This window comes from Roseibium sp. RP-7, from assembly GCF_053005225.1.
In genome coordinates, this window is the sequence record NZ_JBRKQA010000001.1 from 855,571 (window position 1) to 1,772,511 (window position 916,941).

Consider the following 916,941-nt stretch of genomic DNA (forward strand, 5'->3'; position numbering starts at 1 on the left):
GGAGCCCGTCATCACACCGTCAATTTCGGCGGCGGCACCTTGAGCTGGGAACAGCACGCGGAATTCACCACCTACACCTGGGATGGTAGCGCCCACGAACAAACGATTTTCGGGCAGGTGCCGATCAAGCACCCCTTTGGCGCTGCGTTTCGGGCACCCGGCGATCTGCTGGTCGCCGTCCGGCTGGAATTGCGCGGTGGTGATGAAGGCAAGGAATGGCGAAGCCAGTTCGATGAAGCCAGCCTGACGGTTTCCAACCTTGAAGACGGCGCTGCCATGGTGGCGACCGACTTCCGGCAGGATGGCGATGGGCTCACACGGCTCCTGGTCTGCAACCGGACCTTGAGCGACGTTCAGTCCGGCGCCGTTGTCCAGCGGCTTCTCGAGGTCGAGACCTATCGAACGCTGGCCATGTTGGGCCTGTTCGAGGCAACCAGACTTCAGCCGGATATCAGGCGTTTCGAGATCGAGCTTGCGGAACTGACCGGCCTGATGCAGGAGACCTCGGCGCTCGGCGCCAACCAGGAGCTTCTGGACAAACTGAGCGGCCTTGCCGCTGCGCTGGAAGCTGGGGCAACCGCCAGCACGTTTCGGTTCGGCGCGAGCCGCGCATATGACCAGATCGTCCGGGCACGGCTGGAAACCTTGCATGAAGAGGCTGCCCCCGGCGAACTTTCAATGGCGTCCTTCCTCGTCCGCCGGCTTGCCCCGGCCATGCGCACCTGCCAGGCGATCGAAGACCGTCAGGCGATGCTCTCGCGCAAACTGGCGCGGGCAACCACGCTCCTGCGCACGCGGGTCGACGTCGAACTGGAAGAGCAGAACCGTTCGCTGCTGGAATCCATGAACCGGCGTGCCCATCTGCAACTCCGCCTGCAGCAGACCGTCGAAGGCCTGTCCGTTGCCGCGGTGAGCTACTACGTCGTCGGCCTGATTTCCTATCTGGCGAAAGCCGCCAAGGAAACCGGCTTGCCTCTGCCTGACTCCAACCTGATGACCGGCATATCCGTGCCGCTGGTCGTGCTGGTGATCTGGTGGACCGTCAAGCGCATCCGTCAGCAACACGGTGAGCATTGAAACCGTCAAGACAATGTACCAGGAAGCTGGTGTGGAAAGATCGACCCGATTAATTTCGAGGCGAGGACCGTTTCCCTGGACTATCTCCCATTTGGTGCGAGCCGATCGAGATAGTGTGACAAGTGGGACAAGGCTGTTTCCCCGGACTGTTGGCCAATCAGGACAGCTGTTCCCAAGCCATGTATCAGCCCGATAAGGATTGCCGCTTCGGCTTCTGCATCCAATTCGGAACGAAAGTCACCGGTTCCAATCCCCTGTTTCACTATTTCTGAAATGCGCCCCTTCAGCTTGCTCGGACTGTCGATGAACGCACGACCGGAAATTTCGTCACTGGTCAGCGCAAGGACTGTGTAAGACATCCATAGAAGATGGAATTCACGGCTTTTCCGGTCTGTTGGCATCGCTTCTTCAAACAGTGTCAGCAACGCCGCGCGTGGCGAAGTCTGGTCCGAGTGGCCGTCGAGCCGCGCAGTCCAGCGCATATTGCTTTGGGCCTCCAGAAAGCTGAGCCCAGCCTGCATCAAGCCGGATTTGGTTTCGAAATAATACTGCACCAGCCGCAAGGAAACGCCTGCGGCTGACGCGACATCGCGAAGCGAGACGGCATGCAGTCCTTTCGCCAGAGCAACTTCGACAAAGGCCGTCAAGATCATCGATTTGCGTTCGTCATGGTCAACGGTTCGCGGCATGGGCGCTGTCTCTGGAGCGATGAAATTTTTTATGATACAAGTGTACCATAAAAAATTCGGAAGGGTCCATTGTTATCGTCATGAAACCCGAAATATTGCGCATACCACCAAGACTTTGGGCCGTTGCAACTGTGACCGGGGCTGGAGCTTTCATGGCCATGCTCGATACCTCCGTGGCAAACCTTGCGCTTCTCCCGCTTCAGGAAAATTTCAGAACGTCTTTGGGGGACGTGCAGTGGGTGGTGACCGGCTATCTGATCGCTCTGGCCGTTTCGATGCCGATGACGGGTTGGCTGTGCAGGCGGTTTGGGCACGGCCGCGTTTGGCAAATGAGCATGACAGGATTTGTTGCGGCATCTGCGCTGTGCGCACTTTCCGAAACGTCTTTGATGCTGAGCCTCGCGCGCGGACTGCAAGGGCTTGCCGCCGGGATAATGGTGCCTTCAGGCCAAGCGGTGCTGGCAAGTGTTTCAGAGCGCCGGCAATTGGGCCGTCTGATGGGGACCGTCGGATTTGCGGTGGCCTTGGGACCAGCCCTTGGGCCTGGGGTAGGCGGTGTTCTGATCGAAACGGTTTCGTGGCGCGGTTTGTTCTGGATGAACGTACCGATCGGGGCCGTGGCAATTGTCGCCGGTAGATATCTTGTCCCGGCTGGTGATGGAAAGCCGTCAAGCAGGCTGGACGCCAAGGGGTTGCTTCTGTGTGCCGTGGGTTTTCCGCTGGTGCTGTTCGGGCTTGCCGAAATCAGCACCGCCAATATCAATTGGCAGGCACTGGTCAACGTTTTTCTTGGCGGTGTATTTCTGAACTGGGCACTACGGCACTTTCGCCATGTGGACGCGCCTCTCATCAATCTTGCACTGTTCAGTCGTCCCGGTTTTGCCGGAGCCGCCGCCACGGCAGGACTTACGGGAGCTGCAATGTATTCCGGACTCCTGCTGTTTCCAATCTATCTGCAGGTAGAGCTGAACTTTGGAGATATCGAAACAGGCGGGATGTTGCTGGTGATGGGGCTCGGAGCCGCGATTGCACTGCCGTTCGCCGGATACCTGACGGACCGATACGGACCTGCCGCGGTCTCCGGTTCGGGGGCCGTGCTCCTGTTGCTTGGCACGTTGCCTTTCGGCGTCTGGCCGATATGGGCAGCAAGTCCGATTGCGGCCTTGTTGTGCCTGCGAGGTATCGGTCTTGCATTAGCTCAAATGCCTGCGATGACAGCGGCGTTCACCGTGGTGCAGGAAATGGAAACCGGAGATGCCGCAACGCTGGTTAACGTGGTGCAACGCGTTGGCGGCGCCTTGGGAGCGACTGCCATGGTGCTGGTGATCGAACTGGGTGGAACAACACAGAACGGTGCACTGGCCTTCCCGCTACTGATCTTGCTTGCAGCGGGACCGGTATTGACGTCTTTCTGGCTCAGGCCTGCCGGCAGGACGTAAGACCAGTGGACGCTTGCTTTCCCCTGAAAAGACTTTCTCAGGACCCAACACAATGATCCCATGGACTTATCGATACGCTTCCAGAGACTTCGGCTCCTTTTTGTCGGACGCAAAGCAGCGAATGGATCTTGTATCCGACAATTCCACCTACACGGCGGTCGATGCAGTCTTTCAGGTATTCAGGCGGCGGCTCACGGTTGAACAAGGTTTGGCTTTCGCCGGCGCTCTGCCTTCTGTTCTTTGCGCGATCTTCATTAGGGAATGGGACGTGACCCGAAAGCCTGTGCCATTCTCAAGCAGAGAAGTAATGTCCAGGGAGGCGCAGCAGGTTCGAAAGCACCATAACCTCACGCCAGACAATGCGATTGAAGCAACCGCATGGGCTCTAAGGCGGCATGTCGATCAACGGGATCTCGACCGGGTTCTTGAAACTTTGCCCCTTGCGGCTAGGGAGTACTGGCACGTGGATGTCGCCGATCCTGCGGAGCTGCAACAACGCATCTTCTGAGCACGGGCCGATTGTCAGACGCCACCTTGGAAACGATTGCCAACAGATGCTGAAAAGCCAATTGGCCCGCCAGGGTTCCCCGGCGGGCCAATTGGTTGGTCTGGCAGCCAGTGGCGGCCGTCAATGTGACGCGCAAGCAGTGCTTACTTGCTGGAACCGTCTTCGTTGTACTGGTTCAAATAGGCGATCACGTTGGCGCGGTCGTCTTCCTTCTTCAGGCCGGCAAAAGCCATCTTGCCTTTTGGAATCAGATCCTTCGGCTTGGTCAGGTAAACGTCAAGCGTCTCCTCGTCCCACACTTTGCCATCGGCCAATTCGAGCAGGTTGGCGGAATACTTGTAGCCGTCAACCGCGCCCCAGGCCCGGCCGACAATGCCGTTCAGTTCCGGACCGACCTTGTTTTTGGCTTCGGGTCCAACCGCATGGCAAGCGGCGCATTTCTTGAATACTTTCTCACCCTTGGCAGGGTCGCCTTCGGCGCTTGCCTGAACGGTCAGGGCCAGAAGCGCGGTTCCGGCGATCATCAGCAGTCGCTGCATGTATATCTCCCTCGGTTTGGGTGTTTAAAACCCCCGTCAACAGAACAGGATGTCAGGCTTTGATGCAAGTGACGGACCGTCGCATCCCGCATGCCAAGCTCCGATCGCCGACTGGGATCGTTTGGCGTCCGGGTGGAATGTCAGCCCGCGCGGGCGTTGCTCGGCAGGCGTAACCAGTCCTCAAGCCCATGGTCCCAATAGGGGGATGAGCCATAGAGCCCGGCGAGGAAGTCGATAAAGACACGCACCTTGGCCGGCAGAAACTGGCGGCTGGGGTAAACGGCATAAAGTCCGACATCCTTCGAGGCCCGGTACTCGGGCAGGAGAATTTGCAGTTTGCCTTCACGCAACTCCGGACCGACGTCCCAGGTCGATCGAAGCGCAACGCCGACGCCGGCCAACAGGCATTCGCGCACGACCTCGTTTGAGTTGGTCTTGACCGGCGCCTGCGTGCGGACGGTCTCGATCCCGTCCGGACCGGCGAGCCGCCACGGGTCCTGGTTGGTTGCGGCAATGGTCACATGGTTTGCGACGAGATCCTCGATGCTTTGCGGAGTGCCGTATTTTTCGAGATAGGTCGGGCTTGCGCAAAGGACGCGGTGGACCGGTGCCAGGCGCCGCGCGACAAGACTGGAATCGGAGAGCTCCGCAATACGGATGGCAAGGTCGTAGCCGTCACCGACGATGTCGACAAAATCGTCGGAAAGATCGAGATTGACCGAAAGATCGGTGTTTTCAGCCAGGAACTTGCCAAGGTGCGGAGCAATGTGAAGCCGGCCGAAGGACGTCGGAACGGCCACCTTCAGGTTGCCGCGTGCCTTGGCCGAGCCGCGCGAGACAAATGATTCGGCTTCTTCAACGGAGGCAAGAATGGCCACAACGCGCTCGTAAAAGCCCTGTCCGGCCTCGGTCATGGCGATCTGGCGAGTGGTCCGTTGCAGCAGTCTGGTACCGAGTTTTTCTTCCAGACGCCGGATGCGTTTGGAGACGACTGCGGGCGACAGGCTCATTTCGCGGCCGGCTGCCGACATGCTGCCGGCGCTTACCACCCTTGCGAAAATCTCCATGTCGGTCAGATTGCTCATTTTCAATCTCTCAGAAAGACAATTAGTATTTGCCGGTCGTTTTCCTCGGGCGCGAACCTTGCCACACTTAAGCAAGGGTAATTCACTGCCATCTCATGTTACGTAGGACCAATTCAACTGGATCAACGTATTAAAAAGTAGAAGGAGTTCATTTCGTGACCGCCATTGCGATGCCCGCGCCAGATCAGGCCGTATTGGCCCGCCGCCAGGAAATCCTGAGCGCGCTTCAGGCGATTGTGCCCGGAGAAGGGGTGATCCATGACGAACGCGAGATGCGCGCCTATGAGACCGATGCGCTGACGGCTTATCGCCAGCTGCCACTGATCGTCGTCCTGCCGGAGACGGTCGAGCAGGTATCGAAGGTTCTGAAATACTGTCATGACAATGACTTGAAGGTCGTGCCACGCGGGGCGGGCACCTCGCTTTCCGGCGGCGCGCTGCCTCTGGAAGACGGCGTTCTGCTGTCGATGATGAAGTTCAACCGCGTGCTCGATATCGACTATGACAACCGGGCCGTGGTCGTTCAGCCGGGTGTCACCAATCTGGGCATTACACGTGCGGTCGAGCACGAGGGCTTCTACTACGCGCCGGATCCCTCGTCGCAAATCGCCTGTTCCATCGGTGGCAACATCGCGGAGAACTCCGGTGGTGTGCACTGCCTGAAATACGGCCTGACCACCAACAACGTTCTCGGCCTTGAAATGGTGCTTGTCACCGGCGAGGTCATTCGCCTCGGCGGCAAGCATCTGGACAGCGAGGGATATGACCTGCTGGCGCTGATGACCGGTTCGGAAGGCCTGCTCGGCGTCGTCACCGAAGTCACCGTGCGGATCCTGCAAAAGCCTGAAACGGCGCGGGCGCTCCTGATCGGCTTTCCGACCAGCGAGGACGGGGGGCGCTGTGTGGCCGATATTATCGCCGCCGGCATCATTCCAGGCGGAATGGAGATGATGGACAAGCCCGCCATCCACGCCGCCGAGGATTTCGTCAACGCAGGTTATCCGCGTGATGTCGAGGCCTTGCTGATCGTGGAACTGGATGGGCCGGAGCGCGAGGTCGATTACCTGATCGGCCGTGTCGAGGAAATCGCCAGGGCCAACCAGGCCAGCCACGTGCGCATTTCCGAAAGCGAGGAAGAGCGCATGACCTTCTGGGCCGGCCGCAAGGCCGCGTTCCCGGCGGTGGGCCGCATTTCCCCGGATTACCTGTGCATGGACGGCACCATCCCGCGCCGCGAACTGCCGAAGGTGCTGGCCCGCATGCGGGAGCTGGCCGAAAAGCACGGGTTGGGCGTTGCCAATGTCTTTCACGCCGGTGATGGCAACCTGCACCCGCTCATCCTTTACGACGCCAACAAGCCGGGTGAACTCGATGCGGCGGAGGCCTTTGGAGCCGATATTCTTCGGCTTTGCGTTGAGGTCGGCGGCGTTCTGACCGGCGAACACGGTGTCGGCATCGAAAAACGCGATCTGATGACAGACATGTTCTCCGAAGCGGACCTGAAGCAGCAGCAACGGGTCAAATGCGCTTTCGACCAGAAGCATCTTCTCAATCCGGGCAAGGTTTTTCCGGTGCTGCACCGCTGCGCCGAGCTTGGCAAGATGCATGTACACAAGGGCCAGTTGCCCTTTCCAGATATTCCGCGGTTCTGAGGGTAGGGGCATGGACGCGACAATGAAACCGCGAAACACCGGCGACGTGGAAAAGGTGGTGGCCTGGGCCGCTGCCGAAGACCAGCCGCTGGAAATCATCGGTCAGGGCTCGAAGCGGACGCTCGGACGCCCTGTGCAGGCTGCTCATGTGCTGGACCTGTCGGGTTTGACCGGGGTCGAGAGCTATGAACCTGCGGAACTGGTGCTGACGGTCAAGGCGGGTACGCCAATTGCCGAAGTGGAAAAGCTGGTCGACGACAACGGTCAGGAGCTTTCGTTCGAGCCGATGGACTTCGGCCCGCTCCTTGGCGTCACGCCGGCACAGGGGACAATCGGCGGCGTGCTTGCAGCCAATCTTTCAGGCCCCCGCCGGATCAAGGCCGGGGCTGCTCGCGATCATGTGCTGGGCATGGAGGCGGTGTCCGGGCGCGGCGAGATCTTCAATTCCGGCGGCAAGGTGGTCAAGAACGTCACCGGATATGACCTGCCGCGGGCTCTGTGCGGCGCATATGGCACGCTTGCCGTTGCAACGACCGTGACGCTGAAGGTCAATCCCAAGCCGGAGACCTCTGCAACATTCGTGCTTTCCGGGCTCGATGACGACGATGGCATCAAGGCATTGTGCCAGGCCATGGGATCGTCGGCGGAAGTGTCTGGCGCGGCCCATTTGCCTGCGGGGGTGAACGGCGGCAGCAGCTCAACCGTATTGCGCCTGGAAGGGTTCTCGACCTCTGTGGATTACCGCTTCAAGACCCTGCAGGCCTTGCTTGGCACCTATGGCACGCCGTCGCGACTGGAGGCATCGGAAACAGGTGCTCTCTGGCAGACGATCCGGGATGTCAAACCCTACGCGGGTGGTGAAACCCCGGTCTGGCGGCTTTCCGTTGCCCCGACCGCAGGGCCGCAACTGGTTGCCAGCCTGAGGGAGACGTTCGAGCTTCAGGCCTATTACGACTGGAGCGGCGGCCTTGTCTGGCTCTCGTGTCTGGATGGCAGCCTGCATGAGGCGGAAATCAGGGCTGCGGTCGATGCCGTCGGCGGCGGTCACGCGACACTTGTGCGGGCCGATGCGTCCCAGCGGTCCAATGTGCCGGTGTTTCACCCGCAGCCTGCTCCGCTCGCGGCACTGTCTCGCCGCCTGAAGGAACAGTTCGACCCGAAAGGCATTCTAAATCCTGGAAAAATGGTCAGTGGTGTGTAGTGTGAGGCCATAATTGTCACACGCATTTCCAACGGAGTGCCTTCATGGATCAACAGTCCGACGTTTCAGGCTACATGGAGCCAGGCGGCAAGAACGCCACGCTCATCTATATTCTTTATCTGGCAAATATCATCGTGCCGTTCACCGCCATTGTCGGCGTCATCTTTGCCTATCTCAATCGGGGCAAGGGCTCGGCCTGGGTTGATAGTCACTACACCTATCAGATCCGCACTTTCTGGATCGGGCTGCTGTTCGGCATCGTCAGTGGTCTTTTGACCCTGATCCTGATCGGCTTCCTGATGCTGATTGCCGTACTGATCTGGATGATCGTCCGCTGCATCAAGGGGCTTCAGCTTGCAGGCCGTAACGAGCCTGTGCCCAACCCGGAAACCTGGATGTTCTGACAAGAGGGCAAGGCCCGTCCGCAAGGCGCGGCACGGGCCATGAACCTTTACCAGGCTGCCGGTGCGGCGAATGTCACTGCGCCGGCAGGCACTTCACCGTCACGTCGTAACCATAACCATCGCGCTGATGCGTGGTGTTCTTGAACGACCACTTGTTCTTTTCGGCCTTGTTCTTCTTCGCGGCCACAGCGTCCAGCTCGAAATAGGCCTTGGCGGACACCGTCCAGGTCTTGCTGAGCGCGACCGACTTCTTCATGCCGCTTTTAAGAACCTTGTCCAGGTTGAGCGAGCAGGCCTGAACCGGATCCCATCCCTGCCACTTGACCTTGGCCATCGGGATAACCGGCGTGTAGGAAATGGAAACCGAGCGCTTCGTACCCGCGCCGACGTCGCGGTTCTGGAAGCTCTTGCTCCAAAGGTTGCCGTCCCCTTCGAAGTAAAGCACGTTCTTGAAGGAACCGACCTTCATGGCAACAATCCGCTCGCCATTCGTCGCCTTTGCCGACAGGCGCAGCAGGAACCGGTGATTGCCGGACTTGATCTTGGTGTAATTGTAGGCGTTGGCCTTCACTTCGACGGGAATGACGTCGATGCCGTCGCGCTTGACTTCCACTTTCTCGATCCAGTCCTTGGCCATGGCTCCGGTTGCGACACTGGCGAGAACAGCGGTCAGAACGGCAGTTTTTGAAATCGTCTTAATCATCAAATCAATTCCTTGGTTGGCATTTCTTTTGCCCACGCTTCGGAACTTAGGCAGACCCGGTTGAACCGGTTCTGAGTGCACTGTTTATCCCGGGTTCATGTTCCATCTGTCCGTTCAGGGAAGGGGGAGGTGGTGAGGCAGAAAGTCCGTGCCGGCAAAACCGTTGTGCCACAAAGGTGCCTTGTGCCGCTTTCCTTCTGACCGTACGATCCGCCTCGCTCGGAAGGAGAAACCCGCAACGACGGGTCATTGAGGGATACGGGGAGCAATGCAGACAAATTTCACCGCAGAGCAGCTCAAGGACAGTCACGTTGCAGCGTCGGAGAAGATCCTGCGCAAATGCGTGCACTGCGGTTTCTGTACGGCCACGTGCCCGACCTTCACACTGCTTGGAGATGAGCTCGACAGCCCTCGAGGCCGGATTTACCTGATCAAGGACATGCTGGAAAACGACCGTCCAGCAGACAAAACCATCGTCAAGCATATCGACAGATGCCTGTCCTGCCTTGCCTGCATGACCACCTGTCCGTCCGGCGTGCACTACATGCATCTGGTCGATCACGCACGCATTCACATCGAGAAGACCTACAAGCGACCGTTTGCCGACCGCCTGATGCGCTCGGTCCTTGCGTTTGTCTTGCCCTATCCGAAACGGTTCCGGCTGGCGCTTATCGGCGCCTATTTCGGCCGGCCCTTCGCTGGGCTGCTGAAGATGATGGGCGGCCCGCTTGCCCGAATGGGCGCCATGCTGGAACTGGCCCCGGCAAAGGCGCCGGGCCGCGGCCAGCTGGAAGGACCGGGGGTCTTTGCGGCCGAAAGCCCCAAACGCAAGGGGCGTGTTGCACTCCTCAGCGGCTGCGCCCAGCCTGTGCTCAACCCCGGCATCAACGACGCGACCATCCGGCTCTTGCGCAGGGCCGGGTACGAGATCGTGATGCCGAAGGGGGAAGTCTGCTGCGGTGCGCTTGTTCATCACATGGGCAAGGAAGAAGCGTCGCTGGAAAACGCCCGTCGCAACGTTGATGTCTGGATGAAGGAAGCCGAGGGCGAAGGGCTGGATGCCGTCCTGATCACGGCATCCGGTTGCGGCACCACAATCAAGGACTACGGCTTCATGCTGAAGGACGATCCGGCCTATGCCGAAAAGGCGGCCCGGGTGTCAGCCCTTGCGAAGGACGTGACCGAGTTCCTGACCGGTGTCGATCTGGGTGAGCCGCCGATGAAGCCCGGCCTGACGGTTGCCTATCACTCCGCCTGTTCCATGCAGCACGGCCAGAAGATCACCCGGCAGCCGAAGGATCTCCTGAAGGCTGCAGGCTTTGCCGTCAAGGACGTTCCCGAAGGCCACCTTTGTTGCGGCTCTGCCGGCACCTACAACATTCTCCAGCCGGAGATCGCGCGCCGTCTGCGCGACCGCAAGGTTGCCAATATCGAAAAGACCCGGCCGGACGTGATCGCAACCGGAAACATCGGTTGCATGACGCAAATCGGTCTTGGCACGGAAATTCCGATCCTGCACACGGCGGAACTGCTCGACTGGGTCTATGGCGGCCCTCAGCCCGACAGCTTGACGCCGGTACTTCAGCAGCGCCAGGCTGCGGAATAGCCGGACAACGTGACAACTTGGCTCGCGGGCTTGTTTGCAGCCCGTCAGCTCTCCCGTGTGCCCAGCTGAACCGGTGTCTTGTCTCCGTCCGGAGGGCCGTCCACAGGCTGTCCGGCAAGCCGCAGCGTGCGTTCCAGCAATTCCTCGTAGATGGGGCGACCACCCATGTGGTGTGCCGTCAGTGATGCCGTCGTACAGGTGATCAATACCGGCATGATCAGCGAATAGGCGCCGGTCAGTTCCATGACCAGCACAACACCGACAAGTGGTGCGCGCACAGAGGCTGCGAAGAAGCCGCCCATGGCGGCAACGGCACAGGCGCTGCGGAAATCGTCTTCCACCGGCAGGAATTCGGCCGACGCGACACCGAAGGCGAGGCCGGCACAGGTCGCGATCGACAGCATCGGCGCAAAGATGCCGCCGGGAACACCGGACGCGTAGGAAAACAGCACCCCGCCGAAGCGCAGGAGCGTCAGCACCAGCAACGTGATCACGCCATAGTTCGACAGAATGAGGTTGTGGACCAGTTCTTCGCCGCCACCGGTCGCCGCGGGAAGGGCGTTGAGCAGCAGGCCTGTTACCGCACCGATGACAAGCGCCGGGACCCAGCGCAAGCCGGAGGGGATCTTCAGGAAGAGATCCATGACCGTGATCAGCGCCCGGTTGAAGAACACGCCAAGCGCGCCGAGGAAAACCCCCAGAACCGCCAGCAGCGCGAAGCTCCAGACCGGAACATAGCCGACATCCACCTGCAGGGGCGGGCCGATATGGGTCAGCTGTTCGGTGATGGCTGCACTCAGGATCGATGCGATGATGACGGCCATGTAGGTGCGATAGCCGAAGGGAAACTGTCGGCGGGTTTCCTCGACAATGAACAGGATCGCGGCCAGGGGGGCATTGAAAGCGGCGGCCAGTCCCGCGGCTGCGCCGGCCGCCAGCAGGCCCTTGTGATCATCGGGCGAAAGATCCTGCGACCGCGACAGGGCCTCGGCGGTCATCGCACCCATGTGGATGGTGGGGCCTTCCCGGCCGAGCACAAGCCCTGACCCAAGCGCCAGCAGACCACCGAAAAACTTGGCGAACAGGACGCGCGGCCAATGCAGCGGCCGCTTGTCTTCCATGGCCCCTTCGATTTCCTGGATCCCGCTGCCTGCCGCTTCCGGGGCAACCCGCCTGATGAGCAGAAAGGCTCCCGTGACGCAGGCTGCCGAAATGGCCATGGATACGACATAAGGCATGTATCCTGGGCCAAGAGCCAGCCGCAGTGCCGCATAACGGGAGAATAGGAAATCGAGTCCGGTGTGAAATCCGGTTGCCAGACCGCCAACCAGAATGCCGACCAGCGTTGCCTTGAGAAAATAGGCGGCATCCGATCGAACCGAAAAGGAGATGTGGGGGGCTTTCATGCCGCGGTCCTGAAAGAGACTTTAGGGAGACTGCTCTAGGCCGGCGATTCGACCTGTCGTGACGTCAGACTGCAAAGAAAAGCAGGTGCCGGCAACAAAAACGCGCGGCAGAGCCGCGCGTCTGTGTTCCGTTTGCCGGAAAGCGGAAAACTTCGTCAGATCACGTGCACCGTGGTGCCGACCTTGACCCGTTCGTAGAGATCCATGACGTCTTCGTTGCGCATGCGGATGCAGCCGGAGGAGACCGCGTGGCCGATGGTCCACGGCTGGTTGGAGCCGTGGATGCGGTAAAGGGTGGACCCGAGATACATGGCGCGTGCGCCGAGCGGGTTGTCCGGTCCGCCGGCCATGAAGGTCGGCAGGTCGGGACGACGCTTGCGCATTTCCGCCGGCGGGCGCCAGTCCGGCCACTCCGCCTTGCGGGTGACCTTGTGGGTGCCGGCCCATTCGAAACCGGGCTTGCCGACGCCGACACCATAGCGCCGCGCGGTACCATCGCTCTGAACCAGGTAGAGGAAGCGTTCGTTGGTATCGATCACGATCGTACCGGCCTTGTGCGGGCCGTCATAGTTCACGATGGTCGGCAGGAACTGCGGTGCAATCTGCCGCGACTGCGGGGCTCGTGCCTGGCGTTGCGGCTGCTGACGGACCGGCTGCTGGCGGGGAGACCACCAGTTGGCGCGGCGCACCTGCGGCTGTTGCTGCTGGACACGTGGCCGTTGCACACGTTGCTGCTTGAACTGGTAGCGCTGCGCCGTCGAACGCCGCTGGACCTGGGGCTGCAGTTGCAGCATCCAGGGTTCTGTCAGGTTCGGGCTGAGCACGAGCGGCGGTGGCGAGACCTGGCCCGCGGTTGCCGGAGTGCCGGAAAGGCCGGTGGAAAGAACCAGGACACCGGCAAACGCGATAGCCTTGGGAAACATATTTCGCAGCAGCAACATGGCAGTACTCATCAACTTGTCATCGACCACGTTCAGCGGCCTTTTACAGCCGCCGGTTAACGGATTAGCAAGGATGATAAGCAGCTCAGGCTGTTGCAAAGATGAATCCGGCGCACGGAAATCAGGTAATCTTTTCTTATGGTTAGTTGTTGGTTGAGGAACAGGCTTAATGAAATCCTAGGCGCTTCGGTCGTCGCCGGATTAACCTTTGAAGGTGGTTTGAAAAGACAAAGCTTTCCGCGATTCCTTGGTTAACGCACGCGCCTTCTGGCATCGCGCGCCACCAGCGGCAGGATCGGCCGGGTCTGCTGCATCGACATGCCCGGTTTGATACGCGGATCGTAAAGCATGTTCAAAATGATCTGGTCGAACACCGTAAAGCGGCTGTGGCGCGAGGAATCGTTAAACACCGAATGAGTGAGTTGCTCGTCGTCGTTCATCGGCCCCAGCCCCTGCAGAAGTTCCTCGACAAGACAACGCTTGAAAAGAAATTCGCCTTCGTCGGAAACGATGACTGCCGCCGAGCGCTTGATGCCCTTGCGGCCGGAAACGACACGAACAAGGCATCTGCCTGGAACCCGGGCATGTTCGTTCTTGTAGATGTCCTTCTTCACCACCGGTTCGTACTGAGCCCGGTCGACCACATAGATCTCGAAATTCGCCTTGGCCGGATCGTTCGTGACGCCGGTCGTCAATCCGCCGATGCGGTTGTCGATTTCCTTTATGAAGCGATGGACCGTCTGTGTCCTGTCGCGCGCGGACAGGTTATGGACGTAGAAAAGGACCGGGGTGGTGAACTTCTTGACCAGATAGGGACGCCAGCTCCAGCTGCGGTACTCGAGCCCGAATACGGTCTTCTCGAACCCTTCCAGCAGCTCTTCCGTTGAAAAGGAATCGTTTGCGGCCGAAGGGGAACTCAGCGTGACGGGGGCCGTAAGAAAGAGCAGGCAGGTCAAAAGGATGCGCAGGAAATTCATCTAGGTCAAAGCACCGTTTGCAGCCACATTGGCCTGAGGGTCATGCCTGATCATGCGCGCAGCAGTTCGTTGTCAATCTGCGCGAGGATAACCAAAGCGCCGCCGCGAGGAAAGCCAAGAAACCGTTACCAAACACCAAATTATGCCGTAAGGCGCGCCAAGCATTGAAAAAACAATTCTTTAAACTTCCCGCGCTATAAGGGTCGGTATTGCGATTTAAGAAAGCCTGCAGGGGCGGGGAACGGGAGTAGGCATGGCCGCGGTGAAAAGATCCTTTCGAGCGGAAAGCTTGATACGCATGAATTCCGGGGCGAACGAGAACCCCGCCTATGCCGAAGAACGTCGTCACCAGGAAGTCTTGGCAGAGATCGCCAGCCTCAAATCCATGCTGAAAAGCGGACCGGACCAACAGGCACCGCTTGATCCGGAAGCCATGAGCGCAAAGTTCATGGCCGAATTCCGCAAGGAACTGTCCGAGGCCGCCAAGCTGAAGGTTGAACTCGACGCCATCTACGAGGCAATTGCCCAGACAAAGCGCGAGATCGCGACGCTGCATCACACCACTGGTTCCAAGGGCGAGGAGATGACCCGGGTCACCAACGAGCTTGACGCCGTGGTGATCGGAACGGAAGGGGCGACCGAAACGATCCTGTCGTCTGCAGAGTTCATCGACGAGACCGCCAACACGCTGTCCGCGCGACTTGGCAAGGAAGACGCCGAACTTGCAAACGACATCCAGGACAAGGTCATCCAGATCTTCGAAGCCTGTAACTTCCAGGATCTGACCGGCCAGCGTATCACCAAGGTGGTATCGACGCTGCGGTTCGTCGAAGACCGCATCATGCAGATGATGGATATCTGGGGTGGCATCGAAACCTTCAAGGATATCGAAGTCGAACAGCGCGACCTGAAGGAGGGCGACGCTGCCCTTCTCAACGGTCCAGCGCTGGAAAGCGACATCGATGTGGCGACCCAGGACGATATCGACGCCCTGTTTGCTTGAGAAAAGTCTCTAGCCTTTAAAATTCGAAACCCGGCCGGCCTGGCCGGGTTTTTTGTTTTTGAAGCCGGGCTCACATTTCGGGTTGCTTCAAGGTATCGGGGAGGGTACCAAAGTGGGAACAAACAGTGAATATCAAGGTGGCGTATGGCAGAGCAGAAACCGGCGGAAACGGCAAAAGCGGAACGCGATCCGGTAACAGGTCTGCTGCTGGGGGAGGACGACAGGAACCGCTGCTGGTGGCATGGCGGTCTGGAGGACTACCAGCGCTATCACGATACGGAGTGGGGCTGGCCGGTTGACGAGGACAGGCGTCTTTTTGAGAAAATCTGCCTGGAAGGGTTCCAGTCGGGCCTGTCCTGGCTGACCATCCTGCGCAAGCGCGAGGCTTTCCGGGCAGCTTTCGCCAATTTCGAATTTGAACGGGTGGCAGAGTTTACCGAGGCGGATGTCGAACGCTGTCTTCAGGACAGCGGCATTGTTCGTCACCGCCGCAAGATCGAATCCACCATCAACAACGCCCGGCGGGCACTGGAGCTGAGGCAGGAGTTCGGCACGCTTGCCGCATACTTCTGGTCATTCGAGCCGAAACCGGAAAACCGGCCTGAGAAGCTGGACTTCGCCACGGCAAAGACCCTGGGCAAGACGGCCGAAAGCACCGAACTCTCCAAGGATCTCAAGAAACGCGGCTGGAGCTTTGTCGGCCCGACCACCGTCTATGCCTTCATGCAATCCATGGGCATGGTCAACGACCACCTGGAAGGCTGCTGCTGCCGGGAAAGCGTTGAAGCCGCACGCACGGCATTCAAGCGTCCTGTGAGGCGCTGAAGGTGACCGGGTCCTGACGAGTTACTCGGCTGGATTCCCTTCCCCCTTGTGGGGAAGGGTTAGGGAAGGGGGTATTCGGCGAAGCCGAAAAAACAACGTCCGCAAGCAATCTCCGCAATCATATCACGCGGCTCGGAAACGCTGCTGTGTGCTTACCCGTTCACCTTCGCCTTCAGCGGCGAAAACAGGCGGTTTTCCTTGGAGAACACATAGTCGAGCGTTTCGACGGTAACCGTTTCCGCGCCTTCTTCGATCAACAGCTGGGCACAGTCGGCAACCGCATCCCTGGGGCACAAGACGCTGACGTGGTGCAGGTCATCGACTTCGGAAAAACGCTGAAGAGCGCCAACCTTGCTGACAGATCGAAGGGCCTGTGTGCGGTCGGCAACCACGGCCTTGACCAGCTTGACGTTGCGCGCTGCTTCTTCCGCGGCAACGCGGTCGAGGATCGCCCGGGCTGCGCCAAGGGCGGTGGCGGACCAGTCGGCGTTGAGGGAGGCCACCAGATTGGCCTGGCTTTTCAGCATCACACCATCTGAAAGGATTTTCAGGTTGTTGGCCTGCAGCGTCGAGCCGGTCGTGGTGATGTCGACGATAAGTTCCGCGGATCCGGCTGCCGGTGCGCCTTCTGTTGCCCCCGCGCTTTCCACGATGCGGTAGTCGGCAATGCCGTGACCGGCGAAGAACGAGCGCGTGAGATTGACGTATTTGGTGGCAACGCGCAGACGGCGGCCATGGCGATTGCGGAAATCGGAAGCGACATCGGAAAGATCCGCCATCGTTTCAACGTCGATCCAGGCTTTCGGCACGGCAACCACCACATCCGCCGGACCAAAGCCAAGCGGCGTGACGATGTGAACGGTGCTTTCCGGGTTGGCGATGTTTTCATGCACCAGATCCAGACCCGTGATCCCGAAATGGACCGTGCCGTCGGAAAGTTCCCGCGCGATTTCGGAAGCCGACAGGAACGCGATCTCGACGTTCGGCAGACCCTTGATGGCCCCGCGATAGTTCCGCGCGCCGCCGGGCTGCACCACCTTCAGTCCTGCGCGGCCGAAGAATTCGTGCGTGTTTTCCTGCAGACGGCCCTTGGAGGGAATGGCGATAATCAGTTTGCTCATGACCTAACACTCGCTGCAATCCGGTCGAGCCACATGGAAAAGCCGATGGCCGGTACGTCGTCTTCGGCTCCAAGAAGGGTCACCAGCTTGTCGTAGCGCCCGCCGCCGACCAGCGGTCCTTCCACGGGTGGATTGACTGCATGGATCTCGAAGACAAAGCCGGAATAATAATCAAGACGCCGGCCGAACTCGGCTGCGAATGTCAGCCGGGCGGGATCGATGCCCTTGGCTGCAAGGGCCGCAAGGCGCTGTTCGAAGGCAGCGATGGGCGTATCCAGGCCAAGGCCGAAATCGCGGGAAAAATCGCGCAGCATTCCGGCGGCGCTGGCGCCATCCGCCTTCAGGGCCAGATAGGCGGAAAGTGTTTCCGCCGCCTTGTCATGGCCGCGGGCACCGCTGGCAAGGGCGGCCTGTTCCAGGAACCTGTCTGCGATTTCGCTGGGCGTGCGTCCGCCCACGGCGGAAATTCCGGCAATCGACAGAAGATCCTCGACGACCGCATGGGCAGCCTCCGGATCAGCCCCTTCCAGCGCAGACAGGAAACCGAGGCGGACGTCGCGGCTGTCATCGTCGGAGGAGGAGGCTCCGGCCATGCGGGTGATCGCGGCGGTCAGACGGTCGGTCTCGCCAAAGAGATCACGCAGCCGGCGGCGCCAGACGGTCGGCAGGTCAAGCCCTTCCAGCACGGCGGCAAACAGGGTCTCGTCGCCAATTCGGATGACGATGTCCGACAGGCCGAATTCCTCCAGGGCCTTTACGGAAAGCGCAAGCAGGTCCGCATCCGCTTCGGCCGTGTCCGTACGGCCGAGGCTTTCCGCGCCGAGCTGCGGGATTTCGCCCAGGCCGTCCGGGCGCTGGCGGAACACCGGGCCGTTGTAGCAATAGGCGACCGGAAGCTTGACGGCGTCCTGTGCCAGGTGATGACGGCAGACCGGAATGGTGAAGTCGGGGCGCAGGCACAGATCAAGCCCGTCGGTACCGCTGGTCAGATAGAGCCGGCGCCGGATGTCCTCGCCGGTGAGATCCAGAAAGACGTCCGCCGGTTGCAGGATCGGCGGGCTGACCTCGTCATGGCCCGCGGCCTTAAAGAGGCCAAGAACCGTCTCGATCTTCTCCGGAGCCAGTCCGGTCACCTGTGCCGCCCCACTCATGATCAGCCCTCGTTCTGGCGCTGGCGGTCTTCCGCCTGCCCGTCCAGGATGCCGCGCACGGTCGCAAGGAGTTCCGTCTCCTTGACGGTGACCTGCGCCGGACGGCTTTCACGCCAGGTAATGTTGTCGGTTATCTCTTCGGAAAGCCGCTTGCCCTCGATCAGGTCCTTGACCTGTATTTCGCCGGCTTCCCGCTCGTCAGAACCCTGGATGATGGCGATCGGGCAGTTGCGCCGGTCGGCATATTTCAGCTGGTTGCCGAACTTCTTCCAGTTGCCCTGGTACATCTCTGCGCGAATACCGGCCTCGCGCAGGTCCTGTACCATCTTCTGGTAGCGTCCGAGCGCGGCAACGTCGCCGTCCATCACGGTGACCAGCACCGGCGCGACAACGTCGGACGTGCCGAGCTTGCCGAGGTTCTTCAGTGCTGTCATCAGGCGGGAAACGCCGATGGAAAAGCCCGTCGCGGGCACGTCACGTCCGGTGAAGCGCTTGACCAGCCCGTCATAACGGCCACCACCGCCGACAGACCCGAACTGGACGACTTCGCCCTTCTCGTTGGTCACGTCGAACAGGAGTTCGGCTTCGAAAACGGTGCCGGTGTAATATTCCAGGCCGCGCACGACGGACGGGTCGATCTTGATCCGGTCTTCGCCATAACCACAGGCCGAGAAGATTTCCGCCATGGTGTTGAGCTCGGTGATGCCATCGTTCTCAAGCGTGCCCGTGCCGGAGACGAAGGCAACGATGCTGTCGATGGCAGCCGGGTCGAGTTCCGCACCCTTGGTGAAGTCGCCGCTCTCGTCCTTGCGTCCGTCGCCCAGCAGCAGGCGAACGCCTTCAATCCCGAACTTGTCGAGCTTGTCGATCGCTCGCAGAACCGTCAACCGGCGTTCTTCGTGCTCTTCACCGCCAAGGCCGATGCTTTCCATCACGCCGTCCAGGACCTTTCTGTTGTTGACGCGGATCACATACTGCCCGCGCGCGATGCCGAGCGCTTCCATCGTGTCGGACATCATCATGCACATTTCGGCATCCGCCTGGACACCGGGCGCACCGACGGTATCGGCGTCAAATTGCATGAACTGGCGGAAGCGGCCCGGTCCGGGCTTTTCGTTGCGGAACACCCAGCCGGCACGGTAGGTGCGATAGGGCAGCTGGATCTCGTTGATGTTTTCCGAAACATGGCGGGCCAGCGGTGCGGTCAGGTCGTAGCGCAGGCTCATCCACTGCTCGTCTTCGTCCTGCACGGAAAAGACGCCGGCATTGGGCCGGTCGGTGTCCGGCAGGAACTTGCCGAGGCAATCGGTATATTCAAAGGCAGGGGTTTCGACGGGATCGAAACCGTAACGCTCATAGACAGCGCGGATCTTCGCCAGCATCTCGTCGGTGGCGCGGATGTCCTCGGCAGAGCGGTCAACGAAGCCGCGCGGCAGGCGGGCTTTCAGCTTGTTCGGTTTTTTGGCCATAAAGGTCTTGAATCCTGGCGAGTTCCCGGCCGGACGCGCCCAAGGAAACCTCTCGCATCCGGCTGTCTGATATTGCGGCTGTCGTAGACGAAACAAGGCGCAAGGGCAAGGCGGTGCAACATCCTGCCAGTTCGTTCGATCGAAGCTGGTGGTTCTGGCCGCGAACCAATGAATGTCGTGCGGGACCAGCGACAGGGAAGCAATTCTGCAGTCCGTGCCTTGTTTGCATCACAGTTCGCGGTAAAAGGGCGCTTCAGGAACAGTGGAAGTGCAGCTGCGAAAGACAGGTGATGCACAATGGGCCGGTAAATCGGCCGGGCAGTGCGGGCATCCATTGTCTTTTCTTGTATTTAATCTCTGCCGGGCTATGGTCCGCGCGGATCGGGTGAAAAGGGCCGTCCCGGTGCTGCAAGGAAGGCACGGGACCGGCGGACAGGGCTCAGTATGGACAGTGCGGTGCGCATGGCGGACGGGAATGCCGGCGAAGTTGGGGCCGAGGCTCTGAAAGGGCCGAAGGCCGCTGAACTCAGTGTCATCCTGCCGAGTTTCAACGAAGCTGCGAACATTCCAATCCTGATCGGCCTCCTGGACGAGGCGCTCGCCGGGATCGCCTGGGAAGCGATCGTCGTTGACGACAATTCGCCCGATGGAACCACCGAGGTTGCTCGCGAGATTGCCCGGACCGATGCCCGCGTCCGGGTCATCCGCCGTATTGGCCGCCGGGGCCTGTCGGGGGCCTGTATAGAGGGCATCCTGGCGTCCTCCGCCCCCTTTGTCGCCGTCATGGATGCGGACCTGCAGCACGACGAGACCATGTTGCCGAAGATGCTGGCCGCCCTGAAGGCAGACGAGACGGACCTGGTCGTCGCAAGCCGCAAGGTCGATGGCGGCACCATTGGCGAAGGCCTGTCGTCCTTTCGCGCCTGGGGCTCCAACCTCGCCAACGGCCTCGCTCAGAAGCTGCTGAACGTCACCCTCAAGGATCCGATGAGCGGGTTCTTCATGATCCGCCGGGACAAGGCTGAAGCTCTCGCACCGAAACTCTCGCCCCAGGGCTTCAAGATCCTGCTCGACCTGGTCTCAAGTGCGGGGGGTACCTTGAAGATCAAGGAACTGCCGTTCACCTTCCGCGAGCGCCAGCACGGCGAAAGCAAGCTGGATACGCTGGTCACGCTCGACTATTTCGGTCTGCTGCTCGCGAAATATTTCGGCAACATCGTTTCGGTCCGTTTCCTGATGTTCGGCCTTGTGGGGGCAAGCGGCCTCTTCGTCCATCTGGCGGCGCTGCGCGTGTTCCTGCTGAGCGACATGGAATTCAACCTCGCCCAGACGGCGGCGTCCTTCGTCGCAATGACTTCAAACTTCTTTCTCAACAACCAGCTGACCTATCGCGACCGCCGCTTGAACGGCATGAGGGCGCTGGTCGGCCTCCTGACCTTCTACGCGGTCTGTTCGGTCGGCGTGCTGGCCAACGTCGGTGTCGCCAACCTGATCTATGCCGATCCATCCTACTGGTGGTTCGCCGGTACGGCGGGGGCGATCATGGGGGCTGTCTGGAACTACGCGGCCAGCTCCGCCCTGACCTGGCGCAAGTCGTAAAGGCCCGTTGTGACCGCTGAAGCTCAGACCGGATCCTTGCCTTTCTACCTGCGGCCCGCAGGCCTGATCCTGATTGTCGGCCTGTTGACGGCGTTGAAAATCTTTGCCGCCAGCCACTCGCATTTTGTCGAGGACGAAGCCTATTACCGCCTCTGGGGGCTTTCGCCGGCGCTCAGCTATTACGACCATCCGCCGATGATCGGCTGGTGGATCGGCATCGGTCAGGCACTGTTCGGTGACACGGTCTTCGCGGTTCGCGCCCTTGTCATCGCCTCAGGCGTGATCGGTTCCCTGGCCCTGTGGCGCACAGCCTCCCTTTTGTTTGGACGCACTACCGCGGCCTGGTCCGTCCTGTTCCTCAACGCCAGCCTGCTGGTGGGTATAGGCGGCATTCTGGCAACGCCCGACGCTCCGTCAGTGCTGTTCTGGGGCCTCAGCCTGTGGGCGCTGACAGAACTGTCAACGTCCAGAAACGCCAACTGGTGGTTCGTGGTGGGGCTGATGGCCGGTTGCGGCCTGGTTGCCAAATATTCGGTCCTGTTTCTGGGCGCGGGCATCGTCCTGTGGCTGATCTGGGTGCCGGATGCCCGCCGCTGGTGGCGATGCTGGCAACTCTGGGCCGGTGGACTGATCGCGCTGCTCTGCTTTTCGCCGGTGCTTTACTGGAACCACGTCCACGAATGGGTCAGCTTCTACAAGCAGTTCGGCCGGGCAGGCACCGGCGGTTACACGGCAAGATACATTCCAGAGTTCCTCGGCGCACTGGTCGGGCTGATGAACCCGCTGATCGCTGTTTTGGCGTTTGCTGGTGCCGCCAGGCTTTTCAAAGGGCTTCGGGCGCGGGAAAACGTGGCGTCTCTCCTTCTCCTGACCGTTTTGCCGTTCCTGCTCTATCTCGGGTATCACTCCTTGCATTCGCGCGTGCAGGCCAATTGGCCGGCACCGCTTTTTCCCGCTTTTGCCATGATGGCTGCGGTCTTTGTCACCAGCCGGCCTGCCAGCCCAGCCCTGTGGCAGCGTCTGGCGCAAGCCGGTGTCGTCCTTGGCTTTGCAGTTGCCGTCGTGGTGCAACTGCACGCAGTCTGGCCGCTGACGGGTGCCTTTGCCCGCAAGGACCCGACCTTCCAGTTACGCGGTTGGCCGGAGATCGGACAGGAAGTGAAGGAACTGGCAGAAAGGGAGGGGGCCGGCTTCGTGGCAACGACCAGCTACGGCCTCAACGGCCAGCTCGATTTCCTGATGAAAGACGACTTGCCGGTGTTCCAGCTGACCGAGCGTATCCGCTATGTCATGCAGCCTGCGCCTGACATGTCGCTGTTCGACGGGCCGGGGCTCTATGTTGCTGAAAAGCGCCGGAACCGGGAAGGCGACCTGCGGCAGTCCTTTGCCAACGTCGAGGAAGTTGCCGAGCTGACGCGCAAGGTTAAAGATGTGCCGCTGGAAAAGCTTGTCGTCTACAAGGTTGAGGGGCGTATCGGCCCGGTGTTCGAGCCGGTTGACCCAAATTGAACCGGCAGGAGATGTCGGCTCCACCCAACATCCGACTTGATTTGCTTGGCTGAATGACGCAGGGATGTGGCTTAATATTCACATTGTCCGGTCCGCCTGCGGAATTTCATGAAGCGAATTACACTTGGAGCGTTGGACTACGGCCTTGCCTTCGGGGTCGATCGCGCATTGCGTGAACTTGTGGAACGGGGGCGCCTGAGCGCTCTCGGGGCCATGGTTGCCACCGAGCTGTGGCCACGCGAATTCCGTCCGTTGCAGGAAACCGCGGAGAAGGTCGGCAAACGGGCACTCTTCGGGGTGACCTTGGCCTTCAGCGGCGACCGTGTTTCGCCGGTCAGCGCCCGCATGCAGGAAATCTATGGCGACCGGATGTTCACGCGCGAACAACTGCAGCGCCGTGCCTTGCTGCGGCTTTTGCCGGACCAGCTTCTGCAGGAGGAAGCCCAGGCTCAGCTTGCCCGCTACAGCGTGTTGATGAAACGTCAGCCGGATTTCGTGGCGGTGCGTGAAGGTCTGTTGGAGCGCACGTCCCTTGCGCGGATCGTTCTGAAGGCGATCGAGCATGGCGATTATCCCGATCCGCCACTGTTGATTTCGCCGGTGCAATCAGGTCTCAAGGCTGTCCGCCTGGCACGGCTTGCCAAGGCGCACGGCCTGAAGCTGCTTCCCAAGGCGGATCCCTTGCCGGAGACCGAGGATCAGGAAGCGCTGCACGCTCTTTTGCATAACCATTTTGACGGCATGAGCGATCTCAGTTTCGTGGCTGCTATTCCCGGCCGTTCGGACGATCGCCTGCGGCGGGACGAACCACGCCGGAAGATTGCGATACGCGAATGCCAGTTTGAGGTTCTTTCCAGCCAGAGGTTCTTCCAGACGCTGGAGAAGAAGGACGTTTTTCTGAACTGACGCCGAACTTTCGCTTAAGGTGCTGGCAGTCAGGCTTTTGTGAGGTTTGTTTCGGACTTGCGAATTCGGATCGGCTGGTGAGTCTAACGAAGTGGAGAAACGAAAAAACGGCCCTGCGGGGTACAGGGCCGTTTTTCGTGGAGGTCCGGAAGAGGGGAGGGGCGGCCCCGCTTCCATGTCCTTAGATATAGGGTTATTTTGCTGGAATGCACGTGATGGGCATCACAAGATGGCGTTTGATCTTGTAATTTCGCGGGCAGCAGCGCTTTTGGCAGGGGTAAGGTGTGGCTGAAATCAAGGATTTTTTAAAAAATAGCTTTTCGCTTGAAGGGCTTGACCCGGAACTGGCTGTCGGCCTGTCGCGCCTTGCAAGGCCGATGAAAATATCGGCTGGCACCATTCTCTTCGAAAATGGCGATCCCGGAAACGGCTGTTACGCGGTTCTGGAGGGCTCGCTCAAGGTATCGCTTCTGTCCGTTGAAGGCGACGAGCAACTGCTTGCAGTGCTCGGCCCTGGCGATCTTGTCGGCGAACTGGCGCTGCTTGATGGCCGTCCGCGGTCGGCAACGGTCATCTCCCTGAAGGAAGCCCAGCTAGCCTTCATCGACAAGGCCGCCTTCCAGCGGTTTGCCGACGAGAACCCGGCCGTCTACCGGCATATGTTGTCGATCGTCGGCAAGCGGCTGCGCCATGCCAATGATGTGCTGGCGGCACGCTCGTTCCTGCCCTTGCCGGGAAGGGTCGCCCAGACCCTGCTGCAGTTGGCGGAAACCTTCGGCAAGCCGCTCGACGATGGCCGGTTGCTGATCCACTACAAACTCAGCCAGGCAGACATCGCCAACATGGCGGGTGCCGCGCGCGAAAACGTCAGCCGTGTCCTCAACGACTGGAAGAGGGCAGGCACCATCAGCCGGATTTCCGGCTACTACTGCCTGGAGCAGATGGACTTCCTGGAAAAGGCTTCGACGCTCTAGGAAAACCAGGATCGAAACGGATGGTCCCGGTCTGCCTTGTTGCAGCCGGGGTGCCTCAGGCGCTGGTTTCGACCGGCAGTGCCATCTGTGTTCCGGCCAGAATGGATGCCAGCGTTTCGGTATTGAGGCTTTCCAGGAAGGCTTCCGAGGCTCGCGCCATTGCACCTTTCAGGGCGCACCGGGGCAGGAAGGCGCAGACTGTGGGCTCGGGCTTCAGGCAGGCGACGACGCCAAGGTCCGGCTCGATCAGCCGCACGACATCCCCCAGGCGGATCATGTCCGGTGTTTTCGCCAGCCGTATCCCGCCGCCACGCCCGCGCGTCGTCTCCAGATAGCCACCCTTGGCGAGATGAGCGACGATTTTCATGACATGTGATTTGGCAAGGCCAAGCTGCCGCGAAAGCTTGTCGACCGTCTGCGGGTCGTCGGATTGGCCGGTCGCCATCAGAATTCTCAAGGCAAAATCGCTGGCCTGACTGAGGCGCATGGCTGGGTCTCTTTAAACATTCATCTTATATGTTGATTTTAGCGGGTTACTGTGCCATTTAAAAGATGCATCTTAAATGAATGTTATGGAGGCGGCTATGGAAGCCCCTAACTCCAGTACCAACAGATACAAGCTGAAGAGACGCGAAACGCCGGACCAGGGCGACCGGCTCCGCCGTTACGAGAAGGTCGATGAACAGGCGATCCATGTGATGGTGCATACCTTCTATGGCTGCATCCGCCAGCATCCACGTCTCGGAGGCATCTTCGAGCGCCGTCTGGCTGGCCGGTGGGAAGAGCACCTGCCGAAGATGGAAGCCTTCTGGCAATCCGTCCTGATGAAGAACGGCGCCTACAAGGGCAAGCCCGTGCCGGCTCACCTGAAGCAGAAGGAGCTGGTAAGCACGGATTATGGCGAATGGCTCGGTGTCTTCCGGCCCGTGATCCGTGAATTGTTCGTGCCGGACCTTGCAGACGAGATTGTGGCCATTGCCGAACGCATCGCACAGAGCCTGTGGCTGGCCACCTTCGGAACCCCCGGAGCCAATCCGCCTGCCGAACTGACATCGCAACCCTCTGAATGGAGCGGATCATGCTGGTAACGATTGTCCTGATAGCGGAAGTGCTGGTGTTCGTCTGGTTCACCGTCTTTTCGCTGATGCTTCTGTCCATGTATCTGGATTCGCGCGGCATGCCGCTGCCGAAACTGGATGTCGCCGGCCGCACACTCATCGGCAGCGCGAAACTGGCCTTCATCACCGGCATCGTCGCCCTTTCGGCGATGACAGTCCTTGAAATCCGGGCCTTCAGCTAGAAAGCAACCGAAATGAATACCACCAACCTTCTGCATCGCGGCCTGCCGATCCTGCTGATCTGGGTCGCTGCCCCCATGCCGTTGTGGATCATGGCAATCCTGATGTTTGTCCTTTGACGGTGGACTTGATCCGCAGTTCCTTCTGAGGCCCTCTGATCAACCACTTCTATTCTTGCAGGTGATGACCTAGTCTTCTTGCGAGAATCAGCGGAGGGGCTCAGGCGTGTACGACGAAAAGCCGACAGGCGATCTGACATTGCGCACCATGGCAATGCCTGCCGATACCAATGCCTCGGGAGATATTTTCGGGGGCTGGGTGTTGTCGCAGATGGACCTGGCAGGCGGTATCGCAGCCGGTCAACGGGCCGAAGGACGTGTCGTGACCATCGCGGTCGACAAGATGAAATTCATCCGGCCTGTGCATGTGGGCGACGTGCTGTGCGTTTATGCCGAAGTCCTTCGTGTCGGCAACTCGTCGATGGAAATCAAGCTTGAATCCTGGGCCCTGCGCCATCGCTACGGCCACCGTGAAAAGGTGACTGAAGCGGTCTTCACCATGGTGGCCGTCGATGACGGCGGCAAGCCGCGCCCGGTCCCCAAGAGGGACTGAGCGCCGCGATCTCATCCGGCTTGGTTCCCCAAAAAACTCATTCTGAGACAGCGCTGAACCGCTTCCTCAGGATGAGGCGAGTTGTTGCAACACGCCTGTATCAAAGAAATTGGCAGAGTGCAGACGTTGTGCACCACACGGGGGACCCCCGTCAGTGCCTGACGGGTCCGTGCCGGTTGAGAATATCGGCAAAGAGGTCTTCATCGACAGCGCAGGTGCAGCCGTTCGCCCACAGTTGAAGCAGTGTTTTCAAACGCTCGGTGCGGGCGGTCTGGCTCAGCGGCGCCTTGTGCCGTGGTAGGCCACCCAGGATGCGCAGGGATTTGATCCGCGCCAGAACGCAGTCTTCAGCGGCCTGGCACCAGATATCCGTTCCGGCAAGCTTGGAGCTCGCCGCCACATGGTTCTCGATCAGATCTGCCGCACGTCCGGCAAAAGGGTCCTGAGACAAAAAATCCTCCATCGGTTGCCCGAGGAGGACTGGCGCATGCAAATTAACCGCTTAGTTGCCGGAAAGCCTCGGTTGAGGGTCTGACCAGCCGCATCCCTGTTGCGGAAACCACCTTGCCCGGAATGGCAGGTTGGCGAGGGCGCCAGCCCTTCTCTTGATGATGGCGCGCTTATGCCATGTCCAATCCGGCTTGGCAAGTCCGCCAGTGCATGGCACATCTTCCTGAAAGGACTAGCTCGGGAGCACCACAATTGGACCGATCCATGTTGCATCACAGTCGGCCGTTGGTGCCGATCCTGCTCGCCTTTTGTGCTTGCTTCATCGATGTGGTCTGCATTCTCGGCCTGTTTCACACCTTCACGGCCTTCATTACCGGAACGCTTGTCGTCTTGTGCACGGAGGTGTTTCACCAGGGGCAAAACGCGGCCCTGAAGGTTTTCGTGCTCGCGGTATTCTTCGGTTCGACTCTCTTCTGGTTCGTTTCGGTCACTGCGCTGGTGCGCAAAAACAGGATTGCCGTCCGGCATCTGTTCGCGCTCGAAGCTTTGCTGGTGGCGGGCTTCATGTTCGTCGCCGGTCTTGGAGATCCGTCAGCCGGAGGACCGTTGTCTGCCGTCACTCTGACGGCTGTCGGGTTTTCGACCGTGGCCATGTCGTTGCAGAACGTCATCATGCTGACCCTGCTCAACAGGCATGTTCCCACGACCATCATGACCGGCAATACGCTGAAGCTTGTGCTCGGCATCGCCGACTATTTCACGCATCCCGAAACGCGGCCCGACAGCCGCTCCCGGATCCGTCACCAGGCCTTCGTCCTGATGGCCTTCGCGGCCGGAGGCCTCCTGGCGAGTTTCCTGATGACCGTTATGGGGTTCTGGGCGCTTGCGATACCTGTTGCGCTTTTGATGCTGCTGGCGATAGTCCAGCCGGTGCATGAGCCTCAAGTCGCCTGAAACCGGTGCCAGCTACTCAGGCCGCAAATTATGCGCCCAAGCCGGGTGCTTCTTCCCTTTGGTGGTGCCGGTCGTAATCGATGCGGCCGTCGACCAGATGGATACGCCGGTCCATCCTGTCGGCGAGATCGATATCATGGGTAACGGCGACGACGGTGGTCCTTTCGGTCTTCACAATGGCCTGAAGACTTTCGAACACCTGTTCCGTCGATACACTGTCGAGACTGCCGGTCGGTTCATCAGCAAGGATCAACTGCGGTGAATTGGCAAGTGCTCGGGCGACAGCGACGCGCTGTCGCTGCCCGCCGGACAATTGCTCCGGGCGGCGGTGAAGAAACTCTTCCAGACCCAGCGCCGCCAGAAGCTCCGTCGCATGGTCGAGTTGAGCCTTGGGGCTGCGTTTGCCGAGCCGCTGCATCGGTATCATCACGTTTTCCAGCGCGGTAAATTCCGGCAGCAGGAAGTGAAACTGGAAGACGAAGCCGAGTTTTTCCAGTCGAAGATGCGCCATTTCGGCAGATGTCAGCGCATGGGTGGGAAGGCCGTCTATCCGGACCTCGCCTGACGTCGGCCTGTCGAGGAGGCCAAGCAGATACAGAAGCGACGATTTCCCGGAACCGGACGGACCGGTAATGGCAACGAACTCCGCCTCGCCAACCTGAAAGCTGACATCCTGTACCAGTGTCACCGGCACGATGGCCGGCAGGATGCGGGTGAGGTTGCTCGCTTCCAGCAGAACGTGGCCGGGAGCCGTCTGTTTTTCCGGGGAAGGGGTCATGTCGCCCCTCGGATTATGTCGACAGGATTGAGCCGAGCGGCTTTCCTGGCGGGAATGTAGCCGGCGATCCCGGAAGAAAACAGCGCCAACAGGCAGGCAATGATGTAGTGCAGGGCGGAAAAATAGATCGGCAGGTGGGTCATCTCCACGTCCTGGGTAAATTCGAATTTTACCGACGCGAGATAGCTCGACAGTCCGAAACCGAGCGCTGAACCTGCAAGAGCGCCCAGGATACCGATCACCAGCCCTTCAAGCACGAAGATCTGCTGAATATCGACTTCCGGAAATCCCAGTGACTTCAGGATCGCGATATCACGCGCCTTTTCGTGCACGATCGTCGAGACGATGTTGAAGATGCCGAAGCCGGCTACCACCAGAATGGCCCCGACAACCGTGTACATGATCACGTTGCGCACGAAGAAGGCTTCCATCAGCCCCTCGTTGGCCTCTTCCCAGGAAACCGCCTTGTAGCCGAGCTGCCGCTCGGCCCGTGCGGCAACCGCGTTGGCTTCGGCGATGGAATTGAGGTGGATTGCGATCGAATTGATGACGTCCGGTTTTTCCAGGAGGATCTGCACGGCCTTCAGCGGCGCATAGGCAAGCCCTTCGTCGCTGGTGGTGATGCCACTGTGGAACAGGCCGACGATCTTGAAGCGCTTGGCGACACCGTTTGCGGATGTCAGGGTCACGGTATCGCCCAGGTCCGCCCCCAGTCGCTCCGCGGCCTTGTCGCCGATAACGAGGCCATTCGACGTCGTATCCAGGTCCTCGAAGGAGCCCTGGCGCATATCCTCGCCGATCTTGGAGACGGTCAGTTCGCGCTTTGGTTCCACACCGACCAGGGTCATGCCGATGTCCTGTCCGGCATAGCGCAGCACCGCCTGGCCGCTCAGGCGCTGCGCCATCGATCCGTTCACCCAGTCGCGCAACGAGGCAAGCGCTTCGGTCGGGTTGCGGATACCGCGAAGGTCTTCCTTCGGCCTGAGACCATGATAGGTGACAGCGTCATAGACTGCACTGGCCGGTTGTTCCGCCGGTGCGCGCTGCTCGTCCAGGATCTCCACATGGGGAATGGCGTCGATCAGTGTTGCGGTAAAATCCCGCTGAGACCCTTCCATGAGGCTCGCCATCGCCACCGAAAATCCGACACCAAGTGCGACGCCAAGCGTTGAGACGATGGTCTGGCGCAAGCGGTTGCGAATGTGGGTGGATGCGATGCGCAGGAGAAGCATTATGTGCCGTCTCCGGGAACCGGCCTGACCTTCTGTCCTTCTGCCAGATCCGGGTTATAGGGAAAGACGACCCGGCTATCTCCGGTGATCCCCTTCAGCACTTCCGTGGCGCGGGTGCCCTTGATCCCGGTTTCGACCTCCAGCAGAACGATTTTGTTATCCCCATCCAGCGTCAGCAATTTCGAGCCGTCGAAGGCCGCGGTCGGCAGAAGCAGCGCGTCGTCCTTCTCCGAGGTGACGATATTGATCTCGGCTGTCATGCCGATGCGCAGCGGGGTGTCTTCCGGGAGATCGAGATAGACCCGGTAGTTCTTCAGCACCGGATCGCCTTTCGGAGTGATGCTGGCAACTTCCGCTGTCAGTTCCTTGCCTGGAAAGGCATCTGCACGGATCAGGGCCTTGTGACCCTTGGCGACCTTGGGAATATCCTCCTCGTTGACTTCCGCCACCAGTTGAAGGGGAGAAGGCTGACCGATCCAGAAGAGAATTTCACCGGGTTCGGCAACTTCCCCCACCGACCCGTCCGCCCTCAGAACCATGCCGTCCATGGGGGCCACGATGACATAGTCGCGCAGTCGTTCCTTCTGGGCCGCGGTGATGGCGTTGATGCGGATCAGTTCGTTCTGGGCCTTGTCGTAAACCTGCTGGCTGACGACGCGGCGTTCCAGCAGTTGCAGCGCACGTTCCTTGTCGGATTGCGCCAGCTCCTGGCGGGCTTCCAGTTCGGCAAGCGTCGCACGGGCATCGCCACTGTCCAGTTCCGCCAGCTGGTCGCCTTTCTGGACCTGGTCACCCTCGCAGCCGCACAGCGAGACGATCCGCTCGCGGATGATGCTGGTAACCTTCGCCCATCGGACGGGTTCAACGACTGCGGTGGCATAGACCACTTCGGCCGCCCGCCCGGTCGTCGGCATCACGGTCTGCACTTCCGGCGGTTTCTTGAACCACCAAAGTGAGCCCGCGATGGCTCCCGCGATCAGCAGAACAAATATCAAAAGTTTTAAAAAGCGCATGGCACACCCTTGCCGGATCTGCCGCCACAATAACGTTTCGAGCGAGGAACGCCATGGCCTGGATCAAATGAGGATGCCTGCGCGCAAAGGCTGGTCGGACGTGTGCCTGAAGAGCGCGATCAGGTGACGCCCTCGTCGAAGATCAGTAATGCGGCGGCTTTTCGATCTGGTGGCCGGGCAGAACGTTCTCCATCAGTTCCGTGACCTGGTCCGTCATGTTGGTGACGAGCCGGTTGAGCCTGTCCAGCTGGCGTCCCTGATCGAAGACGACCGTATTCAGTTCATCAATGGTGTTGAGCGCATGAGCGAGATCGATCTCGAGCTTCTCGATTCGGGCTTCTTTGTCGTCCGCCATGGGTGTCTCCTGCGTCGTCCTGGGGCAATGTGGCTTCTTTCGGCACCCGCCCGATGTCTGTCGAGGCAGGTATATTGCGGCGGCGGCGAAACACCAACTCTCATTGTCGGCGGACTGTGAGTTTGCGCCGGGCGATGCTGCGCTATATCTATGCGTAATCCTGACAGGGGTCGGGACCTGCAATCCCTAATGAGGGCTCCATGACCGATCTGTCTGACTTCGAGATCTCCCGCAAATGGCCTGCCAAACACGCTGACCGTATTCAGCTCTATTCGCTGCCGACGCCCAACGGCATCAAGGTTTCGGCGATGCTGGAAGAAACGGGCCTGCCTTATGAGCCGCATGTGGTCGATTTCGGCAGCAATGACCAGTTAAGCCCGGAATTCCTGTCGCTCAATCCGAACAACAAGATCCCGGCAATCATCGATCCGCACGGCCCAGGCGGCGAGCCGCTGCCCTTGTGGGAATCCGGCGCGATCCTGATTTATCTGGCGGAAAAGTCGGGCAAGTTCCTGCCGCAGGAGCCGGCAAGGCGCGCCGAAACGCTGCAGTGGCTGATGTGGCAGATGGGTGGCTTTGGCCCGATGGCGGGTCAGTTGGGCTTCTTCCACAAGTTCGCGGGCCGGGACTATGAAGACCGTCGGCCTTTCGAGAGATACCGGGACGAGACGAAACGCTTGCTTGGCGTTCTGGACCGGCAGCTGGATGGGCGCGATTTCATCATGGGGAGCGACTATACCATCGCAGACATGGCCTGCTGGCCCTGGGCGCGAAATCTCAACGGCTTCTACGAGGCCGGCGAGGTGACCGACTTCGCGTCCCACACCAATGTGGTTCGCTGGGTCGACACCTGCATGAGCCGTCCGGCAAGCCAGAAGGCGGTCAACATTCCTTCGCGCGACTAACGTGAAACGGTGTCGATCAGGCCAGGAAGACGACCGAAGTCAGCAATGCCAGCAACAGGATGATCACCGCTGCGACCCGCCAGATGGTGCCATATCTGGAAACCGGGGGAACCTGGGATTCCAGTTCCTGATCGGTTTGGGCATCCTGGGCGATCGTCCTGTTGAGTTGATCGGCATTCTCATACTGGTTTGACGCGGTCTGTCGCATACTCTGTGCCATCGGTCTCTCCATGGTTCAATTCTAGGAAGAAAACCGTCAGAGGCGGCTAAGGTTCCGAAAACCGTGTAAGACGGTCACGCATGAGGAACGGATGCTGACCGGATTATTGCGCTTCAGCCTCTTTCAGTGGTGGGCCGCTGAACTCCGTTTCGATCACGAACTCAACATCATCCCCCACCCCGAGGTTGGAGCCTTCTGGCGGAAGTCCGTAGGACATGCCGAAATCGGACCTTGTCAGCGTACCTGTTGCGGAAAATCCGATCCGAGCCTGTGGGTCGTAAACCGCCAGGCCCGGATAACCGCCGTTGAAACGCACGTCGAGCTCAACTGGCCGCGTTTCTCCCCTGAATGACAGGTCGCCTGTCACGACGGCAGTTTCAGCGCCAGTCAGTTCAATGCTGGTCGAGCGATAGGTGATCTTCGGGTGATCTTCTGCATTCAGCCAGTCCGGGCCAAGCAGCATATCGCGAAAGCCATCGGGTGGCGTTGCCGTCAGATGCAGGGATGCGACGTTTATGTCGACGCTCAGGCTGGCGTTGGCCGGATCAGCGGGATCGAGTTCCAGTGCGGCGTCAAAGTCAGCAAAGGACGCGCTGTAGTACGAAAAGCCGAGGTGATTTGCCCGGAAGACGAGCGTCGAATGGAATTTGTCGATCTTGTAACTGCCTGCCGGTAGAGCCGTCGCGGCGTCACCTGCATTTGCAGCAAGTGATGGCAACAGCACCGCTGCGACACCGCAAAGTACAGACAGAAAACGAAGTCCCGGGGACAGTGGCATAGTGGTTCCTCTATTGACCGGAAGTTGGAAACAGCGGTGTGTTCAGGCCGATTTCAGGTGCAGCCGTGGCTGATTTACCTGTGGCCATAGCCAGTGGTCTTGCCGATCGGCCATCAGGCAATCAAAAGATACCGACCAGTTGGTATGTTGTCAATCTTGCGACCCTGATCTGTCGCCGGACGAGGCGGGTGTTGGACTTTGGCATCTAACAAAGCCTTGACCATGCGGGAGCAGCATCAAGGCTGGTAAAATCTCCCGCGGCGATGGTTTGACCCAGTGTATTGATCGCATTGAGAGCTGCGCGGGTAAATGATCCGCCAAGACTGATCCGCCGCACGCCAGCGTCTGCGAGCTGGTCGAAGGACAGGCCCGATGCACCTTGCCCGATGACATGGTTGATCGGAACAGGTACCGATGCGCAGACCGTCCGTATGGCTTCAAGATCAGGTAGGCCCGGGGCGTAGACGACGTCTGCCCCTGCTTCGGCAAAAGCGGACAGACGGCGAAGAACCTCATCGAGGTCATAGGCTCCCTTGCCGAGACCATCGGCGCGAGCCGTCAGGACGATCCCGGATTTCCGGGCCTCCAAGACAGCGGCCTGAACGCGTTCGAGAGCTTCGGAATATGGTCTTATACGACCGGGATTGGACGTGTCCCGGTCTTCTATCGAGATGCCGGCAAGGCCAGCTTTCGCGGCAAGTGCGACCGTCTCCGCGACACCTTCCGGTGTGTCTGCAAAACAGTCTTCGCCGTCCAGCGTTACGGGAAGGCCAGTCGTACGGGACAATGCCGATGCGTGGTCGATCGCTTCCTGCCTGGAAATTTGCCGGGAACTATCGCGCCGGCCCGTGGTGAAGGCATATCCCGACGACGTGGTGGCCAGTGCCTTGAAGCCGCAGTGCACCAACAGCCTGGCGGATACGGCATCCCACGGGTTGGGCACGATAAAGCACCCGGTCTCGTGCAGTTCTCGAAAGACATTGGCTGGGCTGGACATTTGAAGGATGCGCGAAGAGCAGGGCTATCTTGGACCGATATGAAAACACAGAGGTAGCAAGAAGGGCAAGCGCTTCCTTTGGTTGAGTTGCTGTTCAGTTTTCTGGAAACCCATGCCAGCCCTGGGCTGCCTTGCAGTACAAGCGTGAGATGACGGGCGGCCAAGAAAAAAGGGCGGTCCGAAGATCGCCCTTTCTGTAAAGCTTGTGAGCTTTGGGTTTCTTGGAAGCCCATGCCGCCTCCCGTGCCGCGAGGCGGCACAAGCATGAGATGATGGGCGGCCAAGAAAAAAGGGCGGTCCGAAGACCGCCCTTTCTGTAAAGCTTGTGAGCTTTGGGCTTCTTAGAAGCCCATGCCGCCCATGCCGCCCATGTCGCCGCCCGGCATTGCCGGAGCGTCTTTCTTCGGCAGTTCAGCAACCATGGCTTCGGTGGTGATCAGCAGACCAGCGACGGAAGCTGCGTCCTGCAGAGCAGTACGGACAACCTTGGTCGGGTCGATGATGCCAGCTTCGATCATGTTGACGAACTGTTCGGTCTGAGCGTTGAAGCCGAAGGACGGATCGTCGTTTTCCTGGATCTTGCCAACAACGATGGAGCCTTCGACACCAGCGTTTTCAGCGATCTGACGGATCGGAGCTTCCAGAGCGCGCAGGACGATCTTGATACCAGCTGCGATGTCGGCGTTATCGGAGGCGAGGCCTTCGACTGCCTTCTTGGCGCGCAGCAGAGCGGTACCGCCGCCCGGGACGATGCCTTCTTCAACGGCAGCGCGGGTTGCGTTCAGAGCGTCGTCGACGCGGTCTTTTTTCTCTTTCACTTCGATTTCGGTCGCACCGCCAACGCGGATAACGGCAACGCCGCCTGCGAGCTTTGCAAGACGCTCCTGGAGCTTCTCACGGTCGTAATCGGAAGTGGTTTCTTCGATCTGAGCCTTGATCTGGGAAACGCGGCCGTTGATGTCGTCCTTGGAGCCAGCACCGTCAACGATGGTGGTGTTTTCCTTGGTGATGGACACCTTCTCGGCGGTGCCGAGCATGTCGAGGGTCACGTTCTCCAGCTTGATGCCGAGATCTTCGGAGATAACGGTGCCGCCGGTCAGGATCGCGATGTCTTCCAGCATGGCCTTGCGGCGGTCGCCGAAGCCCGGAGCCTTGACAGCAGCAATCTTCAGGCCGCCACGCAGCTTGTTGACGACGAGGGTAGCAAGTGCTTCGCCTTCAACGTCTTCAGCAATGATCAGCAGCGGACGGGAAGACTGAACAACAGCTTCCAGGATCGGCAGCATGGCCTGCAGGTTGGAAAGCTTCTTCTCGTGCAGCAGGATGTACGGCTTTTCCAGGTCAGCCATCATCTTGTCAGCATTGGTGACGAAGTAAGGAGACAGGTAACCGCGGTCGAACTGCATGCCTTCAACGACTTCGAGTTCGGTTTCGAGGGACTTTGCTTCCTCGACGGTGATCACGCCTTCGTTGCCGACTTTCTGCATGGCTTCGGCAATGTCCTTGCCGACCTGCTCGTCGCCGTTAGCGGAGATCGTGCCGACCTGTGCAACTTCACCAGAGGTGGTGATGGTCTTGGAAGCAGCGGTCAGAGCCTTGACGGCTTCAGCAGCAGCAAGATCAACGCCGCGCTTCAGGTCCATCGGGTTCATGCCGGCTGCAACAGCCTTGGCGCCTTCCTTGACGATGGCCTGAGCCAGAACGGTCGCGGTGGTGGTGCCGTCGCCAGCGATGTCGTTGGTCTTGGAAGCCACTTCGCGCACCATCTGGGCGCCCATGTTTTCGAACTTGTCTTCCAGTTCGATTTCCTTGGCAACAGACACACCGTCCTTGGTGATGCGCGGTGCGCCGAAAGCCTTGTCGAGAACGACGTTACGGCCTTTCGGGCCGAGGGTCACCTTGACGGCGTTTGCGAGGGTGTCGACACCACGCAGCATGCGCTCACGTGCGTCGGAGGAGAATTTTACTTCTTTAGCAGACATGTGATCGTCTCACTCTTTTGGAACAGGTTGAAATCAGAAGCGGTTCGCGGCTGGTTACGCGATCACGCCCATGATGTCGGATTCCTTCATGATCAGGAGGTCTTCACCGTCGATCTTGACTTCGGTGCCGGACCACTTGCCGAACAGAACGCGGTCACCAGCCTTGACGTCGAGCGGAACGATCTCGCCGTTGTCCTTGCGGGCGCCGGTGCCGATGGCGATGATTTCGCCTTCCTGCGGCTTTTCCTTAGCGGTGTCCGGAATGATGATGCCGCCAGCAGTCTTTGCTTCAGAATCTACGCGGCGAACGACGACACGGTCGTGCAGTGGACGAAATGCCATAACACTGTTTCCTCTCATGAGCGCGCCCCACGCAATAGGCAGCGCGCGAGACATGAACATTGGGTTGCGTTGCACGGAAGGAAATTGCCTCCCGTCACCAATTAGCACTCCTTAACAGCGAGTGCTAACAGCGCCATGGATTTATGTAGCTGTGCTCAGCTTGTCAATGCTTTGTGACGAGAATTTAATCGCAATCGGTCGCGTTGCGCCTATGGGGTAGTCAACAGACCGGGGAGGCGGAATTATGGCGTCGCTGCTACTGTGTCAGCGGGCCCGGCTCAATTCGCGCCGGAAACGCTGAAAGGCAGTGTAAAGGCGCTCGTTTTGCCACCAATTTCGTCGGTGAAGCTCGTTTCCAGCTGGTAGTCGCCGGCCGGCAGGCCGCTGAACTGAAACGTGAGGGCCGCGGAAAGTTCACGCTGCTTGGACCGGCCGCTGCCGGAAAAGGTCGCGAAGTTCTCCTGTTCGGCCAGAACCTGGCCGGATTTGGTCAGCAATTTGTAGTCCGCGGTCAGCTCATAGGCATAACCACCTTCGGTTTCCTGAAAGCCGTAACCGACCGGTTCCGCGTAGACAGACAGCGCTTCACCATCGGCAAACGTTGCATCAGCACGCGGCGTATACTGGCCATATCCGGTGCTCGGGCTGGAAGCGAAGGTTGCGGCCGTGAACGAAAGACCGGCAGCCGCCCATGCCTGATCATAGGCGGCAAGTGCGTTCTGGAAAGCTTCTGGAGGACTGGCGGGGGATTGGGCCTGCGCGGACAGCTGTCCAGCAGACAGTCCGGTTGCAATCAGAACAGCAGACAGCGTCTGCCGAAAAGCACATTTTCCCACCAGCATCATCTATATCCCCGCACGCCTTTAAATCTTGTCGTTTTCAGCGATTTTGCCGATATAAACCGACTTGTCCGATTAAACAAGGCAATGTGTGCGGCGCGGTAAACGCCGGATTTAGCTGTACTCTACTCGTTATCCGCGAAAGTAGAAAACCCGATTGCGGTTAACGTGTCGCCGGTCCGGGCATTTACATGCTGCGGGCTGTCCAGGACTGGCGCTTTCGGTAGATAGTGGAAGGGCTGATCTCAAGGGCTGCTGCCGCCATGGCGATGTTGCCGTCAAAGGCATCAAGAGCGTCTTCGATGATGCGCCGCTCCTGGGCCCAAAGCGGCTCGATGGTTCCGAACGGTCGGCTTGGCGGCGCCACGCGCGATCGCTCGCGGGACAGGTCGATCAAGGTGCCGGGCCGGCTGCTCTGGTCGCGAATGATCAGCGGCAGCATGTCGTATGTGACAGCGGCACCGTCATTCATGACAACGATCTGCCGGATGGTGTTCTCAAGCTGGCGGACGTTGCCCGGCCAGGGATAGGAAATGATCCGCGCTTCCGCGTCCGCATCAAATCCTCTGAAACCGCGCCGTTCTTCCGCCGAATAGCGTTCAAGGAAGGTTTCAGCGAGCGGCAGGATATCGTCGCGGCGCTCTCTGAGAGGCGGCATGTGGATCGGCAGCACGTGCAGACGGTAGTAAAGGTCTTCGCGGAAGCGGCCGGCGGATATTTCCTGAACCGGGTTCCGGTTTGTGGCGCAGATGATGCGCGCGTCCACCTTGCGGGTATGTGTGTCGCCGAGGCGCTGGAACGTCCCCGTCTGCAGGAAGCGCAACAGCTTGCTCTGCAGGAGAAGGTCCATCTCGCCGATCTCGTCCAGGAACAGCGTGCCGCCATCGGCCTGTTCGGCCGCGCCCGCACGGTTGTCTGCAGCTCCGGTAAAGGCGCCGCGCACATATCCGAAGATCTCGCTTTCAATGAGGTCTCGCGGAATGGCAGCGCAGTTCAAGGTGACGAAACGGTTGGACCGGCGCTCGGATAATTCGTGAACCGCAGCAGCGCACAGTTCCTTGCCCGTTCCGGACTCTCCGGTAATGAAGACCGGAGCCTGCGACGGCGCCATGCGACCGATCTGGTCGTGGATGTCGCGCATCTGGGCGGAGGTGCCCACCAGGCGGTTCGTTCCGGAGCTTTCGGTCCTGATGTGTGCGGCGCGAAGCGGAGGTGCTGATAGCTCCGGCATTGAAACGACAGGCTGGACATTCTGCGGTGCTGCGGGAGCAACCGGTTGAACGGGCCTTCTTTGTTTCAGCTGGAAGGAAATCTTGGACGCAAGCGCATCGAGCGAGAAGGGCTTGGTCAGGAAATCATGGGCTCCGGCGCGCATTGCGCTGACGGCCCGCGAGACAGACCCCTTGGCCGAAACCGCGATGATGACCGCCTTGGGACAGCGGACCGCATAGGCTTCCAGGGCTTCGTCGCCACCGATGGTTTCCAGATCGATGATCAGAATGTCGGTGGTCTTGTCTGCAAGGTCCTGCAGGCAGGACGAGGATTCCGTGTACAGGATGGGGTCCGTACAGGCATGAGACAGCTTGGCGCAGACCGCAGAGGTGCGGGCAGCCTCGGAGGCCGTTGCGTCAAGTACGCGTACTATAACAGGCAGCTCTTTGCCCTCATTACTCCCCATTGCTGGGTAACTCCCATCGCTGGATACGGGTCATTCGAATATCGAAAGATTCGTCAATTTGATAATTCTCCGAACAGGGTAAACAAAGCGTTGTCAGATGACGCAAATTGCAGGCGATCTTCGCTTTCGGCACAGAAAAGGGCCGAAGTGAGCAAAATATTCCAGCTCAGGCAGTGTGTGGTGGATATGTCGAATACCGGTCAGACCTGAGAAATCAAAGGCCGGCCGACAGGTATCCTGCCAGGAAACTGGCAAGGCAGAGGGCGAACACCAGCCAAAGGTCAACAGGATGTGCCAATGCGCGTTGCAGCTTTCGGAAGGCTTCCGGAAGGCCGGTTCCACCCGGTGCGTTGGTTCCGGTGCGCAGGGCGCGCGCGGGCGGCCGGAAGGCATCATGCTCGTCCACGGTTCCCGACACCCCACCTGTTTCGAGGTGCGGATGAGCCATCGTTTCCGGCGCGAAGTGTTTACCGGCCGAGTCCCCGTCTGGCGCATCTTTGGTGGCAAGGTCTGCTGCACAATCCGGCAACGATCCGGCGTGCGCCGGTTGAAACTCCGGCGCGTAGCTGCCTTTGGGAATGGTGATGCGCACCGGGTCGTTTGCACCGGACCCGGCATAGTATTTCTCTAACCTGCGCCGCAGCCGGGCGGCCTCGACACGTACGATAGGGTCCGTCACCGGATTGAAGTCTTCCGGCCGCCCGAGCGCTTCGACCGCGATCGTATAGCCTTTGATCTTTTCCTGTTGTCTGTTCAACGTGGCATGCACGACAAACCCCAGGAAGGCGCGCAGCTGGGGCGCGGACTGGAATTCGGAGCTTTTCAGGGTGTTGATGAGCGCGGCCTTGATCTGCTCCTCGCAGGGAAGTTGCTCCTGCACTGTGTTCGGGGCCGTCGCTTCACCTGACTTGAGAGAAGTTGAGGCCTCGGGTGCGGGGCGGTCCTTGGCAGGCTGGTCTATCTTCGCATCCGGCGCATTGTCGCGCGGTGCCCGATATGTCGTTTGTTCGGCTGCATGCATATCAGCCCCCTGCTAGACCTGTTGACTGATCCGCCGTGAAATAGCTTCCCTTACGTAAATTTAGACGAAGTACTACCGAATGCAACGGTCAAAAAGTCATGGGGACGTCATTGCCCAGTGCGGCCAGCGGGTGAGTTGGAGACTTGTGGTTGTGAGCTGTTTGAGACACTGTGAACGCTGCGTGAGGAGCGAAAAACGCCGAAATACCGTGACGCATCAACCATAGTCGGGGACAAGTCACGGATTCCATACCGCAAGGCGGTTGTAGATTCGGCCACGCATGGTTCTTAAGGCATGATTAACCAGTAACTTTTGATTCGCGTTGGAACTTTCGAATACCATGGGGCGGACAGGGACCATATTCGTAGCAATTTGCATGGCCGTGATCGCGCTGTCGTCTGCGACAGTTCTGGTCTTCCAGTTCGGACGGCCGTTCGGTGAAGCTGTTTCCCTGTCGCTTGCGCTCATGTGCACCATGATCCTGATCCACCTGCTGATCGGTCGTGCACGCGACCGCGGCGCGGTGAGTGAAGCGGTCGACCGTCTTGAAGAGCGCATGGCGGATCTGGACGAGGATGTCGGCAATCTCGAAGGCAGGCTCACGGGCATGGAACACACCATGCCGCGCCGTACTCGCGCCGAAATCGACCCTCTGTTTGCTGAAGTTGAAGTACTGGGCACCTTGGTCAAGCAGATGGCCGAGGCCATGTCCGACCTTGAAGCGAGGGTCGAGGACCAGCAGGCCATCGCACCACCACCGCAGATGCCAAGCCTGCCACGTTATCAGCAGCCGCAGGAGACCTACCAGGAAGAACGCCGGTCCACCTATCAGGCACCGCAGAACTGGCCTCCGGTTCAGCAGCCTACGCAGGCCCCGCAGCGCCAGCAGCACGCCCCGGCGTCCTTTTCTCATGAAACGGACAACGCAATGCAGGAGCCCTATGCGCCAGCGGCTGCACCGCGCCGGGACATGAACGATTTCGATCGACGCTATGGTGTGCACGCGCCGCGTCTCGAGGATAAGCTGGGTCATGTTCCGGTCAAGGAACAGCCGAACCACCAGCAGCAGGATTACGCATTCGATCTGCCGGATGAACCCGACCAGCGCCTTGCCGCACGTACCGCGATGCCGGTCGAAAAGCCGAAGCCGAACATGGCCATGCGCGAACTGATCACGTCGGCACTCAATGCCAACCGGGTGGAGCTCCACCTGCAGCCGATCGTGACACTGCCGCAGCGCCAGGTGAAGTACTATGAAGCCTTCACCCGCCTGCGTGACAACGGTGGCAACCTGATCGAAGCATCGGCTTTTATTCCCGAAGCGGTTCTCTCGGGCCAGATAGCCAGGATCGACAATCTGCTGCTGTTCCGCTCCATCCAGGTCGTGCGCCGCCTGACCTCGCGCAATCGCAATGCCATCCTGTTCTGCAATATCTCGTCGCAGTCGCTGGTTGACGAAACTTTCTTCCCCGGCTTCCTGGAATTCGTGAAGGCGAACCAGGATCTGGCCGATGTACTTGTGTTCGAATTCTCCCAGGACGATGTCGCCCAGATGGGCGGGATGGAGCTGGAAAGCCTGAGTTCGCTGTTCGAAGCCGGGTTCCGCTTCTCCGTCGACCAGATCGCGGACATGAAGATGGACTTCAACTCCCTGGCGGGCCGGGGTTTCAAATACGGAAAGCTGCACGCCGACTATCTCATCGGGCGCCGCGAAGCCAAACACGGTCACATCCATCCGTCCGATTTTGGTGACCTGCTTCATCGCTATGGCATGCAGCTGATCACTGATCATGTGGAAACGGAATCCCAGGTGCTGGAGCTGCTCGACTACGACGTCAAGCTCGCTCAGGGCAACCTGTTCTCGCCGCCACGCCCGGTGCGTGCGGAAGTGCTGCAGGGCGCACCTGCACCCGGCCCGAGACGGTCTGCCGCCGGTTGATCCGCGCAAGGCGCTTCCGCGTCCCCGAAACGATAACCTGCTTCGACATTTCAGCCGCTGCAAACCGACGAAGCAGCCATGACAGTGGTCTGCCGCCATATGACCATGGCAGGCGGCTTCAGGGCTTTTTCCGCTCGGCCTTATTCGAGTGCCGACCTGGAGCGCCCTGTGTCACTCCGGACAAGCGGATCGCAATGCCTGTCTCGAATGCACGTTTTCTGCCTTGAAGGCTGGTCCCAGGCTCGAGCAGTGATGATCGCACTTCAGTCTGGCAGGCAAAATCAAAGACGCCCCGGTTTGAGCCGGGGCGTTTGTCATTGAGGCAGTGTCGTTTGTGGTTTGGGGTTTACCCCTGCTTCGGGCCGACGGTCACCACTGTCGGAGCCTTGTCGGCCAGCAGGCGTTTGGCCACCCGTTTGACGTCGTCCAGTGAAATAGCCTCGATCTCGCTGTTGCGGCGGTCGAAATAGTCGATCCCCAGTTCCGCATTCTGCAGAGCGACCAACTGCCGGGCAATCTTGCCGGAACTGTCGAAGCGCAGAGGGTAAGAGCCGGTCAGATACTGTTTGGCAGACTGCAATTCGTCTTCGCTCGGTCCGGTTTCGGCCATGCGATTGATCTGTTCCAACATGATCTTTACCGTCTCGTCCGCCCGGTCCGCCTTGGTCGCGGCATTGGCGATCAGAAGACCCGTGTGTGCGTAAGGAGAAAGAGATGTGCCGGCGCCATAGGAAAGCCCGCGCTTTTCCCGCACTTCTTCATACATCCAGGAGGTGAAAGTGCCGCCACCCAGAATGTGGTTCATCACAAAGGCGGCCTGATAGTCCGGATCGTCACGTGTCAGCCCGGGAAGGCCGAGCAGGATCGTGGTTTGCGGTACCGCCAGCTGCTGGTTTACCCCGGTTCCGAATTCCGGTTCGAAATCGGCAATCTGCACCAGCTGACCTTCCTCCTGCAGAGGTGCAAAGACCTTGTCAAGAATTCCGGCGAGGGTTTCAGCATCGATCGCACCGACGACACCGATGATCAGCCCCTTGCGGGCGAGAAGCTTGCCCTTCTGGTTTGCAAGGTCATCCGCGTTCAGGCCGGTCAGTGTTTCGGCGGTGCCAAGCGTTGGCCGGGCGTAGGGGTGATCACCGAACATAGCTTCGGCAAGGGCTCTTCCGGCAATCGCATCCGGATCGCTTTCGTTGCGTCTCGCCCTTTGCGACAGCTGGGCCTTCATCCGCTCCACCGGGGCTTCGTCGAAGCGCGGCTCGTTCACGGCGAGGGCCAGAAGGTCACTGGCCTCGTCAAGGGTCGGCGTCAGGGTCCGCAAGCTGCCGTAGAACCGGTCCTTGCCGGTGCTGAAGTTGATGCTGATGGCAAGTTCTTCCAGCTTGGCCTGGAAGGTCTCGGAATCCATTTCACCCGCGCCTTCGTCCAGCGTTGCGGCGAGCAGGCGCGTCAGGCCTTCCTTTCCGACAGGGTCCTGCGCGGAGCCGCCGTCAAAGGAAAAATCGAGCGCAATGATAGGCACGGTATGGTCTTCTACCAGCCAGGCTGTGATGCCTTTGGGGCTGGTGACTTCCTGGATCTCGACCGCCTGCGCCAGCCTCATCAGGCCAAGCAGGGCGACAAGCGACAAAGCGAGGGCGGAGACCGGACCGCGCAGGGAGAAGAGGGTGTGTGCCATGATCAGGACTTGTCCTTCGTCTGGGGCGCATCGGATTGGGCGGCATCGGGCACGACGGGCGGTTCCATGCGCAACTCTCCGACCACGGGGAGGCCGGCGAGATAGGTGCGGGCCGCATCCAGGACATCTTCAGGGGTGACAGCCTGCACCTGCGAAGGCCAGGTCTGGACGTTTTCGATCGTTTGCCCAGTGGTCAGGGCACCGCCGAAAAGGCGTGCCAGGCCGGATTGGCTGTCCTGGGCGTAGATCGCGCTGGCGACCATGCTGTTTCGGGCGCGTTCGACTTCTTCTTCCGTGACGCCGGTCTCGAGCAGTTTCTGAAGTTCGGTCGCTATCAGCCGTTCCATGTCTTCCAGCGTGTAACCGGGGCGCGGCACGGCGTAGAGACCGAAGCGGCCGTTATCAAGGGCGCTACCCTGATAATAGGCGCCGGCGCTGAGGGCGGCTTCCTGGTCGAGAACCAGTGCCTTGTGCAGGCGGCTGGAGGGCCCTTCGCCCAGAATATACGATAGAATGTCCAGCGCCTCCGGCGTGCGACCTTCCCCGGTGGTCTGGCTCGGCACGATCCAGATTTGCGACAGGGACTCCTGGCGCACCCGCGGATCGGAAACGGCAATGCGTCTTTCACCCGCAAGCGGCGGTTCGGCCGGCCGGAGGCGTTCTCCAGGCTCTGCGCGCCGGGCAACCTTGCCGTAGGTTTCCTGCGCAAGCTTGCGAACCGCATCAACGTCCACATCACCGGCAATTACCACCACCGCGTTGTTGGGCGTGTAGAACCGGTCGTAGAAGGCGATCGCAGCTTCCTTGTTGAGCGCTTCGATTTCGCTCTGCCAGCCGATGACGGGTGAGCCGTAGGGGTGGTTGACGAAGGTGATGGAATTCAGCGCCTCCTGCAGTCGGGAACCGGGTTCACTGTCGACCCGCATGCGCCGCTCTTCCAGAACCACGTCCCGTTCCGGCGTTACGACTTCGTCGCTCAGAACCAGGTTCTCCATCCGGTCGGCTTCCAGCTTCATCATGAGCGGCAGATGCTGCTTGGCGACTTTCTGGAAATAGGCAGTGTAGTCGGTGCTGGTGAAGGCGTTCTCCTGGCCACCACGATCGGCAACCATCTTGGAGAATTCTCCGTTGGGATGGTCGTGAGTACCCTTGAACATCAAATGTTCGAGAAAATGGGCAACACCAGATTGACCTTCCGGTTCATCGGCGGAACCGACCTTGTACCAGATCATGTGGGTGACAACCGGTGCCCGGCGGTCCGGGATGACCACGACCTGCAAACCGTTATCCAGCGTGAAGCTTTCAAGGTTCGGCGCAATCATCAGGTTTCCTGCCGCTGCCGGCGCGGAAAAGGCACTTCCCGGCACAAGGGCCATGCCGCCGCCCAGCAGGAGCGCAGGCATCAGCACAAGGCCGATGGAGCGCTTCAACCGCCGCACGGGGGATGTCTTGTCGTGCTTCGAGGACGATGGGTTCACGTGCAACTCCCGTTCTTTGTCGTTCGAACAGCATGCGCTTCAACCAGTTGCGGGAAAAGCGCAAAGCCGGGCAATTTCATGGTGGCCAACAAAAAAGACCTCCGGACCTATCCTCCATATAGGAGGTGCGGTCCGGAGGTCCCGTTACAATTTTGTCATCTGTCTTTCGGACCCTGAAGTCCGGTCACTGAAGAGATCAGTTACAGAAGTTCTGGTCGCCTTCCAGGCAGCGCGGATCGAGCGGCTTGGAGTCGTACTCGTCGTAATTCGTCGGCTTGCGCTTTTTCTTCACGACTTCCGGCATCGGTGCATCCGGAGAAGGCGTGCTGTAGCCGGTGGGCGGATCGGTCAGGTAGCGGCGTGCGGACAGGCCGTTCTGCTCGATACCTGCCTGCTGGGACCGCAACTGCTGCAGGCGCTCCCATTCGGCCCGCTGCTCTTCACGGGTCAGCTTGCCGCCTTCGGTGATCTCGTTGAAGCGGCGCTCCGCGTCGAGATCGCGATTCTGACCGGTAACACCGGTAATCTTGAAGCCGCGCATCTGTTCCGGTGTCAGCGCTTCGCTGTTCATGCTGCCGGTCTTGCCGGAGCTGGCATAAAGCTGCTTCAGCTCGGTCAGCTGTTCGTTTTCACGCTGCTTCGGCCAGTTCTGATCGTTTACACCGGCAACATTGGTTTCCGGTTCGGGAAGGTTCGTCGGCTCTGCGGGCATGGCCAGCGGTCCGCGAGGTTTGTACTCGATCTGCTTTTCATTCGGATCGACGGCGCCAAGGCCTTTCATCACGGTGTCGACAAGGGCGACATCCGGTGCCTGGCTCGTGCCATCCGCTGCCTGGCATGCGGCCAAACCGGCCAGAAGCACCAGCACTGCAGAATTCTTTACAAATCCAACTAACGTCCGCACTGCGCAGACCCCTCGATTTCTCATAAAAAACAGCCGGCAGCACTCCGCCCGCGATCAGTCGTTGTCCAGCCTAAACCATTATTTTGCGGCTGAATTAGGACCATCTCGGAAACTGTCATACAGGAGACCGACGACGCCCGCAACGATCCACACATCTGCCAGGTTGAACACGTACCAGGAGAACGTGCCGACGTGGAAATGGACGAAGTCGACGACGGCGCCATAGGTCAGTCTGTCGATCCCGTTTCCGATCGCCCCGCCAATGACCAGCGCCAGGGCAAGGGCCACCAGGCGTGACTGGCAACGCGCCGACCAGACCCATAGGCCAATCGTGACTGCAATCGTCACACCGGCCAGAAGCCAGCGGCCCAGATCGCTGTTCTGCTGGAACAGGCCATAGGAAATACCCCGGTTCCAGACCAGAACGATCTCGAGAACCGGCAAAAGGTCGACCGGTCCGTTGCGGGCAAGATCAAAGCCGTAAACCAGCCAGAGCTTGCTGCCCTGGTCGATGACAACACCGACAAGCGCGATCAGAAGCACAAAGGTGCTGAAACGGCCCCAGAGAAGGGGCCGTTTCGTATTGTTGGAAGATGTATCCTGTTGCGTCATCGTGACCGGGAACCCTGCCGCTCAGGCTGCGGCATGGGCAGCGTCCCATTCACGCAGGGCGGCAGCATCGCGCAGGGTCACATCCGGATAATCCGGATCGGAGCCGACTTCCGGCAGGATCTTCCAGGAGCGGGCGCATTTGGTACCCTCGGCAAGGCCGGGCACGACAGCCACACCCTTGGTGTCGCCGAGCGTGAATGCGCCTTCCGGTGCCGGTTCGCTGCTGAGCGTCAACTGGCTGGTGATGGCGATGTCCGCCATGTCCTTGCCCTTGAGCGCGTCCATCAGTTCCGCATCGGTGACATGCACGACCGGGTGAGCTTCCAGCGACGAGCCGATCCGCTTTTCACGGCGCTCGATTTCCAGCGCGCCGGTGATCACGCGGCGAACCGTCTTGATCTTCGTCCACTTGGCGGCCAGTGCATCGTCACGCCATTCGGCTGGAACAGTCGGGAACTGCTCCAGGTGAACGCAGGCATCCTCGCCGTAACGGGAGGTCCAGGTTTCGTCCATGGTGAACGGCATCATCGGTGCGAGCCAGGTCACCAGGCAATCGAACAGCTTGTCGATCACGAAAAGCGACGCCTTGCGGCGCACGGACGAAGCCGCATCGCAATAAAGCGCGTCCTTGCGGATGTCGAAATAGAAGGCCGACAGTTCCACCGTCATGAAAGTGAACAGCTGGTGGAAGACCTTCTTGTAGTCGAACTCCCAGTAGGCTTCACGGATCATCTTGTCGAGTTCGACCAGCCTGTGCAGCATCAGCCGCTCCAGCTCAGGCATGTCGGCCAGCGCGACTTCTTCACCGGTGGCATGGCCAAGCGAGCCCAGCATCCAGCGCAGCGTGTTGCGCAGCTTGCGGTAACTGTCGACGCTGGTCTTGATGATCTCCGGCCCGAGGCGCTGGTCTTCCCAATAGTCGGTGGAGGCCACCCACAGGCGCAGGATGTCTGCGCCATACTGCTTGATGACGTCCTGCGGGAATACCTGGTTGCCGAGAGACTTCGACATCTTGCGGCCGTCTTCTGCCATGGTGAAGCCATGGGTCAGAACGGCGTCGTAAGGTGCATGACCGCGTGTACCGCAGCTTTCCAGCAGCGAGGAATGGAACCAGCCGCGATGCTGGTCGGAGCCTTCAAGGTAAAGGACATAGTCCTTGCCGCCGTCGGTCTTGCGCTTGGGGGCGAGATCTTCGCGCTGTTCCAGAACGAAGGCATGTGTGGACCCACTGTCGAACCAGACATCCAGGATGTCACGGACCATGTCCCACTCGTCTGCCTTGTAGTCGTTGCCCAGGAAACGCTCCTTGGCGCCGTCCGCAAACCAGGCGTCGGCACCCTCCGCCACGAAGGCATCGAAGATGCGCTTGTTGACGGCTTCGTCCTTCAGGACTTCAGAAGTTTCCTTGTGGATGAACACGGTGATCGGCACACCCCAGGCGCGCTGGCGCGACAGGACCCAGTCCGGCCGGTTCTCGATCATGGAGCGCAGACGGTTCTGGCCGGCACCCGGCACGAAGCGTGTCTCGTCGATGGCGTTCAGTGCCCGCGTACGCAGCGTGTCGCCTTCGCCGGACAGCTGCTTGTCCATGTAGACGAACCACTGCGGCGTGTTGCGGAAGATCACCGGCTTCTTGGAACGCCAGGAATGCGGATAGGAATGCTTCAACCGGCCGAGGCCGATCAGGTTGCCGCTTTCCTTCAGCTTTTCGATCACAGCCTTGTTGGCCTTGCCCTTCTCGCCCTTGTGCGTGATGACTTCGCAACCTTCGAAGCCAGGGGCATCCTTGGTATAGAAGCCGTCATCGGCAACAGTGAAGGGGATCGCGGTGTTGATGCCGCGTGCTTCCAGATCGGCCCGTTTGGTCATCCAGATTTCAAAGTCGTCCGTGCCGTGGCCGGGTGCCGTGTGCACGAAGCCGGTACCGGCATCGTCGGTGACATGGTCACCGTCCAGCAGCGGCACGTCGAATTCGTAACCGCCGAGATCGAGCCCTGCCAGCGGATGAGCACAGGTCAGTGTTTCCAGCTCGTCGTTGCTGACGGACCGGACACGCGCAAAATCGGTGATACGGGCGTTCTTGAACACTTCGTCGGCAAGGGCATCCGCCAGGATCAGCTTGTCGCCCTTCTGCACCCAGTTGTCGTCCGGCAGTCCGTCCTGCGTAACCTCGTAGAGGCTGTAGTCGATGCGCGAGGAATAGCTGATGGCGCGGTTGCCCGGGATGGTCCAGGGCGTGGTCGTCCAGATCACGACCGAAGCGTCCAGCAATTCCTCGACAGCCGCTTCATCGCGTCCGCCGGCACTTTCGACCGGGAACTTCACCCAGATCATGTCGGACTGGTAGTCCTGATACTCGATCTCGGCTTCGGCAAGCGCGGTCTTTTCGACCACCGACCACATCACCGGCTTGGATCCGCGGTAAAGCTGGCCGGAGGTTGCGAACTTCATCAGTTCCCGGGCAATCACGGCTTCGCTCTCGAAGCGCATCGTCAGGTAAGGGTTGTCCCAGTCGCCCTCGATGCCGAGGCGCTTGAACTCCTTGCGCTGGACGTCGATCCAGTGCTCGGCGAATTCGCGGCACTCGCGGCGGAATTCGTTGATCGGCACCTCGTCCTTGTTCTTGCCCTTGGCGCGGTACTGTTCCTCGATCTTCCATTCGATCGGCAGGCCGTGGCAGTCCCAGCCCGGAACGTAGTTGCTCTCGAAGCCCGTCATCTGCATGGAGCGCGTGACGATGTCTTTCAGCGTCTTGTTCAGCGCATGGCCGATATGGATGTTGCCGTTGGCATAGGGAGGTCCGTCATGCAGCACGAACTTGTTGCGGCCCTTGCCCTGTTCGCGCAGCTTTTTGTAGACGTTCATCTGCTCCCAGCGAGCGAGGATTTCCGGCTCTTTCTTGGGAAGGCCGGCGCGCATCGGGAATTCGGTCTGCGGCAGGTTCAGCGTTTCGGAATAGTCGCGTTTATCTGTCTCGGTCATCGTCACGTCGATCCGGTCGTTCGGGCCCTGGGCCCGCGTCATATGTCAGGATGATTGCCGGCCCGTTTCGGGCAGCAACATGAAATCAGGAAGTCCCGGTCCCTGGCGCCGCATTGCCGCGTCAGCCGAAGGCCGGGCAAGTAATTCGCGTAATCGCGATCGTCGGTCTGGCGACGACTATGAGAGCCTTGTGTTGCATGGCAAGGGACATAGCAGCACTTCGGCGATGAATAAAGATGTTCCCGCAATTCCTGTGTTGTTTGTCTGTCCGGCAAACGTACAACTTCCGAAAATCGGCTTCGGGTAACCGAATATGAATGTCTTTCGGTCATGGATAGGCCCGGATTGAGACGGGTGAGCGACGGACAGACCGGCAGAAAATGGCCAATCAGGTGAAACAGGCGGCAAATGGGTCGCAGGCGGGCGTAGACAAGGCAAGTCTCTGGTCTCGCGGTGTCGTGACGGGCGACTGGCTGAGCTGGGACCGGATCGGCTTTGCATGTCTGTGTTCGGCAATCGGTTTCACGCTGGGTCTGTTGTGGATGCTGGTGGTGCCCAATACTTATGGCGCGCCCAACGGCACGTTGCTGATGGATTACCTCAGCTTCTGGATGGCAGGGGGCCAGGCTCTCAACGGAACGCCGGAAGTGGCATACAGTCCCGCTGCGTTTTCCGCCCTCCAGCAGCAGTACACCGGAACAGACACCGTCTTCGGTTTCTTCTATCCGCCCACGTTCCAGATGTTGCAGATGCCGTTTGCGCTTCTACCCTACAAGATTGCGTTTGCCGTCTTTATCGGGATCACCACGGGTCTGTTGTGTCTGGCCTGCCGCCTGATTACGGGCAATTGGCTGCTGGCCGCCTGTCTGATCCTCGTTCCGGCCTGCGCGAACAACGCTTTCCATGGCCAGAATGCAGCGTTGACCGCAGCGCTCTACGGTTTCTTTCTCGTCGGGATCGAACGGCGGCAGATGGTGTGGGCGGGCATCGCGCTGGGTCTTCTGACCATCAAACCGCAGTTGGGCATCCTGATTCCGCTGGCCCTTGTTGCCAGCTTCAATTGGCGGACCTTCCTGAGTGCATCCGTCTCGACGCTGGTGTTCGCTGCGCTCGGCGTTGCGGTACTCGGCTTTGGCACCTGGCAGGCCTTCTGGATTCAGGCGCCGGTTGCCTCCGCCATGATGGAGCTGGGCGGCGTGGAATGGGTCAAGATGATTTCGGTTTACGGTGCAGGCAGGGTGCTGGGGCTCGGTCATCTGCCCGCGATGATGGTGCAGGCGGTCTTTGCCCTTGCTGCTGCCGTTTGCGTGTGGCGGGTCTGGCGGCGGACGGACGCCATGTCGGTGCGGGCTCCGGTCCTGGTCGGCGGCACCTTGCTGGTCACACCCTTTGCCCTTTCCTACGACCTGACGCTGATCATCATCCCTTGCGCCTTCCTGATCCGCGAGGGCCTCAGAAACGGCTTCTTGCCTTACGAGAAAATAGCGCTCTTCATCGTCATCGGCCTGTCTGCATCCACCAGCCCGTTTGCGATCTGGCTCGGCATGCCGATCGCACCCGTCCTGCCGGTGATGCTCGTCTGGCTGGGGCTGCGCAGACTGCAGTTGCACGCCGCACATCCGGAACGAGAGCACCTCGACGGCGCGGTTGCCGGGTCAGTTTGAGGCCGCCTGCCGCAGCTTGCGCTCGCGATGGGTGATGTAGAGCCCGCTCGAGATGATCAGGGCAATCCCCAGCCATGTCGGTCCGTCCGGGAAATTGGAAAAGACCAGATACCCGAACAGGGTCGCGCTGACGATTTCGATATATTGCAGCGGTGCCAGCATACTGGCGCTGCCGCGTTGAAACGCGGAAACGACAAGACCGTGGCCAGCGAAGGAAATCAGCCCGATCAAGGCCAGCAAGCCGGACTGGGGTGCGTCCGGCATGACGAATTCCATGCCTTCGATCCCGGTCAGATATCCGATCACGAGACCTGTCCCAAGCAACAGTGAACCGGACAGGCCCGCGCTGAACTGGATGGTCAGAAGATCGTCGCGAACGGGGTAGAGCCTGTTGAGCAGCAGGTAGAAGGAAAACAGAACGGCGGTTGCGACCGGCAGCAGGCTGACGAGACCAATCTCCGCCAGCGTCGGTCGCAACACGATTATGGCCCCCAGCAGGCCAACGAGAATGGCGCCGATCCGCCGCGGGCCGACCTGTTCCTTCAAAAGCACCGCCGCAAGGATGGTAAGGACCATGGGCTCAACAAAGAAGATCGAGATCGCGGTCGCCACCGACATGTACTTCACCGCAGTGAAGAAACAGAGCGATGCCGTGCCCAGAAGAATGCCGCGCAGGTAGTTCACGACCGGTTGCTTGCCCCTCAGGTGCATGAGGCGGCCGGTGACCAATGCAATGGCAAGGCTGATCAGAAGCTGAAAGAAAAAGCGGCCGAATGTGACCTCAAGCGTCGGCAGCTCCGCGGAGAGATACTTTGCGGTGATATCCATCACCGGCAGCAGCAGCATGGCCGACGTCATCAGGAAAATCGCCATGAGCGGGTTCTGCTCGACATCCCCGGAACGCGAGGAAATGGATTGACGCTTCATCGTGCTGCAACCTCCGGAGCGTCTTCATCACTGAAAACCACACGCGAACAGGGATTTCGCCGGCTTTCCGGCGATGGGCAATCGCTTGGGAGAAGGACCGGCAACAAGGAAAGGGCCGGGCAAAAATCTCTGCGGTCGCTGACCGCAGCAGGATTGCCGATCCATATTCCTTTTGAAGTTGAACGTCTCCCGGAGCAAGCCGGCAAACGCCAAGTTCGTCAGAAAAGAGAAAATATTTTGAAGGCTGCTCAGGCGGAAAGATCGAGCAGTTTCATGTCGAGTTCGGAAAGCGGCTGTAACGAGCCGAGCGCGGCGCGGGCTTCTTCGCTGTCCCGGTCCATCTGGGCAATCAGTGCCTCGACCGAGTCGAACTTTTCTTCGCCGCGCAGATAGGACACCAGGTGCACGCGCAGCGTCTTGCCGTAGAGATCGCCAGCAAAGTCGAACAGGAACACTTCAAACAGTGCGGCGCCATTGTCGAAGGTCGGGCGGCGACCATAGCTGGCGACGCCGTCATGCCAGGCCCCGTCGACACGGACCTTGACCGCATAGATGCCCTGCTTCAGCGGGCAATCTTCGGTAAGGCTCATGTTGGCGGTCGGATAGCCGAGGTCGCGGCCGCGCTTGTCTCCGTGGCGCACGTCCGCCTCGAAGAACCAGCGGTAGCCAAGGAGACCGTTTGCCTGGGCGATATCCCCCCGTGAGAGGCTGTCGCGGATGCGAGTGGAAGAAATGACTTCAGCGCCTTCGTCTTCCTCGCGCTGGACGATGGTCACGCCGAAGCCGTGATCGGCACCGGCGGAACGCAAATAGTCTGGGGTGCCCTGTCTGGCCCGGCCGAAGTGGAAGTCATAACCGGTGACCGCGTGGGAAATGCCGAGCGTGTCGATGAGAATGTCCTGAACGAAGGCATTCGCTTCGATGCCGGCAAACTCCCGGGTGAAGGGAAGGATGAGCGCGCCGTCGAGACCGCACAGGCGCAGCAGGTCGAGTTTCTGCTGTGGCGGGGTCAGACGGAAAACGGGTTTGGACGGGTTGAAGACCGTGCGCGGATGCGGCTCGAAGCTCATGGCATAGACAGGATGATGCGTGCCGTGGCCAAGACCGAGCGCGGCGTCGAGCACGGCACGGTGGCCCCTGTGAACGCCATCGAAGTTGCCGATGGCAACGATGCCGCCTTTCAGGTCCGCCGGAAAGGCATCCAGGCTTTCGATGATCGGAAAGCTGGAGGGATCAGTGGAGCTCATGCGGCAAACCTTCGCGCAACGATACGTCACAACGGTCCGGTGTGCCGGCCCGTCCTGCAGGAACACGTCGAAAAAGGCGCTCCGGGTGGAGCAGCCCTGCCGACTTTGGCGTGGAACCTGCCGTCAAGCAAAGCAAAGGTCAAGATGGGGATGTGCCGAAGACTTGCCTTTGCAGTCGCTGCCCGTCAAAGACCTGATTGATCTTCGTCCCGGCCTGGAACCTTCACCAGTGCCTCGCCTTCCAGAACCACGGTGTCGTCGACACTGCAGATACAGGAAAGGCGGGCACGGTTGCCGCGCTCCATCAGTTCCTCGACGGTGACAGTCACCTTGACGTCGTCGCCGATCCTGACCGGGGCCTTGAAATTGAGCGTTTGCGACAGATAGATCGCGCCGGGGCCGGGAAGGCGGGTGCCGAGCACGGCCGAGATCAGGCTGGCCGTATAGAGGCCGTGGGCGATTCTCGTCTTGAAGGGCGTGCGGGCGGCAAAATGTTCGGACAGATGAATCGGGTTCCGGTCGCCGGATACTTCCGCAAAGCCGACCACGTCGGAAGAACTTACATGCTTCACGAGTACTTCGCTCATACCCACGGAAAGATCTTCGAAGCAGAGTTTTTGCAGTTCCAACATTACGGTTTCCGCCCTGATTTGTCTTGATTTGAAGTAGGCGGACGCTAGGCGGTGCAAGGTTTTCTGGCAATTGTGCTTTGGGCGAAGAAAAAAGCGCCTGTTATTAACGGTCTTTTCAGGGGCGGCGGGTAGATTGCGTTGAGTGTGGGGAGGTGAGGACACAATAATGTGTCGCTCTCCTTCGAAGTCATAACGCGTTTCCACCGGCCCACGGCCAGGGGCCGCGCAAATTGACAGTATGGAGTAGACAATGGCCCTTGATCTTCAGATGCCGGTCCTCGTGGTCGATGACTACAAAACGATGATTCGCATCATTCGGAACCTGCTCAAGCAACTCGGTTTCGAAGACATCGACGATGCTGCGGACGGCACCGAAGCTTTGGAAAAAATGAAACAGCGCCGTTATGGCCTGGTGATTTCCGACTGGAACATGGAGCCGATGACCGGATACGAGCTGCTGAAGCAGGTTCGTGCCGACGGCAGCCTCAGCAAGACGCCTTTCATCATGGTGACTGCTGAATCCAAGACGGAAAACGTCATCGCCGCCAAGAAAGCCGGCGTGAACAACTACATCGTGAAGCCTTTCAATGCTCAGACGCTGAAAGGCAAGATCGAGGCGGTCTTCTCCGATTGATTTCTTGCACTTGGCGGGGCGCTGCGTTGGGGCGCACCTCCGCCAGTGCCAGACGGATGTACAGGATCGGCGCGGTCTTGCTGGGCAGGCAGGCCGGGTCAGCTTTGCTGCATCCGAAAAGTTATAGCGGTTCCTGAGAATTCCGGATCCGCGCTTCGGAGGATGCTTTCAAAATGGAAAGGCTCGACCTGGTGGCCAGTATGAAACAGGAAAACATTGCCCGAGTCATAGACTTCCTGCAGGAAAACAAGAACAGGCAAGGTGAAGTTTCCCTGACCGACGTGATGCATCTTGCAGAAGTCATGTCGGGTTCGATGCACGACTTTCTGTCGACCGTACAACCGGCCGTTACGGAAGAGCTGACCGTCATCGCCAAGGAAATCAGGCGCATGAAGGAGGAAATCTCCCAACTGCGCGCCAATGACATGACTGGCAGCAAGATCCCGGACGCCGGACGGGAACTGGACGCCATCGTTGAGGCGACGGAAGAAGCCACCAACACCATCATGGAAGCGGCCGAAGAGATCATGGGCGCCGACGCCAGCGACCAGGAAGCCTATCAGGAGCTGGTCAGCAACAAGATGATCAGCATCTTCGAGGCTTGCACCTTCCAGGACATTACCGGCCAGAGAATTTCCAAGGTGGTCGCAACACTGCGTTACATCGACGAGCGTGTGACTTCCTTCATCGAACAACTGCGTATTCCGGAAGATCTCGATGCGACGCTCGTCGAGACAGAGTCGGAGCGCCGCAAGCGCGAGCTGATCCTCCATGGTCCGCAGCATTCAGGCGAAGGTGTTTCGCAGGACGATATCGATGCCCTTCTGGGCGGCGCACAGGCGGATATCGACAAGCTGTTCGACTGATCCGGACTGAAAAAAAACGATTTCGAAGGGCTCTCCATTGGAGGGCCCTTTTTGGTTCTGAACTTTCTCTCCTTCGTCATCCCATGGCTTGACCATGGGATCCATGCCGTTTGGTCTCCGGTCGGATTGGCTTGTGCGGGACAAGGCAACGGCTTGGACTGCAGGGCAAGCCCTGCAGCGACGAAGTCTGAGAGGTGCATCTATTCGGCGGCCACCAGCTTTTCCCGATGCGCCTTGCGTTCCCGGGCGAGCGAGGTCAGGTCGAAATCGTCGAGGATGGTGTAGAACGCCGGAACCACGAAGACGATCATGAGTGTCGTGCCGATCAGTCCGAAGGAGATCGAAGTCACCAGCGGGATCAATACCTGTGCCTGAGGGCTTGTTTCGAACAGCAGCGGCAGCAGGCCGACGATGGTGGTCACCGACGTCAGCAGGATCGCACGGAACCTGGCCTTGGCACCCAGTGGAGCGATCTCTGCAACGCTTTCCAGCGATGGGTCGTGCTCGTCCTTGATGAACTGGACCAGCAGGATTGAATCATTGACCACGATCCCGGCTAGCGAAATGAAGCCCAGCATGCTTGGCATCGCAAAGTCGATGCCCATCAGGAAGTGCCCCCAGACCGCGCCAATCAACGCCATGGGGATGAGCGTCATCACCACGACCGGTTCGCTGTAGCTGCGGAACTGGAAACTCAGCAGGATGAACACGAAGATCAGGCCGGTGCCGAGTGCCTTGACCATGGACGCCTGCGTCTTGGCGCCTTCCGCATTCTGCCCCTCGGTCGAAGTGCTCAATCCGGGGTATTTTTCGAGGAGTTGCGGCAGGTATCTCGTTTCCGTGTCCTTGACGACTTCGTTGGCATTGGCAACACCGAGAAGAACGTCGCCGGTGACCGTCACGGTCGGTACCCGGTCAATACGATTGATCCGCGTGAAGCTGCGGTCGGATCGGATGTCGGCGACGGAGCCGAGCGGGACCCGGTGACCAGAAGGGGTCTCCACGGTGAAGAGTTCGAAATCGCCAACGCTGTTGCGGTCGCTGCCGGCAAGGCGGACATCGACCTCGAAGCTTTCCGAACCGACTTGCACCTCATCGGCGGTAATGCCGTTGTAGGCCCCTCTCAGCTGGTCGGCGATCGCCTTGGCATCAAGGCCGACCGCCCCGGCTCCGTCCTTGAGAGACAGGGCCAGTTCCGGTTTTCCGAGGCTGAGATCGTCGGAAATGTTGTAGACGCCGTCATAGCCCTTGAGCCAGGCCTGAAGCTCTTCAGAAGCCTGGTCGAGCAATTGCAGGTCATTGTGGGCCAGGCGCAATTCGATGGCGCGTCCCGCCGGACCGATGCTGGATTCGGTGAGAATGATGCGCCGGACGTCGAGCGTTTCAGGCAGTTCCTGGCGCCAGACTTTCAGGATCTCCTGGTTGCCTGCGTCACGAAGGGGCCCGTCCAGCAAATCAATGTCGATGGTCGCCAGATGTGCTCCGCTGGTGCCGGCATCGCTGTTTTCGTTGAACCGCACCAGTATGTTCTTGAGGAGGGATGTTCCATCCGGATTGCGCGGCGACAGCGCCGCATCCGTGCGCTCCAGCGCACTGATTGCCTCTGTCACGACCTTGCGTGTGTCGGCGAGCGTCGCACTTGCCGGCAGTTCGATCCGCGCTTCGATCTGGTCGCCTTCCACGTTCGGAAAGGCCTGGAATTTAACGACGCCGCCGGCCAGCAGCGAGACCGAAGCGAGGAAAAGCATAAAGCAGGCACCGATGACGAAATAGCGGTTCCGCACAGACCATGTGGCACAAGGACCGATCACATGCTCCCGCGCCCACCCGACACCGCTTTCCGCCTTGCGGGTTACCCAGTTCGGGGTGTCGCGCGTAGCGCCATGGGACAGGTGGTTGGGCAGGATCAGAAAGGCTTCGACCAGCGACACGGCCAGAACCAGCAACATGACCATCGGGATCACGCGCAACAGGTCGCCAAGGTCGCCCTCGATAAAGGCAAGTGCACCGAAAATGGCGGTGGTCGTGACAAACGAAGACAGCACACCCGGGGCGACCTGCCGCGTTCCCTGCACGGCGGCCTCCAGCGGACCGAGCCCTTTCTGGCGCCGTGTCGCGATGTTTTCGGAAATCACGATGGCGTCGTCCATCATGATGCCGACCACGATCAGCATGGCCACCATCGACAGCATGTTGATCGTCAGCCCCAGAATGGACATTGCGGCGAGCGCGCCCAGAAAGGACACCGGCAGGCCCATGCCGATCCAGAATGCCTGTCGCCCGCCAAAGAAGATCCACATGGCCGCAACGACAAGCGCCAGTCCCTGGAGAGAATTGTTGACCAGCATCCACAGGCGATCCTTCAGGATGATCGAGCCGTCGTTGATGATGGTCAGGGCGATGCCTGGGGCAGTACGGGCCTGTTCCTCATCGACGAATTCCTGCACCCGCTCCACCACCTTGATCAGGTCGTCACTGCGGGTCATGGAAATGTCGAGAACAGCGGCCAACCTGCCGTTCAGCCGGGTTTCGACCTCTTCGTCCTCGAAGAGATCACTGATCGTGGCAATGTCGCCCAGCTTGATCTGGCCGCCTTGCGGGGAAGAGGCGACAATCACCGACGCATAGGCATCCGCCGCAAGGCGCTCGTCGGCGAAACGCAGCAGGATCGAGCCGCCAACAGTCGTGATCTCTCCGGAGGGAGCGCTGACATTCTGCCTGGTGAGGGTATTTGCGATTTCCGAGAGGGTTAGCCCAACTTCACGCGCGGCGGCGTCGCGCACCTCGATGCGGAACTGCCGGTCAGAGAAGCCGGAAATCTCGACCTGGGGTATGCCGCCGAACTTCAGCATGCGGTCCTTCACCGCTTCGGCGTAGTTCTTCAGCTGCGGCTTGTCGTCAATTCCGGTGATGACGACGGAGGTCGCCTCGCTCAGGCGGCCCGCCTCTTCGATGATCGGGTCTTCAACGCCCTCGGGAAAATCATCGATCGCGTTGATCTCGCGGTCGATATCCAGCATCAGCTGGTCGATGTCCTTGCCTTCCATGATCTTGACGGTCGCAAGTGCGAGGTTTTCCCGGGAATCGCATTTGAGTTCGTCGATGTTCTCGATCCCGTCGAGCGCGTCCTCGATGCGCCGGCAAACGGTGCGTTCGACATCGGCTGAGGTTGCTCCGGGATAGGCGACTGTCACGGTAATCCGTTTTATCGGGATCTGCGGAAAGGTTTCCAGCAGAAGACCCGGAAGGTTGACCAGTCCGAGAATGATGAAACCGGCCATCAACAGATTGGCGGCGGTTGGGTGCTGGGCGAAGTAGCGGATCATGGCTGGTCCTCACCGTTGAGAGCATCCGTGCTCGCCATTCGCTTCAAACCTGCCTTCACGGCTTCGTCTTCGACAGGCTTCAGCAACATGCCTTCGATCACCGGGGACACATCGCTGACGATGACCTTGCTTCCAGCTGGCAGATCCGTTCCCAGAACGACGATATCATCGAAGCGGAAGGCGATTTCGACCGGCACCGTAACCAGTCGGCTGTCGGGCGAGACAGTCATGATCCTGCCACTGTGGACCGCGTTGCGCGGCAACACGATCTGATCGGCCACGGGCGGTGCGGACAGCTCAACCTCGGTAAACATGCCTTTGACCAATGGCGGCTTTATACCCGGCCGGATAGTGTCATAGGGCTTGTCCACGCTGACGATCAGTCCGATGGAGCGGGTGTCCGGATCCACCGTGTCGCTGACCCGCTTGACGTGCGCATCCCAGACGGCGGTCTCTCCGACGGATCCGACCCTTACCTTGGCCTTCAGCCGGCCAAGCGAATGCCGTGCCCGGATGACACCTTCTTCCGTTTCCAATTGTCCGGGAAAGGCCAGATTGGCAAATCCGGCCATGTTGCCAGGACTGATCTGAACGTCGATGTCGGCAGCGTCGATGCCGTCAAGTTCACCGATGGAGCTGCCGGCACCGACATACTGGTCGATCTCTACATTTACCTTCGAAACCCTGGCATCGAAGGGAACACGGATCGTGGTGCGGGCAAGGTTCAGCTTTGCGGTTTCCAGACGAACCTCGTTCTTGGCCTTTACCTGCTCCAGTGCCTTGCGCTTCACCGGGTTGAGCGCAATCTCGTTCTCAAGGTCCTGAACCCGCGACTTTTGCTGAAGCACCGTGCCTTCCTGGTTTTCGACCAGCTGATCGGACGCGACTTTGCGCTCCTGAAGCGTTTTCAGCCGGGCCAGCTCACGCTGTTCCAGGTCGAGGACCGATTTGGCAATCGCCAGGGATTGTTTCTGTGTATCCAGGGTAACGGCCAGCTCTTCAATATCCACCTCGGCACTGGCGATATCGCTCTGCGCCTCGGCAATCTCCAGCTCGTAGTCTTCCGGTGCCAGTGTCACCAGAATCTTGCCTTCCGGGATGAATTCACCGCGTTTGAAATCCGGATTGATGTAGGTGACCCGGCCGGACACCTGCGCGATGGCATCAAGTGTATGGGCCGGATCGACCGTGCCGTACCCAGTTACGCGCGGCACGAAGTCCTGAGGCTCGACCGTGACGACACGCACGAGCGTCGTCGTTTCTCCGATGTCGGTGCGCTTGGGTGCTTCGCGCCCGCTCACCGCATAAACCAGCACTGCCGCACCGGCGATCACGGGGGGAAGGATCAGGGCTTTTCGCAACAGCGACACGGCGGCTCTCCTGGCAATGTTCGTTCGGCGGGCTGCAGACCTCCGCCGACCACAATTCTTTTAATGCAAGTCCAAACTTGCAAATAGTGATGATCCAATTTTATTGCAAGCGATTGCTTGCATTTGCATCCTGTTTGGCATTAGGTGCGACGGAATGTCTTCCGGAAAATTGAGGGCGCGCCCGGCGCGTTTGGCGGCCAAGTGCCTAGAAATGTAGATGTTTCAGAAATCTATTCCGCGACCGTCGCACTGTTTTGCGAGCGCGGGTTCAGCGGAACCACGACCAAGGAAATAGCGGACAGGGCAGGGGTGAACGAAGTCACGCTGTTTCGCCGTTTCGGGTCGAAGGCAGGTTTGATCGAGGCCGCCATCGGCGACACGCTATCCGATGTTTCGTTCGGCAAGATGTTGCCGGGGGAAGATGTACAGGCCGATCTTCTGGAAATCGTGCGCAATTATCTGGAGACCTACCGCAAGCATAGCGGGCTTGCCCTGACGCTGTTTGCGCAGGTGCCCCAGCATCCTGAACTGCGAGCGGTGACACCCTTCCTGCTGAAAAACCTGCAGGGCGTAGCCCGCACATTGGCAAAGCATCAGAGCAGCGGGCGGCTCAAGCCGGGTGATCCGGTCAGCTTCGCCGTTGCGCTCATCGCGCCGCTGGCCGTCATGGGCTTCATGAAGGAGATGGGCCTGGGGACAGGCCACGAAGGCCTGGACGTGGAAAATTACGTCCAGACCTATTTGCAGGGGCATGGCCCCGATACGGGACGTTAAATGAGCCCGCTGGCAATAATGCGCGCGCTTACCACCAAAGACGCGGCAGGGCAGCACGTGCGCGCAGGCCTTCTTCGGCCAGACGGCGGCGGATCAGATGTTCGTCCGGCGCGTCGCTCGGACCGAAGTCGGAGGCATGGATGCCAGCGGTGATGAACAGAACGTCGAGATCCTGAGACACCGCACCGCGGATATCAGTCGGCAGGCCGTCGCCGATGGCCAGGACGTCTTCCTTGGCGACGTCTTCGCCCGCCAGCGTCGCGAGGCGCTTCATCGCCGCGTCGTAGATGGGGGCATGCGGTTTGCCGAGAATGGCCACTTCGCCGCCGAGATCTTCATAAAGACGGGCAAGGGCGCCAGCGCACCAGATCAGGCGCTCGCCGCGCTCCACCACGATGTCGGGGTTGGCGCAGATCATCGGCAGGCCGCGTTCGGCCAGCTTCTGCAGCCGGTCGCGGTAATCGTCGGGCGTTTCGACCTCGTCGTCTTCCAGCCCGGTGCAGCTGATGCCTTCCGCTTCCTCGTCATTGGTGGTGAAGGTGGCTTCAAGGCCGTGATACAGCGGCTGGTCCCGGTGCGGACCGATGTGCAGGAGCGTCTTTTTGCCCTGAGCCACAAGGACCTCGCGGGTCACGTCGCCGGAGGTGACGATGTCGTCGTAGGTTCCCTCCGGCACGCCAAGAGCGGCCAGCATTTCACCAACCTGCTTTGCAGGGCGCGGGGCATTGGTGATGAGGACCACCTTGCCACCGGCTTCCTCGCGAAAGGCCTTGAGGGCTTTGTGCGCGCCTTCAAAAGCCGATACACCGTTGTGCAGCACGCCCCACACGTCACACAGGATGCCCTTGTAGGACGGGGCGAGGGTGCGGAGCCCCTCAACAAGAAGCGGTGCAGAAACTGTCATGGCGGGTCACTCGGATCTGGGTAGGTCTGATAAGCTTTGCTGAAGAATCGACGCAAACTCGGCGCGGACCATATAGGAACATGGCGCGGTGCGAAACCGAGTAGAGGGAGTTTCATGAAGGTCAGGCAACTTGGCGAACAGGTGATCAACCAGATTGCGGCCGGCGAGGTCATCGAAAGACCCGCCAGCGTGATCAAGGAGTTGGTGGAAAACGCCGTCGACGCCGGGGCAAAACAGGTCGAGATCGTTACCGCCGCCGGTGGCAAGACGCTCATGCGCGTTGCCGACGACGGCGAGGGCATGCGCCAGGAGGATCTGCAACTGGCAATCCGCCGGCACTGCACCTCCAAGATTTCCGACGACGACCTGTTCGACATCCGCACGCTCGGGTTTCGCGGTGAAGCGCTGCCGTCCATCGGCTCCGTTGCCCGGCTGGCGATCCAGACCCGTCACAAGGACGAGGACCACGCCTGGGCCATCGCCGTCGAGGGTGGCAGGGAGCAGCCGCTTGTGCCCGCAGCCCGCACAAAAGGCACCCAGGTTGAAGTGCGTGACCTTTTCTTCGCGACACCTGCCCGGCTGAAATTCCTGAAATCGGATCGTGCGGAAGCGGCCGCCATCACCGAAATCGTCAAGCGGATCGCGCTCGCCTATCCGGAGATCGGCTTTTCCCTCGGTGGCGCCGACCGGCAGTCGCAGAGCTGGCCAGCAGCACGCGGCGGTGAACCGCATCTTGCTCGGATCGCGCAGATTCTCGGCCAGGATTTTGTCGACAACGCCATGGAAATCGACGCAGCCCGGGAAGGCGTGCGTCTCACCGGTTTTGCAGGCTTGCCGACACACCACCGTGGCAATGCGCAGAACCAGTTCTTCTTCGTCAACGGCCGCCCGGTGAAGGACAAGCTGCTGCTATCCGGATTGCGCGGAGCCTATGCCGATGTGCTGGCCCGTGACCGGCATCCGGTTGTGGTTCTGTTCATCGATCTCGACCCGGCATTGGTCGATGTCAATGTGCACCCGGCCAAGGCCGATGTGCGCTTCCGGGACAGCCAACTCGTGCGCGGGCTTCTGGTGGGTGCCATCAAGCATGCACTGGTTCAGTCCGGACACCGGTCATCGACCTCGAACGCGGCCGTTGCCCTAGACGCCATCAGGGCACAGTCGGCGGGGTTCTCTCAACCGGGTCACACACCATCTTCTCCAACAGGATCCGGCGGATATGGCGGTGGTTCCTACACCCGCACGTCTGCTGCGCCTCATTGGGCGCCGGAAGCGTTTCGCCCGCTCCAGATGGAGGAAGCGCACGCAACAGGCTTTGCCGAAGCGGCACAGCCGGCCTTCGAACGGCAGAACGGTTTTGCCGACTTTGCCAGACCGTCGGCGGATGCCCGCGCGAATGACGTCCCGGTTGAAACCGAAAAGACCCGCCTTCCGCTGGGAGCCGCCCGTGCGCAGGTTCATGAAACCTATATCATCGCCCAGACCGAGGACGGTGTCGTCATCGTTGACCAGCACGCCGCGCACGAGCGCCTTGTCTACGAACGTCTGAAGGAAGCGCTGGCCAAGAAGGATGTCGCCCGCCAGATGCTGCTCATCCCGGAGATCGTCGAGTTGCCGGAAGAAGATGCAATCCGGCTGGCTGATCGCGCGGAGGATCTCGAAAAAGTCGGCCTGTCCCTGGAAGCCTTCGGCCCGGGTGCCATCGCCGTCAGGGAGACCCCCGCTATCCTCGGCGACATGGATATCCAGGGCATGGTCCGGAACCTGGCCGACGAGCTTGCCGAATGGGACACTGCCGAAGGTCTCAAGGAAAAGCTGGACCATGTTGCCGCCACGATGGCCTGCCACGGTTCGGTGCGTGCAGGCAGGCGCATGCGTCCCGAAGAAATGGATGCGCTCTTGCGCGACATGGAAGCCACGCCGCTTTCCGGACAGTGCAATCACGGCCGGCCAACCTGGGTGGAGCTGAAACTCGGCGATATCGAGAAGCTGTTCGGCCGCAAATAACCCGGCAATCTGATCGACCTCCCGATGCGGATCGTAGACGTCGGAGCAATGGGAGACAGTCAGATGACACAAACCGGCTCCGGCAGCGCGGAACAGGCATTGAACAAGACCGGCAGACCTGGGCGCACGCTTTGGAAAGCCGTCTCGCGTGTGGCTGTCATTGCCGGCATCGCCTACGCCATGGCGGCCGGTTACATGTATTTCAACCAGCGCAGCTTCATCTTCGTTCCAACCGGAGAATTGAGTACGCCGGATGAAAAGGGGCTCTCAGGTGTCACCGTTGAAACAGCGGCGATGGCTGACGGTACAAAGGTGACCGTCTGGCACGCGCCACCTGCTGCTGAAGGCGCTCCCACGGTACTCTATTTTCACGGCAATTCAGCCAATGTCTCCTCCCGCTGGAAGCGGTTCAAGCAGATCCTGGACAGCGGTTTCGGTCTCTATGCGCCCAGCTACCGGGGATATGCCGGAAGTGAGGGGAGCCCGTCGGAAGAGGCGTTGATTTCGGACGGCCTTGAAAATTTCGACCGGATGGCAGCTTCGGGCACGCCGGTCATTGTCCATGGAGAAAGTCTTGGCTCGGGTGTTGCGGCCGCAGTGGCGGCAGAGCGTCCGCAAACAGACCTTGTGGTGCTGGAAGCGCCCTATACGGCGCTGGTCGACATGGCCTGGGACAGGTATCCCTGGTTGCCGGTGGGCCTCATGATGCGGGACCCGATGGCGACGCGGGATCGCGTCGGCAAGATCGCCGCGCCGGTCCTGATCGTGCACGGGACGGAAGACCGGGTTATCCCGGTCGAACACGGCATGCGTCTTTATGAATTTGCGAAAGACCCCAGGCAGCTTGTGATCGTCGAAGGTGGCGGTCACAGCAATCTGTGGTCAAACGGGATGTGGGACTTCGTTCTCGCCGCCTGGGCGAAATGGCACGAAGGCTCTTGAACCATCTGCCGTGTTGCGCCTGAAACCGAAAACCCCGGGCGAAGTGCCCGGGGTTTTCCTTTGCCAGGGTAAAGGCATCAGAATGTGCGCTGCAGACGAAAGGTCCCGTAGAGCTCGTAGGTGTCGTTCAGGCCGGAGGAGCGGCTGTAGTCGACGTCACGATACTGGAATTCCGGGCCCATCAGGAAGCCGGAGACCGGTTCCCAGACCACGTTTGCGGTCGCGTCCCACTGGGTGAAGTCATAGGCGCTGGTGCCGCCATCGACATCATGGTAGCCGCCTTCGACATTCACCTGAACGGTGTCGGTTACGCCGAGCGTCACGCCGCCGAAGATGTTCAGCGTCTTGGTGGTCTCGGTGCTGCTGCCATTCCAGACCGCATCGGTGATGCGGCTGTTCCAGCCCGTGGACCCGTATCCGCTGGCGCCATCGGTATAGACGGCCTGCAGGGAGATCGCACCGCCCTTGGCAAAGCCACCGAAGTTCACGGTTACGCCGGCACCAGCTGCCCAGCCGAGTTCGTCTTCCGTCCGGCCTGCAAGACCGTTGTAGGCAGCGCTCGGATAGACCTGGTGAAGAGCACCCATGATCTGGGCCTGGCCCCAGCCCTGGTTGACGCCCAGTGCCGCGACGAAGTCCGGAGCGCGGGTGCCGCCATAGCTCTGGTTGGTGCCGTTGAACGCGATATTCTCTTCGCGGCCCGAACGGTCTTCCAGCGCGACAGTCGCATTGAAGCCGTTGCCGAAGGCCATCGTATAGGCGACCTGATTCAGCTTGCGATCGGAATAGCTTTCGATCTGCGCGTTGAAGGCATATCCGGTGAAGAAGTCGAAGTTCGAACCGTTGTGACCGGCCAGCAGGCCGCCCCACTGGATATAGGCTTTGTCCAGCGTGGTCGAAGTCGATGCGTTGGTCAGCGTGATGTAGGATTCGATAAAGGCACGCAGTGTGCCGAATTCGGTCGCGGTACGTGCATCAAGGTAGAGATACCCGCGCGAACGCCACTGGTAACCGTCGGTGTCCCGGTCGCCCCAGGCGTTTTCGGCCTCGCCGAAGTTGCGGACGCGGAATTCGGTCCGGACACGACCACCTACGCGCAGGCAGGTTTCGGTGCCGGGAATGTAATAGAAGCGCGCGCCGTAGGCGTCACAGATCCGGACATAGTCGACAGGTTCCGGAGCCACTGGCAGGTCGGCCGAAAGAGCCGGACTTGCGGCCGCGAAGAAACCGGCAATTGCCCCGAGAACAACATTACGAGTCATTTGATACTCCGATGAAGTGCGGAAATACCCCCACGCACATTATGCCGTTCGTAGATGTCAGTTTCAGCCTCTCGGAGAGGTGAAATCAGCAGATATGAGCGATTGGTTGATGTTGTTGCTTTTGAGCAACGGGCAATCCGGTCAATTTAACTTGAAAACCGTTTAACGCTTTGCCTGAAAGAACGATCTGAGCAACCCCGCCGCGCGTGTCGCGCCTATGCCGGAATAGACATCCGGTGCGTGATGACAGGTCGGCTGGCAGAAAAAGCGGGTGCCATGATCGACCGCGCCGCCCTTTTTATCTCCTGCGCCATAGTAAAGCCGGCGGACCCGCGCGAAGGAGATCGCTCCCGCACACATGGGACACGGTTCGAGCGTCACGTAGAGATCGTAGTCCGGAAGGCGTTGCGAAGCTGCCCGTTCGCATGCGGAGCGGATCACGAGAATTTCTGCGTGAGCTGTCGGATCGTTGAGCTCCAGCGTCCGGTTCCCGTCTCGAGCGATCACTTCACCATCGCGAACGAGCACCGCACCGACCGGCACTTCACCGCGTGCCGCCGCTTTCTCGGCCTCTTCGAGCGCGAGATCCATGAAAGATGTCTGATTGGCAGAAGTGGTAAGCATCGAGCAGGGTGAGTCGGAGCGTAAGTGTAGGGTTCAGCCTCGATTTGAGAGGCTGTCGGCTTTGTTCTGTTTACCCGTTATTATGCCGGTCGTCAGCCCCGGACAGGGCCTTCGCGGAGGCGTCAGGCCACTGCCATGCATCCGGAGCACGGCGCCTCTGCGGTTTATGCAGAAAACAAGCGATTCCCGAAAGGCTCAAGCTCTGCTATGACGCGCGCATGACGACAAGAAAATTCTCTTCCGAGCGCCCGGGTCCCGCAAAAGGCCGGGGACGCGATAAACGTGCACCGGAAAAGCGCCGGTCCGCACCGAACGACAAATCGAAAGCCGGCCCCAAAAAGGGCGACTTCGAAAAACGGGCGCCGAGACCGGCGACTGCACCGCTGGCAGACGAAGCCAATGATCGTGGGGAACGCATTGCCAAGGTCATGGCGCGCGTCGGCCTGTGTTCTCGCCGAGAGGCGGAAGTGTGGATCGAAAATGGCAGGGTTGAGCTCAACGGCAAGCTGTTGACCACGCCTGCGGTAACAGTGACAGCAGACGACAAGGTGCTGGTGGACGGGGAACCGTTGCCGATGCGCGAGCGCACCCGGCTCTGGCTCTACCACAAGCCACGGGGTCTGGTGACGACCAACAAGGATCCGGAAGGCCGTCCGACGGTGTTCCAGCGCTTGCCCGATGATCTCCCGCGCGTCCTGACCGTGGGCCGGCTCGACATCAACACTGAAGGCTTGCTGCTCCTGACCAATGATGGCGGCCTGGCGCGCGTTCTGGAATTGCCGGCCACCGGCTGGTTGCGCCGCTACCGCGTGCGCGCCTTCGGCAAGGTGACCCAGGCGGATCTCGACACATTGAAGGACGGTATCGCGATCGATGGCGTGCTCTACGGCGCGATCGAGGCGACGCTCGACAAGGAGCAGGGCAACAACGTCTGGATGACGGTCGGCCTGCGCGAAGGCAAGAACCGTGAGGTCAAGCGGGTTCTGGAACATCTCGGCCTTGCCGTGAACCGCCTGATCCGCCTGTCCTATGGCCCGTTCCAGCTGATGGATCTGCCGGAAGGCGACGTCCGTGAAATCCGGGGCCGCGTTTTGCGTGACCAGTTGGGCGATACGCTGGCCGAGGAAGCCGGTGCGGATTTTGACGCTCCGATCTTTCATGCCCCCAAGCCGGAAGCGGAAAAGAAGTCAGCAGGCGCCAAGCGTGGCGGTGGCCGGGAAGGTGGCGGCCGGGAAAGTAGCGGCAGGGATGGCGGCAAGCGTGAAGCCAGCCAGGGTCGCTGGATGACCGCGCGAGAAGGCCGTAGTGAGACCGATCGCAAGCGCGCAGCCAAGACTGAACGCAACGAAAAGCGTGAAGATCGCAAGAAGGCATCCGGCCAGGGGCCGCGCAAGAATGCCGGGCCGCGCCAGGAAAAAGTAAAAGTCTCGCCGCGCTCCCGTTTCCGCCTGACGTCCGAACCGAAACCTCGCAAGGATTTCGGTGAAGAGCGTTTCACACCGCCGCCGCGCCGCATCTGGGGCGAGGAAGGCGTGGTCGAAGACAAGCAGCAGGAACGCCGCTCCAGCCGTGACAAGGACGACCGGCGCGGGCCTCCGAAAGGTGGACGTCCGCCGCGTCGCGGAGATCGTTCGTGAGAATAGTCGCCGGGCGTTTCAAGGGCGCGGCTCTGGCCGCGCCGAAATCGCACGACACACGGCCGACCAGCGACCGATTGCGTGAAACCATTTTCAACATCCTGGCTCATGGCCTGGATGTTGATCTTGAAGATGCAAGGGTCCTGGATCTTTTTGCCGGCACGGGCGCGCTGGGCTTCGAGGCGATCAGCCGGGGCGCCCGCCATTGCACTTTCATCGAAGAAGGGACGGAAGCGCGCGGCATCATTCGCCGGAACATGGAGGCCCTGGGCCTCAATGGCGCTGCCAAGATCTTCCGGCGCGATGCCACCCGCCTTGGCAGTGCAGGCACCATCGAGCCATTCGATCTGGTGTTTGCCGACCCTCCCTATGACAAGAAGCTGGGTGAAAAGGCCCTTGCTTCGGCAGCGGGCGGAGACTGGCTGAAACAGGGCGCCTTGTGCGTGCTTGAAGAGAGATCTTCAGCTCACATCGATGTTCCCGAAGGCTTCGAGGAACTCGACCGCCGCCAGGCAGGCGATAGCCAGGTCGTGTTCCTGCGATATGGCGGCTGAAGTCTCTTTCTGCCCGCCATCAACCCTCTCGTCTCGCTATGGGATTTCCTTCGTCCGTCAGGCGCCGCCCGGCATCATGATGTAGGCGGTTTTCCGCGTTGGCAGGCTGGAACGGCTGACGATCAGGGCCGGCGTTTGCGCCCGCACGATGTCATACCCTGCCTCCTGTGCTCGCCCGACAAAGGCCTGAAGTGCTCCGGAAAAATGGAAGTGCATCGGCACGACCATCGCAGGGCCGATGCTTTCCAGAACGTCCATCAGGCTGTCCAGCCGAAGGGTCGAGGAATTGTCTATGGCCGCAAATACGACGTCGATCTGACCAAGGCGGACGAGATCTTCCTGCGTAAGCCGGTGATGCAGGTGGCCGAGATGCGCAATGCACATGTCGGCGACCTCGAAGATGAAGATCGAATTGCCGAGCCGGCGCTCTTCCCCGTCCCAGCCGCGGATGTTGGTCTGGATATTGCGGATGCGGACATCATCAACAGTGATGTCATGGTCCAGCGGCCCGCCCTTCGGGTTCCAGCCGTACAGAAGATGTTCGATGTTAGGATCCGGGCTGATGGAGTAATGCGTGCTGTGAGCCCCGTTCATCGTGGCTACATCCGGCGGCAGAAGCGGGCGGACACTGTCGTTGTAGTCGGTTGCGATCCGCACGCCCTTTGGCGTTTCAAGTTCAAAGGTGGAATGGCCGATGTAGCGGATCTGGACTTCATTTGCCTGAAGAGACGCGCGCCAGATGCGCATTTCGTCCGGCCCGGGCGCTCGGTAGGGGGCGTCAGCAACCAGTTGACAGACCGCGAATGCGGGTCCTGCAACAACAGCCGTAACCAGAAGGCCGAGCAGCACCGGAACCAGCCGGAACAATCCGCCGGCCTTCTGTCGCCGTCCGTGAATTGGGAAAAAGCACATCGCCATGTCAGTCCATCCCGAAAACCACACCTGAGCAAAATACTAGGGGGCAGACCGCCAACGGCAAGGCATGTCGAGGTGTACGCTGCCCGTTTGCCTGAAACTTGAGACGTTTTGGAAGGGGATGCCAAAAGAAAAGGCAACCGGCCTGCGCTTGTAGCTGCAAAGGCGGTTGCCTGAGGTGGGGGCGGGTGGGAGGAAGAACCAGCCCCGGAATTGACTTTCAGACCACGTAAAGACTGACCGGCGGTTTCCCGGACTTTGCCGTCCGGTTGGCCGCGTCGCCTTCGCTCATGAATCCGGCGCTGCTTGCCTGGCGGTAGATAAGATCACCCGCGTGCCCGGCCTCCATGACCAGCGCCTGCTGGCTGCAAAGCGAGGCCAGCGAAAGACCCAGACGGCGGAAATGCGCACGGCGATAGCAGTAGACGGCAAGTGCCGCGCGCTGCTGTTCCGGCAGCTGGCATCCGACATCAGTCACTGCGTTCAACGTTGCATCCAGCAACCGTTTCAGCAAATCGTCCGATACTGGACAGGCTTCCAAATCTGTTGATCCCGATGGCCGCATTGACCTTCTCCTAATAGATTGAGAAAAGTATTTAGGAGTAAGATTAATGATTTGTTAAACGCAAAGTCGGGTCCAATAAAAAGGAATTATACGGATAAATCTGCTGATGTTGCCATCAAGTAACTTCCATTGTTTCTTTTATCAGTTCCTCCAGTTTTTCCCTGGTAACTGTACGCAAGGATTCCGCCTTATCCAGTATGCTCTCGGCTTTCATGAAGTCCAGAACCCGGATGGAGTCATGGGGCGGGCTGACCAGGATATCCGGTTGATCTGATTTCAGTTTTTGCTTTGTGATGGTCTGCATCAGGATCTGGGAAGAGCCGAACAGGGAATCCAGCATGCTGATGTCATCCTTGTTGTCTCGCGGCACCGGCGCGCCAACGACATCAACGGCAATGACGATATCGCAACTCGCCCTGAGCCCGTCGAAAGGCAGTGGATTGACGACGCCGCCGTCGATCAGAAACCGGTCGCCATAGCGCACGGGTCTGAAAACCGCGGGAATCGCTATCGAGGCGGCCAGGGCAGGCAGCAAGGGGCCACTTTCAAAATCCACTTCCTCGCAGCGATAGAAGTCCGTCGCCAGCATACGCAGCGGGATTTCCAGGTCTTCGAACGTTTCGGACAGATAGTCCGAAACAAACACTTCCAGCACGCGAAGCGGGTCGAACTGCACCGGGCCGCCACGGAACACATCTGCGAACTTGCGTGGTCTCAACTGCCACAGGCGCGACAACACACTGTTGCGATCAGCAAAAATCTCCAGCGCAATGTCGCGGATTTCCTGGCCACTGCGACCACTGGCATAGGCCGCCCCCATCAGGGCACCGATGGACGTGCCGTTGATCCGGACAGGTTTTATGCCCAGGTCATCCAGCGCTTCCAGAACGGGTACGTGGGCGAGGCCGCGCGCACCACCGCCGCCAAGGGCAAGACCGATTCTGGGGGAGGAGGTAGAGGGCATGGCGCGGGTCCGGCATTGAGAGCGTTACTCCCTGCACATGGGGGCTGACGCGCGCCTTGCCAACCTTGCAACTGCCTGCAACGGCAGTTGCGAACAGGAAAACCCTCTCAGTGCCGGAAAAAATCAGATCACGAAGTATAGATCGTCCGCGGCTTCCGACATCCAGTCCGTTGCATGATCAAACGGCATCGGCCGGGCAATCAGGTAACCCTGGATCGAGAAATCGCCCATCATCCGCAGCCGGTCGTATTGCTCTTCGGTTTCAACGCCTTCGCAGACGATGCCGATGTTGAGCGATCGGGCCAGATGGATGAGCTGGTTGACGATCACTTCCTTTTTCGGGTCCTGAAGCATCTGGCGCGTGAAGGAGCGGTCGATCTTCAGCCCGTTTATCGGCAAGTCCGAGACATGGGAGAGGGACGCATAGCCGGTGCCGAAATCATCCAGCTCGATATGAACGCCGAGCTCGAAGAGTTGCCGCAGCGCAGCCAGGTGACCCGACCGGTTGTCGTTCAGGAACACCGATTCCAGAACCTCGGCAGTGATCCGCTCCGGTCCGACATTGTGCTTTTCCATCGCGGCCTTGAAGTGCTCGAGCAGCAGCCCGGACGACAGGTGCGATGGCGAGATGTTCACGGAGATGCGGCCAAAATCGAGGCCCTGGTCGATCCAGTGCCGGGCAGCGGCAAAAGCCTTGTCGATGACAATCTCACCCAGGATCGGCGCCAGACCGGATTTTTCCACGACCGGCAGAAAGTCTCCGGGCGAAACCGTGCCGCGTTCGGGGTGTCGCCAGCGTACCAGCGCTTCGATGCCGGTAACGGCCTGAGTGCGCAGGTTGACCTGCGGCTGGAACACGAGGAAGAACTGATCGTTCTTGACCGCGTCCTTCAGTTCCAGCTCGATCTGTGCTTCCGTTTCGCTGTCTGTGCGCATATCCGGACGGAAGAAAGTATACCGGTCCTTGCCGTTTTCCTTGGACTGGTAAAGCGCGAGATCGGCATTGACCAGAAGCGTGTCGAAGTTGTCACTGTCCTCCGGGCACAGTGCCAGTCCCATGCTGACGGTCGGCCAGAACCTGTTGCCGTTGAACTCCATCGGCATCCGCATGATCCGGCGCGCCCGTTCGCACAACTCGTTGGGATCCGACGTTCCGCTTTCCGCCAGAATGACGAACTCGTCGCCTCCCCAGCGATAGGCCGTGCCCAGCCCACGGCAGACTTCGCGCAGCCGGCGGCCCGTCTCTTCCAGGCAATGATCGCCGGCAAGATGGCCGAGCGTATCGTTGACCCGCTTGAATCCGTCCATGTCGACGTGAACCAGGAACGCCGGCTTCTCGCTCCGGGCGAAACGCTCCTTGGCATCGCGCTGGCAGCCGGCGCGGTTGGACAGTTTGGTCAGGGGGTCAAAATAGGCCAGGCGCTCCGCCCGGACCTTGGCTTCGCGGGTTTCGTTTTCCCGCTGCACCCGTTCGGAAACATCATTGGCAATGGCCACGAACAGGTCGCGGTCCTGATCGCGGAGAAGCTGTACCCTGAGATCGACCGGATATTCCGTGCCGTCCTTGCGCCGGTGAACGCTTTCGACCGACAGGTTGTCCCGATGTCCTTTCAGGAGGGGCGCGACGTGGCGCCGGACCGTGTTCGGGTCGTAAACGGGATCGATATCGCCGATTTTCTGGGATTTCAGCTCTTCGATCGTGTAGCCGAGATTGGCCAGGGCACAGCGGTTGGCATATTCGATCTGGAAGGTTTCCGCGTCGAGGATGTAGATCTCGTTGAGCGAGGACTCCAGAATATTGGCCAGCAGATGGTTCCTGCGTTCTGCCAGGCATCGGTCGGTGATGTCGTGAACGGTCCCGATCACCTTGGATGCCTTACCATCCCGACCGGCAAGCACATACCCGCGAACGTGCAGATACTGGATGGTGCCGTCGTCATGTACCAGCGGGTGTTCAGTGTCGAATTCACCGCAGGATTTCACCGCTGCGTTGACCGCGTCCAGGGTTTTCTTCCGGTCGTCACCGGGAATACGATCAAAGAGATAGGCCTGGATCTCGTTTGCCGGAAGGTTCGGCGGGATCTTCATGACTCGGTAGTATTCTTCCGAGCCCAGGATTTCGTTTGAAGCGATATCGCGTTCCCAGCTGCCCACATGCGCAATCCGCTGGGCTTCGATAAGTTGAAGCGTGCTGCTTTCCAGCTTCAGGGTATTGTCCAGAACTTCTGCCTCGAGACGCGAACGCGTCAGCTGCACGGAGGACTGAAGACGGGACAGGAGACGAAAGACCACCGTCCATGCGAGCAGCGCCAGACCGATGCCTGCCATCAGAGAAAGCAATGTCCCCTTGGCAAAGTCCCAGATGTTGTCCGTGATGTCCTTTACCAGCAGAAGCTTCACGTCGTTGTTCGGGGTTACGACCATAATTGGCAGATCGCGAACCATGAACACCTTGCTGTTCTGGAGGAAGAAGCTGTTGAAGCCGGCGAAGTGGCCGTTGGAGGCGATCTTGCTGAAGTCGAAGCCGGTCGGCGTCAGATTGCCCAGAACCTTGTAGTGAACCGTGCTGGAATCACCTGCTTCGGCGACTTCGCAGGCCTTGACGATCTGGGCATTGACCGCGGAACTGGCCAGCGCGAGCGATTGTTCGATATTGATCGCGAGTTTCAGATACCCGATCCGGGTTCCCTCAACGAGCCAGGGTTTCAGCACGCTGACGATGAACTCGTTGTTGCGGCCGAGTTCGATAGCATCGACTTCGCGAAAACGGTTGGAATTCAGTTCGGTCTCGAAGCTGGCGGAATCCTGTGCCGGGGTGGCATTGCTTTGCGCGCGATAGACGATCTGCTGGTCGGCGGAATAGATGGTCAATTCCGCAATATTGAGATCGGCAGCTTTTCCGGCAAAGACCCTGTCGGCAACGGCCTTGATGTTGGCGGTGTCTTTCTTGCGGATGGCTGTCTGCAGATCGGTGTCGGCGCTGACGACACTGACTGCCTGATCGAGTGTTTGTTCCCCCAACGCCCTTTGATGCATCAAAAGACGTTCAGTCGTCCTGACGATCAGGTCCTGCGGCTCGCTCAGCGTACGATATTCCGTCACCACGTTCTGGAGCGTCAGGACGGCAACTGTCAGGCAGAGAAACGACAGAAAAACGACGCGAAGGGGTTTTTCGAAACGGGTTTCGTCCTTGCACCACCGCGCCAGGATCTGGTCAAGAATGGCACTCGGACTTCGCCCGTGCGCATGCGTGCGCGATTTCTCGTCGCGCAAGTCCTTGTCTTGCCAAAACTCTTGCTTGCCCACGCGTTGCACCCGTTCCCCCGAGCAGCCGTAGCTCCTCTTTGATCGGCAAGGACAGTCCGCTGTTTGTTATGGTCACCGGGCACGGCGAAGTTATGCAAACCATCACTGCCAATTTTCTCAATAGGCTGTATTGGTTAAATTGTATTGAATGTGTTCCTTAAGGCTTATTAAGAATAGAATTCATCCGAGAGGAATTCTTCCAGTCTCAAGATCAAATGTATTTGCGCTGAGCCTGATGATTGGCGATGCAGCAAAATAGTTTGATCTAAATCAGACGATCACCTTTGAGCGTCACCAGTTGAGGTAATATCGCCGCCCAAGCGTCTGTGTTCGACCCAGCCGATTGACGCGAGCCAGCCTCAACTTGGCAAACAAGTCGTATGGCGCGGTTCTATCAACTCTCTGATGCGCTTGCGAAGAACTCGAGAAGGGCAGTGACCGTCTCTTCCGGGGCTTCTTCGGGCAGGAAGTGCCCACCGGGAAGCGCGGCGCCGACAGCGGTCCTTGACCAGCTCCGCCAGACTTCAAGCGGATCGTCCACGCTGGTGGCGATACCTTTACTTCCCCAAAGTGCAAGAAGGGGAACAAGGATCTTTCTTCCCGCATCCAGATCCGCCCGGTCGTGGTCGTAGTCGACCGTTGCACCTGCGCGGTAGTCCTCGCAGGTTGCCGATACCCGGTCTGGTTCGCAAAACCAGTCACGGTTATGCGCCATGGCTTCCTTGGAAAAGCACGACAGGGTCTTGGCCGCAGTCCAGCTGGCCAGCGTGTGATCGAGAAATCGTATCGGTGCGGCAGAAATAGTTTTTTCCGGGAAAGGCGCAGCCTGGGCCAGAAACATCCAGTGATAGATCTTGAGGCCGAACAGCCTGTCCATCCGGTCCCAATAGTCACATGTCGGAAGGATGTCGAGAACGGCGACCTTCAGAAGGGCTTGCGGGTGATCGAGGGCAAGGCGGTAAGCCACCCGGCCGCCACGGTCATGGCCAGCCAGAAAGAACGTCGAGTGGCCGAGCACCTTCATGAGCTCGACCATGACCGAGGCCATGCTTCGTTTGGAATAGGCCGCGTGATCGTGTGATAGCGGCGGCACGGACGAACGGCCATACCCTGGCAGGTCGGGCAGGACGAGCGTGAAGTGTTCGGCAAGCTGCGGGGCCACCTTGTGCCAGCAGACATGAGATTGCGGGTAGCCGTGCAGCAAAAGCAACGGTGGACCGGACCCGCCGGTCCGGCAGAACAGCCGCACATCGTTGGCTTCCACAGTGATGCTGTCAAACCCCGGAAACAGATCCGGCAGGTCGTTTTTCACGTCTGTCTCCCCAGCCCGCACCGGGGAGAAGATTACCTTTGCTTTCAAGCGCCTGCCAAGTCCCGGAAACCGGAAATGCCACGATTGCCGGTTTTTCGCCTGGCTCGGCCTCAGCTTTCCCGGGCGATGGCCCGCCAGCCGATGTCGGTTCGGCAGAAGCCTTCCGGCCAGTCGATGTCGCGGATCCGCTCGTAGGCCCGTTGCTGTGCCTCGCGAACGGTGGTGCCGACCGCCGTCACGTTCAAAACGCGTCCGCCATTTGCCAGGATCTGCGTGCCATCGCGTTTGGTGCCTGCGTGAAAGACGGCAACGTCATCCGTTGCTGGTGTATCGAGACCACGGATTTCCGTGCCCTTGTCGTAGCTGCCCGGGTAACCCTTGGCGGCCATGACGACCGTCAGTGCGGCTTCGTCGCGCCAGTCTGCCGTTGTCTGGTCCAGCCGGCCCTCGACGCTTGCAAGCAGCAGCTCCAGCAGGTCGCTCTTGAGGCGCATCATCAGGACCTGGCATTCCGGATCACCGAAGCGGGTATTGTATTCGATCAACTTCGGGCCGTTCTTGCCGATCATCAGACCCGCATAGAGAACGCCCTTGAAAGGGGTGCCACGTTTGGCCAGTGTCGCGATTGTCGGCTCGATGATGGTACGCATCACCTCGGCAATCAGTGCATCTGTCAGGACGGGAGCGGGCGAGTAAGCGCCCATGCCGCCGGTATTCGGGCCTTCGTCACCATCATAGGCGCGTTTGTGGTCCTGGGCGGTGGCAAGCGGCAGTGCGTTGGTGCCGTCGGACAACACGAAGAAGCTCGCTTCCTCGCCTTCCAGGAATTCCTCGATGACGACTTCCGCACCTGCAGCCCCGAACGAGCCTTCAAAACAGGCCGTTACCGCCTCTTCGGCGTCTTTCAGGGTCATGGCGACTACGACGCCCTTGCCGGCTGCAAGCCCGTCGGCTTTGACGACAATCGGTGCACCTTTTTCCCGGACATAGGCGAGCGCGGCATCTGCCGTATCAAAGCGGCCGTATCCGGCGGTCGGAATATCTGCTTCGTCGCACACGCCTTTGGTGAAGGCCTTGGAGCCCTCCAGTTGTGCTGCTGCCCTGGACGGACCGAAAGCCTTGATCCCGGCCGCTTCCAGATCATCGACAAGGCCCGCCACAAGCGGTGCCTCGGGGCCGACGACCACAAGATCGATGGCATTTTCGCGACAGAAACCGATGACTGCCTGATGATCCGCGGTGTCCAGATTGCAAAGCTCGGCCACCTCGGCAATCCCGGCATTGCCGGGCGCCGCATAGAGCTTGGTCAGCTTGGGAGATTTTGCCAGCGCCCAGGCGAGCGCGTGTTCGCGGCCGCCGGATCCGATCAGGAGAAGTTTCATAAACGGGCAGTCTCTTCGTGAAGGTTGAAGCAAGAGGGCCGTCCCCTAACACGGAGGGCGGCATACCGCAATTGGCGGCGCGTGCAACGGCGCATTTCTGCCGGTCACAGCCCAACTTGTGACGCGGCGGGAGAGGTGGTTTCCGCGCCCAGGAAAAGGCCGGAACGCTTGTCAGCCAGGTGTGGCAAGCGCGAAGAGGAAACCGAGGGCTGACCGGGGTTGGGTCGTCAGACCATGGCACCTTGCCCAACTCTGAGTTTCACGATAGCGCCCCTGTGACCTCTTGCGGGATGAATTTCCTGCTGAAAATCGCTAAAAGAACCTGAGAAGGGCGGAAAGCAGGAGCGTTTCCGCCGGATAATCGAGAAATGGACGGATCGAAAGTGTTTTCCACGAACGACACGGGGCCGGTTGCAGATGCGGTCAAGCAGCACTGGGTGGACACGCGGCTGCCGGCTGGCCTGCGCCCCTATGCGCGTCTTGCCCGCTGGGAACGTCCGATTGGTTGGTGGCTGTTGCTGTGGCCCTGTTTCTGGTCGGCGGCATTGGCGGCGGTCGCCGGTGGCAAGGCCTGGCCGGACCCCTGGCACATGGTTCTGTTTTTCATCGGTGCGGTTGCCATGCGCGGTGCAGGCTGCACCTACAACGACCTCGTCGACGTCGACATCGATTCCAAGGTCGAGCGGACCCGCTCCCGGCCCATCCCGGCGGGGCAGGTGTCCAGACTTCAGGCAAAGATCTTTCTGGTGGTCCAGGCCCTCATCGGCCTTGCGGTGCTGCTGCAGTTCAACACCTACACGATCTGGCTGGGCATCGCCTCGCTGCTGCCGGTTGCGGTCTACCCGTTCATGAAGCGCATCACCAACTGGCCGCAGCTGTTTCTGGGGTTCGCCTTTTCCTGGGGGGCGCTCATGGGCTGGGCGGCCGCCTTTGGGTCCCTGTCCTGGTCACCGGTGTTTCTCTATATCGGCGGCATCTGCTGGACGATCGGCTACGACACGATCTACGCCCATCAGGACAAGGAGGACGATGCGCTTGTCGGTGTGAAGTCGACGGCCCGCCTCTTCGATGAGCACACCAAGCCGGCTCTCATCCTGCTCTACAGCTGCGCAACCGCGCTGTTCTTTCTGGCTGCGATCTTTGCCGATGCCGGTCCGGCCGCTTTTATCGGCATCCTGGCTGGCGTCATTCACCTGGGGTGGCAGATCGTCGTACTGGATATCGATGACGGCGATCAGTGCCTGCAACTGTTCCGATCCAACGGGACCTATGGCTGGATCCTGTTCTTCGGTTTCTTCGCCGATGCCCTTATCGGTGCGCTCTAACGAAAAAAGCCCCGCTCAGCGGGGCTTTTTTTGAAAACTGTCGTGTGCACGCTCAGGTGCGGGCAATGATCTCACGCTCATTGGCGTGGACGGTTGCCGAAGGTTCCTGCCGGCCGGGAAGACGGCGATTCAGGAAGCGCGGACGGCGGCCGGTCAATAGGCGCAGCTTGCGCCGGGGCGCAGGTTTTGAAGCCGGAACGGCGCTGTAGGCTTCGATCGGCTTTACCTTGCCGCCGAGGTCACACACCAGCATAGGCAGGTTGAACACCTGGGCCCACCGGCTCCACAGGACCGCGAGGTCGTCGGATTTCTCGGTTTCGGCCAGGGTGATCGACAGCGCGCTATCGGGATGTTTCAGGATCAGTGCCGCCACGATTTCGCCCGGCACCGCGCCCGGAACGATCCGGACCATGACACCATCGAAACCTTGAGCGGGCACCACCACCGTCACCGGAACACCGGCAACCCGCCGCTTGATGACCGCCCTGTCGCGATCCAGGAAAATTTCGGCTGGCAGGGAAGGGGTACCCGGCCGGTTTTCAAGGCGTTGCTCGAAGTGGGCCGGCAGGCAACCGGGATGCGGCATCGTTTGGGCGCCGACCCCGGTTGCTACCATTTCCTGTATTTCTGTTTGACGTCTCAAATGACTCTCCACCGGACCTTTAGGTCGGACCATTTTTGGTCTCTCGATGCATTCAATCTACTGAAGAAAAGTCGTGAACCACTTAAGATACAGAGTTAAAAAAGTCTGATTTATAAGAGGGTTACTGGAATGTAATCAGACAGGTAACACCTTGTTCAGTCATGTGGCAGATTCGACTTGATACAACCTTTGAATGAATTTTCCACCCTGTCCCGATCCCGCCTATCTTGCGGTCATCATTACGAAAATCGGATGAGGCGCTGCGGCATTGCAACCTCTTGCCGGAACCGGCTCAAAATCCCATTTCCCACCTATCAGGGGAAAACCATGGCTCTGGAAGGCGCCCGGCACGACCGGATTGCCCGCAAAAGGCCCCGACAGTTGCAGCGCAGCCGTGCGGGGCGTAAACAACTGCCGAACCAGAAGACGAAAGAGCGGACACGATGTCGGAACTGATTGATCAAAGCGAATTGCAATCTCGGGCAGCCCGTCTGGTGGAAGCAGCCCGCAAGGCCGGAGCTGACGCCTGCGACGCGATTGCGGTTACCGGTGTCTCGCTTTCGGTCGATGTTCGCGAAGGCAAGGTGGAAGAAACCGAGCGCGCCGAAGGCGACGATGTCACCTTGAGGGTGTTTGTCGGCAAGCGTACTGCTGCTGTCTCAGCCAACCGTCTCGATGATCCGGCAAGCCTGGCTGAACGGGCCGTCGCCATGGCCAAGGTCGCGCCGGAAGATCCCTATGCCGGTCTTGCCGATCAGGATCTTCTCGTGAAGGAGTTTCCGGAACTCGAGCTTCTGGACACAAAGGAAATGACTGCCGAGGATCTGACGCAGATTGCGCTGGAAGCGGAAGCTGCCGGTCTGGAAGTCGAAGGCGTCACCAAATCCGGCGGTGCGGGGGCCTCCTGGCGTCTTGCCGGTGTCGTTCTGGCGACCAGCCATGGGTTCCAGGGGTCCTATATGTCGTCCCGCTATGGCATGTCCATGACAGCCGTCGCAGGGGAAGGGACCGGCATGGAGCGGGATTACGATTTCGACAGTCGTACCTATTACGAAGACCTGGAAGCACCGGCGGAGATCGGACGCAGGGCCGGTGAAAGAGCTGTGCGCCGTCTCAACCCGAACAAGCTTTCGACCCGTACCGCGAACGTCATTTATGAATCGCGCGCTGCCCGCAGCATTCTGGGGCACCTTGTCGGGGCGATCAACGGGGCCGCAATTGCGCGCAAGACCAGCTTCCTGAAAGACCGGATGGGCGAGGCCGTGTTCGCACCTGGCATCCAGGTGGTTGACGACCCGTTCAAACGCCGGGGTGCCGCAACACGCCCCTTCGACGGGGAAGGGACCCGGGCGGAGCGTCTCGATGTCATTGAAGACGGTGTCCTGCGACACTGGTTTCTGGACGGTGCTTCCGCACGCGAACTGGGCCTGACGCCCAATGGCCGGGCGCACCGCAGTGGCAGCGGCACGTCGCCTGGCGCAACGAACGTCACATTGATGCCTGGCGAAAAATCGCTGGAAGAATTGATGGCGGAAGCCGGGCAGGGCCTGCTGGTGACCGACCTGATCGGTCACGGCGTAAACGGCCTTACCGGTGACTATTCGCGCGGGGCAGCCGGGTTCTGGTTCGAAAACGGCCAGATCGTAGAAGCCGTCAGTGAAATCACCATTGCAGGCAATCTGAAGGACATGTTTGCACGGCTCGTGCCCGGCAGCGACCTCGACAACCGTTATTCGGCAGCCACTCCCTCGGTCATGATTGAAGGAATGGCCCTTGCCGGAAGCTGACAAGGGCCTGAACGACACCGGACGAAGCGAAATCGGGCTGGATGAAGCCGGAAGGGACGCGGACCTGCGCCTGTTGGAGTTGGCTGCGCGCCAGGCGGGCGATATTGCGCTGGGTTTCTTCGGTCAGGATCCGGAGACCTGGTACAAGGGCAAGGCGGGCATGTCGCCGGTTTCCGAGGCAGATCTCGCGGTAGACCGTTTTCTCGCGGACTACCTTCGGTCCGCGCGGCCGGACTACGGCTGGCTTTCGGAGGAAACCGCAGACGACCGCAGCCGGCTCAACCACGAGCGTGTCTTTATTGTCGATCCGATTGACGGCACGCGAGCCTTTCTGGCGGGCGGCGACGAATGGACGGTGGCGATTGCCGTGGTCGAGGCCGGTCGGCCCGTTGCAGCTTCGGTCTTTTGCCCGCGCCGGGACGAGATGTTTCTGGCCCGTTCAGGCGGCGGAGCCTGGCTCAATGGGGCACGACTGGCGGTGTCAGATCGCACCGGCCTTTCCGGCGCAACCTTGACCGGACCTCATTCCATTGTTGCCAATCAGGACGTTGTCGCTGCAGGTTTTGTCGGCACGGAAATCCTGCGCTCCCTGGCCTATCGGCTGGCGATCGTGGCGGCGGGACGGGTCGATGTCGGGGCCGCACGAGGCGGGCCGAGCGATTGGGATCTTGCGGCGGCGGATCTTTTGGTGCAGGAAGCGGGCGGTGTATTGACCGACCTGTCGGGTCGGAACCTGATCTACAACCGCGCCAAGACCGGCCACCCGGCCCTGATCGCAGCTCCTGTTGCGCTGATCGGGCCTGTGCGCGACGCGCTCGACGACCTGATCAGGTAACAGACCGGTTGCAGCGACGAAAGCGAGGATATTGATGAGTAATACCGATACTCCGAAGCAGCTCCTTCATCTTGTGTTCGGCGGCGAGCTGGAATCACCGGAAGGGCTGACGTTCCGCGATCTGGACGAACTGGATATCGTCGGAATCTACCCGAATTATGCCGAAGCCTACAAAGCCTGGAAGTCCAAGGCGCAGGCGACGGTCGACAACGCTCATATGCGTTACTTCATCGTCCACATGCACCGCTTGCTCGATCCGGAAACGGCTTCTTAAGGCAGCGCAGCTCTCTCAGGCGACAACACCAAATGATAAAACGCCTCGGCCGTCAGCCCTGGGTTCTGGCCAGCATCGGCACTTTGATGGCCGTTTACCTGAAACTGGTCTACCGTACCAACCGGTTCGTGATCGATCCGGAGGGCGTGCACGAACGTTCCGAACAGGATCTCCCGGTTATCGTGGCCATGTGGCACGGCCAGCACTTCATGGTGCCCTTCGCCAAGCCGGCTCACTGGCCCGCCAAGGTGATGATTTCCCGGTCTGCCGATGGCGAGGTCAACGCGATCGCGGCCCGCAAGCTCGGCCTCGGCCTGATCCGTGCCTCCGGCGGCAAGAACGCACGCCAGATAAAAAAGCGCGGCGGCATGCGTGGTTTCATCGAGGCGCTTCGTGCGCTCAAGGAAGGCTATTCCATCGCCATGACGGCGGATGTGCCCAAAGGTCCGGCCCGCAAGTCCGGCGTTGGCATCGTTCAGCTTGCGAAGCATTCGGGCCGTCCCGTCCTGCCTGTGGCGGTGGCAACCAGCCGCAGCATCGAGCTGAACAGTTGGGACAAGGCCAGCGTCAACCTGCCGTTCGGCCGGGGCAGCATCGCGGTGAGTGATCTCATCTGGGTTCCCGCCGATGCGGACGACGACACGCTTGAGGAATATCGCCTCAAGGTGGAAGAGGGGCTCAACGCCGCAACGAAACGTGCTTACGAGCTGGTCGGAAGGGCGGATGGCTGACCGGCGACCCCTTGTCTTCAGTCTCTACAGGGGCCTTGCACGGGCCCTGACGCCTCTGTTCAATCTGCTTTTCTGGCTGCGCAGCCGCTCCGGCAAGGAATTGCCGGCCCGCAAGGGGGAGCGTTTCGGACGGAGCGCAACAAGCCGGCCTGCCGGCAAGCTTATCTGGATCCATGCGGCCAGTGTCGGTGAAACCGTATCCGTGCTGCCGCTGGTTGATGAACTGACGGGGTCCGGCAACAAGGTGCTCCTGACCACTGTCACCGTGACGGCGGCACAGCTGGCACAGGGCCGCTTGCCGGAAGGGGCGATCCACCAGTTCATGCCATTCGATGCGCCTGGGCCGATCTGCCGATTTCTTGACCACTGGTCCCCGGACCTGGCGATGGTGGTCGAGTCCGAAATCTGGCCGTGCCTTTTTGATGAAATGCGTTCACGGCAAACGCCCTTCGTGCTTCTCAATGGCCGCCTGTCGGACCGGTCGTATCGAAGCTGGGCGCGCTTTCCGCGTATTTCCGGATATCTGTTTCGGTGTCTGGACATGGTTCTGGCGCAAAGCGCCGCCGACGGCGAGCGGTTCCGCCTGTTGGGCTGCCGCAATGTTTCAACGCCCGGCAATCTGAAATTCGATGCACCGGACCCGGCCGTGGACGAAGGCCAGGCAACCGCCCTGTTGGCACAGACAGGAGCGCGTCCTGTCTGGCTGGCCGCCCTGACGCATCCGGGCGAGGACGAAATCGTGCTCGAGGCCTTTGGCCGTCTCACCGAGGAATTTCCCGGTCTCCTGCTGGTCCTGGTGCCGCGACATCCCGTTCGGACAGATGATATTGCGGCCATGATCGATAGCCGTGGCCTGCTTGCGGCGCGTCGAAGTCTGGATCAGGCAATTGAAACGGACACAGATGTCTATCTCGGTGATACACTGGGCGAGATGGGACTTTTTTACAGATTGGCACCGGTGACGTTTTTGGGTGGTTCATTCAACGATGCAGGCGGTCATAACCCGGTGGAAGCTGCATTGTCGGGCTCCGCGCTGGTCACTGGCCCGCGTGTTGCGAACGCCCGAGCCGTCTACAAGGACTTCTGGAGCCGGCGGGCTTCGCTGAAAGCGGAGTTGCCGGAGAACCTGGCAGATTGTGTCGGCAGTCTTTTGCGCGATGCTGACGCTGCCCGAGCGCAGGCGGAAAGAGCAAGAGCCCTGGTCGAGGCCGGGCGCGGTGCCTTGGCCGAAACCCTGAAAGTGTTGCAAGCCATGCTGGGAAAAGCAGGTCCGGCGACTGACGATCCGCTGCCGCGGGGCCGCGCATGAAGTCGGCGCCCGACTTCTGGTGGAAGCCGGGACAGACACTGGCAAGTTGGCTGCTGTCGCCGGCAGGCTGGATTTACGGACTGGTCTCTGGCCGCCGCATGTTGAAGAAGCCGAAAGCGAAAAGCCGGTTGCCTGTAATCTGCGTCGGCAATTTCGTCGTTGGCGGAACCGGAAAGACCCCCTTCGCCATCGAACTGTCCTACAGATTGCAGGAAGAAGGCTTGCGGCCCGGTTTCCTGCTGCGCGGTTACGGCGGCAAGGCAAAGGGGCCGCTCCTCGTCGATGCCGGCATGCATGACGCCGATGTTGTCGGTGACGAGGCCTTGTTGCTGGCCCGGTACGGTCCAACCGTGATTGCGGCCGACAGGCCGTCGGGGGCACGGCTTGCCGAACAGCAACCCATTGATGTCCTTTTGATGGATGACGGATTTCAGAACCCGGCGCTGGCCAAGGATCTCAGCCTGGTGCTGGTCGATTGCAGCGTGGGGTTCGGCAATGGCAAGTGTCTGCCTGCCGGGCCCTTGCGGGCACCTGCGGCCAAGCAGATCGTGAAGGCCGATTGCCTGGTCCTGGTAGGCGAGGGGGATGCGGCAGAGGAAGCTGTGCATCTGGCCGGACGCAAGGGGCTGCCGATCCTTCACGCGCATGTGCGGCCACAGCCGAACGATGAACTGGCGGGAAGCAGGCTCTTTGCATTTGCGGGCATCGGCAGACCGCAGAAATTCTTCGATACGCTGAAATCGCTTGGCTACGACGTGAGGAAAACGCGGGAATTCCCCGATCACCATCAATACACGCAAGCCGACGTGCGTGCGCTGCTGACCGAAGCCGAGGAAGCCGGGTTCAAGCTGGTGACGACGTCCAAGGACATGGCCAGGCTGGAAACGTCGACGGGAGAGCTGTTCCACTGGATCGCATCCAGTGCGGCCGTTCTGGAAGTGCGAATGGAGATCGACGACGAAGACAGGCTGGCGTCACTCATCAAAGAGCGGCTACGTCGGCGTCAGTTCGGAAAATGAGGCTGCTTGACTTCGCCTGACGCGGCTCAGCGCGTTTCCAGATACCGCTTCATGGACGCATTGGCATCGACATAGGCTTCCTGCCGTTCAACAGACCAGTATTTCAGCTCGTCCAGCGGGATCGCCGTTCCGGTGACCGCACAGCGCACGAATGTCCCCGGTGTTTCCACCTGATAGTCGCCGTCCAGGTAGCGGACGCGGGCTTCATTGGGGATGCGCGGATTTTCGTAGCGGTTCATGATCTGCAGTTTGGCTGTCGGTCTATCGGGAAGTCTTGATAGCATTTATGGCAGACTGGCAGGAGAGGGCAAGTTAAAGCTTTGCCAGCGGGCCTTTTCCCCGTTGTGGGACAGTCGGCTTCAAAACCGCGCAGGGTAACCCGGCCCCGACTGCATTCCGGCGTGCGGTACCGTATGACTGGCAAGTGGAATTCTCCGCTTATGGGATGATTTGCGCGCCAAAACGCCTATGTTGAGAGAAACAACCAAATTGCCCGGTCTGGCAATGCAACCTGCATCGGCAGACACTCCGGGCGAAATCAGGACAGACAGATGACCCTTTCCACCACCGATCTTATCGAATCTTCAGGCCTGGGCCTCGAAACGGCAAGGCGGATCACTCAGGACGCACTTGATGGAGCGGATGATGGCGAGCTTTTTGTCGAATATCGGCAAAGCGAGGGCCTTGTCTTCGACAACGGGCGCCTGAAAGGGGCCAACTACGACACCGCACAAGGTTTCGGCCTGAGAGCCGTTGCCGGTGAAGCTGCCGGTTACGCCCATGCCGGAGATATCTCCGAAGGTGCATTGAAGCGGGCGGCCGATGCGGTCAGCGCCGTCAAGAAGGGGTATTCGGGTAGCTACGCGGCAGCACCTGCGCGCACCAACCAGACGCTTTACACCGATGCAAATCCGCTTGGCGGGCCGAGCTTCGAGGACAAGGTCAAGCTACTGCAGGAAATCGATGCCTACGCGCGGGCAAAGGATCCACGCGTGCGGCAGGTGTCCGCGTCTCTGGCGGGGTCCTGGCAGGTGGTCGAGATCCTGCGTGCGGACGGTCATCTGGTGCGCGATGTGCGTCCGATGGTGCGGCTCAGCATTTCCGTCGTCGCCGGCAATGACGAACGCCAGGAAAGCGGCTCTTTCGGTTGCGGTGGCCGGGAAGGCTTCGAGCGTTTCATCACCACGGAAAACTGGCAGGGCGGTGTCGACGAGGCGCTGCGTCAGGCTCTGGTCAATCTGGAAGCGGTTCCGGCACCTGCCGGCACCTTCGATGTCGTGCTGGGGCCGGGCTGGCCGGGCATTCTCCTGCATGAAGCCGTCGGCCACGGACTGGAAGGCGACTTCAACCGCAAGAAAACGTCCGCGTTCGCCGGTCTCATGGGCCAGCGCGTCGCTTCGCCTGGCGTGACCATCGTTGACGACGGAACGATTGCCGATCGTCGGGGCTCGCTGACTGTGGACGACGAAGGCACGCCTTCCAGCCGGACGGTACTGATTGAGGACGGTATCCTGAAGGGCTACATGCAGGACCGCCAGAACGCACGCCTGATGGGCATGGAACCGACAGGTAATGGCCGCCGGCAGTCCTACGCCCACATCCCGATGCCGCGCATGACCAACACGGTAATGATGGCCGGTGACAAGGACCCGGATGAGATCCTGGCATCGGTCAAGGACGGCATTTACGCCGTGTCTTTTGGCGGTGGCCAGGTCGACATCACCTCCGGCAAATTCGTGTTCTCCTGCACCGAAGCCTACCGCGTGGAGAACGGCAAGGTTGGCGCGCCGCTGAAAGGCGCAATGCTGATCGGTAACGGACCGGACGCGCTGACCCGCGTTTCCATGATCGGGAACGACATGAAGCTCGATCCCGGCATGGGCACCTGCGGCAAGCAGGGGCAGGGCGTGCCGGTTGGCGTCGGCCAACCATCCATGCGCATCAATGCCATGACCATAGGCGGGACGGCGGTCTGACAAAGCCGCCTGGAAGGACCTATGCCGGACATAAAATTCGTCATCTTCGATATGGATCTGGTGCTCTACGACTATGACCACCAGATCCGCTTGAAGCTGCTTGAAGAGCTGACAGGAAGGCCTGCGGCCGATATTGATCGCTCGGTCTGGGGCGGTCCTCACGAGAATGCAGCCGAGGCGGGAGATCCTGCAACGGCGGATGCCTATCTGGAGCAATTTGCAAGGCTGCTCGAGTTTCCGATCGATTTCGAAACCTGGGCGGATGTGCGCCGGCAGATGATGCGCCCGCGCCGGAATGTCTTGTCGCTTGTCCGCCGCCTGAAGACGACCGCAGACATTGCGCTTCTGACCAACAACGGCATGCTCTTGAAGGATGCCTTGCCCGTCTGCGCGCCGGAAACGGTCGAAATTTTCGGTGAGAAAGCCCATGTCTCGGCTGAGTTTGGAGCCCGCAAGCCTGATCCGCTGGTCTTTGAGCGCATCTGCGGCCGCTACGGCTACGGTCCCGAGGAAAGTGCGTTTGTCGATGATCGCGCGGAAAACATAGAAGGGGCACAGAGCGTCGGGCTTAAGGGCCATCACTACGTGACTGTGGATGGCCTGGAAACGTTCCTGAGGGCTTGTCGGCTGATCTGATCCGGAACGCAGGTTTGCGCGATCAGGGTGTTTCAGTCAGGGCTTTGGGTGAAAGTGCCTTTGAGGCAGCAGGTCTTCCGAACTGAAACTCCCGTTTCCGGCTATCACCATGCCGCGTGCCACGCTCAGGTTCCTGGCAACGCCGCTTCCTTTCAGCAGACCGCCTCTCATGTCCGGATCATCTTCCTGAAAGGAGCCTCCGTCCGACAGTATGCAGCTGTCGACCGTGATATTGCCGAGGATCTGACTGCCGTCTCCCAGCATGCATCTGCCGAACAGGGCCGGGTTGTTGAGGAACCGGCCATGGCTTCCGATCCGGATTTCCGCGCCGGGCCTGTTGGCCTTGGCGGTAAATCCGCCTTCGCCGAACTGGTTCTTGCTACCGATCAGAATATTGCCGTTTGACGCTTCGAAATGGCTACCGGAGTGCACAATGTTGTCGTCGCCCAGCCGGATCTCTGCTCCGGATGAGGTCTTCAACGTGACGCCCGGATAAAAGATGTTGTTCCTGCCCGCCGATACGCCTTCGGAAACCAGCGTGGAAAAGGGATCCAGAACTTGATTTCCGTCCAGGATTTCCATCATCTGAGACAGCGGCAGAAACCCGCAGGCAAGGCGTGCGGCATCGATTGAGGCAAACAGATCGGACATGCGGTGCAAGAGCTCCGTCTTGGAGTACAGGGATAGATAGCCAGCCTTTGGACTGGACGTTGCCTGCCAGACTTTTTCACCGGACATCTGCAACGCTACGCAGCAAATACCCAACGTGCAATCAGCTTGTGCGGTTCTCGGCGTGTGGGCTGTCCTTTGATTGAAAATAAAGCACTTTTTTGCTGCAGTCGCTGGATTTGATTAAAGGATAGGGCGTATTCTCTGATATCGTTGAAGTGAGCCGAATTCGCCTGAAACAAGAAGGCGACGTGTCGGGACCATGCGGTTAAGGAGAAGGAATGGCAGCAGAAGGAGCCCCTCCGTTTTTTGCCGAATCGATCGTGTTTCTGGCCGCGACGGTCGTCGCCGTACCGATCGCCAAAAGGCTGGGGCTTGGATCGGTGGTCGGATATCTCGCTGCCGGAGCCGTTATAGGCCCGCACGGCCTAAAGCTTCTCGGCTCGGGCGAGGACGTGCTTCATGTCGCCGAACTTGGCGTCGTCCTGCTGCTGTTTGTCATCGGTCTGGAGCTGGACCCGCGAAAACTCTGGCGGATGAAGCGTGACATCTTCGGCCTCGGAACGGCCCAGGTGCTTCTGACCGGTGTGACCTTCTACGCCATAGGGCGGCTGTTCGGTTATTCCTTCACCACCTCTCTGGTTGCTGGCTTCGGCCTGGCACTTTCTTCCACCGCGTTCGCGCTGCAGATCCTGCAGGAACGCGGACAACTTTCCTCAGCCTACGGCCAGCGCGCGTTCGGCATCCTGTTGCTTCAGGATATCGCCATCGTGCCACTGCTTGCGATGGTCGCCATTCTGGCGCCGGGGGAAGGCCCGTCCACCTATACCCAGATCGCGAGCGAGATCCTGATCGTTCTGGCGGCGGTGGCTGCCGTTATCCTGACTGGCCGATATCTGGTGTCGCCGATTTTCCTGCTGCTGGCGGCAAGCCGCGCGCGCGAGGTCATGCTGACAGCTGCTCTCCTCGTCGCTCTTGGCAGTGCCGGCATCATGCATGCGGTCGGCCTGTCGATGGCGCTCGGGGCGTTCCTGGCAGGTGTTCTGCTGGCCGAATCGAGTTTCCGCCATACGCTTGAAGCCGACATCGAGCCCTTCCGGTCTTTGCTCATGGGCCTGTTTTTTGTCGCCGTCGGCATGTCGCTTGATGTCTACCTGGTGATGACCCACTGGGAAATCCTCGCAATCGGCGTCATCTGTGTGATGGGCGTGAAGGGCATATTCCTTTGGGCTCTGTCACGGGGCACCGGCTCGCCGAATTCCGATGCATTGCGCATTGCCGTCACGCTGCCTCAAGGTGGTGAATTCGCCTTTGTCCTGTTCACCGCCGCTGTCGGCGAACGCCTGTTGAGCTATCAGGCCGTCAACCAGCTGAACGCGATTGTGGTCTTGACCATGTTGCTGACGCCGGTTGCCTGCCTCGGGCTGGACCGGCTGGCGGCCAGGGTCAAGGCACGGGGTGTTGAAAACCCGTCGATCGAAACATTCGAGGAGGCAACTCCGACCGTGCTGGTGATCGGCTTCGGCCGCTTCGGCATGGTGGTGGCCCAGTTCCTGACATCCGAAGGGCTTGAGATCACCGCCATCGACAACCGGCCGGACCGTATCGCCTACGCCCGCAAGCAGGGCTACAAGGTCTATTACGGCGATGCGACGCGGGCAGACGTTTTGGCGGCGGCTGGGGCAGGCAAGGCAACATTGGTTGCCATGTGTATCGAGAACGACAAGGTGATGGGCAAGGCCATCGACCTCGTTCGAGAAGGCTTCCCCGAGGCACTGATCTTCTGCCGGGCGACGGACCGCGCGCATATGCTGGATCTCACCAAACGGGGCGTCGATTTCCAGATTCGTGAAACCTTCGAATCAAGTGTCGTCTTCGGCCGGGCGGCACTCGAGGCACTGGGAACTCCCCTCGACCGGATCGACCAGATCGAGGAAGACGTCCGCGACCGGGACGAGGAGCGGCTTGCCCAGCAACTGCGTGAGGGCATGTTTGCCGGCGCCGACAAGCTGCACAAGGTAACGCCGCGCCGGTCGATGGAGGCGAACGCTCCTGACGCACCAGCCGCGGAATAGACGGCAAGGCTCTTCACCAGGATTTCGGAAACAAAAAAGGCGCCGAATGGGCGCCTTTCGTTTGGTTGCTTGCGTTTCCGCGTCAGGGCAGGGCGTCGAAGCCTGCGGAGAACCCGTTCAGCGAAATCGGGATGCCGATCCCTTCTTCCGGGGTCTGGAAGATGATGAAGGTCGCCTGAGAGCCGGCCTGCAATTTGCTCAGCAGATCTTCTTCGAGAATGACCTCGGCAATGCAGCCGTTCGGAAGGCAGCGGACGAAACCGGCCCGGCCGATATCGGCGTTGTCGACCCTGAGGCCAAGACCAGACGGCAGCAACACGCCGAGCGGTGCGAGAACCCTGAGAATGCGGGCCTGCTTGTCGGCGGTTTTCAGAATGATCACGGAAAGCCCGACGTTTTCCCGGTCGGCCGCAGTGACGTTCTGGATCAGCGCGCACTGGTCACCGGTGGAACCGGGAGGCGTGTCGCAGCGCATTTGCCAGTCGCCGTGAGTCGAGCGGACCTCGCCTTGTGCCGCGGCGGGCAGATTTCCGTAAGTCAACGAACTGAAGACGATCCCGGCAACGGCCGCGAGTTTGGAAAAAGACAGTCTGGAACGTCCGTTAGGGCGGGCAGCCAGTGACTGCGGCAATTGGGTTGACAAGAAATCCTCCAGTCAATCGTTGTCCGGTTCGCTTTTGGTCGGCCTGCCAAAAAAGATGCGGCCTGCTTGGCGAATCAAGGTGTAATTCTAGGCCAGACATTGCCGCATGACGGCGCACGTTTCCAGTCCGGCAGTTCAGGAACCGAAGGATTAGCCGCAATTCTTGTCGAAAATTCGCATGTCCTTGACCCGTGTCAAATGACAGAGAGCTTCAGGTGGCTGTGAAAAGTTGGAAATTCCGTTGCAGCTCGGCGTTTCTTGTGGTTTTTGTGCGGCTCAAAGGTGTCGGTGGAATGATGCGGCACATCGCCGCTATGCCCGATGGTAGCCATCGCCCTTTATATGAGTTTGTGGTTATAGTCCGGTCAAACTCATGACCTTGTCCAACGCCAGGACGCAGCAGATTTGGCTTGCGCAGCGCCGCCAAGCCCGCTACTGCCGCACCGGATTGGACCGGATCTGAGTCCGGAAATTTAGCATTTTCCGCCATTTCAGGCGGATGAGGGAAGGGAGCGCGGACGTGAAGGCAGTCTTCAAGCGTCTCATGACTATGGCCGGTGCGGCGGCAACTTTTGCTGGAGTGTCGACAGCGGCCCTGGCAGCGGAATCCGGCATCAAGGAATGGCAGTTGGGCTTTCAGGCCTCTGTTACCGATGTAATGGACGACATTACCTGGTTCAACGGGTTCACCCTGGTGATCATCACCGTAATCACGCTGTTCGTGCTTGCGCTGCTGATCGTCTGCATGACCCGCTTCAGCGCGAAAAAGAACCCGGTTCCGTCCAGGACATCGCACAACACCATGATCGAAGTGGTCTGGACGGTTGCGCCGATCCTGATCCTGGTCGTGATCGCGATCCCGTCTTTCCGGCTGCTCTACAAGCAGCTCGACATTCCCGAATACGAGATGACCGTCAAGGCGATCGGCTACCAGTGGTATTGGGGTTACGAGTACACCGATGAAAACATGGGTGAACTGGCGTTCGATTCGCTTATGATCGGTGACCCTAGCGATCCTGCAAAAGATCTGGCGGCACGCCAGGAAGTTGCCGACGCTCGCGGTGTCTCCTTGAACGAAGTTCCGCGCCTTCTGTCCGTTGACTATGATCTTGTCATTCCGGTCGACACCACGGTCCGTATGCAAGTGACCTCTGAGGATGTGATCCACTCCTTCGCGATGCCGTCCTTCGGCGTCAAGGTCGACGCCATTCCGGGCCGTCTGAACGAGACCTGGTTCCACGCTCGCGAGGAAGGCGTCTACTACGGTCAGTGTTCAGAACTTTGCGGCAAGGCTCACGCTTTCATGCCGATCGCGGTCCGGGTGGTTTCCAAGGATCAGTTCCAGACCTGGGCAACTGCCGCTCAGGACGATCTGGACACTGCAAACCAGCAGCTCCTGGCATCGATCGCCGATACCAAGAAGCTGGCTGCCGCAGGCAAGCTGGAAGAGATCTCTGTCGCCGCGAAATAATGCGGCGGCGATCCTGTTTGGCGATGCGCGCGATGTCATGCAGCGCCGCTGAGAAAGTCTGAAAGAGGGAGCCCAAAATGGCTGCGACCGAAGCACATGCGGCACATGGCCATCCGACCGGATGGCGCCGCTGGGTCTATTCGACCAACCACAAGGACATCGGTATCATGTACCTGATGTTCGCTATCATGGCAGGTATCGTTGGCGGCGCGCTCAGCGTCGGCATGCGGATGGAACTTCAGGAACCGGGGATGCAGTTCTTCGGCGATCCGCACCTGTTCAACGTGTTCACCACCGCTCACGGCCTGATCATGATCTTCTTCATGGTGATGCCGGCCATGATCGGCGGCTACGCCAACTACTTCGTGCCGATCATGATCGGTGCGCCGGACATGGCGTTCCCGCGGATGAACAACATCTCCTTCTGGCTGCTTCCGCCGGCCTTCCTGCTGCTGCTTCTCTCCCTCTTCGTTGAAGGTCCTCCGGGCTCCAACGGTGTCGGTGGTGGCTGGACCATCTATCCGCCGCTGTCCACGTCCGGTCAGCCCGGACCGGCGATGGATCTGGCGATCCTGGCCCTGCACATCGCAGGTGCATCCTCGATCCTCGGTGCCATCAACTTCATCACGACCATCTTCAACATGCGCGCGCCGGGCATGACCCTGCACAAGATGCCGCTGTTTGCCTGGTCCGTGCTGATCACCGCGTTCCTGCTGCTGCTGTCCCTGCCGGTTCTGGCTGGTGCCATCACCATGCTGCTGACCGACCGTAACTTCGGCACCACGTTCTTTGCACCTGCCGGTGGTGGTGACCCGATCCTGTTCCAGCACCTGTTCTGGTTCTTCGGTCATCCGGAAGTGTACATCCTGATCCTGCCGGGCTTCGGCATCATCAGCCACATCATTTCCACCTTCTCGCGCAAGCCGATCTTCGGTTACTTGGGCATGGCCTACGCCATGGTCGCCATCGGCGTCGTCGGCTTCATCGTGTGGGCGCACCACATGTACACCGTCGGCATGTCTTCCGAGACGCAGGCCTACTTCGTGGCTGCCACCATGGTGATCGCGGTTCCCACCGGCGTGAAAATCTTCTCCTGGATCGCCACCATGTGGGGCGGCTCCATCGAGTTCCGCACGCCAATGGTCTGGGCAATCGGCTTCATCTTCCTGTTCACCGTTGGTGGTGTGACGGGTGTGCAGCTCGCCAACGCCGGTCTCGACCGTTCGTTCCACGACACCTACTACGTGGTTGCTCACTTCCACTACGTGCTGTCGCTGGGTGCCGTGTTCGCAATCTTCGCGGCCTGGTACTACTGGTTCCCGAAAATGTTCGGCTACATGTACAACGAGACGATCGGCAAGGCCCATTTCTGGATCACCTTCGTGGGCGTGAACCTGGTGTTCTTCCCGCAGCACTTCCTGGGTCTGAACGGCATGCCGCGCCGCTATGTCGACTATCCGGATGCGTTTGCCGGCTGGAACTTCGTTTCTTCCATCGGCTCCTACATCTCGGCCTTTGCGGTTCTGGTGTTCCTCTTCGGCATCGTCGAAGCGTTCTCCAAGAAGCGCGTTGTCGGCAACAACCCGTGGGGCGAAGGTGCAACGACCCTGGAGTGGACCCTGTCTTCTCCTCCGCCGTTCCACCAGTTCGAGACCCTGCCGCGCATCAAGTAATTCGCGGAGGGAGGTTCGCCTCCCGGTCAAGATCAGCACCGCGCCGGTTGCCGGCGCGGTGCTCCCTTTAAAGAAATCTGCCGGGCCATGTGCACCCGGATGCGCGATCCCTGGATCGCGGAAGAAAACAAGAATTCAAAGGACGCGCCTATGTCGCTCGTTGAGCGCCAGGATATGATGAGCCAGGAAACCGCTGTCTGGGACGGCGGCATGGGATCGGTGAGCGACTATGTGGCGCTCCTGAAGCCGCGTGTGATGTCTCTGGTCATCTTCACCGCTTTTGTCGGCCTGATGCTGGCACCAGGCTCCGTGCATCCTGTGCTGGGCGTTGTCGCAATCCTGTGCATTGCCATCGGAGCAGGCGCTTCCGGCGCGCTCAACATGTGGTACGACGCCGACATCGACGAAGTCATGACGCGCACCCGCAAGCGGCCGATCCCGGCCGGCAAGGTCACGCGTGAGGAAGCGCTAGCCTTCGGTGTGACGCTGTCCATCGGTTCGGTTGTGCTGCTCGGCCTTCTGGTCAACTGGTTTGCCGGTGCGTTCCTGGCCTTCACCATCTTCTTTTACGTGATCGTCTATACGATGTGGCTGAAGCGCTCGACGCCGCAGAACATCGTTATCGGCGGCGCAGCCGGGGCGTTTCCTCCGATGATTGGCTGGGCAGCCGTTACCGGAAGTGTAAGCCTGGAAAGCTTCGTGCTCTTCCTGATCATCTTCATGTGGACACCGCCGCACTTCTGGGCGCTGGCACTGGTCAAGAACGGCGACTATCAGGCCGCCAAGATACCGATGCTGCCAGTTGTCGCCGGCGAGACCGTGACACGGCATCATATTCTTGCCTACGCCATCCTGCTCGCACCTATCGGTGTCGCGCCTTATCTGCTTGGCTTTGCAAGCCCCGTCTACGGCATTGCATCCGCTCTTCTGAGTGCCATCTTCGTCGGCCTTTCCTTTGACGTCTGGCGCAAGCGCGAGGGCGATCCGGCGAAGGCCGCGTGCTGGCGTCTGTTCAAGTTTTCAATCTTTTACCTGTTCATGCTGTTTGCCCTGCTTCTGGGCGAGAGCCTGATTGCAGGAGTGTGACGTGATGGCCAAGGAAGAGCAGGGCATTGCGCTCACCGAAGAGCAGAAGAAGAAGCGCCGGTCGCGGTCGATTGCAATCGCCTGCGTGCTCGGCGGCCTCGTCGTGCTGTTCTATGTCGTGACCATCGTCAAACTGGGCCCCGGTATCCTGGACCGGGCGCTTTGAGGGAGATCGTGTGAGCAACGGACAAGACACTTCAAACCTGTCACGCAGCAACCGCAAGGTCGCGGTGGTTTGCGCTGGCGTGTTCATGTTCATGGTCGGGGCGGCCTATGCCGCCGTGCCGCTCTACAATCTTTTCTGCCGTGTCACCGGGTTTGGTGGCACCACGCAGGTTGCCACGGCTGAAAGCGACGTGATCATCGACCGCAAGATCACCGTGCGCTTCGACGGCAACGTCAATCACGAGCTGCCCTGGAAATTCAAACCGGTGCAGCGTTCGGTCACGCTCCAGATGGGCGAAACCGCCCAACTGGAATATGTGGCAACCAACACAGGTTCCGGCAGGACCGTCGGCACGTCGACTTTCAACGTGTCGCCGCCGACGGCCGGAGCCTATTTCAACAAGCTGCAATGCTTCTGCTTTACCGAGCAGGCGCTGGAAAGCGGCGAGACTGTTCAGATGCCGGTCGTTTTCTTCGTCGACCCGGAAATGGACAAGGATCCTGAGCTGAAACACGTGAAGGAAATCACTTTGTCCTACACCTTCTTCCCGGTAGAAGAACCGGAACGTCCTGTTGCAGCAAAGGCCGAGAAGGCCGCAGCTGAAACAAAATTCGAGTGATTGGCGCATCCGCGCTTGAAATGACTGTCTTTGGGGAGCTTGCCGATGGCTGAGGCACATACCAAAAACCACGATTACCACTTGGTCGATCCGAGTCCGTGGCCGTTCATCGCATCCGTCGGTGCATTCGTCATGGCACTGGGTGCCATCGGCTTCATGAAATATGCACAGGGCACGGAGTTCGTGCTGCTTGGCCTGGATCTCACCGGCTGGGGCCTGTTCGCTATCGGGCTGCTGATCGTCCTTTATGTGATGTTCGGCTGGTGGCGCGACACCGTTCGCGAATCTGCTCAGGGTCACCACACCCGGGTGGTCTCGCTGCATCTTCGCTACGGCATGCTGCTGTTCATCGCTTCTGAAGTGATGTTCTTCGTTGCATGGTTCTGGGCCTACTTCGATGCATCGCTGTTCACCAGCGAAGCCATTCAGTTTGCCCGTGTCGAGGCAACTGGCGGTCACTGGCCGCCTGCCGGCATCGAAACATTCGATCCCTGGCACCTGCCGCTGCTCAACACCCTGATCCTGCTGTGCTCCGGCACGACGGTCACCTGGGCACACCATGCGCTGCTGCATAATGACCGCGATGGCCTGAAGTGGGGCCTGACCCTTACGGTTCTGCTGGGTGTTCTCTTCACCGTCTGCCAGGTCTACGAATACATGCACGCCGCGTTCGATTTCGGCGGCAACATCTACGGCGCGACCTTCTTCATGGCGACCGGTTTCCACGGTTTCCACGTTATCGTCGGCACCATCTTCCTGGCCGTCTGCCTGTTCCGGGCACTGGCTGGTCAGTTCACCGTCGAGAAGCACTTCGGTTTCGAAGCCGCCGCATGGTACTGGCACTTCGTTGACGTCGTCTGGCTGTTCCTGTTCGTCTCCATCTACATTTGGGGCGCAGGCACACCGGCCGCTCACTAGGATCGCGCCAAACCGGCACGAGCAACGCCCGATCCGGCCACCGGATCGGGCGTTTTCATTTCAGCTGAGGCTTGAGGCACATCATGGAAGACAAGGCGCATTTTCCACCGGTCAATCCGGTTTCCGCAGGCCTGTCGGGCAAGTGTCCGCGCTGCGGCCAGGGGAAGCTCTTCGACGGTTTCCTGAGCGTCAAGAAATCCTGCATGGCCTGCGGGCTCGACTACTCTTTCGCCGACAGTGGTGACGGCCCGGCGGTTTTCGTCATCATGATCGTCGGGTTTATCGTGGTCGGTCTGGTGCTCTTCGTCGAACTCTCCTACCAGCCGCCGATCTGGGTACACCTGCTCCTCTGGCTACCGCTGACGATCCTGCTGGCCGGCGGAGTGCTTCGACCGCTGAAAGGCCTCATGATTGCGCTTCAGTTCCGGCACAAGGCTGCCGAAGGTCAACTGGACACCGGCAAGGACGACAATTGACCGGGCAGGTCCCGGGAAGACAATCTCATGCGTAAACTCGTTATCCCGACACTCGCCGCCATCGCGGCTCTGGTGGTTCTGCTCAATCTCGGTTTCTGGCAGCTCGACCGCCTGGCCTGGAAAGAAAACCTCATCGAACAGGTGGAAGCCGGTGTTTCGACCCCGCCGGAAACAGCACCCGAACCTGGGGCCTGGGGCGACCTTGCCCCCTCTGACGACTATAGCCATGTCAGGCTCACCGGACGTTTCCTGGAAGGGGCGGTCTTCTATTACACCGCGCTGACTGATCCAGTCGGGCCAGTAAGCGGGCCCGGGGTGATGGTTTATGCACCTTTCGAAACGGATCAGCAGTGGATCGTTCTGGTCAACCGCGGTTTCCTGCCACAAGGCCTCGACAAGGCTTCGCGCGAAAAGGCAATCACGCCGCCTGATGGTGCCTGGGAGCTGACCGGCCTTTTGCGGCTGAGTGAAAAACCGAACTGGACAACGCCGGAACCCGGTCGGGAAGATCGTATCTGGTTCGCACGTGATACGGATGCCATGGCAGCAGAACTGGGCCTCGATCCCGCCAGGCTGGCTCCCTTCAGCATAGATCTCGACGCTTCCTTCACGCCGCCGTCCGGTCTGCCACAGGCGGGGGAGACCATCGTTCATTTCAAGAACGACCACCTCGGCTATGCGCTGACCTGGTTCGGTCTGGCGGCAACGCTGATCGGTGTCTACCTGACTTACGCGGCAAGTATCCTTTGGCCGCGCAAACGGCAGGCGGGTGAAACGTCGACCAAGTAGGTGGTGCTGGTGGCCTCGTGACGCGAAAGAACTTGGCTCCGGAGGGGCAGGAGAACCCAGGCTCTCGGTCGTCGTCGCGGCCAAACGAAGCGCGAGCCGGGATCGGGAAGCCACAGCTTTACTTTTATCAGCAGGCAGGTTGAAAAGCCTTCGGCTCTCCAGTCACCGATCTCCGCATTGCTGCGTCCGGGATGATCTGCTGAGAGGGGGCGATCAAAAAAGGGCCCCGCAGGGCCCTTCATCATTTCTCTTGCAAGCTTGCAAACAGCTTACCCGAGTGCTTCCAGGATTGCGGCGGCACCGGACTTTACGGCTTCGCCCGGAGCGTCTTCAATCGCCAGGAAGGTGATCACGCCATCCTTGGCAATCAGCGCGAAACGCTGTGAGCGCAGGTGACCGAAGATCGGTGCCGGCCCGAGGCCGAGGCCTGCGGCTTCGACAAAGCCGGCAGCCGTGTCGGACAGGAATGTGATGCTGTCGCCGGCGCTGGAGGCTTTCTTCCAGGCGTCCATGACGAAGACGTCGTTCACGGACAGGACAGCAATGGTGTCGACACCCTTGTTCTTCAGCGTTTCCGCATGCTCGATAAAGCCCGGCAGGTGGTTCATGTGGCAGGTCGGGGTGAAGGCACCCGGCACGCCGAACAGCACAACGGTTTTGCCGGATGTCAGCTCGCCGGTCGATATTTCGCCGGGGCCGTCCGCGGTCATGGTGTTGAATGTTGCCTCAGGAAGACGATCCCCAACAGAAAGTGTCATAGTGAATATCCCTTGATTGACCGGCTGCGGCGAAACGGCAGCCCCGCGACACAGATAGGGCTTTGTTGGCTATCCGTCGAGGGAAGTTGAGGCAAAAGCGGTTCGATAGACAGACCGGCAGGAGGCAGTTTCTATTTCACCCAGGCCGGATCAATGGGAAACAGCTGCTCGACCGCCCGACCGCCCGCAGTCAGCACAAGGCGCAGATCGGCGTCGGTCTCAGTTGTTTTCATGCCTTTGAGTGGCAAGCGCCAGAGTGTCTTTTCACCGCCTTGGCCGGCAGGTTTAGGCAGGCCGATATAGGAGCCTTCGGGAGCTGCTGCAAAAAGATCCGGCGTGGTGTCTTCAGGCGCCTGGACCTCGATCTCCACTGCATCGCCCGATGCCGACAGGGCTATCGCACTTATCTTCAGATCCGCGGACGGCTGCTTGGCAGGCACGGCCTCGAGGTCTCGTAGGATCAGTGTCTGGGCAAGGCTGTCGGTCTGGTCATCCGGGGTCAGATCAAGCGTCATGGAGGCCTCTCCGGGAACGCAGATCTCGTTGCAGATACCAAAGAAAACGTCCAGGGAAAGCGTCACGGTTTGACCGGGATTTTCAGGTTCGACCCGCAGCGGCAGAACAATGCCATTGTGATAGACGATTGATTCAGAAAAGCCGTCGTCATAGCGCTCCGGCGCAGGATAGAGCACCTCGGTGGCCTTGATGTTTTCGCTACCGGTCGTGTCGATCTGGGGCGGAATTCCGGCTTCGCCCGGATAGCGCCAATAGGTGTGCCAGCCCGGTTCCAGAAGGAACTCCAAACCGGCTTCATAATGGCCGTCCTTCATGGGGCCCGAGGCGATCAGCCTGACGGCGCCTCCCTGAACTTCCGTCCAGCCGGTCATGGCGGCATGGGCGGGTGGAGCAAAAACAAAAATAGTGAGCGCAAGGGCAAGGACAGAGCGTTTCATGCCTTCTTTGCTACACGAGTTTCAGGCAAGCGTCATCGGCCAGACTGGGCAATCCAGGTCATATCCTTGTGACGCTGAAGTGAGCCGGTTGCCATTCGGCGAGCACAAACAGACATTAACAAAGCCCGGCAAAGGGGCTATGCTTTCCCTTGGGCAGAGAGCGTCAACAGAAAACGAGGTACGCATGGCCGGATCCGCAGCAACAGATTCCCTTGAAGGTCAGTTTCTGATTGCGATGCCGGGCATGTCAGACAGCCGGTTCGAACATTCTGTGATTTATCTGTGCTCTCATTCGGACCAGGGCGCAATGGGCCTCGTGGTGAACCAGGTGGCCCGCCATTTGTCACTGGAAGAGCTTCTGATTCAACTCGATATCGTCAACGACGATGGTGCCATTCGCCTGCCGTCGAAAGTCCGCGACATGAGCGTCCACAAGGGTGGCCCGGTGGAGGTCGAACGCGGCTTCGTGTTGCATAGCGACGATTTCATGCTGAACCAGTCGACCCTTGCCATTGATAACGGCATCTGCCTGACGGCAACACTGGAGATCCTGCGGGCGCTTGCGCAAGGGACCGGCCCCACCCAGGCCATGCTGGCCCTCGGTTATGCGGGCTGGGCTCCGGGGCAGCTTGAAAACGAAATCCAGGCCAATGGGTGGCTGACGGCTCCGGCCGATCCGGACATCCTGTTCGATCAGGCCTCCGACAAGAAATGGCATCGCGCGCTCGCCAGCATGGGTATCGACCCCGCCATGCTCTATGCGGATGCAGGGCACGCCTGACGGCGCTGACGTCACGGCCGGTTTCGCAAATCTTGTCTCTTCACGGTCATCATTTTAGCCAAAAGCGACTTGCGCTTGAATGTTATGGCGCGTAAGTCGCATCAATGGCATGGTTTGTTTCAAATCTGCCGGAATTCAAGTAGGCTGATCCTTCTCGCATCAGAGGTCTGGCAAACAGGCAGGGGACGCGGGCGTCCCGCGACAAACAAAGCAAGAGGAACGTTGCGCGGTGAAATACATCAGTACGCGTGGTGAAGCACCAGTTCTGGAATTTTCCGATGTCCTGCTACAGGGGCTCGCACGCGACGGCGGACTTTATTTACCCGAAACCTGGCCGCAATTTGATGCCGACACCATCGCGTCTTTCGCCGGTAAACCCTATCAGGATGTTGCCTTCGAGGTTATTTCGCCCTTCGTGGCCGGCGCCATTCCCGAAGACGATCTGAAGTCCATGATTGCAGAAGCCTATGATGGCTTCCGCCACCCGGCCGTGACGCCGCTTGTTCAAACCGGACCGAACACTTTCATCCTTGAACTCTTCCACGGCCCGACGCTGGCGTTCAAGGACGTCGCGATGCAGCTGCTTGGCCGGATGATGGACTATGTCCTGACCGAGCGCGGCTTGCGCGCGACCATTGTCGGCGCAACATCCGGAGACACCGGCGGCGCCGCCATTGAGGCCTTCCGCGGGCGCGAGCGCACCGATATCTTCATCCTGTTTCCCGACGGACGCGTTTCCAGCGTGCAGCGCCGCCAGATGACGACCCCAGCGGAAAAGAACGTTCATGCCCTGGCACTAAACGGCGACTTTGATGATTGCCAGGCCATCGTCAAAGGCATGTTCAACCATTTCTCCTTCCGCGACAGGGTTGCCCTTTCCGGCGTCAATTCGATCAACTGGGCGCGGATCCTGGCGCAGATCGTCTATTATTTCGTCGCAGGCGCTGCTCTTGGCGCGCCGCATCGCAAGATCTCCTTCACGGTGCCGACCGGCAACTTCGGTGATATTTTTGCCGGCTATGCAGCCATGCAGATGGGGCTTCCCGTCGAGAAGCTGGTGGTGGCGACCAATGTCAACGACATCCTGGCGCGGACACTCAAGACCGGGCGTTATGAAAAGCGCGGCGTGACGCCGACCATTTCTCCGTCCATGGACATCCAGGTGTCCTCCAATTTCGAGCGGCTTCTGGCGGAGGTCTGCGGACGCGATGGCGCGGCAGTCCGGCGCATGATGAACCAGTTGAGCCAGTCCGGCAGTTTCGAGATCGAGGAAGGTCCACTCCGCGCCATGCGCGCGGTCTTCGGCGCAGGCCGTTGCAACGAGGACGAAACGGCATCGACCATTGCCGAACTGTGGAACGAGGCAGGCTATTTGCTGGACCCGCACACGGCAATCGGTGTCCATGTGGCGAAAGACCATGATAACGGCGAGACACCGATGGTGGTGTTGGGCACGGCGCATCCGGCCAAATTCCCGGATGCGGTGGAAAGGGCTTCAGGAAACCGGCCGGAGCTGCCGGAAAACCTGAAGGATATGATGACTGCGGAGGAGCGCCAGCAGGTTCTGGCGGCGGATCAGGGCGTGGTGGAGCGATACATCGAAGATCACGCCCGGGCCGTTACTGCTGGGGTGTGAGCATATGAAAGTACAAACAACAATCCTCGATAACGGGATGACGGTCGTCACCGACCAGATGCCTCATCTGAAAACGGCGGCTCTTGGCGTGTGGGTGCGAACCGGATCCCGCGCGGAGAATGTGCATCAGAACGGGATAACCCATCTTCTGGAGCATATGGCCTTCAAGGGCACCAAGACCCGCACGGCGCGTGGCATCGCAGAAGAGATCGAGGCCGTCGGTGGTGAGCTGAACGCTTCCACAAGCATCGAACACACCAATTACTACGCGCGTATCCTGGCTGAGGACACGCCGCTTGCGGTCGATATTCTCGCTGACATCCTGCAGAATTCCACATTCGATGCTCAGGAGCTGACGCGCGAACAACATGTGATCCTTCAGGAAATCGGCGCGGCAAACGACTCCCCCGACGATCAGGCTTTCGATCTGTTCCAGGAAACCGCCTGGCCGGACCAGGCCATCGGACGGCCGATCCTCGGAACGCCGGAAACGGTGCAGGGGTTCAACCGCGACGCACTCAACGCCTATCTCGCCGATCGCTACCGGGCACCCGACATGGTGCTGGCCGCTGCCGGCGCGGTTGATCATGAAGAGCTTGTCGCTCTTGCCCGCGAGAAGTTCGGTGGTTTCAACTCCGAGCCTGCAGCTCCGGAATCAGAAGCACGCTACCGCGGCGGCGAAACCCTTCGGCCGAAGGAACTGATGGAAGCACAGGTTCTGATCGGTTTCGAAGGCCGGCCCTACAAGTCCAAGGACTATTACGCCATCCAGATCCTGGCATCGGTCCTGGGCGGTGGCATGTCCTCGCGCCTGTTCCAGGAAATCCGCGAGAAGCACGGCCTTTGCTACGCCATCTACAGCTTCCACTGGGCGTTTTCCGATACCGGACTGTTCGGCCTGCATGCGGCCACAAGCCAGGAAGACCTGGCTGCGCTGATGCCGATGATCGTGGACGAGCTGATCGCCGCCACCCAGACGATCACCGACGAGGAAGTCGCCCGCTCCAGGGCGCAGATCCGCGCGGGACTGATGATGGCGCTGGAAAGCCCGGCAGCCCGCGCCGGACAGATTGCCCGTCAGATCCTCGTGCACAACCGCGTGCTCGATCCGGACGAGATTTCCTCGAAGATCGAAGCGGTGACGGCTGCCGACATCCGTAGGGTCGCGCACGAGACTTTCGTGGGCACGGTGCCGACCCTGACTGCGATCGGCCCGGTTGACGGTATCATGACTGCGGACGAACTCGCAGGACGGCTTCAGCAAAGCCCGGTCCTGCGGGCCGCATCCATGTAAGTCGGACAGAACAAGGCGGAGAGTGGGGCATGGCGCTGTTACGGCCGGGAGCAACACCTGACGCCGAACTCCTGATCGAGGCCGGCGGTTATTATCTTCGCCCGCCGATCATGTACGACTTCAAGCCCTGGGCGGAACTTCGCGGCGAAAGCCGGGCCTTCCTGAAGCCCTGGGAACCGCTCTGGCCGTCCGATGACCTCACCCGAACCGGCTTTCGCCGCCGCTTGCGCCGCTATTCGAAGGACCGCAAGGAAGGGCGCAGCCTGTCGTTCCTTCTGTTTCGCGCGCGCAGCAACGAGATCCTCGGCGGACTGACACTCAGTAATATCCGCAGGGGTGTCAGCCAGACTGCGACACTTGGCTACTGGATGGGCGAGCGGCACGCCGGAAAAGGACATATGTCCTCGGCTGTCGCCATGATCTTGCCGTTTTGTTTCGACGTGTTGAACCTTCATCGTATTGAAGCGGCGTGTCTGCCTACGAACATGCCGTCCATCCGTCTGCTCGAAAATGCCGGGTTCCACCGGGAAGGCTACGCACGCAACTATCTGTTAATTAACGGGACCTGGCAGGATCATCTTCTGTTTGCCTGTTTGGCGGAAGACCATGCGTCGCGACCTGAAAAGGTGGCACCGAGCGTCGAGGGAATCTTGAAAGAATTCTTGTGACATGCGCCACAACCCGGTACTTCTTCGCCCCATGTCGATTATGATACCGGATCCGAAAACAAGCGTGATCAGAAACCTTGTCATTGCTCTGACGTTGTTTGCAACGTTGCTTGCCACCCTGCCTGCGCGGGCGCTGGAGCCGATCCCTGTTCCGATCGACGTCGAAGCACTGGACATCACCAATTCCGTCGACCTGCATCGCGAAGCCGGGACCCGGCTGCAGGTGTCGACCGCACCGGGTGCGGACGGCATCGTGCGCCGTATCGAGGTTCCCTCCCGCGATGGTACCAACACCAACTGGGCGGTGTTTGCGCTGGCCAACACCAGCGATGAACAGATCGACCGCCTGATCGTTGCGCCAAATTACAAGCTGGTCGGCTCCGACCTGTTCTGGCCGGATCTCGGTTCCTCGCGCATTCTGGCGATCACACCGAGCCAGGGCATCGCTCCCGAACGTCAGAAAAGCCTTGAGGCAGACGTCTTCCTGGTCACGCTCGATCCGGGGTCGATCGTCACCTTCGTCGCGGAAATGACAACGCCGAACCTGCCGGAAATCCGGATCTGGGAACCGGACGTCTACGAGGAAACCGTCAACGCCTACACGCTCTACCGTGGCATCATTCTGGGCATTTCCGGCCTGCTGGCCCTGTTCCTCACCATCTTGTTCGTGGTCAAGGGCACGGTCATGTTCCCGGCCACCGCGGCACTTGCCTGGTCGGTGCTGGCCTATCTGTGCATCGATTTCGGCTTCTGGGGCATGGTGTTCAATCTGGAGGGCGGCGGCAGCCAGCTTGCGCGCGCCTGCGCCGAGGTCATGCTCGCGGCCAGCTTGATCATCTTCCTGTACGCCTACCTGAACCTCAACCGCTGGAACATTCACTATTCGCATCTGGCGCTCACGACGCTGATCCTGATCCTGGGTCTGCTTGGCGTTGCCGTTTGGGATCCTTCGATTGCAGCCGGCATCGCCCGTCTTGCGCTGGCCATCATCGGCTTGCTCGGGTTCGTCACCATCGCGGTGCTGGCCTTCCAGCACTATGACCGCGCCATCCTGCTGATCCCGACCTGGTGCCTGCTGATGGCCTGGCTGGTCGGGGCGGCGATGACCGTAACCGGCTATCTGTCCAACGACATCGTCCAGCCCGCGCTCGGTGGTGGTCTGGTTCTCATCGTGCTGCTGATCGGCTTCACGGTGATGCAGCACGCTTTTGCCGGCGGTGCGATTGCACAGGGGCTTATCTCCGATGTCGAACGCAAGGCACTGGCCCTGACCGGTGCCGGTGACATCATCTGGGACTGGGACATCGACCGCGACCGCATCTACACGGGCAACGAGGTTGAAGACCTGCTCAACCTGAAGCGTGGCACTCTGGAAGGGCCTGCGCGCGACTGGCTGGACATCCTGCATCCCCAGGACCGTGACCGGTTCCGGGCGACGCTCGACGCGGTCATCGATCAGCGTCGCGGCAAGGTAACCCAAACCTTCCGTCTGCGCTCAGAAGACGGTCATTTCCGCTGGTTCCGCCTGCGGGCCCGGCCGATCATCGGATCGGACGGCGAGGTGATCCGCTGCGTGGGCACGCTCCTGGACGTGACCGAGGAGCGCACGGCGGAAGAACGCCTTCTGCACGATGCCGTCCACGACAATCTGACCGGTCTGCCGAACCGCGAACTCTTCGTCGACCGCTTGCGCACCAGCGTCATCCGGTCGCGTGCGGAAGAAACCTCCAAGCCGACCTTGCTCGTGCTCAATCTTGATCGCTTCAAGCAGGTCAACGACAGCATTGGTCTGTCTGCCGGCGACAGCATTCTCTTGACGGTGGCGCGTCGTCTCGGCCGACTGATCGGCCAGCAGGATACGCTGGGACGTCTTTCCGGCGACCAGTACGGCCTTGTTCTCCTGTCCGAGCAGGAGCCGGACCGGATTGTTGCGCTGGCGGATTCGCTGCGCAAGGCGGTCCGCGCGCCGATCACCTTCGGCGACCGGGAGATCTTTCTGACCTGTTCCGTCGGCATTGCCTTCTTCGAAGGTGGCAAACAGGCGGTCGAGGACATGGTCACCAATGCGGAGATCGCCCTAAATCACGCCAAGCGCCTGGGCGGTGACCGCCAGGAAGTGTTCCGTCCGATCTTGCGCCCGCTCGACAAGAACATCGTCGACCTGGAAGCCGACCTGCGCGAAGCGATCAAGAAGGAAACGCTGGGTGTCTACTTCCAGCCGATCATCCGGTTGGAAGACCAGGCGGTAGCCGGCTTCGAAGTGCTGGCACGCTGGAACCACGCCAAGCGCGGCAAGATTTCACCTTCGGAATTCATTCCCGTCGCAGAGCAGTCCGGTCTTATCAACGAACTGGGCATCTACATGCTCGACAAGGGCGCACAGCAGCTGGCGTTCTGGCAACGCGAGTTCCCGATGCAGCAGCCTCTGTTCGCTTCGGTGAATCTCTCGTCCCGTCAGCTGTTGAAACAGGACCTGATCAACGATGTGAAGGCCGTTCTGTCGAGAACATCGCTGGCACCGGGAACGTTGAAGCTGGAACTGACGGAATCACTCGTCATGTCCAACCCGGAATATTCCGCCAAGGTGCTCGAGCGCCTTCGCGGGCTGGGGGCAGGCCTGTCCCTCGACGACTTCGGCACCGGCCATTCCTCACTGTCCTATCTGCAGCGGTTTCCGTTCGACACGATCAAGATCGACCAGTCCTTCGTCAAACCCAACGGGTCTTCCGCCCGGCCGGTCCTGCTCAGGACAATCGTCGCCATGGGGCATGACCTTGGCATGTCGGTCGTTGCCGAAGGAGCGGAGAGCGAGAACGATGCGCTGGAGCTCTACCAGCTCGGCTGCGAATACGCTCAAGGCTTCTACTTCGGCGAGGCCGTCACGGCAGCGGAAGCCACCAAGATCCTGCGCAAGATGCCGGCGGAAGCCGAAACGGCCTGATATTGGCCGGCACCTATCGTGCCGGCTGATCTTGCGTCAGGGGCTCTGACAGCAGTTTCCCACACTCTCCGTCATGCCATGGCTCGACCATGGCATCCATGCCGTGCGCCATCCAGCCGCAAGGGCTTCGGGGTCGCCGAGGTCATGAATAGGATTGCAGGGGCAAGCCCTGCAATGACAGAGGGAGTTGATGTCGTTGGGGTTGGAAGGCGAGGAGGCGATGCCGCGCCGTTTCCGCGTCAAGGTGCCAGGATGGGCACGGTCTTGTCCGTTTGCCGGATTTCCAGCGGCGTTGCACCGAAGGGATCGCCGTCCACCTGTGCAGCCACGGCACCTGTTGCCAGAATGGAAGCCGTTTTGAACGGGCGCACCAAAGCGCCCTTGGCCTTGTGGATGCGGCCCATCAAGAGCGCGACGCCATAGCAGAAGGACGACCAGGGGTCGTCCCTTTCCAGGACCAGCATATGCAGGCCGGGATCGGTCGCCCCACCGGGGCAAATGACAAAGGGGCCGCCATAGTGGCGGGCGTTGCTGGCTACGGCGAGTTTGCCGGTCAGCTCTTCACCATCCAGGATCACTTTCAACGAGGCGCTCTTGCGTTTGAAACCGGTCCGAAGCGCTGTGATGACATAGGCGAGCTTGCCAAGGCGCCGTTTCAGGGAAAGCGGCACGGCGTGAACGACTTCGGCATCGAACCCGGCAGAGGCCATCAGTACAAAAGGCCTGCCGTTGGCAAGGCCATAGTGCAACTGCCTGGTCTTGCCGCGTCGGATCAGTTCGGCAATTGCTTTTGCATTGCGCGGGAGGCCAAGTTCAAGGGCAAGCACATTGGCGGTGCCGAAGGGAATGATGCCCAGTTGCGGCGGGGCAGGGTGGTTCTGAAATCCGGTCAGGGCCTCGTTGACGGAGCCGTCTCCGCCGGCGACCACCAGCGTCTGCACAGGCAGTGAGGGATCCGCGCATATGTCGCCGATCTCGCCTGCGCGTCTCGTCAACCGGATCTCGGTCTTGCATCCGAGATCTTCCAGGCGATTGCGCACGTCATCCAGAAATTCGGCGCTATAGCCACCCGAGGTCGGGTTGGCCACGATCAGAACCTTTCCGGCCATATCCGGAACCATTGTGCGCACTGCTGCTGCGCCGGACCACCAGAAAAGTCTCACTCAAAATCCTCTGCTCATCAGACAGGATTCGTTTTTTCGCCGCTCTTATACGGGGCCATTCCGCCGCGCGCCAGTTCATCTGCGCGTTCATTGTCCGGATGGCCGGCATGTCCCTTGACCCAGTGCCAGGTAACGTCATGACGTTCCCTTGCGGCGTCAAGAGCTTGCCAGAGATCCGCATTCTTTACCGGCTTGTTGGCAGCCGTGCGCCAATTCTTGCGCTTCCAGCCGTACATCCATTCCTTGATGCCGCTGCGCACGTATGTGCTGTCGGTATAAAGGTCGACCGCACAAGGGCGCTTGAGGGCATTCAGCGCCTCAATGGCGGCCATCAGCTCCATACGGTTGTTGGTGGTTTCCGACTCGCCCCCGGAAAGCTCTTTCTCGTGCTCCCCGAACCGCAGGATGACACCCCAGCCGCCCGGGCCAGGATTGCCGGAACAAGCGCCGTCCGTATAGATCGTGACCCGGTTGTTGTTCTCCGTCATCGCTCCAACCCGTAGGCCTGCGTGGAGGAAATGCTCTGGTGGAAGCGGAGCTTCTTCAGATATTCCAGCGGATCCTTCGGCGTAACCAGCGCACCTTCCGGCACGCTCAGCCAGTCATAGAGCCGTGTCAGCAGGAAACGCAGGGCCGCACCCCGGCAAAGGGTCGGCAAGGCATCGTATTCAGCCTCGCTCAACGGTCGCACGGCGGCATAGCCCTTGAGCAGGGCCTTTGCCTTGGTCACGTTGAACGACATGTCCTGCTCGAAGCACCATGCGTTGAGACAGATGGCAATGTCATAGGCAAAGGCATCGTTGCAGGCGAAATAGAAATCGATCAGCCCGGAAAGTTCGTTGCCCAGAAAGAACACGTTGTCGGGAAACAGATCCGCATGGATCACCCCACCCGGAAGGTCCCTGGGCCAGACCTTTTCCACGTGATCCAGCTCGCTGGCGATCTCTGCACCGAGACCGGGATGAACCGTATCGCTGCGCTCCCCGCATTGATCGAACAGGGGCCGCCAGCCGCTGACGTCGAGTGCGTTCTTGCGGAACCCGTCGTAATCGGCGCCGTCCAGGTGCAACTCTGCCATGGCCCGGCCCAGCTCGGCGCAATGATCCACTTTGGGCCGCTTGACCCACATGCCGTCCAGAAAGGTGACCAGCGCGGCCGGTCGGCCGGCGAGAGTGCCCAGAAGTTTGCCGTCCCTCGAAGGGACCGGCGTCGGACAGGACAGGCCCTTTGCGGCCAGATGCTGCAGAAGGTTCAGAAAATAAGGCAGATCGTCCGGGTTCACGCGCTTTTCGTACAGCGTCAGGATGTAGGACGCCTTGTCCGTGTGGACCAGGAAGTTGCTGTTCTCGACACCTTCGGCAATGCCCTTGAATGACAACAGACGTCCGACATCGTAGCTGCCGATGAAGTCGTTCAGTTCCTCATCGGTTACTTCGGTATAAACAGCCATGGGGTTATCCGGCAGCGGCCTGGGAGGAGGCGATCATCTCGCGCAGCTCCCGCGGCAGGTTGAAGGAAATCGTTTCTTCGGCAGTACGCACCGTCTCGACGTTGACGTCGAACCGGTCGGCAAATGCCGCGATGATTTCCTCTACCAAGGTCTCGGGGGCCGATGCACCTGCTGTCAGACCCAACGACGTGATACCTTCGAAATCGTGCCAGTCGATGTCGCTTGCACGCTGGATCAGCACTGCAGTCTTGCACCCGGCCCGTTCCGCAACTTCACGCAGGCGCTGCGAGTTGGAGGAGTTCGGCGCGCCGACAACGATCATTGCGTCGACCTTTGGCGCCACATGCTTCACCGCTTCCTGACGGTTGGTGGTTGCGTAGCAGATGTCCTCCTTGTGTGGAGCGACGATCTGCGGGAACCGGTCCTGCAGCACAGCCACGATCCCGGCCGTGTCGTCCACGGACAAGGTGGTCTGGGTAATATAGGCGAGGGGGCGGTCGGTCTTCGGCGTGAAGGCACGCGCGTCGTCTTCAGTCTCGATCAGGCTGACGGTGCCTTCGGGCAATTGGCCCATGGTGCCGATCACTTCAGGATGCCCCGCATGACCGATCAGCAGAATCTCGCGGTCCCGGCGAAAATGGATTTCCGCTTCCTTGTGGACCTTCGAGACCAGAGGACAGGTGGCGTCGAGATAGAACATCTTGCGGCTCTGGGCGTCTTCCGGCACGGATTTCGGTACGCCGTGCGCAGAGAAGATCACCGGTCTGTCGGTGTGCCCGGCCGGTATTTCTTCCAGCTCTTCCACGAACACAGCGCCCTTGGCCTTCAGCCCGTCCACCACGAACTTGTTGTGCACGATCTCGTGACGGACGTAGACCGGACTGCCGTATTTTTCCAGGGCGAGTTCCACGATCTGGATCGCGCGATCGACACCGGCGCAGAACCCTCGGGGCGCGCAAAGGTGAATGGCAAGCGGTGTTTTTTCCTGATTGCTCTCGGTCATCATGCTCTTTCGAGGAACGTTTCTGCGCGCAATAAGGGCTCGCAGCCACGCCGTGTCAAGGGATGTGCGGCAAGCTGAACCAATTCAGCCACAATGAGCTGCTTGAAGGTTTGCGTTTGACAAGCCTCGCCAAGCAATTCTTCACCTGCTATGAAGCTCCGCCGACAATTGTTGCATTTTTATGGAATGAAGATGATCAGTGCGATTCCCGCCGTCTCCGGCAAGACCCTGAAGACAATTATGGCCGTGGGCCTTTCCGCCGCGGCTCTTGCGGGGTGTATGAGTGCCGCTGACGGTGTTGCGGGCAAGGTTATTTCCGGTGGTCAGCAGCCGATCGAGATTTCTCCCGAAACCTTCGCCCCGCCGGTTCCCTGTCCCGCGCTGCAGCTTCAGTCCAACACCTTCCTGATCCGCAAGTATGTGCGTGGCAAGGATGATGACCCGCAGGGTCTGCTTTACCAGGCCACCGTCAAGGATTGGGCCAACACCTGTACGCAGCAGCCGGACGGTAGCCGCCGCATGAAGCTGGGCCTGTCCGGCGATGTCACCTCCGGTCCTGCCTGGAAGGGCGGCGAAGTGGTTCTGCCGATGCGCGTCGCCATTGTGCCCGGCGGCAGCGGTGCCAAGCCGCTCAGCTCCGAGATCGTGAAAATTCCGGTCACGCTCGGAGCGAACTCGCCAAGCGAAACCTGGACGCTGATCGAAGAGAAATTCACGATCCCGGCAGGTGCGGACGCCAAGGTTGTCTTCGGCTTTGACGAAGGCCGTCGCCGCTAGGGCCCGGCCACGCACGTAGCACATCAGGTTCGACTGGATTTGAGGCCTGGCCGGGAAGATGGAAACCGGCCGGCCATTGATCGTGCACACTCTGCAAGACGATGCCTAAAATTGTGCACCGGCAAAATTGCGGGGGCTGCATGTCGCATATTGACAAGACTATGTCTGCCTCGCACAATCCGGCCCCAATCGGGGTCGTCCCCCGGTTGGCGTGGAAACACGTCAATGTTTATGCGGGAGAGGCCGGGTGAAAGGATCCTGGCGCCGAAGGAGCAACCGCCCCGGAAACTCTCAGGCAGAAGGACCGCATGAACTGCAACGCTCTGGAAAGCAGTGCTCCGCAAGTGGGTTTGCGGACTGCTCACCGAAGGAGTAACCGAAAGGCGTCATCGGCGCCGGTCGGGAAATCTCTCAGGTACTCGGACAGAGGGGGTGCAGACGGATCAGGACCCATGCGGGCCGGTTCGGGACTGCGCAACCCCGAATACGAGGACCGTTCATGGCGGAAACCGTTGCAGACGAAGATCTGAAACAAACGCCTCTTCACGACCTTCATGTGGAACTGGGTGCACGCATGGTGCCGTTTGCCGGCTATTCCATGCCCGTGCAGTACAAGGCCGGCATCATGGCCGAGCACCAGCAGACCCGCACGAAGGCCGGCCTTTTTGACGTCTCCCACATGGGCCAGGCCCTGTTGATCGGTCCCGATCACGAAACGACGGCCCGGGCTCTGGAAGCGCTGACCCCGTCCAATTTCGTCGAACTTGGCCACGGCCGTCAGCGCTACACGGTTCTGCTCAACGACGAAGGCGGCATTATCGACGATCTGATGGTCACCCGGCCGCTGTCCGAAGCAGAAGACGGCAAGCTGATGCTGGTGGTCAATGCCTCCCGCAAGGATGTCGACTACGCCCATTTCCGCGACAGACTGCCTGAAAACGTGACCCTTGAAGTGATCGACGATCGTGCGCTGATCGCGGTTCAGGGGCCGGAAGCCGTGGCTGCGGTCGCAGCACATGCGCCAAAGGCAGCCGAACTTGGCTTCATGGCCGCCGCACCGATGGAGTTTGACGGTATCGACTGCCACGTTGCCCGTGCCGGCTATACCGGCGAGGACGGCGTGGAGATGTCCGTGCCTGCCGGTGCTGCTGAAGCGATTGCCCGTGCACTGCTCGCCGACGACAGGGTCGAACCGATTGGGCTCGGGGCCCGCGACAGCCTGCGTCTTGAGGCAGGGCTGTGCCTCTACGGACACGACATTGACGAGATGACGTCTCCCGTCGAAGGCGCCATCACCTTCTGCATGCAGAAGCGCCGCCGCGAAGAAGGCGGCTTTCCGGGCGCCGAACGCATTCAGGGTGAACTCGAAAAGGGACCGGGCCGTGTCCGCGTCGGCCTGCGCCTCGATGGCAAGGCACCTGCGCGGGAAGGGGCCGAGATCGCACTGCCCGACGGGCCGGTGATCGGCACCGTGACATCCGGCGGATTCGCACCGACCGTGGGTGCCCCGATCGCAATGGGCTATGTCCCGGTGGAGCACTCCGAAACTGGCACGCCACTTGAATTGATCGTCAGAGGCAAGCGCTTGCCCGCTACCGTCGCGGACATGCCGTTTGTTCCGAACCGGTATTACCGCAAACCCAAAGCATAAATCTTTCCAGATAACGGACGCACAATATGACCACCTATTACTCCAAGGACCACGAGTGGATCGCCGTAGATGGCGACAAAGCCACTATCGGCATCACGACTTACGCGCAGGAGCAGCTCGGCGACGTCGTTTACGTCGAACTGCCGGAAGCCGGCAAGGCGCTGTCACAGGGCGATGAAGCCGCTGTCGTTGAATCCGTCAAGGCCGCCAGTGAAGTCTACGCTCCGATCGACGGTGAAGTCGTTGAAGCCAACGATGCGCTGGTGGACGAGCCGGCCAAGGTGAACGAAGATCCCGAAGGCGCTGCATGGTTCATCAAGATGACCGTCGGCAATGCGGATCAGCTGTCCGACCTGATGGACGCGGCAGCCTACAAGGCGTACGTGGAGACGTTGTAATTCATGGCAGGGCACTACTACACGGCACAGGTGGAATGGGCATGCGACGGCGACTATGCCGCAAACGCCTATTCCAGAGGGCACATCTGGCGTTTTGACGGTGGTCTCGAGATCCCGGCAAGCGCTTCGCCCACGGTGGTACCCCTGCCATATTCCATTGAGGCCGCCGTCGATCCGGAAGAGGCTTTCGTCGCCGCTATCTCGTCCTGCCACATGATGTCCTTCCTGGATCTTGCCCGGCGGGCGAATTTCGTTGTCGCCAGTTACAGCGACCGTGCCCAGGGCGAAATGAGCCGGGTGGCGCGGGGCAAGATGGCAATCACGAAAGTGGTGCTGCGGCCGGTTATCACGCTGGTTGCGGCCGAGGACCCGGATCCGACCTGGCTGACCGATCTGCATGAAAAGGCGCATGACGTCTGTTTCATAGCCAACTCCGTGAAGTGCGAGATCGTTGTGGAGCCCGAACCGCTCCGCCTCGTCGCACCGTGACTTTCCGGAGCCGGCCGCACGAAGTCGCAGCCGGTTCCCTGTTCTGGATGGTGACCAGTTCTCTTCTCTGTGCGTCTGCACGGCGCCACCGCGCCGAGCAGGAAACGGGGAGCCCGTATCCGGAAGCTTGTCAGTTCTCCGGTTCCGGGCTGATGAAGCGAGAGCAAGGTTTTCACCGGTCCGATTTTTGATCAAACCCTTGGGAGCTGCCTGATGCGCTACCTGCCTTTGAACGATACCGACCGCAGCGACATGCTCGCGCGGGTCGGCGTCAAATCCGTCGATGAACTCTTTGCGGATATCCCTGAAGACGTTCGCATGAAGGGTCTGCTCGACCTTCCCAAACGAGCCAGCGAAATGGAAGTGGAGCGCAAGCTCTCGGCCATGGCATCGAAGAACACTGCGGCCGGCTCCGTTCCGTTCTTCGTCGGCGCAGGTGCCTACAAGCACCATGTGCCGGCAACGGTCGACCACCTGATCCAGCGGTCGGAGTTCCTGACCTCCTATACGCCCTATCAGCCGGAAATCACGCAAGGTACGCTTCAGTACCTGTTCGAGTTCCAGACCCAGGTAGCGCGCCTTACCGCAATGGATGTCGCCAACGCGTCCATGTATGACGGCTCCACCGGCACCGGTGAAGCCGTGCTGATGGCGCACCGGGTGACCAAGCGCAACAAGGCCGTGCTTTCCGGCGGGCTGCATCCGCAGTACCGGGAAGTCGTCGAAGGCCTGTCCAGCATGGCCGGCGATCGGGTCGTCAGCCTCCCGGCAGACCCGACGGGCACCGAAGACATCCTGTCACAGATCGATGACGAGACGTCTTGCGTCGTCGTCCAGTCACCGTCCTTCTACGGCCAGTTGATCGACCTGAAGCCGATTGCCGAAAAGGCGCACCAGCACAAGGCGCTGCTGATTGCGGTCTTCACCGAAGTGGTGTCGCTCGGCCTGATCGAACCGCCCGGAACACAAGGCGCCGACATCGTGGTCGGTGAAGGCCAGTCCATCGGCAACGGCCTCAACTTCGGTGGTCCTTATGTCGGTCTCTTCGCCACCCGCCAGCAATATGTCCGCCAGATGCCGGGCCGGCTCTGCGGTGAGACGGTGGATGCGGAAGGCAAGCGCGGTTTCGTGCTGACGCTGTCCACCCGCGAACAGCATATCCGCCGCGACAAGGCAACGTCCAACATCTGCACCAACTCAGGTCTCTGCTGCCTTGCCTTCACCATTCACATGTCGCTGCTGGGGCAGGCTGGGTTGAGCAAACTCGCCCGCATCAACCACGGCAACGCGGTCAAGCTGAAGAAGCTTCTTGCCGGCGTGCCCGGTGTCGAGGTTCTGAACTCGGCCTATTTCAACGAGTTCACGATTGCGCTGCCGAAGGTGGCCGAGGACGTGGTCGAGCAACTGGCCGAACGTGGCGTTCTCGCTGGCCTGCCGGTTTCTCGACTGGAGCCGGGCAACAAGGATCTCGCGAACCTGTTGGTCGTCGCGTCGACCGAAGTCAATACGGATGAAGACCGCGCGGCCTTTGCGGACGCGCTGAAGGAGGTGCTGGCATGAGCATGAACACGCAAGGCCGCCCGACCGCAGCAGGTGATGCCGGGGATGCTTTCCGCCCGAAGACTTTCACCGGCAACCGTGGTCTCGATATGGAAGAGCCGCTGATTTTCGAATTCGGCTCGCTGGAAACAACCGGTGTCGATCTCGACGAGGACGAAAGCGCGGAGTTCGAGCTTGGCAGTTTCAAGCGCAAGGCCGAGATCGGTCTACCGGGCCTCGCCGAACCGGAAGCCATGCGCCACTATGTGCGCCTGTCGCGGAACAACTATGCCATCGATAGCGGTCTCTATCCGCTCGGCTCGTGCACCATGAAGCACAATCCGCGCCTCAACGAGAAGATGGCCCGTCTGCCGGGCTTCGCGGACATCCATCCGCTTCAGCCGGTGTCCTCGGTGCCCGGCGCACTGGAACTGATCGATGCGCTTGCCCACTGGCTGATGGTGTCCACCAACACCTCCGCTGTCGCGATGAGCCCGAAAGCCGGTGCCCATGGCGAATTGTGCGGCATGATGGCGATCAAGGCAGCCCACACCGCTGCCGGCCGTGATCCGAAGATCGTTCTGGTGCCGGAAAGCGCCCATGGCACCAACCCGGCAACGGCAGCGCTCTTGGGTTACAAGGTCGTCAACATCGATGCCAAGGACGACGGGACCGTCGATCTGGAGGCACTTAAGAAGACCATTGCCGAACACGAAGGCAACATCGCCGGCATCATGCTGACCAACCCGAACACCTGTGGGCTGTTCGAACGGGAAGTGAAGCAGATCGCCGATCTGATTCACAAGGCGGATGCCTATTTCTACTGCGATGGCGCCAACTTCAACGCCATCGTCGGCAAGGCTCGCCCGGGGGATCTTGGCGTCGACGCCATGCATATCAACCTGCACAAGACCTTCTCGACGCCTCACGGCGGCGGTGGCCCGGGTTCCGGTCCGGTCGTCCTGTCCCAGAGACTGGCTCCTTTCGCGCCGCTGCCGTTCATCCGCAAGACGGAAAAAGGTGTCGAACTGGTCGAAACCGAAGCCGCCACCAAGGACGGCGAGCAGCCGTTCGGCCGCATGACCGCGTTCCACGGCCAGATGGGCATGTACGTGCGGGCTCTGTCCTACATGATGAGCCACGGCTCCGACGGCCTGCGGCAGGCGTCTGAAGATGCGGTGCTCAATGCGAACTATATTCGCGTCGGCCTGCAGGACCTGATGAGCCTGCCCTTTGGCGAACGTCCGTGCATGCACGAAGTGCTGTTCGACGACAGCTTCCTGAAGGACACCGGCGTGACCACGCTCGACTTCGCCAAGGCGATGATCGACGAAGGCTATCATCCGATGACCATGTACTTCCCGCTGGTTGTCCATGGCGCGATGCTGATCGAGCCGACGGAATCGGAAAGCCGGGCTGCGCTCGATCTTTTCGTCGCCACCATGCGCGATCTCGTGATGAGCGCAAAGCGCGGCGAAACGGAACGCTTCTCCGGTGCACCGTACCTTGCCCCGCGACGCCGTCTGGACGAAACGGGTGCAGCTCGCAAGCCGGTCCTGAAATGGACCGAGCCGGCTCCGGCCGAAGTGACCCCGGCTGCTGCCGAGTAGCACGTGGACAAATTTTCAAGGATGAAAACCCCGGCTTCGGCCGGGGTTTTTTTGTTTCCTGTCGCTCAGGTGTGCGCTGTCACCACGTTGGAGACGTGAGGAAACCGGATTGCCTTGCCGTCAAAACAGGGGCCCAGTTCTTTCAGGAAATCATTGAAGCAGGCGTTTCTGTCGTCTTCGGATAGCCGGGAGAGCTTGTCTCCGGTATGCATGCCGCCCATGGCTCCGGCGGCATACGCACGGCCATCCGGGTGATGAAGCGTCAGTGAAACTGTCTCCAGTTGGATATCCAGAAACCCGGCTTCTTCAAAGTTCGATCGTATTTCTCCAGGGTCGGAGAGTTGGCAGATCGCACGAACGGCTGCCCCCGCCTCTGCGCCGACGTGTTTTTCCAATGCGGTTGCCTGCGCCATCAGCAGAGGATTTTCTGACAGACCGCGGGAAACGCAGAAGGCGACGCGGCCCCCGGGTGCCAGAACGCGGTGAAGTTCGCGCAGGGCTCCGACACGATCGGGGAAGAACTGCAAAGCCTGCTGACAGTAAGCGAGGTCAAAGCCGCCATCAGGGAACGGCAGATCGCCTGCGGTCGCCTCGAACCATTCTGCGTCTATCCCGTTTACGCTGGCCTTTTCGGCTGCAACGGCCAGCATTCCCGCACTCATGTCCACGCCGGCCAGTTTTGCGAACCCGTTCCCAAGGCTCGCGACTTCACGGATTACCGCACCGGTGCCGCACGCAAGGTCCAGGATCCGGTCTTCGGTTTGGGGTGGTTGCCGTTGGAGCAGCTCTTGTGCCCAAGGCTGAAAGATCACCGGCACCATGACACTGTCGTATCGCTCGGCAAATGTTCCGTTTCGGGGGACGCCTTCCTGATTGCTCATGGTTCGCTCCAGACTACGAACGGGACCGGCAGTATAGCTCCAAACCCTCGCCAAGGCACGGAACCTGGTTTTCACCGGGATCGAAACGTCTGGCTTAGGGCCCTCGATTCCAGGGTGATGACACACAGGGGCCTTCAAAATTCTTATTGACAATATAAATGTCAAAATGACATATAAATTGTCAAATGAGGTGTCCATGAAGAAGTCCGTCGAGCTTTATGAAATCATCCGCCTGATACGCCCCGTGCATCGCCGGCTTGCGCGGGCGGTGGAGGCCAAGCTGGAGGGAACCGGCGTGACCGTCGGTATGCGAGCGGTCATGGAAGTGCTGGAGGAGGCCGGGCCGATGGCGGTACCCGAGATCGGCCGGGCGCTGTTTCTTGCCCGCCAGCAGATCCAGCTCGTGATGAACGCTCTGGAAGAGCAGGGACTGGTCGAGCGCCGGGCCAATCCGGCGCACAAGCGATCACCACTGTTTGCCTTGAATGAAGCGGGGCACGACCGGTTCGGAGAAATCCGGGCACGGGAGACTGACGAAATCGAGACAGTCTGCGAGCTCTTCTCGGACGACGATCTGCGTTCCACGCAGCGGGTGCTCTGCACCATGCTTGATCATTTTGCCGCGTTCGAGGACGACCCGGATCGGCCCAAGGCACTGGAATAATTTCACGAACAGGAGAGGTCACATGACCGGTATCTGGATTGCGGCCGGGCTCTGTGCCGCAGGCGTTGTCGCCTATATCGTTTATTGCCTGCGGCGGCTGGGAACGCCGACAAAGGGCGCAAGTATCGCCAAGTCAATGCGGCCGGGCACAGCTCTGGTGGTGATCGACGTGCAGGAGGACTTCACCAGGAACACCAGCAAACACGCTTTTGACCCAGGCCAGAGAGACGCCGTGCTTGCCGAAATAGGACGCCAGGTGGAAGCGCACCGGATGGCAGGCCACCAGGTCGCTTTCGTCAAGAATGTCTTCCGCGACTGGCCGGTGATCGTGGCCATGAAGATGTCGGCGGGCGGTATCGGCACACCGGGGCGAGACGGTTTGAAGCTCGACCGAACACTTGCTGTCGGCAATGCTCCGGTCTTTGAGAAGTCGATCGGTGACAGTTTCTCCAGTCCGCAATTTGAAGCCTGGCTTGAGGAAAAGCGGATCGGACGGCTGGTCCTGGTTGGGCTTGATGCCTGTCATTGCGTTCAGCTGACCGCAAAGGGTGCGTTGAACCGGGGATATGACGTCGAAATCAGGGATCCTGCGACACTAACCACGACGCCGGACAGATGGACGGACCTCAAAGGCGAGTTGGGCAAACTCGGCGCAGCCTTCGCCTGAAACAGGCGCAGTCGGAGCCATGTCCGGCTGCGCTTGAAGGCCTCAGTGTGCGACCAGGAGTGATCGCTCCCGGCTGCGCAAGTCGAGAAGTTGGGAGATCCAGCTATTTCGGTTTTGCAGAAAGGCGGTCAAAAGCGCTGGATAGTCCGCAGTGACTGCTTCTTGAACCGATGTACGGGCCGCAAGCTTGCTACGCCACGCAAGAACCCGGTCGAGGTCGTCAAACATTTCAAGCGTCAAGAACGACTCAAAGACATCGAAATATCGGAACACCGGGGCGAAAGCCGCATCGACGAGCGAAAAGGCTCTGCCGGCGAAGAAGGGACCGTCCGGATCAAGTTCACCTTCCAGATGACGGAACTTTGCACGAAGTGCTTCACCCGCAGCATAAAACCCGGTGTCATCCCTGGCGTTGTAGAGCGCGCCGATGCCGTTCAGAATCTGCGAGGCGAATTCGATATAGGCCCGGTGCCGCGCGCGTTCGGCAGGGTCCTCCGGGTGCAGCCGGCTCCCTTCTGTCTCGTCCAGGAATTCGACGATCGGGGCGGATTCGAAGAGATAGCGATCACCACCCAGTTTCAGCAGCGGCACCTTGCCGAGTGGTGAGGTCGCGCGGAACCAGTCCGGTTTGTCGGCAAGGTCGATGGTAACCCGGTCAAACGGAACATTCTTTTCATGAAGGACGATCGCCGCGCGCTGCACGTAAGGGCAAAGCGCATGGCTGATCAGGGTAAGTGTGTCGGGCATCTGGAAACTCCTTTTCATGCATCTGCATCAAGATGGATGCATATGCATGAAAAATCAAGATTGATGCAATTGCATAAATTTTCTATTTCTTGGCCATGAGCAATTCCGCCGAAACCGTCCCCCAGGCCATCGACGCCTGGGCCCGTCTGCAGCGTGCAAGCGGCAACGTGCTGGCACGGGTCGAGGCACGCCTGAAGGCGGCCGGTTTCCCACCTCTTGGTTGGTACGATGTGCTGCTGGAATTAAGCCGGGCAGAGGACAAAACTCTGCGACCGGTCGAAATCGAAAAGCGGATGCTGCTGGCCCAGTACAATGTTTCGCGCCTGCTCGATCGGCTGGTGGCTGCGGGCTACATCGAAAAGCTGAAGAGCCCGGAAGACGGCAGAGGCGTCTCGGTGCGTCTGACCCAGGAAGGGGAGACGCTCTTGAAGGCCATGTGGCCGTGTTACCGGGCAGCGGTGGAAACCGAATTCACAAGGCATCTGGAGCCGGGGGACACCGAAGCGCTCTGGAAGGTGCTGGGCAAACTGGTGCAGTGACGTCTGTTCCCGGGGAGTGAACACACTGTTTCCGCATGACAGGCCAAAACATGCGTATAAGGTCGGCAAACCTTCTCTCTGACCGGACCTGAAACCCATGACCAACACCACCAATCTGGATGAACGGACCGGACTTCCGCAGGAGTGGCTGTTCCTTCTGAAAGAACATCCGCGCGAAGACTGGCCGGGTCACCGGAACCTCGGCCCACTGACCGAATTCTGGCTCGCACGGCATAACGGCTTCCGTCAGCTCGGTGCTGACCTGGATACGATCCTGACCGACTTCCGCGAACAACGGCTCCCGGTAAACCGTTTCGGCAACCTCTTTGCCCCGCGTCTGCAACAGTTTCTCAGTGAGCTGCATCACCACCACATGATCGAGGATGAGCACTATTTCCCTGTATTCATGGAAGCCGAAAAGCGCCTGGTGGATGGCTTTGAGCTACTGGAGGGCGACCACGAACTGATCCACCATCGCATTGAGGCGGTGATCAAGAGCGCCAACAAGCTGTTCGGGCAATTGCAGACGAAAGACCGCGATGCCATCCGCCGCGCGGCCGACAGTTTCGCCGGTGTCAGCGACACCCTGATCTCCGGCCTGATGCGCCATCTGGATGACGAGGAAGACCTGATCGTTCCGGTTATCCTGGATCGCGGCGAACGGAAACTCGGGTTGTCGTAACGCGGCCAGATGTGCGGAAGCGCACGCCTTTCGCCCTGGGTTAGGTGGGATTTCTTGACCGCGCGCAGCCTTGAGGCATTCCGGTTACACTTGCCGAGGTCTGGAACGTCACGAACACAACAGGCTTGACTCTTTTCCCGCCCTAACGCATTTAAGCTGGCATGACCAAGATGAGCGCATCCTTCGTGTATTTTTATTACGTCACCGACATACCGGCGGCTGCGTAGGATCTTGTTCACCCCATAGACACCTCAAAAGCCGCCGCGTCAGGCGGCTTTTTGGTTTCTAGGACCCGAGCTTCCTGGCGGGGGAACCAGGAAGCGAAAAATGACCAGACATATGATCGAAGCCGGCAAACCGGCGACAAAACTCAAATCGGAAGCACTTGCCGTGCTTCTGGAACGTGGTCTTGTGCACCAATGCACGGATATCGAGGCGCTCGACCAGACGCTGTCACAAGGGCCGATCACCGCATACGCCGGGTTCGATGCCACGGCGGCAAGTCTTCATGTCGGCCATCTGATGCCGTTGATGACCATGCGTTGGCTGCAGAAGCTCGGCCATCGTCCCATCGTCGTGCTTGGCGGTGGCACAAGTCAGATCGGCGATCCGAGTTTCCGCAAGGATGCCCGGCCGATGCTGGAAGAACGTCAGATCGCAGCCAACATCGCGAGCATACGACGATCCGTTGAGCGTCTCGTGGATATGAACGGCGAAGATGGGGCTTTGCTGGTCGACAATGCGGAATGGCTCAATGAATTCCGCTTCCTGGAATTCCTCCGCGACTATGGCTCCCAGTTCACCGTCAACCGCATGATGACCTTCGACAGCGTCAAGTCGCGCCTCGATGCTCAAATGCCGCTGACGGTTCTGGAGTTCTGCTACATGATGCTGCAGGCCGTTGATTTTCTGGAGTTGGCAAAGCGTCATGATTGTGCGCTTCAGGTCGGTGGATCCGATCAATGGGGCAACATCGTCAATGGTGTGGAACTCGGCCGCCGTGATGGCCGCAAGTTGCACGGCCTCACTGTTCCCCTGCTGACCACCGCCAGCGGTGCGAAGATGGGCAAGACGGCCGCGGGTGCCGTGTGGCTGCACCCCGAACACCTGTCGCCCTTCGGCTTCTGGCAGTTCTGGCGCAACACCGCCGATGCCGACGTCGCCAAGTGCCTGCGCCTTTTTACCGAGCTGCCGATGAGCGAAATCGAACGACTGGCGGCGCTGGAAGGGGCGGAGCTGAACGAAGCCAAGAAGATCCTGGCAACCCAGGTGACGGCAATCGTTCATGGCCCGGAAGAAGCGCGCGGCGCCTTGCAGCAAGGCGATGCCCTGTTTTCGGGCGAAGGCGAGATCCTGGAACCGACCCACAGTCTGCCGCTGAAAATTCTGGCAGACGGTCTCGGTCTTCTGGAGCTTGTGGTCGCGGTCGGCTTCGCAGCATCCAACGGCGAGGCACGGCGGCTGGTGGAAGGTGGAGGCGTTCGCCTCAACAACCAGATCGTCGACGACGCGCGCCGCCGCATTGCCACCGGCGATCTTCAGGCCAACGATCGTTTGTCGATTTCTGTCGGCAAACGCCGCAAGGCCCTGGTCGGCTTCGAGTGAGGCCGGTCAGACGGCTTGTGCATCATCGATCAGAACGGCCGGCTCCAGCCGGCCGTTGTAGCCGAAGACCTTCCCGATCAGCGGGAAGGTCACCTCTACGGTGAAACTGTACCTTCCATCGACAACACGCTCGCGCCCGACCGCTCTCGGAGCAAGGCGCAGCGGCAGCGGAATCGGTCCAAGCGAAACCTCTGCCGGGGTGATGTCGATGCCCTTGTCACTTGCCGTTACCCGCATCTTGAACAGGAAAGGTCCAAGGCGCTCGAGCATGCAGGGATACGCTTCGCCAGTACCGGCCATCATGTCGGTCTGGAACGGCTGCCCGTCAAACCGCCGGGTCCAGCGCTCTCCACCCACGATAGGTTCAAAGCTGGTCTCGACCGGAACACCCATCCGTGCTTCCGGCAACTTCGCCAGCCGGCAAATCAGCTTTGCGCCCCACGAGCTTCCCCGGCTGACATCCGCGGTGCCCCGCGCCACCCGCGCAAAGCTGTGCATCCGCCGGATTTCTGCCGGTACCTTGTCGAACTCGGGGCCGAGGATGGTTTGATAAAGCGTGCGGGGCATGTGAGATCTGCTTTGATGTCGAAGTGTCTTCTCAGACAGACCATTCTCGCGTCGATTGGACAACAGCAAAAACTCTTTGCACTTGTTTGGTGACGTCCAGATGAGCACCATTCAGCCTCCAACATCCCTCTCCACTTCCTCCGTCATGCCATGGCCCGACCATGGCATCCATGCCGTTCCCCATCCGCCAATTGAGGCTTCTGGCTGAGGCGCGGTCACGGCATGGATTGCAGGGTTGAGCCCTGCGATGACGAATGTTTGGGACGAACGAATCCTGGGTTTCCCGGACTGTGGAGAGGAACTGAAAGAGGGAAGCGCAACGCGGCAAAGAAAGAAGCCGGGATTTCCCCGGCTTCCATTTGACCGTTCAGCTCTGTTTTTCCAGCTGCCTTGCCCGGTATTCTTCCACCGGCAGGCCGCCGACGCCCCAGTTCTCAAGGTCCACTTCCTCGATCACCACGAAGGTGGTTGCCGGGTTCTTGTCGAGAACGTCAACCAGTAGGTCCGTCGCGCCTTTGATAAGCCGGGCTTTCTGTTCCGCCGTCACCCCTTCACGGGTAACCTGGATATTCACGTAAGGCATGTCAGGCCACTCCTTCGTTGCGTGGTCGAATTTCGAAGATCTTCGCCATGATTTGCCAGCGGCCTTCGTCACGCACGAAGGTCAGGAAATCGGTGAAATCGTTGTTGCCGATCGAACAGCGAACTCTGGCAAAGGCCGTGTTCTCACCGGCGAACTGGATCTCGTCGATGACATCGCGGCGCTCCTCACCCCGGGACGCCGGCGACTGGCGGGCGGCGACGACCGGTACATATTCGGCCATCGTGCGATAGAGCAGGGGTGTCTCGTCCGCCGTGGCGTAGATTGCCTTCTCGTGAAACACCTGCTGCAGCAGGCCGGTATCGCAGTGATAAAGCGCGTCGAAATAGTCGGATATGACCTTTTCCAGCGCGGTCAGGGCACTGCTCATGCCGCCAGGCCTTCTTCCTGAAGGGTCTTCAGGGTGGCCGGGCGAGCACGGATGCGCTCAACATAGGCTGCCGTCTTCGGCCAGTCGCCAAGAGACACGCCGATGAAGTTCGTCCAGTTCAAGATGACAAAGGCATAGGCGTCGGCAACGGAGAAGGTATCTCCCAAAAGATAGTCGCCGCCCTTGACCAGCAAGGCATCGAACTGGCCGAGCTTGGTATTCAGCTTTGCCTGGTTTTCAGCTGCTTCTGCTTCAGAAAATTCCTTGCCGGAAAAGAACGGACTGAAGCCTTTGTGAAGCTCTGAGGACAGGAAGCTGAGCAATTCCAGCACGCGGAACCGGTCGAGCGGCTTGCCAGCTGTATCCGTCGCAAAGTCCGGGTACTGCTCGCCAAGCCAATGCAGGATGGCAACGTTTTCCGTCAGAACGTCACCGTTCTCAAACCGAAGTGCCGGCACGTAGCCGCGCGGATTGGTCTGCGCGTATGCTGCGCCGGTCTCCGTCAGACCCGCGGTCGTATCGACTTTTTCGAGACTGTAGGTGGCTCCGGCTTCGTTGAGCAGGAGATGAGCAGCCATGGAACAGGCACCGGGTTTGTAGAACAGTTTCATCGATTGGCTCCTTGGTTTGTATCGATGCCCGGAAGGTGTCTTTTGAAGTCACCATTGACAAGTAGGTTTCTATTGGTAACTTGCATTATCGAGTTACCGGGCAGAAACCTGATGGTTCCCGCGTGACCTTGGACCCTTGAAGATCGTGTGGTGCCTATGGCCTTGAAAATGCGCAAGAATCTGAGCCCGAAACCACCGACTCCTTGCAGTCTGACCCAGTGCATGCAGGTGATTTCCGGAGCCTGGGCACCCAACGTCATCTGGAGCCTGCGGGCAGGTCCCCGCCGCTTCAACGAGCTGAAGGCGGATATTCCCCCAGTGTCCGGCAAGGTGCTGTCACAGCGCCTTTCAGAGTTGGAAGGCCGCGGTGTGCTGTTGCGCCATGTCCGCCCGACATCGCCACCTTCCGTTGAATACGAGCTGACGGATCTGGGCCAGGATCTGATTCCGGCACTGGAAGCTATTGTCGAAGTCGGGCACAAACTGAAGGTACGGCGCGATTTCCAGATGGCGGCCGAAGCCGCCGAATAGGTGGTGAAGTGGGGAGGGGCTCTTGAAACAGCAGACTTTCGTTTGCGTCCATGGTGTCTGGCATGGCGGCTGGTGCTGGTCGCGTCTGGCAAACATCCTGCGGGTACGTGGGCATCGCGTGACCGCACCAACGCAGACGGGTCTCGGCGAGCGCTCGCATCTGCTTTCGCCGGACATCACGATCCGGACCTTCGTGGAAGATATCGTCCGGCATTTACAGTTCGAGGACCTGGCGGACGTCATTCTAGTCGGCCACAGCTTTGGCGGCATTCCGATCACCGGGGTTGCAGACCTCGTGCCTGAGCGGATTGCCGGTCTGATCTATCTCGACGCGATCATGCTGGAAAGCGGAGAGACCTGGTTCGATCTTCTGCCGCAAGATCTTGCCGAAGACCGCAGGAAGCTGGCGGAAACCAGCAGCGGTGGCCTGTCACTGCCACCAGCCCCGCCGGAAAGTTTTGGCATCACGAAGCCGGACGACGTTGCCTTTTTGAAACCGCACCTGACACCGCACCCGTTCCGAACCTTCACCACGGCACTGGACCTGAAGCACCCGGTCGGAAACGGTCTTCCAGCCCATTACATCGAATGCACTGACCCGCCGTATCCACCGGCAAAAGTCGCGCTGGCCCGGGCACAGGCCAAGGGATGGCCGGTCTCTCGGATCGCGACAGGCCACGATGCCATGGTGAGCGAGCCTGAGGCGCTTGCGGATCTGCTGGAAGAGATTGCGGAAGAACTTTGACGATGAACAGGCTGCCGTTCCCGGAGCTTCAACGGAAAACGGGGCAGCCTTCTTCCGAAGACTGCCCCGCATCACTGCCAGGACAAGATCGGGTAACGCCGGCAGTCTTTAGAAGAACCCGAGTTTGTTCGGGTTGTAGCTGACCAGCATGTTCTTGGTCTGCTGATAGTGATCCAGCATCATCTTGTGGGTCTCACGGCCGATGCCGGACTGCTTGTAGCCACCAAAGGCCGCATGGGCCGGGTAGGCGTGATAGTTGTTCACCCATACGCGGCCTGCCTCGATGGCGCGGCCGAACCGGTAGCAGCGGTTGGCATCACGCGACCACACGCCGGCGCCGAGGCCGTACATGGTGTCGTTTGCAATCGCCAGGGCTTCTTCTTCGGTCTTGAACGTGGTGACGGACACCACCGGGCCGAAGATTTCCTCCTGGAAGACCCGCATCTTGTTGTGGCCTTTCAGGATGGTCGGCTGAACGTAGAAGCCGCCGGAAAGGTCGCCGTCGAACTTCGCTTCCGCGCCGCCGCACAGCACTTGTGCACCTTCCTCGACCCCGATGGTCAGATAGGACAGGATCTTGTCCTGCTGCTCGCGGCTGGCCTGGGCACCGACCATGGTCTCGATGGCGCGCGGGTCACCCTGCTTGATGGCTTTCACACGGGCGATCGCCCGTTCGATGAAGGCTTCGTAGATGTCTTCCTGGATCAGGGCGCGGCTCGGACAGGTGCAGACTTCACCCTGGTTGAAGGCGAACAGAACAAAGCCTTCGATGGCCTTGTCGAGGAACGCATCGTCTTCGCTCATGACGTCGGAAAAGAAGATGTTCGGCGACTTGCCGCCCAGTTCCAGCGTTACCGGAATGAGGTTCTCGGTTGCGTACTGCATGATCATCCGGCCGGTTTCGGTCGACCCGGTAAAGGCGATCTTGGCGATGCGATTTGACTTGGCGAGCGGGGCGCCAACCTCTGCACCAAAGCCATTGACGATGTTGAGAACACCATCCGGCAACAGGCCGCCGATGAGCTCCGCCAGCACCATGATTGCCGCCGGGGTCTGCTCGGCCGGTTTCAGAACGACGCAGTTGCCGGCGGCGAGCGCCGGAGCCAGTTTCCAGGCAGCCATCAGGATGGAGAAGTTCCAGGGAATGATCTGCCCGACAACGCCGAGCGGCTCATGGAAGTGGTAAGCAATGGTGTCGGCATCGATCTCCGACATGGAGCCTTCCTGGCCGCGCAGAACGCCTGCGAAATAGCGGAAGTGGTCGACGGAAAGCGGAATATCGGCTGCCGTGGTTTCGCGGATCGGCTTGCCGTTGTCCCAGGTTTCTGCCTTGGCCAGAATGTCGAGATTCTGCTCCATCACATCGGCGATTTTCAGCAGAATATTGGCACGCTCTGCTGCCGGGGTCCGGCCCCAGGCTTCCTTGGCCGCATGGGCCGCATCAAGCGCCAGGTCAACGTCAGCGGCATCGGAACGGGCGACTTCGCAAACGGTGGCGCCGGAAATCGGCGTGATGTTGTTGAAATACCGTCCGTTCACAGGCGCAACGAATTTGCCGCCGATATAGTTGTCATAGCGGGACTTGAACGGAGACGTCGTATCGACGGAAAAACTGGGCATCTGATTCATCTGGGTTCCTCCACAAGATCGGCGGTCAGGCAACCGAAGCTGCGACGGGCCGAAGGTCCCGGTCCTCCACCGGGAATGGGTGGACTGTGCCGGAGGAACTTGCGCAGTGGTAGGAGGGGGCAGATGCCTGTGTCCGGCATGTGTCTCAGTTCTGAGACAGGTCAGCCAGGATATCAGTCTATGTTCAGCCGTTTCATTCGCCGGTAAAGGGTTGCCCGGCCGATGCCGAGCGCGCGCGCGGCTTCGGAAACGTTGCCGCCGGCCCGCGCCAGTGCACGAATGACGGCAGCCCTTTCGGCCTTCTCAAAGCCGCTCGGGCCATCCTCGCGGCCAAGCAGATCGGAAGCGGGCAGGGGCTTCAGAGGGCCGCTTGCACCAAGCCCGAAGGCCTTCCTGGCAGCGCGCGTTGCCCCGAGAACAATGTCGTCGGCGTCGACGGCAAGCAGCATTGCGGTATCGGTGGTTTCCCCGTCGGCGACGATGATACGGGCGGCTGGAAAAGCGGCGCGGAAGGTTTCGATCTCGATCTGTCTTGCAGTCTGCGAGACCATCGCTGCGATCAACCGGTTGAAGGTTTCCGTCTGGTCGGAACGGGCAGAAGACACATCGAGTGCACCGGCGAGCCTGCCGTCCGGACCATAGATCGGCGCGTCCATGCAGCTCATGCCGACATTGCGAGCCAGGAAATGTTCCTGCCGATGGACGATCAGATTGCGTTCCTCGGCAAGGCAGGTGCCGATGCCGTTTGTTCCGACGGCGGCTTCGCTCCAGTCGGTGCCCTGGCTGAGACCCCAGTCCTGAAAGATGTCCGCATCGGCGCTCATGCAGCGCTGGTCAAGCACAACCCCCTCCGCGTCGGTCAGCAGAACCGTGCAGCCGGACTGACCGACCAGGCCGAATAACTGGTCCAGTTTCGGCGTGGCGATTTTCAGGAAGGCGCCTGTCTCTTCCCGGCGCCGGTAAAGCTGGTCGTCCCCCATGCGCTGGGGCGCCTTGTGGGCGGCAGGGTCTAGGCCGTGCTTGTCGATCGATCTGCGCCACGAGGCTGCAATCCGGGACAGCGCAGGCGCTGATCCCGATTGCACGGTTCGCAGAACTGTCTCGACATGGTCTTTCATAAATGCGACCGCCGACCTCGGGTCTTCCGGCCGTTTGCGCCGGTTTCAAACCGTCGGATCGTTCCTCCCATGAACGCTCGATTGATCGCGGAGGATGGAGGGATTGCATGGCGATTGCAAGCCGTCTGTCCGGCAAGGGGCCGAACCGAAGACGCGGCCGAGCCGGACACGAAGGTTTGCATTGCCTTTCCGGTACCTCAAACGATGCGCCTTCTTCCGGCAAGAGTTTCAGGTATTCATTGTTGTTTTTCTCAATGGGTTATTTGGAGAAAAAGAAACGTTGGGTAATTAAATCGGAAAACTCGCGCGGAAGTAGTGATTGTTTGTCAGTAATGGCAGTTAAAAACAGACATATGTCTGGAACTGATTAATGCTGACGTAAGCAAATTCGTATACTCACAATGCTAACTCTGGAGGAGTCTGCATGTATGGAATGGTGAACGAAGGCATTCGCACCTTCATTCTGGACAACCACGGACCCGAGGCCTGGCAAAGCATTTGCGAAACCGCGGGCCTGGAGGAACTCGAATTCGAAAGAATGTCGAGTTATGACGATGCCATCACCTACAAGCTCGTCGGTGCCATCTGCAGCTTTACCGGCCTGCCTGCATCGGACGTCCTGAGCATCTTCGGAAAATACTGGGTCGAATACGCAGGCGCCTCGCATTTCGGCAATCTGATGCGCCTTGCCGGCAATTCCTTCATCGAGCAGTTGAAGGGGCTCGATGACATGCACGACCGGATCCTGCTGTCGATGCCACATCTGAAGCCGCCGTCCTTCGAGGTCGACCAGAAGGAAGATGGATCCTGCATTCTGCACTACTATTCCGATCGTGACGGACTGGCGCCGATGGTCATCGGACTTCTGCATGGTCTCGCCAAGGAGACCGGTGAGAGCATCGAGGTCAACCAGGTCGCGGTGAAATCGGAACAGGCGGATCACGACATCTTTGAAATCCGGATCCTCGACACTGCACTCAAGCCCATGAGAACCGAGGCCGGAATTTGACAGCATCCAAACTCGATCTGACCTGCAAGGCCATCGACATGCTTTTTCCCATGCATGTTGTTCTGGACAATTGCGGCCGGATCAGTGGACTGGGTCCGACCCTTGAACGGATCCTCGGGCCGGAAGCGTCGGGAGCGAACTTGTTCGACGTCTTCACGGTTGAGCGGCCGCGTAACGTCAGATCCATGGCCTGTGTTCGCGAAAGGCTCGGCACGAAACTGGTCCTTTCCGCATGTCCGCAGGATGGCGAACCTATACAGTTTCGCGGTTTTGCCCTTGCTGCTGCGGACGAGGACACGGTGTTTCTGGACCTGTCCTTCGGTCTTCACCTGTCGCAGGTCGTGGAACGTTTCGGGTTGACGGAAACCGACTTCAAACCGAACGACTTCTCCATCGATCTCTTCTACTCCTTCGAAGCGCAGCGCACGCTTCTGGAGGACAGCCAGAAGATGGCAACCGCATTGAAGGCGGCGAAGATCGAAGCGGAAAAGAAGGCCTCACAGGATCCGCTGACGGAGATTGCCAACAGAGGGGCACTGCACCGGCGTCTGGAAGAGGCGTTGCAGCTGCCCGACACCGGGCACGTGTTTGCGCTCCTTCACATCGACCTCGACGAATTCAAGTCGGTCAACGACAACTTCGGCCATACCGCGGGCGACATGATCCTGATGCAGACGGCCGAGGCGTTGTCGGCGATATGCGGTCCGAACGACCTTCCTGCACGGCTTGGCGGTGATGAATTTGCCCTGTTTCTGGCTGAGCCTCCGGACAAGGAAAGCCTCTATGCCATGGCGCTGCGCCTCTTGAATGCGATCGCCATGCCGATCCGCTACAACGGGCACAGCTGCCAGGTCAGCGCGAGTATAGGCGTGGTTCTGTTTCATCCCGGCGAAGTGCAGAACGCCGACAGGCTGATCGCGAATTCCGATATCGCGCTTTACGATGCCAAGGTCACCCGGTCGTCCGTCAAATTGCTGTCAAAGGAGATGATCCGGCGGCACGAGGAGACGAGCAGGTTGGTCTCACAGATCGAAGAAGGTCTGAAACGCAGCCAGTTCGTTCCCTATTTTCAGCCGCAGATCGATATCGTCACGGGTCGGGTGTGCGGCCTGGAGGTGGTCGCGCGCTGGGAGACGGCAGAACAAGGGGTTTTGCCACCGGCCCGTTTCCTGGAAACGGCGACCAGGGCAAACATCATGTCCGAAATCGACCGGCAGGTGCGTTGTAAGGCGTTCACCCATTTTGTTGCCTGGAAATCCGCCGGCAGGGACATAGGCAAGCTCTCGTTGAACGTGACGGCATCGAACCTCAGGTCGGTGGAATTTGTCGCGATCTTGCATGCCGAACTTGCCGCGGCCGGCCTGAAGCCCGGGGACATTCAGCTGGAGCTGCTGGAATCGATCCTCTTCGACCAGTCGGATCAGGAGCTGATTGCCCAGTGCCGTAACCTGGAACAGGCAGGTTTCGCCCTGGCCCTTGATGACTTCGGCACCGGACATTCCTCCATCGCAACCTTGATCGAAACACCGGTCGCGACGCTGAAGATCGACCGCTCGTTCGTTTCCGGGCTCGACAGGAACCCGAAGATGCAGAGAATTGCCGGCGCCATGCTGGCAATGGCCAAGAACATGGGGCTGGACGTTCTGGCGGAAGGCGTTGAAACCCGCGAGGAGCTGGAGTTCCTGAAAAACTGTGGCTGCCGTCTATTCCAGGGTTTCTATTTTTCGCCGCCCATCGGTGCCGACGAGATCCTGCAATGGCTGGATGTCTGGGCGCCGGACGTGAAATACAAGAGCGCCTGATCGAGATACCGTTCCCGTATTCCATAAAGAAAACCCCGTCTCCTTTTCTGGGAAACGGGGCTAAGTCGATCTCGCGGGGAACGCGAAGTCTCTCTTTGGAGTGCCTGCTTATGCCTGCAGGCGGGATCTGATTTCCTTGCGGAGATCGTCGATGGGCGACGTCTTGCCGCCCTCGTTGATGTGCCAGAAGGTCCAGCCGTTGCAAGCTTCCTGACCCTGTACCAGAGCACCGACCTTGTGGATCGAGCCGGTATGATCGCCGGACTTGAGAGAGCCGTCGGCGCGCACGATGGCAAGATGCTTGCCTTTCGGGCAGCTGAGTTCCGTCCCCGGCTGCAGCAGACCGCTTTCCAGAAGCGTGCCGAACGGGATGCGCTTCAGCGCCCGCTTGCCCTGCTGCATTTCCAGCGATGCGGCATTGCCCGGCTCGATGGCCTCGATACGAGCCGTGGCCGCGTCGATATAGTCCTGCTCACGCTCCACGCCGACATAGTGGCGGCCAAGTTTCTTGGCGACAGCCCCGGTGGTGCCGGTCCCGAAGAACGGGTCGAGCACGACATCTCCCGGTTTGGAGGAGGCCGTCAGAACACGGTAGAGCAGGGCCTCCGGTTTCTGGGTCGGATGCACCTTCTGCCCGTCCTTGCCCTTCAGCCTCTCGGTACCGGTACACAGCGGCAGGTGCCAGTCGGAGCGCATCTGAAGATCCTCGTTAAAGGTCTTCAGCGCATCGTAATTGAAGGTCGGCTTCGCATCTTTCGATTTGACCGCCCAGATCATGGTCTCGTGGGCATTGGTGAACCGTTTGCCGCGGAAGTTCGGCATCGGGTTGGACTTCAGCCAGACGATGTCATTCATGATCCAGAAGCCGAGATCCTGCAGGATCGCGCCAACCCGGAAGATGTTGTGATAGGAGCCGATCACATACAGCGAGCCATCCGCCTTCATCACCCGCCGGACGGCCAGAAGCCAGGCCCGGGTGAAAGCGTCATAGGCTTCGAAACTTTCGAACTGGTCCCAATGGTCGTCACAGGCATCCACCTTTGACTGATCCGGCCTGTGCAGATCGCCGCCCAACTGAAGGTTGTAGGGCGGATCCGCGAAGACCAGGTCAACAGACCGGGACGGCAGTTTCTCAAGGGCGGCAACGCAGTCGCCCTTCAGGATCGTGTTCAGCCAGGAAGCACCAGCTTCCGGTTCATTTGATAGGCGGGGTGCCGCGAAGGACACCCCGGTACGCAGTACACTCATTGCGACGCAATACCTCACGCAATTTCGAGTGTCATGGTTACCGGGTTTGGTAAATCAGCGGTTAAGCTGATGGAACAAAAATTCCCTTTGAATCAAGGCTTTGTTTACAATCGTAAAAGCTGAATGAGAAGTTAATGACTTGTCCCGACCGAAAAGGCCAGAATTCTGCTGATTTCGTTCAGGGGACGACCGGAAGTTGCTTTCCATTCGTTAAAGGCGGCCTGAATCGCGGTAAGATTTTTTTTCGACATCGCGTCCTTCTCGATGACATTTTCGCGGATCAGGGCGTTAACCACATCGCCGGAGAGGACGAAACTTTCCTTGCCCATGAAGCGCAAGGCGATTTGCCCTGTGTTGCCACCAAGCCGGCTGCCGCGCTTCTTGAGCAGCTCCATCAGGCCGATCTGGTCGTTGACGGGATAATGCGCGAAAAAACCGGCTGCGCTGCCGTGTTCGGTCGCTAGGTCCTTGAGGAAAATCGCGTTTTCCTGAACAGATCGGATCTTGGCACCGTTGCGGACGATGCGTTTGTCACCGAGCAGCGCTTCAAACGCCTCGTCAGGGAGAAAGGCGAGGCGGGGAACGTCGAACCCCTCGAAGGCTTCTTCGAAACCCGGCCACTTCTGGTCGATCACCTTCCAGCTGAAACCGGCCTGGAACACGCACTTGGTGAACATGGCCAGCCAGCGATCGTCACCGACCTTCTCCAGTTCTTCCGCAGTCCTGGGCGCATTATGCTCTGCCAAAAGAGCATTGAGTGCTGCCGGTCCGCCTTTCTTCTCCGCGGCCAGTGCTTCTATTTCTTCAAAGGAACGCATGCGGGTCTCCGTCTCGCTGCAGACGCCGCTCCCCCGGCACCCCCTCCTCAGGATGAGGGAGGAGGAAAGGCGTGGTCAGGCGAAAACCTTAGCGCTCCTGGATCTGCTTTGCCCGTTCAAATTTGCGCAGGGCCAGCGAAAGCGTGATCGTCATCATCAGGTAGATCAGCGCGACGACATTGTAGGTCTCGAAGTACCGGAAGGAGCCGGCAGCGTAGACCTTGCCCAGCTGAGTGATATCCGCGACACCCAGAACCGAGACCAGCGAGCTGTCCTTGATCAGGGCGACGAAATCATTGCCGAGGGGCGGCAGGATGGTCTTCAGGGCCTGCGGGAAGATGATCAGGCGGAAGCGAAGCCAACCGTTCATGCCGAGTGCTTCGGCGGCCTCGATCTGTCCCTTGTCGACCGCCTGGATGCCTGCCCGAAACACCTCGGCAATGAAGGCAGAATAGCCGATGGTCAGCGCGAGAACGGCGCGCCAGAGCAGAGGGAAATCCCGCGTGCGCAACGGATCCAGACCCAGAGGTTCCACAATGGCGTTGACCCCGGCAATGAACAGCGGCGTTGCGACGAAGGCGATATAGAGCAGAAGCACGATGATCGGCATGCCGCGCACGATTTCGACGTAGAATCGGGCAATCTGCCGCAAGACGATTGATCCGGACAGGGAGGCAAGCGCCAGCAGGAGCCCGATCAGGGAGGCGCAGAAGAAGGCGACAAGCGTGACGAAGACCGTCAGTCCGATACCACGCGAGACCGTCGACATGACCTGCGAATAGATGTCGTCGGTGGCGATCTGGAACAACAGGAAAACCGCAATGCCGGCGGCAGCAACAAGCCAATAGGGAAAGTCTTCCTTGGGGGCGCCGGACGGTGTCTTGTTGCGGAACATGGGTTGGTCTCGGCTCCAGCTTTGTTAACGGCAGTTCAAACGAAAATGGCCGGCATCGGGGCCAAAAGCCCGGATACCGGCCATGGAGTGGAAAGTCCAGCCGCGCAGGGGCGGAGGATGGCCTTACTGGGCGACTTTATAGTCGAAGAACCACTTCTTGTTCAGTGCATCCAGCGTGCCGTCTGTGCGCATGCTGGCGACAGCCGCATTGATCGGTTCGATCAGGTCGGAGCCTTTAGGGAAAATGAAGCCGAAGTCTTCCGAGCCCATCGGATCGCCGATCAGCTTGAAGGTGTCCGGATTGGTCGCGACATACCCCTGGCCGCCGGTGCTGTCTGTCAGGACCAGATCGACGTCGCCCGCCTTGAGCGCCTGGACAGCGGCACCAAAGGTTTCGAACAGCTTGATGCGCGGATTGGCTTCATCGCCATCCAGCACTTCATAAACAGTGACGTAGAAGGGGGTGGTGCCCGGTTGAGCACCGGCCAGGAAGTCCGTGTTGGAAGCAAAGCCCTTTGCATCGGTAAACCGGTCTTCATCGGCGCGCACCAGCATGAACATTTCGGACCGCATGTAGGGCTCCGAAAAGTCGACCTGCTCGGCCCTGTCGGCGCGAATGGTGATGCCGTTCATCGCCATGTCGTATTCGCCGGCGGAGATGGCAGGGATCATCGCATCCCAGCTGGTGTTCTGAAAGGTGACGTTCAGGTTCAGCCGCTTGGCGATTTCTGCAACCGCATCATATTCCCAGCCGATTGCCTCGCCTGACTTGGGGTCGACGAACTGCAGCGGTGGGTAGGTGTTTTCCGAAGCAATGACAATGTCCCGGCCACCGAGATCCGGCAGATTGTCGGCAAGGGCGGAGACGCCTGCGCCAATCAGGGAGGAAACGGCGACCGCGAGGGTCAGAACGGTTTTTTTCATGGGAAACTCCTGGTCAAAAGTTAGCCGGACTTTAGCCGCTTGCCACGGTTTGGGAAAGCCTGCTCAAATGCATCGTTGAGGGGCTTGTGCAGAAATTTTCTCTCTGCGAAAAAAAATTCAAAATCCGATGCTAGATCTATTGACCAAGGCAAGCGTTAGCGGGACTGTGAGCCCATAACAACAATAAGGAGACGGTTTATGTCCAACTCAACCAAGAACGTTTTTCATCAAGCCGCCCGCAGGGTTCGGCATGCGCCATCGCATCCGCTTGAGGTCTTTACCGACGCCAACAAGGCGGTCGACCGTTTGATCGAAATTTTTGAATCCAACACCGCCTTTCTGCGCCAGCATTTTCAGGACCTTCTGGATGGCAAGGAAATCGACGGCCGCGTGCGCGCGTTCTATCCGCAGGTCCGTATCGTGACCGACAGCCACGTCCGCCTCGACAGCCGCCTGTCTTATGGGTTCGTCTCCCGCCCTGGCACCCACGCCTCCACGATTACCCGCCCGGATCTGTTCCGTAACTATCTGGTGTCGCAGCTTTCGCTGCTGATGAAGAACCACGACGTGCCGATCCAGGTCGGCGACAGCGACATGCCGATCCCGCTGCACTTCGCTTTCTATGACGGAACCCATGTGGAAGGCGGCGCAGCAGCTGCAAATCTCGACCGTCCCCTCGCTGACATGTTCGATCTTCCCGACCTGACGGTGATGGACGATTCCATCGCCAACGGCACTTACGATCCGGCCGACGGGGTGATGCCGCTGGCATCTTTCACGGCGCCGCGCGTCGACTATTCCCTGCACCGCCTGCAGCACTACACGGCGACAAAAGCCGAGCATTTTCAGAACTACGTGCTTTTCACGAACTACCAGTTCTACATCGACGAGTTCTGCCGCATGTCCAAGGCGCTGCTGTTGCAGCCGGACAGTGGCTACGAGGCGTTTGTTTCCCCCGGCAACGTGGTGCTGGAGGCAGGACAGACCCAGCCGGATGGCGAAGAGCTGACAAAACTGCCCCAGATGCCGGCGTATCACCTGAAGCGGGCTGACGGCAGTGGCATCACCATGGTCAACATCGGAGTCGGGCCGTCCAACGCCAAAACCATTACCGACCATATCGCGGTGCTGCGCCCGCATGTCTGGCTGATGCTCGGTCACTGCGCAGGCCTCAGGAACAGCCAGACGCTCGGTGATTATGTGCTGGCCCATGGGTATGTGCGAGAGGACAATGTGCTCGACCAGGACCTGCCGATCTGGGTGCCGATCCCGCCGCTCGCCGAGGTGCAGGTTGCACTGGAAGACGCGGTTGCCGAAATCACCGGCATCGATGGGTATGAACTGAAACGTGTCATGCGCACCGGAACCGTCGTATCGCTCGACAACCGAAACTGGGAACTCTGGGACCAGCCGGAACTGGTCAAGCGGTTCTCCCAGTCCCGTGCCATCGCGCTCGATATGGAATCGGCAACTATCGCGGCCAACGGTTTCCGCTTCCGGGTGCCTTACGGCACGCTGCTGTGCATCTCGGACAAGCCGCTCCACGGCGAATTGAAACTGCCGGGCATGGCGACCGACTTCTACAAGCGCCAGGTCGCCCAGCATCTCCAGATCGGCATCAGGGCAATGGAGAAGATGCGAGACATGACGGCAGAGCGCCTGCATTCCCGCAAGCTCCGCAGCTTTGCCGAGACAGCGTTCCAGTAAAGTTTCCTGTGCGGACAGGGAGTTTCCCGATTTATGACTGTCGCCCCGGGCGAGCAAAGCGAGACCCGGGGCCTACTGATTTCCAGAGAAATGACCTGGCGCGGCAAGGGGGTGGCAGAACCTCCTGCTTTGGCAAGCTGACTTGCGAGTAGGCCCCGGATCTGCGCTGCGCTTGTCCGGGGAAACACCCTGGAGAACAACGCTCGACCCCAGCCGTCCCGTCCGTCAAACCGTTGCCCACGTACCGGTCTTCGACGATTTCCAGGCAGCTTCCGTGACCAGTTGCACCTCCAGCCCGTCCCGGAAGGTCGGCCAGACAGGTGTTCCGGTTTCGATGGCCTTCAGGAAGTCCCGCATCTCGATGATGATCTGGTCCTGATAACCGGTTCCGTGACCGGGGCCCTGACAGAAGGGCAGGTAATCGGGATGTGCCGGTCCGGTCAGGATCTTGCGGAAGCCGCGTTCCGCCTCCGGCCCTTCGGCAAGGTAAAGCCAGAGCGCGTTCTGGTCTTCCTGGTCGAAGCGGATCGAACCCTTGTCACCGTATATCTCATAGGCATAACCCATCTTCCGGCCGGTGGCGACACGGCTGATGAAGAGATGACCCATCGCACCGTTTTGAAAGCGGCACATGAGATGGGCCTGGTCGTCATTGGTGACCGCCTCCGGCCCGTTTGCGCCCGGACGTTCGGAGTGGACGGTCTGAATATCCGCACTAACGCTGGAGATAGGCCCGGCAAGGCGCAGGGCGGCGTTGATGATGTGAGGGGCGAGATCGCCCATGCATCCATTGCTTATGTCCTTGGTACGCCAGTGCGACGGCGTTTGCGGATCTGACAGAAAATCCTCGGTGTGTTCAGCGCGAATATAGTGGATCTGACCAATCCGGCCTGACTGGACAAGGTCATGGGCAAATTGGCTTGCAGGCGTGCGAATGTAATTGAAGCCGGTCATGTTCGGCAGGCCGGAGGCTTCTGCCGCCGCCATCATCCTGCGGCAATCTTCGGCGTGGCTGGCAAGCGGCTTTTCGCAAAAGACAGCCTTGCCGTTTTCAAAGGCGGCAATTGCGATATCCATGTGGGTCGACTGGGGCGAGGCAATTACAACCGCATCGATCGCCGGATCGGCAACGACAGTGCGCCAGTCGTCCGTCGCCCGGTTGAACCCGAAAGCACGGGCCTTTTCCCGGGCGCCTTCCAGCGTCGTTGCACAGATCGTCTCGCAAATCGGGCGCAGGCCTGTGTCGAAAACCGACGCCACTGATTTCAGGGCAACAGCATGGGCCTTGCCCATATAGCCTGTTCCGATCAGCCCGATCCGGATTTCCGTCATGGTTTCGCACCTCCAATTGCAATGAAAAAGCCGGTGCAGACCTGCACCGGCTTCAACATAACCAATGAAATGGCCGCTTGCGACTACTCGGCTTCGTCGGCTGGTGCGGCATTCAACATGCCGTAGCGCTCGACACCGATCTTTTCCAGAAGGTCGATCTGGGTTTCCAGGAAGTCGATATGGCCTTCCTCGTCGGACAGCAGCTCTTCGAAAAGCTGCATGGAAACATAGTCGCCTTCTTCACGGCAGACATCGCGGGACTTGGCATAGGCCGTGCGGGCGTCATATTCGCCGGCAAGGTCTGATTCCAGCACTTCCTTGATGTTCTGGCCAATGCGCAGCGGTGCGACCTTCTGCATGTTCGGATGGCCTTCCAGGAAGATGATGCGGTCGACCAGCTTGTCGGCGTGCTGCATTTCCTCGATGGATTCTTCACGTTCCTTCTTGGCAAGGCGCGCAAAGCCCCAGTCGCTCAGGAGGCGGTAGTGAAGCCAGTACTGATTGATGGCGCCCAGCTCCAGAAACAGAGCTTCGTTCAGGCACTCAATGACTTTTTCATTCCCTTTCACGGCAGAGCCTCCTTATTGCAAACCGGTCTTTGTTTAGAATTATTCTAGAGTAATTCACGGCAGGCGCAAGGGTCCATTGCGCATAGAAGTGTAACTTCCACTGGTTACACCCCGAAACAGCGAATTGAAACCGATCACATGCGCTTTGACGTTTTTCCGGGAGTGGAGAGCAAGCTTCGGAGCCGTAGACACCTGTCTCCGCTCAGATCTCACCGAAAGCGGGGGCCGTGGCTCCAGCAGGTCAGGGAGTAGCGGGTGCCCTTGGTCACGGGTACGACCCTGTGCAGCATGAAACTGGCAAACAGCGTTGCACAGCCCTGTTCACGCGATGCGGCCATCACCTTGTGTCCAAGGCTGATTTCCAGCGCGCCACCTTCATAGTCCTGTGAAGGGGAAAGCTGGGTGACGATGGTTGCCTTGCGGAACTGCGCGATCGGGCCTTCGCCGACATCGGAATGCCAGTCGTAATGGCCTTCTTCACTTTCGTCGTAGATGGCGACCTGGAGTTTCTCCCGAAACTCGGTGATGTCGAAATCGAAAGCCTCGCGGTTGGCCTTTGCAACGGCTGTCATAACGCGGTTCAAAACCCATCCCGCATCGCCTTCGTCATCAAGCCAGCTGATTCTGGCCCGGCGGATGTCACCCTGCTGCTTGCCCCCGACGAGGCCGCCCGTATCCTGAGCTTCGGCCCGGCTCAGGCGGATGATTTCATCGCAGTCCTTTTGAGAGAAGAGTGCGTCATAGGAATAGGTGAACATCGAGGCTCAGATCCAAGGATTGGGTGCGCTGTTCAACATCCAAACCGGACAAACTGCAACTGTTTTCTTGAGCCGGGAAAGAACTATTTCCGGGGGCTTTCGAACGCAGCGGCAAGAGCCTTCTTCATAACCGTGGGAAGTGCTTCGGTTTCAATGACTTCCGGGGCCGACCACCAGCCACCGTCAAGCAGTGGAGTGGTGTCCGCCATGAGGTCGGCCCGATAGACGGTGAGCCGCAAATGGAAATGGGTGAAGGTATGTTTCACTTCCACCGGGCGCTGCCGCCAATCCGCTGGAAACGGTGCGAAGTCTGGAGCTGCTTCTGGCGAGAAATCCTCTGCCCATTCGGTCCCCGGCACTTCGCTCATCCCGCCAAGAAGGCCTCTTGGTGGGCGGCGGCGCAACAGCACGGCCCCCGTCGCCGTATCGACAGCCACGAATGCAGCTCCAAAACGGGTGGGTTTTTCCTTCTTGGGTGCTTTGCGCGGCAGTGTTTCGGCAAGGCTTGAGGATTGCACCTTGCAGATAGAGCGCCACGGGCAGAGCGCGCAGGCCGGACGTCTGGGCGTACAGATGGTTGCGCCAAGGTCCATCACCGCCTGTGCAAAGTCACCGGGCCGTTGGTCCGGTGTCAGGCCAGCCATTTTCGCCTTTATTTCTGGTTTGGCGTCCGGAAGCGGTGTTTCGATCTGGAAAAGTCGTGTCAGCACCCGCTCCACGTTGCCGTCGACCACTGCCGCGTGCCGGTCAAACGCGATGGTTGCGATGGCGGCAGCCGTATAGGGGCCGATGCCCGGGAGCTTCAGCAATGCGTCTTCGTCTTCCGGAAAGCGGCCGTCGTGATCACGGGCAACGGTTTCTGCGCATTTTTTCAAATTGCGCGCCCGCGAGTAATAGCCAAGGCCCGCCCAGGCTTTCATGACGTCTTCTTCAGCCGCGGCGGCAAGATCGGTTACGGTTGGCCAGCTTCGCGTAAACTTCGTGAAATAGTCTTTGACGGCGGCAACGGTCGTTTGCTGAAGCATGACTTCGGACAGCCAGATCCGGTAGGGATCGGGGACTTCGCCCAGTAGGCGGTCTTCCGGGGAAACCCGCCAGGGCAGGCGCCGGGCATGACGGTCGTACCAGTCGAGAAGCAGTCGGGAAGGGGAAGCAGACGCCATGAGATCAGCAGAACAAGTGGTGTTGATATGAAGCAGCAAGCCTTGGATAGCCTGGGGACAACTTGGCTGATAAAGGCAGTGCGGTGAGGTTGGGGAAAGTATTCGTCGTCATTTTGTCGTATTCTATTGAGACACAACACCCCAATCCGGAAAATGGCCGGCAAATCGCCGCACCTTACATCTGGATGAGGAGGTAGGCTATTAGCGCTACAAAGGCAAATCCCGTGCACGCCTCGAAGGGGGTGAAATCGCTGGCCGATCTTGTCGGCAAGGCGATGACGCCTGTTTGCCGGAAGCGTGGATTTGCGTCCGTCGATATCATTGCCTCCTGGGCCGATATTGTCGGCGAGCGTTACGGCACGCGCGTGCAGCCGGACAGGCTGATCTGGCCGCGGCAGCCTGAACGCGGCGATCCGGAAAACCCACCGGAACCGGCGACGCTGGTGGTGCACACGGACGGGGCAACGGCCTTGATCCTGTCTCATGACAGTGCCCAGGTGATCGAGCGTATCAATACCTTCTATGGTTGGCGGGCCATCGGCCGCATCAAGATCCTGCAGAAGCCGGTTCTGGTGAAGCAGCCCGTGCGCAAGAAGCCCTTGCGCGACTTGACGCAAACCGAGGAACAGCAGCTCGAAGCGCGGCTGGAGGGGGTGGAGAACGACCGCCTGCGGCAGGCGCTCAGGAAGCTTGGCGCCCAGGTTATTGCCCGCAGCGCAGAAGATGCGGCCTGACGGTCCACATTGCTTCTTCCAATAACAACTCTGTGAAACCGGCATTGGCAAACGTGCCGCCGGCTTTGGCATGATATCGAAGAACTCAGGATTTCCCTTGTGTTGGTGTCGGCGGGTCAAGGGTGGATGCCAGTATTTAATAGCCTTTGACCGTCCTCGCTCCTGCCACATTTGATAAGCTTTGTTGACGCCGCCTGCCCGAGAGGGCACAGAAAGCGGCAAGCTGGTTCATCCTGCATTCAGCTGAACGCAAATAGGGTGGCCCGGTATCAATTAACCCGATCGGCCAGGATATCCGACAGGATGTGCTTCGATCCACGCACCGGCCGGTGCAGCGCTTGATTAATGTGACAGGACGATCTTCGTGACCCAGACCCGTAGACAGTTTCTCAAAACCACTGCCCTGGCGACGGCCGCATTCTGCCTTGCCGGTTCGAGCTTGGCTCTTGCGCAGGCCGTCGACCAGGACGAGCTGGTCAAACCCGGCCCGCTGGGCGACAAGATTCTTGGCGACGAAAACGCGCCGGTCACGATTGTGGAATACGCATCCATGACCTGCGGACATTGCGCCAATTTCCATGAGCGTACCTATCCGGCCCTGAAGGCCGATTACATCGATACCGGCAAGGTTCGCTTCATTTTCCGCGAATTCCCGCTGGATCCGGTTGCGGCCGGCGCGTTCATGCTCGCCCGCTGCGCTCCTGCGGACAAATATTTCGAGATTGTGGACATCATGTTCGAACAGCAGCGGACCTGGGCGTTTACCGACAATCCGTACCAATCCATGCTCGACTTTTCCAAGCAGATAGGTTTTACAAAAGAGTCCTTTGAGGAATGCTTGGGGAACCAGGGTCTGCTCGACGCCATCGATGCGGTGAAAAACCGCGGTGCAAACGAGTTTGGCGTGAACTCCACCCCGACGTTCTTCATCAATGGCGAAAAGCACTCGGGGGCGCTTTCGATTGAAGAGATGGGCAAACTTATTGACGCAAACCTCTAGACTGGCGGTCTGTCCGCCGGTCTGTTCGGTATGCGCCGATCAAGCCCGTGATCTTCAGGTGTCCGTGTCCAGGAGGCACGGGCGCCAATGAAATTTTCCAAGCTCCGCATTGTCGGTTTCAAATCCTTCGTCGAACCGATGGAGTTCATCATCGGCAACGGCCTGACCGGTGTGGTCGGGCCGAATGGCTGCGGCAAGTCCAATCTTGTCGAGGCCCTTCGCTGGGTGATGGGCGAAAACTCCTACAAGAACATGCGGGCGTCCGGCATGGACGACGTCATCTTTTCCGGCAGCCTGAACCGCCCGGCGCGCAACACCGCGGAAGTGACGCTCTACCTTGAAAACCAGGACCGTACGGCGCCTGCCGCTTTCAATGATGCCGATGCGCTTGAAGTCAGCCGCCGTATCGAGCGCGAGCAGGGCTCCAACTACAAGATCAACGCCAAGGATGTGCGTGCGCGTGACGTGCAGCTTCTTTTCGCTGACGCATCCACAGGCGCCAGGTCACCTGCCATGGTGCGCCAGGGGCAGATTGGCGAGCTGATTGCCGCCAAACCGACCTCCCGAAGGCAGATCCTGGAAGAAGCCGCCGGTATCTCCGGTCTGCATTCGCGCCGGCATGAGGCGGAAATTCGCCTTCGCGCCGCTGAGCAGAACCTGGAACGACTGGAAGATGTCCTCGTTCAGATCGACAGCCAGCTCGACAATCTGCGCCGCCAGTCGCGCCAGGCTTCGCGCTATCGTAACCTGTCGTCTGAAATCCGCGGGGCTGAAGCCTCGATCCTTTACATTCGCTGGACCGAGGCGCGCGATGCGCTGGGAACAGCCGAAAGCCATTTTGCCGAAGCCCAGAAACAGGTGAACGAAGCCACCGGTCTGCAGGCGGAAAGCGCCCGCATCCAGGCTGTCGCCGCTCACAAGCTGCCGGAACTGCGCGAGGATGCGGCCAGGGCGGGCGCCGCCTTGCAGCGGCTGGTGATCGCCCGCAACGAACTGGACGCGGAAGAACGGCGGGTAAAGGAAAAGCTTCAGGATCTGGAGCGCCGCCTGGTGCAACTGGCGGAAGATATCCGGCGCGAACAGTCCATGGTGTCCGAGAACGACGAGGTTCTGGAGCGCTTGTCGGAAGAACGCGCAGAGCTTCTGGAAGAAAACGAGATGGTGCAGGAGCGCACCGAAAGCGCTCGTGAAAAGGTGGCCGAGGACGAAGAGAGCGTGGGAACGCTGGAGAACCAGTTGTCCGACCTGACCGCGGCCGAAGCGCGTGCAACCGCCGAACGCCGCCAGTTGGAGCGGGCAGTCGCGGAAAGCCGCCAGCGTTCGGACCGATTGTTAGCTCAGGCTCAGGACGCTCAGAAGGCTCTTCAGGAAATCAACGAACGTATGGCCGAACAGGACGGCGTTTCCGAGAACCGGGAAGCGCTGGAGATGGCCGAGGAATCTCTTCTGGAGGCGGAAGCTGCCGCGGAAGAAGCCGAAACCGCGACCCGCGAAGCGCGTGAACAGGAACAGTCCGCACGTGGACCCGTTGGTGATGCCCGCCAGATGTTGCAGGGCCTCGAGACAGAGGCAAGGACGCTGGAGCAGGTGCTGAATGTTCACTCCGAACAGGATCACACGCCGGTTGTCGAGCAGATCCAGGTGGAGCAGGGCTTCGAAACGGCTCTGGGGGCGGCACTTGGTGAAGACCTTGATGCCTCACTTGAAGAAGCTGCTGCTGTTCGCTGGGGGGGTGTCCTCTCTCATGATGGCGATCCAGCCTTGCCGGCAGGAACCCGCAGTCTGGCCGAGGTGGTTGAAGCCCCTGTCGAGCTGAGCCGCCGCCTGCGCCAGATCGGCCTTGTCGACCAGACCGACGGGCCAGGCCTGCGCACGACCCTGAAACCGGGGCAATGTCTGGTTTCCGTGGAAGGCGACCTGTGGCGCTGGGATGGATTCGTTATCGCGGCCAATGCGCCGACACCGGCGGCACAGCGCCTGGCGCAGAAGAACCGCCTTGCTGAACTCGGAGATGAAATCGAGCAGGCCCGGCGCGAGCTTGAGGATCGTCAGCAGGCACTGGAAGGTGCCGCAACGAGGGTTCGGCAGGCCGTTGAACTTGAACAGATGGCCAGAGGCAAGGTTCGTGACGGCCAGCGTCAGGCAGCCGCGGCGCGCGAAGCCCTGGCTGCGGCGGAAAGGGCCGTTTCCCAGTTCGCCGCCAAGCTGGAAGCTGCGCAGGACCGGGCACAGCGTCTTGGTGAAGAGGCCGAGCTGGCACGTGAACAGCTGGCAGAGGCCGAAGAACGCCTGGAAGAAGCGCCAGACGGAACCAGCTATCGCGAAAGCATCGAAGAATTGCAGGGGCAGGTCGCGGCCGCACGCGGCGCCTTGGCCGAAGCAAGGGCCGTGGCAGAGGGTCTTGCCCGCGAACAGCAGATGCGCGACCGGCGGCTTGAAGCCATCGCCCGGGAATATGACGGCTGGAAGACCCGTGCTGCCAATGCCGCCCAGCAGATTTCCATTTTGCAGGAAAGGCGTGAAGAAGCGGAAGAAGAGCGGGCCGAGCTGATCGAGGCGCCTGAAGACATCGAAATCAAGCGCCGCGACGTGTTTTCCGCCATTGCCAAGGCAGAAGAGGAAAAGAAGGCGCGAGACGATCAGCTTCAGCAGGCGGAACTGGATCTTGCCGACGTCGACCGTGCAGCCAAGGCTGCGATGGAAGCGATGGCGGGCGCACGAGAAGAGAAGATTCGCGCCGAGGAACGACTGGAAGCCGCTCGCGATCGCAAGCAGAATCTGGAACGGCGGATCGACGAGGACCTGGAGGTTGCGGTGACGGCATTGCCGGAAATCGCGGGTCTGAAGGAAGGCGCGCCGCTGCCGGATCCCGATTCCATGGAGCGCAAGCTGGAACGGCTGAAGGCGGAGCGCGAACGGCTTGGCGGCGTCAACCTGCGCGCGGAAGAAGAGCTGCGCGAAATCGACGATCAGAAGACCACGCTGACCTCGGAGCGCGATGACCTGATCGAGGCGATTCGCCGTCTGCGAACAGGGATTTCGAATCTCAACCGCGAGGCGCGCGAACGTCTGCTCGCCTCCTTCGAGATCGTCAACGGTCATTTCCAACGCTTGTTCACTCATCTTTTCGGCGGGGGCACGGCCGAGCTCCAGCTGGTCGATTCAGATGATCCGCTGGATGCGGGGCTGGAAATCATCGCGCGTCCCCCCGGCAAGAAGCCACAGACCATGACGCTGCTGTCGGGTGGTGAGCAGGCGCTCACGGCCATGTCCCTGATTTTCGCGGTCTTCCTGACCAACCCTGCGCCGATCTGCGTGCTCGACGAGGTCGATGCGCCGCTGGATGACGCGAACGTGGAGCGTTACTGCGATCTCCTGGACGAGATGGCCAAGAGCACGGAAACCAGATTTGTGGTGATCACGCACAATCCGATCACCATGGCGCGCATGAACCGTCTCTTCGGCGTGACGATGGCCGAGCGCGGGGTTTCCCAGCTTGTTTCGGTCGATCTGGAGACGGCAGAGCGATTCCGCGAAACTGGCTAAGATTGCGTCTGGTGCGGCACTGCCGCGAAAACCTTATGCAACTTAGGTCTGGCTGATTCTGCAAAAACAGAAAAGATCTTTATTTTTCAAATGGATAGAGTTTAGTGCAGGCTTCTTGACACGGCATGAGGTGCCGACTATGGTGCGCGCGGCTTAGGGGGCTCCCCAGTTGTCGGATCAAGCATGTCGGCGCAAGCTGAGGACTTAAGAACATGTCTTCGCAAAACGGCGATAACAAGGATCGGGCGGTTGGTTCCCCGGAAGCAGGTCTGTCGGAACGGCGGGCTCAATTGAACCGGAAGCTTGATGACATAAGGGTGGTTGAAGAAAAGACCGCTCGGAAGTCTCAAAGCAGCTCATCCGGATACGCGCAGGCAATGAAACTCTCTTCGGAGTTTATCGCCGGCGTGCTGGTGGGGGCCGGGATTGGTTGGGTTGCCGACCAGTGGCTTGGGACGTCGCCTTTCGGGCTGATTGTCTTTCTGTTGCTGGGTTTCGTGGCCGGGGTCTTGAACGTCCTGCGCGCGGCCGGTGTCGTCGAGCAGCCGGATGCCAAGGTCCAGCGCGAAAAAGACGTTCAGAACGACAGATCGAAATAGAATTTGTCGCGCCTTCTGGCGCATTGATATGAACGAACGAAGAAGGCTGGCCGGTGGCGAACGATCCGATCCATCAGTTCCATATCCAGACGCTATTCCCGATTGAAGTCGGGGGCATGGATTTCTCTTTTACCAACTCTTCGTTGTTCATGGTTTTGACCGTGGCGGCGACGTCTGCATTCCTGATTTTCTCGACCAGCGGCCGCGGACTCGTTCCGACCCGCCTGCAGTCGATTTCGGAAATGGCGTATGAGTTTGTTGCCGGAACATTGCGAAGTTCAGCAGGAACGGAAGGGATGCGCTTCTTCCCTCTCGTGTTCTCGCTCTTCATGTTCGTTCTGGTTGCCAATCTGTTCGGGATGTTCCCGTACTTCTTTACCATCACCAGCCACATCATCGTGACCTTCGCCCTGGCGATGCTGGTGATCCTTACCGTGATCATTTACGGCTTCATGAAAAACGGCATGAAGTTCCTCAAGCTCTTCGTCCCCAGCGGCGTGCCCGGTGCACTGATCCCGCTCGTGACGCTGATCGAGGTGATCTCGTTCCTTTCGCGCCCGATCAGCCTGTCCGTTCGTCTTTTCGCGAACATGCTCGCCGGTCACATCACGCTGAAAGTGTTCTCCGGATTCATCGTCAGCCTTAGCGCGATGGGTGCGGTCGGTATCTTCGGATCCATTCTCCCTCTCGGAATGACGGTTGCCCTGACGGCTCTGGAATTCCTGGTCGCGTTCCTGCAGGCATACGTCTTCACCGTTCTGACCTGCATGTACCTGAACGACGCCATTCATCCTTCACACTGAGGGTAACCCAATCACACGGCCATTGCGCCGCGAGTGAGCAATCTGCAAACACCATTTAGGAGCACGTGTCATGGAAGCAGAAGCAGCAAAATACATCGGTGCCGGTATCGCATGCCTGGGCATGGGCGGCGCAGGCATCGGCCTTGGCAACATTTTCGGTAACTACCTCGCAGGCGCTCTGCGCAACCCGTCCGCTGCTGATGGCCAGTTCGGCCGTCTGATCTTCGGCTTCGCCGTGACGGAAGCTCTGGGCATCTTCTCCCTGCTGGTGGCTCTGATCCTCCTGTTCGCTTAATCGCTAAACCTTAGCGACTATCGATGCGACTCCGGTGGCGGCGCTCTCTAGCGCCGCCCAGCCGGATTTAGGAGACTGGAAATGGCAGGCCAAACTCACTCGACCACAGAAGGCATGCACGAAGCCATAGAAGTGCCGGCCGCAGAGCATGGCGCGGGTTTCCCGCCTTTTGACAGCACCACATTCGCCTCCCAGCTCTTGTGGCTCGCGATCACGTTCGGCGTGTTCTACTGGATCATGAAGAATGTGGCCGTTCCGCGGATCGCAGGCATTCTGGAAGACCGCAGGGACCGTATCGCCGGTGACATTTCCGAAGCCAACCGGCTGCAGGAAGAAACCGACGCTGCGATCGCAGCTTACGAGCAGGCGCTGGCCGAGGCCCGCAACAAGGCTCATGGCATTGCCCACGAGACGCGGACCAAGCTCAAGGCAGATCACGAAGCTCGCCGCGAAAAGGCGGAAGCCGAGCTGAACGGGAAGCTGAAAGCGGCTGAAGCACAGATCGCTGCAACCAAGACCGATGCCCTTTCTCAGATCGGGGATATTGCCGGAGAAACCGCTTCAGCGCTCGTTGAGCAGCTGATGGGCAAAGCTCCGACCAAGACCGACCTGACCAAGGCGCTCAAGTCGGCGATGAACTGAGGAGACCGTCATGGATGCTACATTTTGGGCCCTGATCGGTCTTATCCTGTTCTTCGTCGTGATTTTCTACGTCAAGGTTCCGGCCAAGATCAACGGTTCACTGGACGAACGCGCAGAAACCATCCGCAAGGAACTGGAAGACGCACGCAAGATGCGTGAAGAAGCCCAGGCTCTCTTGTCCGAGTATCAGCGCAAGCGTCATGAAGCCGAAAGCGAAGCGGAAGCCATCATCGCAGAAGCCAACTCGGAAGCCGAGCGCCTGACGCTCGAAACCAGCCAGGCTCTGGAAGAAATGATTGCTCGCCGTACCAAGGCTGCGGAAGACAAGATTGCACAGGCTGAAAGCCAGGCAGTCGCTGAAGTCCGTGCCAAGGCCGCTGACATTGCCGTTGCCGCTGCCGAGGAAATCCTTGCAGCGAAGGTGAAGGATAAAGTCGCCGACGACATCCTCGCCAAGAGCATTGAGCAGGTGAAGGAGCGGCTGAACTAAGTTCGGTCCACTCTGCTGACGAATTGAAGAAGCGGCCTTTCGGGGCCGCTTTTTTGTTGCGGCAGGCAATTCGCACGCTACTTGGCACTAATCGGCAGCGATCTCCATTGCCGGTTGGTCTTGAGATGACCGATAGCAGAGGAGTGTCGCTGACTTGCAGCGTATTTCCTGCCGTCTAAACCCAACCCGTTATGTCCGGAACCTCAAGACCCTGCAGCCTGCCTGACCGGCTTGAAGCTGAGGCGATGATGAACGGTCGGCCCATGGCGTTCCAGCGCTGCCTGGTGCTGCGGCACGCCATACCCCTTGTGCTGGGCAAACCCGTAGTCCGGAAAACGGGCGTCGAGGTGGACCATCATCCGGTCTCTTGTCACCTTCGCAACGATAGAGGCAGCCGCAACGCACAGGCAGCGGCCATCGCCCTTGATCAATGCCTGTCCGGCCTGATTCAGCCCATGCGGCACATCGCGGCCGTCGACAAGAACGTAGTCGGGAACCAGAGGCAGGTGATTGACGGCCCGCACCATGGCCGAAAGGGTTGCTGTGCGAATATTGACAGCATCGATCGTTGCCGGTGAAGCGCTGGTGAGCGAGACATGGGCTGTAGCAACAATCTGCTCGAAAAGCTCTTCGCGCCGGGCTTCGGTCAGTTTCTTGGAATCATTGAGGCCAACAGGCACCCGGTCGTAATCCAGGATAACCGCGGCCGTGACCACCGGCCCGGCCCAGGGGCCACGACCGGCTTCGTCTACGCCGCAGAGCCGACCGTCAAAGGATGTCGCGTGCTTGCGCTCGATGGCAAGGTCCGGGCTATCGGGAAAGGCAAGGTCAAAGAGGGAAGGGCTGAACGTCATGAACTGCACCCTGCCGTCCGGCAGCAAGTTTCTCAAGATCTTGCGTCAAAACAGGTCCAATTGCACACCGCCTTTTTGCGGCTGGACGAAGGCCTCGGTGTTGAGCTTTCGGCGACGCAGATTGAGGCCAAGGCGTTTCGCTCCCAACGAGAACCGTTTGGCAATCTGGTCGGCATAAGGACCTCTCCCGCGCATGCGCTCGCCCCATTTCGCGTCATAGTCCTTGCCGCCGCGCATGGCGCGGATCAGGTTCATCACATGGCGGTAGCGGTCCGGACGCTCTCGCAGCAGCCAGTCCCGAAAGAGTTCCGACACTTCCAGGGGAAGCCGTAAAAGGATGTAGGCGACCTCCGTCGCGCCATGCCCGGCTGCCGCTTCCAGAACGTTTTCAATTTCGCTGTCTGTCAGGGCTGGGATCACAGGCGCCATCATTACAGACGTGGGAATGCCCGCGTCGGAGAGAGCCCGGACGGCTTCAAGCCTTTTGTGGGGGGCAGACGCACGCGGCTCCATGGCCCGGCAGAGCTTCTTGTCGAGCGTCGTGACCGACAAGGCAACCTTCACCAGATTTCGTTCTGCCAGCCTCGACAGAATGTCGATATCTCGCGTGACCAGGGCTGACTTGGTGACGATCGCAACCGGGTGGGAGCAATTATCCAGCACTTCCAGGATCTCACGCATCAGCTTGTAGCCGCGTTCCATCGGCTGGTAGGGATCAGTATTGGTGCCGATGGCGATCACGCGCGGCTGATAACCGGGGCGGGAAAGTTCACGTTCAAGCAACTGTGCGGCATTGGGTTTGGCGAACAGCCTGGTTTCGAAATCCAGGCCCGGAGACAGCCCCATGAACGCGTGGCTCGGTCTGGCGAAACAGTAGATGCATCCATGTTCGCAGCCCCGGTACGGATTGATCGAGCGGTCGAAGGAAATATCCGGCGACTCGTTTCGGGTGATGATTGTGCGCGCACGCTCTTCCTGCACCTGGGTTTTCAGCGGCGGCAGGTCTTCAAGCGTTTCCCAGCCATCGTCGAAACATTCACGAGTTAATTTCTCGAAGCGGCCGGAGGCATTGAGCGCAGCCGCGCGTCCCCGCCGCCTGTGCTCGGCAACGGAGCGGACATCGGGTACAAGGCCGGCTGCGTCGGCTGGTAGTGAAATCTCATCGGGGGGGCTGAAGGGCACGCGAGAACGTCCAGGTTACGAAATGGAACATAACAAGAACATTATCACGACGCCAACGCGACGCAAGATGCTGTTTACACCTTGTGGGTTTTGACCTTCAAAAGATGGTGGACTGCAGACCAGGCCGGAATTCAGGAACCGCCACGGTCATCGTGACCTGGCCGGCGACCAAGGTATTTGATCAGGATCGCATCCAGCGTCCCGTCGGACTGCATCTCGCGAATGGTTTCGTCGTAGCGTCCGGGAAGGCTTTTGATGTCCGGGTAGGTCGAAGCTTTGGCAAAGACGTTGTAGTAGGGCTTCGTTATCAGCGGCAGCGGTAACGTCGCCAACTGGTCCAGCCTCCCGGCCTTCTTTTCCTCGTAGAGCGTGCTGATGGTGTTCATGGGAACGGCATCCACACGCTTTGCCAGCAGCATGCCGATCTGGAGATTGTTGCTGGCGACCGTCTGAAAATCGAGGCCGGCGTTGAGGAACTCCGGGGTATAGGCGAAATCCTGCGTGATACCGATCTGCAACCCCTTCAGGTCGTCGTAGCCTTCGAAACGGATTGTTCCGGCATCTTCGGCGCGGATGAAGAAGCTCCAGCTGATGTCGATGTAGCTTTCGTCCGGATAGTTCAGGTACTCCATCCGGTCCGGCTTCTTGGAAAACAATAGCAGCATGTCCGCCCGTCCGGCGCGCGCTTCCTGTTGGATGCGAGTTCCGGAATCGATCAGTTCCAGCGAATAGGAAAGGCCGAGACGGCGCATGACTTCATCGAGAACTTCGACGTCGATACCCTTGTAGACCCCGTCTTCGACAAACTTGTATGGCTCTTCCGGGGTTGCCAGCACCACGAGGTCTCGGGCCGATGCTGTCCCGGCCAGCAAAGCCAGGGACAGAACAAACTCGGCGAGCCCCATCAAGATCCGGCCGAGCGTCTGCGTCAGGTATCCTGCGCCTGAAGTTGGCTTTTGATCGGGTGTCGTCATGGCGCGATCGCTTGGGTTCTGGTCGAAGTAAGAGCTTTCAGCTTTGGTATGCACTCTTAAGATAACATGAAATCCGGCAGTTCCATTTGCCAGAGAGGGGCTATTTTCCTGAAAACCGTCAAATGGATACCGATCGGTTTCACACTGGAGCAACTTTTCACGGCCCTATGACAAATGTGAAAGAGGTACTGCTACAGCTTTCGCCCGGTCTTTTCTTTTCATGCAACCAAAGTAGACATTACCCGGCGATATATATCGCGAAGGTTGGTGGCCGATTATTGGAGTTTGTTAAGAACCCCAACAAAAAACAGCTCCCGCTTCGTCGGCGACACTCGCACTTTGAAAAAAATCATGTAAAACTTGAGATCATGATCAGCGTCATCATTGCGACAAGAAATTCCGAAACCGAGCTCGTTCACGCGCTTTCGGCCCTGGTGCCGGCAGCTGCAGAAGGCGTTATCCGCGAAGTTATCGTGGTCGATGGTGGTTCGTCGGACAATACCGAGAAGGTTGCCGACGCGGCCGGGTGTGTCTGGATCAGCCGGGGCAGTGCTTCCCGCAGCGAACGCCTTGCCTATGGCGCCTCCATGGCGAGCCGGGGCGACTGGCTATTGTTCCTGCGGCCGGAAACGCTTCTGGAAAGCGGCTGGCATCATGAGGCCCAGGCCTTCATCGAGCGGGCAGCCCGTGCCTCCAACGGTCCAGGGACCGCCGCAAGCTTCCGCCTTCGCTATGAGGCTTTCGGGCTCAGTGCGCGGGTAAGCGAGTCTTTTGCAGCCTTGCGGTCCCAACTGCTTGGCATGCCTTACGGTAACCAGGGCCTGCTGATCTCCAGACAGTTTTATCAGAAGCTCGGCGGCCATCGGCCGTTGCCGGAGCTGGAAGATCTCGATATCGCCAAGCGTATCGGACGCGGGCGGATGGTGTTCCTGCGGGCTGCCGCCGTCTCTTCGGGTGAACCCGAGCGGGAAGGGATGTTTTCCAGGTTCCGCCAGGCCTTCGCACGCTTTTGCGTCGGTACCCTGCGCATTCCAGCAAGTGTTGCCGTCAAGTTGCACGGCTGAACAAGGCACTGCAAGGTTCTGGGCGGAGACGCTCTTCTTCGGTATGGTGGCGATCACGCCTCCCGCAGCTTGCCGCGCTTCAGGTGCTCGTCCAGCCTGGGCATGATTTCCACGAAATTGCAGGGCATGTGACGATAGTCCAGCTGCCATTTCAGGATACCGTCCCAGGCGTCCTTGCAGGCGCCCGGGGAACCGGGCAGCACGAAAATATAAGTCGCCCCGGCGACGCCGCCGGTCGCACGGGACTGGATCGTGGAGGTGCCGATCTTGTCGTAGGAGATTCGGTGAAAGACCTCCGAAAAGCCGTCCATGCGTTTTTCGAACAGAGGCTCCATAGCCTCCGGCGTCACGTCACGGCCGGTAAAGCCGGTGCCGCCGGTCGAAACGATCACATCCACGCCCTTGTCATTGATCCAGCTTTTGACGACCGCCTGAATGGCTGGAACGTCGTCGGTGACGATCTGCCAGTCCGCAAGCGTATGTCCTGCCTTTTCGATCCGGTCCACCAGCGTATTGCCGGAGCGGTCTTCTTCCAGCTTGCGCGTGTCCGATACCGTCAGCACAGCAATGTTGAGCGGAATGAACGGACGGGTTTCATCGAGACGGGACATGGCGAACTCCTTTGCTCTCCAGACATAGGCAATAGCCGCAATGGCTTCCAGAGGCAGCAAGCAAACTGTCGCGGCATTTTGATATTGAAATAAAATTACAAAAAATAACAAGATTGAGACACTTGCAAAAAAGTTAGGTCAGTATTATTGACTTAAATAACCAATCCAAAAATGCAACGAGCCAACAATGACAACCTGGGAAAGCCTATACGCCCGACGCGCCAGCCGCATGCGCGCCTCGGAAATCCGTGAACTCCTGAAACTGCTGGACCAGCCGGATGTGATCAACTTCGCCGGCGGTATTCCCGACCAGGCTCTGTTCCCCGCCGAAGCGTTCAAGGCAGCCTATCAGGAAATTCTGGCAGGTCCGGACGCGGGCCGCGCACTGCAATACGGCATGAGCGAAGGCAGCGCCCGCCTGCGCAACTGGATCGTCAGCCACATGCGCCGCCTTGGCGTCGAGTGCGGGCCGGAAAATATTCTCGTCACCTCCGGGTCTCAGCAGGGGCTCGATTACATCGGCAAACTGTTCCTGACGGAAGGCGACACCGCGCTGGTGCAGTGGCCGACCTATCTGGGCGCATTGCAGGCTTTCAATGCCTATGAGCCCGGTTACGACCGGCTTGACCCTGGAGCCAACCGCCCTGCGGAAGATTATGCGGCAACCGCGCGCGAAAAGGGCGGACGGATCAAGTTCGCGTACCTTTCTCCCGATTTCGCCAACCCCACGGGCCTGACGGTGGATCTGGCCGAGCGACAACGTCTTCTGGCACTGGCCGGGGAACTCTCCTGTGTAGTCATCGAGGATTCGCCCTACGAGGCGCTGCGCTATGACGGCGAACCGTTGCCACCGATGCTGGCGCTTGATTGCGAAGCCTCGGGGGGGATCAACAACGCCAGCACACTTTACTGCGGCAGCTTTTCCAAGTCGCTCTCACCGGGATTGCGCCTCGGCTGGATCTGTGCGTCGGCTGAAGTCATCTCCAGGCTGGTTCTGATCAAGCAGGCGAGTGACCTGAATTCGCCGGTGCTCAACCAGGAAGCCATGGCCCGGGTCGCCGAAAATGTCTTTGAAGCGCATACGGCAAAGACGAATGCGGTCTACAAGTCCCGGCGCGATGCAATGCTGGCCGCACTTGAGCGGCACATGCCGGCTGGTGTCAACTGGACCCGCCCGGAAGGGGGCATGTTCATTTGGATGACCCTGCCCGAAGGTATGGACGCGGCAACTCTGCTGGAAACCTCCATTGAAACGGTGCGCGTCGCCTTCGTTCCCGGCCGTGCGTTCCATCCGGATGGCACCGGGGCGAACACCCTCCGGCTCAGCTTCTCCTGCAACGACTATCAGAAAATCGAAGAAGGTATTTCAAGGCTTGGCCGCTTGATTACCGAAACTGTCACGTCCAAGTTGTAAGTCCTTCGAGGGAAGAAGCAGGGGCGGGTGTTGGAGCCAATGGCGCTGACCGACAAGCTGGACAATTATTGTGAGCGGATCGGGCCGGAGTTCTGGTCCGAGCCGCTCAATGCGCTCACCAATGCGGCTTTCCTGATTGCGGCCATTGCCGGATACATGCTCTGGCGCCGCAAGACACCGGACGATCTCTTTGCCCTTGTCCTGATCGGCATCGTCTTCGTGACCGGCCTGGGATCGTTCCTGTTTCACACCTTCGCGACACGTTGGGCGAGCCTTGCCGATATCATCCCGATCGCGCTGTTTATCCATGTCTATCTCTTTGCGGCGCTGAACCGGTTTCTGGGTCTGTCCTGGTGGGCGGCGCTAGGCATCGTTATCGTGTTTTTCGCAGTCACGCCCTTTGCCGGGCGCGCGGTCGCACCGCTGGTCGGCTCATCTGCAGGCTATGTGCCTGCGCTGCTGGCGATCTTCGTGGTGGGGGCACTGTTTCTTCGCAAGAATGTGCGGTTCGGGCGTGAGGTGTTGCTAACAGGTGTCGTCTTTGCCGTATCACTGACATTCCGGACACTGGACGGCCCGGTTTGCGATCAACTTGCCATTGGCACGCATTTCCTGTGGCATATCCTGAACGGGGTCGTACTGTTTTTGCTATTACGGGTTCTCATCAGGCAGCGTGCCGGTTAAATCACACAGAGTATTCACGAAATTGCAGATCACCCTTGCGGACAAGCCGCAGAGCTTTGCAGAAAAACAATATGACCTTAGGGAAGAGGCAGGAGACAGGGACCGTCATGAGCGACAGCAGCAAGACCGGAAGTGATCTGACCGAAGCGGCCCTGTTCTATCACGAGCATCCGCGCCCGGGAAAACTGGAGATCCAGGCAATCAAGCCGCTGGGCAACCAGCGCGACCTGGCGCTGGCCTATTCACCCGGCGTGGCCGCGCCGTGCCTTGCGATTGCCGACAATCCGGCACTGGCAGCCAATTACACCTCGCGCGGCAATCTGGTCGCTGTCATCTCAAACGGCACGGCAGTGCTCGGCCTCGGCAACATCGGTCCGCTGGCATCCAAGCCGGTGATGGAAGGCAAGGCGGTTCTCTTCAAGAAGTTCGCCGGCATCGACGTCTTCGATATCGAGGTGGCCCAGACCGACGTTGAAAAATTCGTCGATGCGGTTTCGGTTCTGGAGCCGACCTTTGGCGGTATCAACCTGGAAGACATCAAGGCGCCCGAATGCTTCATGATTGAATCGAAGCTCCGGGAACGAATGAAGATCCCGGTCTTTCACGACGATCAGCATGGCACGGCGATCATCGTCGGCGCCGCGGTTCGCAACGGTCTGGACCTTGCCGGCAAGAAGATCGAGGAAGCCAAGATTGTGGCGTCCGGTGCGGGCGCGGCTGCGCTTGCCTGCCTCAACATGCTCGTCTCGCTGGGAGCGAAGCGGGAGAACATCTGGGTTACCGACATTGAAGGCGTCGTCTATGAAGGCCGCGAGGCGCTGATGGACGAATGGAAGGCGGTCTTTGCCCAGAAGACGGATTTGAGGTCGCTCGATCAGGTAATCGACGGCGCCGATGTGTTCCTGGGGCTGTCCGCTGCCGGCGTGCTGAAGCCGGGCATGGTGGAAAAGATGGGCAAGGGCCCGCTGATCTTGGCGCTCGCCAACCCCAACCCGGAAATCATGCCGGAGGACGCCAAGGCTGTCCGTGACGACGTGGTCATGTGTACCGGACGGTCCGACTACCCGAACCAGGTCAACAATGTCCTGTGCTTCCCCTACATCTTCCGGGGCGCGCTCGATGTTGGGGCGACCACCATCAATGAGGAAATGAAGCGGGCCGCCGTGGAGGCAATTGCCGGCCTTGCGCGCGAGGAACCGTCCGACGTTGCCGCCCGTGCCTATGGCGGCAAGACCGAAACCTTCGGGCCGAACTACCTGATCCCTTCGCCGTTCGATCAGCGCCTGATCCTGCGCATTGCACCGGCTGTTGCCAAGGCGGCCATGGCAACAGGTGTCGCCACGCGCCCGATCGAAGATTTCACGGCCTATCTGGACCGGCTGAACCGTTTCGTCTTCCGGTCCGGCCTCATCATGAAGCCGATCATCCAGAACGCCAGCAAGGACCCGCAGCGGATCATTTATGCCGAAGGCGAGGACGAACGTGTTCTTCGTGCCGCTCAGGTGCTGATCGAAGACAATATCGCCAAGCCGATCCTGGTTGGCCGTCCGGACGTTCTGCAGCAACGCTGCGAACGCTTTGGCCTGCGCATTCGTCCTGATGTCGATTTCGAGTTCGTCAACCCGCAGGACGATCCGCGCTACCGTGAGTATGTCGACGAATATTTCGAGTGTGTCGGCCGCAAGGGCATGCCGCCCAACGCTGCGCGGACGGTCGTGCGCACCAACACCACGGTGATTTCGGCCCTTGCGGTGCGCCGCGGCGATGCCGATGCGGTCATTTGCGGTCTGGAAGGCCGGTTCATCCGCCATCTGCGGGACATCAAGCAGGTGATCGGCGTTTGCGAGACGGCCAGGGACCTTTCGGCCATGTCACTTCTGATCAACTCGCAAGGGGCCATATTCCTGTCGGATACCTTCGTGACGGAAGACCCGACCGCCGAAGAGATCTCCGAAATGGCAAACCTCGCGGCTGAGGAAATCCGGCGCTTCGGTATCGAACCGAAGATCGCCCTGCTGTCGCTTTCCAACTTCGGTTCTCGCGACACGGCGTCCTCGCGCAAGATGCGCGAAGCGCTGGAGATGATCTGGAAGCGCTATCCGGAACTGGAAGTCGATGGCGAAATGCACGGCGACAGCGCGCTCAGCGTGGAGCTGCGCGAGCGGGTGATGCCGGGCAGCAAGTTGAAGGGCGAGGCCAACCTGCTTCTGTTCCCGAACCTGGATGCGGCCAACATTGCCCATAACCTTCTGAAAGTTTCGACCCAGGCGCTTCATGTCGGACCGATCCTTCTGGGCACGGCCAAGCCCGCGCATATCCTGACACCGTCTGTCACGTCGCGCGGCGTGGTAAACATGTCGGCACTTGCCAGCGTCGAGGCACAGACCCGGTCCGCCGGCTAGTCCTGCTTCAAATCGCGCCTTCTGTTGAACAAGGCGGACCGGTACAACCGGTCCGCTTTTCCATTTTTCAAACGGCCTGCCATGACCCTTGTGAAACAGCCAGCCGACTGCGTCAGCAAAACGGATATCCGCACCGCAATTGATGCGCTTGACGAAGAACTCCTGCAGCTCTTTGCCCGTCGCCAGGGCTATGTCCGGCGGATGGCGGACCTGAAACAGCATCCTGATGAGGCCTTTGATCACCAGAGGATTGAAACAATGGTGGCTGCTCTGAAAGACCGGGCGGAAGAATTGGGGCTGGAAGGCGCGCAGGCGGAAGCGGTCTGGCGGACGCTGATCGACTGGAACGTGGCCTTCGAGAAGCGAACGATCGCCGCACGGCTTGAGGCGCTGCAGGACGGTCTGACGAAACCGGGCTCCGATTTTTAGCACCGTGCCGGGTTTTCCAGACGGTTCGGGCTCCTACCTATCAGGGAGTATGGATCGTCCGTGGAGCCCCAATGACCCTGAATTCGCATCTTCTTCCAGGCGTGGCCGCAATGGCCGCAGCGCTCGTCCTGCCGATTGTCCCTGCCGCTATGGCCCAGTCAGCGGTTCAGCTGGAAACCGTTGCCGCGGGATTGTCCTACCCATGGAGCGTCGCTTTCCTTCCGGAGGAGGGCTACCTGGTGACGGAACGCGACGGGACCGTGAAGCACATTGATGCATCCGGCAGGCAGAGCGAAGTTACCGGTGTTCCGGAAGTCTTTGCCCAAGGACAAGGTGGTCTGCTGGACGTGGCGCTCAGCCCGGACTTTGCCACCGACCGGACGGTCTTTCTGTCCTATTCCCAAGGATCCGCGGAGGGCGCCGGCACATCCTTGTTCCGGGCGAAGCTTACCGGTGCCTTTAAGGGAGGCTTCGCGCTGGAAGATGGCGAGACGATCTTTTCCGGCAACAACAAGGCTTACGGAGGCCGCCACTTCGGATCACGCCTCGTTTTTGCGCCCGATGGCACCTTGTTCATGACCGTCGGTGAGCGGGGAGACGGTGAGCGTGCTCAGGATACCTCGGACCACGCCGGGTCCGTGTTGCGTCTGACGAGGGACGGTCAACCTGCTCCGGGCAATCCCTTTGTCGGGCAGGAAGGCTACAAGCCGGAAATCTGGTCCTATGGTCATCGCAATCCGCAGTCGGCTGCGATCCATCCTGAAACCGGCGTATTATGGACAGTTGAACACGGGGCACGTGGCGGCGACGAAATCAATATTCCCGAAGCCGGGAAGAACTATGGCTGGCCGGTGATTTCCTATGGACGCCATTACTCCGGGGCAACCATCGGTCAAGGCACGTCGAAGGAAGGCATGGAACAGCCGGTTCACTATTGGGATCCCTCCATCGCGCCGTCCGGCATGGCCTTTGTAACCAGCGACCGATATCCGGACTGGAAGGGCGACATGCTGGTCGGTGCGCTGGCCGGACAGCACCTTGCCCGTGTTGACCTCGACGGCGGAACGGTTGTCGGCGAGGAAAAGCTGCTGACGGATCTTGGCGAGCGGATACGCGATGTCCGGCAGGGCCCCGATGGCTACGTCTATGTTCTGACAGATAGCGACGATGGCCGGTTGCTGCGGCTGCAACCCTGAGGCAGGCCGAACTTTTTGAGCTGTAAGCGCTTTTGCGGCTTCTCTGCTTGACATTAGGGCCGTTCCCGACGATATACCGCACTGCAACCGCTGCCGCGTGAGCAGAGAGTGCGCCCCGGACAAGAGAAGTTTCTTGGCGGGCAGTCGCAAGAGGGTTGCCACTTCAAGAACCCAATGAGGGGTTCAACCAGTTCCCATTTCACGCGAGGGTCTGGCGGCAGAGAGACCGGGTAGCGATGGCTGCCGGCTGTGCCGCATTCCAACTTCAAGTCGCACCGTCAATGACGTGCGGCTTAACAAGCGTTTGTTTCGCTTGAACCAAGGATTTTATATTGACCGACTTTCAAAGCCTGGGACTCTCCAATGGCCTTGTGACTGCCGTTACCGAAAACGGCTATGACGCTCCGACACCGATCCAGCAAAAAGCCATCCCGTTGATCCTGGAAGGCCGGGACCTCATGGGTCTGGCACAGACGGGTACGGGCAAGACGGCTGCTTTCGGCCTGCCATTGATCGACCGGCTTCTCCTGGAGAAGAAAAGAGCCGTTCCCAAGGGCACACGGGCGCTGATTCTGGCCCCGACCCGCGAACTGGTGAACCAGATCGCTAAGAACCTGATTTCCTTCCTGAAGCATACACCGCTGCGGGTTTCCTCCGTTGTCGGTGGTGTGTCCATCAACGGCCAGATCAAGCGGCTCTCAAAGGGTACCGACATTCTGGTGGCAACACCGGGCCGGCTGCTGGACCTGGTAGATCGTGAAGCGATCGACCTGCGCACCGCTTCCTACCTGGTGCTCGACGAAGCTGACCAGATGCTCGATCTGGGCTTCATTCATGCCCTGCGCCGGATCGCGGGCCTGGTGGCCGACAAGCGCCAGACCCTGCTGTTCTCCGCGACCATGCCGAAGCAGATCAACGAGCTGGCACAGTCCTATCTGCGCAACCCGGAGAGGGTCGAAGTTGCTCCGGCCGGCAAGACCGCTGACAAGGTTACCCAGTCGGTTCATTTCATGGACAAGAACGACAAGGGCGACTTCCTGGTCGATCAGCTTCGTGACAAGCCGGACGGGCTGTCGCTGGTGTTCTGCCGCACCAAGCACGGCGCGGAACGGCTGATGCGCAAGCTGGCGCATTCCGGAATTTCCGCTGGTTCGATCCATGGCAACAAGAGCCAGAACCAGCGTGACCGCGCGATCAAGGACCTGCGGGAAGGCACCATCAACGTGCTTGTGGCAACCGATGTTGCCGCTCGCGGCATTGATATTCCGGGTGTCAGCCACGTTTATAACTTCGAGCTGCCGGAAGTTGCAGAAGCCTACGTTCACCGAATTGGCCGTACGGCCCGCGCCGGTGCGGAAGGTGAGGCGATTGCCCTGTGTGCTCCGGAGGAAATCGGTCTCTTCCGCCAGATCGAGAAGCTGATCGGTATCGATATCACGGTTGCCGGTGGTGAAATTCCGCCGATGTCCGCGGCTGCCGGCCGCGCAAAGCGCGGCGGAAACCGGAATGGCAACAGCAAGCCGGGCGGCAAGAAGCCGTTCCGCAAGCAGTCGTCCTCCGGCGCCAACGACAACGCGTCCGAAAACCGTCGTCCTCCGCGTCGCCGTCGTCAGAACACACGCAGAGATGCAGCCTGACGACTGACGGGTTACGTCGCAGTTCATTGTGATGTGAAAAAATTGCACCGGGAAGTGGCCTTCCCGGTGCCGAACCTTGTGGTCGATGGGTTTCAGAACTGTTGAAACAGTGCTGAATGAATTTGGTGGATGAACCGCCTGATCCGAACCAGAACCGCCGCCGGCTGGTTATGACCCTGCTGTCTTCCTGTCCACAAGGTATCCAACCGCTTGCGCGGCTCGATCTCGTTAAGCTTTCGGGAAAACCGCGGGAACTCCGCGAAGAACTTGTAGAAAGTCACCAAGATCTTGGTGATTTGCTACAAATTTGCCCCGTGAAAGTAAAAGTAAATTAACCAACGCGAGACTGCAATCACAACCATCTGATCGCTATTTGGTATGTGGATAAATAGATTCATCAGTAATTTCAGCTAGTTAGTTTGTTTTTGGTGAAATAGCGATGGATTTGATGAACAACTTCAGATGGAGTTGATGGTTGAGTGGTTTAAATAAACGCTTAGATTTCAAAGAATTGGCTAATTCATTTTCTTAATTTATTGTTATATAGAAAAAATTTATAGACCCTCTGAAGGTCGATAAATTCCCTATCGCCTTGTTTGTAAACGGAAAAAGCCGACAATAGTCATACTGTCAAATATCGCGATGTATTGATCGGTATTTTCGGACAACCCTTATTTTCCAGGCTCCGTGTTTTCAGTTGAGGCGTATTCCTGGCATTTTTTGACCAGTTGGTATAATTTTGTCTTTTGGAGTCATAACAAGTTTTTATTCGTCTCATTATTTATTTGACCTTGCCGTAGGGGGAGTTTATTCCGGCGCCATCACGGTTTTGGTTAACAGAATTAAACAAATCGAAACCCGAAAAAATCCAGATCATCTCTGGGATAAATGTGCACGCTGGCTCCATCGGGACCAACGACCTCATAAGAATTGCCCGTTGTTAATACGGGTACGAACTTGTGGCGCGGGCAACCACGCGGCAGCAAGCGGAGTGGCATGTCCACTCGGCCTTGTCCGTGTGTTTGACAACCGCAACAGGCTGGACCCCCACATACGCCAGCCTGATTACGACCCATCGGCCGCAAGACTGCAGCACCGGGAAGGCTTCCTTTCCGGTGCTGTTCGTTTTTTCAAGGCACAAAAAAACCACGGGTTTCCCCGTGGCTTTCAATGTTTTCCAGTTTGGCAGCGAACCTTACATGTTCGGATAGTTCGGACCACCGGAACCTTCCGGAACGGTCCAGTTGATGTTGCCGTTCGGGTCCTTGATGTCGCAGGTCTTGCAGTGGACGCAGTTCTGCGAATTGATCTGGAACCGCGGCGCATCTTCGCCTTCCTCGATCCACTCGTATACGCCAGCCGGGCAATAGCGGTTGGACGGACCGGCGAAGACATCGTGTTCCGAGCGCTTCTGCAGTGCCTCGTCCTTCACCTTCAGATGGATCGGCTGATCCTCTTCGTGGTTGGTGTTGGAGAGGAACACCGAAGACAGCTTGTCGAAGGAAACGACACCATCCGGCTTCGGATAGTCGATCTTCTTGCAGTCCTTGGCCGGTTTCAGGGTGTCGGCGTCCTTCTTGCCGTGTTTCATGGTGCCGAAGAAGGAGAAGCCGAACAGCTCGTTGGTCCACATGTCGAGACCGCCGATGGCAACACCGATAGCGGTGCCGAATTTGGACCACAGCGGCTTTGCGTTGCGCACGCGCCAGAGATCCTTGCCGATCGGGCTTTCGCGCCAGGCTGTGTCGTAATTGGCCAGCTCGTTGTGTGCTTCGCCGCGGCCGATTGCGGCCATGACTTCTTCTGCAGCCAGCATGCCGGACAGCATGGCATTGTGGGAGCCCTTGATCCGCGGCACGTTGACGAAGCCTGCGGAACAACCCATCAGCAGACCGCCGGGGAACGAGAGTTTCGGCACGGACTGGAAACCGCCTTCGGTAATGGCACGGGCACCATAGGAAATGCGCTTGCCGCCTTCGAAGGTGTCACGGATCGCCGGGTGCGTCTTGAAACGCTGGAACTCGTCAAAGGGCGACAGCCAGGGATTCTCGTAGTTGAGGTGAACCACGAAGCCGACAGCGACCTGGTTGTCTTCCAGGTGATAGAGGAACGAGCCGCCACCGGTCTTGCCGTCAAGCGGCCAGCCGAAGGAATGCTGTACAAGGCCAAGCCGGTGCTTCTCCGGGTCGATCTGCCACAGTTCCTTGATGCCGATGCCGAATTTCGGCACGTCGCTGTCCTTGTCGAGGTCGAATTTCTCGATCAGCTGCTTGGCCAGAGAGCCACGTGCGCCTTCACCGATCAGAGTGTATTTGCCGCGCAGCTCCATGCCGCGCGTGAACATGGCATTGGGTTTGCCATCCCGGCCGATGCCCATGTCGCCCGTCGCAACACCAACCACGTTGCCATTGTCGTCATAGAGGATCTCGGCAGCCGCAAAGCCCGGGTAGATTTCAACGCCGAGCGCTTCAGCCTTTTCGGCCAGCCAGCGGCAGACATTGCCAAGCGAGACGATGTAATTGCCGTGGTTGTTCATGAGTTTCGGCATGAACATGTTCGGCAACCGCATGGAACCTGCCGGCCCCAGCACGAGGAAGTGGTCGTCGGTAACCGCCGTCTTGATCGGCGTGTCTTCTTCGCGCCATTCCGGAAGCAGCTTGTCGAGAGCGATCGGATCAATCACGGCGCCGGAGAGAATATGCGCGCCGACCTCGGACCCTTTTTCCAGTACGACAACGCTCAGCTCTTCGCCCTTGTCGTTGGCGATCTGTTTCAGCCGGATCGCAGCTGCAAGACCGGCGGGCCCTGCGCCTACGATTACAACATCCACATCCATGCTTTCGCGTTCGCCAAGCGCTTCTTGTTCGCTCATCTTTTTCTCCCTCCGCCCAAAGGGCAACTTCTGCGCCGCCAGGTGCTCAAATCAAGTGAACCAGCGTATGGATAACGGCTGATGCCCAATTGTTAGAGCAACTTACCTGCGTCCGTTCGGAAGCAGCGCCTATTAGCCCTTACCGCCTATTTGCCCCATTTTGCAGCGCAAAACACGACATTTTTCATCGGCAATTGCGAAATTTCGCCGCTATTCCTTCAGTTGGGCATCAGATAGACCAAAGCAGGCGCAGGGCGTCAAGTGCTTAGTTAACGCTTACGTAAACGTAACTAATGGGTATTCCCGGCAGTTTCGAAAATGTGCACAGGCTTTGGAAAACCGGCCGGATTGAAGGTGGTCTGGCGCTGCATGCTTGTAGAAATGATCGGGGCGGTTAAACTCCGCGCCGGAGGCAGCCTCTTGCAACAGATCCCGAACGACCCCAGACACCTTGAAGCCCTGCTGGATTTTTATGCCGGTGCGGGTGTTGATTGTTTTCTACAGGACGAACCCGTCGATTGGGTAGCGCTGACGCGTGCGCAGGCAGCGCAGCGTGCGCTGGCCGGTCAGCATGCGGCAGCTCCCACGCATGCTCAGCAGCCCCGGCAACAGGCCCCGGCAGGCAATTTCCAGGGGCAGACAGGCTCTCCGGTTCCAGCAGCTCCCGTTGCTCCCCAGGCGATTTCCGTGCCGCCCGCAGTTGCGGGGCAAGCGCCGGTCTTGCCCGACAGGGAGATAATCGCCGCAGCCCGGGATCTGGCGGCATCTGCCCCGACTCTCGAGGAACTGCGCAATTGCCTGGCCGGTTTCGACGGCTGCAACCTCAAGCTGACCGCCAAGAAGCTTGTGTTTGCCGACGGCAATCCACAGGCGAAGCTGATGTTTGTCGGCGAGGCGCCGGGCCGCGACGAGGATCTTCAAGGCCTGCCTTTTGTTGGCCGTTCCGGCCAATTGCTGGACAGAATGCTGGGTGCGATCGGTCTGGATCGCTCGTCGGCCTATATCGCCAACGTGGTTCCCTGGCGGCCACCTGGCAACCGGACGCCGACACCGCAGGAAACCGAGATCTGCAAGCCGTTCATTCTGCGCCAGATCGAACTGGTCAATCCGGACGTGCTCGTTTTTCTCGGTGCGGCATCCGCCAAGACCCTGCTCGGGGTACAGGACGGCATCCGCAAGATGCGCGGGCGCTGGATGACCTATCCCTGCAAGGGCAGGGAAATCTCGGCTATCGCCACTTATCATCCGGCGTATCTTTTGCGCAGTCCGCTTGAGAAGCGGTTGTCCTGGCGCGACTTTCTGGCGATCAAGCAGAAGCTGGAAGAAAAAGCAGCGCAATAGCCTTCGGACTGCATGGTTTCCTGCAAACATCCAGACGTTTCTTCGTTTTCTCGACCTTGTCGGGCAGGTTGTTCGAAACGTTCAGGGAAATCCTTCTTTTTCGGATCAAAAGTGACCTTGCGTTAACTTGGATTTCAGACTACAGGTTGTAACATTGAGTGTGTAACGCTCTGGGTGATTTTAACAACCGGTCATGACGATGGATGCAGACAAATGCATTTCGGCGCTCGTCGTCGACTTGGCGGACATGTCGTGTTTCGAAGCAACGGCCTATGATCTGACAGAGAACGGCTGTTGGATTGCGTCCGACAGGGTTGACCTCCTGAAGGAGGAGGTGGGCTTGCGCCTTGCCGGGTTCGACAAACTGGTCCGCGGGACCGTGATTGCCTTTGGCGATCAGCAAGCGCAAATTTCTTTTCAGACCAAACGAGAGGCGTCAGGCGAAAAACGCCGCGAGATCCGGCGGCAAGTCTGGATCACGGCAATCGTTTGCGGCAAGACCAATTCGGCAACAATGAGATGTCGGATCGTTGATGCCAGCAAGTCCGGATGCCGGCTGGAAGGCGACAAGCTGGATCGACTTCCCGATGACATCGAGGTCTCCATTCCCGGTCTCGATCTGCCGATCAGTGCAGAGATTGTCTGGCGCAAGAACAACCAGGCCGGTGTCAGGCTCACCTGGCCGTTCGAAGCGTCGCCCAAGCCCAAACCGGAAGAGGTTCTGGAGCGCATGAAAGAAGAAGACGAAAAGCCGAAACGCAAGCGCAAAAAGAAGATCAGCGCTTTCGGTGGTTGAACAGCGCTTGGGCGCTTTAAACCGTGCGACAAGGTTTTGACGGCCTGAAGTCTTTGCAAGTGGGCTTTGCGTACATATATCGGATGGAGTTTGTGAACTCTTTCAGGGCCTATTGCGCGTGATTTCATCCCTTCGCCGGTTTCTTCCCAAACCCTTTCGAAACGATAAGCCGGTCATTCCGGTCGTGCGCCTGCATGGGGCAATCGGCGGCGGTGGGCCGTTGAAGTCCGGATTGTCCCTGGCGACCGCGTCCATCCCCCTGGAAAAAGCCTTCTCGATGAAGAAAGCGCCGGCGGTGGCCCTGGTGGTCAATTCGCCGGGTGGCTCGCCTGTTCAGTCGAGGCTCATCTTCAAGCGGATCCGGGATCTGGCCAAGGAAAACGAGAAGGACGTTCTGGTCTTCGTTGAGGATGTCGCTGCCAGCGGCGGTTACATGATTGCGCTCGCAGGGGACGAGATCTTTGTCGATCCGTCGTCCATCGTCGGTTCCATCGGCGTAGTTGCAGCCGGGTTCGGCTTCACGGAGATGATCAAGAAAATCGGCGTTGACCGGCGCGTTTATACCGCAGGTGAAAAGAAGGTGACGCTCGATCCCTTCCAGCCGGAAGTGCCGGAAGACATCGAATACATCAAGAGCCTGCAGCTCGAGATCCACGAGACCTTCATCGACATGGTGAAATCGCGTCGCGGTGACGTGCTCGCAGATGATCCGGATCTTTTCACGGGCAAGTTCTGGACCGGGCGCACTGGTGTTCAGCTTGGGTTGGTCGACGCGATCGGCGACCTGCGCGAAGTGATCAAGGACCGGTATGGTGACAAGGCCGAGCCGAAATTGATTTCCGCACCACGTGGCCTTTTTGGCCGCAAGGCCGGACTTGGTGTCGGCCTTGCAAAAGGCCGACTGCTGGACGGGGTCGGCGAGGAGTTGATCTCCTCTGTCGAAGAACGGGCAATGTGGATGCGCTACGGCCTTTAAAAAGGCACAATGCCTGTGTGAAAATCGGGTAAGCAAGGGGAAAAGACATGACGGAATTGATAGGCGTCGCCGCATTGGCCGTGGGAGGTTACTGGATCGTGCAGCGCGTGAAGCGCAAGATGGCCGAGGTTGAAAACCAGATTTCCAGGGCAGCTGCAAAAGCCGATCCCAATGGCCGCGGCGCCAAGCTTGTGCTTGACCCGGTCAGCGGCAAGTACCGTCCGCAAGCCTGACGCAACGGCGGGCAGTTTGCCCGCCCGCCGTCAGGTGCTTTGTTTCAGCGGTTTCAATTTGCCGGTACCGCCCGGAAAAGCCCCCAGCGCGCTGTCCCGGTGCGCGCGGTAATCCCGAGCAGGACCAGCGTCACCACCAGCAGCATCAGTTCCGCCAGCGGACTGGACAGCCAGATGCCGCCCTCTCCGAAATAGACCGGCATCAGGAACACCAGCGGCAGAAAGAACGCATAGGGTTTGGCGAGGCTCAGCAGAGCTGCCCGAGCCGCATCTCCGAGCGCCTGAAAGTAGGTCGCAACCATGAACAGCGGCCCCGCGACAAAGTAGAGCGCCATTATCACCGGAAGGATCCGGCCAACTTCCGCCGCCACGCCTGGATCGTCGACAAATGCGAAACCGACCTGGTGTGAGAACAGCGTGAGCACGAGTTCGGCAAGGCCGCAGTAGACAAGGGCCACAACCAGGCCAGCCCGCAAGGTGCTGTCCGAGCGATGCCACAGACCTGCCCCGAAATTGTTTCCGATCATGGACTGTAGCGCCTGGGCAAGTCCCAGGAGAGGCAGATAGCAGAAGGTCATGACCCGGGTAACGATCCCGAAAGCGGCGACCGTTGCCTCGTAACCGCTGGCACCGGCCGTCTGCAGTGCGGCGATGGTTGCGGCGGATCCCAGTGCGATGCCGATGAAGCTGAGGCTCTGAGGTGCACCAAGCATCAGGATATCGCGCCAGAAAGATGTCAGCGGATATCGCAGGAGCGCGGACGGTGATAATTCCGTTTTCCCGCTCAGTCTCAGACCCAGCATGATTGCAAGCGCCAGAGCCTGTGCCAGCACGGTTCCTGCCGCACTTCCGGCAACACCGTAATCGTAAACCGCGATCAGCAGATAATCGAAGGCGATGTTGGCCAGCGAAACAAGCAGGCTGAAGCCCGCCATTACCACCGCGAGGCCTTCGTTGCGCAGCGCGTCAGCATTTACCGACAGCACGAACATTAGTGGTGTGAAGGCAACCGTGATGGCCATGTAGGTATGGCTCATACCGGCAATCTCCGCCGAACCGTCAGCGGCGGCCCGGGTGAGGCTGTCGCCAAGACCCAGGAAGAGGGCGACCACGATGCCAGCGATGGCAAGTGCCAGGCCGTGGGCGCCGGCAAAAACCGCTTCGGCATCGGCACGAAGGCCGGCTCCGAGTTTGCGGGCAAGCACGCTGGACATGCCGCTGGCAACAAGTGTCGCCAGCGCCGCAAGCAGCATATAGGCAGGAAACATCAGCGTGACCGCGCTGAGCGCATCCGGCCCGACGAAAAGGCCGAGGAATATGGCATCGACCACGGTCAGCAACCCGTTCATGCTCATCACCAGGATGATGGGCAAGGCGGTTCTGGCAAGGGTCGGTAGGATTGGCCCATGCGTATAGGCGTTGGGCCGGGATATGTCGGAAGACATTCCGTTCTCCATCAATGGGCATTTCGATCGGGAAGGAGGGGCTCGCATTGCCACCAGCGCGAAATGCGTGGGGAACAGAAAGTCTTGAAGACCAGAATTTCACCGTGACTGTCGTCCGCGAGCGGCAGGCATTCTGAAGCCGGTGCGAGGGATACCTTGGTGCCGGCGCTCCGTCAATCTGAAACAGCCACGCCCGCTTCGCCTTGACCTTGCCCCGACATCGTGGCACCTGTCGCCCAAACCGGCGATACGTGCACGCCGGGCACAGCCATATTCGCGGAACATCTTCATGTCGACTGAAACCCTGCCGGCGCACATGCGGCCGGAAAACTCCTTTCAAGGCCTGATCCTGACCCTGCAGCGCTACTGGGCCGACCAGGGCTGTGTTGTGCTTCAGCCTTACGACATGGAAGTCGGCGCCGGTACGTTCCACCCGGCGACCACGCTGCGTTCACTCGGCCCACGTCCGTGGCGGGCTGCCTATGTGCAGCCGTCGCGCCGCCCGACCGACGGCCGTTATGGTGAGAACCCGAACCGTCTGCAGCACTACTACCAGTTCCAGGTGATCCTGAAGCCGTCACCGGCAAACCTTCAGGAGCTCTATCTGAATTCGCTCTACGCGATCGGCCTTGACCCGAAGCTGCACGATATCCGCTTTGTGGAAGACGACTGGGAAAGCCCGACCCTGGGGGCCTGGGGCCTCGGCTGGGAATGCTGGTGCGATGGCATGGAAGTCTCGCAATTCACCTATTTCCAGCAGGTGGCAGGCTTTGAATGCTCGCCCGTCTCCGGCGAACTGACCTACGGCCTTGAGCGCCTGGCGATGTATATTCAGGGCGTCGATAACGTCTATGACCTCAACTACAACGGCATGGAAGGCGATGCCAAGGTCACCTATGGCGATGTTTTCCTGCAGGCTGAGCAGGAATACTCGCGGCACAATTTCGAGCACGCGGACATCGAAATGCTGTTCCGCCATTTCAAGGATGCCGAAGCCGAATGCCGTTCACTGCTGGAAGCCGGTGCGAAAGCACGTGAAGCTGCCGGTGCCAATGTCCATCAGGTGGTGCTGCCGGCCTATGACCAGTGCATCAAGGCCAGCCATGCCTTCAACCTGCTCGACGCGCGCGGCGTCATCTCCGTGACCGAGCGACAGAGCTATATCCTGCGTGTCCGCGAACTTGCCAAGGCCTGCGGCGCCGCCTTCCTGGAAACGGAAGCCGGCGGTGTCGGCTATCACAACCAGGCTGCGGAATAACGCATTCCGGCTTGAGGCGGATCTTCTTGATCAATCGAATGCGGGGCCAGGTTGGCCCCGTTTTCGTCAGGCAATATCCAGGCTGTTCATTTGCCCGCTACCAGCAACCTGCGAAGGCTTACTCGGGTTCCGAGCCCGGCTCGGGCTCCAGTTCACAGGCGAGGCGCATGTCGCCGATGTCCAGGTGGCTTGCATGTCGATTGCCGGAAAACCGGGTGTTTCCCCACTCGAAACTTTCTCCCGAAGTACCTGGAACCGGGTCAAGCAGGACTTGCGTATGTGCCTTTCCGCCGACAGGTCCGGAAAGCGTCGCGGGCCCCGGTTCCTGTGGGGTGAAGATGACGTGAAAGACCAGATCGCCATTCGAACAGCGATACTGGTCAGCAAGCGAAGCATGGGCCTCTTGCGTTGCCAGCACCAACGGCAGCACCGCAAGCGCCGGGATCATTCTGCAAAGTTGCAACACGCACATTGGTGGGCGACCTTTCGTTCAGGCGTTTCGGGCAAGCTCGCCCAAGCTTATCTGCAATCCTGTGTCGAAGATTACAGAATGACTCAATTCAGGCGTCGGTCGCTTGAAGAAGATGACAAGTCAGCACCTCCCGGTTAGCTTCCAGAACACATTTTCTGGAGGTGATTGTCTTGTCCTGGTTCTTTCTTGCAGCGCTGATTGCGCTATCTGTTTTTGCGATCGTTCTTTACAACGGACTTGTCAAGAAACGGCAGATGGTCGAGGAGGGCTGGAGCGGCATCGATGTCCAGCTCAAGCGGCGGGCAAATCTCATTCCCAACCTTGTCGAGACCGTGAAAGGCTACGCCTCGCACGAAAAGGAAGCGCTCGAGGCCGTGACCAGCATGCGCGCGCAAGTTTCGGCAGTGCCGAAGGATGACGTTGCTGGCCGTGCGAAGGCAGAGGGAGAACTCAGTCATGCTCTCGGCCGCCTGTTTGCAGTTGCGGAAGCCTATCCAGACCTGAAGGCAAGTCAGAACTTTTCCGACCTTCACAATTCGCTGGACGAGATCGAAAACGCCATCCAGATGGCGCGCCGTTATTACAATGGTGCGGTCCGGAACCTGAATGTTGCGGTCGAGAGCTTCCCATCCAATCTGATTGCCAACCAGTTCAAGTTCGAAAAGGCCGAGTACTTCGAAATCGAAGACGAGGCTGACCGCGCGGTTCCCAAGGTCCAGTTCTGAGGTGCGCGCAATGCTGAACCGGGTCTCTGCGGGCATCCTGGCCGTCTTCGTCCTGCTGACTGCCGGACTTTGCGCGCAAGCTGACGAACGCATCTTGAAGTTCGTTTCCGATATTGACGTTGCGAGCAATGGCACGCTGACGGTCACGGAGACGATTACCGTTCGTGCGGAAGGCGATCAGATCAAGCGGGGCATTTTCCGCGATATTCCGCTTGCGGTGGAAGGTGCAAACGGGCGCATCTACAAGGCCGGCTTCAAGCTGCTCTCGGTGCTGCAGGACGGCGCCCCGGCCTCCTACCACACCAACGAGAACAGCCGGGGTGTGCGGATCTATGTGGGGGATGAATACACCTTCCTGTCTCCGGGCAATTACACCTACAGCTTCACCTATGAAACCAATCGGCAAATCCGTTTCTTTGAAGACCATGACGAGGTCTACTGGAACGTGACAGGCAATGAATGGATCTTCCCCGTTGATGAGGCCATCGCGCGGGTCGTATTGCCGGAAGGGGTGAAAGCCAGCGCATGGACGGCCTATACGGGCGGCTATGGCGAAACCGGAAATGCCTTTGAGGCACAAAGCGCCCAGGGTGGTTCTGAGATTATCTTCCGGACAACCGAGGTTCTGGGGACCTACGAAGGCTTGTCGATCAACGTCAGCCTTCCGAAGGGCGCAATTGCAGCGCCTACGGAAGCCGAACGGCTGGAGTATTTCGTCGAGGACTACAGATCGGAGCTGATCGGCGGAGCCGGGGTGCTGCTGGTGCTGCTTTATTATTTCACAGCCTGGTGGATGGTTGGCCGGGATCCTTCTGAAGGTGTTGTTTTCCCGAGGTTTTCACCGCCTTCCGGCATCTCGCCGGCTCTTGCCAAATACATTGTCAACCGAGGGTTCGGGGATGGTGGCTGGGTGGCCCTGTCTGCAGCCTGCCTCAACCTCGCGGTCAAGAAACGCTTGCGACTTGAAGAGACGGATGGCGATACAACTCTGGTTCTGAACCGGAAGGGACGGGAAGGTCAGATCCCGGGCTTCGGGCTGCCCAAGGGCGAAGCTGCGCTTGAGGACTGGCTAAGCGGACGAGGTAGTCCATTGACCCTCAACAAGGACAACGGCACCTCTATCCAGGCGCTGGGGAAAAAATTCCGTGCGGCTATCGAGCGGGAGAGCCGAAACGTCTTTTTCAGGGCGAACAGGGGCTATCTCATTCCCGGGTTCATACTGAGCCTGGTTACCATTGTCGCGCTGCTGGCTTTCGGTGGACTGCAGCCGGGTCAGGAAGGGTTCGTCATTGTCTTTCTGGTCTTTTCCGTTTTTGCGACCGTCATTTCAGTCAATCTGGGGAGGGCCATCTTCCGCTTCGCCAGCATGAAACTGCGTATGGCGCTGATCTTCATAGTCTTTGGTCTCGCAATATCAGGGGCAGCCTTCGGTGCCTTCCATGTGAATGGCGGTGTGGATTCCTTGCCTGTTCTGCCGTTCATCGCGGTGGCGCTGGTTGCCCTCAACATCCTGTTCTTCTTCCTGATCGGCGCGCCGACGGCAATCGGCCGCCAGGCCCTCGATGAAATCGAGGGTCTTCGGATGTATCTGAGCGTGGCAGAAAAGGAGCGGCTCAACATGGAAAAGCTTCCGGATATGAGCACCGATCATTTCGAGGAGCTTTTGCCCTACGCCGTTGCACTTGGCGTCGAAAAGCCCTGGGCCAAGGCCTTTGAGGCCTGGCTGACAACCGCTGCCGGGGCGGCCGCGGCCGCCAGCTACCATCCGGGCTGGTACTCCGGCAATCACTTCGATGCCCGGCACGTGTCCGACAGCCTCGGCCGGACGGCAAGTTCCATGGCCGGGTCGTTCCAGTCGTCTCTGCCAGCTCCCAAATCGTCCAGCTCCGGATCGTCGGGTTCCTCCGGCGGCTTTTCCGGCGGCGGTGGCGGCGGTGGCGGTGGCGGCGGCTGGTGACGAGCTGAGGATCGTCAGCTCCGCCTTGCGCAAGCTGCTTCGAACGGCATAGTGGAAGCATCAAGCAGGAGCGGGGGTGCGGATGGCCGGCGAAACGATCACGCTAACGGAATTTGTCAGCTTCAATCTGGCAATCCTCGTCTACTTCCTGGGCGTGCGGCTGAACAAGAAGATACTGGTTCTGGATAGGTTCAACATTCCGGAACCGGTATCAGGCGGCCTGCTTGTCGCGTTCCTGTCCCTCGTGGTCTACCTGAGCCTTGGAACGGAAATCGGGTTCTCCCTGCAGTCGCGTGATTACCTGCTGTATTGTTTCTTTACGGCAATCGGCTTGAACGCCCGCTTCACGGACCTGGCCAAGGGCGGCAAGCCGCTCCTGATCCTGCTGATGCTCACCGTCTGTTACATGCTGCTGCAGAATGCGGTCGGTTCGGGCATTGCGGCTGCGCTGGGTCTGCCCACAGGGTTCGGCCTTCTTGGAGGCACCATTTCGCTGGTTGGCGGCCACGGCACGGCAATTGCGTGGGGGCCGAAGCTGGCCACCGACTATGGCGTTCCAGGGGCGGTCGAGATCGGTGCCGCAACGGCAACGCTCGGCTTGATCGCCGCCAGCCTTCTTGGCGGTCCGGTGGGCAAGTTCCTGATCGAAAAACGGGGTGGCAAACCGGATCCGAACCGCCCGGAAGAAGCCCCCATGATCGGCCTTGAGATGGAACGAGAGGCAGACACGAGCGTGACCCACACCGGGCTGATGCGCTCGCTGTTGGTTCTCAACATCGCCATTGGCCTCGGCGTCGCGCTTCAGGAAGCCTTGAGCGCGGGAATAGGCCTCGATCTGCCGGTCTTCGTCTGCTGTCTCTTCTGTGGCATCGTGCTGTCAAACACCGTGCCGCTGGTCTTTCCGAAAATGACTTGGCCGGCCCGGTCCAAGTCCCTGGCGGTCTTGTCGGACCTTGCACTTGGCATCTTTCTGACGATGTCACTCATGAGCCTGCAGCTCTGGACCATCGCGGGACTGGCGGGGCCGATGCTGCTCATTCTTTTCACGCAGGTCGTCGTTGCGGCCGCCTTCATTATCCTGGCGCTTTATCCGTTGATGGGCCGGAACTACAACGCGGCGGTGCTGGGGGCGGGCTTTGCGGGGTTTGCACTGGGCGCGACACCGACGGCCATTGCCAACATGACCGCAATCACCAAACACTTTGGCCCGGCAACCCAGGCATTCCTGATCCTGCCGCTCGTGTCCGCATTCTTCGTGGATCTGGCCAATGCGGTCATCATCCTTCTGTTTCTCGGAGGATGAGAGGCGCGGTCAGGCGGCGTCTGTCTTCTCGCTGAAAGGAAACCGTCCGTCGACCTGGGATTCCAGCAGGCTGCAGGCTTCGTCTGAAGTAACGGCCGCGGCGTAAAGGAAGCCTTGGCCGTAGTGACAGCCGTTGGAATTCAACGCGTCATGGACCGCGCTTTCCTCGATCCCTTCCGCGACGGCGTCGATGTCGAGACCCTTGGATAGGACCAGTATGGCCTCGACGATGGCGGCACACTGCTTGTCTTCCAGCATGCGTTCGGTGAAGGACTTGTCGATCTTGACCTTCTTGATCGGGAAATCGCGCAGATAGCTCAGGCTGGAATGGCCCGCGCCGAAATCGTCGAGCGCAATGGAAATGCCGGCTTCCGTCAGCTCGGTCAGGATGCGTTTGGCCGATTCCGGGTTCTTCACCAGCGACGTTTCGGTGATCTCCAGCACCAGCCGTCTGGGCGGAAATTCGAATTTCTTCAAGATGGCATTGATCTGGGTCGGCAAAGCCGGATCCTGCAACTGCACCGGCGACAGATTGAAGGACAGGTAGAGATCGTCCGGCCAGGTGGCGGCGACCTTGCAGGCATCCTCCAGCAGATGCTGGGTCAGCTCGGAGATGATGCCGCAGTCTTCGGCAATCGGGATGAACTGCAGCGGCGGTACCTTGCCGAAATCGGCATCGGTCCAGCGCGCAAGGGCCTCGAACCCTGCGATGCGGCCGGAATCCATATCCAGGATCGGCTGGTAATAGGCCTTCACCTCATGTTCCGAAATTGCGCGGCGCAGACGCTGTTCCAGAAGCGTGCGATGCAGGATCGAGGCATCCATGTCGACCTCGAAGAACCGGTAGGTCGAGCGCCCAGAGGATTTGGCCCGGTAAAGGGCAATATCGGCCCGGCGCAATAGCTCGGTGACCGCGTGGCCGTCATGGGGATAAAGCGCGATGCCGATACCTGTGCCGATGGAAATCTGGCGGTCGCCGAACTCGAAACGATCGTTGATCCGCGTCAACAGTCGCCTGGCGAAGCCGGCTGCCTCGGATTTGTCCTTGAACACCGGGGAGACGATGGCAAATTCGTCCCCTCCGAGACGGGCGACAATGCCTTCCTTGCCGAGAGTTTCGGCCAGTCGGTCGGCAAAGCTTCGCAGCAGATTATCGCCAAAGGCATGACCATAGACGTCGTTGATCGGTTTGAACCCGTCGAGGTCGAGCATCATTACGGCACGAAAGCAGTCAGGCTTCACCTCACGGGTCAGATCGGCAAAGGCCTCCAGCAGTCGGCGGCGATTTGGCAGCCCGGTCAGCGGGTCGTGCTGGGCAAGGGCCAGGGCTTCGGAATGAGCCGAGGATCTTGCCTTCAGCTCCTTGCGCAAACGGCGCGTTGCCCACGTGCCATATCCCAGACTGAAGATGGCGATGCCCAGAAGGAGGCTGGTGACCACGTCGAACGTCATTTGCGAATTATGGATTTGGTAGGTCGGGAAAAGTACTGGAAGGACCTTAACCCCAGTAAAAATGACAAGAACTATCGCAAGTAACGCAACTATAGATCGTGTCATATATCTGTTGTCTGCAACTTCCCGGTTCGCCACAAGGTCGGTCCCAATACATACAACTGCTAACAAGTCGCGCAGTTTCACATGCAATCCTTGAAGAAGAGTGAAACAAAGCAGACGGACTGGCGTCAAAATGGGCAGGTCGCCCGTTGTCCGGTTCCGCGAAAGGGGGTGACAAGTCTCCGTTGTCTTGGTAACGGACGGCGCAAACCGTTTCCGGTGTTATTCCACCAGACCAAAGGTCCAGATATCCATGCCCGATCTTCTGCTTGAACTTTTCAGCGAAGAGATTCCGGCCCGCATGCAGCGCAAGGCGGCCGAAGACCTGAAATCTCTCGTGACCAATGCCCTGGTGGATGCCGGTTTGCCATATGAGGGAGCAAAGGCCTTCGCGACACCGCGGCGTCTGGCCCTGCATGTTGCCGGCGTTCCCGCCGGCTCTGCCGCCACGCGTGAAGAACGCAAGGGACCGCGCGTCGGATCTCCCGAAAAGGCACTGGAAGGCTTCCTGAGAGGCGCAGGGCTGACGTCGATCGATCAGGCAACCATCCAGACGGACCCGAAAAAGGGCGATTTCTACGTTGCGGTGATCGAAAAGCCGGGCCGTTCGGCGATCGACGTCATTGCCGAGTTCATGCCGGGCATCCTGCGCAACTTCCCCTGGCCGAAAGCCATGCGCTGGGGCACTGGATCCACACGCTGGGTGCGGCCGCTGCACTCAATCGTCGCGACCTTCGGTCCGGAAACGGAAGAGCCGGACGTGGTTCCGTTTGAATTCGATGGCATAAAGGCGGGCAAGACCACACGCGGCCACCGCTTCCTGGCGGACGAGGCCTTTGACGTGCGCCGTTTCGACGACTATGCGCCTTCGCTTGAGAAGCACAAGGTCGTGCTGGATGCCGACCGCCGCAAGGACATCATCCAGAATGACGCCAAGGATTGTGCACTGGCACTAGGCCTCGATCTGGTGGAGGATCCGGGTCTTCTGGAAGAGGTTGCCGGGCTGGTTGAATGGCCTGTGGTGCTGACGGGCAGCTTCGACGAGGATTTCCTGACGATCCCGGACGAGTGCATTCAGCTGACCATCAAGGTCAACCAGAAGTGCTTCGTGCTGAAGAACCCGGCTACCGGGCGCCTTGCCAACAAGTTCGTGCTGATTTCCAACATCATTGCCGACGATGGCGGCAAGCTGATCGTGGCCGGCAACGAAAAGGTTATCCGTGCACGCCTGTCCGATGCCCGCTTCTTCTGGGAAACCGACCTGAAGTCGAAACTTTCGGACAACCTGCCCAAGCTGGATGAAGTGAAGTTTCACGAAAAGCTCGGCAGCGTTGGCGAGCGGGTGAAGCGTCTGATCGCGCTTTCGGCCGAACTGGCCGCGTTTGCCGGGGCGGACGAAACCAAGGCCAAACGCGCGGCGGAACTCGCCAAGGCGGACCTTGTCTCCAACATGGTGTTCGAATTCCCGGAATTGCAGGGCCTCATGGGCCGCTACTATGCGACAGCCCAGGGCGAGGATGCGTCGGTGGCAACGGCTATCGAAGAGCATTACAAGCCGCAGGGACCAAGTGACAGCGTGCCGACCGACCCGGTCGCCGTTGCCGTGGCCCTTGCCGAAAAGCTGGACCTTCTCGCAGGTTTCTGGGCCATCGATGAAAAGCCGACCGGCTCCAAGGACCCTTACGCGCTTCGCCGCGCGGCTCTGGGCGTGATCCGGATCATTCTGGAAAACAACCTCAGGATCAGGCTGGGCGATGCCATTCGTTCCGCTCTGGACCTTCAAGGTGTTGAAGCGAGTGATCCCGCAGCCCTTGTAGCCGATCTGCTGTCCTTCTTCGGGGATCGCCTGAAAGTCCACCTGAAGGATGAAGGCGCGCGCCACGATCTGATCGACGCGGTCTTTGCATTGGAAGGCCAGGACGATCTCCTGATGGTGGTTCGCCGTGTCGAGGCGCTTGGCAAGTTCGTATCGTCCGACGACGGCACCAACCTGCTGGCTGGCTACAAGCGTGCGGTCAATATTCTGAAGGCCGAGGAAAAGAAGGACGGCAGCCCTGTTTCCGGCAAGCCGCACGCCGACCACTTCCAGGAGCAGGCCGAAATCGATCTGGCCGCCGCCATCGATGTGGCCCGGGCTGAAGCGGCCGACGCCGTGGCAAGCGAGAACTTCGAAGGCGCAATGGAAGCGCTGTCGAAATTGCGTGCTCCGGTCGACCGTTTCTTCGACGATATCCTGGTCAATGCCGAGGACGCCACGCTGCGCATGAACCGCCTGCAGCTCCTTGCTGAAATCCGCGATGCGACCCACGTGGTGGCGGACTTCTCGAAAGTGGCTGGGTAAACGGAATTGGCCGGTTAAGCGAAACGGAACTGACAAACAAAAAGGCGGGCCTTGAGCCCGCCTTTTTCGTTCTTTGCCTCAACGTTCAAGTTTGAAGGTCCGGCGTCTCTTACTCGGCAGGTGCAGCAGCGAGCCGGTCAACGGGTCTTTCCTGGATCGGCCAGTGCACGATGGCGGCGAAGATGCCGAGGGCGATGCCCAGCCACCAGATGGCGTCATAGGAGCCTGTTTCGTCGTAGATCTTGCCACCGAGCCACACACCCAGGAACGAGCCGACCTGGTGTGACAGGAAGACGAAGCCGAACAGGGTTGCCATGTAGCGCGGCCCGAACATGACGGCGACGAGGCCGGATGTCGGCGGCACGGTCGACAGCCACAGGAGACCCATCACGCCGGAGAACACGAGCACCGAGGCAGGCGTGACCGGCAGCATGATGAAGGCGAAAATCGCGACGGCGCGGCCAAGGTAGATCAGCGACAGGAAGATCGGCTTGGAATAGCGGCCGGAAATATATCCTGACAGCAGCGAACCCGCGATGTTGCAAAGTCCGATGAGGGCGATGGCCGTAGCGCCCCAGGCGGGGTCAAGGCCAAGGTCGGCGATATAGGGCGGCAGGTGCACCGTGATGAAGGCGACGTGAAAGCCGCAGACGAAAAAGCCGAAGGTGAGCAGGATAAATCCGCGTGTTCCGAAGGCTTCGGAAATGGCGGAGGTCAGCTTCTGGTCGTTCGCCGGATTGCTGTCTTTCGGCATCTCCGACTTGCCCCTGAGCGCGATCGCCAGAAGCGGAACAATTGCCACAAGGCCGGCGAAGACGATCAGGGTCTGCTGCCAGCCGATGCTGGCAATCAGCGTGCCGCCAAGTGGGGCAAACAGGAACTGGCCGAGAGATCCGGAGGCTGTGCCGATACCGAAGGCCAGCGTTCTCTGTGAAGGCGAGACGGCACGGCCGAAAGCCGCCAGAACGAGCGAGAAGGACGAACACGCAATGCCGAGCCCGATGAGCACACCTGCGGAAATGTGCAGGGCGACGGTGCTTTCCGCGTCGATCATCAGCAAAAGGCCGGCACAGTAGAGGACTGCGCCAAGTGTCATGGTCTTCCAGGTTCCGAACCGGTCGGCCATCATGCCGGCGATCGGCTGTCCGATGCCCCACATAAGGTTCTGGATCGCCAGTGCCAGTGCGAAGATCTCGCGGCTCCAGTCCCTGGCCTCGGTCATGGGCTGAAAGAACAGGCCCATGGCAGAACGCGGCCCGAACGAAATGAGGGCGATCAAACAGCCGCAGGAAATCACCAGCGGTATATTCGGGCCGACCCGGCCGGTGGAAGAAGCTGTTGTCATGGATGAGTCTCTGATCGTGAAATTACGATAGGTATAGTCTGAAGCCATCCAATCGCAAAACGCGTAATTTTGATGGATTGATCAACGTTGCAAATGGAACGGCAAAACTTGGATCACGCCAGTGCGTCGCGCGTTCGCGGTGGAAACGCAGCAACAGATGCTGTGAGAGCCCGGTTGGTTTTGCCGTTTGCATCTCGTGTGTGAAGGCGATAATTGTTAGCTGGCTTTCCGGAAATGGAAAAGTTGCGCCTTAAGCTCACGAAAACAAAGGCAAATCGGATTTCCCGCGAGAATTTTTCGGATTTTTGTAGATTTTCGATTTGCTGATGACTATATAAACTCCGAAAGAGCAAAAGTATGGGCATCACCGCCCGTTTTCTTTTGCCTCTGATATGCTCAAGTTGAGTATAATTAAATAGCGGCACAAAATACCCCTCGCGCCGCGCAAAAAAGGGAGGTCGCCATGACCATTGCCCAGACCAAAGCACCGGTTGGAGCACCGATTGCCGCCGGACTGACGGCACTGGAGCGTTTCGGCAAGCTGGAGCGCCCGGACCTGCGTTATACGCCGGAGGTCGCAGAGGCGACTGCGCCGATCTACGAGAAGGTCAAGCACATCATCCCGGCCATCGAATGGCCTGCTCTGGCGCCGACCATCCATGCGATCAACAAGCTGAAGAAGCAGCGCAACGCGGTTATCCTGGCGCACAACTACATGACGCCGGATATCTACCACGGTGTTGCCGATATCGTTGGCGACAGCCTGCAGCTGGCCATCGAGGCGACCCGCACCGATGCGGAAGTCATCGTCCAGTGCGGCGTGCACTTCATGGCCGAGACCTCGAAGATCCTGAGCCCGGAAAAGACCGTACTGATCCCGGACATGCGTGCAGGCTGCTCGCTGGCTGAATCCATTACCGGTGCCGATGTGCGGGCCCTGCGCGAGCGGAACCCCGGCATCCCGATCATCACCTACGTGAACACGTCTGCCGACGTGAAGGCGGAATGCGACATCTGCTGCACGTCTTCCAACGCGCTGCAGGTCGTGGAAAGCTTCGGCGTCGACAAGGTGTTCCTGATCCCGGACAAGTATCTGGCTGCAAACGTCGGCAACAAGACCGACGTCGAGGTTCTGGTCTGGGACGGTGCCTGCGAAGTGCATGAGCGCTTCACCGCGGAAGAGCTGCGTGACTATCGCAAGATCGAACCGAATGTGAAGATCATTGCCCATCCGGAGTGCCCGCCCGAAGTGGTCGCGGAAGCCGACTTCGCCGGTTCCACCGCGCACATGATCGACTGGGTCAAGACAAAGCGTCCGGAAAAGGTGATGATGATCACCGAGTGCTCCATGGCGGACAATGTTGCCAGCGAAACGCCGGGTGTCGACTACATCCGCCCTTGCAACCTTTGCCCGCACATGAAGCGGATCACGCTGAACAAGATCCTCGACACTCTCCTGGAGATGAAAGAGGAAGTGGTCGTCGACCCGGCGGTGGCCGACAGGGCCCGCACCGCGGTCGAGCGGATGATCAACTTGAAAATCTGACCGGCTTCGGTCTAAACCGCATCTATGCGATTGCTTCCGGGCCTGCCGGCCCGGGAGTTTCTTTGGGGCTCTTGCCCCGTCTGTTCCAGGAAGTTTCCCATGGCCGTGTCGGTTGAGGATTTTGCACCTGCCTATATAGGCAAGGATGTGGATGATGTCGTCATTCTGGGGGGAGGTCTGGCAGGCCTTTTCTGCGCGCTGAAGCTCAGCCCGCGTCCGGTCACCGTCATCACCAACGCACCGATCGGGCAGGGGGCGTCGTCTGCCTGGGCGCAGGGCGGTATTGCCGCTGCGATCTCCGAGCAGGACTCGGTGGAAAAACACCGCGACGATACGCTGGCCGCCGGCTGCGGCATCTGCGAGGAAAAGATCGTCGAAGAGATGACCCGCGAAGGCAGTGCCCGGGTTCATGACCTCTTGTCCTATGGCGTTCCGTTCGATCAGGATCTCGAAGGCCGGCTGAAGTTTTCGCGCGAAGCCGCTCATTCCCAGAGCCGGGTCGTACGTGTGCGCGGCGACATGGCAGGCCGGGCGATCATGGATGCCCTGATCGCCGCTGTTCGCAAGACGCCGTCGATCCGCATTCTGGAAGGCTACATCGGTGAAAGCTTCATTGGCGAGGGACGGTATGTAACCGGGGTCCTGGCGCGCCGGCGCGGCGGCCTGGAACGGCTGATTTTCCCGGCAAAGGCTGTGGTGCTTGCTTCCGGCGGCATCGGCCACCTCTACGAACTGACGACCAACCCGCACGAAGCCAACGGTCATGGTCTTGCCATGGCGGCCCGCGCCGGCGCGGTGATTGCCGATGCCGAATTCGTGCAGTTTCACCCGACCGCGCTTGATCTCGGCAAGGATCCGGCACCGCTGGCAACCGAAGCGCTGCGCGGCGAGGGAGCTACCCTCGTCAACAAGGCCGGCGAACGCTTCATGGAAGGTGTTCACCCGGAATTGGAACTGGCGCCGCGCGACATCGTTGCCCGGGCCATTCACCGGGAAGTGTCCGAAGGCCGGGGGGCCTTCCTGGACTGCCGGACAGCGATCGGCGAAAGGTTCAAGGACGATTTTCCGACCGTCTTCGCGGCAGCCTCCGCAGCAGGCATCGATCCGGCGAAGGATCTGCTGCCCGTGGCGCCCGCTGAGCATTACCACATGGGCGGGGTCCTGACCGATGCCAACGGCCGGACGTCGCTTGACGGTCTGTGGGCCGCGGGTGAAGTGGCTTCAACCGGTGCCCACGGCGCCAACCGCCTGGCATCCAATTCGCTGCTGGAGGCGGTCGTTTTTGCCGCGCGCATCGCGGAAGATATCCAGGGCCTGATGCCGACCCCGCGCAGTGCCTACTGGAACGAGATGGACGATGCTCCGGGCTTGCCGAGCCAGCGCAACGTCGAGGAGCGGGAAGCGATCACCGTTCTGCGCAAGACACTGGCGCGCAATGTCGGCGTGCTGCGCGACGCGGCCGGCCTCAAGACGGCCCTGGCCGATATTGCGCAGGTTGAACAGAATTGCGTGCGCCAGTCGATCCTCAACATGATGGTCGCCGGGCGTATCATCACCGCGGCGGCGCTGAAGCGCGAGGAAAGCCGTGGCGGGCATTTCCGCAAGGATTTCCCGCAGGAAAACCCTGACATGGCAAGCCGCTCCTACACCACCTTGAAGGAAGTCGAAGCCATCACCGCCGAGGCCCTGGAAACTGCCTGACCGGAGAGGCGCATGACCCGTAGATTTTTGCCCGAGCTGCCACGCCTGATGGTGGATGAAGCCGTCAAGGCCGCTCTTCTGGAAGACTGGGGCCGGGCGGGTGACGTCACCAGCCAGGCAACGCTGCCACCCGATGCAAAAGCCTCCGCCGTGATTGCCGCGCGCAAACCGGGCGTTCTCGCCGGATTAGCCTTCGCCGAAAGCGCCTTTCGTCAGACGGATGCCGGTTTGCATTTCGAGGCCGTTCTGGCAGATGGTGACCGGTTGTCGCCCAAGGCGGTCGTCGCCCGGATCGAAGGTCCGGCCCGCGCGCTTCTGGCCGCTGAACGGGTGGCGCTGAACTTCCTGGGTCACTTGTCAGGCATTGCGACGGCTACGTCGAAATTCGCCGATCTGATCGCACACACCAAGGCGGACATCGTCTGCACCCGCAAGACGACACCTGGTCTGCGTGCGTTCGAGAAATATGCGGTCAAATGTGGCGGCGGTTCCAACCATCGCTTCGGTCTCGATGATGCGATCCTGATCAAGGACAACCACATCGCGGTCGCCGGCGGTGTGACGCAAGCCATCGAAGCCGCCAAGGCTTTCGCCGGTCATCTGGTGAAGATCGAGGTGGAAGTCGACACGCTGGAACAGCTGGACGAGGCACTTGCCGCCGGTCCTGACGTGGTCATGCTCGATAACATGCCGCCTGAAGTCCTGAAGCAGGCCGTTGCAAAGGCCGGAGGCAAGGTTCTGCTGGAAGCATCCGGTGGAATAGAGCTCGATACGGTCAAGGCCGTCGCCGAAGCCGGGGTTGACCTGATCTCCTCAGGCTGGATCACCCATTCGGCTCCGGTTCTGGATCTGGGTCTGGATATCGAGATCGGCTGAGACCTCTTTACCGGCTACCCGTTCGGTGTTCTGCCCTGTCTGCCATCCCGTCTCTACGTCATCCTGAGAAGGACCGTCAGGTCCATCTCGAAGGATGGGCCGCTTGCTCTGAAGTTTGCCGGCCATCCTTCGAAACAGCGCTGCGCGCATGCTCAGATGTGGGTGAGCAGGGGACGACAGTCGCGGCTGTTTTAATCAGTCACCGAACTCACGCTGCTGCAAGATACAAGCCGCCGAGTGCCGTCAGCACACCCAGGCTGCGAATGATGCGTGGTGCCCAGGCGGGATCGTTCCGGGTGGCCACATTGGCGCCGTAGCCGATCAGGAGCCCGGCCGCATGCAGGAGCGCGGTCGCCAAAACAAAGCCACCGGCATAGGAAAGTTCGCCAGCCGAGCCGATTTCACCGCCGTGGGCATGGCCGTGACAAATGCCGAACACCCCCACCAGTGCCGCACACACCCCAAGTGGCAGGCGCAAGGCAAGGGCGACAACGACACCCAGAACCACGACCGATGTCAGAATGAACGGTTCGACGTAGGGCAGCGGAATGCCGGCAAGCGAGAGCAGGAATCCGACGATCATCGCACCGACGAAGGCGGTCGGCAGAGCCCAGACGGCGCGCCCGCCAAGAAGGGCGGCCCAAAGGCCAACGGCAATCATCGCCAGCACGTGATCGGTACCGAACAGTGGATGCGTGAAGCCGGCGGCAAAGGAGCCGTGTTCGGACGGATCCAGATGGGCAAGGGCGGGAGAGGCGGTCAACAGGCCGAACGCGGTGGCAAGGCCGAGGCGGTAGAGCATGAAATGTTCCTTCGGTTGGTCACTCCGGTGCCCCGGGATGGGTCGCACCGTTCATGAAGAGCTCAAGACCTGTGTACTATCGATGATTCTGGGAGCCTGTAAACCACAACGGCGGTCTCTTTCGTGAGGCGTGTGCCGGGTAGCGCAACGGAAGAACTGCGACAATGTAGTCCGGTTTCCCGATAGGGAGCAGCTTTTCAGGCTGCTAAATTTCCGGCTGAAGGTTCTTCAAGATCGGTTCGAGCCGATGAAGATGGTGAAGGCAGGATACCTGTGAGCGCTAGATTGGACGAAGCACAAGTTTCCCCAGGGCGGAAATCCTCTCCGGCCCCCGGCCGAAGCGAAGGGGATGACGGCGGAGAGGCGCTTGCCTTGCGAACCGTCGAGATCTGCTTTCTGCTCATGAGAAATTTTTCCCTGCTCTCCTTTGCCTCTGCAATCGAGCCTCTGCGGATCGCGAACAAGGTGTTGAAACGCAAGGCCTTCACATATCGATGCTGCAGTCTGGACGGCAGCGATGCCGTTGCAAGCAACGGCAGCACCATACGGGCCGACTGCGCCATCGGCGATGTCGAACGGCCGGATCTTCTTGCGGTCTGCAGCAGTGACGATGTGGAACGCATTGGGCTGACACTGGCTCAGAAGGTTGCGATCCGGAAACTGGCCAACCGCTCCAGCCGGATCGCAGGCATCTGCACTGGTGCCTATGTGTTGGCCGACTTCGGCCTGCTGGACAACAGGAACTGTACGATCCACTGGGAATATGCCGATTTCTTCAAGGAGCGGTTCCCGGATGCGCGGCTGGTGGACAGTCTCATTCAGACGGACGGCAAGTACATGACCTGCGCCGGGGGAACCTCCGCGCTCGATCTGATGATCGGCTTCGTGGCCCAGGTTCACGGCGGTGCGGTTGCCGCGGACGTCGCCGAAATTGCCCTTCATCACGACTGGCGCAGTGGCAATGAGCGGCAGCACAAGCACATGCGTGATGATCTGGAATCCGTCTCGCAGCGAGTGCGCAGCAGCATCGCCCTGATGACGGAGAACGTCGTCGAGCCGCTCTCCTTGCAGGAGATCGCGCAGAAACTGGACGTCAGCCCCCGCCAGTTGCAGCGGGAATTCCAGAAATATCTGAAGTGCAGCCCGCAGGAATATTACGCAAAGGTTCGTCTGGACATTGCCCGCCAGCTCGTCTGCCGCACCTCAATGCGCATGATCGACATCGCGATGGCCTGCGGCTTTGCCAGCGCATCCCATTTTTCGAAACGCTACCGGTCAGCCCTCGGCACAAGCCCTGCCGCGGACCGTCAGCAGCATGGCCGGGTTTTCGAATTCTAGAAGGACTTACTCGGCTGCGGGCTTCAGGCTTGCCATCAGGTGATGGAATTTCTCGCCCTGTACGGAAACGTGCCGACGGATGGCAGCCGCCGCCCGTTCACCGTCGGCAGCCTCGATGGCGGCAACGACGTCTTCATGTTCGGCCATGGATTGTTTCATGCGCCCGCGCACGCGAAGCTGCACCCTTCGGAAAGGCTGCAGACGCCGTTGAAGGCGAAGGCATTCCTGCTCCAGAAAACGGTTGCCTGACTGACGGTAGATGATGGCGTGGAATTGTTCGTTTTCCAGATAGTAGCCATCCGTGTCCTGCGCCTCGACGGCGTGTTTGCAACGCTCGTTTGCAGCGTGAAGATCGGCAAGGGCAGTTTCGGAAATACGCGCGGCAGCCAGGCGTGCACTCACGGCTTCCAGCTCTGCCATCACTTCGAACATTTCGATCAGTTCCACCGGGCCGGGTTGCCGGACGAAGACACCGCGGCGGGGTATCTGCACGACCAGACCGGACTGGGAAAGCCTGTGAAGGGCTTCCCGGACCGGTGTTCTGGAAACCGAAAACCGGCCCGCAAGCTGAACCTCGTCCAGCCTGTCGCCATCGGCGAAAGTGCCGTCGAAAATCAGCCCTTCAAGCGCATCCGCGATGCGGTCGGATCGTTTTCTTTCCATGTTTCGCATTTAGCATAGGAGTTTTTCGCGCGCAATATTGTCGATCTTGTATACAAAATCACTTGACAGAAAAACATCACATGAGGGTAAGATCAAATTCCGGTTCCTGTCCGGAACCATCAGGGAGGAAAAAATGAACTTCAAATTCTCAGCGTCGGTTGCTGCCGTGACGCTTTTCGCCAGCGCGCTCACCGCCAACGCGACCGAGCTGCGCCTGTCTCACCAGTGGTCCACCGGCGACGTTCGCCACAAGGTGGCCCAGATGGTTGCCGACGACGTGGCGGCGGCCGGTGTCGATCTCGACATCAAGATTTTCCCGTCCCAGTCGCTTTTGAAGGCGCGCGAACAATATAAGCCGCTGTCTCGCGGTCTGCTGGACATGACCGTTCTGCCGCTCAGCTATGCCGGTGGCCAGCAACCTGCCTATAACCTCACCCTGATGCCGGGTCTGGTGAAAAACCATGACCATGCGGCCCGCATGAACGAAAGCCCGTTCATGGAGGCCATTGAGGGAATCATGGCCGAGGACGATGTGATCGTGCTGGTGCACGGTTACCTGGCCGGCGGCTTTGCAGCCAAGGACAAGTGCATCACCAAGCCGGAAGACATGCCGGGCCTACAGACCCGCGCTGCGGGCAAGGCCTTTGAGCAGATGCTTGCAGGCGCAGGCGCGTCAATTGCCTCGATGGCGTCTTCGGAAGTCTACAATGCCATGCAGTCCGGTGTTCTGGACGCGGTCAACACCTCGTCCTCGTCCTTCGTCAGCTATCGCATTTACGAGCAGGTGTCCTGCTACACCCCGGCTGGCGAATATGCGCTCTGGTTCATGTACCAGCCGCTCCTGATGAACAAGGCCAAGTTCGAGAGCCTGACCGAAGACCAGCAAAAAGCGCTGCTTGCGGCTTCTGAAAAGGCGCAGGCTTTCTATCTCGAAGAAGCCAAGAAGGAAGATGCGGCCTCTGCAGAAGTCTTCCGTGAGAACGGTGTCGAAATCGCCGAAATGACCGCAGCGGACTTCGATGCCTGGCGGGCTCTTGCCAAGGAAACCTCCTACAAGGCGTTCGTGGAAGAAACCCCGAACGGTCAGCAGCTTCTCGATCTGGCATTCGCCGTCGAATAAGCGACTGAACTTGCGGGGCGGCCTGAAAGCCGCCCCGAAACCTGTTCCAAAGGACCTCATTTCAAGGAGTGACCCATGGCGGGCCACAGTACGGCTGCGGTAGCGCATGCCGGCAGCAACCCCTTCTTGCGCGTTGTCGCAGCGATTTCGACCGTGGCCGGCTGGTGTGCGGCAGCGATGATCGTTGTCGCCGTCGTCGTCACTTGCCAGATGATCTTCGTGCGCCTCGTGCTCAACGCTTCCACCGTCTGGCAGACCGAAACGGTCATTTATCTGGTCATCGCCGCAACCCTTGTGGGGCTGCCTTACGTTCAGCGGCTTCGGGGGCACGTCAATGTCGACCTGTTTCCCCTGTCGCTGGCACCACGTGCCCGCTTCGTGCTGGCCTGCATCACGCTGTCAATCTCGATCCTGGTGATGGCGATGATGCTCTTCTACGGCACTGAATTCTGGTACCTCGCCTGGTCGAAGGGCTGGACCTCAGACACTGTCTGGGGCGTCAGGCTCTGGATCCCGTATCTGTCGATCCCCGTTGGGTTCGGACTGCTGCTGCTGCAGCTCGCCGCAGATCTTTACGCGGTTCTCATCGGTATCGACAAACCCTTCGGTCTGGAGGACAAATAATGGATCCCTTGCTGCTCGGCGCCCTGGTGGCGGTCGCCACCATCCTGGTCCTCTTCTCCGGCATTTCCGTTGCGATCGGTCTGTTGATCGTTTCCGCCGGCTTCCTGCTGGCATTCGACGGCTTCCGGTCGCTCGAACTGATGCCCGAAATCCTGTTCGGCAAACTTGATAACTTCGCCCTTCTGTCGATCCCAATGTTCATCATCATGGGCGCCTCCATCGCCTCCACTCGGGCGGGGGCCGATCTCTACGAGGCTTTGGAACGATGGCTCACCCGGGTACCCGGTGGACTGGTCGTCTCGAACCTCGGTGCATGCGCCCTGTTCGCTGCCATGTCCGGGTCTTCACCCGCCACCTGTGCGGCCATCGGCAAGATGGGTATTCCGGAAATGCGCAAGCGCGGTTATCCGGATGGTGTCGCTGCCGGTTCCATCGCCGCGGGGGGCACGCTCGGCATCCTGATCCCGCCGTCCGTCACGATGATCGTCTACGGCATTTCAACCGAAACTTCGATCGGTCGTCTGTTCCTGGCAGGTGTCATTCCCGGCCTGATGCTGATGGGCCTTTTCATGGCTTGGTCGCTCTATTCGACCTGGCGCAGCGGCAATGCCAGCGTGCTCAGCGCGGGCAACTATTCCTGGGCGGAAAAGTTCGAGATCCTGCCGCGCGTCCTGCCGTTCATGCTCATTATTCTGGGTGTGCTCTATGCCATGTACGGCGGCATCGCGACACCGTCTGAAACCGCTGCCGTCGGCGCTCTGCTCTGTCTGCTGATCGCGGTCATCATCTACCGGCTCTGGAGCCCGAAACTGCTCTGGACCGTGCTGCGCGACAGTACGCGGGAAAGCGTGATGATCCTCTTCATCATCGCGGCAGCCGGTGTCTTCTCCTACATGCTGTCGTCGCTTTTCATCACGCAGGCGATTGCAGAATGGATCGGTACGCTGTCCGTCAACCGCTGGATCCTGATGGCGGCAATCAACGTCTTCCTGCTGATTGCCGGGTTCTTCCTGCCGCCCGTCGCGGTGATCCTGATGGCGGCACCGATCCTGCTGCCGATCATCACCACAGCCGGCTTCGATCCGATCTGGTTCGCGGTTGTCCTGACCATCAACATGGAGATCGGTCTGATCTCTCCTCCGGTCGGGTTGAACCTCTACGTGATCAACGGCATCGCTCCGGACATTTCCTTGAAGACGATCCTCACCGGGTCCCTGCCATTCGTGGCGTGCATGTTCGTGGCGATCGTCATCCTCTGTCTGTTTCCGGAACTGGCCACCTGGCTGCCGGACGTGGTGATGGGAGAAGCGCGGTGATGTTTCTGGCCGATCTGCTGACGACCGTTTTCGAACGAAGATACCTGTCGAAGGGGGCGGACAAGGCGGATGACCGTCCGCTCGAGGCGCTCGTCGCCGATCTGATCGGTGCAACCGGGGAGGTCTCCGGGCAAAATCTTGCCCGGCAGATCCTCAGCCGGTATGGCGCTCTCAATGACGAGGAGAAACGTGCCTTCTTCCGTCATCTCGCGGAAGGTCTGGCCGTATCGGCTCCGGCTGTCAGATCGGCGTTGGAGCATTATGAGAAGGGGCAGTCGAAGGCCAGTTACCGCGAATTCATGGAGGCTGTCGAACCTCCGCGGCAGGAACTGATCCGGCGGCTCAACCAGGTTCCGGATGCAACCCGGCTTCTGGTCGGCATGCGCGAGGACCTGTTGCGCCTCAGCAAGGGCGATGATGCCCTTCAGGCGCTTGATCTGGACTTCCGGCATCTGTTTGCCAGCTGGTTCAATCGCGGCTTCCTGGTGCTTCGGCCGATCAATTGGGAAAGCCCGGCCCAGCTTCTGGAAAAGATCATCGCCTATGAAGCCGTTCACGCGATCGACAGCTGGAGCGATCTTCGCCGGCGTCTGGAACCTGTCGACAGGCGGTGCTTCGCGTTTCTGCATCCGGCAATGCCGGATGAGCCGCTGATCTTCGTTGAAGTTGCCCTGACAAAGGGAATTCCAGGCTCCATCCAGGGTCTTCTTGCCGAAAACAGAACCCAGATCGAAGCAGATACGGCGGATACCGCGGTGTTTTATTCGATCTCCAACTGCCAGGCCGGCCTTGCAGGGATATCCTTCGGCAACTCGCTTATCAAACAGGTGGCCGCGGATTTGTCACTTGAGCTGCCCAAGCTCAAGACATTCGTCACCTTGTCGCCGATCCCGGGGCTGGTCCGCTGGCTGGAAGGCGAGGGGATCGACCACGGCTCTGCCGACGAGGATACCTTGCGCAAGCTTGCAGCCCGGTACCTGATGACCGCAAAGCGCAAAGACGGTCTGCCGCTGGACCCTGTCGCCCGCTTCCACCTTGGCAACGGCGCATTGGTTCACCAGGTGCACGCAGGCGCGGATCTTTCCGACAAGGGAATGAAGCAGTCTGCCGGCGTCATGGTCAATTATCTCTACGATCTGGAGAAGGTAACCCAGAACCATGAGAGGTTCGCTTCGACCCGGACAATTGCCGCTTCATCTGAAATCAAATCACTCAGCACTGCTGGAGAAAATGCGTTCACTTTAGAGCTATCCGCACTGAACTGAATGCGGCTAATAAGCTCTAACAATATAGAATCGATCAGCTTTTTGGCCTTGCAAGGTTAGATCGAAAGCCTGCTGATCCAGGAGCCCCATAGATGACAAACCCACTCTACGACCAACTGTTCGGAAAGCATGCCGGCAAGAACACACCCTTTCTGATCTTTCAGGACGGCTCCATCCTGACCCATGCTGCGTTTCTGGAAAGCGCGGCGCAGATTGCCCATGTTCTGACCGACAACGGCATGGTGGCTGGCGACCGTCTCGCCGCCCAGGTCGAAAAGTCAGCCACGTCTCTGGCTCTTTACGCGGCCTGTGCCCAGGCGGGGATCGTGTTCCTGCCGCTCAATACGGCCTACACCGTCGATGAGCTCAGCTACTTTATCGAAAACAGCGGTGCCAGGACCGTGGTCTGCGACGGTGACAGCAAGACCTTGCTGGACCCTGTCGTCTCTAAACTCGGCGCCCGCCTCGAGACGCTCAACGCTGACGGAAGCGGGTCGCTGACGGATCAGGCCAAAGCCAAACCCACCGAATTTGCAACAGTGGAACGAGCGCCGGACGATCTGGCCGCTTTCCTTTACACCTCCGGCACGACAGGGCGGTCGAAGGGGGCAATGCTGACACAGGCGAACCTGTTGTCGAATGCCGCCACCCTGGCGGAACTCTGGCGCTTCACCGACAAGGATGTGCTGCTGCATGCCTTGCCGATCTTCCACACTCACGGGCTTTTCGTTGCGACCAACGTGTCGCTGGCTGCTGGTGGTGCCATCCTGTTCCTGCCGAAATTCGATCTCGACGCCATGATCGATCTGATGCCCAAGGCAACGACGATGATGGGCGTGCCGACCTTCTACACCCGATTGCTTCAGGACGAGCGTTTTACGGCGGACCTCACAAAGGGCATGCGGCTGTTCATTTCCGGAAGCGCGCCGCTGCTTGCCGAAACGCACCGGCAGTTCGAGGAAAGGACCGGTCACCGGATCCTGGAGCGATACGGCATGACCGAAACCAACATGAATACCTCCAACCCGTATGAAGGCGAGCGCCGCGCCGGGACAGTCGGTTTCCCGCTCCCGGGCGTGGAACTGAAGATCACGGACCCCGCGACAGGCGACACGTTGCCGGCCGAAACGGTTGGCCAGATAGAGGTGCGCGGCCCGAACGTCTTCAAGGGGTATTGGCAGATGCCGGAGAAGACCGCTGCCGAATTGCGGGAGGACGGCTTCTTCATCACCGGTGATCTCGGGATGATCGACGCAGACGGTTATGTCCATATCGTCGGGCGCAACAAGGACCTGATCATTTCCGGTGGCTACAACATCTACCCGAAGGAGATCGAGTTGATCCTGGATGCCCAGCCCGGGGTTCGGGAAAGCGCCGTCATTGGTGTGCCGCATTCCGATTTCGGAGAAACAGTGCTGGGCCTGGTGGTGCCGGATAGCCCGGAAACGCCCGATCTGGACGCGATTCTTGCTGTTGCCGGAACATCGCTCGCCCGTTTCAAGCATCCGCGGAAGCTTGTTCTGGTCGACAGCCTGCCGCGCAACACCATGGGCAAGGTCCAGAAGAACGTTCTTCGCGAGCAGTTCAAGGACACTTTCGCAACCGCTTGATCTCAGCCGTTTGATCCGGCCGGCATCTATCGCCGGCCGACCTTCCGGGTTGGTCTGCAATCCATACTCGTGCTAGCTCTGAAGAAGGACAGTCAGGGCAGGCACATGAGCGAACGTGAGAACGAAGACCGCAAGATCCCGGCAAGCGATCCGGTAATCAGGCTGACCCGCTACGCGCAGGTTCCGATCCTGGCCGGTCTGTCTGTTGCCATGGTGCTGTTTCTCGTCACCTTCTTCGTCGATATCTACGACGCGATCCAGAGCTTCGAGTTTCTGGACCGAAAGAAGACGATTCTGTTGATTCTCAATCTGCTCGACATGGTGTTCATCGCCAATCTGGTGATCATGGTGGCGACCAACACCTACAACACCTTCCGGCTGAAGGCCCTTGTGCAGGGCGATGACTACATCCAGCAGGGCGAGAAGGCCTACAGGCGGATGAAGCACCGGATCGTCTCGACGATCATCATCATCTCATCGATCCACGTATTGAGCGAACTTCTGGAATTTTCCCAGACCACACCCCTTCAGGTTGCCGCCCTTCTGGGGTTTCATCTCGTCCTTCTGGCAACCTATGTGGTCACCAACGTCTTCAAGTCGAGCGACTGACGGGAAAGCACGGGCCACAGGCATCTGAGGACGCCTATGGCACGAGCAGGCCGAAGAAGGACTTGGGGAAGGCCCCGGGCGGCAGGATCAGTTCCATCCGCCGGCGTAGGTCTTGTAAAAGATGTGCAGGCCGACTTTGCCGCGTTTTGCCATGGACTTCGCCCACCGCGGGTTGACGTAGGTCGCATGATAGTGCGTCGAAGCGTCGACCATCTTCGAATAGCGCTTGCCGTCAGCGACATCCCTTGCCAGCTTCTGGGCCGTTGCCCAGGCGGTCGGGCTGGAAATACGATCCTTGATACCATCGCAGGCAAAGGAGAACTGGCAGCGGTTGCGTTTGTGGCGGTTCTGGTAAACGACGCCGCAGATGCTGTCCGGGTAGGCCGGGTTCTTGACCCGGTTCAACACGACCTGCGCGACGGCCACCTGGCCATCTTCGCTTTCACCGCGAGCTTCGAAGTAGATGGCCTCGGCAAGGCAGCGCTGCTCTTTCTTGTCTCCAACGGACAACGGTAGCGGCTTTTGCGCCCACCAATGCGGGTTGTCGGGATCTTCCGGCGGCGGCAGCTCCTGCTCGTACATGGCAGCGCCGAACAGCGCGTCGAAGGGTTCCTTGGTTTCCTTCACGCTTTCAGGAGCGTAGGCGGAAACGAGGGAGAAGCTGGCGGCAGCGGCATTGCGCGCCATCATGACCTTTTGCAGGTCCAACGGCCCACCTTCCGGGAAACCATCCTTGCCGTTGCTGGCGAGCATGCTGGTTTCCTGGGAGTTGAGCGGCTGTGCCTTGACGAAGGCGACGCGCGGCAGATCCTCGTGTTTCTTCTCCGTCGAGATCAGGCTCGACATGGCGTAGAGATTGCCGGCTGCCCTGTCGACCATCTGGCGGTCCGGCGCCATCGTGATCAGGCGGTCGCTTTTGGCGGTGCTGTTGGTGAGGATCGTATCGGGCACTTCGGTCGGCCTGGCGTTCATGGCGACCTCTTCAAAACCGACGAGTGGCCTGGCCTCGAAATCCTCATCTGCCGACGTCAGTGTCAGGATCGGTGCAGAGATATGGTCGGGTACCGGCGTCGTGCCGAGCGCCAGTTTCGGTGCAACCTTCGTCGTGAAATTCGCTGGCTCAAGATACATCATCCAGCGCGGCGATTCCGCCTTGCGCGAGTTGACGAGCGAAAAGATGTCCTGGTTTCCAACCGATCCGCCGATACCGAGCCAGACCAGTGGGCAGGCAACAAGAACATATTTGAGCCGGCGCATACGCGCACGGACCGGGCCGAAATCTTGTGTCACTTTAGAAGAAAACCGCTTTCCGTTGCGGGACTTAAGGCCAGACATACGCAGCCAACTCCAACTCGTTACACATCGTCCCGAAAACGCCGGACGAACAGCGTGAACGCTGTGTAAACAACGACGCTGAAATTGAAGATGTCTGCTTAACCTTGAAAGAGCGTTAATAAGACTGGAATTCGTGGAAAATCGTGGAAGTTTTCGCGCCGATAGGAGGAGTTATGGTTAATATTACTAAGGACTTAACTTTAATGGCCGTGTCGAAAAAAAACGCAGAAAGCCGTCAGCGCCCGCCTACACGAAGCCCGGGGGCAGGCCGTTCGCTCAACAATTGGTGGCGGAACCGGAACAGGGCGGCCGGGCGGCCCCCGGTCGCGGTCGACGTTGCACCGGTCGGTTCGACAAGGTCGGCGTTTTCTACCAGGCGGCGGAAATTCTGCTTGTGCAGATGGCGTCCCGAAATGGCCTCGACAGAGGTTTGAAGCTCGGTGAGCGTGAAGGTCTCCGGCATCAGTTCGAAGATCACCGGTCGGTATTTCAACTTGCCGCGCAACCGGGAAATGGCTGTCGCCAGCACCCGGCGATGGTCGAAGCGCATCGACGCGCCGAGAAAAGGCAGGTTTGACCGCCGCAGGGCCGCGGGCCGTCCATCGGTCCGGGCTTCTTCGACGAGGCCAGCCTCATAAAGAAGTTCGAACCGCTCCAGCGCCCGTTCTTCATCCCAGGAAGTCCCGCCGGTGCCAAAGGCAAGCCGCACCCGTTCCTGACGCCCAAGTGGTTTGGGCGGCTCACCCGAAGGCGGCGGTTCGCTGGACCAGGCGTCGAGAGCCGGCAGAATGTCCCGATCCAGGACCTCGGGACGCCCGGTGCGCCAGTCTTCCCAGGGGAAATAGTCGTACCAGGAACGCCATGCCGAATCGTGCCGCAGAAGCATGCTTTCCGAATCCGGGGTCTGACGTGTCAAAGCCAGATACCCGACCGAAACCACATGCGGTCCTTCATCACCGAAGACCCGGTGCCGGCCACGGTCGCCGAAAGTGTAAAGCTGTTCGACATATCCCAATCTCAGCGCGGTCTGGTTTTCCACCCAGGAACGCAGGCCGATTTCGAAGGTGCGGTGACGGATCGGGTCGAATGGACCAAACGGAAGGCTGTCGAGTGTTGCCTCACCCGGCGCGTTCGTGCCGCTCTCTGCTCCGGTTTGCTGGCCTGTCTGTGTACTGGCCTCCTTCGCATCGTTCACGTGAACGATCTGGGGCAGGCCTCCGGCAACCGATACGATGACGGCATTCAATCCGATTTCAATATTGGCTTGCCGGTGGGGCATTGCGTCTCCGTGGATGGTCGTCAGTCGATCGGCATGACAAAGGGGTTGCCTTCAAAGGCATTTGCACCGCGGCCGATGCCCCGGATCGCGTCGATCATGCGGCCATCACGGCCGAGAATCTTGTCGCCCATCGCAACAATCCGGGCGTTCGGTGTGGCCGACGGCGACCGTGTCCGAAGGATCTTCGCAAGATCGTATTCATCCGCATTCGGGTTGAGCGCACAAGCTGCCACATAGGCACCGGCCGTCGAGCGGCTGATGCCTGCCCAGCAGTGTATCACCAGTGGTTCCTGCTGGTCCCAGGATCTCACGAAGGACAGAAAAGCCTCCACTTGCCTTTCACTGGCCGGAACCAGCCCCTTCACCGGCGTTACAATGTCGTTGAAGGCAAGAAACAGATGGCGTTCCGGCAAGATACCGACGGGTGTCGGCACGCTCATTTCGGCGTTGATCAGGGTGATCACGGATTTGGCGCCGGTGGAGACCACCGTTTCGGGCAATTTCGACAGGGAACAAACGTGCAGCATGACAGAACCGGTTCTTCGTATCCGTCAATAAACTAGGGTCATTCGTGGGCAAGGTCACCCGTTAGCTTGTCTGCTTTTCGGGTTGTTCCCAGCTTCGCGCAGGGCTTCGATCGCTTCAAAGCGCTGCATGAACATTTCCTGGGCAGATTTCACCGGCAGAGGCTCAAGGCCGTAACGCAACTTGCCGTTCGCATCGAGCGGAAAACCACGTGGTTTGCCGAAAATCTTGGCAGCTTCGTCTTCGTCGAAACCGGCCAGTTCCACCGCCTCGAAATAGGCACAGATGATGTCAGCGCGCTTTGCGAGCTTCTTCACGGCCACGGGAATTGCCGCGGGCAGACCGAACCGCAGGTGGATTGCCCCCTGCAGGCGTAATTCCACCCCCTTGTAGGCTTCACCAATGACGGACTTGAAGGGGGATATCATGTCACCGATGACATATTCCGGTGCATCATGGAGCAGAACAGCCAGGCGCCAGTGCGGCGGCAGGTCCGGTTTCAGCATCATGGCGATGTCTTCAACGATCAGCGAATGTTCCGCGACCGAGAAGGCATGGTTGCCATAGGTCTGTCCGTTCCAGCGGGCGACACGGGCAAGGCCATGGGCAATGTCGGAGATCTCGACGTCGAGCGGTGAGGGGTCCAGAAGATTGAGCCGTCTGCCGGACAACATGCGCTGCCAGGCGCGCGGGGGCTGGTCGGTTCGGGCAGAGGCCATCGGTCCTCAAAGGTCTCGCGGTTTCAATCCGCGGTGCTGGGCTCCGGCAAGGAAAACGATGCCCAGTCGGGCACCTTGACCAGAATCTCCGCGTCACCGCATTGCAGAGGGATGCCGTTGTCCTTGGCTTGGGCTACCTTGTCAAGACGGAGCAGGGCAAGGCCCACAGCGCTGTCACCGGTACCGGCACTGGACCCGAGCGCCCCGACGGATTTGCCGCCGGCCATGATATCGGCGCCCTTTTCGGGGAGCATCGCGCCGCTTTCGATCTGAACGAACCGCTTGCGGGCGCTGCCCCGGTGCTGCATGCGCGAAACCACTTCCTGGCCGACGTAACATCCCTTGGAAAAGGAGACACCGCCAAGCTGATCTAGATCGGCATCGTGAGGGAAAATATCCGAGTAGTCGTAGTCTTTCAGACCTTCCGGCACGCCTTTTGAAATGCGGTGAAGATCATAGGCTGCAACGTCCGCGGGTGAACCGTCGAGCATTGCGGAAAGATCAGCCACTGAACCGGAAATGCGCATCCCGAGCGCTGGCAGCCGCGGATCCGTGACGCAGGCCAGGGCTGCCTCCAGACCAAGGTTCGAAGCGTTGCCCGCTTCCGAGGCGTCATCCCAAACCGCAATCACACCAATGTCTTCCGGCAGCAGTTCCAGTTCCACCTTTGCCCGCAGCCGATAGAATGTCAGCCGTTTCAGAAGGTCGGCTGCCGTTGCTGATGGGGCATCCAGCAGATACCCGGTTTCGACGCGGTAAATCAGGAAATCGAACAGGATCTTGCCCTGGGGCGTCAGCAGGGCTCCTGCGCGAGCGCCGCCTTCCGCCATGCCGTCGATATCCGCCGTCACCAGGTTTTGCAGGAAATGCTGTGCCTCGGCACCGCCAACGCGGATCAACGAGCGGTCGGACAGGTGGGCATAGGACAGGGTCGACACGGCAGGCTCCATGGAACGGATGACTGTTTCAGACAGGTTGACTGGCCAGTTTCACTTGAGTGCCACATAGGCGCTTTCCCCACCGTGGGCAAGGTTCTGAATCTGTCGACCCCTGTCTGGTCCTTTGCCGCCGGGCCGCGTATAAGCCCGTTAAACCGACCTGCCGATAGACCCGAATTAACGCGGAGGAGCCACATGAGCGCGACCTATGACCTGATCCTGAAGGGCGGAACCGTAGTCAATCAGGACGGCGAGGGGCAGCGTGATGTCGCTGTTCGCGGCGGCCGGATTGTCGGCATAGGCTCCTTCGACGCTTCACAGGCAGGCGAAACGGTCGATTGCACGGGGTTGCATGTCCTGCCGGGCGTCATGGACACCCAGGTGCATTTCCGCGAGCCCGGTCTCGACCACAAGGAAGACCTGGAATCCGGTTCCCGTGCTGCCGTCATGGGCGGCGTCACAGCGGTTTTCGAGATGCCGAACACCAATCCGCTGACGACTTCCGAGGCAGCCCTTGCCGACAAGGTGCGGCGCGGACACCACCGCATGCACTGCGACTTTGCCTTCTGGGTCGGCGGAACGCGGGATAACGTCAAGGACATTCCTGACCTGGAACGACTGCCGGCGGCAGCGGGCATCAAGGTGTTCATGGGGTCTTCCACCGGCGATCTTCTGGTGGAAGACGACCAGGGCGTGAAGGAAATCCTGTCCGTAACCCGCCGCCGGGCGGCCTTCCACTCCGAGGACGAATTCCGCCTGCGCGAACGTCAGGGAGAACGTGTTGAAGGCGACCCAAGCTCCCATCCGATCTGGCGTGACGAGATCGCAGCGCTTCAGTGCACCCAGCGTCTTGTGGGCATTGCGCGCGAAACCGGCGCCAAGATCCACATTCTGCATCTGTCTACGGCAGAGGAGGTCGATTTCCTGATCGACCACAAGGATGTCGCCTCCATCGAGGTGACACCGCACCACCTGACATTGACGGACGAAGCCTACCACCGGCTGGGTACACTGGTTCAGATGAACCCACCGGTGCGTGCACCGCGCCACTCGGAACGTCTCTGGTGGGCCTTGCAGCAGGGCATTCTAGACATCTTCGGTTCCGATCATGCCCCGCATCTTCTGGAAGAAAAGCAGAAGCCCTATCCGGCGTCCCCGTCCGGAATGACCGGTGTGCAGACGCTGGTTCCGATCATGCTGGATCATGTTAACGCAGGCCGCCTCAGCCTCGCGCGCTTTGTCGACATGACCAGTGCAGGCCCGGCCCGTCTTTTCCAGACGGCGCTCAAGGGCCGGATCGCAGTCGGCTACGATGCCGACTTCACCGTGGTGGACATGAAGCGCAAGGAAACGATCCGCAACGAGTGGATTGCCTCCAAGTGCGGCTGGACACCTTATGACGGCAAGGACGTCACCGGCTGGCCGGTTGGGACTGTTGTCCGCGGGCAGCGCGTCATGTGGGACGGCGAGCTGACGACACCTTCGCGTGGCGAACCTGTCCGTTTCCTGGACGGACTGAAAGCCTGAGAAAAGCCACTCCTGCGGGAACCGTTGGCGTGAATGGGCCGTTTTCCCCATTCAGGCCCCGTTCACGTTGTGGCTGCTAGCTGTACAAAATGTGATGTGAATAACAGCCGCGAGCTGGGTAATGTGCGACTTTGCGGCTGAAAGGTCGAAGGAAACCAATAAGTAACCGTGTTTCCTAACCCGATCTACACAGATGTTGGTTACAGTTTTAATCGAGCTTTATGGGTATTTGCGTTGGGGAGCTCAGGGATGTTGTCATTGGAAATGAATAGCCGGAGCAGGCACAAGCGCTCGCTGCTCAACTTGACCGGTGCCGCAGTTATTTCGTTCGCCGCCATGTCGGCCGCATTCGCGCGTGACGCCGCTCCGGAAACGGATGTGGCAAGCGAACCGCCATTGCACATGCTGGTGTCGCTGGACGAGCAGAAGATCAAGGTCTATCGCGGCCTTGATCTGATCGAAGTGTCGTCGATTTCCTCCGGGAAGCGCGGCCACAGCACACCGACCGGTGTGTTCTCCATTCTGGAAAAGAGGCGGAAGCACTTTTCCAACCTCTACGACAATGCGCCGATGCCATTCATGCAGCGTCTGACATGGTCGGGTATTGCCCTGCATGTGGGAAGGTTGCCCGGCTATCCGGCTTCGCACGGTTGCATTCGTCTTCCGAAAGCATTTGCACAATCGCTTTACAGCATGACCGAGCGCGGCATGCATGTTGTCGTGACACGGGGCGAGGCGAACCCGCTTGGTGTGCATCACGCTGTATTGCCGCAGCCCTATGTGCCTGAAACCGAGGTCGCAAGCCTGACGGACGAGACCATTGCAGCCGATCCGGCTCTGCGTGGTGCCATTCAGGAAGCGCCCCTGCAGGCTAACCTGCCGGCAGTACAGCCGGAAAATCCTTATTTCGATCAGCCTCTTCGGATGATCATCACGCCGCAGAAAGCACCAAGCCGCATTCAGGTGCTGCAACAGCTGCTCAACCAGATGGGCTTCAATGCCGGTCCGGAAGACGGTGTCATGGGCCGCAAGACCCGTGCAGCAATCAGCCTGTACCAGGAAGGTGCCGAGCTGCCGGTAACCGGTCAGCTGACCAATGCGCTTGAGTTCCGCATCCATGCCGATGCCGGATACGAAGAGCCGAAGAATGCAACGCTGCGGATCCGTCGCAAGTTCCGCGATGTCTATTCCGCCCCTGTCTCGATCAAGGATATCGACCAGGAAATCGGAACGCACGTTTTCACCGCCATGGATTTCAAGCCCGGAGACTCGTCGGTCGAGTGGATGGCGGTATCTGCCGAAGGTGAACGCGGTGGCGCGTCGATGGACGTTCTCGACCGGATCGAGATGTCCAAGAAGGTCGCGCTTGAAGTTTCCAGGATGCTGACCCCGGGTTCGTCCCTGACGGTCACGGACCGAAACTTCACCCGCAACACGGGTCTTGGCACCGACTTCGTGGTTATCACGCGCTAGGTTCGGATCTCCCAACGGTCTGGACGGAAACACAGCCCCCGCTTCGGCGGGGGCTTTTTTGTTTCGTTTCCGCCGGGGAGGAAGGCTTCCCATCGGCGAAGACGCTCCTGGACTGCCGAGGCAGGTCTTCACTGGCGGTTTATTATCCGGATAACGGCTCGATTCTCCGCAAACGTCACCAAACTGTCGCGTCCGTCACGTATCGGAAGGCAGTTTATTGGCGCAGGTGACTCGGGAGAAAGACATGGCGCAGAGCACGCTTACCGCATCGAAGAAACGTCTCAAGAATGCGGTTCACCGTTCCGAAGCCACCTCCAAGGACGGTTTTCTCGAGCGCCTGTTCACATTCGCTTTCAAGGGCCTTGTCTATCCGCAGATCTGGGAAGATCCGGATGTCGACATGAGGGCTCTTCGCCTGACGCCGGACTCTCGAATGATCACGATCGCGTCGGGCGGCTGCAACGTCATGTCCTACCTGACGGCAAATCCGGCCGAGATCACTGCGGTGGACCTCAACCGTGCACATGTGGCGCTGGGCCGGCTGAAACTGGCCGCAGCCAAGCATCTGCCGAATTACGAGGTCTTCTACAGGTTCTTCGGTGAAGCAGACGAAAAGGCCAATGTTGCCGCCTATCAGCGTTTCCTGAAAGACAAGCTCGATCCTGAAACGGTCGCCTACTGGGAAGGCCGTGACATGGCCAATTGGGGCCGCAAGAGGATCACGCTGTTCTCGCGCGACCTCTATCATCACGGTCTGCTGGGCTATTGCATCGGCGCGGGACACCTGGTCGCAAGGCTTTATGGCATCGACCCGAAGCACATGGTCAAGACAAGGTCGCTGGAAGAACAGCGCACTTTCTTCGATACCGCACTGGCGCCGCTGTTCGACAAGCGTCTGGTGCGCTGGGCTACGTCCAAGAAGATGTCGCTCTACGGCCTCGGCATTCCGCCGGCGCAGTATGACGCCCTGGTATCGGCCAGTGCCGAACGCGACATGTCCGCGGTTCTGCGTCAGCGGCTTGAGAAACTCGCTTGCGACTTCTCCATGCAGGACAACTATTTCGCCTGGCAGGCCTTCGGCCGTGGCTATGCTCCAAGCGGTCAGGACAGCACCGGTCCGGCCGGGCCGTTGCCGCCTTACCTCAAGCGCGAACATTTCGAGGAAATCCGTCAGCGTGCGAGCCGGGTCCGTGTGCTCAATCGCAATTTTACCGAACACCTTCAGTCGGTTCAGGACAATACACTTGACGCCTATGTGCTGCTGGACGCCCAGGACTGGATGACAGACCATCAGCTCAATGCACTCTGGACCGAGATAACGCGGACCGCGCTTCCAGGTGCCCGGGTCATCTTCCGCACCGCTGCCGAACCGACACTTCTGCCGGGCCGCGTATCCGACCAGATCCTGAACCGCTGGACCTACGAGGAAGAGGAAAGCCTGGAGCTTGGCCGTCAGGACCGCTCCTCCATTTATGGTGGCTTCCATCTTTATGTGTTCAACGGCTAAGCTGGCCGTCCTGCGTACGGAAACATAGCGTCATGACCCAAGCCGTCGAAACAGCCCGGCTGATGGATGCCGTCTATCGCCATCAGCGCCATTTTTACGACCTGACCCGCAAGTTCTACCTGCTCGGGCGCGACCAGCTGATCCGAGAGCTTCAGCCGCCGCGAGACGGCGTCGTGCTGGAACTTGGCTGCGGCACCGGCCGGAACCTGATTGCGGCTGCAAAAGCCTATCCGGACGTTCGTTTCTACGGTCTCGACATTTCCAGGAACATGCTGGAAACCGCCCAGAAGAACATCGACAAGGCAGGCCTGACAGATCGGATCACGCTTGTGGAAGGCGATGCCGCAAACCCGGCGGCAACGGAAGGTTTTGGTGTTCCGGCTTTCGACCGCGTCTTTTATTCATATACGCTGTCCATGATCCCGATCTGGCGCGAAGCATTGGCGGCAGGTGCCGCGCGGCTTGCGCCGGACGGGCGGATCCACGTGGTCGATTTCGGTCAGCAGGAACGCTTGCCTGGCTGGTTCAAGCGCGTCCTGTTTGCCTGGCTCAAATCCTTCCACGTATCTCCACGAGCTGACCTGGAAGGCGAGTTGAAAGCCCTGGCTGCCAGCATCGGCGCAGTTGCCTCTTTCCATCGCCTTTACGCCGGCTACTCCGACTATGCGGTGATCTCGAAATCGCAGTAACCGAGGCACGCAAAAATACGTCGGATCGCTACAGAACCGGCGTCGAAGTTACGGACACCCCTGTTCGGCCCAAAGCCGCAACGCATTCTTGAAAGTGCCGCCGTAGGGGTGCTGTTTCTCGATGGTTCTGGACTTGTCTGCGACATAGGTCTTGGCCTGGTCGCACAGGTTCGCCTGCTCCCATTGATGACAGGCAGCACAAGTCTTGTCCTTCCAGACCGCTTCCGGCAGGCCCTCGATCGGCGGGAATTTCGGCGATCCGGTGATCAGCTCCGAAATGCTTCGGGTGGCGATATCCGGCTCTCCCATGGCAAGGGGGGCGTTGAATGCTATGACGGCTGACGGTTCCCCCGGCTCGGCGGCAGGTGAGCCTTGCTCGGCGATGGCCGGCGCGTCTTCCTGCTGCGGCTGACTGGCGACCGGGTCGGTGCTCTGCTCCTTGTTGACGATCGTTTGCAGCTCCAGGCGTGCGAGTTCGGCAAAGGCACCGTTCGGATATGCGTCCAGATAGGTTTGATAGGCGCTTGCGGTTCCCTCTCGGCGCGCTGTTTCGATCATGTCACGCTCGCTTGTCTGGGGCGTGGCAGGTTCGGATTCCTGTTGTGGGGCAGGTGTCGCTTGCGCGGTGGGCTGCGTTTCCTTCTCCATCAGAGCCGTCAGGAGTTCCCTGGCTTCTGCGGAGTATCGGCTGTCCGGGTGCGCGCGCAGGAACAGGAGGACCTGCAAGGGGTCCTTGCTGAGTTTCACCGTGTCCCAGATCTGGCGCAGCTCGACTTCCTCGGCAGAGGGAGCCTTGGCCGGGACAAACTGGAAATCAACGGTGAGGGAGGACGTGTCCCACGGGGTCTGCTGGTTGCCGGTCTCCTTCAGAACATCGACCCGCACCGCCTTGAAAAGGGTTTCGACGGGCATGCCGGGTGTCGGCATGTGCCGGGCCAGCGCTTCGGTGAAGGGGCTGTTGCCGCCGATACCATCGAGCGCGATGTCGCCCGGTGCGGTGGAATAAGAGAGGAAAGTACCTCTGGGGGCCTTCATTTCTGCCAGACCGTTGTCGCTGAGGTCCGGGATGGAAACGAACGGATTGTTTCGGCAGGCATCCAGAATGACGATGTTGGTCCGGTTCCGTGCCGAGAACATCTGCCGCAGAACGGCCTGCGCAGGGACACCGACCAGGCTGAGGTCGGCAGCGTCCTGAAGTTCGATATCGACCGGAAGGAGAAAGTTTGCACCGAACGATTGCACGCCGTGGCCGGCATAATAGAACAGCCCGGTTGCGTCCTCGCCCGCGGCTCGCAACTTGCTGCCGAACTGCGAAATCGCCGTGATCATCTCGTTCTGGCTGGAGTCGGTGACGAGGGTTACCTCGAAGCCTACCTTGCGCAGCGCGTCGGCCATCAGGCTTGCGTCGTTTACCGGGTTATCCAGGGGCGTCACGGTCGTATAAGCGCCATTGCCGACAACCAGAGCCAGCCGCGGTTCCGCGTGAGCCCTCTCAGACAGCGCACCAATGGTCACTGTCAGTGCCAGGAGGATTGCGATTGCAAAGCGGTTCATGTTGGACCTATTCGACAACGACAAACTCTATCCGCCGGTTGCGTTGCTTTCCTTCCGCAGAGGTGTTCGGAGCGACGGGACGGCTTTCGCCATACCCGACACTCCTGATCCTGCTGTCGGGAACGTTCTTGGAGACAAGATACTGCTTGACCGCACCCGCCCGGCGTTCGGACAGAGCCAGGTTTGATGTATCGCTGCCATCACTGTCGGTATGTCCTCCGACTTCAATGGTCAGCTCCGGGCATCTCATGATGATGTCAACGAGGCTGTTCAGGAGTGGCTGGCTTCGCGGATCAAGCTGCGAACTGCCGCTTGGAAAGTAAATGTTGTCCGTGCGGGACAGGATCTCGAACCGGCCAGTGCAAGCCTCGTTGTCCAGGTTGCCTTCCGGTTCAAGCGCGGTGCTTGCAGCTGGCTGAGAAGCGGCCGCCTGCTGGGTCTGGTCGTCGGCATCGTCCTCGTCCGTTTCACCCGATTTGCGGGCGAAGACGAAATCGAAAGAGACCGTTGCCGATGGCACGATGACGACGCCGGCGGCTTCCTCGAGCTTCTTGATACCGCCACCGAGGGCGAAGTCGGAAGCTGCGACAGACACCGGCGCGGTGCTCGAAACGGCAACCAGGTCTTCGCTCAGATAGGTCACCGTAACATTAGCCTCGAACGGTTTTGAGACACCGTGAAGGTCGAGATTGAAGGCAAGCGGAATCGTCTTGCGTTTGACGGTCGGAAGGTCAGCCAGGGCTGACGCATCAATTTTCGTCGAGATGACGGCTTCAGGGAACTCGAACGTTTCGAAGAAGAGAAACCGCATGCGCACGTTTCTAAGGTCGATTTTCGTATCGATCGAGTCAAGAAAGACGCGGACCCTGGCATTGCCGGCATCGTCAATGCCGCCTTCAAATTCCGCGAAAGAACTGGATTCCACAATGGTCAGGTTCTTGACCGACTGGAACCGCAGGGAAGATGCATCCCGTTGCAGGGTCCAGCCGCCTTCAAAGAATTCTTCCGATGCATTGGCAGGCGACTGAATAAGGACCACTGTCACCAGCGCAAGGAAGAGCATTTTCCAGGCGAACCGCACACCATTCATCTTCCTACCCCTTCGACCCGGACGGCGTTGATCGCCAATTTTCGTAGCGTCCTGAAAGTTTTACAACGTCAGCGGGGGAATGCAACGGGCCGCTGCCGGGTTTCCCGTATTGGTCGCTCGGGTTGGTAAAGAAGCCGGCAGGCCAATGCTCCGCGATATGTGTCAGCGATAGGTCCGCTCCTCTATCGGCGTCAGCCTTATCTTTTCCAGCAGCATGTCCAGAAGAGCCTGTTCGGCGCGGTTCAGTTTCGCCTTCGGGTTCCAGACCACATGAACGTCGATCTCCGGCAGCGCGTCATAGGGTGGGAGTTGCCACAAAAGACCCTCTCGAATATCCCGCTTGGCAACGTGGACGGGCAAGGGGCCGATGCCCAGCCCGGCAATGATCATGCGCCGGACTTCTTCCAGGTTGGCCGATGTGCCGACGATCCGGTCTTCGAGATCCGCTTCCGCCCGCATCAGTGTTACCGGACGAAGGGCGTCTTCCAGCCGGTCGGTCACGAAGCTGACAGCGGACTGGCCGGCAAGATCGGCCTTTGTCAGGTTGGTCTTGCCGTAAAGCGGGTGAGGCGGACCGCAGAAGAGGCCGAAAAACTCCCGGAAAAGGCGCAGGTACTCAAGCTTTGGATTGCGTTCGCGCACCAGGCAGACGGCGAGCGAAGCCCGGCGGGACGTGACGGCTTCCAGTGCGTCCTTGCTGGCCGAAACATTGATGGTGAGTGTTGCGGCAGGGTGCCGTTCGTGAAACTCGCGCAGGGTGTCGTCATAGAGCGGCGAAACCACGTGACTGGCCATGGCGATTTCGACGTGGCCGCGGATTTCGTCGGTGACGTCACGCATCAGGGTTCCGAGCCTCAGGATGGAACCCTGGATCTCGATGGCTTCCTTCAACAGCAATTCGCCGGCTTCCGTCAGCTCGAACTGACCCGGCTTGCGATTGATGAGCTTGCGTCCCAACCGGTCCTCCAGCCGCTTCAGTGCGCTGGAAACGGTGGGCTGCTTGAGGCGCAGTCTGTCTGCCGCCCGTGTCACACTTCCGGACTGGGCAAGGACGATGAAGGTTCTCAGCAGGTTCCAGTCCAGTTCGCGGGCAAGCCGTTCCGCCTGGATCGGGCGTAATCCATCAGGCATTGATTAGATCTATAGTTATAATTTTCATTATCTATTTGATCAATGATCACCTCCCTGCGACGCTGAAGTCAAGCAATTTTGACAAGGCATCTGGCAGGGTTTGAGCGCATGAGCGTCGAGGCGCGGGAAAAACGACAGCCATGGATACTCCTTTCCCCTGCGCTCACAGCAGTGGGGCTGCTGCTTTTCGTGCCGCTTGTTTTTATTGTCGTCTATTCGTTCTGGCTGCGCACGGCCACGGGCGCTGACCAGGCGGGCTTTTACCTGGACAACTGGAACGAGGCGCTGACCGATCCCTTCTATCGGGACATCCTGCTCGGTACGTTGCGGATTGCCGCCATCACCACATTTGCCTGCGCCGTCATGGGTTATCCTGCGGCTTATTTCATTGCCCGTTCACGAGGCAACAAGGCCTTGCTGCTGCTGTTGCTGATGCTGCCGTTCTGGATCAGCTACATCATCCGGACCATGTCCTGGATCAACATCCTGGGTGTATCCGGTGCGGTCAACTGGGCCCTGCTCAACCTCGGCATCGTCTCCGAACCGGTCCAGATGCTCTACAACGAGCCGACCGTGATCCTCGGCCTCGTGCATTTCCTGCTGCCCTTCATGGTGTTGAACGTCTATGTGGCGCTGGAAGGGATCGATGTTTCGCTGGAGGACGCGGCCTGTTCCCTCGGCTCCACCCGCTGGCAGGCATTCCGGGAAGTCACCTTGCCGCTGTCCCTGCCGGGGCTCGCCGCAGGAGGTCTGCTCTGTTTCGTGCTGAGTGCGGGCACATACATCACACCGCTGGTTCTGGGTGGTCCGACGGACGCCATGTTCGCCAACCTCGTTTTCGAGGCGATCATCACACAGCTCAACTGGCCGCTCGGCTCTGCGCTCTCGCTCATGCTGCTCGCCGTCCTCGGCGCCCTGGTGCTGATCTACAACCACTATCTCGGCATGGGCCAACTGATGAAGGGGCTTGGCTGATGGGGTGGCAACTGATCCGGGCCTACACGCTGCTGGTCTATCTGTTCATGTTCCTGCCGGTCGCGGTGGTGGTTCTGCTCAGCTTCAACGCCAGCCAGTTCGGCAGCTTTCCGATGACCGGCTTCTCGTTCCGCTGGTTCGTCGAACTGGCCGGAAACGACGCCATCCTGCGGGCATTCCAGACCTCGATTGTCCTTGGTGCGCTGACGGCGCTGATCTCCACGACACTTGGTGTTCTGGCAAGTCTTGCCCTGGTGCGCTACGACGTGCCCGGCCGCAACCTGATCTCCACCCTCCTGATTGCGCCGATCCTGGTGCCGGAGGTGGTGCTGGCGGTCGCCTTGTTGCTGTTCCTGAATTTCCTGTCGATCAACAAGAGCTTCTTCCTGCTCCTGATGGGGCACGTCATCTTCACGCTGCCCTTTGTCATCCTTGTGGTGCAGGCCCGCCTTGTCGGCATCCGCCGCGATTACGAGGAAGCCGCACTCAGCCTTGGTGCCAGTCCCGTGCAGGCCTTCTTCCAGATCACGCTGCCACTGCTGGCCCCGGCGGTCTTCGCCGGTATGCTCTTCGCGTTCACCATCAGCTTCGACGATATCACCGGCACCTTGTTCTGGAAGCCGGGCGGTGTCGAAACCGTTCCCACCCAGATCTTTGCCATGCTGCGCAATTCCATCTCCCCGGAGATCAACGCGCTCGGCACCGTGATGATTTTCCTGACCGTCGGCCTGCCGCTTCTCGGGCTGGCAATCGCCCGGCGGATGGCCATGCAGCGCGGCGGTTAGAACCGCGCGATCAAAGCAAGAAACCGACACAAGAACCAGAGTGGAAAACAAGATGGACAATACCAAACGCTATGAGCGTCTGCGCGAACGCTATCTCAACGGTGATCTCGACCGCCGCAAGTTTCTCGGACTGATCGGGGCAGCCGGTCTGGCCTACGGTGTGCAGACACCCTTTGCCCGCCATGCCATGGCTGCGACGGAGGAAGTCCGCTTCGATGGTTGGGGCGGGGTCGTCTCGGAAGCCTTCCGCAAATATGCCTTCGATCCCTACACCGAAAAGACCGGCATCAAGGTTGTCGACGGAACGTTCGGCGGCGGTGATGAATATCTGTCGCGCGTCAAGGCCAGCCAGGAAGGCGAATACAATATCGCGCACCTGTCAGGCGTCTTCGACTACGCACGCTATGTCAATCTCGGGCTGAACTCGACGCTCAACGAGGACAACATCCCGAACCTGAAATACGTGATCCCGAAACTCACCGACGTCTTCCGCGGTGTCACCGACGGCAAGCTGTCCTGCGTGCCTTATGACTACGGCACCACAGGCATTGCCTATAACCGGAAATACATCTCCGACGACGAAGCCAAGGAAAAGGGTGCAAAGCTCCTGATCGACGAAGCCTACAAGGGCAAGATCGGCGGCTGGTCCGACTGGCGCACCCGCATCTGGTACGCATCGCTGCAGACCGACCAGGATCCGAACAACGCAACGGATATGGATGCGGTCTGGCAGGCTGTGCGCACCAACCGCGATCTGCTGTTGAAATACTGGCAGTCCGGCGCGGAACTGATGAGCCTTCTGGCCGAAGAGGAAATCTACGTTACCGAGGGCTGGTCCGGCCGGATCTACGCCCTTCAGGAGCAAGGCCATGACATCGGCTATATTGATCCGCCCAACGGTTTCGGCTGGCAGGAATGCCTGTTCGTGATCAAGGGCTCGCCGATGGAAGCTTGCGAGGAACTTCTGAACTTCATGCTGGCGCCCGAAACCTCGATCGCGGTCGCCGAAGGCCAGAACTACCCGCCGGCGCTTGACCCGACAAAGGTTGATCTCGGCAAGAAGATCCCGACCCTTCCGGCGTTCGACCCGACGGGCACGCTTGACGGTCTGACCTTCGCCAATCCGGAATACTGGAACAGCCACGAACAGGACTGGTCCAAGATGTTCGGGCGGATCCAGAAGGGGTACTGAGCCCGGTACGGCCCCATCACTGACCCAGCACCTTCCGGCAGTTGCTGCCGGAAGGTCGTCTTCTCCCCAGGACCTGGAGAATTTGCGTGAGCGCGGTTTCCCTCAACAATATCGTCAAGAAGTTCGGTGGCTTTACCGCCGTTCACCGGATGAGCATGGACATCCCGGACGGAAGCTTCGTAACGCTGCTCGGCCCTTCCGGATGTGGCAAGACGACCACCCTCAGGATGATCGCCGGTCTCATCGACCCTTCCGAAGGCGACATCACCATCAAGGGTCAACGCATCAACGACGTGCCGATCCACAGGCGAAACCTCGGTCTCGTCTTCCAGAACTACGCGCTCTTTCCGCATAAGACGATTGCCGAAAATGTGGCTTTCGGCCTGAAATATCGCGACATCCCGAAGGCGGATGCCGAAAAGAAAGTGCGCGATGCGCTGGAACTGGTTCAGCTGCCCCATGTCAGCGACCGTTATCCCAAACAGCTTTCCGGTGGTCAGCAGCAGCGTATCGCGCTGGCGCGGGCCATCGTCATAGAGCCGGACGTGCTGCTTCTGGACGAACCGCTGTCCGCGCTCGACGCCAACCTGCGCGAGGACATGCGTGTCGAGCTGAAACGCATCCAGCATCAGATCGGCATCACCACCGTCTTCGTTACCCATGACCAGTCCGAAGCGCTCGCCATGTCCGACCGGATCGTGGTGATGTCCAACGGACGTGTGGAGCAGATCGGCACGCCGCAGGAGGTTTACAACACGCCTGCAAGCGAGTTCGTTTCGCGCTTCCTGGGCATCTCCAACATTCTGCCAGCGACGTGCCAGGCGGTGAACGGACAGGAGCTGTCCCTTGAACTGCCTTACTTCGGCAAGATCAATGTGCCGAGGGAAAAGGCTCCCAATCTTTCGCAGGCCGGTCCTGCACAGCTTGTTATCCGGGCTGAAAAACTTCTGCTGGCGGAAAAATCCGCTCCGGCGGATGATCGCATCGCGCTCGACGGCAAGGTCGAGGCGGTGGACTACCAGGGTCAGGCGGCGCGGTATTTCGTGCGTGTCGGCGACCAGCAACTTCAGGTGATCAACATGATCGATCAGCACCCTTTCGAGGAAGGCTCGGACGTCTCCGTTCGCTTCCGTCCGCGCGACTGCGCAGCCCTGCCTGGAGCTGCTTCATGAGCCGTCCGCAAACTTCTCATCTGTTCTATCAGTCTCGTCAGCGCCGGCCTGTTCTGGACCAGGCGCGCGGTGTCTACATGTGGGACGTCGACGGCAAGCGCTATCTCGACGGTTCGTCCGGGGCGATGGTCTGCAACATCGGCCATTCCAACCCGCGCGTGCTGGAGGCAATGCGCAAGCAGATGGACAAGTCCACCTTCGGTTACCGCCTCCATTTCGAGACAGAGCCTGCGGAGCTGCTTGCCGCCAGGACCGCCGCACTGGCACCCGAGGGACTGGAAAAGGTCTTCTTCGTTTCCGGTGGGTCGGAAGCGGTGGAGAGCGCCATCAAGCTGGCCCGCCAGAACGCCATCGCGATCGGCCAGGCGCAGCGTTACAAGATCATCTCGCGCGAACCGAGCTATCACGGCTGCACGCTTGGCGCTCTGGCCCTGACAGGCTATGCACCCCTTACCGCGCCGTTCGACCCCATGATGCGGCCGATGCCGAAGATCCCGGCACCGCGCGCCTATCTCGACGGGTTGGATCCGGACGACGAGGCAACGGGTAGACACTACGCCGACATGCTGGAGGCAAAGATCCTGTCCGAAGGCCCGGAAACAATCCTGGCCTTTATTGTCGAGCCGATCGGTGGCGCCTCCACCGGCGCGCTCGTGCCGCCGAAGGGGTACATGCAACGCATTCGCGAGATCTGCACGCGTTACGGCGTCCTGCTGATCCATGACGAGGTCATGACCGGTGGCGGGAGGACCGGAAAGTTCTTCGCCGGTGAACACTGGAATGTCGATCCGGATATTCTGGTGATCTCCAAAGGCTTTGCTGCTGGTTATGCGCCTCTGGGCGCCATGATTGCGCATAAGGACATCGTCACCAACGTGCTCGACAATGGCGGTTTCCTGCATGGTTTCACATATGCCGGCAATCCGCTTGCCTGCTCTGCCGGTCTGGCGGTGCTGGAGGAGATCGAGCGGGAAAACCTGTGCCAGAACGCGGCCGAGACCGGGGCGCTCCTGAAGAGCGAACTGAAGAAGCTGATGGACCGCTATTCGATCATCGGCGACGTACGCGGCGAAGGGCTGTTGCTGGCCTTCGAACTGGTCGAGGACCGTGCAAGCCTGAGACCGCTCGCAAAGGAACTGAACGCCTTCAACGAACTGGTCGATATTGCTTATGAGAACGGCCTTATCATCTATTCCCGCCGGACACGGGGCGGCTACAGCGGCGACCACTTCCTGATTGCGCCCCCCATGATCTCGACACCGGATCATGTAGCCGAGATCATCGAAGGTCTCGACCTTTCTCTCCGCCAGTTTCTCGACAGGATTTCGCAGCAACAGGCCAGAGCCAGCTGACATTCAAGACATGACAGACAAGATCATCATCACCTGTGCCGTCACGGGCTCCATTCATACACCCACCATGTCACCTCACTTGCCGGTGACGCCTGCCGAGATTGCAGGCCAGGCGATAGGCGCTGCCGAGGCGGGCGCCGCAATCCTGCATCTTCATGCCCGAAATCCGGAAACCGGCCAGCCGTCGGCGCAGGAGGCCGACTTCATGGCCTTCCTTCCGGAGATCAAGGCGGGTTGCGGCGCGGTGCTCAACCTGTCCACCGGTGGCAGCGCGATCATGAGCCTGGAGGACAGGCTTGCCGGTCCGCTGAAGGCAGAGCCGGAAATGTGCTCACTCAACATGGGCACAATGAACTTTGCGCTCTATCCGCTGGCCGACCGTTACGACGCGTGGGTGCATGACTGGGAGCAGCCTTTCCTGCGCGGTACGGATGATCTCGTCTTCAAGAACACACCGCGGGATATCGAATTCGTGCTGACACAGATGGGCCAGCAGCGCGGTGCGCGTTTCGAGTTCGAATGCTACGACGTCGGGCATCTTTACATGCTGCGCCACTTCGCCGACCGGGGGCTCGTCAAGCCGCCGTACTTTATCCAGTTCGTCTTCGGCGTTCTGGGCGGTATCGGTGCGGACCCGGAAAACCTGCAGCACATGAAGCGGATGGCGGACAAGCTTTTCGGCGACGACTATATCTTCTCCGTTCTTGCGGCGGGCCGACAGCAGATCCCTTTCGCCACCATTGCTGCCAGCATGGGCGGGCACGTCCGTGTCGGGCTGGAGGACAATCTCTACATCGCCAAGGGTGAGCTGGCCCGCTCCAACGCGGAGCAGGTCACCAAGATCCGCAAGATTGTCGAGGAACTCGGGCGAACGGTCGCAACACCGGAAGAAGCCCGGCAGATGCTGGGCCTCAAAGGGGCCGGCGAGACGGCCTTCTGATCATGAGCAACATAACGATCAGGCGGGCTGAACGAGCTGATGCCGAAAGGCTTCACGCAGCGCTGCTTCAGCTTTCGGCCGATATGGGCGACACTCACGTCGCCAGTCTTGATGATGTGATCCGCCACGGTTTCTCGGAAACCCCCGTCTTCTTCGCGCTGCTTGCGATCCGGCCGTCTGACGGCCGAACGCTCGGCGTGTTGCAGGCCTCGCCTGTCTTTTCGACGACGCGTGGCGGCACCGGTCTCTATGTTTCCGATCTTTGGGTCGATGGAGAAGCGCGCGGAGAAGGGCTGGGCCAGCGCCTGCTTGCCGCCAGTCTGGATCTTGCGCCTGATAGCTGGACGCCGATCTTTCTGAAGCTCGCCGTTTATCACGACAATCCGGATGCACGCCGTTTCTATGAACGGCTCGGTTTTGCGCCTCGGGAAGGCGAAACCGTCTTCGATCTGCGCGCACCGGCACTCGACAAATTGAGGGACCGCTCATGAAAGCCATTTTTGACGACCGCCAATGGGTGCACGATCCCAAGCATTTCATGGCGAACGGCACCAGGCTGGCCAATCCGGAACAGCCGAAGCGCATCGAGGTCCTGACCGAAGGTGCCAAGGCGGCAGGGTGCCGCTTCGAAGCGCCGGAAGATCATGGCCTCGGCCCGATTGCGGCTCTCCACTCTGCGGAATACCTCGTTTTTCTTCAGACCATCCATGAACGCTGGAGCCGGATCGAGGGCGCATCCGACGAGGTCATCCCGAACATTCATCCGGACCGGCGCACGGCAAGTTATCCGCGCTCCGCAGTCGGTCAGGCCGGGTTCCATCAGGCCGATACCAGTTGTCCCATCGCAGCCGGTACCTGGGAAGCGGCCTATTGGTCTGCCCAAAGTGCGGTCCACGGCGCGGACTTGATGGTGGCCGGGGAACAGGCCGCCTATGTGCTGTCGCGCCCTCCCGGTCACCATGCATTCGCCGATCTGGCGGGCGGCTTCTGTTTTCTCAACAACTCCGGCATTGCGGCCGAAAGGCTTCTGAAGGCAGGCAAGCGTCCGGCGATCCTCGACATCGACGTCCACCACGGCAATGGTACGCAAGGCATCTTCTATGAGCGCGGTGACGTTCTCACCGTTTCGCTGCATGCCGATCCGGTGCGGTTCTATCCGTTCTTCTGGGGCCACGGCCATGAGCGCGGCGAAGGCGCGGGACGAGGCTGTAATCTCAACCTGCCTTTGGCACGCGGCACCGGGGATGACGAGTACCTGAAAACCCTGGAAACGGCCTTCGACCACATTCGGGCCTTTGGAACCGATATTCTGGTTGTTGCCCTGGGGCTCGATGCTTATGAAAAAGATCCTCTCAAGGGCCTCGCCATCACCACACCGGGGTTCGAACGGATTGGTGCCGCAATCGCGAAGCTCGGCCTGCCGGTGCTGTTCGTGCAGGAAGGCGGTTACCTGTCGGAAGAACTCGGCCAGAACCTCACCAGTTTCCTGAAAGGGTTCCAGGACGCATGATCGAGACATCGGATTTTCTGATCATCGGCGGCGGCATTGCCGGCACCGGGGCTGCGGCACGGCTTGCGCCGGACGCAAAGGTCACCGTGCTGGAAATGGAAGATGCGCTTGGCCGGCACGCGACCGGTCGCTCCGCCGCCATCTTCATCCGCAACTACGGCAATGCCACCTTGCGGGCCCTGAATGCAGCTTCGGAGCCGGTTCTGAAGAACCCGGAAGGGATATCGGAGGAAAGCCTGCTGTCACCCCGTGGTGAAATGCTGATTGCGACCGAGGACGAACTGGACGCGTTCAAGGCCTATCTGGACGGTGCCGACGGTATGGAAGTCCTGACGGCGGAAGAAGCTGTTGCCTTGTTTCCACTGCTTCGCAAGGAAACGATTGCCGCTGCTGCCATCGAGCGGGACGCACAGGATATCGACGTCGACAGGTTATTGCAGGGCTTTGCCCGGCTTGCACGAAAGGCCGGGGCGCGGTTCGTCACGGAAGCGCCCGCGCAGCGCATTCTCAGAAGCGGCGGGCAGTGGCGTGTCGAGACGCCCAAGGGTGCCTTCGAAGCGCCGGTCCTCATCAATGCAGCCGGGGCCTGGGCGGATCAGATCGCGGGTCTCGCAGGCGTTCGCAAGGTCGGCCTGGTGCCCATGCGCCGCTCGGCGGCCATCGTGCCGCCGCCGGATGGTATCGATGTCACGAAATGGCCGCTCGTCGCCAGCGCGTCGGAGCAATGGTATGCCAAGCCGGATGCCGGCAAGTTCATGGTTTCGCCTGCCGATGAAGACCCGGTGGAGCCGCACGATGCCTGGGCAGATGACATGGTTCTGGCTGAAGGTCTGCACCGGTTCGAGCAGGCCGTGACGATGCCCGTCACGCGCGTCGAGCGCAATTGGGCAGGTCTGCGCAGCTTCGTTGCGGACCGTACACCTGTGGTTGGATTTGCACCGGATGCGGAAGGGTTTTTCTGGCTTGCCGGTCAGGGCGGCTACGGCGTACAAACGGCCCCAGCGCTCTCCCGGCTCGTTGCGGATCTTTGTCTCAAGCGTCCGAGCGAACTGCCCGAGAAGGTAGTGGCTGCTCTCGATCCCGCCCGCTTGTTCTGAGCGGGCGTCTCTTTCAAGACAAGAAGGAATTCAATCATGTCCGACATCAAACGGCTGGAAGTTGGCCCGCGCATGAGCCAGGCTGTTATCCACGGCGGTCTCGTCTATCTTGCCGGTCAGGTCGGCAATCCAGGCGACACCGTTACCAACCAGACCCAGACGATCCTGGAGCGCATCGATGCCCTTCTGGAGCAGGCTGGCAGCAACAAGAGCCGCATTCTCCAGACCACTATCTGGATGGACGACATGAAGGACTTTGCCGAGATGAACAAGGTCTGGGACGCCTGGGTCGATCCGGCAAACCCGCCGGCACGCGCTACCGGTGAAGCCAAACTGGCAGCCCCGGAATACAAGGTCGAGATCATCGTCATCGCGGCACTCGCTTAAAGCGAGGTTGGCCGGTTCGAAGTCAGGGACTCCGGTTTCACCCACCGGCGTCATCCCGGCCAAGCGCAGCGCGAGCCGGGATCGGGGAGCCAAGGAGCTATCTTTTGAGGCCGCTCAAACGAGCGGCCCCGGCTCACCGGTCCCGGATCTCCGCTCCGCTGCGTCCGGGAAGACGTACCGAGGGCTGTCTTCAAAAGAATCCGCCGCTCAAAAGTGTCGGGCGGGTCAATCTGAATGACGCAAAAGGCTGTGCGTTAAAAAGAGAAAAAGCGTGTCGCCTGAATTCGAAAGATCGCGACACGCTTTATTTGTTGACGCTGACGTCATACTTCGAGATTGCTGGCAGCTTCGGCAACAAGCGAGCGCGCACGACCGGCATCGGCGATCTCATGCGCCAGCAGCAAGGCGAGCTTGGCGAGGTAAAGCTCCCGTTGAGCGGATCCGATGGCATCCAGCTGTTCGGCCAAGGCCTCGTAAACGGTTTCCAGATCGGCGGGTGTCATGCATTTCCTCCAGCTACTGCAAGCTCGAGAGCTTGGCGGATTGCCTCTGTTGAAGCGGTTTGCCAGCGCGCTGCAATGTGCATGTCGGGCCGGACAAGATAGGCACTACCGGCCGAAGCCGCGAGCACTTCAGCTGCTTCCGAGCCCGTCTGCAGCACGACCCGGGTAAAATCCAGGTCGGCGAGACGATCCGCCACCTCTTTACTGAAGGCGATCAGCGAGAACCCGTCACCGAGCACGTCGGACAGGAACCCGTCACCAATGCGCGCGTTCGGCAAGACAGCGCCGGGCTTTGGCCCACCTTCGAAGTTTTCGTCGTCCGGGGTAACAACCGGACTGTCGGCATAAGTATAGGGTGTCATCTGGCGCGGGTTGGCGAGCTCTCCCGCAAAGGAGTGGCTGAGCGAAAGATTGAGAGCTGCGTCGCGCATCAATTGCCAGCCTGCCGTCGGAGGTGTCATGAAACGGGCAGACTTGGAGGCGTTCCGAAACACATCCAGTGTCGCCCCACGCCGCTCGGGCGTGTAGCTGTCGAGGAGATCCGGACCGGCCTTGCCGTTCAGCACCCAGGCGAGTTTCCAGGCAATGTTGTGGGCGTCGGCGAGACCGTTGTTGAGGCCACGTACGCCAAAGATCGGCACGATGTGCGCGCTGTCGCCGATGAAAAACACCCGGCCGTCGCGGTAGTCATCCAGCGCCAGGGTGTTGGCCGAATAGATGCTCCACCATTCCAGGTCCCAGTTCCCTTCATAACCGATTTCCGTCAGAACGGCGGCCACTGAGGCACGCACGGTGTCCTCGCGGATGGCTTCGGCTTCGTCCTCGCCATCGCGAAGCTGATAGTCGATGCGCCAGATGTTGTCGGGCTGCTTGTGAACAAGGATCGTTCCGCCCCGGCGACAATCCGGATCGAACAGGGCGCGTCGGATCGTCGGGTAATCATGCTCCATCTGGACGTCGGCAATCACGTAGCGGCCTTCAAAATTCTCGCCCTTGAGCCGCAGACCGCGCAAGCTCCGGACGGTGCTGCGAGCACCATCCGCCGCCAGCAACCAGTCGCAGGTCATCTGGTAAGTGCCAAGCGGATCCTCGATTGTCAGTCGCACACCCTGCTCAAGATCTTCCAGACCGCAGACACGGCTTTGCCATCTCGTTTCGATCAGCGGCTCCCGCTGGATCGCATCCCACAGGTACTGCTCGATATATTGCTGTTCGAGGTTGTACATCGGCCGGTATTTCTCGCGGGGACTGTCCGGCATTTCAAATTCGAGGATCTGCCTGCCGCGATAGAAGCTGCGGCCTGTGGTCCAGCCGAGTGATTTTTCCAGAAAGGGCTCGACTGCGCCAACCCGGTCGAGAATGTGGTAGCTCTGCCGGGCGATACAAATCGCGCGGCTGCCGTCGTTGAAGGTGGACTTCGCATCCAACAGGACGCAAGCAATTCCTTCGCGGGCAAGTGCCAGCGCTGCGGTCATTCCGACCGGCCCCGCTCCGGCAATGGCAACACGCGCAGGCCGGGTCAGATGCGCACGGTCCGTCGGCGCTTCGAAATGCGGATAGGTGAAATAGAGCGAGTCCGTTTCGGCACGTCCGGCTGGCCTCATTTGAGGATCCTCCCTGATTGTTGGCAGAAGATTAGGAGCCTTGCCGTCTCGCGTCTGTCCCCTTTCGGGGAGGACATGCTATCAGCATTTCATGAGCACTCCGGACGGACACACCACAGCCTGTCACATCGAAGCCTGCCTCGCGGATCTGGGCACGGATCGGTTTGCCCAGACCTTTGTCTCGTTTGTCGAAACGCTCGGTGTCGACCAGATCATGGTTTTTGCAATCGAGATCACGCAGGCTCGCTGCCTGCTGTCGTGGCACTTCAGCCGCTCCGTCATGGCCGGAAAACTTGCCGAGACCTATCTCGACGGCTGGTTTCTCAAGGATCCTCTGTTGCCTGATCTGGTGGCGTCACCGCCTCAGTCGGTGACCTTGAGCCGGCTCGCCGAGATCGAGGGCCGAATGAGCGCAGACTACCGGAAGCTCTTTTTCGAAAATCCCGGCATGCTGGCAAAGACGACATTGCTTGCGGTCGGAGAAAAACTGCGCCTTTTCGTCAGCCTCTATCAAAGCGATCCTGCCGCTCCCCTGTGTGATCCGGATCTTGCACGCCTTGCAGGCCGTCTGGCTCTGCTCCATTTCGAAAAGGCATCGGACACGGATCTGCCACCGCCTTTGGCGGCGCTCAGCGAGCGGGAGCGTTCGGTGTGTCTGGGCATCCTGTCAGGTCGCAAGGCGGAGGCGATTGCAGCAGATCTCGACGTCGCTCCCTCGACAGTCATCACATACCGCAAACGCGCCTACGCAAAGCTTGGCATTGCCTCCAGAGCCGGCCTCTTCGCAATCTGCGGGAAGTAGCTCCATCTCGCCAGGGCGAGCCGCGTCAGAGACCTGCAACTCGTTGACAGGCACCAAGGGCGCTCCTAATGATGCTCTCATGTGCGAAGAAGATACTCATATCGTTTCCCGGTTCGCTTGCATCCCAATAGGCGGGATGCAGGCTGATTGTGTACGCTGAGTTTCAAGCGTTTCGCGCACCTGCACCCCCGCCGGATCGGGCGGGGCTTTGCCTGTTGCGGTGCGCGCCGTCCATCGGCACTCTGATGGAGAAATAAATGGCACAAAACATCTATGACGAACCGGCCTTTTTTGAAGGCTACAGCCAGCTGCCCAGGTCGCAGTTCGGCCTTGACGGGGCTCCCGAATGGCCCGCTATCCGGGCACTGTTGCCGGAAGCAAATGGGCTGCACGTTGCAGATCTCGGCTGCGGGTTCGGCTGGTTTGCCCGCTGGGTCCGGAGCGCTGGTGCTGCGCATGTACTCGGTTTCGACCTGTCTGAAAAAATGCTTGCCCGTGCGCGGGACGAAACCGAAGACGATGCGATCGTTTACCGGACTGCTGACCTGGAAACCCTGAACCTGCCTCAGGCTGCCTTCGACCTGGTCTACAGCTCGCTCGCCTTTCACTATATCGAGGACTTCAACCGGCTGGCCGGAGAGATCTTCAGATCACTCAAGGCAGGAGGCAGTTTTGTCTTCAGCATCGAACACCCGATCTTCATGGCACCAGTAGAACCTGGATGGATCGAACTGAACGGCCGGAAGTCTTGGCCGGTCAACCAGTATCTTCGCGAAGGAGCACGGGAAACCAGTTGGCTGGCCGATGGCGTCGTCAAATACCACCGTACCATCGGCACCACGCTCAACACGCTGATCGCGGCAGGTTTCACGGTTGATCATGTGCTGGAATGGTTCCCCGGCGAAGAGCAAATCGAAGCCATGCCATCGTTGGCGGAAGAGATGGAGCGCCCGATGATCCTGATCGTCAAGGCACGCGTTTGAGTCCGGAGCGCGGGCGGTTCAGGAACGACCGCCCGCGCTTCCAGCGCTCAAGGCGCTCATCTGCCTTGCCGTTTCCTCGTCTGCGGGAAAGAAGGCCTCGATGGCGATTTCGGACAAGGTGACATCCACGGCCGTGCCGAACACCGTCGTGGTGCTCAGGAAGCTCAAGGTTCCGTTGGGGCCTTGCAGATAAAGCGGAACGGCGATGCGTCCCTTCTGTGACGGTACCTCGGTCCGTGATTTGCGCGACCGCTCCGGAGCCATTTCGGCGAGTTCCTCCCTGAGCGCGGCAAGCTTCGGGTCGGCGGACTGATCTACCTCATGTGCGAGGCGTGCAAGAATATGGGCGTGCCATTCACCGAGGTTGAGGATGCGTGGTGCCAGGCCATCAGGGTGCAGGCTGAGACGAAGCACATTTACCGGTGCTTCCAGCAGATGTGGCGCGACGCCGTCCAGCAGGGCAAAGATCGCCTGATTGGCGGCCTGCAGCTCCCAATGCCGGTTCACGGCAAGGGCAGGGTGGGGCAGATGTCCGTCGAGGATCTGCCGGACAACAGCGGTTGCCGCGGCAAGTTCAGGCTCATCCAGCCCGTGCTGCGGATATTGCGGGGCATGGCCTGCCGCAACAAGAATGGCATTGCGTTCACGCAAGGGGACATCCAGCTGTTCGGCAAGATGCATCACCATGTCCCGGCTTGGACGAGACCGTCCTGATTCCAGAAAACTCAGGTGGCGCTGAGAGATATCCGCTTCACTGGCCAGTGCAAGCTGGCTCATTCGCCGGTGTTGTCGCCACTGGCGCAGCAGGTCACCCGCCGTTTCCGCTGTTCGTTTCATGAGCATTACCCTGCTGGTGCAGTTTCGAAGATTCAATTACCTGCGAAGTAATCGACTTCAGAACATCGATTGGCAATCCTCTTGTCATCGCCACTCGCAGTGTGCGGGTGGATTTCACGAGTGGAGACAGATGATGACCAAATCGAATTCAGGTGTTCCGTTACAGGTGGTTCTACGGTTTGACGCGCTCACCTGTGCGGTGATGGGTGTCCTGCTGGTTGGCGCATCCGGATGGATTGCCGGATTGACGGCACTTCCAGGCGAGCTCCTTTTCTGGGCAGGTCTGGCCTTGTTTCCGGTAGCGGTTTTCATGGGAGTGTTTGCGTTTGCCGGTCAGGTGCCTGTCTGGGCGTCAAGCCTGGTCGTTGCCGGCAATCTTCTTTGGGTGCTGGCCAGTTTGCTGCTGCCGTTGGCGGGCCTGATTGCGCCCAATGTGCTGGGCTGGGCGTTCCTCTTGGCGCAGGCCGTCGTCGTGCTCTGCTTCACCTGGCTGGAGTGGAAAGCCGCAAGGCTTCAGCTCGCCATTGCGCAACCGCTTGCTTGAAGAGGCCGGACCATGACCTGTTACGCCATCGGCCATCTGCGCGAAATCGAAATGGGGCCCGACATCGTGGCCTATCTGGAAGGGATCGACGCAACGCTGGCACCCTTTGACGGTCGCTTCATCATCCATGGTGGCGAGAAACATCAGCTGGAAGGCGCGTTCCAGGGAGACCTCATCGTGATTGCCTTTCCTGACCGGGTACGGGCCGAGGCCTGGTATGCATCGCCGGCTTACCGGACGATCCTGCCACTGCGCCTGAACAAGGCGGTGGGCGAGGTGTTCCTGATCGAAGGTGTCGACGCGGATCACAAGGCAACGGATGTACTTTCGTGATCTTCCGGCGAAGTCGCAGCACGAAAAGGAAAGGCCGGTCCCGATGAGGAACCGGCCTTTTGACTTGTTGTCCTTGCCTGCGTCCTAGAAGCTGATGGCAACTCCCATCAACGGGCCGTGTGTGACCGTGTCATAGCTGAAGGCGGATCGGCCGGACTTGCCGTTGTCATAATCGACGCCGGTTGCCTTGTATTGCAGATGCAGCGCGACACGATCGTTGAAGTGATAGCCGACACCGCCTTGCAGACCCCAGGTGAAGTCAGACACCAGGCCAAAACCACCGACGTTACCACTGCCGAACAGCGACCATTTGGGTGCCACGAATACCTGCCCGCGAACGCCGATCACCGGATCGATCCATTGTTCGGTGATTGTTCGGGTAAAGGTGTTGGCCGGCGTGTTGGCACTGACCTTCAGCTGATTGTACCACCAGCGCCCCCCGGCATAGGCTTCGGCCCAGTTCCGGTCCTGATGCCAGAAGCGGTAGCCGAAGAAGGCTTCGGTCACCAATTGCTTGACGCCAGCATCAATAGTGCCGCCGACACGTGGGAAATTCCGGCCCTTGCCAAGGTCCATGTAGGCCACGTCCAGTGTTGCGCCGAAACGATTGTCGTAAAGCGCCTCGAAATGACCCATCGCCCCGAATTGTAGGTTCTTGAAAATGGTTCCGGGGGAAACGTCGAGCGACGTGTTGGGCAATCGGCCGATACGGCTGTTTCCCTGAATGGTCGGAGCAAGCAGGTAAGGCGCGATGACGAATTTCCACGCTCGGTCGACACGCACATCCGGTGTGTCAACCGGAGCAGGCGCTTGGGCCAGATCGGCAGCCTGTGCGCCCTCGGACAGCAGGCTGGCCAAAATCAGAAGAAATGCAGCTCTTTTCATATTACCCCGCCCCTGTTGGGTCCTTATTTCGGGAAAAGAAAGGTCACTGCAGCCCGTGCGCCGAAGCCTTCCGGGCCGTTGTCGGAACTTGCCGCATAATACCGAACACCTGCCTGAAAGCTGATGGGTTGCTTGTCGATGGTCACAAGTTTGGCAACCATGGCGTTGATCGGCACGGACCATTCGTCCGACGTCCAGTCATAGGTGCTTTCCGAGTTCAGCGTGAAGGTCCAGGCGTCGTCGGTCGTGTAGGACAGGAACGGCTGCAGGAAGGTCGAATTGACGTCGCTACGATTATCGTCACCTGCGTATGACCAGACGTGGTTGACTAGCCCGCCATAGGTCCACGGACCGGATTGACGCAGCACAACGCCCGTCGGACCGGCGCCCCATTTGCGGGTGCTCAACAGGTCGTCGGTACCTGTGGGCAGCAGCAATACCGGACCAAGGCCCCAGATGATCCCGCCGGACGTTGGCTCCTTTGGCGAAAGGAAGAAGCTCTGCGTTGTGTCGCTGAGACCGAATTGCGTGCCTGAATTTCCGGCAATGTCATCCTGCCAGACAACGGGCAGGATCGTTCGAGAGATCAGGTTCCAGTCCTCGTTGAGCGAGAACGGCACCACGGGCTGTATGTTGAGCGTGACCTTGTTGCCGTCGGCAGGGCCAAATCCGTGATCGTAATTCCATTGAAACGGGACGCTGATGAGCGACGCCACGGGATTGGAGAGTTTCTTGGCAAGTTCGGAATCCTGAGCACCTGCCGGTGTCATCTGGAAGAAAAGCGCCAAAGCGCTCAAGGTAACCAATTGCTTCATGGTCTCATGCCTTCCATGCTCAAGAGAACTGCCCTTGCAGGGGCCTGATCATCTATGTGACCCAGAAGATCCTTCCGGGTTTTGTGGGTGTACTTCTGGAAATGGCAATCAGGAGTATAGCACGCCTTTTCGACTTATTGCTGTGAAAGCTGTTGCCTGTAGGATTGCAACGTCGGGTCCGAAGGATTGGCAACCAGGGCCTTTTGCAGACTGAGCTGCGCTCCCGCCATGTCACCGACTGCCATCTTGATGCGTACCTGCATTACCCAGGCATTGATCATTTGCGGATCCAGCAGCGTGACTTCCTCAAAGGCTGCTATGGCTGCCGGGATATTGCGAAGAACGAGCGCAGTTCCACCAAGCACGAGCTGGGTCTCCGGAAAATCCGCCTTGTTCGCGAGTGACTGCTGCCATTCGGTTGTGGCTCTGGACGCAGCCTCGGCCATTTGGTCCGGCATATGGGCAATCGGAGCGCCGATCATGAGACGGGCCGCTGCAATCCGGACGGCTTTGACCGGATCACTCAAGGCAGGAATGATCCGCGGAAGCCGCTGGGTTGTCGGAACCGGTTGCTGTAACGCCAGCGCTCCGGCGCGGACGATTGGCTCCGGATCTGCCAAAAGGTCGGTGACGGCCTCGGAGATCTCCGGTGTCACAACAGGCAGCAGCAGGTCCAGCGCGCTCGCCCGCACGATGCCCGGGTAGCTTGCCTGATGGGCAACTGCCAGAAGGTCCGCGGCGTTCACGCCCGGGTTCTGCCGTGCCGCCGAAAAGATCTCCGCAAAATGCGGCCCACGGTGACGACTGTCCGGAAACCGCGTTTCAAGTTCTCCCGCCGCCCAGGCGGCAGACTTGTCGGCGTGGCAGTCGTTGCAGGCATTCGGCGTGCCGAGCTTTTCCGAAAGATCCGGCCGTGGAACGCGGAAGGAATGATCTCTTCGCCCGTCGATACCCATATAGACGCGCTCGATCATGTGGCAGGATTTGCACTCGGCGCCCGGCGTCTCCGGCTGATGGAAATGATGGGAAGGGTCGTCATAGAGCTTGCCCGTCAGCGACGGAAACGCCTCGTTGCCTGCGGGACTGTGGCATTGTGTGCAAACGGCGTTGCCTTCCGCGCGCAATTCCCCGCTGTGAGGCTCGTGGCAATTGCTGCAGCTCACGCCCTTGGCATACATCTTTGACTGCAGAAATGAGCCGTAGACATAGACCTCGTCAAGGATCTGCCCATCGGCGTGATAAAGGCCTTCGCGTAGTGGCGATAGCCGGTACGCATCATGGAACGGTGTGCCAGGCAACGGATTGCCGTCCTCGAAGGCTTCGCGGCGCGAATGACAACCTGCACATTGCTGGATTTCCGCTTCCGGCTGGCCTTTTGCAAACACCGGCAGAAGACCGGTCGGCCCGGTTCCGGGGAAGGGGCTTTTGCCGTAGGTCTCCGGGTCTTTCGCCCAGGCAAGATGGGCGGCCCCCGGTCCGTGGCAGGCTTCGCATCCGACGCCGATTTCCGCCTGCCGGCTGGAGTAGGTCCTGGTGGCGGGGGCATAATTCTTTTCAAAGCCGGTGGCGTGGCACTCGGCGCAGCGGGCGTTCCAGTTCTTGTAAGGTCCGGTCCAATGCAGCCCGTCTTCAGGCGGTGGAGCATCGTCTCCGTAAAGGTGGTACCAACGCTTGTTCTGCTGGTCCCAGACCACGTCGAAAGACTGAACCCGTCCCGGTTCCGTTTCGACAAGATACTGTTGCAGCGGAGCAATTCCGTCGACGCCGATCACCTTGAATGTTTGCGTCTTTCCCGGAACGTCGCTCGTTTCGATGAAATAGTCGCCGTCGCGTGTGAAGAAGCGGCTGGTGCGCCCCTTGTGCGTGAACTGCGAATTGTCGAAGTCCGCGTCGACCGTATCCGGTCCGGGCTCCATCCATGCCTTGGAATGGTGTGAAGCGCGCCAGGCGCCGGCCTCCGCCTCGTGGCAACCGGTACATGTTGCTGTGCCGGCATAGTCCGGAACAGCAGCAGAAAGGTTTTCGGCTGCATTGGCACTCTGGAACCAGAGCACGGCAAGGAGCGCGACGAGCAATCGGGTGAACAACATTCTGTGCGCTCAAACCTCTCCGTCAAAGCCGCTGGGTAAAACGAGACGTCTGACTGCCGGCACTGCCTGGCGCTTGTGCAGGCTCCATGCGGAGAAGCTGCTGCCTACCGGCTGCTTCTCCGCACGGCTTCGTCTCGATGTTGCCTAGTCGAGGTCTGAACAGGGAACGACGTGTTTCTGGCCGGCAGCATCCGTTACCTGGCAACCATTGTCGCTGTTCGAACTGGCGATTGCAGATCCGACCAGCGCACCGGTTGCTGCGCCAACGGCCGCTCCGGCCAGGTAGCCGCCAGTCGGGCCGTAATAGGGGCGGCCGTAGTAGCCATGGCTGCTGTTGTTTTCCACGACCACGTTGTGGCCACCATGATACCCGCCGTGATATCCCCCGTGGTAACCCCCGTGATACCCGCCATGGTATCCGCCGCGGACAACGTCATGGGACATTGCGATCCCGCTGCTGCCGAGGAGCAGGGCAGCGCCAACACCAAGAAGTCTGATCGTGCGAAGCCTCATTCCTTTTCCTCCAGTTCCAGCGTTTCCTTGACGTCTTCCCAATAGGCGAGCCGCTCGTCACAGTTGATGCTTTCCAGATCGCGAGCAGAGCCAAAACCGACGGAGGCCGCATAGTCGTAGGCGGCATCTTCACCGTGGTCATAAAGGACGTGCACAAACAGGTGGCGGGCCTGGTCACGGAACGCCTTTTTCTGGTCGTCCGGAGTGCAGGCGTAGGCATTGCCGACATCCAGTCCGAGTGTCCGCATGCGCTCTTCCATGCGTTTTTGTATCTTTTGGGGATCGTGCGCCAGCGCCGGGCCGGCAAATGCCAGTCCTGTCATGAGGGCGAGGCAAAAAATTCTTTTCATGATCTATCCTTGCAGCTTGCATCGCCCTCGGTCTGTCCCTTCAGGTCTCCGAGCCGGGCGCGGTGCACTCCAGTTGCTGTTCAATTCATGTGTCTTTTCCGGTTAATCTATTCCGGAAAGATCTGCTTCCAATCGTCTTTCATGCTGATGATATGCCAACCTTCCTTCGGGGCGTCGTCCAGCCCCTTGTTCAGCGACCCGAAATGGGTATCACGATCATAAGCATATTCTCTATCTGCATCATCATGATGGACAAACATGCCGAGGCGCTTGCCGGAACCGGCAGTCGTGTATTGCAGCATCTGATAATCGCCGTCGGAGTTGCCGAAGGCTGCCAACGGGCGTTTGCCTATGTGGGTCAGGATGCCGACGGGCTTGCCAGCCTTGTCGTCGACAAAGGCAATCTTGGGTGTCCGCATCAAGGTTGGAACGCCGTCGACCACCTCGTATTCAGTGACAATCGATGAGCCGACCACCTGCTCAGGCGGTATACCGTAGATCTCTTCGGTCCAAGGACGCATGAATTCGATGCCGCCACCGGAGACGATGAAGGTCTTGAAGTCGTTGGCACGCAGATAGGCGAGAAGTTCCAGCATCGGCTGATAGACAAGCTCGGTATAAGGCTTGTCGAATTTCGGGTGCTTGGCGGTTGCGATCCAGTCGGTGACCGTCTTTTCGAACTCGTCCGTACTCATCCCGGCATGAGTCGCTGCGACGATTTCCGTCAATCCCTTTTCACCAGCCTTGCCGAGGGCTTCCATGTCGTTTTCCAGAACGGCCTGGAAAGGCTGGGTCGTCTTCCATTCCGGGTGGTCCGGTGCCATTGCCTTCACCCGGTCGAGCGCGAAAGCAAGCTGGGTGTACATGGGATGCTCGACCCACAAGGTGCCGTCATTGTCGAAGGTTGCGATCCGCTCTCCCGGTGCCACGAAATCCGCGCCACCTTCGCTCGTTACGGCTTCGACGAATTCGACGATCGCCTGCTTGTTCGCGCCATCGTTCCACGATGGCAGCGGGTCGGTTTGTGCAAGGGCACCCGATATCCAGACGCTTGCTCCCAACAGGCCGGAGACCATTGCGCCAAAGAGGAATTTGACCTTCATAGCTGCAACCTTCCAAATTCGTGTTGTTCAACGCGATGTCCGCCCCGGACGTCGCCGGGGCGGACGCTCATTTACTTCGAAGATCAGTTGCCGGTCGGCAGGCCGATCGAGAAACCGTCCTTGGCAAGAGCCTCCTGAACATATTTGAACCGCTGATACTGGCTGAGCGTGATCGGACCTGTATAGGTTTCCGACTGCAGCTTGCGCGGCGGATATTTGACGTAGGACTTCATGAGTTCCGTCACCTCGTTGTTGATCACCGGCAAATACCAGGTGCGTTCGGTGAAGTTGTTCATGAACATGTCATAGCGCTCCTGCGGATCGTCCAGCAGGTTGAACACCTGCGGAACAGTAGCAACATAGCTGTCGGGACCCTTCCAGCCAAGGTTGCTGTCGACTGCCAAGCCGCCGGTGGTTGCGCCATCGTCGCCGCGCAGGTTGAAAACGGCCTTGTAGTTGCCGACACGCGCTGCCCCAGGGGAAAGCTCGTTCTCGGTGAAATAGAACCACGCTTTGCGGCCGGAGTCTCCGGAACCTTCCCATACAGGTGTCATGTCGTAGCTGTCGAACATGATCGGCTGGCCTTCGCGGTCTTCGGTCGGCAGCGTAATGCCGGCGGCAGAAGCGAAAGTGGCCATCAGGTCGAGACCGCCGACAACAGCGGCACTTTTCGTGTCCGGTTTGACGTGACCGGGCCAGCGGACGATTGCCGGAACGCGGTTGCCGCCTTCACGCACGGTGCCTTTGGTGCCGCGGAACGGCGTGTAACCGGCGTCCGGATAAACGTCCTGCCAGGCGCCGTTGTCCGTGGTCCAGAAGACAATCGTATTGTCGGAGAGACCGAGCTCGTCGAGTTTATTGACCAGATTGCCGATGCGGCTGTCCAGCTCGACGACGGAGTCTGCATATTTGGTCTTGGAGATCGATTTTCCTTCAAACTCCGGCGCCGGCATGTTCGGCTGGTGCACCTTCATGAAGTTGACGTTGATGAAGAACGGCGTGTCCGGTTTCTTGGCAGCTTCTTCCAGAAACTCGAGCCCCGCCTTTTCGACGTAGCCATCGAAATAGGGAATGCCGACCACACCCTTGTCCGGCGTATCGACGTATTGGCCGTTGATCTTGAAGTCCTCTGTCGGCTTTTCACCGGCCTTGCCGGAGAGCGACCCCTTTGTGACCTTCGCGAACATTTCGCGCAGGTCCTTCGGCATATCCGGGAACCAGGTCGGATCGGCATAGGTGTAGGCGTTGAGGTGGTAAAGACCGACGTATTTCATCACGTCATAGCCCTGGGCATTTGGCAGCGCGTAGTCCGCTTCACCAAGGTGCCATTTGCCGGTGAAATAGGTGTCGTAGCCACCGGTTTTCAGAACCGACGCCAATGTCCACTCGGCAGCGGGAAGGCCGCCACCCTGACCCTGGAAGGCCACCGTTGTCATGCCGGACCGGTTGGGAATACGGCCTGTCTGCATGGCGGCACGTCCCGGCGTGCAGCTGGGCTGGGCGTAGAAATGCGTGAACATCATGCCGTCGTCAGCCAGCTTGTCGATGTTCGGCGTCGGCATGCCGCGGGCTTCACCGCCCAGATACGGGCCAGTGTCGCCGTAGCCGGTATCGTCCGACACAATGAAGAGGATGTTGGGCTTCTTTGCGTCTTGCGCGAAGGCGACACCTGACAGCGCTGTGCAGGCCATGCCTGCGACCGCCAGTCCGGTTACTATTCTGGTCAACATACCTAATGGCTCCTTTTTGGACCATTCGTGGAGTAGGCCGATGACGGCCCGTCGATAGGTGCGCTTCCTGTCAGGAAGCTTGAAATTTCCCGTTCAAGTTCTTCAATCACGGAGCGATAGTCGGCAGCCTTTGCTTCATCGTTCTGCCAGCGTTCGAGGGCGCAACATGCGGTTGCGTAGTCCTCGCACAGTGACAAGAAGGCAGGATGAGAGTTGCAGAGGCGGCGGACGGCAAGTTCGTCCACGTTGAAACGACGCATGATGAGAGCTGCTGTCGGCATGACGACATTGCCCCGTTGTCGATGGCTCCAGGAAAATTCCACCAAGATTACCTACGGGATTCAAGCCACTTACAAGGTATGAACAGGTACGAACGGGAGTCTTATGCAATCTGTTGTTCGTCTTTTTGCGTTAAGTCACTTGTTAAAGATGACAAAGCTCATGGCATTGGACTATCGTTCGGATAAAGTTATTTTCCGGCACTTTCAGGGGGAAAGATGCGGACTGGCAGGCAACAAATAGTTGCAGCGGGAGATGTGGAGGAGTTCGATTGCCCGGCCCGCGTTCGGGAGGAACTATCCCGTGTCCTGCAAAGCGATCATTTTCACGCAACCCCCAAGCGCCGCGCCATGTTGACGTTCCTGATCGAGGAAGCGTTGGCCGGGCGCGCGGACGCCTTGAAGGGCTACGCTATCGGATTGGCTGTCTTCGGTCGTGACGAGAGCTTCGATCCGCAGTCCGATCCGATCGTGCGTCTGGAGGCTCGCCGTCTGCGCCATGATCTGGACAGCTACTATATTGCCGAAGGTGCGCGAAATCCGATCCGGATTTCCATTCCCAAGGGCCAGTACGCACCGAAGTTTCATGACAATCTGGCCAGTGTAACTGCACGGGACGGCTCGACCACCGGCAACGGCGAGACGGCGGATTCTCATGTGCTGGAAGAGACCAAAGCGCCACCAAGACCTCCACGAACCTCGCCCAGGCTGCCTTGGCTGGTTGCCGGAGGAGCAGTCCTGTTGGCACTCCTGGCTCTTGGAGCGCTTGTCGTGATGCACTTCGTGCCGGTACAGCAGGAGCGTCTCGAGGCTTCGAAACCGTCCGTGATGGTTCTTCCATTCAGCGTGACGTCGACGGATCCAGAACAACAGATACTGGCGGCGGGTATTGCCGAGCAGATCATGACTGCCCTGAGCCGGTTTCCGGACTTCCGTATTTTCTGGCCCCCCGTCGGAACCAAGACAGCCGAAACCTTTGACCCGGTTGAAATCGGCCGGCGAGAAAACGTCTCATTCCTGATTACCGGGTCTGTCGGATCGGAAGACGGGCTCATCCGTGTCAGTGCGAAATTGGTGCACAGCTCCAGCAAGCGGGTGCTCTGGTCCGGTAGCTACGATCGCATTCGCAGCCGAACAACCCTGCTGGAAATCGAAAAAAGCATCGCTTCGGAAATCGCGACCATTGCCGGTCAACCCTACGGTGTTATCAAGTCGGAACTTGCCGGTAGCCTGCCTGTCGGAAGTGAACCGAGCAACGACAGTTTCGAATGTGTGCTGCGTGGCTACGTCTATCGCAGGAACTTTTCAAGGCAACTGCACGCAACAGTCCAGGAGTGCCTGAACAGCGCAGTCAAACGTGACCCGGGTTATGTCGAAGCCTGGGCCATGCTGGGCTGGCTCTATCTGGATTCTGCACGCTTCGGTTTGGTCGCAGACGGAAAAAAGGAACTTGCCTTCGACAGCGCCCTGAACGCCGCGTCACATGCCCTCAGTCTCGATGGCGACAACATTCTCGCACTCAAGGCGCTTTCCTCGATCAATCATTACATGGGAAATATTGAGGAAGGGGAAAGGCTCGCCAAGAAGGCGCTCGATCTCAATCCCAACGATCCGGACACGCTGGCTCAACTGGGCTGGCGACTGGCCGTGGTGGGCAAGTTCGAGGAAGGCATTCCTTATCTGGAAAAGGCGATCGAGCGTACGCGGAACGCGCCTGGATGGTATTTTCACCTGATTGCCATAAACCACATGCTGAACGGCCGCTACGCCGAGATGCTGACGGCCGCGAAGAAGGGTGTTCTGGATGGATCAGGGGTGAGCTGGTGCCTCGTTGCTGTTGCCCAATCGAAACTTGGCAACAAGGCGGCAGCTCGTGCTGCGTTGGAAAAGATGGCGGACGTTTCTCCGGGCTTGGGCCGTGACCCAGGTACTTTCCTCCGCTCCCATCAGGCGAGCGAGCAGATTGTCAGTTCCCTGATGGCAGGACTGAAAGAAGCAGGCTGGACCGCCGCTGCCGGACAGTGAGGTTCGGCATTTTTTTAAATCAGTAAAGGTCGCTGGCTGGCGAAGCAGCTCGGAAGCTTTCCGGGACGGTTGTGCTGTTTGCGGCAGCCGTTCCGGAAAGCGTGTTCTGAACTAGTCGCGGGTGGTTAGCAGCCCGGTGTCATCGAAGTGCCTTCGGACATTTCGCCTGCGCAAGCGTCCGGGTCGCCATCCGGACCCTGGTCCACTGAACTCAGGCCGCCGATCGGAGGCGCCGCGCTACCGTTCTCCAGGCCGTCGCCGGACTGGTTGCTGGATTGGCAGCCGCCCAGGGCCAGAAGCGAAATCAGAAAGGCAGCAGAGAAAAATCTTACAATCATATTGGTCACTCGCATGCGCCGCAGATGGCGGGAGTTGGAAGGCGGGGCGCAAGTGCGTGCTTTTCGGGTAGTGAACTTCTTGCGCTCGTATTGATTGTCACGATTTTTTGTATTGCTGCAATAGCCCCATCGGTACAGGCGCCCGATTTATCTGGCGGTTTGCGTTCTGAGAGCTGCTATTGTCAGTCACCGGCTACGAAGTAATGAAGCGTGCCGTCAGGACCGATGCCGACGCGATAAAACGTCCAGGCACCGAAATCCTGCATTTCAGCAAAGTCACCTGCGGTAACGATCCGGAATAACTCCACTTTCTGATCGGGTGTCAGATCGTGAAGGGGGTAACGGGCAAAATACGGCCAGAGATACATTTCCTGGGGTGTGCCTGCATCCACATGCAAGAACCCTGCATCCATGATGTCGGCGAGAATGGCCAGGATCTCGAAGCCTTCGCCGTCACCGGAGATTTCCTTCAGAAAGTCTATCGGGTCGTCGATTTGCCCGAACGAGACCGTAGGAGGCAGTTCGTTGCTCTCGAACACCATGCGCAGCCGTTCCATGTTGCCCGAAAGCGCTGCTTCCTTCAGCTGGGCTTGCATGCGCTGCACAGGCTTCGGCAGATAGGACGTGCTGTAGAGCACCTGAGGCAACTCGGCGCTGGCCGGCGCAGGTGCTTTGGAACCTTCTGCGGCTGCCGGCTCTCCAGCTTCGGGCGCTGCGAGGTCTTCCGCCGGAATTGCGGGTGCATTTTCAGGCTCGGACGGCGCAACCGGAATTGTTTCCACCTGGACAGTCTTGGCGAAACCAGGGGCTGCGAGCGCTGTGCCCGCCAGAAGAGCGGCGGCAATAACCGCAGCCTGATAATTCCGACTCATGAAAGTTCCTCGTTTATCCGCACCTGCCGGTCCCCGTCGTATAACACTGGCACAAGCAGGCATCGCCCCGCGCCTTTCCTTAAACAATTCATGCGAGACTGAAAACATCGGGACTGGAATTTCCTCTTGTCTTGTCACGACGCCGCGGGGCCGCTATCGAGAGGTCCGTTCGCTTTAAAAGTAATATCAAGGGTCTAGAAAAGGACCGGCCGTGTCGTTTTTCGAATATGCGCTGATCGGGTTTTTTGTTGGCATTATCACAACAGCCCCGGTTGGTCCTGTAAACATCATGGCCATTCAACACGCCGTGCATGGCGGGTTTCGACAGGGTGTCTTCGTGGGGCTGGGGGCTGTCGTTGCCGACACCATCTTTGCGGCTGCTGCGATTTTCGGCATCTCCGCTGTCACCAATTTCATCGAAGGCCAGTTCGACCTCATCGAGATCGTCGGCGGAGCTCTGCTGATTATTTTCGGCATCAAGATCTGGAACACCCATCCGCATCTGACCCGGAACGGCAATCCGAGAGAACATGGATTTTTGGCCGACGCCACCGCAGCCTTTTTCATGGCGATCACCAATCCGGGTGCAGTGCTTGCCTTCGTGGCGATATTTGGCGGTCTCGGAGACTATCGCCCCCAGACGGGGGATCATTTCGGCGCATTGGTGATGGTTGCCGGTGTCACGGCAGGGGCGACCACCTGGTGGGTGCTCGTCTCGGCATCCGTTTCACACTTCAAGTCGCGTATCGACGATCTCTGGCTGGATCGTGCCAACCATATTGCCGGATTTCTGCTGGTCGTGTTCGGCGCGCTGATCTATCTCAAGCTGGCGCTCGAAGCGGCAGGCGTTGGGCTAATCACGTAGCACGGGCCAAGCGTAAATACACCTGAATCAAAAAGGCCGGGCGACCGGCCTCTTCAGAATGCGTGTCGTGAGCGTGCGTTTTACTGAAGTACGCGGTTCACGGTATAGTCGCCCTGCAGGATGCGGTCCGGCAGGCCTTCAGCCAATTTGGCCACGGCATCTTCACCATAGGCAGCAACCAGATCCGCAAGTGCAGTGAACATCGCCGCGTGAGCGACGGCGTCCGCATCTACACCATTGGCGATGGCTTCGGCCCAGGCGTCGGAAATGAAGCCGAGTGCAGCACGTCTGATGTCTTCGTCTTCAGCAAATTCGGCTTCCATTGCCGCGTCGGCGTAATCGTCGTTTATCATTCGCTTCCTTACCGGTCCTTCCCGAACGCAAGAGGGACAACTCCCGCGTGTTCCTGCCCCGAATCTTGAGTAATGATCCTAGCACGGCGAACCGCGCTGATAAGTAACCGTGAACGCAAACTTAACGGCCACCCACAAATTTGATTCAAAAGGTTAACCAACTCGTAACGATTTGAAGATTTCTGCGAAAATTACCGACCATAGCGACTGGTGACGTCGCTGATGATGACCTCGCCTTCGCTCAAGTACTGTCCCATTGCGAGACGGGCAGCCTCTGTGCACTCTCGGTAAGCAACTGAGAAACCACGATAACCCTGGTTAAATCGCTCAATGAACCTTCGGCGGCGATTCTCGTCCAGCGTTTCAGCGTCCAGGAAATCTTCCATGCGGTCACGCCAGCTCGGGTTATCGCTTTCCTTGCACAGCGGTCGCAGGAAATGCAGCGCTCCGAATATCTCCGACAGACGCATGAGTTGCTGTTCGTAAGGGGGCGCGTCGATCGCGGTTTCCTGCGCCGATACAACCTGCGCCGGGCACATGGCCGCAAGGGCCAGAACAACAGCAGTCCGGGACAGGAAAACTTGCATTCGGCGTTTGATCATGGGCGGATCATGCTGAACCCGGCGCCGCACCGCAAGCACTATGGCAAGTTGATCCAAAGATTAGAGGTCTGGTTGCTTGGCTGAAGGGATAGCCAGGTGCCGCCGAATGCGGTCCGGCGTACCGGGTGTGGTCAACAGCCCGTCGAGATCTTCCAGGCTGACCCAGTCGAGCGCGGCGGCATCATCGGCGGCAACTGCAGTTCCCGATACATAAGGCCCACAAAAGACAGTCAGGATGAAGTGAGTGACGACACGGCCGTCATCATCTCTCTGGATGGAATCGAAGGTCTCGACAGGTTCGCTGATCGCGGCAGTGACACCGGTTTCCTCCAGCAGTTCACGCGCGGCCGCTTCCTGAAGGGTCTCCCCAAGCTCGATCACTCCACCAGGCAAACTCCAGTGATCCTTGAAAGGAGGCTTGCCGCGCTTCACCAGCAGGGCACGGCCATCACGATGGCACAGGACACTGACACTGGCGCGTGGCGCTTCCGGATAAAACCTGGACATGGAACCTCGGCGGACGGAAAGACGGCTGATTCTGCCCGGGCACAATAATCCCCAAGGCGTTATGCGAACAGAGCGTCGATTTCCGCCTGTGCGCCTTCGCCTTCGTGCTGCGTCGCTTCGGGTTCCACATGGCCGTGGATGACGGCACCGGCAACGGCTATCAGCGGCTTGATTTCGTTCGTGGCCCGGTCGGCAATGTCAGTCGCAATCATTGCGGGATCCGGTGTCTCGCGCAGCTGGTCCTGAATCTTGCCCACGAGCCTGTTTATGCCCGCAACCTGTTTTTCCAGGTGTTCGCGCAAGAAGTTCGGGGCGGCATGATAGGCCATGATGGCCAGGTTCTTGTCCTTGAAACTCGAGTTCTCGAAATGGCCCTCATAGTCGAGCGGCTCCCACTCCAGAACATCTTCGGCGCAATCCGGCATATCCGGCAGCATTTCCAGAAGCATCATGACTTCATTGAAATGGTTGAGATAATCGGTCGCCAAACCGGTTTGGGGATTAATGTTTGCCTGTTCCAGCCTTTCGGCTGCCAGCTCCCCGGCGCCCAAAACTGGATGCAAACATTCCATACCGGTCCCCCTGTTATTGACTTGGGGCCTACGGTACTTCTTTTTTATTTCCAATTGCCTAACTTGGCGGAACCCTGTTTGCCCCGCTTCAGGGGCCCCAACCGGAGAAAAACGATGTGCGGCCGCCTGGCTCTGACGACACCACCGGATGCTGTGCGCAGCTTCTTCGACTATGTCGATCAGCCCAATTTTCCGCCGCGATACAACATTGCGCCAACCCAGCCGCTGGCCATCGTGCGGCAGACGCTCGACGGCACACGCCGCTTTCATCTTGTGCGTTGGGGCTTGATGCCACCCTGGGTCAAGGACCCGGCAAGCTTCACACTTCTGATCAATGCCCGGGCGGAAACAGCGTCGCAAAAACCGTCGTTCCGCAATGCCATGCGTCATCACAGGTGCCTCGTGCCGGCGTCCGGCTTTTACGAGTGGCGTCGCACGCCGGAAGGCAAGCAGCCTTTCTGGATCCGTCCGGCGGAGGGCGACGTCATGGGCTTTGCCGGCCTTTGGGAAACCTGGTCCGATTCCGATGGTGGTGACATCGACACGGGCTCAATCCTGACGATCCAGTCCAACCGGATGATGTCTGCGATCCATCACCGGATGCCGGTGATCCTGAAACGGGAAGATTTCGGAACGTGGCTGGATGTTGCCAACGTCGACAGGCGTGAAGCCGAAAAGCTGCTGCAGCCGATAGAAGACGATTTTTTGGTCGCGACGCCGGTCTCCAACCGGGTGAACAAGGTGGTCAATGACGATGCTGATGTGCAGCGCGAGATTTCGCCGGAAGAAATGTCGGTGCCCTTGAAAAAGGTTGCCAAGCCGTCAGCTGCGGAGAAATCGCAGGAGGACAAGAACCAGCTCGATCTGTTCTGAACCGTCGCAGGCATCAGAATTGCCGTGCAAAAGTCGGCTCATGGCTGTAGGGCAGGGGCGCAGCCGCAAGGATGGATCATGAGCAACGACGATACGCCTGAATTTGAGCTAGACGAGGCCTTGGAAGACGACGCATCGGAGAACGAAGCGTTGGCCGAAGCCTATAATCGAGGTCTCGCCCTGCAGAAATCGGGCGATCTGGCAGGTGCCGCGCAGGCCTATCGCGAAGCCCTTGCGCTGGACCCGGACGACCCAGGCGGCGTCAGCATTCGTCTGGCGGCAATCGGCGCGGAAGCCGCCCCTCAGAAAATGCCGGATGCCTATGTCGCGACCCTATTCGATCAGCACGCAGATGTGTTCGACGACATTCTGGTCGATGAGCTTGGTTACTGTGTGCCTCTGCTGGTTCGCGATCTCGTCCAGAAGCTTGAGATTGGCCCATTCGATCGATTGCTCGACCTTGGCTGCGGCACGGGTCTTACAGGTATGGCTCTTGCCGATTGCACGGGCCACCGGACCGGCGTCGATCTCTCCGAGCGGATCGTTGAACTTGCCTATGACCGGGAAGTCTATGACGACCTTTATGTGGGCGAGGCCGTCGCATTCCTTGAGGAGTTCGAGGAAGACGATGGCTCTCGTCCCGGCTGGGACATGATCGCGGCAACCGACGTGTTTCCCTATCTGGGGGCGGTTGAACCATTTCTTGCCGGTGCAGTTGACCGTCTGAAACCGCGCGGTTACCTGGCTTTCTCCACCGAAACCCAGTCTGAAGAAGCGCTTGATGGGCGCCCCTACATGGTCGGGCCGAAAAGCCGGTTTGCGCAGGGGGAAGGCTATATTCGCTCATCTCTGGATGCGGCTGGCTTCGACATTCTCGCGATGGACCCCATCACCGTTCGTCTCGAGGACGGAGACCCAGTCCCCGGGCACCTTGTGATTGCGCGGCTGCGCTAGAGCCCATGCGCTGAAGAGCATCTCTTCGGTGCGATATTCAACGGGAAGGCCAGGGATCATCTGCCGTTCCATCATGGCCGATGGCACGGCAGACTATTGCCTTTCCGTCAGTCGGCCCTTTGCATGCGCAGATAGGGTTCACCGTCGGACGTTCGCTTGACGGCGACACCGTCACCGTTGATCAGAACGACCACCCGGCTGCGAAAAGCAGAAAAACTGTCGAAGGTGACCACATCCACCGGCGTGTCGAACTTGATGGTCACCCGGTACTGGCCTGCCGGACCAACCCGTGTCAGCGACAGCACCTCTCCTTCGAAAGGCTGCTTCATGTAGGTGCCCGAGACACGGTTGCCGACGGCAAACTGCATCTGGTTTGGTCTGGCGGCTGTCGCGGATACGGTGTTCCAGTCCTTGAAGCCGTATTGGGCGGACAGGAGTTCGAGCGCCTGGCTGTGGGAAATATCCTGCCCCTTGGCAGCTAGCGCGGCGCGCAGGCGCTTGGCCTGTGCTTTGAGATTGGCAACGCTGGGCAGCGTCATGGGATTACCTTTCCAAGAAAGGCAGGCGGTAAGGTGTTCGCCAATTGGCGGCGACCCTTCATGGGGCCCGCGTTGCCATCAGCCTGCACTGTCTCGTGAAGGTCGATCAAAGCTGCAAGATGTCTTGCGCAAGGGAATTCACCATGGCCGAAGCCTGCGGGCGGCCGGTTCCCTCAAACCGGCGCAAGGCATACGCCCCGGCTCCAGGTCTGTCAACGCGGCAAAAAGAAAGCCGCTGGCGCGGCTTCAAGGAGAGGGAGGTTAAGATGAAACACCCGGCGGTTCTTACCGCCTGAGTTCGACCACGCCCCGTCGGACGCAGAAGGGTGATTGCCCTGAATTGGGGGCAGGGCAATCGCGGAGACGGGCAAGCCCGCCGCCGCAGGTTTTCCGAGGGAGGGGTGTCCCCGGAAACAGATCAGGCGTGGACCAGCCGCTTCAGGAGTTCGACTTCCTGTGCAAGGGCCTTGTCCTTGGACACCATGTCCTCGATCTTGCGGACCGCATGCAGCACGGTGGTGTGATCACGGTTGCCGAACCGCCGGCCGATTTCCGGCAGCGAGCGTCCGGTCATCACCTTGGCGATATACATCGCGATCTGGCGCGGACGGACCAATGTGCGCGCCCGGCACGACGACAGGAGATCCGCCTTGGTAACGCTGAAATGCTTGCACACCACCTGCTGGATCTCTTCCACCTTGATGGAGCGCGGCTCGCCGATCCGCACCAGGTCGTGCAGGGTCTTTTCCGCCAGGTCCATCGTCACTGGCTGTTTCGTAAGCTGGTTGTGAGCGAACAGGCGATTGAGAGCGCCTTCCAGGTCGCGGGCCGAAGCGATCACGTAGCGGGCAATGTAGTCGGCTACATCTTCGGGAACGGAGAAGCCCGGATGTGTGCGACGCGCCGCGGTGATCCGCTTCTTCAGGATGTCGTGGCGCAGCGCATAATCGGTTGACTGGATGCCGACAACTTCACCTTTCTGGATCCGGTAGCGCAATGTATCGCCAAGCGTATCGAGGTCTTCAGGCGAGCGGTCGGCTGCCATGATGATCTGGGTCGGCGACTCCATGAGCAGTTCCAGCGTCTTGCTGAACTCGTCCGCAGCCTGCTTGCCATGCAGGAACTGGAGATCGTCAACCAGGAGCAGGTCGATGGAGCGCATTGCCTGGCGCAGCACCGGGAAGGCCGGCGTTCTGAGCGCAGGCACCAGGTGGTACATGAAGAATTCAGCCGACAGATAGGCAACCTGCCGTCCTGTCTTGCGAGCTTCGGCCGCCGCTGCCTGCAGCAGGTGGGTCTTGCCGATGCCGGTGGACGAATGGATATAAAGCAAGTCCAGCGTGCCCTGGTGGCCGGCAGCCATCTGGCGCACGGCGGCACAGGCAAGGCTGTTCGAGGCGCCTTCCGCAAAGGTGTCGAAGGTCAGCTTCGGATTGAGAGACGCACCGTTCAGGAAATCCGCCGCCGCATCCTCGTTGCTGTCCGCAAGGCACGGAATGACCGACATGCCATGGGATGCGCCGAATTGAGGCGTGCTGCTGAAGGGGCCGGGACGGCCGCTGATCCGCCGGGCGGAGATCGCCTTGGGGGCAAGGCCGACATTGAGTTGACGAGGACGCAGAGCACCGCGAACGGTCAGCTCGATGCGGTTGATATCGTCCTGCTCGCGTTTCCAGAGGCCGACGAGCTGCTTCTCGTAGTTGTTCTGGATCCAGTTTTTCAGGAAGCGGGTGGGCACCGACAGGCGGACTGCATCGCCCGTGGTTTCTTCGTGTTTTACTCTGCCGAACCAGTTGGAAAATACATCGTCACCGAGCTCGTTTCTCAGTTCCTTTTTCACACGATCCCATTGATCCGAACCAGCTAAGTTCTGAACCTGCATTGTGGCCTCCATTGGAGGGACCGTTTGGAACCGCTCCCCCCCTGTGCACTGTCTATGAGCAACGACGTTCCGCCTCGCTGCCCGTTTCTTTCGTTAGGTCTTTTGCCCATTTTGGGTCTCCAGACCGGATGGCTTATTAGCGCCTATGAAACACCATTAACCTTTTGCTTACCATATTTACAAATAGCTTATTTTTATGAGGTCATAGACGTTTCATATTGTAATTTTTGTAGATGACGGGCACTGCGCATGTAAATTTTACATAGCGAATCTTGCGTTTCGTCATCGTCAGGACATGCCGCAAGTCCCGACTCAGTTGTTCTCCTGTTGCTGTTTCCGCTCTGCCTGTGAGCTTGAAGACGATTTTAGGAAAAATTTAACTTTTCAGGATTTTTTCTGCGAGTTTTCAAAAGGACGCTGTCAAATTAAGAAGTTTAGCCAAGGAAAAAGCCGGCTTAAATCGAAAGATCATGTCGTTTATGACAGGGGTGCGTACGCGCCGGTTCACCCGTCACATGGTCACTGAATCGGCTACCATTCCCTCCAACCGGTCTGGCAGGTCCGTATGGTGGTGGAAGCTGGGGAAAATGGGACGCCTGAAAACGAGCTTTATGACCGGCAAAACCAGAACCCGGGCCTGGTTGCCGTTCCCGTAAACTGCTGACAGATCAGGATCCTGGCCGTATCAATGCATACGTTGATGGGGCATTCGTATTTGGCAGATCGAACGAACCTTATCCCCAGCACCGAGGAAACTTCGGCAACCTGCCAGTTTTGACAATTGATCCCTTGACGCTGTTGCGGGCGGAGCATGCCTTCCCGGCACTAGGTGCTTTTACATAGCTGAGACCTGGCGCTTTCCAAGTAGAGATCAGTAAATCACGAAGTTCGGCTACGCCGACGTGGCGAAACCGGCTTGGGGTGCGCCGGCTCCGCAGCTTGTCAGCTCAAGTTGTCGTCTTGAAAACATTCGCAACAGTCGAGAACAGATTGTTTCTGTTCGTGTGCACATCTATTGGAAACTTTGGGCCGGTGTTCGCCCAGATGGGCGCGTCGTTGGGCAGGCCGGGACCCCGTTGCACCGAAACGAGGCCAAAGCCGTCGTTGTCCCAGTACCCGTTGGGGAAACCGGGCGCAGGCGGGCCGCCCCACCAGGTGTAGATGTTGGGGGCTTCAGGCTGGTTCCACAGTTCATCGCAATATTCGAAGTAGTAAAGCCCGATACAAAGCGGATGAGCAAAGGCCTGAGGCAGCATTTTCTGCGCAACTTGCGCCGCCTTGCTGCAGGTCTGATCGTCGGCATAAATGGTCCCGGGGTTGTTCGGGTCCCGGTGACTGGTTGCCGGCATGCCCCACTCGGTGAAGAGAACGGGTTTCAACGCCTTTGGCGGCAGGCTGCCGTAGTCCTTGAAGATGCTTTCAAAGGTCTCGGTCTGGTAGGTGTTGACGCCCCAGAAGTCGATGCTCGGGCAGTTCTCCATGTAGGAGGACGCCTTTAGGGGAATGTTCGGGTCGTCGTGGGTGGCCATGCCGGCCAGCTTGCCAGGAGCTTCTTCCTTGACGATGGCAGCCATTTTCTCCACCTGGCCCCACCAGAAAGTGGCCCATTCCGGATTGTTGTAGCAAACGTCGGCGCCGTCCTGTTCGTTCTGAATGGTGAACCCCATCACCGCCGGATGATCTGCTACGGATCTGACGGTCTCCCGCAGGACATTCGTCCAGTAGTCGATCTCTACCTGTGAGGCCTGGTCGTATTGGGTCTTCCAGAACATCGTGGCAGGCAAGGGGATGCCGACCAGGACGGACCGGCGCATCTTTGCTTCTGGCGGAGCAGACTTGTCCCAGGCCAGGTCCAGAAAATTCTTATGCGTGAAATAGTGACCCTTGTCCCACGGGGAAGGGAAGGTTCCGTTGCCTTCCAGTTGCCGTGACAGCATGCAGTAGACCCGCAGTGCATTGTTGTGGAGGTTCCTGAAATTGGGGAAGTCGCGGGACAGCAAGGGTGACCAGCTGGAAATGAAAGTGGAGCCTGCTTCGAAGTCGTCCCAATACCAGTCACCCAGGGCGGGGGCGTAGGAGTTGGAACCGTTGATCGGGGCCGGGGAATAGCAGACCCCTTTTAATTTGACCTTCTCGGTCGTGGGCTGTTGTCCGTCTTCGGTGAGTTCGCAGTAAAGATTTGCGGTTCCATTGCTGTCGACGGAACATGTCCATTTGGTTGTCGTCATGGTGGGTCGCCTGAAATAAAGGGTTTTTGCGGAAGTCTTGCGCTCAGAAATGAGATACTTTTTCGTGCAATCTCACAATAATGCAACCAAAGAGTGCTGAATAAAGCTTTAAGAATACATCCCTCATTGAAGCGGATTTGGAATGCAGGCCACGCTGGCAAAGCCGCTTTGACTTGAGAGGTTCGGACAGCGCAAAAAAATGCCGGCGCTTTTGGCACCGGCACTTCTTGTTTGTCGAAATCTGCGGATGACCGGCTTTCAAACGTGCGGACGTAATGTCTGCCCTCAAGAGCAGGCCAAGCGCCCTAGAGGACGCGGCCCGGGTTCAACAGTCCCTTGGGGTCGAATGCGTCCTTGATCCGCTTCATGAGATCCAGCTCAATCCCCTGCTTGACGTCCTTCAGGAGATCGCGCTTGAGGCGGCCGATGCCATGCTCTGCGGAGATGCTGCCGCCGAACTCGCCGACGATGCCATGAACAATGGTGTTCATCTCATCCCATTTCGCCAGGTAGTGTTCCTTGTCGGCGCCCACCGGCTGGCTGACATTGAAGTGGATGTTGCCGTCGCCGATATGACCGAACGGAACAGGCCGGCATCCGGGCACGAAGTCCTCTACCGCGGCCATGGCCTTGTCCAGGAAGTCCGGGATCGAGGCAACCGGCACGGAAACGTCATGCTTGATCGAGCCACCCTCGGGCTTCTGCACTTCCGACATGCCGTGGCGGATGTGCCAGAAATCCTGAACCTGGGTCAGGTTCTGGGCAAAGGCGGCGTCTTCCACCAGGCCTTCTTCAAATGCTTCGCCGAGAATGCTCTCCATCAGGTCCCGCACCGGAAAAGCTTCAGAACCACTGGACAGCTCCATCAGCACGTACCAGGCATGTTCGCCCTCGAGCGGGTCTCGTGCACCTTCCAGGTGGCGCAGGCAGAATTCGACGCCAACGCGCGGCATGATTTCAAAGCCGGTCAGAACCGGTCCGGCCTGAGCCTTGGCAAGGGTGAACAGCTTGAGGGCGGCGTGCGGATCCGGCAGGCCGACAAAAGCGGCCTCCAGCTTCTTGGGCCTGGGGAAAAGTTTCAGCGCTGCGGCTGTAATGATGCCCAGAGTGCCTTCACCACCGATAAATAATTGTTTCAAATCATAACCGGTATTGTCCTTGCGCAGGGTTCTGAGACCGTTCCAGATCTCCCCTGTCGGCAGCACCACCTCGAGGCCCAGAACCAGATCGCGCGTGTTGCCATAGGCCAGAACGGCGGTCCCGCCCGCGTTCGTGGAAATGTTGCCGCCGATCTGGCAGGAGCCCTGCGCCCCGAGCGCAAGCGGGAACAACCTGTCGACGTTTTCAGCTTCATTCTGAAGCGTCTCCAGCACCACACCGGCCTCGGCCGTAATGGTGAAGCCGGCCGGATCTACCGCACGAACCTTGTTGAGGCGTGACAGCGAAAGGACGATTTCATCCCCGGTTTCCTGCGGAATCTGGCCACCGACAAGGCCGGTGTTGCCGCCTTGCGGCACGACCTTGAGATCGTTCTGATACGCATAGGTCATGACGGCGCTCACCTCTTCGGTGCTGCCCGGGCGCAGCACCATGGGAGTGACGCCCTGATACAGGTCGCGCCATTCGGTGAGGTAGGGAGCCTGGTCGTCCGGACTTGTCAGAACGTTGGCTGCGCCGATCATCTCGGCGAAGCGGTCGGCATGGGCAGTACGCTCCATGAGCGGGGTCCTCGTGAAGTTTAACAGTAAAATTCGGGCGCCAACATAGTGTCTGAAAGCGCTGGCGTCGACGGTTCATTCCGTCACCGTGTCTCTTGAAGGAACAAACCCCTTGTGCCATAGGAAGCCAGCCCGCTGGGGTGGTATTGGAATTCTTTCGGAGACGACGATGGCGGAAACGCGCGGACTGATGAATGGCAAACGCGGCCTGATCATGGGTGTGGCGAACAACAAGTCAATTGCCTGGGGCATTGCCAAAGCACTGGCCGACGCGGGAGCTGAACTGGCTCTGACCTACCAGGGTGATGCGTTGAAGAAGCGCGTGGAGCCACTGGCAGACCAGTTGAACGCCATTGTTGTCGGCCATTGCGACGTGACCGATGGCGCCTCCATCGATGCGGTCTTCAAGACGCTGGAAGACAAATGGGGCAAGATCGATTTTCTCGTCCATGCCGTTGCCTTCTCCGACAAATCCGAATTGACCGGCCGTTTCGTCGATACGTCTTCCGATAACTTCGCCCGCACCATGGACATTTCCTGCTACTCGCTGACGGCTGTCACCCAGCGCGCCGAGAAGCTGATGCCCGACGGCGGCTCCATTCTGACGCTGACCTATTACGGCGCCGAGAAGGTTATGCCGCATTATAATGTCATGGGCGTTGCCAAGGCCGCGCTGGAAACCAGCGTAAAGTATCTGGCGATGGACCTCGGCCCGCAGAACATTCGCGTCAACGCGATTTCCGCTGGGCCGATCAAGACCCTGGCTGCCTCCGGTATCGGCGACTTCCGCTACATTCTGAAGTGGAACGAATACAACTCGCCTCTGCGCCGCACGGTGACGATCGAGGAAGTCGGCGACAGCGCGTTGTTCCTGGTGTCAGACCTCGGCCGTGGTGTTACCGGCGAGATCCAGCACGTCGACTGCGGCTACAACATTGTCGGCATGAAGGCGGTGGACGCTCCGGACATTTCCGTCGTCAAGGATTGACCGTTTCGAATGGCCGGTTTCGCACCGGCCATTTTCATATTGTCCGGCCCCGCCCGCCAGGGGTGATCCCGCATTCCGGAAACTGAAATGACATCTGTGCTGAGTGCCCCGAAATCCGACCTGCTGCCCAAGCTGCACGATCCGGAGTTCCTGATCTTTGTCCGCCATGGCCAGACGGACTGGAACTTCCAAGGGCGCATGCAGGGGCAAAGGGACATTCCGCTGAACGACACGGGGCGCGGCCAGGCCAGCGGCAATGGCAAGCGTCTCAAAGCGTTTCTGGAGCAGGAGATGATCGATCCCGCCGGTCTGGATTTCGTATCCTCACCGCTCCACCGCACACGGTCGACAATGGAGTTGCTACGCCAGTCCATGGACCTTCCGGTGGAGGCCTACCGCCTTGAGGACCAGCTCAAGGAGATCACCTTCGGCGACTGGGAAGGCTTCACGCTGGAAGAACTGGCAGAGGAAGAGCAGGATCTGATCCTGCAGCGCCGCGCCGACAAGTGGGGCTTCGTTCCCCCCAAGGGCGAAAGCTACAAGATGTTGGCCGAGCGCATCGGGCGCTGGCTGGTGACCGTTGATCGGCCTTCGGTCGTCGTGTCGCATGGCGGTGTCTTCCGCGTTCTGCACGGCTTGCTGGAAGGGCTGGACACGGTTTCCGTTCCCAAGCTGGATGTGCCGCAGGACAAGGTCTTTGTCTGGCGTAAGGGCGCTTTCGAGATCGTTTGACAGCCCCTTCGTCGGCGTTCGGTCGTAGTTTGCGACAAGCTGTTGCAGGTCCGCATGCGGGAAAGTTCTGTCTGCGGAAATCGCTAATCAATCCATAGAATAAGCCGGAACCAATCCGCCAAATCAAGGATCTGCGGCATTCCTCCATTGGCTCAGTAGATACCCTGGGCATAAAGAGAAATCTTCGCTTTGGCGACAACGCTATTGGCAGCTTGTCCCATGAGGGTGGCGTAATTCGTGAGCGTCGCACGGTCGGCCTTCTGCTTGTTGGTGCAGACAAAGGTCATCACGCTTCCCCATTCCCGTTCCGGCTCGTAGCCGAACTTGCTCAGGCCATAAAGCTCACGCCCTGTCACGATGAAGAAGCCGCGTCCGTAATCGTAAATTTCACCCGGATTGCGGATCTTGGTAACGAGACAGAATTTCTTGTGGGTGTGAATCGCCCCCAGGATCCAGCAGTCGTTGATGCACACCGACCAGCGGGCAAGCTTCTGGACATTGATTGGAAGACCGGGGGTCAGGTTGAAATGCGTCGGGTCTTCCAGGTTGAAGCGCCGGTAAAGCTGTTGGGTCTGCGCCAGTCTCCCGACATACATCTCGCCACCGGAACGGGCGACTTTGTCGTAGACGGCCCACGCGGTGTGTCTTGATATGTGTGACAGGCTGATCTTGCTGTTTGCATCGCCAGGTGATTCAAATTGGGTCCGGTTGGTGTCCCAGGGGTTCTGCCTCAGTTCGTTCAGCTCATAGTGATTGTAGGAAAGTGTCAGTAGATCCTGATCGAAAGCGGTTCTTGAATACGTCATTTCGGTTTCCTCTGGTACAACGGGCCATGAGCGTTTGCTGTTCGAAATGTACGCATGTGAAGGCCGCTTTACGTGTGACCTTGGGCACTGCAAAGGAACCCCCGACCATCCGTGCCTCGGGTTTGTCCAGTGACGGTGATCGGGCGAAGCAGCTGCGGCGTATATGTTTACAGCGATTGCGAGGGAACCTGGAGACAATCCGGGTCAGGTGCCGTGTCCGCCAATGAATTTTATAGCGAACTGCCAAGCTTTTCAGATTTCAGCACGGTCGGGGATCTGGCCGATTACCGGCCGGTGCCGGACGACTGGTACGTTCTTGCTGCCGACATAGTCCGCTCCAGCGATGCGGTCGCACAAGGCCGGTACAAGGAAGTCAACATGGTTGGCGCCGCGGTGATCGCCGCGGTGTTGAACCGGATCGGCAGCGACCGTGTACCGTTTGTCTTCGGCGGAGATGGCGCGATGCTGGTCGTGTCCGAACACGATGTCGAGGCAGCCAGCGACGCGCTGGCCGGCGTTGTCGGTCTGGCGCGCCAGGTCATGGAACTGGAGCTGCGCGCCGCTGCGATTCCGGTCGCTCATCTGCGGGATCTTGGGGGCGACGTCCGTGTGCGCAAGTACCAGCTCAGCCCGGGCAATCACCTGGCCATGATCCTGGGGGAGGGCCTGGCCGTCGCGGACAATATTCTGAAAGATCCGGAAAAAGCACGGCCGTTTGAGATCTCTCTCCCCGATGCCGCGTTACCGCCGCTCGACGGGCTTTCCTGCAGATGGGAACCGCTTCCTTCACGAAACGGACACATCGTGTCCCTGATCGTCAAGCCGACCGGACGTATTCCAATGCAGGATGTCCTGCGGGGGCTGGCCGATAAACTCGGCTATGATCCCTCGAGGGATGACAGCCGGATGAGACTGGCGGACAAGACGCGTCTTCGTTTTCGCTTTCCCCCAACCGGCACGCGTCATGAGGTGCGCCTGGGATCACCGGGAAAAGACTTCCGCGGATGGGCAAAGGCGTTGCTGGAGGCGATGGTCTTCGTCATCAGCTATCACACGGGCTGGCGCATCGGCCCTTTTGACCCGAAACGATACTTTCCCGAACTTGGCCTCAACACTGACCATCGCAAGGTCGGCGACAGCCTGCAGCTCGTGCTGGATCTGACACCGGAGCAGTTTGCAGGGGTCGAAGACTATCTGAAAGCTGGATACGCCGCCGGGGATCTGGTGTTCGGGCTGCATGTGTCCACGTCCGCCCTGATGACCTGCTTTGTCGAGGATATCGGCAAAAGCCGGCATATCCATTTCGTTGACGGGGCTGACGGCGGGTTTTCTCTTGCAGCTGCCGAATTCAAGAAACGGCAGGCGAACATGGTGCCGAAGGCGGTCGGTCAGGCCTGACTGCGCAGGGGACCGTGTCGTTCCAGGGCGGGTATCGGGTGTGCAAAATTCTGTTTCAGGATCATCATCGCAAGGTCGCTGTCGGGAACGGCCTTTGATATGAGGAACCCCTGGATGACGTCGCACCCGTGGCGTTTCAGCCAGTCACGCTCGGCTTCGGTTTCCACACCTTCGGCAAGGACACTGATGTCGAGGCTCTTGGCAAGATTGATCAGCGCACTGGTGAATTTCTGCAGGGCGGGATCGGCATCGACGCCGGAAATGAAGCTCCTGTCGATCTTGACCCGGTCAACCTTCAGATCGCGCAGGCTCGAAATGCTTGAATGGCCGGTTCCAAAGTCGTCCAGTTCGATGAAGAACCCCAGTTCCGACAGGCGGGCGATATTCTGCTTGATGGGGGTAGCCGTGATTTCGTCGATCATCACCGCTTCCAGGATTTCCAGGCTGACATCTGCAGGCTGAAGTCCCAGGTCAAGCACCTGCCTGTGGAGCGCATCCACCGCCTTGGCACTTGTCAGCAGACTGGCGGTCACGTTCAGGCCCAGATGTATGGCTGGCCTCGTCTTGCCGCTCAGGCTGGCGGCAAACTTCAGCGCCCGGCTGCGCACGGCCTCCTCGATCTCCTCCAGATACCCGACTTCCATTGCGGCGGGCAGGAAAGAGCCTGGATACCGGATCTCGTCTTCATCAATCCACCGGGCGAGGGCTTCTGCGCCGACAACTTCGCCCGTGTGAATATTCACCTGCGGTTGGAACCAGGCAACGATATTGCCGTTCTTGAGCGCATTCTGCAGCTCTTTGGCAATCTCGTCGCTTTCCTCGAAGGCAGCGCGCATTGCCGGGGTGAAGCGATCGAACTTGCGCGGCCCCTTTTGCTTGGCAGCTCTCAGGGCAAGAGCCGCATCGGTCAGCAAATGATCGAAGACCTGCTCGCCCGGACTGCTGATGAAAATGCCCGCATTCGCCTCGATCGCCGATCTGTTGTTGCCGATGATCCGGTCGGTCGCAATTTCCTGGAGAAGTGTGAAAGCCAGTTGCTCGAACTGCGCCGCCTTCTTGAGGCGCGGACGCAGAAACAGGAACTCCGTTCCGCCTGTCCGGCACAGGAAGTCTTCCGGTTCCGCGTGCTGGGTCAGCTGTTCGGCCACCTGGCGCAGAAGTGAATCGCCGTTGTGGTCCCCGAACCGGTCGTTCACCTTCTTGAACTGTCGCAGGTCGATCAGGATCGCACCCGTGCGCGTTCCCGGCTCTGCCGGTGGCAGGTTGCGTATCGTATTCAAAAGGGCGCGGCGGTTCGGCAGTCCGGTCAGCGGATCATGAAATCCGAGATTTTCAAATTCCTGCTGCGTCCTGTCGGCAAGTGCGCGCGACAGGGCGATGGCGATTGCAAAGGCCGCAACAATGACCAGTCCGCCGACAAGACCGGCAAGTGTTACGGCAAACAGTGTCTCGGATCGCTGCCTCTGCAGATCCATCAGGAGATAGTCGACGGTGGACTGCCAAAGGTCGAAAGCGGCACTGACCAGGGCTGGCTGCATCTCCACCACGGGCTGGGCGATGACATCCGCCCCCTTTGAGGCGGTGATTGTGGAAGAGAGCAGTTTCGAGCCCGCGGTCTGAAAGGCGACGTTCGTTGTCCGGAAGGCTCTCGCCTGTTTTTGCAGGAGATCGGCTTGCTCACCGGTCAGGTCGTTAAAGTAATCAACCGTGTCCCGCGACGCCCCGTCGGCGGCAATCTTGTACTGGCCTCCCTGCACGGGGATCAGCATCTTGTCCCAGACGTTGATCTCGCCCCGGCTGGAAATGCTTTTTGCATTGCTTGCCATGATCGCGGACTCGATCACGACGGTCGGCATGGTGTCGGTGATCAGATGCGGAAGTTTTGCGGTCTCGAAAGATGAAGTCGAACTCAGCCTGGTGACCTGGGAGATCATCGAGGCGAGGATACGGGCCTGCCGAAGTGCGAGCGGAATATTGCCTTCGTTCAGGAAGGTGTCGAGCGGCTGAACGAGGTCGGCGGAAAGCTCATCTCCCCCGAGTGTTTCCAGGCGTTCGCGCAGTTGGACCGGCGTCTCCCTGATCGTGCCGGTGAGCGCTTTCTCCTGCATCAGCGGCCCGAGTGCCTCGATCAGGTGCAGCCCCGCCAGGCTGTGGTCGATCGAGTTGACCTTCTCGAATTTATTATGAAACCAGAGTGAGGCAAAGAGCAGGCTGGGTGCCAGCAGAAATACGATCAGTCCAGTCAGCCAGCCCCTGATCCGCAACGTTTTGCCTCTTGGTGTTTATTAGATCCCAACGTGTAATAACGGTAGAGGTTTAAGGATTAGCAAATCAAGGGTCGAATTTTTGCGAACGGTTCGCGCGATTTCCTAGGTCGTTAATTCAAGACATCGTGAAACGCGTACCAAGGACGCCAGCTTCCATTCGATATCTACTTGCCTTTAATTTTGACAAGGGTGGTGGACGAATGGACTTGCCAAAAATACCTGTATTCCCGGCTGCGGGCTTGAGCTTGCGGGCGCGATGGCGTATCGCTCGGCGCCTGACAGTTCAATTGCAAGCCTCGGTCACCGTTCATGTCGCATAACAGTTTTGGTCATCTTTTCCGGGTCACCACCTGGGGCGAAAGCCACGGTCCCGCTATCGGTTGCGTGGTGGACGGCTGCCCGCCGCTCATTCCCCTGACGGAGACCGATATTCAGGGCTTCATGAACAAGCGCAAGCCGGGCCAGTCCCGCTTCACCACGCAGCGGCGCGAGCCGGATGAAGTGAAGATCCTGTCCGGCGTCATGGTTGACGAGGACGGTATCCAGAAAACGACCGGGACGCCGATTTCACTGTTTGTCGAAAACACCGACCAGCGCTCCAAGGACTATTCGGAGATCAAGGACCGGTTCCGTCCCGGCCATGCCGATTTCACCTATGACGCGAAATACGGCATCCGCGACTATCGCGGCGGTGGACGGTCCTCGGCGCGCGAAACCGCCATGCGCGTTGCCGCCGGGGCCGTCGCACGCAAGGTGTTGCAGGGCGTAACCGTTCGCGGCGCTTTGGTGCAGGTTGGGCCGCACAAGATCGACCGGGCCAACTGGGACTGGGCGGAAGTCGATAACAACGCCTTCTTTTCTCCGGACGCAAAGGCCGCCGCATTCTGGGCGGACTATCTGGACGGTATCCGCAAGGCCGGGTCTTCCGTCGGTGCCGTCATCGAAGTCGTTGCCGAAGGTGTCCCCGCCGGTTGGGGTGCGCCGATCTACGGCAAGCTGGACACGGATCTTGCTGCTGCGATGATGTCGATCAATGCGGTCAAGGGGGTCGAGGTCGGCAACGGGTTCGATGCCGCAAGCCTGACAGGTGAAGACAATGCAGACGAGATCCGCCTTGATGATGTCGGCCGTCCCGTCTTCCTGAGCAACAATTCAGGCGGTATTCTGGGCGGGATCTCCAACGGCGATCCCTTGGTTGTCCGGTTCGCGGTCAAGCCGACGTCTTCGATCCTCACCGAGCGCAAGTCGATTACCAGCAAGGGTGAAGAGGTCAACGTCATGACGAAGGGCCGGCATGACCCTTGCGTCGGCATTCGCGCGGTGCCGGTCGGCGAAGCGATGATGGCTTGCGTTCTGGCGGACCATTTCCTGCGTCATCGCGGCCAGATCGGCTGACGGGCAACTTCGCAGCGTTACAACTCGTTACAATTCCGGAAGGCAAGGGCCATGGACCTTGCCCGTCATCTCTCTAGTTTTATCTCCAGCATGACGTCTCATGCATTTCAGGGAGTAATGACATGAATGAAATGACGCCTGTGCGCCGTATGACGGCAAAGGATTTTCCTCAGGAGCTTCTGGATCTTTATGATTTCTACGCGCATGGAAAGATTACCAAGCGCGAGTTCATGAACGGGGCAGCAAAATTCGCGGTTGGTGGACTGACGGCGGCCATGCTGCTGGATCAGCTTTCTCCCAATTATGCGTTGGCACAACAGGTTGCTCCCGATGATGCGGGGATCGTCACCGAACGCATCACTTACCCGTCACCAAACGGCCATGGCGAGGTCAACGGTTATCTGGTGAAGCCCGCAGGTGCGACCGGCAAGCTGCCGGCGGTGCTGGTCGTGCATGAGAACCGCGGTCTCAATCCATATATCGAGGATGTCGCGCGCCGCCTCGGCAAGGCCGGGTTCATGGCGCTGGCGCCGGACGGACTGACCTCGGTCGGCGGTTATCCGGGCAGTGACGATCAGGGTCGCGAATTGCAGCGTACGGTCGATGGCACCAAGCTGATGAATGATTTCTTCGCCGGCTTCGAGTATCTCCTCAACAGTGACGACAGCACCGGCAAGGTTGGGGCGGTTGGTTTCTGCTACGGCGGCGGTGTGGTCAATGCAATTGCGGTCGCCTATCCGGAGCTTGCCGCGGGCGTTCCTTTCTATGGACGTCAGCCGGATCCTGCGGATGTCTCCAAGATCGAAGCGCCCCTGATGCTGCAATATGCCGAGCTGGACGAGCGCATCAATGCGGGCTGGCCGGCGTATGAGGAAGCTCTGAAGGCCAACGGCAAGACCTACGTGGCGCATATGTATCCGGGCGTGAACCACGGCTTCCATAACGACACGACACCGCGCTACGACGAAGAGGCTGCAAAGCTCGCAGAGCAGAGAACCGTCGACTTCTTCAAGGAAAACCTGATGTAGGGTTGCCTGGGTCTGCTCGTCTCACCTCATCCCGGTTCCGGCTTTGCCCGGCCGGGATGATCACGATGAGCAGGCTTGGTTTGGTCGTCTTCCAACAAATTCCGGCCCGACTTGGTGCCGGGGCCGCGATATCTCAGACAAACTTGAAGGCGCGGATGCGGCTCAGGATTTCTTCCGGGTCGGCTGCAAGCGTGTGCAGGTTGATCGCAATCAGCTCCCGGCCATGCTCGCGCGGCGTGCGCTTCCAGTTGCGCATCATGAACTTTTTCCAGACCGGAAAGGTCTGTGCCTTGGTGACGGCGTCATCCAGTGAACGGGTCAGGAGGACGTCCAGCCGGACCAGCTCGATGTTGCGGACGGACGTCCGTTTGACGTCCGTCATCCGGATTGCGGCCCAGTCGATGAAACCGATGCGTTCCACATAAAGCCCGTCTTCGTTGGCGCCGAGCTGTGGCTTGCCTTTTTCGATCATCGGATAGTGCCAGAAGGCAATTGCGAGCGGGGCGAGGGCGGCGAGGGCCAGCAAGGGAAGATTGCCGACAATCCCGATCACGGCGAACAGAATGCCGAGGATGAGGCTGCCGTAGACAATGCTTTCGCTCTGACTGCGGTTAAAGCCGACGGTGAAGGGCACCGGTGTCGGCTTCACGTTTTCCTCTTGTTTGACTGCCTCTTTCTTCGCCGCCATGAATGGCCCCTTCCGAAGGATCCTCAGGTGTCGAGGATCTCTGTTTCGTCAATCTTGATGTCGAAGCCTTCCAGCCCAACGTAATGACGCTCACGGGAGGCCAGCAGGCGAATTGAACTGACGCCCAGGTCCTTCAGGATCTGTGCACCAAGCCCGACCTCACGCCATTGTTCCTGTCTAGCTTGTGCGGAGCTGTGTTCCTCGGAATCAGCGGCTTCAAAGTCGGATCTCGGCCGCTTGGACTGACGGGCAACGCCCACCGACCCTTCGCGGAGATAGACGATGACACCCCGACCGCGATCCGCAAAGTGTTTCATGATCTGGTCGAGTGGCTGGACGTCTCCGAAGACATCATCGAGCACGGATTCCAGTTGCAGGCGCACCGGCACGCTGCGGCCGTCCAGAATGTCGCCGTAGACGATCGCCAGATGGTGCATCGGGTCATACGGGGTGGAATAGGTGGTGGCATAGGCCGGGCCGAAAACCGTGTCGACGGGCTGTTCGTTGACCCGTTCCACCAGTTTCTCGGTACGCTGGCGCCAGGCGATCAGGTCGGAAACGGAAACCATCTTCAGGTCGTGCTCGGCAGCAAACTCGGCAACCTGCTGGCCGCGTTTCACGGTGCCATCGTCGTTGACCAGCTCACTGATGACGCCAACCTGCTCCAGTCCGGCGAGACGGCACAGGTCGACGGCAGCTTCCGTATGGCCGGAGCGGATCATGACACCGCCTTCCTTGGCCACCAGCGGGAAGATGTGCCCGGGGCGGACGAAGTCGTCAGCGCCGACATTGGGGTTTGCAAGTGCGCGTACGGTAGAGCAGCGCTCTTCGGCCGAAATGCCGGTGGTCAGACCCTGGCGGTAGTCCACGGAAATGGTGAAGGCGGTCGCAAGCGGAGCATCATTTTCGGCAACCATAGGATCAAGACGCAAGCGCCGTGCATGGGCAACCGTCATCGGCGCACAGATGATGCCTGAGGTGTGACGCACCATGAAGGCCATCTGTTCAGGCGTGACCTTGGCGGCGGCAACAATCAGATCGCCTTCGTTCTCGCGGTCGTCATCGTCAGTCACGACCACCATTTCTCCACGTTCGAATGCGCGGATTGCTTCTGCGACACGGGCCTGGGACACGGGATGCTCCTTGGTTGTAGACAGTCCGAGAAAGTCGTTGGGGGTTACGGCGCCATTGGTGGCAATGGCGATCTTGCGGGCCATATCCCGCGAGACCCAGACATTGGGGTCGTTGCATAGGGCGGTTACGGAGGCAGGCGACAGGTTGGCGCGGCGCGCAAAGGCGCTGCGGCTTTCCCCTGTCTGCAAGAGCCATAGATCCAATCTCATGGCGTTCGATATACGCCTGATTGTTTTCAGTCTCAAGAGAAGGAATGAGATTTTTCAGTAATACTGAAAGATCAGTCGCTTTTGATAAACTCTGCGACGCGGGAGACAAAGGCAGGCACCATCCAGCTCTCTTCGAGCCCTGCGGCCTTGGCGATACCCGTCAGGTCTTCGCTGAGATAAGAGGTAAAATAGGGCTCGTGGAAAAGCTGCGGAAAGACCGACAGAAGGCCGTCATATTCCGGCACGTCTCCGGTTTGCAGGCTGTCGACGAAAAGAAAGGAACCACCGGGTTTCAGAACGCGTGCGACCTCCGAGATGACCTGACGCCGGATTTTCGGCGGCAGTTCATGGAACAGGAAGACGCAGGATACGACGTCGAGAGAATTGTCCGCAAACGGCAGGGTTTCGGCCAGGCCGCAGATATAGCCGGCACGGCGCGTCGGCAGGCGCTCACGGGCAACGTTCAGATAGGGTTCCGACAGATCGAGCCCCGTGCCCTTGAGGCGCGGAAATGCGGCCAGGGCGGGCCGCAGGAGACCGCCGGTGCCGCAGGCGATATCAAGATACGAAACGTGGCGTTGGTCCTTGCGGCGCAAGATCCTGGCGAATGGTACCAGGGCCCGTCGACGCATGGCGGCAGTGGCACCTGAAAAAAGCACATCCACCTGGAAGTCATAGAGCCTGGCACTTTCCTCCGACAGCCAGCCATCGGTCTGAAAGTGAAAATTCTGCCGGTAATAGCGCGGCAGTGCAGCGGCAAATCCTTCGGTGGAATTGACCTCCTGATGTGCACCGCTTGCGCGACGGCGTGCCACCTCCGGCACGTCCTTGAAGAAGGCACGGCTGGTCGCGATCAGCTCGCCCGGCGTCATGGTGCCATCGGAAGGCAGCGGATAAATCCCGTCCTCGACGGACTTCAGATCATCCGCAAAAAGCTTGACGATGTCCGACAGCATGCGCCTTTGGCTCGGCACCGGGCCGGTCGGCACCACCTTCGGCGTTTCCGGAAGCTGTTTCTGGAGATCCCGGTTCATCCGCCGCATGGCTTCGGAATGAAGGGTGTAGAGCGCGACCCGGCTGCCCTGGTAAAGCGCATAGCGCGTTCGCCGGGCAAGGCTCAGGAGCGGCGGCAGGCTGCGGGTTCCTTTGACAGGTCCGAATTCCTCATCCGCCGCGCTCATGGCTCACTCCCTGATCAAGGTCTGGTCAACACCGCCACTGCTTCAATATGGGGCGAATAGTGGAACTGGTCCACCGGTGTGACGCTTTGCAGCACATAACCGCCGTCGAGCAGGATCCGCAGATCCCGGGCAAGCGTCGCCGGATTGCAGGAGACGGCAACAATCGTCTTGACCCTGGAAAGCGCCAGTTGCTCTGCCTGGGCTTGAGCGCCTGCGCGCGGCGGGTCGAAAACCACGGCGTCGTAAGGCTCCAGCTCTTCCTTCACCAGCGGCCTGCGTGACAGGTCTCGCCGTTCAAACGTCACCTTCTTCAGGCCTTGGGGTTTGCGCAGGGCCTTGTCAAAGGCGGCCAGTGCCGCAGCATCGCCTTCGACCGCATGCACATTTGCCTGTCGGCCGAGCCTGAGCGCGAATGTGCCGACACCGGAAAAGAGATCTGCAATTGTCTTGGCCTTGCCGACACCGTCAATTACCAGCTTGGAAAGCGCATGTTCCGCCACCAGTGTCGCCTGGGCAAACCCGCCGGGCGCGGCAACAATGCCGATGCCGCCCATGTCGAGCAGCGGCGGGCGCAACTCAAGAATGACTTCGCCATTGACCGAAAGCCGGGCAAGGTTCTGATCGACGACCTTTTGCGACAGGGCCGGGATCTTGCGCTCGTATCCCTTGTCGGCCTTGTCGAGAGCCACATCTAGACCGGTGGTCGTTACTAGGACGGTCATCCGCAGTTCACCCTTTTTCGGAAGCACTTCCGAGGCAAGGGACTTGAGACCAGGCAGCGCTTCAACGATGACCGGGTCCAGAACCGGGCATTCGGCGATATCGACCAGCCTGTGGCTGGCCTTTTCATGGTAACCGAGCAAGGTGTGGCGTCCGGCGCGGGTAGCCGTCAATACAGCCCGGCGCCGCCCTCCCATGGTCGCAGCTATCGTCCCGGAAACTTCGGTCTCGATGCCACGGTCGCGCAAGGCCTTTTCGACCAGCCCGCTTTTCCAGACAAGGTATGGCTCTTCCGCAAGGTGCTGTACGGAACAGCCACCGCAGGCGGAGTAATGACGGCACACGGGTTCGACCCGGTCCGGTGACGGCTTTTCGATCACAGGCTTTTGGGCGCGCCCGTCCACGACTTTCGCCCGGACGATTTCCCCGGGCAGGGCCCCGGCCACGTAGATCGGCCCGGTCTCCGTCTCGGCAACGCCGTCGCCGCGGTGACCGAGCGTGGTGATTTCAATCTCTCTCTCGCTCATGGGCGAGCGATAACGCCAAGTAGGGGTTTGGGCAAGTCTTGATCATGGGACGTGCTTTCCGCTCCCTTGATGGAAACAGGCTTTTGCGCTTTCACCAGACGTCGAAGGAGATGAAAGGCGACAGCCCTCAGTCGGCTTTCTTTCCGTAGAGCAGCCATTCCGCATTGCCGTCACCACCCTTGACCGGCGAGGGGACGAGGTCGCCTGCCTGCCAGTCGGGAACGGTGCCCAGCCAAGCTTGCAGGGATTTTGCGGTCTCTTCGGCAATTGCCGGATCGACCAGACCGCCTTTGCCGATATTGTCCTTGCCCGCCTCGAATTGCGGCTTCACCAGAAAGACGCCTTCAGCACCCGGTGCAGCCAGCGCAAGAGCGGGAGGAAGGGCAAGCTTTAGCGAGATGAAGCTGACATCCGAGACAAGCAGAGCCGGGGTGTCTCCTCCAAGGTCCTGTGAGGTCAGGTCCCGGGCGTTGAGGCCGTCGCGTGCGGCCACCTTCGGGTCTGACTTCAGACTGTCGTGCAACTGACCATGCCCGACATCGATGGCGTGGACCTTGTTGGCCCCACGTTCCAGCAGAACCTGGGTAAATCCGCCTGTGGACGCGCCGATATCGAGGCAGATCCGGCCTGCGGGGTCGACCGTGAACCGGTCGAGGCCTTCGATCAGCTTCAGCGCGGCCCGACTGACATAACCGGAAGCGGGATCTTCAACCGTGATGCTGGCGTCCGCCGAAGTCTTCTGCGCCGGTTTGGTGCATAGATGACCATCGACGCTCACCGTTCCGCGCAGGATTGCGTCACGCGCCCGTGCGCGGCTCGGAAAGACACCCGTATCGACAAGATGCTGGTCGAGGCGTTGTTTGGACATGCAGCCTTCAGAAGCAGCCGGCGATTGCCGAGATCAGGCGGTCGGCATAAACCCGCTCACCGGCGTACAGCCACAGAAACGCCGAAAGCGCGACGAGGCCCGTCGCGCCGGTGGTCAGTCCCATGAACAGCGGCATGCGCATCGTGTCCGGCTTGCTCCAGCTATCGCCTCAGGAAGAGGCAGGCGCGTTGTCGATCAGCCTGCGCAGCTTCTTCAGGGCATTTTCCTCCGCCTCACCATAGGCAATGGTTCCGACGAACTTGTTGTCGGCGCTCATCAGGTAGACGGCAGCGGAATGGTCCATCGTATAGTCGCCATCGTCAAGTGGCACCTTCTTGGAATAGACCCGATAGGCCTTCAGCATCGCATCGATCTGTTCCCGCGAACCGGTCAGCGGAACGATACGCTTGTCGAATGCCCAGACATAGTCACGCATGACTTCGGGCGTATCGCGTTCCGGATCCACAGTGACGAAAGCATAGTTGAGCTTGTCCGCATCCGGTCCGAGTTCGGCCATCCAGCCCTGAAGTTCGGAAAGCGTGGTCGGGCAGACGTCCGGACAGAAGGTGAAGCCAAAGAACATCACTGTCGGCTTGGTGGAGAAGGTCTCGTCGGTCACCGTTTCGCCGGTGCCGCTGACAAGTTCGAACGGGCCGCCAATGGCCGCAAGCGGCTCGATCAAGGCACCGGTGCCCTTGTTGCCGGCAGTCTGCTGATACACCAGAACACCGGACACGACAGCAAGCACGGCAACGGCAGCCCAGGCCACATACCGGAAGAGTTTCAAACCAGACATCGGTTTCGTCCTGCTTTGGCCAGAGCCTTCAGTGCCGGCTTCGAGACGGGCTGGCAGCTCTGACGCTTGGAAAAGAAATTGCCGGGCGTTGCCTCTTCACCGAGACAGCGCCCGCTGACGGGGCTCAGTTCTTGCCGTGATCCATCTTGCTATGGTCCATCGCACCATGCGCAGCTTCGCCATCAGGTGCTTTGGCGCCCATCTTGGCAACAGGAAGTTCAATGGCAACGTCCCCGGCCTTTTCAAAGGTCAGGACAACCGGAATGCTGGTGCCTTCTTCGAAGGATTGGTTCAGGCCCATGAACATGATGTGGAAGCCGCCCGGTTGAAGTGCAACCGTTTCGCCGGCCGGGATGTCTATGCCATTTTCCATCTTGCGCATTTTCATCACGCCGTCAGTGACTGCCATCTCGTGGATTTCCACCTTGGCGGCAACATCTGAACTGACCGCGACAAGGCGGTCTGTGTCGGTGCCGTTGTTGACGATCTCGACGAAACCGCCACCGGCCTTTGCTTTGGGCGGTGTCGCGCGGGTCCACGGTTGGGTCAGCGTCAGTTCACCAACCTTGTAGTCACTGGCAAGGGCGGACAGGGAGACAAGCGAAAGGGCGGCTGCAGCCGCAACGGATTTCCAGAGTTTCATAATGCTATTCCTTGAGGTCTGAGAAGTTGGATATTCTTTCAGATCAAGGAAGGGGGAGCCCTGATGGCAGTAGCTCTATAAGGAACGGCCAGAACAGCCTGTTGCCCTGCCGGAACACGGTCAGTGGCGGAAATCTCGGGTGACAGGTTCAGAGGGGTGAAAGCACTCGCAAGGCAGGGCGCGATAGCGCAGCCATGAGCACAGACCGGGCCGCATTGGCATGTCAGCGGGTTGTGTGGTCCAGGAAGACCTTGTTCCTGCCCGGAGGGTTGGCAGAGACTGGTAAGGCCCGCGGCAACAGCTGCGTCCGGCGTCAGCGCGCTGGCGAGAACCAGCAGAACAAACCGCATTGCAAAGGCAAGGGTTGCCAGCGCCACCAGAGGGTGGCGCTCCTGCCTTAGCTGTTGCAGCTTTGTGACGCGCGCATTCATGCTAGCGGCTATAAGCCGGTTGCAATGCCGTGTCGAGGGGCGAAACCGCGCAGGTGCATGGGCTGAGGCCTGTCACCCGCGGCGTGGCTGTGTCAGCTCTTTGGAGTTGTCTTGTCTGCAGTCGCATCCGGCGCTTCTTCCGTCGCGGCGCCTTCAGCGGACGCGTTGTTTTCTTCTGCCTCTTCATCGGATGACGATTCGAAATTGTAGATGTCGTCTTCGTAGGCGGGGAAATCTTCAGGCGCGATGACGTATTCTTCTGCTGCTGCATCCAGCGGTTCAGCCGAGATAACCGAACCGACCTGTGCCGTGGAGGCGTATTCGAAGTCGGTCTTTTCTTCCGCTGTCGGTGCCTGACGGGTCAGGACGCGGGCAAGGATGAAGATCACCATCAGGATATTCGAACCGATGATCATGATGTAGAGCCCGGACGGGCCGGTGTTGCTCATGATCATCGAGGCAGCCAGCGGCCCGATGATCGATCCGATCCCGAACGACAGCAGCATGCCGGACGACGTGGCGACAAAATCTTCCGCTGCCGCATGGTCGAAGGCGTGTGCAACCGCGATTGCATAAAGCGGTTGGACGACCATGCCCATGGCCACGGCGCTCAGTATGGCAACCGTGAAGTCCTTCGGCGAGAAGAACACGATAGCAGCCGAGACGGCAGCGGTTGCGATCCCCAGCCCTGCGATCACAAGACGCCGGTCAATGCGGTCGGACAAACGCCCAACTGGCCACTGTGCGATAAGCCCGCCACCGACGATGGCTGCCGCATAAAAGGCGGCTTCCTTGGTCGAGAGGCCGATCTGGGACCCATAGAGCGAAGACAGCGTCAGCAGGGCTCCTTGCGAACTGCCGATAAACAGCACGCCGATGAAGGCGGCAGGGGAGTTCTTGTAGAGCTTGACGGGCTGGAACCGCACCAGCGTGATCGGCGCAGGTTGGGTCGAGGTGGTCAGCGATACGGGCATCACCGCAAGGGACACCATCACCGAGGCAATCGCGAAGGGGATGAAATCGGCGATATTCATCGACGCGATCGAGATCTGGCCCAGCATCAGGGCGCCGAACAGGATGACGATGTAGAACGACATCACCGTGCCGCGGTTCTCGTTGGATGCGCTTTCGTTGAGCCAGCTCTCGACGATCATGTAGAAGCCGGCAAGGCTGAAACCGGAGATCATGCGGATGATCATCCAGGCGTAGGGATCGATGAGCACGGGATGCAGGATTGCGGCGGCCGACATCAGCGAGACAAGTGCGGCAAAGGCACGAATGTGCCCGGCCCGCATGATCACCAGAGGCGCGCCGAGACAGCCAAGCACCATGCCGAAGAAATAGGCCGAAGAGACCAGACCGATTTCGAAGTCGGTAAAGTAAAACCGTTCGGCGGCCAGCGGCAGCAGTGTCGTCTGCAGACCGTGCCCGAATATGAGCAGGGCAACGGACAACAAGAGAGCGGACACGGAAAGAAGGGTCTGAGCCATGGCTGCATCCTGACGATGGATCGCCGCAGCTCCAACAGAAGCGTCGCGGCCGGTATCGTGCTCCAGAAATAAAACAAAAGCGCCGGATTGATCCGACGCGTCTGTTTCTTTCGACCAGCCTTTTCAGGTATGGCGGCCTGTGTCAATCAGGTTTGAAACCCGCTCCCCAATCGACTTTGTCCATTGCAGCATGTCGCATGCTGGAGCCGGTAGCCTGAAGACCGGTCAGGCGCGTTGCGGCGCGCTGACGGAGGCCGTTCCGAGTGCGGTGAAGACGGTCTTCAGGATGCCGTCGCAGGTGAGGCCTGCCCGGGCATACATCAGGTCCGGCTTGTCGTGGTCGAGATAGGAATCCGGCAAGGCAAGGGCCCGCACTTTCAGTCCGTTGTCCAGCAAGCCTTCCTCGGCAAGCCGGGTCAGCACATGGCTGCCGAAACCACCGGCGGAGCCTTCTTCGATCATCACGAGAACTTCATGCTCGCGGGCAAGGCGGCGGATCATGTCCATGTCGAGCGGCTTTGCGAAGCGGGCATCAGCGACTGTGGTCGAAAGACCGGCCGCATCCAGTTCGTCCGCAGCCTTGAGGCATTCGCTCATGCGGCCACCGAAGTTGAGAAGGGCAACCTTGGTGCCCTCCCTGCGGATGACACCCTTGCCGATTTCAAGCACGCTGCCGCGTTCCGGCATCTCCAGGCCGACACCTTCGCCGCGCGGATAGCGGAAGGAGATCGGGCCTTCGTCATAGGCAACGGCAGTTGCCACCATGTGGCGCAGCTCCACTTCGTCCGAAGCCGCCATGACGACAAAGCCGGGAAGGCAGGTCAGGAAAGCGGTGTCGAAAGCGCCGGCATGGGTCGGGCCATCCGCACCAACGAGGCCTGCACGGTCAATCGGGAAACGCACCGGCAGACCCTGGATCGCCACATCGTGGACGACCTGATCATAGGCGCGCTGCAGGAATGTGGAGTAAATCGCGCAGAAGGGCTTGAAGCCTTCGGTGGCAAGACCCGCAGCAAAAGTGACCGCGTGCTGTTCGGCGATACCAACGTCGAAGGTGCGTTTCGGATAGGCTTCGCCGAACAGATCAAGGCCTGTGCCGTCCGGCATGGCAGCTGTAATCGCGACCACCTTGTCGTCCGTTTCCGCTTCCTTGATCAAGGACGTCGCAAAGACGTTGGTGTAGCTGGGCGCATTGGCCTTCGGCTTGGACTGCTTGCCGGTGACGACATCAAACTTGGCGACGCCGTGATACTTGTCCTTCGCCCCTTCGGCAGGAGCATAACCCTTGCCTTTCTGCGTGACCGCATGGATCAGGATCGGGCCATGGTGGGTGTCGCGGACATTCTTCAGAACAGGCAGCAGGTGTTCCAGGTTATGACCGTCCACCGGACCGACATAATAGAAACCTAGTTCCTCGAACAGCGTGCCGCCCGTCCAGAACCCGCGGGCATATTCTTCAGCCCGAGCCGCCTTTTCGAACATGGGTTTGGGCAGGTTCTTCACCAGGTTCTTGGCCGCATCGCGCAGGGTCTGGTAGGTCGGGCCTGAAACGAGCCTGGCCAGATAGGCGGACATGGCGCCGACCGGCGGCGCAATGGACATGTCATTGTCGTTCAGGATGACGATAAGGCGAGAGCCGAGATGGCCGGCGTTGTTCATCGCCTCGTAGGCCATGCCGGCGGACATGGCGCCGTCACCGATCACCGCTATGACATTATTGTTTCCGCCCTTCAGATCCCGTCCGGCGGCCATGCCGAGGCCTGCCGAGATCGACGTCGAGGAATGGGCTGCACCAAACGGGTCAAAGTCGCTTTCGGCGCGTTTCGTGAAGCCGGACAGGCCATCGCCTTGGCGAAGCGTGCGAATGCGGTCGCGGCGTTCCGTCAGGATCTTGTGCGGATAGCACTGGTGGCCGACGTCCCAGATGAGCTTGTCTTCCGGCGTGTTGAACACGTAGTGCAGTGCGACAGTAAGTTCCACGACGCCAAGCCCGGCGCCCAGGTGTCCGCCAGTAATCGACACGGCGTCAATCGTTTCCGCACGCAACTCTTCGGCGAGCTGCTTGAGTTCGCTTTCATCGAGCAGGCGCAGATCGGCCGGGGACTTGACCTTGTCAAGAAGCGGGGTATCGAGCTTGGAAGTCACTCTGGAGGTAGCTCCACGATTTGAAACATGGCGGGCAGGCATACACCAACCGGATATAGGGCGCAAATCGGGCAGGGGGTATGCGCCAAATTGGCCTCATGATTTCGGTCGAAAATTTACCCCGCCTTTGCCTCAAAAGACTTAAGACGGTGTTTGGCAGAAACCGTGCAATTTTTAGTGAAAATACGCGCAATCACCCCATTGGGTGATGCAAAGCATTTGGAACTGGCCTAGGGAATGGGTGTGGTCGATGGGGCCACGTGCACAGTGATCAACTGGGAGTCGTAATCCACGGCTCCATTTTTTTGTGCGTTGGTCGCTTTCCGGTTGCTGAATCAATAGTGATAGCAACTGGCTTCAACACAAAATTCTGCGTTCCTGAGTACTTTCAAAACAGGCGGGCGATCCGGTGGACGAGCCGTGCGAGTTGAAGTTGTGTGTGCGCTCCGGTCTTTTCGTATATCCGTCGCAGATGTGTTTTTGCAGTGTTCTGCGTGATGCCGAGATCCTGGATCGTGGTGCTCAGTGCGCCGGTCATGGTCAGATGCCAGGCCAGACGTGCTTCGGAATGTGAAAGTTCGTAGTGATCCTGAAGGCAAATTTCGACCTCTTCCGGAGGGTCTTTTGATGTTGTCGTGCGGATCAAAAACAAAGGTTGTGCGCAGGCGTCCGGCGGCAGGCTCGGGCACGAAATGGTCTCCAGCGACACCCGGCAGACAAGACCGCTCTCCGGTGCGGGACAAAAAAGGACGCTTGTCGGGTCTGCGATGCCGCCGTCTTCGAAAGTCGCCAGTTGTTCCTGCAGGGCAATCTCAAGGCGTCTGCTGTTGATCGCCAGGTGCCGCTGCCGACGGACGGCGATATCCAGTTCGTTCAACCTTTCCAACCCTTCTGACGTTTCGGCAAGTATCACCCGGTTAGCGTCGACAAGAACCGCAGCGCTCTCCTGTTCCAAAAGCATCAATTCCTGGAGCTGGTTTTCTAGCCGTTGTTTTTCCAGTTGGAAGTGCAGATCGAGTGCGGGCAGCAGCGCACTGACGAGGGTGTGAAAGGTCGCGCTGGCCCGGTCCGCGTCAATCCTTTCGGTGCTGTATCCTCTGAAAAGACAGCCAAACAGGACGGAAGAGTGTGCAGTGCGCCTGACTGGGGTAATCAGCCCGGGAGCATTTTTCAGCCAGTTGTCTGCCATATTCGCATCGCCGTGCGAAGTTTCCTGCGATCCGGTGGCGGGGGCGGATGTCGTCTGTCGATGGTTCGCCAGGGATGTCTTTGAATAGGGGTAGAGCGGGGAGGCTTCGGTGAGCAGGAACTCAAATGCGGAGTTGCCGCTCACCGTTTCAATGCGGCTAAAAAGGGTCGCGAGCTCTCTGGCCTGGTCTTCGCCGCCAAGGGACCTTAACGGTGTCCCGTCTCCATCGTATTCGGCAAGAAAGGTTCTGCAGTTCAGTTTGCCGTCGATGAAGTTCAGTACTGGGGGCCAACCTTCAGGTTGTAGCGGACGCTTGAGCATCCGCATAAGTAGTTCTATGTGGTCGCGTTGGCTGAGTGCCGGCATGCTCTGCTGTGTCTATTAATGATTACATTGTCGAGGCTCTGTTTTGACAATATTTTTATCAACTTATCGAATAAATTGCAATAAATCTGCCAATAGTAACCTAGGGTACGCGTGGTCGAATGATCGTTGAATAGTATGAAATTTATTATGTCAGAATATGGGTGGAACTTGGGCTTACTTCAAAATGAATACAGTGGATGCTGGCTTGTGCTGGTGGATTGGCCGCAGTTGACGCCGTCTTCTCGATAAAGGTGGCCGACACATCAACGAGGCGGCGCGCTCGCAAAGCCGGCGATATTCCGGTTGGCGATTGAGCAGCCGCTAGCCGGTCAAGACGATGAGGGATGACGTAAGCTAAAAGCGTCCGCCGGCTGAACAGGCCGCGTTTCAAGGCTGCTCTGATCGCGATTTGACGGTATTGCGTCTGGTCGAACTGGAAAATGACCTTGTCGGATTACTGCGGGTCGAGTGCTTCGGTACCGCTGGCTTCGCCATTTTGACCCAGTTGGATCTTCTCGACCTTGGCTTCCGCCGATTTCAGAAGTGTGTCGCAATGTTTGCGCAGCGCGTCACCGCGCTCGTACATGTCGATGCTTCGCTCCAGCGGCACGTTCCCTTGCTCGAGTTCCCGCACAATGGTTTCCAACTGCTTCAGCGCTTCTTCAAAGGAAAGGCCGGCAATATCGTTGGCAGCATCGGTCATCGGTCGGATCCCGTTTGTCTGGATGGCATCTGGTCTTGAGGGAAACTTGCGGTCTGAGGGCCGAAGGTCAAGGTTTCATTTGGGCCTTCAGACGGTCATCCCCGTGCTTTTCGATCTTGCCGCGCCGAAGCGGGATCGCTTAGCCCGTCATCAACGTCATGACATGGGCTGCGACCGATCGCGCCAGGCCCTCGAGATCGTATCCGCCTTCAAGGACGGAGATCAGGTGACCGTTACTATGAGCATCGGCAACGTCCATCAGCGCGCGCGTTGCCCAGGCAAAGTCGGCTTCGACAAGATTAAGGCCCCCAAGCGGGTCGCGCATGTGCGCATCGAAACCTGCGGAAATGATAACCAACTCCGGCGCGAAGTGATTGAGGCGAGGCAGCAGCAGGACTTCGAACGCTTCCTTGAAGCCGGTTCCATCCTCCCCCGGGGCCAGAGGTGCATTTACGATCGTGTTGGCTTCTCCGGTCTCCGAGGCGGCTCCTGAGCCCGGATAGAGCGGCATCTGGTGGGTGGAGCAATACATTACCGTGGGATCGTCCCAGAAAATGTCCTGCGTGCCGTTGCCGTGGTGAACGTCGAAATCGACGATGGCCACTCGCTCCAGTCCGAACTTTGCCTGCGCATAACGCGCGGCGACCGCTGCGTTGTTGAAGAAGCAGAAGCCCATGGCGCGGTCTTTTTCAGCGTGGTGGCCCGGTGGGCGCGAGGCGGAAAAGGCGTTGTTGACCTTTTTCGTCAAGACCTCGTCGACGGCACGGCATGCACCGCCAACGCCGCGAAGCGCTGCTTCCCAGGTGCCGGGCGACATGGTGGTGTCCGCATCAACCCGGGCTGTTCCTTCCGCCGGCGCGAGCCGGTGGATCTGGTCGACGTAGCTCATCGGGTGGGCGCGGGCGATGTCCTCAACGGTTCCCATGGGGGCAAGGTCGCGTTCCACGGACTGGAATTTTTCGTGCTCCAGGATCCTGTCGATCGCCCGGATCCGGTCCGGTCGCTCCGGATGCCCCACGGGTGTCAGGTGGTCGAGATAGGACGAATGATGCAGAAGCAAGGTAGACAAGGGGGCGTTTCCGGAAGGTCGATTGTTATCTTTTGTCGGCTCTGCATCAGAACGGTTGCCGGACAGGCTGTCAATTCCCGCATTGGAATAACGACTGCGGCAAAATTGGTGAGCCGCGGAAAGGGAAGCCGGGAGTTCGGGCGGGCATTTTAGAAAGTCAGGTCAGGCTGAACTTGGACCCCGATACCGGTTCCACATGTGGCTTGTCCCGCATCGCGGGAGAGGTGGCTTAAGTCTGAGCTGGGAATTCTCTTGAACTTCGCTTGAAAACTTTCGCCACCGCGTTGAGCGCGTTTGAGGCAGGTGTCGTACACGAGGCAGCTGACTGGGCGAGTGTCGCACGCGTCCCGGTGTGCCGGCTTCAACTTCGGCTGATCGGACTTGGGTCATGGAAAAGGAGGGTCAAAAAAAGGGGCCGGCTCTTTGCCGGCCCTTACCGAGGTGCGAGCACCGCAATGCCCGAGGGGAGGTCCGCTGCATCTCAAATCTGATTCTTAAACTACGTGATTCCAGTAAGGGAATGCGAGCTTTTTACCGTAATCCATTTGGGGCATGGTGTTGATAAGTTTGCAGTAGAGGGTCGTATCTCGATAGATATTGTATGATTTGCTTAACCAAAATCGAGTTGCGAACGCGACGGTTGCTTGTCCGTTAAAGCGGAAACTTACGTCTCTTTTCGGTTAACTTAAGGCGATCCGGATTCAGCTTGAATTTTAGCGCCTGCTTCCGAGTTGCTGTTTTTTAAGGCCTTTTGTTTTGGTGCCGAAGAATGCGCCAAAACATTGCCGGATGAATTTAGCCGGCTCATTCCATCGCTAGCGTTGGTCGGGGTCAGTCGCGTGGTGCTGCCGCACGGCGCAGCCGATCGTTGATCGCTTCGCCCAATCCAAAGCTGGGGATAAACTGCACCTTGATGACGCGGACACCCTTGGCGTCCAGAAATCGCATGGCGCGAAACAGATTTGCGGCAGCTTCGGCAAGGTCGCCTGCCGGGCTCAGGTTGAATTCAGCCTGTGCACGATCAGCTCCTGGCAAACGATCGGCCCCGAAGGAGAGCAGTCCGTCTGCGGCGTTCACCTCGCTGGCGTTCAGTATCATCGCAGCGTCGGGGGCATAGTGAGACGTCAACATACCGGGGGCCGCGGGAGCGTCCGGCCGCATGTCGGGGCTGGCGCCTTGCAGCGATTGGCCAAGTACGCGTTCGATGTCCTCGCGGGCAAGGCCGCCTGGCCGCAACAGGCGCGGTGTGCCGTCAACCAGGCCGACAATGGTGGATTCTATACCGACGGCACAAGCGCCCGCATCAATGACGAAGCTGAGCGAAGGGCCGAGATCGGCAACGACGTCTTCTGCGCGCGTCGGACTGATCTTGCCTGAGCGGTTTGCGCTTGGCGCCGCGAGAGGCCTGCCGGTCTTTTCTGCCAGAAATCGCATCACCGGACCGACCGGCACCCGAAGCGCAACAGTCTGAAGTCCGGCAGTGGCCAGATCGGAAATCGGGGAGGCCGGGCGTTTGGGCACGACCAGCGTCAAGGGGCCGGGCCAGAAGGCTTCAGCCAGTGCAAGTGCGCGTTCGTCGAAAACACCATGTTCCAGTGCTGCATCCAGCGTCTGGACGTGGGAGATGAGCGGATTGAACTGGGGCCTGCCCTTGGCGGCAAAAATCTTCGCACAGGCCGTGCCGTTGGTGGCATCGGCGGCAAGGCCGTAAACGGTTTCGGTCGGCACCGCCACAAGGTCACCCGCCATCAGCGCAGCGCACACCGCATCTGCTTCAGGCGCTTCCTTCCAGTCAGGTGCCGCGATGTCGAGCGTCCAAGTCCGCATGTGCCTCACTCGCTTGCGTATCCGGCAGCCGAGAGCTGCCCGGATGTGCGAAGATTTCGGTTCCGACTGTTACGGTACAATGAGTTCCGGAAGGGCTCGAGCCGACCGGACATGTCATTTCCGCAATTGACCAAAAAGACGATGACCTGCCGCAGCGATACGGGTTGACGTTAACGTCAACGGGTCTATTGTCCTTTCAAACCGCTGTCGATAGCGCCTTTTGCGGAGTAGCCTTGCCGCCGTCAAGCTCGGAACAGCGAAAACCGCCATCCGGCGGCAAGAATCGAAAGCCAATTGGTTTTGGGAGGACCTGAATGTATCGCGCACCCGTCGATGAGATTGCCTTCACTCTGAAACATGTCTGCGGTCTGTCCGACCTGCAAAAGAGTGCCCGTCATGCCGAACTCGGCGACGATCTTGTCGATGCCATCCTGACCGAGGCGGGCCGGTTCGCCGCCGAGGAAATCGCGCCTCTCAATGCAGTTGCCGACAAGCACGGCACACCGCTTGCCGATGGCAAGGTGTCTACTCCTCCGGGGTGGCGCGAAGCGTATCATGCATGGATCGAGGGCGGATGGAACAGCCTGACTGCCGATCCGGAGTCCGGCGGCCAGGGCCTGCCGGTCATGATGTCGGCGGCGGCGCTGGAAATGTGGAACTCCGGCTCAATGGCATTCGCCATCGGACCGACCCTGACCATCGGCGCGATCGAGGCGATGGAAAAACATGCTTCGGAAGAGCTCAAGGCCAAATACCTGGAGAAGCTGGTTTCCGGCGAGTGGATGGGCACCATGAACCTGACCGAACCGCAGGCAGGTTCGGATCTGAACGCGCTCAAGGCAAAGGCCGAGCGTCGGGACGACGGCACTTACCGCATCTTCGGCCAGAAGATTTTCATTACCTACGGCGACCACGATCTTACCGACAACATCGTCCACATGGTGCTGGCGCGCCTGCCGGATGCGCCAGCAGGCACCAAGGGCATTTCGCTGTTCCTTGTGCCGAAGTTCCTGGTCAACGACGACGGTTCCTTGGGCGAGCACAACGACGTAAAGGTGGCCGGTGTCGAACACAAGATGGGCATTCACGGTTCGCCCACCTGCACCATGGTCTATGGCGACGAGGGCGGTGCCATCGGCTGGCTGGTCGGTGAGGAAAATCGCGGTCTGGCCTGCATGTTCACGATGATGAACAACGCTCGCCTTGCGGTCGGTATTCAGGGGCTTGGTGTGGCCGAGCGCGCTTATCAGCATGCGCTTGCCTACGCGCTGGAGCGCAAGCAGGGCAGGGCTCCCGGCGAGACCGGCGAAGGCATGAGCCCGATTGCCCGCCATCCGGATATCAAACGCATGCTGCTGGGCATGAAGGCGCGCACGCAGGTTGCCCGCGCCATCTGTTACGCCTGTGCCCACGCCATCGACATGTCGAAGATTGCCGAAGACGAAGCTGGCAAGACCTTCTGGAACGAGCGTGCAAGCCTGCTGACGCCGATCGCCAAGGCGCTGCCGACCGACTTCGGCGTCGAGGTCGCTTCACTGGGTATTCAGATACACGGCGGCATGGGCTTCATCGAGGAAACCGGCGCCGCACAACATCTGCGCGACGCCCGCATCGCCCCGATTTATGAAGGCACCAACGGAATCCAGTCCATCGACCTGGTCATGCGCAAGTTGCCGCTGTCCGGCGGTGAGCACATCAAGGGCTTTATCGCGGAACTGCAAACGGTGGCCGACGAGGTTGCTGCCTCCAACCGCCCGGAATTCGGTGCCGCCGCGGATCGGCTCTCGGCCAGTATCCGGGATCTTGAGGACGCAACAAGCTTCATGCTGAGCGCGCAGGCGGACGGCAGGGTCGGCGATGCCCTGGCCGGGGCGACGCCCTATCTGCGACTGGCCGGGCTGACCCTGGGCGGCGCCTTGCTTGCCAAGGGTGCGCTTGCCTCGACAGGTGAACCGGCACAGCGGCTGTCAGAACGTACTCTGCTTGCCCGCAGTTTCTGTGAAACCACTATGGGGGAAACCGCCGGTTTGAAGTCGGATATTCTTCTGTCCGCCGAAGCCATTCAGGCGTTCGACGCCGAAGCCCTGGCGTCCTGAACCGCCTGATCGGAGTAGATGATGATCCGCAAGTCCCTTGAAGACGGTGTCCAGACCCTGCGTCTGGACCGGCCGGAAAAGAAGAACGCCCTGACCGGGCAGATGTACAGTGATCTCGCCGAAGCTCTGGAAACAGGCAACACGGACGCGGATATTCGCTGTCATCTGATCTGCGGCCTGCCGGAAGTTTTTACCGCCGGCAACGATATTGGCGACTTCCTGCAATACGCCGGCAAGACCGGACTTGGTGAAACACCGGTCGTCCGGTTCCTGAGGGCTCTGGTTCGCAACGAAAAGCCTTTGGTTGCCTCGATAGACGGTATCGCCATCGGTGTCGGCACGACCTTGTTGATGCATTGCGACATGGTGTTTGCCAGCCCGCGCGCCCTCATCCGTTCCCCCTTCGTCGATCTTGGGCTTGTTCCGGAGGCGGGGTCCAGCCTTCTCGGACCACAGATCATGGGGCCGGCCCGGGCCTTTGAGCTGCTCTGCCTCGGCAACGCCTTTTCGGCCGAAAAGGCGGCACAGGCCGGACTGGTAAACGAGGTTGTCGAAGGTGACGTCGACGCGGCAGCACTTGCCTGCGCGAAGGAAATCGCCGCAAAGCCGCCCGAAGCAATGGCGCTTTCCAGAAAGCTTCTGCGCGGCGACACAGCTCAGCTTTCCGAGCGCGTAGAGGAAGAAATAAGGATCTTCGCCAGCAGGCTGAGTGCGCCGGAAACCATAGCTGCCTTCCAGGCTTTCATGACGAAAAAGAAGGCCTGAGCCACGTTTGCTCGGATGAGAGAATTTCAGACCGCAAGGTTGTCGCCGGAGAGCGGCTTACGGAGGAACCACCATGTCCCTGAAGGGCAAGACACTTTTCATCACTGGCGCATCGCGCGGGATCGGCAAGGCTATTGCGCTGCGGGCCGCGCGTGACGGAGCCAACGTTGCCGTTGCCGCCAAAACCGCCGAGCCACATCCCAAACTGGAAGGAACGATCTATTCCGCTGCCGAAGAGATCGAGGCGGCAGGTGGCAAGGCACTGCCGGTGCTGCTCGACGTGCGCGACGACGAAGCGGTCAAGGAAGCAATGGACAAGACCGCGGCACATTTCGGCGGGCTCGACATTCTGGTCAACAACGCCAGTGCCATTCAACTGACCCCGCTGCAGCAGACCGACATGAAGCGGTTCGATCTGATGCACCAGATCAACACCCGTGGAACGCTTGCCTGTTCCAAACATGCCATCGAACATCTGAAACAGTCCGACAACCCGCATATCCTGATGCTGTCGCCGCCGCTGGACATGCAGGAGAAATGGTTCGCGCCCTTCACGCCCTATTCGATCGCCAAATACGGAATGAGCCTGGTGGTGCTGGGGCTGGCAGGCGAGCTGCGCTCCAAGGGGATTGCGGTCAACGCGCTATGGCCACGCACGACCATCGCGACGGCGGCGATCAAGAACATCATCGGTGGTGACAAGATGATGCAGCAGAGCCGGACGCCGGACATTCTGGCCGATGCAGCCTATGAGATCTTCACCACACCGTCGAAGGAATTTACCGGACAATTCGTCATTGACGATACGTTCCTGGCCAGTCGCGGTGTCACCGATTTCGACAAGTATCGGGTGGACCCGAGCCTGGCACTGGCACCTGATTTCTTCGTACCTGACGAGAGCAAGGCGCCGTGCGACCTGGGGCCGGTCAAGAAGTAGAACCTGGTCTTCCAGACTGTTCAGAAGATCTAGGGGCCGCCGGATGTCGATCCGGCGGCCTTGTCATTTAACCGCGCATGGTTTTCAGGGCGGTCGCCCACTTGGTCAGCTCGCCCAGAAGCTGGGTGGCGCCTTCGCTCATCTTGTCGTTCGGCGTGAAGACGCTTTCATCGTTGATGAATTCCGGGAAGAAGGGAACCGGAACCACCTGCGGCAGAGCCATCACGTTGACGTTGCCGAGCAGCTCGCGCAGCGTCTGCGACGCGCGCAGGCCACCGGAAATCCCGCCGTAGCTGATGATGCCGGCCGGTTTGTAGTTCCATTCGCGGTAAAGCACCTGAACGGCATTCACCAGCGATGCCGGCGTGAAATAGTCGTATTCCGGGGTCAGGAACAGGAACGCGTCTGCGTCGGCGACAATGCTGCTCCAGCGCTTGGTGTGGTCGTGGGTGTATTGCTGGGCAGCCGGATGCGCCGGCTCGTCCAGAAGCGGCAGGTTGATGTCGGCGAGATCGATGCTTTCCACCTCGAAGCCGCCATGCGCTTCGGCGGCACTGGCTGCCCATTTCGCGATCGTCGGCCCGACGCGGCCAGGCCGGGTCGACCCGGAGATGATCTTCAGTTTCAGCGACATGATGAATTCCTTGAGAAACAAAAGCTTGGGAGGAGTATCCAGACGATACCTTGGTATACGTTGGATACTGGTATGAAATGATGTAAGACTGAGCCGGCCGCAAGACGGCACTTTTTGGAAACCGAGGTATCCTTGATGAAACCGCTGGTAAAACCCGTCGAAGAGCTGCCGCGTGAACAGTTGCCGCACCACGAGGATCCGCGCTGCGTGCCGGTACGAAGACTGCTGCAAACTGTCGGCAGCAAATGGTGCAGCCTGGTGGTTGCCCATCTTGAATATGAGCCGCGCCGGTTTTCCGATCTCAAGCGGTCGATTGGCGGCGTGACCCAGAAATCCCTGACAGCGACCTTACGGGAACTTGAAAAGGACGGCCTGGTCAACCGCGTCGTGACCCCCAGCATTCCCCCGCGTGTCGACTATTCACTGACGCCGCTCGGCCGGACACTTCTGGTACCGCTGAAAGCGCTCACCAACTGGGCGATCGAGAACGAAGCCGCTGTCTCCTCGGCTCGCGAACGGTTCGAGAGGGAGAACGGTCCGGACTGACCTCCGGGGTTGCAATCCGTTGTGTCCTCATGCAATTTGGCGTCGCCGACGAGGGCGGCTGCCGGATCCGCGGAAAGCGAAAGCACCCTGACTTCTGACGCATATGCCGGTTTTTCACCTGCGCCCGACACCAGCGGATCGCCCGGGCTTTCGACACAGGAGAAAAGCCATGTCCGCAGGACTTGCAACTTCCCTCGACGACTTCAAGAAATCCGCACGCCGTCTCAGAAAAGCCTTTCTGAAAGGCGAGGCGGGAGCCACTGAACGTGTATCCGCCCACGTAGACCCGGCAAAGCCCCTTCGCCACGCGGATTTTCTTCATGTGATTGCCCGTGAAGCCGGTCATGACAACTGGCCGAAGCTGAAATTCACCCTCGAAGCAGCATCCCTGAGCAGGGAAGAGCGGGCAGAGCGTTTGAAACAGGCGCTCTATTTCGGCCAGCATTGGGTTACGGAAAAACTGCTTGCCGATGACCCGACGCTGAAAGACGACAATTTCGGTCTTCAGGTTGCCCTTTGCGACCTCGACGCCGTTCGCGGGGTGGTGGCAGCGGACGCTGCAGCCGCCACGCGCCTGGTCGGTGTGCGCTCGCCGATCCTGCATCTGGCATTTTCGAAGGAAATACATCGGCGTCCGGAACGGGCGGCAGACATGATCGCCATTGCCGAACTGTTGGTCGCCAACGGAGCGGACGTGAATGACGGTTACCCGGAAAGGCCGGGCGACAAACACATGCTGTCCGCACTCTACGGCGCGTTGTGTCACGCGGATAATTTCGGACTTGGCCGTTGGTTGCTGGAACAGGGAGCCAGTCCCAACGACAACGAAAGCCTCTACCACGCCACCGAGCTTGAGCATCCGCGTGCGCTCGAACTCCTCCTGAAGCATGGCGCGCAGCCGGATGGGACCAATGCCTTGCCGCGCGCGCTCGACTTTGACGATGAAATCAAGGTCCGTCTGCTTCTGGAAGCCGGAGCCGATCCGAACATCACCGTACCGGACCATCCGAGCGGCCAGCCCATGAACACGATTCCTTCCCTGCATCAGGCAGCCCGGCGCGGTTGCTCGGTGAAGATTGTCGAGCTGTTGCTTGCCCATGGCGCTGATCCGGACACGGTTTGGGACGGCCATACCGGATACGCCATGGCGTTGATTTACGGCAATCTGCCGGTCGCCAAATACCTGGTGGAGAAAGGTCATGCGCACAAGCTGGACCGGAACGAACAGGTTCTGGCCGCCTGCGCCGAGGGAAAGACAAATCCGGGTAGTCTCGATACTGCGCGTCTGAGCAAGGAAGACAAAAGCCTGCTGACGCGGCTCGCCTTCATTCCAGGCAAGCTGGAACACATGAAGGCGCTGATTGCGGCCGGACTGGACCCGAATGAGCCCGACGACATGGGGCTGCCACCATTGCAGGTGGCAGGCTGGAACGGCCTTGCGGATGAAATGGCCTATTTCCTCTCGCTTGGACCGGATCTTACCCACAAGAACCGCTTTGGCGGCGACGCACTCGACACTGTCGTCCACGGTTCGGAATTTGCCCCGAAACGCCGTGAAGCCGATCATATTGCCTGTGCACGTCTGCTGCTTGAAGCCGGCAGCTTGCTTGATCCGCGCTACATCAGCGGATGCGGCAACGAGGAAATGGCACAGTTTCTCGAGGATTGGCTTGCCGGCTCAGCCGATGAAGCCGGCTCCCCGGCAATATTCCGGTAAGTTACAGCAATCTCAGGGTGCATTGCTGGCCAGTGCCCAAATCTGCTGTTAGTACTTCCACGTATTCAAGTGATTGTACGGGAACGGAGGGACTTCATGGAAAGCGCAATCGACCAGGTGAGTGTCTATACGCCACTGATCATCAACGCAGTGAAAGCCATCATCGTTCTGGTGATCGGCTGGTTTCTGGCCGGTTTCCTGTCGAGCATCGTCAAGAGCAGGATCGTGGCTCACCCGCGCATCGACGACACGATCGGCAGCTTTGCCGCATCCATCGTTCGCTGGCTCATCCTGCTCATCACGGTTATCGCGGTTCTGCAGCTCTTCGGCATTCAGGCCACCAGTCTCGTTGCCGTGCTGGGCGCCGGTACACTGGCCATCGGCCTGGCGTTGCAGGGAACATTGAGCGACATCGCCGCAGGCGTGATGCTGATCATCTTCCGGCCCTACAAGATGGGCCAATATGTTGATATCGGCGGAACGTCCGGAACGGTGAAGGATCTCAACATCTTCGTCACCGAGCTTGTGACGCCGGACAACGTTCAGATCATCATGCCGAACGGCAAGGCCTGGGGCACGGTCATCACCAATTTCTCGGCGCATTCCACCCGGCGTCTCGATCTGACCTTCGGCATCGACTATGATGACGATATCGACAAGGCAGTGCAGATCATTCTCGATGTCGCCAACGCGGACGAGCGCGTTCACAAGGATCCGGAGCCCTGGGTCCGGTTGACCAATCTGGGAGACAGTTCGGTCGATCTTGGCGTCAGGCTATGGTGTGATGCCGGAAACTACTGGGAACTGAAGTTCCACATGCTGAAGTCGGTCAAGGAAGCGTTTGATGCCGGTGGCATCTCCATTCCTTATCCGCATTCGGTCGAAATTCAGAAAGCTGGATAATACGGCGAACAATCGCCGCAGCGGAACTTCCGCTGCGGCGATTGTATTCCAAACAGGGGCCTATGCCGTCTCGCGGGTCTTGGTCTTCGGCTTTCGAGTTTCCTCAGGCTTGCTCGTGGCGGCGGCCTCTTCAGTTGGTTCCGTCTTGCCCTGGTCCGGTGCTGATGCGTCCGCTGCAGAAGCTTCAAAGCCTTTCGAGCGTGGCTGCGTGCCTTCAGCACCCCCCTTTTCCGGTTCCGCATCGGCAGAGCTGGCGTCGCTCTTGGCGACTTCCTGTACTTCTTCGCCTTCTTCGGCGTGGCTGTCTTTGTCCGTCTCCAACTGAGACGGCTCTTCGGGCGTTGCAGTGACGGTATCCGCCGCGCTCAACTTCTCCATGAGCGAAGGGTCATTCTGCGCGTCCGCCTCATCAAAGGTGAGAATTTCGGTTTCTGTTTCTCCTGCATCGGGCTCCGCAAGAACGGTCTCCGGGGACAGCTCCTCACCGGTCTGGTTGCTGGTTCTGATCTCGGTGAAAATGGGAAAGACAGGGTCTTCCATTTCCGTTTCACCGTCGTCCAGGTTCATCAGCTGACGCCGTTTGGTCAGCATGGCAACGTGGTTGCGCAAGTCCTCGTTTTCGGCCAGCAGCGCCTTGAAGTCTTGCGCCCTGAGGCTGAGCAACTGGCAATACCCGAGTGCGACGACATCCGCGCTGCGGCGGCCGCCGGTCATCAGCGCAATTTCACCAAACACGTCACCGCGGCCAAGACGGATGTTGTGGCTGGGTGCACGCACTTCCACTGCGCCGGACGCAATGAAATAGGCAGCATCACCGCGGTCTCCCTTGCGGATCAGTTTCTCGCCCGGCGTCGCGAATTGCGGCCGCATCATCCGGCGAATGGCCTTCTGCTGCTTGCGGGTGAGGTCCGCAAACAGCGGATGCGCGCTGACGAGTTCGCGGGTCTTCAGGCCAAGATCGAGTTTAGGCCGCGTGTGACAGGCTTTTCGGGTCCGCTCGACATCCCGCAGAAGGTCGCGATGCAGCTCGGTGCCGATCAGCATTTGCTCCTTGGCTTCGTCATAGGCGGTTTCTTCCAGCCGGACGCCGGCCTTGCGCAGGAACTGTCCTTCCAGGGCGTCGGCGTAGTCCGGATACTGCAGGCGCAGGGCATCGATGGCTGCAAGGGTCTCGTCCTGCCGGATCGCCAGGGTGTCCTGCAGAATGTCGGCAACACGGTCACCGAGCAGGGGGCGTATCCGCTTGTTGTTGAAGTCGACAAGCTCGTCGGCAAGGATCCGGTAAACCAGCAGGAATTCGAACCGGTCGGCAAGACGGATGGCCAGTGGCCGGGCAATCCTGAGCCGCCGCTGCAGTGTCTGGGCGAGGCGGAAGCCGAGGCCGAATTTCAACGGCTGACGCGCAGCCTGATTATAGCCGGACCGGCCGTCGCTTCGTGTCAGGTCGCCGGTACGTCCGGTCAGGGCCAGGAACCGCGAAACAGACCGTCCGGAGATGGTCTTTTCGTGGAAATGCTCCAGCACGAGCTGCTGTTCCCGGTCTGCCAGGGCGATCAGGCCAATGCGGACGCGGTCCCAGTCCTTCAGTTCTTCCAGCTTGTTGGTTTCCGCAGCTGCGGCTTCCGCACGGCTTTCGTAGTCTTTCAGCACATCGTCCGTGACGCGCGGTGCAATGTGATAGTTGCGGGCGGCGGTTTCCAGTTCGTGCCGGACGTCTGACAAAGCCAGGGCCAGGAATTGTGTTCGCAAGGCCTCGTCGCGGGCATTCAGCTTGTCGAGACCGAGCAGCCGGATCAGCGGCTTCAGACTGGTGCCGTAAACCAGCAGCGTAAACAGGACGAAGCCCGTCGCCAGTTTGGTGACGAAGACCGACACTTCGTCCGAGAGCATCGCATGCTCGGACACGCTGAGCGCCAGTGTCAGCGTGACGGCGCCGCGCATGCCGCCCCACAGGATCACCGTCTTGTAGCGGTCGTTGACCGCCTGTCCCATCCGGAAAACGCTGAGCACCGGCAGCAGTCCGAAGATGACGACCGCACGGGCGGCCAATGCGGCGACGATGACGACGAACAGCAACAGGATGTCGACAGGCGTGAAGCCTTCCACGAAACGCGGGATCAGGATGGCGGACAGGAGGAAGATGAGCGAAGCAGCCCAGAAGGAGATCTGCTCCCAGACCGCATGGAGAAATTGCCAGCTGGCCGGCTGAATGCGGGCCGGGCCGTAAAGGTTGAACACAGTGCCCGCACAGACGACGGCAACAACGGCGGAAACATCAACGAACTGGTCGCTGAGCACATAGGTGCCGTAGGGCAGTGCCAGGCTCAGGGTCACCTGTGCCAGCGGAATGTCGCGCATGATCGGCAGAAGGGAAACCGCGATCCGGCCAAGCAGCGCACCCACGATGATGCCACCGGCGAAAGAGCGGCAGAAGGCAATGGCGGCTTCGCCGACGGTCATGGTCTCGTGACCGGCCAGCATGTGCAGCAGGATGACGAAGATTACGATGGCGGCAGCATCGTTCAGCAGGCTCTCGCCTTCCACGATTCGGCCGAGCCGCGCGGGCGCGCCAATGTCCCGGAAGATGGCGACAACGGCAACCGGGTCCGTCGTGGCGACAATCGAGCCCAGCAGCAGGCAGGCGATCAACGTGATGTCGGTGAGCGAAAACAGCGTTGCCAGCGGATAAAGGGCAAAGCCGATGAAGGCTGTTGCGACGAAGACGGCGACAACCGCCATCAGCAGGATCGGGGCAATGTCCTCGACGATCCGTCGAACTTCCAGAGTGAGGGCGGTTTGAAACAGAAGGATTGGCAGAAAAATGTAGAGGATCATCTCCGAATCCAGCGGGGGATTGATGAAGACGTCCGCAATAGCGTTGAAGGCATTCGTTTCGGCAGTGTAGCGCAGATAGATCGCCAGAATGCCGATCATGGTGCCGACCGTGGCCAGCAAAACGCTGGGCGCCAGCCCAAGCCGTCTGGCAAGGGGCTGCAGCAGGGAAATCGTAATCAGGAGCAGCGCGAAAGCGCCTGTAATTAATGGAGTTTCCATGTCGTTATGGTGCACCGCGATTGCGGCAATTTCAAATTGGCCTTCCAAAATTATTGCCGCTACGGGCAATAGGGCACAGGATTACGCGCAAATGCGTTAACGTCCGAATGCTTTTCGGAACGGCCATGTAAGAAATCTCACCCAGTCGCCGATAAAGAGCCAGATCATCGCCGGAACCAGCATGATCAGTGCAAACGGCAGGAAGAAGACGATCTTCACGAGCTTGAGCGGCAAAGAGGGAGCTTCGGCGGCAGCACGCCTGCCTAGCACGAAGCGCCAGAAGCGGTTCCACCAGCGCCAGAGATACCAGCTCATGAACAGCGTTACGACGGAAAGGACCGAGAGCAGGATCAGGTCGAAATTTGATATCCAGGGTATCCAGCGGCTTTCGACTTCTTCCGTGTGCTCGGGGTCCTCGCCATTGCGGTGAATGGTCCTGACACTTGTGCGCAAGCTTGCGTCCAGCAACCAGCCCGCGAGCGTATAGTCGTCTCCGGCAGTGGCAGACACCTGAGGCGAGGTCGTTACGGCGTTCGCCTCCGGGCTGAAACGGCTTGCGGTAACAAGGCGGAAGTTTCGTTCATCGGCAGCGTGGATCAGCGTCGTGCTGTTCGGAGGCGAAAGTGCCTTGAGCAGCTCCGCCTGTGTCATTGCCGACTGCGCGGCCTCGAAGCGTTTTTCGAGCGCTGTTCTTGAAAACCAGCTTTTGCCGGGCTGCACCAGTGACTTGCTTTCCACAAGCATCAGGTTGACCCGCTGGCTTTCAGCCGCCTTCTGAAATGCGTCGAGGTCGATTTCCCGCACGGACTTGCCGTCACGCACGCTGAGCTGAGGGCGACCGGTTTGCGGGTGCGGGGTGATGCGGCCGGTGACAACCAGCGTCCTGTTTTTGTACTTCGCCAGGCTGGAGGCCAGAATGTCGGCATTCAGATCGGCAATCATGTCTCCGGGACCTGACGCATTGACTGCTTCGGAACTGTTGAACCGCGCCATCTTGAGATCCGCGCGTTTAACCGGCCGGGACAGGAACCTGATGTTTCCGTCGAGCGCCCTTGCGGTTGCCGGGTTGATCAGGACGTCTGGAGAAAGCGCAACCGCAAGCCGTGTGCCATTTGAAGTGCTGATCGGTTTCAGGTCGTAGGTCTTGCCATTTGGCCTCACCATCACCGCCCGGGCTTTGGGGGGCAGGCTGTCAAGCTGGTCCCGAAGTTTGAAAAAATCGGTTTCCCGAAGCGCAAGTTGCAGGGCGTCGGGCACAGGAGCCTTGCCCGGGAGATCACCCGCCAGTGGCCGGTGGGTCTGTCTGGCGGCATCATCCAGGGCATTCGGCAAGTCGTGCAGGGAGGCGAGCTGAAGGCTTTTCCCGTCAGGCGTGACAAGCTGCCAGGCGTTGCCTGGTGCCGGCATCAGGGCAAGGGATGCAGCACCAGTGACCTTGGGCAACCGCTTTGCAAGGGAAGCGCCTTCATCGAGAAGATGCTTGGGCGTGTCGATATGCTTGCCTGCGGACCCCGCCGCATCGCCTGCTTCCCGCGCAAGCCGTGACAACAGCCCGGCGTCGGCGGTCGAGACAAGACACAAGGTGGCTGCCACGAGGGCAAGCACGCGGAGAGAACCTTTGAAACTGCGCAACACGCCTGAAATCCCGGTCAGATAGAAAAGGTGTTTCCAAAAAACTCAAAACGGCAGCAATGATAATGGGCCTCGACCCGGTTGCAACTGGGTCGGCACTGTGCCGATCCGCTTAACCTGCCTTGCGCTCCGACAGCCAGATGCCGCCGATAACCAGCGCCAGAGCGGTGCCGTGGTACCATTTGAACGGTTCTCCGAGGATGGAGACCGCCAGTATGGCCGCAAAGATCGGCACGAGGTTGATAAAGACCCCCGCGCGCGCCGGTCCGATCAGTTCGACACCTCGCATGAAGAAGATCTGCGCGAGGCAGGAGGGAAACAGCGCGATATAAAGGACCACGAGCCAGCCCTGGAGTGACGGCCACTGAACGGTGCCGGCGGTGATGTCGTATGCAAGTCCGGGCAGAGATGTGATGGCCGCAATGCCGGACAGAACCGCAAAGAAGGCCAGTGGTGAGACCTGGGGCCGGTCACGCAGGGCCAGCGTATAGCCGGAATAGAGCACACAGGCGATCAGCATGACGCCATCGCCCGGATTGACGGCAAGCGCCAGCAGCACGTCCAGGCTGCCCTGGGCTGCAATCAGCGTCACCCCGGCAAGCGTCAGCAGAATGCCGATCACCTGCAGAGCTCGGATCCTGCTGCCGAAGGCAATCATGGAACCGATCAGAACAAGAATTGGGACGGACCCCTGGATAATGCCAAGGTTGACGGCCGTGGTTTCCGTCGCGGCGATGTAGAACAGGGTGTTGAACCCGATGAACCCGAAGACGGCCATCAGCACCATGCGGAAGGAATAGGGCCGCATCAGGGGCCACTCCGCACGTATGTGCCGCCATTGCAGCGGGACCAGGATGCCGGCAACGATCACCCAACGCAGGAACACCACCACCATCGGAGACACTTCCCCCACCGCAAGGCGGCCAGCGACGGTGTTGCCGCCCCAGAACAGCGTGGTCAGGGCCAGCATCAACAGGGCGTTGCCGTAGGTCAGGTCGCCTACACGTTTAACCAGCGAAAACATGAAAACCGTTGCGTGGAAGATGGAGTGGAAACCCATCGGTAACGGATTGGCGGGCGCAGGCAAAGGGCTATCTTTTTGTATACCGACTTATACTGTTGGAGATAATGATCTGGATCTTTTCCAAAATGGAAAAAGTCATCCAATCGACCCGGCAATTGACGATTGCGTGTTAAGACCCCAAAACACGGGCTAATATCAGACATTCAAGTTCGTTTAGGGGAGCTGACAGATGACAGGCCGCGTCGATGCCCATGGATTGCAAGTTGCCAGGGTTCTTTATGACTTCGTCAATGAAAAGGCCCTTCCGGATACCGGCGTCGATCAGGACCATTTCTGGAAAAGCCTGTCCAGCCTGATCCACGATCTGGCACCGAAGAACCGGGCACTGCTGGCAAAGCGCGACAGCCTGCAGGAAAAGATCGATATCTGGCACAAGGCCAACCCCGGGACTCCGGACATGGACGGCTACAAGACCTTCCTGACGGAAATCGGTTACCTGGTGCCGGAAGGTGCGGACTTTGCCGTTGGTACCGCCAACATCGATCCGGAAATCGGCTCTGTCGCGGGCCCGCAGCTTGTCGTTCCGGTGATGAACGCGCGCTATGCGCTGAATGCCGCCAACGCCCGCTGGGGCTCTCTTTACGATGCACTTTACGGCACCGATGCGATGGGCTCTCTGCCGGCAGGCAAGGGATTTGATCCGGCACGCGGTGCCGAGGTGATCGCCTATGCACGCAAGGTCCTGGATGAGGCTGCACCGCTGGCTGATGGAAGCTGGTCCGACGTGACCGGATTTGCCGTTGAAGGCGAAGCTCTGGTTCTTTCCACCAAGACAGGCTCCACGAGCCTTGCCGACGGTTCGCAGTTTGCCGGCTATTCCGGGGACAACGCGGCTCCCTACAAGGTCCTGCTGGTCAGAAACGGTCTGCACCTTGAAATCGACATTGATGCGCAGCATCCGATCGGCAAGACCGATGCCGCCCATATCGCCGACGTGATCCTGGAATCGGCCATGTCGACGATCATGGACTGCGAGGATTCCGTTGCCGCTGTCGACGCTGAAGACAAGGTCGTCGTCTACACCAACTGGCTTGGCCTGATGAAGGGCGATCTGGAAGAAACCTTCGTCAAAGGCGGCGAAACCGTTACCCGCCGCATGAATGGCGATCGCAATTACACCGCTCCCGACGGCTCCGCGCTGTCACTGCACGGTCGCTCGCTGCTGCTGATCCGCAACGTCGGCCACCTGATGACCAACGATGCCGTGCTCGACAAGGACGGCAACGAGGTGCCGGAAGGTCTCCTCGACGGCATGATCACTTCCCTGATTGCGCTGCACGACATTGGTCCGAACGGCCGGGAGCTCAACAGCCGCGCGGGTTCGGTCTATATCGTCAAGCCGAAGATGCACGGACCGGAAGAAGTGGCATTCGCCTGCGAGATCTTCAACCGCGTTGAAGATGCGCTGGGCCTCGAGCGCAACACGCTCAAGATGGGCATCATGGACGAGGAACGCCGCACCACGGTGAACCTGAAGGAGTGTATCCGCCAGGCCAAGGACAGGGTGTTCTTCATCAACACCGGCTTCCTCGACCGGACCGGCGATGAAATGCACACGTCCATGGAAGCCGGCCCGATGATCCGCAAGGGCGACATGAAGGCCGCGACCTGGATTAGCGCCTACGAGAACAACAACGTCGATGTCGGACTTGCCTGCGGCCTGCCGGGCCACGCGCAGATCGGCAAGGGCATGTGGGCGATGCCTGACCTGATGCATGCCATGCTGGAGCAGAAGATCGGTCATCCGATGTCCGGAGCGAATACGGCCTGGGTTCCGTCACCGACCGCTGCAACGCTCCACGCGCTGCATTATCACAAGGTCGCCGTGAAGGATCGTCAGAACGAGCTGAAGAGCCGCGCTTCCGCCAAGCTGGAAGACATTCTCTCCATTCCTGTTGCCGAACGTCCCAACTGGGCACCGGAAGACATTCAGGCAGAACTCGACAACAACGCCCAGGGCATTCTGGGCTACGTCGTCCGCTGGGTTGAACAGGGCGTTGGCTGTTCGAAGGTGCCGGACATCAACGATGTCGGCCTGATGGAAGACCGCGCAACGCTGCGCATTTCTTCGCAGCACATCGCCAACTGGTTGCACCATGGCGTTGTCGGCCGTGAGCAGGTTCTGGAGACCATGAAACGCATGGCCGCTGTCGTTGACGGCCAGAATGAAGGCGACCCGCTCTACCGGCCGATGGCGGCGGATTTCGACGGCTCGGTCGCCTTCCAGGCAGCTTGCGAACTGGTGTTCGAAGGCACCAGCCAGCCAAATGGTTACACCGAGCCGGTGCTGCATCGCCGCAGGATCGAGTTCAAGGCGAAAACCGCAGCCTGACATTTGTCACCAGGTCTTGAAGTTTCGGCCGCCGGGAGCGATCCCGGCGGCCGAAATCGTTATGATCCCCTGTTCCCGCATGGCGTGTTGCTTCGCTTTGTGCTGCGCAATACGGGAATGGTAAACGGGTAAAAATCGAAGCAAACTGTCTTGGATCGAAAGCGTACAGTTTCTGGAAAATATTCTCGCATTTACAATCAGTTAAAACAATTTACCAACTGTTATCCATATTGCATGGGATATAGGTGTTTTTACTACTTTAGAGCAGAAAAACGCTATCTTGCATCATCTGGAGTTGATGATGCTAACCGTCCTGTCTTGCATAGCTTTCGAGCATGACCCGTTGTTTGTTGCCCTGGCGGTAATAATCCTGACGGTCGGTGCCGTTTTGACTATGCGGCTGTTCGCCCGTGTCCGGCGGACGCAGGGCGATCTCAAGTATCTCTGGCTGCTGTTGTCCGGCCTGATCGCCGGCGGTACGATCTGGAGCACGCACTTCGTTGCCATGATCGCCTACAAGAGCCCGTTCATTCTGGGTTACGATCTCAAACTGACGGCCTTCTCGCTGGTTATCGCCATTGCCGGCACGACAGCAGGACTTCTCGTCAGTAGCATCTCCCAGCGCTCGGCACTTATCGAGGTCGGGGGTGTCATCTTTGGCGCCTCTATTGCGGCGATGCATTTCATCGGAATCAAGGCGCTTCAGATATCCGGCATCATGATGTTGTCGACGCCTTTCGTGGTGGTTTCCGTCGTTTTGGCCTGCGTCTTCTGCCTCATTGCCACAAGCCGTGTCGCCCGCCCGGTGACACGCTACTGCAAATACGGGGCTGTACTCAGCCTGATCCTGGCTGTGGCCAGCCTGCACTTTGTTGCGATGGCTGGTGTCGAAATTCTGCCCCTGCGACTGGATGGCAGCGTCAAGGACCTTGTCTCCAACCAGTTGATCGGCATCTCGGTGGTCTTCACCATGAGCGTCCTGTTGCTGTCGGCGATGATCACCTACTCGATTGACAGTGCGAACTCCCAGGTTGCCGAAAGCAGGGTCAACCACATTACCCATCACGACCCGCTGACCGGTCTGCCGAACCGCCGGGCACTCGACCGCCATCTCGATAGTTTCCTGACAAGGTATGCTGCCGACAATGCCCGGGTCGTCGTGCTCAACTGCAGTCTGAGCCGGTTCAAGGAAGTCAACGAAGTTCATGGCCATGCGTGCGGAGATGCTCTGCTGCGGCACGTTGCCAAGCATCTGTCGGAGAACCTGGAGGCCGACGAATACATCGCCAGGAACGGCGGCGTCGAATTCGTGATCGTCGGCAAGCCGGTCTACTATCGGGGCTACATCCTTGACCTTTGCAAGCGCATCCAGAAGCTGGTCGCTCAGCCACTGCTATGGCAGGGCGAAGAAATCCGCGTCAGTTGCAGTGTCGGCTACGCGAACTATCCCGATCACGCGTCGTCGGGTGCGCAGCTGATCGAAGCCGCGGAGCGGGCCATGCACCGTGCCAAGGCTGCCGGCGGCAATGCCGCGCTTTGTTATGACGTCGAGCTAGATCAACAGACCCGCGAGCGCAGCGCCCTTGCCATGGACTTGCGCAATGCCCTGAAGAATGGCGAGTTCGAGCTTTATTATCAGCTTCAGAACGATGTCATGACCCGGGAAGTCACCGGCACGGAAGTTCTGCTGCGCTGGAACCACCCGCAGCGTGGCATGATCCCGCCGTTCGAGTTCATCCCGATTGCGGAGGAGACCGGCCAGATCCGAGAAATCGGCGCCTGGATCATTCGTAGCGCCTGCCGTGAGGCGGCTTCCTGGGACAACCGGGTCAAGATCGCGGTCAATGTGGCGCCAGTGCAGCTTGCCGACAGCAGCTTTCCGGATATCGTTGCCCACGCCTTGAAGGAAAGCGGCCTGTCGCCGGAGCGTCTCGAACTGGAGATCACCGAGACCGGCATCATCGCCGACACATCGCACGCGCTTCAGATCATCCACCAGCTGAAACGTCTCGGCATTCGCATCGCCATGGACGACTTCGGCACCGGCTATTCGTCGCTTGCCACACTGCAGGCCTTTCCGTTCGACAAGATCAAGATCGACCGGGAGTTCGTCAAGGATCTCGGGGGCAACAAGCAGTCAGAAGCGATCATCAAGGCAACGATCATCCTGGGTGAAAGTCTCAATATTCCGGTGCTGGCCGAAGGTGTGGAAACGGAAGACCATCTCGGCTTTCTTGCTTCGCAAGGGTGCAACGAGGTTCAGGGCTTCCTGTTTGGCAGGCCCATGCCGGTGGCCGACGTCCGCCGTGCCTTGATGGCATCAACCGCCATCCGGGTCGAAGAACCGGTTCCGCCCGCTGAGCCCGCGCAGGACATGACCCTGATCAGCAAGGTGGCCTGAGGCAACCTTCTTTCCCGTCACCACATGGTTTGACCATGAGATGACAAAGGCACGGGCCGGGCAAAGGAATACCGCCTTGCCGGCCCTGATCCCCTTATAGCGGCAAAGCCGGGCTTTCCTGAAACCCGAGATGCAATTCATTGCCGGTATAGGGATGGGCCCGCGCGACGTCTTCGTTCAGATCATGCCCGAGGCCCGGTTCGCTTGAAGGAATGACGTAGCCGTCTTCCCATCGAATAGGCGTCTTCAAGAGCTCGGCATAGAAGCCGTCGAAGGTCCGGATGGATTCCAGCACCAGGAAATTCGGGCTGCAGGTTGCCAGCTGGATGTTTGCGAGCGCCACCAGCGGTCCGCAATAAAGGTGAGGGGCGATCTGCGCTGACCGGCATTCCGCCATGGCGGCAATCTTCTTGGCTTCCAGAAGGCCGCCGACGCGGCCAAGGTTCATCTGCAGGATACTGGCCGCACCGGTTTCAAGCACGCGGGCGAATTCATATTTGGTGCACAGACGCTCACCCGTCGCAACTGGCATGGAGGTAAACCGCGCAACCTCGGCCATGTCTTCCGGCTTTTCGGGCGGGATCGGCTCTTCGAACCAAAGCGGATCATATCCTTCTATCCGGCGTGCAAGCCGCTTGGCTCCGGAAACGGTGAACTGTCCGTGGGTACCGAAAAGAAGGTCGGCCCTCGTGCCGACGGCATTGCGGATCTGCCGGCAGAAGGCTTCCGAGCGTTCCAGATCGTCAAGGCTCGGCTGGTGGCCATCGTAGATCGTATAGGCACCGGCCGGATCGAACTTCACCGCCGTGAAACCCTGGTCGACGGCCTTGACCGCCGCTTCGGCCGCCATGTCCGGATCGTTGTAGACATTGGGTTTCGACGGGTCCGGATAGACATCGCCATCGGAGGGATAAAGGTAGGTGTAGGAGCGCAGGCGCTCATGCACCTTACCGCCCAGAAGCTGATAGGCCGGCTTGCCGGCGGCTTTGCCGATGATGTCCCAGCAAGCCATTTCCAGACCTGACAAAACGCCCATCACGGTCACATCAGGACGTTGCGTATATCCGGCACCATAGGTCTTGTGCCACAGCTTCTCGATATGATGCGGATCTTCGCCCTCGAACTGGCGCTGGAACACGTCCTTCGCCATGTCGACCACCAGGTGCGGGCCAAAGGTGGCGTTGTAGATCTCGCCATAGCCTATGATGCCGCAAGCGGTCACCAGCTTGACGAAGATGAAGTAGCGCCCGCCATGGCGCGGCGGGGCGTTTTCGACGACGAAGGTCTCGATTTGGTCGAGTTTCATGTTGGTCCGCTTAGCTCGCGTTGCTGATCGTGATGGACTTTACCTTGGTATAGGCGTCGAGGCCTTCCCAGCCTTTTTCGCGGCCGTAACCTGATTTCTTGTTGCCGCCGAAAGGCAGCTCAAGCCCCCCGGCCCAATAATCGTTAATTGACACCTGGCCGCAATCCATCGCGCCGGCAACCCGCATCGCCCGCCCGACATCATTGGTATAGACGCTGGCAATCAGGCCGAAGTCCGTGCCGTTGGCTAGGGCAACGGCTTCTTCCTCGCTTTCGAACAGTTGCACCGACAGGACCGGGCCGAAGATCTCTTCCTGGATTGCCGGATCGTTCGGTGCAAGGTCCGCAATTACCGTTGGCTGGAAGAACCAGCCTTTGCCCGTCTCTGCGTCGCCGGTCGCGTCGCCGCCGGTCAGGATGTTGGCACCGCGCGCCTTTGCGGCATCCACATGGGCCTTGATACGGGACAGGTGAAGCTCGGAATTGATGGCCCCCATGTCCGGAGCCGTCAGTCCGTGACCGGTCCTGATCTTGGCGGCTCGTTCGGCAAGGATGGAAAGCACTTCGTCGCGGATCGATTTATGCAGGATCAGCCGGGATCCGGCCGAACAGATCTGACCGGAGTTCGAGAAGATTGCCCAGTAGGCTCCGTCGGCGACCTTTTCCGGATCGGCGTCGGCAAAGGCGATCAGCGGTGACTTGCCGCCAAGTTCCAGCGTCAGGCGGGTCACATTCGGGGCAGCCATCTGGGCAACATTGATACCGGTGGTGACGGAGCCAGTGAAGGTCAGCTGCTTGATGCGTGGATCGCGCGCCATCTGCGCACCGACATCACTGCCCAGGCCGGTGACCACATTCACCAGCCCTTCCGGCACCCCGGCCTCGCAAAGCAGTTCCGCCATGACCAGCGCGGTAAAGGGCGTGGTCTCGGCCGGCTTGGCAACAACGGAACAGCCCGCGGCAAGGGCAGGGGCGACACCACGCGCGAAGGTCGAGGTGGGATAGTTCCAGGGAATGATGTGTCCTGTAACGCCGACCGGTTCGCGCACGGTGAAGGCGGTATAGGCCGGACCAAGATTGACCGATCGGCCATCGAGCTTGTCGGCAGCGCCGGCGTAATATTCGAAAAGGCGCGCGGAGGACTGAACGTCACCCTGGGCCTCCGCCAGCGTCTTGCCGCTGTCGACCACCTCTATCACGGCCAGCCGGTCTGCGTTGTCTCGGAAGACCCGGGCAACATTGTTGAGGATACGGCAGCGCTCTGCCGGTGAGACTTGCCGCCAATGCAGGGCTGCTTTCTCGGCAGCGTCGATGGCGTTATCCATATCGGTGTCGGACCCGAGAGAAAATTCGGCAAAGGCTTCCGCCCGGCCCGGATCGAAGCTTTCCATCTTCTTGTTCGAGGCCGGAGTGCGTTTGCCGGCTATGAAATGCCCGCCGGGCAAGGCATCCAGCTTGCCGGTGGTCAGATAGTCTTGGGCGATGTCCTGAACGGTCATGAGAGGGCTCGCTTCTGGTCTTCAAGTATGAGATCGGCTCCCTTGAGAGCCAGCATCATGGTCGGGGCGTTGGTGTTGCCGGAGGTGATGTTCGGAAAGGCGGAGGCGTCGGCAACGCGAAGCCCTTCAATTCCGTGCACCTGCAGCCGGCTGTTGACGACGGTTGTCTCGCGGTTCTCGCCCATGCGGCAAGTCGATACCGGATGGAAGACGGTGCTGGCCCGGGTGCGGAAGTCCGCCAGGATGCCGTCGCCGTCGAGTTCTCCGAGGTTCGGAGCGATGGGGTGCTCGACAAGCGCGCTCAAGGCCTGGCTTGCCATCAGCTTCTGGCAGAGCTTGCCGCCGTCGATCACGGTCTGGCGGTCTTCCTCGGTCGCCAGCGAATTGGGCTGGATCGAAGGCGCTGCACTGGCATTGGCACTTTTGATGTCGATGCGGCCGCGGCTCGTCGGGCGGGCCGGCTGTGCGCAAATGATGAAGCCGTTGAACGGATCGATGCTCAACCGTGTCTTGTCCTTGTAAGGCCTCAGGCGATAGCTGATCGGATTGAAATAGAGCTGCTGGTCCGGCCGGCTCAGCTCGGGACGTGAGCGCAGGAATCCGCCGCACTGGTTGACGGATAGAGCCAGAGGACCCTTGCGGGTTGCTGCATATTGCATGGCGGACAGGGCCTGGCCCAGCAAGGGACGCAGGATCGCATTGAGTGTCGGTTCCTTGGCGCGGAAGGTGAAATTCGCAGCCAGATGATCCTGCAGATTGCCGCCGACATTGTCATTGGCCTGGATCACTGGAATGCCGAGCTCACTCAGCAACCTTCCCGGGCCGATGCCGGAAACCTGAAGCAGTTGCGGCGAACCGATTGCGCCTGCCGCCAGGATGACCTCTCGGCCGGCAAGCAGGGTTTCCCCGCTCAGGAGTTCGACGCCGACAGCCGTTCTTCCTTCAAACAGGATGCGGGCAACCTGGGCCTGTGTCCGGACGCTTAGGTTCTTGCGGGCAAGGGCAGGATGGAGATAGGCGCGTGCGGACGAACACCGGCGGCCATCTTGCGTGTTGATCTGGTAAATGCCGCCACCTTCAGGAGCATCACCGTTGAAGTCGTCACTCCATGGCAGGCCCACTTCACGGATCGCGGCAAAGAAGTGCCGGTTCACCCTGTGGATCTGGTCGGACACATTCTGGATATGGATCGGTCCCTCGCCTTGCTTCACACCCTCGCAGGTCACCCGGGTTTCAAGGCGCTCGTAAGTTGCCTTCACATTCGCCCAGCCCCAACCTGCCGCGCCGGAGGCCTCCCAGTCTTCGAAATCGCCAGGCAGACCTCGGCAATAGACCATGGCGTTGATCGAGCCGGAGCCACCCAGCAATCGACCGCGGGGCCAGTAGACACTGCGCCCGCCGAGGCCTTCGTCTGGTTCGGTCATGAAGCGCCACGTGCGTTTTGGGTCGGAATTCAGCTTGCCATAGCCGAGTGGCAGCGACACCCAGGGTGAGGCATCGGACCCACCGGCCTCCAGCAGCAGGACACGCGTCTGCGGATCTGCGCTCAGGCGTTCCGCCAGGATACATCCGGCCGAGCCGGCTCCCACGATGATGTAATCGACCTTGTCCATGATGCGCTGCCGGTTGACCGCTGTTTCGGAGAAGTGTCTGCGAGGATCGAAATTTCCTGAAACGAAAAAATATTTGGTATAACTTTGAAAAAATTTGAAGGAGACGCTTGTTGCACAGGTGCGAATTCGTTTCAGAAAATGAAAACAGCTTCAGCACCTGATGAAAAAAGGAAGACGAAATGGCCTACAGCCTGCCACCGCTCATATGGCTGCGCGCCTTCGAGGCGGCTGCGCGCCTGGGGAACTTCACCCGGGCGGCGGAGGAGTTGCTGATCACTCCGGCTGCTGTCAGCTACCAGGTTCGCCAGCTGGAACAGCTCCTCGGCTACCCGCTGTTCGACCGTGTTCACAGGGAACTGGCCCTGACCAGACTGGGGCAGACTTACCTGCCGACGGTCGAGAAGGCGTTTTCGGATCTTTCCATCGCCACCGTCTCGGTGTTTGGCGAGCGGGACAGGCAGCCGGTTCGTTTTCGATGCCTCAACAGCTTCGGCCAGCTCTGGATGATCCCGCGTCTGCGCGCTTTTCAGGAGGCACATCCGGGCATCGACCTGCAGATGATCTCGGCCTCCTGGGCGGAAACTCTCAGCCCGGAATTGTTCGACATCGATATCCGCTTCGGCGACGGCAGCTGGACTGACGGAGTGGTGGCGTTTCTGTTGAACGACCCGATCATCCCGGTCTGTCATCCGGATCTGGCGCTTGACCCTGGCAAGCGTGAAATCGAGGCGCTGGCGGAAGCAACCCGGCTCGACATCATGGGTGTGATCGACACCTGGGAAAGTTTCTTCCGCAGCCACGGTCATGCGGTTCCAAAACGCAACGGCCTGCAGGTCGACCAGACCCTCTCGGCCCTGGAACTGGCTGCTCTCGGCCACGGACACGCTCTGGTTCTGGAAACGCTCGCCCAGCCGTATCTCGACAGCGGCCGGCTGATCCGTTCATCGGACAAGAAGATAAAGAGCCGGCACAGCTACTATCTCGTCACCGACGGCTCGCGTCAGGCACTCGGCCCCGACGCCCAAGTCTTTTGCGACTGGATGTTCCGGGAACTTGGCGGCGAAGCGGGATGAGCAATTTGTCCAGGGACACGAACTGCTTGCCTGGTTGATCGCAACAAATTCCGGTTCATTCTTCGAGACGCCGCTTCTCATAGTTTGGCTTGAAAGTATCAGAGGACGCAGTTGACGTGGGTCGTATAACGAACTTGCGCGTCACAGTCGCCCCGAGCATCCCTTTCGGATCAGACACTCAGGATGAGGAAGAGAGTTTGGCTGAGCAAAAGCTCACCCGCTCAAGCTACAAGACTAATCCAGCGAGAAGGTGAACTCGAACAACCGGTCAATCGGGTCGAGCGGTTTGGGATCGCGGTATCGATTGAGGTCTAGCAGGCCCGCCTGAAGGGTGTCCTGGTCTTTCAGGGCGGTCTGGATCCGGTCGAAGTCGGTCCAGAATTCCGGGTCGGTTCTGCGGACGCCAAAACGGTCAACGAGCTTGAGGAAATCATCTTGTGACCTGATCTCCCGAACCGTCTCCACGAAGGCCGGCAGCTGATCCTGTTTCACCTTGAACATGAAATTCGGATAGCTGCTGAACTGGCCGGGCACGACCGTCACGCTGTCGTTCTGGGGTTCGCGGCGCAGATCCTCGTTGAAGATGAAGGCAACGTTGCTGTGGGCCATGTCATGCACCAGGGTAAAGACCTGCGTGTCCCGTTCCGTTTCCACGAGCAGAACCGAGATATCAGGCAGGAACTTTGCATATGGCGCAGGTTTCTGGGCAAGCGGGCGTAGTTGCCCGGCAGGCGTGTCACTGGACGCACAGGCATTGCCGGTGCAGCGGTTGATAGGGTCTTGTTCAGCCCACAGGCCAGCAGGTTCGCGCAGCAGCTCCGTGAGGAATTCCTCCTTGGGATCGCTGGTGGAAAAGGCGATACCTGTCGGAGACCTGGTGTCGAGCGCGCTTTCCTTCCAGAGATCGACCATGCTGACAAGCGGACCCTGATACCAGCTTTCGTGCATGGGTTTGCGCACTTGTGGCGGCAGGAACGACAGGAAGGTTCGCTCTCCTTCACGGCGCAGGCTGTCCATATAAAGGCGTGTCGTAAGCTGGTGTTCCACGTTGCCGAAGACATCGAACCCGGCAACGAGATTGTAGTAGATCCGCTCGAACAGCGGGAAATCGATTACCCAGGCGGTTTCGGGCACCGCGCCGACGAAGCCTGTCACCACCGAGGCGGAAGAGAAATTACGGTAGACGGTCAGACGGGCATCGACTTCGGAGCCGTCACCTTGCCAGATGTCACCGTAGTCGGGGCCGCCTTCCGCCAGGAACTTGCGTTCATACCGCCCCTTGCGAAACTCCTGATACTTGACCGGTCCGAGCGACAGGAAGCCTTCCAGACGCTTGGACAGTTTTCCCTTTGACTGGGCAACCGGCAGTTCGAGGATCGGGGTCGCGGCTTCCAGGAAGCTCGGGTCGGTGACGGAGAGATCTGCGTCGGGTGTCAGGAAGGAGACCCAGAAACGGTCCTCGATCACGTTCACCGCGACCTGGCCGTAGCAGACCGGACCACGAATGAAAGAGCGGACAAAATAAAGCGCTTCGTCCAGCAGGAACTGGTAGCGGCTGCGGGCAGGAATGGCGCGGAACGTCGACAGCGGGTTGCCGCCTGCAGCCGTTGAATAGGGCGGCAGGCTCGCAATCTCCCAGTCGCTTTTCAGGAACAGGTCTTCATAGCGGTTCAGGCGTTTGGGGCCGATCTCATAGACCATGTGCTCCTTGTGCAGGATGGTGCCGTCAATCGGGATGAGCCTGTAATGAAAGGGGCCACCTGGATCGTCAAAGGGTCGGCGCGAGGCAATCTCATCTGGAGGCGACCCGGTCGCGGTTCTGGAACGGATTATGCGGAAGAAGCGGTTCTGGTCATCGCCTTCCAGGTGCAGATGGGCCAGGAACAGATGTTCATAGATATAGCGCGCGACAAGTTTCGACCGTTTGTCGCCGCGGTTGAAGAACGTTTCGACGGTGTGCACCGACTGTTCGACACTCTGTGGCAATCCTTTGCCGGCGTCCGGTGCAGGTGCCCCATCCCTGGCCCAGGACAGCAGGGTCTCGTAGTTGCCATCTGCAAGCGGCGCCATGGCAAAGGGCATGCCGCCCTGCGGGTGTTCCTTGAGATAGTCATTCACCTTGCCGGGCATGGCGCAGGTGTTTGCACGCAGCGTCGAAATGTCGATGTCGTCAGGAAGCGGCGCTCCGAGCTTGAACGAATTCTTGCGGCCGGCCAGCAGCAGTTGTTCCAGAACGGATGGCCCGTCCTGTGCACCGACAACGTCGAAGAAACCCTTGGCGCGCCAGCCCGGAACAGACTTTGCGTCGATCCCGAGGCGTGTCATCGGAGCATCTTCCAGACGCGAGGAATCGTAGACTTTCTGCTTGCTTGCTCCGCGCATCCAGCCCGCGGCGGATGACAGTTTGAGCTGACAAGGCGCGTCATAGCAGCCGTGGCAGACGACGCAGCGCTTGTTGAGGACATCGAGAGCTGACGTATCCTCCTGCGCCGATGCAGCACCAGCACAGCAAATCAGAAGTATGGCGCGAAACGCCTGTTTCAGGATCCGGGACCAGAGAGCCTGAAGGCGGCCGGCCGAAATCATGCCAGAGGCATCAACCTTCATCGTCTTCCATCCGCGGACGGGTCACCCGGCTCGGGTCGTCAGGCCCCTTGTAGTTGAACAGGTACGCCCAGGCGGCATAGGCGGTGATTGCCGCCATGATGTAGACCCAGGTGATATTGCCGAATGCATATTCCACTCCGGTCCAGCCGGCGCAAAAAGCGACCAGAACAATTCTGCGCCAAAGCGCATCAAACCAGGGATGTTCTACAGGACCAAACACAGTTTTGCCTTCCTTTTGCGTCATCTGAGCCGAGCTGTCCGGGCTTGCTGACGTAGCGGGAGCCTCAAGAGCTTGCAAAATCAGGCAAAACTTGCCTGCCATCACCTGATTACACCTTGAAACTGGCTGCTGAACAAGGGAATGTGGCGTACCACTCCCGGCCACGGAAATTCATGTTGATAAGAGGAGCCTGGCTTCCGACATGCTGACTGCGCTTGATCTCCTGACAGCTAATGACACGCCAGGTCAACACCCACCTTCCTATTACGCTGCAACTGCCAACAGGCAAACGGCTCACCCGGTTCTCGATGGCTCACACACCTGCACGGTCTGCGTCATCGGTGGCGGTTATACGGGGCTATCGGCTGCATTGCATCTGGCTGAACGGGGTGTTGACGTCATCCTCCTGGAAGCCAACCGGATCGGGTGGGGCGCCTCGGGCCGCAATGGCGGCCAGGTCGGTTCCGGCCAGCGCATGGACCAGACGGTTCTGGAAGAACGCCATGGCAAGTCTCACGCCAGATTGCTGTGGGACCTTGCCGAGGATTCCAAGGCGCTGGTCAAGGACCTGATCATCAAGCACCAGATCGCCTGCGACTACACGCCGGGGATACTGCATGCCGATCACCGCAAGAGTTTTGTCGAGGAAAGCCGGGACTATGTCGAGCATCTCAGGCTCGTCTACGGCTATGAGGACATTCGCTTTGTCGGTCCGGATGAAATCGGCGAACAGGTCGGCAGTCCCCGGTATTACGGCGGCTCTCTGGACACGGGCGCAGGCCATCTGCATCCGCTCAATTTCGCACTGGGTCTCGGGCAGGCAGCCGAAGCGGCAGGGGCAAGGATTTTCGAGGAAACCAAGGTCACCGGCATTGACGGCCAGGGCACGGGACGGATCACCGTGAGGACGGGGCAGGGCGACGTTCGTGCAGAGCACGTCATTCTGGCGTGCAACGGTTATCTCGGCCGCCTCGACCGGCAGACCGCCGCGCACGTCATGCCGATCAACAATTTCATTGTCGCAACGGAGCCCTTTTCGGAAGACGAGGCGCAAAAGATCATCCGCAACAACGTCGCCGTGGCCGACAGCAAGTTCGTCATCAACTACTTCCGCCTGTCGGCAGACCGCCGGCTGCTTTTCGGTGGCGGTGAGAATTACGGCTATCGCTTTCCGGAAGACATCAAGGCGTTCGTGCGGGAACCGATGCTGGAAATCTTCCCCCAGCTCAGCGACGTGGCCATCGATTACGGCTGGGGCGGTACGCTGGCGATTACGCCCAAGCGCATGCCCTATTTCTCAAGGATTGCGCCCAACATGCTGACCGCAGGTGGGTACTCCGGCCACGGCGTTGCCATGGCAACCCTTGGTGGTCAGGTGCTGGCGGAAGCCGTGACGGGAACTGCGGGTCGGTTCGACGTCTTTGAAAAACTGAACGTACCGGCATTCCCCGGCGGTGACCGGCTGCGCTTCCCGCTTCTGGTACTTGCCATGACGTGGTTCTCTCTGCGGGACAGGCTCGGGTTCTGAGATGCCGCAGAGCCGTACAGAAGCGCGCCGGACGATCGGCAGTTACTGGGAAGCCAGCGTTCCGCAGGTCAAGCTGGACCGGCAGCTCATCGGCAACGCGCTTTTCGATGTTGCGATTATCGGCGCCGGGTTCGCCGGGCTGAGCGCAGCGCTACGGCTCGCGAAGGCAGGCGTTTCCGTATGCGTTCTGGAAGCGGAACACGTTGGTTACGGCGCTTCGGGCCGCAACGGCGGATTTTGTTGCCTGGGTGGTACCAAACTCGATGAACGCCGTCTCATCAAGAAATTCGGCCTCGAGGAAGCGCGCCGTTTCGTTGCCTATCAAGTCGCGGGCGTCAATCTGGTTGCCCAGAGGCTCGACAGCTGGGGTGTTGACGCCGACCGCCATTCCAATGGGGAAATCTATCTTGCCCACCGGCGGAAGGATTTCGCCGGCTTTCAGGCGGAAGCAGCGTTCCTGAAGGAGAACTTCGGCATCAAGGCCCGAGTGCTTTCCAAGACGGACCTGGACGCGGAAGGCTATGGCGGGCCGACATTCCACGGCGGACTGCAAGTACCCTACGGCTTTGCACTCAATCCGATGGCCTATGTCCAGGCCCTGGCGGATCAGGTGCGCCGAGCCGGCGGCAAGATCTTCGGCAAGTCGCCGGTGACAGGGATGACCCGGGACAATGACCGCTGGCAACTGGAGACCGAACACGGCTTCATTCGGGCCCGGAAGGTTGTCCTGGCGGGTAATGGTTATGCACGCGAGGATGCGCCCAAATGGCTGCACGGGCGTACGCTGCCGGTCATGTCGTCAATCCTGGTGACCCGCCCCCTGAGCGAGGGTGAACTTGCCGCACAGGGCTGGACCTCCGACACCATGGCTGCCGACACTCGTAACCTTTTGCATTATTTCCGCCTGTTGCCCAACCGGCGGTTCCTGTTCGGAACGCGCGGTGGCATCTTCGAAAATGCCCAGTCGCTCGCGGCGATGTACAAGCGTGCAAGGTCGGATTTCGACGAGATGTTTCCTGCCTGGGCGGGCATTGAGGCCGAACACAGCTGGTATGGACATGTGTGCCTGGCGCGAAATCTGACCCCCTTTGTTGGGGAAGTGCCCGGGCTTGGCGGCGTCTATGCCGCAATGGGGTGGCATGGCAGCGGCATAGCAATGGCATCGATTTCGGGGGAGAAGGTCGCCGGTCTGATCCTCGGCAAGCTTCAGCCGGAAGATCTGCCGGTTGCCCTGCGCCGGCCTTTTGCAAGGTTTCCCCTGCCGTCACTGCGCAAACTCTATCTTCAGGGCGCTTACTGGTGGTACGGCTGGCAGGACAGGTAAACCGCAGATCTCCATTCGCCATGATCCGGGACCATTGAAGACAGAAATCGGATGCTTATGACTGATACCATGATCGTTCGGCGGGCCGAGCTTCGGGACCTGGAAGCCGTTTACGATATCTGCCTGAAAACCGGCCAGGCCGGGCGCGACGCCACGGATCTTTATTCTGACCCCGCATTGATCGGCCATATCTACGCAGGGCCCTATGTGGCTTTGAAAGGTCCCATCAGCTTTGTCGCTGAAGATGATCTCGGCGTATTCGGTTATGCCGTCGGCGTCAGCGATACACGGGCTTTCGAACACGAACTGGAGCGGGAATGGTGGCCGACTTTGCGGGAACGTTACCCGGAACCGGTGCAGCAGGAAACCGAGCAGTCAGCCGATGATCAGCGGATCCGCACGATCCACAATCCGTCGCCCGTGCCACAGGCCGTCATCGATGAATATCCGGCGCATATTCACATGAACCTCTTGTCGCGTGCGCGCGGGAGGGGAGTTGGCACGAGGCTGCTGGACGCCTGGATTGCCGCTGCAAAACTGAAGGGTGTATCGGCCGTTCATGCCGGGGTGAGCGCTGCCAACGAAGCCGGGCTCGCTTTCTGGACAGCACGGGAGTTCCGTCCGGTTCTGACAGTCAGCAACAGCGGATCTCATGGCACCATCTGGTGCGGGCGAAGCTTGTAGTCGCCACGGGCCAACAAGGCTTTAGCTCCGCATAGTTCGCACTGAATGTTGTGGTCACGGGAGAGCGGAATGCCTGCAACCACGAAAACGGAATTGCTCGCCGCAAGCGAGAGCGAGTTTTCAAAGCTGCAAACGCTCCTCGATGACTTGCCCGCGATGCTGCGTCTTGAAAAGGATGCGGACGGCATATCGCCAAAGGATATCGTCGGTCACCGGGCCCACTGGATAGACCTGTTTCTGGGCTGGTACCGGGACGGCCAGGCCGGCAGACCGGTCTGGTTTCCGGCCAAAGGCTACAAGTGGAACGAGACACCCAGATACAATGCCGACTTGCGGCAAAAGCAATCCGGTCTTTCCTGGCGATCGGTGCGATCCCTTCTGGAGGGAAACCATGCCGAACTGCTCGCCCTCGTGGAAAGTCTGGAGAATGACGAACTCTACGGCGAACCGATGAAAGGCTCCAACAACAAGTGGACGACGGGACGCTGGGCGGAAGCCGCCGGTCCAAGCCATTACCGGTCGGCTTCGAAATATCTTCGCCAACGTCTTTCTCAGTTTCAGGAGGAAAGAGACCGGCGCAATTCCGATGTGAGGGATCAGTCCGGGTCGATCTGAGCCTTGCGCCTGACAACGGCTACGTTGACCTCCCGCCATATCTCGAAACCCAGCTTGCGGTAGAGGGCGATTGCTCCGTGATTGTCCGCATAGGCGTGAAGGAACGGAATGTCGCCGCGGTTCCTGATGACTTCAGTCACATGAAGAGAGAGCTCGGATGCCAGGCCTCTGCCTCGGAAATCGGGATGAGTGCAGATCCCGCTGACTTCCGTATAGCCGTCGAGGTTGATCCTGCTACCCGCCATTGCAGCCAGACGGCCGTCCAGCCTGATGCCGAAGAAAGTGCCCAGCTCCGGCGTGCGAGCGGTGAACGGACCCGGTTTTGTAAGCGTTGCAAGCTCGACCATCTCCGGGACATCGGTTTCGTCCAGCTGCACGATTGAAGTCGATCGGGATGGGCCTGCTGACGGGGAAACTTCCACCATGAGAACACCCAGCGCGGTAATCTCTGCCTCAAGTTCATGGGGCAGGGCGATGTCGTCCGCCTGTAGTATGAAAGCCCGGTCGTCACCAGGTTGAATCAGTCCCGCCAGCGCGGCCAGAGCTTCGGGCGAGTTGTTCGCCGCTGCCGCAAAGGGGGAGATGGCCGGATCGAAACGGCGGGCAAGGTCGCCCCCCTGGCTGAATTGCGCATGCCGGGAAGTCAGGGCTGACCAGACAACCCGCTTCAGAAGGCTGTCCCGGCTCGGTTCATTCGTAACTGCGTGCATCTTCGAGCTCATAGTGTTGTGAAATCAGATCCCATCGCTTCAACACGTCCCGGGCGGCATCGGGCACATAACAGCGCTCGTAATCCGGGCCTTGAAACGCGATGATGTCGTCAAGCGAGCGGAAACTCATGATGGTGATGAACTCCACCTCGGTTTCCAGGTTCCTTCGAAGGACCTCGATGCCGAGATAGCCGGGAATGGCTTTCGCCTCGATGCCCGGAATGACCTGTGTCGTGAGAACATGGGCATAGGTGTCGGCCATGCCGGGGTCCGTCCAGCCATGCCAGATGCGCTTGATCATCGTTCAATCTCCGGGGGCGTTTGCAGAGAGTTCCAGTCCTGCAAGGGCCTGTCCTTGCAGCGGACGGACAGCGGCCTCGTGCAAAGGGCATCCTCCAGACCTGCAAGCTGGTCCAGCAAAGGACCTTCCAGACTGTTGCAGGCATCGGCAACTGCCAGTGTGATCGCGGGCCAGAGCGTTTCTTTCAGATGGGCGACGAGGGCTACTCCCTTGTCGGTCAGGCCGATTGTCGTCACGCGACGGTCCTGTTGCGAGGGAACGGATTCAACCAGTCCATCCGACTTCATCTTGTTGATCGTTCTGGTAACGCCCGGTTGGCTCTGGCCAAGGGTCTTCGCCAGATCGCCGATACTCAGCGGGCCTTGCCGGTCGAGTGCGGCAAGAACAGGGTTGTGCGGCGTCGGCAGACTGGTGTCGGCAAGCTCGGCCGCAACGATCTGCGTTTGTGCCTGCAGCATTTCCCCGATCCGTTTCAGCCGGCTGCCCAGGGTGGCATAGCCAAGCGCGCGGACGACATCTTCGCTCATGGGTCACTCCATTTACATAACTTGATATATAACTAGTTATGTAAATTTGCAAGATCTAGCTGTTTAGAAATTGGAGACTGACCTGAGGCGAAGATGTGGAAGATCGAAAAACGTCGCCCCACCAGTGGCACTGGCGGGGCGAGGTGACGGTCAACAGTTGACGAGGGGGCCGCCTAGTCGAATTCCGGTCCGCGTGCACGGTACGGAGTGATTTCCTTCCAGGCCCGCATCAGCGTGTCCAACTCGTCGTCGCCATGCGGCGGCATTACGATCTGCAGCTTGACCAGAAGGTCGCCATGACCACCGGTCTTGGTCGGCAGGCCTTTGCCCTTCAGCCGCATGGATTTGCCGCTGGAGGCGTTGGCCGGAATGGTCAGGTTGACAGCACCGGACAGGGTCGGCGTACGCACCTTTGCGCCCAGAACAGCTTCATAAAGTGTCAGAGGCAGGTCGAGGTGGAGGTCGGATCCCTTCACTTCGAAAAGCTTGTGAGGCTTGAAGCGGATCTCGACCAGGGCGTCGCCTGCAGGACCGCCGTTTTCCCCCGGGTGCCCCTGGCCCTTGAGCCGGATCTTTTCGCCTTCGACCACCCCCTTGGGCAGGGTAACATTCACCGTCTTGCCGCTTGGAAGCGTTACCTGGGTCTTGCCGGAGTTGACGATGTCTTCCAACGAGGCGCGAGCGACGATTTCCGCGTTGGCGCCTTTTGTCTTGGGGGGCGCCTTCGCGCGGGCGCCGCCGCCGAAACCTGCACCGGGTCCAGCGCCTGCACCTGCACCTGCGCCGGCGCGTGCACGGCCACCGCCGAAGCTGCCGAAAATGTCGTTCAGAATATCGTCGAAACTGCCGCCGCCACCGGATGTCTTCTGGGTGCGTGCACCGCCGAAGTCTTCATATCCGGAAAAGCCGTCAAAACCATGCGCCTGATAGCGCTGCTTGCCCTCCGCATCGATTTCTCCACGGTCGAACTTGGCACGTTTTTCCTTGTCGCCGACAATTTCATAGGCCTGATTTGCTTCGGAAAAACGCTGTGCGGCCGTCGGATCATCCTTGTTCTGATCCGGATGGTATTTTTTGGCCAGCTTCCGAAAGGCCTTCTTGATTTCGCTCTCGCTGGCAGATTTTGCCACCCCGAGAACGCTATAGGGATCACGCATTCGTCTCACCAGGTTCCTAAGATTTTCCGGCAGGCTGCCCCGCGCACTGCTCCGTTCGGCGAGCCGAACACAAGCGTGCAAGTTTAGCAGGTCATGCTTGACCGGACTTGTCCTCTATATCGGGATGGATAGGAAAAAATTCCAGACCCCGAATTCGTCTTGAGGACCTTCCGGTTTTAGCGGTTTTTTGACGGGGTTCAAGCTTCGGCGACAGTCAGGCTGGTGACCGCGAATTTTTGCGTGATGTCCCGGCAGGCCGTGCCGGAGTACAGCTTGATGCCGACGATGGTATTCGCCGTCGTCTGAAAGCCGAGACAGCCTGTCTCGCTGTAGGTGGAGGCATTGATGTTCGACAATGTGCCCGAATTGCCGCTGATCGCGTTGAGCCACGTCAGCGACAAGGCCTGCGTCGGCTTTCCGGCGGCAAGGTCCTGGCTGATAGTGTCGAGGTTCTGCGCGATCACAGACCGGTCGTCCTCGTTGATATCGGCATAGGCGACGTCGGATGCGGACGGAATGGAGCCGGTCAGGACTGTCGGGGAATCGATGTTGTTGCTGCCCACCGGAACGGACAACTGGCTACAGCCGCCAAGTGCGGTTGCAATGGCCATGCAAAGTGCGGCTAAGGGTTGGATCTTTATGTGCCCGGCAGTATATGAACGCATACGATACATTTTTCAGGCAGCCCCCCGGTCCGGCTTATTCGAGCCGCTTTAAAGGCTGTCGTTTCCTTCGACAGGTTACCGATGACAGACCTTAAAGATCCCCCTGAAGAGTTAACAAAAGGTGACTTTACAGAGGTAGTGAAGCCATTTGAGCTTTTTGCAGAATGGCTTGAGGACGCCAGGGCTTCGGAGCCCAATGATCCCAACGCACTGGCGCTGTCGACCGTCGACCCAGACGGCCTGCCGAATGTGCGGATGGTTCTGCTGAAGGACTTCGACGAACGCGGCTTTGTTTTTTACACAAATTTCGAAAGCGCCAAGGGGCAGGAGCTGCTCTCCGCCGGCAAGGCTGCCATGTGCTTCCATTGGAAGTCCTTGCGCCGGCAGGTTCGCATTCGTGGTCTGGTCCAACAGGTTTCGAACGAGGAAGCGGACGAGTACTACCGCTCCCGGCCGCGCGGCAGCCGGATCGGTGCCTGGGCGTCCAGGCAATCGCGGCCGCTGGAAAGCCGTTTCGCGCTGGAAAAGGAAGTAGCGAAATATACCGCCAAGTTCGGTATCGGCGACATTCCGCGGCCCGACCACTGGTCAGGCATGCGCCTGGTGCCGGTTTCCATCGAATTCTGGCACGACCGGCCGTTCCGGCTTCATGACCGCGTGCAGTTCACCCGAACTGGCGCGGATCAGCCATGGTCCAAGGCGCGCCTGTATCCGTAACGCGCCTGCGACCAGGGCTGGAACTTGCAAGATGCCGGACCGGTTAAAGCAGGCGTTTCCAGCGGAAGAACAGGAACGTCAGCCCGACTGACGACACCATCAGGCCCAACGAGAACAGGAACCCGAGCTGCCAGTTCAGCTCGGGCATGTTGGCAAAGTTCATACCGTAGATCGATGCGATCAAGGTCGGCGGCAGGAAGATCACGCTGACGACCGTAAAGATCTTCGAGATCTGGTTCTGCTCCAGCGTGACGAGGCCGACCGTTGCGTCCAGCAGGAAGGACAGCTTGTTGTCCAGTGCGTCGCCGTGTTCCTTGATGGAATGGATGTCCCTGCCGAACATCTTGCAGTCGGCTTCCTGCTCTTCGTTCAGGTTCAGACGTTTGGCATGTGTGCTGAGGTAAAGCATCATCCGCGACAGGCTGGTGCAGACATCGTGCATCTTGGACACATGCAGTCCGATCTGCCCCAATTGCTTGATGGCGATCTGATAGCTTGCGGTCTTGCGCATGTTGAGGCCGTCGCCGAACACCTGCACTGCCAGCTTGTCATACCGCGCTGACGCGCTTTCCATTTCATCGGCACACCGGTCGACGATGATGTCGAGCATCGTGAAGAGGACAGCCGGCCCCTTGTGGGCGATAGTCGAATCGGCCTGAACCTTGCGCGACAGAAGGGCGATGGATTTCGGTTCGCCATAGCGCACAGTCACCAGCCGCTTGGCATTGACGACAAATGTGACAGACGAAAGCGCCGGGTCGATCATCTGCGTGGCGATCGGAAGCTGCGCGGTCATCACCACGGCGCCGGGCTCCAGGTAAAGGCGTTCGGAGGTTTCGATGGAGGCGATCTCGTCCCGTGTCGGGATTTCCGCGCCCATCAGCTTTTCTGCTGCCTTTTGCTCTTCCTGCGTCGGGGCGATCAGGTCGATCCATACAGACGTGGTCGGAAGGGGGGCGCCGGAGGCAAGCTCAAGACGCTCCAGACCTTTGACGGTCGGGCAGTAGGCAATGATCATGCAGGCAATCTCCGCCGAAGGACACGGAGCGTGCCCTGTTCGGCGGCAGTTTGCCCAACAGATCGGAAGACGGCAACCGTCTGAAGAAAGTGATTTTGCGGCACCCCGACGGGGCTTGGCCGCTTCAGGATGGCGGACATTCAATCGTCACCGATTGTATGTCCGAACGCTATCCTGGACCGGTCACGCCGGCCGTCAAACAGCGTCTCGAAACAACATGGCAAGCTGGCCGTCACCAGCGGCTTGCCGCGTCTTCGGACGCTATAGCGCAGCGGCTCAGTTCTTCTTTTTGGCCACCGTGCCCGAATTCTTGCAAAGGGCAGCTGCATTGAGGGCTGCGATGCCGACGGGCTTGTAGAGGTTCACCAGTTTCGCATCGGCGCTTTGCTTCGGGGCAGGGCGGGCAGATTGCTCAGACATTTGTCTCGTCCGTTGTCTTTTCCAGTGCCCGCTCTCTGGGTTAAAGTTTTCATGGCTCGCGGGCGGTGTGCATGTCGTATCCAATTGCGGCAAACGGAAGGCAGAAAACACGCCTTTCAGCCGATTTTCGCAATGGATGTGAAAAAGCATGCGCTTATTGGCGGAAATCGGCCAGTCAAAAACAATAACAAGATGTAACGAATCCCGGCCGGATTTGAAGTAATACGGTAAGGATTTATTTACGAATTAGGCCTGCCAGTCATTTGAGCAAGTATATGACTGCCCATTCATATGAAATAGCTTCTGTGATTCCGTAGTGGAGAGCCTCGCAAGGCACTGCAGAATCCTAGCAGCGATCGCGCGTAGCTGAGCAGTACCGTCGTGGCACAAAGCCCCAGTCCGGCCAGCATCAATGCAGAAGAGATCGAAGCTCCCAGAAGGATCATCAGGCCTCCTGTGCCGAGGCCTATGACCAAGAGGGCAATGGTTGTCCGCAGGTAATGGTAGTGGGCTTGCAGCCAGCGTCCTCCCGGTTCGGCATAGAGGATCGCAAATGCCAGGGCGATGGGCGACAGGAGTATCGTCAGAACCAGCAGGTGGCACAGGCAGATATTGGCAGAGCCTGGCCGAAACAAGCCAAATGGTGAAAACGCCTTTTGTTTTCCGTCACCGGCAGCGCGGTGTTCCTGTTCGCTCGCCGTATGACGGGACCGCAATCCGGTCATGCCTTACCCCGATTTGCAACTGTATTTCCGGCGTGTCTTGCTTGCACGTTTATCGTTTGCCCAGAAGGAATGTATGATGTGTTCGCTGTCGAAGTGAAGTTCATTTTTGACAAATTGGCTGTAAACGAAGAAACAATCAGGTGGACACCTTGCCGCGCAGATGCGGCAAGCCAGGCGAGATAGGATCTCATGAAGCGCTACGCCGTCTATAAAACAGCTTCGGCACCGGCCAGTCGCACGACCGGCTCCGTGGCGCTGGCGCTCGCGGCAATTGCCTTTCTGGCAAAGCGGTTCGGCCTGATCGACGCGGATGTGTTTGTCCTGTCTCTGATTGCAGCGGCTACGATTGCGCTCGCCGCCATCCTGCTTGCCCTGTTCGGCTTCCACCGGATCTGGACCTATGGCGGACCCGGCGTGCCGGCGGCGCTCACAGGTTTGTTCCTGGGGCTGCTGGCGCTTGCGACGCCTGTGCTTGTGGTCGGAATGCTGGTCATGCACGCGGGAGCGAGCGACCTGGCCACCAACCGAACCGATCCACCCGAACTTGAAACGAATGTGGCTTCAAGCGAACAGCCTTTTCTCGACTGGCTGAACACCGCGCTTGTTGAAGACGTCTGGCCGGCCGTTGCCGCTTATACGGGTGCCGCGCCGGGCATGACTGCTGTGGCCAATTCGGCGGAAGACCGTCTTTACCCCGATATCGTTCCGCGCCGATACCGCATTTCTACCGCTCAACTGCATGCGGCGAGTGTCAAGGCGCTTGAAGGTCTGAACTGGCAGGTCGTTGACGAATTGCCGCCCGATCTCCTCGATGCACCGACCTATCTGCAGGCCGAGGGCACTTCGCAGATTCTGGGATTGAAACACGATATCGTACTGCGCGTCCGGCCGGATTCGGTGGGGGCCCTGCTTGACGTCCGTTCGCGTTCGCGCACACCGCTGAAGGACCTGACCGACAATGCGGACCGCATCCGTCTTGTCTTCAGCGAGATCGACCGTGTGCTCCTGGAAACATACGGCGATCTGGCGCGGCTGTCGGTCGACGAGACAGAGCTGGAAGAAGACCTGCCGGCCGAACCGGTTGAAGACTTGCGCGAGACCATTCCGTTGCCGAGCTTCAAACCCTATTTCGAGGACGAGGATGCGCCGGTTGCCGAAGGTCTGGATGCGGTCGATCTGGAAGGCTGATCGCTTGCAGGCTCAGCCGGTGAGGCGATAGCGGGCGGCAAGAGACAGCTCCGGACTGGCCTCGACGCGGCCTCTGTCCGCAAGGTCCTCCAGGTGCGCGAATACGGACAGACCTGCTGCCGGGTGCAGCGCCGGATCAACCGCTGCATAGAGCACCGATACGATTTCCGGAATCGATCTTTCGCCTTTTGCCAGTTCATGAAGGATAGAGGCTTCCCGGTCGTGCCTGTGCCGCTTCAGGTCGCGGACGTAGTCGATGGCATTGCGAACAATACCGCCGTGTCCGGGTAGATAGACGGTTTCGGAACGGGCCAGCAGTTTGTCGATCGAGGCCATGTAGTCCCGCATGCTGCCGTCGGGTGGGGCGACGACCGATGTCGACCAGCCCATGACGTGATCGGCGGACAGCAGAACCGGTTCCCCGGCAAGGGCAAAACACAGATGGTTGGACGTGTGGCCGGGGGTGGCGACGGCTTCAAGCGAAATGCCTGCGGCCTCGAACATCTCGCCATCTTCCAGCAACCTGTCGGGCGCGTAGTCCTTGTCGCCGCTGGCGTCGAGCGGATTGACCTCGTTTTCAAGAAGCGCGCGTGCCGGCCGGTGCGGCCCGCACCCGATGATCTCGGCACCGGTTCTTTCTTTCAACAGCCGTGCGCCCGGCGAATGATCCACATGCGTGTGGGTGATCAGGATCGCCTCGATGACTGCGCCTTGTGCAGCCTTCAAGATGGTGTCGACCTGGCCTTCCAGGGCAGGCCCGGGGTCAACGCAGATCAGCCGATTGGTCCCCAGCAGATAGCTGTTGGTGCCGTGAAAGGTGAAAGGCCCCGGGTTGTTAACCGTTAGCCGGCGCACGCCCGGCATCAGCTCGACGGCAGTTCCATATTGCGGATCGAACGTGCGATCGTGCTTCATGATGTCTCCAGTTGGTTCCGCCAGGGGCGACAGTTTCGGCAGGTTCTGCCTCGGTCTGTACGTCATGTATCTGACGTTTGAATCGGCTAGGGAAGCGGTACTTTGCCAAGCCGGGTCCAAATGTGAAACAGTGCGTTTGGGGTTGGAAAGAACGAATTTGACGGAAAATCATGACACATGACACCGAGTGCCGGGTTGAAGGCATGTTGAATCTGCCGCGGAGCCAGGCGTTTTCACTGTTTGTCGACCGGCTTGATCTGTGGTGGACATCGCCTTTCAAGGATGCGGGCGAGGGCAAGGTTCAGGCGGGTATCGATCCCTATGCGGGCGGTAGCTGTTATGAGATAGACAGTGAAGGCCAGCACAGGGTCTGGGGAACCGTCCTCTCACTGGAACCGCCGCTTTACATTCGTCTGGCCTGGCAGGTCAGCCGGGATGGCGAGGAAGTTGCGGATCCTGCGACGGCAAGTCGTGTCATGGTGAACTTCCGCGAGGCCGGGGACAGCACGCGCCTTGAAATCGTTCACAGTGAGTTTCTGAGACATGGCGAAGCGGGAGCGGAATATCTGGAACGCATGCGCCAGCCTGATGGCTGGCCGCGTATTCTGGACAACCTGAAATCCGCCGCCAGACATCCCTTGCCTCAAAATCGGTGATTGGTGCGGGTATTTGGTGCCGGTTCGGAAGTTTCGGTTCACCTGACGCGAAGAGCGTTGGTGGGTCGGAGCCCATTTTCAGGGGTGTATTTGACTGTCGCTTGGCTGACATGCTTTCCGTGTTAGGGGAGTGGTCCGATGCTGCCCCGATCTCCCTATTCCGGCCTTGCACATTTACTGAGACGTCGAAATAGTGTCTGCACTCGGGACACCTAACTGCTGAAACGAATTCGCTCGACCGTCCATGACCCAACCGCCTTCGCCAATCGAAGAACCTGCTGAAGACCGGCAGGCCGCATCGCCGCTGACCCGACTTGGCGAGGCCCGCTGGATTCTGCTGTTCGCGTTTGCTGCTGCCGCGGGCGCGGTCATCGTCCATGAAGTGCCGTTGACGACGGCGCTGCTCGCCATGGCGGCAATTGTTGTCGTGGCCTGTTTCGTGCCGCGCAAGTCTTCGAGCCGCAGGGTCAAGCTGAATGCCCAGCGGGAAATCCGCAGGATGTGGCCGGGTACGGGCATGAAGGTCACTGTTGATGCGTTGCCGACACCCTGCTTCGTTGCCGACGGGCGGGGCATCACCCGCTATGTCAACAAGCAGGCGCTGTCGATTTATGAAGGCGTGAAACCGGGGGATCCTCTGTCCTTCTCGCTCCGGGCTCCTTCGCTGCTGGAAGCGTTCGACCGTGTCTGCACAACGGGTGAGGCCGAGAAGATCAGCTGGATCGAGAAGGTGCCGACCGAAACCTGGTACGAGGCTCATATCTCGCCGATCTACATGCCCGGAAGCGCAGGCCTGGAAAAGATGCCGAGCTTGCCGGACTTCATTCTGGTGGTCATTCAGGACCTGACAGAAAATCGCCGGCTTGAACGCATGCGCACGGACTTCGTCGCCAATGCCAGCCATGAACTGCGCACGCCGCTGGCCTCGCTCACCGGATTTATCGAGACCTTGCAAGGACCTGCGCGCAACGATCCGGAAGCGAGAGACAGGTTTTTGTCGATCATGCTGGATCAGGCGGGGCGCATGCGCCGGTTGATCGATGATATCCTGTCACTGTCGCGGATCGAGCTGAAGGCGCACGTCCGGCCCGCAAATGCTGTCGATCTGTCAGAGATCGTCCGGCATACGACCGATGCGCTGTCTCCGCTGGCCTCCGACATGGGCGTCGAGATCCGGCTTCAGCTCCCGGACACCCCCGTGCGGATCAGGGGCGACAGGGACGAACTCATCCAGGTAACGGAAAACCTGATCGAGAACGCGCTGAAATACGGCCATGACGGCAAGTTCGTCGACGTTGGCCTTGAAAGACCGCAGGCGCCGCAGGATGCACCGACCTGGCAACTTTCGGTACGCGACTACGGCGAGGGCATCCCGCGTGAGCATCTGCCGCGCCTGACGGAGAGGTTCTACCGGGTCGATGTCGAATCGAGCCGGGCGATGAAGGGGACGGGCCTCGGGCTTGCCATCGTGAAGCACATCCTGACCCGCCACAGGGGCCGGCTGGAGGTGGAGAGCGAGCCGGGGCAGGGGGCGACGTTCAAGGTCAGTTTGCCTGCCATGGAGAACGTTGAAGGTCTGCCCGAGAAGATCTCCGCCTGATGCCGGATTGGCGACTGTCGTATTCCTGAGACGCGAGACTGCTAGAGACTTGCCACTGCAAGATCGGAAAAGTCTTTTGTGATCGGTCAGGCGATCCGCCGGAAGGAAGGCCTGTCTAGCCGGATCGCGCCAGCATTTTGTCCAGGAGTTTTAACGTGCCGATGTATTTTTCAGCCCGCGCTGTGTTGTGTGGCGTTTTTTGTTTGGCATCCCTGACCGCCGAAGCCCGTGACCGATTGCTTATCGTCGGCTCGTCCACGGTATTTCCGTTTGCGACCGCGGTCGCAGAAGCAGTCGGCAGCAACGGCGTAAAGTTCCCGATTGTCGAATCCACGGGCTCAGGCGCCGGTTTCAACCTGTTCTGCAAGGGCGTTGGTGAACACACGCCGGACATCACCAATGCATCCAGGCGCATGAAGCCTTCGGAACTGGACACCTGTCTCGCAAACGGCGTCACGCCGGTCGAAGTGGAAATCGGTTATGACGGCATCGTGCTGGCCAATTCGCGCAATGGCCCGAAATTCACCCTGACCGTGGAGCAGATTTTCGAGGCGCTGGCCGAGAAACTTCCGAAGGACGGACAGCTTGTCGACAATGGCAACCTTGCCTGGTCGGACATCGACGCGGATTTGCCGAATGAGGAGATCGAGGTGCTTGGACCGCCTCCGACCTCCGGCACCCGTGACGCGTTCGAAGAACTTGTCATGGAAGAAGGCTGCAAGTCGGTCAAGGATCTGGAAAAGGACGGTTGCACGCGCATTCGCCGGGACGGCAGCTTTGTCGAAGCGGGCGAGAACGACGACCTGATCGTCGGTGCTCTGGAGGCCAATCCCGTGACGGTCGGCATCTTCGGCTATTCCTTCCTGATGCAGAACCGGGACAAGATCCAGAGCGTTGGCGTCAACGGGGTCGAGCCGACGTTCGAAAAGATTGCCTCAGGGGAATACCCGGTGTCCCGCCCGCTGTTTTTCTACATCAAGAAGGAACACGTCGGCCTTATTCCTGGCATGGAGGAGTATGTGGCTGCCTTCACCAGCGAAGAGGCCTGGGGCGACGATGGGTATCTGGCGAGCAAGGGACTGATTCCCCTGTCTGCCGAAAAACGCAGGCAAGAGGCGACCGACGCAATGGCGTTGCCGGCCTTGCAACTCTGATCGAGCCGAGCCGGGCAATGCAAAACCCCGTTCGGCCGCTGCGGCAGGTGCCTGAAAGCCTCCCTGATCAGGCATAACGCTCGCCAGATGGATAAAAGGGATGCCTGTCAGCTTTGCCGAGGCAAGCGAGAGCTGCACCATGTGCACCTCGAGACGGGTTTTTGTGACCCTTTGCGACATAAAACCGTCAAGGAACAGGTTTTCTTGAGTAATTTCAGCATCTTAAATTGTCACAAAACTGAAAAGGAACTGTCATAGAACTCTCATCCGTGGAGCCTAGGTTCCCCGCATCGCTCGTGCACATCCAAGCGCGGTGATCATCTAGAAACCTTGACATTCAAAGGGAGTGGTCAAGTGAAATTTACGACCCTCGTTAGCGCAACTGCTCTTGCCGTTGCTTCCACTGCATTCGTTGGTTCGGCTCAGGCTCGCGACCAGGTGCAGATTGCTGGTTCCTCCACGGTTCTTCCTTATGCTTCCATCGTTGCTGAAGCATTCGGCGAAAACACCGATTTCCCGACACCGGTCGTTGAATCCGGTGGCTCCTCTGCTGGTCTGAAGAAGTTCTGCACCGGCGTTGGCGAAAACACCATCGATATCGCAAACGCTTCCCGCGCTATCCGCGAGAAGGAAATCAAGGCTTGTGCCGAAGCTGGCGTGAAAGACATCATCGAAGTTCGCATCGGCTACGATGGCATCGTGTTCGCTTCCCAGAAAGACGGCCCGGCTTTCAACGAATTCACCCAGGTTCAGTGGTTCAACGCTCTGTCCCCGAAAGTCCTGAAGGACGGTCAGATCGTCGACAACCCGTACACCAAGTGGTCCGAAGTTGACGCTTCCCTGCCGGACGCGGAAATCGCTGCTTTCATCCCGGGCACCAAGCACGGCACCCGTGAAGTGTTCGAAGAAAAAGTTCTGGCTGTTGGCTGTGAAGAATCCGGCGCTCTGAAAGCCATGATCGACGGCGGCATGTCCGAAGACGACGCTGAAGACGCCTGCATCGCAGTCCGCACGGACGGCAAGTCGGTCGACATCGACGGCGACTACACCGAGACCCTGGCTCGCATCGACTCCAACCCGAACGGCGTTGGCGTTTTCGGCCTGGCGTTCTACGAGAACAACACCGACAAACTCAAAGTGGCAACGATGGCCGGTATCGCTCCGTCCACCGAAACCATCGCCAAGGGTGAGTACCCGGTTTCCCGTCCGCTGTTCTTCTACATCAAGAAGGCACACATCGGCGTTATCCCGGGCCTGAAAGAATACGCTCAGTTCTTCGTTTCTGACGAAATCGCCGGCCCGGACGGCCCGCTGGCCCAGTATGGCCTGGTTTCCGATCCGGAGCTTGCAGCTACGCAGGCTTCCATCGAAGCCGAAGAAACGATGGGCAACTAAGCACATCTTTCCGGAAGGGCGGCTTCGGCCGCCCTTTCTTTCTTCTTTGCCGGTTGGGTCGCCCTATGTCACTTCCATATATTCTTATTGCGCTGCTGGTTCTGGCTGTCGCCGGATACATAGTCGGCCGCGGAAAAGCCTTAAGTTCTGCCGGAGGGGATGTGCGTGAGCTCCATTCCCTGCCTGGTTATTACGGCTGGAACGTCGTTGTTTCGATACTGGTTCCTGCCCTCCTGCTGCTCATTGCGTGGCTGATCTTCCAGCCCATCATTCTTGACAGTCAGGTTTCCTCCAAGATTTCCGAAGAGACCATTGCCGCAAGTTCGCTCGACCTCGTCATGAGCGACGTCGTACGTGTTGCCGAGGGTCTCGACCTTGCCGTTTCTCAAGGCGCCATGTCTGCCGACATGGCGTCTTCCATCCGTACCGATCTGACCGACGTGCGCAGCCGTCTCGGCGAGATAGGTGTCGCGCTCGGTTCCGAAGTGACCGCCGAAACATTGCGGGCCGCGCAGACATACCGCAGCATCTCGGGTACAGGCCTGCTGTTGCGGACAATCGGCGTTCTGGCGGTCGGCCTGATCGGTTTCGCTGTCGGTGTTTTGCGCACCAACAAGGATTTCCGTGCCCGCAACGTCGTGGAAACGGCCGTCCGCTATATCCTGATTGCAGCAGCCTCGATCGCCATCCTGACGACTGTCGGCATCGTGCTGTCGCTGATCTTCAACACGGTCGAGTTCTTCCGGCTCTATCCGGCTGCTGATTTCTTCTTCGGCCTGACCTGGGCGCCGAGCTTCGGCGGTGGATCGGAGCTGGGGATCGTGCCGCTGATCTGGGCGACCATGTATATCTCCCTGATCGCACTTGCCGTTGCCGTACCGATCGGTCTGTTCGCTGCCATCTACCTGTCTGAGTATGCAACGCCGCACGTACGCGCCGTCGCCAAGCCGCTGCTCGAGATCCTGGCCGGTATTCCAACCATCGTTTACGGTCTCTTCGCGCTGCTGACAGTCGGCCCGCTTCTGATGAACGTCTTCGGCTCCGGCGGTGCGCTTGGCGTAAGCTGGATGTCCGGTGCTTCCTCGGTGTTCACCGCGGGCGCTGTCATGGGCATCATGCTGATCCCTTTCGTCAGCTCGCTTTCCGACGACATCATCAACGCTGTGCCGCAGGCCATGCGTGACGGATCGCTCGGACTTGGTGCCACCCATTCGGAAACCGTGAAGCAGGTCATTCTGCCGGCGGCCCTGCCGGGGATCGTCGGGGCCATCCTGCTGGCGGCCTCTCGCGCCATCGGTGAAACCATGATCGTTGTGCTGGGGGCCGGCGCAGCTGCCCGCCTCAGCATGAACCCGCTCGAAGCGATGACCACCGTGACCGCGAAGATCGTCAGCCAGCTCACTGGTGACGCCGACTTTGCCTCCCCGGAAGCCCTTGTCGCCTTCGCACTCGGCATGACCCTGTTCGTCGTGACCCTGGGGCTCAACATCGTCGCGCTCTACATCGTGCGCAAATATCGGGAGCAGTACGACTAATGACCGACACGACCCTTACGCCACCGTCGGGCAAGACCAGTGCTCCGACCCCGCACAAGACCACGTCGATCCTCGAACTCGATCCGCTGACCAGAAAGCGCAACGCCGCTGAAGCGCGCTTCAAGCTCTACGGCATCATTGCCATCGGCATCGGCCTGTTCTTCCTCGTCGCGCTGTTGTGGGCAATCCTGTCCAACGGCCTTGGCGCCTTCAGCCAGACGTTCCTGAAGGTGGATGTCCCGCTCAATCAGGAGCAGATTGCCGAAGCGGAAAAGTCGGTGGTCAAGACCTCCAAGTATCGGGCCATCATTGACGACGCCTTTGCCAAGGAACTTGCCGGTCTCAACATCACCACCGACATGTCGGCAAAGGACCTGCAGAAGCTGTTCTCCTCAGGGGCTGCCGCAACGGTTCGTGACTATGCACTTGCCAACCCGGACAAGATCGGCACGACGGTAACCTTCGAGCTGATCGCCTCATCCCGTGTCGACGGCTACCTGAAGGGCCGCGTCAAGCGCGAGGATCTTGCCGAAGACAAGAACCTGGATGCCGCACACCTGGATCTGGCTGACCAGATGCAGTCCGCCGGCATTCTGGAGAAACGCTTCAACTGGGCCTTCATCACCGGAACCGATGCTTCCGACAGCCGTCCGGAGCAGGCCGGCATCGGGGCGTCCATGATCGGGTCGCTGTTCATGATGCTGGTGGTGCTGTTCCTGTCGCTGCCGATCGGCGTGGCCGCTTCCATCTACCTGGAAGAGTTCGCTCCGCAGAACAAGTTCACCGATCTGATCGAGGTGAATATCTCCAACCTGGCCGCCGTTCCGTCGATCGTGTTCGGTATTCTCGGTCTGGCGGTGTTCATCCAGTTCATGCATCTGCCGCAATCCGCACCACTGGTCGGTGGTCTGGTGCTGACGCTGATGACACTGCCCACGATCATCATCTCCACCCGCGCCTCCTTGAAGGCCGTTCCGCCGAGCATCCGCGATGCGGCCCTTGGTATTGGCGCCTCCAAGATGCAGTCGATCTTCCACCATGTCCTGCCGCTGGCAATGCCTGGAATTCTGACCGGCACGATCATCGGTCTGGCACAGGCGCTTGGGGAAACCGCTCCGCTGCTGCTGATCGGGATGGTCGGTTTCATCGCCTCCAATTTCCCGGACGGTGTGGCTGCCGGTTTCTTCTCTCCGAACTCGGCCATGCCGGCCCAGATCTACGAGTGGGCGAAACGCGCCGACCCGGCTTTCTATGAACGCGCTTGGGGCGGGATCATCGTGCTGCTGGTCTTCCTCATGACCATGAACATTATCGCTATCATCCTGCGCCGCAGGTTTGAACGCCGCTGGTAAGGATTGCTCCGATGAACGAGATGCCGAATTTTGAACAGGCGAAAACCATGACCGACAGCAAAATTTCCGCGAACAAGGTGCAGGTCTATTATGGCGATACCCACGCCATCAAGGACGTGGACATCGAGATCCAGCCGCGGTCCGTGACTGCCTTCATCGGTCCCTCCGGATGTGGCAAGTCGACGTTCCTGCGGACGATCAACCGCATGAACGACACCATCGACATCTGCCGTGTGGAAGGGTCGATCAAGATCGACGGTGAGGACATCTACGATCCCAAGGTCGATCCCGTACAGCTGCGCGCCAAGGTCGGCATGGTTTTCCAGAAGCCGAACCCGTTTCCCAAATCGATCTACGACAACATTGCGTACGGTCCGCGGATCCATGGTCTGGCCCGCAACAAGTCCGAGCTTGATGAAATCGTTGCCTCCAGCCTGCAGAAGGCCGGGCTTTGGGAAGAAGTCAAGAACCGTCTGGACGAGCCGGGCACCGGCATGTCGGGCGGTCAGCAACAGCGTCTGTGCATTGCCCGTGCGATTGCCGTCAGCCCGGAAGTGATCCTGATGGACGAACCGTGCTCGGCGCTCGACCCCATCGCTACCGCGAAGGTGGAAGAGCTGATCGACGAACTGCGGGAAAACTTCACCATCGTGATCGTGACCCACTCGATGCAGCAGGCTGCCCGTGTGTCTCAGCGTACCGCGTTCTTTCACCTGGGTGTTTTGGTGGAGGAAGGTCTGACGGAGGACATCTTTACCAATCCGAAGGACAAGCGTACGCAGGACTATATTACGGGCCGCTTCGGCTAAGCATTTTTTAGGTTTCTGAAGGGGACACAGGATGTCTGAACATACAGTCTCGGCTTACGATGACGAACTGACGGCCATGGCCGGCAAGGTTGCCGAAATGGGTGGTATTGCCGAAAAGGCTTTCGCCGATGCGGTGTCCGCTCTGGTGTCGCAGGATCTGGAGCTTGCCAAGGCGACGATCAAGGGCGATGTCCGTCTGGACAGCCTTTACAACGAACTTGAAGTGAAGCTGATCGAGCTGATCGTCCGCCGCCAGCCGATGGGGCAGGACCTGCGTGAAATCACCGCCGCAACGCGCATTGCCAATGACCTGGAGCGTGTTGGCGATCTTGCCAAGAACGTTGCCAAGCGCGTCATCGCCATCGACAGCGACTTGCAGTCCAAGAAGCTCGCGATCGGTGTGGAGCACATGACGGAACTCGCTCTTTCGCAGCTCAAGCAGGTGCTGGATGCCTACGCCCGCAAGGATGCGGAAGCCGCCCGCCGGGTTCAGGAAGCCGACGCCGAAGTCGACGCGATCTACACGTCGATCTTTCGCGAACTCCTGACCTACATGATGGAAGACCCGCGGGTCATTACCCAGTGCGTCCATCTCTTGTTCTGCGCAAAGAACATCGAGCGCATCGGCGATCACGCGACGAACATCGCCGAGAACGTCTACTACATGGTCACGGGCGAGCGTTTGCCGGAAGACCGGGCAAAGGTCGACGAAACAGGCGCGGTCTGACCCGCCGATAATCGTCGGATTTGCAGAAGATCTTAACGGCCGGCGCTTCGGCGCCGGTTGCGGTAATTGGAGCGAGATGTATGCCGAAGGTGCTCATCGTTGAAGACGAAGAACCGCTCAGCCTTCTATTGAGATACAATTTGGAAGCGGAAGGGTACTCGGTCGAGTCCTGTGTCCGGGGTGACGAGGCGGAAATCCGCCTGCGGGAAAGCCTGCCGGATCTGTTGCTGCTCGACTGGATGCTGCCGGGCCTGTCCGGAATTGAACTGTGCCGCCGCCTGCGGGCGCGCGAGGATACCGAACGCCTGCCGGTCATCATGCTGACGGCACGCGGTGAGGAAGCAGAGCGCATCCGCGGCCTGTCGACCGGTGCCGACGACTACGTGGTCAAGCCCTTCTCGGTACCGGAATTGATGGCCCGCGTGCGCGCCATCCTGCGCCGGGCAAGCCCGGAAGTGGTGTCCAGCATGTTGCGGTCCGGCGATATCGAACTGGATCGCGAAACGCACCGCGTTCGCCGCAACACCAAGGAAATACACCTGGGGCCGACGGAATTCCGCCTGCTGGAATTCCTGATGACATCGCCTGGCCGTGTCTTCTCCCGCGAACAACTGCTGGATGGGGTCTGGGGTCACGATGTCTACGTGGACGAACGCACTGTCGATGTTCACGTCGGTCGCTTGCGCAAGGCTCTGAACAAGGGCAAGGCAAAGGATCCTATCCGTACCGTCCGTGGTGCCGGATACGCCTTCAATGACCAGTTCACCTCTGCCACTGCCTGAGGGCAACTTGCAGAATGGAATTAAGGAGCCCGCTTTCAAGCGGGCTTTTTGTTTCTCAACGGTTATGTGCCTTTCGCGGAGCAAGGTTCTCTTCTGCGACCACCCCATCAGTTGTGTCGGTGTCGGGGCTGATCCTTCGGTCCCTGTCGTGGCGGAGCGGTCAAACAAGGTATGTTTTGATGGAACGGAAACGGCATGGAGCGGTGCCGAGAACAAGCCGTGGGAGGTCACTGTTCGGGGTCGGGCATCTGGTCAATGGAAGGCCCAAACAAAAAAAAGCCCGCCAAATCGGCGGGCTTTCTCATGAATTGGTTAGGTGCGAGGCTATCAGCCTGCCTGAGCCATCGTCTTGCGATCGCGGCGGCGGTCGGCGACCGGCTGATACGCGATCTTGCAGTGATGAGCGCAGTAGGGGACGCCGGCATCGGACTGGCGGCCGCAGAAGTAGAAGTCGTCGGTCGCCGGGTCGCCAATCGGCCATTTGCAGGTCCGCTCGGTCAGCGTCAGGATGGTAGCCCGCTGCGAGATCGGAACGAGCTCTGCAATCGGCTCTACGCGCGGCTTGGCGGCCACCACTGGTGCAGGCGAGATGTCTGCTTTCAGGGCCGTCGCGCCGATCGACTGCGGATGTGAAGTCGTCGGTTTCTTCGGCGCTGCACCCGTTGCAGGAGCTGCGGTGCGCGGCCGGCGCGGCTTGGCGCTTGAAGAGGTGGACTTGGCGCGGCCGGACAGGCCAAGGCGGTGCACCTTGCCGATCACGGCGTTACGGGTAACACCACCCAGTTCGCCTGCGATCTGGCTTGCGCTCAAGCCGTCGCCCCAAAGCTTTTTGAGAAGCTCAACTCGTTCGTTTGTCCAACTCATTGCCGCACCCTTTAGTTTGACCGTCCTGCGGCCATTAACCCCGTGTTAAGCATGCGCAAGCACGCTTAATGCTGGCAGATCTAGTGCCTCTTGGTGATTTGCCTCACGAGATCTCGTGTCTGATTGCTGAGAGGTTACAATAACGTTAATTTGTCAGGCAACCACTCGACCCAAACCAGTTGGGGATGAAACGACTTTTCCCCAATTATGGCGAGGTCATTGAGAATTTTATGAAATCCGCCCTCCGCGGCACATGAAATGTCTTGTGCGCCATTTCCATTGACAGTGCATGGTACCGGCAGTGTATAAGAAAGCCGCTGCGTGCCGCCTCATCGGGGCGGCACGTTGCGTTTTGGCCCTTCGGCATCTTTTTAAGGTGACGGCCCGGCGTCGGGGCGACGCAGGGGACAGCAGGGGCGTTTAAAGGAGACAAACGAGGTTATGTCCGCGACTGCACTATTCGGAAATTACGCAAGATCGAACCTTTCTTTCGATCATGGGGAAGGCGTCTGGCTGGTTACCACCGATGGCCGACGATTCCTCGATTGCGGTTCCGGCATCGCGGTCAACGCACTCGGTCATGCCCATCCGCATCTGGTCAAGGCGTTGCAGGATCAGGCAGCCAAGCTGTGGCATACCTCCAACCTGCACCAGATCCCGGATGGCGAACGGCTGGCGCAGCGCCTGTGCGCGGAAACCTTTGCCGACAAGGTGTTGTTCGTGAATTCCGGCGCGGAAGCGATGGAAGCTGCCATCAAATGCGCGCGCCGTTATCATTATGACAACGGCAACCCCGAGCGGTTCCACATCGTGACCTTCGAAGGCGCCTTCCATGGCCGGACCATCGCGACCATCGCGGCTGGCGGCCAGGCGAAATATCTTGAAGGCTTTGGCCCGAAGGCTCCCGGTTTCGACCAGGTGCCGGCAGGAGACCTGGATGCGCTGAAAGATGCCATCGGTCCGCAAACGGCCGCGATCGCGATCGAGCCCGTGCAGGGCGAGGGCGGTATCCGCGAAATTCCGGCCGATTTCCTGCGTGCGCTGCGCAAGATCTGTGATGACAACGGCATTCTGCTGATCTTCGACGAGATCCAGACCGGTGTCGGACGGACCGGCAAGCTGTTCGCTCACCAGTGGACGGGCGTGGAGCCGGACCTGATGGCAATCGCCAAGGGTATCGGCGGCGGGTTCCCGATGGGCGCATGTCTTGCAACGGCAGAAACGGCAGCGGCGCTGTCCCCCGGGACCCATGGCACCACCTTTGGCGGCAATCCGCTGGCCATGGCAGTCGGCAATGCCGTTCTGGACGTCGTTCTGGAAGACGGGTTCCTGGAAGGTGTCCGTCAGAAGGGGCTCAGCTTCAAGCAGAAGCTGGCCGGACTGGTGGATAGTCATCCGGACGTTCTGGCGGAAGTGCGCGGCAACGGCCTGATGCTCGGTCTGAAATGCGTGGTGCCGGTGGCAGATTATGTGCTTGCAGCCCGTGAAGCCGGTCTTCTGGCAGTTCCTGCCGGCGATAACGTGGTGCGCATCATGCCGCCGCTGACCATGAGCGAAGAGGAAATTTCCATTGCTGTCGAGCGCCTGGAACAGGCTGCTGTCGCCATGGAAGCGAAATTGGCGGAAGGAGCGGCCTGATGACCGCAAACGGAACCTACCGGAACTTTCTGGATCTGACGGACTTCGAAGGCGACGAACTGCGCGCCATCCTGGACACCAGCCGGAAGATCAAGTCGAGCCGTAACGGCGTGCATCGCGGCCAGGGTCCTCTGGCCGGCAAGGTGCTGGCCATGATCTTCGAACAACCGTCGACCCGTACGCGCATTTCCTTCGATGTCGGCATGCGCGAGCTTGGCGGCGAGACCTTGATGCTGACCGGTGCGGAAATGCAGCTCGGCCGCGGAGAGACAATCGCCGATACGGCGCAGGTTCTGTCGCGCTTCGTCGACGCGATCATGATCCGCATCCTCGATCACAACGATCTGCGTGAACTTGCCGACAATGCGACAGTGCCGGTGATCAACGGTCTGACCAAGCTCTCGCATCCCTGTCAGATCATGGCGGATCTGTTGACCTTTGAAGAGCATCGCGGTTCGATCAAGGGCAAGAGCGTTGCCTGGACCGGTGACAGCAACAACGTGCTGGCTTCCTGGATTCATGCCGCGCCGCGCTTCGATTTCGAATTGCGCATCGCGACGCCGGGCGAACTGGCGCCGCCGATGGACCTGATTGAAACTGCTCGTGCCAAGGGTGGTTCCATTCAGGTCACGACGGACCCATATGAGGCAGTCAAGGGGACCGACTGTGTCGTGACCGACTGCTGGGTGTCCATGGGTGATGACGATGCGGAATCGCGTCACAACCTCCTCAGCGCCTATCAGGTCAACAAACGCCTGATGGCTGAGGCAAACCAGGACGCCCTGTTCATGCATTGCCTGCCGGCCCACCGGGGTGAGGAAGTCACCTCGGACGTCATGGACGGTCCCAACTCCGTTGTGTTTGACGAAGCCGAAAACCGGCTCCATGCCCAAAAGGGCATTCTGGCCTGGTGCTTCGGCGCAGCATAAGGCAAGCCAAGTGGCACTTAATCTTGATGAACTGGGCATTACGCCTGCAGGGCTGGACGCTGTCCGGCCCTTTGCCGTGGAAGGGCTCGACGTGCGCGGCCGTGCGGTCGCGCTTGGTCCTGTCCTGGAAAAAATTCTTGACCGGCATGCCTATCCGGAACCGGTCTCGCGCCTGCTGGCGGAAGCGATCGTTCTGACCAGCCTCTTGGGCACGTCGCTGAAATTCGACGGTCGCTTCACGCTGCAGACGCAGACGAAGGGGCCGGTGTCCATGCTGGTCGTCGACTTCAAGTCACCCGACGCAATCCGCGCCTGCGCAACCTTCGATGCTGCAGAAGTCGCAGCGCTGATGGCTGATGGCAAGGCAACGCAGGAGGCCCTTCTCGGGCACGGACATCTGGCGATGACCATCGACCAGGGAATGCACATGCAGCGCTACCAGGGACTGGTGGAGCTGGATGGTGTGTCGCTGGAAGAAGTCGCACGCCGGTACTTCGAGCGATCCGAGCAGATCCCGACAGAAGTTCGTCTTGGTGTCGGTGAACTGTTCACCCGCCAGGAAGGCGAGGGTCACGTGAAAACCTGGACAGCCGGCGGGATCCTGATCCAGTTCCTGCCCGAAGCGCCGGAACGCATGCGCCAGGCTGACATTGATCCGGGCAATGCCCCGGAAGGCACGAGCCCGCACGAGATTGACGAGGACGATGCCTGGGTGGAAGCCAAGGTACTGGTCGAGACGGTCAAGGATGTCGAATTGACTGATCCGGAAGTCAGCGTGGAAATGCTGCTCTTCCGGCTGTTTCACGAACGCGGCGTCCGCCTTTTCGAGCCGCAGCCGCTGGTCGACAAGTGCAGCTGCTCTCGCGAGAAGATCGAGAATGTTCTCGCCGGGTTCAGCGACGACGACGTCGACCACATGACTGTCGACGGCAAGATCATCGTCACCTGCGAGTTCTGCAGCACCAGCTACGAATTCGACGGCAAGCCCGGCCAGTAAGCCGGACTGTCGTGAAATTCAAAAAGCCCGGATCGGAAACGGTCCGGGCTTTTTTCCTTGCTGCCTTGCGCCAGAGCCCTGGACTTGCGCTGCGCTTGTCGGGGTATGTAGTGGGCCTTAACTCGTGAGCCGATCCACGAATGCCCTGACTGCTTCGGCTGCCAGTTTGATGTTGCCGTCGAGTGTCGCCGGCGACTTGCCGCGCGGTCCGAAGTCGTGGTTGCCGTCTTCCAGATAAGTAAGGCTGACATGAGCTGGCAAGGTGACTTCATCGAGTTCCGCCTTCGAGCCGAACGGATCCCGGTCGCCCTGGAGAACCAGAACCGGCCGTTTGGCGTCCTGCAGCGGCTGGAGCCGCCACTCGGCATCGGCCTTGCCGGTCGGGTGGAAAGGGTAGCCGAAACAGGCAACGCCCTTGGCGCGGCCGGGCAGCGAGCCGCCGCCCGCCAGCATCGCGGCGACCCTACCACCCATCGATTTGCCGCCGATCAGCAGAGGGCTGTCGCTCTGGCTGAGGACAGATTGCAGGGCGGTCTGGAACTCGGCAATCAGCTTGTCGGCCCGGGGCGGCGGCTTTTTCGGGCCTCCCGTCCGGCGACCGGCCATATAGGCAAATTCAAAACGTGCGGCTGCAATGCCTTGGCTCGCGAGGGCTGCCGCGAGCTTGTTCATGAAGGTTGAGTCCATGGCTGCGCCAGCGCCATGGGCCAGCAGCAGTGTTGCCACAGGTGGCGTTTCGGGGCGGTTCCAGAGAAAGTCGGTCATGATGATGTGATCTGTCGCAGCGGCAAGGAATGATATCAGGAGTATTGTCGTATCGCCCTATCGTGCCATCGGGACCGTGGCAAGCAGCATTAGTCAGGACGTTTCAAAAGACCCCATGTTTGACCAGATCGACATCAACCAGGTTCGCATAGCCTGTTTCGGCGGCATCTTTCTGATAATGGCGCTGTTGGAGGCGGGTTTGCCACGGCGTCGCCTGAAGAGCAGCCGTTTGAAGCGCTGGCCGACCAACTGGGGCATTGTTCTGCTCGATGCCCTTCTGGTGCGGCTGATCTTCCCCATCGGCGGCGTCGGCCTTGCAATGCTGGCACTGGAAAAGGATTGGGGTCTCTTTGCATTGCTCGGCTGGTCGGGTGTTGTGGCCGGTCTGATCACCTTCGTCGTGCTCGATCTTGCGGTGTGGTTTCAGCACCTGGTGTCGCACAAGGTTCCCCTGTTCTGGCGCATTCACCGCATGCACCACGCAGATAGTGAGGTGGACGCTACAACCGCGCTCAGGTTTCACCCGATCGAAATTCTGCTGTCCTTCCTCTGGAAGGGGCTGGTCATCATCGCCCTCGGCGGTCCTGTTGAAGCCGTGCTGATCTTCGAGATCGTTCTCAACGGCTCTGCGGTTTTCAGCCACGCCAATGTCCGCTTGCCGCTTTGGCTGGACCGCCCCTTGCGGTTTCTGATCGTCACTCCGGACATGCACCGCATTCATCACTCGGTGCTGCCGCACGAGACGGATTCCAACTACGGGTTCTATCTTTCAGTCTGGGACCGTCTGTTCGGAACCTACGTGGAAGATCCCGAACAGGGACAGGAGACAATGGAAATCGGGCTCGGTGCCGCGCTCACGCCGCGTGCGCATTCGTTTCCCTTCAGCCTGGCGATCCCGTTCCTGAAAAATCCGGACCGCCGGAAGGCGGCGCGTGTCGAGGACGCGAAAGGCAAAAGCTGACCTGGTTCTTTGTCGGGAATGGTGGGAAAGGTCAGAAGAAGCTCATGGGAAAATAGCGCAGGTAAAGCTCGCGGTAGATGCCCTTCTGGTGAAGCTGGCGCAAGGCATAGGTGAGGGCCGCAGCCCGTTCCGGATCGTCCTGGCGGGTCGCAATGGCCATGCCTTCATCAAAATAGCCCGGCTCCAGCCACGGGCCGCCGGCAAAGGCACAGCAGCCATCTGCAGCTTCGCTTGGCAGCCAGAACGACAGGTTCAGGCCGTCGCCGAACAGAGCATCGGCCGAACCGCCCTTGACTGCCTCGCGTGTCGCCTCTGCGGTTTCCAGGCTGATGATCTCGGCATCGGGAAAGAAACGCTTGGCAAACGCCTCGTAGCGGGATCCGGCTTCAACAGCTATCCGCTTGCCGGTGAGCGTCTGCTCGTTGAAATCGGACGCGTTATACGCCCGAACCACAAACCGCGCCGGCAGCTTCAGATAGTCCTCGGTGAAGTTGAGGCGGCGCGTGGAGGGGAGGCTGCGCGACAGGCCGGAGATAATCGCGTCACCTTCTTCTTCGTCCAGTGCAGGCAGAAGAACCTCGAAGTCCTTGATGCGCAGGGCGCAGGAACTTCCGAGCTCCTGGCAGAGAGCCCGCGCAAGATCGACATTGAAGCCGGTAAGACGGCCATGCTGGTCACGGAACACGAAGGGCGGATATCCGTCGGTTGCCAGAAACTGGATCTTGTCCGGAATGGCATTTGGCCGGTCGTGGACGGCTTTCGGATCCCAGAAATTGGGAACGCGGACCGAAGCTTCCTGGGCTGAAACCGACAGGACGCCGAGCGCCAAAGTCCCGAGCGCCAAAGTGCCAAGCGTCAGCAGCCCGGCTGCAACGCGGCAGATAGTCTTGAGAAGTGGCAGTGAAGCTGGCACGCGGACGTCTCGTTCCGTATCAAGTCTTGGTCGGCAATACGCGCCGGGAATCGCGCAGACAGAATATCGCGAACCGGCAGCGCTTGTCAGCCCGCTCCGTTGAAGATGTCACGAGGCATTCCGAAAACAAACGCGTGAACTCTGACAGGCACAGCGTCGCCTGAATTCCGCGGAGTGCGGTCAGGTTCCCGGTTCCGGATCATAGGAGCGCAGGACGACGATCGTATCGAAGCCCTTGATGTCGTCTTCATAGAAATGCGCCTCGGTGAAAGTTGCATAGGCTTCCATGGAAGAACACTGCACGGTGAGTACCAGATCGGCCGGACCCGTGACGTGGTAGATCTTTTTCACTTCCCGAAGCTTCAGCAACTTCTGCCGCAACTTCGCCATACGCTCCGGTTGTCCGCGCGACAGCATCAGCATCACGAGCAAGGTAACGGAGGCGCCAGTTGCCTCCGGTGACACGATGGCCACTTCCCGCTCGATCGCCCCGACTTCTCTCAGGCGTTGCACCCTGCGCAGGCAGGCGGCAGAAGACAGGCCAACCTTCTCGGAAAGTTCCTTGCCGGTTTGCCGGGCATCGAGACTGAGCAGATGCAGCAGCTGATGATCGAAATCGTCCAGATCCATGATGGGGGAGGGTCCTGTTCGGCATAGTTGTGCGGTAGATTATCTCAAAATCCAAATTTTTGCGAATTTATCGCTCAAAATTGAGAATTTTGCGCACTGTCCGTAGGGGCATTTTCTAAACTTGCTCCTGTCCCGTCGGAAAGGAGCAAAACAGATGACCGATCACCTTGTCCCCCTGCACCTGGCACGCGTCCGTAGAGCCGGTCTCGTTGCTGCCGTCTTGCATTTTGCGCTGAAGTGCCTGCGCCGTCGGCGCGACATGGCCCACCTGGCGGATCTGCCCGACTATCTCTTGAAGGATGTAGGCCTCAGCCGCGCTGATGTCCGGAAAACCCCGCAGGTCGGCGAAACGCTGCGCTGAAGAAAAGCCACTGGGAAATTCGGGAATTGGATTGGTTGTTTGGAGCGGGTGAGGGGAATCGAACCCCCGTCTTAAGCTTGGGAAGCTTCTGCTCTACCATTGAGCTACACCCGCCGAACCTGATGAGCTTTCTGCGCCGACTTGCCCGACCTGTCAAGCACGCTTGTCTGATGGGTAGATGCTTTTCCAGAGCGCTGCGATCTTGCGCTGCGACGCTGAAATCGCCATGTTCCGGCCCGGGCAGTGCGGTACGCACGAAAAGACATCAAACCGGGTCACATATATGCGAAATCAGGTCAGGGCGCTGGTCACCTCACGCAACTGGGAAGTCTGCATCATCGGCGTTATCGTTTTGAATGCGGTGACGCTCGGTCTGGAGACCAGTCCTGCTGTCATGGCAGAGGTAGGCAGTTTCCTCAGGCTGGTCGATCAGGTGATCCTGGGCATTTTCGTCGTTGAACTGGCTCTGCGGCTCTATGCCCATGGCCTGAAGTTCTTCAAGGACCCCTGGAGCCTCTTCGACTTCAGTATCGTTGCAATCTCGCTGATGCCGGCAACAGGCAACCTGTCCGTTCTGCGGTCGCTGCGAATTTTGAGGGCTCTGCGCCTCATTTCCGTCGTACCGTCCCTGCGCCGTGTTATCGGCGGGCTGGTGGCCGCCCTGCCGGGCATGGGCTCCATCGTCGTGTTGATGGCGCTGGTCTTTTACGTCTTCGCCGTCATGGCGACCAAGCTCTATGGTGAAGCCTTTCCGGAATGGTTCGGCAACCTCGGCGCATCGCTCTACACGCTGTTCCAGGTCATGACCCTGGAAAGCTGGTCCATGGGCATCGTGCGTCCGGTCATGGATGTCTATCCCTATTCCTGGCTGTTCTTTGTCCCCTTCATCCTGTGCACGGCCTTCACGGTGCTGAACCTCTTTATCGGTATCATCGTCTCCGCCATGCAGGAGGAACACGAGGCTGAAGCCGACGCCAACCGTCAGGCCATTCATGACGACACAGGGCTGATCCTGGAAGAGGTCAGGGCGCTTCGAGCAGAACTGAAAGAGCTGAAGGCGGAAGCCGGCAAGACGCGGACGTAAGGCGGCGTGGTGGACTGAAACAGTGGCGTCAGCGGATAAACCAAGAGCTATCCACGATCTGATGCGTCGTCCCTTGGCTGAACCGTGGGAACCAGGACGCTCCGTCTCCTGACCCAATTGTCTCTTTGTGACCAAAATCCCGGTATGGATTGCCGGATCAAGTCCGGCAATGACGACCGGGGGAGGGGCCGGCCCTAGTGACTTGGAAGGAGCGACGGGACGTCGACGCTCTCTAAAGTTCAGCCAGAACCTCTTCCGGCCCTTCGACGGTCAGCGTCACTCCGTCTTCGGTGTAGTCGCGCGCCATGACGGTGAGGCCGAGGGTCTCGATCCGCCGTTCCAGTTCCGATCCGGACGCAAAATCTGCGCGAACTGTTTTCGACAGTATCTTTTGAAACGGTACCAGGTCGGCGTTGTAGATCGCATCCTGCGCTGCGCCGGAATAGGCTCGGGCCAGGCCCCCACCGCCGAGTTTCGTACCGCCGAAATAACGCACGATCAGAACAGCGCAGTTGATCAGTTCGGCGCCTTGCAGCACGCGCAATGTCGGCATGCCGGAGGTGCCAGCCGGTTCACCGTCGTCCTTGCCGCTCTCCTCAATCCGGTCGTCTTCCAGAAGTCTCCGGTGCGCCGTGACGATGTGATTGGCCTTCTTGTGCTCCTTGCGCAGCTCTTCCATCCGCTGGTCGAACATGTCCACCGGCACCAGATGCGCCAGAAAGCGGGACTTCCGGTCTTCCAGAAATCCTTCAAACTCACGGGTGACGGTTTTCAGGGCCATCGGCGGTCAGGTGGGTGCCTTGAAGTGCTTGGACAGCTTGAGTGCCTGGCCCTGATAGTTGGAGCCGATGCCTTCACCGTAGAGTGTCGCCGGGCGCTCCGCCATGTGTTCATAGACCAGACGCCCGATGGTCTGGCCGTGTTCCACGATGAACGGGACATCATGTGAGCGGACTTCAAGAACCGCGCGCGAGCCGACACCACCGGCACTGGCGTGGCCAAAACCTGGATCGAAGAAGCCTGCATAGTGGACGCGGAATTCGCCGACGAGCGGATCGAACGGCACCATTTCGGCCGCATAGTCCGGCGGCACATGCACAGCTTCCTGGCTGACCAGAATATAGAATGCATCCGGATCGAGGATAAGTTCCGCCCGTTGGCGGCGATAGATAGGTTCCCAGAAATCCAGAACGTCCTGCGCGCCGACGACATCCACATCGATCAGTCCGGAGTGTTGCTTGGCGCGATATCCGATCAGGCTGTTGGGTCCGGTCCCTTCCAGATCGATGGAGAGCTGCACACCGTTGCCGATGCGCTCGTTGCCACCGCTCATCAATGTGTGGGCCTTGTGCACCTCTTCCAGCTCCGCATCGGGAATGAGCGATTGACCGCGCCGGAAGCGGATCTGGCTGAGGCGGGACCCGGACCGCACGAGGATCGGAAAGGTCAGCGGCGAGATTTCGGCATAAAGCGGACCGGTGTAGCCGGCCGGAATGGTGTCGAAGGCAAGGCCGTTGTCTGTGATGACGCGGGTGAAGACATCCAGGCGGCCGGTCGAGCTTTTCGGGTTGGCGGTTGCCGAAATGTCGGGGGCCAGGGCGAGGCTTTCCTGCAGCGGCACGATATAGACGCAGCCTGTTTCAAGGACGGCACCTTCGCTCAGGTCGATCGTGTGCAGTTTCATCTGCTCAAGCCGAGCCGCGACCTGGATGTCGGGGCCTGGCAGGAAGCTGGCACGCACCCGGTAGGCTTCCTTGCCCAGACGCAGGTCGAGGCTGGCAGGCTGTATCTGACCGGTGACAGGCGGCGCGTCCGCTGAAATCTCTCCGGCGGCGAACATGGCCTGGATTACCCGTTCGGGCAGAATGCCGTTTGCTGTGAGAAGTGCGCTTCCGTTCAAGACCTGACCCGCTGTGACGTTCATGAAGATGTTCCGCATTATGCTGGTCTATGGTCATTAAAGGATCGGGCCGCCCGCGCCAACAGGCATTCTGGCAGAACGGGGCTTTTGAAGGGATCGTGCGCAAGACAATTGACCTGTGCCTGCTTTTCCCGTAGGACAGGCTCACTTCGTGGTGATTTGGGCCGGCCGGCTTGCAGCCACGTTAAACAAGTTGCTAAAAAGGCCGGAGGTGAGAACCCCGGTCTTGAGGCTGGGGTTTTTTGCGTTTGGAGCGAATGAAAGACATGACTGAGACCACCAAGACCGGAAACAAGAACTGGCGCCCTGCAACCACTCTGGTTCATGGCGGCACCATGCGGTCACCGTTTGGTGAGACCTCGGAGACCATCTACCTGACCCAGGGCTTTACCTACAGCGGTGCCGAAGCTGCCGAGGCCAGGTTCAATGGCGAGGACCCGGGTTATGTCTATTCGCGCTATGCCAACCCGACCGTCACCATGTTCGAGGACCGCATCAAGGCTCTGGAAGGGGCTGAGGCCGCACGGGCAACCGCCAGCGGCATGGCGGCCGTCAATCTGGCGCTGATGGCAGCGGTAAGGGCAGGCGATCACGTGATTGCCGCCAAGGCCCTGTTCGGCTCCTGCCGCTATATTTGCGAAACACTGTTGCCGCGCTTCGGCGTTGAAAGCACGCTGGTAGACGGAACGGACATCGAGCAGTGGAAGGCGGCTGTCCGGCCGAACACCAAGGCCCTGTTCCTGGAAAGCCCGACCAACCCGACGCTGGAAGTCATCGACATCGAGGCCGTGGCACAGATCGCCAAGGAAGCCGGTGCCCGTCTGATCGTCGACAACGTGTTTGCGACCCCGCTGTATCAGTCGCCGTTTCAGCTCGGTGCCGATGTGGTCGTCTATTCGGCCACCAAGCACATCGATGGCCAGGGCCGGTGCCTCGGCGGTGTGATCCTGTCGGACGAGGAATGGATCAACGACGAGGTCATGCCCTTCATCAAGCATACCGGTCCGCACATGAGCCCGTTCAGTGCCTGGGTCCTGTTGAAGGGCCTGGAAACGCTGCCGCTGCGCGTTGCGCGCCAGACGGAAACGGCGGGCAGGATTGCCGACTATCTGGCAAGCCAGTCCAAGGTCGCGCGGCTGATCTATCCGGGCCGGGACGACCACCCGCAGGCCGATGTCGCCAAACGCCAGATGAGCGGCGGATCCACCATGCTGGCGATGGAAATCGAGGGCGGCAAGGAAGCCGCGTTCCGTTTCACAAACGCGCTGGAAATCGTCAAGATCTCCAACAACCTGGGCGACGCCAAGAGCCTGATCACCCATCCGGCGACGACCACGCACCAGTCGATTGGCGAGGAAGCGCGCGCGGAACTCGGTATCACCGATGGTATCCTGCGGCTTTCAATCGGTCTGGAGGATCCGCAGGATCTGCTGGAAGATATCGAGAAGGCGCTCCAGGCGATCTAACGGCCTGTCTGCCGCAGCGCCTTCACGCCGATGAGCACCCGGGCGCCGGCGGACACGACGCATATCGCGGCAAAACCGTAGGCAAGCGCAGGAAACCAGGCGGGGACCAGGGCCATCAGCAGGAATAGCGCGATGGTCTCGGTGCCTTCGGCCAGCCCGCCTATGTAATAGAGCGATTTGGAGCCCTGAGCGTCGGTGGTCAGCTTGTTCTTCTCCGCCATGATGGCAAAGGCCAGAAAGGCCGAGCCGTTGGCGTAGAAGCTGGCAAGAAGTGCCACCGCCGGCAAAGCGTTGCTGGCCGGGTCCTGTATGGCAAAGGCCAGAGGGATTGCGCTGTAGAAGAAGAAATCCAGTGTGATGTCGAGGTAGCCGCCAAGATCCGTCTTGGCCGTTGCCCGGGCCAACGCGCCATCGAGACCGTCTGCAAATCGGTTGACCGCGATCAGGAACAAGCCGATCAGGGTATGACCCGTTGCGATAGCGATGGCTGCCCCCATGCCGGCAGCAAAGCCCGCCAGCGTCACGCTGTTGGCAGTAAGCCCCGTGCCGGCAAGGATCAGGCCCAGCCGGTTCAACGGCGGATCGATCAGCGGGCGCAGGTGGGCATCGAACATGAAGAGATCACTGTTTTGGGTCTGACAGATGGTGTTCTTGCAAAATCCGGCCTCAAATCTCAAGCAATTCCGGCCTCATATGTCACAACCCTCTTTCACGCTTGCGTCATTCGCCCTATAAGCCCCTCCTGAACGAGCGGGCACCACCCGTGGAAGTCGCTTCGGACCGGTCTATTTCAAGGTTCGCAGTTCTGAAATTAAGGAAAAGCCGTGTCTGGCAGTTACACCGCCATCACCCAAGGGATCGAAGTCTCCGTCGAGCCGTTTTATCTGGACGATGAATCGCGTCCGGAAGAGAGCGAGTATATCTGGGCGTATATGGTCGAGATCCACAACGGTGGCAGCGAACCGGTGCAGCTGAAGACGCGTTACTGGCAGATAACCGATGCCAGAGGGCGCCAGGAAGAAGTCAGCGGCGAGGGCGTGGTCGGCGAACAGCCGGTGATAGAGCCCGGCGAGACCTATGAGTATTCGTCGCACTGCCCGCTTTCGACCGACAGCGGCATCATGGCCGGGTCCTACTCGATGGAACGTCCGGACGGCTCCATGTTCGACGTCGTCATTCCGGCGTTTTCACTCGATCTGCCAGATGCGATCCACAGCCTGAATTGAGGCTATCAGCCGATCAGATACTCAGCAGTCCGCCGACAAAGCCGATCAGCAGCCACAAGATCCACTTGCGGCGGTTGAAGGCCGTCAGCAACGTGACCGCTAGTATTCCGAAGATCAGATAAAGGATATGGCCGGCAAAGCCGGTGCCGAGCACCCATGCGAAAAGATCCGGATCCCGGTTCTTTGCCAGATGGAAATGGTCTTCGGCAAACATCACCAGCGCGTCGGCTGCAAGTCCGCAGACGAAGCCTGCAAAGGCAATCATCATTCGCGTGCCCCAGTTCGCCTGCTTTGGAGCGGTGCGAACCTGCACGTACCGGACAGCATAAGGCATGGGGCGCTGTACGCGCAGCCTCTGGCGGCGTCGCCTCAGTGGATAGCGCACACTTGTCCGCTCTCCGATTGCCTGATTGCTCATGTCCCTGTCTCCGCACTGAAGGACCTACAGGTCCCGGCAGCCCACAAGCGTGCTGTCCCCGCACCGGTGATAAGGTGCGGCGGATTGAAGGACCGAAAACAAAAAGGGTTCAATTTGATCGATCTGGTGAAGTTGAAAGGCTGTTTGCTGTTGAGGCCTGTTCCTTGATCCAGATTGTTATGGTGTCCAGTGCGCCCGGTGCGTAGGCACGGCGCCCCAGGACCATGAACAAGGCCTTCGACCAGGAAGGCATTTGCCCTTCGAGCTGGTAGTTGAAGGCTTCCGCCCGCAACAGCGCATGGGTTGCTTCCGGGACGATCACGAAGCGGTTGGCGGGATTGTTGTCCGTCAGCATCTTTCGATAGATGCCGGAATTGAAATGAGGATCGACATTGAGGTCCTCTGCTCCGTGCAGTGTCAGAACGGGCGAGGAGATACGGGCAAGGGAGGCGGTGGAGTCGGAGGCCGCATTCCGGCGCGCGAAGGTGAAGCGATCTTCCGGCATCGGAACCCTGTCCATGCCGCTGTCGAGATAGTCCTGATAGGAAAAATCCCGGTCTAGGAACTTTTGTCCGTCTTTTGCGTCCTGCGCGAGAGCCCTGTCGATCGCCTTGCTGTCTGCACCTGCAAGCTCCAGCCTGCGCCGGGTATAATAACCAGCCTGCCGCAACCAGTTGACGGCTCCGCCGACAATCATGAAGAAATCGCCCTGTGCTGGCTCTTCCGCCAGAATGGGCAAAACCCACCCCGCCTGGGAAAAGCCGAGAAATCCGGCTGGAGACGTCTTCAATTCGGGCTGTTCTTTGGCGGCCGCAAGGGCCGTTGCCGCGAGGCGGGCTCGCTCATCCATGGAAAAGGACAGCCAGTTGCCCTGGCTTTCGCCGACGCCAGGCTTGTCCCAGGAATAGACGGCAAGACCGCTGTCCAGAAGACGGCTGATGAGAGGCATGTACCCACCGCCGGAATAGCGGTCCGCTGGCCCGTCCCCGTGAACGATCAGGACCAGAGGCGGGTTTGTGTGCCCAGGATCTTGCAGGTGGGGCAGATGCAACGTTCCGGCGACGGAATGTCCGTCGAAGGAAAAGGCAATCGGCCGGCTTTCGTATTCAGAAAGATCGAAATCCTGAAGGCCCTGGAAGATCAGGAAAACACCTGCCAGGACGGCTATTAATACCGCCCCGGCCCAGGCGAGGGCCTTCGTTGCTTTCAAATACCTGCTCCGAGAGGATCAGATGGTCCGATGACGGGCAATCGCACCGCGCTCGATTGCGGCAACGGTCAGTTTGTCGAGTTTGAAGCGGTCACGCAGAAGCTGAAGGATGCGCAATTCTTCCTTCTCGACGTGGAGATCGGCAGCCGCGACTTCAACCCCAAGCGCATATGCGGTGTCGTAAAGCTTTGCCGGCAGGACGTCGCCGACCAGCTCTAGCACCAGCTGCAAGCCGTTGTCTTCCTGCAGGATGTCGCCGCAGCGCTGGGCTGCCGGGATGATCCGGTTGCCGTCATAGCCATTGAAAACGGGCAGCATCTTGATCATGTCGCCGATGGTGGCCAGTTCGTTGTCGGTCATCTGGTTGTCCGACGCCGAGACGATAACCATCACGTAGATAAGGGCTTCCTGTACGCTGATCGGCTCGTTCATAGACACTATTCATTCTCCCGTAGCGCCAAAAGACGGAAAATTTCTTCTTGATCGTGCGCCCGATGTAACGGGTTGGAAGACAAGCTTCAAGTCACCGCTACGAGACAATCGATTGACCGGAGTTATCCGCTTTTTTCCGGCGCGATATGTCCGCAGGCGGAAAGAGTTCGCAAAGCCCGAGATTTCGGTCAACTTAGCTGTGTTCATGTGATTGCACATAGAGGCGCGTTGATCTAGTGTCGCGCCGCAGCAACCGGCCGAAAAGTCAAAAAACCGACCGGGTTGCATTCCATCCATTCTCATGAACAGAACGACTTGAAAAATGACCGATCAATCCCTGCCTCCGCTTGACCTTTCGCAAGAGTTTGTCGAGGCGGCCACGAAATCGAAAGCGTGGCCGTTCGAAGAAGCGCGAAAACTGGTCAAACGGATCGAGAAACGGGGAACGGACAAACCGGTTCTGTTCGAAACGGGCTATGGCCCGTCCGGCCTGCCGCACATCGGCACCTTCGGCGAAGTTCTGCGCACCACAATGGTGCGCACGGCGTTTCGGCTGCTGACCGAAGACAAGATCCCGACGCGGTTGCTGTGCTTCTCCGACGACATGGACGGCATGCGCAAGATCCCGGAAAACGTGCCGGACCGCGCAGCGCTTGAGCCATATCTGCAGATGCCTCTGACGGCGGTGCCGAACCCCTTCGGCGGCGACTATGAAAGCTTCGCCGAGCACAACAACGCCATGCTGCGCCGGTTCCTGGATACCTTCGGTTTCGATTATGAATTCGCCAGCGCGACCGAATACTACAAGGCCGGCAAGTTCGATGACGTGCTGATCCGGGCGACCGAGAAGTACCAGAAGATCATGGACGTGATGCTGCCGACGCTCGGCGCGGAACGTCAGGCGACCTATTCGCCCTTCCTGCCGATCTCGCCGACGTCCGGCCGCGTGCTCTATGTGCCCATGAAGGACGTCAATTCGAAGGACGGCACCATCACCTTTGCGGACGAGACGGGCGAGGACATCACGCTGCCGGTCACCGGCGGCAAGGTGAAGCTGCAGTGGAAGCCCGACTTCGGCATGCGCTGGGCTGCGCTTGACGTCGATTTCGAGATGTTCGGCAAGGATCATATGACCAATGCGCCGATCTACGACAAGATCTGCAACATCCTGGGCGGGACCGCTCCGGAACACTTCGTCTACGAACTGTTCCTGGACGAAAAGGGCGAGAAGATCTCCAAGTCCAAGGGTAACGGTCTGACCATTGACGAGTGGTTGACCTACGCTGCACCGGAGAGCCTTGCGCTCTACAATTTCCAGAAGCCGAAGACGGCCAAGAAGCTCTATTTCGACGTCATTCCGAAGGCGGTCGACGAATATTATACCTTCGTCCAGAAGTACGAACAGATGCCGGTCGAGCAGAAGCTTCAGAACCCGGTCTGGCACATCCATTCGGGCAACATTCCGAAGATCGACATGCCGGTGCCCTTCGCCATGCTGCTGAACCTTGTGTCCGCCTCCAACGCGGAAAACAAGGACGTGCTGTGGGCATTCATCTCCCGCTACGCTCCGGGCGTGACGGCGTCGACCCATCCGGAACTGGATGCGCTTGTCGGCTATGCGATCCGCTACTTCGACGATTTCGTCAAACCGACCAAGTCGTTCAAGGTGCCGGACGATGTCGAGCGCACTGCGCTGGAAAAACTGGACGAAACGCTGGCCTCCCTGCCGGCCGATGCGGATGGCAGTGCCATCCAGGATGCGGTGCTGGACGTCGCCCGGTCCATCGAGCGTTATCAGGACCCGTCCAAAAAGGGTCCCGATGGTGGGCCTGGCGTGTCCGTCGTCTGGTTCTCTGCGCTTTACCAGCTTCTGCTCGGGCAGGAAAAGGGACCGCGCTTCGGGTCTTTCGTTGCTCTTTACGGCATTGCCGAAACGCGTGAGATGATCCGCAAGGCACTGGCTGGCGAACTGACAGCCTGATTATCAGACTTCAGGAAAAAGCGGCGCACCAGCGCCGCTTTTTTTGTTTTTAGCTGTGCTCTCCGGCAGAAGAAGCGCGGTATCAGTCTTTGCCGGCAATCGTTCTGACGCGCTCCGTACTGGCGTCCAGCCCTTCACTGATCAGATCCGAAACACCCAGTTCCTTCAGCTTGACGAGACCGGCGGCAGTCGTTCCTGCGTAGTCGACCATCTCCTGAACATGTTCCGCCGGAGATCTGGTGTCACCGGCCATGATTTGCCCAGCCGACAGGATCAGCTGTTTTGCGGCGCGTTCGGCAATATGCCTGTCGACACCGTTTGACCTTGCATAGTCAACAATGCAGTCGGCGAAGAACGCGGCAAATCCCGGTACCGGACCGGTTATGGCGGTGAAGACCTCGATCTGCTGTTCGTCCTGGACTTCATCACTCGGGCCGCAGGCCGACAACAACGACTGGACGAGGTCCCTGTCTTCCTGCGAAAGCGGCGAAGCCGCACACCAGGGGGAGTAGGCCAGCTGCTTGCCCGCCGCCGGGCTCGACATGGCACGAACGACCTTTTCCGAGCCTGTGAGGGTTTTGAGCCTCTCACGTGAGACACCCGCCATGACCGAGAGCACCAGTTTTCCGGGCGCCGAAATGCTGACCGTTTCGACAAGCGCTGGCGGAACCGACAGAAGGATGACATTGCAGGCGTCAGCCAGAAGCTGATTGGATGCGGTGAAGGTGATTTCCGGCCAGCTTTCGAAGCCTGCGGCGGTTCCGGATCGATTGGATATCCAGAGCTGACGAGGTTTGACACAGCCGCTTTCCAGCCAAGCCGTCGCAATGGCGCTGCCGAGTTGCCCGGTTCCACCGATGATACCGACCTTGATTTCTCCAGTCATGAATACTCCAGATCCGGGACTTCCGAAGTCCGGAGCCTAATACCAATCAGGAAAAATAAGAAACCGGCGGATCACAATTGAGCAGAGGTTTGTCAGCAAGTCTGCCTGCATCCAGTGGTGTGAATGGCTGTAGCAGCCGTTCATTCAAACGTGCATGCGATAAAGCTGGATAAGGTGCCCTTTGGGGCACCTTATCAGGGTTGTCAGCAGGCGTTTCCCGCGAAGTTTATTTGTCTTCGTCGAAGAACTGGACGCCCGCCCTGGTGCCGTCCACCCAGATGATATGGCCAAGGCGCTCCTTGCCATCGCTACGGATGCAAACGGTTTTGCCCGCCTTTGCATCTTTTACGCCCTTCAGGCCGACACCCGTTACGGACACGTTTTCAAGCTCCACGGTCTGGATGGCGCCGTCCAGCAGAACTTCGGCCTTCTTGCCGACGTCCTGTCTTGGCGACTTGCGGGGTTCCGCGTCTTTCAGATCGGTTTCCATGGCGGCGGCAAGTTCCGTCAGGCCATTCAGGACTTCCTTGCTGGCCTTGTCCAGATCGACGAGAGCAGCGAAGGCTTCCGTGGAATTGCCTTGCTCGGCGGCAAGCAGGGCTCTGTGGCCTGCATCATGAACTGCCTTGTGCGGAGTGACCAGGTTGCGGAAGACCGGGTGTGTCTTGATCTTCTCGTTCTTGATGGCGTCGTACCACTTGCCAAGACGGCAATGATGATGGTCGGGCATGCCGGAGGATGCCCAGTCGTCGTGTCCGGTCACTGTGTCGACGACACGCTTCTTGAACAGGACATGATCAATCTTCGCCATCTCCAACAGCGACTTGTCGGAATTGGCGTCGAAGAAGTTTTTGGCCGAGCCGCTGAAACTGTCGTTGCTCTGTTTCAGAACACGCTGCATGGCGCCGAGCTGCTGATCCGTGTTCCGGTTCGATTCAGCGACATTGGCGACGTTGCGAGCGATTTCGTGGCTGGCTTCTTTCTGCTGATGAAGGATGTCCGTAATCTGGGTGACCCGTTCGGAAACATTGCCAACCATCCCGTCGATGGATTGCATGAGTTCATTGGCGGCCGCGATGGCATCCTCGCCATTCTGGATGGCGCCTTCGGAGCTCTGGATGGCTGTCTGGATTGTTTCCATGCCAGCGGTCAGTGCTTCGATCCGCTGCGCGATGTCTTCCGTCGCCTTGCCGGTCTGCGAGGCGAGGGTTTTGACTTCCGAAGCAACGACGGCAAAGCCTTTGCCGGCTTCTCCTGCACGGGCGGCTTCAATGGTGGCATTCAGTGCCAGAAGATTGGTCTGGTCTGCGATGGATTGAATGACCGACAGGAATTCGCCGATCTGCGATGCAGCTTCGCTCAGGTCTGACAGGCTCTGCGCGGTTTGCCGGGACGTTGAGGAAATATCGCCGATGGCACTCGATACGGCCGACATCTTGTCCAGGCCATCCTTGGCGGCGTTGTTTGTTTGAACGGCTTCGTTGGCCGCGCCTTCGCTGTTTTCGGAAATCTGGCCGATGGAGGCGACAAGCTGGTCCGCCGCGGCGGAAATGGACTGGCCGTTCGCATTGGCTTCCTGGGTATTGCGCGACAACAACGCCATCGACATCACGATTTCGTTCAGCTCGCTGATGGTGTTTGCGGTCGTGCGCAGGTTCTCCAGCCCGATCGTATCCCGCATTTCAGCGTCTTCAATGCGGCGCTGTTCCGTTTCGAACGCGCGTTGTGCAAGGATCATGTCCAGAAAGAACCGTGTCACCACGGCCTGCATCTCGGAAACCATGGCCTTTTGCGAGAACCGGTGCTTCTTGACGACGACGGGAAGGATTTCGTTCAACAGCCGTCCAAACGCGGACATCAGCCATTCGGCCTTCAGCCCGATCTTTACGTGAGCCTGACCGATACGCGCAGCCTGTCCGATGAACTCCAGGTCCGGGTCGTGGTTGAAGATATATTCCCAGTGTTTGGTTTGCGCATTTTTGAGAGGAACGGTGTTCTTCTCGTGGGCGCCCATTTTCTGGCGCAACTCTTCGTGCGAAACGAGTTCCTTGTAGAAGCGGTCCAGTATGTCGGGCAGGTGTTTTTGAAGGGAGTTCCATGCCGTCTGAGCGGAAGACGTGTCGCTTCCCGTTGAGGACATGAACTTGATGTACTTCGTGATATTGTCAGTTTCGACAGTGTTCTTGGGGGCAGGTGCGCTCATATTTCTTTGGTCCTCGTCACGGACTGATAATGTTTGAGCCACTTTCCCTTATGGGCGTAAACATTGAACTAATTGTACTGATTGATTTGTCTATGTATTAACCCTATTCGCCGAAGGTATGAGCTGCTTCGAGGCGCTCGCAAGGATTTTTCAGCAGCAGTGAGAGGCGGTCGGTTGACGAGGAGAAACAAAGGCTTGCTTCACGCGAAGCGGTGCCGCTCCAGCCCTACTGCACCGGCCGTTCTACTTGCGGGTAATCCTCGATTGCCATTTGACCGTCCCCCGGCTGTTCCGGTTCGGTCCTCAGGCTCCATTCGACGATTTCCGGGGCAAGTTCCTCAAGGCCTGGCAAGGCAGACGGCACTTCTGTTTCCAGTTCGCTCGTCGGCAACTCGTTCAGCCATTCCGATTGCCACTTGCCGACTTTTCTGTCTCTGGCCTTTTCGGCAAGTTCCATGAAATCGGCAGGTGCGTCCGGCGCCGGATCCGCCCAGCCATAGCGTACAAGACGCTTGCTCAGGTCCATCGATCCGCGGGTGCAGGTTGCCAGAATCTGTTGCGGTCCGGTCTCCTCGATCTTTTCGCATACCACCTTCAATTGCCGCACCAGTCCTCTCAGGAAAGTGCGCGCCCTTGCGCCGCAAGGCCAGGTGCCTCCGAGACGGGAAACACAGGTTTCGTCCGATTTCAGCGGAACGATATGGGCAAGCGTTACTGTCAACCGGTCCGACTTGATGCGTCCGCCGTCAAGAACCTGCACGCGCATCAATTCCAGTGGGCCGTCCGGAACCGGTTCAATCGGCGGATCCTTCAGTTCCAGGTAGCGTTTGGAAGGTTCGATACGTTTCAGGTCACCCTGTACCTGCGGTGCTGATACTCCCTCCGGCGAAACGTTGCGAATGTCGTTCGGCAAAGGCGCAGCGGCGACGACGACGGGTTCACTTTGTGTCTGTGCCGGTTTCTGCGTCTGAGCTTGGGGAGGGGACGATTGCGGAGCGGGCTCGGGCGTCTTTGCCGGCTCGCTTGTTTCCTCGGCGGCGCTGGTGATGCCCTCTGCCGCCAATTGCTTGTCCTGTACGGACGGCGGGTCTGCCAGGAGCAGCCAGGCGAGCAGACCACCTGCGGTGGTCAGCACGATTGCTGGCGTTATGAGAGGCCGAAGCTTCATCAAATGTGTGCTCGCAGGTTATTGGCTCGCCCAGATAATACGGGCAGTCCACTCGATTGCCGAGTGCTGAAAGCGCACTGACTGTGAATTGTCCCCGATTGTGCAAACCGCCAGGTCTTCGTCGCCTGTCTCCTGCAACGTGTAAAGCGACAACCGGCCACTGTTGAGCTTGATGGCAAGCCTGTCACCGGTGCGAAGGGGCGCGCCGGGAGCAACCACGACGATATCGCCGTTTCTGTAAAGGGGATGGAAGTCTTCGGTGCTGACCTGCAGCGCAAACGCAGCGCCGATTTGGGGAAAGCTGAGACTTTGCCACGTCGCGCCGGCTGGCCGGCCGGCACTGTCGAAGGCATTTCGGTCAGAGGCAGCATCAAACCCTGCAAGGGGCACCAAAGCTGGCGCAGCGTCGGTTGGCCCGCCCGGGGTTTCGACCCTGGCGGCAAACGTGTTCAAGGCTTCGCCGGTGGCGGCCAGCACCTTGGCAAGCGACTCTGTCGATGGCCACCGTGGGCGTCCGTCGCCCGCAACGCGTTTCGACGGGTTGAAAGCGGTCGGATCCAGTCCGGCACGCCGAGCCAGGCCGGACGGCGAAAGCCCGTTCTGCGAGGCGAGGGCATCAATGGCCGCCCAGACCTTTTCATGTGAGAGCACGGCTGCCGTTTCTCCGTATTGGCGCGACAGGAATAAATACCTTTCGCTCATATGGGTTTTCCCGACCAAAATTCAAAAGAAACAGGCTGGAGTCCCTTGTGCCGCTTGTTCGCTACGGTTCGGATGAGTAGTGTCCCGACCGGCTGAGCATGCGCCGGGCCTTTGCCTGCCATGCCATCCCCGGCAAGAGGCAAGGCAGACAGATGACCCTGATTTTCAAGATCGTCCCGAAATCCATGTGGCAGGAGGCAACCGACCAAGGCGTTTTCAAGGGCGCGCCGGTGGACCTTCAGGACGGCTTCATTCATTTTTCCGCCGAGGATCAGGTCCGGGAAACCGCTGCAAAGCATTTCGCAGGCCAGCAGCATCTGTTGCTGGCCGCCTTTGATGCTGATGGGTTTGGCGACTTGTTGAAATGGGAAACTTCCCGGGGCGGGGCCCTGTTTCCCCATCTCTATGGCTCGCTGGACCCGAAGGTCGCACTCTGGGTGAAGGAACTGCCGCTTTCACCGGACGGGTCACATGACTTTCCGGAGCTGGATCAATGATACCGCCTTTCCTTGAAAACGTCGCGCTGAGAGGCCTGCAGTGCCTGGACGCCGAAACCGCGCACCGTGCGACTGTTGTGGCTTTGAAATCCGGTCTGATGCCGCCGCGCCGGAAGGTGTCTGACCCGCGCCTTGCAGTGAAGCTCTGGGATCTGACCTTTCCCAATCCGCTCGGGATGGCTGCAGGGTTCGACAAGAACGGCGAAGTTCCCGATGCGCTGCTGAAGCTGGGGTTCGGATATACCGAGGCAGGGTCGGTTACCCCGAAGCCGCAGCCCGGCAATCCGCGGCCGAGGGTGTTCCGCTTGCCCGCAGACGAAGGCGTGATCAACCGCTATGGATTCAACAACGAAGGCCACGCAGCCTTGCGCCAGCGGCTTGAAGCCCGCCGGCGGTTGACAGGAATCGTCGGCATCAATGTTGGCGCCAACAAGGATGCAACCGACCGGATTGCCGACTACGTCGCCGGTATCACCGCATTCGCCGATATGGCGTCTTATTTTACCGTCAACATTTCTTCACCCAACACACCGGGACTGCGCGACTTGCAGGCCCGGTCCGCACTTGCCGATCTGCTGACCGCCGTGATCACGGCGCGGGACGAATGCACGCAGACGTTTGGGCGCAAGGTTCCTGTGCTCTTGAAGATCGCGCCGGACGTTGCTGATGAGGACCTGCAGGATATCGTCGAGGAAGTGCTCGCCAAGAGCGTCGACGGCCTGATCGTCTCCAACACGACGATCGGACGAGACGGCCTGAGCGGCAAGGGGCCGGTACAGGAAACCGGAGGCTTGTCGGGCAAGCCCCTGTTCCGGAAATCGACCATCATGCTGGCGCGCGCACGCAAACTGGCAGGACCGGACCTGCCGATCATCGGTGTCGGCGGTATCGACAGTGCGGAAACCGCCTGGACCAAGATCACGGCGGGTGCCGACCTGTTGCAGCTCTATTCTGCCCTTGTGTTCAAGGGTGCGGGGCTGATTGACGAGATCCTGAGCGGCCTTTCTGCAAAACTGGACCAGCACGGAATTGCGTCGCTGCGCGAAGCGCGGGATGCCAATGTCGATGCCTGGGCATCGGAAACGGCCTAGATACAGCTGTTCTTATGCGTTGCCGAACGTCTCGGCTGCCCGCTTTCTGCAGGCGGCCAGCAATGTCAGGCCACGCGTTCCGAAGAACAGCAGGAAGGCGAGCCAAAGACCGTGGTTCCCCAGGATGGGGAACAGAAGGTAATAGGCAGCAAGGTAAACGACGAGCGACAACAGCATCATGTTGCGCATGGTCGATGACCATGTGGCGCCGATAAAGACCCCGTCCATCTGGAATGCCAGCACTCCGAAGACCGGGGTCAGTATCGCCCACACAAGATAGGTCGACGTTACCTGACGGACATCTTCTGCCGTTGTCATGAAATCGATCATGTACTGCCCGAAAAACCAGAACAGCGTCGACAGGATCCCCGCCAGGGCGAAGCTCCACAGTGCTGTCAGTTTCAATGCGCGGTCGAAGGCGGGCCGGTATCTTGCCCCGACCGCCCGGCCGGCAAGCTGTTCCGCCGCAGTTGCCAGGCCATCCAGAAAAAATGCAGCCAGCATGATGAACTTCTCAAGCAGAGCGTTTGCGGCCAATACGGTGTCACCCTGGTCTGCCGAACGCGCCGTGAAAAACGCGAAGGCGAAGAGAAGGGTGAAGGAGCGGATCATGATGTCCCGGTTGACGGCCATCATGCGCACCAGCAGGCGGCGGTCGAAAATCACCTGAAAAGCCGGCCAGGACGTCTTGCCGGTGGTGAAGACAACCAGGCAGACGCCCAGTGCCGTTGCCGCGATTTCACTCAGGACAGTTGCCAGCGCGACACCTTCCACGCTCCAGCCGAAACCGATGACGAACCAGACACTGAGGCCGATGTTGAGCCCGTTCAGAACAAGCTGAAGCACCAGCCCTGTTCCTGCGCGCCCGAGGCCGATGAACCAGCCGAGCATGGCATAGTTGGCAAGGAGAAAAGGGGCACTGTAGACGCGGATGTCAAAGTAGCGGCTCGTTGCTGCCTGCACATCCGCACTGCCTCCCAGGAACCAGAGCCCGATTTCACGCAAGGGGGCTTGCAAGAGGATGACCAGGAGACCGCCGATAGCCGCAATCACGAAGGCGCGCAGCAGTGTTGCCCTGACTTCTTCTTCGTTCTGGGCGCCGAAAGCCTGGGCTGTCAGGCCTGTCGTCCCGGACCTCAAGAAGTTGAAGGTCGTGAACACCAGGTCGAAGATGATCCCGCCTATGGCAATCCCGCCAAGCAGAGCCGGGTCGCCAAGGCGGCCGATCACGGCCATGTCGACGATGCCGAGCAGGGGCGTCGACAGATAGGCGAGTGTCATCGGAATGGCGATGGCAAGAACAGTGCGGTGGGTAACCGCAAACGCCAGTTTCGGCCGCTCGCCGGTTGCTGAAAGTTGGGACATCGATGGCTCGCTTCGAGAGGAAGACCTTCATGTCTGCCTTGCCTCGGCACGTCAATTCATTTCGCCACATACCGGGTATTCACGGACATGGCTGCCGAATTTGCACTGAGCCGTAAAATTCGGATCTGCTGTGTCGTTCAAAGGGGTGCCCGTAGCGCCGGCGCGCCTTATATTGCGCACAGATGACCCTGCCTATCGTTCACCATCCGGCCTACTGCGCCGATCTTCCCGCCAATCACCGGTTCCCGATGGACAAGTTCCGTGCCGTCGCCGAGTTGATACGACAGGAAGGGCTTCTCGGCGACAGCGCTTTTTTCAGGCCTCGTCCCGCTCCCTTCGAGTGGGTCGCACTCGCACATGAGCCGGCCTATGTGGATCAGGTCTTCAATGCCCGGGTGCCGGAAAAGGTGGCGCGGGAAATCGGTTTTCCGATGCGCGAGGACATCGCCCTGCGGGCGCGCTGTGCAACGGGCGGGACTGTGTTGACGGGATATCTGGCGCTGGAACACGGCATTGCCTGCAACACCGCCGGCGGCAGTCATCATGCCCGGCGAGCACACGGAGCCGGGTTCTGCGTCTTCAACGACGTCGCAGTTGCCATCAAGGTGTTGCAGGCGGACGGCGCCATCCGCAAGGCGCTGGTGGTCGACCTGGACGTGCATCAGGGAGACGGCACCGCGGACATCTTTCAGGGCGACCCGGATGTCTTCACTTTCTCGCTTCACTCGGAAAAGAACTACCCCGTGCGCAAGGTCCCCTCCCATCTCGATATAGGTCTTGCCGATGGGACGAGTGACGAAGTCTATCTTGCTGTTCTGGAAGAGGTTCTGCCTGATCTGCTGCGCCAGGGGCCCTGGGACATCGTTTTCTTCAATGCAGGTGTCGATCCCTATGCCGGTGATCGTCTCGGCAGACTGTCGCTGTCACGCGACGGTCTTTGCAGGCGTGACCGCTATGTCATCGAAACGGTGCGAAAGGCGGGCGTGCCGCTGGCAGGAGTTCTGGGCGGAGGCTATTCGACGGATATCGACGAATTGGCCGATCGCCATGTGACGCTACATCGAACAGCCAAGGCTGTTATGGCTGAAGATTTCACTATGGTTGCCGCGCATGAACAGGTGGCCGGCTAAAGCCAGCCGGTTCACACCAGGATATCGGACACCTGCAGGGAGACCGATGTCGAACCGGTTGCGGTCGAAACCCCGTCCGTACCCGCAGGGCTCGCGGTGGAAGCCGGGTCTGGCTGCGCGCTGAAGTCTGAGGTCCTCAGTGCCTTGACGCCGTCCTTGAGATCGGCACGGACGTCTTTCAGATCTTTTTTTGTGTCGCGCTCATCGCGCTTGAGCAGGCGTTCTATCTGTTGGGCAAGAGATTTGATGTCCTCAGCCATCTTGGCGAGGGCTTCCTTGTCGCCCTGCAGCCCGGACCTGCGGCTTGCGGCGAGTGCCTTGTTCGTTTCCTGTTGCTGTTCTGTGTAAGTCAGGACAGCCGCTTTCAGGTCTTCCCGCCAGCTGTCCGGTTCCTGTGCGCCTGCGGAAGAACCATCCTGCTCCACTCCGGTCCGAGCCTGACCCGTCGCCTGGCTCTCCGGTCCCGAAGTCGCGGCACCCGTTTCAGATCCGGATACCGGAATTTGTGTCTCGGGACTGCTCTCTGCCGCAGACACAGTCTCGACCAATGCGGAGGTTGCATTAACCTGCGTCCCGGCACCGGTTATGATATCTGCTGTGGCGGCGATGTTTGAAGCGCCTGAAAGAACACCCGTGCCGACGCCTCCACCGCTCAAGCCCTGGCCTGCCGACTTGAGGTCCTGAGAGGCGGACTTGAACTCCTTGGAGATCTGTTTCAGCTCCTTGAGCAGACGCTTGGCCTGCTCCGGCGTTGCGAACCGCAGCATTTCCTTGAGCCGTTCGATGCGCTTCTGGACCATCTCGATCTTTTGCCTGCGCATCGCATCCTTGTTGTTCTCTACCGACCGGGCGAGGCCGTCGCTGAGCTCAACAGAATCCTTGTAGGTTTCGAAGAGGGATTTTGCCTTGTCCTCGTCGTCGGCCGAACCGTTGGCCCCCAGAAACGTGGTGAGCGTTTGTGCGGCAGCAAGCGAACCTGAGCGATTGCTCGCACCAGAACCCGCGCGGGCGTAGGCCTGGTAGGAGGCAGCAAATTTCGATGTTGCGATGGCGGACATGCAAGGGCCCCTTAAGGCTCGGGGAGGTTCCGCCAGTTTCAGTTAATTATGATTAAGAAAGGGTTAATTTCCCGCAAGGGTTGCGTGCTTGCCTTAAGTGACAAACGCAGTCCTCTGCCGGGACTAGCGGTTTCGACCCATGGCCAGAATGCGAGTAACCAGCCAGATCGGGACAACCACCATTGCGCCGATAACCAGATACTTGCCCAGGCGTCCAAGGGCGTTGAAACCCATGTTCCACAGGCGTTCGACAAAATCGATCGACATGGTGATCAGGTCGAGCGGGTCGAGGTTCAGCGCGGACAGGATAATGCCGACAACGAAGGACAGGAACACAAGCCGCAAAAGCACCTGGGCTGGTGAACCTCCCAGAAATCGGCTCAGGCCGGTGTCGGACATATGTGTCTCCTGCATGACGTTGCTAGTATTCCTGGCCAGAAGTTAGGAATATTCGGTGTCGATTACAATGAGGCCTGGCAAGCACGGCGGCAACTCCAGCTCGTGCGAAGGCCGTTTGTAAAATTTCTTATTAATTAAGTTTGGTGTCGTAATTCGTAAAGTTCTGTTCGCTTCCTGCCAAAGACGCAGCGGCCCTGTTGGCGTATTAAACTTTCAGGAATGTGCATCTAGATTGTTTGCGGCCACCCACAACCGCGACGGTCTGCCTTCCTCTACCTGCGGTGAAAGACAGCCGCCGGACCGGCACAAGTGTTGAACCGGCAAAAAAGCGCGCACACTGCAGGATGGGCCAGCCGCCATCGACCCGTCCTGTTCTTCATGCAAATGAAAGAGCAGCCGAAAGCGGTATTGGCGGGTTCAGTCGAGTGTTCTCTACGGAACCGCCGGCAACAAGAATGATCTCTGGCACGGTGGTGACAAGCCCGTAACCGCCGTGCCGCAATTCTCAAGCCATCACAGCTTCGCGGTGACCAAGCCCTGTCAAAGGCTGGAGACGAAATCATTTTGTGGCAGCGGATTGCCGAACAGCGGAGGGTGTCGCCACCGTGACCCTGGAGCGCTGCATCGGTTGCTTGCGCCCCGTCGTGGAATTAGCAGCAGCAGGAGATCTGGAGCGGGGGGCATCCCGAACCTTCTTGGGGGAGACGCCAAACCATGTCTTCACGGCGCGTGAAAATGTGCTCAGTTCCGAAAAGCCGAGGAGATAGGCGATCTCCTTCATGGGAAGGTCCGTTCCCAGAAGATATCGTTCGGCTGCGGAACGTCGTACTTCCTCGCTTAGCTGACGGAAGCTGGTGCCTTCCTTTTCCAGAAGCCTCTGCACCGCGCGCTGCGACATGCCAAGTTTCGCTGAAATGAGCGGCAGGGTGCATGTCCCGGTCGACAGACTGGCGGAAACTTCATTGGCAATGCGCGACAGCGGAGATTCAAACTGGCCGAACCTTTCCAGTTCCGAATTCGCAGACGTCAGGATGATCTCGTATAGGTGGGCGTCGTGGCGCCGGAGCGGGCGGGAGAGCAACGTTTTCGGAAACGAAATCCTGTTGCGGGTCGCGCCGAACTTGATCCGGCCCTGATATTTCTTCTGAAAATTGGACGTGCAATTTGGTTGTGAGGTCGCGAGCTCGATAAGGATTGGCGGCGCTTTCATGTCGAGTGCATGTTCAATCTGCTGGGTCGCCCAGCCGATGCGTCCGAACACGTTCTGTCGCCATTCACCGCGTCCTTCAAGGATAGGCCATTCCACGAAGCCGCCGGTCTCGTCTTCCTCGAAAATCACCCGATAGGCATTGGTTCTGATCGGACTGAACTTCGCCCAGGCCTGACAGGCCTCCCGAAGTGACGGAGCGCAGGCAAACAGATAGTCGAAGATTGAAAAGCAGCCGATGTCGATCGTGTTGAACAGATCGAACATGACGGCGTCATCGCCCAGGGAATTGGCGATATGTTCAAAAACGGCATGCCAGGCGGCTATCGGCACGGTACCTTGCGGGTCGTCCAGGCTGGCGAGATCGAATTCATAGTCCCTGGCCATTTGAGGCCAGTCCAGATTGGCGTTCGAACAAATGTCGCGCAGAACGCGGAAGACATCCGAGCGCGCCCATTCGCCATCTAGCGGCATTCGTATCTCCAGCCTGCCCATGCTTAATTCCCAGCAGAACTGTGCATGACAAGTCACGCCGGATCAAGTTTTGTCGTAAAATGCTAACAATTGCTGGCGAATGCGATAGGGCGATGCCGCTCCCGTCCGGAAGCGGCATCGGTTGTCGATCAGGCTGCGTCCTTGACCTTGGCTTCGGCTTTCGGCGGGAATTTGCCGTAGAACGTTTCGTTTTCCTTGGCCATGTCCTTCAGCAGCTTGTTCGGTTTGAAGCGCGGTCCCCACTTGCGGGTGAACTTCTTGCATAAGTCGACAAAGGCCGGCGTGCCCATCATGTCGATATAACTGAGCGTACCGCCGGTATAGGGGGCGAAGCCGAAACCAAGGATGGAGCCGACATCGGCTTCACGCACATCCGTCAGGCACTTTTCCTCAAAGATGCGGGCGGTTTCGAGCGCCTGCATCACCAGGAGACGCTGCTTGAGTTCTTCGATGTTGAAGCTCTCTGCAGGTTTCGGCTGACCGGTGACTTCCGGAATGCCGGGCCACAGGCTCTTGTCCTTGCCCTTGTAGTCGTAGAAGCCCTTGCCGTTCTTGCGGCCGAAACGCTCCTGCTTCACCACCATCTCTTCCAGGATGTTGTCGAGTGGGCCTTCGACATATTTGACGCCAAGGTCCTTGCGGGTGGCGGAAACGATCTTCCAGGCAAGATCCAGCGCCACTTCATCGCCAAGCGACAGCGGTCCGACCGGCATGCCGGCCATCTTGCCCGCATTCTCGATCATGGCCGCCGGAACGCCGTCCGCAAGCATCATCAGACCTTCGCGGATATAGGTCATGACCACGCGCGAAGTGTAGAAGCCGCGGCTGTCATTGACGACGATCGGGGTCTTCTTGATGGCCTTGATATAGTCGAGCGCCATGGCAAGCGCGCGATCGGAAGTGCGTTTGCCGAGGATCACTTCCACCAGCATCATCTTGTCGACGGGCGAGAAGAAGTGAATGCCGATGAAGTTCTTCGGTCGCTTGGACGCCTGCGCCAGGGAGGTGATCGGCAGGGTCGAGGTGTTGGAAGCATAGATGGCACGGGACTTCATCACCGCCTCGGCCTTCTCCGTCACCGCCTTCTTGATCTCACGATCTTCGAAGACGGCTTCGATCACCAGATCGCAATCTGCCAGGGCTTCATAATCGACGGTGGCGGTGATCTTCGACAGAAGCTTATCCTTCTGTTCTTCGTTCGCCCGGCCACGCTTGATCGCCTTGGTGATCAACTCTTCGGAATGAGCCTTGCCCTTGTCGGCAGCTTCCTGGTCGCGGTCGATCAGGACGACGTCGATGCCCGCCTGTGCCGTGACATAGGCAATGCCTGCACCCATGAAGCCTGCGCCGAGAATGCCGATCTTGCGGATCTTGTTTGGACGCTGATCCACCGGGCGGCGAGCCAGCTTGTTCAGCTCCTGCATGGAGACGAACAGCGAGCGGATCATGTTGGCGGCTTCCGGGGCCTGCAGCACCTTGGCGAAGTAGCGGCTTTCCACCTGAAGCGCGAGATCCATCGGCAGCTGCAGACCTTCGACGACGGAGCGCAGCAGGTAGCGGGCACCCGGATAGTTGTCATAGGTCTCTCGGCGGTAGATCGCGTTGGCGGCCGGCCAGAACTGGAAACCAGCGGGGGAATAGACCTTGCCGTTTGGCAGCTTGTAACCCTTCTTGTCCCAGTCCTTGACCGGGTCGAGGCCTGCCTTCAGCATCTTCTTTGCGGCGGCGACCAGTTTCTTGGTCGGGGCGACTTCATCCACCAGTTTCATCTGTTTGGCCTGGGGTGCCCGCAGGGTGCGGCCCTGGAGCAGGAACTGCATGCCCTGCTGTCCATCCGTCATGCGCATGACACGCTGGGTGCCGCCGGCGCCAGGAAAGAGGCCTACCTTGACTTCCGGCAGACCCATTTTCAGGCCTTCGTCAACGACACGGCCATGACAGGCCAGTGCCAGTTCGGTACCGCCGCCCATGCATGTGCCGGCAACGGCGGCGACGAAGGGTTTGCCGCAGGTTTCCAGCTTGCGGTAGACCTGAGACAGCTTGCGCGATCCTTCGAACAGAGCCTTGGCCGCAGCTTCCGCGTCGTTACCGCGCTTGATGTGGAAGTCCTTCAGAAGTCCTTCCAGCATGGTCAGGTCGGCACCACCGGAAAAGGCGGACTTGCCGGACGTGATCACGGCCCCCTTGATGGCGTCGTCACTTGCCACCTGGTCGACAATCGCATCCAGCTCGTCCATGACCGACAGATCGATGACGTTCATCGATTTTTCCGGCATGTCCCAGGTGATCAGGGCAAAACCGTCCTCATCGGTTTCAACGGTGAAATTCTTGTAGCTCATTTGATGGTCCTCCTCGGGTCAGGCGCCGGTCGACTGCAGATGGGCGCGCTGTTGCGCAGCCGTCTTCGTGCCGTCGACGACAACGTCGCCGGTGTGTTTGGTCTCTGCGGGTTCGAACAGCATCACCCAGCATTCGTCTTCTGCGAGCGGATTGTGCTCGACGCCCTTGGGAACGACGTGCATGTCGCCGGCGTTCAGGACGACATCGTCCCGGTCGCGGTAGCGGATGGTGAGGCTGCCCTTGATGATGAAGAAGAGCTCGTCCTCGTCCTGGTGGTCGTGCCAGACGAACTCGCCTTTCAGCTTCGCAAGCTTGACGCTCTGGTCGTTGACGTCGGCCACCACACGCGGCGACCAGTAGTCAGTGATCTGGGCGAATTCCCTGTCGATGTTGCTGATCATGATCAGACCCGCTCGATGATGGTCGCTGTTCCCATGCCCGCGCCGATGCACAGCGTGACGAGGGCGGTGTTGAGATCGCGGCGTTCCAGTTCGTCGAGCACGGTGCCAAGGATCATGGCGCCGGTGGCGCCGAGAGGATGGCCCATGGCAATCGCACCGCCGTTGACGTTGACCGTTGCCGGATCAAGATCGAAGGCTTGCTGGTAACGCAGGACGACGGAGGCAAAGGCTTCGTTGATCTCGATGAGATCAATGTCCTTGATGTCCATCTTGGCGTTTTTCAGAAGCTTTTCTGTAACATCCACCGGGCCGGTCAACATCAGGGCCGGTTCGGAACCGATATTGGCGAAAGCCTTGATGCGGGCACGCGGCTTCAGGCCGGAGGAACGGCCTGCGGTGCTGGAACCGATCAGAACGGCGGCAGCTCCATCGACAATGCCGGAGGAGTTGCCGGCGTGGTGCACATGGGTGATTTTCTCGATTTCCGGATGGGCCTGGATGCCGACCGCATCGAAACCACCCATGTTGCCCATCATTTCGAAGGAGGGGTTGAGCGAGGCGAGCGACTGCATGTCGGTTTCCGGCCGCATGTGCTCGTCCCGGTCAAGAATGGTGATGCCGTTGACGTCCTTCACCGGCACGACGGATCCGGAGAACCGGCCATCTTCCCAGGACTTGCCGGCGCGCTTCTGGCTTTCCACCGCATAGGCATCGCAGTCATCGCGTGAAAAACCGTATTTGGTGGCAATCAGATCAGCCGAGACGCCCTGGGGCATGAAATAGGAGGGGATGGCCACCTGCGGCTCAATCGGCCAGGCTCCGCCGGAAGCGCCAAGGCCTACACGGCTCATGCTTTCCACGCCGCCGGCGATTACCAGCTTGTGCTGGCCTGCCATGACCTGGGCCGAAGCCATGTTGACCGCGTCGAGACCGGAGGCGCAGAAGCGGTTGATCTGCATGCCCGGAACCGACTTGTCGTAACCGGCTGCAAACACCGCCGCACGGGCAATGTCGCCCCCGGCTTCCCCGACCGGGTCGACACAGCCCAGGACGACGTCGTCCACCCGGGTCGTGTCGAGACCGTTCCGGTCGCGGATCGCTTCCAGCGCGGTGGCCGCAAGCCGGACGGCGGGCACTTCGTGCAGCGAACCGTCCTTCTTGCCGCGTCCGCGCGGCGTGCGCACGTGGTCGTAGATATAGGCTTCGGGCATCAGATCCTCCTCTAGATCGGATTGGCCTCAGGTCTTATCCGGCAAGGGATGGCCGGGCATGAGGTCGTAAGGATGTTTCCAGCTGGGCAGAGCCTTGATCCGCCCCAGCCACTTGGTGACATTCGGATAAGCCTCGAGATCGATCCCGAGCTCACCTTCGTAAAAGAGGTAGCTGCACAGCGAGAAATCCGCGCTTGTCGGCTTCTTGCCGATGGCGAAGTCATTCTTCGCGAAATGCTTGTCCAGGATGGCAAGTGCAGATTTCGACCGCCCGTCGAGCCATTTGACCACGTCCGTTTCGCCGGTCTTCATCAGCGTGCGCAGGAAGCGCAGCGGGCCGAGCAAGCCGGAAACCTTCTGGTTGTCGAAAATCGTCCAGCGCAGGATTTCCCGCCGCTCTTCATCGTTTTCCCAGCCAAAGGCGCCGAACTTCTCGGACAGGTCGTCCATGATGACGGCGGACTGGGTCAGGATGTCATCACCATGCACAAGCACCGGCACTTCACCCATCTCGTTCAGCGTGTCCCGGAATTCTTCGGTTCGGGTGGCCCCGTTGAAGAAGTCGACCCACTCCGGCTTCCAGTCGGCGCCGCACAGCTCCAGCATCAGGGCCACCTTGTAGGAGTGTCCCGACTGGGCCATGCAGTGAAGAACGTATTCAGCCATAACTTGAAATTCCCCTCGCAAATCAAATTGGAACGCGACTATAGCCGCCGGTTTCGATTTGCGGGCTCAAATTTCCGCCATCAGCGAGCTGGCCCCCGGACGCTTTAAAAAGCGTCCGGGGCAACCGACATCATGGTTTCGGACCCGGACGAGATTCGGGCAAGATGCGCGCCCGTTTCCGGCAACGTGCGTTCCATGAAGAAACGCCCGAAGGTCAGCTTGGTTTCCAGCCATTCGGCCTTTTCGCCTGCGCCTTCCGCGACCTTTTCCTGAATGGCCTTTGCGATCTTCGCCCACATGTAGCCAAGGGCAACAAGCCCGAAGAGATGCATGTAGTCGACGGATCCGGCGCCGGCGTTGTCCGGGTTCTTCATGGCGTTGTTCATGAACCACATGGTCGCGGCCTGAAGATCGTCCATGCCCTTCTTCAATGGCCCGGTGAAGGCGGCAAGGGATTCGTTGTCCTTGTTCTCCTTCAGGAAGGTATTGACCTCGTTGAAGAAGCTCATGACTGCCCGACCGCCGTTCGCGGGCAGCTTGCGGCCGACGAGGTCCAGTGCCTGGATGCCGTTGGCGCCTTCGTAGATCATGGCAATACGGGCATCGCGAACGAACTGCTCCATGCCCCACTCGCTGATGTAGCCATGGCCACCGTAAAGCTGCTGGGCATTGACCGCATTGGCAAATCCTGTGTCGGTCAGAACGCCTTTGAGCACAGGTGTCATCAGCCCCATCATGTCGTCGGAGAACTGCTTGGACTTCTCGTCGTCGGACCTGTGTGAGACATCGCCATGAAGCGCGGTCCAGATGACGAGAGCACGGGCGGCCTCGTTGAACGAGCGGATTTGCATCAGGGTACGGCGTACGTCCGGATGCACGATGATCGGGTCGGCGGGCTTGTCCGGGTTTTTCGGTCCGGTGAGGGCGCGGCCCTGGATGCGATCCTTGGCGTAGATGACGGCATTCTGATAGGCGACCTCCGACTGGGAGAGCCCCTGAACCGCAACGCCGAGGCGGGCCTCGTTCATCATGGTGAACATGGCGCGCAGGCCCTTGTTCTCTTCGCCGACCAGCCAGCCGGTGGCATCGTCGTAGTTCATCACGCAGGTGGCGTTGCCGTGAATGCCCATCTTGTGCTCGATCGAGCCGCAGGAAACGCCATTGTTGTCTCCCACCGAGCCATCGTCGCCGATCGCGTTGCGGGGCACGACAAACAGCGAAATGCCCTTGGTGCCTTCCGGGGCGCCCTCGATGCGGGCCAGCACCAGGTGGATGATGTTTTCCGCCATGTCGTGCTGACCGGCTGAGATAAAGATCTTGGTACCGGTAATCTTGTAGGAGCCGTCGGCTTGCGGCACCGCCTTGGTGCGGATGAGGCCGAGATCCGTTCCGCAGTGCGGTTCGGTCAGGTTCATGGTGCCGGTCCAGGTTCCGGCGATCATGTTGGGAAGGTATGTCTGCTTCTGATCATCCGTGCCGTGGATCGTCAGGGCCGCAACGGCCCCTGCAGTCAGGCCCGGGTACATGGAAAAGGCCATGTTTGCCGAAGAGGCAAATTCATTGAAGACGGTGGTCAGAGTATGCGGCAGGCCCTGTCCGCCGTAATTCGCGTCCGCCGACAAGGTACCCCAGCCGTTTTCGCAAAACGCCTTGTAGGCTTTCAGAAAGCCTTTTGGTGTCGTGACCGTGCCGTCGTCGTTGCGCGTGCAGCCTTCGCTGTCGCCGGTCTGGTTCAATGGCTGGAGAACTTCTTCCGCGAACTTGCCACCTTCGCGCAAGATCGCTTCCACAAGGTCGAGAGGTGCATCCGAAAAACCTGGCAGGTTGGAATATCGGTCATAGCCGAACACGTCCTTCAACAGGAAAAGCGTGTCATCGACGGGAGCGGTATAGCTCGGCATGGAAATCCTCCCAGATCTGCCGTTTATGTCTCGACCTTACGTTTCCGTAAACGTCACCTTGAGGCCTATATACGCGTGTTGTTATTGCCCGGCAAGTGGTGTCCCAACGGAAGGGTTGTCAAAAAAATACGCCTAAAACATGCTGATGGGAATGATTTCCGAAGGCCCCGTACGCGAAATCGTGTTGCGAGGTGTCGTTTTTGGGGAATTTCACAGTTTTGGAAAAAGGGCGCCAATTCTCGCAAAAATTGCAAGTTGGCGGACGCACAAACAAAAACCGCCGGCGTTGCCGCCAGCGGTTTCAAAACTCTGAGGTCGAAAGGAAAGGGACTTATGCCTCTTCCGCTTCCTTGTGCTTCAGCATGCCGGAAACGATCTCGACAGTGCGCGACAGTTCCTCGATAGCCTGTTCGATGTCCTTGCGCTGATCTTCCAGAACGGCGATCTGCTCGTTGAACTTGGACAGGGCGACGCGGAGCTGGGTAACCTGACCGTCGCGCAGGTCGTAAAGGTCGAGCATGTCGCGGATCTCGGACAGGGAGAAGCCAACGCGTTTGCCCATCAGTACCAGTTTCAGGCGGGCACGGTCGCGGCGGTTATAGACGCGGTTCAGGCCGTCGCGCTTGGGGTTGAGCAACCCCTTGTCTTCGTAAAAGCGCAGCGTGCGCAGGGTGCAGTCGAATTCTTTCGCCAGGTCGCCGATTGTGAACTGGGTTTTCTTCGTGCTGTCGTCGTTTGCGGACACAACGTCCACAAGATCGTCTTCATTGAGGATCGAAAGCGCTTCGCTCATAGCAGTTTGTTCTCGTTTTTCAGCCGTTGTCCGGCTCATCGTTGATGTTTTGCAGTTTTCGAAACCCGCTCCGAAGACATGATCTCCAGTGCGTTCTCAGGCGATGCGGTTGTGTGCACAGTGGCTCAGCCGGTTTCTTGCGCACTGTTTAGCTTACGTTTGCGTTAAGGTCCAGTCACGGAAGGTCGCAGGGGAAAAATTCGTTAACGCAGCGTTTGCCGATTCGCGTCACCCTGATCGCGTGAACATCGGATTTTCATTCGAAAACGGTCTGTTTTCGCATTTAGCAAGGCCAATTAACGGCCTGTTTACCCTAAAACGACAAAGTCTTTCAAAACGCTGTGCCTGTCCCGTCCTCGACGGAATCATGGCGCAGCCTGTTTCATCAGCGGTCTGAATGACCGTCAGCCCAGGGTCAAGAGATGCCGGCTTGGAAGAAAAACGAGGCAGGACGCCGCGGCCGTGATGCGTATGAAGGCGACGACTTTTACGATGCACCACGCCGCGAGCCGGCGCGAAACCGCATAGAACGGTTGACGCGCACTGCAACGGCGCTTGGCAAAAATGACCGTTATCCCTCCGAGGAACGTGACGAGGATCTCGACGCCGTGGCCGACGAGCTGGACCGGCTTCTGGCCGACCAGGCGGAACCACGCCGGCCCGAAGTGCGTCGGCCGGAGCCTCACCAGTCTGCGCCGCGCCGCAGGGTGCCTCGTCGCGAGCCGGGCATTGATGAAGTCATGGGTGCGCTCGACCGATTGGACGAACAGGTGCAGGGGCTTGCGAGCCCGGACCCGCGGGAAGACTATCGTCAGGAGCATCGCGCGGACTACCGGGATGAGCCGCTTCGGCCGGCGCCGAAGCCACGTCCTCGCCCGGGAAGCTATGCCATCGACAATCTGCCGGCTGACGAACCCTATTATGACGAGGACGATGCCTACGAAGCGCAATATGCGCCGCAGCCCTCTCGCCAGCGCGACCGGGACGTACGCTCCAGAAGCGAAGCGTCCATGCATATCTACAAGGACCTTGGCCGCCGCATCGACGCATTGAGAGCGCCGCAGGAACAGGCCTTCAATCAGGTTCGCGATGAGCTTGGTTCGCTGCGCGAGGCACTTGGCGGCCTGTCGCGCGGCACCAACGAAACCGTGAGCCGGCAGAATGCGGAACTGCGTCGCCTGTCCGACATGGTCGAGCGTCTGCGTGCCGACAAGAAGAACGACCAGCTGGCCCGAGAGATCCGCAAGGAAGTCGCCGACCTGAAGGACATGGTCGGCCGCACGAACGTGGAAGGGGCACTCCAGACCCTTGAGCACGGATATGCCCATATCCTGCAGCGCCTTGATGAATTGTCCCGTGCGTCTGTGGATCCCCGCGTCCTGCGCGGTGTGACCGCGCGCCTCAACGAAATCGAGGACGCCTTTGCCGCGCTGCCGCGGTCCGAGCACATGATGGTGCTGGAAGACCGGGTCGTCAGCATTGCCGAACGCATGGAAGAGCTCCTGCAGCGCAAGGGCCACGCCGATATCGAACCGCTTCGCGCGGAACTGCGTGAAGTGCGCGGCTTTGTCGAACAGATCGATATCAAGGGTCTTGTCGAGGGTATCGATGACCGGATGAAATTCGTGTCCGGCCGCCTTGACGATCTGGAAGTCCTGGCCCGGGAACAGCGCGGCCTGGACAGCCGTCTGTCCGCCATGGAACAGCGCATGCCCGAGCCGGAAACGATCTCCAGGCTGCAGGGCCGCCTGGAAGACATCGTCGGCATGATGGCCGACGACCGTGCAGCTCCGGTGGACACTCAGCATCTGGGTCAGGTTGACCGGCGCCTCGACGAGATCGTTGACCGTCTCGAGAGGATGGAGCAGGCAGGTCCGCTTCCCTCGACCGACACGGGCGCCTTTGCAGCGCTGGAACAGCGTCTGGAAACGATCTCCGGCAAGATCGATGCGATCGAAAAGAAGTCTGCGCGCCCGGTGCCGGTTCTGGATGCAGCCGCGATGCGGTCCGGCGGCAATGCGCCGGACACCAAGTTCATGGCCCAGCTTCAGGAGCGGTTGAACGATCTGACTGCTCGTCTGGATCAGCCGAAAGACACTGTCACGACATCGGACCTCGACAAGCTGCGCGCGGAGATTGGATCCATGCGTGCCAGCGTGTCGGCACCGGCATCGACAGAAGCGCTCGAGCAGCGGATTGCCGATCTGGCACAGATTGTGTCGAAGGGGGCCGAAGTTACCGATGACAGCCGCTTCGAACAGCTTGGAGCCAAGGTTGCCGCGCTCGCGGAACAGATCGAAAGCACGTCCACTCAGGCGTTCAGCATGGAGCAGTTCTCGCCGTTCCTGGAGCGGATCGAGAAGGGCCTGGAAAAAACCCGCTCGGACGTCGTGGGCATCGCCCGCGAAGCGGCAAGGGAAGCGATCGAAAGCGCACCGGCACCGAGAAACGGCCAGTACGATCAGGCCATCACGGAGCTTCAGTCCGATCTGAAGCGGTTGCTTGATGCTGCTGAAGGTACTGACGAACGGACGCGGAACACCTTTGACGGGGTCAAGTCCGTGCTGGGCTCGCTGACCGAGCGCCTGGACAACCTGGAACGTGCCGACCACTTCGGTGAAACGCCGGCCTCCAGCTTCTCCCCGATCAAGGTTGATGAACCGGCCCCGTTGTTCTCCAAGGCCCCACAGGCCGGGAAGACGGAAGGCGAGCAGCAGCCCGCTGATGCACCGCAGGCACCGCGCGCCGATGACCGGGCCCGTGACCGCAAGGCAGACTTCATCGCAGCTGCCCGCCGTGCAGCACAGGCAGCTTCCGCGGAAGCTGCCCAGCTGGAAAAGCGGCAGAAGGTAACGGAAGAACCTGAAGCTGCCGACGAGGAACGCGGCAAGGCCCGTGTCGGCTGGCTGCGCAACGTTCTCAAGCGCGACAAGTCCGCTGCGAAGGAAGACAAGGCCGAACCGGTCGGAGATCTGGAGCTGAATGCCGAGGACGTTGCCGATCAGGCGTTTGAAACCCAGGATGCTACCGTTCTGCCGGGTGATCGCCCGGCACCGGAAGCTCCGCAGGCCTCCAGCGGCCGCCGTCGGGCCATTCTCTATACTGCTGCCGCCGTTGTCCTGTTGATCGGAACACTGCAGGTGTTCCGCCTGGCAACCGGTGGCCCGGAAGAGGCCGATCAGCTTGCCGCGAACACGCCGGAAACCGTTGAAGCGGTTCCTGCGCCGGAAATGGCAGACGCTGCTCCGGTACAAGCCGACGTGCAGCCGGACGTTGAGGTTACTAGCGAGGTCGCTCTGGCAGAAAGCCGCGGCATCGGATCTGCGGCCGAAGGCGTAGAATCCGGGGCAGTCAGCGCGATGCCGGATGAGACAGCCGACACGATGTCAGAACAGGTCCCGGCTGTTGCATCAGCGCAGTCCGCGCCGGCGCAAACGACACCGGTCACCGAAAGCAGCAATGTTGAGGCTGCTTCCGCGTCCGGTCCGCTTGCCCCTGAAACCGAACTGGCGTTCGCGCCGCCCGCAGGCGTTGCAAGCAGCTTCGGCGAAGCAGGTGAAAGCACTGTGTCCGGGTTCCAACCGGCAAGCGAAGCCGGCGCCCCGGCAAGCCTCCTTGCAAACCTGCCGCCGGAAGGCGTTGGCCCGATGGCGCTGCGTAGCGCTGCTGCCAGTGGCAATGCGGCTGCAGAATTCCTGGTGGGTGTGAAATTCACCGAAGGCAGCGGTGTATCGGCGGATCTGTCCAAGGCAGCAGTCTGGTATCAGAAAGCGGCCGACAAGGGTCTCGCGCCTGCCCAGTACAGGCTCGCAAGCCTCTACGAAAAAGGCCGTGGTGTCGACAAGGACCTGCCGAAGGCAAAGGCCTGGTATTCCAAGGCGGCCGAAGCCGGTAATGCGAAGGCCATGCATAATCTCGCGGTTCTTTATGCCGAGGGAGGTGGTGAACAGCCCGACTATGCAGCTGCTGCCAAGTGGTTCGAAGAAGCCGCCAATTTCGGCGTCAAGGACAGCCTGTTCAACCTGGGCATCCTCTATGCCGGAGGCATCGGCGTCGATAAGGACCTGGTAGCCAGCTACAAATGGTTCGCGATTGCGGCTGATCAGGGCGATCCGGAAGCAGCCAAGCGCCGCGACGATGTCGCCAACATGATGGACCAGGAAACCCTGGCCAATGCCCGGCTCGCGGTCGAAAACTTCAAGCTGAAGACACCGAACGCGGCGGCCAACAAGGTGACGATGGAGCCGGGTTGGGTGGACAGCGCCACATTGCCGGCGGAAAAGGTGTCGATCCAGGCGCCCGACAACACGGCCATGGTCAAGGAAGCCCAGGACAAGCTCAACTACCTCGGTTTTGACACCGGTACCCCGGACGGCCAGATGGGCCCGCGCACCCGCAGCGCGATCCGCGCCTTCCAGCGGAGCATCGGAATGCCGGAAACCGGAGAAGTCGACAACCGTCTGCTGGAAGAGTTGAAGAGCCAGGCGATTTAAACCATCCCTTCAGGCATCCGGGGATGGGCGCGACAAGCGGCGACCTGATGAAACGAACACCCAGCCAGGCGAGATGCCCGGCTGGGTGTTTTCTCATTGCGGCCAGCATTGTTCTTTCCAGGTGACACGAAATGAAAAATTCTTCGGCAATGGCGCTACAGGCTATTTGCCGATGGAAAAGGCCGAACCTGAATGCAGTCAGATATTCGAACGCGAAGCACTATGGGCGTGGTTTCAAAAACAGACCGGAACGCGGGATATATCCGCAACGCAATGGTCGAATTCCGCCTGGCACTTGTCTAAAATCGGCGAACCGAACCAAACCGACCTGCTGGCCGGTTGACATGCCGGACTGTACAGGTCTTTAACCATTTCATCGTAATCTTTACGCAGTCATTTCTGCAGTTTTCCGGTTGATCCCGTGCAATTATACCTGCCCATAGCCGAGATTCCGGTGAATATCTTCGTGATATTCGGCATGGGCGGCGCCGTGGGTTTTCTGTCGGGGCTGTTCGGTATCGGCGGTGGCTTCCTGCTGACACCGCTTTTGATCTTCTCCGGTATCCCGCCCGCGGTTTCCGTTGCCACCGTCACCACGCAGGTGGTTGCCTCTTCGTCATCGGCCGTCGTCACCTATTGGCGACGAAAGGCCATCGACCTGAAACTTGGCACAATCCTGCTCTGCGGCGGTGTCATAGGGTCGTTTATCGGCGTCATATTGTTTGAGGTTCTGCAGTCCATCGGTCAGCTGGATGTCGTGATTTCGCTGTCCTATGTGACGTTCCTGGGCGCCATTGGCGGCCTGATGCTGTTCGAATCCATCCGTGCCATCCGTCGGCGCAAGTCCGGCGTTGCGCCCAAAGCCCGCAAACCCGGTCAGCATAACTGGATCCACGGGCTGCCGCTGAAAGTCCGTTTCCGGCGCTCCAAGCTTTATGTGAGCATCATCCCGGTTGTCGGCCTTGGCGCGATCATCGGCTTTCTCGGCACGATCCTGGGGATCGGCGGCGGCTTCATGATGGTGCCTGCGCTGATCTACCTGCTGCGTGTGCCCACCAGCATCGTCATCGGCACATCCCTGTTCCAGATCCTTTTCACAATGGCAGCTGCGACCGTGTTCCATGCCATGGGCACGAAGACTGTCGACATCGTTCTGGCCATGACGCTGATGGTCGGCGGGGTGATCGGAGCCCAGTTCGGGGCTCGCATGGGCCAGAACCTGCGCGGCGATCAATTGCGTCTGCTGCTTGCGCTTCTGGTCCTGGCTGTCGGTTTGCGCTTTGCGGTCGACCTGCTGCTGACACCGGACGATTTCTATTCCATCGCGATCCGGAAGGGGGCAGGGGCATGAGCCGGCTGATCCTGCTTCTGTCGATTGTCGTTGGCCTGGTAACCGGCGCTGCTGCCCAGAGCCGGCCGAACCAGGAACTGGTGACGTCCTTGTCCTCGGATCTTATCTCGATCCAGTCCAATTTCACGGGCACGGAAATCGTCATCTTCGGGCAGGCCAGCAACATCGAGCGCCAACCCAACGATCCGAGCGGCTATGAACTGGCCATCGTCGTGGAGGGGCCACCGCAGGACATCACCACGCGGCGCAAGGGCCGTTTTCTGGGTGTTTGGGTGAACCGGGAGGCCGAGCGGTTCCAGAACGTTCCTTCCTACTACGCGGTCGCCAGCACCATCAATATCGGCAACCTTGCGAACCGCACTGTTCTTGACGACCTTGGCATCGGGCTCAACCACATCAACCTGGCTGTCTCGGGCGTTTCCAATGTCGCTCTGTCAGACAGGGATGATTTTCGCCGCGCCTTCGTCCGGCTACGGGAGCAGATGGGTCTTTACTCGGAACAGCAAACCTCGATCACCTTTCTGACCGACACAATGTTCCGAACAAATATTCCCCTGCCGGCCAACATTCCGGTGGGCGACTACAAGGTCAAAAGCTTCCTCTTCCTCCACGGCGAGGTGGTGGCCCAGACGGAGCAGACGCTGGCTGTTGCCAAAAGCGGTTTCGAACAGGTCACCTTTGAACTGGCGCAGTCCTATCCGTTCTTCTATGGCCTCCTCGCAGTGTCACTGGCCATTTTCACAGGCTGGCTCGCCGGTGTGATCTTCCGCAAGGACTAGGCAGACCCGATCTCGGCCCGCCCAATCTCGGCCTGCTTGAGTTTGCCTTCTCGAGCCGATTGTGTCCTACCGGGCTTACCCATCTGACTGAACGCCGAATGCTATCGTCGGAAACCGCATGTTTGCGCACTTTCCGCTGGCGCTTGCCGCCGCCGCGGCTATTCTCGAGTCCAAAGATTTTTCAGGCTGTTGGGGCAGGCGGACATGACAGAAGAACCCTCATCCACACCACGGGTGGAAACAGTTGTGAAACCTGACCCGACACTGGATGCAAAGGTCATCGATATCGTCATCCGCCTGGGCGTTCTGGGGCTCTTTGCCTATTTTTCACTTCAGCTCGTCGCCCCGTTCTTTCTGTTCCTGGTCTGGGCGGTTGTGCTGACGGTCGCACTCTATCCGGTGTTTGACTGGCTCGTCGCCAGGCTTGGTGGACGAAAGGTTCTTGCAGCAGTCCTGATCACGCTCTGCTGTCTTGCAATCGTGATCGGTCCCGTTGCCGTGTTGATCGTCAGTCTCGTGGACACGCTTCAGGGCTGGTACCACGGCATGGCGAACGGCGTCCTCAAGCTGCCGCCCCTGCCTGAGAAACTCGCCGGGTTGCCGGTCGTCGGTGCCAAGATTTCCGAGATCTGGCAACTCGCTGGTCAGGGGCTGGAACAACTTCTGGCCAAGGTCGGGCCGACGCTGGTGCCGGCCGGCAGCCGCATCCTCGGTGTTCTGGCTTCACTCAGTGGCAGCGTGCTGTTTTTCATCGTCTCCATCATACTCGCAGGCTGCCTGTTTGTGCCGGCCCCGTCCCTGGCAAAGGGCAGCAAGCTGTTTGCCGACCGCATCATCGCGCCGCGCGGATCGGAATTTGTCGATCTGGCCGGTGCCACCATCCGCAACGTCTCGCGCGGTGTCATCGGTGTTGCTGTCGTCCAGGGGCTGCTGACGGGGATCGTGCTGATAGCGTTTTCCGTGCCGCTTGCCGGCGTCCTGACCTTCGTGGCGCTGATCCTGTGTATTATCCAGATTGGTCCGGCACTGGTGATTATTCCCACGATCATCTGGGCCTGGAGCTCCTGGGAACTGGTGCCGGCACTCCTGTTCACCGTGCTGATGGTTCCGGTGATGCTCATCGACAATGTCCTACGGCCAATCCTGATGTCCCGTGGCCTCGACGTGCCGATGCTGGTGATCCTGATCGGCGTTCTCGGCGGCACCATTGCCTATGGCTTGATCGGTCTCTTCCTCGGGCCTGTCATTCTGGCGGTGTTCTACGAACTGATCATTGCTTGGGTGAAGGCAGGCGAGAAAAGGCCGCCTGAAGTGACGACCTTGCCCGATCGCTAGAGCGTCTGAAAATAGCCACTTACCGGATCTTCGGCGAGATGACCGGAAATCATGGCCCAGGTTCCATCAGCAATCAGTCCTTCGATATGTGCCTTGTGGATTGCTTCGTTTTCCCAGCTTTCGACAAGCGTGAAGCGGCATGCATCATCCAGGTCCTTCAGAACCTCGACACCCTGACATCCGGACACGCCCGGAAGATCGGCCGAAACCGAGTGCATGATGGTTTCAAACGCCTCTTGCCGGTCCTTGAGAGCCTTGAATTGAACGACAACTTTGATGGTCATAGGGGATCCTTTCCGCGTCGGCTGTATGTTGCCGGCATGGGATAATCAGCCAAGGTAGCTGGCGACAGATCCATTCCTGCTGAACGGCTGCCCGATCCTGCGGAACTTTCCTCAAGTACCGTTCTGGCGAGGCGGGTCCAGAGTTTCGGCATATTGGCGCGGAGCCATGCCGAAAGCGGATTTGAAATCACGCGTGAAGTGGGACGTGCTTGCATAGCCGGCAGCTTCGGCTGCACGGGCCACGCTGGCGTTTGACGTCAGTAGATGTTGCCGGGCGCGGTTGAGACGTACCTGCTTGCGGTATTGAAGAGGGGACTGGCCGAACAGAGCAGAGAAACCATGTGCGAAATGGGAGGGGCTCATGGCAACTTCGGCTGCGATTTCGGCAATCGTCAGGTCCGGTCGTGCCGCATGGGTCTCGATATAGCGCAAGGCCTTGACCAGCCTCTCATCCCTTGCGCTGACCAGGGTCCTCAAGACGCCAAAGGCGTCGGACCGCAGGATCCGGTAACAGATTTCCTGCAGGCACAGCGGTGCCAGCACATGGCAGTCGGCTGGATCCCGAAAAGAGGTGACGAGGCGCAGCAGCGAACCGGCATGTTCATCGTCCAGTGGTTCACAGGAGATAAGCGCGCCTTTGGCCGGGGAAGACGCATGGGCATCGGTTTCGGCAAGGCGAACCAGTGTTTGAGCAATCAGCTCAGGTGACAATTGCAGTTTGAGGGCCAGATAGGGCTTTGCAGGTGTGCCCTCGACAACTGCGCTGTAAGAAGCGTCACCATGAAACGCGATCACGTGGCCGGGGTCATTGACGATCTGCTTGTCACCCAGGCAAACGCGTTTCAGCCCGGAGATGGCAACGGCGACGGAAAGTCCCTTGTTCCGGCCACGGTGATAGGGAAGGCATTCCGACAGTTTCAGAGCCCAGACGGAGCCAAGTGGGGACGGAGTGACCCCTTCCGTTTTCGCAAACTTCCGAACGGCATCACTCAGTGCATTGATTGCTGGCGAAGCACTGTCGGTATGGACGGAGTGGCAAGCCTGTAGGGGAGAATTCGTCAGCATAGCTCTGGCTTAGCCAACGGCAGCCATGAGCACAAGCGGCAGATGAAGTGTCAGTCCCCGACCAGACGGCTGGCAGTGAAGGGGAACAGGCGGTCATTACCGAGCATGAAAACGGAAAACTGCCGTCGCCGGAAGAGCATGCCATAGGCTTCATCGGTGACATTGAGCCCGCCGGTCAAGGCGCCAAAGGCGGGCAGGACAAGACGGGTGCCATCGGTCACGAAGCAGGCCCGCCGGATCGAGCGGCCGAAGCGGCGCACGCGGGCGGCCGGATGCAGATGTCCGCAGATTTCTCCTGCGGTCGACGTGGAGCCGACCTTCTCGATTGGTTCGTGCCGGAAGGTCAGCGGTCCGATGGTGATTTCGTCAACCGTTACACCGCACAGGCGCACCGGTGCAATCGGATCGTGGTTTCCCGTGACCCAGATCCATTCACGGCCGAGCTGAAGGGTCGTCAGCATCGCGCGGTAGGGCGCCGGCAACCGGTCGGAGCCGTCGGGATCGTGGAAACTGTCGCCAAGGCAAATGACGCAAGCCGGATCGAAGGCATCGATTACGCCGGCAAGTTTCTCCAGCGTTGCTCCGGTGTCATAGGGCGGAAGCATCACGCCGCGCCGGGCGTAGCTGGACCCTTTTTCAAGATGGAGATCCGCGACGATCAGGGTGGACTCGTCCGGCCACCACAAGATCCCGCTGTCGTGCAGACCGACCAGCTGGCCATTGATCTGAATGTCATGACATACCGGCGCAGCAGCATATTTGCGCAAATGGGATGTCAGGGCACTCATTCCATAGCCTCCAGTACGAGTTCTTCGGCGGCCTCTGCCAACAGCGTGTCCATGGCCTCCCCGTAGACCGGTTCCTTCCCTATTTCCAGGAGAATTGGCACGGCGAGGGGAGAGACGTGCGGGAGTTCAGTATGCGTGATTCGTCCTCGGATCCGGGCAAGAAGTTCCCCCAAACGCGAGATATCCAAAAGTCCTTCGGCGGCGTCGTTCCAGGTTGCCTTGAGTAATATGTGGTCTGGTTCATGGGCTCGCAGCACGTCATAGATCAGGTCCGAGGATACGGTTACCTGCCGGCCCGACTTCTCCAGCCCCGGATGGCGACGTTCGATCAGACCGGCAATGACGGCACAATTACGAAACGTACGTTTCATGAGGCTGGATTCGGCGAGCCAGGCATCCAGATCGTCGCCGAGAATGTCTTCCTCGAACAATCGGTCGAGAGGAATTCTGCCGGAAGAAAACAGCAGAGACAGGTCTCCGAGGCCCCAGACGGCAAGCGCATAGTCGTTGGCGACGAAGCCGAGCGGGTTCGCACCCAGCCGCTCCAGGCGCTTGGTCAGCAGCATGCCAAGTGTCTGGTGCGCCAATCGTCCCTCGAACGGATAACAGACCATGTAGTGCTTGTTGGCGCGCGGAAACGTCTCCACCAGCAAGCCGTCCCTTGCAGGCAGGACGGATTTCTCCCTCTGGATGTTCAGCCAGTCGCGCACCTGTTCGGGCAGCGCCTTCCAGCTCTCGGGTGTCGCCAGCATCGTGCGGACGCCTTCAGCGAGATAGGTGGAGAGCGGAAACTTTCCGCCCATGTAGGACGGGATCATCGGATTGTCCGACGTGGTGCGCGAGACATAGGCCTCGTTTTCGCGGATGCCCTCGAAACGCACGACCTCGCCACCGAAAAGAAACGTGTCGCCCGGCGCCATCTGCTCCAGAAAATACTCTTCCATCTCACCCAGAACCCGGCCGCCCCGGCCAACGGGCGTCCTTCGTCCGGAAGCCTTGGAGCGCACCAGCCGCACCTTCAGCATCGGGGCTTCGACAATGGTGCCGACATTCAGCCGGTATTGCTGCGGGATCTTCGGGTGGGAAATCCGCCAAAGCCCGTCCTGGCCTTTCCGCAGCTTGGCATATTGATCGTAGCTTTTCAGTGCGTAGCCGCCGGTGGCGACGAAATCGAGCACCCGCTCGAACGTCTCCCAGTCGAGATGCCTGTAGGTTTCAGAGGACCGTATTTCATTAAAGACATCTACTGCATCCAACGGGTCTGCGCAGGCAAGGCCGAGCAGATGCTGGGCAAGCACGTCCAGCGCACCCTGGCGCAGCGGCGGCGTGTCCTGGTCGCCGCGCATCGACGCGGCAAGGGCGGCCTGACACTCGAGCACCTCGAACCGGTTGGAAGGAATGAGAACCGCCTTGGAAGGTTCGTCCATGCGGTGGTTGGCACGGCCGATCCGCTGGGCAAGGCGGCTGGCCCCTTTCGGCGCACCGATGTTGACCACCAGATCGATATCGCCCCAGTCGATGCCCATATCCAGCGAAGAGGTGGCAACCACGGCCTTCAGGGCACCGGAGGCCATGGCCGTTTCGACTTTCCGCCGCTGGCCGACATCAAGCGAGCCATGATGCAGTGCGATCGGCAGCGTGTCGTCGTTTATGCGCCAGAGTTCCTGAAACACCATTTCGGCCTGGCTGCGCGTGTTGACGAACAGCAGCGATACGTTGTGTGCCTTGATCAGCTTGTAGATGTCGGCAATGGCATAACGCGACGAGTGACCGGACCAGGGAACGCGTTCTTCGCTCTCCAGGATCGAGATGTCGGGCTTGGCGCCACCGGCGACCTCAACGACATGAGACAGCGCCCGGGCGTCCGGATTGGGCTGATCGACAAGATAGGCGCGCAGGTCATCCGGTTCGGCGACAGTCGCCGAAAGCCCGATGGTCCTGAGGTTCGGGGCAAGACGTCTTAGCCGTGCCAGGCCAAGTGCCAAGAGGTCGCCACGCTTGGAGGTCACCAGCGCATGCAACTCGTCCAGAATGACGGTTCGAAGCGAGGCAAACATCCGTGCCGAGGCTGGATCCGACAGGAGCAGGGCAATCTGTTCCGGCGTGGTCAGCAGAATGTCCGGTGGATTGAGCTTTTGCCGCTGGCGCTTGTGAGAGGGTGTGTCACCGGTGCGGGTTTCCAGCCGGACGGCAAGATCCATTTCCGAAACCGGAGCCTCCAGGTTGCGGGCAATATCGACCGCAAGTGCCTTCAGCGGCGAGATGTAAAGTGTGTGGATGCCATTGCCCACGGAACCGGGTTTTCTTTTGCCCCGCGCTTCCAGTTCCACCAGGCTTGGCAGGAACCCGGCCAGGGTCTTGCCGGCGCCTGTCGGCGCAATCAGCAGCGTGGAATGGCCCTGTTGCAGATGATCGATCAGTTGCAGCTGATGGGGCCTTGGAGCCCATCCCCGCGAGGCAAACCAGCTTTGGAATCTGTTTGGTAGCAACTGCACGTCCATGGCTTTGGTTTTAGGCCAGGGATGGGTGAAAGGCGAGGGGGAATGTTCCTTGATTGTTCAGCTTGTGTTCAGGTGACCTTTGGTCAATTCTGCGCGAATATGACCTAGGGGAGGTTCTTTTGAAAACATTGGTATTTATGGGACTTTTGTCGGTAATCGTTCTGTCTGCTGGTGGAAGCGCAAATGCTTCGGAAAGCCTCAATTACCGTTGCAAACTCGGCAATGAGTTCGTCTTCATTGAAACGATCCCGGAAGAGGGACGCGCAATTCTCGAGGATATCAACGGCAAGACAATCCTGGTGCCGGACGGGCGGGGTGGTTACTTCAACGATGACGAGGAAATCTCTTTTGAGCAGGCTAAAGCCGTTCCTGAACTCTGGCTTGGCGATGTGTCGCATAACTGCGAAATAGCGGCGCCAGATTCCATCGGCCAGAGCCAGGCAAGCAACGCTGTTGGAAAAAATGAAACGCAATTGAATCTCCAGGGCCAATCTCGGGGGGGCAAGTTGCGCGCAGGTCCGGGAACGAATTTCGCGCAGGTCGGCAGCCTTTCGGAGGGGACCTGGGTCACCATCCTGAAAAACAGTGGTGTTCGAATGGACGGCTACGACTGGTTTGAAGTTGTGGCCGACAGCGGATTGCGCGGTTTCCAGTGGGGCGGAATCATGTGCTCCAACGGCTCGAAGATTGCCGGTGTCTATCAAGCTTGTGGTGCGCAGGCGTCTGCGCAGCCGGCCACGAAAGTGGCTCAGCAACTCGGTGGTGGCTGGATGGCGTTTGCTCTGGCACCTGGCGGAGCCTTTGGTCATGGCGCTGCCCCCACCAGGGCAGCCGCGGAACAATTCGCCATGCAATATTGCGGCAACAATCAATGCCGGATTGCGGACGCCACCCAGGCAAGGTGCCATGCATTGGCCGTTTCGCCTTCCAGCAACGGTATTGGCGCTGGCGACAGCGAGCAGGCAGCGATGAACTTTGCCATGGGCTGGTGCTCGAACAGCGGCGCAAGCGGCTGCCGTATCGAGTATTCCTATTGCCAGTGAGCCACTTGCCAGTGAACCACGACGCCATGGCCATGTGACCTTTTCGCCGAATGGCCATGGCACATCCGCAAATCAGACCTATCTAGCGACGGATGTCCGATCTACTGACGCTGACACCCGAAGGCCTCTATTGTCCTGAAGCAGGTGTCCATATCGATCCCGTCCGCCCGGTCGAAAGGGCGGTCATCACGCATGGCCACGCAGATCATGCACGTTCGGGCCATGGCGCGGTTTTGGCAACGGGCCAGACCCTCGACATCATGGCAATCCGCTATGGCGAGAACTTCTGCGGATCGGTGCAGGCGATCGGATATGGCGAGACGTTGAAGCTTCGGGATGTCGAGATCTCGCTGCACCCTGCAGGTCATGTACTTGGCTCTGCACAGGTTCTGCTGTCATCTGCCGGGCGGCGAACCGTCGTATCGGGAGACTACAAACGGCAGGCAGACCCGACCTGCGCGCCTTTCGAAGTGGTGCCCTGCGATACCTTCGTTACCGAGGCGACCTTCGGTCTGCCGGTGTTTCGTCATCCCCCGGCGCGAGAGGAGATTGCCAAGCTGCTGTCGTCGCTGGAGCTGTTTCCGGAGCAGACCCATCTGGTCGGTGCCTATGCGCTCGGCAAGGCGCAACGTGTTCTCGCAGAATTGCGGGCGGCCGGTTACCAAAAGACGGTCTACCTTCACGGCGCATTGGAGAAGCTGACGGCCTATTACCGAAGCCAGGGGATCGAACTTGGCGATGTCGAACCTGTCGGCCAGCGCGGCAAGGAGCTTGCCGGTGAAATCGTCATGTGTCCGCCCGGCCAGCTCTCGGACCGTTGGTCCCGCCGGTTCGGCGACCCGGTCGCGGCAATGGCCTCGGGGTGGATGCGTGTTCGGGCGCGGGCGCGTCAAAGAGGGGCAGAGTTGCCTCTGATCCTGTCCGACCATGCCGACTGGGACGACCTTTGCCGCACCATTCTGGAAACGGGTGCCGAGCAGATCTGGGTGACCCATGGCGCGGAGGAGGCACTTGTCCACTGGTGCGAATTGAATGGACGAAACGCCCGTCCGCTCAATATGATAGGCTATGACGACGGCGAGGACGCCGACGTTGCGCGGGCCGCACAAGGCTGATCCGGCCCACGCGAAATTGCGGCATTTATTTCCTTTTGGGGGAGAGGCAGTCATGGCGGACGACGGTGAATTTGCAGGTGCCGGCAACGGCCAGACAAACGGCGCCGGGGCTGGTGCCAACGGCGAAGCCGAAGAGGCGATTGCACAGCTCTTTGACGACTATCAGGCCGGCTTCAACGATTATGACATCGACAGGATCTGCGACTGCTTCGCCCTGCCGACCATCATCTGGCAGCACGAGAAGGGGCATGTCTTCAACGACGACGAGGAGTTGATCGAGAACATCGAAGCGCTCCTTCAGGCATTGGAGAAGGAAGGCGTGTCCCATTCGGACTTTCACGTCGTATCCAGCCACGTGAGCGGCTCGGTCGCACTGGTGACCCTCGACTGGAGCCAGGAAACGGCGGACGGCGAAGCCGTGTTCGAGTTCACCTGCCATTATCAGCTTATCCAGGACGGAGCGGATTGGGTTATTGCCTGCATCGTCAATGAATAGAACGACGGGCCGGAGGGCAGGGTGCCTTGCCCTGCCGATCCTTTGCCTGCTTTCGGTCCTGTCGGGAACCGCAGCGGGCGAAACGCAGGCTATCTATGGGGCATTGACGCCAGCACCGGAAACCTTGCGAGCCTGCACACTTCCGGAGATGACGCCTGGCAAGGTGTTGCTGGAGACCGATTGCCGTTATACGGAACCGGTCGTCATCTCCTCCGACAACATCCTGCTGGATTGCCGCGGTGGCACCATCACGGGCATGCACCGGCGCGGGATTACCATTCGGCCAGGCCTGAAAAACATCACCATTCGCGATTGTCGCCTCGACGATACCGGCGGCATCCTGATTGAAGGTCAAACGCCGCCGGATGACGCGGCGGCGCGGGACGAGGCGCGGGCAAATTCGTCCCAAGGAGTTGTGCTCGACCATCTGACCATCACCAAGTCCTACATGACGGGCGTCTTTGTCGATCACTACGTCGTCGGTGCGACGATCCGTAATTCCATCGTTGCCGATGGTCATCATGTCGGCATCTATCTGGAGCATGGGTCGCAGAAGAACGTCGTTTCCGGCAATCTGATCCGCAACAATGGCCTCTTCACCAACAAGGGTATCCGGCGCATCGGCCCGACCCGCCGCGAAGGCCTGTCCGTGGATGGATCCGCGTACAATCTGATCGAAAACAACATCTTCGACAGCAACGCTTTCGGCGGCATCTTTCACTACAAGAACTGTTGGGAGTTCCACACCACCAACCCGGAAAGCCGACCACGCCTGCAAGGATCGGACGGCAATGTCATCCGCGGCAACGTCTTTCGGAACATGGACATCGGCATCTGGGTTGCCTCGCGCCAGGCGCGCGATCTGGTGATGTGGGATTGCGGCGACAAGAGCCCTTACGACAGTCCGGTTTCACTGGCCCCGATGATGGGCGACCGCCCATGGGGGCAGTCCGACACTTTTCTGGGGTATCACTTCAACCCGGAACTCATCGCCGGTTTTGTCGACAAGAACGCGCTTGCTCCCAGATGGCCGTTTCCGATGGAGCTGCACCTTTACGAGGATTTCGCCGAAGACAACACGTACCAGGACAACTGCTTCGAGAACCTTGTCACGGGCATCCGGATCGAGGACGACGGCAACACGGTCCGGGACAATCTGTTTGTGGGAGACTTCGAATACCTTTATCTCGGCAGTCCGTTCCGGGCAAAAATGCTGAACCGGCCGATAGAGGGAACAGTGATAGAAGGCAACAAGAATGCCTCTCCCTCGTCGCGAAGCTTCCTCCAGAACAGCTTTCTGGCCGATGACGAGCACAAGGACACTGTCATCGTCCAGCCCGATGCTGGTTCATCCGCGCCTGCGCCGGATACCTGCAAGACGGGACAGACCTAGACCGGTTCAAATGAAAAAAAGCCGGTGACACGGGTCACCGGCTTTCTGTCAGGGCTTTGTTTTCGAGGCCTTGCGCTCGGCGCGCGACGGCTTGTTTTTCTTTGCGGCCTTTTTCTTTGGCGGCGCGGAGTTGGCAGCCGACCGGGTCCGCGGCTTGCGCCGATCGCCGTCCGGGCCATCCGCGGCACGTTCCTTGCGCTTGGGAGCGCGGTCGCCGCCGTCGAGGTCGCGAGCCAGTTCCTTGGTGTTCAGAGGCTCGTAGGCAGGGTGGTGCGGCACAAAATCGTCGTCACCGGACCGGCGGCGGGATTTGCCACGAGGTCCGTCAAACTTGCCGCGCGGCCCGTCGAATTTGCCTTTGGGACCGTCGAACTTGCCTCTGCCTTCGCGCTTCGGCCGGCCGGATTTCATGCTGTCTTCGGCACCGAGGCTTTCATAATCCGGTGCATCTGCACCACGCGGACGGCGCTTGGGCGGGCTGGAACGGTCGGACCGATCACGGCGGAAGCCGTCCTCCTTCGGCGGGGCAGGGATCTTTCCGCCACGTGCATCAAGCAGTGTGATGGTGGCATTTTCCTCGCCCGTGCCTTCGCGCTTGACCACATCGGCGAAGCGCTGGCCATGACTGCCGGCGATTTCGAAGTAGAGCTCGTTCTGGAAGATCTTGATCGCGCCGACTTCCTTCTTGGTGACGTGACCGGCACGGCAGATCATCGGAAGGATCCAGCGCGGTTCTGCGCGCTGGCGGTGGCCGAGCGACAGCGAGAACCAGATGCCGTCTTCGAACTTGCCGGTGATTTCCGCGTTGCGACCGCCGCGCGAGCCGGCGTCCCTGCCTCGAAGCGAGGTCTCATCGAGATCGGAGACTTCTTCCGGAGCGGGCAGACGCGACTGACGCAGCTTGACGAAGGCGGCAGCAAGCTGTTCCGGGCTGTGAAGCGCAAGCAGCTCGTTCGCGATCGCCAGTTCTTCTTCTTCCAGTTCCACCTTGAGTGCGGGATCGGCCAGAAGCCGTTCCTTGTCCTTGGCACGAATGTCGTCGGCGGTCGGAGCACCCTTCCAGGTCGCCGTGATGCCGGCAAAATGCAGCACGCGCTCTGCCTGGCGGCGGCGCGGGAAGGGAACCATGAGCACACAGGTGCCCTTGCGGCCGGCACGGCCCGTACGGCCGGAGCGGTGCAACAGGGCGGCCTTGCCTGTCGGCAGGTCGGCGTGGATCACCAGATCGAGGTTCGGCAGGTCGATACCGCGTGCGGCAACGTCGGTTGCCACACACACACGGGCGCGGCCGTCCTTCATCGCGGCCAGTGCGCTGGAGCGCTGCTCCTGGCTGAGTTCGCCGGAAAGTGACACGATGGAGAAACCGCGGTTCGCAAGGCGCGATGTCAGCCGGCTGACAGCTTCACGCGTCGAGCAGAAGACGATTGCCTTTTCCGCTTCATGCTGGCGCAGCACGTTGATGATGGCGTTTTCGCGCTCGTTCGGGGCAACCGGATGCGCGACGTAGTCGATATCGCCGTGCTGTTCGCGAGCGTTGATGGTCGACAGGCGAACGGCATCCTTCTGGAAGCGCTTGGCGAGTTCTGCAATCGGCTTCGGAACCGTTGCTGAGAACATCAGCGTGCGCCGGTCCTGCGGCGCGGTATCCAGAATGAATTCCAGGTCTTCGCGGAAGCCCATGTCGAGCATCTCGTCGGCTTCGTCGAGCACGACAGCCTTGATCTCCGACAGGTCCAGTGCGCCACGTTCGATATGGTCGCGCAGGCGGCCAGGCGTTCCCACGACTATATGAACACCGCGTTCCAGCGTCCGCCGTTCGGTGCGCGGGTCCATGCCGCCGACACAAGAGGCCGTTACGGCACCGGCTTCATTATAAAGCCAGGTCAGTTCTTCCTTCACCTGAAGGGCAAGTTCGCGGGTCGGGGCAATGGCCAGCGCAATGGGAGCGCCTGCCTGGCCGAGACTGTCCTGGCCGTCAAGCAGCGTCGGGGCAAGTGCGAGGCCAAAGGCAACGGTCTTGCCGGACCCGGTCTGCGCAGACACCAGAAGGTCGGCTTCCGGCGGAGCGTCGCTTAGAACGCTTTCCTGCACGGAGGTGAGGTTTTCATAGCCACGTTTCGCCAGCGCGGCCTTCAGCGCCGGGGCGAGAGAAGTCAAATCGGTCATAGAAATCTTTCAACTGCTCCGGATCTTCTGCATGCCAGTCAGCAGTCTACCGGATAGGGCCATCCAGTCATCGGCCCATGGATGGCCGCGGCTTATACAGGCATTTTTCCTTGCCGTCCATCCCGCATTTTTCAGGCGTGAAAGTGGTGCGCTGGCAAAAACAGCAGCGTTTCTACACAGTGCGCCAGATGCCGAGAGATGACACAAGCGCGCTATTGTTCCTCGTAGCCGGTCATCTTGTGGGGTGTTGACCAATTATCTTATGCCGTTGCTAAATTGAACTCTGCCTGGAGCCGGTGTTAGCTTTCAGCCCGCATTGAGATGGTAAGCTGAATTTTTTTGTCTATGACGTAAGAGCTTGCAGTCCGGGCGCTTTCGCGGTTCGTATAGCGCTTATGCTGGCTTTTTCCCATCTGCTCGACCGGCTTTCGCTGGAACCCAGGCGCCTCGCCAAGGAAGCGCTCCTGATCCGTTATTTCCAGGAGGTCGCGGATCCGGACCGGGGCTTTGCCCTAGCCGCACTGACAGGCGGGCTGAGTTTCAAACACGCCAAACCGGCCCTGCTCAGGGCTTTGATCGGCGAGCGGACGGACCCGGAGCTGTTTGCGCTTTCCTATGATTTTGTTGGTGACCTGTCCGAGACCATTGCGCTGATGTGGCCGCAGGCTGCAAACGGAGAGGTTGCCCTGAAAGAAGCTGCCCCCAGCCTGTCCGAAGTGGTCAAGCGGCTGGAAGGGGCCGGAAAGAGCGAAGTGCCCGGTTTGCTGACCGACTGGCTGGACACGCTGGATGAGACCGGCAGATGGGCCCTTTTGAAACTGGTGACGGGCGGTTTGCGCGTTGGGGTATCTGCGCGCCTTGCGAAAACGGCCGTGGCGAAGCTCGGTGGACTGGACGTTGCTTCCGTAGAAGAGGTCTGGCACGGGCTGGAGCCACCCTATGAAGCACTGTTTGCCTGGGCGGAAGGACTGGCCGGACAACCGCAAACATCCGATCCCGCACCATTCCGGCCGGTGATGCTGGCGCACCCCCTGGACGAGGACAGGGACACGGAGCTTCTGGACGCGGAGGACTTTGCGGTCGAGTGGAAATGGGACGGCATTCGCGTTCAGGCGGCAGCCGGTCTGACAGCGCGTGGCGACCGCGTACGCCGCCTGTTCAGCCGGACCGGTGAAGACATATCCAGGGCCTTTCCCGATATTCTGGATTTGCTGACATTCGACGCCTGCATTGATGGCGAATTGCTGGTGGTGTCGGACGGTCAGGTGCGTCCTTTTGCAGATCTGCAAAAACGCCTCAACCGCAAGACCGCCGGGCCAAAGCTGATCCGCGAATACCCGGCAGCGATCCGTGCCTACGACCTGCTCAGTGTCGGCGGAACCGATTTGAGGGAGCTGCCGTTTGCAGAACGGCGCAAGGCGCTTGAAGCCTTTATCACCGGATTGCCGGAGGGAAGCATCGATCTGTCGCCCATGGTGAAGGTAACCGGATGGGAGGAAATCACCTCCGCGCGCGCCGATCCCCATGCCCATCTGCCTCCTGCCGACGCCGAGGCCGTTGAAGGCTTGATGCTGAAGCGGTGGGATGCGCCCTATGTCACCGGCCGGCCGAAGGGATTGTGGTTCAAGTGGAAACGGGAACCCTACCTGATCGATGCCGTGCTGATGTATGCGCAGCGCGGCCACGGCAAACGCTCATCCTTCTATTCCGACTATACCTTCGGTGTCTGGCGTGACGGGGAGGCGGGAGCCGAGCTGGTTCCGGTCGGCAAGGCATATTTCGGCTTTACCGATGAGGAATTGCGTGAAATCGACCGCTACGTGCGCAACAACACCATCAATCGGTTCGGACCGGTGAGGGAAGTCGTTCATAGCGCTGAAAAGGGGCTTGTGCTGGAGGTCGCCTTTGAAGGACTCAACCGGTCCACCCGGCACAAGTCCGGTGTAGCCATGCGTTTTCCTCGCATTTCCAGGCTGCGTTGGGACAAGCCGACGGCTGAGGCCGACAGGCTGGAAACGCTTCAGGCAATGTTGCCAGGCGAAGAAGGGTAATTCGGTGTTCGACAACTCGCTTTTGAAAACCCGCCCTTAAGTCGTGCTTTGGCCATGGAAATATGGCACCCATGGCAAGATACAAACGGCCAGACGCTTGTGCCCCTGTTTCAACTGAAATGCCTGGGGTGCGAAAGCGCGAGGCCGGCAACCGGAGAGGCAATATGACGATCCGCAACAAATATCTGGCTCCCGTGTTCAGCGGGCTGGCCGTGGCTGTTCTTCTGGCCCCGGCAGCTGTCGCCCAGGACAGCGTCTCCCCTGAAACCGCAGACGCAGTGACAAAGGGACAGGCGGACCGCTTTTCCCTGGTCAGGGTGGATGAGGATATCCTCAGGGTGGACCGGCAGAACGGGACCGTCTCCATTTGCAAGGAGCAGAGCGACGCATGGCGCTGCAATCCGGTGCCGCTGGCAGAAGATGCCTATCTTGCTGAAATCAACGAGCTGGCCGGTGAAGTGGATCGCCTGACCGCCCGTGTGGAGGAGCTGGAAGGCAATGGCGTAAAGTCCGACAAGCAATTGCCACCCGGTTCCGCACTTGATCGCCCAAAAGCACCCGGCTCCAGTCAGGGTGGACGCAGCCCATCGACAACCGAGGAAGATGAGGAACTGGAAAAGGTTCTGACTTTCACAGAAAGCGCCATGCGTCGTTTCTTTGGCATGGTTCGCGATCTGCAGAAGGACTTCGAAGGCGAAGCCAACTGATCGCCTGAAGTCAGGTTAAAAAATAGCGTGTCCCTGCCAGGGGCACGCTGTGTCCGGCAAAGTTCCTTGGCCCGGAGACGTCAGTCGATCAGCATCTTGTTGATGCTCTGATAGGCTTCATCCGGCTGTTCCACGGCAACACGCCTGGTCAGATCCATCGTCAGCGCGACAACATCCAGGACGGCGGCGAGACGGTTCGTCCGTGTTTCAAACAGGTGATGGCGCATCGAGAAGGTCTTTGGATTGACGCCGGTAAAGCCGGAAACCACCAGCATTGCGTCGCCGGTCTTCAGCGGTGTGATCCAGGTCAGCTTCATTTCAACGGCCACCCGGCCGAAACCGTTTTCCGTCAAATAGGCGTGTGTCATCGGCGTACGCTGCCAGACATGGGCTACGCCGTCCGTGCAGCAGGACAGCGCAAATCTGTCATCGGCCTTGCCGTCCGGACCGATATCGCGTGGCAAAACGGTCCCCCGATAGACGATCTGGGCGCCTTTCGACTGCAGGGCCGCAAGCGTCGCGCGCGCATTTGCCGGTCCGGCGGAAATCCCCCTTGGTCCGGCCTCTGCAATCATTGGCGTCTGGAAGTCGCGGAAGCGCTGGCGCAAGGTCTTCGCGGCGCTGGCGCTCGGCTCATATCCGTCGAGAGCTGTTGCTGAAAGCGTTCCCGTGGCGGCGTCGCGCATTTCGTGAATGACAGTGAGCATATGCGGGCCGTCGAAGGCGATGCTGGAGTGAACCGTGATCAGGTCTCCCGTGCGCATCTCCTTGTGGTAGCGCACGTGGCGCACCCGGCGAGCCCCCACGACGGTTTCGCTCAAGCCGGTCATCAGCCGGAACTGGCGATCTGCTTCCTCGAAGCGGCTGAAGTAGAACTGGACGTTCAGATGATCGTTTTCGTCACATTCCCAACGGTTCACAAATGAAAACAGCGTTGCCTGAATTGTCATAATTGCTTCGTGCACTCAGTGATTTTTGATTATGTGATGTGTATTGGACAGGTCATTTGTTGCTGTCTTTGCATTGATTATCAACAAGAAATGTAGATTCTGGAAAATTAGTTCAGGCAACGTTGAGGAAGTGGGTAAAATGAAAAGATCAACTGCTGCGGCGTGATTTAAACTTTAGGTTGTTTTTGTTGGTGGTTCTAACTTGACTATTTTTCTTGCGCCTAAAGGCAGCCTATTTGCCGTGCCAGCAGCGAATGCGCAGCGCGTGAACATGGAGTGTTGGTCAAAAGCATGGTTTGACTTGCGCGTAACCCATGTTGCAAACATACTTCACAATGGCCGCAACAACGGGGCTTCGCCATAAAATCAAGAAGCGAGCGGGTGCAGGATGACTGCGACGCATGGCTCTGGCGGAACCTGCGGGCCAAACGGACCGTTGAGGGAGGAATAACAACGTGTCGGCGACATCGTATCGGTTCATCATCGCGGATGATCATCCCCTGTTTCGGGGTGCTCTGCGTCAAACGCTCGAAACACAATACCCCGATGCTGTGATCGAGGAAGCCGGTGCGTTGGAGGACGTTACGGCCAAGCTGGAACAGGATGGCGAAGTCGATCTCATCCTGCTTGATCTGTCCATGCCCGGCATGCGCGGTTTTTCCGGGCTTATGTACTTGCGGGCCCAATATTCCGGCGTTCCTGTGGTGGTGGTCTCGGCCAATGAAGATCCGCAGGCCATCCGGCGCGCGGTTGAATTCGGAGCTTCCGGCTTCATTCCGAAGTCTCACGGGATCGATGTCATTCGCGAGGCGATTTCGGAGGTCATGTCCGGCAACATGTGGACCCCGCCGGATGTCGACCTTGCCGCCGACGATGGCAGCGGTGATCTGGTCCAGCGCCTTGCAACGCTTACCCCTCAGCAGGTTCGTGTTCTGATGATGCTGTCCGAAGGTCTTCTGAACAAGCAGATTGCCTACGAACTGTCCGTTTCGGAAGCGACCGTAAAGGCCCATGTATCCGCGATCCTGCAAAAGCTTGGCGTGGAAAGCAGAACCCAGGCCGTTATTGCAGCGTCCAAGATCGAGGCCGGGCAGTGGCAGGTTGGCGGCGAAACTGCCGAGGCTGCCCAGGCTCAGTAACGCCTGGCACACGCGCCACGTTACTTTCTGGCTGGTCCACCTGGAAACGGTCTCCAATGCGGGAGACCGTTTTCTGCTTTGCGTGCTGAGATCGACCTGCCCGGATGCAATTTCTGTAGGCCTTCAGGGCGAGCTTTCCAGTCAGGATTGCAAAAACATAGCGGAATCCAGACCACCGTTTTTACCGTAATTTCAGGGAATGGCTGTAACCGTCATTGCTGCGGGGCGCTGCCACGCAGAGTGCGAGTAGCCACCCGGAGAGAAAATGCGGTCCAGCTTCAATTGGCGACTGATCTTCAAGACGATCGGCATGGCCTTCGTGTTGCCCGGTCGTCAGCTCAAGGTGGACTTCCAGTCTGACGCGAACACGCAGACCGGACAGCAGGAAAGCAATCCTGTTCGCGCCTTCATGCTCGCGTTCGGCCACCCGGTGGTCGACGAACTCCTCGCCCGCAAGGTACGTGCAGCGCAGATCGCGAGCATCGCGCGCCTGACACCCTTTATCGTGCTGGCAAACGTCGTCAACGTAATCGTCATTACGCTCGCGTTTCAGCACTTCATGCCGTTCAGTTTCATTGCCGTCTGGATTGCGGCCATTGGAGCTTTTCTTGCCTACACCCTGTTCAAGTGGCTGAAAGCGAACAGGTCGCCAATTCATCTTGCCTCGCGGCGATCTCTGAACAAGGCGGTCTTGCACGCGACGATTTTCAGTGGCCTTTGGGCGGTCGTTCCAATTGCCGCATTCGGCTATGGCGATCCCGACGGCATCTGGATTGCCTCCTGCGTTACCACCGGCATGCTGTGCGGAGGCGGTTTTACGCTGGCAACCGTGCCGCAGGCAGCCTTTCGCTGGGTCGCGATCCTGTTCCTTGCATCGCTCGTATCATTCGCAATCGGACGCAGCGCGGAGCTGTGGCCGCTGGTCTTCCTGTTGAGCAGCTACACGCTGGTGGTGGTCGGCAGCGTTGCTTCGGCAGGCTGGCTGTTTGCCTCCCATTTCCTTGCCGAAGCCGAGCTGGAACAACGCGGTGAACTGATCGCTCTGCTGCTGAACGAGTTCGAGGAAAAGTCCAGCGACTGGCTCTGGAAATCGGATAGCCACGGTAATCTGCATTCCATTTCCGACCGATTCTTACATGCCAGTGGCCGGGACCGGGCGGAACTGGAAACCATGCGCATGGTCGATCTGGCCTATTCCCTGGACGAGAACGATGCGCGGTCCGCCGTGACCAGGCTGGAAAACGCCATGAAGCGTCAGCAAGCCTTCCGCGAAATCGTCATCGGGGTGGACGTGAACGGCGAGGAGCGCTGGTGGTCCCTGGCAGCACGTCCGGTCTACGACGACCATGGTTCCTTTACCGGTTACCGCGGTGTTGCTTCCGACATCACCGAAGCCCGCAGGGCAAGCGCCCTTGTTTCTCACCTGGCCGAGCACGATTCCCTGACGGGGATCGGCAATCGGAGCTGGTTCCTGAAACAGGCCGAGGCGCAACTGGAAGAGCAAAACCAGAACGGCCAGAACACACTGACGCTGTTCCTCATTGACCTCGACAATTTCAAGGTCGTGAACGATACCAGCGGCCACCCGGCAGGGGATGAACTTCTGCGGCAGGTCGCAAGCCGGTTTACCGCCCTTGGCGAAGGCAGAACGATGCTCGCGCGTTTCGGTGGCGATGAATTCGCCGCGCTTGGCCGTTTCGTCAGCGATCAGGCGGCTCTTGCATTTGCCGAGGAACTGGTTGCCGTGACACGCAAGCCTTTCCGGATTGGCCGTCGCGACTTCGCCATTGGTGCCACCGTCGGGTTCACCCGTCTGTGCGACAGCAAGGACACTGTCGACGATCTGATGCGCAAGGCTGACATTGCGCTTTACAAGGCAAAGGAAGGTGGCCGGGGACGGTCGCTTGCCTTCGAGCAGGACATGGAGCGCGAGGTCCGCGAGCGCCGCGAACTGGAATCGGATCTGCGCGAAGCATTCGAATACGGCAAGCTCAATGTCGATTTTCAGCCGATCGTGGACGCCCGGTCCGGCAAGGTGGTGTCCAGCGAGGTCCTGCTCCGCTGGCTGCATCCCGAGCGTGGTGAGGTGCCGCCGGACGTGTTCATTCCGATTGCCGAACACGCGGGTCTGATACTGCCGCTCGGCAGTTGGGTTCTGAGGAAAGCCTGTGCAGCGGCAGCCCAATGTCCCGAACTGGAGAGCGTTGCGGTCAACCTGTCGCCGGTCCAGTTCATGGATCCAAATCTGGTGGAACAGATCCTGACCGTGCTGCAGGAAACGGGGTTCCCGCCGGAACGCCTTGTCCTGGAAATCACCGAATCCGTGTTCCTGCGCGACTTCGGCACAGCATCGATCAAGCTGCAGAAACTGCGTGACCTTGGTATCCGCATCGCGCTGGACGACTTTGGTACGGGCTATTCGTCTCTTTCGTATCTGCGGCACTACAAGTTCGACAAGATCAAGATCGACAAATCCTTCGTCGATGAAATCGGCGAACGCAGCGACGGTCTGGCGATCATCTCTGCAGTCATTGCGCTTGCGCATAACCTTGGTCTGGAAGTCACGGCAGAAGGCGTGGAGCGCCAGTTTCAGGTGGATGCTTTGCGCACGCTCGGCTGCGACACCATGCAAGGCTATTACTTCGGCAAGCCGGATCCCAATCCGATGCGGGTCGCCCAGATTCGCAGGGAAGATTGGCAGGACCGTTCGCCGAGCACCGCGCCGAAGAACCCTGGAGCGCTCCGCTCAGCTTCCTGATGCATTGGTGCTGACAGCGTTCGGGACCCGGGCTCCAACGCGGCTTATTCGGCCGCCTGGCCTGCCTGGCAGCGGGCCAGATGGGCACGCAGGGCAGCCGGTTTCAGCGGCTTGTTGAAGAAGGCGATGTCCTTTTCCTCGGCTTCCGTGCGCACAGGGCGGCTCCGGTCCGCGGTGATCAGGATCGCGGGGATCTGGCGACCGAATTTCCATCTCAGTTTCAAGATCGCCTCGATACCGGTCCCATTGTCGAGGTGATAGTCCGCCAGTATGACGTCCGGCGTCAGGCCGGCTTTGCTGAGCTCGTTTGCCGCCTCCACGTCATCGGCAGCTGCAATCACCTTGCAGTTCCAGTTCGTCAGCAGGTGGCGCATGCCGCTCAGGATGTCCGGCTCGTTGTCGATGGCCACAACGCAAAGACCATCAAGCTGGCCAGCCATGGTTGGGGCCTGCGGAATGGGAACGAGATCGGGCATGTCCGCGGAACGAGGCAGTTCGACCGAGAAGCACGAGCCCTTGTTGGCTTCCGAGCGGAGTTCAACCGGATGGTTCAGAACGTGGCTGATGCGCTCGACAATGGACAAGCCTAGCCCCAGCCCCTTTGCAACGCGCATGCCGTCATCCAGCCGGTGAAACTCCTGGAAAATCGCCTTCTGCTTGCTTTTCGGGATGCCCATGCCCGTGTCGTGAATTTCCACGATCACCCGATTGCCGCGTCGGCGGCACCCCACAAGGACGCGGCCTGACTGAGTGTATTTCAAAGCGTTCGAAACGAGGTTCTGCAGCAGGCGCCGCATAAGGCGTCTGTCTGTCCGCACCGAAAGGGACGTCGGCACGATCCGCAGTTCCAGCCCCTTTTCCTTGGCGACAGGCTGGAAATCGAGATCGATTCCGCGCAGCAGTTCGTCCAGCCGGAAGACCGTCGGTTCCGGTTTCAGGGCGCCGGTGTCGAGCCTGGAAATATCGAGGACGGCGCCGAGAATGTCCTCGACCGATTCCAGTGCCATTTCCACATTGCGGACCAGCGAGCCGTCGTCGCCGTCCTTAAGCTTGTCGACCAGAACCGAGGCGTAAAGACGAGCGGCATTCAGAGGCTGCAGGATGTCATGTCCGGCCGCTGCCAGGAAACGGGTCTTGCCGATATTGGCTTCTTCCGCGGCGTGGGTGGCCTCCACCAGGCGCTCGTTGACGTGGGTGAGTTCTTCCGTGCGTTCCCTGACCCGGCGTTCCAGCGTCTCGTTGGCGCGGGCGAGCGCTTCTTCCGCCAGAACCCGCTCGGTGATGTCTGTATAGGTGGTCACGATGCCGCCGTCGGGCATCGGACTGATGCGGACTTCGAACACCGCTCCGCTTGATTCCAGTTTTTCCTGAAAGGTTTCCTGGATCAGCACCAGCTTCTCGATCCGGTCGGCGACGATCGCCTCCACAGGCCCGGGGCCATGCTCGCCCCGTTCCGCGTTGAAACGCAGGATCGCATCCAGTGTGGTGCCGACCTGACCATATTCGGCAGGCAGTCCCAGCAGGTCGCGGAACTGCCTGTTCCAGCAGATCAGGCGCAGATCCCGGTCGAACACTCCGATGCCCTGGCGCACCTGATCGAGTGCCGTCTGCAGCAGGTCGCGGTTGTACTGAATGGCGATGGAGGCGTCGTCGAGCAGCTTCACTGCGCCCTTGGTCGACGGGTCGTGCCGCTTGAGCATCAAGGTCAGCACAAGGCGCGACGAGGCCGCTCCAATGGCACTTGCCAGAAGCTGCTCGGAAAAGCGCAGCAGGTTGGCGTCCGCCAAAGTTTTCGGATCGAGTTCGATACCTCGTTCGCTCGCAAACCGCCGGAACGAACGGGCTGTCCGCTCTTCGCCGAGATAGCGCGCGACGGTTGCCTGCAAGTCTCCGGCGGTAACGGACGTACGCCAGTAACGCAGGCTGGGGGAGGGCGCGAACTCGGCCGGTACGAAGACGTTTGCCTGAAGGGTTTCCGCAGGCAGAGGCTTTCTCAGGAAAGAGCCGCCAACAAACAGGACAATGTTGACGAAAAGGCTCCACAGGGTGCCATGGATGAACGGATCCATGGTGATCCCGAGCAGGGCTTGCGGGTTCAGTTCGCTAATGCCGAACGGGCCGGTTTCCAGGAAGCCGTCGGAAATCAGGCCGGATTTGGCGAAGGTCGGTAGCAGCAGCGTATAGGCCCAGAAGACAAACCCGCCGCTCAACCCGGCGATGGCCCCCAGAGACGTGGCCCGGCGCCAGAAGAGGGCGCCGACGAAAGCGGGAGCGAATTGCGCGATTGCGGCGAAGGACAGAAGCCCGATGGAAACGAGCGCCGCGGTATTGCCGGCCGCCTTGTAGTAGGCATAAGCCAGCAGAAGGATGCCGAAGATGGCGAGGCGGCGGATCGTCAGCAGCCGGTCGCTCATGTCCTGGCCGCCGATGTTGACGATGTCGTCCTCGCTGTGCCGGCGCAGCAGGAGCGGCACAACGATGTCGTTGGAAATCATGATGGCCAGCGCAACCGTCGCCACGATGACCATGGCCGTTGCCGCCGAAAGGCCTCCGATGAAGGCAAAGAGGGCAAGCCACGGGTGTCCGGCGTCTATGGGCAGGGCCAGAACGAAGGTGTCCGGATTGACGTCCTGTCCGAAGCGCAGCAGGCCGGCAGCTGCAATCGGGATCACGAACAGGTTGATCAGCACCAGATAGAGCGGAAACATCCAGGTCGCGCGGCGCAGCTCGGCGTCTGAATTGTTCTCCGTCACCGTGACGTGGAACTGGCGCGGCAACAAGAGCACCGCAAAGGCCGACAGGCACGACATGACGAGCCAGTTGCCGATGTTCAGCGGTTTTTCGAAAATCTGCGCGACTTCAGGCGCTTCCGAGATGGAACGGATCAGGTCGACCGGGCCGTCGAAAAGCGAGTAGGTGACCCAGAAGCCGACCGCGAGAAAGGCGATGAGCTTGACCACCGCCTCGGCTGCGATCGCCAGCATCAGCCCTTCCTGGTGCTCCGTCGCGTCAATGTGTCTTGTTCCGAACGCCCAGCTGAAGATGGCCATGCCGAGGGCAATCAGCAGGGTGACGTCATCGAACACCGGCGTGAAGATGTCACCGGGGGAGATCAGCGGGCCGATCATGGTGGTGATCGACAGCGACACGGCTTTCAGCTGCAGGGCGATGTAGGGAATGACGCCAATGACCGCAATCAGTGTGGCAAGTGCTGCGACCGACTGGCTCTTGCCGTACCGCGCGCCGATGAAATCGGCGATCGACGTGATGCTTTCTGTCTTGGAGATCTGGATGATCCGCTGCAGCAGCGGATAACCGAGCGCGAAAACAATCAAGGGGCCGATATAGATGGTCAGGAATTCGATGCCCGTCCGGCTGGCGTTGCCGACTGAGCCGTAGAAGGTCCAGGACGTACAATAGACCGAAAGCGACAGGGCGTAGATGAAGGGGCGGCCGCCCGTACGCGACGAATACCGGCGCGGCATCCGGTCGCCGAAGCTGGCGATGGCGAACAAGCACAGGATGTAGGCCGTTGCGGCCAGTATCACGAGCCATCCATGCAGCATGATCTGGTAACCGTCCTCCCGAGCGGCATGGGTTCCGTCGGCCTCTTGTCGGGCCGGCTCGAACCTGTTTCCCGGCAACCCCTTACGCTGCCTTGTCCGATCCGACCACAGCCAAATCGATCTGTCTATTCGCCTTGCGACTGATCTGCTTTCGAGGCTTTCCCAAGGTATGTGAATTGATCACCTTCGGTGAAGTCTTCTTCACATCCTTTCATGGAACATTGGCAAGCAAACCCGATAAGGTGGCGCCAATTGACAATGAAGGATCTGCCACGTGACCAGCCTGATCGAGCGATTGAGCCCGGAAGCCAGAACCGCACCTGAAAGCGGTATCGTCGAAGTTTTCAATGCCGGACGTGACCGGAAAGATCTGATCCCGCTCTGGGCAGGCGAAGGCGATCTGCCGACGCCCGAGTTCATCCGCGCAGCCGCAAAAGCGTCGCTCGACCGGGGCGAGACGTTCTACACATACCAGCGCGGCATCCCGCAGCTGCGCGAGGCACTGGCGGCCTATCATCAGGATCTTTACGGCAAGCCTTTCTCGCCGGAACGATTCTATGTGACCGGATCGGGCATGCAGTCCATTCAACTCGCCGTGCAGGCGGTTGCAGGAGCCGGGCGCGAAGTGATCGTGCCGACGCCGTCCTGGCCGAACATATCGGCTGCCATCGAAATTCACGGGGCGCGTTCGGTCAGTGTGCCGATGCGGGAGGAGGGCGACGGCTGGCGGCTGGCCATTGAGGACGTCGAAGCAGCGATCACGCCGCAGACGACCGCTCTCTTCCTGAACTCGCCCTGCAACCCGACCGGATGGGTTGCAAGCGAAGACCTCTTGAAGGCTTTTCTGGATCTCGCGCGAAAGCATGACCTTTGGATCATCGCGGACGAAATCTATGCACTGTTCTATTACGGGGAAGGGGAGCGTTCGCCCTCCTTCTACGATATAGCCGAAGAAGACGACCGCATCATCTTCGTGAATTCCATGTCCAAGAACTGGGCAATGACCGGGTGGCGGGTCGGCTGGATCTCGGCGCCGCCGGAACTCGGCCAGGTGTTTGAAAACCTGATCCAGTATTCGACGTCGGGTGTTCCGTCCTTTTCGCAGTGGGGCGCCGTTGCCGCCCTGACCGAAGGGCGCACGTTCCTGCAGGAGCAGGTCGCACGTGCTCGCAAGGGGCGTGACTGTGTTCTCAAGGGATTGCAGGGCCTTAACCGCGTGAAGGTGCTGCCACCCGACGGCGCGTTCTATCTCTTCTTTTCCATTGAGGGCGTCACGGACACACGCAACTTTGCGCTGGACCTTGTTCGCCAGACAGGTGTGGGTCTTGCACCGGGCACTGCGTTCGGCAAGGGCGGTGAACATCACCTAAGGTTATGCTATGCCCGGCGCGAGGATCACCTGGAGGAAGCAGTGCGTCGAATTAGCACTTGGATACCAGAGATTTAGAGCCCTGACGGGTTGCTGGCCTACGGGAAAACCCTTAAACCTAGACGGGACGAGAATTCCATTTGGGTGCGGGGACGGTGGGCGACGACGTTTTAGATCACGATGATGACAATGCAGCCGTAACGGAAGCGCGTCTTGCCAGTGTTTTCGATACCGCGGCCGACGGCATTGTCGTGATCAATGACCGTGCGCAGGTGCTGGCCTTCAACAAGGCCTGCGAACGGCTTTTCGGCTATGAAGCCGCGGACCTTCTGGGACGCAATGTCAACAGGATCATGCCTGCAGAATATGCCAACGCGCATGATCACTACGTGAACAACTATCTCACCACCGGTCATAAGAAGATCATCGGTATCGGCCGCGAGGTCCAGGCCCGCCACAAGGACGGCACGGTCTTTCCCATCGAGCTGTCTGTCGGTGAGGCATGGACACCGGCCGGACGACAATTCATCGGCATCCTGCGCGACCTGCGCTCGCGCCGACAGATGGAAGACCGGTTGGCCAAGACCCAGGCACAGCTTCTCCACATGACCCGGATCAGCGCACTGGACGAAATGGGCGCGGCGATTGCGCATGAGCTCAACCAGCCGCTGACAGCTGTACTGCTCTACCTGCAATCCGTATCGCGCAAAACCCGTGCCGACAAATCCCTGGATCCCTTCATCATCGAGGTTATCGACAAGGCGGTACGCGAAGCCGAGCGGGCGGGAGAAATCATCCAGCGCATGCGTCAACTGGTGGAAAAGAAAACGCCCAATCGCCAGTCGATCGAAGTGCGGGACTTTGTCACCAGCTGCCTGGAAATGGCGGAACTCGGCAGCGGCAATGGCAGATCGATCATGAAGGCCGAGATCGCAAGAGGACTGCCGCCACTGATGGCCGACCCGGTGCAGATTCGGCAGATTCTCATCAACCTGCTGCGCAATGCGCGCGAAGCGGTCTGCGATCAGGCCGACCGCAAGGTAGTGCTGGCCGTATGCCGGAATGGAGATCGCCTGGAATTTCGGGTTACGGACAACGGCCCGGGCGTTCCCGAAGAGCTGGTTGACAACCTGTTCCGGGCCTTTACGGGTGCCAAGCACAAGGGGGTTGGCCTGGGCTTGGCGATATCCCGTTCGATTGCTCAAAACCATGGTGGTGATTTGCGTCTGGAAAAGGGGGCAAACGGACGAGGAGCCTCCTTCGTGTTGTCTTTGCCAATAGACCCGCCCGAAGAAGATGTTGCAGAAAGAGCCGAAACGAACGGTTCGAAAGAAATGAGCTGAGGAAGTGATGGACATGAAAGCTGACGCGGAGGCCATATACATCGTTGATGATGATCCGGCGGTGCGCGACGCCCTGTCGGTGCTTTTCAATATGGAAGGCTATGTGGTCGAAACCTTCTCGGATGGCGACACTTTCGTGCAGTCTGCAAGCAAGGCTGTTCCTGCCTGTGTCATGCTGGATGTCCATATGCCTGGGCGCTCCGGTATCGAGATTCTCAAGGCGCTGAATGCCGAACACTATCCGGCGCCGATCTTCATCATTTCCGGCCAGGGCGACATTCCGATGGCTGTTGAAGCCATTCGCAACGGCGCCTTTGACTTCGTGGAAAAACCGTTTTCCGCCGAAACCGTGCTGGAGCGGGTGAAGGAAAGCATCGCCATCACCAAGCAGCGTCAGGACGAGGTCGTCACGGCCTCCTTCCAGGGAGCGGATCTGCTGACCCGCCGTGAGCTGGAAGTCTTGAAGGAAATCACCGACGGAGCTTCCAACAAGGAAGCCGGTCGCACTCTTGGAATCAGTCCGAGAACGGTAGAAGTGCACCGGGCGCGCATCATGGAAAAACTGGGCGCACGCAATGCGGCGGATCTCGTTCGCATTGTTTTGGGCCACTCCGCCTCGGGATAAGCCGGGTTCAGGCGAACGGCTGGAATGCTTTTCCGGATGACCGGCATGCCGAAACGTATTTCTGCGTACATCCGGCAAGCAAAATATCGCGTATGTATGATTGATCGTCTGCGTTGGGGGCAGGCTTTGAGGATCTACATTCGTGGTTGTTCACATTGTTGAAGATGATGAAGCAGTCGCCGATGCATTGGCGATTGCGCTCGAAGATCTCGATCATCATCCGATAACTTACAAAGATGCGGAGAGTTTTTTCGCCGGCGGTATTCCTTCGTCGGACGATTGGGTGATCGTTGACATCGGTCTTCCCGACAGATGCGGCACGGATGTCGTTCGTGAACTCATGGGCCTGCCAACACCTCCGAGCATCCTTGCCATTTCCGGCAAGTCGAGAGTGAACCTGTTGCAGCAAATTCGTGAGCTTCCGGGGCTCAAAATTCTGAGGAAACCGCTGTCGATAGACATGCTGACGGCGGCCATGGCTCAGAAGGCGATCATCTGATCTCTCCGCCTGTTTGACCCAATTTCAGAAAATTGAGTGTTCGAGATTGAGCGCTGCCGATTTTGGCGGGCGTCGGCTTCGCGCGCCCGAAACGCGCAGGCAGTCCCGGCCTGATTAGACCTTAGTCGGCTGCGTCGTTACGGCTCATATGTAGTTTATCTTACGCAGTCGACCGAATTACGTTGTGTGCACTCCGCGTTTTAGAGTGCATCCTGCAAGCTGCGGGGTGTCGGACGGGACACCTGCAAGCAGTGGTCGATTTTTCGAGCGGTGCGGAAATGGAAGCACCAAGGAATGGAGATCACCCGCTGACGTAGCAAATGAAGGCCGTGCCACAGGCACGAAGGAGGGACATATGGCTTATTTCGACGCGGGTACCCCCGGCCAGGGCGCAGCACCAAGAATGACAGGTGCTCCCATCTGCACACCCAGCAAGACATCGTTTTCGGAATTTGGCGGCAAGGCTGTCCAATACGACACCCATGCGGTGATCTATTACGAAGGCGATCCCGCAAAGCGGCTCTATGAGTTGGTGAAGGGCTCGGTGATGCTTTACAAGCTGCTGCCGGACGGACGCCGCCAGGTTGTCGAAGTCCTTCGTCCCGGTGACATTTTCGGTCTTGCGGGCAGTGACGAGAACGACTGCACCGCCGAAACACTCACCAATGCCGAAATTCAGGAAATCGATCTGAAGCAGGTCGAACGTTCCGATGCGCTTCAGCGCACGCTCACCAGATGCCTGACCAACCAGATGCGCGTGCTGCACGAGCATGCCGTTCTGCTTGGCCGCAAGTCCGCTGTCGAACGGGTTGCAAGCTTTCTGATGCATCTCGTTCCGGATCGCGGTGGTGTCGGCTGCGTTGGGCCGATTGACGACAGCGACGACGGGTTCGACCTGAGACTGCACATGACCCGGCAGGAAATCGCCGACTATCTGGGTCTGACCATCGAGACTGTCAGCCGCGTTGTGTCCGATCTGAAGCGCCGGGGCGTTATCCGCGTCGACCGCGCCGACCAGATCCATCTCAACAAGGTCTGCAGCCTCTGTCAGATGACAGGTATGCACTGATCCGTTGCTTTATAGTCGACCTGGAAAGGGCTGCGATTTTCGCGGCCCTTTTTGTTGTCGATCTTCGGCGATCCGTAAGCTGGCAAGTTCGGTATTCGGCCCCAGGGTTTCGCCTTGGGGCCATTTTCTTCAAACCGCGGCAGAATGCCGGGCCTTGCCACTTGCCTGGCTCGCCGCCAGATAGGCGTCAAAGGCTGCAGCTGCGAGACGTACGTAAGGCCGTCCGGTCTCAGTTACCTCAACCCTGGCTGTTTCATTGTCCACTTCCAGACGGACCAGGCCGTCGGCGGCCAGGTCCTGCAAGGCATCGAAAGCATCGTTCAAGTGGCTTGTCGGCAGGCCGAATGCGCGGCAGGCCGGCACGAGATCGCAGGCATAGTTGGTCATCAGCTCTTCGATGATCCGTGCCCGCAAACGGTCGTCGGCAGAAAGCGCCAAGCCCTTGGATACCGGCAATTCGCTCGCCATGATTGCCCGGCGCCAGTTGCCGACATCAGACATGTTCTGAACATAGCCGGCAGACAGACGTCCGATAGAGGAGACGCCGAAGCCAACGAGTTGTTCGCCCTGATCCGTCGTATAGCCCTGGAAATTGCGCTTCAGGGAGCCGTCCGAAAGGGCGATGGCCATGCTGTCGTCCGGCCGGGCAAAATGATCTAGCCCGATGGCGACATAACCGGCCTTGAGCAGTTCCGCGCGGGCGAGGTCCGCAAGGGCCAGCCGTTCGGCGGCATTCGGCAAGGTGCTTTCGTCAATCAGGCGCTGGTGCTTGCGCATCCAGGGCACATGGGCATAGCCGAACAGGGCAATGCGCCCGGGTGCCAGCGAGAGCGTCTTTTCCACCGTATCAAGTATCGTCTCCGGCGATTGGCCGGGCAATCCATACATCAGGTCGAAATTGAGCGCGGTGACACCGGCTGCTGTCAGAAACTCTACGGCCTGTTTGACGACCCTGTAGGGTTGAAGACGGCCGATGGCCTTTTGAACGTCGGGATCAAAGTCCTGAACGCCAAGGCTGGCCCGGTTCACTCCGATGATGGCCAGCGTCTCGGCGAGCTGTTCCGTAACAAGCCTCGGATCGAGTTCGATGGCATGTTCCAGGTCCGGTGCAAGGTCGAAATTGACACGCATCAGGCCGGTGAGGTCGATCAGGCTCTGCCGTGGCAGAAGGCTGGGTGTGCCGCCGCCCCAGTGAATGTGCCGGACAGGACCGGCATTCGGCATGTGCCCGGCAGCCAGATTGATTTCCTGGCCGAGTGTCGCTGCATAGGCCTTGAGCGGCGCATCCTGACGGGTCGCCTTGGTATGGCAGCCGCAATAATGGCAGAGCTCACGGCAATAGGGGACATGCAGGTACAGCGAAAGCGAGTCCTGCGGCGAAAGCGCCTTGAGCCAGTCCGCATAAACGCCGGCCGTTACGCCGTCATGAAAATGCGGTGCTGTCGGATAACTTGTATAGCGCGGTACGTTGCGCATGGCGTAGGAGAGCGGATCTTTCATCATGTGTCGATCTATCCGTCCTTCGCCCGGTCGTGCCTTGATATCGCTCAAGTCCAGCCGTTTGAAAGACACGCAATTCGATGGAGAGCTGTGGGTTGACCGATTTGCTTGCCGCAACTGAACCGACCCGGAAAGCTGAAGATCTGGAGCGCTATCGCCTGCATGGTTCGCCTGACAGCGCCAATTTCATTGTCAGGATGATACTGGAAGAACTGGGCCTGCCCTATGACTACGTGACTGTTGACAGGTTGATCTCCGAACAGAATTCGGAAGCATATCGGCGGCTCAATCCCCAAGGTTTGATCCCGGTTCTGGAAGTGCCGGGTCAGGATGCCCCCATGTTCGAAACCGCCGCGATCGCCTTGCATCTGGCAGACGCGCACGGCTGTCTGGCTCCGGCGCCGGCCTCTCCACAGCGCGGCCGATTTCTGAAATGGTTGTTTTTTCTCTCAAACACCCTGCATTCCGACCTTCGGATCTCCTTCAAGCCGGAAAGATACGTTCGCGACCCGGAGACGGCCTTGAGCCTTCACGCTGGGCTGACCCGCCGGATCGCCGGCAGTTTCGCGCATCTGGAAACTGAACTTGCCACTTGGAGTGGACCATTTCTCCTGGGACAGGACCTTTCCATCCTCGACCACTATCTTGCTGCCTGTGCCAGGTGGGCGCAGATCTATCGTAATGAGGGCAAGTGGTCCCTGGCGGCGACGCCCCACCTGCGCGCCCTGTGCGAACGGCTGGAAATGCGCCCGGCGATACACAGGGCCTGTGAACTGGAAGGAATTGAGGGTAAACCTTTCACGGAGCCCCGTCCTGTACAGTTGCCGGGGACAACCGCCTGATAAAATACAGGCCGTACATGTTGATCCATGCAATCAACCATGCGCTGGCCGATCAATCCATTTATAGCTCAAGGAGCCATTCCAAGCTCAACGGTTCCCGATGCCTGCCAATTCGTTTCAATCTGCCGCCGGAAGACTTGCGGTCACACTTCTCATTGCCGCTGCCGGAGGAGCAACATTCAACCTGTTCGGGCTTCCCGCGGCCTGGCTGTCGGGCGCCATGGTCTTCGTTGCCATCGCAACGCTTGCGCAAGTGCCGACGCTCATGCCGGTCCCGCTGCGAGATGCGCTCTTCGTCATGATCGGCATCTCCATGGGGGCGGGTGTCCATCCCGATATCGTTGACCGGGTGGCGGAGTGGCCGGTGTCCATGGCCATGCTGATCGCTGTCATGGTGGCGGTCACGTTCGCGGGCTACGCGGTTCTGCACTACGGGGCGAAATGGTCCAGGGAAACGGCCTATTTCGGTGCCATTCCCGGTGCACTTTCCTATGTCATAGCCCTCGCCACCGAACGAGGGGCGGACCTTCCCCGCATCGCTTCCAGCCAGTCCTTGCGTCTGTTCGTTCTGGTGGCGGTGCTGCCTTTCGCCGTTGTGTCCTCCGCAGAACCGGCGGGCGGGGGCAGCGGCACGATTTATGTCTCCGGTCTCAAGGACTTCCTGATCGGGATACCGCTCTGCCTCGCGGCAAGCTGGCTTGCCATCAAGGCCAGAGTTCCAGGTGGCGGTCTGACTGGGGCGTTTTTCATGAGTGCCGGCCTCAATGCATCCGGTCTCTTGGTCCTTGTCCTGCCGGGCTACATCGTGCTGCCGTGTTTTGTCATGATGGGCGCTCACATCGGTTGCCGCTTTGCCTCCATGACACTGCGCCAGTTTCTCAGCGTGCTCGGCGCATCCATGGCCGCCTTTGCCGCGGCGTTCCTGACCTCGCTTGCCGGGGCGTGGATCGTTGCCGAACTGGTGGACATTCCCTTTGGCCAGGCCCTGCTTGCCTATGCGCCTGGCGGACTTGAGGTGATGACGCTGCTCGCATTCATGCTGGATCTCGACCCCGCCTTTGTGGCTGCGCACCAGATCGCCCGCTTTACCGGAATGGTGCTGCTGCTGCCTTTCATCACCGGACTTGTTCTGGGGCGTCGAAGCAACTGATCCTGCTTAGCGGTCCTGAGTGCGGAACAAAGAACCGCCGATCTGCAGGTTGAGTGACGCTTCTCAAGGGTGGATGAAGTGGAGCGTGTTGAAACTCTGGCGCCATTTGGCCACGCGTCCTGACATCGCTGCCGGATCGTTCGACCGCAGCGCTTCGGCTATCAGTTTGGCCAGCTCTGGCATGTCGACCGTCGTCATGCCCCAGCGGACCAGTTCCGGTGTTCCGAACCTCAGGCCGTTCATGTCACCGGCGACGGGCGCTATCGGCAGTCCGATTCCGCATGCCAGAAACCCTGCCTGGCGAAGCTTCTTCGAAGCTGCCTGACCGCCGCCGAGGGCTGCCGCTTCCAGGGCAAACTGATGTGAAGCGGTTGTCCCCTTGGCGGTAGTGAACACCGGCATTCCCTCTGCTTCGAGACCAGCGGCGAGCGCACCGGCGCTGGCGGCCATTTCGGCAGCGTAGGCCTTGCCGAAATCGCGCCAATCCAGAAGGGTGATGGCGAGCGCGGCAGACTTTGCAATGTCAAAGTTGGCTGTCAGCCCCGGAAAGGCAATCTTGTCGAGCTTGCGGGCAAGATCCTGGTCATTGCTGACGATCAGCCCGCCAGCGGGACCACCCAGGCTCTTGTAGGTGCTCATGGTCATGAGATGTGCGCCTTCCGACAGCGGATCGGAAAAGACGCCACCGGCAATCATGCCGCACTGATGGGCTGCATCGAACAGGACAAAGGCGCCGACTTCATCGGCAATGGCCCGAATTTCTTTTACCGGGTGCGGGAACAGGTTGAGGCTCATGCCGATGGTAATCAGCTTCGGCCGAACCTTCAGGGCCAGGGCGCGCAGACCTTCCAGATCGATCGTGTAGCCGTCCGCATCGACCGGTGCTTCGTGGATATCCAGGCCATAAAGACCGGCACAGCCCGGCGCATGGTGAGTGACGTGGCCACCGACGGACGCAGGCGGTGCGATGATGGCGTCGCCCGGCTTTGTGGTTGCCATAAATGCATAAAGATTTGCCAGCGCGCCCGAGGCGACCCGGATTTCCGCATAAGCCGACTGGAAGATTTCGCAGGCAAGGTTCGCTGCAATCACCTCGATTTCCTCGATGGCTTCGAGGCCCATCTCATATTTGTCACCCGGGTAGCCGAGCGAGGGACGGGACCCCATGCCGCTCGCCAGCAAGGCTTCGGCGCGCGGGTTCATCACGTTGGTCGCGGGGTTGAGATTGAAGCAGTCTTTCTCGTGGATGGTCCTGTTGGTCTCGGCCAGCGCTTCGATGCGCGCGGCAATTGCCTCGGATCCGAGAGGCGAAGTTGCCTGGGTGATCTCGTCGATACGGGTGGCAGCCACAGCGGGGAGCCAGGGGCATTTGTCTTGCGCGGTCATGTCGGAACTCCGGTTCTATTTGGACAAAGTGTCCATCTCCGCTTGTGTTCGCGCAAATCAGATTTTAGAAATTCGAGGGCTAGAAAAAATAGGTCTTTCAGATGTCGGTAGCTCCTCCCGTCCCCAGACTGCCTTCGCTGAACGCACTGAGAGCGTTCGAAGCGTCCGCGCGCCTCGGTGGGTTTGCACAGGCCGCGGCGGAACTGCAGGTTACACCCGGAGCCGTGGCAGCGCAGATCAAGGCGCTGGAGCAGGAAATCGGCGCGGCCCTGTTCGTGCGGCATGCCAAGGGGGTCCGCCTGACGGCTACTGGTCTGCGGGCACTACCGGGTTTTGTCGCCGCATTCGACCAGCTTGGAACTGCGGTGCGCGACCTGAGGCGTGATGCTGCACCCGGCAGGATACACATTGCGGCCCTGCCGGCGCTGGCGCAGCTTTGGCTGGCCCCCAGACTGCCGCAGCTTCGCGAGAAGTTGCCGGAGATCGACATTTCGGTCACAGCCCTTGAAACACCGCCGAACCTGAAGCGGGTGCCATTCGATCTCTGCCTTTTCTACTGCGACAGCGTTCCGGACAACGGGATCGCGTTTTCGGGAGACGAATTGCTGCCCGTCTGCACACCGGCCCTTGCAAAGGCGCTCAAACGGCCTGGTGATCTGAAAGAGGCGGTTTGTCTGACGGACACGGCCTGGGCAGACGATTGGCGGAAATGGGCGGATGAAGCTATGCCGGGCGAGGGGTTTGCGCCACGCGGACCTGTCTTCTCGCTTTATGCTCTTGCGGTCGAAGAAGCACTGAACGGCGCAGGCGTTCTGATGGCGCACCGCTCACTTGTCGCAGATCAGCTTGCCGCCGGCACCCTGGTGGCGCCTCTTGCAGCAGTTGTCCCGCTACAGCATCAGATCTGCCTGTGGGCCCTTCCGGCAAGCCGGGGCAAAGGTGCGGCCGGTCAGGTGCTGCAGGCCTTGCGTCAGATGGGCTAGGTGCCTGAAAGGCTGTTCCTGTTTCAAGTGCGCCGGGTCTTCGCCTTGTTGCCGCGCCACAGGATGAACAGTCCCGATCCGACGATGACGGTGCAGCCAACCAGCATCTGCGCGTCGATCCGCTCGTTGAACCAGACGGCACCGAGCAGGACGCCGAACAGCAGCCGCGAATAGCGGAACGGTGTGACGGTGGCGATTTCTCCGGTGCGCATGGCCTTCATCAGGGCGCTATAGGCAAAGACACCACAGAAGACTGCGGTTCCAAGGGCGAGAAGGGCGGTTGTTTCAGGCACCACGAAGGCGGACATGTCCCAAAGACCATAGACGAGACCGGCGATTATGATCGTCAGGAAACCGTAGAACCCGAGGATATTGGTGCTGAGGGTCGCCGGCGCAGCGCGGCTGGCAAGGTCGCGGCCGGAGAAGCCAAGCATGCCGATGACGGCCAGGACCGAAAGCAAAGAAAAGCTGTCGCTGGTCGGTCGGAGCACGATCAGGACGCCCACAAGGCCGATAAAGATTGCTGTCCACCTGCGCCACCCGACCTTTTCGCCAAAGAACAGGGAAGCGCCCAGCACAACGAATATCGGTGTTGCCTGGAGAATGGCAGTGGTCGAGGAGAGCGGCGTCAGGGCCAACGCCAGAACATAGAACAACCGGCCGACCAGTTCGAAGGCGAAGCGAACTCGCATGACAGGCGAGAAAACGTCCCGGTTGAGAACTTTCTCGCCTGTGACAGTGGCAAGTCCGAAGAAGGCAATGGTTCCGCCGACGCCGAACAGCACCAGGATTTCCGCCACGGGCAACTGTGCCGCAGCCTGCTTCACGAAGGCATCTTCCAATGCGAAGGCGGCCATCGCAGCCACCATCCAGAGGCTGCCGATGATATTGGGATGGAGGCTTGCGCCATTTTGAGATGCAGCGTTCAAGGGAGGGGTCCCGTGTCGAGGTGGAAGGTCGTCAGCGGCAGATCAGGGGCCATCGGACGCGCCAGAAAGCATCGCCCTTCAGCGGAAGGAAGAACGGCGTAACACGTTTCCCGGTCCTTGGCTTCGGAAAACCGCAAGACCGGCGGATGAGCAAGGGTGCCAGGACGTTGCCGCAAACCGGCCTACGTCCTTCAGGCCGGCGTCACATCCCTTTCACGGCGTGCCTTCATCTTGCCCGCGACAATTTACGCAATGCAATCTGACCTTTGGAGGCTGTTCCGACATCGCCAATTGCTGGCATGTTGATATGAATCAACGCGGCATTTTCAGAGTCGTGTGCATGGTCGTGCCATCGTTGGCACCTTGTAACGATTTCAAGACTGGGGCGCTAAAATGGCACAAAACAAGGCCAAAATGATCTCGCTCGAGGAAGGCGGCTTCGCCATCTTCCTTGTGCTGCTTGCGTTTGCCTGCATCATCGTGGCAGGCAAGACATTCGATCAGGTCATGGCATTCCACGCTGGCATAGGCGCATTGTTCGCCGCCGTCAGCGTGTTTCTGATTTTCAAGAACTACTTCGATGACGGCGGGGAAGTGATTCCGGCCGAAATCGACGGCAAACCAAACTACAACATCGGACCGATCAAATTCGGTGCGGTCGCGGCAATGTTCTGGGGCATTGCCGGTTTCACGGTCGGTTTGATCATCGCTCTTCAGCTGGCCTGGCCTGCGCTGAACTTTGATTTGCCGTGGACCAATTTCGGGCGCCTGCGCCCGCTGCACACCTCCGCGGTGATTTTCGCCTTCGGCGGCAACGTGCTGCTGGCAACATCCATGTATGTGGTCCAGCGCACCTGCCGCGTGCGCATGCCCGGCAAGATCCTGCCCTGGTTCGTTATCCTGGGTTACAACGCCTTCATCGTGATCGCGGGAACGGGTTATCTGCTCGGCGCGACACAGAGCAAGGAATATGCCGAGCCGGAATGGTATGCCGACCTGTGGCTGACCATCGTCTGGGTGGCCTACCTGCTGCTGTTCCTGGGCACGCTCTGGAAGCGCAAGGAACCGCATATCTACGTGGCCAACTGGTTTTATCTGGCGTTCATCGTCACGATTGCCATGCTGCACATCACCAACAACCTGACCATTCCGGTCTCGATCTACTCGACCAAGTCCTACATCGTCTGGTCGGGCGTTCAGGACGCCATGGTGCAGTGGTGGTACGGCCATAACGCGGTGGGCTTCTTCCTGACCGCCGGCTTCCTTGCCATCATGTACTACTTCATCCCGAAGCGCGCGGAGCGGCCGGTCTATTCCTACCGTCTTTCCATCGTGCACTTCTGGGCGCTGATCTTCATCTACATCTGGGCAGGTCCGCACCACCTTCACTACACGGCTCTGCCGCAGTGGGCGTCTACGCTGGGTGCAACCTTCTCCATCATCCTGTGGATGCCGTCCTGGGGTGGCATGATCAACGGCCTGATGACGCTTTCGGGTGCATGGGACAAGCTGCGGACCGACCCGGTTCTGCGCATGATGGTGGTTTCGGTCGCCTTCTACGGCATGTCCACCTTTGAAGGTCCGCTGATGTCGCTGCGCTCGGTCAACTCCCTGTCGCACTACACCGACTGGACCATCGGTCACGTGCACTCCGGTGCCCTGGGCTGGGTTGGCTACATCTCGTTCGGCGCGATCTACTGCCTGATCCCGTGGCTCTGGAACAAGCGTCAGCTGTATTCGCTGAAGCTCGTGAACCTGCACTTCTGGCTGTCCACGATCGGTATCGTTCTCTACATCACCGCGATGTGGGTGTCCGGTATCATGCAGGGCCTGATGTGGCGCGCCTACGACCAGCTCGGCTTCCTGGAGTACTCCTTCGTGGAAACCGTCGAGGCGATGCATCCCTTCTACATCATCCGTGCTCTTGGCGGTGCGCTCTTCGTGCTCGGCGCCGTGATCATGGCCTACAATCTCTGGATGACCGTCCGTCACGGCGAGGCTGAAGAAGCCGATGCCACGCCGGCTGGCTCCCTGGCTCCGGCCGAATAAGGGAGGGACAGACTATGTCTGCATGGAAAAAACACGAAGTCTTTGAAAAGAACTCCTTCGTTCTCTTGATCGGCATTCTGGTCATGGTCGCCATCGGCGGCCTGGTCGAGATCGCTCCGCTCTTCTATCTGAAGAGCACGATCGAAAAGACCGAAGGCGTGCGGCCCTATACGCCGCTCGAACTGGCCGGACGCAATATCTACATCCGCGAAGGCTGCTATCTGTGCCACTCGCAGATGGTGCGTCCGATGCGCGATGAAATGGAACGCTACGGTCATTTCTCGCTGGCTGCGGAATCGATGTACGACCATCCGTTCCAGTGGGGGTCCAAGCGTACCGGTCCGGATCTGGCCCGCGTCGGTGGCAAATACTCCGACGACTGGCATGTGGAGCACCTGAAGGACCCACGCTCGCTGGTTCCAGCGTCCATCATGCCCGGCTATCCGTTCCTGGCTGAAAACCGCCTCAACACCCGGGACATCGAGTCTCACCTGACGGTCAACACCGTGATCGGCGTGCCGTATACCGAAGAGCAGATTGCAAATGCCGCATCTGACATCCTCGGTCAGGCGAGACCGGACACGGAAGCGGCGGATGGCTTCGAGGAACGCTGGCCGAATGCCACGATCCGCGATTTCGACGGCAATCCGAGGGAAGTGACCGAGATGGACGCGCTTGTCGCCTATCTCCAGGTGCTGGGTACCATGGTCGATTTCTCGATCTATGACGACAAGGCAAACGCGAGGTAAGGGCGATGAACGAGACATACTCAGCATTCGCAGGCTTCGCACAAACCTGGGGCCTACTCTACTTCATGATCCTGTTTGGCGTCGTTCTGGCCTACGCATTGTGGCCGAAGAACCGGAAAAAGTTCGACGACGCTGCTCAAATCCCGTTTCGGGAGGACTGATCCATGGCAGACACACATAACAAGGAAGTCGACCAGATCTCCGGGGTCGAAACCACCGGCCACGAATGGGACGGTCTGAAAGAACTGAACAATCCTCTGCCGAAATGGTGGCTGTATCTGTTCTACGCCTGCATTGTCTGGGCGGTGATCTACTGGGTTCTCTACCCGTCCTGGCCGCTGGTCTCCAGCTACACCACCGGTGTACTGGGTGCCAACCAGCGGACCGAGGCGATTGCTGCCTACGACAAGGGGATCTCCGACCGGTCGGTCTTTGCCGACAAGATCGTGGCAGCCTCGCTTGAGGACATCTCCACCGATCAGGAGCTGCTGCAATTTGCCCGGGCCAACGGTCAGGCAGCTTTCGGTGACAACTGTGCACCGTGCCACGGTTCCGGCGGCACGGGTGCGGAAGGTTATCCGAACCTGCAGGACGACACCTGGATCTGGGGTGGCACGCTGGATAACATCCACACCACGCTGGAATTCGGTATCAGGTCCGGTCATGACGAAGCACGCATCGGCGAAATGCCAGCCTTCGGCCGTGATGAGCTGTTGAGCCGCGAGGAGATCAATCAGGTTGCCAACTTCGTCGCATCCCGCGCGGGACTTGAGACCGACGAAGGCGTCGATCTGGCAGCGGGGCAGACCGTCTATGACGACAACTGCGCAGCCTGCCACGGCGAAGACCTGAAGGGCATTCAGGATGTCGGTGCACCGAGCCTGCTGTCTGCCAATTACCTCTATGGCAAGTCGCTGGACGCCATCAAGGCGCAGATCAACAATCCGCGCAACGGCGTGATGCCGGCCTGGGTCGATCGTCTCGATCCGGCGACCATCAAGTCGCTGACGGTCTACGTCCACTCCTTCGGGGGCGGGCAGTAGAACCTGCGGATCTGGTGCGACAAATGCGCCAGATAGCCTGAACGATTTGATCCGGCGCAAAGTGTGACGCTTTGCGCCGGTTTATTTTGAGCACTCGCTGCTAATGGTGGGTGGCGAATGATTTTCCAAAGATCCTATTGGGGCAGGATCGCGTTGAAGAGGACGGACGGTATGTCTACGGACACCGAGACGCATGAGGGCGCGCAATCCGATGAATGGTTTGCATCAGCCAAGAAGATCTATCCCATGGCGACGCACGGCCTGTTCCGCAGGATCAAGTGGGCGCTGCTGTTCATCACGCTGGGCATCTATTATTTCCTGCCTTTTATCCGGTATGACCGCGGCCCGGATGCTCCAAGCCAGGCTGTTCTTGTCGATATGGAAGGCAGCAGGGCCTATTTCTTTTTCATCGAGATCTGGCCGCAGGAAGTTTACTACCTCACCGGTCTCCTGATTCTTGCAGCGCTGGTACTGTTCCTGATGAACGCGGTCGCAGGACGCGTCTGGTGCGGCTATCTGTGCCCGCAGACGGTCTGGACGGACCTGTTCCTCTGGGTCGAGCGCAAGGTGGAAGGCGACCGACGCGAGCGCATCGTACTGGACAAGGACCCCTGGACCTTCGACAAGGTCCGCAAGCGCGTGACAAAGCATTTCCTGTGGCTGATGATCGCCTGGTGGACGGGCGGTGCGTGGGTGCTTTACTTCAACGACGCACCGACCCTGGTATGGGAACTCCTGACCTTCCAGGCACCGATGATTGCCTATGTCTGGATCGCCATCCTGACCACGACGACCTATCTCCTCGCAGGCTTCATGCGGGAGCAGGTGTGCATCTACATGTGCCCATGGCCGCGCATCCAGGCCGCCATGACCGACGAGAAGGCCCTCAACGTCACCTATCGCTGGGACAGGGGCGAGCCGCGTGGTTCCCTGAAGCAAAACAAGAAACTTGCCGACCAGGGCATGCCTGCTGGCGATTGCGTGGACTGCTACCAGTGCTTCCAGGTCTGCCCGACCGGTGTCGACATCCGCAAGGGCATGCAGCTCGACTGCATCCAGTGCGGCCTGTGCATCGATGCCTGCGACAACGTCATGGAAAAGATCGGCAAGCCGAAGGGACTGATCGGCTACGATACGGACGAAAACATCCAGCGCCGCCTGGAAGGCAAGGAATCGGTCTACGAGATCGTCCGCGTCCGAACGGTCATTTATGTCGGTATCATCGCCGTGGTCTGCGGCATCATGCTGTTCGCACTGCTCAATCGTGATTTCGCCGATATCAGCGTTCTGCATGACAGGAACCCGGTGTTCGTCGAGCAGTCGGACGGGTCCGTGCGCAACGGCTATACCGTGCGTCTGTCGAACAAACGCCGCCACGAGCGCCATTTCATGCTGCATGTGGAAGGCATGCCGGCCAACACGATGGTGGAAGCCGTCGGTACGGAGGACACCTTCGCCGGCCGTCCGATCATCTCCGTCGGTCCTGACACGACCCGGGAAGTCCGTATTCTCGTGACATCGCCGCCCTGGGCAAAGATGCCACATTCGACGCCGGTTACCTTCCGGATCACCGAAAGCGTCATGGGCGAAGTGGTCACAGCCAAAGACACGTTCAAGGCACCGGAAAAACCTTGAGGAGCAAAGAATGACGATGGTTCAATCGAACATGAAAGATCCCAAGGCGATCACCGGAAAGACGGTCCTGGTCTGGCTTCTTGCCTTCTTTGGGGTGATCTTTACCGCCAACGCCGTGTTCATCTATCTCGCGCTCGGGTCTTTCCCGGGCGTGGTGGTGGAAAGTTCCTATGAAGCCGGACAGGCCTACAACCAGGAAATCGCGGCCGCCAAGGCTCAGGCAGACCTGAACTGGCAGATCTCGACCGAATTTACCCGCACCAGCAGTGCGGATGGCAAGCTGGTCGTCACGGCCAACGATGCGCAGGGAACGCCGCTTTACGGGGTGGTCCTTCATGCCCTTTTGCGCAATCCGGTTCATGACGACGCCGACGTGAAGGTCGATTTCACGGCTGACGGCGGTGGGCGCTATGTCGGCACAGTCGAGAATCTTGCCGACGGCAACTGGACACTCATCCTGGAAATCGAACAGGATGGCGAACGGAAATTCCGGTCCGAGAACCGGATCTTCGTCAAGAACTGAGGCACGTACCGTGACGGTCCATCAGCGTGATTGGCAGGCATTCGTGACGCCGGGCGAAGACGGTGCGGTCCACATGGACCTTGCCGTCGACGGCATCACCTGCGCTGCCTGCATGGGAGACATCGAGCGAGGTCTGAAACGGCTTCCGGGCATCCGGACGGCACGCGTCAACCTGACCAGCCAGCGGCTCGCCGTCGACTGGTCGGAAGACCAGACCGGGGCTGACGAGATCGTCGCCGAGCTGGAACGTCTCGGATACAAGGCCCACCCCTTTGATCCGGCAAGCCAGAAGGAGCGTCAGGACAAGACCGGCAAACAATTGCTGCGCTGTCTGGCGGTTTCCGGCTTTGCCGGTATGAACATCATGCTGCTGTCCGTTTCCGTGTGGTCGGGCAATGCCACCGACATCACCCCGGAAACCCGGGATTTCTTCCACTGGCTGTCTGCGCTGATTGCCTTGCCGACGGTTGCCTACTCCGGGCGGCCGTTCTTTCGCAGCGCCTTCAACGCCCTGGCCGCCGGCCGGTTGAACATGGATGTGCCGATCGTGATCGGCGTGACACTGGCGGTCGCCCTGTCGGTCGTCCAGACCATCCAGCATCAGCATCATGCCTATTTCGAATCCGCCGTCATGTTGCTGTTCTTCCTGCTGGTCGGGCGGTATCTCGACCACAACATGCGGGGGCGAACGCGGTCTTTTGCAGAGAACATCGCCGCGCTGAAGGCGGAAGTTGCCGCGCTGATCCATCCCGACGGTGCTGTCCGAGAAGTACCGCTTTCAAAAATCGCCGCAGGTGACCTGGTTCTGGTATCGGGCGGCGAGCGGGTGCCGGTGGATGGTGTGGTTGAAACCGGTGTTTCCGAGATCGACCAGAGCCTAGTGACCGGTGAAAGCGTGCTGGTGCCGGTTGCCGCCGGTCAGCGGGTCTATGCTGGTACCTTAAACGGAGCAGGGGTGTTGCAGGTCCGGGTTCAGGCTGCTTCCGGCGCGACGTTGCTGGATGAGGTCAACCGCCTGCTCGAAGCGGCATCCCAGGCCAAATCCAAATACGTGCGCATTGCCGACCGCGCCGCCCGCCTTTATGCGCCCCTGGTGCATGGCGCGGCTGCGCTGACATTTCTTGGCTGGTTGCTGGCCGGGCTCGACTGGCAGCCAGCCCTGATCATCGCCATTTCCGTCTTGATCATCACCTGTCCCTGCGCGCTCGGTTTGGCGGTTCCCGCCGTGCAGGTGGTGGCATCCGGGCAGCTCTTCCGGTGTGGAATCCTGCTCAATTCGGGCGATGCCATCGAACGATTGTCGGATATCGACACCATCCTGTTCGACAAGACCGGTACGCTGACGCTTACCGAGCCGGATCTGTGTAGCTCCATCGATCCAGATGACGAAACGCTTGCGCTGGCCGGACGCCTTGCCCTGGCAAGTCGGCATCCCTTGTCGGCAGCCCTGGTCAAGGCAACAGGAGCGCTGCAGCCTCTGCCGGACGTCAGCGAGATATCCGGGGCGGGTCTTGAAACCCTGGTTGCCGGACAACGTCTGCGGCTTGGCAGCCCGCTGTTCTGCGAAGCATCCGACGAACAGGTCGAGGCAGCACTGCAGTCGAACCCGGGTGCCTCTCTGCTTGCTATCCGCTTTGGCAGGGATCCTGCCCGCCTGTTGGCCTTCCGGCAACGGCTGCGCCCGGATGCCAGGGCGGTGGTCGATCAGTTGAAATCAGCCGGCTACGCGCTTGAAATTGTCTCCGGGGATACGAAACCTGCTGTGGCCGATTGCGCGGCTGTGCTTGGTGTATCGGACTGGCGCTCGGGCATGAAGCCCGCCCAGAAAATTGCACGTCTCGAAGAACTCCAGGCCAGTGGCCGCAAGGTCCTGATGGTTGGCGATGGCCTGAATGATGCACCGGCGCTGGCCGGGGCGCATGTCTCGCTGTCGCCTGTCTCGGCCGTGCATCTCAGTCAGGCCGCTGCAGACGCCGTTTTTCTCGGTGACAAATTGCAGCCTGTGGCCGATGCGCTCAGGCTGTCGAAACGGGCAAGGGCGGCAATCGAGCAGAACCTCTGGATCTCGGTCGTCTACAACATCATTGCCGTGCCCATTGCCGTGGCCGGTTTCGTCACACCTTTGATGGCGGCAGCAGCGATGTCCGCATCGTCGCTGGCAGTTACCGCAAACGCGCTCAAGCTGCGCTGGGGAGAGGGCGGCAGGGACGCAGGAGCGAACGCACCCGCAGTGCGACAGCAACAGGCTGCTGAATGAGATCAACATGGACGTTCTGATCTATCTGATACCGATTGCATTGCTCCTGGGAGCGCTAGGGCTTGGGGCTTTCCTCTGGTCCTTGAAAAGCGGCCAGTATGACGATCTCGAAGGTGCCAAATGGCGCATCCTTGACGACGACGACCTGCCAGACAAGTAGTTGCCGGCAATCTTGACTTTGTGTTCCCGTGCGCCTAGCCCCATGCATTCCTTAAGGTAACTGGAGCTATGCATGGATTCGTTTCCGGACGCGCACAAACCGGGCTACGCCGTTTATTCCAGAACGTCGCTGGCCATCTACGATGCCCTGGTGCTGGGTTTGTCGAACCGCTGGATCTGGCGTTGTCCGAGCTCTCATCTGGTCGCGCTCTATGACCAGCATGTTTCCGCCAATCACCTGGATATTGGCGTGGGCACCGGTTACTTCCTGGACAAGACCAGGTTTCCCGTTGCAGATCCAAGGGTGACGTTGCTCGATCCCAACCGGGAGTGCCTCGACAAGGCTGCCGCCAGGATTGCCCGCTTGAACCCCGTCACCGTTCAGGCAGATGCACTCGTGCCGTGGCCAAAAGACATCGGCAGTTTCAAGACCATCGGCCTCAACTACGTGCTTCATTGCCTTCCGGGCACCATGACTGAAAAGGCAGTGATTTTCGATCATGCGGTACCGCATCTCGAAGAAGGGGCAACGGTCTTTGGCTCCACCATCCTGCAAGGCGATGCGCCGCGGTCCGGTGCCGCCCGCAAGCTGATGCAGATCTATAACCGCAAGGGTGTCTTTTCAAACGAAGCCGACACGCAGGATACTTTGCGAGCGGAACTTGAAAAACGCTTTGCCGAGATGAAGATTGAAAGGATCGGGTGCGTGGCACTCTTCAGTGCCCGGAAGCCGCGCCTTGCCTGAGCCCTGCCGCGGCAAGGCACAACGGGCAGCTTAGGAGAGGACGTTGGACAGGGCCATGCCTGTGGCAAGCAGGACGAGCCCTATGCCGGCAAGCAGAAGGAGATTGTCTCTCAGTCTTGCATTTGTGCCGAGGTCGGACGGTTCATGCTCCATAGGGAGCGGATCGTCTTCCCCGAACGTTTCAGGATCCCGGGACATGGTTCTTACAATCGTTTGCAAAAGGCTGCTCATTCAGTTCGATTTCTTGCCTGAAAGATGGGGGCGTACAATTGAAAGTCCCGTTAATATCGAACCAGCCAAAAGATTAATTGAGCGCAATATTACCAATAGGTGAAATCCCCCAGTGTATTGCGAGTAATTTCTCAGCCTTTCCGAAACTATTCAAAGTCGATGCCGCGTCGGCGGATGTTTGTGGGCTTCTCGCAGCGAGAGACTAACTCATTGTTCAGACTTTCATGGCAAAGGTTAAGTCAAACAAGGAGGACTAGGTGAGCCTGGATCTTGCCTCTCTGACATTCTTGCTGGTCGAAGACAGTGCCTACATGCGGACCATCCTGCGCACCATGCTGCAGGGGTTCGGTGCGCGGCGCATTGTCGAGGCTGAAGACGGCGCGTCCGGCCTTGAAGCCATGGACCGGGCGAACCCTGACATCCTTATTCTGGATTGGGTCATGCCGATCCTGGACGGGGCGGACATGGTGCGCATGATCCGCAGTCCGAACAATCCCTTCGCCTATATCCCGATTATCATGGTGACCGCTCACACTGAGCGTAGCCGGATCGTGGAAGCGCGCCGGCTCGGCGTACACGAGCTGCTGTCCAAGCCGATCTCGGCAAAGGCACTGTATCAGCGCGTTTCCAGCGTGATCCTGCACCCGCGCGATTTCATCAAGACGGCCACCTATTTCGGCCCTGCACCGCGCGAAATCCGGAACCGCCAGAAGATCTGGCAAGGTGGCCCCGGCCAGCCGCAACAGCAGGGCGGCGAAGGCGACGGTAACCTCACCGCGATCGGTTAAGCGTAAAATTCAGCTGAATGTGATGTGGACGCGTCAGGCGGCCGACTGTGCTGCCGCGCGATTTTCCGCTGCCGCATAAGACGATGCGCCTTGAGCTTGGGCATTTTCTGCGGCTTCGGCAAACTGCGCCAGAACGTCAAGATCAACCGTGTAGTGGTCGAGCAGGAACTGGGAAAGAACATCGATAGGGAGATGATGGTAGCCTTCGATGGCAGCCATCAAAGCTTCAAGTGTGTCCAACCGTTCGCGGAGTTTAATCATGGTTACCCGATGAGCCGATTTTTTCTCACACTGGAGTTTTATAGTTAATAATGCGTAAAACCGAGCGTCGCAAGGATGCGGGACGGCGGTATCACCTCCGATAACAATCGTCCACAAACTTTTGCCGGAAATCTTCGAATTTCTTGGTAAAAATCGCCAGTGCGGGGCAAGTTGTCGACGAAGGTCTAGGGAAAATTCAATGGCAAAAATCATCTATGTTCTGAACGGTCCGAATCTCAATCTGCTCGGCAAGCGGGAACCGGAGATCTACGGGTCTCAGACCCTGGATGATGTCCGTGCGATGTGTGAGGCCGCCGCTGCGCCCAAGGGGCTGGAGATCGCATTCCATCAGAGCAATGCCGAACACGTGCTGATCGACTGGATCCATGAGGCGAGAGAAGCGGCCGCGGGTATCATCATCAACCCGGCGGCCTATACGCACACTTCGATCGCAATTCTGGACGCATTGAATACCTGCACCTGTCCGGTGATCGAGGTTCATGTCTCCAACATCCACAAACGGGAAAGCTTCCGGCACCATTCCTACGTTTCAACCCGTGCGGATGCGGTGATTGCTGGCTGCGGTGTGGAGGGTTACCTGCTTGCCCTGCAGCGCATGGCGACTTTGTGCGCAGACGCATGATCCCGCGTCTCTGCCAGTGACACTGTTTGAGGATTTTCCGGCGGTTCAGTAACCGTTGCCGTTGAAGAATTCCCTGGCGACCGTCGTCGCGAGGATTTTGACATCAAGCATAACCGACTGACGCTCGATGTAGGCAAGATCATAGGCCAGCCGCATGCGGGCCGCATGAGCGTTTTTGGTTTCCCCGCGAAAGCCGTTGACCTGTGCCAGGCCTGTGATGCCCGGAAGAACCTTGTGGCGGTCCATATACCTGGGGTGGAAGTCTTCATAAGGCATCCCGGCGGCCAGCATGCCGGGCACATGCGGGCGAGGACCTACCAGGGACATCTCTCCCCGCAACACGTTAATGAGCTGCGGCAGTTCATCGAAGTTGCTCTTGCGAAGGAAGGCGCCGATCAAAGTGACGCGCGGATCGTTGGCAACGGTTTGCGAAATCCCGGTGCTGTCGCACTGGTTGGCGTACATCGTCCGGAACTTGAGAACGGCAAACTTCTTGCCGTTCAAACCGTAGCGCCACTGACGGAAAAATACCGGTCCGCGGCTTGTCAGTTTTATTGCAACCGCGAGTGCAACAAATAAGGGAAAAAGCAGTAGAAGGCCGGCACTTGCACCGGTCAGGTCAATACATTTCTTCAGTCCGGATTGAATCACTCCGCGTGCTGGGCGGAGGTCGCGGGAGGCACGGTTTGTCGCATCGAGCAGGTCGGGGTGCGGATAGCCCCACGTCGCGAAACCGGCAATATTCATCGCTTCGCGGCCGTGATCATCTGCTTCGTAAGATACTGTTTCGTCTGCCAAGATATGCCAGCCTCAACCCGATTTACGAGACCACTTGATGTGCGCCAGCAACCTGTCTGGAGGCGGTCGCAATCACGATCGTATCGTTAATATTTGGGTAACAAGATCGGGAAAATTGTTATCCATTAAGGGTTTGGTTACCATAGTGACGCGACGGGAGCAATGTTCCGACGTCAAAAGTGATGTGAAATTTAATTAATTTTTAAAAAATTGAACGCCGGGGTAGGGTTAGCCCGACGTTCGCATTGAATATTAAATTCTGAGGTGGGAACCGGCCGCTTAGTAGCTGCGGCCGACGCTGGTGTACTCGAAGCCACGGGCTTCCATGTAGTCCGGCTTGTAGATATTTCGCAGGTCGACAACCTTGGGTGCAGAGACCAGAGTTTTGACGCGGTCGAGGTCAAGCGCGCGGAACTGATCCCACTCCGTAACGATTACAACCACGTCTGCGTTCTCGATGGCATGATAGGGGCCATCGCAGAACATCACACCCGACATGACCTTCTCGGCTTCTTCCATGCTGGCCGGGTCGTAGGCACGGATCTTGGCACCAGCAGCCTGCAGTTTTTCCACGATATCGATGCTCGGAGCTTCGCGCATGTCGTCCGTATTGGGCTTGAAGGCGAGGCCAAGCAGCGCGATCGTCTTGCCGCTTACGTCGCCGCCCATGAATTCGATCACCTTGTCAGCCATCTTCTTCTTGCGGGCTGCGTTCACCTCGATGACGGAATCGACGATCTTCAGATCGGACTGTGCATCCGCGGCGATCCGCGAGAGGGCAAGAGTGTCCTTCGGAAAGCAGGAGCCGCCGTAGCCAGGGCCGGCATGCAGGAACTTGCCGCCGATGCGGTTGTCGAGGCCGATACCGCGCGAGACTTCCTGGACGTTTGCCCCGACTTTCTCACACAGGTCTGCAATTTCGTTGATGAAGGTGATCTTGACCGCGAGAAACGCATTGGCCGCGTATTTGGTGAGTTCCGATGTGCGGCGGCGGGTCACGATGATCGGGGTTTCGTTGAGATACAGCGGGCGGTAAAGCTCACGCATCACTTCGACCGCGCGCTCGTCATCGGTGCCGACCACCACCCGGTCGGGGCGTTTGAAGTCGCTAATGGCGGCGCCTTCGCGCAGGAATTCCGGATTTGAAACGACGGCGAATTCTGCGTCAGGGTTGGTCTTGCGGATGATCGCTTCCACTTCGTCTCCCGTGCCGACCGGAACGGTCGATTTGGTGACGATCACGGTGAAGCCCTCGATCAGCCGTGCGATTTCCTCTGCCGCGGCATAAACATAGGACAGATCGGCATGGCCATCGCCTCGGCGGGTCGGCGTGCCGACGGCAATGAAAACGGCATCCGCTTTGCGGATCGCTTCTTCAGGATCAGTGGTAAAGAAGAGGCGTTCTTCGGCAACGTTTTTTGCAACGAGTTCCTGCAAGCCAGGTTCATAGATCGGGATCTGTCCGTTGTTCAGGGCGTCGATCTTGCTTGCATCCTTGTCGATGCAGGTCACGACATGTCCGAAATCGGCAAAACAGGTTCCGGACACCAGACCGACATAGCCGGTCCCAATCATTGCAACACGCATTTTAAATTTTCCTGCTTCTGGGTGGTCTTCAGGCGCTAGTCAATCACCATAAGCCCGCTAGGTGCTGCCCGCATTACATGGACCGGCAGCAAAAGACCAGTTCGTTGAAATCGTATTGTTTGAAATTTTGAAATTCTGCTCCGTACACTACTCTGAAAAGGGACAGGATGAGGCGTCTGCAATTGCCTGAACGCGTCCCGGTCTTGAAGACTAACGGAACGACACAAAAAACGGGAGCATTTTTCTGGCTAAAGAGGGGATGTGCTCCTCCGGAAGGAAGGCCCTGTGCGAAGAAGGGCATCCTCATTTCGGTGCAGCTGAACTGGCCTACGTCGGTGCGATGCCGCACCAGGCAGCGGTAAACAGGGCGATCGTCTTCGTCACTCTTTTCAGCGACGGCAGGTTCACGCATTCGTCTATGCCGTGAATGTTCTTTGTCAGCGGGCCATAGGTGAGGGCGGGAATGCCGCAATGGTTCACGTAAAGAGCCGCATCCAGATAGCAGGCCATGATCGACCGTTTGAGCGCAGTTTCGGATGTGATCTTGTGTGCGGCGGCGAGCGCATTTTCCGCGTCGCTGCCTTCGGCAAGAAGATATCCTGCCTGACATGTCCCGATCCATTCGAGCTTTGGATTGGCTTTTTCAAGCCGGGGATCCTTCGTACCAAGCGTTTTCAGCATCTGTTCCACGCTGGCCATCCGGTCTTGTGGGGCGTCACCCGGATAAAATCCGATCCGGCCTTCGAAACGGCATTCAAACGGGATGGACGCCGGCCATTCGCCGCCGTTGATGGTGCCGATGTTGAGGCTTGCAGGATTGCGCAGGTCGTCGAAGCCGGGATGGCTGGTCTTTTCCTCATTCCAGCGAGCTTCCAGAACCTTCAACTCGTTGATGACGAGGAACGCCGCCTCGATTGCGCTGAGGCCTGACTCCGGCTCACGTGGGTGAGCCGGCACGCCCTGGACGGAGATCCGGAACTTGATGACTCCGGAATTTGCATAGGTGACCTCTTCGTCTGTCGGCTCGGGAATGAGAACCGCGTCCGCCGTCGCACCATTCATGATCGCAGCTGCGGTGCCATTGCCCGTCACCTCTTCGTCGATGACAGACTGGAACTCGAGCGGTCCTTTCAAGCTGAACCCGGCAGCCTCGATGGCATCGACTGCGAAGAGATTGGCTGCGAGGCCTGCCTTCATGTCCCCCGCGCCCCGTCCGAAAAGCCAATCGCCCTCGCGCACGGCTGCAAACGGCGGATGGGTCCAGTTTGCCGGATTGGCAGTGGGAACAACATCAACATGGGCATTCAGGATCAACGAACGCCCGCCATGGACAGACTTCTTGCGACCACTGACGTTGAACGTGTCGGTGTAGTCGATAGTGGCTGGAGAATAGGCCGGATGGGACTGCAGTTGCGCCACATCGAGCCCATAGGTCTCGACGTCATAGGCACGGTCACGGAGAGCGTCTGCAATGATCTTCTGGACACCGGCCTCCTCACCGCGAAGGGATCTTGCCCGCACGATATCCTGCAGGAAGGCGATCTCGTCCTCGAATGCGGCGTCAACGGCAGCGGAGATTGCGGAAATGGCTTCGTTGGAAAGTGGTTCTGACATGACGATCCGGCTGGGAAGGATGATGAGGTGGGCGATTTGCCTGCACCCTATCAACTGCACTGCCTGCGTCAAATGCGGGTAACAGCACGCCTAACCCCATCATCCTTCGCGGCGCCTCCGAAGCGGCTCCCCACGATGAGGAGGAAAAGTGAGCTTTGGGAGTCGTTCCCCTGGCCTAAACAGTCAGATACCGACGGACTTCCGTTTCAGAAAGGTCGGCCCCCGTGCCCGAGAGCACCACTTCGCCGCGGTCCATGACGGCATAATCGTCGGCCAGATCACGGGCGAACTCGAAATATTGTTCCACCAGCACGATGGCCATCGTGCCCTGGTCGCGCAGCCACGAGATTGCCCGGCCAATGTCCTTGATGATTGAAGGCTGGATGCCTTCCGTCGGTTCATCAAGCACCAGAAGTTTCGGACGGGTGACCAGGGCTCGTGCAATCGCGAGCTGCTGCTGCTGTCCGCCCGACAGATCACCGCCACGGCGGGACAGCATGTCCTTGAGCACCGGGAAAAGTTCGAAAATCGTATCGGGAATGAACCGTTCCTTGCGCGGGATCGGGGCATAGCCGGTCTCAAGATTTTCCTTTACCGATAGAAGGGGGAAGATCTCGCGTCCCTGCGGCACAATCGCGATGCCTTTCTTGGCGCGGGCGTGGGCTGCCAGCGAGGATATGTCCTCGCCGTCCCACAGGATCTTGCCGGCGCTGATGCCGTGCTGACCGGCCACGGCACGCAAGGTGGACGTCTTGCCAACACCATTGCGCCCCATCAGACAGGTTACCTTCCCGGTCTCGGCCCTCAGCGAAACCTTCTTCAGCGCCTGGGCGGCGCCATAATGAAGATCGATGTTTTCAACTTGCAGCATGAGCTGACTTCCCTTGGCTGATCGCGATGCGCCTTGTGGCCGTTGGTTCGTTCGTTGTCGGTATCGCCGTATCACTTCCGCGAGCGACGAGACGCGAAAGACAAAGCCTACTCCTCATCGTCCGAGATAAACTTCCACGACACGTTCGTCGGCTGAGACATGGTCGAGTGAGCCTTCAGCCAGGACCGAGCCTTCGTGGAGAACGGTGACTTTGACACCCAGGGAGCGCACAAACACCATGTCGTGCTCGACCACGACGACCGAGTGATCATTGGCGATATCCTTCAGAAGTTCAGCGGTTTCGGCGGTTTCGGCATCCGTCATGCCGGCAGCAGGCTCGTCCACGAGAAGCAGCTTCGGATCCTGTGCCAGCAGCATGCCGATCTCCAGCCACTGCTTCTGGCCGTGGCTGAGGTTGGCTGCGAGCTCGCTTCTCTTCGAACCAAGCCGGATCAGATCGAGCAGATATTCAACCCGCTTCTTCTCACCACCCGAAATGACATGAAACAGGGTCGCAAATGGGCCACGCGGTGCCTTGAGCGCCAGTTCCAGGTTGTCCCAGACGGTATGGCTCTCAAAAACGGTCGGCTTTTGAAACTTGCGGCCGATCCCGAGTTCGGCGATCGAAGCTTCGTCCTCGCCGGTAAGGTCCACGGTGCCGTTGAAAAAGACCTCGCCACTGTCCGGTCGGGTCTTGCCGGTAATGACGTCCATCATCGTGGTCTTGCCTGCCCCGTTGGGACCGATGATGGCCCGCATTTCACCCGGGGCAATCGTCAGCGACAATTCGTTCAATGCCTTGAAACCGTCAAAGGAAACCGACACGCCGTCGAGATAAAGAAGACTGGAAGATCGTGCCATGGCTTTACTCCGCGGGCTGGGGTTCGGCATCCGCCGGAACGGTCGAGGCAGATTTTTTCGGGCTGACGTTGGCCGGGGAGGCGGGCGACTGCGGCGCCTGGCTCGGAGGTTGGTCCGACCCGGCTTCGAAGTCTTTGGAGACTTTCCGTTGCCGCAAGGCTGTCCAGCCCTGGGAAAGGGTGCCGACGATGCCCTTCGGCAGGAACAGGGTCACGACCACGAAGAGGCCGCCAAGCGCAAAGAGCCAGATGTCGGGCAGGGCGGCGGTGAACCATGTCTTGGCGAAGTTGACCAGAACGGCGCCGAGAACGGCCCCGACCAGCGTTCCGCGCCCGCCGACGGCAACCCAGATCACCACCTCGATGGAGTTGGCAGGTGCAAATTCACCCGGGTTGATGATGCCGACCTGCGGCACGTAAAGGGCTCCGGCGATACCGGCCATCATGGCCGACAGGGTCCAGACGAACAGCTTGTAGTGTTCCACACGGTAGCCCAGGAAGCGTGTCCGGCTCTCCGCGTCGCGCACGGCCACCAGCACCTTGCCGAGTTTCGATCGGGTGATCGCCCGGCAGATGAGGAAACACAGGACCAGCGCCAGGCCTGAGGCTGCAAACAGGCCCGCGCGGGTCGTGTCGGCTTGAATATCAAAGCCGAGAATGTCCTTGAAGTCGGTCAGGCCGTTGTTGCCGCCAAAACCCATGTCGTTGCGGAAGAAGGCAAGCAGCAGCGCGTAGGTGAGGGCCTGCGTGATGATTGACAGGTAAACGCCGGTGACGCGTGAGCGGAAGGCGAACCAGCCGAAGACGAAGGCCAGCACGCCCGGCACCAGCAGCACCATGAGCGCCGCAAACCAGAACATGTCGAAGCCGTACCAGTACCAGGGCAGTTCTCCCCAGTTCAGGAACACCATGAAATCCGGCAGGATCGGGTCGCCATAAACGCCGCGGGTTCCGATCTGACGCATCAGGTACATGCCCATGGCATAGCCGCCGAGCGCGAAGAAGGCCGCATGACCGAGCGAGAGAATGCCGCAATAGCCCCAGACCAGATCTACCGCCAACGCCAACAACGCGTAGGTCAGGTATTTGCCCATCAGGGTGACCGCGTAGGTCGGAACATGGAAGGCCGAGCCTTCCGGGACAAGCAGGTTGCCGGCAGGAACCAGAACAATCACGGCCGCCATGATGGCGAGGAAGATCCCTGCTCGGGCGTCCATGGCGCGGAAGAGGAAAGAGGTCATCATGCTTCAACTGCCCGGCCCTTGAGGGCGAACAGGCCCCTTGGACGCTTCTGGATAAAGAGAATGATAAAGATGAGCACGAAGATCTTGCCGAGCACGGCGCCGGCATAGGGCTCCAGGAACTTGTTCACGACACCGAGGGTCATGGCGCCTACCAGCGTGCCCCACAGATTGCCGACCCCGCCGAAGACCACGACCATGAAACTGTCGATGATGTAGCCCTGGCCAAGGTTCGGCGAAACGTTGTCGATCTGGCTGAGCGCGACGCCCGCGATCCCGGCAATACCAGAGCCGAGCCCGAAGGTGAGGGCGTCGATCCAGGGAGTGCGGATGCCCATCGAGGCGGCCATGCGCCGGTTCTGGGTCACGGCCCGGGTATAGAGCCCGAACGGGGTCTTCTTGAGGACAAGCATCAGTCCGGCGAAGACCAGCATCGCGAAGACGATGATCCACATGCGGTTATAAGTGATCGTCATCTGGCCGATTTCGAAGGCGCCGGACATCCAGTCCGGGTTGCCAACCTCACGGTTGGTCGGGCCGAAGATCGAGCGCACTGCCTGCTGCAGCACCAGCGAGATACCCCAGGTCGCAAGCAGTGTTTCCAGCGGGCGTCCGTACAGCCAGCGGATGACGCCACGTTCGATGGCAACCCCCACCAGTCCCGATGTGAGGAAGGCAAGCGGCAGGGCAATGAACAGGGAATAATCGAAAAGACCAGGTGCGGAGGAGCGAATGAATTCCTGAACAACGAAGGTGACGTAAGCCCCGATCATCACCATCTCGCCATGCGCCATGTTGATGACGCCCATGACGCCGAAGGTGATGGCAAGACCAATGGCGGCGAGCAGCAGCACGGATCCAAGCGACAGGCCGTACCAGACATTCTGTGCTGCATCCCAGGCGGCGATGGATTTCTCGATCTTGGTGATTTCCGTGGTTGCCGCTTCGCGCAAGGCGCCTTCGGAGGAAGATTGCACGGCGATCAGAAGCGACAGAGCATCACGGTTGCCCATCGTGCCGAGCGTCGAAACCGCCTGGAGTTTCGCTGCCTCGTCCATTTCTGAGTTCAGAACGGCCGCGGCCCGGGCTTCTTCCATCACCTTGCGCACGCCATCGTCCGTTTCAGCGGCAATGGCAGCATCCAGGGCTTCGATACTGTCCGGATCCTTCGCCTTGAACACGGCTTCGGCAGCCGCCATCCGCACCTTCGGATCAGGCGCCATCAGGGTCAGCGACCCGAGCGCAGACCGGATCACCCGGCGCAGCTTGTTGTTGACCTTGATCTTGTCGATTTCGCCCTTGGCCGCTTCGCCGGTCGTTTCCATGGTCAGCGGGTCGATCAGGGCAAAGTTCTTGCCGGCCTTCCTGGTGATGAAGACTTCGCCATCGGCCTTGCGCACGTAGAGGTCGCCGTTGCTCAGGGCCTCGAGAGCAGGAGCCACCTGCGGGTCACCGGTCGCGACAAGGGCACCGATCTGCTTTTCGGTTTCGGAATATTTGCCCTTGGCCAGGTCGTTGATCAGCGGACGGAGTGCCTCTGGATCGCTTTGGGCCAGTGCCGGTGCGGCAAGGAGGCTGGCAGCGAGGCTAAGGAGGAGTAGGAAGGATCTCATCAAGGACATCGTGTCCACCGGTGTTTAGAACTTTCACCTGACGACCTCATCCTGGGAGCCGCATTGCGGCGTCTCGAAGGATGGGTCACTTGCTTCCGGGATTGCCGCCCATCCATCGAGACGGACCTTGTGGTCCTCCTCAGGATGAGGGGCGAGCTAAGAGCGTCTCTCCAGGCAAACCTTTCCGGTTGGAAAGCCGGGGAAAGAGGACGGGTCTCGTAAGACCCGCCCGAGCTCCGTCTCCTCCCTTAAGACCCGGAGCCGCCGCACTTGCCGGTGGCAGTGTTGAAGTTGCCGCAGGAAAGCGGTGCGCGCCAATCGGAGATCAGGTCCTTGGAGCCGTCCAGATAGTCGGACCATGCGTCGCCGACGACGAGACCGGAGGTTTCCCAGACGGTTTCGAACTGGCCGTCTTCCTGGATTTCACCGATCAGCACCGGCTTGGTGATGTGGTGGTTCGGCATCATCGCGGAGTAGCCGCCGGTCAGGTTCGGAACGCTGACACCGACGATGGCGTCGATCACGGCATCCGGCTCGGTGCTGCCCGCCTTCTTGACTGCTTCAACCCACATGTTGAAGCCGATGAAGTGCGCTTCCATCGGGTCGTTGGTCACGCGCTTGTCGTCGCCGATGTAAGCGTGCCAGGCATCGATGAATTCGGCGTTGGCTTCGGTATCTGCGGACTGGAAGTAGTTCCAGGCAGCCAGGTGGCCGACGAGCGGAGCGGTGTCGAGACCGGCGAGCTCTTCTTCACCAACGGAGAAGGCGACAACCGGAATGTCTTCAGCCTTGATGCCCGCGTTGCCCAGTTCCTTGTAGAACGGCACGTTGGCATCGCCGTTGATAGTGGAAACCACAGCGGTTTTCTTGCCGGCGGAGCCGAAGGTCTTGATGTCGGACACGATCGTCTGCCAGTCGGAATGACCGAACGGCGTGTAGTTGATCATGATGTCTTCTTCAGCCACGCCCTTGGACTTCAGGTAGGCTTCAAGGATCTTGTTGGTCGTGCGCGGATAGACATAGTCGGTGCCGGCCAGAACCCAGCGCTCGACGCCTTCCTCGTTCATCAGGTAATCGACGGCCGGAATGGCCTGCTGGTTCGGTGCGGCGCCCGTGTAGAAGACATTGCGCTGGGATTCTTCACCTTCGTACTGAACCGGATAGAACAGCAGCGAGTTAAGTTCTTCGAAGACCGGCAGAACGGACTTGCGCGAAACGGACGTCCAGCAGCCGAACACGGCGTCGACGCCGTTGACTTCGATCAGCTCACGCGCCTTTTCAGCAAACAGCGGCCAGTCGGAAGCCGGGTCGACAACGACCGCTTCCAGTTTCTTGCCAAGCAGGCCACCCTTCTTGTTCTGCTCTTCGATGAGCATCAGCATGGCGTCTTTCAGAGTGGTTTCCGAAATGGCCATGGTGCCGGAAAGCGAGTGCAGGATGCCGACCTTGATCGTGTCTTCCTGGGCGGATGCGCCGCCGATCATCGTGGAGGCCATCAGGCCTGCCAATGCGAGTTTGGTGAATGTGTTTTTCATGGATGTTCCCCTTTGCTTGACGTCACCGGTTCCCACGCCGGCGATTGGCGGCTGGAAGGTGTGCCGCTGTCAGGAAGGGATCGTGCACTGGCACCACTGCACCGCAACATACGTCAATTGACGTAATCGGCTTGAACGCCTGCCAAGGCATTCCAGAAGCAAAGACGGCATGAAATGTGCTGAAGAGAGGAGCTGAATAAAAAAACGGGGCGGAAAGCGGGCGATGAAGAACGGCATTTGCCGAATAAATAGTCATATGTCCAGTTATTGGGCATTTGGTGCCGGCGTGGAGGCGGACGCGTGAGGGCGCGCCAACGCATTCTGCCTGTTCGGCGCCAGTACAACAAATGGGTCAACAACCAGACCCTGGAAGACTATGCGCTCCGGTTCACCGCCAAGAGCGCACGCCGCTTTTCCTCCCGGGCAATTTCCCAGACGGCGATCGGGGCCATCTCCTTTCTGGCTCTGGAGGCAATCGGTGGTGCGATCACCCTGTCCCACGGAACCGCCAACGCGTTTCTCGCCATACTGGTCGGCAGCCTGGTGCTGTTGGTCGTCGGTCTGCCGATCAGCCGCTATGCCATGCGCTACGGCGTCGACATCGACCTGCTCACGCGTGGCGCCGGGTTCGGCTACATCGGTTCGACGGTCACCTCGCTGATCTATGCCAGCTTCACCTTCATTCTCTTTGCGATTGAAGCCTCCATCATGTCGAGCGCGCTGGAATTCGCTTTCGGTGTGCCGCTCTGGCTGGGGTATGTCATCAGCGCGGTTGCGGTCATTCCGCTGGTGACCCACGGCATTACCTGGATCAGCCGCTTTCAGCTCGCAACCCAACCCTTCTGGATCATCCTGAACATCCTGCCGTTCGTCTTCATTGCCTTCACCGACTGGCAGGCCGTCGGCGAGTGGTTGACGTTTTCCGGCATCGACCCGGTAACACAGGCGCCGCGTACGACAGCTGGCGGCTGGGACAGCATCAACCTGGTCAGCTTCGGCGCAGCCTCCGCAGTCATTCTGGCGCTGATGGCACAGATCGGTGAACAGGTGGACTTTCTGCGGTTTCTTCCGGCGCAGGATTATGCCCGCCGCCGGCACCGGCTTGCATTGTTTCTGGCCGGGCCCGGCTGGGTTGTTCTCGGTGCCCCCAAGATGATTGCAGGCTCCTTCCTGGCAGTCCTCGTTTTGTCGCACGGTGTTCCGGTTGATCACGCCGACGAACCCTCGCGCATGTATGCGGTTGCTTTCGGCTACATGATCCCGAACGAAACCGTCGTCCTCTTGCTGATGGCGGCGTTCGTGGTGGTGGCGCAGCTCAAGATCAACGTCATGAATGCCTACGCCGGGTCGCTTGCCTGGTCGAACTTCTTCTCGCGCCTCACACACTCCCATCCCGGCCGGGTGGTCTGGCTCGTCTTCAATGTCGGCATCGCTCTGCTGTTGATGGAACTCGGCATCTATCGGTTGCTGGAAGAAACCCTTGGTGTCTTCTCCATCATTGCGATGGCCTGGCTTTCCGCCATTTCGGCTGACCTCTTCATCAACAAGCCGCTCGGGCTGTCGCCTCCGGGAATCGAATTCAAACGTGCGCATCTTTATGACATCAATCCGGTTGGTACCGGCGCAATGCTTCTGGCCGCCGGTCTCGCATTGGCCGCGCACTTCGGCGAGTTCGGCAAGACGGCGGAGGCCCTCGCCACCTTTCTGGCGATGGCCATTGCCTTTGTTGCCGCGCCCCTGATCGCTTTTGCGACCAGGGGTCGGTTCTACCTGGCTCGCAAGCCGCGCCAGAGCTGGCAGACGAAGGAGCACATCGCCTGTTCGATCTGCGAAAACCCGTTCGAGCCGGAAGACATGGCTTATTGCCCGGCCTATCAGTCGCCGATCTGTTCGCTGTGCTGTTCACTCGATGCCCGCTGCCACGACAGCTGCAAGCCGAAGGCACGTTTGTCCTATCAGGTCGGCACCGTCGCGGGCCGGGTTTTGCCGGAAAACGCGATGGCGTTCCTGCAGTCCCGGCTGGGGCGCTATGCGTTCATCTCTGTTCTGTCGAATGCTGCAATCGGCCTGGTGCTCTGGATCATTTATGCCCAGGCGGAAAATCGTCTGGGAGATCCGACCGGCATCATCGGCCAGACGGTGCTGTTGATTTTCTTTGTTTTTGCCATCGTCGTCGGTATTGCCTGCTGGTTCCTGGTGCTTGCTCACGACACCCGGCGGGTCGCCGAAGAGGAATCCATGCGCCAGAACGCGCTGCTTCAGAAGGAAATCGACGCTCACGGTGTTACCGACGCGGCTCTGCAGAAGGCCAAGGAAGATGCCGAGGCCGCCAACCTTGCCAAGAGCCGCTACGTTGTCGGCCTCAGTCACGAACTCAGAACACCCTTGAACGCGGTCATGGGCTATGCCCAGGTGCTGGAGCGGGACGACAGCGTGCCGACAGCCCGCAGGCCTGCGATCAGCACCATCCGGCGCAGTGCCGAGCATCTGTCAGGGCTGATCGACGGCCTTCTGGATATTTCGCGGATCGAGGCTGGCAGGCTGCAGATCTATTCCAACGAGATCAACATTCACGAGTTCCTGGATCAGATCGTCGACATGTTCCGCATGCAGGCGGCTGCCAAGGGGCTTGGCTTCAACTATGCGCGCGCACCCAACCTGCCGGTGTTTGTTCGAACTGATGAAAAGCGCCTGCGGCAGATCCTGGTGAACCTCCTGTCGAATGCGATCAAGTTCACCTCCGAGGGCACTGTTTCGTTTTCGGTCAGTTACCGGTCACAGGTGGCCAGCTTTGTCGTGTCGGACAGCGGACCGGGCATCGCGCTTGACGAACAGGTCAAGATTTTCGAACCATTCGGCCGCAGCAAGACCGCCGACGGGGCGAAGACACCGGGGTTGGGGCTCGGGCTGACCATCACCAAGCTTCTGACGGAAACCATGGGTGGAGCTATCGCGCTGTCCAGCGAACCGGGGAAGGGCGCTTCCTTTGAAGTGCGGCTGATGCTGGCGGCTGTCGACCGGCCTGTCGATACCATCCGCCTGGAAAGACAGGTGCGAGGCTACGAAGGCGAGCGGAAGACGGTTGCCGTGATCGATGACAACCCGGATCACCGAGCGCTTGTCTGCGATATCCTGAAACCGATCGGATTTGCCGTCATCGAGGCGGATACAGGCAGGGCCTGCCTGGAGACGGTCGAGCCGCTGCGGCCGGATATCTACCTGATCGATATCCTGATGCCGGGAATGAACGGTTGGGAGCTGGCCGAGGACCTGAGGGACAGAGGTGTCAGCGCGCCGATCATCATGCTGTCGGCCAACATCGGTGACAAGGCTTTGCGGCCGGACGGTCCGGCTCACCATTCAGCAACCCTTGCGAAGCCCTTCGGCATCGGCCAGCTTTACGACCTGCTGCAAAAACACATGGGTGTTGTCTGGACCGAACAGCCGGTCGAGCGAAACCAGGAACCTGCCCGAAAGGATCCCTTGAAATCGCCCGGTGCCGATCACGTCGCCGATCTCATCTCGCTTGCGGAGATCGGTTATGTGGAAGGCATCGAGGCCAAATTGAACGAACTGGCGAAAACGCCGGAAAATCTCCCCCTGATCGATGCATTGAATGTCCATCTCGCCCGGTTTGATTTCGATGCCTACAAAAACGTCTTGAGTGAATTGGAAACACATGACGGATGATCGTCGCGATACGGTCCTTGTGGTCGACGACAGCCCGGAAACGCTCGGCTTCGTCACCGAAGCCCTGAAAAAGACCGGCGTAGCCGTTCTGGTGGCGACCAGCGGCGAAACCGCTCTCAACATCTGCAACAAGGTGACACCGGATACGATTCTGATGGATGCGATCATGCCCGGCCTCGACGGTTTTGAGACCTGCCGGCAGATCAAGGAAAATCCGGCGCTCCAGCACGTGCCGGTGATTTTCATGACCGGGCTGTCCGAAACGGAACATGTGGTAAAGGCGCTGGAATCCGGCGGGGTCGATTTCCTTACCAAGCCGATCGACGTCGACGAACTGAAGGCGCGGATCAAGGTGCATCTGAAGAATGCCCGGTCGGTTCAAAGTGCGCATGTGGCGCTGGATGCAGCCGGGCGCCATCTGGTGGCCGTGTCGCAGGAGGGGACAGTGCTGTGGTCGACACCGCAGATCCACAACCTGCTGGCAAAGACAGGGGCTGCCGAAACCAGTCTTTTCCGGCTGGGCCGAGCACTGGGGGACTGGCTGGACGGGCCGAATTCCTCCGGTGAGCGTCGCAAGAGTTTCATGCTCGGCTTATCTGAAAACCTGGCAGTGCAACTTCACCCTCTTGGCCGTGTCGGCCCTGATGAAAACCTGTTCCGCGTCACCGCAGAAGACGAAGCCGGGCAGGTCCAGGCGCTGCAGGGCAGCTTTGAACTGACACAGCGCGAGGCGGAAGTCCTGATCTGGATCGCCAAGGGCAAGTCCAACAAGGATATCGGCGAAATTCTGGGTCTGTCGCCGCGCACCGTGAACAAGCATCTGGAGCAGATCTTCGTCAAGCTTGGTGTTGAGAACAGGGCCTCCGCTGCCGTTCGCGCAGCAGAGGTGATCTACGCGCTTTAGGGCTTCATGGGAAACGGGTCCCTCGGCTCGATTTGCAATCTGCTTCCGTAATCGCGTTCGATCCGTGAGAATGGCGGGTTTCGGCCATCTGATGTCGAGGTGCCGACCGGCTCGACAAGCACCCGAGCTTGTCCTATGGATGCATTAAGCCGTTGAAGAACACGAATAACCCACCGGCAATGCGAAGAGGAGCCCGGCATGGCTGAGTTTCGGGAAGTGCGTCGGTCATCGCTGTTACCGGACCGCATCGCAGCAGACATCATGGCGAAAATTCAGGATGGTGAACTGAACCCCGGCGATACGTTGCCGACCGAACATGCACTCGCGGGAACCTTTGGCGTCAGCCGCAATGTGGTGCGCGAAGCCATTGCCAGGCTGCGGTCTGATGGCGTCATTGAATCGCGCCAGGGGCGCGGGGCCATCGTCAAACCTGTTTCGGAGCGCGAAACCTTCCGGGTCGATATCCGCTCACTCGACAAGTCCGGCAACCTTGCGGACCTGTTCGAGTTGCGTGGCCTCCTGGAAATCGAAGCTGCGGGACTTGCCGCGATGCGTCGGACAGGGGCAGATCTCAGGGAGATGCGGGCGGCGGTCGCCGTTCTGGAAGGGCACAAGCGGTTCGACGAACAGCGGCTGGAAGCCGACGCCGTGTTTCACCGCGCAATCGGCAAGGCCGCCGGCAACTCCTATCTCTTCGGCATCATCTGCTACATCTCCTCCAGGCTGAAGGAAACCACGCGGGTGACATCCGACATCTACGCCAAGGACGACCTGGTGGAGATCACTTTGGGTGAACATTCCAGGGTGCTTGAGGCCATTGAGGCAGGTGACAGGACAGGCGCCCGGGAAGCCATGGCGGCTCATGTTCAGGGCGCTGCGTCCCGTCTCAATGTTCAGGTCAAGCTGGGCGCCAGGGTTTAGCGCCTCCGGCCCATTTGCCTGCAAGTGAATTGTTCGTGCGGTTGATTTCCACGCCCGCAAGCCGACGGTCTCAAGTGGGGGCTCCGGCTGACAGGGGCGTAGCAGCGGATCAGGTTCGGTACAGTCCTGTTCTTTTTAGGAGCCGTGTCAACTTGTTGGAATTGCGCTCTGCTCGCATTGCCTCATAGAGCTGCAGATCGAGTTGATTGTGTCTCCTGACGGTGTCGAGCTGACGGTCTGAAAGCGAAAGCGCAGGATAGCGGCTCGGATTGTCCTGCCGCATTGTCAGGGACAGGTCGGTTTCTTGCGAGATCTTCTCATAGAGATCCGGCATTTCATCGGTAAATCCCATGATATCCACCGAGCGACCTGTCGAAACGGCACGTTTGAAAAGGCTGTCGTGATCGTCGATCGGATCAATTCTGGAGGCAAGGAAGCGGTCTGACAGCTCTTGTCCTACTGCTTTTATTGGCGTTCCACCGAGATATCTGCACATTGTATTGTCGGGAATTGGTAATCGTCCCTGATCAAGGATTTCGAACGCATCTGCCTCTGCAATTCGTCCGTCTGCGAGAAAATGTCGAATGTGGGAAAGGACACGCTCCACCGGATCACGCAGAACTACGATCGTTAGCGTATCTGTTGGAAGATATCTTCGGACCCAGAAGCCGTAGTGTCCTCGAAACAGGCGATAGTCCGGTTTTTCCTGAAGCTCCAGCAGGGCCTCGTGAAGCGGCGGATAGCGGCCACCATGAAGGGAAATCAGCGCTTGAGAGGGAACAACGGCTGCGTCTCCGACAGCCTGTTCCAGCGACAGGCGCAATGACGTGCCGGCTGTTTTCGGGATATGGCAGAAGAAGATCTTTCTATCAAACTTCAAAAACGTCTCCCTGTTCCTGCAGTGTATTAACCGCATTCGCGCAGATCAGCGCAGTCACAGGTGCGCCAGACGATCGTGAAAGTTTGAATACCCTATTGCAAGGCTGACGGTTCTTGAAGGGTGCGTTCTTTGCGGGCCACTAAGCGGATTTGCCTTCTGCTGCCCAGAGTGCACCGCGACGGATAATTTCCGTCACCTGGGGAACCTTCAAGTCATCCAGTTCGTGTCCGATGGAGCAGTAGAACACTCGGCCCTTGTCCCAGCGCCGTTTCCAGACAACGGGAATGACGGTGCCCTCGATCCACCACAGATGATCGCCTGAGAAGGTCGTGGTGGCCAGCACGTCGTTGGAGGGATCGACCAGCATGTAGTATTGCTCGGACCTGAGGCGGAAACTCCTGATCCCCTTGACGATCGGATCGTCCGGTTTGCAGATCGTCACGTCGTAGTCGATGTAGTCCTCCCTGGGCTGCAGGTTGTCCGGCCAACCGGGAGGATGGGCGACGAATTGGCCTCCAATCAGGAAGTGGTAGGTCGGCCGGTCGCGGAAGGCATCTCCCATATGTCCGTGCCACCCGGCAATGCCGCAGCCGTTGCCGACGAGCTTCAGCAGCCCGTCCTCCTGCGGCTTGGTCATGTTGCCGAATTCCTGCTGGTGACCCGACCGGGCCGAGGACCAGATAGGCGTGATAAGGTCGACATCGGCAAGGTCCTCCGGGCGTTCCAGCGGTTCCATCGTATCGTAGACGGTAACGCTGAAACCATTGTCGCGAAGCAAGGCCTCATACCAGTCGCTGAAATGGGTTGGTGTGTGGCCTTCCCAGCCACCGACAAAGAGAACTGCCTTCATTTCAGACCCTTGTTCACGAAAGAAAGAATGGAAGCCATGTCGCGGTCGTCATATCCGGCTGATCCGGCGGCCTTCAGAACCGCATGATTGAGTTCCGCCTGCGGCATGATCACACCGCAAGTGGATGCAAGTTCCAGCGCCAGCCCGACATCCTTGCGGGCAAGTGCGACCGTGAAGCTGACGTCGTGCGCAGTCTCATCCAGATAAAGCCCCTTGCGATAGGCGAGAACCGGAGCGGCAGCCGCCGAATTCTCCACGACCTCATAAGCTTGTTCTTTTGAGATGCCGGCTGCCGTGGTCAGGGTAAGGGCTTCTGACAATGTCTGGTTGAGGCCATGAATGAGCATGTTGACGCCGAGTTTCATGGCAGCGCCTGCGCCGGATTTGCCAAGCCAGACGGTTTTCCGGCCAAGAACCTCGACGAGGCGGGCCAGATCAGGCACATCCGTTGCTTCTGCTCCTGCCATGATGAGCAGCTTGGCATCCGCCGCCGCTTGTGTGGCACCGGAAACCGGCGCATCGACGAAGCGTCGGCCTTTCTCCCGCGCCGATAGCGCCAGACGTTCTGCCATGGGTACGGAAATGGTACCCATTTCTGCCAGAACCCGACTGCCCCCTGACGCCTCGAGCAAGCCATCCGGCCCGAGATAGACTGTCTCAGCAGCAGCATCGTCGGCGAGCATGGTGATCACCACATCCGACCGCTCCGCCAGGTCTTTTGGGTTGGCTGCCGAAAAGGCGTTGTGGGCGGCGGCGAAGGCCTGTGCAGTTCCAGTTGTCCGGTTCCAGACGCTCACATTCAGACCGGCAGCAACCAGATTGGCAGCCATGCGCACGCCCATCCGGCCAAGCCCCGCAAATCCGACCCGCATCAGGCGGCCTTGTCCGGCCGAATGCCGGAAATGGCCTGGATGAGATTGTCTTCGGTGACTTCCTCGGAGGTGAAAGTCCGGATGATTTCGCCGCTGTACATGGCGACGATCCGGTCACTTACATGCAGGACTTCCGGCATTTCCGAACTGATCACGATGACCGCATAGCCCTGGCTTGCCAGGTCGCGGATGAGGTTGTGGATCTCGGACTTGCTGCCGACATCGATCCCGCGAGTCGGTTCATCGACGATCAGAACGCTCGGGTGCATCGAAAGCCATTTGCCGATCACGATCTTCTGCTGGTTACCGCCGGAAAGGTTGCCGGCAAGCTGCTTCCAGCCGGGCGTGCGAATGTCGAGCCGGTCCCGGTACTGGTCGAAAATCGCGATCTCCGCGCCTTCGGCAACGAATGGGCCGGCTTTCAAGTCGTCTACTTGAGGCAGGGTCATGTTGTCCCGGCAGTTCATGCCCAGAACGAGGCCCTGCGTCTTGCGGTCCTCAGGCACAAGCGAGATACCCTTGGCGATGGCATCGGCCGGCGAGTGAATGGCAGTTTCTTCTCCGTTCAGGAAAATAGCGCCGCTGCTGGGTTCTCTGAGACCGAACAGCGTTTCGGCGATTTCCGTGCGGCCGGCCCCGACCAGGCCATAAAAGCCGACAACCTCGCCCTTGCGCACTTCGAAGCTGATGTCACGGAAAAGCGAACCACAGGAGAGCCCTCGCACTTCCAGCGCCACATCACCCAGTTCGTGATGGACGGCGTTGCGTGACAGGTCGAGCTTGCGGCCGATCATCAGCTGCGTGATCTCGTCCTCGCTGGTTTCGGCGGTGTTCAGTGTGCCGCGATACTGTCCGTCCCGCAGCACGCTGATGCGGTCGGTGATCCTGAAGATCTCTTCCATCCGGTGCGAGATGTAGATGATGCCGACGCCTTCGGCTTTCAGGTTGTCGATGACATCGAACAGAACCACCTTTTCCGCATCGGTCAGCGAGGCGGTTGGCTCATCAAAGATGACCGTCTTGGCTTCCACCGTCAGGGCACGCGCGATTTCCACCATCTGCTGGTTGGCGATGGAGAGATCACCGACACGCGTGCGGGCGTCGAAGCTGACTTTGAGCATCTCCAGAATGCGGTTGGTCTGTTCATGCAGCTTTTGCCAGTCGACCCGGCCGAAGCTCTTTCGCGGCAGTTCGCCGAGATAGATGTTTTCGGCAACCGTCAGTTCCTCGGCGAGGCTCAGTTCCTGATGGATGAAGACGATGCCCTTGCTTTTTGCCTGTAGCGGCGACGTCATGACAACCGGTTGCTCGCTGACGATGATCTTGCCTTCATCAGGCTGATAGATGCCGCCAAGCACTTTCATGAGGGTCGATTTTCCGGCGCCGTTTTCGCCCATCAGGGCATGCACTTCACCGGGCAGGACGGAAAAGGATACACCGTCGAGCGCGCGCACGCCGGGGAAGGTCTTGACGATGCCTTCCAGGCGCAAGGCTGGGGTGGTGCCGGTCATATTCTCAGCTCCTGTTTGCCTTTCAGGTTCAATTGGCGGTCGAGGAACAGGACGGCGATCAGGATCAGGCCGATCACCAGATTGACTGTTTCCGTGTCGGCGCCGATGTGTCCAAGCCCTTTTCGCAGAAGCTGGATGGCCAGAACGCCGCCGAGTGTCGAAAGCACGGATCCGGCGCCTCCGGTAAGTTTGGTGCCACCCAGAACCACGGCGGTGATGACCCACAGCTCATAGAGTTCGCCGTCGTTGGGATTGACCGAGCCGGATTCCGAATAGAACACCACGGCAGACAGAGAGGCGAGAAAGCCGATGATCATGAAGTTGATCATCATGTGCGGCCCGACGCGGATACCCGCGTTGATGGCCGCAGACCGGTTGTCGCCGATGGCATAGGCGTTGCGTCCGTGGATCGTGCGGTTCATCACGAACCAGATCAGGGCGGTCACGACGATCAGGAACCAGGTGGCGGTGTGCAGTCCCAGGAAATGGGCTTCAGCGAAATCAACCAGCGTCCAGTTGAGATGAGATGTGGGCTGTTCGCCATTGTACATGAACACCAGGCCGCGATAGCCGAGCATGGAACCGAGCGTGACGATGAAGGCATCGACACCGGTCTTCCAGACGATCAGCCCGTTCATAGCGCCCAGAACGATCCCGGTCAGCAACGCCAGTCCCCAGGCAATGGGAATGACGCCGTCGCCGAGGCCGGCGAAAATCGGCCAGGTCATGCTGTCGAGCAGGACGACGGCGCTCAGGGCAAAGGTCGCTCCGACGCTGAGGTCGATATTGCCGTTGATCATGATGATCGTCATGCCGATGGCGATGATCCCGATGGGGGCTGACTGCTTGAACAAAAGCAGCATGTTGTCCACGTCCATGAAGGCCTTGTCACTGAGCGACAGGAATTCGCCCGCGACCGAGAAGAAGACCAGCTCGACGAGAATGAAGCCCCAGATCGCGCCACGTTTCAGAAAAGTGCTCAAGGTTCCCGGTTCCATCAATCCCTCCCTCACGCGATCGGCGACCAGAGCTTGCCGCGTTTGGCGGCAATATCCAGCCACACGGCAAGAATGATGATGATCCAGGTCACCACATACTGGACATAGAACTGCAGTCCGACGAGCAAGAGGCCATTCTGGATAAAGCCGAGGATCAGGACACCGATAACGGTCTTGAAGATCGTGCCGGAGCCGCCCATCAGCGATGCTCCGCCGAGGATGACCGCAGCCAGGACTTCAAGCTCAAGCCCCTGACCAACCGTGTTCTGGCTTCCCAGTGACCGGCTGGCCTGGATGAGACCGGCAGTACCGACGCAGAAAGCGGACATGAGGTAGCAGGTGAAGACGACACGGGCTCTGCGAATGCCCGAGAAGGTTGCCGCGGTGCCGTTGCCTCCAACCGCGTAGACCTTGCGACCGAACGGTGTCTTGGCAAGGACGATCCCCAGAACAGAGGCGACAAGCGCAAACAGCAGGATCGGTACCGGAATGCCGAGGACGGTCGACTGGCCGAACACGCTGAACCAGGTGCCTTCCTTGTCGGCAATATCCATGTTCTTGCCGCCGGAATAGGTGAGGGTCAGTCCGTGGATCGCCGACAACATGCCAAGGGTCACGATCAGGGAATTCAGCTTCAGATATCCGACGAGGAAGCCAATGAAGGCGCCCAGGCACAGTACCATGGCGTACATGGACGGGATGGCGAGCAAAGGCCCCAGCTTGTCGTGCAGATCGAGGACAACGATGGTGGCAAACGACATCATCGACCCGACGGACAAGTCGAGATTGCCGCTGATGACGACAAATGTGACGCCGAGGGCCATCACGCCCAGGATTGCAGAGGAGCGGACAACGCCCATGATGTTGTCTGGGTCGAGAAAGCGCTGGTTGGCGATCGTGAAGCCGATCATGAAGACGGCGAAGGCGATCAGAATGCCCTGTTTCGCCAGAAATCCCCCAACGCCCGACAGACTGAAGGGCTTCATGGATTTTTCCTTGGAACTGCCGGGACGGCTGGCAGCCTTGCTTGATATGTCGGACAACAGACCCTCCCTCATCCTGTTGTAAAGTTTCAAACGAGCGTCATGCCACCATCGATCATCACCACCTGACCGGTCATGTAATCGCTTTCTGGTGACGCCAGAAACGTGGTCGTTCCCGTGATGTCGGACGGTGTCGCCACCCGGCCGCGCAGGATCTCGGAGGAGAATTCCTCCATCGCCTGTCCGGGCCGTTCGGCAGCGCCGATATCCAGAAGATCCCGGTCCACCTGTTCCCACATTTCGGTCGCCACGACACCCGGCGCGAAGCCTGTGACGGTGATGTTGTGTCTGGCAAGGTCTCTTGCGCCGGATTGCGTCAGCGAGACCACGGCCCATTTCGAGGCGCAATAGGGCGCGACATTGTCGAACCCCTGTCGACTGGCGACCGACGCGGTGTTGATGATCTTGCCGCCGGTGCCCTGGCCAATCATCTGGCGGGCGGCTTCCTGCATGCCGATCAGGCACCCAAGGCCGTTCACTCCCATGATGAAGTTCCAGTTGTCCTCCGTGACATCGAGAAAGTTCATGGGCTTGTTGACGCCGGCATTGTTGAACTTGACGTCCAGCTTGCCGAAAGCCGCGACGGTTTTCGCGATCATGGCACGAACCTGCTCACGATCGGTCACATCGACCTGGGCCCATGTCACCGCGGCGCCGGTTTCGGCAGCACGGTTGCGGTTGGCTTCGGCAACGGCACTTGCCTGTTCGCCGTTGATGTCCGCAAAGCAGACATCCGCTCCCTCGTTGATAAGGGCTTCGCCAATGGCACGTCCGATCCCTCGGGCAGCACCGGTGACGATACAGGAACGCCCGGACACTCGGCCCATGGTTTCCTCCCGGTCAATGTATTGGGAAAAAATGGGACGCAAGGCTTGGCTCGCGCCCCAGTCGGGCTTGACCTTCAGGCTCAGAAGACAGGCTTGTCGAATTCGGCCATGTTGTCCTGGGTGATCTTCGGTGTGTCGAAGTAATTCAGGAACGGAACATCCTTGCCGGACAGGATATCGATTGCCGTCTGCAGGGCAGCTTCGGCATCGTCAACGGGCGACTGGTAGATCGAACCCCAGTATTCGCCGCGCTCCATCGCCTCGTAACCGACGGAGAAATTGGTCGCGCCGACGAAGATGATCCCTTCGCGACCGGCGGCCTTGGCGGCATTCAGCGCGCCGACACCCATGTTGTCGTCTCCGGCGTAAACGCCGTCGATGTCGTCATACTTGACCAGGAACGCTTCCATGACCTTCTGGGACTTTTCGCGGTTCCAGTCGCCCGGCTGGGTCTCCACCAGCGTCACATTCGGGCAGACTTCCGGCAGGCGGTCTTCGAAGCCCTTGGCGCGTTCGATCGCCGTCGTGTAGCCCGGCTGGCCGGAAATCTGAACGATCTGGGCTTCGTTCTCGATGCCCATGGCCTTGAACTTGTCGCACATGATCTCGGCGGAACGGGAGCCCTGGGTGATGTTGTCCGGACCGGAGAAGGACTTCACGAACTCGAAGCCCTGTTCGGCGATGTTCGAGTTGGTCACAATCACCGGAATGTCGGCCTTGAAGGCCTTGCGGACGGCCGGGATGACGGCTTCACCGTTCGTCGGCCAGATGATGATCGCGTCCACTTCCTGCTGGATCAGGTCTTCCATCTGGGCGATCTGCCGGGCGACGTCGCCGCCGGCGTCCAGAACGACGGTCTCGACATCCGCATTGGCGTCGGCTGCCGCGATGAAGGCCTTTTCATAGGTGGTCTGGTAGCTGTCGACACCGACGTTGTTCTGCGTGATGCCGATCTTCATCGTTTCTGCACCGGCTACACCAGACAAGGTCAGGCCTGCGACGGCCGTCGTGGCGACAAGCAGCGAACGGAAAGTGTTCATCGTTTCATTTCCTCCCTGAGAGACCATTTCGAATGGTCTGAATTCTGAACCGTGCCTCCTCCTGACACGGATATGCGCCCACCGTGAGCGTCACTCAAAAGCCTGCACGCCTCGGCAGAACGACGCCCCCTCGAAAATATCCAAAATGGATGTTCTTATATCCAAAATGGATTTTTTGGCCGTTTTTCTAATCGGCCACGTCGCTCACGCTTAGGAGGACATTCAATGTCGATCCAAAAAATATCCAAAACGAGGAAACGCAGCAGTGGTTCATCCCGTCCGGAAAACTGGAGCCGAGCGATGAACCAGCAAGAGGGAGAGTTGGTTCGCGAAAAGACTTATCTGACGCAACAGGCCAAGACGGAAATCCTCCAGGTTCTCAGCTTTCTGGAGAACTTTGAAGAAGAGATGGATGGTCTGTTGGAGATATCTGCTCCGAACCCCTATGTCAAAATGTCGACCTATCTGGTGAAAAGGCATCTGGAAGCGAAGGCGGTGACCCCGACCTCGCTCATTGGCGCGTCGGGCGTTCCCTACGCGACAGCCAGCCGCCGCATGCGCGAGATGATCGACAACGGCCTGATCGAGCAAAGGCCGAGGACGTCTTCCGGCAGAAGCTACTCCCTCCATCCGAGTGCCGACATGCTGGAGGCATGGACCCAGTTCAGCAGCCGTGTCCGCAGGATGGCGGCACAATCGTTCGGGTCTGCCGATCTGCGCTCCGGCACACAGGACTATTATTTCGGCGGGTCCTATCTGGAAGCCCAGACAATCCAGCCGCCCCAGGTCCTGCTTGAACCCTTGAAACTGTCTGGCGATCTTCGCGTCCTGGTCCATGGCGACCCGACCTTCATGGTGATGCACGGCCTCAAGCGCCAGTTCGAGCAGGTGGTCGGGTGTTCCATTCAGCAGCGGGCCTTTTCCATCGACCGGCTTCACGAAGAAGCGGTCAAGAACGCCCACAGGGCGACAAGCCGCTATGACCTGATTGCCCTGGACCTGCCGTGGCTTGGGGAGTTTGCCGAGAACGGGTATCTCCTGCCTCTGGACGAAGTGCTGGATGTCGAGCGGCTTCAGCCGAGCGATTTTCACACCGCCGGCTGGCAGGCAGCTCACTGGGGAGGCAAGCCATACGGTGTGCCTTCGCAGACCACGCCGGAACTGCTGTTTTACCGGAAGGATCTGCTGGCGGAAGCAGGGCTTGAACCGCCCCTCACGACGGACGCGCTGCTCAAGGCCGCCGCCCGGCTCAACGACCCGGTTCAGGGCAGATACGGAATTGCCTGGAACGCGGCACGCGGGACAGCGCTTGGCCATACATTCATGATGACTTGTGCGGACTTCGGTCAGCCTATTCTCGATTTGCCCAAACAGGCTGGTGGTTATGACGCCTCACGACTGGCAGATGGCGGCTACCGGCCTGTCATCTATTCCGAACGTGCACTCGATGCTGCCGAATACCTGATGGCGCTGTTGCAATATTCGCCGCCAGATATCCTGTCGATGTCCTGGTACGAGCGCGTCCGTCCGTTCGCCAGCGGACGTGTAGCGATGGCCTACGGCTATACTTTGCTCGCTCCATACTTCGAACAGAATCCGGCCTGCGCGGCCCATGGCAAGGTCGGCTTCCTGCCGCATCCTTCCGGCCCCAATGCGCAGAATATCGCCCCGGTCGGCGGCTATCTGCTCGGCATTCCGGCGAATATCGCGCCGGAACGGCTGGAGGCGGCAGCCGAAGCGCTGATCGTCTTCACGTCGCCTGAAGCGCAAAAGCTCTACGTCGAACACGGCAGCCGCACCAATCCGCGCTATTCGGTTGGTGCGGACCCGGAAGTCCGGCGCCTGTCTCCGATCTTTGAAGCGGTGGACGCCATGTCCTGGCGGGACGAACTGCAGTTCTGGCCACGACCGCCGATCCCGGAAATCAACGACATCATCCGCATCTGCGGGGAGGAATGCCACGACATGTTGCGTGGCGTGAAGACGCCAAAAGCCGCGTTGCAGATGGCTCAAGATCGTGCCGACCGACTTCTGCGGGAGGCTGGAAAACTTTAATGGGAGGAATTCATGGACCCCAATCGGCTCAAGGGAAAAAACGTTCTGATTACCGGTGCCGCACGCGGCATGGGCGCAACCAACGCCGAGCATTTTGCAGCTCAAGGCGCCAATATCTGTCTTGGTGATCTGGACCTCGACGAAGCCCAGGCCGTCGCGGAGCGGATCAATGCGGCCGGTAACGGCAAGGCGGTTGCGGTCAAGATGGACGTGACCCGCCGCGAGGACAACGCCGCAGCCGTGGCGGCAACCGTCGAAGCCTTCGGCAGCATCAATGTTGGCCTCTTCAACGCCGGCCTCAACAAGCCCCGTTTCTTCATGGATATCGATGAGGACAACTGGGATCTCATCATGGGCGTCAACACCAAGGCGATGTGGCTGGGCATGCAGGAAACCGCCCGCCAGATGATTGCGCAAGGTCCACAGGATTTTCCCTACAAGCTGATCAATGTCGGCTCCATCGCCTCGCGCAAGCCGCTGGTGGATGTGACCGTCTATTGCACGTCCAAATACGGCTGCCTGGCTCTGACACATTGCGGGGCCGTTGCGCTCGGCGAACACAACATCACCGTCAACGGCTATGCCCCCGGCGTGGTGGTGACACCGCTTTGGGAACAGCTCGACAAGGACCTTGTCGAAATCGGCTTCAAGGAACGGGCCGGACAAGCCTACGAAGACATCGCCAACAACGAACTGGTGATCAAGCGTGTGTCCTATCCGGATGACATCAAGGGCACCGCGTCGTTTCTCGCCAGCCCCGACAGCGATTACATGACCGGCCAGATGATCCACATCGATGGCGGCTGGTGCATCCAGTAACACTCTGAAAAACAATATTCTTTTTCACATGACGGATGTGCGCAGGTGCATCCGAAGGAGAGAGCCATGTCTCGCGCACTGTTACCCAACCTCCTGACGCCGCAGGATCTCGAACCGCATTGGCGCTGGGAGGGGCGTTTGCCCGCCTGGGGGCACACATCCGTCGATTTCGAACGCCGCATCGACCATGATCGGCTGCGCCGGTATCGCCTTGCCAGAACACGGGAGGCGCTGAAGGCCTCTCCCGCCGGTACGCTGCTGCTGTTTGACGTCAACAACATCCGCTACGTCTCGGCCACCAAGATCGGCGAATGGGAGCGGGACAAGATGTGCCGCTTCTGCCTGCTGACGGGCGATGATGCCCCATACGTGTGGGACTTTGGTTCAGCCGCCGTCCACCACAAGAAGTTCTCCGACTGGCTGGTGCCGGATCATTGCCGGGCAGGTGTGGTCGGCATGCGCGGCACCATTCCGCCGGAATTCGGCCTGATGCGCAAATATGCCCGCGAAATTGCCGGGTTGATCCGGGACGCCGGCATGGCGGACATGCCCGTCGGTGTCGACTATGCCGAAACCGCCATGTTCCATGCGCTGCAGGCAGAGGGACTTAACGTGGTGGACGGACAGCAGATCATGCTGGCGGCGCGCGAGATCAAGAACTGGGACGAGATCCAGCTTCTGACGCAGGCGGCTTCCATGGTCGATGGCGTCTATCACATGATCTACGAGGAACTGAAGCCGGGCGTGCGCGAGAACGACATTGTCGCCCTGTCCAACAAGATGCTCTACGAGATGGGATCAGATGATGTCGAGGCGATCAACGCCATTTCCGGCGAGCGCTGCAATCCGCATCCGCACAATTTCACCGATCGCTATTTCCGTCCGGGCGATCAGGCGTTCTTCGACATCCTGCAGTCCTACCAGGGCTATCGGACCTGCTACTACCGCACCTTCAACATTGGCCGGGCAACCCCGGCGCAGCGTGATGCCTACGTCAAGGCGCGCGAATGGATCGATGCCTCCATCGCCATGATCAAACCCGGCGTCTCCACCGACAAGGTGGCGGAAGTCTGGCCCAAGGCGGAGGAGTTCGGCTTCCCCAATGAGGAGACAGCCTTCGGTCTGCAATTCGGCCACGGCCTGGGTCTGGCCCTGCACGAGCGGCCGATCATCTCGCGTGCGGTCTCGCTCGACCATCCGATGGAAATCAAGACGGGCATGGTGTTCGCGCTGGAAACCTACTGCCCGGCTGCCGATGGCTATTCCGCCGCCCGGATCGAGGAGGAAGTCGTGGTGACGGATACGGGCGTTGAGGTCATCAGCCTGTTCCCGGCCGAAGAACTTCCGATCGCCAACCGGTACTGACCTGCCCATCGTGCCCGGCCGCGCGGCGGCCGGGCCCAGTCAAGGGACAACAAGATGAGCGCTGCGAAGAAAAAGAAACACAACACGGAAGAGTATCTGCGCATGTACTCGCAGATGGTGCGCATCCGTGCCTTCGAGGACAACGCCAACCAGCTTTACCTGTCGGCGAAAATGCCGGGCCTGACCCACATGTATTCCGGTCAGGAGGCCGTGGCCGTCGGAATCTGTGAAGCGCTGACGCCCGAAGACAAGATCACGTCGACGCACAGGGGGCACGGTCACTGTGTCGCCAAGGGGGCGCATTTCAAGGAAATGTTCTGCGAGCTTCTGGGCAAGGAAGAGGGCTATTGCCGGGGCAAGGGCGGGTCGATGCATATCGCCGACCAGGCCAATGGCAATCTGGGTGCCAACGCCATTGTCGGCGGTTCCATGGGCATTGCCACCGGATCGGCACTCACTGCCAAGCGTCTGGGCACCGGGCACGTCACCGTGTGTTTCTTCGGAGATGGCGCGACGGCACAGGGGCTCTGGTACGAGGTCATGAACATGGCCGCGCTCTGGAAGCTCCCTGTCATCTACGCCTGCGAGAACAACGGTTACAGCGAATACACCAGGACCGAGGAAATCGCGGCCGGTTCGCTCACCGCCCGGGCGGAAGCTTTCGGCATCGAGAGCTTCAAGGTCGATGGCCAGGATGTACTGGCCGTGAACAAGCTGGCGGGAGAGCTCGCCGCCAGATGCCGAAAGGGCGAAGGCCCGTTCTTCATCGAACTCGACACCTATCGCTATCACGGCCACCACGTCGGCGACATCAACCGCGACTACTACCGCGCCAAGGATGAAGAGACGGAGTGGAAGTCTGCGCGCGACCCGATCACCAACTTCGGCAAGTGGCTGATCGACCAGAAGATCATGACCGCCGACGAACTGGTGGCCATCGATAATGAAATCGCCGCCGATGCGGAAGCTGCCGTCAAATATGCGCTCGAAGCGAAATATCCGGATGTGCGGGAAGTGGACATGCATGTCTACGCCGGCACGGCCGCCTGAGGAGGGACGCCATGACACGTGAAATCACCCTGTCCAGGGCCGTCAACGAAGCCATCGCGGAAGAAATGCGCCGGGATCCGTCGATCATTCTCCTGGGCGAAGACGTCGCGGAGGCCGGAACGCCGTTCAAGGTGCTGTCCGGCCTGGTGGAGGAGTTCGGAACGGATAGGATCATCGACACGCCGATATCCGAACCCGGCTTCATGGGCATTGCCGTTGGTGCGGCGATGACCGGACTGAGGCCGATCGTCGACCTGATGTTCGGCGACTTTCTCTATCTTGTCATGGATCAGCTCTGCAATCAGGCCGCCAAGACCCACTATATGTCCGGCGGCAAGCTGAACGTGCCGCTGGTCCTGCGCACCAACATGGGCGCGACCCGGCGCTCCGCTGCTCAGCACAGCCAATCCCTGCAGGCGCTTGTCGCCCACATTCCGGGGCTCAAGGTCGCCATGCCGTCTTCTGCTTACGAGGCAAAGGGCCTGATGAAGACCGCAATCCGGGACAACAATCCGGTGGTCATCTTCGAAGACAAGCTGATGTACAACGACAAGGCCCCGGTGCCGGAGGAAGAATACCTGATCCCCTTCGGTCAGGCGCACATCAAGCGCGAGGGTCGGGACGTCACGCTGGTGGCGACCTCCTCCATGGTGCAGGTGGCTGAGGAAGCAGCGGAAACGTTGTCGCACGAGGGCATCAGCGCGGAGATCATCGACCCGCGCACGATCGTGCCGCTGGATGAGGAAACGATCCTGAAGTCCGTCCGCAAGACGTCGCGCGCCATCGTCATCGACGAAGGCCACCAGAGCTACGGCGTGACGGCGGAAATCGCAGCTCGGATCAGCGAGAAAGCTTTCTACCACCTCGACGCGCCGGTCATCCGCATGGGCGCCATGGACGTGCCGGTGCCGTTTTCGCCCGCCCTTGAAGACATAACCGTGCCGAATGCCGCAGGAGTTGCCGACAACGCGCGCAAGATCTGCCGCGGGGAGCTGGTCCATGCCGCATGAGGTGATCATGCCCGCGCTCGGCATGGCCCAGGACAGCGGCCAATTGCTGGCCTGGCACAAGAAACCGGGAGAGGCGGTCGCCGCTGGCGATGTGCTTTTCGAGGTGGAAACCGACAAGGCCGCCATGGAAGTGGAGGCGCAGAAGGAAGGCTATCTGACCGACGTCTCCGTGGAAGCAGGCAGCGATGTTCCGGTTGGACAGGTGATTGCGATGATCTCTGAAACCCCGGAAGGGGCTGTAGAGGCAGGCAATGCGCCTTCACCGGAGAAGGCCGCCGATACGGCAGAACCCGCACTGGGCGGCATGGAGGCCGGGGAGGATGAGCTTCCAGACGGACATCAGGTGATCATGCCGACACTCGGCATGGCTCAGGACACGGGCCTTTTGGTTGCCTGGTGCAAACAGCCCGGAGAAGCCGTTGCGGCTGACGACATTCTCTTCGAAGTGGAAACGGACAAGAGCACGGTTGAGGTCAATGCCGGCCGCGACGGTTTCGTGGCCGCGCTTCTGGCGGAAGCGGGAGAGGAAGTGCCTGTCGGCCAGGCGATCGCGGTGATTTCGGAGCAAAAACCGGACAAGGCAGTGTCGCGCAAGGCGGCTGGAGCACGAACCTCTGCAGCTGGTGAATCAGCGCCGGAGCGGCGGGAAAAGACGGAACCTGCCAACACGCCTGCACCTTCTCCTGAAAAGCGGGAGACGGCCAAGACAGCGCCCGGGGTGGCCGGGAGAGTTCTTGCGTCCCCCAAGGCACGGCGGCTTGCGCAGGAACAAGGGCTGGACCTGCAGCGTCTGGCCGATGCCGGCCATCCCCAGCCGTTTCACGTCAAGGATCTGGAGACCCTCAAGACCCTGCACGTGGAAACAGCAGCGGCAAGTGCCACGGCGCAGCGCTTCGAACTCAGGGCAGAGGTATCGGGTACCGGATTTGCAGACTTCGTGGCCTGGGCGAAGGACAACGGCGGGCAAGCCGATCAGGCAGCTCTGCTGGCCGGGTTTGCGGCTGCCAGTTTCGGGAACTTTCCCGCCAAAGTCCGCGTTGAGAATATGTGGCAGTCGCAAGCCTACTCCGCTGCTTCGCTCTGGCTTGGTCAGGTCAAACCGGCGGACGACGTTCAAGAAGTGGATCTGCTGGTGCGTGACCTGAGAGCAAGCCGCATCTCGGCGCTTCAGCTTGATGCAGGCAAATGCCCTGTCATCAGCATCCTGCGCCAGGGGGAGGATCTCGCTCTGGTGCTGGAATGGGCCGGTGACCGACTGACTGCACCTCGGGCGATTGACCTGCTTTCCAATTTCGCGGGTCGGATGGAGCAACCGCTCCGCCACCTGCTTTGAACCGATGGGGACCATTATGGACCATACCGATCTTTACATTAACGGCGCCTGGTGCGCGGGAGCGAGCGGCGAAAGGTTCGACGTTCTGAACCCGGCAACCGAAGAGGTGCTTGCCTCCGTTGCCTCCGCAGACATCAAGGACGCGGATGCCGCGCTGGATGCCGCGGAAGCCGCGATGGCAAAATGGGCCGCCAAAACGCCGCGCGAACGTTCTGAAGTGCTGCGCAAGGCGTGGGAATTGATGACGGCGCGGCTGGAAGACTTTGCCCGCATGATCACGCTGGAAAACGGCAAGGCGCGCAGTGACGCCATGGGCGAGGCGACCTATGCCGCCGAATTCTTCCGCTGGTTTGCCGAAGAAGCCGTACGCGCCGACGGCCTCATCACCCATGCGCCGGCTTCAGGCGCGCGCATCATCGTGCAGCACAAGCCTGCCGGCCTTGCGGTTCTTGTCACGCCCTGGAACTATCCGGCAGCCATGGGCACCCGCAAGATCGCTCCGGCTCTGGCCGCGGGCTGCGGGGTGATCATCAAACCGGCCTCCGAAACGCCGCTGACCATGCTGGCGCTCATGCCCCTCCTGGAAGAAGCCGGCGTTCCGGCTGGCCTTGTCAATGTACTGCCTTCCAAGCGCACCGGCGCGCTTGTCGACCACATGCTGCACGACCCGCGCGTGCGCGTCGTCTCCTTCACCGGTTCCACGGCGGTTGGCCGCAAGCTGCTGCATTCTGCGGCCGATCAGGTTCTCAAACCGGCGATGGAACTTGGCGGCAACGCACCGCTGATCGTCTTTGACGATGCCGACCTTGATGAGGCGGTGCAGGGCACGATGCTGGCCAAGATGCGCAACCTCGGTGAGGCCTGCACGGCGGCCAACCGGATCTATGTACACGAAGCCGTTGCCGACGACTTTACCCGCCGACTTGTCGAAGCCATGAAAAAACTGAAGGTCGGTGACGGATCTGACCCGGACGTGGACGTCGGCCCGCTGGTCAATGCGGAAACCCGCGACAAGGTTGCGGATTTCGTTCGCGATGCCGTTGAGAAGGGGGCGAAGATCGAAGTCGGTGGCGACCTGCCGGGGGGAAAGGGCTTTTTCTATCCGCCCACGGTTCTGTCGGGTGTGCCCGAGACGGCCGACTGCGTGCACGACGAAATCTTCGGGCCCGTCGCCGCCCTCCAGACCTTCACCGATCAGGACGACGTGATCCGCAGGGCCAACGACACGGAATACGGTCTGGTTGCCTATGTCTTCACGAAGGACATGAAACGCGGCCTGCAGGTCTGCGAGAAGCTGGACTACGGCATGGTCGGCTTCAACCGAGGCCTCGTTTCCGATCCGGCGGCTCCCTTCGGCGGCACCAAGCAGTCCGGCCTTGGCCGTGAAGGCGGCCATGAAGGCATGCTGGAGTTCATGGAAACCCAGTATATTTCGGCAAGCTGGTAGGAGGTGGAGATGTCCGACGTGATCGCACCGCCTTCGGTCAGGGCGCTGGCCCGGCAGAAGGGCATAGACATAGAGAAACTCGCGCGCGACATCGGACGCACGTCCATCGCCCGCGAGGATGTGGAAGGCGAAGGCGATACTGGGATGTCGCCTTCGGTCTCAGCTTCTCCAGTCGAAACAGGAGACGGCGGGTACTGGGACGTCGACCATGCGCTTTCCGGCCCCATAGCGGAAGAACCGGTTTCAAGGTTCGCGCAGGTTGCTGCGCAGAACATGGCCGCCGCCCAGCGGCTCATTCCCGCCGTCACCCATCACGACCGCGCGGAGATGACGGCGATTGAAGCCCTGCGCAAGGAATTGCGAACGGAAGCCGGCGAGCGCGGCGTGAAGCTGACGGCGCTGGCTTTCCATGCCAAGGCCTTGTCGAAGGCCTTGCGGGAGTTCCCGAAGTTCAACGCTTCTCTCAGTCCGGACGGCAAGACGCTGTTCCTGAAGAACTACGTGCACCTTGGCATCGCTGTCGACACCGCCCACGGCCTGATGGTGCCGGTGATCCGGGACGTTGACCGGAAAGGCCTCTGGCAAATCGCGGCGGAAATCGCCTACCTTGCCTCCAGAGCACAAGAGCGCAAGGTGCGCCCTGATGAAATGGGCGGTGCGTCCATGACCATCACCAACCTCGGCGGGATCGGCGGCACCTCCTTCACACCTATCGTCAACCCACCCGAAGTCGCCATACTCGGCATCACTCGCACCGAAGTGGCCCCCGTCTGGGACGGGGAGGCTTTCCAACCCGTCCAGATGGTGCCCCTCGATCTCAGCTACGACCACAGGGTCATCAACGGCGCCGACGCCGCGCGCTTCCTGAGCTATTACGCGGGTCTTTTGAAAGAGCCTCGGCGGATGTTGATCTGACGCGTTGTTTGCTGGATTTACCTCACTGCAAGATTGAGGTTCCCGGAATGTGTGTAGCTGCCTGGGAGCTTGTGGATGCTATGCGGTCCTTGAAAAACCTGGAGGATAGCCGGATCGACGTTATCTCTGTTCTCCACGAAGTTACCGAAATCGCGTTTCCGATTGTCCAGCTGCGCATGGAACAGAATTGGAGCCTTGCCTCGCGTGTGCCTCTCCGGGGGCGGTGAATGAGCCGCTTGAACAGCGGACAACCTCTTCAGCACCAGCTCAAGGGCAGGGACTGATTCCGAACGATAGCAGGAAACGGTCGATCGCTCTTGATATGGCCTCGGACGGATCGTCCGGGCAGGGGGTTCGGTAGATGTGCTGTCGGATGCCGATGTAGACGATGCCGCCGTGCAGGTTCCAGATATCTTCCATGACCGGTGTGACGCCGGACTTTGCCTCGTGCTCGATCTCGCCCAGGAGCGGCAGCAGGATGACGTCACCCAGATGTTTGAGATAGCGGCGGTTGAGTTCTGCGCCATAAAGGCCGGAAAACATGAAAATCCGCATCCACTCGTACTGGAAGATGAGTGTGCTGTATTCGGTGTAGAAATCGAGCAGGCGCCGACGCAGCGGCACTTCCCGGTCGGTCAGCCGCTCCGGCCAGTCGGGAGAAAGACGCCCGAGGTACACCTTTTCGTAGACCGCCTCTATGAGGTCGTCCTTCGTGGCGAAATAGTTGAAAAGCAGCGATTGCGTGACGCCGATACGCTTGGCGAGATCGCGTGTGTTGCCGTCAAGGCCGACCTCGGCGAAGAAGGCGACGGCACCTTCAACGATCTGCTGGCGGCGTTCGGAAGGGGGCAGCCTGCGACGGCTGGAAGTGTCCCCCGTTTCGGCGACATCGGTCATTCCATTCATGTTCCTTTTCCTGCCTCCCTCATACGGCACGCAATAATCTACTTGCAATCTTCCGATTTTTATAGATCATCTGATCAATAAAGTTGAGCAGATGCTCAATAAGCGATGCTGGAGGGCGTCGCGATGAAATCGGGAGGGAGACGCCATGAAGGCATCGGCGGGCGGTTATGCCCGGGCATCCAGTTTGCGCAACGCGCTGGAAATGCTGGCCGCGAGCGACGGCAACGGCCGCGTGCTTGCAGGTGGCCAGAGCCTGGTTGCGGCCTTGAACCTGCGTCTCTCCGCAGGCGACGTCCTGATCGACATTTCCCGCCTGAGCGAGCTTTCCGGGGTAACCGAAACGCAGGATGGTCTGCGGATCGGCGCGCTGACTTCGCATGCGGAGATTGGTCGCAACCCGCTGATCCGGCAGTCTGCTCCGCTTCTTTCACAGGCGGTGGAATTCATCGCCCATGCTGCGATCCGCAACCGCGGCACGATAGGTGGTGCGCTGGCTCATGCCGATCCGGCTGCGGAGTTTCCAGCCTGCGTTCTGGCCCTTGGCGCCACGCTGCATGTGGAGGGCCTCAACGGCTCGCGGGACATACCGGTGGAAGATTTCTTTCAGGACATTTTCGAAACGGCCATCGAGGAGGGGGAAATCCTGACCGGCCTCTCGGTCCCGAAGGCAGAGCCCGGCGAAAAGCAGGTCATCGTCGAGGTTGCCAGGAGATCCGGCGACTATGCCCTTGCCGGAGTGTGCCTCGTCAAGCGCGCCGATGGACACCGGCTGTCGCTTTTTTCCGTCGGGCCCAAGCCGGTCCTTGCCGAAGGGGCCATGGCCGCTCTCGACCAGGGCAACATTGATGGCGCCGTTCAGGCTCTGCAGGCGGAAATCGACCCACCGTCGGACACCCAGGCAAGTGCCGCTTACCGCCGCCACCTTGCCGGTGTCCTCTTACGCCGCGCCGCCGCCAGGATCGAGGGAGGAAACGCATGACGGAGATGTTCCGCGACAAGATCGACATCAGCCTGACCGTGAACGGGGAGCCCGTCGAGGCGCGTGTTCCGGCAGGTCAGCATCTCGTTGATTTCCTGCGTGGCGAGCTTGGCCTTACCGGCGCCCATGCAAGCTGCGAACACGGTGTCTGCGGTGCCTGTACGCTGAAGGTCGATGGCAAAGCCGTGCGGGGCTGCCTGATGCTGGCCGCCCAGGCGGACGGTGCCGACGTCTGGACAGTGGAAGGCCTGTCTGACCTGGGCGCGATTAAGGATCTTCAGGACGTCTTTGTCGAGCGCAATGCGCTCCAGTGCGGCTTCTGCACGCCCGGTATGCTGGTTGCCATTAACGAGCTGCTGGAGGCCGGCGGCACGCCGTCGCGTGATCAGATCCGCGAACATCTGTCGGGCAATTACTGCCGCTGCACCGGCTACGAAGCCATCGTGGATGCGGTTGAATCGGTAGCGCGTGTCCGCGCACAGAAGGGGGCCGCATGACCATTCAATTCGGTAATCCGGACCGGCCCAATTCCTATATCGGCAAGACGGTCCCGCGGCCCAATGCCCGGCGTCTGGTCCAGGGGCGCGGCGTCTATGTGGACGACATCGTGCTGCCGCGCATGGTCCATGCCGCTTTTGTGCGCTCGCCCTTCGCGCACGCGAAGATCAACCGTATCGACGCCGAGGATGCAAAATCGGTGAAGGGTGTGCTCCGGGTCTTCACGGGCCAGGACATCGCCGAGGTCTGCAAGCCATGGGTTGCTGTGCTCGCCCATCTGAAAGGCCTGAAATCGCCGCCGGAACACGCGATTGCCGTTGACCGAGCCTGCTGGGTCGGCGAACCGGTGGCAGCCGTAGTCGCGACCTCTCGCGCTGCTGCCGAGGATGGCGCGGCTCTTGTCGATGTTGACTACGAGCAACTGGACGTCGTCACCGACATGATGACCGCGCTCGATCCTGAAACGCCGGTGCTGCATCCGGATATGGGCGACAACCTCGCCTTCCGGCGCCTGCACGAACAGGGGGACGTGGACGAAACCTTCCGGACCGCGCACAAGGTCGTCTCGGCGCGCTTCGTCACCGGACGGCACACTGGCGTGACGCTGGAGCCGCGCTCGATCCTGGTCGACTGGAACCCGGCCGAGGAACAGATGACCGCCTGGCATGCGACGCAGGCGCCCCACATGATCCAGACAGTTCTGGCCACCCATCTCGACCTGCCCGAAAGCCGGGTCCGGGTCATCTGCGAGGACGTCGGCGGCTCATACGGCATCAAGGTGCATGTCTATCCGGACGAAATGGCGACGGCGGCAATCGCCAAGATCATGAAACGGCCGGTGAAATTCATTGCCGACCGGCTGGAAAGTTTCTCCAGCGACATCCACGCCCGCGATCATCAGATCGAGGCGAAGATTGCAGTTGGAGAAGACGGCCGGATCCTCGCCATGGATGTCGATGACTGGACGGCGATCGGCCCATATTCGGTCTATCCGCGCACCTCCGCCATCGAAGGCAACCAGGTGGTGAACCTCTGCGGTGGCCCCTATGACTTCCAGAATTACCGGGCCAGGACCACGGTCGTCTTCCAGAACAAGACGCCGACCTGCCAGTACCGGGCAGTCGGCCATCCGATCGCGGTCGCGATCACCGAAGGCCTGGTGGACATGGCGGCCGCCGACATCGGCATGGACCCGGTCGAGATCCGCCGGCGCAACATGTTCAGGGATGATGCCTATCCGGTGACGTCTCCCGCGAACATGCGTTTCGAGGGGCTGTCGCATCACGCCTCCATGGACAAGCTTCTGGAGCTGATGGACTACGACGGCTTGCGAGCCGAACAGGCAGAGCTCCGCAAGAAGGGCATTTACAGGGGCATCGGCATTGCAAGCTTCATCGAGCTGACCAATCCCTCGCCCTTCATGTACGGTATCGGCGGTGCGCGCATTTCGGCACAAGACGGTTGCACGGTGCGGATGGATCCGGACGGATCGATCGTTGCGCTGTCCGGCGTAACCGAACAGGGGCAGGGCACCGAGGCGATGCTGAGCCAGGTGGTTGCCGAGGGGCTTGGCGTGTCCCCCGCGCGTGTGCGCGTCATTACCGGTGATACACAAGTGACGCCCTATGGTGGCGGCACCTGGGCGTCGCGCGGGGCAGGTATCGGCGGCGAGGCTGCGCTGCAGGCGGCGCGGGCGCTTCGCGATTCCATCCTTGAGGTGGCCGCTTCCATGCTCCAGGCCGATCAGGCGCAGCTCGACATCCGCGACGGCGCTGTGGTCGACAGCACTTCGGGCGAAGCCCGCATGCCGCTCGAGGAGCTCGGCCGGATCGTCTACTTCCGCGGCGACACATTGCCGAAGGGCCTGCCGCGGGAACTCGTCCAGACACGGCACTTCATCACGTCCGAATATCCCTTTGCCTTCACCAACGGCGTCCAGGCCTCCTACCTCGAGGTCGATACGGAGACCGGCATCGTGAAGCTGCTGAAGCATTGGTGCGTCGAGGATTGCGGGCGGGTGATCAATCCGCTTCTCGTGGACGAGCAGATCCGGGGTGGCATCGTTCAGGGACTGGGCGGAGCGCTCTTTGAGGAAATCCACTATGACGCGGAAGGCCAGCTCCTGAACGGCTCGATGGCAGACTACCTCGTGCCGATGGCAGCTGAAATGCCCGACATGATCATCGGTCACGTTGAAACGCCGACGGGGGAGAGTTTGCTCGGGGCCAAGGGCGCGGGCGAGGCGGGCACTGCCGGGTCTCCGGCCGCCGTCATGAATGCGATCAACGACGCCCTGCGGCCCATGGGCGCGCAAGTGACAGAAATGCCGTTCACCCCTGAACGGATCGTGAGAGCACTTGGAACCTTGAATGACTGAACCAGAGGAGCCTGGGAGGATAAGGCTCCGAATGCAGGGAGGAAAATCATGAAGTTCGTAACATTGGCAACCGCAACGGCCATGCTGGCCAGTTCTGCCGGCCTCGCCGCCGCGCAACAGGCGATCACGGTCAACATCGGTTCGTCGCACCCGGAACAGAACATCTGGGTCTACGCGATGAAGAACACCTTCCAGCCGGAAGTGAACCGGATCCTGGAAGCCGCCGGCGAATACAAGGTCGACTGGGTGGAGTCCTATGCCGGCACGCTCTACAAATTCACCGACACGCGTGAGGCCGTCATGGACGGCATCGTCGATGTGGGCATGGTCGGCACCGTCTGGGAAGGTGCGAACATGCCGCTCCAGAACGTGACCTACTTCACGCCGTTTGCCACGGAAGACCACAAGATGATCATCGAGATCTTCGATGATCTTTCGGCAAACCTGCCGGAGCTGCGTGACAGCTGGGCGGACAACGGCATGGTTCATCTGTCGTCGCTCATTACCGACAGCTACGACATCTATGCCACCTTCCCGGTCAACTCCATGAAGGATCTTGAAAACCGCAAGCTCAACGCCCCGGGGACCTCTGCCAACTGGTTGCGCGGGACGGGGGCAACGCCGGTCGATGGTGCACTGACGACCTACTACACCAACATCCAGACCGGCGTGACCGAAGGTACGCTGTCCTTCGCGTCGGGCATTCTGCCGACCCGCGTCTATGAAGTCGCGCCGGAACTCACCCGCGTGGGCATCGGCTCGATGTATTTCGGCGGCATCGCGGCCAACAAGGACTTCTTCGACGGTCTGCCGGAACCGGTCCAGGCCGCCTTCCGGGAAGCTGCGAAGGCAACTTCCGCGGCACACGGTCAATATGTCGAGGATCTTGCCACGCGAGCACTCAAGGAAATGCAGGAAGCGGGTCTGACGATCCACGAACTGCCGGAAGCAGAAAAAACCGCCTGGGTGAACGGACTGCCGAATATCGTGGAACCGTGGCTGGAACAGACCGGCGATGCCGGCCGTGTCGTGCTGAAGGCCTATTTCGACGCCCTGCGCGCACGCGGTGCGGAACCGCTGAGGTCCTGGGACGAAGGGCTCTGAGAGCGGCCTTGCCTCACACCTCTCCCGCCCGGCATCTTGTCCGGGCGGGTTTATTGAGAGCGAACTGGACGTAACGATGACGGATGAGACCAGAACCGAGGCCGACGACGCCTATGTCCCGGCTTTCTCGGAAGCGCCTTTCGGCGCAATGCTCGGCGGCACGGCCGCCATCATGTCATCGGTCGGTACACTTTCCATCGGCGCGCTCATGATACTGATCGTCGCCGATGTCCTTGGTCGAAATTTCTTCAACGCGCCGATTACCGGCGTTGCGGAAATCGCTGCGCGCACCGTTGTTGCCATCGTCTTCCTGCAGGTTGCCGCTGCCATCCTGCAGAAGCGCCTGACCCGGGCCGATTTTCTCGTCCGGCGTCTTGAAAGCGTGTCGCCGAAAGGTGTCTGCCTGATCGAGGCCCTGTTCTCCCTTTGCGGCGTCATCGTGTTCGGTCTCATTCTCTGGGCTTCCTGGCCGAAATTCGCCAGTGCCTGGGCGACGTCCGAATTTTTCGGCGTCCAGGGCGTCTTCACCATTCCGACCTGGCCCTTCCGGGGCATAACGGTCCTGGGCTCGGCGGTGGCTGTTCTGGCCGCGTTCTACCGGGCGCACACAGAAATTCGCATGTTCCGGAGCTTTTCATGACGACGTTGACCATTGGCTTCCTGCTTGTCGGCGCGTTGATCGTTCTGGTTCTGCTCGGCATGCAAATAGCCTATGCGCTGTTCCTGGTGGCCTTTGCCGGGATATGGATCATTCGCAATAACATCGACCTTGCCTTCAGGATGCTGGAGCTGACCGTCTACAGCGGCATTGCCGATTATCTGTTCGCGACCATTCCCCTCTTCGTCCTGATGGGGCTGCTGGTGAGCGTTTCCAACGTCGGGCGGGACACCTTCGAAGTTGCAGAGGAACTGCTGCGCCGGGTCATCTGCGGTCTCGGGGTCGCGACTGTCGCGGCCAACACGATCTTCGCTGCGGTCACCGGCGTCTCCATCGCCTCAGCGGCGGTATTCACCCGTGTCGCAGTCCCTGAAATGGAGCGTCACGGGTATCGCCCGGCCTTTGCTGCCGGTACCGTAGCCGGCTCCTCGGTGCTCGGTATGCTGATCCCGCCGAGCTTGCTCCTCATTATTTACGGGGTTCTGGCAGAAGTCTCCATCGGTGGCATGTTCATCGCCGGCATCGTGCCGGGGCTGATGCTTGCCGGTGGCTTCGTGACAATGCTCGTTGCCGTGACCGTGCTGTTCCCGGGTTTCGTTCTCACCGATCCGGCTGCTGCGAAGGAGCGTCGCCGCGACAGCGCCATCGAACCGATGCCGCTTGGCCGGATGATCGCCAAGCTGGTGCCGATCATCCTGCTCGTGGTTCTGGTGCTCGGCGGACTTTATTCGGGATATTTCACACCAACAGAGGCTGGCGGTGTCGGTGCCTTCGGTGCGCTGCTGGTTGCGCTTTCACGCCGTTCCCTCAACCGCCATAACCTGTGGCGGGTGATGAAGCAGACCGGCGTGATCTCGGTATCGATCCTGCTGCTGCTTGTCGCTGCCAGTTACTATTCGCGCATGTTGTCGATTGCCGGCCTTCCCAACGCCATCGCAAGCCTCGTCAACGAAACCGGCCTCGGCCCGATGGGCTTCATGGTTCTGTGCTCGGCGCTCATTCTCGTCATGGGCATGATCCTCGACAGCACGTCGATCCTCCTGATCATGGTACCGATCGCAGCGCCCATCGCGCAGCACATGGGTATAGACCTCAGCCAGTTCGGCATCGTTATCGTGATCGCCGTTGAAATCGGCCTGCTGACACCGCCCTTCGGCATCTCGGTGTTCACGGTGCACAATACGCTCAACGATCCGGACGTTTCCGTCGAACAGATCTTCGCAGGCACGATGCCATTCATCGCAGTCATGCTGCTGGTTTTGCTGCTCGTTATTCTTCTGCCAGGCATTGCCACCTTGTTCTTGTGATGGAAAAAACAATGCGAGGATCTTCCGTTTGTCCAGGCAACGCCTTCTTTCTCGGCCCTGAGACCGAACGACCTCGTTGGTGACAGCCTTTTTGACAAGACACATTTATGAGGCGGTGCAGCCTACCGGCTGGTGATCCTTCGGAGGATGGTCAAGACACGTCCTCTATTCTGCTTACGCCATGCGGGGCGCAAAGTTCGGCAAGTACCGTGTGGATACGCGCTATGATTTCAGCCCGCGGCGATACGATCCGCTCAACGATGCCGATTTGCCTTGTCACTTGCGGATTGCCGAAAGGGAGTTTTGTCAGCCGCTGGTGATCCGGTTCCTGCAAGGCGACATGCGGTACAACGGAAACTCCCATGCCTTGCCTTACACATGTGACGATGGACCCGATCGTGTCGATCTCGGCAATGTCGTTGGTTGCGATCCCCATGCGAGAGATCTCCGTGTCGATAAGGTTGGCAAGCGGCACGGCGCTGCGAAATCGAATGAACGGACAGGTGGCCAGCAGGTCGGCGGGGTCGGTAGATTTTGTGTCTTCCGGTGCGATCAGCCAGAGCGGCTCACGAAGAAAGGGGCTCCAGCGCAAGGCGGGCGGAATACCGACATGCTCCGCGACCACAGCAGCATCGAGCCGTCCGGAAGCCACATCGGCAATCAGGGTCGAAGACAGCGAAACTCTCAGATTGGTTTTCAGATCGGGATACTGGTTTCGCATCTGGACAATGGCTCTCGGCAGCAGATTGAGTGCACTGGAACGAACAGAGCCCAGCATGAGGGTGCCGGCGAGCTTGTCTCCCCGCAGATTTGCCTTGGTATCGTCTTCGAGACGTAACATCTCCTGAGCCATTTCAAGGACTTGAAGTCCCTGCGAGGTCAACTTTGGAGGACGGGACGACCGTTCGAACAGGATGATGTTCAGTTCGACTTCCAGCGCCTGGATCTGTTGACTGACTGCCGATGGCGTCAGGTTTACGATCTCCGCCGCCTTGGTGAAGGTGCCATGGGTTGCGATAGCGACCAGGGTCTTGAGTTGACGGGTGTCCATACCTTCATCCAGTTTTTCTTAATATAAGAACCAGATTAATTCGCTTTTGTTAAGTCATTCTATCCGTTACCCAAGATGGCGGAGGAATTCAACCGTGCAAGCTGGGAGGCGGACGCGGTCACTCATCCCCTATCAAAGAACAATCACTTTCCGCTTGCGGAGAGCAGAGAGACGTACGCATGAGCAAGAAAATCCTTGTGACCGGCCCCGACCTCGACCCAAGTGCTGTCGCGCTTGTGAAAGACCACGGATACGAAACCGTTCATACCCCGGCCTATGCAGACAGTGATGTGATCTCCAGGCTCCTGGTCGAGACCGGGGCGGAAGGGATTGTCTCGCGGATGGGCCGGCTGGATGCCGACGTCCTTGAAAAGGCTCCAAAGCTGCGCGTCATTTCAAAGCATGGTGTTGGCGTCGATAACATCGATCTCCAGGCAGCCGCATCCCGCGGCATTCCGGTACTTGTTGCAACGGGCGCGAATGCAGTTTCAGTCGCCGAACATGCAATTGCACTCATGCTTGCTACCGTGAAGCGCATCCTGCCGCTTGACGCAGGGCTTCGTGCCAGCCGCTGGGAAAAGGCAGGTTTTCTTGGCCGCGAGCTGGCAGGAAGCCGACTGGGCCTTTTGGGAATGGGGTCTATTGCACAGGCGACAGGCCGAATTGCCAAGGGCATTGGCCTGAACCTGATCGGCTACGATCCCTATGCCGACAACGACGTATTCGAAAGACTGGGCGTAAAACGCTGCAGCTCGCTCGAAGAGCTGCTGGAACAATCCGATGTCCTCAGCCTTCATTGTCCGCTGACCGATCAGACACGCCAGATCCTGAACGCCGAAGCCATCGCGCGCATGCCGGAAGGCAGCTACGTGATCAACACGGCACGTGGTGGGCTGATTGACGAAGACGCGCTGCTCGCTGCAATTCAATCAGGTCATCTTGCAGGCGCGGGACTTGACACCTTTGCCGTGGAACCACCCCAGGCGAACCATCCGTTCTTCAGTGAAAACCGCATCGTTGTCACTCCGCATATCGGCGGCGTCACGCGCGAAGCCGGTGCACGTGTCGGAGTGGAAGCCGTGCGCGGCATTTTCCAGGTCCTGGATGGCCAGCCTGTCGCCCGTGAACGCATAGCAAATCGTGCACTTCTGGCCGACGCCGGTGCCATGTACGCCAAAGCAGGAGAATGAACATGTCGGTTGGCTTTCGTATTTGCAGCCGAAAACAAGCTGCGCCGCTGGAACTCGTTGCTGAATTTGCCAAGCTTCCGGTTGCCAATATCTCCGACTGCATGGGACGCCTCGCAGCCGCCGGTCCGCGCCTGCGGCCGATGCATGCCTCCGGCGGCCTGGCTGGCGTGGCGCTGACCGTCAAGAGCCGTCCGGGTGACAACCTGATGCTGCACAAGGCGATCGACCTGGCCAAACCCGGTGATGTGATCGTTGTCGATGCCGGTGGGGATCTTTCCAATGCGCTCATGGGTGAGCTGATGCTTGCCTACGCCGTCAAGCGAGGGGTTGCGGGCTTCGTCTTGAATGGTGCAATCCGCGATGTCGATGCCTTTCTCAAGACCAACCTGCCGACCTTCGCAGCGGGGGTAACCCATCGCGGCCCTTACAAGGACGGCCCGGGTGAAATCAATGTTCCGATCAGTCTGGACGGAATGGTGATCGAGCCAGGTGACATCGTGCTGGGCGATTCCGATGGCGTGCTCGCGGTTCCCCTGGATGGAGCCGAGAAAATTCTTCGTCAGACCCTGGCGAAACAGGATGCCGAAGAACGGCAGATGAAGGCAATCGCTGAAGGCAAGAACGATCGCAGCTGGGTGGACGCAGCCCTCAAGGAACGTGGTTGCGAATTTCCGGATTACTGAACAGTCTCAACAAAGGGAGGAGACAAATGCTTACTTACCTGAAGGCTTCTGCAATTGCAGGTGCGCTGGTTATGGTCGCTGGGACTGCCATGGCCGACTATCCCGAAAAACCCATCGAGGTCATTGTCGGATATTCCGCAGGCGGCGGCACGGACGTTATGGCTCGCACCGCTGCACCGTTCATCGAAAAATATCTGGGCGAAGGGGCAAGCCTCGTCGTCAAGAACATGCCGGGTGCAAGTGGGCAGATCGGCATTACGGAAACTGCGAGATCTTCTCCGGATGGCTACACGCTCGGCACCTTCAACCTTCCGGGCATGATGGCGCGCACGATTGATCGTGAAGCGGAATATGATGCCGACAGCTTCACCTATCTCGCCAATGTGGTGAACGATCCCAACGTGATCGTCACCTCCAAGGTGAGCGGTCTCGACACGCTCGACAAGCTGATCGCGGAAGCCAAGGCCAATCCCGGGGCCATCACCGTCGGGATGTCCAGCCTCGGAGGCGATGATCACTTCGCGCTGATCAAGCTTGAAGGCCTGACCGAAACCGAGTTCACCATCGTACCGTTCAAGGGCTCCGCCCCGGCGCGAACCGCACTCATGGGCGGACACGTGGCGATGGGGATCCTCAACATTTCCGAGGTGGCCGAGTTTCAGGAAGAACTGAATGTACTTGGCGTTGCGACGCCGGAGCGCTCTGACTTTGCGCCAGACCTGCCAACCTTCAAGGAGCAGGGGCTGGACCTGATAAATGGATCCATGCGGGGGTTCGTTGCGCCTGCCGGCCTGCCTGAGGATGTACAGGCAAAGCTTCTTGCCGCATTCGAACAGCTTGCCTCTGATCCGGAGTTCCTCAAGGCCATGAAGGAAACCGCAAATCCGGTCGAAGTGGTAACCGGGGACGATTTCAAGGCATTGACCGAAGATCTGCATACCCTTGCAAAGCAGGTCTGGGATACGACTCCCTGGAACTGATGCGCGTTGCGCGGGGCACGCCCCCGCGCGGCCTCTCTTACTCAGATAAAGCCAGTGCCATGTCCGACCATCGTACACACCGCCTTCTCCGGCCCGAGACACTGACCGCTCTTGGCATCGCCGCGGCCGCGTTTGCTTTTCTCTACCCGACCTCGACATTGAGGCCGATATCTGCCCTGCTGCCAGCCGTGATGCTGGTCGGGCTGATCATCCTCTCGCTACTGCTTCTGATCGCCGATCAACGCAAGGCCTCGGCTGGTGAAGAAACCGAGCCCATGAGCAAGTCACCCGGCCGGGTCGCAGGTGCCTTTCTGCTGATCCTTGGCTACGCATTGGCCACCGACCTGATCGGCTTTTATCCGAGCACAGCCATAACCATTCCGCTCGTTGCCTGGCTCTTCGGCTATCGCAACCCACTTGGACTTGCAGTGGCAACCCTGGTCGTTGTCGGAGCCATCTGGCTGATCTTCGATTACGGAATGTCGCAAGACTTTCCGGCAGGACGCCTCTGGCAGGAGTGATCTCAATGTACTCCGATCTTCTCAGCGCACTTCCCGAAGTTTTCGGGCTGGCCAACTTTGCCGCTGTCGTCATCGGCGTGATTGCGGGCATCGTTGTCGGTGCAATGCCAGGCCTGAGCGCCACAATGGCCATCTCCGTGCTTGTGCCATTCACGTTCGGTCTCGAACCTCTGGTCGCGCTCGGTCTGATGGCCGGCATCTACAACGGTGCAATGTATGGCGGTGCCATCCCCGCTGTTCTTCTGCGCATTCCCGGAACCCCCGCGGCCGTTGCCACAACGTTCGACGGTTATCCGATGGCGCAAAAGGGCGAGGGTGGATTTGCGCTGCAAGTGGCCGTCGTCTCATCTTCGATCGGCGGCATCGCAAGTGCCTTTGCCCTGATGCTGCTCGCGCCTCCGCTCTCCAAGGTCACGCTCCTGTTTGGCCCTTCGGAAGTGTTCTGGGTTGCCGTGTTCGGCCTTGCCAGCATCATCTTCCTGCTGGGAGGCAATCCGGTAAAAGGGCTGATCAGCGCCTGTTTCGGTGTCTTCGTCTCAGTGGTGGGCTCGGACCCGATCTATGGAAATGATCGCTACACTTTCGGACAGCTGGAGCTTCTGGACGGCGTCAATATCGTCATTCTGCTCGTCGGCCTCTACGCGCTGCCTCCGGTCATAGATTTGCTGGAAACGCCTTTGAAAACGGACGGCGTCAACAGTTCCAAACTGGGAACGGAGCCGATCTGGCGTGCTCTGCCTCGCATGTACCGCTTCTGGAAGACATGGATCCGTTCATCGATCATCGGGATCTGGATCGGGATTCTTCCGGGAGCCGGCGGTTCGATGGCTGCTTTCATGTCCTATAACGAAGCTCGCCGGGCCTCGAAAACACCCGATACCTGGGGCAATGGTGAACCTGAAGGCGTTGCGGCCGCGGAAACAGCTAACAATGCCGACACCGCTTCCGCACTGATCCCGGCCCTGACACTTGGCATCCCGGGAACTGCTGTCGCTGCGGTCATGCTGGGTGGGTTGCTGGTGCATGGTCTGCAGCCGGGGCCCATGCTGTTCCGGGACAATCCGGACGTGGTATTCGGTTTCATGTGGCAGTTCCTGTTCGGCGCGATCCTTCTGGTGCTGCTTGGCGGGGCTCTGGCTACGAACAGTTTTGCGCGCCTTTTGAATCTCCCGCGTCCTCTCCTGGGGTCGGTCATCATCGTCTTGATGCTGATCGGGGTCTATTCGATCCACGGACGGATGTTCGATGTCTATCTGATGCTCGGCTTCGGTGCGATCGGCTGGGTAATGGACAAGCTCAAGTTCCCGCTGCCACCGGTTGTCCTGGGTCTGATCCTGGGTGGGTTTGCCGAGGAAAACCTTCGTCTTGCCTTGCGGATCGGACGCGGCGACTGGCTGGTCCTGTTCTCGAACACAACCAGCCTGGTTCTGGTCGCCCTGACGGTCGCGGTTGTCGTCGGGCCGATGATCAAGCGTCGGTTTCAGGCCGCCAAAAGGGAAGAGGCTACCAGCTGACAAGACCTTGAGTGTTTGACGGGAAACTTGCCTGAAAAATCGGGACCCTGGTGCAGAGCGATGAGTTCGCATCGGGGTTTTCCGCCGGTTCCATTCCTTTCCGTGAGATCCGTGCGCTGTGGTTTTTCGGGGATCCGCCACAGTACCTTTCGGAGGACTGACGGAGCCGCAACATGGTTAGGTTTCGACTGCTATTCGTAGCTCAGTGCATCCTTTGGAAAACAGCGGGCAAGATGGTCGATGAATGATCGGACAGCTGGCGGCAGCCCGCGCCGCGTCGTGAAGACCAGATGCACGATCCCTTTCTGACTTCGCCATTGCGGGAGGACACGCACAAGATCCCCGGTAGCCAGTTCCGCGCTGCAGACGTGGTCGGGCAATAGCGCGACACCGAGACCCTTCTTCACGGCCGTTCGGGTTGCCGAAAAATCCGCGCAGCCCATCCTGGCCTGCTTTCGAAACGCTCGGGTTTCGCCCATGTCGGTTTCGATGTGCCATTCGATTTCATCCGCGCTATCGCTCGTCGATAGCAAGGGAACTTTGTCCAGGTCATCGACCTCATGAACGGTCTGCGCCAGGCCTGGGTTTGCAACCAGAATTCTGATTGAGGTACCGATCGTACGCATTGTCAGCGAGGCATCGCTGGTCAACGCCGTGCGCACACGCAAGGCGAGGTCAATGCGTTCCGAGATCAGGTCCAGCGCCCGATCGGCAGCTACCAGTTGCAGCCGTACCTTGGGGTGACGAGACAGGAACTCGCTTATCAGTGGGGCAACAACCTCAACGAGGCCGGTTGGGCATCCGAAGCGGATCAGCCCGTGCGGTTCTGCCCGGGATTCCGCAACCAGGGCATGGGCGTGTTCAGCTTCCGACTGCATGCTGCGGCACCGCTCATAGAATTGCTCCCCGATATCGGTGACCCGAAACCGACGGCTTGATCTTTCGATCAGTCTTACGCCCAGACGCTCTTCCAGAGCCGCTATTCGCCGGCTGAGCTTTGACTTGGGAACGCCGATCGCCCGGCCCGCCGGCGCAAATCCGCGATGCGCCACCACCTCGGCGAAATAAGCCAGGTCATTCAGGTCTTGCTGCATTGATCGTTCTTTCTATGGAACGCTAAGTGTTGAAATTGCCCACTACAGAAACGATCGTCCTATTTGCATCTTCATGTCAACGGCAATCGTGCCGTCAGACAGGAGAATGAAATGACACAGAACTTCGAGAACAAGGTTGTGGTTGTCACCGGCGGAACCAGTGGCATCGGTCTCGCGACGGCAAAAGCATTCGTATCTGCGGGGGCATCGGTCTTCATCACCGGTCGCCGCCAGGCAACTCTTGACGAAGCCGTCAAGTCCATTGGCGGGCGAACGACCGGCGTGCAGGGAGACATGTCCGTGCTTGCAGATATCGACCGGCTGTACGACGCGGTCCAGCAGCAACACAGCCAGATTGATGTACTCTTCGCCAATGCCGGTGGAGGTGAATTTGCCCCGCTCGGCGAGATCAGCGAAGAGCACTATCAAAAGACATTCGATACCAATGTGAAAGGCGTCCTGTTCACCGTGCAAAAGGCGCTGCCGCTGTTGCGGGACGGAGCCTCGATCATCCTGACGTCTTCGACCACGGGCACCGCGGGGACACCGAATTTCAGTGTCTATTCGGCAACCAAGGCGGCAGTGCGCAATTTCGCCCGCAGCTGGATCCTCGATCTGAAGGACCGCAATATCCGGGTGAATGCCATCAGCCCAGGGCTGACCGAGACCGCCGGCCTTAACGATCTCTTCGGCGGCGGTGAGCAGGCCGAAGGTGTCAAGAACCACATCCTCGGCAATATTCCCTCGGGCCGGATCGGCCGGCCGGAAGACATCAGCAACGCAGTGCTCTTTCTTGCTTCAGAGGCATCGAGCTTCGTCAACGGCATCGAGCTGTTCGTCGATGGCGGCATGAACCAGATTTAAGTTCGCGGTTGACCAGACGGTCCCAGCCGACAACCGGCTTGACCGTCTGGTCCACGTGCTCACTTCAATACGCTCTCAAGGAGTCTCTTCGATGGAAATCGGAATTCTGGGCGCAGCGTCGCTCGGGCAGACCCTCGCCAGCCGGCTGGCCGCTGCCGGTCACAACATAGTCCTGGCCAACAGCCGCGGGCCGGAAAGTCTTCGCGATGTCATCACGCGTCTTGGGAAAGGGATTACCGCCGGCCATGCGGCGGAGGCCATGAACAAACCGGTTGTTGTCCTGGCCATGCCATGGACGAAACTCAGCGACGTGCTTGCGCCTGATATCGACTGGGACAACCGCGTCCTGATCGACGCGACAAATATCTTCACCAGCTATGCACCGTCGTTCGAGATCGATGACCTTGGGGAAGAGACCGGCAGCGAGATTGTCGCCCGCCTGGCCCCCGGCGCCTGTGTCGTGAAGGCGTTCAACACTCTTCCTGTCACCAAAATGATCGCGCCGTTACAGGAAGAGCGTTTGCGCCGTGTCCTGTTCGTGGCCGGTGACGACGAAGACGCTGTCGCCATCGCACGGCATCTGGTTTCAGACATCCATCTGCACCCGGTGTACCTCGGCTCGCTGGCGACAGGCGGGAGGCTGATGGAACTCGGCGGCGCCCTGAGCGGCCTGGAACTCTTCATCGATGGCGGCAGGTGATAGAGCTGACCCGACGGTCCCTACACGTGACACCGATGACGACCCGGTCCTCAAGTAGCCGAAGGCGGTAGCGCAGGAATAGATATGGCGGAGCAGCGAGGACAAGGTCCGAACCCGGAGCCATGCGCTCAAGTAGCCGTAGGCGGTAGCGCAAGGATAAATATGGCGGAGAGAGAGGGATTCCACTCCGCGATACCCATAGAACGCAGGACTCCGCCAATTTTTTGAGGCGGCCAACGGGTTGCGATACCTGGAGCGATACCGCGGCCGATACCTAGCGTCAAGTTACAGTGCTGATCGTAGCCGCAAATCAATGAGGTGGCTGCAAGCCTGAGACCGCATCTGATCCTCCGTCGTTACCACCGTCGGGGTCGTCGGTCGGCCTTTCCGGATCAGGACCCGGATAGTCTCGATCCCTCATGTACCTCCATATATCAAAATAGCCCCGGTCTGATTTTTCGATCGGACCGCAAAGGATCGTCAAAGGATCGCGGTCGATAATCACGACCCTCTCGAACCACTCGAGCAAATCGTCCGGAAGCCTCCGGTGAATTTCTGCGACGGATGGGTGTTCGAGAAAATCCCTCCGTCCGTGACGTGCCCTGAGGACGTCGCGGATCAAGAGTCTCATGGGGCGTTGGGTTTCGGTGTGGTGCATACGAATGTCTCCTGAAAAATGGTGCAAAGGTTGTTGGTCGTGAGGGGGACAAAAGCCAAGCGAGAACAAGGAAAAGCCAGACCGACCTTCGGCGCGGCGTCGCACGACGTCGCTTCCGGAAACGGACAAGGGCGTCGTGCCGCCATCTATCGAGGCACGACCGCCGACGTCGACGTCCACGAGAGATCGAGGATTCAAAACTGAATTTCCGCGACCTAGGACCCATGACTACCTCTGAAAGGTGCTGTGAGGGCCGTTTTTGACGTCAACAGATTTGGATTTTCGATGATTTCAGGCTCCAAACGCCTTTTCAGGCGGGAGACTTCTCGAGACGTCGCGGCCTGGATCAGGCCTGAGTTCCGCACGACGCCCTCGAGTTCCGCCGCCCGTTGTTCAGCGCGACGTCGCGACGCCGCTTCTTCCGACGCCTCCCGGGAAAGGTTTTCGATCTGCTGGGCGAATTCAGATCGAACCTTCTTCCGGGTCCCCGAAGAACTCAATCCGTCCCAGATTGATCGAACAAACGCTCCGACTTTTCGATATGGCGCGACCCTGGAAAGGATTCGTGCCGCTTCTTGCCTGGCACGTTCAAGGACTCCCTGCGCCTGTCGTTCAAGGTGAATTGCCCGGGCTTGGGCTGCCTTCGCTTTCGACGCCCGAAGCTCCGCGTCCTTCCGGATGTCGGTTGCTTCCGCTTTGATCCTGTCTGCGTACGCGGAGCCCTTGGATTTAACAGCCTCTACATACTTGGCGGCACGCCTTTCCGCCGCTTTCACAGCTCGCGCCGCCACCTGTTCGGCATGCCATGCTTCACGGGAAAGGCGACGTCGCGCGGGTCCAAGCCGTGTGAGACCAGATGGTATCCCGACGGCCTTGTGATACGAATCCTGCCACCCCCTCATGGCGTCGCGATAGGCGCGGTCTCCAATGCGGTTGAGGTCTTTCTTACTGTCGCTGGTCGGGTGTGTATCCATCACACGGCGCTTCGCCTCGTGCCCCGGATGCATCCGGAGCGCTCGGAGTTCTGGATCGGATTTAGGAAGAATGTACGCGTGGAGATGCGGATACCGCTCGTCCTTATGGCGGACAACCGAAACCAGATCGTCGCCGTACAAGGAGTGAAGCCATTCGACGGTCCGCTGCTCCCAGCTCTTTAGGGATTCATGCTCTGCCGAATTCACGGTCACCTCTTTGAGAGGCGTCGGATAAGACGCCACGACCGTCAGTAGGCTCTTCTGGTCTTTCCGGATCTTTCGCGCCCGCCCATTCTTCAGGGTCGTCGTGGCGACGTCGGCCAGTTCGCCATGGAGCGCGGCCAGTTCGTCGAGGCTCACACCGTGAACCAGTTCCGGAGGCGCCGGGGTATCAACATGAAGTGACGCCTCCGGGTCGCGTCGCGCTTCCGCGAGTACCCAGTCGACGGAGCGACCTTTGGAATCCGCTTTCCGGGAGTACGCCTCCAAATGGATGAATTGATATCCCATAACGAAATTGTTCGTGACGGGAGTCGCCGGCGCAACTCGCCGACGGAAATAATTACCGCGGGCGCTGTGAAGTAAGGTTTAGTGACCGACTAAAGCTATTGCGGTCCCCTTCATAGCATCGGCTCTCCGAGGGCCCTTCGGGAGTTCTGTCGGCGGTTTGACTCGTGCACGCCGACGGGCAAGCCTTAGGGATACGCCTTTAATTTTTGGCGTTCACCGAGGGCTTGAAATGAATCTCTTCGCGACGTCCGGCTTCGGACGACATCAGAGGCACAGGTAGTGCATCGGCCGGATCCTTCAGATTTCCGGCAAAGCCCCCCTCATCAAAATTTCAGATCCAAAAATGTTGACGAATGCTTGCGGCACAGTGTTTCCACCGCTCATGCAATCGCCGTCAGCGAGTTCTCTGAGCGGTTGCTTTGGTGCCGTCCCCGATCTCGTCAGCAGCTCATCGATGACCTGCCATTTCTTGGAAATCGTCATTCTCGGGAAAAGTGGTGGCGAGACGTCAACGTACCCGACGACGAGCGCGGACGCCGACTTGCCGACGAATTAAACGCGCGTGCGTACGCAATACGCCAAGAAGCAAAGCTCCTTCAGGTCAAAGAGAGCCTCTCCTCTCAAGAAAAAAAGCGGATCGCACAGCGCGAGATCACTCTCGACGGGATCGTCCGCGAAAGAGAGATCCGGGAGGAATTCGATGCCCTGGACGCTGAACAGCAAGACATCCGTTTACGACTGCCGAAAGAGTTGCGCGGCTTTCTCGATCGAATGCATCCGGCCCGACGTCGGGAGCGCGAGAAGGCAATCCGGGAATATGTCGGTTTTGATGATCTCAAGTTGATAGAAATGAATCCGAGCGCTCTGGCCATATTGGCTTCTGCCCGGGCGCAACAGCATTTCCGTCAATTCCCGCCGCAAGACAAGAACGGAGTATCGATCCACCAAGAGCCGTTCCACCGCAAGCGGCGTTGTGAAAAATGGTGGCGACGTCGGATGCGAAAACGGCAACGCCGCGCACTTCATTATGTGGAGGCAGCAATCGGCGCCGTCGGCGGGCCCAATGTTCCTGGCCGTCCGCTCTATGTTTCGGACTATTCCCTCGAATCCTACAAGTCCCAGCTTCGGACGACGGAGGAAATCCTTGAGGGGCTGCGGTTGGTCTGCATTGACGATCCGTCGGTCCAGATTCCAATGAAGGAATTGAATGCCCGGAAGAAGAAGGCCGACGCCGCGAAACGGCGGCTCCTCATGGACGCCATACTGGCAAGGATTGAGGGGCTTGAATGGCACCTATGCTGGATAACCATCACCCTGCCCGGGCGTTTCGTGCCGCATGCGACGAACGAGTCCTTTCGGAAGGAGGACTGGGATCCGGAACTTGGCCCCGAGGAAGCCCTGAGGGCCATTCAAAAAATGCACCACGACGTCATGTGCCTGCTCCGGGAGCAGAAGGTTCGTCCGATGGGCTGGTGGAATGCCCAGGCCCAGCAATCGGGGACGCCTCATCGGCATCTCCTTCTGGCCTGCCCGACGCGCGAAGACGCCCGCGCCGTATGCGATGCCTTCTGGGACAAGTTCGCGTCGGTGGAGAAGGATTCACGGCAAGCCGAAGCCCGCCAGAATGACCCTGGGTGCCGCGCCTATGTTGTCGGCGACAGTGATCCGGCCTACGCCCCGCCCAAAGGAACGAACGGCCAGGAGGAAACTGCGGCGTCTATCGCCAAGTACATGGCTCGTTATGCGAGCCGTCATGTCGATCCGGATCTGTCCTACGGAAACGACGACGAATTCCTCCGGCATGCGGCCTGGGCATCAAGCCGACGCATCCGCACGCATACGTGGGTGGGATTCGATGCGGGACGGTCGCCGTCTGCCATGTGGGACACACTCTGGGCAAAAGCCTCTCGTGACGGTGAAAACGCCGATCCGGAGAACGCGCGCATGCGGCTCGCGATCCGCATGATGAGGAAGGTGCAGGAGTGCATCGATCTGATTGCCGACCTGCGACGTCACCAAGAGACCCTCGAAGGTGAAGACCTGGAGCATTCCCGAGACCTGATCAAAGCCGAATCCTCGAAAGCGGCGCATCTGGCGTGGCACGCAGGGATTGCCGTAGGCTTGTGGCCCGACCGTGATCTTGCCTTCGAGGAGCTTGACTGGCTCAGGACCGAGACCGCGGCCCTTGACGGGGAACAACAGGGCGACGTGCGACCGGAAAGGTTTCATGACCTGACGTCCGACGGTGTACGTTCGCTCTGCCAGCGGCTCGAGACAAATCTCCCGCCTATGCCGCTTCGGGACATTCGAGAATCGGCCTACGGCGAACGCAGGGCGGTGACAATCGGCGTTGCGGCGCCCGTACCTCGCTTCATGATGACGGTGAAGCAGTTCCGGAATGCCGAATCCCTTCGCCGCATCGCACAGCTTCTGGACTTGGATGCCGTAGGCAAGCGTTCGGAACGGAAAGAAATCTTGAGAGCCTTCAATGAGGCTGGGATTCGTTTGTCGAAACGTCCCGACGGGATAGTCGTCGGCTTTGACCTTTCCGGTGAGACGATTCTTCGGACTGATCGTGAGTGGATCATCGCCGACGTCGAGACGGCAGAGGAAATGCTTGAGCAATGGAATGGTAGGTTGAAAACGGATTCCCCTCGGTTGGATCATCTTTCAGATAATCCAACCGACCCAAGAGAATGTGCTTCGCACATTTCTGGGTCAGGTCAGTCAGGGGAGCCGCCACCGTCATGACCGAGAGCGACGTCCATAACGAAAAAATTAGGTTTCCAGAACGCGGACAAGAGTCAGTGCATGAGGGCCGCTGGGGTGAAACGGGCGGCATCCAGGCAATCCGTCCGCTACGCTCCCGGACAAGCCAATCCCTGAAACCTTCTTCGGCCTTCGGCCAAGGTTTCCGGTATTGGTTGCGCTGGATCCTGACACCGCCCTTGACCCACCTCTGGCCGTCTCGTTCGGCCTATCGGCCTGCGGGCAAGCCCCTGAAGGGTCATGCCCGTGAACGAGCATGGACGGCCATCGGCGCGTCATTCACCCGCTATGCGTCGCCAACAGGCTCTTCGATAGACACTCAAGCTTATTCACGTGCCTCAAAAGGATGTGCGGCTTGCAGATGCAACCCCAAAACGCTAGGAAATCAGTTTAACGTCGAGGGGGAAGCGGGCGTGCGATACAAGGTGATTTCGGAGAGATCTCTCGCGGCTTCGGTCCGTCCGAATGATTCGAGCCGATTCCGAGTCGATTTAACTCGGCAGCGCACCACGATTTTCAACAATGTAATAGCGGCTTATCAAGATCATTCTAAAGTATTTTTGAATATAAAGAAGAAATATATTAACGGAAAAGAGTGCCATACTTACAGAGATTACTCTGATCATCTAATTTCGCGCACGATAACAGCATACCTTAGGCGTCAGCACACTGTTCGGGTTGCATCAAGAGACGTGGTGGTCAAGGGAGTGGTAGAAGCACTTTTAGATGGGTCCAGTATGTATGTAATAAGAAAGGATATAAAATCCTTCTACGAAAGCATACCGTTGGAAGAATTAAAATATAAACTCTTGAGTGATAAAAGAACTCCATTAAAAATTAGGAATCTATATCAGCAATTCTTTGATAAGCACTGTGGTAGTAACGAGATTGGGTTGCCTCGAGGCGTTGGACTTTCTGCAATACTAGCAGAGATTTTTATGCAGGATTTTGATCACAAAGTTAGAAAAATTGAGGGGGTCTATCAATATTATAGATTTAGTGATGATATTCTCATTTTTTCCCATCTGAGCGGTCAAGTAATATCTAGTAAGCTGGAGGAAATTATTCCAAAGAATTTGAAATTTAATCACAAAAAAGGAAAGAATAAAGTAATAAGAATTGAAAACATGTCAGAGACATGCTTGGAGGAATTTGAGTACTTAGGATATAAGTTCTCATTTGAAAAGTCCTCCAAAAATAAGAGCAGGAAAGTTGTTGTTTCAATAGGAGGCCGAAAAATAAAAAGGCTTAAGTCACGAATAATAACGGCTCTGAAAAGGTTCGAGAAAGACAAAGATTTCGAGCTACTCCTATCACGCATGAAGTATCTTTCAGGTAATTATATGGTGCGAAGAAAGGAGGCAAAACTGAAAAACTCTACCCATATAAAGTCTGGGATCTTTTACAGCTATAAGCTGGCCGGGGAATACCAACTTCGATTTGGAACAAACCTCGAGAAGCAAGCTCCGGGGCTAATAGAGTTAAAGCACGTCGATGGCTTCTATCATTCTCTCCTAGTAAGTTCCCGAAGCGAGTTCCGAAATTTCCTGCGCAGAAATGTGTCAGTTGGTCAGATGGGTGAACTGAAGAAAATCTCTTTCTTACGCGGTTTCGAAAAACGTATGTTGGTACGTATGCCGCCATATAGAATTTCGGAAATTAAAGGAATTTGGCGGAATGTATAAGGAGCCTCACGACAAAATCTATTGGCGTCCTCTTCTAACGGAGACGTTGCCGTATGAGGTGCCCATGATCTTCTCAAACGATCTGTTTTACGGTGCCCTGAATAATAAATTTGAGGGTAAATCGCAGGTACTATTTGATGCTCTTCTTCCTGACTATAAGAGTTTTACTAAGCCGCTAAATTATAAAATAATCAAAGATAGGGGAGGGAAGACAACGCTCTCAATAATACATCCATTTATCCAGATAAAAATGGCAAGACACTACAACAATTATGAGAGTGCAATAGTTTCATATTGCTCAAGAAGTGAATACTCTATTCGATATCCGATAAAAGTTACGAAGTTATACTCGGAAAACGAGACTGCCGAGGACAATGAAATCAAAAGTGACGAGCCCCAAATTGAACGGAGCCCTGACGAGCAAGATTACTCTCACATAGCAAATTACTTTACATACTCAAAATACAATTTACTTTTAAAATTCATTGACTCACGGGAGTATATTGATCTCGAGAAAAAGTATTCAAAATTAAGAAATCTTGACGTGAGTCGCTGTTTCTACAATATATATACACATTCTATTACCTGGGCGGTGAAGGATAAAGATTTTGCAAAAATAAATAAGGATCATCACACGTTTGAAAGTGTATTTGATCAGATTATGCAAAGAGCAAATTACAACGAAACAAATGGAATAGTTGTCGGGCCAGAGGTTTCGAGAATTTTTGCCGAAATAATATTCCAACGAGTAGATCGAGAAATAGAAAGAAAACTCGCAGAAGATTTTCAAGAGGGTGAATTTGTAATTAGAAGATATGTTGATGATTATTTTATTTTCTCTAATTCTATGGAGAGTTTGGATAGAATAGAAGAAGTAATTTCGGAGGAATTGGAGAAATATAAGCTGTATATTAATGAGGATAAAAGAAACACGGCATCTAGACCGTTCGTTTCAGACATCACATTGGCGAGACGAGATATCTCCGACGTAATTGACGAAATCCGCGCCGCAATTTTGCGTCTTGATCAAAATCTTGATGAGGGTGAGGTTCGGAAAATTGCAAAGGGAATAAGGCGAAGCATCCAGAAGCTTAGATTGGTCACTAAAGAGTACAATGTGGGCTTTCATACGATAAGCGGTTGGATACTTTCTCGATTGCGCTCGCTGTTTGGTGAAATCGCTAGTGTATCAAAATCTGCTGACTGGCCCGAAACTTCGCTCGGCGCGCTTTCGGACGTAGGTGCGGCAATTATTGAACTTAGTTTTTATATAATATCTCTAGATGTTCGAGTTAGAACGACATATAGCCTATTTCAAATTCTGACGGCGATACAGAATTTTTCTAAAAAAGACAACGGGGAATATATTGAGTATTTGAATCATATCGCCTTCGAGGAACTTAATTCTTTAACGCAGAACTTTTCCCAAAAATATGGCGTTGAAGATTTAAACGAATGCGTAGAATTGATGAATCTATTTATTTGTGGTGCGGTTGTATATGGTAGTGATTTTGTTGATGATACAAGAAATTCAAATATAATAAAAAACACATTATCGGAAAAAGTATCGTATTTTGGATACATAAGCGCAAAATTTTGCATGCAGAAGTCCAAAAAGTTAAAGCTTCACATGAAGGAGCTTGACGACATAGTTGAAGGTATTCTTTTGTTTGATGTGAATGGGTGGAAAATAGACTGTGAGAGATATCTCTTACTCGTAGATTACCTTTCATCTGATACGGTAGCTTTGTCTTCTAAGAAAAAAATAATTGATGAATGCGTGAATATCAAAAGAATTAGTGATGACGAGATTAAAGACATGTGCGCTACTTATGCTTATGCAGACTGGCGAGGTATTCGTATTAAGTACCTCCTGAAAAGAAAGCAGTTGCGTTCGGTGTATAGTTGGAGCTAACTTTCAGGTGGGTAGGCCATCGTGCCGAAGGTATGGTTGCGACGGCTGGTTAGCTACCAGTCATCGGAGCTTTTACAGCACCAGTTGATGTTTGCGCAGTTGCAGCTTCGCTGTGAAGGTGGCACGGCATCTATGGCGGCTGGATGGGTCTTGGCCCACACACACAGATTGGCGTTGGCCTACCCGCCTATATACCTTTTACGACCCCGATGGCGTTTGCTGGTCGAAAGCAAATCAAAACTCAGCCCTTCAAAAACCGAAAAATTGACCTCCGTGTCTAGTTCGCGGTTGTAAATGGCTCTGCCAAGTCGTTCGGGTATCAGTTGGAAGCCATATAGATCATGGTTGTCTTTATTTCCCTTGTGCCCAACCTGAAGGCGGGTTTCCCGATCTTTGAATTGTTGGCGGAGTTCCTCGATGTTTCCGCCTCGTAGCGAGTGGAAGACCTCCCGGTTCCGGCTGTTCGTCGTTTTCACGCCAGCGGCTGTGAGTAGGCGTCCCATATAAGACGATGCGGATCTGGCCGGGTCCTCCAGACGCATCAGTTCCTTGAAGATGAAACCATCCTGCTGGACTGCCCACTGGATGAAACCGATATCCTCGAGAATGCGGTGAAGGACGAAATAGTCCTCGCTCTCCTCGGTCTTCGACGGCGTCTCTGCGGACGCCCCAGTTTCTTCTTCGACTATTTCCATTTTCGGTTGGAGGACCCAGACCCCCGGGAACTTTTCGATGATGTCGTCGGCACTCGTATAGGTCAGTAGACCGATACGACGTCCGGTGAGGTACCCGAGAAGGGGGAGCATCGCGTTATCCAGCAAGCCGCTTTCCACGCCCTTCCGAAAGATGGTCGAGACCTGGACGGAACTCAGTGGTGATGTTTTGGCCTTTCGGTTGTTCTTTCGTCCCTTGGGGAGGCGCAAGCTCACATTCTCCAGTGGGTTCTTGTACTCCCAGCCAAGTGCACCTTCGGCGATTATGCGTTTCACGGTCGAGACGTATTGCGTCCGGATCGTGGTCGAACTCAACGGTTTGAGCTGAAGGTCGGAATTATCGGAAATAATTTCCCGGGCGGTGAGACCCTTGCGGCGGTCAGACATCTTCGCTGGATAGAATCTGAGAAGTTCGATGAAGGCTTGCAGATCGGACGGCACATATGTGTCTGCCGGATGGTCGCCAATCAGTTCAACGAACAACTCACAGCGAGCGCGGGCCGAAGCTACGTCGGTTGATTTTCCGGACTTGGTTGCCCTCCGTTTCTCCCATGCATCCAGATTTTCTTTTGCAACGACAGAGAACAGCGGAGCGGAAGACGCAGGTCGTTCGATGAACCTGCGGTCGAGTTTATAGGTGGGTATATGTTCGTCCGAAATCGCAGCAGGCTGTCCAGGCATTATGGCGGGCTGAACGGGGCTAGCCAAAATGCATTCCGGAGCCGCCGCCGTTTCGGTAGGCGGATCAATCTTTTTATGGAGCGGAATGTCAGCGGCGTCGCCGGATGCTTCACCCAGACCGTAGTGCTGCGGCTTTTCCCGGTCTTTGGATGCGGTACTAGCCGCTTCCACCATTTGAGACCCTTCTCGAGGTTGAACCCCGACATTGGCGTCCAGCGGTTTTTCAGGTGATCCCCCGTATCCTGCTGAAATGCCTGTGCGCTCAGCAAGTGCTCTTGCCCTTCGAGCAGTCTCTTCTCTTGGATCAGGAGTTCGTGCGGCACTGTCCTTTTCAGTGAAAGCGGCTTCCAGATCGCGCGTGTACTTCGTCTGAAGCGTTTCGAAGTTGTCGACAACGAGGGGGTTGGCGTTGTCTGGATCAGAGATCTCTTTCGACAGCTGGACGAACCCCCGCATGGCCGCGAACATCTTTTGATCTGCCGGGCTGTCTGAAGGGGGCGGGCTTGAAATGATTTTCTGATAGACGCGGAGCTCGCCGACGAGTTCGCCCTTTCGGTTCGGATCGTTCAGCTTGGCCTCGAGTTCTTCATCGGTGTATTCCGAGAAGCCATCTTTCTTTGGTTGATCGTCTGTCACGCCCAGTTGTCCCGCCCGTCCGAACAGTCGGCGCGCATAGCCAATCAGGAGGTCAGCCTGACGCCGCGCTTCCTTGTGCGGGCAAGCACCGAGGCTGATCCGGATCGGTGCCGCACGGCGTGCCGGATCCAAATGTTTCGGCCATCGAACCTGAAAAAGATAAATATTTTGGGACCGGACCAGATTGGGGCCGGGAGAAGGAGTTCTCGGCTTCCCGGATTTCGGTGTTCCGGACGGAGGAGGGGGCGATTGATTGCGGCGTCCCTGACGGACGGCTTCAAGGGAGACGACGGTCGATACCTTGCGCGATACCATAAACGATACCAGCCTCTATTCGAGGTTGGCCGTTTTCTGAACATTCGCGGAATTCTGCGGTTCGCCTAAATGGCGGAGAGTGCAGTGGGAAATGGCGGAGTAAGTGGGATAAATCTACGAACCTGGCAACATATTGGAAACTATCGGTAAATTTAGCTGGGCAGCGTGCTGAGACGAAAGAGGAGCGTTTCAAGGAAGCCGTTTTTGCGCTGAGACGCAACGGGCTCACTTATCGGCAGATTGCCGGTGAACTCAGTATTTCGACTTCATCCATTTCACGGATTTTACGAAGGAAATACTAGGCCGTTTGGACGAATTTGCTCAGTTAAAAGTTTTAGGATTCCGGATTGATTTCGAAGTGATTCATAGGTTGCCGACGTGATTTGGAGGTCGGCGATGTATACCGAGTTGGCAGAAAGCGATTTCTTGTCACGAGTTGGGGCGAAGACAAAGAATGCCAGTTTGCATCATGAGGCGCGGCATTAATTCACACTTCACAACATCTCATGGTGCGCATTGATCGCCTTTTGCGCATCCAAATACGTCGATGCCTGCATCAACTCCGCCCCTGCCCAGTCAGGAAAACAGTCGCGAAAAACTCTGTCTCAAAAATAGGGTATTTGGCGGGAGCTCCTCATCGAGAGACGCCGTCAAAAGTCGGCTCGAAGACCTCAGTGCAATTTAGGGGGCGTCGCGTCTTCTGAAAATGTGCCAATCTCCCCTCATTCGGTGACTTCATGGCCTGCTCGAATAGTCGAGCAGACAGAAAAAGTCTTTGATATCAATATGGTGAAGGATTCACCAGAACCGCTTGGTTTGGTGAAGGGGACGGCAAAATGAAATACTATCTTGAAACTCTTGACGTCGCTCAGAGGCATTCCATCGTTCGAACAGCGTTGCGTTCGATGACCGACATCCGCACCGGACTTCGAATCCCTGCGACCGAAGAGCTTGAGCATGGGTTTCCCTTCTATAAGAATAGCTTGAGGGCGGATTTAATTAATTACTGTAACTATTTATATAAAATAGATCAGTTTTTTGATCTTGATACTGATTTGCTTTCAGAGACGGCAGGATCCGGAAATGACGAGTTATTAAATATTTGTGAGAATTTCCTTAATTCAGTAAGTTCAATCAATTTTGCGTACAGTAGAAATCACGAAGACTTCAAGAGGCGTCTGGACGTGTATATCTCTCGGCATGAGAAGGATTCAGAACTTGAGTTCGATGGGCTGGACAGTGTTATGGACAGCCTGAATATGCTGTCATGCATTTTCGCGAAGGTCATTGAAGACTGCACCAAACCGAGCTCAGCGGAGCCTGCGAATTGCTTCGGAGACAATAAGGAGCTGCTTAATCGGTGTCTTGTCGAAGCCATGGATAGGTTCGGTTCGGCCGCGTACGAGTTGTTTCTGATCGAAGATGCGCTCGACAGCAAAGACGCCGAGACGAAGCAAATGACCTTGTTCCGATTGGGGGCAAGGAGAGGGATCTATCCGGTGTGGCCGGAGAAGCAATTGCATGGTGGAGCTGTGCGTGATGCCCACTTTTCCGATAATCCGTCGTGAGTTCGATATGTAAGAAACAGCGGTATTTTCTGCATGACGCTCTCGACCGCACTAAAGGCTGATGACCCTACCAAAAGATCGGCGGTATTTGATCCCATTTTCACGGTCGAAATCGGGTTCAGGTCGGGGATGACACCATGAAGCTCTGGATCGTTTCCGATCTCCACTACGAGATGCAGGCTTTCTCCCTGCCGTCGCCGGAAGATGTGCCGAATGCCGACATCATGGTCATCGCCGGGGATTTTCACAACGCCCGCGCCACGAAGGACTACATCAACGAGCTGATCGAGATCGTCGGTATGGATGTCGTCATGGTCGCCGGAAACCATGAGCACTACGGAATCGGAATCGAAGAGGGACTTGAGCACCTTCGGGCGATTGACAATCCTCGACTGCACTTTCTCGAGAATGAAACCGTGATCCTCGGCGACTCCCGCTTCGTCGGGGCTACGCTCTGGACGGACTTCAAGCTCTACGGTGCAGAGCGTGAGAGAGCCGCTAGGGAATTGGCGCGGGCAAAAATGAATGACTTCGTGCAGGTATGGCGTTACTCGGACCCGGACGCAATCGAAGATCTCGCGGATGAGATGGCCGTTATGCACGCTGAGAGCAAAGCATATATTTCCGACGTCCTGGCCGAGAATTTCGACGGGCCGACCGTCGTCGTCACGCACCATGCCCCGCACCCAGAATGCTGTCATTCAAAGCACGGGAGAACGCTTCTGGACGCGGCATTCGCTTCCGATTGTCGTGATCTGATGCATGGCGATATCGCTCCGGATTTATGGATCTCGGGCCACACACATGACGGCCATGCTTTCACCGAAGGGAACACGAAGCTGATCGGCAATCCCTACGGATATGTTTGTCGATGGACCGGAAAACCGGAAAACGAAATCTGGCAACCGGATCTCGTGATCGACACAGACATGCTTCCACGCTTCCGGTCGGGAAAGCTGGCTCCATGAAAGTCTGGGTCGTCTCCGATCTTCATTTCGAACGCTTCCGACCGGAAGAAGTTACCGTGCTGGAGAAGCCGGATGACGCCGACGTCATGGTCGTTGCCGGGGATACCCACAAGTGCCCGAGGGTGCCTGATTGGGTCCTTCGCCAGCGTGACGCTTCCGGGATCCCCATCGTCATCATCGCCGGGAACCACGAGCATTATGGCCAAAACACCATCTACAATTCGCTCAGCCTCCTGAAGGAGGTTCTCGGACGGGAAGAGGGCATCCACTTCCTCGAGAACGATGCCGTGACCCTCGGCGATTGCCGCTTCGTTGGAGCGACCATGTGGACCGACTTTTCGCTTCATGGGGAGCAGAACAGGAAGAGCCGGATGACGAAGGCGCACTCCTACATGAACGACTACGCGCACATCCGCACCGCGATGCACAAGCATCTGACGCCGGCCGACACGCTTGAATTCCACGAGCGCACGAGGCGGGAGTTTACCGAAACGCTGGACTGGTATCCGCACGACGGCCCCACCATCTTCGTCACGCATCACATGCCCCATCCGCTATGCGGCATCCGGTATAGCACGCACGAACTCCTGAAACCTGCATACGCATCCGACATGTCCGACATCATGCTTCGCGATGACGGACCGGACCTCTGGATCTCTGGACACGGGCATGAAAGCTATGATTTCGAGGTCGGTCAATGCCGATTGGTCGCTAATCCTCGCGGATATGAGGACAAGGATAGCCATAACGGTTTCGAGAACTTGGAATGGGACCCCAGGAAGGTCATCGACACCGATCTGTTGCCGCGATTTCGACCGCCAGGACCGACATCTTAACGCCGCCGGCGATTTCACCGCGGTCATTTGCAGCCGAAGGACTTTTTATGTCGGAACAGCAAGGATGCATCGATGACCGACCCATATTTCGAAGGCCTCACGATCAGTTTTGACAACTTCACGAAATATGTCGATCGCTGGAACCGGATTGCCCAGGATATTGACGTCAGGATCCTTCTGGATGAAATCGGAGATGCTATCAGCCGCAGGTACCGAGCACGTGAGATCTAGGACATGAACGAAGACGACGATGACGTTCTGAAAGCGATGGAGAAGCTCGGCGATACCGGAAAGTTGCCCGAGCCGCCGAATAAGCTCGATATGCTGACGGAAAAAATGGCTGTACCGGGGCCGAATGAGGAAGCGTTTTTCGAAGAGCGGCGACGTAAGGGGCTGGGCGTCGGACTTGACGACGACGGCGAACTTGTCAGCTGCGGCAACATCGCAGACCAAAAACCGGCCGCGCACGAAGACGAATGACCGATTTCCGTTCCCGCTACCTCGAGTCCGCTAGGCGCGTTGCTGTCTCTACGAAGGAACGCGGTGTCGAAGTGCGACTGGTCGGTAGCCTAGCGCGAGGAACCGATTTCGACGCATCGAGCGACATCGATTTCCTCGTCCTCGATTGCCCTGAAGACCTTCGAAGCCGACGTCGAGGACATGCTCGAAGGTATCCCGTTCGATGTCACCTATCTTGATGAGGTCGGATCAGAACACTTCCGAAAACGCTTGCTGGAAGATGCGGTCAATCTCACGAACGAAGGTGGGAAGCCCGATGACTTCTGGCCCGACGCATTGGTCAGTTGAGACAGCTCACTCGATGGGCTGGCCGTCCAACCCATAAGCTTCGGTCCCGCAGTGGTTCGCCGCGAAAATCAGGTTCTTTCGACTGCCTGCAAGTTGCGTCGTCGCCCTCATGGCCGTGTAGGGTTTCTCGAAATCGACGTGGAATACGAACTCCCGCGTCTTCTTCAGGAAATGAATGAGAGCCTCGGGCGGAATGTACAGGAACACTCGCGTGACCAAAGGGTCCGCTGGCATGATCAGAGGCGTTGCCTCAATGAATTTGACACCATCGGCGCCGAGCCATGCGCCAGTAACGTTTTGCTTTATCACCTCGTACGGACCGTTGATGTCCATGCTTGCGATGAGCACCCCCGGAATGCTCTCATTGCAGAACAAACCGACTTCCATTTCCCGTTCGTCGTCGGCAGACGGACGACTGAAAGCCTTGTAGCCGTCGTTATGGAAATCGAGCCGCCAGGCGGTCTGAGGATCCGGCTTCACCCCCGTCAGCATGTTAAGGACACGCGGCTCGCTCTTCTCGAAGCCGCTTTCCTTTTCTCCCGGATATCGCGCGAGTCCCCAGCCGTCCGCATCCTCGCGGGAGAACCAGATCATCTCCTCTGGGTTTGCGTAACCAGCGAAGGCTTTGATTGAGCCATAGGAAACCCCGTGCGCCCGGGCGTTCTCTGACATCAGATCGTTGCACTTGTCGTCCGGCAACCCGCCCTTGGAACAAGAATGTTGGCCCAGTTTTCCGAACGGCTCGACGGTTCGATAGGCTCCGGAGACGAATAGGATGGAAGCACAGGCGGACGCGCATTCCGCCCCATTCGGAATAACCGTCTGCCAAGTACCTTGATCCATGAGATTTACGATTGCGAGCGCGGCCATCACACCGCCGCCGCCGCTATCTAGGAGCAAGACTTTTGCACCGTGCGGCCAAACTTCGGCTTGATCGCGGGCGGACATGAAATCCGTCACCAACTCATCATCGATCGAACCAGTCAGCTTCAGAACGTCATGGCCTCTCCAACGGACTTTCTCGATAGCTCCAGCATTTGCGACCTCGGCCGATAGAAGGAGCGCCAGCACGGATAGAAAGATACCGAGTGGACGTTTCGTCTTTGAAGGCGGCATAAATTTTCCAGACACTGCAAAAAAAATCATCCGCAGATCGAGTCGAATAACACTCCGAGCAGCTTGGTTGTATTACCGGTTGAGGTCAACTCGGTCCAGCTTTCGTGCCGATCATGGCCTCCTTGCCTCAAAATTATGGAAAAAGGCATCTACAAATCTAGGGCTATTCATTCGGAAAGCGATGGAGAAGCTCGGCGATACCGGAAAGCTGCCCGAGCCGCCGAATAAGCTCGATACGCTGACGGACAAAATGGCTGTGCCGAGGCCGAATGAGGAAGCGTTTTTCGAAGAGCGGAGGCGTAAGGGTCTGGGCGTCGGTCTTGACGACAACGGCAACCTAGTCAACGCCAGTGATTGCGCGAACAAAAAGCCGTCTCCACACCTGGACGAATGACCGATCTCGCCGACCTCCGCTCGCGACACCTTGAGGCCACCGAGTACGTCGTCGTTGCCCTGAAGGATCGCGGTGTCAAAATTCGTGTGGTCGGCAGTCTGGCTCGGGGAACGGATTTCAGTCCGTCGAGCGACATCGATTTACTCGTCTTCGTCCTCGAATGCCCGGATGAGCTTGCTTAACTCCGAAAACAACTGTTGATATTCTATTTTAGGTTGAGAACAAGTACTCTGCGAACGTGTTTGGCGATATAAAAGGGGTATTGACTTCGCCTGAATATGATAGGTTGTTCCTGTTATGTTCCTTGCGATGTTTTTTTTGGGGGGGGAGTGGCAAAACCATACGAACTGGAAATGTCGCGGCTTGATGAGACTTATCGTTGGGCCTGTACGGCCGATATTCGTGTCCTGGTAAGAGCGATCAAGCATGCCGGCATATCGCCGCTGGCGGCGATAGGGTCTGGAGGGTCTCTGACGGCAGCGCAGGCGCTCGTGTCTCTGCATCAATCCTATACGGGAAAGCCAGGAATTGTGCAGACGCCGCTTGAGGCGGTGGACACCCCGTTCGAAGCCAGCGTGAGCCAATGGCTTTTGACCGCTGGAGGTACGAATGTCGACATCAACGCTGCGGCAAGGGCGCTAATAGAAAGAGAACATCGTCAAATCGCAGTTTTGTGCGGCAGAGCCAACAGTCCAATCACGCTTATCTGCGAAAAGCACCCATTCGTAGACCTCATGGTTTTTCCACCGCCGGCTGGCAAGGATGGGTTCCTGGCCACCAATTCGCTGCTTGCATTCTCAACACTTCTCGCTAGGGCTTACGTATCGGTCTTCGATCACCTCGCTTGCTGGGACGACGTTTCCAATGCGGTCGTTCCTTTTCTTAGTGAGTCTAGCGATCCAGTTCGGTTGTGGCGCGCAGCAACGGACCCTATTTGGCAACGGCCAACGATGATTGTCCTTTATGGTCCGTCCACAAGTGTTGGAGCCACAGACATAGAGTCAAAATTTACTGAGGCCGCGCTCGGGAACATTCAGCTGGCCGATTTCCGAAATTTTGCACATGGGCGGCACCACTGGCTCGCAAAGCGTGAGGAACAAACCGCAGTTTTGGCGCTCGTCGCTGAAGAAGACCGCGAGCTTGCAAAAAAAACGCTGAAACTCATCCCTGCGGCTGTACCGATCGCAAGCATTGATATTCCGGGCACCGGGCCCGCCACACTGCTAGGATCACTCATTGCTGCGCTACGCATCACCGGTTGGGCGGGGCAGGCTCGTGAAATCGATCCTGGGCAGCCTGGAGTGCCGGCGTTTGGCCGTAAACTGTATCACTTGAAGCTTCCAAAAAGAGAGCTTCAAGAGACAGCGCCAGGGGTCAACGCAGCAACAGCTGCGGCAATTCGTCGAAAAACCGGTGAGAGTGTTCGTCTCCTCCAAGAGAGGAACACCTTACGCTTCTGGCAACAAGCTCATGCCGATTTCGTGGACCGGCTGATGAAGAAGAACTTCGGCGCAGTCGTCTTGGATTACGACGGAACGATCGTTGATACACGCGAGCGATTTAGACCCCCGCGACCCGAAATTACGCGTGAGCTCCTAAGGATTGCTGACAGCGATGCCATATTGGCTGTCGCCACCGGCCGGGGTGTTTCGGTTCGTAACGACCTCAGAAGCGTTTTGCCCAATGCGCTTTGGGAGAATGTCGTGGTCGGGTACTACAATGGTGCCGTGATCGGGTCCCTAGCAGATGATGCGCAGCCAGATGGCACTGATGAGGTCTGCCCAGAACTGAAGGACTTGGCAGATGCGCTTGCCGAAAGCCATGAGCTCGCTGGCTCAGCAAACCAGACAAATCGACGCTACCAGATTACGCTCGAGCCGATCCAGTCTATGGCGGAAAATCGGCTCTGGGATATTGCACATCAGGTAGTCCTTCAAGTAGGCAACACTGACGCAGTTATCACTCGTTCGAGTCACTCGATCGACATCGTCGCAAGTGGCGTTTCGAAGAAGAATGTTGTTCGTCAGGTACATGATCTGGTGGGCGTGCGCGACATTCTCACGATCGGTGACCGTGGTAGATGGCCGGGTAACGACTACGCACTCCTAAGCACTCCCATGGGGCTCAGCGTTGACGAAGTAAGTGTGGACCCGAGCAATTGCTGGAACCTCGCCGAACCCGGACAACGTGGGATCACAGTCACCCGTATGTATCTCAGCGCATTGGATCTCGCTGAAAATGGCCTCCGATTTCGAAAGGGGGCGTTGTAATGAACGAAGACCTGGGCTTAAGGATTCTCAGCGAGATCATGCAATGGAGTGACGACGAGGCCCGAAAGGAGTTTCGTTGGCTGCGTTTGATGGCTCGCTTGAAATATGACGGCTATCGAGACTTCCAGGCAGGCATGCGATTTATTGAAAGTCTCGCCACTTGGTTGCAACAGTTTGCCACAGCTGAACAGCGAAGGACGGCCTATGAGTTCGTGCGAAATGCGATCGTGTATATCGGCCCGAGCGAAATGCAAAGACTTGTTGAACAGATGTATCCGAAGTTCGTTCGAGACCGTTTGGTTCGCATGGTTGCCAATGAACAGGGTATTCCACCTTACAAGGTCTACTCCGATCAGGATGCAAGAAGTGCCGTCGAAAGGCTGCGACGCCAAACATTGTTTATGGGTCTCAGCGATGGAGCCCGGATCGACGGACTGAGACACTGCAATGTTGGAGTGTTAAACAACGAACAAATGGTTGTCTCAACTCAGCTCGATACGGACAAATGGCAAGACCTACTTAGCCAATTGGGAGAGGCCGTTGGCGATTCAGATGCGAGGTTTCGGCTTGTCTACCTGATCGACGATTTCATGGGCAGTGGATCGTCGTTCCTTCGATACAACGAAGAGAAAAAGAAATGGTCAGGCAAACTGAAAAAGTTCAAAGAATCGATCTTCCATGCCGAGGAGCAACTCGGAGGCCGAAAGATCTTTTCCGACGATTGGCAGCTCTGCATTCATCACTATATAGGCACGTTTGCGGCCTCCCGGACAGCGATAGAGCGTGAACAAGAGGCACGATCAGCGTTTCAGACCGAAGGCTGGGCATCAGAAGTTCATTTCTCGTTCGGAACGATCCTGCCCGAAAATCTGCCGATAAATGCTCCCGGAAACAATTTCGATGAATTCATTGAGCTGACTAACATCTACTATGACCCTGCCATTCGAACGAAACACACAGACGTCGGAGGGGTAACGCATTTGGGGCTGGGCTATGCCGGATGCGCGTTACCATTAGTTTTGGATCACAACACTCCAAACAACTCTGTGGCTCTGCTTTGGGCGGAAACCAAGGGCGGGGAACGGGAAGGTGGCGTGATAGCACCACCGATGAGTCCGCTTTTCCGCCGCCGCCAGAGACACATATAGGTGCGACTTGGTAAATCCATTTGAAAAACGTGCAACCGAGTATTTGCTGCAAGATGAGGCCTTTCTGGCTGTCGTTACACCAGAACCATTATCTACGTTTTTCAAGAAGCCGGCGAAGGAAGGAAAACTCTACGACCGGCTAGCCATGGTGATCGGGACACCCGGAAGCGGGAAGACCACTCTCGCACGATTGTTCAAATTTTCAACGCTACAGGTCTTGCTTCGGAATCGTGGATTTGAAACTTACAAGACCCTGATCGACGGGCTCACTTCTTGCGCTGCAATTCGTGATGGCAGGCCAGCGGTCATAGGTTGTCGGATTTCACTCGAAAGCGAATATCGCGAGTTCTGGGAATTTCCGTATCCGGACAGCTTGAAGTCTTCGTTGACAGTCGCGCTGCTCCAAGCACGGGCGGTGTTGGCGTGGCTCCGTGATGCGCAGGCGGCCGGCATCAACCTTGATAACATCGAGATCGTCGCCCGGCCCGACGCCGAAGCTGCCCTTGAAGCTATTGGCGGTGCGAACGGTGTTGGTCTGCAACGTCGCGCCCGTGAAATGGAAACTGCAATTTACGAAATCTCCGCCGCCCTTGTTCCTCCAGATATTGATGAGGTCGAACAAAATGCAGCGGCAGCAGCGTATAGACCGTTGGATGTCATAGACGCATTTCGGATCAAGGATGGGTCTGGAGACCTCCAACTCATTCCCTTGGTCGTCTTCGACGATGCGCATTTCTTGCACCCGAACCAGTTACTTGCCCTCCAAAGATGGCTTGCTCGCAGAGAATTGCGGGTGGCGCGATGGATACTATCCCGCCTAGACGCGTTGGCGCCGGCGGATGTCCTCATCGAGGGACAGAACGTCTTTGACGAGAGTGAGCCCGGCCTGAAGCGTGCACGTGAGATCACCACCATTTGGATGCAAAGCAGCGAGGGGAGGTCGAGTCAGCGGCGAGCGTTCCGCAAGATGGCGAAGGACATGGCCGGCCGATATCTCAGCCAGATGGATGTCTTCAACCGTCGAGGCCTCAACACGCTTGGCGATCTTCTCTCGACGCATGTCGACGACCTTCCACCTTCAAAGGCCGACAGGCTTGCGAAAAAAGTTGACGCAATTCAGCGACGAAATTCGATCACCGCAGAGCGTCGAGATGTACTTGAACAGGAGGTTGCCGAATACCTGGCGAAAAGCGGTGAGCCTTCTAACGATCTAAGGCTGGCGATGCTCGCCATACTTCTCGAACGATATGCAAACCGAGTCCCTCAGCGCGGTCTCTTCGAGGAGGAGTCTGATTTCGAACCTTCTCGACCTGTGACAGCCAGCGCGGCGATCGCCGACGGTGCGAAGATTCATCTGCTGCACCAATTCGATCGACCATACTACTACGGCATCGACTCGCTTTGTGACGCCAGTTCGGAGAACGCAGAGCAGTTTCTTCATCTTGCGGCACGGCTCGTCGCACAATCGGAAACTCAGTTGATACGGTCCAAGGCGCCGACACTTACCAGTCAAATCCAACACAACCTATTGCGCGATCGCGCTGCGGAGATGATCCGCGAATGGGACTTCCCGCTCCATCATCTTGTGAAGCGGTTGTCGCATGGGATCGCCGACCAGTGTATTGAAAAGAGCCTGGAGGGCAACGCATCGCTGAATGGGGGGGCGAACGCGTTCGGAATCCCCCAGGAAGAATTCGACCAGATTCCAAAGTTGCAGCCGGATCTCGCAAAGGTTCTTCAGTTCGGGGTCGCCTACAACGCCTTTGTCCTAATTCCGAACCATAGTACGAAAAACAAGCTCTGGTGCCTCGTCGAACTATCCGGTGTCCTTCTCATCAAAAGCGGATTGACCCTAAAAAGGGGAGGATTTCTCGAACGACGCGTGGATGACCTCACTCGTTTGCTAGGCGAGGTCAAATAATGGCGCATGGTTGGCGATGGGATCCGTGCGTATCGCACGATGGCTCAGAAGCCGAGGGTTTCGCTTCCGAGTACTTTTCACTGCCTGGGCGCAAAACGCTTCTAATCGCGGGTGGAGGATTTGACCCGCGCGCAACCCAGATTGCCGAACGCTTGGCTGCTGCTGATGCCGATGTACAAGCGCTGTTCATCAGAGAAAACAGGCCTAATCCAGACTCAGAGCTAACTCGTCGAGCTGAGAAGAACATTGAGAAGCTTCAGACGTTGATCCCGTCGAACGATATAGTACCAGTCGAAATATTCGGTGCCGATGGTGCGGTGGTTGGTGGGCGCAATGTAGCACTCATCGTATCGCGTCACGACCTGAGCACAATAACAGACGTCGTCGTCGACATCAGCGCCCTTTCTGTAGGTACGGCATTCCCATTGATCAGATTGTTCGTCGAAGGTATTGATCGCGGGAAGAGGCAACAAAACCTGCATTTGTTCGTGGCGCATGACCCTAACCTTGACGCACAGATATCCTCTGTGGCGAGCGATGTCCCAGGATATGTTCATGGATTCAAGGGCGGACTGACACTCGACTCTGCCTCGAGGGCAGCGAAGCTATGGTTGCCACAACTCGCAAAGGGACGACAGCAGGCGCTTTCTCGAGTACACGATTTTGTCGCCCCGCACGACACATGTCCAATCCTACCTTTTCCGGCGCGTGACCCGCGCCTCGGAGATCTGCTGGCAGAGGAATATTTGGGAGAATTCGAAAGCGGTTGGTCAGTCGATGCCCGTGACGTCGTGTACGCGGATGAACAGGATCCCCTGCACCTCTATCGAACAATTCTGCGCTTGGACGATTTGCGCAAGCCAGTGTTCCGCGATGCCGGGGGGTCGATCTTGGTTCTTTCTCCGCTGGGTAGCAAAGTCATGTCCCTCGGTGCTTTGATGGCAGCCCTCGAACGAGATTTACCAGTCGCTTACCTCGAATCGATAGGGTATGATTTCGACGCATCCGCGGAACTTGTTTCGCCGACGCCCCATATCATTCATGTCTGGTTGGAGGGAGAGGTCTACCCGCAGCCGCGCCCCAGGCTGAAGAAAGGACACACCCCATGAACCGTCCAGAGGAAAGGCCGAAGATCTTTGGCACGGGCTTGATTGCGCTCGATCTTGTAATTGGGCTCGACAGTGAAGCGCCAGTGCACTCGTGGACCGGGGGGACATGCGGCAACGTTCTCACTATAATGAGGTACCTTGGTTGGGATGCTTACCCGATCGCAAGAATGAATGGTGATCCTGCGTCGGAACGTGTTCGGGCGGATATGATCAAGTGGGGAGTGAAATTGGACTTTACCAATTGTGCCCCGACTGGCCACACACCGATCATAATTCAGCAGATTAAGCGGGGTCGCGACGGATCTCCGACACACCGGTTCCTCTGGACGTGCCCAAACTGTGGAAAGCGTCTACCGAGCTACCGGCCCGTAACGCAGCATGCAGTGGACGATATCACCCTCGCACTACCGGGCTCCTCTGTTTTCTTCATGGATCGGCTATCGAGAGCTGCATTAACGCTCGCAGCGGAAGCGGCGCAAAATGGTGCCGTGGTTCTGTTTGAACCTTCCGGAAAATCCGATGAAAAGCAGTTCGCGGAAGCGATGAAGATCGCACACATTGTGAAGTACTCGGATCAGCGCCTATCCGAGGCGGGTAGCGCTATGACCGACTCAAGTGCCACTTTGGTCGAAATTCAGACGCTTGGCTCAGAAGGTCTACGGTACAGACACCGTCTCGACGGGAAAATTTCCGAGTGGAGCATCTGTCCTGCTTTCCCTGCACCAAACCTTGTTGACACTTGTGGCTCAGGAGACTGGTGTACGGCTGGCATTCTAGCTCTAGGCGCCACACAAGGACTGTCAGGACTTCAGAAAATGGGCGCTCAAGGTTTGGCGAAAGCACTTCGCTATGGTCAAGCTCTTGCCGCTTGGAATTGCGCCTTTGAAGGCGCCCGGGGTGGTATGTATTTAGTGGAACCTCGAGAGTTCCAAAACCAAATCAAAGCGATAATGAATGGTCGACCGGTATTACGCACCGTAGTTCGCCATGAATCAGCAGAGCCGTCTGTCGCTTGCCCGGCATGCCCGCCTAGAGCTGAAGGTCTTCGATCAGTGTCTTGACACGTAGCTATCGCATTCTCTCGTAACGTGTAGCTCTTATGATGATCGGAATGTCGCTTTTCAATCCTTCCTGAAGTCAAAACCCGTGAACAGAGCTAATTTATGAACGCGGACAATCAGGGGAGCAGGTCATCATCTACAAAACATCCTGTTAACACACACGACGCTGTAAGAGACGGCACAACCACGTGAACCTTAATTGGATCTGATTTATAAACAGTTCTATCGTAACTCTTCAGTTCCAAAAATAGTTCATAGTAACTACTTTTTTCACTCCTTAACATTAGTGCAGTACGAAAATGCGAGTTGTTCCCATCGATGCGATAGTCAATTTTGTGTGATATTTGGTAATCGCTAGATTGCACTTGCAGATCAACAATACGGCTTTCATCAAATTCAATATAACCTCCACCTACGCCGGGCGTCGGGCTAATGAATGCTTTTGAGCAGAAATATGATTTATGCTCAGAATTGGAGGAAGCTTTTTCCCGCGCAGTTAATCTGCCATAAATTATTACGTATTCTTGGTCCAAACGGGGATCCACCCAGTCAGCACCATTCTTCTCTGCCCAAATATCGTACCCATCCGGTTTGGACATATGCTGACCGATTTGTTCAGGTGCATCAATGCCTACGCTTACTAATAGGTTCCAGTATTTCCTGAATTGAAAATCAGGAACATTTTTAGCAATAGCACCAGAAACATCGACAACCGCAGTTGTTGTTAAATCAATACGGTCGACACCGAATTTGAAATCATCAAAATCCAATTTCTCAATATCGGCGGCATTGTAACAAGAACTGATATCCGTTTCAGTAGAAACGTTGAACTCGATCTTTGCCACAATTTCTTTATGAACGCTTTCGTTTATCAAAAATAAACTAGCGAAATCCACTGATCTTGAAAATATTTGCACATATGGGTAAGCGTCAATATTAGATTCGTAGACGTCTATTATGATCTCTGTAATGTCGACAACACTGCCTTTTTCTCCCACTAAAAGATCGAAAATAGGAAATCCTAACAGCCAACCCAATGACCCTTGTTCTGGCGCATAGTATCCGTCTTCGGCTGCGACCTGGTAAGGTTGACCGTCAATTTCGCCATTGCCACTTGGTCCGCCTGTGGGCTCAAAACTTAAGCCATTGAACTCCGGGCCTATTAACACGCTGGACGAGTAACCTGAAACTAATCGGTCCAATTCAATTGGCTTTGATTTGAAAAGAGCACCAATTGACGGTGATGTTGGGTCTGCGGCGCGGATTGCTACGTTAACAAAATGATTTCCAGGAGAGCAAATCTCAAATCCAATACATTTTGTGACAACAAATTTGGCTATTTTGTCAATGTCACCGAGAAGAGCGGCAAAGGTCGCAATTGCTGCTGCAAAAATTCCAATCGCGGCACCTTTCACAATCCGTTGGCTCATTTCCACTCCGATACCATGAGTTGCGCAAGTGATAGTGGCGTAATTCGGATTGCAGTGTACCATTTATTTTAGAGAGGACTTAGCCTGGCTATTGAATTATTGACAATCCCGCAACCTACCCGTCTGGTTTATTCTATCCTATTGAAAAATATGGCTGAAATGATTTGCCTTTGAGAAGCTAGGTTCTCAGGTCACAAAGTCGAGGGACCAGCGCTGATTGGCGGCTTGTGGAACAGTCAGGAGCGCTCGCGTGCCCAAAGCTTATTTCCGGCCGCCGCGCTTGCGCAACGTGAGACGCTCTTCCCGGTAGATCTTCTTATAGTTGGCCTCAATGCCTTCGCGCTCCAGCAGGATGTGTAGCCGGCGATATCGGCCTATCAATCGTCGACGGAAGGCTCTTTAGTAGACTGGCTTTCCGCCTCAAAGAGATCTTGTAGCGTCGGCGCTGGCTTATCGGCGTCAGTGATCCTAGTTTGGGACCATAAGATCGAGTGCTCATAAACGGAGCTGCATTGCCATTCCCCATTTTCCTGAAACCAATGCTGTGCTTCCGGCATCAAATCGAAAGGAATAGGATGATGAGCGAAGGGGTTATGGAAGACCTCCATTTCCGCGGTCCATGGCTCATAACCGTGTGGCCATAGGCCGCGATACTCGTCACTCGTGACGTCTAGGCAGAAGAGTATGCCTTCCAGTGCGCCGGGAGACCTATCGAAGAACTTCCCCATCCTCGTATATCGGAAGCCGCTTGGAGCACCGCCGCCTGAAATCGCGACTCTGTTGAGCTTGGCGATGGAGCAAGCGTTTGAAAAAATGACGGCCGAAAGCTCCGCGTGGCGATCGTTTGCAAAAAGGCCCGCCGGAAATTGCGCAGGGCCAAGCAACGTCTCCGTATTCATCGGCACTGCTTGCGGCCGGCCATTTACGTTTGCCACCGTCGCACCCGCCCCATGCAGGTAACCTATTAGCCCTTCTCGGCTCCACATCATTGAGCCCGAGGCGTGAAAATCGGCTATAGCCAGCACGAACGGTTTACCGGCGACATGGGGCAGCTGATCGTAGCGCTTGTCTAGCTTGTTGCCGATCGTTTTCGCGAAGCGCAGAGCAGCCCCGCCGAAGAAGATCTCTTCGCTTTTTGTCGGAATGTCGGCAAAGGGCGCGTTGACGTGATTATAGGGTGCTGATGGATTTGCCGTGACCGCCTCCACCCAGGCTTCATCACCGAAGCGGTTCTCGATTCGAAAATCTGGCGATTCAAATGGCTGCTCGACGAGGAGGCCCTGTTCCCGAAATGAGGCAAGCAGTTGGGCCTCCCATATACGGGTATGGAAATTTGTCGTCTGGCAGTCGCTGACCCAGTTTCGATCAGGTCTCGGCATAGCGAGGTAGAGCTGATTGAGCGCCCATGCAGCTGGCTGCCGCGCTGGTGTTGCGAGCATCCGAAAAACATCACTTGGCTCTCTGCCTCCGAGGTCAAACAGTGGTGGTCGCTTGATGACACCAGAAGGCAAAGGTTCGGGCGGCAGTCCCTCTGCCAGAAGTGGTTTCATAGCTTCAGTGGCGGCACCGATTGAGGCGAAGCCACTTTCTCGTCGGGTAGTGACCCAGACAGAATCCTGTCGCCGCCGCATCAAAGTGATGCCAAATGTCTTGTCCGTTGCAAGTCGGGTGACAATTCCGCAGCCTTGATTGTCCGAACCCATCCATGCGGCAACCGGAGTCTGTTCCCCGAAGTTATGTCCTCGAGGAAGCGACAAGGCGTAGAAATCAAATTCCCACTGCGGAATTTCGCGCATTCAATCTCCTGTTTGCGTGCCAGCGGCTTTAAGGTTCAAAGGTACATTATATAGCGGCTCGATAGCCCCGAAAGTGAGACCTGTTCTGACGATCACTGGACAAATATGGGTAGAGAAGACCTCAATAGCGATGCAGTATTTTAGGCTACTTTAAGGACAAAGTTGGCGCAGTCGCTCTCAATACGAACGGAGAGAATTTTGAGCGAAAGAAGGGTAATTGTTGGAGCGGAGGCAAGAGCTGTCATCGAACAACAGTTGGCTGCACACGGCAATGGCATACTCTCCGTTCTCGGCAAATATCGGCGCGATGATGCCGTGGCCGCATGGCATGAGACGATCCGAGCTGTCGAGGAGTTCATCAACCTTCCGAAATTTGGGATTGACGACGATCGGCTCCGAGATTGGTTGTGTGCTATTCGATTGGATGATGCGTTTGTCTCCGACTCCTTCCCGACATTGGCGGCCGTGCAGCAGGCGCTCGCGCCTCATCTCGGTCCCTCCGTTATCTCTCGCTTCACGCGGGTCATGCTCTACTCTGGCGCTATGCGCCGGGCCTTTGCCGCGCATGGCTGGGATGCTCGTAGTGCAGCCATAACGCTCGATACGATCGGAGAGGCTACCGCTTACTTTCAGTCGCGGCGACGGCACTTCGTGTCACTGCTTTATACGATGCCCTATGCATGTACCGGTTCGCTTGTTCTCAAGCCCTACGAGGCTCTAACCGTTTTCATGCCGCAGGTCGAGCATAGCTGCATCGCAATCACCGGCTTCCATCAAAAACTTGCGCTGCTAGAGGCCATCCCGGACTTCAGTCTAGAGACCGACCAAGTCGGCGTCATGGCGAGCCATGGCTTCGAAACCCTGGACGACTATTTTCTCGAACCGGAACGCGCATCGATCCATGTGATGGCCGAGCTACGGGGCGACCAGTTCACGATCCCCGCTATGGAGCCGCTGGATCGAAAGAAGATTTTTTCAGCCGCGGAGCTCCGGAACAACGTCAAGCTGATTGGTGCGACTTACGAAGCATTCGGCCTGAAGGATTCCGATTTTTCCACAATGGGCCTGCTGGTGGTCGCCTTCGCGCGCCAATGCCGCGACGACTATTACGTTGAGATCAGAAAGGAGAAGTTTCGCTCGATGCTGCACGCACAGTCGCAGCTAGACCCCTCCGAACTTGAAACACTCCTTGTCAACAAGCCATCGGACTACGCGACGAACACGAATTCCTATCAGCCCTTTCTAGATCTTGGAGATAGGATCGTCTCGAATGTCAATCTGCTATCGCGGTTTCTCTATGCGTTTAAGAATGTTCACCTAGGCAGCCGACGGCGCTTTCAGATCCACGCGGGTTTCATCTTCGAGGACATGGTGAAACGCGATCTCCAGCGCATGGGCTTTTTCGTGACGGGCATCAAACGGATTAACCGCAAGGAATTCGATGTCGTCGCCACACGCGGCGGTGTGATATTCAACATTCAGTGCAAAAACAACTGGATCGATCTCTCGAAGGTTGAGGCTGATAGGACACTGTACGTCCGGTATAACCGGTCTCTGACGAACTATTATGCGCGTGCACTCAAGAAGGAACGTAGTCGCGAACATTTGCTTAAGCAGGAATTGGGCATGGATGAGGTCGTGCATTATGTGGTCAGCCGTTTTCCTGTAATCGGCGCCGACCCTGCGGTGATCAACTACAATCAAATCGATCGGCTTCGTTTCGCCGCCCCGACCTAACCCAGACACTTGCGCGGATCGAGACCATCAACCCTCTTCTCGAACAGGCGATGCCAGCGACGTGAAGGTTTTCAGAAGTGATCGAGGGCATTCACAGATCGCAGCGGACCGCTGTTGCGGTATAAGGGATGGGAGAAATCTGTTGTGACAACAAGTAGAGAAACTGTCGTGGCTGCCATCGACCGCATCCTAGACGGTGTGGATCGCAGTCTGGTCACGGTCCTAGTTTCGGATCCTAGAGAGAGCCTGCTGGAGTACACAGACCGTTGGGACGCAGCCGTTGAAAAAGGCGGCACAATCGTCGTCGTCGAATGCGATCCGGTTGCGGTTCTGGTTCGGTCCGGAACCGGTGGAACTTCTAACGCGACCTACAGGGACCCGAAGGACCTTGTTGAGATCTCGGACCTCGGTGTGAGCTTTCGTTTGAACGAGTTGTGCATCTGAAACGACGTCGCCTAACGGGCCATCTCGTTGGCTGTCATGGGTGGCAAGGATTTTGCGCGGGTGCTCTGTCGAACCCGGAACTCGAACTGGTGAACGGGCAAGCCTGCCCAAGCGCAATCGAAATAGGTAAACTGTTGGAGCGGCGCCGAATCCTTTGGGGGGGGGCTAAAGGAATCCTTCGCTCTTGCAGTCGGTTCATAGGCGAACGCTAGCGCCTTCAAGGATTAATGCAATTAGACAACTGTCGCTGAGTTGGTGAGGATTCTCAAGCCGCACGTATTAACCATGCCTTTTTTTAATTTACTTAAACTAGGAGGAAGATACATAAAATATGAAGTATATTTTGACTGACTTCAAATTGATTGTTGGGTGGCGATTGAATGCCTTCCGGTATGCGTAAGAATTGAATCCCAGTATTGGAATTCAGGAAAAGAATTAAATCCCTAATTTTTGCAAAACAAGTAAAATAAGTAAATATTATCCGAATACTATTTTATCCTCATCTGAATAAATACTTGACTCTTTGGTCGTTTGTTAGTGCTCTTTACTCCAGAAAGTAGTTCAGGAGTGTTCAGCGATGGCGAGTCCGAGTAATCCAACTTCGCAGCAAGCGAACGCTGTAACTGACCAAGGAACCAGGCCCCGGCGAAAAACCGGCCGTCCTTCTGGCGCGCGTGGTCGGTGTATTGCGCAATTGCGAGTTACATCACGCGGCCGCAAGCGCGGTTGCATGATTTTTTCAGTAAATTCGAAACATCGGTTTGACCAGCTTCAGATATCGGGGAAGGAGCTGGACACGACATTTGAAATTTTCAAGGAGCTTATCAGCGACTGCTTTGAAGATCAGGAGGGGAAGGTAGATGACTAAGTCAGCCACTAATATCAGTCGCGGAAAGTACGCGCGGACCTCCCAATTGCGAGAATTGTATCGCACGGGTTCTGGCAGAACATCAGAGGCCGGCGAAACCTATTCAAAGAACGCGGTCGGCTATGTCCGTGTGTCTGGAGAGAAAAGCGCCAAAAATTATATTTCCATTCCAGATCAAAAGGACCGGATCAGAAACTATGCGATAAAAAATGGCTTGAATCTCATTGGATTCTACGAAGAACCAGCGCGCTCAGCAAAAAACGATCACCGTCCGCACTTTCAAAGAATGATCGAAGACGTGCTGACCGATGGCGCTGACGTTTCCGTCATCATCGTCTATCACACGAGCCGATTTGCCCGAAGAAAGAAAGATTTTATAATTTACCAGGATAGGCTTCAAAGCAAAGGCATCCAAATCGTAAGCACGTCCCAGGAATTTCCAAAAGGTCTGAGCGGGCTCCTTGCTGAGCAGATGTCGATCACGTTTGATGAATACCTATCTCGCTTGACGGCCTACAATGTTCGAAATGCTAAAATGAAGTTGGCGAAAGATGGTTTCTGGCCAGGAGGCGCGTTGCCTTATGGCTTTACGCTTGCCCCGGCGCAGGATTCTAATGGAACGTTTCGCTCCAAGCCGGCCATTGATCCAATCAGGTCGCAGTGTGTGAAGTTGATTTACAGATTGTCCCTTTACGGTGATGGCAATTCGTCGCCATTGGGAATCAAAGCTATTGTTTCTTACTTGAATGAAAGAGGCTACCGAACCAAAAAGGGAAATAACTTTAATACCAATTCAGTTCACAGGATCCTGACAAACCCAGCCTACTGTGGGGAGCTTCTGTACAACAAGGCGCCGGCTGAGGATGGCTTTGTAGAAGACCGGACTTTAATCATAATTCCAGCAGAACCGATAATTGAAAGAAGCCTTTTCGAGCGGGCGCAAGCCTTGTTGATGGCACGCGATCCAAAAATGGCCGCGGCCAAAGCGATCAGCAGCCCGATGCTTCTCGCTGGTATTGCACAGTGTCATTGTGGAGCGGGGTTAACGCTTCGGACGGGCACCAGTCACACACAGAAAACCTACCGCTATTATCACTGCGGGGCAGCAATGAGAAAGGGCTCTCAGGAGTGTGACGGGGTTAGTTTGCCCGAAGCAGTGTTAGATGAGGCGGTGATGGAAGCCGTCCTCGATCAAGTCCTTGCGCCCAAGCGGATGGCTGACATGCTCAATCTTCTGTTGGAAAAAAGGGTTCAGGAGAACGCAGATGCCTCCCAGCACATCCCTACTTTAAGACAACGGGTAAAAGAAGCGGAGCGGGCAATTGAAAACCTTCTTAAGGTTGCCGCCCAAATGCCAAAAATTCAGCTTGATCCGGTTTTTCTCGCGCAGTTGGAGAACGCACAGGGAGATGCCGAGCAAGGTAGGAATTTGCTGAGAGAAAAGCTTGCGCGCGTCGATGAAACGGCAGCACCCACCCGACCTCAAATTGAGACGTTCTGCGCTAGGATGAGAGAACGATTGAAAAGGGAAAACAAAAGTGTCGCCAAGACCTATCTCAGGGCGATTATTTCGAGGGTCGTGGTCGAAGGAGACGAAATATCGATATATGGAGCGAAGGAGGTTCTTGAGCAGGGCGCTCTCAAGCAATCAGAAGAGGAAGACCCGGACCCAACGGGATGTTCCGAGGTTCGTACATATATGAGTGAATGGCGGAGAGAGAGGGATTCGAACCCTCGGTACGGTTACCCGCACAACGGTTTTCGAGACCGCCCCGTTCAACCACTCCGGCACCTCTCCGCGGTACTTGCGATAAACGGGTCTCAAGTGGCGCGGAACATAGACACACTCTGCGCGCCCTGCAAGCCCGGAAATGAGTTCTTTTTTCAGTTTGTGGATTGGGGCTGTTTTTGCCCGGTTTGTCTGCTTCCTGGGCGCGAATTGACCGCCTGCAGACGTATTCGCGCGACGCGAAAAGCGGTCTGCAGGGAGCTCGGGGCAGGGGAGGAGGGAACACCATGGAGATTCGGATTGACCGGATGTCGGCTTGCCCCGATAACGGCCGTCAACGCCGATTGGCGTATCCCTGTTTGCGGGAATCGTGGTGACCACGAGAGAAACGGCCGCGAATGCGAGGGCGCCAGGGAAACGAAAACAAGCGGTTTTGCGGCAGAAAGGCCAGATTTCCGTTTGACAACGAGAACCGGCCGACTATATTGCGCGGGCTCGAAAAGGTTCGCTTTTTCGAGTTATGTTTGTCGTTCAAGGCCTGCCGGGCTTTAAAAGCTTCACGCTCAACCCGACACAAAGACTTGTCAGCCAGGGTCAAGACCTGGAGAGACAGGCGCCTCGGTTCGACCTGAAAAGCAGCCGGTTCGATGGTTTAACAGCCCGTTCCGGTGTGTCAAAAACGAAAAGAAGGACGTGCGAGACATGTTCGCAGTGATCAAGACGGGTGGCAAGCAGTACACTGTTGCCGCCGATGACCTCCTGAAGGTCGAAAAGCTCGATGCCGAAGCCGGCAGCACCGTCACCTTTGAAGAGGTTCTGATGGTCGGCAATGGCACCGACACCACCGTTGGCGCTCCGCTTGTCGAAGGCGCAACCGTGGTTGCCGAAGTGGTCGAACAGGGCCGTAACCGCAAGGTTATCATTTTCAAGAAGCGCCGGCGTCAGAATTCCCGCCGCCGCAACGGCCATCGTCAGGCTTTCACCCTCGTGAAGGTGACCGATATCCTGACCGGTGGTGCAAAGCCGGCCAAGAAGGCAGCGCCGAAGAAGGCAGCGCCGAAGGCTGAAGAAACCGCTGAAGCCGCACCGGCTGCAGCAGAAGGCGCCGACGACCTGAAGAAACTCGATGGCGCCGGTCCGGCAGCTGTGAAGAAGCTGAACGAAGCAGGTATCACCACCTTCGCTCAGATCGCAGCAATGTCCGCTGACGACGTCGCACGCGTTGAAGAAGAAACTGGCCTGAAAGGCAAGTTCGAACGCGGTAATTGGGTTGAGCAGGCCAAGGAACTGGCTGGCAACTAAGCCGCCGCTCCCGAACCTAAAAAGTATTCGAAGAACGAGGAGTTCTAACGATGGCACATAAAAAGGCAGGCGGCTCGTCCCGCAACGGCCGCGACTCAGCTGGCCGCCGTCTCGGCATCAAGAAATTCGGCGGGGAAGCTGTGATTCCCGGCAACATCATCGCGCGTCAGCGCGGCACTACCTGGCACCCGGGCACCGGCGTTGGTATGGGCAAGGACCATACCATCTTCGCAACCGTGGAAGGCAAGGTAGAGTTCCAGGCGAAAGCCAACAAGCGAACCTACATTAACGTGCTCCCGGTAGCGGAAGCAGCGGAGTAAAGCCGACGTGAAGTTTCGAAACGCCGGCGTCCCGTAAGACCCCGGCAATTCGAGACAGGTCAGCAATCCGACCAGTCAAGATCCAAGGGGGAGATGGGGCGCCATCTCTCCCTTGATTTGTTTTGGCTGGAGGAAAAGATGGTTGTTGAAAGTGACGGTTTATTAGACGAAAGCAGTCTGGCTGCGGCCCCATTGCCGCAGGAAGCGGTTCGTGTGCGGCTCGACAAGCCGCGTATGGACGATTTGGCCGATATGGTGTTTCTGGCCAACAACAAGAAAGTGGCGGCAAACCTTTCCACCATGCCGCATCCCTTCGCATTGGACGATGCCCGGGCGCTGGTCGCCAAGGCCGCGATCAACCAGCCCCGTTCTGCAAGCTTTGCCATCCGCCTGAAGTTAACCGGCCGGCTGATCGGCATCGCGCGGTATGCCAATGTCGAGCCCGGCGGTCCGGTGCATGTCGGCTATTGGCTGGGTGAACCCTTCTGGGGCCAGGGTCTGGCGACAGAGGCGGTGCATGCACTGGTCGACCATGCCTTCACCTATCATGACATCGGCGAGCTGCAGGGGTCGTGCAGGGTCACCAACCCGGCATCGCGCCGGGTGCTCGTCAAATCCGGATTTCAGTATCGCGACCAGGCCATGATCCGCTCTCTCGGGGCGGGGGGCTCGGTGCCCATCGAGCGCTATACGCTGGAGCGGGCTGTCTGGAAGTCATTGAAAAGATGGGGGCAGGGACGATGAGCATGTTGCCTGAGCTGAAAACAAGACGCCTGATCCTGCGGCCGATCGAGATGTCGGACGCCGAAGCCATGGTTGCGCTGGCGGGCAAGGATTTCGAGGTCGCCCGCTGGATGACGTCGTTCACCTGGCCTTATGAGGACGGGGCTGCGGAAGCATTCCTGAAGACGGTGGTCGGCAAGGATCCGTTCGAGACCGAAGCACTGTTTGCCATTACGCTCGGTGGGGTATTCATCGGGGTGGTTGCCATAGAACCGCCGGGTGACCTGGATGATCTGCCGAACCTGCCGACACTCGGCTATTGGCTCGGCCGGGCGTTTCAGGGGCATGGCTATGCCAGCGAGGCTGTAGAGGCTGCTCTCGCCTGGGCATTCGAAGCCTTTGAGACGGACGCCATAGCCGCGCGCGCCTTTGAGGACAACTTCCGCTCCCGCGGTCTGCTGCGGAAAATGGGTTTCAAGCCTTACTCCATGACGGAACGTTTTTCGAAGGCACTGGATCGCAGGGTTTCCAACGTGATTGTCCGCCTGGCGCGCACCGATTTCGATGCCCGCAAGGAAGCGGCCTGATGTCGCCCGTTCTGAAGACCGAGCGTCTGGTCCTTCGAGCCCCGCGCCCGGAGGACCTGGACCGCTGTGCCGAGCTTCTGGGGGACTACGAAGTCGCCAAGATGCTGTCGCGGGTTACCTACCCTTACGATCTGGAGCAGGGCCGGGCTTATCTGGCGCTGTCTGTCGAGCGCTGGTCGACATGGCAGGAGGCGGAGGAACTCGGTTTCCAGATCGACTGCGAGGGCCTGATGATCGGTGGCATCGGCTTCAAAAAGTTGCGGGAGACCCCGGAGATCGGCTATTGGCTGGGGCGCGCCTATTGGGGCAAGGGATATATGAGCGAAGCAGTGCAGGCGGCGGTCGCCTGGCTGTTCGGCGATACGGATCACACGTTGGTCGCCTGCGAAGCCATGACAGAGAACCCGGCTTCGCTCGGCGTTGCCCGGAAATTGGGTTTCCGGGAAGTTGGTGAAGTGGGCTGTGCCAGCGTGTCGCGAGGCTGTACGATGCCCGCCATTCGCACCGAGCTGACACGAACAGACTTTCTGAACGGCCATTGATCCGATCGGGATCCGGCCTGAAACAGGACGAAAAGAGAAAAAGAAAATGAAATTCCTAGATCAGGCCAAGATCTATGTGCGCTCTGGCAATGGCGGAGCGGGCTGCGTATCGTTCCGGCGCGAGAAATACATCGAATATGGCGGACCGGACGGTGGTGACGGCGGCAAGGGTGGTGATGTCATCATCGAATGTGTCGACGGCCTGAACACGCTTATCGACTATCGCTATAAGCAGCACTTCAAGGCGGAAACCGGCATTCACGGCATGGGCCGCAACCGCACCGGCGCGCACGGCGGCGACGTTGTGCTGAAGGTTCCTGTCGGTACCCAGATCTTCGAGGAAGACAACGAGACGCTGATTGCCGACCTGACCGAGCTTGGCCAGAAGGTGATGCTTCTGAAAGGGGGCAACGGCGGCTTCGGCAACGCCCATTTCAAGTCGTCGGTCAATCAAGCGCCGCGCAGGGCCAACCCTGGTCTTGAAGGCGAGGAAAAATGGATCTGGCTGCGGCTGAAGCTGATCGCCGATGCCGGCCTGGTCGGCCTGCCCAATGCGGGCAAGTCCACCTTCCTTGCAACGGTATCGGCTGCAAAGCCGAAAATTGCCGACTATCCGTTCACGACCATTCACCCCAATCTTGGCATCGTGCAGATCGACGGTCGCAGCTTTGCCATGGCCGATATTCCCGGCTTGATCGAGGGGGCGCACGAAGGCACGGGCCTTGGCGACCGCTTCCTTGGGCATGTCGAACGCACTCGCGTTCTGCTTCATCTGGTTGACGGCTCCGGCCAGGAAGACCCGGGCGAAGCCTATCGGATCGTGCGCGGCGAGTTGGATGCCTATGGCGCCGGGCTTACGGAGAAACCCGAGATCGTGGCGCTCAGCAAGTGCGACGCTCTCAATGAAGACCTGATTGCCGAAAAGGCGGCGAGCCTTGAGGAAGCCTGTGGTCAGAAACCGCTGATCCTGTCCTCGGCCAGCGGCCTCAATGTCGACCGGGCGCTGCGCATGATCGTGCGCGCGATTGACAGGGACAAGGAAGAAGAAGCCAACCAGGTGCCTGCACCCGAACAAGAGGGCTGGCATCCCTGATGTCCCGCAGTCTGAGAGACTTCAGCCGCATCGTCGTCAAGATCGGCTCCGCCCTGCTTGTCGAGCAGGGCGAACTCAAGCGTAGCTGGCTCAACGCGCTGATCGCCGATGTGGTCAAGCTGTCCGATGCCGGTGCGGAGGTGCTGCTTGTCTCCTCCGGATCGATTGCGCTTGGCCGCGGTATTCTCGGGCTGCCGGGTGGGCCGCTGAAGCTGGAGGAAAGCCAGGCGGCGGCCGCAGCCGGTCAGATCGCGCTGGCCCAGGCCTACGCGGATGCCCTCGGTGCGCATGGCAAGAAGGCTGGTCAGATCCTGCTCACCCTTGGCGACACGGAAGAAAGGCGGCGCTATCTCAATGCGCGCGCCACTATCGGCACTCTGCTGAAGCTTGGTGCGGTACCGATCATCAACGAAAACGATTCCGTGGCGACTTCCGAAATTCGTTATGGCGACAACGATCGCCTGGCAGCGCGTGTTGCCACCATGGCCAGCGCCGATTGCCTTGTGCTTTTGTCGGATATTGACGGGCTTTATACCGCACCGCCCCAGCAGAACCCCGATGCAGTGTTCCTGCCGGAAGTGCCGCGCATTACCCATGAAATCGAATCCATGGCCGGCAGCGCCGGGTCGGAGCTTTCGCGCGGCGGCATGAAGACGAAAATCGATGCCGGCAAGATCGCGACCGCGGCCGGAACGTCGATGGTGATCACCTCCGGCAAGGAACTCAACCCGCTTCAGCGGCTGGATCAGGGCGCCCGCGGCACCTGGTTCCCGGCGCTCAGTTCACCTGCCAGCGCCCGCAAGGCCTGGATTGGCGGCCATCTGGAGCCGCGCGGCGAAATCCGGCTGGATGCGGGTGCGGTCAAGGCGATGACGTCCGGCAAGAGCCTCCTGCCTGCCGGAGTGACATCTGTATCGGGAAGTTTTTCGCGCGGCGACGCCGTGACATTGCTCAATCCGGAAGGCCGGATCATCGGCCGGGGACTGATTGCATATGACGCGGACGAGGCGCAGTTGATTGCAGGCCGCAACAGCCGCGAGATTGAAGCCATCGTCGGCTATCCGGGCCGGGCGGAAATGATCCACCGGGACGATCTGGTTCTGGAACTGCCCGCGCTCGAGTGAGTGTGAGCGAACCGATGGATGCCTTTTGAGGCAGAACGCGCTAAAACGCGGAAAGACTGGCGGCGGTGAGCGCCGCAAAACGGGAGCAAGTGAGTATGCTGGAAGTAGTCGAGGCAAAGACGACCGAGGACTTGATGGCAGAGATCGGGCAGCGCGCCCGTGCTGCCGGCCGGATCCTTGCCATCGCTCCAGCAGACCAGAAGAACAAGGCCCTGGCCGAAATGGCAGCCGCCGTTCGGGCTGCAACACCGGATATTCTTGCAGGCAACCGTCTCGATCTTGAAGCGATGAAGGCAGGCGGCCAGACGGCAGCGTTCCTGGATCGTGGCACGCTTACCGAAGAGCGGATCGAGGCGATTGCCAAAGCCCTTGAGGACATTGTCGCGCTGGACGATCCCGTCGGCAGCGTGATCGCCGCCTGGGACCGGCCGAACGGCTTGAAGATCGAACGTGTGCGCACGCCCCTGGGTGTTATCGGTGTCATTTACGAAAGCCGCCCGAACGTGACCGCGGATGCAGGCGCGCTGTGCCTGAAAGCCGGCAACGCCGTTGTTCTGCGTGGCGGCTCCGACACCATCAATTCCAACCGGGCGATCCATGCGGCCCTGCAGAAAGGCCTCGTCGCCGCCGGTCTGCCGGAAGATGCGATCCAGATCGTTCCGGTGACCGACAGGGCCGCCGTTGGTGAGATGCTGCGCGGTCTTCAAGGCAACCTCGATGTCATCGTTCCGCGTGGTGGCCGCAGCCTGGTCGAGCGTGTGCAGACCGAAGCTCGCGTGCCGGTCTTTGCCCATCTGGAAGGCCTGGTGCATATCTTCGTCGACAAGGCGGCCGATCTTGAGAAATCCGTCGAGGTGATCGTCAATTCCAAGCTGCGCCGGACCGGTATCTGCGGGGCGCTGGAAACATTGCTGGTGCATGAAGACGTGGCCCACAGCCACTTGCCGGTGATCGTGAAGGCACTTCAGGAAAAGGGCTGCGAGATCCGGGGCGGTGCGATTGTGCGCGACATTTGCGAAAACATCGTGCCGGCAAGCGAGGACGACTGGTCGACGGAGTATCTGGACAAGATCCTTTCGGTGAAGGTGGTCGCGGATCTCGACGCTGCCATGGAGCATATCGCGCGCTACGGTTCCAACCATACCGATTGCATCCTGACCGAAGATCAGGCGACTGCCGACCGGTTCCAGCGGGTAGTGGATTCAGCCATCGTGCTGCACAATGCTTCAACCCAGTTTGCCGATGGTGGTGAATTCGGCATGGGTGCGGAGATCGGCATTGCCACTGGGCGCATGCATGCACGCGGACCAGTGGGTGTGGAGCAGCTGACCAGCTTCAAGTACAAGGTGCACGGCACCGGCCAGACCCGCCCGTGACGACCGCCCTTGAAGACCGCCAGGAATGCCCGCCCGTAATGACCAATCGTGAGTTCGCCTGAATGAGCCCCTTGAGTCTTGGCGCGGGACTGGACCGTGACTGGATGAAACTGCCCCATGCCGAGCCGGGCAACCGCATCGGCATTTTCGGCGGATCCTTCAATCCTCCTCATTCAGGTCACCGGCTGGTGGCTTCGACCGTGTTGAAGCGGCTGGGGCTGGATCAGGTCTGGTGGCTGGTGACACCTGGCAACCCACTCAAGAGCCACGCGGACCTGGCGCCGCTGGAGCGGCGGCTGCGCCTGACGGCGGACCTCGCCGACCATCCACGCATGAAGGTTACCGCCTTCGAGCAGGTTCTGGGAACACCCTATACGGCCAGAACGCTGGTTGCCCTGCGCCAGATGCGTCCATCTGTCCGATTCGTTTGGGTCATGGGTGCTGACAATTTAGCCGGCTTCCATCGCTGGCAGGACTGGCGCGACATCGTCGGCTCGGTGCCGATCGCCATTGTCGACCGGCCGGGAGCCTCCTTGTCAGTGATGTCGTCTCCCATGGCAAAAGCCTATGAAAAATATAGGCTTCCTGAAGAAGACGCGGCACTTCTGCCGGAAATGGAGGCGCCGATCTGGACTTTTCTGCACACGCCATTGGACCGGACATCGTCCACCGATCTGCGCCTTGGGCAAAAGCGGTAAACAGCAGATTTGCCAAGAATTCCCGCGTGTCTTGAAAATGCCAAACGGGAAGCGGTATTATAGGGACGGTCGCGATGAGCGCGGCCGAGGTACGGTCAACCGGTCCTGCATCCAAAACGGGTGACGTACGAAGTCGGACGTTTCAGTTCGTGACGACGTTGGGCGCGGGACGGCATAAACGGCGAAAGGCACAACACCTGACCATGACCTTTGAAAGTGGGCGGACAGACATGTCCTCTCCTCTGCAGGCTTCCGTAGGTAAAGAACTTGCGGCAGACCTCCTCGATACGGTCCTCACCAGTCTTGACGACTCCAAAGCTGAGGACGCTGTTACCCTCGACATCGCAGGCAAGAGTTCACTGGCCGATTACATGGTAATCGTGTCCGGTCGTTCCCATCGTCACGTGGGCGCGATTGCCGAGCACTTGCTGAAAGACCTCAAATCGGCCGGCGCCGGATCGGCAACGGTTGAGGGGCTGAACATTTGCGATTGGGTGCTGATCGATGCGGGTGATGTGATCGTACACATCTTCCGTCCGGAGGTTCGCGGCTTCTACAATCTTGAGAAGATGTGGGCACCGGAAGAGGATGCGGCACCGCATTACATCGGCTGAGCCGGCATTGAGGCCCTGAGGCAGGGCCTCCGTCTGCTGCCGGGCAGATTTATCACCGGATCGATCTCCGGCAGGGACTTATGCGCTTTACGCTCTTCTGCATTGGCAAAATGAAAGCCGGTGCGGACAAAGAACTTTTCGACCGATATATCGACCGCGCCCGCAAGACAGGCCGCGGTCTCGGCGTTACCGAAGTCATCCTCAACGAAATGCCGGAAAGCCGTGCACAGCGCGCCGATGACCGCAAGGCGGAAGAAGCGCGGGGAATTCTTGCCGCGCTCAATGCCGGTGCGCGGCTGGTAGTGCTGGACGAGAACGGCAAGAACCTGACCAGCCCGGCCTTCAGCCAGAAACTGGAAGCCTGGAAGGATGAAGGTGTTCCCGACGTGGTCTTTGCCATTGGCGGAGCGGATGGTCACGGCCAGGAGGTTCTGAGCCGCGCCGACCTTAAACTCGCTCTTGGTGCAATGACCTGGCCGCATCAGATCGCCCGCATTCTTTTGGCGGAGCAGGTCTACCGTGCCATGACGATCCAGTCCGGTCACCCTTATCACCGTGTGTGAGACTTCTGAAAGAGCCCTGGGAGAGAACCGGTGATACCGGCACTTGAGACCGAAAGACTGATCCTGCGGCCGATGACCATGTCGGACTGGCCGGCGTACGAGGCTTTGATGGCCTCGGATCGATCCCGGTATATGGGAGGCCCGCTATCGCGGTTTGCAGCCTGGGGCCTGTTCTGTCATGACATTGCGCAATGGCAGTTGATGGGGCATGGGGCCCTGATGATGGAGGCGCGCGGCTCCGGCGAGGTCTTCGGTCAGGTCGGTATCAATCATGGTCCGCTTTTTCCGGAACATGAACTCGGCTGGTTCGTCTATGAGCATGCGGAGGGCAGAGGCTACGCTTTCGAGGCGGCCGGGGCCTTTCGTGACTGGGCACGGCAGGAGCGCCGTCTACCGTCGCTTGTCAGTTATATGGATCAGGAAAACACCCGCTCGGCGCGCCTTGCCGAACGGCTTGGAGCGCATCTCGATGTCGATGCTGCGCGCCCGGATCCCAAGGATATTGTCTACAGACATTACTGATCGTGAAGGACAGGAGATGGGGTTTCCGCCGGAAAACCTGTTGTCGTAACGGCACTATGACCAAAAATTAACGATTGAAACGGCGGAAAAAGGCGAGAATGCCTGTATCTCGCCGCATTCGCCACGTAACGGTCATCGATCAGACAGAAGAGGGAATGCGATCCTCGGTGGGAGCAGAAGTTAATTGGCCGGTCACTAGGGTAAACGGTTCGTTAACGCAGACTGTGTATCGCATTGGAAGATAACCCTTTGGGAGCTTAGGCAGGTTGATAGCGGATCGCATGACAGCGGCGCGTTCGGAACTCGAGAGACGGAAGAAATTCCGCCCGCTCTTGAGTGGCCTGACTGCGGCCTTGCTCGTTCTGCCCCTGCCAGCCGGATCGACGGAAAGTGTCGACGAGACCACCACCCAGGAACAGGCGGCTCCGCCTGCTGAGGTGACTGCTGCACTGGAACGCAAGAAACAACGCGAAGAGGAACTTGCCGCGCTTTCGCGCGATATCGAGGTATCGACGGACCGGCAGGCGACCATCGCACGCGAAATCCGCGCACTTGATCGCGACCGGGACACGTTGAATGCCAAGATCATCAGCACGTCCGACACGATCAAGGGCCTGGAAGGCGAACTGACCGATACCGAGCGGCGGCTGCGCGCGCTGGGGGAGAACGAGGACGCGGTGCGCTTGTCGCTGATTGCTCGCCGCGACGTGCTGGCAGAAGTTCTGGCTGCCCTGCAGCGAATCGGGCGCCGTCCGCCACCGGCGCTTGCCGTGCGCCCGAGCGACGCGCTGTCGGCCGTGCGCAGTGCGATTCTCCTGAACGCGGTCATGCCGGAGCTGAAGGTGGAAACCGAGGCACTGGCAGCAGATCTTGAGGAATTGCACCGTCTGAAGACGGTGATTGCGGAGGAAAAAAACCGCCTGCGCGGTGACGCGATGCGATTGGCTGAGGAAAAGTCCCGGCTAGAGCTTCTTCTGAGCGCGAAAAGGCAGGAACATCAAAGATCGGTACAGGACCTTCAGGAAGAGAAGGAGCGTGCAGCGGAACTTGCGGACAAGGCGGGATCTCTCCAAGAATTGATCGCGACCCTGGAAGTGGAAATCGAGAGCGCCCGGGAGGCGGCGGAAAAGTCGCGTCAGGCAGCACTCGAGGCCAGGAAAAATCCGTCGCGCTCGTATGATCCCTTTGCGGATCCTGGGCGTCTGGCACCGGCCATTTCGTTCCAGGAAGCCAAGGGCAAGCTGCCTCAGCCTGTTGCCGGTACGCTTTTGAAGGACTATGGCCAGGAAGACGATTTCGGCGGTGTGACGGAGGGTCAATCTATCGCCACACGGCCTGGGTCCAATATTACGTCACCTGCCGACGGATGGGTGGTCTATTCCGGACCGTTCCGTTCATTCGGACAGCTCTTGATCCTGAATACCGGCGACGGCTACCATGTGTTGCTGGCCGGAATGGACCGGATCGATGCGGAGTTGGGGCAATTTGTTTTGACCGGGGAACCGGTCGGAGTGATGGGCGCAACCCAGTGGGCAAGCGCTTCGACGTTCGGTTTGGGCTCGACCCAGCCGATCCTTTATGTTGAATTCCGGAAAGACGGTCGTGCGATCGATCCCACACCCTGGTGGGCACGCACTGAAGAAGAAAAGGCTCGCGGATGATACGGAAAGCTTCCTTGCTGCTTGTGGGTGCTCTCATGGGAGCAGCAGCAATCACGACACTGTCCCAGATGCCGATCAATGTCTCGGTAGCGGCCAATGCGGCGGCAACGGATACGTACCGGCAGCTTAACCTGTTTGGCGACGTGTTCGAACGCGTGCGGTCAGACTACGTGGAAGTGCCTGATGACGCCCAGCTCATCGAGAGCGCCATCAACGGCATGTTGACCTCCCTCGACCCGCACTCCAGCTACATGTCTCCGAAGAGCTTCCGGGACATGCAGGTGCAGACCCGCGGCGAATTCGGTGGTCTCGGCATTGAAGTCACCATGGAAGAAGGCCTCGTGAAGGTCGTGTCGCCGATCGACGATACGCCTGCCGCCAAGGCCGGTGTCCTGGCAGGTGACTACATCACCTACATCGACGGCGAACAGGTCCAGGGACTGACCCTCAACGAAGCGGTCGAAAAGATGCGCGGGCCGGTCAAGACGGACATCGTGGTCACGGTGCGCCGCAAGGGCCGCGCCGAGCCGTTCGACATCACCATCACCCGCGACATCATCCGCATCCGTTCGGTTCGCTGGCGGGAAGAGGATGACGTCGGATATGTTCGCGTCACCCAGTTCAACGAACAGACCTTCGACGGCCTGAAGGAAGGCATCGAGGAAATGACCGCGAACATCGGTGAAGACAAGCTCAAGGGCTTCGTCATCGATCTGCGCAACAACCCGGGTGGTTTGCTGGATCAGGCAATTGCCGTTTCCGACGCCTTCCTGGACCGTGGCGAGATTGTTTCGACACGTGGCCGTGAAGCCGACGAAACCCAGCGCTACAACGCACGGGCTGGCGACCTGACAACCGGCAAGCCGGTAATCGTGCTGGTCAACGGCGGTTCCGCCTCCGCTTCGGAAATCGTTGCAGGTGCGCTACAGGATCATCGCCGGGCAACCATCCTCGGCACACGGTCCTTCGGCAAGGGCTCGGTCCAGACGATCATCCCGCTTGGTGCCAACGGCGCCATCCGCCTGACCACGGCTCGGTACTACACCCCGTCTGGCACATCGATCCAGGCCAAGGGCATCGTGCCGGACATTGAGTCCCTGCAGGATCTGCCGGACGATCTGGTCGGCCGTGTCGATACCAAGGGCGAAGCCGGGCTTCGTGGCCACCTGGAAGCTTCCGAAGGTGAGGAAGAATCCGGTAGCCAGGCCTATGTGCCGTCCGATCCGAAGGACGACACCCAGCTGAACCTGGCACTCGACCTTCTGCGCGGTAATCAGGTGAACAGCGCCTTCCCGCCGGTCTCCGACAGCGCGGCTGTCAAAAACTAAATCAAAAAACGCGCGCCGGTCCGCCGGCGCGCGACTTGTCGTTCTCGTTCTGCGTATATCAAAAACAAACTTTCCGGTTCGGGGACATCCTGAAACCGGGCAATAGGCTCAGGACGATATGTCGAGCGAAGATCTCACAGCTCCTTTAGGCATGGGCAAGCGGCGGCTGGTCAGGCTGCCGTTCGGTCTTATCGGGGTCGGAATTCTGAGCGTGATCCTCACTTCTACGCTCGTCTGGATCACTGTTGTCGACGACCCGCTTGGCGGAGAACCCGTTGCCGTTCTGCCGCTCGACGCCATTGTCGAAGGCGTGACCTCCCAGGACATCGAAGTGGTCGAGATCCGCCCGGGCATCAACGGTGACCTGGGCCCGAACCTGCGTCCGGAAAGCAGCAAGGATCTGCTTGGCCCGCGCTACGACATGGTCATGCGACCGGACGGACTGGGCCCGGAAGCTCCGGTGACCGGCCTGTCGATCAATCCGGACAGCCGTGTCAGCGAACGGTCCGATTTCGGGTTCCTGCCGAAGGTCAGCGATGCTGGTATCCGTCCGCTGGATGCCTATTCCCGGCCGATCGTTCGCGAGTTCACCTCGATCCCGAAAATTGCCGTCATCGTGACCGGGCTCGGCCTGAGTGAAACCGGTACCCAGAACGCCATTACCCGGTTGCCGGCCGATACGACCTTTGCGCTTGCCCCTTATGGTGAAGACCTGGACCTGTGGATGCAGCAGGCCCGGACCAAGGGCCATGAACTGCTGCTGCAATTGCCGCTGGAGCCGTTCGATTTTCCCGACAATGACCCGGGCCCGCACACGCTGCTGGTCAGCCTGCGCCCCAATGAAATGATGGATCGGCTTGGGTTCCTGCTCACGCGGGCGACCAACTATGTCGGCGTCATTCCTGAAATGGGCGCGCGTTTCACGGCGACGAAACCCTCCATGGAGTTCCTTCTGGAAAAACTGAAGGCGCGTGGCCTGATGTTCGCCGACAACGGCACATCTTCCCGGTCCATCGCCGATGATGTCTCCAAGGAAATGCGGGTTCCCTTCAGTGGGGTGGACGTGGTGCTGGACGAAGTGCCGCGTGAAGACGACATTAACGCCAAGCTGCTGCAGCTGGAAAGCGTCGCCCGTGCCCGCGGTGTCGCGGTGGCGACTGCATCCGCATTGCCTGTGACCGTGCGGCAGCTGGAAAAGTGGGTGCAGGATCTTGAAGAGCGCGGTCTCCAGCTGGTCCCCGTCAGCGCGACCATCGATCGATAATTCTGAGAAATTGAGCACCAAGAGGTATTCGTGACGAAGCTGGCACTCGGACCGGGATTTCCGGAACCCGTCGACGGTCTTCCCTATCGGCCCTGCGTCGGTATCATGCTGATCAACAAGGCAGGCAAGGTCTGGATCGGCAGCCGCGATGATGGAGGCAGTTCCTCCAACTACGAATATTGCTGGCAGATGCCGCAAGGCGGGATCGACAAGGGCGAAGCACCCGAGCCGGCTGCCCGGCGCGAGCTTTACGAGGAAACCTCGATCAAGTCCGTTTCCCTTCTGGAAGAAGCCCCGGAGTGGTTCGCCTACGACTATCCAGAAGACGTCGTCCGCGCATCGCGCAAGGGCAAGTATCGCGGTCAGGCTCAGCGCTGGATCGCCTACCGCTTCGACGGCTCGGAAGACGAAATTAATATCCTCACGCCACCGGACGGCCACACTGCGGAATTCAGCGAGTGGCGCTGGGAAGATGCCGACCGGCTGCCTGGTTTGATCGTGCCGTTCAAGCGCCCGGTCTATGAGCGCGTGGTTGCCGCGTTTTCACATCTGACCTCGTAAAACGAAGCTCATCCAACACGGGCTGAAAAGCCCCCCTGGAACCTGCCGGGTTTGCGGTGCTTTTTGTCCGTGAGGTGCTCCAAAGCGTCAGCATTGGAGTCCCGCTTGTCGTTTTTCAAACAGACAGGCTGACTCGGCGCGGCTAACATCCGGACCAAAATGCGGGGTAGGTCCTGGGTTCGCCTGTTCGAACCATCAGCCGCCCCCGCGAAGATCGAGAGAGGAGCGCGGACGCGAAATCCAGATGCGCTCCAGCAATACGGGAGGTACGCCAATGTCTTTCGGCAAGGGGCTTTCACGCAAGCCGTCCCAGCCAAAAGGGCGTCAGTTGGAAGATGCGGCCCTGGACGAAGTCCGGAATTTGCTGGGTGATGAGCCGCGCCGGCGCGACCTGCTCATTGAACATCTGCACAAGATCCAGGACGCATTTGGCTGTCTTGAGGCTCGGCACCTGCGCGCATTGGCCGACGAGATGCGCCTGTCGCAGGCCGAGGTCTATGAGGTCGCGAGCTTTTACCACCATTTCGACATCGTACGGGAAGGGGATGCAAAGCCTGCACCTCTGACCATTCGTGTTTGCGACAGCGTTGCCTGCGCGCTCAAGGGGGCGGACGCTCTGGCTGCTGCGCTTGAAGCCGGGGTTGATCCGGCAAAAGTCCGCATCCAGAAAGTTCCGTGCATCGGTCGCTGTGCCGGTGCCCCGGCCGTGCAGGTCGGCAAGCGGGCCATCGACAACGCGAGCGAAGTGTCCGTACGCGCTGCCTTGTTCGAAGGAATGTCCGATCCGGTGGTTCCCGATTACATCAAGCTGGATGCCTACCGCGAAGCTGGTGGTTACAAGTTGCTGGAGCGCGTGCGCGCAGGTGAACTGGATGCAGCGGCAATTGCGGACAAGGCGCTGGAAGCAGGCCTTCGCGGCCTGGGCGGTGCAGGCTTCCCGACCGGCACGAAATGGAAGATCGTCCACGACCTGCCGGCCCCGAAATACCTCACCATCAATGGCGATGAAGGCGAACCAGGCACGTTCAAGGACCGCGTTCACCTGGAACGCGACCCGCACCGGATGCTCGAGGGCGCGCTGATCGCCGCCCATGCGATTTCCGCCGCGCGCATCTATCTCTATATGCGCGATGAATACCCGGCGGTACTCCGGATCCTGAAGACGGAAATCGAGGCCCTGCGCGAAGCTGGCATCATCACGACCATCGACATCGAACTGCGCCGCGGGGCGGGAGCCTATATCTGCGGCGAGGAAAGCGCGATGATCGAATCGATCGAAGGCAAGCGCGGCCTGCCACGCCACCGCCCACCGTACATTGCCCAGGTCGGCCTGTTTGGTCGGCCGACGCTCAATCACAACATAGAAACCCTGTTCTGGATCAGGGATATCGTCGAGAAGGGTTCGGAGTGGTTTGCCAGCCACGGCCGCCGTGGTCACAAGGGCTACCGCTCCTTCTCGGTTTCCGGCCGTGTCAGGGACCCAGGCGTCAAGATGGCCCCGGCGGGGATCACCATGAACGAGCTTCTGGCAGAATACTGCGGTGGCATGGAAGAGGGGCATGTTTTCAAGGGCTACCTGCCCGGTGGTGCCTCCGGGGGCATCCTGCCCGCATCTCTTGCCGACGAGCCGCTGGATTTCGGTACGCTCGACAAATACGGCTGTTTCATTGGCAGCCACGCGATCGTCGTTTTCTCCGATCAGGATGACATGCGCGATGTGGCATTGAACCTGATGCGCTTCTTCAAGCATGAGAGTTGCGGTCAGTGCACGCCCTGCCGGTCCGGAACGGAGAAGATGGAACATCTGCTGGCAGCAGGCGATTGGGACAAGACGAAGATCACGGATCTCGATGAAGTCATGCGCTCGGCATCCATTTGCGGTCTTGGGCAGGCAGCCAGCAATCCGGTCACGTCGGTGCTGAAATTTTTCCCGGAGGAGTTCGAGAAATGAGCCAGGTCACTTTCTCCCTCGACGGTCGGATGGTCACCGCGGAAGACGGCGAAACCATCTGGCAAGTTGCCAAGCGTGAAGGCGTCGCCATTCCGCATCTCTGCCACAAGGACGCACCGGGTTATCGCTCCGACGGCAATTGCCGTGCCTGTATGGTCGATATCGAGGGCGAGCGCGTGCTTGCCGCTTCCTGTATTCGCACCCCTGCCGAAGGCATGGTGGTGAAGACCGCCAGCGAACGTGCGTCCAAGGCTCGCGAGATGGTGTTCGAACTTCTGGCTGCCGACCAGCCCTCGCGCGACCATCATCCCGACCCGGAAAGTGATTTCTGGAAATGGTCCGACCATGTCGGTGTCGCCACCAGCCGCTTTGCCCCATGCGCCAAACCGGCCCAGGACATTTCCCATCCGGCCATCGCGGTCAATCTGGACGCCTGCATCGCGTGTAATCTGTGCGAGCGAGCCTGCCGGGAAGTGCAGGTCAACGACGTTATCGGCATGGCGGATCGCGGTTCGCACACGGTGCCGGTGTTCGATCTGGCAGACCCGATGGGTCTTTCCACCTGCGTTGCCTGCGGCGAATGCGTGTCGGCCTGTCCGACCGGGGCCCTGATGGAAAAGAGCCTTCTGGATGCCAGCGCCAGCAAGCGCGAGATCTTTGCCGAAGAAACCGTCGACAGCGTCTGTCCTTTCTGTGGTGTGGGCTGCCTGACGTCTGTTTCGGTGAAGGACGGCAAGATCGTCAGCGTCGAGGGCCGCGACGGCCCGGCCAACGAGAACCGGCTCTGCGTCAAGGGCCGCTTCGGCTTCGATTATGTTTCCAGCCCCGAGCGCCTGACCAAGCCGCTGATCCGCCGGGACGATGCGCCCAAGCGGGGCGACATTGCCATGACGCTGGAAAACCATCTCGACTATTTCCGTGAGGCAACCTGGGACGAAGCGCTCGAGCGAGCCGTTGGTGGTCTTAAAGCGGTTTATGACGCCAAGGGCGGCCGTGGCATCGCGGGCTTCGGCTCGGCCAAGGGCTCCAACGAAGAGGCTTATCTCTTCCAGAAGCTGATCCGCCAGGGTTTCCAGACCAACAACGTCGACCACTGCACGCGTCTCTGCCACGCTTCTTCCGTGGCTGCGCTCATGGAGGGCATCGGTTCGGGTGCAGTGACTGCCCCTTTCAATGCAGCCGGCGATGCAGACTGCATGATCGTGATCGGCGCTCGTCCGGAACAGAACCACCCGGTTGCCGCGACCTACATCAAGCAGGCGGCCAAGAACGGCACAAAGCTGATCGTCATGGACCCGCGCGGCCAGGGGCTGATGCGCTTTGCCGACTACGGCTTGAAGTTCAAGCCGGGAACCGATGTGGCGATGTTGAACGCGATCCTCAACGTCATCATCACCGAAGGCCTCTACGACAGCCAGTATATCGCCGCTCACGTGGACGGCTTCGAGGCACTGAAGGAAAAGATCGTCGACTTCACGCCGGAAGCGATGGAGCCGGTCTGCGGCATCGACGCACAAACCCTGCGGGAAGTCGCAAGGCTTTACGCCACCAGTGCCAAGTCGATCATCTTCTGGGGCATGGGCGTTTCGCAGCATGTCCACGGCACCGACAACGTCCGCTGCCTGATCGCCATGGCGCTGACAACCGGCCAGATAGGCCGCCCGGGCACCGGCCTGCATCCCCTGCGCGGTCAGAACAACGTGCAAGGGGCATCCGACGCCGGGCTCATTCCGATGGTGTTCCCGGACTATCGTTCAGTTGAAAACCCGGATATCCGCGCCGAATTCGAAGACGCCTGGGGCCGCACGCTCGACCCCGTGCGCGGTTTGACCGTGGTGGAGATCATGGACGATATTCTGAATGGTGGCATCGAGGCGATGTTCGTTCAGGGTGAAAACCCGGCCATGTCCGATCCGGACCAGGCCCATGCCCGCAAGGCACTGGCCAGTCTGAAACATCTTGTGGTTCAGGATATCTTCCTGACCGAAACCGCCTGGCATGCGGACGTGATCCTGCCTGCCTCCGCCCATGCGGAAAAGCTCGGTACGTTCACGAACACCAACCGCCAGGTTCAGATCGGCCGTCCTTGCGTGCCGATGCCCGGTGAAGCACGCGCCGACTGGCAGATCCTCATCGATATCGCCAACCGCCTGGGCCTGAACTGGACCTATGACGGCGTCCCGGCGATCTATGAGGAAATGCGGTCGCACATGAATTCGCTGAGCAACATTTCCTGGGAAAGGCTGGAGCGCGACGGCACGGTCACCTATCCGGCGGATGCCCCGGACAAGCCTGGCAACGAGATCCTGTTCGGCCAGTCCTTCCCGACGGCAGATGGCCGCGGACGTATCGTGCCGACGGATCTGGTGCCGCCGGATGAACTTCCCGACGATGATTTCCCGTTGGTGCTGACCACGGGGCGCATGCTGGAGCATTGGCACACCGGTGCCATGACGCGGCGTGCGGAAGTGCTCAATGCCATCGAACCGGAGCCAGTCGTTTCCATGAACCCGCGCGATATCAAGCGCTCGGGTCTGGATATCGGCCAGCAGGTGAGGGTGGAAACACGGCGCGGCGCAATCACGTTGACCCTGCGCGCAGACCGGGACGTGTCGACAGGCATGCTCTTCATCCCGTTCTGCTTCAGCGAAGCCCCGGCCAACTTCCTGACCAACCCGCAGCTGGATCCCTTCGGCAAGATCCCGGAGTTCAAGTTCTGTGCAGCGCGGATCGGAACGGTCGGACAGCAGCAGGCGGCAGAGTGACGCCGGGTCTCGCCAGAACTCAAAGAACGAGCTAACTGCCTGAAGGCAAAAAAGGGCGGCCACTGGCCGCCCTTTTGGTATTCGCATTCACGTGGTCAGAGCAATCAATTGGCAACAATCTTGACTGCAAGCAGATCCGGCAGGGTTTGCGGTGCTGCCATCGAACCCAGGATCTGCGCCAGCGGAACCGGGTTCGGCGGCGTCAGGGTGACCTTCAGTTCACCCGGATTGTCGAGGAACTTGGACGCTGCTTCAGTAACCATCTGCGTGAAAGCCGCATTCTGGATCGGCGCGGTCATTTGCGTCGCCTGTGCCACCAGGGCTTCCCGGAAGACATTTTCGGGGATGTTCTGAGCCTCGGCAATGTGGGCCAGGCCCTTCTTGGTGAGGCCGGCATCCTTGAAGGTCAGGGATGCGTCGACGAACTGGGCAACCACAAGGGCCATTTGTCCCTGGTTCTCGGGATCCTCGAACAAGGACTTCGGTACGTTTGCAAGACGTGCGGACAATTCGGCGCGGCCGAGCCCTTCGACATTCACCATCATGCGCTCCAGACGCAGTTCCAGCGTTGCCTCGTCCCAGTAGAGCCGGGTCTCGTCGGACCAGACGACCGTTTCCAGACCGAGAGCTTCCAGCAATGCCTGGGCTTCCGGGTCATCAATGGCCGCGACAGGCACTTTCAGCCCTTCGGTCCTGGCGTGAAAGCTGGTCGGGATTGGCGGCACCGTGGTGGACAGCGTCATCTCGGCTCTGCCGATTTCGGTCCGACCGAGGTCCGGCACGGCAACGTCCAGTCCTTCCAGTTCATAGCCGAAAGAGCGCGGCATGAACGCGCGGGCCACCTCCATCGGATGATCCTCGCCGAAGCTTGGGTCCGCCATCAATGTGCTGATCATGGCACGCATGGGCGTATATTCGGCGAATTCGATATCGCCAATGGCCGCCCAGTCGATCTTGACCGATGCACCTTCCGGCAGCTCCGGGGCATCGAGACCGACCATCATCATTTCGCCGATACCGTCGGAGTTGATCTCCGACATGGACATTTCCTTGATGGCGATTTCCATCGGCTTTTCTGGGCCAGGTGTCGGTACGGTCACGTTGATGCCGCTGATGCGGGCATCGGTGACGCCGAACGACCGGTAGAACTGGAATACGCCGGTGATCAGTTCTTCAGGGGCTGGAACCTGCTTGGCAAACAGACTGTCGAACAGGGCAAGGATGTTGTTGTCACGCTTCAGAACGGTGACTTCTGAAATCGAGGTCTTGTCGACGGCAATTTCAATAGCAAGCCCGTCGGCGATGTCCTGTTTGGACTTGTAGTCGATCGCCGACGCCGAGCCGAGCATGACCACTTCATCGCCGGTTTCGGGAACATCGGGGTCGAACAGATCGAAGAACGCTGCCGCGTCCATGTCCGTGTAGACGGTCTTGCCCTGGCTGGTGGTCTGGTTCAGCATCTGGCCCGAGGTCGTGTCCAGTGTCTGCATCGACTGGCTCATGCTGTCGATCGTGTATTCCCCGATCCGGCCATCCACAGCGTCGGCCATGCGGTACCCGGCAATCTGCATGGTGCCTGACAGAACAAGAGTGTCCTTGCCGTCTTCGATCTCATGCGCCTCGATGGTCATGGCAGTGTTGTCGGCCTTGACTTCGTCGTAGGAAGTCAGGAGGGCGGCCTTCACGAACGGCAGCCAGCGGCTGACCTGATGCGCCTCGTCTTCTGCCGGCACTTCCGGCATGGTGAAGCTGTAGTTCGTCGCGGAAACTCCGCTCAACCGGCCGTCGATCTTCAACCGGCCCTTGCCTTCGGCGCTGGCGGAAAGAACCATTTCTGAATCGTCGGAATAGACCCAGCTTGCGGCGTCAAAGTCGCCGTCTTCATGGCTGAGACCTGTAATGGTGACCGTGCCGCTGCTGAATGAAAGCGCATAGGTCAGGTCGGTCAGCTTTTCCGGTTCGATATCCGTGGCGCCGTCATTGCCTGTGACATCCGTTTCCTCGGCCGGAATATCCTCGATGGTTCCGCTCAAGGAGATCGTGCTGTCGGTGAGGGTCAGCGTATCGGTACCTTCGTCATAAGCGACGCTACCGTTTTCGACCTCGACACCCAGGCTCTTCAAACCTTCTACATAAGCTTCATAGGCGGTCTCGCCGGTGTCCTGCGCAAGGGTGGAGCCGGAAACCAGCGCAAGCGCGGTGCCGAGCATGAGGAGCCGGACACGGGCCCTGGCTGGTTTGGATGAGAAAACGGAGGCGGGCTGAAAATTCAATGTCGTGGCTCCAATAAAATGATCGGAATCGAGCGGTTTGAACGAGATCGGTCCCGATAGGGTTGGACGTCCAAGTCCTCATCAAGACCTAGGCCATTCCATGACTATGTACCAATCACATGACAAGGTCGAATCGGGAAAAGCCGGATCAGGATTGCGCGAGGAGCCATTCAGAACGCACGGTCTCGTCGGTTTCGACGCGCAACGCCGCGGTTTTGCGGGCCTGAAAATCTTCCTGTGCAGAAAGTTGGCCGAGTGCCCAGACGGCAGTGCCGCGAACAAGGGCGTCGGCATCGTCGAGCAGTGCTTCGATCTTGCCGAGCAGTTCAGTTTCTCCGGAATTGCCGGCGGCAATCAACACGTTGCGCAGAAACTTTCCCCGTCCGATCCGTTTCACCGGCGATCCGGAAAAGAGCTGGCGGAAAGCTGCGTCGTCCAGCGACAGGAGGTCTGCAAGCTTCGGGGTAATCATCTCCTCCCGGGCAATCAACTTGGCCTCCCGGGCAGCTTCGGCAAACTTGTTCCAGGGACAGGCAGCCAGGCAATCGTCACAGCCATAAATACGGTTTCCGATGGCGTTGCGAAACGCGTCCGGAATGGGGCCGGGGTGTTCGATGGTGAGGTAGGAAATGCAGCGCCTCGCATCGAGCTGATAAGGTGCGGGAAATGCGTTCGTCGGGCAACTGTCGAGGCAGGCGCGGCAGGAGCCGCAATGATCGCGTTCCGCGCCGCTCGGCGGCAGATCCAGTGTGGTGAAGATCGAGCCGAGGAAAAACCAGGATCCGAGATCTCGTGACACCAGGTTCGTGTGCTTGCCCTGCCAGCCAAGCCCGGCAGCCTCCCCGAGCGGCTTTTCCATCACCGGTGCGGTATCGACGAATACCTTCACGTCTCCACCGGACCGGGAAACCAGGAAGCTGGCCAGTTCCTTCAAGCGCCCCTTGATGACATCGTGATAGTCGCGGTGTCGCGCATAGACGGAAATGCCGCCGCTGGTCTTGTCGGCCAGATGGGCGAGGGGATGTTCGTGCGGTGCGCTGCCGGGGCCATAGTTCATCGCCAGCATGATGACAGAGCGAACCTCCGGCCATAGCGCTTGAGGTGAGGATCGGCGGTCGGCGGTTTCCGCCATCCAGGCCATGCTGCCTTCATAACCCTTGTCCAGGAAGTGCCGCAGGCGTTCGCCCGCTTCCGGAATGCTGTCGGCAGCGGCAATCTTCACGCCGTCGAAACCGAGGGCGCGGGCCTTCTCCTCAAAGGCGGTCAGAAGCTTTTGGGTCTTTCGGTCCAAGGCCTTCGGCTGCTCGCTGGAACAACGTTCAGTTCAACCGGAACCGGTTGAACGCACGAAGAATGCGTCAGAAATCGAGATCCGCATAGGTCTGTGCGGCCGGCATGCCCAGCACCTTCTCGCCCAGGAGCGGGCGCATCGACGGCCGCGACTTGACCCGTGCATACCAGCTCTTGATGTCTTCCTGATCGCTCCAGGGCACTTCGCCCAGATAGTCGGCACACGACAGGGAGGCCGCAAGGGCGAAGTCGGCGAAGGTCAGCCGGTCGCCGGCAACCCAGCGGCGGGAGGCGACCAGATAGCCGAAGTATTTCAGGTGGTGATGGATGTTCGCCCGGGCAACGCGCAGGGCTGCCGAATCCGGCTCACCGCCGCCGGCGGACTTTGGCATGATCTGCTTGTAGATGCGTTCGCGCACAAGATGACCGATCACTTCCTGATCGAACTTGCCGAGGCTCCACTCGACCAGGCGTCTCGTTTCTGCGCGGGCATCGGGATGATCCGGCATCAACCGGCGGTCGGCAACCGCATAGCCCCGGGTTTCGTCCAGATACTCCATGATTGGTCCGGCGCCGCAAATGGCAGGGCCTTCGTTTTCCACGATAACCGGCACGGTGCCTGCCGCGTTCAGCACCAGGAGCGCCTGAGGCCGCTCCCATGGGTTCACGTGATGCTCCTCGAAGGCGGCTCCGTATTCGCTCAGGATGAGCCGGATGAACCTTGAAGATGGCGAGAACGGATGATGGTAGAGCGTCAGCATGAAGGGGTTAAGAGCCTGAACTGTGGCAAGACTACGTCAAAGCGAATGCCGAATGCTGCAATCGCCTTAACGGAGAGTTTGCCCCGAATATGGTTATCAAGGGTTTGACGGCGTGACTTCGCTTCGTCAAATAAGCGGCGACTTGGGAGACGCCCTGAGTCGCGAGACATACTTGGTCAGGCTGGTTTTCATCAAGCCATTTGGAGACAAGATACACAATGGACGGCCAAACGATTGTTAATGCTCTCATTTTGGGGATTGTCGAAGGTCTGACCGAGTTCATTCCCGTCTCGTCTACCGGTCACATCCTGCTGCTGGGGCATTTTCTCGGCTTCGACAGCACAGGCAAAACTTTCGAGGTTCTGATCCAGCTCGGCGCCATTCTGGCGATCCTGTCAGTTTATTTCGGCCGTTTGTGGACGCTTCTGATCACTCTGCCAAGCGATCCCTCCAGCCGGCGCTTCGTGGCCGGTATCCTGATTGCCTTCCTGCCGGCCGCCGTCATCGGCGTGCTGCTGCATGGTTTCATCAAGGAAGTGCTGTTCGAAACGCCCGCGCTTATCTGCACGACGTTGCTGCTCGGTGGTATCGTCCTTCTGTGGATCGACCGCCTGCCGCTGAAGCCGCGCTACACAAATGTGATGGATTACCCGCTGTCGCTCTGCCTGAAGATCGGCTTTTGCCAGTGCCTTGCCATGGTGCCAGGCGTTTCACGCTCCGGTGCGACCATTGCCGGTGCATTGCTGATGGGCACCGACAAGCGCTCGGCGGCCGAATTCTCGTTCTTTCTGGCCATGCCGACAATGGCCGGCGCCTTTGCCTACGATCTCTACAAGAACCGCAACGTGCTCTCGATGGACGATGCCATGCTCATTGGTATCGGCTTTGTCGCGTCTTTCATCGCCGGTGTGTTTGTGGTCAAGGGGCTGCTCGACTTCGTCTCCAAACACGGCTTCGCGCCCTTTGCCTGGTGGCGCATTTTCGTCGGCATCGCCGGTTTCGCCGGACTTTATTTCCTGGGCTGAGCCCGCTTTACCAATGTCCGGATCGGCGCGCAGCTTTTGTTGCGCGTGTCCGGACCGACCGAGCGTGTGTGACGGGGCTTGGCTCAGGCTGAACGGTTGAGCTGTCTCTTGGCCGTATAGGTCCCCGCCAATGCCTCCAGTTCGCTTGCAAGCTCCTGACGAAGGTCTTCCGGGCCAAGCAGTTCCGCCCCCGGCCCGAGCCAGCGGACGAGCGGCAATATGCGGGCCCGCTCGGTAGAGGGGATGCTGACGAGGATCCGGCCTTCTTCGGCCGGTGTGAAGACGGCGTGACGGTAATACCAGTCGGCGCTCAGCTTCTTGGCCTGTGCGGCAGTGATCAGGATCTCGGCAATTGCTTCTTCCTGCTCCCAGCGACGCATCGCCTGCGACAGCCATGCCCCGCCGAGAAGGCTCTTGATGGAAAAGGTCTTGTCGGGCCGGAAAAAGAGCCCGCTGATTTCCAGATCCCGCACCCGGTCCGCCCGATAGACCTTGAGCGTGTCCGTATCGACGCAGCGTCCGGCCAGGTACCAAAGGTCCCGGTCGAACATGACCCCATAGGGTTCGACGTCATGGGCTTTCACGGTCCGCCTTGTGGGGTTGACGTGTTCGAAGCGGACCCGTTTGCCATCCAGGATACCGGCCATGAATCCGTCGAGGGCCTTCTGCCAGTCGCCCGTCGGTTCCGCCTTTGTGCCGGAATGAAAGATGTCGGGCGGGATTGGTTCGATGCCCACGATCCTGTCGGCTTCTTTCAGGAGCCCGTGAACCGTTTTGGGCAGGGACGCCAGCAGCTTCTTTTCTGCTGCCGCAAGATCGTCTGCCAGCGGTACCGTGCGGCTGGAGCGCACCAGCGCCATTGCAGCCAGCAGGGCGGCGGTCTCATTGCGGGTCAGCGCCACGGGTGGCTGAAGATAACCGCTGGCAAGCCGGTAGCCGCCTTCCGCACCGCGCTCCGCATCCACCGGAACGCCAAGCGCGATCAGCCTGTCGATGTCGCGATAGATCGTGCGATGGGAAACGTGAAACCGTTCGGCAAGTACGGTTGCCGGGACAAGTTTGCCGCCGGTCAGCAGAAGCAGGATGCCGAGTGCGCGTTCAATCGGGTTCATGGAAAATCGGGCTCTGTGAGGTCGGAACAAAAAAAATCATAACCTGAGAACAGAACGGGATCAAACATGACTCACTGCTGTCAGGATTGATTTGTCATTCTCATCTCGTCCCCAGAAAGGAACGGGCGTTCAGCCCTTAGGAGAAGAGAGATGAGCCTTGAGATCGACACCATTTTCCGCAGCCGCGCAAACAGCCGCAGTGTTCTGTTTTCTGCCCTTCGTGTTTGTGTCGCAGAGTTCCGGAATTATCTTCGCCGCCGGGAAACTAACCGAGCACTTTCTCGCCTGAACGAGAGTGAGCTGAAGGATATCGGCCTGCAACGCACAGAGCTCGGCTACAGCGAGCTGCACGACGACCGCTTCAAGTTGGGGCCTCGGCGTGGATAATCTTTTCCGGCGGCTGGCAAGTTCTCCTGTCAGCCGCCGGATCCGCGCATCAATGCCTTTATCTCCGGCTTGTTCCAGGCAAAGAACATCACCACAAGCGCGGTAAGGGCCGCGATGATCACACCGTAGAACGGCAGATCCAGATCAAGCCCGATCAGTTCCCCGCCCAGCAACGAGATCACGCCCGCCACCAAGGTGAAGACGGCGATGGTCACACCCATCACCCATCCCTGTTCCTTGTCGCTGACGGCTGCCGAATAAAGCCCGAGAAACGTCGGATAGGCGATGCCGAAGGCGAAGTAGAAACAGAAGACCGGCACATAGGTCAGAATTGCGTTGGGCGAGGCTATGAAAGCTGCCGCTGACACTGCCCAGACCGTGAAGGTCATGCCCAGAATAGCTTCCTTGCTGAACCGCTTTTGCGCCGGCACAACCAGAAACGTGCTGGAAAAGGCGAGGGCAATGCCGATTGTCAGCATCACCATCGAACCGCCGAGCGTGCCGTAACCGAAGCGGCTGGTCAGGTAGTTGTCGACGAAGATGTAGAAAGACAGGTTGGCGACGTGAAAGAAGAAGAACACCACCGTCAGCCGCATCACTGTCGGATACTTGCGGATACGCCATAGAAGCTCGAGGATTTCCGAAGGCCGGAACACGAATTTCTGCCGCTCCGCCTCGGCGTCGTGTGCATCCTTGAATGAGAACACCACCAGCAGGATGGCAATCAGCACCAGTACGAAACAGGCATAGAACGGCAGTTTGATGCTCGCCAGGTCGCCAAGAAGGATCGGGTCCGACAGGAGACCGCCGAGCAGCGGGCCGCCGACCAACCCGAAGCTGACGCCGGTGATGATATAGCCCATGTTCCGGTTGCGGTCCTCGTCATCCGTGCTGCCATCGATCATCGCAGCCTGCGCGATCGGCTGGTTGCCCGCAGTCAGCCCGGTGATCGCGCGGCCCAGGATCAGGAGCAGGAAGCTGTTGAGATAGAGCGCTGCTATGGTGAGCGCATAGCCGCCGAGAGCGCCGAACAGGCAGATCAGGATCGCGTTCTTGCGGCCGATGACATCCGACAGTTTGGAGATGTAGGGCGCACCGAAGAACCAGCACAAGAAGAAGACGCCGATGATGAGGCCGTAATCGAAATGGCGCATCGCGTCGCTGGTGGACTGCGGCAACATCGACGTCGACGGTTCCATCACCAGGGAATTGATGATCGGAAACACCAGTCCCTGGCCGAGCAGGTCCACAAAGACAACAAAAAGTAACGTGACCTTGGCAAGAAATGACATCTGCGCCTCCCGTCAATTTTGACGGTAGGCGAAGGAGCGGGATGCGGCAACGAAAAGCTGTGCCGGGTAGTGGCGGCGGATGAACGGTGCTGCATGCAGACGGGCAGTTGGAGTGCGCTTACCCGCCCGGCACCGGGCAAGTTTCTTTCAACAGAAAACGGGCCCCGAAGGGCCCGTCGAAGAAGTCATGTGCAAGCAGGCCTTACGCCGGCCGGTGCGCGTCGTACTGGCCGTGCTCGCGGTAGCGTTCCAGGTAGGTCGGCAAAACGGCGGCCAGCGTTGCCGGAGGAATGCCGATGCCTTCCAGGGTGCGGCCTTCCGCCTTTGCCTTGTCAGACACCACGTTGTCGGTTTTCAGCAGCTCGACCTGATCGGCTGTGAACGGCGCGTAGGGGAAGAGCTGCAGAACCTTGCCCATGGCAGATGCGACCGGAAAGGGCAGCGGCAACAGAACGCGGTTGCGGCGGGTGACTTCCAGAACGTCTTCCAAGCAAGACTTGAAGCTTTTCACTTCAGGGCCGCCGAGTTCATACGTGGTGCCACCGGCAAGCTGGCCATCGACAGCGCGGGCAACCGCTTCGGCAACGTCGCAGACATAAACCGGCTGGAACTTGGACTCGCCGCCACCAAGCAGCGGCAGCACAGGCGAGAAGCGGGCCATGTCGGCAAACTTGTTGAAGAACTTGTCTTCCGGACCGAACACGATGGATGGCCGCAGGATGACGCTGCCGGGCAGGGTTTCCAGAACACCGGCTTCGCCGACCGCCTTGGAACGGGCGTAGGCGGAGCTGCTCTGTGCGTCCGCACCGATGGCAGAGATATGCGTGATCCGATCAAGGCCTGCAGCACGCGCGGCTTCCGCGATTGCTCGCGGACCGAAACTCTGCACCGCGTCGAAGGACTGTTTGCCGCTGGGGGCCAGGATGCCGACGGCGTTGACCACCGCATCCGCGCCGATCACGGCCCGGTCGACCGACCAGCGATAGCGCAGGTTGGCCTGTACCGGCATGATCTGGCCAACGGCGCCAAGCGGCTGAAGATGAGTCGCCAGATCGGGACGGCGGACGGCTGCGCGCACGCGGTAACCGCGCTTGGCGAGCGCCTGAACGATATGACGGCCAAGGAATCCCGATCCGCCGAAAACCGTGACGAGTTTGCCGTTAAGTGCTGTGGACATCCTGAAAATGCCTTCTGTCGCGTCCAAAAGGAGAGGCGGCCTGGAATTTGGCCGGCTCAGTCTGGGAGTTTCTTAGCCCTTTGCCGCGGGTCTGTGAAGGGCTCGCTGTGAATGAATAAAAAAAGTCACACAGAGTGATTGACAAGCCCCGGAACCACCCTTAAAAGCCCCCCTCACAGCCCAGGTGGCGGAATTGGTAGACGCACTAGCTTCAGGTGCTAGCGCTCGCAAGGGCGTGGAGGTTCGAGTCCTCTCCTGGGCACCAAATTCTGGTTTTGGACACACTGCCAAGGTCCAGAACAATCTAAAAAAGCTCCGGTTTTCCGGAGCTTTTTTCGTTTCTGGGGCTGCTTCGGCGTTTTGGCCTAATGGCCTACCGATTTTGAGAAAACATTGATGATCACCACCCCGCTAAGGATCAGTCCAAGGCCGATCAGGGCCGGCAGGTCGAGTTTCTGGTCGAACACCAGCCAGGCGACCATGGTGATGAGAACGATGCCCGCTCCGGACCAGATTGCGTAGACGATTCCCGTCGGCAAAACGCGAATCGGATAGGACAGCAGCCAGAACGAGATCGCATAACCGGCCACGGTGATGATCGAAGGCAGCAGGCGGGTGAAATTTTCGGTTTTTGCCAGAGCGGAAGTTGCGATCACCTCGGCGACGATGGCCGCGACGAGGAAAAGATAGGTGGCGGCGAGGCTGTTCGGCATCTCTGGCTCTTTTAGGCGGTGAGGGAGCTCCGGATGAAGGTACGCAGACCTTTCAGGGAGCAAATGGTTTCCGTGTCGTCTGTTTATACGAAAAAGGCCCGCGTGCGCGGACCTTTCTGAAGGCTGGGGCTGTATTTGCGGGCAGCTGTCTGGCGCAAATCGCTATGCACGATCCTTCTGGTTGAACGCGATACGTTCTAGAAGGTGTATTTACTTTCCAGCAGCAGGCCGTAGCGGTGATAGTTCTGGTCGAGAACCACTTTCTCGCCGGTGACGACATATCTGCGGTCGAAATTCGAGTGGAGCCACCAGTAACGGCCACCGACGCCCAGTTGCCAGTTCTTGGTCAGGTCGACATTCAGCATCGCATCTGCTTCCAGACCATAGGTCCAGTCGCTTTCCCAGGTTTCTATCTTGTTGTAGCTCCAGGGGACACCTGCGACGTCAACAGACCAGCCGACGCGTTGGCCGATGTCGCCTTCAGCAGTCATGCCCAGGCGGATCGCATGCCAGTCGCGGGACTGTTCTACGGTCAGGTTTCCGTATTTCGCCGAAACGTCGTCGGACAGGTACTGGTAGCCGACGAACCCTTTCAGCCGCACCTGGTTGTTTGCAAATTGCGCAAAGCCCCAGCCGCCGTCGAGAACAACATATCCGAGCGAGGTCTCATCGGTTTCGTCCATCTCGTAGCCAGAGAAATGCACATCGCCGCCGTCGCTCCTGCCGAGGCCGACATAGCCCCTGAAGAAGGTGTTGGACGTCGTGTCCTCGAGCGTTCCGACCAGTTCCGCGGTGTGAGAGGTCACATTATCCGTGCTGGAAATGTCGAAGCCGCTGTTGTCCAGATCGGAGCGCGACTGGCTGTACCAGTATCGCAGACCGATGCTGCCGCGCAGCGTCGATGGCTGATAGAGCTCGCCGGGCCCTGAGTAGACATCCGCAGCGGAGGCAAGGGGCGCCGAAGAAAGCGCAAGGAAGGCCGCAATCGGAAGGGACTGCAAAAGTCTTTTCATGGCTGAAACACCGCTTGTCTGAATACGCGGGAATGCGCGCTATTGGTGTGTCAGGTATTGCAATTTATGGTTAACAGTGCGTGAAGGCACACCTGTTTAAGCCAGGTGACGCAGCGTCCCGCCCGGCGGGCCTTTCAAAGGAGGCGGGCCCCGGCACAGCCCCGGCAAGCCTTGCTGCGGGGCCTCTGGTGAAAGTGATTTGGCTCAACCGCCTCCCGCACACTTTCGGGGGGAGGCGGCGAGTTACCGGTGATGGATCAGATCGGATAGCCCTGACCGGGGTCTTCGATGGTGATCCAGCGCAGTTCCGTGAACTCGTTGATGCCTGCCGTACCGCCGAAGCGGCCATAGCCGGAGGATTTCACACCGCCGAAAGGCATCTGCGCTTCGTCAAAGACAGTCGGGCCATTGATGTGGCAGATGCCGGACTGGATGTCCTTGGCAACTTCCAGAGCCCTGCGGGTATCCTGCCCGAAGACGGCAGCCGAAAGGCCGTAATCCGTGTCGTTGGCGATCTCGATGGCATGGGCGGTGTCGCGGGCGCGGATCATCGTGGTGACAGGACCGAAGCTTTCTTCGCCGTAGATGCGCATCTCCGGAGTAACCAGATCGACGATGGTCGGGGCCATCACGGTGCCTTCCTCCGGCACGCCGCCGCACAGAACCTTTGCGCCTTTCGCAACGGCGTCGTCAATCAGGGCTTTTACATGGTCGACCGTGTCGCGATCGACAACCGAGCCGATATGAACCTGTTCGGTTGGCGCGCCCACTTTGAGAGCGCTGGCGCTGGCCGCGAATTTCTCCGCAAAGACGTCTGCAACGGACTGATCGACAACAACTTTTTCCGTGGACATGCAGATCTGTCCCTGGTTCATGAAAGCGCCGAACCGGGCCGCATTGACCGCACCGTCGAGATCGGCATCGTCGAGCACCACCAGTGAAGCCTTGCCGCCGAGTTCCAGAAGGCAAGGTTTCAGGTGCTTGGCGGCACGCTCTGCGATGATCCGGCCAACGCGGGTCGATCCGGTAAAGTTGATCCGGCGCGTCAGCGGGTGGTCGACCAGCGCATTGACCACTTCGGGAGCGTCAGCTGCATCGTGGGTCAGGATGTTCAGGACGCCCTTGGGCAAGCCCGCATCAGCCATGACGTCACCCAGAAGCCTGTGCAGGCCAGGGCATTTCTCGGAGGCCTTCATTACTACCGTGTTGCCGCAGGCAATCGGCAGCGCGAAACAGCGGACACCCAGAATGGTCGGAGCGTTCCATGGCGCCATGCCGACCAGAACGCCAACGGGCTGGCGGTAACCCATGGAAAAGGAACCGGGCTTGTCGGAGGGGATGATCTCACCCTTGATCTGAGTGGTGGAAGCGGCCGCTTCACGCAGGATCTTGGCGGCGAACATGTTGTTGAAACCGAGCCATGGCGCGGTCGCCCCTGTCTCGCGAATGCCGACCTCGACGAACTGCGGCGTGCGTTCTTCCATGAGGTCGGCAGCCTTGTTGAGGATCTTGCGCCGTTCACTCGGGCCAGTCTTCGACCACGCGGCAAAGGCAGCCTGCGCGGACTGCACAGCCTTGTCGACGTCGGCCGCCACCGCGGCTGCCGCCACGCTGGCGCGTTCGCCGCTGACCGGGTTCTTGCGTTCGAAGACAGCCGCGTTGCTGGCTGCCTGGTCCTCGTTGTCGATGAAAAGGCCGTAGTCCATGGGATCCTCCGTTGTGTTGGTCTTGTTTGGTCCCGTCAGTCGTCCGGGCCTGCGAACAGGGCGGAGTAGACGAGTGTCTGGTTGGCGTGTTCGCGCATGATCGATTCAGCGCGCTGTGGGTCGCGTTTCGAGATCGCGTCGAAGATGAGGCGGTGCTGCATGTTGCCCAGGCGCAGGCGCATCATGTCTTCTTCGGCCTTGTCGGCGCTGAACACCACCGTGCCCAGCTTGAGCATCGGGAGGCTTTCCATGCGATCGAACGCATAGCCGATGTAGTCGTTGCCGCACTGGCGCATGATCGTCTCGTGAAAGGCGACATTGCCGTCCTGATAGCGCGAGATCTTGTCACCATCCGCCGATGTGTCGGTTAGCGCGATGTCCATGTCCTTGATGACGGATTTCAGCGTCGCCTCGACGTCCTTGCTCATGCCGCTCTTGGCAAGCGTGCCGGCAGCCAGGCCTTCCAGTACACCGCGCACCTCGTAGGCGTGCTTGATGTCGCCCAGATTGAATTCCTGCACCGTGAAGCCGCGACCGTCACGCTTCTTGATGAGACCTTCCACCTCCAGCGCGCGCAGTGCCAGCCGCGCAGGTGTTCGCGACACGTCGAACATGTCGGCAACGCTCACTTCGCTGATCTTCGAGCCCGGTGCCAGCGAGCCGTCCATGATCATGCGATGAAGAACTGCCAGTACGCGCTTGTCGGACGGGGCTGTTTCATTTGCCTTGGTCGTCATCTGTCCTTGCCATTTTCGGATCCATACCTGTTCGAAGGCGTGGACCTTATCATGAGCATTTTCATATTTATGTATCCAAAAATAGCGTATTGTCATTACAAAATTTCTGAAATCACCGTTATTGGATGCAATATGTTGCAAAGTTGAAAATTTATGGATACAAAGTTTATGCGCGATCAAACGCATGATCTGCGCGACTGGGAGGAGTTCTGATGCGTAGAATAGTTTTTGGAGCGACTGCGCTTGCCGCGGCGCTGCTGGCCTCCACGGCCTTTGCCGCGGACCCGATCAAGATCGGCCGCGTGGTGCATATGACCGGTCCGGCGGCAGGAGGTGATGCTGCCAGCCACAGCCCGAATGTGGAGCTCTGGGTTAGCCAGGTGAACGGACGCGGCGGCCTGATGGTCGGCGGCGAGCGCCGTCCTGTGGAACTGGTCGAATATGACGACAAGTCCAATCCGGCCGAGATGATCAAGGCGGTGCAGCGTCTCGCCACGCAGGATGAAGTCGATTTTCTGCTGACGCCCTGGGGCACCGGTTTCAACGCGGCAGCTGCTCCGATCTTCGCAAAATACGGTTATCCGCAAATCTCGGTGACCAACATCACCGACGAGATCGAGGAACTTTCCGAACGGTTTCCGAACATGTTCTTCACCCTCGGCAACACGACCGGTTTTGTCGAGGGCCTGCGCGACACCTTGAACAAGCTTCGTGACAACGGTGCCATCGGCAACAAGGTGGCCATGGTCAACGTCGCAGATGCCTTCGGCATAGAGCTTGCGGCCGTCGCCCGTGAAGTTCTGCCGGCGGCTGGCTACGAGATTGTCTTCGACAAGTCCTACCCCCTCGGCACGGCGGATCTGTCCCCGGTGGTCAAGGGAGCCAAGGCGACCGAACCGGATGCGTTCATCGCCTTTTCCTACCCGCCGGATACCTTTGCCCTGACGGAACAGGCGATCATTGAAAATCTCGATGTCGGCGCCTTCTACACGGCGGTCGCGACAGCGTTTCCCGCCTACGCCGGTAAATTCGGCAGCAAGATCGAAGGTAATCTCGGGGCAGGGGGCGTCAATCTCGATCTGGAGCCGATGACGGAATACCGCACGGCCTTCAACGCGCTTCATGGCAACCAGCCTGAATATTGGGCCGCAGCCACCTACTATGCCAGCCTGCAGGTTCTGGAACAGGCGATCGAAGGGGCTGACAGTACGGACCGTGAGGCCGTGACCGAGTACATCAAGGCCAACAGCTTTGACACCGCCCTCGGCACGATCAGCTTCGACAAGCACAATGAATCGAAGCACTACTGGACGGTGGGCCAGTGGCACGACGGCCAGTTCAATGCCGTCGCCGGCGTCGGTGTTCCGGTTGCGGTCGAGCCGGTCGCCAAGGAAGGCTGGAACTGAAGACCTTCGGACCGGCCGGCTCAGGCCGGTCCGGATCGTCTCGCGAATTGGTAGTTTAGATGGACATCCTGATTTCCGGCCTGCTTCTGGGCGGAACCTATGCGCTCATAGCCATGGGGCTCAATCTGCAATACGGCGTCGCCCGGATCATGAACCTTGCCAATGGCGAGGTTCTGGTCATGGGGGCACTGGCGTCGTTTCTTGCCTTTACCGCGGCTAGCATAAGTCCGCTGATCACGGTGTTCCTCGTGGCGCCATTGGCGTTCGCAACCAGCTGGCTGGTCTACCGCGTCCTGCTTCTACCGCTTGTCCGGCGGGCGAAAACGCAAGGCCAGCTGGAGGTGGACTCCATTCTGGCAACCTTCGGAATGGCATTCATTCTGGTGGGCACCATGGTGTTGATCTATCCGGAACTGTTTGCCTATTCCTTCCTTGCCGTTCCGGTGGACGTTGCCGGAACGACGGTTGCCGCCAACCGGCTGGTTGCCTTCGGCGGGGCCGTGGTCATCAGTCTGGCGCTTTATCTCTGGCTGAACCGGTCCAACGCCGGATTGGCTGTCCGGGCTGTTGCCGTCAGTCCGATGGCAGCCGGTCTTGTCGGCATCAACGTCGAACGCATCAGCGCGCTGGCCTTTGCCATCGGCGGCACGATCACCGCGATGGGTGGCGTGCTGATTTCAACCTTCGTCACGCTTGATCCGTCGTTCGGTGTCATCTTCACCATGAAGGCGCTGATCATCGTGATCATGGGCGGGGTTGGCGACATTCGCGGGGCGATTGTGGCTGCGCTGATCCTGGGCGTGGTGGAAACCGCCGTGGCGACGCTGATCGATCCGGGGCTGACCCTGGCTGCTGCCTACACGATCTTTCTGCTTGTTCTCCTGTTTCGGCCCCAGGGCCTGTTTGGCAGGAGACCCGCATGAACATTTCAGCCCTTGCGATGCCCGGCGCCGCAGCGCTTCTGGCCGCCGCCGCATGCGTTCCCTTTGTCGCTGACGGCTACTGGCTGTCGATCGCCGTTACCGTTCTGATGTATGCCGCCCTTGCCACTTCATGGTCGCTGTTTTCCGGGCCGACCCATTACATTGCCCTGTCGACGGGCGCTTTTTTCGGCATCGGTGGTTATCTGGTCGGCCTCGGCATGAGCGACTACGACCAAAGCTTCTGGGCCATGGCGGCGCTCGCTCCCGTTGTCGCGACAGCGCTCGCCGCGCTGATCGGCTGGGCAACCCTGCGCCTGTCCGGCGTCTATTTCGTCATCTTCACGCTTGGTCTTGCGGAAATGGTCCGCAACCTCGTCAGCTGGGTGCAGAACAATTTCCTCGGTAGCCGCGGGCTCTATGTGCTCACCGACCTGGATGAAACGCATATCTACTGGATGCTGCTTGCCGTTCTTGCCGCCGTGTTCGTGTTCGGCTGGTGGCTTGGGCGGTCGCGGCTCGGGTTCGCGCTGCGTATTCTTGGCAATGACGAGGCTGTGGCGCGTCATGTCGGCATCAACACCGCGCGCACCAAGGTCCTGATGTTCATGACCACCGGCTTCGTCGCCGCTCTCGTCGGCGCCATCGTCGCACCGCGCTACTACTACATCGAACCGAATGTCGTGTTCTCGCCGGAACTCAGTTTTGTCGTTGTCATCATGGCTCTTCTGGGGGGCACGCGGAAACTTTACGGCCCGCTTCTGGGCGTTCTTCCCTTCACGCTTCTGTGGGAGGTGATTTCTGTCTCTTTCCCCAATGCCACCACGCTGGTTCTGGGGCTCGCTTTTCTTCTGATCGTCTATTTCCTGCCGAATGGTGTCACCGGTCTTTTCGGCAAGCTTCTGGCAGGGAGGTCGTCATGACACAAGGACAACCGATCCTTCACGTGGAAAGCCTCAGCAAGCGCTTCGGCGGTCTTGTTGCAGTCAACAATGTCAGTTTCCAGGTACTCGAGCATGAGGTGATGGGGCTGATCGGGCCGAACGGATCCGGCAAGTCCACGACCATGAACATGATTTCCGGCGCCCTGAAGCCGAGCTCCGGGGCGATCATTCTCAAGGGGCAGGATCTGACCAGGAAAAAGCCCCACGAAATTGCCCGCTCTGGCGTTTCCAGAACCTTCCAGCTTGTCCGCATTCTGCCGGAGCTGACCGTGCTGGAAAACGTCATCGCTGGCGGCGTCTTCGGCCATGCCAGGCGCTGGGGCAAGGAAGTGGAAACTTTCGCGGCGGAGCTTCTGGCAAGGGTCGGTCTGGAAGGGCAAAGTGGCAAGCCGGTCTCCGCGCTGACCTACATCGACCAGAAGCGGCTGGAACTTGCCCGCGCGCTCGCCAGTGAACCGGAAGTCCTCCTTCTGGACGAGTGGCTCGCCGGTCTCAATCCTTCCGAACTGACGGTCGGCATCGATCTGATTGCCAGCCTGCGCCAGGAGGGGCGGACGATCATTCTTGTCGAACATGTCATGGACGCCATCCGCTCGCTATGTGACCGGTGCCTGGTGATCAACTCCGGCGCCCGGATTGCCGAAGGCACACCGGAAGACGTGCTTTCCGACCCGGAAGTCATCCGGGCCTACCTGGGGGACGGCTGATGCTGGATATCAACGGGCTCACTGTCACCTATGGTCTTCATGCAGCCCTTCAGGGTGTCAGCCTGACCGCATCGAAAGGCGAGATCGTCGTCATTCTGGGCGCAAACGGGGCCGGCAAGAGTTCGCTGTTGCGGGCCATCGCCGGGATCAGTGAAGGAACGGTCAGTGGTGAGGCAGCACTCGCTGGCCAATCCCTTCGCCAGATGAAAGCGGACAGGATCGTCGAGGCTGGAATAGCCTTCGTGCCGGAAGGCCGAGGCATATTCGGCGATCTCAGCGTCTGGGAAAACCTGATGCTGGGTGCCTATCCGGAGCGGGCGCGAGCAAGCCGGCAGGAGAACCTGGAAAAGGTGGTTGCTCTCTTTCCGAAGCTGGCACAGCGGCGCAACCAGACCGCCCGAACCATGTCGGGTGGCGAACAGCAGATGGTGGCCATCGGCCGCGCCATGATGTCGAACCCGGACATCCTGATGCTGGACGAGCCGTCCCTTGGCCTGTCGCCACTCCTGTCGGGCGAACTCTTCGAGAACCTGTCGCGCATCCGGGAAACCGGCATCGGCGTCCTTCTGGTCGAACAGAACGCCAAGCGAAGCCTGGCGATCGCGGACAGGGGGTATCTGATTGAAAACGGCCTGATCACAGGCGCTGATACGGCATCTGCCCTGCTCAGTGATCCGGCCGTTCAGAAAGCCTATCTCGGATCGGGATAAACACCGGGCCGGAGAATAAGCAATTGTCCGTCTTGACCTTCCAGCAACTGGAGGGCCTATCTGATGAGGAGATCGAAGATCCATCAGGGCGAACATCATGCAGGATACAGAGATCCAGCCGAACCAGACTGGCGAGGCAGGCAAGGTCACGGACCCGGTCTGCGGCATGTCGGTTACTCTTGGAAAAGGCAAGCCGAGCCTGAAATACAAGGGCGAGGAGTTCCACTTCTGCAGTCCGAAGTGTCACGACAAGTTCGAGGCTGATCCCTATTTCTATGTGTCCGGCAATAGCAGGAAGAAAAAGGCGATGGAGGCGGAACAGTCCGCCAAGGGCGCACTTTATACCTGCCCCATGCACCCGCAAATCGTCCAGGAAGGTCCGGGAACCTGCCCGATTTGCGGGATGGCACTGGAACCGCAGAGCGGCGTTTCCGACGAACCCAACCATGAGCTGGTCGATTTTACCCGCAGGCTCTGGGTTAGCGCCCTGGCTGCTGTCCCGCTTCTGATCCTGACCATGGGGCCGATGGTAGGCGTGCCGATCCGCGACTGGATCGGCGAAGGCGTTGCGATCTACCTCGAAGTCCTGTTGGCTACGCCGGTAGTCCTGTGGGCAGCCTTGCCTTTTTTCCAGCGGGGCTGGGCGTCTCTGGTCACTCGCAATTTCAACATGTGGACACTGATCATGATCGGTGTCGGTGCAGCCTATCTCTATTCCATGATTGCCGCTTTCCTGCCTTTCCTGTTTCCGGATGCGCTGAAGGGACCGGAAGGCCATATGCCGGTTTATTTCGAGGCGGCGGTGGTGATTATCGCGCTGGTCTTCGTCGGCCAGGTGCTGGAACTGAGCGCCCGCGAACGCACGGGCGACGCGATCCGCGCCCTGCTGGACCTTGCCCCCAAGACAGCCCGGCGGATCACGCCGGAGGGTGACGAATACGACGCACCGCTTGAGAATATCCTCGCAGGGGATCTGTTGCGCGTTCGCCCAGGCGAGGCTGTTCCGGTCGACGGCGTGGTCAAGGAGGGTGGGTCATCCGTCGATGAAAGCCTGGTCACCGGGGAACCGGTTCCGGTCGAAAAGAACCCGGGAGACAAGGTTACCGGCGGAACGCTCAACAAGACCGGGTCCTTCACCATGGAGGCGAAGCTGGTCGGTGCGGACACCATGCTGTCCAAGATCGTCGACATGGTTGCCTCGGCGCAACGTTCACGCGCCCCGATCCAGGGGCTGGCCGATCGCGTTGCAGGATACTTCGTGCCTGCGGTACTCGGTGTGGCGGTGCTTGCTTTCGTGATGTGGCTGTTCCTAGGTCCAAGCCCTTCATTCGTTCACGCGGTTGTCGCGGCCGTCTCGGTGCTCATTATCGCGTGTCCGTGTGCACTCGGCCTTGCCACTCCGATGTCGATCATGACGGCAACGGGCAGAGGCGCGCAGGCCGGCGTTCTGGTAAAGACCGCCGAAGGTCTGGAACGGCTAGCAGCAGTGGATACGATCGTCGTTGACAAGACGGGAACCCTTACCGAAGGCAAACCGGTTGTCGATGAGATTGTTCCGGCCGCCGGCAAAAGCAAAATGGAGCTTCTGCGGCTGGCCGGCGCGCTTGAAAAAGGCTCGGAACACCCGCTTGCCGAAGCGATCCTCGGGGCAGTCAAAAGCCAGGATCTGGATCTGCCCAGGGCAGAAAACTTCGAAGCCGTCACGGGGAAAGGCGTGCGTGCACGGGTCGATGATGCAGTCGTTCTTTTTGGCAACGCCGCTTTTGCCAGCGAAAGTGGCGCCGATTTGTCCGATCTTGGCGATCGTGCCGAAGAACTGGCTGAGCTCGGCAAGACGGTGATGTATCTGGTGCAGGAGGCTGGTGAGACAGCGCAGCTTCTTGGGCTCATCGCCGTTGCGGATCCGGTCAAGGCAAATGCCAGGGCAGCCATCAGCGCCCTGCATGACGACGGTATCAGGATCGTCATGGCAACGGGCGATGCGCCCCGCACGGCAGACGCCGTAGCCAAGCTGCTGGGGATTGACGAGGTTCACGCCGGTGTGTTGCCGGAAGGCAAGAAAAAGCTCATTGAAGACCTGAAGTCCAGGGGGGCAACGGTTGCCATGGCTGGTGACGGTGTCAACGATGCGCCCGCATTGGCTGCTGCCGATGTCGGCCTTGCCATGGGCACGGGGGCCGATGTCGCGGTGGAAAGCGCCGGACTTACGCTGCTCAAGGGCGACCTGGAAGGCATCCTGCGCGCCCGGAAGCTCGCCCGCGAGACGGTCCGCAACATCCGGCAGAACCTCTTCTTCGCCTTCGTCTATAATGCGGTCGGTGTGCCTGTGGCGGCCGGTGTGCTCTATCCGGTCTTCGGTGTACTGCTGTCGCCGATGCTGGCCGCCGCCGCCATGAGCCTGTCTTCGGTTTCGGTTATCAGCAACGCGCTGCGTCTGCGCACGCTGAAGCTTTAAGGAAAAGAAAAATGAATATCGGTGAAGCCTCCGAACAGAGCGGACTGCCGGTCAAGACGATCCGCTACTACGAGGATATCGGCCTCGTCCGCCCTCTGCGCAGCGAGAACGGATATCGCGATTTTATCGACGCGGATCTCCAGCGGCTGAAGTTCCTTCAAAGGTCGCGCAGCCTTGGGTTTTCCATCGACGAGTGCCGTGAACTTCTGTCTCTCTACGAAGACCGCAACCGGGCAAGTGCCGACGTCAAGGCGATCACCCGGGCGAAGATCAAGGAAGTGGATCGCAAGATCGAGGAACTGCGCTCACTCAAGAAGGTTCTGTCAGAGCTGGTGACCGCCTGCCATGGTGACGATCGGCCCAACTGCCCGATCATCGACGATCTGTCCGGCCAGCATGACCACGATCAGCTGGATGAAGATAGCAGGCAGGCTTGATGAGCAGGATCTTTCTGACAGTTTCAGCGATCTTGTCCGTTATTGTGCTGGGCATTCTGTTCTGGGGGCTCGTGTCCGGAAAGGAACAACCGCCTGCAGCCAGTGGAGCCGCGCTGGTGTCGGTGCAAGTCCCGGCCCTGGAAGGAGACGCCCTGGCTGGCGAAACTCTTTTTCGCGAAAACTGCGCGAGTTGTCATGGCGACAACGCTGCCGGGCGCGATGGCATCGCGCCTCCGCTGGTACACAAGATTTACGAGCCTGGCCATCACGCCGACGGGGCCTTTCTGCTCGCAGTCTCCCGTGGCGTGCGTGCGCACCACTGGCCATTTGGCGATATGCCGCCCGTGGATGGCGTCAGCCAGGAGGATGTACAAAAGATCGTTGCCTATGTACGCGCGCTTCAACGGGCAAACGGGATCAACTGAACTCGAGGGGCGGGGCGCGAGCTTTGAACCGGAGGGGTGTTTGTTGGCCTCGGCTGTCGCGCCGTCTTTCCGAACCGGTCATGGAAGAGGGATGGCCGGTGGCCGAGTGCCTGGTGCATTGATTACGACTTGGGACTGGAATTGCAATGAGCTGCCACCAGGCAATTCGTATCAAGAAATAGCATTCTCTTCACGTATCGGCATGGTTCTGCGGTCAACCGGCTTGCCTCATCCCGCCGCATGTTTTACCTGACGGAAAACTTATTCGAAAAAGCGGCCTGTCGTTTGCCTGTTGCGGGCAGTCGGCAGGCAATAACATTTGCGGTCGTTCAACCTGTGTTCATGTGTCATGGCATAAATGCAGGTGCGGTCATTGAAGATAAGAAACAGGTGTCCTGCTGGATCAGCATGGCAGGAGCATCGACAGAAATTGTGCTCGGGACAGGCCAGAGGAGACGAAACGTCATGACCATCCGCTATCACAAGGGCGATTTGCCCGATCTGAAAGCCTATGAAACGGCAAGTGCGGTGGCGGTCGATTCCGAGACCCTGGGCCTCAACCCGCATCGTGACCGGCTCTGTGTTGTGCAGCTTTCACCGGGCGATGGCAGCGCCGATGTGGTCCAGATCGCACGCGGCCAGAGCGAGGCGCCAAACCTCGCTGCGCTGATGACCGATACGGCCAAACCGAAAATATTCCACTTCGCCCGGTTTGATGTTGCGGTGCTTCAGCACTATCTGAACATCCAGGTCTCGCCGATCTGGTGTACGAAAATCGCCTCCAAACTGGTTCGGACCTATACGGATCGCCACGGACTGAAGGATATCACGCGCGAACTTCTCGGGGTTGAATTGTCCAAGCAGCAGCAGAGCTCGGATTGGGCTGCAGAAACATTGAGCGACGCCCAACTGGCCTACGCGGCTTCGGACGTGCTTCATCTGCACGCCTTGAAGGAACGGCTGGAAATGATGCTGGAGCGTGAAGAACGTAGTCATATTGCCCGGGCCTGTTTCGATTTTCTGCCGACGCGGGCAGAACTCGATCTGAAGGGCTGGGAAGAAAACGATATTTTCGCCCACTCGTAATGGCTTAGGTGCCAGGAGATCGGGCACACGATTTCGGAGAATGGATTGAGCGCTGTTGGCGATCATATGCACGGACATGCGGCCAGGCGACCATTGACCCGCGCCCAACGAGCCGCGCGCCGGCACAGCCTGATGGTGCGCATCATGCGCTGGCTGTTTCCTGGCGTCGGGCTGTTGATTCTGGCAGTCATGGTCGGGCTTGTGGTCTTGTTCAACGTGCTCAGCGGGCTTGGTGCCACCAACATGATGCTGACCAGCGAGGGGCTGGTGATGGATCATCCCGAACTGTCGGGTCATGATGGTGACCGCTCCTACCGTGTAACCGCCTACAGGGCGATCCAGCGCCTCAGTGACCCGCGCGTCATCGATCTTGAGACCATTCGGGCCGACATCACGCTCAGCAAGGACCAGAGCGCGCAGATTGTGGCGCTGAAAGGTACCTACAACAACGCGACGGAGAGCTTGCGGCTCTATGAAGGCATTCAGCTTGAATGGAGTGAAGGCTACACGGTCGACCTGTCCGAAGTGGAAATCGACCTCAGCAACGGGGCTCTGAAGACCTCGCAGGTCGTGTCCATTCGTTCCGATCAGGGCCGTGTCGTGGCGGGCAAACTCGACTATGATAAAGCCAAGGGAATCGTCAGGTTTTCCGACGGTATCAAGATGACCCTCAATCCTGCTTCGCAAGGACAGTAAGAGATGACTTTTCTGAAACGCATGACGATTGCCGCCGCCGCAGCCCTTCTTGCCGGTTCGGCCCATGCCCAGACCTTCTCCGATGCCTTCGCCGGCTTCGGGTCGAACGATGGTGAGCCAATCGAGATCGAGGCGAGTGAACTGAGGGTCGAAGACAACAACAACACCGCAACCTTCGTTGGCGATGTGCTGGTCACGCAGGGCGAAACCAGCCTCAAGACGCAGCGGCTCAAGGTGTTCTACGTCGGCTCAGGTGCTGAGAAGACCGAAGAAAGCGCCGTCCAGCAGAAGATTTCGAAGCTGGAAGCGGCGGGAGGCGTGTTCATCACCTCCAAGGACCAGACCGCGAAGGGCGACGAAGCCAGCTTCGACATGAACAAGGAAGTCATGGTGATGACCGGCAAGGAAGTCGTGCTCAGCCAGGGACCGAATGTTGTCGTCGGGAACAGGCTGACCGTCAATCTGAAGACCGGCCAGGCCAATCTGAGCGCCGGCAACGGCAAGGTGTCCGGCCAGGGCAGCGGCCGCGTCAAGGTGCGCATTCAGCCCAACAGTGTGAACAACGACCAAAACGGCAACTGATATTGACGGCTGGTTCGACTCGACAGTGTCGGCCTCAGACCTTATGTGAAGCCGCGGCAATGATCGGATGGACGGCGCGCCAGTGAAGAGAACGTCTTCGGAGTATAACGGATTGCAGGGAAGCATGCCGGAAACGGGCCACGATGGCGAAGAACTGTCGCAGGCGCTGGTCGTCGATGGCATCGGCAAGACCTATGGCCGCCGCCAGGTGGTGAAATATGTGAGCCTGTCCGTGAAGCCTGGCGAAGCCGTCGGCCTTTTGGGGCCAAACGGTGCCGGCAAGACCACGACCTTCTACATGATTACCGGGCTGATCCGGCCGGATCAGGGCAAGATCTCGCTGGAAGGCTTCGACATCACCCGTATGCCCATGTACCGGCGCGCTCGGCTCGGCATCGGCTATCTGCCCCAGGAAGCGTCCATCTTCCGTGGCCTGACGGTGGAAGAAAACATTCGCGCCGTTCTGGAAGTGATCGAGCCGAACCGGCAGAAACGCCGGGAGGAGCTCGACGAGCTGCTGGCTGAATTCGGCCTCACCCACTTGCGGAAATCGCCGAGTATCGCCCTTTCCGGTGGTGAACGCCGCCGCGTTGAAATTGCCCGCGCACTTGCAAGCCGTCCGTCCTTCATGCTGCTCGATGAACCTTTCGCAGGTATCGACCCCATCGCTGTGGGGGATATTCAGCAGCTCGTGCGTCACCTGACCCAGCGTGGCATTGGCGTTCTGATAACGGACCACAATGTTCGCGAGACGCTTGGCCTCATCGACCGCGCCTACATCATCGCTTCGGGCGAGGTTCTGACGGAAGGGCTCCCCCAGGAAATTGTCACCAATCCGGATGTGCGCCGGCTTTATCTGGGTGAACAGTTTACGCTTTGATGACACGCCGCCAGCTACGTTATACACTCGGTCTGCAATCAAGAAGCAAAAAGCAGACCAACTTGAAATAACGCTTGCCTGGGAACTCAATGGCCATTTCAACCAAGCTGGAGATGCGACAAAGTCAGTCGCTGATCATGACGCCGCAACTGATGCAGGCGATCAAGCTGTTGCAAATGTCCAATCTCGATCTCGTTGCCTATGTCGAAGCCGAGTTGGAACGAAATCCGCTTCTGGAAAAGAACGACATCGCCGAAGGCGGAGGCGAGGGGGATGGCGGCAGGGACGCCGCTGCAGACGCGTTCGGCGATGGCGCGGACAATCAGACCCGCCAGGGCGACGAGCCCGATACAGGCGACTGGATGCAGAACGATCTGGAAACCGGGTCGGAGGCCATTGCCTCACGCATGGATACCGACCTGGGCAACGTCTTTCCCGACGAGCCCGGCGTGCCTGCATCGCCGGATCCGGCTCTTCTGAAGGCCGGTGACAGTTACAAGAACGCCGGCAGCAGTGGTGCTTCTGAAGATTACAATCTGGAGGCCTTCGTTGCCGACGAAGCCTCCCTGGTCACGTCTCTTGAAGAACAGATGCATCTGGCGATCGGCGATGAAGCCGACAAGCTGATCGCGACCCACCTGATCAACTCGCTTGATGAAAACGGCTACCTTTACCTGGATTTCGATGAGACGGCGGAGCAGCTCGGGGTCGAAACCGAACGGCTGGAAAGCGTTCTGGCCATCTTGCAAACCTTTGAGCCCGCAGGCGTGTTTGCGCGTAACCTGGCCGAATGCCTGAAGCTGCAGCTCATCGACAAGAACCGCTACGATCCGGCCATGGAAGCGCTGATCGACAATATTGAACTGCTGGCCAGACGCGATCTGCCGGGGCTTCGCAAGGTTTGCGGTGTCGATGATGAGGATCTGGTCGAGATGATTGCGGAAATCCGCGCACTCGATCCCAAGCCTGGCAGTCTCTTCGGATCGGCGCTGGTGCAGCCGGTGGTGCCGGATGTCTTCGTGCGCCCGGCCAACGACGGCACCTGGGCGATCGAGTTGAATTCGGACACCCTGCCGAAAGTCCTCGTCAATCAGACCTATTATGCCAAGGTCATCAAGACGGCCCGAAACGAGACGGAGAAGGAATATCTCACCGACTCGTTGCAGACGGCCAACTGGCTGGCCAAGAGCCTCGATCAGCGCGCCCGTACGATCCTCAAGGTATCGACAGAAATTGTCCGGCAGCAGGACGGGTTTCTCACCTACGGCATCGCCCATTTGCGTCCGCTCAACCTGAAGACCGTCGCGGAAGCGATCGGCATGCACGAATCGACAGTCAGCCGGGTGACCTCGAACAAGTTCATGGCGACCCCGCGCGGCATCTACGAGCTCAAGTACTTCTTCTCGTCAGCCATTTCCGCAACGGTGGGCGGCGATGCCCATTCGGCGGAGTCGGTCCGGCACCGGATCAAGCAGATGATCGATGCCGAAGATCCGAAGTCGATCCTTTCGGACGATACGATTGTCAAAATTCTGAAGGACGACGGTGTCGATATTGCCCGCAGGACGGTCGCCAAATACCGCGAAGCCATGAAGATCGGTTCGTCCGTTCAGCGCCGACGTGAAAAAAACGTGCGACTTTAAGTCCTGATGTGATCTGCCGTTAGGGCTCAATGGTGCAATATTTAAAATGTTTCAGAGATTTCCACTGAAACAATACAAGGCAATTACACGGCTCTTTTTCAACTTTGTTTCTTTAATTCATAATCAATTGACTCTTTGAGCGAGCGCAATTATAGCACCGCCCTCGTGACGTAAACAGGGGATGGCGCTTCGGCGCTGACTGGTCCATTCTGTAAGCTTGAAACGTCTCGCGTTTCAACACCGGCGGCAACGCCGGTGACCTATCGGTCAATAGAAAAAGAAGAGGTCCCCATGGCTTTGCGGATTTCGGGTAAGAATGTCGATGTAGGCGATGCACTGCGCGTCCACGTCACAGACCGAATCGAAGACGCTCTGGAAAAATATTTCACAGGCGGCTTCACAGGCCACGTTACGCTCAGCAGGGAGGGCACAGGCTTCAAGTCTGAATGCAGCCTGCATTTGGACACCGGTATTGTACTTCAAGTGTCCGCGCAGGATCAGGACCCGCGCGCCAGTTTCGATATGGCTGCGGAAAAGATCGAAAAGCGGCTTCGCCGCTACAAGCGCAAGCTGAAGGACCATCATGGCCCCAACGGCCACGACCGGGAGGCTCTGGAAGCAGCATCTTATGTGCTGGCTTCGCCCGAGGAAGACGAGGAAGTGCCGGTGGATTTCAATCCGCTGGTGATTGCCGAAACTTCCGCGAAAGTTAAAACGATGACCGTCGGTATGGCGGTAATGGAGCTGGATCTGACCGAAGCGCCGGTCGTGTTGTTCAAAAACGCGGCAAATGGCGGTGTCAATGTTGTCTATCGCAGGCCAGACGGCAATATTGGCTGGATAGATCCAGCATTGGTAGCCAATCAGGCTGCCGAATAAGGATGCGGATGGGGTCGGCTTCCTCAGGGAAGCCGGCTTCTGAAACTTGTAGGCGGACTAATGGATCTTGGTGATCTTCTGGGTAAAGACGCGGTAATTGCCGGGCTCAAGGCCAAAAGCAAAAAACAGGCAATTCAGGAACTCGCCGGTAAGGCGTCTGAACTGACCGGTCTTTCCGAACGGGAAATCTTCGACACGCTTCTTCAGCGCGAACGTTTGGGCTCTACAGGTGTCGGTCACGGCATTGCGATCCCGCACGGCAAGCTGACACGGCTCGACCGTCTGGTAGGACTGTTCGCGAAGCTGGAAAAACCAGTCGATTTCGATGCTCTCGATGATGAGCCGGTTGACCTGGTGTTTCTGCTTCTGGCGCCGGAAGGCGCTGGTGCCGACCATTTGAAGGCTCTGGCCCGAATTGCACGCCAGCTCCGCGACGGCGCTGTCACCCAGGGCATTCGCGCGTCCCATGATGCGCAAGAGATCTACGATCTTCTGACCCAGCCGTTGGCATCTTCCAACGCGGCTTAATCCGTTTCAAAGTCTCTGACGCAAAAAGACCGGCTGCAAGGCCGGTCTTTTGGTTCGTATGCGGCGCGTTCAGCCCGCAAGGAGGCTTTGGACGGTTCACCTGGTGTCCACCCAGCCCTCAATGGACTTGGCAGGTTCCAGTGCGCGAGCCTGATCCGTGTCAGGCCTTCGCCGGATTGGCATCGCCCTGAACGAGCCCTTGCTGCTGGACGGCGACCGCACCTTTGGTAAGCGCCGGCAGATGAAGGTCTGCGAGCTCTGCAGGGGGATTGGTCTCTTCGGGAATACGCCACAGGGTTGAACGGATCGCGATCTGGCCAAGCGTTCTGGTAGAGGTTGTCACCGCGATGACTGCTGCCAGAAGCGGCCCGATGGCCACGGGAATGACTGGCCACACCAGATCGATAGGCTGGGTGGAAAGCCAGGCAAGACCTGCAAGTCCGAAGAGTGTCTGCGGCCAGAGCTTGCGGGCCGCCAGCAAGACCGGCAGTCGTTGGACACCACGTGCCTGCGCACCCCAGCCGATGGTTTTGCCGAACAGGAGCCCGCCCATGAACAGCGAGTGCGCCACGGCCATGATCGGTGCCAGCATTGCCGAATAGACGATTTCCGCAAGAACGCTCACGACGACACGTATCGGCCCGCCGAAGGCCTTGCGAAGGTCCGGACGGGCGAGCACGTCGGCGACGGTTGCAAGTTTCGGCGCGAACACCATCGTCAGGACGGTGAAGAAGAGCAGGGCACCAGTGTCAGGGCGATATGGCATGTAGTCGGTGACCATGCCGAGGATGGCCGCCGATGTCATGAAGCCCAGCCACGCAGGAGAGCCGAGGAACATCAGGATAGCCAGCACCAGCTGCATCCGGCTAACGGGTTTGAGGCCAGGAAGCCCGATCAGCCGGCGGTATTGCAGGTTGCCCTGGCACCAGCGCAGGTCACGGCGGATAAACTCCAGCAGATGAGGCGGATTGGCTTCATAGCTGCCCGTTTCGAGCGGCAGTACGCGCACTTCGTAGCCGGCGCGGCGCATCAGGACGGCTTCTACCTGATCATGGGAAAGAATGGTCCCCGAGAGCGGGCCCTTCCCGGGCAGTTCCGGCAGACGGCAGCTTTCCTTGAACGGTTTGATCCGCAAGATGGCGTTGTGTCCCCAGTAGGGGCCGCAGTCACCCTGCCACCAGGCACTGCCGATGGTGTAGGAACGCATGCCAAGCCGCATGCCGAACTGGAAGACACGGGCAAAGGCGCTGTCTGTTGGAAGGCCAACCACAAGACTTTGCAGAATGCCGAGCTGGGGATTGGCTTCCATGCGCCGCACCAGTCCGACAATGGCGTCGGCCGACATGTAGCTGTCGGCATCCAGCACCAGTGCAAACTCGTGTCGATCGCCCCAACGTTCGCAGAAGTCTTCGATGTTGCCGGCCTTGAAACCGCGATTGTCCGTGCGCCGCCGATAGACCACCTCCATCTGGCCTTCGAAGCGATCTTTCAGCCGGGACGTCATCTGCTGCTCCTGAAGGGCAACGTCGTCCATATTGGTGTCGCTGAGCACATAAAGGGTGAACCGGTCTGCTTCGCCTGCGCGTATCAAGTGAGACACGATGGCGTTCAGATTGGTTTCCAGGCTTTCAGTATCTTCGTTGCGGACACAGGACAGCAGCGCTGTCGAGCTTCGCAGCGGCTGTGTGGGGTCGCCGTGCTCGATCGGGCAGACTGCATCAGCAGGGTTTCTGGAAAGCCGCATGATGAGGAGGCCGATCACCGCATTCCAGAAACCTATGATGGTCCAGGGCAGGGTGATCATGAAGCAGACAAGAATGAAAAGGTCGAGCGCCGTATATCCACCAGGAGAAAGCGTCAGCGTCATCAAGGTGGCGAGGCCGGCAAAACTGAGCCCGATAAGGGCCGCGAACGTCAAACGCCGTGCGGTCATAGGAGCAATTGATCCATTGAATTTTGGCATGTCAAAGACCCGAAACATTTTTTTGACTTCCAATCGGAGCGATCATCGCAATAGTGCGCATGTCAAAATGTCCTAACGTTGACAAAGGCAAGGGTTGATGACCGCAGAGGATAAAGGATGACCGCAGACGTACCGGTGACGCGCGACACAGGTAAACCGCAGGCGCTGTGGTACACCGAGCCCGGTCGATGCGGACTGGAGACTGTTTCCTTGAATGAGATGCAAACCGGCGAAGTGCTGGTCGAAACGCTCTTTAGCGGGATAAGCCGGGGAACGGAAGGCCTTGTCTTTCGCGGCGACGTTCCGTCGAGTGAATGGCAGCGCATGCGGGCGCCGCATCAAGAGGGAGATTTCCCGTTTCCGGTTAAATACGGATACGCAAACGTCGGCAGGGTCATTGCAGGAGACCCGGATCTCAACGGCTGTCTTGTGTTTTCTCTCTTCCCTCATCAAAGCGTCTTTACGCTCCCCTCCATGTCGTGCGTGCCGGTTCCCCAGGGCGTTTCCGCCGAAAGAGCCGTCCTGGCGGCCAACATGGAAACGGCACTTAATGCGTTATGGGACGGAAAACCATCACCGGGGGATCACATCTGCGTGGTCGGCGGTGGTGTCGTCGGTCTCTTGACCGCATACGTTGCCGGACGGTTACCCGGATCAAAAGTAACTGTCGTGGATACAAACCCTGACCGAGCGGAAGTTGCCATCGGGCTGGGTCTGGAATTTGCACTGCCGGAAGATGCGCCGGCTAACCAGGATCTGGTGTTTCACACAAGTGCCACGTCGGCGGGACTGGCGACGGCGCTTGCCTGTGCCGGCGACGGCACGTCCATCGTCGAGCTGAGCTGGTACGGCGCGCATGCGGTCACGGCTCCGCTCGGAGCAGACTTTCACTGCCGCCGCCTGAAGCTTGTTTCCAGTCAGGTTGGAACGATCCCGATCGACCGGCAGGCCCGCTGGACTTACCGCCGCAGGCTGGAAACGGCTCTTGGCCTCCTGGCCGATCCTGCCCTCGACCGTCTCATCACCCACAAGGTGGCGTTTGCCGAGCTTCCGGATCGTCTTCCCGATTTGTTGAACAAGGCGTCAGATGTGCTTGCCGCCCTCGTCGTATATGACGGAACCAACCAAGCCGTCATTTGAAAAGCTCTCAATTTTCCTCATGATTTCAGGATGATAAGATGTTTGCAGTTGAAGTACGCGATCACGTCATGATTGCCCACTCCTTCAAGGGAGAACTGTTCGGTCCGGCCCAGGCGTTGCACGGTGCCACGTTTGTCATCGATGCCGCGTTTCTGGCCGACAGCCTTGACGCCAATGGCGTGGTGATCGACATTGGCCGGGCGCACGATGCGTTGAAGGAAGTCCTGCAGCCTCTGAATTACAAGAACCTCGACGAGGTGCCGGAATTTGCGGGCATCAACACCACGACCGAGTTTCTGACAAAGCACATCCATGATCATCTGGCCAAGGCTGCCAGAGCGGACAAGCTCGGACGTCCGGGATCTGAACTGAAGGCGATCCGCGTGACGATTTCGGAATCCCACGTCGCGCGCGCCTGGTACGAAGCCGGGATCTGACAGCTCATGCCCGCACTTGTCTTTGCCTATCCGGGAGATTTTAACACACCGACCGGCGGTTACGGCTACGATCGCAGGATCGTCGCCGGTCTGCGCACGCTAGGCTGGGAAGTTGATCTGGTTTCGCTTGGGGACGGCTTTCCGTTTCCCACCAAAGAAACGCTTCGGCAAGCCGAAGCCCGGCTGTCGTCGGTGCCGGAAGGGTCGCTTGTTGTCGTCGACGGTCTCGCACTTGGTGTAATGGCGGGAGCCATGGAAAGACTGCAGGACCGGATCACTCTCATTGCGCTTGTGCACCACCCGCTCTGTGTCGAAAACGGTTTGTCGAAGGAACAGGCTGAAGCTCTTTTCCAGAGCGAAAACAAAGTGCTGGTTTTTGCCCGTCATGTCATCGTGACCAGTCCCGCAACAGGCACCCAGGTTGAAGAGCTTTTCGGCATATCTTCGGACCGCATCACCGCCGTTCTGCCCGGCACGGAAAAGCCTGAGCCGTATGAACGACCACAGAACGACGTCACGAGGCTGTTGTCGGTCGGCACCTTGCTGCCACGCAAGGGCTACGATCTCTTGCTGACCGCCCTTGCAAGCCTCAAGGAGTTGCGCTGGCATCTGGATATCGTCGGCGGGCTTGAGGCGGATCCTGAATGTTACCAGGTGCTTTTAAGCCAGGCGCGTGAGCTGGAACTTCTCGACAGGATTACCTTTCACGGGGCTGTTCCGGCGCAAGACCTTGGCGACTTTTATCGCTCGGCAGAGATATTCGTGCTCGCGAGCCGGTATGAGGGCTACGGCATGGCTTATACCGAAGCGCTTGCCCACGGTTTGCCGGTAATCGGTAGCGGTGGCGGCGCGGTGAAGGAAACACTTCCGGAGAAGGCTGCCATCTACTGCGGCGTCGAGGATGTCGATGCTTTGCGTGACGCGCTCGAAACACTCATCTCCGACCGCGAGAAACGTGCGGGATTGAGCACTGAAGCCAGAAAGGCCGCTGAACTCTTGCCGGACTGGACTGATGCGGCACGGAAGTTTGCAGACCTGTTGCAGGATAATGGCCGATGAGTGGTTTTTCACCAGCATGGCTTGCCTTGCGCGAACCGGTCGATCTGGCGGCTCGCAATGAGGACGTTGAAACCGCATTCTTCGCGGCTATCGGCAGTCAGCCGATGCGCATAATGGATCTCGCAAGTGGAGCAGGCTCGACTGTCTCGGCTCTTGCTCGGCATCGAAGCACTTCGACCGAATGGCTTTTGACCGACTACGATCCGGCTCTGTTGGAAGTTGCCAGGCAGCGCTGGCAGGACAGCGTAACAACGCGGCAGATCGACCTTGCGAGCGATCTGGAGGAGCTGCCGTTTGCCGAGGTTGACGCGGTGACTACATCCGCTTTTCTGGACTTGGTCGCAGAGCCGTTTCTTGTCCGGCTGGTCGATCAGGTCGTGAAGGCGCGAAAACCGTTTCTGGCAAGCCTGACCTACGATGGCCGCGCGGTGTTCACCCCGCAACTTCCCTTTGATGCCGCGTTGTTGGCCGCACACAACACGCATCAGCTGTCTGACAAGGGGTTTGGTCCGGCCCTCGGCCCGGCCGCTGCCATGCGTGCCATCGAACTGTTTCGGGATCGAGGCTACAAGGTGGTGCAGGGCCGGTCTGACTGGCAGGCAGACAGTTCGTCAGCGGATTTCCTGAAAGAGCTTCTCGGAGGCTGGTGCAACGTCGGCAGGGAAGTCGCGCTGGACGAGGCGGAACTGGCGCAATGGTGGTCGCAGCGGCAGGAACACATCACTTCCGGTCAACTCACTCTCAGCGTTGGTCACGTCGATTTCACTGCCATGCCGTAAGACACAGGTATCCGGCTTCCTCCCGGGACTTGTTGAAACCGGGTGGGCTGCCTAAACTGTGTGCAGGCAGGAGAGGAGAGGTGCGATATGGGCGCAAGTGATGAACGCTATAGCCCGATTGCCCAGCTGATCCATTGGCTGACCGCCATTCTGGTGCTGACAATGGTGCCTGCCGGCCTTGTCATGATCCGGATCGACAGCGGCCCCTTGCAGAACCAGCTGTTCGACTACCATCGCTCGGTCGGCATCGTGTTGATGATATTGACCCTGGTACGTCTCGGTTATCGGCTGACCCACAAACCCGCCCCCTTGCCGGAAAGCATGCCGCTCTGGCAGCAATTTGCCGCCAAGGCTACCCATGCCTTTCTGTACGGGTTTCTGCTGGTCAATCCATTCATCGGGTGGGTGGCTACCTCCGCCTACGGTGCGGCAATCTCGGTCTTCGGCCTGTTTACCATGCCGGCGATTGTCGCCAAGGACCGTGCGTTGGCAGACCAGCTTTTTCAGATTCATCTTGTGCTCGGGCTGCTCTTCACTGCCGCCGTGGTGCTGCATATTGCCGCCGCGCTTTATCACGGTCTTGTGCGCAAGGACGGTGTTCTCGGTAGAATGATTTAAGTTTTTGGAACGAATACTCTGCGGTAATGTTGAGTGTCTTGAAAGATTTTTTATGATTGAGGAAGTGTTAACTTAACAAATTTTAATAGTTCCTGTTTTGTAATTTTTTACCATGCCCTTTAATTACAGTTTATCGTTTTTTGGCCTAAATGACGTCTCGGAACCCAAGGACCGGTTCAAGTGTAACCGTTAGAAAATGGTAAGGACTAAAATGAAACAGACCATTCGGACCCTGCTGGCAAAACACGGCAATCTGCCGGTTTCTATCGACGACGTCGCGGACGGTGCTGACCTCTACGATGCCGGTCTGTCTTCGTTTGCATCCGTCCAGGTGATGCTGGCGCTCGAGGAAGAGTTCGATATCGAATTTCCGGAGCATTTGCTGAACCGCAAGTCTTTCTCCTCCATTGATGCGATCGACGCAGCTCTTACCGAAATCCTGAAAGAGCAGGCTGCGTGATCCATGACCGCCGCAGCCAAGATCACTGCCATGGGGTTGGCAGATCGCGCCAAGCGGGCCGCCAAGGTCGCTTCCGAGTTTGCCGACAAGGTTGATGTGGAAGGCCGCTTTCCTGTTGAAGGCATGAACGCCCTGAAAGCGGAACGCCTGATGGGTGTCATGATCCGTCCGGAATTCGGCGGGGAAGGTGCAACGCTGACCGAGATTGCTGATGTTTGCGCAATTCTTGGACAAGCCTGCGCGGCCACCGCGATGACTTATGCCATGCACCAGATCCAGATTGCCAGCCTGGCGGATTACGCCGTAGGCAGTGCCTGGCACGAAGGTTTCCAGAAGCGGATCTGCGATGAGCAGCTTCTGATCGCCTCAGCAACCAGTGAGGCGGGTATCGGCGGCAACTTGCGCAATTCGATCTGTGCGGTCGAGGTCGAGGGCGACACCGTGCGCCTGACCAAGGATGCGACCGTGATTTCCTACGGCGCCAATGCGGACGCCATCATGGTGACCTCCCGCCGGCATGTCGACGCGGCTCATTCCGACCAGGTTGCGACCATTTTCCTGAAGGATCAGTACACGCTTGAGCAGACCAGCAAATGGGATACGCTCGGCATGCGTGGAACCTGCTCCGACGGCTATATTTTCAAGGCGGAAGCTCCGGCCGACCAGATCCTGCCGCGCCCGTTTGCGGAGATTGCGGCCCAATCCATGCTGGCTGTTTCCCATCTTCTTTGGGGCGCGCTCTGGTATGGCATCGCTGCTGATGCGGTTGCCCGTGGGCAGGCATTCGTGAAGAACGCTGCGCGCAAGGCTCCCGGCCAGGTTCCTCCGGGAGCACTGCGTCTGGCGGAGGCGTCAAGCCTGCTGCAGCTGGTCAAGGCCAACGTTGTTGCCGGCCTGAAACAGTTCGAAGGCTGCAAGGGCGACAGCGATGCGCTCAATGCGATGAGCTTCTCCGTTGCCATGAACAACGTGAAGATCGGCACGTCACAGACGATCCTGACAATCATCAACCACTGCATGCTGATCTGCGGGATCGCAGGCTACAAGAACGGTACGCCGTTCAGCCTCGGACGCCACCTGCGTGACGCCCATTCGGCGCAGCTGATGATTTCCAACGACCGTATTCTGGGCAACACGTCCACGATGCTCCTGGTCAACAAACAAGACACCAGTCTTTTGGGGTAATGATGGACGCGCAAGTCTCTTTTCTGGATCAGCTCTTTGCCAAAGGCGTCCTGCATGACAGCGGCGTCGACGGCCTCTATGCCCGCAGCGGCGAATTTGAAGACGTTATTGCCCGTTTCGAAAAATTTGCCCTCACCTACGGTCAGGACGAGATCTCCGAAGCAATGGTGTTCCCGCCGGGAATGACCATGCAGGATTTCGAAACCAGCGGTTACATGAAGAACTTCCCGCAGTTGGCAGGAACAGTGCATGCCTTTTGCGGCAACGACCATGACCACATGGGGCTGTTGCAATGCATGGCGGCTGGCGACGACTGGTCCAAGGATCAGAAACCGACCCAGGTGGCACTGACGCCCGCTGCCTGCTATCCGCTTTATCCGATCCTCTCGCGCCGTGGTGCACTACCGGCCGAGGGAGCCTTCGTAGCGTTGCAGTCCTATTGCTTCCGCCATGAGCCTTCCAAGGATCCGGCTCGGATGCAGATGTTCCGCCAGCGTGAATACGTGCGTGTCGGTTCTGCCGAACAGACCATGGATTTCCGCGAGACCTGGAAACAGCGCGGCTCGGACATGATGGAGCGGCTGCAGCTCCCGCATAACGTCGATGTCGCCAACGATCCGTTTTTCGGCCGAGCCGGCAAGATAATGGCGTCCGGCCAGCGTGAGCAGGAATTGAAGTTCGAAATGCTTGTGCCGATCACGTCGGAAGAAAAGCCGACGGCCTGCATGAGCTTCAATTACCACATGGACAATTTCGGCAAGGCCTGGAACATCCGTCAGGCTGATGGAACGCCTGCCCACACCGCCTGTGTCGGCTTCGGTCTGGAACGACTGGCGCTGGCGCTTTTCCGCCATCATGGTTTCGACACGTCCAAATGGCCTGAAGGCGTCCGTGCCACGCTTTGGGGATGAGGGGACGCAACATGACGCAAGCCGTGTTTGACCGCTTCAATGCGGCGACCTACGTGCGTAGCCCGCTCCATTCCCAGGACCGGGACTGGCCCGAAACCAATTGCTATCTTGATGTCTGGATCGAGGTACTGCCGTCGCTTGGTCTGCCGGCGGAGGCTTGTCTGTCCTATTCGGTCACCCAGGATTTTGAAGGGGACCAGTTCACCTTCTTCAAGGTGCCGCTGGAGGATCTGGAAGCGCTTTATGGTCTCAAGGTCACGGAACTTGCGATCTACGACCGGGTGGAAGCCCACGTCCGGCAACAGATCGAACGCGGCCGCTTGTCACTGGTCGAAGTCGACAGCTATTTCCTGCCGGACACACACGGTGTCGGTTATCACGAGGCCCACGGCAAGACCACGATCGCAGTCAACTGGATGGATTTCGAAGCCAGGACAATGGAATATTTCCATGGTCTGGGCCTGCACCGGCTGGAAGGTGACGATTTCGACGGAGTGTTTCAGCGCGGCGCACATGAAAAGCCGACGCCGTTCCTGCCATATACGGAATTCGTGAAGGTTCCGGACACACTGCCAACGCCGGCTCACATCCTGAACGTTTCGGAAGGTCTTCTGCGCCATCACCTGAAGCGCCGCCCAAAGCAGAACCCGATTGCTGCCTTTGCACAGGTGTTCCCGGCACAGGTGGAAAAGATCTGCGAACGCGAGTTCGGCTTCTTCCACTTGTATGCCTTCAACACGCTGCGCCAGCTCGGTGCGAATTTCGAGCTGTTTTCGTCCTATCTCGAATGGCTGGTTGCGGAAGGCAGGGGCGATCTGACCGAGGGTGTGCAGATGGCCAAGACCATTTCCTCCACCTGCAAGATGGTGCAGTTCAAACTGGCACGCGCCGTCATGCGCAAGAAGTTTCAGGGGCTGGACGAAGGTTTGCTGCCGGCGATCAACGCCTGGGACAACCTGATGCAACTTCTCGACACCCACTACGGTGATCAGGAAACACGTTTTACTCCCGTAGTCAGCGCTGCCGGGGCTTGAATGATCGACCTGGGTGAAGTGACCTGGGCGCTGTCAATGACAGAGCCCGGTGCCTTTGAAACACCGCTTTCGACGGGGCACCAGTGGGATTTCGTTCCGGCACACGTTCCGGGAACCGTCGCCGGTGCTCTGACGGATGCAGGACTTTACGACCCGGAAAATCCCGTTCCCCTTCATGGCAAAGACGTCTGGTATGAAGCCTGGTTCGACGCCCCGCCGGGCCGATATCGCTTGCACCTGGAGGGGTTGGCGACCATTGCCGAGGTTTACCTGAACGACGTTGAGGTGCTGTCCAGCCGGAACATGTTCCGCAAATACAGTGTTCCCGTGGAACTGGCCGATCGCAACGTTCTGAAAATCTGCTTTCGCGCGCTAGAGCCGCACTTGAACGCAAAGGGACCGCGCGCCCGGTGGAAGCCTCAGTTGGCAACCAGCCAGGGGCTGAGGCTCGTGCGGACGACGCTTCTCGGTCACATGCCCGGTTGGTGCCCGGAAATCCATGCGGTTGGCCCATACCGCCCGATCTGGCTCGAACCCCAGACAACACCGCGTATTGTTGAAAAGCATATTCTTGCGGATCTGGCCCCGGATGGCACAGCCGCGCTGTCAGTTACGGTCAGGCTCGAAAATACGGATGCCGTTCCGGTGCTGACCTGCGCGGGAGCATCGGCGAAGATGAGCCTTCAGGACGACGGTTGCTATGCCGCGACCGTCCGTCCTGAGGGCGCCAAGCCCTGGATGCCGCACACACACGGCGAGCCTGCGCTTTACGACGTAACCGTTCAGGCCGCTGACAATACTCTTTCACTGGGCAAGACAGGCTTTCGCCGGATCGAGGCGGACCACGGTGCTGATGGACGCGGCTTCGGACTGAAGATCAACGGTGTGCCGGTCTTCTGCCGGGGCGCCGTCTGGACCAATGCGGATCTGTTGAACCTGTCGTCCAGCCGCGAAACCTATCGCCCGCTGTTGGAAAAAGCCCGGGACGCAGGCATGAACATGCTGCGCATCGGTGGGACGATGCTTTACGAGAGCCGCGCCTTCCTTGAGCTATGTGACGAATTGGGCCTGCTGGTCTGGCAGGACTTTCAGTTCGCCAATTACGATTACCCCGTGAAGGATGCCGCCTTCGTCGCGGAGGTCGAAGCGGAACTGCGCGATCAGCTGGATGAAAGCATGGGCAGCCCTTCACTTGCCGTTCTGTGCGGTGGAAGCGAGATCTACCAGCAGGGCGCCATGATGGGGCTTTCCGAGGATCGCTGGAAGGGGCCGCTGTGCGAGGAGATCTTGCCTGCTATTGCCGCGGAACTGCGGCCGGATGTGCCCTATGCAGCAAATTCGCCATGCGGCGGGGTCCTGCCATTTTCACCTAACGACGGCATCGCCCACTATTACGGCGTTGGGGCGTATCTGCGGCCTCTGGATGATGCAAGACGGGCCGATGTCCGCTTTGCAGGTGAGTGCCTCGCGTTTTCCAATATTCCCGTCCAGCAAAGCCTGGAAGAAGGATTGCCGGTGAAACCGGGGCATGATCCACGCTGGAAGGTACGGGTGCCGCGTGATCGTGGAGCCGGTTGGGACTTCGAGGATGTGCGCGATCACTATCTGAAGCTGCTCTACGGTGTCGATCCGGCCGCACTTCGCTACGGCGATCCGGACAGATACCTCGACCTCGGACGGGCGGTTACCGGTGAAGTCATGTCCGACACCTTTTCCGAATGGCGACGGCCCGGTTCCAATTGCCAGGGCGCACTGGTCTGGACCCTTTCCGACCTCTCGATTGGTGCCGGGTGGGGACTTGTTGATGCAGCCGGACGGCCCAAACCCGCGTGGTATGCCCTCAAGCGCGCATTCAGGCCGGTAATTGCCTGTGTCACCGACGAAGGCACGAACGGCCTTGCCATTCACGTCCTTAACGAAAGGGCAGAGGAAAAGCCGGTCAGGATTAGCATTGCCTGCCTGAGGGATGGCCAGGTGCCGGTGGTTTCAGGAGACAAGGAGCTGTTGTTGGCTCCGAACAGTGCGCGGACGCTCAATGCGGTGGACCTGATCGGAGCCTTCTTCGACGTCACCTACGCCTATCGTTTCGGCCCACCCTCGCATGATGTAACCGTGGTACGTCTGTTCGATACGCAAACCGGAAAACTCATTTCCGAGGCGCATCATTTCCCTCTCGGCCGAGCACTGCATCGCCATTTCGATGCGCCCGAGGTGAGTGTGGAACTTGACGAGGCCGGCAGTTGGTCACTGATGATCCGTGCCAAGCGCTTCCTGCAATCGACCGTCGTTGCCATTCCCGGATTTGAGACGGAGGACAACTGGTTCCATCTGGCTCCGGGCGAGGCAAAGTGCATTCATCTGCAACAAACACCAGACGAAGAACGCGATGATCAGGCAGCCCCCAAAGGGCAACTTACGGCCTTGAACTTCGCCGGGCGCGTGCCCTTCTGACGCCTTTCTGGAAGCGACGGATCAGCCTGCGGTTTCGTCTGGTTCGGGCGCAGGTGCCTTTGTCCAGAAAATGAAGAACCAGGTGCCCGCGGTCAAAGCAATCTGGACGCCAAAGCGGAAAAGTGCTGCGCCGGCCAAGCCTCCTAACGCAGCGCCAAGGCTGACGACGGGTATCAGCAGGAGGCTGGTGCTGATGAGCAGCGCCATCCGCACGCGTTGACGACCGGTGGCTCGCAAGATGTCCGCCCCTACACCGGAAAGCCCCATCAGGAGCGGATAAAACGCAAGGCACATAACGACTGTCGGTGTTTCTGCGAAATCTTCACCCAGAACAAGGGGAATGAAACCGGCGATCAGCAACAGGAAAACTGCGACCGGCAGGGCGAGGAATACCGTCACCGGCAACAGCTTGACGCCGAAAGCAAGGCTGCTTGCCTGCCCATCTTGTGCCTGGCGAAAATGGCGGGTGTAGGTTGCATAGAGAAACGCTCTGACGGGCGCTGAGGCTGCGTCGATGATGCGGAACCCGGCTGCGTACTGCCCGCCTGCATCTGCGCTCAAAGTGTGAACGACCACCGGCTTGTCCAGATCCTTCATGCCGCCGATGGCAAAAAACTCGATGCAATAGAGAAGGCTGAGTTTCAGGTCGTCCCGGATCAGGGTGAAGGTCGGCCGGCCGAGATCACGCAGAACAAGCCAGCAAGCCGCAACAGCAGACAGAATTCCGGCGGCGAAATACCACCACGCCCATTCCTGTAGCGTGAGACTTCCGGGGAGAAGCGTGGCAACGAACAGGAAAGCGAGTTTCAACGAAGCAGCCAGAACATTGATGACAATCTGTTTTCTGGCCCGGTCGAAGGCCATGTAGGATTGCGCGGACAAGATCACCAGTTTTGTGAGGAGCAGATCCGAAACAGTGACAATCGCGATAGTCGATAGCGGAACGGTATCGCCGATGAGGACGTACAACAAAGCGATTGTCCCGGGCAGGACAAACGGAAAGGTAAGTCCCATCATGATCAGGGAATGCCCGAGGTATCTGCCGAAGGACTGAGGCTCAACCGCGACCCGCTGGAGGAGAAGGTATTCACTGCCCAACCCGACCAGGAAACCGGCCATGATCGAGACACTGACGATGGTGATGAACAGACCGTAGTCTGCTGCTCCCAAAGCGCGCGAAATGAACAGGAAAAAGACGAGCTGAATGACGAGCAAGAGACCAAAATTAATCGTGTAGGAAATTGTATTGGCAACAAGCGGGCGTCGTGAGAGGCCAAGGGCCTTGTCATAAAGCGTGCGAAATTTTCTCGATGCCGAACTGGAATTCATTGACACGAAATTGCCTCGAGGCGTGGGCCGTTGATCGAAAAAAGCTGGATCCGTGGCCGCTGGCCTTGGACCGCAGGAGCGGATTTTGTGTATCTGCCCCCCGGATAAGTCACAACAGAAACTAGGTGCCAAACCTGACTGCGCCGTTAATAGTCGGGCAACGCGAACCTGCACAAACTATTTTAACTTCCCTGCGTCAAGGATCTGGCGTCCTGTTCGAAAAGGCGGAGAAAAAATGCTGGCAAAAACGCAGGTTCTCACATTCCACGGTATTGGTGTACCAGCGGTGCCTGTTTCGCCGGAAGAGAGCCATTACTTCGTCCCGATAGAGACTTACCAGCGCACAATTGAACGCCTTCCTGCACTTGAGCAGAAACACGGAGTGAAGCTGGAAATCACCTTTGATGACGGCAACCTGTCTGATTACGAGGTTGGGTTGCCAGCCCTTGTGGAGGCGGGTCGGCCAGGTCGTTTTTTCGTTCTGGCTGCACGTATCGGGGCAAAGGGCTATCTGACCGCGGAACAGATGCGGGAGATTGTTTCGTCGGGATCGGTCATCGGCAGCCACGGCCACGACCATGTCGACTGGCGCAAGCTGGATGCCGCCGGCTTTCAACGGGAGCTTTATGACGCTCGAAAGAAAATCGAGGATGCGGTAGGGGCTGCTGTCACAGAAGCGGCGATCCCGTTCGGTGCTCTGGACGCGAACGTTTTGCATCGTCTCAAGGAAGCCGGGTACCGACGGGTCTTCACAAGCACACCAGGACTTGCCTATCAGACGGCATGGTTCTGTCCGCGCTTTTCGCCTGCAAATGGCTTCGACCCGGATCGTGACATCCCGCCGATGTTTTCGGCCAAGAAGCGCCTGAAAAGCTCCCTCTATGCCTTCGCACGGCGCGCGAAATTCCGCATTTGAAGGCATGTCCGAGGCGTAGGCGCCAACTGGTTCAATCCGGTTTTCTGTAGAGCTCTGCAAGGGGCAGGTTGAATACAGCGCGCAGCTTGCCTGTATTGAGCGCAAGTTTTTGCCGCATCCGGAAAGATCGTCCTTTGTCGAGAAGCCGGAATGCGAGCGCTAAAACACCGGCAACGGCACATTTTGCCAGTGCTCCAAATGCGAAAAAAACGTGCCAGAAAGGGTCTGGATGCCGGGCGAGGCGCATCTGGCCATAGGATTGGCCTGACCGTGTCGCGCGGCTGAGAATGAACTTCGTCGACAATCGGTCTTGTGGAACATGTTCGTGCGCAATCGCTTCGTCCGTGGCAAAGATACGTGCCCCGCGTTCGGCTGCTTGAGCAAAGAAGATGGTGTCTTCGCCACCCGTCCGGCCATAGGCTTCATCAAATCTCAGTTCCAGCGCACGAACAAAACCAACCCGCACCAGCGTGTTGCCGCCCCGGCCGGTGTAAAGCCGTTTTCCCCGGTGCCCCCAGTCGGTGTAAAGCGGGTTCGCACGCCGCATCCACTCGGGCGTATTGTCCGGATAGCGTGGTTTTACCGGGCCGATCACGACGTCTGCGTTGAAGTCTTTCTGGCAGGCGAAGAGTTTTTCCAGCCAATCGCGCTCCACCCATTCGTCGTCATCGACAAATATCAGCCAGTCGCCATCAGCTGCATCGAGCAATGCGTTGCGGGCTGAAGAGATATTACCGCTCGCCACAGCAAGACAGGTCACATCCAGCGACTTGATGGGATGACCGGCAACGAGTTTGGTCGCCGCACCGGATTTGGAATCATCGGCCACCAGCACGTTGAGCTCCATCCCGACCGGTTTGGTCACCGCCGCCAGGGAACGTAACGTATCGAGCAAGGTTTCACGGCCAATGCTCGCTATGGCGACGGAAACTTTTTCCATTCAGACTGGGCTCCGAAGCAGAGTTGGAAGCAATCAACAGGATGTGAGACGATCTTTTAATGCACCAGAAGTTCCTGCAGCATTATTAAACAATGGCTTAGAAAAAAGGCGCAAGATGCCCCGGAATTTGGAAGGACCGCCTTTCACCCGCCATGAAGCTGGAGCTCGCACGTGATATGAACCGGCAAGGTTTTGATACCTCCTCTGCTACACCTGTTGCCGGAACGTCTGCTGTGGCCTTGCCGATCTCGTTCGATGGGCTTGCTGGTTATTTTCATCAAGCTGCGGGAGGAACAGCAATCCTGCTGTTGAGCCCCTGGGGGTATGAAGAGCTGTGTTCCCGGAAAAGCTACAGGATGCTCGGCGAAAAATTTGCTGCATCCGGGTACCCATGTCTGCGGTTCGACTATCCGGCTACCGCGAATTCACACGGTGACAGCGCGGACATTCAGGACAAGTCGGCATGGCAGGCTTCCGTTCGAACAGCCCTTTCCGAACTCAAGAGATTGGCAAACCCGGATCGGGTTGTCGTGGTCGGACAGGGGATAGGTGCAAGTCTCGCAAGCAACCTGGCAGCAGACGGAGAGATTGCAGGACAAGTGCTACTGGCGCCAGTTGCCCAGGGACGAGCTTATCTGCGGGAACTCGCAGCCTGGACTGCGTTGACGCAGCCGACGTTCCTGGTCAGTGCGTCGGATGGTCCCGAGGGTGGGTTGATGGCAGGCGGTTTCGTGCTCTCGGCCGCAACGGCCGACGAAATCAAATCGCTCAATCTCTACAAGACGGAATTGCCCTCCGGATTGAAAACATTGCTTGTTCAAAGGGCCGACCATCCGGGCGATCAGAAACTTGCAGACCACTACGCCGAAAACGGATTGGAGTTCGAGAGCCTGTCGTTTGAGGGGTACGTCGACTATGTGTCCGACCCGACCCTGTCCGTCCCCCCGGTTCAAACGCTGGATCGGATCGTAGCCTGGGTGAAGGCCAATTTCCCGGCAGGGCAATTGGAGACTGCAGCTCTTGCCGAAATCTCTGCCGTGTCGGAGCCGTTGCCAGATGTCGAGGAGGAGGCGCTGCGTTTCGGGCCCGACAAAATGTTCTTCGGCGTGCTCGCGAGCCCCCGTGGCAAATGTGCGGAAACGGCGGTGATCATGCTCAATTCCGGATATGACCATTCCATTGGCTGGGCACGCATGTCGGTCGGCTTTGCCAGGTCTCTTGCGGAAAGCGGCTGCGCGGTTCTGCGCACGGATCTGGCCGGTATCGGTGAGAGCTGTTATTGGCCGGATCAGCCGTCCCAGGTTCTTTATTCTGACAGGCAACTGGAGGATGTCAGAGCCGCCGTCGGGTTCGTCAAGGAACGGACCGGGGTGAAAAACGTTATCCTGTTCGGCCGTTGCAGCGGTGCCTATCTCGCCCTTCTGGCGGCTGCAGACGATGACCGCGTCACTGCGGCCTTTTTGGTGAACTCACGCAAACTGGTCTGGGATCCGGACGAAAACGTGGACAAGGCTATCCGTGAGCCGATCCAGACGCTGTCTAGTTATGGACGCAAGGCGGTCGATGCAGAGACCCTGAAACGGGTTCTGTCAGGGGAAATCAATCTGGTTTCCGCTCTGAAAAAGGTAACCCGGCCTGTGAAGTTGAAGGTCGACCGAACCCTGGCACCTGTTCTAGGCAATCTGTCACGCCATTACCGGCTCTTCAAGGTCCTGACCGGTCGCCTTCAGAAACTCGAGCAGCGTGATGTCCCAGTGTCTCTCGTTTATAGCGATAACGACCGGGGGCTTCTTGAGTTGCACAACTGGTTCGGCGTCGACCGGCATGGATTGAAAGCCTATCCGAACATCGAGATGCACGGCCTGCAGGATGCGGATCATAACCTGACACCTATCGCCGCCCGTCAACAGATGTTCGCCCTGTTGACTGACTTCGTTGCGAAAGTTTCCGCTTCAAGATCTCGCAAGTGATGCGTCAGCTGATCCGTTTCACGCGTATTTACGGCGTGATGGCGGGGGAGTGCCGGTCATCGTTCGCACGAGACCGGAAGGTCGACCTTCTGCGATCGTAAGCAGGTCACGCGACAGGATCGGCATCGAGATCTGATCTTCTTCACGCTCGGCAACCGTGACCAGGAATTGCGTCGAAAGGCCTGCGAGCGGATCATCTTCGACAAGTTGTGGCAGGGCAACGCCATCGATGATTACAAGATCGTAGTCACGCGCGATGTCTGCGAAATCGAAAGCTTCGCGGATGTTCATCCGGTGGTGCTTGTACTTCGGCAATCCGGAGACCAGCGACAGAAAGGAAATATCCAGCTCGTCGTAGTCGACAACCCTTTCGCGAAGCGTTCCGCCAATGTCTTCCATATCGTCGATGCTCAGGTCGTGGCTGAGCATGCGCTGTTTCGGTTCACCATCGGCGAGGAGCACGTGCAATCCGCGCTGGGCCGCCCCGAGAGCGAGGGCAAGGGCAGCAATGGTCTGGCCATGGCCTAGGGCGGGAGAGGTCAGAAAGACGATCCGCGTACCGTTTTGGGCAGGCGCGCTCTGGATCGATGCAATGATCTGGTCAACACCTTGTCCGAAAGACCATCCAGGTCCGGCTTCGTCCGAATAAAACTGCTCAATCGCATCTTGTACGGCAGAGATGGCGTCGGAGCTGAGCGGACGGACACTGCCGTTTTCGTCGGTTTCCGTCAGCCAGGGCAGCTGGCTGATAACTTTCAGCCCGGGTTCTGATTGGGGCACCTGCCTGGAGGGCGTGCGTTTGCTTCTCGTCCGCGCTCCCGGCAGCCCCACTGATGAGCGTGCAATGTGGGCGGTGTCGACAGCCGTGGTTACGGGAGCAAGCGACTGTGCAGGGCCGGCGACGGCCATTGCAGGTTCGGGGTTCTGCAGGAACTCCGGCAACAGGTGTTTTTTGGCAATGCGAATGGCTTCGCCGCCAACGGCGATTATGGTGCCGAACAGCAGACCCAGGATTCCGGCCAGCACCACCATGATCTTCCGTTTCGGGTAGACCGGGCTTTCCGGCGGAATGGCGGGTGAAATGATGCGGGCATTGGGCAGAACAACCTGGTCGAGCTGCGAAATTTCCTTGGCCCGGCTCAGTGCGATCTCATAAAGCTGCCGAGTTGCCTGTGCTTCCGTTTCCAATTCACGCAACCTGATGGAGGCCGCCTGGTCGACGTCGGAAAGATTTCGCGTGGAATCGAGCTGCTGCTCGAGCCTGGAAACCCGTTCCTGATTGACCTGGACATCGATGCGTGTGGATTCCGCAATCCGCCTGATTTCGTCCCGGATGAGATTGCGCAACCGTTCCAGCTGGGATCTTGCCTGTACGACAGACGGATGTGAAGGCAGAAGATCGGCCATCAGCTGAGCTTCCGTGCGTGCAGCCGTGGCATATTGCTGGCGAAGTGAGGAGATCGTGGGGGAGTTGACCACATCTCCGATGGATTCCGCGTCGACACCGCTTTGCAGAACCCGCTGGATTTCATCGTATTTGGCGGTTGCTTCCGCCAGTGCCGCTCGGGCATCGATGAGCCTGGAATTCAGTCCGGTCAGTTCCTGTCCCGTCAGCAGCGACCCCTCGTCGGAGTTCTGCAGTTTGTTGGCCGCGCGGAATTTCTGGATTTCTTCTTCGGCTTGCCTCAGGCGTTCCCGCAAATCCACCAGCCGATCATCGATCTGGGCGGCAGCTTCGTCCGAGGCCAGGTCAACTTGCCGTTTCTGGTCGGACAGATAGCTTTCGGCGATCGAATTCGCCAGAACGGCAGCCTGGACCGGTGAAGGAGATTCCGCGGCAATATTGATGACGAAGGTCTGACCAACGCGCTTGACGCTGGTTGCATCTGCAAGAGCTTCGACCGCGGCGGTCTCCTGCGCTTCAAGCGTTGCCGCGTCCTTCTTGGTTGCCCCGAAGATCAGGCTCTTGAACTGGCTCATCAGACCCGGCTTGCCTTCGCCGAAATGAGGGTCTTCAGCCAGATTGTTTTCCCGGGCGACGGGTCGCAGCACTGTGTCGGAATGGATGACCGACATCTGACTGTCGATCACTTCCGAGCCTTGTCCCGTGCGGCTCGGGCGGTTCGGGTCATCGAAAGGCTGGCGGACAGTTGGGTCGAACAGGACTTGCGAGGAGGCTCTGAAGATCGGTGTTATGGTCAGGGAGTAGGCGGCAGTCAACGCTGCAAAAACAAATGCAATTGCCGCGATCAGGAAGATGCGGCGGCGCAAAACCTGAAAAATGGACAGGATGTCCAGAGCAATGGCGTCGCGGCCTTGAAGGGCCGCCTTATCGTAAGCCGGGTTTTCTACCTGTCTGGGGTCCACAAAAAGTCACCTTATGTCCTCGCGGGCATGCGTCTTATTGCTTGTAAGCACTTATGGTTAGTGAACTGCTAATTTGCGGCAAGACTACGGTGCTCCGACACCACGAAGCCCGCTGTCATTTGCCTGCGACCAGAGAGGACGACACTAGTTCTGCGGACGATTGTCCCAGGTGCGAACCACTGCATGCGGCAGCAGCGCGGCAAGCAGGAAAATCAGCCAGTTCAGGGAAAAGGAACGAAACCAGGCGCTTTCCAGCATGTTGTGACAGGTGACGAAGAGGATCAACGAATAGCAGAGAAAGGCAATCCGGTAGTCCAGGGAAACGACCCGGGCTGCGGAAAACAGAGCGGTCAGGATAACCAGGAACAATAGCGAGATTCCGACAATGCCGAGTTCGAGCATGACATCGAGATAACCGTTATGAGCCTGGATCAGCAAAATGACGAAACCCGGCGCCTCACGGAAGGCAATTGAATCGGACCCCGTGGCCCAGAAAGACGCATAGCCCTGGCCAAGTACCGGGGCTCTGGAAATCACATCCACGACAAACGCCCAGATGAATGTCCGGCCGGTGTAGGTCTCGTCATTGAACAGGAACAGAGACAGGTCCGAGAACCCGAACCGCGTAAGGAGCGAGAGGAAGGACAGAAGAACGGCGCCGGTAACCGCTCCGAAAATCAGCAGCAATGCCGCATTGATACGGAAGAGGAACGCCATGCCGACTGCAATATAGGCGATGACCGGCATGAGGACGGCAAGCCCGAGGGATGTTTTCGACTGACTGAGAACAAGCAGACCAAAAGCCAGTGCCGAAATGATCAGCATGCCGAAACGTTTCAGAAAACCGCGCGAAACCAGAAACCCGTAGATATTGAACATCATGGCCAAAGCCATGACCGCGCCCAGATTGTTTTTCTGGGTGTAGATGCCTGCGTGACCGATAGGTGTCGGCGGTAGCAGGACGACTGCAACCGCATTCATCAGAACAACGGTATTCATCAGCAGCATCAGTCGGCTTAGCAGTGAGCGGGCGTCGTCCGTAAAAGAAACCGAAATCACAAGGCTCATCACAATGATGATCTGCAAGACCACGCGGCGAAACGCAATTCCGGGTGCATGAGACCAGAGCACACTCGTGACAGCGAGCAGCAGATAAAGCATCAGGATCCAGATAAGCGGACTTTTCAGAACCGTAAACGCGTTGAGCAAGCGCCGCCCCGCCGATACCAGCAGAACCATGAACAGGCAGATCCAGAACAACTGGTTCAGTGCGTTGGACTTTGACGCGCTGATGTTGGCCGCGGTGTCTTCACCTCCGGACGACACCAGAAAGAATGGGCTGATCAACATCGGATAGGCAAGCAGCAGCACCGGAATCCAGTTGAAGATCCTGTCCAGCAACGTTTGCCCGTGCATGGCGGCCTGTGGCCCGGACTGTTCAACGGGGTGAACTGTCAAATCCCAGTCTCCAGATCAATTGCAGCTGCAGAAGCTTTCTGCCGGCCCGCACCGCTAAGTCAGTCACTAGGCATGATTCGCAGCTGTCAGCTCAATCTATCAGTCACGATTTCGCACAGTCGACTGCAAATTCCGCATCAACTGTCGTGCCTGGATGACGCGGTTCATAGCGCGTCTGCGTTGAGCCCCAAGGTATCGACCATAGCCGGCTCGACGGTTCTTTTGACGTTGTCGGTCATCAGACCGAAGCCCTCGTAATAGTCCCACAACGCCCAGCCAAAGCCGCGTTCCTCCACCACTGTGCGGACGTCCTTGATCCAGGCAAGCCTGCTTCCATCGTCCGGAAGTCCTTTCGGGGGACGGATAGCACTGAATTCGCCAAGCACGATCTGGTCCGGGGAAATGTCGTGTTTTTCCGCCCACTGCGAGATCGTGTCAAAGCGGCTTTCAATGAAATTCCGGTCGGGCCTTTCACGTTTATAGTAGTCCCTGACACCGTCCATCGCCTTGTCGAAGGCATAGTCGGGAACGTCGACATCGGCTGCCTTGAGGGCGGCGATATGCTGACGTGTCCTCTCTTCGGCAGTCTCCACGTCACCCGCCGTCCAAGGATAGCTGAGGCCCGCGATATAGCGGAGAGGGTCCAGTACCCAGGGGAGGGATTGATGGGTGAAATAGAAGGGCTCGTAGAAATGGAAGTCGACGATGATCTTGTCGTCGTAGCCGTCGAGACTCATGTACTCGAGGCCTTCCATGGACCGCCAGCAGCCCGGGGTAAGGACAATCGGCAGGTCTGGTGCAACACTGCGCGCCCTGTCATACAGCTGCTTTTGAGAGACAGACCAGTCTTGGCTGTCTTCTTCGAAACAGACGCCCTGCGGCTCGTTCATCAGTTCCAGCGCGACCTTGTCCGTCGGCAGATCGCGGATCCGCTTGGCGACTTCTTCCACAAGATCGGAGTAGGCCTGAAAGCGCGGTCCATCGGGTGCATCGCGCAAAATGTCGACAGGTGCCCATTCCGTGAGATACGCAGCCGGATGCAGATCGACCATCACGGTAAAGCCGCTGTCCAGTAAGCGAACCGTTATGGATTTCGTATCATCCAGCAATATGCGGCGTTCGCTGTCCGTCGCGGCCAGAAAGACGCCGGCGTCGATCGGAAAGCGAATGAAGTCGAACCCGAGCGCGCGCAGGCGTTCAAGTTCGGCGTCGGAGACCTTGGACAATTCGCCCCGGAACGGTGGCCAGAGATATTTTCCCGGCCGCTCGGGATCCCGATAGGCAAAATTTTGCAGCCTGGAAACATTGATACCCCGTTTGAATTTGGGGATCGAGATCGTCTCCTCCTTCGCTGCCTGAGTTCCGGCAGCGATGGCATTCTGACGTTCGTCCAGATACAGAAAACCACCAACGAAAACGAGGAAAGCCAGACCAAAAGCAAGCGCGGTCAGCCAGGACCATAGGCGCTTCGACTTTTTTGCGGTCACGTGCGGCTCCGTTGTTGATCTGGGGTCAAGACAGCTTCCAGGTCCTGACGGTAACTTTCAAGGATCATTGCAGGGTTGAACCGGTCGTGCAAGATTTGCTCGCTTGCCACTATCTGGCTGCGATAGTGAGCTGATTTTTCCGCCAATTCCTTGAAAGCGGCCGCAATTCCGGCGACATCACCGGGTTTCACGCCGATACCGACATCGATGTCGTCAAGATAACCGTCGATACCCGTATCCTTGCCGTAGATAATCGGCAAACCGGCAAACAGCGCTTCCAGGTAGACCATCCCGAAGGTCTCGTTGTAGCTGACCAATGCCATCGCAAGATAGTGCGGCAGAACCTCGAACAGGTCCTTGCTATTCATCGGTCCAAGGATCCGTACGCTGTCGCCGAGCCCCAGTTCGGCAATTTCCTTTTTCGCCGCTTCCACGGCCTCCGCACTGCCGGGGCCGATCAGGTCCAGGCCGATGTCCGGGTGTGTTTTTTGGAAAACGGCAAATCCCTGCAGCAGGTCGGACATGCCTTTCCGGCGGCGCATGTCCAGATCGAACACGCTGACGAACCGGGGGATCGGATCCTTTACCGGCACTTTGCTGGTGGAGTTTCCAACGATGTTTGGAAGCAGTCTTTCCTTCTCAGGCTGCGCTGGAACATACCTGTGGTAGGTGTCCCGGAACCAGGCGGAGATATGATAGATCTTGTCCGCACGTGCCGCGATCCGGCGCATCAGGCTCCGGTACGTCGGCTTGAACAGCAGTATCTTGCGTTCCGATTCACCGCGAACGGAAATGAACAGCCGGGTATTCGGTCCAAACCGTTCCGCCAGCCACAATCCCGCGATGCCTTCAAACGAGAGTTTATGAGCGTGAACGAGGGCAGGCGTCTCGTGCTCGGTCTTCAGCGTCTTAAACACATGTCTTGCGATACGTCGCATCGCCGAGGCGAGACCTATACCCATCGGCAGGCCGAAATAGCGGTAGGAGTATAGCCGCACGCCTTTTATCTCACCGCAATCCTTGAAGCTGGCCTGCCAGGGCAAGCTGGTCCGGTCCATCGTGACGACGATGTGTCTGCCAAAGTCCACGCCGGTGACGAGACGCTCGATTGCGGTGGTTCTGCGATGGAATTGCTGCGGGTTCGGGTAGTCGGCGCTCAGATGCAGGATGAGGGGTGCTGCTGCACCCGGTTCACCGAATTCTGCTCTTGTGTCCATTGTTTCCCTCGGCAGCGAATATTAGCGGCAGAACAGTTGCGCCGCGCACATCGGTCTTTGATTGCAACAAGGCCGCAGGTCGTTCCATCAGCCTGTTTGATCGTCATTTTCGGGGCAAACTTCTCTCATTACGTTTCAATAAAGAGTGAATGCCGCACCTTGCGTCACCAACGGCCTCATTCTGGAGCGTCACGAGAGAGCGGAAATGTACAATCGACAAAAATAACTAACTTTAAACGACAGTTCGTCACATTGCCGGCAGGCAGCCCCCAAGGTTGAGTGGCGTCCCCATTTTGGCCGGGAACACGTTTCACGAACAACCTGCTGGTGGAAACTGCGCAGGAGGACGATGAATGCCGAACCAGATCGACGAAGACAGGGACGCCAGGGCGCTCGGCGCGCAAAGCTTCGGCCTGAAGAACAGGCTGTTCCGTATCCTCTGGGGTATTGTCTGGTTCCTTCTGGCCTCCTGGACGCAGCCGTTGCATGGTTGGCGCCGTTGGCTCTTGCGACAGTTCGGAGCGACAGTGGGGGAGGGTGTCTATGTGGCTCCATCCGCCAGGATATGGCATCCGGGCAACCTGATCCTGGAGGATTTCGCAGCGATCGCAGACGGCGCGGATATCTACAACATGGGTCCTGTCACGATCGGCCGGTACGGTGTCGTCTCCAAGCGCGCGCACATCTGCGCGGGAACGCATGACATCAACGACGACAAGTTCCTGCTGATCGCAAAACCCATCGTTTTGGAGGCCTATAGCTGGGTTGCCGCTGAAGCCTTTGTTGGCCCCGGGGTTCGCGTCGGTGAGGGTGCCGTTCTGGGAGCACGTGCGGTAACGGTGAAAGACCTGGCTCCATGGACTGTTTATGCAGGTAATCCTGCCAAGGCGCTCAAGGAGCGGGCGCGGTTTGAGCGTAGTGACGTGCCGAAGCGGGGATGGCGTGAACCGTTGGAAACCGCCGACTGATTTTCCCTCCGATTCAACGTGCCCGTCAGGCCCATTAAATATCGGTAACTACGAACTTTCTAACGGCTATGTTTACAACTGCTTAGAGACCGATCGGATATTGCTCTAATGCGTTCGCCGCCGTCGTAACCGGGGCGAACGTAAAGGGGAGACTGGGAACGGAATGCTGGCAAGAGATTTCGAGAGTGAACTGCTGGGGTGCCGGATCGAAGCAACCGCTATCGGTCCGTTTGCCATCGGGCGTCTTCGCTCCCGGGATGCCATCCAGCTTGTCGAGGCCGCCGTTCAAAAGCGGCAGAACCTCGATATTGCCATCTGCAACGCCCATACGCTCCTGTCAGCGATGGATGATCCCCGCTACGCTGCAACACTCCAGAAAATGTCGCTTCTGAACGACGGCATCGGTATGAGCCTTGCCAGCAAGCTGCTCAGGGAAGAACCGTTTCCGGAAAATCTGAACGGGACTGACCTCATTCCCCGGATCCTGGCGAACATCGGCATTCCGCTGCGGATCTATCTGCTCGGCGCCAAGGAAGAACAGGTTCGCCTTGCCAAGGAGCATATCGAGACTGCCTATCCGAAGCACCAGGTGGTTGGCTACCGTGACGGCTATTTCGCAAGCGACGAACTGGACAGCTTGTGCCAGGGGATCAACGAGGCAAAGCCGGACCTTTTGCTTGTTGCCATGGGGAACCCCAGGCAGGAGACTTTCATCGTTGAGAACCGGTCGGCGCTGACTGTACCGGTCGCGATCGGGGTCGGGGCGCTGTTCGACTTCATGTCGGGGGCGGTTGTCCGCGCACCGAAGATATTCCAGGCAGCCGGCCTTGAGTGGTTGTTCCGCCTGTTGCAGGAACCTCGCCGGCTGTTCCGCCGCTATGTCATCGGCATACCGCGTTTTCTGTTTGCCCTGATGAAAATCAGATATTCCAGGTCCGGCGTTTCGCGCTAGCTCCCACGTGCAAGGATCTGCCGTAACCGGTCAACGAGCGCTGAATTCGTTGGAGCAGTTTCGGCCTCCGGTAGATCTGGCCGGGCGATCATGATGACGGGAAGTTTCAAGGTCCGCGCAGCCTCGATCTTGGCGTAGGAACGACTGCCACCACTGTTTTTCGTCACCACGTAAGTGATGTTTTTTTCCAGAAACAGCGAAACTTCCTCATCGGCAGATGCCGGGGGGCGGGAGAGGATCAACTCCCAGGCTGAAGGTAATCGTGTTTTGGGCGGTTCGATCATCCGGACAAGACCGAAAATATCGTTTCGATGAGTGAAGCGCTCGATCTCCTTGCGGCCAATGGCCAGGAAGGCGCGCGCGCCGTCAGGCAGGGCCTTGGCCGCATCGTCCATGGACAGGACATTTGTCCATGCGTCGCCTTCACCGGGGTGCCAGCATGGCCGTTCCAGGCGAACAAGCGGTACCTTGAGCATCTTGGCGGCCTCGGCCGCATTACGGCTCATCTGGGCAGCGAAGGGATGGGTCGCATCGACAATGACGGTGATCCCTTCGTGCCGCATGAAGGCCAGCAGACCTTCGGAGCCGCCAAAACCGCCGACGCGTGTCGGGACGCCAAGATCAGGCAGGTCACGAACCGCTCCGGCAAAAGAGGCGGTCAGGCGACTTTCCGGAAATGTTTCCGCCAGCGTTCTGGCCAATTGCCGGGCTTCGCTTGTTCCGGCGAGCAACAGGATATGATCTGCCTTAGCGGTCAAAGCCTGTTTCTCCCAGCACTTTGCCCTGGCGATCGGTGATCAGAACTTCCACATCCACCGGCGCATCGCGCAGGATCTGGCGGACGGCGTCCTTCGTTCGCCGCGCAAGTGGGCCACTGAGATCGATACCGGCAGCCAGGGAGGCATCCAGCACCTCCTTGGCCGTGTTGGCCGAGGCGGCCTGTTCAATCAGATCCGCGGAAGCGTTCTCCTGACGCAGAAGATCCTGCAGGAATTCGAAGTCGACGGAGCTGCGGGCCGAATGCAGATCGAGCGCCCCTTGAGCCAGCTTGGTGAACTTCGCAAATCCGCCTGCGAGGGTCAGCCGGTCAACCGGATGACTGCGCAGGTACTTCAGCAAACCGCCGGCGAAATCCCCCATGTCGAGAAAGGCGGTTTCATCCAGATCGTATCGGGCCTTGACCGCGTCTTCGGAACTGGCGCCGGTTGCGCCAACCACATGTGACAACCCGACTGCGCGCGCAACATCGATGCCCCGATGTATGGACGCAATCCACGCAGCGCAGGAAAACGGCCGGACGATGCCGGTCGTGCCAAGTACGGACAAGCCCCCCAGGATGCCAAGCCTGGGGTTCATCGTCTTGAGGGCGAGCTCTACACCGCCTTCGATCGAGACCGTTATCTCGACATCGCCGGCCCCGCCATTCAGTTGGGTAACCTCATCGATTGCCGTCCGCATCATCTGGCGCGGCACCGGATTGATGGCAGGTTCGCCCGGCGGGATCGGCAGGCCAGGCCTTGTGACGGTGCCGACACCTTCTCCGGCCCTGAAGATTACTCCAGAACCAGGAGGCAACAGGTTGACGGTTGCACTGACCAAGGCGCCATGGGTCACGTCGGGGTCGTCCCCTGCATCCTTGATGATGGCGGCGGACGCCGATTTTCCTGAAAGCGTATGCCGGGTCAGCGCAAAGGACGCCGTGCCACCCTTGGGCAGGGTGATTTCGACCGGATCCGGGAAATCGCCGGTCAAAAGGGCCTGATACGCCGCCTTGGTGGCTGCTGTCGCACAGGCTCCCGTCGTCCAGCCCCGCCGCAGCTCTTTTGGCTCTTCCTTCGACATGCTCTTTCTATAGACGATGAAATTCCGCTTTGTGCATATTAGTTTATGTGCGCGATGAAATGTCGTTTTCGCATCGTTTTTGATCGCCGAAGCGCTTGGCGTTACCGGGCCACGCGGGTAAACAGGAACCATGACTGGAGAAGACGACAACAACAGACCGCATGAAGGCTTGCCGGGAGACCTGCCAGGCGGGTTACCCGTGTTCGAACCCGGCTGGGTTTGGCTTGCCGGTGCAGGTCCGGGCGATCCCGGCCTTCTGACACTGCATGCGCTCAATGGCCTGCGCCAGGCCGATGTTGTCGTGTTTGATGCGCTTGTCGATCAGAGCATTCTTGCCTGGGTCAAACCGGGAGCCGTGACTGACTACGCGGGCAAGCGCGGCGGTAAACCGAGCCCGAAACAGCGCGACATAACCTTGAAGCTGATCGATTACGCCCGCGAAGGCAAAAGGGTGCTTCGCCTGAAGGGCGGCGATCCTTTCGTCTTCGGCCGCGGCGGCGAGGAAGCGCTCGGCCTTGTCGAGGCCGGTGTGCCGTTCCGCATCATTCCCGGCATCACCGCCGGTATCGGCGGTCTGGCCTATGCGGGGATTCCCGCAACCCACCGGGACTGCAATCAGGCTGTCACCTTCCTGACAGGCCATGACCAGACGGGCCTCACCCCGGACGCGATCAACTGGGATGGTATCGCCAAGGGTTCGCCTGTCATTGTCATGTATATGGCGATGAAGCACCTGGACGTCATAGCCGGCAAACTGATTGCCGGTGGACGATCTGTGGATGAACCTGTGGGTATCGTGTGCAATGCGTCCCTTGCGGGCCAGGACGTTCTGGAAACCACGCTGGGCCGCTGCGCTAAAGACGCGAAGGCTGCCGGGATCGAACCACCGGCAGTTGTTTGTGTCGGTGAGGTTGTCCGTCTGCGCAAGGGGCTCGACTGGCTCGGCGCCCTGTCGGGCAAGGTGCTGGACAGCGACCCGCTAGGCCTGCGCATATCCTCCCGTTCTGCCGATGCCGGCTGACACTGCCAAGGCAGGCGCCAAGGGTGTTCTGATCGCGGCGCCATCGTCGGGTGCTGGCAAGACCACACTGACGCTTGCGTTGCTGCGCGCACTGAAATCCGCCGGGCGTTCGGTCGTTTCCGCCAAGTCCGGCCCGGATTACATCGATCCGAAATTCCACGAAGCTGCCAGCGGGACGCCCTGCATCAACCTGGACGCCTGGGCTATGGACCCGGCGACACTGCAGATGCTTGCCCACCAGCAGGCCGACAGTCATGACGTTCTCGTGGTCGAAGGCGCCATGGGGCTATTCGACGGAGCTGCCAGCGGCATGGGCTCGGCTGCCGATCTGGCGGCAACGCTGCATCTACCCGTGATTCTCGTCGTCGATTGCGGCAAACAGGCCCAGTCGGTCGCAGCGCTTGTTCATGGGTTTCAAAGCTTCCGGCCAGATATCAATCTCGCAGGCGTTATTCTCAACAAGGTTGGCAGCCCGCGCCACGAAGCCATGCTGCGCGCAGCGCTGGCACCGCTCGCCATCGATGTTCTGGGCGTCTTGCCGCGGGCTCAGGAACTAGGCCTTCCAGAACGCCACCTGGGGCTTGTCCAGGCGGGGGAGCATCCGGATCTGGAAGCCTTTCTGGAAAAGGCGAGCGACCTGTGTACCCGGAATGTAGACCTGAACCGCCTGGAAACATTGGCGGCACCACTGAGCCCTGCCGGTGATAACAGGGAAAACCTGCCCGCGCCGCTTGGCCAGTGCATTGCCATTGCCCGGGACGTTGCCTTTGCCTTTTCCTATCCGCATCTGCTGGATTTCTGGGATAGGCAGGGCGCGAGGCTCGAGTTCTTCTCGCCACTCGCGAATGAAGCACCGTCACCTGATGCCGATGCAATTTTTCTACCCGGCGGTTATCCGGAGCTACATGCCGGAAAGCTGTCTGCGGCAGACAGGTTCAAGGCTGGGGTCTTGAGGGCCGCAGCTACCGGAAAGCTGATCTATGGCGAGTGTGGTGGCTACATGACACTCGGCAAGGGCATGATCGATGCCGATGGCACACGCCACGAAATGCTGGGGCTGTTGCCGCTGGAAACCTCGTTTCAGACCCGCAAGCGTCACCTCGGCTACCGAAAAGTCATGCCACTTCGTGGCCTACCGTGGCAAATGCCGCTATCCGCACACGAATTCCACTATGCCTCCATAATGTCGGAAGGCGGGGCGGAGCGGCTGTTTTCAGCGGAAGATGCCGAAGGCAACGAACTGGCACAGATGGGGCTGCGCGCCGGATCGGTCATGGGCTCCTTTGCCCATGTCATTGCTCTCGCCTAAACCACCTCAAGCACGACAAGCTCGCAATAGACGTCTTCCTTGGTGTGATAGGGACAGTGGCTGATCTCCAGCGTCCTTGTTTTGCCGTCCTGTTCCAGCTGTTCGACCTTGGCCTTGAAGCCGTCGGCCTCCCAGGCGCTATCGCGTACTGTCAGGACGATGGGAGCACCCGGTTTGGCAATGCGCAGCAGTTCGTCGATCCCTTCCGGACCCACATGGCCATTCGTGAAGACGCCCGCGCTGACGATGCCGTCATAAATGTTATCGTCAATGCCTGAGAGCGTGGCCATCATGTCGGCCTGGGACAGATTGCGGTAAATCCCACGGCTGCGCGAATGCTCCAGCATCGCCGGTGTCAGGTCTATGCCGTCAAGGGTCAGGGCTGAATTGCGACTGATCAACTCGCTCCCGACGAGACCGGTCCCACAGCCTGCGTCCAGAACCAGCGCCGTTTTGGGCAGGCGTTTAACCAGTGCTTCCGCTGCAATCCTGGGGCCGACATACCCTATGGTCTGAAGCAGATCGGCATCGTAGGTCTCCGCCCAGTCCGCGTAGAACTTGCGAATGGCATCGGGATCACCGCTGAGAGAAATCGCCTGTTTCAGAAGTGGGTTTTCATCTGTCATGGGATTGCTCCTGTCCGGTCTTAATCCTGTTGAGATTAGGCGAGGGCAGGAGCGATATGCAAATGAGGCTCTCGGACAGGCAAATCACCGCTCGATGAACCTGCGAAGCGTTTCGCGACCTCCCCCATACCGATGATGACAGACAGTGGAAGGCCGCGAAGTGGTCTAGTTCCGCCGGTTCCTCAGGCTTTCGCCTTCTTCTTCGGGCGCAGCACATGCACGTGGTCGGCGTCGTAAAGGGCGCTGTCGCGGAAGTCGGCTGCAGGCTTCAAGGCATGGCCGACGAAGATCAGCGCGGTGCGGGTGATCTTGGAGGCACGCACTTCTGCGGCAATGGTCGACAATGTGCCGTGAATGAAGGCCTCATCCGGCCAACCGACACGATAGGCGACGATCACCGGGCAATCGGCACCGTAATGCGGCGTCAACTGGCGCTCGACTTCCCGCAGGTTCCTGATCGACAGGTGAATTGCCAGCGTCGCCCCGCTCTTGCCGAGCGTGTCCAGGTCCTCGTTATTCGGCATCGCCGAGGATTTCATTGCCGTGCGGGTGACAATGATGGTCTGGGCAACTTCCGGGATGGTCAGCTCGGTCTTGAGTGCAGCGGCCGCGGCCGCGAAGGCCGGCACGCCCGGTGTTACATCATAATCGATGCCGAGTGCGTCCAGACGGCGCATCTGCTCCGCCGTTGCACCGTAAATGGAAGGGTCGCCGGAATGAACCCGGGCAACGTTCTGGCCCTTTTCATGGGCAGCCTTGATCTCGTCGATGATCTCGTCAAGCGTCATCGGGGCCGTGTCTATGACGCGTGCACCTTCCGGTGCAGCGGCAACGATCTGTTCAGGCACCAGCGAGCCCGCGAAAAGGCAGACCGGGCAGGATTGGATGAGCTTCAGGCCGCGAACGGTGATGAGATCGGGATCGCCAGGTCCGGCGCCAATGAAATGAACGGTCATGATTTGTCATCCGTTTCGAGAATGTCGGAAATGTCGGTCGTCACGTCTTCCATCAGGGACGAAGGCGCGGCTTCAGTGGCAACTGGTGCTGCTTCCACCGGCTTTGGTGCGTCGATCCGCTTGGCATAGCCGCGCGGTGTATAGACGAAAGGTTTCCCGTCACCGCGCATGACGGTGCGAGTGTTGGTCGAACCGACCAGCACGGTGGTCAGCATGTCGACATCGTCGACGCTGAGCGCATGCAGACTGGTGACGCGGATGGTTTCCTCCGGCCGGCCAAGATTGACGCCGAGAATGACCGGTGTCGCTGCCGAGCGGTGCTCCAGCAGGATTTCCTTTGCGGCTGCAAGCTGCGTGCGGCGGCGTTTGGACACCGGGTTGTAGAAGGCAATCACGAAGTCGCCCTCGGCTGCTGCCCTCAGACGCCTTTCGATCACCTCCCAAGGGGTGAGGAGATCGGACAGCGAGATCGCGCAGAAATCATGGCCAAGCGGCGCGCCGATACGGGCCGAGCAGGCCTGAAGGGCGGAAATGCCCGGCGCGTTTGTGACGCTGACCCGCTTGGCGGAATCCGACACACCGCCATACTCCTCATTCCTGTGCAACAGTTCATAGACCAGCGAACCCATGGCGTAGATGCCGGCATCACCTGAGGAAATCAGCGCGACATTCTTACCCTTGCCAGCTTCTTCCAGCGCAAAGCGGACGCGATCCTCTTCCGCGCCAAGCGGGAAGTTGTGGTGGGTCTTGCCGGTAATGTGCTGGTCAACAATGTCGAGATAAAGCGAGTAGCCGACAACGTCGGTTGCTTCCGCCAGAAGCTTGGTGGCCTCCGGTGTGCGCCAGTCGTCCTTGCCCGGACCGATACCGATAACGGACAGATGTCCGCGAGCCCGACCGACCGTGTCGGTGTCAATCCACTTCGGTGACCGTGCAATGGCGCAAGTTGCGTTGTCGGTTTTCTGCTTTTCGACCTTCAGCGTTCCAAAGGCGCCGGACGCGGCCAGGGCAGCCCCTTCAGACACGCCGTAACAGCCGACTTCCTTGAAGACGACGGGCGACGGGTGTTTCAGGCGCGGGGTCTCGCGTTGCAGGTCTTCTGCGGAAAAGACCCGAAGCGGCACATCCAGATGCGCGGCGAGAGCATTGACAGCGGCCTCATCTGCCTTGAGGTCGATGGTCGCGATGCAGGCAACAGCGCCCTTGGCAATGTTGGCTCCCGCCAGTTCGGTCTCGACCAGTTCGATCAGTTCGGCCGCATCGCACCCGCGCGCGCAGCCGACGCCAACAGCATAGCGCTGAGGGTGGTAGACCAGACGCGTCGGGCCTGCTTCTTCCGGATGTTCGGTTGCCGAAAGCGTGATGGCGGCATCGTCTGCTTGCTGCAGCTTGGCCTCTTTGAGCCAATCGGCGCGGCCTTCCAGGCGGACGGGAGCGCCGGAGAGCAGCTCGGCCATCACCGGTTTTGCATCTTCCGGATTGGCGAGACGCCAGCCGCGGGGCGGGGCGTCGAGCGCAACACCAAGCTTGGTGTCCCCAGCCGTCGTGATCGCCGCATGCCCACCGAGAGCGCTGGCCAGAAGCTTGGCCAGTTCGTTGGCGCCGCGATGACCACCGAGCAGCGGAACGACACTCTTGCCGTCTTCCGACACGGCGATCACCGGCGGTTCGCTTGTCTTGTCGGACAGGACCGGTGCAAGCGCACGGATCAGAATGCCGCTGGCGCAGAAGCCGACGATCGGATGACCGGCCTGAAACAACAGGCGGATATGGTCGATCGTTTCGTTGAACTGGGTGTCCGCCGTCGGCACACGGCCGGCAAGCCCGTGGATGCGGGCGGTTGAAAACCGTCTGGCGATCACTTCGGCAGCGGCGAGGCCGGCCTGGTTCAGGACGAGTAGGATGGGGGAAGCGTCCACGCTTCTTCTCCCTTGTAGATGAGGATCATGGAAAAATAGGGGGCGGTGTCGGTCTCAAGGTCGATGAGCCGATGAACCTTCTGCTCCGGCAGGCTGGCACGTTCCACGTAGCCGGCCTTTTCCAGCAGCCCCATGTCGGAAAGCAAGGTCTTCAGCCGTGTCAGGTGACGGCCGACCTTCATGATGGCAACCGCCTGGGCTTCTTCGATCTTGCGGCGGATGTCCGCGTCCGGAAGCGGGCCAGGAATGACGGTTAGTACATCGTTTCGTGCCGTCAGCGGTCGTCTCAACTGAGCGGCGCAGGCTGTCAGCGAGGTGACCCCGGGCACGATTTCTATCGTGAAACGGTCGGACAGGCGCTCGAACAGATACATGAACGAACCGAAGAAGAATGGATCTCCTTCACACAAGGTCACGACATCCTCACCGTTTGCCAAAACGGCGGCTATCTCTTCGGCGGCCTTGTCGTAGATCTCCTGTGCCGGGAACCTGTCGACTCGCATCGGCACGACAATCGGAATTTCCCGCACGCCGACAGGGATCACATCAGAGGCGATTGACCGGGCAAAGCTTTCACCGGAATCGGGAGCGGGGTAGGCAATTACCCGTGCGCTTGCGATCAGCCTGTGCGCCTTCAGGGTCATCAGCTCCGGATCGCCCGGGCCAAGACCTATGCCATAGAGTGTGCCCGTCATGATTTCGTCAGGCTCCACTGCGTCACGGGCATCAAGGGACGCCATCCGGTCAAGCCGCCGACGGCGCTTGCCCGGTGAACGGAAACTTTCTTCAAAGTGCCTCCATGAGACTGATAGGCGGAGAGAAGTATGGCCTCGCTCTCCAGGGTCACTGCATTGGCGACAAGCCGCCCCCCTGGGCCTAGCGCTGCAAGACAGGCCTCGATCACACCGGAGGCTGTCAGGCCGCCGCCAATGAAGATCGCGTCCGGCTGTGGCAGATCGTGGAGGCCTTCCGGAGCGGTCGCGTCCAACAGTTCCAGATGTGGGACGCCAAGCGCGACAGCGTTTTCAGCCGCCATTTGCCGCCGTTCCACATGCGGTTCCAGGCCGATGGCCCGGGTTCGGTCGGCTGCTCGCAACCATTCGATGGCAATCGAACCGCAGCCTGCACCGACATCCCACAAGAGTGCGCCGGGGTGAGGCTTCAACTCCGCCAGGGTGATGGCGCGGATGTCCTGCTTGGTCATCTTGCCGTCGTGGCGAAAGGCATCATCGGCAAGGCCGGGTGTCCGCGCACGGAACCGCACACCGGGGTCGGCAATCACATCCAGAGCAAGTGTGTGAAAATCGGCAACCTCGGCCGACCAGCCTTCCGCGGTACCTGCAACGCACCTTTCCCTGGTGCCGCCGAGATGCTCCAGAACCGTCATCCGGCTGCGCCCATAGCCTTCGTCGGCCAGGAGGTCAGCCACCTGGCGGGGAGTTTCCGCATTGCTGGTTAGACACAGGATCCGGGCGCCCGGGTAAAGCGATGCCCGCAACAGATCGACTGGTCGACCATGAACCGACAGGCAGTCGGTTTCCTGCAAGGCCCACCCCATTCGTGCGGCAGCCAGCTGGAAGGCGGACGGCGCGGGCAGCACCATCAGCTCGTGCGCAGGGAAATGCTTCAGCAAGGACGAGCCGATGCCGAACCACATGGGATCGCCTGTCGCCAAAACCGCGACGCGCTTCTGCCTGAGCGCTGCCAGATCTTCGAAGACGGTTGCAAACGGGCTGGGCCATGTCCGCTTCTCGGCAGTGATTCCGCCCGTCAGCTCCAGGTGTCGGGTGCCGCCATAAACGATGTCTGCACCTGCCAGGGCTTCTGCGCCACCTGGAGCCAGAACACCGTCCTCGCCCAGGCCGACCAGCGTCAACCAGGGGCGCTTGTCTGTCGAGGAAGTCATTTGTCCTCCAGACGATAAGGTTTGATCACCGGTTTTACCGACAGGTCCTGAGGCGTGCCGCTACTGTTTGGCGATACCTGCCGGGCACCCCGTGACCGGTGATGGACCGACTGGTCACCACTGCCGTCCGCAGGCGTCTTGACCGAACCACCCGGCTGGGACAGGAAACCGCGTGACCGCAGAGGCTTTTTGCTGCGAACGGATTTCAATCCGGTTGGTTTTTCGTCGTCTTTCGGCGGACCTCCGGCCATCTCACGTTTCCTCCGGCAGGCCGGCGGCAAGAGCGTTGACTGCGGCAGCAGCCATGGCCGATCCACCCCTGCGGCCGCGAACAGCCAGGAAGGGAACCTTGAACGGATTGGAGATCAGAGCCTCCTTGGATTCTGCGGCGCCCACAAACCCGACCGGAAACCCCAGAACCAGCGCCGGTTTCGGTCCGCCGGCGGCAATCATTTCAAGCAGATGGAAGAGGGCCGTCGGCGCATTGCCAACGGCAACGACAGCGCCGTCCAGCCTGTCGCGCCAGAGCTCGACCGCGGCGGCCGAGCGGGTCGTGCCGAGCTCTTTGGCAAGGGTCGGAACCGCGGGATCGTTCAAGGTGCAAACCACGTCGCAGTCCGCCGGAAGTCGTGAGCGAATGACGCCATGCACCACCATCTCCACGTCGCAAAAGACGGGTGCGGCCCGCGCGAAGGCATCCTGCGCGGCAGACAGGATATCCTCCGACCAGGCAAGATCCTGCGGAAGGTCTGTCATGCCGCAGGCGTGGATCAGACGCACCGCGACCGGTTTCAGCCCGTCGGGTAGATGAGACAATTCTGCTTCCGACCGCACGATTGAAAAGGACTGGCGGTAAATCGCCGCCGGGTCCTTTTCATAGTCGTAGGACGGCATGGTTTCGGTGCTCACGGCAGCCTCAGTCTCCGCGGTTCAACGACCGGGGGCCGTGCGGATGGTCTGCGTGCGGGTAGGGGTGGTGGTGGTGATCGTGATCATGCCCGTGCCCGTGGCTATGCCCATGCTCGTGCGAATGATCATGAGAGTGGCCATGATGATGCGCGTGATCATGCCCATGGTCATGGGAGTGATCGTGATGATGATGACCATGGTCGTGGTGATGATGACCACCCGCCTGCACCTGCTTTTCGCAGGCTCCGGTGCAGATCTCGTCACACAGCTTGCATTCTGCTTCCGCGCCGAGGCCTTCCACGTGATAGTGGTGGCTTTCCTGGGCCAGACCCACTTCGGCTTCGAAGCCAAGGACCTGTTCGCGGTACTTGCACATCTGGCAGTTCATCAGATTTGCGCCCTGCAGGATCTCCTGCACCCGATCGGCCATCGTGTCGATCACCTGCGGGTGGTCGTTCAGATAACCAGCTTTCAGGAATTCGATTTCCGGATGTTTGGCGGCAACTTCGTCCGTGGTCGAATAGATCCGCTGCACCAGTACACCGGTGAACAGGAAATAGGGGAACACGATGACGCGCTTGTAGCCGAGCTTTGCCGCATGTTCGAGACCGGGTCCGACCAGGGGGAAGGTGACGCCGGAGTAGCAGGTTTCCGCCCAGCCGAAACCGAAGCCTTCCCAAAGCATGCGCGTAATCTTGGAGACGTTGGAGTTCGCGTCCGGATCGGAAGCGCCGCGCCCGACCACCATCAGCAGGGTCTCGTGCAGCGGCACGTCGCTGTCGGCAGCGTCGATCGCTTCCTGAACACGGGCAGCGGCGGCTTTCACCATGCGTGTGTCGACGGCCAGTTCGCGGCCATAGGAGATCGTCATCTCCGGATGCATCGCCTGATAGGTGTTCAGGACCGAGGGAATGTCGTTCTTGGCGTGACCAGCGGCAAACAGCATGCCCGGCACGGCCAGAACGCGGGTGCAGCCGGCCTCGCGCAGCTTGTTCAGTCCGTCATGAATGACCGGGTTGGCGAACTCCAGATATCCGTATTCCACTGGCCAATCGGGGAAGCGAGCCGTCAGGCCTTCCGCCAGCTGTGCAAATTGCTTTACGGCACCCTTGTTGCGGCTGCCATGGCCGCAGATCATCAGTCCGAGTTTTTCGCTCATTGAGCAGCTTCTCCGGCAGTCTCGTCGTCTTCCGGACGGGCTTCAGGCGCGTCTTCGGCTTTTTTCTGCTTCTTGTCTTTGAGGGCGATGATGCCGGCGACGAGCGCGGCACCGGCAAGGGCTGCGACCCCGACCCAGTGGGAATGACCGGCGAGTTCGCCAAGATGGCCCCCATGGGCGAAGGCGGAGGTAGGCAGCGCGGCGGCAAGGCCTGCAAGGATGGTCCGTCTGATCATGTCTCTCCCCAGTGGCTGATGCCGGATCGGCAGCGTGGCAACAGGCGTCGGGAAGAATGAAAGCAAACACGCGCAAAAGCCGGCGGAGCCGGTTGATCTGCAGATGCCTTGGACAGCTCCGGCCTTGGTCCCCTGCTTGGGTCAACCTCATCCGGAATGGCTTTCAGTCCCTCCACGGGACGCCGTCAGGTGGGCGCACCTTAGGGGAGTGGCCATAGCGGATCAAGCATGAAAGCGACATCCATTGGCACGAGGCAGCCATGGCCTGAAACCGGCAATCGTTGCGTCTTGCGGCTCCCCGAAAAGAACCGGTTTGTCTTTGTCATCCCTTTGGATTAGTGATCAACCTGTCTCGATTCGGGGTAAGTGGGGCGTGGAAAACTTCCGGCGAAAACATCCGGACCTCATGGCGGCAGTCAGGCTACTGCTTCTGCTGCCGTTTCTGGTCACGGCGCTTGTGCCCAAGGGGTACATGCCGGACGTGCGCGCGGATGGCGGTTTTACCGTCACGCTGTGTACCACCGAGGGCCTTCGCACTGTTACGCTGGATGCGAACGGTGCAGAAATTCCGACGGGTTCCGACGAGGATAGCCCCGCGGAAAAGGCCTCCCGCCATTGCGTCTTTGCCGGTGTCGGTGCGTTTGCTGCGCCTGACAGGGTGCCGTTCCTCTTCGTGCAGGAAGAGATCTCCCGCCAACCGGTTTCTCTACCTGCAAAGGTCTGGGCTTCCAGCACACCGCGCGGTCGGAACTTTGCCCGGGCACCGCCGCTCAACGCGTGATCTTTCCGAACCTTATCTGAACTCGTTTTGAACTCGAGGTCTGTCCGGCTTTTGCCGAACGGACGCACTCGGGTGTGGAGATCCCATGAGCAACATCCCTTCGGACGCTGTATATGCGTCCACCCCCAGCCGATTTTACCTGGCTGCCTGGCGTTGGCACTTTTACGCCGGTCTTTATGTTGTGCCGTTTCTGATCATGCTGGCCGTCACCGGCCTTTCGATGATGTTTATTTCCGTTCTTGATGGCCGCGACGGGGAATACATCAAGGTTGCAATTGCCGGCGAACCAGTGGCGCTGTCGCAGCAAGCTGGCGCTGCGCTGGCAACGCGAAGGCAGGGCGCGAGCCTGGTGGAATGGATCGGCGCCAAGACCGCCGACGGAGCCAATGTCTTCCGCGTCAACGACGCTGGCACCAATTACATGGTGGCAGTTGATCCTTATTCGGGCTCGGTCGTTGAGAGCTGGATCCGGCGTGACGGCTGGTATGACCTACTGAATGACATTCACGGTACGCTGCTGATCGGCGATCTTGGTGATCGTCTGATCGAAATCGCGGCCGGCCTTGCCATCGTGCTGATCGTGACCGGTCTTTATCTGTGGTGGCCACGGGCAGGCGGTGGAAGTGCTCTTGTGCCGGATCTTCGCGCAAATGGTCGTGCGCTCTGGAAGAGCCTGCACAAGGTGATCGGCGCCTATGTTTCTCTCATCCTGCTGGTCTTCCTGGTCAGTGGTCTCTCCTGGGCCGGTGTCTGGGGCGAGAAATTCGTTCAGGCCTGGAGCACCTTTCCAGCCGAAAAATGGTCGAACGTGCCTCTGTCCGACGACACCCACGCCTCGATGAACCATGGCTCGATAAAGGACGTTCCCTGGGGGCTGGAACAGACAAGCATGCCGATGTCCGGCTCTGATGCCGGCACCGACGCGATTGCTGCCGGAACGCCTATTGATCTGGACAGTATTGCCGCGTTCGGCCGGAAAATCGGCTTTGAAGGGCGGTTCCGGGTGAATCTTCCCGGCAATGAAACCGGTGTCTGGACCATCAACCAGGATTCCATGAGCAACGACTCAGAGAACCCGATGGTCGACCGCACGGTGCATATCGATCAATACACCGGACGGATCCTGGCTGATGTCGGTTTTGCGGATTATTCCCTGCCGGCCAAGGGCATGGCCATCGGTATCGCCTTTCATGAAGGCGACATGGGGCTCTGGAACGTGGTGCTCAACACCCTATTCTGCCTGTCGGTGATTTTCCTTTGCGTCAGCGGGCTTGTCATGTGGTGGCTGCGACGGCCCAAAGGTTCCGCCCTTCGGGTTTTTGCACCGAAAATGCCGGAAGACCTGCCGCATTGGCGTGGCGCGATGATCCTGATGCTGGCCGTCTCCCTGGCCTTTCCGCTGGTCGGCATCACGCTATTGAGCGTGCTGGCGCTGGACTATCTTTTTGTCAAACGTGTGCCGGTTCTGAGAAAGGCCATCGGATGACGACGTAAGGGGCGTCTGACGAGGCCGCTGTTCGGCTCCTCAACATTGCTGTTACCCCGGATAGGCGCTGCGTCTATCCGGGGTAACACGCCCCCAAAATTTTGATCGCAGTGTGCGGCAGCAAGCTGCGGCGAATGCTGCCGGCTTACTTGTGCCGGATCACCATCAGCGTAATGTCGTCATGCACCGTTTGTGTGTCGATATGGGCCTTGAGGTCCGCCAGGATGCCTTCCAGCACCCGCCCGGCCTTTGGTGCAGCGTGGCGGCGGGCACTTGCGACCAAGCGGTCCAGACCATACAGCACACCGTCAGGATTTTCCGCTTCGGTCACGCCATCCGTATAGAGAATAATGAGATCTCCGGGACCGAAGGCCAGTTCCCTGGTTTCGATAAACGGTTCGATGTCTTCATCGAGGCCGATGGGGAAGCCGAGATCGACCGTATCGACGATGTCGCATTGGCCGTTTTCGCGCAGAATGATCAGTTCCTCGTGCTGGCCCGACAAGGTTACCTTGTTCGGTTCGAAATCGAGGAAGGACAGCGTCAGGTGCTTGTCGGTCCGGGTGCGCTTCAGGTTGCGGCAGATGGCGCTGTTAAGTGCAACCAGGAACTGGCGCGGATCTGACGGTCCGCGTTCCTGCAGGGCGACGGCGATGGACTGAACCATCAGCATCAGAACGCCGCTTTCCAGGCCATGGCCGGTCACATCGCCAATGCCGATCTTCACCTTGTCGTCCAGCTGCAGCACGTCGTAATAGTCGCCGCCAACTTCGTCCGCCGGTTCCATGAAGGCCGCGATCTCCAGTTCATGAATGCCGCCAAGCTCATCCTTTGTCGGCAGCACCATCATCTGGATCTGCCTTGCGACTTCAATTTCCGCTCCCAGTCGCAGGTTTTCGGACGTCAGCTGCTTGTTGAGATGCGCGATTTCCGTATTCGCGTGCTCCAGATTGACGTTCATCCGGTGGAACCGCGTTGCCTGGTGCCATTGCAGGGCGGTGACCGCAGCACCGATCGCCCCTGCACAGCCGAAGTAGAGCAGCAGAAATTTGAACGACCAGAGGTTTGCGGCAATGGGTTGGCTTATGGTGATCGCCTGAATGCCACGCACGTCGCCCGTCTTCCAGTCGGTCTTGGGGCTTTCCGGGTGGCTGTTGTGACAGGAAACGCAGGCCTCGCCCATCAAGACGGGGGAGGCGATCTGGATCTTTCGGTCGAAGATCGATCCTTCGTAGGCAATCTCCAGGTCTGCAGGATCACGGCTTTGTCGGAAATCGTTCAGTGCCTTGATCTCGAAAGGTGTCAGGTTATGTGACCCGCGCTCCATGAACGGCAGATCCGACACGAACCGGTATTGCAGATTATGGTCGTTGCCGCCGATCACTTCCCCAAGCTCGATGGAGAGCGTGGCGGGGATCGGAATGCCGCCTGGCGTTTCGTGATATTCGTGTGTCGGGGTGATGTCGCCCGGCGCCTGTTGAACCCGGGCGATCACGTTTTGCGCGTAATAGGTCCGGATCTTGCCGATGGCCTGGTCCAGGTCAACCGCCTGCGAGCGCAGGGAGGCATCTGAAATGGCGCGCAGGTCCATCCACACGGCAACAGGCAGCATGCCAAGCCCGATCAGCACCAGAACCAGAAAAACCGCCGGTCGTTCGATGAGCGTGAGCCAGAATTTGTCGACGCGGCGGGGTTCTGTCTGCTTCATGGGGAAACCTGATTTTCAGTATGAATTGAAACGGAATGCGGATCGGCAAGGAAGCCTGAAGGGAAACCCGATCAATCTTGCCATTATGACGGTTATCTGCCGCAACGGCCACAGCTGGAGATGAGATTTTGCAGTCTTGTTTTCAGCACGTTGAGGCTGTCTAGTAGAATGGTCGAGTTCCAATGCGCAAGCGGGGCATCATGCAAACTCATCTTGTTTTCACGGTCATTGCAAAGGACCGGCCAGGCCTGGTCGAGCGGATGGCGGAAATCATCGCCGGCACCGGCGGCAACTGGATCGAAAGCTCCATGGCCCGTCTCGGCGGCGAATTTGCAGGCATCGTTCGCATCGCGATCGAGGGGCTGCATGCGGACGAACTGGTGGAAAAGCTGCAAGCTCTTTCCGCCGATGGCATCGATATCACACTTCGCTCCGACCAGACCGGTGCAGAGCTGCCGGAAGGCGCTTCCGCTCATCTGGATCTCGTCTCCCAGGACCACCCGGGCATCTTGCGGGATATCACCCGCGTTCTTTCCGAAAAGGGTGTCAGCATCGAGCATCTTGAAACGGAAGTCGTCTCTGGCTCGATGCAGGGAGAGGCCCTGTTCAAGGCATCTGCCGACCTGCGCCTGCCAAGTGGACTGGACCCTGCGAGCCTGAGCGACGCACTTCAGGAGACGGCAGGAGACCTGATGGCGGATATCAATCTGATTGACTGACGTCGCTCAATCCTGCCAGAGGGAAGCGAGACGACACAGGCTTGGCAGGACAGAGGCTTCAACCTCATGCTCGACCGGCTGGATTTTACCGGCAAACTATGGCTGTCCGCCGGTCCAGGCGGCTGGACCTTCGTGACGTTACCGCCGGCCTGCGCCGATCAGATCCGGTTTTTTACAGGAAGCCGTAAAGGCGGCGCCTGGGGCATGATCAAGGTAAAGGCGCGGATCGGCGAGGCTGAATGGAGCACCACCATCTGGCCGGACAAGGCGTCCGGCTCCTTCCTGTTGCCGGTCAAATCGGCCGTGCGCAAGAAAGAGAAAATCGCAGCCGGAGACACCGTTGACGTATCACTTTGGCTTCAGGTGCCGCCGGGTTTCTGACGGGGGAGGGCCGTTTGAACTTTTGAGTTCCGTCGGTCAGGCTCGTTCCGCCGGATCCGGGCAGGCGAACTCAGGCGGCAAGCGCCCAATCGGCCGCGTCCGTGCGCGCCCCGATCAAGGCAAGGCCGTTGGCAACAGACGTCAGCTCGTTGCCACCGGAAATCCGCTCCTGGCCGAAGCGCTCCGCAAACTGGCGGCGCACGGCAGGCACGAAGGAGGTGCCGCCGGTCATGAACACCCGGTCGATGTCGGCTTCGCTCAAACCGGCCTTTTCCAGCGTGACATCCAGCGCCAGGTCCATCTTCTTCAGGTCAGGCGCAATCCAGCCGTCGAAGTCCGCACGTTTCACAGTTGCCCGGAAGTCCGAACCGAGCGGGGCAAAGGTCAGCTCCGCCTCGTCTGCAGACGACAGCAGGGCCTTGGTTTCCGAGACGGATTTATAAAGCGGGTAGCCCTGGTCCTCTTCCACCAGATCGATGAAAAGCTCGATCTTCTCCGGTTCCACGCAGTAGCGCAGCAGTTTTTTCATTTCCTTGAAATCGTCTGAGGTCTTGAAAATCGACAGCATGTGCCAACGGGCGAAGTTGGAAAAGAGGTTGGGCGGGATCTCCAGGATCTTGCCCATGCTCTGGTAGGCGGTGCCCTTGCCGAGCTTCGGCAGCACCACATTGTCGATAATGCGGTAGTCGAACGTGTCACCGGCAATGCCGACCCCGCCTCGGCCAAGCGGCGTCGCTTTCAGGTGCCCGGCTTCGGTCTCGAATCGCATGATCGAATAGTCGGTCGTGCCGCCGCCAAGGTCGGCAACTAGGATGGTCGTATCCTGTTCCAGCGATTGCGCGTAGGAAAAGGCCGCCCCGACAGGCTCCATAACAAAGAGGATGTCTTCAAAACCAACCTTCTGAAACGCCTTGCGATACCGCTCCATCGCCAGCTCTTCATCCGGATTGTGCCCGGCAAACTCCACCGGCCGGCCAACAACGAGCCGGGTTGCCGCGGGATCAAACGCAGCCCCGGCCCGCTCGAAAGCCCGCTGCAGAAACGTTGCCATCAGATCTTCAAACTCGAACCGGACCCCGAAAACTCCGGTCCCCTTGAAAACGCGGCTCGCCGCAAACGTCTTCAGCGACTGGATGAACCGCACATCGCCAAAGCTCTCCAGAAACTGCCGGATTGCCCAGGGCCCGACCTCCGCATTCAGCGCCTTGGCCGGCCCCCGATCTAGAAAACTGAGAACGGTCGGAAGCGATGTGAAACTGTCGTTGCCATCAACAAAACTGATCGGCGCAGTCGCGCCCACACCCTGCGCCGAAACCGCGACCGTGTTGGAGGTGCCGAAATCAAGTCCGATGGTCTGTTTCATGGCAAAGTCCCTTTGTGTCGCAGCGTTTTGTACAGACGCCGTTTTGCAATTGAATGGCGTTGGCTCATTCGAAACCGACGCAGGAGTGCGTAGGGGCACTCCCAATACAGCAATCCTGCAAAAGTGAAATGGCTGTGCGGGATAGGCGGGAACAAACGAAAACGCAAGCGGAAACTGGCTGTTCTCAAGGCATTCGATCCTGCATCCGTTGAGGCTCCAACCTTCGGCTCGCAGGTGCCATCTGGAGAAAGGTGAATTGCTCAATGAAAATTTGGCGTTGATGCCTGGAGCTTGTCTTCAGGACATTGCCACAAGGTCGATATAAACAGACCGCACACTATGCGTTTGATCGGTTTTGTGGTCGCGATCGGATTTGGTCGGAGTCTTATGAAGCAGGCTATCGCACTTCCAGTTTGAACAAATCATCCCGCCTTCGAATTCATTGTGGCATCGTGACACTATGTTGCTGCGCGAAATTCCGTTATGATACGGTCTGTCAGAAGATGGACATGAACTGTCTAAAGGTCTAGTCAAGACAACCAGTTGGCATTCGAAGAACGCGTCAACAGAGATCAATAACTGCAGATTGACAGTATGCACTCAGAACCTTTGCGCCAGGGCCTGAAACGCCAATTCGCGATCACATTTGCGTTGGTCGTTCGCGAAATGACCACCCGCTACGGAAACAAGTTCGGCGGTTACATGTGGGCGGTTCTGGATCCGGTTTTGACGATCGCCATCCTGACGACAGTATTTTCGGCAGTCGCTCATATCCCGCCACTGGGAAGAAGCTTCACCTTGTTTTTTGCGACCGGCTACATCGCATTCTACATGTATCGTTCAACTTCTGAGCAAGTAGGTTCTGCAGTCGAGGCAAACAGAGCGCTACTGAACTATCCTGTCGTGCGACCTTACGACACGATTTTGGGAAGGATTTTTTTACAGGTAGCGACGCTTTTCGTCGTAAATGCTCTTCTTTTCGGGGCACTTTATTTCGTGGTTCCGTTTGAGAGTATCAACCTGGCACCTATCTTCCTGGCTTCCCTGATTGCAATTGCACTTGGTGCAGGAGTAGGGGCTTCGAACATCGTATGGTTTCACTTGAGCAGTACCTACCAGCAGATCTGGGGTATTATTAACCGGCCGGCATTCATCGTTTCCGGAGTGTTTTTTCTGCCAGACACCGTTCCGCATCCATTCAGGGAATGGCTCATGTGGAACCCGCTGGTTCACATTGTTGGCCTTTTTCGAACCGGGTTCTACCCCACCTACCGGGCGTCTTATGTCGACATGCCTTACATCATAGGGCTAACCGTGTTTTCGATTGTTTTCGGATTTTTTCTGGTATGGCTTTATGATGCGCAGCTACGGGAGGCGAAATGATCAGGTTGGATCGCTTGACCAAACGCTTCAAGCTCAAGGGAGAGATGCGCTACATCGCAAGGGATGTGTCGTTTACGGTGCCCAGGGGAAACAGTATTGGTCTGCTGGGGCGTAATGGTGCTGGCAAGTCCACATTGCTGAGGCTTATTGCGGGTACGATCAAGCCGACCTCGGGCAGGATCATCCGTCTTGCCAACGTGTCCTTTCCGCTTGGTTTTCAGGGTAGTTTCAATGGCTCTCTAACCGGAGAGCAGAATGTTCGCTTCGTTGCCCGCATTTATGGGCACGACACGGAACAGCTGGTCGATTACGTTCAGGATTTTGCCGAACTTGGGAAATCCTATTACATGCCGGTAAAAAGTTATTCTTCCGGAATGAAGGCACGGCTGGCCTTTGGCGTCAGCATGGGGATTGATTTTGACTACTATCTGGTCGACGAAATCACGGCCGTTGGCGATTCGAATTTCAAGAAAAAGTGCAAACGGGTCTTTGAAGAAAAGCTCCAGGATTCTGACATCATCATGGTGTCTCACTCAAACGGTGCACTAAAAGAATATTGTACGACCGGAATTGTGTTAGAAGATGGCAACTTAACCTTTTTTAACGATATTGACGATGCAATTAGTATGCACAATGACAACATGGCACGCCGATAGGCCGGTCTCTGAATACTTGAAGGTTTGATTGAACATGTCAGCTGTCGAAAAAATGCCTGGAGATAAGGCCGACGAGATTGGTCAGGGAACGGTGTTCAATCTTCCGTCCAAGAAGGGAGCTGCCGTTGCCAAGGCAAATTCCAAGGACGGCAAGCTGATTAATCGGCTGAAAAAATCCGGTCTCGATCCGCAGAAACTGCTTGATTTGGCGCTGCCGGCAGCGACGGCGAAATCCGCGACGAAAATGCGGCACAGAATGATGCTGTTAGGCTTCATGTTGTTTGTTGCCATGCCGGCTGCCGCGTTTTCCGCCTATATGTTTTTCTGGGCAAGCGACCAATATCACAGCATGACAGCATTTGCCGTCCGCAGCTCCCAGCCAGTAGCAGCGACTGAAGTTCTTGGCATGGTAATGGGAAATACCGGGGGGGAGTCTGCGACCTCCAACAGCTATATCGTCACGGATTACCTCCAGAGCCAATCCGTGCTGGAGGACCTTCCGGACGATCTGGATTTGCAGACCATCTTCAATCGCGAATCCTCGGATTTTTTGTTCAGCATGGGCAGCAATCTGCCGGTCGAAGACCGTTTGAGCTACTGGAATGACATGGTCGACGTCAGTTTTGATGCGACCTCCGGGGTCATCCAGGTTGAAGTGCGCAGCTTCCGGCCCGAGGATTCGGTCGAGATCGCCAAGGCAGTGCTTAAACGCAGCGAAATATTGGTCAACCAGCTTTCCGAGTCTAACAGGCGGGAAACCGTACGTTTCGCGGAAGAAAGTGTTGCGCGCGCCGAGGCGCGTCTGAAAGCAATCCGCAAGCAAATGCTTGCCTACAGGAACGAGACACAGGAAGTCAGTCCGGAGGAAAATGCCAAGCTTGCTGTGGAAATGATTGCCGGACTGGATCAGCAGCGCGCAAGCCGGGAAGCAGAAAAAAAGACCCTGATGAGTTATCTGGACGAGGACTCTCCCCGTATCAGGCTCCTGAACCAGCAAATCGAGGCCCTGGAAGGCCAGATTTCAAGTGCGCGGGAACGCCTTGGCTCCGGCACATCGCCTTCCGGTTCTACTGGTACGAACAGGACAGCTCTTTCCTTCCGTCTTGCAGATTATTCGGAACTCGCATTGGAAGAAGAATTTGCACAGCAGCTCTATGTAACGTCCCTTGCCAGCTTGGAAACGGCTCGTCAGGAGGCAGATGGCAAACATCTTTACCTGGCGACTTTCATACAGCCGACCCTCTCAGAAGACGCACAGTATCCGCACCGTTTTCTGTATTCTCTGGCCATGTTTTTGCTCCTGGCTGGAGCTTGGTCCGTAGTGGTTCTGATGTATTACAATGTACGGGACAGAACATAAAATCACCCAAACTTGCTATCGAGTTGGGGTCGTGACGATGTAGGATAAGATTTTTTACGTCAACCTCCACAGCAAAGCTGAATTACAATGGTCGAGATCAACGATGACGCAGCTGCCTGCCAACGCGGTGATGCATAACATCTTCTCCTGTGATTACGTATTCCAGACCAATTAGTACGGTAGCGTTTACCGCTCGTTCCTAGCTATTTGTAGAAATTATAAGTGTTTTACTCAGTCTTGGCCGTTGCAATTCTGCTTTCGTTTATGTTGAAACTGTCCTGATGCAGACCGCTGACGTATTAAAACGTTTGATAACTTCCGAAATATCTGCAGGCCTACTTTGAACTTCTGAAGAAAAGGAGTGTCCGAGTCGCCAATAAGTGACGCCGCTGGAGAGGACATAGTACCTAAATGATGTTCCGGTTATTCTGAGCGCCAAGAATTGTAACCTCCCAATCGCCCAACTTCGCGATCAATGCACGTCGCAGAAAACTCTAACCCAGCCTACGAGTAGGTTGGGTAGCGCTCCAAAACCTCTAAAACAATCATGACTAAGAACCTGGCAATTCGCATCCGGGGTTAAGAGAAGACGAAGCAATGCCGATCCAATCCGTCTCCAGACGCTTAGAAACATTCTAAAACATGATAAGAATATTCAGGTATTTGCGCTGGTTAATTTGCTTTGAAAGATGTCTTGCTTTTGCAGGCGATTTAGTTAGCTTGACGCCGATTGTAACGAGCGAGGCTAATTACAAATGAAGTGCAATATTTGTGGCGGTACAGAATTTGAGGATTACCGTAGCAGAGAAAACGTTAGGTGCTCTTCATGCGGCTCTATGGAGCGCATGCGCGTTATGTTGCTTGCACTTGAGAGCATAAATGCATTTAAGCCAAAACTAGAAATTTTGCACATCGCGCCGGACGTAAGCGTTGCTAGGAAGCTTAAAGCTGTGCATGGCTCAGGATATTTAGCTGCAGACTTTAACCCCAAATTGTTCCCGCAAGATTTAGAAGTCACAAAGATAGATCTAACAAAAGACGTATTCTCTCTACCATCGCGGAAGTATGATTTGATTATTCACTCACACGTTTTGGAACATCTTCCATGCGAAATTACACCGGTTCTATTTCACTTGCATCGAGCATTGAAGCGCACTGGTATTCACGTTATTTGCGTACCATTTGATGAAGGCAAAACAAGTGCCGACTTCAACCTCATGTCAGGACGAGAGCGCGAAGAACGTTTCGGTCAGCGAGATCACATGCGGCGATTTGGAGTCGATGACTTAAACTTAAACTTGGGAATGGTTTTTCAACTTAATCCGTTCGATCCCACCAAGATATACACCCAAAAGCAGCTTGAAGAAGTAAACATCAAAACGGATTGGTCTGGGCTACCTACCAGCAACACTATATTTTTGCAGAGAAAGTCGTCTACGAAGCTTTGCCAGATATCTGGTATTAGCGGTTTTGTTGAGCGCGTGTTTAGCTAGGTTTCTACACTTAATGCAGATTGGCGATCGCAGCCTTAATGAGTACTTAGCAGATGTATCATCTAACTAATGCAGGATAAGTGACTACCACATATGATTTCGAGTGAAATCCACTCATAATATTTTACCTGACTCTACCGAATGGTGCTTACACTGCAGGTTTTTTATGAAGTTGCTGACTTTCAGCCAATCTGATTGGATCGAAGAGTTAGATGTAGACGCTTGCTTTGCTAATTTTGCGGTAATAGGCAAGAGCGATTTTGGCGACGATCTCAAACTGCAAGTGAGTTTGCAAATTATCAAAAGGGCCTATCCATCTTAAAACTTCTATAGATCCTAATTCCTCTAAGCTTGGAGCATATTAAAACACTTCTTGGCCCAAATAAAACTTCAGTTGTCCGGACTGCTTGCTTGGGTATGATTTTTTTAATAAAATTTATATAATATCTATTCACTTCAATAATGCGTGGATGTGGTTTTGATCTTTCATGATCTTCTCATTAGAGGTTTTGTTTCTCAAAATCTTTGCCATGATAGTGTCGTACCGTGTATAACGGGCTTGTCTGATATCTGGCATGCCGCGCATCTTAATAACGTGTAGCATTATGTTTTCTACAATATTTTTATATTTTTTTGGCAAGTCGCATTTTGGCAATGTTTTTGCCAAAATTGATTTTGCGAAGTAACGAATAGATCGGTCATGATCACCTTGACATTGATAGTCTTCAGCTATATTTCGAAGAAACTCGTGGCTTAGCGTATTTTTTGCTCCAAAATTTCGGAGATGCATTTTGTAAATCTCAATATGAGCACTTAACCTCTTCTTGTTGTTAAGCGTAATTCTCGCACCATCATGGTCAAAGTAAATGCACAGAGGTTCTGGGACACCGATATAAGTCGCATAATCAGTTAGGCGAATAAAAAAATCCCAATCCTGACAAGCTGGTAAACGCTCGTTGAAACCACCCAGAAACCGAGCAACCCAAGTTTCAACGATCACTGAACTCAACGTGCCAATAAAGTTAGATCGTCTTATTTTTGCTGATGAAATCCGTTTGCCACCAAATTGACGGCAAATGATTTGCCCTTCCCCGTTGACTCGATAACGCCCAGTTGCAGAGAAAACTGGCGTGGAGCCTAAGGTTTTATGTCTTTCGATTGCCTTCATTTGCAATTCTATTTTTTGCGGCATCCAAAAATCGTCACTGTCAATAAAAGCTATATAGTCAGATTTAGCCGCGAAAATACCTCTATTTCGTGAGTAATTAGCGCCTTTATTTGTTCCGTTTCGTAATAGTTTAATATCTATATTTTTTGAAAAATTTTCAACTATACATTGTATTTCTTCAAATTTTTGCTGTTCGGAATGATCATCTATTACGATAACTTCTTCAACTTGTCTAGTTTGGGCCAATATAGAAGATAAGCATTTTTCCAAAAGGTTTGTTCTGTTGTAGTTGGGAATAACAACGGTTACACTTCCAGTCACAGCATGCCCCTAACAATCTCAGTGAACTTTTTTGCCTGCACAACTTCATTGTGATGTTTTTTAACGTGATTAAAAGCTGCGACAGAGATCGACTCGAGTAGTTTTGCGTTGGTAGAACAGGACAGTAGAATCGCCGCTAGAGCTTCATCGTCCTTTTCTTGGATTAAGAAACCGGTTTTATTGTGTTCTATCAATTCAGGAATACCGCTGTGATAGGTTGAAATTGCTGGGAGACCAGCCGCCATTGCTTCCATAAGAACGACTGGCAACCCTTCGCTGTCGCCGTTAGGAGCAGTATGGCTCGGTAAAATGAATAGGTTACAACGCTTCATCAGGTCGCGAACAAAGCTTTTTTGTTTCGCTCCGTAAAAAACAAATGCGTCTTTTACACCATCTGCAATCGCCCTGTCTGCGAAGAATTCTAGCTGAGGACCATCACCAACACAGTGAACTCGTATTCGTAAGTCTGATGTCTCTCTGAGCCTTCTAATTGCTCGAAATAGAGTGATGAAACCCTTTTTCTCCACAAATCTTCCGACAAAAAGCAAGTTCAATGTGGGAGTTGTCATTTCCTTCGGAAGACAAACGCCAGGATAGGCGTCTGGGATATGTGTACCTAAGTACAAAGTTTTTACATTTTGAATCGTCGTATTCTGCTTGAGCAACCTTTCCCACTGTCTATTCACGCACAATGCGAGGTCTATATCGCCTGCTGCCTCTTTGTATGGTGTCCAGCTATGGGAGGCGATATATGAAGACATGTCGTGGCCATGGAACACAATCACATTCTTTGCTGATCTATAAACAAAACGCTTCAGCTGCTGCCCGATGCGATAGTTGTGTCCAAAATGAGTTACAATGACGTCTGGAGATCTTCTCATTTGCAAACAGAGCATCAGGGTTTGATGCCAGATTTTTCCATCGAACCTCAATTTCAACAGCTTTGCTGCAAACAGGGGAGCTCGGATTGCACCCACAAGGATGCGGAAAAACAGTTTTTTATTCTCTGGTGCTGCATATAGTATGCCTGAGTCGCACTCAGTCTCTGAATTTTCAAAACGAAAAGTGTCAAGTGACCTTGCGAAAACATCTATTTTTACATTAGAATTTTCTTTAAGAGATTTTACTTGGTCATGTACGAAAGTTTGAGAATACTGGGGAAACCTTCCATTGATGAACAATACGTTCATTCGGCACTCCGTTCTGCGGATGGGCGATCACAGATGTAGCCTTAGTCAACTGCTCAGCAAATTTCAACGTCTTTAAGCCGACCTTATGGCTAAACTCTAGCAGAGCAAACGTACAGTTTTTGTCTAGCTACTAAGCAAAAGCTAAACCTCGCCCTACCTTAGGCCACCGCGAAAAGCTGTTGGTTGAAGTACTCAACCTTTGACAAAGTTATTTTAGGAATTTATTTGCATAAAGATGTACACATTTTCAGGTTAGCCTCAGGCTTAGCAACGAGATCAAAGTCGCACAATGCCGTTCATTGAATACAATGGAAGAAATATTTTATACATACACGTGCCAAAAACAGGTGGGACTTCTGTTGAGAATTGGCTTGAGACTCTGGCTCCATTGAAGTTCCATGTTCCTGGCGGTTTATCTGCGATGCGCTGCACTCCTCAACATCTCCAGCGAGACCAGTTCAGAGTGCTGTTTGGGGAAGACTATTTCGAATATAGCTTCATGACGGTCCGTAACCCCTTCACTCGAATTGAGAGTGAGTACCGGATGCGTGCAGCAATGGGTGGTCGCAATTTCTTCAAAACGTTCGCAAATTTTTCTCGGTGGTTAGAGAACAATATTACACAAACTCAGTCAAATGTTTATCATCTCGATAATCACATCAGGCCTCAATGGCACTTTTGCGGCTCAGGTTTACAAATCTTTAAACTCGAAGAAGGACTAGAAAATATTTTTTCGACAGTCGCATCTAAAATTGGCGCGCCGAAACCACAATCGACACCACATCTTCTTCAAACATCAAAAAAAGAAATTCCTGTTACTTGGGATAGAGTCGACATATTGCGTGTATTGGAATACTATGGCCAAGATTTTGAGGAATTTGGCTATTCTAAAGAACCACCTGTAACCGTGTATTAGTAAAGTATGACCAATTCTAGTATAGGTTGGGGCGTGTCCGTATTCTTTGAAATGAATGTGGCTTACGGTTCGGTCAATGTTTGACGGAGGATTTACGTGAATACTGTGTGCTTTAATTAAGCTGTTGCGGCGCTGCGTTCTTGAGTGTGGGAATTTGAAAGTTCGCGGAAAGAGCTTCTGCGCCATAGGTTGTTAAGAGATTTGTTGTGAGCATCTTCGATGCGATTTGTCGGCTAGTGTGCCTGGCAGGGGGGGGCAAAGGTGCCCCCCCTTCCTATGGCCGCGGAAAGAATTCATCATTGGCCTCACCGAGGATGAGAAGAGCCTCTGCCGTGCTGGATGACTGTGTATCAAAATCGGCTGAAGCATGCCGAGCTGTTTTCGCGCGCGCGGGGGAGCAATAAAATAAACACGATAATTTGGAGCGAAAACGCCCGAGAATGATGATAAAGGGGCAGGCTTGGATTCGACAGCAAGCTTCCGAACTTGGTCTGACCAAGCTCGTGTTCTTGAGGAGTGCGGCTTGAGTTCGAAATTAGCGTGGCAGTAAGGTAGACCGCGTTAGGACGAGTGTCGCAAGGCTATCGATCGGCGAGAATCTTTCGCTGTGCATTGTGTCTTACCGCTTCGATGATGTTCGACGGTGCTAACGACTATCTCGCTTTCGTAGCAACTGCTATTAACTGACCCCTTTCGTGCCCCCAGTTGCCGATATATTCTAGCGAAAACCCTACATCCTTAGCGGCAAGCTGCAATTCTGAATACGAATAATGCCAATTCCTATTGGCATGAGAAGCACCTTGAGGATTGTTTAGAGAGTTACCCTCAAAGAAAGTGAAGTAAAATTTACTGCCCGGATTCGCAACTTTATACGCTTCAGTAAAACATCTGGAAATATCATCTAGAGTAAGGTGCGTGAATAGTGACTGCGCAATAGCATAGTCATATCCGCCGCAGTCGGAAAAGTTAAAATCGTGGTTAATTAAGAATTTTGGTTCTTTTTTTAAAATAATTTCAAACAAAATTTCTTTTTCTATGCCAGCATCAACAAGGTCTTTTTCTGCTTCTACGCCGCAGTAGTTTCCTGCATTGAGCATAGGTATCAAATACTGTCCGAGTCGTAGTGAGCCGCAAGCAATGTCTAAAAATTTGTGAGTAGGTTCAAGTCCGTTGGCAACCAAGAAGTGGTATTGCCTTTTACCTATACCATACCACGCTTCTGAGTTGCCGCCTCCTACATAGCGTCTATGTCCCCATTTCTTAATTCTTTCCTGATTGGGTAATTCCAATTCATTTTCTTGTTGTTTTGTTCTAAAGATATTTTCAATAATTCTTTTCATTTCTTTTGTTTCCTTTTAGTCTTGGGAGCCTTGCAGCCTCCCAGAAGCAAAGCTAACTTCCTAGCGTGCATTGGCAGGTTAATGATTTTTAGATACACCATATGCTGTTGTGTGGAATCCGCTTTTGTCCGTAGTAAGTGCTAAAAATTCATCTGCCTCCCCCCCAATTTATTTCGTGTAAGATTTCGACAAATTGAGTGCTAAGTTTTTAATACGTCCAATTGGACGCGTTAGGAATGTCATAAAAGTAACTGATAGCAGGAAATCACTGCGAGCGTATCGCCATGTCAATCGTATAGTCGTGGCGGCATGAAACTTTTGTTTTTCAACTTAATGGAAATGCATTTTTATCGCTTCGTTGATTTGGCAACGGAGTTTGCAGTGGATAGGCTCTTGGCTTAGGAGCGTAACTCCAAAAGTTGCTGGCAGAATTTGAATGTCTTGTTGTGAAATAGTTATTCTCGTTTTATAATCAGGGTATTACTACAGAAATCAGATTCAGTCGCGCATTAAACGGTAATAGCTAAGGCGTGTGTCGCCCCCCCCCTCAGAGGAAAAATCCTACTGATTTGCGTTGTGGGTCGCCAAATATTTGCATATTTCTTTCTCGTATCGTGTGGCTATAGCTTTCAGATGTTTGATCTTTCAGGTTAGGCTGCCTTTTAAGCGGTTTTGTAGACGCGTCTCTTTTTTCGGGTTTGGCACTGTGTTGGACAAGGTGGACCTAGCGGCCGTTGATCAATTGGATGTCGTCATCACAAATATCTGATACTGCTTTCAAAGCGCCGTCCATGTACCATCAGTGGTAGTCAGAATAGCAAGTTTTTTGGAGCAATCGCGCTCACACAATTCCAGGCATTTCGAGCTTCTCTCGTGGTTTGAAGCAGATGATGCGCAATTTACCTAAACGTTTATAAGGGCTTCCGCTTAGATTACGTTTAAAAAATAAGCTGCATGGTGAATTGCACTACAATCGTGGAATACCGTTTTGACAAAAATTGGTTTAAGTACCTCCGGGCTGTGGAAACAGAGACACGCAATTGATGTTATTTCCGGGTTTACGCCATTTGGTGTTCAGGGTGTCACTCAAGGATTAGACGCTATCGCCGGTTGGGGGCACAAGCCGACCGCGCAGCGTGCTCGAGACATGGCGGCTAAACACCATCTTCCTTATGTCGCTTTTGAGGATGGATTTTTGAGATCCGTCAGACCTGGCAACCAGGAAAAGCCGATCTCCCTGGTCCTTGATCGAACAGGTATCTATTACGATGCCCGCCAGCCAAGTGATCTGGAGTGTTTTGTTCGTCGGCGTTTTGCAAAGCCCATGCGGACGCAAGAGATCCATGATGCCATCGACTTGATCCGGTCCAAGCGGCTCTCGAAGTACAACAGTTTCGATTTCTCGGACATTTCAGAGCTTTGTTTGCAATCTTCCGACCGCAGGGATCGGGTACTTGTTATTGATCAAACCGCCGGCGACGCGTCGATACCGGGAGCATTTGCAAAAGATGAAACCTTCCGCCAGATGCTGCAAGTCGCCATTCAGGAGAACCGTGAAGCTGAGATCCTGATCAAGGTTCACCCGGAAACGATGATCGGGCGCAAGGCAGGGCATTTCACGCATGAAGTCCTCCAGGCTCTCGCGCAAGTGGATGAGAATTGCGCCAAGGCCCTGACTGAAGGTCGGTTGCGTTTAACACCGGAAGCGATCAATCCCTGGCCGCTTCTGGAGGCCTGTGCCAAGGTCTATTGCGTATCCAGTCAACTGGGGTTCGAAGCTATTCTTGCTGGCTGTGAGGTCCACACTTTCGGAGTTCCATTCTATGGAGGCTGGGGCTTAACCGTTGAGCGAAACCTGGTGAGATTGAACCGACGTCACCCGGTATCCCTGGAAGCAGTCTTTGCTGCACTTTATTTCGACTACAGTCACTATCTGGAACACGATCCTGTTCGGGAGATCTCCTTTGAAGAGGCGGTTCACCAACTGGAAGAACGAATCCGACTTGCACGCAGTGAGGCCTGAGACTCAATCGCGCTCAAGAGATCCGGAATGCAAAGTTAGGGAGAGGTTTTGCACATAGCATTGTCAGTGGCTGAAAAAGTTGCCTTCAGGAGCCAAGTTTTACGCGGGTGTAGACGAGCAGCTTGTGGAATGTGGTTAGAATTGAATGGCTCATTGAGGCGCGAGAGCGGAGCATTTGATTAAATAGATCTCTGCATTGTAAGGGTCGGTTCCTAGCATATATTATTTAATTCGTAATTTTTGCAATGAGAAGCTCCACAAGATGGATAGTTTTTGCAATTACATGACGTTTTTGGGTTGTATATCAGCTAAATTTCATTAGTTCCCTTAAGTAAGAATTCACGAAAAACGAAATAGGCTTTGGCAATGTTGGCTGGCTCAATGCGTGGGGGCCGGATTGCGGGTGCGATGATGTCTGTCGCCAAAGAGAGCCGAACTTATGACCATACGTCTCTGGTTGATCGTTCTTTCGTTGATTTCAAACGTTCTTGCCCTTGCCTTGCCACTCGCACTTATTCAGGTTTACGATCGAATTCTCGCAAATCAGGCGGTTGGAACTGCCTTTGTCATTTTTTCCGCCGTTGCACTGGCCATCTTGCTGGATGGTTTGGTGAAATATGCGCGGGCTTCAATCCTGGGGCGGCTTGCGGCGCAGGCGGAATATGAGCTGTCGTTCAAGACGGCCGAGAAGCTGCTCTCCATTGACGCAAACAGGCTCGGGCAGTTCAGCCCCGGGCGCATTCGCGAGCTGTTTACAGCTATCAACAGGTCCAACGATGTCCTGATAGGGCAATCGACGCTTGCCGTCTTCGATGCGCCCTTCGCGATCACCTTTCTCGTCCTGGTTTGGTTCCTGGGCGGGCCCACCGTGTTCGGGCCGTTGGCGGTGGTCGTTGTCTTTGGCGCTCTGGCACTGTTTTCCGCCTACAGGCAGGCAAAGGCAGGCAAGGCCTTGTTCGAGGCCTCGGCCGAAGAAGCTTCACTTATCATGAATTGCCGCGAACACATTGACCGGCTTATCGCACGCGGGAAGCTGGGTGAGTTTGCCGGCAAGTTGCGCCTGCACGAGAAACGAAAGGCGGCAGCCCAGGAGACCTCGGAAAGCAGCCTTGCAGCCTCGCTCAACCTCAGTCAGACCGGCGGTCTGGCGACAACGGTTCTGGTGCTGGGTGTCGGTGCAATGGTCGTGCTTGCCGGTGACATGACGACCGGGGGGCTGGCAGCCTGTCTGATCCTCGGGCAAAGGGGTGTTGCCGGTCTTCTTGGTCTTGTGAATGCCTTTGCCCGGCACCGGGTTTCCGCATCCGCGTTCAAGACCATCCAGGACCTTCTTGCGTTGCCTTCTGCCCACTCTCTTCGGGGCACAGCAGTGGAAAGTGAAGGGAATATTGGTTTGCGATTTGACGTCGAGGGTTGCCGGGTTGTCTGCGAACCCGGACAGTGCCTTGTCGTTCGTCCTTCGAATGGGCAGCAGGCTGCGGCAGTCTTTGGCCAACTGGTACATGCACTGTCGGAAAATGACGCAGAGGGCACCGGCCCGCTAAAGAAGGCCGAGATTTTCGCGGCAGACGGAAAGTCTGTCTCTGCACTTAAGTGCCGCGTGTCCGTTTGCGATGAAGGGCTCACCGTCTTCAACGGAACGCTGCTGGAAAACATGACGGCCTTTGACAGCGAGGCGACCGGGCGAGCCGTGTGGTTGTCCGAGCAGCTCGGTCTGGCCGACGCGATCGGACGACTGCGCGACGGGCTGGAAACGCGTTTGTCTCCCGGTCTTGGTGTACCGCTGTCAGATGGGCACCTGAAGCGTCTCATGCTGGTTCGAGCTCTGGCAGGTCAACCTCAAGTCCTGTTGCTGAAATCTCCCTCCCTTTTTCTCGACGCGCGCGGCATTGATCAGCTGACCGGTCTTTTGAGGGCCCTTGAAGGCAAGGTCACGACCATTGTGTTCGACAACGCCGGAGGACTGGTCGAGCAGTTCGAAAACTGCGTGAATCTTCCCGTCCCACAAGTGCCGATGACGGAAGCCGCCGCATGAATGTTCAGTCCAAAGTGTCGGGAAGTTCCACAATGGCTGCCGGATGGTCGAGCGATGATCCGGTTCAACGCACGGATCTTGAAAATGTCCTGCTGGCCGTTCTGACCGAGCTGGGCTGGCGCCGTTCCAGCGAAGTTCTGGGCGCGGCGATGTCACATGAAACCGGACTGCAGTCGCTCGATGACGCGGCGATGGTGCTTGATCTTATCGATATCGGCGCGAGCGTTGAAGCGAAGCTGCCCGCCGCATGGCTGAGCGGACTGGACGGTGCCCTGGTCGTAAAGGACAGGCAAGGAGTACATGCGCTCGTCCGGGAGGACACACGCGAATTCTCGACATCTTCCGCAGGCCTCGACCGCGACCAGGTTCGCCGCCGCATAAGGAACGCCGGCAAGCTGCTATTTGTTCATAACCCGGAACACTCCGTCGCGACGGTCCATGCCATTTCGGTGCGCGCGCGGATGCGCAGGGTCGCCATGACGGCGCTGTTTCTGTCGCTCGTGCTCAATGCGCTTGCGCTGTTCATCCCATTCTTTTCGATGGCGATTTTCGACCGGGTTCTGGGGGCACAAGCCTCGGAGAGCCTGATCCCGCTGCTTTCAGGCGCAAGTGTCGTACTTCTTGCCATCGTGATTTTGCGGAGTATGCGGGCGAGAATCCTTGCGGCCGAATATGCGCGTCTGGTCGCGGTAATCCGACTGATGTCGTTGTCGCGTATTTTGCGCCTGCCTCACGCAATCCGGCACAAGTTGGGTTTCGATCGGCTGCAAGGCAGGTTGCAAACGACGTCGATGGGAGCAGAGGCCTTTGCATCTCAGAACACACCCGCAATCTTTGATGCCCCGTTTGTGCCGCTGTCGATTTTTGCGATTGCTTTTGTCGGCGGCTGGATGGCCATTGTGCCGGCAATTTATCTGACGCTGTTTTTCGCCTTGAGCTGGATCCTGAGCGAAACCAGGCAGAGCCTGGACCCGCAGCTTGAAAATGCAAATCAGAAGCGCGTTGAGGCCCTGACAGAGCTGAGTGCGAAGGCCGCGGTAATCCGGAACATCGATCATGGAAGATCCTGGTTCACCAAGTTTGTATCCCTTGCCCGGCAGGCGGCTTTCGTGAAGCACCGACAGGCGCAGCGCTCTGCTGCCCTGCAGTCTCTTGCTTATGTTCTTGGAACGGGCGCAGCCCTGACAACGCTTTGCGTCGGTATAGCCCTTGCCATGAACGGCACCATCACGGCAGGCGCGCTCATTGGAACAATGTTGCTGACCTGGCGCGTCACAGGGCCTTCCCAGGCCTTTTTCCTGGCTATTCCGCGGTTGAAGGCGATCCGTCAGGCAATTTCGGGGCTCGAGCAGTCATTTTCCTGGGGAACGCCGCAGGCACAGCCTGCATCGCTCGAAAGGCTGGAGCAAGGCCCGCCGGAAGTCAGCGGGAAGGGCCTTTACCTGAAGTTCGACCAGAGTTCGGAGCCGGCCCTGACAGGCGTTTCGTTCAATTGTGCTCCTGGAACTCTCACGATTGTCATGGGGCCGAACGGCGCTGGAAAGTCGACACTTCTGAAAGTGATCTCCGGCCTTGTTCCTGCCCAGTCAGGGCGCCTGTCAATCAATGGTCGCTCGGTAAGCCAGTATGATCCAGATGACCTGGCGCGATCCACCTGCCTTCTTCGGATCGGCGATTATCACGGTGAAACAGATGAAAAGGCCTTTGCGCAGCTGAGGGAAGAATGGCACTCGACTGCAGACAATGATGCAGCGGCAAATTGCCGGTTCATACTGCTGGACGACAGCACCGGCGCAGCAACGGCGGGAAGCCGGAAGCAACTTCAAGAATTCCTGAAAGCAGCCAGGGGCAAGGCAACGATCTTCCTTGCGACGCACGACACAACCCTGGCCGAACTCGCGGACAACGCACTTATTCTGGACGATGGCGGCATGGCCTATTTCGGTCCTGTGAAGCCCGCCAGTCAACCAATCGATCCGTCGGAGGACGCCAGCCGATGAAAGCGACCCATCTGGATAGTCAGTTTGAACTGAATGACGGCAAGGCGGTCAGGCTGACCAACATGGCTGCAGCCGTGATCGGCATCTGCCTGGTGCTGTTCATTGCGTGGGCCGTTGCGACGCCTGTTGATGAAGTTGCCAAGGCGCGGGGCGTAATCGAACCGGTCAGCGAAGTGCAGCGCCTGCAGAGCGAACATGGTGGGGCGTTGGCAACACTGGTTGTGCGCAAGGGCGGGACGGTCGCAAAAGGCGACGTCATAGCGATATTCGACAATAGCGAGTTGAAGTCGGAGCTCCGTGAAGCGCAGACAAAATCACTTGCGCTGACGCTTGAGCGTGAGCGGCTGCTGGCGATCGTGGAAACAAGAACCCCTGAGTTCCAGAAAGCTGCCGCTCCTTTCACGGCACCGCCGGATCTTATTGCGGTCAAGAACGGGACGGCCACGGCACCTTCAACAAACCAGCGAACTGTTGAGGAACTCATCAACCGGGAAATGGCCGCTTTTGAGGCGAGGGTCGCCTTCCTGTCCAATGAAAGAGACGTCATCAATCGCCAGATAGCCGAAAAGGCGGCAGATGTCTGGGCAATTGATTCCGAACAACCTGCGATCGAGCGGCAACTCACCGTCGCCCGGGAGGAAACAGAAAGCCTGCGAGACCTGGTGGACCGAGGGCTTGCGGCACGTCCTCAGCTGGTTGCGGCCGTGCAGGAAGAGGCGAGATATGAGTATGAGCTTTCGACCCTTTCAGGACGGCGCGCCGTTGCTGAAGCGCAGATTTCGGAGCTGCAGGAAAACCTCGAACGCGTCGGATTGAACGAGGCCTCCGAAGCACGCCAGCGGATTGCTGAAATCCACACGGAACACAGTGCGCTGGACGAACAAATGCAGCGGATCCAGAGGCGCTTGTGGTCAACAGAACTGCGCAGCCCGGTGGACGGATTTGTGCAATCGGTTCCCGAGACAATTGTCGGCCGGGTGATCGAACCTGGTGGGCTTGTGGCTGAAATCGTTCCACGGGACGTGGACTTGCGCTTCACGGCACAGTTGCCCCCTCGGGATGTCGGTTTTGTTTCCATAGGTCAGCCTGCCAAACTCAAGGTCGATTCCTTCGATTTCAGTCGCTACGGCTCTCTGACCGGGAAGGTGATCGAGGTTTCACCAACAACGATCGTTGATGAGCGCGGAACCGCCTACTACGAAGTTCTGGTGTCCGTCCCCGTTACTCATTTTGGTGATGATCCGGGTCGCTATTCGCTTTTGCCGGGCATGACCGGTGAGGCGGATATCCTGACAGGCAAGAAGACAGTCTTCGAATACATCTGGAAGCCGATCTATACGAACCTGGATCTGGCGCTGAGCGAGCGGTAGGAGCACCGTGATGGCCGATCAACCGGACAAAAAAGCCACTTCGCAGGATCAGGGTAGAACGCCGGAGGAGATCAAGGATTCCAGGAAGATCCAGCCAGAAGAAGTTTTTGGATGGACGCCAATCTCGGAAGGAGAGGATACGCCCCCCGCCGAAACACAGTTGCTGGAGAATGAGGAGGAAGGGCGTCCAACGTTAAACGATGACGCGATAAACAGTCCGTCGCCGCGTCATGCTCCGGCCGATGCGTCAGGTCAGGCTCACAGCGTTGCGCCTGCCACGCCAGCTGCCGGGCAACAGGCTGCACCGAGGAGTACCTACCAGGGTGAACATGCGGCGCCTGCATCAGGTCATCAAACCGATCTCCATCAGGCGCCGGGCGTGTCCCAACCTGGCTTTTCGGTGGGGGCGCCAGACGCCCCTCAAACGCTGCCACACTCTCATCCTTCGGTGGATGTGTCAGCTCTGCCGGACGCTCCTCCAAGGCCTCTTCCGCCGGTCGGTTCGCATACGTCGGTCGGAACACAACCTCCTTCCGGCAGTCAACCTCCTGCGGGAACACAGCCACCTGGCGGAACACAACCACCTAGTGGAACACAGCCACCGGCAGGAACTCAACCTCCCGGCGGAACGCAGCAGCCCTCCGTGTTGCTCACTGGGGTGCAGACCTTCACTGGCGGCGCACATCCGCCGGCGACTACCCAGCAAACTCCTGCCCAGATTGCGACCCAGACACCATCTCAGACTTCTGCACAGATCAGCGGCGTCGACACGAGCGTTGCGACGGAAGATCGGAACGTCGTTTCAGGATCATTGGTTGCCGGCGGCAAATTGCAGATCGTCGACCCTGATCCAGGACAGGATCACTTCACCGAGGTCACCGGTCCTGCCGGCGCAGGTGCGTATGGTCATTTCGAAATCCACGCCGACGGCCAATGGACTTACCATGCCGACAATAGTCAGGCAGCCATCCAGGGACTGAAGCCGGGGGACACGCTAACCGACAGGTTTACGGTCAACAGCGCGGACGGAACGTCTCATCAATTGCGGGTCGTTATCACCGGCACCAACGATGCCCCTGTGTTGAAGGCTGCGACGGCCTCGGCGACGGAGGACGGGAAGTCCGTCACCGGCCAGATGGTGGCAACCGACGTCGATCACGGCGACACAAAGACCTTCTCGGCCGGTCAGGCGGTCGACGGCTTTACCATGAACCAGGACGGGTCCTGGAGCTTCGACCCCAGCCATGCCGCCTATCAGCATCTGGCCGCGGGCCAGACCCAGCAGGTCACAATCCCGGTCACTGTCACCGACCAGGCCGGGGCAACGGATACCCAGAACCTCGTCATCACCGTGACCGGCAGCAATGACGGTCCCGTTGTGTCCGGCCCGGTCGATCTGGGCAGGGGAACGGAAGATCATTCCGTCCAGATCTCTGTGGCGCAGCTGCTGGCCCATGCCACCGACATCGACACGGGCGACACCTTGTCGGTGACAGGGCTGAGTGCAGACCACGGAACCATCAGTGGCGATGCTACGCACGGCTTCACCTTCACGCCCGACCCGGATTACAACGGCCCGGTCACGCTCAGCTACCAGGTCACCGACGGCCACGGCGGCACCGTTGCGCAGACCGCCTCCCTGACGCTGGGTGCGACCGATGATGCCGCCATCATCACCGGGACTGATACGGGTGATCTCACCGAGGACAAGAATGTCGGACGATCGTCCGTGCATGAGCTCGGTGTAAGCGGCATCCTGACCGTCCACGATCCGGATGGCACGGCCTTCGACCACTTCCAGTCCAACAGCCTGGGCGAACACGCGGTCTCGGATCCCTTCGGTGGCAGCTTGCACATCCTTCGCAGCGGCTGGTGGGGATACGAGGTCGACAACACCCATCCGGCTATCCAGGCGCTTGCAGCGGGCGAAGAGGGCCACGCGATCTACGAAGTGCACTCGGCCGACGGCACCGCGCACCGGATCCAGATCACAATCCACGGCACCAACGATGTCCCTGTGTTGAAGGCGGCAACGGCGTCGGCGACCGAGGACGGGAAGTCCGTCACCGGCCAGATGGTGGCAACCGACGTCGATCACGGCGACACAAAGACCTTCTCTGCCGGCCAGGCGGTTGACGGCTTCACCATGAACCAGGACGGGTCCTGGAGCTTCGATCCGAGCCATGCCGCCTATCAGCATCTTGCTGCGGGCCAGACCCAGCTGCTGACGATCCCGGTCACAGTAACCGACCACGCCGGGGCGACGGATACGCAGAACCTCGTCATCACCGTGACCGGCAGCAATGACGGTCCCGTTGTGTCCAGCCCGGTCGATCTGGGCAGGGGAACGGAAGATCATTCCCTCCAGATCTCTGCGGCACAGCTGCTGGCCCATGCCACAGACATTGATACGGGCGACACCTTGTCGGTGACAGGGCTGAGTGCAGACCACGGAACAATCACCGGCGATGCCGCACACGGCTTCACCTTCACGCCGGACCCGGATTACAACGGCCCGGTAACGCTCAGCTACCAGGTCACGGACGGCCACGGCGGGAGCGTTGCGCAGACCGCCTCCCTGACGCTGGGTGCGACCGATGATGCCGCCATCATCACCGGGACTGATACGGGTGATCTCACCGAGGACAAGAATGTCGGACGATCGTCCGTGCATGAGCTCGGCGTAAGCGGCATCCTGACCGTCCACGATCCGGATGGCACGGCCTTCGACCACTTCCAGTCCAACAGCCTGGGCGAACACGCGGTCTCGGATCCCTTCGGTGGTAGCTTGCACATCCTTCGCAGCGGCTGGTGGGGATACGAGGTCGACAATACCCATCCCGCCATCCAGGCCCTCGCGGCGGGTGAGGAAGGCCACGCAATCTACGAAGTGCACTCGGCCGACGGCACCGCGCACCGGATCAATATCACCATCCATGGCACCAATGACGGGCCGGTCCTGAGAGCTGCGACAGCCTCTGCCACGGAGGACGGCAAGTCCGTTACCGGCCAGATGGTGGCAACCGACGTCGATCACGGCGACACAAAGACCTTCTCGGCCGGTCAGGCGGTCGACGGCTTTACCATGAACCAGGACGGCTCGTGGAGCTTCGACCCCAGCCATGCCGCCTATCAGCACCTTGCCACCGGCCAGACCCAGCAGATCACCATCCCGGTGACGGTGACCGACCAGGCCGGGGCGACCGACACCCAGAACCTCGTCATCACGGTCACCGGTACCAATGACGGTCCCGTTGTGTCCGGCCAGGTCGATCTCGGCAGGGGAACGGAAGATCATTCCGTCCAAATCTCGGCAGCGCAGCTGCTGGCCCATGCCACGGACATTGATACGGGCGACACCTTGTCGGTGACAGGGCTGAGTGCAGACCACGGAACAATCACCGGCGATGCCGCACACGGCTTCACCTTCACGCCGGACCCGGATTACAACGGCCCGGTCACGCTCAGCTACCAGGTCACCGACGGCCACGGCGGCACCGTTGCCCAGACCGCCTCCCTGACGCTTGGCGCGACACCGGACGCGGCGGTAATTGCCGGCACCGATACAGGAGCCCTGACCGAGGATCGCGCAGCTTTTCACGGCCAACTCCTGACGCAGGGAACGTTGACGGTCACGGATCCAGACGCAGGGGAAGCGGCCTTCACACCGGTTGGGTGGCAAACAGGTGCAGCGACCTACGGCACTTTTTCCATCGATGCGAAGGGGCATTGGAACTACTTCGCCGACAACGCCCAGGCTGCCGTTCAGGGTCTGAAGCCGGGCGACACACTGACCGACAGGTTCGAGGTGACCTCAGTCGACGGTACGAAGCACACCTTGAGCGTGACGATTGCCGGCACCAACGACGCCCCTGTGTTGAAGGCTGCGACCGCCTCGGCGACGGAGGACGGTAAGTCCGTCACCGGCCAGATGGTGGTAACCGACGTCGATCACGGCGACACCAAGACCTTCGCGGCCGGCCAGCCGGTGGACGGCTTCACCCTGAACCAGGATGGGTCCTGGAGCTTCGACCCCAGCCATGCCGCCTATCAGCATCTTGCCGCAGGCCAGACCCAGCAGCTGACGATCCCGGTGACAGTGACCGACCACGCCGGGGCGACGGATACGCAGAACCTCGTCATCACGGTCACCGGCAGCAATGACGGTCCCGTTGTGTCCGGCCCGGTCGATCTCGGCAGGGGAACGGAAGATCATTCCGTCCAGATCTCGGCAGCGCAGCTGCTGGCCCATGCCACTGACATTGATACGGGCGACACCTTGTCGGTGACAGGGCTGAGTGCGGACCACGGAACAATCACCGGCGATGCCGCACACGGCTTCACCTTCACGCCCGACCCGGATTACAACGGCCCGGTCACGCTGAGCTACCAGGTCACCGACGGTCATGGTGGAAGCACCGCCCAGACCGCCTCTCTGACGCTGGCTGCGACTGATGATGCCGCCATCATCACCGGGACTGATACGGGTGATCTCACCGAGGACAAGAATGTCGGACGATCGTCCGTGCATGAGCTCGGTGTAAGCGGCATCCTGACCGTCCACGATCCGGATGGCACAGCCTTCGACCACTTCCAGTCCAACAGCCTGGGCGAACACGCGGTCTCGGATCCCTTCGGTGGTAGCTTGCACATCCTTCGCAGCGGCTGGTGGGGATACGAGGTCGACAATACCCATCCCGCCATCCAGGCCCTCGCGGCGGGTGAGGAAGGCCATGCAATCTACGAAGTGCACTCGGCCGATGGCACCGCGCACCGGATCGATATCACCGTCCATGGCACCAACGACGCGCCAGTCCTGAGCGCGGCGACCGCCTCGGCGACGGAGGACGGTAAGTCCGTCACCGGCCAGATGGTGGTAACCGACGTCGATCACGGCGACACCAAGACCTTCGCGGCCGGTCAGGCGGTCGACGGCTTTACCATGAACCAGGACGGCTCGTGGAGCTTCGACCCCAGCCATGCCGCCTATCAGCATCTTGCTGCAGGCCAGACCCAGCAGATCACCATCCCGGTCACCGTCACCGACCACGCCGGGGCGACCGACACCCAGAACCTCGTCATCACGGTCACGGGCAGCAACGACGGGCCCGTTGTGTCCAGCCCGGTCGATCTGGGTAGGGGAACGGAGGACAAGGCTGTTCTGATCTCTGCGGCGCAGCTTCTGGCCCATGCCACGGACATCGACACGGGAGATGTCCTCTCCGTCTCGAACCTGACCGCGAGCCACGGTACCATCACGGGAGACGTGGCCCACGGCTTCACTTTCATTCCGGATGCCAACTACAACGGTCCGGTGAGCCTTAGCTACCAGGTCACCGATGGTCACGGCGGAAGTGTCCCGCAAACCGCAAGCCTGGTTCTGGGGGCGACACCGGACGCAGCAGTCATCACGGGAACCGACACGGGCTTGGTGACGGAAGACAAGCACGTCACTGGTGGCTTGCTGACGGTGGACGGCACCCTGATGATTGTTGACCCGGATGCGGGCGAGTCGGCGTTTGCGCCGGTCACGGGCGTGGCAGGTGCGGGGACATACGGCACATTCACGCTGGATGCCCAGGGCCACTGGACGTATACGGCCGACAACAGTCAAGCCGCCGTTCAGGCGCTCCAGGTAGGTGGCACGCCGCTCACGGATACGCTCACAGTCGCCAGTCTTGACGGGACCACCCATGACATCACCGTCACCATTACGGGGACCAACGATGCCCCGGTCCTGATGGCAGCGACAGCCTCGGCTACCGAAGACGGCAGTTCTGTCACAGGACAGATGGTGGCAACGGATATCGACGCCGGAGATACCAAGGCCTTCTCCATCGGTCAGCCCATCGACGGCTTCACGATGAACACGGACGGTTCGTGGAATTTCGACCCAAGCCATGCGGCTTACCAGCATCTGGCAGCTGGGCAGACCCAGCAGGTCACCATCCCGGTCGCTGTCACCGACAGCGCCGGGGCAACTGACGCGCAAAGCCTTGTTATCACCGTAACCGGCACCAACGATGGTCCGGTCCTGACTGCTGCCACGGCATCGGCAGTGGAAGACGGCAAGGTCGTCACGGGACAGATGATCGCCACGGACGTGGATACAGGCGACACGAAGAGCTTCTCGATCAGTCATCCCGTCGATGGTTTCGCGATGAACACCGACGGCTCCTGGACTTTTGATCCGTCTCACGCCGCCTACCAGCATCTGGCGCAAGGCCAGGTCGAACAACTCACTATCCCGGTGACCGTGACCGACAGAGCTGGTGCCACCGGTACGGAAAATCTCGTCATTACCGTGACCGGTACCTACGACGCACCCGCCGTGACGCCATCCGTTGCAGCAGTGCAGGGCGTGGGCTCACAACATCTTTCCGGAACGTTCAGCAGCGGTGGCCAAGGTGGATGGGGCATCGACAATGGGCATGGCGGTGTCGTCGTTTCGCTGCAAGGCCTCTACGGGACATTGGTCATTGATCAGCAAACCGGACACTTCGAGTATCACTATCAACAGAACTCGGGTGTCATAAAGCAGGGCGGGACTTCCGCAGCGTCTGGTCAGCACATCGACACCTTCCACATCGTTCAGCAGGGCGCCTCTGCCGGGACTGCGGATGTTCAGGTCCAGATCGATGTTCAAAGCGTTCACGGTAGCAGTGGCCACCATGTCGATCACACGGTACTGCAAGGCATTACCTTCTCTCCTGTGCCAACCGTTCAGCATGATGCGCCCGATGAGCCAGATATTGACGACATCACCATCGATCTGATGAGTGCCGATCCAGCTCCGCCGCCAGACCACGACACGTCTTCCCAAGACGTTGCGGATGCTACAACCGGGCTTGGTCACGTCGAGAGCCAGACCGGTGACACCAATCCGGATGCGCCGCAGCAGCCGCCAATTGAACCTGCTGACGCCGGAGCCGGAAGACTGGCATCCTATTTCGAGGCAATCGGACAGGATCCGGAGGCGCCTCAGGCTCCACCGGTACACGCAGACCAATTGGGTGCCTATCTTGATGCAGTCGGTGTCGATCCTGCCAGCGCCACGACTTTGAGCGATCTGCCAGACCCAGCGACGCTGCCGGGCGATGATGTGTCAGACCTGGATGATGACGGACAACACGGTGCGAGTACCGCCGCCCCGGATGACGTTTCTGTTGCCGATTTGCCAGATCCTCTCTTGCCCAATCCAAATGACGATACGAACCAGCACGGGTAGGCCTGTCAGGCCGCCTAAATTCCAATCGGGACTAAAAGATATGTTCAAATTCGGCATTTGCTTCGCTGTCGCACTCACCTTTGCAGCGGTTCCCGCTACCGCCGGACAGTGGCGCGCTGTTTTTCCTGCCGGCGAAAGGATGCACAGCAGCTCATGGGCACTCGAAAGGGGATGCGGCCCGAACCAGTTGGCAGGTGCCTCGTGTTCCATCTTCAACGGGCGGTTCGTCCGGGTGTCGGCGCAGCCGTCCAAAGGTGTCGCCTATTGTGGCGAGGCGGCAGGAAAACAGAGAATTGAATACCACACTCCGGAACAACCCGACGGGGAATGGGATGCTGTCGTGACGGTGAACGGGACCGATATAAGAGCTATGACAGCCTATAGCTACTTCGGCAAAACACAACCGCCGCGCGGCTTTGTGGTCGCCCTCTTGGGGGAAGACCACTCCGAATACCTGGTGTTCGAAGACGACGGTCAGCGTTGGCTGGAATTCGGCGACAGCCGCTACGACGCGTGCGACTGACCAACAGCCACGTTGAAGACATTTGGGCCAACGTGAGCAAGGCCACACAAACTATATCCCTGACCGAGTGGCCGCCTCCTCCTCACGCAGCTTTTTACGAAGTGGAACAAGGCGACCTGCCACGTATCCCTGAATACGCGACCCGTCAGTGGCTGATCATCCATGGGCGTTTTGAGGGGAACGTCTTGCTGCCGTCGGCCTTGTAGACCGCACTTGAGCGAAAATTGCCTTTCGAGCCGGAACAGCACGAGCAGCCCGACGGGTGACGTTTTCGGTTTTCCCTCGCACTGTCGTCACGATCCGACTTGGTCGAGAATTTCGGATTGTGCCGGGAAGTTTCATTGCGCTGATGGGCAGCCCGGTCGCTGGGAGACAGGCCCGACATATGCGGTGCCTGAAGGATGGCGCGGGGGGCTTCCGCCTTACAGATCGGACATTCGATCGGATCCGCATGGGCGGACATCGGCCGGTTGGCGGAGATGGGACCGCAGGAAGCGCACAGATAATCGTAGGTCGGCATGATTGATCCTGAAAGACGGAAAGCCGGCTCGCCGGCGGAAGGGGTTTGAGACGGGCAGGGCCCGTCTCGTCGTCGCGTCCGGATCAAAGATCCGGGGCAAGCGGAACGTCGACCGATCCGTCAATGAAGGTCTTCGGTCCGTCCGCACCCGGCATCATGTCGAAGTCGAAGATGTCGGTCGGCAACCACAAGGTGGCACAGGCATTCGGAATATCGACCACGCCCGAAATGTGTCCCTGTACAGGGGCCGTTCCCAGGATGGCGTAGGCCTGCGCACCGGAATAGCCGAACTTCTTCATGTACTCGATGGCGTTGAGGCAGGCCATGCGATAGGCGATGTGCACGTCAAGGTAATGCTGTGTGCCGGCCTCATCGACCGAGATGCCTTCGAAGATCAGGTAGTCGTCATATTTCGGCGTGATCGGTGAGGGTTTGAAAATCGGGTTCTTGATCCCGTATTTTGCGACCCCGCCCTTGATCAGGTTGACCCGGATGTGCAGCCAGCCGGCCATTTCGATCGCGCCGCAGAAGGTGATTTCACCGTCGCCCTGGCTGAAATGCAGGTCACCCATGGAGAGACCGGCACCGTCCACATAGACCGGGAAATAGATCTTCGAACCGCGCGACAGATCCTTGATATCGCAGTTGCCGCCATGTTCGCGCGGGGGAACCGTCCGTGCGCCTTCGGCAGCTGCCTTGTCGCGCGCTTCACCCTTGAGCTGTCCCATATGCGCAGACTGGGTGTTCGGCAGGGCGGCAAGTGCCGGAACGCGGTCGGGATCCGTATCGAACAATGATTTTTCGCGAGTGTTCCACATGTCCAGCATCTTGCGGTCCGGCAGGCAGCCGATCAGACCCGGGTGGATCAGGCCGGCATAGCTGACGCCCGGCACATGGCGCGAGCGCGTGAACATGCCTTCGAAATCCCAGATGGATTTCTGGGCTTCCGGGAAGTGCTCCGTCAGGAACCCGCCGCCATTCTGCTTGGAGAAAAAGCCATTGAAGCCCCAGAGCATTTCTTCCTTGGCGCCGATGTCGAGAATATCGACGACCAGTAGATCGCCCGGCTCGGCTCCTTTGACGCCGATCGGACCGGAGAGGTAGTGCACCTGTTCCAGTTCGACATCGCGCACATCCGCCGCGTCGTCATTGTTCTTGATCTGCCCGCCGGTCCAGTCATAGGTCTCGATCTTGAAGTCGTCGCCAGGTTCCACCCAGACCGCCATCGGAATATCCGGATGCCAGCGGTTATGGACCTTTTCATTGGTATGCGGGGACTCGCTCAAATCTACCGAAATCAGTGTATCTGCCATGGGGTTCTCCTCTGGATTTGCGCCTGAAAAGCGTGCGCTGTTGAACTGGATGAGCTGGTTAGACGGACAGGAACGCGGAGACCTTTTCCTCGTCGACGCTTGCCCGCGGTTCGTCGTGGACAAGGCGGCCGTTCTCCAGGACGAGCACCCGGTCGGCGACGTCGAGGGCGAAGGACAGAACCTGTTCCGACACAACGATGGAAAGTCCGCGCTCGTCGCGGATACGTTTCAGGACGCGGCCCATCTCGCGGATGATCGACGGCTGGATGCCTTCGGTCGGCTCGTCCAGCAGCAGGACCTTAGGGTTGGTTGCCAGCGCGCGGGCAATCGCCAGCTGCTGTTGCTGGCCGCCCGAGAGATTGCCGCCGCGACGGCCCTTCATGTCGAGCAGCACCGGAAACAGCTCGTAGATGTCGCCGGGAACCTTGCTCTGACCGCTGATGGTCAGGCCGGTTTCGATGTTTTCCTGGACCGTCATGGTCGGAAAGATCATCCGCCCCTGAGGCACATAGGCGATGCCTCTGGCGACGCGCTCGTAGCTTTTCATGGTGGTGATGTCGACGCCGTCGACCGCGGCAGCGCCGTTGCTGGTGGGCACGATCCCCATCAGGGATTTCATCAGCGTGGTCTTGCCCATGCCGTTGCGGCCCATGATGGCGATGATTTCTCCCGGCGCGACCGTGAAGTCGAGGCCGTGCAGGACTTCGCTCTGGCCGTAGGCAACGTGATACTGTGCAACATTGAGCATGGTCGCCTCCTAGTGGCCGAGATAGACGTCAATGACCTTGGGATCGGCCTGCACCTTTGCCATTGAGCCCTCGGAGAGGATCTTGCCCTGGTGCAGGACGGTGACGCGGTGGGCGATGTCCTCGACAAATTTCATGTCGTGTTCGACAACCATCACCGATCGTCCCTTGGTGATTTCGTTGAGAAGCTTCGCGGTCTGCTTGCGCTCCGAGACGCTCATGCCGGCAACAGGTTCGTCGAGCATCAGGAGTTCCGGGTCCTGGATCAGCAACATGCCGATCTCCAGCCATTGTTTCTGGCCGTGGCTGAGCAGGGCTGCCTGCATGTCCAGAAGCGTGTCGAGGAACACCATTTCGGCAATCTCGCGCACGCGGGTCGTCACCTCCGCATCGCGCTTGAAGGTGAGGGCACCGAAGACACTTCGGCCACGGGGAAAGGAAAGCTCCAGGTTCTCGAAGACCGTCAGGTCCTCATAGATGGACGGGTTCTGGAACTTGCGTCCGACCCCCTCAAGCACGATCTCGTGTTCGCGCAGCTGGGTCAGTTCTTTTTGGCGGAATTTGATCGAGCCGGCAGTCGCCTTGGTGCGGCCGCAGATCAGATCGAGAACCGTTGTCTTGCCCGCGCCGTTCGGTCCGATGATGACGTGGATCTCATTTTCGTCGACATAAAGGTTCAGGTCGTTCACCGCCTTGAAGCCGTCAAAGGAAACAGACAGGTTTTCGATGGACAGCAGGAAGTCGGTGTTGTTGCTGATGGTGTTCATGTGTCTCTCCTACTCGGCTGGCTTTGCGGTTGCGTCGCCGTCAAGGTCGGGGGGAGGGCTGACTGGTTCTAACCTGTTGCCGCTATTGCCCCGTGAAATCAGCCGGTCGACATGCGGTGCCAGGTAGGTGCGATAGAGGCCGGACAATCCGTTCGGGAACACCAGGACAACGGCGATGAAGAGCCCGCCCAGGCCAAAGAGCCACAACTCGGGGAAGGTTTCGGAAAAGGTGGTCTTGGCCCAGTTCACCAGCAGCGTTCCGTAGACCGCGCCGAAGATGGAAAGCCTGCCGCCGACCGCACAGAAGATGACCATCTCGATGGAAGGAACGATGCCCACGAACGAGGGCGACATGAAGCCGACCTGCAAGGTGAACATGGCGCCGCCGATGGCTGACAGGACCGCGGCAAAACAGAAGACGAAGATCTTGATGTTGGAAACGTCGTAACCGGAAAACCGGACCCGGTCCTCCTTGTCCCTGACGGCGACCAAGAGACGGCCGAGCTTGCTTTTGAGAACGAACTGGCTCAGCAGCAGGACGGCGATCAGAAGACCGCCGTTGACGTAGTAGAGAACGTATTTGGCTTCGTCGGTGCGGATGTCCCATCCCTTCAGGGTCCTGAGATCCGTGATGCCGTTGACGCCGCCAGTATAGCCCTGCTGTCCGATGATCAGGATCGTCAGGATGGCTGCAATTGCCTGGGTAATGATGGCGAAGTAGACACCGCCAACCCTTCGCTTGAACATCGCCGCACCGATAACGAAGGCAAACAGCGCGGGCAGGACGATGATGGCCAGCAGCGTGAAGGTCAGGCTGTTGAAGGGTTCCCAGAACCAGGGCAGGGACGTGATCTGGTTCCAGTCCATGAAGTCGGGAATGCCCGGGGTGGACTGGATCGCGGTCGCTTCCGGCGTGGAGGCCTCCAGCTTCAGGTACATGGCCATGCAATAGCCGCCCAGGCCGAAGAAGACGCCTTGCCCAAGGCTCAGGATGCCGCCCTTGCCCCAGCACAGCACCAGTCCGATAGCCACGAAGGCATAGGTCAGGTATTTGCCGAACAGGTTGAGACGGAAGATGTCCATCGACAGGGGCATTAAGACGAAGATCAGCGCGGCTACGACCAGCAGTCCGATCAGTTCCTGTCGAGACAGCAGGGATTTCACATGTGTCATCGGAACCTCCTCAGCGACGGATTTTCAGGGAGAAGAGACCTTCGGGGCGCAGCATCAGGATCCCGACGACGGTCAGCAGGGTGAGGACCTTCGCCATGGAGCCGGAAAGGAAGAACTCCATGGTGGACTGGGCCTGACTGATGGCGAAGGAAGACGCGATCGTTCCGAGCAGGCTTGCAGCGCCGCCGAAAACGACGATCAGGAAGGTATCGACGATATAAAGCTGCCCGGCGGTCGGGCCGGTCGAGCCGATCATGGTGAAGGCGCTGCCGGCGATGCCTGCAATGCCGCAGCCGAGCGCGAAAGTGTGCCGGTCGACCCTTTCGGTGTTGATGCCGACGGCACCGGCCATGACGCGGTTCTGGACCACAGCACGGGTCTGCATGCCCATGCGGGAGCGGAACAGGATGAAATAGACGCCGATGGCGATGACCAGGGTCAGCACCATGACGAAGATGCCATTGATCGGGATTTCGATGATGTCCGTCAGCGGCACGGACCCGAGCAGCCAGTTCGGCAGGCTGACGCCGACTTCACGCGCGCCGAAGATCGACCGGTAGGCCTGCTGCAAAATGAGGCTCAAGCCCCAGGTGGCCAGCAGGGTATCCAGCGGACGCTTGTAGAGATGCCTTATGAGCGACCATTCGACGAGTGCCCCGAGGGCACCCGCAGCGACGAAGGCCAATGCCATGGCGAAGAAGAAGTAGATGCCGAACAGGGACGGGACATAGGTCTCGACGAAATTGGAGCAAAGGTAGGTGACATAGGCGCCCAGGATCATGAACTCGCCATGAGCCATGTTGATGACGCCCATCTGGCCGAAAATGATTGCAAGACCTAGGGCCATGAGGACGAAAACGGAAAACAGGATCAGTCCGGCAAAACCCTGCATGGCGAATATGGACCCGAGTTCCGTCCATGAATAATCGGCGAACATTGCGCGCGTCTCCATGCTGCGGGGTCAAGGCGGAACGCCTGTTCCCCTGCTGTGAATAAGGGTTTGAAACGAAGGGGACGGGCGCTGCGCAGGCTGCCTCCACGCAGCGCCCCGGTTATGCCCGCTTTCTGGAAGGGCGTTTCCATCCCTGGGGGAACTGTCGGAGGCTTATTGGTAGCCTTCCGGGAACGGATCCGGCTCCATCAGGTCGGCCGTCTCGTAAACCAGCTCGTACTGGCCGTCCGGCTTGGCAAGGCCGATCCGGGTCTTGGACCACAGGTGGTGATTTTCATGGACGCGGACATAGCCTTCCGGCGCGGTGGTGAGCTCGATGCCCGGGGAGGCAAGACGCACCTTGTCGATGTCGAAGCTGCCGGCCTTTTCAACCGCGGCCTTCCAAAGCCAGGGGCCGAGGTAGGCGGCCTGGGTTACGTCGCCGATAACGATGTCGTCGCCCCACATTTCCTTGAAGGACTTGACGAATTCGGCGTTGTTCTCATTGTCGAGAGACTGGAAGTACTTCATCGCGGCATAAGCGCCTTCGATGTTCTCGCCGCCGATGCCGCGGATTTCATCCTCGGTCACGGAGATGGTCAGAAGAACAGGCTTTTCCTTGGTCATGTCGATGCCGGCAGCCTTCAGCTGCTTGTAGAAGGCAACGTTGGAACCACCCACGACGATGGCGTAGATCACGTCCGGCTTCTTCAGCTTGATCTTGTTGATCACCGAGTTGAACTGGGTGTGGCCGAGCGGATAGTACTCTTCGCCGACGACCTCCAGGCCAAGCTTCTCGATGTGCTTGCGGGCGATCTTGTTGGACGTCCGCGGCCAGATATAGTCTGAACCAAGCAGATAGAAGCTCTTGGCGCCTTTTTCCTTGGCGACCCAGTCGATGCCGGCGATGATCTGCTGGGTGGCTTCCTGGCCGGTGTAGATCACGTTGGGAGACTGCTCCAGGCCTTCATAGAAGGTCGGATAGTAGAGCATGCCGTTATACTGCTCGAAGACGGGCAGAACGGCCTTGCGCGACGCGGATGTCCAGCATCCGAAAACAGCCGCGACCTTGTCGTTGACCAGCAACTTTTTCGCCTTTTCGGCAAAGGTCGGCCAGTCGGATGCGCCATCTTCCTGGATGTATTCAATCTTGCGTCCGAGCACGCCGCCCATGGCGTTGATCTGGTCGATGGCGAGCTTTTCCGCCTGTACCGACCCGGTCTCGGAAATCGCCATGGTTCCGGTGACGGAGTGCAGGATGCCGACCTTCACGGTGTCTTCGGTGACCGCAAGGCCAGTCGTGTTGGCGTCGTCGGCGATGGCAGGTGCAAATGTGCTGGCGGTGGCCAGCATTGCCGCGGCTGCCGTGCCTGACAGCACGGACCGGCGAGACAGCCGGTGGTCAATCAAGTCTTTCAGACGTTTCATTCTCTGGACCCCTCTGAGGTTGAGGTTGAAGCAGAGCGCCGTGAAGCTCCTCCGCATGCATCCAAGGCTCGTCTGGAATTGTGCGGTGCCGCAATGCGTCAGTTGCTGTGGGTTATTTGACTTATTTCTCCGCACTGCTGCATGTGAAAGACTTCCATGTTTGGAATAAATTCATAGTCCAAAAATCTGAAATTCGATCTTAAGGTAAGTTGTCATTCGTATTTTTTGAATTCGAATGACTTGTATTGATGGGAATATTGAAATTTTTTAATATTTTTTGAATGAGGCATAGAAATTGCTAGGAAGTTCGTCGATCGGCGGTTGTTGATCAATTCGAGGGGGAGGTCGCAAATCTTGAACAAAAAAGTGCATGAAAAATAGATGCGATGCACAATGAGTGGGCTGGCGCGCCGGTTCCGGCGGGCGGGATGGTGATGGGCAATGGGTAGTCATCAGCGGGTTGTGCGCCTGCGGAGAACATACAATCAGTGGGTCGCAAATCAGACCCTGGAGGACTTTGCGCTCCGTTTCACCGCCAAAAGCGCCCGCCGCTGGTCTCCGGTCTGGGTTGCCAACACCGCGCTGGGCGCAATTTCCTTCCTGGCCCTTGAGGCGATCGGGGCTGCCGTCACCTACAACTACGGTTTCACGAATGCCGTCTCGTCGATTGGCGTCGTCTGCCTGCTCATCTTCATTACCGGCCTTCCGATTGCCTATCACGCCGTGAAATACGGCGTGGATATCGACCTGCTCACCCGCGGAGCCGGGTTCGGTTATATCGGCTCGACAGTGACCTCGCTGATCTACGCAAGTTTCACCTTCATCTTCTTCGCCCTCGAGGCGGCCATCATGGCAACGGCGCTGGAGCTGTTCCTCGGTGTGCCGCTCAACATCGGCTACCTTCTGTGTACGCTTGTGGTCATTCCGCTGGTGATCTACGGCATCACCCTGATCAGCCGGCTGCAGATCTACACCCAGCCGCTCTGGATCGTGTTGCAGATCCTGCCGTTTGCTTTCCTGGCCTGGCAGGGCGTTGCCCCACTGGACGACTGGCAGAACTTCTCCGGCCGGTTAGGCGACGAGGGCGGCCAGTTCAGCCTCCTGCTTTTCGGTGCTTCAAGCGCCGTTCTGTTCTCGCTGATCGCACAGATCGGCGAACAGGTCGATTTCCTGCGCTTTTTGCCGCGTCAACGGCGCGGGCACAGGCTGAAATGGTGGTTCGCCCTTCTGGCGGCAGGTCCTGGCTGGATCCTTATCGGCGCGCTGAAACTGCTGCTGGGGTCGTTCCTGGTGGTTCTGGCCCTGCAGAGCGGCCTCAGCCCGGACAAGGCAATCGAACCGACGCACATGTATCTGGTCGCCTTCACCAGGGCCACGACGCCGGAGGTGGCAGTCGCCCTGACAGGGCTGTTCGTGATTGTCTGCCAGGTCAAGATCAACGTGACCAACTCCTACGCCGGCTCCATTGCCTGGTCGAATTTCTTCTCCCGTCTCACCCACAGCCACCCGGGCCGGGTGGTGTGGCTGGTCTTCAATGTGTCGATTGCACTCGCGCTCATGGAGCTTGGTGTCTACAAGGCGCTGGAACGCACGCTCGGTCTTTATTCCGTGGTTGCCGTTGCCTGGATCGGCGCGATCTTTGCCGATCTTGTCATCAACAAGCCGCTTGGGCTCAGCCCGAAACATATCGAGTTCAAGCGTGCCCATCTGTACGACATCAATCCGGTTGGCCTTGGCTCTATGGGCGCGGCAAGCCTGATCGCCCTCATTGCCTATTCCGGGGTGTTCGGCCAGACCGCTCATGCGCTGGCAAGCTACATTGCTCTGTTTACCGCCATTCTCCTTGCCCCGTTGATCGCCTATGCGACCGGCGGCAAATATTATATCGCCCGTGAACCGGTACGGGCTGTAACCCCCGACGGCGAACGTCCCCCCGACATTCAATGCTGTATTTGCGAGCATACGTTCGAGCATGAGGACATGGCGCATTGCCCGGTCTATTCGGGGCCGATCTGCTCGCTGTGCTGCTCACTCGATGCGCGCTGCGAGGATGACTGCAAACAGGAAGCACGCATCGGCGACCAGGTCACTGTTCTGCTTCATTCGATCCTTCCGGACCGGATCGCCGGCTGGATGAGCTCCCGGATCGGGCTTTATTTCAGTGTCATGATCCTGATCACCGCTTCGCTCGGGGCGATCCTGTCGCTTGTCTATGTCGAGGCGGAAACCATTTCGCCGGGGGCAGGCAGCGAAGGGGTCGGCAGGGCGCTGACCCAGGTCTTCTTCATCCTTCTGGTCACCTCGGGTGTCATGGCCTGGCTGTTCGTTCTTGTCCACGAAAGCCGGAAGTTCGCCAATGAGGAAACAAGGCGCCAGACCAGCCTTTTGATGAAGGAAATCCGCGCCCACAAACGCACCGACGCCAAGCTGCAGAAAGCCAAGGAAGCCGCGGAGGCCGCCAACGAAGCCAAGAGCCGTTATGTGGTCGGCATCAGCCACGAACTGCGTTCGCCGCTAAATGCGATCTCCGGCTACGCCCAGTTGATGCGCAAGGACCCGGCAATCCCCGCCCACAGACGAGACGCCGTGAAGGTGATCCAGCATTCGGCCGATCACCTGGCCGGGCTGATCGAGGGCCTGCTGGACATCTCCAAGATCGAGGCCGGGCATCTCACCATCTACCGGGAACGGTTCAACCTGCATGAATTCCTGGCGCAGACCGTCGACATGTTCCGCCTTCAGACCGACGCCAAGGAATTGCGCTTTCTGTTCGAGCCTGCCGAAAACCTTCCGGTGTTCGTGTTCGGTGACGAGAAGCGCTTGCGGCAGGTGCTGATCAACCTGTTGTCGAACGCCATCAAATGGACAGACACAGGCAGCGTCAAGCTGAAGGTGTCCTATCACAGCCAGGTTGCCGAATTTGCAGTGGTCGATACCGGCATCGGCATTGCTCCGGAAAATCTCGAGCGGATCTTCAATCCGTTCGAACGCATAGAGGAGGACGGCAAGGAGGCCGTTCCCGGGACGGGGCTCGGTCTGACGATCACCAAACTCCTGAGCGAAGTGATGGGTGGTGACATCCAGGTTTCAAGCACGGTTGGTGCCGGCAGCACGTTCAAGGTCCGCATGCTGCTGAGCGCCGCGGAAGCGCCGATCCAGGCGGGGCGGGCGGAAAAACGCATTCGCGGGTATCACGGTCCGATCCAGACGATCATGGTGGTGGATGACGATCCCGCCCAAAGGGCGCTGGTCAGGGATTTCCTGTCGCCGCTCGGTTTCAAGGTTCTTGCAGCTGCAAGCGGCCGCTCGTGTCTGGCGATGGTACAGGACGAACGTCCCGATGCCTTTCTGCTCGACATAAGCATGCCGGGCATGAGTGGCTGGGACCTTGCCCGCAAGCTGCGGGAAAGCGGATTTGGCGATGCGGTCATCATCATGATTTCGGCCAATGCGGATGACAGCGGCCGGGACCCGGTGCACCGGATCTATCATGATGATTACCTGGTGAAGCCCGTGAGGCTGCAGGAATTGCAGGACAAGCTTCAGCTGGCATTGAAACTCGTCTGGCGCACGGACGACCCCGCGGCAGCGCCGCCGGCAGAGGGCCTGCGATCGTCGGGCAGGGCGATATTCGAGAAGGCCTGCCTGCCGTCGGAAGAGAGCCTCGGGATTTTGAAACAGCTGAGCGACATCGGCTATGTGCGTGGAATCAAGGCAAAACTCGACGACATCGAGGCGCATGAGCCGCATGCGGCGGACTTTGTCCACCACATGCGGCGTCTCATCAAGGAATTCGATCTCACCCAATACGACAAGCTTCTGGAAAGGCTCGGACATGATCATGAGTGCTCCTAGTCAGGCCGAGACGGTGCTGCTGGTCGATGACACGCCTTCTTCCCTGGGCATGCTTTCGGACGCCCTGGAGGAAGCCGGTTTCACAGTTCTGGTGGCCCAAAGCGGTCGAAAGGCGATAGAAATCGCAGCCCGCGTGATCCCCAATGCGATCCTCATGGACGCGATCATGCCGGAGCTCGACGGTTTCGAAACCAGCAAGCGCCTGAAGGCGCTGGAAGACCTTCGGGATGTGCCGGTTCTCTTCATGACCGGATTGAGCGAGACGGAACATATTGTCAGGGGCCTGGAATCAGGTGGCGTCGACTATGTCACCAAGCCGGTCAACCCGGACGAACTGATCGCCCGTCTGCGCGTGCATATTTCCAACGCCCGAAATTCGCGCAGCGCCCATGTCGCACTTGATGCATCCGGTCGTTACTTGATGTCGGTCGACCTGTCGGGCGCCGTATGCTGGGCGACACCGCAAGCCTCCGCGCTGCTTGGTACGGGCACGGCCGAGGACGCAGCGGCAGCCGGGCAGTTGCCGGAAGCTGCCGTCGACTGGCTGCGCCACTACCTGCTGCCACAGGGAAAGGCTGCCCAGAAGGAAGAGGACATTGTTGCCCGCATCAAGGGACGGGAGTTGCGGTTCACTTATGCCGGCAACATCAGTGCGGGTGAGCATCTGCTGCGCGTGTCGGATGTCTCGGACAGCGTCCCTTCCGAAATCCTGAAGGATGCCTTCGACCTGACAGAACGCGAAGCCGAAGTCCTGATCTGGATTGCCAACGGCAAGTCCAACAAGGAAATCGCCTCCATTCTGGACATGAGCCCGCGCACGGTGAACAAGCATCTGGACCGGATCTTCGGCAAGCTGGGCGTTGAAAACCGGACCTCGGCCGCGGTTGTTTCACTGAGACGCATCCTGGAAGGCTGAACTCGGCTCGCAAGAAAGTCTTGCTGGAGGATGCGGCGCGTCGTTTGTCACCTGGTGTCTGGCGGTGGTTGGCAGAAACGGGCCAATTAGGTGAACGCACCTCGTTTGTTCAGCAACTGGGGGACGAGCTTCTTCCAGTTTCGGTCGGACGGGAAAATGGACGGGTCACTGTCTCCCTGTCTCAGGCCATGCCGCGCCATATTGGCGACGTCGGGGACTTGCAGGCGCTTGCCGAAGCACTGGGGCTCGACAAGACTGAACCGGCCCTTGGGCCGCAGGAAGCGGTTGTGGTCTCCACGGGTGCGGCGCATATGCTCGTCAGGCTCGTTTCGCGCGACGAAGTTGACCGCGCGGATCCTGACGCCTCCATGCTTCTTCCGTTGTTGGAGCGTGCCGGTGCGCAAGGATGTTATGTTTTCACGACATCTGGTGAACAGAGAGGGGAAGCCTATGCTCGCTTCTTCAATCCAACGGTAGGCATTCGGGAAGACCCGGCAACAGGAAGTGCCGCAGGCCCACTGGGGTGGCTATTGGCCAACCGCAGCGGTGCTGGAGGACAAGAAACGTTTACGGTCGTACAGGGAGTTTCTATGGGTAGGGAAAGCCATATTCGGCTTCTCGTACGCCCTGACGCTGTTGAGCTGACCGGATCCGCTGTGCTCACTGCAACGGGCCAATTGCATCTCTAGCTATTGGAACGAGCTCAGACCTGGCTGCTGTTCGATGCCGGCTCGAAGCATACGGCGCGGACAGCGCCGCTGATGCAGGTGACCTGAGCCCCGATCCTCTTCCACATCAGTGCGGGGTCCTTCGGTTGATCGGCGTGCTACCCAACCTGCCACCCAAGGCACCACTCGGAGTAGGCCGTCGGCACCAACCCCAAAATCAGTTATGATCGACAGGGGAACAATGGTGCGTTCCCGTCAACGCGACGAAATGAAAGGTTGTCGAACCAGACGGCGTGCCCGCGCGGTGCACAGAGACCTTCGGTAACGATATCGAAAACAACGACAATTTCGGGTCAGATTTCGGTGTGACCTTCAAGATCACGCCAACGATTTCAAACTTAATATACAATGCGTTCAATTCAATTCACGGCAGAGAAGGTTCCATGAAAAATCTCATTCTCGCTTCAATCGTAGCATTTGTATCCTGGCCGGTGCTTGCCCAGGAACCGCCTGCCAAAACATTGATTACAAACGTTCAGGTGTTTGACGGTGAAAGCGAGACCCTGGTCGAAAACGCCAGTGTTCTCATCGAAGGCAATCTGATCAAATCGGTGTCAACGGAGTCAATCCACAGTGATGACGCCACGATTATCGACGGTGGCGGTCGGACAATGATCCCCGGTCTTATCGACGCGCATTGGCACACCATGCTGGCCTTCTGGCCGGTCGGCAAGGTTCTGAACAGTGACATCGTCACACTCAGTTTTGCCGCGGCAAAATCGCAAGAGGAAACCCTCATGCGTGGGTTCACGACCATTCGGGACGCAGGCGGTGCATCGATTCCGATCGCGAAGGCTATCGACTCAGGCATGATCGTCGGACCACGCATGTACCCTTCCGGTCCGGTCATCGGCCAGACCGCAGGCCATGGCGACTGGCGCAGCCCCCTCAACATTCCCGAAGAGAAATTTCAGCCGCTGGATTACGCCCAGAAAACCGGGCAAACGCTGATCGCCGATGGCGTTCCCGAAGTGATGAAGCGGACGCGCGAGGTTCTTCGCATGGGGGCCTCACAGATCAAGGCCATGGCCGGGGGCGGGGTCAATTCGCTCTACGACCCGCTTGACGTGACGCAATACACGTTCGAGGAGGCGAAGGCGCTGGTCGATGTCGCCAAGACCTGGAACACCTACGTCATGATCCACGCCAACACGGACACGGCCATCCGCCAGTGGGTCGAGGCCGGTGCGATGTCGGTCGAGCACGGGTTCTTCATCGAGGACGCGACGGCCCAGCTGATGGCCGAAAAGGGCGTCTGGTGGAGCATGCAGGCGTTTGAGGCCACCGGCGAGGACGCCTTCGTTTTCGACAACGAGGCCAGCAACCGGAAGTATGTGGGAGCCGTCGCGGGGATCGAAAACGTAGTCGGGTTAGCCAAGAAGCATGGAGTCAACATCGCCTGGGGAACCGACCTGCAATTCGATCCGGCCTTGCTGCCGAAACAGGGCAAGTTCCTGGCGAAGCTCTCCAAATGGTTCACGCCTTACGAAGCACTGAAGATCGCGACCCATGACAACGCGACGCTGCTGAAGATGAGCGGGCCGCGCGATCCCTATCAGGAGGGCGATCTGGGTGTGATCAGGGAAGGCGCTTATGCGGACCTGATCCTGGTCGACGGCAATCCGCTGGAAAACCTCGATCTGGTCGCAGATCCCGAGGCGAATTTCGACCTCATCATGAAAGACGGCGTGATCTACAAGAATACAATCAACTAGAAACGGTTCCTATCGGACACACTCGAGGCGACCAACAATGAAGCGACGTATCAAATTTTCAGCTGGAATTTCGCTTGTGGCTGCGATTGCCATCAGTGTATCGGCCTGGGCGGATGAAACGCCTGATTTCTCCTCCAAGCAGATGCAAGGCGTCGAGCAGGTTACCATCGACGTCGATCTGGATGGCGCGGTGAAGAGGCTGTCCAGGGCGGTGCAGTTCCCCACGATCTCGAACCAGGACAGAAACGACTTCGACACCAAGGCGTTTGACGACTATCACGCGTTCCTGGTCGAGGCCTATCCGGAGGTCCATAAGACCCTGAAGCGGGAAATCCTCGGCGACCCGCGTCCTTACAGCCTGCTTTACACCTGGGAAGGCAAGAACCCGGACCTGCCGCCGGCTCTTTTCTACGCGCACCAAGATGTGGTGCCCGTGCCCGAAGACTCTCTCGACCAGTGGGAGCAAGAGCCCTTCTCCGGGGCCGTGGTGGACGGCTACCTCTGGGGCCGCGGCACAATGGACGACAAGAACCAGATCCACGGCATTCTCGAAGCCGCCGAGATGAAAATCAAGGAAGGCTACCAACCCGAGCGGACGCTCTATTTCGTCTTTGGGCAGGACGAGGAGGTCGGTGGCCCGGAAGGGGCGAGATTCATCGCGGAAACCCTGGAGAAGCGCGGCATCAAGCGATTTGCCTTCGTCATGGACGAATCCGCTCCGCTAATTCCAGGCATATTCCCCGGTCTGCCCGACAATACGGCGCTGATCGGAATCGCGCAGAAGGGCTATGTCAGTCTGGAACTCGCCATGCATGGCGTCGGCGGACATTCCTCCCAGCCGCCCGAAGAATCGAACATCGGTATCCTGGCGTCCGCGATCACAAAGCTGGAGGCCGCGCAGTTCCCCTACCGCATCCATCCGGCTCTGCGCTATCAGTACCGCTATCTCGGCCCCGAACTGGACGAAGCCTATCAGCCGCTTTATTCCGCAGTTGCGTTCGGCAAGGACGGTGAGATGACCGACCTCGAGAAGCAGTTCGTTGAGGTCATGGCCGGCAACCAGGTCACCAGAGCCATGATGCACACGACAATCGCGGTGACCATGTTCAATGCCGGCGTCAAGGACAATATCCTGCCGCCCTCTGCAACTGCCGTGGTCAACTTCCGGCCGATGCCGGGTGATACGCCTGACGTGATCATTGAACACGTCAAGAAGGCCATCGACGATGATCGTATCACCGTGCGCGACATCTCCGCCTCGAGGCTCGCAACCGCGATGGCCGACCCGGAGGGGCCCGGCTACAAGACGCTCGAGAAAACCATTCGCCAGATCTGGGGAAATGACTTGGTTGTCGCGCCGTTCTTCGTCATCGGCGGCTCGGATTCCGCGCACTTCCAGGCGCGGCCCTTTGCTCCGGATGTCTATACTATTACCGCCATCCAGCTTGAAAACATGAAGGAATTCGAAGGATTTCACGGCGTCAACGAGCGCCTCTTGGTGGAGGAATATGGCAAGACCATTGGCTTCTTCTACCAGATCATGGACAACCTGGACGATCTGAAGTGATCGCATGAGAGGATTCCGACAGGTTCTCGGTCGCGAACAAGACAACGTAGCCCCGGCGCTATATTCTTCAGTTGGTGCTAGAGGAACAACGCGAAAGGCAAGAGGAGGACCGCTCGGCGACCTGTGCCCAGCCGAGCGGGTAACAGGTTACTGCGCTCGCAAACGTGGCCAGCAAAATCACTCGCAACGTTCCGGGTGCCAAGGCAGAATTCTCCTCGGGTTTGGAAGGCAAGAAACACTTAGCTGTTGATTTTCAACGAGAACTGACTTGGTAAGGCCCGATTTTCACCGAGAACTGACCGATGTTAAATCCACTCCTGCGTGATATCGGTGAGGGAATACGGAGTGATAGACATGGCGCTGTTGAGCGCTATCAGGCGCCGGCATTTTCGTGATCAGCTTTCAATCCCGGTGTCTCCCGACGCACCGGATTGCCCTGGAACACAGTGCGTAAGTCGCTCGGGACTTGGGTTCTCAGGTATTAGACGCCGGTGGTTTTGTGCTTGATCGGACGGGACATTGGAAGGGCCATGTGTACCAGTCGGCTGGCGAATACCCAGTCAGTACCAAAGAGTTATGTGAATTCAATGGCTTGAATGGTGCTGCCGGAGAGATTTGAACTCTCGACCTCTCCCTTACCAAGGGAGTGCTCTACCCCTGAGCTACGGCAGCATCTGGCTTGTCTTTGGGACAGCCGCGGCGTCGAACTTTTTTGCTTGAAAAGCTTGAGTTGCAAGACGCAAGTGCTGGTGCCGATCAGCGGTGCCGACCGGAATGAGGGGGCTTTTGCCATAAGACCTTCGGGGACGCAAGCAGTGTTTTGGGATTTTTTTCCGCGGTCATTTGCTCCCTCCCGTCAAAGCCGGGACGATTGAAGGGTTGGCGCGGCAAAGCTGGTGCTTTTGGCCCTGTTTCGCCTGTGGATATTAAGCAATCCTGCCGGTCGTGATGCAGAGCAGATTGGCCTTTTCGGGAGAGGGGAGACAGGCTCTCGCCGAAAGGCGGGTGGAAGCAGCGTCCGGGGAAATCAGAAGTTTGGGAACAGGGAAGACTGAAGGCGGGGCTCAGCACCGTGTGCAGGCTACTTGGCGCGATGCTGCTTATCTCTGGTGGGGGGCGGCATGGCCGCGGACACGTTTTGGGCAGCGATGGGAAGACCGAATGCTGCTGAAGCTGGCAGGGTTAGCGGCAAACAATGCGGAAGACACAAGACGCCTAGGCAAGCTGCGGGCAGCTTGCTAGACAAATGAATCACAGGATCATCACACAGGCGCGCCATGGGCGAAAAAGACCAGCAGCACAAGTCCGCTGAAAGCGGCGGCGGAAAATCCGGCAAGCAGACAGGCGAAAAGGCGTCGGACAAAGCCGGGGTGAAATCCCGCGAAGACCGGCTGGCCGAAGCCTTGAGAGCCAATCTGCGCCGCCGCAAGTCTGCTGCCAAGACGCGGGACGCCGACTGAGGACCATCAGCCGGATGTTCGGCAGGACTGTGTCGCCCCAAAATTGCCCGGTCGCAGCCGGTTGCGCGCCTTGCATGGGCCATAACTTGCGTGTAGACCGCACGTTTGATGTGAGTTTCTTGACGTATGCAAAGGGATGGCCGTGCGGTGAGCACGGTCCTGTTCGGGGAAAAACATGGACAGTATCAAGGTCGTTGGCGGTGCGGAACTGAATGGTGTCATTCCGATTTCCGGCGCGAAGAATGCGGCACTGCCGCTGATGATCGCATCGCTCCTGACGGATGAGACCCTGACGCTGTCGAATGTGCCGCGCCTTCGCGACGTTGCCCAGCTTATGCAGATCCTGTCCAATCACGGGGTTGATTACTCGGTGAACGGCAAGCGCAGTGGCCAGGATGACCTTGCCGGACAGACGCTGAACCTGACCGCCCGTGAAATCGTCGACACCACCGCGCCTTATGAGCTGGTTTCCAAGATGCGTGCCAGCTTCTGGGTTATCGGACCGCTGGTTGCCCGCAGCCATGAAGCGCGGGTCTCGCTGCCTGGCGGCTGTGCAATCGGCACACGGCCGGTAGACTTCTTCATCGACGGTCTGGCAGCGCTCGGCGCTGAGATCGAGATCGACGGCGGCTATGTCATCGTCAAGGCCCCGGGCGGGCTGAAAGGTGCTCGCGTCGAGTTTCCGAAGGTTTCCGTCGGTGCAACCCACACAATCATGATGGCGGCGACGCTGGCCAGTGGTGAGACGGAAATCGTCAATGCCGCGCGCGAGCCGGAAGTCGTCGATCTTGCCAAGTGCCTGAAGGCCATGGGCGCGAAGATCGAGGGTGAAGGCACATCGACTATCCGCATCCAGGGTGTGCCGCGCCTTCATGGTGCGCATCACGCGGTTGTTCCGGACCGGATCGAAACGGGTACCTATGCCATGGCTGTTGCCATGACCGGTGGTGACGTTCTGTTGCAAGGCGCCCGTTCGGACCTTCTGGAAACGGCGCTCGAGACACTTCGCCAGACCGGCGCGGACATTACGCAGACCGCCGACGGCATCAAGGTTTACCGCAACGGCAACGGCATCCAGCCGGTGGATATCACCACCGAACCGTTCCCGGGCTTTCCGACCGACCTGCAGGCCCAGTTCATGGCTCTGATGACGAAGGCCGGCGGTACGAGCCGGATTACCGAAACCATTTTTGAAAACCGGTTCATGCACGTGCAGGAACTGGCCCGCCTCGGTGCTCAGATCCATGTGGACGGCCGCACGGCAATGATCGAAGGCGTCTCGACCCTGCGCGGTGCTCCGGTCATGGCAACGGATCTGCGGGCGTCCGTCTCGCTGGTTATTGCCGGTCTGGCAGCAGAAGGCGAAACGACGGTCAGCCGTGTCTATCACCTCGACCGCGGGTTTGAGCGTCTGGAAGACAAACTGACCCGCTGCGGCGCGAAGATCGAGCGCATCTCGGCCTGATAAAGCCATCGGATTACGGTGTGAAAACATGGGCGGCATGGACTGCGCCGCACCCCATGTAATGTATTTTTCGCGAAATCTACTGCGCCGTTTGCCGCTTGATCACCCGGCCACGTGACGTGAAAGAGGGGCCGGGACCGCCGCTGCCACTGGTCATGATGGCTTCTGCGATGGGGCTGAGGGCACCACTATCCGACGACCACACGAGCAGGAAATTCGCCCCGACGCCGCCAGTGGTGTCGTTGATCGGGATCAGTACTGTTTTCGACTGCATGGGCGCAAGGTCCACCGGCGCATCAAGCAGAGTGCGCAGCAAGGTGCCCTCCTCGTTGTGATAATCGACCTGCTGCAACGTTATGGTGGCTTCAGGGTCGACATTGTGTACGGCAAGTGTTGCCGCCAGAAGGTCGGACCTGTTCGGATGGGAAAAGACCCGCGAATAGGCCGGGACATATATGGTCTCACCCAGAACCTTCTCGGTAAAATCCTGTGACTGGACATCCATCGGCGTCTGGAAAAGAAGCAGGCTGCCTGCCAGCAGGCCGAGGCAGGTGGATCGTTTCAGCATTACGTGCCCGTGCGTTCGTGTGATGGTAGGGTGTCGCCCTGATGTGCTGGCGTCACTTTCCAGAATGCGTGCCCTGATTGCAAGACGGAAGGCAGATGGCAGGTGATTACAAATCGACGCCGGGATAACTTGCGGGACGAAGTTGGAGCGACTGCATGAATGCACAGACAATCCGGTTTTTGGTCCAGCTGGCCTTTGCCTTCGCGGCACTGTTCGCTGTTGTCCTTGTTCCGGCGCCCTACGGGCCGTCTCTGGGCTTCTTCTTGCTTGTGTTCGGGCTCTGGCTGGGCCGCCGGATCTTCCGGCGGATCGCATCGCTGGACGAGGTCAAGGCGGATCTGCGCCAGCGGGTGGATGAAGGCCCTTGAGGGCGCCACGATGCCGCAAGGCATGTTTCAGGGCATTGGAGATTGCCAAAACCGTTATTCCCCATTAGGCAACAGCCTTGGGACCGGGCAGAAAGTCGCTTATATGCGTCCTGCCAGACAACGCATGACCGGATCAGAACAAGAGCAAATGGACCAGCTGAAACTTGCCGCCCTTGACCAGGAAGACCTTCAGGTTCTTTCCGCCCATCTGCAGGACGCGGTGATCACCATCGCGGATATCCGCTATCTGCCGAAGGAGCAGAAGGCCGTGTTCGTGCTGAACCGGTTCGTGTGGGACAAGGAAGCCGACAAGCGATCGAAGGAACATGAGCGCCGCCGCACGGCGCTGGCCTTTGCGCAGGTCAAGGCCATGAAGGCGCAGAACATCAACCAGAAGGCCAAGGGTGCCGTCCTGGAATTGCTCGCCGTGACCTTCGAGCCGGGCGAAGAGCCGGCCGGCACGATCCAGCTCGCCTTTGCAGGTGGTGGCAGCCTTGCGCTCGAGGTGGACTGCATCGAGGCGCAACTGTCGGACCTGGGCGCCGCATGGTCCACGCCGAACCTGCCGCAACACGACCTCAGCTGACCGCCCGCACGGAATGACAGACGGTGCAAGGCACCGCACATGATGGAGAATTGCGTGGTTCTACGCCTTAACATCAACGACGCCCGCTTCGAAGACCAGTTCAAGGCTCTCCTTTCCGGCAAACGGGAAGTGTCGGAGGATGTCGACCAGATCGTCCGGGATATTCTCGAGCGTGTTCGCACCGAAGGCGACAAGGCAGTCCTCGACTATACGGCAAGGTTCGACCGGCTGCAGGCCGAGAGCATGGCCGAACTGACGGTGTCCGCCGCAGAAATTGATGCCGCGCTTGCAAAGGTGCCGCAGGAGACGTTGGACGCCCTGCAGCTTGCCCACGACCGCATTCACGCCCACCATGCCCGCCAGATGCCGAAGGACGACCGCTATACCGATCCCATCGGCGTGGAACTCGGTTCGCTCTGGACCGCTGTCGAGGCTGTCGGCATCTATGTGCCCGGTGGTACCGCAAGCTACCCGAGTTCGGTTCTGATGAATGCCGTGCCGGCCAAGGTCGCGGGCGTGGAACGCATCGTCATGGTGGTTCCGAGCCCGGACGGGGTGCTGAACCCGCTGGTGCTGGCTGCCGCCAGAATTGCCGGTGTCACGGAAATCTATCGTATTGGCGGTGCACAGGCCGTTGCTGCTCTTGCCTATGGAACGCAGACCATTGCCCCGGTCGCCAAGATCGTCGGTCCGGGCAATGCCTTTGTGGCGGCTGCCAAGCGCCGTGTCTTCGGCACTGTCGGCATCGACATGATCGCGGGCCCGTCCGAAGTGCTGATCCTGGCCGACAGTGGCAACAATGCCGACTGGCTTGCTGCCGATCTGCTGGCACAGGCCGAACACGATACCGCTGCGCAGTCGATCCTGATCACCGACAGCGAAGATCTTGCGAACCAGGTGGAAGCTGCCGTCGAAGCGCAGTTGAAAACGTTGCCGCGTGAAGATGTTGCCCGTGCCAGCTGGCAGGATTACGGAGCAATCATCCTGGTGGACGATCTGGAGGCGGCAATGCCGCTAGCCAACCGAATTGCTCCCGAACACCTGGAACTTGCCGTTGCCGATCCGGAAGCGCTGCTGAAGAAGGTGCGCAACGCAGGCGCCGTGTTCCTGGGTCATTATACGCCTGAAGCCATTGGCGACTATGTCGGCGGGTCCAATCATGTGTTGCCGACCGCGCGGTCGGCTCGCTTTTCGTCGGGTCTGAGCGTGCTGGAATTCGTCAAACGCACCTCGATCCTGAAATGCAATGCGGATAATCTGCGTCAGCTCGGGCCGGCGGCAATCGCTCTTGGTGAATCAGAGGGGTTGTCGGCGCACGCGCGCTCTGTTTCCATCAGACTGAATTTGTAGCTCCCGATTTGAAGAAGAGGCTTCGACCAGATGAGCGAACCGCACCCGGATCCCGAACCGCAACAAACCGGCGGAAAGCTGGTTGATGTGGTTTTGGACGAAGCCTCTATCGCCCGGTCCACACCGGAAGTGGAGCATGACCGTGCTGTTGCGATCTACGACCTGATTGAGGAAAACGCGTTTCAGCCCGTCGGGCATCCGCCTGCGAGCTATGTTCTCAACCTGTCGGTAATCGAAAAGAAGCTGGTTTTCCGGATCAGGACCGATGACGACAAGGAAGTCGTCACTCATGTTTTGTCACTGTCTCCGCTGCGCAAGATCGTCAAGGACTACGACCTGATCTGCGAAAGCTATTACGAGGCCATCCGCCACGCGACACCGAGCCAGATCGAGGCGATCGACATGGGGCGGCGCGGGGTCCACAACGAAGGCTCTGCCATTTTGATGGAGCGGCTGGAAGGGAAGATAGAAGTCGACATGCAGACGGCACGACGGCTGTTTACCCTCGTTTACGCCTTGCACTGGAAGGGCTGACGGATATGGCCGGGCCGGGCATGCGTCCGACTGCGGTGCTTTTTGCCTGCGGAATGAATTCCGTGCGCTCGCCCATGGCCGAGGCTCTGACGGCCAAACTCTTTCCCAGCCAGATTTATGTGCGTTCCGCCGGTGTCCGTTCCGGCAAGGTTGACCCGTTCGTGGACGCGGTCATGGCCGAAATAGGCGTCGACATGAGCCGGCACACGCCGAAGACATTCGAGGATCTGGACGAATCCGGGTTCGATCTTGTGGTCACTCTCGCTCCCGAGGCGCACCACAAGGCGCTCGACATGACAAGAACGGAATCGGTCGAAGTCGAATACTGGCCGACTCTCGATCCGACCCTTGCCACCGGCAGCCGGGAGCAGATCCTGGGCGAATACCGGGCAGTGCGCGATCAGCTCATGATGCGCATCAAGAAGCGCCTGGACTGGGCGCCGCCGCCAAGCGGCTGAACCTGAAGGAACAAGATGAAATTCGAAATCACGTCGCAGGTCCTGACGGACCGGCTGGTACTGCGTCCCATGGAGCCAGGCGATGCGGAGGCACTCCATGCCTACCAGTCTCTGCCGGAGGTTGCTCGTTTCCAGTTCTGGGAACCACGGAGCCTGGAGGAAATCCGGTCGAAACTGACCAAATGGGCGGACATGAAGTGCCTGGATGGTGAAGGGACACTGGCCTTAGCGGTAGAGAAACGGAAGGACGGTGGTGTCATCGGTGACGTTTCGCTGAGGGTGACGAACGTGGAGGCGCGCCAGGGCACGATCGGGTTCACATTGAACCCTCAATATCAGGGCAGGGGCTTTGCCACGGAGGCTGGCCGCGCGCTACTGCGCATGGGGTTCGAGGATCTCGGACTGCACCGCATCTTCGCTAGCTGCGATGCCCGCAACAACGCGTCCTGGGGAGTGATGGAACGCCTGGGCATGCGCAGGGAGGCCCATTTTCGCGAGCATGCCCTGTTCAAGGGTGGTTGGGACGAAGAGTTCTATTATGCAATTCTTGAAGATGAGTGGCGTGAACAGCAGGAAAATGCCGGGTTTTCCGGCGTAAATCCGGCAGGAAATGGCGATCGCAGGCGGTGATGCATAGGATCTGGCAGTTTCTTTGCATAGCGGTGGAAAGAAAGGTTCACTTTCTGCCGCTAATCCGTTAGTTTCCCCGGCACCCGCGGGCAGGGCCCGCTTTATTCAGGATATCAAATGGCCAAAGAAGAAGCTCTGGAGTTTCCGGGCGTCGTAACAGAACTGTTGCCGAACGCGACGTTCCGCGTAAAACTGGAAAATGATCACGAAATTATTGCCCACACGGCAGGGCGTATGCGCAAGAACCGTATCCGCGTACTGGCGGGCGACAAGGTTCTTGTCGAAATGACCCCGTATGATCTTACCAAGGGGCGGATCACCTACCGCTTCAAGTAAGCGGATCCTTCAAGGTGACCCCGGCTGCAAGGCTCGCTCTTAGATGACCAATGCCCCTCAGTTGATCCTGGCCTCCGCCTCGCCGCGCCGCCTCGCGCTGCTGCAGCAGATCGGACTGGAGCCGGATCACCTCCTGCCGGCCGATATTGACGAAACGCCGAAGAAGCATGAAACACCGCGCAGTCTTGCGCTGCGCCTGGCGCGTGCAAAGGCTGAAGCCGTTCGTCAGATGGCCGATGCGTCCGAAGCGATGCAGGACAGTGTGGTGCTGGCTGCCGATACCGTGGTTGCGGTCGGCCGCCGGGCCTTGCCCAAGGCGGAGCTGACCGATCAGGCGCTCATGTGCCTGTCTCTCCTGTCGGGCCGTGGCCACCGGGTGTTCACCGGGGTGGCCGTTGCAGAGGCAAACGGCAAGGTCCGTTCCAAGCTTGTCGAAACCCGCGTGCGGTTCAAACGCCTGACGCGCAAGGACATGGACGACTATATTTCCTCCGGCGAGTGGCGCGGCAAGGCAGGCGGATATGCCATTCAGGGGCTCGCGGGAAGTTTTGTCGTCAAACTGGTCGGGTCCTACCCGGCGGTGGTCGGACTGCCCCTGGTGGAAACCGCGAACCTGCTGAGTTCAGCCGGATACCCTGTGCATCAGGGCTGGGCGACAGCGGCAGCCTGAAGCTGTCGAGATCGTATTCGGCAAGCCGATGATCCATCACCGGCTGCCTTTTCAGCAGTTGGCGCGAAGCAGAAATCCGGAGAGTGAAATGGCCGAAAGCCAGAAACCCGAACGGCGCATGCGCCCCTGTCCAATCTGCTCGAAATTGTCGACGCCGGACGATTATCCGTTCTGCTCGGATCGCTGCGCCAAGATTGATCTGAACCGCTGGTTCTCCGAGGGGTACACTATACCCGTGGTAGAAACCGACGATATCGACGAGAGCAATTTCCCGGACGAAGACCGCTCCTGACACGTCCTGGTGCGCCATGTGATCCGTCGGTTCGTTTGCCGGCGAAGCAGGCGCGAAGGCCTTGCCGGTATTCCAGGCAGAACTCGGCGCCTCAGTGCTCCTTTCCCGATAATCTTCTCAAAAGACCCTGAAAACCGCCCGTCACCGGAGTTTTCGGGAAGGCTTGCCATTTGCCTGTTCAGCCGGCTGCCACGGAACTTGGCTCGGCAGAGTTGGCGGGATTGAGCTATTTTTAGGCAGCGCTGCAAAAATATTTATCCAGCAAAATTTTTTTCAGTTTCATGCCGCCAAACACTTGCAGCTGTCATAAAACTGCACCAAGATCTTTTTATACCGGCGATCCTGACGCCCTGAATTCCGGTTTTGTCCGGTAGGGTTGATGCCTTTTGTTGAGGGGCGTACGGGGTTTTTAAGAACACCGGGAAGCCGGCGTCAGGCGTCTCGTTCCTGATACGGCATAACCAACCTATCCAAGGGCGAGGGTCCGATGAAAAAACGTTTTCTGAGCGCCGCAGTGCTGTCCGTGACCACGGCACTGTCGACGGCAGCCTATGCCGATTATTCGCTGACGATCTTGCATACCAACGACTTCCACAGCCGTATCGAGCCGATCAACAAGTACGATTCGACCTGCGGTGAAGAGGATAATGCAGAAGGCAAATGCTTCGGTGGCACGGCGCGCCTCGACACGATCATCAAGGATCGCCGCGCGGCCAGCAACAACACGATCCTCGTCGACGGTGGTGACCAGTTCCAGGGCACGCTGTTCTATACCTATTACAAGGGCAAGGCTGCCGCCGAGTTCATGAACAAGCTCGGCTACGACGGAATGACCGTCGGCAACCATGAATTTGATGATGGACCTGAAGTCCTGCGCGGCTTCATGGATGCGGTGGAGTTTCCGGTTCTGATGTCCAACGCGGATGTGTCGAAGGAGCCTCAGCTTGCCGATGTGCTGAAGCCTTCGATCGTCATCGAACGCGGCGGTGAGAAGATCGGCCTGATCGGCCTGACGCCGGAAGACACCGATGAACTTGCCAGCCCCGGCGCGAATATTTCCTTCACCGATCCGGTTGCAGCCGTAACCCGCGAAGCGGAGAAACTTGCTGCCGAAGGCGTCAACAAGATCATCGTCCTCAGCCACTCCGGCTATAACGTCGACAAGGAAGTTGCTGCCAAGGCACCTGGCATCGACGTGATTGTCGGCGGCCACTCCAACACTTATTTGTCCAACACGTCGGACGATGCCGAAGGCCCGTATCCGACCATGATCGACGGTCCGGATGGAACGCCGACCGCCGTCGTTCAGGCCTACGCCTACGGCAAGTTCCTGGGCGAGCTGAACGTGACCTTTGACGACAATGGCGTCATCACGGAAGCTGCCGGTGAGCCGATCATTATCGACAACACCATCGTCGAAAATCCGGAACTTGTTTCCCGCATCAAGGAACTCGCCGAACCGCTCGACGAAATCCGCAAGGAAGTCGTTGCCCAGGCCGATGCTCCCATCGGCGCCGACCGGGAAGTCTGTCGTGCCCAGGCTTGCGAAATGGGGATCCTGGTCGCAGATGCCATGCTTGATCGCGTCAAGGGCCAGGGTGTCCAGATCGCCATCCAGAACGGCGGTGGTCTGCGTGCCTCCATCGACGCCGGCGAGATCACCAAGGGCGAAGTCCTGACGGTGCTGCCGTTCCAGAACACGCTGTCCACTTTCGAACTGAAGGGGTCCGATGTGATCGCGGCTCTTGAAAACGGTGTCAGCCAGGTGGAAGAGGGCGCGGGCCGTTTCCCGCAAGTGGCCGGTCTTAAGTATTCCTTCGACAAGACCAAGCCCGCCGGGGAGCGGATCTCCGATGTCATGGTGATGGAAGGCGACAGCTACGTCCCGCTGGATCCGGAAAAGGTCTACGGCGTGGTGTCCAACAACTACATGCGCGGTGGCGGCGACGGCTACAAGATCTTCGCGACCAACGGCATGAACGCCTACGACTTCGGCCCGGACCTGGCCGATGTGGTTTCCGATTATCTTGCAGGCAAGAACGGTTACTCAGCCTACACGGACGACCGGATCACCGTGAAATAAGATCGACAGGATCGTTGATGACTGTCAGAAGCGCGCCATTCGTGGCGCGCTTCTTTCGTTTGCACGTCAGTATTTGGGGGAGATCGGGTGCGTACCGCAGGATAGAGGTGATGACTTGACTGTGGGCCAGAGAGCCTCCGACCACGTGCCTTGTTGCGACAGAAGCCGAGATATATGTGACACAGTACGAAACGATTTTGGTCAGGCTCGGGAAAGATATTGTTTTTCAGAAGGTTAGTGGGGCTGAAAGTTTTCAACAGGTGAGGTGAGGCCGTTCGGCAAAAAACTTTGCCGGGGTGCTGGACAAGGTTTCAGGGAGCCTCTATAAGGACCGGGCTTTCAGCGAACGGGGCTCGCCCCGGACCACTTGCAAGGCACGCCCAGATAGCTCAGTTGGTAGAGCAGCGGATTGAAAATCCGCGTGTCGCTGGTTCGATTCCGGCTCTGGGCACCACTCTCCCTCTACAGTTTGTCAAGTTTTTCAAGACGTTGCATCACTTCGGCTTGCGACGTGCAATCACGCAAGTATCGTTTCGCCCGTGATTGCCCGCAGGACTTCGCGTGCCACGATCCGGGCGACAGGCGTCAGAACCTGGCCTTTTCGGGTCAGGAAGGAATAGGTCTCAACCGACAAGGTGAGATCGCTTTCAAGGGCCGTGATCGTGCCCGGGCTTCCATCTGCATTTTCAGCAAAGCTTGAGGCAACCGATTGGGCGACAGCGGCAATCGCGTTGGTACGCTGCACAGTCGTAACCGTGAACAGAAACGAAGACGTCGTCAGCACCTTGGTGGGCAGTCCAAGCCCCTTGTCGCGCAATGCCTGTTCCGTCGTGGTGCGGATCGGGGCGCCAACAGGAGGAAGCACCCAGTCAAAACCCAATAGGGCTTCTGCAGGCACAGGTGCTGCGAGGCGGGTCAGCGGATGATCCGTCCGGGCGACCAGGCAGGCAGGTTCGCGCAGGAGAGGGCGTTCCTCGAACAGGTCCGGATCTTCATCCACCGGCACGCGGCTGAGGGAAAAGTCGAGCCGCCCGTCCTCCAGCATCGGTGCCAGATCGAGACTGGGACCGACTTCCACCGAAATGGAAATATCCGGGTAGCTGAGGCGCACGTGACGTATCGCGGGCAGGACATATTCGATTGCAGGGCCCGTCACCGACCCGATGCTGACGTGCCCGCTCTGGCCGGACTTGTGCTGTTCGATATCGCGCCCCGCATCGGCAAACTCCTGCAGGATGCGCACACAGCGTTCGGCCAGTTTGTGGCCGATGTCGGTCAACTCGATTCCTCGGCCCGATCGTACGTAAATGTCGGCTTCCGCCACACGCTCAACCTCGGAGATCAGACGCGAAGCGGCCGGTTGCGACATGCCGAGAGCGCTTGCTGCGTCGGTGAGCCGAGTGTGTTTTGCAAGCTCCGCGAGCAATCGCAAGTGGGAGATTTTCATTCCCCGCCGCAGCAAGTCCAAGCTCATGGCCGATTTCCGTTATTTCATATCAATTAAGGTATGTAATGATAATGAATAATAATTTGACCGTCATGTAACTTTTCCATTTTGTACTCCCCGGCATCAACCCGTGAATGCCTGTGACTGAATTGGGCCGGCTGGGATCCGGTCCGGGAGGACGATATGAAATTTGTTTCCAAGGCGCTTGTCGCGGTAGCGGCAGCAGCAACCCTTATGTCCGGCGTGGCGCTGACCGGCGCGGCAATGGCCCAGGACAAAGGCTCCATCGGCATCGCCATGCCGACGAAATCTTCGGCACGCTGGATCTCCGACGGCAATTCCATGGTCGAGCAGTTCACCGAAGCCGGCTATGAAGCAGACCTGCAATACGCAGAAGACGATATTCCGAACCAGCTCGCCCAGATCGAGAACATGATCACCAAGGGTGTGGACGTTCTGGTGATCGCCGCCATCGACGGCACCACGCTTTCCAACGCTCTTGAAAATGCAGCAGCATCCGGCATCAAGGTTATCGCCTACGACCGCTTGATCCGTGACAGCGGCGACGTCGACTATTACGCGACTTTCGACAACTTCAAGGTCGGTGTGCAGCAGGCAACGTCTCTCGTGAACGGCTTGAAAGAGCGGTTCGGAGACGGCCCCTACAATGTTGAACTCTTTGGCGGTTCTCCGGACGATAACAACGCCTACTTCTTCTACGACGGTGCGATGTCCGTTCTGCAGCCGCTGATCGACGATGGCACGATCGTCATCCAGTCCGGCCAGATGGGCATGGATACCGTCGGCACGCTGCGTTGGGACGGTGCAGTTGCGCAGTCTCGCATGGATAACCTGTTGTCCGCTCACTACACCGACAAGCAGCTGCACGGCGCTCTCAGCCCGTATGACGGCCTGTCCATCGGCATCCTGTCCTCGCTCAAGGGTGTCGGCTACGGTTCCGGCGATCTGAAGATGCCGATCGTGACCGGTCAGGACGCCGAAGTCCCGTCCGTGAAGTCGATCCTGGCCGGCGAGCAGTACTCGACCGTTTTCAAGGATACCCGTGAACTTGCCCGCGTCACTGTCGGCATGGTTGATGCCCTGCTGGGTGGCGGCGAGCCGGAAATCAACGACACCACCACCTACGACAACGGTGTGAAGGTTGTTCCGTCCTACCTGCTGGAGCCGGTTTCCGTCGACGCCAGCAACTGGGAAGAGATCCTGATCGGAAGCGGTTACTACACTGCAGACCAGGTCAAATAAGAACGACAACACCCCGGAGCATCCTGCGTTCAACCGAGCGCACACCGGATGCTCCGCCACTTTGGACGTGATCAGCTTCAGGAGGATCGATCCCATCCGATTGATCTTCCGTTGATCCGGCAGCACTTACCACCCATCGACACGGCAATTCCGCTCTTCCTCGCAGTCCTGGGAGAGCGGAATGGACCCGGACCCTGATTGTCCGGCTCGGTGGGCGGGTCTTTCCTCGGAATTCGGAGAACGGGGTCGATGGCACTCCTTTCCATGCAGAACATCAGCAAGACCTTTCCCGGCGTGAAGGCGCTGGACCGGGTCAATCTGGATGTCCAGAAGGGCGAAATTCACGCCGTCGTCGGCGAGAATGGCGCAGGCAAATCCACACTGATGAAGGTTCTGTCCGGCGTCTATCCGCACGGTCAATATGACGGCGAGATTGTTTTTGAAGGCGAACCGGCCCGGTTCTCCGGCATATCGGACAGTGAAAAGCAGGGCATCATCATCATTCACCAGGAACTTGCCCTGGTGCCGCAGCTTTCGATTGCCGAAAACATCTTCCTGGGCAACGAATGCGCCAGCAAGGGCGTGATCGACTGGCGGAAAACCAACCAGCGGACAGAAGAACTGCTCGCCAAGGTCGGTCTTTCGGAGGCCCCGACGACCAAGGTCGACTCCATCGGCGTCGGCAAGCAACAGCTTGTCGAAATCGCCAAGGCCCTGTCGAAGGACGTCAAGCTCTTGATCCTGGACGAGCCCACCGCGGCGCTGCAGGAAAACGACAGCCGCAAGCTGCTTGATCTCATGCTGGAACTCAAGGCGCAGGGCGTCACCAGCATCATCATCTCGCACAAGCTCAACGAAGTCCGATATGTCGCGGACAGCGTTACGGTGATCCGTGACGGCATGACCGTCTCGAACCTCGACGCCAAGGCAGGCTTGAGCGAGGACGATATCGTTCGCGACATGGTCGGCCGGGACATGACACACCGGTTCCCGGAGCACAGCCGAACCCCGGGCGATGTTCTGATGGAAGTCACGGACTGGTCCGTCTGGCATCCCGAACATTCCGAACGGCGCGTGATCAAGAACGCTTCCTTCAATGTCCGGGCTGGCGAGGTCGTCGGCATTGCCGGGCTGATGGGATCGGGCCGGACCGAACTGGCCATGTCCATCTTCGGCCGGTCCTATGGCCGTAACATCAGCGGATCGGTGAAGCTCAAGGGCCAGCCGATTGATGTCAGCACCGTGGACCGGGCAATTGCAGCCGGCATCTCCTACGTCACTGAAGACCGCAAGGCCCTCGGGCTGGTTCTGGACGAGACGATCCGGTTCAACACGACGCTCGCCAACCTGAACGGCGTTTCTTCCGGGCCCATCCTCAAGCGCAACGAGGAAACCCGCGTTGCCGAGAGATACCGGGAAGCGCTGGCGATCCGTACGCCGTCGGTGTTCCAGAAAACGGTCAACCTTTCCGGAGGCAATCAGCAGAAGGTGGTGCTGGCCAAATGGCTGTTCACCGCGCCGGAAGTGCTGATCCTGGACGAGCCAACCCGCGGCATCGACGTCGGCGCCAAATATGAAATCTACACCATCATCAACGACCTCGCCGCGCAGGGCAAAGGCGTGGTCATGATCTCGTCGGAAATGCCGGAACTGCTCGGCATGTGCGACCGGGTCTACGTCATGAACGAAGGGGCTCTCGTCGGTGAACTTGCCGCCGGCGATGCGAGCCAGGAGCGCATCATGTCGCTCATTGTCAACGAGTGAGAGAAAAACCCATGGAACTGGCTGATAGCGACACCAATGCGACGCCGGTCGTGAAGACCAAGGGCATCGGCGAGTATATCTCCTCGCATTTGCGGCAATACGGACTGCTGTTCGCGCTGATTGCGGTGATGGCCTTCTTCGAGGTGGTTACCGACGGCACGCTGCTGCGTGCAGTAAACATCACCAATCTGCTGCTGCAGAACTCCTACATCATCATCATGGCGCTCGGCATGCTGATCGTCATCGTCTCGGGCAACATCGACCTTTCGGTCGGCTCGGTGATGGGCTTCATCGGGGCGCTCGCCGCGGTCATGATCGTCAACTACGGTCAATCGCCGTACATCACAATGATCGTCTGCCTGGCCATCGGCGGGCTGATCGGCGCGGCCCAGGGGTATTGGGTCGCCTATTGGAAAATACCGTCCTTCATCGTGACGCTGGCAGGTATGCTGGTCTTCCGCGGTCTGTCGCTCTGGCTTCTCGAAGGTCAATCGGTTGGGCCGTTCCCGAAGGAATTCCAGATCATTGCCACCGGTTTCGTGCCAGACATGTTTCCGGCCGGCATGGGGGAAGCACTGGCGGATCTCTTCGGTGCCCGCAAGGTCAATGTTCTTGCGCTCGCAACCGGTGTCGTGGCCGCAGCCCTTGTGGTCTGGATCGGCATGCGCCAGCGGGCACAGAACAAGGCCTACGGTATCGAGGATGAGCCGACGAGCTTCTTCATCGCCCGCAACGTGATCATTGCTGCCGCTCTGGTTTTCGTGATGTTCAAGCTGTCCCTGTTTCGCGGCCTGCCGAATGTGCTCATCACCATGGGCGTCCTGACGATCATCTATGCCTTCATCACCGAAACGACGACGGTTGGCCGCCGGATCTACGCACTCGGCGGCAACCAGAAGGCTGCCAAACTGTCCGGTATCAAGACCGAACGACTGACCTTCCTGGCCTTCACCAACATGGGCGTTCTGGCTGCAGCAGCGGGTCTCGTATTCGCTGCACGTCTCAACACCGCAACGCCCAAGGCCGGCTTCGCATTGGAACTGGACGTGATCGCGGCCGTCTTCATCGGCGGGGCGTCCATGTCCGGCGGGGTCGGCACCATCATTGGCGCGGTTGTCGGAGCCTTCCTCATGGGCGTGCTGAACAACGGCATGTCGATCATGGGCATCGGTATCGACTACCAGCAGATGATCAAGGGCCTCGTGCTGCTCGCAGCCGTAATTTTCGACGTCTACAACAAGAACAAGCAGGGGTAACGCTATGCTGATTTCCCAGATCCTGGATGATGCCGGCAAACGTGCCGTGGTCGTCCGCAATGGCAGCGAAGCTTCTGTCCTGAAGGGAGTTGCCTCCACCTACGAGCTGGTTCAGGAAGCCATCGCAAAAGGCCAGAGCCTGACCGAATGCATCCGAGGACATGAACTCGGTGCGGCGGTCGACCTGGAACAGCTGGCCTCGGAAGGCCGGTTGCTGCTGCCGATCGACCACCCGGACGCAGCCCATATGCATCTGACCGGCACGGGGCTGACGCACCTGGGGTCCGCGGCAACTCGTGATGCCATGCACGCCAAGGCGAAGAACGACGATGCCAACGTCACGGACAGCATGAAGATGTTCCAGCTTGGCCTTGAAGGCGGTCGGCCGCTGCCGGGCCATGTCGGCGTCCAGCCGGAATGGTTCTACAAGGGCAACGGATCCTGCGCGGTTGCGCCGGGCGGTGATCTTGTCAGTCCCGGTTTCTGCGAGGATGGCGGCGAGGAACCGGAGATTGCCGGGGTATATGTTATTGCCGAAGACGGAACGCCGTTCCGTGTCGGCTTCGCGCTCGCCAACGAGTTCTCCGATCACGTGATGGAACGCCAGAACTATCTGTACCTGGCACATTCCAAACTGCGTCCGGCCTCCTTTGGTCCGGAACTGATGGTCGGTCCGCTTCCGGAGAAGGTTGAAGGCACCAGCCGGATCTATCGTGACGGCGCAGTGCTTTGGGAAAAGCCATTCCTGTCGGGTGAAGGCAACATGTCCCACACGCTGGCGAACCTGGAACACCATCATTTCAAGTACGACGTTTTCCGCCAGCCGGGCGATCTGCACGTGCACATGTTCGGCACGGCAACGCTTTCCTTCGCCGATGGCATTGGCTGCCGGGAAGGGGACGAGGTCGAGATTTCTGCGCCGGGATTCGGCGTTCCCCTGAAAAACCGCTTGGCTTTCAAGGCTGCGGAAGCCGGGGCGGCTCAAGTGAAGGTTCTTTAGATCATGGCATTCAAACCGGCGAAATGGCCGCGCAAACTGCGGTCGACCGAATGGTTCGGCGGCACCAGCCGTGACCACATCTATCACCGCAGCTGGATGAAGAACCAGGGTCTGCCGGACGACCTCTTCGATGGTCGCCCGGTTATTGGCATCTGCAACACCTGGTCCCAGCTCACGCCCTGCAACGCGCATCTGCGCGATCTGGCGGAGCGCGTCAAACACGGGATCTACGAGGCCGGCGGCTTTCCGGTGGAGTTTCCCGTGTTCTCGACCGGCGAAAGCACGCTGCGTCCAACGGCAATGATGTTCCGCAATCTTGCCAGCATGGATGTGGAAGAAGCGATCCGGGGCACGCCCCTGGATGGCGTCGTCTTGCTGGTTGGCTGCGACAAGACCACGCCCTCTCTGCTGATGGGCGCAGCCTCTGTCGATATTCCGGCAATTGTCGTCACAGGCGGCCCGATGCTGAATGGCTGGTTCCAGGGCGAACGGGTCGGGTCCGGCACGCACCTCTGGAAATTCTCCGAGGCGGTGAAGGCTGGGGAAATGACCCAGGAGGAGTTTCTGGAAGCCGAGGCCGCCATGAGCCGGTCCCCAGGCAGTTGCAACACCATGGGCACGGCATCCACCATGGCCTCTATGGCCGAGGCACTCGGCATGGCGCTGTCCGGCAATGCGGCGATCCCGGCTGTCGACAGCCGCCGCCGGGTGATCGCGCATCTCTCCGGCCGGCGGATCGTACAGATGGTGAAGGACGATCTGAAACCGTCCGACATCCTGACCCGCGAAGCCTTCGAGAACGCCATCCGCACCAATGGTGCCATCGGCGGGTCTACGAATGCTGTCATCCATCTGCTGGCCATCGCCGGCCGTGTCGGCATAGACCTCTCGCTCGATGATTGGGACAAGGCAGGCCGGGACATCCCGACCATCGTCAACTTGATGCCGTCCGGCAAATACCTGATGGAAGAGTTCTTCTATGCAGGTGGTCTGCCGGTGGTGATCAAGCGCCTCGGTGAGGCAGGCATGCTCAACAAGGATGCGATCACCGTTTCCGGCGAGACCATGTGGGACCAGGTCAGGGACGTGAAGAACTGGAACGAGGATGTCATCCTGCCGGCGGAAAAGGCGCTGACCAGCCAGGGTGGTATCGCGGTTCTGAAGGGCAACCTTGCACCCAATGGCGCTGTCCTGAAACCGTCTGCCGCGTCGCCGCATCTGATGCAGCACAAGGGCAGGGCAGTGGTCTTCGAGGATATCGACGACTACAAGGCCAAGATCAACGACGACGCCCTCGACATCGACGAGACCTGCGTCATGGTGCTGAAAAATTGCGGCCCCAAGGGGTACCCGGGCATGTCGGAAGTCGGCAACATGGGCTTGCCGCCCAAGGTGCTGAAGAAAGGCATTACCGACATGGTCCGCATTTCGGATGCGCGCATGTCCGGCACGGCTTATGGCACCGTTGTCCTGCACACCTCTCCGGAGGCTGCTGCCGGAGGTCCTTTGGCTGTTGTGAAAGACGGCGACATGATCGAACTGGATGTTGCGAACCGGACAATCCATCTCGACATTTCCGAACAGGAATTGTCCGCACGGCTTGCAGCTTGGAAGCCGTCGCACCATGTTCCGGACAGCGGCTACGCCCGCCTGTTCCATGACCACGTTCAGGGTGCCGACACCGGCGCCGATTTCGACTTCCTGAAAGGCTGCCGCGGTTCCGCCGTGCCGAAGGATTCACATTGATGGCAGAAAAACTGGCGCTGGTGGGCATCGGCAAGATTGCCCGCGATCAGCACATTCCGGCAATTGCCGGTAATCCGGACTGGCAGCTGGAGGCGGCGGTCAGCCGTCACGCCGGCGTTGACGGGATCGATCATTTCCAGACGATCGACGAGCTTCTGGAAAAGCGGCCGGACATCACCACGGTCTCGCTCGCCATTCCACCGCAACCTCGGTTCGAGTATGCGGCCAAGGCCTTGAAGGCCGGCAAGCATGTGATGCTGGAAAAGCCGCCGGGTCAGAGCCTTGCCGAATGCTATGCGCTGGAGGCACTTGCAAGGGAACACGGGGTGACGTTGTTCGCCACCTGGCACTCCCGCTACGCCGATAGCGTACCGACGCTGAAGGCATTCCTTGCCGAACGCACGTTGAAACGGCTCAAGATCACCTGGAAGGAAGACGTTCGCCGTTGGCATCCCGGCCAGGAATGGATCTGGGAGCCGGGTGGCATGGGGGTCTTCGATCCAGGTATCAATGCGCTCTCGATCCTGACCGAGGTTCTTCCTTATCCGGTTCACCTCACCGGTGCGACGCTGGAGTTTCCGGAGAACCGGGCAACGCCGATTGCCGCCGGGCTGACCTTCGCAGATCCGGTTGGCGCGGAAATGTCCGCCGATTTCGACTGGCGTCAGGAAGGGCCCCAGACATGGGACATCGACGTTGAAACCGACCGGGGCGCCGCAAAGCTGTCACTTGGCGGTGAGAAGCTGGAAATCGACGGTGAGCCCGTTATACAGGGGGCGAACCATGAATATGCCAACCTCTACGTCCGTATGGCGGATCTGGTGAAATCGGGCACGAGCGACGTCGATCTCTCGCCGATGATCCATGTGTGCGACGCCTTTTCTCTTGGGCGGCGCGTCATCACTGATCCGTTCGAATTCTGATCCATCTTCAAAACCAGAAGGTTTGACATGACATTTATGCCTCACGGAAAGCAGCTTGTTGCAGGGCAATGGGTTGCCGGCGATGCAACATTTACCTCCGAACCGGCGCATGGCGCGTCTCACGCTTTTTCCGTCGGTACCGCCGACCAGGTGGACGCGGCCTGCCGCGCAGCGGAAGAAGCCTTCTGGAGCTATGGCTATTCCAGCAGTGAAGAGCGGGCGAAATTCCTCAATGCCATTGCAGACGAGATTGAAGCCCGTGCGGACGCCATCACCGAGATCGGCACTTCCGAAACCGGTTTGCCGGAAGCGCGTCTCCAGGGCGAGCGTGGTCGCACCACCGGCCAGTTGCGCCTGTTTGCCTCACATATTCTGAAAGGCGATTATCTCGACAAGCGTCACGACGAAGCCCTGCCGGACCGCCAGCCTCTGCCGCGCCCGGACCTGAAGCTGGTCCAGCGCCCGATCGGGCCGGTCGCGGTCTTCGGTGCTTCCAACTTCCCGCTGGCATTTTCGACCGCCGGCGGTGATACGGCATCGGCTCTGGCTGCCGGCTGCCCCGTGGTCGTCCGTGGCCACCCGGCCCATCCGGGCACCGGTGAGATTGTCGCCGAGGCGATCGCCGCAGCCATCAAGTCCTGCGGCCTGCATCCGGGTGTCTTCTCCTTCATCCAGGGCAATGGTTTCGAGGTTGGCCAGGCGCTTGTTCAGCACCCGCTGATCACCGCCGTCGGTTTCACTGGCTCCCTGCGTGGCGGCCGTGCCCTGTTCGACATGTGCGCACAGCGCCCGGTGCCGATCCCGTTCTTTGGTGAGCTTGGTTCGGTCAACCCGATGTTCCTGCTGCCGGCGGCGCTCTCCGCTCGCGGCGAGGCAATTGCAAAGGGCTGGGCCGGATCGCTGACAATGGGCGCTGGCCAGTTCTGCACCAACCCCGGCGTTATCCTGGTGCTGGAAGGTCCGGATGCGGACGCCTTCGTTGCGACAGCAACAGAAGCCCTCGGCGGCATTGGCAAGCAGACCATGCTGACAGACGGAATTGCTGCCGCCTACCGGTCCGGTTCCAAGCGGGTTGCCGCTTCCAGCGGTGTCCGCGAACTGATCGGCACGTCCTGCGAGACCCGTGAAGCCGCGCCTTACGTCTTCGAGACCACCGGCGACAACTGGCTGGCCAACGAGGAACTGGGCGAGGAAGTCTTCGGCCCGCTCGGCATCGTGGTCCGCGTGAAGGATGAAGCACAGCTTCTGGAAATCGCCAAGGGCCTGGAAGGCCAGCTCACCTGCACGTTGCAGATGGATGCAGGCGACAAGGACCTTGCCCGCAAGCTGATGCCGGTGCTGGAGCGCAAGGCAGGCCGCGTGCTTGCAAATGGCTTCCCGACCGGTGTGGAAGTCGCCGACAGCATGGTTCACGGCGGGCCTTACCCGGCATCGACCAACTTCGGCGCTACCTCCGTCGGCACGATGGCTATCCGGCGCTTCCTGCGCCCGGTCTGCTACCAGAACCTGCCGGACGACCTGCTGCCGGCCAGCTGAGCCGGGTGGGCGATCAAATGACGACCTCATCCTGAGGAGGACCTTCAGGTCCGTCTCGAAGGATGGGCACCTTGCTCTGAACAAGTGGCCCATCCTTCGAGACGCGCACAAGTGCGCTCCTCAGGATGAGGCGTTTTTTCAAGTTTGAAGCCTCAGATATTCAGTTCGATCTTCCGGCCGGCCAGGATGACGGCGACCATGGCGTCATGAGCGGCTTTCGCGTCTCCGGCCTTGATGGCCGTGACGATGGCACGGTGACGCTCGACGAACTCGTAGGTTTCCTGGTCGTTGCGCTCGTTGGCCTCGGCAATGAAGAGGGAATACAGCGCGGCCTGAACGAGATCTCCAAGTGACTGCAGGAAGCGATTGCCGGAGAGCTTCAGGATCATCTTGTGAAACTCCAGATCGGCCACGGCCACGGCAGCCCTGTCCTTGCCGCTGGCAAGGTTGTCGCAGAGTTTGGACAGGGTCACGCATTCCGCATCGGTTGCGCGCTTGGCGGCGCTGCCTGCCGCCGCCGGTTCGAAGATCAGGCGGATCTCGAACAGGTCTTCCAGAAACGGACGCTGGTTGTTGAGCGCGGCGTGCCAGCGCAGGACGTCCGGATCGAACATGTTCCATTCGGATGCGGGCCGGACATGGGTTCCAACCTTGGCTTTCGACTGGATCAGGCCTTTTGCGATCAGCGTCTTCTTCGCTTCCCGCACCACCGTGCGCGAGACGTCGAACATTTCCGAAATGTCCGGGTCCAGGGGGATCATCGTTTCCGGCGGATACTCACCTGCAACGATGGCTCTTCCCAGTTGCTCGACAACCTGATCGGTATGGTTTCCGATCTGGCTTCCCAACCCGCCGGTGGCGACGAAGGTCATGATTGCGCGGCGAACTCTGTCGCTGGTTTTCTGCGCAGTGTCGTTGCCCAAGTGAGTCCCTTCTGAAGCAAGATGAAGCCGAAGAGCAAACCGCCGATCACGATCTTTGTCCACCAGCTCGAAAGCGTTCCGTCGAACACGATAAAGGTTTGTATCAACCCCATGATCAAAATGCCAAAGAATGTGCCTGCGACAAAACCAGTGCCGCCGGTAAGCAATGTGCCGCCGATCACCACCGCCGCGATGGCGTCGAGTTCGACCCCTACCGTCGCCAGTGAATAGCCGGCGGACGTGTAGAGAGAGAAGATGATCCCGGCGAGTCCGGCAAGGCCGCCTGACGTTGCGTAGATGCCGATGGTAGTCCTTGCCAGGGGAACGCCCATCAGCCGGGCAGTCGACAGCCCGCCGCCAAGTGCATAGACATTCTGGCCGAAGCGGGTGCGGTGGGCGACGATGATGCCGACGAGGAAGGTCAGCAGCATGATCATGCCGGTGAGCCGGAAACGTCCACCGCCCGGAGCCTTCCAGTAAAGCGACTGCAGTGTGTCGTAGAACTCGTGGGTGATCGGCACGCTGTCGGTCGACAGTACATAGGCCGCGCCGCGGGCCAGGAACATGCCTGCCAGCGTGACGATGAAGGGCGGCATCTCCAGATAGTGGATCATCGCCCCCATCGCCGCGCCGAAGGAAATGGTGATCGCCAGTACCAGGACAAAGGCGACCAGCGGATGGATCGAGGTATCCCTCAGGATCACAGCCAGAAAGACGCCGGTAAAGGCGATCACCGAGCCGACCGAAAGATCGATGCCCCCCGAAAGGATCACGAAGGTCATGCCGACGGCGGCTATTCCAAGAAAGGCGTTGTCTGTCAGAAGGTTCGCGACGACCCGTGTCGACAGCATCGCCGGGTATTGCGACGCGCACAGCGTATAGGCCAGCACGAAAGTCGCGATGGTGATCAGAAGCGGCAGATGAGTGGAGCGGATCATTGCGGGCTTTCTTTCGCTTCCTTGATGGGGTCAGACGGCTGGGGCTCCGCGGAAGCCCGCAAGATGTAAAGCGCGTGTTTCACGGTCGGAGACTGGATGACCAGGATCGCGATGATGATCAGTGCCTTGATGACCAGATTGAATTCAGGCGGCATGCCGGACAGCAGGATCACCGAATTCACCGACTGGATGATCAGGGCTCCGAGCAGCGACGCCATGATCGAGAAACGCCCGCCAAGCAGCGAGTTGCCACCAATCACCACCGCAAGGATGGCATCAAGTTCCAGCCAGAGACCGGCATTGTTGGCATCTGCCCCCTTGATATCCGCCGCGACGATAACGCCGGCCAGGGCCGCACAGACACCGGAAATCAGATAGACCGAGATGATGAGCACGCGGCTGTTGATGCCCGCAAGGCGCGAAGAGCTCTCGTTGATGCCGATTGCCTCGATCAGCATGCCAAGCGCTGTCTTACGGACCACGGCCGCAACCGCGAGCCCAAGCCCGATCCAGATCAGGATCGGGGTCGGAATGCCCAGGATCGTGCCGGCGCCCAGGTGGATGAGCCCAGGATCCAGGAAGGTCAGGATCGTTCCCTCCGTCACCAGCTGCGCAATGCCACGGCCGGCCACCATCAGCACAAGCGTTGCGACGATCGGCTGAATGCGCAGGACAGCAACCAGAACGCCGTTCCACAGGCCGCAGATCGCACCGACGGCAAGCGCACCGGTAAGGGCGACGTGCCAGCCGTGTCCATCCACGGCAAGGGAAGCGGCAACCGCACCGGCAATTGCCATGACGGCGCCAACCGACAGATCGATGCCTCTGGTCGCGATGACCAGTGTCATGCCGATGCACAGAAGGGCGGTTGGCGCGCCACGATTGAGCACGTCAATCAGATTGCCGAAGAGGCGCCCGTTCTGGAATTCTATCCGGAAGAAATCCGGGAATACCATGAAGTTCAACATCAGAACGGCAGCCAGGATGATCAGCTGCGGGGTGATCCGCCGGAGGGTGTTGTGAACATGTGCGGTCATCAAACGGCCTCCGCCATGGGTTCGTCGGCAATGGCCGCGACAATGTTGGAAGTCGTGATGTCGTCACCGGCAAGTTCGCATACCTGACGCCGGTCACGCAGCACGATCACCCGGGTGGAATAGGCGACGAGTTCTTCCAGCTCGGACGAGGCCACAAGAAGCGCCATGCCGTCTTCGCGCAGCTTCTCGATAAGGGCGATGATTTCCGCGTGGGCGCCGACATCGATGCCGCGTGTCGGTTCATCCAGGATGAGGAAGGCCGGATTGGTTGCCAGCCATCTTGCCAGCAGTGCCTTCTGCTGATTGCCGCCAGAAAGCAGGCGGATCGGCATGTCCAGGCTGGCGAGGCGAATGTCGAGGGCCTTCACATAGGCTTCCGCCAGTTCGTTGACCTTTGCTTTTGGTAATGGCCGGAACCAGCCCTGTCGGGCCTGCAGAGCCAGAATGATATTCTCCCGCACGGAAAGATCGCCGACGATACCGTCGCTCTTCCGGTCTTCCGGACAGAGCGCAAACCGGTGCGCGACGGCCTCACGCGGGCTCTTGATGGTGACTTTCTTGCCTTCCAGCAGCGCTTCGCCCTGGTCAGCCTGCACGGCGCCAAAGATGATTTCGGCAGTTTCCGTACGTCCAGACCCCAGAAGCCCGGCCAGGCCGACCACTTCGCCCTTGCGCACGGTCAGGTCAAACGGCGTGATCATGCCGCGTTTGCCGAAGTTCGTCAGCTCTATCAATGTGTCACCGGTTGCCGACGGGGCGCGGTCGTGAATGCGATCTTCCAGCTGCCGGCCGAGCATCAGCGTCACGATCTCGGTCTGGGTTGCGTCTGCAAGCTGACGGGTGCCAACCACCCGGCCGTTTCTCAGCACCGTTGCCCGGTCGGAGATCTCGAACACCTGGTCGAGGAAATGCGTGATGAAGACAATGGCAAGGCCACGCGCCTTCAGTTTTTCAATGACGGAAAAAACAAGGTCAACCTCATCCCGGTCGAGGCTGGCTGTCGGTTCGTCAAGGATCAGAACCTTGCCGGAAAGCTCGACGGCACGGGCAATCGCGACCACCTGTTGTACGGCGACGGAATAGGCCGACAGCGGTTCGGCCGGATTGACGGAAAGGCCGAATTCGGCAAGCAGGTCCCGCGCCATCTTCATCATCTTGCGCTGGGAAATGAACCCGTGCCACATCGGCTGGCGGCCGAGAAAAAGGTTCTCCGCAACAGTCAGGTTCGGCAGCAGATTCACTTCCTGGTAGACGGTGCCGATACCCAGTTTCTGGCTGTCCTGAGTGCTGTTGGGCGAGATTTCCTGGCTGTTCAGGAGGATGGTGCCGGCATCGCGCCGATAGGCACCGGTCAGGCATTTGATCAGGGTGGATTTTCCGGCCCCGTTTTCGCCGAGCAGCGCATGCACTTCACCCGGATAAAGGGTCAGGTCCACTGCATCCAGCGCTATGGCCCCCGGAAAGAATTTGGATATGCCCCGGCATTCGAGCACAGGGTCGGTTACGCTCGCCATGTATCGGCTTCCCCCGAAGTCGGACTTCCTGAACCTTGAGATGCCGGGCGGCAGGCCGCCCGGCATCGGGATCGTTCTTAGTATCCCAGGTCTTTCTTCATCTCGTAGATGGCCATGTTATCATCTTTGAGCGTGTAGAGTTTGGACTCGGTCTGGATCCACTTCGGCGGCATCGTGCCATCTGCAAGGAAAGCTTCAAGCGCGTCCAGCGCCGGGCCTGCCATGTTCGGGGTCAGTTCGATCGTGGCATTGGCTTCGCCGTTTGCCATCGCCAGGTGGATGTCCGGAACACTGTCGATCGAGACGATCTTGATGTCCTCACCGGGCTTCAGCCCAGCTTCCTTGATCGCCTGGATGGCGCCGACGGCCATGTCGTCGTTGTGGGCATAAAGGGCACAGATGTTGGCGCCGCCAACAGCCTTCAGGAAGCTTTCCATGACGACCTTGCCCTGGCTGCGGGTGAAGTCGCCGGTCTGGCTACGGACAATGTTCAGATTGTCATGGCCGGAAATCGCCTGCTCGAAGCCCTTCTTGCGATCGATGGCGGGGCTGGAACCGGTTGTTCCCTGAAGTTCGACGATGTCGCACTTCTCGCCGGCAGTTTCATCAACCAGCCACTGGCCGGCGACGCTGCCTTCATGAACCAGATCCGACGTGACGGCGGTCATGTAAAGATCTTCCGGTGCGTCGACAGTCCGGTCAAGCAGCACGACCGGGATCTCGGCATCCTTGGCTTCTTCCAGGACTTCGTCCCAACCGGTGGCAACCACAGGAGCGAGCAGGATCGCATCGACACCTTGTGCGATGAAAGACCGGATCGCCTTGATCTGGTTTTCCTGCTTCTGCTGGGCATCGGCAAATTTCAGATCAATGCCGCGCTTTTCAGCTTCCTGCTTGGTGACAGTTGTTTCAGCTGCACGCCAACCGGATTCAGATCCGATCTGCGAAAAACCGATGGTCAGATCGGCAGCCATGGCGGTCATCGGGACAAACGACATTGCCCCGGCAATAAGCATTGCCTTGAGTTTCATAGGGTCTCCTCCACAAGGTATATTCTCCTCACAAAAATCATTAAGTAATACTTTATTACTTTTGTAAAGCGAGTAGCGTTGTGCGGTGCGAACGGGATGGGTAAGTATCTGTAATAATGAAAAAAATAACGATCTGGATTGCCTCTTTCCTTCGCCGTTTCTAGGCCTGATCCGGCAATTCACGCCGATGCCGGACCATTTCCGGGAGGCGTGACGAAGGTCAGGAAGAGGCATGGAAACCACTGTTGAGCCATGGCGCGACGAGGAAGGGATGAGGCTCATCATTGGTCCTCCCGCACCAAGTCAAGTTCCAGGGTCCAGCACACACCTCCGTGTGGAATTGCCGAGAGCGGCAAGGATGTTGTTCTGTGGCCCTGCTTTCTCGAGGGAACGTGCCCTGAAAACGACGAAAGCCCGGGCAGCAAAGCCCGGGCTTCGTGAAGTGCGACGATAGGCAAGACTATCCGTCCAGCTTCACCCAGGCAGCGTTTTTCGCCGAAGAGCGGACGCAGGCGTCGACAAAGCGCACGCCGGCAAGTCCGTCCGTGATTCCCGGAACCAGAGAGCTGGCGTCCTTGCCGGACTGGTGGGCACGGATGGCGTCGGCAGCGTCCTTGTAGAGGTTGGCGAAGCCTTCCAGATAGCCTTCCGGATGTCCTGGCGGCACACGGGTGGCCGAGGCGATGCTGTCGAGCATGCCGGCACCGCCCCGGGTCAGCAGCTGCTTCGGCTTTCCGAAAGGTGTGTAGTGGAGATAGTTCGGGTCTTCCTGGTGCCACTCGAGCCCGGCCTTGTCGCCATAGATCCGGATCTTGAGATTGTTCTCGTTGCCCGGTGCCACCTGCGAACACCACAGCATGCCGCGCGCGCCGCTGGCGTAGCGCAGCATCACGTGGCCGTTGTCATCCACCTGACGGCCCGGAACGAAGGACTGCAGGTCTGCAGCAAGGCTTTCCGCCGACTGGCCTGTGATGAAGCAGGCAAGATTATAGGCATGAGTGCCGATATCGCCCGTGGAGCCGCCAAGGCCCGTGCGTGCCGGGTCTGTACGCCAATCAGCCTGCTTGTTGTGCTGTTCCACCGTCAGCCAGTCCTGGGGATACTCCACCTGAACGACGCGGATCGTGCCGAGGTCGCCACTGGCCACCATCTCGCGTGCCTGCCGAACCATCGGATAACCGGTGTAGTTGTGGGTCAGGAAGAAGAGGGCATCGGAGCTTTCCGCAGCCTTCACGAATTTCTTGGCATCGGCCAGGGTCGAAGTCAGAGGCTTGTCGCAGATGACATGGATCCCGCGTTTCAGGAATTCCTTCGCCGCGGGATAGTGCATGTGGTTCGGCGTGACGATGGCAACGGCTTCTATGCCGTCTTTCAGCCGGGCTTCACGCTTGGCCATTTCCTCGAAAGAGCCATAGATGCGATCTTCCTTGAGGCCGAGCGCGCGGCCAGACTCAAGCGCTTTCTCCGGGGTGGAAGACAGGGCGCCTGCCACCAGGTCGTAGGCGCCGTCGATGCGCGCGGCAATTCGGTGAACGGCGCCGATAAAGGCATCCTTGCCGCCGCCGACCATGCCGAGCCGGATCGGGCGCGTCTGCACGGTGTCTTTTCCTTCGATGGCCATATCGCTCCTCCTGAAACTGTTTCTGTTCTATCGTGCCGCGCGCTGTAATCGATTACACGCGTTGTTTACATACATAGAAACCTCATGCTGAGGAAGCGCGGATGCGCTTTTTCGAGGGAGGGGCCACTTGTTTTCAAGATTGCAGCCCATGCTTCGAAACGGACCGGGCGGTCCTCCTCATGACGAGAGTGAGAGGTGGCGAGCGTCGTCGCCGACCCGTCCAATTGTTGCCTCGTCGAAGTCAAAACCCTAGTTGATCCCGAGCATCTTCCGGTTGGCTGCCTCGTCACTGCCGCCGTCCGCGAAATCGTCAAAGGCCTTTTCGGTCACGCGGATGATGTGAGCCTTCACGAAGTCCGCGCCTTCCCGGGCCCCGTCTTCAGGGTGCTTCAGGCAGCATTCCCACTCAACCACGGCCCAGCCATCGAAATCATTCGCGGCCATCTTGGAAAAGACGGCTCCGAAATCGACCTGGCCGTCGCCAAGGGACCGGAAGCGTCCGGCGCGGTCGACCCACGACTGGTAGCCGCCATAAACACCCTGACGTCCGGTCGGGTTGAACTCGGCATCCTTGACGTGGAACATGCCGATCCGGTCCTTGTAGATGTCGATATTGTCCAGATAATCAAGGCATTGCAGCACATAGTGGGACGGATCGTAGAGCATCTTGCAGCGGTCGTGACCGTTGACGCGCTCCAGGAACATCTCGAAGGTGATGCCGTCATGCAGGTCCTCACCCGGGTGAATTTCGTAACAGACATCAACCCCCATTTCCTCGGCATAGTCGAGGATCGGACGCCAGCGTCTGGCAAGTTCGTCAAATGCGGTTTCGATCAGTCCGGCAGGACGCTGCGGCCACGGATAGACATAGGGCCAGGCAAGCGCGCCGGAAAAGGTTGCGTGGGCTGAAATGCCGAGATTGCGGCTTGCGGCCAGGGCCAGTTTGACCTGGTCGACCGCCCAGGCCTGACGGGCGGCAGGATTGCCATGGACATGCGGCGCGGCAAAGCCGTCGAAAGCCGTGTCATAGGCCGGGTGCACGGCAACAAGCTGGCCCTGCAAGTGGGTTGAAAGCTCGGTGATCTCGACACCGTTCTCGCGCGCTGTACCAATGAATTCGTCGCAATAGGTCTTGGAACTGGCTGCCTTTTCAAGGTCGATCAGCCTGCTGTCCCAACTGGGTACCTGAACGCCAAGATAGCCGCAATCCGCGGCCCATTTCGTGATCGACGCCCAGGAATTGAACGGCGCTTCGTCCCCCGCAAACTGGGCGAGAAACAACGCCGGACCCTTTATGGTTTTCATGACATTCTCCAGAAATCGGGGAAGGTGAGGTGAGGTGGAAAGGGCCGGGGTCCCATCGCGAAAGACCCCGGCCTGCTACGTCCCGAAGCCTTAGAAGGGCGAATCCGGGAAGTAGTAGTTTTCAGCATTTTCCGGCGTGATCAGCGTCGCACCGAGAATGTAGCGGCCGGCAACCGGACCATTGGACTTGAAGGCAGCAACCGTCTGGTCCATGGCGGTGGCGATCATTGCCGGCGGATAGAGAACGTCGACCGGAATAAGGGTATCGCCGTCCATGATTGCCTTGATGGTTTCCTTCATGCCGGCACCGCCAACGACGAACATGCCGTCGCCGTCACGGCCAGCCTGTTTCAGGGCGGCAACCACGCCAATGGCGATGTCGTCGTCCTGGGCCCAGACCGCGTCGATGTCCGGGAAGCGGGACAGGAAGTCCTGCATCACTTCAAAGCCATCGTCGCGGTTCCAGTTGGCGTGCTTGTGGTCGAGCACGTTGATGCCGGAGCCTTCGATCTCCGCCATGAACGCGTCGAAGCGCTCATTGTCGATGACCGTCGGAATACCGCGCAGGATGACGATGTTGTCGCCGTCCTTCAGGCGGGTCTTCATGTACTGCGCGGAAACACGGCCTAGTTCCGGGTTGTTGCCGGCCACATAAAGGTCTTCGATGCCCGGCTGGCTGAGGCCGCGGTCGACGACCGTGATCCATGCACCGGATTTCTTGACGTTCAGCACCGGGTCGGTCAGCGGTTCGGATTCGAACGGCAGAACAACCAGGGCTTTGATCTGGTGAACGGAGACCAGGTCTTCCAGGGCACTTGCCTGTGCTTCCGGATCCGGCGAGTTCACCAGGATGAGATCGACATCCGGATAAAGCGCCTCAAGCCGCTTTTCCGCTTGTTCCGCGTGCCAGTTCATGCCGGCTGCCCAGGCATGGGTCGGGGTCGGATAGCTGACGCCGATCTTGATTTTTTCCTGTGCAACCGCAGCGCCCGCAAAGGCCAGCGCACCGGTTACCGCGATCACTCCCAAAGCTTTCTTCATGAGCATTGCTTCCTCCTTCAATGCTGCCATCTGGACGCACCTCTCCCGTCCGGTGCGATCCGGTATTTGAATTGGGGACGGGTCCCGGGTCGGTTGAAATCAGGTCAGGGGCTTACTTGCTCTTGCGGAGCTTCCAGTCACTGCGCTGAAGAAACACTGCGACGATGATGATCAGGCCCTGCATGGTTCCATTCAGGTAATTCGAGATCACATCGGTGAAGTTCAATATGTTGCCGATGGTGGTGAGAATGAGCGCACCAAGGATGGTGCCACCGATCCGGCCATACCCACCCTTCAGCACCGTACCGCCGATAATGACCGCGGCGATCGCCTCAAGTTCCCACAACACGCCGGTGGACGCGGACGCCGAGCCGAGGCGGGGCACGTAAATGATGGTGGCAAAGGAAACGCACAGGCCCTGGATGACATAGGTAAGCGTCTTCACACGGTCCACGTTGATCGCCGAGTATCTGGCGACAGCCTCGTTCGAACCGATGGCCGTGCAATAGCGGCCGAACGCGGTACGGTTCAGCAACAGCCAGCCGCAGATGGCAACCGCGATGAACACCCAGACAGGGAAGGGCAGGCCCAAAAACGTGTCGTAATAGACGGGCCGGTAGGTTCCGCGAATATCGAAGTTGAGCGACAGGGTGCCACCATCGGCAAAGTAGGTCACCAGCGAGCGATAGATGCCCATTGTGCCGAGCGTCACGATGAAGGCTTCGATCTTGCCCTTGGTGGTCAGGGCACCGTTCACCCAACCGGCCCCGATGCCCAGCACGATGGCAAGGCCGCAGCCGAGCAGAACTGTCGGAACACCGCTGCCCATGGTCTCGACGGCGTTGTTCATGATGATGATCATGACACCGGAAATGGCTGCCGCCATGGACCCCACAGACAGATCGATGCCTCCGACGGTGATGACGAAGGTCGCCCCGACAGCAATGATGCCGATAAAGGCAGAGCGGGTCAGCAGGTTGGTCAGATTGCCTTCGCTGACGAAGGCAGGGTTCAGCAGAAAGCCGATAATGCAAAGGATCAGAAGGGCAACTGCGGGGCCAATCGTTTTGAAGTCTATGGAAGACCTCTTGGCCGGCTTGGCCGCTGTATCGTCAGACGCGGTCATCATGGTCAATGGAGTTCCTCCCGTTTCAGCCCGGCAGCGTAGCGCATGATTTCGTTTTCGTTGATGTGATCGCCGGTCAGAACGCCGGTGATATGCCCTTCGCGCATCACCACCACCCGATGGCAAATACCGATGATTTCCGGCATCTCCGAAGAGATGACCACGACCGAAACCCCTTCGGCGGCAAGGGCAGCGATGAAGTGGTAGATCTGTTGTTTCGTGCCGACATCGATACCGCGGGTCGGTTCATCGATGATGACGATCTTCGGATCGCATTCCATGATCTTGGCGAGCAGCAGCTTCTGCTGGTTGCCGCCCGACAGCTTGCCGACCGTGATTTCCTTGTCGCGGGCCCGAACATCGAAGCGGCGGATGGCACGGTTGAGCGCGTCTTCTTCCGCCTTGCTGTCGAGACCGAAATTGCGGACGAATTTCGGCAGGGCGAACAGGGTCAGGTTTGGCCGCATCTTCTTGTCGAGAAGCAGTCCTTTTTCTTTCCGGTCCTTGGTGAGATAGGCCAAACCAAGGTCACGTGCCTGCGCGACGGTCATGGGGCCGGTGTCGCGTCCAAAAAGCCTGATGGTTCCTGCTTCAAACGGCGCAAGGCCGCAAATCGTCTCGAAGACTGCGGTCCTGCCGGAGCCGATCAGACCCGAAAAGCCCAATATCTCGCCCTTGCGCAGGCTGAAGCTGACGTTGTCGACGGACGGCGCACGCAGGTTCTGGACTTCCAGAACGAGCTCTGCATCGACGTCTGCCTCATGCATGGGCGGGTAGAGATCGGAAAGCTCCCGGCCAACCATCATCTGGGCCATCATGTCCGGCGTCAGATCGCTGGAGGCACGCGTGTCGATCCACTGACCGTCACGCAGGATGGTGACGCGGTCGGCAATTTCCTTGACCTCGTTGAGCTTGTGCGAAACGAACACGATGCCGACGCCGCTTTCTTTCAGCTTTTCCACCTGACGGAAGAAAACCTGGGTTTCCTCCTCGGTCAGAACGGCGGTTGGTTCGTCCATGATCAGGATGCGGGCGTTCCGGCTGACGGCCTTGACGATCTCGACCATCTGCTTCTGGGCGATGGTAAGGTCGGAAATGCGATCGGTCGGGGAAATGTCGAGGCCGATCTCGTCCAGATACTTCCGGACGGTTGCCTGCATGGCCGCCTTGTCCAGAAAACCGTTGGATTTGATCTCGCGGCCGAGGAACACGTTTTCCTCTACCGTCATCTGTTCGGCGAGGTTGAGCTCCTGGTGGATCAGCACGACGCCGAGTTTCTCTGCGCCACCGTTCGCGGGCAGGTCGGTCTGCTTGCCGTCGAGACGGATCTGGCCGGAGGTCGGATCATGAAACCCGGAGAGGATTTTCATCAGCGTCGACTTGCCGGCGCCGTTCTCGCCGATCAGGGCATGAACCTCGCCAGGGCGGACGTCCATGCTGACACTGAACAGCACGGGAACCGGCCCAAAGGATTTGCTGATGTTCACGGCCTCGATGACCGCTGCCGGAGCAGTGGTGTCCACGCTCATTCTTGTTCCTCCCAAGGCGCCAAAGCCCTCTTCCTCAATGGCGCCGTGCGTTTGATGTAAACGTTTTCATGGATCGTGTAAACCTTTACATTGGCCTCTGTAAACCTTTTCATTATGTGCAATGCGTTCTATACAGCGTAGATGGCGTTGCGATTCATGGACTTACCACGAGGCCGCACCGCAGCATGTCTGGAAATAGAAAATGACCGAACCGGGCGAGCGGCCGGCGACCATTGAAGACGTTGCGAAACTGGCGGGCGTATCCATCGCGACCGTCAGCAGGGCCTTGCGCTCGCCGGAGAAGGTTGCCGAGAGCACGCGCAAGAAGGTTACGGCCGCCATTGCCCGGACCGGCTACACCGCCAACGCCATGGCGCAGAACCTGCGCATGCAGCGCTCGCAGATGGTGCTGGTGCTGGCGTCTTCCATTGCTGATCCAAACTTTGCCGGCATTCTGACAGGGCTGGAAAAGGCGGCAAACGACCGTGGTTATGGTGTCCTCATCGGCAACACCGAAGGTACCAGCGGACTGGAGCAGAACTACCTGCGTTTCCTGTCGACGGGCATGGCCGACGGGCTTGTCTTGCTGACAGGACATATTCCGGTTGCCGGGCAGCCACAAACACCGCTCACCAATCTGCCGCCGATCGTGGCGACCGAGCGTCCGGTCTCGAACCCTGAAATCAGCTACGTCGGCGTGGATGATGTCGCGGCCTCCAAGGTGGCGACCGAATATCTGATCTCCCTGGGGCATCGGCGGATCACCTATATTTCCGGCGGGCCCGCCGACATCCGCAGCGATCTTCGCCATTCCGGATATCTGCAAGGGTTGAGAGAATCACCCGAAGCATTGCGCGACTGGCGCGTGGAGGGCGACGGCTCCAGCGAGAGCGGGCGTGCCGCCGTCGAACGGCTGTTCATCAAGGACGACCTGCCGACCGCTTTCTTCTGTTTCAACGACAACACCGCCATTGGGGTCATCTCGGCGCTTCAACTGCGTGGCTACCGCGTCCCGGAAGATTTCTCCGTGCTTGGTTTCGACGACATTCCCTTTGCCAACAATTTCACGCCCGGATTGACGACAATTCGCCAACCCCGGCAACATATCGGCGAAAAGGCCATGACAATCCTGCTTGATCGCCTTGCGAACCGGTCCCTGGAAACGCGCACTCATCTGCTCCACGGGGATCTCATCGTGCGCGAGAGCTGTGGTGGCATTTCGCGCAAGCTGAAGTGACGTGCTGCGGGCGTGATGCCAGTGCGCATTAGGCGCTGGCAGACCTTCTGATCGCAGTCGATGATCCGATAAGCGTAAGGAGCTGGTTCGTGACCGCCCTGGTTCCCATGTCACCGCCGAATTCCATCGGTCGCAACACGTTTTCCTGAAAGCCGGTGTCGACTGCGCCGTTGATCAGGTCTGCGGCGTCGGCAAGGGAGGGCTTGTCCAACTTCTCGGCGAGATAGTCCAGCATCAGCGCAGCACTCAAGATCGCGGCCAGCGGGTTGGCCTTGTCTTCTCCCATGATGTCGGGGGCGCTGCCGTGGGCTGGCTGAAACAATCCGGTGGTGTCGCCGATCTCCCCACAGGCGGCCATGCCCATGCCACCCACCAGGCCACCGGCAAGGTCCGAAAGAATGTCGCCGAACATGTTTTCCATCACCAGAACGTCGAACTCCCAGGGCTTGCGCACCAGGTCGAGTGCTTGTGCGTCGACGTAATTGTAGCCGACAGGCACGTCGGCAAATTCCGATTTCACTTCGTCGAAGATCTGGCGGAAGAAGGCCAGAGAGGTGAACACATTCGCCTTGTCGACACAGGTGAGCCTGCCCGGATGGCCGCGCTCGCGCCGTTTGCGGGCAAGGTTGAATGCAAAGCGATGCAGCTTGGTGGTGGTTTTGCGCGTGATGCGCAAGACATCCTGCACTTCGTCATCATTGACTACGAGGCTGCGCTTGTGTGCCGCTGCAGAGTAGAACAGCCCTTCGGTAGATTCTCGCAGGATAACGAGATCGATACCGGCAGCGCGCGGATCGGCGAGCCTTTGCGGTGCGTTGGGATAGGCTTTGACCGGGCGAACACCCGCATAAAGCCCAAAGCGATCGCGCAGGCGCAAATGCGGCGAGATCTCCGTGCCGTTTGCATGCCGGATCGAGGGAAGGCCGATGGCCCCAAGGAAAATTGCATCGGCAAGCCCCGCGCGTTCCTCTCCGCCGTCTTCGATGTCGAGGCCAGTCTCCTTGAAGTAACCCGCCCCTGCCTGGATCTCGTCATAGCGGGGCGCGGGTTCTCCCGTGTGCTTCAAGGCTGTTTCCAGCACGGCAATGGCTGCTTCCGCCACATCGACGCCAATACCGTCACCTTTTATCAGGGCAATTTTCATGGGACTGTTCCTCAAATCCAATCAACGTCGTAGCGCTCGACGATCCGGCCGATCTGGTCCGGATTGAGCGCCGTTGCGGCAGTGCCGCGAAGCAGAAGGGCAAGCCTGGCTGTTGCTTCCAGCTCTTCCATGGCATGGACGGCGGCAGCCAGATCCCGGCCGGCAACAACGGGCCCGTGGTTGGCCAGCAGAACGGCAGAACGACGGCCTGCAAGTCCTCGGACCGCGTCTCCCATTGCCGGATCTCCCGGCACGAAAAACGGCAGAAGCTTCACCTTGCCGAGCTGCATGATCCCGTAGGCCGTCAGGGGGGGCAGAACGTTGTCCGGATCGATCTCCGGCAACAGGGAAAGCGCAACCGAGTGGCACGAATGCAGATGCACGACCGCACCTGCCGAATGGCGGGTCTCGTAAAAGGCCGTGTGAAGCGGGATTTCCTTCGTCGGCCTGTCACCCGAAAGCAGTTCGCCGTGGGCAGAAAGATGGCTGATCCGGGCCGGGTCCAAAAACCCCATGGAGGAGCCGGTCGGGGTAACGAGCAATGTGCCATCCGACAGACGAACGGAGAGATTGCCGGTCGATCCATGTGTCAAACCACGGTCGAACATCGATTTTGCCATCAGGCAAATCTGTTCGCGGGTTGTTGCGCTTTCGCTCATCGGCTTGTCTCCAGAACGCTGAGCGCCTCGGAGAAGAAGTTCGGTCCACCGAAGTTGCCGGATTTCAGCGCCAGCGCCAGCGGCTGACCGCTCACCTTGAGCGCGGGAACACCCGGCGCAATCTTCGGACCGATATCCAGCGTGTTTGCCCCGAGACCGGAAACAACGGCCCCTGACGTTTCGCCGCCGGCGACCACCATTCGGCTGACACCGGCGTTGAACAGCGACGCCGCCAGATCGGAAAAAAACTCCTCAATCGCCGCCGCGCTTTTTTCCCTGCCGTATTTTTGTTGGGCAGCACTCACCACGGCAGGGTCGGCGGAGGAATAAAGCAGGGGCGAAGCGTCCTGGCGAAGTACCCAGCCGGCGATTTCCTGCACCGACAGTGCCTTCGCCATGATGTCGTCGACAGTCAGTTCACGCGATGGTGCAATGGCCTTGTAGCGCGCGACCTGGGCGCGAGTTGCCATTGAACATGAACCGGACAGAACCACGGCTTTACCCGAATGTCCGGTCCAGTTGGCGACCGCAGGCGCGTGGCCAAAGTTCTTGGGCAAGCCGAGGGCTATGCCCGAGCCTCCGACAAGAAGCTTTCGTGCCGCGATTGCTCGCCCAATGGTGGCAAGATCATCGTTACGGATTGCATCCACAATCACCATCGACTTGCCGTCGGCAGGGCAGGCGAGGTTGATTGCAGCCGGACCATCTGCCACGTGATCGAGGGAGACATGACCGACTGTCCAGGACGTCTGACGAGCCAGCACGCGCCGGATGTCCGGGTCGCCCATTGGCGTCAACGGATGGTGGCGCATGCCGCTTTCGCTCAAAAGCCTGTCTGCGACGAAGAGATGTCCCTGGTAGACGGTTCGTCCGTTTTCCGGAAAGGCCGGGCAGACGATCACACATGTCTCGCCAAGCCTGTCGGCAAGGGCTTCCGCCACCGGGCCGATATTGCCTTCGTCGGTCGAATCGAACGTCGAACAGATCTTGAAGACAATCTGCTTGCATCCCTGACCGGTCAGCCAGTCGCAGGCTCGCAGGGACTGGGCAACGGCCTCTGCAGCTGGGATCGTTCGGGACTTCAGACTGATGATGCCGGCGTCCACCGACGCAAGTGCCGGAACATCGGGTACACCGACATATTGAGCCGCCGTCATGCCGCCTTCCGACAGCATCAATGCAATGTCGGACGCTCCGGTAAAATCATCCGCGATCACGCCCAGCTTCATGAGCGGATCCCCTTGAGTGGACCACGGTCGAGACGGAAGATGTGGTCCGGGCCGTGTTGCGGAAAGAGGGTGCGCACCAGGGGATCATGTCCCGGCACAACAAGGTCTATCGAGCTGGCAAGGTGCTGAATGGTTCCAAACCCATCCAGCATGTCCTGTATGTCGACAACGATCGGGAACGGTTTGGCTTCCAGGAAATTCTCGTAGTAGTGGGCTGCGTCGGAAGCCAGGCACATCCAGCCGGCTTCTGTCAGTACACGAACCGCCTGCAATCCCTTGCTGTGCCCGCCAATGCGATGAACTGTAAGTCCTTCCCGGACTTCGCCATCTCCTTCATGAAAGATTACCCGGCCAGAGTAGAGCCTTTGCACAGCTTCACAGACATGGTCCGCGGTGTAGGGAGCCTTCATCGCGCCCTGGCACATGCAGGGACCTGTGGCGAAAGCCATTTCCGCTGCCTGCAGATGGATGGTGGCATTGGGAAAATGCTTCAAGCCGCCCGCGTGGTCATAATGCAGATGGGTGACGATGATGGTCGTCACTGCCTCAGGTTCAATGCCGAGAGGGGCCAGGGCCTCTACCGGATTGAGCCGGACAGGACGGCCGCGCCGCGCGCCTTCGTCGCCGTCGTAACCTGTGTCGACCAGAATGATCTCGTCCTGCTGCCGCAGCACCCAGATGAAGTAATCCATCTCGTGTGGCTGGTCGTGGTTGTCGTCGAACAGGAAACTGTCCTTGCGCGTGCGCGCATTCCTGTCGGCATATTTGACCGCGAAAACCTGCCAGGGGCTCATGAGGCCACCTTCGCGTAGGTTCGAACCGTTTTTTGCGCGATCATCCCGGCAACCTTTGCATCGAACGACTTGAAGTGAGGAGTTTGCAGATGCGCCTGAAAGGCGTCGGCATCGTCATAAAGTTCATAGAGAAACACATCGCCGGGGCGATCAGGGTCGGTGCAGACGTCGAATTGTCTGCATCCGGGTTCGTCCTTCAGGGACGCTTCGGCGTTTGCGATCATGAGCGGCAGAAAATCCTCCACCGCCTCGGCCTTGATCTGAAACACCACCGTTACGGCATACATGTTCTTCTCCTCAGCGGAACAGGTTCACCATACCCATCGACAGGAAGGGTATGTAAGTCACAGCGAGCAGGGCGGCGATTGCGGCTATGTAGAGCGGTGCCATGTTGCGGGCGATCGACAAAACACCGACGCCGGATATCCGCGAGGCAACATAAAGTGTTGCGCCAACCGGAGGTGTGAACAGACCAACGGCCACATTGCAGGTCATGATCACACCCAGATGGACCGGGTCGACGCCGAAGGCTTGCGCGGTCGGCAGGAACAGCGGTGCCGTCAGCAGGATTGCAGGAACCGGATCGAGAACGAGACCGAGGACCAGAAGCACGACATTGACCAGCAACAGGAACATCCAGGGTCCGGTTGAAAACGCCTGCACGAAACCGACCAGGATCTGGGGCATCTGTTCAAGCGTGATCAGCCAGCCAAGGACTGTCGTTGCACCGATCACGACCATCACCACCGCGCTGGTGACGAAGCTGTCGATAAGAAGACGCGGCAGATCGCGGAGTTTGAAGTCCCGGTAGACAACAGTTGTCACGAACAGGCCGTAGACGACGGCAAGGGCCGCGGCTTCCGTCGGTGTCACCCAGCCGGTGAAAATGCCGCCGAGGATCACGATCGGCATGAACAGGGCAGGGGCGGTACCGATGAAGGAACTGGTCAATTCCTTGAAGGTCGTGGTGCGCCCACCGGGATCGCACTTGGTGGTCTTGCCGACATAGTAACAAACCGCCATGAACAGGGCGCCGAACAGAATGCCGGGAACCATGCCACCGAGAAAGAGATCGGCAACCGAAACGTTGCCGACAAAGCCGTAGATCAGCATCGGAATGGATGGTGGGATGATGATGCCGATCGTCCCGGCTGCAGCCACCAGACCGGCGGCGAAGGCGGTGTTGTAGCCCTCGCGGGACATGTTCTTGATCATGACCGAACCGATGGCTGCGCTGTCGGCAATGGCCGAACCCGAAATGCCGCCGAAAATCATGGATGCGCCGACGACGACCATGCCGAGCCCGCCTGCCATGAAGCCGAAGGCTGCCCTTGCAAAGCCGATGATGCGCAGGCCGACACCGCCGCGGCTCATCATTTCCCCGGCGACGATGAAGAGCGGGATCGCAAGGAAGTGGTTCGGCTCCACCCCGCCGATAAAATTCAGGAACAGCGCCTGCAAGGGGTAACCGAGATCAAAGACAATGATCGGCAGGACAGCGGTGATCAGAATTGCCCAGACCAGCGGAATGCCGATGAAAACGGAGGTCAGGAAGACCGCAACAACGAAGATCAGGATCATGAGAGGGCCTCGCCGCCATCTGAGTGCGCTGCATGAGGAACGACAGGATTTTTGAGGTCGTAGACCATGTTGAAGAGATGGAAGATCAGGGTCAGTGTCATGCCGGCCGGCATGGACGCGTAGAGCAGACCGACAGGCCAGTAGAGAACGGTTGTCTTCTGTGCCCAGGTGTGGACCGAGATATTGACACCGGTGTAGATCAGGCTGAGCAGCAGGACGACGATGATCACGTCGATTGCGATCGACAAGACACGTTGACCCGTCAGCGGCACCAGTTTCTCGACAACTTCGGTAACGCGCATGTGCGCGCCCCGGGCAACCGCTGCCGCACAGCCGATGAAGGTGCTCCAGAGCAGCAGGAAGCTGGTCACTTCCAGCGACCAGGCAAGGTCGAAGCCGGCGAAGCCGCGAAGCCAGGCGTTGCAGAACACCAGGGTGACGATCGAAAAGCCGCCGAGCGCCAGGCATAAATCGACCAGGTGACTGAGCCAGCGAAGCGCAGCCGGATAGTGATCTCGGTAATCCAAGGGTCGTCTCTTCTTGAAAAGGGCCGGAACCGCCGCGTGACGTGCGGTTCCGGCAGTTGAGCCCCGGAGCACCCTGCGTTCTTTCGAACGCCGTTCGGTGCTCCGACCCACAAGAAACGATCAACTGTTGAACGGGCAACCGGCTCGATCACCCGTGCGTTGATCTCGTTGCCTATCAGTTCTGGGCCGGGAGTTTTTCGCGGATCGCTGCCGCATCTGACAGGATCTGGTCGACGGCTTCCTCGCCGTAGACATCCTTGGCCTTTGCGTAGACCGACTGCACCGCCTCGCGGAACGGCGCGATATCGGGAACGCTGACCGTGGCGCCGGATTCCTGCATTTCCGTGAGTTGGCTTTCGACCGAACTCTTGACGAGGTTCCGGCTGAAGGCTGCGGAATCGGCTGCAGCTTTCATCACGGCTTCCTTGTCTTCGTCGGAAAAGGACTGCCAGGTCTTTTCGGCCACCGTCAGGGGCAGAGGGCTGTAGACGTGGCGTGTCAGCGTGATGTAGGGCGCAACTTCATAGAACCGCAGTGACTTGATGGTGTCGACCGGGTTCTCCTGGCCGTTGACGATGCCCTGCTGAATGGAAATGTAGACGTCGGTAATCGGCATGACGACCGTCTGGAAACCGATGGCTTCCATCGACCAGCGGATCATGTCGTTCGGGAAGACGCGCATTTTCATGGACTTGGCGTCTTCTGGCGAATTCAGCGGTTCGTTGGTGGTGAAGCTGCGGAACCCGGCTTCCCAAGTCGACAGTACCCGGAAACCCTTTTCCGGCAGCTTGGCGAATTCTCCCTGCAGCCATTCGGAATTGTCATAGAGTTCCCAACCCTGCTCGTAGGTGTCGACCAGGAACGGCATGGCCGTGAGGTTCAGCGTCGGCATGTGCGTGGCGTAGCTGCCCGTGGCCGAGACCGTGAAGTCGATGCCGCCAAGCTGCAGCAGTTCAATGGCTTTCGGATCGTTTGCGAGCGATCCGGACGGGAAGATCTGCACTTCGTAACGGCCGTCCGTATATTCCGCGACCTTCTCCGCAAACAGTTCTGCAGCCTGCTGACGGGAACCGCCAGGGTTGTCCGTATGGCTGAATCGCAAGGTTTCGACAGCCTGCGCGCCGCTCATGCCCATTGTGAGAATTGCCGCGCTCATCAGCAGGCGGCTCAAGGATTTCTTGTCAAGCATTTCAATCTCCTCCCACGGCCGCTCCAAGGCCGTATCAATTTACACATTCGATTGCGTATACGCTAATCAATCCCTTGTCAACGACGCTAATGTCGACTATCAAAAATCCAATGATGGAATTGCCGCTTCGAAACAGGGAAAGCCTTCGGGTCTTCTGCCGATTTCAGGAGTGTGCGGGAGGACGAAAAAAGATGAACGACGGCTCTGCAAAAGACCTGGGCGTCTCGGACACGTTACGCGTTGCCTGCCTTGGAGCGGGCTACTTTGCCCAGTTTCACTACGATGCCTGGCGCAGGGTCGAACGGGTTCGGCTGGTGGGTTCCTGTGATCAGGATCCGTCGAAGGCGAAGGCCACTGGACTGACTGCCTTCAGTGATCTGGAGTACATGCTGAAGATGGCGAAACCCGATCTGCTGGACATCATCACGCCGCCGCCGACGCATTTCAGCGCCATCGAGCTTGCCATCCGGAAGGGCGTGAAGACGATCATCTGTCAGAAACCGTTCTGTACCTCGCTCGAGGAAGCCCGGAAGGCAACGAAGCTGGCAGAAGAAGCCGGCGTGATCATCGTCATCCATGAAAACTTCCGCTTCCAGCCCTGGTACCGGACAATCCGACAGGCTCTGGAACGGCAACTGCTTGGCGATTTGCTTCAGGTAACTTTCCGACTGCGCACAGGGGACGGGCAGGGGCCGAAGGCCTATCTGGACCGGCAGCCGTATTTTCAGGAAATGCCCAGGTTGCTGATCCATGAAACCGGCGTTCACTGGATCGACACGTTTCGCTACCTGATCGGCGAGCCCGAGGCGGTCTATGCGGATCTTCGCAGGCTCAACCCGGCCATCAAGGGAGAGGACGCCGGCTATTTCATTTTCGACTATTCAAACGGGGTGAGAGCGCTCTTCGACGGCAACAGACTTCTGGACCACGCCGCCGAAAATTGCAGAACCACACTTGGTGAAGCTCTGTTGGAGGGCACTCGGGGAACGCTGACATTGAAAGGCGACGGCTCGGTGCGCTTGCGTCATTTCGGCGACAAGGACGAAACTCTTCTGCTGGCGGCACAGGATTGGCCTGGCTTTGGCGGCGATTGCGTCAAGAATCTGATAAGCCATGTTGTAGACGGTCTCCTGGATGGAAAGCCGCTGGAAAACGAGGCGCGGAGCTACCTGAAGGTGATTGCAATCGAACAGGCCATCTATGAGTCGGACCGCAAGGGGCAGAAAATCCGGGAGTTTGACTGTGCTTGAGGCTCCGAAACAAAAGACCATCACCACGCAGGCCATGGAGCAGATCCGCCAGCTCATTTTCGACGGTGAACTGGCGGCAGGCTCCGATCATCTAGAAAGCGAACTTGCCGACCGGCTTGGCATGTCCCGCACACCGGTGCGCGAGGCAACCTTGATGCTGGCCCAGCAAGGCCTTCTGGAGGTGCGACCACGCAAGGGTGTTCGCATCGCCACCTTGTCGTTGAAGGACATGGAGGAAATCTACGCCATCCTGACCGAACTGGAGAGTCTTGCTGCCGAAGAAGCCGCTGAAAAAGGCTATTCGGAAACGGATCTTGCGGATCTCAAGCAGGCGATCGAGGCCATGGAAGATGCATTGGAGCGTGAGGACCGGGAAGCCTGGGCGATAGCCGATGATGCCTTCCACACGGAGCTTGTCCGCCTCGGTGGAAATTCGCGTGTCCAGTCCATCGTCTCGATGATGTCCAATCAGGTACGCCGGGCACGCGCCATGACGCTTTACATTCGCCCGCTGCCGGTCAAGTCCAACGAAGACCACCGGGCGGTCTTCGACGCAATCCGCAAGGGTGACGCCCAGGCGGCACGCCAGCGCCACCATCTTCATCGCCAGGATGCCCGCGAGGTGCTGATCGAGCTTCTGAAAAAGCACAAGCTGTTTCAGCTCTGAGCTTCACTCGGATGTATTTCTCTCGTCAGGCTCAACGATAACGGCGTAGGAGGGGTGGCAACAGGTGGCAGTGCCTATCCGCCTTGCCAGACCTTGATCGCCTCGACCGGGTAGACCAGCATCAGAACGTTCAGCGTCAGATTGTCCTTTATCACCCAGAGTGCAAGCAGTTCGAAGGCAATCCCGACCAGGATCGTGATCCAGACCGGCATGCGCCAGGCAAAGAAGAAGCCGGCGAGCATCCAGAGAATATCGAAGACGGAATTCAGGACACTGTCACCGGTGTAACCAACGGCAATGGTCGCTTCGCGGTACCGGTCGATGATCCAGGGGCTGTTTTCGACGATTTCCCAGGCTGCTTCGATGAAGATCGCTCCGAGCGCGCGCTCACCGACGGAACTGCGTCTGAAGACCAGCCACAGGAACAGATAGAACAGGAAGCCGTGGATGATATGCGAGGGCGTGTACCAGTCGGCTATATGTTGCGAGGAACCGGCGACATCGCTGGCTGGCGTCCACAACAGAACATAGCCGCAGTCACAGATCGGGATCCGCCCCATGGCGAGAAGGATGGTGGCGGTGACGGCGATCATCGCGATGCCGACGATCAGGCATTTGCGTTTGCTCACGGGGCTGAGTTCCTAGTCGGAATGAAAAGAGGGATTGGGAGAGCGGAAACTTTGCTCGCTTCTATTGAAGATTTTTCAAATATATTTCGAGCCGCTTGGTGCAACGTACGGTCTTGAGTTCGATTTCGTCATACGGCAGGTTACAGATATTAATTTTGAAGCCAGTCTGACTTTTGTATAAACCACAATCGCATAACCCAAGGTACTCGTTCGGATCTTCAGCACGAGTTTCTGCCATGACCTGCGCAAGCGACCTCTGAGCGCGTGCTATTTCCTTCAATTCTTTTGCAGGTACTTTCTCGTCAAGGCAGTTGTAAACCTCGCCATCGATACCGGACACAAGCACACCCTTGGAGGCAATCGGTTGGCTCGCACGGGCTTTTGCCACCATTTCAATAGTGCTGATCCACGTTAAGGGGCACGTCGAACTTGCGATCGTTTGGCTGAAAGCAGGTTTTGATAAAATGCCCAGTGCTATCCATAGTCCGACAACAAACGAAAATACTGAGATGGCGACCGAACACCTAGCAAAGTGAAATGTCATTTGTTGCCCTAATCAAATACCAAACAATGGGTTTTATTCCCTTCAATGCCACTTGTCATATTCGCGCTGGAAATTTTGCAGGATTCTCTCTATGACCTTGCGCCAACGAAACAACAATCCAACCGGCTCTGAGATTTAAGTTGCGCCCCGGCTTTCCGGCGCGTTTGCGCGGCTCGCCAGACCGGAAGCGGATCAGGAGATCTTCATGACTGGCCTAAACGGCACGGCGCCTTATCAGTCCCGGCGCACCTTTGCGATCATTTCACACCCGGATGCCGGTAAGACGACCCTGACCGAAAAGCTGCTGCTTTCAGGCGGCGCGATCCGGGCGGCGGGCCAAGTGCGCGCCCGCGGCGAACGCCGCCGTGCAAGGTCCGACTGGATGAAGATCGAGCAGGAACGCGGCATTTCCGTCTCGTCTTCCGTCATGACGTTCGAGCGCAAGGGCATCGTCTACAATCTGCTCGATACTCCGGGTCACGAGGACTTCTCCGAAGATACCTATCGCACGCTGACTGCGGTCGATGCGGCCATCATGGTGATCGACGCTGCAAAGGGTATCGAAACACAGACCCGCAAGCTGTTCGAAGTCTGCCGCCTGCGCGACATCCCGATCATCACCTTCGTCAACAAGATCGACCGTGAAGGCCGGCATGCGCTGGAGATTCTGGACGAGGTACAGGAGGCACTGGCTCTCGACGTCTCTCCGCAGACATGGCCCGTCGGGATGGGCTCGGACTTCTTCGGTGTCTATGACTGGCAGAAGAAGAAATTCCACACGTCCGACGGCGAGCGCGGTGGTGCCTTTACCCAGACCAAGGACGTTTCCGGTCTTGATGACGAGGTCCTGACCGGCACCGTGTTCGACCGGATCATGGATGAACTGACCGAGAACGTCGAACTGGGCGCCGAAGGCTACGCCGAATTCGACAAGGAAAGCTTCCAGGAAGGGCACCTGACGCCGGTTTTCTTCGGCTCGGCGCTGCGCGACTACGGCATCGAGGAAGTGCTCGATTTCATCGCCGACTTCGCCCCGCCGCCGCATTCGCAGCCGGCGACCGGCGGGCGCACAATCATGCCGCAGGAAGACAAGGTCACCGGCTTCGTCTTCAAGGTTCAGGCAAACATGGACCCCAAGCACCGCGACCGCATTGCCTTCGTGCGCCTGTGCTCCGGCACCTTCAAGCGCGGCATGAAGCTGAAGCACGTTCGCGCCGACAAGCAGATTGCCGTCTCCGCACCGATCTTCTTCTTTGCCGAGGAACGGGAAATCGCTGACCTTGCCTATCCGGGCGACGTCATCGGTGTTCCCAACCATGGCCAGTTGCGTGTTGGCGACACCCTGACCGAGGGCGAGAACATCCACGTCACCGGCCTGCCGGCCTTCGCACCGGAAATCCTGCGCCGCGTACGCCTGTCCGACACCATGCGCGTCAAACAGATGCGCCAGGGCCTTCAGGACCTGGCCGAAGAAGGTCTGGTGCAGATCTTCAAACCGGATCTCGGCTCCAACTGGATCGTCGGCGTGGTCGGCGCATTGCAGCTTGATGTCGTGGTGGATCGGCTGAAGGCGGAGTATGGCACTGAAATCGGCTTCGAAGCCGTGCCCTATACCACGGCCCGCTGGATCGAAACAGACAGCCAGACCCTGCAGAAGATGCTGGAAGGCCACCGCATGTCGATCGCCAACGACCGTGACGACAAGCCGGTGTTCCTGTTCAAGAACGCCTGGGAGATCGGTCACGTAACCGAAAAATTCCCGGACGTGAAATTCCGCGAAACGCGCGAGATCGTCTACGAGGCGTAACCGGAAAATCCGGCTCCAGCCTTTTTCCTTCCACTGAGCCTCAGTGTCATTGAGCTGGGGCGACCTCAGGGGCTGAGAGGAATGAGCATGGGCGCCGGACCACCTGGTTGGCCTCAGCCTTCATCCGGCGCTTTGCCGCGCCCCACGAACCGTGCGCTGTCCACGGGGGGGCTATGTTATCTCGCTTGGGTTTTTCACAAGAAACGATTTCGAGTTTCAGAAGTTGGCTCGTGACTAATGCGTATTCATGAAAGTTGTTTTGAGGATAATTTATTGTAATTTTTAACGGTGATTGTCTTTCAGGTCGAGTATTTGTGAAATATTTGGCTAAGTATTGATTTTAAATAATATTTCTTGTGTTGATAGAGCTGAAAGGCTTCTCTAGGATACTTGCAGCTGCCGGAATATAGGTATTCCAGCTGGAATGCAGCTAAGAGAGCGAATAAGCAAGTGCGATACGAGCCTGTCGGGCATGGTTCGCCGCCGCTTCAAAAGGCCAAGGGCGAAGCGCAAGCGGTAGAAATCCGCCGTCTGTCCAAGCCGTTCTGGATAACCGTGATCATCAGCGCGGTGAGCCTGATGGCGTTTGTGTCGTTCCTTTCCTGGACCCTTGACCGCAATTCCATCCGATCTTCAGAACATATTTTCACGGCCATGCTTGGCGATCGCTCCGATCATCTGGCGGACATCACGCTTGAGTACGGCTATTGGAACGACGCGGTCGAAAACCTTGTCGAATCCTTTGACATGACCTGGATGCGGGAAACCTTTGTCGACTACATGCAGGAAGAACTGCAGATCGACGGGATCCACCTGCTGGATGGCAACAACCAGCCCAAGGTTCATGTGGTGGAAGGCAAGGTCGCCAATACGGACTTGCGGGTTCGCTATGGGCCTTCGATGAGCGTTCTGATTGCCGATGCCCGAAATACGCCGCAGGATGAGGCGCCGGTTCCGGCAACAGGTCTGGTTGGCAACCTTGAGACGCTTTACCTCGCCAGCGCTGTTTTGCTGACGTCCTACACGGAGGACAGCGACACCAGTACCGATCATGTGCTGGTCTTCGCACGGCCTATCAATGCCTCAGTCCTGGCGGATATGGCGGAGAAATATCACTTGCCCGGTCTTGGGTTGGCGCAAATACCCCCGGCCTTCTGGCAGGCTGGATACGACATTGAGACCGTGGACAGGCGGCACCTCGGGTTTTTCGTTTGGAACCCGGAACTGGCCGGATTTCGGATGTTGCCTCTTCTGGCCCTTGGGGTGCTGGTGGTTTATCTCGGCATGTACTTGTCAGCGCGCATGTTCTTCCACCGTGCAACAGATACGGTCCGGGCGCTTGCGGAAGCCAAACACCAGGCGGACAAGGTCAAGGAACTGCTGGCCAATCAGGTCAGGAGCGACCCTCTGACGGGGCTGGGCAACAGGCGATTGCTGGATGAAAAGCTGGCGCTCCTGCAAGACGTCAAGCCGTTGGCGGACGGTCACGCGCTGCTCTATGTCGACCTTGATCGGTTCAAGGAAATAAACGACACCTACGGCCATGAAACAGGGGATCTGGTGCTTTTGCATGTCGCGGAAGCTTTGACCGGCCTTGTCAATGCGGACGACACGGTGGTCCGGCTGGGCGGGGATGAGTTCGTCATTGTGTTCGGCAGGGCACGGCGCGAGCGGGTGCTTTCGGCAAGCCGGGCGATCGTGGAACAGCTCAGCCGGCCGGTGAACCTGGACGGTGCCACCTATACCTTCGGAGCCAGTGTCGGCGTCGCTTTTTCGCACAAGCCTTCGGAACTGCTTCGCCAGGCGGATGTTGCACTTTATTCGGCGAAACGGCGGGGCAGGGCACAGGTCGCGGTTTATTCTTCCGACCTGCTGGATTTCCGGCATGTCCCCATTCAGTCGGCAGCTCAGCCGGGCTGATAGCAAAAGACCGGCCAGAAGGCCGGTCTTGAACGTCAGGAGGCTTTCGCTGGCGGCAATTCGATGTCGATGCCGAGCGTGGTGACGTCACCGGTCCTGTCCATTTCGAGACGGACGGAGTCCGGGTCGATCGCAACGCGCTTTGCCACGACGGCCAGGATGTCTTCCCGCAGACTTGAGATCAGGACCGCGTCGGAGCCGTCGTCGGCCCGTTCGTGCGCCAGCAGAATTTGCAGCCGGTTCTTGGCAACAGAGGCACTTTCACCTCTTTTGCCAAAGAGGCTCAGGATGTTCATGCGGCCCTCCCCTTGAAGAACTTGCCGAACAGGCCCTTCTTTTCCTCAGGGATGGTGACCGGGATATTTTCACCCAGCAGACGGCGCACGGCCTCGGTATAGGCCTTTGCGGCAGGCGAATTTTCGTCCGACAGCGTGATCGGCAGACCGACGTTCGACGCTTTCAGCACGTCCTTGCTTTCCGGCACGACGCCGATGAGCGGCACGGAGAGAATGTCGACGACATCGTCGGTTGCCAGCATGTCACCGGTCTTGGCACGCTCGGTGTCGTAACGGGTGATCATCAGGTGCTTCGGCATCCGGCCGCCGTCTTCGGCAATCTTGGTCTTCGCGTCGAGCAGGCCGATGATCCGATCGCAGTCGCGTACGGACGACACTTCCGGGTTGGACACGATGATGGCCTCATCCGCATGGCGCATGGCCAGCGTCGCGCCGCGTTCGATGCCCGCAGGGCTGTCGCAGATCACCCAGTCGAAATACATCCGCAATTCGCTGATGACGCTGGCAACGCCCTCTTCGGTCAATGCGTCTTTGTCCCGGGTCTGGGAGGCCGGCAGCAGGTAGAGGTTGTTCAGCTTCTTGTCGCGCACCAGCGCCTGTTTGATCGAAGCTTCGCCGCGCACCACGTTGACGAGGTCGAACACGACCCGCCGTTCCGCACCCATGATCAGGTCGAGGTTGCGCAACCCGACGTCGAAGTCGATGGCGCAGACCTGGTAGCCTTCTTTGGCAAGCGCCGAGGCGATAGCTGCGGTGGTGGTGGTTTTGCCCACGCCGCCCTTGCCTGACGTGACCACAACGACAGTAGCGTTGCTCATGGTGTTCGTCCTGTTTTTGTTGTCAGTCCGGCGGCCTTTTGCAGCCGGCCCTGTGGTTAGTTCAGCTCTTCAAAGACGAGGGTCTCGTTTTCGAAGCGGATCTGCGCAGGTGCGTTGCGCAGGGCGCCATCGAAATCGTCCGCGACCTTGTAGAGCCCGTTGATGGAAACCAGCTCCGCATCCAGCTTGGAACAGAAGATACGGGCGCTGTCTTTCCCTGCGACACCGGCCAATGCACGTCCGCGCAGGGCGCCGTAAACGTGTATCGAGCCACCGGCGATTATTTCGGCGCCGGAACTCACGGAGCCGATGACAGTGACGTCGCCTTCCGGATGCAGGATGCTCTGGCCCGAGCGCACCGGTTCGGTAATCACGATGGAAGATCCGCTTGCGATGCTGGCCGGCGAGGTTTCCCACGCTTCCGGTTCGACATCGCTGTCACCGTTTGCCTTGCTCTCCTTGGCTTTGGGCTCAGCGGCTGTCTTCTTGGACTTTGCAGTTGTGTTCCTGGTCGAGCCATCTGCGTCCTTGGCGCCCGGCTTTTCGGTTTCAGAACCGTTTCCAGCCACGGCCGAAGCGTTCGCAGGGGGCGGGACATCCACATCGGACGCCAGACGGCCACCGGAAAAGCTCGGCGGCATGCCGGCTTTCAGACGTGTTCCGGCGACACCGTCAATTCCCATCACCCGGATCGAGCGTTCGGCAAGTTCAGCAAGAAGCTGTTCCAGCTCTTCAATCGGAATCTTGGTTCCACGAACGTCCAGAATGATGGGCCGGTCGATGAAAAATCCCGGCGAGCGTTCGATGATCCGGTCGATTTCACGGAACCAGTCCGCGAAGGGCGGCTCCGGGCTCAGAACGATGGCAATGAAGGATTTTCCCTTGAACTTCATCAAAGAGTCCGGCGGCACAATTGGTCAGGTTGATTTGGTCGGATAAACCTATCATTAACCGAACCGGACAATCGGGCAGGCGACCGTTTTCCACCGATATCAATTTTCATCAGATATTTCAGATAATTGGCTCTTCCACCTAGTGCGCTGGTCAATTGCAATGGGACCCTCTTGCCAAAAATACCAAGAGAACCGCCAAGAATCGCAGCATTGGGTTGCTGCCCGCCTGCTTTGCCGGCGCATTGGTTAACTCAATTCCCGTAAAGAACTGGATTTTTGCCATATTGCAGTGCAAAATGTAGGTTCTGGTGTTTGGGGCGCAGAGCGTCTTGGGGAAAAGAATGAGTAACTTCAGTGATATGATGACATATCTCGGTCTCGATACGAGTGAGGCTGCGATGGTGCTCAATGTATCTGAAGATGAAATTCTTCGCTGGTGCAATACGAGCGAGGCTCCTCCTATCCATATCTGGCAGGGCCTTGTGCGCATGCTCGACGAAATCCGCCTGTCGGCCGAGGAAGCCGCCAAATCGGCCGATCTCGATCATCTGGATGCAACGGACCTCAACCGGATCAACCTGATGGTGCCTGGCGGAACCACGTCGGATCTTGCAGGCCCGAAGCGGGCCGCAACTGCGCTCGCGGTCGCGACACTGGCACGGGTCTTCGTTTGATCTGAACCGAGCCTTCGGTTCGGTTCGCGCCTGCTCAGGCAGGTGCGGTGAGCTGCATCCCGATCTTTTCGGCCAGTGCTTCCGCATCCACCGGCTTGGGCAGCTTCGAAAAACGTTCCGGAAATCTGTCTGAAAACTGGTCGTCCTGTGGCAGATGCCCCGACACGGCAACGACCCGGCAATCGGGGTGCGTATCGAGAGCTTTCGCCACAAGGTCCCAGCCCGAGTGACCATTGTCGAGCTGCAAGTCCGTCACCACGATCGAATAGGGCATGTCGCGGCCAATCCTGACCTTGGCATCCTCAAAACAATGCTCTGTCGTCACCTTGTAGCCGAACCTTGTCATGAGGTCCGATATTGCAGCTGCCGACCTCCGGTCATCATCAACCACAAGTGCGTGCCCGATCCCGTTCCCGGCCACGGTCTCGACAGAATGGGAGGTTTGTCCACCAGGCTGCTGGGGAAAGGTCAACGTTACGCAGGTTCCGTGCCCCGGCTGCGATGCAATGTGGATGGTGCCGCCTGACTGGTGCGCGAACCCGTGCACCATGGACAGCCCTAGGCCCGTGCCTTCGCCGTTCGCGCGGGCGCTGAAGAAAGGCTCTGCGGCCTGGCGCAACGTATCTGCATCCATACCGCAGCCATCATCCTTCACCGATAGCGAGATCGTCCCGTCTGTCTGCCGCGTCACGGCAATTTCGATATGTCCTTCGTCTTCGATGGCCTGACCTGCATTGACGCACAGGTTCAAGATGGCGCTTTCCAGCTGGCCGGGGTCGATCCGCGCATGCATCGGGCCTTCGTCGCACCTGATCGTCAGCGTTACGGTTTCGGGCAGGGCCATCGACAACAGGTCTTCCATGCCTTCCGCAATCACGGCGATATCGGTTTCGATGGGGGCGAGGTGTTGTTTGCGGGCGAAGGCCAGAAGCCTCTCGATCAGCGAAACACCGAGTTCGACGGCGTCATTGATCCTTGCTTTCAGCACGGAGGCCTTGGGGCTAAGCTCGCCCTCCAGCATGTGAAGATTTCCGGAGATCGTGGACAGAATGTTGCCGAAGTCATGGGCAACTTCGCCTGTCACCTTGCCGAGGCTTTCCACTCGCCGGATTTCTTCCAGCCGTTCGTCGATCCTTTTGCGTTCCGTCGTTTCGGAAAACAGCCAAACCGAGCCGCCGTCGGGCAATGCCGACTGGCGCACTTCCAGCACGCGGCCGGTGGTGTCGGCGTATTCGCCAAATCCGGCTCGGTCGTTTTCATTGGCGCGGCGCTCGAACGGCGACTTTTCCAGAAGTTCCGGCAAAGTCATGCGTTTGCCGCGGCCAGCCCTTTCAAGGCGCAATAATTCCCGGACACGATCATTTTCGGCCAGGATCTGCCCGGTTGGCGACAGGACCGCGACACCGTCGCTTATGTTCTGGAAAACGGTGATGAAAAGCTCGTTTCGACGCCAGACTTCCCTGGTTTTCCGTTCCAGGCGCAGGGCGTTGGACCGGAACTTGCGGAAGGCTTCGGACAACTGCCCGATTTCGTCCGACGAGCTTGCCTTCTTGGGGAGCCGAGCCTTCAGGTCTCCAGCCGCCAGCCGCCGCATGACTGCGGTGATCTGGTGCAGGTTGCGAACCACGTATCGCGAGACAAACAGGGCGGAGCCGATGGCAACAATCAGGCTGATGCCGGTCAGGACAAGAATGACGGCCTTTGCAAAGGTAATGCTGGTCGTTGTCTTGTCGCGTGAATCGCGAAGCCGCAGCTTTGTGTCCGTCACCTTCTGAAGGGCGTAGGCGTTCACCTGCGCGAGCTCCGTGCGAATGCGGAAGAGCGCGTTTTCGGCATCGAGTTTGGCGGCGAGGCTGGCATAACGCAGCGAGAACAGGTCGCCCCGCCGCATCACGGCGTCATCGACCTCGGCCAAGGCTGTGCGCACGGCGGCAGGGGCATTGGAAGCAATGTCCTGACGGATACGCCGGAAGTTGCTTTGTTGCTCGCCGACCTTGATCAGCTCCTGACTGCGCAACGCACCGATGGCCGCCATGACCAGTTGCTGCAGGGCTGACCAGTCCTGACGGTCCTCAGGCGATTGGTCCCGAGATTGTGCGAGCCTTCGGAAACGTTTTTGAAGGCGCTCCAGATCCTGATCGATCAGTGCGAGTTCTGCAGCGTTCCTGCCTTGCGGAACCATTGCGCGGGCCAGATCGGTGATCGCGACCCGGATGCGGGCAAGAGGCCTGATGAGGTCGGGGTCACCACCACCCAATGTCTCGATGTGATCAAGCGTTGCGAGAATTCGTTCGGCCTCGCTTTCCAGCTGGAAGCTGGGGCTGAGTGTCATCAGAAAGGGCGCGGAGGCGGCCAGTTTCGAAGCGTTGCCGGAAAGCTCCAGGGCGTCGGAAACGTCGCTCAAGGTCTGGTCGTGAAATGTGCCGAGCTGCTCTTCGGCGCTGTTGAGAGTGATGAGGGCAATGGCCCCGACAACCATGACCACGACAAGAAGCAGGCCGATGGAGGAAAGCAGCAGCGAGCGGATGCTGGGCTGGCGGAGCCGGGGCGTGCTCATGGTCCGTCCGCCTGCAGGACGAAGATGTATCCCTGTGCGCGGCGGGTCTGCAGATGAACGGGCTTGGACGGGACATTCTCGATCTTGCGGCGCAGCCTCAGGATCAGGACATCGATGGTCCGGTCCACATAGCGCTGCATGTCGCTGCCGATCTCGCGCATCAGGTCCGTACGGGGAATGATCCGGTCCGGGTTCTTCACGAAATATTCCAGGAGGACATATTCCGCATTGGTCAGCGGAATCTCGTCGCCGTTACCGTCAAGCAGTTCCCTGCGTTTCAGGTTCACCCTCTTGTCGCCGAAGATGATCTCCTGATCCTTGCCGGCTTTCGCAGCTGAAACGCCATGCCCGTAGCGTCGCAGAACCGCGCGGATGCGGGCGACGAGTTCGCGCGGATTGAACGGCTTCATCAGGTAGTCGTCAGCGCCTGTCTCAAGGCCGATGATCTTGTCGATCTCGTCGCCCACACCGGTCAGCATGACGATTGGAAGCTCGCTGGTTTCGCGAATGTGAATGGCAAGGGTCAGACCGGATTCGCCCTTGAGGCGCAGGTCAATCAGCGCGAGGTCGAAATCCTGGGGACTGCCAGCCGCCTTGAAGCCGTCGCTGTCCTGAAACGCAACCGGTTCGAACCCGCTTGCCTCCATGAGAGCAGACAGGGTTTCGCGCACATCCGCGTCATCATCGATGATGGCAATCACCGGTCTTGTCGCGCTTGCATCCATGCCGTCGCTCTCTTGCACCTTCATGAGCTGTCTAACACAAGGACCAGGTTGCGAGACCAGAATCTCGTTACAATTGTTTCACCCGCCCATGGGTGGTTGTAACACTGTTAACAAAATAGGGCTGTCCAACAGCTTCTGTTAACACTTCGCCGCTCGTTTTCCCTCGCCACATCCCGCTAGGCTGAAGTCGATCTTTCAAGAGCCTTGCGGTGCGATGCGCTGTGAGGCGCGAGTGATCTGTAATGGGAGGAAAATATGAGAAATATGCTGGCCCGGCTCGGTTCCGTGGCTTTTGTGACCGGTTTTGCCCTTTCGTCCGCTTACGCAGCTGAATGCGCGAACCAGGGTGCACTTGATAGCATCTATTGCGATGCCAACGGCGATCTTGTCGCCGATGCCCCGTCCGATCCGGCCAAACTGAGCAACCCGGACACGCTCGTCTTCGCCTACACTCCGGTTGAAGATCCGGCCGTTTACGCCGACATCTGGGCACCTTTCATCGAGCATCTGGAAACCGTTACCGGCAAGGACGTGCAGTTCTTCGCCGTGCAGTCGAATTCGGCTGAAGTGGAAGCCATGCGGTCCGGCCGTCTGCATATCGCGGGCTTCTCGACCGGCCCGACGCCTTTTGCCGTCAATCTCGCCGGTGCCGTGCCGTTTGCGATCATGGGCAGCGAAGACGGTCAGTTCGGCTACCGCCTTCAGATCTACACCCAGGCCGACAGCGATATCAAAACGCCTGCCGATATGAAGGGCAAGCGCATCGCACACACGTCTCCGACGTCCAACTCGGGCAACCAGGCGCCGCGTGCCCTGTTCCCGGACCTCGGTGTCGTGCCGGATCAGGACTATGAAGTCATCTATTCCGGATCCCATGACCAGTCGATGCTGGGTGTCGTTGCCGGCGACTATGACGCCGCACCGGTCGCCTCCGAAGTTGTTGACCGCATGGCGGAACGTGGCCTTTACGATCCGGAGGAAGTGCGCATTGTCTGGGAAAGCGATCCGTTCCCGACAACCTCCTTCAACTATGCCCACGACCTGGACCCGGCCCTCGTTGAAAAAATCAAGGAAGCGTTCTTCAGCTTCGACTTCAAGGGTAACAAACTGGGTGAGGAATTCGAGGGCGTAAGCAAGTTCGTCCCCATCACCTACAAGGATCAGTGGGCTGTCATCCGGCAGATCCAGGCCAGCAACGGTGTTGAATACACGCCGCAAGGTCTTGCCAAGTAAGATAACTGGCTTTGACGGCCCGCCGTGAGTTGAACTCCGGCGGGCCGGTTCAATCGAGGTAAAACATGTTAAAGATAACAAGCCTTGTGAAACGATACGGGGCCGGGGATCCTGTGCTCAAAGACCTGGACCTCGAGGTTCCCGGTGAAGAGGTCGTCTCCGTGATCGGCTCTTCGGGGGCAGGCAAGAGTACACTGCTTCGCTGCATCAACCGGCTGGTCGAGCCGACCTCCGGCAAGATCTTCCTGAATGGCACCGATTTCACCAGCCTGGGCAAGCGCGAGCTGCGCGTCGGCCGCCGCCGCATCGGCATGGTGTTCCAGAGCTTCAATCTGGTTGACCGCCTGACCGTCATGGAAAATGTCCAGAGCGGGCGCCTCGGTTACATCTCGACCTGGGCAGCGCTTTCGAGACGTTACCCCAAGGAAGACATCCGCAGGGCCTATGAGCTTATGGAGCGGGTCGGGATCGCCCATTACGCCAACAAGCGTGCGGACGAACTTTCAGGCGGCGAACGCCAGCGTGTCGGCGTTATCCGGGCGCTGATGCAGCAACCTGAAATCCTTCTGGCCGACGAACCGACAGCCTCTCTCGACCCGAAGACCTCGGAACAGATCATGACGCTGCTGCGGGACCTCGCACGCGAACTGAAGCTTCCGGTGATCATCAACATTCACAACGTCAATGAAGCCAAGGAATTCAGCGACCGTATCGTCGGTATGCGCTATGGGCGGATCATTTTCGACGATCTGCCGGATGCCCTGACGAAGGACGCGATGCACGAGATCTATGCCGGTGTTCCTCACGAAGACCGGCAGATGGAAGGCGCTGCGGCATGAGTACGGCGAGGGATACCTGGCGCAAGCAGCCCTTCATCGCCAACCCGCTATTGCGCTACGGCCTTTATGTCGCAATAGCAGTCTACATCGTGACCACCTTTGCGACGCTGCCGATCGACTGGGACCGCATGATGCAAGGCTTGAGCCGTGCAGGGCGGATCTTCGGCGGGGCCTTCCCGCCCAGCTTCCAGCGCAGCGAGTTGCTCATCGACGGGTTTATGGAAAGCCTGAAGATCGCGATCCTTGCAACTGTCGGCGGCATCCTGCTGTCGATCCCGATCGCTTTCATGGCGGCCAGGAATATCGCACCGCTCCCGATCTATTATTTTGGCCGGGCGGTCATCATCATCGCACGCAGCTTCCATCCGGTAATTGTCGCCATCATCTTCGTGAAAGCGGTTGGTTTCGGTCCCTTCGCGGGTGTCCTGACGCTGATCGTCTACTCCATCGGCTTTGTTGCCAAGCTGCTGGCGGAAAAGATCGAGGAAATCGATCCGGGGCCCGTCGAAGCCATGAAGGCAGCGGGCGCACCGTTCCTGTCCACACTGGTTTACGCGGTGTTCCCGCAGATCATGCAGCGCCAGATCGGACTCGGCATCTATCAGCTCGACAGTAACCTGAGAGCCTCGGCGGTCGTCGGTATCGTTGGCGCAGGTGGCATCGGCGCCACCCTGGCGAATGCCTTCGGGCGCTACGACTACGACTTCGCCCTGGCCATCACCATGGTCATCGTGGGTGCCATCCTGATTTCCGAAGCCGTCAGCGGTGCAATCAGAAAGCGGATCGCATAATGGAACAGGTACAGCTCCAAGACTGGGCGCGTTACACGCCGGCCCAACGGTTTCAGCGCTACGGCTACTTTGCCCTGACCGCACTCGTCGTTGCCTGGGCCCTCGGCAGCGTCAACATAATCTGGGCGTGGGTGTGGGACGCGCCGACCCAGATGGGCGATCTTTTCAGCCGCATGGTGCCTCCAGACCCGACCCACCTCGACCAGATTCTGAGTGCGTTGTGGGAGACGGTAAACCTTGCCACAATCGCCACGGCAATGGCGGTCGTGCTGGCTCTGCCGGTGGCCTATATCGCCGCGCAGAACACCACGCCGAACGCACTGACGCTCTGGCTCGGCCGGTTCATCCTGGTCTCGTCGCGTTCGGTGAACACGATCATCTGGGCCCTGTTGTTCGTGGCAATCTTCGGCCCGGGTGTGGTTGCCGGCATCGTTGCAATCATGTTCCGTTCCATCGGCTTCCTGGGCAAACTTCTGGGCGAAGCCATCGAGGAAATCGATCCTAAACCGGTCGAGGCGCTGAAGGCGTGCGGCGCAAGCCATTTCAAGGTGGTGCTCTATGCCATCGTCCCCCAGGTCATGCCGACCTTCTTTGCGGTGACTATCCTGCGCTGGGACATCAACCTGCGGGAATCCACGGTTCTCGGGCTGGTCGGGGCAGGGGGCATCGGTGTGATCCTGCAAGGGGCCATCGATACCTTCAACTGGCAGGAAGTCTCCATGGTGCTCCTGGCCATCATCGCCCTGGTGGTGGTGGGTGAGGTCGTATCGTCCTACCTGCGGCGCAAGATCCTCTGAAAAGAGCCGGAACCGGTTGCCAGGATTGAAAAGCCGTTCTGGCGAACTGAAAAAGATGGCGCGGCAGCGGGAAACCTCTGCCGCGCCATTTGCTTTGTGGAAACTCTTCGTCATTTGGTTCGAAACCCGTCTGAAACGAAGCGGCCTTTCTTGAACTTTTCTTCGTTTCAGTGATGATCGAAGCAAGACATTGCCACCAACCGCTGATTTGCCATCACCGCTCGGCTGACGAAACAAGACGTCACGTCCGGAACCAGCCCAGCAACCGTCCGGTTTCTGCGGGCGGCCATCACACCATTAAGGCCCGGCCTATGACTGAATCGCTCAAGGGACTTGCCGCCGCGCTTCTCGCATTTGCCCTGTTTTCCACGCATGACGCCATCATCAAGGAACTCGGTGGCAGCTATCCGGTCTTTCAGATCATCTTCTTCACGATGCTTTTTGCCTTCGTGCCGATGTCGATGATGATGCTGGCGGACAAGGCAGTCGACAATTTCCGTCCAAGACACCCCTGGCTGGTGCTGTCGCGGGCAGGCCTGGCCATTATCGCCATGTCCTGCGGGTTCTACGCCTTCACGGCGCTGCCGCTGGCCGAGGTCTATGCATTGCTGTTTGCCATGCCGCTTCTGATCACCGCCTTGTCCGTACCGCTGCTTGGTGAGACCGTGCGGGCGCAGCGCTGGGCTGCCGTGATCGTCGGTCTGATCGGCGTTCTAATCGTTTTACGTCCCGGCGTGACGGAGTTGACCCTCGGCCATGCAGCTGCCCTGACAGCGGCCTTCGCCAATTCGCTTTCCACCATTCTGGTGCGTAAACTCGGCGGCAAGGAACGTCCGGCCGTCCTGATCCTCTACCCGATGATCCTGTCCATGATGGCCATGTCGATGACGCTGCCGGTCTTCTATGTGCCGGTGGAGCTTCTCGACCTCGGACTTATGGCGGCGATCGGCTTTCTCTCGGTCATTGCCCAGTTCCTGACGATCTCCGCCTACAAGGCTGCGCCGGCCGCGGTCGTGGCACCACTGCAATACAGCCAGATCCTCTGGGCAAGCCTGTTCGGCATGCTGTTCTTTTCCGAAACACCGGATTTCTACGTCGGCTTCGGCTCTGCAGTCATCATTGCCTCGGGTATCTTCGTCGTGTGGCGTGAGAGCCGGGAGAATGTCTCTGTACAGACCCCGGTCCTGAAAACCGCCAACCCGCGTTTCGATACGGGCCCGCAGCCGAAGTAGGGGGCGAGGGAGACTGGCTCCCAACTGGCGGCTATCCGGACTTCCCACAATACGACAGCCTCATCCTGAGGAAGCGCGTGAGCGCTGTCTCGAAGGATGGGCCGCTTGCTCCTGAGTATGCCGTCCATCCTTCGAGACGCGCAGAAATGCGCTCCTCAGGATGAGGCCGGGAGGGAGGCGGGGGAAGGAAACCGGGTCACCACAGCAGTTGGCTAAGCAACCGGCCTCAGGCCAAACATTCCTCAGTCCAGCCGTTTCTTGAAGCGGAAAGCGGCGACGATCATTCCCAGAACGAAGAACCCGCACATCCAGAGCACGTCGCGGTGCAGCTCAAGCAGCCCGGCGTCCCGCAGGACGAACCCTCTGATCATGCGCATGAAATGGGTCGCCGGAAACGCCTCGGCAATATACTGCGCGATCACCGGCATGCCTTCGTAGGGAAACATGAAACCGGACAGCAGGATGGACGGCAGCAGCACGAACACCGTCATCTGGGTTGCCTGCAACTGGCTCTGGGCAATGGTCGACAGTACCAGGCCCAGTGACAGACTGGCTCCGATGAAGAGCAATGTGCCGACAAAGAGATCGAATATCTTGTCGCCGAAAGGCACGTTGAACAGCAGGTGTCCGAGCCCGAGGATGATCGCCGTCTGCAATAGGCCGATGAAGATGTAGGGGATGATCTTGCCGATCATCAGCTCGATCGGCCGCACCGGTGTGTTGATCAGCATTTCCATGTTGCCGCGCTCGCGTTCGCGCACGATTGCCGCCGATGTGAACATGATCATGGTCATGGTCAGGATGATGCCGACCAGGCCGGGCACGATGTTGATGGCGGTACGCTGTTCCGGGTTGAAGAACAGGGCCACCTCGAAGGTCGGCGTCGACCGGTTCGGGGCCTGACGGTTCAATTCTGCCAGCGGCATGTTGCGCAGCGATTTGATGGCGCCTGCAATCATGGTGTCGGAGCCGTCGACGATCCACTGGGCAACAGGGCGGCTGGTTTCCTCGTCGGTGGAAGGCGGCGTGCCCAGGTTGGCGGCGGGCGAGCGGGCGACCCTCTGGGAGAGGTCGTCCGGCAGAATGAAGGCGGCGCGCACGCGCGCGGCCTTGATCGCGGTTTCCGCTTCCTCGATGCTGGTCAGGCGTTCGGTCACCTTTACGACACGGGTCGCTTCCACCATCTGGATCAGGATCCGGCTCAGCCCGGTCTGGCTGTGATCGACGACAGCAACGGGAATATCACGAATGTTGGTGTTGATGGCGTAGCCGAACAGGATCAGCTGGATCAACGGGATCATGATGACCATGCCGAAGGTCATCCGATCCCGGCGCAACTGGCTGAGTTCCTTGAAGAAGATGGCCGATATCCGTGAAAGCGGTCTGATCATTGTCGGCCTTCTCCCGTTGCCGTCACGAAGACATCTTCCAGGTTCGGGCGCACCTTTTCGATCAACGTGGCACCGTTGGTCTCGTCCTTGTTTTTCAGGAAAGCTTCGGGATCGGCAATGTCGTCCCGCACCAGAACGCGCAGGCGTGCGCCCAGCTGAGCCGCGGTGATGATGCCTTCGGTTCCCAGCAGCCGGCGGCGGATTTCGCGCAGGTTCGGCCCTTCGATTTCCACGACATTGGCACCCATTGCCGCCATCAGGTCCTTCGGTGCCCCGTCAGCACGTTTCTGGCCTGCTTCCATGATTGCAATCTTGTGGCAGCGTTCCGCCTCGTCCATGAAATGCGTGGTCACGACAATGGAGGTTCCGCCATCGACCAGGTCGAACAGCTGTTCCCAGAAATGTCGGCGCGACTCCGGATCCACGGCCGAGGTCGGTTCGTCCAGAAACAATAGCTGCGGTTCGTGCAGAACGGCGGTTGCCAGCGCCAGGCGCTGGCGTTGCCCGCCGGACATCTTGCCTGCGAACCGGTCACCCAGCTCGCTCAATTCATATCGCTCCATGACCTCGGCAATGCGCTGCTTCTTCCGCCTCGATGGCAGGCCGTAGATCGTTGCCATGAAGTTGAGGTTCTCCAGAACCGTCAGATCGCCGTAGAGCGAAAAGGCCTGGGTCATGTAGCCGATCTTGTATTTCAGGGTCTCGGCATCCTTGGGGACGGAAAGCCCCAGCACTTGAACGGTGCCTTCGGTCGGTGTGAGAAGGCCCGTCAGCATGCGCATGGCCGTGGTCTTGCCGCAGCCGTTGGGGCCGAGAAAGCCATAGATCATGCCACGCTCGATGGTCAGATCCAGTCCGTCGACCGCCCGGAACCCCTTGAAGCTTTTCACCAGGCCCTCGGCCCGGATCACGATGTCGCCGTCGTTTGAACTCACGGCAGAACAACCTGGGCCGGAACGCCGTTTGGCAGGTCGTTGGCGCTGTCGGGCAACTGCACTTCGGCGACATACATCAACCGGGCGCGCTCGGATTGATTGAGCGCGTAATAGGGCGTGAAGGAAGCTTCGGAGCTGATCCAGCGCACAGTGCCTTCGATCGGCTTGTCGAGGCCGTCAATTCGCACCTCCAGCTTGTCGCCCTGCTTGACCTTCACCCGGTGCGGTTCGGGAACATAGACGCGGGCATAGGGTGCATCGCCGGCCAGCATCACAACGACCGGACTACCGACCGTCACCCGTTCTCCAAGGTTCCAGGGAAGGTTGTCGAGCGTGCCATCACGCGAGGCGGTGATGGTCAGATCGGACAGGATCTTTTCCTGGGTGGCGAGGCTTGCCTGGGCGGCTTCCAGTTCGGCCTTGGCTATGTCGAGGTCTTCCGGTCTTGTGCCGGCGACAAGCTCCTTCAGTTGTTCCTGCGCACTTTTCAGGGTCGCGTCGGCTGCATCGCGCGCAGCCTTGGCACTGTCGAGCTGTGCCTGGCTTGTGGTGCCGCGTCCGGTCAGGTCGTCGTAGCGCCCGAACGAAGCCTGTGCATCTTCCAGCTCCGCTTTCGCACCCGCTACGGCCGCGCGAGCCTTGGCAATCTCCTCGTCGCGAGCGCCGTTTTCAAGCTTCACGAGATTGGCCTTGGCCTTCTGCACCTCTGCCTTCGCCTGGGCGACGATGGCCTGCTGTTCGGCCGGGTCCAATTGAGCCAGCACGGTGCCCTTCTTGACGAAGGTTCCTTGTGGCACAGGCAACTCGACCAGAACCTCATTTGCTGTTGCGGTCAGTGCGACCCTGTCTCGCTCGAGGTTTCCAAGGGCAACATTCCCGTCTTCACCGTAACAACCGGCAGCAAACAGGCACACGGTGGCTGCGAGGACACTGCGCAGACGGGGTGTAGACATGAATTCCTCCCTATGGATCAAGGGTATGCGGCAAGAAGGGTATCACCTTGCCGCCACCATAGCCTGCTTCGCGGGCCTGTGCCATGGCTGGTTGAGGCCGGTTCGGATCTGCCGTCTTCGGGGCAACACCGGGCATCAACACCGGCCATGCCAAGCAGGAGGGCGCAGGTCCGGTCTTCTGCAAACGATACGAAAAAGGCCGCGGTTTGAGCCGCAGCCTTTCTTGCAAAAACGACAGGAACGAACGCCGTCAACTCGCCCGCTTGAACACGTTGTACCAGCGCTTCCTGGGAACGGTGATAGCCCGTTCGAGGATTTCCGCGGCATAAAGCGAAGCGTTTTCCCGGGCCTTGCCGACACCGGAGACCAGCGACGTGTCGAGGCCGGAGAGGCCGCCGCCGAATTCGAAGAGATCGCGGAACGCGGCGCGTTCCACAATCGGGGTCATAAGAACGTCGATATTCTGGGCGGAAAGGAAGTCTTGGACCGCCTTCATGGCACGCGTTGTCACCGCGGCATTGGTACGGGTCAGAACCACGCAATGCTTGATGTCGTGGCGGACGATCTTTTCCAGCTTCTTGATCAGGGTCAGGATCTTGGCGCCACCGCGCGCATCCATCGAAGACCCCTGGATCGGCACGACCACAAGGTCGGACACTGAAAGTGCGTTGGCGACGATGAGGTTTTCGGTTCCTTCAAGATCGACAATCACATAGTCGGACGTTTCGGCGGCAAGTGTGATCTGCTCTGTAATGGAGGCCGGCGAAATTTCGCTGACGACGTTGATGCCCGGGCTCTTGCGTGGCAGCTCGTACCACTTCGAGATCCATTTCTGCGGGTCCGCATCAAAGATGGTGACACGCTTTCCCCGTGCTGCGACTTCTGTCGCCAGCAGCAGAGCCGCCGTGGTTTTTCCGGCGCCGCCCTTTGCGTTTGCGAAGGAAATGACTGGCATCTGGCTTCTCCTGACCTTGCCGAGCATTGTCTGGAGCAACTTGCGTCTGCGAGCGCATGCCGAAAGCTGCCCCAACACCTTGAAGGCGATCTGTCAGCGGGTTCCCGAGTGTTCCGTTGCAAATCCGCTTGTGTCGCCGATGACCCATTGCAGGCCTATCTGTCTGGCAGTCTTGGATTTTTATGGTTACCAAATCCTTAAATTCGCAATTTGCAGCAGACTTATTCAACAAACGTTAGGATTTGTGGATAAAGACCAGCAAAACGCCTTGGCACTATTTGCAAGGGTCTGGCGAAAAGCTGCGTTCAGCCGCAATGGGCAGCCTGGATGACGCGAATTCGACAACAGCAACGCCTCGTGCGTCTTCTTTCTGGGGGGAGAGAAATCCTGCCGGATTTTGGATCGCCACCGATTGCATGCGCCTTGGGTGCCGCGTAGGTTGTCGGTGCGGAAGAGGTGCCTGAATCGGTGGTCTGCCGCTGTTGATCGGTCTCATGGTATTCGGGGCACTTGTCCGCGTTGATTTGAACGCCAGATGCTTTGGGGTCAGAATTATGTCTTTGATCCGCGCCTTGAAGGACGCCACATGCTGCACCGATTTCTCAACTCCCGCCCGGCCTGCTTGATCCGGAACCTTCTGCTTTGCGGGGTGTTGGCATATGCGGGCACGGCAGGGGCAGCCTGGGCTGAGGCCTTGAAGCCTTACAAGGATGGGCTGTTCAGATACAAGAAGGTCTCCGAAACGCTCTATGATGGCGATTTTATCGTCGTTGAATATTCCAAACAGCGAGACCTGCGCGATCGCGACGAAGTCGACGAACGCCGGGTCTACGGAAACTATGTCTCCTACAAACCGAAGCGGGGCCGTGGCAGCGGAGAACTGAAAGCCAACGGCCGGGTTGTTGAATTCATGGGCACCGGCAACTGGAAGGGCGGTGCCAATGCCATCGTGATCTACATTCACGGGCAGGGCGGCAACCGCTTTCAGGGCATGAACGACGTTTCGTTCGGTGGCAACTTCAACCGCGTTCAGAACCTGATGGTCAGGAACGGCGGCGCCTACCTGACCGTCGACATAAAGAACTTCGACAATCGCGGCACGGCGGATGTGGCAGCCCTGATCCAGTATCAGAAGCAGCTGTCGCCCCGTGCCAAGGTCGTGGTTGCCTGCGGCTCCATGGGCGGCATCATCTGCTGGAACCTGGTAAAGAACGCCAATTATGCCAGCATGCTTTCCGGTATCCTGCTGCTTGGCTCTCCGAAGGATCCCAACTTCCTGTCTTCAGGTGCACTCGGGCGCAACGTGCCGATTTATATGGGGCAGGGGACTCTCGATCAGGTCTACAATTGGGAAGATCAGGCGAACTTCTTCAAGCAGATCAAGACCAGGGCTCCGAACTATCCGATCAAGTTCACGCTGTTCGATACAGGCACCCACGGCACCCCCATCCGCATGACCGACTGGCGCCTGATACTCAACTGGATGCTGGGTTAGGCGAAGGCTCGGCACTGTTGGGGACCAAAACTGGCTCGTGTGAATTGGTCTGCACGGCGCCTGAGCAAACTTGAAATGCTTTTGCGGTTGCCCTTACGTCACTTTTAATTTCAAATTACCCTCTGGGCACCAATGCCTATCATCTGGAAGACGGCTCGAAACCGCCGTTTTCGGCGTGCCAGCCTCGATCCTCGGGTTGGCGTCGCCTATCAGGGGGGATGTATCATGTCAGAGTATTTTGATCTCGGCCGCTATACGCGTGTCGTAACGTCAATACCGGAAGCGCAAGTCTGGTTTGACCGCGGTCTGGTCTGGCTATTTGCCTATAATCACGAAGAGGCGATTGTCTGTTTCGAAAAGGCGGTGGCGGCCGACCCGGCCTGTGCGTTGGCTCACTGGGGCATCGCTTACGGTATCGGTCCGAATTACAACAAGGCCTGGGAAATCTTCACGCCTGAGGAAAAGGGGCCTGCGCTGGCACGAGCACATGCAGCGCTGGCCACCGCAAAAGCGCTGAAGGAGGCCAGGCCGGTGGAACGTGCGCTGATCGAGGCCCTGGCGTCGCGTTATCCTACAGATCCGGAAATCGAAGACTATCAGCCCTTCAACGATGGCTTCGCGGAAGCGATGAAACCCGTTTACGAAGCCAACAGGGAAGATCTGGATGTCGCGTGCACCTATGCAGAGGCCTTGATGAACCGCACGCCCTGGCAATTGTGGGATTTCCACACGGGCGTGCCGAACCCTGAAGGTTCCACCACCGAGGCCGTGGCTGTTCTGGAACATGCATTTGAGAGGTTGCCAGGCGCCTGGGATCATCCTGGGCTCTTGCACATGTACATTCACCTGATGGAAATGTCGCCGCACCCGGAAAGGGCTTTACGCCATGGCGACAGGCTGAAGGATCTGGTTCCGGATGCCGGGCATCTTGTGCACATGGGAACGCATATCGATGTCTTGTGCGGCGACTATCAGAATGTGCTCTACCGCAATCTTGCGGCAGCCAAGGTCGACGACAAGTTCAAGGCTTACGCTGGCCCGGCGAATTTCTATGCGCTGTACCGGATCCACAATCTGCATTTCGCCTTCTACGGCGCCATGTTTCTTGGCAGGAAAGGCGCCGCGGTGGAGGCTGTCGAGCGATTGCGCGGCGAGGTGCCCGACGAAGTTGTTCGATCGTATCCGGACGTTTTCGAAACCTTCGTGGCCGCCGCACCGCATGTCTACATCCGGTTCGGAATGTGGCCTGAAATCCTTGAGCTCGATCAGCCGGCGGACAAGGAACTCTATGTCACCACCAACGCGTTGATCTACTACGCGAAGGCCATCGCCCTGGCCAACCTCGGCCGTCATGACGAAGCCCAGTCCGCCATGGCGGATTTCACCGCGGCTTATGCGCAGGTGCCCGATAGCCGGATGCTCTTCAACAACACCGCAAGGGATGTCCTCGCCGTTGCAGAGGAAATGATGAAGGGCGAGGTGGCTTTCAAGGCTGGACGGAAGGAAGAAGGGCTTGCCCATCTTCGCACTGCCGTCGACCTGGACGACGGGCTTCAATACGAAGAGCCGTGGTCCTGGCCGCAGCCAACGCGCCATGCCTTGGGCGCGCTCCTGATGGAAGCCGGCAAATATGAGGAAGCCGAGGCGGTCTACCGCGCGGATCTCGGATTGGACGGCAAGCTGCCGCGCCCGAGTCAGCATCCACGTAATGTCTGGGCGTTGCACGGATTGCATGAATGTCTGGTAAGGCGCTCGGAGAAGGTGGAGTTGCCGCACGTCAAGCTTCTGCTCGACCAGGCCATCGCGCGTGCGGACATTCCGATCCGGGCAAGCTGCCTCTGCCGGGCGAAGGCCGCGTAAAGAAGAGTTCGGGCAGATCAACGACTGGTTTTGGATGCCGCTAAAAAATGACCGGATACCTGCGCCACATGGCTGGGACCGGAGCGGGCGTCTATATCTTGGTGAGCTTTGCCTTCAGCAAACCTTCCGCCAGATGATCGAACACTACGCGGATCCTCTGGCTGGTGTGAAGTTCGCGGTGGGTGACCAGCCAGATTGGAAACGAAACCGGTTCGATATCGGAAAAGGCGGGAACGATCTCGGGGAACCGTGCAGCGATTTCATCCGCCATGATGGCCAGACCGAGGCCCTGGCGGACGAATTCCCAGGCGACCACACCGCTGGGGGAGCCAAGGCGAATATTGGCCTCGGTCACCTTCAGACCGAAGGCGCGCAGGTAGCCGACCAGCTCTTCGTTGTTGTCGAAGCCGATAAAATCGAGATCTGGCGCATCGTCCCTCGTCAGGGGGCGGCCGAATTGTTCAACCAGTGATCTGGCGCCGAAGATGCGGGCCGGGGCTGCCCGTAGCTTGCGGGCATAAAGGTCAGGATGGTCCGGTTCGACATGTCGAATGGCAATATCGGCTTCGCGTCGGCGCAAGTCGCTCAGGCTGTTGGTACAAAGCACTTTCACTTCCACGCCCGGTGCCTTTTTGCGCAGCTCACGCAAAATATCGGGCAAGAGATGAGCTGCCATCAGATCCGTCGTGGAAACGGTGACCAGTCCTTCGACTTGCTGTGATTTGCCGGATGCCGCAAGGGATATCCGGCTGGCCGCGTCGCCCATGGCACGCACATGATCAGCCAGTTCGATCCCGGCTTCCGTGAGGGTCAGGCTCTTCGACACACGCTCGAACAGGGTCACGCCAAGTGTCTGCTCAAGCGCCGCCACCTGCCGGCTGAGCGTGGGTTGGGTCAGTCCGAGTGCTCGGGCAGCTGCGGAGAGAGACCCTTCCTCTGCCGTTACCAGGAACGCACGGGCCTGGTTCCAGTCGAATGTGATGGTCTGCCAGTTCATGCAAATATGTATATCAACTAGCCAGAATTCGGCAATTCTCATTCATTTCTGAAGCAAGTAGATTTCTTGTCGAAAGGAGACGCCAATGAGCCCGTCATCTTTGATGATCCAATTGGCAAACATCGTTCTTTCGGTTCTGGAGTTCCTGGCTTCACCCACTGGCGGCCGCGATATCGGCCGCGACATTCTTCATCAGATCGGTCTGCGCGGCGGCCGCAAGAAGAAGAAATAGCGGGTACGGGAGTTTCAAGCAGCCTGTGCTTCGAAGCTGTTTCGAAGCACGGATAACTGTGTGCCGGCTGTCATATTTGCAGTCGGACCAGGTTCGACCGGTTACTGCCGTTCCCGTTTATCTGTTAGAAATGGACTATTCGCCATGGCGACAACATGGACCAATGAAATGCCGTCATCTGCCGGTTTCTGGAGCAAGGCTGCGCGCAAATATGCTGCGTCTCCAATCCGCAACCAGGAAGCTTACGAAAAGACGCTGGAGCGTACGACGGAACATCTGGGGCCGCAGGACAGTGTTCTGGAACTGGGCTGCGGCACAGGGTCGACGGCGCTTTTGCTGGCCGGCAATGTCAGGTCTTATCTTGCGACCGATTTCGCCAGCGGCATGATCGAGATTGCACAGGCGAAATTGAAGGTTGGGCCGGACACCGAAGATCATCCGCAAGGGTTGAGGTTTGCCGTTGCCGATGTCTTCAGCGACAAGGTCGAGCCGGGGAAAACCGGGTACGATGCCATCCTTGCCTACAACTTCCTGCATCTGGTGGAAAACGCCGAGGACACCCTGTCCCGCATTCATCATCTTCTGAAACCGGGTGGGCTTTACATTTCCAAGACCGTTTGCCTGAAAAGGCGCGCGTGGCTGTTTGCTCCCCTCGTCAAGGTGATGCAACTGGTTGGCAAGGCACCTTTTGTCCGTTTCTTTTCCTTTGACACACTTGAAGACAGCATCCGGTCGGCAGGGTTCGAAATCATCGAGACAGGAACCTATCCTGCACCCTACAGCCGCTTTGTCGTGGCAAGGAAGCTCTGACAGGGGGCGCAGAAAAAGAAGCGTCCCGGATATTTCTTAAATCGATTGAATTGGCCGATTGCGGCGACTTGCAGATAAGGGGTGTTGAGTGCTAGGTGTGATCTGTCTCGCCACACTTGCTCCCTCGAAAGCTGCAAATGCTCGTCCGCGACCGCGCCTTTTTCGCGTCCATGTTCTTGACGGTTCTGGCCGACCAGATCCTCCTGTTTCTGGTGCCGCTGGTGATCTTCCAGATAACCGGCGATGTCGCCTGGTCCGGCCTTGCCTTCTTCTTCGAAACCTTGCCGCGCTACCTGACATTTCCAGTCGCAGGCATTCTGTGTGACCGGTTCTCGCCGATCCTGCTGCTGCGTATCAGCCGCATCCTGCGGGCTGTGGCCTGTATTGTCGGTATCGCCGGTCAGCTTGCATTTGGTGGGGTCTGGTGGCTGATCGGGCTTTCTGCCGTCGTCGGCATTTTCACGACGCAGGGAATGCTGGCGCTGGAAATGGTGCTTGTACGTGCCTTCTCCGACCAGCGTTTCGAAAAAGTGGCGAGTTACGGACAGCTCGCCTCGCAAATGGGCGTCGTGCTCGGTCCGTTGGTCGCCGCCTACCTCATGGCGTTCTGGCCCTGGCAGGCAGTGGTCGTGCTGGCAACGGTCCTGTTTGTGTTGGCCGATCTTGCGTTTTACTTCTGGCCCGGTCAGGCGCGAATGGAAGACGCTCCAGGCAAGCGTGTTTCGCGCCATCCCGTGGCGGACCTCAATCACGCGCTCAAGCTGGTCTGGACATTGCCGAGCCTGACGCGGGCAATCCTGCAGGCCGCCGGCGTCAACCTGATCATTGGCGCGACGCTGGCAACGGCTGCCGCCATGATGACGGGCTTTTTCAGCCGAAGCGAACAGGTCTACGCCTGGCTTCAGGTCGGCGGAGCCCTGGCGACACTTGCCGTCCTGACGCTGACCGCACATGTCGCGCTCAGCCTGAAGACCCTCGGCGTTACGGCTTACGGGTTGATCTGCGCGGGGGCCGTGCTGACAGGCCTTGGAGCCCATCCGCTGATCTATGCGGCAGGTTTCCTGCTGATTGCCGGGTTCGACAAGATGTTCAACATCTATGTACGCACTCTGCGAAAGGAGATCATACCGCCGGAGGAATTCGGCAAGACAACCGGCGTGATCATCTGCCTCAACAATCTGTCGCAGCCGCTGGCTGGCCTCATCGTCGCCATCTTCGCAGCTGGAGACGACGCAAGGGCCGTCCTGCTTGGCCTTGCCGGCGCAATGGCAGTGCTGGGCGTCATGACATTCCGGCGCGCCGCCACGCAGTCGTAACACGTGGCATGGGGTGGCAGATCAGCTGATAGCCGGCTGTTCTCGCAAGGCCGTCAGTCCTTCTGCTGACCGTCTGACGATATCAGCGATCTCGGTGAGCTGGCCTGCCAGCGGGCTCCTTCTACGCCAGACCATGCCGATTGTCCGGGTGGGTTCGGGGGCTTCAAAACGCGAGATTGCCACCGATGCGGATCGGGTCTCCACGGGAACGGCCATTTCCGGAATCAGGGTGACACCCATCCCCGCACTGACCATCTGGACCAGCGTTGAAAGGGAACTTGCGTCCAGCACTTCGCGCGGCGGGCCGGATTGCAGGTTGCAGAAGGACAGGGCCTGATCGCGAAAACAATGGCCTTCCTCCAACAAAAGCAACCGCATCTCACGCAGGCTGTCGGCGCTCGGCATTGGTGCGTTGGCTTCCCGCGCCGAGCGCACCAGCACGAAGCGCTCGCTGAAAAGGGCCGTTTCGGCAAGCGTGCCTTCGGAAACCGGCAAGGCCACAATCGCCGTGTCGAGGCGGCCTTCGTCCAGCTCGTCGATCAGGTTCGGCGTCACTGTCTCGCGCACATGAATGTCCAGCTCCGGATAGCTCCTGGTCAATGCTCCGACAACGCTCGGCAGAAGATACGGGGCGACAGTCGGAATGACGCCGATGCGCAGCCGCCCGACAAGCCTTTCGCGTGATGCCCTGGCAAGGTCACCCAGCTCCTCGGTGGCCCGCAGGATGTCGCGGGCACGCTCGGCGGCAACTTCACCAAAATGTGTCAGGCGGATTTGTCTGGCCCCGCGTTCGAACAAGCTTGCGCCGAGCACTTCCTCCATTTCCTTGATCTGCATGGACAGCGCCGGCTGCGAAATGGCGCAGGCCTCGGCTGCCTTGCCGAAATGACCGTGCCGGGCGAGGGCCTCGAAATAGCGCAACTGTTTGAGGGTGATATTGATCATAAGCATAACTTATCGAACTGATCAGAAAATTCAACTTCCTCTGATCGATTGCCTTTGCTAGCGTCAATCTGCACAGACGAAATCAGGTGGCATGCAAACACCCCTTGCGATGCCGGTTGATTTTTGTGCGCGGAGATTTTGGGAGATTTGAGGAAACCGATCTGTCCCGGGCCCATACGGGCCTTGCGGATATCACGGGCGTCTCACGCGGCCCGAATAATCGAACGTTTCAGATGACAGTGGAGAGAGTTATGGACGCTAAGGTGGAAAAGACAGGCGGTTGCCCTGTAATGCACGGCGGCAACACGGCGATGGACAAGCCGGTAACGAAATGGTGGCCGGATGCGTTGAACCTCGACATCCTGCACCAGCGCGGTGCACGCACCAATCCGATGGACCCCGACTTTAACTACCGTGAAGCCGTGAAGGGTCTCGACCACGAGGCAGTCAAGGCCGACGTCCGTGCGCTCATGACCGAAAGCCAGGATTGGTGGCCGGCTGACTGGGGTCACTACGGCGGTCTGATGATCCGCCTGGCATGGCATTCCGCCGGTTCCTACCGCATGCAGGACGGCCGCGGCGGCGCGGGCTCCGGCAACATCCGGTTCGCTCCGCTGAACTCCTGGCCCGACAACGCCAGCCTGGACAAGGCCCGCCGTCTGCTGTGGCCGGTCAAGAAGAAATACGGCAACGCGCTTTCCTGGGCCGACCTGATCATTCTGGCCGGTAACATGGCTTACGAATCCATGGGTTTCAAAACCTTCGGTTTCGGTTTTGGCCGCGAAGACATCTGGGGTCCGGAAACCGATGTCTACTGGGGCTCGGAAAAGGAATGGCTCGCACCGGTCGAGAACCGTTTTGAAAACGCCGATGATGCGACCTCCCTGGAGAACCCGCTTGCGGCGATCCACATGGGCCTGATCTACGTCAACCCGGAAGGCGTGAATGGCCAGCCGGACCCGGTGAGAACCGCAGCGCATGTTCGCGAAACCTTCAAGCGCATGGCGATGAACGACGAGGAAACCGCGGCATTGACTTGTGGCGGCCACACCGTCGGCAAGGCCCACGGCAACCGGTCTGCTGAAGGAATTGGTGTCGAGCCGGAAGCCGCCGGTGTTGAGTCGCAGGGCTTCGGCTGGGCGAACACCGAACAGGGTGGCAAGGCTTCCAATGCGTTCACCTCCGGTATCGAAGGTGCCTGGACGCAATTCCCGATCCAGTTTGACATGGGCTACTTCGATTACCTGTTCAACTACGACTGGGAACTGCGCAAGTCCCCGGCTGGTGCCTGGCAGTGGGAACCGGTCAACATGCCGGAAGACAAGAAGCCGGTTGATGCATCTGATCCGTCGATCCGCCGGAACCCGATGATGACCGATGCCGACATGGGCATGAAGATGGACCCGGTCTACAACGAGATCTGCCGGAAGTTCATGGCTGACGAAGCCTATTTCCGCGATTGCTTTGCCCGCGCCTGGTTCAAGCTGACCCACCGCGACATGGGCCCGAAGGTCAACTACCTTGGTCCGGACGTTCCGGCTGAAGACCTGATCTGGCAGGACCCGATCCCGGCTGGTTCCACCTCCTACGATGTGGACGCCGTGAAAGCGAAAATCGCCGCCAGTGGCCTGACCGCTGCAGAGATGATCGCAACCGCATGGGACAGCGCCCGGACCTTCCGTGGCTCCGACAAGCGCGGCGGCGCCAATGGGGCGCGCATCCGTCTCGCGCCGCAGAAGGACTGGGAAGGCAATGAACCGGCACGCCTCGCCAAGGTTCTGGCCAAGCTCGAGCCGATTGCTGCCGAAACCGGTGCTTCGGTTGCCGATGTCATTGTTCTGGCCGGCAATCTCGGTGTGGAACAGGCAATCAAGGCAGGTGGCTTTAACGTCTCTGTTCCGTTCGCTCCGGGCCGCGGTGACGCAACCGACGAACAGACGGATGCAGAGTCCTTTGAAGTTCTGGAGCCGCTCGCTGACGGCTTCCGCAACTGGCAGAAGAAGAAATACGTTGTCAGCCCGGAAGAGATGATGCTCGACCGTGCACAGCTCTTGGGCCTGACCGCGCGTGAAATGACTGTCCTGGTGGGTGGCCTGCGCGTGCTGGGGACCAACTACGGTGGTTCCAAGCATGGTGTCTTCACCGACCGTGAAGGTGCCCTGACCACGGACTTCTTCGTCAACCTGACCGACATGGCCAACAGCTGGCATCCGGTTGCTGACGGTACCTACGAAGTGCGCGACCGTCAGCTGGGCACGTTGAAGTGGACCGCGACCAGCGCAGACCTGGTCTTCGGCTCCAATTCCATCCTGCGGGCCTATGCGGAAGTCTACGCTCAGGACGACAACAACGAGAAGTTTGTGAAGGACTTCGTTGAAGCCTGGACCAAGGTCATGAACGCAGACCGGTTCGACCTGATCTAAGGACGGTATCTGCAATTTGAGACAGATGGCGGCGCCCCGGGGTTTCCCGGGGCGCCGTTTTCTTTGGGCGGGCTTTCCGTCCGGTGCTGATTTTGCGCTGCAGCAGATCATTTTCATCAGCACTAACCCTTATCTCCTTGAAAAGGTCATTGTTCCGTCACAAGGTTTATGTTGCACTGCGAAGCAGTTTCAGGTTGCGCTTGAGACAGCGAAGTGTGGTGGTCGGCCGGTTTCCCTCCGTCCTGGCCGCCCAAGGTTTCGGGAGCTGTGCGCATATGTTTGATTTGACGGGCCACAAGGCCCTTGTTGTCGGGGTCGCCAACGATCAGTCCATTGCCTATGGCTGCGCCAAGGCCTTCCGTGCGCAGGGAGCAGATCTGGCGATCACTTATCTGAATGAGCGGGCCGAAGCCTACGTGCGGCCTCTGGCCGAACAGCTCGATGCGGAAATCATTGCCCCGCTCGACGTGCGTAATACCGAGCAGATGGACGCGCTGTTTTCCGAGATTGAGGCCAAATGGGGCCGTCTCGACACTTTGCTCCATTCCATCGCCTTCTCCAAAAAGGAAGACCTGCATGGTCGTGTGATCGACTGTTCCGCGGACGGCTTTTCGCTGGCCATGGACGTTTCCGTCCACTCCTTCCTGCGGCTTATCAAAAGGGCCGAGCCGCTCATGCCCCATGGCGGTACCTGCATGACAGTATCTTTCATGGGCGCGCAGAAGGTCGTCGAGAACTATGGCGTCATGGGCCCGGTCAAGGCCGCACTGGAAGCGGCCACCCGCTACGCGGCAGCCGAGCTCGGATCGAAGGGGATCTCGGTCCATGCGCTGTCGCCAGGTCCGCTCAAGACCCGCGCCGCATCGGGCATTGCCGAATTCGACGCATTACTGAACGACGCGGCTGAACGCGCGCCGACACACCAACTGGCCACGATCGACGATGTCGGGGCCTATGCCGCCTTTCTTGCCAGCCGGGAGGCGTTCAACGTCACCGGGGCCGTGCACCCGATCGACGGTGGCTACAGCATTCTTGGATAGGAGGTCCTGATGAAGGACATTTTTGACGCGCTTGAAAAAGGCCAGAACGAATTTCTGGAATCGCTGCATGATGCCACCGCCTGGGGCCCCTCGGAGCGTTTTACGGCACTGCAGGCCCAGGCGACGGAGCTGTCCAACCTGGCGGAACTGATGGGCAGGGGGCTGACCAAGCACCTGACCCGGATCTCGGACGATCACAAGACCCGTTGGCAGTCGAATATTTCCGAGTTCGGCAAAGCCGTGGAAGCCATGGGCGGTGCGCAGGAAAAAGGATCTTTATACGAGGCCTGGGAAGACTACTGGAAGGATGCGGCCCAGCGCATGGTCCTCACAATGGACACGCTTCGTCAGCGCGGTGACATCTTCCTGGATCACGAAGAGGCCGGCTGTCCACCTGTCCTGATCTATGATTATGAAGTGGTTCTGGACGGTGCCGATCTGCCGCGCCCCAGCTGTTACATGTTGCTGAAAATCATTCCGCCCGCAGATCTGCCATGCCGTGATCCGAAACCCTGGAAACGGCCCTATATCATCATCGATCCACGGGCCGGACACGGAGCCGGGATCGGCGGTTTCAAGCCGGACAGTCAGGTGGGCGTTGCCCTGCATGACGGTCACCCGGTCTACTTCGTTGCCTTCAAGCGGATGCCGGAGAAAGGCCAGACACTGGCGGACGTGACCCATGCCGAGGCGGCCTTCGTGCGCAAGGTCATGGAGCTTCACCCCGAAGCTCCGAACCCGGTGGTGACAGGGAATTGCCAGGGTGGTTGGGCGACGCTGCTGCTGGCTGCCATGAACCCGGATCTGACCGGGCCGGTCATCCTCAATGGGGCACCTGTGTCCACATGGTCCGGCCGGGTCGGTGAAAACCCGATGCGCTACAATGCCGGCGTCCTGGGTGGGACCTGGAACGCGATGTATTACTCCGACCTTGGTCACGGCATCTTCGATGGCGCCGACATCGTGCAGAACTTCGAACTGCTCAATCCGGCCCGGAACTACTTCGGCAAGTACTACGATCTCTATGCCAAGGTCGACACCGAGCCAAAGCGTTTCCTGGAGTTCGAACGCTGGTGGGGCGGGTATTTCCTGCTGAACGAAGCGGAGATGAAGTGGATTGTCGAGCAGCTCTTCGTCGGCAACCGTCTTTCCAAGAACGAGGCACAGCTCGAGCCCGGCCGAAACGTCGACATCAAGCATATTCGCGCGCCGATCATCGTTTTCGCCAGCTATGGCGACAACATCACACCGCCGCAGCAGGCCCTCAACTGGATCATCGACACCTACACGGATGAGCGGGAAATCGCCATTCGTGGCCAGCGGATCATTTATATGGTCCACGAACAGGTTGGCCATCTCGGCATTTTCGTGTCCTCCAAGATTGCGAAGAAGGAGCACACGGAAGTCACTTCGACACTGAAGACAATCGAGGCGCTGGCGCCAGGCCTCTACGAAATGACCATCGACGACTATGAAGGCCCGCTGTTGGAGCGGGAATTCACGGTCAGCTTCCATGAGCGCAAGATGGAAGACCTGACGAAGATCGATGATGGCCGGGACGATGAAATACCCTTTGCCGCTGTTGCCCGTGCATCCGAGCAGCAGGCCGAATTCTACGATGTTTGCGTACGGCCTTTCGTGCAGGCTTTCGTCACCGAGCAGAGCGCGGATCTGCGTCGCAAGAGCCATCCGCTCAGAATGCAGCGTGCGCTGTTCTCCAGCCTAAATCCGGCTCTCGGCTGGTTGCCTGGCATTGCCGAACGTGCAAGGAACGAAAGGTCTCCGGCCGCTGCAGGCAATCCGTTTGTCGAACTGGAAAAGGTCAATGCAGCCTTGATCGAGCAGTCCATGGATCTTTTCCGGGATTTGCGCGACACAGCCTACGAGAACCTCTTCTATTCCATTTGGGGCACGCCCTACATGCGCTGGTTCGGCCGGACCAAGCAACCGGGCCGGACGCTGAAGCGCAAGGACGAGTTGCGCAGCTTGCCGCCGGTCCAGGCAGCCCTGATGCATATCGAGGAAGGTGGTTTCTGCGAAGCGGTGATCCGTATGCTGATCCTGCTTGCCGACAGCCGGGGCAATGTTCGCCGCGACCGTCTGGAACGCTCAGCCCGTGTCCTGACACAGGACGAACCGTTCAAATCGCTCAATGCGGACGAACGCAGTTTCATTCTTCAGGAACAGACGCTGATCGTCGAATTTGCCCCCGAACTGGCAATCGAAACCTTGCCAAAGCTTCTGAAAACCCCGGAAGAGAGGGAACTTGCAGCCAAGGTTGTGCGGTTCATTCCCGGTGCAATAGACGAAATGACGCCGCATACACTGGAAACGCTGCAGCAGTTCCACAAGGTGCTGGGCCTGCCGCCTGTTTCGGGAGACATCACGGAAGATCCCCTTGCCGCGACCGATGTAGTCGTCGAGCCGGGTAAGGAAGACGCCCGAGCGGCACAGGAAGAGGCGGCGAGCAAGGCCCCCGCGCAGTCGGCGCCAACGCGGACAGCTCCCGTTAGGGCGGCTTCGGCTGCGGCAGTGCCGAGCAAATCGTCTCCTCGCAAGACTGCAACGCGAAAGGCAGCGGCGCGTGAGACGACGGCTCCACGCAAATCACGCAGCAGCGCGAAAAAACCGCAGGAACCGGCTGAATAATAATAGGGGGCGTCCGGGCCTCTCGGACGCCCCCACAGAGCCCCCCTGGAATTATTTTTGGAGTTTGGCTCTGATCTGAAACGGTGTTTCGCTTAGCAGGCTAAGACATGTTTCCGGCAATCCGGCACAGGTGGCGCCGATGTCCAGCCGCCGGATTTGTCCGTTAAGCATAGCAAGATCGGTGCTGCTCACAAGTGCCGGAACGCTGCTTCCGGTAGGAATTTGAGCTGCCGAATTTCGAACTCTGTTTTTATTGCATTTTTCGCTACGCTCCAGCGTGATGGCGAAAGACAAACTTCCTATTCGCCACTCGAGTGCCTACTTCTTGTCCGAAGCAGAGCCGCTCGTGGTTCGGAAACCCGTGTACCTGGGTGAGGGAAAACCCTGCTTCGAGAGAAAAATGAAGAGAAAACTGGCGGAGCCGCATGTTCGACTGGGCCTATAAGAAACGCTTGAAGGACGACCTGGAACTTTGGGTCGAGAAGGGCTGGGTGAGTTCTGCCGGTGCAACGGCCATATTGAAGGAGCAGGATCAGGACGACGGTCGTTCACGCCTGCCCATGGCCCTTGCCGGAATTGGAATGGTCTGCGTGGCTTTGGCGCTGCTGGCGTTCATTGCGGCAAACTGGGGAGCTATCCCGAAGTCCGTGAAGCTCGTCGGCATTGCACTGCTTGTCGTTGCGAGCAACGGTCTTGCGGCCTTTGCCGCTACAAGAGGGCGCAAGGGTATCGCGGATCTTGCCACTGGCTTTGCAACGCTGGTTTTTCTCGGTGGCATGGCGCTGGTCGGACAGATCTTCCACTTGCCCGCAGACTGGCCCGGTGGTGCTTTCCTTGTCTGTCTCGGTGCATTGGCTGCCGCGTGGCTCACCGGTTCGAAAACATCCCTGATCGTCGCTGCCGGTGCTGCCATAACCTGGCAGATCATGCGGTCCGAATTCGGTTCGGCACCGCTGATGGAAGATCTGATCGGGCTTCTCCTTCTTGTCGCGGTGTTTGCACATCCGGTCATCCATCCCGCACGGCTTTCGCGCTGGGCCGCGATTTCGCTGCTCTGGGTAACCTATGGCCGCTGGTTTGGCGAAACAGCGGAACTGATGAGCTCCAGCGATGATTTCATCACTGCAATGTTCCTAGCCGGAACCGGTGGTATGGCGGCCGCGATGATGTTGCTCGATCCCGTTGCCGATCTTTTCGTGAAGTGGTCAAGCGACCGGCCGACGCGCAGTCATGGGCATTGGCTGATGGCAAGGTCCCTTCAGGATGTCGGTATTCTGGTCTTGTCGGTGCTGGTCGTCCTGGCGCTCGTGTTTGTTCCCGAGGTTGCGGATGAACCGACCTTGGGCGGCCTTGCAACACTCCCTGCCATGGTGCCGTTGGCCGTCGCTCTGGCTCTCCTGGTGACAGGCCTGCTGCTATCCTACAAGACCGTGAAGTCGGGGGCGCTCTTCGGGGCAACCGGCCTGGCGCTCGTGGCCGTGCTGATGCCGGTTCTGACAGCCAACGTTCTCGTGCTTGCAGCCTTTGTTCTGGCCGCACTAATCGGTCTGTGCGCGCTGGGGACATGGTATAACAACAGGTTCTGGATGCTTTGTGCCTATTTCGGCCTGACTGCGGTCGCGCTCTGGCTGCTTCAGGTCACCATCGGCAGTTTGCTGGGGCAGTCGCTGTTCTTCCTGGTGGCAGGAGTTCTGCTGCTGGGAATGGCCCTTTGGCTGGCGCGTCTGATGAGGCGCGGTGGCCGGACGCCGGAACAAGGTGACGTCACCGGGGAGGTTCAGGAATGACCACGGCAACTGCAACTCCCGTTTCAAAACCGCAGTCCCGCGCCCAATGGCTGCTTTGGGGACTTCTGGCCCTGATCCAGCTTGGCCTCATCTCAATCCCGTTGTTCGACCGGCTGGACGTGCAACACAGCGGAACCGCTGTTTCGCTTGCCGTGGTGCCGGTTGACCCGAGAGACCTGCTCCGTGGCGACTATGTGGTGATCAATCTTGCGATCGGCACCATTTCCAGGGCGGTGCCCGGAGCTGACAAGGTCCAGTCGGGAGACAACATCTTCGTCGGTCTGAAGTCAGAAGGAACGGGTGCTGCGGTGCCGGTCTTGATCGCGAAGGAAAGAGCTGACGCCGGTGATCTGGCGATCGCCGGTACCGTTCGCTCCGTTCTTGGTGACGAAATACGGGTGGACTACGGTATCGATGCCTTCTTCCTGCCCGAGGGCGAGGGACTTGAAATCGAACGCATGGACACATCGCGCATTCTTCTTGAAATCTCGTTGACCGAAGACGGCCGGTCGCTGCCGGTAAACCTGCTGGTGGATGGAAAAGCAATCCGGTCTGATGCGATCTTTTGACCTTCGGCCATTCTGGCGGTATGAGCGCGTCAGCTGAAACCCGTCTGAAAGACCGCCATGTCCGATCCCGCGCTCGATACACTCGTCTTGCCTCTTGAAACCGGGGCTGTCGAGCTTGCCGACAAGAGCCGCGTTCTGTTCCTGCGCGCAAGGACAGGGCGTCCGCTTGCAGCGCTTGCCGACGCAGATCTTGTTTGCGAACAGAGTTTCGCACCAGACCGGGATGCGCTGCAAAAGGCAGGGCTGAAGGTAGACGCGGAGACGGAAGACAAAAGCTTCGACGCTGTTCTCGTTCTTCCCGGTCGTCAACGGCAGGAAGCAAGGGCACAGCTTGCCCGTGCTGTTTCAAAGACACGGCCGGGTGGAACCGTGATTGCCTGCGCGCCCAACACCGAAGGTGCCAAGACGCTGGAAAGCGATCTTCAGGAGCTTCTGGGCAGCGCCGAGAAAATGACCAAGAACAAGTGCCGGGTTGTCTGGAGTGAACTTTCCGATGACAGCCTGAACACCGAGCTTCTCGCCGAATGGCTGGTACTCGATGCGCCGCGGACCGTGCTTGACGGCGCATTCGTCAGCCGGCCGGGCATCTTCGCCTGGGACAGGATCGACCCGGCCTCCAGACTTCTGGCAGACTTTGTGCCGGCAACGCTGAAGGGCAGAGGCGCTGATCTTGGAGCGGGCTTCGGTTATCTGACACGTGCCGTTTTCGAGAAGGCTCCGAAGGTCACTTCGATGGATCTCTACGAGGCGGAAAAGCGTGCGCTGGATCTGGCCGAACAGAACCTGGCTGCCTTCAAGGGCCTCAGAACGATGAACGGCATCTGGTCGGATGTGACCCATGGCATCGAAGGACCTTACGACTTCATCGTCTCCAACCCGCCGTTCCACCAGGCCGGCAAGGCAGATCGCGCCGACGTCGGTCAGGGCTTCATTCGCGCCGCTGCCCGCGGACTGCGGCCGGGTGGCGAGTTCTTCATGGTCGCGAACCGGCATCTTCCCTACGAGCACACGCTGGGCGAAGTCTTCGCCGATGTGAAACAGCTCGCCGACGAAGGTGGCTACAAGGTAATCCGGGCTGTCAAAGGCAAGGGAGGTCGGTAAGATGCGTCTTGTAAAACTCCTTGCCAATCTCGGCTATGGCAGCCGGAAGGAAATGCAGGTCGCCATCCGCAACGGGTGGCTCACAGACCGCGAGGGCAGCCGTTTGAAGGCGGATGCCAAGACCGCTCACGAGGACATCCTCTTCGACGATGAGCCGCTCGACCCCGCACACGGGGTGGTGATCCTGATGAACAAGCCGCTTGGCTACACCTGCTCCATCAAGGATCAGGGCCGGCTGGTCTATGACCTGTTGCCGGACAGGTTCCGCATGCGAAAGCCGGTTCTGTCCACCATCGGTCGGCTGGACAAGGAAACGTCCGGTGCCTTGCTGTTTACCGACGACGGCACATTCCTGCATCGCGTCATCTCGCCGAAGTCCGAAGTTCCCAAGATTTACGAAGTGACGCTCGACCGCCCGATGAAGGGCGACGAAGGCGCGCTGTTTGCCTCCGGCGACATGATGCTGGAAAGTGAAGACAAGCCGCTGAAGCCGGCGGAGCTTCAGGTTCTGGACGAAACCCATGCCCGGCTGACCCTGCATGAAGGCCGGTATCACCAGGTACGCCGCATGTTTGCAGCAACGGGCAATCATGTCACCGACTTGACCCGCAGCCACATCGGCGGCCTCGGTCTGGAAGGTCTCGAAGAGGGCAAATGGAAAGTGCTGTCCGAAGAAGAAAAGACACGCATTTTCGAAGGCGGATGAGGTCACGGTTTCCTGTTTCTGCTGCGAACCAGGATTTTTTTGTGATGAGAGGTTTCTCTTTTAAGTTCAATAAATTCAGGTACTTATATTTTATCTGATCGCCAATTTCTGAAAAATTCCAAAAAAGATTTCCCCCTGCTGCATCCAAAATTCGATCTGCCGTGTTTCCGGGAAGTGAGGCCAATCCGATGCCTCCTGCCTTTGAGAGACGGAGATCTGAAATGCCCCTTATTGCACGTAGCCTTCTGACAGCATCCGCCCTTGTTCTTGCCGCTGGCGCTGCTCACGCGACCCCTGCGATCGGTCTTGCCGGTGAAAAGACCCTGGTGGTCATCGACAGCAATTCCGGCAAGGTCACCGACACGATGGAAGTTTCCGGTGTCGACAGCCTGCTCGGCATTGACCTGCGGCCGGCAACGGGGCAGCTGATCGGCGTCAGTGGCGCTCATGAAATCGTCGAGATTGATCCGAAGACCGGTGCGGCAACGGTGATTTCCAAGATGGACAAGATGCTGCCGCTGAAAGACGGGCAGCCTGTCATCGTCGACTTCAACCCCAAGGCCAACAAGTTGCGCTTCATGACCGGTGTGACCAACCACCGGGTTGATATCGAAAGCGGCAAGGTGACCGTCGATGGCAGCCTGGCCTTTGAGGAAAAGGACATGCATGCGGGTGAGGCGCCGAACATCGTTGCTGCCGCCTACATCAACTCCTACGGCCAGCCGGAAACGACGGCGATGTACGACATCGACGCGACCATTGGTGCCGTCATCCGTCAGACTTCGCCGAACGATGGCACCCTTGCGGCCGTTGGCAAACTGGGTGTGGACGCTGCCGAAACCTATGCCTTTGATGTCGCCACCGACGCGGAAGGCAACAACAAGGCCTGGCTGGCAACCGGCACGTGGCTGCACACCGTTTCGCTGGAAACCGGCAAGGTGACCGACAGCTGGGAACTGGGTGGCCTGGAATGGCCGCTGCGCGACATCACGTTCATGACCGCGATGTAAGCCCCATCCAAAACACATACTGACAGAGCATCTTCAGCCCGCTGAATGAACAAGGATGCTCTGGGCTTTGCGGCCCCGTCCCACCTGGTTCGCAAAGCCGATTGCCGGAGCAGCCTGGACCACCCACCCCAGGCTGCTCCGGTCCCTTACCGGTACGACTGGTCCGGCAACGCTTCTGATGCGTAGCACTCAGGAGCCCTGGTGAGATTGAACAAGTGAGACCAACGTGCTGGATATGCCGGAAAGCGTAAGCGAAGTGGATCACGCGGCCCTTCTGGCCGCCTGTGCACGCAAGGACCGGCAGGCCCTGCGACAGATCCTGGAACTGGAAGGCCCCAAGATGCTGGGCATTGCCAAGCGCATGTTGCGCCGGCAGGACCTTGCTGAAGATGCGCTCCAGGATGCGTTGGTCCTGATCTGGCGCAAGGCTTCCCAGTTTGATCCTGCGAAGGGATCCGGACGCGCGTGGATCTACGCGGTCCTGCGGAACAGGACCTTGAACATGCTTCGTGACGGGGCCCGGGAATCGGCAACCGATGACGACAAGCTGGAACGTCAGATCGACGGCAGCGAACTGAACGAGGCGTGGGAAATGCTGGGCCATGACAGCGAGTTGCGCCGTTGTCTCGGACGACTGGAAACGGAAAAGCGCAGTGCCGTGCTGATGTCCTATATCTGGGGCTACACCCATGGTGAAATTGCCGGCCGGTTGTCGGCCCCCCTTGGAACGGTAAAGGCGTGGGTGCGCCGTGGCCTGACTTCCTTGCGGGAGTGCATGTCATGAGAACGGCCCGCCGAAATCTTGCTGAACTTGCCGACGAATTCGTCATTGGCCTGTGCGACCCAGAAGAACAGCGCGAAGTGGAAGATCGCCTGATGAAGGAGCCGGAATTGGCCGTTCTCGTGGAACTTGCCCGTCAGCGGTTCGCCGCCCTCGACGCCGCGACGCCCCGTGAAGCCGTGCCGGAGAGCCTTTGGCATCGCGTTGAAAGGCGTCTGGACGCGGTGGAAGAGAGTATTGCCGCTCCCGAGACGAAAGACAGTCGTGTTGAAGCGCCGGTGGATCTCAAGTCCGAGAGAGAAAAGCGCAGCAGGCCAATGATGTGGACGGCGGCAGCCAGCCTGGCAGCGAGCCTCGTACTTGCCATCGCGCTTGTCTGGAACCTCATGACGACAGTTGAACCGCAGGTGATTGCCGTGCTTGTCAACGATGCCGGGCAGCCTGTTGCGATGATCGAAGGGGCTGAGAACAACGCGACCCAGGTCACGCTTCTGGGGCAGACCGATGTCCCGGCAGGCACGATCCTTCAGCTCTGGACCAAACCGGATCCGGATGGGCCGCCGGTTTCCCTGGGCATCTTCGATGAGCCTAAACAAACGATCCTGCAAGCTGCCGGGTTGCCGGTTCCCAAGCCTGACCAGCTTTATGAGATCACCTTCGAACAGCCGGGAGGCTCTCCAACCGGGTTGCCGACCGGCCCCATCCTCGGCAAGGGTCTTGCCAGGGAGCCTCGCTGATCATCGGTGTGAAAAGCACCGGAACGTGTAAAGAACTGGAGAGCGCCCGGACATGTTCGGGCGCTCTTGACTATGAGACCCTTAATTTCTTTTTCGGCTGAGGACTCGTATGCGGCTGTCGAATTCGCCGCGGTCGACATAACAGCCGCGCAGATGGCGGAACCCGGTGCCAGGGTCGAAAGCGGCTCGGCCATGCAGGACCCGCCGATTGTCAAAGATCACCATCTCTCCGCCTTTCAGCCGTGTGGTGATGACGTAATTCCTTGATCGGGTCATCTGCATCAAGGTGCGATACGCCCCGTAATAAGCTTCCATTCGATCGGCCGGCAGATCGAAGATCCCGGCGAGATGGGCGTTGAAATGGAGCTCCTGCACGCGTGCGAACAGATCGAGTTCGATCACCGTGTGATGGCGGCGGATGTCGTAGTCCTCGTCGTGAAAGCGAAAGGGCACCGGCGTCTCGGCAAGGAGCCGGAAGGCCTCCGGATCGAGACGGGCGAGATCGTCCGCAATCGCGAAGCCGTCACAAAAGGTCGAACCGCCACCTTCTGCTTCATTGGCAAGACAATGCAGGAACTGGAAGCCTGGTGGCAATTCCTGATTGGCCAGGTCCGTATGCAAAGGAAGGGCATGGGACGTATAGGCCAGGTTGTTCGGGTTCGGCTTGGAAATGACCTCAAATGTCGTGCCGAAATTGGTCTCCCGAAGAAAACCGATCCTGCGGGCGACATCGACACCTGCCTCCACGTCGTCAACCATGCCGTCAACAAGAGCAAGGCCGGTTTTCTTGGCTTCGATCAGGAAAGCGAGAAGGAGATCGTCGTTGACCATCAAGTCGGCGGCCGCCGCGCGCGGAAGGCTTTCCGGGACAAGATCACCGCGCCACAGCGCAGGCTCGATCTCGGCTGGATCGGCAAGTCCGACCCCTGGCCGGTGATCGAACAGCCAGTCGGCCCTGTAGCGGCTGACATGGCCGTCGCCGGACCAGGTTAGAATAATTTCATCCGCATCCTGTTCGGCCTTCGCGATGGAAATATCCATCGCAATGCCGGTCAGGTCGAACTGGCGTTCCTGCGTTTGCGGATGAAACCCGCTCGGGCAGTTGTCGCGAAGCCAGATGAAGGGAAAGTCGGTGCTGGTGCCATCGGTCCAGGCGACAGAAAGCATGCGGTCCTCACCGCGCAAGGTCACGTTCGTCATTTCGAAAATCCGTTGATGTCTTGGAGGGGAAAGACACCGGCAAGAGCCGGCAAACATCAACGGTCGGCAGGGGGCGGCCACCACCAATAGGCCTTGTTATGCGGATTGCCGCCATTGCGGCCGAGAACAGAAACCATCCACGGAACAGCCTGAACGCAGGCGATGCCTGCTGTTGAACCTGAAAAACGCTACATCAAAAAAAGCACCCGGCAAATGAAATTCTGCCGGGTGCCAGTCATCTCAAATAAATTCAGGTTCAGTTCTTGGATGCCTTGGCTGCAAGGGCAATGGCGATGTAGCTCCAGCCGTTGATCAGCACGGAAATGCCGGCCAGAAGGCCAAGTGCCCAGGCGGCCGAACTCGGCAGCTCCAGCCAGATCATGGCACCGGCCACCAGGGACACGAGCCCTGCGATCAGCACCCAGACCCAGCCGTCATGCGGCTTCAGTTTGAAGGCCAGCAGGATCTGGCTGATGCCCTGCGCCACGAAGATGGCGGCAATCACCAGTGTCAGCGCGATGGTTCCCGCGAGCGGGTTCACATAAATCACGATCCCGCCGATGACAGCGATAATGCCGGTGATCAGGTTCCAGAGGAAACTGGCGGTACCATGGGTCTTGAAGGAATTGTAGATCTGAACCAGGCCGCCGACGAATAGCACGGCCGCGATCAGGATCGTCACGGCAATCGACGTTGCCAGGGGAGCGGCGATCAGGATGATGCCACCTATGACCAGCGCAATGCCGAGCGCCAGAAACCAGCCCCAGTTGTCCTGGATCTTTCTTCTCATATTCTCTACGGCCTGAACAGCATCTGTCATTTTGACCTCCTCACGCTCCGGTTGCCGTTGTTGACCGTAACCCCTTTGCAAATAAACGCAATATCCTGATGACAAATTGCCCGGGAAGGGGATCGTTCGACTGTGACTTGACTTTTGATGTGTATATGCACACAAAGCCCGCATGGAAGAAGACGATTTCTCGCTCTGCGTTCTCGACAACGCGCGCAAGGCCGCACGTGCCGTCAGCCGGCACTATGACAAGCTGGCGCGGCAGGTTGGCATGACGGCCGGTCAGTTCTCCGTTCTTGTCTCGATCCGCAAATACGAAGGTGTGACGACGGCAGCACTGGCCAAGCGGCTGTCCATGGAACGAACGACGCTGGTGCGCAATGTCGCTCTTCTGGAGCGCAAGGGGCTGGTCGCATCGCAACCCGTCCGGGACGGCCGCAGCAAACAGTATCGGCTGACCCCGAAGGGTGCGGAGCTTCTTGATACTGCCGTCCCGTTGTGGCGGCAGGCCCAGGCAGACGTGAAGGGACATCTCGGCAGCGATGAATTTCTGCGTGCCATCGACACCCTGAAACGGCTTTCGGAGCTATAGCCGGGCAAAAAGGATTTCCATCTCGGGCGGACTGGCAAACCGCCTCGACACATCTTAACTGCCGGGGCGGGGGCGCTGGCAAACCAATGTGAGGTAAGACATGCGACGTGTGGTCGTGACGGGACTGGGGATCGTTTCCCCGCTGGGCACCGGGGTAGATGCCTTCTGGAACCGGGTGAAAGACGGGAGCAACGGCATCCGCCAGATCACCCACTTCGATGCAGGTGAGCTGGCTTGCCAGATTGCAGGCGAGGTACCTTCCAAAGCAGAAGACGAGCATGGCTTTGATGTCGATGCAGTGATGGATCCGCGCGAACAGCGCCGCTCTGACCGGTTCATCCATTTTGCCATGGGAGCGGTTCAGGAAGCGCTGGCCCATGCGGGTTGGGAGCCGAAGTCCGACAGGGACAAGGAACGCACAGGCACGATCATCGCGACCGGGGTTGGCGGGTTTCCGGCCATGACCGCCGGTACGCGGCTGGTGGACGAAAAAGGCCCCCGCCGCGCGTCGCCTTTTCTGGTGCCGTCGTTCCTGGCCAACCTGGCTGCCGGGCAGGTCTCCATCCGGCATGGCCTCAAGGGGCCGATTGGCGCGCCGGTGACTGCCTGTGCCGCCAGCCTTCAGGCCCTTGGCGATGCCGCCCGTATTATCCGTTCGGGAGAAGCCGACGTGATGGTGGCAGGCGGGTCAGAAGCCTGTATCGACAAGGTTTCCTACGCCGGGTTCTGTGCCGCGAAGGCCATGTCCTCCAAACGCAATGGCGATCCGGCACATGCGTCCCGGCCATTTGACCAGGACCGTGACGGCTTCATCATGGGCGAAGGCGCTGGCATCCTGATCCTTGAAGACCATGACCATGCCACCGCCCGCGGTGCGACGATCCTGGCCGAGTTGGCCGGTTACGGCACCAGTGCCGACGCCTATCACGTTACCGCGTCTTCGCCGGACGGTGAGGGCGGTCTGCGGGCAATGCGGCAGGCCTTGTCGACGGCCAATCTCTCGCCCGGTGAAATCGGTTACGTCAATGCGCACTCCACATCGACGCCCGTCGGCGATGCTGCCGAAATTGCTGCATTGACAACACTTTTCGAAAACCGTGGCAAGGACCTTGCGGTGTCGTCGTCAAAGTCGATGTTCGGCCACCTGCTGGGGGCCGCGGGAGCCGTGGAGGCAATCGCCTGCGTCAAGGCCCTGATGAGCGGTCTGCTGCCGCCTTCCCGTAATCTGGAAGCGGCCGACGAGGCCATGAGCCGGTTCGAAATGATCCCCGGCAAGGCCATTGCTCGTGACGTCAACCACATCCTCACCAATGGCTTTGGTTTCGGCGGTGTGAACGCCAGCGCGGTGTTCTCGAAGGTGTGAAACTAAAAGACCGTCAGACACTGCTCATTCTTTGAGCTTTGTAAAATGAAAAATCCCATATATGAGAAAATTCTCATTTATGGGATTTTTTTTGATGTCGAACCTTGATCACGATCTTGCCCGGCGGCTGACCGAGCTGCGACGGGCCAGAAACTGGCCACTGGAAGATCTGGCCGAACGCACCGGTATCAGCCGGGCCACCCTTTCGCGGATCGAGCGCGGCGATACCAGCCCGACCGCAAGCGTTCTCGGAAAACTTGCCGCGGCATTCGGCCTCTCAATGGCCGAACTATTCGGAGCGGCCTCCGCTACGATCGAGCGCCTTGTTCCTCGGGACGCGCAGGCCGTCTGGACGGACCCGGAGACAGGTTATGTCCGCCGCACATTAACGCCGGCAGCAAGCGGGTATCGCGGGGCCATGATCGAAGGTTGCATTCCCCCGGGTGCCACCGTTGCCTATGCCGCTCCGCCGGTTCCGGATCTGGAGCATCAACTTGTGCTTCTGGAGGGGAGCCTGCGGATGATCATCGGCCCGGATGCCTACGACCTGGAGCCTGGTGATGCCCTGCAGTTCCGTCTCAACGCCCCCAACAGTTACCACGCGTCTGGAACGGTTCCGGCACGCTATTTCCTGACGGTGATCACGCCATGACACTTCCCGTTACCGAGACCGGACCTCTGCAAGTCCAGCCGTTCACGCCTGAAGCACCCGTCGATCTGATGTCCGCAGATGAGGTGCGCAGGTCGCTTCCCGCCCTGGGGCAGCTTCTGAAAGCATGTGTCGAAGATGGTGCCGGGATCGGCTTCCTTTTGCCGATGCCACAGGCCAAGGCGGAAACCTTCTGGGCGAGCAAGCTGCCCGCCATCGAAAGTGGGGAGGCATTTCTGCTTGCCGCGCGTCAAGGGGCGGACATTGCGGGCGTGGTGATGCTTGTGAAGGCAGGAGCCGACAACCAGCCCCATCGGGCGGACGTCGCCAAGCTGATGGTTCATCCGGAACATCGGCGCAAGGGACTTGCCAGAAAGCTCATGTCGGCCATCGATGGCCTTGCCCGTTCCGAGAACCGCTGGATGCTGGTGCTGGATACGGTCACCGGAGATCGGGCGGAAAAGCTCTACCCGACTTGCGGATACCAGAAGGTCGGCGTCATTCCGGACTACGCCTATAACAGCCACGGCCATCTGGACGCGACAACCGTGTTCTTCAAGGATTTACGGTGAGGGGAAGCGATTTGCTCCGCAGTAGAGGCGGCGGAGGCCCGAGGCACGGGTCTCCGCTGGGCTTTGCCTGGTTTGCCAGTCGCCAAGATGGCTCAGCTGAGGAAGCAGACCCACCACGCCTGCGTTAGTCGCTGAATTCCACAGAGTCCGCCTTGACGCCAAGTTCCTCGAGCACTTCCTGAACCGCCTCCATCATGGGCGGCGGTCCGCAAAGGTAGAACCGCCGGTCCAGATCAGGCACGAATTCCTTGATCATGTCCGCGTCGATCATGCCGTGGTGGCTGCCGGCCGTGTCCTCGTCTGACAGAACGTGATCGATCTTCAGGCCGTCCATAGCCTCAAGTTCCTTGCGGTAGATAATGTCCTCCGAGGTCTTGTTGGCAAAGATCAGCTGGTTACCGTTCAGCTTTCCCTTCTTCTCCAGGTCCCGGAATATCGCAAGGAACGGCGTGATGCCGGCGCCGCCGGCAATGAACACACCCGGCTCGTCATAGCGGAAGGTCTTGAACGGATCGGCGATCAGCACGTGGTCGCCCTCCTTCAGCTTGTGAAGGCGCTCCGTAACCCCGTCGTGATCGGGGTATCCCTTGATAGTGAATTCGAGGGTTCGCTCTTCGGGCAAGGACGTCATCGTGAAGGGGCGAGTCTCGTCCCGCCATCCGTCTTCATCGAGCGCAATCTCTGTCGCGTCACCGACCTTGAAGTCGAACCCTTCAGGCTCGACAAGACGGAAGCGTTTCACATCGTGAGTGACCTGGTCGATCTTGAGAATGGTCGCCTTGTGCATCTGTGCGTCTCCTTCTTGCTCGAAAAGGAAACGCGACAGGTGGCGGCAGGTTCCGCCAGAACACGGTGTCCCGGCTGGGTGCCATAGGTCTGATTTGGTGCAATGTGCCCGGTGAGGCGCCTAGTGCTCCCGAGACCATGTGATCGCGGTGCCGGAGTGCAGAGCTGGGCGGTCCCAGAGTTGAATCAATTTCTGAAGTTGATGTGCCGAAGAGCTTGCCTAACCTGCCTCGTTCAGCATTTCCAGCTCCAGCCACTGCTCTTCCGCAGCATCCTTTTCATTCGTGAGATCAGTAATTTGCTGGGATATCTTGGCAAATTTGTCAGGGTTCTTCACGTAGAGCTGCGGGTCGTTCATTTCCGCCTGAAGCGTTTCGAGACGTGCTTCAAGTTTCTCAATCGTGTCCGGCAGGGTTTTCAGAAGATGCTGTTGGGTGAAGCTCAGTTTTGATTTTGCCTGAGGCTTTTGCGGCGAAGCCTCTGGAGCGGAAGACTTTTCCTTCTTCACGGGCGCTGCCTTGTCGGCCTTGCGGGCGGTCACGCCTTCGCCGCGCTGTGCCAGCATGTCGGTGTAGCCACCGGCATATTCACGCCACAGGCCGTCGCCCTCCGAGACGATCACGGAGGTTGCCACCCGGTCGAGAAAATCGCGGTCGTGCGAGACGATCAGGGCTGTGCCGGGATAGTCGGCCAGCAGTTCCTGCAGCAGGTCGAGCGTTTCAAGGTCGAGGTCGTTGGTCGGTTCGTCGAGCACCATCAGGTTCGACTTGTTGGCCAGTGCCCGGGCGAGCATGGCGCGGGCGCGTTCACCGCCCGACAGCACACCCACAGGCGTACGGGCCTGTTCCGGCGAGAACAGGAAGTCCTTCATGTAGGACATGACATGCTTGGTCTCGTCGCCGATCACCACCGTATCGCCGCGCCCGCCGGTCAGGACCGAGGACAGCGTGTCGTTGAGGTTCAGGTTCTCGCGCTTCTGGTCGAGCGTGACCATTTCCAGGTTGGTGCCGAGCCGTGTCGTGCCCGTGTCCGGTGCCAGTTCGCCTGTCAGCATCTTCAGAAGCGTCGTCTTGCCGGCGCCGTTCGGGCCGACAAAACCGATCCTGTCACCGCGCTGGATGCGGGTCGAGAACTCCTTGACGATGGCACGGTCGCCATAGGTCTTGGAAATGCCCTTGGCTTCGATCACCAGCTTGCCCGAAACTTCGGCATCCGTGGCAGCAAGCTTGGCGGTGCCTTGAGGCCCGCGATGTTCCCGCTTCTGTTTGCGAAGGTCGGCAAGCTCGCGCACGCGCCGCATGTTGCGCTTGCGCCGGGCGGTGACACCGTAGGTCATCCAGTGCTCTTCGCGCTTGATCTTCTGTGCCAGTTTCTGCTGGTCGATCTCTTCCTGCTCGAACACCTCGTCGCGCCAGGCTTCGAAGTGGGCAAAGCCCTTGTCGAGCCGGCGGGCGACGCCTCGGTCGATCCAGACAGTGGTGCGCGACAGGTTTTCCAGGAAGCGACGGTCGTGGGAAATCAGCACCAGGGCAGACTTCAGGCTCTTCAGCTCCTGTTCCAGCCATTCGATGGCGGGAAGGTCCAGGTGGTTGGTTGGTTCGTCGAGCAACAGGATATCCGGCTCGGGGGCGAGCGTCCGGGCGAGGGCAGCTCGGCGGGCTTCGCCGCCGGAAAGGGACTTCGGGTCTTCCGTGCCGCTAAGGCCCAGGACTTCCAGAAGATAAGCGCCGCGATAGGGATCGTCGCCCTCGGTCAGGCCTTCGTTGACATACTCCAGTGTCGAGGCGTAGGCGGAAAGGTCCGGATCCTGCGGGAGATAGCGCACCGTGCGGCCGGGCTGGAAGAAGCGTTCGCCCTTGTCCATCTCCACCATGCCGGCAGCAATCTTCAAAAGGGTCGACTTGCCGGAGCCGTTGCGGCCGACAAGGCACATGCGCTCACCTTCGGAAACGGAAAGCTCGGCACCGGTAAGAAGTGGCGTGCCGCCAAAGGTCAGATGAACGTCACGAAGTGTCAGCAGCGGTGGGGCCATGAGGGTCTTGTTTTCCCGGTCGGAATGTCGGATCGGCGCCCGGTTTACTGGCCGCGCGTGAACCGCGCAAGCGGCCCGGAAAGAACGCCCAGCATTTTTGATCGGGATCGGAGAGATTTTGGTGCCCGAATGCGTTATTCTGGGCAGCGTGTGGACAGGGGCGACCAACAGGCGCGGGGCGTGCGCCGACAGGAGAGAGCATCATGTCTGACCTGAACCTGGCGAAACGCGAAAGGGGCTCTCTTGCCCGCATGCGGTTTCGGATCTGTCTTGCCGCTGTCGCCATGTGTCTGGCCGGGGCAATCGCCGGCTTGACCGGCACATCGCCCGCACGTGCCGACGGGATCTATTTCAATGGTGTCGGTATCGGCTTCGGTTTCGGCAATCGTGGCTATCGCGGCGGTGCCTTCTACGCACCTTATGGTCTTTACGGCCCGCCTTACCGTCCCTATGGCGCACCTTACTATTACCACCCTTACGACATGCGGGCCTATCCCTACCGGTCGCGGGTCTATGTGAACCCGCCGCGCTATCGCGGACAACCGCAGCGTGTCCCCTATACCAAGACCGGACTGGCTCCTTTTACCCCTCAGTGGACGGCCTATTGCGCGCGGAAATTCAAGTCTTTCAACCCTGATACGGGCATGTATCTGGCTCATAGTGGAAAATATCGATTTTGCCGCTAGGATTGAAACATAATTGCGCGTGTTGAGGTCAAATTATTTGACCGCCGAGTAAAACAACGGAAAAATTTTCCGGTTTCGTTTAAAAACAAGCAAAAACATCGCCTTTTTGCGACTAAGGTCGAAATGTGCCGTTGGGGGATGCTTGATTGCTCGCAAAGAGCGTGGAATCTTGTGACCCATCGTTCCATTTGCTTCAACTATAACCCAAGAGGGGAGAGCGATATGTTCAAGTCCATGCGTGTGACAGCGCTTGCGGCTGCCTTGATGGCTGCTACATCTATTACTGCGGTTGCAGAGGTGGTCTACCACCGCGGCAACACTGCCGACCCGGAAACCCTGGATCAGCACAAGACCTCCACAACCTATGAAGCGCATATCCTGCGTGATCTTTACGAGGGCCTGGTTGCCTATGGCGCCGATGGCCAGATCATTCCGGGCGTGGCTTCGGAGTGGAAGGTTTCCGACGACGGCAAGACCTATACCTTCATGCTGCGCGATGATGCCAAGTGGTCCAATGGGGATCCGGTTGTTGCCGGCGATTTCGTCTTTTCGCTTCAGCGCATCATGAACCCGGAAACAGGCGCGAAATACGCCAACGTTCTGTATCCGATCCTGAACGCCGAAAAGGTCAACAAGGGCGAAGCCAAGCCGGAAGAACTCGGCGTGAAGGCGCTTGACGATCACACGCTCGAGATCGCTCTGGAGTCCCCGACGCCGTATTTCATTGACCTTCTGGGCCACCAGACCGGCCTTCCGGTCCATCCGGCTTCCGTTGAAAAATTCGGCTCCGATTTCGTGAAAGCCGAAAACATCGTCACCAACGGTGCCTTCACCCTCGCAGAATTCGTGCCGAACGCACATGTGAAAGCGGTCAAGAACCCGCATTTCCATGACGCCGATCAGGTGAAGATCGACACTGTCTTCTTCTATCCGACCGAAGACCGTGGCGCGGCTCTGCGCCGGTTCCAGGCCGGTGAGCTGCACACCAACAACGATGCGCCGACCGAGCAGGTCGCCTTCATGCGTGAGAACCTGGGCGACCAGTTCCACGTGGCGCCGTATCTGGGCACCTACTATTACGCGCTTAATCACGAAGACGAAGTCCTGAAGAACCCGGACGTCCGCCAGGCTCTGTCCATGGCGATTGACCGTGAGTTCCTGGCCGACGAAATCTGGGGCTCCACCATGGTGGCCGGCTATTCCTTCGTGCCGCCGGGCATCGGCAACTACGGTGAACCGGCCTATGCCGACTACAAGGACATGTCCCAGATCGACCGCGAAGAAAAAGCGATCGAACTTCTGACCAATGCCGGTTTCGGCCCGGACAATCCTGTCGAACTGACGATCAACTACAACACGTCCGAAAACCACAAGAATACGGCAGTCGCGATTGCCGACATGTGGAAACCTCTCGGCGTCAACGTCAAGCTGATCAACACCGACACCAAGACGCATTACGCCATGCTGCGTGACCGTCAGGACTTCGACGTCGCCCGCGCCGGCTGGATTGGCGACTACTCCGACCCGCAGAACTTCCTGTTCATGGTCGAGAGCGACAACGACGGCTTCAACTACGCCCGCTACAACAATCCTGAGTATGATGCACTCATGGACGAAGCGGCCGTCACGGTGGATCTGGAGAAGCGTGCGGACATCCTGAAGAAGGCTGAAGAGCTCTTCATGCGGGACCTGCCGTTCATTCCGATGATGTACTACGGTTCCATGAACCTGGTCTCCGACAAGATGGCAGGATTTGAGGACAACCTCCTCAACATCCATCCGTCCCGCTGGATGAGCATCTCCGAATAACCTGACAACATCGAGACCGGCAGGGCTTCCCTGCCGGTTCTTGCAAGGCGGCATCAATCAATCAAGATTGACCGAAAGACCGCCGTTTAACAAACAGAGGCAAAGCCTATGCTCCGATATGTCCTCGGACGATTGCTCGGCGCAATCCCGACGCTTTTTCTGATTGTCACGATTTCCTTTTTCCTCATCCGCATCGCGCCGGGTGGACCGTTCGATCTGGAACGTCCCCTGGAAGCAAAGGTGATGGAAAACCTGAACAAGATCTACCATCTCAACGAGCCCCTGTGGAACCAGTACCTGCTGTACCTGCAGAGCGTGGCCCGTCTGGATTTCGGTCCGAGTTTCTACTTCCGCGACTTCTCGATCAATGAACTGTTTGCGGAAAGTCTTCCCATCTCCATCCAGCTGGGCTTGTCCGCGCTCTGCCTGGCCCTGGTGGTTGGCGGTTTCCTGGGCGTGGCGGCGGCGCTGCGCCAGAACAAACCGGCAGACTATTCGATCATGGCTGCGGCAACGCTCGGCGTCACGATCCCCAACTTCGTCGTTGCGCCGATCCTGACCCTGATCCTCGGCGTGTGGCTCGGCTGGTTGCCCGTGGGGGGCTGGAATGGTGGGGCTTTCGTCAACCGGGTGCTGCCGGTCGTGACACTCGCGCTGCCTCAGATCGCAGTCGTGGCACGTCTGACGCGCGGCTCGATGATCGAGGCGCTCAGGTCCAACCATGTTCGCACTGCAAGGGCCTATGGGCTGACCTCCTACATGATCGTCGTGGTGCATGCGCTCAGAGGGGCGATCCTGCCGGTCGTTTCCTACCTCGGCCCGGCTGCGGCAGCGCTGCTCACCGGTTCCGTCGTGATCGAAACCATCTTCGGTATCCCGGGTATCGGCCGCTACTTCGTGCAGGGCGCTCTCAACCGTGACTACACCCTGGTCATGGGGACGGTTGTTGTCGTTGCCTGCTTTGTTATCCTGTTCAACCTCGTCGTGGATCTGCTCTATGCGCTGCTCGATCCGCGTGTGCGCTACGACTGAGGAGGAGACGACTGTGACCCTCACTGCAACATCATCCACCGGGGCGCCTGCTAAGGGGCGTTCCCTGTGGGACGACGCACGCGACCGGTTGCTCGCCAACCGTGCGGCGGTCGCCTCCATCATCGTGCTTCTGACAATCGGCCTGATCTCGATCCTTGGCCCGATCCTGTCGCCCCATCACTACGACACCGTCTATCGTGACTACGTGAAGGTGCCGGCCAGCCTGGAGGCCTATCCGAAGCCTGAGCAGGTCGAGCCCGGGTTCATGTCTTCCGCCAAACGGGCGCGTCTGACCGTGGATGCGTTTGAGCGCGAAGGCGACACGATTGTCGCCAAGGTCACCTCCAGCCGGGATATCGATCCCCGGTCGGTGCTGTATTTCGACCGCAGCGACCTGTTCAGGAATACCGAGCTGACGGACATGTCCGCAGACAACAAGTCTGCAACGGTCAGGGCCGACATCAACTTCATGCATTTCTATTTCGGCACCGACGCCAATGGTCGTGACATGATGACCCGGACCTTCATCGCCGGCCGCGTGTCGCTGACCATCGGTCTGTTGGCAACCATCGTTGCGATATCGATCGGTGTTCTCTACGGGGCGACTTCAGGATATCTCGGTGGCCGGGTCGACCAGATGATGATGCGCGTCGTGGATATCCTCTATTCGCTGCCGTTCATCTTCTTCGTGATCATGCTCGTCGTGTTCTTCGGCCGGAACTTCATCCTGATGTTCATCGCCGTCGGTGCCGTGGAATGGCTCGACATGGCGCGCATCGTGCGCGGGCAGACGCTGACCATCAAACGCCAGGAATATGTGCAGGCAGCCGAAGCGCTCGGTGTGGCCGATGGCGGTATCGTGCGCCGGCACATCATCCCGAATACGCTTGGTCCGGTCGTGGTCTACATGACCCTTCTGGTGCCGAAGGTGATCCTGCTGGAAAGTTTCCTGTCCTTCCTTGGCCTCGGCATTCAGGAGCCGATGACCAGCTGGGGCGTGTTGATTTCCGAAGGCGCGCGAAATCTGCAAGGGGCTCCCTGGATGCTGATTTTCCCGTCCATCTTCCTGACATCGACCCTGTTTGCGCTGAACTTCATCGGCGACGGCCTGCGCGATGCCCTGGACCCGAAGGACCGGTGAGGAGAAGACCATGACCAGCGAAACCAAGAAAACGGTCCTCTCAATCAAGGATCTGAAGGTCGACTTTGAAACCGCGACGGGTACCGTCAATGCGGTTCAGGGCGTCGACATTCACGTCCAGGCGGGTGAAACCGTCGCTATCGTCGGGGAAAGCGGCTCGGGCAAGAGCCAGACCATGATGGCGGCTATGGGCCTTCTGGCGTCCAACGGGCGCACACGCGGCGAGGTGATCTACGAAGGCCGGAATATTCTCGGCCTGCCGGTGGGCAAGCTCAACAAGATCCGCGGTGCCAAGATCACCATGATCTTCCAGGAGCCGATGACCTCGCTCGACCCGCTTTACACCATCGGACGGCAGCTGGCCGAGCCCATGGTCGTTCATGGCGGATTGTCGTGGAAAGCGGCCAAGGCAAAGGCCCTCGAGCTTCTGAAACTCGTCAACATTCCCGAGCCGGAACGCAAGATCAACGCCTATCCGTACGAGATGTCAGGCGGCCAGCGCCAGCGTGTGATGATCGCAATGTCGCTTGCCAACGATCCAGACGTGCTGATTGCCGACGAGCCGACCACTGCGCTCGATGTCACCACACAGGCGCAGATCCTGGACCTTCTGGCGGATCTGCAAAAGCGGCTCGGCATGGCGGTGATCTTCATCACTCATGATCTGGGTATCGTTCGCCGTATCGCGGACCGGGTCTATGTCATGAAAACCGGTGAAGTGGTGGAAAGCGGCGAGACCGGGCAGATCTTCACCCGGCCTGCGCATCCCTACACAAAGATGCTTCTGGATGCGGAGCCGACAGGCCACAAGCTGCCGGTGCCGGACAGCGCGCCTGTTCTGCTGGAAGCGCAGAAGGTCGAAGTGGAATTCGAGCTCGATTCCGGTTTCCTGAAGCCCAAGCATGTGTTGCGTGCGGTTGACGACATCAGTTTCTCGCTGCGCAAGGGCCAGACACTGGGCATCGTCGGCGAAAGTGGCTCTGGCAAGTCCACCCTAGGTCGTGCAGTGCTGAACCTGTTGCCGGCCGGTGGCCGGGTGGTGTTCCACGGACAGCAGATCACCGGCAAGAACCGTTCCGAAATGCGCGCGCTTCGCAAGGACATGCAGCTTATCTTCCAGGACCCTTTCGGGTCTCTGTCCCCGCGTATGACGGTCGGCCAGATCATTTCCGAAGGGTTGATGGTGCACGAACCCTCACTCAACGCCCGCCAGCGGGATGAGCGTGCCTGCAAGGCACTTGAGGAAGTGTCACTCGACCCGGTCATGCGCAATCGCTATCCGCACGAGTTTTCGGGCGGACAACGTCAGCGTATCGCGATTGCCCGCACCATGGTTCTGAAGCCGGAACTGGTCGTGCTCGACGAGCCGACCTCGGCTCTCGACCGGACGATCCAGAAGCAGGTGGTGGAACTGCTGCGTGACCTGCAGAAGGCTCATGACCTGACCTATCTGTTCATCAGTCATGACCTTGCCGTCGTGCGCGCGCTGTCCGACACGGTGATGGTGATGCAACGTGGCAAGGTTGTTGAGGCGGGGTCCGCCGACGCAATCTTCGAGGCGCCGAAGTGCGATTACACCAAGGAGCTGATCGGGGCCGCAATGCTGACCCAGCAGCAAATGATGGAAAGCGCCTGAGGGTGAACCCTCAATAAGCATCTCGGGTGCGCGGGCGGTCAATCCAAAAGCGGTTGGCCGCCCGCACCCTGTGGGCTCTCGGCCTGTGTGAGCGGGGAGGTCGGTTGAACTTACCCTAGCGCCAATTGAAACCAGCTGCCTGAACAGGCAGCGCGTCGAACTGGTCCTGCAATTCCACGATATCCGTACCGTAAAAGTGTGGAGCCAGCAAAACGGCGCTCGACAGGATATGAGCTCGAAGAGCCGTCAGCGTCGCGTCGACATCATGAGCTTCCAGCGCTTCGATGACGGACCGGTGCGGGGTCACATTCGGCCTGGTCCATGATTGTTCGGAACGCGGTCTCGACAGCATGACCCGTTGCAGGATCATGAAGGTCCTGACCAGCATAGGATCCAGAACCGGCATCCGGGCAATTCTGAAGAGTTTCAGATGCAGAGCACGATCGATCTCGGCACAGCCGAACACGTCCCGCTTGTCGCGGCAGGCTTCGAACTGGTCTTCAAGGTCATAGAGCTCGTTCACCTGGTCCTTGGTGACATGTTTGACCGCTTCCACGACGCCGGTCGATTCAATGTCGATGCGAAGTTTCAGCATCAGACGGGCTTCTAGCGGGCTCGGATCTGTGACGTAGGTGCCTTGATAGCCGCGGCGAACAACGAGGCCGCATTCCTGAAGCAGCATGAGCGCTTCACGGATTGTGCTCTGCGAGCAGCCATAGTCCTGGGCAAGGGATTGTTCTGTAATCGGGCTTTCCGAGGTCATTTCCCCGGTCAGGATCTGGCGTTTGAGGTCCTGATAGACTGCATCGGACTTGCGCGCGCGCTTGCCCCTGTTTTCCGCTTGAACCGGCGAACGTCTGTCCGCGGTAAGTAATACATTCACGTCGCTGCCCCCCACTGGCATCGCGTCTGAATGGCAACGCAAAGAAAGACCACAGCCGACAAATATCGCCGTCTGCAATCTCGCGTTTTTTTCTCCATCCGGTCATCCGCTGGTGCGAAGGAACGGTCAATGGGACGTGCCAACCACGCACAACCGCCTGAATACTGCAACCTGCCTGCATCTTGTGCCACCGATGAGGGTGGGTCTTGAACGTGCAGTTCAGGTGGAATTCCGGATCTAATATTTAGACGGCTGCCAAAAAATAACAATAAATGCATTGTTTCTCCGCCCGTCCACAAATGCAATCGCTAACTGTTTACGCATGGTAACAAGTTTGCGAGGCGGGCGGAGTGATCTTGATCAAAGGCGAGAAAGGCCCGTTCAGCCGGCAGCTTTCTCCAGTGCGGAGATCCAGTTTTTCCAGGCGATCTTCTCCAGTACCGGTGTATTGAAGCCGCGGCCGTCGAGCTCTTCCATCAGACGGGACAGACCGGTGACGTCGCCGATGTCGCGCGGCAGGACACAGCCGTCGAAATCCGAGCCGAGAGCCACGCTGTCTTCGCCGAGGCGGTCAACCAGATAGGCTGCATGGTCGGCAATGACCGAAAGCGGCGTGTCACGCGAATGACCGCCGTCCTTGCGCAGGAAGGCAACATGGAAATTGATGCCGACGAGACCTCCGCTTTCCTTGATGGCATCAAGCTGCTTGTCCGTCAGATTGCGGCTGCTTTCGCAAATCTTGTGAACATTGGAGTGGCTGGCAACGATCGGCCGTTCTGTTATGCGCGCCAGGTCCCAGAACCCCTTTTCGTTCAGATGGGACACATCAAGCAGCACCCCGAGCTGGTTGCAGGCGCGAACCAGGTCGCGTCCCGCGCCGGTCAGGCCGGGGCCGATATCCGGTGAAGCCGGGTGCGCCATCGGCACACCGTATCCGAAATCATTCTCTCGGCTCCACACCAGGCCAAGTGAGCGCAGACCGCGGCCGTAGAGCTCCTCCAGCGCATAGAGGTTGGTATCGATGGCTTCGGCACCTTCAATGTGAAGGCTTATGGCAATCTGGCCGGATTCGATCGCTGTACGGTTCTCGTCCGGCGTTCTGCAAATGACGACATTGCCTTCCGACTGGGCTTCGATCTGCTCGGCCCGTTCCAGCATACGTTTTGTGAAATCAAACGCGCTCTTCTGCGGTACGGGCTGATAGTTGGCAGGGTCCTTCGGGTTGAAGGGGCGGGTGAAGTCCTGTTCCGGGTTGGACGGTACGAACATGGCGAAAAGCCCACCGGCAAATCCGGCTTCCTGCGCCCGCACCATGTCGATGTGGCCTGTGGTCGAGCGGTCAAAGAAACTGCGCTCGGTGCCTTTCATGGCCTCGATTTCAAGTTTCAGGAGTGTGTCGTTGTGACCGTCGAAGACGGGAAAAGGCGACTTTGAAACGTTTGTCTGCACGGAAGGACCTTGAGTGTGGGGTGGGCCGGAGAAGGTCGGCTGGGAATAATCTAAGGATTCATCTGAAGAATGTAAGGCAGTTCGGCGAATGTGACTTGCAACTGTTGAAAACCTGTCTCAAGAAGGAGCCAGAATTTGTGGAGGTCTCATGAAGCGTTCCAATTCGCCGCTCGATGTTGACAGTTCGCCAGCAGGTGGCGTGATGAACAGGCGTGGTTTCCTGGCCGCCGGCCTGGTGCTTACGGCAACCGGCCTTGCAGGATGTCAGTCCGCCGGGCTGGTTGGTCTGCCGGATCAGGCCGATCTGCCGGACGAGCAGTTCGACTATGCGGCTGCCTATGCGGCATGGCCCGATGGCGATTACACCTGGCCGGCAATCAACTACAAGAATTTCGACCAGAAGTACTGGCGGCAGATCGTGGAGTACAAAACCCGCGAGCGGCCCGGAACCATCATCGTCGATCCTTATAACAACTTCCTGTACTGGACGCTCGGCAACGGCAAGGCGCTGCGCTATGGCATCGGTGTGGGCAAGGCCGGGTTCGCCTGGTCGGGCGAGGCGAAGATCCGCGTCAAGCGGCCTCATCCGATCTGGCGCCCTCCACGCGAAATGATTGCCCGCAAGCCGTCTCTGGAGCGTTATTGGGAAAAGGGCTACCCGCCCGGTCTGAAGAACCCGCTCGGCGCGCGCGCCATGGATCTGTGGCAAGGTGCTACTGACACGCTTTACCGTATCCACGGCACCAACCAGCCGAACTCCATCGGCAAGAGTGTGTCTTCGGGCTGTATCCGCATGTGGCAGCAGGACGTGATCGACCTGTACAGCCGTGTGCCGCTGCAGACAAAGGTGGTCGTGCTCAGCAAGGATCCCAACGCGGACGCCTAAGCAGCCACGCTGATGGAAATGGAAAAGGGCGGTACCTGTCGGTGCCGCCTTTTTTGTCGCACGGTTTCAGGCGGCTCTGATCAGGGCCACGTCGTGGAACACGGCAGAGAAATGACAGACCGCGGCGGCCAGTACGAAGGCGTGCCAGATCGCATTCTGGAATGGCAGGCGTTTCCAGGCATAGAAGGCTGTTCCAACCGTATAAAGCAGCCCGCCCGCCAGGATCATGTAAAACCCGAATGCGGATGCTTTTTCGATCAGCGGATTGACGGCAAAAACGACCACCCAGCCTAGCGCGAGGTAGATGGGGACAGTGAGGCGATCAAGCCCGGTCAGATGTGCCAGCTTGACGATGGCCCCGGCCAGCGCACCGGTCCACACGACAGCCAGCAGCACGCCGCCCGTCCATCCGCCGATGATCATTGCCGCCAGGGGGGTGTAAGTGCCCGCGATCATCAGGAAGATGGCCGCGTGGTCGAGCCGCCTCAGGATCCCTGTCTTGTGGTCTTTCGCCAGCATGTTGTAGAGCGCGGAACAGATCAGCATCGCCATCAGGCAGGCAGCATAGATCATGACAGTGACCTGCCGGGCAGGGTCACCCGCGTTCCAGAGCGTGGCTGCCAGGACAATGGTTGCCGTCAGCCCCAGGCAGATGCCGATCACATGAACGGCACCGTCGGCAACGAATTCTGCAAAGGTCTGCGGTCTGATTGTCGGCATCAAGTATCCCTCGGTCGTTCGGAGCGCGATTGCGTGGTCCAACCCCTCTCAGCTGAACGTGCGGATAATTTGACGAAGCAAATTCGCAATGCCGAGGAGGGCCAATCGGTCTCAAATCATTTCAGCACCATTTATGGCTTCACACCCTAAAGCATGGCGTGAAAGTTTTATGAAAGCTTGATTGTGGCAGGCCGCATTTCCCCGGACTTGCCCAAAATTCGCAGACTTGCTTTAAAATTGGGCACTACTGGTATCAAATATATCCTTCCTGATTGCCCGCCATTTCGGAACGCTGCGATGATGAACCATCTCTTTGACGCCCTGACCGCCTTCATACCGGATCGGTCCAAGGTCTTTCTCGAAACACTGGACGGCGGGAAAATAACCTACGCGGACATGTTCGCGCGGTCTGCGCAATATGCCGGTGCCCTCCAGAAACTGGGTGTCAAAGCGGGAGACCGGGTTGCTGTCCAGGTGGAAAAGACGCCCGATACCCTGATGCTCTATCTCGGCACGATCCGTGCCGGTGGCGTGTTTCTGCCTCTGAACACTGCCTATACCCCTGCCGAAATCGGTTATTTCGTTGGTGATGCGGAACCGGCTGTCTTTGTCTGCGACCCGGCCAGGGCCGACGTGCTGGCCGGGACGGCGCAAAAGGCCGGCGCGCGATTGCACACGCTCGATCAGAACGGGGAGGGCAGCCTCAGTCTACTCGCAGACCAGATGCCGACGGACTATGACAACCGTCCGCGTGAAGACGACGATCTGGCGGCCATCCTCTATACGTCCGGTACCACGGGACGTTCCAAGGGAGCGATGCTCACGCATGGAAATCTGGCGTCGAATTCGCAGACCATGGTGAAATACTGGCAGTTCACCGAAGACGATGTGCTGTTGCACGCCCTGCCGATTTTCCACACCCACGGGCTGTTCGTCGCCACCAACTGTCTGATGATGGCAGGCGGTTCCATGCTGTTCCTGCCGAAGTTCGACCTGGATCAGGTTCTTGCCGCTCTGCCGAATGCAACAGCCATGATGGGCGTTCCGACATTCTATACGCGCCTGCTGGCATCGGACCGGTTCACGCGGGATGTGGCAGCCCATATGCGCCTGTTCATTTCAGGGTCAGCCCCGCTCTCGGCAGAGGTGCACAAGGAGTTTCGAGAGCGCACCGGACACGCAATCCTGGAGCGTTACGGCATGACCGAAACCAACATGAACACTTCCAATCCCTATGATGGTGCACGTCGGCCGGGAACGGTTGGATTTCCTTTGCCCGGTGTGGGGTTCCGTGTCGTTGATGCCAGAACCGGGCGAGAGCTGCCGGACGGAGAGGTCGGCATCATCGAGATCAAGGGGCCCAACGTTTTTCTGGGATACTGGCGAATGCCGGAAAAGACGGCACAGGAATTTCGGGCAGACGGCTATTTCATCACCGGCGACATGGGGCGCGTCGACGAAGACGGTTATGTTTCCATCGTCGGCAGGTCCAAGGATCTGATTATCAGTGGTGGTTTCAACGTTTATCCGGCCGAGGTTGAAGCGCTGCTGGACGAACTGCCGGGCGTCGCCGAAAGCGCGGTGATCGGCGTGCCGCATCCCGATTTTGGAGAGGCGGTGGTCGCCGTGCTGGCACCGAAACCGGGAGCCGAACTGGCCCAGGAGGCCGTTCAAGCCTCCTTGAACGATCGTCTGGCGAAGTTCAAGCAACCCAAGAAGGTCCACATTCTGGAGGCCTTGCCGCGGAACACCATGGGCAAGATCCAGAAAAACGTGCTGCGTGAACGGTTCAGCGGCGATTTCGGCTGATCACGCCATCTTGCACTCACTCGCCTGTCCGCTTTTTTCGAGAAGGTCGAGACCTTTCAGCGTCGCTTCGCATGCAAGCCACAAGGATTTCTCTGAATGGACAACCTTGCTCAGCGTGTTGATGCCGATCATCAGCGTCTGAACCGCAAGTGCATTGCTGCGAATGTCATAGTCCTTCGGTAGTTCGCCGGTTTCGACACCCAGCTTGAGCAGTCTTTCCAACCGTTCCAGACTTCCGAAGATAACTTCTGCCAAAACCGGCCCCAGTTCGGGATGGCTGCTGCAGAGTTCGCTAATTGCGTTGACAGCCATGCAGCCGCGCCATTCCGGGTCGCGGGCCCGCAGGCGGCATATGTCCTGAAAGAATTCAGTGATTACGCCACGCACCAGCTTGTTGGAATTGTCGTGAGCCAGAACTCTGTCCGGCGAGACCCGGGTGTAGCGGGCAAGCACTTCCTTGAACAGCTGCTCTTGGGAGCCGAAGGCGTTGTAGAAGCTCGATCGGGTTATCCCGAGCACCTCCGCAAGCGATTTGACGGAATTGTTGCGATAGCCTGTCTGCCAGATCTGGTTCATCACCACATCGAGCGCGTCTTCCCTGTCGAATTTGGACGGTCGTGCCATCGCTCTCGTCTCACGAACATGTTACGCGGATAGTTTTGTTCACATATGGACAAAACGCTTGTTTCAGTTTTATACACAAGTGATCAAAACGTAGCAAGTTCAAGCGCTGTCACGGACTGACGGGACGCATGGTGCGGTTCCCTCCAGTCGCGTCGGCGCCCCTGAAGACCACCTCGTTTCTTTTCCTCAGCCCAAGCTTTGAAGGAGCATAAGGCATGTTTGAGTACCACACCCCTGAAACTGCACCGCAAGGATCTCTGGACCTGCTCGAGAGGTCGAAGAAGGATTACGGCTTCTATCCGAAACTGCACCAGGTGATGGCCGAAGCCCCTTCCGTCTATGAAGCCTATCTGGAAACGTTCCGGCTTTTCACTCAAGCCACGGATCTGTCGCCAACCGAGCAGCAGGTCGTGATGATGACAGTGAACTACCTCAACGAATGTCACTACTGCATGGCAGGGCACACCATGCTGATGAAGATGGTGAAGGTGCCGGATGATGCGATTGCCGCCCTGCGCGTTGGAGGACGCCTGAACGACCCGAAACTGGAAGCGCTTCGCGTCTATACGCGAACCCTCGTCGAGCAGCGTGGACATATCGGTGACGATGCGTTGAAGGCATTTCTTGCTGCGGGTTATTCCAAACGGCAAGCACTTGAAGTTCTTGTCGGCATCGCCGCCAAGACCTTGTCGAACTTCACCAACGCGTTGGCTCACACTGAGCTGGATGAGCCAGTCAAGCAATTTGCCTGGAAGAAGGAACCGGAAATGGCGTGACCTGCCAGGTCACTTGTTCCGGCACCCGGGAGCACTCAGCTCCCGGGTGCTGAATGGTAAGCTGGTGCATCATTGGCGAATGACCTGAAGCCATAGGCGCAGCACAGGGTGATCAGTACACCCATCACCCAGAAGATGGAGCCGAACCCTGCCTCCATGGCCAGCAGCACGCTGCCCATTGTGACACCGAGTGTTCCTCCAACCAGACGCGCCGTGATGACCAGGCCACTGACTTCTCCCTGCTTTTCCGAAGGGACCGCGTTGGCGGTGATCCGCCCGGTCGGGATCATCGCAAAGGGAAGGGCAATTCCCCAGACCAGAAGAGCCGGGGCTAGCGCCAAATAGTTTTCCGCAAGGGTGAGTGTGCCGATAGCAATGTTGGCCAGAGCCAGAACCGCGAGGGCTACCAGAACCGGCTTGCGCGAACCGTGCCTGTCTCCCAACTTGCCGGCGGGTGCCGACAGGAAGGGAAACGGAAAAACGGCGACGACAGTTGCGAGACCTGCCGCCAGCGCCGAGAATTTCATGTCGAGCTGCAGGAAATGGGGCACGAAGATCGCAACGACGATCTTGTTCATCTGTGTCAGAAGGATCACGAGAACACTGGCGTGAAACGCCTTCAGTCGAAACAGGTGCACATCGATCAGCGGCATCCGTTGCCTGGCTTCAAAGGCTACGAAAAACACGATCCCGGCAAATCCGGCCAGCAAGCTGCCAAGGATGAGTGGCGTCATCCAGCCAAAGTCGGGACCTTCCATCAGGCCGAAAATGATCCCCGTCATGCCAACAAGCAACAGGAACAGACCTATCCGGTCTATGAGCGGGCGGGCAGGCGTTTGCTGTGGCGGTTGCCAGAACAGGCAGGCAAGCACAGTGCCAACGGCGACAATGGGGATGTTGACCCAAAAGACCCAGCGCCAGGAAAGAAAATCAGTCAGGACACCGCCCAGCAGCGGTCCTGCGGCCAGGAATATCGTTGCCATCCCCGCCAGAATGCCGATTGCACGGCCCCGTTCTGCCTTGTCGAAGGTGAGGGTCGCGGCTGCGAGCGTCATCGGGAACATCACTGCTGCGCAAAGGCCCTGGACGATGCGCATGCCGATCAGCAGTTCAGGTCCGTTTGAAAATCCGGCCAGAAGACTGGCGAGCGCAAACGCACTGGCGCTGACAATTAGGGCAGGGCGCAACCCGAAAAGGTCGATCGCCTTGCCGCCGATAGCGGCGAAGCAGGTGAACGTCAGCATGTAGGCGTTGATGATCCAGTGGGTAAGCGTTGGCGAAAGCCCCATCTCGGACCGGATTGCCGGGAGTGAAACGCCGAGGATTGTCTCGTCCAGCATCACCAGGCCGCCAAGCGTACCCATGGCCAGAACAAGCCCGCGTTTGCGATCCTTTTCGGAGAGTGAAGCCACTGCCTGTCTCCCCCGTTCGCCGGAAATTACCGGCTTTTCCCCTTCTCCCCTTGAAAAGCTTACGAAGGTTACTGCTTCGCGCCTAGGTTTTTTTCAAGTCCGACCCGGCAGTTTGACCCGTTCCGCCGAAGGCAAGCGTCGACAAGGCCCTGTCGGACTGGTGGCTCCAGGCGGTCAAGGCAGATGAGAGGCGTGCCGCCGGACTGTCCAGCGGATCCGAGGCGCGGCGAACACACCACCAGTCCAGCGAAACACCACCTTCGGCAATCGGGCGGGAAACCAGTGTTCCGTCAGCCAGCTCCGGCTCGATGGCCCACTTGCTGAAGATGGCAACGCCGAACTTGGCGCGCACCAGATCGATCACAGCTTCCGGAGTCGGCATCGGGGTCAACCGCCGGAACGGCTGGGTGGGGGCGCCAAGCAGGGTTGTCCAGTCAAATCCGGGTTCTGCGGTCAGCGGATAAACGAAGAAACGCTCATCGCCCATGTTCTCGCTGTTGACGACAGGCTCTGCGGCAAGCGGGTGATTATGCGCCAGCACCGCGACAATCGGGTCCGTGCCCAGCTTCACCGCGCGCAGCGAGGCAAGTGCCGGTTCGCGGCCGAAAACCAGCGAAACGTCCACGGAACCGTCGAGGAGCGAGGCCAGGGGATGCGCCGTCGCACGCGATGACAGATCGACCGACAGTTTCGGGTCGGCCGTGTCCAGATATTCCAGAAACGCGGGAAACCAGTGATAGCGACTGTAGGTTGCCTGGCCGAGGCGAACGAGGATCCTGGCGTCCCTTGCCGAGGCTTCAAGATCCTGCTCCAGACGAAACAACTCGCCCAGAAAGGTCTCGCCCAGATGCCGCAGACGCTCGCCCTCCGGCGTCAGTTCAATCCGGTTCTCGGCTCGGCGTGCCAGAACCACCCCCAGGCGGCGCTCTGCTTCTCGCAGCCTGTGTGAAGCTGCGGACTGGGTCACGCCGAGACGCGTGGCGGACGCGGTCATGCTGCCGGTCTCGCCAAGCGCGGAAAGAAGGGTCAGGTGATGGAGGGCCAGTCGAGGGATCATATTTGTATGAAAGCATTTCATGAACTGAATGAAAACTAGGAATTTTGTTTGCTCATCGTTGCGCGGTATCGACAAGGCATGAGCAACATCACCTTTCCTCACATCAGCCTTGGGACGACTGGGGCTACACTCGTCATAGCAGCCTCCGCAGCCTGTTTCGGCCTCGTGCCGATCTTCGTGCGGGAGCTTCAGGGCCTGGGCGCCGGCCCGGCCACAATCGCTCTCTATCGTTACGGCTTTTCCGTCCTGTTCCTGCTTCCCTTTCTGCCGTTCGAGAAGCGCAAACGAGGCGGGGCCCTGTTGATGGCGGGGGCGGGTCTGGTGCTGGGGCTCAGCCTGATCGGCCATCTGGAGGCTATCCGAGTGGCACCCGTTGCCGCTGCCGGTGTCGTCTACATGTCCTATCCGGTTTTCGCGGCCCTGTTTGCCTGGGTTCTGCTCAGGCAAGCGTTGACTTGGAGATCATTTGCCTCGGCAGGTCTGGTTATCCTGGCAGCCGGGCTGCTGCTCGATCCGTCGTCGTTATCTCCCGAAGCACTGCAGGCGCTTTTATGGGCCATTCCTGCTCCCATTGCGTTCGGCTTTCTGATTGTTGTCCTCAGCGGGCTGGCAGGCGAGTTGAATTCGCTGGAACGGACCGCTTGCGGACTTTCCGGGGCCGTCATTGGTTTGTTGCCCCTCGCGATCAATGAAGGGCAGGGCTCAGTTCTGCCGGCAAGCACCGGTCAGTGGGGCCTCATCGTCGCCATGGGACTTGGAACGGCTCTTGTTCCGCAGATCCTCTATACGATCGCCTGTCAGAAGGTTGGGCCTGTTCGCACCGCGGCTGCGGGAAGTTTCGAACTGCCGACCATGTTTCTGGTCGGCTGGCTGGTCTTCGGCGAAGCGATTGGCTTGAGGGAGTTGCTGTCCGCAGCCGTGGTGTTGTCGGCAATCCTGATCGCGCCATCCATCGGGGCAGGACCGCGATTGGACCGGGAAGTGGCACCGACAACATAAAATCTTGGAGTAAAGTATCTTGATATCGAGATAAAAATCACCTATCTCCTGTTCAGCCCGATGGATATTTGCCCGGAATAGACTGGAGACACTGCTCATGACTGCCCGTACACCCGATCATCCGATTGAAAACCTGTTCGTCGACCGTTGGTCACCGCGTGCCTTTGACCGGTCGACGATCGAGGAAGCGGATCTGAAAACCATTCTGGAGGCCGCCCGCTGGTCGCCGTCTGCCTTCAACATCCAGCCTTGGCGTTTCGTCTATGCCCGCAGGGGCGATGCCGACTGGCAGGTCCTGGTCGATCTTCTCAACCCGTTCAACCGCGACTGGGCGCAACACGCCTCCGCACTTGTCTATCTGTTTTCCGACAGCGAAGTGGACGGCAAGGACGGTAAACCGAACAGAGCCAACGGCTTGCACACTTTCGATGCCGGTTCAGCCTGGGCGCATGCGGCCCTGCAGGCAACCGCACTCGGTTTTCATGCGCATGGCATGGCCGGGATCCTGAAAGACGAAATCCACGAAAAACTCGGTGTGCCAGAACGCTATCTGCCGCAGATTGCCATTGCCATTGGCCGGCGGGGGGACACAGCAGAGCTGCCTGAAACCTTGCAGGAACGCGAAACTCCAAGCAGCCGCAAACCGCTGGCTGAAATCGCTTTCGCAGGTGCCTGGGCCTGACCGCCGAGGTCGGCACACAATCACGTTCCCAAAAAGGCAGCGGGTTGTTTCCGCTGCCTTTTTGCTGCGGCAATCTGCAAGGGGTTTTTCCGGTGGCAGCAGGTATAGGTTTGGCAAGTCGAATTTGCTGGAGGGAGCCAGGACATGGCCATGACCGACAAACTGCCGGAAGAAAGTCTCCTCAATACCTATAGGGCGGCCGACGATTATCTCGACACCTTTTCGATCCCGATCCGCGGACGGGAGGATCTGTTGACCGCAGACATGCGCGTACTTGCCGAACGCATTCTGATGGCAGAAATCGGCTGGGTGACTGCGCTTCTATCGTTCCGCGACAAGCTTGTAGGGCTCGTCGGCATGAAAACAACGAAGGCTCTGGCACAGGAACAAGGCGCCGATAACATCATCTGCAAGGGCGAGGGAGACCGGATCGGTTTCTTCAAGATCTATTCGGTTTCAGAAGATGAGATCATTCTGGGCGAGAACGACTGGCACCAGGATTTCCGTGTCTCCGTGTTCCGCAAAAGGGGAGGAGCCGCGCGGATCTATGTTTCGACCTGCTGCAAACGGCATAACCTGGCCGGTCATGCCTATCTTGCGTTGATCCTGCCGTTGCACAAGATGATCGTCAAAACCCAGCTTGCCAGGGGGACGGCCCTCCAGCACTGGGCAACTCAGAACGCCAGGTGACCCGTTTTTCTCCAGACGCGGGCGCCCTGGGTTGTCGTGATTTCCTGCCGGGTTCCCGCCGGCAGGCGTATCCAGGTACCTTGATCGTGACGGCCGCTCTGGTCTTCGAAACTGCCTTCAACGACAAAATACTCCGCTCCGCCCGGGAAGGTTTGCGGAGCTAGTCTGGCGCCTCTTTCCCAGTCGAGCATCACCACTTCCTCTTCCGGCCGGATGAACAGCGGCAGGATGCTCTCTCCGGGTCTGCCGGCCTGCCAGCCGCTGGGGTCCAGAGTGTTCACCCGGACAAAGGCATCATCGTCAGGCTGCATCTGGCGTAATTTCACAAGGATGACGGCGCCAGGTTCGCTCGAAGGCACATGGCTGGAGCCCGGAGGATTGCGCACATACATGCCTTTGGGAAAATCCCCGCTTTCATCCGAGAACACACCGTCCAGAACCAGAAATTCTTCACCCATGTCATGCTTGTGGGCGGAAAAGGCAGAGCCGGGAGCGTATCTGACCAGACTGGTGGCTCGCGCGACCTCTTCACCATCGCGCTCCAGCATCCTTCGCTCCACACCTGCCATTGGTGAGGGCACCCAGTCGAGCGTGGCGCTGTCGACAATTGCAGGCTGCGTCAGGTCTGCATGAATTTTCATCCGGTCCATCCCAATATGATTCTTATTATGTTCACATGGGGCAGGATATCCCCATTTGGAAGGGGACAGATTTGAACTCGTTGTGAAGCCTTTCAGACATTGCAAGCAATCGAGGGAGCCAAATCAGAGCCTGCTTCTTTCTTTCGGCTGGCCGGGCCTCAGGACGGGCTGGCCTGGGACTGACCCTCCCCATCGCGTTCCGGCCACAAAAGGCGGTCATATTCTCCGGTGTCGCGAAGCTTCCTCAAACCTTGGTTGAACCGGGTGCACAGTTCCTCACCGCTTTCGATGTTCCTGGAAACGATTACGCGGTAGTCCCAAAGGACGTTGACGTTTTCCAACGACTTGAAACGCGTGGTTTCCTCAGGAGAAAAAGCGTCAGCCAATGCATCGGCAGCCACCTCTCCATTGCCCATGACCACATCGACACGCCCTACATCAAGCATCTTGAAGAGGTCTGCCAGGGAACTTTGGCGATAGACGGTGATCTGATCGGCGGTAACCAGTTTATCCAGGTCATCCCCAAGGGCTGCACCGTCAAGTGCGCCAAGGCTCAATCCGCTGAGGTCCTGCACATTTTGCGCATTCACAGGTCGGTCTGACGAATAGAAGAATTGCTCGCGCTCAACCAGAACTGCGTCGCAGAAATGAAAGAAAGGTTCTCGCTCAGCGGTTTTGCCCCAACCTGCGGAAGCCTGCCAGCGGCCGGACTGGGCTTCCAGCAAGGCACGTTTCCAGGGAAAGAAGCCGTACTCCACCGTAAGGCCTTCAAGTTCGAAGGCCTTTGCGACGACCTTGGCGTAGGTTCCGTATCCTTCGTCACTTTCGGAAAAATAAGGGGGCCACTCACCGACGGCAATACGGACGATATCGGCTTTGGCGGGATGCACCGCAAGCGCAAGGATCGACAACACAGCGCCGGCAAGCAGCGTTTTGAGTTGTATTAAAACGAGTCGGCACGAAGAGCCTGCCAATCCATTGACTGTCACAGCGATTTCCCTGAAAAAGCTCCCGTTCTACCAACCTTAGCACAGAAGTCCTGCGTGGCACCTGGCAAAGCCGACATTGCTTAACGCAGGCCCGAACCGGATTTTCGGCATCTTCTGGAGGCAGCCTGTCACTTAAAGGTTGCTATTCGGTGGAATTCTGGGAAAACCCGGCTTTCCCGGCAGGCTGGCTTTGCAAGTGGCACGGAATCGTGCTGACTACCGCACTGCACGAAATCCAGAAAACGGAGAAGCCGCAGCGCTGCCGAGGCTGCAAGAAAAGTGGTCGCATGACGGTACAAATCGATATCGGGGAAATGACAGGCGGCGCACGCGCCGGTCTTGATCTGGAAGAACTGCTGGCAACGCGCCTTCTGGTGCAGGGCAATTCCGGCTCGGGAAAGTCGCATCTCCTGCGCCGGCTTCTTGAACAGTCCGCGAGCTGGGTCCAGCAGGCCATTATCGATCCCGAAGGCGACTTCGTGTCTCTGGCAGATAAGTTCGGCCATGTCGTTGTCGATGCGGTCGGCACCGAAAAGGATCTTCAGATGATCGCCGCACGGGTGCGCCAGCACCGGGTATCGGTGGTACTCAATCTGGAAGGTCTTGATGCCGACCGGCAAATGAAGGCGGCTGCAACCTTTCTCGACGGCCTGTTCGATGCGGACCGCGATCTCTGGTATCCGATGCTGGTCATCGTTGATGAAGCACAGCTCTTTGCACCTGCCGCCGCCGGCGAGGTGACCGAGGAGGCCCGGCGCCGTTCCCTCGGGGCCATGACCAACCTGATGTGCCGCGGCCGCAAACGCGGACTGGCCGGCGTCATTGCCACCCAGCGTCTCGCCAAGCTTGCCAAGAACGTCGCCGCAGAAGCGTCCAACTTCCTGATGGGCCGTACGTTCCTGGATATCGACATGGCGCGTGCTGCCGACCTTCTCGGCATGGAGCGGCGCCAGGCCGAAAGTTTCAGAAATCTCGACAGGGGTCACTTCATCGCTCTCGGACCGGCCATGTCGCGCCGTCCCGTTCCGGTCAAGATCGGCCCGGTGGAGACCATGGGGCGGGGCGGAACTCACAAACTGCTGCCACTGCCGGAGCAGCCCAAGGAAGACGCCAAGGATCTGATCTTCACGCCGGGAGCGGACGAAGTTCAGCCGGTCCGCCAGCGTTTCGTCGAGCCTGTGGTTTCGACCGGCGACGTGCTCGATCAGCTCAGCAGTGCAGAACGAGCTAGCGCTGAAGACGTGCCACAGGCTGAGAGCCTGCTCGATTTTGGCGAACGCGAGCAGAAAATTTCGGAAATCATTGCAGGTATTCTGGAAGACGAGGAAGCTGCGTTCCAGCCGATTGCAACGCTGTATCAGGACTTCCAGGTCCGCTGCCGCATTTCCAAATTGGCGGGCGGCGCACCGGACCTGCAGACTTTCCGAGAAAAGCTCTCCGTTGCCCGTGCAGGCGTTGAAAAGGGCGAAATGGACGACGGAGCCTGGGCCCAGGCGGAACTGATCGCCTCCGAATTGCCGGAAGACATGCGCGGTGTGTACCTGTTGCTGGCAAAGGCCGCGATCGCGAAGGCGCCATGTCCCGGCAACATTGAAATTGCCACCGCCTACGGCACACGGTCTCCCGGCAGGGCGCGTTGGCTGTTGAGCCATATGGAAGAACGCGGATTTCTTGTCTGCGCCACCGACTTGCGCGGCAATCGTATCGTGACGCTGACCGACCTTGGCTGGCAAACGGCACCGGGTGACGAAGCCGCCGCCTGACGCGGCCTTTCCAGCACACTGACTGGCGAGATCGCAAACTTTCGCGCATGCTTCTGCAGAAGACTGCAAGGGAGGCAAACATGACGCTGGAAGAGACCATCGACATCTATTGTGCAGCCTGGTCTGAACGTGACCCATCCTATCGGCAGGATCTGCTCGGAAGGTCCGTAGCGGAAGATGTCAGATACACGGACCCGGAAACCGATGTGACCGGTATCGCTGCGCTGGTTGACCACATCTCCGGCGTTCTGGCCAAAAGGGTCGGTGCGAAGATCCTTCGGACCAGCAGTGTCGACAGCCACCACGGTTCAGCGCGGTTCGCGTGGCAGATGGTCAATGCGGACGGAACGGTGCTGCCGGAAGGACTTGATGTCGTCTGGATTGACGACCAAAGCGGCAAGCTGAGCGCGGTCTTCGGCTTCTTCGGGCCACTGAAGCGGGAAGGGTGACTAGCAATGGTTCCCCGCCGGGTCTCGCGCTGGTCACGCAGGCACTGAAATCTGAACGCTCTTCAAGTGCAGTCTGCCCTTTGGGGGCCGAAAGTCTGCACGGAAATGACAATCAAATCGCCGGACGCATCCTGCGGCCCGGTTCAGTCCGGTTTGCTTCCGCCGGTTTGGATGCCAGCAGATAGTCGAGTTGTGAAAGCTCCACCGAAATGCCGTCGATCGTGCGTGTGAGCACGCTTTCCAGATAACTGCCGCCAGGAGACCTGTCCCGGATCGCGATAGCCCGCTCCCGCGCCTTGCGCAGGTAAAGCATCATGGTGCGGACCTCGCCGCGCGTGACGGAGGTCAGCTGTTCCGTGCCTGGCGTCGACGCGGCAGCGGAGGAAACAGCGCAGGAATGCGCAACAGCAGTGTCGGCGAGCCGCATCGATCTTCTCCAGTGTTCCTGTTTTGTTCTTTTTACGTCAGCTCGTATTTTCATTCAAGTGTGGAATCTCAATTCGGCCATTTCCGAGAACGGGAAATATGCCGGGCAAAACAAAAAAACCGGGCTCGCACAAGGGTTTGCGCGAACCCGGTTCGTGAGGTTATGTGCCTGACTTAAGCAGCGCGAACGCGGCTCAGGAAGTCTGCAATGGTGGCCTGCAAGCCCTGGGCGTGTTCGGAAACCGACTGGGAGACCGACAGGACGTCGGCTGCCGAGCTGCTTGTTTCCTCGGCTGCCTGCATCACGTCGCCAACGCTGTTGCTCATGTCGCTGGTGCAGCTGGCTGCCTGCTGGACATTGTGGCTGATCTCGTTGGTGGCATCACCCTGCTGCGAGATCGCCGCGGCAATGGCCGCCGTGAACTGGTTGACCTCCTCCATTGTGCTGGCGATTTCCTGGATCGAGCCGACGGCATTGCGTGTCGAGGACTGGATACCGGTGACCTGCGTGGAGATTTCTTCCGTCGCCTTGGCGGTTTGCGTGGCCAGTTCCTTCACTTCCGCGGCAACCACCGCAAAGCCCTTGCCGGCTTCTCCGGCGCGAGCGGCTTCGATGGTGGCGTTCAGCGCCAGCAAGTTGGTCTGTTCGGCGATCGCCTGGATGAGGCTGACCACTTCACCGATCTTCTGCGCGGCGCTGTCGAGGCTTCCGACCTTGTCGTTGGAATCGTTGGCGGCACGGGTAGCGCTCGTGACGACTTCCTTCGTCTGGCCGATCTGGCGACCGATTTCGGAAATCGAGGCGGACAGCTCTTCAGCGGCGGAAGCCACTGTCTGGACGCTGCTCTGTGCAACTTCGGAAGATCCGGCAACCGAGGAAACCTTGGCGGAAGTGTCGCGCGCGATCGCATCGAGAGAAGCCGCAGTCTGCTCCATGCGCTTGCTGTTGCCGCTGACCTGGTCGAGAACGGCGTGGACGTCGCGCTCGAAAGTTTCGATCAGGGCTTCGACAGTCTTCTGGCGCTCCAGCTGGCTGTGTTGGGCCTGCTCGGTGTCGTTCTGCAGCGACCGCCGTTCGGTTTCGTTTTCAACGAAGATTTCCAGCGCACCGGCCATCTGGCCGATTTCGTCCTTGCGGTCGAGATAGGCCACCGGCGTATCGACATCGCCTTCGGCAAGCTTGCGCATGCGAGCGGTCAGCATTTGCACCGGTCCGGCAATTGTGGAACCAAGCATCCACATCAGGAACGTGCCGGCTACCAGCAGGCCGAGGGCGAGCAGCAGGCTCATCTGCATGGTGGAATTGGCGCTTGCCAGAAGTTCGCTCTCGTCAACGGCGACAACAATGAACCAGTGCTGGCCGGTGCCGTCCAGTTCGAAGCCCTTGATGGCTTCCACGGTACCGTTTTCGGTCGTGAAGGCAGCTTCGTTCTTGATCGACTGGATCTTGCCGACCATTGCCGCATCGGCCTTCTGGCCGAGGAGGGCTGCGTCCGGATGGGACACCCAGACACCGGTTTCGCTGAGAAGGCCGACATAGCCGCTTTCATAGGTCTGGCCGGTGCTCACCGCCTTCTGCAGGCCTTCCAGCGACACGTCGATGGTGGCGCCACCGATGCCGCGTCCGGAAGCATCCTTGATCGGCGAGGAGGCCGTCGCCATCAGCACGTCGACATTATTGACCGGGTAGAGATAGGGCTCGGTCACCGTGTCGTGGCCCAGGTTCTTCGGCTTGTCGTACCACTCTTCAGAGCCGCTATCGCCACCGAACAGGAGCGGTTCCCAGGCGACTTTTGCACCGTCGTTATAGAAATACGGAATGAAGCGTCCCTTGTCGTCGGAGAAGTTGGCGCCTGCATTGTCCGCGTCATTGCCGGCCATGTCCGGTTCCAGGATCGCACCGCCGCCGACAAAATGTTTGTTCTGGCTGATCTGGTGCTCCATCACGGCTGCATAGGCGTTGCGATCGCTAACGCCGGCGTGCTGCATTCCCTCCAGGGCATCGGCCGCAGCGCGGGCCGCGAGCTGTGCCTGTGCCAGTGTCTTGCCGGCATCCAGAGCAAGTGCCTCGGCAGTCTTGCGGATGAGATCTTCACCCGATTTTTGCGACGTGGCCTGGGTCATGAAGGTGACGGCAAGAATAAGCGTCAGGAATCCAACCAGGAACACGCCGCTCGAGGCGAAAAAGATTCGATTTCTAAGAGACATGAAAAGCTCCAACGGTGAGACTGCGGGAACCCTAGGAGACGCACGTAAAGCAAAGCTTACGTTCTGCGGCTTTTTTGCATTGCGGCAGGAGAAAATCCGGCGCGTTCGCAAAAGCATCGACATGCCGCTTGATCCCGGGGATCAAAATGGTTACATATGCAACTAAATTCATCTCCGAACCGGGAGGACGTCATGGATCAGAGAACCGACAGCAATCAAAATCTAGCTGGAAACGGCCGTAACACGGCGGATCTGGAATATATGCCGGGCTTCGGCAACGATTTTGAAACCGAGGCTCTGCCAGGCGCTCTGCCGCAGGGCATGAACAGCCCGCAGAAATGTGCCTACGGCCTATATGGCGAGCAGTTGTCCGGTACCGCCTTTACCGCGCCAAGCCATCAGAACGAGCGGACCTGGTGCTATCGCATCCGCCCGTCAGTCAAGCACACCAGCCGGTTCAGGAAGATCGACCTGCCGCACTGGAAGTCGGCTCCGAATGTCTGCGACGACGTGGTTTCGCTCGGCCAGTACCGCTGGGACCCGGTGCCACACACGGATGAAGGCCTCAACTGGCTGACCGGCATGCGCACCATGACGACAGCCGGCGACGTCAATACACAGGTTGGCATGGCCAGCCACATCTACCTGATCACCAAGTCGATGGAGGACGAATATTTCTACTCCGCCGACAGCGAATTGCTGGTAGTTCCGCAGGAAGGCGTCCTCAGGTTTTGCACCGAGCTGGGCGTGATCGAGCTGGAGCCGAAGGAAATCGCAATCCTTCCGCGCGGCCTCGTTTACCGGGTCGAGCTGGTGGAAGGTCCGGCGCGCGGGTTCGTCTGCGAGAACTACGGCCAGAAATTCGAACTGCCGGGCAGGGGGCCGATCGGGGCCAATTGCATGGCAAACCGCCGTGATTTCAAGACGCCTGTCGCGCACTACGAGGATCGCGATGCCCCGTCGACGGTGACAGTGAAATGGTGCGGCCAGTTCCACGAAACAAAGATCGGTCACTCGCCTCTCGACGTTGTTGCCTGGCACGGCAACTATGCGCCCTGCAAATATGACCTCAGGAACTATTGCCCGATCGGGTCGATCCTGTTCGATCATCCCGATCCGTCGATCTTTACAGTGCTTACCGCTCCGTCCGGCGTTCCGGGCACTGCCAACATCGACTTCGTGCTGTTCCGCGAGCGCTGGATGGTGATGGAAGATACTTTCCGGCCCCCCTGGTATCACAAGAACATCATGTCGGAGCTGATGGGCAACATCTACGGCCAGTACGATGCCAAGCCGCAGGGCTTCATTCCCGGTGGCATGAGCCTGCACAACATGATGCTGCCGCATGGGCCGGACAACAATGCCTTCGAAGGCGCTTCGAATGCCGACCTGAAGCCGGAAAAGCTCGACAACACAATGTCCTTCATGTTCGAAACCCGTTTCCCGCAGCACCTCACGGAATTCGCCGCCAGGGATGCTCCGCTGCAGGACGATTACATTGACTGCTGGGACTCGCTGGGCAAAAAATTCGATGGCACGCCCGAAGGGACCTGGAACAAATAGCCAAATCATCCAGGATTTGACCAACCGCAAACGGCAGATTGATCCGCACCGGTAGGTTACCCTGAACCTCCGGCGGTCCCGCCGGGGGGGCGGACAAGAACAAAGGCAGGAAGCCGCTGGCGGCTTCCCGGGAGAAACATCGCCGGGCACCACGGTCTGGCGAACATTAGGAGCTGAAAACCCGATGAAACTGGCAACGCTCAAGGATGGCAGCCGCGACGGCAAGCTGGTGGTGGTCAACGACCGCCTGACCTTCTGCACCGACGCAAGTCACATCGCGCCGACTTTGCAGGCAGCGCTCGATGACTGGGAACATGTGGCGCCAAAGCTGGAACTGCTGGCCGAGAGCCTGTCTCACGAAGCCGTACCGACGCTGCGTTTCCATGAACACGATGCCCATTCGCCGCTGCCGCGTGCTTACCAGTGGGCGGATGGTTCGGCCTACGTCAACCATGTCGAACTGGTGCGCAAGGCGCGCGGTGCGAAGATGCCGGAAAGCTTCTGGACAGACCCGCTGATGTATCAGGGCGGATCCGACACATTCCTCGCCCCGCGTGATCCGATCTCCATGCGCGATGAGGCCTGGGGCATCGATATGGAAGGCGAAATTGCTGTCGTCACCGGCGATGTACCGATGGGTGTCAGCGCGGAAGCCGCGCGCGACCACATCCTTCTTGTGCTTCTGGTCAACGACGTTTCCCTGCGTGGCCTGATCCCGGCAGAACTCGGCAAGGGCTTCGGTTTCTTCCAGTCCAAGCCGTCTTCCGCCTTTTCGCCGGTTGCCGTCACGCCGGATGCGCTCGGCGATGCCTGGAAGGGCGGCAAGCTTCACCTGCCGCTGCATGTCGACCTCAACGGTCAGCCGTTCGGCCGCGCAAACGCGGGCATCGACATGACCTTCGATTTCGGCCAGCTCATTGCCCATGCGGCAAAGACCCGGCCGCTCAGTGCCGGCACGATCATCGGTTCGGGCACGGTCTCCAACAAGCTGGACGGTGGTCCGGGCAAGCCGGTGGCAGACGGTGGCGTCGGTTATTCCTGCGTTGCCGAGATCCGCATGATCGAAACGATCAACACGGGCGAAGCCAAGACGCCTTTCCTGAAGTTCGGAGACACTGTCCGCATCGAGATGCTCGACACCGAAGGCCATTCGATCTTCGGCGCCATCGAGCAGACCGTGGAGAAATACGAAGCGTAGTGATCGGATCTTCCGGGATCTCGACACCATTTTCGGCAAGTAGCCCCTCCGCCTTGTGGGGAGGGGCTCGGGGGTGCGATTTTCCATCCACGAGAAAGACAAGAGCGCAGCGTTGGGTTGAGCCCTTCCGCCGCCAGAATATTTCAGGGAGAGGGCAATGCCTCACGTCGACCCGCTTGACCGCGCGGATCTGCCTCAGTTCGAGGAAAAATTCGCGCGTTACGATGAAATCCGCGGCTTTCTACCGAACTCGATCCTCACCATGGCGCGCCGGCCGAATATCGCCAAGGCGTTCATGGAACTGAACCAGGCCATCCTTTATGAAGGCACGGTGCCGGAAGACCTGAAGATGATGGTCGCACTCATGACGTCCATGGCGACCGGCTGCCGCTATTGCCAGGGCCACATGGCCAATCTGAGCCACGTCTACGATGTGCCGGACGAAAAGATTGCCGCCGTATGGGAATGCGAGACTTCGCCGCTCTTTACGGAGGCCGAAAAAGCGGCGCTGGTGCTGGCCCGCGAGGCTGCCGGTGTTCCGAACGACGTGACCGAAGCTCATTTTGCAGCGCTCAAGCCGCATTTCAACGACGCCGAGATTGTCGAGATCGTCGCTTCGATCGCGCTCTTTGGCTACCTCAACCGGTGGAATGACACCATGGCAACCACAATGGAAGCCCATCCGGCTGCCGTCGCCAAAAAGGCGATGCCCGCATGGGACGAAGGCAAACACGGAGCCTCTGAATGAGCAAGCAATTCGCATCCGCCGGAGACATGACCGAGAAAAAGATCTCCTTCACCGAGATCGGCAAGGATCTCTGGGCCTTTACCGCCGAAGGGGACCCGAACACCGGCGTCATCATCGGCGACGACAGCGTCATGATCGTCGAGGCGCAGGCGACCCCCGAACTCGCCAACAAGGTCATTGAGAAAGTGCGGTCCGTCACCGACAAGCCGATCAGCCACCTTGTGCTCACGCATTACCATGCCGTTCGCGTGCTGGGGGCTGCCGCCTATCGGGCACCGACCGTGATCATGAGCCAGAAGGCCCGTTCGATGGTCGTGGAACGGGGCGCGGAAGACAGGGAATCCGAATTCATGCGCTTCCCGCGTCTGTTCATGGGCTATGAAAACGTCAACGACATTCCGCCTCTGACCTGGCCAACCACCACCTTCAACGACCGCATGACTGTCTATCTCGGCAAGCGCCGGGTCGACCTCAGCTTCCTTGGTCGCGCCCACACGGCCGGAGATATCGTTATCCACGTGCCGGACGCGAACGTCATGTTCACCGGTGACATCGTCGAATACCACTCGGCCTGCTATTGCGGCGACGGCCATTTCAACGACTGGCCGACAACGTTGGAAGCGATCCGTTCCTTCGATGTGGAGGCAATCGCGCCTGGCCGCGGCGATGCGCTGGTCGGCAAGGAGATGGTGGGCAAGGCGCTGACCAACACCGCCGATTTCGTCTCTTCGACATATCGGCCGGTGGCCCGGGTCGCCCAGGGTGGCGGATCGCTGAAAGAAGCCTGGGACGCCTGCCGTGCCGAATGCGATCCGAAGTTCAAGGATTACGCCATCTACGAACACTGCCTGCCGTTCAACGTTGCCCGGGCCTATGACGAGGCTCTCGGCATCGACACGCCGCGCATCTGGACGGCGGAACGCGACGCCAAGATGTGGGCGGATCTGCAGGGCTGACCCATGAACACTGTCCTGGACCACCTCCGCCTGATGGCCCGCAACAACGCCTACGCGAACGAACGTCTTTACGACGCCTGTTGCCGGTTGTCGCAGGCGGAGTTCGAGGCGGAAAGAACCGGGTTCTTTCCCTCGATCCGGGAAACGCTCAACCACAATTGGGAAGTGGACCGATACTATCTGGATGCCTTGAAGGAAGAGGGGCAGGGGCTGTCGGTATTCGACACGCCGCATCTTGCCTCTGCAGCAGAGCTGAAACCGGCCCAGAAGAGTGCCGACGAGGCTCTGATCGCATACTGCGACCGGATGGTGGAAGGAGACCTGGACCGGAATGTCGCTCAGGACCGGGGCAAGAGCGGTGTCTTTCACGAGACGATCGCCAACACGTTGCTGCATCTCTTTCAGCACCAGATCCATCACCGGGGGCAGGTGCATGCCATGCTGGCAGGAACCAGTGTTGCACCGCCTCAACTTGATGAGTTCTTTTTGGAGTTCGATCGCCACCCGTCGGCGCAACGTTTCTGGGAAACTGGCTAGCGCTTCGGTGCAAGGATCAACAGGGCGAGCCAGGTGAGGCCACCTGCAAGAACTATGATCTCGCTCACCACGATGGCGATGCCGACCATGCTCCAGTTGTCGGCAAGGACGGTGGCGGGAGCGGCGATGAGAAGCGCAAGGGCGACCGCGGACATCAGTCCGGCAATCAACCGGAATGTCCAGCGTCGGCCGGATGTCAACATGTTCTGGCGTGTCAGGACTGGCATGTCACACCTCCTTCTTGGGGGATTGTCTAACGAAAACGCGCAAGCCCCCCTGCGGGTTCCGCGAAACAGGCAAAGGCGAACCGGTTCACGATGCCGGTACGCCTCGGCAATTGGGAGAAACGCCTGTGACCAAGTTGTTTGAAGCGCCGCTTTATCCGTACAAGCGGTCCCAGGATCAGGATGCAGCGACACCCGTTCGCCATCCGGTGGTGATCATTGGAGCCGGACCGGTGGGCCTCGCCACGGCTATCGATCTGGCTCAGGCGGATGTGCCGGTCGTCGTTCTCGATGACAACGACAAGGTTAGCGTGGGCTCACGGGCAATCTGCTTTTCCAAGCGCTCGCTGGAAATCTTCGACCGGCTGGGCTGTGGCGACGAGATGGTCGACAAGGGCGTCGTCTGGAACGTCGGCAAGGTGTTTTTCGGTGACCGGCAGGTCTACGATTTCAACTTGCTTCCGGATCAGGGGCACAAGCGCCCGGCCTTCATCAACCTGCAGCAATATTATTGCGAACTTCATCTGGTCGAGCGCATTCGCGCTCTGCAGGTGGAAGGCAAGCCGGTGGAAATCCGCGGGGGCAGCCGGGTTGCGAACCTCAACCAGCGGGACGACCACACGCTGGTGACCGTTGAAACGGTCGATGGCGCCTACAATCTGGAAGCGGAGTGGCTGATTGCCTGCGACGGGGCTGGTTCGCCGTCCCGCCGGATGCTCGATCTCGATTTCGTCGGCCGGGTGTTTGAAGACAACTTCCTGATTGCCGACGTCATCATGAAGGCGGATTTCCCGACCGAACGCTGGTTCTGGTTCGATCCGCCCTTCAACAAGGACCAGTCGGCTCTTTTGCACAAGCAGCCGGACGGGGTCTGGCGCATCGATCTTCAGCTTGGCTGGGACATCGACAAGGAAGAAGAAAAGAAACCGGAAAACGTCATTCCCCGGCTCAAGCAGATGCTGGGCGCGGATGTCGAATTCGATCTGGAGTGGGTGTCGATCTACACATTCCAGTGCCGCCGCATGGAAAAGTTCCGCCATGGCCGGGTGATCTTTGCCGGCGACAGTGCTCACCAGGTGTCGCCTTTCGGTGCGCGTGGTGCCAACTCCGGGTTCCAGGATGCCGACAATCTCGGCTGGAAACTGAAGCTGGTCATTGACGGCAAGGCTCCGGAAAGCCTTCTGGACAGCTATGCTTTTGAGCGCGAAATGGCAGCGGACGAGAATATCCTTCAAAGCTCGCGTTCAACCGACTTCATTACTCCCAAATCGGAAATCAGCCGTATTTTCCGTGATGCGGTGCTGGACCTTTCCGAACATCACGCCTTTGCCCGGCCTCTGGTCAATTCCGGGAGACTGTCCGTTCCTTGCGTTTATGCCGGTTCGAAGCTCAATGGACCGGATGTGGAAGGCCTGCCCGCGCGCACAAGACCGGGAAGCCCGGCTGTGGATGCGCCTCTGGCAGACGGCTGGCTGCTGGACTGGCTTGGCAGCGGCTTCCATCTGCTTGGCATCGGCGCCGAAGTACCCGAGAAGCTTCTGATCGACGGTATCGAAATTACCGGTGTCAGCATTGCGACTTCCGCAGCCGGTCAGGAGCTAAAGGATCGCTATCTCGGTGACGAGGCTTCGGCTGTCTATCTGATCAGGCCAGACCAGCATGTGGCGTCGCGCTGGACAGACTATGACCGCACTGCGGTCGAAAACGCATTTGCAATTGCACTCGGGAAAGGCGGAGAGGCCTAATGGCGGAGATTGTCACCAAACCGAACCTTGAAACACCCGACGGGTTTTATGCTGACCTGCTGACCGCCCATGAAGGCCTCACAAAGGCCGAAAGCGATGCGTTCAATGCCCGGCTGATCCTGTTGATGGCAAACCAGATCGGTGAGCGGCAGGTGCTCGAAAAGCTGCTTGAGGCCGCCAAACAATAGGTCGAACATGGCGTCGCGCAGCTGCTGTTGCCATACGCATTGAGGCTTTTGACGAGGGTGTGAGAGATTCGCCCAATCACACCCTCGGTAGAATTTCAGTTTCACTTGATAGCGATGCAGGTAATCGGAATTATTTTGGGCAAAAATAATTTTCAGAAAAATGTCCAGTATCGCCTTGTCGATAAAGACTAAAACACGCCCGATTTAATTCGTGACGGCTAACAAAAGTCGAACCCGAAATTTTTCACCAATTGTTTATCTGCCCACACCTTCAATCGCGGAAAGTGCGGGGGAAACAATGTCCAGGTTACTTACACCTTTAAAGAATGTGCGCCTTTCTGCGAAAGTAGGCGGTGGCTTTGCAGCCATGATTCTGGTCGCCGCCGCGGTCGGTGCCGTGGGTGCAGTCGCTATTCTCGGCCTCAGAACACAGTCGGATGTCAGTGCGAAGGCAACAACCGCAATGGCAAACCTTCAGCAGGTCGCACAAGCGCAGGAAGCCTATCTCTCGGATCGCACACCGGAGCTGGCTGACGCAGCCCTGTTTCAGATTGACCAATTGGAAACTGCGCTGGTCACGCTCGACGGCGCCTCGGGGCCAGGAGAGGGCGAAACGGCCACCGCAGAGGCCATCTCGCTGGTAGGTCAGCTTGGTGGCGAGTTTGATGGTGTCGTGCAGGCTGTCGAGAACAGGCAGGCTCAGGTCGACAAGTTGCTGCGGTCCGCTGTCAATCTGGCAACCATCGCTGCCCAGATCAACGACAAGATGAGCAAGATCCAGCGTGATGCGGGCGGCGCCGCCAAGACCGCATCAGGCACACGCAACCGGGCTGACAAGGTCGGGCGCATGTTGTCGGATATGGAAGACCTCGTCGCCGGTCTGGAAGGCAGGATCGCCGAAGTGAGTGAAGGTGCTGATCTTCCGCCTGAAACGGTGGCAGCCATTGTGGAGGGCACGCAGACCCTGGCAAAGACAGCAGCGAAGGCCGGAAAGCTGAAGGTGGACGGCGTAGACCCGGCAAAGGTCAAGGAATTGGCGGACATGGCGGCAGCGCTCGGTGAAAAACTGCCGAAGCCGGAAGCGGACGGTGCTCGGCCGGCACCAGTGTCGGCTGCCGTTGCTGCGGATCTCGTAGTGGGACTGGAGAAACTCCACACTCAGGCCTCTGCCTTGCGCAAGACGGTTTATGCGGCAACCGATGACGCCAAGTCGATTGCCGGCAAGGCAACGTCGAAACTCGGTATCGTCGATCTCGTCAATGTGAACGTGAACAAGTACCAGAACGCGTCCCTGGATATTCGCTCTGCGACAATGGAGTATTTTGCCGGCTTCGATACAATTGGTGCGGAAGAGGTTCTCAACCGTATCGAAACGCTGCGCTACCTCGCCAATCTGCTGAAGGCGGACAGTGCCGCTTTCCCGGAAATCGCGGATGCCATTGCGTCGATCGAGGCAGAGGTTGGCACTTATGAGGCCGAATTCGCCGCCATGGTCACCGCGAAGGATGCGTTTGATGTAAGACGGACAGAGCTTGTTGCACTGTCCGGCAAGGTTCGCAGTGTCATCACGGCCCTCACGGAGGCTCAGTCCGCGGGAGCTTATGCGCGGGCTGATACCGCGCTTGGGCTGATCGCGGTCGCACTCGTCGTTGCCGTTGCAGCCGGTGGACTGCTGGCCTTTGTTCTTTCTCTCGTGATCACGCGCCCGACACGGGCATTGACCGAAGCCATGGGCCGCCTCGCGGAGGGGGATATCGACGCCACCATTCCCTCGACTGATCAGCGGGACGAAATCGGAGACATGAGCCGCACCGTTCAGGTGTTTCAGGAAAACGCCCGCGAACGGATTCGCCTGGAAATCGAAGCGAATGCCCATCGCGAGGCCCAGAATGCGCGTCAGCAGGATATCGAAGATCTGATCCAGAACTTCCGAGGTGAAATCCAGGGACTTCTTGGTGCGCTGGACGAAACGGCCGCCGGCATGTCCAACACAGCTTCGGCACTTGGCGGCATCGCGGAAAGCAGTGCGGAACAGGCAGGCGATACTTCCAGGGTCAGTGAAGACGCCAGCATGAGCGTTGAAAACGTTGCCGGTGCGGCCGAGGAACTGTCGGCATCCATCGCCGAAATCGGGGAACAGGTACGCCGGTCTTCCGACATCGTCACGTCGGCGACGAGCGCAGTACACGAGACCAATGGCAAGGTTCAAGGACTGGCGGAAGCTGCCTCGAAGATTGGCGAAGTGGTCAGCCTGATCCAGGCGATTGCGGAACAGACCAATCTTCTGGCGTTGAACGCCACTATCGAAGCGGCTCGTGCAGGCGAAGCAGGCAAGGGCTTTGCCGTTGTGGCCGCCGAGGTCAAGGAACTGGCGACACAGACTTCGAAGGCAACCGAAGAAATCTCGTCCCAGATCCAGACCATTCAGAACTCCACCAGCGAAGCCGTCGCGGCCATCGGGGCAATTTCCGACACGATGGAAGAGGTCAACGGTTACACTCAGGGAATCTCGGCGGCCGTTACCCAGCAGGGCGCGGCCACCAACGAGATTTCCGGCAATGTGCAGCGGGCAGCCCAGAGTACGCAGGCTGTTCAGACCAATATGTCCAGCCTCGCCCGGGCGGTTGGCGATACCAAGGAAGCATCGGGGGATGTTCTGGCTGCTTCAGGAGACCTGAGCAACCGCAGCAACGCTCTGAAGCAGGGAATCGAAACCTTCCTGGCCCGCGTTGCAGCAGCTTGACGGCAAACGGGAAAGGCAACACTTCGGCACCCCACCGGATTCCGATCCGGTGGGGTGCTTTTTATTCGATTGATACATCGGCGTGACACGCTTCAACCTTAATGCAGGAACAAGGTTGGGCTTGCCCGGTGACGCCGCGTTCTTCCTGAGGTGGGTCGCTCGGCGACGGCACATGAAGACAAGAATGATATTGCAACTCATTCGCAACAAGCTTGACAGTTGCGAATGAGTTGCAATATCACTTGCAGAAATGATGTTCGAACCGGGATATGGTGATGTTGAAAAAACTGCTTCTGACGGTCTCTCTTGCGGCACTTGCAGCCGGACCGGTAAACGGCGCTTCCGCTCAGGACAAAATGAAAGTGGTGACCACATTCACCGTTCTTGCCGACATTGCGCAGAATGTTGCCGGGGAGACCGCCGACGTGGTGTCGATCACCAAGCCGGGTGCGGAAATCCACGGTTATGAGCCGACACCGCAGGACATCGTGCGGGCATCCGACGCGGACCTGATCCTGTGGAACGGCATGAACCTTGAGCGGTGGTTCGAGCAGTTTCTGTCCAACCTAGGCGACATCCCCTCCGTAACCCTTACAGACGGGATCGAACCGATCTCGATCGCGTCGGGTTCCTATGAAGGAAAGCCGAACCCGCATGCGTGGATGGGCCTGGACAACGCGCTGATCTATATCGACAACATCTCCAAGGCATTTGCCCAATACGACCCGGAGAATGCGGAGGTCTATGCCGGCAACGCGGATGCCTACAAGGCAAAGCTGCGCGAAACCATAGAGCCGCTGCGCCAGGCCGTTGCCGATATCCCGGAAGACAAGCGCTGGCTGGTGACCTGTGAAGGCGCGTTCAGCTATCTCGCTCGCGATTTCGGCATGAAGGAACTGTACCTCTGGCCGATCAACGCCGATCAGGTCGGCACGCCGCAACAGGTCCGCTCGGTGATTGACGGCGTGCGTGAGCACGACATCCCGGTCGTCTTCTGCGAGAGCACGGTCAACACTTCGCCTGCCAAGCAGGTGGCCCGGGAAACCGGCGCGAGATATGGCGGCGACCTTTATGTCGATTCCCTGAGCGAGGCGGACGGCAAGGTGCCCACCTACCTGGACTTGCTGAAGGTCACCTCGAGCACGGTGGTCGAGGGGCTGAAATCCAATTCACAGTGATGGCCCGTAATAAAGACTGCCGGGCAGCATGACCCGATGCTGCCCTTGATTGTGTCACAGTAACTTCGGATTGTACTGGAAAGCCTACATGCTGAATGTCATCAAGGACCCGGTTATGGATATGCCCAACGTCAGGGACGATGGCGGAATTGCCGCCGAAGACGTTACGGTTACCTACCGGAACGGACATACGGCACTCTGGAACGCCAGCTTCTCGATCCCGCGCGGCACCGTCACGGCCCTGGTCGGCGTCAATGGCGCGGGCAAGTCGACGCTGTTCAAGGCCATCATGGGGTTCGTGCCCACAGCCAAGGGGCGCATCCGGATCCTGGATATGACCGTTCGGGAAGCCCTCAAGAAGAACCTCGTCGCCTACGTTCCCCAATCGGAGGAAGTCGACTGGTCATTCCCCGTTCTGGTGGAAGACGTGGTGATGATGGGCCGTTATGGCCACATGGGTTTTTTGCGCCGACCAAAACCTGCGGATCATGCCGCGGTCGACCAGGCACTGACCCGCGTGAACATGCAGGATTTCCGGCATCGGCAGATTGGCGAGCTTTCCGGCGGTCAGCGCAAGCGCGTCTTTCTCGCCCGCGCTCTTGCCCAGGACGGCCAGGTGATCCTGCTGGACGAACCGTTCACCGGCGTCGACGTGAAAACCGAGGAACAGATCGTGGCGTTGCTGCGGGAGTTACAGGCCGAGGGCAGGGTGATGCTTGTCTCCACCCATAACCTCGGTTCCGTTCCCGAATTCTGCGACAGGACGGTGCTGGTCAAGGGAACGGTGCTCGACTACGGGCCAACCGCGACAACCTTCACCCGTCAGAACCTGGAGAAGGCCTTTGGCGGGGTGCTGCGCCATTTCACCATTTCCGACCAGACCCTGCACACCGATGGCGATCAGCGTACGGTGACGATCCTGACCGACGACGAGCGCCCGTTCGTTCAATATGGCGACGAAGTGCAGACAAGAGAGGCGCGCGACTGATGGAGCCTTTCAGTTTCGCCTATCTTCTCGAACCCTTTCAATACGGCTACATGACCAATGCCATGTGGGTTTCCGCACTTGTTGGCGGGGTTTGCGCCTTCCTGTCGTCCTACCTGATGTTGAAAGGCTGGTCGCTGATCGGCGATGCCCTGTCTCACTCGGTCGTGCCGGGGGTGGCAGGTGCCTATATCCTGGGCCTGCCGTTTTCCCTTGGGGCCTTTCTGGCAGGCGGACTTGCAGCCGGGGCCATGCTGTTCCTGTCCGAACGTTCGGGCCTCAAGGTCGACGTCATCATCGGCCTCATCTTCACGTCTTTCTTCGGCCTTGGTCTCTTTATCGTTTCCATCAACCCCATGTCGGTCTCGGTCCAGACGATCACCATGGGCAACATTCTGGCCATCACGCCGGAAGATACCCTGCAACTGGCCATCATCGGCTTTGTGTCGCTGGCGATCCTGACGCTCAAGTGGAAGGATCTGATGGTCACTTTCTTTGACGAAAGCCATGCCCGCACAATCGGTCTGAGGCCCGGTCTCCTCAAGGCAATCTTCTTCGTGCTTCTGTCCGCTTCCGTGGTTGCGGCCATGCAGACGGTCGGGGCCTTTCTCGTTATTGCGATGGTGGTCACGCCCGGTGCAACAGCCTACCTCTTGTGCGACCGCTTCCCGCGCCTGATCCTGACCTCCATCGCGATCGGCACGCTGACCAGCTTTGCCGGAGCCTATATCAGCTACTTTCTGGACGGGGCCACAGGCGGTATCATTGTCACCTTGCAGACCCTGATCTTCCTGTTCACATTCGTTCTGGCGCCAAAGCACGGCCTTCTGGCCGCCAGGCGCAAGTCGGCGGAAGCTCTTCGCCGGGGATACGCTGCGGACGTTGCGAAATCAGAAGCGGGAGATCAGGCCTGATGGACCTCGAGACACTGCTTCTGCCGTTCAAGTTCCCCTTCATGCAGAACGCGTTTCTGATCTGCGTGATCGTGTCCATCCCGACAGCACTCTTGTCGAGCTTCCTGGTGATCAAGGGTTGGGCCCTGATGGGGGATGCTGTCAGCCACGCAGTTCTACCTGGCATCGTACTGGCTTACATCTTTGGCATACCATTGATCGGCGGCGCTTTTGCCGCCGGCATGGTCTGTGCCGTTCTGACGGGTTACCTGTCAGGCAACAGCCGGGTGAAGCAGGATACCGTGATGGGGGTCGTGTTTTCCGGCATGTTCGGTGTCGGCATCGTGCTTTACGTCTCGATCCGGACAAACGCTCATCTGGACCATATCCTGTTCGGCAACATGCTAGGCGTGGAGCAGCACGAACTTGTCACCGCAGGCGTTATTGCCCTCGTTGTCGGCGGTGGGCTGGTGCTGAAGTGGAAAGACCTTCTGTTGCACAGTTTCGATCCAGCCCAGGCTCAGGCCTCCGGTTTGCCGGTAAAGCTGTTGCACTACGGCCTTCTGGCGGCACTGTCGCTGACGATCGTGGCAACGCTTTCTGCTGCGGGCCTTATCCTGGCGGTTGCCTTGCTCATTGCACCGGGGGCGATCGCATTCCTTTTGGTCCGCACCTTCAAGTCGATGCTTTACGTGTCGGTGCTGGTCTGCATGGTGTCAATGGTCGCAGGCACCTACGCCAGCTTCTTTCTGGACAGCGCACCGGCCCCCACCATCGTCCTCATTTTGACAGCCGTTTTCATCGCCGCGTTTGCCCGCCGCCAGATCCTGACCCGGCAAGCATCCCTGCGCCGCGTTGACGACGCCGCATAGGGACAGATCCTGCCATCCTGAAAGAGAACCGGTGCCGGACGTCGGCACTGGTTTCGGGCAATCACTACGCTATCTGGATAGAAATCCCGGCCAGAAGACGCTCTCGCGGCGGTTCCGGCAGTCAGTTTCTATATCATAGGTAGAATTTGCAAAGATGGAACAACTCATTGGCGTGAAAGCGTGTCGTTTCGCTTACAAATTGGTACACCTTATCGATTGTTGGCATACGGGAATTGCCGTAGATAACTGGTTTCAGGAAACAACCGTTTTCGGCAGTGCCGGCAAGTTCTGATCGGAGTTCCAATTGTCAATTTGGAAACAGCTCGTTCTCACCCTCCTGGTTGTCATCGTGGCGGCGGGACTCTGGGTTCGTTATTATCCGGGAGCCGGCGCGCACCTGTCCGCCTGGGGGATCGACTGGCTGGATTTTGTCGTCGCCGATGCAGCGCCAAGCGGAGGTGATCAGCCACGGCGTGGCCGGGGTGGGCCGCAAGGTGCCGTCGTTGCAACGCCGGTCGTCGAAATCACGATCAATGACCGTCTGTCGGCGATCGGTACCAGCACGGCACTGCAGTCTGTTGCCGTGACGCCTTATACAAGCGGCCGCATGACCGAGGTTCTGGTCAAGTCCGGTGCCACCGTGAAGGCAGGAGATGCCATTGCCAAACTGGATCTGGACGCCGAGCAGATCGCCGTCGAGAGAGCCGCAAATGCTCTGAAAGATGCCGAGGCCCGGCTTCAGCGTATGCAGGTGCTGCGGAAAACCAATACGGCTACGGCTGTTCAGGTGACAGACGCGGAACTCTCGGTAGACAATGCGCGGCTGCAACTTCGCGAAGCCGAACTGGCGCTCTCCCGCCGCTCCATCGAAACTCCGATCGCCGGCGTGGTCGGCATTCTTCCCATTACCGCAGGCAATTACGTTTCCTCGCAGACCGTCATCGCAACCATTGACGACCGCAGCGAAATTCTTGTCGATTTCTGGGTTCCGGAGCGGTTCGCCTCTGCTATCGCAGTGGGATCTCCGATCACCGCCACGTCGGTCGCCCGCCCGGGTGAAACCTTCGAGGGTGTCATCAGTGCCGTCGACAACCGCATCGATATCGACAGCCGCACACTTCAGGTTCGTGCCCGTTTTCCGAACAAGGCCGACAAGTTGAGAGCCGGCATGTCGTTCCAGGTATCGATGAAGTTTCCCGGCGACAAGTATCCGGCGGTTGATCCGCTGGCCGTGCAATGGGGTTCCGACGGTGCCTTCGTCTGGGCCGTGCGTGAAGGCAAGGGCGTTCGTGTCCCGGTCAGCATTATCCAGCGCAATACCGACAGCGTGCTGGTCGACGCGGAGCTGACGGTCAACGACGAGGTCGTGACCGAAGGCATTCACCTGGTTCGCAACGGGGCCGACGTGACGGTTGCTGACCGCAAACAGGCTCCGGCATCGGACACTCCGGCGACAACTGCTTCCAGCCAAAGCGGTTCCTGAGAATTGACCTGAAGGTCTTGGAGAGATTGCCATGCAGATGGACCGTTTGAAGGAACTTGGCATCACTGGCCTGTTCGTGCGGCGTCCGGTTCTTGCCTTCGTGATCAACATGCTGATCGTGGTTGCGGGGATCGCGGCAATTTTCGGCATCGAAGTGCGCGAACTGCCCGATGTCGACCGCCCGGTCATCACCGTCAGCACGGATTATCCGGCCGCAGCTGCCGAGACCATCGACCGTGAAGTGACCGGTGTCATCGAAGGCGCAGTGGCACGTGTCTCCGGCGTGAAGTCTATCTCTTCATCGTCCTCCTTCGGTCGAAGCCGTGTGACCGTGGAATTTTCCGATGATGTCGATCTGGACGTTGCCGCTTCCGACATGCGCGATGCGCTCGGGCGCATCACCAACGATCTGCCCGAGGACGCCGAGCCTTCCCGTATCATCAAGGCTGATGCCAACGCCCAGCCGGTACTGCGCCTGGGTCTGACTTCCGACCGCATGTCGGTCGAGGACATGACGGTGCTGGTGGAAGACGAGATTTCCGACGTCCTTGCCGCTGTTCCGGGTGTCGCGGACGTCCAGGTCTACGGTGACCGCGACAAGATCTTCCGGATCGACATCGACCAGGCCAAGATGGCCAGCCTCAATCTGACTATCGCGGATGTGGCCAATGCCCTGTCCTCCATGGCCTTCGATACGCCGGCAGGCTCGCTGACCAGTCAGAACCAGGATCTGATCGTCCGCGCCACGGCTTCCATTGATACGCCCGAAGAATTCGAAAGCGTCATCATCAATCGCCGCGCAAGGCTCCGCGACTTCGTGACGGTGACACTTGGCCCGGATCTGGGCCAGACACAGCTGCGCGCCAACGGCAAGTCGGGCATCGGTCTTGGCGTCATTCGCTCGGCCCAGTCGAACACGCTCGAGATTTCGGAAGGCGTTCGCTCCGCGGTCGACCGTATCCAGGAGAACCTGCCCGAAGGCATGACCATTGAGGTCACCAGCGATGACGCCACCTTCATCAATGGCGCCATTCATGAAGTCGAGATTGCCCTCGCCATCTCGGTCAGCATCGTTCTGCTGATCATCTTCATTTTCCTGTGGGACTGGCGGGCAACCATCATTCCGGGCGTGTCCCTGCCGGTGGCGCTGATCGGCACACTTGCGGCGATCTATCTTGCCGGGTTCTCCATCAACATCCTGACGCTTCTGGCGCTGGTTCTGGCAACAGGCCTTGTGGTCGACGATGCCATCGTGGTGCTGGAAAACATCGTGCGCAGGCGAAACGAAGGCATCGGACCACGCGCTGCGGCGGTTCTGGGTGCCGAAGAGGTCTTCTTCGCGGTGCTGGCGACAACGGCGACACTGATTGCCGTCTTTGTACCGCTCTCCTTCCTGCCGGGGCAGACCGGCGGGCTGTTCCGCGAATTCGGCTTCGTACTCGCCATCGCGGTGTTCCTGTCCTCCATCGTGGCGCTGTCGCTGTGTCCCATGCTGGCCTCGCGCATTCTCAAGAGCAAACCGGCCGGCAAGGCCGAAGATCACGGGGGCGGTGCCGGCGGTCTGGGGCGGATGTTGAGTGCGCTCTACCGGCGCTGCCTGCATGCATGCCTTGATGCGCCGATGGTGGTCGTGGCTATTTCGCTGCTGTTTGCAGCCACCGCGGGTGTCCTGTTTCCCACCATCAAGTCGGAACTGACGCCGACTGAAGACCGCTCGATTGCCTTCATGCGCATTTCCGCGCCTCAGGGCGTGAGCCTTGATTACCTGTCTCAGCAGATGCGCCAGATCGAAAACCTGCTGGAGCCTTACCGCGAAAGCGGTGAGATCAATAGCACCTTCTCGATTGCGGGAACAGGCGGTTCCAAGAACAGCGGCTTCATCGTCATGCGTCTGGCGCCGTGGGACCAGCGCGAGCGGTCGCAGCAGCAGATCCTGTCCGAGGTCAGTGCGCTTGTGCGCGATGTACCGGGTGTGCGGGCCTTCGCCTTCCAGCCCAACAGCCTAGGCATTCGCGGTGCCGGGTCCGGCCTTCAGTTTGCCGTCGCCGGCAGCAACGACTATGCGACGCTCGGCGCAACGGCGGACAAGATCATCTCGGCGATGGAGCAGGACCCAAGGTTCCGGCAGGTCCGCCTGTCCACCGAAGCTACCCAGCCGCAGCTTTCGGTTTCCATCGACCGCGAACGCGCCTCCGACCTCGGCATCGACATCAACGGACTGGGCACGGCCATGCAGGCCATGCTGGACGGTCGCAAGATCGGTCAGGTTTTCATCAACGATCAGGCCTATGACGTGAAATTCGTCTCCACGTCCAATCCGATCAACGATCCGACGGACATGGAGAACATCTTCATCAAGACAGGTGATGGCCGCTTCGTACCCGTGTCGACCATTGCCAGCCTGGTGGAAAAGGCCGTGCCGCCTTCTCTTGCCAGGGAACAGCAGCTGCGCTCCGTCGCTGTTACGGCAGGTCTTGCCGACGATTTCGCCCTCGGCAATGCCTATGAGGAAGCGCTGAAGATCGCCGAACCGTTGTTGCCACCCGGTGCCCGTATCGTGCCGCTGGCGGAAACGGCAACGCTGGGTGAACAGTCATCCTCCATGGCGCGCACGTTCGGCTTTGCGATCATCATCATCCTGCTGGTGCTGGCGGCCCAGTTCGAGAGCTTCATCAGTGCCCTCATCATCATGGCGACGGTTCCGCTTGGCCTGGCCTGCGCTGTCTTCGCCATGCTGCTGACTGGGACGACACTCAACGTCTATTCCCAGATCGGCCTCGTGCTGCTTGTGGGCATCATGGCGAAGAACGGCATCCTGATCGTGGAATTTGCTAACCAGCTGCGGGATCGCGGGCAGGGACTGCGCGAAGCGATCGAGAATGCCTCGAACATCCGCCTGAGACCGGTGATGATGACCATGATCTGTACCATTGTCGGCGGCGTGCCGCTGATCATGGCAAGCGGGGCCGGGGCAGAAGCGCGAATTGCCCTGGGGTTTGTCATTGTCGGAGGTCTGGGCCTTGCGACTGTCTCGACCCTGTTCCTGACGCCGGTTGCCTATCTCCTGCTCGGACGGTTCATCACACCGGCCGTTCAGGAAGAAGAGCGCCTCCACAAGGAACTGGACGCGGCAAGGACGATCGGTCAACAGCCGGGCGAGTGACAACACTGGAAAGCAGGCTTTGGGCTGGCTTTCACCCAAACGCAGTCATCCCGGATACAGCGCAGCTGAGATCCGGCATTGGAGACCCGGTTCGCGCCAGTTGGGGCAGGTGACCGGGTATCTTCAAAACCGAAAGACCAGTGCCTCTCCGATCCCGGCTCACGCTGCGCTTGGCCGGGATGACGATGGGGAGGCTGGTTTTGACAGTGAGCAAAGGCTGCCACCCAACTTTTGGTTTCTCGGCGCAGTTTCCCCTTTCAGTTGGTCATCCCGGACGCAGCGCAGCGAAGATCCGGGATCGGGGTGCCGGTGCAGATGAAATGGGCACCTTAATATCCGAAAGACCAATGCCGCTCCGATCCTGATTTGCGTCACGCATAGTCGGATTGGCGAGCAGAGGCATCGCAAAAAAAGAAACCGCCCGTATGTCCACGGGCGGTTTTCGTTTTTGCCTTACCGCCCGGTGATGGCCGGGAAGAACAGCAGGATACCTACGGCGAGTATCTGCAGGGCGATGAACGGCAGCAGCGAGCGGAAGATCGTTGCCAGCGTTATGCCCGGTGGGGCCACGCTCTTCAGGTAGAAGGCGGCAGGCCCGAACGGCGGTGACAGGAACGACACCTGCATGTTCATGCAGAACAGAACGCCAAACCAGACCGGATCGTAGCCGAGATCCTTGATGATCGGCACGAAGATCGGCATCGTCAGCAGCGCGATCCCGACCCAGTCCAGAAACATGCCGAGCACGAACAGGATCAGCATCATGAACAGCAGGATGATGGTCGGATTGTCGGAGATGCCGGATATGAGGGCCGAGACGAACTTGATGCCGCCCATCAGGTTGAACACTCCGACCAGAGCACTTGCACCGATGCCGATCCACACGATCATGCCGACGGTCTGAAGCGTCTGCAGGGCGGCACCTTTCAGAAGCTCGAGTGTAAATTCCCCCCGAACCAACGTCGACAACAGCACCCCGGCAACGCCGACCGCCGATGCTTCGGTGACACTCGCGATGCCGCCGTAAATGGAGCCAAGCACGCCGGCAACGACGGTAAGCGGCAGGATCAGCCCCTTCAGGAGACGGAGTTTTTCCGCCATCGGTACAGGTTCATCGTCCTGTACCGGTGCGATGGTTGGGTTGAGGTAGGCCCGGATCAGGACGTAGGCGACATAAAAACCAGCCAGCATCAGACCCGGCAGAAAGGCGGCGGTGAAGAGATCGCCGACCGAGACATTCGCGGTAAGGCCGTAGATGATGAGTACGATGGACGGCGGTACCATGGTGCCGAGCGCACCGCCTGCGCACACGACGCCGATGGCCAGGTGCTTGTCGTAGCCGAGGCGCAGCATCTGGGGCAGCGCAACAAGGCCGAGCAGCACGACTTCGCCGCCGATGATGCCGCTCATGGCCGCCAGGATCACTGCCACGACGATGGTCTGGATAGCGACCCCGCCGCGCAGGCGTCCGCCCAGCAGCTTCATGGCGTCGAACAGATCTCTGGCGATGCCTGATCGATCAAGGATTGCCGCCATCAGAACGAACATCGGCACGGAGACGAAGACGAAGGAACCGACGAAGGAGTAGACCCGGCTGGTGATCAGCGGCACGACCATGGGGCCGAACCAGCCGAGCGCGAAGATCAGCGCAACCAGCAGGGTGACGAAGGCAAGCGGGATGCCGGAGACCAGCAGCACCAGCAGCATCGCGAACATGAGCAGCGTGCCGGTCTCGATGCCGAGCCCTTGAAGGGAGCCGAAGAACTCTGTCACTTGCGCCCCCTGGCATAGTTATAGGCAAGAATGAGGAACTGGACGGCCATCACCGTCATGACAACCAGAAGGAAAACCTTGATCAGGCCCGGGAAGACAGGGTCCCAGGCACTGCCGGAGCGTTCCAGACGGAAGCTGCCATCGGGCCGAAAAGCCGCCTTCTGAACCATCAGCCAGCTGGCGTAGGCAAAAAAGGTGCTGGCCACCATGCAGATGAGCGAGATGACGACGTCAAGGACACGCCGCAGAGGTGGCGGCAACGTGTCGTAGATCAGCACGACCCTGATGTGGCGGTCGCGCGCGGTGCAGTAGAGCCCGCCATAGAGAAAGGCGGCGCCGCACAGGAAAATGGTGGTCTCGTGCGCCCAGATTGTGGGGGCGTTGAAGACGTAGCGCAAAAGCACTTCGTTGATGAGGATCAGCATCGAAGCAACGATGCCGATGGCAAACAGCAAGCCGCCCCTGTCGATCCAGCGCCCGAGCATGCCGGCCTCGGCAATAGCGCCGGGATCCTTTTCCCGCTCCGGGGTTTCGTTCGGTTCCACCAAGGTTTCCTCCAGCTTCTTTTACAAAACGGGCGCCCGAAGGCGCCCGCCAGGTAACCACATTGAGGCAGCTTACTGCATCAGGCCGTTTTCTTTCAGGTAGCTGGTCAGAACGTCATAGACCTTCTGGGCATTGTCCGAACGTTCGGCGACCTTGGCCCATTCGCCAGTGGCGATGGAGCGGAACTTCGCGCGTTCTTCCGGCGACCAGTCCGTGACGGTCACCTTGCCGCTGGCCTTGGCTTCCTCAACGGCTTTCTGGTCGCTCTCGGCGAGAGCTGCCACCTGCGCGTTGGCGAAATCCCTGACGCTTTCTTCAAGGGCGGTCTTGAGATCGTCCGGCAGGGCATCCCACTTGGCCTTGTTCATGGAAATTTCCACCAGCGGCATGGAGTGGAAGCCCGGATAGACCGGGTTCGGGGCAACGTCGTGCATGCCCTGTGCCTGGTTGGTGGAGAAGACCGAGTAGTCGGCTGCGTCGATCACACCCTTGTCGAGCGCGGTGAAGACTTCGGACCCCGGCAGGTTGACCGGAGCAGCGCCAGCCGCTGCAAAGACCTGCTGCACCAGGCCTTCAGGCGCACGCATCTTCAGGCCCTTCAGGTCGTCAACACCGTTCAGCGGAACCTTGGAGACGAAGGCCTCCAGACCCGGTGTCGTCGCGCCGATGAAGTGCAGGCCGTAAGGCTCTACCAGCTCGTTCATCAGGTCCTTGCCGCCGCCATCGTACATGAAGGCAAACATCTGGTCCGGCGACGCCCAGGCGCCGACCGGGTTGGCGATCAGGCCGAAAGCCGGATCCTTGCCGGCAAAGTAGGACGTATCGGTGATATGGCCGTCAAGAATGCCGGATGCGATGGCATCCTGGGTCTCGCTGTGGGCCACAATGGACTCCACAGGCAGCAACTCGACCTCGATCTTGCCGCCGGTCTTTTCCTTCACGCTCGCGGCCCAGCCCTGCTGAAGCACGAAATTCGGGTTGCCTGCCGGGTCGGAAGACTGGAAGCGGAACGAATAGTCCGCAGCCATGGCGGTTGTGGCAAGCGCACCGGCCGCAACGGCGGCAAGAGCGGTTCTGGTCAAGAGTTTGAGCATGATTTCCTCCCTAGTCGAAACGTCATCGCTCAAGAGGCGATGGTGGTACGAGGCGGCCTTGCTGGCCGCAGTTCTTTCATGGCTTTGTCGACAAGTTCGTCGACAGGCCTTGAAATATCCAGGCTGAAGCCGGCTTCCCCGACTTGCAGCGGTTCGAGCGTCGCCAGCTGGCTGTCCAGCAGCGTTTCACCGACGAAATGTCCCTGGCGCCCACCCAGGCGCTCGGCGATCAGGCCGCGTTCTCCTGCCAGGTGGACAAAGATGCACGAGGGCAGGGCAGCCCGTAATCGGTCCCGATAGGCGCGCTTCAGGCTGGAGCAGGCGATCACTGCACCGCCGGCACAGTAGATCTGCAGCTTGGCGGCAAGTGACACGGCGTCGAGCCAGGGCATGCGGTCGGCATCGGTCAGCGCTTTTCCCGCCGCCATCTTGCGCTTGTTTTCCGGGCTGTGAAAGTCGTCAGCTTCAACCATGCCGACGCCAAGCCTGTCCGCGAGGCGGTTCGCCAGCAGGCTTTTGCCGGCGCCGCAAACGCCCATCACGACGATGGCCGTTTCGCCAGAGGCTGATGGCAATTCACCCTGCATTTCCGTCCCCGAATGATCTCGTTGTTGGGCGTATTGAAAATGATAGCGCTAACATTTGTCAAACACTTTTTTCTGGGATATTATCGAAGAGTTGATTTGCAACGGTATAAATAATTGTAATGGTTGAATAATTTGAAAATCACGATCGCCGATGTTGCCCGGGAAGCTGGTGTTAGCGCTATGACCGTGTCGCGCGCGCTACGTGATCCTGACAAGGTCTCCGCCAAGACACTGACCAAAATCCGGGAGGTAGTGGACAGGCTCGGATACGTGCCGGATCCGGCGGCCAGCGCGCTTGCTGCGGGCAAGACCAACGTCATCGGCGTCATCGTGCCGTCAGTAACCAACAACGTGTTTTCCGATGTCATGCGAGGCATCTATGAAGCGGCTGAAGGGTCGAAATGGCAGATCCAGCTCGGCAATTCCCGCTATTCCCCACTTGAAGAAGAAAGCCTTGTGCGAACCTTCCTGAGCCAGCGTCCCGCTGGCCTGGTCCTGTCAGGTCTCGATCAGTCGGAAGACACGGCCCGGCTGCTGGAGCGGGCGGACTGCCGCATCGTCCAGATCATGGAGTGCGGGCCGGCGCCATATGACATGATGGTCGGCTTTTCCCACGTGGAAGCTTCTGCCGCGGCAACTCGTCATCTTCTTGCTGCCGGATACAGGCGTCCGGGCTATATCGCTGCCCGGCTCGACCCGCGCAGCCAGCGCCGCCTTGCCGGGTTTCGCGGGGAGGCGGAAAAGGCAGGTGTCTTCGATGCGGGCCGGATCGTGACGACACCGCGTCCTTCAACCGTCACCCTTGGCTGCGAACTGGTCGCCGACCTTCTGTCGAAGGCGCCGGAAACCGATGCGATCCTGTGCAACAACGATGACCTTGCGCTCGGCGCCCTGTTCGAGTGCCAGCGGCGCGGCATCCGTGTTCCGGATCAGATGGGGATCTGCGGTTTCAACGATCTGGAAATGATGGCCGCCGCCAACCCGCCGATCACTAGCGTGCGCACGTTCCGCCTGGCCATGGGACGCGATGCCTTTCGCATGCTGACGGGTGCCCTTGCCGGAATTGAGCCGGAACAGCCGGTGGTTGATCTCGGTTACGAGGTCGTCGCACGTGGCAGCACGGCCCGAAACGGGCAAGGCTAGAAGATGTCTTTTAAGGGAAGAAAGACTGGCTGGGGTGGAAGGATTCGAACCTTCGCATGGCGGTACCAAAAACCGCTGCCTTACCGCTTGGCTACACCCCAAGGCCGTGGGGACGCTGTATAGCGAGCCTCGATCCTTTGCGCAAGTCTCCACAAGAGCAAACTTTGACGGGGAAGGACCGGTTTTCCCCAGGTGCGTTGCAAAGCCATCGCCGGGACGATTGGAGGCCGTTTCAATCCGCTTCAAGTTGGCGGAATGGCAAGCCGGACTTGGCGTGTCCGCTGGAAAGCGGCGTAATTCGCCCTTGCCTTGCCGAGGTTGTTCACAGTTTCAAAAAAGTGACATTCGGCAATGCAAATCGCTTGCGGGATCAGATCAGCTTTGCTAAATGACCCTCCACGCAGCGAGGGCTTGCCCAGCTGTTCCCGATGAGCCTAGCTCTCTAAGCTCATATTCTGTGTCGGAGTGTAGCGCAGCCTGGTAGCGCACCTCGTTCGGGACGAGGGGGTCGGAGGTTCGAATCCTCTCACTCCGACCATTTTCTTCCTTCCAATTTGAGCGCCTCGCGACCTGCAATGCCTGCGGACCTGTTTTCGCCCGCAGCGATTGGTACACCTGCGTCGACGTTTTCTTCCCAAGACCACCGTCTCGGCTAATCGAATTGGCACTTGCGATGCCCGTTGCCTTCCTTGCTGGAGCTGTGCGTTTCAGACCTGGTTTTGCAACCTGCTGCCGTTGTGGCCCGTCTCTCGAGACCGGTCTTTACATTCGTCCCCGATAAAAAGCGTGGTTTGATCAGGCTGCGCGCCACTTGCTTGCCCGACTGGAAGATACTAGCAAGTGCTCGTTTTGATTGAGAGTTTTGAGAAATAAAACTGAAATTAAATCGATTGCTAAACAAAAATCCTCAACCATATGAGGCAATTTTCCCGCAAAAATTGCTTGCAACCTGTGGCTTAAACCCTTAGGGCAGCATTAACAAAAAAGACAATGCGGGAATAGACAATGCGCAACAGTTTCGCTTTTTTTTGAACAACTTGCCGGTTCTGAATTTGAAGGGTCGGCGACGATAGCTGCCTTTTTACGATCCTGATCATTGGCCTGCCGGCTCTCCCGGCAGAACGCCTCTGCACGCCCTGCGTGCTGTCCGTCAAAAAACAGATACTCCAGGCACAGACAATGTTTTTCCAATTTTTCGTACCGCCGAATTTCGTCTCCGGTCATCGCAATGCGAGGTCCTTGAGGCTTGGACATCGCCGCAAGTACTGGAAACCGGTGCTGGTGGCAGCAGGTTTGCTGGCTGTGTGCACGCAAGCCTCCGCCCAATCGGAACAGCCGGACCAGAAGACCCTCACTGAACGGTTCAAGGCTTGGACGGTGACGTGCGTGGAGGCCGAAACACGCACCTGCCGGATGACGCAGGAGCTGGTGCAGCAAAAGACCGGGCAGCGTCTGTCCGCCTTGTTGGTCGAGGAACGGGCCGGGGAAGGGCCGGTGCTGACGGTTCTGGCGCCCTTTGGCCTGGCCTTCTCGCAAGGCCTCACACTTGCGGTGGATGACGTTGAGTTGCCGAAGGCGCAGTTCCTGACCTGCCTTCCCTCAGGCTGCGTGGTGCCGGTACCGCTGGATGAAACGGCCCTTGAAAAACTCCGGACGGGCAATCGGCTCACCGCAGTCGGTGTCACCGCCACCAACGACAAGCAGGTCCGCATCGAGTTTTCGCTGCAGGGGTCCGCTGCCGCATTGGCCCGGTTGAAGGACCTTTCCGCAGGCAAGACGACCGACTGACACCATGCGAGCACTTGCGCGTTTCCTGGCTCCGCTTGCAGGGGCACTGCTGTTTGCACTGCCCGGGGCGGCTCAAACGCCTGCGGGGATCGAGAACGTGCTGCGCCAGCAGCAGCAGATCATCGAGCGCGAGGAACAGCAGCGCCGGTTGGAGCGTGACCGTTTTCTGGGCGGAACGACGGAACCATCCCAGCGTTCGCCGGATCTGCTGCCGCAGGCAACCGGCGGTGAGGGACCATGTGTTGACGTCGACAGGATCCGGTTCGAAGGCGCAAAGCGCGTTCCGGCAAACCAACTGGAGTTGCTGGTCCGCAACCGTCAGGGCGCCTGCCTGACGCTGACCGACATCCAGAACGTGCTCAGAACGGCGACCAATTATTACGTCGAGAAGGGCTTCGTCACCTCGCGCGCCTATCTGGTGCCGCAAGATCTCGGTTCCGGCGAATTGCGTGTCCTCATTGTCGAGGGCTCGGTGTCCGAAGTTCGCCTTCAGGAAAACGGCAAGGCACGGCGAGGGGCAACGCAGCTTTTCGGCGAGCGATCCGGCCGGATCATGAATATCCGCGATTTCGAGCAGGGGCTGGAGCAGATCAACCGGCTGGGATCGAAGGAAGCCGTCATCCGTATCGAGCCGGGCGCGGGCGTTGGCCAGAGCATCGTCACCATCGAGGTGAAAGACGCCTACGCGGTGCAACTGTCCGCATCGCTGGACAATGGCGGGGCCACCAGCACCGGCCGTCATCAGTGGAACGGCATCGCCGGCTTTGAGGACGTGCTCGGGTTGAACGAGCTGTTGACGATATCTGCCCGCAGCTCGCTCGACAGGCTGGACGAGCGTATCTACTCGCGCTCGATCAACGCCTATCTGTCCGTGCCCTGGCGGTATTGGACCGTCAACATCAGCGGGTCGTATCTGGACTATCTGTCCCGCCTGGAAAGCCCGTCGGGCGACTATTCCTATGATGGCACCAGCTGGGAAGGCCGCGTGGAGCTCGACCGGGTGCTGCACCGGAATGGACGCTTTGTCTGGCGTGCCGGCGGCGCGTTCTCGCTGAAGGAAGCCAACAACTTCATTGAAGAGATCTTCATCGATGCCTCCAGCCAGCGGTTGGCCGTTCTGGAAGCGTCCACGAAGATCAGCGGCCGGATTGCCGGCGGGTTCGGACAGGCCAGTATCGCCTTCAAGCAGGGGCTGGAGGGCTTTGCCGCCCAGAAGGACAGTCGCCAGCTGGATGGCACGCCGGTGGCTCAGTTCAGCCAGGTGACGCTGTCGGGGTTCTACCAGCGGGTCTGGCAGAACCCGGTCGGCCAGCTTTCCTTCCAGGCCAGCACCTATGGCGCTTTTTCGCCTGACACGCTGTTTGCCTCCGAAAGGGTAACCATCGGCGGGCCGCTGTCCGTTCGCGGGTTTCGCGATGTCAGCCTGTCGGGGGATGCCGGTGGCTACAGCCAGCTCGAGCTTGGCTTCACCCCCGCATTCGCCAGCAAAGCTCCGGACAACCTGAAACGGCTATTCGGTCTGCCGCAGGTGTTTGCCGGTCTGGATGCCGGCGGCGTCCTGGAAGATGCCGACGATCCGCTGGAAGGCGGAGAGCTGATGGGCGGTGCGGTCGGCCTGCGGCTGAGCGGCGGCATCGTGACCGGCGAAGTGGCTTATGAGCGGGCTCTGGCCCATCCGACATTTCTGGATCCGGCTGAAAACGGCTTCTTGCGTTTCCGGCTGGGCATTTCTCAAACGTTTTAGGCGGATCGGCTTATGATCAAGTCCGTTTTAAATGGTTTCTTCTGTACCGTCTTCCTGGTCCAGACCTCCCTGCCAGCCTTTGCCGGCGGGTTGACACCGGATGGCGCTGCTGCGCCCGGCAACCGACCGGAGATCATCGCGGCGCCAAACGGCGTGCCGGTCCAGAACATCGTCACCCCAAATGCGCAGGGCCTGTCCCATAACAAGTTCACCGATTTCAATGTCGGCAAGAACGGCCTGATCCTCAACAATTCCAAAGGTGTCGGCCAAAGCAACCTGGGCGGCTACATTGTCGGCAACCCCAACCTTCAAGGCTCCGGCCCGGCAACGGTGATCCTGAACGAAGTCACCTCGTCCAACCGGTCGCTGCTGCAGGGCGCGACGGAGCTGCACGGTGGGCAGGCGGACTACATCCTCGCCAACCCCAACGGCATCACCTGTAACGGCTGCGGCTTCATCAACATTCCGCGGGCAACGCTGACAACAGGGGTGCCGCAGGTAGATGCCGGAACGCTGAAGGGCTTCTCTGTCGACCGGGGCACTGTCACCATTGGTGCGGATGGCGTCGCGGCGGAAAGCGTCGACTATTTCGACATCGTCTCGCGCGCGGTCGAAATCAACGGCAAGATCCACGCTGGCGAGAACCTCGGCGTCTTTGCCGGTCGCAACGACTACGACTATGCCAACCGCTCGGTGGCGGCCAAAGCCGGGTCGGCGTCGGACAAGCCGGAATTTGCCATTGATTCCTCGGCGCTTGGCGGCATGTATGCCGGACGCATCAAGCTGATCGGCACGGAAAGCGGCGTCGGTGTGCGGGCTCCTGAAAGCGCGACGGCCGCCACCGGCGATTTTCAGATAACCGCCGATGGCAAGCTGGTGCTTGGCGGCACGGTGTCTGCCCGCAAGACCCTGCGCGCCCGGTCCGTCAACGGGTCTGTCGACGTTCAGCAAAATGCATCCCTCTATGGCCAGGAAACGCTGATCCTGAAGGCCGGCGGCGATATCAAGGTTGCCAAGGATGCAACCCTTGGTGCCGGCAGCCAGGTGGATCTGGAAGCGACAGGCATCGATTTTGACGAGGCGCAGCTCCTGGCGGGCATGGCGCCCGGTGGCACGCTGGCAGCAGGGGTCGGCTCCATCAAGGTGGCAACGACCGGCCTGGCCGATTTTTCCGCCGCCAGCCACCTTCAGGCGGGCGAGGCCATTACCTTCAACGTCGGCGCGCTTCAGCAATCCGGAACCGTTGCCGCCGACACCTACACGGTGCAGGCATCAAACGATGTGGTCCTTGGCAGTGCGTCGATCGCCAGTGCAATCGATGTCGCCTCCAGCCTTGGCGACGTCACGGTCGCCTCCGGATCGGTGCTTTATTCCGGCGGAGACCTTGCCCTTTCGGCAGCCGGCCGTTTGACCGTGGCAACGGCGGGCGAGGTCAACGCGCGCGACCATGTCGCGCTGACAGCACCGGTGATCGACATTTCCGGCGGCAAGGTTTTTGCCGGTGTCACCGGCGAAGGCGCCGCGATAACGGACGCCGGCACGTTGACGCTCACCGCATCCGGTTCGCTCAACGTTGCCGCCGGGTCCCGCCTCCAGTCCGGCGACCTGACACGGATCACCGCCGGCACCTGGAACCAGCTCGGCGCGCTGGAGGTCGGCTCGTTGGCGCTTGATCTTGGCGGGCTCTCCCTGAGCGGTTCCGGGGCGACGGTCGCGGCGCGGGATATCTCCGGCAGCATCACCGGCACTGCAACGCTTGCCGCTGCCGCCCCGGGGCTGACCGCCACCAACGCGCTGGACCTCAGCGTCAACGATCTGACCGTTGCCGGGTTGCTGCGCGTGAATGGAACCGGCCAGCTGACCATTGGCGGCATGCTGTCGGTGACCGGCAAACTGGAAGCAACCGGCGGGCTGACGGTCAACGGCGGAACCACCAATGTCGCCGCTGACGCTTACATCATTGCCAATGATGCTGCCCTGTTCGATGGGCTGGACAGCTTCACCAACCGGGGCGGCGTTCACGCCGGCAACGGCCTGACCATCCGCTCGGTCAACCTGGACAACCATGGCGGCGTTCTTGTTGCCGAAAACGGCCTGTCGCTGGAAGGCCGCACGGCCGGCACCAAGGCGGCCGGCATCATCAACCGCAAGGGCGGGATCATCGAGGCAAGGTCCGGAACGCTGACGATCCGGGCTGATAGCCTGAAGAACATCACCGGTGCCACTTTCGACACCAAGACGACCGCATATGCCAATGAAGTCGTCGCCGGGGCCTATCCTCCCGACTGGCTGAAGGGCGGGTTCTCCAAATACTGGGCGGCCGGCGGCATCGGCGACTGGGACCAGTTCTGGGACACTGGCGGCGGGCCCGGCGGCTATGTTTTCGTGCCGCACCCGGAAAAGATCGATGAGATCCTCACGGCCAAAAATGCCACGGCAGCGGACTGGGACCAGAACTGGTGGAAGGACTACGCACCGACTTCCATTGCCGAGTTCGACCCGGACAACGGCACTTATGACGACTGGCTGATGCTCGCCCCCGACGAGGACGGTGCAGCAGGTTCGGGCGATGTGGTGACCATCTACGTCACCGAAGACACCTATGAGCTGGTCGACCCGGTCGCGCGCATCGCGGCGCTGAACGGCAACATGGTGCTGGATGTCGGCACGCTGGAAAACGAATACAGCGATATCGTCGCCTCCGGCGACATGCGCATCGACGGCACCAGCATCGTCAACGGCGGCAAGACCCTGACACGGGTCATCACCATCCACCAGAGCTGGTCGAGCTACGAAACCCGCACGCTGGGCTTTGCCCCCTCGCACAAGTTTCTGGACAACGGGGTGCAAAGCAAGACGCTGAGCGCCGAAACCATCGATGCTGTTCCCGCGACCATCCACGCCGGCGGATCGCTGATCGGCAACCTGACAGGCACGCTCACCAACGAAGCCGGCGAGCCTTCCACCCCCGAAAAGCTGCAAAAGTCCACGCAGGACACGTCCATCGTTCAGCTCAACGCCAGCTCCCAGGCCCCGGCCTTCGACCCTGCGTCCTACAAGTTCAACGGCCAGCTTTTCAGCCGCGCTCCGGAAAGCAGCCCGTTCCTTTACGAAACCCGCTTCGCGTTCGTCGACATCGGCGCATTCTTCGGGTCCCAGTATTTCCTGGATACGGTCGGCATTCCCGATATCGACAAGCACATCCGCTCGCTCGGTGATGCCTATTTCGAAAGCCAGTATGTGGCCGAGCAGGTGCGCAGGGCCACGGGCCGCCGCTGGCTGTCCGCCGACCAGACCTCCGATGCCCTGCAGATGAAGACGCTGATCGACAGCGCCGGCGCACAGGCCGAGGCGCTGGACCTGGCGTTCGGCGTGTCCTTGAGCGAGGAGCAGATCGCACTCCTGACCAGCGACATCGTCTGGTACGAACGCGCGGTGGTGGATGGCGTCGAGGTGATCGCGCCCCGTCTCTACCTTGCCTCGACAACGGACCTCAACAAGACCGGCGCGGTGATCGCCGGGCGCAACACGACGCTGGAGGCAGCGGAAATCAGGAACGTTCGCGGCACGATCAAGGCCGACGAAACCCTGGTCGCCAGCGCCGCCGGCACCCTGCTCAACAGGTCCGGCACGATCAGCGGCAGGGATGTGACCCTGTCCGGCGAGACTGTCTCGATCGAAACCGCAACGCGGGCGACCGGCAACGGCACCACGGCCATCGGCACCTGGGCCTATGAGCGCGGCACGGTGACGGCGGAAGACACGCTGACCATCCGCAGCGATAACGACACCCGCATCACCGGGGCCGATCTTGCCAGCGGCGGCAGCCTGGAAATAGACGCCGGCCGTGACCTGGTGGTAACCGCCATCGAGCTCGACAGCCATTTCGAAGCCAGTGGCCAGGCTGGCAGCAACCGCTACGATGTGCGCGAAAGCCAGACCCGCGTGTCCGGCTCCACCATCCAGGCGGCAGACGCGGCCGACCTCAAGGCCGGGCGCAACATCGCCGTGGAAGGCTCGCTGATTGCCAGCGACGGCACGGCCAGCCTGACAGCCGGTGAAACCGTCACCATCGGCACGGCGGAGGAAAGCCGGGAAGACCGGTCCGCGCGCAACAAAAGCGGCTTCCTGACCTCAAGTTCCAGGAAACGCGACAGCAGCAGCACCACGCAGGTCGGCTCCATGGTGACCGCGCTCGGCGATCTGGAGATCTCGGCCGGTGCAGGGGATGTCGTGGTCAAGGGCTCCGCCGTATCCTCCGAAAGCGACGTTGCCCTTTTGGCCGGCCGCGATGTGCGCCTGGAAGCCGCCCAAAACACCTCCGAAGACAGCCGGGTCGACAAGAAAAGCGGCTTCTTTGCAGAAACCGGCAACATGGGTGTGGTCGCTGGCTACAAGTCCGAACGGCATACCTCCGACACCAGCTCGTTGACCCAGGTCACCTCGGCGGTGTCCGGCCGGAACGTTTCCATTGATGCCGGGCGCGATGTGGTCTCCGAAGCTGCCTCCGTCGCCGCCGACGAAGACCTTGGCATAACCGCCGGGCGCGACATCGTCCTGGACAGCGTTCACGATCTTTATGCCCATTCGGAAAGCCACAAGATCGACACCTTCGCGCTGTCGGTCGGCGCCTTCGAAAACATCTCCGGACCGGTGAAGTCGCTGGCGGATGCCCCGCGCATGGCAGCCTCGGGCAAGGGCAATCTCGGCTATCAGGCGCTTTCCGCGGTCTCCGCCGGGCTGAAGGCGGTCGACGCGCTCAACCAGCTCAACGCCATCCGCCAGGGTGGCACCATTGCCGGGGTGCGCATCGGCATCGGCATCTCCCGCGAGGAAAGCAGCTCGTCGGAGGTTAGCGCCATCGCCCGCACCGCCACGCTGTCGGCGGGCAACGACATGTCCCTGGAAGCGGGACGCGACATCACCGCCAAGGGCGCCCGGATCGACGCCGGCAACGACATTGCCATGGCGGCGGGACGGGATGTCATCCTGGAATCGGCGCAAAACCATCTCGCCTATGAGGGCGAAAGCTCCAGCATGTCCGCGGGCATCGGGCTGACGCTTGGTGTCGGCGCCAGTGGCAAGAATGGCGCCCCCGGCGCCAGCCTCAGCCTGGGGCTGGATGTCTCCGGCCAGCAGAGTTCCTACAGCCAGTCGCAGACCTATCACACCAACACGGATGTGACGGCGGGCGGCAACGTGTCGGTCGCAACCGGCCGGGACCTTGCCCTGAAGGGCGCGCGGATTGAAGCCGACAGTGCCGATCTTGACATCGGCCGCAACCTCACGATCGAAAGCCGGCTGGATACCGCCGAAGGCTCCAACCAGAGCAGTGGCTACAGCGCCGGGGTTTCCGTTGGCATCGGGCTCGGGGCAAATGGTGCTGGGCCCACCTTCGGCGCCTCTGCCAGCGTCAACGGGGCCAAGGGCTCCAACAGCTCGGCCTGGGTGAACGCCCCCTCCGGCATCGTCACCGACAACGCGCTCAATGCCGATGTCGGTGAAACGACCTCCATCACCGGCGGGGTAATCGCCTCTCGCTCCGGCGACCTGACCCTTGAAACCGAGCGTCTGGAAACGGCGGATATCGACCTTCACCGCAAGGGCCGGCAGGTTTCCGGCTCGGTCGGCGTCAGCATAGGTTCCAATCCGGAAGGCAAGTCCAAACCGGGCATCACGGTGGAAGGGGCCTATTCCAACTCCGAAACCGAGGGCGTTGCCCGCGCCACCATTGGCGAGGGCGAGATCACCGTGCGCGACGGCGATGGCGACGGCATCAAGGCCGCCGACCTGGAAGCCGAGGCCGACGCGGCAGAAGCCGAAGGCGACACGGCCCGCGCCGAAGCCCTGCGCGCCGAAGCGGACCGGGAAGCGGCGGAAGACACCACCGCCACTGAAACCCAACTTTCCAACCTCAACCGCGACCCGGACGCAGTGGTGGAAGTGACCTCGCAGAAGCAGGAAGGGTTTGAGCTTTATGTGAGTGATACGGCGGTGCGGGACCTGGGCAAGGTTCTTTCCGCGGTAGGGCAGGCCATCGAAAAGCTGGATGTGTCTCCCCAACAGCGCGAACTGCTAAAGCGCTTGGCCGCCTGCGGCGGTCGCCAAGGGTATAATCGGTACAACCCGCTGAACTGGATTGTTACTCCAGCCTACGCTGCGGACTGCTCTCAGACTGCGATTGAAGATCTCATGTTCGGGATCAAACGGGAGACGCTTGCCGAACTCGTAGAATATTGTGAGAGCCTTGATCCCGGCGTTCAAGCCTATGCAAAGGCTGCTCTGGCAGCGCGCATTTTTGCAGACTTGCCAGCCGCTGACCGCGCTCAACTGAAATCGATCACCAAATGGGACATCGAGAGCGTATCTGGGCTTTCTTATGACACGGTCTTGATGCTTGAGCTGGCGAACGAGGCTTTGCACTGCCAGGCGCCAAGCTGCAAGAACACCAAGAACCAGACGGTGCTCAAGCTCTACAATACCATTGGTCAGAAAGAGCTGCACCTTGCCACTTTCCTGAAGATGACGCCACCGAGCGAGAGCTCTTTGGGCTTCGATACGACGGGAATGACCTGGTCGCAGTACATCACAGTTCTTCAGGCCGAGGAATTGATTGCGCAAGCAGGTGGGCACGTTGTCGGCGAAGCTGTTGCAAAAGCTGGTGCCTTAATTACGAGAAGGCTTGGGTCTAAGATTGCCGAAGCTTTCTCCGCAAACGTGAAGGCCTTAAATAGGAGAGGGGAGCTTTTCAGCCAGCGTCCCACGTCCTTCGATCCGATGAACCCTCAGCAATTTGCGAAAATCCAAGAGGCGTTCGCAAGACAGGGGAAAGTCTTTGATAGCTCTGAGGACGCGCTAAGATATCTTGAGACCAGAGGAGCTGATGGAGTCACGTTCAACGCTGAAACAATCCTCGTCCGTCCTGACGCTAGCCCAAGCACAATCTTTGAGGAGTTAATCCACTCCGGGCAGCACCGAACTGGCCGCTATGATCAATGGGTTTCACAGTATGGGAACGCTGGGGCTACCGCTAGAGCGGAATATGAAGCGGCGACTAGACTGGTAAATAATCAGAGGGCCTATGGAATTTCCGATGCTGAACATGCTGTGAACCAAGCGCGAGTTCAGGAGTTTGGAAGCCAGCTTGATAGTATGGGAATTCCCCGTGATTGATATTGGTGTTGTAGAATCTGTCGATGTGGTGGCGGGCAAGTCAATTGTTGCCGTGCGTCTGGAAGTCGACCTTGATAAGGTACCGCTCGAAGCTGGGGCTGTATCAATAAAATTCAGCAATCAGGTTCACGCAAACAAACTTTCTGGCCATAAATGGTGGCCGGAGCGGCAACAGATTGACCTGCTATTTGATTCTATAGAAGTGCTTCCTCAACTTGGGGATGCTGTTTTTGTTTCTTTGGACGGTTAGGCTTTATGGCATCTCTCCGCCTCTTGATCCGAACCTTACTTGCGCTGCTAATCGTAGCATTTGGATCATATGATGCGTTTGCTGCGCCGGGGGATTGGTCGCGGTTCAGCTATCCTGTGGTAGTGCGGGATCTGAGCGTGCAACCGGTTATTCCGACGAATACCGCTCGTGCTCCACCTGCAATTGGTGCAAATCTCACGTTTACCAGCGCTGCGCTCGCGCAAACCGGCAACATGCGCGCATTGGATGGCGTGGAAAACACCGGAGCAGACTACGCGCTTTTGCGCTCCTCTTTTGCCCCAAATAGGACAGGCCCACGCGTAGTTGCCCAAGATGGCGATGTATTCGAATATTCCATGACCGGCAGAAATGGTAGCAATATCACGGTCATTACCAACCAGGCGCGGGATGGCAACCGGCTAGTTTTGAGCGACTTACATATTGATGGTGCTGGAGCGGGAACAAGCAGCGTCCGTGAGTTAAGACAATTTGCCCGTGATCTGGGCAAGCAGCAAGGTGTCGATCAAGTGGTTATTAAAGGTGGCACCAGGACTACCGGCGCAAATCCCGGCCACACCCCAAGAGACATCATTATCAGGGTAAATGAATGACCAAGATCACTCTAACTGGCTGGGATGAAGGCTTTAACAAAGTTCAATTCAACCACTTTCTAAGAGCAAAATGTGACTTAGGATTGGCTGATGCAAAAACGGTTGTTGAACAAATTCTTCAAAATGAATGTGTGGAACTTGAGTTCAAAAATTTCTCACATACCGACGAACAGAGATTAATTGAATTGGGTGTTAAATTTGAACGGCATAGAACTTCATGACTTTGATCGGTCAACAGATTCGGATTTTCTTTGCAGTTTTTCTGACGATGTTTGGCGCATTGTCAGCACTGAACGTTACGTTTGATTGGTACCCCGTTCAATATCGCCCCATTCATCCGGAAATCTTGTTTCTGTCTCCGCATCGATTTCCAAGGGTATGTACCGTTTGATGGCTGACGAAACTAGGTGGGCACTTTGCTCTTGGTTTGAAGAGAGTGGAGAGCACTTAATTCATCCGAATGACTTGGATCGCATGAGAAGGTTCAAGCCCTATGGTGTTGTCTTCCGTGTTTTGACCGATGATGGCGAGTATACTGTGATTGGCTCAGGCACTGAGCAATTTCGTGTACGTCCGGAAGGCTTGAAACTGATTAGGCCAGAAAAATCTTGGATTTTTGAGCTTGGTGAGGCTGTTGGAATTAAAGGGCGGGATTACAATGGCACTGTAGTCGGCATCGGCTGGCATCACAAAGAGGGAAAGCCCACCTACCAACTCGAAGTGGCTGGTAAGATAAAGAGCAAACGTTACTGGTCGGATGATCTGGAAAAGCTTCAAGTATCATGAAGTTTATCAGGAAATTAGTTGCCGTTTCGATATCTGCGATCAGGTGTACATACTGACGGTCTAGCGTGAAAAGGCCTCGTTCTCTGGTGTTTTCGAGGAAGCGGGTTGCCGTTCCGTAATAGAGAAACTCAGGTGTTTCGGCGGGATCGAGACCGAGATTGACCGCGATGGTGTGCCTTTGATCGGTACGGCGATGGCGACGGCATCAAGGCCGCCGACCTGGAAGCCGAGGCCGACGCGGCAGAAGCCGAAGGCGACACGGCCCGCGCCGAAGCCCTGCGGACCGGGAGGCGGCTGTTGAGCAAGTTCTCATCAACCTCTACTGCTTAAGCAAAAATGGCGGTTCTCTCATCAACAAAATCAACTCAATTTCCAAAGTCAATAAAACGACAAGATATGAGCAAGCACTAGTTCGTGGTGCAGAGCTTTTGAGGCAGCAAAGGTAACCAGGATTTTAAATGGCAAAACGGGCTAAAATTGGAGATGTAGTCCAGATTCAAACTTCAAAGGGGGTCGCGTACGCTCAGTTTACACATAAAAATCAAAGATTTGGTTCTCTTTTGTCGATATTTGAGGGGTATTATGCAACTTCGCCCAAGGATTATTCCGAGGTAGTTCGAGGAAGACCTCAATTTCATGCGTTTTTTCCTCTTCAGGCTGCTTTAGATGAAGGTTTGCTATCCATTGTTGCGAATGTCCCAGTCTCGGACTGCAACTACGAGTTTCCCAGATTTAGAACGCGGGTTGTCGCGCCAGACGGACAATGTGGGCCTTGGTGGATTTGGGACGGCGAACACGAAGTGATGCTTGATCGAGAATTGACAGCTTCTGAATTGCGATATTCACTTCGCGGAATAATAAGCGCGCCGCTTCTAATTGATAGAATTGAGCAGGGATATAAACCCGAAACTCACGATGTTTAGGCTGAGGTTAGTTTATTAATTTGCATAAAATTAGTTTTAGTTGATTAATTTATTTAAGCGTAAGTCCTAAGTTAGGGGTCGCATTGTTATCGGAAGCTGTCTTGGGTTGAAAAAAGTAATTGCAATTATTCTGGAGAGCGCTGATTTTGTCAGGCTGAAAGTAGCTTGTAAATAATATGAACTAAAAGATAATTTCAGTGTTTTTCTCGCGTGGTTCCTAACGCAATTCCCACGAAGTTACCTTTTTGCCTATCTCCAAGATTGATGCATATGGTCAAAACAATTACTGAAGCATTGGAATACTATTCCAGCAGAGAGCAAGAAATCAGATCCTTTGGTGGAGCCATTTTAAAGGAAAGAGTCAATCCACTAGTGGGGTTAGACCAAGTTGTAAGAGGTTTAGGTTTATCTAGGAGTTATACTGATTTTGTTAGTCAGTACCAAGTCGAGGGGGGTTCATTAGGTTTTTTTGATTTGTGTCCAGGAGACAATGTTAGTGTTCTCGATTCACTGAGAGAGCTAAACGGACAATTTCAAAATCCGTTACTTCCCGACAATTTAGTTAACGTAGCTTCTTTTGAAGCAGACGTTATTGGGATTGCAAAAGCGAGCCCTTATCATGGCGACGGTTCTGTTTATTTTGTAGATATTACCACTGCGCCGGGTGCCCGTGTGAGGCCTTTAGCAAGTACATTTGAAAATTTTATTGTTTTGGCAAGTGCCTTAGACAAAATTGTATTTGAGGAAACAGATAATCCAACAAGCGCTATAATAGAATTGGCGCTTGATATTGGTTCTGATGACTATGTTGAAAGCTGGAGGCATATTGCAGGTATGGTGGCTTAGTGTGTTTAATTTTTTATTTTGTTTATTTACAATATTTCAAAACAGAATGCTGCCATTCGGCTGGATATGTATTTTAGGTAGAATCTGTAAGGACTTCGAAATATTTGCTGTGACGGCTTCAGCCGGGAATGTCTGGGAACTGTCGTCGACAATTCGATGTCCGGGGCCCGGGCCGCACGGGACCTGGGCGGGATCGCTGAGCGCCGCACTCGCTATCCCTTAATGGTGGTCAGCGACAATGGTACGGAACTCACTTGAAACGCCATTCTCAAATGGCAGCAGGACCGCTGCGTCGAATGGCACTACATCGCGCCAGGAAAACCGATGCAAAATGGTTTTGTCGAGAGCTTCAACGGCCGGCTAAGGGATGAATGCCTCAACGAAATATCTGTTCCGCAGCTACCGACACGCCCGGGACATTATCGAAACTGGAAGATCGACTACAATCTGGACCGACCGCATACGAGCCTCGACGGTCGCACCCCCCATGAATTTGCAAACCAGTCCAGCAAAGATCACACCGTGAACAGAGCTTACTTATGAACGCGGACATTCAGGGGAGCAGGTCAGGTTCTTTGTGAGGTAAGATGACACAGGGCATAGCGTTATACAGTCAGGCCAACAATCAGCTGATCTACTTTACCACGCACCGACGGAACGGTGATTATTTGGAGCGTGAAGCTGATGCCGGACGATTTGAAATGTTGGCGGGGGTTGATGACTGTGATCCATCATATTTTTATACTACAGAAAATTTGTCTCAACTTATCAGAGAATTGGATATCGTAATTGGAGAGGCGGAAAAAAATTTAGATACAGAGATCTCTAATCATCTTAAAGAAATACTAGTTCTCTGTAGGCTGTGTTTGTGGAATGTTGGTGATTTTGTTCTTGTAATATCACCGTTCGAAACTGTTTCGAAGGACAATATCCCCAAGACTATCCCGGATAAATTTTTACTCAATATATCATTGGTAGGCACCTAGCCCGCTTGGATACCGGCAGCCACGTTGATTGCAGGCGTCAATTTCATCAGGAGATTGCGCTCGCAAAAATTGCACACCTAATATTTTCAATCTTTGGTTGATTCTTTCGGAAATTCCCTTCAATAGGAGCACAGGGTGAGTGTCTGCTTCAGGCCATGCTCGCCACCGTCCTCTTGCGGTCGATTGACTGCGCTTCAGCTCCAGAAGGAAAAAATGTGAATAGACTGGTGTTCCTGCCTTTGTGCCTCCTGTTGGCCGCCTGCCAAACGTCTACCGAAAACTCCTTGAAGACAGTTGATGAGGCCGATGCAAAGAAGCTCGAGGAGGCGTTGGATAATGGACAGGCAGTTGTCCTCGGCGATGTCTACTACAACGCCAAATATTGCCCGGGCAGTTCGATCACGATGATCAATGTCGCGACTTCAAAATACCGATTTATTTCTAACGGCGACGTTTTCAGCCTGGGATCTGACAAGGACAAAGCTGTCGTGGAACCAAGCACTTATCGGATCACCAGAGTTTCGTGCGGCGATTCCGTGGTCAAGCTTGGCGGTGACTGGGCTGACGTTTTGTTGGGCACTGACAAGCTGAAGAAAGCACTGTCCCCGACCTTCTCGGTCAAGGGCGGTGAAGTGCTTCACATCGGGACGCTCCGGATCAACGTGGTCAAAAAACGAACCTTGATTTCCAGCGCAAAAGTCATCGTCACGCGCGAAGCAACTTCACAAGATGCAAGAGTGAAGACGAAAGAGGCTTTGGCAAAAGTCGATCGGCCGGTTCATTTCACGAATTAATTTGGTCCAGTACAAAAAATGAAAAAGTATCAATAATGATTTCTTCTTTATTCTTGTTCAGTGGGATTGCGCCTTGGGAGCGGGCAACCGAACTATTCACAATCATATTGGCAACAGCGATATCAAGAGTTTTCAACTCAGGGCAACTTGCTGAGTGAGGAAAATTCATGAGTTATAACCGGAAGTTCGAAGAAATGTGTGCAGCTGGTGAGGTCTACGGACCTGTTCCGGAGGCAGAGGTTGCAGCAGCAGAAGCAGACCTAGGTGTCAGATTTCCGGAACAGTACCGAGATTTTTTGCAAAGATTTGGTTCCGGCTTGATCGGAGGTGTTGAAATCTATGGCTTGCCTGGCTTTGAAAAAAACGATCCGCCACTCTGGCAAGACGTGACAAAGGTGACAAAGCAGTTCAGGGATTGGGGACAAGCTGGGGCTGAGAACCCAGCATATATCCCGATTTCGGATGACGGCACTGGTATCTATTTTTTCCTCGATACCAAAGCGTCACCTAGAACGAAAATATTAGCTATAGGGCCGGGCGTTGAACGAGCGATATCGTCTGATTTGTTTACTTTCTTTGTTGAATTATCCGAGGGACGTATCCAACTCTGATCATTCCACCTGTCGCAGACTTTGATGCATTGAATCTATCCGGTGTACGAACGATTCGTAGTGATCGTCGTATGGGTGAAGTGGTCCCATACAATGGTAATTGCGCCTGCGAGGTTCCCAGATCAGCATCAAGGTGACATCCATGGGACTGGGAGTGCTTTCAAGAACTTGATGCAGATGATTGGATCACCATAACGATGTCGTTAAGTATCAAGGAAGTCGACAAAATTTTCTCTGAACTAAATCAGTTTCGAGTACCAGATGACCATCGTGGCTACGCCCCAAAAAATGAATTCTGGAAGATAGAAGAAGCTGAACTTGACGATGCTGAAAAACGCATGGGGATCGTGATACCGCATGAACTCAGACGCTTTTATGCCAAAGTTGGGAGTGGCCATCTGGTACGAAGTCGCAAAGGGGTCCTACAGACCGACTATCTGAATATATTTGTGGACTTGCGACGCCTGAGTGAACTCTGGCTCCGTGAAGACGTGAGCTTTCAATACGATGCTGAGCTTGTCGCCGACGGAGAACTCCCTTTCTTTGATATGGGGAGTTACAGCTATTTTGTCCTTAGACCACATTCAGCTAACCCTAACGCGGTCTATGCCCCATATGACAAAAAACTCGTTTCAAACTCATTCAACGAGTTTGTTTTGCAACTTTACCAGGACACAACATTCTATCTTGACCATGTGGGCGACTACGAAGTCTGAAGGGATTGAAACAGTAAAACAGGCTGCTGACCTGAGCCCGAGCTAAAAGTGCCCCTATGAGCACGCGGAGACCTATCAAACCAATACGGATGTTACGGCGGGCGGCAACGTGTCAGTCACAACCGGCCGGGACCTTGCCCTGAAGGGCGCGCGCCAAACCGGCAGAAACTCGGGTCTCAGGTCACGATATTCAGCTGACCCTGATACGCCATCTTATCCGAAGCCTTCTCGTTGTGGATTAAGTCTGCTTGATGCGGCTTGGGGAACGCCCTTGGGAAAACTATGAAGACATTAGATATTACCAAAGTTGAAGTAGATGGCGCGTTATATTTTAAGTTCGGATATTAGAGATGAGCCTTGTCGAAGAAAAACTGATTGATCGTGCTCTCGAACTGGGCCTTGTCGACGACTTAATTGGGATGATGACAGGAGAAAGCCAGTACGCAGACGAGAAGGCGTTCAAGAAAATGGATATGAACTCCTCACGGCTCAGAGGGATGGCATTAAGTCACCTGCAGTTTATGAAAAAATTTGGCTATTGCGACGAGGAAAAATCAGTAAAGGAGGATGGATATATTCTTTCGAGTTATCCTGAATATTTCAACGCTTGGAAATTGGCGGGTTGTCCAGGTATTTCAATATCCAAATTGGAAAAGTTGTTGGAAGGCAGGTCTAAATAATAACAATGCCATATCAAAATCAATCCAAGGCACTGTGGAATTTCTATGAAATCTAGATAGTATGTGAATTAATCAAATTTTTTACATAAATTTACTTAATATCTGGTCTGAGCCAGAAGCAGGGCTGGAACCTGTTCGACTGGATTATTACGCCAGCACACGCGCAGACTATGTGCTTTATCAGTTTGGGGCTATTCACGGTGGAGCAACGAAAAGCCCTCAACAAAACCTTGACGATATGTTCATTAACAGGTTTGGAGCAGACGGTATCGGCAAACTTGCAGGTGAAAAAGTGGTTGGCAACATAACGATCTATCTACCATGAACATGCTTCTAGAAGTCGAAAAGAAAAGCCCTGTACAGGTTTCGATCTTCTCCGAAGTTGAAAAGACTTTGCGAAAACTGAAGAGCTACGGCCCACAGTCATATGCAAGCTTAACGAGGCAAGATGGCCCTTATCTGCAGGTTGCTGGTGGCGGAGTAACCTGTGTGTTGGAAATGCGAGACCCGCAAGCTTCCAAGCATTGGCGCGCTCACTTGGGACAAGCTAAAGTACCTTTTGAGGGCGAACAAACTCTAATGTTTGGTGGGGGAAATTTGACTATATGGCCTGACGAAGTCCTTTTCATAGATGACGTAGTTGCGGTGTTTAGAGCCTTCTTTGATGGAGAGGCGCTCCCGAAAGAAATAAAATGGCGCGACATCTCTCAAGTCTTAGGTCTAGTTTGAATCTATCCGGACCTGCTGGGGTGTCTGGCTCCCATTTTTGCAGCCATTAACAACCGCATCATAGCACTTAAGGTGCCGGTGCAAGAGGCAGTCTTGCTCATCGGGTCCGGTAAATCTCGTTGCACCATTCAGCTCGCAATGTACCTGACTCGCTCCCCCCAAACTTCCCCGTTTTGAGGTTAGTCCGTTTCCAATTCGCACTTTACCCAACTTCACTGCGCTGAGGTGACCTGTTCCGGTCATACCCCCGTTGCTGGATGTAGTCGCGGAGCAGGCCCACCCGGTTGGGGCGGAAGCTTTCGGTGCCGGGCGCCAGGGAGGCGATCCGGCTGACGTGGAAGTGGCGATAGTCTTGCCGCAGGCGGCAATGGGCGAGCAGTAGCAGCGAGGTTTCGCTATAGGACAGGCCCATCGGCCAGATTTCCCTTGTGGTCGTCCGCTCCTGCAGGTCGCGGTAGGTGATGATCACGCTGAATTCCTCCCAGCAGGCCTCGCGCAACAGGTCGAGATCCACCGTCACCGGCGGGCGCTTGTCCGGCTGCCGCCAACTGCGCATCACCGTGTGCATGGCCTGGCGTGCCTGCCGGTCGGGCAGGGTGGCGATGATGCGGGCCATGGCGTTGCGGCCGGCCTTTTTCAGTGTCTCGTCGCCGATCTGGTCCAGCCCGCTTTGCGCCAGCATCAGCGCCTCGATTTCCAGCCGGGAGAAACTCTGCGGCGGCAGCACGGGATCTTCCGTCAGGGTGTAGCCGACGCCCGCGGCCCCGTCGATCAGGGCGCCGCCCGCACGCAAGGTGGCGATGTCGCGGTAGAGCTGGCGCAGGGAAACGCCTGTCTCTTCGGAAAGGCGCGCTGCGGTGACCGGTTGGGGAAGGCGCCTGAGGGTATCCATCAGACGCATCAGCCTGTCCATGCGGGCCATTTTTGCTCCTGCCGTAAATTGTCAGCAGGGGGAAGCTATACCTTTGGCATCACAAAGAAAAGGAGCTTTCCCATGTTGACGCTTTACCATTCTCCCAACAGCCGGTCTTCGGCGATCGTGACCCTGATCGAAGAGCTGGGCGCCGACGTCGAGGTGAAGGAAGTGACGGTTCGCCGGCAGGATGGCTCGGGCGGGCCGGATGCATCCAACCCGCATCCGGAAAAGAAGGTGCCCTACCTGGTCGATGGTACCGAGGGGATCCGCGAGCGCGGCGCGATCATGCTTTATCTTACCGACAAGTTTCCCGAAGCCGGGCTGGGGCCGATCGAAGGCCAGCCGGGGCGCGGGGAATATCTGTCCTGGCTGTTCTACTATCAGGGTGTGATGGAGCCGGTCATCATCCTGAAATTCGCCCAGTTTACGCATCCGGCCGTGGAGGCGAGCCTGCGCGATTTCGACACGATGGTCGCGCGGCTGGCGGAGACGCTGGAAAAGCAGCCTTACCTGCTGGGCGAAACCTATTCCGCCGTCGACCTGTTGTGCAGCGGCCCGTTCCTGTGGCTGCCGGACATGTTGCCGGACAACGAGGCGATCCGTGACTGGGTGAAGCGGTGCAGCGAACGCCCGGCCACCGTGCGGACGCTGGAGCGTGAACGCCAGGCAGCCTGAGAGGTTTTGAACCTCCGCTGACGATATGGCCTGCCGGGTTTTGCCCGGTGGGCCATATCTGTTTGCGCAGGTGTCTTGAAAACGGCTTTGAAACTGGATGAATTGCCTGCGCGGCTTTCCAGTTGGCGCCCCCCGTCCGTTTCTGCCGGTGAGGGGGAGGGTGAGGGTGAGGGCAAGGGCAAGGGCCGTCAGTCCGGCCTCGTCCGCAACTGGCCTTCATAGTCGCGCTTGCCGATGGGCACGCCGCGCGTGCGCAGGATGTCGTAGGCGGTGACGGCGTGGAAATGAAAGTTCGGCAGCAGGAAGGACAGGAGAAAGGTCTCCGATGTCAGGGGCATCGGCGCGGGGCTGATGTGAACCAGATCAAGGTCGAGAGGCCGGCCTGACCAGTCGTTTACCTCGGCAGGCTTATAGGCCTGCAAACGTGTCACTGTCTGCGCGATCCGGTCCTGCAGAGCCGCATATGGAGCTGGTCCGACAAGCGGCGGAGGGGTGAAGGCACCCGTTCTCATTGCTTCCAGGCCCCAGACGGAAAAATTGTCGACGCACTCGATCTGAAACCAGAACTGAGCCATGTCCGGATAAAGCCGCGCGGTCGCGAAGTCGTCCGGATCGGTGCCTGTCTGCTGGCTATGGGTTGCCGCTTTTTGAAGAAACCCGCTGACGGCGCGTGCCGCTTGCAGGAAGGTTGGCACGCTCATGTCGTAGAGGGTGGTCGCCACGGGCTGTTTCCTGGTCATGATCCTGGTTCGAAACACGCCTTGGCGTGATCTTCAAAGGGTACGACGCGGAGGCGGATCATATCCAGGAATTTTGAGCGCTGGCGTGGAAGCCGACATTCTGCCTTGGGCGGCGGGGTGCACTTGCTGGCTGTCTGTCGAGCACCGCGAAGAGAAAGGGTGTCTGACGTATTTTGCCGCGCGCAGCGTATCAGCGCCTCTTGCCGAAGGTCGGCTTGCCGGCGCCGGCACTTGCGTCCTGCCGGTTGCGACGCACGGAGGTGCGCTCGTCGGCATGCGGTTCGTCCTGGTGGCGGCGCTGGAAAAAGTTGTCCGGGCTGTCGCGGCGCTCGTCGAGTTCGCTTCTCAGCGCTTCTTCGGAGCTTTTCAGCACCTGCGCGCGCTGTGCGGCAACATGCCGTTTCTCGCCGATGAACTGGACGCCGCAGCGAAGGCCTTCCTCCCAGCGGCGTTCGCAGGTGACTTCATAGTCTTCCAGGTCGATATGAAGGTCGAATTCCTTGGGCAGCATGTAGGCCTGCTCGAATTCCAGCAAAGCGCCGCCTTCGGAGATGTTGCGCACCATGCAGGGAATGGATCTCAGTCCGTTTTGAAAGACCATCTTGCCTTTCTTGAACACGCGTGCCCGCCGCTCCCGCGGCATCTGTTCGCTGGCGCTCTCATCCGCGGGTGCGTGCGGAAATGGTTTGGCGTCCGACATGGGTTTCTCGCATTCTCATGGTGTCCAAGGGCACTTTAACCCCCATTTGGGGTAAGTTTAGGCGCAAAGCCCTTGCCAATCGGTGAATCCACGTATGGATCAGTCAGGTAAAGCCCGGCATAGGACCATGTTGGGAGCAACAAAAGCTCCCTTGCGACGGTCAGAGAAACCTGAGCTTTTTGTATTCAGGCTAAAACGTGGAACACCATTCCTTGAATTGATACACTGTACCTTTCTATTTACGGGACAGCCACGCGGGCGGACAGCGCGGGGGGCAATATTTCCCGGCGCGAATTGAGGCATCAATGACTGAAGACCAGATATCTTTCTTGAACCTGCTGGCCCTGAGGGCCGGAGAGGAAATCCTCAAAATCTACGCGGAACCTTTCGAGGTCGAGAACAAGGTCGACGGGTCTCCGGTGACCAAGGCCGACGCGGCAGCCGAGGAAATCATTCTCGCGGGCCTTGCGGAAAAGTTCCCCGACATTCCGGTGGTGGCCGAAGAAGCGGTCGAAGCCGGCAAGCTGCCTGCGGCAGGTGCGCGGTACTTCCTGGTCGACCCGCTCGACGGAACCAAGGAATTCCTGAAGAAGAACGGCGAGTTCACCGTCAACATCGCCCTGATCGAGGATGGCCGCCCGGTGTTCGGCGTGGTTTCCGCACCAGCCCTCGAAGAAATCTATTGGGGTGGGGAAATCCGGGAAAACGGCAAAACCGAAACCAGGGCCTTCAAGGGAACCATCGCGAACGGCGGCATCAGCGATGTTGCGCCTATCTCCGTTCGCACGCCACCGCTGGACGGCATCAGCGTGCTCGCCAGCCGCTCTCATCTTTCGGAAGAAACCTCTGCCCTGATTTCACGGCTGAGTGTCGCCGAGCAACTTAACGTCGGCTCGTCGCTGAAACTGTGTTGGGTGGCTGCCGGCCGGGCCGATTTCTATCCCCGTCTTGCGCCCACGATGCAATGGGACATTGCCGCCGGCGATGCTGTTGTGCGCGCCGCCGGCGGGGCGGTCGTTCTGGCTTCAACCGGCGAGGACTTTGTCTACCGGGTGCCGGAAAACGCCCGCAAGGACGACTTGCGGAACCCGTTTTTTCTGGCAGCCGGGTGCAGGAACCTCCTGCGGGATGTCGCGCCCGCTGCCTGACGATTTGCAAAATTGCGCGGGCGGTTGGCCCGTGCCGAACGATTGATACGGCCGGTTCGCCGGCCAAACGGAAAAGCGAACATGAACATGCAATCTCACGGGATCTCGCCCGAGCGCCTCAGCAATCTGAAGCGGCTGGAAGCAGAAAGCATCCACATCATCCGCGAAGTCGCGGCCGAATTCTCCAATCCGGTGATGCTCTATTCCATCGGCAAGGACTCCGGCGTCATGCTGCACCTGGCGATGAAGGCATTCTATCCGTCCAAGCCGCCGTTTCCGCTGCTGCATGTGGATACGACCTGGAAATTCCGGGACATGATCACCTTCCGTGACGAGACCGCCGCGCGTCTCGGCATGGACCTGATCGTCCATACCAACCCGGAAGGGCTTGAAAAGAATATCGGCCCGTTTTCCCACGGCTCCTCGGTTCATACGCACATCATGAAGACCGAGGCGCTGAAACAGGCGCTGAACAAATACGGCTTCGATGCCGCGTTCGGCGGCGCGCGCCGGGACGAGGAAAAGTCGCGCGCCAAGGAGCGCGTCTTCTCCTTCCGCAATTCCAATCACGGCTGGGACCCGAAGAACCAGCGGCCGGAACTGTGGAACCTCTACAATGCCCGTGTGGCAAAGGGCGAGAGCATCCGTGCGTTTCCGCTGTCCAACTGGACCGAGCTGGATATCTGGCAGTACATCCTGACGGAAGACATCCCGATGGTGCCGCTCTATTTTGCTGCAAAGCGCCCGGTCGTGAACCGCGACGGCATGCTGATCATGGTCGACGACGACCGCATGAAACTGCAGCCCGGCGAAGAGATCGAGGAAAAGATGGTCCGCTTCCGCACGCTCGGCTGCTACCCGCTGACCGGCGCCATTGAATCGGATGCCGATACGCTGCCCGCCATTGTCCGCGAAATGCTGATTGCCCGTACATCCGAACGCCAGGGCCGCCTCATCGACAAGGATGAAAGTGCGTCGATGGAGAAGAAGAAGCGGGAAGGATATTTCTAAGATGACGATCGAGAACATACAGGAAGCTGCAGAGACAGCCGTCACCGACTATATCCTGGCACAGGAAAGCAAGGACCAGCTCCGCTTCCTGACCTGCGGTTCCGTTGACGACGGCAAGTCGACCCTGATCGGCCGCCTGCTTTACGACACCAAGCTGATCTTCGAAGACCAGTTGGCCGCGCTGGAACGCGATTCCAGAAAGCATGGCACCGTGGGAGAGGACATCGATCTGGCGCTGCTGGTCGACGGTCTTGAGGCAGAGCGCGAGCAGGGCATCACCATCGACGTTGCCTACCGGTTCTTTGCGACCGAAAAGCGCAAGTTCATCGTTGCCGATACCCCGGGCCACGAACAATACACCCGCAACATGGCCACCGGCGCTTCCACCGCCGACCTTGCCGTGCTGCTGGTTGATGCCCGCAACGGCCTGATGGTCCAGACCCGTCGCCACGCGTTCATCGCGTCGCTGCTGGGCATCCGTCACGTCGTGCTGGCCATCAACAAGATCGACCTTGTCGGCTATTCCCAGGAACGATTTGAGGAAATCCGCAAGGAATTCGAGGTCTTTGCCAACGGTTTCGATTTCGAAACCCTGCAGGCAATTCCGATGTCGGCGCGCTATGGCGACAACGTCACCGGGCGCAGCGACAAGATGGACTGGTATTCCGGACCGACCCTTCTGGAGCACCTGGAGACGGTGCAGGTGGGCGAACATGTGCTGGAAGCCCCGTTCCGCTTCCCGGTGCAGTGGGTCAACCGGCCCAACCTCGATTTCCGAGGCTATTCCGGTACGGTCGCCAGCGGCCAGGTGTCGGTTGGCGACGAACTGGTGGTTGCCGGTCCGGCAAAGCAGTCCAGGGTGAAGTCGATCATCGGCGCAAGCGGCGAAGTCAGCTCCGCCCGGGCCGGAGAGGCAGTCACCATTTCGCTGGAAGATGAAATTGACATCTCCCGCGGCGATCTTCTGACCTCGACCGCACATCGCCCGGATGTTGCCGATCAGTTTGCCGCCCACGTCATCTGGATGTCGGACGAGCCGTTGCTGCCGGGCAGGCCCTATCTCCTGAAGATCGGCACTCGCACGGTGACGGCGACGGTCTCCGAGATCAAGCACAAGATCAACGTCAATACGTTCGAGCATGTGGCCGGCAAGACGCTGGCATTGAATGAAATCGCGTTCTGCAATTTCTCACTGTCCTCCGCGGTGCCGTTCGATCCCTATGAGGCCAACCACACGACCGGTTCCTTCATCCTGATCGACCGGATGAGCAACTCGACGGTTGGTGCGGGCATGGTCTGGTTCGCACTGCGCCGGGCAAGCAACATTCACTGGCAGGCCCTCGACGTCGACAAGAACGCCCGGTCTGAAAAACTCGGTCAGAAGCCGGCAGTCCTTTGGTTCACCGGCCTCTCCGGGTCCGGCAAGTCGACCATCGCGTCGATCGTCGAAAAGAAACTGCATGTCGACGGACGACACACCTATACGCTCGACGGCGACAACGTCCGCCACGGCCTCAACAAGGACCTGGGCTTTACCGATGCCGACCGGGTGGAAAACATCCGCCGTGTCGGCGAGGTGGCCAAGCTCTTTGCGGATGCGGGCATGATCACGCTGGTATCCTTCATCTCGCCGTTCCGCTCGGAGCGTCAGATGGCGCGCGATCTCCTGGAAGACGGTGAGTTCATCGAGGTCTTTGTCGATACGCCCATCGAGGAATGCCGCAAACGCGACCCGAAGGGCCTTTATGCCAAGGCCGACCGGGGCGAGATCAAGAACTTCACCGGTATCGACAGCCCCTATGAAGCGCCGGAAAATCCGGAACTTCATATTCGCAACGTCGGCCGGGAACCGGAAGAAGTTGCCGAGGAGATCGTCGAATATCTGCGCAAGCGCGGGTTCCTGAACAGCTTCTCCGCCGACGGCGGCGGCATCTGACAAGAGGCCGAAAGTGACCTTGCCAGGCTGATGACCTGCCCTGGCATGCGAAAGACAGCCATCCGCGTTGCAAGGACGCGGATGGCTTTTTCGTTTGTGGGACCGGTGCGACATCCCGGCCAGACGAGCTGGAATTTCGTTTGGGAACCGGTCGTTTTTCAGAAGCTCTGTGGGCGTGTCACGCCGCGGTAATCCATTTTGTACTAGGTGTTGTGGCGTCTGTAAGTGTCGCGGTTCCAGGTGGCCAAGATGGTTCGGGCAGACTTCGCCATTGCCCGAACCTTCGAAGCCTTTTAATAACTTGGCTGACCTACTTACGCGTTTTGTAAAATGAATTTTTGATCGAAAGGCTTTGGGCAAATCATGAAAACCGTTCTGGTGACCGGCTCTGCGGGGTTTATCGGCTTTTACCTGTGTACCCGACTGCTGAAGGACGGCTTTCGGGTGATCGGCCTCGATGCCATGACGGATTACTATGATGTCCGCCTGAAGGAACGCCGGCAGCAGATGCTGATGCAGAACGAGCATTTCAAGCCGGTGAACGACCGCGTTGAGGCGCCGGACCTGCTGATGTCCCTGTTCCGTACCGAGCGGCCGGATTTTGTCATTCATCTGGCAGCGCAGGCCGGTGTCCGCTACTCCATCGAAGCGCCGCGCTCCTACCTGGAAAGCAATATCTGCGGAACGTTCGAGCTGCTCGAGGCAGCCAGAGCCTTCCCGCCGGAACACATGCTGCTTGCTTCCACGTCATCCGCCTATGGCGCCAACACCGAAATGCCCTATGCGGAGACCGACAAGGCCGACCACCAGATGTCGTTCTACGCGGCGACCAAGAAGGCAACAGAGTCGATGGCGCATTCCTATGCCCATCTCTACGACCTTCCGGTGACGATGTTCCGCTTCTTCACCGTCTACGGTCCCTGGGGACGGCCCGACATGGCTCTCTTCAAGTTCACCAAGGCAATCCTCGAAGGCAAGCCGATCGACGTCTATAACTACGGCGATATGAAACGGGACTTCACCTATGTGGAAGATCTCGTCGAAGGCATCCGGCTGCTGATGGACGCAGTGCCTGTTCGCCCGGCTGAGGGAGAAGGGGTGAAGGAAGGCGACAGCCTTTCGCCGGTTGCTCCCTGGCGAGTGGTCAACATCGGCAACTCGACCTGCGTTCAGCTGACCGAGTTCATCGAAGCTATTGAAGCAGCTACGGGCCGGACCGCCGAACGCAATCTCATGCCGATCCAGGCCGGCGATGTTCCGGCGACATGGGCCAATGCGGATCTGCTGCAAAGCCTCACGGGGTACCGCCCGAAGACCACAGTGCAGGAAGGCGTTGCCAGGTTCGTCGAATGGTACCGGGACTATTACCGGGCGTAACGCCTGGCAGACACCGGGCGAATGTCTGGCTTCATGTGGCTCTTATGCCTGCTGCGACGCATCCTGCGGCGGCTGGCAGACATCCACCCATTCCGCACCGGTGATTTCCGCCATGCGCTCCGGCGGTATCCTGACAGCGGCATTGGTCGCGCCGGCGGCGGGAATGACCACGTCATATTCCTTCAGCGAGACATCACAGTAGACAGGCAACGGCTGGGCAAGGCCGAAAGGGCATACGCCGCCGACGGGGTGTCCCGTCAGCGTTTCCACTTCATCAAGGCCCAGCATCTTCACCTTGCCACCAAAGGTTGCTTTCGCCTTCTTGTTGTCCATGCGGGCATCGCCGCGGGCAACCACCAGAAAGATCTTGTCCTTGAGCTGAAACGACAGCGTCTTGGCAATCTGACCGGGCTCGACCCCATGTGCCTTGGCGGCAAGGTCAACCGTGGCACTGCTGTCTTCCGTCACGATGACTTCAAGTTCGGGGGCGGCACTGGCAAGGTGGTTGCGAACGCTTTCAAGGCTCATGCTGCAGGGCTTCCTTCAGGTCGGATCAAACAAGACCGGCAGGGAGGGACGCGCAAGAGCTGCGCGGGCCGGGCCATAATTTGTGCATATCAACAATTTCATTGTGCTGTAAATTAAGAAAAGATTCATGTTAATCTTAAACGGGTTTTAACCATTTACGACGTAAACGGTACTGTGTGTGGCCGATGGAAATGGGTTCCAGATGGCCATTGGTTAAGTCGTTCAAGGATTGCCGAAATGGCGAGAGCAGCTACAGCCGGAACCGAAGTTGAATCCTCTGGGGTGGAGAGGAGGAAGCAGGCTGACTATGCAGCTCATCAGGGTGGGTCTATGAATTTGCCATTTTTGGTGGCGAAAAATCTCCTGTTCTGGGGGACGATTTCGCTCAGCCTTTACGGTCTTTACGCGGTGGTTGCTGCCATCTAGGCAGCAGGTGCGTAAACCGATTGTGATTGAACGAACCGCGTCAAGTTCGCGGTCCTGTCACATCACCTGCAATCGCATATACAACTCTTCATTGCATGCGCGCCATCGGCTTCTGCAGTCGGCGCATGCGTAACCGTGAGTTCCTTTAGCGATCTGCGTCCAGTCTGCCGCTGCCGAAGTGGTGTGCCGGGCGGAATGTCTCTGGGAGAGGAACAACAGGTTCTCTGCCAGTCATCTCCGCCACCAGTGCATCCGCTATCAGATGTGCAATGCCGAAGGATATCTTGAAGCCGCCTGTTGCCGCGAAGGCGGTGTCAAAGCCAGGCAGTTTTCCAGCCAGCGGGTCTCGCCTGTGATTGCGGGGCCGGATACCGGCCCAGTCGGAAAGAACCTCTCGGCCCTTCAATTGCGGACAAAAGGCGGTTGCGCGTTCCAGCAGTTCGGCTGAACGGGCTGGAGAGGGGGCAGCGTCTTCGAATTCCCGGTCGGATGTGCTGCCAATGGCGACGGTACCGTCGTCATGCGGCACGACGTAAAGCCCGTCGCAATAGATCGCTGGCCTGTCTTCCAGTCCCTTGCCCTCCAGCACAAGGGCCTGGCCTTTCTCTCCACGTCCGATGCGCTCGCCGGTCAGCGTCTCGATCAGGTCGAAAGCCGCAAATCCTCCTGAAACGACGAATTGCCGTGTCTTGACGGGGGCATGTCCGTCGGCGAGCAGGACGGTCTGTGTTGCATCCTCGTAACCGACCGTTTCAACGCCTTCCCGCAGGCTGCCGTTCTGGCGGACGAAGCTGGCAAGGCATGCCAGATAAGCCCTCGGGGAGATCCGCGCGGCAAGGGTTTCATAGACTATGCCGAAGGGAGCGGCTTTCGCGTCCAGCCAGTCAGACCGGCTTCCGGCAGGTTCAACCACATAGGAAAAACCGGTTTCCTGAGGTTGCCAGCGCAGCTTGCTTTCTTCCGCCCGCTCCAGATGGTGCTCCAGCTTGTCGGTTGTCGTCAGCGGCAGGATGCGTCCGCAGCGGTGATAGCCGCAGGAAAGCCCTGTCTGGCTTTCCAGTTGGCGGATGCGGTCTTCCAGACACAGCAGGGCCTGGAACTGGAATTCCTTCTTGGGGTTCCAGCGTGCCGGCATATGCGGCATCAACGCCCCCAGCACACCTCCACTGGACCCGGCGCCAACGTGGCTTTTCTCAAGAACGACCACCTTCAGCCCGGCCTCGATCGCTGCCCGGGCAACAGCGAGGCCGAAAATACCGGCTCCGGCAATGGCAACATCGAATGTTTCGGCGTCGGTTGCTGCCATGGGGCGGGGTCCTTTGAGATTGATTGATCCTGCCGGCTCTCTTATGAGAACGCGTTGCAAATGGCAAAGGCTGATGGGTGCGACCCGAAGGAAACCTGAAGATCATGTCGATCAAGGCACCGGATCTGGAATGGCTGCAGGGCGATGTGCCCCGGGCTGAAGGCTTCAACGACACGTATTTTTCCAAGGCTGGGGGGCTTGCGGAAACGCGTCATGTGTTTCTGCAAGGAAACGGTTTGCCTGGCCGGTTCGATGGCTGCGAGCGTTTTACCATTGCAGAGTTCGGCTTCGGGACAGGCCTCAATTTCCTCACCACCCTTGCGGCATGGCAGGAAAGGACCAATCGGCCGGACCTGACCTTCCTGACCTTCGAACTGTTCCCGATGACGGGAGAGCAACTGGCTCGGGCCCTCGCGGCCTTTCCCGAACTGGCCCCGCTGGCAGAAGAGCTGCTGCAGGCCTGGTCGCCTGAGCCGGGTTGGAACAGCCTGAAAATTGCCGGAGCCAACCTCCAGATCGGCATTGGCGATGCGCGTGAGCTGATCGGTGAGCTGAACGCCGGAATGGCAGGTGAGGGCGAGGGAGAAGAACCGGCAATTGCCCCCATCGATGCCTGGTTTCTCGACGGTTTCAGTCCGGCACGCAATCCGGAGCTTTGGGACGCGGACCTTCTGAAGGTAGCGGCTGACCTGACGGCCCATGGCGGAACATTGGCAACTTACACGGCTGCCGGCTGGGTTCGCCGCAATCTTCAGGCTGCCGGGTTCGAGATTGAAAAGGCTGAAGGCTTTGCCGGGAAACGCGAAATGGTGAAAGGGCGAAAGCCTTGAGGTGGGCGATTGCCTCCTTTTACTCGGCAACTGTCTCCAGCATCCACAAGCGGAACTTCTGCATGGCGCTGGTCGCCTCTCGCGACTTCAGCCAGGTCAGCCAGTAGCTTCCCGTCAGGACACTGGTCTGGAAAGGCTGCACGATCGCGCCCGACGCGAGGGGGCGGCTGAACATCGCTGTCGGCACCAGTGCGACGCCTGCGCCCTGCGTGACGGCTTCAACCATCGCAAGAGAACTGTCGAACATCCAGCCACGCGCCCGTGGTGGCGGCAGTTTCGCTGCCTGGAACCACATGGCCCATTCATCCAACCTGTAGGATCTCAGCAGGGGCTCGTGCACAAGGTCTTCCGGCTTGGTTAGCCGGGCAGCGGTTCCAGGTGAACAGATAGGCGACAGCGGGGCGTCCATCAGCTTGACCGCGTTGGTGGCATGCCAGGCCCCGTCGCCGAAGCGCAGGAAACAGTCGAGACCATCTGCAAGAATGTCCGCGCGGTTGTTGTTGGTTTTCAGCCGCAGATCGATCTGCGGATGGGCCCTGGCAAAGCCGGAAAGGCGCGGCAACAGCCAGCCGGTCGCGAAAGTGGCGACGGCGCCGACTGTCAGCACCTCCCGGTAGTTGCCATCTTCAAACCGGCTGAGCGCATCGCTCATCCGCCGGAAGGCATCGCTCAGTACAGGTAGCAGCGCCAGTCCTTCATCCGTCAGGGCAACGCCGCGCGGAAGGCGCTCGAACAGCGACACCTGCAACACGTCCTCCAGCGCCTTCACCTGGTGGCTGACGGCAGTCTGCGATACTCGCAGTTCCAGGCCGGCGCGTGTAAAGCTGCAGAGCCTTGCAGAGGCTTCAAAGGCTCTCAAGGCATTGAGCGGAAGTTTCGAGACGTCCATCCGGATCCAACTTAGGCCAAGTTTTACTCATGTCTAACCTCAGTATTGATCATTTGCGTTATATCTGAGGCAGCGGCACTGTCGCGGTGTCCCGAAGACGAATGGTGCGGGGGGCGACACACCACACCGGTTCGGGCTGTTTGTATTCATCATTGGAGTTGAAGATGAAACTCTGGACACGCCGTAACGCGTTGACGCTTTCCCTTGCCCTTTTTGCCGGGTTTCCGGCGATTTCCGGATTGGCACACGCCGCCGGGTTCGATCCCGCACCACTTGAGAAAACCGTCACCGGTGCCGAGAGCCGACTGTCTGCCCGGATCGGGGTTGCGGTGCTGGATACGGAAACCGGCAAGACCTGGACCCACCGCGCCGACGAGCGTTTTCCGCTCAACAGCACCTTCAAGGCCTTTCTGTGTGCGGCCCTTCTGGAAAAGGGCGAGCAGGGTGAGGTTCAGCCGGAACGCCGCGTGAAGATCCGCTCGCAAGACCTCGTCTCCTATTCGCCGGTTACCGAGAAAAAGGTCGGCTCCGGAGGAATGACCTATTTGGAACTGTGTGAAGCGGCCGTTGCGATCAGCGACAATGCTGCCGCCAATCTCGTGCTGGAAGCTGTCGGTGGACCGGCAGGACTGACGGATTACCTTCGGGGTATTGGCGACACCATCACCCGGCTGGACCGGACGGAGCCGGGTCTCAATGAAGGCCGCCCGGGCGATGCCCGCGACACCACCACCCCGGCAGCGGCAGTTGCCACGTTGCAGAAACTGGTTCTGGGCAATGCCCTTTCGTCCACCGCCAGGGCCCAGCTGACAGGCTGGCTGCTGGACAACAAGGTGGGTAACGCGACCCTGCGTGCCGGGCTGCCGGAAGAATGGCCGGTCGCCGACAAGACCGGGGCTGGGGCCAATGGCTCGCGCAACAACATTGGCGTGATCTGGCCCGACGACAGGGAGCCCGTCGTGATCGCTGTCTACATCACGCAGACCGACGCTTCCTTTGACGACCGCAACAAGGCGATTGCCGATATCGCAGCCGCACTAGCCGAAAGTCTCCACGACTGAGTGTTCTTGTCCGGGCGGATACCTTCATTCGCCCGGGCGCCTCTGCCTCTGGAAATGTCCTGCCGCTTCCGACGGAGTCAGCCTTGTCCGTTCCAAGATCCTTGTTTGCCCTGCCGTTGGCGCTTGTCGCGGTAGCAGCGGTTTTTTCCCAGGCATCTGCCGAGGAAACACGCGAACAAAAGCGCGCCAGAAGATGCGCCTACTATCAGGAGATCGTCCGCGTGGCGTTCGAAAATGTCAGTCGTTCACAAATGCGGCCCGGTTTCGTTGCCGAACATGATGCCTTTATCGAAGGGGGTTGTTTCGCGGCGAAAGCCGTTTGCCCGAAAACACCCGTCGAATTCGCCTTTGCCGACATTCTGACGATGATGACCGTCAGCGCAAACATGGGCAGCACCTTTACACCGTTCAGGTGCCCGGCCGGTGGAGCGGAATGAGAAGGTTCGGCTTGAGGCCTTCCCCAAGCATGTGAGATGTCGGTGCGGACCGGCCCGGAAGGGGCCGGCCCAGGGTGCTGGCGGAGGTTACGTCGCCAGCCACCTTCTGCGACCTGGGATGTCATCTTCTGCCGTTGCGAGGCACCCCGAGCAAACGGGCCACTTCCGCAGGCAAACTGGACCCGCTGACGGATCCGGGCGAACAGCCGGTGTTGAGTAGGCTTCTGAACGCATTCGTCTTTTGGTTCACCAGCCGCCCCAGTCGGCATCCCGGCGTGGTTTATGTGGTCTGATGGATCCACGCCTATCGGGTAAGCGCATCACAAGCAGAAAGGATGCGCTTGATCCATAAACCTAAGGCACAAGTCGGGCGTGTCAAATACTGAGCCGGGAAAAGAAACGGGTCGGGCTGCCTGCAGCCCTGGCACGCCCTCAATCTCAGCGCATTTCCGGCACTGGTGTTATGGCCGCGCCAGTTTCGAACCAGCTTTTCAGGTTGTCGACCACGAGCTGACCCATGGCATTGCGGGTCGCCTGCGAGGCGGAACCGACATGCGGCAGTACGGTGACCCTTGGCAGTTTCAGAAGGGCTTCGGGCACATGCGGCTCGTTCTCGAAGACGTCGAGGCCGGCACCATAGATCGTGCCGTTTTCAAGCGCCGCGATCAGCGCTTCCTCGTCGATGACGGTTCCCCGGCCGATATTGATCACGATGCCATCTGGCCCGAGTGCTTCCAGCACCTCCGCATTGACGGCATGTCTGGTTTCCGCGCCACCAGGCGCCACCACCATCAGCGTGTCGCAGGCAGCAGCCAGCGCCTTCGGCGTCGCGTGATAGGGGTAGGAGATGTCGTCCTGCTTGTGGCGGCCGTGGTAATGGATTGTCATGCCGAAGGCTTCGGCACGCTTGGCAATCGCCTTGCCGATGCGCCCCAGACCAAAGATGCCGAGCGTGCGCCCCTGCATGGTCGCCCCGGTCAGCTTGTAGGGCCCTTTGCTTTCCCAATTGCCCTGGCGAAGCCACTGTTCGGCCTGGCCGAATTCGCGGATGGTCATGATCATCAGCCCGACCGCCGTATCGGCAACTTCTTCCGTCAGCACATCGGGCGTATGGGTCACCATCACCTTCGCCGCCAGGCAATCGTCCGTGTTGACGTGGTCATAGCCGACACCAAAGCTGGAAACGATTTCCGCGTTCGGGATTTTGGCAAGCAACTCGGCGTTGACCGGCCCGAATGCCATCGCAACCCCGCGGATTTTCTCGCCGATTTCCGCCAGCAGCGCTTCCGGATTGTCGGCCTCGTAGAGCCGGTGCACGGTAAAGGCGGCATCAAGCTGCTCCTGAACGATCGGCAGCATCGGGCGGGGCATCAGAATATCGATGGAGGTCATGGCAGGTCCGGTGGGGTGATGAAGAAAGGTGAGGTGACCTTAAGGTCTTCGGGTGGGGTAGAAAAGAGCCGAATGGGCAGAGTTGGTACGCAAATTTCGTCACCCTCGAAACGCTTTCGGCTCACTTCATCAGTGAAACGGCGTATTCCGCCGTCATTCCGGACAAGTGAGACAAGTGTCGAGCGCCGATCCGGAATCCAGAGATATTTCGCGCCATGCGCGGCAAATTGAGTGTTCGCTTTGCTCACGCTGACACGCTGGGTTCCGGATCGGCGTGCAGCCTAGCTGCACTTGTCCGGAATGACAGGGTGGGCAGGTTCTTGGGCGTAATTTCAATTCTGAATATAGCGGTCAGCGTTTAACGCGAGTGAGGCGGCGTGCTTTCTGGAAACTTTGGTAATCGGAGTCGGTCCGTAAACTGTCCAATGAAAAGGACACTTATCCCAAAGCGAAGGTGGCTGGAAGTTGGCCAAGGAAGAGGTCTAATTGCGATTGCACAGGTAATGCCTGATTGCGAGACGAACTCTCCAGGCGTTCTCAGGCAAATCCCCCCATTGCCCCCGGGCGCCATTTCCCCTAAAAGACGCCGCAGAATTCCTGAGAATCCCATCAGATTTTGAAAGCGGAGAAGCGGAGCCCCATGGCGCGCCAGTTCATCTATCACATGCATGGCCTGTCCAAGGCCTATAACGACAAGAAGGTTCTCGACAACATCCATCTCTCGTTCTACCCGGACGCCAAGATCGGTATCCTGGGCCCGAACGGTGCGGGTAAGTCGACCCTTCTGAAGATCATGGCCGGTATCGACAAGGAATATACCGGTGAGGCCTGGGCGGCCGAGGGTGCGAAGGTCGGCTATCTGCCGCAGGAACCGCAGCTCGACAACACCAAGACCGTGATGGAAAACGTCATGGAAGGTGTTGCCCACAAGCAGGCGAAAATCGACCGCTACAACGAGTTGATGATGGACTACTCGGACGAAACCGCCGAGGAAGCCGCACAGCTTCAGGACGAGATTGACGCGCAGGATCTGTGGAACCTGGAAAGCCAGGTGGAAATGGCGATGGAAGCCCTGCGCTGCCCGCCATCAGATGCAGCCGTCGACAATCTCTCCGGTGGTGAGCGCCGCCGCGTCGCGCTCTGCAAGCTGCTGCTGTCCGAGCCGGACCTGCTGCTGCTGGATGAGCCGACCAACCACCTGGACGCTGAAACCGTTCACTGGCTGGAGCGTCACCTGCGTGAGTTCAAGGGCTCCGTCCTGATCATCACCCACGACCGCTACTTCCTCGACAATGTCACGGGCTGGATTCTGGAGCTCGACCGCGGTCAGGGCATCCCTTACGAAGGCAACTACTCGGTCTATCTGGAAAAGAAGACCAAGCGCATGGAGCAGGAAGGCCGCGAGAACATGGCCCGCTCCAAGGCGATTGCCCGTGAGCGCGAGTGGATGGGCATGAGCCCGAAAGGCCGTCAGACCAAGTCGAAAGCCCGTATCCGGGCCTTTGAAGACCTCTTGACCGCCCAGGAAGAGCGTCAGCCGTCCATCGAACAGATCCTCATCCCGGTGGGCGAGCGTCTCGGTGCCAACGTCATCGAAGTCGATGGTGTTTCCAAGGGCTTTGAAGACCGTCTCCTGATCGACGACCTGTCGTTCAAGCTGCCGCGCGGTGGCATCGTCGGCGTGATCGGCCCGAACGGCGCCGGCAAGACGACCTTGTTCAAGATGCTCACCGGTCAGGAAACACCGGACAAGGGCAAGGTCGTCGTGGGCGACAGTGTGCACCTTGGCTACGTTGACCAGTCGCGCGATGCGCTCAACCCGAACAACACGGTCTGGGAAGAAATTTCCGGCGGCGCCGAGGTCATCTACCTCGACGACAAGGAAATCAACTCTCGCGCCTATTGCTCGTCCTTCAACTTCAAGGGTGCTGCCCAGCAGGCCAAGGTCGGCGACCTTTCCGGCGGTCAGCGCAACCGCGTGCATCTGGCCAAGGTCCTGAAGAAGGGCGCCAACGTTCTGCTGCTCGATGAGCCGACCAACGACCTCGACACCGAGACGCTGGCAGCCCTGGAAGACGCGCTGGAAAACTACGCCGGCTGCGCCGTTATCATCAGCCATGATCGTATGTTCCTCGACCGTCTGGCCACACACATGCTCGCCTTTGAAGGCGATAGCCATGTGGAATGGTTCGAAGGCAACTTCGAAGACTACGAAAAGGACAAGGTCCGCCGCCTTGGTGCACATGCCGCCGACCCGCGCCGGATCAAGTACAAGCCGCTTACGCGCTAAGCGAACGGCCTGGAAGCTGAAATGGGGGGCGTGCCCCCTGTTTCCCGAATGTGCCGGCCCCGGAAACGGGCCGGCATCTTTTTTGCCCGGCGGTATAAACCGGCCACCGGCAATTTTTGTCCTTGCGAGCGGCACAAGGCATGTTCCACAGAACTCTCGTCTGTCTGTTTGCGGCCTTCGCCATCGCCGTTCTCGCCTCGTTTCTGGCGGCAGTCGGCTGGCCCGTCGATCTGCTGGCTCATTTTCAGACCCAATATGTTCTTGCCGGACTGCTGTTTGCTGCAGGGTTCGTCTTCTTCCGGAACTGGAACATGGCGGCACTGGCTATCTGCCTGTCGGTGGTCGCTCTAATGCGCATGGGCATCTTCGACAACGGACGCTTCGCCCCAACCGCCAATGCGGCAGAACCGGCGATCAGCGTCGTCACCGCAAATCTCTTCGGCAGCGCCGCAGCGCTCGGCAATCTGGTTGAGGAAAACAGCGCCCGCGGCTTCGATCTCATGATCCTCACGGAGCTGCCGGTACCTGCCGACCAAGGGCTGCTCGACCGGTTTGAAGGCATGCTGCATGTGGCCGGAACGCCCGATCAGGCGCTTGGTGGACGTCCCGCCGCAGTTATCCTCTCGCGCACTGCGCCGCACAGCGTTGAACTGATCCCTGTAGGCGGGAACCCATACGCGATTACAAAAGCGATTTACTGCGGTATGCAGGCGGAGCCCTGTGTGAGTGTCCTTGCAGTTCACACACTGCCGCCTTTCAGGCGTGACTTCTATCTGCACCAGGCGGACATCCTTCAGAAGCTTGCATCCGAAGTGTCGAGGACGCCGGGACCTGTTCTTGTTGCCGGCGACATGAACGCCGCCTCCTGGGCGCCGCTGCTGAAACGGTTTCAGGAAACGGCAGGGGTGCGCAAGGCAGTCTGCGGCAGCCGTTGGACCCCGACTTGGCTTGCCCCTGTTCCGGGCATCGGTCTCGAACTCGACCATTTTTTCGTCAGGAGCGGGCTTGCGGTCAAAAACTGCGAACTCGGACACTTCAACGGTTCCGATCACTGGCCGGTCTTTGCCGAATTTACTGTTGTCGACGGCAAGTCGTCCGACTGATCTTCGGCGGCAAGCCTGCGTCCACCCGGTCAAAGCGCCATGGACACGAGACAATGCAGTCCGCATAAAAGATTTCTATTCAGAACGTCGGGGTTTTTGCCCTGAAGAGCCGGGTTCAAGTCAGACAGATGCTGCAAGCCGCTTCGGACATTAAGACAAGTCTCCTGCGCACGGACCCCGGCGGCCTGCGGCTGATGCGCGGCGTTCATCTGATGCTGACCGTGCTCGGAGCGGTCTTCCTGGCAAATGTCGTGGCAAGCTTCGTGCCCGGTCAGTCGGCCTTCAAACTGGCCGTTCTGGCAGCCGCTAGTGGCGGGCACTGCCTGATGTTCACGCCGGTCTCCACCAGAAAGGCCGAGGTCCTCGGTATCCTGAAGCTTGGCGTTCTGCTGACGACCCTGTTTGCTCTCGGGGCTGTTGTCGCCGAGTTGTCGGGGAAAAGCGCCTCAACCGTTCTGCAAGGGCTCTGGATCGCCGCGATCATGCTCGGCTTTGCCATGCAGGGGCTTGGTCCCTTCTGGCAACGCGCTGGGCGCAGCATGGCGATTTGCTGGCTTTTCGTGGTCCTCGGCAACGTCGGAGGATCGCCCGGCCTCTGGCTTCCGGTCATGGCAGTGCTTGGAATGGTGACAGCGCTCGTGGTTCGCACAGGGCCCTGGCGGCCTTCAACATACCGAACCTACCTGCGGGTCGAAGCTGCAAATCGTCAGGCGATGGCAACCTATCTGAGGCAGCTGTCAGGCCGGGCGACCGGTTCGTCCGGCGATGCGGCAGTTCGGATCAGGGATCTGGCGAAGCTGCGCATGGAACTTCAGGTCTGTGCCGATCTGCTCAGACCGGAAGGTGAGTTGCAGGGCATGTCGCCGGAAGCGGCTATCATGGTGGAACTTGCCCTGGAAGTGGTGGGCGATGCGCGCGACCAGCTGTCCCGGGACGCACGCACCCGACTGGCGCAAGATGACGGCTTTCGCCGTGCGGTCGACCGGCTTGTCCATCGCCTTGAAACCGGTGAGGGCGTTCCGGAAGAGAGCGATGTCGGGGAAGGCAAAACCGGCGCAAGCGCACCTGCCGCGAGCTGGCTGCAGGCCGATGCGGCAGTAACGGCACATGACCGGTTTCAGGAATTGCGCATTGCCCAGGCTTTCAAGCGTCTGTGGCTGCTGGCGGCAAAAGACCAGCCGGTTCGCCTGAGCCTCGGTACGGATGACGACAGCCGCGAGGGCGGCTGGTTGCGGAAGCTTTCCTGGCGCCTGTCACTTCAGGCAGGTGTCGCAGCCGGGATCGGCTTTTCCCTGGGGCTCGCGTTCGATCTCAATCACGCCTATTGGGTCACGCTCACCATCATCATCGTGCTGTCGAACAGCCTCGGGGCGACACTGCTCCGAACCGCACAGCGGATCGGCGGGACGGCGGGCGGCGTTGTTCTGGCCATGCTGGTCGACCCGGCCCTGGCGGAGTTTCCGTCCGTCAGGCTGGTACTGGTTGTCATTGCCATACCCGGGGTCATCGTTTTCCTCGACCGCAATTACGCCATCGCCTCCGGTATCATCAGTTTCCTGGTGGTCATGGGGCTTCAGACGCTTGAAGGTCTGCCCATCGATGAACTCTGGTCGCGTCTCTACGACACGATGATTGGCGCAGGCGTGGGGCTTGCCGCGGCATGGCTGCTGTTTCCCAACCGCACCGGCGCAAGCTTCAAGGGTCTGGCGTCCGATTACCTCAACGCCTGCCGAAATTGCCTGCGGGCGGAAGGCGGCAAGGCGGATACGGACCTTCAGGATCTCGCCCGGCTTCGAACGGCAGCGAGCACGCTGATCGCCACCGCCAGGTCCTATCGGATCGAGCAAGCTCCATGGTCGTCGTTCACACGCTCCGCCAGTGACCTCAACGTGCTGGTGATCGTGCTGGCCCAATACGTGGTGCTTTACCGCGAAGCCCGTTCCGACGTCACGCGGGAAACGGTGGAAGCTCAGGCCAGGTCGGGGATAGAGGCGCTTGTCGCTCGCATGGACAAGCGTCTGGAAGATGAGTTCTCGGCTGTCCTGGATGGACGTCCGAGGCAGACCATCCCGGGCCTGGAGGATGACTGGATGACAGCCATGCCCGAGGGCGCAACAGGCAATCTTGCGCTGGAAACCGGTTGGGTCGCGATGCTCTACCACGCGCGGAAAATCGTCCGATGCCTGGACGGCTTGCGCAAGGAGAAATTCCTCTCCGGCCCAACCTGAAAAGAGCCGTATCCGGTTCAATTCTCGAGCGCAGCGGATCGATCTTCCGCGCTTATGAAAACATCAATGAGTTTTGTTGGTCAGGAAGGCGCCAGCGCCCTAGCATCGCCTCTCGACTGCGACAGGAGACCCCGCATGACAGACCAGCTCCAGCTTCTTGCCGATGACTTTCGAATTACGCCTGCATTCAGGACAAGTGGCAAGGTGGAGGGCGTTTTCAGGACAGTCTCTGCGGAAGACTTCAGGACCACTGCAACGGATGCTTTGGAGATGACGTTCGAAGGCATTTCGGGAGACCGGCATGGCGGATACACCCGGAGGTCCGGTGGCCGCGAACCCTGGTATCCGCGTGGTACGGAAATGTGCAATGAGCGCCAGATATCCATCCTGTCCGCCGAGGAACTTTCGTTGATTGCCACTCGCATGGAGATTGCCGAACTGAAAGCCGAATGGATCGGTGGCAACATTACCTTGTCCGGCATTCCCAACCTTTCGATGGTGCCACCGCGCACCCGGCTGGTGTTCGAGGGCGGTCTGGTTATTCGTGTGGACGGTGACAACAAACCCTGCCGTTTCGCAGGCGAGGCGATTGCCGAAGCCAATCCCGGCCGGGAAGGACTGGACCTGTTGTTCCCGCAAAAGGCAAAGCGCCTGCGAGGACTTGTTGGCTATGTCGAAATCCCGGGGAAGGTTGCGGCGGGCGAGGCGGTCACCGCTCATGTTCCCGAACAGTGGATCTACGAGCGCATCTGATTTTAAGGCTCGCAGCGATGGAAACCTGTTTCCCGAGGTGCCTGATATTCTCTAGTCTGGATGCTCTGTCATAACCTTCCAACAGGAGCCTCCATGCTGCCGATCCACCACATGATCGACCAGGCGCCACAGCCGGTCGCGCCATTCTCCCATGCCGTCGAAATTGACGGCTGGGTGTTTGTAACCGGCCAGATGCCGACACTGCCGGACGATCCGGACGCCCCGCTACCGGAAGGCATAGAGGCGCAGACTGTGCGGGTGATGGAAAACCTGAAGCTCGTTCTGGGCGGCCTCGGGCTCGGCCTTGAAAACACGACTTTCATTCGTGTCTATCTGACTGAATTCAAGCGCGATTATCAGGCTATGAACGACACCTACCGGTCATTTTTCGAACCCGGAAAATTGCCGGGTCGTACCTGTATTGGCGTGTCGGGCCTTGCCGTCGATGCACTGGTCGAGATCGATCTGATCGCCCGGCGGCCGTAACGGCCGGCTACCCGCAAATCCCATCCGGGGTTGTGTGTGACGGGCACGGATCCGTTTTAAGCACCGGTGTCAGTCCTCGGTTGGCGAGGTATCGTCAGCTTCCAGGCGTTTCGCACATCCCCAGGAGCTCAGAACGTCATTCATTTCGTCCAGTACGAAGAACCGGGCAGCGTCACGGTCATAACCTTCGTCCAGCAACGTATCGTAGTCGGTCAGGGCGTGCCGGACATGACTGGTGGTGGCCTGCCAGAGGGCAATGCCGGGCGGCAGATGGCGCAGGTGTCCGGCTAGGGCAACTTCGAGAATGGCTTCCGCATCTGAAAAGGGAACGCGCGGCAGCAGGACCCGCAAGGCTTTGCGCATGTCTTTTTGCCGCTTGGTGCCGCCGGTCATGAACAGGTTCCGGTTTTTCGTGGTTGAGACCGGAGAGGTAAACAAATCCCGGACGGATTAGAAGAGGTCTGGTGGAATTGGTCCGGATCGCCGGTCAGGCGCGGAAGAACTGAAAGCTGCTGGCCCCGGCAGTGCCGGACAGGGGAAGCCCTGCAACCCTTCCGTTTTCCCTGGCATCGGCAAGAAGGTCCTCGAAAGGCAGGGGAGCGCTGAAATGGTATCCTTGGACCAAACGGCAATGCATCGCTTCCAGAAGTTCCAACTGGTTGCTTTCTTCAACGCCTTCCACCACGCACTGCATCTTCATGGACCGGCACAGGTTGACGATGGAGGTCACGACGCCGCTCGCGATCGGGTCCTTGATACCGGCAACGAAACTGCGGTCGATCTTGACGCAGTCGATAGGCAGTCGGTGCAGGTAGCCAAGGCTGGAATAACCGGTGCCGAAGTCATCCAGCGCGAGTTTGACACCGGCATTGCGAAGAACCTGCAGACAGGTTTCAGCCGCTTCATAACTGCCGATCACGGAAGTCTCGGTAATTTCGAACGTGATCCGCCGCGGGTCTATCGCCGCGCGGCGGATGATCTCGAGCAGCGCAGCCACGGTCTCGGCGGAAGTGACGTCATGTGCGGACAGATTGAAGGATAGCGAGAGCGTCCCGGGCAGGGCCTTGATCTGCTCGACCGCCTTTTCGAACAGCGACAAGGTCAGCCTGTGGATCAGGCCGGCGCGCTCGGCAATGGGAATGAACTTGTCGGGGGCAATCCTGCCAAGCTGCGGGTTGTCCCACCGCGCCAACGCCTCGAAGCCGACAACGAACCGTTCCGGCAACTGGACGACAGGCTGGAAATAGACCTGGAATTCGCTGGCAAGATCTGCGCTTTGAAGCGCGGCCTCGATGGCCCGTTCCGAGCGGATGCGGGCTTCATGTTCAGCCGAATAGACCGTCGTCCGGCCGCGCAGGCTGGTCTTGGAATTGTAAAGGGCGTAGTCGGACCGGTCGAACAGAACATGAGCAGAAGTGCCGGCGTCAGGATAGAACGCAATGCCGCAGGACGCGCCAACGGAAACCTGCAGTTCACCGATCCGATAAGGGCGGCTGATCAGTTCGCAAATAGACTGCCCCGTCGAGGCTGCCTCGTAGATGTCTCCGAGATAAAGGAAACCGAACTCGTCGCCGCCGAGACGGCAGATCTCGACATTCGGCAGTCCAAGGCTTTTCAGGCGCGAGCCGACTTCCATCAGCAATTGGTCGCCTAACTGGTGGCCATAGGTGTCGTTGATGGGCTTGAACCGGTCCAGGTCGACGACGCCGACCGCAAACTGCCGGTCCGTACCTTCCACTTCGCTGATCAGGGCTTCAAGCCGGTTGAAGAAATAGCGTCGGTTCGGCAGGTCGGTAAGCGCGTCGGTTTGGGCAAGCTTGGAGTTTTCTGCGTTGAGACGCTCCGTTTCTTTCTGTTTGGCGGCCAGGTCCGATTGAGATTCAATCAGTTTGCAGAACCCTCGATAGCCGTTCAGGAGAACCTGCAGGACGACCAGGCACACCAGGAAGATATTGAGCCCTATCGCAATGTAGACGTCCTGGTTCTGGCCGAGATAGTGCACCAGATAAGGGATCGTCACGATCACCATGACCATCAGGGCAGCCTGCGGCAGATGCATCAGGCAGAAGATGCAGCCGATGACGGTGATGGCGATGAAAAGCGCCACATGACCGCGCTCCGCAGGTCCGCCATAGCCGTCCAGGCTCAGCGACCAGGCAATGTAGATGACGGACACCAGACTGCCGAGAATGACGGTCTGCCGCATCTTGCTGATCGCTTCTTGCGGTGTCGGGTCTACCTTGCGGGCGCGTATCCAGGCCACCATGCGAAAGGTCGTGATCAACAGGATCGGCGCAAGAATTCCGACGGTCAGATAAGTCGGCGCGATATCGAAATGGGTATAGGCAACGGCAACCGCATTGACCATGAGGAGGGCATAGAGCGACGGAATCTGGGTCTTGAGCTCATTGTACTGAGCTTGTGCAATTTCCGGATGGCGAGGATCGATCATCATCCATCTCAGGAAAGCCCTGATTTTTTCCATCATTTTCTCCATTGATATTTCTTCTAATCAAAATGAGATAAAGAATTGTTATGAAGGCGACTTTGCTGACTTTGCGTCGCATTGGGGTTCTTGAAGAGTTAAAGCGCCTATAGGAAATGCTGACGCGGCGGTTACGAAATATTTCAAGGCGAAAACCGTGTGATCGAGCAATCAGGCACTAAGTTGGGCCGGCGCCGGACAACGGTTCATCGCAGGATATTATAGTGACATTTCTTGCATGCTCCCGTCACGCTTGGCAAATAAACGTGGCTGCCAAGGCAGGCTTGTTGGCGAGAAATGCTCTGGTCGCTTCACAATAAGATAAGCAGACTATTTTTTTATCTTTGAAATACGCTATATAGACGGCTATGGCAGATCGTACTCGAACCCGGCTTTTGAACGCGCTGAAATCCTCCGGCCCACAGACTGCGGCAGATCTTGCCAGCGGGTTGAAGGTGACGTCAGTGGCTGTTCGCCAGCATCTGGACGGCCTGTTGCAGGACGGACTGGTGGACTTCGATGATCAGAAAGGTTCGGTCGGCCGGCCCAAGCGGGTCTGGGACCTGACACCGGACGGGCACAAGCAGTTTCCCGACAATCATTCCAACCTGGTGCTCGGGTTGATTTCCGGCCTGAACGATATTTTCGGCGAAGAAGGTGTCGACAAGCTGATTGCCCACCGTGAAGCGCAAAGCCGGAAATCCTATACCGAAGCGGTTGGCAAGGCGCCGGATCTGCGCGGCAAGCTGGAAGTGCTTGCCGATCTGCGCAACCGGGAAGGCTACATGGCCGATCTTGTTCCGGAAGGGGCAGGCTACCTGCTGATCGAAAATCACTGTTCGATCTGTGCCGCGGCAACGGCCTGTCAGGGGTTCTGCCGGTCGGAACTCAATCTTTTCAAGGATGTACTTGGGCCAGGTGTCTCGGTCGAACGTACCGAACATCAGCTCTCGGGCGGTCGTCGCTGTGTTTACAGGATTGAGCCAGCGGCCTGATCAGGCGCTGGTCCAGTCGAGGAGTGTTTTGCGTGTCAATCGCCAGGCCGCTGCTTGCGCGGCTCATCGACCGGTATTTCCATCCGTTCGAAACCCACATCAAACCGCTGGAACTGCCTGTCACGCCTCTTCCGGATGAAGGGCCGCTGAAGCTGGTCTGGCATTTCGCGATGATGTTCCGCTGGCAACTGGTAATCGTTTCCTGCCTGGCGATGATCTCCTCCGGGCTGGGTCTTGCGGGCATCTGGGCAATAGCTTTCGTGGTCGACGGTGTGACCGAGGCAGGGGCGCAGGCGTTTCTGAAAGACAACCTCACCATCCTGGCCGGTTTCTTCCTCCTCTTCGTGATTATTGATCCGCTCGCCTTTCTCCTGCGTCAGACCTTTGCCTTCCAGACCGTGCGCATTCTTCTGCCGGCGGCAATGCGCTGGCAGGCACACAAGGCCGTGGAAGCACAGGACCTGGCTTTCTTTGAGGACACTTTCGCCGGTCAGGTTGCCTCCCGCATTGCCCAGGTCACCATGTCGGTTCACCGTCAGATGATGCTGTCCATCGAGACGGTTCCGTTCCTGGTCATTCAGTTTGGCGGATCGTTCCTGCTGCTTCTGGCCATGGCCTGGCCGCTGGCCATTCCGGTATTGTTCTGGATCTGCGCGAATATCCTCGTCGCCTGGTTGGCGATCCCGGCCTATCTGCAGCGCTCTGCCAAGGTGGCGGCGGCAAATTCCAAGGCCACCGGCGCGATGACCGACGTCTATTCCAACATCGCGATGGTCAAACTGTTTGCGGCGGAAGATTCGGAAGCCGGTGCCATTCGCAAGGTCATCGGCGAAACAATCGACACCAGGCATAGTGAGAACCGGTCCTATATCCTGACCGACAGCGGCGTTTATTTTCTGAACGTGCTGCTGATCCTGGCTGTGGTGGTCATTGGCTTCTGGGGCATGATGAAGGGGTGGGTCTCGATTGGCGACTTTGTCGCCGGGCTGACCGTCACACGCTCGCTGTCGCACGCGTCGTCCAGCTTCATAGGGATCGGACAGTCGATCACCAGCACGCTCGGTACGATCCGCGATGCCATGCCGATCATGACGAGCCGGCCGGCAATCATCGACCAGCCGGATGCCGGCGAGCTGAATGTCAGCGCCGGGGAAATCCGCTTCGACAACGTGTCCTTTGCCTATCAGAGTGACCGCAAGCCGGTCCTGGACAAGTTCGATTTGATCATCAAGCCGGGCGAGCGTGTCGGTCTGGTTGGCCTGTCCGGCGCCGGCAAATCGACCGCTGTGTCTTTGCTGATGCGCTTGCGGGACGTGACCGAAGGCCGGATTTCGATCGACGGGCAGGACGTGCGCGATGTCACCCAGGCATCTCTGCGCAGCCGGATCGGCGTTGTCACCCAGGACATCTCCCTTTTGAACCGGTCGATCCGCGACAACATTCGCTATGGCAGGCCGGAAGCCACCGACGACGAGATCCGTGCGGTTGCCCGTGCTGCCGAAGCGCTCGATTTCATTGAGGAGCAGAAGGACAGCAAGGGCCGGACGGGGCTGGATGCCCATGTGGGCGATCGCGGTGTCAAACTATCCGGCGGTCAGCGTCAACGCATCACGATCGCCAGGGTGCTTTTGAAAGATGCGCCGATCCTGATCCTCGATGAGGCAACATCTGCCCTCGATAGTGAAGCCGAGCTTGCCATTCAGCAGAACCTCACCCGCATGATGGAAGGGCGCACCACGCTGGCCGTTGCCCACCGTCTGTCGACCATTGCCGCAATGGACCGGCTCGTGGTGATGGATCAAGGCCGGATTGCGGAAGAAGGTACACACCGCGAGCTGCTTGCCTCCGGTGGTCTTTACGCTGCGCTCTGGGAACGTCAATCAGGTGGTTTCCTGGCGCTCAGCGCTGCTGAATAGGGTCTGGTGAAAAGCTCCCTGCTTGCGTGAGCTTCCCACAGGCTGGTGCCTCGGGAAAATGTCAGCTTGTGTTGATTTTCCGAAATCCGGCTGACAATACTCCTCTCATGGACAAGAGAGACCGCGCCGTACTTTTTCGCGAACGCCTGTCGGATGCCTTGCGCAGCCGGGATATGAACCGATCGGATCTGGCACGCGGTGCCGGGCTCGACCGGTCGACCGTTTCCCAGCTGTTGTCGGAAGATGCACCCCGCCTGCCAAACGGGCAGGCATTGGCTGCCATTGCGACAGCGCTCAGCGTTTCTTCCGACTGGTTGCTTGGTCTTTCCACCCACCGCGGGGCCGCGGCCGAAATCCTGGATCAGGCAGTTCAGGTGGCCGAGACCGAGCGGCACCCGGTCGATGAACATCTGCTCGCCTGGTACCGCGATGCGGTCGGGGCGAAGATCCGGCATGTGCCCGCTAACCTGCCGGATGTCCTCAAGACCGAAGCTGTTCTGGCTTTCGAATACTCCGGCGAAACGTTGCGCACCGCCGACCAGGCCATAACCGGCACCAGGGATCAGAGGGCACTCCTCAGCCGGGCGGAATCCGACATGGAAATCGCCCTGTCGAAAGAGGCGCTGGAAGGTTTTGCGCGCGGGGAGGGGCTATGGCAGGGGCTTCCGGTTGACCTGCGTCGCGAACAGCTGGAGGTCATGGGGCTTACCTTGAGCGAGCTTTACCCCTCGCTACGTCTGCACCTCTTCGGCGCGACCGACCGGTTCTCCGCACCTTTCACGGTCTTCGGGCAGAAATGGGCGGCACTCTACCTCGGGCAGCGCTACCTGGCGTTTTCCAACACGCGCCACGTCCAGCTCTTCTCCAGCCACTTTGACGACCTGGTTCGCCACGCGGTCATCCGCTCGCATGAGGCAGGTGATTTTGCCGTTCAACTGGCGCGCCAGCTCGACTGACGTCTGTTCGTTTTTAGCTGCAAGAAATGGTCACCTTGCAGCCATGGATATCTTGTGAGCCGCAGGCACAACCCGGTTGGGTCGATCAGCAGCAGGCGTGCGCCTCGAGAAAGCCTGTTTCCCGGAAACCTTCACCTTGAAGGACGACGCAAGGCCCCCGCTGACGTTTTATGCCTAGGCGTGGGCGGACTTTGCAGCTTCCACCGACTTGGCCGGGTGAAAGCTTTCTGCTTCTGCCATTTCCCAATAGGTCGAGTAGCCCGGAATGTTGTGCGACTTTTCAAGGAGGGCCCCCTTCTTCAACCAGGACAGCGCGACGCTGGCCGGCATGATTTCGCGAAGACCTTCGTGCAGGTAGAAATGTTCCGGCTTGAATTCGCGCGGATGGCTAAGCCCGGCAGCGGCAGAAAAATCCCGAAGGGACTTCAGCGTGTTGCGATGAAAATTCGCGACGCGCTGCGCCTTGTCGGGAACAACCAGGGCCTGCTGGCGCTTGGGGTCCTGCGTGGCGACGCCGGTGGGGCAACGGTTGGTGTGGCAGCTCTGGGACTGGATGCAGCCGACTGCGAACATGAAGCCGCGCGCAGAGTTGACCCAGTCGGCGCCCAAAGCCAACGCCCCTGCAATGTCGAATGCGCTGATCAGCTTGCCGGCGGCACCGATCCGGATATCTTCGCGAAGACCCGTGCCAACCAGGCAGTTGTGTACGAAGGTCAGACCCTGGCGCAGAGGGGTTCCCAGCCTGTTGGCAAATTCCACCGGTGCGGCGCCTGTCCCGCCCTCGGCACCGTCGACCACGATGAAATCCGGCTTGATGCCGGTCTTCAGCATGGCCTTGACGATGGCCATGAATTCCCAGCGATGACCGATGCACAGTTTGAAGCCGACCGGCTTGCCACCTGAGAGCTCCCGCAGCTGAACGATGAAATGCAGCAGTTCAACCGGGGTCGAGAAAGCGGAATGAGAGGCAGGTGATATGCAGTCGGTGCCAATCGGAACGCCGCGAGCTTCGGCGATTTCTTCCGTCACTTTCGGTCCGGGCAGCACACCGCCATGACCAGGCTTGGCCCCCTGGCTCATCTTGATTTCGATCATCTTGATCTGCGGTTCGACAGCCTGCTTGGCGAACTTTTCGGCATCGAAAGTGCCATCGTCCGCGCGGCAGCCGAAATAGCCGCTGCCAAGCTCCCAGACCAGATCGCCACCACCTTGCCGGTGATAGCGCGAAACGCTGCCTTCCCCGGTGTCGTGATAGAAACCGCCTGCCTTGGCGCCCTTGTTCAAAGCCAGAATGGCATTGCCGGAGAGCGAACCGAAGCTCATGGCCGAAATGTTGTAGAGGGAAGCCGAATAAGGCTGTTTGCAGTCCGGTCCGCCAATCGTCACGCGCATGTCTTCATGGTTGTGCGGTTTGGGACAGATCGAATGGTTCACCCAGCCATAGGAAGTGTCGTAGACGTCAAGTTCTGTACCGAACGGCAGAACATCCTCGATATCCTTCGCCCGGTCATAAACCATGGAGCGCCGCTCCCGCGAAAACGGTCTGCCGTCCTGGTTGCTTTCAAAGAAATACTGGCGCAGTTCCGGCCGGATCGCTTCGAACAGGAAACGGAAATGACCGGAAACAGGATAGTTGCGCAGGATCGCATGTCGGGTCTGGCGGATATCGAGATAACCGATCGCCGATAGCACTGCAAAAACCAGAAATGGCCAGACGAAGTAGCCGCTGAGGGCAAACGTCAGGACAAGTGCAACCAGGGCAAGTACGATACAAAGAATGAAAACGGTATAGCGGGCGGGAAACACGGACGGGTGACTCCTATTCGGCGGGCTGTCTAGTTGTGTCAGGCTGCGGCCAAAAAGGAAAGAGCGATCAACACTGTTGATCGCTCTTGCATGGAACCGATTTGAACTCAGACCATGTGGTGCACGTTCAGCTTGTTGCCGTCCAGGTCCCGAAAATAGGCGGCATAAAAGCCGTTGTCGGCGCGCTGGCCGGGCTTGCCTTCGTCCGCCGCGCCAAGCTCTATGGCTTTGCGGTAGACCGCATCGACCTGTGCCCGGTTCTGGGCGGACAATGCGACCATGACGCCATTGCCGACGGTCGCCTGTTTGCCGTCATAAGGAATATGCACGGAAAAGGCTGACGTGGTCGGCTGGTTCGCCCAGACGATGAAGTCATCGAACTCCATCAGCCGCTGTGCGCCGAGTTCAGCCAGCAATGCGTCGTAAAACGCTGCTGACCGCTTCAGGTCGTTGGTTCCCAAAGACGTATATCCGATCATGAGTTTCTCCTGAAAATTGGTGTGTGCGGTGCCGGCGTGATGGATTTAGGTGTTTGCAAAAATGTTTGGAATAGGCAGATTTAAGGTGGAAGTTTTCAAATTTGAAAGAGCGTGATGGATTGGAACTACCTTCGAACGTTTCACGCGGTCGCCGAGACCAGCAGTCTCGGCAAGGCTGCTGAAAAGCTCGCAATCAGCCATGCCACGGCGTTCAGGCACATCCGTTCTCTGGAAGAGCAGCTTGGCTCCAGATTGTTCGAAAAGGTGAAGGGCCGTTACAGGCCGACCGAGGCTGGTGCCGAAATTCTGGACTTGGCGCAGTCTGTTGTCGTTGCCATGGAGGACATTGACCGGCGGATATCCGGGGCGGATCTGGCTTTGAAGGGGCGAATTCGATTGACGGCCCCTGCAAGTTTCGCAGCCCATTTCCTTCCCGGTTATCTGCGCGACTTCAGAGCCCGGTTTCCCGACATCACCGTTGAGCTGCTGACCTCCAATGAGGAGATCAACATGTCCAGCAGGGCTGCGGAGATCGCCCTGCGGGTCACGTCATCTCCACCGGAGCACCTGATCGGACGCAAGGTCGCAGATATTCCCTGGGCCTATTTCGCAAGCCAGACCTATCTGGAGCGCAAGGGCGCGCCGTCGAATTCGGCCGATCTCACAACTCATGACCTGATTGGTGCAAGCGGACTGCTGTCCCAGCGGCCCGGCTTCCAACAGATGGACAGGACGCACCGCGACAGGATCGTGGTCCGAAGCGATGATCTGATGACCATGGCTGCATTGGCGCGCAAGGGGCTGGGGATATGCCTCGTTCCGGTGGATGTCGCACAAGGCGGCTTGCAGAAACTGGCCCTCACCGATGACGTACTGGCAAATGAGCTCTGGGTGCTGACCCATCCCGACCTTCGCTCTGTCGAACGGGTCGCCTGCATGACGCGGTTTCTGGCAACAGCCTTCGGGGCCGAAGCCGCCTTTTCAGGTACGTAGCTTGGTTTTAGACGGCATAGTCTAATCAGATCCTGTCAGCGCCGATCATCGACAGGAGCCGCTCTGCCGTACCTCGCGCACCCGGTTCGCTTGCCATGATGTCTGCCACCCGTTTGGCACCGACACGATACACAGGGTCTTCGAGTTGCATCAGCGCCCGGGCGAGTTTCGAAGGAGTGAGCGACTTTTGCCGGATCGGTGCAGGCCCGGCTCCGATCTTGTGAACCTGCGCGCCCCAGAAGGGCTGATCGCCGAAGACGGGACTGACCAGCGAAGGTTTGCCCCAGCGCAGGGCTTCATGGGTGGTGCCGGCACCACCGTGGTGGACGATTGCCGCGCAACGCGGGAAAAGCCAGCTGTGAGGTGCCTTATCCAGCAGGAAGACGCGGCCTGAAAGTGTCTGCGGCAGGCTTTGCCCGGACAATCCTCCCCAGCCCGTCGCCAGGATCGCACGTTGGCCGGTTTGTTCCAGGGCTGCAAGCACGGTTTCTGTCAGCTTTGCCGGGTTCCTGCTCGGCATGGAGCCAAAGCCCAGATAGATTGGCTCCGGGCCGTTTTCCAGAAACGAAGCCAGGTCTTCCGGCGGAACGTAGTTCGGATCAGGTTCGGTCAGCCAATAGCCGCAGGCCCAGTTGTTCTCCGGCCAGTCTGGTGGTGTTGGCACGAGACCCCGGGAAAAAGCCTGAAGGGACAGCGGCGATCCTCCGCCGGGCATATGGCCGTCCATCAGATCGCCCGAATGGGCAGGCGCATCCTTCGTCCCCGTTTCCGCGCGGACGGCCTTTGCGAGCGGCGCGATACCCAGCCGCATCAGGGAGCGACCGATGGCAAAACTTTGCCGATTCAGGAAAGGACCGAGGTCGGGCAATCCGAAAAGCGGTAGCGGAAAGGTGCCCGTTGCCGCGCTCACCGGCTGAAGCGCTGTCGGCAGGGCGGGTACGTCGAGATGCCGCGCCACAAGTGTCAGAACAGTTGCCTTGAGATTGAACAGGATAAGGTCCGGTTTCTCCTGCATGCCGATCTGCCAGAGGCGCCGGGCTGCCTCCTTCTGCAGATCGATATTCTTGCGGGCTGCACGGATTTTGCCCTTCAACGTGAACAGCGCAGCCTGAATGTCCTCATTTTGCAGAAGGGCTTGATAATCGAGTGGAACCGGCCGTGACCGGGCACCGGCAGCGGTGATCATGTCATCGAAACCTTCTCCCGTCGTCACCACGACGTCGGCGCCCATTTTTGCCAGGTCGCGTGCCAGGGCAACATAGGGCTGAACGTCTCCGCGCGTGCCCAGAGAGGCAATGAGGATCTTCTTTCGGGGAGTTGGCATCAGGGCCTCGGTTCGGAAAATCTGGCGGGGCTTCGGTAGGCTTCCCTCAGATGGCGGCCCGCAGCTGCAATTGCAACCGTAGCGTGGATCGCCTAAGCCAGTGCGAAGCGGCAAAAGGTCCTCGGAGGAATCGATGCAAACCAGATTCGCAATTGGCACCCGCGGGCAGGGCCTTTACGAATTCACCTCGTCGGTGGCTGAATGGCTTGCAGAAACAGGTGCGAAAGATGGCTTGCTCACACTGTTTGTCCGCCACACTTCGTGTTCGCTGCTGATTCAGGAAAATGCGGATCCGGATGTGCAGCGCGATCTGAAAGCGTTTTTCGAACGTCTGGTTCCGCCCGCAGATCATCCTTCCATGAATTATCTGGTGCATACCCTGGAGGGACCGGACGATATGCCTGCCCACATCAAGGCGGCGATGATGCCGGTTTCGCTTTCCATTCCCGTCTCGGCAGGGCGCATGGCGCTCGGAACCTGGCAGGGAATTTATCTGTTCGAACATCGGACCCGAGCCCATCAGCGTCAGATCGCCGCTCATTTTCTGCCTGACAGCTAATCGGATGTTTTGACTGCGCGATCGATGACCGTGATTGAGAAAAAAGGCGCTTTCGGAAAATTTGTGACGACTATCACATCCTGAAAAATTGAAGCCGGTAGAGTGGTTGCATGATCCGGAAATCCGTCTCAGAAAACCGGAAGCCGGTTGAGTTTCAGGGAGATAGTCAGATGCGCACCACCCTTTTCCTTGCCGCACTGTTCCTGGCTGGTCCCGCCCTTGCCGATAACGACCCGAACCGCCCGACCGACAGGATCGCGGCAGACCTCGGTATCGAGGAGGCGGTCTTCATCGAGTGTTTCAAACCCGTCCATCCGGAGCCGGGTAAATATCCCAGCGGTGCCCAGCAACGGGCGAACAAGGCGCTGCTGCTGCCGTGCCTGCAAAGGGCCAACGCCACCATCACCAATGATCGCCTGGACGCGGTCATGGACAAATACCGGCCTGAGGGCGCATTCCGGAAAGAAGATTGTTCCCGCAAGTCCGCAAACCGGCCCGTTATGCAGCGTTGTGTCTTCCTGAAAGTCGAGTGACGCTCACTTACTTGCGAAGTGCCGGAAGGCCAACCCCGGTGCTTTCAAAACCACCATCGGAAGCAATCACCTGCCCGGTGACGTAACTCGCCTGCTCGGAGCATAAAAAGGCGATTACTTCGCCAATTTCCGTTTCCGAGCCATAGCGGTTGAGCGGGATCGCGTCGTGATAGGCATCGATGATGTCCTGGCTGTGCACTGCCATCGCCAGCTTGGTACGCACGGGACCCGGGCAGACACAGTTGGCACGAATGCCGTATTCGCCAAGTTCCGCTGCCTGTTGTTTGGTGAGCTGGATGACGGCGGCCTTGGAGGTTCCATAGGCAACCCGCAACGTTGACGCGCGCAGGCCGGAAATGGAGGCGATGTTGACGATGGCGCCACGGGTTTTCTTCAAAGCGGGAACGACAGCTTGAGAAACCAGAAACACGCCGTCCAGATTGGTCTCCATGACCCGCCGCCACATGGCAAAATCCGTCTCCTCTATCGGGCCGAATTCGGCGACGCCGGCATTGTTCACGACGGCATCCAGCTGGCCGAATTTCTGCAAGATGGCAGGGATGGTTGCCTCGACCTGCTCTGCGATGGAAACGTCACAAATAAACGGAACGGCACCTGCCAGACCTTCGGACGCAATCGCGAGTTCATCGACATCCCGGTCAAGCATGGCAACCTGCCAGCCGCGGCTCAGCATGAGCTTTGCCGTCGCAAGGCCGATTCCCCGGGCAGCACCGGTGATGAGGATGGTTTTCTGGGTCATGGGGGGAGATCCGTTCAGGGCAGGGGAAGGGGAGGCGGGTCTGTTGAGAGGGTCAGCGCATTGAAATACAGACGCGAATGGAACCGGCATTGTCCGGCAGCGCGATATCCTTGTCGTTGATGCGGAAGGCATAAACACCGGCCGGATCGCGCGAGTTGACGGCGAGCGCGGCAAACTCCGCGAACGGAACAATGCGGCCCGCCTGATCTCGCACAAGCATCTCGCCGAAAGCGTAGGATTGGTCAAACTTGTAGCCATAGAGCGGGCCTAGCCGGCGGGCGTCTTCGCCCGTATAGCCACGCGGGCCGACGGCCTTGTACATGCCGGCAATCACGCTCCAGCCGCCGGAATACTGCACGCCGGTGATCTTGCCGCCGGGCAGGGACAGTTGCTGCCAGCCGCGTTTCGCCTGAACATCTATGCAATGATCGGCGGCAAATGCTGTTGACGAGAATAAGAGGGGCAGAAGCAGGCAGAGGCGAACAAGGGTCATGGTCTGATCCGAAATGAACTCGCCCCAGAAGATAACAGCCCCGCGTGCGGGTCAAGCTGTGTCGGGGAGCGCTGGTTCCGGATCACGCAAGCCTCACACAGGCTTGCCTTGCAACTATTTGCGGGAAGACCCACATCGTAGGGTGAACGATGAGGGTCGTTCCTCCCCAGACTGGCGCCGGGCTTTTACGAAAAGCTGCGGCGCCTTCTTTTTTCAACTCTTTGTCGATATGCTGACCGTGTGGGCGACAAGGTCGCCAAAACCGGAAATGTGCTCCACTGCGCTCCTGGTGGGCCAGGACCTTGTCCTGGAGAGCTGCATGTGGTGGCCCGCGCCGTCGGACGGGGACGGCGCGGGCTTTAACACCGGCCTGAAAAGGAGGGGCTCAGGACACGGTGTTAGCCGTTGCCGCCAGGATGGCAGCAATCTGGTCTTTCAGATTTAGTCTCTTCTTTTTCAGGTCTTCCAGGACATCGTCGGATGCCGGTTCCACATCTGTCTCGATGCGGTGCACTTCGCGATTGACGGTGTGATATTCATCCGCCAGCCGGGCAAAATGGGCATCACTTGTTTTCAACGCATGCAAAGTGTCTGCGGCTTCCGGAAATTCTTCATGTAACTCGTGTGGCACGTGGCTCATTCTTGCCTCCTTGTAAGAACCACAAGGTGCCGCCAACCTGTTCAATTCACCTTGAGACAGATCAATCGTGCTCGAAATTGCATCGGAGTTTTTGTGGTGGCGCCGGTTTGCTCGCAACTGCGAGGCTGGAAGCCTGGAGAAGCAGGCGATCGGCGCTGGAAAGAGCGTCAGCCGCTGACGGGTTTGAGCTTTGCCAAGCGTCCGCTCGTCGGCATCTTTTCCTTCAAGGTCTGTTCCAGAAGGTAGAGGGAGAAGTCCCGGATGGGCATCGGTTTGGCAAAGAAATAGCCTTGGGCGTAGTCCACATCTCGGTTCCTGAGGGACGCGAGCTGGTCCATCGTCTCGACACCCTCCGCACAGACTTTCATCCCATGTGCCGAAGCAATGCCGAGGATTGCCTGAACAAAGGCACCGCGGGCCGTGTCGGTGGTGCTGCCGAGATCATCGACGAACATCTTGTCGATCTTCACGAGATCGGGCTTGAGCGCCTTGATCTGGGCAAGGTTGGAATAGCCGGTGCCGAAGTCGTCAATTGCGATCAGGCAGCCGATGCTGCGCAGGTATTCCAGCGATTTTGCAATGCTGGTACCGGACCGGATCCCGGTTTCCAGGATCTCGCAGCACAGGGAAAGACCGGCTTCTGTCGCCATTGCAAAAACCGGCGACTGAATAACGGACTGGATCTGTTCGTCTTCCAGATCTGCCTGGAAGAAATTGACGGACACCTTGAAACCCGGCCGTCCCGCAAGCAGCGGTTTCAAGTCGCGAAGTGCCTTGGCGATGATGATCTCGGTAAACTCCCAGGTCAGGTTCTCCTGCTGGATTATGTTTACGAATTCATCCGGGAAAAGCTTGCCCTGGGCATCTTCGAACCGGGCCAGAACCTCACAGCCTTCGCATTTCATCGTGTCGAGCGACAGGATGGGCTGGTAGTGCGGCTCGAAGCCTTTGCCGCCGTTGGCGATCGCGTGACGGATCCGCCCGGCCGGGCTGTGGCGGTCACGCACGATCCGTTTCACCCTCAGGAAAACGAGCGCGCCGGTGACGATGCCGAAGACTGCAAAAATCGCGAGCAGGCCGATATTTTGCTGAACGATCCGGCTGGCAGGGATCATGGTCAGGTAACACAGCCTGACATCGCCTTCGCCGCAGGCCTGTGCATAGACGTTGCCGAACATCGGGCCGTAGTTGTCGCGGTATTGCTTCAGAAGGCCCGCGTTTCCATTGGCGTGGAACAGAACCGTGTAAGGGTCTTGAACACTCGACACATAGAACATGTCGTCGGCGGCCGTTGCCAGGTTGCCGGTCTGGTAGAATGAAACGCCGTAGCGGCCCTTCTTGATCACTGTAACGCTGTCGACACCCTCGGCCTTGTCGAAGGGCACCCTGTACCAGGTCTCCCTGCCATCGCGGAACAGTTGCGCCTTTTCAGGCGGGCCGAAATCGTGGGCAGGTTCGAAACGCCCGAAGCTCGAAGAGCAGGCGGCGTTCGTGTCACCGTTCGGAAAAAACCAGATATTGGTAATGTGATTGTCGTTGTAGACGAGCGTGTTCAGCGTTTTCAGATGCGCGTCGCTGCAATCGTCTTCGGGAAGTCTTTCCAGGGCTCCGTAGAGCTTGTTTCCACGGTCTATGTTGGACTGCCAGATGCCAAGAAGGTCTGCCGTCTGTTTCTGCAGTTCGCTTTGCCCGTCATAGGCGACACCGGCCCAGGCTATAAGCAACATGACGGCAACCGTCGCGAGGCCTGCAAGAGAGCCTTTTAATAGTGGTCGGGTATTGGGCGAGGTACCGTGACGAGCCATTTCATTGCCAATTATTATTCCGCCCAAGTTGCACAGTCGGGATTAAGAACAAGTCAATTGTTAGAATTAACGGCGCTTAACCCGGCAGATTAATCGGCTTTTTATGTCTTTTTAGGGTGTTTTTTGCCTGAAATGGCCATGAGGCGTCCTCAAGTCAGGCCGAAGTCAGCAATCCGGGCAGGCGCTCGATGACCCACCAGGCAGACAGGATCGCAATCCCCGACAGCGCGCCGAGCCGCAAGGGTTGCAGGGCGGGTTCAGCTGTCTTTCGCAGAAACAGGACGATGGAGAGCGTCACGGCGAGAATGATGAGCTGGCCAAATTCGATGCCGATGTTGAATGCCAGCAGCGCGGGTATGAGATCCGGTGCGCCCCGGCCGAGAATGTCCGCAAGAACGAAGGAAAAGCCGAGGCCGTGCAACAGGCCGATCGCGGCGAAGACGAGCACCGAGCCCGACTTCCGGACCATTGCCGCGATGGCCGCATAAAGAACGGAAGCGGCAATGGCCGTCTCCACCAGCGGGATGAACCATGGCCAGGAAGGTGTTGCCCCGAGGAAGGTGGCAATCAGCGTGACTGAGTGCCCGATCGTGAAGGCGGTGACGAGGTAAATCAGTCTCCGCGTTGCCCCGACGCCCAGAGCCAGCGCGATTACCAGAAAGACGTGATCGAGGCCCTCCAGAATGTGCAGGGTGCCTTGGTGGATGAAATGCAGAAAAGTGCTGAGCCGGGATCCGTCGAACCGCGCAGGTTCTTCCAGTTGCCCGGGAGCCGTGGTTGAAACCGGAGGGGTGTTGCGGGCATCGACCAGGTGGTTGTCGATGGCTATGCCGGGCCCCGGGATCAGGGGAGCGTACCCGGACTGCACCTGAAGGACACCGGTCGGATCGCTGCTTTCCAGCCTGAGCGCGTAATCGATGACTGCCGTACCAAAGAGCGGGTTTTCATTCGGGAAAGCTTCGCTCAACGCGGATTGGGCGGCAACAGCTGTGTCGATGTCCTTGTCAGGTCGACTGGCGTGAACCGTAAACCCGATGATCTCCACCGGCAGGGCAAGGCCCGCCTGCGAAAAGACGAGGGCGTTGCGCAACCGGTCTTCAAAGGCAGATCGATTGCTGTCGATCGCGCCGAGATCAACCCGGTAGCGCTCACCGTCCGGGTTTTGCTCCAGGCGAAGAAACGGCGAGACCAGTGGTACCTGTTCGACCTGCGAGCGACCGACGAGATCCGAGAAGACAAGCGGAGCGGGCACCCGCACATAAACAGTCAGCGTATCAGCTTCACGCGAGACCAGAAGCGTGCGCACCTTGGTACCTTCCGAAAAATGCGCGAAGGCAGGCGTGAAGTTTGTCAGCAGAAACAAGAGACTGAAAAGGATCATCTGCCAGCGTTTCATAACCTCTCCTTCCGGTTGTCACACCGCCTTGGTCTGCGTCCCGGCCCATGCAGTTTAGCTGTGAGGGCGTGTTGCCGGCAAATTGTCATCAGCCTCTTTTCCAAATTCATCTGTGAGACGAAATTTGCAGGTGTTTACTTGCCCTTGCGTCATATATGTTTGTCACTCTCTCCTGACAGAATGCTGTCAGGAGAGGTTTGATAAGGTGATCCTCATCACAGCGCCTGAGGAGACTTTCCATGACTTTTGCACCCGATCACTTCAACGTCTGGATGGAGATTCCCGTCTCCGATCTGGACAAGGCGGTCAGCTTTTATAACGACGTTTTCAAAACGGAGCTTAGACGTGTCATCGACATGGGACCAAATGAGATCGCAATCTTTCCGACCAAGGAGCAGGGTGGGATTGCAGGTCACCTTTACCCGGGAAAACCCGCGCAGAACGGAACCGGACCAACCATTCATCTCGCCTGCCCGGACACCCTGGAAGAAACGATGGAACGGTTCGCTGCCAAGGGGGGAGAGATCATTTCCGATCCGGCTGCCATTCCGGCGGGGCGCTTTGCCTATGGCATCGACCCGGACGGAAATTCCATCGGCATGTTCGCACGCTGATTTGAGACTGACAGGATGTCGGCTTCGCAAGGGGCCGGCATCATGAGACGCGCCGACCGCCTTTTCCAGATCGTGCAATATCTGCGCGGCGGCCGGCTCGTGCGGGCACGTCAGCTGTCCGAATGGCTGGAAGTATCCGAACGCACCATCTATCGCGATGTTGCCGACTTGCAGGCATCCGGCGTGCCGATCGAAGGTGCGGCTGGTGTCGGCTACATCATGCGCGATGGCTATGAACTGCCACCACTCATGTTCACCCGGGATGAAATTGTTGCTCTACTCGCCGGTGCGCGTCTGATCCGTGCCTGGGGCGGGGCCGCCATGGCTCGGGCCGCCGAAGAGGCGATGATCAAGATCGACGCTGTCCTGCCGGAAAAGATGCGGGTGCGTCAGAACGAAGTCGAGATCCACGCGTTCGCGCCAGAGATGACACCGCAAATCCGGGCTCATATCGATTTTCTGGAAGCGGCTGCCGATGGCCGCAGGCGCTTGTTCGTGGCGTATTGCGACAGCAAGGGTGAGCCGACCGATCGTACGATCCGCCCTCTTGGTCTGTGGTTCTGGGGCAAGGTCTGGACACTGGTTGCCTGGTGCGAATTGCGCCAGGACTTCCGCATGTTCCGTCTGGACCGGATTTCCGAGATGCGGGAGACGGGAGACAGGTTTGATCCGGAACCCGGCAAGACGCTGAAGGATTTCTACCGGGGCATGGAGGCGGAAAACTACGGCAACACCGGGGGGTGACGGCCTGGCCGCAGGAGCAGGGTACCGTTCCCGCGTTTTATGGCACCCGCACGATCATATCGAGCCATGTCGCAATCGCCTGCAATGCGGTTGGATCGATGGTCGTTGCTATCCGGACATACTCGTTGATACGTCCGGTGCGCGTTGGTTGGAACAGGTGATTGAGGCCAGGCAGCGTTCTGACATCCGAGAGCGGGTGGGTGAGGGCTCTTCGCATGACAGGTGAATTCTCGCTGGCGGAAACCTGCAAGTCGTGCTCACCGAAAAGGGCCAGCACCGGAATGGTCAGGCCTGCCAGCTGTTCAACCGGATCGTGCCGTGCGTAGGCGGAGGCCCAGGGTGTCGCCCAGACAGCCAGGTTTTGCCTGATCTGGGAACCGCTCGCCCCCGAGTTCTTCAAGGCCTTCGTGATGTCCTCGCGTAATTCTGCCGGTGTTCCGGATTTCAAAAGAGCGGAGCTGATCTCATTCACCGCGCGGCTCTGTCCGGCAATGACTTCATCGGACAGGCCTTCCGCACGCCCGATATCCTGAACCTGAGTGCGCATGACATCGGGAACAAGCGGCAGGGCAGGGCCCGCAAGATAAACATGAAAGGCGGCCGGTTCGATCTGCTGCGCGATCGGCGCGAGATAGCCGCCTTCCGAGTGGCCGATGTATCCGGTTTTTTCGGAAAGAACACGCGGATGAGACTTCACATAGGCAAGCGCGGCGGCTGCGTCGCTCGCTAGATCCTGCGGGGTTGCTGTCGCAAAGTCTCCCGTGCTCCGGCCCACGCCGCGGTCGTCGTAACGCAGCACGGCATAGCCGGATTTCGTCAGGTGATCTGAAAGCACGAGAAAAGGTTTGTGGCCCGCAATTTCTTCATTCTTGTCCTGTGGGCCAGAACCAGTGATGAGCACCACCGCAGGGACGCGCGCCCTCCCTTTTGGCAAGGTCAGCTCGGCATCCAGAACGGCGGTGCCGGACGCAGTTCTGATGCGGACGGTTTCAATGGGGTAGTCGCGGACCTTCGGGTCCTGTGGCCGGTCGCTCAGTCCGAAGACCGCCAGATAGCCCGCAAAAGTCGCCAGAAGCAGATCAATGTTCATCGTGGTGTTCCCCTTGGCTGGAACCTGCGGGCGACTGCGTTTGAGTGTCGGACTGGTCCGCGGGAAGAGCCGTATCGCGCGTCGGTGTCCAGCCGGGAGGTTTCATGAGCATCTTCAGAGCCTGGGCGAAGGAAGGGGCTTTGAGCGCATCTGAGCCAAGACGAATGAAGTCTCGAAAGTTGATGGTGATCGGATTGGATGTGTTGAGCGGATCGGTGATCCCGTAGACAACCTTGGCACGCTCGGGTGTGTAGGTTCCAAAGAGCCGGTCCCAGACGATCAGGATGCCGCCATAGTTCTTGTCGAGATACTCCGGATTGCTGCCGTGGTGCACGCGATGATGCGACGGTGTGTTCAGAATGCTCTCAAGCCACCCGAGCCGTCTGACCTTTTCGGTATGGATCCACGATTGATAGGCCACCACGACGGCAAGTCCTGCGATCACCTGCACAGGGTCGAAGCCGACAATCACCATGGGAATGAAAAACATCCATTCGAACAGCGCTTCGGTCCAGGCCAGACGCAGAGCCGTCGTGAAGTTGAACTCAGGCGAGGAATGATGAACGCTGTGATAGGTCCAGAATAGCCGTACCCGATGCTCGCAGCGATGCATCCAGTAGTACGTCAGATCAGCGACCACGATCGCAAGTACCCACGTCAAGCCGTTCATGGGCAGGTCCCAAAGCGCGAACGGTTCTGCAAGGAAAACGGCAATCACGACGATCAGCCCGTATGCGGTTCGTTCCAACAGACCGTAGACAAGGCCGATAATCAGATTTGCGCCGGTTTCCGATAGCGATTGACGGTAGCCGGCAAACCGGTCCCACACGGTTTCGGAAGCCAAAACAAGAAGAAAGACCAGCGCCAGGATTTCAATACCGTTGAAGACTCCAGCCGCCTCCTGAAGGCGAAGTTCCAGATCAGAATACATGACACCTCACAAAGAACGAACGTTCGTTCTTTAATTGGGTGCGCCGTCCAGGATTGCAAGACGGCAACGAACCTGAAATGAACAGCGCGGAAGAAGAAGTCGGGCTACGGTCTTTCTTCGTAGCGTCGCACAGGAGATTCCCGATGGCCGAAACCAGGCCGCAATCCACCAGCCGTCTGGAAAAATCCGCCAAGCGTCGGCAGATGATCGTCGAAACGGCTGCGGGTCTTTTCATCGAAAAGGGGTTTCACCAGACCGGCATGCGCGACATCGCGGGCAAGGCGGGGATCAGCCTCAGCAATCTCTATAATCACTTCAAGGGCAAGAACGAGATCATCGCAGCCATCTCGGAACTGGAAACTGTCGAACTTGATCCCTTGCTGAGGCGGCTTGAAGACACGTCAAAAAATCGGATGGAAAGACTGCTGGAATTTGGGGCGGAGTATTTCGATCTCTGTTCGTCGCCGGCACATGCCGCGTTGAGCGCGGAAATCGTTGCCGAGGCCTTCAGAAATCCCGAGATCGGCGGCCTTTTCGAACAAACCCGGGCTCGGCTCGTTCAAGCTGTTGCCAACTGCCTGCCAACGTTTGAAGAAAACCCTGCCACGTCGGCCGAACTGGTTCTTGGTTTGATCGAACGCAGTGGCCAGAATGCCGTTTCCAGAGATGTTTCGACCAGAAAACAGCTCAGGCAATCCATGTTGGCTTTTGTCGAACGCGCAGTTGGCACAGAGCTGAAACACGGTTGATCAACTGCTGGCAGTGTGCTGTTGGCGCGTTTTCTGATGAACGGCAGGCTTTGGCTGTGGAGATCAGCACTGCCAGGTCAGGCTGGTTCATTGAACCTGGAAGGAATGTTCAAGGGGGTGACCACCTGAACATCGCTCGTTTCGCCGGAGGGAGACGTGCCGATGCCGTGGTATGCCAGGAGATGACGAAACGCCGTGTGCATGTCTGACTGCAGGTCGTGATGAAGCACCAGCGTCAGCTGCTCCTGCCGGAGAAGCTCGAGATTGTCCTTGTCCAGATCGTGCGCGACATAGACCCTTGGCATCTGGCCCACCTCGGACAAGGCCTGCAAAATAGCCCTGTTGCCGCCTCCCATGGAATAGACGCCGGAAATCGGTGGAGAGGAGCCCAGCTTCTCGGCAACCTCCCGCCGTGTTTCGGGATTGAGGCCGCCGCCGCCGCTGGCATCCACCAATCTGCATTCCGGGCGCAGACGATCCAGTTCCTGCCTGAAACCCTCGTAGCGCTCCTCCTCGCCCTGAAAGGTGTGCTGGCTGAGCGTCGTCAGAACCGTTCCGTTCGCCGGCAGGAGCTTGTGCATGAGATAGGCTGCGGTTTTGCCGGCGCTGCGATTATCCAGGCCAACATAGGCAAGCCGCCGGGATGCGGGAAGGTCGGTAAAGACGGTGACGACAGGGATTCTGCGGTCTGCCAGTCCTGCGATCAGATGCCGGACTTCCTCTGTATCGCGCACCTTGAGGCAGATGCCCTGGCTGCCTCGCTTTGCGATCCGCTGCAGAATCGCGCTGCATTCGGCTGCCGACATGGTTTCGGTGAAAGTGAACCTGGGGCGGATCGCGATCGGATGCAGATCTGTCAGCACGCTTTCACAGGCGAGACGCACTTCTCTGCTGAACCTGTTCGGCGCTTCCATAACCACATCGAAGAAAAGCCGCCGCCCCCTGGCAGCCAGCTGACCTTCCTGCTGTTCCAGTTCTGTAATCGCATCCTCAACACTGCGACGGGTCTGCGGGCTGACATGTGCTCGCCCGTTCATCACGCGGTCAACCGTGGCAGTGCTGAGGCCTGCCTGAAGGGCGATTTCCTTGATCGGGAAGCGATGGGTCATTTGATGGATTCTTGATGGAAAATGCCGATCCGATCAAGACCGATCCTGATAGCATTGCAGCCAACAAAACCTGGGAGGGGATCATGGACAAACGGGTCGATCATCTGGCGTATTTCAACGCCACCAGTTGCGATGTCGAGGACTTCAGGCAACTCGTGTCGCAAAAACTGGACGCCGGTATCGTGCCGCACGCCTACAAGGTGGTTGCCGGTATTCCCGTCTACCGGGTTGCCGATCTGGAGACCGTACTCGCAGGTAGCGAAAGCCGTAGCCGGTTGATGGCGGAGTGGGCGCAGGTTATGCGGCTGCACTCGGGTGTGCTGGTGCTGGAGGAGGCATATAAGGATGTCACCCCGATAGACCGGGCAACGCAGGTCTACAACCGGATCATCGCCGAGGAGAAAGCTGCTTCAGGCGGCGGTGCAGATCATTTTGCAGCTGCCGGCGCAAACGACCGGATCTGGAACTCACTGCAGAAACTCTGTCTGGAAGCCCCCGATGTCTTCGCGGACTATTTTGCCAATCCTGCCATTGATGCCGTCTGTGAAGCCTGGCTCGGACCAAACTACCAGATGACAGCCCAGGTGAATCTTGTACGTCCGGGCGGCAAGGCGCAGCAGGCCCATCGGGATTACCACCTTGGTTTCCAGTCAGCAGAAGACTGCGCACGTTATCCGGCCCATGTGCACGACCTGTCACAGGTCATGACCCTGCAAGGGGCGGTCGCGCATACAGACATGCCGATTGAAAGCGGTCCCACGAAGCTCTTGCCGTTTTCACAGCTTTATCGTCCGGGCTACGCTGCCTACCGGCTGGAGGCATTCAAGGAGTTTTTTGAACAGAATTACGTGCAGATGCCATTGCGCAAGGGCGATGCGGTGTTCTTCAACCCGGCACTGTTCCACGCCGCCGGTGACAACTCCAGTGTCGATATCCAGCGCATGGCAAACCTGCTTCAGGTGTCCTCGGCCTTCGGACGCGCCATGGAAAGTGTGGACCGGGATGCCATGTGCCGGGCGCTCTATCCCGTGCTCCTGGCGAAAACCGGACAGGAAACAATGTCAGGTGCCAGACTGGAGGCGGCTGTTTCCGCGTGTGCGGAAGGATATTCCTTCCCGACCAATCTGGACCGGGATCCGCCTGTAGGCGGGTTGGCGCCCGAGACACAGAAGCAGCTTTTCCTAAGGGCTCTGCAGGACAGAATGCCGGCAGCGGATTTCGAAGCGGCTCTTTTGGCCCGGGCGGAGCGCCGGCAAGCCTGAAGCTGATTTCAGCGCAGGGAAGCGTAGCCGCTGCCGAAGATTTCCCGCAGCAGTTTGCGCTTCATTGCCTCGGCGTAGTCGTCATAGCTGGCTGCAACCTCGACAAAGGCACCCGGCCCCCTGATCACATGGGTCCGGTAGTAGCGCACCGGAGCTTCATCGGCGCCTGAAATCACCAGACCGTTGACCGTAATGTCCTGGAAATCGAAGGCCCTGTAGGCGCTTTCCGGGCCGAAACCGTCGTTGTTGATGCCATCACCGGCTACATCTATGACCTTACGAACACAAGGCGCGGGTGCCTTGCGCATCAGGGTTGCCGCATGGCCGAGTGCATAACCGAGGGCGGTTGGAAATTCGGTGTAGCCTCGTGGTGAGCGTCGCAGGGTTTCGGCCGCATTCGCAGCGCTTTGCGCATCGGAAAGATGGCTCCACCCAAGCTGGAGCAATTGCTGGTACCGGCCGCTCCATTCGAAACTTGTAACCCAGATCCCGCCAACGGCCTCTATTGCCTGAACGACGTCCGGGTCTCTCAAGGCATCTGCCAGTCCGTTGAGCTGCAAGGTGTGTTCGCGCGCATCGACGCTGGCCGAACCGTCCATCGCCAGAACCAGCGACAGGGAACACGCGGCTGCAGGACCTGGCAGGAGCAGCAAGGAAAGAAAAGAGACCGATGACCTGACGCAAAGTCTTGCGCGCCGCGCTTTGTCCGCGGTGGCAGTCGGTATGTGAGATCCAACAGCAGTCCGTCATGAACCCATTCTAGAGGATAGGGGCGGCAAAGGAATGCTTTTACGACGCGCTTTTGGCTCAGAAACGATCATATTCTAGGCATAGAGCCGAGCGCAGCGGGCCAACTGAAAGGGCGGGATCCGGCTGTTTCTGTTCCATACCGCAAATCGTTCCGGAAATGCCGCCAGTCATCAGGCAGGATGCGCAAAGGGGTGATATTGTTCGTCCGAGCCATGTTGCACTGCAAATTTTTTGGCTTAGGCTCTTGATCCTGCTGAAACATCTGGGCAGGGTTAGGGCATGTATGCATCCCATGGATTTCTGCGGTCGGACATTGGCGACGTCGATGTCGTTTATCACGACGGCATCTATCATCTGTTCCATCTGGTGCTGCCCAATCACGATTTCATCGCGCACGCCGTCAGCACGGACGGCATGACATGGCGCCGGGTCAAGAATGCACTTTTCGTCGGTGAACCGGGCGAATGGGATGATGACATGCTCTGGACGATGCATGTGACGCCCGATCCGGACCGGCAGGGCGAGTGGCGCATGTTCTACACCGGCCTTGCGCGGGCGGAATATGGCAGGGTGCAGCGGGTCGGGCTGGCACGGTCCAAGGATCTCTATACCTGGGAACGCTGCAATCACGGCAATTATCCCCTGCAGGTGCCGGGCCCGCTTTACGAGAGCACTGTAGACGAAGGCCGGAAGTGGGTCAGTTTCCGCGATCCGTTCTTCTATGTCGACGAAGACACAGGCGAACGCCTGCTGCTGGCCTCTGCCCGTGTCAAGGAAGGGCCGGTCATACGGCGCGGCTGCGTCGGGCTCGCACGCGAGACCAAACCGGACAAATTCACGTTCGAGCCACCTCTTTATCGGCCTGGCCTTTATGACGACGTCGAAGTGCCGAACCTGTTTCGTCTCGACGGCCGCTATTACCTGATGGGATCGATCCGCGAAGACACCAAGATCCACTACTGGTACGCGGAGACGATTGAGGGGCCATACCAGAACTTCTTCGACAATGTGATCCTGCCGACGGGCAATTATGCAGGCCGTATTTGCCGGACCAACGACCGGTTGCTTCTGTTCAATTTCTTTTCCAAGACGGAGTACGTCTACGGGCGCGAGGTCGTGAAGAAGCTGTTGCCGCCGCCGAAGGAACTGGTGACGGACAGTGCCGGCAGGCTCAAGCTGAAATCGAATTCGGACTTCAACGATCTGGTGACGCATCGCCAGGTCGTGACTGCGTCCTACCAGTGCAAGGCACTGTATTCCAACACATACGCGTCGGCGATTGATCGGCCGGACGGGCTGCATCTGAGCTGCAAGAGCGGGTACGAAGCTTTCATGCTGCCGGGCAAGCATGAGGATTTCCGCCTCAAGGCACAGCTGATGCTGGAGGGACTGGGCAAAACCGGTCTTGTGCTGAGGATGAACGACGAGGGTGACGGTTATTACCTGTCTCTGGATCTCGTCAACGGCATTGCCCAGATGCGGGCTTGGGGGGCAAACCCGACACCTGAATTCGAACATGCCTTCCGGTACGAGCCGCTTCAGGAAGCGCATTTCAGGGGCAGCGATCATGGCCCTTGGCAGATCGAGGTTGTGGCGCACGGCCTATACTTCGAGTTTTCCATCGACGGCTATGTGGTGCTGTCGCTGGTTGACGACAGTTTCATCGAAGGCGGTATCGGCTTCTACACCGAAAGCGCGGCCGTCTGCCTGAAGGACCTTGTTGTCGAAACACTGAGCCGTCCGGTAACGGAGCACACGGTCGAACCGGCATATTCCGTCACGCACAGGGCGCCCGATCAGGAAGGGGAGGGCCGGTGACCGGCGAGACGGGCAAGAGTGATACCTGGCTTCTGGTCAGCGACATCGATGACACCCTGACCGGTAACCAGACCGATCTGGAGCGACTTTGGCATCAGTTGAAGAACGCCAAGTCGCACCTGAAACTGGCTCTAAACTCCAGCCGACCGGCCGCCAGTGTCGACCAGACCCTTGCCGATTACTTCCCCGAAGGCTTCGAACCGGACGCGATTATCACCGGTTTGGGAACCGAAATCCGTCTGGACCGTTTCTTTCTGGAAAGCTGGCAAAGCCGGTTTATCGACTGGCCTGACGAGGAAGTTCGCAAAATCGTCCGGAAACTGGGGTATGATGCGCACGACGACAAGTTCCAGACGGACGGAAAGGCGAGCTTCGCCGTTCCGGGTAAAGACGGCGTGGACGCGATTCTTGCCGCACTCCGGGACGAGAGCATCCCGTTCAGGCACATCTATTCAGGGACCAGTGATCTGGACATTCTCGCCCCCGGCGCAGGCAAGGACACTGCCATGCGCCATCTGGCAAGCCATCTTGGCATTCCGATGGAGCGAACGATCGCTGCCGGTGATTCCGGTAACGACCTTGCGCTGTTCGAAGCAGCGGGCAAGGCAATCGCGGTCGGCAATGCCCGCCAGGAACTTCTATCAACCCTGCCGCGGCACAAGACCTATCTGGCATCCGCCCACCATGCGGCCGGCGTGCTGGAAGGGCTGACGGTAATGGGCCTGCTGCCGCAATCGGCAGTCTGATCCGGCCTTTCGAGAGGCTGCTGCCTGCTGCAACGTCGGCGGGCCGATGAGCAAAAAGAGCAAAAGAACGCCTGGGTAGATGGAGATCAAGACACACGAACAAGGTAACGACACATGAACAAGCACAATATCGGTTCCCTTCTGATGATCTCGCTGCACGGTTACGTGGCCGGATCGCCGGAACTGGGTAAACCGGATACGGGCGGCCAGGTGGTCTTCGTACTGGAGCTGGCAAAACGGTTCGCGCGGCTCGGCTACAGGGTCGATGTCATGACGCGCCAGTTCGAAGACCAGCCGGCCGAGGATATCATCAATGAAAACCTGCGCGTCGTGCGCGTTCCTTTCGGAGGATCCGATTTCATCCGGAAGGAGGACATGCACGACTGGTACGGTGACTTCGTCACCAATGCGCTGGCGATGATCCGTCATCGCAAGTTGCATTATGACGTGATCAACTCTCATTACTGGGATGCAGGCGTCGCCGGCCAGAAAATCGCCGAGGAGCTGCAGGTTCCGCACATCCACACGCCGCACTCCCTTGGCTGGTGGAAAGAACACGACATGGTGGGAGCGGGTGAAGAAGAGATGGCCGGGTACCGCTTCAAGGAGCGTATCCAGAAGGAATTCGTTCTTTACCGCAACTGCGACCACATCATCGCGACGACCGAGCAGCAAACGGACCTGATCGTCGAGCAATACCAGCTGCCGCGCGAGCATATCACCATGATCCCGCCGGGCATCGACGAAGGCCGGTTTACGCCCGCAACACCGGATGTTGTCGCGGAAGCGCGCCGGAAGCACGATTTCAAGGAAACGGATATCTACGTCGTCGGCAGGGCAGCGGAAAACAAAGGCTATGACCTGATCATCGAAGCCTTGCCGAGCCTCCTGAAACTGCAGCCCGACGCACGCCTTGTGCTTGCAGCCGGTGCCAATTCGGACAGCGACAAGGCGCTGCTCGCGCAATGGAAGGAAGTCGCTTCTTCCTTGGGCGTGTCCGATGCCATCAGCTGGCGTGGGTATGTCGCGGATGAAGATCTGGCCGATTTCTATCGTGGTCCGGGCATCTTCGCACTTCCCTCCCGCTATGAGCCTTTCGGCATGACCGCCGTGGAAGCGATGGCCTGCGGAACGCCGACTGTGGTGACGATTCACGGCGGCCTTTTCGACCAGATCGAATTTGGCCGACATGCGTTGGTGGCCGATCCCAAGCGACCAGAAGAGTTTGCGGCCATGTTGAACATGCCGATGCAATACTCCTGGATGCGCGAAACCCTCTCGGTGGAAGGCGCTCGCTTCGCACGCCGCGTGTTCGGCTGGACAGGGATCGCCCGGCGGACGCTGCAGGTGTTCGAGCAGTTCAAGGGCCGTTACGACGACCTGCAGACGGACGAAGTGGCGCTGGGCTGACAAGGCGGCGGAAGGACGCCGCCGCAAGAAGGGCTGCTGAAGAAATCCAAACAACCGGTTCAGCTTGCGTTCAGGTGAAATTGATTACACCTTGCGCATGACCTCGTGAGCAGACCGGAATCGGACACGTGAAACAGATATTTGCCCTTTTGATCCTGACATTCGCCGTCATTGCGCCGGCGCAAGCCGCTTGTTTGTCCCAGTCGCAGGCCCGTGAAGCCGTGGCCAGCGGCAAGGCCGCCCCGCTTGGGGCGGTTGCAGGACAGGCAGGCGGTGAAATCGTCAAGGCCCAGCTTTGCCAGCAGGGTGGGGGATACGTCTATCTGTTATCGGTCCTAAAGGGTGGCAAGGTGACAACTGTCACAGTCAACGCCAACAGGTAATTGCTAGAAGCGACATCTTCCTGCCGGCTTTCGGTTGGTTGATCTGGTTCCGACTCCATCAGTCATAAAGTTGAATTTCATGCGCATTCTTGTTGTCGAAGACGATACCGATCTGAACCGCCAGCTGGTGGCCGCCCTGGAAGAGGCCGGCTATGTGGTCGACAGTGCGACGGACGGCGAGGACGGGCATTTTCTCGGCGACACCGAGCCATATGACGCCGTGGTGCTTGACCTCGGCCTGCCGTCCCTCGACGGACTGTCCGTTCTGGAAAACTGGCGCCGCGACGGGCGCACCATGCCGGTTCTCATCCTGACAGCGCGCGATCGCTGGTCGGACAAGGTTGCGGGGATCGACGCCGGTGCCGATGATTATGTCGCAAAGCCTTTCCACATGGAGGAAGTGCTTGCCCGTGTGCGTGCGCTTGTGCGCCGGGCTGCCGGGCATGCCTCCAACGAACTCACTTGCGGTGCGGTGCGGCTGGATCTGAGATCCGGCCGGGTAACCGTGGACGGCAGCGCGGTCAAGCTGACTTCGCATGAATACCGGCTGTTGTCCTATCTGCTGCATCACCAGGGCAAGGTGATCTCCCGGACCGAATTGACCGAACATCTCTACGATCAGGATTTCGATCGTGATTCCAACACGGTGGAAGTCTTCGTCGGCCGTCTGCGCAAGAAAATCGGTTCGGACATGATCGAAACCATCCGAGGGCTCGGATACCGCCTGGGAGCGGCGAGTGACACCTGAGACCTCTGCCAACGGGGACGGCCGGCCCGTGAACCGGCCTCAGCGGTCGCTTGCCGCACGTCTGGTGTTCGTGGCGGCTGTATGGTCCACCATCGCGCTCGCCATCGCCGGGGTGTTCCTGGTGAGCCTTTATGAAAGAGCGAGCGAACGGGCGTTTGACGCCCAGCTCGAGGTTCATATCAAGGCACTGATTGCCGAAATGCTGGCAACCAATGCAGATGCCAGTGCTGACCAGGCGACTGCAACCCTGACTGCGCCGACCTACCGCGGCGATCCCCGGTTCTCCCTGCCGCTGTCCGGCTGGTACTGGACGGTTCGACGCGCCGACAGCCCGTCGATCCTCTATGCATCGGAGTCGCTGGTGGGGGATCCGCTGAACACGCCGCCGATCGGGCAGGACGACGCCAACGCCGGGTTCATCGTCGGGCCGACCGGTGATGAAATCCGCGTACTCCAGCAGAGAATTACCGTTGAAGACGCGGCCTATGTAATTGCCGTCGGCGCTGCAACGGCAGGGTTCTGGGCGGATATCTTCGAGTTCGCGCGGCTTGTGGCCATCACGCTTTGCATTGTCGGGCTCGGGCTCATTCTGGCGATCTTCCTGCAGGTGAAATTCGGCTTGCGGCCACTTGCGCGCCTGCGTGCGTCGCTTTCGGCCGTTCGACAGGGCGAGGCCGAACGCATTGACGAGGCCCTGCCGCGCGAGATCGCGCCGCTGGCGGTGGAACTTAATGCGCTCATCGTGTCGAACAAGGAAATCGTCGAGCGCGCACGCACCCACGTCGGCAACCTTGCGCACGGTCTGAAAACCCCACTGTCGGTCATTTCAAACGAGGCAAGGGCGTCCGGCGGCCCCTTGGCGGACAAGGTGTCCGAACAGGCATCGATCATGTCGACCCAGATCCAGCATCATCTGGAGCGGGCCCGCATGGCGGCGCAGCGGCGGGTCATCGGTGTTTCATGCGAGACCGAGCCGGTTCTTGCCCGTCTGATCCGGGCCATGGGCAAGATCTATCAGGACAAAGGCGTTGATGTCGGTTTCGCGCAGTCCGGTCAGATCCGCTTTCGAGGCGAAAGCCAGGACCTGGAAGAAATGAGCGGCAACCTGATCGACAATGCCTGCAAATGGGCAGGTTCGAAGGTGCGGGTGCAGGTGGCGCCGTTGAACGATCCGGCCACGAACCGGGACATGTTCACGATCACGGTCGAGGATGATGGGCCCGGACTGACGCCTGAACAGCGCGCCGAAGCCATCAAGCGTGGTCGGCGTCTGGATGAAACCGTGCCGGGAACAGGTCTTGGCCTGTCGATCGTGGCAGATCTCGCCGCCCTTTACGGTGGCACCTTCGATCTTGAAAGTTCCTCGCTCGGAGGCCTGAAGGCACGTCTGGTGCTGCCGGCGCTCAGCAAGGAATAGGGGATTTACCAAACGTTCGCTTGGGCCGCCCTTGCGGGACTGTGATAGGATGTGATGCAAATAGCGGAAACAAAGACACGGTTGTGGCCAAGTTCGGCCACAAATTGAAAATAACACTGATTCATCGACCGGTTTGCGCCGGTTTCACGCCTTCTAGTGCAGTCATTTTGCGCTAGCCTTTGGAAAATGGTCAGCAATCGGATTTCAGCTGCTTCTGGTTGAAATTCGAAGAACTTGGAGCTTTCAAGAATGCGTCTTCGCGGTGCCTCGTGTCTTGCTCTTGCCTTTGCTTTGGCAGGTTGCTCCATGACGTCCGGTTCGAGAGACAGCAACACTTGGGGGTCCTTTTTCGGTGACCCGAATGCGAATGTTTCCGGCTCGGAAGCGAATACGGCCATTTCGGTGCTGGTGAACAACGAGTTCGGGGACGCGCTTGAACCGTCTGACCGCAAGGCAGCCGAAGATGCCCAGACCAGGGCCCTGCGCGCGCGTGGCCTTGGGGTTTCGGTTGCCTGGCAGAACGAGCGTACCGGCCGCAGTGGTCAAGTCCGCCCCGGACCGGTCTATTTCGTCAACGAGACCAGCTGCCGCGAGTTTACGCACGAGATGGTTCTCCAGGGCCGCACCTTGCAGGCGCGCGGCACGGCGTGTGAAACCGACCAGGGTGCCTGGCAGGTGATCGGCTGAACCAGCCGGCGCGGAAAAGGTTTAAAGGGAGACAGTGTTCTGGTGATGCTGTCCGAAGCCCTTTAAGTTCCCGGTATTTATTCTCAACACTTGCTTAAGTCTTCTAACGTTAAACTCGCGGTAACTAGGATCGCGATGTTGACGCTGTGAATGACATATTCGGACCAGCTTGAAACCAAAATCAAAACCTACTTGCGTAGTCTGAGCCCCAAGGCGGTTGAGGCTCTGGTCCGCAATTTGGAACGCGCCAAGGTTCAAAAACACGCTGATCCGCATATCCAGCTCGTTCTTGCCGCAGCCGTGGCACTCATTCGCAAACCGCAGCCGGTTGCACCGAGCATGCCGGGTGGCGCTCAGCGACGCAATCAGATCCAGCGGATGTTCTTCACACCGCTGGATGATTTTCTGATCAACGAAATGCTGCCACAGCGGCAGGAGGGCCGAATCCAGCGAGGCATTCTCGACCGTGTCTGGAACTGGCTCGGTCGTGATGTCATGGCTGCCGACATTCGCCTTGTGCTGGAACAGGCCGGAAATTCTGCCGTTAGTGGTGAGCGTGTGGATGCCCTGGTGCAGGCGCTGCGCTCGCGTGCCGTGGACGCCATCGGCGACATGCTGCGCCGCGCGGAAACGTCCGACAAAGACAAGCGCCGAATGGCAATCGAACTTGGCGGCGAACGTGGTATCTCCGAAGTCAGGGACATCCAGAAGATCTTTGCGGCAGAACGTTGGCTGGTGCCGTTCCTGCAGAACATACCGGATCGCATCAACGAGCATCGGTTGAAGCAGGATACTGAGGTGCTGCGTCTCGTCGACAAATGCACCGCACGATTTCCCGACCATGTTCCGGTGATCGCCGCCGCGCTGGTGGACCGCTCGGACATGCCTTCGGCCTTGTGTGCCTTCGCCGGACGTCTGGCAGGCGACCCTGACCCCAAGGCGATTGCTCGTTCGCAGTTCGCACCATTTGTTGATGTGGTCATGAGCGAGGCCGAACGTCTGCAGATCCTGGCGTTCGAACATCGCAACAACAATCCGGACCCGGTGGCCTTTTCTCAGGCGCTGTCGGAGTACCACTTGTTGGTCCGCGGCGTTGAACGTGACATGGATCTGTCGGTCACCGGCAGGTGGCACAAACGTCTGGCGGAAACCAAACGCAGCATCTCCAGTGTCGTCACCCGGGAACTGAACAGCGCCCACAGCAGTGTGCGGCGCGCCCTGCAGGTGCCGAAGTTCGACAAGGACGGCAAGCTGCAGATCGACCAGATCGCGATTGATGACGCCGTACGTACGTTGCGCGTGGTCGCTATGGTTCGGAACGCCTCCGAGACCTTCGCCGTCAACGAGATCGGCAAAAGTACACGCCAGGCAGTCGAACAGACGCTTGAAATCCTGACCCGTTCTCTGATCACCGATCTTGGCAAATCCAAGGGACCTGCGTTGGAGGCACAGATTGCGGCAGCCGACGTCGCCATCATGCTGTCGGAGATCTATTTCGGCACGGATTACGCCGCGCAGCTGCGCCGCAGCCGGCAATCCGCCTATGCAAAAGCGAGCAAGAACGCGGCCGATGCCAGTTCCGGCCCCAGTCCGGAACGCAAACTGGTCGCTAATGCGCTTGGCCGGCGCTGACGGTTCCCGCTAGGCCTTCGAAGTCGGCGCATTGCAAAGCCGGTTGCCGCAATGGTCTTGAAGGTCTGGCCTCATTCACCGATTTGTTTGCGCCGCGACCGCCGGTCACATCCCAGCCACCTTGCTTTTGTCCGCATTGAATTGTCTATAGTGCGGCCATGGTGTTCTGGATCCTGATTGCCCTGTTGACCGGGGTTGCGACATTGTCGGTACTTATTCCTCTATCGCGCACACGGCGCCATCAGGAGGATGCACCGGCGCGTGCGGACGAAGCGGTTTATCGCGAGCAGCTTGCGGCGATCGAGACGGAACTCGAACGGGGTCTGATTGACGCCGAAGCAGCCGAGGCAGCGCGAACGGAAATCGCGCGCCGTCTGCTTGCAGCCCACGACAGGGGCGACAGCAAAAAACAGGACGGCTCCAAGGGGGGAAGCTTCAAGCTTGCGCAGGGGCTGGCCCTGCTGGCGGTGCCAGCCTCAGCTTTCGGACTTTACCTTGTCCTTGGCTCTCCCGATCTTCCCGACCAGCCGTTGCTCAGCCGTCTGAGCGCACCGGCGGAAGAACAATCCGTCGATCTGCTTGTTGCCCGTGTTGAACGGCATCTGGCGGAAAATCCGGAAGATGGACAAGGCTGGGCAGTCATTGCTCCGGTCTACCTGTCGCTCGGTCAGCCTCAGGCTTCTGCGAAAGCCTATTCCAATGCAATCCGCATTCTCGGGCCGAACCAGGCCTGGCTCACCGATATGGGTGAAGCCCTGACGATTGCAAACCAGGGTCTGGTTACAGCCGATGCCCGCGCCGCTTTCGAGCAGGCCGTGTCGCTGGAACCCGCAGCCGTAAAGCCACGATTCTTTCTCGCACTGGCGCTTGGCCAGGAAGGCCGCAAGGAAGACGCGATTGCCGCTTGGCAGGCTCTCCTTCAGGGTGCTGATGAGACCCAGGCCTGGGTTGGGGCCGCGCGTCAGGAAATGGCCCGGCTGACAGGTGGCGCACCGGTTGGCAACAGTTTGCCGGGACCGTCCCAGGAGGAGGTTGCTGCCGCCAGCGAAATGGCCGCTGATGACCGTCAGGCCATGATCGCCGGCATGGTTGCCGGCCTTGCCGAGCGTCTGTCCACGGAAGGTGGATCGGTGGATGAGTGGAACCGGCTGATCCGTGCCTATATGGTTCTGGGTAAGAAACAGGATGCGGAAAAGGCTCTTGAGGAGGCGCTGTCGGCATATGCGGACAAGCCGGAGGACTTGTCCATGATCAAGGACGCTGCCAGCCAGCTTGGTCTAACTGACGGTTGAGCGGCAGACCTGCCGCAGGCGGCGCAGTTGCGCCGGGGAATTGAAAATCGGACGCTTCGCTGATGACACGCAAACAAAGACGATTGACCCTTATCGGTTCGGCTGGCGCGGTTCTGGCCATTGCCCTGACGTTGATTCTGATCGCGCTGAGAAGCGAGATCGTGTTTTTCCAGAGCCCGACCGAAATCACCCAGAACGGCGTTGCGCCCGGGCAGCGGATCCGGCTCGGTGGCCTGGTCGAGGAAGGCTCGGTCGTGCGCTCCGACAATGCCGAAGTCAGCTTCCGTGTAACCGACACGGCCAATACGGTTGCCGTCACCTATAAGGGCATCCTGCCGGATCTGTTCCGGGAAGGGCAGGGCGTGGTGACCGAGGGGATCGTCGGTTCGGACGGAGTTTTCGTTGCGGACAGTGTGCTGGCCAAGCACGATGAGAACTACATTCCCAAGGAAGTGGCCGAAGCGCTGAAGGCGCAGGGACACTGGCAAGGTGAAGAGGGCAACGCGAACTGATTGTTCGCAGTGCCGGTGAGGAAGAGGAACGGACATGATTGTCGAATTCGGACACTACGCACTTGTGCTGGCCTTCGCGCTGACACTTGTCCAATCCGTTCTGCCGATCTGGGGGGCGCTCCAGAAGGATGAACGCCTGATGGCAGTGGCACCGCCGGTTTCGGTGATGCTCTTTCTCCTGGTCCTTCTGTCCTTTGTGGTGCTGACGGGTGCTTATCTCAATTCCGATTTCTCGGTGCTGAACGTTGTCGAGAACAGCCATTCGGCAAAACCCCTGCTCTACAAGTTCACCGGCGTTTGGGGAAACCACGAAGGCTCGATGCTTCTGTGGGTGCTGATCCTGGTTTTCTTCGGGGCTCTTGTTGGCGTCTTCGGGGGCAACCTGCCGGCCGACTTGAGAGCGGTGACATTGTCCGTCCAGGGCTGGGTTACCGCAGGTTTTGTCCTGTTCCTGCTGGCAACGTCCAACCCTTTTACCCGGATTGCAAATCCTCCGCTGGAAGGGTCTGACCTGAACCCGATCCTGCAGGACATCGGCCTCGCCATTCACCCGCCTCTGCTTTACGTCGGGTATGTCGGCTTCTCCATCACCTTCTCCTTTGCGGTGGCTGCACTTATCCTCGGCCGTATCGATGCGGCCTGGGCACGATGGGTGCGGCCCTGGACACTGCTTGCCTGGTGCTTTCTCACGCTCGGCATCGCGATGGGCTCCTACTGGGCCTACTACGAACTTGGCTGGGGTGGCTGGTGGTTCTGGGACCCGGTCGAAAATGCCAGCTTCATGCCCTGGCTTGCGGGCACGGCTCTGCTGCACTCGGCAATCGTCATGGAAAAGCGCGAGGCGCTGAAGGTCTGGACGGTACTGCTGGCGATCTTCACCTTTTCCCTGTCGCTTCTCGGCACCTTCCTGGTGCGTTCAGGCGTCCTGACTTCGGTTCATGCGTTTGCCACCGACCCGGCCCGCGGCGTCTTCATTCTCGGCCTTCTGTGCATCTTCATCGGCGGATCGCTCAGCCTTTACGCCTGGCGTGCACCGATGTTGAAACAGGGGGGGCTGTTCGCACCCATCAGCCGGGAAGGCGGTCTGGTGCTGAACAACCTGTTCCTGACCGCTGCCTGTGCAGCCGTCTTTGTCGGCACGCTCTATCCGCTGGTGCTTGATGCCGTCACTGGCGAGAAGATTTCAGTCGGTGCACCGTTCTTCAACCTGACGTTCGGTCCCCTGATGGTGCCGCTGCTCCTGGCAGTGCCTTTTGGTCCGATCCTGTCCTGGAAACGGGCTGATCTTGGGGCGGCCTGCCAGCGGCTTTATGCGGCTTTCGGTCTCGCCCTGTTGCTGACACTGGTCACTTACTGGGCCTGGGGCATGGACAAGGTGCTGGCGCCGCTTGGTGTTGGGCTGGCGGTCTGGGTCATGGCGGGTGCAATTTCCGAAATCGTGACCCGTGTCAAATTCTTCGAAATAGGCTTCAAGCGCGGGTTTGCCCGTCTTGTTGGCCTGCCAGGATCTGCCTGGGGAACGGCCACTGCCCATTTCGGCATCGGCCTTACTGTCCTCGGTATTGTCACGGCTTCCGCGTTTCAGGAAGAACGTGTCCTCACAATGCGTCCGGGCGATGTTGTCGAACTTGCCGGATACCAGATGACTTTCGAAGGCGCCGCACCGCGCCGCGGTCCGAACTACACTGAAGAAGTGGGGCACTTCTCCATCCGTCAGGGCGGAACCCTGGTGGCCGAGCTTGACCCCTCCAAGCGCATTTACACGGCGCGCCAGATGCCGACAACGGAAGCCGGTATCTATACGACAGGGTTTTCGCAGGTCTATCTCTCGCTCGGTGAAGGGCGCGGCGATGGCGCTGTCGACGTGCGCGTCTATTTCAAGCCGCTGATCACCCTGATCTGGATTGGCTGTGTGATCATGTCCCTCGGTGCGGTGTTCTCCATTGCAGACAGGCGGCTGCGCGTGGGGGCTCCGAAACCGGCCCGCAAACGTCAGCAAAGTGTGGCAGCGGCGGAGTGACCGGATGATACAGCGTCTATTCCTTGCCCTGCTGCTCTGTGTGAGCCTGCTTACCGCACCGGCTCTTGCTGTTGCGCCCGACGAAGTTCTGGACGATCCGGTACTGGAAGGCCGTGCCCGGGCACTGTCAGCGGGACTGCGCTGCATGGTCTGTCAGAACCAGTCCATCGATGACAGCGACGCACCGCTGGCCAAGGACCTGCGCGTCCTGGTACGCGAGCGACTGGTCGCCGGCGACAGTGACGAGCAGGTGATCGATTACCTTGTGTCCCGCTATGGCGAATTCGTGCTGCTGAAGCCCCGCTTCGCCTGGCACACAATCGTTCTGTGGGCCGCGGGCCCCGTTGCCCTCATTGCGGGGCTGATTGCGATTGTTGCAGCCCTGCGCAAGCGTGCTCGCAATCGCGCTGCTGCCAACGATGTCTCCGCTCCCAAGCTGACCGCGGAAGAGGAGCGTAGGCTGCAGGCGCTGCTGGACAAGGCCGACTGACACTTCCGGCCGTTCGTGTTCGGCCTCACCAGCTGCATACCGTTCAAGATCTGCGGTCACTGTGTTCACACCAATGCGTGACTTGCATGACGGGCAGGTGTGCTTACCTGTGGCCGAGTGAACGCATGGAGGCAGAAGAATGGGACAGCATCCGCTGAAACTGGAGTTTGACGGCGCGCACGACGCAAGTCTGGCGGCCCGGCTGGATCTGCCGTCTGGCAAGATCAGGGCTTTTGCCCTGTTCGCGCACTGCTTTACCTGCTCCAAGGATATCGCTGCCGCCCGCCACGTTGCCAGTGCGCTCTCACAAGAGGGAATTGCCGTGCTCCGGTTCGATTTCACCGGCCTCGGCGGCAGTGGCGGCGATTTCGCCTCAACCGGATTTTCCTCCAACGTCGAAGACCTGAAGCGGGCAGCAGATTATCTGCGCCGCAACTATCAGGCTCCACAGCTCCTGATCGGCCATTCGCTCGGCGGGGCCGCGGTTCTGTCCGTTGCCGCCGACATTCCCGAAGTGCGGGCCGTCGTGACGATCGGCGCTCCCTCCGACGCGGATCATGTGATCCGAAGCTTCAAGGGAGTGGAAGAGACGATCCGCAAGCAGGGCGAAGGAGAGGTTTCTCTCGAAGGGCGCAACTTTACCATTCGCAAGGAGTTCCTGGACGATCTGGAAACCCAGTCGGTTCGTGACAAGGTCGCTGGTCTCGGCAAGGCGCTTCTCGTGATGCATGCCCCGCTCGACGAGGTTGTCGGTATCGACAATGCCACCAGCATTTTCGTTGCCGCAAAGCATCCCAAGAGCTTCGTGTCGCTCGATACGGCCGACCATCTTCTTTCAAAGAGCCAGGACGCGGCCTATGCGGCACGTGTGATTGCCGGTTGGGTCGGGCGTTATCTCGATCCGGTAGCGGAACAGGCCGGCGACGAAGCAAAGGATGGTGTTGAAGTGGTGGAGACCGGCCAGGGCAAGTTTCAGGTCATGGTCACGAGCGGCGTACACCGGATGATCGCCGACGAACCCAAGGATGTCGGTGGGTTCGACAGCGGCCCGTCGCCCTATGGATATCTGTCCGCCGCACTCGGGGCCTGCACGGTCATGACGTTGCGCATGTATGCTGAACGCAAGGGGTTGGATATCGAACGGATCGGCACACGTGTTCTGCACGGCAAGGTGCACGCGGCCGATTGTGAAGAGTGTTCGGAAAGCGTGAAGTCGCGGAACGGCAAGATCGACCGGTTCGAGCGATTGATCACGCTGGAAGGCAACCTTGACGAAGCAACGCGAACCCGGCTTCTGGAGATCGCCGACAAATGTCCTGTTCATCGCACCCTGGAAGCGGGCGCTGCGGTGGTGACGCGGGATGTGTCGCCCGGCAAAGCAGAGGCGTGATCTGACGGGAAGCGGAGAGGCGGCCTCAGGCCGCCTGGCCTTCCAGGGTCTGCAGACGGATCTTCATGAAGGACAGCAGACGGCGCGCGTCACGGTCTGACAGCGACTGGTAGTCGTTCGCCCAGTTTTCCGCGGTCGACTGCGGCTGCTTGTTGTGCATCGCCCGGGCCTTGCACAGCGCATTGTAGTCCGCATTTTCCACTCCCATGGCACGGCAAAGAACCGCCACACCGGTGGAATCGTAACGCACCATGACATTGGTGACGTATTTCTGCTCCAGACCCGCCATTTCCGCCAGCAGGAAGCAGATGTCGAACAGGTTGTTGGACAGCGACAGCTGCGTGATCGCCTTGCTGAGCGAACGTTGCCCGGCCCGAATTTCCTTCAAGGTGACCTTCGCATTGATACGGGTCGCCTTGCGTTCCAGCTTCGAGCTGGCAACAACCTTGCTGGCCTTGTGGAAGAGATCCTGGATCAGGGTTTCGTTTTCCTTGCGCAGCTGGCGGATCTTCGCCTGCTGAGCCTCAGGCATCTGGTTGATCAGTTTATCGTAGTCCGACTCGGTAATGTCCGCGCGCTCCATCATGGCGTCGCGGATTTTCTCGTCCTTTTCCGCCAGCTTGATCAGCAGGCGAGAGCCCCATTCGGAAAACTCCGCGCCGGAGTTGGCCGCAACAGATTGCTTGACCGGGTTCTCGCCGCGTTCCAGCAGGACATCGGTGACATTGGCCTCAAGATGCTGGCGTTTCGAGATCGCCAGCAGGTGCCCCTGACCCATGGTCTTGGCCAGCCGCAGGATATCCTCGGTCTTCAGAGCGTTTGAGGACGTCAGCATCGGCCTGGCGATGTCGATCTCTTCTCGGGCAAGCTCATAGGCGACCTTGTTGGAAGTGTCGTCTATCGGCGCCAGCTGTTCGGATATCGCTTTCTTCTGTTCAGGCTCCATGGTGGGAAGCATGCTTTCCAGCACCGTGTTGAACAGGGCGATTTCTTCTGTCTGGTAGCTGTTCGCGCCACGCACAAAAAGCTCGGTAACGTGTTCCACCAGTTGGTGGCGTTTTTCCGGGGTGCTTTCCTGAGCGAGATTGAGAAGGTCGTTGAGCATCTTTTAGCTGTCCGTTTTTCTTGCAACAGGACTACCGCAGAGACAGTTTACAACTGTCTAAAGCGCAGGATAAAAAAAGGATAAATCTATCGCGCCATCCGTATTAATTACAGGATAAGGCTGACATTTTGCGCGCTTATGCGTGCCTCAAGCGTGTTTACTTGATTTGATAAAGTCTCTGGGAGACCCTGCACGGATTTGCATTAGGTAACTACTGGTTGAAGAAAGTGTCATTTTCCCTGTTCAACTTCCAAAGGCCCGGTGTCCAGAACGACCTTGTCCATTGGCACATCCCAGGGCATTGGAAAGATGGAGTTGAGACTGCAGAACGCGAAACCGATCCCGATGGTCAGCGGTTTGGCCGGCAGCGATGCCAGCGTGCGGTCGTAGTAGCCGCCGCCATTGCCGAGGCGGTAAAAGTGGGCGTCGACACCAACCAGGGGGGCGATCACGACCTCGGGCACCTGCGATAAGCCTTCTTCGGGAACGGGAATGTTCCAGAGGCCTCGCACCATCTTGCAGCCTGGCTGCCACGGGCGAAAGACCAGCGGTGTCTGCTTTTCGAGAACGACGGGTAAAAGAACTGTCCTGCCCGAGTTGCAAAGCTCCGTCATCAGGGGGCGAAGGTCCGGTTCTCCGCGGATTGGCCAGTAGAGCGAGATCCTCTGATAGTCGACTGCTTCAAGGACGGGGCGAAGCTGATCGATCAGCGCAGCGGTCTTTGCCGCCCGCTCCGTGCTGGTCAGTCCCTTCCGCTTTTCATAGAGGCGGCTGCGCTCAGATTTGCGGAACCGGCTGACATCGCGAAAGGTTTCCTGATCAACGACAAATCCGCCTACCAGCATGTCGGCGTAGCAGACAGGGTCTCCCGGCAGGTCGTCATCTTGGCTCATTCAGGAAAATTCCCTTCGCGTCCCTGTGCTTTTACCGCGTCAGGCGGCCTTTCTGTCCGTTGCGGGCCAGACCAGGGCCTCAAGCAGGAGTGAGCGGGTCAGAAAACCTTCGAACACTCCCTCCTGGCATACCGGAACATGATCCAGATTATCGCGAACCATCACATGCAGGGCATCACCAAGCGGCAGGGTGCCGTCGAAAGACGTCACCGGAGCATGCAGGAGGTCGCGAGCGAGGGGAGGGGCGAAGTTCGATCCGCCACCGAAGCCTTTGCTCAGGACGCGTAGGAGGTCGCGCTGGTTGATGAGACCGGCAAGATGGCCGTCAGCATTCACGACTGCGACTTTGGATGTTTCGGACTGCTGCAGTTTGCTGAGGATTTCCTGAAGAGACGCATCTGGAGCAACATGAAGGTGTTCCAGGGCGATCGCATCAGCACAGGCTACCCCTTCGAAGGGAGGCTGTATCAACTCTGCCTCGACAGCGGCCACAAGCCGGGCAAGATCGACAGCACCGAGGTTGGTCGACTGGTGAAATTTCGACAGCAGGTCCGACAGATTTTCCTCGGTCAGGCCAAGCCGCCGCATAGGTGGTGGCCCGCTTTGCGAAAGGCTTGTCCGGAACGGATATTTCCGACCGGAGAAACGATGAAACACCAGGCCGGACGCCACCAGTACACAAGTCATCACGGCTGTATTGAAGACGATCATCAGCGCGCCTGTTTCCGTCAGAAGCTCAGGCGACAAGCCAATCAGCAAGGCGACAGCTCCGCCAGGCGGATGCAGAGCCCGGCCGAGCATCATCGCGGCAAACGCAAGCGCGACAGCCAGAACCGGCGCGGTTTCCAACGGCAGCAAGGCAAGCGCCACCACGCCGCACACCGCCGACAAGGTGTTTCCCAGAATTGCGGACCAAGGCTGTGCAAGCGGGCTGTTTGGCACGGCAAACACCAGTACGGCAGAGGCGCCAAGAGGCGCCATCAGAAACAGTGGCAGGCCGCCATATGCGTGCATCAACCACACCATCAGGGCGCATGCGCCGATACCGATAGCGCCGCCTGCCATGGCCAGAAACGCTTCGGTTGGCTGCGGCCAAGGCAACGCCGGGGCGAACGCGGTTCTGAAGGTCGGTTTGGGATCGATGTGCATGAAGTCGCCTGAAAAATATGCAATTGCACAAGTTCTAGGCGAAAAATCCGGAATTGACTTGGATTTTGAAACTCAATTTTCGCCCTGTCGCGAAACGGATTTTCGCACTTGGGCCGGTGGCGATCAGGCAGCCTTCTCGTGTTTGGCTGCTTTCAGCCTGATTTTCATGAGCGCCAGAAGCCGGCGGGCATCGGTGTCATCGAGCATGTGGTAGTTCGTCAGCCACTTGCTGCCGGTGCTTTCGGGAAACTTCAGATGCTTGCATCGTTCCTTGCACACGGCCTGGAATTCCATGGCGCCGATACCGGTGGCCCGGCAGACAGTGGCAATGCCGGTGGAATCGAACCGGACCATGAGATTGTGGACATATTTCATGTCGAGGCCGGAGAAGAACGAGAGCAAGGCGACTGCATCGAGAAGATTGTGTTCCTGGGCCAGCTGGTAGACCGCCTTGTTCAGGGTCGTCTTGCCGAGCCGGATGCCCATCAGCCACGCCTTCGGGCTGATCTTGGATTGCTTTTTCACCAGTTCCGCACCGGCAGCGACTTCACCGTCGTCACGGAACAGATCTTCCAGCAGCTCCTCGTTCGACTTGCGCAAGTGCCGGATGCGATCACCAAGCTGCTTGGGCATGTCCTTCACCAGGCTTTCGAACACCGGCATGGTGATCTCGGCGCCGAGGTTGGCGGCCAGCGCGTGTTTGACATCCCTGCTGCCGCGCTTGATCAGGATATTGCTGATATCGTTGCTGACGTGGTCGCGCTTGGCGAGAGCCAGAAGGTAACCCTGGTCCTTGGTTTCCGCGATCTTGCGCAGATCTTCCTCGCGAAGCGACTTGGAGCGTTCCAGCACTGCCTGGGCCACAGGCAGGTCGTCGCTGGCCATTGCCGCGGCAAGCTTGGAGGACATTGACGGCACATCTGCAAGACGTTCGGACATCTTGCGCTTGGCGTCGTGAGCAAGGGAATCGTAGACGCCCTCGAGCATGTTGTTCAGAAGATGCGTCTCTTCGGAGCCGGGGTCGTCTGCGCGGGCAACAAGCAGGCCTGTCACGTGCTCGGCAAGCTCGTGTTTTTTCTCTGAAGAACTGTCCCTGGCAAGCTTAAGAAGCGAGTCGCTCATGTCCGTACCCTATCGGCATAAGTTTCGCCAAATTTCCTTTATAACCTGTGAAAACCACCAAGTGCTTTGTTGCAATAAGGTGATTTCGGCACTGTTGACCTGCCGGCACCGATGGGTCATTCCACGCGCATGAACGCAACCTTGATGCCGATCCTCTATTCTTTCCGCCGCTGCCCCTATGCCATCAGGGCAAGGCTCTCGATCGCCGCAAGTGGCGAGCAGGTCGAATTGCGGGAAATCGTCCTGAGGGACAAGGCACCCGAATTTCTGGAAACGTCTCCCTCGGCAACGGTACCCTGCCTGAAGACCGGTGAAACGGTGATCGATGAAAGCCTCGACATCATGCTCTGGGCGCTTGACCGGTCCGACCCGGAAAACTGGCTGAAGCCGGAAAAAGGTGATCTCGATGCCATGCTGGAATTGATCGGCGTTTGCGACGGCCCGTTCAAAAGCCATCTGGATCGCTACAAGTACGATACGAGATATCCGGACACTGACAGGGAAACAGAGCAAGCCGGTGCTGCGGAGTTCCTTTGGCATCTGGACAGCCGTCTCGCCGCTACGCCCTGGCTTTTCGGCGGCAACGCCTCGCTGGCCGACTTTGCGATTCTGCCCTTCGTTCGTCAGTTCGCCAACTCGGACCGCAGCTGGTTCGACAGCCAGGAGTGGACGTCGCTGAAAGCCTGGCTGGAAGCCTTCGAAGTGTCTCCCCGGTTTCAATCCGTGATGCCGAAATGGAACCGATGGCAGGCGGGCGATACACCGGTCGTCTTCCCCTGACAGGCGAATCAAATCCGTCGTAACGCGAAGCAGAGAACACTCTGCCTGGGTCGCTGGTCGGCTGTTTCCTGCTTCCTGCACTCGGTTTTCAGTTCTGTGAATGTTCGGGACGGAAAAAACCGTAGCCACTTGTGCCCCGGTCGTGGCGGTTTTCCTCACGTTTTCTGCCATTTGTTCCAACCTTACAAAACCGTAATGCCGCCGACAGGCGCCTGTAAGACTGGTTCACCTACTTTCACTTTCGAACCTGGAGCGCTTTCCCCGCAAGCAGTCCAGGAAATGGTTTTCAAACCTTATCTCGAAAGAGGAAGACAACATGCAAAACAGTCGCTCAGTTTCTCCCCTGCGCTCCCGTCGCGCCAAACTGCTGGCAGGCGTCGTCGCGCTCGGCGCAGCCGGACTTCTGACGGCACAGACCATTGTTCCGAGCCAGTTGGCTCTGGCTGATGCTGTCCGTGTCGATACTGCGGCTCCGCTGGACTTCTCCCACGTCGTCACTGCCGTCAGCCCGGCCGTTGTCAGCGTTCAGGTCAAGCAGGCCGCAGAGCCGCGCATGATGAACTTCGGTGGCGGCAACGACAATTTCGAAGACTTCTTCAAGGGCCTGCCTGATGGCCATCCGTTCCAGCGCTTCTTCCGCGAGTTCGGTGGCAAGGGTGGCGGTGACCAGCAACAAAATCAGCGCCGTGCCCCGCGCCAGTATGGCATTTCCCAGGGCTCCGGCTTCTTCATCTCTGATGACGGTTACCTCGTCACCAACCATCACGTGATCGAAAACGGGACCGAGTTCACCGTGATCGACCGTGACGGCAAGGAATATGATGCCAAGCTCATCGGCGCCGACAAACGGACGGATCTGGCCCTTCTGAAAGTCGAAAGCGACGAAACGTTCACCTATGTCGATTTCGCCAAGGAAGCACCGCAGGTCGGCGAATGGACTGTCGCTATCGGTAACCCGTTCGGTCTCGGCGGCTCCGTCACGGCGGGTATCGTCTCGGCACGTGGCCGCGACATCGGCGCCGGCCCCTATGACGACTTCATCCAGATCGATGCTCCGGTCAACCGCGGCAACTCCGGTGGTCCGGCCTTCAACATGCATGGCGAAGTCATCGGTGTGAATGCGGCGATCTTCTCGCCGTCCGGTGGCAACGTCGGTATCGCCTTCGCAATTCCGGCTTCGACCGCGCAGGATGTCATCATGGAGCTGAAGGACGACGGAACCGTCGTTCGCGGCTGGTTGGGCGTTCAGATTCAGAACGTCACGGATGACATCGCGGAGAGCCTTGGCCTCGAAGAGGCCCGCGGCGCCATCGTCGCGGAAGCGCAGGAAAACAGCCCGGCACAGAAGGCTGGCCTGCGCTCAGGCGACACCATCCTTGCCGTGGACGGTACTGAAGTGAAGGGCCCGCGCGAGCTGTCCAAGATCATTGCGGCTTACGAGCCCGACAGCCAGGTGGACATCACGGTCTGGCGTGACGGCCAGAAAGAGGACGTTACCGTAACACTGGGCCGCCTGCAGGATCAGGAACAGGTTGCAGCCGCTCAGCCGGAGGCCGGTGAAAGCAAGACCAGCCTGGATGATCTCGGCCTGGTCCTGACGACGAAAGCCGAAGCTGGCCTGGAAGGTGACGGCGTGGTTATTGCCGAAATCGACCCGGAAAGCCCGGCAGCCGAAAAGCGCCTCAACACCGGTGACGTGATCCTGGAAGTGGCCGGCATGAAGGTCAACAGCCCGTCCGATGTGCTGAAGGCGCTGGACAAGGCGGAAAAGGATGGCCGCAAGGCGGTTCTCTTCCGGGTTGAAAGCAACAACACGACACGGTTCGTGGCCCTGCCCATGAACCTCGCCTGATCAGGGGCCGGTTCTGCCCCGAACCGGACCTGTGAGGCAAGACCGGCCTGCCCTCTGCCCCCAAACCCCGACGGGCCGGTCATTGCCAAGGGTTTATCTGCTAAACCCTGACTGACTGGCGGCGGCGACTCTCACATCCATCGCCGCCGTCAGCCATTTTCTTTAGGGCCAACTCAAGCTAAAAGGATGAGATGTTGAGGATTCTTGTCATTGAAGACGACCCGGAAGCTGCAAGCTACCTCGTCAAGGGTTTGAGTGAACTGGGCCACACCGCCGACCAGGCTGCCGATGGGCGGACCGGGCTGGATATGGCCCTCGACAGGGACTACGACATCCTCATCGTTGACCGCATGCTGCCGAAAATGGACGGCCTTTCGGTCATTCAGGACCTGCGCCGGGAAGGCAATCACACACCGGTGCTGATCCTCTCGGCACTCGGTCAGGTCGATGACCGCGTCAAGGGCCTGAAGGCCGGTGGCGACGACTACCTGCCCAAGCCTTACGCCTTTACCGAACTTCAAGCCCGCATAGAGGCACTGGCACGACGCCCCAAGTCAGCCAGCCAGATTGAGACCACCTATACCGTCGGCGACCTGACGCTGGACCGGATGGCGCATTCGTGCCGCCGCGGCGAAACGGAAATCCCGCTGCAGCCGCGTGAATTCCGCCTTCTGGAATATCTCATGCAGAACGCCGGCCAGGTTGTGACCCGTACGATGTTGCTCGAAAACGTCTGGGAATATCACTTCGATCCGCAGACCAACGTAATCGACGTTCATATCTCCCGTCTGCGCGGCAAGATCGACAAGGGTTTCGATACACCACTTCTGCACACCATCCGGGGTGCCGGATATACGATCCGTGACGCGGCTCACTAGGTTTACCAGAACCACGGCCTTCAAGCTGTCGCTGCTCTACATTGCCGTCTTCACGGTGATGTCCGGTGTGCTGCTGTTCTATATTGCGGACAACACGGATAACCTGATGTCCGAGCAGGTGGTTCAATCCGTCGATTCAGAACTGAAAACCCTTGCCGACGTCTATGTGCGCGGCGGTGTTCGCGATCTTGTCGAAACCATCGACAGGCGCTCCCGCCACCCGGATGCCAGCCTTTATCTCCTCGTCGATTTTGCCGGCAATGCGCTTGTCGGGAATATTGCCCGCCTGCCGACCACCGTACTCGAAGAGGCCGATGGTGGATTGCGCCGGGTTCGGTACACGCGCCTCGGCCAGGATGCAGAGGACGTAGAGCGGCAGGCCATGGTGCGTACGTTTGAGCTTCGCGGCGGCTTCCGTTTGCTGGTTGGGCGTGACCTGGGCGACCAGCTCCGGTTCTCCAACCTTCTGGCCAACGCCTTGCGCCTGTGGCTGGTCGTCGTGGTGGTCATGGCCGCGATCACCTGGCTGTTTGTCAGCCGCAGGGTGATGAAGCGCATCGACGAGATTTCCGCCACCAGCCGCACGATCATGCAGGGCGAGCTCTCCGGCCGTCTGCCCGTTGCGGGCAATGACGACGAATTCGATCGCCTGGCGATCAATCTCAACACGATGCTCGACCGGATCGAACTGCTGATGCAGTCGATGAAGGATGTGACAGACAACATCGCCCATGACCTGAAGACACCTCTGACGCGCCTGCAGACCCGGATCGAAAATGCCTTGCGGGAAGCCAAGGGGGAGGAGGGCTACCGCGGCGCCCTGGAAGCGACGCTGGAGGAATCCGACCAGCTCCTGCGGATATTCAACGCGCTGCTGCGTATTGCGCGTGTTGAATCCATGGCACCGGCCTCCGTCATGGAGCCGACCGATCTCAACAAGCTGGTTGCCGAAGTTGCCGAACTTTACGAGCCGTTGGTTGAAGATGAGGGCGGCAAGCTTGAAGCCGATTTGCCCGAAAGGCTGAAGGCAGACTGTAATCGCGACCTCATCAGCCAGGTACTGGTGAATCTCATTGAGAATGCACTGAAATACGGTCGTCCTGAAACTGGCGACCTGCTTATTCGCCTTGGCGGGCGGGAGGAGGACGGCCGCATCGTCCTCAGCGTCACCGACAATGGTCCCGGCATTCCGGAAAAGGACCAGGACCGGGTGAAGGAACGTTTCGTTCGGTTGGAGGAAAGCCGTTCCGAACCTGGAACAGGCCTTGGATTGAGTCTTGTCAAGGCGGTTGCCCGCTTGCATGGCGGAGACTTGCGCTTCATGAATGAGAACCCGGGGCTGAGCGCCCGGATCGATCTCAAGCCGGTGAAACCGGACAGCAGCAGGAGCGGGCATGAACAAGGCGGCACAGCCGGGCAAACGGGAGACGGGAACTGACCAGGACGGTGGCGCGGGCGTTCTGGCCGACCGGATCGCGGTGGTCCCAACGGCACCGGATCCCGATCATGCAGCCCTGTTCCTGAAAGATCTTCTGGCTCATGCCGAAGCCGGTGAGGCCCTCAATGCTCTTCTGCACGAAAAACCGGACCTGGAAGGTTTCCTGATCGGGGTTATTGGAAACTCGCCCTATCTGCGCGATCTGATGCTCGCCGATCCACCGCGTCTCCTTCGCTTGCTGCAGGAAGCGCCGGAAAGCCGACTTGAAAACCTGCTGTCTGCCGCCCGTGAAGCGCGGGCGGAGGACGAGGCCGGTATCATGCGGACCTTGCGCCACTTCAAACACGACCTCGCCTTGACGCTCGGCCTCGCCGATATCTCCGGTGCGATCGGTCTGAACCGCGTTACCGGTGCCCTGGCCGGGTTTGCCGACGCCGCGCTGACAGCGGCAATCAGGTTCTGCCTCGGCGATCTGGTCCGTCTGAACAAGTTTGCACCGCATGACCTGGAGAAGCCGGAAGTCGATAGCGGCCTCATCGTCCTTGCCATGGGCAAGCACGGTGCAAACGAGCTGAACTATTCGTCCGATATCGATCTGATCGTTCTTTACGACCCGGCCAAGGCACCCATGGCGGGAACAGCGGAAGCTCCGGTGGAATTCGTTCGGCTGACGCGGCGCCTGGTCAAGATCATGCAGGACCGGACCGCGGACGGTTACGTCTTCCGTACGGATCTTCGCCTGCGCCCCGATCCCGGTGCGACCCCGCTTGCCATGTCGGTGCCCGCTGCGCTGGTCTATTACGAATCCCTGGGGCAGAACTGGGAACGGGCGGCGCTGATCAAGGCGCGGCCCTGCGCGGGCGACATTCCCGCCGGCGAATCCTTCCTGCATGAAATCGTGCCGTTCATCTGGCGCAAGTACCTGGACTTTGCGGCCATTGCAGACGTGCAGTCGATCAAGCGCCAGATCCATATGCACAAGGGCCACGGGGCCATTGCGGTTGCCGGACATAACGTCAAGCTCGGCCGTGGCGGCATCCGCGAAGTGGAGTTCTTCGTCCAGACCCAGCAGCTGATCGCGGGTGGCCGCAACCCGGCCCTTCGCGGACGTCGCACACTCGACATGCTGGACGCTCTGGTGGATGCAGACTGGATCAAGGGCAAGACACGCGACGAAATGGCCGCCGCCTACCGGTTCCTGCGCAATGTCGAGCATCGCATCCAGATGCTGAACGACGAGCAGACCCAGCTTCTGCCGAAGGATGAAGACGGCATGAAGCGGGTTTCCGCGCTGATGGGCTACGACACGCTTGCAGCCTTTGAAACGGCACTGCTCGACCACTTGCGAACGGTTCAGCACCACTATGCCGAACTGTTCGAAGATGAACCGGCACTGTCGTCCGAGCTGGGCAATCTGGTCTTTACCGGCGATGATCACGATCCCGGGACCCTGGAGACGCTTGCCGGTCTTGGTTTCAAGCAGCCTGCGGAAGCTGCCGCGATCGTCAAGTCCTGGCATTTCGGCCGCTATCCGTGCACCCGTTCGACCAAGGCGCGCGAGCGGCTGACCGAAATGCATCCTGCGCTTCTCAGTGCGCTGGCGGCGACGGACAATGCGGACGCTGCCCTGCGGGCGTTCGACAACTTTCTGGCCAAGCTGCCGGCGGGCGTGCAGCTGTTCTCGCTGCTGCGGTCCAATCCACAGCTCCTGACGTTGCTGGCAACCACCATGGGCGCTGCGCCACGCATGGCCGAAACGGTCTCCAAGCGGGTTCATGTGTTGGATGCAGTCCTCGATCCGGCGTTTTTCGGCGCCATGCCGAGCGTCGAGGAGTTCCGCGCCGGGCTCGACAGAACCCTGTCTCAGGCCCGCTTTTATGAGGAAGCACTGGACAGGGCGCGGATATTTACCCAGGAGCAGCAGTTCCTGATCGGCTTGCGGATGATTTCAGATACCTTGTCCGCCGACCGGGTAGGGTTTGCACTGGCACGGCTGGCCGAAGTTGTCGTCGACCGGATCCTGAAGCAGGTGATCGTGCATGTCGGCGAAAGCAACGGCACGGTGCCGGGGGGCAATATCGCGGTCCTGGCCATGGGCAAGCTTGGGGGGCGCGAAATGACGGCAGCCTCCGATCTGGACCTGATCCTGCTTTACGAAGCTCCGGAAGACGTCAAGCAGTCTGATGGAAAGCGGCCTTTGGCAATCACCCAGTATTACACCCGTCTGACCCAGCGGCTGGTCACGGCCCTCAGCGCACCGACGGCCGAAGGCTCGCTTTACGAGGTTGATTTCCGGCTTCGTCCGTCCGGCAATGCAGGCCCGCTCGCGACCAATCTGGACGGCTTCATAGCCTACCAGCAGAAAGAGGCCTGGACCTGGGAGCATATGGCTTTGACGCGCGGACGTGTGATTGCGTCCACGACGCCTGAGTTCAAACAGAAGATCGTCGACAGCATCTGCGGCACGTTGGTGCAGACGCGTGATCTGACGAAGCTGGCCGACGATGTCCGCACCATGCGTGCCCGGATCGAGAAGGAAAAAGGCACCAGGGATGTCTGGGATCTGAAACAGGTGGCCGGCGGTCTGGTCGATATCGAGTTTCTTGCCCAGTTTCTGCAGCTTGCACATGCTCAGGAAAACCCGGAAATCCTGGCGCAAAGCACGGAGCAGGCTTTGGAACTGGCCCGCGACGCCGGCTTTCTGACCCTGGGCGATGCCGGGCTGTTGTTGGAAGCTCTCAGGCTTTACCACCGACTGACCCAGGTGTTGCGGCTGGCTCTTTCCGGCAAATTCGTGCCGGCAGAAGCACCTCGCGGGGTACTGGATCTCCTGGTTCAGGCCTCCGGCAGTCCGACCTTCACCCGGTTGGAAGCAGAGCTCGCAGACCTTCAGGTGAAGGTGCGTGAGACGTTTGTGCGGCTGATTGGCGAGGTTGAAACGGTCAACACTTGACCCCGATTGCCAAGCTGTTTCCATTGGGATAGGGAAGGACCGCACCGGCGGCCGATTTCAAATCATTCGCGCTCTCTTGAGCGAACCCTTTCCCATACTCTGAGAAACCTTATGACTTATTCATTCGACGAAACGGTCTGTCGTCCGGACCGGAGCGACCGTATTGTGCTGGCCGGCAACCGTGTGTTTGCCTGGTCTGAATGGGGTCCGGTGACAGGCACTCCGGTTCTGTTTCTGACAGGCGCCGGCATGGCCGGCACACTCGGCTTTGGCCTGGAACATCTCGAAAAGCTAAACCTTCGACTGATTGCACCGGACAGGCCGGGCCTCGGCGCTTCATCGCCCGATCCTGACAAGTCACTGGCAAGTGCCGCGCGTGACGTTGGCGAACTTGTTGCGAACCTTGGCCTTGTCAAAATCCCAGTGGTCGCCTTTTCGCAAGGAGCGCCCTTCGCTTTCGCCGCTGCAGCGTCGGGGACTGCAAGCTCCCTGGCGATCGTCTCCGGTCAGGATGAACTCTACCGTCCGGAATTCGCTGATGGTTTGCCGGATCAGGTGAGGGATATGACACGGCATGCACAGGAAGACCCCGCAGGGTTTTCTGCCATGCTTGAAGGCTTCGCCGAGCCGGATGGCTTCTACGACCTGGTACTGTCGATGAGCTCACCGGAAGACCGGTCGGTATATGGCGTCGAACCTTTCGCCGCAGCCTACAGGCACGCCCTTCGGGAAGGTTTCAGGCAGGGACCGAAAGGATACGTCCTTGATACGCTCGCAGCGCTCAAGCCCTGGTGTATCGACCTTGGCATGATCAACTGCCCGGTCTCGCTCTGGTACGGCGGCAAGGATGGCAGCCCGGTTCATTCACCGGACTTCGGTCTTTCACTCGCAGGCAGATTGCCCAATGCAAGCCGCCGGTTTTTTCCGGAGGAAGGCGGCGCATTGCTGTGGACCCGATCGCTCGACATCCTGAGCGAGCTGGCAACAACAAGCGACAACGACTGATCTGCTGTGCTTTAGGGCTACGGACAACCTGGCTCGCCTGGAGGGTAAAGCCCTTCAGGCGGCTTCCTTGTCGGCAAGCGGCAAGGTGAAGCTGACAGTGGTGCCTTTCTTGACTTCCGACTTGATTACCAGCGCTCCGCCATGAAGTTCAACCAGCGAGCGGGCGATGGCTAGTCCGAGGCCCGAGCCCTGGTGGGTCTTGGTGAACTGGTTTTCCACCTGCACGAAGGGTTGAGCGAGGCGTTCTATATCGCGCTCCGAAATTCCGATGCCTGTGTCGATCACTTCGAAATGCAGCTTGTCTCCGCGTGGCCGCGCCCTGAGCGTGACGGTGCCATTGTCCGGCGTGAACTTCACCGCATTGGCCAGCAGGTTCAGCAGGATCTGTTTGAGCGCCCGCTTGTCTGCGTGCACCGAGACGTTTTCAACGACATCGGTGGTGACGGTGATGTTCTTCTCGGTTGCAGCTCCCGTGACGATCCGGCTGGCATCTTCGGCCGATTCCGATGCATTGACCGTTTCGGTCTCGATACTCATGCGACCGGCTTCGATCTTGGACATGTCGAGGATGTCGTTGATCACGTTCAGCAGGTAAGTGCCGGATGAATAGATATCCTTGCAGTAGTCGGAATACCTGTCGGTGCCGACGGGGCCGAACATTTCCTGCGTCATGATGTCGGAGAAGCCGATGATGGCGTTGAGCGGCGTTCTCAGTTCATGAGAAATATTGGCCAGGAATTCGGACTTGGCCTTGTTGGCAGCTTCCGCCCGGGTTTTCTCTTCCTGGTACTTCTCTGCCATTTCCACCAGCTGCCGGGCCTGAACCTCAAGGGTCTGGCGGGACTTCTGGAGATCGGAAACGGTTGCCCTCAACCGCTTTTCGGAGTCGATCAGTTTTTCTTCGTGTTTCTTGAGCGGGGTAATGTCGGTCCCGACAGACACGAAACCGCCGTCCTTGGTGCGCCGCTCGGAAATCTGCAGCCAGCGACCGTCTTCCAGTTGCGCTTCGTACGAACCATCAGGAGCGCCGCCACGCTGGCGAAGAGTGACCGGTTGCGGTGCTACTTCGGCATTGGAGGCAGCTGCCATCACGTCCTTGTAGGGTGTGCCAGGCTTGATTACGGCGTTCGGCAGGCTGTGCAGCGACTGATAGTTGGAATTGCAGATCACAAGCTCGTTTCGGGCATTCCACAGAACGAAAGCTTCCGAGATTGTCTCGATCGCATCACGTAGGCGAAGATCTGCCATACGGCTCTGTTCGGCAAGCTCGTGCTGCTCGGTAATGTCGATGCAGATACCGATCAGGTGCGGCTCGGCACGGCCGGGTTCCGACTGGATTTCACCACGGGCGCGAAGCCAGATCCAGCTTCCGTCGGCGTGGCGCATGCGGAAGGTCTCGTCGACCAGAGTTTCACCGCTTTCCAGCAGGTGCTCGGCAAGGCCCAGAAGGTCGATGTCATCGGGATGGGTGATGTCTGCGACATCGGCAAAGCTGAGAATATCGTCCTTGGGTTCGCGTCCGAGCAGCTCGTACAGCGAAGAGGACCAGAACATTCTGCCGCGCGACAGATCCCAGTCGAACAGTCCGCAGCGGCCGTGGGTGAGGGCGGTGTCGATGCGGGCACGGGTTGCCGCATACATGTCGTCGGCCGCTTCCGCGCGGGTTGCCTGGCTGAAGAAGCCGTAGATGACCGCAAGCAGCACCAGCGAAGTTCCGACGAAGAGCGTCACATTTGCCGAAAGGTCATCCCGCCACTGGCTGAAGATTTCGTTTTCCGGCTGCAGCACCGCCACCATTCCGAGGCGGCCGTCGAGGTGATGAACCGTTGCAAGAACCTGTTCTTGGCCCCGGCCTGTGCCAAGGTTGGTGGCAACCGGCATCACGCCGGCACGGGCGCCAAACACCATGAGTGGTTGTGACGGGCCAAGGAGGTCGCTGATCGGCCGGCTTTCAAGCGATGGCTGGAGCGGTGCCGAGGCAACGATGGTGCCGGATTGGTCCGCAACGAGATAAATGCGGCCCTTGCTGGTCGCCCCTGTGGGCAGACTGTCGGCAAGGATGCGTTTCAACGTCGTCCGGTAGCCCGTTTCAGGCAGATCATTTTCCGACGACATCAGGCCGCTGGCGACGACAGTTGCCATCAGGCTGAGCGTAACCTGGGCGTTTTCCTGGGTCCGGGTGTAATCGCTGACAAGGTCGCCGGTGCGGAACAGGGCGAGTATGACGATGAAGATGATGGCGAGGCCGGGAATGAGGCGTCGCATCAGGCTATCGGAGCGGGCCAGGCTTTCGGCCAGAGCACCGAGGAGGGTGCGCAGAGGCAGGCGTTTTGTGCCTGCGTCTGTCTCCCACTCAGACTCCTTCTCGCCGCGCCGCGCAGATGCGTCGCCAGCTAATGCTCTCGCCATAGGAAGTGTGCCTCAAAAACCGCCGCGTCGGGGGTGCCCCGAATCACTTCCATTTGAATCAAATCGTCTGTTTTTGTCCAGACCCGTCAAAGAATAAAATGGTTAACGCAAATCCGGATTTTCCGTTCTTTCGTTAACCTTTCTCAGTATTGCAGACTACTGCAAGGTTCTGTCGACGATGTCACGGCTGTCTCTCGACAGATTTTCGCATGCTGAAATCCTCAAGAGGGCAGATTCAGCAAGGGCACTTCTTTGTGGGTCAAGTGCGCGCCACGAGCGGAAGCTCGTCAGAAGTCTCGATGCCACTTGTGGATTTCGCTTGTCGATCTCCAGAACTGATTCGGCGATCAGTTCAAATCCGGCACCATCCATCCGGGCAAATTGTGTCGGGTTGCCGGTGGCAAAGGATTGCAGCAGCGAGCGGACACGGTTCGGGTTGCCGGCATCGTAGGATGGGTCCGACATCAATGCCTTGACCCGGTCCAGCGTTTCGTTGCCAGGTGCGGTGGCCTGGGTCATGAACCACTTGTCCATGGCCAGAGAGCTGTCCGTGTGCCGCTCGCGGTAAGCTGCAAGCGCTTCCTCTTCACGTGGCATATGGTCGTGTACCAGAAGGGTGAGGGCCGCGAGGCGGTCAGTCATGTTGTCGGCAGAGGCAAACCGCGACCAGACCAGGTCAGTCGCATCGGCTGCGTCGGAGACTGCATAATAATGCAGGCAACGGTTTGCGAGCGCTCGTTTTCCGGCTGCCTGCGCATCCGGCGAAAAGGTTCCACCTGCGGACTGGTCGGTAATGAACGGGACGAGGGAAGATGCGATGCGGGCGGCAACTGCGCGCCGCAGCATCTGGCGGGCCGTATGAATGGCGTCCGGGTTGACGTCCTTGCCGATTTCCTGTGCGACATCCGCTTCGCTGGGCAACGTGAGTGCCTGTGCACGCAGGGCTTCATCCAGCTGGGTTTCACCCAGAACAGACGCGAACACACCGATGACGTCTTCGGACGGCGTGCCTTCCGAGCCGTCACGGACCAGACCTGCAAGCCTCACAAGGTCCTGCATCGCCAACGTCTGCACCGCCTGCCATCGATTGAACGGGTCCCGATCCTGTGCTGCCTGAAACAGGAGCTCCTCGGAATGCAGGGGCTGGTTCAGACGAACGGGAGCGGAGAAACCGCGCAGGAGAGACAGAACGGGAGCGGCAGCGACATTGTGGAAGACGACGTCCTGGTGAGCCTTGTCGAGCACAAGCACATCGCCGGCGACGTTGGCACCCTCCACGGAGCCTGTCTCCATGTCCTCGCCATTGGGGCCGATCAACCCGAAACGAAGCGGGATGACTGCCGGTTTGCTGGACTTCTGGCCGGCAATGGGCGGGATTTCCTGGGACAATGAAACGGTGAAGGACTTGCGGTCGGGATCATATTCCGTTTCCACCGACACGACTGGTGTTCCTGCCTGCTCGTACCAGAGCGAAAACTGTTCAAGATCGGTGGACGATGCTTCCTCGAAGCAGGACAGGAATGCCTCGATTGTGGTTGCTTCGCCGTCATGGCGGTCGAAATAGAGGTCCAGTCCGGCCCGGAACTTCGGTTCGCCCAGAAGCGTCTGCAGCATGCGAACAACCTCGGCGCCTTTTTCATAGACAGTCGCCGTATAGAAGTTATTGATTTCATGATAGGTTCGCGGACGCACGGGGTGTGCGAGCGGGCCTGCATCCTCCGGAAACTGATGCGACTTCAGCAAGCGCACATCGGCAATGCGCTTGACCGCGCGCGAGCGCATGTCGGACGAAAACTCCTGGTCGCGGAACACCGTCAGGCCTTCCTTCAGGCACAGCTGGAACCAGTCCCGGCAGGTGATGCGGTTTCCGGTCCAGTTGTGGAAGTATTCGTGTGCGATCACGGCTTCAATATTGGCATAATCCTGGTCGGTTGCCGTTTCCGGGTCGGCCAGAACGTACTTGTCGTTGAAGATATTGAGGCCCTTGTTTTCCATCGCGCCCATGTTGAAGTCCGACACGGCGACGATGTTGAACACCTCCAGATCGTATTCTCGGCCAAACACTTCCTCGTCCCAGCGCATGGACCTCTTTAGCGAATCCATGGCCCAGTCACACAGGCTCTCCTTGCCATGCTCGACGTAGATGTTGAGTGCGACCTCCTTGCCGGACATGGTGGTGAACGTGTCCGGAACTTCGGCGAGATCGCCTGCAACCAGTGCGAACAGATAGGCCGGTTTCGGGTGCGGGTCGTGCCACACGGCATAATGCCTGCCGGTGCCGTCGATATCTCCTGTCTCCGTCAGATTGCCGTTGGCCAGGAGAACGGGGCAGTCTTTCTTCGAGGCCTCCAGACGTGTCGTGTAAACGGCAAGGACATCCGGTCGGTCCAGAAAATAGGTAATCCTGCGAAAGCCCTCGGCCTCGCATTGGGTGCAATAGGTTGCCGAAGAGCGGTAGAGCCCCATCAGCTTCGTGTTCGCGTCCGGATCGAGTTCGGTCACGAGTGTCAGCTCGAACGGATCGGCAGGCGGTGAGGCAAGTTCGAGACGATCGGCTGTCGCTGCATAGGCAGTCTCGGCAAGCGCTTCGCCGTTCAGCTTGATGCCCGCAAGTGACAATTCGTCACCATCCAGCACAAGCGGGGCGCCGGCCTCTGTTCCCGGTTGCCTGCTGACCTCAAGAGTCGCGGTAACGCGGGTTGCGCCGGGGGCGAGTTCAACGTTCAGGGCGACCTTGTCGATGCGATAAAGTGGCGGTTGATAGTCTTCCAGCCGTATGGCCGGCGCCGTTTCTGAACGCATCGAATTCTCCTGCTGATGTTAGGCGCAATTGCCTGCCTGTGCCTGGCCGAAAGGCCCTTTTTGGAGGCCGCAACCGCACCCTCATGAAAATGTGAGGATGACCTAAGGCGTTAGCATGATCGCAGATTACGGCAAAGTCCTGTTTGACCTTCCGCAAGGGCTGGTATTCCGTCAGCCTTTGATAACACCTAAATACGGACGGGAGGTTTTGACGGCAGCCGGGGCATTGTCTATGTCAGGAGCGTCGTAAGTTGCAGGGAATTTTTTAATGAGCCGTTTGGACAGTTTTATTCGTCGAATGACATCCCAGAAAACATTGCTCGAATTTCTGGTCGACAAGGTCAACGAAGTCGACGGGCCTATCCTGGAACTCGGGTTGGGCAATGGCAGAACCTATGACCACTTGCGCGAGATTTATCCGAACAAGGAAATTTTCGTATTCGATTTCGCCATGGACTGCCACCCGAGCTGCGCTCCGGACGCGCATCACATGATCCTCGGCAACATTCGCGACACGCTTGTTTTCTGTGGGCCGCGGATCGGGGCGAAGGCGTCGTTCGCCCATATCGACATCGGTTCGGCTGATCCTACAAATGACCTTGCGACAGCTTCCTGGCTGGCTCCTTCAATAGATGCCCACATGGCCGTCGGCGGAATTATCCTGTGCGCGCTCGAACTCAACCTGCCGAATTACGAGCCCCTGAAAAAGCCGGATGGCATTCACCGGGGTCGCTATCATATCTATCGCAAGACATCAGAAGCCTGACCGTCGGCACTATTCAGGAAGAGACACATGACCGCGCCGCTCAAAGGCATCAAGGTTGTCGAACTGGCCCGCATTCTGGCCGGGCCCTGGACGGGCCAGACCCTAGCGGACCTGGGGGCAGACGTCATCAAGGTGGAAAGCCCGCAAGGCGATGATACCCGGGGCTGGGGACCGCCATTCGTCAAGGACGAGGCGGGCGCGGACCGGGATGCCGCCTATTTTCATGCCTGTAACCGCGGCAAGCGTTCCATTGCGGTCGACTTTCGCACAAAGGAAGGTCAGGACCTCGTTCGCCGCCTGGTGGCGGATGCCGACATTCTGGTCGAGAACTTCAAGGTCGGTGGGCTCGCCAAATACGGCCTCGACTACGACAGCCTTTCCAAGGTCAATCCGAAGCTGATCTATTGTTCGATCACCGGGTTCGGTCAGGACGGTCCCTACGCTCATCGGGCCGGCTATGACTTCATGATCCAGGGCATGGGCGGCATCATGGATCTGACCGGGGACCCGGAAGGCGACCCGCAGAAGATCGGGGTGGCGTTCGCGGATATCTTTACCGGGCTTTACGGTGTCATCGGCGTTCTTGCCGCCTTGCGCCGCCGCGATGAAACCGGCGAAGGCGAATGGGTCGACATGGCATTGCTCGATGCGCAGGTCGGAGTGCTGGCCAACCAGGCGCTCAATTACTTTGTTTCCGGCAAGGCGCCGAAACGTCTGGGCAATGCGCATCCCAACATCGTTCCCTATCAGGTCTTTCCGGCCAGCGACGGGCATCTGATCATCGCGGTTGGCAATGATGGCCAGTTCAGGCGCCTTTGTGCTGTTCTTGGCCTGCCGGAACTTGCCGACAATCCCCGCTACGCCACCAACGCAGCGCGAGTTGCCTCCCGCTCGGACCTTGTGCCGATCCTGACGGCTGAAACGTCGACGAGAGCCCGCGACGACCTCCTGACCGCGCTTGAAGGCGAGGGAGTTCCGGCTGGACCGATCAATTCCGTGGAAGATGTCTTCAACGACAAGCAGGTGTTGCACCGGGATATGAAGGTCGACCTGCCGGCAACCGGAGTCGAAGGCGGCTCCGTTGCCTCCGTCCGCACACCCATCAGGTTTCGGAACGGGACACTCGTGCTGGACCGCGCCGCACCGGCACTTGGCGAGCACACGGAAGAAATCCTGAAGGAACTGGGCATCACGTCTGACCCGAAATCCTGAACGAAGAAAGCACTGCCATGAGCACCCCGGATTACCTCAAGGTCTCCGATAGCGAAGTTCTGTCCAATTCCTGGGGAACGCTGACCCGCCACCGGATCGAGTACAGGCGCCGGGACGGCGACTGGCAGGAGCAGGTGCGTGAAGTCTACGACAGAGGGCATGGGGCAACCTGCCTGCTCTACGATCCGGAACGCAATTGCGTGCTGCTGACGCGCCAGTTCCGGCTGCCAGTCTGGGCTGCCGGCCGAGACCCGATGTTGATCGAAGCACCTGCCGGTCTTCTGGAAGGTGCGCATCCGGAGGATCGCATGCGGGCGGAGCTTATCGAGGAAACAGGATTTGAGGTTTCGGACCTGGAACATCTGTTCGATGCATTCAGCAGTCCGGGATCCGTAACCGAATATGTGGCATTCTTCCGCGGGACATACCATCTGAAGGACAAGGTCGCCGAAGGTGGCGGCAAGGAAACCGAGGGCGAAGATATCGAGGTGATGCACGTTCCGCTCGACCAGGCGCTCGAGATGATCCGCTCGGGTGAAATCATGGACGCAAAAACCATTATCTTGCTGCAGGAACTGGCCCTGCGTCGATTGACCGGCTAAAGGCAAAAGACATCGCGGTGGCAGTCCTTTGCGGTGGAAAGTCGAAAGCTTGCCTTAATTTGACGGAAACCGTCATGCAGGTAAGCTGCCTGTTCGCAACAAGGGTCACCGCCCAATGAAAAAATCGAAACGCACCGGCCGGCGCATAATGCTGCCCCTGACGACTATCGTCGGGCTGGGGTTCGGTGCGTTCGTTGCGATTGCGATCGGTCTTGTGCTGGGCCTGTCTGTCTCGGCCAACTTTCGCAACACGTTTTCCCTGCTGAATGACAAGACGATCCTGAGCACTCAGGCGCTCGAGACGCAGTTGCGGACGCATTTCGTGTCTGTCGAAAACGCGATCATCGGCCTGAAACCCTATTTCGACGACGGCACGCTCGGCTTCGACGATACGGAAAGGACGCTGCAGGATCTCTCGATCGCGCTGAAATCCAATCACGACATCACCACGCTGGTGGTGACTTCGACCGACAGAAGCAAGCTGGGGATCTATCGGGCACCGACCGGCAAACTGTGGCGGATTGAAACCGACGCACCGCCACCCGGCATGAACATGCAGGAAATGCCGCAATTGAGCGCCGACAGTCCGCCGACCTGGGGCCCGCTCGTCAAACACGAGGTCGGTCTTTTCGCGAATGTTTCGGTGCCGTTGGTGCGGGACGGCAAGGTTGCCGGCATGCTGACGGCTGCGACGTCCATGGAAGAACTTGCCCACATCGTTTCTGCGCAGGACGAGGGCGGCGACAACACCGTCTTCATCATCGCGGACGGCGATCAGGTGATCCTGCATTCGGACGCTCCCTGGCTCCAGACCGGCGGCAGCATTCAGGACAAGTTGCCGGGCTCCTGGCAGACGATCGGCGACCCTGTTCTGGCTGCCATGGTAAATGAAGAAAAGCTGGACGAATTCAAGAAAGCCGCGGAACTTGGCATCGACGTCTCCACCGTTGATGCAAACAACGAAGAATATATCGTCATGAAGGCCCAGCTGGATGGTTTCAGCGACAGGCCCTGGACTGTCGGGCAGTATTACCTCAGCGCGACGGTCTCCCGGGAGCTGCGGCGTCTTGCGGGTTCCATGTTCGTCGGCTTCGGCGCGTTGGTTGTGTCGGTGCTGATCGCATTCTGGATGGGGCGGCGCGTCGCCCGCCCGTTGCGCTATCTTGCAGTTCAGTCCAAGCGCATCGGCAGCCTGTCGCTCAACGAGGTTGAGCCCCTGCCGCGCAGCCGCGTTGCGGAGATCGATCAGGTGGCGCTCGCCTTCAATTCCATGGTTGAAGGCCTCAAGGCCATGAACACCTATGTGCCGCGCTCGCTCTTCATCAAGCTGATGCGGTTGGGAGGCGGGAATGCTGCACAGGCGCGTGGTGCCGAACTCACGATCCTCTTTACCGATATTGTCGGCTTCACGGCCTTGTCCGAGCACCTGAGTGCGGAAGAGACCGCCAGCCTGCTGAATGACCATTTCGCCATCCTGGTCGAGGCTGTCGAAGGCGAGGGCGGCACGGTCGACAAGTTCCTGGGGGATGGCATGCTGGCCTTCTGGGGCGCGCCCGATGCCCGTCCGGACCATGCGGAGGCTGCTGTCAGAACCGCACGCCGGATTGCAGCCGCGCTGCATCAGTCGAATCTGAACGCGGTTACCCAGGGGCGTCCGCAGATGGCGCTTCGGATCGGTATTCACACCGGCCCGGCGGTTGTCGGTAACGTCGGCGCGCTTGATCGCTGGAACTATACCGTTGTCGGCGACACCGTGAACGCGGCCGAACGCCTGCAGACGCTTGGCAAGGAAGTTCCCGAAAACCCGGAAGTCGTCATCCTGGCGAGTGCGGACACCGTTGCGCATCTGCCTGGTGAGCGGCACCAGCGGCCGGTCGGCGCGCATCACCTGCGTGGCCGAAGCGGGCAGATGGAAGTCTATTGGCTCGATCCCTTTCCGCAGTCAAAGCCGGTACACAGGCCCGTGGAGCGGCCGGTGTCTGCCGCGGAGTGATTCCTTCCGGACCGCTGGATCGCCGGCCAGGCTTCCAGCTAGTCTGTTTCGTGTTCAGATGAACGCAGAAAAAATGATTTCAGGTTCGTTCGACAATTGCAGTTTAACGTTCGGTTGCACCCGTTAATCGAGTGGCGGAACGGGTCTGCTCTTGCAAACTGTGATTATCATCACAGTTTGTTTTCATGAATCCTGCATTGCTATCCACTGGCGAATTTGGTTGTCTTTCAAATGCAATGAGGGCTTAGTAAGCCTCTGTCAGACAATCCTTGCCTGGGAGGAAATGCGCGGTGAATGTTCTCTCGATTGAGGGACTGACGGTTGATTTTAATACGGCGGAAGGTCAGGTCCGGGCGGTCGACAATGTGTCATTTGTCGTACCCGAGAACCGGACTGTCGCGCTGGTGGGCGAATCCGGGTCGGGCAAGACGGTCATATCGCAGACGATCATGGGTCTTCTGCCCCAGGCTGCATCCATTACATCCGGGAAAGTGATCCTGGCGGATCCGACCGGCGCAGAGCCGCCTGTCGATATCGCTGCGCTTGAGCGCAAGGGACCGCAGATGCGGCACCTGCGCGGCAACCGGGTTGCCATCATTTTCCAGGAGCCGATGACGTCGCTGTCGCCGCTGCATACCATTGGCGACCAGATCGGCGAAGCCGCACTTCTACACCGCAACGTTTCCAGCGCCGAGGCACGCGAACTGACCAAGACCATGCTGAGCCTGGTCCAGTTCCCCGATCCCGAGCGCGCGCTCGACACCTATCCGTTCGAACTCTCAGGCGGGCTGCGCCAGCGCGCGATGATCGCGATGGCCATGATCTGCCGCCCCGCGCTGCTGATCGCGGACGAGCCTACCACCGCGCTCGACGTCACAATTCAGGCGGAAATCCTGAAACTCATTCGCGAAGTTCAGGCCGAACTGCGCATGTCCGTCCTGATGATTACCCACGACTTTGGCGTGGTCGCCAATATGGCCGATGAAATCGCGGTGATCTATCACGGCCGCATTATGGAAAAGGGCACTGCCCAGCAGCTCTTCTCCGATCCCAAGCACGATTATCTGAAGGCTCTGCTCAACGCGGTCCCGAGCTTCCACATGGACCGGGACGAGCGGCTGGTGCCGATCCGGCCCATCAAGGTCCGTTCGGAGGAATTGACGGCCAATCGCCCGCATTGCGATGTCAAGCCGGGCGAGCCACTGGTCGAAATGCGCGATGTCACCAAACGGTTCACCTTGCGCAAGGGGTCTTTCCTTGGTGGCAAGGTCAAGACCATGACCGCGCTCGACAGCATCAACCTGACGATCCGCCGTGGCGAGTGTCTCGGTCTCGTAGGGGAATCGGGTTCCGGCAAGACCACCGCGGCAAAGGCCATCCTGAGGGCAATCGGTATCGAGGGCGGCAATGTCCTCTACAATCGCGGCAAGGGGCTGGAAGACATCTCCAAGCTCAAGGGCGCGGAACTGATGGACTATCGCCGCCGCGTGCAGCTTATTTTCCAGGACCCGTTCTCCTCGCTCAACCCGCGCATGACCATCAACGACACACTGATGGAACCCCTTGAGGTGCACGGCATCGGCACCCCTCAGGAGCGGGCCGAGCGCGCACGCAATCTGATGAACCTGGTGGGGCTCGACCCGCGTTTCCTGCGCCGCTATCCGCATTCGTTCTCCGGCGGTCAGCGCCAGCGCATCGGGATCGCTCGAGCTCTCGCGCTCAACCCGGAATTCCTGTTGTGCGACGAACCGACCTCGGCGCTCGACGTCTCTGTACAGGCGCAGATCCTGAACCTTCTGCAGGATCTCAAGCGCGACCTGAACCTGACCTATCTCTTTGTCAGCCATAACCTGGCCGTGGTCGACTATGTTGCCGACCGGATCGCGGTCATGTGCCGTGGCCGACTGGTCGAGATGGGGGAAACACGAACTGTCGTCGGCAATCCGCTGCACCCGTACACGAAAGCCCTGCTTTCGGCCGTGCCCGAGCCGGACCTGTCGGCACCACTGGATTTTGCCGCCCTAGATGCCAACAGAGCATCGGAGCCGCAATCTTGGCCGGAACCTTTCCGATTGACCGACGGCCAGGCGCCGTCGCTGGTGGAAATGGAACCGGATCACTTTGTCTGCGCACCTGGCCTGAAGAATGCCGGGGCGCTTGAGGGGACTGCAGCATGAAGTTTTTGAATTCCGTAAGGGCCGGTCTTTTCCTGACCGTCGCTCTGATAGCGGGGCCACTTGCCGCGTTGGAGCTGAAGGAAACACCGGGCCTTGATCCGTCTCTGCCACCTGTGGCGGAACGGGTTCCCTCCGACCCTCTGATCGTTGATCTTGAAGCCAAGGGTCGAACCGTCGGCAAGCCGGGAGGCAAGATCGACACCCTGATCGGCCGGGCAAAGGATGTCCGACTGATCAACGTTTGGGGCTATGCCCGCCTCGTTGGCTACAACGAGCAACTGGAACTGGTTCCCGATATCCTGGCGAACGTCGATGTTGAAGATGGCCGCATTTTCACGCTTCACACGCGTGCCGGCCACAAGTGGTCTGATGGCCATCCCTTCGGTGCCGAGGATTTCCGCTACTTTTTCGAGGACATTGTCAGCAACGAAAGCCTGACCCCGTCAGGTCTGCCGCCGTACCTGCTGGCCAACGGCAAAGGCCCCAAGTTCGAGGTCCTGGACGAAACCACCGTCCGCTTTACCTGGGATACGCCGAACCCGCTGTTCCTGCCGGAACTGGCAAAGTCCCGTCCGCCGTTCATCTATCGGCCAGCCCACTATCTGAAGCAGTTCCACGAGAAATACGGCGATCCTGATGTGATCGCCAAGGAAGCTGCAAAGGTGAAGGCGCGGGACTGGGCACCGCTCCATAACAAAAAAGACGACATGTACAACGCGCAGAACGTCGACATGCCGTCGTTGCAGCCTTGGGTGCGCAACCGCGATGACAGCGACCTGCGCTTCGTTCTGGAACGCAATCCATACTATCACCGGGTCGACAGCACCGGTCAGCAGCTTCCTTATGTCGACGAAATCATCATGACGGTTGCCGACGGCAAGCTGATCCCGGCCAAGGCACAGGCTGGTGAAAGCAACCTGCAGGCACGTAACCTCAACTTCGCCGACATTACCGTCCTGAAGAAGGGCGAAAAGGACAATGACTATGTCACCGCGCTCTGGTCCAACACCAAGGGTGCGGAGATCTCGATCCTGCCGAACCTGACGGTCAAGGATCCGGTTTGGCGTGAACTGATGCGCAACACGAAGTTCCGTCATGCCCTGTCGCTCGGGATTGATCGCAACCTGCTCAACCGGGTCCTGTTCTTCGGGCTGGGAACACCGGGCAACGACACGGTTCTGGCGTCCAGCCCGCTTTACAAGGCCGAGTTCACCACCAAGTGGGCGGAATACGATCCGGAACAGGCGAACGCGCTTCTGGACGAAATCGGCCTCACCAAGCGCAACGGAAACGGCATTCGTCTGATGTCCGATGGCCGTCCGCTGGAAATTATCGTGGAGACCGCTGGCGAGGAACAGGTCCAGGATGACGCCCTGGAGCTGGTCAAGGAAATGTGGAAAGAGATCGGCGTCGCTCTGTTTGCCAAGCCGAGCCAGCGTGACAACATGCGCGAGCGCGCCATCACCGGTGACCTGCTGATGTCTGTCTGGTCCGGCTTCGAGAACGGCATTCCGACGTCCGAAATGCCGCCGGAAGACTTTGCTCCTGTGCGTGGCGACGCGTTTTCGTGGCACAAGTGGGGTGACTACTTCGAAACCCAGGGTGAGGGCGGCGAAAAACCCGACTGGGCCCCGGCCGAGCGTCTGATGGAACTCTATACCGCATGGTTGAGCTCCAGAACGCCGGAAGAGCGCACCGAGATCTGGGAAGAAATGCTCCAGATCCATGCCGACGAAACCATTCATATCGGTCTGGTTTCCGGCGTTCGTCAGCCGGTTGTGATCAAGAACGTCGAAAACGTACCGCTTGAAGGTATCTACGGCTGGGATCCCGGCGCCCATTTCGGAATTCACCGCATGGATGAATTCTACATGGCCAAGTAAGCCGCAGTTCCGCTTGTTTTCCGGTCCGGCTGGTTCTGACACCAACCGGCCGGGGAAACTGCCAGAGATATCGTTCGGTTCGGAAGATTATCCGAACCGAACGCTTTAAAGGCGACTGGCTGACTTGATCCGGCCCGTTCCGCCAGACGTTTTTCCGGGGACTGACTCTTGGTTGAAAAACGTCATACTATCGAAACCGAATTTGACTTTAAGTGCAGAAATCAGAGCCTGATTTGCGCAAAGTGCCGGGGCTGAGGGGAGTTTAGGTGCTCTATTACATTGTCCGACGTATTTTGATGATGGGTCCCACCTTGCTGGTGATCAGTCTGCTGACTTTCTTCATCATCGAGTTGCCGTCCGGTGATTACATTTCCAACCAGATTGCTGCCCTGAAGTCCTCCGGTGAAAGTTCCTCGGTTGCCAAGCTCGAGTTCCTGCGAAAGGAATTCTCTCTCGATCGTCCCTTCATGGAGCGCTATCTCATCTGGGTCGGCCTCTGGCCGGGGCCTCACGGTTTCGACGGGTTGATCCAGGGCAACTGGGGCTGGTCGTTCGAATTCGACAAGCCGGTGGAGCAGGTCATAGGACCGACACTTCCCTTGACCGTGGTCCTGAACTTCGCGACGATCCTGTTCGTCTACGTGGTGTCGTTCCCCATCGGTATTTTCTCTGCAACGCGTCAGTATTCCTGGGGGGACTACGGGTTCACTTTCCTGGGCTATATCGGTCTTGCCACCCCCAATTTTCTGCTTGCGCTCATTCTGCTCTATTTCTTCAATCGCTGGTTCGGCCTGTCCGTCGGTGGCCTGATGGATCCTCAGTACATCGATCAGCCCTGGAGCTTCGACAAGGCGATGTCGGTGCTGGCGCATCTGATTGTCCCGACCATCGTGATCGGGACCTCCGGCACGGCGGCCATGATCCGGCGCTTGCGCGCCAACCTGCTTGACGAGCTTCACAAGCAATATGTCACCACGGGCCGGGCGAAGGGGCTGAAGGAAAACCACCTGCTGGTCAAATATCCCCTGCGCATGGCCATCAACCCGTTCATCGCCGACATCGGCAACCTGATCCCGTCGCTTGTTTCTGGCTCGGTGATCGTTTCGGTGGTGATGAGCCTTCCGACAGTCGGTCCGGTTCTTGTGTCCGCGTTACAATCGCAGGATCAGTTCCTGTCAGGGTTCATTCTGCTGTTCGTTGCCATGTTGACGCTGATCGGCATGCTGATCTCCGATCTGCTGCTGGCAGTTCTCGATCCGCGCATTCGTCTTGGCGGGAGGGCCTCGTCATGACCATGGACGTGAAGAACACGCCCACGCGCGAAGTCGAGCATTACGTCGATCCGACGCCGTTCAACCCGGCTGTCACCGAGGAGATGACCGCCGAGCAGGAGCGCTTCTACCAGGCTTCCCAATGGAAGATCATGTGGTGGAAATTCAAGCGCCACAAAATAGCGGTCTGGTCAGGCGTGGTCCTGATCCTGTTCTATCTTTGCGTTCCCTTTGCCGAAGTAATTGCGCCCTATGGCGCCAACAGCCGCGACAGCATGCATCTTTATGCTCCGCCGCAACCGATCCACTTGTTTCACGAAGGCAAGCTCGTCGGCCCGTTCGTCTACGGCATGACCTCGGAAATCGACATGGAAACCCTGCAATGGGTGTTCAAGGACGATCCGACCAATGTCCAGCCGCTCCGCTTCTTCTGCAGCGGCGCAAAATACAAGTTCTGGGGGCTTTGGGACGCGTCCTTCCACCTTGTGTGCCCGGCGGAAGGCGGCACGATGTTCCTGTTCGGAACGGACCGGCTTGGCCGCGATCAGTTCTCGGGCCTGGTCTACGGCGCCCGGTTGTCACTCACTGTCGGTCTGATCGGCGTCGTGATCTCAATTGTTCTAGGGCTCTTCTTCGGTGGAATCGCCGGCTATTTCGGCGGCTGGATCGACAGTCTGATCCAGCGGGCGATCGAGATCCTGCGCTCTCTTCCCGAACTGCCTCTGTGGATGGCACTCTCTGCGGCGCTACCTGTCACCTGGAGCCCCGTCTGGATCTATTTCGGCCTGACGATCATCCTTGGTCTGCTGGATTGGCCCGGGCTAGCGCGTGCCGTCAGGTCGAAGCTGCTGTCCCTGCGTGAAGAGGAATACGCCAAGGCGGCGGTCCTGATGGGGGCCAAGCCGAAGCGCGTGATCACGCGGCATCTGCTGCCGGGCTTCACAAGCCACATCATCGCGTCGGCGACGCTGTCGATCCCGTCCATGATCCTGGGTGAGACTGCGCTGTCCTATCTTAACCTCGGTTTGCGTCGGCCGGCGGTTTCCTGGGGTGTTCTCTTGAACGAAGCGCAGAACATTTCGGTGGTGACCGTCTATCCATGGCTGATGGCTCCGGTGCTGCCGATCATCATTGTCGTCCTGGCGTTCAATTTCCTTGGCGATGGTTTGCGCGACGCGGCAGATCCCTATAAGTGATGCATCTGAAATCTGAAGAACCGGCGGGCCGTTCTGGCCCGTCTTGCTGTTAGGAAGTCACAATGTCGAAGAATGCCACCACCGCCGCTGGCTGGGACGAGGAATATGAAGCCGGTCGCTGGGCCTTCCTGCGCTCGCTGCCTGAAAGCGGCCGATATGGCATTATCGGCATGTGGCTTAGCCTGACCGGCTCCATGGATGACGTTCTCGATATCGGCTGCGGCGAAGGCCTGCTCTACGAGCGTTTGCAGCCCATGGGCGTCAAGCGCTATGTCGGCATGGATCTTTCCCCGGCTTCCCTGCAGATCGCCAATGTCGACCCGGCCATCGCCAGCCTGCGGGCAGGCGACATGCACACTTTCGAAGCGCAGGAAGGTGAAACGTTCTCCGCCATTGTCTTCAACGAGGTTCTTCACTTCGCGGATGACCCGGCTGCCGTTGTAGCCCGCTACGTCCCGTTCCTGAAGGAAAACGGTGTTATCGCGCTGTCGATGTATTCACCGAAAAAGCCGGAGTCAGGTGCAAACAAGCTGATCAACAAGCTCTGGGAAGCAACCGACGATACCAGCAAGTGGGAAGTGCTCGATGACTATCGTCTCGTCTCCGACAAGAAAGGCGTCACCTGGCGCATGCGCCTGGTGAAGCCGGTACGGTAAGCGCCGGAGAGCCCGAAAAACTGCATTGAATATGGCGAACACAGTCCTGCTTCCTCGGTCTGAGGAAGCAGGACTGTTTTGATTCCAGGGGGGGGCGGCGTGCTCAGGCAGCGGCTCCCCCGTTCCTGGAGTGCGCCTGATGATCCTCCTCGGGAGGACGATTTGCCAAGTGACAGGTGATCAACCCGGAAGCACGACAATCGTCGATTTGCCGCCCTTGTTCCGAAGGGCGTGCACATCGGCAAGGTCCGGGTCGCGATGCCAGGCCTTGGCGGCATCGGGCGTGGGGAAGGACAGCAGGGCAACCATGTTCGGGGCATCGATAGCCGCTTCCAGGACCAGCGGTTCGGGATCCGCTGCAATGACGCTGCCGCCATGGCGGGCGAGAGCGTCTGCAGCTTTTTCACGATAGGCGCCGAGCGCTTCGCGATCCGTCACCGTGATCATGGCAATCGCTTGAATGGACATCTCTTAGTCTCCTTTGCTTGAGATGCCAGAATCGTATCGCAGAGGCGGCTTGCGAAAAATTCTTCAAATTCGTAACCGAACTGTGCAAAAATGCACGTGCCATGTATAGCTGGGATGATCTGAAATTCGTGCTCGCCATTGCCAATGCCGGCAGCCTGACCAAGGCCGCCCGCAGCCTTGGTGTAACGCATTCAACTGTGTCGCGGCGGCTGTCGGCGCTGGAAGAGGAAATCGGCGCACGTCTGTTCGATCGTCTTCCGGAAGGGTTCACGCCGACCACCGCAGGCGAAGAGGCGGTTGAAGCCGCCCGCCGGATGGAATTGGAAGTGCTTGCGTTGGACATGCGCATTGCCGCCAAGGATGCCGAACTCGAAGGCCCGCTGCGTGTCACGGCAGCACAGCTAATTTTCCAGGTGCAACTGGCCGAGATTGTCGCGCGCTTCAAGGAGCGGCACCCGGGCATCGACGTTACCATGAATGCGGCCAACGAAATTCTGAGCCTGCACCGGCGCGAGGCCGATATCGCGGTGCGTGTCACCGACAAGCCCGATGAAAGCCTGTTTGGCCGTCTTGCCACAGGCCAGAACCGCTGTTTCTACGTGTCGCGAGACTTTGCCCGCCGATACCGGGACGCGGCGCTCGAAACGGTCACATCGCAGGCAGTGCCTTTCATCGCCTTCAAATGGTGGGGCAACAAGGTGCCGAAGGAAATGCGCGATCGGTACCCCAATGGCGAGGTGGCAACGGTCACCGACGACATGATCACGATGCATGCAGCCGTAAGGGCCGGCATGGGCATCGGCCGTTTGCCCTGCTTTCTGGGGGATCCTGATCCCGACTTGATCCGTCTGCCGGGCGTCGAGCCGAGCCGTTACTTCGATATCTGGATCCTGACCCATCCGGACCTGAAGAACGTCGCCAGGGTCCGAACCTTTCTTCGCTTTGCGGCCGACGCCTTCAAGGAAAAGAGCAGTCTCTACCTCGGGAATTGAGTGACGTTGCCAGCTGTCAGAGCCAGCGGCGAACGCGCGCGCAATAGTCGAGATACTCCTGACCGAACAGGCGCTTCAGATGCTCTTCTTCAGGCCTGATCTGGAATTCGGTCAGGTACCAGACAAAAGCCGGAACGACGGCGAAAACCGTCGCTGTGCCGAGGTAGATGCCGAATGCCAGCAGCAGTAGAACGTCGGCGACATACATCGGGTTGCGCGACACCCTGTAGAAACCTCGGGTCACCAGAGTTCTGGCTTTATCCGGCGTTATGGGGTTGAAGGTCGTTCCCGCCATGACAAAGCGAAAAAGCGCGTGTCCGCCAATTGCCAGTCCAGCGATGAGGAACACCGCGGCGATCGAAGTCTGACCTGAAAAGGTGAGGTTCAGCGCCGGGAACAGCCTGGCGCCTGCATACAGCAGAAGCAGTCCGATACCGACGACGACCGGAGGCGGAAGCAACAGGCGCATGGTCTCCCTCAGGACCTCTGAAGAGCGATTGGTGCGCCGTGCGGCGTGGCCCTGGCCGCGTCGTCCCAGGCCTTGCGCAGGTCTGCAAGTTGTCCGGCTGCGGCAATGTTCTTGGCTGTGAGCAGACCTTCGAAGGCCGCCAGCCAACGGTCGTAATAGCCTTCGGTCTCGCCGCTTCCGTCGCCATCCTTGGCAAGCTCGGCGCCCAGAGCTTCAGCCCATTCGCCCCAGGTAAACACTCCGGCTTCATGGGCTTTCACCGTCATGGCGAAAACCCTGGCTTCCCAGGGAGCACCGAACACCGGCCCGCCGTCTTCATCCAGCGGCAGGCGCGGCGTTTCGAGAAACTTATCGGGCAAGGTCAAGATAAGGCTCCCAGAGATCGATACGCAGGGAAAGCTTGGGATCGCTGCCAGGACCCCAGATGTCGGTCCCCTTGAAGAGGACACCATAAAGCCAGGTCGGCTGTTCGCCTTCGCCGTGCGCGTTGGTATCCGGAAACACATGAACGCCGTGAATGGCCTCGATCGTGCCAACAGCATCGCGGGCATAGCGGGGAAGGCGAGTGTGGTGTTCTGGGTTCATGCGCCGCGTATGGACCTTGTCACCGACACGAAAACGGGCGGGCTGATGTTCCTCTCGGTCGACCGGTGCACCCTTGGCCAGAACTCCGGCAACAGCGTCAGCCGAGAGCACGCGCTTGACCGGCTTCGCGGCTTCAAGTTTCCGGCCTTGTTTCAGTTCCTCTTCCGTAACGAGGCCATTGGCCAGCACAAGTTTTTCAAGGCCCCTGGTCCAGATCTCGTAATAGCTGGAGGTCAGGTAGGTAACTTGCGGCAAGGATTCTCGGGCAAAGCGCGAGGCATCAAGCGTCCAGGAGCCGGTTGCGCCCATGGCCAGCGTTACCGCAAACGCGCGTTCTTCCCATTTGGCATGGAAGTTGGGTTCGTTTTCTTCCAGTTCGATGGGGCCAAAGCCCATCTGTCCACCAAGATCCTGGGCGCCGTTCATGCCGCATCCTCCAGTTCGGAAGGATCGAGCGCCAGGCCGGTACCGATCATGCTGTTGCGGGTGACGAGATCCGCCAGACGTTCCTCGCTCCATCCGTCTGTTCCCGCAGGGCGTTTGGGGATCACCAGATAGCGGATTTCAGCCGTCGAATCCCAGACGCGGACTTCGGTATCATCCGGCAGCATTACGCCAAATTCATCCAGAACACCTCGCGGGTCGCGCACGGCGCGGGACCGATAGGGAGCGGACTTGTACCAGACAGGCGGCAAGCCCAGCACTGTCCAGGGATAACAGGAGCACAGTGTACAAACGACCATGTTGTGGGTCTGGTCGGTATTCTCGACCGCCACCATGTGTTCACCCTGACGGCCCGTGAAACCGAACTCGGCAATCGCTGAGGTCGCGTCTTTCAGGAGCCGGTCTCGGTAGTCTGCATCCGCCCAGGCCCGCGCAACAACGCGGGCGCCGTTCTTGGGGCCGATCTTGGTTTCGTAAGTCTCGATCAACTCGTCCAGGGCAGGGGGATCGATATATCCCTTTTCCGTCAGCAGCGTTTCCAAAGCGCGTACACGCAGCTCTATCTCGCTCAATTCGGAATGGTCGTGATCGTGGGAATGATCGTGCTCGTGAGCGGACATGGAAAGCTCCTCGCTGGCAGGTACCTCATATGAGAACGCAGGTCATGGCCTGTCAATTCCAACACGAGGTTGATCGCCTGATTTTGAGGAGGGTTTGTCATCCCGGATCGGTGTTCGACTTGGTCGCATTTGTCCGGGGTGACGGTGTTGCGTGGATTGGCCTTCAGATTAGTTACGAATGTAACCAATTTGACTTAGATCAAGGCGGGTAGGCTGTGGAGCTATATGGTTACATATGTAACTAATTTGGAGGAGCGGTCCCATGAAGATCGAGCAGATGCATCACGTCGCCTATCGTTGCAAGGACGCCAAGGAAACCGTGGAATGGTACGGCAAGATGCTGAACATGGATTTTGTTCTGGCGATCGCCGAAGATCATGTGCCCTCCACCCACGATCCCGATCCCTACATGCACGTCTTCCTGGATGCCGGAAACGGCAACGTCCTGGCGTTCTTCGAACTGCCGACCAAACCCGAGATGGGGTTTGACCCGAATACGCCGCGCTGGGTGCAGCATATCGCCTTCAAGGTGAAGGATCGGGACGAGCTGATTGCGTTCAAGGACCACCTGGAAAAGAACGGTGTCGAGGTTCTAGGCGTGACCGACCACTCAATCTTCCACTCCATCTATTTCTTCGACCCCAACGGTCACCGTGTCGAACTGGCTTGCCCGGATCCCGAAGAAGACCAGCTTCTGGCTCGTCTGGACGAGGTCAAGTGGCAGATGCTGGAAGAATGGTCGAAGACCAAAAGGGCCCCGAAACACGCTGAATGGCTGCACGCCAAAGAGCTGGCCGATGTGTGAGCAAGACACATGCCGCCAGTGCGGCAAATGCCGTTCGATTGATGCCGCCTTGGCGGATCTGGGAGGAGAGCCCGATGTTTCAGACCTATCAATATCCGCAATACAGTTATCGTCAGTCGGAGGAGCAGCAGACAGGTACGGTCAAGCGCCACAAGGTGGTGGTGATCGGGGCTGGGCCGATCGGACTGACGGCTGCGCTTGATTTCGCCCAGCGGGGCATCCCCACCGTCGTTCTGGACGACAACAACACCGTTTCCATTGGCTCGCGCGCGGTCTGTTACGCCAAGCGACCGCTGGAGATCTGGGACAGGCTCGGCTGCGCCACACGCATGATCGACAAGGGTATCGAATGGAAGATCGGCAAGGTCTTCTTCCGCGACGACCTTGCCTACACATTCGACCTTCTGCCGGAAGACGGCCACAAGATCCCGGCCTTCATCAACCTCCAGCAATATTATCTGGAGGAATACATGGTCGACGAGGCTCAGAAATCGAACCTCATAGACCTGCGTTGGAAGCACAAGCTCCTGAACCTGCAGCAGGGGGACGATCATGTCGTGCTGACCGTCGAAACGCCTGACGGCGTTTTCAAGATGGAAGCAGACTGGGTGGTTGCCTGCGATGGCGCCAACTCCGACACACGCAAGATGGTCGGGGCAGGCTTTTCCGGCCAGTTCTTCCAGGATCGGTTCCTGATCGCCGACATCATCATGAAAGCCGATTTTCCGACCGAACGCTGGTTCTGGTTCGACCCGCCGTTCCACCGGGGGCAGTCTGCTCTTCTGCACAAGCAGTGCGACGATGTCTGGCGGCTGGATTTTCAGCTTGGCTGGGAGGCCGATCCGGAAGAAGAGAAAAAGCCGGAAAACATCATTCCCCGCGTCAAGGCGATGCTGGGAGAGGACAAGGAGTTCGAGCTGGAATGGGCCTCCGTCTACCAGTTCGCCTGCCGGCGGATCGATAACTTCCGTTATGGCCGGGTACTGTTCGCGGGCGATGCTGCCCATCAGGTTTCACCCTTCGGCGCACGCGGCGCCAACACCGGCGTGCAGGACATCGACAATCTGGGCTGGAAGCTGAAACTGGTGCTGGACGGAGACGCCCCGGAAAGTCTCATCGACAGCTACCACACGGAGCGAGCCTTCGCGGCGGACGACAACCTGCTGAACTCGACCAGGTCCACCGATTTCATCACACCGAAAAACGAGGCCTCTCGCAGGTTCCGGGACGCGGTTCTGGATCTTTCCGAGGTGACCGACTTTGCCAAGCCGCTGGTCAACTCCGGACGTCTGTCGGCGCCCACACCCTATGTCGAAAGCACGCTCAACACGGCCGACGAATCCAGTTTCGCAGGCAAGATGTCCCCGGGCACGTGCTGTGCGGACGCACCTGTGAACGTGAACGGCGAGGCGGCCTGGTTCCTCAACCAGATCGGCGACGGGTTTACCTTGCTTGTCTTTGGCGATGAAGCCGCAACAGATGTGTCAGCCGGCAACGTCAAGGCCCGGGTCCTGCGTGTGGGCAAGGACCTGCAGGACAAGGACGGAACACTTGCAGCCCGTTACGACGCGGCTCCCGGAACGGTCTACCTGATCCGCCCGGACCAGCATGTTGCCGCTCGCTGGCGCTATTTCAACGACAACAAGGTGGAAGCCGCCTTGAAAACCGCGATGGGAGGCGCATGAACCATGGCCTTAAATCTGAAGCTGAACCTGACACGAAACCTTCCCGATCCGGACGGCTTTTATGAGTATCTGGTCTCCAGTCAGCGCCATATGAGTGACGAGGAAGCAAACTGCATGAATGCGCGGCTGATCCTCATCCTCGCCAACCAGATCGGCGATCCGGATGTCCTCAAAGCCGCCATCGACTTTGCGGCCAATCCGAAGGTGGCGGAGAAAAGGGAAGCGGCCTGAGCAGAAGGGGCTGGAGCACGTGTGGTTTGCATTGCCGTGGCTGTTGTCCGGATGGCTTCAAAACCCTTGATTTTCTGCAATGTCGGGCATGAGGAACCTGTCATCCCAGCGAAGGCCGGGATCCAGTAATCTGCTGACCCCGCCGTGGTTTTCGGCCGGGTCTCACGGATACCGGGTCCCGGTCTTGCCGCTTGTGCGGCAAACCGGGACGACAAGGAAAGAGATCAGGAGCAGGCGCCTTTCACTCACACCCTGAGCCGCGCCATCGCATAGGCGTCGACAAACGACCCGGAGCGGAAGGCAAAGTCCTTGTGGGTGCCTTCTATTTCGAAGCCAAGTGTCTGATAGAGCCTGACAGCGGCTTCATTGTCGGTGAAGACGGTCAGTTCCAGGCGGCGGATGTTCATCCAGTTGTCCGCTATTTCGATCAGCTCTGTCAGCATCGCCCGGCCGATCCCGCGTCCGGTGTAATCGTCGTGTACGCCCATGCCCAGACTGGCCGCATGTCCGCGCCGTCCGGCGGAACGGGCAAAACCGGCGGCGGCGACCAGCGTCCCGCCCAAAATGCCGACAAGGGACACCTTGTCCGGTGAGGACTGGTTCACACGGGCCTCGACGTCCTTGCGCCTGGGATAGGGCAGGCGCAAGGTACCTGCCCGGAACTTCGGCAGACCTTGCAAGACGGTCAAACCGTTCACGTCGTCCGGTGTTTCGGCGCGTATAATCAGGCCTTCAGGCCAGCTACCTGGCCTGGAGACCGGTGCAAATTCCGCGGGGATGTCTGAAATGCTCATTTTGCTCTCATTCGTTGGATCGAGAGAGCAGGCATCTGACAAACCCTGCTCTTCGAAGCAGGGTTGCGATGCGATCCGGCTAGATGTCTTCAGCCAACAGTGATCCCCTCGCGTCCCCTGCGGGAACGACGATATGCACCACGGTTAGATGAAGGGTCGCGCGATTGATCATGCCTCACAATCTTATGTTGTGCGCTGCCTGTCAATTGACGGCATAAGATCTCGTCTGGGGGAATCTCCGCCAAGCCGTTTTGCAAACGAAATGCCTGACGTCACACTGGGAGCATCGATCATGACATTGGAGGCCGGGGTGAAAATCGGGCTGGGCGGCGGGTGCCATTGGTGCACGGAGGCCGTCTTTCAGGCAATTGCTGGCATTTCGAAGGTGGAACAGGGCTTCATCCGCTCCGATCCGCCAGAAAATGCCTGGTCAGAAGCGGTGGTGGTGACCTTCGATCCGGTCGCGCTGCCGCTGGAGGTCCTGCTCGAGATCCATCTGCGCACCCACTCCAGCACCTCCCACCACAAGATGCGCGGCAAGTATCGCAGCGCCGTCTACGTTTATGACGCCGGGACTGGTGTGAAGGTCGGAAGGCTGATGCGCGCCTTGCAGCAGCGCTTTGACGAACCGCTAGTGACGCGGGTAATGACGCTTGCCGAGTTCAAGGCCTCGGACGAACAGTTCCGGAACTACTATGCCAAGGGGCCGGAACGCCCGTTCTGCAAGACCTATATCGACCCGAAGCTCGCCCTCCTGCGCAAACAATTTGCTGCTGCTCTGAAGCCGGAACGACTGGAAGCCGCGGAATAGACGAAGACTGTAAACAGGTCTGATTTTTGTCTGTCAGGGATGAGGATGCGGAAAGCCGTGGCGCTCGGTGAGGGCGGCGAGGATCTCGTCCTTGTCATTGATGAAGCCGCCTTCGCAGAGCACCAGCACAGGCAGGGACTGATTGTCTTCCCCCAGAAGTTCGGCCACTTCCCTGCGCGGTTTCGGCCAGGCAATGCGGCGAACGTCAAGCCGGTCCGCAAGCTCCGGAAACGAGGCGAGCACGCCTTCCATGAGCGCGCAATGCCAGCAATAGAAGGCCTTGCCGGGATAGGCGGGGTCTTCGAAGCCCGGCGCGAGAATATAGAGCGTGTCTTTCATGCCTTGGGCCTTTGCGTCGACTCACCGGATTTGGATCTGGCGCAGCTATGCGGCAGACCAGCCCAAGCTGCAAGCTCCTGATCCATTCTGGTAAGGAAGACCATCTGGCAGGAGTAGATCACCCCTAAAAGGCCACCCCGGGCGACCGCAGGGAGTAGGCTCCGGATCTGTGCGGTGCTTGGCCGGGGAGACGCATAGTTTGTGCTCGTCTGGCGCCTCTTGCCTCAGACAGATGCTCTCACCCGAACGGCCAGGATCCGTTCTCGCCAAAGAGGCTTTTCACGTCCGGCCATTCAGCGCCCTCATGATGAGCGGCGATCTCCAGAAAGATCTCCAGAAATTCGAAGCAGCCGTCGTCATGCACCAGATGGTGCGTCAGGAGGCCGACCGGCTCGGTGCCGGTGTTACGTCTTCGGGTAAGCTGCAGGTCGAAACGCAGGCGCGCGCTTTCCCAGCCGATGAAGCGCACCTGCTTTTTCCATTTCAGGATGTCGATGTGCGATTGGAGCTGATGCGCCCGCGGAAAGTTGTGCCAGGTGAAGGTAGAAAGACCCGACAGGCCGATGCCGGGAAGGCGGCGGGAGATTTCAGGATCGATCCGGTTCCAGGGCGGCACCATGGCCTTCACGAACTTGTCGCCAAAGAGTTCCCACAGGCGGTCATGACCTGCCTTGAGCTCGGCCATCAGGTCGTCCGGATCCCGCCGGGAACCAAGCTCGGCTGCTTTTTCGCCGAGGTCCTTCCGCTGGAAATTCTTGTGCTGCCAGCCGTGTTGCAGAACCAGCGCATGTGGTTCATCGGCGAACCGTTCTGCAAGGGCTTTCGTCGCCATCTTGGGGATGACCGCGAAAGCCAGATCGACCGTGTGGGTGTTGGCAAGCGACAACATGCGTTCAAGAGCTGGTGTCGGTTCGATAGCGTCGTCATCGCGCCACCAGAAGCGGACCTTGCGGCCGCGTTCGGCAAACCAGTCGAGATGATCGGTAAGCTCCTGCCGGAAGCGCTGCGGGTCAGTGGTCATGACATCCGGTCTTTCAGGTCTTGAAGCAGGACACGGGCACTTTCCTCCGCACCACCCAGGCGGACGGTGTGCTTGCTGCGCGGAAGAGCCAGCGCATCGTCAATGGCAGCGGCAAGCCGCTCTGGTGTGAGGTCTGCTTCCGGCGTAACGATCGCCCGTCCATGGCCGGCAAGCGCTTCCGCGCGTTGCGTCTGCTCGGTCTCGTTGATCTGGGCAAAGGGCACGAAGACAGCCGGAACACCAGCCTGAAGAATGTCGAGCACGGTGTTGTAGCCTGCCTGGCTGACGGAAAGGCGCGCCCGTTTCAAAAGGTCCGGAAAGTCGCGGCGGGCGCGCTCGACAATGACGCGATCCACCGCGCTTTGCCGGTAAATGGCAAAGGCGTCGTCGGAAATGTCGTGACCGATCAGCACTCGCCACGGCGTGTCTTCCGCGCGGCGCGACAGTGGTCTGGCTTCCAGTGCCGCCGACAGCAGGCTTTCGGCAACGGCGCCGCCACCGCAGGAAATGATCACCTCGTCCTCGCCATCCGGTCCTTCCACAGCAGGCCGTGGATCGCCGCCGACATAACCGGTGTACCGAACCAGGTGGTCGACCTCCTCGGCAAAGGGGAAACTGTCTGCAAGGCGGATGAAGTCCGGATCGGAATGGATCAGGATCCGGTCGTAGAATTTCAGCGCCTGGTCCGCCATCCAGCGTTCTTTCCAGAGCTGCTTCTTGCGCACCAGAATGTCGCGAATGGATGTGGCAATCAGCGGGACCTTGCTGCTCGCCTTGGCGGTTTCCAGAAGAGGGGCCAGTTCGAAGTCAAGCTGGCGACGGCCGAAGGGGTAGGTCTCGGTCAGGAGCAGGTCGAAGTCGTCGGCCTCAAGAACTTGAATCGATGCTTTAACTCGGGCGATTTTCCAAGCATCGTCAATATCTTCATTGTCCAAAGTCACAAGACGCTTGAAGGTCGCGTCCGGACTTCTGCAGGCTGGCAGTTCGACGATCTTCAGTGATCCGGTGTCGAGTGTCGGCGGTATTGTGTTGCCGCTGGCAAGTGTCACCTCAACGCCTTTGGCTGCCAGTGCCTTGCCGATGGCAGCGGCCCGCACGACATGGCCTGTCCCGAGCAGATGCTGAACATGTATGAGGGCCTTGAAGCTCATGCGTCTTTCGTCTCCCGGCGGCTCAAGTGGTTCCGCATGGCCTTTTCGGCAAGTGCTTCCAGCCGGGCAGCGCCTGCCGAAAGCGTGTGGAAATGAAGAATGTGGTGGCGGGCTGCCAGGCCAAGCCTGTCCACAAGCGCCGGTTCCCGCATGGCTCGGCTGAGGTTGGCGGCAAGTGCGGATACATCGCCCTCGGGGGACAGCATTCCGGTTTCGCCATCACGGACAATGTCGGGAACACCGAATGTGTCACCGGCAATCACGCCGACGCCTGCTGCCTGCGCTTCCAGAAACACGAGACCAAATGCTTCCCGGATTGCGGGCCAGACGAAGAGGTCGTGCCGCGCGTATTGGGCTGGCAGGTCGTCACCGGCAAGGGCGCCGAGCCAGGTGATCCGTTCGGGTGGAAACAGGGCAAGGACCTGCTCGCGCATCGGGCCGTCGCCGATGAGCGTCAGATGCCAGGGCAGGTCCCGAAGTTCGCCCAGTGCCGCGGCAAGCACTTCGTAAGAGCGCTGCTTGTCGCCTTCGCGCATCATGCCCACGGAGAGCAGTTTCAAAGGACTTGCCGCAAGCGGCTTGGCATTGGTCGATGCGGCGAGAAAGGGATCGGCATCCAGAAACGGCAGGAGGACCGACAGGCAACGATGCGGCACGACCGCCGCAAGGCATTCGGCATCAGCGTTGTGGATGGCGGCAACGGCATCGGCGCGCTTCAAGGCTTCATCCGCGGCGGCAAACCCAAAGGCCCAGTCGCCCTGCTGCCGTTTCGGCGCACGGCTGGCTTCAACGATCGCATAGGGAAGGTCGAACCGGTCGGCAAGCACCGGGCCGATCCAGTCCGGCGCCTTGTGATAGAGATGATAGGTCAGGAACAGATCCGGCCGATAGCCTGATTGTTGCCAGTCGGCGCTTATCCGGTCTGCCTCTGCCAGCGCCTCATTCCGTACCTCTGACTGAATGTCGTCGCTGCCATCCTTGCGCCAGGACCTGAAACGGCTGGCAATCGTCACTTCGTGCCCCAGACTTTCCAGAGCCTTCACGATCAACCGTCCCATGGTCCGGTCGCCGGACGGGACCGGATGATCCAGGGGTTTCATCGGGGCAGTGAAGGCAATTTTCATGGTTTTCCTGGCGTTCTGCCTAAAGGACTTTGCGGAACTTGTCTGCAAGGCGGTCGAGGCCGGGGTCTGTCGAGAACGTTGTTCTAACCCTCTTGGCCGCGGCAAGGCCGAGATCGTGACGGGTCTCGGGGGCGGTAATAAGGCGCTGCATGGCCTCGGCCAGTTCCTTTGGTGCGCCAGGGGTAACAAGCACACCGGTTTCACCGTCGAGGATCAGTTCGGGTATCGCCGAAACCTTGGTGGACAGGCAGCAGATGCCCATGGACTGGGCTTCCATCAGGACATTGGGCAGGCCGTCGCGGTCACCGGATTTCGCGAGCTTCGATGGCAGGACGAAGAGATCCGTTTCGCGGCAGGTGGCGATCACCTCCTCGCGCGGCTGTGCCCCCCGCCAGGTGATCCTGTCCGACAGTCCAAGCGCATCCGCCTGTGCCTTCAGGTGCTCGGAAAGGTCTCCGCCGCCGATATGGGTGAAGTGCCAGTTGAGAGCCGCAGGCAGCTTTGCAAGAGCATCCAGAAGGTCGTCATAGCCTTTCTTTTCTACGGCACGGCCAACGGAAACCAGACGCACGGGCTCACCGCTGCCATCACGCGTCGTGGCTTTGGTCTTGGGCTCCGGAAAGCCGGAAAAGTCGAGGCCGTGATAAAGCAGCTCGATCTTGTCCGGATCCTCGGCAAGGCCTTTCAGGTGTTCGGCATTGACCGCGGTACAGGTCACGCCCCAGGCCGCATCGTTGATCTTGGTTTTCAGATCCCAGTCGGGGCTGGTCCAGATGTCCTTGGCGTGTGCAGAGAAAGACCATTTGCGGCCGGATAGATGCGCCGCATAACGCGAGGCGGAGCAGGGGGTGTGCAGATAGTGGGTGTAGATCCAGGTCACGTCTTCCGGCAGTTCATGGGCGAAGACGCAACCCTGGGCCCACCGGCGTCGCCGGTCGGCGTTGGGTTGATGCGCGAAATCGGCATCGAACAGAGCCTTGGCAGCCTCGAAGGTCGGCTGTTTCTCCGCCCAGCGTTTGGCGCGGGCAACCCGGGCCGGGTCGTCTTTCACGTATTCCGGCAGATACATGACTTCTGCTGAAATCTGCCGGTGCAGATCGTGAATGTACGGGTCGTACGGCTTGCGCAGGGCGACGATCAGGATCTCGATACCTCGCCGCTCCAGACCAAGCATTTCCTGGGCGATAAAGGTTTCGGACAGGCGAGGATAGCCTTTGACCACAACGGCGATACGGGACATCGGTCAGCCCTTGAAAGAATGCGATTTGCGGGTGGCGATGGTCAGAAGTTGACCAGCTTCCGGCTGGCTGCCTGCTGTTCGTCGAAGATTTCTCCAACGCGGTTGGAGATGATATCCAGACCGCCAAGCAGATTGTCGACGCCGGCTGCCGAAGGCGAAGCCATGCCCGGAAGTTCGGACAAGGCCGCAGCCATCAGGTCGGGATCCGGATACTGGTCGATCGGCAACACCTTCAAGAGGCCGCTTTGTTCGGCCCGCTCAGCCCGGATTGCCTGTTCCCGGCGCGGAATGACACGCGGTACCATCAGGGTTGGCTTGTCGAAGGACAGGATCTCGCAGAACGTATTGTAACCCCCCATGCCGACAATGGCTGTAGCATTGGCAAGATAGGGTTCGATCTGCGGTGTGAAGCGGATGATCTCGACGTCGCGCAGGTGTTCGGCGCGCTCGCTGAACTGGGTTGCGGCGGCCGCCGGCATGAAGGGGCCAAGCACGATCAGGGCCGGGAAAAGCGGACGCTGCCGGGCTTCGTAGGCGCGCATCACCCAGTCGACCATTTCAACGCCATCACCGCCGCCGCCTGGCGTCACCAGGATATAGGGTTCTTCGTCAAACGGCGCGGGTGCGGGATTTTCGAGCGCCGATTTCGGCAGCTCACGGCGCAGGTAACCGGTATAGCGCAGCTTGTCGCGCACCGATTGCGGCAGGTCGATGCCTTCCAGCGGATCACAGATATCTTCCGGTCCGTAGATCCAGATTTCATCGTAAAGGTCGCGCAGGGCCGGATAGACGTTCTTGCGGTCCCACTCTTCCTTCAGCACCTTCGGGTCGTCCATGACATCGCGCAGGCCAAGTACGAGCTGGGTGTCGGTATCCTTCAGGGCTTCCAGCGTCCGCAGCACTTCCCCGCGCAGGCCAAGCGGTTCCTTGTCGACGATGAAGATGTCCGGATCGAACACCTTGGCAGTGTGTTCGATGATCGATGACCTGATCGCAAGCGTCTGGTCGATGTTGATATGCAGCGACAACGGCGTGTACTCGCCGTTGCGCAGCTTGATCACGCCGGGAATGCGAACGAAATCGACACGGGAGCGAAACTCGAAACTGCCGATGATCGGGGAGCCGGACAGGATCAGGACAGACAGCGTATCGAAGTCCCCGACCAGGGATTGCGCAATGGCCCGGCAGCGTCTGAGATGGCCCAACCCGAAGGAATCGTGGCTGTAAATGAGGATCTTCGGCGTCTTGGAACTCATACTGCCCCTAAATTTGTAAAACTGCCCCGAAAGGCTTATGTCTCAATTGATTGGCCCTTGTCACGTGCGGATATTTCTTGACAGGGGACTTTCGACAAGGAACGGTCTGCGGACCCTTTTAAAGCGGTTGTGGCAAATGTTAATCCCGGCTGGCGCAACTAACTCGGATCGCTAATATACCAAATATGATCTGCTTGCACATATTTGATCCTTGTCTGTTTGGATGAGCTTATGGAAAAGAGCCTTTTCGGTTTTATTTGGAAATACAGCGCCAGACAGCAAATCTTCATCCTCATGGTCACCGTACTCACATATCCGGTGGTCTATGTCCTTCTCGAACTGCCAAAACTGATTGTCAATGATGCCGTCCAGGGAGACAATTTTCCTCGGACGATCCTTGGCGTCGATTTCGATCAAGTTCCATATCTTCTTCTTCTGTGTTTTGCCTTCCTGTTTCTGGTCGTCGTTTCGAACGGGCTGAAATTCTACCTCAACGTCTACAAGGGACGTCTCGGCGAACGCATGCTCCGGCGCCTGCGGTTCGAGCTGTTCCAGCGGGTGCTTCGCTTCCGCTTGCCGCATTTCAGAAAGGTCAGTTCGGGCGAAATCATTCCGATGATCACATCGGAAGTGGAGGATGTCGGCGGTTACATTGGTGAAGCCTTTGCGCTGCCGGCCTACCAGGGTGGCATGCTGATCGTTCAGATCGGCTTCATCTTCATGCAGGACCCGCTACTGGGGCTTGCTGCCATCAGTTCCTATCCCATCCAGGGCTATGTGATCCCGCTTCTGCAGCGCAAGGTGGTGCTGTTGTCCCGGCAGCGGGTGCGCAACATCCGCGTCATTGCCGACAAGGTTGGCGAGAGCATCACGGGCGTTGCCGAAATCCATGCCAACGACGCGGCGGCCTGGCATTCGGCGGATATCTCCGACCGCCTCTACGAGAACTTCAAGATCCGGTATGACATCTTCAACCGGAAATTCCTGATCAAGTTCCTGAACAACTTCATGAACCAGTTGACGCCGTTCTTCTTCTACCTGATCGGCGGGTATCTGGTCATTCAGGGCAATCTGAGCATCGGTGCCCTGCTGGCGGTCATCGCGGCCTACAAGGATCTGGCTGGCCCCTGGAAAGAGCTGCTTTCCTTCTACCAGATGACTGCGGACGTCAGCGTCAAGTATCAGACTGTTGTCGAAAACTTCGACCCGTCGGATATCTATGACAAGGAGCGCCTGACATCGGACGATACGGTCGACCTTTCCGGCGACGTCAAGCTCGAGAATGTCAATTTCTCCGGCGGTGCGGCCGGGCAGGAGGTTGTCGACGTTTCGCTGACCGTTCCCTCCGGCAGTGCTTGCGCGATTGTCGGTCCGGACGGATCCGGAAGGTCGGAGGTCCTGCAGCTTGCCGCCGGGCTCGTTGCGGCCGTCTCCGGCAAGGTCTGCATCGGCAGCCACGATCTCGACAAGCTGACAGACGCCACTCTCGGCCGGCAAATCGCTTATGTCGGCGGGGCAGTGCATGTCTGGACGGGAACGATCCGGGACAACCTCTATTACGGTCTGCGCCACCGTCCGCTCGTTCCGCCCCAGCGGGAGGGGGAAAGCCTGAAGAACTACAAGCGGCGGCTTGCCGAAGCCAAGGAAACACGCAACCCAACGTATGACCTTGCGGCCGATTGGGACGATTTCGCTGCCGCGGGTGTCAGCAACGAGAGAGAACTCGACACTAGGGCGCTTGAACTGCTCGAAACCGTCAAGATCGACAAGGACATCTATCGGCTCGGTCTGCAGTCGCGGTTCGACCCGACCATGGACGACGGCTTTGCCGACAAGATCCTGAACGTGCGCAAGGCACTCGCCGAGCGCATTGCCCACGAACCCGAACTTGGTGGCCTGGTCGAGCTGTGGCATCGCGATCGCTTCAATGCGAGTGCCAGCCTGGCGGACAATCTGTTCTTTGCCGTGCCGGCCGATCCGGAAATCACCATGGACCAGGTGCCGGACCTCGATGAGGTCAAGGCCTTCCTGGCGGAAACGGGCTTCGATCAGAAGCTTCAGCAAATCGGCCTCAAGATTGCCGAAACCATGCTGGAACTGTTCTCCAATGTTTCCGGCGACAGCGGTCTGCTCGGGGCTTACTCCTTCATCACGCTGGATGAGATTCCGGATTTCGAGCGCATTGTCCGTATCGCCAAGTCCGATCAGCCGCGCCCGGGCCTGACAGACGCCGATCGGTCACGTCTGACCGGGCTGGCCTTCAAGCTGGTCCCCGCCCGGCATCGTCTGGGTGTCATGACCGACGAATTGAAGCGCGATATCATCAGTGCCCGCCAGACGTTCCTGGAAGAGGTCGTCAAGAACAGCGACAACTTCGTTGCCTTTGATCCGGATGTCTATCTGCCGCCGCTGACCATCGAGGATAACCTCCTGTTCGGGCGTGCACGCGTCGATCGCCGGGATGCCCGACGGCGTATCGACGATGTTATCCGTACCATTGTCGAGGAAACCGGTTTGCGGCGCCCGATCATCTATGCGGGCTTCGGATACCACGTCGGTGTGTCCGGTTCGCGCTTGTCTGCCGGCCAGCGCCGCAAGATCGCACTGGTCCGCGGTCTTCTGAAAAACGCAAAAATCACCATATTGGACGATATCGCCACCGGTATGACGGACGAGGACAAGACGCTTCGCGAAGGCTTGAGGCAAATCCTGTCCGGCAAAACATTCCTGTTCGGCACGTCCAATGCCGAAATAGCAGCTGAATTCGATCAGCGCTTCATTCTGGATCAAGGACGGCTTTCAGAAAAAGGGTAAGACGGTGGGTGTGACAATAGGTGGGCAACCGGTCTGCGGGGACCGGCCGGGCGATTCGGTTCGGTCGGAGCAAAAAAACAACGGGCGCGGGAGAAGAAGATGACACTTGAAACCGAAGTCGAGGCACTCCGTAAGGTGCCATTGTTCCGCGGGATCGATGAGACCAAGCTGAGGCTTCTGGCCTTCATCAGTGATCGGACCGAGTACCCCTCCGGCGAACGTCTTTGCTCTCAGGGAGAAGAAGGCGATTGCGCCTTCATCATCCTGTCCGGCGATGCGGATGTTCTGGTCGACACGCCTGAGGGCGAAAAAAAAGTAGCGCAGGTTTCGGAAAATTCAATTGTTGGCGAAATCGCTATTCTGTGCGACGTACCAAGAACCGCGACACTGGTCGCAGCGAATGACATGGATGTTCTCACTGTTTCGAAAGACGATTTCTTGAAACTATTGAAAGAATTTCCGGATATCTCGCTGGAGGTGATGCGGACACTGGCGCTGCGGCTTGAACGGACGACCCGGGATCTTGCCGACGCACGTCGAGGGGCTGCCAGCGGTTAGGGAGTAACACGTGGCTGAGGAATTTTCGCTTCGTTGCTGGGGCGTCAGAGGGTCCACCCCGACGCCGGGGTCGAGCACACTCCGCTATGGCGGCGAAACGTCGTGTTTCGAGATCCGGGCCGGCGACGCACTGGTTCTGGTCGATTGCGGTTCCGGCGCTCGAAACCTGGGCGTGGAAATCTGCGGGTGCAAGACACGAACCTTCGATTTGCTCTTCACCCACACCCATCTCGACCACATCTGCGGTCTTCCCTTTTTCAAACCTGCCTATGATCCGAGCTTCTCCGTCACTGCCTGGGCCGGACACTTTCAGGACGAAACCAGCCTCGTTGACATCGTCAGCCGGATCATGTCGCCGCCGATCTTCCCGGTAGCGGCCAAGACGTTGAAGGCGGTCGAGTTCAAGTCCTTTAATGCCGGAGACCTGATACCGCGTACCGATGATCTCGTCATCCGCACCACGCGGCTTAACCACCCCGGCGGAGCGTGTGGTTACCGCTTCGAATTTAAGGGCAAATCGATTTGCATCATCACGGATCACGAACATGGCGATCCGGAAATTGATGCAGCTCTACCTGATTTCGTGCGCAACTCCGACGTCATGATCTATGACGCCATGTTCACTGACGACGAATACGACACCTACAAGGGCTGGGGACACTCAACCTGGCAGAAGGCTGTCGAGCTGGCAAAGGCCGGCAACGTAAAGACCCCCGTTCTCTTCCATCATGATCCGCGCAGGTCCGACGACGAGCTCGATGAAATCGGTCTCGCCGCTCAAAACGCTTATCCCGGAACACTGGTCGCCAGCGAAGGCATGACCCTCAAGCCGTAAGCGCCGCCCTGCCAGACAAGCCTCGTTTCAATAATAAAAAAAGGGCGGCTCAAATAGCCGCCCAAAAAATCAATAAGGCTTAAAAATAGATCGATCGCCGGTTGCTGGAATGCGGGAATCCCGAGATTGCCGCCGGAAAACAAACGCTTGTGACTTGAAATGCCGTCACTCGTGCCTGCCGGATACGATCAATAGTTGTTTACAGGGTGTAGGAATTACTTGCATGGTCCATTTGGACTATAAATATGTATTTTCCGCAGCTGGGGAAGGGCGGATGGTTGGCCAGTATTTGGAAGTTTGCCGGCCTCTGCAGACTGGCGTGATGACGAAATGGTCGGAACTTGATCAATGTTAAAGCGCTGCCTCCGGTTTTTGCATATGTATTGAGATGGAGCTTCGCGAGGCGGAGCGCGCTTATCGGCGGCTGAAGCGTCAATCTGGTCTGCCCGATTTCGTTTACTGGCGTGATGCCGCAAGAACTCCCGGGGGGAAGGGTTGGCTGTCGCAGCAGAAGAATTGATTAGGCTGTCGAACCTTGCTGTATCGGCGGCACTGGATCCTGGGCGGTGGCAGGTTTTTCTCGACACGCTGAGCTGCAGCCTTGGTACGCGCGTATGCACGCAGCTGATCGGCTACGACGACCTGACCAAAGCCACACCGCTCACCTTTTCGTCAGGATACGACCCGTACATTCTGGAACTCTACGACGAGCACTACGCGGACAAGAACCCGTTTGCTGCCAACTTTGCCACCTGCAAGGTGGGAGACGTCGTATCAACCCATCAGCTGTGCCGACCCGAAACGCTGAAAAAGACCCAGTTCTACGCCGACCTTTTGTTGCCGCTTGAAGATATTACCGGTGGCGGTGGTTCGATGCTGGCGCTGGATGGCGATCGCATGTTTTTGCTCGGTGGCAACATGCGCTCGAAAGATCGCGACAAATACGAGGACGACTGGCTTCGGCTGTGTGCTCAACTCGCCCCGGTCATCCGTCAGTCATTGGAAATCAATCGGACCATCTCCGGACTGACCTTCGAGAAATGGGCTGCTGAACAGCATCTCATGGGATCTGGGACGGCGATTTTAGTGATCGATACCGCGATGCGGATCCACTATGCCTGCGCGGAGGCGCAAAAGCTCCTGGCCTCAGGCTCTCTTGTCGGTTGTGGTTTCGACAGGCGTCTGCATTTCCGGTCCGAAGAGGATCAAGGCAGGTTCGCTGGCTTCGTGCAGCTTCAGTCCATGAGTGGTTACGATGTGTTTCGGAACTGGCAGGCAACGGATGGCAGAGGCAGGAACTGGACCTGTCGCTCAATAGGTTTGCAACTGGGGGATCTGGACAAGACACCCTTCGGTGTTTTCATGAACAAGGCGGTCTCTGCGGTACTTCTGGCGGTCAGGCCCGAAGCCGGCAGCGATACGTTCCTGGCTCAAATGCAGAAGAAGCTTGGTCTCAGCCCGGCAGAAGCGGCAACGGTCCTGAAGCTCGCAGATGGCCGGACACCGGCGGAAATAGCCCAGGACCGTGAGATCAGCATTTATACCGTGCGCAACCAGATCAAGGCAGCGCTTTCCAAGACCGGGTCGCGACGTCAAGCCGAACTTGTGCGCAGTATTGAGCAATTGCGTTTGCAAGGCAGCCGGTAAGGGCCTGCTCACGTCCACTCACTTTACCGCGGGGTCGCTTGCGCAATCCGCGGTGCCGGTGGAAAATCCGCGCACGAGCAACGTCTTATCGGCGGCGAGATGACCACCATAACCCAGACACTGCGTTACATCCTGCAAGGCGGACCTCCGGATACCGGCATTCCGGAACGGGTCAGGGCCGAAATCCGTGCCCGAGAAGCGTCCTCCGAGCGCCTGATAGGCTGGGTCCAGCTTGGGCTCGTGCTGTTTTTCTCACTGCTTTACGCCATTGCACCAAGGGCTGAGGGATCGGCCGGTTTCAACTTCGTGCCTATTGCCCTTGCAGCCTACTTTCTGTTCACCGTCCTTCGGCTTGTGCTGTCGTACAGGTTTGAATTGCCGCGCTGGTATCTGTTTGTGTCGATCGGTGTCGACATGGCCCTCCTGGTCGGGTTGATCTTTTCGTTTCACATTCAATATGGCCAGCATCCGACGTTCTATCTGAAGACGCCAACCTTGATGTATGTCTTCCTCTTCATCGGGCTCAGGGCTTTGCGGTTCGATCCGCGTTTCGTATTGACCACAGGCCTTGTGGCGGTCACTGGCTGGCTCGGACTGGTGTTTTATGCGGTGTTCGCAGACATGGACCACATGCGCGTGACCCGTAATTATGTCGACTACCTGACGGGCAACACCATCCTGATTGGTGCCGAGCTGGACAAGACCATGGTCATTCTGGCCGTGACGATAATCCTGTCCGTTGCTCTCTACAGGGGACGGTCGATGCTGTTCGAGGCTTCGAAAGATCACGCGGCTGCAATGGATCTGAGCCGCTTCTTCTCGCCGGAAGTTGCGGCCTCAATCACCGGAGCGGACACGGAGTTGCAGGCCGGCGAAGGAAGCTTGCGCGATGCCGCCATTCTTTATGCCGACATCCGTTCCTTTACGTCCACCTCCGCGACTCTGCCTCCGGAAACTGTGCTGGCGGTCCTGGCCGAGTACCAGAACCTGGCGGTTGATGTGATCGTTGAGGAAGGAGGACGGGTAGACAAGTTTCTGGGTGACGGCATCCTGGCAACCTTCGGCGCTGTCTATCCCTCCACGACCTACGCCGCCGATGCGCTTCGGGCTGCAAGACGTCTGGTGGAAACCGTGGAGCGGGAACAGCAGCGTTTTCGGGACGCCGGCTGGCCGGGACAATTGCGCATTGGAACAGCGGCTGCCGCCGGGCCGGTCACGGTCGGTGTGATCGGTTCCAGGGAGCGCCTGGAATTCACGGTGATTGGTGATGCCGTCAACTGCGCTGCCAAGCTGGAAGACGCCAACAAGAGCCAGGGAACCAAGGCGCTGACAGACAGGGCGACGTTTGATCTGGCCGTTGCACAGGGGCACGACCTGCCCTTGATCGAAGCAAGGTCGGATGCGGCAGTCCAAGGTATCAAGCGTCCTGTCGACCTGGTGGTTCTGGCCAGATAGGCCGTCGGAGGCCCGCCGAACTGCCTTTTTGGTCAATACCGAAACACTTGACCGAACCGTCAATCTGGGCCAATTTGCCTTCAAAATTGACCTAATCGTCAATTGAGTAGATTAAATTCATTGATTTCAATGAATTGTACCCGTTTGGAGGTTTCTGTGAAACTGGACTCAACACTTTCAGCCATCGTGACAGGCGGTGCATCCGGGCTCGGAGCCGCCACCGCGCGCATGCTCGCGGCCGAAGGCGTCAAGGTGACGCTGTTCGATCGCAATGCCGGTCAGGGGGAACAGGTCGCCGCAGAAATTGGCGGTGTCTTTGCCGATGTCGATGTGACTGACCAGGCGAGCGTCGAAGCCGGTTTCGAAAAGGCACGCGCAGCCCACGGTCAGGAGCGGATCCTGGTCAATTGCGCGGGTATTGCACCGGTGGCGAAGACGACGTCTCGCGGCGAACCTCACCCGATGGACATGTTCGAGAAGGTGATTTCCGTCAACCTGATCGGGTCTTTCCGGTGCCTGTCGATTGCAGCAACGGGCATGGCCGCGCTGGAGCCCGTCACGGCGGACGGTGGGCGTGGTGTGATCGTTTCCACGGCTTCGGTTGCTGCCTTCGATGGCCAGATCGGTCAGGTGGCCTATGCAGCCTCCAAGGCAGGGGTCGCAGGAATGACGTTGCCAGTCGCCCGTGACCTTTCCAAGTCAGGCATTCGTGTCATGACGATCGCACCGGGCATCTTCGAGACGCCCATGCTGTTGGGTCTGTCACAGGAGGTCCAGGATTCGCTTGGCCAGCAGGTTCCGTTCCCCTCGCGCCTCGGCAAGGCGACCGAATATGCGAAGCTGGTCAAATCCATCTGCGAAAACGACATGCTGAACGGCGAAACCATTCGTCTCGACGGCGCAATCCGCATGGCGCCCCGCTAAAACCGCTGTTTGCGGGGGCTGCTGGAGCGGCAAGAAGAACGGATCTATCCGGTTGGTGGCCGAAAGGCTGTGGCCGGATAGGTTGTGTCAAAGTCCTCCAAAGTCATACTTTTTCATACGCATGATCGGAAATCCCTTTTAAGGTTACGCGACTGTTTCTGCCACATCAGGCGGAACGAGGGCGTAAGGGGGAATTCCGATGGCGGAAAATATGCACGAGCTTGCTCCGCATCATCTGCCGCCTTTCATGCCGGCTGCGGACGGTGGTGATTGGCTTTTTACTGTGATGCTGGTCGTGCTGATTTTCGGCGGGATCCTTGTCGGGGTGTTCTATCTGCATCTGCATTCGATCCCCGAACGGCTTGCCCACAAACATGGGCGCATGCAGTTCGAGCTTGTTGCGGTCCTCGGCCTTCTGGCTCTTTTCACACATAACAACATCTTCTGGGTCGCAGCGCTTCTGCTCGCCTTCATTCAGCTTCCCGATTTCTGGACACCGCTGGAATCGATGGCCCATTCCCTGAGTCGTCTGGCTGGAACGGGTGGTGTTTCGTCCGAAACCTTGGTCGAGCATGACCTCGAGCAGGAAGAGCAGGAGCTGGAACCCGGCATGAGTGCGTCGGACGAACCACCGCCAACTCCAGCCGATCATTCCACTGCATCGACAGCCGAACAGGAGAACAAACATGTTTGAGCTCCTGTTCTGTTCCCTTCTCACCATATTGCCCGACTATCTGATCCGCAGATATGTTCAGGGCAAGCGCATCGGCCGGGAAATAACGCTCTATTCGGTCTGGTTCGAGCTGCGCTACGGCATCGTGCTGTGCCTGATGCTGACCGTGTCCCTGATAACGCTGATTTTCTATTTTCATCCAACGGCAACCACGGCGGTCTCGACATTCCGGACCATTCCGATACTGCCGGAAAGTTCCGGCAGGGTCGTCGAAACCTTCGTGCCGCGTGAGCTTGAGGTGGACATCAAGGCGGGTGACCCGATTTTCAAGCTCGACAGCACGCGTCAGGAAGCGGATGTCGTGACTGCGCAGCAGCAATTGGTCGAAATCCAGGGAGAGCTTGCACTGGCCCAGAGCGAACTGGCTGTTGCCAATGCCCAGACCGAGCAGGCGCAGGCAGCACTGAAGCAGGCGCAGGACGAGCTCGACACGAGGCAGGAGCTCTTCACCCGCAATGCCAATGTCGTGAGTGAACGGGACATCGAAAAGCTGCAGAACGCAGTGGATGCGCGAACCGGCGCACTGCGCGCGGCGCAGTCCAATCAGGAGCTCATCCAGACCAAGATCACGGTATATCTGCCCGCGCGCCTGAAAAGCGCGGAGGCCAGATTGCACGAGGCGCAAGTGGAGCTGGAGAAGATGACCGTCTACGCCGGTGTGGACGGCACCATGAGCCAGTTCATCCTGCGTCCAGGTGACATCGTCAACCCGATGATGCGGCCTGCAGGCGTGCTAATTCCCACGGATGCACAGCGAGAGCGAATCGTTGCGGGCTTCGGCCAGATCGAGGCCCAGGTCCTCAAGGAAGGAATGGTGGCGGAAGCGTTCTGCGGAGCCGTACCTTTCACCATTATTCCGCTGGTCGTGACAGAAGTGCAGTCGCAGATCGCTTCCGGACAGATATCAACCTCAGGCCAGCTTTTTGATGCCGCTCAAAGTGTGAAACCGGCAACGATCACCACCTTGCTGGAACCGCTTTACGAAGACGGCCTGGCTGACTTGCCACCGGGCGCAATTTGCACGGTCAACGCCTACACCAGCAATCATGACCGTCTGTCGTCGGGCGAACCGATTGGAACCGGTGAGTTCATCTTCCTGCACGTGGTCGACACGGTCGGTCTCGTCCATGCGATGATCATTCGGCTTCAGGCGCTGCTGTTCCCGATCCAGACGCTGGTGCTGACGGGCCACTAGAACAAAAACATCCCGGCGGGACGGTGGGAAACCGTCCTGACGGGGTGCGTATCATTCACTTCTTGTAGCTGACCACTTCAAACTCGATGCCATCGTCATCGTCGAAATAGAATCTGCGGCCCGGCTCGTAGTCGCCGTGATTGTGCGTGTGATAACCATCGGCCTTGATTACTGCTTCGGTTGCGTCGATGTCGTCGACGACGACCGCGATGTGGTTGAGCCCACCGTGGTGGCTGTAGCTGTCTCCGGAAACCTTGCTGGTTGTACCAGGCGGTGAATAGGCTGCTACGTAGCTGGTTTCGTTGCCGATGTGATACGTCGTGCCGCCGCCAAGGCTTGCACCTTTCCAGCGAACCTTCCAGCCGAACCAGCTTTCCAGACGTTTGGCGGTCGCTTCCGGGTCACTGACCGTGACGTTCACATGTTCCAGGAATGCACTGCTCATCTCGGTGTCCTTTCAGGGTTTGACCTTTTGTGGACACCAGACATAATTCCTCAACCTTAGTTGAGGTCAAGAGAGACGAGGCGATATTTTGACGAAGGTTATGAAAGGCACCGATCTTCTAACCATCGGGGATCTGTCCGAGCGGACAGGGCTGTCCGTTTCGGCGATCCGGTTTTACGAAGAGAAGGGACTGGTGCTCCCAAGCCGGAACGCTGGCGGTCAGCGGCGATTTTTAAGGGCTGACATCAGGCGCCTGTCCTTTGTACTGGTCGCGCAGGAATTCGGGTTCTCGATTGCGGAGATCGCGGCGCAGCTCCAAAGGTTGCCGGAGGGGCGGGCACCGACCAAGGCGGACTGGACAAGGATCAGCAGAGATTTCCGATCACACCTTGATCGGAAAATCGAACGGATGACCGCCTTGCGCAACAAGCTCGATGGCTGCATCGGCTGCGGATGCCTGTCTATGAAAACTTGCCAGCTCTACAACGCTGGAGACGCGGCAGCCAGCAAGGGACGTGGGCCCCGCTTTCTCCTTGGCGATCGTCCGGATTTCGCCAGGGACTGACTCACAAGTGGCTTTGGGAAAGTTGCCGGGACGCCAACAGGCTGTCCCGGCTCCTGACTTCACCTGTTGTCCAGTTGAGCCCTCACACGTTTCAGACCCAGCGGTGTGATCCGATACGGGCCGCTGTTCCTGGAGGCGATCAGCCGTTTGTATTTCAGCTTATGGAAAAGCTGTGGTGAGCAGCCGCCCCAGAACCAGCCTTCACGGGTGACGGTTTCATGTTTGATGACACGGCCATCCTCATCCTTTTCCAGAAGGATATAGCCGCCTTGAGCCAGCAGGTGCAGGACCCGCTGCTCGGCTTTGGAAATGTCCATTGATTTGAATTTGCCTGAAAGTATGCACAGATCTTCAGTCACCGCAGCTAATCGCCTGCAGTGCTGATGTGACTGGCCCCGACTGACGTCAGCCGGGGTCTACCGGGACTGTTGCAATCCGCGCATAAAACCTCTCAGTTGGTGGGAAGGCCCTTAGCACACGCTGCCAAACGCGACAACGCGCCGAGGCTCAATGCAGCGGTGAGGCTGGGTGATTTGCAGAGGCTGTTGCAAATCTGCTGCGATCTGGAAACGCAGGATTTCGATTTCCTGGTTCGGCCGGGCGAAATGCTTCAGCTGTGTTCAGCCGGCCAGTAGCCGTTGTCGGGGTTGCGGGAAACCGCGATGGCCTCGACATCCCGCGAGCCGCAGGAAGCGCAAGTAAGTGTTTCGCTCAAGGACGAGACTTTCTGGTCTCCGGTGAACCGTGAAAAGTTCATGTAACGGAACCGGCCACAGTGATTGCACAATATGGCAAGGCGTCGATCGGTCTTGAAGAGGGTGTCGACTGTTGGGTCGTCTGTTTCAATAGATGAGAGTAAAGTCATGGCCTTTAAAACTTATTTTAAGGAATGGAAGCTGCCAGAGGCAATGCATGTCAAATACTTGTATTCACAAAAGTAGCACAGAGTTTTGCTGTACAAAACCGTTTAAATTTAGGTGAGCTGAGGGTCATGTCCCGGCTTCTTGCCAGGGAAATGGGACTGTTTCATTCAATTACATGGCTTTACGGCCAACTGCTGAGACGAGACTGCAGCAATTTGCCGCCGGACTTATGTCCTTAAACTTGGAAACCGGCTCGCATTTTGTCCCGCACAAGGCTATGAGGAAGCCATGATGACGCTTTCAGAAACCTGGTACGACCTCTTCGGCCTTGCTGGCCTGTTCAACCCGTTTGCGCTGCTGATCGGCGGGTATCTGGGGTGGAAGGCCGACCGGCTGCAAAAGCTCTGGATCGCGGGATTCGCGGCGGCAGCGCTGACGCTCATTCTGGATGTGGCGATTGGCGCGCTGCCCGTGCCGCAGCCTTTTGCGCATGATGCCGGTGCGCTGGCTGTCTTTCCGTTCCGCTTTGTCGGCGGTTTGATTGCGTCTGCTGTGACCTATTGGCTCAGCCGCCGCGTGAAGCGCGCCTGAAGCCGGTGCTGCCGCGTTTTCAGCTGTCGATCCAGCTGTTGAACAGGGGAGCGTTGGGGCAGTTCGGCAGGGCTTCATCCGCGCCATCGGGATGGCTTTCAAGCCAGGCACGACAGGCTTCGGTTTCGCTGCAGTTGATGCATCGATAGGCGGCAGACCTTAGCGCCGCACCCGTGTGCACACCGGTCGGGACGTGGTTCATCGCGCCGATTGTGTCCAGCATCCTGCCCATCAGTTCCGCGCGCTCGTTGAGGCGATCCATCCAGTTCAAGCCGTTTCTCCTTCCGACGGGACATGTGCAGACATTGTCTGCCAAGGCCTTCTGTCTCTTGATGCCGCTCTGGTTTCCGGCACCGGTTATGAAGGACACAATGCAGCAGAAACACCTGCGTTACCTTGATCAGGGTCAACTCTGGGCAAGCATTGCGAAACCAGCCATACTGCAGGTTCATGATTCTGAACCCCTGCCAGGCCGCCTCCTGCAATTCGGAGCGCCGCAACACCTGGAGACGGTGGGATGGTTGAAACGGTAAGCGCCTCGCCGCTGCCCCAGGCAACCGGCAATGGCACAGTAGCTCAGGGACTTGTGCCGGGAACGGAACTCAAGGCCAAGGTTGAGGCGAACCTGCCGGGTGGTGTGGTGCGCCTTGCCACACCCGACGCAAAGCTGGAGCTGCGCGTTCCTGCACCACTTCCTGAAGGCGGCGAGGTTACGGTTACCGTCAGCGGCTCCAAACAGCAGCCTGCGATCCTGATCACTGTGGGCAAGGAGCAGCCGCAGCAGCAACCTTCCGCGCCGGCGACGGCTTCTCAAGGTCAGGCGTCGCAAGCCCAAGCATCCCAAGCCCAAGCATCCCAAGCTCAGGCACCCCAAGTACAGGCGTCAAAAGGCCAGACCGGCCAGGCTCCTGCGCAATCCGAATCCGGAGCGCCCCTGCAACCGCAACCTTCAACGGCGACCGCCTATCCGCGGCCGTCGCCGGTTCTGGCGCATCTGGTTCAGGTCCTTTCGGTCAACACGGCTCCGGGCCAGACTGCCGGCAATCCCCAGACCTTGCCGCAGACACCTCTGCCGGGGGCGTCTTCGCCAACCAGCACTCCACCGGCGGCCGGCGGCGCGCAGCCTCCGACTTCAGGAAACGTCGCAACCGTTCAGCCTCTTCCGCCGACAGAGGCATCTGGACAAACAATCGCTGGAGCGACACCTCCGGCAGCGGTTTCTCCGCAGAACTCGGCGCCGACGCAGCCTGCTGCTGCCCCGTCCCAGGGTTCCGCACCTGCGCCAAATGGCCTTTCGGGTGGGCCCGCGCAGCCGCAAGTCGCTACCGCACCACCGGTGGGCACGCCATCTTCCGGGATCTCTCAACCGGGACAGCCTGCACCTCCGGCAGGGTCTGCGGCCGGACAAGTGCCGTCGGGGGGAGGCGTACCAGTTCCGGCTGCTACCGGACAAGGTGCGGCGAGCCTGTCGAACCTGACCGGTGGACAACCGGTTTCGCAGCCGGCAGCAGTTGCCTCAACGGTTACAGGCGTGCCCACGCAACCCGGAACATCGGTGAACCAGCCCGTAGCGAACGCTGCCGCAGTTTCACCTGCCGGTGCTTCTGTTCAGGCGCCGCCGTCCACGCTTTCAGCAGGCACGCTGGCTACGCCAGCACCGCCGCCTTTACAAGGTAACCCGGCAGCTCCAGTGGCGGCTCCTTCAGGAAACGTGCCTGCGCCTGCCACAAGCGTCCCTGGTGTGCAAAGTGCAGTCCCCGGAACGTCGCCCGGTCAGGTTCCGGCAAGTGCAGGGGCCGGAGCGCCCGTATCAAGCACAGTGCAGGCAAATCCCCAGTCGGGAGGACCATCAGGACCAGCGCCTGTCCAGGGCTCGCAATTGGCATCAACCGCCGCGGGGGCGGGTGCAAACTCCGCTTCTCCTCCAGCTGCAAACCTGCCTGGCACAGGCGTGCCCAATCAAGCCACAGGGCAGTCAAACGGCGCATTTCAGACAGTTGGAGGACAGCCCGTAGTCCTGACGCGAACGGCGATCCCTCAGACTTATCCTGCATCCCTTGGTGCATCCGTGCCGGCTGCGGGAGCCCCGAACCCAACCGCGCAGGCTCCAGCGGTGGGTCAGCAGCCGGTCAATAAGATTGCCGAATTGCTGAAGCAACCGCTCAGTGAGCAGCAGGCCGGCCTTGGGAGCCTTTTCGCCCAGATCGGAAGCCTGATGTCCGCGCAGAACAGCGGGAACGTTTCTTTGCCGGATCCCGTGGTCAAGGCAATGCAGCAGATCCTTGGTCTACGCTTGTCGTCTGCCCAGGCACCGACCGCGCAGGATCTGCAACAAGCCGTAAGATTGTCCGGACAGTTTCGCGAAGCACAATTGTCCATGCCTTCCGGAGCCCAGCCGCAGGGCCAGGTCGCGCTGCCGGATTTGAAATCCGCCCTTTTGTCGTTCAAGGCACTGCTTCACCAGTTGGGTGCCCGCTCTGAAATCACCCATCCCGCAGGACAGCCTCCGGCGCCATCCCGGCATGGTGCACCACAAGGCCAGGCGCAACAGACCAGCAGCGGGTTCTGGGCAGGAGCTGCTTCGCAAAATCTGCAGGCACTTCTGAAGGAAACGGATTCGGCCCTGGCGCGCCTGCGGCTGACGCAGCTCAGCAATACGAAACTGTCCAGGGACGATGGACCGCGCGCAGCGTCCCGTCCGATGGATCTTGTGGTTGAACTGCCACTCGCGTTTGGCAATGAAACGGCCGTGATGCAAATGCAGGTCGGCCGCGATGGAGCCGGAAACCAGGAAGATGATGAGGGGGAACCCGCCTGGCGGCTGCGGTTTGCACTCGATCTGACCGCGACAGGACCGCTGGAAGCTGCCATCAGTCTGCGCGGCGGCGGTACCTATGCCAGCTTGTGGGTTGATCGCAAGGAAACCTTCGACAGCCTGAACGCCGTTCGCGAAACCATGGAAGCCGCTTTTGCCGATGCGGGGCTGGACCTTCAGGAACTGCGGCTGATCCGGGGGCTCCCACCCAGAACAGCGGCCAAATACGGCGCATTGATCGACAGGCAATCGTGAGACGGAACCGACAATGAGTGAAAAGGACAAATCCGGGAAGAAGCTTGCGGTCGCACTGCAATATGAGAACGAGGGCGCTCCCGTTGTTACCGCCAAAGGCGCGGGCTCCATGGCTGAACAGATCGAACGTCTTGCGCGGGAAGCAGGCGTGCCGATTGAACAGAACCCGATGATGGCGGAGGCCCTGTCGCAGATTGAGGTCGACCAGGAAATTCCGATCGAGCTTTATCAGGCGGTCGCCGTGCTGATCGGCTTCATCATGCGGACTGGCCAGGCCAAGCACCCGCCGCAGAAATGATGGTGCAAGGCCGAGTGTTGTCGCGCTGACAAAGCAATTGCCACTGTGACCTTCCGTTGCACGCGTGTTGGTCGTGCTTCCTGGCTCTGGAAATGATCAGGCCGGGGGTGGCATTACGCTCGTCCGTGACGGCACGGATGCTTGTTGCAACGCTTCGCAATGGGCGATTGCCAGGCAGGCAGACAGGAAAGGCGCGTCCTGCTGTGCGAAAGCTGACGCTTCAGGCAAGGAAAACCTTGCAGCCAGGACAATTCCCGACTAGGTCATCAAACGGCTACAAATTCGCGCCGCAGCATGTCTTTCCAGCTGGTTGACCAGACGCGAAATCAAAACGAACAGGATTTTTGACGACTATGACGATTGTCGACGTACGCACACCCGATCCGAAGAAATTCATCAAGGGCGCGACGGGCGATTGGGAAATCGTGATCGGTATGGAAGTCCATGCCCAGGTCACGTCCGAAGCCAAGCTCTTTTCCGGCGCCTCAACGGAATTCGGCAAGGACCCCAACGATAACGTCAGTCTCGTGGACGCGGCCATGCCGGGCATGCTGCCGGTGATCAACGAGGAATGCGTGCGTCAGGCGATCCGCACCGGCCTCGGTCTCAAGGCCGAGATCAATCTGAAGTCCGTGTTCGACCGCAAGAACTATTTCTATCCGGATTTGCCGCAGGGCTACCAGATCTCCCAGTTCAAGCAGCCGATTGTCGGAGAAGGCAAGATCCTTCTCGACATGCCGGACGAACAGGTCGAGATCGGTGTGGAGCGCCTGCACCTTGAGCAGGACGCCGGCAAGTCTCTGCACGACCAGCATCCGACCATGTCTTTCGTCGACTTGAACCGTTCCGGCGTGGCGCTGATGGAAATCGTCTCCAAGCCGGATCTCCGGTCTTCCGACGAGGCAAAAGCCTATCTGACCAAGCTGCGCACCATCCTGCGCTATCTCGGCACCTGCGACGGCAACATGGACCAGGGGTCCATGCGCGCCGATGTCAACGTTTCCGTCCGCCGTCCGGGCGGCGAATTCGGCACGCGCTGCGAGATCAAGAACGTCAACTCGATCCGCTTTGTGGGCCAGGCCATTGAATATGAAGCTCGTCGCCAGGTCGCACTGCTTGAAGACGGCGGCTCCGTCGATCAGGAAACCCGCCTGTTCGATGCTGTGAAGGGCGAAACACGGTCCATGCGGTCCAAGGAAGAAGCGCATGACTACCGCTATTTCCCGGATCCCGACCTGCTGCCGCTGGAATTCACGCAGGCGTTCGTCGACGAACTCGCACAGCACCTGCCGGAACTGCCGGACGACAAGAAGAACCGCTTCATGGGCGACTATGGCCTCACCGCCTATGACGCCGAGATCCTGATTGCCGAAAAAGCTTCTGCCGATTTCTTCGAGGAAGTCGCCAAGGGCCGCGACGCCAAACTGGCTGCCAACTGGGTGATCAACGAGCTCTTTGGCCGCCTGAACAAGGAAGGCAAGGACCTTTCGACCAGCCCGGTTTCCGCGGCGCAGCTTGGCGGTATCGTCGATCTGATCAAGGACGGCGTCATCTCCGGCAAGATCGCCAAGGACCTGTTCGAGATCGTGTGGACCGAAGGTGGCGACCCGGCGAAGATCGTCGAAGAACGTGGCATGAAGCAGGTGACCGACCTTGGTGCGATTGAAGCCATCGTCGACGAAATCATCGCCGCAAACCCGGACAAGGTTCAGCAGGCAATCGCCAAGCCGGGTCTTCTCGGCTGGTTCGTCGGCCAGGTGATGAAACAGTCCCAGGGCAAGGCCAACCCGCAGGCCGTCAGCGACATGCTGAAGCAAAAGATCGGTCTGGAATAAGACCATGAGCGGTGAGGGGACAGCACCGAAAGTCGAGCTGCCCATCACCGGTTCCTGCCATTGCGGGGCGGTGTCTTACGAAATGAAGACACCGCCTCGACACGCCGTTGAATGCAACTGCTCCATCTGCCGCCGACTGGGCACCATCTGGGGGCATGGCGAAGCTGGCGATATCGAGATCAAGGCGGCACCCGGAGCAACGCTCAGCTACGTCTGGGGCGACAAGGGGCTGGCTTTCCACAGCTGCAACACTTGCGGCTGCACGACCCACTGGCAAAGCCTGTCGGCTGAGTTTCCCGATCGGTTGGCAGTCAACCTCCGGCTTGCACCTCCTGGAACCATCGAAGCCATCGGGCTGCGTCACTTCGATGGCGCGGATAGCTGGACCTTTCTGGACTGAATGCACGTTGCGTGCTCTGGTCGGGCCGAAGCGCTGCTGCGCAAGCAATGCCATCCACACCTGGGAGGGGTAATGAACGAGCATCTTGCGAGCCTTTTTCTGGCTCTCGGCATCTTCTCTCTTGGTTTCATCAGCATTGGGCCAAACATCCTCGCCATCATCGGGACGTCGATGGAACGCGGTCGCAAGTCCGGCACCCAGCTCGCTTTGGGTGTAGGCGCAGGCTCCGGTCTATGGGCAACCTTTACTGTTGCCGGACTGACTGCCCTGATTGCCGCTTATGCCCAGGCCGTTACCGTTCTGAAGATTTTCGGGGCGGCCTACCTGTTGTGGTTGGCATTCAAGGCATTCCGTGCGGCTTCAAGGCCGGCCAACGCAATGCATGTGATCGGTGCAAGGGGACGCAATCTGTTCCTGCAGGGGCTCGCTATTCAGATGACCAACCCGAAGGCCGCACTGCATTGGATCGCGATTGTCGGGATAGGCCTGGGCGCTGATACGCCACTGTGGGTCGGTCTGCTGCTGATTGGCCTGAGTACGGCAATTTCCATCATCGGGCACGTCGCCTATGCAGTGACGTTTTCAACGGCACCCGTCATCCGCTTCTATCGGCGCAGTCAGCGCTGGATAAGCGCAACGCTGGGCGTCTTCTTCTCCTTCGCAGCCTACAAACTGGCTACATTCCGACCTTGAGTGGAAAGACCTCGCTGCCGGCTGCCTCTTTCAAGCTTTCGGGCCAATGTCCACTGAAGCTCAGTGGACATGACTGTTCAACAGCCAACAGGTTTTCGGTGACGTTCTGTTGGTGCGCTTGGTTCAGATCCGGTCTGCGGCCTCCGGGGCAGGTGAGTGAAACCGCTTGGGCAGGGCTGCGAGCAACATGACCGTTGCGATACACGGTATTGCAAACAGTACTGCAGTTGCGCTCATTGAGGCAACGCCACCCGTTTCAAGCATCCATCCGCCCACGAAGGTACCGAGTGCAATGCCGACATTGGCGGCTGCAATGTTCATGGATGCCGCGAAACTCTTGTGATCAGGCCCTGCCGTCATCACGCGCACCTGCGACAGCACGAAGCCGGCAGCGTGGGCCATGCCCCAGGCAATCAGGACAACTGTCAGAAGCAGGGCGGGAGCAGTCGCCAGAAGGCCGAAGACCAAGGCTCCGCCTGAAACAAGCAATGGAACGACAATTGCACCGGCCAACGCATGGTCGGCAGTCCTGCCACCGACCCAGTTCCCGGCGAGGCCGGCTGCACCGAAAACCAGCAGCGCGATGGACATCTGGTCTCCTTCAAGCCCGGCGTTGGCCAACAGGCTGGTGAGATACGAATAGCCAGCGAACATTGCCGAGAAAACGCAGACAGACAGAAAAAGCTGACAGAGAAACGATCGACGGCGAAGCAGGGAAAGCGCGCTGGCTGTCTTTGCCTGGAAAGGTGGCAAGTGAAGCCTCAGATTGGCGAACAGCAAAGCCACTGACAACAAACCAAGGCCTGCGACAGGGGTTTGCCAGCCAAACCGTTCTGCAAAGAATGTTCCGCAAGACGGCGCTAGGACGACACCGAGCGTAACGCCGATATAAACTTTCGCGACGCCTTTGCCGGCGCCATACACCTGGGAGAGGTGAGAGCTTGCGAAACTGATGTAGACCGGCAATGCTGCTCCCTGAGCGACCCGGAGAGCGGCGGCAAGCTCGAAATTCGGCAATACGATCAATATCAGGTTGGCGGAGTTGGGCAGCATCATCCAGCCGAGCACCTTCGCCGGAGAGGTATCAGACAGATACGCGGAAAGGAACGGCGCGGCGAGGGCGGAGCCAATGGCAAACCACGTCACCAGCCAGCCGGATTGCGAGGGTGTCATGTCCAGCTGCGCCGACATTGCAGGCGCAAGGCCGATGACGACGAACTCCGTCGCCACCAGCACCAGTGCCGACAGCCCGATTGTCAGGGCTGTGACTTTGGAAGAACCTCTTGTCATCAAGCGTTGGCACCATTGTCGATCAACCAGTCCGCTCCTGTAACAGACTGTGCAGCGTCCGAGGCGAGAAAAGCGACAACATTGGCAATTTCTTCAGGCTGTGCATAGGCTTGCCGCGCCATGAGGGCCCGTTGCCCGTCGGCAAACGGACCGTCGGCAGGGTTCATGTCCGTATCTGTGGAGCCCGGATGCACGGCATTTACCGTTATCCGCCGGGAGCCGAGATCACGCGCAAGCGCATGGGTCAATCCGGTGACACCTGCCTTGGTTGCGCTATAGGCCACCAGTCCGGCCATGGGCGCCTGAGCGGCAAGATTACTGCCGATCGAGATGATCCTGCCGCCGTCCGGCATGTGCGTGACCGCGGCTTTTGATGCAACGAACACTGCACGAAGATTGACCGCCAGGGATGTGTCGAAGTCCTCCAGGGACAGTTGGTCGACCGGGCCAACGAGAAAGACGCCGGCGTTGTTCACCAGAATATCGATCTTTCCGAAGGTGGATGCAGCCTTGTTGATCGCGTCCTGCAACTCATTGGCCTTGCTGTTGTCGGCGCGAATGGCCAGTGCCTTGCGGCCCGTCTTTTCGATCGCCGCAACCGTCCCTGCGGCCGCGTCCTCGTTTGACGCATAACTGATCGCTACATCAGCTCCATCCTCGGCGAGCTTGCGGGCGATTGCTGCGCCGATGCCCCGACTTCCCCCTGTCACGAAGGCTGTTTTTCCAATCAATGTCATCGTCGATTCCTATTTTGTAGTGATTGATACAAAATTAGATGGACTGCTTGTGTTCAAGGGTCAAGTAATTTATTTATCGATCGATACAGAAAGGGTTTGAATGGCAACGAGAGGCCGTCCGAGAAAATTTGACCGGGAAGAGGCTCTTGAACGGGCGATGCGTGTTTTCTGGTCGAAGACCTACGAGGGAACATCGCTAAGCGATCTGACATCGGCCATGGGAATAAACACGCCCAGCCTTTACGCTGCCTTCGGCAGCAAGCAGGAGCTTTTCCGCGAAGCCCTGGCTCACTACGTCGAGAACTATCACAACGGTATCTGGACCGGTTTGGAAGAGGCCCCCTCAATTTTCGATGCGGTCCGGACCTTCCTGACACGCTCTGCAGAAGCCTATTGCATGACCGGACAACCACCTGGCTGCATGGTCGTACTGGGAGCTCAACACAGTTGCACCGAGGACCAGTCCGTTCCGGCGGGCTTGAGTGAGATGCGGAAGAACAATCTTCTCCAACTGCAGGCACGCATCGAGCAGGCAAAGGAGGAAGGTGAACTTCCCGGTGACTTCGATGCCGCAGCCGCGGCAACGATGCTCTTCTCGATGCAAACGGGAATGTCGGTTCTGGCCCGTGATGGCGTGTGCGAGGACGCCTTGCTTGCTGCAGCCGACCAATGTGTCGAGGCTTTCAGGGCAATGGCAAACCAGCCCCGATAACAGCGGTTTAGCAAGCCTGTCGCATCCATCGAGGCAGTGTCCATCAGGGAAGCGGTCCAGATTAATCGTCCAGGCATCTCCCGCGGCCTTGAAGTCGTGATAGCTGCACGATGCACAGCCTCAACCCGGTGCCTGATCAGGTTTCTAGCTAGCTCGGTATCTGGGTGACCACCGGTCATGCCTGGTTGTCAGGTCGGACTGCCTTGTAATTTTGCCCAATATCGAGGCAAGTGCCTCCGTTGTTCGCGCATCACTTAAGTTCAGCTGCAGGTTCACGGCGAACGCCTGCAATTCTTTCCTTTGGCACAAGCCTTGCTCTTCCAACTCTGGTTTGAACCATTGGAAGTTTTTGATGAAGCACGGCCTTGTTTCTCTGGTTGGTATCAATGTCCAACCTTAGATTTTTCGAGATCTACCGGAATCCGGAATATTTGTGGCTGCTCGCCAAGGGTGCATTGATCAGCGCTGCGCTGACAATCGGCGGCGGCATCCTGGGGTTTCTCCTCGCTGTGCTGCTGGCGGCAGTCCGCCACTACAGGGTGCCGGTTCTTGCCCAACTGGCGGCGGCCTATGTCGAATTCATCCGCAACACGCCATTGATCGTGCAGATGTTTTTCGTCGCCTTCGGTTTACCGCTGCTTCTTGGGTACCAATGGCCCTTCTGGGCCCATGCGCTGCTGGCACTCTCCATCAATTTTTCCGCCTATTTTGCGGAGATCCTGCGCGCGGGCCTGGCGTCCCTCGGCGCGGGGCAAACGGAAGCCGCCGATGCGCTCGGTCTGCCGCGCTGGCTCAGCTTCGTGAAAGTGTGCCTGCCGCAGGCAGTTGCCGCCATGTATCCTTCGCTCAACAGCCAGTTCATCTTCCTGTTCCTGACAACCGGCATCATTTCGGAAATCGGCGTGACGGACCTGACATGGGCGGGTCTCTTCATCGACAGCCGGAATTTTCGCTCGTTCGAGATCTTCTTCACCCTGACGGTGATCTACCTGTTGATGTCACTGGGTTTCAAAACCCTTCTGGCGCTGCTGCATGACCGGTTGTTCAAATGGAAGGTGGTTCGATGAAAGACGCCTTCGTCGCCATCCTTGGCAAACCATTCGGCATCGTCCTGTTCCAGCTTCTGGAAGCCACCCAATACACGATCTATCTGTCTCTGATCGCTTTCATCGGTGGGGGCTTGATCGGCGCATGCGTAACCGCTTCGCGGGTTTCACCGGTCAAGATATTGCGGAAGATCTTCACCGCCTACACCTGGCTGTTCCAGTCAGTGCCCTTGCTGATGCTGCTGTTTCTGCTCGGGCTGGGTATTCCGCATCTTTTCGAAATCCAGATTGACCCGTGGCGAGCGGCCGGCATTGCCCTGACGCTTTATACAAGCGCCTACCTGGCCGAAGTCTGGCGCGGGGCACTGACGGCCATACCGGCAGGCCAGCATGAAGGCGGCAAGGCGCTGGGCATGACCTTCGCCCAGATCATGTTCCTGATCATTCTGCCACAGGCGTTTCGCCTGGCCATTGCGCCCACGGTCGGCTTCATGGTGCAGATCATCAAGGGCACGTCGCTTGCCTATATCATCGGCTTTCACGACCTGATGACGGTCGGCAAGCGCTGGGCGAACGCGCCCGTGCCGGGCACCCAACCCTTCGTCATCTATCCGCTGATGGCGATGATCTATTTTTCTCTTTGTTTTCCGTTGTCTGTGTGGTCGCGGCGCCTTGAAAAGCGCCTCGGGTCCACATCGTCCAAGGGCGGGGCTGCCGCTGCCGCCTGACAAATCGCGCTTCAAGAACAACCGAAGGAGGGTCGCGTAATGTTGAAAAAAATTTTGGGGCTGACAGGCTTGGCAGTGTCTGCCGCATTGATGATTGCTAGTCCTGCATCTGCAGAGCTGAAGGACATTCTGGAAGCCGGCAAGATCAAGATTGCTACACCGGAGAATTTTCCGCCTTTTGGCTCGCTGGGCAGTGAAGGCGAATATGAAGGCTACGATATCGACGTCGCAAAGATGATCGCGGAAGACCTTGGCGTGGAGCTGGAGCTGGTGCCCGTCACGTCCAAGCAGCGCATTCCATTTCTGGAAACCGACAAGGCCGATCTCGTGATTGCAACACTCGGCGCCAATCCGGAACGCGCAAAGTCGATCTGGTTCTCTCACGCCTATGCTCCGTTTTTTTCCGGAGCCTTTGCCAAGCCTGACGTGGCCGTGTCCACCATCGCGGATTTTTCCGGCAAGAAAATAGCCGTGACCAGCGGCACGCTTGAAGATCTGGCAATCACGGCGGATGCACCGGAAGATGCGGAGATCATCAGGTTTGGCGACAACGCCGCCACCATTGCAGCTTATGTTTCCGGCCAGGCCGACGTTATCGTGACCGGCAACATGGTGGCTTTGGGCATTTCCAATGACAACCCGGACTTCAATCTGGAAAACAAGTTCATCATCGCAAATTCGCCGTCTTTCATCGGTGTGAAGACGGGTAACATCGACCTTCTGCAATGGGTCAACGTTTTCGTTCTGCACAAGAAGCTGAACGGCAAGCTGGGCGAGCTGTCAGAGAAGTGGCTGAAGACGCCGCTGCCGCCTTTGCCTGCACTTTAAGACCTGCCGGCTGAACGCTTGAAGCGCGCGGCGTCGAGCCGCGCGTTTTTGTTTTCGCAAGGGAAAATGCGAGGTTACAGGCTTCTGAAAATCTAGTATCCCCCTGCCATGATGTTTCGCAGTTCGACCGCCGGTACAGGGCCGGCTCCGTATTATGCCACGCCCCTCGGCGTCTGGGGCGTCGTCGCCCTTTGGGGGCTCGCGCATATCCTGCTGAGGGCGTTGAACACGCCCGTCCTTGGTACGGATGATATGTTCGAGAACGTTCTGGTGCAGACACTGGAGCCCGGTTACATGCTGCGTCAGCCACCGCTTTACGAGTGGCTGCTCTGGTCTGCGCAGCAATTGTTCGGCCCTACAATCTGGGCAGCGCTTTTCGTCAAATATACCCTGATCTCGGTTGCCGCGCTGTTTCTGTTTCTGATCGCACGCAAGGCCATCCACGACACGCGCCTTGCAGCCCTGTGTGTCTTTTCCTATTCGCTTTTCTACCAGTTCGGCTGGAACCTTCATGAAGGCGTCACCCACACGGTGGTGTTGACTGCAGCCTGCGCCATGAGCGCCTTCTTCTTCCTGAAGGCGCTGGAGACACAGCGGCTCGGCTACTACGTGCTGTTTGGCATGGCGGCCGGGGCCGGACTGCTGGGCAAGCATTCCTACCCGATTTTTGTACTTGCCCTGATCCTGGCGGCGGCCAGCGACCCGGCATGGCGCACCCGGCTGCGTCTTTCCGGCCTGTTGCTGGTGCCTTTCGCGGCGGCACTGATCTACAGCCCCTATGCCTATTGGATCTTCAGCGAAGGGCTGAAGCTGCTGGCATCGGTTTCCGACACCATGGGTGTCAGTGCTGAAACATCGCATCTGATGCGCGCAGGCGAGGGGCTCGGGAAACTTGCCTTCGGACTTGTCGGTTTCTCGGTTCCGCTGGTCCCGCTGCTGCTCCTGCTGTTCTGGCCGCGCTATCTTGGCCGCAAAAAGCCAGAAACACCTGCCGTGAGTGACGCAGCGCGCCTGTGCGGGCGCACGGTTCTCCTGATGGTCCTGCTGACGGCGTTGATGATTGCGATCTCCGGTGCGACCTACGTCAAGGAACGGCACATGCACCCGCTGCTTCTGCTGCTGCCGGTGTGGCTGTTCGCTGACCTGGAACGCTTCGGATTTGAAAAGCAATGGCGCTGGCTGACGGCCGTTGTTCTGGCGGTTGTCGCGGTTGCCTTTCTCGCCCGGGTGCCAGGGTTGGTCGCGCCGGACAAGACATGGTGCGGTGGCAAGTGCCGGCACATGAAGCCTTACGCGGACCTGAAGGCACCGCTGGCCGACCTGGGTGCAGCAGACGCCACACTGATTGCCGATGATGGCTATACCGGCGGCAATCTGAGGGTCTTGTTTCCCGATGCCCGGCTGGTGACCAAGGCCATTCCGGCCAGAACGCCACCGCGACAAAGCTGCTTCTTCATCTGGGAAGAGGGGGACAAGGAGCCGGACACGTCTGCAATGGAGCGCTTCAGTCAGGTCGCCTTCCGGGATGCCGGCGAGGCGCTTGAGGCAACCTACCTCACCGGCGCTTGGCCGCATTTGTGGAAGGCGCCCGGCTGGCGGACAAGCTGGTGGGGCGTAGCGAAGCTCCCGCCCGAGAGCCCAATCTGCCGCTGACCGTAATCTTTCCTGACCAAAGGCGCGAACCGAAGATGCCTGACACAATTGCCTCGACCGTTTCCATCGAAAAAGCCCGCCCGGAGCACCTTCGCGAGATCGTCGCCATCATCAATGCGGGGGCGACCAGTGTTCGCAAGGACAGGGAATTTGCCGATTGGCAGGACTACCGACCGGCATTTGACGCGCTTGCCGCCGCACCCGAGTGCGATATCTACGTCGCGCTTGCCGAAAGCGGAGAAGTGGTCGGCACCTTCCAGATCCATTTCATGAAGGGGCTCGCCTTCCAGGGACGTCCGAGGGTTGAACTGGAAAGCGTTCACGTGCGCGCAGACCAGCGTGGCACCGGTGTCGGGCGGCAGATGATGGCAAGGGCTGAAGACCTGGCACGGCAGAGCAACGCCTGCATGGTGCAGCTGACGTCGAACAAGGAACGCGAAGGCTCACATCACTTTTACAAGCGGCTTGGCTACGACCAGAGCCATCACGGCTACAAGAAGATGTTCGTCTGAGCCATCATTTATCAGTCGGTGCCTGGCACGCTGTGCCTTGATGGAACCGTAACTGCCAGGCTCCGTCTCGTCTGCTCCAGATCGAACTGCGGTTTGCTGTTTCAACGTTACCAAGCGCACGCCTGACTTCACTGACATAGGTCACGAGAACCGAATTCGTGTCGATCACGGTGAACTTGAGGCCGGGCAGGGGCAGGCGTACGTCGATAGGTCGTGCGGCACGCGCGGGCAGGATCAGGTCTTCACGCGGATAGATACGGCCGGATCGGCCGAACTCAAAAAAGTCATCCGCAAAGATCCGGTCCATCAGGACCGGATCGTACCGCGTTTCCGCTCGCCACAGGCTTTCCTCCAGTCTGGTGAGCGTTTCGATATCGTCGGGCGTGAGGCACGTGTCAGACATGGATCCGGCCTGAGCTGGTGAACCGGCGATGTCAGTCGACCCGTCGCCAGGTTTCCTTTTCGCAGACATTGAAAACGACGCGGACGCAGCCCTGTACTTCCAGGGCGGAGGCGTTCTTCGGGCGCAAGGTGGCATCCGCGCTGAAGCCGCGACGCGGATCATAGACCCGGCCTTTCCAGCCATCTTTCTGCGGTGCCATGCGCCAGAGCACGGTCAGGCCGAGCACCTTCCGTTTGCGCTTGCTTTCGTCCTTGTTTTTGAGATCCGGCGTGTTTTCCATGGAATAGCCTTTGGGGGCCGGAAACCGGACAATCTTGCCACAGGGCACCTTGCCGCATTTTTGAATCTGGATGACGGCACCTGCCGGTGTCAGCCATTTGCCGTTGATGTCCGGGGCTGCAATGGCTTGGCCCCCTGTGCCTGCAAGCAGGAGAGCGAACAGACCGGCTTTCGATAACAGTCTGGAAGTCGGAAACGCAGAAACAATGAAAGAAACAGGAACCACGATTATCCCCCGTCGCAATGCTGGTGACGACTGCGCCACAATCTCTGACCGGCAATTGCGACGGAGGAAAGGCCAAATCGACAGGATCTGGCGAATTCGAACTTTGTTCAGACGTTTATTGTTCCCGTTTCCAGGTTTCGCCCTTGCAGATGAGGCCACCCATCACGCAGCCCTCCAGTTTCAACGCGTTGGCGGACGTCAGCTCGATGAAGCCGGTATAGGTCTTGCCGTCCTCGGCGTTATAGACCTTGCCCTTCCACTGGTTTTCCTTGTCGGTGGGTTTCATGGCCTGAACGATCTGTACTCCCAGCAGCGGGCGGTCCCGCTTGGCCGCGTCCGGGTTCCTGGTGTCGTTTCGCGGCTCCCGCAGCCATATCAGCTTGCCGCACAAGGAGCTGCCGCAGGAGCTTATCCGAATCTTGGATGCCCCGTTCGGACGGACCCAGTCTCCCTTGGCATCGCCTGCGAAAGACATTGTTGCGGATGTGGTGATGATGGCACCCGCAAGAAGTGCGGACGACAGAATGGTTTTCAGCATAAGTTCCTCCCAAAGCGGAATGCCTTCCGTTTACGGAAAGGGAATGTATAGCCCGGGAAACGTGCTGAAAAGCCGTCACCCAACGTCAGGTCGTCCGAAAATCCTCCTGAACGCCGAAGGGAGGCAAAGTCTGGTTTTCTGAAGGGAAGGGAACGAAATAAAGTCGGACAAAGAATTGTGGAAACGAATCCATGGTGAACAGAAGGTTGATGGGCCTTGTCAAATTTTCGGAGAATGTGACTGATTAAAAAGGGAAAATCGCAACCATATACTTACCGCAATATGAATTTCAGACTTATTTAAAATTTTGTTCGCATTACGTTAAACCTGTCTTTTAACGCCCCTTTTAACTGCTGCTGATGAAGTAGACCTCAAGAAACAACGGGGAAAGCTTCACGAAAGCTTGTGTTTCTTAGATCGGTCCTTGCCAAGCCATTGTGTTCAGCAAAGTGACCGGTTGGCAGTAGGGAACCGGAACGGTGGATCCAGAAGGATCGGAGCTGTTCCGCAGAAGTCAGACAGACGAAAGGGGAGCGTTATGGCTCGTTTTGAAATGCACTCGGCCGATATGGCCATCATGGGCGAAAAGCCGGTTACCGCGGACATCCTGTTCCAGATGGGTCTGGATAGCGCTTGCGGCCGTCACGGCATGACCGATCTCATCACAGCGCACAAGTGGTTCAACATTGCCGCCCTCAAAGGCAACAAGGACGCAGCGCGCTACCGCAAGGAAATTTCCGGTGAAATGTCCACTTCCGAAATCGCCGAAGCTCAGCGGTCGGCTCGTGAATGGCTGTCGATGCATTGAACCGGATGAAGGCTGCCGGCCGAACGGCACCTGAACCGGTATCCACAACCTGACGCGGCAGCACAGTTTTCTGCCGCGTCCAGTTTCCGGCCCCTTGCCGGGACCGCTCCAGTCAATGGATCGGCGCCAGACCGTACTCATCCCAGATCGAGCGGTCTATTGGTGCACCAAGGGCATATTCGAACCCGCTGACGATCTTGCCGCTGGCGTCCAGCCGGCATCGATAGGCGATCTCGTACCAGACCCGGTTGCTTCTGAGGGCTCCGGCGGGCACGACAATCATATCTTCCTTCTGAAATGAATTGCGGAAAGCATGTGGCGCAAGCCGTGTCGGCTTGAACCCCGGCCGCGCATGGCGAACCTGCTCCATTGCCTCCAGCGCGCAAATCTGTTCGCGTCCGTCTTCACTGGTTAAGGTTGGCAGAAACTCGCGTGCCTGTGCGGAACGTGGGTCGTTCAGGACATCATTGGCAAAATAGGCATTTGCAGTTACCCATTCCTGCTCGGGCCTGGTCCTCGAAGAAGACGGGCTCGTAGGCGCGGGCAAGGTGGCATCCGAAGAAGGCACCTGTTCCGAAGGCGCGTTCGAACCTGACAACGGATCAGCAGTGGATTGCGGGGAGACTGCTGCAGTTTGCGACTGGCTCTCGTCGGTTTCTTCCTCCGCGGTTTCCGGCAGACTTGG

825 protein-coding genes, 7 tRNA genes, 6 pseudogenes and 3 riboswitches (2 of these 841 cut by a window edge) are annotated in these 916,941 nt (G+C 58.9%); of the genes and pseudogenes, 488 read left to right on the forward strand and 350 right to left on the reverse strand.

All coding sequences use genetic code 11. The features are described from left to right. Positions 1-1,077 carry the 3' portion of a DUF3422 family protein gene (locus ACVDG9_RS03880; protein ID WP_447238281.1) on the forward strand. Its footprint begins 168 nt before the window's first position, so only the last 1,077 of its 1,245 coding nucleotides appear in the window; the start codon falls outside the window, past its left edge; its stop codon occupies positions 1,075-1,077. Between the two features lie 80 nt (positions 1,078-1,157). On the opposite strand, the gene ACVDG9_RS03885 is transcribed toward ACVDG9_RS03880, so the two are convergent. After that, on the reverse strand, positions 1,158-1,730 hold the full coding sequence (locus tag ACVDG9_RS03885) for a TetR/AcrR family transcriptional regulator (RefSeq protein ID WP_447238282.1): 573 nt from the start codon (positions 1,728-1,730) through the stop codon (positions 1,158-1,160). A 116-nt stretch (positions 1,731-1,846) separates the two neighbouring features. Here ACVDG9_RS03885 and ACVDG9_RS03890 point away from each other — a divergent pair, with 116 nt between their 5' ends. Together ACVDG9_RS03890 and ACVDG9_RS03895 are read left to right on the forward strand one after the other, a co-directional pair. Then, a complete protein-coding gene (locus tag ACVDG9_RS03890; protein WP_447237333.1) occupies positions 1,847-3,205 on the forward strand; it encodes a DHA2 family efflux MFS transporter permease subunit in 1,359 nt (452 codons plus the stop codon). Positions 3,206-3,257: 52 nt separating this feature from the next. After that, entirely contained in the window at positions 3,258-3,713 is a 456-nt protein-coding gene (locus ACVDG9_RS03895) for a DUF2267 domain-containing protein (RefSeq protein WP_055657704.1), read from the forward strand. 143 nt (positions 3,714-3,856) lie between these two features. Here ACVDG9_RS03895 and ACVDG9_RS03900 read toward each other — a convergent pair whose 3' ends face one another. Together ACVDG9_RS03900 and ACVDG9_RS03905 are read right to left on the reverse strand one after the other, a co-directional pair. Then, a complete protein-coding gene (locus ACVDG9_RS03900) occupies positions 3,857-4,252 on the reverse strand; it encodes a c-type cytochrome (RefSeq protein ID WP_055657706.1) in 396 nt (131 codons plus the stop codon). Between the two features lie 140 nt (positions 4,253-4,392). Then, complete coding sequence (locus tag ACVDG9_RS03905; RefSeq protein WP_077290764.1) at positions 4,393-5,337, reverse strand: LysR family transcriptional regulator; 945 nt, start codon at positions 5,335-5,337, stop codon at positions 4,393-4,395. Between the two features lie 170 nt (positions 5,338-5,507). Here ACVDG9_RS03905 and ACVDG9_RS03910 point away from each other — a divergent pair, with 170 nt between their 5' ends. Genes ACVDG9_RS03910 through ACVDG9_RS03920 form a run of 3 tightly spaced genes read left to right on the forward strand, consistent with a single transcriptional unit; the run spans position 5,508 to position 8,594 of the window. Next, positions 5,508-6,989 carry an FAD-linked oxidase C-terminal domain-containing protein gene (locus ACVDG9_RS03910; protein WP_447238283.1) on the forward strand — a complete coding sequence of 494 codons (1,482 nt, stop codon included), beginning with the start codon at positions 5,508-5,510 and terminating at the stop codon, positions 6,987-6,989. Between the two features lie 22 nt (positions 6,990-7,011). Further along, positions 7,012-8,190 carry a glycolate oxidase subunit GlcE gene (gene glcE, locus ACVDG9_RS03915; RefSeq protein ID WP_208993953.1) on the forward strand — a complete coding sequence of 393 codons (1,179 nt, stop codon included), beginning with the start codon at positions 7,012-7,014 and terminating at the stop codon, positions 8,188-8,190. Positions 8,191-8,234: 44 nt separating this feature from the next. Next, entirely contained in the window at positions 8,235-8,594 is a 360-nt protein-coding gene (locus ACVDG9_RS03920; protein ID WP_023002100.1) for a DUF4870 family protein, read from the forward strand. Positions 8,595-8,667: 73 nt separating this feature from the next. Here the strand turns inward: ACVDG9_RS03920 and ACVDG9_RS03925 are convergent, their stop codons facing one another. Further along, a complete protein-coding gene (locus ACVDG9_RS03925) occupies positions 8,668-9,297 on the reverse strand; it encodes a hypothetical protein (protein WP_023002099.1) in 630 nt (209 codons plus the stop codon). Positions 9,298-9,565: 268 nt separating this feature from the next. Between ACVDG9_RS03925 and glcF the strand changes: the two genes are divergently transcribed. Then, positions 9,566-10,903, forward strand: coding sequence for a glycolate oxidase subunit GlcF (glcF, locus tag ACVDG9_RS03930; protein WP_023002098.1), 1,338 nt, complete (start codon positions 9,566-9,568; stop codon positions 10,901-10,903). A gap of 44 nt (positions 10,904-10,947) precedes the next feature. On the opposite strand, the gene clcA is transcribed toward glcF, so the two are convergent. The 3 genes from clcA to ACVDG9_RS03945 form a co-directional block, all read right to left on the reverse strand. Further along, complete coding sequence (clcA, locus tag ACVDG9_RS03935; protein WP_023002097.1) at positions 10,948-12,309, reverse strand: H(+)/Cl(-) exchange transporter ClcA; 1,362 nt, start codon at positions 12,307-12,309, stop codon at positions 10,948-10,950. A 155-nt stretch (positions 12,310-12,464) separates the two neighbouring features. Next, on the reverse strand, positions 12,465-13,262 hold the full coding sequence (locus ACVDG9_RS03940; RefSeq protein ID WP_286185318.1) for a L,D-transpeptidase: 798 nt from the start codon (positions 13,260-13,262) through the stop codon (positions 12,465-12,467). Positions 13,263-13,501: 239 nt separating this feature from the next. Then, positions 13,502-14,227 carry a DUF2927 domain-containing protein gene (locus ACVDG9_RS03945; RefSeq protein WP_023002095.1) on the reverse strand — a complete coding sequence of 242 codons (726 nt, stop codon included), beginning with the start codon at positions 14,225-14,227 and terminating at the stop codon, positions 13,502-13,504. A gap of 253 nt (positions 14,228-14,480) precedes the next feature. On the opposite strand from ACVDG9_RS03945, the gene ACVDG9_RS03950 reads away from it, so the two are divergent. Both ACVDG9_RS03950 and ACVDG9_RS03955 read left to right on the forward strand, forming a co-directional pair. After that, the gene (locus ACVDG9_RS03950) at positions 14,481-15,230 is read left to right on the forward strand and encodes a protein phosphatase CheZ (RefSeq protein WP_075284389.1); all 750 of its coding nucleotides are present in this window, start codon (positions 14,481-14,483) and stop codon (positions 15,228-15,230) included. A 144-nt stretch (positions 15,231-15,374) separates the two neighbouring features. Beyond that, positions 15,375-16,055 carry a DNA-3-methyladenine glycosylase I gene (locus ACVDG9_RS03955; protein ID WP_228869769.1) on the forward strand — a complete coding sequence of 227 codons (681 nt, stop codon included), beginning with the start codon at positions 15,375-15,377 and terminating at the stop codon, positions 16,053-16,055. A gap of 152 nt (positions 16,056-16,207) precedes the next feature. Here the strand turns inward: ACVDG9_RS03955 and hisG are convergent, their stop codons facing one another. From hisG to hisS, 3 genes are read right to left on the reverse strand one after another with little or no spacing between them, the layout of a single operon-like run. After that, on the reverse strand, positions 16,208-17,176 hold the full coding sequence (hisG, locus tag ACVDG9_RS03960; protein ID WP_055657728.1) for an ATP phosphoribosyltransferase: 969 nt from the start codon (positions 17,174-17,176) through the stop codon (positions 16,208-16,210). Continuing rightward, complete coding sequence (locus ACVDG9_RS03965; RefSeq protein ID WP_447237334.1) at positions 17,173-18,327, reverse strand: ATP phosphoribosyltransferase regulatory subunit; 1,155 nt, start codon at positions 18,325-18,327, stop codon at positions 17,173-17,175. Before ACVDG9_RS03965 ends, hisG begins: the two co-directional genes overlap by 4 nt. 2 nt (positions 18,328-18,329) lie before the next feature. After that, on the reverse strand, positions 18,330-19,796 hold the full coding sequence (hisS, locus tag ACVDG9_RS03970) for a histidine--tRNA ligase (protein WP_367020086.1): 1,467 nt from the start codon (positions 19,794-19,796) through the stop codon (positions 18,330-18,332). 444 nt (positions 19,797-20,240) lie between these two features. Here hisS and ACVDG9_RS03975 point away from each other — a divergent pair, with 444 nt between their 5' ends. The 4 genes from ACVDG9_RS03975 to ACVDG9_RS03990 all read left to right on the forward strand — a co-directional run bounded on the left by ACVDG9_RS03975 (position 20,241) and on the right by ACVDG9_RS03990 (position 24,784). After that, complete coding sequence (locus ACVDG9_RS03975; RefSeq protein ID WP_023002089.1) at positions 20,241-21,395, forward strand: glycosyltransferase family 2 protein; 1,155 nt, start codon at positions 20,241-20,243, stop codon at positions 21,393-21,395. 9 nt (positions 21,396-21,404) lie between these two features. Further along, positions 21,405-22,904 carry an ArnT family glycosyltransferase gene (locus ACVDG9_RS03980; protein WP_447237335.1) on the forward strand — a complete coding sequence of 500 codons (1,500 nt, stop codon included), beginning with the start codon at positions 21,405-21,407 and terminating at the stop codon, positions 22,902-22,904. 108 nt (positions 22,905-23,012) lie between these two features. Beyond that, entirely contained in the window at positions 23,013-23,810 is a 798-nt protein-coding gene (locus ACVDG9_RS03985) for a ChbG/HpnK family deacetylase (protein WP_447237336.1), read from the forward strand. Between the two features lie 284 nt (positions 23,811-24,094). Further along, entirely contained in the window at positions 24,095-24,784 is a 690-nt protein-coding gene (locus tag ACVDG9_RS03990) for a Crp/Fnr family transcriptional regulator (protein WP_023002086.1), read from the forward strand. 55 nt (positions 24,785-24,839) lie between these two features. On the opposite strand, the gene ACVDG9_RS03995 is transcribed toward ACVDG9_RS03990, so the two are convergent. Further along, complete coding sequence (locus ACVDG9_RS03995) at positions 24,840-25,271, reverse strand: RrF2 family transcriptional regulator (protein ID WP_075284384.1); 432 nt, start codon at positions 25,269-25,271, stop codon at positions 24,840-24,842. Positions 25,272-25,368: 97 nt separating this feature from the next. Between ACVDG9_RS03995 and ACVDG9_RS04000 the strand changes: the two genes are divergently transcribed. From ACVDG9_RS04000 to ACVDG9_RS04010, 3 genes are all read left to right on the forward strand, one after another. Next, on the forward strand, positions 25,369-25,872 hold the full coding sequence (locus tag ACVDG9_RS04000; protein WP_208984417.1) for a group III truncated hemoglobin: 504 nt from the start codon (positions 25,369-25,371) through the stop codon (positions 25,870-25,872). Next, a complete protein-coding gene (locus tag ACVDG9_RS04005; RefSeq protein WP_447237337.1) occupies positions 25,863-26,084 on the forward strand; it encodes a hypothetical protein in 222 nt (73 codons plus the stop codon). Before ACVDG9_RS04000 ends, ACVDG9_RS04005 begins: the two co-directional genes overlap by 10 nt. A 265-nt stretch (positions 26,085-26,349) precedes the next feature. Further along, on the forward strand, positions 26,350-26,694 hold the full coding sequence (locus ACVDG9_RS04010; RefSeq protein ID WP_051990218.1) for an acyl-CoA thioesterase: 345 nt from the start codon (positions 26,350-26,352) through the stop codon (positions 26,692-26,694). A 151-nt stretch (positions 26,695-26,845) separates the two neighbouring features. On the opposite strand, the gene ACVDG9_RS04015 is transcribed toward ACVDG9_RS04010, so the two are convergent. After that, the gene (locus ACVDG9_RS04015) at positions 26,846-27,145 is read right to left on the reverse strand and encodes a hypothetical protein (protein ID WP_139314296.1); all 300 of its coding nucleotides are present in this window, start codon (positions 27,143-27,145) and stop codon (positions 26,846-26,848) included. A 41-nt stretch (positions 27,146-27,186) separates the two neighbouring features. Beyond that, positions 27,187-27,311, reverse strand: a riboswitch (SAM-I-IV-variant riboswitch). 97 nt (positions 27,312-27,408) lie between these two features. Here ACVDG9_RS04015 and ACVDG9_RS04020 point away from each other — a divergent pair. Continuing rightward, positions 27,409-28,098 (forward strand): YoaK family protein, encoded by a 690-nt coding sequence (locus ACVDG9_RS04020; protein WP_158514212.1) that lies wholly within the window; start codon positions 27,409-27,411, stop codon positions 28,096-28,098. A 28-nt stretch (positions 28,099-28,126) separates the two neighbouring features. On the opposite strand, the gene ACVDG9_RS04025 is transcribed toward ACVDG9_RS04020, so the two are convergent. The 4 genes from ACVDG9_RS04025 to ACVDG9_RS04040 all read right to left on the reverse strand — a co-directional run bounded on the left by ACVDG9_RS04025 (position 28,127) and on the right by ACVDG9_RS04040 (position 31,476). Then, positions 28,127-28,876, reverse strand: a complete 750-nt coding sequence (locus ACVDG9_RS04025) for an ABC transporter ATP-binding protein (RefSeq protein ID WP_055657743.1) — start codon at positions 28,874-28,876, stop codon at positions 28,127-28,129. Then, complete coding sequence (locus tag ACVDG9_RS04030) at positions 28,873-30,111, reverse strand: ABC transporter permease (protein WP_031269760.1); 1,239 nt, start codon at positions 30,109-30,111, stop codon at positions 28,873-28,875. Before ACVDG9_RS04030 ends, ACVDG9_RS04025 begins: the two co-directional genes overlap by 4 nt. Beyond that, the gene (locus ACVDG9_RS04035; RefSeq protein WP_447237338.1) at positions 30,108-31,121 is read right to left on the reverse strand and encodes an efflux RND transporter periplasmic adaptor subunit; all 1,014 of its coding nucleotides are present in this window, start codon (positions 31,119-31,121) and stop codon (positions 30,108-30,110) included. The genes ACVDG9_RS04030 and ACVDG9_RS04035 overlap by 4 nt, the downstream gene beginning before the upstream one ends. A 142-nt stretch (positions 31,122-31,263) precedes the next feature. Continuing rightward, positions 31,264-31,476: a SlyX family protein gene (locus tag ACVDG9_RS04040; protein WP_023002075.1), complete on the reverse strand. Its 213-nt coding sequence runs from the start codon at positions 31,474-31,476 to the stop codon at positions 31,264-31,266. 200 nt (positions 31,477-31,676) lie between these two features. Between ACVDG9_RS04040 and ACVDG9_RS04045 the strand changes: the two genes are divergently transcribed. After that, positions 31,677-32,381, forward strand: a complete 705-nt coding sequence (locus tag ACVDG9_RS04045; RefSeq protein ID WP_055657750.1) for a glutathione S-transferase N-terminal domain-containing protein — start codon at positions 31,677-31,679, stop codon at positions 32,379-32,381. Positions 32,382-32,397: 16 nt separating this feature from the next. On the opposite strand, the gene ACVDG9_RS04050 is transcribed toward ACVDG9_RS04045, so the two are convergent. The 8 genes from ACVDG9_RS04050 to ACVDG9_RS04085 form a co-directional block, all read right to left on the reverse strand. After that, positions 32,398-32,601 (reverse strand): hypothetical protein, encoded by a 204-nt coding sequence (locus ACVDG9_RS04050; RefSeq protein ID WP_145903675.1) that lies wholly within the window; start codon positions 32,599-32,601, stop codon positions 32,398-32,400. A gap of 103 nt (positions 32,602-32,704) precedes the next feature. After that, a complete protein-coding gene (locus ACVDG9_RS04055) occupies positions 32,705-33,379 on the reverse strand; it encodes a YceI family protein (RefSeq protein ID WP_447237339.1) in 675 nt (224 codons plus the stop codon). A 205-nt stretch (positions 33,380-33,584) separates the two neighbouring features. Further along, on the reverse strand, positions 33,585-34,376 hold the full coding sequence (locus ACVDG9_RS04060; protein WP_447237340.1) for an isocitrate lyase/PEP mutase family protein: 792 nt from the start codon (positions 34,374-34,376) through the stop codon (positions 33,585-33,587). 341 nt (positions 34,377-34,717) lie between these two features. After that, positions 34,718-36,358 carry a chaperonin GroEL gene (gene groL, locus ACVDG9_RS04065; protein ID WP_031269757.1) on the reverse strand — a complete coding sequence of 547 codons (1,641 nt, stop codon included), beginning with the start codon at positions 36,356-36,358 and terminating at the stop codon, positions 34,718-34,720. A 54-nt stretch (positions 36,359-36,412) separates the two neighbouring features. Then, entirely contained in the window at positions 36,413-36,700 is a 288-nt protein-coding gene (groES, locus tag ACVDG9_RS04070; protein ID WP_006935644.1) for a co-chaperone GroES, read from the reverse strand. Positions 36,701-36,978: 278 nt separating this feature from the next. Further along, positions 36,979-37,545, reverse strand: a complete 567-nt coding sequence (locus ACVDG9_RS04075; RefSeq protein ID WP_075284466.1) for a hypothetical protein — start codon at positions 37,543-37,545, stop codon at positions 36,979-36,981. 181 nt (positions 37,546-37,726) lie between these two features. Then, a complete protein-coding gene (locus tag ACVDG9_RS04080) occupies positions 37,727-39,217 on the reverse strand; it encodes a sigma-54-dependent transcriptional regulator (RefSeq protein ID WP_075284467.1) in 1,491 nt (496 codons plus the stop codon). A gap of 214 nt (positions 39,218-39,431) precedes the next feature. Further along, positions 39,432-40,238 carry a hypothetical protein gene (locus ACVDG9_RS04085; protein ID WP_075284468.1) on the reverse strand — a complete coding sequence of 269 codons (807 nt, stop codon included), beginning with the start codon at positions 40,236-40,238 and terminating at the stop codon, positions 39,432-39,434. A 376-nt stretch (positions 40,239-40,614) separates the two neighbouring features. Between ACVDG9_RS04085 and ACVDG9_RS04090 the strand changes: the two genes are divergently transcribed. Further along, positions 40,615-42,177: an EAL domain-containing protein gene (locus ACVDG9_RS04090; protein WP_447237341.1), complete on the forward strand. Its 1,563-nt coding sequence runs from the start codon at positions 40,615-40,617 to the stop codon at positions 42,175-42,177. A gap of 346 nt (positions 42,178-42,523) precedes the next feature. Here ACVDG9_RS04090 and ACVDG9_RS04095 read toward each other — a convergent pair whose 3' ends face one another. From ACVDG9_RS04095 to ileS, 5 genes are all read right to left on the reverse strand, one after another. Continuing rightward, a complete protein-coding gene (locus ACVDG9_RS04095; protein WP_447237342.1) occupies positions 42,524-43,852 on the reverse strand; it encodes a M16 family metallopeptidase in 1,329 nt (442 codons plus the stop codon). Positions 43,853-43,854: 2 nt separating this feature from the next. Continuing rightward, the gene (locus ACVDG9_RS04100) at positions 43,855-45,255 is read right to left on the reverse strand and encodes a M16 family metallopeptidase (RefSeq protein WP_447238285.1); all 1,401 of its coding nucleotides are present in this window, start codon (positions 45,253-45,255) and stop codon (positions 43,855-43,857) included. Positions 45,256-45,526: 271 nt separating this feature from the next. Beyond that, positions 45,527-46,198 carry a hypothetical protein gene (locus tag ACVDG9_RS04105; protein WP_023002063.1) on the reverse strand — a complete coding sequence of 224 codons (672 nt, stop codon included), beginning with the start codon at positions 46,196-46,198 and terminating at the stop codon, positions 45,527-45,529. 114 nt (positions 46,199-46,312) lie between these two features. Then, positions 46,313-46,846 carry a signal peptidase II gene (lspA, locus tag ACVDG9_RS04110; RefSeq protein WP_023002062.1) on the reverse strand — a complete coding sequence of 178 codons (534 nt, stop codon included), beginning with the start codon at positions 46,844-46,846 and terminating at the stop codon, positions 46,313-46,315. A gap of 21 nt (positions 46,847-46,867) precedes the next feature. Beyond that, on the reverse strand, positions 46,868-49,828 hold the full coding sequence (ileS, locus tag ACVDG9_RS04115) for an isoleucine--tRNA ligase (protein ID WP_447237343.1): 2,961 nt from the start codon (positions 49,826-49,828) through the stop codon (positions 46,868-46,870). A gap of 380 nt (positions 49,829-50,208) precedes the next feature. Here ileS and ACVDG9_RS04120 point away from each other — a divergent pair, with 380 nt between their 5' ends. Next, a complete protein-coding gene (locus ACVDG9_RS04120) occupies positions 50,209-51,492 on the forward strand; it encodes a glycosyltransferase family 87 protein (RefSeq protein WP_447237344.1) in 1,284 nt (427 codons plus the stop codon). On the opposite strand, the gene ACVDG9_RS04125 is transcribed toward ACVDG9_RS04120, so the two are convergent. From ACVDG9_RS04125 to ACVDG9_RS04135, 3 genes are all read right to left on the reverse strand, one after another. Continuing rightward, a complete protein-coding gene (locus ACVDG9_RS04125) occupies positions 51,484-52,419 on the reverse strand; it encodes a DMT family transporter (RefSeq protein WP_075284472.1) in 936 nt (311 codons plus the stop codon). The two genes, ACVDG9_RS04120 and ACVDG9_RS04125, sit on opposite strands and share 9 nt — an antisense overlap. A gap of 248 nt (positions 52,420-52,667) precedes the next feature. Then, positions 52,668-53,666, reverse strand: a complete 999-nt coding sequence (locus ACVDG9_RS04130; protein ID WP_168686228.1) for a bifunctional riboflavin kinase/FAD synthetase — start codon at positions 53,664-53,666, stop codon at positions 52,668-52,670. Positions 53,667-53,851: 185 nt separating this feature from the next. Further along, positions 53,852-54,298: a MaoC family dehydratase gene (locus ACVDG9_RS04135; protein WP_023002057.1), complete on the reverse strand. Its 447-nt coding sequence runs from the start codon at positions 54,296-54,298 to the stop codon at positions 53,852-53,854. Between the two features lie 250 nt (positions 54,299-54,548). Here ACVDG9_RS04135 and ACVDG9_RS04140 point away from each other — a divergent pair, with 250 nt between their 5' ends. Then, positions 54,549-54,932, forward strand: coding sequence for a response regulator (locus ACVDG9_RS04140; protein WP_006935666.1), 384 nt, complete (start codon positions 54,549-54,551; stop codon positions 54,930-54,932). Positions 54,933-55,105: 173 nt separating this feature from the next. Continuing rightward, a complete protein-coding gene (locus ACVDG9_RS04145) occupies positions 55,106-55,798 on the forward strand; it encodes a protein phosphatase CheZ (protein WP_023002056.1) in 693 nt (230 codons plus the stop codon). 200 nt (positions 55,799-55,998) lie between these two features. On the opposite strand, the gene ACVDG9_RS04150 is transcribed toward ACVDG9_RS04145, so the two are convergent. Next, on the reverse strand, positions 55,999-59,124 hold the full coding sequence (locus ACVDG9_RS04150; protein ID WP_447237345.1) for an efflux RND transporter permease subunit: 3,126 nt from the start codon (positions 59,122-59,124) through the stop codon (positions 55,999-56,001). Further along, positions 59,121-60,494, reverse strand: coding sequence for an efflux RND transporter periplasmic adaptor subunit (locus ACVDG9_RS04155; RefSeq protein WP_447237346.1), 1,374 nt, complete (start codon positions 60,492-60,494; stop codon positions 59,121-59,123). Before ACVDG9_RS04155 ends, ACVDG9_RS04150 begins: the two co-directional genes overlap by 4 nt. Before the next feature lie 201 nt (positions 60,495-60,695). Here ACVDG9_RS04155 and ACVDG9_RS04160 point away from each other — a divergent pair, with 201 nt between their 5' ends. Beyond that, positions 60,696-61,268, forward strand: a complete 573-nt coding sequence (locus tag ACVDG9_RS04160) for a TetR/AcrR family transcriptional regulator (protein ID WP_228931354.1) — start codon at positions 60,696-60,698, stop codon at positions 61,266-61,268. A 28-nt stretch (positions 61,269-61,296) separates the two neighbouring features. Here the strand turns inward: ACVDG9_RS04160 and ACVDG9_RS04165 are convergent, their stop codons facing one another. Continuing rightward, positions 61,297-62,172, reverse strand: a complete 876-nt coding sequence (locus ACVDG9_RS04165) for a TIGR01459 family HAD-type hydrolase (RefSeq protein WP_055657786.1) — start codon at positions 62,170-62,172, stop codon at positions 61,297-61,299. Positions 62,173-62,286: 114 nt separating this feature from the next. Between ACVDG9_RS04165 and mutL the strand changes: the two genes are divergently transcribed. Both mutL and ACVDG9_RS04175 read left to right on the forward strand, forming a co-directional pair. After that, positions 62,287-64,179: a DNA mismatch repair endonuclease MutL gene (mutL, locus tag ACVDG9_RS04170; protein WP_209170643.1), complete on the forward strand. Its 1,893-nt coding sequence runs from the start codon at positions 62,287-62,289 to the stop codon at positions 64,177-64,179. Between the two features lie 63 nt (positions 64,180-64,242). Next, the gene (locus tag ACVDG9_RS04175) at positions 64,243-65,121 is read left to right on the forward strand and encodes an alpha/beta hydrolase (protein ID WP_447237347.1); all 879 of its coding nucleotides are present in this window, start codon (positions 64,243-64,245) and stop codon (positions 65,119-65,121) included. A 77-nt stretch (positions 65,122-65,198) separates the two neighbouring features. Here ACVDG9_RS04175 and ACVDG9_RS04180 read toward each other — a convergent pair whose 3' ends face one another. Together ACVDG9_RS04180 and ACVDG9_RS04185 are read right to left on the reverse strand one after the other, a co-directional pair. Then, positions 65,199-66,383: a porin gene (locus ACVDG9_RS04180; RefSeq protein WP_447237348.1), complete on the reverse strand. Its 1,185-nt coding sequence runs from the start codon at positions 66,381-66,383 to the stop codon at positions 65,199-65,201. A 162-nt stretch (positions 66,384-66,545) separates the two neighbouring features. Then, complete coding sequence (locus ACVDG9_RS04185) at positions 66,546-67,007, reverse strand: nucleoside deaminase (protein WP_447237349.1); 462 nt, start codon at positions 67,005-67,007, stop codon at positions 66,546-66,548. A gap of 218 nt (positions 67,008-67,225) precedes the next feature. Here ACVDG9_RS04185 and ACVDG9_RS04190 point away from each other — a divergent pair, with 218 nt between their 5' ends. After that, the gene (locus ACVDG9_RS04190) at positions 67,226-68,644 is read left to right on the forward strand and encodes a pseudouridine synthase (RefSeq protein WP_208997775.1); all 1,419 of its coding nucleotides are present in this window, start codon (positions 67,226-67,228) and stop codon (positions 68,642-68,644) included. Beyond that, positions 68,641-69,198, forward strand: a complete 558-nt coding sequence (gene rsmD, locus ACVDG9_RS04195) for a 16S rRNA (guanine(966)-N(2))-methyltransferase RsmD (protein ID WP_023002046.1) — start codon at positions 68,641-68,643, stop codon at positions 69,196-69,198. The genes ACVDG9_RS04190 and rsmD overlap by 4 nt, the downstream gene beginning before the upstream one ends. Before the next feature lie 57 nt (positions 69,199-69,255). On the opposite strand, the gene ACVDG9_RS04200 is transcribed toward rsmD, so the two are convergent. From ACVDG9_RS04200 to purD, 6 genes are all read right to left on the reverse strand, one after another. Next, entirely contained in the window at positions 69,256-70,065 is an 810-nt protein-coding gene (locus ACVDG9_RS04200; protein WP_075282267.1) for an MBL fold metallo-hydrolase, read from the reverse strand. Between the two features lie 268 nt (positions 70,066-70,333). After that, complete coding sequence (locus ACVDG9_RS04205; RefSeq protein ID WP_367020489.1) at positions 70,334-70,591, reverse strand: hypothetical protein; 258 nt, start codon at positions 70,589-70,591, stop codon at positions 70,334-70,336. 202 nt (positions 70,592-70,793) lie between these two features. After that, on the reverse strand, positions 70,794-71,642 hold the full coding sequence (locus tag ACVDG9_RS04210; protein ID WP_447237350.1) for a patatin-like phospholipase family protein: 849 nt from the start codon (positions 71,640-71,642) through the stop codon (positions 70,794-70,796). Between the two features lie 123 nt (positions 71,643-71,765). Beyond that, on the reverse strand, positions 71,766-74,915 hold the full coding sequence (locus ACVDG9_RS04215) for a bifunctional diguanylate cyclase/phosphodiesterase (protein WP_447237351.1): 3,150 nt from the start codon (positions 74,913-74,915) through the stop codon (positions 71,766-71,768). A 427-nt stretch (positions 74,916-75,342) separates the two neighbouring features. Then, a complete protein-coding gene (locus ACVDG9_RS04220) occupies positions 75,343-76,260 on the reverse strand; it encodes an alpha/beta fold hydrolase (RefSeq protein ID WP_447237352.1) in 918 nt (305 codons plus the stop codon). Between the two features lie 110 nt (positions 76,261-76,370). Then, positions 76,371-77,642, reverse strand: a complete 1,272-nt coding sequence (gene purD, locus ACVDG9_RS04225; protein WP_447237353.1) for a phosphoribosylamine--glycine ligase — start codon at positions 77,640-77,642, stop codon at positions 76,371-76,373. A 368-nt stretch (positions 77,643-78,010) separates the two neighbouring features. Between purD and ubiA the strand changes: the two genes are divergently transcribed. Beyond that, positions 78,011-78,967, forward strand: a complete 957-nt coding sequence (gene ubiA, locus ACVDG9_RS04230; RefSeq protein ID WP_055657806.1) for a 4-hydroxybenzoate octaprenyltransferase — start codon at positions 78,011-78,013, stop codon at positions 78,965-78,967. Between the two features lie 52 nt (positions 78,968-79,019). Here ubiA and ACVDG9_RS04235 read toward each other — a convergent pair whose 3' ends face one another. Further along, a complete protein-coding gene (locus tag ACVDG9_RS04235) occupies positions 79,020-79,610 on the reverse strand; it encodes a DUF6101 family protein (RefSeq protein ID WP_208984425.1) in 591 nt (196 codons plus the stop codon). A gap of 443 nt (positions 79,611-80,053) precedes the next feature. Between ACVDG9_RS04235 and ACVDG9_RS04240 the strand changes: the two genes are divergently transcribed. The 6 genes from ACVDG9_RS04240 to lpxK are packed head-to-tail and all read left to right on the forward strand — an operon-like array spanning position 80,054 to position 85,565. Then, on the forward strand, positions 80,054-81,397 hold the full coding sequence (locus ACVDG9_RS04240) for a TldD/PmbA family protein (protein WP_023002037.1): 1,344 nt from the start codon (positions 80,054-80,056) through the stop codon (positions 81,395-81,397). Then, complete coding sequence (locus ACVDG9_RS04245) at positions 81,384-82,232, forward strand: 3'(2'),5'-bisphosphate nucleotidase CysQ (RefSeq protein ID WP_447237354.1); 849 nt, start codon at positions 81,384-81,386, stop codon at positions 82,230-82,232. Before ACVDG9_RS04240 ends, ACVDG9_RS04245 begins: the two co-directional genes overlap by 14 nt. Positions 82,233-82,266: 34 nt before the next feature. Further along, positions 82,267-82,506 (forward strand): DUF4170 domain-containing protein, encoded by a 240-nt coding sequence (locus ACVDG9_RS04250; RefSeq protein ID WP_023002035.1) that lies wholly within the window; start codon positions 82,267-82,269, stop codon positions 82,504-82,506. A 32-nt stretch (positions 82,507-82,538) separates the two neighbouring features. Continuing rightward, positions 82,539-83,237 carry a lysophospholipid acyltransferase family protein gene (locus tag ACVDG9_RS04255; RefSeq protein ID WP_055657809.1) on the forward strand — a complete coding sequence of 233 codons (699 nt, stop codon included), beginning with the start codon at positions 82,539-82,541 and terminating at the stop codon, positions 83,235-83,237. Beyond that, the gene (locus ACVDG9_RS04260) at positions 83,230-84,546 is read left to right on the forward strand and encodes a 3-deoxy-D-manno-octulosonic acid transferase (RefSeq protein ID WP_447237355.1); all 1,317 of its coding nucleotides are present in this window, start codon (positions 83,230-83,232) and stop codon (positions 84,544-84,546) included. Before ACVDG9_RS04255 ends, ACVDG9_RS04260 begins: the two co-directional genes overlap by 8 nt. Continuing rightward, the gene (gene lpxK, locus ACVDG9_RS04265) at positions 84,543-85,565 is read left to right on the forward strand and encodes a tetraacyldisaccharide 4'-kinase (protein ID WP_447237356.1); all 1,023 of its coding nucleotides are present in this window, start codon (positions 84,543-84,545) and stop codon (positions 85,563-85,565) included. Before ACVDG9_RS04260 ends, lpxK begins: the two co-directional genes overlap by 4 nt. 26 nt (positions 85,566-85,591) lie before the next feature. Here lpxK and ACVDG9_RS04270 read toward each other — a convergent pair whose 3' ends face one another. After that, entirely contained in the window at positions 85,592-85,804 is a 213-nt protein-coding gene (locus ACVDG9_RS04270) for a DUF2093 domain-containing protein (RefSeq protein WP_023002031.1), read from the reverse strand. Between the two features lie 312 nt (positions 85,805-86,116). Between ACVDG9_RS04270 and tldD the strand changes: the two genes are divergently transcribed. Together tldD and ACVDG9_RS04280 are read left to right on the forward strand one after the other, a co-directional pair. After that, positions 86,117-87,541, forward strand: a complete 1,425-nt coding sequence (gene tldD / locus ACVDG9_RS04275) for a metalloprotease TldD (protein WP_023002030.1) — start codon at positions 86,117-86,119, stop codon at positions 87,539-87,541. Between the two features lie 21 nt (positions 87,542-87,562). Next, entirely contained in the window at positions 87,563-88,177 is a 615-nt protein-coding gene (locus ACVDG9_RS04280; RefSeq protein ID WP_023002029.1) for an HAD-IA family hydrolase, read from the forward strand. Positions 88,178-88,213: 36 nt separating this feature from the next. On the opposite strand, the gene ACVDG9_RS04285 is transcribed toward ACVDG9_RS04280, so the two are convergent. Then, on the reverse strand, positions 88,214-88,828 hold the full coding sequence (locus ACVDG9_RS04285) for an AraC family transcriptional regulator (RefSeq protein ID WP_447237357.1): 615 nt from the start codon (positions 88,826-88,828) through the stop codon (positions 88,214-88,216). A 299-nt stretch (positions 88,829-89,127) separates the two neighbouring features. On the opposite strand from ACVDG9_RS04285, the gene ACVDG9_RS04290 reads away from it, so the two are divergent. Continuing rightward, on the forward strand, positions 89,128-90,921 hold the full coding sequence (locus ACVDG9_RS04290) for a monovalent cation:proton antiporter-2 (CPA2) family protein (RefSeq protein ID WP_023002027.1): 1,794 nt from the start codon (positions 89,128-89,130) through the stop codon (positions 90,919-90,921). Between the two features lie 82 nt (positions 90,922-91,003). Here the strand turns inward: ACVDG9_RS04290 and ACVDG9_RS04295 are convergent, their stop codons facing one another. Next, entirely contained in the window at positions 91,004-91,477 is a 474-nt protein-coding gene (locus ACVDG9_RS04295; protein ID WP_051990219.1) for an invasion associated locus B family protein, read from the reverse strand. Between the two features lie 586 nt (positions 91,478-92,063). On the opposite strand from ACVDG9_RS04295, the gene coxB reads away from it, so the two are divergent. The 8 genes from coxB (at position 92,064) to ACVDG9_RS04335 (ending at position 98,762) form a co-directional block, all read left to right on the forward strand. Then, on the forward strand, positions 92,064-93,035 hold the full coding sequence (gene coxB, locus ACVDG9_RS04300; protein WP_055657816.1) for a cytochrome c oxidase subunit II: 972 nt from the start codon (positions 92,064-92,066) through the stop codon (positions 93,033-93,035). A 77-nt stretch (positions 93,036-93,112) separates the two neighbouring features. Then, positions 93,113-94,708: a cytochrome c oxidase subunit I gene (gene ctaD / locus ACVDG9_RS04305; RefSeq protein ID WP_023002023.1), complete on the forward strand. Its 1,596-nt coding sequence runs from the start codon at positions 93,113-93,115 to the stop codon at positions 94,706-94,708. A 150-nt stretch (positions 94,709-94,858) separates the two neighbouring features. Beyond that, positions 94,859-95,794: a heme o synthase gene (locus ACVDG9_RS04310; protein WP_031269734.1), complete on the forward strand. Its 936-nt coding sequence runs from the start codon at positions 94,859-94,861 to the stop codon at positions 95,792-95,794. Between the two features lie 4 nt (positions 95,795-95,798). After that, positions 95,799-95,960, forward strand: a complete 162-nt coding sequence (locus ACVDG9_RS04315) for a cytochrome c oxidase system small membrane protein (protein WP_023002021.1) — start codon at positions 95,799-95,801, stop codon at positions 95,958-95,960. A 10-nt stretch (positions 95,961-95,970) separates the two neighbouring features. Beyond that, positions 95,971-96,579 carry a cytochrome c oxidase assembly protein gene (locus ACVDG9_RS04320; protein ID WP_023002020.1) on the forward strand — a complete coding sequence of 203 codons (609 nt, stop codon included), beginning with the start codon at positions 95,971-95,973 and terminating at the stop codon, positions 96,577-96,579. Between the two features lie 45 nt (positions 96,580-96,624). Then, on the forward strand, positions 96,625-97,497 hold the full coding sequence (locus tag ACVDG9_RS04325) for a cytochrome c oxidase subunit 3 (RefSeq protein WP_023002019.1): 873 nt from the start codon (positions 96,625-96,627) through the stop codon (positions 97,495-97,497). Positions 97,498-97,577: 80 nt separating this feature from the next. Next, the gene (locus ACVDG9_RS04330) at positions 97,578-97,973 is read left to right on the forward strand and encodes a DUF983 domain-containing protein (RefSeq protein WP_447238286.1); all 396 of its coding nucleotides are present in this window, start codon (positions 97,578-97,580) and stop codon (positions 97,971-97,973) included. A gap of 27 nt (positions 97,974-98,000) precedes the next feature. Further along, on the forward strand, positions 98,001-98,762 hold the full coding sequence (locus ACVDG9_RS04335; protein WP_289807259.1) for an SURF1 family protein: 762 nt from the start codon (positions 98,001-98,003) through the stop codon (positions 98,760-98,762). A 269-nt stretch (positions 98,763-99,031) separates the two neighbouring features. Here the strand turns inward: ACVDG9_RS04335 and ACVDG9_RS04340 are convergent, their stop codons facing one another. Next, on the reverse strand, positions 99,032-99,520 hold the full coding sequence (locus ACVDG9_RS04340; RefSeq protein ID WP_055657820.1) for a peroxiredoxin: 489 nt from the start codon (positions 99,518-99,520) through the stop codon (positions 99,032-99,034). Positions 99,521-99,651: 131 nt separating this feature from the next. Then, positions 99,652-100,473, reverse strand: coding sequence for a protein-disulfide reductase DsbD domain-containing protein (locus tag ACVDG9_RS04345; RefSeq protein WP_447237358.1), 822 nt, complete (start codon positions 100,471-100,473; stop codon positions 99,652-99,654). 184 nt (positions 100,474-100,657) lie between these two features. On the opposite strand from ACVDG9_RS04345, the gene ACVDG9_RS04350 reads away from it, so the two are divergent. The 5 genes from ACVDG9_RS04350 to ACVDG9_RS04370 all read left to right on the forward strand — a co-directional run bounded on the left by ACVDG9_RS04350 (position 100,658) and on the right by ACVDG9_RS04370 (position 107,793). Continuing rightward, on the forward strand, positions 100,658-101,254 hold the full coding sequence (locus ACVDG9_RS04350) for a YqgE/AlgH family protein (RefSeq protein ID WP_023002014.1): 597 nt from the start codon (positions 100,658-100,660) through the stop codon (positions 101,252-101,254). A 229-nt stretch (positions 101,255-101,483) separates the two neighbouring features. Then, positions 101,484-102,890, forward strand: coding sequence for a threonine synthase (gene thrC / locus ACVDG9_RS04355; RefSeq protein WP_077290726.1), 1,407 nt, complete (start codon positions 101,484-101,486; stop codon positions 102,888-102,890). 4 nt (positions 102,891-102,894) lie between these two features. After that, complete coding sequence (locus ACVDG9_RS04360; protein ID WP_031269731.1) at positions 102,895-104,184, forward strand: M16 family metallopeptidase; 1,290 nt, start codon at positions 102,895-102,897, stop codon at positions 104,182-104,184. Positions 104,185-104,213: 29 nt separating this feature from the next. Continuing rightward, positions 104,214-104,852 (forward strand): GNAT family N-acetyltransferase, encoded by a 639-nt coding sequence (locus tag ACVDG9_RS04365; RefSeq protein ID WP_023002011.1) that lies wholly within the window; start codon positions 104,214-104,216, stop codon positions 104,850-104,852. 31 nt (positions 104,853-104,883) lie between these two features. Further along, entirely contained in the window at positions 104,884-107,793 is a 2,910-nt protein-coding gene (locus ACVDG9_RS04370) for an EAL domain-containing protein (protein WP_447237359.1), read from the forward strand. Positions 107,794-108,032: 239 nt separating this feature from the next. Here ACVDG9_RS04370 and ACVDG9_RS04375 read toward each other — a convergent pair whose 3' ends face one another. From ACVDG9_RS04375 to ispH, 4 genes are read right to left on the reverse strand one after another with little or no spacing between them, the layout of a single operon-like run. Next, positions 108,033-108,956, reverse strand: a complete 924-nt coding sequence (locus ACVDG9_RS04375) for a diacylglycerol/lipid kinase family protein (RefSeq protein WP_208984429.1) — start codon at positions 108,954-108,956, stop codon at positions 108,033-108,035. A gap of 17 nt (positions 108,957-108,973) precedes the next feature. Next, positions 108,974-109,444 carry a ribonuclease HI gene (gene rnhA / locus ACVDG9_RS04380; protein ID WP_055657829.1) on the reverse strand — a complete coding sequence of 157 codons (471 nt, stop codon included), beginning with the start codon at positions 109,442-109,444 and terminating at the stop codon, positions 108,974-108,976. Then, positions 109,441-110,406 (reverse strand): homoserine kinase, encoded by a 966-nt coding sequence (gene thrB / locus ACVDG9_RS04385; RefSeq protein WP_023002007.1) that lies wholly within the window; start codon positions 110,404-110,406, stop codon positions 109,441-109,443. The genes rnhA and thrB overlap by 4 nt, the downstream gene beginning before the upstream one ends. A gap of 4 nt (positions 110,407-110,410) precedes the next feature. Further along, positions 110,411-111,412 carry a 4-hydroxy-3-methylbut-2-enyl diphosphate reductase gene (ispH, locus tag ACVDG9_RS04390; RefSeq protein ID WP_228869688.1) on the reverse strand — a complete coding sequence of 334 codons (1,002 nt, stop codon included), beginning with the start codon at positions 111,410-111,412 and terminating at the stop codon, positions 110,411-110,413. Positions 111,413-111,601: 189 nt separating this feature from the next. On the opposite strand from ispH, the gene ACVDG9_RS04395 reads away from it, so the two are divergent. The 6 genes from ACVDG9_RS04395 to gcvPB all read left to right on the forward strand — a co-directional run bounded on the left by ACVDG9_RS04395 (position 111,602) and on the right by gcvPB (position 117,873). Further along, a complete protein-coding gene (locus ACVDG9_RS04395; RefSeq protein WP_031269728.1) occupies positions 111,602-112,186 on the forward strand; it encodes a hypothetical protein in 585 nt (194 codons plus the stop codon). A 224-nt stretch (positions 112,187-112,410) separates the two neighbouring features. After that, a riboswitch (glycine riboswitch) is annotated at positions 112,411-112,503 on the forward strand. 182 nt (positions 112,504-112,685) lie between these two features. Beyond that, positions 112,686-113,837: a glycine cleavage system aminomethyltransferase GcvT gene (gene gcvT, locus ACVDG9_RS04400; RefSeq protein WP_023002004.1), complete on the forward strand. Its 1,152-nt coding sequence runs from the start codon at positions 112,686-112,688 to the stop codon at positions 113,835-113,837. Between the two features lie 26 nt (positions 113,838-113,863). Continuing rightward, the gene (gene gcvH, locus ACVDG9_RS04405; RefSeq protein ID WP_023002003.1) at positions 113,864-114,235 is read left to right on the forward strand and encodes a glycine cleavage system protein GcvH; all 372 of its coding nucleotides are present in this window, start codon (positions 113,864-113,866) and stop codon (positions 114,233-114,235) included. 3 nt (positions 114,236-114,238) lie between these two features. Then, entirely contained in the window at positions 114,239-114,724 is a 486-nt protein-coding gene (locus tag ACVDG9_RS04410; protein ID WP_023002002.1) for an OsmC family protein, read from the forward strand. 213 nt (positions 114,725-114,937) lie between these two features. Next, the gene (gcvPA, locus tag ACVDG9_RS04415) at positions 114,938-116,284 is read left to right on the forward strand and encodes an aminomethyl-transferring glycine dehydrogenase subunit GcvPA (protein WP_447237360.1); all 1,347 of its coding nucleotides are present in this window, start codon (positions 114,938-114,940) and stop codon (positions 116,282-116,284) included. Then, positions 116,281-117,873, forward strand: coding sequence for an aminomethyl-transferring glycine dehydrogenase subunit GcvPB (gcvPB, locus tag ACVDG9_RS04420; protein ID WP_077290724.1), 1,593 nt, complete (start codon positions 116,281-116,283; stop codon positions 117,871-117,873). The genes gcvPA and gcvPB overlap by 4 nt, the downstream gene beginning before the upstream one ends. Positions 117,874-117,938: 65 nt before the next feature. Here the strand turns inward: gcvPB and ACVDG9_RS04425 are convergent, their stop codons facing one another. Beyond that, on the reverse strand, positions 117,939-118,754 hold the full coding sequence (locus ACVDG9_RS04425; protein ID WP_296597431.1) for a class I SAM-dependent methyltransferase: 816 nt from the start codon (positions 118,752-118,754) through the stop codon (positions 117,939-117,941). A gap of 196 nt (positions 118,755-118,950) precedes the next feature. Between ACVDG9_RS04425 and ACVDG9_RS04430 the strand changes: the two genes are divergently transcribed. Both ACVDG9_RS04430 and ACVDG9_RS04435 read left to right on the forward strand, forming a co-directional pair. Further along, positions 118,951-119,418 (forward strand): MarR family winged helix-turn-helix transcriptional regulator, encoded by a 468-nt coding sequence (locus ACVDG9_RS04430; protein WP_023001998.1) that lies wholly within the window; start codon positions 118,951-118,953, stop codon positions 119,416-119,418. A gap of 22 nt (positions 119,419-119,440) precedes the next feature. Further along, on the forward strand, positions 119,441-120,085 hold the full coding sequence (locus ACVDG9_RS04435) for a cysteine hydrolase family protein (RefSeq protein WP_447237361.1): 645 nt from the start codon (positions 119,441-119,443) through the stop codon (positions 120,083-120,085). A gap of 42 nt (positions 120,086-120,127) precedes the next feature. Here the strand turns inward: ACVDG9_RS04435 and ACVDG9_RS04440 are convergent, their stop codons facing one another. After that, a complete protein-coding gene (locus ACVDG9_RS04440) occupies positions 120,128-120,832 on the reverse strand; it encodes a glutathione S-transferase family protein (RefSeq protein ID WP_296601177.1) in 705 nt (234 codons plus the stop codon). Positions 120,833-120,927: 95 nt separating this feature from the next. Here ACVDG9_RS04440 and ACVDG9_RS04445 point away from each other — a divergent pair, with 95 nt between their 5' ends. From ACVDG9_RS04445 to tyrS, 3 genes are all read left to right on the forward strand, one after another. Beyond that, the gene (locus ACVDG9_RS04445) at positions 120,928-121,371 is read left to right on the forward strand and encodes a MarR family winged helix-turn-helix transcriptional regulator (protein WP_023001995.1); all 444 of its coding nucleotides are present in this window, start codon (positions 120,928-120,930) and stop codon (positions 121,369-121,371) included. Between the two features lie 97 nt (positions 121,372-121,468). Next, positions 121,469-122,053 (forward strand): hemerythrin domain-containing protein, encoded by a 585-nt coding sequence (locus tag ACVDG9_RS04450; RefSeq protein WP_075282278.1) that lies wholly within the window; start codon positions 121,469-121,471, stop codon positions 122,051-122,053. A gap of 327 nt (positions 122,054-122,380) precedes the next feature. Further along, the gene (gene tyrS / locus ACVDG9_RS04455; RefSeq protein ID WP_023001993.1) at positions 122,381-123,658 is read left to right on the forward strand and encodes a tyrosine--tRNA ligase; all 1,278 of its coding nucleotides are present in this window, start codon (positions 122,381-122,383) and stop codon (positions 123,656-123,658) included. 6 nt (positions 123,659-123,664) lie between these two features. On the opposite strand, the gene ACVDG9_RS04460 is transcribed toward tyrS, so the two are convergent. The 4 genes from ACVDG9_RS04460 to ACVDG9_RS04475 form a co-directional block, all read right to left on the reverse strand. Beyond that, positions 123,665-124,225 carry a DUF4166 domain-containing protein gene (locus tag ACVDG9_RS04460; protein WP_447237362.1) on the reverse strand — a complete coding sequence of 187 codons (561 nt, stop codon included), beginning with the start codon at positions 124,223-124,225 and terminating at the stop codon, positions 123,665-123,667. 367 nt (positions 124,226-124,592) lie between these two features. Further along, on the reverse strand, positions 124,593-124,808 hold the full coding sequence (locus ACVDG9_RS04465; RefSeq protein WP_075282280.1) for a tautomerase family protein: 216 nt from the start codon (positions 124,806-124,808) through the stop codon (positions 124,593-124,595). Between the two features lies 1 nt (position 124,809). Beyond that, entirely contained in the window at positions 124,810-125,196 is a 387-nt protein-coding gene (locus ACVDG9_RS04470; protein ID WP_062490234.1) for a nuclear transport factor 2 family protein, read from the reverse strand. Continuing rightward, complete coding sequence (locus ACVDG9_RS04475; protein ID WP_447237363.1) at positions 125,193-125,807, reverse strand: glutathione binding-like protein; 615 nt, start codon at positions 125,805-125,807, stop codon at positions 125,193-125,195. The genes ACVDG9_RS04470 and ACVDG9_RS04475 overlap by 4 nt, the downstream gene beginning before the upstream one ends. Positions 125,808-126,029: 222 nt before the next feature. On the opposite strand from ACVDG9_RS04475, the gene ACVDG9_RS04480 reads away from it, so the two are divergent. Both ACVDG9_RS04480 and ACVDG9_RS04485 read left to right on the forward strand, forming a co-directional pair. Beyond that, the gene (locus ACVDG9_RS04480) at positions 126,030-126,338 is read left to right on the forward strand and encodes a winged helix-turn-helix transcriptional regulator (RefSeq protein WP_023001988.1); all 309 of its coding nucleotides are present in this window, start codon (positions 126,030-126,032) and stop codon (positions 126,336-126,338) included. 22 nt (positions 126,339-126,360) lie between these two features. Then, positions 126,361-127,083: an alpha/beta fold hydrolase gene (locus ACVDG9_RS04485; protein ID WP_447237364.1), complete on the forward strand. Its 723-nt coding sequence runs from the start codon at positions 126,361-126,363 to the stop codon at positions 127,081-127,083. Positions 127,084-127,191: 108 nt separating this feature from the next. Here ACVDG9_RS04485 and adh read toward each other — a convergent pair whose 3' ends face one another. Both adh and ACVDG9_RS04495 read right to left on the reverse strand, forming a co-directional pair. Next, positions 127,192-128,712, reverse strand: coding sequence for an aldehyde dehydrogenase (gene adh / locus ACVDG9_RS04490; protein WP_023001986.1), 1,521 nt, complete (start codon positions 128,710-128,712; stop codon positions 127,192-127,194). 173 nt (positions 128,713-128,885) lie between these two features. Further along, positions 128,886-129,830 (reverse strand): GAF domain-containing protein, encoded by a 945-nt coding sequence (locus ACVDG9_RS04495; protein WP_023001985.1) that lies wholly within the window; start codon positions 129,828-129,830, stop codon positions 128,886-128,888. A 107-nt stretch (positions 129,831-129,937) separates the two neighbouring features. Here ACVDG9_RS04495 and ACVDG9_RS04500 point away from each other — a divergent pair, with 107 nt between their 5' ends. Genes ACVDG9_RS04500 through ACVDG9_RS04510 form a run of 3 tightly spaced genes read left to right on the forward strand, consistent with a single transcriptional unit; the run spans position 129,938 to position 132,641 of the window. After that, the gene (locus ACVDG9_RS04500) at positions 129,938-130,201 is read left to right on the forward strand and encodes a hypothetical protein (RefSeq protein ID WP_367020315.1); all 264 of its coding nucleotides are present in this window, start codon (positions 129,938-129,940) and stop codon (positions 130,199-130,201) included. A gap of 53 nt (positions 130,202-130,254) precedes the next feature. Next, a complete protein-coding gene (locus ACVDG9_RS04505) occupies positions 130,255-130,839 on the forward strand; it encodes a heme NO-binding domain-containing protein (protein ID WP_062490227.1) in 585 nt (194 codons plus the stop codon). Next, on the forward strand, positions 130,836-132,641 hold the full coding sequence (locus tag ACVDG9_RS04510; RefSeq protein WP_447237365.1) for a putative bifunctional diguanylate cyclase/phosphodiesterase: 1,806 nt from the start codon (positions 130,836-130,838) through the stop codon (positions 132,639-132,641). The genes ACVDG9_RS04505 and ACVDG9_RS04510 overlap by 4 nt, the downstream gene beginning before the upstream one ends. A 108-nt stretch (positions 132,642-132,749) precedes the next feature. Here ACVDG9_RS04510 and ACVDG9_RS04515 read toward each other — a convergent pair whose 3' ends face one another. From ACVDG9_RS04515 to ACVDG9_RS04530, 4 genes are all read right to left on the reverse strand, one after another. After that, a complete protein-coding gene (locus ACVDG9_RS04515; RefSeq protein WP_447237366.1) occupies positions 132,750-133,889 on the reverse strand; it encodes a site-specific DNA-methyltransferase in 1,140 nt (379 codons plus the stop codon). A gap of 131 nt (positions 133,890-134,020) precedes the next feature. Then, the gene (locus tag ACVDG9_RS04520) at positions 134,021-134,707 is read right to left on the reverse strand and encodes a DNA-3-methyladenine glycosylase I (protein ID WP_077290713.1); all 687 of its coding nucleotides are present in this window, start codon (positions 134,705-134,707) and stop codon (positions 134,021-134,023) included. Positions 134,708-134,795: 88 nt separating this feature from the next. Further along, on the reverse strand, positions 134,796-135,602 hold the full coding sequence (locus ACVDG9_RS04525; RefSeq protein WP_447237367.1) for an amino acid ABC transporter permease: 807 nt from the start codon (positions 135,600-135,602) through the stop codon (positions 134,796-134,798). A 123-nt stretch (positions 135,603-135,725) separates the two neighbouring features. Continuing rightward, the gene (locus tag ACVDG9_RS04530) at positions 135,726-136,526 is read right to left on the reverse strand and encodes a transporter substrate-binding domain-containing protein (RefSeq protein WP_023001979.1); all 801 of its coding nucleotides are present in this window, start codon (positions 136,524-136,526) and stop codon (positions 135,726-135,728) included. Between the two features lie 198 nt (positions 136,527-136,724). Here ACVDG9_RS04530 and ACVDG9_RS04535 point away from each other — a divergent pair, with 198 nt between their 5' ends. After that, positions 136,725-138,233, forward strand: coding sequence for an AMP nucleosidase (locus tag ACVDG9_RS04535; protein WP_062490216.1), 1,509 nt, complete (start codon positions 136,725-136,727; stop codon positions 138,231-138,233). Positions 138,234-138,458: 225 nt separating this feature from the next. Here ACVDG9_RS04535 and ACVDG9_RS04540 read toward each other — a convergent pair whose 3' ends face one another. From ACVDG9_RS04540 to mutY, 4 genes are all read right to left on the reverse strand, one after another. Beyond that, the gene (locus ACVDG9_RS04540; RefSeq protein WP_075282289.1) at positions 138,459-139,565 is read right to left on the reverse strand and encodes a Gfo/Idh/MocA family protein; all 1,107 of its coding nucleotides are present in this window, start codon (positions 139,563-139,565) and stop codon (positions 138,459-138,461) included. Positions 139,566-139,648: 83 nt separating this feature from the next. Further along, positions 139,649-140,134, reverse strand: a complete 486-nt coding sequence (gene bfr / locus ACVDG9_RS04545; RefSeq protein ID WP_023001976.1) for a bacterioferritin — start codon at positions 140,132-140,134, stop codon at positions 139,649-139,651. Between the two features lie 209 nt (positions 140,135-140,343). Next, positions 140,344-140,892, reverse strand: coding sequence for a 2OG-Fe(II) oxygenase (locus ACVDG9_RS04550; RefSeq protein WP_023001975.1), 549 nt, complete (start codon positions 140,890-140,892; stop codon positions 140,344-140,346). 83 nt (positions 140,893-140,975) lie between these two features. Next, complete coding sequence (gene mutY / locus ACVDG9_RS04555) at positions 140,976-142,055, reverse strand: A/G-specific adenine glycosylase (protein WP_447237368.1); 1,080 nt, start codon at positions 142,053-142,055, stop codon at positions 140,976-140,978. Positions 142,056-142,279: 224 nt separating this feature from the next. On the opposite strand from mutY, the gene ACVDG9_RS04560 reads away from it, so the two are divergent. The 8 genes from ACVDG9_RS04560 (at position 142,280) to ACVDG9_RS04595 (ending at position 150,164) form a co-directional block, all read left to right on the forward strand. Beyond that, complete coding sequence (locus tag ACVDG9_RS04560) at positions 142,280-142,789, forward strand: DUF721 domain-containing protein (RefSeq protein WP_031269719.1); 510 nt, start codon at positions 142,280-142,282, stop codon at positions 142,787-142,789. A 364-nt stretch (positions 142,790-143,153) separates the two neighbouring features. Continuing rightward, positions 143,154-143,789, forward strand: a complete 636-nt coding sequence (locus ACVDG9_RS04565; protein ID WP_023001972.1) for a thioredoxin domain-containing protein — start codon at positions 143,154-143,156, stop codon at positions 143,787-143,789. A gap of 87 nt (positions 143,790-143,876) precedes the next feature. Beyond that, on the forward strand, positions 143,877-147,335 hold the full coding sequence (gene smc, locus ACVDG9_RS04570) for a chromosome segregation protein SMC (protein WP_447237369.1): 3,459 nt from the start codon (positions 143,877-143,879) through the stop codon (positions 147,333-147,335). A 212-nt stretch (positions 147,336-147,547) separates the two neighbouring features. After that, on the forward strand, positions 147,548-147,934 hold the full coding sequence (locus ACVDG9_RS04575) for an AtpZ/AtpI family protein (RefSeq protein ID WP_023001970.1): 387 nt from the start codon (positions 147,548-147,550) through the stop codon (positions 147,932-147,934). A 53-nt stretch (positions 147,935-147,987) separates the two neighbouring features. Next, on the forward strand, positions 147,988-148,737 hold the full coding sequence (locus ACVDG9_RS04580; RefSeq protein ID WP_023001969.1) for a F0F1 ATP synthase subunit A: 750 nt from the start codon (positions 147,988-147,990) through the stop codon (positions 148,735-148,737). A gap of 70 nt (positions 148,738-148,807) precedes the next feature. Beyond that, positions 148,808-149,032 (forward strand): F0F1 ATP synthase subunit C, encoded by a 225-nt coding sequence (locus ACVDG9_RS04585; protein ID WP_006935776.1) that lies wholly within the window; start codon positions 148,808-148,810, stop codon positions 149,030-149,032. Positions 149,033-149,113: 81 nt separating this feature from the next. Then, the gene (locus ACVDG9_RS04590; protein WP_023001968.1) at positions 149,114-149,674 is read left to right on the forward strand and encodes a F0F1 ATP synthase subunit B; all 561 of its coding nucleotides are present in this window, start codon (positions 149,114-149,116) and stop codon (positions 149,672-149,674) included. Between the two features lie 10 nt (positions 149,675-149,684). After that, positions 149,685-150,164, forward strand: coding sequence for a F0F1 ATP synthase subunit B family protein (locus ACVDG9_RS04595; RefSeq protein ID WP_023001967.1), 480 nt, complete (start codon positions 149,685-149,687; stop codon positions 150,162-150,164). 203 nt (positions 150,165-150,367) lie between these two features. On the opposite strand, the gene rnhB is transcribed toward ACVDG9_RS04595, so the two are convergent. From rnhB to ACVDG9_RS04610, 3 genes are all read right to left on the reverse strand, one after another. Then, on the reverse strand, positions 150,368-151,018 hold the full coding sequence (gene rnhB, locus ACVDG9_RS04600; protein WP_447237370.1) for a ribonuclease HII: 651 nt from the start codon (positions 151,016-151,018) through the stop codon (positions 150,368-150,370). Positions 151,019-151,063: 45 nt separating this feature from the next. Further along, entirely contained in the window at positions 151,064-152,176 is a 1,113-nt protein-coding gene (locus ACVDG9_RS04605; protein ID WP_447238287.1) for a PA0069 family radical SAM protein, read from the reverse strand. A gap of 155 nt (positions 152,177-152,331) precedes the next feature. Next, positions 152,332-153,174 carry a substrate-binding periplasmic protein gene (locus ACVDG9_RS04610; RefSeq protein ID WP_447237371.1) on the reverse strand — a complete coding sequence of 281 codons (843 nt, stop codon included), beginning with the start codon at positions 153,172-153,174 and terminating at the stop codon, positions 152,332-152,334. A 368-nt stretch (positions 153,175-153,542) separates the two neighbouring features. Here ACVDG9_RS04610 and ACVDG9_RS04615 point away from each other — a divergent pair, with 368 nt between their 5' ends. Next, the gene (locus ACVDG9_RS04615; protein ID WP_447237372.1) at positions 153,543-154,238 is read left to right on the forward strand and encodes a glycosyltransferase; all 696 of its coding nucleotides are present in this window, start codon (positions 153,543-153,545) and stop codon (positions 154,236-154,238) included. Between the two features lie 53 nt (positions 154,239-154,291). Here the strand turns inward: ACVDG9_RS04615 and moaB are convergent, their stop codons facing one another. Continuing rightward, entirely contained in the window at positions 154,292-154,849 is a 558-nt protein-coding gene (gene moaB / locus ACVDG9_RS04620; RefSeq protein ID WP_447237373.1) for a molybdenum cofactor biosynthesis protein B, read from the reverse strand. 187 nt (positions 154,850-155,036) lie between these two features. Here moaB and ACVDG9_RS04625 point away from each other — a divergent pair, with 187 nt between their 5' ends. The 7 genes from ACVDG9_RS04625 to ACVDG9_RS04655 all read left to right on the forward strand — a co-directional run bounded on the left by ACVDG9_RS04625 (position 155,037) and on the right by ACVDG9_RS04655 (position 162,946). Beyond that, entirely contained in the window at positions 155,037-156,263 is a 1,227-nt protein-coding gene (locus tag ACVDG9_RS04625) for an aminotransferase-like domain-containing protein (RefSeq protein ID WP_447237374.1), read from the forward strand. Positions 156,264-156,302: 39 nt separating this feature from the next. Further along, positions 156,303-156,947 carry a ceramidase domain-containing protein gene (locus ACVDG9_RS04630; RefSeq protein ID WP_447237375.1) on the forward strand — a complete coding sequence of 215 codons (645 nt, stop codon included), beginning with the start codon at positions 156,303-156,305 and terminating at the stop codon, positions 156,945-156,947. 107 nt (positions 156,948-157,054) lie between these two features. Continuing rightward, positions 157,055-159,349 (forward strand): NADP-dependent malic enzyme, encoded by a 2,295-nt coding sequence (locus ACVDG9_RS04635; protein ID WP_023001959.1) that lies wholly within the window; start codon positions 157,055-157,057, stop codon positions 159,347-159,349. A gap of 81 nt (positions 159,350-159,430) precedes the next feature. Further along, complete coding sequence (locus ACVDG9_RS04640) at positions 159,431-159,778, forward strand: chorismate mutase (protein WP_447237376.1); 348 nt, start codon at positions 159,431-159,433, stop codon at positions 159,776-159,778. Between the two features lie 71 nt (positions 159,779-159,849). Next, on the forward strand, positions 159,850-160,974 hold the full coding sequence (locus tag ACVDG9_RS04645) for a PQQ-dependent sugar dehydrogenase (protein ID WP_447237377.1): 1,125 nt from the start codon (positions 159,850-159,852) through the stop codon (positions 160,972-160,974). A 332-nt stretch (positions 160,975-161,306) separates the two neighbouring features. Then, the gene (locus ACVDG9_RS04650) at positions 161,307-162,611 is read left to right on the forward strand and encodes a DEAD/DEAH box helicase (protein ID WP_023001956.1); all 1,305 of its coding nucleotides are present in this window, start codon (positions 161,307-161,309) and stop codon (positions 162,609-162,611) included. A gap of 116 nt (positions 162,612-162,727) precedes the next feature. After that, a complete protein-coding gene (locus ACVDG9_RS04655; RefSeq protein ID WP_139314097.1) occupies positions 162,728-162,946 on the forward strand; it encodes a hypothetical protein in 219 nt (72 codons plus the stop codon). 860 nt (positions 162,947-163,806) lie between these two features. Here the strand turns inward: ACVDG9_RS04655 and ACVDG9_RS04660 are convergent. Then, on the reverse strand, positions 163,807-165,483 hold the full coding sequence (locus tag ACVDG9_RS04660; RefSeq protein WP_447237378.1) for an electron transfer flavoprotein-ubiquinone oxidoreductase: 1,677 nt from the start codon (positions 165,481-165,483) through the stop codon (positions 163,807-163,809). 381 nt (positions 165,484-165,864) lie between these two features. On the opposite strand from ACVDG9_RS04660, the gene ACVDG9_RS04665 reads away from it, so the two are divergent. From ACVDG9_RS04665 to ACVDG9_RS04680, 4 genes are all read left to right on the forward strand, one after another. Continuing rightward, a complete protein-coding gene (locus tag ACVDG9_RS04665; RefSeq protein WP_447238288.1) occupies positions 165,865-166,824 on the forward strand; it encodes a uracil-DNA glycosylase in 960 nt (319 codons plus the stop codon). 199 nt (positions 166,825-167,023) lie between these two features. Next, entirely contained in the window at positions 167,024-167,620 is a 597-nt protein-coding gene (locus ACVDG9_RS04670) for a PilZ domain-containing protein (protein WP_229005810.1), read from the forward strand. 118 nt (positions 167,621-167,738) lie between these two features. Next, the gene (locus ACVDG9_RS04675; RefSeq protein ID WP_031269710.1) at positions 167,739-168,596 is read left to right on the forward strand and encodes a S49 family peptidase; all 858 of its coding nucleotides are present in this window, start codon (positions 167,739-167,741) and stop codon (positions 168,594-168,596) included. A 47-nt stretch (positions 168,597-168,643) separates the two neighbouring features. After that, positions 168,644-168,829 (forward strand): hypothetical protein, encoded by a 186-nt coding sequence (locus ACVDG9_RS04680; RefSeq protein ID WP_023001949.1) that lies wholly within the window; start codon positions 168,644-168,646, stop codon positions 168,827-168,829. Between the two features lie 53 nt (positions 168,830-168,882). Here the strand turns inward: ACVDG9_RS04680 and ACVDG9_RS04685 are convergent, their stop codons facing one another. After that, positions 168,883-170,274 (reverse strand): MATE family efflux transporter, encoded by a 1,392-nt coding sequence (locus tag ACVDG9_RS04685; protein ID WP_447237379.1) that lies wholly within the window; start codon positions 170,272-170,274, stop codon positions 168,883-168,885. A gap of 316 nt (positions 170,275-170,590) precedes the next feature. Here ACVDG9_RS04685 and ACVDG9_RS04690 point away from each other — a divergent pair, with 316 nt between their 5' ends. After that, a complete protein-coding gene (locus ACVDG9_RS04690) occupies positions 170,591-171,532 on the forward strand; it encodes a glycine--tRNA ligase subunit alpha (RefSeq protein WP_447238289.1) in 942 nt (313 codons plus the stop codon). A gap of 118 nt (positions 171,533-171,650) precedes the next feature. On the opposite strand, the gene ACVDG9_RS04695 is transcribed toward ACVDG9_RS04690, so the two are convergent. Further along, positions 171,651-171,980 carry a hypothetical protein gene (locus ACVDG9_RS04695; RefSeq protein WP_447237380.1) on the reverse strand — a complete coding sequence of 110 codons (330 nt, stop codon included), beginning with the start codon at positions 171,978-171,980 and terminating at the stop codon, positions 171,651-171,653. Between the two features lie 188 nt (positions 171,981-172,168). On the opposite strand from ACVDG9_RS04695, the gene ACVDG9_RS04700 reads away from it, so the two are divergent. From ACVDG9_RS04700 to gltS, 3 genes are all read left to right on the forward strand, one after another. After that, positions 172,169-172,729 (forward strand): LemA family protein, encoded by a 561-nt coding sequence (locus ACVDG9_RS04700; RefSeq protein WP_082444678.1) that lies wholly within the window; start codon positions 172,169-172,171, stop codon positions 172,727-172,729. A gap of 10 nt (positions 172,730-172,739) precedes the next feature. Next, positions 172,740-174,686 (forward strand): DUF2207 domain-containing protein, encoded by a 1,947-nt coding sequence (locus tag ACVDG9_RS04705; RefSeq protein WP_447237381.1) that lies wholly within the window; start codon positions 172,740-172,742, stop codon positions 174,684-174,686. Between the two features lie 82 nt (positions 174,687-174,768). Then, positions 174,769-175,989: a sodium/glutamate symporter gene (gltS, locus tag ACVDG9_RS04710; RefSeq protein WP_023001943.1), complete on the forward strand. Its 1,221-nt coding sequence runs from the start codon at positions 174,769-174,771 to the stop codon at positions 175,987-175,989. Positions 175,990-175,998: 9 nt separating this feature from the next. Here gltS and ACVDG9_RS04715 read toward each other — a convergent pair whose 3' ends face one another. Beyond that, positions 175,999-177,441: a putative bifunctional diguanylate cyclase/phosphodiesterase gene (locus ACVDG9_RS04715; protein ID WP_023001942.1), complete on the reverse strand. Its 1,443-nt coding sequence runs from the start codon at positions 177,439-177,441 to the stop codon at positions 175,999-176,001. A 355-nt stretch (positions 177,442-177,796) separates the two neighbouring features. On the opposite strand from ACVDG9_RS04715, the gene glyS reads away from it, so the two are divergent. Beyond that, entirely contained in the window at positions 177,797-179,884 is a 2,088-nt protein-coding gene (gene glyS / locus ACVDG9_RS04720; protein WP_447237382.1) for a glycine--tRNA ligase subunit beta, read from the forward strand. A 109-nt stretch (positions 179,885-179,993) separates the two neighbouring features. On the opposite strand, the gene ACVDG9_RS04725 is transcribed toward glyS, so the two are convergent. Next, entirely contained in the window at positions 179,994-181,229 is a 1,236-nt protein-coding gene (locus ACVDG9_RS04725) for an MFS transporter (protein ID WP_023001940.1), read from the reverse strand. Between the two features lie 463 nt (positions 181,230-181,692). Here ACVDG9_RS04725 and nadA point away from each other — a divergent pair, with 463 nt between their 5' ends. The 3 genes from nadA to nadC all read left to right on the forward strand — a co-directional run bounded on the left by nadA (position 181,693) and on the right by nadC (position 185,352). Next, the gene (gene nadA, locus ACVDG9_RS04730) at positions 181,693-182,775 is read left to right on the forward strand and encodes a quinolinate synthase NadA (protein WP_055657911.1); all 1,083 of its coding nucleotides are present in this window, start codon (positions 181,693-181,695) and stop codon (positions 182,773-182,775) included. A 99-nt stretch (positions 182,776-182,874) separates the two neighbouring features. After that, the gene (locus ACVDG9_RS04735; protein WP_023001938.1) at positions 182,875-184,476 is read left to right on the forward strand and encodes an L-aspartate oxidase; all 1,602 of its coding nucleotides are present in this window, start codon (positions 182,875-182,877) and stop codon (positions 184,474-184,476) included. 12 nt (positions 184,477-184,488) lie between these two features. After that, entirely contained in the window at positions 184,489-185,352 is an 864-nt protein-coding gene (gene nadC, locus ACVDG9_RS04740; RefSeq protein WP_031269705.1) for a carboxylating nicotinate-nucleotide diphosphorylase, read from the forward strand. A gap of 208 nt (positions 185,353-185,560) precedes the next feature. Here nadC and ACVDG9_RS04745 read toward each other — a convergent pair whose 3' ends face one another. Continuing rightward, complete coding sequence (locus tag ACVDG9_RS04745; protein ID WP_055657913.1) at positions 185,561-186,154, reverse strand: HupE/UreJ family protein; 594 nt, start codon at positions 186,152-186,154, stop codon at positions 185,561-185,563. 402 nt (positions 186,155-186,556) lie between these two features. Between ACVDG9_RS04745 and ACVDG9_RS04750 the strand changes: the two genes are divergently transcribed. Further along, complete coding sequence (locus tag ACVDG9_RS04750) at positions 186,557-187,492, forward strand: GlxA family transcriptional regulator (RefSeq protein WP_023001935.1); 936 nt, start codon at positions 186,557-186,559, stop codon at positions 187,490-187,492. Between the two features lie 6 nt (positions 187,493-187,498). Here the strand turns inward: ACVDG9_RS04750 and ACVDG9_RS04755 are convergent, their stop codons facing one another. Continuing rightward, entirely contained in the window at positions 187,499-188,155 is a 657-nt protein-coding gene (locus ACVDG9_RS04755; protein WP_055657918.1) for a GntR family transcriptional regulator, read from the reverse strand. Positions 188,156-188,288: 133 nt separating this feature from the next. Here ACVDG9_RS04755 and dctP point away from each other — a divergent pair, with 133 nt between their 5' ends. The 6 genes from dctP to ACVDG9_RS04785 all read left to right on the forward strand — a co-directional run bounded on the left by dctP (position 188,289) and on the right by ACVDG9_RS04785 (position 194,699). Beyond that, positions 188,289-189,275 (forward strand): TRAP transporter substrate-binding protein DctP, encoded by a 987-nt coding sequence (dctP, locus tag ACVDG9_RS04760; protein WP_023001933.1) that lies wholly within the window; start codon positions 188,289-188,291, stop codon positions 189,273-189,275. 75 nt (positions 189,276-189,350) lie between these two features. Next, entirely contained in the window at positions 189,351-189,899 is a 549-nt protein-coding gene (locus ACVDG9_RS04765) for a TRAP transporter small permease (RefSeq protein WP_055657921.1), read from the forward strand. Further along, positions 189,899-191,215 (forward strand): TRAP transporter large permease, encoded by a 1,317-nt coding sequence (locus ACVDG9_RS04770; protein ID WP_023001931.1) that lies wholly within the window; start codon positions 189,899-189,901, stop codon positions 191,213-191,215. The genes ACVDG9_RS04765 and ACVDG9_RS04770 overlap by 1 nt, the downstream gene beginning before the upstream one ends. Next, positions 191,215-192,480 (forward strand): malonyl-CoA decarboxylase, encoded by a 1,266-nt coding sequence (locus ACVDG9_RS04775; RefSeq protein WP_075282303.1) that lies wholly within the window; start codon positions 191,215-191,217, stop codon positions 192,478-192,480. The genes ACVDG9_RS04770 and ACVDG9_RS04775 overlap by 1 nt, the downstream gene beginning before the upstream one ends. Positions 192,481-192,572: 92 nt before the next feature. Further along, complete coding sequence (locus ACVDG9_RS04780; RefSeq protein WP_447237383.1) at positions 192,573-194,090, forward strand: malonate--CoA ligase; 1,518 nt, start codon at positions 192,573-192,575, stop codon at positions 194,088-194,090. A 105-nt stretch (positions 194,091-194,195) separates the two neighbouring features. Next, positions 194,196-194,699 (forward strand): YqhA family protein, encoded by a 504-nt coding sequence (locus ACVDG9_RS04785; protein WP_055657928.1) that lies wholly within the window; start codon positions 194,196-194,198, stop codon positions 194,697-194,699. An 87-nt stretch (positions 194,700-194,786) separates the two neighbouring features. Here ACVDG9_RS04785 and ACVDG9_RS04790 read toward each other — a convergent pair whose 3' ends face one another. The 5 genes from ACVDG9_RS04790 to ygfZ all read right to left on the reverse strand — a co-directional run bounded on the left by ACVDG9_RS04790 (position 194,787) and on the right by ygfZ (position 199,495). After that, complete coding sequence (locus ACVDG9_RS04790) at positions 194,787-195,956, reverse strand: cell wall hydrolase (protein ID WP_023001927.1); 1,170 nt, start codon at positions 195,954-195,956, stop codon at positions 194,787-194,789. Positions 195,957-196,269: 313 nt separating this feature from the next. Continuing rightward, positions 196,270-197,313, reverse strand: a complete 1,044-nt coding sequence (locus tag ACVDG9_RS04795; protein ID WP_075282304.1) for an NUDIX hydrolase — start codon at positions 197,311-197,313, stop codon at positions 196,270-196,272. A gap of 20 nt (positions 197,314-197,333) precedes the next feature. Beyond that, complete coding sequence (locus tag ACVDG9_RS04800) at positions 197,334-197,840, reverse strand: tyrosine phosphatase family protein (RefSeq protein WP_447237384.1); 507 nt, start codon at positions 197,838-197,840, stop codon at positions 197,334-197,336. Positions 197,841-197,894: 54 nt separating this feature from the next. Next, entirely contained in the window at positions 197,895-198,557 is a 663-nt protein-coding gene (locus ACVDG9_RS04805) for an HD domain-containing protein (protein WP_447237385.1), read from the reverse strand. Between the two features lie 23 nt (positions 198,558-198,580). Continuing rightward, entirely contained in the window at positions 198,581-199,495 is a 915-nt protein-coding gene (gene ygfZ, locus ACVDG9_RS04810; RefSeq protein WP_447237386.1) for a CAF17-like 4Fe-4S cluster assembly/insertion protein YgfZ, read from the reverse strand. A 195-nt stretch (positions 199,496-199,690) separates the two neighbouring features. Between ygfZ and ACVDG9_RS04815 the strand changes: the two genes are divergently transcribed. From ACVDG9_RS04815 to ACVDG9_RS04830, 4 genes are all read left to right on the forward strand, one after another. Further along, entirely contained in the window at positions 199,691-201,022 is a 1,332-nt protein-coding gene (locus ACVDG9_RS04815) for a dihydroorotase (protein ID WP_023001922.1), read from the forward strand. A 264-nt stretch (positions 201,023-201,286) separates the two neighbouring features. Further along, entirely contained in the window at positions 201,287-202,495 is a 1,209-nt protein-coding gene (locus ACVDG9_RS04820; protein ID WP_023001921.1) for a L,D-transpeptidase, read from the forward strand. A 244-nt stretch (positions 202,496-202,739) separates the two neighbouring features. Further along, the gene (locus ACVDG9_RS04825; protein ID WP_447237387.1) at positions 202,740-204,002 is read left to right on the forward strand and encodes a BtaA family protein; all 1,263 of its coding nucleotides are present in this window, start codon (positions 202,740-202,742) and stop codon (positions 204,000-204,002) included. Between the two features lie 32 nt (positions 204,003-204,034). Then, positions 204,035-204,691 (forward strand): class I SAM-dependent methyltransferase, encoded by a 657-nt coding sequence (locus tag ACVDG9_RS04830; RefSeq protein ID WP_447237388.1) that lies wholly within the window; start codon positions 204,035-204,037, stop codon positions 204,689-204,691. Between the two features lie 48 nt (positions 204,692-204,739). On the opposite strand, the gene ACVDG9_RS04835 is transcribed toward ACVDG9_RS04830, so the two are convergent. From ACVDG9_RS04835 to ACVDG9_RS04845, 3 genes are all read right to left on the reverse strand, one after another. Continuing rightward, positions 204,740-206,245 carry a caspase family protein gene (locus ACVDG9_RS04835; RefSeq protein ID WP_447237389.1) on the reverse strand — a complete coding sequence of 502 codons (1,506 nt, stop codon included), beginning with the start codon at positions 206,243-206,245 and terminating at the stop codon, positions 204,740-204,742. Between the two features lie 7 nt (positions 206,246-206,252). Further along, positions 206,253-207,335 (reverse strand): OmpA family protein, encoded by a 1,083-nt coding sequence (locus ACVDG9_RS04840; protein WP_152504537.1) that lies wholly within the window; start codon positions 207,333-207,335, stop codon positions 206,253-206,255. Positions 207,336-207,497: 162 nt separating this feature from the next. Continuing rightward, a complete protein-coding gene (locus ACVDG9_RS04845) occupies positions 207,498-208,466 on the reverse strand; it encodes a LysR family transcriptional regulator (protein ID WP_447237390.1) in 969 nt (322 codons plus the stop codon). A 108-nt stretch (positions 208,467-208,574) separates the two neighbouring features. Here ACVDG9_RS04845 and ACVDG9_RS04850 point away from each other — a divergent pair, with 108 nt between their 5' ends. From ACVDG9_RS04850 to ACVDG9_RS04895, 10 genes are all read left to right on the forward strand, one after another. Further along, entirely contained in the window at positions 208,575-209,441 is an 867-nt protein-coding gene (locus ACVDG9_RS04850) for an ABC transporter permease (RefSeq protein ID WP_031269698.1), read from the forward strand. Continuing rightward, positions 209,441-210,226: an ABC transporter permease gene (locus tag ACVDG9_RS04855; RefSeq protein WP_055657952.1), complete on the forward strand. Its 786-nt coding sequence runs from the start codon at positions 209,441-209,443 to the stop codon at positions 210,224-210,226. The genes ACVDG9_RS04850 and ACVDG9_RS04855 overlap by 1 nt, the downstream gene beginning before the upstream one ends. 52 nt (positions 210,227-210,278) lie before the next feature. After that, on the forward strand, positions 210,279-211,418 hold the full coding sequence (locus ACVDG9_RS04860) for an extracellular solute-binding protein (protein WP_062491878.1): 1,140 nt from the start codon (positions 210,279-210,281) through the stop codon (positions 211,416-211,418). 86 nt (positions 211,419-211,504) lie between these two features. Continuing rightward, positions 211,505-212,590 (forward strand): ABC transporter ATP-binding protein, encoded by a 1,086-nt coding sequence (locus tag ACVDG9_RS04865; RefSeq protein ID WP_055657954.1) that lies wholly within the window; start codon positions 211,505-211,507, stop codon positions 212,588-212,590. After that, positions 212,587-213,942, forward strand: coding sequence for an aminotransferase family protein (locus ACVDG9_RS04870; protein ID WP_023001911.1), 1,356 nt, complete (start codon positions 212,587-212,589; stop codon positions 213,940-213,942). Before ACVDG9_RS04865 ends, ACVDG9_RS04870 begins: the two co-directional genes overlap by 4 nt. A 10-nt stretch (positions 213,943-213,952) precedes the next feature. Continuing rightward, a complete protein-coding gene (kce, locus tag ACVDG9_RS04875) occupies positions 213,953-214,882 on the forward strand; it encodes a 3,5-dioxohexanoate:acetyl-CoA acetone transferase (protein ID WP_447237391.1) in 930 nt (309 codons plus the stop codon). A gap of 2 nt (positions 214,883-214,884) precedes the next feature. Continuing rightward, positions 214,885-215,373: a GNAT family N-acetyltransferase gene (locus tag ACVDG9_RS04880; RefSeq protein ID WP_447237392.1), complete on the forward strand. Its 489-nt coding sequence runs from the start codon at positions 214,885-214,887 to the stop codon at positions 215,371-215,373. Further along, positions 215,370-216,392, forward strand: a complete 1,023-nt coding sequence (locus ACVDG9_RS04885; protein ID WP_447237393.1) for a histone deacetylase family protein — start codon at positions 215,370-215,372, stop codon at positions 216,390-216,392. The genes ACVDG9_RS04880 and ACVDG9_RS04885 overlap by 4 nt, the downstream gene beginning before the upstream one ends. Then, positions 216,389-217,489, forward strand: a complete 1,101-nt coding sequence (locus tag ACVDG9_RS04890; protein ID WP_023001907.1) for an NAD(P)/FAD-dependent oxidoreductase — start codon at positions 216,389-216,391, stop codon at positions 217,487-217,489. The genes ACVDG9_RS04885 and ACVDG9_RS04890 overlap by 4 nt, the downstream gene beginning before the upstream one ends. Before the next feature lie 36 nt (positions 217,490-217,525). Next, positions 217,526-217,876: a RidA family protein gene (locus ACVDG9_RS04895; protein ID WP_023001906.1), complete on the forward strand. Its 351-nt coding sequence runs from the start codon at positions 217,526-217,528 to the stop codon at positions 217,874-217,876. A 323-nt stretch (positions 217,877-218,199) separates the two neighbouring features. On the opposite strand, the gene ACVDG9_RS04900 is transcribed toward ACVDG9_RS04895, so the two are convergent. Then, positions 218,200-218,379 carry a DUF2783 domain-containing protein gene (locus ACVDG9_RS04900; RefSeq protein ID WP_152508265.1) on the reverse strand — a complete coding sequence of 60 codons (180 nt, stop codon included), beginning with the start codon at positions 218,377-218,379 and terminating at the stop codon, positions 218,200-218,202. Beyond that, positions 218,376-219,983 (reverse strand): FAD-dependent monooxygenase, encoded by a 1,608-nt coding sequence (locus ACVDG9_RS04905; RefSeq protein WP_447237394.1) that lies wholly within the window; start codon positions 219,981-219,983, stop codon positions 218,376-218,378. The genes ACVDG9_RS04900 and ACVDG9_RS04905 overlap by 4 nt, the downstream gene beginning before the upstream one ends. 91 nt (positions 219,984-220,074) lie before the next feature. Between ACVDG9_RS04905 and ACVDG9_RS04910 the strand changes: the two genes are divergently transcribed. Together ACVDG9_RS04910 and ACVDG9_RS04915 are read left to right on the forward strand one after the other, a co-directional pair. Next, positions 220,075-220,785: a helix-turn-helix transcriptional regulator gene (locus ACVDG9_RS04910; RefSeq protein ID WP_447237395.1), complete on the forward strand. Its 711-nt coding sequence runs from the start codon at positions 220,075-220,077 to the stop codon at positions 220,783-220,785. A 257-nt stretch (positions 220,786-221,042) separates the two neighbouring features. After that, entirely contained in the window at positions 221,043-221,768 is a 726-nt protein-coding gene (locus ACVDG9_RS04915; protein WP_055657970.1) for a class I SAM-dependent methyltransferase, read from the forward strand. Positions 221,769-221,786: 18 nt separating this feature from the next. On the opposite strand, the gene ACVDG9_RS04920 is transcribed toward ACVDG9_RS04915, so the two are convergent. Then, entirely contained in the window at positions 221,787-222,605 is an 819-nt protein-coding gene (locus tag ACVDG9_RS04920; protein ID WP_075283340.1) for a helix-turn-helix domain-containing protein, read from the reverse strand. Positions 222,606-222,738: 133 nt separating this feature from the next. On the opposite strand from ACVDG9_RS04920, the gene ACVDG9_RS04925 reads away from it, so the two are divergent. Together ACVDG9_RS04925 and ACVDG9_RS04930 are read left to right on the forward strand one after the other, a co-directional pair. Further along, a complete protein-coding gene (locus ACVDG9_RS04925; protein WP_447237396.1) occupies positions 222,739-223,149 on the forward strand; it encodes a hypothetical protein in 411 nt (136 codons plus the stop codon). 12 nt (positions 223,150-223,161) lie between these two features. Beyond that, positions 223,162-223,482, forward strand: coding sequence for a DUF1330 domain-containing protein (locus ACVDG9_RS04930; protein WP_062490148.1), 321 nt, complete (start codon positions 223,162-223,164; stop codon positions 223,480-223,482). Between the two features lie 84 nt (positions 223,483-223,566). Here the strand turns inward: ACVDG9_RS04930 and ACVDG9_RS04935 are convergent, their stop codons facing one another. The 8 genes from ACVDG9_RS04935 to ACVDG9_RS04970 form a co-directional block, all read right to left on the reverse strand. Then, a complete protein-coding gene (locus ACVDG9_RS04935) occupies positions 223,567-224,367 on the reverse strand; it encodes a hypothetical protein (protein WP_447237397.1) in 801 nt (266 codons plus the stop codon). A 23-nt stretch (positions 224,368-224,390) separates the two neighbouring features. Then, positions 224,391-225,182: a transporter gene (locus ACVDG9_RS04940; protein WP_447237398.1), complete on the reverse strand. Its 792-nt coding sequence runs from the start codon at positions 225,180-225,182 to the stop codon at positions 224,391-224,393. A 134-nt stretch (positions 225,183-225,316) separates the two neighbouring features. After that, positions 225,317-227,272, reverse strand: coding sequence for a multiheme c-type cytochrome (locus ACVDG9_RS04945; protein ID WP_447237399.1), 1,956 nt, complete (start codon positions 227,270-227,272; stop codon positions 225,317-225,319). A 144-nt stretch (positions 227,273-227,416) separates the two neighbouring features. Then, positions 227,417-227,785: a hypothetical protein gene (locus tag ACVDG9_RS04950; RefSeq protein WP_023001895.1), complete on the reverse strand. Its 369-nt coding sequence runs from the start codon at positions 227,783-227,785 to the stop codon at positions 227,417-227,419. Then, positions 227,782-228,135, reverse strand: coding sequence for a hypothetical protein (locus ACVDG9_RS04955; RefSeq protein ID WP_447237400.1), 354 nt, complete (start codon positions 228,133-228,135; stop codon positions 227,782-227,784). Before ACVDG9_RS04955 ends, ACVDG9_RS04950 begins: the two co-directional genes overlap by 4 nt. 107 nt (positions 228,136-228,242) lie before the next feature. Next, positions 228,243-229,211 (reverse strand): HAD family hydrolase, encoded by a 969-nt coding sequence (locus ACVDG9_RS04960; protein WP_083660723.1) that lies wholly within the window; start codon positions 229,209-229,211, stop codon positions 228,243-228,245. Between the two features lie 110 nt (positions 229,212-229,321). Then, positions 229,322-230,929 carry an arylsulfatase gene (locus tag ACVDG9_RS04965; RefSeq protein WP_082809831.1) on the reverse strand — a complete coding sequence of 536 codons (1,608 nt, stop codon included), beginning with the start codon at positions 230,927-230,929 and terminating at the stop codon, positions 229,322-229,324. A 41-nt stretch (positions 230,930-230,970) separates the two neighbouring features. Then, a complete protein-coding gene (locus tag ACVDG9_RS04970) occupies positions 230,971-231,249 on the reverse strand; it encodes a hypothetical protein (RefSeq protein WP_075283323.1) in 279 nt (92 codons plus the stop codon). Positions 231,250-231,465: 216 nt separating this feature from the next. Here ACVDG9_RS04970 and ACVDG9_RS04975 point away from each other — a divergent pair, with 216 nt between their 5' ends. Further along, positions 231,466-233,271: a tetratricopeptide repeat protein gene (locus ACVDG9_RS04975; RefSeq protein ID WP_447237401.1), complete on the forward strand. Its 1,806-nt coding sequence runs from the start codon at positions 231,466-231,468 to the stop codon at positions 233,269-233,271. A 125-nt stretch (positions 233,272-233,396) separates the two neighbouring features. Here ACVDG9_RS04975 and ACVDG9_RS04980 read toward each other — a convergent pair whose 3' ends face one another. Beyond that, positions 233,397-233,609, reverse strand: coding sequence for a hypothetical protein (locus ACVDG9_RS04980; RefSeq protein WP_077290667.1), 213 nt, complete (start codon positions 233,607-233,609; stop codon positions 233,397-233,399). A 182-nt stretch (positions 233,610-233,791) separates the two neighbouring features. After that, positions 233,792-234,481 (reverse strand): hypothetical protein, encoded by a 690-nt coding sequence (locus tag ACVDG9_RS04985; protein ID WP_447237402.1) that lies wholly within the window; start codon positions 234,479-234,481, stop codon positions 233,792-233,794. A 211-nt stretch (positions 234,482-234,692) separates the two neighbouring features. Here ACVDG9_RS04985 and ACVDG9_RS04990 point away from each other — a divergent pair, with 211 nt between their 5' ends. Beyond that, on the forward strand, positions 234,693-235,346 hold the full coding sequence (locus tag ACVDG9_RS04990) for a LysE family translocator (protein ID WP_023001887.1): 654 nt from the start codon (positions 234,693-234,695) through the stop codon (positions 235,344-235,346). Between the two features lie 80 nt (positions 235,347-235,426). Here the strand turns inward: ACVDG9_RS04990 and ACVDG9_RS04995 are convergent, their stop codons facing one another. From ACVDG9_RS04995 to ACVDG9_RS05010, 4 genes are all read right to left on the reverse strand, one after another. After that, entirely contained in the window at positions 235,427-235,699 is a 273-nt protein-coding gene (locus ACVDG9_RS04995) for a hypothetical protein (protein WP_006933467.1), read from the reverse strand. Positions 235,700-235,890: 191 nt separating this feature from the next. Beyond that, the gene (locus ACVDG9_RS05000; RefSeq protein ID WP_447237403.1) at positions 235,891-236,301 is read right to left on the reverse strand and encodes a TIGR02301 family protein; all 411 of its coding nucleotides are present in this window, start codon (positions 236,299-236,301) and stop codon (positions 235,891-235,893) included. A 60-nt stretch (positions 236,302-236,361) separates the two neighbouring features. Further along, a complete protein-coding gene (locus tag ACVDG9_RS05005; protein WP_447237404.1) occupies positions 236,362-236,808 on the reverse strand; it encodes an NUDIX hydrolase in 447 nt (148 codons plus the stop codon). 59 nt (positions 236,809-236,867) lie between these two features. After that, on the reverse strand, positions 236,868-237,380 hold the full coding sequence (locus ACVDG9_RS05010) for a hypothetical protein (protein WP_031269690.1): 513 nt from the start codon (positions 237,378-237,380) through the stop codon (positions 236,868-236,870). A gap of 114 nt (positions 237,381-237,494) precedes the next feature. Here ACVDG9_RS05010 and ACVDG9_RS05015 point away from each other — a divergent pair, with 114 nt between their 5' ends. Then, positions 237,495-238,253, forward strand: coding sequence for an SOS response-associated peptidase (locus tag ACVDG9_RS05015; protein WP_447237405.1), 759 nt, complete (start codon positions 237,495-237,497; stop codon positions 238,251-238,253). A 78-nt stretch (positions 238,254-238,331) separates the two neighbouring features. After that, complete coding sequence (locus tag ACVDG9_RS05020; protein ID WP_447237406.1) at positions 238,332-239,207, forward strand: class I SAM-dependent methyltransferase; 876 nt, start codon at positions 238,332-238,334, stop codon at positions 239,205-239,207. Between the two features lie 107 nt (positions 239,208-239,314). Here ACVDG9_RS05020 and ACVDG9_RS05025 read toward each other — a convergent pair whose 3' ends face one another. From ACVDG9_RS05025 to ACVDG9_RS05040, 4 genes are all read right to left on the reverse strand, one after another. Continuing rightward, positions 239,315-239,746: a glyoxalase superfamily protein gene (locus ACVDG9_RS05025; protein ID WP_023001881.1), complete on the reverse strand. Its 432-nt coding sequence runs from the start codon at positions 239,744-239,746 to the stop codon at positions 239,315-239,317. Positions 239,747-240,164: 418 nt separating this feature from the next. Further along, the gene (dnaA, locus tag ACVDG9_RS05030; RefSeq protein ID WP_447237407.1) at positions 240,165-241,628 is read right to left on the reverse strand and encodes a chromosomal replication initiator protein DnaA; all 1,464 of its coding nucleotides are present in this window, start codon (positions 241,626-241,628) and stop codon (positions 240,165-240,167) included. 947 nt (positions 241,629-242,575) lie between these two features. Beyond that, on the reverse strand, positions 242,576-243,856 hold the full coding sequence (locus tag ACVDG9_RS05035) for a glycoside hydrolase family protein (protein WP_447237408.1): 1,281 nt from the start codon (positions 243,854-243,856) through the stop codon (positions 242,576-242,578). A 305-nt stretch (positions 243,857-244,161) separates the two neighbouring features. Continuing rightward, positions 244,162-245,574, reverse strand: a complete 1,413-nt coding sequence (locus tag ACVDG9_RS05040) for an FAD-binding oxidoreductase (RefSeq protein ID WP_447237409.1) — start codon at positions 245,572-245,574, stop codon at positions 244,162-244,164. Between the two features lie 169 nt (positions 245,575-245,743). On the opposite strand from ACVDG9_RS05040, the gene fabI (ACVDG9_RS05045) reads away from it, so the two are divergent. Further along, positions 245,744-246,562 (forward strand): enoyl-ACP reductase FabI, encoded by an 819-nt coding sequence (gene fabI, locus ACVDG9_RS05045; RefSeq protein ID WP_023001876.1) that lies wholly within the window; start codon positions 245,744-245,746, stop codon positions 246,560-246,562. An 87-nt stretch (positions 246,563-246,649) separates the two neighbouring features. After that, a complete protein-coding gene (locus ACVDG9_RS05050) occupies positions 246,650-247,294 on the forward strand; it encodes a histidine phosphatase family protein (protein ID WP_447237410.1) in 645 nt (214 codons plus the stop codon). 152 nt (positions 247,295-247,446) lie between these two features. Here the strand turns inward: ACVDG9_RS05050 and ACVDG9_RS05055 are convergent, their stop codons facing one another. Continuing rightward, positions 247,447-248,100, reverse strand: a complete 654-nt coding sequence (locus ACVDG9_RS05055; protein ID WP_023001874.1) for a hypothetical protein — start codon at positions 248,098-248,100, stop codon at positions 247,447-247,449. A 213-nt stretch (positions 248,101-248,313) separates the two neighbouring features. On the opposite strand from ACVDG9_RS05055, the gene ACVDG9_RS05060 reads away from it, so the two are divergent. Then, a complete protein-coding gene (locus ACVDG9_RS05060) occupies positions 248,314-249,498 on the forward strand; it encodes a DUF3095 domain-containing protein (protein ID WP_075283314.1) in 1,185 nt (394 codons plus the stop codon). Here the strand turns inward: ACVDG9_RS05060 and ACVDG9_RS05065 are convergent. Continuing rightward, positions 249,489-251,762 carry a putative bifunctional diguanylate cyclase/phosphodiesterase gene (locus ACVDG9_RS05065; RefSeq protein WP_447237411.1) on the reverse strand — a complete coding sequence of 758 codons (2,274 nt, stop codon included), beginning with the start codon at positions 251,760-251,762 and terminating at the stop codon, positions 249,489-249,491. The genes ACVDG9_RS05060 and ACVDG9_RS05065 overlap by 10 nt on opposite strands. Before the next feature lie 312 nt (positions 251,763-252,074). On the opposite strand from ACVDG9_RS05065, the gene aroC reads away from it, so the two are divergent. Both aroC and yghX read left to right on the forward strand, forming a co-directional pair. Next, entirely contained in the window at positions 252,075-253,160 is a 1,086-nt protein-coding gene (aroC, locus tag ACVDG9_RS05070; RefSeq protein ID WP_023001871.1) for a chorismate synthase, read from the forward strand. Positions 253,161-253,300: 140 nt separating this feature from the next. Next, positions 253,301-254,188: a YghX family hydrolase gene (gene yghX, locus ACVDG9_RS05075; protein WP_031269684.1), complete on the forward strand. Its 888-nt coding sequence runs from the start codon at positions 253,301-253,303 to the stop codon at positions 254,186-254,188. A 133-nt stretch (positions 254,189-254,321) separates the two neighbouring features. Here yghX and ACVDG9_RS05080 read toward each other — a convergent pair whose 3' ends face one another. The 14 genes from ACVDG9_RS05080 to ACVDG9_RS05145 form a co-directional block, all read right to left on the reverse strand. Next, entirely contained in the window at positions 254,322-254,876 is a 555-nt protein-coding gene (locus ACVDG9_RS05080) for a hypothetical protein (RefSeq protein WP_023001869.1), read from the reverse strand. 23 nt (positions 254,877-254,899) lie between these two features. Further along, a complete protein-coding gene (gene ribB / locus ACVDG9_RS05085; RefSeq protein WP_031269683.1) occupies positions 254,900-256,219 on the reverse strand; it encodes a 3,4-dihydroxy-2-butanone-4-phosphate synthase in 1,320 nt (439 codons plus the stop codon). A gap of 71 nt (positions 256,220-256,290) precedes the next feature. Beyond that, positions 256,291-257,400, reverse strand: a complete 1,110-nt coding sequence (locus ACVDG9_RS05090) for a class I SAM-dependent methyltransferase (RefSeq protein WP_083660715.1) — start codon at positions 257,398-257,400, stop codon at positions 256,291-256,293. A gap of 14 nt (positions 257,401-257,414) precedes the next feature. Continuing rightward, on the reverse strand, positions 257,415-258,647 hold the full coding sequence (locus ACVDG9_RS05095; protein ID WP_447237412.1) for a class I SAM-dependent RNA methyltransferase: 1,233 nt from the start codon (positions 258,645-258,647) through the stop codon (positions 257,415-257,417). 127 nt (positions 258,648-258,774) lie between these two features. After that, positions 258,775-259,515, reverse strand: a complete 741-nt coding sequence (locus ACVDG9_RS05100) for a TlyA family RNA methyltransferase (protein WP_447237413.1) — start codon at positions 259,513-259,515, stop codon at positions 258,775-258,777. A 7-nt stretch (positions 259,516-259,522) separates the two neighbouring features. Then, positions 259,523-259,651, reverse strand: a complete 129-nt coding sequence (locus ACVDG9_RS05105) for a hypothetical protein (RefSeq protein WP_447237414.1) — start codon at positions 259,649-259,651, stop codon at positions 259,523-259,525. A 33-nt stretch (positions 259,652-259,684) separates the two neighbouring features. Further along, positions 259,685-260,311, reverse strand: a complete 627-nt coding sequence (locus ACVDG9_RS05110) for an SCO family protein (protein ID WP_075283310.1) — start codon at positions 260,309-260,311, stop codon at positions 259,685-259,687. 124 nt (positions 260,312-260,435) lie between these two features. Beyond that, a complete protein-coding gene (locus ACVDG9_RS05115) occupies positions 260,436-260,954 on the reverse strand; it encodes a copper chaperone PCu(A)C (RefSeq protein ID WP_023001863.1) in 519 nt (172 codons plus the stop codon). A gap of 523 nt (positions 260,955-261,477) precedes the next feature. Further along, entirely contained in the window at positions 261,478-262,875 is a 1,398-nt protein-coding gene (locus ACVDG9_RS05120; RefSeq protein ID WP_447237415.1) for an MFS transporter, read from the reverse strand. Positions 262,876-263,100: 225 nt separating this feature from the next. Then, positions 263,101-265,020: a 1-deoxy-D-xylulose-5-phosphate synthase gene (gene dxs, locus ACVDG9_RS05125; RefSeq protein WP_447237416.1), complete on the reverse strand. Its 1,920-nt coding sequence runs from the start codon at positions 265,018-265,020 to the stop codon at positions 263,101-263,103. Positions 265,021-265,408: 388 nt separating this feature from the next. Beyond that, positions 265,409-266,575, reverse strand: coding sequence for a helix-turn-helix transcriptional regulator (locus tag ACVDG9_RS05130; protein ID WP_367020362.1), 1,167 nt, complete (start codon positions 266,573-266,575; stop codon positions 265,409-265,411). A 454-nt stretch (positions 266,576-267,029) separates the two neighbouring features. Then, positions 267,030-267,278: an exodeoxyribonuclease VII small subunit gene (locus ACVDG9_RS05135; protein WP_006933521.1), complete on the reverse strand. Its 249-nt coding sequence runs from the start codon at positions 267,276-267,278 to the stop codon at positions 267,030-267,032. A gap of 139 nt (positions 267,279-267,417) precedes the next feature. Continuing rightward, entirely contained in the window at positions 267,418-268,347 is a 930-nt protein-coding gene (locus tag ACVDG9_RS05140) for a histone deacetylase family protein (RefSeq protein WP_031269678.1), read from the reverse strand. 831 nt (positions 268,348-269,178) lie between these two features. Then, positions 269,179-270,174, reverse strand: a complete 996-nt coding sequence (locus ACVDG9_RS05145; RefSeq protein ID WP_168691241.1) for an L-threonylcarbamoyladenylate synthase — start codon at positions 270,172-270,174, stop codon at positions 269,179-269,181. Positions 270,175-270,488: 314 nt separating this feature from the next. Between ACVDG9_RS05145 and ACVDG9_RS05150 the strand changes: the two genes are divergently transcribed. The 3 genes from ACVDG9_RS05150 (at position 270,489) to ACVDG9_RS05160 (ending at position 273,972) form a co-directional block, all read left to right on the forward strand. After that, positions 270,489-272,270: an acyl-CoA dehydrogenase gene (locus ACVDG9_RS05150; RefSeq protein ID WP_447237417.1), complete on the forward strand. Its 1,782-nt coding sequence runs from the start codon at positions 270,489-270,491 to the stop codon at positions 272,268-272,270. A gap of 21 nt (positions 272,271-272,291) precedes the next feature. Further along, complete coding sequence (locus ACVDG9_RS05155; RefSeq protein ID WP_206904754.1) at positions 272,292-273,035, forward strand: crotonase/enoyl-CoA hydratase family protein; 744 nt, start codon at positions 272,292-272,294, stop codon at positions 273,033-273,035. Between the two features lie 73 nt (positions 273,036-273,108). Further along, positions 273,109-273,972, forward strand: coding sequence for an SDR family oxidoreductase (locus ACVDG9_RS05160; RefSeq protein ID WP_062490086.1), 864 nt, complete (start codon positions 273,109-273,111; stop codon positions 273,970-273,972). Positions 273,973-274,039: 67 nt separating this feature from the next. Here the strand turns inward: ACVDG9_RS05160 and ACVDG9_RS05165 are convergent, their stop codons facing one another. Beyond that, positions 274,040-274,606, reverse strand: a complete 567-nt coding sequence (locus ACVDG9_RS05165) for an NADPH-dependent FMN reductase (protein ID WP_023001853.1) — start codon at positions 274,604-274,606, stop codon at positions 274,040-274,042. Between the two features lie 135 nt (positions 274,607-274,741). On the opposite strand from ACVDG9_RS05165, the gene ACVDG9_RS05170 reads away from it, so the two are divergent. From ACVDG9_RS05170 to ACVDG9_RS05180, 3 genes are all read left to right on the forward strand, one after another. Continuing rightward, complete coding sequence (locus tag ACVDG9_RS05170; protein ID WP_296599430.1) at positions 274,742-275,152, forward strand: winged helix-turn-helix transcriptional regulator; 411 nt, start codon at positions 274,742-274,744, stop codon at positions 275,150-275,152. Between the two features lie 169 nt (positions 275,153-275,321). Further along, positions 275,322-276,869, forward strand: coding sequence for an ankyrin repeat domain-containing protein (locus ACVDG9_RS05175; RefSeq protein ID WP_447237418.1), 1,548 nt, complete (start codon positions 275,322-275,324; stop codon positions 276,867-276,869). 96 nt (positions 276,870-276,965) lie between these two features. Then, positions 276,966-277,772 (forward strand): mechanosensitive ion channel family protein, encoded by an 807-nt coding sequence (locus ACVDG9_RS05180; RefSeq protein WP_228869550.1) that lies wholly within the window; start codon positions 276,966-276,968, stop codon positions 277,770-277,772. 60 nt (positions 277,773-277,832) lie between these two features. On the opposite strand, the gene ACVDG9_RS05185 is transcribed toward ACVDG9_RS05180, so the two are convergent. The 3 genes from ACVDG9_RS05185 to ACVDG9_RS05195 all read right to left on the reverse strand — a co-directional run bounded on the left by ACVDG9_RS05185 (position 277,833) and on the right by ACVDG9_RS05195 (position 283,482). After that, positions 277,833-280,826 (reverse strand): cation:proton antiporter, encoded by a 2,994-nt coding sequence (locus tag ACVDG9_RS05185; RefSeq protein WP_447237419.1) that lies wholly within the window; start codon positions 280,824-280,826, stop codon positions 277,833-277,835. Between the two features lie 96 nt (positions 280,827-280,922). Beyond that, on the reverse strand, positions 280,923-282,461 hold the full coding sequence (locus ACVDG9_RS05190; protein ID WP_447237420.1) for a hypothetical protein: 1,539 nt from the start codon (positions 282,459-282,461) through the stop codon (positions 280,923-280,925). 109 nt (positions 282,462-282,570) lie between these two features. Then, positions 282,571-283,482 (reverse strand): DMT family transporter, encoded by a 912-nt coding sequence (locus ACVDG9_RS05195; protein ID WP_189640185.1) that lies wholly within the window; start codon positions 283,480-283,482, stop codon positions 282,571-282,573. 229 nt (positions 283,483-283,711) lie between these two features. Here ACVDG9_RS05195 and ACVDG9_RS05200 point away from each other — a divergent pair, with 229 nt between their 5' ends. Both ACVDG9_RS05200 and ACVDG9_RS05205 read left to right on the forward strand, forming a co-directional pair. Then, positions 283,712-285,874 carry a malate synthase G gene (locus tag ACVDG9_RS05200; RefSeq protein ID WP_075283297.1) on the forward strand — a complete coding sequence of 721 codons (2,163 nt, stop codon included), beginning with the start codon at positions 283,712-283,714 and terminating at the stop codon, positions 285,872-285,874. Positions 285,875-286,172: 298 nt separating this feature from the next. Beyond that, complete coding sequence (locus tag ACVDG9_RS05205; protein ID WP_447237421.1) at positions 286,173-288,275, forward strand: putative bifunctional diguanylate cyclase/phosphodiesterase; 2,103 nt, start codon at positions 286,173-286,175, stop codon at positions 288,273-288,275. Between the two features lie 94 nt (positions 288,276-288,369). Here ACVDG9_RS05205 and ACVDG9_RS05210 read toward each other — a convergent pair whose 3' ends face one another. From ACVDG9_RS05210 to ACVDG9_RS05220, 3 genes are read right to left on the reverse strand one after another with little or no spacing between them, the layout of a single operon-like run. Further along, entirely contained in the window at positions 288,370-289,581 is a 1,212-nt protein-coding gene (locus ACVDG9_RS05210) for a mandelate racemase/muconate lactonizing enzyme family protein (protein WP_447237422.1), read from the reverse strand. Between the two features lie 10 nt (positions 289,582-289,591). Then, on the reverse strand, positions 289,592-291,079 hold the full coding sequence (locus tag ACVDG9_RS05215) for an aldehyde dehydrogenase family protein (RefSeq protein WP_447237423.1): 1,488 nt from the start codon (positions 291,077-291,079) through the stop codon (positions 289,592-289,594). Further along, positions 291,076-292,692 carry a GMC family oxidoreductase gene (locus tag ACVDG9_RS05220; protein ID WP_447237424.1) on the reverse strand — a complete coding sequence of 539 codons (1,617 nt, stop codon included), beginning with the start codon at positions 292,690-292,692 and terminating at the stop codon, positions 291,076-291,078. The genes ACVDG9_RS05215 and ACVDG9_RS05220 overlap by 4 nt, the downstream gene beginning before the upstream one ends. Before the next feature lie 179 nt (positions 292,693-292,871). Between ACVDG9_RS05220 and ACVDG9_RS05225 the strand changes: the two genes are divergently transcribed. Beyond that, the gene (locus ACVDG9_RS05225; protein ID WP_447237425.1) at positions 292,872-293,765 is read left to right on the forward strand and encodes a LysR substrate-binding domain-containing protein; all 894 of its coding nucleotides are present in this window, start codon (positions 292,872-292,874) and stop codon (positions 293,763-293,765) included. Between the two features lie 234 nt (positions 293,766-293,999). Here ACVDG9_RS05225 and ACVDG9_RS05230 read toward each other — a convergent pair whose 3' ends face one another. Continuing rightward, on the reverse strand, positions 294,000-296,372 hold the full coding sequence (locus tag ACVDG9_RS05230) for a fatty acid cis/trans isomerase (protein ID WP_447237426.1): 2,373 nt from the start codon (positions 296,370-296,372) through the stop codon (positions 294,000-294,002). Beyond that, entirely contained in the window at positions 296,362-296,592 is a 231-nt protein-coding gene (locus ACVDG9_RS05235; protein ID WP_208984440.1) for a hypothetical protein, read from the reverse strand. Before ACVDG9_RS05235 ends, ACVDG9_RS05230 begins: the two co-directional genes overlap by 11 nt. Positions 296,593-296,794: 202 nt before the next feature. Here ACVDG9_RS05235 and ACVDG9_RS05240 point away from each other — a divergent pair, with 202 nt between their 5' ends. From ACVDG9_RS05240 to ACVDG9_RS05255, 4 genes are all read left to right on the forward strand, one after another. Beyond that, the gene (locus ACVDG9_RS05240; protein WP_447237427.1) at positions 296,795-298,120 is read left to right on the forward strand and encodes an NAD(P)/FAD-dependent oxidoreductase; all 1,326 of its coding nucleotides are present in this window, start codon (positions 296,795-296,797) and stop codon (positions 298,118-298,120) included. 1 nt (position 298,121) lies between these two features. Next, the gene (locus ACVDG9_RS05245) at positions 298,122-299,444 is read left to right on the forward strand and encodes an NAD(P)/FAD-dependent oxidoreductase (protein WP_447237428.1); all 1,323 of its coding nucleotides are present in this window, start codon (positions 298,122-298,124) and stop codon (positions 299,442-299,444) included. Positions 299,445-299,501: 57 nt separating this feature from the next. Further along, the gene (locus tag ACVDG9_RS05250) at positions 299,502-300,128 is read left to right on the forward strand and encodes a GNAT family N-acetyltransferase (protein WP_447237429.1); all 627 of its coding nucleotides are present in this window, start codon (positions 299,502-299,504) and stop codon (positions 300,126-300,128) included. A gap of 69 nt (positions 300,129-300,197) precedes the next feature. After that, entirely contained in the window at positions 300,198-300,743 is a 546-nt protein-coding gene (locus tag ACVDG9_RS05255; RefSeq protein ID WP_077290636.1) for a ClbS/DfsB family four-helix bundle protein, read from the forward strand. Here ACVDG9_RS05255 and ACVDG9_RS05260 read toward each other — a convergent pair. From ACVDG9_RS05260 to ACVDG9_RS05280, 5 genes are all read right to left on the reverse strand, one after another. Beyond that, positions 300,725-301,453 (reverse strand): GNAT family N-acetyltransferase, encoded by a 729-nt coding sequence (locus ACVDG9_RS05260; protein ID WP_447237430.1) that lies wholly within the window; start codon positions 301,451-301,453, stop codon positions 300,725-300,727. The two genes, ACVDG9_RS05255 and ACVDG9_RS05260, sit on opposite strands and share 19 nt — an antisense overlap. Beyond that, complete coding sequence (locus tag ACVDG9_RS05265; protein ID WP_075281439.1) at positions 301,434-301,754, reverse strand: antibiotic biosynthesis monooxygenase family protein; 321 nt, start codon at positions 301,752-301,754, stop codon at positions 301,434-301,436. The genes ACVDG9_RS05260 and ACVDG9_RS05265 overlap by 20 nt, the downstream gene beginning before the upstream one ends. Continuing rightward, complete coding sequence (locus ACVDG9_RS05270; protein ID WP_055658073.1) at positions 301,751-302,281, reverse strand: MarR family winged helix-turn-helix transcriptional regulator; 531 nt, start codon at positions 302,279-302,281, stop codon at positions 301,751-301,753. The genes ACVDG9_RS05265 and ACVDG9_RS05270 overlap by 4 nt, the downstream gene beginning before the upstream one ends. Positions 302,282-302,454: 173 nt before the next feature. Then, a complete protein-coding gene (locus ACVDG9_RS05275; RefSeq protein WP_228869526.1) occupies positions 302,455-303,438 on the reverse strand; it encodes a DnaJ C-terminal domain-containing protein in 984 nt (327 codons plus the stop codon). A 197-nt stretch (positions 303,439-303,635) separates the two neighbouring features. Next, entirely contained in the window at positions 303,636-304,049 is a 414-nt protein-coding gene (locus ACVDG9_RS05280) for an RT0821/Lpp0805 family surface protein (RefSeq protein WP_055658077.1), read from the reverse strand. 135 nt (positions 304,050-304,184) lie between these two features. On the opposite strand from ACVDG9_RS05280, the gene pdxH reads away from it, so the two are divergent. Then, positions 304,185-304,820: a pyridoxamine 5'-phosphate oxidase gene (gene pdxH / locus ACVDG9_RS05285; protein ID WP_152507431.1), complete on the forward strand. Its 636-nt coding sequence runs from the start codon at positions 304,185-304,187 to the stop codon at positions 304,818-304,820. 43 nt (positions 304,821-304,863) lie between these two features. Here pdxH and ACVDG9_RS05290 read toward each other — a convergent pair whose 3' ends face one another. The 3 genes from ACVDG9_RS05290 to ACVDG9_RS05300 form a co-directional block, all read right to left on the reverse strand. Beyond that, positions 304,864-305,838, reverse strand: a complete 975-nt coding sequence (locus ACVDG9_RS05290; protein ID WP_055658081.1) for a magnesium transporter CorA family protein — start codon at positions 305,836-305,838, stop codon at positions 304,864-304,866. A gap of 276 nt (positions 305,839-306,114) precedes the next feature. Then, a complete protein-coding gene (locus tag ACVDG9_RS05295) occupies positions 306,115-306,258 on the reverse strand; it encodes a hypothetical protein (RefSeq protein ID WP_023001827.1) in 144 nt (47 codons plus the stop codon). A gap of 287 nt (positions 306,259-306,545) precedes the next feature. Beyond that, positions 306,546-306,983, reverse strand: coding sequence for a hypothetical protein (locus ACVDG9_RS05300; RefSeq protein WP_023001825.1), 438 nt, complete (start codon positions 306,981-306,983; stop codon positions 306,546-306,548). 189 nt (positions 306,984-307,172) lie between these two features. Here ACVDG9_RS05300 and ACVDG9_RS05305 point away from each other — a divergent pair, with 189 nt between their 5' ends. Next, positions 307,173-308,171 carry a DUF1499 domain-containing protein gene (locus ACVDG9_RS05305; protein WP_062490049.1) on the forward strand — a complete coding sequence of 333 codons (999 nt, stop codon included), beginning with the start codon at positions 307,173-307,175 and terminating at the stop codon, positions 308,169-308,171. Between the two features lie 12 nt (positions 308,172-308,183). Here the strand turns inward: ACVDG9_RS05305 and ACVDG9_RS05310 are convergent, their stop codons facing one another. Continuing rightward, the gene (locus tag ACVDG9_RS05310; RefSeq protein WP_447237431.1) at positions 308,184-309,086 is read right to left on the reverse strand and encodes an MBL fold metallo-hydrolase; all 903 of its coding nucleotides are present in this window, start codon (positions 309,084-309,086) and stop codon (positions 308,184-308,186) included. 170 nt (positions 309,087-309,256) lie between these two features. On the opposite strand from ACVDG9_RS05310, the gene ACVDG9_RS05315 reads away from it, so the two are divergent. The 9 genes from ACVDG9_RS05315 to phoB all read left to right on the forward strand — a co-directional run bounded on the left by ACVDG9_RS05315 (position 309,257) and on the right by phoB (position 319,096). Beyond that, a complete protein-coding gene (locus ACVDG9_RS05315) occupies positions 309,257-309,742 on the forward strand; it encodes an SRPBCC family protein (RefSeq protein ID WP_023001821.1) in 486 nt (161 codons plus the stop codon). Positions 309,743-309,986: 244 nt separating this feature from the next. After that, positions 309,987-311,342, forward strand: coding sequence for an ATP-binding protein (locus ACVDG9_RS05320; protein WP_228869523.1), 1,356 nt, complete (start codon positions 309,987-309,989; stop codon positions 311,340-311,342). Between the two features lie 161 nt (positions 311,343-311,503). After that, positions 311,504-312,496 carry a substrate-binding domain-containing protein gene (locus ACVDG9_RS05325; RefSeq protein ID WP_051990213.1) on the forward strand — a complete coding sequence of 331 codons (993 nt, stop codon included), beginning with the start codon at positions 311,504-311,506 and terminating at the stop codon, positions 312,494-312,496. Positions 312,497-312,850: 354 nt separating this feature from the next. Further along, positions 312,851-313,891, forward strand: a complete 1,041-nt coding sequence (locus ACVDG9_RS05330; protein WP_023001818.1) for a substrate-binding domain-containing protein — start codon at positions 312,851-312,853, stop codon at positions 313,889-313,891. Positions 313,892-313,956: 65 nt separating this feature from the next. Beyond that, positions 313,957-315,426: a phosphate ABC transporter permease subunit PstC gene (pstC, locus tag ACVDG9_RS05335; protein ID WP_447237432.1), complete on the forward strand. Its 1,470-nt coding sequence runs from the start codon at positions 313,957-313,959 to the stop codon at positions 315,424-315,426. Next, positions 315,426-316,778, forward strand: a complete 1,353-nt coding sequence (gene pstA / locus ACVDG9_RS05340) for a phosphate ABC transporter permease PstA (protein WP_023001816.1) — start codon at positions 315,426-315,428, stop codon at positions 316,776-316,778. Before pstC ends, pstA begins: the two co-directional genes overlap by 1 nt. A 47-nt stretch (positions 316,779-316,825) precedes the next feature. After that, a complete protein-coding gene (gene pstB, locus ACVDG9_RS05345; protein ID WP_228148061.1) occupies positions 316,826-317,587 on the forward strand; it encodes a phosphate ABC transporter ATP-binding protein PstB in 762 nt (253 codons plus the stop codon). 31 nt (positions 317,588-317,618) lie between these two features. Further along, a complete protein-coding gene (gene phoU, locus ACVDG9_RS05350; RefSeq protein ID WP_023001814.1) occupies positions 317,619-318,314 on the forward strand; it encodes a phosphate signaling complex protein PhoU in 696 nt (231 codons plus the stop codon). An 80-nt stretch (positions 318,315-318,394) separates the two neighbouring features. Further along, complete coding sequence (gene phoB, locus ACVDG9_RS05355; RefSeq protein WP_023001813.1) at positions 318,395-319,096, forward strand: phosphate regulon transcriptional regulator PhoB; 702 nt, start codon at positions 318,395-318,397, stop codon at positions 319,094-319,096. 327 nt (positions 319,097-319,423) lie between these two features. Here phoB and ACVDG9_RS05360 read toward each other — a convergent pair whose 3' ends face one another. Beyond that, entirely contained in the window at positions 319,424-319,960 is a 537-nt protein-coding gene (locus tag ACVDG9_RS05360) for a GcrA family cell cycle regulator (protein WP_023001812.1), read from the reverse strand. A 441-nt stretch (positions 319,961-320,401) separates the two neighbouring features. Between ACVDG9_RS05360 and ACVDG9_RS05365 the strand changes: the two genes are divergently transcribed. Genes ACVDG9_RS05365 through ACVDG9_RS05375 form a run of 3 tightly spaced genes read left to right on the forward strand, consistent with a single transcriptional unit; the run spans position 320,402 to position 323,524 of the window. Further along, a complete protein-coding gene (locus ACVDG9_RS05365; RefSeq protein WP_228869517.1) occupies positions 320,402-321,598 on the forward strand; it encodes an aspartate aminotransferase family protein in 1,197 nt (398 codons plus the stop codon). Further along, on the forward strand, positions 321,598-322,527 hold the full coding sequence (gene argF / locus ACVDG9_RS05370; RefSeq protein ID WP_152507425.1) for an ornithine carbamoyltransferase: 930 nt from the start codon (positions 321,598-321,600) through the stop codon (positions 322,525-322,527). Before ACVDG9_RS05365 ends, argF begins: the two co-directional genes overlap by 1 nt. A 10-nt stretch (positions 322,528-322,537) precedes the next feature. After that, entirely contained in the window at positions 322,538-323,524 is a 987-nt protein-coding gene (locus ACVDG9_RS05375) for an Hsp33 family molecular chaperone (protein ID WP_023001809.1), read from the forward strand. 117 nt (positions 323,525-323,641) lie between these two features. On the opposite strand, the gene ACVDG9_RS05380 is transcribed toward ACVDG9_RS05375, so the two are convergent. Next, positions 323,642-324,289, reverse strand: coding sequence for an alpha/beta family hydrolase (locus tag ACVDG9_RS05380; protein WP_209168500.1), 648 nt, complete (start codon positions 324,287-324,289; stop codon positions 323,642-323,644). Between the two features lie 115 nt (positions 324,290-324,404). Here ACVDG9_RS05380 and ACVDG9_RS05385 point away from each other — a divergent pair, with 115 nt between their 5' ends. Next, on the forward strand, positions 324,405-325,250 hold the full coding sequence (locus ACVDG9_RS05385) for a sterol desaturase family protein (protein ID WP_447237433.1): 846 nt from the start codon (positions 324,405-324,407) through the stop codon (positions 325,248-325,250). A gap of 31 nt (positions 325,251-325,281) precedes the next feature. On the opposite strand, the gene ACVDG9_RS05390 is transcribed toward ACVDG9_RS05385, so the two are convergent. After that, positions 325,282-326,163 (reverse strand): transporter substrate-binding domain-containing protein, encoded by an 882-nt coding sequence (locus ACVDG9_RS05390; RefSeq protein WP_447237434.1) that lies wholly within the window; start codon positions 326,161-326,163, stop codon positions 325,282-325,284. A gap of 180 nt (positions 326,164-326,343) precedes the next feature. Then, a complete protein-coding gene (locus ACVDG9_RS05395) occupies positions 326,344-326,793 on the reverse strand; it encodes an Lrp/AsnC family transcriptional regulator (RefSeq protein WP_447237435.1) in 450 nt (149 codons plus the stop codon). A 154-nt stretch (positions 326,794-326,947) separates the two neighbouring features. On the opposite strand from ACVDG9_RS05395, the gene ACVDG9_RS05400 reads away from it, so the two are divergent. Then, complete coding sequence (locus ACVDG9_RS05400) at positions 326,948-327,154, forward strand: DUF1127 domain-containing protein (protein ID WP_055658103.1); 207 nt, start codon at positions 326,948-326,950, stop codon at positions 327,152-327,154. A 40-nt stretch (positions 327,155-327,194) separates the two neighbouring features. On the opposite strand, the gene ACVDG9_RS05405 is transcribed toward ACVDG9_RS05400, so the two are convergent. Then, a tRNA-Gly gene (locus tag ACVDG9_RS05405) sits at positions 327,195-327,268 on the reverse strand. A 169-nt stretch (positions 327,269-327,437) separates the two neighbouring features. Between ACVDG9_RS05405 and ACVDG9_RS05410 the strand changes: the two genes are divergently transcribed. Then, complete coding sequence (locus ACVDG9_RS05410) at positions 327,438-328,238, forward strand: ion transporter (RefSeq protein ID WP_031269660.1); 801 nt, start codon at positions 327,438-327,440, stop codon at positions 328,236-328,238. 232 nt (positions 328,239-328,470) lie between these two features. Here the strand turns inward: ACVDG9_RS05410 and ACVDG9_RS05415 are convergent, their stop codons facing one another. Together ACVDG9_RS05415 and ACVDG9_RS05420 are read right to left on the reverse strand one after the other, a co-directional pair. Then, positions 328,471-329,019, reverse strand: a complete 549-nt coding sequence (locus ACVDG9_RS05415) for an IMPACT family protein (protein ID WP_447237436.1) — start codon at positions 329,017-329,019, stop codon at positions 328,471-328,473. A 6-nt stretch (positions 329,020-329,025) separates the two neighbouring features. Continuing rightward, the gene (locus tag ACVDG9_RS05420) at positions 329,026-330,162 is read right to left on the reverse strand and encodes a 2'-deoxycytidine 5'-triphosphate deaminase (RefSeq protein WP_447237437.1); all 1,137 of its coding nucleotides are present in this window, start codon (positions 330,160-330,162) and stop codon (positions 329,026-329,028) included. A 138-nt stretch (positions 330,163-330,300) separates the two neighbouring features. Then, positions 330,301-330,380: riboswitch (SAM riboswitch) on the forward strand. A 36-nt stretch (positions 330,381-330,416) separates the two neighbouring features. Between ACVDG9_RS05420 and ACVDG9_RS05425 the strand changes: the two genes are divergently transcribed. Beyond that, the gene (locus tag ACVDG9_RS05425) at positions 330,417-331,625 is read left to right on the forward strand and encodes an O-succinylhomoserine sulfhydrylase (protein WP_189640072.1); all 1,209 of its coding nucleotides are present in this window, start codon (positions 330,417-330,419) and stop codon (positions 331,623-331,625) included. Here the strand turns inward: ACVDG9_RS05425 and ACVDG9_RS05430 are convergent. After that, positions 331,622-332,239 (reverse strand): CDP-alcohol phosphatidyltransferase family protein, encoded by a 618-nt coding sequence (locus ACVDG9_RS05430; protein WP_031269656.1) that lies wholly within the window; start codon positions 332,237-332,239, stop codon positions 331,622-331,624. The two genes, ACVDG9_RS05425 and ACVDG9_RS05430, sit on opposite strands and share 4 nt — an antisense overlap. A gap of 210 nt (positions 332,240-332,449) precedes the next feature. Between ACVDG9_RS05430 and apaG the strand changes: the two genes are divergently transcribed. After that, positions 332,450-332,851, forward strand: coding sequence for a Co2+/Mg2+ efflux facilitator ApaG/CorD (apaG, locus tag ACVDG9_RS05435; RefSeq protein WP_023001798.1), 402 nt, complete (start codon positions 332,450-332,452; stop codon positions 332,849-332,851). Between the two features lie 13 nt (positions 332,852-332,864). Here the strand turns inward: apaG and ACVDG9_RS05440 are convergent, their stop codons facing one another. The 3 genes from ACVDG9_RS05440 to ACVDG9_RS05450 form a co-directional block, all read right to left on the reverse strand. Further along, entirely contained in the window at positions 332,865-333,269 is a 405-nt protein-coding gene (locus ACVDG9_RS05440; protein ID WP_023001797.1) for a hypothetical protein, read from the reverse strand. Positions 333,270-333,378: 109 nt separating this feature from the next. Further along, positions 333,379-334,479: an alpha/beta hydrolase family protein gene (locus ACVDG9_RS05445; RefSeq protein ID WP_447237438.1), complete on the reverse strand. Its 1,101-nt coding sequence runs from the start codon at positions 334,477-334,479 to the stop codon at positions 333,379-333,381. 18 nt (positions 334,480-334,497) lie between these two features. Next, positions 334,498-334,911 (reverse strand): tellurite resistance TerB family protein, encoded by a 414-nt coding sequence (locus ACVDG9_RS05450; RefSeq protein WP_023001795.1) that lies wholly within the window; start codon positions 334,909-334,911, stop codon positions 334,498-334,500. 322 nt (positions 334,912-335,233) lie between these two features. Between ACVDG9_RS05450 and ACVDG9_RS05455 the strand changes: the two genes are divergently transcribed. Next, a complete protein-coding gene (locus tag ACVDG9_RS05455) occupies positions 335,234-336,892 on the forward strand; it encodes a lysine--tRNA ligase (RefSeq protein ID WP_447237439.1) in 1,659 nt (552 codons plus the stop codon). Positions 336,893-336,974: 82 nt separating this feature from the next. Here the strand turns inward: ACVDG9_RS05455 and ACVDG9_RS05460 are convergent, their stop codons facing one another. From ACVDG9_RS05460 to ACVDG9_RS05475, 4 genes are all read right to left on the reverse strand, one after another. Next, positions 336,975-337,778: a pyrroline-5-carboxylate reductase family protein gene (locus ACVDG9_RS05460; RefSeq protein ID WP_023001793.1), complete on the reverse strand. Its 804-nt coding sequence runs from the start codon at positions 337,776-337,778 to the stop codon at positions 336,975-336,977. Between the two features lie 226 nt (positions 337,779-338,004). Further along, on the reverse strand, positions 338,005-339,981 hold the full coding sequence (locus tag ACVDG9_RS05465) for a methyl-accepting chemotaxis protein (protein WP_168686017.1): 1,977 nt from the start codon (positions 339,979-339,981) through the stop codon (positions 338,005-338,007). Positions 339,982-340,207: 226 nt separating this feature from the next. Continuing rightward, the gene (locus ACVDG9_RS05470) at positions 340,208-341,149 is read right to left on the reverse strand and encodes a thermonuclease family protein (RefSeq protein WP_447237440.1); all 942 of its coding nucleotides are present in this window, start codon (positions 341,147-341,149) and stop codon (positions 340,208-340,210) included. A gap of 18 nt (positions 341,150-341,167) precedes the next feature. Further along, complete coding sequence (locus ACVDG9_RS05475) at positions 341,168-341,851, reverse strand: S24 family peptidase (protein WP_168691208.1); 684 nt, start codon at positions 341,849-341,851, stop codon at positions 341,168-341,170. Between the two features lie 152 nt (positions 341,852-342,003). On the opposite strand from ACVDG9_RS05475, the gene ACVDG9_RS05480 reads away from it, so the two are divergent. Both ACVDG9_RS05480 and ACVDG9_RS05485 read left to right on the forward strand, forming a co-directional pair. Further along, the gene (locus tag ACVDG9_RS05480) at positions 342,004-342,348 is read left to right on the forward strand and encodes a DUF952 domain-containing protein (protein WP_447237441.1); all 345 of its coding nucleotides are present in this window, start codon (positions 342,004-342,006) and stop codon (positions 342,346-342,348) included. Then, positions 342,345-343,439 (forward strand): quinone-dependent dihydroorotate dehydrogenase, encoded by a 1,095-nt coding sequence (locus ACVDG9_RS05485; protein WP_447237442.1) that lies wholly within the window; start codon positions 342,345-342,347, stop codon positions 343,437-343,439. Before ACVDG9_RS05480 ends, ACVDG9_RS05485 begins: the two co-directional genes overlap by 4 nt. 12 nt (positions 343,440-343,451) lie before the next feature. Here ACVDG9_RS05485 and ACVDG9_RS05490 read toward each other — a convergent pair whose 3' ends face one another. Then, entirely contained in the window at positions 343,452-344,804 is a 1,353-nt protein-coding gene (locus ACVDG9_RS05490) for an MATE family efflux transporter (RefSeq protein ID WP_152507358.1), read from the reverse strand. 182 nt (positions 344,805-344,986) lie between these two features. On the opposite strand from ACVDG9_RS05490, the gene ACVDG9_RS05495 reads away from it, so the two are divergent. Then, positions 344,987-345,934, forward strand: coding sequence for a histone deacetylase family protein (locus ACVDG9_RS05495; RefSeq protein ID WP_447237443.1), 948 nt, complete (start codon positions 344,987-344,989; stop codon positions 345,932-345,934). A gap of 11 nt (positions 345,935-345,945) precedes the next feature. Here the strand turns inward: ACVDG9_RS05495 and ACVDG9_RS05500 are convergent, their stop codons facing one another. The 9 genes from ACVDG9_RS05500 to ACVDG9_RS05540 form a co-directional block, all read right to left on the reverse strand. Next, positions 345,946-346,992 (reverse strand): hypothetical protein, encoded by a 1,047-nt coding sequence (locus ACVDG9_RS05500; RefSeq protein ID WP_447237444.1) that lies wholly within the window; start codon positions 346,990-346,992, stop codon positions 345,946-345,948. Positions 346,993-347,115: 123 nt separating this feature from the next. Further along, positions 347,116-347,391, reverse strand: a complete 276-nt coding sequence (locus tag ACVDG9_RS05505; RefSeq protein ID WP_031269649.1) for a DUF6460 domain-containing protein — start codon at positions 347,389-347,391, stop codon at positions 347,116-347,118. 559 nt (positions 347,392-347,950) lie between these two features. Next, entirely contained in the window at positions 347,951-349,072 is a 1,122-nt protein-coding gene (locus tag ACVDG9_RS05510) for an AraC family transcriptional regulator (RefSeq protein ID WP_447237445.1), read from the reverse strand. A gap of 149 nt (positions 349,073-349,221) precedes the next feature. After that, positions 349,222-351,432: a 3-hydroxyacyl-CoA dehydrogenase NAD-binding domain-containing protein gene (locus ACVDG9_RS05515; protein WP_289807149.1), complete on the reverse strand. Its 2,211-nt coding sequence runs from the start codon at positions 351,430-351,432 to the stop codon at positions 349,222-349,224. Positions 351,433-351,450: 18 nt separating this feature from the next. Continuing rightward, a complete protein-coding gene (locus tag ACVDG9_RS05520) occupies positions 351,451-351,834 on the reverse strand; it encodes a cupin domain-containing protein (protein WP_023001781.1) in 384 nt (127 codons plus the stop codon). Positions 351,835-351,836: 2 nt separating this feature from the next. Further along, complete coding sequence (locus tag ACVDG9_RS05525) at positions 351,837-353,045, reverse strand: acetyl-CoA C-acetyltransferase (RefSeq protein ID WP_023001780.1); 1,209 nt, start codon at positions 353,043-353,045, stop codon at positions 351,837-351,839. A gap of 27 nt (positions 353,046-353,072) precedes the next feature. Beyond that, complete coding sequence (locus ACVDG9_RS05530; protein ID WP_447237446.1) at positions 353,073-353,711, reverse strand: glutathione S-transferase family protein; 639 nt, start codon at positions 353,709-353,711, stop codon at positions 353,073-353,075. A 104-nt stretch (positions 353,712-353,815) separates the two neighbouring features. Continuing rightward, positions 353,816-355,612: an acyl-CoA dehydrogenase C-terminal domain-containing protein gene (locus ACVDG9_RS05535; RefSeq protein ID WP_447237447.1), complete on the reverse strand. Its 1,797-nt coding sequence runs from the start codon at positions 355,610-355,612 to the stop codon at positions 353,816-353,818. 331 nt (positions 355,613-355,943) lie between these two features. Continuing rightward, the gene (locus ACVDG9_RS05540; RefSeq protein WP_023001777.1) at positions 355,944-356,405 is read right to left on the reverse strand and encodes a MerR family transcriptional regulator; all 462 of its coding nucleotides are present in this window, start codon (positions 356,403-356,405) and stop codon (positions 355,944-355,946) included. A 422-nt stretch (positions 356,406-356,827) separates the two neighbouring features. On the opposite strand from ACVDG9_RS05540, the gene ACVDG9_RS05545 reads away from it, so the two are divergent. From ACVDG9_RS05545 to ACVDG9_RS05565, 5 genes are all read left to right on the forward strand, one after another. Next, on the forward strand, positions 356,828-360,898 hold the full coding sequence (locus ACVDG9_RS05545) for a peptidoglycan-binding protein (protein ID WP_447237448.1): 4,071 nt from the start codon (positions 356,828-356,830) through the stop codon (positions 360,896-360,898). 73 nt (positions 360,899-360,971) lie between these two features. Beyond that, on the forward strand, positions 360,972-361,241 hold the full coding sequence (locus ACVDG9_RS05550) for a hypothetical protein (protein ID WP_447237449.1): 270 nt from the start codon (positions 360,972-360,974) through the stop codon (positions 361,239-361,241). Positions 361,242-361,319: 78 nt separating this feature from the next. Continuing rightward, a complete protein-coding gene (locus ACVDG9_RS05555) occupies positions 361,320-362,249 on the forward strand; it encodes a sulfite exporter TauE/SafE family protein (protein WP_031269647.1) in 930 nt (309 codons plus the stop codon). Further along, positions 362,246-363,028, forward strand: a complete 783-nt coding sequence (locus tag ACVDG9_RS05560) for a TIGR02186 family protein (protein ID WP_023001774.1) — start codon at positions 362,246-362,248, stop codon at positions 363,026-363,028. Before ACVDG9_RS05555 ends, ACVDG9_RS05560 begins: the two co-directional genes overlap by 4 nt. A gap of 204 nt (positions 363,029-363,232) precedes the next feature. Further along, positions 363,233-364,363 carry an AI-2E family transporter gene (locus tag ACVDG9_RS05565; protein WP_447237450.1) on the forward strand — a complete coding sequence of 377 codons (1,131 nt, stop codon included), beginning with the start codon at positions 363,233-363,235 and terminating at the stop codon, positions 364,361-364,363. Here the strand turns inward: ACVDG9_RS05565 and ACVDG9_RS05570 are convergent. The 4 genes from ACVDG9_RS05570 to ACVDG9_RS05585 all read right to left on the reverse strand — a co-directional run bounded on the left by ACVDG9_RS05570 (position 364,360) and on the right by ACVDG9_RS05585 (position 369,001). Next, a complete protein-coding gene (locus tag ACVDG9_RS05570) occupies positions 364,360-364,647 on the reverse strand; it encodes a putative quinol monooxygenase (protein WP_447237451.1) in 288 nt (95 codons plus the stop codon). The genes ACVDG9_RS05565 and ACVDG9_RS05570 overlap by 4 nt on opposite strands. A gap of 111 nt (positions 364,648-364,758) precedes the next feature. Further along, entirely contained in the window at positions 364,759-365,712 is a 954-nt protein-coding gene (locus ACVDG9_RS05575) for an AraC family transcriptional regulator (protein ID WP_447237452.1), read from the reverse strand. 50 nt (positions 365,713-365,762) lie between these two features. Next, positions 365,763-366,500, reverse strand: a complete 738-nt coding sequence (gene pdeM, locus ACVDG9_RS05580) for a ligase-associated DNA damage response endonuclease PdeM (protein WP_023001770.1) — start codon at positions 366,498-366,500, stop codon at positions 365,763-365,765. Further along, a complete protein-coding gene (locus tag ACVDG9_RS05585) occupies positions 366,497-369,001 on the reverse strand; it encodes a ligase-associated DNA damage response DEXH box helicase (protein ID WP_447237453.1) in 2,505 nt (834 codons plus the stop codon). Before ACVDG9_RS05585 ends, pdeM begins: the two co-directional genes overlap by 4 nt. A gap of 119 nt (positions 369,002-369,120) precedes the next feature. On the opposite strand from ACVDG9_RS05585, the gene ACVDG9_RS05590 reads away from it, so the two are divergent. The 4 genes from ACVDG9_RS05590 to ACVDG9_RS05605 all read left to right on the forward strand — a co-directional run bounded on the left by ACVDG9_RS05590 (position 369,121) and on the right by ACVDG9_RS05605 (position 373,048). Beyond that, on the forward strand, positions 369,121-370,044 hold the full coding sequence (locus tag ACVDG9_RS05590) for a DUF4189 domain-containing protein (RefSeq protein WP_447237454.1): 924 nt from the start codon (positions 369,121-369,123) through the stop codon (positions 370,042-370,044). Between the two features lie 92 nt (positions 370,045-370,136). Continuing rightward, positions 370,137-371,159, forward strand: coding sequence for a ligase-associated DNA damage response exonuclease (locus ACVDG9_RS05595; protein ID WP_447237455.1), 1,023 nt, complete (start codon positions 370,137-370,139; stop codon positions 371,157-371,159). Positions 371,160-371,211: 52 nt separating this feature from the next. Then, a complete protein-coding gene (locus ACVDG9_RS05600) occupies positions 371,212-371,655 on the forward strand; it encodes a DUF6841 family protein (protein WP_023001766.1) in 444 nt (147 codons plus the stop codon). After that, positions 371,648-373,048, forward strand: coding sequence for a right-handed parallel beta-helix repeat-containing protein (locus ACVDG9_RS05605; RefSeq protein WP_447237457.1), 1,401 nt, complete (start codon positions 371,648-371,650; stop codon positions 373,046-373,048). The genes ACVDG9_RS05600 and ACVDG9_RS05605 overlap by 8 nt, the downstream gene beginning before the upstream one ends. A 48-nt stretch (positions 373,049-373,096) precedes the next feature. Here the strand turns inward: ACVDG9_RS05605 and ACVDG9_RS05610 are convergent, their stop codons facing one another. Then, positions 373,097-375,214, reverse strand: a complete 2,118-nt coding sequence (locus tag ACVDG9_RS05610) for a DEAD/DEAH box helicase (protein ID WP_447237458.1) — start codon at positions 375,212-375,214, stop codon at positions 373,097-373,099. A 395-nt stretch (positions 375,215-375,609) separates the two neighbouring features. Here ACVDG9_RS05610 and ACVDG9_RS05615 point away from each other — a divergent pair, with 395 nt between their 5' ends. Then, positions 375,610-377,265, forward strand: a complete 1,656-nt coding sequence (locus ACVDG9_RS05615) for a cisplatin damage response ATP-dependent DNA ligase (protein ID WP_447237459.1) — start codon at positions 375,610-375,612, stop codon at positions 377,263-377,265. 164 nt (positions 377,266-377,429) lie between these two features. After that, complete coding sequence (locus ACVDG9_RS05620; RefSeq protein WP_447237460.1) at positions 377,430-377,972, forward strand: hypothetical protein; 543 nt, start codon at positions 377,430-377,432, stop codon at positions 377,970-377,972. An 80-nt stretch (positions 377,973-378,052) separates the two neighbouring features. Here the strand turns inward: ACVDG9_RS05620 and ACVDG9_RS05625 are convergent, their stop codons facing one another. Next, positions 378,053-378,922, reverse strand: a complete 870-nt coding sequence (locus tag ACVDG9_RS05625) for a thioesterase family protein (RefSeq protein WP_023001760.1) — start codon at positions 378,920-378,922, stop codon at positions 378,053-378,055. A gap of 455 nt (positions 378,923-379,377) precedes the next feature. Between ACVDG9_RS05625 and ACVDG9_RS05630 the strand changes: the two genes are divergently transcribed. Together ACVDG9_RS05630 and ACVDG9_RS05635 are read left to right on the forward strand one after the other, a co-directional pair. Further along, positions 379,378-380,061, forward strand: a complete 684-nt coding sequence (locus ACVDG9_RS05630) for a response regulator transcription factor (protein ID WP_023001759.1) — start codon at positions 379,378-379,380, stop codon at positions 380,059-380,061. A gap of 265 nt (positions 380,062-380,326) precedes the next feature. Then, entirely contained in the window at positions 380,327-382,819 is a 2,493-nt protein-coding gene (locus ACVDG9_RS05635) for a putative bifunctional diguanylate cyclase/phosphodiesterase (RefSeq protein ID WP_447237461.1), read from the forward strand. Between the two features lie 44 nt (positions 382,820-382,863). Here the strand turns inward: ACVDG9_RS05635 and ACVDG9_RS05640 are convergent, their stop codons facing one another. Beyond that, a complete protein-coding gene (locus ACVDG9_RS05640; protein ID WP_031269641.1) occupies positions 382,864-386,385 on the reverse strand; it encodes a PAS domain-containing hybrid sensor histidine kinase/response regulator in 3,522 nt (1,173 codons plus the stop codon). Between the two features lie 274 nt (positions 386,386-386,659). Between ACVDG9_RS05640 and ACVDG9_RS05645 the strand changes: the two genes are divergently transcribed. From ACVDG9_RS05645 to ACVDG9_RS05665, 5 genes are all read left to right on the forward strand, one after another. Beyond that, entirely contained in the window at positions 386,660-387,832 is a 1,173-nt protein-coding gene (locus ACVDG9_RS05645; RefSeq protein ID WP_168685971.1) for a pyridoxal phosphate-dependent aminotransferase, read from the forward strand. Positions 387,833-387,909: 77 nt separating this feature from the next. Next, complete coding sequence (locus ACVDG9_RS05650) at positions 387,910-389,097, forward strand: two-component system sensor histidine kinase NtrB (protein WP_023001754.1); 1,188 nt, start codon at positions 387,910-387,912, stop codon at positions 389,095-389,097. A gap of 7 nt (positions 389,098-389,104) precedes the next feature. Next, the gene (locus ACVDG9_RS05655; RefSeq protein ID WP_023001753.1) at positions 389,105-389,722 is read left to right on the forward strand and encodes a response regulator transcription factor; all 618 of its coding nucleotides are present in this window, start codon (positions 389,105-389,107) and stop codon (positions 389,720-389,722) included. A 142-nt stretch (positions 389,723-389,864) separates the two neighbouring features. Beyond that, positions 389,865-390,221, forward strand: a complete 357-nt coding sequence (locus tag ACVDG9_RS05660; RefSeq protein ID WP_055658168.1) for a response regulator — start codon at positions 389,865-389,867, stop codon at positions 390,219-390,221. A gap of 355 nt (positions 390,222-390,576) precedes the next feature. Further along, complete coding sequence (locus tag ACVDG9_RS05665; RefSeq protein ID WP_023001751.1) at positions 390,577-391,290, forward strand: Crp/Fnr family transcriptional regulator; 714 nt, start codon at positions 390,577-390,579, stop codon at positions 391,288-391,290. Between the two features lie 129 nt (positions 391,291-391,419). On the opposite strand, the gene hemN is transcribed toward ACVDG9_RS05665, so the two are convergent. Then, on the reverse strand, positions 391,420-392,793 hold the full coding sequence (gene hemN / locus ACVDG9_RS05670; protein ID WP_447237462.1) for an oxygen-independent coproporphyrinogen III oxidase: 1,374 nt from the start codon (positions 392,791-392,793) through the stop codon (positions 391,420-391,422). Positions 392,794-392,885: 92 nt separating this feature from the next. Between hemN and ACVDG9_RS05675 the strand changes: the two genes are divergently transcribed. Together ACVDG9_RS05675 and ACVDG9_RS05680 are read left to right on the forward strand one after the other, a co-directional pair. Beyond that, the gene (locus tag ACVDG9_RS05675) at positions 392,886-393,632 is read left to right on the forward strand and encodes a glutathione S-transferase family protein (protein ID WP_447237463.1); all 747 of its coding nucleotides are present in this window, start codon (positions 392,886-392,888) and stop codon (positions 393,630-393,632) included. Between the two features lie 100 nt (positions 393,633-393,732). Continuing rightward, on the forward strand, positions 393,733-394,782 hold the full coding sequence (locus tag ACVDG9_RS05680; RefSeq protein WP_075281397.1) for an AbrB family protein: 1,050 nt from the start codon (positions 393,733-393,735) through the stop codon (positions 394,780-394,782). A 63-nt stretch (positions 394,783-394,845) separates the two neighbouring features. On the opposite strand, the gene glyA is transcribed toward ACVDG9_RS05680, so the two are convergent. Continuing rightward, complete coding sequence (glyA, locus tag ACVDG9_RS05685; protein WP_447237464.1) at positions 394,846-396,168, reverse strand: serine hydroxymethyltransferase; 1,323 nt, start codon at positions 396,166-396,168, stop codon at positions 394,846-394,848. A 101-nt stretch (positions 396,169-396,269) separates the two neighbouring features. Between glyA and ACVDG9_RS05690 the strand changes: the two genes are divergently transcribed. Then, entirely contained in the window at positions 396,270-397,151 is an 882-nt protein-coding gene (locus tag ACVDG9_RS05690; RefSeq protein ID WP_447237465.1) for a LysR family transcriptional regulator, read from the forward strand. 23 nt (positions 397,152-397,174) lie between these two features. Here ACVDG9_RS05690 and ACVDG9_RS05695 read toward each other — a convergent pair whose 3' ends face one another. Then, positions 397,175-398,080, reverse strand: a complete 906-nt coding sequence (locus ACVDG9_RS05695) for a DMT family transporter (protein WP_447237466.1) — start codon at positions 398,078-398,080, stop codon at positions 397,175-397,177. A gap of 393 nt (positions 398,081-398,473) precedes the next feature. Between ACVDG9_RS05695 and ccoN the strand changes: the two genes are divergently transcribed. From ccoN to ACVDG9_RS05740, 9 genes are all read left to right on the forward strand, one after another. After that, on the forward strand, positions 398,474-400,129 hold the full coding sequence (gene ccoN, locus ACVDG9_RS05700) for a cytochrome-c oxidase, cbb3-type subunit I (protein WP_075281394.1): 1,656 nt from the start codon (positions 398,474-398,476) through the stop codon (positions 400,127-400,129). A gap of 14 nt (positions 400,130-400,143) precedes the next feature. After that, on the forward strand, positions 400,144-400,878 hold the full coding sequence (gene ccoO / locus ACVDG9_RS05705) for a cytochrome-c oxidase, cbb3-type subunit II (protein WP_077290595.1): 735 nt from the start codon (positions 400,144-400,146) through the stop codon (positions 400,876-400,878). 5 nt (positions 400,879-400,883) lie between these two features. Beyond that, positions 400,884-401,039 carry a cbb3-type cytochrome c oxidase subunit 3 gene (locus tag ACVDG9_RS05710; protein ID WP_006933670.1) on the forward strand — a complete coding sequence of 52 codons (156 nt, stop codon included), beginning with the start codon at positions 400,884-400,886 and terminating at the stop codon, positions 401,037-401,039. A 3-nt stretch (positions 401,040-401,042) separates the two neighbouring features. Beyond that, entirely contained in the window at positions 401,043-401,921 is an 879-nt protein-coding gene (gene ccoP / locus ACVDG9_RS05715) for a cytochrome-c oxidase, cbb3-type subunit III (protein WP_023001742.1), read from the forward strand. Between the two features lie 171 nt (positions 401,922-402,092). After that, the gene (ccoG, locus tag ACVDG9_RS05720) at positions 402,093-403,556 is read left to right on the forward strand and encodes a cytochrome c oxidase accessory protein CcoG (protein WP_075281454.1); all 1,464 of its coding nucleotides are present in this window, start codon (positions 402,093-402,095) and stop codon (positions 403,554-403,556) included. 10 nt (positions 403,557-403,566) lie between these two features. Next, positions 403,567-404,079, forward strand: coding sequence for a FixH family protein (locus ACVDG9_RS05725; protein WP_447237467.1), 513 nt, complete (start codon positions 403,567-403,569; stop codon positions 404,077-404,079). 10 nt (positions 404,080-404,089) lie between these two features. Continuing rightward, positions 404,090-406,336 (forward strand): heavy metal translocating P-type ATPase, encoded by a 2,247-nt coding sequence (locus ACVDG9_RS05730; RefSeq protein WP_447237468.1) that lies wholly within the window; start codon positions 404,090-404,092, stop codon positions 406,334-406,336. 7 nt (positions 406,337-406,343) lie between these two features. Further along, positions 406,344-406,496: a cbb3-type cytochrome oxidase assembly protein CcoS gene (ccoS, locus tag ACVDG9_RS05735; protein ID WP_023001738.1), complete on the forward strand. Its 153-nt coding sequence runs from the start codon at positions 406,344-406,346 to the stop codon at positions 406,494-406,496. Positions 406,497-406,568: 72 nt separating this feature from the next. Continuing rightward, positions 406,569-407,240: a class I SAM-dependent methyltransferase gene (locus ACVDG9_RS05740; RefSeq protein ID WP_447237469.1), complete on the forward strand. Its 672-nt coding sequence runs from the start codon at positions 406,569-406,571 to the stop codon at positions 407,238-407,240. Between the two features lie 30 nt (positions 407,241-407,270). Here the strand turns inward: ACVDG9_RS05740 and ACVDG9_RS05745 are convergent, their stop codons facing one another. Further along, a complete protein-coding gene (locus tag ACVDG9_RS05745) occupies positions 407,271-407,471 on the reverse strand; it encodes a hypothetical protein (RefSeq protein WP_023014640.1) in 201 nt (66 codons plus the stop codon). Positions 407,472-407,728: 257 nt separating this feature from the next. Between ACVDG9_RS05745 and ACVDG9_RS05750 the strand changes: the two genes are divergently transcribed. Then, positions 407,729-408,259: a response regulator gene (locus tag ACVDG9_RS05750; RefSeq protein ID WP_023001735.1), complete on the forward strand. Its 531-nt coding sequence runs from the start codon at positions 407,729-407,731 to the stop codon at positions 408,257-408,259. Between the two features lie 33 nt (positions 408,260-408,292). Here ACVDG9_RS05750 and ACVDG9_RS05755 read toward each other — a convergent pair whose 3' ends face one another. Then, positions 408,293-408,733 carry a hypothetical protein gene (locus ACVDG9_RS05755; RefSeq protein WP_447237470.1) on the reverse strand — a complete coding sequence of 147 codons (441 nt, stop codon included), beginning with the start codon at positions 408,731-408,733 and terminating at the stop codon, positions 408,293-408,295. Between ACVDG9_RS05755 and aroQ the strand changes: the two genes are divergently transcribed. Continuing rightward, on the forward strand, positions 408,720-409,163 hold the full coding sequence (gene aroQ, locus ACVDG9_RS05760; RefSeq protein ID WP_447237471.1) for a type II 3-dehydroquinate dehydratase: 444 nt from the start codon (positions 408,720-408,722) through the stop codon (positions 409,161-409,163). The genes ACVDG9_RS05755 and aroQ overlap by 14 nt on opposite strands. 45 nt (positions 409,164-409,208) lie before the next feature. Here aroQ and ACVDG9_RS05765 read toward each other — a convergent pair whose 3' ends face one another. The 8 genes from ACVDG9_RS05765 to urtA (ACVDG9_RS05800) form a co-directional block, all read right to left on the reverse strand. Beyond that, complete coding sequence (locus ACVDG9_RS05765; RefSeq protein ID WP_447237472.1) at positions 409,209-409,961, reverse strand: sugar transferase; 753 nt, start codon at positions 409,959-409,961, stop codon at positions 409,209-409,211. A 279-nt stretch (positions 409,962-410,240) separates the two neighbouring features. After that, on the reverse strand, positions 410,241-411,548 hold the full coding sequence (locus ACVDG9_RS05770) for a UDP-glucose dehydrogenase family protein (protein ID WP_447237473.1): 1,308 nt from the start codon (positions 411,546-411,548) through the stop codon (positions 410,241-410,243). 327 nt (positions 411,549-411,875) lie between these two features. Next, positions 411,876-413,162 carry an ArgE/DapE family deacylase gene (locus ACVDG9_RS05775; protein WP_447237474.1) on the reverse strand — a complete coding sequence of 429 codons (1,287 nt, stop codon included), beginning with the start codon at positions 413,160-413,162 and terminating at the stop codon, positions 411,876-411,878. A 175-nt stretch (positions 413,163-413,337) separates the two neighbouring features. Then, entirely contained in the window at positions 413,338-414,033 is a 696-nt protein-coding gene (urtE, locus tag ACVDG9_RS05780; RefSeq protein ID WP_447237475.1) for an urea ABC transporter ATP-binding subunit UrtE, read from the reverse strand. A 114-nt stretch (positions 414,034-414,147) separates the two neighbouring features. Then, positions 414,148-414,894 (reverse strand): urea ABC transporter ATP-binding protein UrtD, encoded by a 747-nt coding sequence (urtD, locus tag ACVDG9_RS05785; protein ID WP_023001728.1) that lies wholly within the window; start codon positions 414,892-414,894, stop codon positions 414,148-414,150. Positions 414,895-414,898: 4 nt separating this feature from the next. Then, the gene (gene urtC, locus ACVDG9_RS05790) at positions 414,899-416,137 is read right to left on the reverse strand and encodes an urea ABC transporter permease subunit UrtC (protein WP_062489924.1); all 1,239 of its coding nucleotides are present in this window, start codon (positions 416,135-416,137) and stop codon (positions 414,899-414,901) included. Then, positions 416,134-417,756, reverse strand: coding sequence for an urea ABC transporter permease subunit UrtB (gene urtB / locus ACVDG9_RS05795; protein WP_447237476.1), 1,623 nt, complete (start codon positions 417,754-417,756; stop codon positions 416,134-416,136). Before urtB (ACVDG9_RS05795) ends, urtC (ACVDG9_RS05790) begins: the two co-directional genes overlap by 4 nt. Positions 417,757-417,995: 239 nt before the next feature. Then, positions 417,996-419,282, reverse strand: coding sequence for an urea ABC transporter substrate-binding protein (gene urtA, locus ACVDG9_RS05800; RefSeq protein WP_031269634.1), 1,287 nt, complete (start codon positions 419,280-419,282; stop codon positions 417,996-417,998). A 300-nt stretch (positions 419,283-419,582) separates the two neighbouring features. Between urtA (ACVDG9_RS05800) and ACVDG9_RS05805 the strand changes: the two genes are divergently transcribed. From ACVDG9_RS05805 to ACVDG9_RS05815, 3 genes are all read left to right on the forward strand, one after another. Then, positions 419,583-422,972, forward strand: a complete 3,390-nt coding sequence (locus ACVDG9_RS05805; RefSeq protein ID WP_447237477.1) for a hybrid sensor histidine kinase/response regulator — start codon at positions 419,583-419,585, stop codon at positions 422,970-422,972. Further along, complete coding sequence (locus tag ACVDG9_RS05810) at positions 422,962-423,876, forward strand: response regulator transcription factor (RefSeq protein WP_152511648.1); 915 nt, start codon at positions 422,962-422,964, stop codon at positions 423,874-423,876. The genes ACVDG9_RS05805 and ACVDG9_RS05810 overlap by 11 nt, the downstream gene beginning before the upstream one ends. Positions 423,877-424,074: 198 nt before the next feature. Continuing rightward, positions 424,075-424,797, forward strand: coding sequence for a FadR/GntR family transcriptional regulator (locus ACVDG9_RS05815; protein WP_447237478.1), 723 nt, complete (start codon positions 424,075-424,077; stop codon positions 424,795-424,797). 109 nt (positions 424,798-424,906) lie between these two features. On the opposite strand, the gene ACVDG9_RS05820 is transcribed toward ACVDG9_RS05815, so the two are convergent. The 8 genes from ACVDG9_RS05820 to ACVDG9_RS05855 form a co-directional block, all read right to left on the reverse strand. Further along, positions 424,907-425,677 (reverse strand): hypothetical protein, encoded by a 771-nt coding sequence (locus ACVDG9_RS05820; RefSeq protein ID WP_447237479.1) that lies wholly within the window; start codon positions 425,675-425,677, stop codon positions 424,907-424,909. A 139-nt stretch (positions 425,678-425,816) separates the two neighbouring features. Further along, positions 425,817-426,527: a ThuA domain-containing protein gene (locus ACVDG9_RS05825; protein WP_447237480.1), complete on the reverse strand. Its 711-nt coding sequence runs from the start codon at positions 426,525-426,527 to the stop codon at positions 425,817-425,819. Further along, entirely contained in the window at positions 426,524-427,399 is an 876-nt protein-coding gene (locus tag ACVDG9_RS05830; RefSeq protein ID WP_447237481.1) for an NAD(P)-dependent oxidoreductase, read from the reverse strand. Before ACVDG9_RS05830 ends, ACVDG9_RS05825 begins: the two co-directional genes overlap by 4 nt. Then, entirely contained in the window at positions 427,399-428,910 is a 1,512-nt protein-coding gene (locus ACVDG9_RS05835; RefSeq protein WP_447237482.1) for a sugar ABC transporter ATP-binding protein, read from the reverse strand. Before ACVDG9_RS05835 ends, ACVDG9_RS05830 begins: the two co-directional genes overlap by 1 nt. Then, complete coding sequence (locus ACVDG9_RS05840) at positions 428,907-429,908, reverse strand: ABC transporter permease (RefSeq protein ID WP_447237483.1); 1,002 nt, start codon at positions 429,906-429,908, stop codon at positions 428,907-428,909. The genes ACVDG9_RS05835 and ACVDG9_RS05840 overlap by 4 nt, the downstream gene beginning before the upstream one ends. 11 nt (positions 429,909-429,919) lie before the next feature. Beyond that, positions 429,920-430,951 carry an ABC transporter permease gene (locus ACVDG9_RS05845; protein ID WP_228869438.1) on the reverse strand — a complete coding sequence of 344 codons (1,032 nt, stop codon included), beginning with the start codon at positions 430,949-430,951 and terminating at the stop codon, positions 429,920-429,922. A 29-nt stretch (positions 430,952-430,980) separates the two neighbouring features. Then, on the reverse strand, positions 430,981-431,778 hold the full coding sequence (locus ACVDG9_RS05850) for an SDR family oxidoreductase (protein ID WP_447237484.1): 798 nt from the start codon (positions 431,776-431,778) through the stop codon (positions 430,981-430,983). Positions 431,779-431,858: 80 nt separating this feature from the next. Next, positions 431,859-432,818 carry a sugar ABC transporter substrate-binding protein gene (locus ACVDG9_RS05855; protein WP_447237485.1) on the reverse strand — a complete coding sequence of 320 codons (960 nt, stop codon included), beginning with the start codon at positions 432,816-432,818 and terminating at the stop codon, positions 431,859-431,861. Between the two features lie 300 nt (positions 432,819-433,118). On the opposite strand from ACVDG9_RS05855, the gene ACVDG9_RS05860 reads away from it, so the two are divergent. From ACVDG9_RS05860 to ACVDG9_RS05895, 8 genes are all read left to right on the forward strand, one after another. Beyond that, positions 433,119-434,873: an extracellular solute-binding protein gene (locus ACVDG9_RS05860; RefSeq protein ID WP_228148059.1), complete on the forward strand. Its 1,755-nt coding sequence runs from the start codon at positions 433,119-433,121 to the stop codon at positions 434,871-434,873. A gap of 12 nt (positions 434,874-434,885) precedes the next feature. Next, positions 434,886-435,692 carry an SDR family NAD(P)-dependent oxidoreductase gene (locus ACVDG9_RS05865; protein ID WP_077290581.1) on the forward strand — a complete coding sequence of 269 codons (807 nt, stop codon included), beginning with the start codon at positions 434,886-434,888 and terminating at the stop codon, positions 435,690-435,692. Between the two features lie 66 nt (positions 435,693-435,758). Then, positions 435,759-437,057, forward strand: a complete 1,299-nt coding sequence (locus ACVDG9_RS05870) for a M24 family metallopeptidase (RefSeq protein ID WP_006933717.1) — start codon at positions 435,759-435,761, stop codon at positions 437,055-437,057. A 54-nt stretch (positions 437,058-437,111) separates the two neighbouring features. Further along, positions 437,112-438,107: a thiamine pyrophosphate-dependent dehydrogenase E1 component subunit alpha gene (locus ACVDG9_RS05875; RefSeq protein ID WP_447237486.1), complete on the forward strand. Its 996-nt coding sequence runs from the start codon at positions 437,112-437,114 to the stop codon at positions 438,105-438,107. Positions 438,108-438,118: 11 nt separating this feature from the next. After that, positions 438,119-439,117 carry an alpha-ketoacid dehydrogenase subunit beta gene (locus ACVDG9_RS05880; RefSeq protein WP_447237487.1) on the forward strand — a complete coding sequence of 333 codons (999 nt, stop codon included), beginning with the start codon at positions 438,119-438,121 and terminating at the stop codon, positions 439,115-439,117. Next, positions 439,107-440,450, forward strand: coding sequence for a biotin/lipoyl-containing protein (locus ACVDG9_RS05885; RefSeq protein ID WP_447237488.1), 1,344 nt, complete (start codon positions 439,107-439,109; stop codon positions 440,448-440,450). Before ACVDG9_RS05880 ends, ACVDG9_RS05885 begins: the two co-directional genes overlap by 11 nt. A 16-nt stretch (positions 440,451-440,466) precedes the next feature. Next, on the forward strand, positions 440,467-441,897 hold the full coding sequence (locus ACVDG9_RS05890) for an NAD-dependent succinate-semialdehyde dehydrogenase (RefSeq protein ID WP_297841081.1): 1,431 nt from the start codon (positions 440,467-440,469) through the stop codon (positions 441,895-441,897). 9 nt (positions 441,898-441,906) lie between these two features. After that, positions 441,907-442,812, forward strand: a complete 906-nt coding sequence (locus tag ACVDG9_RS05895; protein ID WP_447237489.1) for a 2-oxo acid dehydrogenase subunit E2 — start codon at positions 441,907-441,909, stop codon at positions 442,810-442,812. A 267-nt stretch (positions 442,813-443,079) separates the two neighbouring features. Here ACVDG9_RS05895 and ACVDG9_RS05900 read toward each other — a convergent pair whose 3' ends face one another. Then, entirely contained in the window at positions 443,080-443,718 is a 639-nt protein-coding gene (locus ACVDG9_RS05900; RefSeq protein ID WP_228869425.1) for a TetR/AcrR family transcriptional regulator, read from the reverse strand. 145 nt (positions 443,719-443,863) lie between these two features. Between ACVDG9_RS05900 and ACVDG9_RS05905 the strand changes: the two genes are divergently transcribed. The 6 genes from ACVDG9_RS05905 (at position 443,864) to ACVDG9_RS05930 (ending at position 450,641) form a co-directional block, all read left to right on the forward strand. Next, complete coding sequence (locus ACVDG9_RS05905) at positions 443,864-444,697, forward strand: FAD binding domain-containing protein (RefSeq protein WP_075281371.1); 834 nt, start codon at positions 443,864-443,866, stop codon at positions 444,695-444,697. Further along, positions 444,694-445,194 carry a (2Fe-2S)-binding protein gene (locus ACVDG9_RS05910; protein ID WP_447237490.1) on the forward strand — a complete coding sequence of 167 codons (501 nt, stop codon included), beginning with the start codon at positions 444,694-444,696 and terminating at the stop codon, positions 445,192-445,194. Before ACVDG9_RS05905 ends, ACVDG9_RS05910 begins: the two co-directional genes overlap by 4 nt. Further along, positions 445,191-447,572, forward strand: coding sequence for a xanthine dehydrogenase family protein molybdopterin-binding subunit (locus ACVDG9_RS05915; protein ID WP_447237491.1), 2,382 nt, complete (start codon positions 445,191-445,193; stop codon positions 447,570-447,572). The genes ACVDG9_RS05910 and ACVDG9_RS05915 overlap by 4 nt, the downstream gene beginning before the upstream one ends. Positions 447,573-447,620: 48 nt before the next feature. Continuing rightward, the gene (locus ACVDG9_RS05920) at positions 447,621-448,676 is read left to right on the forward strand and encodes a C4-dicarboxylate TRAP transporter substrate-binding protein (protein ID WP_447237492.1); all 1,056 of its coding nucleotides are present in this window, start codon (positions 447,621-447,623) and stop codon (positions 448,674-448,676) included. A 76-nt stretch (positions 448,677-448,752) separates the two neighbouring features. Continuing rightward, positions 448,753-449,316 (forward strand): TRAP transporter small permease subunit, encoded by a 564-nt coding sequence (locus ACVDG9_RS05925; protein ID WP_023001699.1) that lies wholly within the window; start codon positions 448,753-448,755, stop codon positions 449,314-449,316. Continuing rightward, positions 449,313-450,641, forward strand: coding sequence for a TRAP transporter large permease (locus ACVDG9_RS05930; RefSeq protein WP_055658240.1), 1,329 nt, complete (start codon positions 449,313-449,315; stop codon positions 450,639-450,641). Before ACVDG9_RS05925 ends, ACVDG9_RS05930 begins: the two co-directional genes overlap by 4 nt. Before the next feature lie 151 nt (positions 450,642-450,792). On the opposite strand, the gene ACVDG9_RS05935 is transcribed toward ACVDG9_RS05930, so the two are convergent. After that, positions 450,793-451,692, reverse strand: a complete 900-nt coding sequence (locus tag ACVDG9_RS05935; RefSeq protein ID WP_075281367.1) for a LysR family transcriptional regulator — start codon at positions 451,690-451,692, stop codon at positions 450,793-450,795. Between the two features lie 179 nt (positions 451,693-451,871). Here ACVDG9_RS05935 and ACVDG9_RS05940 point away from each other — a divergent pair, with 179 nt between their 5' ends. From ACVDG9_RS05940 to ACVDG9_RS05960, 5 genes are read left to right on the forward strand one after another with little or no spacing between them, the layout of a single operon-like run. Next, complete coding sequence (locus ACVDG9_RS05940; protein WP_447237493.1) at positions 451,872-452,882, forward strand: hydroxyacid dehydrogenase; 1,011 nt, start codon at positions 451,872-451,874, stop codon at positions 452,880-452,882. A 2-nt stretch (positions 452,883-452,884) separates the two neighbouring features. Continuing rightward, on the forward strand, positions 452,885-453,565 hold the full coding sequence (locus tag ACVDG9_RS05945; RefSeq protein WP_447237494.1) for an RraA family protein: 681 nt from the start codon (positions 452,885-452,887) through the stop codon (positions 453,563-453,565). 26 nt (positions 453,566-453,591) lie between these two features. Beyond that, positions 453,592-454,545, forward strand: a complete 954-nt coding sequence (locus ACVDG9_RS05950) for a Bug family tripartite tricarboxylate transporter substrate binding protein (protein WP_447237495.1) — start codon at positions 453,592-453,594, stop codon at positions 454,543-454,545. Between the two features lie 59 nt (positions 454,546-454,604). Beyond that, a complete protein-coding gene (locus ACVDG9_RS05955; protein WP_023014641.1) occupies positions 454,605-455,066 on the forward strand; it encodes a tripartite tricarboxylate transporter TctB family protein in 462 nt (153 codons plus the stop codon). Between the two features lie 5 nt (positions 455,067-455,071). Further along, on the forward strand, positions 455,072-456,580 hold the full coding sequence (locus ACVDG9_RS05960; protein ID WP_075281364.1) for a tripartite tricarboxylate transporter permease: 1,509 nt from the start codon (positions 455,072-455,074) through the stop codon (positions 456,578-456,580). A gap of 191 nt (positions 456,581-456,771) precedes the next feature. Here ACVDG9_RS05960 and ACVDG9_RS05965 read toward each other — a convergent pair whose 3' ends face one another. After that, a complete protein-coding gene (locus ACVDG9_RS05965; RefSeq protein ID WP_206905021.1) occupies positions 456,772-457,674 on the reverse strand; it encodes a LysR family transcriptional regulator in 903 nt (300 codons plus the stop codon). A gap of 111 nt (positions 457,675-457,785) precedes the next feature. Between ACVDG9_RS05965 and ACVDG9_RS05970 the strand changes: the two genes are divergently transcribed. Together ACVDG9_RS05970 and ACVDG9_RS05975 are read left to right on the forward strand one after the other, a co-directional pair. After that, positions 457,786-458,538 carry an SDR family NAD(P)-dependent oxidoreductase gene (locus tag ACVDG9_RS05970; RefSeq protein ID WP_447237496.1) on the forward strand — a complete coding sequence of 251 codons (753 nt, stop codon included), beginning with the start codon at positions 457,786-457,788 and terminating at the stop codon, positions 458,536-458,538. Positions 458,539-458,629: 91 nt separating this feature from the next. Further along, positions 458,630-459,238: an NADPH-dependent F420 reductase gene (locus tag ACVDG9_RS05975; RefSeq protein WP_447237497.1), complete on the forward strand. Its 609-nt coding sequence runs from the start codon at positions 458,630-458,632 to the stop codon at positions 459,236-459,238. Between the two features lie 873 nt (positions 459,239-460,111). Here ACVDG9_RS05975 and ACVDG9_RS05980 read toward each other — a convergent pair. Continuing rightward, on the reverse strand, positions 460,112-461,380 hold the full coding sequence (locus tag ACVDG9_RS05980) for a plasmid recombination protein (protein ID WP_447237498.1): 1,269 nt from the start codon (positions 461,378-461,380) through the stop codon (positions 460,112-460,114). 279 nt (positions 461,381-461,659) lie between these two features. Here ACVDG9_RS05980 and ACVDG9_RS05985 point away from each other — a divergent pair, with 279 nt between their 5' ends. Genes ACVDG9_RS05985 through drt3b form a run of 3 tightly spaced genes read left to right on the forward strand, consistent with a single transcriptional unit; the run spans position 461,660 to position 467,749 of the window. Beyond that, positions 461,660-464,131, forward strand: a complete 2,472-nt coding sequence (locus ACVDG9_RS05985; protein ID WP_447237499.1) for a replication endonuclease — start codon at positions 461,660-461,662, stop codon at positions 464,129-464,131. Continuing rightward, positions 464,128-465,834: an antiviral reverse transcriptase Drt3a gene (drt3a, locus tag ACVDG9_RS05990; RefSeq protein WP_447237500.1), complete on the forward strand. Its 1,707-nt coding sequence runs from the start codon at positions 464,128-464,130 to the stop codon at positions 465,832-465,834. Before ACVDG9_RS05985 ends, drt3a begins: the two co-directional genes overlap by 4 nt. Further along, positions 465,827-467,749: an antiviral reverse transcriptase Drt3b gene (drt3b, locus tag ACVDG9_RS05995; protein WP_447237501.1), complete on the forward strand. Its 1,923-nt coding sequence runs from the start codon at positions 465,827-465,829 to the stop codon at positions 467,747-467,749. Before drt3a ends, drt3b begins: the two co-directional genes overlap by 8 nt. Positions 467,750-467,928: 179 nt before the next feature. Here drt3b and ACVDG9_RS06000 read toward each other — a convergent pair whose 3' ends face one another. Next, positions 467,929-470,094: a hypothetical protein gene (locus ACVDG9_RS06000; protein ID WP_447237502.1), complete on the reverse strand. Its 2,166-nt coding sequence runs from the start codon at positions 470,092-470,094 to the stop codon at positions 467,929-467,931. A gap of 122 nt (positions 470,095-470,216) precedes the next feature. Between ACVDG9_RS06000 and ACVDG9_RS06005 the strand changes: the two genes are divergently transcribed. From ACVDG9_RS06005 to ACVDG9_RS06040, 8 genes are all read left to right on the forward strand, one after another. Then, positions 470,217-470,396 carry a helix-turn-helix domain-containing protein gene (locus tag ACVDG9_RS06005; RefSeq protein ID WP_447238290.1) on the forward strand — a complete coding sequence of 60 codons (180 nt, stop codon included), beginning with the start codon at positions 470,217-470,219 and terminating at the stop codon, positions 470,394-470,396. A gap of 534 nt (positions 470,397-470,930) precedes the next feature. Beyond that, positions 470,931-471,662 (forward strand): hypothetical protein, encoded by a 732-nt coding sequence (locus tag ACVDG9_RS06010; protein ID WP_447237503.1) that lies wholly within the window; start codon positions 470,931-470,933, stop codon positions 471,660-471,662. Between the two features lie 137 nt (positions 471,663-471,799). Further along, complete coding sequence (locus ACVDG9_RS06015; RefSeq protein ID WP_447237504.1) at positions 471,800-472,630, forward strand: metallophosphoesterase; 831 nt, start codon at positions 471,800-471,802, stop codon at positions 472,628-472,630. Next, a complete protein-coding gene (locus ACVDG9_RS06020; RefSeq protein WP_447237506.1) occupies positions 472,627-473,466 on the forward strand; it encodes a metallophosphoesterase in 840 nt (279 codons plus the stop codon). Before ACVDG9_RS06015 ends, ACVDG9_RS06020 begins: the two co-directional genes overlap by 4 nt. Before the next feature lie 72 nt (positions 473,467-473,538). Further along, positions 473,539-473,697: a hypothetical protein gene (locus ACVDG9_RS06025; protein ID WP_447237507.1), complete on the forward strand. Its 159-nt coding sequence runs from the start codon at positions 473,539-473,541 to the stop codon at positions 473,695-473,697. A 3-nt stretch (positions 473,698-473,700) separates the two neighbouring features. Then, positions 473,701-473,946 carry a hypothetical protein gene (locus tag ACVDG9_RS06030; RefSeq protein ID WP_447237508.1) on the forward strand — a complete coding sequence of 82 codons (246 nt, stop codon included), beginning with the start codon at positions 473,701-473,703 and terminating at the stop codon, positions 473,944-473,946. Beyond that, positions 473,943-474,164, forward strand: coding sequence for a nucleotidyltransferase domain-containing protein (locus ACVDG9_RS06035; protein WP_447237509.1), 222 nt, complete (start codon positions 473,943-473,945; stop codon positions 474,162-474,164). Before ACVDG9_RS06030 ends, ACVDG9_RS06035 begins: the two co-directional genes overlap by 4 nt. Beyond that, positions 474,127-474,273 (forward strand): hypothetical protein, encoded by a 147-nt coding sequence (locus tag ACVDG9_RS06040; protein WP_447238317.1) that lies wholly within the window; start codon positions 474,127-474,129, stop codon positions 474,271-474,273. The genes ACVDG9_RS06035 and ACVDG9_RS06040 overlap by 38 nt, the downstream gene beginning before the upstream one ends. A gap of 6 nt (positions 474,274-474,279) precedes the next feature. On the opposite strand, the gene ACVDG9_RS06045 is transcribed toward ACVDG9_RS06040, so the two are convergent. Continuing rightward, positions 474,280-475,419, reverse strand: a complete 1,140-nt coding sequence (locus ACVDG9_RS06045; RefSeq protein WP_447237510.1) for a hypothetical protein — start codon at positions 475,417-475,419, stop codon at positions 474,280-474,282. A 151-nt stretch (positions 475,420-475,570) separates the two neighbouring features. On the opposite strand from ACVDG9_RS06045, the gene ACVDG9_RS06050 reads away from it, so the two are divergent. The 7 genes from ACVDG9_RS06050 (at position 475,571) to ACVDG9_RS06080 (ending at position 483,292) form a co-directional block, all read left to right on the forward strand. Further along, the gene (locus ACVDG9_RS06050) at positions 475,571-475,783 is read left to right on the forward strand and encodes a hypothetical protein (RefSeq protein WP_447237512.1); all 213 of its coding nucleotides are present in this window, start codon (positions 475,571-475,573) and stop codon (positions 475,781-475,783) included. After that, positions 475,780-475,965: a nucleotidyltransferase domain-containing protein gene (locus tag ACVDG9_RS06055; protein WP_447237514.1), complete on the forward strand. Its 186-nt coding sequence runs from the start codon at positions 475,780-475,782 to the stop codon at positions 475,963-475,965. The genes ACVDG9_RS06050 and ACVDG9_RS06055 overlap by 4 nt, the downstream gene beginning before the upstream one ends. Before the next feature lie 147 nt (positions 475,966-476,112). After that, positions 476,113-478,053, forward strand: coding sequence for an HAD family hydrolase (locus ACVDG9_RS06060; RefSeq protein ID WP_447237515.1), 1,941 nt, complete (start codon positions 476,113-476,115; stop codon positions 478,051-478,053). Next, the gene (locus tag ACVDG9_RS06065; RefSeq protein WP_447237516.1) at positions 478,053-479,201 is read left to right on the forward strand and encodes a phosphoribosyltransferase-like protein; all 1,149 of its coding nucleotides are present in this window, start codon (positions 478,053-478,055) and stop codon (positions 479,199-479,201) included. Before ACVDG9_RS06060 ends, ACVDG9_RS06065 begins: the two co-directional genes overlap by 1 nt. A 7-nt stretch (positions 479,202-479,208) precedes the next feature. Further along, positions 479,209-481,122 (forward strand): hypothetical protein, encoded by a 1,914-nt coding sequence (locus tag ACVDG9_RS06070; protein WP_447237517.1) that lies wholly within the window; start codon positions 479,209-479,211, stop codon positions 481,120-481,122. Beyond that, positions 481,122-482,231, forward strand: coding sequence for a hypothetical protein (locus tag ACVDG9_RS06075; protein WP_447237519.1), 1,110 nt, complete (start codon positions 481,122-481,124; stop codon positions 482,229-482,231). Before ACVDG9_RS06070 ends, ACVDG9_RS06075 begins: the two co-directional genes overlap by 1 nt. Beyond that, on the forward strand, positions 482,228-483,292 hold the full coding sequence (locus ACVDG9_RS06080) for a PfkB family carbohydrate kinase (RefSeq protein WP_447237521.1): 1,065 nt from the start codon (positions 482,228-482,230) through the stop codon (positions 483,290-483,292). Before ACVDG9_RS06075 ends, ACVDG9_RS06080 begins: the two co-directional genes overlap by 4 nt. Positions 483,293-483,408: 116 nt before the next feature. Here the strand turns inward: ACVDG9_RS06080 and ACVDG9_RS06085 are convergent, their stop codons facing one another. From ACVDG9_RS06085 to ACVDG9_RS06095, 3 genes and pseudogenes are all read right to left on the reverse strand, one after another. After that, the gene (locus tag ACVDG9_RS06085) at positions 483,409-484,722 is read right to left on the reverse strand and encodes a hypothetical protein (RefSeq protein WP_447237523.1); all 1,314 of its coding nucleotides are present in this window, start codon (positions 484,720-484,722) and stop codon (positions 483,409-483,411) included. A gap of 189 nt (positions 484,723-484,911) precedes the next feature. Continuing rightward, positions 484,912-485,118 (reverse strand): annotated as a pseudogene (locus tag ACVDG9_RS06090) (IS3 family transposase); the annotation flags it as partial. Then, positions 485,100-486,518: a hypothetical protein gene (locus tag ACVDG9_RS06095; RefSeq protein WP_447237524.1), complete on the reverse strand. Its 1,419-nt coding sequence runs from the start codon at positions 486,516-486,518 to the stop codon at positions 485,100-485,102. The pseudogene ACVDG9_RS06090 and the gene ACVDG9_RS06095, both read right to left, overlap by 19 nt. 198 nt (positions 486,519-486,716) lie before the next feature. On the opposite strand from ACVDG9_RS06095, the gene ACVDG9_RS06100 reads away from it, so the two are divergent. The 3 genes and pseudogenes from ACVDG9_RS06100 to ACVDG9_RS06110 form a co-directional block, all read left to right on the forward strand. Continuing rightward, positions 486,717-488,255: a hypothetical protein gene (locus tag ACVDG9_RS06100; RefSeq protein WP_447237526.1), complete on the forward strand. Its 1,539-nt coding sequence runs from the start codon at positions 486,717-486,719 to the stop codon at positions 488,253-488,255. A 144-nt stretch (positions 488,256-488,399) separates the two neighbouring features. Then, positions 488,400-488,699 (forward strand): hypothetical protein, encoded by a 300-nt coding sequence (locus ACVDG9_RS06105; protein WP_447237528.1) that lies wholly within the window; start codon positions 488,400-488,402, stop codon positions 488,697-488,699. Between the two features lie 860 nt (positions 488,700-489,559). Next, positions 489,560-490,741: pseudogene (locus ACVDG9_RS06110) on the forward strand (recombinase family protein); the annotation flags it as partial. 534 nt (positions 490,742-491,275) lie between these two features. Here the strand turns inward: ACVDG9_RS06110 and ACVDG9_RS06115 are convergent. Further along, a tRNA-Ser gene (locus ACVDG9_RS06115) sits at positions 491,276-491,365 on the reverse strand. A gap of 633 nt (positions 491,366-491,998) precedes the next feature. Here ACVDG9_RS06115 and ACVDG9_RS06120 point away from each other — a divergent pair. From ACVDG9_RS06120 to fdhF, 18 genes are all read left to right on the forward strand, one after another. Next, a complete protein-coding gene (locus ACVDG9_RS06120; RefSeq protein ID WP_023014642.1) occupies positions 491,999-492,598 on the forward strand; it encodes a 50S ribosomal protein L21 in 600 nt (199 codons plus the stop codon). 50 nt (positions 492,599-492,648) lie between these two features. Next, positions 492,649-492,918 carry a 50S ribosomal protein L27 gene (gene rpmA, locus ACVDG9_RS06125; protein ID WP_006933726.1) on the forward strand — a complete coding sequence of 90 codons (270 nt, stop codon included), beginning with the start codon at positions 492,649-492,651 and terminating at the stop codon, positions 492,916-492,918. 138 nt (positions 492,919-493,056) lie between these two features. Continuing rightward, positions 493,057-493,662 carry a GNAT family N-acetyltransferase gene (locus ACVDG9_RS06130; protein WP_031269624.1) on the forward strand — a complete coding sequence of 202 codons (606 nt, stop codon included), beginning with the start codon at positions 493,057-493,059 and terminating at the stop codon, positions 493,660-493,662. Next, positions 493,659-494,228, forward strand: coding sequence for a GNAT family N-acetyltransferase (locus ACVDG9_RS06135; RefSeq protein WP_023001686.1), 570 nt, complete (start codon positions 493,659-493,661; stop codon positions 494,226-494,228). Before ACVDG9_RS06130 ends, ACVDG9_RS06135 begins: the two co-directional genes overlap by 4 nt. After that, positions 494,228-494,770, forward strand: coding sequence for a GNAT family N-acetyltransferase (locus ACVDG9_RS06140; RefSeq protein ID WP_447237531.1), 543 nt, complete (start codon positions 494,228-494,230; stop codon positions 494,768-494,770). Before ACVDG9_RS06135 ends, ACVDG9_RS06140 begins: the two co-directional genes overlap by 1 nt. Positions 494,771-494,816: 46 nt before the next feature. Further along, on the forward strand, positions 494,817-495,863 hold the full coding sequence (gene obgE, locus ACVDG9_RS06145; protein WP_023001684.1) for a GTPase ObgE: 1,047 nt from the start codon (positions 494,817-494,819) through the stop codon (positions 495,861-495,863). Then, positions 495,863-496,987: a glutamate 5-kinase gene (gene proB, locus ACVDG9_RS06150; protein ID WP_023001683.1), complete on the forward strand. Its 1,125-nt coding sequence runs from the start codon at positions 495,863-495,865 to the stop codon at positions 496,985-496,987. Before obgE ends, proB begins: the two co-directional genes overlap by 1 nt. Before the next feature lie 95 nt (positions 496,988-497,082). After that, positions 497,083-498,363, forward strand: coding sequence for a glutamate-5-semialdehyde dehydrogenase (locus tag ACVDG9_RS06155; protein ID WP_447237533.1), 1,281 nt, complete (start codon positions 497,083-497,085; stop codon positions 498,361-498,363). Positions 498,364-498,425: 62 nt separating this feature from the next. Next, entirely contained in the window at positions 498,426-499,061 is a 636-nt protein-coding gene (locus tag ACVDG9_RS06160; protein WP_228148058.1) for a nicotinate-nucleotide adenylyltransferase, read from the forward strand. A gap of 230 nt (positions 499,062-499,291) precedes the next feature. After that, a complete protein-coding gene (gene rsfS / locus ACVDG9_RS06165; protein ID WP_023001680.1) occupies positions 499,292-499,675 on the forward strand; it encodes a ribosome silencing factor in 384 nt (127 codons plus the stop codon). Positions 499,676-499,755: 80 nt separating this feature from the next. After that, the gene (rlmH, locus tag ACVDG9_RS06170) at positions 499,756-500,238 is read left to right on the forward strand and encodes a 23S rRNA (pseudouridine(1915)-N(3))-methyltransferase RlmH (RefSeq protein WP_023001679.1); all 483 of its coding nucleotides are present in this window, start codon (positions 499,756-499,758) and stop codon (positions 500,236-500,238) included. 30 nt (positions 500,239-500,268) lie between these two features. Further along, entirely contained in the window at positions 500,269-500,760 is a 492-nt protein-coding gene (locus ACVDG9_RS06175) for a GNAT family N-acetyltransferase (protein WP_289807093.1), read from the forward strand. A gap of 281 nt (positions 500,761-501,041) precedes the next feature. Beyond that, positions 501,042-502,421 carry a murein hydrolase activator EnvC family protein gene (locus ACVDG9_RS06180; RefSeq protein ID WP_055658261.1) on the forward strand — a complete coding sequence of 460 codons (1,380 nt, stop codon included), beginning with the start codon at positions 501,042-501,044 and terminating at the stop codon, positions 502,419-502,421. Further along, positions 502,418-503,749, forward strand: a complete 1,332-nt coding sequence (locus ACVDG9_RS06185) for a S41 family peptidase (RefSeq protein WP_023001676.1) — start codon at positions 502,418-502,420, stop codon at positions 503,747-503,749. Before ACVDG9_RS06180 ends, ACVDG9_RS06185 begins: the two co-directional genes overlap by 4 nt. A 118-nt stretch (positions 503,750-503,867) precedes the next feature. Further along, positions 503,868-505,013 (forward strand): divergent polysaccharide deacetylase family protein, encoded by a 1,146-nt coding sequence (locus ACVDG9_RS06190; protein ID WP_208984457.1) that lies wholly within the window; start codon positions 503,868-503,870, stop codon positions 505,011-505,013. A 30-nt stretch (positions 505,014-505,043) separates the two neighbouring features. Next, positions 505,044-505,574, forward strand: a complete 531-nt coding sequence (locus ACVDG9_RS06195) for an RNA pyrophosphohydrolase (protein ID WP_023001674.1) — start codon at positions 505,044-505,046, stop codon at positions 505,572-505,574. A gap of 274 nt (positions 505,575-505,848) precedes the next feature. Beyond that, complete coding sequence (locus tag ACVDG9_RS06200; RefSeq protein WP_447237537.1) at positions 505,849-507,525, forward strand: NAD(P)H-dependent oxidoreductase subunit E; 1,677 nt, start codon at positions 505,849-505,851, stop codon at positions 507,523-507,525. After that, the gene (gene fdhF, locus ACVDG9_RS06205; RefSeq protein WP_447237539.1) at positions 507,522-510,290 is read left to right on the forward strand and encodes a formate dehydrogenase subunit alpha; all 2,769 of its coding nucleotides are present in this window, start codon (positions 507,522-507,524) and stop codon (positions 510,288-510,290) included. The genes ACVDG9_RS06200 and fdhF overlap by 4 nt, the downstream gene beginning before the upstream one ends. A 104-nt stretch (positions 510,291-510,394) precedes the next feature. Here fdhF and ACVDG9_RS06210 read toward each other — a convergent pair whose 3' ends face one another. The 3 genes from ACVDG9_RS06210 to ACVDG9_RS06220 all read right to left on the reverse strand — a co-directional run bounded on the left by ACVDG9_RS06210 (position 510,395) and on the right by ACVDG9_RS06220 (position 514,614). Further along, on the reverse strand, positions 510,395-512,563 hold the full coding sequence (locus ACVDG9_RS06210) for an aq_1923 C-terminal domain (protein ID WP_447237541.1): 2,169 nt from the start codon (positions 512,561-512,563) through the stop codon (positions 510,395-510,397). Positions 512,564-512,711: 148 nt separating this feature from the next. Then, a complete protein-coding gene (queG, locus tag ACVDG9_RS06215) occupies positions 512,712-513,854 on the reverse strand; it encodes a tRNA epoxyqueuosine(34) reductase QueG (RefSeq protein ID WP_447237542.1) in 1,143 nt (380 codons plus the stop codon). Positions 513,855-513,921: 67 nt separating this feature from the next. Continuing rightward, positions 513,922-514,614 carry a glutathione S-transferase family protein gene (locus ACVDG9_RS06220; RefSeq protein ID WP_023001669.1) on the reverse strand — a complete coding sequence of 231 codons (693 nt, stop codon included), beginning with the start codon at positions 514,612-514,614 and terminating at the stop codon, positions 513,922-513,924. Positions 514,615-514,832: 218 nt separating this feature from the next. Here ACVDG9_RS06220 and ACVDG9_RS06225 point away from each other — a divergent pair, with 218 nt between their 5' ends. Next, positions 514,833-515,639 carry an undecaprenyl-diphosphate phosphatase gene (locus ACVDG9_RS06225; protein ID WP_023001668.1) on the forward strand — a complete coding sequence of 269 codons (807 nt, stop codon included), beginning with the start codon at positions 514,833-514,835 and terminating at the stop codon, positions 515,637-515,639. An 83-nt stretch (positions 515,640-515,722) separates the two neighbouring features. Here the strand turns inward: ACVDG9_RS06225 and ACVDG9_RS06230 are convergent, their stop codons facing one another. Continuing rightward, positions 515,723-516,751 (reverse strand): helix-turn-helix transcriptional regulator, encoded by a 1,029-nt coding sequence (locus ACVDG9_RS06230; protein WP_168685881.1) that lies wholly within the window; start codon positions 516,749-516,751, stop codon positions 515,723-515,725. A gap of 150 nt (positions 516,752-516,901) precedes the next feature. Here ACVDG9_RS06230 and ACVDG9_RS06235 point away from each other — a divergent pair, with 150 nt between their 5' ends. Then, on the forward strand, positions 516,902-517,138 hold the full coding sequence (locus tag ACVDG9_RS06235; protein ID WP_023001666.1) for a DUF1127 domain-containing protein: 237 nt from the start codon (positions 516,902-516,904) through the stop codon (positions 517,136-517,138). Positions 517,139-517,167: 29 nt separating this feature from the next. Here the strand turns inward: ACVDG9_RS06235 and ACVDG9_RS06240 are convergent, their stop codons facing one another. Further along, positions 517,168-518,430 (reverse strand): MFS transporter, encoded by a 1,263-nt coding sequence (locus tag ACVDG9_RS06240; RefSeq protein ID WP_447237544.1) that lies wholly within the window; start codon positions 518,428-518,430, stop codon positions 517,168-517,170. Between the two features lie 202 nt (positions 518,431-518,632). Continuing rightward, positions 518,633-519,607, reverse strand: coding sequence for a complex I NDUFA9 subunit family protein (locus tag ACVDG9_RS06245; protein ID WP_055659463.1), 975 nt, complete (start codon positions 519,605-519,607; stop codon positions 518,633-518,635). 178 nt (positions 519,608-519,785) lie between these two features. Here ACVDG9_RS06245 and ACVDG9_RS06250 point away from each other — a divergent pair. Further along, a tRNA-Leu gene (locus ACVDG9_RS06250) sits at positions 519,786-519,872 on the forward strand. A 100-nt stretch (positions 519,873-519,972) separates the two neighbouring features. Here ACVDG9_RS06250 and ACVDG9_RS06255 read toward each other — a convergent pair. From ACVDG9_RS06255 to ACVDG9_RS06270, 4 genes are all read right to left on the reverse strand, one after another. Beyond that, positions 519,973-520,320 carry an SMR family transporter gene (locus tag ACVDG9_RS06255; protein WP_055658316.1) on the reverse strand — a complete coding sequence of 116 codons (348 nt, stop codon included), beginning with the start codon at positions 520,318-520,320 and terminating at the stop codon, positions 519,973-519,975. 197 nt (positions 520,321-520,517) lie between these two features. Continuing rightward, positions 520,518-521,333 (reverse strand): hypothetical protein, encoded by an 816-nt coding sequence (locus ACVDG9_RS06260; RefSeq protein ID WP_055658318.1) that lies wholly within the window; start codon positions 521,331-521,333, stop codon positions 520,518-520,520. Between the two features lie 257 nt (positions 521,334-521,590). Then, entirely contained in the window at positions 521,591-523,039 is a 1,449-nt protein-coding gene (locus ACVDG9_RS06265) for an aldehyde dehydrogenase (protein ID WP_023001661.1), read from the reverse strand. A gap of 35 nt (positions 523,040-523,074) precedes the next feature. After that, the gene (locus ACVDG9_RS06270) at positions 523,075-523,776 is read right to left on the reverse strand and encodes a GntR family transcriptional regulator (protein WP_055658321.1); all 702 of its coding nucleotides are present in this window, start codon (positions 523,774-523,776) and stop codon (positions 523,075-523,077) included. A gap of 212 nt (positions 523,777-523,988) precedes the next feature. On the opposite strand from ACVDG9_RS06270, the gene ACVDG9_RS06275 reads away from it, so the two are divergent. The 15 genes from ACVDG9_RS06275 to ptsN all read left to right on the forward strand — a co-directional run bounded on the left by ACVDG9_RS06275 (position 523,989) and on the right by ptsN (position 538,074). Then, positions 523,989-525,182, forward strand: coding sequence for an amino acid ABC transporter substrate-binding protein (locus ACVDG9_RS06275; RefSeq protein WP_023001659.1), 1,194 nt, complete (start codon positions 523,989-523,991; stop codon positions 525,180-525,182). Positions 525,183-525,241: 59 nt separating this feature from the next. Next, positions 525,242-526,105 carry a branched-chain amino acid ABC transporter permease gene (locus ACVDG9_RS06280; RefSeq protein WP_447237547.1) on the forward strand — a complete coding sequence of 288 codons (864 nt, stop codon included), beginning with the start codon at positions 525,242-525,244 and terminating at the stop codon, positions 526,103-526,105. Then, complete coding sequence (locus ACVDG9_RS06285) at positions 526,102-527,025, forward strand: branched-chain amino acid ABC transporter permease (protein WP_296600761.1); 924 nt, start codon at positions 526,102-526,104, stop codon at positions 527,023-527,025. The genes ACVDG9_RS06280 and ACVDG9_RS06285 overlap by 4 nt, the downstream gene beginning before the upstream one ends. Beyond that, the gene (locus ACVDG9_RS06290; RefSeq protein WP_077290556.1) at positions 527,022-527,753 is read left to right on the forward strand and encodes an ABC transporter ATP-binding protein; all 732 of its coding nucleotides are present in this window, start codon (positions 527,022-527,024) and stop codon (positions 527,751-527,753) included. Before ACVDG9_RS06285 ends, ACVDG9_RS06290 begins: the two co-directional genes overlap by 4 nt. Further along, entirely contained in the window at positions 527,753-528,463 is a 711-nt protein-coding gene (locus tag ACVDG9_RS06295) for an ABC transporter ATP-binding protein (protein ID WP_447237550.1), read from the forward strand. The genes ACVDG9_RS06290 and ACVDG9_RS06295 overlap by 1 nt, the downstream gene beginning before the upstream one ends. 97 nt (positions 528,464-528,560) lie before the next feature. After that, positions 528,561-530,918, forward strand: a complete 2,358-nt coding sequence (locus ACVDG9_RS06300) for a heavy metal translocating P-type ATPase (RefSeq protein ID WP_447237552.1) — start codon at positions 528,561-528,563, stop codon at positions 530,916-530,918. A gap of 11 nt (positions 530,919-530,929) precedes the next feature. Then, positions 530,930-531,355 (forward strand): Cu(I)-responsive transcriptional regulator, encoded by a 426-nt coding sequence (gene cueR, locus ACVDG9_RS06305; protein WP_055658337.1) that lies wholly within the window; start codon positions 530,930-530,932, stop codon positions 531,353-531,355. Next, complete coding sequence (locus tag ACVDG9_RS06310; RefSeq protein ID WP_168691140.1) at positions 531,355-531,780, forward strand: c-type cytochrome; 426 nt, start codon at positions 531,355-531,357, stop codon at positions 531,778-531,780. The genes cueR and ACVDG9_RS06310 overlap by 1 nt, the downstream gene beginning before the upstream one ends. Before the next feature lie 465 nt (positions 531,781-532,245). Beyond that, positions 532,246-532,866, forward strand: coding sequence for a ribonuclease D (locus ACVDG9_RS06315; RefSeq protein WP_031269608.1), 621 nt, complete (start codon positions 532,246-532,248; stop codon positions 532,864-532,866). 45 nt (positions 532,867-532,911) lie between these two features. Continuing rightward, on the forward strand, positions 532,912-533,562 hold the full coding sequence (gene lptC, locus ACVDG9_RS06320) for an LPS export ABC transporter periplasmic protein LptC (protein WP_208984459.1): 651 nt from the start codon (positions 532,912-532,914) through the stop codon (positions 533,560-533,562). 3 nt (positions 533,563-533,565) lie between these two features. Then, positions 533,566-534,144 (forward strand): LptA/OstA family protein, encoded by a 579-nt coding sequence (locus ACVDG9_RS06325; RefSeq protein ID WP_023001649.1) that lies wholly within the window; start codon positions 533,566-533,568, stop codon positions 534,142-534,144. A gap of 124 nt (positions 534,145-534,268) precedes the next feature. After that, positions 534,269-535,024 (forward strand): LPS export ABC transporter ATP-binding protein, encoded by a 756-nt coding sequence (lptB, locus tag ACVDG9_RS06330; RefSeq protein ID WP_023001648.1) that lies wholly within the window; start codon positions 534,269-534,271, stop codon positions 535,022-535,024. 89 nt (positions 535,025-535,113) lie between these two features. Further along, positions 535,114-536,667: an RNA polymerase factor sigma-54 gene (rpoN, locus tag ACVDG9_RS06335; RefSeq protein ID WP_023001647.1), complete on the forward strand. Its 1,554-nt coding sequence runs from the start codon at positions 535,114-535,116 to the stop codon at positions 536,665-536,667. A gap of 291 nt (positions 536,668-536,958) precedes the next feature. Then, positions 536,959-537,546: a ribosome hibernation-promoting factor, HPF/YfiA family gene (gene hpf, locus ACVDG9_RS06340; protein ID WP_023001646.1), complete on the forward strand. Its 588-nt coding sequence runs from the start codon at positions 536,959-536,961 to the stop codon at positions 537,544-537,546. Between the two features lie 60 nt (positions 537,547-537,606). After that, entirely contained in the window at positions 537,607-538,074 is a 468-nt protein-coding gene (ptsN, locus tag ACVDG9_RS06345; RefSeq protein WP_023001645.1) for a PTS IIA-like nitrogen regulatory protein PtsN, read from the forward strand. 160 nt (positions 538,075-538,234) lie between these two features. Here ptsN and mdoH read toward each other — a convergent pair whose 3' ends face one another. After that, a complete protein-coding gene (gene mdoH / locus ACVDG9_RS06350; protein ID WP_209168577.1) occupies positions 538,235-540,007 on the reverse strand; it encodes a glucans biosynthesis glucosyltransferase MdoH in 1,773 nt (590 codons plus the stop codon). Between the two features lie 147 nt (positions 540,008-540,154). On the opposite strand from mdoH, the gene ACVDG9_RS06355 reads away from it, so the two are divergent. The 10 genes from ACVDG9_RS06355 to ACVDG9_RS06400 all read left to right on the forward strand — a co-directional run bounded on the left by ACVDG9_RS06355 (position 540,155) and on the right by ACVDG9_RS06400 (position 550,111). After that, positions 540,155-541,177, forward strand: coding sequence for a zinc-dependent alcohol dehydrogenase (locus ACVDG9_RS06355; protein WP_077290550.1), 1,023 nt, complete (start codon positions 540,155-540,157; stop codon positions 541,175-541,177). A gap of 38 nt (positions 541,178-541,215) precedes the next feature. Next, on the forward strand, positions 541,216-541,614 hold the full coding sequence (locus tag ACVDG9_RS06360) for a 6-pyruvoyl trahydropterin synthase family protein (RefSeq protein ID WP_055658347.1): 399 nt from the start codon (positions 541,216-541,218) through the stop codon (positions 541,612-541,614). A gap of 6 nt (positions 541,615-541,620) precedes the next feature. Continuing rightward, on the forward strand, positions 541,621-542,673 hold the full coding sequence (locus ACVDG9_RS06365; protein ID WP_447237553.1) for a glycosyltransferase family 4 protein: 1,053 nt from the start codon (positions 541,621-541,623) through the stop codon (positions 542,671-542,673). Beyond that, positions 542,670-543,452 (forward strand): class I SAM-dependent methyltransferase, encoded by a 783-nt coding sequence (locus tag ACVDG9_RS06370; RefSeq protein ID WP_447237554.1) that lies wholly within the window; start codon positions 542,670-542,672, stop codon positions 543,450-543,452. Before ACVDG9_RS06365 ends, ACVDG9_RS06370 begins: the two co-directional genes overlap by 4 nt. Before the next feature lie 87 nt (positions 543,453-543,539). Further along, a complete protein-coding gene (locus ACVDG9_RS06375) occupies positions 543,540-544,070 on the forward strand; it encodes a cytochrome b (RefSeq protein WP_447237555.1) in 531 nt (176 codons plus the stop codon). Between the two features lie 211 nt (positions 544,071-544,281). Beyond that, positions 544,282-544,530, forward strand: coding sequence for an acyl carrier protein (locus ACVDG9_RS06380; RefSeq protein WP_006933785.1), 249 nt, complete (start codon positions 544,282-544,284; stop codon positions 544,528-544,530). A 3-nt stretch (positions 544,531-544,533) separates the two neighbouring features. Further along, on the forward strand, positions 544,534-545,715 hold the full coding sequence (locus tag ACVDG9_RS06385; protein ID WP_023001638.1) for an acyl-CoA dehydrogenase family protein: 1,182 nt from the start codon (positions 544,534-544,536) through the stop codon (positions 545,713-545,715). A gap of 2 nt (positions 545,716-545,717) precedes the next feature. After that, complete coding sequence (locus ACVDG9_RS06390) at positions 545,718-546,626, forward strand: amino acid--[acyl-carrier-protein] ligase (RefSeq protein ID WP_447238291.1); 909 nt, start codon at positions 545,718-545,720, stop codon at positions 546,624-546,626. A gap of 11 nt (positions 546,627-546,637) precedes the next feature. Then, entirely contained in the window at positions 546,638-547,660 is a 1,023-nt protein-coding gene (locus ACVDG9_RS06395) for a DUF1839 family protein (RefSeq protein WP_447237556.1), read from the forward strand. Further along, positions 547,661-550,111: a glycoside hydrolase family 2 protein gene (locus ACVDG9_RS06400; RefSeq protein WP_447237557.1), complete on the forward strand. Its 2,451-nt coding sequence runs from the start codon at positions 547,661-547,663 to the stop codon at positions 550,109-550,111. It begins immediately after the preceding gene. Positions 550,112-550,132: 21 nt separating this feature from the next. Here ACVDG9_RS06400 and ACVDG9_RS06405 read toward each other — a convergent pair whose 3' ends face one another. Beyond that, positions 550,133-551,440, reverse strand: coding sequence for a lipopolysaccharide biosynthesis protein (locus tag ACVDG9_RS06405; RefSeq protein WP_447237558.1), 1,308 nt, complete (start codon positions 551,438-551,440; stop codon positions 550,133-550,135). A 235-nt stretch (positions 551,441-551,675) separates the two neighbouring features. Here ACVDG9_RS06405 and ACVDG9_RS06410 point away from each other — a divergent pair, with 235 nt between their 5' ends. Next, entirely contained in the window at positions 551,676-552,356 is a 681-nt protein-coding gene (locus ACVDG9_RS06410; RefSeq protein ID WP_077290543.1) for a polysaccharide deacetylase family protein, read from the forward strand. Positions 552,357-552,387: 31 nt separating this feature from the next. On the opposite strand, the gene ACVDG9_RS06415 is transcribed toward ACVDG9_RS06410, so the two are convergent. Further along, a complete protein-coding gene (locus ACVDG9_RS06415) occupies positions 552,388-553,296 on the reverse strand; it encodes a glycosyltransferase family 2 protein (protein ID WP_447237559.1) in 909 nt (302 codons plus the stop codon). Between the two features lie 356 nt (positions 553,297-553,652). Here ACVDG9_RS06415 and ACVDG9_RS06420 point away from each other — a divergent pair, with 356 nt between their 5' ends. Then, positions 553,653-555,266 carry an alpha/beta fold hydrolase gene (locus ACVDG9_RS06420; RefSeq protein WP_447237560.1) on the forward strand — a complete coding sequence of 538 codons (1,614 nt, stop codon included), beginning with the start codon at positions 553,653-553,655 and terminating at the stop codon, positions 555,264-555,266. A gap of 18 nt (positions 555,267-555,284) precedes the next feature. Here the strand turns inward: ACVDG9_RS06420 and ACVDG9_RS06425 are convergent, their stop codons facing one another. From ACVDG9_RS06425 to ACVDG9_RS06440, 4 genes are all read right to left on the reverse strand, one after another. Beyond that, positions 555,285-557,633: a GumC family protein gene (locus ACVDG9_RS06425; protein ID WP_447237561.1), complete on the reverse strand. Its 2,349-nt coding sequence runs from the start codon at positions 557,631-557,633 to the stop codon at positions 555,285-555,287. 144 nt (positions 557,634-557,777) lie between these two features. Further along, positions 557,778-559,091: an O-antigen ligase family protein gene (locus ACVDG9_RS06430; protein WP_447237562.1), complete on the reverse strand. Its 1,314-nt coding sequence runs from the start codon at positions 559,089-559,091 to the stop codon at positions 557,778-557,780. A gap of 164 nt (positions 559,092-559,255) precedes the next feature. Beyond that, entirely contained in the window at positions 559,256-560,578 is a 1,323-nt protein-coding gene (locus tag ACVDG9_RS06435) for a glycoside hydrolase family 5 protein (protein WP_075281325.1), read from the reverse strand. Then, positions 560,575-561,795, reverse strand: coding sequence for a glycosyltransferase (locus ACVDG9_RS06440; RefSeq protein WP_447237563.1), 1,221 nt, complete (start codon positions 561,793-561,795; stop codon positions 560,575-560,577). Before ACVDG9_RS06440 ends, ACVDG9_RS06435 begins: the two co-directional genes overlap by 4 nt. 353 nt (positions 561,796-562,148) lie before the next feature. On the opposite strand from ACVDG9_RS06440, the gene ACVDG9_RS06445 reads away from it, so the two are divergent. Beyond that, positions 562,149-562,763: an LbetaH domain-containing protein gene (locus tag ACVDG9_RS06445; protein ID WP_055658374.1), complete on the forward strand. Its 615-nt coding sequence runs from the start codon at positions 562,149-562,151 to the stop codon at positions 562,761-562,763. 163 nt (positions 562,764-562,926) lie between these two features. Then, positions 562,927-563,715 carry a WecB/TagA/CpsF family glycosyltransferase gene (locus ACVDG9_RS06450; RefSeq protein ID WP_447237564.1) on the forward strand — a complete coding sequence of 263 codons (789 nt, stop codon included), beginning with the start codon at positions 562,927-562,929 and terminating at the stop codon, positions 563,713-563,715. Here the strand turns inward: ACVDG9_RS06450 and ACVDG9_RS06455 are convergent. Both ACVDG9_RS06455 and ACVDG9_RS06460 read right to left on the reverse strand, forming a co-directional pair. Continuing rightward, complete coding sequence (locus ACVDG9_RS06455) at positions 563,712-564,473, reverse strand: cobalt-precorrin-6A reductase (RefSeq protein ID WP_447237565.1); 762 nt, start codon at positions 564,471-564,473, stop codon at positions 563,712-563,714. The genes ACVDG9_RS06450 and ACVDG9_RS06455 overlap by 4 nt on opposite strands. Next, positions 564,463-565,557: a cobalt-precorrin-5B (C(1))-methyltransferase gene (locus ACVDG9_RS06460; protein ID WP_447237566.1), complete on the reverse strand. Its 1,095-nt coding sequence runs from the start codon at positions 565,555-565,557 to the stop codon at positions 564,463-564,465. Before ACVDG9_RS06460 ends, ACVDG9_RS06455 begins: the two co-directional genes overlap by 11 nt. Before the next feature lie 130 nt (positions 565,558-565,687). Between ACVDG9_RS06460 and cobA the strand changes: the two genes are divergently transcribed. Further along, positions 565,688-566,578 carry a uroporphyrinogen-III C-methyltransferase gene (gene cobA, locus ACVDG9_RS06465; protein ID WP_447237567.1) on the forward strand — a complete coding sequence of 297 codons (891 nt, stop codon included), beginning with the start codon at positions 565,688-565,690 and terminating at the stop codon, positions 566,576-566,578. Beyond that, a complete protein-coding gene (locus ACVDG9_RS06470) occupies positions 566,568-567,887 on the forward strand; it encodes a cobyrinic acid a,c-diamide synthase CobB (protein WP_447237568.1) in 1,320 nt (439 codons plus the stop codon). The genes cobA and ACVDG9_RS06470 overlap by 11 nt, the downstream gene beginning before the upstream one ends. On the opposite strand, the gene ACVDG9_RS06475 is transcribed toward ACVDG9_RS06470, so the two are convergent. The 9 genes from ACVDG9_RS06475 to ACVDG9_RS06515 form a co-directional block, all read right to left on the reverse strand. Then, positions 567,884-568,513: a class I SAM-dependent DNA methyltransferase gene (locus ACVDG9_RS06475; protein WP_447237569.1), complete on the reverse strand. Its 630-nt coding sequence runs from the start codon at positions 568,511-568,513 to the stop codon at positions 567,884-567,886. The two genes, ACVDG9_RS06470 and ACVDG9_RS06475, sit on opposite strands and share 4 nt — an antisense overlap. Positions 568,514-568,695: 182 nt before the next feature. Further along, positions 568,696-569,469 carry a precorrin-4 C(11)-methyltransferase gene (cobM, locus tag ACVDG9_RS06480; RefSeq protein WP_023001619.1) on the reverse strand — a complete coding sequence of 258 codons (774 nt, stop codon included), beginning with the start codon at positions 569,467-569,469 and terminating at the stop codon, positions 568,696-568,698. After that, a complete protein-coding gene (gene cobJ / locus ACVDG9_RS06485) occupies positions 569,466-571,388 on the reverse strand; it encodes a precorrin-3B C(17)-methyltransferase (RefSeq protein WP_447237570.1) in 1,923 nt (640 codons plus the stop codon). The genes cobM and cobJ overlap by 4 nt, the downstream gene beginning before the upstream one ends. After that, on the reverse strand, positions 571,358-572,083 hold the full coding sequence (gene cobI / locus ACVDG9_RS06490) for a precorrin-2 C(20)-methyltransferase (RefSeq protein WP_197923118.1): 726 nt from the start codon (positions 572,081-572,083) through the stop codon (positions 571,358-571,360). The genes cobJ and cobI overlap by 31 nt, the downstream gene beginning before the upstream one ends. Then, positions 572,080-573,294, reverse strand: a complete 1,215-nt coding sequence (cbiE, locus tag ACVDG9_RS06495) for a precorrin-6y C5,15-methyltransferase (decarboxylating) subunit CbiE (RefSeq protein WP_447237571.1) — start codon at positions 573,292-573,294, stop codon at positions 572,080-572,082. Before cbiE ends, cobI begins: the two co-directional genes overlap by 4 nt. After that, positions 573,291-573,545 (reverse strand): hypothetical protein, encoded by a 255-nt coding sequence (locus ACVDG9_RS06500; RefSeq protein WP_152507258.1) that lies wholly within the window; start codon positions 573,543-573,545, stop codon positions 573,291-573,293. The genes cbiE and ACVDG9_RS06500 overlap by 4 nt, the downstream gene beginning before the upstream one ends. 1 nt (position 573,546) lies before the next feature. After that, on the reverse strand, positions 573,547-574,188 hold the full coding sequence (locus ACVDG9_RS06505) for a precorrin-8X methylmutase (RefSeq protein ID WP_447238292.1): 642 nt from the start codon (positions 574,186-574,188) through the stop codon (positions 573,547-573,549). Positions 574,189-574,210: 22 nt separating this feature from the next. Further along, positions 574,211-575,362 carry a sirohydrochlorin chelatase gene (locus ACVDG9_RS06510; RefSeq protein WP_447237572.1) on the reverse strand — a complete coding sequence of 384 codons (1,152 nt, stop codon included), beginning with the start codon at positions 575,360-575,362 and terminating at the stop codon, positions 574,211-574,213. Then, the gene (locus ACVDG9_RS06515; RefSeq protein ID WP_031269597.1) at positions 575,359-575,598 is read right to left on the reverse strand and encodes a DUF6732 family protein; all 240 of its coding nucleotides are present in this window, start codon (positions 575,596-575,598) and stop codon (positions 575,359-575,361) included. The genes ACVDG9_RS06510 and ACVDG9_RS06515 overlap by 4 nt, the downstream gene beginning before the upstream one ends. Before the next feature lie 406 nt (positions 575,599-576,004). Between ACVDG9_RS06515 and ACVDG9_RS06520 the strand changes: the two genes are divergently transcribed. Continuing rightward, complete coding sequence (locus ACVDG9_RS06520; RefSeq protein WP_447237574.1) at positions 576,005-576,379, forward strand: DUF2946 family protein; 375 nt, start codon at positions 576,005-576,007, stop codon at positions 576,377-576,379. Positions 576,380-576,464: 85 nt separating this feature from the next. Continuing rightward, a complete protein-coding gene (locus ACVDG9_RS06525) occupies positions 576,465-577,865 on the forward strand; it encodes a PepSY-associated TM helix domain-containing protein (protein ID WP_447237575.1) in 1,401 nt (466 codons plus the stop codon). Between the two features lie 145 nt (positions 577,866-578,010). Here ACVDG9_RS06525 and ACVDG9_RS06530 read toward each other — a convergent pair whose 3' ends face one another. Then, positions 578,011-579,573, reverse strand: a complete 1,563-nt coding sequence (locus ACVDG9_RS06530) for a SpoIIE family protein phosphatase (protein WP_447237576.1) — start codon at positions 579,571-579,573, stop codon at positions 578,011-578,013. Positions 579,574-579,773: 200 nt separating this feature from the next. Between ACVDG9_RS06530 and ACVDG9_RS06535 the strand changes: the two genes are divergently transcribed. Further along, complete coding sequence (locus ACVDG9_RS06535) at positions 579,774-580,292, forward strand: glycine cleavage system transcriptional repressor (protein ID WP_173013954.1); 519 nt, start codon at positions 579,774-579,776, stop codon at positions 580,290-580,292. A gap of 66 nt (positions 580,293-580,358) precedes the next feature. Then, positions 580,359-580,673: a DUF1905 domain-containing protein gene (locus tag ACVDG9_RS06540; RefSeq protein WP_075281310.1), complete on the forward strand. Its 315-nt coding sequence runs from the start codon at positions 580,359-580,361 to the stop codon at positions 580,671-580,673. Between the two features lie 70 nt (positions 580,674-580,743). Here ACVDG9_RS06540 and ACVDG9_RS06545 read toward each other — a convergent pair whose 3' ends face one another. Next, positions 580,744-582,036, reverse strand: coding sequence for an Hsp70 family protein (locus ACVDG9_RS06545; RefSeq protein ID WP_447237577.1), 1,293 nt, complete (start codon positions 582,034-582,036; stop codon positions 580,744-580,746). Positions 582,037-582,630: 594 nt separating this feature from the next. On the opposite strand from ACVDG9_RS06545, the gene ACVDG9_RS06550 reads away from it, so the two are divergent. The 4 genes from ACVDG9_RS06550 to ACVDG9_RS06565 all read left to right on the forward strand — a co-directional run bounded on the left by ACVDG9_RS06550 (position 582,631) and on the right by ACVDG9_RS06565 (position 586,928). Further along, on the forward strand, positions 582,631-583,419 hold the full coding sequence (locus tag ACVDG9_RS06550; protein ID WP_447237578.1) for an ABC transporter permease: 789 nt from the start codon (positions 582,631-582,633) through the stop codon (positions 583,417-583,419). Beyond that, positions 583,416-584,075 (forward strand): ABC transporter ATP-binding protein, encoded by a 660-nt coding sequence (locus ACVDG9_RS06555; protein WP_447237579.1) that lies wholly within the window; start codon positions 583,416-583,418, stop codon positions 584,073-584,075. The genes ACVDG9_RS06550 and ACVDG9_RS06555 overlap by 4 nt, the downstream gene beginning before the upstream one ends. A gap of 34 nt (positions 584,076-584,109) precedes the next feature. Continuing rightward, entirely contained in the window at positions 584,110-585,435 is a 1,326-nt protein-coding gene (locus ACVDG9_RS06560; RefSeq protein WP_447237580.1) for a KpsE/RkpR family capsule polysaccharide export protein, read from the forward strand. Between the two features lie 854 nt (positions 585,436-586,289). After that, on the forward strand, positions 586,290-586,928 hold the full coding sequence (locus ACVDG9_RS06565) for a class I SAM-dependent methyltransferase (RefSeq protein ID WP_350040687.1): 639 nt from the start codon (positions 586,290-586,292) through the stop codon (positions 586,926-586,928). Between the two features lie 451 nt (positions 586,929-587,379). On the opposite strand, the gene ACVDG9_RS06570 is transcribed toward ACVDG9_RS06565, so the two are convergent. Both ACVDG9_RS06570 and ACVDG9_RS06575 read right to left on the reverse strand, forming a co-directional pair. Continuing rightward, entirely contained in the window at positions 587,380-588,417 is a 1,038-nt protein-coding gene (locus ACVDG9_RS06570; protein WP_447237581.1) for a glycosyltransferase family A protein, read from the reverse strand. Further along, positions 588,414-589,607: a glycosyltransferase gene (locus ACVDG9_RS06575; RefSeq protein ID WP_350040689.1), complete on the reverse strand. Its 1,194-nt coding sequence runs from the start codon at positions 589,605-589,607 to the stop codon at positions 588,414-588,416. The genes ACVDG9_RS06570 and ACVDG9_RS06575 overlap by 4 nt, the downstream gene beginning before the upstream one ends. A 289-nt stretch (positions 589,608-589,896) precedes the next feature. On the opposite strand from ACVDG9_RS06575, the gene ACVDG9_RS06580 reads away from it, so the two are divergent. After that, positions 589,897-590,523 carry a sulfotransferase family 2 domain-containing protein gene (locus ACVDG9_RS06580; RefSeq protein ID WP_350040690.1) on the forward strand — a complete coding sequence of 209 codons (627 nt, stop codon included), beginning with the start codon at positions 589,897-589,899 and terminating at the stop codon, positions 590,521-590,523. Positions 590,524-591,176: 653 nt separating this feature from the next. On the opposite strand, the gene ACVDG9_RS06585 is transcribed toward ACVDG9_RS06580, so the two are convergent. After that, positions 591,177-591,863 (reverse strand): class I SAM-dependent methyltransferase, encoded by a 687-nt coding sequence (locus tag ACVDG9_RS06585; RefSeq protein WP_447237582.1) that lies wholly within the window; start codon positions 591,861-591,863, stop codon positions 591,177-591,179. A gap of 988 nt (positions 591,864-592,851) precedes the next feature. Between ACVDG9_RS06585 and ACVDG9_RS06590 the strand changes: the two genes are divergently transcribed. The 6 genes from ACVDG9_RS06590 to ACVDG9_RS06615 all read left to right on the forward strand — a co-directional run bounded on the left by ACVDG9_RS06590 (position 592,852) and on the right by ACVDG9_RS06615 (position 607,042). Then, positions 592,852-593,886, forward strand: coding sequence for a capsular polysaccharide export protein, LipB/KpsS family (locus ACVDG9_RS06590; protein WP_447237583.1), 1,035 nt, complete (start codon positions 592,852-592,854; stop codon positions 593,884-593,886). Positions 593,887-594,325: 439 nt separating this feature from the next. After that, on the forward strand, positions 594,326-595,921 hold the full coding sequence (locus tag ACVDG9_RS06595) for an ATP-binding cassette domain-containing protein (RefSeq protein ID WP_075281285.1): 1,596 nt from the start codon (positions 594,326-594,328) through the stop codon (positions 595,919-595,921). Continuing rightward, positions 595,918-597,921 (forward strand): ATP-binding cassette domain-containing protein, encoded by a 2,004-nt coding sequence (locus ACVDG9_RS06600; RefSeq protein ID WP_447237584.1) that lies wholly within the window; start codon positions 595,918-595,920, stop codon positions 597,919-597,921. The genes ACVDG9_RS06595 and ACVDG9_RS06600 overlap by 4 nt, the downstream gene beginning before the upstream one ends. Then, positions 597,918-599,291, forward strand: a complete 1,374-nt coding sequence (locus ACVDG9_RS06605) for an HlyD family type I secretion periplasmic adaptor subunit (RefSeq protein ID WP_023001593.1) — start codon at positions 597,918-597,920, stop codon at positions 599,289-599,291. The genes ACVDG9_RS06600 and ACVDG9_RS06605 overlap by 4 nt, the downstream gene beginning before the upstream one ends. Positions 599,292-599,934: 643 nt before the next feature. Further along, positions 599,935-606,519: a VCBS domain-containing protein gene (locus ACVDG9_RS06610; protein ID WP_447237585.1), complete on the forward strand. Its 6,585-nt coding sequence runs from the start codon at positions 599,935-599,937 to the stop codon at positions 606,517-606,519. 40 nt (positions 606,520-606,559) lie between these two features. Next, positions 606,560-607,042, forward strand: a complete 483-nt coding sequence (locus tag ACVDG9_RS06615; RefSeq protein WP_447237586.1) for a hypothetical protein — start codon at positions 606,560-606,562, stop codon at positions 607,040-607,042. A gap of 145 nt (positions 607,043-607,187) precedes the next feature. Here the strand turns inward: ACVDG9_RS06615 and ACVDG9_RS06620 are convergent, their stop codons facing one another. The 7 genes from ACVDG9_RS06620 to urtA (ACVDG9_RS06650) form a co-directional block, all read right to left on the reverse strand. Further along, a complete protein-coding gene (locus tag ACVDG9_RS06620; RefSeq protein ID WP_168685762.1) occupies positions 607,188-607,562 on the reverse strand; it encodes an FmdB family zinc ribbon protein in 375 nt (124 codons plus the stop codon). A gap of 83 nt (positions 607,563-607,645) precedes the next feature. Continuing rightward, positions 607,646-608,875 (reverse strand): formamidase, encoded by a 1,230-nt coding sequence (fmdA, locus tag ACVDG9_RS06625; RefSeq protein WP_055658422.1) that lies wholly within the window; start codon positions 608,873-608,875, stop codon positions 607,646-607,648. 58 nt (positions 608,876-608,933) lie between these two features. Then, entirely contained in the window at positions 608,934-609,623 is a 690-nt protein-coding gene (urtE, locus tag ACVDG9_RS06630; protein ID WP_055658424.1) for an urea ABC transporter ATP-binding subunit UrtE, read from the reverse strand. Positions 609,624-609,632: 9 nt separating this feature from the next. After that, positions 609,633-610,388: an urea ABC transporter ATP-binding protein UrtD gene (urtD, locus tag ACVDG9_RS06635; RefSeq protein ID WP_022999885.1), complete on the reverse strand. Its 756-nt coding sequence runs from the start codon at positions 610,386-610,388 to the stop codon at positions 609,633-609,635. A gap of 9 nt (positions 610,389-610,397) precedes the next feature. Next, complete coding sequence (gene urtC, locus ACVDG9_RS06640; RefSeq protein ID WP_062489740.1) at positions 610,398-611,561, reverse strand: urea ABC transporter permease subunit UrtC; 1,164 nt, start codon at positions 611,559-611,561, stop codon at positions 610,398-610,400. Positions 611,562-611,571: 10 nt separating this feature from the next. Beyond that, positions 611,572-612,498: an urea ABC transporter permease subunit UrtB gene (gene urtB, locus ACVDG9_RS06645; protein WP_062491829.1), complete on the reverse strand. Its 927-nt coding sequence runs from the start codon at positions 612,496-612,498 to the stop codon at positions 611,572-611,574. Between the two features lie 168 nt (positions 612,499-612,666). After that, entirely contained in the window at positions 612,667-613,845 is a 1,179-nt protein-coding gene (urtA, locus tag ACVDG9_RS06650) for an urea ABC transporter substrate-binding protein (protein WP_208984573.1), read from the reverse strand. A 516-nt stretch (positions 613,846-614,361) separates the two neighbouring features. On the opposite strand from urtA (ACVDG9_RS06650), the gene ACVDG9_RS06655 reads away from it, so the two are divergent. The 5 genes from ACVDG9_RS06655 (at position 614,362) to ACVDG9_RS06675 (ending at position 622,701) form a co-directional block, all read left to right on the forward strand. Next, positions 614,362-617,775: a hybrid sensor histidine kinase/response regulator gene (locus ACVDG9_RS06655; protein WP_168685758.1), complete on the forward strand. Its 3,414-nt coding sequence runs from the start codon at positions 614,362-614,364 to the stop codon at positions 617,773-617,775. After that, positions 617,762-618,691 (forward strand): response regulator transcription factor, encoded by a 930-nt coding sequence (locus tag ACVDG9_RS06660; RefSeq protein WP_035908266.1) that lies wholly within the window; start codon positions 617,762-617,764, stop codon positions 618,689-618,691. Before ACVDG9_RS06655 ends, ACVDG9_RS06660 begins: the two co-directional genes overlap by 14 nt. A gap of 20 nt (positions 618,692-618,711) precedes the next feature. Further along, positions 618,712-619,380, forward strand: a complete 669-nt coding sequence (locus tag ACVDG9_RS06665; RefSeq protein WP_447237587.1) for a PhzF family protein — start codon at positions 618,712-618,714, stop codon at positions 619,378-619,380. A 422-nt stretch (positions 619,381-619,802) separates the two neighbouring features. Beyond that, positions 619,803-621,134 carry a metal-dependent hydrolase family protein gene (locus tag ACVDG9_RS06670; RefSeq protein WP_447237588.1) on the forward strand — a complete coding sequence of 444 codons (1,332 nt, stop codon included), beginning with the start codon at positions 619,803-619,805 and terminating at the stop codon, positions 621,132-621,134. A gap of 37 nt (positions 621,135-621,171) precedes the next feature. Further along, a complete protein-coding gene (locus ACVDG9_RS06675) occupies positions 621,172-622,701 on the forward strand; it encodes a M20 family peptidase (protein ID WP_447237589.1) in 1,530 nt (509 codons plus the stop codon). A 597-nt stretch (positions 622,702-623,298) separates the two neighbouring features. Here the strand turns inward: ACVDG9_RS06675 and ACVDG9_RS06680 are convergent. Beyond that, positions 623,299-623,373, reverse strand: a tRNA-Thr gene (locus ACVDG9_RS06680). Positions 623,374-623,978: 605 nt separating this feature from the next. Between ACVDG9_RS06680 and ACVDG9_RS06685 the strand changes: the two genes are divergently transcribed. After that, on the forward strand, positions 623,979-624,161 hold the full coding sequence (locus tag ACVDG9_RS06685; RefSeq protein WP_370199767.1) for a hypothetical protein: 183 nt from the start codon (positions 623,979-623,981) through the stop codon (positions 624,159-624,161). Positions 624,162-624,336: 175 nt separating this feature from the next. Next, entirely contained in the window at positions 624,337-625,626 is a 1,290-nt protein-coding gene (murA, locus tag ACVDG9_RS06690; protein WP_022999896.1) for a UDP-N-acetylglucosamine 1-carboxyvinyltransferase, read from the forward strand. 79 nt (positions 625,627-625,705) lie between these two features. Here murA and ACVDG9_RS06695 read toward each other — a convergent pair whose 3' ends face one another. Continuing rightward, a complete protein-coding gene (locus ACVDG9_RS06695) occupies positions 625,706-626,194 on the reverse strand; it encodes a DUF3124 domain-containing protein (RefSeq protein ID WP_447237590.1) in 489 nt (162 codons plus the stop codon). Between the two features lie 155 nt (positions 626,195-626,349). Here ACVDG9_RS06695 and ACVDG9_RS06700 point away from each other — a divergent pair, with 155 nt between their 5' ends. From ACVDG9_RS06700 to ACVDG9_RS06750, 11 genes are all read left to right on the forward strand, one after another. Further along, positions 626,350-626,562, forward strand: a complete 213-nt coding sequence (locus ACVDG9_RS06700; protein WP_022999898.1) for a hypothetical protein — start codon at positions 626,350-626,352, stop codon at positions 626,560-626,562. Positions 626,563-626,710: 148 nt separating this feature from the next. Beyond that, entirely contained in the window at positions 626,711-627,148 is a 438-nt protein-coding gene (locus ACVDG9_RS06705; RefSeq protein ID WP_031268943.1) for a DUF2948 family protein, read from the forward strand. 42 nt (positions 627,149-627,190) lie between these two features. Further along, the gene (gene hisD, locus ACVDG9_RS06710; RefSeq protein ID WP_077293138.1) at positions 627,191-628,498 is read left to right on the forward strand and encodes a histidinol dehydrogenase; all 1,308 of its coding nucleotides are present in this window, start codon (positions 627,191-627,193) and stop codon (positions 628,496-628,498) included. 30 nt (positions 628,499-628,528) lie between these two features. Continuing rightward, positions 628,529-629,032, forward strand: coding sequence for a UPF0262 family protein (locus ACVDG9_RS06715; protein ID WP_022999901.1), 504 nt, complete (start codon positions 628,529-628,531; stop codon positions 629,030-629,032). A gap of 5 nt (positions 629,033-629,037) precedes the next feature. Then, positions 629,038-629,490: an arsenate-mycothiol transferase ArsC gene (locus ACVDG9_RS06720; protein WP_447237591.1), complete on the forward strand. Its 453-nt coding sequence runs from the start codon at positions 629,038-629,040 to the stop codon at positions 629,488-629,490. 15 nt (positions 629,491-629,505) lie between these two features. Further along, positions 629,506-630,120 carry a GNAT family N-acetyltransferase gene (locus tag ACVDG9_RS06725; RefSeq protein ID WP_447237592.1) on the forward strand — a complete coding sequence of 205 codons (615 nt, stop codon included), beginning with the start codon at positions 629,506-629,508 and terminating at the stop codon, positions 630,118-630,120. Between the two features lie 117 nt (positions 630,121-630,237). Next, positions 630,238-630,456 carry a translation initiation factor IF-1 gene (infA, locus tag ACVDG9_RS06730; RefSeq protein WP_006939340.1) on the forward strand — a complete coding sequence of 73 codons (219 nt, stop codon included), beginning with the start codon at positions 630,238-630,240 and terminating at the stop codon, positions 630,454-630,456. Positions 630,457-630,499: 43 nt separating this feature from the next. Beyond that, positions 630,500-631,126 (forward strand): Maf-like protein, encoded by a 627-nt coding sequence (locus ACVDG9_RS06735; protein ID WP_006939342.1) that lies wholly within the window; start codon positions 630,500-630,502, stop codon positions 631,124-631,126. A gap of 88 nt (positions 631,127-631,214) precedes the next feature. Then, positions 631,215-631,418 carry a DNA gyrase inhibitor YacG gene (gene yacG, locus ACVDG9_RS06740; RefSeq protein ID WP_031268946.1) on the forward strand — a complete coding sequence of 68 codons (204 nt, stop codon included), beginning with the start codon at positions 631,215-631,217 and terminating at the stop codon, positions 631,416-631,418. A gap of 487 nt (positions 631,419-631,905) precedes the next feature. Beyond that, the gene (locus ACVDG9_RS06745) at positions 631,906-633,501 is read left to right on the forward strand and encodes a bifunctional metallophosphatase/5'-nucleotidase (protein WP_022999905.1); all 1,596 of its coding nucleotides are present in this window, start codon (positions 631,906-631,908) and stop codon (positions 633,499-633,501) included. Between the two features lie 378 nt (positions 633,502-633,879). Then, positions 633,880-633,955, forward strand: a tRNA-Phe gene (locus ACVDG9_RS06750). Between the two features lie 63 nt (positions 633,956-634,018). Here ACVDG9_RS06750 and ACVDG9_RS06755 read toward each other — a convergent pair. Continuing rightward, a complete protein-coding gene (locus ACVDG9_RS06755) occupies positions 634,019-634,975 on the reverse strand; it encodes a LysR substrate-binding domain-containing protein (RefSeq protein ID WP_035908189.1) in 957 nt (318 codons plus the stop codon). 156 nt (positions 634,976-635,131) lie between these two features. Between ACVDG9_RS06755 and chvE the strand changes: the two genes are divergently transcribed. From chvE to ACVDG9_RS06790, 7 genes are all read left to right on the forward strand, one after another. Continuing rightward, a complete protein-coding gene (gene chvE / locus ACVDG9_RS06760) occupies positions 635,132-636,211 on the forward strand; it encodes a multiple monosaccharide ABC transporter substrate-binding protein (protein ID WP_022999981.1) in 1,080 nt (359 codons plus the stop codon). A 249-nt stretch (positions 636,212-636,460) separates the two neighbouring features. Continuing rightward, positions 636,461-637,975, forward strand: coding sequence for a multiple monosaccharide ABC transporter ATP-binding protein (gene mmsA / locus ACVDG9_RS06765; protein ID WP_022999982.1), 1,515 nt, complete (start codon positions 636,461-636,463; stop codon positions 637,973-637,975). Between the two features lie 11 nt (positions 637,976-637,986). Further along, positions 637,987-639,231, forward strand: coding sequence for a multiple monosaccharide ABC transporter permease (gene mmsB / locus ACVDG9_RS06770; protein WP_022999983.1), 1,245 nt, complete (start codon positions 637,987-637,989; stop codon positions 639,229-639,231). 4 nt (positions 639,232-639,235) lie between these two features. Further along, complete coding sequence (gene araD1, locus ACVDG9_RS06775) at positions 639,236-640,231, forward strand: AraD1 family protein (protein WP_447237593.1); 996 nt, start codon at positions 639,236-639,238, stop codon at positions 640,229-640,231. A gap of 3 nt (positions 640,232-640,234) precedes the next feature. After that, on the forward strand, positions 640,235-641,977 hold the full coding sequence (gene araD / locus ACVDG9_RS06780; RefSeq protein ID WP_296602277.1) for an L-arabinonate dehydratase: 1,743 nt from the start codon (positions 640,235-640,237) through the stop codon (positions 641,975-641,977). Further along, positions 641,977-642,900 (forward strand): Gfo/Idh/MocA family protein, encoded by a 924-nt coding sequence (locus ACVDG9_RS06785; protein ID WP_447237594.1) that lies wholly within the window; start codon positions 641,977-641,979, stop codon positions 642,898-642,900. The genes araD and ACVDG9_RS06785 overlap by 1 nt, the downstream gene beginning before the upstream one ends. A 27-nt stretch (positions 642,901-642,927) precedes the next feature. Then, entirely contained in the window at positions 642,928-644,436 is a 1,509-nt protein-coding gene (locus tag ACVDG9_RS06790) for an aldehyde dehydrogenase (NADP(+)) (RefSeq protein ID WP_062489646.1), read from the forward strand. Positions 644,437-644,588: 152 nt separating this feature from the next. On the opposite strand, the gene ACVDG9_RS06795 is transcribed toward ACVDG9_RS06790, so the two are convergent. From ACVDG9_RS06795 to ACVDG9_RS06840, 10 genes are all read right to left on the reverse strand, one after another. Continuing rightward, positions 644,589-645,308 (reverse strand): FadR/GntR family transcriptional regulator, encoded by a 720-nt coding sequence (locus ACVDG9_RS06795; RefSeq protein WP_152512088.1) that lies wholly within the window; start codon positions 645,306-645,308, stop codon positions 644,589-644,591. Next, the gene (gene yjfF / locus ACVDG9_RS06800; RefSeq protein WP_055659490.1) at positions 645,305-646,294 is read right to left on the reverse strand and encodes a galactofuranose ABC transporter, permease protein YjfF; all 990 of its coding nucleotides are present in this window, start codon (positions 646,292-646,294) and stop codon (positions 645,305-645,307) included. The genes ACVDG9_RS06795 and yjfF overlap by 4 nt, the downstream gene beginning before the upstream one ends. After that, the gene (locus ACVDG9_RS06805; protein WP_055658468.1) at positions 646,294-647,334 is read right to left on the reverse strand and encodes an ABC transporter permease; all 1,041 of its coding nucleotides are present in this window, start codon (positions 647,332-647,334) and stop codon (positions 646,294-646,296) included. The genes yjfF and ACVDG9_RS06805 overlap by 1 nt, the downstream gene beginning before the upstream one ends. Further along, on the reverse strand, positions 647,334-648,848 hold the full coding sequence (locus ACVDG9_RS06810) for a sugar ABC transporter ATP-binding protein (RefSeq protein ID WP_447237595.1): 1,515 nt from the start codon (positions 648,846-648,848) through the stop codon (positions 647,334-647,336). The genes ACVDG9_RS06805 and ACVDG9_RS06810 overlap by 1 nt, the downstream gene beginning before the upstream one ends. 77 nt (positions 648,849-648,925) lie before the next feature. Next, entirely contained in the window at positions 648,926-649,879 is a 954-nt protein-coding gene (gene ytfQ / locus ACVDG9_RS06815; RefSeq protein WP_152511528.1) for a galactofuranose ABC transporter, galactofuranose-binding protein YtfQ, read from the reverse strand. A 460-nt stretch (positions 649,880-650,339) separates the two neighbouring features. Further along, positions 650,340-651,500 carry a Gfo/Idh/MocA family protein gene (locus ACVDG9_RS06820; protein WP_022999993.1) on the reverse strand — a complete coding sequence of 387 codons (1,161 nt, stop codon included), beginning with the start codon at positions 651,498-651,500 and terminating at the stop codon, positions 650,340-650,342. A 249-nt stretch (positions 651,501-651,749) separates the two neighbouring features. Further along, on the reverse strand, positions 651,750-652,805 hold the full coding sequence (locus ACVDG9_RS06825; RefSeq protein WP_022999994.1) for a sugar phosphate isomerase/epimerase family protein: 1,056 nt from the start codon (positions 652,803-652,805) through the stop codon (positions 651,750-651,752). 90 nt (positions 652,806-652,895) lie between these two features. Further along, positions 652,896-653,876: a substrate-binding domain-containing protein gene (locus ACVDG9_RS06830; RefSeq protein WP_022999995.1), complete on the reverse strand. Its 981-nt coding sequence runs from the start codon at positions 653,874-653,876 to the stop codon at positions 652,896-652,898. Between the two features lie 82 nt (positions 653,877-653,958). Beyond that, the gene (locus ACVDG9_RS06835) at positions 653,959-654,975 is read right to left on the reverse strand and encodes an ABC transporter permease (RefSeq protein ID WP_447237596.1); all 1,017 of its coding nucleotides are present in this window, start codon (positions 654,973-654,975) and stop codon (positions 653,959-653,961) included. 2 nt (positions 654,976-654,977) lie between these two features. Continuing rightward, positions 654,978-656,501, reverse strand: coding sequence for a sugar ABC transporter ATP-binding protein (locus tag ACVDG9_RS06840; protein WP_055658470.1), 1,524 nt, complete (start codon positions 656,499-656,501; stop codon positions 654,978-654,980). Positions 656,502-656,703: 202 nt separating this feature from the next. On the opposite strand from ACVDG9_RS06840, the gene ACVDG9_RS06845 reads away from it, so the two are divergent. After that, positions 656,704-657,738, forward strand: coding sequence for a LacI family DNA-binding transcriptional regulator (locus tag ACVDG9_RS06845; RefSeq protein WP_447237597.1), 1,035 nt, complete (start codon positions 656,704-656,706; stop codon positions 657,736-657,738). Between the two features lie 28 nt (positions 657,739-657,766). On the opposite strand, the gene ACVDG9_RS06850 is transcribed toward ACVDG9_RS06845, so the two are convergent. The 8 genes from ACVDG9_RS06850 to ACVDG9_RS06885 form a co-directional block, all read right to left on the reverse strand. Beyond that, positions 657,767-658,882 (reverse strand): isocitrate/isopropylmalate dehydrogenase family protein, encoded by a 1,116-nt coding sequence (locus ACVDG9_RS06850; protein ID WP_022999999.1) that lies wholly within the window; start codon positions 658,880-658,882, stop codon positions 657,767-657,769. Between the two features lie 11 nt (positions 658,883-658,893). Beyond that, positions 658,894-659,541 (reverse strand): 3-oxo-tetronate 4-phosphate decarboxylase, encoded by a 648-nt coding sequence (otnC, locus tag ACVDG9_RS06855; protein ID WP_168691075.1) that lies wholly within the window; start codon positions 659,539-659,541, stop codon positions 658,894-658,896. After that, positions 659,538-660,770 carry a 3-oxo-tetronate kinase gene (gene otnK / locus ACVDG9_RS06860; RefSeq protein WP_447237598.1) on the reverse strand — a complete coding sequence of 411 codons (1,233 nt, stop codon included), beginning with the start codon at positions 660,768-660,770 and terminating at the stop codon, positions 659,538-659,540. The genes otnC and otnK overlap by 4 nt, the downstream gene beginning before the upstream one ends. Next, on the reverse strand, positions 660,767-661,564 hold the full coding sequence (locus ACVDG9_RS06865; RefSeq protein ID WP_447237599.1) for an N-acyl homoserine lactonase family protein: 798 nt from the start codon (positions 661,562-661,564) through the stop codon (positions 660,767-660,769). The genes otnK and ACVDG9_RS06865 overlap by 4 nt, the downstream gene beginning before the upstream one ends. Then, positions 661,561-661,851, reverse strand: coding sequence for a putative quinol monooxygenase (locus ACVDG9_RS06870; RefSeq protein ID WP_023000003.1), 291 nt, complete (start codon positions 661,849-661,851; stop codon positions 661,561-661,563). Before ACVDG9_RS06870 ends, ACVDG9_RS06865 begins: the two co-directional genes overlap by 4 nt. 10 nt (positions 661,852-661,861) lie before the next feature. Further along, positions 661,862-663,145 carry a TRAP transporter large permease gene (locus ACVDG9_RS06875; RefSeq protein ID WP_023000004.1) on the reverse strand — a complete coding sequence of 428 codons (1,284 nt, stop codon included), beginning with the start codon at positions 663,143-663,145 and terminating at the stop codon, positions 661,862-661,864. Then, the gene (locus ACVDG9_RS06880) at positions 663,142-663,672 is read right to left on the reverse strand and encodes a TRAP transporter small permease (RefSeq protein WP_023000005.1); all 531 of its coding nucleotides are present in this window, start codon (positions 663,670-663,672) and stop codon (positions 663,142-663,144) included. Before ACVDG9_RS06880 ends, ACVDG9_RS06875 begins: the two co-directional genes overlap by 4 nt. Before the next feature lie 175 nt (positions 663,673-663,847). Beyond that, the gene (locus tag ACVDG9_RS06885) at positions 663,848-664,861 is read right to left on the reverse strand and encodes a TRAP transporter substrate-binding protein (protein ID WP_023000006.1); all 1,014 of its coding nucleotides are present in this window, start codon (positions 664,859-664,861) and stop codon (positions 663,848-663,850) included. Between the two features lie 191 nt (positions 664,862-665,052). On the opposite strand from ACVDG9_RS06885, the gene ACVDG9_RS06890 reads away from it, so the two are divergent. Together ACVDG9_RS06890 and ACVDG9_RS06895 are read left to right on the forward strand one after the other, a co-directional pair. After that, positions 665,053-666,111: a Gfo/Idh/MocA family protein gene (locus ACVDG9_RS06890; RefSeq protein ID WP_447237600.1), complete on the forward strand. Its 1,059-nt coding sequence runs from the start codon at positions 665,053-665,055 to the stop codon at positions 666,109-666,111. Further along, positions 666,104-666,778 (forward strand): GntR family transcriptional regulator, encoded by a 675-nt coding sequence (locus ACVDG9_RS06895; protein ID WP_055658487.1) that lies wholly within the window; start codon positions 666,104-666,106, stop codon positions 666,776-666,778. The genes ACVDG9_RS06890 and ACVDG9_RS06895 overlap by 8 nt, the downstream gene beginning before the upstream one ends. A 74-nt stretch (positions 666,779-666,852) precedes the next feature. Here the strand turns inward: ACVDG9_RS06895 and ACVDG9_RS06900 are convergent, their stop codons facing one another. Both ACVDG9_RS06900 and ACVDG9_RS06905 read right to left on the reverse strand, forming a co-directional pair. Next, a complete protein-coding gene (locus ACVDG9_RS06900) occupies positions 666,853-667,407 on the reverse strand; it encodes a DUF2585 domain-containing protein (protein ID WP_447237601.1) in 555 nt (184 codons plus the stop codon). 61 nt (positions 667,408-667,468) lie between these two features. After that, positions 667,469-667,951, reverse strand: coding sequence for a hypothetical protein (locus ACVDG9_RS06905; RefSeq protein ID WP_447237602.1), 483 nt, complete (start codon positions 667,949-667,951; stop codon positions 667,469-667,471). A gap of 205 nt (positions 667,952-668,156) precedes the next feature. Here ACVDG9_RS06905 and ACVDG9_RS06910 point away from each other — a divergent pair, with 205 nt between their 5' ends. Both ACVDG9_RS06910 and ACVDG9_RS06915 read left to right on the forward strand, forming a co-directional pair. Beyond that, the gene (locus tag ACVDG9_RS06910) at positions 668,157-669,758 is read left to right on the forward strand and encodes a peptide chain release factor 3 (protein WP_447237603.1); all 1,602 of its coding nucleotides are present in this window, start codon (positions 668,157-668,159) and stop codon (positions 669,756-669,758) included. A gap of 450 nt (positions 669,759-670,208) precedes the next feature. Continuing rightward, on the forward strand, positions 670,209-671,678 hold the full coding sequence (locus ACVDG9_RS06915; RefSeq protein ID WP_447237604.1) for a diguanylate cyclase domain-containing protein: 1,470 nt from the start codon (positions 670,209-670,211) through the stop codon (positions 671,676-671,678). 35 nt (positions 671,679-671,713) lie between these two features. Here ACVDG9_RS06915 and minE read toward each other — a convergent pair whose 3' ends face one another. The 3 genes from minE to minC are packed head-to-tail and all read right to left on the reverse strand — an operon-like array spanning position 671,714 to position 673,685. Further along, positions 671,714-671,974 carry a cell division topological specificity factor MinE gene (gene minE, locus ACVDG9_RS06920; RefSeq protein ID WP_023000012.1) on the reverse strand — a complete coding sequence of 87 codons (261 nt, stop codon included), beginning with the start codon at positions 671,972-671,974 and terminating at the stop codon, positions 671,714-671,716. Beyond that, positions 671,971-672,792, reverse strand: coding sequence for a septum site-determining protein MinD (minD, locus tag ACVDG9_RS06925; RefSeq protein ID WP_006939389.1), 822 nt, complete (start codon positions 672,790-672,792; stop codon positions 671,971-671,973). The genes minE and minD overlap by 4 nt, the downstream gene beginning before the upstream one ends. A gap of 56 nt (positions 672,793-672,848) precedes the next feature. Further along, a complete protein-coding gene (gene minC, locus ACVDG9_RS06930) occupies positions 672,849-673,685 on the reverse strand; it encodes a septum site-determining protein MinC (RefSeq protein WP_447237605.1) in 837 nt (278 codons plus the stop codon). Positions 673,686-674,026: 341 nt separating this feature from the next. On the opposite strand from minC, the gene ACVDG9_RS06935 reads away from it, so the two are divergent. Continuing rightward, the gene (locus ACVDG9_RS06935) at positions 674,027-674,359 is read left to right on the forward strand and encodes a hypothetical protein (protein ID WP_139314017.1); all 333 of its coding nucleotides are present in this window, start codon (positions 674,027-674,029) and stop codon (positions 674,357-674,359) included. A gap of 34 nt (positions 674,360-674,393) precedes the next feature. Here the strand turns inward: ACVDG9_RS06935 and ACVDG9_RS06940 are convergent, their stop codons facing one another. Continuing rightward, positions 674,394-676,916: an ATP-binding protein gene (locus ACVDG9_RS06940; protein WP_447237606.1), complete on the reverse strand. Its 2,523-nt coding sequence runs from the start codon at positions 676,914-676,916 to the stop codon at positions 674,394-674,396. Further along, positions 676,913-677,665, reverse strand: a complete 753-nt coding sequence (locus ACVDG9_RS06945; RefSeq protein ID WP_023000016.1) for a response regulator — start codon at positions 677,663-677,665, stop codon at positions 676,913-676,915. The genes ACVDG9_RS06940 and ACVDG9_RS06945 overlap by 4 nt, the downstream gene beginning before the upstream one ends. A gap of 240 nt (positions 677,666-677,905) precedes the next feature. Here ACVDG9_RS06945 and phnD point away from each other — a divergent pair, with 240 nt between their 5' ends. From phnD to ACVDG9_RS06970, 5 genes are all read left to right on the forward strand, one after another. Then, complete coding sequence (gene phnD / locus ACVDG9_RS06950) at positions 677,906-678,874, forward strand: phosphate/phosphite/phosphonate ABC transporter substrate-binding protein (RefSeq protein ID WP_023000017.1); 969 nt, start codon at positions 677,906-677,908, stop codon at positions 678,872-678,874. A gap of 65 nt (positions 678,875-678,939) precedes the next feature. Further along, positions 678,940-679,713, forward strand: a complete 774-nt coding sequence (gene phnC / locus ACVDG9_RS06955; RefSeq protein ID WP_006939395.1) for a phosphonate ABC transporter ATP-binding protein — start codon at positions 678,940-678,942, stop codon at positions 679,711-679,713. Then, positions 679,710-680,504 (forward strand): phosphonate ABC transporter, permease protein PhnE, encoded by a 795-nt coding sequence (gene phnE / locus ACVDG9_RS06960; protein WP_023000018.1) that lies wholly within the window; start codon positions 679,710-679,712, stop codon positions 680,502-680,504. Before phnC ends, phnE (ACVDG9_RS06960) begins: the two co-directional genes overlap by 4 nt. Further along, on the forward strand, positions 680,504-681,301 hold the full coding sequence (phnE, locus tag ACVDG9_RS06965) for a phosphonate ABC transporter, permease protein PhnE (protein ID WP_023000019.1): 798 nt from the start codon (positions 680,504-680,506) through the stop codon (positions 681,299-681,301). The genes phnE (ACVDG9_RS06960) and phnE (ACVDG9_RS06965) overlap by 1 nt, the downstream gene beginning before the upstream one ends. Positions 681,302-681,612: 311 nt before the next feature. Further along, a complete protein-coding gene (locus ACVDG9_RS06970) occupies positions 681,613-682,533 on the forward strand; it encodes a DMT family transporter (RefSeq protein ID WP_447237607.1) in 921 nt (306 codons plus the stop codon). A 242-nt stretch (positions 682,534-682,775) separates the two neighbouring features. Here the strand turns inward: ACVDG9_RS06970 and ACVDG9_RS06975 are convergent, their stop codons facing one another. From ACVDG9_RS06975 to ACVDG9_RS06995, 5 genes and pseudogenes are all read right to left on the reverse strand, one after another. After that, complete coding sequence (locus ACVDG9_RS06975) at positions 682,776-683,924, reverse strand: ABC transporter permease (RefSeq protein ID WP_447237608.1); 1,149 nt, start codon at positions 683,922-683,924, stop codon at positions 682,776-682,778. Continuing rightward, a complete protein-coding gene (locus ACVDG9_RS06980) occupies positions 683,921-684,859 on the reverse strand; it encodes an ABC transporter ATP-binding protein (RefSeq protein ID WP_447237609.1) in 939 nt (312 codons plus the stop codon). The genes ACVDG9_RS06975 and ACVDG9_RS06980 overlap by 4 nt, the downstream gene beginning before the upstream one ends. Beyond that, positions 684,856-685,812, reverse strand: coding sequence for an HlyD family secretion protein (locus tag ACVDG9_RS06985; protein WP_023000023.1), 957 nt, complete (start codon positions 685,810-685,812; stop codon positions 684,856-684,858). Before ACVDG9_RS06985 ends, ACVDG9_RS06980 begins: the two co-directional genes overlap by 4 nt. Before the next feature lie 250 nt (positions 685,813-686,062). Continuing rightward, entirely contained in the window at positions 686,063-686,767 is a 705-nt protein-coding gene (locus tag ACVDG9_RS06990) for an AAA family ATPase (RefSeq protein ID WP_035908315.1), read from the reverse strand. 225 nt (positions 686,768-686,992) lie between these two features. Beyond that, positions 686,993-687,190 (reverse strand): annotated as a pseudogene (locus tag ACVDG9_RS06995) (hypothetical protein); the annotation flags it as partial. A 163-nt stretch (positions 687,191-687,353) separates the two neighbouring features. Between ACVDG9_RS06995 and ACVDG9_RS07000 the strand changes: the two are divergent. Both ACVDG9_RS07000 and ACVDG9_RS07005 read left to right on the forward strand, forming a co-directional pair. Then, on the forward strand, positions 687,354-688,262 hold the full coding sequence (locus ACVDG9_RS07000; RefSeq protein ID WP_075284264.1) for an alpha/beta fold hydrolase: 909 nt from the start codon (positions 687,354-687,356) through the stop codon (positions 688,260-688,262). A 225-nt stretch (positions 688,263-688,487) separates the two neighbouring features. Further along, positions 688,488-690,122 (forward strand): tetratricopeptide repeat protein, encoded by a 1,635-nt coding sequence (locus tag ACVDG9_RS07005; RefSeq protein WP_447237610.1) that lies wholly within the window; start codon positions 688,488-688,490, stop codon positions 690,120-690,122. Positions 690,123-690,213: 91 nt separating this feature from the next. On the opposite strand, the gene ACVDG9_RS07010 is transcribed toward ACVDG9_RS07005, so the two are convergent. After that, positions 690,214-691,119: a LysR family transcriptional regulator gene (locus tag ACVDG9_RS07010; protein ID WP_447237611.1), complete on the reverse strand. Its 906-nt coding sequence runs from the start codon at positions 691,117-691,119 to the stop codon at positions 690,214-690,216. Positions 691,120-691,204: 85 nt separating this feature from the next. On the opposite strand from ACVDG9_RS07010, the gene ACVDG9_RS07015 reads away from it, so the two are divergent. The 3 genes from ACVDG9_RS07015 to ACVDG9_RS07025 all read left to right on the forward strand — a co-directional run bounded on the left by ACVDG9_RS07015 (position 691,205) and on the right by ACVDG9_RS07025 (position 693,477). Beyond that, a complete protein-coding gene (locus ACVDG9_RS07015) occupies positions 691,205-691,351 on the forward strand; it encodes a hypothetical protein (protein ID WP_023000028.1) in 147 nt (48 codons plus the stop codon). Positions 691,352-691,495: 144 nt separating this feature from the next. After that, positions 691,496-692,161, forward strand: coding sequence for a class I SAM-dependent methyltransferase (locus ACVDG9_RS07020; RefSeq protein WP_447237612.1), 666 nt, complete (start codon positions 691,496-691,498; stop codon positions 692,159-692,161). 137 nt (positions 692,162-692,298) lie between these two features. After that, positions 692,299-693,477, forward strand: a complete 1,179-nt coding sequence (locus ACVDG9_RS07025; protein ID WP_447237613.1) for an MFS transporter — start codon at positions 692,299-692,301, stop codon at positions 693,475-693,477. 21 nt (positions 693,478-693,498) lie between these two features. On the opposite strand, the gene ACVDG9_RS07030 is transcribed toward ACVDG9_RS07025, so the two are convergent. Beyond that, positions 693,499-694,422, reverse strand: a complete 924-nt coding sequence (locus ACVDG9_RS07030; protein ID WP_031268978.1) for a LysR substrate-binding domain-containing protein — start codon at positions 694,420-694,422, stop codon at positions 693,499-693,501. A 251-nt stretch (positions 694,423-694,673) separates the two neighbouring features. Between ACVDG9_RS07030 and katG the strand changes: the two genes are divergently transcribed. The 10 genes from katG (at position 694,674) to ACVDG9_RS07080 (ending at position 707,225) form a co-directional block, all read left to right on the forward strand. Beyond that, positions 694,674-696,845, forward strand: a complete 2,172-nt coding sequence (katG, locus tag ACVDG9_RS07035; RefSeq protein ID WP_228869187.1) for a catalase/peroxidase HPI — start codon at positions 694,674-694,676, stop codon at positions 696,843-696,845. Positions 696,846-697,120: 275 nt separating this feature from the next. Beyond that, positions 697,121-697,885 (forward strand): enoyl-ACP reductase FabI, encoded by a 765-nt coding sequence (fabI, locus tag ACVDG9_RS07040; RefSeq protein WP_023000033.1) that lies wholly within the window; start codon positions 697,121-697,123, stop codon positions 697,883-697,885. A 9-nt stretch (positions 697,886-697,894) separates the two neighbouring features. Beyond that, entirely contained in the window at positions 697,895-700,534 is a 2,640-nt protein-coding gene (locus ACVDG9_RS07045; protein WP_447237614.1) for a DUF3141 domain-containing protein, read from the forward strand. A gap of 425 nt (positions 700,535-700,959) precedes the next feature. After that, positions 700,960-702,321, forward strand: a complete 1,362-nt coding sequence (locus ACVDG9_RS07050; RefSeq protein ID WP_447237615.1) for a DUF2157 domain-containing protein — start codon at positions 700,960-700,962, stop codon at positions 702,319-702,321. Then, entirely contained in the window at positions 702,318-702,890 is a 573-nt protein-coding gene (locus ACVDG9_RS07055; protein WP_447237616.1) for a GDYXXLXY domain-containing protein, read from the forward strand. The genes ACVDG9_RS07050 and ACVDG9_RS07055 overlap by 4 nt, the downstream gene beginning before the upstream one ends. A gap of 57 nt (positions 702,891-702,947) precedes the next feature. Beyond that, positions 702,948-703,991 (forward strand): class I SAM-dependent methyltransferase, encoded by a 1,044-nt coding sequence (locus tag ACVDG9_RS07060; RefSeq protein WP_447237617.1) that lies wholly within the window; start codon positions 702,948-702,950, stop codon positions 703,989-703,991. Between the two features lies 1 nt (position 703,992). Further along, positions 703,993-704,697 carry a pseudouridine synthase gene (locus ACVDG9_RS07065; RefSeq protein WP_055658527.1) on the forward strand — a complete coding sequence of 235 codons (705 nt, stop codon included), beginning with the start codon at positions 703,993-703,995 and terminating at the stop codon, positions 704,695-704,697. Positions 704,698-704,918: 221 nt separating this feature from the next. Then, a complete protein-coding gene (locus ACVDG9_RS07070) occupies positions 704,919-705,707 on the forward strand; it encodes a DUF4394 domain-containing protein (RefSeq protein WP_023000039.1) in 789 nt (262 codons plus the stop codon). Between the two features lie 235 nt (positions 705,708-705,942). Further along, entirely contained in the window at positions 705,943-706,491 is a 549-nt protein-coding gene (locus tag ACVDG9_RS07075; RefSeq protein WP_055658528.1) for a sigma-70 family RNA polymerase sigma factor, read from the forward strand. Then, on the forward strand, positions 706,488-707,225 hold the full coding sequence (locus tag ACVDG9_RS07080) for an anti-sigma factor (RefSeq protein ID WP_152507208.1): 738 nt from the start codon (positions 706,488-706,490) through the stop codon (positions 707,223-707,225). Before ACVDG9_RS07075 ends, ACVDG9_RS07080 begins: the two co-directional genes overlap by 4 nt. 81 nt (positions 707,226-707,306) lie before the next feature. Here ACVDG9_RS07080 and ACVDG9_RS07085 read toward each other — a convergent pair whose 3' ends face one another. Both ACVDG9_RS07085 and ACVDG9_RS07090 read right to left on the reverse strand, forming a co-directional pair. After that, positions 707,307-708,425 carry a TauD/TfdA family dioxygenase gene (locus ACVDG9_RS07085; protein WP_447237618.1) on the reverse strand — a complete coding sequence of 373 codons (1,119 nt, stop codon included), beginning with the start codon at positions 708,423-708,425 and terminating at the stop codon, positions 707,307-707,309. A gap of 256 nt (positions 708,426-708,681) precedes the next feature. Then, positions 708,682-709,245 carry an HdeD family acid-resistance protein gene (locus ACVDG9_RS07090; RefSeq protein WP_031268980.1) on the reverse strand — a complete coding sequence of 188 codons (564 nt, stop codon included), beginning with the start codon at positions 709,243-709,245 and terminating at the stop codon, positions 708,682-708,684. Between the two features lie 142 nt (positions 709,246-709,387). On the opposite strand from ACVDG9_RS07090, the gene ACVDG9_RS07095 reads away from it, so the two are divergent. From ACVDG9_RS07095 to ACVDG9_RS07110, 4 genes are all read left to right on the forward strand, one after another. Then, a complete protein-coding gene (locus ACVDG9_RS07095; RefSeq protein WP_023000044.1) occupies positions 709,388-709,807 on the forward strand; it encodes a MarR family winged helix-turn-helix transcriptional regulator in 420 nt (139 codons plus the stop codon). A 100-nt stretch (positions 709,808-709,907) separates the two neighbouring features. Beyond that, entirely contained in the window at positions 709,908-711,170 is a 1,263-nt protein-coding gene (fabF, locus tag ACVDG9_RS07100; RefSeq protein WP_023000045.1) for a beta-ketoacyl-ACP synthase II, read from the forward strand. A gap of 94 nt (positions 711,171-711,264) precedes the next feature. Beyond that, on the forward strand, positions 711,265-711,822 hold the full coding sequence (gene relB / locus ACVDG9_RS07105; protein WP_447237619.1) for a type II toxin-antitoxin system RelB family anti-toxin: 558 nt from the start codon (positions 711,265-711,267) through the stop codon (positions 711,820-711,822). Next, positions 711,819-712,391, forward strand: a complete 573-nt coding sequence (locus ACVDG9_RS07110; protein WP_447237620.1) for a GNAT family N-acetyltransferase — start codon at positions 711,819-711,821, stop codon at positions 712,389-712,391. The genes relB and ACVDG9_RS07110 overlap by 4 nt, the downstream gene beginning before the upstream one ends. Before the next feature lie 124 nt (positions 712,392-712,515). Here the strand turns inward: ACVDG9_RS07110 and ACVDG9_RS07115 are convergent, their stop codons facing one another. Together ACVDG9_RS07115 and ACVDG9_RS07120 are read right to left on the reverse strand one after the other, a co-directional pair. Next, the gene (locus tag ACVDG9_RS07115; protein WP_023000048.1) at positions 712,516-713,178 is read right to left on the reverse strand and encodes an FAD-binding oxidoreductase; all 663 of its coding nucleotides are present in this window, start codon (positions 713,176-713,178) and stop codon (positions 712,516-712,518) included. A gap of 219 nt (positions 713,179-713,397) precedes the next feature. Beyond that, positions 713,398-715,209: an ATP-binding cassette domain-containing protein gene (locus ACVDG9_RS07120; protein WP_447237621.1), complete on the reverse strand. Its 1,812-nt coding sequence runs from the start codon at positions 715,207-715,209 to the stop codon at positions 713,398-713,400. A 203-nt stretch (positions 715,210-715,412) separates the two neighbouring features. Between ACVDG9_RS07120 and ACVDG9_RS07125 the strand changes: the two genes are divergently transcribed. The 5 genes from ACVDG9_RS07125 to ACVDG9_RS07145 all read left to right on the forward strand — a co-directional run bounded on the left by ACVDG9_RS07125 (position 715,413) and on the right by ACVDG9_RS07145 (position 721,513). After that, the gene (locus ACVDG9_RS07125; RefSeq protein ID WP_447237622.1) at positions 715,413-715,895 is read left to right on the forward strand and encodes a BA14K family protein; all 483 of its coding nucleotides are present in this window, start codon (positions 715,413-715,415) and stop codon (positions 715,893-715,895) included. A 222-nt stretch (positions 715,896-716,117) separates the two neighbouring features. Continuing rightward, a complete protein-coding gene (locus ACVDG9_RS07130; protein WP_062489583.1) occupies positions 716,118-717,704 on the forward strand; it encodes a peptide ABC transporter substrate-binding protein in 1,587 nt (528 codons plus the stop codon). Between the two features lie 108 nt (positions 717,705-717,812). After that, a complete protein-coding gene (gene oppB, locus ACVDG9_RS07135; RefSeq protein ID WP_031268981.1) occupies positions 717,813-718,736 on the forward strand; it encodes an oligopeptide ABC transporter permease OppB in 924 nt (307 codons plus the stop codon). Positions 718,737-718,749: 13 nt separating this feature from the next. Next, on the forward strand, positions 718,750-719,877 hold the full coding sequence (locus tag ACVDG9_RS07140; protein WP_168685688.1) for an ABC transporter permease subunit: 1,128 nt from the start codon (positions 718,750-718,752) through the stop codon (positions 719,875-719,877). Between the two features lie 10 nt (positions 719,878-719,887). Beyond that, positions 719,888-721,513 carry an ABC transporter ATP-binding protein gene (locus tag ACVDG9_RS07145; RefSeq protein WP_035908324.1) on the forward strand — a complete coding sequence of 542 codons (1,626 nt, stop codon included), beginning with the start codon at positions 719,888-719,890 and terminating at the stop codon, positions 721,511-721,513. A gap of 115 nt (positions 721,514-721,628) precedes the next feature. Here ACVDG9_RS07145 and ACVDG9_RS07150 read toward each other — a convergent pair whose 3' ends face one another. Both ACVDG9_RS07150 and ACVDG9_RS07155 read right to left on the reverse strand, forming a co-directional pair. Next, positions 721,629-722,396: a GntR family transcriptional regulator gene (locus ACVDG9_RS07150; RefSeq protein ID WP_161633233.1), complete on the reverse strand. Its 768-nt coding sequence runs from the start codon at positions 722,394-722,396 to the stop codon at positions 721,629-721,631. Positions 722,397-722,777: 381 nt separating this feature from the next. Then, positions 722,778-723,845: a dipeptidase gene (locus tag ACVDG9_RS07155; RefSeq protein WP_062489580.1), complete on the reverse strand. Its 1,068-nt coding sequence runs from the start codon at positions 723,843-723,845 to the stop codon at positions 722,778-722,780. A gap of 148 nt (positions 723,846-723,993) precedes the next feature. On the opposite strand from ACVDG9_RS07155, the gene ACVDG9_RS07160 reads away from it, so the two are divergent. Continuing rightward, positions 723,994-724,731: a L,D-transpeptidase gene (locus ACVDG9_RS07160; protein ID WP_447237623.1), complete on the forward strand. Its 738-nt coding sequence runs from the start codon at positions 723,994-723,996 to the stop codon at positions 724,729-724,731. A 66-nt stretch (positions 724,732-724,797) separates the two neighbouring features. Here ACVDG9_RS07160 and trhA read toward each other — a convergent pair whose 3' ends face one another. Then, on the reverse strand, positions 724,798-725,451 hold the full coding sequence (gene trhA / locus ACVDG9_RS07165) for a PAQR family membrane homeostasis protein TrhA (protein ID WP_023000058.1): 654 nt from the start codon (positions 725,449-725,451) through the stop codon (positions 724,798-724,800). Between the two features lie 297 nt (positions 725,452-725,748). Here trhA and ACVDG9_RS07170 point away from each other — a divergent pair, with 297 nt between their 5' ends. After that, on the forward strand, positions 725,749-727,260 hold the full coding sequence (locus ACVDG9_RS07170; RefSeq protein ID WP_447237624.1) for a malonate--CoA ligase: 1,512 nt from the start codon (positions 725,749-725,751) through the stop codon (positions 727,258-727,260). On the opposite strand, the gene ACVDG9_RS07175 is transcribed toward ACVDG9_RS07170, so the two are convergent. Next, positions 727,261-727,884 carry a TetR/AcrR family transcriptional regulator gene (locus ACVDG9_RS07175; RefSeq protein ID WP_055658554.1) on the reverse strand — a complete coding sequence of 208 codons (624 nt, stop codon included), beginning with the start codon at positions 727,882-727,884 and terminating at the stop codon, positions 727,261-727,263. It abuts the gene before it with no gap. 215 nt (positions 727,885-728,099) lie between these two features. Between ACVDG9_RS07175 and ACVDG9_RS07180 the strand changes: the two genes are divergently transcribed. After that, positions 728,100-728,660, forward strand: a complete 561-nt coding sequence (locus tag ACVDG9_RS07180) for a carboxymuconolactone decarboxylase family protein (RefSeq protein ID WP_023000061.1) — start codon at positions 728,100-728,102, stop codon at positions 728,658-728,660. 35 nt (positions 728,661-728,695) lie between these two features. Here ACVDG9_RS07180 and ACVDG9_RS07185 read toward each other — a convergent pair whose 3' ends face one another. Further along, a complete protein-coding gene (locus ACVDG9_RS07185) occupies positions 728,696-730,072 on the reverse strand; it encodes a DHA2 family efflux MFS transporter permease subunit (RefSeq protein ID WP_447237625.1) in 1,377 nt (458 codons plus the stop codon). A gap of 82 nt (positions 730,073-730,154) precedes the next feature. Continuing rightward, entirely contained in the window at positions 730,155-731,129 is a 975-nt protein-coding gene (locus ACVDG9_RS07190) for a LysR family transcriptional regulator (protein ID WP_367020532.1), read from the reverse strand. A 78-nt stretch (positions 731,130-731,207) separates the two neighbouring features. Here ACVDG9_RS07190 and ACVDG9_RS07195 point away from each other — a divergent pair, with 78 nt between their 5' ends. The 3 genes from ACVDG9_RS07195 to ACVDG9_RS07205 all read left to right on the forward strand — a co-directional run bounded on the left by ACVDG9_RS07195 (position 731,208) and on the right by ACVDG9_RS07205 (position 733,500). Continuing rightward, positions 731,208-732,128 carry a DMT family transporter gene (locus tag ACVDG9_RS07195; protein WP_447237626.1) on the forward strand — a complete coding sequence of 307 codons (921 nt, stop codon included), beginning with the start codon at positions 731,208-731,210 and terminating at the stop codon, positions 732,126-732,128. Positions 732,129-732,225: 97 nt separating this feature from the next. Then, positions 732,226-732,810, forward strand: a complete 585-nt coding sequence (locus ACVDG9_RS07200; RefSeq protein ID WP_447237627.1) for a nitroreductase family protein — start codon at positions 732,226-732,228, stop codon at positions 732,808-732,810. A 150-nt stretch (positions 732,811-732,960) separates the two neighbouring features. Continuing rightward, the gene (locus ACVDG9_RS07205) at positions 732,961-733,500 is read left to right on the forward strand and encodes a DUF2867 domain-containing protein (RefSeq protein WP_447237628.1); all 540 of its coding nucleotides are present in this window, start codon (positions 732,961-732,963) and stop codon (positions 733,498-733,500) included. On the opposite strand, the gene ACVDG9_RS07210 is transcribed toward ACVDG9_RS07205, so the two are convergent. Together ACVDG9_RS07210 and ACVDG9_RS07215 are read right to left on the reverse strand one after the other, a co-directional pair. After that, positions 733,485-734,141, reverse strand: a complete 657-nt coding sequence (locus ACVDG9_RS07210) for a cupin domain-containing protein (RefSeq protein ID WP_055659505.1) — start codon at positions 734,139-734,141, stop codon at positions 733,485-733,487. The genes ACVDG9_RS07205 and ACVDG9_RS07210 overlap by 16 nt on opposite strands. 158 nt (positions 734,142-734,299) lie before the next feature. Continuing rightward, positions 734,300-735,052 carry a substrate-binding periplasmic protein gene (locus ACVDG9_RS07215; protein WP_447237629.1) on the reverse strand — a complete coding sequence of 251 codons (753 nt, stop codon included), beginning with the start codon at positions 735,050-735,052 and terminating at the stop codon, positions 734,300-734,302. A gap of 365 nt (positions 735,053-735,417) precedes the next feature. Between ACVDG9_RS07215 and ACVDG9_RS07220 the strand changes: the two genes are divergently transcribed. Next, on the forward strand, positions 735,418-736,893 hold the full coding sequence (locus ACVDG9_RS07220; RefSeq protein WP_031268989.1) for a helicase HerA domain-containing protein: 1,476 nt from the start codon (positions 735,418-735,420) through the stop codon (positions 736,891-736,893). An 80-nt stretch (positions 736,894-736,973) separates the two neighbouring features. Continuing rightward, complete coding sequence (locus ACVDG9_RS07225; protein ID WP_168685670.1) at positions 736,974-737,342, forward strand: nuclear transport factor 2 family protein; 369 nt, start codon at positions 736,974-736,976, stop codon at positions 737,340-737,342. Positions 737,343-737,454: 112 nt separating this feature from the next. Here ACVDG9_RS07225 and ACVDG9_RS07230 read toward each other — a convergent pair whose 3' ends face one another. Beyond that, positions 737,455-737,769, reverse strand: coding sequence for a hypothetical protein (locus ACVDG9_RS07230; RefSeq protein WP_055658570.1), 315 nt, complete (start codon positions 737,767-737,769; stop codon positions 737,455-737,457). A gap of 173 nt (positions 737,770-737,942) precedes the next feature. Then, complete coding sequence (locus ACVDG9_RS07235; protein WP_447237630.1) at positions 737,943-739,976, reverse strand: methyl-accepting chemotaxis protein; 2,034 nt, start codon at positions 739,974-739,976, stop codon at positions 737,943-737,945. Positions 739,977-740,168: 192 nt separating this feature from the next. Here ACVDG9_RS07235 and hmgA point away from each other — a divergent pair, with 192 nt between their 5' ends. The 5 genes from hmgA (at position 740,169) to ACVDG9_RS07260 (ending at position 744,978) form a co-directional block, all read left to right on the forward strand. Continuing rightward, positions 740,169-741,539 carry a homogentisate 1,2-dioxygenase gene (gene hmgA, locus ACVDG9_RS07240; RefSeq protein ID WP_447237631.1) on the forward strand — a complete coding sequence of 457 codons (1,371 nt, stop codon included), beginning with the start codon at positions 740,169-740,171 and terminating at the stop codon, positions 741,537-741,539. A gap of 184 nt (positions 741,540-741,723) precedes the next feature. Further along, entirely contained in the window at positions 741,724-742,737 is a 1,014-nt protein-coding gene (locus ACVDG9_RS07245) for a fumarylacetoacetate hydrolase family protein (RefSeq protein WP_447237632.1), read from the forward strand. Between the two features lie 157 nt (positions 742,738-742,894). Further along, a complete protein-coding gene (locus tag ACVDG9_RS07250; RefSeq protein ID WP_023000075.1) occupies positions 742,895-743,485 on the forward strand; it encodes a carboxymuconolactone decarboxylase family protein in 591 nt (196 codons plus the stop codon). After that, a complete protein-coding gene (locus ACVDG9_RS07255; RefSeq protein ID WP_023000076.1) occupies positions 743,482-744,441 on the forward strand; it encodes an MBL fold metallo-hydrolase in 960 nt (319 codons plus the stop codon). Before ACVDG9_RS07250 ends, ACVDG9_RS07255 begins: the two co-directional genes overlap by 4 nt. Positions 744,442-744,444: 3 nt before the next feature. After that, a complete protein-coding gene (locus ACVDG9_RS07260; RefSeq protein ID WP_447237633.1) occupies positions 744,445-744,978 on the forward strand; it encodes a DinB family protein in 534 nt (177 codons plus the stop codon). Here the strand turns inward: ACVDG9_RS07260 and ACVDG9_RS07265 are convergent. Beyond that, positions 744,975-745,205 carry a hypothetical protein gene (locus tag ACVDG9_RS07265; RefSeq protein WP_023000078.1) on the reverse strand — a complete coding sequence of 77 codons (231 nt, stop codon included), beginning with the start codon at positions 745,203-745,205 and terminating at the stop codon, positions 744,975-744,977. The genes ACVDG9_RS07260 and ACVDG9_RS07265 overlap by 4 nt on opposite strands. Positions 745,206-745,330: 125 nt before the next feature. On the opposite strand from ACVDG9_RS07265, the gene ACVDG9_RS07270 reads away from it, so the two are divergent. The 9 genes from ACVDG9_RS07270 to ACVDG9_RS07310 all read left to right on the forward strand — a co-directional run bounded on the left by ACVDG9_RS07270 (position 745,331) and on the right by ACVDG9_RS07310 (position 758,452). Next, the gene (locus ACVDG9_RS07270) at positions 745,331-746,947 is read left to right on the forward strand and encodes an FAD-dependent oxidoreductase (protein ID WP_447237634.1); all 1,617 of its coding nucleotides are present in this window, start codon (positions 745,331-745,333) and stop codon (positions 746,945-746,947) included. Continuing rightward, positions 746,947-747,135: a DUF2783 domain-containing protein gene (locus ACVDG9_RS07275; protein WP_055658586.1), complete on the forward strand. Its 189-nt coding sequence runs from the start codon at positions 746,947-746,949 to the stop codon at positions 747,133-747,135. Before ACVDG9_RS07270 ends, ACVDG9_RS07275 begins: the two co-directional genes overlap by 1 nt. A gap of 367 nt (positions 747,136-747,502) precedes the next feature. Continuing rightward, the gene (locus tag ACVDG9_RS07280) at positions 747,503-749,878 is read left to right on the forward strand and encodes a methyl-accepting chemotaxis protein (protein ID WP_447237635.1); all 2,376 of its coding nucleotides are present in this window, start codon (positions 747,503-747,505) and stop codon (positions 749,876-749,878) included. Between the two features lie 269 nt (positions 749,879-750,147). After that, on the forward strand, positions 750,148-751,056 hold the full coding sequence (locus ACVDG9_RS07285; RefSeq protein WP_228148054.1) for a metal ABC transporter substrate-binding protein: 909 nt from the start codon (positions 750,148-750,150) through the stop codon (positions 751,054-751,056). Between the two features lie 121 nt (positions 751,057-751,177). Beyond that, positions 751,178-752,044, forward strand: a complete 867-nt coding sequence (locus ACVDG9_RS07290) for a manganese/iron ABC transporter ATP-binding protein (protein ID WP_162493109.1) — start codon at positions 751,178-751,180, stop codon at positions 752,042-752,044. Next, entirely contained in the window at positions 752,044-752,955 is a 912-nt protein-coding gene (locus ACVDG9_RS07295; protein ID WP_370198552.1) for a metal ABC transporter permease, read from the forward strand. Before ACVDG9_RS07290 ends, ACVDG9_RS07295 begins: the two co-directional genes overlap by 1 nt. Further along, complete coding sequence (locus tag ACVDG9_RS07300; RefSeq protein ID WP_447237636.1) at positions 752,955-753,806, forward strand: metal ABC transporter permease; 852 nt, start codon at positions 752,955-752,957, stop codon at positions 753,804-753,806. The genes ACVDG9_RS07295 and ACVDG9_RS07300 overlap by 1 nt, the downstream gene beginning before the upstream one ends. 304 nt (positions 753,807-754,110) lie before the next feature. Beyond that, a complete protein-coding gene (locus ACVDG9_RS07305) occupies positions 754,111-755,289 on the forward strand; it encodes an efflux RND transporter periplasmic adaptor subunit (protein ID WP_075284163.1) in 1,179 nt (392 codons plus the stop codon). Positions 755,290-755,320: 31 nt separating this feature from the next. Beyond that, on the forward strand, positions 755,321-758,452 hold the full coding sequence (locus ACVDG9_RS07310; RefSeq protein ID WP_055658594.1) for an efflux RND transporter permease subunit: 3,132 nt from the start codon (positions 755,321-755,323) through the stop codon (positions 758,450-758,452). Positions 758,453-758,905: 453 nt separating this feature from the next. Here the strand turns inward: ACVDG9_RS07310 and ACVDG9_RS07315 are convergent, their stop codons facing one another. The 4 genes from ACVDG9_RS07315 to ACVDG9_RS07330 form a co-directional block, all read right to left on the reverse strand. Continuing rightward, the gene (locus ACVDG9_RS07315; protein ID WP_447238293.1) at positions 758,906-760,168 is read right to left on the reverse strand and encodes a TRAP transporter large permease; all 1,263 of its coding nucleotides are present in this window, start codon (positions 760,166-760,168) and stop codon (positions 758,906-758,908) included. Between the two features lie 53 nt (positions 760,169-760,221). After that, positions 760,222-760,770, reverse strand: a complete 549-nt coding sequence (locus tag ACVDG9_RS07320; protein WP_031269566.1) for a TRAP transporter small permease subunit — start codon at positions 760,768-760,770, stop codon at positions 760,222-760,224. Between the two features lie 72 nt (positions 760,771-760,842). After that, complete coding sequence (locus ACVDG9_RS07325) at positions 760,843-761,865, reverse strand: TRAP transporter substrate-binding protein (RefSeq protein WP_055658597.1); 1,023 nt, start codon at positions 761,863-761,865, stop codon at positions 760,843-760,845. A 29-nt stretch (positions 761,866-761,894) separates the two neighbouring features. Next, positions 761,895-762,452, reverse strand: a complete 558-nt coding sequence (locus ACVDG9_RS07330; protein ID WP_023001566.1) for a gluconokinase — start codon at positions 762,450-762,452, stop codon at positions 761,895-761,897. A gap of 123 nt (positions 762,453-762,575) precedes the next feature. On the opposite strand from ACVDG9_RS07330, the gene gntR reads away from it, so the two are divergent. Next, a complete protein-coding gene (gene gntR, locus ACVDG9_RS07335) occupies positions 762,576-763,595 on the forward strand; it encodes an HTH-type transcriptional regulator GntR (protein WP_152507182.1) in 1,020 nt (339 codons plus the stop codon). A 26-nt stretch (positions 763,596-763,621) separates the two neighbouring features. Here the strand turns inward: gntR and ACVDG9_RS07340 are convergent. After that, positions 763,622-763,696: transfer RNA gene (locus ACVDG9_RS07340), tRNA-Gln, on the reverse strand. Positions 763,697-764,056: 360 nt separating this feature from the next. Here ACVDG9_RS07340 and ACVDG9_RS07345 point away from each other — a divergent pair. The 8 genes from ACVDG9_RS07345 to ACVDG9_RS07380 all read left to right on the forward strand — a co-directional run bounded on the left by ACVDG9_RS07345 (position 764,057) and on the right by ACVDG9_RS07380 (position 775,947). Beyond that, positions 764,057-764,133 (forward strand) — tRNA-Pro (locus ACVDG9_RS07345). 641 nt (positions 764,134-764,774) lie between these two features. Further along, the gene (locus ACVDG9_RS07350; protein WP_447237637.1) at positions 764,775-765,383 is read left to right on the forward strand and encodes an invasion associated locus B family protein; all 609 of its coding nucleotides are present in this window, start codon (positions 764,775-764,777) and stop codon (positions 765,381-765,383) included. 4 nt (positions 765,384-765,387) lie between these two features. Further along, entirely contained in the window at positions 765,388-767,127 is a 1,740-nt protein-coding gene (locus ACVDG9_RS07355; protein ID WP_447237638.1) for a ShlB/FhaC/HecB family hemolysin secretion/activation protein, read from the forward strand. A gap of 12 nt (positions 767,128-767,139) precedes the next feature. Continuing rightward, positions 767,140-774,300, forward strand: a complete 7,161-nt coding sequence (locus ACVDG9_RS07360; protein WP_447237639.1) for a two-partner secretion domain-containing protein — start codon at positions 767,140-767,142, stop codon at positions 774,298-774,300. Next, complete coding sequence (locus ACVDG9_RS07365) at positions 774,293-774,550, forward strand: hypothetical protein (RefSeq protein WP_055658616.1); 258 nt, start codon at positions 774,293-774,295, stop codon at positions 774,548-774,550. Before ACVDG9_RS07360 ends, ACVDG9_RS07365 begins: the two co-directional genes overlap by 8 nt. 137 nt (positions 774,551-774,687) lie before the next feature. Further along, positions 774,688-775,161, forward strand: a complete 474-nt coding sequence (locus ACVDG9_RS07370; RefSeq protein WP_447237640.1) for a hypothetical protein — start codon at positions 774,688-774,690, stop codon at positions 775,159-775,161. Further along, positions 775,158-775,382, forward strand: a complete 225-nt coding sequence (locus ACVDG9_RS07375) for a hypothetical protein (protein ID WP_145903718.1) — start codon at positions 775,158-775,160, stop codon at positions 775,380-775,382. The genes ACVDG9_RS07370 and ACVDG9_RS07375 overlap by 4 nt, the downstream gene beginning before the upstream one ends. A 169-nt stretch (positions 775,383-775,551) precedes the next feature. Beyond that, entirely contained in the window at positions 775,552-775,947 is a 396-nt protein-coding gene (locus ACVDG9_RS07380) for a DUF6960 family protein (protein WP_235814925.1), read from the forward strand. Between the two features lie 34 nt (positions 775,948-775,981). Here the strand turns inward: ACVDG9_RS07380 and ACVDG9_RS07385 are convergent. Beyond that, positions 775,982-776,125 (reverse strand): annotated as a pseudogene (locus tag ACVDG9_RS07385) (RNA 2'-phosphotransferase); the annotation flags it as partial. A 280-nt stretch (positions 776,126-776,405) separates the two neighbouring features. Between ACVDG9_RS07385 and ACVDG9_RS07390 the strand changes: the two are divergent. The 10 genes and pseudogenes from ACVDG9_RS07390 (at position 776,406) to ACVDG9_RS07435 (ending at position 782,232) form a co-directional block, all read left to right on the forward strand. Beyond that, entirely contained in the window at positions 776,406-776,870 is a 465-nt protein-coding gene (locus ACVDG9_RS07390) for a hypothetical protein (RefSeq protein ID WP_082444647.1), read from the forward strand. Between the two features lie 270 nt (positions 776,871-777,140). Beyond that, positions 777,141-777,716, forward strand: coding sequence for a hypothetical protein (locus ACVDG9_RS07395; RefSeq protein WP_447237641.1), 576 nt, complete (start codon positions 777,141-777,143; stop codon positions 777,714-777,716). Between the two features lie 111 nt (positions 777,717-777,827). Further along, positions 777,828-778,259 (forward strand): annotated as a pseudogene (locus tag ACVDG9_RS07400) (integrase core domain-containing protein); the annotation flags it as partial. 44 nt (positions 778,260-778,303) lie between these two features. After that, complete coding sequence (locus tag ACVDG9_RS07405) at positions 778,304-778,702, forward strand: hypothetical protein (RefSeq protein WP_447237642.1); 399 nt, start codon at positions 778,304-778,306, stop codon at positions 778,700-778,702. A gap of 215 nt (positions 778,703-778,917) precedes the next feature. Continuing rightward, positions 778,918-779,496, forward strand: a complete 579-nt coding sequence (locus ACVDG9_RS07410) for a hypothetical protein (RefSeq protein ID WP_447237643.1) — start codon at positions 778,918-778,920, stop codon at positions 779,494-779,496. A 167-nt stretch (positions 779,497-779,663) separates the two neighbouring features. Next, positions 779,664-780,107, forward strand: coding sequence for an SMI1/KNR4 family protein (locus tag ACVDG9_RS07415; protein ID WP_447237644.1), 444 nt, complete (start codon positions 779,664-779,666; stop codon positions 780,105-780,107). A 197-nt stretch (positions 780,108-780,304) separates the two neighbouring features. Next, positions 780,305-780,823: an SMI1/KNR4 family protein gene (locus ACVDG9_RS07420; protein ID WP_447237645.1), complete on the forward strand. Its 519-nt coding sequence runs from the start codon at positions 780,305-780,307 to the stop codon at positions 780,821-780,823. 76 nt (positions 780,824-780,899) lie between these two features. Next, positions 780,900-781,109: pseudogene (locus tag ACVDG9_RS07425) on the forward strand (hypothetical protein); the annotation flags it as partial. Between the two features lie 64 nt (positions 781,110-781,173). Continuing rightward, positions 781,174-781,503 (forward strand): hypothetical protein, encoded by a 330-nt coding sequence (locus ACVDG9_RS07430; protein WP_077290423.1) that lies wholly within the window; start codon positions 781,174-781,176, stop codon positions 781,501-781,503. 321 nt (positions 781,504-781,824) lie between these two features. Further along, positions 781,825-782,232 (forward strand): hypothetical protein, encoded by a 408-nt coding sequence (locus ACVDG9_RS07435; protein ID WP_447237646.1) that lies wholly within the window; start codon positions 781,825-781,827, stop codon positions 782,230-782,232. Between the two features lie 202 nt (positions 782,233-782,434). On the opposite strand, the gene ACVDG9_RS07440 is transcribed toward ACVDG9_RS07435, so the two are convergent. Beyond that, complete coding sequence (locus ACVDG9_RS07440) at positions 782,435-783,154, reverse strand: helix-turn-helix transcriptional regulator (RefSeq protein WP_447237647.1); 720 nt, start codon at positions 783,152-783,154, stop codon at positions 782,435-782,437. 72 nt (positions 783,155-783,226) lie between these two features. Here ACVDG9_RS07440 and ACVDG9_RS07445 point away from each other — a divergent pair, with 72 nt between their 5' ends. Next, positions 783,227-783,823 carry a glutathione S-transferase family protein gene (locus ACVDG9_RS07445; protein WP_055658632.1) on the forward strand — a complete coding sequence of 199 codons (597 nt, stop codon included), beginning with the start codon at positions 783,227-783,229 and terminating at the stop codon, positions 783,821-783,823. 188 nt (positions 783,824-784,011) lie between these two features. On the opposite strand, the gene ACVDG9_RS07450 is transcribed toward ACVDG9_RS07445, so the two are convergent. Together ACVDG9_RS07450 and ACVDG9_RS07455 are read right to left on the reverse strand one after the other, a co-directional pair. Further along, positions 784,012-784,545 carry a DUF1993 domain-containing protein gene (locus ACVDG9_RS07450; protein WP_296600881.1) on the reverse strand — a complete coding sequence of 178 codons (534 nt, stop codon included), beginning with the start codon at positions 784,543-784,545 and terminating at the stop codon, positions 784,012-784,014. Between the two features lie 208 nt (positions 784,546-784,753). Continuing rightward, positions 784,754-785,263, reverse strand: a complete 510-nt coding sequence (locus tag ACVDG9_RS07455; protein ID WP_022997882.1) for a PilZ domain-containing protein — start codon at positions 785,261-785,263, stop codon at positions 784,754-784,756. Positions 785,264-785,568: 305 nt separating this feature from the next. On the opposite strand from ACVDG9_RS07455, the gene cysQ reads away from it, so the two are divergent. The 4 genes from cysQ to ACVDG9_RS07475 all read left to right on the forward strand — a co-directional run bounded on the left by cysQ (position 785,569) and on the right by ACVDG9_RS07475 (position 790,735). After that, positions 785,569-786,411, forward strand: a complete 843-nt coding sequence (gene cysQ, locus ACVDG9_RS07460) for a 3'(2'),5'-bisphosphate nucleotidase CysQ (protein WP_447237648.1) — start codon at positions 785,569-785,571, stop codon at positions 786,409-786,411. Positions 786,412-786,492: 81 nt separating this feature from the next. After that, positions 786,493-787,422 (forward strand): sulfate adenylyltransferase subunit CysD, encoded by a 930-nt coding sequence (cysD, locus tag ACVDG9_RS07465; protein ID WP_022997880.1) that lies wholly within the window; start codon positions 786,493-786,495, stop codon positions 787,420-787,422. A 1-nt stretch (position 787,423) separates the two neighbouring features. Next, positions 787,424-789,358 carry a sulfate adenylyltransferase subunit CysN gene (gene cysN, locus ACVDG9_RS07470; RefSeq protein WP_447237649.1) on the forward strand — a complete coding sequence of 645 codons (1,935 nt, stop codon included), beginning with the start codon at positions 787,424-787,426 and terminating at the stop codon, positions 789,356-789,358. 363 nt (positions 789,359-789,721) lie between these two features. Next, complete coding sequence (locus tag ACVDG9_RS07475) at positions 789,722-790,735, forward strand: NAD-dependent epimerase/dehydratase family protein (RefSeq protein ID WP_152507172.1); 1,014 nt, start codon at positions 789,722-789,724, stop codon at positions 790,733-790,735. A gap of 42 nt (positions 790,736-790,777) precedes the next feature. Here ACVDG9_RS07475 and ACVDG9_RS07480 read toward each other — a convergent pair whose 3' ends face one another. After that, the gene (locus ACVDG9_RS07480) at positions 790,778-791,263 is read right to left on the reverse strand and encodes a YbaK/EbsC family protein (protein WP_022997877.1); all 486 of its coding nucleotides are present in this window, start codon (positions 791,261-791,263) and stop codon (positions 790,778-790,780) included. Positions 791,264-791,834: 571 nt separating this feature from the next. Beyond that, the gene (locus ACVDG9_RS07485) at positions 791,835-792,995 is read right to left on the reverse strand and encodes an NAD(P)/FAD-dependent oxidoreductase (RefSeq protein WP_296604095.1); all 1,161 of its coding nucleotides are present in this window, start codon (positions 792,993-792,995) and stop codon (positions 791,835-791,837) included. Between the two features lie 104 nt (positions 792,996-793,099). On the opposite strand from ACVDG9_RS07485, the gene mnmC2 reads away from it, so the two are divergent. Then, positions 793,100-793,825, forward strand: coding sequence for a tRNA (5-methylaminomethyl-2-thiouridine)(34)-methyltransferase MnmC2 (mnmC2, locus tag ACVDG9_RS07490; RefSeq protein ID WP_447237650.1), 726 nt, complete (start codon positions 793,100-793,102; stop codon positions 793,823-793,825). 19 nt (positions 793,826-793,844) lie between these two features. Here mnmC2 and ACVDG9_RS07495 read toward each other — a convergent pair whose 3' ends face one another. Beyond that, entirely contained in the window at positions 793,845-794,714 is an 870-nt protein-coding gene (locus tag ACVDG9_RS07495; RefSeq protein ID WP_447237651.1) for a LysR family transcriptional regulator, read from the reverse strand. A 164-nt stretch (positions 794,715-794,878) separates the two neighbouring features. Between ACVDG9_RS07495 and bla the strand changes: the two genes are divergently transcribed. Together bla and ACVDG9_RS07505 are read left to right on the forward strand one after the other, a co-directional pair. Continuing rightward, positions 794,879-795,775, forward strand: a complete 897-nt coding sequence (bla, locus tag ACVDG9_RS07500; RefSeq protein WP_055658648.1) for a class A beta-lactamase — start codon at positions 794,879-794,881, stop codon at positions 795,773-795,775. 83 nt (positions 795,776-795,858) lie between these two features. Continuing rightward, complete coding sequence (locus ACVDG9_RS07505) at positions 795,859-796,212, forward strand: hypothetical protein (protein WP_447237652.1); 354 nt, start codon at positions 795,859-795,861, stop codon at positions 796,210-796,212. Positions 796,213-796,650: 438 nt separating this feature from the next. Here the strand turns inward: ACVDG9_RS07505 and ACVDG9_RS07510 are convergent, their stop codons facing one another. Further along, positions 796,651-797,604: a 2-hydroxyacid dehydrogenase gene (locus tag ACVDG9_RS07510; RefSeq protein ID WP_447237653.1), complete on the reverse strand. Its 954-nt coding sequence runs from the start codon at positions 797,602-797,604 to the stop codon at positions 796,651-796,653. Between the two features lie 640 nt (positions 797,605-798,244). Between ACVDG9_RS07510 and ettA the strand changes: the two genes are divergently transcribed. From ettA to ACVDG9_RS07535, 5 genes are all read left to right on the forward strand, one after another. Continuing rightward, on the forward strand, positions 798,245-799,894 hold the full coding sequence (gene ettA / locus ACVDG9_RS07515) for an energy-dependent translational throttle protein EttA (RefSeq protein WP_062489499.1): 1,650 nt from the start codon (positions 798,245-798,247) through the stop codon (positions 799,892-799,894). A 140-nt stretch (positions 799,895-800,034) separates the two neighbouring features. After that, on the forward strand, positions 800,035-800,997 hold the full coding sequence (locus ACVDG9_RS07520; protein ID WP_022997868.1) for an endonuclease/exonuclease/phosphatase family protein: 963 nt from the start codon (positions 800,035-800,037) through the stop codon (positions 800,995-800,997). A 128-nt stretch (positions 800,998-801,125) separates the two neighbouring features. Next, positions 801,126-803,225, forward strand: coding sequence for an FUSC family protein (locus ACVDG9_RS07525; RefSeq protein WP_447237654.1), 2,100 nt, complete (start codon positions 801,126-801,128; stop codon positions 803,223-803,225). Between the two features lie 135 nt (positions 803,226-803,360). Beyond that, positions 803,361-803,978 (forward strand): MOSC domain-containing protein, encoded by a 618-nt coding sequence (locus ACVDG9_RS07530; RefSeq protein WP_447237655.1) that lies wholly within the window; start codon positions 803,361-803,363, stop codon positions 803,976-803,978. 93 nt (positions 803,979-804,071) lie between these two features. Then, on the forward strand, positions 804,072-804,464 hold the full coding sequence (locus tag ACVDG9_RS07535; protein WP_022997865.1) for a RidA family protein: 393 nt from the start codon (positions 804,072-804,074) through the stop codon (positions 804,462-804,464). Between the two features lie 69 nt (positions 804,465-804,533). On the opposite strand, the gene ACVDG9_RS07540 is transcribed toward ACVDG9_RS07535, so the two are convergent. Further along, positions 804,534-804,857 (reverse strand): DUF2293 domain-containing protein, encoded by a 324-nt coding sequence (locus tag ACVDG9_RS07540; RefSeq protein WP_055659520.1) that lies wholly within the window; start codon positions 804,855-804,857, stop codon positions 804,534-804,536. A gap of 94 nt (positions 804,858-804,951) precedes the next feature. Beyond that, positions 804,952-806,949, reverse strand: coding sequence for a putative bifunctional diguanylate cyclase/phosphodiesterase (locus ACVDG9_RS07545; protein ID WP_208993775.1), 1,998 nt, complete (start codon positions 806,947-806,949; stop codon positions 804,952-804,954). A 368-nt stretch (positions 806,950-807,317) separates the two neighbouring features. On the opposite strand from ACVDG9_RS07545, the gene ACVDG9_RS07550 reads away from it, so the two are divergent. The 3 genes from ACVDG9_RS07550 to ACVDG9_RS07560 all read left to right on the forward strand — a co-directional run bounded on the left by ACVDG9_RS07550 (position 807,318) and on the right by ACVDG9_RS07560 (position 810,816). Then, on the forward strand, positions 807,318-807,944 hold the full coding sequence (locus tag ACVDG9_RS07550) for a helix-turn-helix transcriptional regulator (protein WP_055658663.1): 627 nt from the start codon (positions 807,318-807,320) through the stop codon (positions 807,942-807,944). 32 nt (positions 807,945-807,976) lie between these two features. Further along, positions 807,977-809,860 carry an ABC transporter ATP-binding protein gene (locus tag ACVDG9_RS07555; protein ID WP_447237656.1) on the forward strand — a complete coding sequence of 628 codons (1,884 nt, stop codon included), beginning with the start codon at positions 807,977-807,979 and terminating at the stop codon, positions 809,858-809,860. Between the two features lie 107 nt (positions 809,861-809,967). After that, the gene (locus ACVDG9_RS07560; protein WP_022997860.1) at positions 809,968-810,816 is read left to right on the forward strand and encodes a helix-turn-helix domain-containing protein; all 849 of its coding nucleotides are present in this window, start codon (positions 809,968-809,970) and stop codon (positions 810,814-810,816) included. A 174-nt stretch (positions 810,817-810,990) separates the two neighbouring features. Here the strand turns inward: ACVDG9_RS07560 and ACVDG9_RS07565 are convergent, their stop codons facing one another. Both ACVDG9_RS07565 and ACVDG9_RS07570 read right to left on the reverse strand, forming a co-directional pair. Next, on the reverse strand, positions 810,991-812,622 hold the full coding sequence (locus ACVDG9_RS07565; protein WP_168687995.1) for an FMN-binding glutamate synthase family protein: 1,632 nt from the start codon (positions 812,620-812,622) through the stop codon (positions 810,991-810,993). Positions 812,623-812,729: 107 nt separating this feature from the next. Next, positions 812,730-813,101 carry a VOC family protein gene (locus ACVDG9_RS07570; protein WP_022997858.1) on the reverse strand — a complete coding sequence of 124 codons (372 nt, stop codon included), beginning with the start codon at positions 813,099-813,101 and terminating at the stop codon, positions 812,730-812,732. A gap of 114 nt (positions 813,102-813,215) precedes the next feature. Between ACVDG9_RS07570 and ACVDG9_RS07575 the strand changes: the two genes are divergently transcribed. Then, positions 813,216-814,094 carry a LysR family transcriptional regulator gene (locus tag ACVDG9_RS07575; protein ID WP_447237657.1) on the forward strand — a complete coding sequence of 293 codons (879 nt, stop codon included), beginning with the start codon at positions 813,216-813,218 and terminating at the stop codon, positions 814,092-814,094. A 25-nt stretch (positions 814,095-814,119) separates the two neighbouring features. Here ACVDG9_RS07575 and ACVDG9_RS07580 read toward each other — a convergent pair whose 3' ends face one another. Continuing rightward, positions 814,120-815,418: a glycosyltransferase gene (locus ACVDG9_RS07580; RefSeq protein WP_447237658.1), complete on the reverse strand. Its 1,299-nt coding sequence runs from the start codon at positions 815,416-815,418 to the stop codon at positions 814,120-814,122. 133 nt (positions 815,419-815,551) lie between these two features. On the opposite strand from ACVDG9_RS07580, the gene ACVDG9_RS07585 reads away from it, so the two are divergent. After that, complete coding sequence (locus tag ACVDG9_RS07585; protein ID WP_077290405.1) at positions 815,552-815,977, forward strand: secondary thiamine-phosphate synthase enzyme YjbQ; 426 nt, start codon at positions 815,552-815,554, stop codon at positions 815,975-815,977. A gap of 170 nt (positions 815,978-816,147) precedes the next feature. Then, positions 816,148-816,510, forward strand: a complete 363-nt coding sequence (locus ACVDG9_RS07590; RefSeq protein WP_447237659.1) for a hypothetical protein — start codon at positions 816,148-816,150, stop codon at positions 816,508-816,510. 7 nt (positions 816,511-816,517) lie between these two features. Here ACVDG9_RS07590 and ACVDG9_RS07595 read toward each other — a convergent pair whose 3' ends face one another. The 5 genes from ACVDG9_RS07595 to ACVDG9_RS07615 all read right to left on the reverse strand — a co-directional run bounded on the left by ACVDG9_RS07595 (position 816,518) and on the right by ACVDG9_RS07615 (position 821,604). Beyond that, a complete protein-coding gene (locus ACVDG9_RS07595; RefSeq protein ID WP_062489479.1) occupies positions 816,518-817,270 on the reverse strand; it encodes an SDR family NAD(P)-dependent oxidoreductase in 753 nt (250 codons plus the stop codon). A gap of 52 nt (positions 817,271-817,322) precedes the next feature. Continuing rightward, positions 817,323-817,763 carry a hypothetical protein gene (locus ACVDG9_RS07600; RefSeq protein WP_296598855.1) on the reverse strand — a complete coding sequence of 147 codons (441 nt, stop codon included), beginning with the start codon at positions 817,761-817,763 and terminating at the stop codon, positions 817,323-817,325. A gap of 385 nt (positions 817,764-818,148) precedes the next feature. Further along, complete coding sequence (locus tag ACVDG9_RS07605; RefSeq protein WP_031268132.1) at positions 818,149-818,403, reverse strand: HP1242/YdcH family protein; 255 nt, start codon at positions 818,401-818,403, stop codon at positions 818,149-818,151. 167 nt (positions 818,404-818,570) lie between these two features. Further along, a complete protein-coding gene (locus tag ACVDG9_RS07610) occupies positions 818,571-820,130 on the reverse strand; it encodes an EAL domain-containing protein (RefSeq protein ID WP_296598852.1) in 1,560 nt (519 codons plus the stop codon). Positions 820,131-820,362: 232 nt separating this feature from the next. Beyond that, positions 820,363-821,604, reverse strand: coding sequence for a HupE/UreJ family protein (locus ACVDG9_RS07615; RefSeq protein ID WP_447237660.1), 1,242 nt, complete (start codon positions 821,602-821,604; stop codon positions 820,363-820,365). Between the two features lie 239 nt (positions 821,605-821,843). Here ACVDG9_RS07615 and ACVDG9_RS07620 point away from each other — a divergent pair, with 239 nt between their 5' ends. Together ACVDG9_RS07620 and ACVDG9_RS07625 are read left to right on the forward strand one after the other, a co-directional pair. Then, the gene (locus tag ACVDG9_RS07620; protein WP_022997847.1) at positions 821,844-822,218 is read left to right on the forward strand and encodes a VOC family protein; all 375 of its coding nucleotides are present in this window, start codon (positions 821,844-821,846) and stop codon (positions 822,216-822,218) included. Positions 822,219-822,260: 42 nt separating this feature from the next. After that, positions 822,261-822,962 (forward strand): helix-turn-helix transcriptional regulator, encoded by a 702-nt coding sequence (locus ACVDG9_RS07625; protein WP_031268126.1) that lies wholly within the window; start codon positions 822,261-822,263, stop codon positions 822,960-822,962. Positions 822,963-822,999: 37 nt separating this feature from the next. Here the strand turns inward: ACVDG9_RS07625 and ACVDG9_RS07630 are convergent, their stop codons facing one another. Continuing rightward, positions 823,000-824,052, reverse strand: coding sequence for an alpha/beta hydrolase family protein (locus ACVDG9_RS07630; protein WP_447237661.1), 1,053 nt, complete (start codon positions 824,050-824,052; stop codon positions 823,000-823,002). Then, the gene (locus ACVDG9_RS07635; RefSeq protein ID WP_447237662.1) at positions 824,042-824,983 is read right to left on the reverse strand and encodes a sterol desaturase family protein; all 942 of its coding nucleotides are present in this window, start codon (positions 824,981-824,983) and stop codon (positions 824,042-824,044) included. The genes ACVDG9_RS07630 and ACVDG9_RS07635 overlap by 11 nt, the downstream gene beginning before the upstream one ends. Positions 824,984-825,126: 143 nt before the next feature. Between ACVDG9_RS07635 and ACVDG9_RS07640 the strand changes: the two genes are divergently transcribed. Then, the gene (locus ACVDG9_RS07640; protein WP_209168765.1) at positions 825,127-825,732 is read left to right on the forward strand and encodes a TetR/AcrR family transcriptional regulator; all 606 of its coding nucleotides are present in this window, start codon (positions 825,127-825,129) and stop codon (positions 825,730-825,732) included. A 77-nt stretch (positions 825,733-825,809) separates the two neighbouring features. Here the strand turns inward: ACVDG9_RS07640 and ACVDG9_RS07645 are convergent, their stop codons facing one another. Next, positions 825,810-826,841, reverse strand: coding sequence for a LacI family DNA-binding transcriptional regulator (locus ACVDG9_RS07645; RefSeq protein ID WP_447237663.1), 1,032 nt, complete (start codon positions 826,839-826,841; stop codon positions 825,810-825,812). Positions 826,842-826,924: 83 nt separating this feature from the next. On the opposite strand from ACVDG9_RS07645, the gene ACVDG9_RS07650 reads away from it, so the two are divergent. After that, positions 826,925-828,103 carry a phytanoyl-CoA dioxygenase family protein gene (locus ACVDG9_RS07650; protein WP_447238294.1) on the forward strand — a complete coding sequence of 393 codons (1,179 nt, stop codon included), beginning with the start codon at positions 826,925-826,927 and terminating at the stop codon, positions 828,101-828,103. 8 nt (positions 828,104-828,111) lie between these two features. Here the strand turns inward: ACVDG9_RS07650 and ACVDG9_RS07655 are convergent, their stop codons facing one another. Then, a complete protein-coding gene (locus ACVDG9_RS07655; protein ID WP_447237664.1) occupies positions 828,112-828,756 on the reverse strand; it encodes a DUF1194 domain-containing protein in 645 nt (214 codons plus the stop codon). Positions 828,757-829,132: 376 nt separating this feature from the next. On the opposite strand from ACVDG9_RS07655, the gene ACVDG9_RS07660 reads away from it, so the two are divergent. The 13 genes from ACVDG9_RS07660 to ACVDG9_RS07720 all read left to right on the forward strand — a co-directional run bounded on the left by ACVDG9_RS07660 (position 829,133) and on the right by ACVDG9_RS07720 (position 843,398). Next, positions 829,133-830,671, forward strand: a complete 1,539-nt coding sequence (locus ACVDG9_RS07660) for a glycoside hydrolase family protein (protein WP_077290397.1) — start codon at positions 829,133-829,135, stop codon at positions 830,669-830,671. Beyond that, positions 830,668-831,417, forward strand: coding sequence for an HAD-IIB family hydrolase (locus tag ACVDG9_RS07665; RefSeq protein ID WP_447237665.1), 750 nt, complete (start codon positions 830,668-830,670; stop codon positions 831,415-831,417). The genes ACVDG9_RS07660 and ACVDG9_RS07665 overlap by 4 nt, the downstream gene beginning before the upstream one ends. Before the next feature lie 114 nt (positions 831,418-831,531). Next, positions 831,532-832,827, forward strand: coding sequence for a glycosyltransferase (locus tag ACVDG9_RS07670; protein WP_055658693.1), 1,296 nt, complete (start codon positions 831,532-831,534; stop codon positions 832,825-832,827). A 128-nt stretch (positions 832,828-832,955) separates the two neighbouring features. Next, positions 832,956-833,210 carry a PepSY domain-containing protein gene (locus ACVDG9_RS07675; RefSeq protein ID WP_022997836.1) on the forward strand — a complete coding sequence of 85 codons (255 nt, stop codon included), beginning with the start codon at positions 832,956-832,958 and terminating at the stop codon, positions 833,208-833,210. A 79-nt stretch (positions 833,211-833,289) separates the two neighbouring features. Next, positions 833,290-833,958, forward strand: coding sequence for a response regulator (locus ACVDG9_RS07680; RefSeq protein ID WP_022997835.1), 669 nt, complete (start codon positions 833,290-833,292; stop codon positions 833,956-833,958). Then, on the forward strand, positions 833,948-835,375 hold the full coding sequence (locus ACVDG9_RS07685; protein ID WP_228869082.1) for an ATP-binding protein: 1,428 nt from the start codon (positions 833,948-833,950) through the stop codon (positions 835,373-835,375). The genes ACVDG9_RS07680 and ACVDG9_RS07685 overlap by 11 nt, the downstream gene beginning before the upstream one ends. A 249-nt stretch (positions 835,376-835,624) precedes the next feature. Beyond that, positions 835,625-836,062 (forward strand): RT0821/Lpp0805 family surface protein, encoded by a 438-nt coding sequence (locus tag ACVDG9_RS07690; protein ID WP_022997833.1) that lies wholly within the window; start codon positions 835,625-835,627, stop codon positions 836,060-836,062. 150 nt (positions 836,063-836,212) lie between these two features. Beyond that, complete coding sequence (locus ACVDG9_RS07695; RefSeq protein WP_022997832.1) at positions 836,213-837,694, forward strand: hypothetical protein; 1,482 nt, start codon at positions 836,213-836,215, stop codon at positions 837,692-837,694. A gap of 158 nt (positions 837,695-837,852) precedes the next feature. Continuing rightward, the gene (gene ccmI / locus ACVDG9_RS07700; protein WP_447237666.1) at positions 837,853-838,986 is read left to right on the forward strand and encodes a c-type cytochrome biogenesis protein CcmI; all 1,134 of its coding nucleotides are present in this window, start codon (positions 837,853-837,855) and stop codon (positions 838,984-838,986) included. Between the two features lie 62 nt (positions 838,987-839,048). Further along, positions 839,049-839,498, forward strand: coding sequence for a cytochrome c maturation protein CcmE (gene ccmE, locus ACVDG9_RS07705; protein WP_023014602.1), 450 nt, complete (start codon positions 839,049-839,051; stop codon positions 839,496-839,498). Positions 839,499-839,532: 34 nt separating this feature from the next. Then, the gene (locus ACVDG9_RS07710) at positions 839,533-841,518 is read left to right on the forward strand and encodes a heme lyase CcmF/NrfE family subunit (protein WP_022997829.1); all 1,986 of its coding nucleotides are present in this window, start codon (positions 839,533-839,535) and stop codon (positions 841,516-841,518) included. A gap of 4 nt (positions 841,519-841,522) precedes the next feature. Then, entirely contained in the window at positions 841,523-842,008 is a 486-nt protein-coding gene (locus ACVDG9_RS07715) for a cytochrome c-type biogenesis protein (RefSeq protein WP_447237667.1), read from the forward strand. A gap of 139 nt (positions 842,009-842,147) precedes the next feature. Next, positions 842,148-843,398 (forward strand): bifunctional alpha/beta hydrolase/OsmC family protein, encoded by a 1,251-nt coding sequence (locus ACVDG9_RS07720; protein ID WP_447237669.1) that lies wholly within the window; start codon positions 842,148-842,150, stop codon positions 843,396-843,398. Between the two features lie 25 nt (positions 843,399-843,423). Here ACVDG9_RS07720 and ACVDG9_RS07725 read toward each other — a convergent pair whose 3' ends face one another. The 4 genes from ACVDG9_RS07725 to ACVDG9_RS07740 all read right to left on the reverse strand — a co-directional run bounded on the left by ACVDG9_RS07725 (position 843,424) and on the right by ACVDG9_RS07740 (position 847,667). After that, positions 843,424-844,503, reverse strand: a complete 1,080-nt coding sequence (locus tag ACVDG9_RS07725) for a DUF2336 domain-containing protein (RefSeq protein ID WP_022997826.1) — start codon at positions 844,501-844,503, stop codon at positions 843,424-843,426. Between the two features lie 230 nt (positions 844,504-844,733). Next, complete coding sequence (locus ACVDG9_RS07730; protein WP_447237670.1) at positions 844,734-845,396, reverse strand: 5-formyltetrahydrofolate cyclo-ligase; 663 nt, start codon at positions 845,394-845,396, stop codon at positions 844,734-844,736. 39 nt (positions 845,397-845,435) lie between these two features. Further along, a complete protein-coding gene (locus ACVDG9_RS07735) occupies positions 845,436-846,545 on the reverse strand; it encodes an HPP family protein (RefSeq protein WP_447237671.1) in 1,110 nt (369 codons plus the stop codon). Positions 846,546-846,668: 123 nt separating this feature from the next. Next, complete coding sequence (locus ACVDG9_RS07740) at positions 846,669-847,667, reverse strand: DUF2336 domain-containing protein (protein ID WP_075282049.1); 999 nt, start codon at positions 847,665-847,667, stop codon at positions 846,669-846,671. Between the two features lie 129 nt (positions 847,668-847,796). Here ACVDG9_RS07740 and ACVDG9_RS07745 point away from each other — a divergent pair, with 129 nt between their 5' ends. From ACVDG9_RS07745 to ACVDG9_RS07770, 6 genes are all read left to right on the forward strand, one after another. Continuing rightward, positions 847,797-848,447: a glutathione S-transferase gene (locus ACVDG9_RS07745; RefSeq protein WP_447237672.1), complete on the forward strand. Its 651-nt coding sequence runs from the start codon at positions 847,797-847,799 to the stop codon at positions 848,445-848,447. 316 nt (positions 848,448-848,763) lie between these two features. Further along, positions 848,764-850,299: a Do family serine endopeptidase gene (locus tag ACVDG9_RS07750; RefSeq protein WP_367020591.1), complete on the forward strand. Its 1,536-nt coding sequence runs from the start codon at positions 848,764-848,766 to the stop codon at positions 850,297-850,299. 191 nt (positions 850,300-850,490) lie between these two features. Then, positions 850,491-851,177, forward strand: a complete 687-nt coding sequence (locus ACVDG9_RS07755; protein ID WP_447237673.1) for a response regulator transcription factor — start codon at positions 850,491-850,493, stop codon at positions 851,175-851,177. Beyond that, a complete protein-coding gene (locus ACVDG9_RS07760; protein WP_447237674.1) occupies positions 851,161-852,615 on the forward strand; it encodes a sensor histidine kinase in 1,455 nt (484 codons plus the stop codon). The genes ACVDG9_RS07755 and ACVDG9_RS07760 overlap by 17 nt, the downstream gene beginning before the upstream one ends. Then, complete coding sequence (locus ACVDG9_RS07765; RefSeq protein ID WP_447237675.1) at positions 852,572-855,568, forward strand: bifunctional [glutamine synthetase] adenylyltransferase/[glutamine synthetase]-adenylyl-L-tyrosine phosphorylase; 2,997 nt, start codon at positions 852,572-852,574, stop codon at positions 855,566-855,568. Before ACVDG9_RS07760 ends, ACVDG9_RS07765 begins: the two co-directional genes overlap by 44 nt. Positions 855,569-855,679: 111 nt before the next feature. After that, complete coding sequence (locus ACVDG9_RS07770; RefSeq protein WP_447237676.1) at positions 855,680-856,573, forward strand: alpha/beta fold hydrolase; 894 nt, start codon at positions 855,680-855,682, stop codon at positions 856,571-856,573. A 54-nt stretch (positions 856,574-856,627) separates the two neighbouring features. On the opposite strand, the gene ACVDG9_RS07775 is transcribed toward ACVDG9_RS07770, so the two are convergent. Then, on the reverse strand, positions 856,628-858,982 hold the full coding sequence (locus tag ACVDG9_RS07775; protein WP_075282046.1) for a PAS domain-containing sensor histidine kinase: 2,355 nt from the start codon (positions 858,980-858,982) through the stop codon (positions 856,628-856,630). A gap of 156 nt (positions 858,983-859,138) precedes the next feature. Further along, positions 859,139-861,784, reverse strand: coding sequence for an aminopeptidase N (gene pepN / locus ACVDG9_RS07780; RefSeq protein WP_447237677.1), 2,646 nt, complete (start codon positions 861,782-861,784; stop codon positions 859,139-859,141). Between the two features lie 298 nt (positions 861,785-862,082). Between pepN and ACVDG9_RS07785 the strand changes: the two genes are divergently transcribed. The 9 genes from ACVDG9_RS07785 (at position 862,083) to ACVDG9_RS07825 (ending at position 873,540) form a co-directional block, all read left to right on the forward strand. Further along, positions 862,083-862,550, forward strand: coding sequence for a class I SAM-dependent methyltransferase (locus ACVDG9_RS07785; RefSeq protein ID WP_055658721.1), 468 nt, complete (start codon positions 862,083-862,085; stop codon positions 862,548-862,550). A gap of 27 nt (positions 862,551-862,577) precedes the next feature. Further along, complete coding sequence (locus ACVDG9_RS07790; RefSeq protein WP_447237678.1) at positions 862,578-863,762, forward strand: CaiB/BaiF CoA transferase family protein; 1,185 nt, start codon at positions 862,578-862,580, stop codon at positions 863,760-863,762. A gap of 17 nt (positions 863,763-863,779) precedes the next feature. Further along, a complete protein-coding gene (locus ACVDG9_RS07795) occupies positions 863,780-864,364 on the forward strand; it encodes an NUDIX domain-containing protein (RefSeq protein ID WP_022997811.1) in 585 nt (194 codons plus the stop codon). A 115-nt stretch (positions 864,365-864,479) separates the two neighbouring features. Further along, a complete protein-coding gene (locus tag ACVDG9_RS07800; protein ID WP_289806927.1) occupies positions 864,480-866,357 on the forward strand; it encodes an adenylate/guanylate cyclase domain-containing protein in 1,878 nt (625 codons plus the stop codon). Positions 866,358-866,647: 290 nt separating this feature from the next. Then, positions 866,648-868,534, forward strand: coding sequence for an ABC transporter ATP-binding protein (locus tag ACVDG9_RS07805; protein WP_447237679.1), 1,887 nt, complete (start codon positions 866,648-866,650; stop codon positions 868,532-868,534). After that, positions 868,531-870,417, forward strand: coding sequence for an ABC transporter substrate-binding protein (locus tag ACVDG9_RS07810; RefSeq protein ID WP_022997808.1), 1,887 nt, complete (start codon positions 868,531-868,533; stop codon positions 870,415-870,417). Before ACVDG9_RS07805 ends, ACVDG9_RS07810 begins: the two co-directional genes overlap by 4 nt. Before the next feature lie 266 nt (positions 870,418-870,683). Beyond that, a complete protein-coding gene (locus ACVDG9_RS07815; RefSeq protein ID WP_031268102.1) occupies positions 870,684-871,709 on the forward strand; it encodes an ABC transporter permease in 1,026 nt (341 codons plus the stop codon). Next, the gene (locus tag ACVDG9_RS07820; protein WP_447237680.1) at positions 871,706-872,884 is read left to right on the forward strand and encodes an ABC transporter permease; all 1,179 of its coding nucleotides are present in this window, start codon (positions 871,706-871,708) and stop codon (positions 872,882-872,884) included. Before ACVDG9_RS07815 ends, ACVDG9_RS07820 begins: the two co-directional genes overlap by 4 nt. A gap of 62 nt (positions 872,885-872,946) precedes the next feature. Continuing rightward, positions 872,947-873,540, forward strand: coding sequence for a class I SAM-dependent methyltransferase (locus tag ACVDG9_RS07825; RefSeq protein ID WP_022997805.1), 594 nt, complete (start codon positions 872,947-872,949; stop codon positions 873,538-873,540). A gap of 180 nt (positions 873,541-873,720) precedes the next feature. Here ACVDG9_RS07825 and ACVDG9_RS07830 read toward each other — a convergent pair whose 3' ends face one another. Further along, the gene (locus tag ACVDG9_RS07830) at positions 873,721-874,008 is read right to left on the reverse strand and encodes a DUF1330 domain-containing protein (protein WP_055658736.1); all 288 of its coding nucleotides are present in this window, start codon (positions 874,006-874,008) and stop codon (positions 873,721-873,723) included. A gap of 101 nt (positions 874,009-874,109) precedes the next feature. On the opposite strand from ACVDG9_RS07830, the gene ACVDG9_RS07835 reads away from it, so the two are divergent. Continuing rightward, positions 874,110-875,000 carry a LysR family transcriptional regulator gene (locus ACVDG9_RS07835; protein ID WP_022997803.1) on the forward strand — a complete coding sequence of 297 codons (891 nt, stop codon included), beginning with the start codon at positions 874,110-874,112 and terminating at the stop codon, positions 874,998-875,000. Between the two features lie 16 nt (positions 875,001-875,016). On the opposite strand, the gene ACVDG9_RS07840 is transcribed toward ACVDG9_RS07835, so the two are convergent. Genes ACVDG9_RS07840 through nthA form a run of 4 tightly spaced genes read right to left on the reverse strand, consistent with a single transcriptional unit; the run spans position 875,017 to position 877,118 of the window. Beyond that, positions 875,017-875,469, reverse strand: coding sequence for a methyltransferase family protein (locus ACVDG9_RS07840; RefSeq protein WP_022997802.1), 453 nt, complete (start codon positions 875,467-875,469; stop codon positions 875,017-875,019). An 8-nt stretch (positions 875,470-875,477) separates the two neighbouring features. Continuing rightward, positions 875,478-875,834 (reverse strand): nitrile hydratase accessory protein, encoded by a 357-nt coding sequence (locus tag ACVDG9_RS07845; protein ID WP_439896009.1) that lies wholly within the window; start codon positions 875,832-875,834, stop codon positions 875,478-875,480. Continuing rightward, positions 875,818-876,480, reverse strand: a complete 663-nt coding sequence (nthB, locus tag ACVDG9_RS07850; protein ID WP_447237681.1) for a nitrile hydratase subunit beta — start codon at positions 876,478-876,480, stop codon at positions 875,818-875,820. Before nthB ends, ACVDG9_RS07845 begins: the two co-directional genes overlap by 17 nt. Beyond that, positions 876,477-877,118 (reverse strand): nitrile hydratase subunit alpha, encoded by a 642-nt coding sequence (gene nthA, locus ACVDG9_RS07855; RefSeq protein WP_228869050.1) that lies wholly within the window; start codon positions 877,116-877,118, stop codon positions 876,477-876,479. The genes nthB and nthA overlap by 4 nt, the downstream gene beginning before the upstream one ends. A 262-nt stretch (positions 877,119-877,380) precedes the next feature. Between nthA and ACVDG9_RS07860 the strand changes: the two genes are divergently transcribed. The 3 genes from ACVDG9_RS07860 (at position 877,381) to ACVDG9_RS07870 (ending at position 879,839) form a co-directional block, all read left to right on the forward strand. Further along, positions 877,381-877,923 carry a VOC family protein gene (locus tag ACVDG9_RS07860; protein ID WP_022997798.1) on the forward strand — a complete coding sequence of 181 codons (543 nt, stop codon included), beginning with the start codon at positions 877,381-877,383 and terminating at the stop codon, positions 877,921-877,923. A gap of 74 nt (positions 877,924-877,997) precedes the next feature. Then, positions 877,998-879,608, forward strand: coding sequence for an FAD-dependent oxidoreductase (locus tag ACVDG9_RS07865; protein WP_055659540.1), 1,611 nt, complete (start codon positions 877,998-878,000; stop codon positions 879,606-879,608). 3 nt (positions 879,609-879,611) lie between these two features. Then, positions 879,612-879,839, forward strand: coding sequence for a DUF2783 domain-containing protein (locus ACVDG9_RS07870; protein ID WP_447237683.1), 228 nt, complete (start codon positions 879,612-879,614; stop codon positions 879,837-879,839). 245 nt (positions 879,840-880,084) lie between these two features. Here ACVDG9_RS07870 and ACVDG9_RS07875 read toward each other — a convergent pair whose 3' ends face one another. Beyond that, entirely contained in the window at positions 880,085-880,633 is a 549-nt protein-coding gene (locus tag ACVDG9_RS07875; protein WP_447237684.1) for a GNAT family N-acetyltransferase, read from the reverse strand. 292 nt (positions 880,634-880,925) lie between these two features. Here ACVDG9_RS07875 and ACVDG9_RS07880 point away from each other — a divergent pair, with 292 nt between their 5' ends. Next, positions 880,926-881,444 carry a peptide-methionine (S)-S-oxide reductase gene (locus tag ACVDG9_RS07880; RefSeq protein ID WP_055658752.1) on the forward strand — a complete coding sequence of 173 codons (519 nt, stop codon included), beginning with the start codon at positions 880,926-880,928 and terminating at the stop codon, positions 881,442-881,444. Positions 881,445-881,477: 33 nt separating this feature from the next. Here the strand turns inward: ACVDG9_RS07880 and ACVDG9_RS07885 are convergent, their stop codons facing one another. From ACVDG9_RS07885 to ACVDG9_RS07910, 6 genes are all read right to left on the reverse strand, one after another. Further along, on the reverse strand, positions 881,478-881,783 hold the full coding sequence (locus ACVDG9_RS07885; protein ID WP_447237685.1) for a DUF3088 domain-containing protein: 306 nt from the start codon (positions 881,781-881,783) through the stop codon (positions 881,478-881,480). A 238-nt stretch (positions 881,784-882,021) separates the two neighbouring features. Continuing rightward, complete coding sequence (locus ACVDG9_RS07890; protein ID WP_447237686.1) at positions 882,022-882,804, reverse strand: polysaccharide deacetylase family protein; 783 nt, start codon at positions 882,802-882,804, stop codon at positions 882,022-882,024. Beyond that, on the reverse strand, positions 882,801-883,955 hold the full coding sequence (locus tag ACVDG9_RS07895; RefSeq protein ID WP_447237687.1) for a glycosyltransferase family protein: 1,155 nt from the start codon (positions 883,953-883,955) through the stop codon (positions 882,801-882,803). Before ACVDG9_RS07895 ends, ACVDG9_RS07890 begins: the two co-directional genes overlap by 4 nt. Continuing rightward, a complete protein-coding gene (locus ACVDG9_RS07900) occupies positions 883,952-885,079 on the reverse strand; it encodes a glycosyltransferase family 4 protein (RefSeq protein ID WP_447237688.1) in 1,128 nt (375 codons plus the stop codon). Before ACVDG9_RS07900 ends, ACVDG9_RS07895 begins: the two co-directional genes overlap by 4 nt. Before the next feature lie 19 nt (positions 885,080-885,098). Then, positions 885,099-886,319 carry a glycosyltransferase family 4 protein gene (locus tag ACVDG9_RS07905; protein WP_447237689.1) on the reverse strand — a complete coding sequence of 407 codons (1,221 nt, stop codon included), beginning with the start codon at positions 886,317-886,319 and terminating at the stop codon, positions 885,099-885,101. A gap of 41 nt (positions 886,320-886,360) precedes the next feature. Further along, positions 886,361-887,575, reverse strand: a complete 1,215-nt coding sequence (locus ACVDG9_RS07910; RefSeq protein WP_022997787.1) for a glycosyltransferase family protein — start codon at positions 887,573-887,575, stop codon at positions 886,361-886,363. 231 nt (positions 887,576-887,806) lie between these two features. On the opposite strand from ACVDG9_RS07910, the gene ACVDG9_RS07915 reads away from it, so the two are divergent. The 8 genes from ACVDG9_RS07915 to ACVDG9_RS07950 all read left to right on the forward strand — a co-directional run bounded on the left by ACVDG9_RS07915 (position 887,807) and on the right by ACVDG9_RS07950 (position 897,736). Further along, positions 887,807-890,389: an ABC transporter ATP-binding protein/permease gene (locus ACVDG9_RS07915; protein WP_062489402.1), complete on the forward strand. Its 2,583-nt coding sequence runs from the start codon at positions 887,807-887,809 to the stop codon at positions 890,387-890,389. A 99-nt stretch (positions 890,390-890,488) separates the two neighbouring features. Then, positions 890,489-890,947: a cyclic nucleotide-binding domain-containing protein gene (locus ACVDG9_RS07920; RefSeq protein ID WP_006931293.1), complete on the forward strand. Its 459-nt coding sequence runs from the start codon at positions 890,489-890,491 to the stop codon at positions 890,945-890,947. 10 nt (positions 890,948-890,957) lie between these two features. After that, positions 890,958-891,782, forward strand: coding sequence for an MBL fold metallo-hydrolase (locus ACVDG9_RS07925; RefSeq protein WP_022997784.1), 825 nt, complete (start codon positions 890,958-890,960; stop codon positions 891,780-891,782). Positions 891,783-892,277: 495 nt separating this feature from the next. Continuing rightward, entirely contained in the window at positions 892,278-893,429 is a 1,152-nt protein-coding gene (locus ACVDG9_RS07930; protein WP_022997783.1) for a helix-turn-helix transcriptional regulator, read from the forward strand. A gap of 99 nt (positions 893,430-893,528) precedes the next feature. After that, positions 893,529-894,884, forward strand: coding sequence for an adenylate/guanylate cyclase domain-containing protein (locus tag ACVDG9_RS07935; protein WP_447237690.1), 1,356 nt, complete (start codon positions 893,529-893,531; stop codon positions 894,882-894,884). 129 nt (positions 894,885-895,013) lie between these two features. Continuing rightward, the gene (locus ACVDG9_RS07940) at positions 895,014-895,808 is read left to right on the forward strand and encodes an SDR family NAD(P)-dependent oxidoreductase (RefSeq protein WP_447237691.1); all 795 of its coding nucleotides are present in this window, start codon (positions 895,014-895,016) and stop codon (positions 895,806-895,808) included. Positions 895,809-896,007: 199 nt separating this feature from the next. Next, the gene (locus ACVDG9_RS07945; RefSeq protein WP_447237692.1) at positions 896,008-896,502 is read left to right on the forward strand and encodes a hypothetical protein; all 495 of its coding nucleotides are present in this window, start codon (positions 896,008-896,010) and stop codon (positions 896,500-896,502) included. Next, complete coding sequence (locus ACVDG9_RS07950; RefSeq protein WP_022997779.1) at positions 896,495-897,736, forward strand: HlyD family secretion protein; 1,242 nt, start codon at positions 896,495-896,497, stop codon at positions 897,734-897,736. Before ACVDG9_RS07945 ends, ACVDG9_RS07950 begins: the two co-directional genes overlap by 8 nt. Positions 897,737-897,791: 55 nt before the next feature. On the opposite strand, the gene ACVDG9_RS07955 is transcribed toward ACVDG9_RS07950, so the two are convergent. Continuing rightward, on the reverse strand, positions 897,792-898,181 hold the full coding sequence (locus ACVDG9_RS07955) for a VOC family protein (RefSeq protein WP_022997778.1): 390 nt from the start codon (positions 898,179-898,181) through the stop codon (positions 897,792-897,794). A 100-nt stretch (positions 898,182-898,281) separates the two neighbouring features. On the opposite strand from ACVDG9_RS07955, the gene soxR reads away from it, so the two are divergent. Continuing rightward, positions 898,282-898,746 (forward strand): redox-sensitive transcriptional activator SoxR, encoded by a 465-nt coding sequence (gene soxR / locus ACVDG9_RS07960; RefSeq protein ID WP_447238295.1) that lies wholly within the window; start codon positions 898,282-898,284, stop codon positions 898,744-898,746. A 59-nt stretch (positions 898,747-898,805) separates the two neighbouring features. On the opposite strand, the gene ACVDG9_RS07965 is transcribed toward soxR, so the two are convergent. Then, positions 898,806-899,063 (reverse strand): YjhX family toxin, encoded by a 258-nt coding sequence (locus ACVDG9_RS07965; RefSeq protein ID WP_022997776.1) that lies wholly within the window; start codon positions 899,061-899,063, stop codon positions 898,806-898,808. An 834-nt stretch (positions 899,064-899,897) separates the two neighbouring features. Here ACVDG9_RS07965 and ACVDG9_RS07970 point away from each other — a divergent pair. Continuing rightward, a complete protein-coding gene (locus ACVDG9_RS07970; protein ID WP_055658779.1) occupies positions 899,898-900,200 on the forward strand; it encodes a hypothetical protein in 303 nt (100 codons plus the stop codon). 19 nt (positions 900,201-900,219) lie between these two features. On the opposite strand, the gene ACVDG9_RS07975 is transcribed toward ACVDG9_RS07970, so the two are convergent. Further along, positions 900,220-900,462 (reverse strand): DUF6455 family protein, encoded by a 243-nt coding sequence (locus ACVDG9_RS07975; RefSeq protein ID WP_022997773.1) that lies wholly within the window; start codon positions 900,460-900,462, stop codon positions 900,220-900,222. 255 nt (positions 900,463-900,717) lie between these two features. Here ACVDG9_RS07975 and fliK point away from each other — a divergent pair, with 255 nt between their 5' ends. From fliK to ACVDG9_RS08000, 5 genes are all read left to right on the forward strand, one after another. Further along, positions 900,718-903,270, forward strand: coding sequence for a flagellar hook-length control protein FliK (fliK, locus tag ACVDG9_RS07980; protein WP_447237693.1), 2,553 nt, complete (start codon positions 900,718-900,720; stop codon positions 903,268-903,270). 13 nt (positions 903,271-903,283) lie between these two features. Next, the gene (locus tag ACVDG9_RS07985) at positions 903,284-903,568 is read left to right on the forward strand and encodes an EscU/YscU/HrcU family type III secretion system export apparatus switch protein (RefSeq protein WP_055658789.1); all 285 of its coding nucleotides are present in this window, start codon (positions 903,284-903,286) and stop codon (positions 903,566-903,568) included. 353 nt (positions 903,569-903,921) lie between these two features. After that, positions 903,922-905,403 carry an Asp-tRNA(Asn)/Glu-tRNA(Gln) amidotransferase subunit GatB gene (gatB, locus tag ACVDG9_RS07990; RefSeq protein ID WP_022997767.1) on the forward strand — a complete coding sequence of 494 codons (1,482 nt, stop codon included), beginning with the start codon at positions 903,922-903,924 and terminating at the stop codon, positions 905,401-905,403. A 4-nt stretch (positions 905,404-905,407) separates the two neighbouring features. Next, positions 905,408-905,803, forward strand: coding sequence for a GFA family protein (locus ACVDG9_RS07995; protein WP_447237694.1), 396 nt, complete (start codon positions 905,408-905,410; stop codon positions 905,801-905,803). A 72-nt stretch (positions 905,804-905,875) separates the two neighbouring features. Further along, positions 905,876-906,496, forward strand: a complete 621-nt coding sequence (locus ACVDG9_RS08000; protein ID WP_447237695.1) for a LysE family translocator — start codon at positions 905,876-905,878, stop codon at positions 906,494-906,496. A 123-nt stretch (positions 906,497-906,619) separates the two neighbouring features. Here ACVDG9_RS08000 and ACVDG9_RS08005 read toward each other — a convergent pair whose 3' ends face one another. Together ACVDG9_RS08005 and ACVDG9_RS08010 are read right to left on the reverse strand one after the other, a co-directional pair. Beyond that, complete coding sequence (locus ACVDG9_RS08005) at positions 906,620-907,786, reverse strand: MFS transporter (RefSeq protein WP_447237696.1); 1,167 nt, start codon at positions 907,784-907,786, stop codon at positions 906,620-906,622. After that, positions 907,786-908,523 (reverse strand): 3-oxoacyl-ACP reductase family protein, encoded by a 738-nt coding sequence (locus tag ACVDG9_RS08010; RefSeq protein ID WP_209168816.1) that lies wholly within the window; start codon positions 908,521-908,523, stop codon positions 907,786-907,788. Before ACVDG9_RS08010 ends, ACVDG9_RS08005 begins: the two co-directional genes overlap by 1 nt. 100 nt (positions 908,524-908,623) lie before the next feature. On the opposite strand from ACVDG9_RS08010, the gene ACVDG9_RS08015 reads away from it, so the two are divergent. From ACVDG9_RS08015 to ACVDG9_RS08040, 6 genes are all read left to right on the forward strand, one after another. Further along, a complete protein-coding gene (locus tag ACVDG9_RS08015) occupies positions 908,624-909,235 on the forward strand; it encodes a TetR/AcrR family transcriptional regulator (RefSeq protein ID WP_447237697.1) in 612 nt (203 codons plus the stop codon). A gap of 386 nt (positions 909,236-909,621) precedes the next feature. Then, positions 909,622-910,302 carry an amino acid ABC transporter permease gene (locus ACVDG9_RS08020; protein WP_062489369.1) on the forward strand — a complete coding sequence of 227 codons (681 nt, stop codon included), beginning with the start codon at positions 909,622-909,624 and terminating at the stop codon, positions 910,300-910,302. After that, positions 910,299-911,009, forward strand: a complete 711-nt coding sequence (locus tag ACVDG9_RS08025) for an amino acid ABC transporter permease (RefSeq protein ID WP_055659542.1) — start codon at positions 910,299-910,301, stop codon at positions 911,007-911,009. Before ACVDG9_RS08020 ends, ACVDG9_RS08025 begins: the two co-directional genes overlap by 4 nt. A gap of 39 nt (positions 911,010-911,048) precedes the next feature. After that, a complete protein-coding gene (locus ACVDG9_RS08030; RefSeq protein WP_022997759.1) occupies positions 911,049-911,837 on the forward strand; it encodes a transporter substrate-binding domain-containing protein in 789 nt (262 codons plus the stop codon). A 108-nt stretch (positions 911,838-911,945) separates the two neighbouring features. Continuing rightward, the gene (locus ACVDG9_RS08035) at positions 911,946-913,490 is read left to right on the forward strand and encodes a glycosyltransferase family 39 protein (protein WP_447237698.1); all 1,545 of its coding nucleotides are present in this window, start codon (positions 911,946-911,948) and stop codon (positions 913,488-913,490) included. A gap of 35 nt (positions 913,491-913,525) precedes the next feature. After that, entirely contained in the window at positions 913,526-914,002 is a 477-nt protein-coding gene (locus tag ACVDG9_RS08040; RefSeq protein WP_447237699.1) for a GNAT family N-acetyltransferase, read from the forward strand. Positions 914,003-914,006: 4 nt separating this feature from the next. On the opposite strand, the gene ACVDG9_RS08045 is transcribed toward ACVDG9_RS08040, so the two are convergent. The 3 genes from ACVDG9_RS08045 to ACVDG9_RS08055 form a co-directional block, all read right to left on the reverse strand. Then, the gene (locus ACVDG9_RS08045) at positions 914,007-914,405 is read right to left on the reverse strand and encodes a nuclear transport factor 2 family protein (protein ID WP_447237700.1); all 399 of its coding nucleotides are present in this window, start codon (positions 914,403-914,405) and stop codon (positions 914,007-914,009) included. A gap of 31 nt (positions 914,406-914,436) precedes the next feature. Further along, positions 914,437-914,910: a DUF2147 domain-containing protein gene (locus tag ACVDG9_RS08050; protein ID WP_447237701.1), complete on the reverse strand. Its 474-nt coding sequence runs from the start codon at positions 914,908-914,910 to the stop codon at positions 914,437-914,439. 115 nt (positions 914,911-915,025) lie between these two features. After that, positions 915,026-915,448, reverse strand: coding sequence for a DUF2147 domain-containing protein (locus tag ACVDG9_RS08055; protein ID WP_022997754.1), 423 nt, complete (start codon positions 915,446-915,448; stop codon positions 915,026-915,028). 568 nt (positions 915,449-916,016) lie between these two features. On the opposite strand from ACVDG9_RS08055, the gene ACVDG9_RS08060 reads away from it, so the two are divergent. Beyond that, on the forward strand, positions 916,017-916,256 hold the full coding sequence (locus ACVDG9_RS08060) for a hypothetical protein (protein ID WP_031268084.1): 240 nt from the start codon (positions 916,017-916,019) through the stop codon (positions 916,254-916,256). Positions 916,257-916,368: 112 nt separating this feature from the next. Here the strand turns inward: ACVDG9_RS08060 and ACVDG9_RS08065 are convergent, their stop codons facing one another. Continuing rightward, positions 916,369-916,941, reverse strand: the 3' portion of a protein-coding gene (locus ACVDG9_RS08065; RefSeq protein WP_447237702.1) for a DUF930 domain-containing protein. Its footprint extends 207 nt past the window's final position; 573 of the gene's 780 nt are visible here — the last part of the coding sequence; its start codon lies beyond the right edge, outside the window — the gene reads right to left on this strand; the stop codon is at positions 916,369-916,371.

Coding starts and splice junctions, on each gene's coding strand:
- ACVDG9_RS03885 (WP_447238282.1), bottom strand. CDS start 1,730: ATGATCTTGACGGCCTTTGTCGAAGTTGCTCTGGCGAAAGGACTGCAT.
- ACVDG9_RS03890 (WP_447237333.1), top strand. CDS start 1,847: ATGAAACCCGAAATATTGCGCATACCACCAAGACTTTGGGCCGTTGCA.
- ACVDG9_RS03895 (WP_055657704.1), top strand. CDS start 3,258: ATGATCCCATGGACTTATCGATACGCTTCCAGAGACTTCGGCTCCTTT.
- ACVDG9_RS03900 (WP_055657706.1), bottom strand. CDS start 4,252: ATGCAGCGACTGCTGATGATCGCCGGAACCGCGCTTCTGGCCCTGACC.
- ACVDG9_RS03905 (WP_077290764.1), bottom strand. CDS start 5,337: ATGAGCAATCTGACCGACATGGAGATTTTCGCAAGGGTGGTAAGCGCC.
- ACVDG9_RS03910 (WP_447238283.1), top strand. CDS start 5,508: ATGCCCGCGCCAGATCAGGCCGTATTGGCCCGCCGCCAGGAAATCCTG.
- glcE (WP_208993953.1), top strand. CDS start 7,012: ATGAAACCGCGAAACACCGGCGACGTGGAAAAGGTGGTGGCCTGGGCC.
- ACVDG9_RS03920 (WP_023002100.1), top strand. CDS start 8,235: ATGGATCAACAGTCCGACGTTTCAGGCTACATGGAGCCAGGCGGCAAG.
- ACVDG9_RS03925 (WP_023002099.1), bottom strand. CDS start 9,297: ATGATTAAGACGATTTCAAAAACTGCCGTTCTGACCGCTGTTCTCGCC.
- glcF (WP_023002098.1), top strand. CDS start 9,566: ATGCAGACAAATTTCACCGCAGAGCAGCTCAAGGACAGTCACGTTGCA.
- clcA (WP_023002097.1), bottom strand. CDS start 12,309: ATGAAAGCCCCCCACATCTCCTTTTCGGTTCGATCGGATGCCGCCTAT.
- ACVDG9_RS03940 (WP_286185318.1), bottom strand. CDS start 13,262: ATGAGTACTGCCATGTTGCTGCTGCGAAATATGTTTCCCAAGGCTATC.
- ACVDG9_RS03945 (WP_023002095.1), bottom strand. CDS start 14,227: ATGAATTTCCTGCGCATCCTTTTGACCTGCCTGCTCTTTCTTACGGCC.
- ACVDG9_RS03950 (WP_075284389.1), top strand. CDS start 14,481: ATGGCCGCGGTGAAAAGATCCTTTCGAGCGGAAAGCTTGATACGCATG.
- ACVDG9_RS03955 (WP_228869769.1), top strand. CDS start 15,375: ATGGCAGAGCAGAAACCGGCGGAAACGGCAAAAGCGGAACGCGATCCG.
- hisG (WP_055657728.1), bottom strand. CDS start 17,176: ATGAGCAAACTGATTATCGCCATTCCCTCCAAGGGCCGTCTGCAGGAA.
- ACVDG9_RS03965 (WP_447237334.1), bottom strand. CDS start 18,327: ATGAGTGGGGCGGCACAGGTGACCGGACTGGCTCCGGAGAAGATCGAG.
- hisS (WP_367020086.1), bottom strand. CDS start 19,796: ATGGCCAAAAAACCGAACAAGCTGAAAGCCCGCCTGCCGCGCGGCTTC.
- ACVDG9_RS03975 (WP_023002089.1), top strand. CDS start 20,241: ATGGACAGTGCGGTGCGCATGGCGGACGGGAATGCCGGCGAAGTTGGG.
- ACVDG9_RS03985 (WP_447237336.1), top strand. CDS start 23,013: ATGAAGCGAATTACACTTGGAGCGTTGGACTACGGCCTTGCCTTCGGG.
- ACVDG9_RS03995 (WP_075284384.1), bottom strand. CDS start 25,271: ATGCGCCTCAGTCAGGCCAGCGATTTTGCCTTGAGAATTCTGATGGCG.
- ACVDG9_RS04000 (WP_208984417.1), top strand. CDS start 25,369: ATGGAAGCCCCTAACTCCAGTACCAACAGATACAAGCTGAAGAGACGC.
- ACVDG9_RS04005 (WP_447237337.1), top strand. CDS start 25,863: ATGCTGGTAACGATTGTCCTGATAGCGGAAGTGCTGGTGTTCGTCTGG.
- ACVDG9_RS04010 (WP_051990218.1), top strand. CDS start 26,350: ATGGCAATGCCTGCCGATACCAATGCCTCGGGAGATATTTTCGGGGGC.
- ACVDG9_RS04020 (WP_158514212.1), top strand. CDS start 27,409: ATGTTGCATCACAGTCGGCCGTTGGTGCCGATCCTGCTCGCCTTTTGT.
- ACVDG9_RS04025 (WP_055657743.1), bottom strand. CDS start 28,876: ATGACCCCTTCCCCGGAAAAACAGACGGCTCCCGGCCACGTTCTGCTG.
- ACVDG9_RS04035 (WP_447237338.1), bottom strand. CDS start 31,121: ATGCGCTTTTTAAAACTTTTGATATTTGTTCTGCTGATCGCGGGAGCC.
- ACVDG9_RS04040 (WP_023002075.1), bottom strand. CDS start 31,476: ATGGCGGACGACAAAGAAGCCCGAATCGAGAAGCTCGAGATCGATCTC.
- ACVDG9_RS04045 (WP_055657750.1), top strand. CDS start 31,677: ATGACCGATCTGTCTGACTTCGAGATCTCCCGCAAATGGCCTGCCAAA.
- ACVDG9_RS04050 (WP_145903675.1), bottom strand. CDS start 32,601: ATGGCACAGAGTATGCGACAGACCGCGTCAAACCAGTATGAGAATGCC.
- ACVDG9_RS04055 (WP_447237339.1), bottom strand. CDS start 33,379: ATGCCACTGTCCCCGGGACTTCGTTTTCTGTCTGTACTTTGCGGTGTC.
- ACVDG9_RS04060 (WP_447237340.1), bottom strand. CDS start 34,376: ATGTCCAGCCCAGCCAATGTCTTTCGAGAACTGCACGAGACCGGGTGC.
- groL (WP_031269757.1), bottom strand. CDS start 36,358: ATGTCTGCTAAAGAAGTAAAATTCTCCTCCGACGCACGTGAGCGCATG.
- groES (WP_006935644.1), bottom strand. CDS start 36,700: ATGGCATTTCGTCCACTGCACGACCGTGTCGTCGTTCGCCGCGTAGAT.
- ACVDG9_RS04075 (WP_075284466.1), bottom strand. CDS start 37,545: ATGATGCTGGTGGGAAAATGTGCTTTTCGGCAGACGCTGTCTGCTGTT.
- ACVDG9_RS04080 (WP_075284467.1), bottom strand. CDS start 39,217: ATGGGGAGTAATGAGGGCAAAGAGCTGCCTGTTATAGTACGCGTACTT.
- ACVDG9_RS04085 (WP_075284468.1), bottom strand. CDS start 40,238: ATGCATGCAGCCGAACAAACGACATATCGGGCACCGCGCGACAATGCG.
- ACVDG9_RS04090 (WP_447237341.1), top strand. CDS start 40,615: ATGGCCGTGATCGCGCTGTCGTCTGCGACAGTTCTGGTCTTCCAGTTC.
- ACVDG9_RS04095 (WP_447237342.1), bottom strand. CDS start 43,852: ATGGCACACACCCTCTTCTCCCTGCGCGGTCCGGTCTCCGCCCTCGCT.
- ACVDG9_RS04100 (WP_447238285.1), bottom strand. CDS start 45,255: ATGCCTGCGCTCCTGCTGGGCGGCGGCATGGCCCTTGTGCCGGGAAGT.
- lspA (WP_023002062.1), bottom strand. CDS start 46,846: ATGACGCAACAGGATACATCTTCCAACAATACGAAACGGCCCCTTCTC.
- ileS (WP_447237343.1), bottom strand. CDS start 49,828: ATGACCGAGACAGATAAACGCGACTATTCCGAAACGCTGAACCTGCCG.
- ACVDG9_RS04120 (WP_447237344.1), top strand. CDS start 50,209: ATGGCCAATCAGGTGAAACAGGCGGCAAATGGGTCGCAGGCGGGCGTA.
- ACVDG9_RS04125 (WP_075284472.1), bottom strand. CDS start 52,419: ATGAAGCGTCAATCCATTTCCTCGCGTTCCGGGGATGTCGAGCAGAAC.
- ACVDG9_RS04130 (WP_168686228.1), bottom strand. CDS start 53,666: ATGAGCTCCACTGATCCCTCCAGCTTTCCGATCATCGAAAGCCTGGAT.
- ACVDG9_RS04135 (WP_023002057.1), bottom strand. CDS start 54,298: ATGTTGGAACTGCAAAAACTCTGCTTCGAAGATCTTTCCGTGGGTATG.
- ACVDG9_RS04140 (WP_006935666.1), top strand. CDS start 54,549: ATGGCCCTTGATCTTCAGATGCCGGTCCTCGTGGTCGATGACTACAAA.
- ACVDG9_RS04145 (WP_023002056.1), top strand. CDS start 55,106: ATGGAAAGGCTCGACCTGGTGGCCAGTATGAAACAGGAAAACATTGCC.
- ACVDG9_RS04150 (WP_447237345.1), bottom strand. CDS start 59,124: ATGATCCGCTACTTCGCCCAGCACCCAACCGCCGCCAATCTGTTGATG.
- ACVDG9_RS04165 (WP_055657786.1), bottom strand. CDS start 62,172: ATGACAGTTTCTGCACCGCTTCTTGTTGAGGGGCTCCGCACCCTCGCC.
- mutL (WP_209170643.1), top strand. CDS start 62,287: ATGAAGGTCAGGCAACTTGGCGAACAGGTGATCAACCAGATTGCGGCC.
- ACVDG9_RS04175 (WP_447237347.1), top strand. CDS start 64,243: ATGACACAAACCGGCTCCGGCAGCGCGGAACAGGCATTGAACAAGACC.
- ACVDG9_RS04180 (WP_447237348.1), bottom strand. CDS start 66,383: ATGACTCGTAATGTTGTTCTCGGGGCAATTGCCGGTTTCTTCGCGGCC.
- ACVDG9_RS04185 (WP_447237349.1), bottom strand. CDS start 67,007: ATGCTTACCACTTCTGCCAATCAGACATCTTTCATGGATCTCGCGCTC.
- ACVDG9_RS04190 (WP_208997775.1), top strand. CDS start 67,226: ATGACGACAAGAAAATTCTCTTCCGAGCGCCCGGGTCCCGCAAAAGGC.
- ACVDG9_RS04210 (WP_447237350.1), bottom strand. CDS start 71,642: ATGCCCTCTACCTCCTCCCCCAGAATCGGTCTTGCCCTTGGCGGCGGT.
- purD (WP_447237353.1), bottom strand. CDS start 77,642: ATGAAACTTCTCCTGATCGGATCCGGCGGCCGCGAACACGCGCTCGCC.
- ubiA (WP_055657806.1), top strand. CDS start 78,011: ATGGACGGATCGAAAGTGTTTTCCACGAACGACACGGGGCCGGTTGCA.
- ACVDG9_RS04240 (WP_023002037.1), top strand. CDS start 80,054: ATGTCGGAACTGATTGATCAAAGCGAATTGCAATCTCGGGCAGCCCGT.
- ACVDG9_RS04250 (WP_023002035.1), top strand. CDS start 82,267: ATGAGTAATACCGATACTCCGAAGCAGCTCCTTCATCTTGTGTTCGGC.
- ACVDG9_RS04255 (WP_055657809.1), top strand. CDS start 82,539: ATGATAAAACGCCTCGGCCGTCAGCCCTGGGTTCTGGCCAGCATCGGC.
- ACVDG9_RS04260 (WP_447237355.1), top strand. CDS start 83,230: ATGGCTGACCGGCGACCCCTTGTCTTCAGTCTCTACAGGGGCCTTGCA.
- lpxK (WP_447237356.1), top strand. CDS start 84,543: ATGAAGTCGGCGCCCGACTTCTGGTGGAAGCCGGGACAGACACTGGCA.
- ACVDG9_RS04270 (WP_023002031.1), bottom strand. CDS start 85,804: ATGAACCGCTACGAAAATCCGCGCATCCCCAATGAAGCCCGCGTCCGC.
- tldD (WP_023002030.1), top strand. CDS start 86,117: ATGACCCTTTCCACCACCGATCTTATCGAATCTTCAGGCCTGGGCCTC.
- ACVDG9_RS04280 (WP_023002029.1), top strand. CDS start 87,563: ATGCCGGACATAAAATTCGTCATCTTCGATATGGATCTGGTGCTCTAC.
- ACVDG9_RS04285 (WP_447237357.1), bottom strand. CDS start 88,828: ATGTCCGATCTGTTTGCCTCAATCGATGCCGCACGCCTTGCCTGCGGG.
- ACVDG9_RS04290 (WP_023002027.1), top strand. CDS start 89,128: ATGGCAGCAGAAGGAGCCCCTCCGTTTTTTGCCGAATCGATCGTGTTT.
- coxB (WP_055657816.1), top strand. CDS start 92,064: ATGAGGGAAGGGAGCGCGGACGTGAAGGCAGTCTTCAAGCGTCTCATG.
- ctaD (WP_023002023.1), top strand. CDS start 93,113: ATGGCTGCGACCGAAGCACATGCGGCACATGGCCATCCGACCGGATGG.
- ACVDG9_RS04310 (WP_031269734.1), top strand. CDS start 94,859: ATGTCGCTCGTTGAGCGCCAGGATATGATGAGCCAGGAAACCGCTGTC.
- ACVDG9_RS04315 (WP_023002021.1), top strand. CDS start 95,799: ATGGCCAAGGAAGAGCAGGGCATTGCGCTCACCGAAGAGCAGAAGAAG.
- ACVDG9_RS04325 (WP_023002019.1), top strand. CDS start 96,625: ATGGCTGAGGCACATACCAAAAACCACGATTACCACTTGGTCGATCCG.
- ACVDG9_RS04335 (WP_289807259.1), top strand. CDS start 98,001: ATGCGTAAACTCGTTATCCCGACACTCGCCGCCATCGCGGCTCTGGTG.
- ACVDG9_RS04340 (WP_055657820.1), bottom strand. CDS start 99,520: ATGACACTTTCTGTTGGGGATCGTCTTCCTGAGGCAACATTCAACACC.
- ACVDG9_RS04345 (WP_447237358.1), bottom strand. CDS start 100,473: ATGAAACGCTCTGTCCTTGCCCTTGCGCTCACTATTTTTGTTTTTGCT.
- ACVDG9_RS04350 (WP_023002014.1), top strand. CDS start 100,658: ATGGCCGGATCCGCAGCAACAGATTCCCTTGAAGGTCAGTTTCTGATT.
- ACVDG9_RS04360 (WP_031269731.1), top strand. CDS start 102,895: ATGAAAGTACAAACAACAATCCTCGATAACGGGATGACGGTCGTCACC.
- ACVDG9_RS04365 (WP_023002011.1), top strand. CDS start 104,214: ATGGCGCTGTTACGGCCGGGAGCAACACCTGACGCCGAACTCCTGATC.
- ACVDG9_RS04370 (WP_447237359.1), top strand. CDS start 104,884: ATGTCGATTATGATACCGGATCCGAAAACAAGCGTGATCAGAAACCTT.
- rnhA (WP_055657829.1), bottom strand. CDS start 109,444: ATGACGGAGAACAACAACCGGGTCACGATCTATACGGACGGCGCTTGT.
- thrB (WP_023002007.1), bottom strand. CDS start 110,406: ATGGCTGTTTATACCGAAGTAACCGATGAGGAACTGAACGACTTCATC.
- ispH (WP_228869688.1), bottom strand. CDS start 111,412: ATGATGACCGAGAGCAATCAGGAAAAAACACCGCTTGCCATTCACCTT.
- ACVDG9_RS04395 (WP_031269728.1), top strand. CDS start 111,602: ATGATCAGTGCGATTCCCGCCGTCTCCGGCAAGACCCTGAAGACAATT.
- gcvT (WP_023002004.1), top strand. CDS start 112,686: ATGGCGGAAACCGTTGCAGACGAAGATCTGAAACAAACGCCTCTTCAC.
- gcvH (WP_023002003.1), top strand. CDS start 113,864: ATGACCACCTATTACTCCAAGGACCACGAGTGGATCGCCGTAGATGGC.
- ACVDG9_RS04410 (WP_023002002.1), top strand. CDS start 114,239: ATGGCAGGGCACTACTACACGGCACAGGTGGAATGGGCATGCGACGGC.
- gcvPA (WP_447237360.1), top strand. CDS start 114,938: ATGCGCTACCTGCCTTTGAACGATACCGACCGCAGCGACATGCTCGCG.
- gcvPB (WP_077290724.1), top strand. CDS start 116,281: ATGAGCATGAACACGCAAGGCCGCCCGACCGCAGCAGGTGATGCCGGG.
- ACVDG9_RS04425 (WP_296597431.1), bottom strand. CDS start 118,754: ATGAGCAATCAGGAAGGCGTCCCCCGAAACGGAACATTTGCCGAGCGA.
- ACVDG9_RS04430 (WP_023001998.1), top strand. CDS start 118,951: ATGAAGAAGTCCGTCGAGCTTTATGAAATCATCCGCCTGATACGCCCC.
- ACVDG9_RS04435 (WP_447237361.1), top strand. CDS start 119,441: ATGACCGGTATCTGGATTGCGGCCGGGCTCTGTGCCGCAGGCGTTGTC.
- ACVDG9_RS04440 (WP_296601177.1), bottom strand. CDS start 120,832: ATGCCCGACACACTTACCCTGATCAGCCATGCGCTTTGCCCTTACGTG.
- ACVDG9_RS04445 (WP_023001995.1), top strand. CDS start 120,928: ATGAGCAATTCCGCCGAAACCGTCCCCCAGGCCATCGACGCCTGGGCC.
- ACVDG9_RS04450 (WP_075282278.1), top strand. CDS start 121,469: ATGACCAACACCACCAATCTGGATGAACGGACCGGACTTCCGCAGGAG.
- tyrS (WP_023001993.1), top strand. CDS start 122,381: ATGACCAGACATATGATCGAAGCCGGCAAACCGGCGACAAAACTCAAA.
- ACVDG9_RS04460 (WP_447237362.1), bottom strand. CDS start 124,225: ATGCCCCGCACGCTTTATCAAACCATCCTCGGCCCCGAGTTCGACAAG.
- ACVDG9_RS04465 (WP_075282280.1), bottom strand. CDS start 124,808: ATGCCTTACGTGAATATCCAGGTTACCCGTGAAGGGGTGACGGCGGAA.
- ACVDG9_RS04470 (WP_062490234.1), bottom strand. CDS start 125,196: ATGAGCAGTGCCCTGACCGCGCTGGAAAAGGTCATATCCGACTATTTC.
- ACVDG9_RS04475 (WP_447237363.1), bottom strand. CDS start 125,807: ATGAAACTGTTCTACAAACCCGGTGCCTGTTCCATGGCTGCTCATCTC.
- ACVDG9_RS04480 (WP_023001988.1), top strand. CDS start 126,030: ATGCAGGTGATTTCCGGAGCCTGGGCACCCAACGTCATCTGGAGCCTG.
- adh (WP_023001986.1), bottom strand. CDS start 128,712: ATGAATCAGATGCCCAGTTTTTCCGTCGATACGACGTCTCCGTTCAAG.
- ACVDG9_RS04495 (WP_023001985.1), bottom strand. CDS start 129,830: ATGAAAGACCATGTCGAGACAGTTCTGCGAACCGTGCAATCGGGATCA.
- ACVDG9_RS04500 (WP_367020315.1), top strand. CDS start 129,938: ATGGCGATTGCAAGCCGTCTGTCCGGCAAGGGGCCGAACCGAAGACGC.
- ACVDG9_RS04505 (WP_062490227.1), top strand. CDS start 130,255: ATGTATGGAATGGTGAACGAAGGCATTCGCACCTTCATTCTGGACAAC.
- ACVDG9_RS04515 (WP_447237366.1), bottom strand. CDS start 133,889: ATGAGTGTACTGCGTACCGGGGTGTCCTTCGCGGCACCCCGCCTATCA.
- ACVDG9_RS04520 (WP_077290713.1), bottom strand. CDS start 134,707: ATGCGTTCCTTTGAAGAAATAGAAGCACTGGCCGCGGAGAAGAAAGGC.
- ACVDG9_RS04525 (WP_447237367.1), bottom strand. CDS start 135,602: ATGTTCCGCAACAAGACACCGTCCGGCGCCCCCAAGGAAGACTTTCCC.
- ACVDG9_RS04530 (WP_023001979.1), bottom strand. CDS start 136,526: ATGAAAAAAACCGTTCTGACCCTCGCGGTCGCCGTTTCCTCCCTGATT.
- ACVDG9_RS04535 (WP_062490216.1), top strand. CDS start 136,725: ATGTCCAACTCAACCAAGAACGTTTTTCATCAAGCCGCCCGCAGGGTT.
- ACVDG9_RS04540 (WP_075282289.1), bottom strand. CDS start 139,565: ATGACGGAAATCCGGATCGGGCTGATCGGAACAGGCTATATGGGCAAG.
- ACVDG9_RS04550 (WP_023001975.1), bottom strand. CDS start 140,892: ATGTTCACCTATTCCTATGACGCACTCTTCTCTCAAAAGGACTGCGAT.
- mutY (WP_447237368.1), bottom strand. CDS start 142,055: ATGGCGTCTGCTTCCCCTTCCCGACTGCTTCTCGACTGGTACGACCGT.
- smc (WP_447237369.1), top strand. CDS start 143,877: ATGAAATTTTCCAAGCTCCGCATTGTCGGTTTCAAATCCTTCGTCGAA.
- ACVDG9_RS04575 (WP_023001970.1), top strand. CDS start 147,548: ATGTCTTCGCAAAACGGCGATAACAAGGATCGGGCGGTTGGTTCCCCG.
- ACVDG9_RS04585 (WP_006935776.1), top strand. CDS start 148,808: ATGGAAGCAGAAGCAGCAAAATACATCGGTGCCGGTATCGCATGCCTG.
- ACVDG9_RS04590 (WP_023001968.1), top strand. CDS start 149,114: ATGGCAGGCCAAACTCACTCGACCACAGAAGGCATGCACGAAGCCATA.
- ACVDG9_RS04595 (WP_023001967.1), top strand. CDS start 149,685: ATGGATGCTACATTTTGGGCCCTGATCGGTCTTATCCTGTTCTTCGTC.
- rnhB (WP_447237370.1), bottom strand. CDS start 151,018: ATGACGTTCAGCCCTTCCCTCTTTGACCTTGCCTTTCCCGATAGCCCG.
- ACVDG9_RS04610 (WP_447237371.1), bottom strand. CDS start 153,174: ATGACGACACCCGATCAAAAGCCAACTTCAGGCGCAGGATACCTGACG.
- ACVDG9_RS04615 (WP_447237372.1), top strand. CDS start 153,543: ATGATCAGCGTCATCATTGCGACAAGAAATTCCGAAACCGAGCTCGTT.
- moaB (WP_447237373.1), bottom strand. CDS start 154,849: ATGTCCCGTCTCGATGAAACCCGTCCGTTCATTCCGCTCAACATTGCT.
- ACVDG9_RS04625 (WP_447237374.1), top strand. CDS start 155,037: ATGACAACCTGGGAAAGCCTATACGCCCGACGCGCCAGCCGCATGCGC.
- ACVDG9_RS04630 (WP_447237375.1), top strand. CDS start 156,303: ATGGCGCTGACCGACAAGCTGGACAATTATTGTGAGCGGATCGGGCCG.
- ACVDG9_RS04635 (WP_023001959.1), top strand. CDS start 157,055: ATGAGCGACAGCAGCAAGACCGGAAGTGATCTGACCGAAGCGGCCCTG.
- ACVDG9_RS04640 (WP_447237376.1), top strand. CDS start 159,431: ATGACCCTTGTGAAACAGCCAGCCGACTGCGTCAGCAAAACGGATATC.
- ACVDG9_RS04645 (WP_447237377.1), top strand. CDS start 159,850: ATGACCCTGAATTCGCATCTTCTTCCAGGCGTGGCCGCAATGGCCGCA.
- ACVDG9_RS04655 (WP_139314097.1), top strand. CDS start 162,728: ATGAATTTGGTGGATGAACCGCCTGATCCGAACCAGAACCGCCGCCGG.
- ACVDG9_RS04660 (WP_447237378.1), bottom strand. CDS start 165,483: ATGAGCGAACAAGAAGCGCTTGGCGAACGCGAAAGCATGGATGTGGAT.
- ACVDG9_RS04665 (WP_447238288.1), top strand. CDS start 165,865: ATGATCGGGGCGGTTAAACTCCGCGCCGGAGGCAGCCTCTTGCAACAG.
- ACVDG9_RS04670 (WP_229005810.1), top strand. CDS start 167,024: ATGGATGCAGACAAATGCATTTCGGCGCTCGTCGTCGACTTGGCGGAC.
- ACVDG9_RS04680 (WP_023001949.1), top strand. CDS start 168,644: ATGACGGAATTGATAGGCGTCGCCGCATTGGCCGTGGGAGGTTACTGG.
- ACVDG9_RS04685 (WP_447237379.1), bottom strand. CDS start 170,274: ATGTCTTCCGACATATCCCGGCCCAACGCCTATACGCATGGGCCAATC.
- ACVDG9_RS04690 (WP_447238289.1), top strand. CDS start 170,591: ATGCGGCCGGAAAACTCCTTTCAAGGCCTGATCCTGACCCTGCAGCGC.
- ACVDG9_RS04695 (WP_447237380.1), bottom strand. CDS start 171,980: ATGATCCCGGCGCTTGCGGTGCTGCCGTTGGTGCTGGCAACGCAAGAG.
- ACVDG9_RS04705 (WP_447237381.1), top strand. CDS start 172,740: ATGCTGAACCGGGTCTCTGCGGGCATCCTGGCCGTCTTCGTCCTGCTG.
- gltS (WP_023001943.1), top strand. CDS start 174,769: ATGGCCGGCGAAACGATCACGCTAACGGAATTTGTCAGCTTCAATCTG.
- ACVDG9_RS04715 (WP_023001942.1), bottom strand. CDS start 177,441: ATGACGTTCGACGTGGTCACCAGCCTCCTTCTGGGCATCGCCATCTTC.
- glyS (WP_447237382.1), top strand. CDS start 177,797: ATGCCCGATCTTCTGCTTGAACTTTTCAGCGAAGAGATTCCGGCCCGC.
- ACVDG9_RS04725 (WP_023001940.1), bottom strand. CDS start 181,229: ATGACAACAGCTTCTTCCACCGGCCGGGTCGGCCCGAATATACCGCTG.
- nadA (WP_055657911.1), top strand. CDS start 181,693: ATGACCATTGCCCAGACCAAAGCACCGGTTGGAGCACCGATTGCCGCC.
- ACVDG9_RS04735 (WP_023001938.1), top strand. CDS start 182,875: ATGGCCGTGTCGGTTGAGGATTTTGCACCTGCCTATATAGGCAAGGAT.
- nadC (WP_031269705.1), top strand. CDS start 184,489: ATGACCCGTAGATTTTTGCCCGAGCTGCCACGCCTGATGGTGGATGAA.
- ACVDG9_RS04745 (WP_055657913.1), bottom strand. CDS start 186,154: ATGCTCTACCGCCTCGGCCTTGCCACCGCGTTCGGCCTGTTGACCGCC.
- ACVDG9_RS04750 (WP_023001935.1), top strand. CDS start 186,557: ATGAGAAATTTTTCCCTGCTCTCCTTTGCCTCTGCAATCGAGCCTCTG.
- ACVDG9_RS04755 (WP_055657918.1), bottom strand. CDS start 188,155: ATGGAAAGAAAACGATCCGACCGCATCGCGGATGCGCTTGAAGGGCTG.
- dctP (WP_023001933.1), top strand. CDS start 188,289: ATGAACTTCAAATTCTCAGCGTCGGTTGCTGCCGTGACGCTTTTCGCC.
- ACVDG9_RS04765 (WP_055657921.1), top strand. CDS start 189,351: ATGGCGGGCCACAGTACGGCTGCGGTAGCGCATGCCGGCAGCAACCCC.
- ACVDG9_RS04770 (WP_023001931.1), top strand. CDS start 189,899: ATGGATCCCTTGCTGCTCGGCGCCCTGGTGGCGGTCGCCACCATCCTG.
- ACVDG9_RS04775 (WP_075282303.1), top strand. CDS start 191,215: ATGTTTCTGGCCGATCTGCTGACGACCGTTTTCGAACGAAGATACCTG.
- ACVDG9_RS04780 (WP_447237383.1), top strand. CDS start 192,573: ATGACAAACCCACTCTACGACCAACTGTTCGGAAAGCATGCCGGCAAG.
- ACVDG9_RS04785 (WP_055657928.1), top strand. CDS start 194,196: ATGAGCGAACGTGAGAACGAAGACCGCAAGATCCCGGCAAGCGATCCG.
- ACVDG9_RS04790 (WP_023001927.1), bottom strand. CDS start 195,956: ATGCGCCGGCTCAAATATGTTCTTGTTGCCTGCCCACTGGTCTGGCTC.
- ACVDG9_RS04795 (WP_075282304.1), bottom strand. CDS start 197,313: ATGCCCCACCGGCAAGCCAATATTGAAATCGGATTGAATGCCGTCATC.
- ACVDG9_RS04800 (WP_447237384.1), bottom strand. CDS start 197,840: ATGCTGCACGTTTGTTCCCTGTCGAAATTGCCCGAAACGGTGGTCTCC.
- ACVDG9_RS04805 (WP_447237385.1), bottom strand. CDS start 198,557: ATGGCCTCTGCCCGAACCGACCAGCCCCCGCGCGCCTGGCAGCGCATG.
- ACVDG9_RS04815 (WP_023001922.1), top strand. CDS start 199,691: ATGAGCGCGACCTATGACCTGATCCTGAAGGGCGGAACCGTAGTCAAT.
- ACVDG9_RS04820 (WP_023001921.1), top strand. CDS start 201,287: ATGAATAGCCGGAGCAGGCACAAGCGCTCGCTGCTCAACTTGACCGGT.
- ACVDG9_RS04825 (WP_447237387.1), top strand. CDS start 202,740: ATGGCGCAGAGCACGCTTACCGCATCGAAGAAACGTCTCAAGAATGCG.
- ACVDG9_RS04830 (WP_447237388.1), top strand. CDS start 204,035: ATGACCCAAGCCGTCGAAACAGCCCGGCTGATGGATGCCGTCTATCGC.
- ACVDG9_RS04835 (WP_447237389.1), bottom strand. CDS start 206,245: ATGAACCGCTTTGCAATCGCAATCCTCCTGGCACTGACAGTGACCATT.
- ACVDG9_RS04840 (WP_152504537.1), bottom strand. CDS start 207,335: ATGAATGGTGTGCGGTTCGCCTGGAAAATGCTCTTCCTTGCGCTGGTG.
- ACVDG9_RS04845 (WP_447237390.1), bottom strand. CDS start 208,466: ATGCCTGATGGATTACGCCCGATCCAGGCGGAACGGCTTGCCCGCGAA.
- ACVDG9_RS04850 (WP_031269698.1), top strand. CDS start 208,575: ATGAGCGTCGAGGCGCGGGAAAAACGACAGCCATGGATACTCCTTTCC.
- ACVDG9_RS04855 (WP_055657952.1), top strand. CDS start 209,441: ATGGGGTGGCAACTGATCCGGGCCTACACGCTGCTGGTCTATCTGTTC.
- ACVDG9_RS04860 (WP_062491878.1), top strand. CDS start 210,279: ATGGACAATACCAAACGCTATGAGCGTCTGCGCGAACGCTATCTCAAC.
- ACVDG9_RS04870 (WP_023001911.1), top strand. CDS start 212,587: ATGAGCCGTCCGCAAACTTCTCATCTGTTCTATCAGTCTCGTCAGCGC.
- kce (WP_447237391.1), top strand. CDS start 213,953: ATGACAGACAAGATCATCATCACCTGTGCCGTCACGGGCTCCATTCAT.
- ACVDG9_RS04880 (WP_447237392.1), top strand. CDS start 214,885: ATGAGCAACATAACGATCAGGCGGGCTGAACGAGCTGATGCCGAAAGG.
- ACVDG9_RS04885 (WP_447237393.1), top strand. CDS start 215,370: ATGAAAGCCATTTTTGACGACCGCCAATGGGTGCACGATCCCAAGCAT.
- ACVDG9_RS04890 (WP_023001907.1), top strand. CDS start 216,389: ATGATCGAGACATCGGATTTTCTGATCATCGGCGGCGGCATTGCCGGC.
- ACVDG9_RS04895 (WP_023001906.1), top strand. CDS start 217,526: ATGTCCGACATCAAACGGCTGGAAGTTGGCCCGCGCATGAGCCAGGCT.
- ACVDG9_RS04900 (WP_152508265.1), bottom strand. CDS start 218,379: ATGACACCCGCCGATCTGGAAACCGTTTACGAGGCCTTGGCCGAACAG.
- ACVDG9_RS04905 (WP_447237394.1), bottom strand. CDS start 219,983: ATGAGGCCAGCCGGACGTGCCGAAACGGACTCGCTCTATTTCACCTAT.
- ACVDG9_RS04910 (WP_447237395.1), top strand. CDS start 220,075: ATGAGCACTCCGGACGGACACACCACAGCCTGTCACATCGAAGCCTGC.
- ACVDG9_RS04915 (WP_055657970.1), top strand. CDS start 221,043: ATGGCACAAAACATCTATGACGAACCGGCCTTTTTTGAAGGCTACAGC.
- ACVDG9_RS04920 (WP_075283340.1), bottom strand. CDS start 222,605: ATGAAACGAACAGCGGAAACGGCGGGTGACCTGCTGCGCCAGTGGCGA.
- ACVDG9_RS04925 (WP_447237396.1), top strand. CDS start 222,739: ATGACCAAATCGAATTCAGGTGTTCCGTTACAGGTGGTTCTACGGTTT.
- ACVDG9_RS04930 (WP_062490148.1), top strand. CDS start 223,162: ATGACCTGTTACGCCATCGGCCATCTGCGCGAAATCGAAATGGGGCCC.
- ACVDG9_RS04935 (WP_447237397.1), bottom strand. CDS start 224,367: ATGAAAAGAGCTGCATTTCTTCTGATTTTGGCCAGCCTGCTGTCCGAG.
- ACVDG9_RS04940 (WP_447237398.1), bottom strand. CDS start 225,182: ATGAAGCAATTGGTTACCTTGAGCGCTTTGGCGCTTTTCTTCCAGATG.
- ACVDG9_RS04945 (WP_447237399.1), bottom strand. CDS start 227,272: ATGTTGTTCACCCGATTGCTCGTCGCGCTCCTTGCCGTGCTCTGGTTC.
- ACVDG9_RS04950 (WP_023001895.1), bottom strand. CDS start 227,785: ATGAGGCTTCGCACGATCAGACTTCTTGGTGTTGGCGCTGCCCTGCTC.
- ACVDG9_RS04955 (WP_447237400.1), bottom strand. CDS start 228,135: ATGAAAAGAATTTTTTGCCTCGCCCTCATGACAGGACTGGCATTTGCC.
- ACVDG9_RS04960 (WP_083660723.1), bottom strand. CDS start 229,211: ATGGTCTCCGGCCTGTTGGGAGCAAGCGTCTGGATATCGGGTGCCCTT.
- ACVDG9_RS04965 (WP_082809831.1), bottom strand. CDS start 230,929: ATGGCCTGCACAGCGCTGTCAGGTGTCGCCTTCGCGCAAGACGCAAAG.
- ACVDG9_RS04970 (WP_075283323.1), bottom strand. CDS start 231,249: ATGCCGACAGCAGCTCTCATCATGCGTCGTTTCAACGTGGACGAACTT.
- ACVDG9_RS04975 (WP_447237401.1), top strand. CDS start 231,466: ATGCGGACTGGCAGGCAACAAATAGTTGCAGCGGGAGATGTGGAGGAG.
- ACVDG9_RS04980 (WP_077290667.1), bottom strand. CDS start 233,609: ATGATTGTAAGATTTTTCTCTGCTGCCTTTCTGATTTCGCTTCTGGCC.
- ACVDG9_RS04985 (WP_447237402.1), bottom strand. CDS start 234,481: ATGAGTCGGAATTATCAGGCTGCGGTTATTGCCGCCGCTCTTCTGGCG.
- ACVDG9_RS04995 (WP_006933467.1), bottom strand. CDS start 235,699: ATGATAAACGACGATTACGCCGACGCGGCAATGGAAGCCGAATTTGCT.
- ACVDG9_RS05000 (WP_447237403.1), bottom strand. CDS start 236,301: ATGATCAAACGCCGAATGCAAGTTTTCCTGTCCCGGACTGCTGTTGTT.
- ACVDG9_RS05005 (WP_447237404.1), bottom strand. CDS start 236,808: ATGTCCAGGTTTTATCCGGAAGCGCCACGCGCCAGTGTCAGTGTCCTG.
- ACVDG9_RS05010 (WP_031269690.1), bottom strand. CDS start 237,380: ATGGAATGTTTGCATCCAGTTTTGGGCGCCGGGGAGCTGGCAGCCGAA.
- ACVDG9_RS05015 (WP_447237405.1), top strand. CDS start 237,495: ATGTGCGGCCGCCTGGCTCTGACGACACCACCGGATGCTGTGCGCAGC.
- ACVDG9_RS05020 (WP_447237406.1), top strand. CDS start 238,332: ATGAGCAACGACGATACGCCTGAATTTGAGCTAGACGAGGCCTTGGAA.
- ACVDG9_RS05025 (WP_023001881.1), bottom strand. CDS start 239,746: ATGACGCTGCCCAGCGTTGCCAATCTCAAAGCACAGGCCAAGCGCCTG.
- dnaA (WP_447237407.1), bottom strand. CDS start 241,628: ATGCAGGTTCAGAACTTAGCTGGTTCGGATCAATGGGATCGTGTGAAA.
- ACVDG9_RS05035 (WP_447237408.1), bottom strand. CDS start 243,856: ATGACGACAACCAAATGGACATGTTCCGTCGACAGCAATGGAACCGCA.
- ACVDG9_RS05040 (WP_447237409.1), bottom strand. CDS start 245,574: ATGGAGCGTACTGCCCATGCCGACCGCTTCGCCGAGATGATCGGCGCA.
- fabI (WP_023001876.1), top strand. CDS start 245,744: ATGGCGGAAACGCGCGGACTGATGAATGGCAAACGCGGCCTGATCATG.
- ACVDG9_RS05050 (WP_447237410.1), top strand. CDS start 246,650: ATGACATCTGTGCTGAGTGCCCCGAAATCCGACCTGCTGCCCAAGCTG.
- ACVDG9_RS05055 (WP_023001874.1), bottom strand. CDS start 248,100: ATGACGTATTCAAGAACCGCTTTCGATCAGGATCTACTGACACTTTCC.
- aroC (WP_023001871.1), top strand. CDS start 252,075: ATGTCGCATAACAGTTTTGGTCATCTTTTCCGGGTCACCACCTGGGGC.
- ACVDG9_RS05080 (WP_023001869.1), bottom strand. CDS start 254,876: ATGGCGGCGAAGAAAGAGGCAGTCAAACAAGAGGAAAACGTGAAGCCG.
- ribB (WP_031269683.1), bottom strand. CDS start 256,219: ATGAGATTGGATCTATGGCTCTTGCAGACAGGGGAAAGCCGCAGCGCC.
- ACVDG9_RS05090 (WP_083660715.1), bottom strand. CDS start 257,400: ATGAGCGCGGCGGATGAGGAATTCGGACCTGTCAAAGGAACCCGCAGC.
- ACVDG9_RS05095 (WP_447237412.1), bottom strand. CDS start 258,647: ATGAGCGAGAGAGAGATTGAAATCACCACGCTCGGTCACCGCGGCGAC.
- ACVDG9_RS05100 (WP_447237413.1), bottom strand. CDS start 259,515: ATGTCCAAACAACGCCTCGACCAGCATCTTGTCGATACGGGTGTCTTT.
- ACVDG9_RS05105 (WP_447237414.1), bottom strand. CDS start 259,651: ATGCCGCTGTTCATGGGACTGACCACCGGCGCGACGGGCCTCGTCGCG.
- ACVDG9_RS05110 (WP_075283310.1), bottom strand. CDS start 260,311: ATGTCTGGTTTGAAACTCTTCCGGTATGTGGCCTGGGCTGCCGTTGCC.
- ACVDG9_RS05115 (WP_023001863.1), bottom strand. CDS start 260,954: ATGAAACTCTGGAAATCCGTTGCGGCTGCAGCCGCCCTTTCGCTTGTC.
- ACVDG9_RS05120 (WP_447237415.1), bottom strand. CDS start 262,875: ATGGCTCAGACCCTTCTTTCCGTGTCCGCTCTCTTGTTGTCCGTTGCC.
- ACVDG9_RS05130 (WP_367020362.1), bottom strand. CDS start 266,575: ATGCCGGCACTCAGCCAACGCGACCACATAGAACTACTTATGCGGATG.
- ACVDG9_RS05135 (WP_006933521.1), bottom strand. CDS start 267,278: ATGACCGATGCTGCCAACGATATTGCCGGCCTTTCCTTTGAAGAAGCG.
- ACVDG9_RS05145 (WP_168691241.1), bottom strand. CDS start 270,174: ATGCGGACTTGGACGCTCGACATCGCGGCACCTGACTGGAAGGAAGCG.
- ACVDG9_RS05150 (WP_447237417.1), top strand. CDS start 270,489: ATGTATCGCGCACCCGTCGATGAGATTGCCTTCACTCTGAAACATGTC.
- ACVDG9_RS05155 (WP_206904754.1), top strand. CDS start 272,292: ATGATCCGCAAGTCCCTTGAAGACGGTGTCCAGACCCTGCGTCTGGAC.
- ACVDG9_RS05160 (WP_062490086.1), top strand. CDS start 273,109: ATGTCCCTGAAGGGCAAGACACTTTTCATCACTGGCGCATCGCGCGGG.
- ACVDG9_RS05165 (WP_023001853.1), bottom strand. CDS start 274,606: ATGTCGCTGAAACTGAAGATCATCTCCGGGTCGACCCGGCCTGGCCGC.
- ACVDG9_RS05170 (WP_296599430.1), top strand. CDS start 274,742: ATGAAACCGCTGGTAAAACCCGTCGAAGAGCTGCCGCGTGAACAGTTG.
- ACVDG9_RS05175 (WP_447237418.1), top strand. CDS start 275,322: ATGTCCGCAGGACTTGCAACTTCCCTCGACGACTTCAAGAAATCCGCA.
- ACVDG9_RS05180 (WP_228869550.1), top strand. CDS start 276,966: ATGGAAAGCGCAATCGACCAGGTGAGTGTCTATACGCCACTGATCATC.
- ACVDG9_RS05185 (WP_447237419.1), bottom strand. CDS start 280,826: ATGGAAACTCCATTAATTACAGGCGCTTTCGCGCTGCTCCTGATTACG.
- ACVDG9_RS05195 (WP_189640185.1), bottom strand. CDS start 283,482: ATGTTTTCGCTGGTTAAACGTGTAGGCGACCTGACCTACGGCAACGCC.
- ACVDG9_RS05200 (WP_075283297.1), top strand. CDS start 283,712: ATGACAGGCCGCGTCGATGCCCATGGATTGCAAGTTGCCAGGGTTCTT.
- ACVDG9_RS05205 (WP_447237421.1), top strand. CDS start 286,173: ATGATGCTAACCGTCCTGTCTTGCATAGCTTTCGAGCATGACCCGTTG.
- ACVDG9_RS05210 (WP_447237422.1), bottom strand. CDS start 289,581: ATGAAACTCGACCAAATCGAGACCTTCGTCGTCGAAAACGCCCCGCCG.
- ACVDG9_RS05215 (WP_447237423.1), bottom strand. CDS start 291,079: ATGACCGTTCAGGACATCGCCCAAGACTATCTGACCACCGGCAAGCTG.
- ACVDG9_RS05220 (WP_447237424.1), bottom strand. CDS start 292,692: ATGGACAAGGTCGATTACATCATCGTGGGAGCCGGCTCGGCCGGATGT.
- ACVDG9_RS05225 (WP_447237425.1), top strand. CDS start 292,872: ATGGCCTACAGCCTGCCACCGCTCATATGGCTGCGCGCCTTCGAGGCG.
- ACVDG9_RS05230 (WP_447237426.1), bottom strand. CDS start 296,372: ATGAAGGTTGATGCCTCTGGCATGATTTCGGCCGGCCGCCTTCAGGCT.
- ACVDG9_RS05240 (WP_447237427.1), top strand. CDS start 296,795: ATGCTGACTGCGCTTGATCTCCTGACAGCTAATGACACGCCAGGTCAA.
- ACVDG9_RS05245 (WP_447237428.1), top strand. CDS start 298,122: ATGCCGCAGAGCCGTACAGAAGCGCGCCGGACGATCGGCAGTTACTGG.
- ACVDG9_RS05250 (WP_447237429.1), top strand. CDS start 299,502: ATGACTGATACCATGATCGTTCGGCGGGCCGAGCTTCGGGACCTGGAA.
- ACVDG9_RS05255 (WP_077290636.1), top strand. CDS start 300,198: ATGCCTGCAACCACGAAAACGGAATTGCTCGCCGCAAGCGAGAGCGAG.
- ACVDG9_RS05260 (WP_447237430.1), bottom strand. CDS start 301,453: ATGCACGCAGTTACGAATGAACCGAGCCGGGACAGCCTTCTGAAGCGG.
- ACVDG9_RS05265 (WP_075281439.1), bottom strand. CDS start 301,754: ATGATCAAGCGCATCTGGCATGGCTGGACGGACCCCGGCATGGCCGAC.
- ACVDG9_RS05270 (WP_055658073.1), bottom strand. CDS start 302,281: ATGAGCGAAGATGTCGTCCGCGCGCTTGGCTATGCCACCCTGGGCAGC.
- ACVDG9_RS05275 (WP_228869526.1), bottom strand. CDS start 303,438: ATGCGTGATCCCTATAGCGTTCTCGGGGTGGCAAAATCTGCCAGCGAG.
- ACVDG9_RS05280 (WP_055658077.1), bottom strand. CDS start 304,049: ATGGCCATTGCAACCGCACTTGGCGGCTGTAGCCAGTTGTCCGTTCCG.
- pdxH (WP_152507431.1), top strand. CDS start 304,185: ATGACAGACCTTAAAGATCCCCCTGAAGAGTTAACAAAAGGTGACTTT.
- ACVDG9_RS05290 (WP_055658081.1), bottom strand. CDS start 305,838: ATGATCATTGCCTACTGCCCGACCGTCAAAGGTCTGGAGCGTCTTGAG.
- ACVDG9_RS05295 (WP_023001827.1), bottom strand. CDS start 306,258: ATGTCTGAGCAATCTGCCCGCCCTGCCCCGAAGCAAAGCGCCGATGCG.
- ACVDG9_RS05300 (WP_023001825.1), bottom strand. CDS start 306,983: ATGACCGGATTGCGGTCCCGTCATACGGCGAGCGAACAGGAACACCGC.
- ACVDG9_RS05305 (WP_062490049.1), top strand. CDS start 307,173: ATGAAGCGCTACGCCGTCTATAAAACAGCTTCGGCACCGGCCAGTCGC.
- ACVDG9_RS05310 (WP_447237431.1), bottom strand. CDS start 309,086: ATGAAGCACGATCGCACGTTCGATCCGCAATATGGAACTGCCGTCGAG.
- ACVDG9_RS05315 (WP_023001821.1), top strand. CDS start 309,257: ATGACACATGACACCGAGTGCCGGGTTGAAGGCATGTTGAATCTGCCG.
- ACVDG9_RS05320 (WP_228869523.1), top strand. CDS start 309,987: ATGACCCAACCGCCTTCGCCAATCGAAGAACCTGCTGAAGACCGGCAG.
- ACVDG9_RS05325 (WP_051990213.1), top strand. CDS start 311,504: ATGTATTTTTCAGCCCGCGCTGTGTTGTGTGGCGTTTTTTGTTTGGCA.
- pstC (WP_447237432.1), top strand. CDS start 313,957: ATGTCACTTCCATATATTCTTATTGCGCTGCTGGTTCTGGCTGTCGCC.
- pstA (WP_023001816.1), top strand. CDS start 315,426: ATGACCGACACGACCCTTACGCCACCGTCGGGCAAGACCAGTGCTCCG.
- pstB (WP_228148061.1), top strand. CDS start 316,826: ATGACCGACAGCAAAATTTCCGCGAACAAGGTGCAGGTCTATTATGGC.
- phoU (WP_023001814.1), top strand. CDS start 317,619: ATGTCTGAACATACAGTCTCGGCTTACGATGACGAACTGACGGCCATG.
- phoB (WP_023001813.1), top strand. CDS start 318,395: ATGCCGAAGGTGCTCATCGTTGAAGACGAAGAACCGCTCAGCCTTCTA.
- ACVDG9_RS05360 (WP_023001812.1), bottom strand. CDS start 319,960: ATGAGTTGGACAAACGAACGAGTTGAGCTTCTCAAAAAGCTTTGGGGC.
- ACVDG9_RS05365 (WP_228869517.1), top strand. CDS start 320,402: ATGTCCGCGACTGCACTATTCGGAAATTACGCAAGATCGAACCTTTCT.
- argF (WP_152507425.1), top strand. CDS start 321,598: ATGACCGCAAACGGAACCTACCGGAACTTTCTGGATCTGACGGACTTC.
- ACVDG9_RS05380 (WP_209168500.1), bottom strand. CDS start 324,289: ATGACCGACTTTCTCTGGAACCGCCCCGAAACGCCACCTGTGGCAACA.
- ACVDG9_RS05385 (WP_447237433.1), top strand. CDS start 324,405: ATGTTTGACCAGATCGACATCAACCAGGTTCGCATAGCCTGTTTCGGC.
- ACVDG9_RS05395 (WP_447237435.1), bottom strand. CDS start 326,793: ATGGATCTGGACGATTTCGATCATCAGCTGCTGCATCTGCTCAGTCTC.
- ACVDG9_RS05400 (WP_055658103.1), top strand. CDS start 326,948: ATGACCGATCACCTTGTCCCCCTGCACCTGGCACGCGTCCGTAGAGCC.
- ACVDG9_RS05410 (WP_031269660.1), top strand. CDS start 327,438: ATGCGAAATCAGGTCAGGGCGCTGGTCACCTCACGCAACTGGGAAGTC.
- ACVDG9_RS05415 (WP_447237436.1), bottom strand. CDS start 329,019: ATGGCCCTGAAAACCGTCACCCGTGAGTTTGAAGGATTTCTGGAAGAC.
- ACVDG9_RS05420 (WP_447237437.1), bottom strand. CDS start 330,162: ATGAACGTCACAGCGGGTCAGGTCTTGAACGGAAGCGCACTTCTCACA.
- ACVDG9_RS05425 (WP_189640072.1), top strand. CDS start 330,417: ATGAAAGACATGACTGAGACCACCAAGACCGGAAACAAGAACTGGCGC.
- ACVDG9_RS05430 (WP_031269656.1), bottom strand. CDS start 332,239: ATGTTCGATGCCCACCTGCGCCCGCTGATCGATCCGCCGTTGAACCGG.
- ACVDG9_RS05440 (WP_023001797.1), bottom strand. CDS start 333,269: ATGAGCAATCAGGCAATCGGAGAGCGGACAAGTGTGCGCTATCCACTG.
- ACVDG9_RS05450 (WP_023001795.1), bottom strand. CDS start 334,911: ATGAACGAGCCGATCAGCGTACAGGAAGCCCTTATCTACGTGATGGTT.
- ACVDG9_RS05455 (WP_447237439.1), top strand. CDS start 335,234: ATGACCGATCAATCCCTGCCTCCGCTTGACCTTTCGCAAGAGTTTGTC.
- ACVDG9_RS05460 (WP_023001793.1), bottom strand. CDS start 337,778: ATGACTGGAGAAATCAAGGTCGGTATCATCGGTGGAACCGGGCAACTC.
- ACVDG9_RS05465 (WP_168686017.1), bottom strand. CDS start 339,981: ATGAGCGCACCTGCCCCCAAGAACACTGTCGAAACTGACAATATCACG.
- ACVDG9_RS05470 (WP_447237440.1), bottom strand. CDS start 341,149: ATGAAGCTTCGGCCTCTCATAACGCCAGCAATCGTGCTGACCACCGCA.
- ACVDG9_RS05475 (WP_168691208.1), bottom strand. CDS start 341,851: ATGAGCGAAAGGTATTTATTCCTGTCGCGCCAATACGGAGAAACGGCA.
- ACVDG9_RS05480 (WP_447237441.1), top strand. CDS start 342,004: ATGACCCTGATTTTCAAGATCGTCCCGAAATCCATGTGGCAGGAGGCA.
- ACVDG9_RS05485 (WP_447237442.1), top strand. CDS start 342,345: ATGATACCGCCTTTCCTTGAAAACGTCGCGCTGAGAGGCCTGCAGTGC.
- ACVDG9_RS05490 (WP_152507358.1), bottom strand. CDS start 344,804: ATGTCCCAACTTTCAGCAACCGGCGAGCGGCCGAAACTGGCGTTTGCG.
- ACVDG9_RS05495 (WP_447237443.1), top strand. CDS start 344,987: ATGACCCTGCCTATCGTTCACCATCCGGCCTACTGCGCCGATCTTCCC.
- ACVDG9_RS05500 (WP_447237444.1), bottom strand. CDS start 346,992: ATGTCCGCCATCGCAACATCGAAATTTGCTGCCTCCTACCAGGCCTAC.
- ACVDG9_RS05505 (WP_031269649.1), bottom strand. CDS start 347,391: ATGTCCGACACCGGCCTGAGCCGATTTCTGGGAGGTTCACCAGCCCAG.
- ACVDG9_RS05510 (WP_447237445.1), bottom strand. CDS start 349,072: ATGCCGCTAGATGGCGAATGGGCGCGCTCGGATGTCTTCCGCGTTCTG.
- ACVDG9_RS05515 (WP_289807149.1), bottom strand. CDS start 351,432: ATGAGCTACAAGAATTTCACCGTTGAAACCGATGAGGACGGTTTTGCC.
- ACVDG9_RS05520 (WP_023001781.1), bottom strand. CDS start 351,834: ATGATCAGCAACATCGACAGGGAATTCGCCCAGATCACTGACTACTGG.
- ACVDG9_RS05525 (WP_023001780.1), bottom strand. CDS start 353,045: ATGCCCGAAGCCTATATCTACGACCACGTGCGCACGCCGCGCGGACGC.
- ACVDG9_RS05530 (WP_447237446.1), bottom strand. CDS start 353,711: ATGGCTGAATACGTTCTTCACTGCATGGCCCAGTCGGGACACTCCTAC.
- ACVDG9_RS05535 (WP_447237447.1), bottom strand. CDS start 355,612: ATGCCGAGCTATACCGCTCCCGTCGATGACACGCTTTTCCTGTTGAAG.
- ACVDG9_RS05540 (WP_023001777.1), bottom strand. CDS start 356,405: ATGAGCGAAGCGCTTTCGATCCTCAATGAAGACGATCTTGTGGACGTT.
- ACVDG9_RS05545 (WP_447237448.1), top strand. CDS start 356,828: ATGCCGGCTTGGAAGAAAAACGAGGCAGGACGCCGCGGCCGTGATGCG.
- ACVDG9_RS05550 (WP_447237449.1), top strand. CDS start 360,972: ATGCCCGGCTGGGTGTTTTCTCATTGCGGCCAGCATTGTTCTTTCCAG.
- ACVDG9_RS05560 (WP_023001774.1), top strand. CDS start 362,246: ATGAGCCGGCTGATCCTGCTTCTGTCGATTGTCGTTGGCCTGGTAACC.
- ACVDG9_RS05565 (WP_447237450.1), top strand. CDS start 363,233: ATGACAGAAGAACCCTCATCCACACCACGGGTGGAAACAGTTGTGAAA.
- ACVDG9_RS05570 (WP_447237451.1), bottom strand. CDS start 364,647: ATGACCATCAAAGTTGTCGTTCAATTCAAGGCTCTCAAGGACCGGCAA.
- ACVDG9_RS05575 (WP_447237452.1), bottom strand. CDS start 365,712: ATGCTGACGAATTCTCCCCTACAGGCTTGCCACTCCGTCCATACCGAC.
- pdeM (WP_023001770.1), bottom strand. CDS start 366,500: ATGAGTGCCCTGACATCCCATTTGCGCAAATATGCTGCTGCGCCGGTA.
- ACVDG9_RS05585 (WP_447237453.1), bottom strand. CDS start 369,001: ATGGACGTGCAGTTGCTACCAAACAGATTCCAAAGCTGGTTTGCCTCG.
- ACVDG9_RS05595 (WP_447237455.1), top strand. CDS start 370,137: ATGTCCGATCTACTGACGCTGACACCCGAAGGCCTCTATTGTCCTGAA.
- ACVDG9_RS05600 (WP_023001766.1), top strand. CDS start 371,212: ATGGCGGACGACGGTGAATTTGCAGGTGCCGGCAACGGCCAGACAAAC.
- ACVDG9_RS05605 (WP_447237457.1), top strand. CDS start 371,648: ATGAATAGAACGACGGGCCGGAGGGCAGGGTGCCTTGCCCTGCCGATC.
- ACVDG9_RS05610 (WP_447237458.1), bottom strand. CDS start 375,214: ATGACCGATTTGACTTCTCTCGCCCCGGCGCTGAAGGCCGCGCTGGCG.
- ACVDG9_RS05615 (WP_447237459.1), top strand. CDS start 375,610: ATGCTGGCTTTTTCCCATCTGCTCGACCGGCTTTCGCTGGAACCCAGG.
- ACVDG9_RS05620 (WP_447237460.1), top strand. CDS start 377,430: ATGACGATCCGCAACAAATATCTGGCTCCCGTGTTCAGCGGGCTGGCC.
- ACVDG9_RS05625 (WP_023001760.1), bottom strand. CDS start 378,922: ATGACAATTCAGGCAACGCTGTTTTCATTTGTGAACCGTTGGGAATGT.
- ACVDG9_RS05635 (WP_447237461.1), top strand. CDS start 380,327: ATGCGGTCCAGCTTCAATTGGCGACTGATCTTCAAGACGATCGGCATG.
- ACVDG9_RS05640 (WP_031269641.1), bottom strand. CDS start 386,385: ATGCTGCATGGATGGCTCGTGATACTGGCCGCAACGGCCTACATCCTG.
- ACVDG9_RS05655 (WP_023001753.1), top strand. CDS start 389,105: ATGGACATGAAAGCTGACGCGGAGGCCATATACATCGTTGATGATGAT.
- ACVDG9_RS05665 (WP_023001751.1), top strand. CDS start 390,577: ATGGCTTATTTCGACGCGGGTACCCCCGGCCAGGGCGCAGCACCAAGA.
- hemN (WP_447237462.1), bottom strand. CDS start 392,793: ATGATGAAAGATCCGCTCTCCTACGCCATGCGCAACGTACCGCGCTAT.
- ACVDG9_RS05680 (WP_075281397.1), top strand. CDS start 393,733: ATGCCTGCCAATTCGTTTCAATCTGCCGCCGGAAGACTTGCGGTCACA.
- glyA (WP_447237464.1), bottom strand. CDS start 396,168: ATGACCGCGCAAGACAAATGCCCCTGGCTCCCCGCTGTGGCTGCCACC.
- ACVDG9_RS05690 (WP_447237465.1), top strand. CDS start 396,270: ATGTCGGTAGCTCCTCCCGTCCCCAGACTGCCTTCGCTGAACGCACTG.
- ccoN (WP_075281394.1), top strand. CDS start 398,474: ATGGCACAAAACAAGGCCAAAATGATCTCGCTCGAGGAAGGCGGCTTC.
- ccoO (WP_077290595.1), top strand. CDS start 400,144: ATGTCTGCATGGAAAAAACACGAAGTCTTTGAAAAGAACTCCTTCGTT.
- ACVDG9_RS05710 (WP_006933670.1), top strand. CDS start 400,884: ATGAACGAGACATACTCAGCATTCGCAGGCTTCGCACAAACCTGGGGC.
- ccoP (WP_023001742.1), top strand. CDS start 401,043: ATGGCAGACACACATAACAAGGAAGTCGACCAGATCTCCGGGGTCGAA.
- ccoG (WP_075281454.1), top strand. CDS start 402,093: ATGTCTACGGACACCGAGACGCATGAGGGCGCGCAATCCGATGAATGG.
- ACVDG9_RS05725 (WP_447237467.1), top strand. CDS start 403,567: ATGACGATGGTTCAATCGAACATGAAAGATCCCAAGGCGATCACCGGA.
- ccoS (WP_023001738.1), top strand. CDS start 406,344: ATGGACGTTCTGATCTATCTGATACCGATTGCATTGCTCCTGGGAGCG.
- ACVDG9_RS05740 (WP_447237469.1), top strand. CDS start 406,569: ATGGATTCGTTTCCGGACGCGCACAAACCGGGCTACGCCGTTTATTCC.
- ACVDG9_RS05745 (WP_023014640.1), bottom strand. CDS start 407,471: ATGAGCAGCCTTTTGCAAACGATTGTAAGAACCATGTCCCGGGATCCT.
- aroQ (WP_447237471.1), top strand. CDS start 408,720: ATGGCAAAAATCATCTATGTTCTGAACGGTCCGAATCTCAATCTGCTC.
- ACVDG9_RS05755 (WP_447237470.1), bottom strand. CDS start 408,733: ATGATTTTTGCCATTGAATTTTCCCTAGACCTTCGTCGACAACTTGCC.
- ACVDG9_RS05770 (WP_447237473.1), bottom strand. CDS start 411,548: ATGCGTGTTGCAATGATTGGGACCGGCTATGTCGGTCTGGTGTCCGGA.
- ACVDG9_RS05775 (WP_447237474.1), bottom strand. CDS start 413,162: ATGTCAGAACCACTTTCCAACGAAGCCATTTCCGCAATCTCCGCTGCC.
- urtE (WP_447237475.1), bottom strand. CDS start 414,033: ATGCTGCAAGTTGAAAACATCGATCTTCATTATGGCGCCGCCCAGGCG.
- urtD (WP_023001728.1), bottom strand. CDS start 414,894: ATGGCACGATCTTCCAGTCTTCTTTATCTCGACGGCGTGTCGGTTTCC.
- urtC (WP_062489924.1), bottom strand. CDS start 416,137: ATGATGACCTCTTTCCTCTTCCGCGCCATGGACGCCCGAGCAGGGATC.
- urtB (WP_447237476.1), bottom strand. CDS start 417,756: ATGTCCTTGATGAGATCCTTCCTACTCCTCCTTAGCCTCGCTGCCAGC.
- urtA (WP_031269634.1), bottom strand. CDS start 419,282: ATGAAAAACACATTCACCAAACTCGCATTGGCAGGCCTGATGGCCTCC.
- ACVDG9_RS05810 (WP_152511648.1), top strand. CDS start 422,962: ATGACGGATGATCGTCGCGATACGGTCCTTGTGGTCGACGACAGCCCG.
- ACVDG9_RS05815 (WP_447237478.1), top strand. CDS start 424,075: ATGGCTGAGTTTCGGGAAGTGCGTCGGTCATCGCTGTTACCGGACCGC.
- ACVDG9_RS05825 (WP_447237480.1), bottom strand. CDS start 426,527: ATGAAGGCAGTTCTCTTTGTCGGTGGCTGGGAAGGCCACACACCAACC.
- ACVDG9_RS05830 (WP_447237481.1), bottom strand. CDS start 427,399: ATGCGGGTCGGATTTGCGGGGCTTGGCCGGATGGGCGTGCGCATGGCT.
- ACVDG9_RS05835 (WP_447237482.1), bottom strand. CDS start 428,910: ATGACCGGCACCACCCCAGCCTTGCGCCTGGAAGGCATCGTCAAGACC.
- ACVDG9_RS05840 (WP_447237483.1), bottom strand. CDS start 429,908: ATGGAACCGGGAACCTTGAGCACTTTTCTGAAACGTGGCGCGATCTGG.
- ACVDG9_RS05850 (WP_447237484.1), bottom strand. CDS start 431,778: ATGGGCCGAGTGTCCGGGCGTTCCTGTATCGTCACCGGTGCTGCCCGA.
- ACVDG9_RS05855 (WP_447237485.1), bottom strand. CDS start 432,818: ATGAACACTTTCCGTTCGCTGCTTGTCGCCACGACGGCCGTCGCAGGC.
- ACVDG9_RS05860 (WP_228148059.1), top strand. CDS start 433,119: ATGAACCAGCAAGAGGGAGAGTTGGTTCGCGAAAAGACTTATCTGACG.
- ACVDG9_RS05865 (WP_077290581.1), top strand. CDS start 434,886: ATGGACCCCAATCGGCTCAAGGGAAAAAACGTTCTGATTACCGGTGCC.
- ACVDG9_RS05870 (WP_006933717.1), top strand. CDS start 435,759: ATGTCTCGCGCACTGTTACCCAACCTCCTGACGCCGCAGGATCTCGAA.
- ACVDG9_RS05875 (WP_447237486.1), top strand. CDS start 437,112: ATGAGCGCTGCGAAGAAAAAGAAACACAACACGGAAGAGTATCTGCGC.
- ACVDG9_RS05880 (WP_447237487.1), top strand. CDS start 438,119: ATGACACGTGAAATCACCCTGTCCAGGGCCGTCAACGAAGCCATCGCG.
- ACVDG9_RS05885 (WP_447237488.1), top strand. CDS start 439,107: ATGCCGCATGAGGTGATCATGCCCGCGCTCGGCATGGCCCAGGACAGC.
- ACVDG9_RS05890 (WP_297841081.1), top strand. CDS start 440,467: ATGGACCATACCGATCTTTACATTAACGGCGCCTGGTGCGCGGGAGCG.
- ACVDG9_RS05895 (WP_447237489.1), top strand. CDS start 441,907: ATGTCCGACGTGATCGCACCGCCTTCGGTCAGGGCGCTGGCCCGGCAG.
- ACVDG9_RS05900 (WP_228869425.1), bottom strand. CDS start 443,718: ATGAATGGAATGACCGATGTCGCCGAAACGGGGGACACTTCCAGCCGT.
- ACVDG9_RS05905 (WP_075281371.1), top strand. CDS start 443,864: ATGAAGGCATCGGCGGGCGGTTATGCCCGGGCATCCAGTTTGCGCAAC.
- ACVDG9_RS05910 (WP_447237490.1), top strand. CDS start 444,694: ATGACGGAGATGTTCCGCGACAAGATCGACATCAGCCTGACCGTGAAC.
- ACVDG9_RS05915 (WP_447237491.1), top strand. CDS start 445,191: ATGACCATTCAATTCGGTAATCCGGACCGGCCCAATTCCTATATCGGC.
- ACVDG9_RS05920 (WP_447237492.1), top strand. CDS start 447,621: ATGAAGTTCGTAACATTGGCAACCGCAACGGCCATGCTGGCCAGTTCT.
- ACVDG9_RS05925 (WP_023001699.1), top strand. CDS start 448,753: ATGACGGATGAGACCAGAACCGAGGCCGACGACGCCTATGTCCCGGCT.
- ACVDG9_RS05930 (WP_055658240.1), top strand. CDS start 449,313: ATGACGACGTTGACCATTGGCTTCCTGCTTGTCGGCGCGTTGATCGTT.
- ACVDG9_RS05935 (WP_075281367.1), bottom strand. CDS start 451,692: ATGGACACCCGTCAACTCAAGACCCTGGTCGCTATCGCAACCCATGGC.
- ACVDG9_RS05940 (WP_447237493.1), top strand. CDS start 451,872: ATGAGCAAGAAAATCCTTGTGACCGGCCCCGACCTCGACCCAAGTGCT.
- ACVDG9_RS05945 (WP_447237494.1), top strand. CDS start 452,885: ATGTCGGTTGGCTTTCGTATTTGCAGCCGAAAACAAGCTGCGCCGCTG.
- ACVDG9_RS05950 (WP_447237495.1), top strand. CDS start 453,592: ATGCTTACTTACCTGAAGGCTTCTGCAATTGCAGGTGCGCTGGTTATG.
- ACVDG9_RS05955 (WP_023014641.1), top strand. CDS start 454,605: ATGTCCGACCATCGTACACACCGCCTTCTCCGGCCCGAGACACTGACC.
- ACVDG9_RS05960 (WP_075281364.1), top strand. CDS start 455,072: ATGTACTCCGATCTTCTCAGCGCACTTCCCGAAGTTTTCGGGCTGGCC.
- ACVDG9_RS05965 (WP_206905021.1), bottom strand. CDS start 457,674: ATGCAGCAAGACCTGAATGACCTGGCTTATTTCGCCGAGGTGGTGGCG.
- ACVDG9_RS05970 (WP_447237496.1), top strand. CDS start 457,786: ATGACACAGAACTTCGAGAACAAGGTTGTGGTTGTCACCGGCGGAACC.
- ACVDG9_RS05975 (WP_447237497.1), top strand. CDS start 458,630: ATGGAAATCGGAATTCTGGGCGCAGCGTCGCTCGGGCAGACCCTCGCC.
- ACVDG9_RS05980 (WP_447237498.1), bottom strand. CDS start 461,380: ATGGGATATCAATTCATCCATTTGGAGGCGTACTCCCGGAAAGCGGAT.
- drt3a (WP_447237500.1), top strand. CDS start 464,128: ATGACCGAGAGCGACGTCCATAACGAAAAAATTAGGTTTCCAGAACGC.
- drt3b (WP_447237501.1), top strand. CDS start 465,827: ATGTATAAGGAGCCTCACGACAAAATCTATTGGCGTCCTCTTCTAACG.
- ACVDG9_RS06000 (WP_447237502.1), bottom strand. CDS start 470,094: ATGGTATCGCGCAAGGTATCGACCGTCGTCTCCCTTGAAGCCGTCCGT.
- ACVDG9_RS06010 (WP_447237503.1), top strand. CDS start 470,931: ATGAAATACTATCTTGAAACTCTTGACGTCGCTCAGAGGCATTCCATC.
- ACVDG9_RS06015 (WP_447237504.1), top strand. CDS start 471,800: ATGAAGCTCTGGATCGTTTCCGATCTCCACTACGAGATGCAGGCTTTC.
- ACVDG9_RS06020 (WP_447237506.1), top strand. CDS start 472,627: ATGAAAGTCTGGGTCGTCTCCGATCTTCATTTCGAACGCTTCCGACCG.
- ACVDG9_RS06025 (WP_447237507.1), top strand. CDS start 473,539: ATGACCGACCCATATTTCGAAGGCCTCACGATCAGTTTTGACAACTTC.
- ACVDG9_RS06030 (WP_447237508.1), top strand. CDS start 473,701: ATGAACGAAGACGACGATGACGTTCTGAAAGCGATGGAGAAGCTCGGC.
- ACVDG9_RS06035 (WP_447237509.1), top strand. CDS start 473,943: ATGACCGATTTCCGTTCCCGCTACCTCGAGTCCGCTAGGCGCGTTGCT.
- ACVDG9_RS06040 (WP_447238317.1), top strand. CDS start 474,127: ATGCTCGAAGGTATCCCGTTCGATGTCACCTATCTTGATGAGGTCGGA.
- ACVDG9_RS06045 (WP_447237510.1), bottom strand. CDS start 475,419: ATGATTTTTTTTGCAGTGTCTGGAAAATTTATGCCGCCTTCAAAGACG.
- ACVDG9_RS06050 (WP_447237512.1), top strand. CDS start 475,571: ATGGAGAAGCTCGGCGATACCGGAAAGCTGCCCGAGCCGCCGAATAAG.
- ACVDG9_RS06055 (WP_447237514.1), top strand. CDS start 475,780: ATGACCGATCTCGCCGACCTCCGCTCGCGACACCTTGAGGCCACCGAG.
- ACVDG9_RS06065 (WP_447237516.1), top strand. CDS start 478,053: ATGAACGAAGACCTGGGCTTAAGGATTCTCAGCGAGATCATGCAATGG.
- ACVDG9_RS06075 (WP_447237519.1), top strand. CDS start 481,122: ATGGCGCATGGTTGGCGATGGGATCCGTGCGTATCGCACGATGGCTCA.
- ACVDG9_RS06080 (WP_447237521.1), top strand. CDS start 482,228: ATGAACCGTCCAGAGGAAAGGCCGAAGATCTTTGGCACGGGCTTGATT.
- ACVDG9_RS06085 (WP_447237523.1), bottom strand. CDS start 484,722: ATGAGCCAACGGATTGTGAAAGGTGCCGCGATTGGAATTTTTGCAGCA.
- ACVDG9_RS06095 (WP_447237524.1), bottom strand. CDS start 486,518: ATGCGCGAAATTCCGCAGTGGGAATTTGATTTCTACGCCTTGTCGCTT.
- ACVDG9_RS06120 (WP_023014642.1), top strand. CDS start 491,999: ATGTTCGCAGTGATCAAGACGGGTGGCAAGCAGTACACTGTTGCCGCC.
- rpmA (WP_006933726.1), top strand. CDS start 492,649: ATGGCACATAAAAAGGCAGGCGGCTCGTCCCGCAACGGCCGCGACTCA.
- ACVDG9_RS06130 (WP_031269624.1), top strand. CDS start 493,057: ATGGTTGTTGAAAGTGACGGTTTATTAGACGAAAGCAGTCTGGCTGCG.
- ACVDG9_RS06135 (WP_023001686.1), top strand. CDS start 493,659: ATGAGCATGTTGCCTGAGCTGAAAACAAGACGCCTGATCCTGCGGCCG.
- ACVDG9_RS06140 (WP_447237531.1), top strand. CDS start 494,228: ATGTCGCCCGTTCTGAAGACCGAGCGTCTGGTCCTTCGAGCCCCGCGC.
- obgE (WP_023001684.1), top strand. CDS start 494,817: ATGAAATTCCTAGATCAGGCCAAGATCTATGTGCGCTCTGGCAATGGC.
- proB (WP_023001683.1), top strand. CDS start 495,863: ATGTCCCGCAGTCTGAGAGACTTCAGCCGCATCGTCGTCAAGATCGGC.
- ACVDG9_RS06155 (WP_447237533.1), top strand. CDS start 497,083: ATGCTGGAAGTAGTCGAGGCAAAGACGACCGAGGACTTGATGGCAGAG.
- ACVDG9_RS06160 (WP_228148058.1), top strand. CDS start 498,426: ATGAGCCCCTTGAGTCTTGGCGCGGGACTGGACCGTGACTGGATGAAA.
- rsfS (WP_023001680.1), top strand. CDS start 499,292: ATGTCCTCTCCTCTGCAGGCTTCCGTAGGTAAAGAACTTGCGGCAGAC.
- rlmH (WP_023001679.1), top strand. CDS start 499,756: ATGCGCTTTACGCTCTTCTGCATTGGCAAAATGAAAGCCGGTGCGGAC.
- ACVDG9_RS06180 (WP_055658261.1), top strand. CDS start 501,042: ATGACAGCGGCGCGTTCGGAACTCGAGAGACGGAAGAAATTCCGCCCG.
- ACVDG9_RS06185 (WP_023001676.1), top strand. CDS start 502,418: ATGATACGGAAAGCTTCCTTGCTGCTTGTGGGTGCTCTCATGGGAGCA.
- ACVDG9_RS06190 (WP_208984457.1), top strand. CDS start 503,868: ATGTCGAGCGAAGATCTCACAGCTCCTTTAGGCATGGGCAAGCGGCGG.
- ACVDG9_RS06200 (WP_447237537.1), top strand. CDS start 505,849: ATGTCTTTCGGCAAGGGGCTTTCACGCAAGCCGTCCCAGCCAAAAGGG.
- fdhF (WP_447237539.1), top strand. CDS start 507,522: ATGAGCCAGGTCACTTTCTCCCTCGACGGTCGGATGGTCACCGCGGAA.
- ACVDG9_RS06220 (WP_023001669.1), bottom strand. CDS start 514,614: ATGCTGACGCTCTACCATCATCCGTTCTCGCCATCTTCAAGGTTCATC.
- ACVDG9_RS06225 (WP_023001668.1), top strand. CDS start 514,833: ATGGACGGCCAAACGATTGTTAATGCTCTCATTTTGGGGATTGTCGAA.
- ACVDG9_RS06230 (WP_168685881.1), bottom strand. CDS start 516,751: ATGAACCCGATTGAACGCGCACTCGGCATCCTGCTTCTGCTGACCGGC.
- ACVDG9_RS06235 (WP_023001666.1), top strand. CDS start 516,902: ATGAGCCTTGAGATCGACACCATTTTCCGCAGCCGCGCAAACAGCCGC.
- ACVDG9_RS06240 (WP_447237544.1), bottom strand. CDS start 518,430: ATGTCATTTCTTGCCAAGGTCACGTTACTTTTTGTTGTCTTTGTGGAC.
- ACVDG9_RS06245 (WP_055659463.1), bottom strand. CDS start 519,607: ATGTCCACAGCACTTAACGGCAAACTCGTCACGGTTTTCGGCGGATCG.
- ACVDG9_RS06255 (WP_055658316.1), bottom strand. CDS start 520,320: ATGCCGAACAGCCTCGCCGCCACCTATCTTTTCCTCGTCGCGGCCATC.
- ACVDG9_RS06260 (WP_055658318.1), bottom strand. CDS start 521,333: ATGAAAAGACTTTTGCAGTCCCTTCCGATTGCGGCCTTCCTTGCGCTT.
- ACVDG9_RS06265 (WP_023001661.1), bottom strand. CDS start 523,039: ATGGACTACGGCCTTTTCATCGACAACGAGGACCAGGCAGCCAGCAAC.
- ACVDG9_RS06270 (WP_055658321.1), bottom strand. CDS start 523,776: ATGACGACCAAGGCAAATGAAACAGCCCCGTCCGACAAGCGCGTACTG.
- ACVDG9_RS06275 (WP_023001659.1), top strand. CDS start 523,989: ATGCGTAGAATAGTTTTTGGAGCGACTGCGCTTGCCGCGGCGCTGCTG.
- ACVDG9_RS06280 (WP_447237547.1), top strand. CDS start 525,242: ATGGACATCCTGATTTCCGGCCTGCTTCTGGGCGGAACCTATGCGCTC.
- ACVDG9_RS06285 (WP_296600761.1), top strand. CDS start 526,102: ATGAACATTTCAGCCCTTGCGATGCCCGGCGCCGCAGCGCTTCTGGCC.
- ACVDG9_RS06290 (WP_077290556.1), top strand. CDS start 527,022: ATGACACAAGGACAACCGATCCTTCACGTGGAAAGCCTCAGCAAGCGC.
- ACVDG9_RS06295 (WP_447237550.1), top strand. CDS start 527,753: ATGCTGGATATCAACGGGCTCACTGTCACCTATGGTCTTCATGCAGCC.
- ACVDG9_RS06300 (WP_447237552.1), top strand. CDS start 528,561: ATGCAGGATACAGAGATCCAGCCGAACCAGACTGGCGAGGCAGGCAAG.
- cueR (WP_055658337.1), top strand. CDS start 530,930: ATGAATATCGGTGAAGCCTCCGAACAGAGCGGACTGCCGGTCAAGACG.
- ACVDG9_RS06310 (WP_168691140.1), top strand. CDS start 531,355: ATGAGCAGGATCTTTCTGACAGTTTCAGCGATCTTGTCCGTTATTGTG.
- ACVDG9_RS06315 (WP_031269608.1), top strand. CDS start 532,246: ATGACCATCCGCTATCACAAGGGCGATTTGCCCGATCTGAAAGCCTAT.
- ACVDG9_RS06325 (WP_023001649.1), top strand. CDS start 533,566: ATGACTTTTCTGAAACGCATGACGATTGCCGCCGCCGCAGCCCTTCTT.
- lptB (WP_023001648.1), top strand. CDS start 534,269: ATGCCGGAAACGGGCCACGATGGCGAAGAACTGTCGCAGGCGCTGGTC.
- rpoN (WP_023001647.1), top strand. CDS start 535,114: ATGGCCATTTCAACCAAGCTGGAGATGCGACAAAGTCAGTCGCTGATC.
- hpf (WP_023001646.1), top strand. CDS start 536,959: ATGGCTTTGCGGATTTCGGGTAAGAATGTCGATGTAGGCGATGCACTG.
- ptsN (WP_023001645.1), top strand. CDS start 537,607: ATGGATCTTGGTGATCTTCTGGGTAAAGACGCGGTAATTGCCGGGCTC.
- mdoH (WP_209168577.1), bottom strand. CDS start 540,007: ATGACCGCACGGCGTTTGACGTTCGCGGCCCTTATCGGGCTCAGTTTT.
- ACVDG9_RS06355 (WP_077290550.1), top strand. CDS start 540,155: ATGACCGCAGACGTACCGGTGACGCGCGACACAGGTAAACCGCAGGCG.
- ACVDG9_RS06360 (WP_055658347.1), top strand. CDS start 541,216: ATGTTTGCAGTTGAAGTACGCGATCACGTCATGATTGCCCACTCCTTC.
- ACVDG9_RS06365 (WP_447237553.1), top strand. CDS start 541,621: ATGCCCGCACTTGTCTTTGCCTATCCGGGAGATTTTAACACACCGACC.
- ACVDG9_RS06370 (WP_447237554.1), top strand. CDS start 542,670: ATGAGTGGTTTTTCACCAGCATGGCTTGCCTTGCGCGAACCGGTCGAT.
- ACVDG9_RS06375 (WP_447237555.1), top strand. CDS start 543,540: ATGGGCGCAAGTGATGAACGCTATAGCCCGATTGCCCAGCTGATCCAT.
- ACVDG9_RS06380 (WP_006933785.1), top strand. CDS start 544,282: ATGAAACAGACCATTCGGACCCTGCTGGCAAAACACGGCAATCTGCCG.
- ACVDG9_RS06385 (WP_023001638.1), top strand. CDS start 544,534: ATGACCGCCGCAGCCAAGATCACTGCCATGGGGTTGGCAGATCGCGCC.
- ACVDG9_RS06390 (WP_447238291.1), top strand. CDS start 545,718: ATGGACGCGCAAGTCTCTTTTCTGGATCAGCTCTTTGCCAAAGGCGTC.
- ACVDG9_RS06395 (WP_447237556.1), top strand. CDS start 546,638: ATGACGCAAGCCGTGTTTGACCGCTTCAATGCGGCGACCTACGTGCGT.
- ACVDG9_RS06400 (WP_447237557.1), top strand. CDS start 547,661: ATGATCGACCTGGGTGAAGTGACCTGGGCGCTGTCAATGACAGAGCCC.
- ACVDG9_RS06405 (WP_447237558.1), bottom strand. CDS start 551,440: ATGAATTCCAGTTCGGCATCGAGAAAATTTCGCACGCTTTATGACAAG.
- ACVDG9_RS06410 (WP_077290543.1), top strand. CDS start 551,676: ATGCTGGCAAAAACGCAGGTTCTCACATTCCACGGTATTGGTGTACCA.
- ACVDG9_RS06415 (WP_447237559.1), bottom strand. CDS start 553,296: ATGGAAAAAGTTTCCGTCGCCATAGCGAGCATTGGCCGTGAAACCTTG.
- ACVDG9_RS06420 (WP_447237560.1), top strand. CDS start 553,653: ATGCTCGGCGAAAAATTTGCTGCATCCGGGTACCCATGTCTGCGGTTC.
- ACVDG9_RS06440 (WP_447237563.1), bottom strand. CDS start 561,795: ATGGACACAAGAGCAGAATTCGGTGAACCGGGTGCAGCAGCACCCCTC.
- ACVDG9_RS06445 (WP_055658374.1), top strand. CDS start 562,149: ATGCCGAACCAGATCGACGAAGACAGGGACGCCAGGGCGCTCGGCGCG.
- ACVDG9_RS06450 (WP_447237564.1), top strand. CDS start 562,927: ATGCTGGCAAGAGATTTCGAGAGTGAACTGCTGGGGTGCCGGATCGAA.
- ACVDG9_RS06460 (WP_447237566.1), bottom strand. CDS start 565,557: ATGTCGAAGGAAGAGCCAAAAGAGCTGCGGCGGGGCTGGACGACGGGA.
- cobA (WP_447237567.1), top strand. CDS start 565,688: ATGACTGGAGAAGACGACAACAACAGACCGCATGAAGGCTTGCCGGGA.
- ACVDG9_RS06470 (WP_447237568.1), top strand. CDS start 566,568: ATGCCGGCTGACACTGCCAAGGCAGGCGCCAAGGGTGTTCTGATCGCG.
- ACVDG9_RS06475 (WP_447237569.1), bottom strand. CDS start 568,513: ATGACAGATGAAAACCCACTTCTGAAACAGGCGATTTCTCTCAGCGGT.
- cobM (WP_023001619.1), bottom strand. CDS start 569,469: ATGACCGTTCATTTCATTGGCGCCGGACCTGGCGATCCCGATCTCATC.
- cobI (WP_197923118.1), bottom strand. CDS start 572,083: ATGACGGGCACACTCTATGGCATAGGTCTTGGCCCGGGCGATCCGGAG.
- cbiE (WP_447237571.1), bottom strand. CDS start 573,294: ATGACTTCCTCGACAGACAAGCGCCCCTGGTTGACGCTGGTCGGCCTG.
- ACVDG9_RS06500 (WP_152507258.1), bottom strand. CDS start 573,545: ATGGCCGGAGGTCCGCCGAAAGACGACGAAAAACCAACCGGATTGAAA.
- ACVDG9_RS06505 (WP_447238292.1), bottom strand. CDS start 574,188: ATGCCGTCCTACGACTATGAAAAGGACCCGGCGGCGATTTACCGCCAG.
- ACVDG9_RS06510 (WP_447237572.1), bottom strand. CDS start 575,362: ATGAGCGAAAAACTCGGACTGATGATCTGCGGCCATGGCAGCCGCAAC.
- ACVDG9_RS06515 (WP_031269597.1), bottom strand. CDS start 575,598: ATGATCAGACGGACCATCCTTGCAGGCCTTGCCGCCGCGCTGCCTACC.
- ACVDG9_RS06520 (WP_447237574.1), top strand. CDS start 576,005: ATGGCGGCAGTCAGGCTACTGCTTCTGCTGCCGTTTCTGGTCACGGCG.
- ACVDG9_RS06525 (WP_447237575.1), top strand. CDS start 576,465: ATGAGCAACATCCCTTCGGACGCTGTATATGCGTCCACCCCCAGCCGA.
- ACVDG9_RS06530 (WP_447237576.1), bottom strand. CDS start 579,573: ATGAAGCAGACAGAACCCCGCCGCGTCGACAAATTCTGGCTCACGCTC.
- ACVDG9_RS06535 (WP_173013954.1), top strand. CDS start 579,774: ATGCAAACTCATCTTGTTTTCACGGTCATTGCAAAGGACCGGCCAGGC.
- ACVDG9_RS06540 (WP_075281310.1), top strand. CDS start 580,359: ATGCTCGACCGGCTGGATTTTACCGGCAAACTATGGCTGTCCGCCGGT.
- ACVDG9_RS06545 (WP_447237577.1), bottom strand. CDS start 582,036: ATGAAACAGACCATCGGACTTGATTTCGGCACCTCCAACACGGTCGCG.
- ACVDG9_RS06550 (WP_447237578.1), top strand. CDS start 582,631: ATGCACTCAGAACCTTTGCGCCAGGGCCTGAAACGCCAATTCGCGATC.
- ACVDG9_RS06555 (WP_447237579.1), top strand. CDS start 583,416: ATGATCAGGTTGGATCGCTTGACCAAACGCTTCAAGCTCAAGGGAGAG.
- ACVDG9_RS06560 (WP_447237580.1), top strand. CDS start 584,110: ATGTCAGCTGTCGAAAAAATGCCTGGAGATAAGGCCGACGAGATTGGT.
- ACVDG9_RS06565 (WP_350040687.1), top strand. CDS start 586,290: ATGTTGCTTGCACTTGAGAGCATAAATGCATTTAAGCCAAAACTAGAA.
- ACVDG9_RS06575 (WP_350040689.1), bottom strand. CDS start 589,607: ATGAACGTATTGTTCATCAATGGAAGGTTTCCCCAGTATTCTCAAACT.
- ACVDG9_RS06580 (WP_350040690.1), top strand. CDS start 589,897: ATGCCGTTCATTGAATACAATGGAAGAAATATTTTATACATACACGTG.
- ACVDG9_RS06585 (WP_447237582.1), bottom strand. CDS start 591,863: ATGAAAAGAATTATTGAAAATATCTTTAGAACAAAACAACAAGAAAAT.
- ACVDG9_RS06595 (WP_075281285.1), top strand. CDS start 594,326: ATGACCATACGTCTCTGGTTGATCGTTCTTTCGTTGATTTCAAACGTT.
- ACVDG9_RS06600 (WP_447237584.1), top strand. CDS start 595,918: ATGAATGTTCAGTCCAAAGTGTCGGGAAGTTCCACAATGGCTGCCGGA.
- ACVDG9_RS06605 (WP_023001593.1), top strand. CDS start 597,918: ATGAAAGCGACCCATCTGGATAGTCAGTTTGAACTGAATGACGGCAAG.
- ACVDG9_RS06615 (WP_447237586.1), top strand. CDS start 606,560: ATGTTCAAATTCGGCATTTGCTTCGCTGTCGCACTCACCTTTGCAGCG.
- ACVDG9_RS06620 (WP_168685762.1), bottom strand. CDS start 607,562: ATGCCGACCTACGATTATCTGTGCGCTTCCTGCGGTCCCATCTCCGCC.
- fmdA (WP_055658422.1), bottom strand. CDS start 608,875: ATGGCAGATACACTGATTTCGGTAGATTTGAGCGAGTCCCCGCATACC.
- urtE (WP_055658424.1), bottom strand. CDS start 609,623: ATGCTCAATGTTGCACAGTATCACGTTGCCTACGGCCAGAGCGAAGTC.
- urtD (WP_022999885.1), bottom strand. CDS start 610,388: ATGAACACCATCAGCAACAACACCGACTTCCTGCTGTCCATCGAAAAC.
- urtC (WP_062489740.1), bottom strand. CDS start 611,561: ATGACACATGTGAAATCCCTGCTGTCTCGACAGGAACTGATCGGACTG.
- urtB (WP_062491829.1), bottom strand. CDS start 612,498: ATGTTCGCCGATTATTCATGGACGGAACTCGGGTCCATATTCGCCATG.
- urtA (WP_208984573.1), bottom strand. CDS start 613,845: ATGCTGGCCACCGCCAGCACATTTGCACCTGCCATCGCCGACGACGCC.
- ACVDG9_RS06655 (WP_168685758.1), top strand. CDS start 614,362: ATGGGTAGTCATCAGCGGGTTGTGCGCCTGCGGAGAACATACAATCAG.
- ACVDG9_RS06660 (WP_035908266.1), top strand. CDS start 617,762: ATGAGTGCTCCTAGTCAGGCCGAGACGGTGCTGCTGGTCGATGACACG.
- ACVDG9_RS06670 (WP_447237588.1), top strand. CDS start 619,803: ATGAAAAATCTCATTCTCGCTTCAATCGTAGCATTTGTATCCTGGCCG.
- ACVDG9_RS06675 (WP_447237589.1), top strand. CDS start 621,172: ATGAAGCGACGTATCAAATTTTCAGCTGGAATTTCGCTTGTGGCTGCG.
- ACVDG9_RS06685 (WP_370199767.1), top strand. CDS start 623,979: ATGGGCGAAAAAGACCAGCAGCACAAGTCCGCTGAAAGCGGCGGCGGA.
- murA (WP_022999896.1), top strand. CDS start 624,337: ATGGACAGTATCAAGGTCGTTGGCGGTGCGGAACTGAATGGTGTCATT.
- ACVDG9_RS06695 (WP_447237590.1), bottom strand. CDS start 626,194: ATGCTGAAACGATCCACCTGCCTCGGCCTGCTGGCAGGCAGCCTGCTT.
- ACVDG9_RS06700 (WP_022999898.1), top strand. CDS start 626,350: ATGAATGCACAGACAATCCGGTTTTTGGTCCAGCTGGCCTTTGCCTTC.
- ACVDG9_RS06705 (WP_031268943.1), top strand. CDS start 626,711: ATGGACCAGCTGAAACTTGCCGCCCTTGACCAGGAAGACCTTCAGGTT.
- hisD (WP_077293138.1), top strand. CDS start 627,191: ATGGAGAATTGCGTGGTTCTACGCCTTAACATCAACGACGCCCGCTTC.
- ACVDG9_RS06715 (WP_022999901.1), top strand. CDS start 628,529: ATGAGCGAACCGCACCCGGATCCCGAACCGCAACAAACCGGCGGAAAG.
- ACVDG9_RS06720 (WP_447237591.1), top strand. CDS start 629,038: ATGGCCGGGCCGGGCATGCGTCCGACTGCGGTGCTTTTTGCCTGCGGA.
- ACVDG9_RS06725 (WP_447237592.1), top strand. CDS start 629,506: ATGAAATTCGAAATCACGTCGCAGGTCCTGACGGACCGGCTGGTACTG.
- infA (WP_006939340.1), top strand. CDS start 630,238: ATGGCCAAAGAAGAAGCTCTGGAGTTTCCGGGCGTCGTAACAGAACTG.
- ACVDG9_RS06735 (WP_006939342.1), top strand. CDS start 630,500: ATGACCAATGCCCCTCAGTTGATCCTGGCCTCCGCCTCGCCGCGCCGC.
- yacG (WP_031268946.1), top strand. CDS start 631,215: ATGGCCGAAAGCCAGAAACCCGAACGGCGCATGCGCCCCTGTCCAATC.
- ACVDG9_RS06745 (WP_022999905.1), top strand. CDS start 631,906: ATGAAAAAACGTTTTCTGAGCGCCGCAGTGCTGTCCGTGACCACGGCA.
- ACVDG9_RS06755 (WP_035908189.1), bottom strand. CDS start 634,975: ATGAGCTTGGACTTGCTGCGGCGGGGAATGAAAATCTCCCACTTGCGA.
- chvE (WP_022999981.1), top strand. CDS start 635,132: ATGAAATTTGTTTCCAAGGCGCTTGTCGCGGTAGCGGCAGCAGCAACC.
- mmsA (WP_022999982.1), top strand. CDS start 636,461: ATGGCACTCCTTTCCATGCAGAACATCAGCAAGACCTTTCCCGGCGTG.
- mmsB (WP_022999983.1), top strand. CDS start 637,987: ATGGAACTGGCTGATAGCGACACCAATGCGACGCCGGTCGTGAAGACC.
- araD1 (WP_447237593.1), top strand. CDS start 639,236: ATGCTGATTTCCCAGATCCTGGATGATGCCGGCAAACGTGCCGTGGTC.
- araD (WP_296602277.1), top strand. CDS start 640,235: ATGGCATTCAAACCGGCGAAATGGCCGCGCAAACTGCGGTCGACCGAA.
- ACVDG9_RS06785 (WP_447237594.1), top strand. CDS start 641,977: ATGGCAGAAAAACTGGCGCTGGTGGGCATCGGCAAGATTGCCCGCGAT.
- ACVDG9_RS06790 (WP_062489646.1), top strand. CDS start 642,928: ATGACATTTATGCCTCACGGAAAGCAGCTTGTTGCAGGGCAATGGGTT.
- ACVDG9_RS06795 (WP_152512088.1), bottom strand. CDS start 645,308: ATGACCTTCGTCGCCACCGGCGGGTTGGGAAGCCAGATCGGAAACCAT.
- ACVDG9_RS06805 (WP_055658468.1), bottom strand. CDS start 647,334: ATGACCGCACATGTTCACAACACCCTCCGGCGGATCACCCCGCAGCTG.
- ACVDG9_RS06810 (WP_447237595.1), bottom strand. CDS start 648,848: ATGGCGAGCGTAACCGACCCTGTGCTCGAATGCCGGGGCATATCCAAA.
- ytfQ (WP_152511528.1), bottom strand. CDS start 649,879: ATGAAACTCAAGGCAATGCTTATTGCCGGGGCAATGTCGTTTGTCCCG.
- ACVDG9_RS06820 (WP_022999993.1), bottom strand. CDS start 651,500: ATGGCCATCGAAGGAAAAGACACCGTGCAGACGCGCCCGATCCGGCTC.
- ACVDG9_RS06825 (WP_022999994.1), bottom strand. CDS start 652,805: ATGAAAACCATAAAGGGTCCGGCGTTGTTTCTCGCCCAGTTTGCGGGG.
- ACVDG9_RS06830 (WP_022999995.1), bottom strand. CDS start 653,876: ATGGCAGCATTGAAGGAGGAAGCAATGCTCATGAAGAAAGCTTTGGGA.
- ACVDG9_RS06835 (WP_447237596.1), bottom strand. CDS start 654,975: ATGATGACCGCGTCTGACGATACAGCGGCCAAGCCGGCCAAGAGGTCT.
- ACVDG9_RS06840 (WP_055658470.1), bottom strand. CDS start 656,501: ATGAGCGTGGACACCACTGCTCCGGCAGCGGTCATCGAGGCCGTGAAC.
- ACVDG9_RS06845 (WP_447237597.1), top strand. CDS start 656,704: ATGACCGAACCGGGCGAGCGGCCGGCGACCATTGAAGACGTTGCGAAA.
- ACVDG9_RS06850 (WP_022999999.1), bottom strand. CDS start 658,882: ATGAAAATTGCCCTGATAAAAGGTGACGGTATTGGCGTCGATGTGGCG.
- otnC (WP_168691075.1), bottom strand. CDS start 659,541: ATGAGCGAAAGCGCAACAACCCGCGAACAGATTTGCCTGATGGCAAAA.
- otnK (WP_447237598.1), bottom strand. CDS start 660,770: ATGAAGCTGGGCGTGATCGCGGATGATTTTACCGGAGCGTCCGACATT.
- ACVDG9_RS06865 (WP_447237599.1), bottom strand. CDS start 661,564: ATGAGCCCCTGGCAGGTTTTCGCGGTCAAATATGCCGACAGGAATGCG.
- ACVDG9_RS06870 (WP_023000003.1), bottom strand. CDS start 661,851: ATGTATGCCGTAACGGTGGTGTTTCAGATCAAGGCCGAGGCGGTGGAG.
- ACVDG9_RS06875 (WP_023000004.1), bottom strand. CDS start 663,145: ATGATCCTGATCTTCGTTGTTGCGGTCTTCCTGACCTCCGTTTTCATC.
- ACVDG9_RS06885 (WP_023000006.1), bottom strand. CDS start 664,861: ATGCTTGACAAGAAATCCTTGAGCCGCCTGCTGATGAGCGCGGCAATT.
- ACVDG9_RS06890 (WP_447237600.1), top strand. CDS start 665,053: ATGAACGACGGCTCTGCAAAAGACCTGGGCGTCTCGGACACGTTACGC.
- ACVDG9_RS06905 (WP_447237602.1), bottom strand. CDS start 667,951: ATGACATTTCACTTTGCTAGGTGTTCGGTCGCCATCTCAGTATTTTCG.
- ACVDG9_RS06910 (WP_447237603.1), top strand. CDS start 668,157: ATGACTGGCCTAAACGGCACGGCGCCTTATCAGTCCCGGCGCACCTTT.
- minE (WP_023000012.1), bottom strand. CDS start 671,974: ATGAACATCCTGAGCCTCTTTGGCAAAAGAGGTGAAAGTGCCTCTGTT.
- minD (WP_006939389.1), bottom strand. CDS start 672,792: ATGAGCAACGCTACTGTCGTTGTGGTCACGTCAGGCAAGGGCGGCGTG.
- minC (WP_447237605.1), bottom strand. CDS start 673,685: ATGAAGTTCAAGGGAAAATCCTTCATTGCCATCGTTCTGAGCCCGGAG.
- ACVDG9_RS06935 (WP_139314017.1), top strand. CDS start 674,027: ATGAGTAACTTCAGTGATATGATGACATATCTCGGTCTCGATACGAGT.
- ACVDG9_RS06940 (WP_447237606.1), bottom strand. CDS start 676,916: ATGAGCACGCCCCGGCTCCGCCAGCCCAGCATCCGCTCGCTGCTGCTT.
- ACVDG9_RS06945 (WP_023000016.1), bottom strand. CDS start 677,665: ATGAAGGTGCAAGAGAGCGACGGCATGGATGCAAGCGCGACAAGACCG.
- phnD (WP_023000017.1), top strand. CDS start 677,906: ATGCTGGCCCGGCTCGGTTCCGTGGCTTTTGTGACCGGTTTTGCCCTT.
- phnC (WP_006939395.1), top strand. CDS start 678,940: ATGTTAAAGATAACAAGCCTTGTGAAACGATACGGGGCCGGGGATCCT.
- phnE (WP_023000018.1), top strand. CDS start 679,710: ATGAGTACGGCGAGGGATACCTGGCGCAAGCAGCCCTTCATCGCCAAC.
- phnE (WP_023000019.1), top strand. CDS start 680,504: ATGGAACAGGTACAGCTCCAAGACTGGGCGCGTTACACGCCGGCCCAA.
- ACVDG9_RS06970 (WP_447237607.1), top strand. CDS start 681,613: ATGACTGAATCGCTCAAGGGACTTGCCGCCGCGCTTCTCGCATTTGCC.
- ACVDG9_RS06975 (WP_447237608.1), bottom strand. CDS start 683,924: ATGATCAGACCGCTTTCACGGATATCGGCCATCTTCTTCAAGGAACTC.
- ACVDG9_RS06985 (WP_023000023.1), bottom strand. CDS start 685,812: ATGTCTACACCCCGTCTGCGCAGTGTCCTCGCAGCCACCGTGTGCCTG.
- ACVDG9_RS06990 (WP_035908315.1), bottom strand. CDS start 686,767: ATGCCAGTCATTTCCTTCGCAAACGCAAAGGGCGGCGCCGGAAAAACC.
- ACVDG9_RS07000 (WP_075284264.1), top strand. CDS start 687,354: ATGCTGCACCGATTTCTCAACTCCCGCCCGGCCTGCTTGATCCGGAAC.
- ACVDG9_RS07005 (WP_447237610.1), top strand. CDS start 688,488: ATGTCAGAGTATTTTGATCTCGGCCGCTATACGCGTGTCGTAACGTCA.
- ACVDG9_RS07010 (WP_447237611.1), bottom strand. CDS start 691,119: ATGAACTGGCAGACCATCACATTCGACTGGAACCAGGCCCGTGCGTTC.
- ACVDG9_RS07015 (WP_023000028.1), top strand. CDS start 691,205: ATGAGCCCGTCATCTTTGATGATCCAATTGGCAAACATCGTTCTTTCG.
- ACVDG9_RS07020 (WP_447237612.1), top strand. CDS start 691,496: ATGGCGACAACATGGACCAATGAAATGCCGTCATCTGCCGGTTTCTGG.
- ACVDG9_RS07025 (WP_447237613.1), top strand. CDS start 692,299: ATGCTCGTCCGCGACCGCGCCTTTTTCGCGTCCATGTTCTTGACGGTT.
- ACVDG9_RS07030 (WP_031268978.1), bottom strand. CDS start 694,422: ATGATCAATATCACCCTCAAACAGTTGCGCTATTTCGAGGCCCTCGCC.
- katG (WP_228869187.1), top strand. CDS start 694,674: ATGGACGCTAAGGTGGAAAAGACAGGCGGTTGCCCTGTAATGCACGGC.
- fabI (WP_023000033.1), top strand. CDS start 697,121: ATGTTTGATTTGACGGGCCACAAGGCCCTTGTTGTCGGGGTCGCCAAC.
- ACVDG9_RS07045 (WP_447237614.1), top strand. CDS start 697,895: ATGAAGGACATTTTTGACGCGCTTGAAAAAGGCCAGAACGAATTTCTG.
- ACVDG9_RS07050 (WP_447237615.1), top strand. CDS start 700,960: ATGTTCGACTGGGCCTATAAGAAACGCTTGAAGGACGACCTGGAACTT.
- ACVDG9_RS07055 (WP_447237616.1), top strand. CDS start 702,318: ATGACCACGGCAACTGCAACTCCCGTTTCAAAACCGCAGTCCCGCGCC.
- ACVDG9_RS07060 (WP_447237617.1), top strand. CDS start 702,948: ATGTCCGATCCCGCGCTCGATACACTCGTCTTGCCTCTTGAAACCGGG.
- ACVDG9_RS07065 (WP_055658527.1), top strand. CDS start 703,993: ATGCGTCTTGTAAAACTCCTTGCCAATCTCGGCTATGGCAGCCGGAAG.
- ACVDG9_RS07070 (WP_023000039.1), top strand. CDS start 704,919: ATGCCCCTTATTGCACGTAGCCTTCTGACAGCATCCGCCCTTGTTCTT.
- ACVDG9_RS07075 (WP_055658528.1), top strand. CDS start 705,943: ATGCCGGAAAGCGTAAGCGAAGTGGATCACGCGGCCCTTCTGGCCGCC.
- ACVDG9_RS07080 (WP_152507208.1), top strand. CDS start 706,488: ATGAGAACGGCCCGCCGAAATCTTGCTGAACTTGCCGACGAATTCGTC.
- ACVDG9_RS07085 (WP_447237618.1), bottom strand. CDS start 708,425: ATGACGAACGTGACCTTGCGCGGTGAGGACCGCATGCTTTCTGTCGCC.
- ACVDG9_RS07090 (WP_031268980.1), bottom strand. CDS start 709,245: ATGACAGATGCTGTTCAGGCCGTAGAGAATATGAGAAGAAAGATCCAG.
- ACVDG9_RS07095 (WP_023000044.1), top strand. CDS start 709,388: ATGGAAGAAGACGATTTCTCGCTCTGCGTTCTCGACAACGCGCGCAAG.
- fabF (WP_023000045.1), top strand. CDS start 709,908: ATGCGACGTGTGGTCGTGACGGGACTGGGGATCGTTTCCCCGCTGGGC.
- relB (WP_447237619.1), top strand. CDS start 711,265: ATGTCGAACCTTGATCACGATCTTGCCCGGCGGCTGACCGAGCTGCGA.
- ACVDG9_RS07110 (WP_447237620.1), top strand. CDS start 711,819: ATGACACTTCCCGTTACCGAGACCGGACCTCTGCAAGTCCAGCCGTTC.
- ACVDG9_RS07115 (WP_023000048.1), bottom strand. CDS start 713,178: ATGCACAAGGCGACCATTCTCAAGATCGACCAGGTCACTCACGATGTG.
- ACVDG9_RS07120 (WP_447237621.1), bottom strand. CDS start 715,209: ATGGCCCCACCGCTGCTGACACTTCGTGACGTTCATCTGACCTTTGGC.
- ACVDG9_RS07125 (WP_447237622.1), top strand. CDS start 715,413: ATGTCTGACCTGAACCTGGCGAAACGCGAAAGGGGCTCTCTTGCCCGC.
- ACVDG9_RS07130 (WP_062489583.1), top strand. CDS start 716,118: ATGTTCAAGTCCATGCGTGTGACAGCGCTTGCGGCTGCCTTGATGGCT.
- oppB (WP_031268981.1), top strand. CDS start 717,813: ATGCTCCGATATGTCCTCGGACGATTGCTCGGCGCAATCCCGACGCTT.
- ACVDG9_RS07145 (WP_035908324.1), top strand. CDS start 719,888: ATGACCAGCGAAACCAAGAAAACGGTCCTCTCAATCAAGGATCTGAAG.
- ACVDG9_RS07160 (WP_447237623.1), top strand. CDS start 723,994: ATGAAGCGTTCCAATTCGCCGCTCGATGTTGACAGTTCGCCAGCAGGT.
- trhA (WP_023000058.1), bottom strand. CDS start 725,451: ATGCCGACAATCAGACCGCAGACCTTTGCAGAATTCGTTGCCGACGGT.
- ACVDG9_RS07170 (WP_447237624.1), top strand. CDS start 725,749: ATGATGAACCATCTCTTTGACGCCCTGACCGCCTTCATACCGGATCGG.
- ACVDG9_RS07175 (WP_055658554.1), bottom strand. CDS start 727,884: ATGGCACGACCGTCCAAATTCGACAGGGAAGACGCGCTCGATGTGGTG.
- ACVDG9_RS07180 (WP_023000061.1), top strand. CDS start 728,100: ATGTTTGAGTACCACACCCCTGAAACTGCACCGCAAGGATCTCTGGAC.
- ACVDG9_RS07190 (WP_367020532.1), bottom strand. CDS start 731,129: ATGATCCCTCGACTGGCCCTCCATCACCTGACCCTTCTTTCCGCGCTT.
- ACVDG9_RS07195 (WP_447237626.1), top strand. CDS start 731,208: ATGAGCAACATCACCTTTCCTCACATCAGCCTTGGGACGACTGGGGCT.
- ACVDG9_RS07200 (WP_447237627.1), top strand. CDS start 732,226: ATGACTGCCCGTACACCCGATCATCCGATTGAAAACCTGTTCGTCGAC.
- ACVDG9_RS07205 (WP_447237628.1), top strand. CDS start 732,961: ATGACCGACAAACTGCCGGAAGAAAGTCTCCTCAATACCTATAGGGCG.
- ACVDG9_RS07210 (WP_055659505.1), bottom strand. CDS start 734,141: ATGAAAATTCATGCAGACCTGACGCAGCCTGCAATTGTCGACAGCGCC.
- ACVDG9_RS07220 (WP_031268989.1), top strand. CDS start 735,418: ATGACGGTACAAATCGATATCGGGGAAATGACAGGCGGCGCACGCGCC.
- ACVDG9_RS07225 (WP_168685670.1), top strand. CDS start 736,974: ATGACGCTGGAAGAGACCATCGACATCTATTGTGCAGCCTGGTCTGAA.
- ACVDG9_RS07230 (WP_055658570.1), bottom strand. CDS start 737,769: ATGCGGCTCGCCGACACTGCTGTTGCGCATTCCTGCGCTGTTTCCTCC.
- ACVDG9_RS07235 (WP_447237630.1), bottom strand. CDS start 739,976: ATGTCTCTTAGAAATCGAATCTTTTTCGCCTCGAGCGGCGTGTTCCTG.
- hmgA (WP_447237631.1), top strand. CDS start 740,169: ATGGATCAGAGAACCGACAGCAATCAAAATCTAGCTGGAAACGGCCGT.
- ACVDG9_RS07245 (WP_447237632.1), top strand. CDS start 741,724: ATGAAACTGGCAACGCTCAAGGATGGCAGCCGCGACGGCAAGCTGGTG.
- ACVDG9_RS07250 (WP_023000075.1), top strand. CDS start 742,895: ATGCCTCACGTCGACCCGCTTGACCGCGCGGATCTGCCTCAGTTCGAG.
- ACVDG9_RS07255 (WP_023000076.1), top strand. CDS start 743,482: ATGAGCAAGCAATTCGCATCCGCCGGAGACATGACCGAGAAAAAGATC.
- ACVDG9_RS07260 (WP_447237633.1), top strand. CDS start 744,445: ATGAACACTGTCCTGGACCACCTCCGCCTGATGGCCCGCAACAACGCC.
- ACVDG9_RS07265 (WP_023000078.1), bottom strand. CDS start 745,205: ATGCCAGTCCTGACACGCCAGAACATGTTGACATCCGGCCGACGCTGG.
- ACVDG9_RS07275 (WP_055658586.1), top strand. CDS start 746,947: ATGGCGGAGATTGTCACCAAACCGAACCTTGAAACACCCGACGGGTTT.
- ACVDG9_RS07280 (WP_447237635.1), top strand. CDS start 747,503: ATGATTCTGGTCGCCGCCGCGGTCGGTGCCGTGGGTGCAGTCGCTATT.
- ACVDG9_RS07285 (WP_228148054.1), top strand. CDS start 750,148: ATGGTGATGTTGAAAAAACTGCTTCTGACGGTCTCTCTTGCGGCACTT.
- ACVDG9_RS07290 (WP_162493109.1), top strand. CDS start 751,178: ATGCCCAACGTCAGGGACGATGGCGGAATTGCCGCCGAAGACGTTACG.
- ACVDG9_RS07295 (WP_370198552.1), top strand. CDS start 752,044: ATGGAGCCTTTCAGTTTCGCCTATCTTCTCGAACCCTTTCAATACGGC.
- ACVDG9_RS07300 (WP_447237636.1), top strand. CDS start 752,955: ATGGACCTCGAGACACTGCTTCTGCCGTTCAAGTTCCCCTTCATGCAG.
- ACVDG9_RS07310 (WP_055658594.1), top strand. CDS start 755,321: ATGCAGATGGACCGTTTGAAGGAACTTGGCATCACTGGCCTGTTCGTG.
- ACVDG9_RS07315 (WP_447238293.1), bottom strand. CDS start 760,168: ATGTTCGCGATGCTGCTGGTGCTGCTGGTCTCCGGCATCCCGCTTGCC.
- ACVDG9_RS07325 (WP_055658597.1), bottom strand. CDS start 761,865: ATGCTCAAACTCTTGACCAGAACCGCTCTTGCCGCCGTTGCGGCCGGT.
- ACVDG9_RS07330 (WP_023001566.1), bottom strand. CDS start 762,452: ATGCAGGGTGAATTGCCATCAGCCTCTGGCGAAACGGCCATCGTCGTG.
- ACVDG9_RS07350 (WP_447237637.1), top strand. CDS start 764,775: ATGTTTTTCCAATTTTTCGTACCGCCGAATTTCGTCTCCGGTCATCGC.
- ACVDG9_RS07355 (WP_447237638.1), top strand. CDS start 765,388: ATGCGAGCACTTGCGCGTTTCCTGGCTCCGCTTGCAGGGGCACTGCTG.
- ACVDG9_RS07360 (WP_447237639.1), top strand. CDS start 767,140: ATGATCAAGTCCGTTTTAAATGGTTTCTTCTGTACCGTCTTCCTGGTC.
- ACVDG9_RS07375 (WP_145903718.1), top strand. CDS start 775,158: ATGACCAAGATCACTCTAACTGGCTGGGATGAAGGCTTTAACAAAGTT.
- ACVDG9_RS07380 (WP_235814925.1), top strand. CDS start 775,552: ATGGCTGACGAAACTAGGTGGGCACTTTGCTCTTGGTTTGAAGAGAGT.
- ACVDG9_RS07390 (WP_082444647.1), top strand. CDS start 776,406: ATGGCAAAACGGGCTAAAATTGGAGATGTAGTCCAGATTCAAACTTCA.
- ACVDG9_RS07395 (WP_447237641.1), top strand. CDS start 777,141: ATGGTCAAAACAATTACTGAAGCATTGGAATACTATTCCAGCAGAGAG.
- ACVDG9_RS07405 (WP_447237642.1), top strand. CDS start 778,304: ATGACACAGGGCATAGCGTTATACAGTCAGGCCAACAATCAGCTGATC.
- ACVDG9_RS07415 (WP_447237644.1), top strand. CDS start 779,664: ATGAGTTATAACCGGAAGTTCGAAGAAATGTGTGCAGCTGGTGAGGTC.
- ACVDG9_RS07420 (WP_447237645.1), top strand. CDS start 780,305: ATGTCGTTAAGTATCAAGGAAGTCGACAAAATTTTCTCTGAACTAAAT.
- ACVDG9_RS07430 (WP_077290423.1), top strand. CDS start 781,174: ATGAGCCTTGTCGAAGAAAAACTGATTGATCGTGCTCTCGAACTGGGC.
- ACVDG9_RS07435 (WP_447237646.1), top strand. CDS start 781,825: ATGAACATGCTTCTAGAAGTCGAAAAGAAAAGCCCTGTACAGGTTTCG.
- ACVDG9_RS07440 (WP_447237647.1), bottom strand. CDS start 783,154: ATGGCCCGCATGGACAGGCTGATGCGTCTGATGGATACCCTCAGGCGC.
- ACVDG9_RS07445 (WP_055658632.1), top strand. CDS start 783,227: ATGTTGACGCTTTACCATTCTCCCAACAGCCGGTCTTCGGCGATCGTG.
- ACVDG9_RS07455 (WP_022997882.1), bottom strand. CDS start 785,263: ATGTCGGACGCCAAACCATTTCCGCACGCACCCGCGGATGAGAGCGCC.
- cysQ (WP_447237648.1), top strand. CDS start 785,569: ATGACTGAAGACCAGATATCTTTCTTGAACCTGCTGGCCCTGAGGGCC.
- cysD (WP_022997880.1), top strand. CDS start 786,493: ATGAACATGCAATCTCACGGGATCTCGCCCGAGCGCCTCAGCAATCTG.
- cysN (WP_447237649.1), top strand. CDS start 787,424: ATGACGATCGAGAACATACAGGAAGCTGCAGAGACAGCCGTCACCGAC.
- ACVDG9_RS07475 (WP_152507172.1), top strand. CDS start 789,722: ATGAAAACCGTTCTGGTGACCGGCTCTGCGGGGTTTATCGGCTTTTAC.
- ACVDG9_RS07480 (WP_022997877.1), bottom strand. CDS start 791,263: ATGAGCCTTGAAAGCGTTCGCAACCACCTTGCCAGTGCCGCCCCCGAA.
- ACVDG9_RS07485 (WP_296604095.1), bottom strand. CDS start 792,995: ATGGCAGCAACCGACGCCGAAACATTCGATGTTGCCATTGCCGGAGCC.
- mnmC2 (WP_447237650.1), top strand. CDS start 793,100: ATGTCGATCAAGGCACCGGATCTGGAATGGCTGCAGGGCGATGTGCCC.
- ACVDG9_RS07495 (WP_447237651.1), bottom strand. CDS start 794,714: ATGGACGTCTCGAAACTTCCGCTCAATGCCTTGAGAGCCTTTGAAGCC.
- bla (WP_055658648.1), top strand. CDS start 794,879: ATGAAACTCTGGACACGCCGTAACGCGTTGACGCTTTCCCTTGCCCTT.
- ACVDG9_RS07510 (WP_447237653.1), bottom strand. CDS start 797,604: ATGACCTCCATCGATATTCTGATGCCCCGCCCGATGCTGCCGATCGTT.
- ettA (WP_062489499.1), top strand. CDS start 798,245: ATGGCGCGCCAGTTCATCTATCACATGCATGGCCTGTCCAAGGCCTAT.
- ACVDG9_RS07520 (WP_022997868.1), top strand. CDS start 800,035: ATGTTCCACAGAACTCTCGTCTGTCTGTTTGCGGCCTTCGCCATCGCC.
- ACVDG9_RS07525 (WP_447237654.1), top strand. CDS start 801,126: ATGCTGCAAGCCGCTTCGGACATTAAGACAAGTCTCCTGCGCACGGAC.
- ACVDG9_RS07530 (WP_447237655.1), top strand. CDS start 803,361: ATGACAGACCAGCTCCAGCTTCTTGCCGATGACTTTCGAATTACGCCT.
- ACVDG9_RS07535 (WP_022997865.1), top strand. CDS start 804,072: ATGCTGCCGATCCACCACATGATCGACCAGGCGCCACAGCCGGTCGCG.
- ACVDG9_RS07540 (WP_055659520.1), bottom strand. CDS start 804,857: ATGACCGGCGGCACCAAGCGGCAAAAAGACATGCGCAAAGCCTTGCGG.
- ACVDG9_RS07545 (WP_208993775.1), bottom strand. CDS start 806,949: ATGGAAAAAATCAGGGCTTTCCTGAGATGGATGATGATCGATCCTCGC.
- ACVDG9_RS07550 (WP_055658663.1), top strand. CDS start 807,318: ATGGCAGATCGTACTCGAACCCGGCTTTTGAACGCGCTGAAATCCTCC.
- ACVDG9_RS07560 (WP_022997860.1), top strand. CDS start 809,968: ATGGACAAGAGAGACCGCGCCGTACTTTTTCGCGAACGCCTGTCGGAT.
- ACVDG9_RS07570 (WP_022997858.1), bottom strand. CDS start 813,101: ATGATCGGATATACGTCTTTGGGAACCAACGACCTGAAGCGGTCAGCA.
- ACVDG9_RS07575 (WP_447237657.1), top strand. CDS start 813,216: ATGGATTGGAACTACCTTCGAACGTTTCACGCGGTCGCCGAGACCAGC.
- ACVDG9_RS07580 (WP_447237658.1), bottom strand. CDS start 815,418: ATGCCAACTCCCCGAAAGAAGATCCTCATTGCCTCTCTGGGCACGCGC.
- ACVDG9_RS07585 (WP_077290405.1), top strand. CDS start 815,552: ATGCAAACCAGATTCGCAATTGGCACCCGCGGGCAGGGCCTTTACGAA.
- ACVDG9_RS07590 (WP_447237659.1), top strand. CDS start 816,148: ATGCGCACCACCCTTTTCCTTGCCGCACTGTTCCTGGCTGGTCCCGCC.
- ACVDG9_RS07595 (WP_062489479.1), bottom strand. CDS start 817,270: ATGACCCAGAAAACCATCCTCATCACCGGTGCTGCCCGGGGAATCGGC.
- ACVDG9_RS07600 (WP_296598855.1), bottom strand. CDS start 817,763: ATGACCCTTGTTCGCCTCTGCCTGCTTCTGCCCCTCTTATTCTCGTCA.
- ACVDG9_RS07605 (WP_031268132.1), bottom strand. CDS start 818,403: ATGAGCCACGTGCCACACGAGTTACATGAAGAATTTCCGGAAGCCGCA.
- ACVDG9_RS07610 (WP_296598852.1), bottom strand. CDS start 820,130: ATGTTGCTTATAGCCTGGGCCGGTGTCGCCTATGACGGGCAAAGCGAA.
- ACVDG9_RS07615 (WP_447237660.1), bottom strand. CDS start 821,604: ATGAAACGCTGGCAGATGATCCTTTTCAGTCTCTTGTTTCTGCTGACA.
- ACVDG9_RS07620 (WP_022997847.1), top strand. CDS start 821,844: ATGACTTTTGCACCCGATCACTTCAACGTCTGGATGGAGATTCCCGTC.
- ACVDG9_RS07625 (WP_031268126.1), top strand. CDS start 822,261: ATGAGACGCGCCGACCGCCTTTTCCAGATCGTGCAATATCTGCGCGGC.
- ACVDG9_RS07630 (WP_447237661.1), bottom strand. CDS start 824,052: ATGAACATTGATCTGCTTCTGGCGACTTTTGCGGGCTATCTGGCGGTC.
- ACVDG9_RS07635 (WP_447237662.1), bottom strand. CDS start 824,983: ATGTATTCTGATCTGGAACTTCGCCTTCAGGAGGCGGCTGGAGTCTTC.
- ACVDG9_RS07640 (WP_209168765.1), top strand. CDS start 825,127: ATGGCCGAAACCAGGCCGCAATCCACCAGCCGTCTGGAAAAATCCGCC.
- ACVDG9_RS07645 (WP_447237663.1), bottom strand. CDS start 826,841: ATGACCCATCGCTTCCCGATCAAGGAAATCGCCCTTCAGGCAGGCCTC.
- ACVDG9_RS07650 (WP_447238294.1), top strand. CDS start 826,925: ATGGACAAACGGGTCGATCATCTGGCGTATTTCAACGCCACCAGTTGC.
- ACVDG9_RS07660 (WP_077290397.1), top strand. CDS start 829,133: ATGTATGCATCCCATGGATTTCTGCGGTCGGACATTGGCGACGTCGAT.
- ACVDG9_RS07670 (WP_055658693.1), top strand. CDS start 831,532: ATGAACAAGCACAATATCGGTTCCCTTCTGATGATCTCGCTGCACGGT.
- ACVDG9_RS07680 (WP_022997835.1), top strand. CDS start 833,290: ATGCGCATTCTTGTTGTCGAAGACGATACCGATCTGAACCGCCAGCTG.
- ACVDG9_RS07690 (WP_022997833.1), top strand. CDS start 835,625: ATGCGTCTTCGCGGTGCCTCGTGTCTTGCTCTTGCCTTTGCTTTGGCA.
- ACVDG9_RS07695 (WP_022997832.1), top strand. CDS start 836,213: ATGACATATTCGGACCAGCTTGAAACCAAAATCAAAACCTACTTGCGT.
- ccmI (WP_447237666.1), top strand. CDS start 837,853: ATGGTGTTCTGGATCCTGATTGCCCTGTTGACCGGGGTTGCGACATTG.
- ccmE (WP_023014602.1), top strand. CDS start 839,049: ATGACACGCAAACAAAGACGATTGACCCTTATCGGTTCGGCTGGCGCG.
- ACVDG9_RS07710 (WP_022997829.1), top strand. CDS start 839,533: ATGATTGTCGAATTCGGACACTACGCACTTGTGCTGGCCTTCGCGCTG.
- ACVDG9_RS07715 (WP_447237667.1), top strand. CDS start 841,523: ATGATACAGCGTCTATTCCTTGCCCTGCTGCTCTGTGTGAGCCTGCTT.
- ACVDG9_RS07720 (WP_447237669.1), top strand. CDS start 842,148: ATGGGACAGCATCCGCTGAAACTGGAGTTTGACGGCGCGCACGACGCA.
- ACVDG9_RS07725 (WP_022997826.1), bottom strand. CDS start 844,503: ATGCTCAACGACCTTCTCAATCTCGCTCAGGAAAGCACCCCGGAAAAA.
- ACVDG9_RS07730 (WP_447237670.1), bottom strand. CDS start 845,396: ATGAGCCAAGATGACGACCTGCCGGGAGACCCTGTCTGCTACGCCGAC.
- ACVDG9_RS07735 (WP_447237671.1), bottom strand. CDS start 846,545: ATGCACATCGATCCCAAACCGACCTTCAGAACCGCGTTCGCCCCGGCG.
- ACVDG9_RS07740 (WP_075282049.1), bottom strand. CDS start 847,667: ATGAGCGACTCGCTTCTTAAGCTTGCCAGGGACAGTTCTTCAGAGAAA.
- ACVDG9_RS07745 (WP_447237672.1), top strand. CDS start 847,797: ATGAACGCAACCTTGATGCCGATCCTCTATTCTTTCCGCCGCTGCCCC.
- ACVDG9_RS07750 (WP_367020591.1), top strand. CDS start 848,764: ATGCAAAACAGTCGCTCAGTTTCTCCCCTGCGCTCCCGTCGCGCCAAA.
- ACVDG9_RS07755 (WP_447237673.1), top strand. CDS start 850,491: ATGTTGAGGATTCTTGTCATTGAAGACGACCCGGAAGCTGCAAGCTAC.
- ACVDG9_RS07765 (WP_447237675.1), top strand. CDS start 852,572: ATGAACAAGGCGGCACAGCCGGGCAAACGGGAGACGGGAACTGACCAG.
- ACVDG9_RS07770 (WP_447237676.1), top strand. CDS start 855,680: ATGACTTATTCATTCGACGAAACGGTCTGTCGTCCGGACCGGAGCGAC.
- ACVDG9_RS07775 (WP_075282046.1), bottom strand. CDS start 858,982: ATGGCGAGAGCATTAGCTGGCGACGCATCTGCGCGGCGCGGCGAGAAG.
- pepN (WP_447237677.1), bottom strand. CDS start 861,784: ATGCGTTCAGAAACGGCGCCGGCCATACGGCTGGAAGACTATCAACCG.
- ACVDG9_RS07785 (WP_055658721.1), top strand. CDS start 862,083: ATGACATCCCAGAAAACATTGCTCGAATTTCTGGTCGACAAGGTCAAC.
- ACVDG9_RS07790 (WP_447237678.1), top strand. CDS start 862,578: ATGACCGCGCCGCTCAAAGGCATCAAGGTTGTCGAACTGGCCCGCATT.
- ACVDG9_RS07795 (WP_022997811.1), top strand. CDS start 863,780: ATGAGCACCCCGGATTACCTCAAGGTCTCCGATAGCGAAGTTCTGTCC.
- ACVDG9_RS07800 (WP_289806927.1), top strand. CDS start 864,480: ATGAAAAAATCGAAACGCACCGGCCGGCGCATAATGCTGCCCCTGACG.
- ACVDG9_RS07810 (WP_022997808.1), top strand. CDS start 868,531: ATGAAGTTTTTGAATTCCGTAAGGGCCGGTCTTTTCCTGACCGTCGCT.
- ACVDG9_RS07820 (WP_447237680.1), top strand. CDS start 871,706: ATGACCATGGACGTGAAGAACACGCCCACGCGCGAAGTCGAGCATTAC.
- ACVDG9_RS07825 (WP_022997805.1), top strand. CDS start 872,947: ATGTCGAAGAATGCCACCACCGCCGCTGGCTGGGACGAGGAATATGAA.
- ACVDG9_RS07830 (WP_055658736.1), bottom strand. CDS start 874,008: ATGTCCATTCAAGCGATTGCCATGATCACGGTGACGGATCGCGAAGCG.
- ACVDG9_RS07835 (WP_022997803.1), top strand. CDS start 874,110: ATGTATAGCTGGGATGATCTGAAATTCGTGCTCGCCATTGCCAATGCC.
- ACVDG9_RS07840 (WP_022997802.1), bottom strand. CDS start 875,469: ATGCGCCTGTTGCTTCCGCCTCCGGTCGTCGTCGGTATCGGACTGCTT.
- nthB (WP_447237681.1), bottom strand. CDS start 876,480: ATGAACGGCGCCCAGGATCTTGGTGGACAGATGGGCTTTGGCCCCATC.
- nthA (WP_228869050.1), bottom strand. CDS start 877,118: ATGTCCGCTCACGAGCACGATCATTCCCACGATCACGACCATTCCGAA.
- ACVDG9_RS07860 (WP_022997798.1), top strand. CDS start 877,381: ATGAAGATCGAGCAGATGCATCACGTCGCCTATCGTTGCAAGGACGCC.
- ACVDG9_RS07865 (WP_055659540.1), top strand. CDS start 877,998: ATGTTTCAGACCTATCAATATCCGCAATACAGTTATCGTCAGTCGGAG.
- ACVDG9_RS07870 (WP_447237683.1), top strand. CDS start 879,612: ATGGCCTTAAATCTGAAGCTGAACCTGACACGAAACCTTCCCGATCCG.
- ACVDG9_RS07875 (WP_447237684.1), bottom strand. CDS start 880,633: ATGAGCATTTCAGACATCCCCGCGGAATTTGCACCGGTCTCCAGGCCA.
- ACVDG9_RS07880 (WP_055658752.1), top strand. CDS start 880,926: ATGACATTGGAGGCCGGGGTGAAAATCGGGCTGGGCGGCGGGTGCCAT.
- ACVDG9_RS07885 (WP_447237685.1), bottom strand. CDS start 881,783: ATGAAAGACACGCTCTATATTCTCGCGCCGGGCTTCGAAGACCCCGCC.
- ACVDG9_RS07890 (WP_447237686.1), bottom strand. CDS start 882,804: ATGACCACTGACCCGCAGCGCTTCCGGCAGGAGCTTACCGATCATCTC.
- ACVDG9_RS07895 (WP_447237687.1), bottom strand. CDS start 883,955: ATGAGCTTCAAGGCCCTCATACATGTTCAGCATCTGCTCGGGACAGGC.
- ACVDG9_RS07900 (WP_447237688.1), bottom strand. CDS start 885,079: ATGAAAATTGCCTTCACTGCCCCGATGAAACCCCTGGATCATCCGGTC.
- ACVDG9_RS07905 (WP_447237689.1), bottom strand. CDS start 886,319: ATGTCCCGTATCGCCGTTGTGGTCAAAGGCTATCCTCGCCTGTCCGAA.
- ACVDG9_RS07910 (WP_022997787.1), bottom strand. CDS start 887,575: ATGAGTTCCAAGACGCCGAAGATCCTCATTTACAGCCACGATTCCTTC.
- ACVDG9_RS07915 (WP_062489402.1), top strand. CDS start 887,807: ATGGAAAAGAGCCTTTTCGGTTTTATTTGGAAATACAGCGCCAGACAG.
- ACVDG9_RS07920 (WP_006931293.1), top strand. CDS start 890,489: ATGACACTTGAAACCGAAGTCGAGGCACTCCGTAAGGTGCCATTGTTC.
- ACVDG9_RS07935 (WP_447237690.1), top strand. CDS start 893,529: ATGACCACCATAACCCAGACACTGCGTTACATCCTGCAAGGCGGACCT.
- ACVDG9_RS07940 (WP_447237691.1), top strand. CDS start 895,014: ATGAATTGTACCCGTTTGGAGGTTTCTGTGAAACTGGACTCAACACTT.
- ACVDG9_RS07945 (WP_447237692.1), top strand. CDS start 896,008: ATGGCGGAAAATATGCACGAGCTTGCTCCGCATCATCTGCCGCCTTTC.
- ACVDG9_RS07950 (WP_022997779.1), top strand. CDS start 896,495: ATGTTTGAGCTCCTGTTCTGTTCCCTTCTCACCATATTGCCCGACTAT.
- ACVDG9_RS07955 (WP_022997778.1), bottom strand. CDS start 898,181: ATGAGCAGTGCATTCCTGGAACATGTGAACGTCACGGTCAGTGACCCG.
- soxR (WP_447238295.1), top strand. CDS start 898,282: ATGAAAGGCACCGATCTTCTAACCATCGGGGATCTGTCCGAGCGGACA.
- ACVDG9_RS07965 (WP_022997776.1), bottom strand. CDS start 899,063: ATGGACATTTCCAAAGCCGAGCAGCGGGTCCTGCACCTGCTGGCTCAA.
- ACVDG9_RS07970 (WP_055658779.1), top strand. CDS start 899,898: ATGATGACGCTTTCAGAAACCTGGTACGACCTCTTCGGCCTTGCTGGC.
- ACVDG9_RS07975 (WP_022997773.1), bottom strand. CDS start 900,462: ATGGATCGCCTCAACGAGCGCGCGGAACTGATGGGCAGGATGCTGGAC.
- fliK (WP_447237693.1), top strand. CDS start 900,718: ATGGTTGAAACGGTAAGCGCCTCGCCGCTGCCCCAGGCAACCGGCAAT.
- ACVDG9_RS07985 (WP_055658789.1), top strand. CDS start 903,284: ATGAGTGAAAAGGACAAATCCGGGAAGAAGCTTGCGGTCGCACTGCAA.
- gatB (WP_022997767.1), top strand. CDS start 903,922: ATGACGATTGTCGACGTACGCACACCCGATCCGAAGAAATTCATCAAG.
- ACVDG9_RS07995 (WP_447237694.1), top strand. CDS start 905,408: ATGAGCGGTGAGGGGACAGCACCGAAAGTCGAGCTGCCCATCACCGGT.
- ACVDG9_RS08000 (WP_447237695.1), top strand. CDS start 905,876: ATGAACGAGCATCTTGCGAGCCTTTTTCTGGCTCTCGGCATCTTCTCT.
- ACVDG9_RS08005 (WP_447237696.1), bottom strand. CDS start 907,786: ATGACAAGAGGTTCTTCCAAAGTCACAGCCCTGACAATCGGGCTGTCG.
- ACVDG9_RS08010 (WP_209168816.1), bottom strand. CDS start 908,523: ATGACATTGATTGGAAAAACAGCCTTCGTGACAGGGGGAAGTCGGGGC.
- ACVDG9_RS08015 (WP_447237697.1), top strand. CDS start 908,624: ATGGCAACGAGAGGCCGTCCGAGAAAATTTGACCGGGAAGAGGCTCTT.
- ACVDG9_RS08020 (WP_062489369.1), top strand. CDS start 909,622: ATGTCCAACCTTAGATTTTTCGAGATCTACCGGAATCCGGAATATTTG.
- ACVDG9_RS08025 (WP_055659542.1), top strand. CDS start 910,299: ATGAAAGACGCCTTCGTCGCCATCCTTGGCAAACCATTCGGCATCGTC.
- ACVDG9_RS08030 (WP_022997759.1), top strand. CDS start 911,049: ATGTTGAAAAAAATTTTGGGGCTGACAGGCTTGGCAGTGTCTGCCGCA.
- ACVDG9_RS08035 (WP_447237698.1), top strand. CDS start 911,946: ATGATGTTTCGCAGTTCGACCGCCGGTACAGGGCCGGCTCCGTATTAT.
- ACVDG9_RS08040 (WP_447237699.1), top strand. CDS start 913,526: ATGCCTGACACAATTGCCTCGACCGTTTCCATCGAAAAAGCCCGCCCG.
- ACVDG9_RS08045 (WP_447237700.1), bottom strand. CDS start 914,405: ATGTCTGACACGTGCCTCACGCCCGACGATATCGAAACGCTCACCAGA.
- ACVDG9_RS08055 (WP_022997754.1), bottom strand. CDS start 915,448: ATGCTGAAAACCATTCTGTCGTCCGCACTTCTTGCGGGTGCCATCATC.
- ACVDG9_RS08060 (WP_031268084.1), top strand. CDS start 916,017: ATGGCCATCATGGGCGAAAAGCCGGTTACCGCGGACATCCTGTTCCAG.